Below are 922,746 nucleotides of genomic sequence, written 5' to 3' on the forward strand. Positions count from 1 at the left end.
CGTCTGCAGCTCCAAATACCATTGCCATAAAAAACATACCAATAAACACTAGAATTCCTAAGATGAGTTTGAAGGCAAATGAGGTAAAAGATTGAGTTTTTCTTATCATAAAGCTCATCATTTTCCTTTCTTAGAATGGGAAAGGGGCTGCCCTTTGGCCAACCCCTTTCAATAGACCTCTGCTTTTCTAGTCTTAGTTTCCTAGAAACGCTTTTTTAAAGAATGCTAGTTGTTTTTCAAGTGTGATTGGGTCAGTGAATGATGCGCCTTCACCTTGCATTTCAATGACATGTCCATTTTTGACAGCTGGAATGTTCTTGTATGTGTCTGTTTCTTGGAAAGATGTATTCGCATCAGAGTACTTACTTAAAATGACATAATCTCCCGCATATTTTGGAAGCACTTCAGCTGATAACGTATAATACCCTGCTTTTAATGCGTCTTTCTTTACTTTTTCAGGCATATTTAGTTTCATCGTTTGATATAAGATTTCTGTACCGCGCGCCCAGTTATTACCGTAAACATAAAGGTCTTTTCCATATGCTTCAATAACAGATACAGTTGAATCCTTGCCGATTTTTGTGCGAATATCTTCTCCGATTTCTTCTGCCCGCTGTTTAAAGTCGTCAACCCATGCTCGGGCTTCTTTTTCTTTGTTTAGTAGCTTGCCAATTTCCACGTGCTGAGTTAAATAATCTACTTTACCCCATGTATAAGTAACAGTAGGAGCGATCTCATTTAATTTGTCTAAATTTTTTACCGTTGATAACGCGATGATTAAATCTGGCTCTAATTCAATAATTTTTTCTAGGTCATCTTCTGAAACTTCTTGAACATCTTTTAACTTTTCTTTAAAGGTTGGATTGTTTTTAGACCAAGTGTCTACACCGACAACGTTGACTCCTAAATCTAACACATTTCCGGTATACCCTGAAAGCATAACAACTCTTTGCGGATCGGCTGGAACTTCGATTGGTCCTGTTTCCGCTTGGTATGTAATCGTTTTAGATTCTTTTTTTGCTGAGCCGCTATCCTTTGTTGCTGACTCTTCATTGCCGCATGCACTAATCATAAGCGTCAGCAGTAGCATAAACGGGATTAATAGTTTCTTCATGCTCATTTTCACCTCTTAATAAATTGTAAGTAACACACTTCGGTTTATTTGTTCTCGGGCCAATTTGAAAGACTTCCCGCAGTACTCGCCTCTTCACAAGCCCAGCCTTCACGACTTCGCCGTCTTTAATGCAATGATATAATCCGAAAAAAACGAGCAGCTCGATGTAAATCATGTCCGTCTCCCGTACAAGAGCCATAGCAATTCAAACACATTGGCGCTGACCTCAGGATATGGTTGTTCCTTTTTATCTGGAATCGTTACACAGAGATTTTTTACAATTAAACGTCCTCCAGAGCCAGTATTTAATTCTTCAGTAAATAGCTGTATGAACCGCAGAATGAAAATAAATAAACGATAATGATTATCAATATCAACAATAAATATATATTTCATTTTTCAATATGTCAATACAGAAATTGTGTCCTTATCATAGTACCCTCATGAAAGTGAAACCTTTTAGAAAGAAAAAATTAATTATGATGAAAACAAGTTTAATAACTTATCATTGATAATCAATTACGAATGATGTTTGGAAGTGAACGGTGATGAGTCAACAGGCCGGGGGTGCTTGTTTGCCGCGTTTATCGACTGCGATTTCGCCGATGCGGTTGCACTCGACTGATCCGTCTAACCACTCTGTGTTTGGCACGAGACCGATTTTGACGAAGACAGCTTGGAGTTCAACGTGTTGTTCTTCGCCTGTTTCACGATCCATGTAAGTGATGCCGTTTACGTTTAGGTCACCTGTAATTTCTTTCATTTGTACATGTTTCACTACAGTCGCGTTTGACAGGCTGTAGAGGCGTTTTTGCAGGACTTCCTCTGCCTTCAGCTCCGGTGCGAACTCAAGAACAGTGACATGGTTGACGATGCCTGCGAGATCAATCGCCGCTTACTTATCTATGAACGAGCAGAAAACCAGACCTTGTTAGCAATTTGCTGTACGAAGTGGAAAACCGTCAAAAAGAGCCCAGAGAATGATCCCTGAACTCCACATTTCCTCACTTCATATACCGATACTCCCGCAATCTCTCCAAAATAGCTACTTCCTTCAAGAGTTCCTCACCAACATTCGTTTCCTTTACTTTCTTCCGCTCAAGCTCTTTATCCACTAATCGCTTCACCGTTAAGACATCAGTTCCGGTGCTCAGCACTTCCGCCTTGGAATTAAAGTGTTTATGGGCGACGAGCTGCATGCCGTAGGAGTTGTATAACAGCGTGTAGCCAGCGATACCTGTTGTCGATTGGTAGGCTTTGGAGAAGCCGCCGTCGATGACGATCATTTTTCCGTTTGCTTTGATCGGATCTTCTCCTTCGATTTCTTTTACCGGTGTATGGCCGTTGATGATATGGCCATGATCCGGGTTGAGGCCGAATTCTTTCAGAATGTTTCGGCAGGTTGCCTCGTCTTCACGCAAATAGTAATACGGGTTTTTCTTCTCTTTATGTGTTTCCTTCTCTTTAATGAAATACCGTTCAAAGGTCGTCATAGCGCGTTTTCCAAAAAGGGAGGAGTGCTCGCCTGTCCATAAATACCAGACCATATCTGTCGCCAGATCATCGGTTTCTTCCGGGTGGGCAAACGCTTCCCGCAAGAATCGTTCAAATACATCAAGCAGCTCACGGCCCGCATACGGTTTATCCTCAATCATCATCGTTTCCATATTGCCGTTTTCATCAACTGGAATACAGCCGTGAATCAACAGGTTGCCGTTATATTTTAAATAAAGGCTGCCTTTTTTCATCATAAAATTCATATGGCGGCCCAACTTTTCGGAATGCTGGACAGAGAATAGCAGCTTGTCTATGACTTCTGCTTCTTCTTCTAATAGCTGATCTGGCTGCTCCGGATTCACTGTCGCAAAGCAGGTGTTTTCCAGCTGATATGTTTTTCCGTGCAGCGTGATTTCGTTTTTGTCGTAATCTATTTTCTCTAATAACAGCCGCTCTTCCATATTAAAGTTCGGCCGTCTCTTGATAATCGGGCTTTCAAGCTTGAATTGGATCATCGCAATCGCTTGATGAATTTTTGTGATTTGCTTAATCTCATCTTCCGGTCTGTTTTCGTCTGCTTTCGGACGGAAAGATGGGTTATCATCGTAATATTTTTCGGCAAGGTTCAAGAGCGGTCTCAGATTGATGCCGTACACGTCTTCAATAATATCCAAGTTGTCATAGCGGGCACAGATGCGGATAATATTTGCCAGGCATACTTTAGAGCCTGAATAAGCGCCTATCCAAAGGACATCGTGATTTCCCCACTGAATATCGACTGAATGATAGTTGATTAGTTCTTCCATAATCTGATCCGGCTGCGGTCCGCGGTCGTAAATATCGCCGACAACATGCAGATGGTCGACAACCAATCGCTGCGTGCTATATGCAAGACCGGTGATCAGCTTATCAGCTTGGCCAAGCGCAATGATCTGATCTACGATTTTGGAGTAATACTGTTCTTTGTTGGCAGCTTCTTCTGTTTTATACAGCAGCTCCTCCGTAATATAAGCAAACTGAGAGGGCAGTGCTTTGCGTAATTTGGAGCGGGTATACTTGGAAGAGCAATAAGATACGAGCTTAATCATTCGATTAATCGTTTCTTTATACCAATCGTTTAACGATGCTTTCGTATCGTAATTATGTTTTATTAACTTCAGTTTGTCTTCCGGATAATACACTAATGCTGCTAATTCATCAATTTCTCTATCATAAATGACACCGCTGAAAATATCGCGTATCTTCTCTTTTACTCTTCCTGAACCATTCCGCAGCACGTGCTGGAATGCCTGGTATTCCCCGTGCAAATCACTGACAAAATGCTCGGTGCCTTTCGGCAGGTTCAGTATCGCTTTCAAATTAATGATTTCCGTTACCACTTTTGCTTCACAATCGTATTTTTGTGCGAGTAAATCTAAATATTTGGTTTCCAAAATCGTCCATCCCCTTTTTAGAATAGGAGCTGTCCCCCTATGTACGAGCATTTGCATGATAAGGTGATTTTAAAAGTATGACATTATTTTTAAATAATTGACCTTTATATGATAGTACCGCATAACTCCTTTTTGAGACAATCAAAACGAGGGAAAGAGGCGCTGAGATGAGCGGAGAGAAAGCTTGAGAAGGCTTCTTTAACATTAATCGGACACCGCATTTCAACTTAGGAAGTAACCCGGCTTTGGCTTGGTCATTTTTCTATCGCAGGATTGTCTCGTTTTCAGAAATGAGAGGAATGAAAACTCAATACGTAGCAGGCCATGATTACTGTGGGTCGTACTTATAGCAGGGGAAGCTTCTGAAGAGACCGCGGAAGGGTTTTACAATCTTAAGCAGTATTTGTCGTGCTGATGGTTTGTCAGCGGCACAAATATGATTTGTTATTCTTATGACCACGAGATTGGAGGACATCCGGTCTCTTTGTTATGGGGCTTTTTATCATCGTCAAGAACTTGACCACCGAAGCGTTCAGCGACAATCCCTGTGCGGATGCCTTTACGGGCAGGGTGGATAGCTGCATTTGCACCAGCCTTACCATAAGTCGTCAATAAGGTTTACGCTAAAAAAATAACAGCACCTTCAAATTTGATGGAGAGGTGCTGTTTTGTCATTTGAATGCATGAATGGTTGTTATTTTTGCTTTGTGATGAATTTGCTTTTTTTCTCAACCAAGTTTTTCTTATCCGAATGAAGAAAAAGAAGGATCAAATACGAAAAATGACTGAATTCCGGCACTTACGCTTTTTACTTTAATATTCTCCTTTAATGACAAAGTAGGAGCCCCTAATGGTTCCAGCTAATTTAGACTTCTGCCTAGCGAACTTAAACTTCCCTTCTAACTCCTTTGGTACCTCCATCCCCTCAGAAAGCTTAAACCCAACGGCCCGCTTTTTAGGATCATCAATCGTATACATGACGTTGACTGCAAGACCATCCTCATAAAAAACATAGGCAATTTTGATATTTTCCACTTGAAAACGCGACGTTTCTATAGGTTTGGCCGCAAACTCAATATCACGTTCTTCTTTCAAAATTCGGTTCACATAATCAAGGGTCTCGCAGGACTCGCTGGCTGGTACAACCGTAAATTCATACTTGTATTTGTTCATAAAGTAACGGGCTTCATTAGCACGTAAACCAGCAAGTGCTTCTGCTGCAGGTGAAGACTCTAATCCAACCGTAGAGACATTTTTAAAATCAACGATATAGGACAATTCCAGCGCTCCTTTATCTTTTTATTTCTTAACAACAGGAATCCACATTTCACCGAATACTAAGCCGTTTCGCTGCCCCATCTCAACCGTTGCATTCGGCCCGCCAACATAGGCAAAATTCTTTGCTTCCGGCAAGACTTGACCGAAGGCAATGCCAGTAAGCTTATTGCTCAACTCATCAGCCGTCTTCCCTTCCCCTTTAACAACCAGGTATTCCCCCTTAGGAAATTGGATAACTCTGGTTTCTCCTGCCACCGACGCCTCTGCCTCTGTCATCACGCCAGCATAATGCATCATCTTGTTGTTTACCGCTTCGTTCACGGCAAAAATATAGTCATTTGTAGCTATGGCTTTTAAAGTGTCAAGCCTTCCATCTTGTTTGACGGCCGCCCAAAAGTCTGCCTTTTCCTTATTTATGCCAGCAGAATCTGTGTAATCGCTCTCAAGCTCCGTTCCAATACCAAAAACGGTAAAGCTGTCTTTTTCCTCCAGCGTGTAATTTTTCATATTCAAAACCTTCCTTTTTTTAAAATAATCAAATGATTTGTCTTTTCACTTGATGCGTTTATAATAACCTTAAATCATGTCAAAAAATGATACTGTTTAGGAGGCCCCGATGAAAAAAGTTGAACGGATTAATATCATCATGCGGTATATCAACAACCGCGCCCACTTTACAATTTCTGAAATCATGCAGGAATTTCACATCTCTCGTTCGACAGCTATCAGGGATATCAGGGAAATTGAAGCTATGGGGATGCCGCTTGTTGCTGAAGTTGGAAGGAGCGGGGGTTATTTTGTCATGAACCACTCTGTCCTGCCTGCTGTTCGCTTTACCGATCATGAGATTAAAGCTCTTTTTATCGCTTTTATGGCTACAAGAAATCAACAACTCCCTTATCTAAAGAGCCGTCAGTCTTTAGCTGAAAAATTACTGGGCCTTATCTCAGAAAACCAGCAAGAGGCCCTAGTTTTTTTAAATCGAATCTTGCTTTTTGAAGGGACAAACCCCAATAATCCCGACCTGCTTGAGCTTTCAGATCTCCCCCATCCCATGTTAGAAAAACTCATCCAGCTCCTTCTTTTGGATAGCTATTTATTGATTACCATCAAAGAAGAGAAGGTAATAAAGACTTATCCCATTTATCTTCTGCACCTTTATCATGAAAAAGGCCTTTGGCTGATTGAAGGCTTTGACTTAAAGGATGAAAGGAGGAGGATTTTCCCTGTGGACAATCTTACCAATGTCAAACCATACTCTGTGAAAAAAAGAATAAGTAAGAAAAAGATTTTAGAGAAACTAGGTAAGCAGGAAGAAGTAATCAACCTTGTGCTTGAACTTGGTCCACAGGCGATTGCCCAATTCAAAAAATATCATCCTTTAAAAATTTCAATTTCCTATACGAATCCTTATCAAACCGCAGCCATTCTAAAGACTTTTATCAATGTGAATCATCCCGAAGAATTGTCCGAAATAACAAATTGGCTGCTTTTCCTAGGTGAAGATATCAAGGTCAGGGAAGTACCAGAAGAAGTATTAGAAGGTTTACAAGAGAGATTATGCTTATTCTGCCCATGAGCAGTGCCAGTTAAACCCCAATTTTCGAAAGGATTCCGTAATAGAAGCTGATTTATAAACCAGGTGAAAATATTGTCGCTAGTATAGGTGAGTTTAAGAATACTAGCGTTAACTATAAATAGGACCATTGACAAATCACTCAACCTCTATTAAAATTAAAAGTTATCCGATAGTAATTATCTCTATCGAAAAACTCAATACATGCAAGCTATGATTGCTGTGGGTCGCACTACAGCAGGAGCAGCTTCTGGAGAGACCGCGGAATTCTGCGGCGCCGAAGGGTTCACAATCTCAGGCAAAAGGACAGAAGAGTACCGAATATGTATTTGTCGTGCTGATGATTGTCAGCGGCACAAATATATTTTGATATTCTTATGACCGCGAGATTGGAGGACATCCAATCTCTTTTTTTATGGGCTTTTTTACTGCTCGTCGTTCACTAGAGAGGTAAGGAGGAGTTTGATGTGGAACAGCGGGAATTAAAGAGGGACTTATCCAATCGGCACGTACAGCTTATCGCTATTGGCGGGACGATTGGCACCGGGTTGTTTTTAGGCTCCGGTAAGGCGATTCAATTGGCGGGTCCTTCTATCATCTTTGCGTATTTCATTGTAGGTATTGCGCTTTTTTTCGTGATGCGGGCATTGGGAGAATTGCTGTTATCTAAAGCGGGTTATCAATCGTTAACCGATATTGCCGAGGAGTATCTGGGGCCGCGTGCGGCGTTTGTCACCGGGTGGACCTATTGGTTTTGCTGGATTATGACGGCTATGGCGGATGTGATTGCCGTCGGTGTCTATGTGAAATATTGGTTTGATATTCCGCAGTGGGTCCCTGCACTTATCTGTTTACTCATTTTATTAGGGCTCAATCTGTTGACTGTCAAGCTTTTTGGAGAATTGGAATTTTGGTTCGCTTTAATAAAGGTGATCACGATTCTTGCGTTAATTGTCATCGGTGTTATTTTGCTGGTGATCGGGTTTAAGACGCATACAGGAACGGTTTCGGTTACCAACCTTTGGGAGCATGGCGGTTTGTTTCCAAACGGATTTTCAGGCTTTTTGCTTTCTTTCCAAATGGTGATCTTTGCATATGTCGGTGTGGAATTAGTAGGTGTATCGGCGGCGGAAACGTCGAACCCGAAAAAAAATATTCCATCGGCTATTAATAAAATTCCTTTACGGATTTTATTTTTCTACGTCGGCGCGCTTATCGTCTTATTATGTATTAACCCTTGGATGGAACTGAATGCAGCGGAAAGTCCTTTTGTGAAAACCTTCAGCTTAGTCGGCATCCCGCTTGCCGCGGGAATCATTAATTTTGTTGTATTAACGTCAGCCGCGTCTGCTTGTAACAGCGGGATGTTTTCAACAAGCCGGATTCTGTACAATTTAAGTAAAACGAAACAGGGCCCGGCCAATTTTGCGAAGCTGAATAAAAACCATGTGCCGAGTCACGCGTTATGGGTATCAACCATTGTCCTGTCAGCAGGGGCGCTATTAAGCAAACTGATACCGGAACAAGCCTTTGGGATCGTGACAACCATCAGCGCGATTTGTTTCATATGGGTGTGGGGTGTGATTCTTGTCAGCCATATTAGATACAGGAAAACCCGTCCGCACTTACACGCAGCATCAACATTCAAAGCGCCATTCGCGCCGTTTATCAATTATGTTGTCCTGGCGATGTTTGCGGTCATTCTCATGATTATGCTGTATGCGGATGCGACTCGCCCGGCCTTGCTGCTGACTCCTCTATGGTTTATTGTATTGTTTATTTTATTTTGGATGAAAAAAAACAGGACAAAAAGAACATGATGAGTCAAATTAAATCTCTTGAAAAAGACGGTGTACTGCATGCAGTATGCCGTCTTTATTTTTGATTAACCGTTTCCTTTTATAGGTTTATATTTAATGTAGACATGAGAACGAGAGGAATGGAGTCATGGAATACAATTCATACATGAATGGACAATCGCAATATCCCGCTTGGTCCTATCCGTACAATTTGATCATATGGAAAGCGTTTGTCGGCCATGATGTGAAGTCCCATTTATATGGGTTATAACATAAAAAAGCGCCATACTGCCGTTTAAGCAGCATAGCGTCTTTCGTGTTAGTTCCGGATCAAATAATCAAACGCCCCTAATGCGGCATTTGCCCCCGATCCCATTGAAATAATGATTTGGTTATATGGTCCGTCTGTGCAGTCGCCGGCAGCGAATAGGCCAGGGATGGTTGTTTCGCCGCGTTTGTCGACTGCGATTTCGCCGATGCGGTTGCGTTCGACGGTTTCAGGGAGCCATTCCGTGTTCGGCACAAGACCGATTTGGACGAAGACGCCTTGGAGCTCGACGTGTTTTTCTTCTCCTGTTTCACGGTCAACGTAAGTGATGCCGTTTACGTTTTCATCACCCGTGATTTCTTTTGTTTGGGCGTTTTTCACGACAGTCACGTTAGGGAGACTGTAGAGACGTTTTTGCAGAACTTCGTCTGCTTTCAGCTCCGGTGCGAACTCAAGAACAGTCACGTGGTTGACGATACCTGCAAGGTCAATCGCTGCTTCGATACCGGAGTTTCCGCCGCCGATGACGGCGACGTCTTTGCCTTCAAACAACGGTCCGTCACAGTGAGGGCAGTATGCGACACCTTTGTTTTTGAACTCTTGTTCGCCAGGTACGCCGATATTGCGCCAGCGTGCGCCAGTTGACAGAATGACGGTTTTGCTTTTCAGAACAGCGCCGTTTTCGAGTTCAAGATGGAAAAGATCTTTTTTCTCAAGACCTTTTGCGCGTTGCAGGTTCATGACGTCGATCTCGTAATCCTTCACGTGTTCTTCAAGGCTTGCCGCAAGCTTCGGCCCTTCGGTGCGCTTCACGCTGATGAAGTTCTCGATGCTCATCGTGTCAAGGACTTGGCCGCCGAAGCGTTCGGCAACGATTCCTGTGCGGATGCCTTTGCGCGCCGCATAGATTGCTGCGCTTGCACCGGCAGGTCCGCCTCCGACAACGAGTACATCGAACGGATCTTTATCAGAAAGCTCAGATGCATCTGTGCCGCTGCCCATTTTCGCAAGAATTTCTTCAAGCGTCATTCGGCCGCTTCCAAAGGATTCGCCGTTCAAGTATACGGTCGGCACAGCCATAATGTTTTTGCTTTCGACTTCTGACTTGTATGCCGCACCATCGATCATCGTGTGCGTGATGTTCGGGTTGAGCACGCTCATCATGTTCAATGCCTGCACAACGTCCGGGCAGTTGTGGCATGTGAGGCTGATATAAGATTCGAAGCGGTATTCGCCGCTGATGTTCTTGATTTGATCGATGATTTTTTGATCGACTTTCGGCGGTCGGCCGCTTACTTGCAAGAGTGCCAGCACCAAAGATGTGAATTCGTGACCGAGCGGAACTCCGGCGAATGTGACGCCTGTTTCTTCTCCGGCACGATTGACGCTGAAGCTTGGCGTTCTGTCGAGCTGCGCCTTTTCAACAGTGATTTTTGATGACATGGAAGCCAGCTCTTCTACAAGAGCCAGCATATCCTTAGAGACACTGTCATCGCCTGTACTGACTTTAAGGACGATGTCATTTTCAATCATCTGCATGTATTGGTTTAATTGTGCTTTGATATTTGCTTCAAGTACCAATTGAATGCACTCCTTAGATTTTGCCTACTAGGTCAAGGCTTGGTGTCAGTGTTTCAGAACCTTCTTCCCATTTAGCCGGGCAAACTTCGCCTGGGTTTTGGCGGACGTATTGAGCCGCTTTTACTTTGTTGATCAGGGTGCTTGCATCACGGCCGATACCGCCTGCGTTGATTTCAACAGCTTGGATCACACCGTCCGGATCGATGATGAATGTTCCGCGGTCAGCAAGACCTTCTTCTTCGTTCAGCACTTCAAAGTTGCGGGAGATCGTTTGAGACGGGTCGCCGATCATCGCGTAAGTGATTTTGCCGATTTTCTCAGAGCTATCATGCCATCCTTTATGTACGAAGTGAGTGTCTGTAGAAACAGAGTATACTTCGACACCAAGTTCTTTTAGGGCAGCATATTCGTTTTGAAGGTCTTCAAGCTCAGTCGGGCAAACAAATGAGAAATCTGCTGGATAGAAGCAGAAAATGCTCCATTGGCCTTTTAGATCTTCGTGTGTAACATCGATAAACTCACCGTTTTTGTAAGCTTTCGCTGCGAATGGTTGTACTTCTTTTCCGATTAGAGACATAATATCGTCCTCCTGAATGTAGTTTAAGAGAAATAAAAATTGTAAACTTTATTTCTCTGTAATTATTATAATTATATACAAATTATCAAGTAATAAATATTTTTTGTCAAGGGGAAAGCCCGTTAATTTTTTGTTAAGTATTTCAGCTAAAGAAAAGAGTTGGAGTTTCGTAACTTTCATATAGTATGATTGGCACAAATGGTAGAGTAGTGAGAATGAAGAGTCCTAATTGAAAACGAAAAGCCGTCGGAATGACGGCTTCTTTGGCTAAACTCCTTTATATGCGGAACGGTAAATCTCAGCAAGCTCCGAAACGAGCGGCAGCTTCGGATTGGCTGTCGTACACTGATCTTCAAAGGCGCGTTCGGCCATGAGATCCACTTTGCTTTCGAATACGGCAGCATCCACGCCGTTTTGTTTAATGCTCATCGGAATTTTAAGCTCTTTGGCGAGCGAGATAATCTCCTGGATCAGGCTTTCAACGCCTTCTGCAGTTGTTTTTGCAGGCAGGCCGAGCGTTCTGGCAATCTCCGCGTAGCGCTGATCGGCTATGAAGTGGCTGTATTTAGGAAATGCCGTGAACTTTTTCGGCTTTTCTGCATTATAGCGGATCACGTGCGGCAGAAGGATGGCGTTTGCCCGTCCATGAGCGATGTGAAACTCCGCGCCAAGCTTATGGGCTAAGCTGTGGTTGATGCCAAGGAAGGCATTGGAAAACGCCATTCCGGCAATCGTTGATGCATTATGCACTTTTTCGCGGGCCAGCTCGTCGCTGCCGTTTTTGTATGCTCTAGGCAGGTATTCGAAGATCAGCTGGATGGCCTTCATGGCCAAGCCGTCTGTATAGTCGTTAGCCATGCACGATACGTATGATTCAATTGCGTGTGTTAATACGTCCATTCCTGTGTCAGCCGTAATATGTTTCGGCACTGTCATGACAAATTGCGGGTCAATGATCGCGACGTCCGGCGTTAATTCATAATCGGCTAGCGGATACTTCGTATTCGTTTCTTTGTCTGTAATGACAGAGAATGAAGTGACTTCAGAGCCTGTGCCTGATGTCGTCGGGATCGCGACGAATTTTGCTTTTTCGCCTAGTTTCGGGTATTTGACAATGCGCTTGCGGATGTCCAGGAATTTTTGCTTTAATCCAAAGAATTCAGCATCTGGGTGCTCATAGAACAACCACATTCCTTTTGCGGCATCCATTGCAGAACCTCCGCCGAGGGCGATGATGACATCCGGCTGGAATTTGGCCATCATGTCGACGCCGTTCATCACCGTTTCGATTGAAGGATCAGGCTCGACATCAGAAAAAATTTCACAATGAACGTAATCCGGGCGCCTTCTTAAGTAGTGTAGGACGCGGTCTACATATCCGAGTTTCACCATCCCCGGATCAGTCACAATCAACGCTTTTGAGATGTCAGGCATTTTCGCTAAATATTGGGTTGCGTGTTTTTCAAAATAGATTTTTGGAGGAACTTTAAACCACTGCATATTGACATTCCTTTTCGCCACTTTTTTCGTGTTGATTAAATGAACAGCTCCAACGTTTGACGAGACGGAGTTTCCGCCATATGTGCCGCATCCGAGTGTTAAAGAAGGCATATAGGCGTTGTAAATGTCGCCGATCGCCCCTTGTGACGACGGTGCATTGACGATGATCCGCCCGGCTTTCATCCGTAATCCGAATTCTTTAACGGCTTCTTGATCGTTCGTATGAATTACCGCCGAGTGGCCGGTTCCACCGAACGCGAGCATGTCTTCGGCGCGTTTTAATCCCTCTTGAATTCCGCTGACTTTGTAGCACGCTAAAACAGGGCTCAGTTTTTCCCTGGACAGCGGGTAATCCGGACCTACGCCTTCTAATTCGGCGATGAGGATTTTTGTATCTTGAGGCACTTTGACACCGGCCATTTCAGCGATTTTGAATGCCGGCATGCCGACGATATCAGCGTTTACCGCGCAAGTATTTTCATTGATGACCAATTTCTCGACCTTTGATTTTTCGGTTTCATTTAAGAAATAGCAGTTGTTTCTTGTCATTTCGACTTTGACGTCTGAGTAGATGTCTTTGTCTATGATGACGGCCTGCTCTGATGCGCAAATCATGCCGTTGTCAAATGTTTTGGATAAGATCAGATCATTGACGGCTTGCTTCAGGTTGGCAGACTTCTCGATGTAGCACGGAACGTTTCCAGGTCCGACGCCAAGGGCCGGTTTTCCGGAGCTGTACGCTGATTTCACCATGCCGGCGCCCCCTGTTGCGAGAATCAGGGAAACGTTCGGATGGGTCATTAAGGCTTGAGTGGCATTCAGCGAAGGCGTTTCAATCCATTGGATACAGTTGTCGGGTGCTCCTGCTTTGACGGCTGCGTCCCGAAGGATTCTCGCCGCTTCGCGGCTGCATTTTTGGGCCGATGGATGGAAAGCAAACACGATAGGGTTTCTTGTTTTGATCGCTATCAGGGACTTGAACATTGTAGTGGAAGTAGGGTTGGTCACCGGCGTCACCCCGGCGATGACACCGACAGGCTCCGCGATTTCAATGACTCCGTCGTGTTCGTTTTCATTGATGATGCCCACTGTTTTATCGTATTTGATATGATGGTAGACATACTCTGTGGCAAACATGTTTTTAATGATTTTATCTTCATAAACGCCGCGCTTCGTTTCTTCGACGGCAAGTTTGGCGAGAGGCATGTGCTGATCAAGGCCGGCAAGCGCCATCTGTTTGACGATCTCATCAATCTGCTCCTGATCAAAGCTGCGGAATTCTTCCAATGCCTTTAGGCCTTTTTCGACTAGCTGATCAACCATGGTTGAGGCATTTTGCTTTTGTTTCATTTCCTTTTCTTCGATTGCCATTGTAAACCCTCCAGTGAATGAATAGGAATTTGATTACAACAGGATGTTCAGGGATGAATGATGCGGACATTATTTGTGAAACATTTCACAAGTGGAGTTAAAAAATTTTATCCCTGAAGCGGATATCTGGTTTATTTTGGTATCAGTCCTCCTTTTCTGTGGCTGAATTTATCATATCACGAATTTGAAGTATGAGTTTGTGAAATGTTGAACAAAGTATGAAATTCATTCTTGAGTAAAATAAGAATGCACCCCGAGGTCCGGGGTGCAGCTTTTAATACCAGTCCGTATGAAACACGCCTTCCATATCCGTCCGCTCATACGTGTGAGCGCCGAAATAATCGCGCTGCGCCTGCAGCAGGTTTGCGTTTGAGCGGCCCGTCCGGTAGCCGTCGTAATAGGAGAGGGCGGTGCTCAGGCACGGGAATGAGATGCCTGAGCTGATGCCTTCGCAGACGACCTTTCGCAAGCCGGACTGGTATTCTTTTAGTTTTTCAGCGAAGTCAGGTGCGACCAGCAGGTTGGACAGGTCCGGCTGTTTGTCGAAAGCTTCGCTGATGAGATTTAAAAATTGTGCGCGGATGATGCAGCCGCCGCGGAAGATGAGGGCGATGTCCTTTAACGGCAGGTGCCATCCGTTCAGATCAGACGTCATTTTATATTGAGCGAAGCCTTGGGCATAGGCGCAGACTTTCCCCATGTATAACGCCTGTCTGACGCGGTCGATCCACACGTTCTGATCCAGGGACCGTTCTTCTGTTTCTGGCCCGGCCAATACGTTTTCGGCAGCTGTCCTTTCGTCTTTTAATGATGACAGGTAACGGGCAAACAGGGATTCCGTGATAATTGATGATGGAATGCCGTTGTCGATGGCCTGCAGGCTCGTCCATTTGCCCGTGCCTTTTTGGCCGGTTTTGTCGAGGATGACGTCGATGAGCGGAGCGCCCGTTCGATCATCCTTTTTCCTCAGGATCTCTGCCGTGATTTCGATTAAATAGCTTTTCAGCTCTCCTTGATTCCACGTGTCGAAAATGTCAGCGATTTCATCTATCGGCAAAAGAAGCTTTTCTCTTAAAAATGTATACGCTTCAGCGATAAGCTGCATGTCTGCGTATTCGATGCCGTTGTGCACCATTTTGACAAAATGCCCCGCGCCTTTTGGACCGATGTAGACACAGCATGGATCTCCTTCTACTTGGGCGGCGATTTTTGTGAGAATCGGAGCTGCTTTTTCGTAGACGTCCCGATCTCCGCCGGGCATAATGGATGGGCCTTTTAAAGCGCCGACTTCGCCGCCGGAAATGCCGATTCCCAAGTAGCCGATACCTTTCGCTTTCAAACTGTCATATCTTCGTTCCGTATCTTCGTAGTGGGAGTTGCCGCCGTCCATGATGACATCCCCTTCTTCAAGCAGAGGAACGAGCGAGTCGATAACAGAATCAACCGGTTTGCCTGCTGTGACCATAAGAAAGATTTTTCTCGGTTTTTCTAAAGACTGTACGAAATCTTCAAGTTCATAGTACGGCTTGACTGTTTGGCCTCCCGTTTTTTGGACGAGTTGATCGGTTAAATCCCTTGTGTAGTTATAGACGGCGACTTGTTCGCCTTTGCTTGCCATGTTCAGGGCGATATTGCTCCCCATGACTCCCAAACCTATGACACCGATTGTATTGCGCATGTAATACCTGCTCCTTCATTTAAGACTTTTTTATACAAATAGGCTTAACAATAAAGTAAATCCTAATCCGGCCACCGCGATAATGGTTTCAAGCAGTGTCCAGGTGGCAAATGTCTCTTTCATGCTTAGTCCGAAATACTCTTTGAACATCCAGAAGCCTGCGTCATTGACATGGGAAGCGATTACACTTCCGGCCCCTGTTGCAAGCACAACCAGCGCAAGATTGACATCGCTTTGTCCGAGCATCGGAAGAACGAGTCCGGTTGTGCTTAATGCAGCAACTGTCGCGGATCCTAAGGAGATGCGCAGAATTGCGGCGATGACCCAGGCGAGCAAGATCGGCGACATGGCTGTTCCTTTGAATAACTCAGCTACATAGTCGCCTACTCCGCCATTGATCAAGACTTGTTTGAAGGCGCCGCCGCCCCCGATGATCAAGAGCATCATTCCGATTTGTGTAATGGCGGTTGAACAGGAATCCATCACTTGTTTGATCGGGATCTTTCTGGCGATCCCCATCGTATAGATCGCGACCAACAGGGAGATGACCATCGAAGTCGAGGCATTCCCGATTAAGCGAACAGCTGCCAGCAGGCTGTTGTCTGCAAGACCCATCGTTTCTTGAATAAGCGTAATAACAGTCGAAATAGACATGATAATGACCGGAAGCATAGCTGTGAAGACGCTGATGCCGAAGCCGGGCGTCTCTTCAAGCTTGAACGTTTTCTGCTCACCGAGTGAAGCGATGCTGCCCATTTTCTCAAATGATTGCGGGACGATTTTTTTCGCCAGTTTCGTAAATAAAGGTCCGGCCAAAAGAACGGTTGGAATTGCAACAATGATACCGTAGAGCAGCACTTCCCCGATATTGGCGCCGAGCTCTCCCGCGATAGCCGTCGGTCCCGGATGCGGGGGCAGGAAGCCGTGTGTGACGGATAAGGCCGCCGTCATTGGAATTCCAAGGTATAAAATAGATATCTTCAATTCTCTTGAAATGGCGAATACAATTGGAATCAATAATACCAATCCGACTTCGAAGAATAATGCAACCCCGATGATAAAGGAGGCGATGACGACCGCCCATTGGATGTTTTTCTCTCCGAATTTGTTGACGAGGGTCATCGCAATGCGCTGAGCGCCCCCTGAATCCGCGATCAGCCTGCCCAGCATGGCGCCGAGCCCGAAGATCAATGCGATATGGCCGAGCGTTCCGCCAAGGCCTTCTTCAATCGTTTTGACGATGTCGTCAAGCGGCATTCCAAGCGCCAATGCAACCCCGAACGATACGATAATCAAGGAAACAAACGTATTCAGTTTTAACCCCATAATCAAAAGCAATAATGCGACAATCCCGATTGCTACGATCAGTAATGGCATGATAACGCCTCCAATTCTCCCCTATTTTTTGCTGGATAAGCTTCTTTGATAATTTGCAATTTGTGTATATTCGTTTTCAAGTGCTCGAGATAAGTTGATAAAAAGCGGCATTAATTTTCTGTATTCTTTGGCCGATTCTTCTTTCGGCGCGTGTCTGTGCGTGCTTCCGATCATGTCGGAGACGACATCGAATGAATCGATTTTTCCCGTCGCGTACAGCCCCAAAATGCAGGCGCCGAGACAAGAGCTTTCATAGCTTTCCGGCACGACGACTTCCGATTCGAAAATATCGGCCATCATTTGCCTCCATACGTCAGACCTTGCGAAACCTCCGGTCGCCTGAATTCGGGCAACTGGACCGTCCATGCATTCTGTCAACGCCAGGAAGACGGTGTACAGATTGTAAATAACCCCTTCCAATGCCGCGCGAATCATGTGTTCTTTTTTATGCGACATGGTGAGGCCGAAGAATGAACCGCGCACATCCGGATTCCAGAGCGGCGCCCGTTCGCCTGCGAGGTATGGATGGAACAGCAGTCCGTCGGCACCCGGCCTGACGCGTTCGGCAATTTTGGTCAAGACATCGTACGGATCAATGCCGAGACGTTTTGCCGTTTCGATTTCTGATGATGCAAATTCATCTCTGATCCAGCGAAGGACGATCCCGCCGTTGTTGACTGGCCCGCCGATGACCCAATGATTCTCAGTTAAGGCATAGCAAAAGATTCTGCCTTTTTCATCGGTTTGCGGTTTATCGATAATCGTGCGAATCGCACCGCTTGTCCCAATAGTGACGGCGATTTCGCCTTTTTTAATCGCGTTGACGCCGAGGTTGGAAAGCACGCCGTCGCTGGCACCGATGACAAATGGCGTTTGCGGATCAATTCCCATCATCGCCGCCAGTTCCGGATTGCAGTGATGGAAAATGGCTGTTGTCGGAACGAGCTTTGATAGGTGGTCAGGTGTGATGCCTGCAATGGCAAGTGCTTCTTCATCCCAGGCCAATGTTTTGAGATTCATCATTCCCATCGCCGAAGCTAAGGAGTAATCGACGACATATTGATCAAATAACTTTTTAAAAATATATTCCTTGATTCCGATATATTTTTTTGCTTTGGCAGCGATTTCAGGATGCTCGTTTACAATCCATGTGATTTTGCTTAGCGGCGCCATCGGATGAATCGGCGTTCCCGTCCGTTTATAGACATTGTGCCCGTTCATTTCTTCTTTGATTTTATGAGCCCAGCCTTCGCTTCTGTTGTCTGCCCAAGTGATGCAGGAGGTGAGCGGCTTGTCGTTTTCGTCCATCGCAATCACGCTGTGCATCGCGCTGCTGAATGAAATGAATGACGGCTGTTTGTCAGGATGCTGCTGCATGATTTTCGCCGTTGACTGGATGACGGCCTGAAAAATCTCATCCGGGTTTTGCTCAGCGGTCGAGATGTCCGGTGTGTAAAGCGCGTAGCCGATGCTTTCCTTTTGGATCACGTCCCCTTTTTCACTGAATAAAACCGCTTTCGTGCTTGTCGTACCGATATCTATGCCTAACATATAACTAGTCATTTTCTTGTTCGGCCCCTTTCGCCAGCATTTGTTGCGACAGCCACAGATCTTCAACTTTACCTTGCACGTCATCGAAATTTTGATGTAGGGATTTAAGCATCAGATCCCTGTCTTTCGTTTTGATCGCTTTGATATAAAGTTCATGGTTATCGAGAATTCGTTCAAAGTCTTCGTATTTTTCTTTTAAGCGGGCCCGCATGGATAAAAGAATAAAGCTTTCCATCACAGGTTTGAGATTGTTCCATATCATCAAAATGTAAGAATGATTGATGGAGCGGACAATCGTTTCGTGAAATAAGACGTCTTGAAATGAGAACTCGTCGGCATCTTTGTATTTGATGGAGACTTTCATCATCTCCAATATTTTGCTGAGGTCTGTTACCAGTTCGTCGACATTTGCCCGTCCAAGCCGTTCAAATACGAATGTTTCCATCACCAGACGCACATCATAAATTTCTCCAATTTCTTTTTCGGTTAAACCGATGACAACGGCGCCCATCCGTTCCAAACGGATGATTTTTTCCGATGCCAGTATTTTTAAAGCCTCGCGGATGGGAGACCGGCTCACCGAGAATTCCGCAGCCAATTTATTTTCAGATAAAATGGTACCGCTTTCAATCAAGCCGGAAATAATGCGCATTCTCAGCTCGCATGCGACGCGAACACCTGTTGAAGCTCTTGAAAGCCACTTCTCCGGATATAAAAGATTTTTAGATTGGCTCATACACTCACCTTCCTAGTTATACGAGTATACTTGTATACAAGTATGATAACGCGATTATTTTGATTATGCAAACACTTTCATTTCAAATTTTCCGAAAAATTTTTTCCATTTATAAAACGATTGTTTTGCCAATGCGCTCGAAATACTCCACTAAAGCAAAAAAATATAAAGGGAGCAGCTGCCCTTTATATTTTGACCATTTGTTTAACGATGAGTTTGAAGTCATGTTCGCTAATTTCTATGTGCCCAAATCGAAAGGAATAACCCCAGTGCCGTTTGTTTTTGATGAAAGAGAGGTTGGGAATGAATGGGTGGATCGGCGTTTCCCGGCATTTTAAAAAGTTGATCTTCCTTCTGTAAGGTGAGAATCCTTCTCCCGCATGAACCTTGTAAACTCTGTTATCACTCACTTCCCCTACAGCTGTAAACTTTTGATAGGGCGCATCATCTTTGAGATTTTGTTTTGGCGAGTAATAAATGATCCAATCATCGGGATTCATTCTTTTTAAAGGCGCCTCTTTTCCGTGGCAAAGTTGAGCAAAGCCTCCGGATACACCCTTCAAGACGTGATCGCGCGAAGCTACGCCGATCCAATACCTTCTTTTCATTCCATTCAGCATCCGCAAGCATCCTTGTCAGTATCCCCTTCGGTGCATGCTGACACAGGAAAATTCATTTCTCTCCATGCCGCGATCCCTCCGGTCAGCTCTTTCACTTGATAGCCTTTTTCTAATAAAAATTTAGCTGCTTTAGCTGCCGTATTGCACCAGACATCCCAGCAGTACACAATGATTTCTTTATCTTTTGGAATATCCTCTAATCGATGAGGGAGATCGTGTTCAGGTATCGCTTGAGCACCTTTTATCGTCAAACTCCTGACTTCGCTTGGCCCGTTTCTTACATCTATTAAAAAATATTTTTCAGGGTGATTCTTTGAAGATTTAAAATAATCCATTGGGCTAATGGTGGCTTCTAAACGTGCATTAAAAAAATCGAGTGAATTCATAGGGTATGCCTCCTAGTTTTTATACTTTTTCCATACTTTTAAAAGCAAATCTTTAAATAATTTTTTTTCATTGTCAGTCAGAGGGGATAAAACCTCATATTCTGTCTGTACTAAAACCTGTTTGCATGATGACAGTACATCGCTGCCTTTTTCAGTAAGGATTAGGCTGTATGCCCTGCGATCACTTGCGTTTTTTGTCCTTTCCACAAAGCCTGAAGCTTCTAAATGGTCAACATGGCTCACCATTGTCGTACGGTCGATCTGCAGTTGTTCAGAAATCAGTTTTTGAGAAGAAAAAGGGTTTTCTTCAATAAATACAAGTACTCCGAATTGCCTGGCATTCAAGCTATACGGAGCGAGAACATCAGCAAATTGATCCTCCATTTGCTGAAGAACCTTTCCTAGCAAAAATCCGTAAAATTGACTTAACTGTTTCAAAAATCATCACCACCTAAAATAATCACCAAACAATATAGTCAGTATAACTGATTATATTTTCGAACGCAAGCCTTCTTGTTTTCGTTTGTTAATTTAATTAATTAACCGTGGTACAATAAAACCTACGATATGGTGTAAATGGAGGATTTCACATGCAGCGTGGTACATTTCAATTAATGAAATCGGTGAACAAATCGATCATTCTTAATAAAATCAGAACTTCAGAGCCGATTTCGAGAGCCGAGATCGCCAAGGAAACAAAGATTACCCCTCCCACGGTCTCAAGCATTGTCAAAGAGCTGATCGAACAAGGGCTCGTGAAAGAAAGCACGCTCGGCCATTCGAGCGGCGGAAGGAAGCCGACAATGCTGCACATCAACACAGGTGCCTATTATGTCATTGGCATTGATGCCGGGCCTGAGACGGTGGAGTGCATCTTAACCGATTTAGCCGGAGGGATACTGCAGCGGACATCCAGCCTGCTGAAAAAACCGCTGACAAACGAGACGTTCATTGATGTTTTAAAAGAAAATGTTTATGCGATTTTGGGACGGGCCGATGTCAATCAGGAAAAGATCATCGGGATCGGCATCGCAATGCACGGGGTCGTCGATGCTGAAACGGGAATGTCACGCATCGCCCCGATTTTAAACCTAACCAATATTCCCATTAAAGATGTGCTGGAACAAGAATTCAACTTAACGGTCAGAGTTGAAAACGATGCCAGGGCGATGGCGCTTGGCGAATCGTGGTTCGGCGGCCGCGATGATGCAGGCAGTATGGCGGCCGTAAACGTCGGCCACGGTGTCGGTGCGGGGATTGTCATCAACGGAAAACTGTACCATGGAGCGGAAGGAATCGCAGGGGAACTGGGCCATATGATCATTGATATTAATGGAGAAAAGTGCGAGTGCGGCAACCGGGGCTGCCTGCAGACGATTGTGAGCGGCAAAGCGATTGCCGAGCGGGGAAACAAACGGTTAAAAGAAAGTCCGGACAGCCTGACAGCCAAAGATTTGTTTGAAATGGCCGAGAACGGCTGCCAAACGTGTATCGAACTCTTTCGGGAAACCGGTGTGATGATCGGAATCGGGCTGACCAACTTCATTCATCTTGTCAATCCGGGCAAAATCGTGCTGGGCGGCGGAGTGATGAAAGGCGGGAGGTTCATATTGCCGGCGATACGAGAAACGATACAGCAGAAAGCCTTAACAGCCGAAGCGAGGCAGACAGAGGTGACGATAACGAAGCTCGGCGATGAAGCGACGCTTTACGGAGCCGTTTCATTGCTGTTGGCGGAGCTGTTTGATCCGGTGTTAAAATAAGCCTTTTTTTCGCCTGTTTTAACACCGGTGAAGCCTTACCCCTGACGATTGACCGTGTGGATGAAGCGCATGAAAGCTTCGCGGTTTTTGAATACCCCGGCATCCTCAAGGGCTTTAACAAATTTCCGGCCAAGTTCTTTTCGTACAATTGATTCAGCATGCTTCGGCCCGGACAGCTCTCCGTATTCGGTTTTGAGCTGTTCGGCCCATTCCCGGTGATGCGCTTCAACGGCATCTGACTGACCGAGCAGGAATTCTTGGACACCTGCCAGTTCGGTCTTTAAGCGGGGAGGAAGAACGGCCAGGCCCATCACTTCGATTAAGCCGATATTTTCTTTCTTAATATGGTGAACGTCAGCATGCGGGTGGAATATGCCGTATGGATGCTCGGCAGATGTCCGGTTGTTTCTGAGCACAAGGTCGATTTCAAAAACACCGCTCATGTTTCTTGCAATAGGCGTAATCGTGTTATGAGGCGTTTCATCAGTAAAAGCCGTAATATCCGCTTGTTGATCCGAGTAGTTTTTCCAAGTCTGAAAAATATGATCCGCCGCATCGACAAGGCTGTTGATCGCCGTTCCTTTCAAGCGGATGACAGACATCGGCCATTTTAAAACAGAGGCTTCGATGTCCGGATGCTGTTTGATTTGAAAGGAGAACGCGTCTTCTGCGCGCGTCATCGCAAACTCATATCGTCCGGCTTGATAATGGTCATGGCTTAAAATAGACCCGCCGACGATCGGCAAATCGGCATTCGATCCGATAAAATAATGCGGAAACAGCTCTGTAAAAACAAGCAGCCTGTGAAAGGCAAGCTTATCAATTTTCATCGGCCGATGCTGCTCAGAAAATAAAATGCTGTGCTCGTTATAGTAAGCATATGGAGAATATTGAAAATACCAGTTTTCTCCGGCGAGCGGGACTTTAATAATCCTGTGGTTCGCCCGGGCGGGATACCCGATTCGTCCTGCATACCCTTCGTTTTCTTTGCACAGCAGGCACGTCGGATAGCTGCGTGCTCGTTTTGCAGCGGCGCGCTCCCGTTTGATTTGCTCAGGGTCTTTTTCCGGCTTTGACAAATTGATCGTAATATCCATTGTGCCGTAAGGTGTATCCGCCTGATACGAAATATTTCTTTCAATTCGTTTTGTCTGGATATAGTTGCTGTTTTTGCTGAGCTGATAAAAATAGGCGGTCGCCTCCAGCGGCGATTGCTCGTATTTTTGCTGAAACACGGCATTGATGACAGAAGGTCTTGCAACAAAGCAATTCATCACATTTGCCGCCAGCATGTCTTTCGCGTCTGCGTCGTCGGTTATGACGCCGTGTTCAATTGCATAAGCGGCGAGTCTTTCCAAAAGGTCGGGGATGGAGTCGCCGGAAGCCGCAGGGGCTTCTTCGGGAAACGAGTCCAGACCCAGCAGGTTCATCACTTGGTTGCGTGCGTAGTTCACGTCATCCGGTTCGATTAACCCTGTTTCAAGCGCTTTTTGAATGAGTCCGGCTATGTCTTGTTCAATCATGTTGACACTTCCTTCCTGTACCCGTTTGGATGTGATGAATGCCACTTCCAGGCGTCTTCAATGATCTTTGCTACAGAAGTGCGCGAAGGCCTCCAGCCTAGGACCTGCTTTGCTTTGTCAGAGCCGGCAATCAGGATGCTCGGGTCACCGGCTCTGCGCTTGCCGATCTCGGCGGGAATGTCTTTGCCGGTGACCTTTCTCGCCGCATCAATCATTTCTTTCACCGAAAATCCTTCGCTGCTGCCGAGGTTGAATATATCGCTTTTGCCGCCTTCTCTTAAATAGTCCAAAGCCGACAGATGAGCGTCAATCAGGTCTTCGACATGAACATAGTCGCGGATGCACGTGCCGTCGGGCGTATCATAGTCATCCCCAAAAATCGTAATATGCGGTCTTTGTCCGAGAGCGGTTTGCAGGATGATGGGGACCAGGTGTGTTTCCGGATGATGGTCTTCTCCGATCTCTCCCGTTTCCCTTGCTCCTGCGACATTAAAGTACCTGAGAGACACAAAGCTGACTCCATGGGCTTCTTCAGTCCGCTTCATGAGCTTCTCCATGATCAGTTTCGTTTCCCCGTAGGTGCTTGTCGGCCGCGTCGGCATGACTTCTGTGATCGGCACCGATTCAGGCTCTCCGTAGACAGCCGCCGTCGAGGAGAATACGATTTTTTTCACATCGTGCTCAAGCATCGTCTGAAGCAAAACCTGTGTCCCGGATACATTGTTGTCGTAGTATTTAAGCGGATCTTTCATTGATTCGCCGACAAGTGAACTGGCGGCGAAGTGGATCACTTCTTCAATACGTTCCTTTTCGAAAACAGTGCGGAGGAAGTCGCGATCGCGCACATCCCCTTCATAAAAGACTGCCTCAGGATGTACGGCCTGTCTTTGGCCGGTCTCAAGGTTGTCAACGACAACGACGGTTTCGCCCCTGTCCAATAATTGATACACGGCGTGTGAACCGATATAGCCGGCACCGCCCAAAACCAACACACTCATATCCAATTCCCCTTTCTATATTTCTTTGGCGCCGTCGCCTATCGCCGCAGTATAAAATGCGGCATCATAGCCAACCGTTTCGCGGTAGACGGCATTCACGCGTTCTTTAAAGCTGTCTGTCCGGTCTTTTTCTACAATCGCAATCGCACAGCCGCCGAACCCGGCGCCTGTCATGCGTGCACCCAGGACGCCGTCTTGTTCCCAAGCCGTCTGGACAATGGTATCAAGCTCCAGCCCTGTCACTTCATAATCATCCCTTAAAGACATATGAGATTCATTCATCAGCTTGCCGAACCCGGCGAGGTCGTCCCCGCGAAGTTTTTTCAGCGCTTTCAGCGTCCGGGCATTTTCGTACACCGCATGTCTGGCACGTTTTCGATTAATTTCATCTCGGATGAGGTGCTGATGAGCTTCAAATGCTTCCGCCGTCATTTCGCCCAGGCTTGCAATCGGTAACTCCTGCTGCAGATCGCGGAGCGCCTCTTCGCATTGGGCACGCCTTTCATTATATTTAGATCCGGCCAGCGTCCGCTGTTTGTTTGTATTGATGATGATCACATCGTGTTCCTTCAATACGAAGGGAGCGTATGTGTAATGAAGTGTTTGGCAGTCTAACAAAATCGCGTGATCCTTTTTCCCCATGCCGATCGCAAATTGGTCCATAATGCCGCTGCCTACGCCGATGTATTCGTTTTCGACTTTTTGTCCGAGCTTAACCATGGAGATCGTGTCTGTCTGCAAACCATAAAGCCCTTTTAAAAGAACGCCTGTCGCAAGTTCAATCGATGCGGAAGAAGAGAGGCCCGCCCCGTGCGGAATATTTCCGTAATACAAAATATCGGCGCCGTGAACGATTTGATGGCCTGCCGCTTTCATCAAAAGGAACATTCCTTTCGGATAGTTGGCCCAGCCGTCAGACCGGTCAAATGCTAAATCGCTCAAGCTGCATTCAATTATGCCTTTGTCATGGAAGTTCTTTGAATAGAAACGGATCATTTGATCATCTCGTTTCACGCCAAGGGCATAGGTGCCAAATGAAATCGAAGCGGGGAAAACATGCCCTCCATTATAATCCGTGTGTTCGCCGATTAAGTTGATTCTTCCCGGAGCAAAAAAGGTTCGCGGTGTCTGTTCTGTCTTAAAAATAGAGCGAAAGTCGTTTGATAAAGCGGCTGCAGTATTCATATATCCTCCCATTCATTTGACGTGCAGACTTAATAAATTAATTTAATTAAGTTTAACCCCAGTTTACTACGGGTTTTCAATTGGTGCAATAAAAAGTGTTTTTTCAAATGAAACGTTTTCATGTAAAATCCTTATTGACAGGGATAGGGCAATCAGCACTTGACTTTTACAAAAATCAACGTTAAATTAGTAAAATATTTTACTAAAAAATATGAAAGATGTTCATGGAGGTTTTGCAATCGTGGCGACGATAAAAGATGTTGCAGAAAAGGCGGGGTATTCCATCTCGACGGTTTCCCGCGTATTAAATAACGACGAAAGCCTATCCGTACCCGATGAGACGCGGGAGAAAATATTTGAAGTGGCGGAAAGCCTGAACTACCGCAAAAAAACGATCAGAACACTGGTAAAAAACATCGCGTTTCTGTACTGGCTGACGGATAAAGAGGAACTCGAAGACGTGTATTTTAAAACGATGAGGCTGGAAATCGAGAAGCTCGCAAAGCAATTCAACGTTGAACTGACGACGTATAAAATTTCGGGGGGTATTGACGCCATCCCCGAAAACATTGAAGGATTCATTGCGGTCGGATCATTTTCAGATGATGAATTAACCCGGTTAAGGCAGATGACGCCTCACGGAGTATTTATCGATTCGACGCCGGATCCGAATCATTTTGATTCAGTCAGGCCGGACTTAAAGCAGATGACGAGGAAAACGGTGGACTTTCTTATTGAAAAAGGGCATGAAAAGATCGGCTTTATCGGAGGCACGTACCACAATCCCAATACCGATGAAGACGAAATGGACGTAAGGGAACGAACGTTTCGCGATTATATGAGGGAAAAAGGGCTCTTGGAGGAAGGCTTTATTTTTTGCCGCAGGGGATTTTCTGTGGAAAACGGCTACCATCTGATGGATAAAGCGGTTGAAACATTGGGCGAAAAGCTGCCGACGGCCTTCTTTACAGCGGCGGATCCGATCGCCGTAGGCTGCCTTCAGGCTTTAAATGAAAAAGGGGTCGCCATCCCGGGCAGGGTGAGCGTCATCAGCATCAACAACATCAGTGTGGCGAAATACGTATCTCCGCCGCTGACGACATTCCATATCGATATTAAAGAACTTTGCAAAAACGCCATTGAATTGCTTCTTGAACAAATACTTGAAAAGAGAAAAGCTGTAAAAACGCTATATATCGGTGCAGAACTGGTGGTCAGGAAAAGCACCAATTAAAAAAAGGCGCGGGCTGTTCATAAGCCGCGCCTTTTTCGTAAAACATTTTACTATAGTCGGTAAAATAATTGTTTACACTTTTTCTTAGACATGCTATATTGTTTTTGTGAAACGCTTTCAATCCAATAAAAGGAATGATACAAATGATGAATATGAAAAAATATGTTGGAATCAGCAGTGTGATTGCTCTCAGTTTGTCTTTAACTGCCTGCGGACCTAAAGAGAGCAGCAATGAAGCATCAGGCTCGAAGCAAAAGGAACTCGTGGTCTGGGAAGATAAAGAAAAAAGCGAAGGCATTAAAGATGCCGTTGCCCAGTTTGAAAAAGAGCACGGCGTATCTGTCAAAGTCGTGGAAAAGCCTTACGCAAAGCAGATCGAAGATTTGCGGATGGATGGACCGGCAGGAACGGGGCCTGATGTGTTAACGATGCCTGGAGATCAAATCGGAACAGCGGTAACGGAAGGTTTGATCAAGGAATTAAAGGTGGACAAAGAGATCCAATCGATCTATACGGAACCAGCAATGAGATCCCAGGTGACAAACGGTAAGGTCTACGGCCTGCCGAAAGCGGTCGAAACGACGATGCTCTACTATAATAAAGATTTGATTTCTGAAAAAGAACTGCCGAAAACGCTGGATGAATGGTATGAGTATTCGAAAAAAACGGCTGACGGCAAAAAATTCGGCTTCCTGGCGCTGTTTGACCAGATTTATTATGCACAGAGCGTCATGGGAGGATACGGCGGCTACATTTTTAAGAGCCATGCAGACGGCACTTATGATCCGGCTGATCTCGGCTTGAATAACAAAGGTGCAGTTGAAGGAGCCGAGTACATTCAGAAGTTTTATCAAGAAGGGCTGTTCCCTGCCGGAATTATTGGGGAGCAAGGCATCAATGTGCTGGAATCGCTGTTTACGGAAGGAAAAGCAGCAGCGATTATTTCTGGTCCGTGGAATCTGGAACCGTTCAAAAAAGCGGGCATCGACTACGGGGTTGCCAAGCTGCCTAAGCTGTCCAACGGCAAACATATGAGTTCTTTTGTCGGCGTGAAGAGCTACAATGTAAGCGCTTATTCGAAGAATGCCGATCTAGCGGAAGAATTAGCCGTCTTTCTCGCCAATAAAGAAAACTCAAAGAAGAGATATGAGATCACAAAAGAAGTTCCCGCTGTCAAAGAACTGGCGGATGATCCTGCCGTCACAAAAAGCGAAGCGGCTCAAGCTGTTGCCGAGCAATCTCAGTACTCAGAGTTGACGCCGAATATTCCTGAGATGAATGAAGTATGGACGCCGGCGGATGCGGCTCTGCAAACGATCGCAACCGGAAAAGCGGAACCGAAAAAAGCGCTTGATCAAGCCGCGGAAACGATACAAGGACAGATCAAAGCGAAGCACAGCGGCAGCAAATAAGCCGCAGCATTGGTGTCAAACTTGTCTTAAGTTTGGCGCCATTTATGATCAGGACGTCCATATAAAGAGGTGAAAGAGAAGGTGCAGCATCGCAAAAAAGCTTTACTATTATCAATCATTCCCGGTTTGGGCCAATTCTACAATAAACAATGGATAAAGGGTCTGTTATTCCTTCTTTTAGGCGTCTCGTTCTTTGCGGTTTTTGGCGATTTGCTGAATATGGGGCTGTGGGGCCTGTTTACGCTTGGAACCGAAGTGCCGCGCGATAACTCGATTTTTCTATTGGCAGAAGGCATCATCGCCGTGATTGTCACCGGTTTTGGGCTGGCTGTCTATTACGCCAATTTGCGGGATGCCTACCAAAACGGAAAGCGGCGCGATGAACAAAAGGAGCTCAGTTCACTCAAGGAACAATATCATAATTTAATGGCTCAGGGATATCCGTATCTCATCAGCGGACCATCACTGTTCATTTTGATTTTCGCCGTTGTTTTTCCGATTTTGTTCAGCTTTGCATTAGCTTTTACAAATTATAACCTCTACCATTCTCCGCCTGCCCACCTTGTCGATTGGGTAGGGCTTAAAACGTTTTCCGAAATTTTCACCGTTGATATTTGGCGGTCGACCTTTTTGGATGTTTTAGCTTGGACCATTGTCTGGACGCTTGTCGCTTCCACGCTCCAAGTCGGGTTGGGAATTTTGTTGGCGGTTGTCGTCAATCAGAAGGAAGTCCGCTTCAAGAGATTTTTCCGGACGATTCTGGTTTTGCCTTGGGCCGTGCCCGGCTTTGTTACCATTCTTGTGTTTGCCGGCCTCTTTAATGACAGCTTCGGTGCATTCAATCATCAAATCCTCGCCGCATTCGGCATCGATCCGATTCCTTGGATGACGAATGCCAATTGGACGAAGCTGGCGCTTATCCTCATGCAGGGGTGGCTCGGTTTTCCTTATGTGTTTATTGTGACGACCGGTGTTCTGCAGTCGATTCCGGACGACCTGTATGAAGCGGCGACAATTGACGGCGCGTCCGCGTTTTCGAAATTCAGGCATATCACAATGCCGCTGATTTTAATCGCAATGGCGCCGATTATCATCACGCAATTCACTTTTAACTTTAATAACTTCAACATTATCTATCTATTCAATGGAGGCGGTCCGGCTGTTCCCGGGTCAACAGCGGGAGGAACCGACATTCTGGTGTCCTGGATTTACAAATTGACGATGCAGTCGAGCCAGTACTCTTTAGCCGCCGCATTGACGATCCTGCTGTCGGTCTTTGTCATCTCGATCGCGCTGTGGCAGTTCAGACGGACAAATTCTTTCAAAGAGGGGGCTTAACATATGAAGAAAAGAAGATTCTTTCGGCTCCTTCTGACCTATTCTCTGTTGGTTTTTATGACAGCCGTTATCATATATCCTCTGCTTTGGACGGTGGGAGCCAGCTTTAATCCCGGCAACAGTTTGGTCAGTACTTCTATCATTCCGGCAAATCCGACATTGGATCACTATAGAGAATTATTTGCAGGAAAAGAGAGCCTTCAATACGGGCAATGGTATATAAACTCGCTTAAAATCAGCATCTTTACGATGATCGGATCAATCATCAGTGTTTCTTTTACAGCTTATGCTTTTTCACGGTTTCGTTTTAAAGGTAGAAAAAACGCTTTAGTTTTATTCATGCTGCTGCAAATGATTCCTCAATTTTCGGCTTTGGTTGCGCTCTTCGTTTTAGCGCAGATGCTCGGAATGATGAACAGCCATTGGCTGCTGATTTTGCTGTACATCGGCGGGCTTATACCGATGAACACGTATTTGATGAAGGGGTATATGGATTCCATTCCCATCGATTTGGATGAGAGCGCTAAGATTGACGGCGCTAGCAATACAAGGATTTTTCTGCAGATTATTATGCCGCTATCCAAACCGATGATCGCGGTCGTCGCCATGAACGGATTCACCGGACCGCTCGGGGATTTCGTTTTGTCTTCGACCATATTGCGGACGCCAGAGTCGTATACATTGCCGATCGGTTTATACAATTTAGTCAATGAAGTCATGGGAGCCAGCTATACGACGTTTGCCGCCGGCGCCATTTTGATCAGCATTCCGGTAGCCGTCATCTTTATCATGCTGCAAAAGAACTTTGTATCAGGGTTGACCGCAGGCGGAACGAAAGGATAGTCGGAGAAGAATATGGTCTAAAAAAGGAGAGTATTATGCCAAAAATTTATACGACACAAGCAAAATACATGCTTCACGGGGGAGACTACAATCCGGATCAATGGCTTGACCGTCCGGATATTCTTGCAGATGATATCAAGCTGATGAAGCTTGCCCATACGAATACATTTTCAGTGGGGATTTTTTCATGGAGCGCTCTTGAGCCGGAGGAAGGCGTCTATACGTTTGAATGGCTGGATGATATGTTTGAGAACATTCACCGGAACGGCGGACGGATTATAATGGCGACACCGAGCGGCGCCCGTCCTGCTTGGCTGTCGCAAAAATATCCGGAAGTGCTGCGCGTCAATGCGGAACGTGTCAAACAGCTGCATGGCGGAAGGCACAATCATTGCTTCACTTCATACGTATACCGTGAAAAAACGAGAAAGATCAACCGCTTGCTGGCTGAAAGGTACGGCAGCCATCCTGCCCTTTTGATGTGGCATGTCTCCAACGAATACGGAGGAGAATGCCATTGTCATCAATGCCAGCACGCTTTTAGAGACTGGCTGAAAAAGAAGTACAACAATGATCTTAAATCTTTGAATGATGCATGGTGGACGCCTTTTTGGAGCCATACCTTCAACGATTGGTCACAGATTGAATCGCCGTCTCCGATCGGTGAAAATGCGGTGCACGGCTTGAGTTTGGACTGGCGCCGCTTCGTCACTGATCAGACGATCTCTTTCTTTCAAAATGAAATCGTTCCGTTGAAGGAAATCACGCCGAATATTCCGATTACGACCAACTTTATGGCTGACACGCATGATCTCATTCCATTTCAAGGGCTGGACTACAGCAAGTTTGCCAAGCATCTGGACGTGATCAGCTGGGACGCGTATCCCGCCTGGCACAATGATTGGGAAAGCACAGCTGATTTGGCCATGAAAGTCGGCTTTATCAATGATTTGTACCGCAGCCTGAAACAGCAGCCGTTTCTTTTAATGGAATCGACGCCAAGCGCTGTCAATTGGCACAATTTTAATAAAGCGAAACGGCCGGGGATGCATCTCTTGTCTTCTATGCAGATGATCGCCCACGGATCTGACAGCATTCTCTATTTTCAATGGCGGAAATCCCGCGGCTCATCGGAAAAATTTCACGGTGCGGTTGTCGGCCATGACAATTGTTCCGAGAACCGCGTATTTAAAGAAGTGGCAAAAGTGGGGCAAACCCTTGATGAACTGTCTGAAGTCGTCGGAACGACCCGGCCCGCGAATGTCGCGATCCTCTATGATTGGGAAACCCATTGGGCGCTCGAAGATGCACAAGGATTCGGGATGAAAACCAAGCGGTATCCCCAAACCTTGCACGAGCACTACCGCGCGTTTTGGGAGCGTGATATTCCAGTCGACGTGATTACGAAGGAACAGGATTTTTCGCCGTACCGGCTGCTGATCGTTCCGATGCTTTACTTAGCAAGTGAAGAAACAATCGCGCGTTTAAAAGCCTTTGCTGCAAACGGGGGCACATTGGTGATGACGTATATTAGCGGAATCGTCAACGAATCTGACCTGACCTATTTAGGCGGATGGCCGCAAGATCTGCAAGAGATGTTTGGCATGGAACCTGTTGAAACCGATACGCTCTATCCGGGCGACAAAAATAGGGTCCGTTATCAAAACCGGTCCTATGAGCTGAAAGATTATGCGACCGTGCTGAAGCTGGATACGGCAGATCCCGTGGGATTCTATGAGGACGATTTTTATGTGGACACGCCGGCTGTTACATGCCATTCATACAAACAGGGGAAGACGTACTATATCGGTGCGCGCTTAAGCAGTCAATTTCATCGGGATTTTTATGAAACATTGATCAAAGAGCTATCGATTCAACCGGCTTTTGATGTGAAACATCAGCCTGGCGTCTCCGTTCAAGTCAGACAGGATGAAGAAAATGATTATATTTTCATCATGAATTTCACAGAAAAACGCCAGCCCGTCGTGTTGGAGTCGGCCGTTAAAGATATGCTGACCGGAGAAACGCTGACCGGCGAAATCACATTGGAAAAATATGAAGCCAGAATAGCGGTAAAAACAAAAAAATAAGCCCGGGGGACATCCGCTTTAATGTGGGTGTTTCTCTTAAAAAAATGAAAGCGTTTTCGTTTTGGCGTGTGTCAATCATGAAAGGGGAGAAGCGAGATTCATGAAAAACGTGGTGGCTGTTTTTGTGGTGCTGATTGTTGTTTTGGGCGCACTTGGAACCGGCGGTCCGGCGGAAGCCGCCAGAGGTTCCAAGGCGGCAGAAAGCGGCCTTTTTGTCGAAAAGGTTTCAGGGCTTCACAAGGATTTTATAAAAGGGGTTGATGTTTCGAGTATCATCGCTTTGGAAGAGAGCGGCGTCGCCTTTTACAATGAATCCGGAAAGAAACAGGATATATTCAAAACGCTGAAAGAAGCAGGCGTCAATTATGTCCGGGTGCGCATCTGGAATGATCCCTATGATGCCAACGGCAATGGCTATGGAGGGGGCAATAATGATCTGAAAAAAGCGATTCAGATCGGAAAACGGGCCACTGCCAACGGAATGAAGCTGCTGGCGGATTTCCACTATTCCGATTTCTGGGCGGACCCGGCGAAACAGAAAGCGCCAAAAGCATGGGCAAACCTAAACTTTGAAGATAAAAAAACGGCGCTTTACCAATATACAAAACAAAGCCTTGAAGCGATGAAAGCAGCGGGCATCAACGTCGGCATGGTGCAGGTCGGAAACGAAACAAACGGGGGTCTTGCCGGTGAAACGGACTGGGCGAAGATGAGCCAATTATTCAATGCGGGGAGCCAAGCGGTCCGGGAGACGGATTCGAATATTTTAGTCGCCTTGCATTTTACCAATCCGGAGACGTCCGGCAGGTACGCTTGGATTGCCGAGACGCTTCACCGGCACCATGTCGACTATGATGTATTTGCAAGCTCGTATTATCCATTTTGGCATGGCACACTGAAGAATCTAACATCCGTCCTGACATCCGTCGCGGATACGTACGGCAAAAAGGTCATGGTAGCCGAGACATCTTATACGTATACGGCTGAAGACGGAGACGGACACGAAAATACAGCCCCTAAAAACGGTCAAACGCTCAATTACCCGGTCACCGTTCAAGGACAGGCGAACGCGGTCCGTGATGTGATTCAAGCGGTCAGCGATGTAGGAGAAGCCGGAATCGGCGTTTTCTATTGGGAACCGGCATGGATTCCAGTAGGACCGGCACGCCAGCTTGAGAAAAATAAAGCGCTTTGGGAGACATACGGATCAGGCTGGGCCACAAGCTATGCCGCTGAATACGACCCGGAAGACGCAGGAAAGTGGTTTGGCGGCAGCGCCGTAGACAATCAGGCATTGTTTGATTTTAAAGGACGTCCATTGCCGTCTCTGAATGTATTTAAGTATGTTGATACGGGAACACCATTCAAAAATTGACTTGCAGCCGATTTCTCGGATGAAGGCGAACGCCGTTTGCCGGAAAGCGGTTTAAAGCAGAATGAAAAAAGGCCGGATGATATCCGGCTTTTTTTCGTGAAAGGACAGTCAGAAAGCGTAATTAAAATGTTTTCATTCAATTGACAGAAAGATAGGGTCCGCTTAACCAGCGGTTACCGTTTGAAATGCATCTTCTACAGATACGTATTCATATCCAAGGTCGCGCGCGACGGCCTTGTAGGTAATGCTTCCGTTTGCAACGTTGACGCCGAGAGCGAGCGCCTGATTTTCGGCGACTGCTTGTTCAACGCCTTTATTTGCGATTTGCAAAGCGTAAGGCATAGTGACGTTTGTTAAGCCGATCGTTGAAGTACGGGGAACGGCTCCCGGCATATTGGCGACTGCATAATGGACAACGCCGTGCTTCGTATAAGTCGGATCGTCATGCGTAGTGATCTTATCAACCGTTTCAATAATGCCGCCCTGGTCAATCGCCACGTCTACAACAACTGAGCCTGGGGACATCGACTGAATCATCTCTTCTGTGACAAGTTTCGGCGCTTTTGCACCAGGGATTAAGACGGCGCCGATGACAAGGTCAGAGTCTTTTACGGCTTCCGCAATGTTGAGCGGGTTGGACATAAGCGTTTGAATGTCTTTGCCGAACTGGTCATCGAGCTGGCGGAGGCGCTCAGCGCTCAAATCGATCAAAGTGACGTCAGCGCCAAGTCCGACTGCGATTTTGGCAGCGTTCGTACCGACTACTCCGCCGCCGATGATCGTAACCTTGCCGCGTTTTACGCCGGGTACGCCTGATAACAGGATGCCTTTGCCGCCTTTTGATTTCTCAAGAAATTGCGCGCCGATCTGTGAAGCCATGCGTCCGGCGACTTCACTCATTGGAGTCAGGAGCGGAAGCGTCCGGTTCACTTCGACCGTTTCGTAGGCGATGGCTGTGACGCCGCTGTCCACAAGCGCTTTCGCAAGCTCAGGCTCAGCTGCTAAGTGCAGATACGTAAATAAAACAAGTCCTTTTCGGAAATAGCCGTATTCAGAGCTGATCGGCTCTTTCACCTTCATGACCATATCCGCTTTTGCCCATACATCCTTCGCTTCAACCAAAATGTCTGCCCCGGCTGCTTTGTAGTCAGCATCCTCAAAGCCGCTTCCAAGTCCGGCTCCCTGTTCGATTAAAACTTGATGACCGCTTTTTTTAAGCGCGACTACTCCGGCCGGCGTAATGGCTACACGGTTCTCATTGTTTTTAATTTCTTTCGGAATTCCAATGATCATGATGTCGTCCCCCTCAAATGAAATATGATTCTACCGCTAGTATAAATCTCTGAACCGGCAAGAGCATCGTGTGTAAAATTAAAAATGTAAGCGCTTTTTTGTGAAATTTAACAAATTGGTGAACGTTGAATGAAGTGAAAGGATTGATATGAGGAGTTATCTATTAAAATTTTTTTCTTTAAAAAATAGTTTTGTTAAAAAAACAAATGTAAGCGATTACATTTTGTGTCGTTTCACAAACATAACCATATTTCGTTGTGATAGAATATCTCTTGCAGCTATGAAAGCGTTATCTTTGTTGGGAGTGAGTCATATGGATATCTTAGAAATACTAGGCAAGATTAATAAGGTATTATGGGGGCCGCCCAGTTTAATTTTATTATTTGGGACAGGCTTATTTTTAACGTTTGTTTTAAAAGGACTGCAATTTCGCCGCCTGATCTATGCGTTTAAGATCGGATTTGGCAAGGAAGACAGCAAAGACGCAGCTGCCGAAGGGGATGTGAGCCATTTTAAAGCTTTAATGACAGCGCTTGCCGCCACGATCGGAAACGGAAATATCGCAGGTGTCGCGACGGCATTGACACTCGGCGGACCGGGTTCGATCTTCTGGATGTGGGTTGTCGGGCTGTTGGGCATGGCAACGAAATACGCGGAAGCCTTGCTTGCTGTTAAATTCCGCGTAAAAAATGAAAAAGGGGAATATTCAAGCGGGCCGATGTATTATATCGAACGCGGACTCGGACGCAGATTTAAAGGACTCGCCATCGCTTTTGCGCTGTTTGGAGCTTTTGCCGCTTTGGGGATAGGCAACAGCGTCCAATCCAATACGATTGCCGATATTACAAAGAACAGCTTCGGTATCGAAAACTGGGTGACAGGGCTGATTCTCGTCATTCTTGTCAGCATCATCATCTTCGGCGGCATCCAGCGGATCAGCACGGTTGCCAGCTTCTTTGTGCCGATCATGGCTTTTCTTTATATGGGCGGGGCGATCTTGATTCTGATTTTGAATTATGACAAGATTATTCCGGCTTTTGAGCTGATTTTCTATTATGCTTTCCACCCTGTGGCAGCAGCCGGCGGTTTCCTTGGAATTGCCGTATCTGAAGCCGTTCGGAACGGGGTGTCCCGCGGCATTTTTTCAAACGAAGCAGGCCTTGGGACGGCTGCGCTAATCGCCGGAAATGCGCGTGCAGATCATCCGGTAAAACAGGCGCTCGTCGCAATGACCGGGACATTTATCGTTACGATCGTGGTGTGTACGATGACCGGTTTAACCCTTATTATTACCGGTTTCTGGGATCCGTCTGGCGGCTTGATATCCGGCGTGGCCCATAATGCCAGCCTTGAAGGCGGGGCATTGACGAGCGCGGCATTTGCCTCAGTACTCGGCGCGGCTGGCGAATATATTGTGTCGCTGTCGGTGATTTTCTTTGGGTTCTCTACAATTGTCGGCTGGTATGTTTACGGAGAAAAATGCTTCGAGTATTTGGCCGGTTCCAAAGGAATTGCGGGCTACAGGCTGGTCTACATCCTCGCCTGCGGCATCGGGACGGTCGCCAACCTCGTCACCGTCTGGGCATTTGCCGATATGGCGAATGCACTGATGATGATTCCAAACCTGATCGCCATCCTGCTGCTTTGGAAAGTTATCAAAGCAGAGACAAATGATTATTTTCATCACTTCTATGAACATACCAAATCGGCGGGTCCGCCAAGTAAACCAATTCATTAATCAATTAAAAGCTCTGCCTTCCAGGCAGAGCTTTTTCTTTGTTTACAATCATACAAGATCTCAAATTTTGACGAAAAATGTCGATACTATGAAATGAAGAAGATCTTTAATTTGAAAATTGCATTTTATCATTGATGACATAAAGGAGAAAGGATCACCATCATGAAAGTAAAAACAAAACTGCTGGGAATTATATCAATTTTAGTCGTTTCCATTATTGGAATCGGAGGTTCCTCTGTTTTTATGATTTCTTCTACGGTGAAAAAGAATGAAGAACTTAAGGACAAGATGGAATTTCAAAAAGAGATTAAGCATATTCAATATCGTCTGACCGGTTTGTCGAATGACGAAAGAGGCCTTATTATGACCGGAGATAATGAATACAGTGAAGGAATGAAGGACAAGGCCGACGATGTTTTAAAGAGTCTTGACCGCGCAGGAAAACTGATCCGGGAAGACACATACAAAGCGAACGTCGAAGAAATTAAAGAAAATTTTAAGGCTTATTGGGGTTTAAATCAACAAGTTATACAGTCTTACGCTTCAAGCTCTAAAAAAGCTGAATCGATTCATTTCGGAGAGGAAAGAACATTAAGAAAAGAAGTCCTCGATCCGTCTGTCAACCAGCTGGTCGAAAGCCTGGAACAAGAGGTGGAAGATCTGAAAGCAGAGATCAGCGCCAACGGGACGATGAGCGAATGGGTCATCATCACTGTCACAGCAGTATCAGCCATAGTTGGAATTGTCTTGAGTCTGCTGCTCTTGAAGTCTATTCTGGTACCGTTGAGAAGCCTGAATCAGCAGCTTGGGGACATCGCTCACGGTGAGGCGGACTTAACCAAGAAAGTGATCGTCAAAAATAAAGACGAGTTCGGCCAGCTTGCAAATTCTTTCAATGCTTTTGTTCAGTCGCTGACGCAAATTGTGAAGCAGATCAGCAGTTCGTCTGAGCAAGTCGCCGCATCCTCTGAACAGTTGTCGGCAAGCGCGGAGGAATCGAAATCGACCTCCGAACTGATTTCGGAAGAGATGCAGGCGATTGCTGACAGCAATATGACGCAAAGCGAAATGACAGAACAGAGCTCGGAATCGATTCATGAATTGCTGGACCGTTTATCATCCGTTGCCTCCAATACAGGCAGCATAGCGGATCTGTCGTCTTCGATGAGAGACAAAGCCGAAATCGGCTCCGAATCCGTTCATAAAATGCTCGAGCAAATGAACTTCATTGATAAATCCGTCGACTCAGCCGGCAGCGGCCTCGAGGCGCTCGTGTCCAGCACGGCGGAAATCAGCAACATTTCTTCGCTTATCACCGATATTTCGGAGCAGACGAATTTGCTGGCGCTAAACGCGGCAATTGAAGCAGCAAGAGCGGGAGAACAAGGAAAAGGGTTTGCCGTCGTGGCGGAAGAGGTCCGGAAATTGGCGGACGAAACGAATAAATCGGCGAACCATATTCAATCGTTAGTCACAACGATCCAAAATGAATCGGTAGAAACGGTGAATAATATTAAAGTCGTTCAAGAAAATGTCAGCTCCGGAATCGCTCTGTCCCAGGAGACAACCGGCAATTTCAACGAAATTTTGAACTTGGTGGAACAGGTTGCTTCTCAAATCCAAGAAGTCGCAGCTTCTACTCAGCAGCTGACATCAGGTGTCGAAATGGTTCAAAACACCATTCAAACATTAGCTTCCGGATCACAGGAAACGTCGGCTGGCACAAAAGCGGTTGCTTCCTCAACTCAGGAGCAGCTGGCTTCGATGGAAGAAATCTCTTATGCAGCAGAATCGCTGTCTCAATTGGCTGAAGAACTTCAAACCGTCATCAATCGATTTAAATATTAAGCAGAAAACCCCATCAGGCGATGGGGTTTTAATTGGTTTTCATGGCGGCTATAGCGCCCTCGGGGATTTCCTCTTCGTGTACTTCAGTCAAGCTTCCGGCTTTCGTTCCGTACGCCCATACTTTGATGAAAGCGCCGGGACGCAGTTTTTCGTCCGCCTCTGCTTCAATCTGCTGTTTGTGTCCGCTCGCGTCATATCCGGTTAATGTGTAGTTGTACTTTCCGTTATTCAGCTTTTCTGCATGATCTTCGGCTTTGAGATAATAAGCCTCAGGCTTTCCCTGGCCTTGTATGAAATGATCGGCCAGCGGCACAAGGCCCCCTGTCGCTTTCTGCAGGATAAAAACACCGGCAATAAAAACGCCGGCAACGGCGATCAGAACCGCGGCAATCAGGCCGCCTGCCCGTGTCTTCATATACCTTCTCCTCTTTCATTCAGTTTGTGAATGGTATTATTTTATAAAAAAGGCGCAAGGAGAAGAAATTGATTCATATTACAGTACAATTACATGATTGTAAGGTAGGACGAATCGCGGCGGCTTTTGTTTATCAGACAGCTTCGTGTCATAATATATCCAAACAAAAGGAGAGACCGAGATGCAAAAAGTGATGATTGTAGAAGACGACCCGAAGATTGCCGATCTGTTAAAATCGCATATTGTCAAATATGGATACAACGTTCATGTCGTGAAAGACTTTGACCGTGTCATCGATGAGTTCAGAAGCACGGCGCCTGATCTTGTTCTGCTTGATATTAATTTGCCGAGCTTTGACGGCTATTACTGGTGCCGGCAAATCCGCCAGGAATCGATTTGCCCTGTCTTGTTTATTTCGGCGCGGACGGGCGAAATGGATCAGGTCATGGCATTGGAAAACGGCGGGGATGACTTTATCACCAAGCCGTTTCACGCCGAAATCGTGATGGCAAAAATACGCAGCCAGCTTCGCAGAGCTTACGGGGAGTATGCAGCAAAAGCGGAGGAACGGCTTCTCGAAAAAGAAGGACTGCGGCTGTATCCGGAAAGACTTGAACTGACATTCGGCGGTCAAACGGCTGCTTTGACGAAAAAAGAAGCCGATATTATCGAAAGCTTAATGGAACGCCACCCGAGGATTTCCGGCCGGGAAGATTTGCTGGCCAAACTGTGGGATGATCAGGCCTATGTGGATGAAAACACGCTTAATGTCAACATTACACGCGTCAGAAAAAAGTTTCAGGAGCTCGGAATTGAAGATGCGGTGGAAACAGTGCGGGGCGCAGGCTACCGCTTGAATATATCCTGGGTGAAGGCGGGAGAGGAATGAAGCTTTTTTTCAAAGAACACTATTTGTTGATTGCCGTGCAAGTGCTGCAGTTTATCACGATGCTGTCGGTGTACTGGCTTGATGGGTATCAGCACATCAGGCCGGCTTTTTATGCCGTTTTTCTCGGCTTTTTCTTTCTTGTCTGCTATCTTTTCTACCATTACTATACGCGCCGGAAGTTCTACAAACGGATGACGAGCGGGCTGGAATCATTGGATGACACCTTCAGGCAATCGAATCAGCCCCAATCCCCTCTTTCAGAAGCGCTTGAACAGCTGCTGAAAAGCCAGTACAGGCAATACCGTCAAGAATTAAAGAAGCTGGAGCTTGGACAAAAAGAGCATTTGACCTTCATGGATCAATGGGTGCACCAAATGAAGACGCCGCTGTCGGTCATCGAACTGACGGCTCAAAATTTGGATGAACCGGAATCATCAAGCATCCGCGAGGAGACCGAACGGATGAAAACGGGCCTCAATACGATTCTCTATATGGCCAGATTGCGGACGATCGAGCAGGATTTCCGGATAAAACCGGTCGCATTGGCGGATATCGTTCACGAGGTCAATCGTGAAAACAAGCGCTTCTATATTCGCAGTCAAGTTTATCCTAAGTTCAAGGAAGTCAAAAAAGGCATCACAGTCGAAACAGATGAAAAGTGGCTGTTTTTCATCATTTCCCAATTTGTCAACAATGCGGTCAAATACTCAGCGGGAAAAAGCAATACGGTTATTATTTCTATTGGTGAAAACGATTCGGAGGCGGTATTGGAAGTGACAGATTTCGGCGCCGGCATCCCGGATACAGATCAAAAGCGGGTATTCGACCCGTTTTTCACAGGAGAAAACGGACGCCGTTTCAGAGAATCAACCGGAATGGGTCTCTATTTGGCAAAAGCGGCGGCTGACCAGCTTGGACACCGAATCGAACTTGACTCACAAGAAGGGCAAGGCACGACAATCCGGCTGATTTTCACGGCTACACAAAACCTTACATCGATGTAATGAAAGTGAAAGAAGAATCGATAGTTCATCAACAAGAAATTTAGGTAAACTGATCACAGATCAAAAGTTAAAGGTGAAAGGGGATCTTGTGATGCTTCAGGTCAAACAAGCCAGTAAGATTTACGAAGGAAAAATTGCGTATCGCGCGTTAACGGATATTAACCTAACGATTGATAAAGGTGAATTCGTCGGCATCATGGGGCCGTCCGGAAGCGGAAAAACGACCCTATTAAATATGATTGCAACGATCGATGAACCGACGACGGGCGAAATATTGATCAGCGGCCAAAACCCGCATGTTCTCAAAAAAGAAAAATTGGCTAAATTTCGCCGCAGAGAGCTGGGATTTGTGTTTCAGGACTTTAATCTTCTGCCGACATTAACCGTTGAAGAAAATATCGTACTTCCTTTGACGCTTGACGGTGAAAAGGTCAGGGAAATGAAGCGGAGGGCAAACGATTTAGCTGAAAAGCTTGGAATTACCCACATTATGAAAAAGCGCACATATGAGATTTCGGGCGGTCAGGCCCAGCGCGCTGCTGTAGCGAGAGCGATGATTCATTCGCCGAAGCTTCTGCTTGCCGATGAGCCGACAGGCAACCTTGATTCAAAGTCATCCAAAGATGTGATGGAAATGCTTGAATCGATCAACCGCAACGAAAAAGCGACCATGATGCTTGTCACGCATGACCCTCAGGCGGCAAGCTATTGCAACCGGGTCGTCTTTATTAAGGATGGAAAGCTGTATTCGGAGATCAACCGCGGCGATAACCGCCAAGCGTTTTTCCAAAAGATTCTCGATACACTGTCCTTGTTGGGAGGGGATGCAAATGACCTTTCGTCAGTTCGCGTTTAACAACGTCATTCGCAACAAAAGGCTGTATGCCGCTTATTTTCTCAGCAGCATGTTTACAGTGATGGTTTTTTTCGCATTCGCGATCTTTGCTTTCCACCCGGTGATGACAAGTGATTCTTTGACCTCCGGCATCGGGCAGCATGTTTCCATTGGCCTGTTAGTCTCCAGCGGCATTATCTTTGTCTTTTCTTTCTTCTTTGTGCTGTACTCAATGAGTTCGTTTCTTCAATCGAGAAAAAAGGAATTCGGCGTTTTAATGATCCAAGGGATGTCTATGCGCCAAATTCGCATGATGGTATTTCTTGAAAATATGCTGATTGGGCTTTTTGCGACAATCGGCGGGATTGTGCTCGGACTTGTCTTCGCCAAATTGATACTGCTCACAGCGGAAAATGTGCTGATTATTGATAACAAGCTCGATTTTTATTTTCCGTTGATGGCGATCATTGTGACGTTTATTTCTTTTAACGGCCTGTTCTTATTTATTTCTTTTCTTGTGTCATTTGTGCTCAGGAGCGAGAAGCTGATTGTTCTGCTAAAAGGAAACAAAATCTCCAAAGGGGAGCCGAAAGCATCTGCCTTGCTTACAGTGGTTGCAGCTGTTCTGCTTACCGGAGGCTATTACACCGCTTTGATTGTCAAGAAAATAGGCGTTCTTGTGGCGATGGTTCCGGTGACGATTGTTGTCATTATCGGCACATATCTGCTGTTTACGCAGCTGAGTGTTTATGTGATCCGCAGGCTCAAAAAACGGGAAAGCCTGTTTTGGCGGAAAACGAATATGATTTTGTTTTCTGATCTGTCTTACCGGATGAAAGACAATGCGCGGACGTTTTTTATGGTGGCCATTATCTCTACTGTCGCGTTCAGTGCGATTGGGACGCTGTATGGTTTCCAAACTCTGCTGACAAACGGAATTAAAGATATGAACCCGCATACGTTCTCGTATAAACCGCCGAAAACAAACAAAGACACCGAACAAGACGTGGCTTTCATCAACGACACGCTAAAAGAACGAAATATCAAAACTGACAAAGCATCAGCTGTCCTTCAATATTTCGATGTCGATGGCCATGACATGCTGATTGTGAAAGAATCTGACTATAACAAGTTTGCCGATCTGGTCGGGGCCGACCACGTCAAGCTTGAAGAAGGGAAAGCCGCAGCTGCCGAGTATGATGTCAAGGTTGGCCTAGAGGGAGAAGACGACCAGCCGCTCCCTTCATCAATCCCTCTTGCAACCGGACAAAAGCTGCAGGCTGACAAAACGGTCCGTTCAAAAGCGTTATCTGAAAACAGTTATTATATTGTGACAGACAAAGATTTCGCACAGTTGAAAAAACCGAAAAGCGAAAACCGGTTCTATGCCTGGCAGGCAAAAGAATCTGACGGCATGGCTTTAGTGAAAGCCGGGGAGGTTCTGCAAAAGAAACTGGATCGGATTTATTTCGCGGCTGTAGATTATGAGGTATATGATATAAGCAAAGGGTATGGCCCGGTATTATTTGTTGGACTGTTTATCGGAATCGTCTTCTTCGTTTCAGCAGGAAGTTTTCTCTACTTCCGATTGTACACTGATTTGGACGATGATAAGCAGAAATTCAAATCGATTGCCAAAATGGGCTTAACAGACCGGGAACTGCATAAAGTGCTGAACAGGCAGATCGGCATTCTGTTCTTCGCGCCTATCGCTGTTGCCCTTGTCCATGGAGCTGTGGCGCTGACCGCTTTATCGCATGCCTTTCAGTACAACCTCTTCAAGGAATCTGCAATGGTGCTCGGCGTGTTCTTCGCCATCCAGGTTATATATTACTTCATTGTCCGCTTCTACTATACAAAACAGATAAAAGCGGCGATTTAAAAAAGATTAGACTGCGTCTAACCGAAGCTTGTAGAGAAACCTGTGTTTTTCTACAAGCTTTTTTTATACTTGCAGCCGGAAAATTTGGGACCTATGTATTTTGCCTCTTTCTTCATTTGGATGATTATGTTAATTTGATATTATTTCAAATTTGAAAGAGGAGTGATCGATTTGCAGGTAAAAGAAATATTTGTTATTCGCTTTATTTCCTGCTTAAGCGTTGTTTTGCTTCATGCGATATCGATGGTGCTCATGGTGCGGGCGGACATGCTTGGAGATACGGTTTTCCGGGTTGTTGAATCTTTCAGGACGCTTCTGATGTTCAGTACGCCTGCGTTTATTTTTATTTCCGAATTTTTGCTCGCGCATGCTTACCCTGGCGGCGTTCCGGAAGGGTTTTTAAAAAAGCGGTTTAAAACGATTTTCATCCCTTTTCTATTTATCGCTGTTTTGGATGCTTTTATGACCGCTGGTCTGATGATGCAGCAATTTCATGCATCGGTCATTTTAAAAAAACTGTTGGCGAATATTTTCCTGGGGAATTTCATCGGATATTTCATCCTCGTCATTTTTCAATTTTACTTGTTGCACATGTGCTTCCATTCATTTTTGCAAAAGGCGTCGCCTAAATGGGTGCTTTCGATTTCTTTTGCGGTCACAGCGGCTTATTTGAGCTATTTCACGTTCATTCAACCTCCGGTTGTACAGGAAGAGGCGCCGTTTCCTTTTTCATGGGTGCCGTTTCCCGGCTGGCTCTTTTATTTTTGTTTGGCCTATTATTGCGGCAAAAATTACGAGCGCTTTTTGGCATTGCTGGAACGATACAGGCATGCGGTATATGCAGCGGCTGCTGTGACCGGATGTTTCATTGTAGCGGTTTCCTACTTCGGACAAGACATCGCAGTGACGTCAAAGCGTCCGGATATCCTGCTTTATTCAACAAGCATCATTTTCTTATGCTTTCACCTGTTTTCAAAACTGAAGTCGGTGCCGAAGCTGATCATGATGATCAGCAACTATTCTTTTTCTATTTATTTATTGCACGCTTTTATCCTGATTTTCGGGTTGGTCATTTTAACGAGCTTTGAAAGCATCGGTACGGTTTCGGCTGTTTTGCTCTTGTTTTCGATCTCTACAGGCGTTGCGGTTTTCATATCTTGGGCTGTAAATAAATTGAAGTACGGCTATATGTTTGTCGGAAAAATTTACGTGCCGAAAAAGAGGAGAATCGAGCAAAAAGTGAGCCATCATGCCGGTTAACGACTTAGATTGATAGAGCGAAAAGCCAGAACGGCAGGTTGCACCGCCGGAGCTTTTCGCTTTTTTATATTCTCGCAAAAATGTTCCGGTTTTGACACATCTTCTTTTAAATGGAAGGTGGCTTATTGCCTATAATCATATTATGATAACGATTATCATTTTCATAAGGTGGAGGCCTCAACAATGGTTTTAGCTGAATTAAAACAAAAAGAGAGAGCAAGAATCATAGATTTTTCAGAAGTGAATGAACTTGTTCAGCGCAGGCTCATACAGCTCGGGATGAAAGAAGAAGCTGAAATTTGCGTGCAGCGGAAATTGCCGTTTGGCGGACCGTTCATGTTTGAGTCAGGCGGACAGTGCCTCGGCATACGGCTTGAAGAAGCAAAAAAGATCAGGATTGAAAAACTATGAACAGCCGGCAGATTGCCCTTTTCGGAAATCCGAATACGGGGAAGACGTCATTGTTTAATGCGCTGACAGGCTCCTATGAGTATGTCGGAAATTGGAGCGGGGTGACCGTTGAGAAAAAGGTGGGACTGCTTCGCCATAAACAAGGAATGATGGTCGATCTCCCCGGCGTTTATACATTGAGCCCGCTGTCCCGCGATGAAGGGGTCGTCACTGACTTCCTGCTCAACGAATCATTTTCAGACATATTGAATATTGTCGATGCATCCCAATTAAAGCGGAATTTGCACTTAACTGTGCAACTCCTCGAATTTGGTCATCCGCTCACAATCGGTTTAAATATGATCGATGTCGCAGGACAGCGAGGCGTCTTCATTGATCATCAAAAGTTGTCTGCAGCGCTAGATGTTCCGGTGATTCCTGTGATTGCCCGCAGCGGCAAAGGGTGTGATGAACTGAGCCGGCATTTGCTTCTTGAAAAAGAAAAGAGAACAAAGCCGCTCGTCATCAATTACGGAAGCACAGTAGAAGAAGCGATTGGCAGGATCGAGTCGATCATACCGGAACGTCCCGGCGTTTTAAAACGGTGGATGGCTCTTCAATATTTGGAAGGCAACTCGAAAATGAAAGAGCAGCTGGAAGACGCGGCCGACAGCGAACGGTTAAAGGAAATTTACGAGGAGACAGAAAAACGCCTTCTTCAGGAACAATCCGCAAAATCGCTGCATCAGCATATTTACAATGAGAGAGAACGATGGATTGACCGCATCATGTCATCCTCTGTTGAATATCAGTCAGATCGAAAACAGACGCTGACTGAACGCGTGGATCAGATCGTTACGCATCCGGTGCTTGGCATTCCGATTTTTTTGTTGTTCATGTATCTCATGTTCATGCTGACGTTTGACTGGCTTGGTGTTCCATTGTCTGATACACTGGACGGTTTCATCGGCGGACCGCTGACGGAATGGACGGCTTCGGCACTGTCGGCAATGGGAGCCAGCCCGTTTATCGAGGCGCTCATTCTCGATGGGATCATTGCCGGTGTCGGCGGTGTCCTCGTTTTCGTCCCGCAGATTTTTATTCTGTTTTTCTTCATTTCGGTGCTCGAAGATTCCGGGTACATGGCGCGTGTGGCCATGGTGATGGACCGTCTGATGGAGGCGATCGGTTTAAACGGTAAAGCCTTTATACCGCTGATCATCGGCTTCGGCTGCAATGTTCCGGGCGTCATGGCTGCACGAACTGTAGAGCAGCCTAAGGAAAGACTTTTGACGATTATGCTGACGCCATTTATGTCCTGTTCGGCAAGACTTCCGGTTTATGCTTTGTTTGCAGGGGCTTTTTTTGCGGCTCATCAGGCTTTCGTCGTCCTGACCTTGTATGTGCTGGGCATTGCTGCGGCGCTGGTGCTGGCGAAGTTTTTATCCTCATCCAAGCTCAAAGAAGAAAAGTCGTTTTTCGTGATTGAACTGCCGCCTTATCGTTTGCCTCAAGCGCGTACATTGTGGCGGGCAACATGGGAAAAGGGCAAAGGTTTCGTCCGCAAAGCCGGGACTTACATTTTTGGCGGTTCTGTCCTCATTTGGCTTTTATCGTATACAGGGCCCGGTGGAACGGGCGTTGAGATGGATGACAGCTTTTTAGCAATGATCGGCGGAGTGCTCGCACCGTTGTTGATGCCGCTGGGGTTCGGCACATGGCAGGCAGCGGCATCACTATTAACCGGTTTTCTGGCGAAGGAAGTTGTCGTTGCTTCGATGAGCATCATCTATTTCGTACCTGAAGCCCAGCTGCAAGGCATGATGGCTGAGCAATTTACACCGCTGGCCGCTTACGGATTTATGGCTTTCGTTCTTTTATACGTACCATGCCTCGCGACAGTCGCGGTGATTAAAAAAGAAACAAACTCGAAAAAGTGGATGTTCCTGTCCATTGTTTACGGACTGGCCATTGCGTATGCGATCGCGTTCTTGATTTATCAGGGCGGAAGATTGCTTGGGTTATCATAGGAAGGATGTGAGGGCATGTTGTTTAATATCACGATCGGAGCGCTCATCTTCGGTTATGCGGCATGGACGCTTATTAAATTTGTCAGACGAAGCCGGAAAGGAAAATGCGCCGCCTGTGAATTAAATCGTACGTGTCAATCGGCTTGTGATGATGTGAAAAACAGCTGAGGTGCTCAGCTGTTTTTTAGACTTGCATTTCACTCATCAAAGCGAGGGTATTTCCTTCGGTATCTTTAAAGAAGGCCATCCAGGTTTCCGTTTGCTCGATTTTCGCCGCCACATGCGGCTCTATTGGAAAAGAAACGCCTTTTGTAGCGATTTCATTATATACTGCCGGCAAATCTTCAACTTGAAAATAGATGACGGAGCTTGCATGAGCAAATTCATCTTTTTCCGGGAGACTGAGAAGAAGCCGCAGCCCGCCGCGGTCTTGAACCGGTACCCCAATTTGTCCAACCTTTTTGATTCCCATCATGATCCCTCCCTTTTTTGTCATTATTTTCATTTTACGCAATTGATTCCAAAATATCTATTTTTCGCTGTGTTTTTTGTTTCACGTGAAACAGCGGGGGGCATGCGTGTTAAATCATTGTTTTCATGGATGTTTATTGTTAACATGGTTTCTGTTGGTTTAAATGGAAATAGTAGAGAGGAGGCGAACGTAATGAGTGAAAATCAAAAGGCTGACCAGGAAAGAAAAGTTGGATATGAAGGGTTTGTGCTTCTTCTTTCACTCATCTTTATTTCCATCTTTATCACGACCTCATACGAGATACCGAGCAATCTGTTACTGATCATTCTTTTTTTCATTGGCAGCGGCTATTATTCTATTAGGCTTGTGAGCAAAGGTCTGTTGAGAAAAAAGAGGGGACTTGGCTTTAAAGCCGGGTTGTTTGCCTTTGTCGTTTGGATGGCATTATCTTTTCTGTTTCATGACATTTCTTATCCATTTACTTTGGAAGGGTTATCATTTCAAATATTGATGTTTTTTCTTTTCTACATTCCTTTCTTTTTTATCTTTCAATTTGCTTTTAAGATTTCAAACATTCAAGAAAGAAAACAATAAAAAAAGCTGGAAATTCCAGCTTTTTTACTTATTCTCTTTCTCACGCTTCACCAGCATTTCCGTAATCAAATCAACCTGTTTGCTGACAGAGATCGGATCGTACGGGTAGAACGTGTCAAAGTCGTTGATAAAGACACGATTGTTTTTGACGGCGTCAAGGTTTTTCCAAATGGAAGACTGCTTGAGTTTGTCCAGCGTCTTGCTGTCGCCGTTCGGGTTATAGTCTGTTACAAACATGTAGTCGGCAGCATATTCAGGTACGACTTCCAAGGATAGTTCTTTGATGTCGCCTTTTTTGAAGATGTCCTTTTGAATCTTTTCAGGCGCTTTTAAGCCGAGCGCGTTGTACACGGCTTGGCCTCCGCGGCCGCCGTTGTCATTGAACACCCAGAATTGTCCTTTTTCTGTGTTTTCATAAATACCGAAAGTAGCCTTTTTATCGACGACTTGAGCGATTTTTTTCCTTGCTGATTTCGATTTCTGTTCGAAATCGGCAAGGAATTGTTCAGCTTCTTCTTTAGCTCCTGCAATGTCGCCAAACATCTTAACGGTTTCCTGAACATTTTTCGCCGTATTATAAGGAATCACAACGGTCGGTGCGATTTTGGACAGTTTGTCGTAATTTTCATCGTTCATGACAACAATTAAATCAGGCTTCAGTTTCATGACTTTTTCCACATTAATTGGGTCGCCTAAATCTGTCACATCTTTCATACGGTCCTTTAAAAACGGATTGGAGAAAGACCACGAGCCGGAGCCGACGACATTGGCGCCGACCGTGAACAGTTCACCGGCATAAAAGTCTGTCACGATGCGCTTTGGATGTGTTGGAATGTCTACTTTTCCACGCGTTGATTGATATGTTCTTGTCGTTTCTTCAGACGCTTTTTCTTTGTTGCTGTTTGACGAATTGCCGCCTCCACAGGCGCTGATCACGATACACAACAGCATAACTAAACCGATTATCAATAAGTTCTTTTTCACTTGACCCTCCTGTTGATATAAAGCATATGAAATTATCTAAGTGATAATGATTCGCATTATCAATGTAAATATAGCAAATGAATCCCTCTTTCGTCTATCACTTTTTTTGCTAAGTATGATTAGTGCTGTTTTGGTTAATTTGTTACTATAAACAGAAAAAGGATTGATGAAGTATGGCAGAAACGAACCCGGTGATCAAAAAACTGCAGTTCAAGGATAATGGACAGCCTGTACTGATCGTGAATCCGCCAGAGGCATACAGCGGCATCATGGCTGAATTTCAAGGCCATGTCGATCATCAGGCCGAAGCTGACCGGTACGATTTTGTTCAGGTATTCGCAGCGACCAACGCAAAGTTGCAGGCTTTAGCTAAAGAGGCTGAGCGTCATCTGGCTGAAGACGGACTGTTTTGGCTTTGCTACCCGAAAAAATCTTCGAAAGTCTACAAAGGATCGGACTGCAGCCGCGACACAGTAGCCGGACTGCTTGCGGACCAAGGCTATGAACCGGTTCGGCAAATTGCAATAGATGAAGATTGGTCTGCGCTCAGGTTTCGCAAGACGGAAAACATTAAAACGATGAAGCGCAAATTTGCCGTGACGGAAAAAGGTAAACAGCGTACAGATCAAGAATGATCATATATGTCTCTTTTCAGAGAGGCAGATGATTCAGCTTGTGAACGAAAGTACACAAAAAAGAAATAATATTATGTTCAATGTTTCACAAACTTTTTGTATAATGAATCTAATCTTTTAAAATACCATAGAAAAGAGGTATGCAGTATGAAGAAATGGGCATTTGTATCAGACTTTGATGGGACGATTTCCAAACAGGATTTTTACTGGATGGTCATTGATAAATATTTTCCGGAAGGCCGTGAATTGTTCAAGAAGTGGAAGGCCGGAGAATTAAAAGATATCGAGTTTTTGGGAACTGTTTTTGCTTCAATTCATCAAAGCGAGCAAAAAATCATTGATGACATTCATTCCATACCAATTGATGAATATGTGCCAGACTTCATTCAGCATGTCCAGAAAAACGGCGGCGATTTCTACATTTTAAGCGCCGGCACGAATTATTACATTCATTATATTTTAAAGAAATACGGGATTACAGACGTTGAGGTCTTTTCAAATAAAGGCTTTTTTAAAGAAGACAATGTTCATTTGGACATTGATGAGAATCATTGGCATTACTCTGAGCGCTATGGGATTGATAAATCAAAGGTCATTCAGAAGCTGAAAGAAGAGTACGAGACGATTTATTTTGCAGGTGACAGTGAACCGGATTCCCACCCGGCTAAATTTGCGGATGTAACATTTGCAAAGGATGCGCTCCAGGATTTGCTTCGTCAGCAGGGGGTGCCATTTGTAGCCGTTGAAACATTTGAAGACATTGAACAGTATCTTAAAGAAAAAGGGCGGATCGTCTAATGCCGCGCCAGGTTACCAGCATAGCCATTCCCGCGGTTTTGGACATTAGTGAAGGCGTGCTTGGCCGGTTGGATGAGATATTGAGAAAGCATCAGTTTGACAAGGCGATCATGTTTTTTGACGATTTTTCCTATCAGCAGTATGAGCACTCATTAAAAGCCGCCTTTCAACATGTCAAAGTAGAAGCTGTTTTGCTGCCGTCCAACCTGGACATACAGGAGCTTTTGAAGCAGGCATTTTCAATCGGGAATTACGATGTCATCATTGCCATGGGCGGCGGGTATGTTGTCGATTGCGGAAAATACATCGCTTTTTCCAAGCGGACCCCGTTCATCAGCATTCCGACGTCGGCATCCAATGACGGGTTTGCGAGCAGCAATTGCTCGCTTCAAGTCGAAGGAAAAAAAACAACCGTGCCGGCAAGGGTTCCGTATGGAATCATAGCTGATTTGAGTATCATTCAAAAAGCGCCGGAGCACTTTATTTTGGCGGGGATCGGCGATTTGATGTCCAATATTACGGCACTTTATGATTGGGAGTTTGAAGAGCGGCACGGGGTCAGCGATGTAAATGCGTTTGCGTCGATGCTCAGCAAGAAAGCGGTCAACAGCTTTGTCCGTACACCGATGCAGGATATTAAACAGCCGATCTTTTTAAAAGAGCTTGTCAGCTCTTTGACAATGGGAGGCATCGCCACGGAAATCAGCGGAAACAGCGCGCCGATCAGCGGTTCTGAGCACCTGATTTCCCATGCGTTGGACAAAATTGCGGAAAAACCGCAGATGCACGGCATTCAAGTCGGGGTAGCCACCTACATCATGGCTCATGTACAGGATCACCGGGCTGAGCGGATTGAAAAGGTGTTTACGAGAACAGGCTTTTTTCAATATGTGAAAACACTGAATCTGAACAAAGATGAGTTTCGCGAAGCGATCAATTTGTCGCACACTGTCAAGCCGAACCGCTATACGTACTTGCATGAAGCCGGCTATCGCGAAAAAGCGCTTCGCATCCTTGATGAAGATCCGATTCTGCAGGAAATATTTTAAGCAGGCCAAGCGGCTCGAAAAACGCCTTATTTGCTGTAAGGCGTTTTTTCCGTGGGCATCAGACGAAAATGACGGGGAAAAGCTGTGATACAATAAAGAAGGTATGGGTCATAAGTACGACGTTAGGGCTCGATTCTGATCAGGGAGAGTGTAAAATGTACAAACTAATCGCGATAGATATGGATGGAACATTGTTGAATGATCTTCATGAAGTAACAGAGGAAGTTCGGAATGCCCTGCATGCTGCAAAAAAGCAAGGCGTCAAAATCGTTCTCTGCACGGGCCGTCCTCTCGGCGGTGTAAGCCGCTATCTGGAAGAACTGAATCTAAATGAAGACGGCGATTATGTCATCGCCTATAACGGAGCGCTCGTTCAAAATACGCACACTCAAGAAGTCGTGTCAGAGCTGACACTGGGCTATGATGATGTGAAATCGTTATATGAGCTTAGCCAAAAGCTTGATACGCCGATGCATTTTTTTGATTCTGCTTATTTATATACGCCAAACCGGGAAATCAGCCCGTATACTGTTCACGAATCATACGTCACCAAAGTGCCGCTCCGGTTCCGGACGATCGAAGAAATCCCGAAAGACCTTCTCGCGCCAAAGGCGATGTACATTGATGAACCGGAAAAGCTGGATCGGACGATCGCAGCAATACCGGAAGACGTCAAGGAACGTTATATAATGGTGAAAAGCTCGCCGTTCTTTTATGAAATTCTTCACCCTGCGGCAAGTAAAGGAAATGCCGTTCAGCAGCTTGCAGACATATTAGGCATCGCGCAAGAAGAAGTGATCTGTATTGGAGACAACGGAAACGACATGTCGATGATCGAATGGGCTGGATGCGGAGTCGCCATGGGGAATGCGATCCCTGAGGTAAAAGCTTCGGCCGATTATGAAACGCGTACGAATAACGAAAACGGCGTTGCTCACGCCATTCATGAGCTTGTATTGTCCAAATGAAAAAGCCGGCCCTTCGAAAGGCCGGCTTTTACCTATTTGCGGCGCCATGCTTCAATCCGCCAAATATGAGTCACCCAGTCTTCATAAAAAGACGGTTCATGGGAAACGAGCAAAATCGTTCCCTTGTAGTCGCAGAGCGCTTGCTTTAACGCACGCTTTGCTGATGTGTCAAGATGGTTTGTCGGTTCATCAAGAACAAGCAGATTGCTGTTTGAAAGCATCAGTTCCGCCAGCCGGACCTTTGCCTGTTCACCGCCGCTTAGCGTAGCAAGGGGCTGGCTGATATGCTTTGGCGTCAAACCGGATATCGCGAGCGTCTGCCTGATGTCTTTTTCCGATAGATCAGGAAAGAACGCCCGCAATTTTTCAAGCGGTGTATGATGAGAAGCCGGACTTTCCTGTCTGAAATAGGCCGCCTGTAAATGCTGTCCTGCTGTGACGGTGCCGCTAAGAGGCTTGAGATCACCGAGCAGCGTTTTAATGAGCGTCGATTTTCCGGCGCCGTTTTCTCCGGTAATGGCGATTTTATCGCCCCGTTTTACGGTCAGAGAAAGAGGCTTAAATAATGGAACGGTGTAGCCCGCCTCAAGATTTTCCGTTTTGAGTACGGTCATCGCCGGATTTCGCCCCGTTTTAAATGAAAAGCTGGGGACATAAGAATCTGTCGGTTTTTCGATTCGCTTGATTTTGCTTAATGCTTTCTCCCTGCTTTTGGCCTGCTTCGCCTTTCGGACCCTGTTCCGGTCGATAAACCCCTCTAGCTTTTTAATTTCCCTGTGTTGTTTGGCGTATGCGGCTTCAGCCTGTGCCCTGCTTTGCACATATTCCTTCAGAAAATATTGATAGCTGCCGGAGTACCGTTTGATCGTTTGATGCTCCAGATGGAATGTCACCGTCGTGATCTCATTTAAGAAGTGTTCGTCATGTGAGATCACGAGAAAGGCGTGCTTATAGTTTTTCAAATACCCCGTCAGCCACTCAATATGGGCCGCATCCAAATAGTTGGTCGGCTCATCCAACAGGAGCACATCAGGTTCTTCAAGCAGCAGTTTGGCCAACAGGAGCTTCGTACGCTGCCCGCCGCTTAAAGCCGCGACATCCTGATCAAGCCCGATTTCCGTAAAGCCGAGGCCTTGAGCGGCATCCTCAATTTTCGTTCCGATTTGGTAAAATCCTGAACTCTCCAGTTCGGATTGGAGCTCTCCGTATCTTTTCAAAATGGCCTCCAGATTGTCTTCGGCGTCGGCCATTTTTTCGGCAAGCCGATTCAGTTGCTTTTCGATTTCAAACAGCCGGTCGTACGCTTGCTCCATGTACTGAAGGATGGTTGTGCCTTTCGTCAGCTTGGCATGCTGTTCAAGAAAGCCGGCCCGAATGTTTGGCTGCCATTCAATGTTTCCGTGATCGGGCAGAAGGCTGCCTGTCAAAATCCGCAGCAATGTCGATTTTCCGGCTCCGTTTGCACCGACAAGGCCGGCGTGTTCGCCTTTCAGCAGGCGGAACCCGGCGTCTTGAAAGATAATACGGTCTCCATATATATGGGTCAGATTCGTGACATGAACAATACTCATGGTGATTCTCTCCTTCAGGCTTATTTTTTTTGAAAAAACAAGCCATCAAAAGAGAACAGCGTGAAGCCTCGCTATCCTGTCCGGCAAAAAAAACGGGTAAGGCAAACTACACCTTACCCGCTACATATTTAAAATACAGCAAGAAAGGATGTCAAATCATATCAAACTGTTCCCGAGATGGCTTGTCTAAAAAAGGGCAGACTTCTCCCGTCTTTAAGCCAATTCTCTTTTAAGAACAGTTGATAAGATTTTCATTCCTTTCCACCTCGTTTTGGTCAAATTTACCTTCACAACACATTATATGAAGCGGAGTGCCGGTTGTCAAACCGCTGCCATATGAATTGACATCGTGCAGGCAGTGTGTTATTTAATTTGTGAACAGAATCGAACGATATATGTATATCATATGAGCAAAAGAGGAGAGAGACAGATGGCTAAAAAAGAATTTAAAGCAGAATCCAAGAGATTGCTGGACATCATGATCAACTCGATTTATTCCCAAAAGGAAGTCTTTTTAAGGGAGCTGATATCCAATGCGAGCGATGCCATCGATAAAATCTACTACAAAGCGCTGACAGACGATTCACTGACGTTTAACAAAGATGATTACTACATAAAAATCTCCGCAGACAAAGAAAACAGAACGCTGACGATTGCGGACACCGGGATCGGCATGACGAAAGAAGAGCTTGAAGAACATCTTGGAACCATTGCCAAGAGCGGCTCGCTTGCGTTTAAACAAGAAAACGAATTAAAAGACGGGCACGATATTATCGGCCAGTTCGGCGTCGGTTTCTACGCCGCTTTTATGGTTGCGGACACCGTCACCGTCATGACAAAAGCCCATGGCAGCGATGAAGCGTATCAATGGGAATCAGCGGGGGCCGACGGCTATACGATCGAACCGGCTGCGAAAGAATCAGCAGGAACCGATGTCATTTTGAAGCTGAAAGAAAATACAGACGACGAAAACTATGATGAATACTTGGATGTTCATCGCTTAAAAGCGATCATCAAAACATATTCTGATTTCATCCGCTATCCGATCAAGATGGATGTCACCGTTAACAAGCCGAAAGAAGACGCTGAAAATGAATTTGAAGAAGTTCAGGAAGAACAGACAGTCAACAGCATGGTGCCGATTTGGCGAAAAAACAAAAGCGAACTGAAAGATGAAGATTACGAGGCGTTTTATACGGAAAAGCGTTACGGTTTTGACAAGCCGCTCGCTCACGTCCATACAAGCGTGGACGGCGCAGTGAGATATCATGCGATTTTATTCATCCCTGAAAATATTCCGTTCAACTACTACACGAAGGAATTTGAGAAGGGTCTTGAACTGTATTCGAACGGTGTGCTGATCATGGAAAAGTGTCCGGACCTGCTGCCTGACCACTTCAGCTTTGTCAAAGGAATGGTCGATTCAGAAGACTTATCGCTCAACATTTCGAGGGAGATGCTCCAGCATGACAGGCAGCTGAAGCTGATTGCCAAAAACATCAGCAAAAAAATCAAGAATGAGCTGAAAAGCTTGCTGAAAAATGACAGAGAAAAATACGAGTCTTTTTATCAATCGTTTGGCAGACAGCTTAAATTTGGGGTATACAATGATTTTGGAGCTCATAAAGATATGCTGAAAGACCTGCTGCTTTTCTATTCATCAAAAGAGAAAAAGCTGGTCACCCTTGATGAATATGTATCCAGAATGCCTGAAGATCAAAAATACATTTACTATGCGTCAGGCGACTCGTATGACCGAATTGAAAAGCTTCCTCAAACCGAGCTGGTTTCGGAAAAAGGGTATGAAATCCTTTATTTCACCGAGGACATCGATGAGTTCGCCATCAAAATGCTGGCGAATTATCAAGAAAAAGAATTCAAGTCGGTATCCAGCGGCGACCTCGGAATCGAAAACGATGATGAGCAAAATCAATCAGACGGGGACGACAGCCAATACAAAGACCTTTTTGAAGAGATGAAAAAGACCCTGGATGGAAAAGTGAAAAGCGTAAGGGCGTCAAAACGGCTGAAGACACACTCTGTATGCCTTGCCGCTGACGGAGAAGTCACCATCGAGATGGAAAAAATCTTAAACGCAATGCCTGACAACCAGCACGTAAAGGCTGATAAAGCATTGGAAATCAATACAAATCACGAAGTCTTCAAAACACTGCAGGATGCTTTTGAAAACGACAAAGATAAATTCAAGCTGTACACCGGCATCCTGTACAACCAGGCGCTGCTGATAGAAGGCTTGCCAATCGAAGACCCCGTTGAATTTACGAATGATATATGCAAAGTGATGGCATAAAAATAAAAAAGATACATCTCAGCTTTAGGCGAGATGTATCTTTTTTTGATGTTAATGTTTCACAACTTCCTGTCCCCGCACATTCCATGTCATCGCAAAGATGAGTGCTGCGATTGCACATGAAGCGGTTAAGAGCGTAAAGCCCGCATTCCAGCCGGATGCATCGACGATAACACCCATCAGCGCATTTGCCGTCAAGGTTCCGCCCAGGTATCCGAACAGACCCGTCAATCCTGCAGCCGTACCTGCCGCTTTTTTCGGAACAAAGTCAAGTGCCTGAAGACCAATCAGCATAACTGGACCGTAAATGAGGAATCCGATCGCGATCAATGATGCCATGTCGATCATCGGATTGCCGGCTGGATTGAACCAGTATACAAGCACCGCGATCAAAACACCTACCATAAAGACAAAGCCTGCCGGTCCGCGGCGCCCTTTAAACCATTTGTCAGAGATCCAGCCGCAAAGCAATGTCCCCGGAATCCCCGCCCATTCATACAGAAAATAAGCGACACTTGATTTGCTCATATCAAAGCCTTTTTCTTCGCTTAAATAGGTTGGCGCCCAATCCAGAACGCCGTAGCGGACGAAGTACACGAAAATGTTGGCAAGTGCGATCGCCCACACCCATTTATTATTTAATACATATTTAAAGAGGATTTCTTTCGTTGATAATTCCGTTTCAAATGTTTTCTTCGACTTGCTTGAATAATCGTTGCGGTATTCCTCGATTGGAGGCAGTCCGACAGACTGCGGCGTATCCCGGATCAGCCAGTAAGAAATGACGGCAACGGCGATGGCGACCAAGGCGGGCAAAATAAATACGCCTTCATAGCCTGTAGCAGATCCCGTAATGCCTGAGAAGATGGCGACGCCGGCAACGGCTATAGGCGCCATCAGTCCCCCGCCGACATTGTGGGCGACATTCCATATGGCTGTTTTATTTCCCCTTTCGCTGACGCTGAACCAGTGGACAAGGACGCGTCCTGACGGCGGCCACCCCATGCCTTGGAACCAGCCGTTTAAGAACAGCATGATAAACATAATGGCGATCGATGAGGTGAAGAAAGGAACAAACCCCATCAACAAGCTGATGACAGCGGAAAGGATCAAACCGGCGGGCAGGAACATCCGCGGATTGCTCCGGTCTGATATCGTGGCCATCACGAACTTGCTCAGCCCGTAAGAGATGGATAGAGCGGATAAGGCAAAGCCGAGCGCCGACTTTGAAAATCCCTCTTCGATTAAATAAGGCATGGCAAGCGAGAAATTTTTGCGAATTAAATAGTATGCCGCATAACCGATGAAGATGCCGAGAAAAACTTGCAGTCTGAATTTCTTATATTCCGAATCAATTTGATCGTCCGGCATCCGCTCAATCGGCGGTGCTGGTTTAAACAGTTTTAACATGGTATACCCCTTCTTTATTCATTTACTTCTTTTCACGCAAAACATCGCGCAGCCGGTCCGGAAAGTTGGTGAACATTCCGGTCGCTCCCCAATCGAGCAGCCGCTTCATATCTTCTTTTTCATTCACGGTATAAGGATGGACCAGCATGCCGGTGCTTCGAATTTTTTGCACGTATGCCCGGTCAATGCGGTCAAAGTTCATGCCGAGTCCGACGCTGTAAGATTGATATTGTTTTAATTCGGCGTCAGTAATGGCAGCCGGTTTGTCGTACCATAATAATTGCACAAGCGGAATGTTTGGATTAGCGTTATGAATGATTTGTAAGCTTTCAGGACTAAAAGATTGAATGATGACTTTGCTTGAATGAATGTTTGCCCCGGTCAGTTTGTATTGCTTCAGAATGTCCAGGAGCTTTTCTTCCATATGATCATAGTCTTCCGGTGATTTTGTTTCGATATAGTAGCGCGCGCTTCTCCCGAATGTTTGGATGATTTCTTCCAGGGTAGGCACTTTCAGCCCAACGTACTCCGTTTTTGCCCGCTCAGGATATGCTTCGTTAAACCAGGAGCCTGCATCAAGCTGTTTGATTTCTTTCAGCGTATAGTCTTTGACAAAACCCGTACCATTGGTCGTGCGATCCAATGTCTCATCGTGCATGGCGACCAAATGTCCGTCTTTTGTCATTTGAAGATCGATTTCTATGTAATCGCCTTTCATTTTTTGCCCAAGCTTATAAGAAAAGCGTATGTTCGGGAGCATGACCCGATGCGCCGCGGTGTGCGACATTTAATAGCTGACTCGGATTGAGCTGCGGCTGGGAATGGCTTGCGGCCTCCGCATGCCCGCTGAGTCCAAAACCGGCGGCAACGATTGCAGCTGTTATAAGGAAGATGCTGCGGACAAGTTTTTTCATCAAATGATTTCCCCTTTCAAGTCGGTATGCAGAATGTTGGTTTCCGGTTTTTTTTCGCCTCCTTATGTGACGAATAAAAAGAGAGATCCACAAAAAAACCCCTGGCACAAGAGGGTCTTATTGTGAATCTCCCATTCTCCGTCACTTGTATTAACTTCTTTCCTATCATACCAAAAATGGAAGCGCTGTCAATATGATTTTAAAAATAAAGAAACCTATCTTTTAAGATAGGTTTCCTGATTATTTAGCGGGCGAACAGCCGGTCGATGAAATCAATGTCCTCTTGAGACAGATTGACTTCTGCCGTTTTGAGGTTGTCGATCAGCTGATCTGCGCGTTTGGCGCCCGGGATCAACACATCGATTTCAGGTCTTGCCAAGTACCAGGCCAACACGATATGTGCGATGTCAACATTGTGTTTTTCCGCGATCGGCGCAAGCTGGTTCACTTTTCTAATGTTTTCTTTGAAGCGTTCGCCTTGGAAGTTTTCCATTTCTCTTCTCAGGTCGCCTTCCGGGAACGTTGTATCTTCGCTGTATTTTCCGGCGAGCAATCCGGAGACAAGCGGGAAGTAAGGAACAAATGAGATGTTATGCTCCTGTGTATACGGGAAGAATGTCGCCTCAGCTTCCCTGTTCAGCAAGTTGTATTCGCCTTGGAGCACATCCACCAATCCGTCTTTGTTCGCTTCTTTCAGCTGCTCAAGCGAAAAGTTGGATACCCCGATCGCTCTGATTTTGCCTTCCTGCTTCAGTTCATGGAGCGCTTGAACCGCTTCGTCTTTCGGCGTGTTCTCATCAGGGAAATGGATATAGAAAAGGTCGATGTAGTCAGTTTGCAGACGCTCCAGACTTTCTTCAACGGATTTTTTCAAAAATGCAGGGGAGTTGTCAAAGACAAAATCGTCGCCTTCTTTCTTATGGGCGGCTTTTGTCGCAATCACGACATCCTCGCGGTTGAATTCTTTGAGGACTTCGCCGATTAATTCTTCGGAACGGCCGATGCCGTATATGTAGGCGGTATCTAAAAATGTGACGCCGTTTCTGATCGCTTCCCGCACCAATTCTTTTCCCGTTTCTTCATTGAGATTCGGATAAAGGTTATGTCCTCCGACGGCATTGGTTCCCAAACCAATCGGGAATACGTGCAAATCTGATTTGCCAACTTTAACTTTTTTCATTGGATTCCCCTCCTGAAATGATATGTTGATCAATAAACTTGGCCGGCCGCTTGGATACAGCCGGTCAAGGATGTCCAATTCAACTATACATGTTTTGCCAAATGGATTTCAATGTTGCGCTCTTTACAGTACTCGTGATATTCCTCATCCAGCGCCTGAGATGTGACGATCGCGTGCAATCTGTGAAACGGCGCGTACGTCAGCAAGGTCGACTTCCCGAATTTGGAATGATCGGCCAGCAAGTATACTTGTTTTGCTTTTTCGGATATTTTCTTTTTAATTTCATATTCAAGCAGATCGGAGTTTGTCAGTCCATGGGTAAGTGTTGCTCCTGTTGCCGACATGAAAGCTTTATTAATATTATATTTATCCAATGTTCCCGGATCATCCATGCCGACGAAGGACTGCGTTTTCCGTTTGTAGTTGCTGCCGATGATGATCAAGTTTATATTTTGCATCGCGGCAGCAGCGTTGATAATGTCGAGGCTGTTCGTTAAAACGGTTACATTTTTATTTGGATCAAGAGTTTCCAATATGGATTGGGTCGTTGTGCCGGAATCGATAAAGATCAGGTCATGGTCTTCAATAAAGCGTGAAGCGTAGTGCGCGATTTTCATCTTGGCATCCTTGTTTTGAATGGTTCTGTTTTCAAATGGGATTAAGGCCGTTTTTTCGATCGCCGTTACGCCGCCGTAGACTTTTTTTATGACTCCTTTCTCGGTCAGCTTGTTAATGTCGCGTCTGACCGTGTTTTTGGAAACATTAAAGACCTGGCAAAGCTCATCAAGCGAAACGGTGCCATTGGTCAAAATATATTCTTCCATTTCTTTAATCCGCATTAACTTCATACCAAGTATCTCCTTCTAGTATATTTGGCTAAATATATATAATAAACCCAAAAGTTAACCAATAATTGTTTAAAAAATGATAACATTGGTGATTATTTTTTGCAAGATTTGTCCTGTTCCTTTTTATTATACAATGTTTTTCTAAATCATTTTAAGGTTTTCTATAAATCTTACAAAAGAAAAATTTAATGATTTTGATTGACTTATGGGTAAGAGCGGATTAGAATATAACCAAGAAGTGACCAAAACGTGATAAAGTTGAGAAATTTCTGAGTGTAAACGTTTTATTGCGTTGCGGTTCTTTTGATAAAATCATCGTTCTATTCATTAATTTCTTTTGTAAGCGTTTAATTCCTGTTTTTTGCGAAAATCCGTTATGCAATGAAGAGCCGTTCGGCATTCATACATAATGGTTGGAACCTGCCCCATCTGTACCAGGAGATGTTTAATATTCAAGGAGGTTATAAGAATGGCAGAAATCAGAAAGTTAAGAAACTATATTAATGGAGAATGGGTTGAAAGCAAAACCGACAAATACGAAGATGTAGTCAATCCTGCGACGAAAGAAGTGCTTTGCCAGGTGCCGATTTCGACGCGCGAGGATATCGAATACGCAGCGCAAACAGCGGCTGAAGCGTTTAAGACATGGTCAAAAGTGGCCGTTCCGCGCCGGGCAAGAATTCTATTTAACTTTCAGCAGCTTTTGACTCAGCATAAAGAGGAGCTCGCCCACCTCATCACGATTGAAAACGGAAAAAACACGAAAGAAGCGTTGGGCGAAGTTGGACGCGGCATCGAGAATGTCGAGTTTGCAGCTGGAGCGCCATCCCTGATGATGGGAGATTCACTTGCTTCAATTGCAACCGATGTTGAAGCGGCGAACTACCGTTACCCGATCGGAGTCGTCGGCGGAATTGCCCCATTTAACTTCCCGATGATGGTACCGTGCTGGATGTTCCCGATGGCCATTGCGTTAGGAAACACATTTATTCTGAAACCTTCCGAGCGGACGCCGCTCCTGACGGAAAAGCTTGTTGAACTGTTTGAAAAAGCCGGACTTCCTAAAGGGGTCTTCAATGTCGTATACGGTGCTCATGATGTAGTAAACGGCATTCTCGAACACCCGGAAATTAAAGCGATTTCATTCGTCGGTTCAAAACCGGTCGGAGAATATGTCTATAAAAAAGGAAGCGAAAACCTGAAACGCGTTCAATCGCTGACAGGCGCTAAAAACCACACCATCGTTCTGAACGATGCCAATCTTGAAGACACGGTAACAAATATTATCGGCGCTGCTTTCGGATCTGCCGGCGAACGCTGTATGGCATGTGCAGTAGTGACGGTTGAAGAAGGGATCGCAGATGAATTCATGGAGAAATTGGTTCAGAAAGCATCTGAAGTCAAAATCGGAAACGGACTAGACGACGGTGTATTCCTCGGACCTGTCATTCGCGAAGACAACAAGAAACGCACACTCGGCTATATACAAAAAGGAGTTGAAGAGGGTGCGAGACTTGTCTGCGACGGACGTGAAAATGTGACAGATGAAGGCTATTTCGTCGGCCCGACAATCTTTGACAATGTCACAACTGATATGACGATCTGGAAAGACGAGATTTTTGCTCCCGTATTGTCAGTCATCCGTGTGAAGAACTTGAAAGAAGCGGTTGACATCGCCAACCAATCCGAATTTGCAAACGGCGCATGTTTGTTCACATCGAATTCGAATGCGATCCGCTATTTCCGTGAAAACATTGATGCGGGAATGCTCGGCATCAACTTGGGCGTACCGGCTCCGATGGCATTCTTCCCGTTCTCAGGATGGAAGTCTTCGTTCTTTGGCACATTGCATGCGAACGGAAAAGACAGCGTCGATTTCTATACGCGCAAAAAGGTCGTCACTGCAAGATATCCGGCGCCTGACTTCAATTAATTGTGAAAAAACCGAGCGGCGCGGTTCCCGCGCTGTTCGGATCATGTTTCAAGTTTGAAAAGGAGGCTTTATCCATGAGTCATTTGTTGCGCAAGCCGCAGGCGAATGAGCTGTCACAAGGCGTGAAGCTTGTACACGAAGTGAAAAAATCGAATTCGGATCTCAGTTATGTCGAGTTTAAAGTCCTTGATCTCGCACCGGGATCCAGCTATGAAGAATCGCTGAGCAAACAAGAATGCTGCATCGTCGCGCTTACCGGAAAGATTACCGTAACCGATCATGAACAGACATTTGAAAATATCGGCACGAGAGAAAGCGTTTTCGAAAGAAAGCCGACCGACAGCGTGTATGTGTCAAATGACCGCAAGTTCGGCATTACCGCGGTTACAGAGGCAAGAGTTGCCCTGTGCTATTCCCCTTCTGAAAATCAGCTGCCGACGAAACTGATCAAAGCTGAAGACAACGGTATTGAAAACCGCGGGAAATTCAGCAATAAACGAACCGTTCATAACATACTTCCGGATTCAGATCCTTCAGCGAACAGCCTTTTAGTCGTCGAAGTCTACACTGAAAGCGGAAACTGGTCCAGCTATCCGCCGCACAAGCATGATCAAGACAACCTGCCTGAAGAGTCCTTTTTAGAAGAAACATACTACCATGAACTTGACCCACAGCAAGGCTTTGTATTTCAGCGCGTCTACACAGATGACCGTTCTATCGACGAGACGATGACTGTTGAAAATGGAAACGTTGTCATCGTGCCGGCCGGATACCATCCTGTCGGGGTGCCTGACGGATACACATCCTATTATTTAAACGTGATGGCAGGGCCGACGCGGAAATGGAAGTTTCATAACGACCCTGACCATGAATGGATTTTGGAACGCTAACAATAAGGCAAGGAGAGGCTGTTGAAGATGAGGTATACGTTTAATGAAGAGAAAGAATTTGACATTGTAGCGATCGGCCGCGCATGTATCGATTTAAACGCAGTCGAATACAACAGGCCGATGGAGCAGACGATGACATTTTCAAAATATGTCGGCGGCTCCCCGGCTAATATTGCAATCGGCAGTTCCAAATTAGGATTGAAGACCGGCTTTATCGGGAAGATTCCGGATGACCAGCACGGCAGATTCATCGAAACCTATATGAGAAATACGGGTGTCGATACGTCACAAATGGCGGTTGATAAAGACGGACATAAAGCGGGGCTTGCTTTCACAGAAATTTTAAGCCCTGAAGAATGCAGCATTTTAATGTACAGGGATGATGTTGCAGATCTTTACCTTGCCCCTTCTGAAGTGAACGAAGACTATATTGCAAAATCGAAGATGCTTCTTGTGTCAGGTACGGCGCTGGCTAAAAGCCCTTCCCGCGAAGCGGTGCTGAAAGCCGTGCAGCTGGCGAAAAAGCATCAAGTGAAAGTGGTCTTTGAGCTTGACTATCGTCCATATACGTGGACATCTGCGGAGGAAACGTCCGTTTACTATACGCTTGTTGCCGAACAATCAGACATTGTCATCGGAACGCGTGATGAGTTTGATGTAATGGAAAATAAGAGCGGCGGCAGCAATGAAGAATCTGTTCAGCATTTGTTTGCACATTCCGCAGATCTTGTCGTTATCAAGCACGGTGTCGAAGGTTCATATGCATACAGCAAATCCGGAGGCATCTTCCGGGCGAAAGCATACAAAACGAAGGTCTTAAAAACGTTTGGAGCGGGGGATTCATACGCTTCCGCTTTCCTCTACGGACTCGTTTCAGGCAAAGATATTGAAACTGCGCTGAAATACGGAAGCGCTTCCGCATCCATTGTTGTTTCCAAGCACAGCTCATCTGAAGCGATGCCGACAGTCGCCGAGATTGAAGAGCTTATCGCGGCTCAGTCTTAAATGAAGAATATGAATAAAGGTGGGATCGTTTGTGGGCAAGAAAATACGTTTAACCACAGCACAAGCGTTAATTAAATTCTTAAATCAGCAGTACATCCATGTAGATGGTGAAGAAACACCGTTTGTCGAGGGGATCTTTACGATTTTCGGCCATGGGAACGTCGTTGGCATCGGCCAGGCGCTTGAACAGGATGCGGGTCATTTAAAGGTGTTTCAAGGCAAGAATGAGCAGGGAATGGCACATGCGGCAATGGCTTACAGCAAGCAGATGCTGAGGAGGAAGATCTATGCTGTATCAACATCAGTCGGACCGGGAGCAGCTAACCTTGTGGCAGCTGCAGGTACGGCGCTTGCGAACAATATTCCGGTCCTCTTGATTCCGGCCGATACATTTGCAACAAGACAGCCTGATCCTGTTCTTCAGCAAGTAGAACAGGAATACAGTGCGGCGATTACGACGAACGATGCTTTGAAGCCTGTTTCGAGATATTGGGACCGGATTACGCGCCCTGAACAGTTGATGAGCAGTCTGATTCGCGCTTTTGAAGTGATGACAGATCCTGCAAAGGCGGGTCCTGCAACGATTTGCATTTCTCAAGATGTTGAAGGGGAAGCCTATGATTTCGATGAAAGCTTTTTTGAGAAACGCGTTCACTATATTGATCGCAAAGAGCCGAGCGAGCGTGAACTGAAGGGAGCGGCGGAGCTGATCAAGTCGAGCAAAAAACCGCTCATCTTGGTCGGCGGCGGAGCGAAATATTCCGGAGCGCGCGACGAATTGATCGCCATGTCTGAAGCGTACAATATTCCGCTGGTGGAAACCCAGGCCGGAAAATCTACAGTGGAAGCTGATTTTGCCAACAACTTGGGCGGAATGGGCATCACAGGTACGCTGGCGGCAAACAAAGCGGCTCGCGAGGCTGACTTGATCATTGGAATCGGCACGCGCTATACCGATTTCGCGACATCATCAAAAACCGCTTTTGACTTTGACAACTCAAAGTTTTTAAACATCAATGTCAACAGAATGCAGGCATATAAACTGGATGCTTTCCAAGTCGTTGCCGATGCAAAAGTAACGCTCGGCAAGCTGCACGGTTTATTGGAAGGCTATAAGAGCGAATTCGGTTCGATCATCAAGGAGCTGAAAGACGAGTGGCTTGCTGAGCGTGAGCGTTTGAGCAAGGTAACATTTAAGCGTGAAAACTTCACACCTGAAATTAAAGATCATTTTTCTCAAGAAATACTCAACGAATACGCGGATGTGCTGCAAACCGAACTGCCGCAAACAACGGCATTGCTCGCCATCAATGAAACAGTTGATCCGGACAGCGTCGTCATTTGTTCAGCAGGCTCTTTGCCGGGGGATCTGCAGCGGCTGTGGCATTCAAACGAACCGAATACGTACCACTTGGAATACGGCTATTCCTGCATGGGATATGAAGTATCGGGAACACTCGGCTTGAAATTGGCTCATCCTGATAGAGAGGTTTATTCACTGGTCGGAGACGGAAGCTTCCTGATGCTCCACTCAGAGCTCATTACAGCAATTCAATATAATAAAAAAATCAACGTGCTGCTCTTTGACAACTCAGGATTCGGCTGTATCAACAACCTGCAAATGGACCATGGAAGCGGCAGCTACTTCTGCGAATTCAGAACAGCAGACAATCAGATTCTCAATGTCGACTACGCGAAAGTGGCCGAAGGGTATGGAGCAAAAACCTACAAAGCGAACACGATTGAAGAATTAAAAGCGGCGCTTGAAGATGCCAAAAAACAAGATGTCTCAACATTGATCGAAATGAAGGTGTTGCCGAAGACGATGACGGACGGCTATGACAGCTGGTGGCACGTAGGTGTTGCAGAGGTTTCCGAACAGGAAAGCGTGCAAAAGGCGTATGAAGCAAAAGAAAAAATGCTGAAATCTGCAAAGCAGTATTAAAGGAGGCACCAGGATGGGCAAGACACAAATTCTATGGGGCATCGCCCCCATAGGGTGGCGGAACGATGATATTCCGGAAATCGGCGCGGGAAACACACTTCAGCATTTGTTGAGCGACATTGTTGTTGCAGGCTTTCAAGGCACAGAAGTGGGCGGCTTTTTTCCGGAACCGGCCATTCTCAATAAAGAGCTCGAGCTGCGAAATCTAAGGATTGCCGGCAAGTGGTTCAGCAGCTATATCATTCGGGACGGCATTGAAGAAGCAGCCAAGGAATTTGCGGCTCACTGCCAGTACTTGAAAGACGTCCATGCCGATGTTGCGGTCGTATCAGAACAGACGTACAGCGTGCAGGGCTTGGATAAAAACGTGTTTAAAGAAAAGCCTTATTTCACCGATGAAGAATGGCAGCGGCTATTTGAAGGGTTAAATCACCTCGGGGAAATCGCCGGCCGGTACGGCCTGAAGCTTGTCTATCATCATCACCTCGGCACAGGCGTGCAGACAGAGGAAGAGGTTGACCGGCTCATGGCGGGAACTGACCCGGCCCTCGTGCACCTTCTGTATGATACTGGGCATGCCTACATTTCAGATGGAAATTATATGAACATACTAGAGAAGCATATGGACCGTATTGGCCACGTTCATTTTAAAGACGCGCGCCTCAAGATCATAGAGAAATGCAAGCGGGAAGGAAAATCGTTCCAACAGGCGTTTTTGCAAGGGATGTTCACTGTTCCAGGCGATGGGTGCATCGATTTTAGAGAAGTCTATCAAACGCTATTAAAGCACGGCTATTCCGGCTGGATCGTTGTGGAAGCCGAGCAGGATCCCGATGTTGCCAACCCGCTTGAATACGCATTGATCGCCAGAAAGTACATCGATCGTCACTTGTTGAATGTCCCAGCAACCAATTAGGGGGGCTCTAAATTGAGCAATGGAAGTGCAGCAGTCTCACCATTCAATAAACGAACCGTCGCAGCAGCTTTGGCAAATTACATTGATGCAGGCTCCATTGTCGCAGGATCGGCAGGATTATCTTTATGGGTCAGTTACCTAAAGCTTTCTGATACACAGATCGGACTGCTCGGCGCGTTTAGCGCCAACGCCATCTCAGCGGCAATCGGAGCGCTGCTCGGAGGCTTTTTGGCCGACAAGATTGGCCGAAAGGCTGTCTATACGAACAGTATGCTGGTTTATGCACTGGGGATTTGTTTAGTATTGTTCGGCACCAGCTTTCCCTTTTTGTTAAGCGGTTACATTATTATCGGTTTATCGGTAGGAGCTGATATTACGGCTTCCTGGACGATCATCGCGGAGAACGCACCTAAGAAAAACAGGGCGCGTCATTGCGGGGTTGCACAGGTCGCATGGGCGGCGGGAGCGGTTGTGGTCCTGCTGCTGTCGGTCCTGCTCGGTGATATAGGCTTATTGGGCAATAAAATCGTGTTTGGGCATTTGCTCGTTATCGCACTGATCACATATGTTCTGCGGAAAAGGCTGCCGGAATCCGATGCCTGGCAGGGTCAATCCGAATCGGCTCAAGCCGTCAGGAAGCCGAAGGCGTCTTATCTCGATTTGCTTCAGCCTAAGTATTTGAAAAGCATTTTATTTTTAATGGGCGTGTACTTGGTTTGGAATCTGGCTGCAGGTGTCATGGGGTTTTTTATGCCTTACATTTATCAGCAGGTCGGCGATGTGTCAGCGACCATGGCAAACATTTTGCAGATGGGGCTGTTTATTTTCACCGGGCTTGGCGTCGCTTTTATCTTCATGCCGTTTGCAGACAAATACAGGAAGACAGTGTTTGGGATCTCCGCATTTGCAGCGGTGATCGGCTGGTCATTGTTTCTGCTTCCGGCAGAGGGCATGCCGATCCTCATCCTCTTTATCGTGATGATCGGCCTAAACAATGGGGCCGGGCAACAGGCCAATTATCAATTATGGGCGAGTGAAATTTTCCCGACGGAATATCGCGCATCTGCACAAGGATTGATGTTCTTCCTCGTTCGTATTTCAATCGGGGCTTGGAGCCTTTTCGTTCCAATGATCATCTCGAATTTTGGAATTGCATTTATGGCGGCCATTCTCCTTGGATGTGTAACGGCCAGCATGCTCATCGGGCTCTTTTTTGCACCGAATACATCCGGTAAGTCGCTTGAACAAATTCAGGAAGAGCTGTATGGGACTCCTCCGGCTCAAGCTGGGCAAGTGCAAACAAGAAAAATTATGTAATTATTTTGAAGGAGTGGCTATCAATGAAATTACGCATTGGTGTTATTGGTACAGGAGCAATCGGAAAAGAACACATCAACCGCATCACGAATAAATTAGCCGGCGGCGAAATTGTCGCGGTCACCGATGTAAACCAGGAGGCAGCTCAGCAAGTTGTAACAGACTACAGCCTGAATGCAAAGGTCTATCCGGATGACGACAGTCTCATCGCAGCCGAAAATGTAGACGCAGTCTTAGTCACAAGCTGGGGACCGGCACATGAATCAAGCGTTTTGAAAGCGATTAAAGCGAACAAATTCGTATTTTGCGAAAAGCCTCTGGCGACGACTGCGGAAGGATGCATGCGGATCGTCAATGAAGAAATCAAAGCGGGCAAACGTCTCGTTCAAGTCGGCTTTATGCGCCGTTATGACAGCGGTTACGTACAGCTGAAAGAAGCGATCGACAACCGGGTCATCGGCGAGCCTCTCATGATCCACTGTGCGCACCGCAACCCGGTTGTAGGCGACAACTATACGACAGATATGGCTGTTGTCGATACGCTTGTCCATGAAATAGACGCCCTGCACTGGCTGATCAATGACGATTACGAATCCGTTCAGGTCATTTATCCGAAAAAATCGAAAAACGCGCTCCCTCATTTGCGTGATCCGCAAATCGTCATCATCGAAACGAAAGGCGGAGTCGTGATCAATGCGGAAATCTATGTCAACTGCAAATACGGCTACGATATCCAGTGTGAAATCGTCGGAGAAGACGGAATCGTGAAGCTTCCTGAACCATCAAGCATCTCTCTCAGAAAAGACGGCAAATTCTCGACGGATATTCTCATGGATTGGCAGCGCCGCTTTGTAGACGCTTATGATGTAGAAATCCAAGATTTCATTGACTCGATCCAACAGAAAGGCGAGGTCAGCGGGCCGACTGCATGGGACGGCTATATCGCCGCCGTGACGACGGATGCCTGCGTAAAAGCTCAGGAATCCGGACAGAAAGAACCTGTGGCGCTTCAAGAGAAACCGAAATTCTATCAAACGTTTACAACTGTTCAAAAATAAAAACTTTCCGAGGAGTGAAAAGTATGAAATTAGCATTGGATCCATCGATGTATCGCGATGATTTAACTTTGGAGGAAACGGTCTATAAAACGGCGGAGCTTGGCTACGAATATATCGAACTATCGCCGCGCGAAGATTTTTGTCCATTCTATAAATATCCGAAAGTCGATTCAGCTAAAATCAAACAATTAAAGCGGCTTTTAAAAGATACCGGTGTTAAGCTTTCATCGCTCCTTCCGCTTTACCACTGGGCCGGTCCTGATGAAGATCGCCGTCAGGCAGCGGTGCGCAATTGGAAAAGGGCGATCGAAATTGCGGTTGAGCTTGAAGTCGATTTGATGAACAGCGAATTCAGCGGTTCAAAATACGATCCTTTAACAAGTGAAGAAAAATTTATCAAATCCATGGATGAGCTTCTGCCAGTCTTTGAAAAAGAAGGCATTAAACTCAATCTTCAAGCCCATCCATACGATTTTATCGAAACACACAAAGGTGCGATGGATATGATCCGAGCGCTTGACAAGGACTGGATCAATCTTGTCTACTCGACTGCGCACACATTCTTCTATGACGACGGAAAAGGCGACATCGAGACAATGTTTGACGAAGCCGGCGACCGCCTCACGCATGTTTTATTTGCAGATACTTATAATCATAAAGCGGCTCATGGCCTTCGCTACATCGTCAATCCGCCTGACGCGAAAGTAACGGTTCACCAGCATTTGGACATTGGCCAAGGCGAGGTTGATTTTGATACGATTTTCAGAAAGCTGAGAGAGATGAAGTTCGACGGAATAGCGACGAATGCCGTGTTTGCCTGGGTTGACGAAAGAGCGGATGAATCAAGCAGATTCATGCTTGAAAAGCTGAAACAGGAATTACTAGGATAAGCCCCTGAGTTCGGCGCCCCGCCGAACTCTCTCTTCACAAGGATATTTAGATAAGGAGAATCTAATATGAAGCTATGCTTTAATGAAGCAACGACATTAGAAAATTCAAACCTAGCAAAAGACCTCGAATACTGTGAGAAGCACGGATACGATTATATCGAAATCCGGACGATGGATAAGCTGCCCGAATATTTAAAAGACCATTCTCTCTCAGAGTTAGCCGAGTATTTTCAAACGCATCATATTAAGCCGCTGGCCTTGAATGCCCTTGTCTTTTTCAACAACCGCGATGAAAAAGGGTACCGTGAAATCATCGAAGAATTTAAAGGCATGATGGAAACATGCAAAACGCTTGGTGTGAAATATGTGGTCGCGGTACCACTTGTCACCGAACAAAAAATCTTAAAAGAAGATATTAAAGCGAGCTCCGTCGAAGTGCTGACAGAGCTGTCAGACATCGCGGAGCCGTACGGTGTAAAGATCGCTGTCGAGTTTGTCGGTCATCCGGAGTGTACAGTCAATACGTTCAGCCAGGCCTATGACATCGTCATGACCGTGAACCGCGATAATGTCGGCCTTGTTCTTGACAGCTTCCACTTCCATGCAATGGGTTCGGACATTGAGGATTTGAAAAAGGCGGACGGCAAGAAGATTTTCATTTATCATATCGATGATACGGAAGACTTCCCAATCGGCTTTTTAAGAGATGAAGACCGCGTTTGGCCGGGACAGGGGGCCATCGACTTGGATGCCCACTTATCAACTTTGAAAGACATCGGTTTTTCGGATGTCGTGTCAGTTGAATTGTTCAGACCTGAATACTATAAGCTGAGCGCGGAAGAAACGATTCGAACGGCCAAAGAAACAACAGTTGAAGTTGTTTCAAAATACTTCAAGATTTAATACGGGATAGGAGGGGTGAACGTGGCTTTCGTTTCCATGAAAGAACTTCTTCAAGAAGCAAAGGAACATCATTATGCAATCGGTCAATTTAATATTAACGGCCTTCAATGGACAAAAGCGATTCTACAGGCGGCGGAAGAAGAACGGTCACCTGTCATCGCGGCCGCCTCAGACCGGCTCATCGATTATTTAGGCGGATTTAAGACGGTTTCCGCAATGGTTGCGGCTTTGATTGAGGAAATGTCGATCTCCGTTCCCGTCGTCCTTCACCTTGACCATGGCAAAAATCCGGAGCGCTGCAAGCAAGCGATTGACGCCGGTTTTAGCTCAGTCATGATCGACGGCTCGCATTCACCAATCGATGAAAACATCGCCATGACAAAAGAGGTCGTGTCATACGCCGGAATTCGCAATGTTTCGGTTGAAGCAGAGGTTGGCACCGTAGGGGGCATGGAAGACGGGCTCATCGGCGGGGTGCAGTATGCCGACATCGGTGAATGCGAACGCATTGTCAAAGAAACCGGTATCGATGCTTTAGCAGCCGCGCTCGGCTCTGTTCATGGAAAATATCAAGGCGAGCCTAATTTAGGATTTAAGGAAATGGAAGAAATCTCACGGGTGACGGACATTCCGCTTGTTCTTCATGGAGCTTCGGGCATCCCGGCTGATCAAATCGCTAAAACGATCCGTCTGGGCCATGCGAAAATCAACATTAATACCGAATGCATGGTGGCCTGGACCGAGAAAACGCGCAGCATGTTTAAAGACAATCCCGATTTATATGAACCCCGCGCCTATATGACGCCAGGGATCAGCGCAGTCAAAGAAACGGTCAAACATAAAATGAGAGAATTCGGGTCATCCGGAAAAGCGGTATGCACCCAAAAGATAGAAATATAATCTAGACCCGTATCGCCTCACTCACTTATCGAAGTGAGTGTTTTTTTGTGCGCAGTATTTGTAAAGATATTCTAAAGGTTCAAAAGAATGATTGACTGTAATTGATATAATAGTTATAATTTCCCTCATAATCCATTTTGATCAGAAAAGATTTTATTTTCTGAAAATAAATGACAGCAAGACAATAACAAAATCAGGTGAATGCTATGCGGACAAACGTTTTAAAGTATCGGGTTCATATTTTATTTATCGTATTATGTTTGATCGGCGGGACGACATGGGCTTTTCAAAAAGCCGGGTTGAGTGACAGCCTTCCATTTTGGTCCGCGGGCATGCGGTTTATGATCGCAAGCATTTTGATCGCGGCGTTTCTTTTGATACGAAGGCAGTTTGTGCTGTCAAAGGAACTGCTGGTGCTGTCGTTTTTGAACGGCATCATGTATTTTTCCGTTCCATTTGGATCTGTTTATTGGGCCTCTCTTTATTTGCCGAGCGGGTTGGTGTCTATATTAGCGGCTAGCATTTCAGTCTTTGCCCTGATGATCAACCGCCTTGTCAAAGGGACACCGGCGACGAAATTGCAGAAATGGGGCATTTGCCTTGCGTTGCTCGGCATTACAATCGTGTTTGGCAATCAGCTGTTGATCAAAGTCGATGTTATTGAAATCGTCGCCATGATTGTGATTTTGTGTGCGATGTTTGGCTCGGCTTTTATTCAAATCAAAGTACAGCAGAGAATTCGTTCGCTTCCGATCTTGAGCTTTAACTCCCTTTCGATGCTGAGCGGCGGAGCGGTATTGCTCATCAGCAGCCTCATCTTTGAAAGCGGGACAAGAACGTTTTCCGGCGTGAGCCTTTATGCGCTGCTTTATTTAGCGGTTGTCGGCTCGATATTGGGTTTTTGGATCAACATTTATCTGCTTAAAAAATGGCACATCTCAAAAGCGACTTCCCACTTGTTTATCTCCCCCGTCATTGCGCTTTATATCGGATTTCTGTTTCTGGATGAAAAACTGAATGCGAATATTTATTTAGGAACGCTGTTTGTCATATTCGGTGTGATGTTCATCAACTTAAAAAAAGAAGAGAGGATCGCGAAAATTGACGATACGAAACAAAAACTTGGCCATCATTTGTCAAAATAAGCACTTGCCGTTTATTTTTGAAGAAGCTGAGCATTTAGGATTGAAGGTCACGTTCTTTTACAATTCAGCCGAAGATTTCCCGGGCAATCTTCCGGCTGTGGAACGCTGTGTGCCGCTGCCGTTATTTGAAGATGAAGAAGCGGCGCTGGAAATCGTCAAACAGACATTTGTCGAATTTCCGTTTGACGGCGTTGTGACACTGTTTGAGCCGGCATTGCCTTTCACGGCAAAAGCCGCTGAAGCTTTGAATCTGCCGGGGCTTTCTTTCACAACAATGGAAAACTGCCGCAATAAAAATAATACCCGCAGCATCCTTCAGCAAAACGGCCTGAATACGCCGGTTTTCCACGAGTTCCATACGCTCGCTGATCTCGAAGACAGGAAACTGACTTATCCATTAGTTGTTAAGCCGGTCAACGGCTTTTCAAGCCAGGGCGTCGTCCGTGTTGATGATAGGAAGGAGCTTGAGGAGGCCGTCAGGAAAGTCGAGGCTGTTAACGAGACGGACCTTAATCGATTCGTACACGGCAAAACGGGCATCATAGCCGAGCAATTTATCGATGGGCCGGAATTTGTGATTGAAACGCTGTCGATTCAAGGAAACGTACATGTTCTTTCGATTGGATACAAAGGGAACAGCAAAGGTCCGTTTTTTGAAGAAGGCGTCTATATTGCTCCGGCTCAATTGAAAGAAGAGACGCGCCTTGCGATTGTTAAGGAAGTGACAGGAGCCGTTTCAGCGCTGGGCATTCATCAGGGGCCGGCTCATACGGAGCTGAGGCTGGACAAGGTCGGAACACCTTATGTTATCGAGGTGGGCGCCAGAATCGGCGGTTCAGGGGTTTCGCATTACATCGTCAAAGAGAGCACGGGCATCAATTTTATGCAGCTTGTCTTGCAAAACGCAATAAAGCCGCTGGAGAGCAGCGAGTTTAAAGAAGAGATCCGGCCTGTAAGGACAGCCGGCAATTATATCATTCCTGTACAGGGCTCCGGCACTTTTGAAAAAATCGACGGACTGGAAGAAGTCAAACAGAGGCCGGAGGTAAAGCGGGTGTTTCAATTTATTAGAAAAGGCGCGAAAATTCTGCCGTACCCGCATTTTTCCGGTTATCCCGGATTTATATTCACAAGCCATCATTCATATGAAGAATGCGCAGCTTTCTACCGGGAACTGGATGATGAGCTTCATATCATATATCAAAATAATTTGACGGGTACAATAGGAGGTTAAGATGATCTCGACTAAAGTGCAGGAAGAACAAGCCGTGATGATTGTCCATACGCTCGGTCCCAAAGGCACGAACTGCGAAAAAGCCGGCCTGCTTTGGCTCAAAAACAAAGGGGTCCGCGGGGAAGTCAGGCTTTATGAAACGTTGGAAGAAGCGCTCCCTCATGTTAAATCGACAGAAAATTCAGTTCTTTTAGGCTGTGCCGTTTACCCGTTTTTGCATCAAATTGTATTCGAGAATCTCGCTGACTTAAAGATCATAGACAGTTTTGTGATGCCGACATACAACATGGTTTTTGCCGCAAAACAGCACACGATGGCATCTGACATTCAAACCGTCGCTTCACACCCTGCTCCCGCCCATCTGGCGAAGCTGTTCAGCAGTCAAGTCCAATTTGTCACCAGCAATGCACAAGCGGCCCTGGCCTGCGCTTCAAACGCGGCTGACGGCTGTATCACGACGATTAAAGCAGCTGATGAACACCGTTTGAAAGTCATTCAAGATTTTGGAGAAGTGCCGATGTGTTTTACGATCCACGGGCTTAAATCAATCGAAGGAGGAAGCCGATGACGACATTGACAGGGGACATTGTAAACTTGGTCAACGAGCAGATTGTACCGAACATTCATGAATTACAGACGTACCAAAATGATAAAGGACAGATTACAGAGCGTCACGAAAGGGCGGAACAGCTTCTGCTGCAATTGATAGAAGACGCTGGAACCATTTATGAAGCGGTTCACCTAACGGCTGCAAAAGAGGCGTTTAAACAGGACGTCTTGGATTGGATCGGACGCGGATTGGGGGAGACGCCGTATTTTGACCGGTTATTGACGGCTTACCGGGCTCCGAATGATCAGGAGACGACCTTTTTTGCGGCGCCGATCGTGACGCCGAATGGGCCACATGCGAAAGGCTGTTATTTTGAAGCCTTTTTGGCCGTTCGTGAAGAACCTGCCATGATGAGGCCGATAGAAGAAGAGCTGCCCCATCCTGAAAACGGCTGCCAATCCCTCAAGCTTCTCGCCGGAACAAAGGGGTTCACGGAAGAAAAATGTATCGTATTCTTTCCGGAAAATGTGAAAACAAAAGAGAACATTACATCACAGACATTCGCGATTTTCTATTTTAATAAGTTTTATCACATTTACCATGAGGATACGCTGAAAAGAGCGAGGGCCATTTTTGAACATGCGCCTTTCAAGTCGGCTCAGCTTTCCCCCGACCGCACATATGAAGCAAGGGTGCTATGGGGCTACCTTCATGACTATTTTCATCATTGCGGAAAAAAACCTTTTCACCTGCATATTCAGGCGAAAATGAATTTTTTCGCAGGCATTTTAGAAGAAGTCAAGGTCGATTGCCAAGCGATCCTCACTTTGTGGGAGCGGCAATATGACGGCTGGGAGGAAATAATCGAATTTGTTTTGTATGAACGGCTGCTGCGCTATCCAAGCCAGCATAATGCAACGCGGAATTTTGATTCCGGGACAGGCTATTTTCTGTTCAGCTGGATCATTGAAAACGGCCATTCCATTCAAAGAGGAGAAGAGAAACCCGTGTCGCTTGATCTTTCCCGATGCATGGACGATTTAAAAAAGCTTGTGGCTGAAATCGAACAGCTGGAAGAGATCGAGGATGACTCGGCATACAAAGAGGCGGCGGAACGCTATGTCAGACAATACCTGCCTCCCGGGCGTGAAGGCGAGCGGTTCAGCGTTCCGGAACAATATTTCATTGACGAGATCAATAAGAAAATCGAAACCGCCCGTCTTCGGTTTGAGCGGGAGAGACTGGAAGCGTGAAGCCGGCATTAAGCAAAATCGGAGAGAAAATGAATGAGAAGACAGGGGTCAGGGCTGTGATGAACGATATTCAGGAAGTCCTGGCCGGCGGAGATCGGTCATACATTAATTTAAGTGCGGGCAATCCAATGATATTGCCCGGCGTGTCAGCCATGTGGAAGTCGGCTCTTGCCAATCTGCTCGAAGATGACAGGTTTTCTTCGGTAATCGGCCAATACGGATCGAGCTATGGAACCGATGAACTGATTGAAAGTGTTGTCCGCTTCTTTTCAGAGCGGTATCGCGCCGACATTCGAAAAGAGAATGTGCTGATTACAGCCGGAAGCCAGCAGCTGTTTTTTCTGGCGATTAATTCGTTTTGCGGAATGGGAAGCGGGTCTGTGATGAAAAAAGCCTTGATTCCGATGCTTCCCGACTATTCAGGATACAGCGGAGCGGCGTTGGAGCGGGAGATGATTGAGGGGATACCTCCTCTCATTTCGGTATTGGATGATCATACGTTTCGATATGAGCTCGACCGTGAGGCGTTTTTAGAGAGGATGAGGACCGATCCGTGCATTGGCGCTGTCTTGCTTTCACGGCCGAACAATCCTTGCGGAAACATCCTGCCTGGCGAACATGTAGCATTCATTTCTGACGCCTGCCGAGAAGCGAATGTTCCGCTGTTCATTGATTCCGCATATGCTCCGCCTTTTCCGGCGATTCATTTTATCGACATGGAACCGATTTTCAACGATCAGATTATCCACTGTATGAGCCTTTCAAAAGCAGGCCTGCCTGGCGAAAGGATCGGAATCGCCATCGGGCCGTCCCGGTACATTCAGGCAATGGAAGCATTCCAGTCTAATGCGGCGATCCATTCTTCGAGGCTGGGGCAGTATATGGCGGCATCTGTTTTGAATGACGGGCGCCTCGCCGACATTTCGCTAAATGAAGTCAGGCCGTATTACCGCAATAAATTCAAGCTGCTTAAGGATACGCTTTTAGGCAAGATGCCTGAAGACATCAAATGGTATTTGCATCAAGGGGAAGGGGCGCTTTTCGGATGGCTGTGGTTTGAAGACCTGCCGGTGACTGATGCCGCGCTGTATGAGTACATGAAAGCCGACGGAGTCATCATCGTTCCCGGCTCATCTTTCTTTCACCATCAATCCCGGTACATGGCGCATTCGCACCAGTGTATACGAATCAGCCTAACCGCGGCGGATGAAGATATCATAAAGGGAATCGATGTTTTAGCTAAAATTGTGAAGGAAGTATATGAGAAGCAGGTAGAATACTTATAAAAAAACAGGGGCTAGAAGCAAGCCCCTGTTTTATTCGTCAATCTTTCCGCCGCCATTGGCCTTTCTTTTTCTCCGCCTGGCGGTTGTCAAAATCAGAATAACCGCTGCCGCTATGATCACGATCAGGATGGCAATGTACATCACATGTTGCTGATTGCTTTCTTGTTTATCATCCGTCTTGGTTTCAGCTGATTTTGCTGTCAGCTGCTGATGGTTTGTAAACAGCTGATGGCTGTCCGTTTCATTAACGACGGTTGCTGCGAAGTCATTGCTGTTTAAAAAGTTGATCATTTCTTTTGTGACAGCTGTGCCTTGCCCTTTAAACGGCGCGAAAACAGCCATCGAGTAATTTGAATCCCAAAGCGATGTTTGAGTAAACGCGATTTGTTTCGTCGTTTCATTCAGCATTTGAAAAGATGACACATCAAATGTCCCGTTTTTCGCCGTCGGAACAGCCAATTCGGAGGTTTTTTCCTTCAGCAGAGAGAATTGATCGACACTTCCGATGAAGATGATGTTTCTTCCTTTCATGTCATCCGGTTTGACTTCAGCGGATGTTTTCACTGTGAATGCCTGCCTGGCTTCGCTGCCGAAGGAGCCGACCACAAGTGAAAGTTCATGAAGCTTAGACTGATCCGCCTTGTCGGGCAGGATCATCAGCGTTTTGTTATCCTGATCTCCCGCGTAGGGAAGCGGCCACTCTTGAAAATCGGCTGAAGCTGACGTGTCGCTGACATGGTAAGACAATGCACTCTGTTTATCGATGAAAATCCACTTGTCACCGTTCCCCGCATAGCAGGGGTTGTTCTCTTTCAACCCTGAAGTGGCAAATTGAATATCGATGTAACGGTTTTTTTGCAAAAGTTTCGGATCGACTTTTAAAGAAACATGGTAAAAGCCGTTTTTGTCTTCTTTTCCTAAATCGTCAAGTCCGACGGAATGAGGCTGACCATTGATCATGACCTTCAGCTCCGCCTGTTCCGCAGCTAAGTCGCTTTGACGGGCCTGCTTTTGAATCGTCTCCGATTTTTTCATCGTAAGCGAAAGCTTTGCAGGTTGATTCTTGTCTAATAGCGCCGGTGCGGGGTAATAAAAATGCTCGGAAGATGTCTGTCCGGACCCGATTGTCAAATCCCCCGTCCCGAAATCCTCGAGTGTCAGCTTGCCGCCTTCCCGTTTATTATGCTGCTGAAGTTTGCCGATTGCCAGCGTGTCGCCGCTGAGCTGGGCGGCATACGTTTTGTCGGTAATGACGCTGATCTTTTCAGAAAGAACATCATCAGATGATGCAGCTGCAAACAATACAGGCTGTTGCTTATCCTTTGCTTTGAGCATCCGTTCCGCAAGCAAAAGCTTGTCTTCTTTTGCTTCGAGCTTTGCTTGTTTTAACAGCTTTTTCACTTTGCCGCTCCAGTGATGCTGGACGCCGATCACAATCGTCGGCCTGTCGATTTTCGCCAGGTCAGATTCACCAAAGATCTTCGTGCTGATGCTATTGTCAACCGTTTTAAGGTAGGCTTCTGTTTTAACTGCAGCTTCGATTTCAGCCGAACTTGGATGGTCCGGAATGACGATTGCCGTTTTTTCCACGGAGCTGCCGGACTGGGCGAACGGATAAGGATAATGTTCGAGCGCCATTCCTTTAGATTCGTTCTTTTCTCCGATATTCAGACGGCTGTCCGGGTAAATTTTGATCCAGTTCCCGGAAGAGTCCTGTCTGACGCAGACGCCTTCATGAACCACACCGTAGAACTTCAGTGATAGGCTGTGAAACCCTGGAGACGACTGGCTTTTGTTTAGTGCGAGTTTCAGCGTTTTCTTCCCGGCATTCCCTGCAAGCTTAACCGTTTTGACCGGTTCGCCATCAATCTCGGCTGTTAAAGAAGACGGTGAAATTAAAAGGTCTGAGGCCTCGTATTCAAGTGTGAGCTGCTGATGGGCAGAGGAGGCGCCCGCTGGAATTTGATACGTCAGCTCGGCGTTGTCTTTTGCCCCGTACAAGGTTAAGAGATCGTTTGTAAGAACTTGCTGTTCGGCTTGTTCCCGGCTGTTTTTCCCGAGGATCGAGCCGTCTACTGTAACGTCTTTGGCAGCTGCAGCTTGTCCCGTCGCCGTGATCAGCATAAGGCTTGCCAGACATATGATGATATATTTCAAAAAAGTCACCCGCTTTTCTTTTGATTGTATCGTTCTGTTTTGTACCATTTAACCTCTTGCTTGAACAGGCGGTGCTTGATTTCGACGAATAAAGAATAAATCACGAGCGCAATCCAAGCCTGCGAGTATGTAAAGTACATCAGAAAAACGATGAAAAAGTTCTGCCTGTTCATTTCTGTTTTTTCGATGCTCAGTGTAATCATGACCTCCGTCATAAATAGAAAGAAAGCCAAAACCCATAAGATGATAGACAAAAAACCGAATGAAAGATGCAGATTATAAAATAAATTGATCACAAAAAGCGCATTTGACATGATGACACCAAAGAAAAACAAAAAATAGGTAAAAAAGAAATAAAACAAATCAAAAATAATCCGTTTCCTCTTCAGCTTGAAAAATTGAGCCAAAAATTTCAGGACGACATACTGGTTGCCGCGCGCCCATCTTGTCCGTTGACGCCACCAGACTTTCCACGTTTCCGGCTCCTGCTCCCAAGTGACGGCCGCCGGGAAGAAGCGGATGTGGTAGCCGAGGTTGTAGACCCGGATCGTAAGCTCGGTATCCTCCGCGAGCGCCTGATCGTCCCAGCCGCCCAGCTGTTCGATAATGCTTCTCCTGATGGCGAAATTGGTGCCGGGGATCGTGGCGATTTTGAACCATTTCCATCTCCCGCCCTGTGCCATCCATTGGAAACAAATCGTTTCGATGTTGATAAATTTTGTGAGCAATGTTTTCGCCGCATTGATGACGCGGAATTTTCCCACCACTGCTCCGGCTTTCTGATCATTCATGAGCCCGAGGACAAGGTAATAAACAGCCATTTTTTCGGGCGTGTTGTCGGCGTCATACACACAAATGACATCTCCGCTTGATTCGGCAAAACCGCAATTGAGCGCCGTCGATTTTCCCTTTCCGGCATGCGGAGGTTTGGTCACGACCATTTTAATAAAGTCGTATTGTCTGGAAAACTCACCTACAATGTCGCCCGTCCGGTCAGATGAATTGTCGTTGATGACGATAATCTCCAGCCGGTCCTTCGGATAATAGAGATTCACCATCGCCTTCAGCGTCTGCCGAATCACGACCTCTTCGTTATGCGCAGGAATCAGAACGCTGACCTTCGGAAGATCCTTCACGTTCTCTTTCCACTTCGGCATGTTCCGTTCGAAGGTCATATAGTGGCGGAATCCGCCCTGCATCAGAAACATGTGATACAGAAGCATGACCCATATTAAGCTTAAAGAGACTAGGAACAGAACATTACCCACGGTTTTTTCTCTCCTTAAAGATTCGTTTTTTTAATGTGGCTCTCAAGTAAAGGGTATAGCTCACAAACATGACAACAAACAAGAGCACAATAAGAGAGAGAATCCAAAGCGCCTTTTCCAGCGGGCTTTGCTGGTGATGATCGAAAAACGTCTCAATGGCGCTGACTTTGCTTTTAACTTGAATCGTTCCATCTCCGCTTGTGTGAATTTCCACTTTATCTGTTTTAACGGTTTGCTTTGTCTTTTTAATATCGAGCCATTCGCTGTTCGGAATGCGTTCCATTTGATCAACCAGCTCAGGGAGATATTTCATTCCAAGATAAGGATGATAAAATGCGCCGGCTACTCCGCCTTCAAAATCGATCATTTGAGAGATGCGTTCCTCGACTTTGCCGAGCGGATTTTGATCCGATTGATCAACATAGCCGATGGTCTCAGGATAGAGCGTCATCCCATGGAGTATTGCCGGTTTGGTAACAAAAGGCCCGGCGCCTGACGTTTTCCATGTTGTATCGCTAAGCTGAACCTGGCCGAACAAGCTTGTGAAATACTGTGAGGCGATCTGATAGCCGTGCTCTGACATCGTATAGTGCGGCGCTTCAAACGCGAGCGGATACAGCCCTTCTGCGGTGAGATCTTCAATAGCGTTCGTCAGCTTCTGCCGCGTGTACGTTTCCTCATTTTTTCTGAACGGCTTCAAATAGTTTTGATATGCTTCTTCATTCGGAAAGTTCTGTTCCTTTTGCAAAAGGGTCGCGGGCTCTTTCGCATTTTGCGATGTGATCGGCTGATCGGCTTTAGCATCCCAAAACTCGAATCCTTCACCGGTTTCGCTGTAGCGGTATGTATGGGTATACCCGTGAACAATTACACTGCCGCCCATATCCTGCAGCTTCCTCAGCACGTTGACAAGCTTCGGCTTTTCAGACATATAGACTTTGTCGCCCGTTTCAGGATTGACATATACCGGAATCACAGAAAGGATAAAAGGAATATTTCGTTTATGCAGATAAGCCCCGGCTTGGAGCAGCAGTTTTTCATCCGACATTGGGCTGATATCCTCAAGCCGCAAATATAACAGCGTGCTGTCCGGGGTTTCACCAAATGCCTGTCTGAGCTGCTTAGCGGCGAGGAGGTTGTTGTTGAGCAAATCGGTTAAACCGATGTACACGTTACTTTTGCCGGTTTTCCATGCGAATGGGTGAGCTTTTCCGTCGTCAGCTTTGTATGTGTACAACGCTTTTCCCTTCAAGCCTGATACCTCAAGGACACGAATTCCGCTTTCTAAAGAGGTATCGTGTTCCTCATTTGTGCTGCGAATCTGATACACATTGTCTTCGCTTTTCAGCGAAAGATCTGCAAATTGGCTGAACTGCCCGGCGTTAAAGCCGATCGCTGTCACAGGTTTTTGGAAGGAGCTGATCAGCTGCGCGAGCTTTTTGTTCAGCTTTCTTTTCGTTTGTCCGTAATAGATGACGCGGTCTTTTCCTGCCAGATCCGCAGCTTTGACATCCGCATCATTTACAACGGTCACATGGGATGTAAAATGGCCGGCGATAAGGTCGAGCATTTTCACATCGGCTGATTTTTTGCCGTCCAATGTTGAATAGATGATGAGAATGCCGCGCTCCTGCTGCTTTGCCCCGGCGGTGTCCGGAACATGAAAAACCGCAGCCAGGATAAGGACAGCCGCGCATAGAAGTAATATCCGCTTACAGTTCATTCATCATCATCTCGTTTTCTAGTTCTTCTAAAAATTGCTCAGCAGTCTTTAAATCGTTTTGATATGATAAGTGGCACACGTGGAAGGTCAAGGTGACATACTTGCCGTTTTTCAGCTGGTATGTGTTCAGCTGTTTCTTCAGTTTTTCAAGGACGGCAGGCATATGCTCAGCAGGCGTGTGTGTCAGCAGGATGCCAAACCGCTCTTCGGCAGGCCGGAATTTTTTATCCGTTTCCCGGACACATGATCTGATTTGACTGCTGACAAATTGAAAGAGACGGTCGGTTTCTTTTTCTCCGTACAGGGATTTGAACTCTTTGAAATAATGCATTTGCAGCAGTAAAAAAACAAATGAGTTGCCATACCGCTCTGCCCGCTTGATTTCTTCCGAGAGCTCCAGCTTCATCCTCTGTTTATTATCAAAGCCTGTCACCCTGTCAATTGCAACGAAGCTATTGATCTCGTCTTGAAGGTGTTTGACAGAGCGGTGAAGTCCGATCGCGATGTCATGGATTCTCCCTGACATGAAGGAGAACAGCAAAAGCGCTATTCCCCAGATGACGAGGGTTTGCAATTCCGTTTCAGACGAAGCGTCTGTGTGAAGAAACATCATCAAAGTTCCGAGAACAAACAGGACGATGATCGTCCCAGCCAGTGCGTAAATCGATCCGAGCCATATTCCCGCTGCGATGATGGCAAGTGTGATGCAAATGATGAGAATGGATTCGGACTGCGGGGCTGAGACATAATGGATGAACAACGCAAGAGCTGCTGCTATTCCCGTCATATAAGCGAACATTTTTTGCGAATCATTGAATGATATTTTCATTTAAAAGCTTCCTTTCGGCTAATAGGGGCAGCAGGTTATCAAAAGAATGCGTATCATTTCCGCTCATATATCCCCCATAATACGTCTCAGACGAATCAAGAATTTCAAAATCATTCATTCGATCATACAGCGCTTTGATGACGTCTTGATCTTCGTTTTGGTTGATGAAAAATAATATCGCCAAAGCGTAGACGGATGGAGATTCGTATTGAACCGCCGGCTTTTTTGTATCGATCGAGTACCGGCCATACAGTTTGCCGCCGGTTTGAAACGTCTGTTTGAGCCAATCCGCTAATACAGCGGCTTTTTGATCCTTCGGCGGTAAATGCCAAGCTGTGTAAAGCTGATCAATGAGATTGACTTCATGGTCATAGGTGTATGCTTTCGTTTCTGTACTGTACACTTTCGGGAGAAAACCGTTTTTCAAAGGGGCGCGGTAAAGAATGTTGGCGTTCCGCCTTTCGGTATCCTTATCTATCACTCCGTTTTTTTTCAAGACGGATAGCGCATCTGGCATGATATAGGAAAGCGTGATATCCTTTGATGCGGATTGAGAGGCGGAGTCGTAAAAGTCCGTCAATATCCCGTTGTTCATGTTGTGCGTTTTTAATGCGGAACCGATGTTCAGAGCGGTTTGTTTATACTCGCTGTTTCCCCATAGAGCTGCCGCTTGATCGAGGCTCACCATGATTCTGAGATCATCGATCAAGGCGTTTACCCCGCTTGCCTGGCCGTTTTGGATTTGCCATGAGACCAGGTTGTTTTTCATCAGAAAGGATTCGGTCAGGTGCTGATATTGCTCATGAAAATGCTCGCCGTCTTTTTTACTGATCAAAAATTCCATCCACAAGCCAAGCGATTCCGACAAGTAAACAGGCTGGTCAGAAAAGCTGGTTTTAATCAGCCCCTGATCGCTCATTAAATGATGGTAAACGAAGTGTTCGGCAGGCTGCAGCGCTTCATCATTTTTGTCATCATCTGACTGATCTTCAGCTTTGATACAACCGACGGCCAGACTGGCCGATAAAAAGCACAGGATCATACCAATCCATATATACCTCACGGGTGCTTTCACGATAGATCACCCCGAATGTTTTTTTTGAGAATAATTTTGACTTACTTATTATAAATGAAAAATGGAGATTACTAGATTTTTTTGATCTTTTTGGACTATCCAAAAATAGGACGTAAGTCCAATAATAAAATGTTTTTCCATCAATAGAAGGATTTTCGTATTGATTTTCATAAAAAAATACCAAAAGAAATAAACGGAGGACGTGAATGGATAGCCTGTGTGAGACCAGAGCAACCAGAAAAAATCTTGGTGAGGTATTGATTCAGCTATGAGATGAAACCGTGTTTTACCGGCGGACAAGCGCAGCTGAAGAACTGACAGCAGAAAAAGATGTATATATAAAGGATAAAGATATGATATGAACACATGTAGTGGCGCATGGGCCGGCATACTGGCCGTCTTTTTGCAATTCAGCTGGATGAGAAGGAGCATGAACCTATATAATATGGGTTAAAGCGTTACTAAAGGGGAGGAACGTGATGGACAAGGAAAAACAGCAATTGAGCATTGAAGCTGCGAGGCTCTATTATCAGTCTGACTACAGCCAGCAGCAAATCGCCGAACAGCTGCAGATTTCAAGACCGACGGTATCAAGGCTGCTGCAGTTCGCCAAGGAAAAGGGGTATGTCCAAATCCGCGTCATGGATCCGTTTGAAGATATGGATGCGCTCGGTGCGATGCTTGAGGAAAAATACGGGCTCATGGAAGCACATGTTGTTTTTTCGCCGACCGCGGATTATACGACCATCACGCATTATCTCAGCCGCTTCGGAGCCGAATACATGCACGGCGCAGTCAAGGACGGCGACATTGTCGGCGTCAGCTGGGGAACGACAATGTACCAAATCGCCCAAAATATGCAGCCCAAACAGGTGAAGGGCGCAGAGGTCGTACAACTGAAAGGCGGAATCAGCCACTCAAGTGTCAACACCTATTCGTCTGAAACGATTCAGCTGTTTGCCGAAGCCTTTCAAACGATGCCGAGGTATTTGCCGCTTCCGGTCGTGTTTGACAATCCGGAAGTCAAACAGATGGTAGAGCGGGACAGGCACATTAAGCGGATCATAGAAATGGGCAAACAGGCGAACATTGCGTTATTTACAGTCGGCACAGTCCGTGATGAAGCCCTGCTGTTCAGGCTGGGTTATTTTCATGAAGAGGAAAAAGCCCTTTTGAAAGAACGTGGAGTCGGCGATATTTGTTCGCGCTTTTTTGATGCGGAGGGAAACATTTGCAGCCATGCTATCGACTCGCGGACGATCGGCATTGAATTGGCTGACTTGAGGGAAAAAGAACGGTCGATTCTCGTAGCGGGCGGCAGCCGGAAAAAAGCCGCTATTCATGGTGCACTAAAAGGCAAATATGCCAATGTGCTGATTATTGATCAGCATACGGCGAAAGAACTGCTAGATGATTAAAGTGTCCAGGAAGAACAGCCTGGATTTTACTTTATTTTCTATTGAACAAAATTTCATATGGTAATTTACATTTGTTCAAAAATCGGTTATGCTGAAACTATCTTATACAAAGGAAGTGCTAGTATATGACGATTGCAAATCTCATTGATCATACAGCATTGAAACCGCATACACAAAAATCCGAGATTGAAAAATTAATAGAAGAAGCGAAAACACACCAATTCGCTTCAGTTTGCGTCAACCCGACATGGGTTGAATTTGCCGCCAAAGAGCTGAAAGGAACGGAAATCGATGTTTGCACAGTCATCGGTTTTCCGCTGGGCGCCAACACGACAGAAACAAAAGCGTTTGAAACGAAAGACGCGATCGCAAAAGGCGCGACAGAGGTGGACATGGTCATCAACATCGCCGCTTTAAAAGACGGAGACGATGACTTTGTCGAGGCGGACATCCGCGGAGTCGTTGAAGCCGCAAAAGGTAAAGCGCTTGTTAAAGTCATCATTGAAACGTGTCTGTTGACAGACGAGGAAAAAGAGCGGGCTTGCCGCTTGGCTGTTGCTGCCGGTGCCGACTTTGTCAAAACTTCAACCGGGTTCTCAACCGGCGGAGCGACAGCGGAAGATATCGCCCTCATGCGGAAAACAGTCGGACCCGACATCGGTGTCAAAGCATCCGGAGGCATTCGAACAAAAGAGGACGTTGAAAGCATGATCTCAGCCGGAGCGACCCGGATCGGTGCAAGCGCAGGCGTTTCCATCGTCAGCGGAGCAGAAGGAAAAAATGAAGATAACTACTAAGATCCAGTGCGGCGGGAAGCGAAAGCTTCCTGCGCACAGATACAAAAATGTAAGCGAATACATCCCCAGGAGGATCAAAACATGAAATATCTTATCGGGCTCATCGGTTTATTTGTCGTCTTAGGGCTTGCATGGCTGGTCAGCAGCGGAAAAAAAAGAGTGAAGTACCGTCCGGTTATCGTCATGATCGTGCTGCAATTTGCATTGGGATATGTTTTGCTGAACACGGGCGTCGGAAACTATCTCGTCGGCGGGTTTGCCAAAGGCTTCGGGTATTTGCTTGAATATGCCGCAGAAGGTGTAAATTTTGTCTTTGGCGGGCTGGTGAATGTGAATGAATCCACATTCTTCATCAGCGTGCTGCTCCCGATTGTTTTTATCTCTGCTTTAATCGGTATTTTGCAATATTGGAGAATCCTTCCGTTTATTATAAAATATATTGGTCTTGCGCTTAGCAAAATCAACGGGATGGGCAAACTTGAGTCATACAATGCCGTGGCCTCGGCGATACTGGGGCAATCTGAAGTATTCATTTCGTTAAAAAAGCAGCTGGGGCTGCTGCCTAAGCACAGACTTTACACGCTGTGCGCTTCAGCGATGTCAACCGTCTCGATGTCTATCGTCGGCGCCTATATGACGATGCTGAAGCCAGAATACGTTGTCACCGCGCTCGTATTGAACTTATTCGGCGGATTTATTATTGCTTCGATTATCAATCCTTATGAAGTCGATCGAGAACATGATATGGTAGAGGTACAGGAAGAGGAAAAACAATCCTTCTTTGAAATGCTGGGCGAATATATTATGGACGGCTTTAAAGTCGCCGTCGTCGTGGCCGCTATGCTGATCGGATTTGTCGCGATCATCGCAATGATTAACGGCATTTTCAGCGCCGCACTAGGCATATCATTCCAGGAACTGCTCGGATTTATTTTTGCGCCGTTTGCCTTCCTGATGGGTATTCCATGGCATGAAGCGGTGAATGCTGGAAGTATCATGGCAACCAAGATGGTCTCAAATGAATTTGTCGCGATGCAGTCTCTCGCACAAGGCAGCTTCCATTTCAGCGGCCGCACCGAAGCGATTGTTTCTGTCTTCCTCGTCTCATTTGCCAATTTCTCATCGATCGGAATTATCGCCGGCGCTGTTAAAGGACTGAATGAGAAACAAGGAAACGTCGTCGCACGCTTTGGCTTGAAATTGCTGTATGGCGCAACGCTCGTCAGTTTCTTGACAGCGACCGTTGTAGGATTGATCTATTGATAAACATTGAAAAAAGGACTGGTGATCACAATGAGAATGGTTGATATCATCACTAAAAAACAAAATGGAGAAGAATTGACAACAGAAGAAATTCAATTTTTCATTAAAGGCTACACAGACGGCAGCATTCCTGACTATCAGGCGAGCGCTCTGGCGATGGCCATCTATTTTCAGGACATGACGGACAGAGAACGGGCCGATCTCACGATGGCGATGGTCAACTCAGGCGAAACGATCGATCTTTCCGCGATTGAAGGCATCAAAGTCGACAAACACTCAACAGGAGGCGTCGGCGACACGACGACGCTCGTACTTGCACCGCTTGTTGCGGCTCTCGACGTCCCGGTCGCCAAAATGTCGGGCCGCGGCCTTGGACACACAGGGGGAACAATTGACAAGCTCGAAGCGATCAAAGGGTTTCACGTGGAACTTTCTAAAGACGAATTCATCGAACTTGTCAACCGCGACAAGGTTGCCGTCATCGGCCAAAGCGGAAACTTGACGCCAGCTGACAAAAAACTGTACGCCCTTCGCGATGTGACAGGCACGGTCAATTCGATCCCGCTGATTGCCAGCTCGATTATGAGCAAGAAAATCGCCGCGGGGGCGGACGCGATTGTCCTTGACGTCAAAACAGGCGCCGGCGCCTTTATGAAAACGGATGAAGACGCCGTCAACCTTGCAAAAGCGATGGTCCGCATCGGAAACAATGTCGGCCGCCAAACGATGGCTGTCATCTCTGACATGTCCCAGCCGCTGGGGTTTGCCATCGGAAATGCCCTTGAGGTGAAAGAGGCGATCGATACATTAAAAGGGGAAGGTCCGGAAGACTTGACTGAGCTTGTCTTAACATTGGGCAGCCAAATGGTCGTTCTTGCCAAAAAGGCAGAGACCCTTGACGAAGCAAGAGAGAAACTGATCGATGTAATGAAAAACGGAAAAGCGCTGCAAAAATTCAAGGATTTCCTTCAGAACCAAGGCGGCGACAGTTCTGTCGCGGATAACCCTGAAAAGCTGCCTCAGGCTGCCTACAAAATCGACATTCCTGCCAAAGAAGCGGGCGTCGTGTCTGAAATCGTCGCCGATCAAATCGGCGTCGCGGCCATGCTGCTGGGCGCCGGCCGCGCAACAAAAGAAGACAAAATCGACCTCGCCGTCGGTATCATGCTTCGCAAAAAAGTCGGCGACGCAGTCGAAAAAGGCGAACCATTGGTTACCCTATACGCAAACCGCGAAAATGTCGATGACGTCATCGCGAAAGTCTACGACAACATTCAAATCGCTGAAAAAGCCGAAGCGCCGAAGCTCGTGCATACGGTGATTACGGAATAGAAGAGCATGCAGAAACAGCACATACCCTTGGGTGTGTGCTGTTTTTATGGGCCTTTTTTCTCATTTACCTATTTTAATCTTTCTTGTAGCATGAATACGTCTTAGGTGTCATCTTTTTACATGGACGGAAAGGTATAGATAAATAGGAGGTTTTTTTAAACGTGGCCAAACGTATTCTGGTATCTTCTGGTATTAGTGTTTTAATCTTTATCCTTATAGGTATATGCTCATTTATCCTATATGCCATACTGTCGCATTTTTACATGCAATCTTTTGTGACGGGCGAACCTTCCCAGGATGAAGCGCTGGGATGGGGGTATTTGGGTTTGTTGTTTATTTCATTCATATTGGCAATTTTGACAGGCATAATTGGCGGAATCATTTCCTTTTGTATATATTTCAAAAAATTCAAGAAATGGAGCAGTTAAAAGAGAACCGCCGGAAAATCCGGCGGTTTTTAAAAACGGATATTTTGAGAAAACCTTGGGTGTGTGCTGTTTGTTTAATGGCAAGATTTGAAGAAGGTCATTTGAACTAAGCACCTGATGCTATTTCAAAGAACATTGTGAGAAGCTTGAATGGATCAATTCAAGAAAATCCAAAAAAACCAAGTCCATTATCCTATTTACCTATTTTGGATGATATTGTAATATGAAAAAGGTCTGATTTATAAGAACGTTGGATTCAATCGGAGAGCAACAATATACCTAACCGAAATACTGTGGAATAAGCGAATAGTAACGTGCAGACGTTTATTTTCTGAAAAACGAGGTGAACCCGATCCAAAAGGGAGATCAATGTTAGATTCTAAAATTACTTTAACAACACAAGAACTCGTTGCTGCATTGCTATTATGCAGATATGAAAAAGCTGCTGAGGACATTATTCATGAACAGCAGCTGATTCGAGATGAAAAAGACATTGAACCATTCTCTATTCACGCCGAAAACCTTTTAAAGCAAAAAGGACATTGGGATGATGATACAGAATCCAACTTGAAAGAAGGATTAGAAAGCATAATTCATCTCCTTGTACAATCAAAACGAAAAGTTCGTTGTACTCATCGAAAAAAGGAGATGATCATTCATCATGTCCAAAAAGATGAAATGGTTGTAGAAGAAATCGAGAAACAAAATCATAGCATCTCAATTTTAAAAAGCAGAGAGCCGTTTTTAGAAATGTTGAAAACATTTTATCATTCATATAGTAATAAAAAACCAGAGTGTGACATATTTCAAATGGATGAAGATTCGTTTGATGAGTTTCATAAGATGGAAGCTGAAGTCATCAAGAGAATGGCGGAAGATCCGAAAACACATCCGACTAGTAGCCAATTTTCTTTTGACTTTTTGGCAAATGATCAAGAGCTGGATAATATTTCGTTTTTTGAAAGTGACTCGATTACAAGACAGTCGAGATTAGATCAAGTTGTGTTTTTATTAAGAAACGATAATTTCATTTGGCATTTAGGTTATGAAAATATTAAAAAAAACGGTTCACTTTATCTTCAGCCTGTTGCTGTAAATGAATATTTTGAGAAAATAGTGGATACAATGAATGAATTTTTTGATTTAGAGGACAAGGGATTTCTGTTTAAATTCTCTTTTGAAAAAAGCCGATTCCTTTGGCTGAGAAGCAATTTTATTCTTTTGTTGTTAACTGCTTTATTGTTGTTGAATAAACCTTATTGGGAAAAAGACGCCAATGTTATGTTCTTTATGTTTGTTTTCACTGCCGAGCTGTTTATCATTTTACTTTCGTTGGTATATGGTTTTCAAACAAAAAAGACAGTTACGCGCCCTCCTTCAAGGGCTATAAGAAAGACCAATATCCCAATAGGTATATTTGTTTTTTCTATTTTTAGTTTATTTTTTGGATTTGCGATGTCAGGGGATATACCGTATCCGAATTCTGCGCTTATCATATATTTAACAATCAACATGGTGTTTGCATTTGTTTCTTTGTTTGTACCAACATTAATCATTAAGCTATATGAAACCAATGTATATGATGAATCAAATGGGCTAGTCACCGACTTTTTTCGATATGTAGCCATTCTGGTTTCCTCTTTAAATTATGAAGTCCAAATCGTTTTAGCCCGCCTCCCTTTTGTATTACAGCGTCTAATGGGCGTCATTTTCATCGCTGCTTTGCTGTGGGAGCTTACTATGATCGGATTAATTTTTGAAAACAATTGATATTGTAGGTGTTTCTTGCGGCTGTGTCTATTACAGCCTCTTTTTCATGTCTTTTTGAAATCAGTCATGATTCGCGTATAATCACATTCATAACACCATCATTCACTGGAAATCATATGACCAAAAGGAGTTCATACATGAGCAAAGCCAGTTTTACAGACTATGCATTAAGCGGCGATATTACGAAAGCGCTCGATCATTTAGGGTATAAGCAGCCGACTGCGGTGCAAAGCGAAGTGATTCCCGCGGCGCTTAAAAAGCGGGATGTTGTGGTGAAATCGCGGACGGGGAGCGGGAAGACGGCCGCGTTCGGAATTCCGCTTTGCGAGCTAACCGAATGGGAAGAAAACAAACCACAAGCTTTGGTTTTGACACCGACGCGCGAGCTTGCCGCTCAGGTTAAGGAGGATTTGACGAACATCGGCCGCTATAAAAGAATAAAAGCAGCGGCTGTTTACGGGAAATCGTCCTTTGAACGGCAAAAAACAGAGCTCAAGCAAAAATGCCATATCGTTGTCGGGACACCTGGACGCGTATTGGATCACATTGAAAAAGGGACCTTTCCATTAGAAAAACTGAAATACCTTGTCATCGATGAGGCCGATGAAATGCTGAATATGGGATTTATCGATCAAGTAGGAGCGATCATCCGCCATTTGCCTGAAGAACGGCTGACGATGCTGTTTTCAGCAACTTTTCCGGAGGATGTAGAGCATCTATCCCTTCAATATATGAAAGACCCTTTGAAAATCGAGATTCAAGCAGGCGGTACGACAACTGCAGATATCGAGCATCAACTGATCATTGTAAATGAAAATGATCCATTTTCGCTTTTAGTGGATCTGTTCATTGTTGAGAATCCGGACAGCTGCATCGTCTTTTGCCGCACACAGGAGCAAGTGAATGAGTTGCAGCGGAGCTTAGCCGGTTTGGGTTATCCGTGCGCGAAAATTCACGGCGGCATGCCTCAGGAGGAACGTTTTGCCGTGATGAACCGCTTTAGACGGGGAGCGTTTCGCTATTTAATCGCGACAGATGTAGCGGCAAGGGGCATCGATATTGAGAACATCACACATGTCATCAACTATGAGCTGCCATTAGATCAAGAAAGCTATGTGCATCGTACCGGAAGAACAGGCCGAGCCGGCAGCCGGGGAAAAGCGATTACGCTTGCCAGTCCGCGTGAAAAAAGGATGATCGCTGACATTGAAGACTATATCGGTTTTTCCATTCCTATTATTGAGGCGCCGTCAAAAGAAGAAATTGCACGGGCAAAAGCGGCATTTCAAAAGAAAATCAATAGGAAGCCTGAGCTTAAACAGGACAAGAGCGAATCGTTAAATAAAGAAATTATGAGACTCTACTTTAACGGGGGAAAAAAGAAGAAGCTGAGAGCTGTTGATTTCGTTGGGACGATTGCTAAAATTGACGGCGTCTCCGCTGAGGATATTGGGATTATCACGATACAAGAGCAAGGTTCATTCGTTGAAATTTTAAACGGCAAAGGACCGCTCGTCTTAGAAGCGATGAAAAACACAACCGTGAAAGGGAAATTGCTGAAAGTGCATAAAGCGAGGAAATAAACTTAGGCTGCCGACTTTGTCGGGAGCTTTTTTGTTCGTAATAAACCTTGGATAAGCAGCATATGATGAATTGTCAAAAAATGAAAGCGCTTCAAAAGAAAGGAGAACAAATGAATATGAGAAAGTGTTTCATCCAAGTCCTTGCATTGCTTTTCATCATGGCTGCATGTTTCGCGCCAAACCAAGCTTCTGCACAAACTCAAAAACCTGTATTTTCAGAAGTGGCGGTTCACGATCCATCCATTATTAAAGCGAATGGCACGTACTATGTCTTCGGCTCCCATTTAGCTTCGGCCAAATCGACGGACCTCATGAAATGGACGCAAATTTCCTCGAGTGTCCACGATGGCAATCCTCTGATTCCGAACGTATATGAAGAATTAAAAGAGGCCTTTGAATGGGCTGAAACTGATACGTTGTGGGCGCCTGATGTCACCCAGCTTGAGGACGGCAAGTTTTATATGTATTACAACGCCTGCCGCGGGGATTCTCCGAGATCTGCGCTCGGACTTGCTGTCGCGGACGACATTGAAGGCCCATACAAAAATAAAGGCATTTTCCTGAAGTCGGGAATGGACGGGATCAGCAATGACGGCACGCCTTATGACGCGACAAAGCACCCAAATGTCGTCGATCCGCATACATTCTTTGATCAAAAAGGAAAGCTGTGGATGGTGTACGGCTCCTATTCCGGGGGAATTTTTATTTTAGAAATGGATAAGAAAACCGGACTTCCGCTTCCGGGACAGGGGTACGGCAAAAAGCTGATCGGCGGCAATCACAGCCGGATTGAAGGCGCATACATTCTCTACAATCCTGAAACACAGTATTACTACCTGTACATGTCCTTCGGAGGGCTTGCCGCTGACGGCGGGTACAACATTCGCGTCGCCCGCTCAAAAAACCCTGACGGCCCTTATTATGACGCAGAAGGCCATGCGATGATTGACGTCCGCGGCAAAGAAGGAACGTTTTTTGACGATCGCTCAATCGAACCGTACGGTGTCAAACTGATGGGGAATTTCTCATTTAGCAATCAAAACGGCTATGTATCGCCGGGCCATAACTCTGCCTTTTACGATGAAAAAAGCGGCAAATCGTATTTAATCTTCCACACCCGCTTCCCGGGACGGGGCGAGGAGCACGAAGTCCGCGTCCACCAACTGTTGATGAACAAACAAGGCTGGCCGGTTGCCGCCCCTCACCGCTATGCCGGAGAGAAGCTCGACAAGGTGAAAAAGTCAGATGTGATTGGCGCCTACGAATTGGTGCGTCATGGAAAAGACATATCTGCAGATATTAAAGAATCGAAAGAAATCCACTTAAATCAAAACGGCAAAATAACCGGCGCAGCGGCCGGGACGTGGAAGAACACGGGAGACAACAAAATCGAACTCAAGCTCGACGGAAAAACATATGATGGCGTATTTTTGCGCCAGTGGGATGCAGCTTCTGAGCGGAAGGTGATGACGTTTAGTGCGTTGTCTCGTGAGGGAGATGCGGTTTGGGGGAGTAAATGATGTGATTAAAAATGACCTCTGTTCTGGAGGTCATTTTTATCTTAATCCCTTTCATTTTGACGAATCATTTCCAATTCGATAACATGGAAATAAATTGTTCACGAAGTGTAATATCAAACGAAAAGGATGAGACGCAATGTGTACAAGTATCACGTTGACGACTGCGGGTCGGGAGCATTTATTGGCGAGGACGATGGATTTTGATTTTGAGCTTAACGGGGAAGTGCTGTTGCATCCGCGTCGCTACAAATGGAAAAGTGAAGCAGACGGCAGCGAGCATGCCGGCCGGTATGCGTTTATCGGGATGGGCAGAAGGCTCAATAATGCGCTGTTTGCCGATGGTGTGAATGAAAAAGGATTGTCTTGCGCGGCGCTTTATTTCCCGGATTATGCTGTGTATGAAAGCGAGACGAAAGAGCAATGCCGCAATCTTGCGCCGCACGAATTTGTGACATGGGTGCTGTCGGAATGCGGCGATTTGGAGGAAGTGAAAAAAGCGGCTGTTTCCGTAAACATTGTTGAGAGAGAGGTCAGCTTGCTCAGTACGGTGACGCCGCTTCATTGGCTATTAACGGACCGCTCCGGTGCGAGCATCGTTGTTGAACCGGCATCCGGAGGCATTCAAATTCATGATAATCCGGTCGGCGTGCTGACGAACAGTCCGGATTTTCCTTGGCATTTGACCAATTTGCGCAATTATATCGGTCTTCAGCCGGGACAGTTTGCCGCGAAAAAGATGGGAGACCTGACGCTGTCGGCTTTTGGCCAAGGTTCCGGGCTGTCCGGATTGCCGGGAGACTTTACACCGCCATCCCGTTTTGTCAGGGCGGCAGTTTTGAAAGAGCACATGAAGCCCGTGTCCAACGAAACAGAAGGCGTTTCTGCCGCGTTTCATATTCTCTCCCATATGAATATTCCCAAAGGGATTGTCATAACTGACAATGGCGAAGACGATTACACCCAATATACGGCGGTGATGTGCAGCGAGACGTGCAGCTACTATTTTCACCATTATCAAAACAGGCAGATTCAAAAGGTTTGCATATTACAGGAAGACCTGGACAGCAACGAAATAAAGGCGTTTCCGCCAAAGCAGGAAGAGACGTTTCATTCTCTTCAATCATAAACGAAAGAAGGAACAATATTGCAAAACAAAACAGCAAACAGACTCATTTTATTAGGCATTAGTTTACATAGCATATATTGGTTGTTTATATTATTTTTGTTTTTTCATTTCAAACATCAATTTGACGTTTATGCCGTTTGGAATCCGAATGTCACGGACGGATATATGGAGGCTGGGACTTTCGTGGCCGCGCTGAAGTTGATGATCTACTCAGGCACGTTGTTTAATTTGGCTCTCTTGTTCATTTTGAGCTTGTTGATTGTAATTTTAGTACAGTCGGTCATTTTTATTGCCTTGGAAATCACCGCTTACGTGAAAATCAAAAAAGATCCGTTTTCTCCATGGGGCTCTTTTATTTTAGCGATGGGCATTAAAAACATTTTCACAAACTTATCAGGGATTCCGTTCATGGCCGCCGGATTCATTCTTCATAAGCAGCAGGAACCGAAAGACGCAGTTGCACAGCCGGCAGCGCGAAGGAAAGCAAGGCGAAGCCCCGCATTGCTTATGAAAAAGGCGGCGAAAGCTAGAAAACATAGAAATAAAGGTATAAAGTCTTAGTTTCTAGTTTGCGTGTATTCTATTTTTTATGAGACAATTGTAATGAAAGCGTTGACATGAACAAAAACAGGTGCTACAGTATAGTTACAAACTAATATCAGCAAGTTTCTTAAGGATTGTTACTGCTTTTGCAGGCAAAACCTAAGTTGCGTACAGCTTTCTGGGACATCGTCCCATTCAAGCCGGCGTAATTTAGGTTTTTTTTATACCCAAAATGAGGAGGTGATGTGAGATTCCGAGGATTCATTGCGGTTCCAAGCCAATAAAAAAGCCGGGTGAAGGCGGCCACCTTCAGTCCGGCAGATTCCCCCAAAAGAGGAGGTACTCATATGGATTATAATAAAGTATCGAAGGACATTTTACAACTCGTGGGCGGTGAAGAGAACGTACAGAGCGTGATTCACTGCATGACAAGACTGCGTTTCAACCTTTATGACAATGCGAAGGCAGACCGCGCGAAACTGGAAAGTCTTCCGGCTGTAATGGGCACCAACATCAGCGGCCAGCAGTTTCAAATCATCATTGGAAATGATGTCCCTAAGGTGTACAAAGCGATCATTGCCAACAGCGGGCTCAGCGATGAAAAAGCGGGCGAGCAGCAAGCCGGCAAAAAGAAAAACGTGCTGTCCGCCATTTTTGATGTGATATCAGGCGTATTTACGCCGATTCTCCCGGCGATTGCCGGAGCGGGTATGATCAAGGGGATCATTGCTATCGCCGTCACGTTCGGCTGGATGAGTGAAAATAGCCAGGTCCATACCATTTTATCGGCTATCGGCGACGGAGCATTTTACTTCCTGCCGATTTTGCTGGCGGTCAGCGCCGCGAGAAAATTCGGCAGCAATCCTTATGTTGCGGCGGCGATCGGAGCGGCGATTCTGCATCCCGATCTGACAGCGCTCCTCGGTTCAGGGAAAAGCATTTCTTTTGTCGGATTGCCTGTAACCGCTGCCACTTATTCGTCCACAGTCATTCCGATCCTGCTCGCGATTTGGATTGCATCTTACGTTGAGAAATGGATTGACAGAGTCACCCCGACTTCGTTGAAGATGATTTTTGTACCGACACTGACGCTGCTGATTGTGGTGCCTGTCACATTAATTACAGTCGGTCCGCTCGGTGCGATTGCAGGGAACTATCTGTCAATCGGTGTGAACGGTTTATTTGAAAACGCCGGTTTAATCACGATGATCCTTTTAGCCGGAACGTTTTCTTTGATCGTCATGACAGGAATGCACTATGCTTTCATTCCGGTTATGTTCAACAACATTACGCAAAACGGCTACGATTATTTGATACCTGCGATGTTCTTGGCGAATATGGGGCAGGCTGGCGCGTCATTTGCCGTCTTCCTGCGATCCAGAAATAAGAAATTCAAATCATTGTCGCTGACGACAAGCATCACGGCTTTGATGGGGATTACAGAGCCGGCGATGTACGGTGTCAACATGAGGCTGAAAAAGCCGTTTGTTTCTGCGCTTCTCGGCGCCGCTGTCGGAGGTGCATTTTACGGCATCACCGGCGTAGCAGCATATATTATTGGCGGAAACGTCGGTTTGCCGGGAATTACAACGTTTATCGGTCCGACTTTTATACAGGCCATGATCGGGATCGTCATCGCGTTCTTTGCCGCTACAGCGTTTGCTTTTGTATTGGGATTTGAAGACATTCCGTCAGATGAAGCCGATGAACCGGCGGCTGCTTCTTCTACGACTGGCGGTAGTGAAATTATTCAAAGCCCGCTGAAAGGCGAAGTCAAAGCATTGAGTGAAGTGGATGATGCGACATTTTCAGGAGAAGTCATGGGAAAAGGTGTTGCCATTGAGCCAGAAGAAGGCAAAGTGGTGTCGCCTGTATCAGGCACGATCACGACCGTTTTTCAAACGAAGCACGCCCTCGGCATCACTAGCGACAATGGGGCAGAAATTATTATCCATATCGGAATCGATACGGTGAAATTGAACGGTGAGCACTTTACCGTGCATGTCAATAAAGGAGACGCTGTAAAGCCGGGAGACCAGCTTGTCTCATTTGATATGGATGCGATTAAGGATGCAGGCTATCAGTTAATCACGCCGGTTATCATCACAAATACGGACCGGTACCAGTCGATCAAGTCTTTGAAAACAGATGAAAGCGTTGACATTGAGGAAGCGCTGATCGCGCTGGCGTAGAGAGAGGAAAGCTCGACAAATTTGGATGAGGTGAAAGGATATGACTGAACAAACGAAAAAATTCCCTGATGGTTTTTTATGGGGCGGAGCGGTTGCCGCAAACCAAGTAGAAGGCGCCTATAATGTCGGCGGAAAGGGGCTCTCGACAGCTGATGTGTCGCCGAACGGGGTTATGTATCCATTCGATGAGTCGATGGAGTCATTGAACCTGTATCACGAAGGCATCGATTTTTACCACCGCTACAAAGAAGATATCGCTCTTTTCGCCGAAATGGGATTTAAAGCGTTTCGGACATCGATTGCCTGGACGCGGATTTTTCCTAACGGTGATGAAAGTGAACCGAATGAAGAGGGACTCGAATTTTACGATCGCCTCTTTGATGAGCTATTAAAATACAATATTGAGCCAGTCGTGACGATATCCCACTATGAAATGCCGCTCGGTTTAATTAAAAAATACGGAGGCTGGAAAAACCGGAAAGTGATCGAGTGCTATGAACATTATGCGAAAACGGTTTTCACCCGCTATAAAGACAAAGTGAAATATTGGATGACGTTCAACGAAATCAACATGGTCCTGCATGCGCCGTTTACAGGCGGTGGCCTTGTATTTGAAGAAGGCGAAAACCAGTTAAATGCGATGTACCAAGCGGCGCATCATCTATTTGTTGCAAGCGCCCTTGCGGTAAAAGCAGGCAAGGATATTATTCCGGACGCTAAAATCGGCTGTATGATTGCCGCAACGACGACATACCCAATGACGCCAAAACCGGAAGACGTGCTCGCCGCGATGGAAAATGAGAGAAGAACGCTGTTTTTCTCGGACGTACAGGCACGCGGAGCTTATCCGGGCTATATGAAGCGCTTCTTTAAGGAAAATGGAATTGCGATTGAGATGGCTGAAGGTGATGAAGACATTCTGAAGGAAAACACAGTCGACTATATCGGTTTCAGCTACTACATGTCAATGGTTGCGAGCACGAATCCGGAAGATTTGGCAAAAACGGGAGGCAACTTGCTCGGAGGGGTTAAAAACCCGTACCTTGAATCGTCCGAATGGGGCTGGCAGATCGACCCTAAAGGAATCCGCATTACGCTGAATGCATTGTATGACCGCTATCAAAAGCCGCTTTTCATTGTTGAAAATGGGCTCGGCGCCGTCGATGTCGTCGAAGAAGACGGTTCGATACAAGATGACTACAGAATCAACTATTTGCGCGATCACTTAAAAGAAGTAAGAGAAGCGATCGCAGACGGCGTCGACTTAATCGGCTACACATCATGGGGCCCGATCGACTTGGTCAGCGCATCCACCGCCGAAATGAAAAAACGCTACGGCTATATTTATGTCGACCGTGACAATGAAGGAAACGGCACGTTTGCAAGAACGAGAAAGAAAAGCTTTTACTGGTATAAAAAAGTGATCGAAACGAATGGCGAGAGTTTGTGATATTTAAAATGGCTGTCCTTTACAGGACAGCTTTTTTCTCTGTAGCGCATGAAAACGATTTGCTATACACTTGACTTAGAAAAAAGACAAAAAGTGCGGTGAGGCAAATGTTTAAACTGCTGTTGATCGAAGACGATGAATCGCTGTTTCAGGAAATAAAAGAACGGTTAACCGGGTGGTCATACGAGGTGTACGGCATCGACGATTTCAGCGAAGTGATGCAGGAGTTTGCGGCGATTAAGCCCGATTGCGTCATTATCGATATTCAGCTGCCGAAATATGACGGGTTTCATTGGTGCCGGCAGATCCGTTCCCGTTCCAACGTTCCGATTCTCTTTTTATCTTCGCGCGACCATCCGGCTGATATGGTCATGTCCATGCAGTTTGGAGCAGATGATTATATTCAGAAACCGTTTCATTTTGACGTGCTGATTGCCAAAATCCAGGCGATTTTCCGCCGTGTTTACGACTATAATACGGAGCCTGAGATTCTGAAGAAAGCGTGGTGCGGTGCAACCGTTGATCCCGAGCAAAACCGCGTCAGCAATAAGGCGGGGTCGATCGAGTTGACGAGGAATGAAATGTTCATTTTAAAACAATTGATCGACCAAAAAAACAAAATTGTCAGCAGGGAAGAATTGATGAGAAGCTTATGGAACGATGAGCGTTTTGTCAGCGATAACACGCTGACGGTCAACGTAAACCGTTTGAGAAAAAAACTGGATACCTTGAACTTGGGGCAATATATTGAGACAAAGGTCGGCCAGGGCTATATGGCGAAAGAAGAAGGATGATGAGAATGCTGAAAGCGTTTTTGACCGAGAGGCGAAGCTGGATCGCCATATTTGTCTTGCAGCAGATCGTCTTTCTGTTTATCGCTTATGTCGATTCATCCATTCCTTTTGCATCGATTTTATATATGACCTATTTGTCTTCATTTATTTTTATCGTTTTTGTACTTGTCCGCTTTCGGAGGGAAACGAAGTTTTATAAAAGCCTGGAAGAATGGGATCACAATCTCGATGTGACAAACATTCGAGAGGCGGAAACGCCTTTCGAAACGATGATTGAAAAAAGCATAGCCGAACAAACGAAACAGTTAAAGCAAGAGGCGGCGCAGCATCGCCTGGCATTGGAGAATGAAAAAGATGAGCTCATGGCCTGGATACACGAAGTCAAAACGCCGCTTACCGCCATGCATTTGATCATGGAGACGATTGACGATCAATCATTAAAATCGAGACTCGACTATGAATGGCTGCGCGTTCACCTGCTGCTCGATCGCCAGCTTCATCAAAAGCGGATGTCGTTTATCGAAAATGACTTGTCTCTTGAAGCTCTAGAGCTCAAACCTTTAATCTTTAAAGAACTAAAAGATTTGCAATCATGGTGCATTCCAAAAGGGATCGGGTTTGATATACAGCTTGAGGCCGGGGAAGTGCTCAGCGATGCGAAATGGCTGTCTTTTATCATGAGGCAGCTGCTGACAAACGCAGTGAAATACAGCGAAGCATCCGATATTTTGATTAAAAGCTATGAACAAGATGGCCAGGTGCATCTCGCAGTTCAAGATTTTGGACGGGGCATCGATCCAAAAGATATACCGCGTGTGTTTGACAAAGGTTTCACATCAACAACGGAGCATCATGATCAGGCCGCCACGGGAATGGGGCTGTATTTGGCGAAAAAAGCGGCAAAGCCGCTCCTGATTCATATCGAGGTTGATTCTAAACCAGGAACGGGGACAACCTTTACGCTGATTTTTCCGAAGCGGAACGAATTTTCCCGTGTGCTTGGCGTGTGACAAAAGTGTCACACGCTTTTCTTTTTTGTTCGCTGAATCGAAGGAAAACGGCTGTCCTCCTTTCTATAATAAAAATATCCAGTCAAAAGGAGATTTTAAAAATGATGATTTTAGAAGCGAAAAAAATACGAAAAAGCTATGGAAATAAGCACAATAAACACGAAGTGTTAAAGGGAATTGACATTCAGATCCAAAAGGGTGAATTTGTCAGTATTATGGGCCCGTCAGGTTCAGGCAAAACAACATTGCTCAATGTTCTGTCCTCTATTGACCAGGTGAGCGGCGGAACGATTAACATCAACCAAGCTGAGATGACGAATCTGAAGGAAAAACAGCTTGCTGAATTCAGGAAGCAGCATTTAGGATTTATCTTTCAAGAATACAATTTGCTCGATACGCTGACAGTGAAAGAAAATATCCTTCTGCCGCTGTCGATTACGAAAATATCAAAAAAAGAAGCCGGTCAAAAATTTGAGGAAGTCGCGAAAGAATTAGGCATCTTTGAGCTGAAGAATAAATATCCGAATGAAATTTCCGGCGGGCAAAAACAGCGCACATCAGCAGCCAGGGCGTTTATTCATGAACCGAGCATTATTTTCGCTGACGAACCGACCGGTGCGCTTGATTCGAAATCCGCATCAGACTTGTTAAACAAGCTGAGCCAGTTAAATCAAAAGCGCCGGGCCACAATCATTATGGTCACCCATGATCCCGTCGCCGCGAGCTTCTGCAGCAGAGTGGTTTTCATTAAAGACGGACAAATTTATACGCAGCTGAATAAAGGCGGACAAGACAGGCAGATGTTCTTTCAGGACATCATGAAAACGCAAGGCGTGTTAGGCGGGGTTCAGCATGAGTATTAATCAGCTGATCTTCCGCAACCTGAAAAAGAATATACGGAACTATTACCTTTATGTGTTTGCGTTAATCTTCAGCGTGGCGCTTTATTTTGCGTTTGTTACGCTGCAATATGATCCGGCGATCGATGAAGTGAAGGCATCGATAAAAGGCGCAGCGGCTTTGAAAGCAGCTTCCATTCTTCTAGTGGCAGTAGTAGCAGTTTTTATTTTGTATGCCAATACGATTTTTATTAAGCGGCGCAGCAAAGAAATCGGTTTATTCCAGCTAATCGGCATGAGGAAGCAAAAAATCTTCCGCATTTTAAGTTTGGAAAATGTCATGCTGTATTTCGGCTCTTTGGTCATTGGGGTGTTTGCCGGGTTTTCGATCTCAAAGCTCGTGCTTATGACTTTATTTAAAATAGTAGATGTTCAAGCTGAAACCGAATTGAATTTTTCCGGAGAAGCGCTTGTGCAAACTGTCATTGTATTCTGCGGAATCTACCTGCTGGTGATGGTGATGAATTATACGTTTATCAAAAAGCAAAGCATTTTATCATTATTTAAAGCGACATCAGCTACGGAAGATAAGGTAAAGAGAATATCCGTTTTTCAAATGATCATTGGTTTATTGGGCATCTTGTTTATTTTGTCGGGATATTACATTTCTACTGAGTTGTTCAGCGGAAAATTCAAGACCATAGATGAGCTGTTTTATGCGATGAGCTTTATTCTCGGTACCGTTATCATCGGAACGTACTTCTTTTATAAAGGATCGGTCAGCTTTGTCTCCAACATCATCCGCAAAAGCAAAGGAGGCTACTTAAATATTTATGAAGTGCTGTCCCTTTCATCGATCATGTTCCGGCTGAAATCAAACGCTCTATTATTAACGATCATCACCACTGTTACGGCACTGGCGATCGGTTTGTTATCCTTGTGCTATATTTCGTACTACTCTGCAGAGAAAGCCGCCGAACAAAATGTGGCGGCTGATTTCGCTATGACAAATCAAAAGGATGCAAAACGGTTCGAACAACTATTGGATGAAAACAACATTCCATACAGCAAAAAAGAAATTCATGTCATTCAGGCGACTTTCAATCTGGAACAAGTTGTCGAAGGGGATCCTGAAAATATGGCTGGCGACCCGGGGAAATTACCTCTTGCTGTGGTCAGCGATGCACAAATTGACGGGATTGACGTGCATAAAGGAGACGTCATTTTCTCAGGGTATACCGACCTTCTCCAGAAATTTATGGCTTTAAAAGAGACCGGTGCCGTAAAGGTAAAGAGCAGGCATGAGACAATCCCATTAAACTATATAGGCTTGAGAAAAGAGTCGCTCTTATCCTTCAACTTTACCAGCGGCGGATTGCCTGTAGCCGTTGTGGATGATGCGCTGTTTAAACGTCTGAGCCAAGACAAAGATCCAAAATTACAGCAGAAGTCGAGTCTTTTTTACGGGATCAATTTAAAAGATGAAGATCAGATTCAGCAGGCAAATGAATTGTTTGCAACAGTGAATCAAAACGATCAGCATTTATCGCTCCTCGATGCAAGCACAGCTCAAAAATCGCTTTTCGGACTTGCCATGTTTATCGTAGGATTTCTAGGACTTACGTTTCTGATCACATCAGGATGCATCCTTTACTTTAAACAAATGGACGAAAGCGAAGATGAGAAACCGAATTACACGATCTTGAGAAAACTTGGTTTCACGCGCGGGGATCTTCTGAAGGGGATACGAATCAAGCAAATGTATAATTTCGGAATTCCATTGGTTATCGGCCTGTCTCACAGTTACTTTGCTGTCCAATCCGGCTGGTTCTTATTCGGAGCAGAGGTGCGGACGCCGATGATCATCGTGATGGTGCTGTACACCGTTCTGTATTCTATTTTCGGTTTGCTGTCCGTTCTTTACGGTAAGAAAGTGATCAAGTCGGCGCTGTAGCTGAGCCGTGTGGAATCTCGTGCAGGTCGGCGGCAAACGATGACCCTATATGGAGAAAAACTTCTTTACCATATTGAACATCATCCGCCGGTTATTTTTAGAAAAGCATAATCAAAAGCCCATCGGATGAGTCCGATGGGCTTCCTCATATTTCCTACAGCTCAACCTTGTAGAGTGTTTGCTGCTGTCCGCCGCCCAGGCCGCCCCTTGCGCCCTGTTGTGCGGAGCTGTCTGTATTGTTCGTGGTACTGTTGTATTCATCAGACGAAATTTCGGTTCCGTTTTCTTTAATCCAGGAGACGAGCTCACTGTTGCCTGAGTTGTCACTGATCAGAAAGTATTTTATTTTTCCTTCTTTGACGAGGTTTTTCAGCTCACTGACCGACAAGATCGGATCTGTGCCGTTGAAGCCTCCGAGCGCCATGACATTTTCGTCGGCATTGATGATATACGGGGCTGCGGTTACCGTTGTCAATGTCGCGAACAGGTACTCTTCGTCGGTATTATTTTTCCGGAGGTATGTGAGCAATCCTGTGTCCACATCCGAGCTGAACATTCCGCCTCCGTTGGAGCTTTGCAGCTGAGGCCCCGATTCAGGAAGAACGCTGTTTCCTCCGTAAAGGATCGGTGTTGCTGACCAATAGACCGGTGTCAAAAGAAGCACGCACAAGCTGATGATGGTGAGCTGCTTTCCGAATGGATGACTTCGCTTCAGCATCAGTAAGGCGATGCTGACACCCAGCCCCAAGAGGCCCATGACATACATCCAGGCGTTGCCGATTTGGCTTGTATATGCGCTTAAAATATACACTTGGAATGCTGCCGTTGTCAGAACGGCCGCCGGCAGCAGATAGCTTGCCCAGTCTTTGTGATTTTTGTAAAGGCCGTACATCGCGTACCATCCAATTCCTGACAGTGCGGCGATCGGCGGCGCCAGCATAATCAAGTAGTAGTGGTGAAAGAATCCGGCGATGCTAAAGAACCCGGCAACAGGAACGAGCCAAGCAGCCCAAAAGATTGTTTCTTTCATTTCGCCTGCATTTTCACGGCGGCTGCGGAGCCAGCTGATGATCATGCCGAGCAGTCCGAATAATGCGAATGGAAGCATCCAGCTAATTTGGCCCGATAAAGCAGATTGGAAGAGCCGCAGGGGTCCTGCGTCACCGGTGCCGAACATGTTCATGCTTTGTCCGCTGCCTTGACCTGCACCCGGTCCGCCATTGCCACCGGGCCCGCCGTTGCCTCCACCCGGTCCGCCTCCGGTTGGCGGCTGACTGCCGCCGTTTGCTCCTTGAGAACCGTCATCGGTCGCGTTGCCCGCAGCCGGCGGCTGCATTGCACCGTTTTGTCCATCGGAGCCGTCGGATGAACGGCTTCCGTCTTGAGTTTGCGCATTGCCGTTGGTCGCGCTGCTTGCACCCGGCGGCTGCATCGCGCCATTTTGTCCATTGGAGCTGTCGACTGCATTGTTCCCGTTCTGAGTGTGTGCATTGCCGTTCGGCTGCTGCATGTCTCCTCTAAAACCGTTCATATCGCCGCGGACGTTGCCCGTCGTCTGGCCGAGCAGCCGCTCTGTGCCGTTGTAGCCGAAAGCCAGTTCAAGCACGGAGTTGGTTTGACTGCTTCCGACATACGGGCGGCTGTCGGCCGATGTATAGTCGACAGCAAGCGCCCAAGAAAGCGAAACGCCGGTGAGAACAATAAGCGATAAAACAGCGGACACAATTTTTTTCTTCCAATTCGCATGGGCCGCGATGAGATAAAACAGCAAGAACGCGGGAAGCACCATGAATGCCTGAAGCATCTTCATATTGAACCCGAGGCCGATGAGGCCAAATGCAGCGAGCAGCCAGAGCAGCCTGCCTTGTTTGACCGCCTTCATCAGGCACCATGTACCAAGAAGGAGCGTGAAGACGAGCATGCTGTCGATATTATTCGTCCGGCTTACGGCAACCGCGATCGGCGTCAGCGCCATCACCAGCGCTGAAATGCGGGCGGCTCCTTTTCCGAATTTCGGTTTAATCAGTGCGTATAGCAGATAGACGGAACCCGCACCTGCAAGCGCCTGCGGCAAAATCACACTCCACGTATGCACGCCGAAAATTTTCGCAAATATGGTCTGAATCCATAAAACGAGGGGCGGCTTATCTACTGATACGAATCCGGAAGAGTCGAATGACGCAAAGAAGAAATTGTGGAAGCTTTGCGTCATGCTTTTGACCGCCGCCAAGTAATACTGGTTGGCGGCATTGTCCTGCCAAATGTTATATGTATTCAGAATAAGAGCTGCCAACAAAATCAGAATCAGAGTGACATCAAGTTGTTTGTTTTTTATTTTCATCATCACTTTCACCTCTTTATGTTCCCTATTCTAGAAGAAAAATATGAACAAGTTATGAATAAAAAGAGAACAATCTATTTTTGTTTGAATGGAAAAAAATAAATATTTTTTGGAAAAAGGTGTGTACTTTTTTCTTTTTGCGCTGTATACTGTACTACAACAGAAATTAAAAACATAAAACTGTTCTATAAAAAGGAGAGTGACACAAATGAGCTTGAAAAGTCCGATGGAATTTTTCAGAACGCTTCCAAAAAAAACTTGCCCTGAATGCGGTGAAAAGATGGAGGAGCAGGCTGAATCTTACTTTATGGAATGTGAGCGCTGTCTTTCCAAAAAAGGCGAGTAAGCAAACTGTTTTATAACAATGCATGTAAAGGGGTAGGGAGACATGAAAACAGAGGAGAAGAGAACTCAGATAACCGGATCGATGAATCCGCAGTATGAAGAGATTTTGACAAAAGAAGCGCTGGAGTTTATCGGACGTCTTGAACGACATTTCGGGGGAAGAAGACGGGAATTGCTGCATTTGCGAACGATCAGGCAGGCTGAAATTGATCAAGGGAAGAATCCCGGTTTTTTGGCGGAAACGAAGCACATCCGCGAGGCGGACTGGACGGTCGCGCCGCTCCCCCGGGATTTGGAGGACCGCAGGGTTGAAATCACTGGCCCGGTCGACAGAAAAATGGTCATCAATGCTTTAAATTCAGGAGCCAAAGTCTTTATGGCCGACTTTGAAGATGCGAACTCGCCGACTTGGAAAAACTGCATTGAAGGCCAGGTTAATTTGCGGGACGCGGTTCGCGGGACGATTTCTTTTACGAATGAACAGGGCAAACGCTATGAGCTGAAAGAAAATCCCGCCGTCATCATTGTAAGACCGAGGGGATGGCACTTGGAAGAGAAGCATGTGCTGATCGGCGGCAAGCCCGTGTCAGCAAGCCTGTTCGATTTTGGCCTTTATTTTTTCCATAACGCAAAAGAGCTGATCAAAAAAGGAAGCGGCCCTTATTTCTACCTTCCAAAAATCGAAAACCATCTGGAAGCAAGGCTGTGGAACGACGTATTTGTTTATGCGCAAAACGATTTGCGCATTCCGCAGGGCACGATTAAAGCGACGGTTCTCATTGAAACGATCCTGGCGGCTTTTGAAATGGATGAAATCCTCTATGAATTGAAGGAGCATTCAGCCGGACTTAACTGCGGCAGGTGGGATTATATTTTCAGCTTTATTAAGAAATTCAGGAACAGGGAAGAAGTCATTCTTCCAGACCGCTCAGCCGTGACGATGACGGTTCCAAACATGAGAGCGTACTCCCTCTTGGCGATTCAAACGTGTCATAAACGCAATGTCCATGCGATCGGGGGAATGGCGGCGCAAATTCCCGCTAAAGACAAACCTGAGATCAATGAAGCCGCATTTGCCAAAATCCGCGAAGATAAGGAACGTGAAGTAAAAGACGGACATGACGGAACATGGATCGCGCATCCCGGCATGATTCAAACGGCGCTCGATGTATTCAATCAGCATATGCCGTCGGCGAACCAGATTCATAGAAAGCGGGAAGACGTAAAGGTCGAGGAAAAAGACTTGCTGGAAGTACCGCAAGGCCGGATTACAGAAGCAGGCGTCCGTACCAATATCAGCGCCGGCATCCGCTATTTAGCTTCATGGCTGTCGGGCAGAGGCGCCGCTCCGATCGACCACTTAATGGAGGACGCAGCAACGGCGGAGATTTCCAGAGCCCAGCTTTGGCAATGGATTCGCCATCCGAAAGGGGTTCTTGACGATGGCCGGAAAGTCAACGCCGAAATGGTCAAGATGATGAAAGAGGAAGAAATGCAGAAAATCTTCGAAGAAGCCGGCATAGAACATTTTCGGAGCGGCCGGTTCGAAGAGGCCGGACAGTTATTTGAACAGCTGATTTTGGATGATGAATTCGCGGAATTTCTAACGATACCCGCTTATGAAAAAATATGATGGGGGAATGTGCGATGCTGAAAGAAAAACAACTCGCAGAAAGCTGGGAGCATGAAGAACGCTGGAAAGGGATCACAAGGCCGTATCAGGCGGCTGACGTTATTCGGCTGAGAGGCACGCTTGAGATTGAATACACGATTGCAAGGCGCGGCGCCGAAAAGCTGTGGAAGCTTCTCCACACAGAGGACTTCGTGCCGGCGCTGGGCGCTTTGACCGGAAATCAAGCCATGCAGCAAGTAAAAGCCGGATTGAAAGCGATTTATTTAAGCGGTTGGCAGGTGGCGGCCGATGCCAATTTGTCAGGGAGCATGTATCCTGACCAAAGCCTTTATCCGGCAAACAGCGTGCCGGAAGTCGTCAAAAAAATCAACCGTACGCTGCAGCGCGCCGATCAAATTCACCATATGGAAGGAAAAGAAGACATCGATTGGTTTGCTCCGATTGTGGCCGACGCTGAAGCGGGCTTCGGCGGACAGCTGAATGTGTTCGAGCTGATGAAAGGTATGATTGAAGCCGGCGCCGCGGGAGTTCACTTTGAAGACCAGTTGTCGTCTGAGAAAAAGTGCGGGCATTTGGGCGGGAAAGTGCTGCTTCCGACGCAAACGGCGGTGCGTAATTTGATTGCCGCGCGCCTCGCCGCAGACGTGATGGGAGTCCCGACCATTCTTATTGCCCGTACGGACGCGAATGCGGCCGACCTGATCACAAGCGACGTCGATTCATATGATGCGCCGTTTTTGACGGGAGAGCGAACAGCGGAAGGGTTCTTCAAAACAAAGCCGGGTCTTGATCAGGCGATTGCGAGAGGTTTGGCGTATGCGCCGTATGCCGATTTGATCTGGTGTGAAACGTCTGAGCCGAATATTGAAGAAGCCCACCGGTTTGCACAGGCGATCCATGAAAAATTCCCGGGCAAACTGCTCGCCTACAACTGCTCCCCTTCGTTCAACTGGAAGGCCAAACTGGATGACAACACCATCTTGAACTTCCAGAAACAGCTCAGTGAAATGGGCTATAAATTTCAATTTGTCACACTGGCAGGCTTCCACGCCTTAAACCACGGCATGTTTGAATTGGCCCGTCAATATAAGCACCGCGGAATGGCGGCGTATTCTGATCTGCAGCAGGCCGAGTTTGCCAGCGAAGTCCACGGCTATACGGCGACAAGGCATCAGCGCGAAGTCGGAACGAGCTACTTTGATGAAGTCGCCCAGGTTGTGACAGGCGGGACTTCATCAACCACTGCACTGAAGGGATCGACTGAAGCGGAACAATTTCAATCCTAAAAACGTAAAAAGCCGCCCGTCATTGGGCGGCTTGCTTGTTGTCTATCAAGTTAGCAATTGACATCATTGGAAGGGGCGGTAAAAGGGTTTTCCCTAATAACAGTCAGTGTCTGATGATTCTTGTTGTTTCTTTTGGCCGGCCGGTTGTCTTTGCTGAAAGAATAGAACAAATACACAGCCATTGTCAAAATCAAGATAAACATCATCATAAATATCCCCTCCAAATTTTTTTGTCTTCACTATATTAGACGAACAAGCCCGCAAAAGGTTTCAGAAAATTAACATTTTTCCATAAATATTTTTACCCGCTGCATCTTCTGTATGAAACCCGGCGGTTTTATACAAGAATAAAACTGAAAAACTCAGGTTGACATCATAATCATTGATGTGTAGAGTAAAAGTTAATGTAATAGGAAGTCCACTAGGGGAGCCGTAAGCCGGCTGAGACAAGTAGCGATCTTGGACCCTTTGAACCTGATCTAGTTCATACTAGCGTAGGGAAGTGGAGCCGGTGTCTTTATGATTTCATCATACAAAGGCCGCTCCATTTTGGGGCGGCTTTTTTGCGTATAAAGCGGCTCGCTCCCCCCTGTGCCTTCCTTATAAAACCGATTGCTGAGGAGGCTATCTACATGAGTTTTTCTGCAGAACTTCGCCGCGAGGCAGACCCTATTTTTGAAGCCATTTTTGAGCATCCGTTTGTATTGGGACTGGCGTCCGGCAAGCTGAAAAAGGAGCAGCTTATTCATTATGTGAAGCAAGATTACGAGTATTTGAACGCTTTTATTCAAATCTACGGAATTGCAATTTCCAAGTGTCAAAACCGGAAAGACATGGAGATGTTTCATGAGCAGATTTCATTTGTATTAAACAGCGAAGTGCACCCGCACAACAACCTGTGCCGGGCCGCGGGGGTGGAGTATGAATCTCTGCAGGGCTATCCGCTTGCGCCTTCTGCCCATCATTATATCCGCCATATGCTGACGGCGGCGCACGAAGGCACGCTGGGAGAGATATTAGCCGTCTTGCTGCCTTGTCCGTGGACATATTGGGAGATCGGAAAAAAACTGATGATGGACGTTCAGCCTGACCCGTCGCATCCATTTTATGACTGGATCTGTTTTTACGGAGACCGAACCGATTCAATCACGACGAAGTTTTGCGCCCGCCTGGATGAATGGGCCGAAACAGCGGGCAAGGCTGAAAAAGAAAAAATGAAGGAGCTTTTTTTGCAAAGTTGTCAGCTTGAATACGGCTTTTGGGAGATGGCTTATACAGTTGAAGATTGGCCTGTGGAAATGGAGGCGGTGAGACGATGAATTGGAACATGAAAGAAGTCGTGATGGCAGTGATCTTGTCCGTTGCATGCGGCGTCATTTACTTAGGATGGTCCACCTTGTGGATCCCTGTTTCAGCTATTGTCGGGCCTGTCGGAGCGAACTTTATGTTCGGCATTTGGGTGATCGCCAGCCCGATTGTCGCTTATATCATCCGTAAACCGGGTGCGGCGCTGATTGCCGAGACGGCAGCTGCGGCGGTCGAACTGCTGACCGGAAGCCACTTTGGACTGTCAGCATTATTAATCGGTGTGTTCCAGGGAGCCGGTGCGGAAATCGCTTTTGCGATCTTTCGCTATAAGCGTTACAACTTGTTTACCCTTATGCTTTCCGGTGCGCTTGCCGCGGTCGGAAGCATGACATACAGCCTGATGGCGAACGGTTTTGCCTACTATACGACGCAAACGCTGATCATGACGCTTATCATCCAAATCATCAGCGGCATTGTACTCGGCGGCTGGCTGGCAAAAGCCGTTGTCGAAGCGCTTGCGAAAACGGGCGTCCTGAATCAGTATGAGATCATGAAGGAACAGCGGAAGAAGGATGATGCCGATGCGTTCATTTCTCGGATGCAGTAACCTTTCCGTCCTGTCGATTGGGCAGGGAGAGAAAGTGCTGATACTCGGTCCGAGCGGAAGCGGCAAATCGACACTGTTGTCCGTGCTTTCCGGCATCATTCCTGAACATGTCGAAGCTGAGGTCAGCGGAGAGGTCAATCGCAGAAAGAGCGCCGGCGTTATGTTTCAGGATCCGGATTCGCAGTTCTGCATGCTTCATGTTGATGAGGAAATCGCTTTTAGCCTAGAAAACCGGTCTGTCTCCCCAAAAGATATGGACGGCATCATCTCGGAGCTGATGGAGCAAGTCGGATTAAAGATAGATAAGAAAACGCCGATCGAAACCTTGTCAGGCGGTATGAAGCAGAGACTGGCATTAGCGTGCCTGCTCGCTCTGGAGCCTGAAGTGCTGTTTTTTGACGAGCCGACGGCGCAGCTGGACCCGGCCAGCCGGAAAGACATCTTTGCCTTGCTTCGTAACGTTTCACGAAAAAGCGGACAGACGATGGTGTTCGTCGAACACGTGCTGGACGGCTGTATCGAGTGGATGGACCGCGTCATTCTTTTCAATGGAAAGGGACAGATCATCGCTGACGGAAAGCCGGAAGAAATCGTGAAACATTTTCAGCCGGAGATGAAAGCGGCGGGCATCTGGCAGCCGAAACTGTACCCTGCGGTATGGGAAGATGTCATCACACAAGATGATCATCCGCTCGCCGTCAAGCTCTCTTCTACATTGAAAATGAAAGAGGAGGAGGCGAAAAACAGGCCTACAGCTGACAGAGACATATTGATCCGCGCAGACGACGCGGCGATCGGCTATCGGAAAAAGATCGTTGCCGACGGCATCACCCTTGAGATTCCAAGGGGAGAATGGATTTCGGTCATCGGCGAGAACGGGAGCGGAAAGAGTACGTTTTTAAAAAGTCTGATCAGGCTTGAAGCCGTCAAAAAAGGGCGCCTTTATCTTGAGGATCGGGAGCTGAAGAAATGGTCCGACCGTACGCTCTATGAGAAGGCCGGCTTTGTTTTTCAAAATCCCGAGCTTCAATTTATTCGGGACACGGTGTTTGACGAGATCGCGTTCGGGGCGAGGCAGCGGGGATGGCCGGAGGACCGGGTCGAAAAGAAAACGGCTGAATTGCTGCGGGAATTCGGACTTGACGCTCATCAAAAAGCGCACCCCTTTACATTAAGCCTCGGGCAGAAACGGCGTTTAAGCGTTGCGACAATGCTTTTGTTTGACCAGGATCTGCTGCTGCTTGACGAGCCGACATTCGGTCAGGACGAAAGGACGGCGCAAGAATTAATCAAGCGGTTAAAGGAACGGCAGGAACGGGGAACGACGATTGTGATGGTGACGCACGACATGGACATCGTAGATGAGCATTCCGGCCGTGTCATCGTGTTTCATCAAGGGAAAGCGGCATTTCAAGGAACGCCGTATCGATTATTTTCTGATCAAGGCCTCGTCCGCCGCTTTTCATTGATACCGCCGCTTCATTACCGGTTCATGCATGAAAGAAAGGAGAGGGTTCCCGTATGAAAAGCAATGGTTCACTTCTTTCGGCATTGAACCCGAGCGCCAAGCTCTTTTCCCACCTCCTGGTCATGTGCTTGCTCATGTTTGTTTCAAATCCGAAACCGACTCTATTCATTTGGCTGTTTGCGGTTGCCATCGGAATTTTTTTCGGGGGATGGACTTTGTCTTATTTAAGTAAGCGGCTGTTGCCTTATCTCGTCTTTTTTATTCTCGTCTTTTGGATGATGGCCGCTTTTGGAAAAGGCGAGGAAACGATTTGGGAATGGGCCTGGTTCCGCGTCACCGAGGAAAGCGTCGGCAATGGGCTGACAATCGCGCTCCGGATGCTCGGGTTTGTCACATACGGTCTTTTGTTTACATCAACAACCGATTTGACGCAGTTTATTATGAGCCTGGTTCATCAATGCAGGCTGTCGCCTAAATGGGCTTATGGCTTGCTGGCCGGCTTCCGTTTTGTCCCGCTTTTTCAGTCTGAGCTTTCGCAAATGAAGGCGGCGCACAAAATCAGGGGCTATAAGCAAAAAACAGCTGGAAGGCGTTTATTCGCTATGCGCTGCCTTTGTTTTCGCAAGGCATCCGCAAGTCGGAAAGAATCGCCGTTGCCATGGAAGCGAGAGGGTTTACCGGTGCAAAAGACCGCACCTACTATCAAACAGCGCGGCTTTCCGGAAAAGACTTCGTTTATTTTGCGGGTCTGGCGTCAGTCACAGCGGGAATTTTGCTCATTTTTTAAGAGGGTTTTTTACAGGGCCGCACTGCGGCTCTTTTTTTATAAATCGGGCATTCTGTAAAATGTAAATATTTCGGACGTTGACTGAAACATATTGACCTAGGCCAAAAAGATTGTACAATCAATGTGTACCATATGAAAAAAGAAATATAAAAAATCCCCTTACAAGATGGGAGTGGCGCGATGTGAAAATTGCCAAAGTGATCAACAACAATGTGATCAGTGTTTTAAATGAACAGGGTCAGGAATTAGTGGTCATGGGCAGGGGAATCGCTTTTCAAAAAAAGCCTGGGGAAGCGGTGGATGAATCGAGAATCGAGAAGATTTTCAGGCTTGATAATAAAGATGTATCAGAAAGATTTAAGACGCTGTTGGACGAAATTCCGATCGAATTTATGGAAATGTCTGAAGAAATTATCTCCTATGCGAAATTAAAGCTCGGCAAGAAGCTGAATGACAGCATTTATGTCTCGCTGACCGACCATATTCATTTCGCCGTCGAACGGCATAAAAAGGGTCTGGATATTAAAAACGCCCTGCTTTGGGAGACAAAACGGCTGTATAAAGATGAGTTCGCCATCGGCAAAGAGGCGCTGGCCATCATTGAAAAGAAGACGGGGACAGCTCTTCCGGAGGATGAAGCCGCTTTTATCGCACTCCATATCGTAAACGCCGAGCTGAATGAAGAAATGCCGAACATCGTCAATATTACGAAAGTCATGCAGGAGATTTTAAGCATCGTCAAATATCACTTTCATATCGATTTTGATGAAGAATCGCTTCACTATTACCGCTTCATTACCCATTTGAAATTTTTCGCGCAGCGGCTGTTCAGCGGAGCCTATATGGAAAGCCGGGACGACTTTTTATTTGAAACCGTCAAAAATAAGTACCGCGACGCTTATGTGTGTACAAATAAAATCAGGCAGTACATCGAAAAAGAATACGGTCATCAGCTCACAAACGAAGAGCTTCTGTATTTGACGATTCATATCGAGCGGGTCGTTCATCAAAAATAGAGGATGATGCTAAAATGAAAGCGTTGACAATTGGATAAATGTATGCTACTTTTTACTTACATCAACTTATACAGGTTGTTAGGATTGTTACTGATCATGCAGGCAAAACCTAAATGACTGTGAGCGGGATTCTTATGCCCTTGTTTTTCACAGTGATTTAGGTTTTTTTATTTTCATCATGTCTTAAAACGGGATTGTTACTGTTCGGCAGGCAAAACCTAAACTAAGCCTTCTTTGTACTGGCTTTAGTTTAGGTTTTTTATTTTTTAACAGCTTAATAGGGCTTTAGGAGAGACAGGAGATGATCAACGATGGATGTTCAATCAATGGCAAAAGAAATTCTGGAGCGCGTCGGCGGGGAGAAGAACGTTGTATCGCTAGTCCATTGCGCGACAAGGCTTCGCTTCAAACTGAAAGACCGTTCCAAAGCAGACAGGGAAGCGCTTGAAAATACGGATGGCGTGGTAACCGTAGTGGAGAGCGGCGGACAATTTCAAGTCGTTATCGGCAATAACGTTCCTGAAGTCTATAAAGAAATCGGCCGGATCTCTCAACTGTTGGAAGGTTCTGCGGCCGATCACAGCCAAAAAGAGAAAGGAAGCCTCGCCGGTAGATTAGTAGATATCGTATCTAGCATTTTCACTCCGCTGCTCGGCGTCATGGCAGGAGCGGGGATTTTAAAAGGCATGCTTTTGATTTGCACAAACGCCGGCTGGCTCTCGCCGGAAGAGACGACATATACGATTCTATACGCGGCAGCCGACAGCCTGTTTTATTTCCTGCCTTTGCTGCTCGCCGTTACGGCCGCCAAAAAATTTGGAGCGAACCCGTTCATAGCGCTGACGATTGCCGGGGCGCTGATCTATCCAACGATACTCGAACTGAAAAACAGCGGCGCCCAGACGGAGTTTTTCGGCATTCCGGTCGTCTTGATGAATTATACGTCGACCGTTATCCCGATTATCCTTGCCGTATTTGTAATGAGCTATCTTGAAAGATTATGTATGCGCTTTATTCATGAAAGCGTGAAGAACTTTATCACCCCTTTATTATGCCTGACGGTGATGGTGCCGTTAACTTTGATCGTATTCGGACCGCTCGGTGTTTACACAGGAAACGGGATTGCGGCGGCGATTCTGTCCGTTTTTGATGTCAGCCCGATTCTGGCAGGAGCGATTATCGCGGCCTTATGGCAAATCCTTGTCATCTTCGGCATTCACTGGGGGATCGTCCCTGTCATTTTGAACAACATTGCCGTCCACGGCAAGGACTACATCAAACCGGCGACGGCAGCCGCCGTCTTTGCCCAAACAGGAGCTGCGTTTGGTGTCATGCTGAAGACGAAAAACAAGAAGTTGAAAGCATTGGCAGGATCTGCTGCCGTTACCGGGATATTCGGGATTACAGAGCCGGCCGTCTACGGGGTGACACTCAGGCTGAAAAAGCCGTTTGTATGCGGTGTCATCAGTGCAGCGGCAGGCGGAGCCATTATCGGATACTCCGGCAGTGTCGCCCTCGCTTCCGGCGCTCCGGGCTTGTTGACGATTCCGATTTTTTACGGACCGGGCTTTCTCGGCTTTATCATCGGAATTACAGTTTCGTTTGTTTTATCAATTTTGCTCACTTACATTGTCGGCTTTGACGACCCTGTGGAGGAGACGAAAGAGCAGCCCGTTGAAAAAAGCGCCGGTGAACCAATTTACAGCCCTTTGCAAGGAGAAGTCCTGCCGTTAACAGAAGTATCAGATAAAGTGTTCGCATCGGGGGCGCTTGGAAAAGGAATCGCGGTGCTTCCGTCAAAAGGCGTTGTCACCGCCCCTGCGGACGGCATCGTGACAACGGCATTTCCGACGGGTCACGCATACGGCATAACGTCAGAAAGCGGAGCCGAGATTTTGATTCATATCGGGATGGACACGGTCAGACTCGATGGAAGGCACTTCAATTCCAAGGTCGAGCAGGGGCAAAAAGTGAAACGGGGTGATATACTCGCAGAATTCAATCTGGACGCTTTGAAAGAAGAAGGGTTTGACGTGAAAACACCAATCATCGTTACAAATTCCGGTCAATACACGGATATCATTCCAACGGATCAAAAACAGGTGAAAACTGAAGAACCGATCATCACTTTAATTTCATCACCATGGGAGGAAAATAATCATGAAATATAAAACATTAGCTCAATTTCCGGAAGAATTTTTGTGGGGTGCGTCTACTTCCGCTTATCAAGTGGAGGGCGCTTGGGATGAAGATGGAAAAGGGCCTTCTGTCATCGATGCGCGCGAAAGCTACCCGGAAGGGACAACCGATTTTAAAGTCGCAAGCGACCATTACCACCGCTATAAAGAAGATATCGCCTTGTTTGCGGAAATGGGCTTCAAAGCGTACCGTTTTTCGATTGCCTGGACGCGCATCATTCCGGACGGGGACGGCGATATTAATCCGAAGGGCATCGAATTTTACAGCCGTTTGATCGATGAACTCCTGAAATATGGAATCGAACCGATTGTTACGATGTACCACTTTGATCTGCCGAATGCTTTGCAGAAAAAAGGCGGCTGGTCGGACAGGGCCACGATTGACGCCTTTGAAAAGTATGCGAGAATCCTTTTTGAAAGCTACGGAGACCGCGTCAAATACTGGCTGACCATCAACGAGCAAAATATGATGATTCTCCACGGATCTGCACTCGGCACACTTGATCCAAACTTGGAAAACCCGAAAAAAGAGCTATATCAGCAAAACCATCACATGCTTGTCGCACAGGCAAAAGCGATCAAGCTTTGCCATGAGATGCTGCCGGAAGCGAAAATCGGCCCTGCGCCGAATATCGCGCTCATCTATCCTGCTTCTTCGAAACCGGAGGACGTGCTGGCGGCTTTTAACTATAATGCGATCCGCAACTGGCTTTACTTGGATATGGCCGTATTCGGACGGTACAATACAACGGCATGGGCATATATGAAAGAAAAAGACTGCACACCGGTCATCGCCGAAGGAGATATGGATATTCTGCGGTCAGCCAAGCCGGACTTTATCGCGTTTAACTACTATACGTCGCAAACGGCTGAAGCGAGCAGGGATGACGGCAGCGACACGGCTGCCCGAGGCGGCGACCAGCATTTGCAGACGGGAGAAGAAGGCGTATACAGGGGAAGCAGCAATCCGCACTTAAAGAAAAACGCATTTGGCTGGGAGATCGACCCTGTCGGTTTCCGTTCGACGCTGCGCGAGATCTATGACCGCTATCAGCTGCCGCTGATCATCACTGAGAACGGCCTCGGCGCGTTTGATCAGCTTGAAGACGGAGATGTCGTAAATGACGACTACCGCATCGATTATTTAAAGGAACATATCAAGCAAATTCAGCTGGCGATCACGGATGGAGTCGATGTTTTCGGCTACTCCCCATGGTCTGCCATCGACTTGATTTCAACCCATCAAGGCTGTTCAAAACGCTACGGATTTATTTATGTGAACCGCGACGAATTTGATTTGAAAGACTTGCGCCGCATTCGCAAAAAAAGCTTTTACTGGTATAAAGACTTGATTGCTTCAAACGGCGAAACACTAGATTAAACAAAGAAAGAGGATGTTCAGATGATCTCTGAATATCCTCTTTTTTGTTGTGGAAATGATCATTTTAAAATTTACAGAAAATTTTAAAAATGTAAATGTAATTAGTTTTAAAGCATGTTACATTCGAAACGTAACGAACAACAATCAGGAAAGGAAGAAAAAATCTATGACATTCAAAGTTGAAACACTTCCAAACTATCGTATTGCTTATATGCGACGAGTTGGTCCGTACGGTCCTGCCAATATTGAGGTAATGGAGGCATTAAAAAAATGGGCTAAGGAAAAAGGTCTTCTTGAGTCTGCCATTCTGTTTGCGATTCCACAGGATAACCCGGAAACAACATCTCCTGATCAGTGTAGATTTGATGCTTGTATTGTGATACCACATGATTATCAAGTCGATGATTCAGTTTTTGAAGGGGAAATTTCCGGCGGAAAATACCTGATTTACGATGTTAAACATACAGCAGAAGATATTCAAAAAGCATATTCTGATATTTTTTCATCTCTGCAAAACAATGAATTTCAACTGGACAATAGACCAATAATGGAAAAATACACGGGGGATATGTTGAGCAACCCGTATTGTGAAATATGTGTACCTTTAAAATCGGTTTAATTCATTTTCTTGTGCAAACTTTGAATTTATTAAAATTACATTTCCCTTTAACGAGCGCTGCGTTTAACTCGCTGATAGACAGGGTAAATCATAAAATAGCAATCCAGATCAACTACATAGGGAATAAGAATGGGGAGGGATGACAAGTGAATAACAATGATGGCCGCCGCAACGTCAATGAGCACAGCAAGGATCAACAACTTGAACAGTACCGGTCTGACAACCGGGGCAAAAAAATGACGACGAACCAAGGTTTACGCGTATCTGAAGACGAGCACTCTTTAAAAGCAGGCGTGCGCGGTCCGACGCTGATGGAGGACTTTCATTTCCGTGAAAAAATGACCCATTTTGACCATGAACGGATTCCGGAGCGGGTCGTCCATGCGAGGGGTTTTGGCGCGCATGGCTATTTCCAGGTTTACGAGCCGATGACGAAATATACGAAAGCAAAGTTTCTTCAAGATCCGTCAGTGAAAACACCGGTGTTTGTCAGGTTCTCGACTGTAGCCGGTTCCAGGGGCTCGGGTGATACCGTCCGTGATGTCAGAGGATTCGCGACAAAGTTTTATACAGAAGAAGGGAACTATGATCTCGTCGGCAATAACATCCCCGTTTTCTTCATTCAGGATGCCATCAAGTTCCCTGACCTGGTGCATTCCTTTAAGCCGGAACCGAATAACGAAATGCCGCAGGCTTCTACAGCGCACGATACGTTTTGGGACTTTGTCGCCAACAATGAAGAAACGGCTCACATGATCATGTGGGCGATGTCTGACAGGGCGATTCCGCGAAGCTACAGGATGATGGAAGGCTTCGGCGTTCATACGTTCAGGTTTGTAAATGAAGAAGGCAAGGCGCGCTTTGTTAAATTTCACTGGAAGCCCGTCCTTGGCGTCCATTCGCTCGTCTGGGACGAAGCGCAGACAATCGCCGGGAAAGATCCCGACTATCACCGCCGCGATCTTTGGGAAGCGATCGAAAGAGGCGATGAAGTGGAGTATGAGCTCGGCGTGCAAATGATTGACGAAGAAGACGAGTTCAAGTTTGACTTTGATATCCTTGATCCGACAAAGCTTTGGCCGGAAGAAATGGTTCCTGTTAAGATCATCGGTAAAATGACGCTGAATCGAAACCAGGATAACGTTTTTGCCGAAACGGAACAGGCCGCTTTCCATCCGGGCCACGTTGTTCCGGGAATCGATTTTACAAACGATCCGCTTTTGCAGGGCCGGCTCTTTTCCTATACGGACACACAGCTGATCCGATTGGGAGGTCCGAACTTTCATGAAATTCCGATCAACCGGCCGGTCTGTCCGTTCCATAACAACCAGTATGACGGCTATCACAGAATGACGATTAACAAAGGGCCTGTCGCTTATCATAAAAATTCGCTGCAAAACAACGATCCGGCGCCTGCTTCAGAAGAAGAAGGCGGATATGTGCATTACGAGGAAAAAGTCGAGGGCAAAAAAATCCGCCGGCGCAGCGAAAGCTTTAACGATCACTATTCGCAAGCGAAGCTGTTTTGGAACAGCATGTCTCCCGTTGAAAAAGAACATATCATTTCGGCGTTCCGCTTTGAAGTCGGAAAGGTCAAAAGCAAGGACGTCCGCCGCCAAGTCGTTCATATGTTTAACAGGGTTGACAGGGAGCTTGCCAAGCAAATCGCTGCGGGTGTAGGTGTAGAGCCCCCTGAAAAAGACGAAGGCTCCAATGTGACGTTCAAATCCCCTGCGCTCAGCCAGGAAAACACGGTCAAACTGCCGCAGACGAGGACCGTCGCCATTTTAGCAGAGCAAGGTTTTGATGATGAGGACCTCAGCCGGGTGTTGAAAGAGTTCAAAAAAGCCGACATCATTCCGGACATTGTCAGCTCGGCACTCGGCGTGATCAAAGGGACCGGCGGTACAGAAATAGAAGTCGGTAACACTTTGCAGACGGTCGATTCCGTGCTGTACGATGCCGTTTATATTCCGGGCGGCCAAGAAAGCATTGAACGCCTGCAATTGCATAAAGCCGCATCGGATTTTATCAATGAAGCATTCGGACATTATAAAGCGATCGGAGCCGCAGGCAAAGGGATCGATCTCCTGCTGTCCGCCGCCGGGTCCCACGCGGCAGCACAGCCGGGCATTATCACCTCTCGCGATGATAAGAGCAAAGACGACTTCGGCAAAAAGCTGGTCGAAGCGATCGGCGGGCACCGCCATTGGGATAGACAAGTTTCATAGTGAAGAGATTTCTAAGCACCCTGTTTCAAGGGTGCTTTTTCAAATAATGAATAAAAACAGTTTAAAACTTCCTGGATAAAATAATCCATGATGAAAATACCGTGATAATCTGTAATGAAACCAGTATCCGAATCACATCAATTCCCGCTAATGTGATAAAGCCCATTTGCATTCCGATGATGAGCACCAAAAGGTACACAGATAAAGCGATCATGGAAAACTGCATTCCTTTTTGTCTGATGTGTTGAGATCTTTCATCCTTTTGTTTGAATTGCGGATAAAGGTATCCTCCGGCAAAACTTAAAAAAGCTAATGTGCCAAACATTAAAAGTTCGATTAAAGATATTGAACCAGCAGCTATACCGAAGGCCAGTTTTGCAAGAAATATAAAGACAAACAATCCTCCAATGATGTAATAGGTTTTTCGCAAAGCCATGATATCTCCTCCTTACTAAAGTATTAGAAACTTTCTTTTTAAATGACCAGTGTGTGATTTTACCATTTACCTAATTATATAGTAAAGTGAGCTTTACGTAAAGTCAGCTTTACAAAAAGAACAAAAAAACTTGCCACGTGAATGGCAAGCTAATACATGATGGATTAATAATCAGGTTACCAAACAAACAGCCCGACAATCCCCGCGCTCAACAGCGACACCGCTATTCCACTGACAAGGAGCTTCCACACATTTCTTCCGATAATCGCTGATTTTTCTCCGTTAAATAAGGAATTGTATGTTCCATAGATCATTCCGATCGTACTGAAGTTGGCAAACGACGTCAAAAATGTTGTGGCCACGGCGGCTGTATGGGGCGAAATCGTATCTAGCTGCGTTTTTAAATCCATCATCGCGACGAATTCGTTTGTTGCGAGTTTCATCCCCATCAGCTGTGCGACATACATCGCGTCACCCGGCGCCAGTCCAAGCAGGAATGCGAACGGACTGAAGATGTAAGAAAAGATTTTTTGAATCGTCAAACCGTCCATGATCAACCCCAACATTCCGTTCAAACATGAGGTTAAAGCGACATATCCGATGACCATGGCGAGAATGACGATGACCATGTTCATTCCGACCATCATGCTGTTTGAAATCGTTGAGAAAAAGTCCTTTTTCTCTTCTTTTGGCGGTACGTAAATGATGTCTTCATCCTTAGTGACTTCTACCGGGTTTAAAATGCTGGCCAAGATCAACGCATTTAAGCAATTCAATGGAATCGCTGTAAATACGTATGTTGCAGGAACCATCGTTAAATAAGAACCGAGAATCGATCCGCTGATACTGCTCATGCTCATAATGCCGAACGTCAGCAGGCGGTTGTCCTTTAATACGGCCAATTGCCCGCGAATCACGGCGAGCGCTTCAGTATTCCCCAGAAACATCATTTGAATCGAAAAGAAACTTTCTAATTTAGGAAGGCGCGAGACTTTCGAAATCACCCAGCCGATCTTATCAATCATCCATGTTAAAATTCCGAAATAAGCCAGTATATCAAAAAATGTCACCACAAAGATAATCGGCAGCAAGGCGCTGAAGAAAAAGTCAACGGTTTCATTGCCCATCACTGACGGAAAGGCAAACGCAATACCGTCGCTTGCACAAGCGATCAGCCACGAAAAGAAAGAGGCGATCAGGTTGATGGCCCATCCGCCGATTTTTGTCCCAAGCATAAACCAAGTCACCAAAAGCTCAACGATGAAAAGGGAGAGAATCGGCCTCCATTTTACGCTTTTCTTTCGCGGGGAACAAAAATAAATCACGGACATGACAATGAAAATGCCTAAAATGTTAATGAGAAAATACATGATGCCAACTCCCGAATGTTTTTTGAAAATAAAAAAGCTCTTACTTTTCATGGGTTCCGATAAAGAAAGCATGAAAAATAAGAGCAAATAAAAAATAGATATATTGTTTGCGCAATACACTTTTTACATGATCAAATCTATTCAAACTTCCTTGTAGTCTGGCGATTTACGGTTGCCAGGTAGAAACAATCAGACCCTATTACTGATTATATACAAGAAGTGAGCTTCTATTATTTTGACTGTATTTTATCTCGAGATTGTGTAAAATTCAAGCTAAAAAATATATTTTCACAATAATTTTTTAAATAAAGTCACGTCTAAAGAAGGTTGCATATTGAGAGATGCACAGCAAATCATCTGAGAGAAAGCCGGCTTTTCAAGCGGGAAGTCACCATGCACAGAACAACAGACGAAAAATGGAAGGTGATAAGATTCTTTTTATTAGAGGAGAAGCGTAAGCGATTGCGCTTTATATTTCATGATGCCGCCGCCTACTATGGCGGTTTTTTTGTGAAACTTTATCTGAAAGGTTCCGTAAGTATGATGAATCGTTTCAGTGCTAAGTGCTCACTGTAACATACTAATGACACCGACAAACCTTACATAAAGAGCGAACCTTAAATCAAAAGTCTTTGATTTGAATAGGTAAAATTTCACGGTACTTTAGTTCGTTGAATGAAATGATACCTTTTTGCTATGATTTTCCTATGTTTTTACAACTTGTATATATGTCCAATTTCAGAGAAAAAGAGGGATAATCAATTATGCTATTAAAAAAGAACTATCTTCCTGTCGGCAGTGTTGTCGGCTTACATAATGATTCAAGACGTCTGCTTATCATCGGGCGGCAAATGTTTTCTGAGACAAACCATGTCATCAGAGATTATGCAGCTGTCGACTATCCAAACGGTTTTACCGATCCGAAAGAGCAGCTAGTTTTATTTAATAAACAAGATATAGAAGTTGTGTACCATTACGGATATGTAGATCAAAAAGAATTGCAGCTTGATGAGTTGCTAACAGAAGCTGAAGCAGGAAAAAACGAAAATAAGGAGCAATGACGATGGGACATTTTCGCTTCAACAAAGAACTTTCACATAAGGCAGCGGGGACCATTAGTCAGCTGGAAAACGCCTTTAGCCATGTATTTGAGAACATGGTGTTTTTTCGTGAAGAATTAGACCGGCACAGCGGAAAAGCCGCCGCAGCGCTGCAGAAAAAAATGAGTGACAACATCAACTTTTTCAGTAAAGCGAGCAGCTGTTTATTATATTTTGCAGACAGTGTGCGGTGTTTTGCAAAAGCGGTCGAACTAACGGACGAATCCGACAAACCGGCCAATGTTCAGCCGCAGTCAAGATCGGAAAGAAACCATACATTTTCGGCTGAAAGAGTCCAAAGTGAAATAAAAGTAAACGGCGAATCGTTACACCAGGCAACCGGAAAGTTTGAATCAAATCTATCTACATTAGACGAAGTTTTGCACCATTTTGACACAATGCTCAGAGAAATGATGTATGAAACAGAGTTTCCGTGGGAAAAATTCGATGACGTCTGGTCTGATGCAAAGTCGCACATCAAATCGATCATGACGGAGCTTAAAAAAAGAGTCAAAGAACTTTCAGCAAATGCCAAAAACATCATTAAGGAATTAAAGCGCGTCGATAACGTAATCTCACAACAACTGCAAAGAGTGAAATGATGGAAGGGAACTAGAGTTATGGCATATTATAATAGAGAGCCAGAAATCACAAACATGATCAAAAGCCATGAAAGAAGAGCAAATCGAATGCTGCAGCATGCTCAATCCAGCCGTTTGCTTGAAGCTTTTAATAAAATATGGGTTTCGATAGAAAATAAAGAACTTCCGAACTTTGTATCAAAAAACGTCATGAATTTTAATGTGGCGGATATCAAATCGGAAATCAACGATTGGATAAAGGATTTAAAAGATTGTCAGGAGAATGCCAGACGCAAGTTTGAGTCTATGGAAGACCCCTCACCGGAAGACATACAGAAACGCAACAATATTACGAGTGACGTCGTTCTTTTAATTAGCCAATACGAGAATCTAAAAAATGGCCTTGATCAGGTGGAACAAGATTTCAGCAATGTCGCCCGCACCCACCGCGCCCCAATGCGCGAAGCTTTGACAGATATCTCAATCTTGTATAATTCAGTTAACCATGTGAAAGGCGATTTTTCGGATTATAAGAATGTTTCGGTTTATGTGCATGGGATTGAGGATAGTGGGAATGGATTTAACAATAGTGTAGAAAAAGGAGCGCAGAAAGGTGATGTGATCGTTCGTATCAAAAAAAAGGGTGATAAATATGATTATGAATATACTTATATTGACAAGCGTGGTAATAGAAAAACAGTAGATGAATATAAAAAGTTGTTTAGGATTGATGGATTCAACACAGACGGTCGTCTCCATATTGTTTATGACACAAATGAACCAAATGAGCATCGGCAAGCAACAAGTGACGATTTAGCAGAAAAGTTAAATGAGATGGGGTTGATGAATGAGGAGATAAAGATCGATATGTTCGGCCACAGCTATGGTGGAAGAAGATCACTGCAATTTGCGATGGATTACCCTGACCATGTGCGAAGCATCACAACAATCGGAACGCCATATGATAAAAATCTCTTAGCTACCGGGGCTAATAGAGCACGCTGGCTCGCAGACAATGCTGCTGGAAGAGATACTATGAATACGAGTGATTATTTAGATTTTAATAAAGAAAACAAAAACAATGATAATGGAAAAGACTACAGTAATGCCTATACTGATATGGACAGTGAAGCTATGACTGAAGACATTAATCATTTGAAATCTGCCAATCCTGAGGTGTATCAAAAGCTTCAAAAAATGGACATTACCGCTGCGGCGGGATACAGAACAGAGGATACTGTGAGTTTTTCCCCTTACTATACTGCAAGTGGAAAACATAAAATAAACAGTGATGATATCGTTTCAGTTGAAAGTCAACATGGGGACATATTAGGCGATCTCATTGATGAAAAACCAGAAATTGAAGTAAAAGGTTCCGGTGTCACCAAACCTGGACATATTTATGAAGTTGAAGACTCTGAATTTGTTGACTTGATTCGAGAAGTTAACAAAAAAGAAGCAGAATAGGAGCAGTTCAATGACAAAAAAAAGGTTTATAAGCTTTAGCGTAATAATACTCTTGCTGATGATCACCGGCTGCGGCAAAGATGATATTCAGGCAGTCAACTATGAAAAAGGCTTGCCGAAAGAAGACAGCCCGGCATTTAAAGAATTTATGAGAAATGAATTTGGATTTCCTGATGATATTACTTTGAGAGTTCAAGATTCAATTTATACTATGATGAGTAGTCAAAAAAATGGAATTCGTTATTATACATATACGGATAAACAGCTTAAGAATAGTTATAAACCTATTTTTTCTACCAAAGAAAATGTCTCAGCCAAGTTGTCTGACTTAAAGCAGAAAGATTCATTAATAGATGAGGGAGAAACAGTCCATGATAAAATAGGGCAAGGTCTTCCTGAGATGAAGATAGTCAATAAAAATGTTATAAAAGTAAAAACAACATTTGGTGAGAAGAAAATAAAATTACCGATACCATCAAGTGCTAAAGAAGTTTATCTCAGCCTTTACGCGGTTGATAAAGAAAATATGCTTATAGGAGTATCCGATCATACAGGTGAAGAGACTCCAAGAACATATTACTTATTTTTAAAACAAGATCTTTCGCAACATCTGATTGTGAAAGAAGATAAATTACATGCAACACTTGAGTCTGGAAAGTTAAATAATTATCTATCAGTATTTCCAAAAGTTACAGAAGATGGATCATATCTTAAGTTATTCGACAAATATATATTCGAAAAAAAGACGAACAAAGTTAGGAAAATCAAAGACACTGATATTCTAAGCAAAGACGGTAAATATGTTTATATTAACGGAGCAAAAGAAAAAGAAACAAATGTAATGGCTGATGGTATTCAACAGATACAAACAGTGGATAATTATCTAAAAGGAAATGAAAAATATGAAGCTCAGTTTAAGATTGACTTCAAACAAATTGCGAAAGAGATGGATTTTAACGCGGGCGATGCAAGGATAGCTAATATTCATTATTTTAATAAAGATTATGTAGTTTTGTATATTTCCTATCATGGGAAGCCAATTGGGACAGCAGGTTCTGTTAATGTACTAATTGATTTACAAAAAAACAAACAACAGCCAACGGCTTATTTAGTTGATTTAGGAATCGAATCATAGAGGGACTGAAGAGTTTTTATTCAGTCCTTTTCTTATTTGACAAAGGTAGGCCACAAAAGTGGGATAAGCCTTCTGTCTTTTTTGGAACTCAAATAAAAAGGAACATAAACGATAGAAACACTCAATGAAAAAAAGATGGTTTATATACTTAGGCATTTTCATAATATGCTTGCTGGTGATCACCCACTGCGAAAAAGACGATGACGCATTCACAATTTTTTAATAAAAATTATGTGGCCATCCAATTTTCATATGATTTCATCTGGTATGGCTCGGGATATATTGATATGCTGATTGATCTGCAGGACAAAAAACACCCGACTGCTTACTTGATAGATTATTAGGATGATTGGGTAGTCGATTAGATTTACAGTATCCATTTATCATTAGAAAAAACCGCACCTCCATAGTTAGACACTATCTAACGATAGGAGGTGCAGTTCATTTTTCACCCTTGCTTCACCTTCTCCGCCGCATATCCATTCGGATTCGCAGAGTGCCAGTTCCAGGCGTCGCGGATGATTGCGATCAGGCTGTTGTGCTTTGGAGTCCAGCCTAATTCTTTTTTGGCTCTGGAGGAAGAAGCGGCAAATGTTGCTTGTGAGTCGATGTCCGTTTCTGTCAGCTTTGCGGCGATAAGAGGAATGCCTGTGACATATTGGGCGGCAAGAATGATTTGTTCAGCGGAGTAGCTTTCGCCATAGCTGAGATTGTAGATTCGGCTATCCCTGCCTTTCCGCAAATGGCTGATGGCGAGCACGTGTGCTTCTGCCAAATCCTGCACGTGAACATAATCGCGGAAGCCAGTTGCTTCTTCAGGTTGATCTATGTGAACAAAAGGAAGGTGTCCGAGAGCGGTTCGCAGAACATTGGAAATGAGATGTGTTTCACTTCCCCGGTCTTCGCCGATGATGACAGATGGGTGGGCGCCGCACGCATTGAAGGAGCGGAGGATCACATATTTCAGACCGTACGCTTTTTCCGCTTCCATCAGCATTTTCTCCATCATCCATTTGACCTTCCCGTGCGGGTGAACGGGTTCTGGTTCGGTTTCTTCTGTGACAGGGAGGTTCTGCGGACAGCCGTAGACCGCAACGCTTGATGCAAAAACGATCCGGCCGACATCGTATTCTTTCATCACGTCAAGCAGTGTTTCCATGCCTGTCATGTTTTCGTTGAAAGAAGAAAAAACGCGATTCGACTGTAATGGAATAGGTGATGCTGCGAAATGCATGACGGCTTCAATGTCCTCATTTTCAAATACTTGCTTGAGAAAATGCCGGTCGCGAATATTCCCTTCATAAAACGCAGCTTCGGGGTGAACGGCTTCTGCGTGTCCCGTTGCCAGGGAATCCACAACGACGACTTTTTCTTTTTTCTCAATTAACGTGTAAACGGCGTGGGAACCGATATAACCGGCTCCCCCGACAACAAGTATGCTCATCGGAATCCCTCCTTTTGGATCTCTTATCTTCTACATGATATGGCGCTGCGGAGCTGCCGCCCGCCGCTGTTCTTCAAATCCGTATTTGCCGTCAATGATATATAGCGGCCTGTCTTTCACTTCGTCATAAATGCGGCCGATGTATTCGCCGATCGCTCCGAGGATGATCAGGATAAAGCCGCTGAACAAGCATTGCAGAATGATCATCGAAGACCACCCGGTAATGGTGCTTGTCGTAAACAGCTTCATGCAGACGACGATGAAGGCATATATAAAACCGACCGCTGACAGCGCGATTCCTGAGTAGCTTGCCAGTTTCAGCGGCTGAAAGGAAAATGAAGTGATGCCGTCGAGCGAGAGCTTCAGCATTTTTTTGAGCGGGTACTTCGTTTCCCCTGCAAGCCGTTCGTGGCGCTCGTAATAGACGGCGGTCTGCTTGAACCCGAGCCAGCTGACAAGGCCGCGGACGAACGGATTTTTTTCTTTCAGCTTGTTCATTTCATTGACCACCTTCCGGTCCATGAGCCGGAAGTCTCCCGTATCCACCGGGATATCAACGTCTGTGAGTTTTCTTAAAATACGGTAGAACATGGCGGCCGTTTGCTTTTTGAAAAATGTTTCTCCTTCCCGCTTTGTGCGGACGGCGTATACAACGTCAAAGCCTTGGCGCCACTTTTCCGCCATTTCCAAAATCAATTCGGGAGGATCCTGCAAATCGGCATCGATCACCACGATCGCTTCGCCGGCAGCATAGTCGGTACCGGCCGTAATGGCGATCTGATGACCGAAATTTCTTGAGAAATTGATGCATTTTACTGCCGGGTCTGACTGAGCAAGCGACTTCAGCATGTGAATGCTGTCATCGCTTGAACCGTCGTTTACAAAAATCAGTTCATAAGGGTCGCCTGTCGAGTCCATGACGGTTTTTAATCGGTCATAGGTGCTTTGAAGCACTTCCGCTTCGTTGTAGACAGGGACTACGATTGAAAATGTGACTTGTCTCTGCATATTCATCACCTTTCCTTTCATCAATCAAGCTCCACTTTATAAAGCGTCTGATTTCCGCCAGGTCCGCCTGACTGGGAATCGTTATCTGAAGAAGAGCTGCTGTATTCGTTTTTTGAAATTTCTTTTCCGTTTTCTTTAATCCAGTTAGTGAATTCTGAGTTGTCTTGGCCTCGACCGTCGCTGATCATGAAGTACTTGACTTCGCCGTTTTTGACGAGCTTCTCAAGTTTTTCAACCGTCAAAATCGGGTCGCTTCCAGAGAATCCGCCCATCGCCATGACAGCTTTACCTGTTTTGATGATGTAAGATTGAGCAGACGTTGCGCTGGAGACCGCAAATAAATATTTTTCACCCGTGTTGTTCTTTTCAAGGTAGCTCAACAGTTCTTCATCGACTGATTCGCCGCTTCCAGGGCTGCCGCCGCTTGGTCCGCCTTGTTGACGGCCGCTTGCGCCTTCGCCGTTCTGATTTTGGCTGTTTTGGCCGGAACCGGTATCAGTTGAAGAATCATTGCTGTTTGAACCAGGACCGAAGCCAGGTCCGTTATTGTTGTTTTGATCACTGTCTGTTTGACCGTCTTGGCTGCCGAATCCGGGAGGTCCGCTGCCGTTGTTATTCTGCATCTTCCCTCCGCCACCGCCGCCAAATGATTGTGCGGATTTAGGTCCGGCCTGCGGAATCATGCCGTTTACACCGTCAGCGAGCGTTGCTGTTGTCCAATAGAAAGGTCCGATCAGCATGCCGAGCAGCGCTGCAAGTGATACATAGTAGCTGAATGACTTTCCTTTTTTGAAAAAGATGAGAAGGCAGCTTGTGACAATGCCAAAAGCGCCGATCAATATGCTCCAGACGATGCCGATTTCGCTGAGATAAGGACTCAAAATATACAATTCAAATGCGGTTGTCAGCAAAATTCCGATCGGCAGAAGCTGTTTTTTCCAGCCGCTTTCCTCCTGATAGAGGCGAACGAGCGCTGTCCAGCCTGCACCTGATAAAGCGGCAATCGGTGCTGCCAGCATGATCAGATAGTAATGGTGGAAGAATCCTGCGACGCTGAAGAATGCAGCGACTGGCAGAAGCCACATCATCCAGAAAATCGTTTCAGTCGTTATTTCATTGAATTTGCGTTGACCGCGAAGGCCCGTGATCAGCAAACCGATGATGCCGAAGAGTACAAACGGGATGAGCCAGCTTGCCTGTCCGGAAAGCTCGGATTGGAATAGTCTGAGAGGGCCAGGGTTTCCTGTGCCAAACATGCCGCTCGTGCCGCCGCCGGGACCTCCGCCGCCGCTTTGAACATCACCCTGCTGGCCGTCCGGTCCGCCTGAAGGCATCTCGCCCCCGCTCGGCGGAGCCATTTGTCCATTTGTCGAGTCTGAGTTGTTTTCGGTATCGCCGCTTTGCTGCTGCGGCATTTCCTGCTGCTGGTTCTTTTGATTTTGATCAGATGAGGGGGTTCCGCCCCCGCCAGCACCGTTTTGGCCTGTGAGACGCTGGATGCCGTTGTAGCCAAACGCCAGCTCAAGGACAGAGTTGGTCTGGCTGCTTCCAATATAAGGGCGCGAACTCTCCGGCTGACTATCGACGACTACCGCCCAGGAAACGGAAACGCCTGCCAGAACGATCAAGGCTGTGATAAGAGACACAATTTTTTTGCGAATCGTCGTTTTTGCTGCAATCATGTAAAACAGCAGGAATGCCGGTAATACCATGTATGCTTGCAGCATTTTGACGTTAAAGCCGACGCCGACCATACAGAATGCGCCGAGCAGCCAGCCGATTTTTCCTTTCCGGACTGCTTTAAACAACATCCAGGTTGCAATCATCAAACAAAGGGTGAGAATGCTGTCGACGTTGTTTGTATGGCTGACCGCAACGGCAATCGGCGTACACGCCATAATAAGAGCTGAAATTCTGGCCGCCGTTTTGCCAAAAGTAGGTTTTACAATAAAGTACAACAGTGCTACGGAAATCACTTCGGCAATCGCTTCAGGAAGAACGACGCTCCAGCCGTGCACGCCGAACACAAGTGCAAAAAGTGTCTGAATCCAGAGTGCAACCGGCGGTTTATCAACTGTTACAAAGCCTGCTGGATCAAATGATGCGTAAAAAAAGTTATGAAAACTTTGGGTCATACTTTCAACGGCCGCCGTATAGTAGGCGTTGTCTGTGTCACTATTCCAGATGCCGTACAAGTTTAAAGCTGCAGATAATACAAGAATGAAGACCAGGAATATATCGATTTTCCTTTTCTTAATCATTGTTCGATCACCTCACTAAAGAGCATTATAGAAGCCAAATATGATCAAACTATGAACAAATCAAGAAGGAATTTTAAATTGTATAGAGGGGCAAAAAAAAGAGACATGCCGTCAGGAGGCATGTCTCAAATATGAGGTGTTATTTCCATACGTCTTCTGCGATCTCGACGACATGGCGCAGTTTTTCCCATTGCTGCTCTTCCGTCAGGAGGTTGCCTTCTTCTGTGGAGGCAAAGCCGCACTGCGGGCTTAGGCACAATTGGTTCAGGTCGACGAAGCGAGCTGCTTCGTCGATGCGCCGCTTAATATCATCCGGGTTTTCAAGCTCTCCGAATTTGGACGTGATCAGACCGAGGACGATCTGCAAGTCTTTCCGTTTGACATAGCGAAGCGGTTCGAAGCCGCCGGAGCGCTCGTCATCAAATTCAAGGAAAAGTCCGTCTAAATTGAGTCCGTCGAAAATCGTTTCTGCAGCCGCATCGTAGCCGCCTTCCGCCACCCATGTTGACTGGAAGTTGCCGCGGCAGATGTGCATGGTGACCGTCAAATCGTCCGGGCGTCCTTCAACTGCTTCATTAATCGTGTTGGCGAAGGACTGGCGCAGTTCATCAGGCTGGCGGCCGAAGGCTTTGATCTGCTCATGTCCTTTGTCTGAGAAAAATACCGACCAGGCCGTGTCATCCAGTTGCAAATAGCGGCAGCCGGCATCGTAAAATGCGCGGATCGCTTTTTTGTAAGCCTGCGCGACATCGTGATGGAACTCATCCAGATCCTCGTACGGGCTTTCTCCAAGTTTTCCTCTGAAAAACAGCATATTCGGGCTCGGAATCGTCATTTTCGGCGTATGTGTGCCCGCAATATCATGAAGAAATTTATAATCTTCCAGCATCGGATGGTTTGTAAAATCGACTTTGCTTGTTACTTTGATTCCGCGCGGCTTCGTTTCAACATTATGAAATTGAATGCCCTTATCCGCTGTATATCCTTCTACGCCGTCAAGCCCTTCAAGAAAATCGAAATGCCACCATGACCTGCGGAATTCCCCGTCAGTAACGGCTTTAAGGCCAATTTCTTTTTGCTTTTCGACAATGCGCTTGATCTCTTCGTTTTCGACTTCGCGCAGTTGTTCAGCGCTAATTTCACCGTTCGCTTTTTGAATACGCGCTTTTTTTACGGGCGCAGACCTTAAAAGACTCCCCACCTGATCAGCTCTGTACGGTCCGATTTTTTTCCCAGGCGTTTGCTTCAGTACATCGGTTGATTGTGTCATGCTTCATCCCTCTTTCTTTATAGACATAAAAAAGCTCTTCCCGATAAGGAAGAGCTTGATATATTCAATCTCCTCCTTATCTTCAAGAGCACGTACATGCTCTTAAGGATTTAGCACCATTCTGTCATAGACAGCGGTTGCCGGGTTTCACAGGGCCAGTCCCTCCACCACTCTTGATAAGGAAAACCTTTTTATGCAATTTTTTAATAGTTTTAATATTAATACTTTTTATAAAAATGTCAATGGGTTTAAAAAAACTATTTGGTTTTTCATTTTCTTCTTCTGCGGTTAAACCGGAGGGCGTATCGAATCAGCGTGTGAATTTTTTGTCAAGACAGTCGTTCAAATGGTCAACAAGGTGCTGAACGAACAGGGTGAATTAGAATATTTTTCAATTTTTATCTCCGAAAATAGAAACTTTCTCGCGAGTTCACCGGTCTATCATGTGTACCCGATTTCAAAATGGGTATGATAAACAATGACAGATTAAGGAGGGTTCTTATGAACAAAAAAACAGTGTTTAAAGCGTTAGGTATGCTGATGACAGGGGTATTGTTTTTTGCGCTGTACGGTGCGGCCGCACTTCCTTCTGCACACGCGGCAAATGAAAAAAAGCCGACGGTCACGAGCCATACTTACAAAAACATTAAGGCTTTGAAATACCCGCAGGTTGCAAATGTAAGCAGCAAATCTCTCCAAAATAGGATCAACAAAGATTTTAAACGTTATATTGAGCAGTCCTACAAAGATTATGTAAAAAACAAGAAAGACGGCCAACAGCACGGATACCAAACAGATTATCAAACGTCCTTTGAAGTGAAATACCGGACCGGCCAAAAGCTAAGCATTCTGACAAGTAATTACGTCTACTCCGGCGGAGCGCACGGAAATACGGCAGTCCGCTCTTTCAACTATGACCTTGCCTCTAAAAAGCGGGTGTATTTATCAGATATCTTAAATACAAAATCGAAAATGGATAAGACAAAAACATACATTTACGACTATATTCAAAAACACAGCGACATTTTCTTCCCGGATGTGAAGAAGAAAGACATCGTCCTTGGTAAAAACACGGCTTTTTATTACACAAAAGACGGCATTGCGATCGTCTTCCAGCAATACGATGTCGCTCCTTATGCTGCCGGAAATCCGGTCGTTGCCGTGCCGAAAACGGTGTATCAATAAATAACAGCCCCTGTTTCGCAGGGGTTTTTGTTTTGAGGGAAGAAGGAATGGGGAGGTTATGGAAGCCTTTTCATGAAGTGGCAGCTGACGGGCATGATTCAGCCCGCAGTCCGTTCGCAGATTTTTTCTAAATCGAATAGCTCGCAGACATAGAACATGCACTGCCGGCCGCTGATAATCTGATATTTTTTAAAAGCATATGTCCGGTCTGCTGAAACAGGTACAAGTTGTGTGAAATGTTTTCCCAGGCAGTCGCCCGTACTGAAAATTTCACGCCTTGACTCCAGTTCTGCAATGATTTTCCCGATGGGAAGCCTTTCTGCCTGCAAATCTTGTTTGATGGCGGGCGGCAGTAAGTTTGTTTTAACATAGACATAATTATAAGATAAATAATCATCGCCTGTTTTCAAAGAGGAAGTTCTAAACAAGATGTCATCATCGCGTTGAAACAGCCTCGCTTCTTCAGGTGACAGCTTGTCATAATCAATATTATTTTGCTGAAAAACTTCGATTTCGGCTTTGCCGCCGATCAGCGTTTCAATCGCTTTGGTTGTTGAACCATCGGTTTTGGTTAACATGTCTTTTACAAGAGCAACTAGAGTTTCAGGAAAAAAGTGGCTTACGCTCAATGAAAGGCACCCCCGTACCAAAATTAGAATTTTTTGAAAACTTGTCTTTAAATTTATCATGTGGAGATGCGTTTGTCTAGAAAAATAAGTTAAATTTTAGGTTAGTAATGTAAATTTTATATTTTTAACAATTGGATAGATCAGGATATGTATGGAAAAAGGAGACGTCAATGTCTCCTTTTTTTGTGCGATTCATTTAAGTCGTCTCTCCTTCTAAAAGCTGTACGGGCAAATAGGTTTCCAGCGGTAAATCATCGAATTCGCCTTCAATGGCTTTGGACAAAATCTCGATGGCCGTCTTGGAAATGAGTTCAATCGGCTGCTGGATGGTTGTCAATTCCGGGAGGATGGACTGAACGGCTTCCGTTCCGTCGTAGCCGATCACCTTTAATTGCCCGGGAATGTCTTTTCCGCGTTTTTTTGCTTCGGTGATGACTGTAGCGGCCATGAGGTCATCGCTGGCAAAAATGCCGTCAGCCGCAGGCTGTTCATCAAACAGTTTTGAGATGATTTCCCGGTAATTTTGATGAAAGGGAACCTCATATGTAATCGGCTGCCTTCCGTGTTGTCGCATCACATCTTCATATGCTTTTCGTCTAAGATTTGCCGGTGTTTTCAGCTCAATTGGTCCGTTGAGATGGATGATGTGCCGGCAGCCTTTTGCAATTAACAGTTCTGTCGCTTTTCTTCCTCCGTCATAGTTATTGGAGCCGATGACGGGAATCGTTTCCGATAAGTAATGATCGATGGCGACAATCGGCAGGTTTTGCCGATGATAGTTTAAGATTCCCCTGTTGTAGGTCACGGCGATGACGCCGTCCACTTGATTTCGCATCAGCATTTCCAAGTATTTTTCTTCTTTGTCTTTGCGGTTCAAGCTGTTGCAAAGCAGCAGTTTGTAGCCCATGGCAGCGCAGATGCTCTCAATATGAAAGGCCAGTTCGCCGAAAAACGGGTTGCTGGAGTTAGGGATGATGAGCCCTATTAAATGAGTTCGTTTACGAAATAAAGAGCGGGCCAAATCGTTTGGAAAGTAATTGATTTCTTCCATCGCTTTATAGACTTTTTCTTTTGTTTTTTCACTAATATAGCCGCGGTTATTTAATACCCGCGATACGGTTGTTGGTGAAACTCCCGCTTTTTTTGCAACGTCGTGAATGCTAGGCTTCATTCCCTTTTCCCCCTGCTAGTTTACTGAAATGGCTTACAATTCTCGTCACGCACTTATTTTAGAGAATCGGACTGATATGTGCAAGAAAATGCCATGATTCTGAGAAATGTACCGGGATGAATAATTGGGGAAAAAATATGTCAACCGGTTGACATGTGAAACCGGTTGACATACAATTCACTTGAAAGCGCTTTTATCTGTTGATTTATGAAAAATGGGGGGAAGTGACAAAGATGAAAAGGTGGCTCTTCGGAATTTTTTCGTTGTTACTGATGTTTGCGATGTGGGGCTGCAGCAATAGCAAAAGTGCAAATAGCCAAGATGGGAAAACGCTTACGATGTGGGTGCACGTATCTGATGATAGTGAAGAAGGAAAGGTCTATCAAAAGCGGGTGGACGCTTTTAATAAAAAGTATGCCTCCGAAAACGTCAAGGCAAAAATTGATTTCATCCCCAGAAGCGGAAACGGCGGCGGATATGAAGACAAAGTGAACGCGGCGCTGACAACGAACACCTTGCCGGATGTGATCACTTTGGACGGACCGAATACGGCGGCTTATGCGAAATCTGGTGTAATTGCGCCATTGGATGAGTATATCAAAGACCAGGATGATTTATTGCCGAGCATTAAGCAACAGGGAACCTACCAAGGGAAACTGTATGCGATCGGCGTCAGCGAATCGTCGGTCGGTATTTACTATAACAAAAAAATGCTGAAGGACGCCGGCGTTGACTTGAAAACGCTGCCAACGGTTGAGAATCCATGGACGTGGGACGAATTTCTTGAGCTTTGCAAAAAGCTGAAAAATAAATATGACAAACCGGCCATCGATATGCAGTTGCAGTCAAAAGACGAAATGCTGACTTATGCGCTTTTGCCATTTGTTTGGTCGGCTGGCGGTGATGTCCTTTCAAAAGACGGCAAGAAGTCGGAGGGTGTTTTTAACGACAAACCGACCGCTGCAGCGATGACATTTATTCAAACAATGCTGAAGGAGGGTTACACGACCCGGACTCCGGTTAAGCAGGCGTTTGAAACGGAAAAATATCCGATGAAAATGAGCGGTGTCTGGACGGTAACCGACATGGAAACAAATTTCCCTAATGTCGATTATGGTGTGATGCCGTATCCTGTTTCGCCAAAAACAAAAAAGCTTGTGTCCCCTTCAGGAAGCTGGCAGTTTGCCATGACACAGACGTCTGAAAACAAGGAATGGTCGGCAAAATTGGTCGATTGGATGACAAACAAGGAATCCAACCTGGAATTGAGCCGTTCGATCGCCGCGCTGCCTGTGCGCTATTCATCAGAGAAAGTGATGGCAAAGGAATTCTCAGATGAAATGAATGTCTTCTTGCAGCAGCTGAAAGAAACGGGGCATGCACGACCGGTGACACCGGCATATCCACAGGTGACACGCGCATTTCAGCAAGCGATCGATGACATCAGCTTCTTTGATCAGCATCAGGATATTCAATCGGTGCTGGATACGCGTGCAAAAGAAATGCAATCAGCCATTGATAAGGCAAACTAGAAGGTGGAGCCATGAATAAAATTCCGTTGAAAGAAGCAAGGACGGCCTTTCTGCTGAAAAAAACCCCTGCCAATAAAATAGGGTGGCGGGACAATGTGCTGGCCTATACATTTTTAGGTCCGTCCTTGCTGATTTTGTCAGTGTTTCTCGTGATTCCTTCGATTATGGCGGTTTACTACGCATTTACAGATTATTATTTGTTAACACCTGACCTGCGCAAGTTTGTCGGTTTTGACAACTTTATCAAATTGTTCAAAGACCCTATTTTCTTGAAAAGTTTGAGCAACACATTGAAATTTGTTGTCCTTGTGATTCCGTTGCAGATCGGGGCCGCTCTCGGGCTGGCCCTTCTGTTGAATAAAAAGCGCAAGGCCAATACGTTTTTCAAAGTCGCATACTTTAGCCCCGTCGTCATGTCGCTTGTTGTCATCTCCGTTTTGTGGCTGTACTTGCTGAATCCGAATGAAGGAATGATCAATAACGTACTGACGCATGTCGGTTTACCGCCACAGCCGTTTTTGACAAGTCCTGATCAGGCGATCTTTACAATTGTTTTCGTTTCAGTCTGGCAGGGAGCGGGATTTCAGATGCTGATTTTTTTAGCGGGCCTGCAAAACATTCCCGGAGATGTCTACGAGGCGGCGCAATTGGATGGTATGAATAAATGGCAGCGGTTTATTTATATTACATTGCCTTTGTTGAAACCGACGTCGATTTTTATCTTTATTACAACGCTGATCAGTGCGTTTAAGCTCCTCGTGCAGCCAATGGTCATGACCCAGGGGGGACCGGTCAATTCAACGATGACAGTTGTCTATTATATTTATCAAACGGGATTTACCGATCGGATGGTCGGCTATGCAAGTTCAATTGCGCTCTTGTTTGGCACGATAATTGGATTGGTGACGCTTGCGCAGCGCAAGCTGGTGAAGGAGGATGAAGGCGGATGAGAAGGAAATTCGGGCCTTTAACGATACTGGAATATATATGCCTTGTTTTGCTGGCGGTTCTGTTTATATTTCCGCTGATTTGGATGGTCGCTTCATCGATGAAACCGGAAGCCGATATTTACAACAATATCAGCAGCATTCAAGCGTTTCTCCCGTCTTTTCATCCGTCGGAATGGTTTCAATCCTACAGGGAAGTGCTGTCACGGTTTGATTTACTAATGTATATCGGTAACAGTCTGTTTTACGGTTTGTGTGTGGCAGCGGGAGCTGTCATTATCAACGGAATGGCGGGCTTCGCATTCGCCAAGCTGCAATTCACAGGTAAAAAAGTGCTGTTTACCATATTGCTGGCGCTTTTAATCGTGCCGATGGAAACGATTTTAATCTCGCAGTTTACAATTGTTCATAAGCTCGGACTTGTTGATACGCGCCTTGCCGTGATTTTGCCGGCGCTTGCCGGGGCTTTCAATATTTATTTGTTCCGAAACTTTTTCATGGCGATCCCGGGGGAGATGATTGAGTCGGCCAAGCTTGACGGAGCCAACACATGGCAGATTTTCTGGCGGGTGATGCTGCCGATGTCGAAACCGGCTGTTGCTACTGTGGGGACATTGGCTTTTATCGGCAGCTGGAATGACTATATTTGGCCGCTGATGGTTTTGACGGATAAGTCGAAATTTCCGATCCAGGTGGCGATTACAGCCATCAACAGCACCGAGCCGGTTTATACGAACCAGGTAATGGCTGTCTTGACGATTTCCACGATTCCGCTGATTCTCATCTACATTGTAGCCCAACGCTACATTTTAGATGGCCTCGGCGGTTCAGGGACAGGCATCAAATAGATACATCCAAATCGGGTTAAAGGAGCAAATGAAAATGAAAAGCTCAAACAGTCTGTATTGGAAACTAAGCGCTTATTTTTTCTTTTTCTTTTTTACTTGGTCTTCCAGCTATTCTTTATTTGCGATTTGGTTAGGGCAAGAAATCAATTTGAACGGGTCCGCGACAGGCATTATCTTTTCTGTAAACGCTATCTTTACTTTGTGCATGCAGCCTTTGTACGGTTTTATCTCTGATAAGCTCGGTCTGAAGAAAAACATATTATTTATGATCAGTTTGCTTCTCGTATTTACGGGTCCCTTTTATATTTTCGTCTACGGACCGCTTTTGCAATACAATGTCTTTCTCGGGGCTATCGTCGGCGGAATTTATTTGGGAACTGCTTTTCTCGCCGGAATCGGCGCGATTGAAACCTTTATTGAAAAGGTCAGCCGCAAATATCACTTTGAATATGGAAGAACAAGGATGTGGGGATCCCTCGGCTGGGCTGCGGCGACATTTTTTGCAGGTCAGCTGTTCAATATCGACCCGAATATCAACTTCTGGGTTGCTTCCGTTTCAGCAGTCATATTGGTAGCCATTATTGTTTCCGTAAAAATTGAGATGACAGATTATGAAAAGGAAAGGGCAGACTCGGTCGGATTAAAAGACGTGGGAGGGCTTTTTCTCTTAAAAGATTTCTGGTTTTTGATGTTGTACGTGATCGGCGTAACTTGCGTATACGGCGTCTATGACCAGCAGTTCCCGCTTTACTACGCTTCCTTATTTCCGACTCCGGCTCTGGGGAACCAAATATTTGGATACCTTAACTCATTCCAAGTATTCATTGAAGCGGGCATGATGTTTCTTGCGCCTTTCATCGTCAATAAGCTTGGTCCTAAAAAAAGTTTGATTTTAGCGGGGCTGTTAATGGCTTTCCGCATTATCGGCTCCGGACTTGTCAGCGGACCGGTCGGAATTTCATCAATGAAACTCATTCATGCTTTAGAATTGCCGATTATGCTGATTGCGGTGTTTAAATATTTGGCGACTAATTTTGATAATCGTCTTTCATCCGTACTTTATCTTGTCGGCTTTCAATTCGCATCCCAGGTAGGCACGTCGATTTTTTCGCCGCTTGCGGGAGGCTTATACGACAGCATCGGATTTCGCCACACTTATCTTATCATGGGAGCAATGGTCCTTTGTTTCACCATTATTTCGATTTTTACCTTGCTAGACTCAAAGAAAGACGTTGAATTTGCTCAAAGTCTACAAAGAAAGCATATATAGAAAGGGTGTCACAGATGAATAGAATTCACCAGGCAGAAGAAGCATTGAAGAAAGCCGGAAAAAAAGTGAATCACCGATACCGAATGGGCTATCACATGATGCCCCGGGCAAACTGGATAAATGATCCAAACGGACTGATTCAATATAAAGGGGAGTATCATGTCTTTTATCAACATCATCCGTATGATGAGAATTGGGGGCCGATGCATTGGGGCCATTTGAAGAGCAGGGATCTTATTCACTGGGAACACTTGCCGATCGCTTTAGCCCCTGGCGATGCATTTGATGAGAGCGGCTGCTTCTCAGGAAGCGCAGTCGAATATAACGGCGACCTTGCTTTAATCTATACAGGGCATAATATGATAGATGAAGAGAAAGACGATTTCTATCAAAATCAGAATATAGCAGTTAGCAAAGATGGTATCACCTTTGAAAAACTGAAAGAAAACCCTGTCATCGCAGAGCCGCCGGAAGACAGCTCCCGCCACTTTCGCGATCCGAAAGTATGGAGGCATGGTGAGACCTGGTATATGGTGATCGGAAACGCCTCAAAAGAAAATGTCGGTCGGGTCATTTTATATCGCTCGCCTAACTTTGTAGATTGGGAATATGCAGGCGTCCTCGCCCAAAGCGACGGGAATCTCGGCTTTATGTGGGAATGTCCGGATTTCTTTGAATTAGACGGCAAACACATTTTGCTGATTTCTCCTCAGGGTATAGAGGCGGATGGTGATTCATATCAGAATCTGTATCAAACAGGCTATTTGATTGGAGATTATGATGAAGGCACGAATGAGTTTGTACATGGCTCCTTTAAGGAATTGGACCATGGCCATGACTTTTATGCCGTGCAAACTTTGTTGGATGACAAAGGGCGCAGAATTGCGATTGGCTGGATGGATATGTGGGAGTCAGAGATGCCGACGAAAGCGGACGGATGGTGCGGGGCTTTAACTTTGCCGCGTGAATTGACGTTGAAGAATGATCACAAAATTTTAATGAATCCGGTTGAGGAGACTCAATTACTTCGTGAATCGGAACATCATGAATGTGCCAATCAATCGATTTCCGGCAGCTATTTGATAAAGACAGCCGAAAAGCTTCTTGAAGTGGTGGCCGTTTTTGATTTGACAATTTGCAGTGCCGAAACGGTTGGCTTAAAGATTCGGGGGATTGGTCAGGAAGAGACAATCATCCAGTACAGCTTGGCTGATCAAAAGCTGACGCTCGACTGTTCAAAGTCCGGCAAAGCGCGGGACGGTGTGAGAAACGTACGGCTTGAAGCGGAGGAGAAGCTCACCTTGCATCTGTTTCTTGACAGATCGTCTATTGAAGTATTTGCAAACCATGGTGAAGCGACAATGACCAGCCGCATATATCCCAAAGAAGGAAGAGCCGGGATTGAGCTGTTTTCTGAGAAAGGCAATGTACGGGTCGAAGAGTTCACTTACTGGACGCTGAAAGATATTTGGAAAGGCGATGAAGCTAAATGAGCAGAATATTTTGCATCGGTGAGACGTTAATCGGCTTTATGCCGAAACATGTTCTGATTTCGGCAAAGCGCAGATAAAGATTGATCTGACAAAAAAGCGGCTGTCGTGTCTTGCAGCCGCTTTTCGCTTTTTTCGTATTACGCTCTTTCTTCAAACAGCTTCACAATTTCCACGATGACATTGGCGGCTTTTACCATATTGTCGGCGGAAATATACTCGTATTTTCCGTGAAAGTTTTCCCCGCCTGTAAAAATGTTCGGACAAGGAAGCCCCATGTATGAGAGCTGGGAGCCGTCTGTACCGCCGCGGATCGGTTTCACAACCGGCTCGATGTCCAGATTTTTCATTGCTTCATAGGCAATGTCGACAATCTCTTTGACCGGTTCGATTTTTTCCCTCATGTTGTAATATTGATCATTCATGTCTACTGTGATGCTGTTTTCGCCGTATTTGGCTTTAAGGTCGTTTGCGATTTGTTGGACGTTGGCTTTTCTCTCGTTAAATCGGTCTCTGTCAAAATCCCTGATGATATAGGAGAGAGTGGTTTCAGAGACATCGCCCTTGATCGAAAGCAGATGGTAGAAGCCTTCATAACCTTCAGTAAATTCAGGGGCTTCGTTTGCCGGAAGTCCGGCGTGAAACTGCATCGCGATTTTGGCGGCATTGACCATTTTTCCTTTTGCTGTGCCGGGGTGGACGTTCGTTCCTTTACAAGTGATTTTCGCGGCTGCAGCATTGAAGCTTTCGTACTGCAGTTCGCCGAGCGGTCCGCCGTCAACCGTATACGCGAATGTGGCGTTGAACGCCTCTACGTCAAACTTGTGGGGCCCTCTGCCGATCTCTTCATCAGGCGTAAAAGCGACTCTGATCTTCCCGTGTTTGATTTCGGGGTGCGCAATTAAATATTCGATTGCCGTCATGATTTCAGAGATTCCCGCTTTATTATCGGCGCCGAGCAAAGTCGTTCCGTCGGTAGTGATCAATGTATGTCCCGCATAATCTGCAAGCTCGGGAAATTCCTTGGGCGATAAGACGACATTGAGAGATTCATTCAGCACAATGTCCTTTCCGTCGTATTGTTCGATAACCTGCGGATTGACGTTCTTTCCGGTAAAATCTGTTGCTGTATCCACATGAGCCAGGAAGCCGATCGTCGGCACCTCTTTTTCCGTATTCGAAGGAAGCGTCGCCATCACATAGCCGTTTTCATCGATTGTGACGTCCTTCATGCCGATCTCTTTCAGCTCTTCAACAAGCATATTGGCAAGCGTCAGCTGCCCGGGAGTGGAAGGCGTCGTCTGACTGTTTTCATTTGACTGCGTATCCACTTTCGCATAAGAAATGAGACGTTCAATCAGTTTGTTCTTCATGTTTCCTTCATCTCCAATTGTTGGTTTTATGTTTATCTTATCATTCATGGCGGGCGGATCGAAAACTTTTATTCCTGTATAGGAAAATTTAGTATAATATAGTTCTAAAGGATCATCACAATTGTAAGGGAGTATCACAATGGCTAAAGGTTATACAAATGAAGGAACAAAATGGGAGTTTGCACATTCTTTCTGGCTTGTGTTCACATGGGTTCCTTTTGGATTTTTAAGCTGGTTTGCATTTATTTATATCGCAGCGCGAACGAAACAAAGAAAATGGTTATTTGCCGGGATCGGATATGCAGCGGCTGTTTTATTCGCTGCTTTTACAGCCAGAACGTTCCTTTTCGATTTGGCTATGAAAGCCTTGCTTATCGTTTGGATCATCTCAATCATTCATGCTTTCAAAACAAGGGCCGAATATTTGGTTCGGCTTGAAGCCGTCTATCGAATCAAACGATCAAGTATGAATGAACTGAGGGAAGAGCTTAAATATGAACAGGAACCGCACGGCCAAACCGGAACTTCTAAAGTGACGCTGACAAAGAAATAAATAGAATCCGCTATTTTTGATGAAATAGCGGATTTTTTTAATGCAGAGAAAAAATTCCGTCCTTTTGAAACTTTTCTCATCCATTCTCTTCTCTAATGTTTGAAGGAGGCGCAGCAGTGAAGCAAATCAGATTAGTTAAGAAAGCTGTCGCAGGCAATGCCAAAGCTTTTGAAATGCTGTTTCAAAAGCACAGCGATCAGCTTTACAGAACAGCTTACATATATGTGCGAAATAAGGAGGACGCGTTAGATATCGTACAGGAGACGGCGTACAAGGCATTTTTATCGATTGCCCAGCTGAGGAATCCCGAATACTTTTTGACATGGCTGACGAAAATCCTCATTCATCATGCATATGCCTTATTAGACAAGAAAAAGAAAGTGGTTTTAATGGACAGGCCGCTGCAGGATGAAGGCCAGGAGCAGGAGATGGATGCGGACGACAGAATGGGGATGCTTGAAGCCGTTCAGCGGTTGCGAAAAGAATATCAAACCGCCATCATTCTATTTTATTATCACGACCTGCCGATACATGATATCGCCGAGGTGATGAATGCTCCTGAAGGAACCGTTAAGACCTATTTGAAAAGAGCGAAGTTTGAATTAAAACAACTACTGACTGGGGGAGAAGACGCATGGACAAACAATGGTTCAAAAACGAAGTAAACAAGATCAATGTTCCTACAAAAGAAATCCGCGAATCAATCGATAAAGGCATCAATCGGGCCAAGCGGGAAAAAAGGTTTCGGCCGAAGCACGCCGTGAAACGAACCATTTTTGTTTCAGGCGCGGCCGCTGTGCTCCTTCTCGGCAGCGGCTTCGTTTCCCCAGCGATGCAAAGCGTGTTGGCTGACGTCCCGCTGTTTGGGAAAGCGTATCAACAATTCCATGACTATGTCGGTCAAAACTTGGTGGCGGGCCAGCTTGTCACTGAACTGAACGAGAAAGCGTCCAGCAACAACATAGACGTGACGGCGACAAGCGTTTATTTTGACGGCGGAATCATCGGTATGACGTTTAAGGTGAAAAGTGATACAAGAAAAGATTTGGATGATGGAGCGAGAATGATTCATTTCACATTATTTAATGGCGAGCGCAAATGGGCGATCGCTTCTCAAGGAGACATAAAGAAAACAGAGGATGGCTATACCGGCTACATTCAAATGGGCTATCCAGATAAACATATTCCCGATAAACTGACACTCCCGGTTACGATCACAGATATTAACGGAATCAGAGGGAAATGGAAGTTCGACATTCCGGTTGATAAACTGCCGTATAAAACGCTCCACGTAACCAAAAACAATACACAATCGGCTGATGGCCATAAGCTCGCCGTAAAAACGGTAATTCTCGGAAAAGAATCGACTGTCATCGACTATGAAGTATCCAATTCAGAGGAACATCCAAACGATCGTACATCAATTATAAAAGTGACCGATGATAAAGGAAACGAAATCCCTTATTTGAGTGGCGGGCAGAGGACGACAGACAGTACAAAGAAAGGAAACAAGGTTCGTCACGAAGAAAGGCTGATCCTTGAAAAAGTGAATAAAGGAACAAAATACCTCAAGATTGAGGCGAGCAGCAGTATGGGCGATTCCGAAAAAACGCTGCCACTCACAAAAACGCCCGCCGTGCTGAGCGCTGACCGTCATGATTTCCAAATTGCCGTTGATCAGGTGAAACAAAACGGCAGCAAACTGTCTGTCGACTATCATTTGAAACATGTCGATCAATCTAAGATCGATATGGACAGCATGCAAAATTTTTTAGAAACGATGTCGCTGGTTGATTCGGCTTATAAAGGCTTTGACGAGGCGCCGGAGGGACACAGCGTAAAAGGTAATTTTACAAAAGTGCTAGATCCTGAAAAACTTCGATTCCGTTCAGACTTTACGTTAGATGGTGAATTTGGAGCGAAAAACTTCAGTCTTGGCCAATATTCGCTTGATGTCGAGTTTGGTTATTTAAGTGCATTTTATTCCACGCCGTTCAAGCCGATCAAAGTGCAATTGCCACAGTAAAATATAAGACCCGCTGTTTCAGTGAAACGGCGGGTTGTCTGCTTTGATGGCCTCCCAACCTGAAAAATTTCCTCTCCCAAAGGAAAAAATATGCACCGAAAAGAAAGCGTTTTCATTGTAAAGTAAAAGCAAACCACCAAAAAAAGGGGGAGAGTAAATGAGCAGGATGGCGAAGGTGACCGAGATGTTTGAGCGGGTCGCTTTTAAAATTACAAGCTTCAAATATATCATGGTCATTAAGTCGGCGTTTGTTACACTGATGCCGGTCATCATTGCCGGGGCGTTTGCGGTTCTGATGCAGAATATGGTGATGAGCCCCGAGACGGGACTTGCGGTTTTCGAGCCTTTTCGGTTCTTGTCTGCGCTTGAGCCGATTATGGCCTCGATCAATTATGCGACGCTGAACTTTATTACGATCGGCGCGGTGTTTTTGATCGGGATTGAGCTCGGGAAGCTGAATGGGCATGAATCATTTTTTCCCGGCTTGATGGCGCTGATGTCCTATATCTCTGTCATTCCATCGACGGTGCTGTTGGAAGTGAACGGTTCGATGCAGGAAGTGGTTAATGTGCTGGCCAAGGAATTTACGGATCCGAAGTCACTGTTTTTGGGGATGTTTATTTCGATTGTGTCTGTTGAAATCTTCAGCAAGCTTTCGAGCATGGACCGGCTCAAAATTAAAATGCCGGACAGCGTGCCGGCCAATGTCTCTGTCTCGTTCGGCACTTTATTTCCTTCGATTATTACGGTCACGATCATCGCCAGCTTCGGATTTGCTTTTCATCGGCTGACGGGCGTATACCTTCATGAAGCTGTGTACAATGTCGTGCAAAAACCGCTTGAGGGTGCGATTCAAGGCCTTCCCGGCATTTTGCTGCTAGTGTTTGTCGCACAGTTTTTCTGGGTCATCGGCATACACGGAAACCAGATGGTGAAGCCGATCAGAGAGCCTTTGCTGCTCGCTTCGATTACCGTCAATATGAATGCATACGCTGCCGGCGAATCGATTCCGAATATCATTACGATGCCGTTTTGGGATGTGTACATGAGCATCGGCGGATCCGGCGTCACGATCGGCCTGTTGATCGCGATTTTTATCGCGGGGAAACGGGAGGATTTGCGCAGCATTACAAAAATTTCGTTTGGTCCCGGCATCTTCAATATCAATGAACCGGTGATCTTCGGGGTTCCCGTCATGCTGAATCCGTTAATGGCGATTCCTTTTATTGTGACGCCGCTTGTGACGGGGGCGATCGGTTACATCGCGACAGCGGCGGGCTTTGCCGGAAAAGCCGTTGTCATGGTGCCGTGGACGACACCGCCGATTATCAACGCCTGGCTGTCGACAGGAGGAAGCCTCGGCGCCGTCGTCACACAAATCGTATGCATCATCGTCTCTGCCCTTATTTATCTTCCGTTTGTGATGTTGATGAATCGAAGCCTTACGGTCAATTCTGAAAAAAATGTTTCCATGTAAAGGCGTTGAAAGGAGCGAACGAAATGGCGAGACAAACGTGGAAGATTCCCGCCGATTTTATTCTCGGCGCAGCAGCGTCGGCGTGGCAGACAGAGGGGTGGCCCGGGAAGCGGCCGACACAGGATTCTTATTTGGATATGTGGTACAAGAATGACCCGCATGTATGGCATAACGGATACGGGCCGGCTGTGGCAACCGATTTTTATAACCGCTATAAAGAGGATATTCATCATATGAAAGAGATCGGCTTGACACATTACCGGACATCGATTAACTGGTCCCGCTTTCTGATTGATTATGAAACAACAGAAGTTGATGAAGTGTACGCAGGCTATATCGACGATGTCATCAATGAGCTGATTGCATCAGGTGTGGAACCGATGATTTGCCTTGAGCATTATGAGATTCCCGCAGTTTTAATGGAGAAATACGGAGGGTGGGGGTCTAAACATGTCATAGATTTATTTGCGGCATATGCGAAAAAAGTATTTGAACGATATGGAGACAGGGTGAAATATTGGTTTACTTTTAATGAACCGATTGTCCCGCAAACCCGGATTTTCCTTGATGCAATTCGATATCCATATGAGCAGAACACGAAAAAATGGATGCAATGGAATTTTAATAAGGCATTGGCGACGGCGAAATGTGTCAGGCTTTTTCACGCCCGCAAGTCCGATTGCCTGGAAGGCGCCAAAATCGGCGTTATTTTGAATCCGGAGGTTACTTATGCGAGATCAAGCGCGCCTCATGACCAAAAAGCGGCCCGCATCTATGATTTGTTTTTTAACAGGGTTTTTTTGGATCCGAGCATCAAAGGCGCCTATCCCGATGAATTGATAGAGCTCTTGGTTAAACACGATATTCTGTTTGACCATGATGAGGCGGAGCTTGACATCATCAAACAGCATACAGTAGATTTTGCCGGCATTAACCTTTATTACCCCCGCCGTGTAAAAGCTCCGTCAAGACAGTGGAATGACTCAACGCCATTTCATCCCGCTTATTACTATGAATACTTTGAGCTGCCCGGCAGAAAAATGAACCCATTCAGAGGATGGGAGATCTATCCCCAAATTGTCTATGATATGGCGATGAGACTCAAACATGAGTACGGAAATATCGAATGGCTGATTGCGGAAAACGGGATGGGCGTCGAACATGAGGAGCGTTTTAAAAATGAAGAAGGTGTCATTCAGGATGACTACAGAATCGATTTTATTTCGGCCCATTTGCGAGAGGCAATGAAAGGGATCGCAGACGGCGCAAACTGCAAAGGCTATATGCTTTGGGCGTTCACGGACAACGTCTCTCCGATGAACGCCTTTAAAAACCGCTACGGCCTTGTTGAGATCCGATTGGAGGACAACCGCAGCAGGGCGCTGAAAAAATCGGCTTGCTTTTATCGGGATATCATCAAAAACAGACAGTTTGAAACAGAGGAATTCCGGTATAAATAAAGGCGGCGGGGGGAATCATCCCGCTTGTCGTCGGGATGATTTCTCATATATGATCTACATAAAATACTCCGGCCGGTTGATCATAATCTGCTTGTTCATTTGACTGATCACGCCTTCGCAGCGGAGCTTTTTCAGGACGGCGCTGACGGTTTCGCGGGATGTCCCTGAGATTTTGGCAATTTCAGCAGCGGTGATCGGACAGTTGATGACGGTTGAATTGCTTTCTTTTTGACCGAGGCTTTCGGTTAAATAGTAAATGGCTTGTGTGACCCTGTCGTGTGCATGGGAGAGTGTAATGCGCTTCAGCCTTTCCTCGTGGAGGGCAAGAATGTCTGATAAATGATTGAGAATATCGTAAAGCAGGTTTTTGTTGTCCCGGACGAGATCTTCGAAGATGTTCATGGGTATATAGTAGAGTTCAATATCTGTTAAGGCTTCGGCGGCATAGTGATAATGCTCATCCCGAAACAAGCCTCCAAATGGAAAGAGGGTATGAGGACGTACATAGTCGGTATAAAACATGGATCCAGCTTCGTTTGATTTTTCGAGTTTGATAAAGCCGTCGAGAAGAAGGTACATTCGTTCCCGGGGGTCGTCTTCCATAAATAATATCTGGCCTTTATGGTAAGTGCGCCAATAGATAAACTGTTTCATATCTTCCAGATCTCTTTTATTCAGGGAAGCGAGAAGAGGAAACTTTTTCAGTTGATGTACGATGTCTTTGTTCTTCATATGGACCACCCTTATCGATTTTCTTATGTTGCGGCTATATAGTTTAAATTTTACTTGTTTTTGACGATTGGCAAAAGGAAGAACCCTCCCCGAGCCCTTCCTTTTGCTTTTAGGCTTGTTCGACAATCGTGCCGGCATTTCCTTGGAGAGCGTCTTTGGCTAATTTCAGGGATGTGATGACCGTTTTATTGCCTTTTTTGGCTTCGGCAAATTGGATGGCTGCTTTGACTTTTGGCAGCATGCTTCCTTCTGCAAATTGCTTTTCTTTTATATAACCTTTCAGTTCTTCGGTGGTGACGCGTTTCAGCGCGCGTTCTGTCGGCTTTAAATAATCGACGGCAACATAGTCGACACCTGTTAGAATGACCAGTTCGTCAGCCTGCACAAGTTCCGCCAGTTTGCAGGCGGCAAAGTCTTTGTCGATGACGGCGTCAATACCGGAGACGGCATCGCCGTTTTCAATGACGGGAACGCCTCCGCCGCCGGCCGCAATGACGATATGTCCGTGTTCGACAAGATCATTGATAACATCGTGTTCAAGGATCGATACCGGAGCCGGAGACGGTACGACCCGGCGCCAGCCTCTTCCGGCGTCTTCTTTAAAAACGAGGCCGCCGTTGCGGCTGTTCATCAGTTCTTTCGCTTCTACTTCGCTGTAAAACGGACCGATCGGTTTTGTCGGGTTGCGGAATGCTTCATCATCGCCTCGGACGGCGACGCGGGTGATGACGGTTGCCGCATGTCCGCCTTTCCCTTTCGCATGCAGCGCCCGGTCAAGAGCATTTTGCAGCCAATAGCCGATCATTCCCTGGGTCATGGAAACACAAGTTTCAAGCGGCATGGCCGGTGTTTTCGGGGAATCCGCCTCTTTTTGCTGAATCATCAGGTTTCCGACCTGCGGGCCGTTTCCGTGCGTGACGATTAATTCGGCGCCGCTGTCGATCATATCCGCCAAATACATGGCGGTTTCTTCAAGCGCGCGCTTTTGCGCTTCTGCACTGGCATCTCCGGTTTGGATGGCATTACCGCCAAGTGCGACGACAATTTTTCTTTTTTTCATTTGATCATCACCTCTGTTTTGTTAAATTGAAATGCTTCCCGCAGCCAGCCTGATCACGGCGATGACAGCCAATACAAGAATCGCGGCGGCAATCAAAAGCTCGGCCTTATTGAAGACGGGGCCTTCTTTTCCTTTGCGGACAGCCCGGAATACGAGAATGCCGGGAGCGTATAAAATCATGGTCAAAAGCAGGTAATCAAGTCCTGCGGCATATACGAGCCAGACGCCGTAAATGCTTGCGATGATCCCGATGATGAGGTTCTTTCCCCGGTTAGGTTCTTTGTGCAGCCAGCTGTATTTAAGCTGATAAAGCCCGGAAAACAGATACGGGATCAAGATGGCCGAGGAAGCCAAGGAGAATGCAAACTGATAGGCCGCATCCGAAATGAGAAACGTCAGCAAAAACAGCTGGATAATGGCGTTTGTCAAAGTCAGCGCATTTGTCGGCGCGCCGTTTTTATTTTCTTTGCCGAACCATTTCGGGAAGACCCCTTCGCGCGCCGCGATCAGCGGGAGTTCGCCCGCGAATAATGTCCAGGCCAGCCAGGCGCCCAATACGGAAATGATTAATCCCAAGTTGATGAGCACAGCTCCCCATTTGCCGACGATATGCTCCATGATCGCGGCCATTGAAGGATTCGGAAGCCCGGCCAAGTTTTGCTGATTCATGACGCCGAGCGACAGCATCGTAATCATGACGTAAATCACAAGTACACTGATCAAGCCGATGACAGTCGCTTTGCCGACATCGCTTGATTTTTTGGCACGGCTTGAGAATAAGACGGCCCCTTCAATTCCGGTAAACACCCAGACGGTCACCAGCATCGTGCTCTTGACCTGTGTCCCGATGGAACCGAGCGACAGCCCTTTTCCCCAGAAATCGTTCGTAAATAAATCAAGATGAAACACAAAGATAATGGCGATAATGAAAGCAAAAATCGGTACCAGTTTTGAAATGGTCGTAATTAAGTTGATCATGGCAGCGGACTGTACCCCGCGCAGGATCAAAAAGTGCACGCACCAGAGGATTACGCTTGCACCGATAATCGATGCGACGTTTTGTCCGTCTCCAAACGCAGGGATGAAATATCCGACTGCGCTGAACAGCAGCGTTCCGTATGCGACATTGCCGAGAAGGGCTGCGAACCAGTACCCCCAGCCGCTGTTAAACCCCATAAAATGGCCGAATCCTTCCCGCGCATAAGTGAAAATACCGCCGTCTAAATCAGGCCTTTTCGTGGTCAAGTTTTGGAAAGAGAAGGCCAGGGCAATCATGCCGACTCCGGTGATGATCCAGCCGATTAAAATGGCTCCCGCCCCCGCTCCTGAAGCCATGTCGCTTGCAAGGTTGAAGGCGCCCCCGCCGATCATCGATCCGATGACAAGCGCGATAAGTGCAAACAGCCCAAGTTTCTTTTCTTCCGCCATTTTTGTCACCTCATTCGGTTTAGAATGGAAAAGGGAATGAGCCCCTTTTCCTGTCAGTCAAGATCGCCGAGTGTCGCTGCCATGACAGCTTTAATTGTGTGCATGCGGTTTTCAGCTTCATCGAACACTTTAGAGTGTTTGCTGCGGAACACTTCGTCCGTCACTTCCATTTCTTTAAGGCCGTGCTGATCGTAAACGTTTTGTCCGTAAGTTGTATGAAGGTCGTGGAAGGCAGGCAGACAGTGCAGGAAGATGACGTTATCGTTTCCTGTTTTCTTGACGAGATCCATATTCACTTGATAAGGCTTGAGCAGTTTGATCCTTTCAGCGAACTTGTCTTCTTCTCCCATGGATACCCAGACGTCCGTATACAGAACGTCGGCTCCGGACACGGCTTCATCTGTATCGCTTGTGACGGTGATTTTTCCGCCGGATTCTTCGGCGAACGCTTCCGCCATTTTAACGATGTCTTGATCAGGGAACAGCTCTTGAGGCGAGCAGATTCTCACGTCCATGCCGACTTTGGCGCCGCCGATGAGCAGGCTGTTTGCGACGTTGTTACGGCCGTCGCCGATATAGGTGAGTTTGATCCCTTTTACGCGTCCCGTATGTTCTTTCACTGTCATAAAGTCCGCAAGCATCTGCGTCGGATGCCATAAATCGGTCAGCCCGTTCCATACCGGCACACCGGAATGCTCTGCCAGGGAAATCACTTTTTCATGTTCAAATCCGCGGAATTCAATTCCGTCGAACATGCGGCCGAGAACTTTGGCTGTGTCTTCGATCGATTCTTTTTTGCCGAGCTGAATGTCGTCTTTTCCCAAATATTCGGGATGCGCACCGAGGTCGATACAGGCTGTCGTGAAAGCGCAGCGCGTTCTTGTAGAAGGCTTTTCAAACAGCAAAGCGATGTTTTTACCTTCCAAATAGCGATGCTTGATGCCTTGCGCTTTTTTTTCTTTTAATTTTTGGGCGAGATCGAGCAAATAGAGGATTTCTTCTTCGGAAAAATCTTTTTCAGCTAAGTAGCTTCTGCCTTTTAAATCAATCGTTTGGTTCATGGATCTCTCTCCTTTTTCTTTAGGTTTGGCTATTTCACATCTTCGCGATAGAGCGGCATGCTCATGCAGCGCGGGCCGCCGCGTCCTCTTGAAAGCTCCCCGCTCGGGATTTCGATAACTTTAATGCCCTGTTCTCTCAAACATTCGTTAGAAATGTAATTCCGGTCATAGGTGACGACGACACCAGGAGCGATCGCGAGTGTATTGGAACCGTCATTCCACTGCTCCCTGGCTGAAGCGATTTCGTCTCCGCCGCCGCAGAAGATCAAGTTGACATCTGAAAGGCCGAGCGTTCTTTTTAGCACTTCCGGCAGATTGTGTTCTTCAGTCGTACGAATGTCGTCTGCCGTTTCCCCTCTCTCAAGAACGAAGATCCGCATGTCTCCTTCAGGCCCCTGGATGGCGGGATGGATCGTGAATTGATCTCGGTCAACCATCGTGAAGACGGTATCTAAATGCATAAAGGCTCTGCTCTTCGGTATTTCGACGGCCAGTACGCGGCGAATCCGGCTCTGCCGCTGAAATAAGTTCCGGACAAGACGCTCGATCGCCTGAGCCGTTGTCCGTTCTGATACCCCGATCGCTACGGTATCTTCATTTAAGACAAGCTCATCTCCGCCTTCGATATTGAATTTGAAATCACGGTCAAGCCAAACCGGAATCTCATGTCCTTTAAAACGCGGGTGGTGATTGATAATGTAGCGCATAAACAGCGACTCTCTCCTGCGAGCAGGCTCTTTCATTTTGTTGATGGTCAGTCCGCTTCCGATGGCGGCCGCCGGATCTCTTGTGAAGTAAAGGTTTGGCATCGGATCGAGATAAAATGGATAATGGTCTTCCATCAGCTCATGAAGATGCGATTTCTTTTCGCGTTCCAGCTCATTTTTTCGAATGCCGCTCATCACATGTTCGACCATCGAATCGGCGTCAAAGGTGAGCAAGAACTCTTTCAGTCTGTCGTAAGCGCCGTTGATATCTGCTTTGCTTTCCGTTAACAGCTCATCGATAAACCGCTCGCGGATGAAAGCGTCATCCAGGGCTTCAGCCGTCAGCTTTTCTAAATAAAGAACTTCAACTCCCTGTTTCTTTAACGTTTCTGCAAATTGGTCATGCTCTTTTTGCACCGCTGGCAAAAAGGGAATATCGTCAAAGAGAAGCCTTTCCAGATATTCGGGTGTGAGGTTTTCCAGTTCCCGACCGGGCCGCTTCAGCATGACGGTTTTCAAAGGGCCGATTTCAGAGTAAACGTGTATCGGTGTTGTCATGATCATCCCGCCTCCTAAGCTCTTTTTGTTACATGTACAGCTTAAAACAGGAAGGAAAAGCGCGATGTGAAAGCGATAACAACGAAAACGTGATATATTTCACATGTTTTTTGATGAAGCAAAAACAAAAATGAATAATTATGATAAATCGAAAATGAGTCCTTGCAGGAGCAGAGAATAGAACGTATAAAACGTGTATATTTTTAAAGGGGATTTTTTGAAAAAATTTTTTTTGAGGGAAAAAAGCTGATCCGGATGGCCGGATCAGCATAAGTGATCACAAAATGATTGGGCTGCCTCAGGCGATTGGGAAATCACAAGGCATGTATCGTTCCCGCATATACAGCCCAGCATTTCCGGGCTTCCCAGCTTATCAAGAAGGACGCCGATGGCATGGGCGTTGCCGGGCATTGTTTTAATAATGATCAAGTTGTCCGTCCGATGCACATGCAGGACAACGTCGGAGATTTTATCTTTTAATATTTTGGAAGGGTTGATGGATAAGGAAGCATTTGTCGTGTAGACAAGCTTTCCGTTTTCACCGGGCTGTTTCACAAGATACATTTCTTTAATATCGCGGGAAATGGTAGACTGCGAAACGGCGATGCCCCGTTTTTCCAGCAGGGATGCCAGCTGTTCCTGATTTTCTACCGGATGTTCGAGAATGGTTTGCTTGATGAGCCATTGCCGTTTTTGTTTGTTCATAAGAGCGCCTCCCAGGCAAAACACGTATATCTATTATTATAGGACGGTTTTATCGTCGGCAGATGGAAGCTATTTTACAAAAAAACAAATCTTTCAGGCTGTTAAAGGGGTTGATAGACCCCAAAATTTCACTTATAATGCTTGAAGATGACAAATTGATAACAGAGAAAAGGTGGTTTTCTAGGGTTCCGCAGTGGGTTCCGCGCTGGTCTGGTCCGAGAGAAAACACATAGCGAAGATATCGTTATGACACGGTGGGATAAAAGCCCAGGAGTTTTTGCTCTTAATCAAAGAGCTTCTCTCCGGGGCTTTTTTACTTTTTACAGGAAATCGACTACGAATAAGGAAGGGGATGCAGTTATGAAAAAGAAAGCAATGGATATGATCCTGATTGTTATAGGCGCATTTTTCTTTGCGTTAGCCGTGAATCTGTTCGCCATCCCGAATGACTTGGGAGAAGGCGGCGTCACGGGGATCACGCTGATTTTATACTACGTTTTTGAATGGTCTCCGGGCATCACAAACTTTGTGCTGAACGGCATTCTTCTGATTATCGGCTATCGCTTTTTGGATAAAAAAACGACGATTTATACCATCATTGCGGTGGCGGCCAATTCATTTTTTCTGCATGTTACTGAAGATTGGACGGTGCCGGCTGATGAAGTGATCATCAGCACGATCTTTGCCGGGGTATTTGCCGGCGTCGGCATCGGCATGATCATCCGTGTCGGCGGAACCACTGCCGGGTCTGCGATTCTCGCGAGAATCGCCAATAAATATTTCGACTGGAACATCAGCTATGCCTTGCTGATGATCGATTTAGTTGTCGTGTTCAGTTCCTACTTTATCATTGGTGCTGAAAAGCTGATGTTTACGATTGTCATGCTGTACATCGCCACAAAGGTCATGGATTTCATTATCGAAGGGCTCAACACGAAAAAAGCGATCACGATCATTTCTGAGCATAAAAACGAGATCGCCGCGCAGGTCAATACCTTGATGGACCGCGGCGTCACGATATTAACGGGACGCGGACACTATACGGGCGATTCCAAAGAAATTCTATACATTGTCATTAATAAACAAGAGCTGTCCATGCTCAAGAAAATTATAAGAAGCACAGATAAAAAAGCATTTGTCATCATCCACGATGTCAGGGATGTATTCGGCGAAGGATTTGTTGATATTTCAAAATAGGGGAAGGCTGCCGGCAGATGGCCGGGAGTCTTTTTGTATTCATCGGGTCGTGATTAGGGACAGATCGTCTGCTGATTGGACGAATACGTGATCATTCACACTGCAAGTTTTATGCAGAAACCGGTTTCTGTGGTAAGGTAGATTGTGGCATGAATATCATTAATATAGAAATCCGCTTGCTGAAGTAAAGGAGGTCTATTATTTTTGGAACAGGAAGAAAAAAAACCAATTGATGTGAAAAGCCGAATGTTCTTTAGAGTATGGGCTTTTGCGGGGACGGCAGGTTTCGGATTGGTCGGATTGTGGCTCTTTTATGAAGCAATAAAACTCGAATCGAAATATTCATTGCTTTACCTGGGAGTCGGACTTTTCGGGATCATCTATGGTTTGATTACTTTTCTAATGATATTTCCGGCATTCACGAAAAAAGGAAACATCATCTTCAGCATGATCGAGGGAGAAGGCGGGCGGCTGTTCTCAGGGAAGAAATCTGTATTGTTCAAGGACATTAAAAGCCTTAAAATGGCGCAGCACCGCTTCAGCCCGAAAGGCATTTTCTTTATGGATATACTGATAGAGACGCGCGGGAACGGCATGGTGCGGATTCCGACGTACAACATTCTTCCTGAACCGGCATTTTATAAAGCGGTCGAGCTATACATTCTGCCCTATATGACGGAGGAAGCGCGTGCGGACTGGATCGGCCGGTTCACAGAAGCTCAAAGAAAAGCTTATTTAAATGAATTTCATAAAGATATTTAATCGTCCGGGAAAGAGCAATTTTCGAGATGAATGAAAATAACTGAAACCTTTGGGGAAATTCATTCGTCTTAATTAGAGGCCGTAGTCTTAAATGCGGAATTTTTTTACGCAGACGTGGACTGTTTGAGTGAGGGAAGCTGGGGGATTTTCATCGTGGACGTGCTTGAATAACCGCCGAGACTTTTAGTAGAATGATATATTATCGTTTCCTCACGCTTCATTGACTGAAACAGAAAGCGGTCTGAAAAAAGTTTAAAAAGGTAGAGGTTATCATGAAAAAAATATTCTCTCATAAGCTAAGCTTTTTTGTGTTAGCTGTTGTTTTTGTATGGGCTAAAACCTATGCTTCCTACTTTTTAGAGTTTAATTTGGGTGTGAAAGGGTCTACGCAGCACATGCTGCTGTTTATCAACCCATTCAGCTTCACGATTGCTGCACTCGGTTTGGCTTTGTTTGCTAAAGGCCGTCGGTCGGCGATATGGATCATCATCATTGATGCTGTGATGACGTTTGCTTTATATGCAAATATCCTGTTTTACCGTTTCTTTGATGACTTTTTGACGTTTGCAAACTTAAAACAAGCCGGAAACCTCGGCAACATGTCGGATGGCGTTTTTGACATCATGGCATTTCATGACGTTATCTATTTCGTCGATTTGATCATTCTGATTGCATTATGTGTGAAGCTGCCTGAACTGAAGGCGGCACAACTGAAAAAAAGATGGGCTGCAACTGTCGTTATCGGCGGAGTGGCGCTGTTTTTCATCAACCTTGCAGTTGCTGAGACAGACCGTCCGGAGCTTTTGACAAGAACATTTGACCGAAATTATATCGTCAAGTATTTGGGGCCTTACAATTACATGATCTATGATGGTGTTCAGGCTGCCCAAAACGCGAGCCAAAAGGCATATGCGAGCAGCGACGACCTGACGAGCGTCATTAACTATACAAATTCGCATTATGCAAAACCGAATGACGAGTATTTCGGCGCAGCAAAAGGTAAGAACATCATCAAGATTCATTTGGAAAGCTTCCAGACGTTTTTGATCGATTATAAGCTGAACGGAAAAGAAGTCACGCCGTTCTTGAACAAGCTGGCGCACGGCCAGAATGACATGATGTATTTCGATAACTTTTTCCATCAGACCGGTCAAGGTAAAACCGCGGATGCCGAATTGATGATGGACAACAGCCTTTACGGACTGCCTGAAGGCAGCGCGTTTGTAACAAAAGGGCAAAATACGTACCAGTCCCTGCCGGCGATTCTGAACCAAAAAGAAGGCTACACAAGCGCCGTGCTCCACGGGGATTACAAGTCATTCTGGAACCGCGACCAGGTGTATAAACAAATTGGCTATGACAAATTCTTCGATGCCAGCACATATGACATGTCAGAGGAGAATCTCGTCAACCTTGGCTTGAAAGACAAGCCGTTCTTTGAAGAATCAATTCCGAAGCTGAAATCGCTGAAACAGCCGTTCTATGCGCATTTAATCTCGCTGACAAACCACTATCCGTTCATTTTGGATGAAAAGGATGCCACCCTTGAAAAGGGAACGACGGGAGACAAAACGGTAGACGGGTATTTCCAGACGGCGCGTTATCTTGACGAAGCGCTTGAAGATTTCTTTAAAGAGCTGAAAAAATCGGGATTATATGATGATTCCGTCATCGTCATCTATGGCGACCACAACGGAATCTCAGAGAACCACAACCGTGCGATGAAAGAAGTATTAGGAAAAGAGATTACACCGTATCAAAACGCGATGAATCAGCGCGTACCGCTTATGATCCGCGTTCCGGGCAAAAAAGGCGGAGTCAATCATACGTATGGCGGCGAAATGGATGTCATGCCGACACTTCTTCACCTGCAAGGTATTGACAGCAAAAAATACATCAACTTTGGTACAGACCTCTTTTCTAAAGACCACGACGAAACCGTGGCTTTCAGAAATGGAAACTATGTAACGCCGAAGTACACGATGATTGATACGACCGTATACGATACAAAGACAGGAAAAGAGATCAAAGGCAACCAGGAAACGGAAAACCTCAAATCACAGGTGTCCGAACAGCTGGATCTGTCCGACCAAGTACTCTATAAAGATCTGTTAAGGTTCCACGAAATTTCAGACTTCAAACCTGTTGATCCATCAACGTATCATTACGGAAAAGAAAAAACCGGCGAGTAAAAACGAAAAGCCGCCTGACTGCTTTATGAAGCGTCGGGCGTTTTTTTTGTGAGGCTGGTCCGCCGTTGTTCTAAGAAGCCGGCCCGGCACATAGATTGATAGGAAAGAGGACAGAACAAGGATAGAGGATGTGAGAACGTTGACCAAATCTCAGTATTTTTTTAAATTGCATCCTTTAATGGTGCCGGCCGGCTGGACAGTGAAAGAAAATCATTTGTATCAAAAGCCGATTCGCGATCCCCGCCGTACGCTCTTCACCTTGGAGAATGAAACCTCCGGTAAAATGGTACAAGTTGAATATGCTGGAGAACTGAAGTACGTTATCAGGATGCTAAATGCTGATCAAACGCTGGTCAGTGAAGATTCAGATACGCCGTATGAACAGCTGGTCGAACGGTTGGAAGATAGGATTCGCGCCTCTGGCGGCGCCCGCAATTTGCTGAGGCTTAGAATCCCGGCCGGCTGGACGGTTGTGCATCACTCATTAACCGATACAAACCCCGATGAATTGGCGCCTGACAGCAAGGCCTGGCGGTCAGATTTCAAACGGGATCTTTTGAAGCTGCGGCATGAGGAAGAATGCCTCCTCCTCGATATAGAGTGGTATCCCGAGTGCAGTCCGGCCGGCCATTATGCGCTGAAATTGATTAAGAACGGGAACTGGAACAGTCCTTTGGAAGACATGCTGTGCATCCATCCGAAGGAATTGGCCTATGAGATTCACGCTGTTTTGAAAAAGACTTGTGAACATCAATATGTTGATGAAGCCGGCGCATAACGCGGCCGGTTTTTTGTGTGGAAAGTCCTTTGTTCAATACATACTTTTTATTCAATAAAATGTCATATTTTTCTTGAGTGAATAAGAAAAATATTTTATCATGGTAAAAGATACATAAGAATTAGACGAAAGGGGTCAAACGGGATGAAAAAAATAGCAGCGGGTCTTTTGTCTGCCGGTCTTATCATCGGTTTTTCCTGGGGTGCCGGCGATGTGGCAGAAGCAAAAACGAAGGTAAAAACGTACAAAAACTGCAAAGCTTTAAATAAAGACTATAAAGGCGGCGTCGCACGTTCGAAGTCGGTCAAAAACAAAGGCGGAAAAACGAAGTACAAGCCGTATGTTTCAAAAGCGCTTTATGACGCCAATAAAAAGCTGGACCGCGATAAAGACAAAATTGCCTGTGAGCGCTGATATATCCAAAAAAAGATCTCTTGCTGAGGGGGTCTTTTTTTGTTTATCAGGAAATTTATGAAAATTAAAGACTGCTGAAACATAATCTTAACAGTGCGAACCTATACTTTGGCAAGAGAAGAGCAAAAGGGGAGTGGATGATGTGTCAGCTTTATTAAAGAAATTGATGTTATCTTCATTGATCGGGGTTTCTATCGGGTCAGCACTGTTTGCACCGGACGCGGGAGCGCAAGAGCCGGCGGCGAAGCCTAAAAAAGTGGCTGTCATTGCGCACAGAGGTGCTTCGGGATACGCGCCGGAAAACACGATGGCTGCCTTTGAAAAGGCGCATCAGATGAAAGCGGATTATATCGAGCTGGATGTTCAAATGTCCAAGGACGGGGAGCTTGTCGTCATTCATGATACAACTGTAAACCGTACGACAGACATCGGCTCAGTGCTGCCGGTCGCCGTAAAGGACTTGACGCTTGCCGAGCTGCGCAAGCTTGATGCTGGCAGCTACTTCGGGCCGCAGTTCGCCGGGGAACGCATTCCGACATTTGAAGAAGTGCTTGACCGGTATAAAGGAAAGATCGGAATGCTGATCGAATTGAAAGAACCTGCACGCTATCCGGGAATCGAAGAAAAAGTATCAGCGGCATTGAAAGAGCGGAGAATGGATAAGCCTAAAAACGGAAAAATCATTGTACAATCGTTTGATTTCAACTCTGTATACAAAATTCATCAGCTGCTCCCATCAATGCCGACAGGTGTCTTAACGTCAAAAACAGCGGACTTAACAGATGCAAAGCTCAAGGCATTTTCCGGCTATGCCAAATATGTGAACGCCAACTTAAAAAATGTGGCCGCTGATCCTACACTTGTGCCGAGAATCCATGCGTTCGGCATGAAAATTACGCCATGGACCGTCCGCTCCCGCGATGAAGTGCCTCCGCTTTTAAAGGCTGGCGTGGACGGGATTGTGACAGACTTTCCCGACTATGTTCCGAAAAAAGTACGCTAGATACTAAACAGAAGGCCTGCAGTTTGCTCTGCAGGCTTTTTCATTCATCAATAAAACTGGGCTAACAGCAGCAATGTCAGTGTAACGGTTATCGCTCCGCCGATTCTTGTGGATACCTGAGCAAACGGCATGAGCTCGAGGCGCTCGGCGGCGCTGAGAATGGCGATGTCCCCCGTTCCGCCCTGACCTGAATGGCAGGCATTGATAATCGCGGTTTCGATCGGGTACATGTTCAGCCACTTTCCTGTAAAAAAGCCGACGGCTATCATCGTGATCACGACAGATACGATCGTAATAATATTGGCAATATTAAAAGCAGCGATCAGCTTGTCCCACGGTGTCATGGAGACGCCAATGGCAAAAAGCAGCGGATATGTCACAGCAGTTGAAAAGAAGCGTGACACGCCGTAGGCGCCGTTTTCCAAATTCGCCGGAGCCAAACGAAACAGTTTCACGGCAACAGCCAAGAGAAGCATCATGACGGGTGCTGGAAATCCGAACAAGTCATGTGAAAGCATACCGACCAAATATAATGAGACGGCAAGAATGCCTCCCGATGCAAAGTGGGAAAGGTTAAAAACGCTTTCTTTGTCTTTGTCGCGGCTTTCAAGCGGCAGTGCGTCCCCACTTTCGAAACGGTCGACTTTTCCGTTGCCTGTCCATTCAGGCTTTTTCTTCCCCATTACATTTAAAACCCCAGACAAAATGACAGCGCTTAAGCTTCCGAACATAATGGAAGGAATGACAAGTGCAAAAGCTTCCCCTTGTGACATGTGCATGATTTCCGAATAGCCGATGGACAGCGGAATGGCTCCCTCGCCAACCCCTCCGGCCATGATCGGAATCACAATGTACAGCAGCGTATGCTGAAATCCGAGGCCGAGCATTGTACCAACTGTCAGACCGACTGCCGCTGCGGCAATTGTCCCTGCGATCAGCGGAATGAAAATTTTAATGAACGCCCTGACCAGCGTTTCTCTTTTCATCCCTAAAATGCTTCCCACTACAATGGCTGAGATAAACAAATAAAGAAAGTTTGAGTTTTCTGTAAATTCAGTTGTTGATTTGATAATGTCATCGGGAATGAGATGGTAATAGACGATAGCTGAAGGAATAAATGTCGCAAGTATAGCGGCACCGCCGACAGAACGAAGAAGCGGCAGCGACTTTCCGATTTGGGCGAAGGTGAATCCGAAAAAGCCCGTAACCGCAATAGCAGTTAAAATGTCGCTTTTCAGATCGTGCATATAGACAAACGTCACAATCAAAGCGAAGAGCAGCAAGTATACGGGCAGCGGAATGATGCCGATTTTAACATTCATTGCTCTTGCAAAAAAATTTTCATCCGATTCTTTCGTTGTTTGAATCGGTATATGTTGTACCTTTGGTTTTGCTTCCATTTTCTTTCCCCCATCCTTTTTGTTATCCCTTTGCTCTGAGTTATTTAACTAAATTAAGTATACTAAAAAAATCAAAATTCAGACAACCGTGCAGGAAGACCTAGCTGTTTTCACATGATGATCTAGAGCGGGTCCATTTGGTTAAAGACGTGTCTGGACACTGTTTAATGGCCTTGTGCAGGCTTTTTTTGATGCGGTAATTCCCGAATCTCCTTTTACTGGAATTAAAATCGACACAAAAAAGCTGTCAATCCGTCAAAAATAAATCAAACATTTAGGAACAGAGACCTTTTTTCCTGTGTGAACCGTTGATACATTCAGCTCCCGTCTCCGAAGAGACAGAGGACGTCTGCGACAAAAGATTCAATCTTGAGGTGGCATATATGTGAAGGGTTATCAACGTGAGCCTTATGAATTTTTCGGAATAGAGTCTATAGTCTTATATTTTTCGCGTTTAAAAGACAATTAGATATGTTTTTTTATTATTTTTAAGGAAATTTAGGTCTAAAGGTGGTAATATATTCGAGTGCAAAAGAATGAAATGGAGGGAAATTTTAGAGAAACCCTTCCCGAAGGGTTTTTTATCAGCACATAAGGAGAAGAAAATGGAATTTATCTTACACTGCTATCCCGTCGCAATGATTGCCCTTATTCTCATCGGTTTTTTGGGATCTTGGATGAATCCGCGTTTCAAGAAATTTTTAATCATATTGTGTCTTATGACGAACGGCGTGTATATTGTTTGGCGGTTCGGCTATACACTGCCTGTCTCTCGCCCCGCCGACATCGTGATGGGCGTGATCCTGATTGCAACTGAATGTATCGGCTTTTTACAGCTCTTGGTCTTTTATACGCTAGTATGGAAGGAAAGGAAGCGGGAGCCGGAAACGCTGGGCGATCAAGACCATTGGCCGAGCGTTGATATTCTCATTGCAACTTATAACGAGGAGCGCCATGTGCTGAAAAAGTCAGTGGCAGGCTGTCTGAGCCTCGACTATCCAAAAGAGCTTGTCAATATTTATTTGTGTGATGACGGAAGGCGGACGGATATTCAAAAACTGGCTGAGGAACTTGGCGTTCATTACGTTACAAGGCCAAACAATGAGCATGCAAAAGCGGGGAATTTAAACCATGCGATGAGCTGCTCGAACGGGGAACTGATTGTGACGATGGATGCCGATATGGTTCCGCTCCCTTCATTTTTGCAGAAAACTGTCGGCTATTTTAAGAAGGAAAAAGTGGCTTTTGTTCAAACGCCGCAGGCCTTCTATAATGAAGATCCTTATCAGTACAACTTATTTTCCGGTGCGAACATTCCGAATGAGCAGGACTTTTTTATGCGCAGGCTCCAGGCCGGGAAAGACCGTTTTAATGCCGTCATGTACGTCGGCAGCAATACGGTTTTCAGAAGAACCGCTTTGGATGAAATCGGCGGTTTTGCGACAGGCGTGATTACGGAGGATATGGCAACCGGAATGCTTTTGCAAACGAAATTTAAATCTGTTTTCGTCAAGGAAGTGCTTGCCGTCGGTCTCTCGCCGGAAACGTGGACGGATCTTTTGAAACAGCGCGACCGCTGGTGCAGGGGAAACATTCAGTGCGGAAAGAAGTGGAATCCGCTTTTCTTAAAAGGTCTTACACCAATGCAGCGCATTCTTTATTTTGACGGTATTCTCTTTTGGTTTTTCGGCGTTTTTAAGATGGTTTACATCCTGGCGCCGCTCTTGTTTTTGCTGTTTGGCATACATAGCTTAAAGACCGATTTGTGGTCGATCACCTCGTTTTGGCTGCCTGCGTTTTTAGGTTCTTACCTTTCATTTAAAGCCGTTTCGGACCGGCAGCGCAGCATGAGCTGGAGTCATATTTACGATACATCGATGGCGCCGCACATGGCGATATCGGCTTTGTCGGAATTCATTTTTAAAAAGCGGTTTGATTTTAAAGTCACACCGAAGGGCGTCAACACAGATCGGCGAAAATTCAAATATACGACGGCGCTGCCGTGTGCGATTCTGCTTGCAATGACGCTGTTTGCTCTCGGGAAAATTCTTTATGAACTTTGGTTTCTGCATACTTTTGATATGAACGTCACATCGTATCATTTATTTTGGGTTCTCTATAATATGACGGGACTCATACTTGCGCTGCTCGTTGCCTTTGACAGGCCGAGATTTCGAAGCTCTGAACGGTTCACAGTCAACAAGCCGGCGGCTTTTTCCACCGTTTCTGGCGATGAGCACGAATGCGAACTGATCGATGTGAGCGACACGGGCGCGCGTATCAGGTTGCCTTATCAGGCTGATTTGCACATGTACTATCATGTGGACGGTCTGATCATAGATGCGGTCGGAAAAGTGCCGGCTCGGGTGATGTGGACGACAAAAGACGAGGCAGACATTGAAATCGGGCTGCACTTCAAAGAGATGGACAAGGAACTATATGTGAAACTGATCGGTTTTATGTTTGATGAAGAAAATGCAAAAAAGGCCGACCGGGAAAAGCGGGCTGATACGCTGTCAACAGTGCTGCGCTTTTTCATGAAAACAGAAAAAAGCCCGGATGCATACAAGAGAAAACACGTCCGCGAGGCCTTTCAAGGTCTGGGAACACTGCTGTTTCCCGATGATGCAGAGAAAGGCGCCCACGAGATCATGATTAAGGACATCAGCTTGTCAGGCTGTCAGATTGAATCCGGCGTCCCGCTTGAGATGAATGAACATGTGTTGGTTTCTATCAATGAGAAGGATCCGGATCAGCGGTTGGCGCTCGTCTGCTGGATAAAGAAGCGGAAAAAGCGGTACACAGCGGGATTGAAATTTATAGATGGAAATGCGGCACAATCCATAGGAGACCCGGTAGCATAAGCTGCGGGTCTTTTTTTATCAACGGTCTTCCTGTACGGTCCGCCCGTTTTCGAATTTCATACTTTGATTCAGCATGTTTTCTTTAGCTGTTATCTTTATGGGATGAATTTTAAGGACAACGGTTTTGCTGCCTAAACTCGATCTGTACTTTTCAACATGTGTTTTGTGAAGCGGAGTACTGTAGTATCCTGGTACGTATTTGTCGAGAAGAGCCTGCATCGCGGATGTTGCTTCATCTAAGTCTGTGATGATTGACGCTGTGCCGAAAAGAATGACACTCATATAAGCGGTATCGGTTTTAGCGGGAATGGGATGAACCATTGTTCCATATTGTTCGCTGACTGTGAAACATACGTTAGGATTTTCTTGCAGCATGTCCATTTTCCGTCCCTCTGATGCACCGTGAAAGTAAATGTAACCGTTTTTCCAGACGAAATTCAAAGGGATGACATATGGATATTCATCTGTGGACATGCCGAGATAACCGGTTTGCGCTTCTGTTAAAAATTGATCAATCTTTTTTTCATCTGTGCAGACAAGCTGTTTTTGCCGAATGGAATGAGCCATCACATTCACGCTCCTTTTTATTATTAAACTGATTTTAAGTTGTTATTGTCCCTTTAAAAAGAGACAATAATAGAAAACTTGATGAGGTCAGATGATGATAGAGTTAACGCCTTTACTCAATAAACAGCTTAAAACACCTCTGTATATACAGCTTTACGAATATATCAAAAAAGAAATAGAGGCCGGCGGCATCCCAGCGGGAGCTCTTTTGCCGCCGATCCGCTATTTATGCGAACATTTGCATCTAAGCAAAAATACAGTTGAAAGCGCCTATCAGCAGCTCACTGCAGAAGGCTATACAGAAAGCAGGCCAAGGATCGGCATCAAAGTGCTTCCCTTGGAGAAAACACTGATGCCGCCTAGTCAATTGAAGATTCATACCAATCGGGAACAAAAAGACACAGGACAAGCTTCAGCGGCAACATATGATTTTAAATATGGTGATATCGATTTAAGCCATTTTCCATTCAAAACATGGAGACGTTGTCTGCAGAATGCAATGGACAGTGGAGATCATGACTTATTTTTGTATGGCGATCATAAAGGCGATTTCGGCCTTCGCACGGAATTGGCGAAGTATTTATTTCAGGCAAGGGGTGTGCGCTGTGTACCGGAGCAAATTGTGATCTGTTCCGGTACGCAGTATGCAGTCGGACTTCTTTGCCAGCTGCTCTCAATGCACGGCCGATTGGTTGCGGCGGAAAATCCGGGATATGATGGTGTGCGTTCCGTTTTCCTCAACCATGGATGTGAACTTCAGCCGATTGGTCTCGAGACAGACGGGATCAATTTGTCTCAGCTTGCTGCAAGCCGAGCCAAACTCGTTTATATTACGCCATCTCATCAGTTTCCGTATGGAATGGTCCTGCCGGTACAGAAGAGGCTGAAATTGCTTGAATGGGCAAGCCGTGAGAATGCCTACATTATCGAAGACGACTATGACAGTGAATTCCGCTATCAGGGCAGGCCTATTCCATCTTTAAAAGCGCTTGATAAAAAAGAAAAAGTCATTTATTTAGGGACTTTTTCAAAGTCATTTCTTCCGGCAGCGAGATTGAGTTATATTGTTCTCCCTTCAAAGCTGGCAGATGAATTTAAAGAAACGCTTGGCCGCTACAGCCAGTCCGCTTCACCCATCATTCAAAAAGCGATGTTTTTATTTATGAAAGAAGGTTTTTTCGAAAGACACATCCGTAAAATGAAAAAAGTATATCAAGAAAAGCACAAAACATTAATATCGGCCATTAAAACGCATTTCGGAAATGACATGGAAATCATCGGCGAAAAAGCGGGGCTCCATATTTTGATGAAGACAGACCGACATGCACAAGACCTCATACATAAAGCGGAAAAACTCGGTGTGAAAGTTTATCCGGTATCAGATTTCTGGTTTGAGCCACATAAAAGCAGCTCTTCCATCGTCATGGCGGGATTTGGGGGGCTTTCTGAAGCGGAAATTGAAGAAGGGATCAGCATACTGCGTAAAGCTTGGCTTTCATCATCAAAGCAGGAACGGTGAAAAATGCTCGTTCCGAAACCGATATTAAAAAGGATTCAATAGATAGAAAGCGGGAATACTTGTGAAAAAAACGAAACTGCTCATTTTGCTGCTTATGTTGATGGGAATGCTGTACGGGTGTTCCAGTCATGAAGCAAAAGGAGAGGAAAAAACAGAACCAAATACGGCTCAAAAAGCGGCAAAACAATCAAAACAGCAGGCGGAGCATGATCCATCCTCCAAGTGGATCAAAGTGAAGGGCCCCGCCCGCATTCCGATTCTCATGTATCACAGCATTTCCACAGGAAACAGCCTGCGCGTACCGGAGGCGGAGTTCCGCGGACATATGAAATGGCTGAAGGATAACGGCTATTACACACTGACACCTGAAGAAGCCTATATTGTCTTAACACAAGACAAAATGCCGAGTGAAAAATGCGTGCTGATTACGTTTGATGATGGTTATACAGATAACTTTGAAAAAGCGTACCCGATTTTGAAAGATTATGAGATGAAGGCGACAATTTTCATGATCGGTAAATCGGTCGGCAGAAAAAATCATTTAACCGAAAGCCAAATGAAAGAAATGGCCGAACACGGTATTGCTATCGAAAGCCATACGATCAATCATGTCGAATTGAACGGACTTGCTCCAGAGCAGCAGCTGAGTGAAATGACTCGTTCCAAAACATTGTTTGACGGCATGCTTCAGCAGAACACAACCATGCTGAGTTATCCAGTTGGACGCTATAATGCCGAAACGCTCAAACAGGCTGAGAAGGCGGGGTATCAAATGGCGGTGACGACAGAGCCGGGGGCGGCTGCTAGGGATCAGGGGATGTATGCGCTGCACAGGGTCCGCATCTCGCCGGGAATGTCGCCGGACGCCTTTGGAAGAATGGTGGAACACAGCATACAATAGGAAAGACGGCATTTATCATGATGCCGCTTTCTTTATTTTTTTTCATTTTGGTCCGTCGGGCTCATGACAAGCCGCAGATTTGGACGCATACCTTCAGAGGTTCGGCGGTTTACCGGCTGCCCGGGTGCGGTTTCGATGACCCTCAAAAATCCGGTCGGCGCAGCTGCCTGGCGGATCAATATTCTGCTTTTCGGTGCCGCTTTTGTATAAGATCTTTTGTTGCTCTTGTCAAAAAAGAATGAATACAAAATAAACAGAGCCAATAAAACCAGTAAAAAAATCATCTGGAAAAAACCCTCCTTATTGTGAATGTCTTCTTTTAATATCGAACAAGTAGGTGCAAAGTTTTATATATTTTGTAACAGAATCGATTAATTGTGACTTTTAAATCGTTTGAAGAGCGGGAATCTGCTGTCTTTACATCATTCCCAATCGGAAGTCTGGTTAAACAACTGGATTGATGATGGCGTATTTGGAGTTAGATGGTGAATGAATGATGAAGTGAGATGGCTGGAACATACCCGGCTGACTGCAGCAAGAACTGCATACAGCCTAAGGGTCCGAGCAGAAGATAGGGAAAGGCAGCCCGCGGGTCTTAACAGCCGCCGCCATCACCGCCGCCGCCACAATCTCCGCCGCCACCGAAATCACTTCCGCTGTCGCCGGATGAATCAGGACCCCCGACAAAGAAAGTTGAAGAGCTGCTGCCGCTGTTGTTTCCGTCGGACGGCGCCATGGCGGCGTAGAGGAAGAATCCCACCAGGATAAAACCGATCATTCCAACAATCATATGAAAACCTCCTAACCAATATGACTTCTGTTTTACTACGAACAACGGGCCAAAAAGTTTCGGAAATCTGTAAAATTATAGTAACACAAAAAACGGCTAGACGCCGTTTTTTTACTGCCTGATCAATTTGGTCCGAACTGCACTCGGCATATCGCCGGGCTGTACTTCTTCCCATGTTTCAACGTATTTTCCCTTCGCGTGTACCTTTAGGTAGGCGTTTTTTCGAAGGGAGGCGCTGGAGGAGAATGTAATTTCTTTTTCCTTCCCAGTGTCATTATATCCTTCCAGCGTGTACTCATAGCGGCCCGGACTCAAGTGCTTTCCGTCTTTGTTGATTTGGACATACACGCTTTCTTTCTTCACAAGTGGATTGAACCTGTCTGTCACCTCATGATGAATTAATAGAAATGCACCAATGCATACAACAGCCAAACCGGCTGTAATCAGAGAAATTGTTTTTTTCATGTTTTATCACCTTAAAAATCCTTTTAATTTTTTCAAATAGCTTTTTCGAATGATCATAAAGAATAATAGTTGGAAGGTCAGAAATCCGCCTATCGTCATCAACACCGGAGCTGCAAAATGACCAAGACTCTGCGCCTCGAGCGTCTTCATCGCAAAATACGTATGAACTGCTGCAAGAGCGAACGGAAAGAAGAACAGGATGGCCAATTGAATCGTCACACTCTGCGACATTTCCTTTTCGCTCAGGCCGATTTTTGCAAGCGACCGATAGCGCTGCTGATCTTCTTCAAGATCGGTAAACAGGCGGAAGTAGAGAAAACTTCCGGATGCCGTAAAAAAGAGAACCGCAATAAAAAGGCCGATAAACAGACTCAGGCTTGGAAGCTGAACAGTTTCAAAATAAGTACTGGCCTTTGCGTCAAATTGAAATCGGATATTGGGAGCTTTTTCTCTAAGATCTTTTTCCAGTGATTGGATCATATCAAGGCTCTCTTTCCAGCGGTTGTAGTTATAGCCATACAATGTGACGAATTCGCCTTGTTTTTTCAGCTTTTCGAAGGTTTTGCCGTTTACGACAACGACGCTGTTTAACAAAATGAGCGGTTTTTTAATACCTTTCACTTTTAGGCGTTCATTTGCCGGCTTCGAATCTTTGTTTAACATGTTCAAGGTCTTGGGAATTTCCGGCTTTTCTTTCGCCTCGATGGCGTTCGGATAATACATCGCCTCGCCGTCTTTCAGTTCGCCGGAATCTGACTTAAAGTGCTTTTGGAATTCGCCTTCAGAGGTCAGGAGCACCCAGGGTCCCTGGCTATAGCTCATATAAATTCCTTTTGTCACTTCCTTTTCATATGAAAAATGTCCGTCCTTCAACTTTTGTTCCATCAGCTTAACGTGTGTCTGTTCCTTTTGGTTCCCGCTGTATAATAAGTACTCTATCTCATATTGAGAATCCAATTTTCCGATGGAAGTCTTGGAAATCACCAATGTGCCAGTGGCGGTAAAGGCGACGGCTGAAATGATGCAAACGAGAAAGAACAGACGGGCATTATCGTTCAGCCGATAGACAAGATCGGATACCCAAAGCACGTTTTTTCCGCGCAAATAAAATGACTTCCGTTTTTTTAAGAGCCGCAGCAGCCAAATGCTGCTTTGGCGAAAGAAGAAATAAGTCCCGATGATCGTCAGAATTAAGATCGTGACGGCTTGGGGAAAATGGATGTCGGCGAACAATACGAGCCAGTAGCCTGAGCCGAGGCAGCCGATGCCGATGACCGAAAAGATAACAGACGGTTTTGGCTCAGGTTTTATTTTCCCTGTGCCTTTGATCAGCTTGGTAACGGTTTTTGATTTAATAAACAAAACCGTAAATTGCGACAGCAAAATAAACAGCATGAGAAAGCAGGCGGCTGTGAGAGCCAGCGCTTTCCAAGGCAGATACAATGGCAAAGCGTCCATTTCCAAAATATAAGCGCCGATCGTAAAAAATGTTTTTGCAAAAACCAGACCGCCGATGATCCCTGTAACGATCGAGAGCACGCCGATGATGATGTTTTCTGCGGTAATCAGCTTCCTCAATTGACCCGGAGCGATTCCCTGGATGGTGAGGATCCCGAATTCCCTGCTTCTCGACTTGAGAAAGGCGTTGACGGAATAAAGCACAAACAGAATGGAAAAGGCGAAAATCATCCATTCAGCCACCGATAATCCCCGCTTTGCAATGGTGTTTAAGTAGCCTTTCTCTAAAGCGGGGTGGAACAAAAGCATCGCAAATGTGAAAAAAACCATCACTGAAAACGCGCTGCTTAAAAAGAAGGCAAGGTAGGCTCTTTTATTCCGGACGACGTTTTTATAAGCGAACTGAAGAAAGGTCATTGGCGTTTCCTCCCAGCATGGACAGCACATTCAGTATCTCTTCATAAAATATTTGGCGGTTGGCGCCGCGGTGGATTTCGTTGAATAATGTTCCGTCTTTAATAAAAATGACGCGCCGGCAATAACTTGCGGCAACAGGGTCATGCGTGACCATCAATATCGTGGCATTGTCGTTTTCATTAAGATGCTGCATCGTTTCCATTACGTCTTTTGACGCCTTCGAATCGAGGTTTCCTGTCGGTTCGTCGGCGAGGATGAGAGCGGGCTGATGAATGACGGCTCTTGCGATGGCCGCCCGCTGCTTTTGTCCGCCGGATACTTCAAACGTCCGTTTATTCAGAAGTTGTTCGATGCCGAGTTTTTCAGCAATCGCCTGAAGTTTATCTTCCATGACGGAAAGCGGTTTATTTTCAAGCGTTAAGGGCAGCATGATATTTTCACCGATCGTCAGCGTATCCAGCAAATTAAAATCCTGGAATACGAATCCGAGCTGTCTGCGGCGAAAGTGGGCAAGCTTGGCCCTCTTCAGATGATGCGGATTTTCTCCGCGAATCAAAATGTCGCCGGAATCGGGGCGGTCAATCGTCGAAATGATATTGAGAAGCGTCGTTTTTCCGGAGCCGGACGGCCCCATGATCGCCGTGAACTCACTGCCCTCGACATTGAATGAAATATCTTTTAAAGCCTGATGAGAGACTTGTCCTTTATATGTTTTATTGATGTTTTTAACGATCAGCATGTCTGTCATGATATCCTCCTTTTGCGGTGCTTTTTAGGGGTGCCCGCTTCCAATATGTTGCGATTCTTCACATCCACTCCAGTGCCCATTCGGAATGCTGAATGGCCGGTGTGCAGAAGCAAAGTATGGCGGGCCTCGTTTTTTGTTCAGCGCGTCGATAATGACGAACAAAAAGGAAAAGATCATGTAGAAGCGCTGAACAAGTGACGTTTATTTGGGCGATCAGATGGCTGAGGGTCCGCCTGCCCTGAAGTCGATCATAAAAATGATTCCGCATAAAGCGTATCATCGATTGTGTCGATTCTTTTCATAAACTTGGATTGCAAATAAAAAATCCTCCTTGCCACGTTTGTTTGTGTAAACAAATCATATCAAGGAGGATATGGATGAGCTATGCGGTTTTATTAAAGAAGACTTACATTTTTGTAAGGAACGAAAATTGCACAGTCGTTCCTTTCCCTTCTTCTGAAGCGATGCTCACATCATGATTGAGCTTTTCCGCAATCTCTTTTACAAGGTAGAGGCCGATGCCCGTTGATTCCTGAAAGCGTCGTCCGTTTTCCCCGGTGTAATAAGGCTCAAATACCCTTTTCAAATCTTGTGAAGGAATTCCGACTCCGTAATCTTTGATTTCCAGGATGATGCGTTCGCCATTACGGAATAGCGTCATATCGATGCGTTCGCTTTTTCCTGACGAATACTTCACAGCGTTGGTGATAACCTGGCCAACGGCAAACTTGAGCCATTTGCGATCGGAGTAAATAACGGCGTCTTCAGCGGGAACCTGTTTATTTGGATAGACCCGATGCTGTATAAAATAGCGTTTATAGCGCTGAATCTGAGAATGAAGCAGCTCGCCAAGTGACACGGCTTCAATTTTAAAATCCTTTTCAAACAGGTCAAGCCTTGATGAATAGAGGAGTGTTTCCAGTCCGTATTCAATCTGCTGGACTTCTTTTTTGATTTGTTTAAAAACGGGTTCGTCCTCTTCCTGGATGATCAGATTGATGACGGAAAGCGGTGTTTTCACCTGATGCACCCATTGATTCATGTAGGTTACCCTGTCTTCCAGCTTGGACTCCATCTCATGTATTTTGCGGTGGTGGAGCCGGCTCAGCTCCATATGTTTTTCATAGAGCTCTGAGCAAAATTCAGCCGTCCCCAAAAAAGGAATTTCTGTATCTTTTTGTTCTGAGCCGAGCCACTGGTAGACTCTGTGTTCTTCATACCATTTGTACGAAAGATAAAGCGCCAGCGCCAGAAGCTGAACGCCGAGAATGTAAAAAAGGTGGGTGAAAGTCTGCATGCCGGCAAACCAATAGTAAAAAAACACGAATCCGCCCTGAAAAAGAAACAGAAGAATGAGAACGGCATGGTTTTTTAGGAACAGCTTCATGATTTCGCCCTCAGCTGATACCCTTCGCCCCGCACTGATTCAACTGAGAAGGGCACGTCCATGCTTCGCAATTTTTTGCGAATCCTTGTAATATAGACATTTAACGTGTTTTCATCTATAAATGTATCGGTTTCCCATGTCTTCTCCATCAACCGGTCTCTGCTTGTCACTTTTTCTCCTCTTTCAAGCAGCACTTCCAAGAGTTTGCTTTCCTTTTTTGAAAGCTCGAGCTTCTCATCCCGGCAGCGCAGCTCAAATCGTTCGACAAACAGCTGAACGCCTTCAAATTCAATCACTTTTTCTCCTTGCTTAACGGCGTATTCTCCAAATGCCCTGCGAATTTGGCCTTTAATTTTAGCGAGCACCACTTCATAGGAAAAAGGCTTTTCTATATAATCATCGCCGCCGTTTTCAATCGCCATGACCTGATCCATTTCTCCGCTTCTCGCTGAAATGAAAATGATCGGACAAGTCGAATGCTGGCGGATTTGCCGGCACCAGTAGTACCCGTCGTATGCCGGCAGATTGATGTCAAGCAATATCAGATCGGGCTTCTCTTGGAGAAACATTTCAAGGATAGAGGTGAAATCAGTAGCTGCAACAGTTTCGTATCCGTATTTTTCTAAATGATCGCATAAAAGCTTCCGAATGTCTTCGCTGTCCTCGACAATCATGATTTTCGTCATTTTGAACACTCCTATGAACAAGTCTCCGCTGCCGAAAATGAGCGATTCCATTATAAAAGCGGCAGTGAAGGTCTCTTAAGTTAAGAATATCATAAAAAATTTTTTTTCATGTGAGCGCTTAAGGTTTTTGCATACCAGATCATGATAATTCAGTTTCTGTGAGTTAAAATAGGAATGGACGACTGTCAAAAAAGGAGAGGATCAAATGGCAAAATACAGAGGCTATATCGGAACATATACAAAAGCAGACAGCGAAGGGATTTATACATTTGAGCTTGATACGGAAAAAAAGGCGTTAAGCACGCCAAAGCCGGCAGCAAAGCTGGGCAGTCCGACATATTTGAATATCGCCAAAGACAATGAAATGCTCTATGCAGTGGTCAAAGACGGCGATAATGGCGGGGTTGCCGCATACCGTGTTGACGGCTCCACAGGAGAGCTGACTTTCGTCAACCAGCAGGCCGGGGAAGGACCATCGCCTTGCCACGTCAGCGTCGATCAGAATAACCGCTATGTTCTGTCCGCCAATTACCACAACGGGACGATCATGGCATACCCTTTAAATGAAAGCCGCGGCTTGCTTGAGCCTTCAGCAAAAGTGCAGCATGAGGGAACAGGACCGCATGAGAGGCAGGAAAAAGCGCATACTCATTATTCCGGATTCACACCTGATGAGAAGTATGCAGTAGCCGTCGATCTCGGTACGGATCATATCATTACGTATCAATTGAAAGAGGACCGGCTTGAAGCGGTGAAAAAACACGCAACTGCACCGGGGTCAGGGCCGAGGCATATTGAGTTCCATCCGCAGGAAAAGTATGCGTATGTATTAACGGAGCTGAGCAATGAAGTCATCGTGTTGGAATACAATCCTGATTTGGGTGAATTCAGGGAGATTCAAGTCATTTCGGCATTGCCGGAAGGGTTTGACGGTGCAAGCCAGGGCGGCGCCATCCATGTCACTAAAGACGGCAAATTTGTATACGCTTCAAACCGCGGACACGACAGCATCGCCGTCTTCAGCATCAACGAGTATTCGGGCGAACTTTCCCTGGTTGAACACGTATCAACTGAAGGGGAATGGCCGCGCGACTTTGAGATTGATCCTTCAGAACAATTTTTAATCGCTTCCAACCAGGAAACAGGGACATTGACATTGTTTGAAAGAGACCGGACAACGGGCCGGCTGACGCATTTGCAGTCCGGAGTTCCTGCTCCTGAAGCGGTTTGTGTGAAATTTTTACATCAATAAAAGCAAAAAAACTTGACTGGCTAAAAAGGCCAGTCAAGTTTTTTTCTTTTTATAACACTTGCAGCATGCGGTTAACCGCTGTCATTTTACCCCGCATCCAGCTCTTTTTTGACCTTGATAAACGCAACCATCTGCTTGATTTCTTCTTCGGAAAGAAGCGTCCCGTCGACTGCCAGCTTGAGCTTATCCCATTCCGTCAGTTCAATGGCTTCGTTTTTAGCCTTTTCATCCCGGGGATCGTCAACTCTGCCAAGCAAAAAATCAGTGGAAGTATTGAATAAATCAGCGATTTCGATAAGCGCCTCTAAAGAAGGGCGGCGGTAGCCCGATTCATAGCCCGCGTAAGTGCTTTTCGCAATACCGAGGCGGTCGGCAGTATATTGCAATGACCATTTTTTATTTTTTCTCAGTGTTGTTAATCGATCTAAATTCATATCTTACGCTCCTTTTAATACACAGTGATTATAGCACATTATCAGCAAAAGTGTACGCGAAATGAATAAAGTTTCTTGATTATTTCACATTTGAGGACTATAATTGCATTGAAGGTACGCATAAAGCGTATACATTCCTGATGTATCAAGCCTTCTTCGTAAAAACAAAACATGCTTTATACTGTATAAAACAACTACTTCTTAAAGAGGTGTAGCACATGAAAAAGTTACTGCTGTTGACCACCGGCGGGACCATCGCTTCAGTAGAAGGCGAAAACGGACTGGCTCCGGGGGTTAAAGCGGAAGAGCTTCTCAACTATTTATCTGATGACCATTCTAATTATACGATAGATTGCCAATCTTTAATGGATATAGACAGCACCAACATGCAGCCTGAACATTGGGTGATGATGGCTGAGGCTGTATATGAGAATTACAGCAGCTACGACGGATTTGTGATCACGCACGGAACCGATACGATGGCCTACACCTCGGCGGCGCTTTCATACATGCTGCAGAATATTGATAAGCCTGTTGCGATTACAGGTTCCCAAGTTCCGATTACATTTAAGAAAACGGATGCGAAAAAAAATATTAAAGATGCGGTCCGCTTCGCGTGCGACGGTATCGGCGGAGTTTACGTCGTCTTTGACGGCCGCGTCATTTTAGGCACGAGAGCGATCAAATTAAGAACAAAAAGCTACGATGCATTTGAAAGCATCAATTATCCTTACGTTGCTTTCATTCATGACAAGGAGATCGAGTATAACAAACGGGTTCCCGAAGTGAAGCCAGGCGCTTTGAAACTCGATACCTCCTTAAATACCGATGTTTGTCTGGTGAAGCTTCATCCCGGATTAAAGCCTGAGTTTTTTGATTGTCTGAAAGGTTCATATAAAGGTATTGTGATTGAGAGCTACGGAAGCGGCGGCATTCCTTTTGAGAAAAGAAACATTTTAGAAAAAGTGAACGAGCTGATCGATTCCGGAGTAGTCGTAGCTATTACGACACAATGCCTTGAAGAAGGAGAGGATATGAGCATTTACGAGGTCGGCCGCAAGGTAAACCAAGATGCCATCATCCGCTCGAGGAATATGAACACCGAAGCGATCGTTCCGAAGCTGATGTGGGCACTAGGAAAAACCGGACAACAAGCTGAAGTCAAAAAGATTATGGAAACGCCAATTGCAGACGATATCATCATCTAAAAAAAGAAAGCAGGGTTAAAAAATGAAAACTGAAATGACATACCGGACGGAAAAGGATTTTCTCGGAGAAAAAAAGATTCCGGCCGATGTCTACTACGGTATTCAGACATTGCGGGCAGCGGAGAACTTTCCAATTACAGGATATAAAATCCACGAAGAAATGATCAAAGCGCTGGCAGTGGTGAAAAAAGCGGCCGCGCTTGCCAACATGGAGACAAAACGTCTTTATAAAGGCCTTGGAGATGCCATTGTCCAAGCCGCTGATGAGATCCTTGAAGGAAAGCTGCACGATCAATTCATCGTTGATCCGATTCAAGGCGGCGCAGGAACTTCAATGAATATGAACGCGAACGAAGTCATCGGAAACCGTGCACTTGAACTGCTCGGCCACAACAAAGGCGAGTATATTCACCTGAGTCCGAATACGCACGTCAACATGTCTCAATCGACAAACGACGTATTCCCGACGGCGATTCACATTTCAACGCTCAAGCAGCTGGAAAAGCTGCTGGACACAATGGAATACATGCTTGACGCGTTTAAGAAAAAAGCGCGCGACTTTGACCACGTCATTAAAATGGGCCGCACACATCTTCAAGACGCAGTGCCGATCCGCCTTGGGCAGGAATTTGAAGCTTACAGCCGCGTGATTGAACGCGACATCAAACGGATTAAACAATCGCGTCAGCATCTGTATGAAGTCAATATGGGCGCTACCGCGGTTGGAACGGGATTGAACGCGGATCCGCGCTATATTGAAAATGTTGTCAAGCACTTGGCTGAGATCAGCGGTCTTCCGCTAGTCGGCGCTGACCATCTGGTGGATGCGACGCAAAATACGGACGCGTACACTGAAGTTTCGGCTGCATTAAAAGTATGCATGATGAACATGTCGAAAATCGCCAACGACCTTCGGTTGATGGCATCAGGTCCGCGTGCAGGACTTGCTGAGATTTCTCTTCCGGCAAGACAGCCGGGTTCATCCATCATGCCGGGGAAAGTCAATCCGGTTATGGCCGAGCTGATCAACCAAATCGCATTCCAAGTCATCGGAAACGACAATACGATTTGTCTCGCTTCTGAAGCCGGACAGCTCGAACTGAATGTGATGGAGCCAGTGCTCGTCTTTAATCTCCTGCAGTCCATCAGCATCATGAACAACGGATTCCGTTCGTTTACCGATCACTGTGTAGCAGGAATCGAAGCGAATGAAAAACGCTTAAAGGCATATGTAGAAAAAAGCGCAGGCGTCATTACTGCGGTCAACCCGCATCTTGGCTACGAAGCAGCTGCAAGAATTGCAAGAGAAGCGATTTTAACAGGGCAATCCGTCCGCGATCTCTGTCTTCAAAACGATGTGTTGACAGAAGAAGAGCTTGATCTGATTTTGAATCCTTATGAAATGACAAAACCGGGGATTGCCGGGGCTGAACTTTTAAATCGGGATTAAGCTGAAAAAACAGTACGCGAAAACACTCTGAAGCATTTTACCGGGATAGAAACACAGAGTGTTTTCGCTTTCCTTCAATAACTTTATGAAGAGAAAGGACAACAGCGGTGAAGTGGTACCGCGTCAGCCTTTTTCGTGGTATACTGTTCGTTGTTAGTTAAATTTTTAAGAAAAAATTGAAGCAGATTGCTATTTTTATGTAGCTTATTTTGAAAGCGTTTCAATAATAAGGGGGATTTAGGTTGAAAACAGCACGGTTGCCATCAATGTTGGAAATCATTTGTGTATTAGGTGCATTTTTAGCGATAGTTTGTTCATTTACAGTCAAATTTGATCTGCCGATTCAGCTGGCATTGTTTATTTCATGGTTTTTAGTGATTTTGCTCGGTCTGCGCCTGGGGCACCGGTATGAAGATTTGCAAAAATCGATTACAAACGGAATTTCAAACGGACTCGAAGCGATATTGATCCTGATTGCCGTCGGCGCTCTGATCGGTACATGGATAGCCGGCGGTGTTGTGCCGACTTTGATTTATTACGGGCTTGAGTTTATCCATCCGAGCATATTCCTGCTTGCCACGCTCATTATTTGTTCGATCACCTCTGTGGCCACAGGTACGTCTTGGGGTACTGTAGGAACGGCCGGGATCGCCATGATGGCAATCGGTGAAGGGCTGGGGCTACCGCTTCCGCTTGTAGCCGGAGCCGTGCTGTCCGGCGCCTATTTCGGAGATAAATTATCACCGCTTTCCGATAGTACAGTGCTTGCGTCATCCCTTTCAAAGGTCGAAGTGATTACCCATGTCAGAGCGATGTTGTATTTGTCGGTTCCCGCCTATTTGATCACGGCGGTGTTGTTCACCATTACCGGATTTATTTACGGTAGTAAAAATGTCGATTTGCAGAAAGTCGAATTTTTGAAAACTTCTTTGCAAAACACGTTTGATATTCATATTTGGATGCTTGTTCCGGCTGTTATCGTTATCGTTCTTTTGGCCATGAGAAAGCCGTCTGTGCCGACGATCGCGATCGGCGCACTTTTGGGGGCGATCTGGGCTGCGGTCTTCCAAGGCATGAATTTTGCGGATGCACTTGGCACGGCATACAACGGCTTTTCCATCGACACCGGGATCAAATTTATGGACGAGCTCTTAAACCGCGGAGGAATTCAAGGCATGCTCGGTTCGGTCGTCGTTATCATTCTCGGTCTGGGCTTTGGCGGCCTTTTGGAGCACTTAGGCGTTCTAAAAGTGATCGTGTCCAAATTCCAGCAAAAGCTGACTTCTGCCGGCAACGTCACATTCTCGACGATTATCGTCGCTTTCCTGGCGAATGTGTTCGGCTGCGCGATGTACGTCTCGCTCATTTTAACACCGAAAATTATGGAGAAAAGCTATGACAAGCTCGGAATTGACCGGAGGGTGCTCTCCAGAAACGCGGAAGTCGGCGGTACGATGACGTCAGGCATGGTGCCGTGGTCAGACAACGGTATATATATGGCGGGGATTCTCGGCGTGTCAACCTTCTCTTATCTGCCGTTCATGTGGCTGAGCTTTGTTTCAATCGGCCTTGCGATTTTGTACGGATACACAGGTAAATTTATTTGGTACACCGATAAAAAAGACTCGCCGGTTCAGTAGCCGATTTTAAAACAATTGATGGAGGTATTCTGTTATGAATGGCAACAATATTATTCGGAATTTGATGCTGGAAATCCCTTCAGCACCAGGAAACCTTGGAAAGGTGACAACGGCGATCGGCCTTGCCGGCGGTGATATCGGAGAGGTTGAAACGATCAAGGTGGGGCCGAATTATACGATGCGGAACATTACGGTTCAAGTTGAGCATGAAGAACAGCTTACCGAGATCCTTGAAGTGATCCGCAACTTAAAAGAAGGCATCCATCTTCATACCGTTTCAGACGACGTACTGGCTGCCCATGAAGGCGGCAAGATCCGCGTGAAAAGCAAGATGCCGATCCGCTCGCTCGCTGATCTGCGGCGGGTGTATACGCCGGGTGTCGCGAATGTGTGCGAGCTTATTAAAGAAGAGCCGCAAAAAGCGAATATCTATACAGGCATCGGCAATTCGGTTGCAATTGTAACGGACGGTACGGCCATCCTAGGCTTGGGAGACATTGGGCCTGTGGCGGGAATGCCTGTTATGGAAGGGAAGGCCGCGCTTTTCGACCAGCTTGCAGACATCAGCGGAGTTCCGATTCTGCTTGATACGAATGATCCTGACGAAATCGTGCGGACGGTTAAAAACATTGCGCCCGGATTTAGCGGTATTTTGCTTGAAGACATCGGTTCACCGCATTGTTTTGAAATCGAAGAGCGCCTGAAAAACGACCTGAATATTCCGGTCATGCATGACGACCAGCACGGTACTGCGGTGGTGACACTGGCGGCCGCCATTTCAGCCGCCAAGAGTGCAGGGGTCGATCTGAAGCAGGCCCATGTCGGCCAAATCGGCCTGGGTGCGGCAGGGGTCGCGATCTGCAGAATGTTTATGGCATATGGGGTAAAACGTGTCATCGGAACGGATAAATCGCTTGAGGCGATGGCGCGTTTAGAGAACTATGGCGGCCATGCGGCTGAAAGCATCGAAGAATTGATGGAAAGCTGCGATATCATCGTCGCGACAACCGGCGTTCCGGGATTGATCAATAAGAAATGGGTTCGGGAAGGCCAGGTGATTTTGGCTCTGTCCAATCCGAAGCCGGAGATTGAGCCTGAGGATGCGCTCGAGGCCGGGGCAGCCTACGCTGCGGATGGACGGTCTGTCAACAATGTGCTGGGGTTCCCCGGTATTTTCAGGGGCGTGTTAAATGCCGGAGCGGAATCGATCAGCCACCCGATGCTGGTCGCGGCCGCCGAAGCGATCGCATCCTGCACAAAACAAGGCGATCTTGTGCCTGATCCGCTGAATCCTGATGTTCACGAGATTGTGGCCAAAGCAGTCGAAAGGGTCGCACTTTCAGAAATGGGAAAAATGAACGGATAAAGAAAACAGCTGCTGCTTTATCGCAATACGGATAAAGCGGCAGCTGTTTTTCTTGCGAATGTTAACGGCGGTTCTACAGATTGAAAATGAATATATAAAATATTCGGTTTTGTAAAAATCCAATGATTGTGGAGAGCGCTGATGATGATGCCTTGATCGACAAGCTTTTTTGTAAACAACGGAATTTCTTCAGGCAAAATGGCAACTTCGGCCATATTCAAGGCGATTCCGTTTTGATCGAGCGACTCGAACATGACTTCTTCCATGCCGACTCCCCGGCTTGGCCTTCCTTGAATCGTGACGCGCAAATTCCGTTTGATGCTGACAGAACAGACACCGTGTTCAATGTGCGGCTCCCCATTTAAAATATGTCCAAACTGCTGGCAAAGCGAATGAAAACTTTGCATCTGCTGAACCTCCATTTTTAAAGTTACCACGATTTTATGAAGGGAACCCGCATATTTAGAATCCTTTAAAAATGGACAATCTTTTTATTTGATGATTTCTTCACCGCCCGGCTTGTTTGCATAGTGGTACATGAAGCCCATCATAAACGCGCCTCCGATCAGGTTCCCGAGGGTTACCGGAATCAAGTTATGGATTGCGCCTGCAATCGAAATCGTATCCGGATGCTCGGTGACCAGAGAGACGGCAAAAGTGGCCATGTTCGCGATGCTGTGTTCATAACCGGAAATAAAGAAAGTAAAAACAAACAGCATCATAGAGAACATTTTCGCTCCGTCTCCTTTTTGCGCCATCGGAACAAAGAACGCAAGGCAGACTAGCCAGTTACACAAAATCGCTTTGAAAAACAATTCGGTCACCGGTGTATTCATTTTATGCTCCGCCACGCTAAGTATAAAGCCGGTGGAAGAAGGATCCTTAAATAAACCGGTCGCAAAGATGAGGCCTGCGAAAAACACGGCGCCCATTAAATTTCCTGCATAGCTGAACATCCACAGCTTGATAACAGCGGGCCAACGCATTTTTTTACGAAGCGCAGCCAATGTATAATAAAATGTATTTCCCGTAAATAAATCTCCTCCGCCATAGACGATCAGAATGATGGCGCCCCCGAATGTGATTGCTGCAATTGGATATGTGAACGGAGAATGTTCAACATAAAATAGATTCCCCGTTTTAAACGCTACAATGACTCCGAACCCGATAAACATACTGGCCAGCATAGCTCGTAAAAGATAACGAAGCGGGCTTTGCATAAAGATGCTTTGCTTTTTTAAGGCAAGCTCTTCGACTAGAACAAGTGATTTTGATTCCATGTTTTCCACCACCATCAAGTGTTTACTTAAGAAGTATCTATCATAAATACAAACTAAGTATAGCAGGATATTGTGAAACATTTCACAAATTTTGTGTACTTTGTTTGAACAAATGTATGGTTCGATTTTCATAGAATAAACAAGGTATCGTTATTGTTTATTTTTAAGTAATAAATATTCCATCCATTCGTAAAAGCCTGAGGGAGCGATGTTTCAAAGATAGCTCGACAGGGAGGGATACGGCAGCAAGCAGGTTAAATGCGCAGTGCAATCAGCTGGTGCTGTATGAAAGCATAGATGAAGGACGTGCGCAAAAGGCTGAGGGAAGATTTCACAGATTGGACAAAATAGCAGGACTTTCCGTCAGGCGTTTTCAAACTGAAGGAAAGCGCCGAATTTGTTTAATTGCATATAACGGTATTCTTTTGATCCGCAAGGCTTTGCGCAGAGAATCGCAATCGTTGAATGACGAAATGCTCCGCGGGAATGAGGGGCATTTTTCTCATGCTGATTTAGTTCTTGTTAACCACCGCGTCACAAAATATCTATAATTTCTTCGGATAATTGTCACAATGACATCCATAAATTAGGGAATATGTACTTTATTTAAGAAGGGATTCGCGGTAAAGTACAGGTATAAATAACCATCCGGATAATAACGGAACATCAATGTGGGCCAAGGTCACCCTTTTGTCTGTGATCATATTCATAAGATTCATGTGAAACTTTGAGCAAGGGTGATGCCATTCGGCAACGGTCCGGCTAGAACAAAGAGGAGGAGACTGGAACAGTGGACGAACTCATTTTGGCAAGATTTCAATTTGCTTCAACAACGATCTTTCACTTTATTTTTGTACCGATGTCAATCGGGCTTGTCTTTATGGTTGCTTTAATGGAAACTCTATACGTCGTAAAGAAAAAAGACATTTACAGAACGATGGCTAAATTTTGGGGGCACTTATTTTTAATTAATTTTGCAGTCGGTGTGGTCACCGGGATTCTACAGGAATTTCAGTTCGGAATGAACTGGTCGGAGTACTCCCGCTTTGTCGGTGATGTATTCGGCGCTCCGCTCGCGGTGGAGGCGCTGCTTGCTTTCTTTATGGAATCGACGTTTATCGGTTTGTGGATATTTGGCTGGGATCGGCTTCCGAAGAAGATCCATTTGCTGTCCATCTGGCTTGTTTCGCTTGGAACGATCATGTCGGCGTTTTGGATTTTAGCGGCCAACTCGTTTATGCAGGAGCCTGTCGGATTCGCGATCAAAAACGGCCGCGCGGAAATGACCGATTTCTTTGCGATTATTAAAAATCCGCAGCTATGGGTTGAATTTCCGCACGTCATTTTCGGTGCGCTTGCCACCGGAGCGTTTTTCATTGCCGGTGTCAGCGCGTATAAAATGCTGAAAAAACAGGAATTGCTCTTTTTTAAAAAATCCTTTCAAATCGCGATGATTGTGGCGCTTGTTTCCGGCATCGGCGTAGCGTTCAGCGGACATGAGCAGGCCCAGCATCTGATGAAGAGCCAGCCGATGAAAATGGCTGCCAGCGAAGCGCTTTGGGATGACAGCGGCGATCCTGCAGCTTGGACGGTGCTTGCGAACATTGACGCGGACAAGCAGGAAAACAAATCAGAGCTCAGCATCCCGTATGCGCTTAGCTATTTGGCTTATAAACAATTCAGCGGCGATGTGCCCGGAATGAAGACGCTGCAAAAGCAATATGAAGAAAAATACGGAGAAGGAAATTATATTCCGCCGGTGAAAACGACGTTCTGGAGCTTCAGAATCATGGCCGGCTCAGGACTTTTAATGATCGTTGCCGCTTTGACTGGCCTCTATCTCAGCTTCCGTAAAAGACTTGAAACAAGCAAATGGTTTTTGCGGACGATGGTGGCTTTAATCGCCTTTCCATTCATTGCAAATACGGCGGGGTGGATCATGACTGAAATCGGACGCCAGCCGTGGACGGTGTTCGGTATTTTGACAACGGCGCAGTCCGTGTCGCCGAACGTATCAGCGGGAATGCTGCTGTTTTCCGTCATCGCGTTTACAGCGATTTATCTTGTACTGGCGCTCGTTCTTGTCTACTTGTTTGTGCGGGAGATTAAAAAAGGGGCTGCACACCATGACCACCATCATGACGATTCCGTATCGACAGACCCGTTTGATCAGGAGGTTTACCATGGTATCTCTTAATGAACTTTGGTTTATATTAGTCGCTGTGCTGTTCATCGGTTTTTTCTTTCTTGAAGGTTTTGATTTCGGCGTCGGAATGGCGACCCGGTTTCTCGGGCGCAACGAGCTTGAACGGAGGGTGATGATCAATACGATCGGCCCTTTCTGGGATGCCAATGAAGTCTGGCTGCTGACTGGGGGAGGCGCGATTTTCGCGGCTTTTCCAAACTGGTATGCCACGATGTTCAGCGGATATTACATTCCGTTTGTCTTTGTTCTTCTTGCATTGATCGGACGCGGAGTCGCGTTTGAATTTAGAGGGAAAGTCGAAACCGCAAAATGGAAGAAAACATGGGATTGGGTCGTATTCTTCGGCAGCATTCTGCCCCCGTTTTTGTTCGGTGTTTTATTTACCAGTATTTTGCGCGGTATGCCGATTGATGCCGATATGAATCTGCACGCCGGTTTTACTGACTATGTGAACGTCTATTCCGTAACAGGGGGAGTCACCGTTACACTTCTCTGCCTGCTGCACGGCCTGATCTTTATTACGTTGAGAACGGAAGCCGATTTGCGCGACCGGGCAAGACAGCTGGCTAAAAAAGTCGTATTCGCCGTTTTGGCGGCGCTTGTTGCCTTTGTTGCTTTATCCATTTTTGAAACGGACTTGTTCACGGGCAGGGGACATGTGACGATACCTCTTGCGGCTCTGATTGTCGTTTGTTATGTGCTGTCGATCGTATTTATGAAACAAAAACGCGACGGCTGGACATTTGCTATGACAGGGGCTGGGATCGCCCTCACAGTGGCGACGATTTTCACTGCGCTGTTCCCGCGCGTCATGATCAGCTCGGTCAAAAGCGCATATGATTTAACGGTTTATAATGCTTCATCAGGAGACTATTCTTTAAAAGTGATGACGATCGTCGCGCTGTCACTGCTTCCGTTCGTGCTGGGCTATCAGATCTGGAGCTACTATGTTTTTCGAAAACGGGTCAGCAGTAAGGAGCCAATGATTTATTAATGGGAAAAGATCTTTTGCAATATAAAGGAATGAAGCGAATTCTTGCAGCACTCACCGTACTGACATGCATGCAGGGCGCAGCTATTATCATGCAGGCCGAATGGCTTGCTGAAGCGGTGACCCGCCTTTTTAACGGCGAGCGGGTCGGTTCGCTTGTTCCGCTGATCATCTTATTTACCGCCGCTTTTTTATTCCGCCATGCCGTGACCCTTGTCAGGCAAAGGCTGATTTTTGATTATGCCGCCAAGACGGGGGCCGACCTGCGGAAAAAGTTTTTGGAGAAGCTTTTCCAATCCGGCCCCGGACTGGCGAGAAAAGAAGGAACAGGTCACGTCGTCACACTCGCGATGGAAGGAATTGCGCAGTTTCGCCGCTATTTGGAGCTGTTTTTGCCAAAAATGATCAGCATGGCTGTTATACCGCCGGCGGTTGTCTGTTATGTCTTTTTTAAAGACACATCCTCCGCTGCAGTCTTAATGATTACGCTGCCGATTTTAATCGCATTTATGATCCTTCTCGGCTATGCGGCAAAGAGAAAAGCGGACAGCCAGTGGAAGACGTATGAGATGCTTTCAAATCATTTTACTGATTCCTTGCGCGGCCTGGAAACATTGAAAGTGCTGGGCATGAGCCGTTCACATACGAAGAATATTTTTCATGTGAGCGAACGGTACAGGAAAGCGACGATGGGCACGCTTAAAATTGCCTTTCTGTCTTCGTTTGCACTGGATTTTTTCACCATGCTGTCCGTGGCAACCGTAGCCGTTTTTCTCGGTCTCGGTCTTGTTGACGGCACTATCATACTGGAGCCGGCGCTAGCCATTCTGATTCTTGCGCCTGAGTTTTTTCTCCCTGTCCGGGAAGTCGGCAATGACTATCATGCTACGTTGAACGGACGGGAAGCCGGTAAAGCGATCAAGGCGATATTGGAGTCGCCCGGTTTCAAGGATGAGGCGCCTTTGGATCTTGAGCGATGGTCAGACAACGATCAAATCGAGTTCAAGGATGTAGAGGTGCGGCATGATGAGGAGGAAAACTCCTCATTATCCGGCATTTCTCTATCGTTTAAAGGAAAGAAAAAAATCGGAATCATCGGAGAAAGCGGTGCCGGAAAATCTACGCTTATCGATGTGCTCGGCGGTTTCTTGGAAACGAAAAGCGGCGTGATCAAAGTCGGGGGAAAAGAGAGGACGCATTTGCAGACAGACAGCTGGCAAAATCAGCTCCTGTATATTCCGCAGCATCCCTATATCTTTCCGGATACGCTCGGAGCCAATATCCGTTTTTATCATCCCGGCGCTTCTGACGAAGAAGTTGAACAGGCAGCAAGAGCCGCCGGGCTGACGGAGCTGATTGATCAGCTTCCGTCCGGCTTAGAGGAGCGGATCGGTGAAGGCGGGAGGGCATTAAGCGGCGGACAGGCGCAGCGCACAGCCGTTGCCCGGGCTTTCCTAGGCAACCGTCCGATTCTCCTTTTAGATGAGCCGACCGCTCACTTGGATATCGAAACAGAATACGAATTGAAAAAAACGATGCTGAAATTGTTTGAAGACAAGCTGGTTTTTATGGCAACTCATCGTCTTCACTGGATGCTTGATATGGATGAAATTATCGTGCTGAAGAATGGACAGGTGGCTGAAACCGGTACACATCAAGAATTGATTGAAAAGCGGGGCGTTTATTACGAGCTTGTGCAGGCGCAGTCGTTTGGAGGTGCATCATGAACAATGAAGACGGGTGGATTCTGCCCTATATCAAGAAAAATATAAGGCTTTTGATCATTGTCGTGTTGCTTGGCGGATTGACGGCATGCTCGGCTGCAGCTCTCATGTTTACCTCCGGTTATTTAATATCCAAAGCGGCTACGCGTCCGGAAAATGTTTTGATGATTTATGTCCCGATCGTAGCGGTCCGCACCTTCGGGATTCTGCGCTCGGTGTCGCGCTATGTTGAGCGATTGACCGGACACCATATCATCTTGAAAATTTTATCCGATATGCGCGTCAGGCTTTACAGGATGCTGGAACCTCAAGCTTTAAAATGGCGTGAACGCTTTCGGACGGGGGATATGCTCGGCATTTTGGCCGACGATGTTGAGCATTTGCAGGACATGTATTTGAGAACGGTATTTCCCGGGCTGTCGGCGCTTCTTTTATATGGCGTATTCATCACTGCTATTGGCTTTTTTTCATGGCCTTTTGCAGGGCTGATCGCGATCTATGCAGCGGTTTTCGTGTTTCTTGTTCCGCTTGTTTCCCTGCTTGTGACAAGGGCGAAAAATGTTGCGCTGAAAAGAGGACGAAGCCTCTTGTACCGTCAGCTGACAGACGCGGTCATGGGCGTGAGCGACTGGGTGTTCAGCGGCCGGCAAAACGACTTCGTCCATGCGTATGAAGCGGCAGAGCAGGAATGGCTGGCGATCGAAAAGAAACGGATGCGCTTCAGTCGTTGGAGGGACTTTGCCATGCAATGCCTGGCGGCAGGACTTGTTCTTCTGATGTTAATATGGGCGGGCGGACAAAGCGCGGAAGGCGCCCTGGCTCCTGTGTTTATTGCAGCGTTTGTCCTTGTTGTGTTTCCTTTGACAGAAGCTTTCTTTCCGCTTTCAGACGCAGCGGCGTCAATCCCTGAGTATCAGGATTCTTTAGAAAGAATGGACGGGCTTGAGCCGCCGAAAAGGGAAGAAATTGGAGGCGCTGTTCAGCAGGAACGGGCGGAGGCTGTAGGTTTGGACGATGTCACGCTTCGCTTTGAAGATGTTTGTTTTTCTTATGAAGAAGGCCATCCGGTGTTGGACGGTGTTTCATTTATATTAAAGCAGGGGGAAAAGACCGCTTTGCTCGGGCCGAGCGGCGCTGGTAAATCGACGATCTTGTCGTTAATACAAGGGGCGCTCGCTCCTTCTAAAGGAAACATTACATTGAACGGCATTTCTGTGCAGTCTCTTCAGGGAGAAATCTCACGCGCAGTCTCCGTTTTTAATCAGCAGCCGCATCTGTTTGATACGACGGTTTTGAATAATATCAGGCTCGGAAACCCTGACGCGAGCGATGAGGACGTGTATTGGGCGGCGCGCCAGGTGAAGCTTCACGATTATATTCAGTCTCTACCCGAAGGATATCATACATCTGTTCAGGAAACGGGCATTCGTTTTTCAGGCGGAGAACGTCAGCGGATTGCATTGGCGCGGATTCTGCTGCAGAATGCGCCAATCGTTGTATTGGATGAACCGACTATAGGTCTTGATCCTAAAACAGAGAAAGAGCTTCTATCAACGATGTTTCAAGTGCTTGATGGAAAGACGGTTCTATGGATTACACACCATTTGGCAGGAGCCGAAGCGGCCGACCGGATTCTGTTTTTAGACAAAGGGAAGCTTGCAATGGCAGGGAGCCATCAGCAGCTTTTGGAAAACAATCCGCGCTATTCAAGACTTTATCGTCTGGATGCGCCTGTCGGCCGGCTTTCTTAGTAGAAAACCGCAAAAGACAGCTTCAAGTCGAGAAGCTGTCTTTTTTTATATGGCCCGCTCATCAACTGCTTTTATTTTGCATGTTAAAGAGCGGTGAAGGGTATGATTCAGTTAGTATTTAATTAAACGTTTGTTTAAACTTTGTATTGAAAGGTGTGATCCGGGATGTCTGCAGAACAATTGCCGATATGGACGAAAGACTGTGTGAAGGGCTCATTGCCGAAAAGGGGGAATGGAAGTCATAAAGGAACTTATGGAACCGGCCTTTTGCTCGCGGGAAGCGATGATATGCCGGGAGCGGCTCTCCTTGCAGGAATTGGGGCGATGCGGAGCGGTCTTGGAAAGCTTGTCATCGGAACGTGCGGAAGTGCCATTCCGTTGATCGTCCCCGTTCTCCCTGAAGCGACGTATTGGCGGGACGGCTTAGAAAAGGCGGCGTCCGGCGAGATTGCCGAACCTTACCGGGCGATTGCGATCGGGCCGGGGCTGCCGCCTTCGCAAATGACTGAGCAAGCGGTCCGGAATGTATTGACGAAAGACTGCCCGGTTGTCCTTGATGCGGGTGCTCTTTCAAAACGAACGTATCAAGAAAGGGAAGCACCGGTGATATTAACGCCGCATCCGGGGGAATTTTCGAAAATGACAGGCTTGTCCATTCAAGAAATTGAGACGAACCGGGCCGGTTATGCTCGAGATTATGCAGAGGAACACGGTGTTACTCTTGTATTGAAAGGCAATGAAACGATCATTGCTTTCCCGGATGGCAAGTGCTGGAGGAATGTAACGGGAAACGGGGCGCTGGCAAAGGGAGGAACCGGAGATACGTTAACCGGGATGCTTCTCGGAATGCTGTGCTGTCATGAGAATCCGAGAGAAGCGGTGTTGAATGCTGTCCACCTGCATGGCGCATGTGCTGATGCATGGACAAAGACCAGATCGGCCCATACGCTTCTCGCACATGAACTTTCCGATCTGCTGCCTACGGTTTGGAAAGCGTATGAGGATGGAAATGAGTGAAACGCTCGGAATGCCTCCGAACGTTTCACCTCAAAGTTTATGGATTGACTTTGCCGACTCCGGCATTTTGTTTGATGATTGATTTTACATTGTCGACATTGTCGAGTGAGTAGCTGTATGGCGGATTATAGGTTGTAGTAGAGGTAGTCGGCATGCTGCCCCTGGAGTTTATAAATTTGTTGTTGGATACATGCCAATAGCCTGGTGAACTGCTGTACCAAGAGACAATTGGATCTTTGGCGTTTTCAAAAAGGTTGTTCTCAATTTTGATACGTGCGCCCATTCTCGAATTAATTCCGCTGTCGATGATCTTATTGAAATAGTTGTTGTAAATGTGGCCCTCTCCGAAACGGAATGACGGCACCCGCGAATTCAGATTTTCGAACCAGTTATGGTGGAATGTAATCGTCCGGTTGTAATTGTCGCTGTCCGATGAGCCCATCAGCATGGATTTCCAGCCATCGTGCACATAGTTCCAAGAGAATGTAATATATTCGGCGTCTCTTTTGACGTCAAATAATCCGTCATAGTAATCTTTGTCAACGTTCAGGCTGTGGTAAAGCTCGTTATGATCAACCCAAATGTTTTTAGAAGGGCCTTCAATGCCGATCGCGTCTTTATCGCCGGAAGCTACTTCGTGAATTTTTAAGTTGCGGATGATGATGTTGTTGGCGCGCCATACTTTAATGCCGATGCCTTTGAGTTCGCCTTTGGTCCCTGACCCGACAATCGATACGTTTGACACGTCTTTGACGTCAATCTTTGATGCGGATGTATTTGAGGTTGTAATAGTGCCGTTGACATAAATTTTTAATGGCGTATTTGCATTCTTATTTTTTAATGCCGCAATGAGCTGATCTCCCGTTGTTACGGTTACCGTCTGACCGCCTTCTCCGCCTGTTGTTCCGCCGTTTAGTGTCGCGAAGCCTTTTAAGCTGAAATCGGCAAGCGGATTTACTTTGCCCGAGCTTAACGAAGAAGCTGCTTCTGCCGAAACCGCCGCTGTCAAAGACCCGATAACCCCTAATACAAAGATAAAGATGATGCTGATTAATTTCTTCACATTCATTCCTCCTATTCTTTTTTCATGCCGCCGCTATATAGGAAGCGCTTACAATTACGGCGGATGCCAAGTGATGGACACTGATGATCCCTCCCTTTTATTGGAATCAGAGAGAGCATAGCATACGTTTCTGAATAATCTGAATAATCATGATGTGAGTTGGATTTGCGCATAAGCTGGTGATTATGCCAAATGACACGAATCTGAGAATAAGCGCATTTAGTTGAAGGTCTTTCATCATAATGGTGCAAAAAAAAGAATCTATGGAAATGAATAGCCATAGATTCTGCTTCTAAATCATGTTTTCTTCAGTTTTTCATTTTTCGGAGCGATTTACAGTCCCGCTTTCTCCTGTTCTGTGCTGTTGTATGTTCGCTCAACGACTGCGGCAAGCGTATCAATGAAGCGCGGATCGGTGTTCGGCATAGGCGGACGGTGATAGCTTGCGCCAAGCTCGTCCGTAACCGCTTTACACTCATAGTCGTTGTCATACAGCACTTCCAAGTGGTCAGAGACAAATCCGACCGGTGCGTAAATAAATGACCGGAAGCCTTCCTGATACAGTTCTTTTGTTAAGTCTTGGACATCCGGACCAAGCCACGGATCGGGTGTGTTGCCCTCACTTTGCCAGCCTACGGCGATCTGGTCAAACGACAGTTGTTCTCCGATTAGTTGGGCCGTTTTCTCGAGTTGATCCGGGTATGGATCTCCATGCTCCTTGATTTTTTCCGGCAGGCTGTGTGCTGAGCATACAAGAACCGCTTTTTTTCGTTCTTTTTCAGACATGCCGTTTAAAATGCTGCCGATTTCTTCAGACCAATAGCGAATAAAGCCTTCTTCCTGATACCATTCGTCAATCGATGCGATCCGGGGGCCGCCGATTGCTGCTGCGGCCTGTTTGGCGCGCCGATTGTATACTTCGGTACTGAAGGTGGAATAGTGGGGAGCTAAGACGACGGAAACGGCCGCTTCAATTTGGTCTTTTTTCATTTGTTCAACCGCATCCTCGATAAACGGAGAGATGTGTTTTAAGCCGGGATACATCACGTATTCGACCTCATCTTGGCGCTCGTTCAACGCTTTTTCCAGCTCTTTTGCCTGAGCGAGCGTAATTTCCGCGAGCGGAGAGATTCCGCCGATATGCTTGTAGCGTTTTTTCAAGTCTTCAATCATATCATCGGACGGCCGTTTTCCATGACGGATATGCGTGTAATACGGAATGATATCTTCTTCCTGATAAGGGGTTCCGTATGCCATGACTAACAGGCCGACTTTTTTTCGGTTCATATGTCTTCACCTCTGCTGCTGTTCTTGGCATGTTGTACAGATTCCGTAAATCCCTAAATAATGCGAGTTCACTTTAAAGTTCGTCAATTGTGCTGCTGCATGCTCAACCTCTTTGAGGTGAGGATAGTCCAGATCAGCGATTTTTCCGCATGATTTACAGACAACATGATAGTGCTCTGATGTAAATAATTCATATTTGCTTTTTGCGTCTCCATGGGACAGCTCTTTTAAAATGCCGAGCTTCACAAATAATTTCAAGTTGCTGTAGATTGTCGGGAGACTCATGTACGGCAATTCCCGGTGAATGTCTTCCGCCGATGGGTGGCCGCCCAGAGAAGCGATCGTTTTTAAAATCAGGACGCGCTGAGCCGTTATTCGTAAACCCCGCTTCTTTAAGAAAGGGACGAGCTGTTCGTCTTCCACACGTAACATCCCCTGTCGTTCTTTGATTAAGGTCAGGCACCCGCATGCTTAAGAAGACGGGTGCCTGTACCTGAGAAAATGAGAATATTCATTGAGAATGATTGAAATGATTTAGCCTTAAACTTCCTGCGGAACGGACAAGCCCAATCCTTCGGCAACTCGTGTGCCGTACTCCGGATCTGCTTTATAGAAATGCTGAATTTGCCGAAGCTTGATTTCGTCTTTTGTCACCTGCTTCATCGAACCTACGATATTGCTGACAAGACGAGTCCGCTCTTCTTCGCTCAAGAGGCGGTAAAGATCGCCAGCCTGTGTGTAGTGGTCGTTATGGTCGTAAGAAGTGCTGTCCGCCGAACCTGACACCGGATAAGCCGTTGTTTTGTTTTCAGGAGATTCCTGAGGGCCTCCGAAGCTGTTCGGTTCATAGTAGACAGAGCCCCCGCCGTTTGAATCAAAGCGCATTTGTCCGTCTCTTTGATAATTATGGACGTCCGCTTTCGGACGGTTGATCGGCAGGCTGTTATGGTTTGCGCCGACGCGGTAGCGGTGCGCATCCGCATATGCGAACAGGCGTCCCTGGAGCATTTTGTCGGGAGACGGTTCAATGCCGGGCACCAATGTTCCAGGGGAGAATGTAGCTTGTTCAACCTCTGCGAAATAGTTTTCCGGATTGCGGTTTAGAACCATGCGGCCGACTTCAATCAGCGGATAATCTTTTTGCGACCATACTTTTGTAACATCGAACGGATCAAAACGGTACGTATCCGCATCCTCCAGCGGCATGATTTGAACGTACAGCTTCCATGCCGGGAAGTCTCCTTTTTCAATCGCCTCATACAAGTCCTGTGTATGATAATCGGGGTTTTCACCTGCAATCTTTGTCCCCACTTCTTCGGTCAGGTTTTTAATGCCTTGTTCTGTTTTGAAGTGGTATTTGATCCAGACGCCTTCTCCTTCGGCATTCACCCATTTGAATGTGTGGGAACCGAAACCGTGCATGTGCCGGTAAGTGGCGGGGATGCCTCTGTCAGACATCAGGATGGTCACCTGGTGAAGGGACTCTGGAGACAATGACCAAAAATCCCATACGGCATCCGGGTTTTTCAAATGTGTGACCGGATGGCGCTTTTGTGTATGAATGAAATCAGGGAATTTAATCGCATCGCGAATAAAGAAAACAGGTGTGTTGTTTCCGACGAGATCATAGTTCCCTTCCTCTGTATAAAATTTAACAGCAAATCCGCGCGGGTCGCGGACGGAATCGGCTGAACCGTTTTCGCCTGCAACAGTGGAAAAACGGACGAATAATGGTGTGCGTTTTCCGACTTCTGATAAAAATTTGGCTTTTGTATATTTGGAAACGTCATTTGTGACTTCAAAGTAACCGTGCGCACCGGCGCCTTTTGCATGCACAACTCGTTCAGGCACACGCTCTCTGTTGAAGTGGGCGAGCTTTTCGAGCAAGTGGACGTCCTGAATCAGCGTCGGTCCGCGTGAACCAGCTGTCATTGAGTTTTGGTTGTCTCCAACGGGAGCGCCCCAGCTGGTTGTTAGGTTGTTTTTATTTGTCGTCATCAAAGGATCACCTCGCGTAAATTTTAATTACAAAACAATGATAACATTTCTCAAGAAAAAAACAATATTTATTTATAATAATTATAAAGAAAAATTCATTATCGTTGATTAAATATATTAAAACTGAATAACTCCCTTCATTTGGGATAAGTTATTATTAATTCCAAATAAAGGAGGTACGGAGATGGATCAGCATTCAAACGAGCAGAAATCTGACATGGAGACGGATGAGACGTTAACGAACCGGCAGGGCCACCCGATCACAAACAATCAGCATATCAGGACCGTGGGCAACCGGGGGCCTTCCACATTGGAGAACTATGATTTCTTGGAGAAGATCAGCCACTTTGACAGGGAGAGGGTTCCCGAACGGGTCGTCCATGCCAGGGGAGCCGGAGCGCACGGCTATTTTGAAGCTTATGGAACAGCAGGCGATGAGCCGGTCTCAAAATATACGAGAGCAAAACTGTTTCAGGAAAAAGGGAAGAGGACCCCGGTGTTTGTCCGTTTTTCGACGGTGACCCACGGGATATCTTCACCGGAAACGCTTCGCGATCCCCGCGGATTTGCCGTTAAGTTTTACACGGAGGACGGGAACTGGGATCTAGTCGGAAACAACTTGAAGATCTTCTTTATCCGCGATGCGGTGAAGTTTCCTGATTTAATCCATGCATTTAAGCCGGACCCGGTTACGAATTTGCAGGATGGCGAAAGAATCTTTGACTTCATTTCCAACACGCCTGAAGCCATGCACATGATCACATTTTTGTTTTCTCCTTGGGGCATTCCGGCAAACTACCGGCAGATGCAGGGGTCCGGTGTCAACACGTACAAATGGGTAAACCAAGAAGGAGAAGCCGTCCTTGTGAAGTATCACTGGGAACCGAAGCAGGGCATAAAAAACTTGACGCAAAAAGAGGCGGAAGAAATTCAGGCGAAGAACTTCAATCACGCTACACAGGATTTATACGAAGCGATTGAGCGGGGAGACTATCCCGAGTGGGAGTTGTTCGTTCAAATCATGAGCGATGATGAGCATCCTGAACTCGATTTTGATCCGCTTGACGATACGAAGCTATGGCCTGAGGAGCAATTTCCTTGGCTTCCTGTCGGCAAAATGGTATTAAACAAAAATCCCGAAGACTACTTTACAGAAGTCGAGCAAGCGGCATTTGGAACAGGGGTTCTTGTCGACGGACTTGATTTTTCCGATGACAAAATGCTTCAGGGACGTACGTTTTCCTACTCTGATACACAGCGATACAGGGTAGGGGCCAACTATCTGCAGCTGCCGATCAATGCGCCGAAAAAAAGGGTGGCAACCAATCAGCGGGGCGGCCAGATGCAGTACAAGGTCGACTTAGGCAAAAATCAAAGCCCGCACATCAACTATGAACCTTCAACTATCAACGGGCTGAAAGAAGCGAAGCAGGACGGCAAAGAATATACACCGCATGTCGAAGGAAATCTGGTGCGCGAAAGTATCGAAAGGCAGAATAATTTCAAGCAGGCCGGGGACACGTACAGGCATTTCGAAGACTGGGAAAAGGACGAGCTGATTACGAATCTGGTCAATACACTTGCCCCCTGCGATCAAAGAATTCAAACGAAAATGATCGAGATGCTCAAGCAATGCGACAAGGAATATGGCAGCAGGGTCGAAGAAGGATTAAAAAACGCTTCCAGCCAAAATACATCCAGCCGGGAGCCGATCGGGGCAGAAGGCGCCGAAGATGCGCCGAGACAGGCGGAAGAAAAAGGCCATAGTGAAGATCCTTATTAAAGGATCTTCATTATCTATTCAAACTGATATTAAGATATGGATGCGCTTCAGCGTATCCTTTTTATTTTGGAATAATGGAGACAATCGGTTCAGCAGTGGAGGAAAAAGAAGAATACAGTTTAGGGTGTTCGCTCCAATTTGTCGAGAAAATAACGAGCAAAAGAAGCTTATCCCCGCTTACTCCCTTTAACCAATATTTCCCTATATTCAACAAATGTACAAATCCACAACAAAGAAGCAAACGGAAAATATGGTAAAATTAAACATGTATAAAGAGTTGAAAAAAAGGAGGAGTTTTCATGTTGAAAAAGTTGGCAGCGGTCGTTTTCATGTTGGGAATCATGCTTTGCGGTGCTGGCGGAACGTCTATTTTGGCATACGGAAAGTCAATTTCTCAGGAATCGATTCATCCCTACAGCACGGCCTATACAGATGTCAAGGTGGTTGGCAAAACAGTCCGCTTTTATATTAAAGGATTGGAGAGTCCGTTTAATCAGACTTATTATGAAAGAGTCGCATGGACAAGCACTGATGAGGAGCCTGATACATTAAAGGACAACATTTTATCTGTGAAAATACCGGCAAAAACGGGAAGCAGGTATGAGGCAAACTCAAGCGAAAGGCTTGAGCTGATCAGAGAAAAGGTCAATTCAGGTGATATGGTTTACGGATGGGCAAAAGCGCAGAATGGCAATTGGTATCCTGCCGGCTCTGCTAAAATATCTTATTGAGCAAGGCAAAAAGCAGGCATCATCCCCGCCTGCTTTTTGTACGTATCGAAAACTGCTTTGAAACGAGCATCACTCCTGCCCCTGCTAATGACAAAGCCCCGGCAAACCAAAAAACCTCCCGCAGCCCGAACAGTTCAGCCGTTTTTCCCGCCACAACCGGTCCGAGAAAAAAACCGAGCGCATAAAAAGATTGATAGAAACCCATCACAGACATTTTGAGCTGAGGCGTACCAAGCTGGACGACTTTGCTGACCAAAAGCGGAAAAATAAACCCCAATGTCAGTCCTGTCACGGCGTGGATCACACACACTGCGAAAAGGTTCTCGGCAAACGGCAGCAAGGAAAAGAAAACAGCCGTTATCACATAAGATATCCATATCAGTGCATCGGCGGCCTTTACTTTGTAAAAGATACACCACACGGAAGCCAGCGTTTGCGGAACAAAAAAAGCGCACATAATCCAAATCAGCTGCTTCTCATCAATGCCGACCGATTCCGCGTAAATCGGCGTGAACCCGAACACGGTCATAAATAGCACGGCATGGGCTAAAAACGATAATGTTGTAATCGCTTTTAAATTAGGAAGACGCAACGTCTGTTTAACATAGTCTGACAAAGCCATCCCTTTGGCCGTATGGCGGGGGCAGTTATCTTTAATGTAAAATGACAGAATCAGCCCGATGCACGAAACGGCAACACCGATCCAAAACGGAAACATCCAGCCGAACAAATGGACGAGGTATCCGCTGACAGCCATGCTGACAAATTGGGGGAGAACCGTTAAAAACTGCAGGATGCCCATCGCTTTTGACGATTGATCTTTTGTGAAATACTGCGAGTATAAAACGGTTGCCATCACCCACATCGCCGCAGTCATACCGGCGAGCAGCCTGGCCGTGATCACCATGATGAACGAATCGGACAACAGAAATATGCAGCAGCTCAACAGAGACATTGCAAAGCCGCTGATCAACAGCTGTTTTCTAAGCGGCGAAAGAACATCTGACAGGATGCCGAACGGAAACCGCAGTAATATCTGGGTGACGCCGTAGCTTCCGAGTATTATTCCTATCGCTGAATATGAAAATCCGATGTTGTCTAAATATAATCCGAAAACAGGGACATAGATGTATGTAGCAAACCAGAAACAAAAGACGGCACCCCAAAAGATGATATGATCTTTCCTTAAAATTTGTTTTTCTTCATAGACGATTTGTTTTTGCAGTTCCATCCCTTTTTACTCACACCCCTTTAAATTCCAGTACATCATAAACCCCGCTCGGAAAACAAGATGATTTTTTATCTTATTGAAATACAATTGAACGGTTTGCTTGCAGCCGTCGTCCTAGATACAGAGACAAAAAGAAAGGGGGTAGGCGTTTTAGTGGATCAAGCAGATGAAAAAGAACTGATCATACGGGCAAAAGACGGGGAAGATGAGGCTTTTACGATACTGTTTCAGCTTCACTATCCTTTTGTATATCAATATGTTCTGAAATTAACGCTGAACCCAGATCTCACAGAGGACTTGGTCCAGGAAACGATGCTGAAAGCGTATGTCAGCCTTCATCAGTTTCAAGGCAACGCGAAATTTTCAACATGGCTGATTTCAATTGCTTCCCGGCTGTTTATCGACCATCAGCGCCGGAAAAAACGCGAAAACCGCAAAACGCAAGCAGCAGGAGAGGAAGCCTTGCGAAAAATGAAATGGAAGTCTGCCCTTCACGGCCACGAATGGAGCGAATACTTGGAGCTTTTTGCTGCTCTTGAGCCAGAGTTCAGAATGCCAATCTTGTTAAGGCACTATTACGGGTTTACTTATCCTGAAGTGGCAAACATGCTGAAAATAAAAGAAGGTACCGTCAAATCGCGCGTGCATCATGGATTAAAGAAGATTCGAAAGGAGTGGGGACAGTGAACGACCGAGACGAAAAAGAAACGATTACACAGTTGAAACGCGAACTCGAAAGAATGGATGATACTTTTGTGCCGCCGGTTCCTCAAGTATTTGAACTGAATCAGCGTTTAGCGCGGTTTAAGCAAGAACGCAAGCGGGCGCTCAAAAAGGAATTGCTTTGTTTTATCGTCATGGCGCTGGTGATTTTATCGGCTTACTTGACGATTTCCGTTCAAGTGCCGGCTGTTTTTATCATGGTGCAGGGTGCGGCGCTTATATTTCTGCCGGCGCTCGCCTTATTAGAAAAAAGGCGGCGTGCGGCTGACGGGGAGGCTGATTAAATGAATCTTGATATGACTCAGGAAAAATTGATGCTGCTGCTTTACATTTCACCGCTTTTATTTGCGCAGAGTATCTTTCTATTTCTTAATGCGAAGAAAAAAGGAGCCAATGCGTGGTTTTGGGGCATATGGGGCTTGATCCAAACACCGATGCCTTTATTATTCTATTATTTATTTGTTGTAAGGCCGTTTCATAAGAAAAGGAGGCCGTCATCATGACTGAAACAGATATACCTTGGGCGCTGCTCGCTCCTTTCATTGTTCTGTATTTCATTTTAGCAGTGTCCGCATTGGTCAATTGCATCAAACAGGAGAAAACGAATGGCCCAAAGTGGATGTGGATTTTGATCATTTTCGGGATCAGTTTTGTCGGTCCCGTCTCTTACTTTATCATCGGTAAAAAAACATATGAGAGGAGGCGGGTGTGATGCTGTCCGTCAATGGTTTAACAAAAATGTATCAGCAGCACCAAGCTGTCCGAAATGTCAGCTTCGACCTTGAATATCAGCAATGCGTTGCCCTTCTCGGGCCGAACGGAGCGGGAAAAACGACGACATTGCAAATGCTTTCCGGTTTATTGGCGCCTACATCAGGAGGCATCCGCTTTTTGGGGAGGGAATCGATAAACAGGCTGGAAATCGGATATTTGCCTCAGCATCCTGCGTTTTTTTCATGGATGACAGCTTTGGAATATATGGTGTTTGCTGCAAGACTTTCTAAAATGAAACGTCGTGAAGCCCTGGAAAAGAGTCGAACCGCTTTGCGCTATGTCGGTCTGGAAAAGGAAGAAGACCGGAAAATCAGCGGTTTTTCAGGAGGAATGAAGCAAAGGCTCGGGCTTGCGCAGGCTTTGGTTCATGAGCCGAGCCTGTTGATTTTGGATGAACCTGTTTCTGCGCTCGATCCGGCGGGGCGGCGCGAAGTCCTTGATATGATGAAAGAATTAAAAAAGAAGATGACAATTCTATTTTCGACTCATGTGCTGCATGATGCCGAAGAGGTGTGCGATCAAGTGATCATGCTGAAAGAAGGGGCTGTCAAATGGTCAGGTCCGCTTCACAGATTGAAGAATCGGCATTTAAAGCCATCTTATATCCTGACAGCTGAAGAGAGCCTTGAAGGATGGCTGGAACACCTGCCTTATGTCAGCAAAGTCGTGTATCATAAGCCTTCACAAGCTGAATTTTATTTAACAGATCGGTCTGACAGCCGCCGGCTGTTAGCTGAATGCTTGAGCAGGCAAGTATCGATTGTTCGTTTTGAACAAAAAACGATGTCCTTGGAAGATATGTATTTGAAGGTGATGGGGCTATGAATTCATTTTTTATGTTATTTCAAAAAGAATGGACGGAAAGCTGGAGGGACGGAAAGCTGCTTTGGCTGCCAGTCATTTTGATCCTTCTGGGCTTGATTCAGCCGCTCACCCTGTATTATATGCCTCAGATTATCGATATGGCCGGGAATTTGCCTGAGGGAGCTGTGATCGACATACCAAAGCCGGGAAGTGAAGAGGTGATGGCGAGCACCTTGTCCCAGTTCGGCACGATTGGTACTGCAATTTTCGTTTTCAGTGTGATGGGCAGCATTGTCCACGAACGAAACCAAGGATCCCTTTCATTGGTGATGGCGAGACCTGTCAGCCCGCTGCAGTATATCGGCAGCAAGTGGCTTCAGCAGGTGCTGCTCGTATTGGTTTCGTTTGCTGTGAGCTACGGGTTAGCTTTTTATTATACAAACCTTCTATTCGGAAAGGTTGAATTTGACCGGTTCTTATTTAGCTTATTCGTGTACAGTATATGGATTGTATTTGTCATGTCGGTCACGATGTTTTTCGGTGCCCTGTTTCGTCATATCGGGGGGATTGCCGGCATGAGCATCAGTTCCATCGCCTTCGTTTCACTGGCGGGTTCCTTATTTCCCCGTTTTACCGAATGGATGCCTGATAAGGCGAAAAGCCAGGCTGACTATTTTATCATGCATGGTTCATGGGATAATGCTTTCGGCTGGATGGTGTTTTCGTCTTTGGGAATTGTGCTTCTTTTGTTCATGTGCACCGTTTTTGTTTTTAAAAGATATGAATCTTACTAATCAGCCGGGCTTGCCCGGTTTTTCTAATTGTTATCTTCATAGCTTAAGGTGTACAATACATTGAAAGGTTTCGAGGGCGTATTTCAAAATATAAAAAAGGAGTGATCCAATGGGTACGCTTAACAGCCAGGCAGATCTTGCGGCTCAGTCAAAAGCTAAGCCGAACAGGGTATGGATCGCTGTCATATTGGGTATTTTATCGGGAATCGGTCCGGTTGTGATCGATTTATATTTGCCCGGCCTTCCACAGATGGCATCTGATTTACATACGAATGCTTCCGTCGTTCAGCTCAGTTTAACATCGTGTTTACTGGGGCTGGCAATCGGCCAAATTGTCATCGGTCCTTTCAGCGATGTCCTTGGAAGAAGGCTCCCGCTGATCGTTTCGCTGTCCGTTTTTGCCGCGGCCTCATTTTTATGTGCTATGACATCCTCTGTATGGGTCTTGATTGCGATGCGCTTTATTCAAGGTGCAGCGGGTGCAGGCGGCATTGTCATATCACGCGCGATTGCCCGTGATCTATATTCTGGTACAGAATTGACAAAGTTCTTTTCGCTCTTGATGCTGGTTAACGGGATTGCGCCTATCATATCCCCGGTAGCGGGCGGCCAGCTGATGAAATGGACGACTTGGAACGGCGTATTTTTCATTATCGGCCTTTTTGGCTTGCTGATGATTTTGTCCGTGATATTCGGGGTGAAAGAGTCGCTGTCTCCGGAAAACCGCACGGCAGGCGGGTTCAAAGAGACGTTTGTATCATTTGGAAGGCTCTTCGGCCAGCGCACATTTATGGGATACGCTTTGGCGCAAGGGCTGATCGTAGCGGGGATGTTCGGCTATATATCTGCCTCTCCGTTTGTTTTGCAGGACATTTACAAATTGTCGGCGCAAGCCTTTAGTTTTTGTTTCGCATTAAACGGCTTGGGCATCATTATCGCAGCCCAGATTACGGGCAGGCTTGCCGGCCGGTTCGGCGAAGCTTCCCTTTTGCGGAGCGGTTTGCTGCTGTCTTTTACCGCAAGCGTTGTTTTATTTGTTTCTGTCTTTTTCAAAGCACCGCTGATTCTGATTTTAATTCCGCTGTTTGTCGTGGTTTCCTGCATCGGAATCGTGACGACGACCAGCGGATCCTTAGCGATGCAGAGCCAGGGAAAATCGGCCGGAAGCGCATCTGCGCTTTTAGGACTGCTTCCGTTTATTTTAGGAGCTGCCGCGGCGCCGCTCGTCGGTATTGGCGGAAGCCATACAGCTTTACCGATGGCAGTCGTCATTCTGTTTTGCAATATAAGCGCGCTCGCTTGTTTTAACATGCTGGTTCGGCGGGCAGCGCTTAAATGAAAAAAGCCTGCCGGTTCTTTTGCCGGCAGGCTGAAATGTTTTAGCGTGGCAGGATATCAACTGTAGCTTCAGCGTGGTTGTAGTTTCGTCCGAACTTTTGCAGCTCCGCAGTGACTCTGTGGGTTCCTGCGTTTGGCAGCGTTTTCCGAACCATGACCAGTTTGAACGCAGAAGAGCTGAAAGCATAAACCGGCACTCTGACGGTTTGCCCGTCATTTAAAATTTGTGTATAGTTCAGTGTTCTGCCGTTCAGCGAATCTCTTGTGTTCGCATGGAAGCGGTATGGAAAGTTAAATTCAACATAGCTTGCACCGACAAAAGAGTTCGGTTTGTAAGTGACTTCAATGTCTGAGGTTGTCCACTCTTTGTTGCTGTCAACCGTTTCGACATGAAGCGTCGGAGCGTTTCTGAAAAAAGTGGCGCTCGCTTCCTCCGTCGGAAGAATGAAAGAAAACAATGCTGCTGAAGTTAATAGCCCGACTCCCATTTTACCGATAAATTTACGTTTTAACATGTACTTCCCCCTCCTAATGAATGTTGTTAAAAAAGATGAAAAAGGAAAAAATAAGTTCATCATCTACTATATTCCTTTTCCTGCTCCATCAATCTATCACCGTTTACCATTCAAGTAAATATTTTTTGAGAAAAATTCTAAAAACTTTTAAAAAATGCATGATATGTAAAGGGAAATACAGCAGAACGGCTGCCGGCAAATTGATGCCGGCAGGCCGAACATTGATTTAACGAGGAACAATCTCCAAAGTTGTTTCAGCATGGTTGATGTTTTTTCCATTTTGTTGCAGTTCAGCAGTAATTCTGTGAGTCCCTGCATTTGGGAGCGTTTTCCGAACCATCACTAATTTGAACTCAGAAGAGCTTAAAGCATAGACGGGAACTCGGACCGTTTGTCCATCATTTAAAATTTGTGTATAGTCAAGTGTTTTTCCATTTAGTGTATCTCTTGTGCTTGCATGAAAACGGTATGGAAAATGAAATTCAACATAGCTTGAACCGACAAAAGTGTTTGGTTTATAAGTAATTTCGATGTCAGAAGTTGACCACTCTTTATTGCTGTTAATGGTTTTTGCCTCAAGCACAGGCTTCTGAGTCGGGTTATCCGGTTGCGGATAATCCGGCTGCGGTTTTTGAGGCGGCTGCGGCTTAGGCCACGGCTTGAATGGCGGCGGACAAAAGATCGGTCCTCTAAAATGATTTGTTTTCACCTCTTGGGCATTTGCCCCTTGGGTAGGAATGATAAATGAAAACAATGCTGCAGAAGCTAATAGACCAACACTGATTTTGCGAATGAATTTTCGTTTAAGCATCGATAAGTTCCTCCTAAATGCAATGTTAAAGTTAAAAAGTAGAGGACGTCCTATTATTTTCAAGAAAAGGTAGAAACGAGATCGCGATCAACTATATTCCTTTTCTTGTTTACTTAATCTATCACCATTTACCATCCAAGTAAATATTTTTAGATAAATTTCTAAAAAAAATTAGTATAAATTGATAGTTTTCTATCAATTTATAGCCTTTTTTATAAAAAGGAGTCGTATAAAGAACAAAATGGGCAAATATGTATGTTGGGTTGCGGTTCTTTGAGGGGCCTTTTAATATAAAACAAAAAGGAATGAGGGGGATGGATAATGAGAGACGTTCAGTGGTTTTTGGCCGGGGATTCAACGGTTTGCGATTATGATAGCGACAGGGCGCCGCGTGCAGGCTGGGGACAGAAAATTGGCGCGTTTTTAAGCGACGGTGTTTTGATCCGCAATGAAGCGGCATCAGGGAGAAGTTCAAAAAGCTTTATTGAAGAAGGCAGGCTGGAGCGAATCATGACACAGATCCGAAGCGGCGATTATTTGTTTGTCCAGTTTGGTCATAACGACCAAAAGCCGGATGATCGCTATACAGAGCCATTTACAACTTACAAGCAGCATTTGCGCCGGTATATAGATGACGCCCGGTTAAAAAAAGCCAATCCGGTCCTCATTACACCGGTCCAGAGAAGATCATTTGAAAGCGACGGCCGGTTCAAAAATACCCACGGCGACTATCCTGATGCGATGATACAGCTTGCTGAAGAGCTTCGGGTGCCGCTCATCGATCTCGCCTCCAAAAGCCGTCAATTGCTTGAATCGCTGGGCCCGGAAGCTTCCAAAAAGCTGTTTTTATGGCTTGAACCGGGGGAACACCCCAACTATCCGGACGGAGCCAGGGACGACACCCATTTTTGCGATTTCGGTGCAAATGAAATGGCTAAGCTTGTTGCACAGGGAGCAAAAAGAAACGGGAATTCCTTTATAAAACAGTCTACTTGAGAATAATTTTCAATTATTTTTCAAAATTTTTGCACTTCCGATGCCAAACTGTGATACGATCAATCTCGTAAAGATTCTCAAAAGGAGTGCACATCATCTTATGATACGCCGCTTTTTTTCATACTATAAACCTCATAAACGTCTGTTCTTCATCGATTTCAGCAGTGCGATCATCGTCGCAGTGCTTGAGCTGGCTTTTCCCCTAGTCGTTCAGTGGTTCATCGATACGCTGATTCCCGGGGGAGACTGGCTTGAAATTGTCTGGGTAAGCATCGGCCTCTTACTGATTTATTTGCTCAGCACGGGCCTGCAATACATTGTCAATTATCTCGGGCATAAGCTCGGCATCAATATTGAAACGGATATGCGCCAGGAGCTTTTCCAACATGTACAGCGCCAATCTTTCCGATACTTTGACAATACAAAAACTGGACATATCATCAGCCGCATCACAAATGATCTGTTTGATATCGGAGAGCTGGCCCATCACGGACCGGAGGATTTGTTCATCGCCGTGATGACCTTTTTCGGTGCATTTTGGATCATGCTGACGATTAATGTGAAGCTTGCCTTGGTTGCTGTTCTGTTTGTGCCGTTATTGATTATTTTAATCACTTATTCAAATATCAGGATGAACCGCGCTTGGCGCCAGATGTACAGCGAAATCGCCGATGTTAACGCCAGGGTTGAGGACAGCGTCTCAGGCGTTCGCGTCGTTCAATCTTTTACGAATGAACGCTTTGAGATTTCCCGGTTTTTAAAGAACAATCAAAAGTTCCGCAAGGCGAAGCTGAAAGGCTACAAAACGATGGCTCTCACGACTGCGGGGACCTTTTTGATGACGCGGCTGATGATTCTGGCAGTGCTTGTGTACGGAGCTTGGCTCAGTTTTTCCGGGAATATGTCCTACGGGGAATTCGTCGGGTTTGTTCTTTATGTCAACGTGTTGTTTAAGCCGATTGATAAAATCAGCGCCATTTTGGAGCTTTATCCGAAAGGAATGGCAGGATTTAAGCGGTTTACGGAGTTGATCGGTACAAAGCCGCAGATTGTCGACCGCAAAGATGCGATTGATGTTCAGCTGTTGGAAGGAAACATCGTCTTCAAGAATGTGACGTTCGGCTATGAAAAACATAAACCTGTCCTGCAAGGCGTCGATCTGTCAATTACAGCCGGAGAAACGGTCGCTTTTGTCGGTCCTTCGGGAGCGGGCAAAACGACGATCAGCTCGCTGATTCCGCGTTTTTACGATATAGACGGCGGAGCCATCACAATTGACGGCATCGATATTCGCGACATGACAAAACGTTCTCTCCGTTCGCAAATCGGCATCGTCCAGCAGGATGTGTTTCTTTTTACGGGGACGCTCCGCGAAAACATCGCCTACGGAAAACTGGATGCGACAGATGAAGAGATTCAGCGGGCCGCCAAAATGGCGCATTTAGAACAGCTGATCGAGTCGCTCCCGGACGGTTATGAGACCCAAGTCGGCGAAAGAGGGCTGAAGCTGTCAGGGGGCCAAAAGCAAAGGATCGCAATCGCCAGGATGTTTCTTAAAAATCCGCCGATTCTCATATTGGACGAAGCCACATCAGCACTTGACACAGAGACGGAGCAGGTGATTCAAAACGCTTTGACAGAGCTCGCAAAAGACAGGACGACGCTTGTCATTGCTCACAGACTTGCTACGATCCGCAATGCCGACCGGATTGTGGTCGTGACAGAAAACGGAATCGCAGAAGAAGGAACACATGATGAACTGGTTGAGCGCGGCGGTATTTTTGCGAATCTTCATCGTGTACAGTATCAGTCGTAAATGTTTGAAACAGGCAAGCCCATGTTTGGGCTTGTTTTTTTAAGGGCAAAAGACCTTGAAAAGAGAGAGAACCGATGCTACACTTTCGTTATAAACTGTCGATATCGGATTTCGATATTGAGTTTCGTTAAAGGGGGTGCGGTATTGGAAGATAAAGTATTGCGAAAGCTATTTCTGGGATTTATTCAAATTCATATTTTGCACCACGCCAGCGAACATCCGATTTTCGGCTTGTGGATGCTTGAGGAATTGAAAGAGCACGGATATAACATCAGTGCGGGAACGCTGTATCCGATCCTTCATTCAATGGAATCTGACGGACTTCTTCGAAAAGAAGAACAGAATGTGGACGGGAAAATCAGAAAATACTACTCAACTACGGAAAAAGGAGCAAGCGTACTGAAGGAAGCAAGGTTGAAAGCATATGAACTGTTTAAAGAAATTAAAGAATAGAGGAGTGAAATCATGACAAAGCATAAAGCGGACCGAAGCTTGAGGTCGCTGCTTGAAATTCTATTCGTTTCAACCAGGCTTGGATTGACATCGTTCGGAGGGCCGATCGCCCATTTGGGATATTTTCATGCTGAATATGTCCGCAAAAGAAAATGGATGGACGAAAAAAACTATGCCGATCTGGTCGCTTTATGCCAGTTCCTGCCCGGCCCTGCCAGCAGCCAGGTGGGGATCGGAATCGGCGTCATGCGAGCCGGCATCATTGGAGGCATCTTAGCGTTCATCGGGTTTACTCTCCCATCTGTCATAGCACTCGTATTATTTGCTATGATTCTGCAAGGCTTCGATATCGGGACAGCCGGCTGGATTCATGGGTTGAAAATCGTAGCCGTAGCCGTAGTCGCCCATGCTGTTTTGGGGATGGCGCAAAAGCTGACACCTGATAAAAGGCGCAAGGCGATCGCGCTGTTTGCTCTAGTCGCCACCCTTCTCTGGCAGACGGCTTTTACACAGGTCGGAGTCATCCTGCTCGCCGCTTTCGCCGGTTATCTCATCTATAAAGAGCAAGTTGAGACAGATGATTCTGTCATGCGATTTCCAGTGTCGCGCCGTTTTGCGGCGGTTTGTCTCAGCTTGTTTTTCGGGCTTCTCATACTGCTGCCGATGCTCAGAGAACTGACATCTTCCAGCTGGATTGCCATGTTTGACAGTTTTTACAGGTCGGGTTCTTTAGTCTTCGGCGGAGGGCATGTGGTCCTGCCGTTATTAGAACGGGAATTTGTACCGACGGGCTGGTTAAGCGAAGAGGCTTTTCTAGCCGGGTATGGAGCCGCTCAAGCTGTCCCGGGGCCTTTGTTCACATTCGCTGCATATCTTGGTGCGGTGATCAGCGGCTGGCAAGGCGGAATGCTCGCCACAGCGGCGATTTTTCTGCCGGCGTTCCTGCTGATTTTGGGGACGCTGCCCTTCTGGGATACGCTGCGCCGCAATCCTAAAGTGAAAGGCGCTTTAATGGGAGTGAATGCAGCCGTTGTGGGAATATTGATTTCCGCATTTTATCATCCGATCTGGACCAGCTCGATATTGGCGCCGGTTGATTTTGCATTCGCCGCGGTTTTATTCAGCCTGCTTGTCTACTGGAAGCTTCCGCCATGGATCATCGTTGCAGCCGGTGCTGCCGGCGGTGCATTGATGCAACTGCTGTAAATGGAGAAGGCTGCCGACAATTCGGCAGCCTTTTTTCTCGTATTAACGATGTTCTTTTCCGATTTCGGGAAGCACCGTTTTGGCGATATTTTCGTCCAATTTTTCATAGTCGTAGTATTGAATCGCATCATATAATTCTTCGCGCGTCTGCATGTCATCGAGCACACCCTTTTGCGTGCCTTTTTCGAAAATTTCTGCGAAGACCCGTTCATAAGCTTTTGCGGCAGCGCGCAGGGAGGTTACCGGGTAAATAACCATGCTGCAGCCGAGCATTTGGAATTCGTCAGCCGTGTAATAAGGCGTTTTTCCGAATTCGGTCATATTGGCGAGGAGCGGCACTTTAATGGATGAGGCCATTTCCTTGAACTCAGCTGCGTTCGTTAATGCTTCCGGAAAGATGGCATCGGCTCCCGCGTCGGCATATAAATTGGCGCGTCTGACGGCGGCCTCCATTCCTTCCGCTGCTTTTGCATCCGTGCGTGCCACAATGACGAGTGAAGGGGCGGTTTCTTTTATCGCTCTAATTTTTGCGATCATGTCTTCTGCCGGGACAAGCGTCTTTCCATTTAAATGTCCGCATTTTTTAGGCAGCTGCTGATCTTCGATTTGAACGGCTGCGACCCGGCTTTCAGCCATTTCGGCCGCCGTGCGCGCCGCATTTAGGACACCGCCGTAGCCGGTGTCGATATCGACCAAAAGCGGAAGATTTGCGGCTCTCACAAGTTCGCTGGCTTTTTCAGCGATTTCCTGGGAATGAATCATTCCGAGGTCAGGGAGTCCGCGGCTTGCCGTGTAGGCTGCCCCGGAGAGGTAGAGCGCTTTGAAGCCGATGTTTTTTGCGGTAATGGCTGCCATCCCGTCATGAACGCCTGGTATTTTCAAAATATCAGGCGCTTTCATCAGCTTTCTGAATGTATTGGCCAGTTCTTCCTGAGTTGATTGTTTCGAGACAATCCACATATTCAAAACCTCCTAAATCACAAACAATTCCATAAAGTCCGGCACAGGTGTACCGCTTAATTGGCGAGGGTCATTCAGCAGGGCGTTGATTCGCTCCGCTTGCCCCGCCGGAAAGCGCGTTTTTAAGTTATTGGTGAACTTTTCTTTTAACAGCGGGATGCCTTCGTTGCGGCGGCGCCGATGACCAATCGGGTATTCGATCGCGATTTTTTGCGATTGTGTGCCGTCTTTGTAAAACACTTGAACAGCGTTGGCGATCGAGCGTTTTTCCGGGTCGAGATAATCGGTAGAATACTGTTTGTTTTCGACTGTGGTCATTTTTTCGCGCAGTCTGTCGATTTCCGGATTTTGCGCGGTTTCGTCTTCGTAATGGTCAGCGGTAATATCGCCGTAGATCAGCCCGATCGCTGTTATATACTGAAGGCAGTGATCACGGTCAGCCGGATTGTGTAATTCTCCCGTTTTGTCGATAATCCGGATGGCCGATTCGTGCGTCGTGATCACGATTTGATCAATGTTATCAAGTCTGTTCTTCACTTCAGGGTGAAGCTTGATCGCGGCTTCAGCAGCCGTTTGTGCGTGGAATTCCGCCGGATACGAAATTTTAAAAAGGACATTTTCGATGACATAAGAGTCGAGCGGTCTGGCGAGCGTCAATTCTTTTCCGCCGAATAAGACATCCTGAAAACCCCACATTGGAGCGGACAAAGCGGTTTTATATCCCATTTCGCCCTTCAAGGTCATCATTGCGAGCCTCACGCCGCGGCTTGTCGCATCACCGGCAGCCCAGGACTTTCGCGAACCGGTATTCGGAGCGTGACGGTACGTCCGCAGGCTTGAATTATCGACCCAGGCTTGGGAGACGGCATTGACAACATCCTGTTTTGTCCCCCCCAATAGTGAGCATGCCACAGCAGTGGAGGCGACTTTTACAAACAGCACATGGTCAAGCCCGTTTCTGTTTAAGCTGTTCTCGAGAGCAAGGACGCCTTGGATTTCATGAGCCTTCACAATTGCCGTTAATACATCGTGAATGGTGAGCGGTTCCTTGCCCGCCGCGAGCCGCTGCCTGCTGACATAGTCAGCGCAGGCTAAAATCGCTCCAAGGTTATCTGACGGGTGGCCCCATTCGGCTGCCAGCCATGTGTCATTATAATCGAGCCAGCGAATCATGCAGCCGATATTGAAGGCTCCGTGAACAGGATCGAGCTCAAATTGCGTTCCCGGGACGCGGGTGCCGTTCGGGACGACGGTACCCGGGGCAATCGGGCCGAGATGTTTGGCGCATTCCGGGTATTTGAGCGCCAAAATGCCGCAGCCCAGTGTATCCATTAAGACGTAGCGGGCGGTTTCAATCGCTTCTTCGCTTGAAATCTTGGCATTTACCGTATAGTCTGCGATCTCTTCCAGCAATTGATCGCAATTTTGGAGCGTTTGACTTTCTGTTTTCATAACATTTATCTCCCTTCTTTCTGAATCAAAGGCGAACTATGGATGAAGATGACGCGGTCCGGTATAGTGAACTCTCGGGCGGAATAGCCTGTTGTCTTCGTGCTGTTCAATGACATGCGCGCTTAGACCGACCGAACGTGCCGCGAAAAATATCGGAGTATAGAGATCGATCGGTATGCCGAGCAGGTAATAGACCGGAGCCGCATAGTAGTCGAGGTTCGGATACAGGCCTTTTTCTTCGCGCATCAGCTTTTCACCGGCATCACACATCTCATATAAATCCTGTCGGCCGGTTTTATGAGATAGCGAATAGAGCGCCTTTTTCAGCAGGGCTGCGCGCGGGTCCATTTTTTTCATATAGACGCGGTGGCCGAAGCCCATGATTTTTTCTTTTCTGCTTAACTTATGCTCAATCAGCTTGCAGAAGCCCGATTTTGTTTCTCCTTCGAGCAGCATGTACATCACTGCTTCATTCGCGCCGCCGTGCAAATGTCCTTTAAGCGATGCAGCGGCGCCTGTGAAAGCACCGTATATGTCTGTGTTTGTCGATGCGATGACTCTTGCGGCAAATGTGGAGTTCGGCATTTCGTGCTCGCTGTACAGCATTAATGTCTGATCAAAGACGGCTGTTTCTTCCGGAGTCGGTTCTTTTTCCGTCAGCATGTATAAAAAGTTCTGGCTGAATGAAAGCTGTTTATCAGGCGTGATGACATTTTTCTGGTGAAGGATGCGGTAGCTGTTGGCGGTAATATTCGGAACCTGTGCGATCAAGCGCAGCGCTTTGCTTCTGTTTGCTGATGGAGACCTGTCATTCAATTCAGGATCATATCCAGCTAAAGCGGAAATCCCGGTTCGGAGCGCATCCATCGGATGGGTGTTATTCGGAAGCGCCTTCAGAATGGTATAGATTCCGCCGGGCAGTTCATACGAATTTTTTATAGCGCTTTCAATTCCTTGCAATTCCATTGGATCAGGCAGTTTATTTTGAAGGAGGAGATAGACGAGGTCAAGATATGTTTTTTGTTCTGCAAGTTCGATTAAATCATAGCCTTTAATGACGATTTGTTCCGCTTCCGTATCTAAGAAGGAAATGTTCGTTTCCCCAGCAATAACGCCTTCTAATCCCGGTTTAAATACACCTTGTTTGCCCATTTTTCCACCTCTTATTCGTTTTTTAACTTTTGTGTCAAAAACGTGCTGTGAGAATGGCATTGGCTGTTCGGCGGATTAGTATGAACGTTCCAGCGTTTCTTCAATGGAACGCAAGCTTCGTTTAATGTGGGAACGCATGGCGGCTTCTGCCAAAACGCTGTTTTTTTCTTTGACGGCATTAAAAATGTCCAAGTGTTCATTGAAAGATACAGACGGTTTGTAGTCAGGATTTTTGTATCCGCTGATTCTGCGATACCGTTCGATCCTGCTTTCAAGCTGATCCAGAAAACGTTTTGCGGTTGCGTTTGTGCTGATGGCGTGCAAGATGGAATGAAATTCTGATCCGTATTTGACCGTATCTGTTTTGCGGCCCTTTACGGCAGCCAGTTTCATCAGTTCGATGCGGTCTTCAAGCTGATGAAGGCTCTCCGGTGTCACCAGCTGTGCGGCTTCGGCAGTGAGCAGTCCTTCAAGCGCTTCCCGAACTTTAAAAACCTCTTTCGCTTCAGCAAGCGAAATCGGGCATACGCGAAGCCGGCCGTTCGGCTGTTTACTGACCAATCCTTCAAGCTCCAGCCGGTAAAGAGCCTGGCGAAGAGGAGTTCTGCTGATGTTTAAACCCTTTGCAAGACTGTCTTCAGCAAGCTGTTCAGAGGGAGGGTATTCAAGTTCGATGATCTTCGTTCTTAATTCATTGTAAGCGTAATCACTTGCAGACTGTCTTTTGACTGGATTTGAAGAGTGCATGAAAAAAGCTTTCGCCTCCTTTTTTCAGAATATAATTATTATTGTATACAATAATACAGATATGTCAATGTCATCCATGAAAGACTGAAAAATAAAATCAATGGGAGATCCTCATCTTAATCAAGGCACCTTCATTTTCTGGCATCCCGTCTGTCGAAAATGGTAAAATATATCACAATCGACAAAGAGGCATTTCGCCTTTGAGCAAAAAGGAGGCCATCCAAAAATGAATCCAGCTCACGAACCTCTCCCGCTCGAATTTTATAGCAAACCAACAATTGAACTCGCTCAATCCCTGTTAGGCTGTCTTCTTGTCAAGGAAACAGAAGAAGGGACTGCTTCAGGATATATTGTGGAGACAGAGGCTTATAGAGGGCCCGGGGACAGAGCGGCGCACAGCTACGGCAACCGCCGGACGAAACGTACTGAAATCATGTTTCATGAAGCCGGCTTGGTCTATACGTACACCATGCACACCCACACACTCATCAATGTTGTAAGCGGAGGAGCCGATGAACCTGAGGCCGTGCTGATCAGAGCGCTTGAACCCCATGAAGGCCTCGCGCTGATGGAGAAGCGAAGGAGCGGAAAGAAACCGCGCGATTGGACGAACGGACCGGGAAAGCTGACAAAAGCGCTTTCCATCACGATGAACGATTACGGCAGACCGCTGACATCGCCGCCGCTTTATATCGCAAAAGGATATGAACCTCAGAACATTTTGTGCGGCCCGCGAATTGGAATTGACAACTCTGGAGAAGCGAGGGAATACCCTTGGCGTTTCTGGATAAAAGAAAACCGCTATGTCTCAAGATAGTTAAAAGGTTTGGCTCCCGTTCAACAGGGAAAACAATAAAAAAACAGGAGGGAGTCAAGCTATGAAAAAAGTGTTTAAAAGCGCCGTCAAATGGGCGCCTGTCATCTATCCGATCGCATGGAAAATCATCAAAAGCCGAAGAGAGAAAAAGAATCTGAAAGCCGGGTAAACCGGCTTTTTTTCTTGGAGAAAGGCCAAATTGACTTGAAAGCGCAGCCATAATAGAATTTACTTAACTATGAGACAAATTTCACAAAAAGAATGAATATACCTGAGTGTATGGGTTTGGTCTCGGTTCAAGTATCTTAGTGGGAGGGTCTTTTTCTATGCTCAATGCTCGGCTTAAGCTTATCCTCGGCGAATTGATAGGAGCAGAATCACCGTTAACCAGCACATATTTGGCCAATGAGCTAAATGTGACCTCTCGGACGATCAGGTCAGATGTGAAAGAATTAGACCGGCTTCTCTCCAAAAACGGCGCTGCCGTTCAATCGATCAGAGGTGCAGGCTATCGGCTCTCCATCAAGAATGACCGCCTCTTTCGCCAGCTTCTGCAGCACACATTTCATGAAGAGCTTTCTACTCCCGTTTTTCCGAATGAGCGTATTCTCTATTTATTAAAAAGGCTTCTCTTAACTGAGGAGTATGTCAAACTTGAAGATTTAGCCGGTGAGATGTTTATCAGCAAATCGACGGTCCAAAACGATATGAGAGATGTGAAGAAAAGGCTTAAACCTTACGACATCGAACTGGAGATCAAACCGAATTACGGCTTTAAGCTGAAGGGAGATGAGATGAAGCTGCGATCCTGCATCGCAGAGCACCTTTTTCCAAAGCGGGAAACGGATATTGATATTATGAACACCCGGATATCCATCCTCCCAAAAGAAGAGCTGGCTATGATCCGTCAGACGATTTTAGAAAAAATAAGCGAAGATCACATTTCTCTTTCAGATATCGGACTAAACAACCTTCTCATTCACGTCGCCATTGCATGCAAACGTATTCGAAGCGGCAAACATGTTTCTCTTTATTCCAAAGATGTAAAGGAGATTATGAATCATAAAGAATATGAAGTGGCGAAGGAGATTGTCCGCACTCTTGAACAAAAGCTGCAAGTGGCATTTCCGGATAAAGAAACGGCCTACATCGCCATCCATCTGCTTGGCGCGAAAAGGACGGTTATGGCCTCCATTCGCAGCGATGCAATCGAAAATATGATGGATGAAGAGACAGACCGGCTGACGAAATTGATCATGAAAGCCATCGATCAAAAATTTACCCTTGGCATTGGGAATGACAAAGAATTAAAAATCGGTCTCGGTCTTCACCTGAAACCGGCTCTGAATCGCTGCAGATACGGCATGAATATCAGAAATCCGATGCTGGACGCAATTAAAGCCAATTATCCCCTCGCATTTGAAGCCGGGATTCAAGCTGGTGAAGTCATCAAAAAAGAGACGGGATTTGACATTCAGGAAAGCGAGGTCGGCTATCTCGCTCTGCATATCGGCGCAGCCATGGAAAGACGAAACATGAACAGGCCCTCAAAACGCTGCATGATTGTCTGCGCGTCAGGAGCCGGAAGCGCCATGCTGCTTCAAGACAGACTGCGGGCTACATTCGGTTCAAAGCTTGAAATCCTTGGAACAGTTGATTACTACAAGCTGAATCAAATGTCTCTCCATGCACTCGATTTTGTCATCAGCACCATACCGCTGTCCGCTGATCTTCCTATTCCGGTGATTCAAGTTAACGCCATATTGGGAGGGGGAGATTTAACGAAAATAGAACAGGTACTTGCTGAAGATGACGGAATCGCTTCGACCTATACGAAAAAACAGCTCGTCTTTTTGCAGGAAAGTCTGTCTTCCCGAGAGGAGGTCCTCCGCTTTCTGTGCGGAAAAGTGATGCAATCAGGGCTTGCAGACGCTGGGCTTGAAGCCTCCGTCTTTGAACGGGAGGCCGTTGCGCCCACTTGCTTCGGTAATCTGGTTGCAATTCCGCATCCGATGGCACCAAAAACCGATTCGACTTTTTGGGCGGTTTGTACGCTGCAAAAACCGATAGTCTGGGAGAATAAGAGGGTTCAATTCGTTTGCCTTCTTTGCGTGGAAAAGGACAATACAGCAAATTTGCAAGAGATGTACAAATTTTTGGGCCGTGTTTTAGATGACAGGGTCATTGTCCGGGAGCTTCTGAAATGCAAAACGTACGGGGAGTTTATGTCCGTCTTCAAAAAAAGCAGGCCGGCTCATCGATATGCAAAATGAAGATGTCCCCTTGTCTTTTTTCCTCTTCACTGAGGAAAATCATTAAGTGTATATGAAAACGGTTTCATTGTATGATGGAACTGTAAAAGAGATCATACACGATACGTAAAAGGGGGACATATGAACATGAATATCTTACTAGCTTGCGCTGCAGGAATGTCAACGAGTCTGCTTGTAACGAAAATGGAAAAAAGTGCAGAGGAACAAGGCAAAGACTATAAAATCTGGGCCGTTTCCGGAGGAGAGGTTCAGAATCATATCGATAAAGCCGACGTATTGCTTCTTGGCCCGCAAGTCCGTTACATGCTCCCGCAATTAAAAAAATTAGGAGTATCGAAAGGTGTACCCGTCGATGTCATCAATACGGTCCATTACGGAACTTGTAATGGGGCAGAAGTGTTAAAATCCGCCGAACAGCTTGCCGGCTCTTAAAGGAGGCGGCACAAGTGAATAAGTTTAATGCGTTTTTAGAGGAGAAGGTCATGCCGGTTGCCGGCAGAATTGCCGCCCAGCGCCATTTGCAGGCACTCAGAGACGGTATTATTCTGACCATGCCATTAATCATTATCGGATCGCTGTTTCTCATCTTAGCCAATTTGCCGATTCCGGGATATCCGGAATTCATGGCGGGGATTTTCGGCGAGCAATGGGCTGATAAATTAAGCTACCCGGTTAATGTCAGCTTTGACATTATGGCGTTGATTGCAACGTTCGGCATCGCCTACCGGCTGGCCGAAAAATACGACATTGATGCTCTGTCATCAGGTGCCATTGCCGTAGCAGCTTTTCTGCTTGCGACCCCCTACCAGATTCCGTTCACACCGGAAGGCGCAACAGAGGAAATTTTAGTGTCGGGCGGCATCCCGATTTCATTAATGGGAAGCAAAGGTCTGTTTGTCGGCATGCTGATCGCGATGTTCTCGACTGAGGTTTACCGCTGGGTCGTTCAAAAGGATATTGTCGTCAAAATGCCGGACGGCGTACCGCCGGCTGTCAGCAAATCATTTATCGCTCTGATTCCGGGATTCGCCGTTATCGGCTCGATTTGGGGGGCGCGCCTTTTAATTGAGATGACGCCGTTTGGAAGCCTCCATAATGTCGTCAACGTACTTTTAGGCACACCTCTATCCATCCTTGGAGGCAGTCTCGGCGGAAGCCTTATAGCCGAAACTGTGAAAATGCTGCTGTGGTCCTGCGGCCTTCACGGAGCAAACATTGTCGGCGGAGTGATGTCGCCGATCTGGTACGGTGCGATGGACGAAAACCGTCTCGCTTTCCAAGCCGGTGAAGCGCTCCCAAACATATTTACGACACAGTTTTTTGAGATTTGGGTTAACATCGGCGGAAGCGGCGCCACTTTGGCTTTGGTCATTACGATGTTTGTTAGAGCGCGAAGCAAACAGATGAAACAGCTCGGCAGATTAGCCATCGGTCCCGCTATTTTTAACATCAACGAACCGATTATTTTCGGCATGCCGATCGTCATGAATCCGATGCTGCTGATTCCGTTCATCGTGTCGCCGCTGTTAATGTTAACGGCAACCTATATTGGAATGAGTACAGGTCTTGTCGCAAAGCCGGCTGGGATTGCGGTGCCGTGGACAATGCCGCCCGGCTTTTCCGGATATTTAGCAACAGGAGGGAAAATTTCCGGAGCGGTCATGCAGTTGATTAATTTGTTGATCTCGTTTGTCGTATACTATCCGTTCTTTAGAATGTGGGATCTACAAAAGCTGAGAGAAGAGAGCGAACTGGAGGCCGGAACGGCCGTAAGCGATGGTCAACAGGCCAGTGTATAGAAAAGGGGTGCCAAGATGTCCGAGGAATTGGAACGAACGATATTTCAAATTATCCTTCACGGAGGAAACGGCAGGAGCTTTTGCATGGAAGCGATAGCCGAAGCCAAAAAGGGAGATTTCGCCGCTGCAAAAGAAAAGATCCGGGCGGCTGACGAAGAACTGATCAAGGCGCATCATTTTCAGACAGCTTTGATTCAAAATGAAGCGAAGGGGGCGAAAACCGAACCCTCACTTCTCATGATTCATGCCCAAGATCATTTAATGAATGCGATGACCATGAAAGATTTGGCCGCGGAGATTGTCGAGCTGTATGAAAAAATGAATGTCCACGGAGGTGTCAATTGATGAAAAAAGGATTGAAAATCGTAACAATTGGCGGAGGTTCTAGTTATACGCCCGAGCTTGTCGAGGGATTAATCAAACGGCATGACCAACTTCCGGTCAGCGAGCTCTGGCTCGTCGATATACCGGAAGGGGAAGAAAAACTCAATATCGTCGGCACGTTGGCGAAGCGAATGGTCGAAAAAGCGGGCGTCCCGATCGAAGTCCATCTGACGCTCGACCGCAGGGAGGCTTTAAAAGACGCTGATTTTGTCACGACGCAATTCCGCGTCGGTTTGCTCGAAGCGAGGGCAAAAGATGAACGAATTCCATTAAAATACGGGGTGATCGGACAGGAAACAAATGGACCGGGCGGTCTTTTCAAGGGGCTCCGCACCATTCCGGTCATCCTTGAGATTGCAAAAGACATCGAAGAACTGTGCCCTGACGCGTGGCTTGTCAACTTTACCAACCCGGCAGGCATGGTGACTGAAGCACTGCTCCGCTACTCTAATTTGAAAAAAGTCGTCGGGCTCTGCAATGTGCCGATCGGCATGAAGATGGGGGTTGCAAAAGCGCTTGATGTTGATGAAAGCCGCATAAACATTCAATTTGCCGGATTAAATCATATGGTGTTCGGACTCGACGTTTTCCTGGACGGCGTCAGCGTCAAAGACAAAGTGATCGAAGCGATGGCAGATCCCGAAAATGCGATGACGATGAAAAACATTTCCGGAGAATCGTGGGAACCTGACTTTATCCGGGGGCTCGGCCTGATTCCGTGCGGCTACCACCGCTACTACTACAAAACGCAGGAGATGCTTGAACATGAACTGGAGGCTTCAAAAACGGAAGGGACGCGTGCAGAGGTCGTTCAGCAAGTTGAAAAGGAATTGTTTGAGCTGTATAAAGATCCGGAGCTGGCGATCAAACCGCCCCAGCTTGAAAAGCGCGGCGGCGCATATTACAGTGATGCCGCCTGCAATTTGATCAGCTCGATTTATAATGACAAGCACGATATTCAGCCTGTCAACACGATGAATAACGGAGCGATCGCAAGCATTCCGGATGACTCCGCAGTGGAAGTCAACTGTGTCATGACGAAAAACGGGCCGAAACCGATCGCGGTCGGAGATTTGCCTGTCACCGTGAGGGGCCTTGTCCAGCAAATCAAATCATTCGAACGCGTTGCGGCTGAAGCGGCTGTTACAGGTGATTACAACACCGCGCTTGTCGCCATGACAATCAACCCGCTCGTTCCGTCCGACAAGATTGCGAAACAAATACTGGACGAAATGCTTGAAGCGCATAAAGAGCATCTTCCGCAGTTTTTTAGATCTGTAGAAGCATAGGAATAAAATTGAGGTTCCGGTGTGTCAGCCGGAACCTTTTAATAGATATAGGCGCCGCCGTGTCCGAATGGCCCGGCGAAACAGCGGCCGTCCCATTCATGCCTACATATTTGCGCTTGCTTCTTTTTCTTTGACCAGATCTGACTGCCGGGCTTTGGCAAGCTGAGTGAATATGAGGATGCCGATGCCCGCAATGATTTCGATGAAGCCGCCGATTGCGATCACGCTTCCCGCGCCAAGCGTTTTTGCGGCATACCCGCAGGCAATTGCTCCTAAAGGAAGCGATAGATTTGTGATCATATGGATGACTGCGAACACTTGAGGCTGGTCATCCCCTTCGACAGATGTCTGGATAATCGTGAATTCGGGGACATTGATCGAACTGATGGCTGCTCCGAATGCAAAGGCTGCGAGAAATACGAGCGGCAGGAAAGTATTCAGTCCAGCGATAAAATAAGCCGCACCTTCAAGAATGCCTGCCGTGATGAAAAGGAGTCCGTACCTGTTGATTTTTACTTTTGCAAGGATAAAACCAAGTAAAAATGCTCCTCCTGCCGTCGTAGCCTTCAGCAGCGAGTGGATGAACGGCGTTCCGTTTAAATCCTCTGCAACATATACCGCAGAAAGGGCTTCCCAGGGTGAAGCCGCCAGGTTCATGAAGATGCAGTAAATCGCCAACGGATATAATATTTTGTGGTTTTTCACCAATGTAAATCCTCTTTTTAATCTCGCAAAATATGTACCTCTTTGAGCAAGAGACTTAGATTGTGATTGATTCCGGATGATGGTGTATTTGATGCAAAGCACGAATAGGCCCGATATGATATAAAAGATAAATGAAAAGACCAAAGTCGTTGCAGGACCGATAAAAGTCAGCAGCACACCGCACAATGTAACGGCTCCCAGCCTGATGATTTCTGAAGAAGACTGGAGAATCGCGTTGGCTTTTTGGATGAGATTTTCGTTCACGATCTGCGGAATCAGCGTAATCGACGCCGGGTTATAAGTCGCACCAGTTGCCGAATGGATGATCATGAGCCCTAAAACAAACCACATCGGTGAAAAGCCGTTTAAGTAGCAAATCGGTATTGTAATGACGACGGCTGCTCTTGTTAAATCCGAAAAATACATCCAGAATTTCAGGGCGCTTCTTTTGACTAAAGGCCCTGTAACCGGCGCCAAAAAGGCTTCGGGGAGGAAAGTGACGGCAAGAAGCAGGGAGGTGCCGATTGCACCTTTTCCGTCAAAAATTAAGAACCATAAAATAGAGTTGAAGGCAAAACAGTCAGCCGAGATTTTGATTAGCCTGGAGATGAAAAGGAACGTGTAATTCTTTTCCCAGACGCTCAATTTTGTTTGATCCATTGTTCAGCGTCCTTTCTTGATTTGCATGTTACATGAGAACGGATAATCTCTCCTTTCCGGTGTGGTTATTGATAATTTTAACATAAAATATATAAAATGGAATCGTTTTGTGCGGGGGATTGACTAGGCGGAATGAAAAAGAGGGGCGAGCGGTGTGGAAACAGAGCCTGCCGCCGGTACATTTCGCGATAAGGGTGCAAGCCCTCTTTTTTGCAAAAGAGAGCTTAAACCGCTTAGCAGGATTGGCTGACTTTATCAACTTCAACTGTCCAGCCGAATGTGTCAGGCAAAGCGCCTTTTTGAATACCGGTGATCGTTTGGTAGAGCCTTTTGGCGATTTCGCCTGTTTGTCCGCTGTTGATCACAAGGCTTTCGTTTTTCCAGATCAGCTCGCCGACCGGGGAAATGACAGCGGCGGTTCCGGTGCCGAACGCTTCTTCAAGCAGACCATCTTTGTGAGCCTGAACCAGTTCATCAACTGAAATTTTCCTTTCGGTTACGGAAAGTCCCCATTGTTTTAATAGATGAATGACGGAATTTCTCGTAATGCCTTCCAAAATACTTCCGTTTAGAGCCGGAGTGACAATTTCACCGCTGATTTTGAAGAAGATGTTCATGCTGCCTACTTCTTCAATGTATTTCTTTTCTACTCCGTCAAGCCAAAGTACTTGCGAGAAGCCTTTGCTTTCCGCCACTTCCTGAGCCTTCAGGCTCGCCGCGTAGTTGCCGGCCGTTTTCGCATTGCCTGTACCGCCTGCCACAGCACGGACAAATTCGCTTTCAACGGCAATTTTCACAGGGTGGATGCCTTCTTTGTAATAAGATCCAACCGGCGATAAAATGATCAGCATTTTATACATATTGGACGGAGCGACGCCGAGGTACGGTTCCGTTGAAATAATGAACGGACGGATATAAAGGGATGTCCCCTCAGCTTGAGGAATCCACTCTTTGTCGATCTGAACCAGCTGCTTCAGCCCTTCCAGAACGGTGTCAGGATCAACCCGCGGAATGCAGAGGCGGTCGTTGGATTTATTGAGCCTCTCGACGTTTTTTTCAGGTCTGAACAGAAGAACACTGCCTTCGCTTGATAAGTAAGCTTTTAACCCTTCAAAAACGGACTGCCCGTAGTGGTAAACCATTGCAGCCGGGTCCATTTCAATCGGCTGATAAGGAACGATTCTCGGATCGTGCCAGCCGTTTTCAGCCGTATAGTCCATGATAAACATGTGGTCGGTAAAGGTCCGGCCGAATTCGAGCCGGTCAGCCTCTGGCTTTTGCTTTTTTGCTGTACTGAGCTGTACGCTGATCGTTTGTTTTGTCATATTCATTCTCCCTGCCGTTTCTAGTCTTTTTCCAAAAAATATTTATCTTCTATTTTAAACCTTCTCTTGATAATCGCAATAGATTTCAGAGAAATTTGTAAAATAGAATTTTTGGAAACTTTAAAAATTTAAATCGGACAAAAAAAGGACTCCCCATGGGGGAATCCTTTTTTATGATGACTTTTTATAAAAGGATTCGATCTCCTGATCGACGTAAACCCAGCCTTTCCAGCCAAGGTGGAGCGTATCTTTCAAGAAGTATGGATCATATTCATGATTCGTTAAATCAGCAACTTGAAAGCCTTCTTGTTCGATTTCTTTTTTAATCTTTTTATAGAAATCTGTCCGGCCTTTTTTAGGGAAGCCGGTATAGTCGTAAAACTTGCCGTGGACCGGAACCGAGATGAACAGCGGTTCTGCGCCGGATTCTTTCAGAACATCCATCATGAGATGGAAATCGTGGAACTCGACTGACTCGGCATAGTTCATCTTTTTATTGTGGCCTTTAAGCTTTTTCAGCTTCGGCTTCAATTTCTTATAAACGCCGTTTGAAATTTTAAACTCATTGTTGCGGGATTCTTTGGCGCCGACCTTTTCGGCCATCTGCTTTAATTCATCCCACGATTTGTTTTTTACATCCTGGGAAATGGTCCGCTTCGGTCCGTTTCCTTCAACCATGGAATAGTAGATGTCCTTTTTCTCCAGAATGCTCCGGTAAGCTTTTGCCGGCGGCGTCAGAAGGGACAGCGCCACTTTGTCCTGATCGAGCTCGGCTTTAAAAAGGGCTGAAAGCAGAGCGTCGTTTGTAACTGCATGAAATTTAAGCATGCGTTTGATGATTTTTTTCTTCAGCTCGGGATCGACATTTTGATTGAACACAAGATCGTATGCCTGCAAAGCCGAGAAGTTCGGCGCAAAGTGGGATTCGTCCGAGCCGTCTTTTTGAAACCACTGCGGAGAAATAATGAAAACGATTTTCTTGCCCTTTAATTGACCAGACTGCGCCGCAAAGTTGATTGCATGAATCAAGGACTGTGAACCGCCTTTCCCGACCAGGTAAGGCGTGAACCCTTGGTTGTTTACTTTAAAATAGTTAGACGGATGAAAGGCATCTAACCGGGACAATTCCGATGATCCGTAAATCGGCAGATATTTCGGATCTTCAAGCGCTTTGCCTTGAAGATACATACCCTGGAACATCATCGGGTTTATTTCTGTAGCTGAAGTTTCGACACGATCTTTAGGAACCAGTTTTGCCAGCCATGCATTTGGAATCAAGATCGCGGTGAAAAAAAGTAAAAATGCCAAGATGATTGGCCCGAATAAAAAACGCTTTTTCATTATCTCAACTCATTCAGCTGCTTTATGATTTGATTTGGCGTGTTCCATGCATCCCGGTCAAACTCTGTAATCGGCACTGTGATGTTAAAGTGGCTTTCGAATGCAAGCAGCAATTCCACCGTGCCGAAGGAATCGAGGATTCCCTCTTCAAAAATATCAATATCCGGATTTTCCTTTACGATATCGTCCTGACATACCTCTGCTAAAACTGAAAGTACTTCTTGATTAAAATCCATTATGAAAATCTCCTTTTAGTGTATTAGTTTCCCTGAGAAAATTAAAAATCCAAAACATACGAAGTGGAAGGTCACCACGACTGAGACGGCTGTCGTCCACTTATTGTTCGGCCACCACTTGTATTTCTTATTCCATTTTTCAAAGAAGTTAAAGCCGACCATGAGCAGCGCGTGATACAGCCCGTAGACGATGTACTGAGGGGCAAGGCCGTGCCAGACACCCATCAGAAGGAACAGCAGCACATATCCGATATTGGAAACAGCCATCCGGTTTGTGATCCATTTTTTCTTCGTCATCCAAAGGACAAAGCGCATGAACACGTAGTCTCTGAACCAGAATGAAAGCGACATATGCCAGCGGTTCCAGAAATCTTTAATATTGCGGCTGATGAACGGCTTATTAAAGTTTTCAGGGGATTTGATTCCCATGATATAGCTGACGCCGACCGCAAAAGCAGTGTAGCCGGCAAAATCAAAAAACAGATAAAGGCTGTACGCATACATGTATGCCAAGCCATGCGAGATGCTGCCGGAAGTCAAAAACGGCAGTTTCATAATGACATACGTATTAATACAATAGCCGATAATGAATTTATATAAAAAGCCGAGAAAGATTTTATTGATTCCTTTGTAAAGCAGTTCTTCGTATTGCTCCTTCGTCCATACCGTCTGATCGTCTTTTTCAAAACGGCGGTACCTGTCGATCGGACCTGACGAGATGGTCGGGAAAAAGAGAATAAAGTAAAGCAGTCTGCTGATTGGGAGCTGCTTTTTAATGAGACCGTCGCGGGTTTCAATGATGAGCTGAACCCCTTTAAAAGTTAAATACGAGATACCGAGAAATGTTGCCCAGTTGTCAACGGCGAAAAACGGCAGCAGCTTTGACAGTGCCAGAGGCAGGATAGAAGCTGCTGCAGCGAGACAAAATACGATGCCGCTGTTCGCTTTGAGACGGTAAGCGATATAGCCTTTGATCAGAACCATCTGCCAAAGCGTAAACAGGCACAGCATGATCAGCCCGTGCAGGCTGTTTGAAAAAATAAGCGCCAGAATCAGAACGGAAACAGCCATGTTATATAAGCGGAAGCTTTTTCCGTTCAGTCCGAGAATGATGGTCGGCGCCAGTAAAATTCCTAATATGATGAAGAAAAGAAATGAACCATAGGGTGTCATACGGTTACCTCTTCTTTTAATCTCTTGCGGTCAATTTTACCGTTTGCTGTCATCGGAATCTCTTTTTGATACATGAATTTTCTCGGAATCATATATGCAGGCAGCTTGCTGCCCAAATCTTTCTTAATCGCGCTGGTTAACTGGTATTCCTTTTCGAAATCGTGTTCGGCAGGCACGATCATGGCGATCAGATACTCGATTTTCTCCTCGCGGTAGTATGGAATAACGACCGCCGACTGCACGTATCGGGACTGATTGATTTGGTATTCGATCTCTTCAAGCTCAATCCGGTAGCCATGCAGTTTGATTTGGAAATCGAGTCTTCCGAGGAAGAACAGCTGGCCGTTTTCTTTGTACCCTGCGTCACCGGTGCGATAAGCAGGGGCGCCGTTGTAAGAGAAAAACGCTTTTTCCGTCAGCGCTTTTTCGCCTAAATAGCCTTTGCTGACGCTGGCTCCGGTAATAATGATCTCGCCTTTTTCCCCTTCTTGGACGGCTTTTCCGTCTTCATCGATGATCACGATCTCGGTTTCCGGCTTTTCAGAACCGACGGGAAGAGAAGAATACTTGTTTAATACGTCGTCTGTTACTTCGATGGAAGTGACGGCAACAGTCGCTTCGGTCGGGCCGTATGTGTTAAAAACACGAGCCTTCGGAAATCTCTCTTTAAGTTGTCTGGCGACTGACGCGGGAAGCGTTTCTCCGCAGAACATAAACAAGCTCAGTTCAGGAAGCAGCTCTTCAGAATAAGACGGATCCATCAAGCACATTTGTGCGAATGAAGGCGTTGATGTCCAGACGTTGACGTTGGATTGTTTCAGCGCTTCAAACAACAGTTTCGGCCGGTTAATCATATCTTTCGTAACCGTCCATAATGTGCCTCCGGACTGCAGGCACGGATAAAGGTCCATCACCGATAAATCAAAGGAAAACGGGGCTTGATTTAAGAACACTTGGCCGCTTTCCACCGGAAAGTCATTCGTGATCCAATCTGTGAAGCTCTGAAGATTAGCGGCTGAGATTTGCACGCCTTTTGGATTTCCCGTGCTTCCGGATGTGTAGATAATGTAAAAGGTATCTTCACCGTGAACCCAGCGTCCGGGATCTGTCTCCGGCACCCCGTCTCCTTCAAGAACGCCCGGTTCCACAACGGAAATGAGGGCATCTCCCGTGTCAACCGAAGTGCCTGAGTTATTGAGTATAAGCTCGGCTTTTGAGCTGTTGATGATTTTCAGAATCCGGTCTGCCGGAATCGATACGTCAACTGGAATGTACGGATGGCCGGCTTTCACGCAAGCCAGGAAAGAAACCGCCATGACCGGTTTCATATGTCCGTAGACAATGATCGGAGAAGCCTCTGTTAATGCTTCGCTTTGAATCCGCGCGGCAAGGCGCTCAGATTGTGACCAAAGCTCTCCGTATGTCAGCTTTTCTTCTTCATTCACAAAAGCAAGGGTATCGGGTTGTGTTTGCGCGTATTTTTTAATAGTTTCTATCAGTTTCATTGTTTTTTTCTCCATTAAAAGTCATTATAAATATATGAACCTGTATTTGCTGTGTGGAATCCGTAAATTAAAAACAGCAGTACGAGAATAAGAAAGTAATAGGAAGTGTTGAGCAGCCACTTCATTGTTGTTTTTTCATACAACATTTTTAGCTTATTTAACATTGATCTTTTCCTTTCCGTTATTGAATTGCCTTAACAACAGTATAAGACGAAAATGTTGTATAAAAGTTTCATTTGTGGGAGAGTTTTATTTCTGAGCGTTGTCAGCTCAGAGCCTATCCTATTATAAACATTTTTTGTTATTGTGGAAATAACTTCTTTTTAAATCACAAAAAAAACAGGCTCATATGAAAAGCGGAGCGCTTTTCGATATGAACCTGCAGTTTGTCGGAAGTGCGTGAAGGAATTAATACTTTACAAAAGCGGAACCCACAATGATCAGCAAAATAAATAATACAACGATCAAAGCGAAGCTATTAGAGTATGACATATTCTCACCTCCGAAAAGTGGTAATACAGAATATGAATGTTTTATGACTTTTGAAAGGGAAATAAATTTATAAAAGTGGAAAATGATCAACCAGACCACTTTTTGATCTTGCGATTTAAGTCGAAACTTTACCGTGGATGTGCCCGTCTACTAACTGAAAAAACGATATGATGTCATAAGGAGAAAAATATAATGGATATGGCGATAGATAAGATGATAGGACTGCCTGAAGCCCAGATAGAAGATTTAAGAAACCTGATGGAGGACTGGAAGAACGAACTCCTTGTCTATAAATTTGCCTTGGATCAAATGGATACGAAATTTTCGATTATCAGCCAGGAATATAATTTAATCCATGGCCATAACCCGATTGAGCATACGAAATCAAGGGTAAAAAGCTTTGAAAGCCTGATCAACAAGCTTGTGCGGAAGGGCTGCGATATTACCACAAAGGCCGCTAAGGAGCACATCAATGATATCGCAGGTCTCAGAATCGTCTGCTCGTTTTTATCCGATATTTACAATATGGTTGAAGTGCTGAAGGAACACGAAGACATCAAGATTTTAAACATGAAAGACTACATTAAAAATCCGAAGCCGAACGGATACAGGAGCCTCCATCTGATTGTAGAAGTGCCTGTTTACTTGACCAACCGCGTCGAGCACGCCAAGGTGGAGATTCAAATCAGGACGATCGCGATGGATTTCTGGGCGAGCCTCGAACATAAAATCTACTACAAATTGAACAATGAAGTGCCGAACCAGCTCACGGATGAGCTGAAAGAAGCGGCTGACATCGCGAACTATCTGGATGAAAAGATGCTTCATATTCGAACAAAAGCGGATCAATAAAAAGCAGCCGGGCATTTTTTAGCCCGGCTGCTATTTTTTTTTGCCGCTTGACCCGAAGTTGTCAATCCTTGAATATCAACCTCATATGTAATATCGGATTCGGTGAAAATCTCATCCCATTTCCCTTCCGCTTTTTCGATTCCAGAATTTCAAGACGTCCGTCCGGTATTCGCCCTGCAGTTTGCCGAGCGCGCTCTTCATCCACACTTTCACCTGATCTCCGGCAAGACGCTCGACTTCTTTCCGCTTTTTGTTTTGGAAATCATGGCCCGGCGATGCCTTCGCGCTCTTCTTTTGTGAACTTTTCACTATGCCAGCTTCGTCAAATATGTTTTTCAACTAAAAGAAAAGAGGAAGAACGCTCCTTTGTATCAAAGGTTATGACTGTCATGAATCGAAAAAAGAAAACAAGAAAATGATAAGAGCACGAGGAGGTCTAAAAATGAAATCGGATATTGAAAAACTTGCGGAATGCGGTTTGCAAAACGGAGCGGCAGCGATGATGAACCGGGAGTCGCAACGGCTTGATGCTGCTTTATACGGGACCGTCGGCAATGCTTTCGACCGTGATGCGGGTGCGGAAGGTAAAGCGGACGGAGCTGGCGAAAGGCTGCTTTACCCTAAGTAAATGGCCGGATTGAAAAAGAACCGCGCCCTGTTTTTAACAGCCGTTGCATCAGGGACGATGCTGAATCCGCTCAATTCTTCAATGATTTCTTTGGCGCTGCACAGCATCCAGCATGAGTTTCATCTTTCATTTGCAACCGTATCGTGGCTGATTTCATCTTTTTATTTAGCCAGTGCGGTCGCGCAGCCTGTCACGGGAAAAATCGGCGATTTAATCGGTCGGAAAAAGATGTTTTTGTCAGGGCTTGTTCTCGTTGCCGTATCGGCAATCGGCGCTCCTCTCGCACCGGCTTTTTCCGTCTTGCTGATCATGCGTTTGTTTCAATCGATTGGGAGCGGCGCCATTTATCCTTCGGGAGTGGGCCTGATCAGAAGCCACATTCATGAAAAGCGGGCGTCAGCACTAAGTGTGCTGTCCATTTTTTCTTCGGCTATGACCGCTTTTGGACCGACTGTGGGGGGATTTTTAATCGTTCTCGGGGGATGGCCCGCCATTTTCCTTGTGAACTTTCCATTTATTTTGTTCAGCTTTTTGCTGGGGATGTACATGTTTCCGAAAGATGAGAAAAAAGCCGGCTTAAATGTCCGCGCCGTCATCAAGCGGCTTGATCTGACCGGGATTCTTCTGTTTGCGGGCGGAATCGTTCTCCTGCTGGCATTCCTGCTCTCATTGAGCACGGGCGAGCCCCGTTTTGCCGAGGGGATGTTCGGGCTTGTCTTGCTTTTGATGTTTGTTTGGTGGGAGCTGAGAGTGAGCAGCCCGTTTATTGATATCAGACTGTTGATCGCGCGCAGGACGCTAACTTCGGTCTATGCTCAATTTATTATGCTGAACATCTTTAACTACTGTTTGTTTTTTGGACTTCCGAGTTATTTTCAGGATGAAATGCACCTTTCCGTTCAAGCGAGCGGTCTTTTGATGCTGTTCATGTCCGGGACGAGCGTATTGATTTCACCTTTCGTCGGGAGATGGATTGACCGTTCAGGTGAAACGCAGCCTGTTTTCATTGGTTCTTGCATAATGGCGGCCGGCGCCATCCTGCTTACATTGTTTTTTGTCGATGCACCGATGTTGTGGAAAGGCATTATCCTCTCTTTGCTGGGGGTCAGCTACGGACTCGGCAATGTCGCCCTGCAGGCTGCCATGTTTACGGCAAGTCCGCCGGACATCGTCGGGACCACTTCGGGGCTCTTCCAAACATGCCGCTATCTTGGCTCGATCTTTTCGTCCGTCATTCTGGGTCTGTTGTTTGGAGAAGAAATAACCGCGGGTCATTTTCAGGATCTGGGGGTGGTCATGATTGTGGTTGCCATCGGCAGCGTTTTGATGAGCTTCCGGTTTATTAAGCTGATGAAGGATTGAAAAGAAGCGGTATAAAAAAAAGAGCAGATCAATTCGATCTGCTCCTTTTTAATATTATTGGGCGACTGAGCTGTAAGACGGTTTTCTGTTTTCTTTTTTGCTCAGGTTATACACGGCTGTTCCCGAGATTTGACCGGCTGTTTTCAGCCTGTCTTTGCTGATGTGTTCAATCGTGTCGTAAGGAGTGTGGTACCAAGGCTCCAATGCACCTGTTCCCGGCTCTCTCCAAATGAAGTTGGCCGAGTCGATGCCGGCTTCATGGAATGGGACATGGTCGGATGAACCGCCTTGATGTAAAAATAATACGTCTTTCCCAAGGCTTAAAGAAGCGGCTTTACTTAGCTCCCAGACGAGGTTTGCCGAACCGTCGGGTGTATTGATGTACAGCTGTGAAGCATTTTCCCAGCTTGTCGCCACCATATCTAAGTTAAAGTTGGCAACGCTCTGTTTGACTTCCCGCTCTGACAAGGTGCTGACATAATGGCGCGATCCGAGGAGACCGATTTCTTCGGCACCGAATGTAATAAAGCGAATTTCTTTGTCGGCTGGAACCGTCTTCATGATCCGGGCCAGTTCAAGGACGACTGAAGTGCCGGAGGCATTGTCATTGGCTCCGGGAGCATAAGGGACGCTGTCATAATGCGAAGTCACATACACGATGTCCGGATTTTTGACACCTTTTGCTTTGCGGACGCCGATCACGTTTTGCGATGTTTGATTTTTATGAGCCTTCAGCTTCAAGATCGCTTCTTGTTCAGAAAGCAGCTTTTCTCCGTCTTCCTTTTTGACGCCGACTACCGGAACATCGACTTTATTACCGCTGAGATTCGGAGTCAGAGGGACGAGACCGTCGACGTTATTATAAATGATCACTCCGCTTGCGCCTGCGTCAGCAGCGTTTTTTGCTTTTTCATAGAATGTCAGCTCGCCTCTTAAAATGACGGCGATTTTGCCTCTCGCTTCCTCGGTGAAGTCGCCGGGCAGGCCGAGGCCGGCATCATAGAGAGGAGCTGCCAGGCCTTCTGCTGCTGTCGGGGCGGAACCGGCGGCAGGCCGCGAAGGCACGTTATTTCCCTGAACGGTAAGCGTTCCTTCCAGCCGATCAGGTATGCTGAAGGTTTGTGTGGTCACTTTCAGATTTGATTTTTTCATCTGTGAGGCGATGAAAGCGGCGCTCTTTTTTTCTTCCGCCGTGCCTGTCACACGCGGTCCGATTGTTTCGCTTAAATGGTAAATCGTTTGATAGGCGCGATTTTCGTTGAATTTTTTGCTGAATTTTTCGACATCTTTTGCGATGGCTGTTTCCTGAGGCGCCGCTTGAACAGCATTTCCCGTTCCATCGGCGAACACGCCGCCTGCTATTACGGATAGCGCCAATCCGATCATCATCATTTTTCTCTTCATACATAAACCTCCTTGATGGTCTTGTTTTCCTGAGAAGAGATATTCGCAGCTGAGCGGGTGAATCCTGCATGCATCTGATAAATGATTCGATAGACCAGTAATTTGAAGTTTGATAAAAAAGTTTTTTTGTTTAATAGGATGGTTGACGTGAGCATTCTTTCTGTTTAGAATACGTCCGAATTATCAGGATCCTGATTTTGAATCACATATGTGAATGTTGGAGGGTGTCATGTCAGTAAAATCCGCGGTACGTGTTGTACGTATATTTGAATTGCTGTCAAATCATCCGGATGGATTAACCGTAAAGGAGATCAGCAAAGAATTGTCGCTGCCGCAGAGCAGTACATTCAATTTGGCCGCTACACTTTTGGATGAAGGATACCTTCAGCAGGATGCTATCAAGCGTTACAGGCTGGGGGCAAAACTGATCCAAGTTGGAACCGCTGCCATGGAGTCGATCGACATTTCGTCGCAAGGTGTTCCGTTTTTAAAACAGCTGATGGACGGCGTTCAGGAGACGGTGTTTATGGCCGTTCTATCCGATGATCAGCTCGTCTACATCGCAAAAATCGATAACAACAGGTCAATCAGAACAACCGCACAGCCCGGTTCGCGCAAGCCGCTATATTGCACCGGGCTTGGCAAGGTATTTTTGGCATTCATGCCGGAGGACAAAAGGGAAGGGCTGCTCGACCGCATGGAATTTATCCGGTTTACCGGGCATACCATCACCGCCAGAGATGAGCTGGAAAAGCAGCTGCAGACATTTTTGGAACAGGGATATGCCGTTGACAATGAAGAAAATGAAGAAGGTTTGTTTTGTCTGGCGGCTCCTGTCTATGGTCCGGATGGCGTAATGAATGCGGCGATCAGCACCGCCGGGCCAAAGGAGCGCATGCTCGCAAGAAAGGCGCTTATCGTTGAGCAGCTGCTTCACACAGCCGGAAAAATTACAGAAAGCATTGGCGGATTTAAAAAGCCGCTTTAGCAAAGGGGGAAAGTTCTGATGGATGTTATTAGCATAGGAGAGACAATGGCGCTGTTCACTCCGAATGAAGACGGCCCTCTCAGATACGCAAGAAACTATCAGGTGAGAATAGCGGGCGCAGAAACCAACACGCTGATCGGACTTTCGAAGCTCGGGAAAAAAGCCGGCTGGATTACCCGGCTTGGAAAAGACGAGTTCGGGGCGATGATTCTTTCTGCTGTCAGAGGAGAAGGAGTCGATGTCAGCCAAGTGAAGCTCGATGACACGGCGCCGACCGGTTTGTTTTTTAAAGAAAGGAAAAGCGCGGCCAAAGTCAATGTCTTCTATTACAGGACGCTTTCAGCGGCGAGTTTTTTGAAAAAAAGCGATATTGATGAGCCATACATTGAGAAAGCGGGGTTTTTATACATTACGGGAATTACCCCGGCTTTAAGTGAAAGCGCTTCAGATGCAGTGTTTTATGCAGTGGAGCTCGCCAAAAAGCACAATAAATGCGTTGTATTTGATCCGAATTTTCGAAAAAAGCTCTGGGACGGAGAGCGGGCGCGGCAGACGATGTTTGATTTGATCAAACAGTCTGATATCGTGCTTCCCGGCTTGAGCGAAGGGCGTTTTTTGTTCGGCACCGCTGATGAGAAAAAAATAGCGGAAGCCATCCGCGGGCACGGGGCTGAAACCGCCATCGTCAAGCTTGGTGCAAAAGGCGCCTATTATTCCAGCGGGAATGAAAACGGCTATGCGGAAGGCTATCAGATTCAGACTGCAGCGGACCCCGTGGGTGCCGGAGACGGCTTTGCAGCCGGTGTATTATCGGGTTTGATTGATCATATTCCGCTTTCTGAAGCTGTCAAACGCGGCTGTGCCGTCGGCGCCATGGTAGCTGCGGTAAACGGTGATATTGAAGGGCTGCCTGACAGCGATTCACTGTTTGCGTTTATGGAACAATCTGATGAAGAAGATGTCAGCCGATAAAAAACCGTAAAGAAAGGGTGGCAGAAATGCATGTATTGTCACAAATCAAAGAACAAAAAGTGATTGCGATCATCCGCGGATACAATCCGGAGGAGGCAGTGAGCATTGCCGGCGCCTTAAAAGCGGGCGGCATCAGGCTTGTGGAAATTACGCTTAATTCCCCTCAAGCGATCAAAGCGATTGAAGCGGTTTCAGAAGATGTTGGAGACGAAATGCTTATCGGAGCGGGAACCGTTCTTGATCCCGAATCTGCGAGAGCGGCGCTTTTAGCCGGCGCGCGGTTTATCCTGTCGCCAACTGTTCATGAAGAGACGATCAAGCTGACAAAGCGATATGGAGCGATCAGCATTCCGGGCGCCTTTACCCCGACGGAAATATTGACGGCGTATGAAAGCGGTGGAGACATCATCAAAGTATTTCCCGGAACGATGGGGCCTGGCTATATCAAAGATATCCACGGACCGCTTCCGCATATTCCGCTGCTTCCGACGGGAGGGGTCGGGTTGGAAAACCTTCACGAGTTTTTACAGGCCGGTGCGGTCGGTGCTGGAATCGGCGGTTCACTTGTGAGGGCTCATCAAGATGTGAATGACGCGTTTTTAGAAGAGCTGTCCAAAAAAGCAAAGCAATTTGTTGAAGCAGCAAAACAGTAAAAGGGGAGATCAGAGATGAAAATAACGGGATTCGAGTGTTTCCAAATTCCACCGCGCTGGCTTTTCTTAAAAATCGAAACGGATGAAGGCATTACAGGGTGGGGAGAGCCGGTAATCGAGGGAAAGGCGGCGACAGTTAAGGCGGCTGTCGGCGAGTTAATGGAATATTTAATCGGCAAAGACCCGATGAACATTGAAGACCACTGGAATGTCATGTACAGAGGCGGATTTTATCGGGGCGGACCCATTCTGATGAGCGCGATTGCAGGAATCGATCAAGCGCTTTGGGACATTAAGGGCAAGTTTTACAATGCGCCCGTGCATCAGCTGCTCGGAGGGAAGAGCAGGGAATCGATCAAGGTCTATTCCTGGATTGGCGGAGACAGGCCTCAAGACGTCGGCCTCGCTGCCAAGGAGGTGGTTGACCAAGGCTTTACAGCCGTCAAAATGAACGGCACGGAAGAGCTGCAATACATTGATTCACATGAAAAAATCGATCAGGTGATTGAAAGAATATCAGCCGTCAGAGAAGCTGTCGGCCCGTACATTGGAATCGGCATCGACTTTCACGGCAGGGTGCACAAGCCGATGGCGAAGATTTTGGCAAAAGAGCTTGAACCGTTTCGCCCGATGTTTATAGAAGAGCCTGTTCTGCCGGAAAACAACGAGGCGCTACGCGATATCGCCAGCCTCGTCTCAATTCCGATTGCGACCGGAGAACGAATGTTTTCAAAGTGGCAGTTTAAAGATCTGCTGACTGACGGCTATGTCGATATTATTCAGCCTGACTTGTCACACGCCGGCGGAATTACCGAATGCAAAAAGATCCTGTCGATGGCGGAAGCATTTGATGTCGCCGCCGCTCCTCACTGTCCGCTGGGCCCGATCGCTCTGGCGGCCTGCCTTCAGGTTGATGCAACGTGCCACAATGCATTTATACAGGAACAAAGCTTAGGAATCCATTACAACAAAGGCACGGATTTGCTTGATTATATAGTGGATCAAAAGGTGTTTTTCTATGAAGACGGCTATGTCCGGATTCCGGATGGCCCGGGCCTTGGGGTGGACATCAATGAAGATCATGTCCGGAAAATGGCTGATATCGGGCATAACTGGCGCAATCCGGTATGGCGGCACAAGGACGGAAGCATAGCTGAATGGTAAAAATGATACCGTTTTCAAAAGATGTCCGTCATTACAAACAAATAAAAGGAGAGGGCCTGTCATGAAACAAGCTGCTGTAAAAGAGAAGCCGACAAAGGTTAGAGTGCGGGTACTGCTGTTTATTTTTGTATGTGTCGTGATCAATTATATGGATCGAAGCAATATCTCAGTCGCAGCTTCTGCAATTGGAGACGATTTAAACTTGTCTGCCGTTCAACTAGGTTTGATTTTTTCCGCTTTCGGCTGGGCATACTGCGCCCTGCAAATACCGGGAGGCGGGCTTGTCGACCGGTTTGGCCCGAGGCTTGTCTACGGTTTTACCTTGGTTACTTGGTCGCTCGCAACATTGCTTCAGGGGTTTGTCCGCGGCTTCGGTTCTCTATTCGGGTTGCGTCTTGCGACGGGGGCGTTTGAAGCGCCGGCTTTTCCGACCAATAACCGGGTGGTGACTTCATGGTTCCCTGAACAGGAAAGGGCTTCAGCCATTGCATTTTATACGTCGGGGCAATTTGCCGGCCTTGCGTTTTTGACGCCGGCGCTCAGCGCCATCCAGCATGTCGTCGGCTGGCGCGGCCTGTTCATCGTAACTGGGGTGATCGGCATCATCTGGGGCCTTATCTGGTATACTTTTTACCGAGATCCCGACCGTCATCCAAAGGTAAACAAGGCTGAACTTGATCATATAGAAAAAGGCGGGGGGATCGTCCGCCGCGGCCGGACTTCCGAAAAGGAAAAATCGGCATTTAATTGGAAGCATTTTAAACAAGTGACCGCTCATCGCAAGCTGTGGGGTATATATATTGGACAGTTCGCCGTTAATTCGACTTTATGGTTTTTTCTGACATGGTTTCCGACATACCTTGTAAAATATAGAGGCCTTGATTTTCTCCAATCCGGTTTTCTCGCCTCGCTTCCGTTTCTTGCGGCGTTCATCGGTGTTCTGTTGTCCGGCTTCCTGTCCGACTTTCTGATCAAAAGGGGCGTATCGGCCGGGGTTGCCCGCAAAACACCGATTATTACCGGATTGATCCTGTCTATTTCCATTATCGGTGCCAATTATGTCGATCAGACATCACTGATCATTTTATTTATGACGCTTGCCTTTTTTGGAAACGGTCTGGCCTCCATTACATGGGTGCTTGTATCGTCTTTAGCGCCTAAGCATTTGATCGGACTGACCGGCGGAGTATTTAATTTTGTCGGCAGCCTCGCCTCCGTTATCGTTCCGATTGTCATCGGCTTTCTCGCAAACGGGGGAAGCTTTGCGCCCGCCCTCGTCTTTATCGGCACCCTTGCCCTTCTGGGAGCCCTTTCCTACATCTTTCTTGTCGGAAAGGTTGAACGGATTCAGGTCAATGATAATGTAAAAGAAAACGATTCTATTTCTATGTGACACCCGGCTGCCGGACATTCGGCGGCCTTTTTGAATAATAGATCATGGTTTGTCACAAAATAACGCTAAAATATTTTTGACGACAGGGTGTTCAGGATGAAGACATATTTTCAAAAAGATTATCAACTCGGCTCGTTTCAATTTTTTTCAACATCTCATATACTGACTTTGCTGGTGCTTGCAGCGCTCGGTGTTTGTTTGTTCGTCTTTCGCAAGACGCTGCAAAAACCGCGGTGGAACCGGATGCTTCGCTATGCGTTTGTGGCGGTTTTATTGATTTCTGAAATCAGCTACCACTCCTGGTTTATCTATGTAAATTCCTGGACGCCGCGTTATTGTTTGCCGCTTCACCTCAGCGACCTTTCGGTTTATCTTGTCATCATTCTGTTATTGACGAAAAATCTCACCTTGTTTAAATTTCTTTATTTTGCCGGTTTGGGGAGCGCTTTGCAAGCGATTCTGACGCCTGACTTGGGAAGGTACGGCTTTCCTCATTTCCGCTTTTTTGAATTTTTCATTTCCCACGGAATCGTCGTACTGGCCTGCCTTCTGATGATTGCAGCCGAGAAGTATAAGCCGACCGTGCGCTCTCTCTGGGTCACGTTTCTTCTCGTCAATATTTATGGGGCATTCATCTTTTTAATCAACCGTTTGCTGAAGTCGAACTATATGTACATGATGAAAAAGCCGGGCGGCGGAGCTTCGCTGTTAGACGTGCTCGGGCCGTGGCCATGGTATCTTTTATCAGCGGAAGCGGTCACGATCGTCTTCTTCTATCTTCTCTATCTGCCGTTTTGGATCGCCAGGAAGGTGAAAGAAAAAAAGGATCTTGCATGATTCCTGTATTTCTGAATAGGTTCGGCCGTATTCCATTGGCCAAGAGACTTTAAAAAATCAAAATGAGTGATTACGCCATGAGTGTCTCCTTTTTAACTAATCATTCACACCGTGATCAGGAATATGAAGAAAAAAGCAGATCTCGTAAAAGATCTGCTTTCTATTACATACTGATTTGTTTCTTTTGTTCATAATCTATTTCTGGCTGTATTTCCTTCGTGAGTTGATGCCCTTCTATGTCCACATTCGGAATAATCTTGTCCAGCCATTTTGGCAAGTACCAGGCTGCATTCCCCATCAGTTTCATGACACTTGGAATCAGTGTCATTCGTACAATAAAGGCATCAAAGAGCACACCAAAGGAAAGAGCCAACCCGTTGGCTTTAATAGAAGCTTCTCCAGCAAAGATAAATCCTGCAAAAACGAAGATCATGATCAGGCCGGCTGCGGTGACAACAGGACCGCTGTGTTTTAATCCGGCTTGAATCGCTTGTACTGGATTCTTTGTTTTCACATATTCTTCACGCATTCTGCTGACAAGGAATACTTGATAATCCATGGCTAATCCAAACAGAATTCCAATAGATAAAATCGGCAAGAACGCGAGTATCGGCCCTTTTTCTGGTATTTTGAAAAAGTCGACGAGATTCCCGTCTTGTAAAACAAATACACAGATCCCAAGAGTGGCAGTCATTGTCAATACGAAACCAGCAACAGCAACAAGAGGCACAAGCAGCGAACGGAATACGATTGTCAGCAATACAAACGCAAAACCTACAATGAGCACAGCAAACACCGGTATCGCATCATTCAGGCGATCTGAAATGTCAATATTCACGGCAGTCGATCCAGTAACGAGCAAATCTACCCCGTTTTTATCTGATAAGCTGCGTACTTCCTTTACCAAATCCTTCGTTGCCACATCATTTGGACCTGTTTCAGGAACGACCGTAATGATAGCAAAGTTCCCTTCTTTATTAGGCATTGCAGGAGTGACACTCGCTACATGGTCTAGTTCCTTTATTTCTTTCACTGCATCTGTGAAGGCTTCCGCCTTATTTTCTGTCACACTTGTAGCATCCGCTACGATTGTTAATTGACCATTAAATCCTTCTCCAAAACCGTCGGCAAGCAAGTCATATGCCCGGCGTTCCGGATTATCCTTCGCTTTCATCCCTGCATCAGGCAAGCCCAGTTCCAAATGCATAGATGGAATACTAATGACGAGCAAAATGAGAATGCTGCATACACTTAGCATGATAGGGTTTTTTGTGACAAAGCGTCCCCAGACATTTGTTTCAGCGCTTTGTTTATCTTTTTTCTTGTTTGATTTCGGAACCATCCGTTTCCCCGCTATCGATAAGACGGCAGGAACAAGCGTGATTGAGGCGAGAACAGCTAACAATACACTAAGCCCTGCTGTCAGCCCCATTGCAGACATAAAAGGAATGTTAACAACCGTCAATCCGCAAAGTGCGACAATAACAGTAAGTCCGGCAAAAACGACTGCACTCCCAGCTGTTCCGGTAGCTCTGGCAATTGATTCATTCTTTTGTATGCCTTCGCCTAGAAACTGGCGGTGCTTCGTAAAAATAAATAAAGCATAATCAATCCCAACAGCAAGGCCAATCATTCCGGCTAATGAAAGACTGACGGAAGCAATATCGAAAACTTGTGTTCCAATCAAAACAAGTCCAATACTAACACCTAATCCAATCAGTGCAGTTAAAATCGGTAAGCCTGCTATTAATAAAGAGCCGAATGTAATGGCCAAAACGACAAAGGCCAAGACAATGCCGACAATTTCAGAGATACCGCCTATCTCCATCTCGGCTCCCGGTACATCACCGCTCAGCTCAGCTTGCAGTCCCTCATAATCAGCCATTTTCAAACTGTCTTTTAAGTGTTTGATAGAGTAATCCTTTATATCATCTGCTGATGATTTATACTTGATATCAGCATAGGCAACTGTGCCGTCTTTCGCGATTGTTCCTGTCACAAAAGGACTTGCAATCGAGTCAACAGAACCATCTTTATCGATTTCCTTTAACGTATTTTCTATTGCTTTTTTGGCTGACTCTGCAGTAAGTTTCTCTCCATCTTCAGCACCGAAAATCACCCGTATGCTCCCTTTATCAGGGCCGTGAGGAAATTCTTTTTGAATGACATCCATCGCTTTTTCCGAAGGTGTGTCAGGTATGGACATATCCTCAGAAAAACTTGGTTTTAACGTAATGGCAAGCCCTATCGAAGCAACTAACACAACGATCCACGCGCATATAACTTTTATGCGATGGCGAGCAACCCATCCTCCTAATTTATATAACATTTTTGACATGATAATCTCCTTTCAACACATTGCTTGATCATATTCCTCCTCATTGTAGTGGACAATGAAATAAAAAAAACGTACATTCGGGTATGTACGTTTGGGCAAATTTCAAATTTGATGTTATTTGTCTAATGTCAGAATGCCTCTTTGCATGGCAATCGTTACGGCTTCAGTTCTTGAATTCGCGCCTAATTTATTGTAAATGGACGTTAACCTGGACTTTACTGTTCTCTCAGAGACGCCCAAATCAAAGGCGATCGCTTTGCTTTTAAGACCTTTAGCAATTGCTTTTAGAACAATGACTTCCTTTTCTGTCAGCTGCGTATCACTGCTCTGTTTTTTCATCCGCTCCAATTGGATTTCTTGCAGACGTTTTAAGATTTCAGGCTGCAACAGCACGTTTCCTCTTATTGCTGCATCCATTGTATGAAAAAGGGTTTCTGAACTCGTATCCTTCAATAGATATCCTTTCGCCCCTAATTCAATTCCTTCGATCATTAAGTGATCTTCATTATAAGTAGTCAAAATAATGATAGGGATGTCATGTTTTTCTTTTATTTGTTTAATGGCTTCTAACCCGCTCATCTCCGGCATATACAAATCCATGAGAATGATATCCGGTTTTAATTCATCTGCAAGACGGACTGCCGCTTTGCCATTTTCGGCCTCTCCTATGATGGTGTAATGATCATTCGTTTCAATTAAAAGCTTCAGACCTTCCCTCACGACAAGATGGTCATCAACGATTAAAACCTTATTCATCTTGCATCTCTCCCTGAATTGGTACTGTGATCTCAATTTGTGTTCCTTTTGATTTTGTACTCTTTATATTAAATTGGCCTTTCATGGCTCTGACGCGTTCTTCTATGCCGAGAAGCCCGTAATGTCCTCTCTTTTTCTTGCTCTTTTCAACATCAAATCCTTTGCCATTGTCCTTGACAGTTAAATGGAGCCTCCCCTTATCATCATCCCAAATGGATACCGATATCGTTTCTGCTTCAGCGTGCTTTGCTGCATTCGTTATGCATTCTCCAATGATGTAATAACAGTTTTCAGCTGTACGAACGTCTAATATCTGATGTAATCGGTAGTCTAAAAAACCACCCATGCCTGTCGACTCTTGAAAATGATCCATTAGTGAGGTAATTCTTTCTTTTAGAAAACCGATTTCCTCTGATTTGCTGCGCAGATCGTCAATCGCTGAACGCGCGTCGGCCAATGTACCTCTCACTCTTTTCATTGATTGTTGAATGATTTCTATTGCTCTCTCTGTGTTGCCTTTGGCGAGATGAACATGAATAGCATCGAGCTGCATATTTAAACTGACCAGCCCTTGAGCAAGCGTATCGTGTAAGTCCCGGGCCATACGCTGCCTTTCGTTTTGCAGCGTCAGCTGTTCGACCTGCTGATGAGCCAGCTCCAGCCGTTCAAGAGTCAGCTGAGCTTTTATCTTTTCATCGACTTGGGCAAATAATGTAGCGGCATAAGTAATAATCACGATCATAATAGGTACGGCAATGACAAGAAAATGCAAATAATCACCTTTGTGAATCTGATGTGTTGCATTGATTGACAGCAGAAGCAGTAAATACAGTATGAGGAAAGTCCTTCTTCTGTCTGCTATTCCTGCAATCTGTCCAATCAAAAATGCATAAAGGCCGATGATGACCAGCACTAAGAAGCCAGTCATGATATTAGCCAGTGTAAAAGTGATCAAACCTTGCAGCACAAAATATAGAATGACCCTTTTCTTAACCCAGCGATATGAATGCCAATGCAGCAAAGCAAAAATGGCGGTCAATACTGTAAACACGTTAAGCAATAAAATGGACCAGCTCCCAATAATAAATTGCAGCACGACAGAGGCTACATAGATCATGAGAATAAAAGCCAGGCCCGGCACTCTGAGCGCAAGCATATTTAATGCCCGTCTATCATGTGAGTAATGCTTTTCTTTAAAAGGATTCAAACCTCATCCACTTCCTTTAACAGTTTAACCGAACAGAGATTCATGAAATTTATTGAAAGTGAACATACATTTATCCAATCATTTTATAGGAAGAGAAAGAACACAACAATACCGAGGTGCAGTGAACCATTAGATGTTCCCAAACATATGATCATTGCCCAAACGTACATAAGCGTTCTGCCTTTATGTACGTTTTATCTTTTCAAATTTACATTTAAAATCATGAGGAACTCACTATTTATTAAAGGAATGATCAACATTGAAATCGATTGATCTCACAATTTTATCATTAAAAAGAAAAGGAATCAGAACTGAGAAAGTGTCAAAAAATCAGTGCCCTGATCGATTAAGCAATACGAACGAAAAAACAGACAAACATAGAAACAAAAATAGTCAATCCAAGAACATGTGTAAAGAAAAAGGGGAATGAATATGTATTGGTTTTTAGGTGCTTTATTATATTTTCTCATCGGTACTTGTATATTTATTGGAGTCATTAGAGACATTCACTCAGGCTCATGGATGCTCCTTACATTAGCAGCTCCAATCATCATTATTGGCTACCCTTACTTTTATTCAAAGAAGCTTTTTGCCAAAAGATAGTGAAATAGACGCCATACAATCAGAGGATCTTGCATGATCCTTTTTTTTCAGCCTATCGACGGTGTTTATTTTTTAAAAAAAGGGAATAGAACAAAAAAAGAAAAGGAGATGGAAGACATATGAAAAGCGACCGAACCATGCATATTATTTCATGTACAGACAATAACTACGCACAGCATTTAAGCGTGATGTTCGCATCATTGCTGACGAATATGGATCAGACGCGCGATGTGAAACTGTATGTCATCGACGGAGGGATTGAACCGGAAAATAAAAAGCGTCTGGAAGAGACGACCCTTCAATTCGGAGCCCCCATTACATTTCTGAATGTAGAAAAAAGCCAGTATGACCGTGCGGTCGAAAGCAGCCATATTACAAAAGCGGCATACTATCGGATTTCCATCCCCGATCTGATTGATGACGATTCCGTCAAACGAATGATCTATGTCGATTGCGACGCCTTAGTGTTAGAGGATATATCGAAGTTGTGGGACAAGGACATTTCACCTTATTTCGCAGCGGCAGTAGAAGATGCAGGCCAGCATGAACGGCTGAAAAAGATGAACATCAGCGACGAAGCAAAATATTTTAACTCAGGTATCATGATCATCGATATGGAAGCCTGGAGAAAAAACAACATTTCGAAAAAAGTCATCGACTTCATCAATAACAACGATGAAGACATGTTTGTGTTTCATGACCAAGACGCGCTGAATGCGATTCTTTATGATCAGTGGCTCGAACTTCATCCGAGATGGAACGCCCAAACACACATTATTTTAAAAGAAAAAACACCGGCTTCCCTCATCGATCAAAAGCGCTATATGGAAACAAGGGCAAACCCGGCAATCGTTCATTTCTGCGGCGGAAACAAGCCTTGGAATTCAAACACCTCACACCCGTACGCCCGTCAATATTTTAAGTATTTGCAGTCCACAGCCTTTAACCAGCCGGCCAAATTGTCTAAAAACCATGTCAGCTAACATGCCAATCTCATTTTAAATCGCAGGATGAATCGATATAATGACAACAAACCCTGACGTATCCCCATATTCGCTTGTTTCCTTTCGGAAACAAGCATTTTTCTTGGCTGCAAAAATTTTTTACGAATGGAGGAGCGCTTTTGGTTAAAGTGCTGTTGACACTTAACGGACTGTTTTACCGCGCAGCGCCGCTGTTGAAGGAAAGGGTCGAACGGCTCGGCGCCGAATTTGCATTTTTGGATTCAAATCGGTTGACGAGACAGGATTTACTGACTCATATCAAGGATGTTCATATTTATATCGCCGGCGTTGAAAAAGTGGACCGGGAGCTGATCGACGCTGCCCCGGAACTAAGATATATCATGAAATTCGGTGCGGGAATCGACAATATTGATGTAGAATATGCAAGCGAAAAAGGAATCCTCGTCACGAATGCACCCGGCCAAAACGCCTCGGCAGTCGCCGATTTGGCATTCGGCCTTCTGCTGTCTGGCGCCCGTTCGATCCCGCAGTCAAACGCCGCAGTCAAAGCCGGTTTGTGGCAATCCGAGATGGGCTATGAGCTCGATGGAAAAACGCTGGGGCTTATCGGTTTTGGGGAAATTGGCAAAAAGGTTGCAAGACGGGCTTCCGGGTTTCATATGAACGTTTTGGCGTACGGCACATACAAAGACTACAATGCAGCCAAACGGCTGAATGTACGGTTTGCAGAGCTTGACGATCTCCTGGCAAAATCTGACTTTATGTGTATCAGCACGTCATTAAGACCTGCCACCTATCATTTGATCAATCAAGAAAAGCTGGCAAAAATGAAGAAAACCGCGTACCTGGTCAACATTGCCCGCGGAGAAGTGGTAGACGAAAGCGCGCTCATTCAAGCGCTTGAACAAAAACAGATCAGAGGTGCAGCATTGGACGTCTTTGAAACCGAACCGCCGGCCGCCCGGATCACTAGTCTCGGCAATGTCATATGCACGGCGCATATTGGTGGCGCTACGTATGAGAGCATCAGGCGCATCGAAGAGGTGACATATCAAAACATCAAAAGGTTTATCGAAAACCAGCCGCCGGCTTTCCGCGTTTCTTAAAGACTGGAAACGGCGAAAAGCCGCATCCGGTTATGTTCTTTGAAAAAACTCAATTATTTCTCCTTCGGGCCCAAAAAGAAAAAAATAGCGGAAGCCGTTTGGCAATACGGTGATCTCGTCTTCCATCAGCTTGATGCCGGCGCTTTTTACGCGGGCGAATTCAGCCTCGATATCATCGGTTGAGACGGCAAAATGATGTACTTTTCCTTCCTGAGGAAGACTGTCGTTATATCCCTCGATCAATTCAAGCTCTGTCTCGTCTCTGTTCTCAAAGCCTAAAAAAGCCAGCTTCATGATGCCGTTTGTATGGGTCATTCTGCCTTTAAGCGTCATTCCGATCACATTCTGGTAGAATGTGATCGAAGCATCAATGTCTTTCACCATCAGTCCTACGTGGTCAATTCGCGCCATTACGCCATTCCTCCTTTTGTTTCTCCATCATTTTAGAAAGGTCGGAATCATCTGTCAATTATCTCGATTACATGATGAATAAGAATATTGATCAGGCGTTATGGTAGGATAGAGAAGACTTTAAAATAAGGACTGAAATCAAATGCATACATTAAAAATAAAACATCCATTCGCTGCAAAAATGAAAAAGGGCTATCCCTTAATTGAAAAAGAAGCTGTTTCTTCGCAAGAAAACGGCATAAAAGAAGGTTCGCTGATCAGGGTTGCCGATGAAAACGGCACGTTTTTGGGAAAGGGCTACTATGGCGAGCAAAACAAAGGGATCGGCTGGATTCTGACCCGAAACGAAGAGGAATCAATTGATCAATCATTCTTTTTAAGCAGGCTGGCGAACGCCTTTCAGGCCAGAAAATCGCTTTTTCAAGACCCGGATACGACCGCTTTTCGTTTGTTTAACGGGGAAGGCGACGGAATCGGCGGCTTTACGATTGATTATTATGACGGCTACTATTTGTTCCAATGGTACAGCAAAGGGATTTATACGTTTAAGGAAGCGATTATGGAAGCCCTCGATGAATTGACAGACTATAAAGCCGTATATGAGAAAAAACGGTTTAATACGGCCGGGCAGTATGTAGAAGATGACGACTTTGTCAGAGGAGAGAGAGGGGAATTTCCGATCATTGTGAAAGAGAACGGCATACATTTTGCCGTTTACCTCAATGACGGTGCGATGACAGGCGTTTTTCTCGATCAGCGCCATGTCCGCAAGGCGGTTAGGGACCGGTATGCGGAAGGAAAAACCGTGCTCAACACCTTCTCATATACAGGTGCATTTTCTGTGGCGGCGGCGCTTGGAGGCGCTGAAAAAACGACGAGCGTTGATGTTGCAAACCGCAGTTTAAGCAGGACGATCGAACAATTCAGCGTGAACGGGCTGGATTATGAAGCTCATGATATTAAAGTCATGGACGTTTTTAAATATTTTCAATACGCGGTCAAAAAAGAACTCGCCTTTGACCTCGTCATCCTTGATCCACCTTCATTTGCGAGAACAAAAAAGCATACATTCAGCGCGGCAAAGGATTATAAAAATCTGTTGAAAGACGCGATTCGGATCACTAAAGATCAAGGTGTAATCGTCGCTTCGACGAACAGCAGCGCTTTTGGGATGAAAAAATTCAAAGGTTTTATCGAAGCGGCATGCAAAGAAACAGGGACGCGCTTTACAGTGCTTGAGGAGCATTCGCTTCCTGAAGATTTTAATACGGTGAAAAGCTATCCTGAAGGCGATTATTTAAAAGTTGTCTTTTTGCGGATCCGCCGCCGTTAATGTAGGACGGGGAAAAATTTTGCGATAAAAACAATACCTGTCGATCAATTATTCATGTATATTGATATTACGCGAAAAACTCAGGCAGGGGGAAGTTATGGATTACGGAATTTTAATATCGATAGGTATTTATATGGCAGGAATGCTTTTTATCGGATATTTTGCATATCGAAGAACTTCAAATTTGACCGACTACATGCTTGGCGGAAGGAATCTGGGCCCCGCTGTCACCGCGTTAAGCGCAGGTGCTTCCGATATGAGCGGCTGGCTATTAATGGGGCTGCCCGGTGCGATGTTTCTGAACGGATTGAGCAGCGGCTGGATCGTTGTCGGTCTGACAATCGGCGCTTATTTGAACTGGGTGTATGTTGCGCCGAGGCTGAGAACGTATACGGAAACGGCCGGCAACAGCATTACCATACCGGATTATTTCGAAAACCGTTTTAAAGACGGTTCAAGGCTGTTACGGGTGACGTCGGCTTTTGTTATTTTAGTATTTTTCACTTTTTATACATCATCCGGAATGGTGGCGGGCGGAGAGCTGTTCAGAACCGCATTCCACCTTGATTATCGGATCGGCATCTGGCTGACGGCCGGGGTTGTCATTCTTTATACGCTCTTCGGGGGCTTTCTGGCTGTCAGCTGGACCGATTTTGTTCAAGGGACGCTCATGTTTATCGCGCTCATCTTAATGCCGATCGTTGTTTTTGTCCAATTGGGGGGAATTGCGCCGGCGTTTTCGGAAGTGAGCGCGGTCAACCCGGACCTCCTCCGCCCGTTTCAAGGAACAACCGCAATCGGGATTATTTCTTTACTGGCATGGGGGCTCGGCTATTTTGGACAGCCTCATATTATTGTCAGGTTTATGGCGATTTCCAGCGTGAAAGAGTTGAAGAGTGCCAGAAGAATCGGCATGGGCTGGATGATCTTTTCGATTTGCGGAGCGATGCTGACAGGGCTCGTCGGCATCGCCTATTTCAGCGCGAATCATCTTTCGTTAAAGAATGCCGAGACGATATTCATTAAGCTGGCCGACCTTTTGTTCCCTTCGATGATTACGGGGTTTTTGCTGGCCGCCATTTTAGCAGCTGTCATGAGCACGATTTCTTCGCAGCTTCTTGTAACCTCAAGCGCGCTGACAGAGGATTTTTATAAAGCGTTTGTCCGGAAAGGGGCTTCTGACAAAGAACTTGTTCTTGTCGGAAGGCTGTCTGTCCTCGCCATTTCACTGATCGCACTAATGATGGCGCTTCATCCGAATGAAACGATACTGAATCTTGTCGGCTATGCATGGGCAGGCTTCGGGGCGGCATTTGGCCCTGTCGTTCTGCTGAGCCTGTATTGGAAACGAATGACGAAGTGGGGCGCCCTTTCAGGGATGCTGTCCGGTGCGCTGACCGTTATTGTGTGGGAGCAAGTGAAAGCTTTTGACCCGGTTTATGAAATCATTCCCGGATTTATTGTTTGTACAGTCGTGATCATCGCCGTCAGCCTGATGACAAAGAAGCCGCCGGCAGAGATTGAAAAGGAATTTGAGACAGCGGTTGAACAGCTGAAAGGGTGAGACTATATTGATGGTCTTTGTCAACGTATTGTTGACGGCCGCTTTTCTCACAGGGGCTTTCACGGGATTTCTGCGGATATTTTCCAAAAAAAGGAGATGGATTTTTCTCGGGAATGGCGGCGGATGGATCGGGGAAATTTCACACTTTTCGGTTTGAATTTTCCCCAAACTGCCGCATGACAAGGCTATCAGGTGTATTTCTTTTATATTATTGCTGATGTGCTGCTCGATGTCTAAATGAAAAAAACCAAATTGGCGGAAAAAACTTCCCCAATTTGGTTTTTTTATTTTTCGGCTATGACACTGCAATAAGGGAAATGAGAAACGGCGCTGCGCAAAGCGTGATAATCGCAGCCAGGATCATCGATACGCTTGAAATCGTTCCGGACACGGAGCTGAGCTCAAATGCTTTTGACGTACCTGCGCCGTGGGCGCTTGTGCCAAGCAGCACGCCTCTTGCGATTTCATTATCAATCCGGAAGTAGCGAATGACCATCGGTCCGATCACTGATCCGGACAGGGCGGTTAATATAACAAAAACAGCGGTCACCGCGGGCATTCCGCCGATCATTTCAGAAACGCTCATTGCAATTGGCGTTGTGACCGATCTGGGAACGAGGCTCTCAATCAGATCTTCATTCAGCTTGAAAAGTTTTGCGATAAACGCTGTTGACAGGATCGCGATACAGCAGCCTGCAGTCACGTTGATAATGATCTCAACCGCGTATTTTTTCAAGACGGGAAAGTATTTGTACAGCGGAATCGCAAAAGCCACGGTTGCCGGCTGGAGCATGTCCGTCAACAAGCGACCGCCCGCATTGTATGCTTCAAAGGGCACGTTGATGAAAAGCAGCAGGCCGACAAGTATCACCGGCGTGACCAATAAAGGTGACGCATACACCTTTGGATGGCGTGAATACACCGCTTTTGCGCCCAAATAAATTAACACTGTTGCGATCAGGCTTAAGCATCCGATGAGCATGTTTTTTTCCTTTCCTTTCTTTTGGCAATCAATTGAGTCAGCATTCCGGTCGACACCATGACGACGAATGTACTGATGAGGACAACGAGTATAATGCTTGTGCCGAATTCAGCCAGAATATCTCCGTAGTTCATAATCCCGACGGCTGAAGGGACAAAGAACAAAAGCAGCTCCGCGAGAAGCCACAAGGCGCCGATTTCAATCCATTCCAGCTTAATGATTTTGAAATGAAGAAGCGCAAAAATGACGATAATCCCGAGAATGCTGCCGGGAATGTTTATATGAAGAACCTCGGCAATCAGATTCATGAAACGCGCGAATAAAAACAAAAGAGCGACCTGACCTAATCCTTTAATGAATGTTTTCATGTCATTATCCCCCTTTCTAAACAAGAGTGTACATGAGTTTTAAGTATAGGTAAAATACATATACAGAATAGATAATATTCATTTTGTCTATAGTTAAAAGCGCAAATCAGGTCAAAAGAAACAGTTTCCTGACTAAAATTAGAAATTGTCGTCCGGAATCATTTGGCGATTTTTTGTGACCATTAAACTGCCGTATTCCCGTGCCTTTAGACTTGCCCGCGATGAAAGCGGTGTACAGATGATTCAAAAAGACAGGTTATATGTCCTTGAAATGCGGTGTGAGGAAGACGGCGGCCTGTGTATATATCCCTAAAAACAGTATTTACAGCCTATTCAACATCCGTGATTTTCGACTTAAACTATAAATATTGGAAATGAGAGCAAGTCTAGTCAAAGATGTGAATCTATGAGAAACCACAATCAATGCGAATCATACTGCAATTTCAGAGGTGACAATAATGGACTACTCAGACACGCTGCAAAAAATACACGGTGTCCTCTCCCATAAGGCGGCAGAGCTGGAAGAACAAATTGCAAGGCTGGAGCGGGCAAAGCGCGATGTAGAGCGGGAACAAAACCTCGGAATCGAAGAAATCAGGCAGATTTTGCGGCCGAACCTTGATGAGTCGTGGACCGGAAGCAGGGCAGCCGATTTTGACGAAGCACGTGATGAAGCGCACACGGCAATGTACAGAATTTTCACCGATGAGTATGATCGGTATATTCATAAAATTGATTTAAAGATATTTGCTTTAGATTCTGAAAAAGGGGCTGTTCAAGCTGCAAGCTGGTCAGCCGACCGGGCGGACTTTCTGATGGAAAAAGGAGAGGAGGCCGTCGACGCTCTGCACAGCACAATCAACGGTTTAAAAGGATGGTTGAAATGAGCAAAACGATTAAACTTAACCATGCAGCGGTTATGAAGCAGCTGGAACAAGTAAGCAGCACGCTTCAAGCCGTGTCTTTAAAAAGCCCGTCAGCCGGAGCGCTCGGGCGGAACAACCTTGATTTTACGAAAAAGTGGCTTGAACGCGAAGCCGAAATTTGCAATATGGTCGAACAGTATAAAGAGGCTGTTCGTAAAAACATTGAGGACACCCGCTCCAATGTGGACACGCTAAAGGAACAGGATGAGGCGATTGCCCGAAGATAGGCGCTGCCGGCTGTATGCCGGCGGCGTTTTTTTATGTTGATATAGAAGGATGCTCCGCGGGGGTGCAGAAAACAATGAAATTGGTTTAGAATATGAATACAAGCAGGAACTCTGAAAGGGTGTCAAACAAATGGACATACGCCACTTAACCTATTTCTTGGAGGTAGCCCGTCTGAAAAGCTTCACAAAAGCCGCTCAGTCATTATACATATCCCAGCCGACAATTTCCAAAATGATTAAAAATCTTGAAGAAGAGCTCGGGATCGAGCTGTTTTACCGGCGGGGGCGTCAGATCGAGCTGACTGATGCGGGGCAAAGCATGTATGTGCAGGCCCAGGAAATCACCAAGTCGTTTCAAAATTTAACTTCAGAGCTGAATGACTTGATGGACGTCAAAAAAGGGCACGTGCGGATCGGTTTGCCGCCGATGATCGGCTCCGGCTTTTTTCCGAAAGTGATAGGGGATTTCAGAGACAAATATCCGAACGTCACCTTTCAGCTTGTTGAGCACGGCTCTGTGAAAGTGCAGGAAGGAGTAGAAGACGGATCGCTTGATATCGGCGTTGTCGTCCTGCCTGCAAAAGAGGAGATTTTTCACTCCTTTACAATCGTAAAAGAAGACTTGATGCTGATCGTCCACCCGTCTCATCGTTTTGCCGATGCGGATGAGATCGAGCTTCGGCAGTTAAGCGAAGAACCGTTTATCTTTTTCCGGGAAGACTTTGTTCTTCACGAACGGATCATTACGGCTTGCTTGAAGGCGGGATTTCAGCCGAATGTCATTTATGAAACCTCGCAATGGGATTTTATCAGCGAAATGGTTTCCGCTAACCTTGGAATCGGGCTTTTGCCCGAAAGAATCTGCCGGGATCTTGACCCGGAAAGAGTGAGAATCATTCCGCTGGTGAGGCCGGCCATTCCTTGGCATGTCGCCGTCATATGGAGAAAAGACCGCTACCTGTCGTTTGCGGCGAGGGCGTGGATTGATCATACAAAATCGTATATATGGAGCGATAATTCAAAAACAGAAAGGAATGCAGCCGAATGAACCTGGAAGATGCCGCAAGAGGAATTGAGAAAGTCAGAAAGCAAAAACCGCTTGTACACAATATGACAAACAATGTCGTCACCAACTTTACGGCGAACGGTTTACTGGCTCTCGGCGCATCGCCGGTGATGGCGTATGCGAGGGAAGAAGCCGCCGACATGGCAAAGATCGCCGGAGCCCTTGTGCTGAACATCGGCACGCTCAGCCGGGAATCTGTTGAATCGATGATTATTGCAGGAAAGTCCGCCAATGAACACGGTGTGCCGGTTATTTTTGACCCAGTCGGTGCTGGGGCGACGCCGTTTCGAACAGAATCGGCTCAAGCAATTATGCGCGAAGTGAAGGTTTCCGCCGTCAGAGGCAATGCCGCGGAAATTGCCAACACGCTTGGAGAGGACTGGCTGATCAAAGGCGTGGATGCAGGTGAAGGGAGCGGCGACAGAACAGAGCTCGCCAAAAAAGCCGCGAAATTATGGGATACAGCCGTCATCATAACCGGAGCTGAAGATGTCATAACTGATGGAACAAAAACGTATACCGTGGGCAACGGACATCAACTGTTAACGAAAGTGACGGGGACAGGCTGTCTGTTTACCTCTGTCATCGGTGCGTTTTGCGCCGTTGAAAAAGACGTTTGCCATGCCGCTGTATCTGCAGCCGCTTTTTATGGAACGGCGGCCGAGTTGGCCGCGGAGAAAACGGAAAGCCGGGGGCCCGGAAGCTTTCAAATCGAGTTTTTGAATCAGCTTGCCGCTGTTGAATTGATGGATATAAAAGAACGCGGCAGGATCAGAGAGGTGGAATAAGATGACGCGAGTCTCAAAAGAAATGATGAAAGATCTGTTGTCAGTCTATTTTATTATGGGTTCAAACAATACTGCAGGCGATCCTTTAACTGTCATTGAACAAGCCTTTAAAGGCGGTGCGACACTTTTTCAATTCCGCGAAAAAGGCGAGGGCGCGTTAAAAGCAGGAGATCAAAAGGCGTTTGCTCGACAGGTGCAGGCTCTTTGCAAACAGTTCAATGTTCCGTTTATCATCAACGATGATGTAGAACTCGCGCTTGCGCTTGACGCCGATGGTGTGCATATCGGACAGGATGATGATAAGGCCGCCGACGTCAGAGCGAGAATCGGGGACAAAATCCTCGGCGTCTCCGCGCATAACCTTGAAGAAGTCGTAAAGGCGGAAAAGGATGGAGCGGATTATATCGGTGCAGGACCCGTTTACCCGACTGAAACAAAGCGGGATACAAAAGCCGTGCAGGGCGTCTCGCTCATTCAAGAGCTCCGCAGGCAGGGGATTGGCATACCTGTGGTCGGAATCGGCGGGATCACGGCCGAAAACTGCGTCCCCGTCATCGAGGCCGGCGCTGACGGCATCAGTGTCATCAGCGCCATCAGCAAGGCTGCCGATCCAAAGGCGGCCGCCGAGGCGTTCAGCAAGAAAGTGCAAGCTGCTAAACAAAGCGCGCATTCCTAAATGGAATATGCGCTTTTTTTTGATATAAAAATTAAAATCTCTCATTCATAAACCGTTCCAGAAAATGCCCGATCACAAGGGAGGACATGCCAAGCGATGAGGCAGTGCGGCCAAGCGAGGAGATTTTCAAATGATAATTAGACAAGGCTTCTGCTGCACTTCTTGAGGCAATCGTTTTTTTAATCGCATCGACGATGATCGGATAGGATTCCACAATGGTATTCCGCAAAATAATCGTATCAGGATTCAACGTCTTCAAGATGTTGAGTAGTCCGATGCCGAGATGAAAACCGAATCTTTCAAACGTCTCCATCATACCCGGATCACTGCGGTCTGCAAGTTCTTTAACGGTTTCGTAAAGCGGGACTTCGGAATTCGCTCCATAGTGAGAGAAGACGGCTTTTTCCGAAGCGTAAAGCTCCCAGCAGCCTCTATTCCCGCACCGGCATAATGGGCCGTCAAAGTGAATGGACATGTGCCCGGCTTCTCCGGAAAAACCTTGCACACCTCTAAACAGTTTTCCATTCATTAAAATCCCTAAACCAATCCCGGTATTAATGCTGACAAACACGGCATGCTCCAGCTGTCCGGCTTCTCCGTATTTCTTCTCGCCAACGGCACCGGCATTTGCTTCGTTTTCAATTAAAATGGGAACGCCGAACCTTTCTTCCAGTTTTTCTTTTAACGGAATCAAATGGATTGGCTTATTTGGCGTAAACACCACCTGCCGTTCGTTGTCCACCAAGCCGGGTACGCACACCCCGATTCCGGTCAATCCGTATGGGGAAGGCGGTATTTTGTCAACGGCTAGCCCTGTCAATTCGATTAATGCCTCTTCTGTCGCCTGAATGTCTTCTTCATCCAGCGTCCGTTCGAATTGTTCAATCAAATGCCCTTCAAGATCGGTTAACACAACAATCAGATAATTGGTTCCGATATCTACACCGACCGCATAGCCGGCTTTTCGATTGAATTTCAGCATAACGGGCCTCCTGCCGCCGCTTGACTCGCCGGGGCCGGTTTCATAAATGATGTCCTTTTGAAGCAGGGAAGATACTTGGGAGGAAACGGTCGCTTTATTTAATCCCGTTATTTCCGAAAGTTTTGCTCTTGAAATGGGTGCGTTCTCAATAATCTGCTCAAGAATCAGAGCTTTGTTCATTTTTTTTACAAGGGCTTGATCCGCTGTATTCAATGTCAATCACTCCATTGTTTTGAAGCTGTGAATTTATTATAGTATAACAAATTTAGAAAACTCAATTTTTTCCTTCATTTCCATTGAAAGCGATTGATTCATCTTGTAAAATAAATACAAGGAAGTTAGTTTAATGGTTAAACAAACTTGTTATTTAACGTTTGCTTTGCAAGGAAAAGTGAAGGGGGAGATCGGAATGTTTTTTAAAAATGTTGGAATGATTGAGTATGAAGGAGCCGATTCGGAAAATCCTTACGCATTTAAATATTACAACCCTGATGAATACGTCGGCGGCAAAACGATGAAGGAACATCTTCGCTTCGCTGTTGCGTATTGGCATACCTTTGATGCGGACGGGAAAGACCCTTTCGGCGACGGGACGATGTTCCGGGCGTGGAACCGGATGACACATCCTTTGGATAAAGCAAAAGCCCGGGCGGAAGCGGCTTTTGAATTTTTTGAAAAGCTCGGCGTGCCCTATTTCTGCTTTCATGACGTTGATATCGTTGATGAAGGAGCAACGTTGCGTGAGACCTTTGCGTATTTGGATCAAATGTCGTCTTTTCTTAAAGAAATGATGGAGACTAGCCGTGTTCAGCTGCTTTGGAATACAGCCAATATGTTTACCCATCCGAGGTATGTCCACGGAGCCGCAACTTCCTGCAATGCAGATGTCTATGCCTATGCGGCCGCAAAAGTGAAAAAAGGGCTGGACATCGCCAAGGAGCTTGGAGCGGAAAATTATGTGTTCTGGGGCGGAAGAGAAGGTTATGAAACATTGCTGAATACAGATATGAAGCTTGAACTCGAAAACTTGGCTTCATTTTACAGAATGGCGGTTGAGTATGCGCGCGAAATCGGTTTTGACGGCCAATTTTTGATCGAGCCGAAGCCGAAAGAGCCGACGAAGCACCAATACGATTTTGATGCGGCCACAACGATCGCCTTTTTAGAAACTTACGGTTTAAAAGACCATTTTAAACTCAATCTTGAGGCGAACCATGCGACCTTGGCCGGGCATACATTTGAGCATGAACTAAGGGTGGCTGCCTTGCACGATGTGCTGGGTTCCATTGACGCCAATCAGGGCGATTTGCTCCTGGGCTGGGATACCGATGAGTTCCCGACCGATCTGTATTCTGCGGTACTGGCGATGTATGAAATTTTGAAAGCAGGCGGGTTTAAAACCGGCGGCATTAACTTCGATGCTAAAGTAAGGCGTCCGTCTTTTGCGGATGAAGACTTATTTCACGCTCATATCGCAGGAATGGATACGTATGCAGTCGGCTTGAAAGTCGCCTCCCGTCTGCTTGAAGACAAAGCGCTCGACCAGGTCATTGAAGAACGTTATGAAAGCTATACGAAAGGCATCGGGCTTGAGATCAAAGAAGGCCGCACCGATCTGAAAAAGCTCGCCGCATACGCTCTTGAACACGACCAAATTGAAAATCAGTCAGGCCGCCAGGAACGACTGAAAGCGACCGTTAACCGTTACTTATTGAACGCTTTGCGCGAAGCGCCGGCAGAAAAGGAGACACGCTAGTGGAATACGTGATCGGGGTCGACCTCGGCACCAGCGCGGTTAAAATCATCCTTGTCAATCAGCGGGGAGAGCTGTGCGGCGAGGTCTCCAAACCATTTTCCATCATTCAGCCCCATTCCGGTTATTCTGAACAGGATCCCGCAGAATGGGCGGTGAAAACGAAGGAAGCCATTAAGGAATTAGTTATGCATTTCCCGGGAAAAGCATCTCAGATTAAAGGGATCAGCTTTTCCGGACAGATGCATGGATTGGTACTTTTAAACGGCAAAGGAGAGGTTTTGCGAAACGCGATCCTGTGGAACGATACACGGACAACCGAACAATGCCGTCTGATTAACGACAAAATCGGAAAGGAGCGCCTGCTCGAGATCGCGAAAAACCCGGCGCTCGAAGGCTTTACCCTTCCGAAGCTTTTATGGGTGAAAGAACATGAAAAAAAGCTGTTTGAAAAGGCGGCCGTTTTTTTGCTGCCGAAAGACTACGTCAGGTACACGATGACGGGGCGTCTTCACAGCGAATATTCAGATGCGGCCGGAACGCTTCTGCTCGATGTGAAACATCAGACATGGAGCGTGGAAATCTGCAGCAAGCTCGGTATCCCGGAGTCCTTATGTCCGGATCTGATTGAGCCGGGCGCCTGTGTCGGCGGCGTCAGTCCGGAATTCGCGGCCGAAACCGGTCTGGCTCCTGAAGTCAAGGTGTTTGCCGGCGGCGCTGATAATGCATGCGGGGCGGTCGGCGCCGGTATTTTAAGAGAAGGAACCGCCCTTTGCAGCATAGGCACCTCAGGGGTTGTTCTCACATATGAATCAAACCGAGATCAAGAGTTTGATGGCAATATTCATTTTCTGAACCACGCCGCCCCCAATGCGTTTTATTCAATGGGAGTGACGCTTTCTGCGGGACGCAGCTTCAGCTGGTTTAAAGATGTATTTGCCGGCCAATCGTCATTTGACGAATTAATCAGCGATATTGACCATTCCTGTCCCGGTGCCCGGGGGCTGCTGTTTACCCCTTACTTGTCAGGGGAGAGAACCCCTCATGCCGACGCAGATATTCGCGCCAGCTTCATCGGTATGGACAGCGCACATACACGGGCGGACTTCGTCAGAGCCGTCATTGAAGGCATCACATTCTCCCTTCACGAGAGCATTGAACAATTCCGTGCCGCGGGAAAGGACATCAGCCGCGTGATTTCAATCGGCGGAGGCGCCAAAAGCGATCAATGGCTGCAAATCCAGGCGGATATCTTCAACGCCGACATCATTAGACTGACAAGCGAACAGGGGCCGGCATACGGAGCAGCCATGATCGCGGCCGTCGGGAGCGGCTGGTTTCCGTCGCTTGAAGCTTGTGCAGACCGATTCGTTCTCATCAAAGAAACCTTTTCGCCCCGCCGTGAATACAGCGGACAATACAAAGCTCTGTTTCAAATTTACAGAGATGTCTACCGGCACACGAAAGCGCTGAATGAGCGGCTGGCGAGCTTTCGGGAATAAATAAAAACTTATGGGCCGGCCGGCTCATAAGTTTTTTTCGGCTGCACACGGTTTAAGATTGATCCATGTGAATGCCTGTATGCGCTTTGACCTGAATTTCTGCAAATGCTTCTTGATCAGGGGTTTTTGAAGACAGAATCGTCCCGAGATAAGCGCCTAAAAAGCCGAGCGGAATGGAGATGATTCCCGGGTTGGAAAGCGGGATCAGCGGTTCTCCGACAAAGATGGCGTTTCCGGCCGGGTCCCAGACGCTCGGGCTGATGGAGACGAGAATCAGCGCGCTTAAAAGACCGGTCAGACTGCCGGCCAAAGCGCCGGCCGCATTGAATCTCTTCCAGAAGACGGTGAAGATAATGAGCGGCAAATTAGCGCTTGCCGCCACGGCAAATGCAAGCGAGACAAGAAACGCGACATTCAGGGATTGGGCGAAGACAGCAAGCAGAATCGAAAGGACGGATACGCCGATGGAAGCCCACCTTGCAGCTATCATTTGCTCTTTTTCTGTAGCCGCGCCTTTCCTGATAATCTGGCTGTATATATCATGTGCAAAGGCGGATGCCGCCGACAGAACAAGTCCTGTGACCACCGCCAAAATCGTTGCGAACGCGATGGCTGAGACGAAGGCGAACAGAAAATCTCCGCCGAGCGCCTGAGCAAGCAGCGGTGCAGCCATGTTCCCCGCTTTATCGGCAGCTAAAATGTTTTCAAAACCGACAAACGCGGCAGCACCAAAACCGAGAAAGACCGTCATAATATAAAATATACCGATAATCCATGTAGCCGAGATTACCGATTTCCTTGCCGTTTTGGCATCTTTTACTGTATAAAACCGGATGAGAATGTGAGGCAGGCCGGCTGTTCCGAGGACGAGTGCCAAATTGAGTGAAAGTGTTTCAAGAGGAATTTTATACTTATTGCCGGGGTTCAAAAAATCCGCTCCAAGCGGAGTAGCTGTTTTCATTTGTTCAAACATGTTCGTCAGGCTGAAGCCGAATTTTGAAAAAACGATGATTGAAATAATGAGCGTCCCCGCCATCAAGAGAACGGCCTTGATGATCTGGACCCAGCTGGTTGCGATCATTCCACCGAATACGACGTAGATGGTCATCAAAACCCCGACAATGCACACTGCCAGCGTATAATCGATGCCGAGCAGAAGCTTGATCAGCGCACCGGCGCCGACTAACTGTGCAATCATATAAAAGGTGGAGATCGTGATCGTGTTTAATGCGGCGACACCGCGAATTTTCTTTTGTTTAAAACGGGAGGCAATCATGTCCGCCATTGTAAATTTGCCGAGGTTTCGGAGCGGCTCTGCCACAATGTAAAGCACGACTAAATAAGCGACGAGGAAGCCGATGCTGTAGAAAAAGCCGTCAAACCCGTTCAAAGCGATCATCCCGGCAATGCCGAGGAAAGAAGCCGCTGACATGTAATCTCCCGCGATAGCCAGTCCGTTTTGAATGCCGGTAAGCCCTCCTCCCGCCGTGTAAAACTCATTGGCCGTTTTTGTCTGTTTGGCCGCGAAATACGTAATGACAAGCGTGAGAGCAACAATGGCAAGAAACAGAATAAAGGCTGTGGCACTCATGAATCAACGCCTCCAATCTTCTTTTTGAAATCGTTTGCAATTTGATCGAATTGACCGGCTTTTTTTGTATACACAATGCACAGCGTCCATGTCATAACAAACTGAGCTATGGCAAAAACCCATGCCCATGTGATGGCTCCGACTGCCGGCTGATTCAAAAATGTGAAGTATGATGTCATAACCGGCAGCAGGAAATAAAAGAGCAGAAAGAAAATCGTCATCGGTACAATAAAAGCCCGTTTCCGTGATAACAACCGCTGGAACTCCGGAGATGCCGCAGCTTTGCTGTAATCTATTTTGCCTTCTCTCATTTGTTCTTTGCCCCTCCCTGTGTTTGTCTGAAAAGATACAACAAAGGTATGTAACAAGCTCCGGATTTATTCTTCAATTTTCACACAGCGTTTTATTTATATAAGATGAAAGACCTGATCATCTCAAATAAATGTTTTTTCCATAAAAGAAACCTTTTGTTCACCTTCTCATTTGTCATGCCTTCCGCCCCGTTTCTGCCTCTGTCAGCTTCCTTCTCAGTTCATTTACAGACGCAATCGCTTCCCGGTCTGTCATCACGCCGCCGGGCTTGTTCCCTTTGCCGAGCAAATAGCCGTCGAATGTCATGTTCATAAAATCAAATATGTAGTGAAACTGTTGGATGAGCGGCAGCCCTTTCAAGCGGGGATCGTCGTCTCCGACAGCTGCGACGTAGACCGTTTTTTTCGCCATTTGCTGTTTAAATGCAGATCTTCCGTGCTCTATCAATGTCTGTGACCAGCGGTCAATAAAATTTTTCATCAGACCCGACATGCCGTACCAGTAGATCGGAGTGGCAAAAACCAGGATATCCTTCTCCAGCACCCGGCTGATCAGGTCTCTGTAGTCATCATCAGGGTAAAAAGGGGCTGTATTGCTGTGCCTGTAGTCCGATACGGGCTGAATGTGATAGTTTCGCAGAAATATCTTATCGGCATCAAGTCCGTCTACTAATCGATTCATCAGTTCTTCCGTATTTCCATTTTCGCGGGAGCTTCCGCAGATTGCTGCTATCCCCATATTCTTCATCCTCCTTTGGAATCGGTCATGAATTCAGTTTAAGATAACAACAATCATCAGTAAAATTGATATTTTAGATATTTATCATCGGAAAAATCGATTATATAGGCGAACTTAACAGAAAAGAGAGGATGGAAAGGAAGCCTGAGGATATTATCAGAAGGATCAAGACGAAAAGCTCCGCCCCCCTTTGGGAGAAAGGCAATCGAAACCGATGCAGAAGAAAGTGTATGGGACTGCTGGCGTCAGCGTTGGTCAGCATGCCTCTAAAACGCCTTATTCAATCCGGTCTGGTACCCCTTAAGAGAGTGAAGCTGGAAAAATGAAACGACCTATGTACAGGGCAAAGGTAAGGCTGCTCCTTAAAACGCGCGTTTCTATGGAGCAGACAGAATCTATACACAGGCAGCAGGCCTGCTGCTCAAATACGTCATTATCAATTAAAACACTCGTTAAAACAGCCGGTTGGATCATCTTGATAGATCAAGATTCAACAGAACCGCCTGTTTTTTTGGATAACTGATGCTTCTAAACGCTTATTGCTTTATCGGTTTTTCAGCATCGCTTTGGATTGGCTGACTGTGAAGAAATTCTTTCACATCTTCAATTTGCAGCCCAAGTTTTTTCGCCTCCTTCATCAAAATCACCCAATCTTTGTCCAACTTGTGTTTCGTTTGAGTATTCATAGCTTCCTCCAATATGATAAGACGTTGTTCACCTCAAGAAAAAAACGGTTTTTCCTTGAGATGCAATAAAAGTTATAAAACAACAGCCATGTGAAAACAATGACAAATTTCATAAAAAATTCACAAAGTCATCTTTGATAAACCTACCTATTCCCTAAATAACTGACTAAAAAAACCAAAAAATCTTAGATTCTTACTTATAATAATAAACAATCAATTACTGACTGGATAGTATTCAAATAAAAATGATCATTTTTCCCTATTAAAAATTTCTCAATTGCAGCCGAATATCCTTTGAATATTCTAAAAATAAGAAAGAGATTTTTGGCAGATTATTACGCAAAAGTATTGGAAAAACAATGGTTTCAAGGAATGATTTAGAATAAAGACATGGTGGGTAGGGAGGGTCCTTTCGGCTTAGTTGCTGTATGGGTTAAAGAAGGGTAATACGAAAATACTATTATCGACCAGTATTAAGTGGGAAAAATGAACATTGGTTTCAAATGCAGTGAAAAAAGTATAGTTTTTGCTTTAAAATCACTTTAATTCACCAGGATAATACCATTGATATGGATAAAAACCCGAACTATTCCTTGTAAGGCATTTAATGGAACAGAAACCTTTCCATTTGTTTTACCCCTAGTTTTTATTTGAAGAAATGATGAAAATACGAGCCGGAAAATGCTGAAGGTGGTAAAATGAAAAAGCGAATATATCATCTTAGGATTGAAAAAGAGATTCACAGGCGTTTTATAGATTTAAAATAGAAGAATAACGCCGCTGAAAGGAGAGAAATGAATTGGCAATATTAGTATGCGGAGGGGCGGGCTATATTGGAAGCCATGCTGTAGCGGAACTGTTAAGCCGCAATGAAGAAGTCGTGATTATTGATAACCTGCAAACTGGACATGAAGAGGCGGCTTTAAAGGGAGCTTCTTTCTATAATGGAGATCTGCGCGATGAAGCATTCCTGAGAAAAGTGTTTCAGGAAAACGAGATTGAGGCTGTCATGCATTTCGCGGCCGATTCTTTAGTTGGAGAAAGCGTAACAGATCCTCTCAAATATTATGACAACAATGTATACGGAGCCGTTTGCCTGTTAAAGGTCATGAAAGAGTTCGATGTAAAGCAAATTGTCTTCTCATCAACGGCTGCAACATACGGAGAACCGGATCGTGTGCCGATTATGGAAACAGATCCGACGGATCCGACAAACCCTTACGGGGAAACGAAGCTTGCCATTGAAAAAATGCTGAAGTGGTCTGAAAAAGCATACGGAATCCGTCATGTCGTCCTTCGCTACTTTAATGTTGCCGGGGCGCATGTAGACGGATTGGTCGGCGAGGATCACCAGCCTGAAACGCACCTGATCCCGATCATTCTTCAAGTCGCGCTTGGCAAACGCGACAAGATTATGATTTTCGGCGACGACTATCCGACTGCAGATGGTACGTGCATCAGAGACTACATTCATGTAATGGATCTGGTCGACGCGCATATCCTCGCTGTCGAAAGGCTTCGAAAGGGCGGAGAAAGCACCGTATACAATCTCGGAAACGGCACGGGCTTCTCGGTCAAAGAAGTCGTTGAAACAGCCCGGAAAGTGACAGGCTGCCCGATACCGGCGGAGGTTGCAGAGCGGCGTGCAGGAGACCCGGCACAGCTGATCGCCTCTTCGGAAAAAGCAGTGAAAGAACTGGGATGGCAGCCGAAATACGCCGAGCTGGAAACGATCATTGACAGCGCGTGGAAGTGGTTTAAAGCACATCCGAACGGCTATCAAAGCTAGAATGCGATGACGCTTATTAAATAGGATGAAAAAGAGCTTTCAGTTACAGAAGGAAGCTCTTTTTTGATGTTTTGAAGTTTAAAGCTGGTTGTCAACAGGGAAAAGGAATGGGGGAAGATAATGATTCACTATGAAAAAATTTAACAATGTTAAATTAATGATTGACCAAAGTTTTTTATTGTGGTAAACCTAAATTTGACAGATTTTTTGTTCCGGAGGGATTTGTCAGCTCTTGCTATGTGTGTAAAAAGAACTAAAAAATTACCAGTCTATTTCCTTCGTTATTCATAATATCATGAACAAATTTTGACGATTTTGTGACATTCGGGTGAAAAAAAGGTGAACAATCGAAAAAAATAAGGCTAATTGGTGAAGATTTTGATAGCATAGCAAGGTAGAAGAAAAAAGTTTTTCAGAATCCTTTTATCTTAGATATTCTGACCAAATTTTAGACATCATTTAAGGAAGGATGGTGATCCTCTTGTTCAGAGCATTTAAACCACTGATTATGCTGACTCTGCTTTCCTCCGTTTTTTTATTGGGCGGCTGCAGTCAAATCGCGGTATTGGATCCTAAAGGACCGGTTGCTTCGCAGCAAAGAGATCTTATTCTATTATCGATTGGATTTATGCTGTTTATCGTAGCGGTCGTATTTGTCCTTTTTACTGTGATGATTGTGAAATACCGTGAGCGTAAAGACAGAAAGTCTCCTTACAGCCCGGAAGTAGAAGGCAATACATTTTTAGAAATCGTCTGGACAGTGGTACCGATTTTAATTGTTATTGCGCTGTCAGTGCCGACAGTTCAAACAATTTATTCTCTAGAAGAGGCTCCAAAAGCATCAAAGGACAAGGAACCTTTGGTCGTATATGCGACATCTGTCGATTGGAAATGGGTATTCAGCTACCCGGAACAGGATATCGAAACGGTCAACTATTTGAATATCCCGACAGACAGACCGATATTGTTTAAAATCTCATCTGCCGATTCTATGGCATCACTGTGGATTCCGCAGCTTGGCGGGCAAAAATATGCCATGTCCGGAATGGAAATGGAGCAATATTTGCAGGCAGACCATGAGGGTACTTATAAAGGCCGAAATGCAAACTTCACAGGTGAAGGTTTTGCAGAACAACAGTTTGATGTCAAAGCGGTATCTGAAAGCAAGTTTAACGACTGGGTGAAGAAAACGCAGAAAGAAGCTCCTAAGCTGACGAAAAGCCAGTACGATGAACTGATGCTTCCTCAGCATGCGGACGAAATGACGTTCTCATCGACACACCTGAAGTACGTTAACCACGGAAATGATGCGGAATACGCCATTAAAGCGCGCGAAAGATTGGGCTATAAACCATTGTCTCCGCACTCAAAATCAGATCCGTTTGAAAACGTGAAGACAAACAAAGATCAAAAACAATCTGAAGACCAAGATTCTCACTAGGAAAGGAGGAAGCTTGCATGAATTTGAAATGGGACGAATTCATAATTACAGGTGACCCATTAATTCTTGGAGCACAGATTTCCATTTTGCTTACATCCATTGCAATCGTATTTGTGCTGACATACTTCAAAAAATGGAAATGGCTTTGGAGAGAATGGATTACCACCGTCGATCATAAACGTTTAGGAATCATGTACCTCATTGCCGCAGTCATTATGTTTTTCCGCGGCGGTGTCGACGGGTTAATGATGCGTGCCCAGCTCACGCTTCCTAATAACAGCTTTTTAGATTCCAACCACTATAATGAAGTGTTTACGACACACGGTACGATCATGATCATTTTCATGGCGATGCCGTTTCTTATTGGATTAATGAACGTCGTCGTACCGCTCCAAATCGGTGCGCGCGATGTCGCATTCCCGTATTTGAACAACTTGAGCTTCTGGACCTTCATGGTCGGAGCGATGCTGTTTAATATTTCATTCGTCATCGGCGGATCGCCGAGTGCAGGATGGACGGCTTACATGCCGCTTGCAGGCAATGAGCTGAGTCCTGGGCCTGGGCAGAACTATTACTTGCTCGGACTTCAGATCGCGGGTATCGGTACGCTTCTTACCGGGATTAACTTTATGGTTACCATCCTGAAAATGCGTACAAAAGGCATGACCCTATGGCGGATGCCGATGTTCACTTGGACAACGCTGATCACTTGTGTGATTATCATTTTCGCCTTCCCTGTCTTGACAGTGGCTTTGGCGCTGATGACATTTGACCGCTTGTTCGGAACAGCCTTTTTCACCTTGGCGAACGGCGGTATGCCGATGCTGTGGGCGAACCTGTTCTGGATTTGGGGACATCCTGAGGTTTACATCGTTATTTTGCCTGCTTTCGGTATTTTTTCAGAAATCATTGCGACATTCGCAAGAAAGCAGCTGTTCGGCTACAAAGCAATGGTTTATTCAATTGTTGCCATTTCGGTTCTCAGCTTCGTCGTTTGGCTGCACCACTTTTTCACAATGGGCAACAGCGCGGCGGTCAACTCGTTCTTCTCGATTACGACGATGGCGATATCGGTGCCGACCGGGGTTAAAATCTTTAACTGGCTGTTGACGCTGCATCGAGGCAGAATCAAAATCACAACGCCGATGCTGTGGTCGCTTGCATTTATTCCGAACTTCGTCATCGGCGGTGTTACGGGCGTTATGCTTGCGATGGCAGCTGCGGATTATCAATATCACAACACATACTTCCTCGTATCGCACTTCCACTATGTGCTGATCGCGGGTACTGTGTTTGCATGTTTCGCCGGATTGATCTTCTGGTATCCGAAAATGTTCGGTCACAAACTGAACGAACGCATCGGAAAATGGTTCTTCTGGCTGTTCATGACGGGCTTTAACATCTGTTTCTTCCCGATGTATTTCCTTGGATTGCAAGGAATGCCTCGCCGTATTTACACATACGGAGCAGAAGACGGCTGGACTGCATTGAACATGATTGCGACATTCGGCGCATTGCTGATGGCCGCGGGATTCATCGTTCTCTGCTACAACATTTTCTACAGCTTCCGTCATTCAAAACGCGAAGAATCAGGAGATGCTTGGGGAATGGGTCGTACGCTTGAATGGGCTACATCTTCTGCGATCCCGCCGCACTATAACTTTGCGGTTCTGCCTGAGGTCACATCACCTGACGCATTTGCGCAAATGAAGGAAGACAATGTCGAGATTCATCCTGAAAGCAAGTTTAAAAAGATTCATATGCCGAGCAATTCAGGCCGTCCGTTTCTCATGTCATTATGCTTCGGATTTGCTGGATTCGGGCTTGTCTTTGAATGGTTCTGGATGGGAATCGTCGGTCTGATCGGTGTATTCCTCTGTATGATTCTTCGTTCATTTGAATATGACGACGGCTACTATGTAAGTGTTGAGGAAATAAAAGAGACTGAACGAAAGAATGCCAAGTAAAGGAGGCGGGATTGATGGAACATGCAGAACACAGCAATTCTAACGCTCCTATGGAATACCGTTCTGAAATCGGAAGGTTGAATATCCTTGGCTTTTGGATTTTTCTTGGAGCGGAGATTGCTTTATTCTCTACGTTATTTGCGACCTATGCTGTTCTTCATAACAGAACAGCGGGGGGCGTACTGCCGGCAGAACTGTTCGACGCAAAGCTCGTTTTAATCATGACGTTCCTGCTGTTAACGAGCAGTTTCACATGCGGCATCGCAGTGCATGAGATGCGCCGCGGCAGTTTGAAAGGCGTGATGATCTGGATGATCATTACCCTGTTGCTCGGTGCTGGGTTTGTCGGCTATGAGCTTTATGAGTTCAATCATTATGTACATGAAGGTGCCACTTTATCGACAAGTGCTTACTGGTCATCTTTCTTTGTTCTATTGGGAACGCACGGACTGCACGTATCGATCGGTATCTTCTGGATTATCGGCATTTTGCTTCAGACGAAAAAGCGCGGCCTAACCCCGCAAACGTCTGCTAAGCTGTTTATCTCAAGTTTGTATTGGCACTTCTTAGACGTGGTATGGATTTTCATCTTTACCGGCGTCTATTTGATAGGGTTGGTGAATGTATAATGGCAGCAAAACAATCGGCTGAACACAGCCACTTTCCTTGGAAGCATATTGTCGGGTTCGTGTTGTCCATTGTGCTGACCTTATTGGCCTTGTGGGTGATTTATACGGATTTAAGCATGGCTGCAAAGCTGTGGATTATTTTCGGTTTTGCGATCATCCAAGCTGGACTTCAGCTCTTAATGTTTATGCATATGACTGAAAGTGACAGCGGCAAAATCCAAGTCGGGAATACGTTGTTTGCCGCATTTATTGCGGTTGCGATTATTGCCGGTTCCGTCTGGATCTTCGCTGCTCACAACTATCACGGAGACAACCCTGAGGGCGGTTCTCCAGGTGCAAAACATTCTGAGCACAGCGGACATTAATTGATTGGCAAAAGGGTGCGGATTTCAACGATCCGCACTCTTTTTTGATTGCTGAACGGAAAAAGAGAGAGCCCGAGGCTCTCTCTTTCTCATACACTCTTAACCGCGTTTTACGCCGCGGCCGAATTTGCCGTCGCCCGGCTTGCTCTTTTTAGAAAGAGTAACAGTCAGGAATGTACCATAGTTTTTAACTTGGGCAGTTTCCAATTTGCGCATCTGTGTCACCTCCTTATTACTTCCAGTTGATTACATATTCATGCTATCATAGAATAAAGTGGTAAAAACCACAAAAAGGCACGAAAACCCGACATCATCCTTCAATTCTATTCATGAGGTTTTTATTGCGGTATTTGTTCGGAGGAAACTGACTTAAGGAGAGTGTTACTGATGATTCGCGTGTTGTTAGTAGACGACTACAGAGTTTTGACATCCGGAATGAAGGAAATATTAAAAAAATATAATATGGATGTCATCGTTTGCCACGAAGGAAATGAAGCTCTCGACCTCTTAAAAAATCAAGAGGTACATATAGACGTTTTTCTTTATGATTTAAAAATGCCGGGGATGAACGGGTTGGAATTGTCTCTTAAAACGCTTGAAATCGCACCTCAATCCAAAATTATCATTATGTTTTCGGGAGATGAAATCCACTCATATTTTAATAAGCTGATCGAAGCCGGCGTCAAAGGGTTTATCGATAAATCGTATACAGACAGTATGATTGCTTCGAGTATTTTATTGTGTTTAAAAGGGGCTGTGTTATTTCCCGACGGCTTGCTGCAAAAACTGAGGCTCGACTCCGATCTTGCGGTGGACGAGCATTTAACAGACACAGAACTGGATATTTTGCAGAAGGTGGCCAGCGGTAAAACAAATAAAGAGATCGCCGCGGACTTACAAATGTCGACGCGCAACGTAGAGTATCACTTAAGCAAAATCTATAAAAAGCTAAAAGTAACGTCGCGGTACTGTGCAGTAAAAAAAGGAACGATGCTTAATTTGATCAAGCAGAAAGCTTAAACAAGGTATATATTCGTTTTTCCCTGCAAAAGAGAGTCGATAGGCTCTCTTTTTCTTTTTTCCTCCGAATAAATCCCGTAATAATGGCCCATTGATACAGTTGCCTAATCATGTCGGTTTTCGGTAGTTTTTTGCGGTTTTTTTGATATTGTCCTGTGATAATCTGATTCATGTGATCAGTTGGTAAATTCAGGGGTATCATCGCGTTGCAGGCTCTTTATAAAACGCTCCAGCGCCGAGAAATAACGGCATTTACCTGGGAGTGAAAAGAACATCATGCATAAAGTGCTAAAAGAGAGCTTACCGGCTCTCTTCTCCTTTATTTTTCTGAAATCATGCATACCGGGGAGGTCTAACCTTTGAAAATTATTCGAAATCAAGAGACGGCGACAACCGTATTGGAGAATGAATGCATCGTCCTAAACCTGGACAACGGACAGTATTTCGGATTGGAAGGGGCTTTAAAAGAGCTGTGGATCGAAATTGAAAATGAACGAAAGGATAAAAAGGATATTCTGATCAAGTGGCAATCGGCGTTCGATCAGACGGAGGAAGAATTGTCAGCGATTTTAAATGAGGCGATACAGGAACTGACACATCATAAGCTGATTAAAATAGAGGATAAAAGCTGATGAAAAAGAGAGCGCCTGTCAAAAATCATGAGTATTTTACAACCGTTCATGCTTTTGTACGTATGATGCTGTTAAATCATGACTTTGAAGAAGCCTATGAAAAAATTGCGATCCATCTGTTTCCGCTGTATGCGAGCGCGCAGCAAAGAGGTGCAGGGCTGCTTGATACAGACGAACTGCACCGCCACGGCGAATATTTGTATTCGCTTGATGAAGACGACCATTTAGTTACTTCATGCGTTTCTATCGCATTGACAATTCAATCTATTTTATTCAGCAATGGGTCTGATGCCGATCTCGTGATCGGTGTCAAGAAAATCGATGACAAGCTGTTTTCTCATGCTTGGGTTCAAATGGAAAACGGCAATTCAATTGACCCGAATCATAAAAATAAGAATTTAAAAGTTTTACAGACGTATAAGATGAGCGCTTATGCTGAAAGGTGGGTGTTATCTCTAGTATGAAAATATGGTTTGGAATGCAGGGAGACAACACCGCTTTATGGCAAGAGTGGGTTTCCGCCGTCAAGAAATGGGGATGGGCGGAACGGATTCACAGCTACAGCTGCGGGATCGCAAACATGGCTGAAGCGCATATCCGATACGATGAAGCTTTTAGACCTTCTACTCAAATAAATCTTTTGCACCCCGTGATCTTAGACGGCTGGATCAGCGGCGGTCTTAACGCAAAATCGGATGGCACCCGAAAGATTGAGCAATATGACAAGCTGTACGCATCATTGAAGCAGGACAAAGCAGCCATGCTGTCTCACTCGCATGGCGAGTTTACAATGATGTGGTGGGATGACAGTCTGCATAGCCTTGTTTTAGCGACAGATACATACGCAACCCGTCCAGTTTACTACTGGGTCAGTCCGAAAGGAGAATGGTTTGCAGCGAATGACATGCGCATCCTTTTGCTTGTTCATGATATTCCTTTTATCATCGATCAAGATGTGTGCAGAATGTTTCCCACTTCAGGCTTCGCTGTGGGAGAAAACGGCTTTGAAGATCGGACGTTTTTCAAAGGAATACGCAAAGTGCCTGCGGCCTCCTACGCTTTTCTCGGCAGGGATCATGCGGTTCACGTGCATAGCTATTGGGGACTTCCGCAGCTGTTAAACGAAAAAGATCTTGCAGGAGATGCTGTTCCGCGGTTCCGGGAGCTTCTTCAGGAAGTGACAGCAGATCGTTTAAAAGATCAAAAGCATATTGTCGAATTAAGCGGCGGACTGGATTCAGCTGCCGTAACCGCCGCCGCAATCGCAGGCGGATGCAAGGAACAGCTGCTGGCCGTCAACATATCATTCGCCGATCCCGACATGATTTTAAGCCATGACAGGGACCTTGTGAAAAATATGATGCGAGATATGGACATCCCCGGCCTGATCATTCTTGGAGACGCTACAGCCAAAATTCCTAACGCGGAAATCGGGCGTGATCCGCTTTGGTTTGTAGACGGTCCTGATCCGAGAGCCAATTCACTGGTTAATGAGACTTTTACAGTGATCGCTGAGGAGTATGGTGCTTCGTCTGTTCTTACAGGTGAGGGCGGGGATTTCATTTTTAGCGGAGAAGTGTCAGTGATCGATTCCTTGCTTCGGCAGAGACGGTTTTCTGAAATCTACAAATTGCTTCGCGAATGGTCAGGCGGCAGCGTGAAAGAGATGCTGAAACTCGGATTTCAATACGGAACCGCCCCTTTCATGCCTTATATTGGCGAAAAGCTCTATTACGACCTCCTATGGTCAGATACGGAATATGAGCTGCCTGAATATTTTACTGAAGAACACCGAAAGAGAGAACGGGAGATCAATAAGGAAGATCATCTTCGCTATCGAAAAAGCCGGGAGCTCTCAGTGTGGGGCAAGAGGTTTCATTATGACTTTTTGTGGCCGAGAGCGAGGTACATGGATGCTGTGGGTGTGACATTGCCTACGTACCATCCGTTTTTGGATCGGCGGCTGATCGAATTTTCATTTTCCGTACCGCCTGAACAGCATTTTGATGTTTTAAAAGGGCTTGAAGAACATTATGCTGGCTCTAAAATGCTTCTTCGCAAATCTTTCACCGATATCCTGCCGTCCTATGTATATAACAGATCAACGAAAACAACATATGCCCATATGGCAAGGAAAAGCTTTATGAATGACCGCAGACACGTCCTTCAGCTTTTTGAACCGGGGGAGCGCGTCTTCGTTGAAGAACTCGGTATCATTAAGCGCGATATATGGTGGAAACACTTGCTGGCTATGGCTATCCGCTCTGAAGATCCAAATAATGATCTGGGCATGGGCTATCAGTACATGAGATCTGTCATTGACTTGGAAATATGGCTCAGGGAAGCATCCAAGGGAAAGGAGCACCTTCTCGATCGGAGCCGTCCGGGAAAACCAAGGGTCATGGCTGATATCGAAACCGTCAATACGCCGGAGAAAGCCAAAATATACTCGTATCAATGACCACAATAGGTAAAGAAAATGAAGGTGAAGCATGTGTGGAAGATGAAGCATATCCAAGAGCCGCTGGAAACGGCGGGCCTGCTTGGAAAAATGGTCTGGAAATCCGGCCCGTGGCTGATGATTTGCATGGTTTCCTTCATGCTGATCGAAGCCGGAGCCCCTTTAATCCAATTGTACGCTTCAAAGCAAATGATCGACGGCATTGTCGAGCAGGAAGCCGTCATCCATGCTGAAATATGGGCTGTCATTTATGCGGGAAGCTTAGTCATGATCAGTGTCGTTAAATCATTGGAAAAATGGGTAAAGGCCATGCTTTCTGAGAAATCGATGATCACAGTCAACAGTTTGTTAATCGACGCTTTTGACCGCATTCCGGGGATGCGTTTTTTTGAGGATCCAAAGTACAGGGACCGGCTGGAAACGCTGCGGGATCGTTCGACATGGCTTCCTTCCCAATTCATTAATATCAGTTCCAACTTGGTGACTGCCATTATGTCTTTGGCGGGCGTCGTTTTGATCATCGCCTATCTGTCGCCCGTCCTTGCTCTCATCCTTATTTTGTCTACCGCTCCATTCGCTTTTGTCCATAATCATTATAATGAATTGGAGTGGGAATATCACAAGGATTACGCCCCTGTCAGAAGGAGAGCCGCATATGCGCGCCACATTCTGCTCGGAAGACGATCCGCTAAAGAAGTACGCCTGTTTGGCCTGGGGTCTTTCTTTCTTAATTTATATCAATCTGCTTTTAAAGGCTTATATTCTGTGCTGCGGAATATTCAAGTCAGAAGCTCGCGCTGGTCGGTTTTAACGGGTTTCTTATCTGGGGCGGGAACGGGTTTGGGGTACTTTTGGATTCTGTCCCAATCCCATTCAAGCAGTTTTTCTGTGGGGGATATATCGCTGTACTTGGGAGCTGTGTTTCAATTATCAACGGCTCTCCGGGATATCGCCAAGGAAGGTGCAGACACGTTGGATATATGGAGAATGGGAAGAGACTTTTTTCTTTTTATGAACGCTGAAAAGGATATCAGGCTTCCTTCCAATGGCGAATCTCTCGAAGAAGAAGGACCGCTGGCAGTCGAATTCAAAAATGTAACCTTCCGCTATCCTTTCAGAGAAGCGGCTGCGTGCACCCAGGTAAATGAAGCTGATGCGGATGCAGATGAGGAAGATTTGGATATGTTCGATGAGCTTGGGGATGAAGAGCTGGGGGAACACGACGAGCAGCCTGAATCAGATGACATGCGTACAGGCGATGTTCTGAATCGAATCAGCTTTTCAGTATCACCGGGCGAAAGAATTGCCATTGTAGGGGCGAATGGATCGGGGAAAACAACGCTCATCAAACTGCTCTGCCGTTTTTATGAATATGATGAGGGTGAGATTAAAGTGAACGGCAAAGACATCCGCCAGGTCGATCTTCAAGAGCTGAGAAACAGGATGGCGGTCGTGTTTCAGGAGTTTGGCAAGTACGAATTGTCATTCCGGCACAATATCGCGATAGGCCGCACGGAAGCTTTAGGTGATGAGGAAAAAATTCGCGCCTCAGCCCGGGCTGCCAAGCTGGAACCGATGATCGAGGATTTGCCTGAAGGGCTGGAAACGATGATCGGCCCTGAATGGGGCGGTACCGATTTTTCTGGAGGCCAATGGCAGCGGATTGCTTTAGCCAGATCGTTTATGAAAGATGCCGGACTTGTCATATTGGACGAGCCTGCCGCAGCCTTGGATATTCGGGCTGAGTATGATATTTTCCGGCAGTTTCACAGCTTCACAGAGGGGAAAACGGTGATCATGATTTCCCACCGGTTCAGTACGGTAAAAATGGCTGACCGCATACTGGTTTTGAAAAACGGAAGAATCGCGGAAGAGGGAAGCCATCAGGAACTTATGGACAAGAACGGGGAATACAGCAGAATGTTCCGCATGCAGGCCAAATCGTTTCAAGGGAGGGACGAGGTATATTGCTGAAGTTTTATTCTTTTTTCAAAAAGCTGCCTCAAACCGCTTCCATCATATTTTACGGATTAATGTTGTTTTGGCGCTGCGACCCTTTTAAGTCGGCGGTTCTGTTTATGATCACTTTGCTGGGTGCTATGCTCGGGCCGCTCCTCGTCTGGCTGAGCGCAGAGGTGATCGATGAGATTGCACGGGCGCCGTTTGAGCTGTCTTCTTGGAATACACTGGTCTGGGCGGCCTTTGCATACATTGCTTTTACACTGATCGTAGATGCCCTTCAGCCTGTGGCCGAAATGCAGAAAAGGCTCCTTACCGCCAAGCTCGAAGCTTATCTTGATGAAATGCTCATGAAAAAGGCAATTTCCATTCCTGATATCGCGGCTTTTGAAGACGCATCTTTTCATACCAATACACAAATCATCCGCTATAATGAATATTTTGTCACGATGTGGGTATCCATCGTGTCTCAAACCTTTGGCGGAATGGTGATGATTGCAGCCAGCAGTTTGTTGATTGGCATGTCTGCACCTTGGGTGCCGCTGCTGTTTCTCATATTGGCCGTTCCAAAGCTGTACTGGGAGGCGAAATTAAACAACGCGACCTTTGAAGGACGAAAAGAGGTTCAGGAGCTGAGGCGGCGCGCGGAATATTATGCAGGTGTCCCTCTCATGTCTGAAACAGCCGGAGAGGTTAAGATATACAATCTTGTTCCTTTTTTTAAATCTTTTTATAAAAACACCTCGATGGAGCTCCTCCATACGCTGTCCAACGATCAAAAAAAACTGGCGCTGTATCAGCTGTTCTGGTCGGTATTACAATCTTTGGCCGCAGGTGCCGTCCTGATTTACATCGTGCACCAGGCTTTTTATGGTCGGTTGTCCATCGGGGATGTGATGCTGTTTATCGGAGCCGCGGTTCAGTTCAACGAAGGAATCAATGAAATGTTCGCTGCGTTTGCGATCGGTGCAAGAGAAACGAGGCACCTCGGAAATGTTCATTCTTTTTTAAACAGCAAAAATGCCATGGAAAATGGAGATACCGCTCCAGCTGCTCAAAAGGAAAAAGGATTTACATGTGATCGAGTGGAATTTTCTTATGATGGAACCAAAACGGTTCTTGATATTCATAAGCTCGATATTCCATTGAATAAGACGACCGTTCTCGTAGGAGAAAACGGATCAGGCAAAAGCACACTCGTTAAATTGCTCCTGCGTTATTTTGATCCCAATCAAGGCGCGATCTCGTATAATGGTTTACCGCTTCATAAGTATGATATTGAACATTACCGGTTAAATGCCGCGGCTGTGTTTCAAGATTTTTTGCGGTACGAAATGACATTGAAATACAATATCGGTCTCGGCGACATTTCTTCATGCACCGACTTGGCCAAAATAAAAAGCGCTTCGGCCTTCGGCGGAGTGGATCAGTTTTTGCATAAGCTTGAAGACGGTTATGAAACAGAGCTTGGCAGATTGTTCGGCGGCAGGAATTTGTCGGGGGGAGAATGGCAGCGAGTCGCCATATCCCGCGCGTTTATGCGTGATGAGTCTGCCGACATTTTGATATTTGATGAACCTTCTTCTGCGCTGGATGTATTTATTGAGGAAGAGATATTTGATAAGCTGCAAAAGCTGACGCAAGGCAAAACAGTCATTATCGTCTCCCACCGGTTAAGCACGGCCCGTTTTGCCGATCACATCGTATTTTTAGAAAAAGGAAGGGTAGCGGAGGCCGGCACCCATCAAGAATTGATGAAAAATCAGGCCCAGTATGCAGAGCTGTATCGCCTGCAGGCTGAAAAATACGCGCAGTAAAGGAGAAAACAATGAGCAATATAGAAGAACTTCGTCTGTTTCGAAAAGAAGATATTGAATGGCTGCAGACCTGGTTTGAGGATGCAGAGGTGAAAAGGCGGCTGGAAGGGATGATGCCACTTGACGAGTGGTTCAATTTTACAGACGGGAATGAAAACTACCAGGTATGGGCGGCTTTAAAGGAAGGCAAGCCCGTCGGTGCTGTCATGGTTGAGGTTGAGGAAGATTCGACCGGGAACATTGCCCTTTTAGTCGATCCGTTGTTGCGCGGAGGGGGACACGGAAAAGCGCTCATCAAAAGGACGATGGCATTGCCGGAAATGAGCCGGATCAACAAATGGTTTGCCGGAATTGAAGAGGATAACAAGAGTTGCTTAGCGTGCTTCCGATCCGTCGGATATTCATTGGAACACGATCAGCCGGATGAGGACGGCTACTACTCTCTTATTTATTTCCCGGAATCTTAAATAAGGAGCATAAGAAGATGAACTTGATCAAATGGATTGTTTTTTCCGTTGTTTCAGTCGCCTTTTTTCAGCCGGCATCAGCTGCTCTATTAAAAGAAAAGGATGACTATACCATTCTTGTATATATGATTGGATCTGACATGGAAAGCGATTTTCATATGGCAAGCGATGATATTCAGGAAATGATGGATGCCGGTTCATCTTCAAACGTCAATGTCGTTCTTCAGACAGGGGGAGCTAAGAAATGGGCGAACCCGTCAATCAGTCACAAGGTGAATCAGAGGTGGAAAGTCGAACATCAGAAGCTGGCGCCCCTCGAAAATATCGGGAAGACAAATATGGACAGTCCCGGCTCCCTCACAGATTTTATCACATGGGGAGTCAAAACATACCCGGCTAAAAAATATGTATTGATCTTCTGGGGGCATGGGCTTGGTTCGGTTGACGGCTACGGGGGAGACGAAAACTTCGGCAATAAAAAAATGAAAATAAGCGAGCTCCAGTCGGGAATCAAAAAGGCCTATGAACACACGAAGCAAAAGTTTGATTTAATAGGTTTTGACAACTGCAAAATGGCCGGAATTGAAACGGCATATGCCTTGAGGGGTTATGGAAAGTACATGCTGGCTTCAGTCGACTATACGAATCAAAACGGCTGGGATTACAAAAGGGCGCTGCAGTCTGTACAAGACGACCCTTCAATCGATCCGAAAGAGCTTGGCAGGGAAATCGCTGCAGGCTACATACAGCAGTCAAAAGAAAACGGTGAAACAGAAGACCTGCAGCAGTCTTTCATTCAATTGAACCGTGTCAAAGACGCTGTCGATGCCCTCGACAGATTGAGCTTAAGCATGAACCGGGCATTGAAAGAGCCGGATGGAAAGCGCCTGCTCCACTACGCACGTCTCGCTGCCGAAGATTATGCAGATGAATCGGATATGGTTGATTTGGCGGATCTGTCAAGCTTGATCGGTCAGCAGATCGGAGCCGAAAAAGAAGCAAAAGAGGTCGTAAAATCTGTCAAGAAGGCTGTCATCATGAACATCAAGTCTCCGGAGCACCCGAGAGGAAGCGGCATGTCCGTTTATTATCCGGCCAAAGACAACCAGAAGCGGTTTGCGGAAAAATCAAACATATACAACCTGCTTGATTTCAGCGGCCGGTATCAAACATTCATCAAAGATTACTCCCATTCAGCATTTAACTTTGATCTATAATGGTGTCTCTTACAGCAAAAAAAGCGCCGGCGAAAATACCGGCACTTTTTTTATCGGCTCATGTGCTTTCGAATCAATGGGAGTCCGTAAATGATGAAAGCGGCGACATGGGCGATGACAACGTTGAGAATAAAGAGTACGATCATGAGAGAGTGTCCTGTAGGAGAGAGGCTGCTGGTCATATAGAAAAAGAAAAATACCCACATTAAAATGATTGGCGGAATAGAAGAAATTGCTACCTTTTTGTTGTCCAGCCATAAAAATAAAGGAGTGGCGCTTGCAATCAGCAAGTAAGCGAAAAACATATCCATGCATTTTCAGCCCCTTTCAATAATGATAGCGCTGCCAAAAAAGCGGAATAAAACGACAATTGTGTCTAATTGGAGAATATTTTGTGAACATTCTGTTACATTTATTATACCACGTTCTTCGAAAAATGATACATACTGGAAAGCATTTTCCGCTCCAACTATCGGCTCAATTTTCGCGGTGATTCAGTAGGACATAAAGGGTGAAGGGGAGAAGAAGTAGACAGGCTGGACCGCACGATAAGGCCGCAGACCCCTTGGATCAACGACTTTTTCTAAACAAAAAAGGCCCTCGGCATGGCGCCGGGAGCCTCTTATTTGTCTAAAAAATAAAGTGGGCGCACAGTACGATGACAGGCAGCGTAATCAGCGTCCGAACGAGAAAAATCAAGACGAGGTCAAGGAATGTCACCGGAATTTTGGAACCGAGCAAAAGACCGCCGACTTCCGACATGTAGATTAATTGTGTAACCGATAAACAGGCGATGATGAACCTGGTCATTTCACTTTCAATCCCGCTTCCGAGCACAGACGGAAGGAACATGTCGGCGAACCCGACGACAAGCGTTTGTGAGGCCTCGGCGGCTTCAGGAACCTGGAGCAGTTCGAGCAGGGGAATGAACGGCAGCCCGAGCCATTTGAAAACAGGTGTATATTCAGCGACAATCAGTGCGGCTGTGCCGAGCGCCATGACGACGGGAGCGACGCCCATCCACATATCGAGCACGTTTTTGGCTCCGTCCTGCAAGAAATCTTTGACGCTTGTATTTTGTTTTGCTTTTGCGACAGCCCGGCTGAGTCCCCATTGGAATGGAGTGTATCCTTCGGGAATCTCCTCTTGATCCTGATCCGCTTGGTCTGTAATATAAGTATCAGCCTTTCTTGATAAAGGCGGAATCCGCGGGCTGATCACCGCGGCTGCGGCACCCGCCAGCAATATCGTCAAATAAAACGGAACGAACATATGGGCAAGGTCAACCTGTGAAATAATCACGAGGCAAAACGTGATGGAGACGACTGAGAAAGTCGTGCCGATGACGGCGGCCTCACGCTTCGTGTAGAACCCTTCTTCATACTGTTTGCTTGTCAGGAGCACGCCGATCGTGCCGTCGCCGAGCCATGAGGCCATACAATCGATCGATGACCGTCCCGGCAGCTTAAAGACAGGTCTCATCAGCTTTTTCATCAAAGCGCCGCACAGCTCAAGCAAGCCGAAGTTCAACAGAAACGGCAGAAACAGGCCTGCAAATAAAAAGACGGAGAAGAGAACGGGCAGCAAGCTGAATAATAATGTTCCGCCTGTACTCTTGGCATATACCGCTTCAGGGCCGATCTTAAAGTATGCCATCACTGCGAAAATCATGCCGAACAGGCGGACGATATACCAAAATAAAGATACATTCAGCAAGTTATAGAAAAACTCGCTTTTTTTAATGAAAGCCGGATGAAAGGTTTTGGTGATAAAGGTTAAGATAAATGTTGCGGTTACGATGACCGTCATGATTAACGGCAATTGCTGCTGAAGCAGCTTCTGCAATGCATTTGAAAAGACAGCAATTGGAATCGTTAAATTTCCTTCGATTTTAACGGGAATCATAAACAGAATAATTCCGATAAGCGAAGGGACCAAAAATTTTATGAGATCAAGCCGTTTACGCTTTTGAAGTGCTTTATCCAAATGAAAAACTCCTTATGAATTGGTGATTCTGTATCGCTTCTGCCGGAGGCAAAAGTTTAATTTTATGCAACATTACTCATTTTAATACAAATCAATCAAAAATCAATGAATTTATCACATTCGACAATAGTTGGAAAAATCCTTTAAAATAGAATAGGAATTTGTTCGCAATAAAATCGAAACATTTTATTCTTTTGTACGTCATATCATTTGTGAGGAAGCGGATGCCGTCTTCCTGGATTATTTCATCGTGTCATATTATAAGGGCGGGATTTCGAATGAGTCAGAAAAAGAATATTACAAATCCCTTTTATCAGGGGGATTTGATTTTTGTCTATATTGTCTTTTTTATCATAAGCGTTGTGGCTGTGTACGCCGCTCAGCAGTTTAATCAATATAATGAACCCTTTGCGATGAAACAGTCCCTTTACTATTTGCTGGGGGCCTTTATCATCATCGTGTTTCTTTATTTTGATTTGGAGCAGCTTGAAAAGCTCAGCTTTTATTTTTATCTGCTCGGGATTTTGATGCTGATCGTGTTAAAGTTCAGTCCGGCATATATCGGATCATACAGGTTTGCGCCGGTTATCAACGGTGCCAAAAGCTGGTTTATGCTTCCCGGGTTTACGCTGCAGCCGTCGGAATTCATGAAAATCGGGCTGATCATGTATTTGGCTTCCTTCATGTCGAAAAACGGGCCTGTCGGCAAGCGTACGTTGAAAGAAGACTGCATCTTTCTGCTGAAAATCGCCGGTATTATCATTGTTCCGTTCGGCTTGATTTTAGAACAGGATACGGGTACAGCCGGAATCGTCGCGTTTGTCATTCTTGTGATGGTATTCCTGTCGGGCGTGAACTGGAAATTGATTTCTCTCATCTTCGGAACGGGTCTTACAGTCATTGTTTTGATTTTGTTTGTCATTATCAAATTTCCCGATGTCGCGGGAGCACTCGGGGTTGAACAATACCAAATCAACCGCGTCATGACCTGGGTCAATCCGAGCGAACAGAATGCCGACGATAAAATGCAGGTCGAAAGGGCGCAGCTGGCGATCGGTTCGGGGAAAGTATTTGGAAATGGTGTAAGCGATCTTCAAGTCTATGTACCTGAGGCGCAAACAGACTTTATTTTTGCCGTCATCGGCGAGAGCTTCGGGTTTGTCGGATGCACTTTTGTTGTCATTATGTTTTTCTTCCTAATTTACCGGCTTGTCGTGCTCATCGACCGAATACATCCGTTCAGCAGGTTTGCCTCATTTTTCTGTGCGGGCTTTACCGCTTTAATTGTCATTCATACCTTTCAAAATATCGGAATGAATATCGGCATTATGCCCGTGACCGGCGTCCCGCTGCTTTTGGTCAGCTATGGAGGAAGCTCAGTCGTAGCAACCTTGATCGGCTTCGCGGTTGTCTACAATTCAAGCTGCCAGTTAACAAAGTATCAAAGCTATATGTTCAAATAACAGCCTGATGCATGCAGGCTGTTATTTTATTCACCCTTTTTCGCAATGTGAACGGTTGTTCATGTTATAATGAAAGTTAGTGCTTTTGATGAAGAAATAAGGCGGGGTACAATGGGTCAGAAGAAAAATACGACAAGTCCCTATTATCAGGGAGATTTGATTTTTATATTAGCTATGTTCTTTTTAATCAGTGTGATCGCTGTTTACGCTGCAGAGCCGTCTTTTTCACTGAAGGGCTATCCGGCAAAGCAATTGTTCTTTTATCTGCTCGGCATTTCGGTGATCGTCGGCTTTCTCTATTTTGATCTGGAGCAGCTTGAAAAATTCAGCATATACATATATCTATTCGGCATCTTGTCATTGATCGTGTTAAAGTTCAGTCCAACGTCGATCGCACCGATTATCAAAGGAGCGAAAAGCTGGTTTCAATTTGGTTCGGTCACGCTGCAGCCGTCGGAATTTATGAAAATCGGCCTGATTATGATGCTGGCTTCGGTGATTTCCAAAGCAAGTCCGAAAGGCTCGCGCTCGATGCAGGAGGATGTTCACCTTTTGCTGAAAATCGCAGGGGTATCTGCGGTTCCGGTCGGTTTGATTTTAATGCAGGACGCCGGTACGGCCGGTATCTGCATGTTCTTTGTCGCCGTTATGGTGTTTTTATCAGGTGTGAACTGGAAGCTGATTTCGATTGTGGCGGGGTCAGGAATCACCCTCGTACTGCTCGTTCTGTTTTTGGTGATCAATTTTCCGGAGTTTTCGAAGGATACGCTGCACATCCAGCAATATCAGATCAACCGGGTGATGACATGGGTCGATTCGAGCCAGCAGGACGCGAACGATACGTATCAGACCGAAAAGGCCGTTACGGCGATCGGCTCTGGAGAAATCTTCGGAACGGGTATGAACAATTTGAAAGTCTACGTTCCTGAAGGCCAAACCGATTTCATCTTTGCCGTCATCGGGGAAAGTTTCGGTTTTATTGGCTGTACTTTTGTCGTCATCCTGTTTTTCCTTTTCATTTACCGGCTTGTCGTGCTGATCGATAAGATACATCCTTATAATAAGTTTGCGTCATTTTTCTGTGTTGGGTATACGGCGCTGATCGTCATCCATACATTCCAAAATATCGGAATGAACGTCGGACTGATGCCGGTTACGGGCGTTCCCCTTCTGTTCATCAGCTACGGAGGGAGCTCTGTGTTGTCTGCTTTGATCGGCTATGCGATCGTTTATAACGCCAGCTGCCAGCTGACAAAATATAAAGGGTATATGTTTAAGTAAAAAAGACAGCCGAATCAGGCTGTCTTTAATCTTGGTTTAAAAATGCGAGAGCTGCCGACACAAGAATTTTCGCCGCGTTCAGCATGCCTTTTTCATCGATATCAAACAGCGGGTGATGGTGCGGGTAAACGGCTCCAGTCTGCGGATTGCCCGCGCCGGTAAAAAAGAATGATCCAGGGACATGTTCTAGATAATAAGAGAAATCTTCGCCGATCATATTCGGTTCGAGTTCGATGACGGCTTCAGGGCCGACGATTCGTTTGGCACATTGGCGGACGATGTCCGTTTCTTTTTCATGGTTGACGACAGGCGGGTAGCCTTTTTCATAATCGAGTGAAAATGAAGCGCCGTTGCTGTCGCAGACGCCCTTGATGACGCGTTCCATCTCGGCGATGATCGTCTCTTGGACATGCTTTGAAAAGGTGCGGACTGTTCCTTCAATGACCGCTTCTTCGGCGATGACGTTAAACGCCTGGCCTGAATGAAACGTTCCGATCGACAAGACGGCTGCTTCCGTCGGATCGATTCTGCGGCTGACGATTTGCTGGAGATGGTTGACGACTGAGGCTCCTGTTATTAAAGCATCTGTCGTTAAGTGAGGCGCGCCTCCGTGTCCGCCCCGCCCGGATATCGTGACTTTAAATTTATCAGCGGCTGCCATCATCGGGCCTGATGTAACACCGACTTGACCGACGGGCATCGGAGCCCAGATGTGGGTGCCGAAAATGGCATCCACGCCTTCGAGACAGCCGGCTTCAATCATCGGTTTGGCGCCGCCTGGTGTGACCTCTTCACCGAATTGATGGATCAGCACGACATTTCCTTTCAAGTCTTTTTGATGCTTTGCCAGGGCTTTTGCGGCTGTGAGGAGAGCCGACGTGTGAGCATCGTGTCCGCAAGCGTGCATGACGCCGGGGACAGTTGACCGGTACGGAACATTTTTTTGATCCTGTAATGGCAGAGCGTCGAAATCGGCTCTCAAGGCGACCGTCTTGCCGGGGCGGCCGCCTTTAATATGACCGATGACCCCTTGGCCGCCGACATTTGTTCTCACGTCAATCCCGAGGTTTTCCAAGTAATTTGCAATGGTGCGCGGTGTATTGACCTCGCGGTGGGAAAGCTCCGGATATTGGTGAAAATGTCTCCTGAGTTCGATCATTTCCGGATATAATGCATCTAATTCTTCAATTACGGACTTCACCGTCATCTCCCTTTCCGCTTCAAAAATTGTAAGACGATTCTATCATTTTACCATATGAAATTGAATCCATCTGCAGTCCGCCAAACCGTTTTGCTTTAGGGAAAAGCAGATATTGGATATGATAAAGGTTGAGGAGGTAAAAGGATGAATAAAACGATTGAAACTATTTTAAATCACCGTTCGATCAGGTCTTTTACAGATCAGCTCCTGACCGAAGAAGAGGTTCGCCTGCTTGTGGAGAGCGCTCAAAGCGCATCGACGTCCAGCTATATTCAAGCTTATTCAATCATCGGTGTCACCGACCCGGACAAGAAGCGCAAGCTTGCGGAATTGGCCGGAAATCAGCCATATGTTGAAAAAAACGGCCATCTGTTTGTATTTTGCGCAGACCTTTACCGGCATGACAAAATGGCCCGGGAAAAGGGTGTAGATATCACAGCTTCTCTTGAAGGGACGGAGACCTTTATGGTCAGCGTCATCGATGCAGCTCTTGCCGCTCAAAATATGTCAATAGCGGCCGAATCAATGGGCCTCGGCATCTGCTATATCGGCGGGATTCGCAATAACTTGAACGAAGTCTCCGGGCTTCTGGAAACACCTGAATACGTTCTGCCGCTGTTCGGGCTTGTCGTCGGCCATCCGGCCAACCTGTCGGATAAAAAGCCGCGTCTGCCGTTTGATCACATTTATCATGAAAATGCCTATCAAGCGGACGATGCCGAGTTTAAAAAACATATGTCCGCATATGACGAAACGATTTCAAACTATTATCAAAAGCGGACAGACGGCAAACGGTCTGACAAATGGACAGACCAGATCACCGGCAGCCTCAAAAAGCCGCCGCGTGCGTATATGAATGAATTCGTTAAAGGAAAAGGTTTGAACAAAAGGTAAGGAACGTCCCCTCCGACTCGGAGGGGACTTATCTTGTCAGCATGTATTGAAGAAAAAGATAAAACATCAGCCAAAAGGGAAGACTGAAAAGGATTCCGAATAAACAGCCTTTTGCAAAGCGTTCTTCTACGACTGGCGGGTGCGTTTTTTGCTTCGTCTCATTCATCAGTATTAGGAGCTCCTTTAGGTTTATCCATGATACTATTATTTCTTTTTGCGCAGGAAAAGTAAACGAAGACTTGGGGTGAAAAAGATGTTGTCATTAAGCATACTTGATCAGACTCCCGTTTCTGAAGGAAGCACACCTGAACAGGCTTTACAGCATACGGTGGAGCTCGCGCAAGCGGCGGAGCGCCTCGGATACAAGAGATTTTGGGTTTCCGAGCACCATTTTTCAAGAAACTTGGCAGGATCAAGTCCGGAGGTTCTGATCGGTTATCTTGCGGCTAAAACAGAGAAGATCCGTATAGGATCCGGCGGCGTCATGCTTCCCCATTACAGCGCCTACAAGGTGGCAGAAAACTTCCGCGTCTTGGAAGGACTTGCGCCCGGAAGGATTGATCTCGGTGTCGGACGTGCTCCGGGAGGGATGCCGATCGCTTCCATGGCTCTTCAAAATGGAGGAAGACGGATGACTGACCAATATCCCGAACAAATTCAGGATCTCGTCACATATTTACACGATCAAGCCGATGAACACCACCGCTTTCCCAACTTGATCGCATCGCCGAACGTGGCCGCAGCGCCCGCTGTCTGGCTGCTCGGCTCCTCAGGGGAAAGCGCGAGGCTTGCCGCCCAAACAGGGGCATCGTATACATTTGCCCAATTTATTAACGGCGAAGGCGGAGAAGAGGCGGCCAGACTTTACAAAGAGAGGTTCGAACCTTCTGTATTGGGTGAACAGCCAAACGTGATCATTGCTGTATTTGTGATTTGCGCTGAGACAGAAGAGAAAGCGGAGAACCTTGCAAAAAGCTTGGATTTCTCTTTATTAGCCAATGAACAGGGGATAGTGACCGAAGGCTTTCCATCATTGGAAACGGCGCTGTCATATCAATATTCTCCTTATGAAAGAAAGAGAGTGGAAGACAATCGAAAACGGATGGTCATCGGGACGCCGCGGCAGGTGAAGGAACAGCTGCTTGAACTGGCCGGCGCTTACGGAACGGATGAAATCATGGCGGTGACGATCACCCACGATTTTCAAGACAGGCTGGAATCTTACCGGCTGCTGGCCGAAGCGTTTCATCAGTCAATTTAACGTTTTTGCTGAAAAAAATCGAGAAAATGGCGGATCGGGAAAAGAATAAACAGAATGCATATGTATAAAGCGGTAAACAGCCAGCTGAGCGGAACGAGGATGACGGTATCGACGGTTTGCTCCGTTGCTTTTTGAAAAGGCTTGGGCTCGCGCTTCTGCAGGTTGACGGCGAAGTACAAAATCGTGAAAAATATAAAGCAGACAATAAGGAAGGATAAGCCGAATAATACGATAAAAGAAAGCATATATACGATGTCCTCCGATTGCTTTTTTCACGTTTTGAAGAGAAGGGAGAGCTTCTCCTGAACGCATTATCCGTATTTTAACATATAAAAGCCTTGTTGAGTGGTTCTCAACAAGGCTTGTCATTATTCGACGATAAAAGGGTCTTCCGTCAGAATGTAGCTTGATTTTCCTTTGGCGGACGCATAGGCTAGCATATAGTATTTTCCGGACTTAAGGGTTGCGGCGTCATTGATTTTGCCGTTCCATTGATAAGATTGATAGCCTTTGCCTTGGTTTTTATAAACGCCGGCCTGCCCGAGAAGGTTCAGATTTTCATCATAGACGAGAAATGCGAGCTCTTCAGCCCCGCCCGGCAGGTAGGCTTCGATCGTGTAAGCACCCTGCTTTGCCCCCGGTTCAACCGTTACGGATGTGACGCGCGGGTAGTCAGGCTCTTTGACGATCAACAGGAGCGGAATTTCGGCGACTTTTCTGCCTCCTTCACGGACGTAAACCGTGCCTTCATATGTGCCTGCTTTCGTTTTGGCGGAATTGACGGTTACTTTTGCCGTTGCTTTACCTGTTTGATGGGCCGGTACCACGACTCGTTCCGTTCCTGATACCGTGATGCCCGCTCCTTTAAAGGAGTATTCGAGCTGATAGGCTTTTCTGAATGAAGAAAGGTTTTCAATTGTGAACGCTTGTTTTTTCGTTTGTTTTCCTTTGTCTTTCAGGAACGTTCCGTATGAGTGGCTGCCCGGCGTTACAATTGATGAAGCATGAAGGGCCTCGATGATGCGGATGCTGCCCCCTCCTTGCGTATTGTGAGGGAGAGGCTTTCCGTTTTCATCCGTCAATTTTTCCGCCGTATTCATCAGCACGCCTTTGATTTGCTCTGGCGTCCAATCCGGTTTGGCCTGCTTTAATAGGGCTGCCGTTCCCGCGACATGCGGGGAAGCCATGCTTGTACCCTGCTTTGAGCCGTAACCGTGAGGGTTTTTCGGATCGTGGGTCGGAATGGTGCTGACGATATTGACGCCTGGCGCTGAAACGTCAGGTTTAATCATCCATGTATCCATGACAGGTCCGCGTGACGAGAAGGAGGCAATCGTTTCCCCGAGCTTTTTGTCCAATTTGAAAGAAAAGACAGCAGAGCGTTTCCCTTCTTTGATCTGCTGAACAAGCTTTTCACCCTCTTCTTTCGACAATTTGACAGTCGGTACGGCCATCCCCATAACGTTGGCCTCGATTTCCCCTGTTACATTATTGTAAATCACGGCTCCGACAGCGCCGGCGTTTTTGGCGTTTTCGGCCTTATCCACAAATGGAATGACGCCTCTCTGGATAACCGCTACTTTTCCTTTCACATCTTTGCCTGTAAAATCGTCAGCTTGTCCGATCCCAGCTTCAACAAGTTCCACGTCTTGACCGTTCAAAGCTTCAAGATCTTTTTCCTCCTGGTATCCCATCACTTTTGCTGACGAATACGAAGGAAGCCTCACAGAATATTCATTATATGGAAGCTGCGAGGCGCCGACGGAAATCGCATCCCTTGAAGTTCCCGGCGAGCCGACCGTCCAGTTTTCCGGTCCGCTGTTTCCGTTTGACGTAACGGCGACAACTCCTTCGGCCATCGCCCAGTCCAGTGCGATGCTTGTTGCATAATCAGGGCTGTTCAGTGAATTGCCCAATGAGAGGTTCATCACTTTTGCTCCGTCCGCGACGGCTTTTTCAATGCCTGCAATCACGTTCTCGGTTGTTCCTGAGCCGCCGGGGCCGAGCACACGGTAAGCAAGAAGCGTTGCTTCAGGCGCCACCCCTTTAATCTGACCGTTCGCGGCGATGGTCCCCGCAACATGGGTGCCGTGATCAGTCGCTTCTCCGCGCGGGTCGCCTGCCGGTGTTTCTTGTGGATCATAGTCATTATCCACAAAGTCATACCCCTTATATGGGCCGAAATTTTTCTTTAAGTCAGGATGTGTGTAATCCACACCCGTGTCAATGACAGCTACCTTAATGCCTTTACCGGTATAGCCTGATTTCCATGCCTGATCTGCTCCGATGTACGGTGCACTTTTATCCATCTGTGGATAAATGGCATCCGCTGCAAGTGTCACGTCTTTTCCTTTTATGCTGTCAGGTTTGTAAGCTGCGTTCGGATAAACCGCTTTTACTTCCTTGACGGCGAGCAGCTTCGGAATTTCACTGGCCGGCAGTTTCATTGAAAAACCCGAAAATACACGGTCGTATTCGCGGTTTATTTTCGCTTTTTTGAGTGTTTTCAGCGCACTGTTTTTCGCTTTGCTGCGAGCGGTTTTTAAAGAAGCTTTCGTTTGCTTTTCCCCATCCGCTTTTGCTTCGGCAAGCGACTTTTCTTTCAGCTCCACAATAACTGTTGTCTGTTTATCAGACGTCACATCAATATCACCGTAGATTTCAGCTTTCTCAAGTTCAGGCGACTTTTGATCGGGAACGGATGTTGCCTGCACTCCGGTGAGGAATGTGGATAACGAAAATAATAGAATAAAAGCCATAACGAAATAGCGCATGATACTTTTTCTCAATCTGTTTTCCCCCTTACGGATAAATGGTTTCTTTGTAATCCTTAGAGTTTCGAACTTTTAAAATATTCTCTCAGTTTCAAAAAAATCCTTCTATATATAGAAATAATTTTCAAAGATTCAATGTATTGGAGTGGATGTCTTTAGATTTATGCACAATTTACTGTGTATAAGTGAATAAACTTGTGTATAGATATTGTAGGGAATATACGTTCTTATACTAAATGTTGAATAAATATGTGGATATGTGGATATACCCTGTGGGTAATATGTGTTTATCCTTAGGATAAACTGTGAGTAAGTTACATTCATGGTTTATTTCCGTTGAATCATGCGTTTCCATCAGTTTTCAACAAAACTTCTAAAAACTAGAATCATTTTGCACACACATTGTGACAAACATTTTCATTTTGCTGGGATAAGATAGAGCAAGAAAGTTTAATAGAGTTGCTAGTTTTATCACAACGAAACTGGAGGGGATCGGTATGAAAGGTTTGATATCATTTTTAAAATTATGGACGGCCGTGCTGCTGAATGCGGTGGTGCCTGTCAGAGAGACTCAGATGAAGGTGATGGCGTTCGCCGGCGGTACATATCAGGCTGCCGATGCTTATCAGGCAGGCGGCTTTTCGGAAAAAAGAGAAGAATCAACAGAGCGGATGTCGGGCTGTAAGAGAGCGATGCCAGGCAGTTTTACGACAGAACCCAACCGGGCTGTTTGCCAAAAAGCGGTGAAGAGGGTAAGAGCCGGACCAACTCTTTACACGGGAACTTAAACAAGGTAAAATCCCACTCATAACGGGAAGTGGGTGACGGCTTTGAAAATCTATAAAGTATTGAACAACAATGCAGCAATCATAAAGGAGGATGGTCAAGAAAAAATTGTCATGGGGCCTGGTATCGCTTTTCAAAAAGGCAAAAACGATACCATTCCAAGAAACAAGGTAGAAAAAATTTTTACCATTCATGAAGAAAATGAAAAGTTTAAACAAATCCTCGAAACACTTCCGGAAGAACATATTGAAGCTGCCGAAGAGATCATCAGCTATGCGGAAGGGCGGCTGTCCGCACCGTTGAGTGATCATATCCACATCGCCCTTGTGGATCATTTGTCATTTGCGATCGAGCGAGTCCGCAAAGGATTCGTCATTCAAAATAAATTATTAAATGAAATCAAAGCGCTTTATAAAAAAGAATATGAGATCGGACTCTGGGCAATCGATTTGGTCAAAGAAAAATTGAAAGTCGAATTGCCTGATGATGAAGCGGGTTATATTGCGCTGCATATTCATACCGCAAAAATGGATGCGGAAAACATGCAGAAGACGCTTAAATACACGAACATCATCAAAGAATTGATAGAAAAAATCGAATGCTGTTTCAATCAGAAGATTGACGAAAACAGCATCTCATATCAGCGTCTTGTCACGCATCTCAGGTATGCCATCAACAGGCTGGAATCAAATGAAGCGTTTCATGTCATGGACGATGACATGCTTTATTTCATCCGGAAAAAGTATCCTGAAAGCTACCAGTGTGCGGCAGGGCTGGCGGATTACGTGAAAACTGAATATGATCTTCATCTTCCGGAATCGGAAGTCGGATATATTACGCTGCATGTCCAGCGTTTAAATGATTCCTATAGGTAATACCGCCTGATAACGTGCGATCAGGCTTTTTTTAGGTCGATTTTCACAGAAAATAAAAAAGTAGTTGACGAAAGCGTTATCACATAATAAAATGAAAGCGTATTAAAAAATAAATACCGGGGATTGTGACTGGTAAAGCAGGCAAGACCTAAAATTTGCTAGATGAATGGGGAGAATCTATCCGTCATTCGTTGGTGAATTTTAGGTCTTTTCTGCTTTTTTTAAAAAAAGGAGGAGTCATCATGAATCACAAAGAAATCGCCGTACGTCTTATACAGCTTCTTGGCGGAGAAGATAATGTCATCAGTGCAGCTCATTGTGCGACAAGGCTTCGTTTGGTGATCAAGGACGAAGCGAAAATCGACCAGGAAAAGGTCGAAGAGTTGGAAGGTGTAAAAGGAGCCTTTTCGAGCTCTGGCCAATACCAGATTATTTTCGGAACAGGACTTGTTAATAAAGTGTATGAACAGTTTGCCAAAGAGCTGAATCTTGACCAAAAGGAAACGGTTCAGCACAGCGATGCCGCAAAGGGAAAAATGAATCCTTTAGCGCGATTCGCGAAAACGCTGTCAAATATTTTCGTGCCCATCATCCCGGCCATTGTTGCAAGCGGTTTATTAATGGGGCTGTTGGGGATGATGAAGGCATTTCAGTGGGTCGATCCTGATGCAGCGCTGTATAAAATGCTTGATATGTTCTCAAGCGCGGCATTTATTATCCTTCCGATCTTGATCGGTGTCAGTGCTGCGAAAGAATTTGGCAGCAATCCTTACCTGGGGGCTGTACTTGGAGGTATTTTAATTCACCCGAGCTTGTTCAATCCTTGGGGACTGGCAACTGCATCTCCGGATGTGATGAACTTTTACGGGCTCAAAATTGAGATGCTGGGCTATCAAGGAACCGTTGTTCCAATTTTGCTTGCCGTGTATGTGATGAGTAAAATCGAAAAAGGCGTAAGAAAAATTGTTCCAAACGCGATCGATCTTTTAGTGACACCGTTTGTCACGATTATTTCAACGGGATTTATTGCCTTTATCGCAATCGGTCCTTTAGGAAGAATGCTTGGTACAGGGATCACGAACGTTTTAACTTATGTGTATGATCTTGCCGGACCTGTTGCCGGACTGATTTTCGGAGGAACATACTCGCTGATCGTTTTAACTGGTGTTCACCACAGTTTCCACGCGATTGAGGCCGGCCTTATCGCTGATATCGGCAGGAACTACCTGCTTCCGATCTGGTCTATGTCCAATGTCGCCCAAGGCGGGGCCGGACTTGCCGTATTCTTTTTGGCAAAGCGCGCAAAAACAAAAGAAATCGCTTTACCTGCTGCTTTCTCTTCTTTTCTCGGCATTACCGAACCTGTTATTTTCGGTGTTAACCTCCGTTACCGCAAGCCGTTTATCGCGGCAATGGCCGGTGGAGCGCTCGGTGCTGCATACGTTGTCTTTATGAATGTTGCGGCAAACGCCTACGGTTTGACGGGAATACCGATGATTGCGATTGTTGCCCCGCTTGGAATGGGCAACCTGATCCATTATTTAATCGGAATGGCGATCTCTGTGTCTGTCGCGTTTATCACAGCCTTTATCTTAGGAATTAATGAAGACGAGAAAAAGTGACGGAAGGAGGGGAAAACGATGAATCAAGATCAGGAGCTTCGTCAAAAGGCAATAAACCGGGTTGAAGAATACCGGGATATTGTAAACCTTGATCCCTATCGGCTGCATTATCACATCTTGCCTCCTGTCGGACTGCTGAATGATCCGAACGGGTTCATTCAGTGGAAGGGAGTTTACCATCTTTTTTATCAGTGGATGCCTTTTAAAACGGGGCACGGTGCAAAGCTGTGGGGGCACTACTCTTCAACAGATCTCGTGAACTGGCGGCATGAAGAGATCGCCCTCACGCCGAGCGACTGGTTTGATAAAAACGGCTGTTATTCAGGAAGCGCGATCGCTGAAAATAATGTGCTCCACCTGTTTTATACGGGGAATGTCAGAGACGACGAGGGAAATAGGGAGACCTATCAATGTCTCGCCGTCTCGAAAGACGGCATCTCGTTTGAAAAACAGGGGGTTGTTGCAAGGCTTCCGAAAGGATACACGGCTCATTTCCGCGATCCGAAAGTATGGAAAAAGAGTGGCAGCTGGTACATGGTGCTCGGCGCCCAGACTGAAAAACTTGAGGGCAGAGCCGTTCTGTTTCAATCGGATAATTTGAAAGACTGGCAGTTCCTTGGCGACATCACAGGTTCAAATACAGATCAGCTCGGGGAATTCGGCTATATGTGGGAATGCCCTGACATGTTCGAACTAAACGGCAAAGACGTCTTAATTGTCTGTCCGCAAGGCCTTGAAGCAAAAGAGATGCGCTACCAAAACGTCTATCAGTCAGGTTATTTTGTCGGTGAATTGAACGAGCAGAAACCGGGTTTTACACACGGAGACTTTGAAGAGCTTGACCGCGGCTTTGATTTTTATGCGCCGCAGACGACAAAAGACGAATCAGGCCGGAGGATACTGGTTGCCTGGATGGGTGTTCCAGACCAGGATGAACAGAGCCAGCCGACGATTCAGCATCAATGGGTGCACTGTATGACATTGCCGAGGGAACTGCATTTGCAAAACGATAAAATCGTTCAAAAACCGGTCGCGGAGCTTAGAACGCTCCGCCAAAACGAAAAACGCGCAGCAATATCACTTAATCAAGGCACCGAAAAACTGGACATTGTTCAACCGGACAAAACCGAGCTTTTCATCAGCCCGCAACTTATTGAAGACAGCTTTGAGATTTCCTTCAGGGGTGCCGCGCGACTCATTTACAATAAAGCTGACGGCATCATAACTTTGGAAAGAAACAGCTATGTTGATGAAAGAACGGAAGCCAGACATTGTCGTTTGCATGAGCTCCGCGATTTAAACATCTTTTTAGACGCGTCTGCGATTGAAATCTTCGTCAATGGGGGAGAGGAAGTCTTTACGGCAAGATATTTTCCTTACCCGGGAAATAATGATGTTTGGATCGGTGCCAGAAAAGAAATCATAGTGAATGTAACATCCTGGACGGTCGCATAAAGGGAGCGGGTGCGGTTTGCTATTTTCTGTACAATCCCTTTATGATATGCTTTTTTTAGAGAGAGTGCAGTGAAAAAGGGGTTGTTTTTTTGGATCAAAACCAGCAGAAGTTGACAGCTGTGCGTTTGAAAAAAATAGCGGATCATATTGAGGATACGAGAGAGGAATACAATGGTTTGCTCCTTCAGATGAAGAAGCTGATCGGCGGTATTGAAGATAAAACAATTCCGGATGATGAAGAAATACAAAAGAAACTTCAAGACACTTATGAACAAATGAAAGAATATGCTCTTTTTGTGGAATCGATCGAGACTTTCTTAAGATCATCTGCAAGAACGATCAAACGCGAAAGCTAAATAAAAGCCAGCCCCTTTTAATGGGGCTGGCTTTTATTTGCCGCTGAGCCGTAAAGCGGAGTGCTTCGTCGGCCCGACGTATTGATTCAAACGGAATGATTCGCGGATGGCTTCCGTAATAAATGTTTTTGCAGAATAAATGGCTTCTTTTACATTTGAACCTTTGGCGAGTTCAGCCGTAATCGCTGCGGAATAGGTGCAGCCCGCCCCATGCGTGTATGGAGTTTCAATTCTTTCTCCTTCGATGACTTCTGCATCCCGGCCGTCAAATAATACATCTACCGCTTTTTCGTGATTCAGTTTGCCTCCTCCTGTAATGAGGACGTGTTCAGCGCCGAGGCCGTGAATGACTTTTGCCGCTTCCTTCATTTGCTCAACCGTTTTAATTTCTCCAAGTCCGCTGAGCTGGCCGGCTTCAAAAAGGTTTGGCGTAATGACCGTGGCAAGCGGAGCCAAAAGCTCTCTTAAAGCCTTTGCGTGTTCGGGATACAGCACTTCATTTGCTCCTTTACATACCATAACGGGATCAATGACGACATTTTTCATGCTGTGCTTCTTGATTGTGTCTGCCGCCAATTCAATGATATCAACGGTCGGAAGCATGCCCGTTTTCATCGCATCTACCCCGATGCCGTCCACAATCGTCGACAGCTGGGCGCGGATGACTTCTGTATCAACTGGGAATACCTGGTGATTCCAGTTGTTCTCAGGATCCATGGCGACAACAACCGTAAGGGCCGTCATTCCATAGACGTTCTTTTCTTGGAACGTTTTTAAGTCCGCCTGAATGCCGGCGCCTCCGCTTGAGTCAGAGCCGGCGATTGTCAGTGCTTTGTGCATTGTCATGTTCAGTCAATCCTCCACGATAAGAGATTCCATCCAAAGTTGGTTTATTACTTATTATAGACAGCTTTTCGCAAGATCACAATGAAATGGCTGCCGCTTTATAGTGCAGCGGTCCTCTGCCAAATTTCGTGAATGGATTGGCATAAAAAACCAAACCATCTTTTGATCCATGTGAAATTATTCGCATTATGATTTAATATGTTTAGAATGAAATAAGAAGGAGCGTATATCACAAATATGAACATATCTATCGTAGTTGTCACGCACAACCGGGTCACCGCTTTGTGCGAATTGCTTGAATCCATTACAAAACAGTCTGTTGCACCGTTTGAAGTCATTATTGTTAATGATGCCGGGGAGAGCGTCGACTTTGTTGAGCGCCTTTATTCAGACCTTCCGATCAGAGTTATCCATCTGAAAGAAAACGTGAAGCATGTAAAAGCGAGAAATATAGGGGTGAAAGAAGCTTCCGGAGATGTTATTATGCTGTGTGATGATGATGATTTTTTCACTCCGTGCCATATGGAAAGAATGTTGAATGCGCTGGAGACCGCCGATTTTGTTTATTCGGATGCTGAGATTGTGTCTTTCGAAGAAAAAGAGGATAAAAGAATTCCGACAAGCCGTTATCTTTTTGCGTATTCCTTTAACTTGGATGAAATGAGGAAGTTTTCTACATATGTTCCTTCAGGGAGTATGTACAAACGGTCTCTTCATGACGAGATCGGCTATTTTGATCCTGCTGTCCACAATTATTGGGATTGGGACTTTTTCCTGAGAGCAGCTGAGCGCTTTCGCGTGAAAAGGGTTCCTTTTGCAAGCGTCATCTATGCGTTTTCAGATCAGGGTGACAACCAATCCGGAGATCTTGGCGGAATGAGACAGTATTATTTGGATGTCTTGAGTGAAAAGCATCAGCTTGGCAAGCTGCCGACAAAGAACTTTTTCGTACTTCTCGAAGAACCTGCTATGAAAAAAAGGGAAGCGGAAAGCGAAATCGTCTGGGACGGAAAACCGGTCGCATCCAGGCTTTCCGCTGCAAGACAATTGAGTTAAGGAGGCCTGAACATTGAAACAGATTTTGAATGACAGCTGGTGGCAGCAGCTGAAGGACGAGTTTAATAAGCCTTACTATCAAGAACTGAGGGAAATGCTGAAAAGGGAGTATGCAGAGCACACCGTATATCCTGAACCGAACGATATATACAATGCTTTGCATTATACTTCCTATGAAAATGTTAAAGTCGTGATTCTCGGCCAGGATCCGTATCATGGCCCGGGGCAGGCCCATGGCTTAAGCTTTTCCGTACAACCCGGTGTCAATCCGCCGCCTTCTTTGAAAAATATCTTTATAGAATTGCAGAATGACATTGGCGCCGACATCCCTAATCACGGTTCTCTCGTCAGTTGGGCCAAGCAAGGCGTTCTGCTGCTGAACACCGTTTTGACTGTGAGACGGGGCCAGGCAAATTCGCATAAAGGAAAAGGGTGGGAACAGCTGACAGACAGTATCATAGATGTTTTAAACAAAAGAGATAAGCCGGTCGTTTTTATTCTCTGGGGCCGGCATGCCCAAATGAAAAAAGAGCGAATCGATACATCCAAGCATTTCATTATCCAGTCGCCGCATCCGAGCCCATTCTCGGCTAGAAACGGGTTTTTCGGGAGCAGACCGTTTTCAAGAGCCAATCAGTATTTGGAACAAATCGGTGATGAGCCGATTGATTGGTCCCTTCCGAATCTTTAAAATCGCGAGAACCGCTAAAATAAGCGGTTCTTCGTTTGTCTGGCTCCTATCTACCTGAGAAGTTTTTTGATGATTCGCAGCCCGTTTTTTGATGAAGGGTAACGGAATGAAATGTCAAACAGGTTTGTCTGTTTTAAAACGCTTTTCTCGTGGGAAAACGTCTTAAAGCTGTGATACCCATGGTAACTTCCGATTCCGCTTTCGCCTACGCCGCCGAAGGGGAGGTAAGGTGTGGCTGTGTGCATCAGCGTGTCATTGATGCATCCCCCGCCAAATGAAATCCGGCTGAGGATGTGCTTCTGTACCGGTTTTTCATTCGTAAACAAATAGAGCGCGAGCGGTTTAGGGCGGCTTTGAACCATTTGGATAACGTCTTCGATTGTTTCATAGCCGATGACAGGAAGGAGCGGCCCGAAAATCTCTTCCTGCATGATCGGCGATTCCCAGTCGGGTTCATCGATAATGGCCGGAGCAATTTTAAGTGCGTCTTTTTGATACGTTCCGCCTGTTACGATATTCTCGTTGTGTAAAAAGCGGAGTAACCGTTCGAAATGACGTTCGCTTATGATTTTTCCGTACGCCGGATGGCTTTCCGGCGCTTTTCCGTAAAATGTTTGGATCGATTGCTTCAGAGCGTGCAACAGCCCGCTTTTCACATCTTTGTGTACGAGCAGATAATCAGGCGCAATGCACGTCTGTCCTGCGTTTGTCAGCTTTCCGAAAACAATCCTTTGAGCTGCAAGCTTAAGATCAGCATCCTTGTGCACGATGCAGGGGCTTTTTCCGCCAAGCTCAAGTGTGACTGGAATGAGCTGTTTTGCTGCGGCTTCCATGACGACTTTGCCCACGGGAACACTGCCTGTAAAAAAGATATAGTCAAATTTTTGCCGCAAAAGCTCTTGATTCGTCTCCACCCCGCCCTCAATAACGGACACATATTCGGGCGGAAAGATTTCCTTAATCATCTTGGATATGACGCTGGATACGGCGGGAGCAAGCTCTGACGGTTTGATGACGCCCGTATTCCCCGCAGCAAGTGCGCCGATCAGAGGCGAAACGGCAAGCTGAAACGGATAGTTCCATGGCGCGATGATCAGGACCGTGCCATAAGGCTCCGCAATGACGATGCTTTTTGAACCGATGTGCGAGACGGCCGTTTTGGCCTTTTTCGGCTTGGCCCATTTTTTTAATCGTCTGCTGATGAAGCGGATTTCTTCCAGTACAATGCCGATTTCCGTCATATAGGCTTCGTGCTCTGATTTATTAAGGTCTTTCTGAAGGGCTTCAAGTATGTCCCGTTCATATTTTTTTACAGCATTCTTAAGAATGTTGAGCTGTTCCAGACGATTTTCAACAGCGAGTGTTGCCCCGCTTAAAAAATATCGCTTTTGCTCGGTAACGGTCGTTTCGATGGAGGGTGTACGTTCTGCCATTCCCTGATTCCTTTCGCTTTTAGAAATTCGAGTGAAGTTTTTTTTCATTATGTGTGACAGCCTTTTCAGCTGTCAACTTTTAGCCGTAATAAAATCGGCGTTTTCCACCTGCGTTTGCCTGCAGATATCTTTTTTAAAAGTGCAAAAGGTGATATTTCACAGCAGGAGAGGTAATTTTTCGCAATGGATATTTGCAAAGTGCATTCGGCACGGGAGAAGTTAATTTGGTAAAATGAAATGGAAACTGAAAACGGTTTGGAGGATCGATTTGATGAACATACATATATCAAGTTTGCTGCAGAAGATGGAGGACGAATTGAAAAAAGCAAAGGAATGCAGCCAGGAAAATGAATTGAAAATGCACATCGCGGTTATCCGCTCCCTTTGCGACGTCATTGTTGAACCGCAGCAGCGGCCGTCCGTCCAGTCTTCACCCTATGTTCAAACGGCCAATAAACCATCGAGCGACCAGCTGATGCTAGAAAAAATGATGGGGAGCGCCGGTGCTGAACAGTACAAAAAACAAGAGAAACAAAAGCACGAAGATGACGGCAACGGAGATTCTATTTTTGATTTCTAGGCGCCGTCGGCTGTTTTAAAAAAGAGAGGTTGATCAACTTGAAACTGCTTTTTGGGGCTTTACAATGGACGGCATTTATTATTGCGGCCGCAATCGTGGTGCCCATTGCAATCGGGCAGTCATTCGGGCTGAACCAGGCAGAGACCGCTGGGCTGGTTCAAAGCACTTTTTTCGTGCTCGGCACAACGGCTTTTATCCAATGTTTATTGGGACACCGCCTGCCGATTAATGAGAGTCCGGCCGGCCTCTGGTGGGGCGTGTACACGATTTATTCCGGTCTTACAGGGACCGTATTTGCGACTCATATTGAAACGCTTCAGGGGCTGCAGGGAGCGATGCTGCTAAGCGCGGTTTTCTTCTTTATTTTTAGTTTATTTAAAGTTATTGATAAGCTGGCTGTGATGTTTACTCCTGTTGTGACGGGCATTTATTTACTGCTGCTGGTCATCCAGCTTAGCGATCCGATCGTTAAAGGTGTCATGGGGATCGGCTACCGGAAAAACGAGGTCGATATACCCGTGTTTTTGCTGGCGGTTGTGGTCATGCTGGCTACGTTTCTGATGAGCCGGTCAAACATTCCGGTTCTCAAGCAATATTCAATTTTAATTGCGCTTTTCGGCGGCTGGGTCTTATTTGCCGTATTCGGCGTGGCGAAGGCGCCTGAGCATGCGAACCAGCTGTTCCGCCTTCCGGATATTTTTCCGTTCGGAATGCCGCTGTTTGACAGCGGATTAGTCGTTACTTCGCTATTTATTACAGTATTGTTAATCGTCAATATGCTCGCCAGCATACGGGTGGTTGAAGGAGCGGTCAGACAGTTTGAGAAGCTGGAGGAGAGGAGGCGGGCACGTCCTGCCGGATTTATCGCCTCCGTCAGCCATTTGCTGAGCGGATTGCTCGGAGCTGTAGGCACGGTGCCGATATCCGGGGCGGCCGGGTTTATTCAAACGACGAGAATGTCTTCGAAAAAACCGTTTTTGCTCGGGAGTTTGATCGTGATCGTCATCAGCTTTTTCCCGCTGGTCATGAATACTTTTGCCAGCCTGCCGTCTCCGGTCGGCTTTGCGGTGAACTTCGTCGTGTTTTCAACGATGGTCGGCCTGGCATTTGCCGAATTCGATTCTTATGAAAAGGACGAGGCAGGCCGCATCCGTTTTGTTACCGGGATTGCGCTCCTTGCCGGCGTGGGGGTCATGTTTGTACCTGAAAGTGCTTTGGAAGGAATGCATCCTGTTTTTGTTTCCATTTTAAGCAATGGGCTTGTCCTTGGAACAATTGTAGCGATTGCTGCGGAACAGATGCAGCTACGGAAAAAGAAATTTGACAATATCGTGTCATGAGATGTGTAAACGTTGAAATTAAAGGCGTGTGCGCTATGATGATAAAAGAAAGGCGGGCGATTTGATCGTGAAATTATTTTTAATTTTAGGTGCTGTCAATGCGATGCTTGCGGTTGCTTTAGGGGCGTTCGGAGCTCATGGTCTTGAGGGGAAAATTCCCGAGAAATATTTGCAAATCTGGCAGACCGGCGTCCAGTATCATATGTATCATGCGCTCGGTTTAATTGCCGTCGCGCTCATCGCGTCAAAGCTTACAGATGCGGGAAGCGTAACTGCGGCAGGTTGGCTGATGTTTGCCGGAATCGTTTTATTTTCAGGAAGTTTATATGTCCTCAGCCTTACGCAAATCAGCGTCCTCGGTGCGATTACTCCGCTGGGCGGCGTGGCGTTTATTGCCGCATGGATCATGGTTGTTGTATCAGCTGTTAAATACTTGTAGCTTACTAAAAAGCCAATCTCCTGAAAGGATTGGCTTTTTTTTATTTTAACAGGGGCTGATTCATGGTAATTTAATGTTATGAACAGGGCGAAAGACCCGGCTTTTGCATTTTGACAGAAGGGATGTGCATGGCGGAGGACCGGTCTCCGTTCAAAGATGAAAATTAAAGTGATCATTGCGGATGACAATTCATTCATAAGAGAGGGTATGAAAATCATACTGAGCACTTATGATGAATTTGAAGTGCTGGCGACGGTGGAGGATGGCTTGCAAGCGGTCGAATTTTGCCGCGGCCAAGCTGTGGATATTGCACTGCTTGATGTCCGCATGCCCAACATGGATGGAGTGGAAGCTGCGCGGCTCATTTCAGAAACGGGCGCCAAGCCTTTTATTTTAACAACGTTTGATGATGACGAATACATCGTCGCTGCCATACGGAACGGAGCAAAAGGATATTTGCTGAAAAATGCCGATCCTGAGCGAATTAGAGACGCAATTAAAAGCGTGTACAACGGCCATACTGTCATGCAGGATATCATCCTCGACAAGATTAAATCCAATTTGGCGGAGCATAAAGAAGCGGAATCCAAAATAGACGAAAGCCTGTTTACCGAACGCGAGCTCGGAATTATGGCCCTGATTGCCAGAGGGCTGTCCAATAAAGAAATATCGAAAGAACTGTTTATTTCTGAAGGTACGATTGCCAATTATATTTCCTCGATTTTGGGGAAAACAGGGCTTGAACACCGGACGCAAATCGCAATTTATTATTTAACTGGAAAAGTTAACTTTTAATCTGGGGGATCACCATGGAATTGCGGATTATGACCGGCAAACTGATTTTGCTGGGATTTATCATCTATCAATGCGTTTCTTCGGAAATTGACAATCTGCCGTGGCTTGTGTTCAGCATTCTTGTTTACGCCTGTATCAACCTCGGGATTGCAATTTTACCTGAAGGAAAAATAAAAAAGCTTTTTATTGTTATGTCTGTCATCATTTCAATTTTTTCTTATGCAGAGGTGCACCCCCTATTTATTTTATTTCTTCCTTTTAGCCTGTATGAAGGAGCAGCTGATTTCGGGCTGCCGAAGTGGATGGTACTTGCCGCTTCAATCGTTCCGGTTTTGTTTATCAATGAAAGCATCTCAGCGGTCTACGCGTTGACAGCCGCTTTTCAATTTTTGCTGTACTGGGCGGCAAGCCAAGATGCAGCGCGGATTGAAAAGCTTGAACATCATATCGATCAAACGAGAAGAGACCTGGAGAAGGTAACAAACATGCTGCGGGAAAACAAAGAGTTCATCAGACAATCCGAATATACGTATAAGCTTGAGGAGCGGAACCGGCTTTCCCAGGAAATACACGATAAAATCGGCCATTCCATGACAGGAGCGCTGATTCAGCTCGAAGCGGCGAAGCGCGTCCTTGACATAGACAAGGAAAAAGCTTCCGAGCTCCTGCAAAACGCGATTAACATCTCCAAGGACGGGATCGAAAATATCAGATTGACGTTAAAAAGCGTCAAGCCGCCCTCAGAACAGATGGGTATCCATAGATTGAAGCTGTTTATCGATGAATGTTCGGCGCGGTATCATATGAATATTTCATTTTTGCATAAAGGCGATTTGGATGTTATTTCTCAAATTCAGTGGAAGATTATGTTTGAAAATATCACCGAAGCACTGACAAACTCGGTGAAATATGCAGAAGCGACACATGTATCCATCTATATTCATGTGCTGAATACACTCATTAAAGCCGAAGTGAAAGACAATGGAAAAGGGCGGCAGAAAATCAAGAAAGGGATGGGGATCATCGGGATGGAGGAACGGGCCGCTTCTGTTAACGGAAAGGTGATTGTTGACGGTTCGAACGGCTTCTCTGTCACCACCTTGCTGCCCAAGCATGAATGATTTCATGAATTGAATATGAATTTTCTCATGTGAAAAAGATGAAATGCTGCACTGCCGCACCATTCATCTTTTTTTTATAATGAAATCAAAATGAGGTGAGAACATGAATGTATTGGAAATCCATCATCTAACAAAAAAATTTGGCGACTTCGTTGCCGTCGACAATATATCACTCTCGATCGAAGAGGGCGAAATATTTGGATTGCTCGGCGCAAACGGGGCCGGAAAGAGCACGACCATTCACATGATATCGAGTTTGCTGAGATGCAATGAAGGCGAGATTTTGATTCTCGGAAAAAACATTGCGAAACACCGCAAATTCGCCAAGATGAATATCGGCATTGTCCCGCAGGATCTGGCCATTTACGAGGATTTAACAGCATATGAAAATGTGAAGTTTTTCGCCGGACTCTATGGTCTCCGCGGGGCCCAATTGCGCAATCGGGTGGAAGAAGCATTGCAGTTCGTCGGTTTAAGCGATAAGCATAAAAGCTTCCCGAAAAATTTTTCAGGCGGAATGAAAAGAAGGCTCAATATCGCCTGCGCGATCGCCCACAGGCCAAAGTTGATCATCATGGATGAACCAACGGTGGGGATTGATCCGCATTCGAGAAATTATATTTTGGAATCCGTCAAAAAGTTAAATGCGATGGGCTGCACGATTATTTACACCAGCCATTATATGGAAGAAGTTGAAGAGATCTGTACGCGGATCGCCATCGTGGATCATGGAAAAATTATCGCCGAAGGAACGAAGGAGCAGCTGAAATCGATCATTACCAACACGAAAGATATTCAGGTCGTTCTTAAATCGGCGGAAAATGTCGATATCGGCGAACTGAAAACGATCAGCGGCGTGGAGGCGGCTGCTCTTGAAGACAATACGATCAAAATCAACTCGGATGCAGGTGTCAATAATTTAAACCAGATTATTGAGAAGCTGATGAAAAACGGGGCCGAGATTCGTTCATTGGAAGAAAAAGCGCCTAATTTGGAAACCGTGTTCCTGACCTTGACCGGAAGACAGTTGCGCGATTAGAAAGGGGGCCATGGTTTGAATACACTCATCATTGCGAAAAAAGAAATTGTATCGGCTTTTCGGGACAAGCGGACATTCCTTTTTATGCTGGCATTTCCGATTGTACTGATTATGATTTTAGGCACCGCGCTGACGAACGCTTTCGATCAGCAAACAGCAGCGGTCGGCGAGGTTCATGTTCTGTATAAAGACAAGGCTGACGGAGCGTTTTCGGAAGGTTTTAAAACATTCGCAAAAGAAGCGAAAACATCCGGCGTTCATTTTAAAAAAATATTGTCTGATACGGATGGAAAACAAGAAATCAAACAAGGGAACTACGATGCTTACCTTGAGATCGAAAACAGCGGCATCAAGCTTTACCAAATGGATAAAAACAGTATGAAAAACAGCATTATTCAAGGAATGCTGACCGCGTTTGCAAACCGGTACAATGCCGCACAAGAGATCATCAAAGCCGCTCCTGAGCAAGCGGGTGCCGTGCTCGGGGACATACCTGGCGACCATTATATCAAGGAGACGTCTCTCAGCTCAGACAGAAAGCCCAACTCCATGGATTATTACGCGGTTACCATGACCACTCTGATCGCGCTTTACAGTGCACTAAGCGCCAGTTATTTAATAAGGGGAGAGCGGCTTGGAAAAACAGCCGACCGGCTGATCGCGGCGCCGGTTCATAAAGGCGAGATTTTTGCCGGCAAGCTGATTGGCAATCTTGTGACAAACGGATTATGTATTTTTGCCGTCGTCATATTCAGCAAATACGTATTTAAAGCGTACTGGGGAGATCATCTCGCCCTTGTGGCGGCCGTGCTGTTCAGCATCGTATTGTTTGCCGTATGCCTCGGCCTTGGCGTCAGTTATTTGACGAGAACGGGGGAAGCGGCAGTGGCGATCATTAACGTGTTGATTCCGCTGGTTGCATTTTTCGGAGGCGCTTATTTTCCTGTCGAGGGTGCGGAAGGTGTTTTAGCTTTGATCAAAGACCTGTCTCCGCTCACATGGACGAACGAAGCTATTATGAACATTATATTTGCGGACGATCTAGCGGCGGGGCTGCCCGTAATCTTGCTGAACATCGGTTTATCCCTGTTATTTCTGCTGATTGCCGTTGTCTCATTGCAGAGAAGGGAGGGGCTGTAAGATGAAAGAAATGCTATGGCTTGTCAAAAACACACTGAATGTCACCTTCAAAAAGAAAATCAATATCTTTCTGTTCGTATGTCTGCCCTTGCTAGGCATATTCGTATCGCTTTTAACAGAGGGAAGCATGGACAAGACAGATTTGCGCGTCGGAATTATCAATCATGACGGCGGACGAATCGCCGAAGATACTAAGGATTTTTTGAAGGGGATCGAGAATGTCAACATCAGCGCGGTCAGTGAAGCAGAAGGGAAAAGTCAAATTGCGTCAGGGGAGCTTGATTGCGTCATTACGTTTGAACAAGGCTTTTCTCAAAGCGTGCAGAGCGGAGAACCGGCTCATATCGCCATTGCATCTGTCAAAGGCGCTGAAATCACCGGGTTTGTGAAATCGTATGTTTATCATTACATTGATAATATCGCCGCAATCGGCAAATCGGCGCAGGGGAATGAAAAGCGTTTTGAGGAAATGTATAAAAATTACCGGAGTTCTGAAACGGGTGTCAAAACATATACGGTTGAAGACACGGCGAAAAATAGAAACATGACGGAGCGGACGGTCGGTTTTCTTCTGATGGCGATGCTTTTTTCAGCGGGAAGCTTGACCGAACTGTTAGTGAAGGAAAAAGAGAACAGAACGTATTTCAGGCTTTTGACCACACCGATAACGGCAAGACAGTACGTTATGTCCAATGTGGCCGTCAGTATGTCTGTCATCGCATGCCAAATCTTTTTAACATTGATAATGGTGAAATATGTGTTCCGGATGGAGACTGGCATCTCATTTTGGGAGATGGCAGCGGTGCTGTTGATTTTTGCGCTAAGCGCGGTCGGCCTGGCGCTGATCACCGTCGTCTTTGCAAATAGCTCTAAGTCATCCGGGGTATTGCGAAATTTAATATTTATGCCGACGATCATGCTGTCCGGATGTTTTTGGCCGATTGAAATCATGCCGTCTTTCGCACAGCGTATCGCGGACTTTCTTCCGCAGCGGTGGGTGCTGGATACGCTGGCAAAATTGCAGGAGGGACAGCAGCTTCAAGGTCTGTATTTGAATATCATGATCCTGTTTGCTTTCGCTGCTGTCTTTTTCCTCATCGTTATTTACAAATTCAAACGTAATAATGATGTGAGAAACTTTGCTTAATATCTATAAAAAAAGGGTTCGGTTTTAATGAAACCGAACCTTTATCTTGGGGTATATGAGGCCATTGAATACGGATAATCATAAGTGATCGGCTCATCAAACGTAATATAGTCAAGATACACCATCAGCAGCAAATAGCGTGTGCCTGTTTTTCTGTCGCTTAAAATAATGTGGTCGCGGCCGGCTGCTTCAATTTCTCCCCGAAAGACTTTCGCATTCCATTCCGGATTGTTTTCAAATGTCATATATACGGTTGCCACTTTTCCGCGATTGAGCCGCAAAATATTTTCAATGTAGGATTGCTCAAGCGGCAGCATGCCGGGGATACTCGGTGAAGTCTGCTGTGCTGAAGGCATCGGAGGGACCTGGACTCCTGCCGGCTGCGGCTGGAACAGCTGTGGGCCGGGCTGCTGATACGATTGCTGCCCCCCCGTTTGGGTGAAAGGCTGCTGTCCATGCTGCTGGTACATTTGCCCCATCTGCCCCATCTGCGGATAAGGGTTGGGCCCCATTTGCTGCCGGAAATCCGGCATTTCAAGCTCCTGAAGCGGCTGAATCTGATTTTTTTTAAATTTCATCTCGTTCCTCCTCATTTCATTGTGTCAAAGTCATGCCTACCGTCCATACATGAGGAATGATAAAGTGCTGCTATGAAGACGATCCGGCTGTAAAAGACTCAAGATGATAGATCAATATTTCCCATCCCTTTTACAGTATGAACGGGCGGGATGGAATATGACGACACATCATGTTGGAAAGAGAAAAACAAAAAGACCGCTCGTGAAAAGAGCGGTCTTTCTGCATATTAACCTGTGATCACTTCATCTTCAGGATGGCGGATCGGCGCCTTCTTCGGCTTGGCCAGCGTAAACGCCATAGTGAGAGGCCCGACGCGGCCGATAAACATCATCATCATGATAACCGCTTTGCCTGCGGTCGTTAAATCAGGTGTCAGTCCCATCGACAGGCCGACCGTTCCAAAAGCGGAAAATACTTCAAAGACGATTTCCAAAAATGGAGCATTCTCTGTGATCGTCAATATAAATAATGCGAAAAGCACGAATAAAAAACTGATCACAATGATGGCCAAAGCTCTTAAAATGGTTTTCATTTTAATCGCCCTTTTGAACACAACCGTCTCGCTTTTTCCCCTTAAAAAGGTGATCGTCGCCAAGATCATCACGATAAACGTTGTCAGTTTAATTCCGCTTCCTGTTGACGCGCTTCCGGCTCCGATAAACATCAAAACGATGGTTAACAGGAGGGACGGCGTTGTCATCTGGGCGATATCAAGCGTATTGAATCCGGCAGTTCTCGGTGTCACACCCTGGAAGTAAGCGCCCCACATTTTGTCGGCTAAAGGCAGTCCGCCGAGCGTACCTGGATTCGAGTATTCCAAAATAAAAATCAGCAAGGCGGCTGTCGTATTGATGATCAATGTTCCAACGATCATGAGCTTGGAATGCAGCGATAATGTCCGGAAGTTTCGCTTTGTCCATAAATCCAGCAGAACGGTAAAGCCGATACCCCCTGTAATGAAAAGGCCTGTGATGACAATGTTGACAATCGGGTCGCCCACATATTGAGACAAGTTGTCCGGCCACAGGGAGAACCCCGCATTGTTAAAGGCTGAAATCGTGTTAAACAAACTATGAAACAAGCCTTTTTGCAAACCGTATTCAGGAACCCATCTGATCGAAAGGATCAAAAATGCCACAAATTCTATGACAATGGTGAAAATAAACAAATGCTTGACCAGGCGGACAAGTCCGCCTAAAGAAGTCTGGTTAAATGCTTCTTGAACGAGAATCCGCTGCTGCAGGCCGATTTTTTTGCCGATCATCATGATGACGAGAACGGCAAACGTCATTAAGCCGAGTCCGCCGATTTGAATCAGGCACATAATAACTGTTTGTCCGAAAACCGTAAAATCTGCCCCTGTATCGACAACAACAAGCCCAGTTACCGTAGTTGCAGAGGTGGCCGTGAATAAAGCATCCACCCATGAGATGTAAGTAGTGGATGCGCCGGGCAGCTTCAATAAACAGGCGCCGATGGCAATGATAATCAAGAAACTGAGCGCCAGCGTCTGCGGCGGACTAATATTGATGATCTTACCTTTTACAAGATTTGAAGAAACCAATTTAGGCATTTTTTCGTTCCTTTCTTCATCCATTCAGTCAAAACATGAATGGAGAAAAAGCAAGGTGATTTCAAATTTAAACGCAGATGGTCATGTTTCAATAATGTCAATAATGTACAGCCAGATACACCGTTTGTCAACAAAAATCAGGAGAATGAAGAGAAGGAATGCGGACGGGTCTTTTGTCCTTTACTAAAGAACAGCGAAGAAAATCAAGAGGAGCAACGCCTGGTTAAATTCTATTATTTTGCATTTCTTTTAAAAATATGACATGGAAAACATTTACTACCTGTTGAAAAAATGGTAGTTTTTAATAGAAATCACCAAAGTGCCGGCGCTTTGGGAAGAAGGCGTTGCTTGATGTTGCCTTTCTTGTACGCTTTCGTCATGACGAATGATGAAAAAAATGATGACTAGGGGGAATTGCTGTGTTGAAAAGAATGTATCGTTCTAAATTGTCAATCTTGGCGGTTAGTCTCGTGATGATGGTTTCGATTTTTCTGCCTTCGTTCCAGGCTAGCGCTCAGACAACCAAAACTGAATCTGTCTACCGCCCGGCTGCGAACGCTTCCTTGTATGCGACTATAACAGGTGCCAGCAAACAGGAGTGGTCGTTCTCGGATATTGAGCTGACGTATCGTCCGAATTCAATCCTGGCGCTGGGAACGGTTGAATTTACATTGCCGTCGGGATTTTCCGCAACAACGAAAGATACCGTGAACGGAAGAGCGTTGACTACAGGGCAAATTTTGAATAACGGAAAAACGGTAAGGCTGCCGCTTACAATTGATCTGTTGGGTATTGCGGAGTTTAAGCTTGTGCTGGCAAACAAAACGCTGCCTGCCGCAGGAAAGTATACATTCCGGGCGGAGAACAGAGTGCTGGGGCTCGGATCGACTTTCTATGCCGAATCTTCAATCGAGGTGCAAAAAAGGGCGACTCCGCCTACACAGCCGTGTAACTGCAAGTAATAGGAAAAAAAGCTCCAAAGACCGAGGTCTTTGGAGCTTTTTATCATTACACATGCAAAAATGCAGGCAGCTGTTCATTTGCGAGGCGGTTGCCGACAAAGAATGAACCGAATTCACCGTACCGGGCGCTTACTTCATCGAAGCGCATTTCATAGACGAGCTTTTTGAACTGGAGCACATCATCTGAAAAGAGCGTGACACCCCACTCATAATCGTCAAATCCGATTGAGCCGGTAATAATCTGTTTCACTTTGCCCGCATAGCCGCGGCCGATCATCCCGTGGCTGCGCATCAAGCTTCTTCTCTCTTCCATAGACAGCATGTACCAGTTGTCATCGCCCGATCTTCTTTTATCCATCGGATAGAAGCAGACATATTTGGCGTTCGGGAGCTCAGGGTACAGGCGCGCACGCACTTGCGGATTTTCGTAAGGGTCTCCCTCGCCGCTTCCCATATAGTTGCTCAGCTCGACAACGGATACGTATGAATAAGCAGGTATCGTGTATTCAGCGAGTTTGGATTTATTGAACTCAAGTTCAATTTGATTTAATTCCTCCATCGTAGGACGCAAAATCATCAGCATGAAGTCCGCTTTTTGGCCGACGATGCTGTATAGCGTGTGGCTGCCGTTTCCTTCTTTTTGAGCAGCTCCCCATTTTTCGAGAAGACCTGTAAATTCGCTGATAATGATCTGGCGCTCATCGCTTGAAAGCATTTTCCATGCGGACCAGTCCATTGTCCGGAAATCGTGAAGGGCATACCAGCCGTCAAGCGTTTGGGCGGCTTCGTTCGTTTTTTGCTGTTCGCTCATTTTGAAATCACTCCCAATTTGTATGTACTTGCCTTCATCATATCATAGTTTGCCGCGTTTTATCCGTTTAGAAGATTTGAACAAAAGGTGACGATCTGTCGTATAACTGGGAAAGGCTGTTATATACTAATAGAAGTGTTTAAACCCTGCCGCACTTAAATTAATTTAAAAAAAGCGTTTAAAAAGTGAAAGCATTATAATAAAATACAGAAGGATTGAATTTATATCACAAAAGAGTATGCTTAATAGAGAAATGAAGTATTTGTGACACTTTCAAGGAGGGTATATAGTGGCAGATCTATTTACAACAGTGCAGGAAAAAGTAGCAGGAAAAGGAGTTAAAATCGTATTTCCGGAAGGTATGGACGAGCGCATTCTCAAAGCTGTCAACGATTTGGCCGGAAACAACGTATTAAAGCCGATCCTTGTGGGAAACGAGCAGGAAATCAAAGATAAAGCGAACGGGTTGAATTTGACGCTGGATGGCGTTGACATATACGATCCTCATACATACGAAGGAATGGAAGACCTTGTTCAGGCTTTCGTTGAACGCCGCAAAGGAAAAGCGACGGAAGAACAGGCCCGCCAAATCCTTTTAGATGAGAACTATTTTGGAACGATGCTTGTTTATAAAGGGCTTGCCGACGGTCTTGTCAGCGGTGCGGCTCATTCAACAGCGGATACGGTTCGCCCTGCGCTGCAAATTATTAAAACAAAAGAAGGCGTGAAGAAAACTTCCGGCGTGTTTATCATGGCGCGCGGCGATGAGCAGTATGTATTCGCAGACTGTGCGATCAATATTGCGCCTGACAGTCAGGACCTTGCGGAAATTGCAATCGAAAGTGCGAACACAGCGAAAATGTTCAACATTGACCCTCGTGTCGCCATGCTCAGCTTTTCAACAAAAGGCTCTGCAAAATCAGACGAAACTGAAAAGGTAGCCAATGCGGTTGCGATCGCCAAAGAAAAAGCGCCTGAGCTTACACTGGACGGCGAATTCCAATTTGATGCGGCATTCGTTCCATCTGTCGCCGAGAAAAAAGCGCCGGACTCCGTCATTAAAGGTGATGCAAACGTATTTGTTTTCCCAAGCCTTGAAGCGGGGAACATCGGCTATAAAATCGCTCAGCGCCTCGGCAACTTCGAAGCGGTCGGTCCGATTCTGCAAGGGCTGAACATGCCTGTAAACGACCTCTCCAGAGGATGCAACGCTGAAGACGTTTATAATCTTGCGCTGATTACGGCAGTTCAAGCGCTGTAATTTGTTTTTGAAAAAGGTGAACCTGAAGAGGTTCGCCTTTTTTTATGCTTCAATCGCTACATTCAGCAGAGATTCCGCCCCTTTCCGACCGGGATCGAGAGGCGGCCACTGACAAAGGTCAAAAGGAAAATCGGAACCCGGAACAAGGCGGTCTTCTCCGATGAGCTTCTTTAAATATGCCGCGCTTTCTTTCTCCCACAGCACGCTGTCAAACCAAAACTTCCGCAAATATTCGCGCGGCGGCGCCGAAAGCGATGAAGAAACGCCGGCCCATTTGTCATATCCTTTGTCCAGTCTTCCGATCTGATAGGGCAAAAAGCCGCCGCCGTGCGCCAGCAGAATTTTCACATTGCGAAAACGGTCTGTAAACCCGCTTAACAAAAGATCAGCGGCGCAAATTGTCGTTTCCCACGGAACGCCGATCAAATTTGGCAGCATCCTGCGGCGAAGCCGCGGATCTTCAGAAAGGAGCGGATGGATAAAGATAATCGCTTTTCTTCTGTCAGCCGTTTCCCAAAACGGTGTAAATGCTTCGTCTGAGAGAAGCATTTGCGAAGCGCCGGGGCCGATAATTGCTCCTTTAAGGCCGTTGTTCATCGCTTCATTCAGGCGCTCGCTCGCCTTTAAAGGGCTGTTCAGCGGGACGGTGCCGAGGCCTGAAAGGCGGCCGTCGTGTTTTTTAACCCATCCGGCAAGCGCTTTGTTGTATACAAAGGACAATTCGTCTGTGATTTCTTCGGCGAGATCGTAAAGGAAAAGCTGGGGAACCGGCGATACCAATGAGTGTGAGACGCCGGCTTCCTGCTGGGCTTCCAAATATAAAGCTTCCTGGTAGAACAGCTCTTTTAATTCAAAGCCCCATTTGTGATTGACCGTCAAAAACTCCGCTTGGCGGCCATCCTTTTTTTTGCGGACGGCGTGGACCTTCTTTTCATTGTCGTCCAGCCAAAGCAGCACATCGTGCGGTATAAAGTGCGTGTGAAGATCATACAAAGCCGATTCCCCCAATTTTTATATTCGTTTCCAGTACCCGATTCTTTCGGAAATATCCCGGGCCGCTTTTTTCACTTGGTATGCGATTTTCGCCTGCCGGGCCTTTATGCGTTCTGCCGGACCTACGACACTGACGGCGTACAACACTCGGCCCGCGTGGTTTCTGATGGGAGCTGAGATGGATGTGACACCATCAATGAATTCCCCGCAACTGACGTCAAACCCGTTTTCTTTAACGGTTTTCAACGCCTCCCTCAATTTGTCCTCGTCTGTAATCGTTTGTTTTGTACAGCTTTTCAAGCCTTCCTTCACATACTCATCCAATATGCCGTCTTCGTCAAAGGCGAGAAGCACCTTGCCCGAGCTTGTGCAATGCATCGGGTTTTGCCGCCCGATATATGAGAGAAGTTCGACAGGGCGGGGGCATTCCGTCCGATTGAGATAAACGACGCTTAGATCGCGTCGCATCGCAATATGCGACGTTTCGCCGGTCTCTTCTGTCAGCCGTTTGAGGACCGGCTGGGATTCGCGGTTGATTTCAAGAGTGGAGTTGACAATGGTGTTTAACTTCAGAACCGATAAGCCGAGCTTGTATCTTCTGGATTCCGGGTCCTTCATGACAAACCCTTCGCTTTCCAATGTAGTCAAAAGGCGCGATACTGTGCTTTTTCCGAGGCCGAGCGATGAGGCGAGTTCGGTTAGTTTCTTTTCCGGTGTCTCTAATGTAAACGATTGAAGCAGACGAAGTGCATTTTTTACTGAACCGAGCAGCTGGTGGTCCTTTGTCTCAACAGTCATAGGTTCCTCAACTCTCTCCCTTGTTTTCGTTGCCTTTTATTCCATAATATAACATGATTTTAAAAATAAAAAAGCGGAAAATATCAAATTTTCGGAAAAAATGTCTGAGTTGTTCCGCATAGAGGAACATTGCTGTTTTCTTGTCGTTTAAAATCATTTAACTTAATGGAAAGGATTTGAAAAGGAGGATGTTTGTAGAATATGAATGTTCAGACCCCATCGGCAAAACTCGTAAAACCTTTTGACTGTCAGCACTACATAAACGGCAGGTACTTTCCTTCAGAGAACGGCAGTACGTTTGACAATATCAATCCGGCTACACAGGAAATCATCGGGAGCGTTGCGGAAGGAGGCAAAAAAGAGGTCGATCTTGCAGTCGCGGCCGCAAGGCGTGCTTTAAACGGACGCTGGAAAAACATGACCGCTGACGAAAGGATTCGGATCATCAGAAAGGTCGGCGACATCATACTTGAGCGTAAAGACGAACTGGCAAGGCTCGAGACATTGGATACGGGGAAGCCGCTTTCGCTCTCAAGTAATTTAGATATTCCGCGGGCTGCTTTCAACTTTCATTTTTTTGCGGATTTTATGAGAGGAGCCGGAACAGAAGCTTATCAAACTGACGATCTTGCAATCAATTATGCGATCCGCCGTCCGGTCGGCGTCGTCGGGCTGATCAATCCGTGGAACTTGCCGCTGCTTTTGCTGACGTGGAAATTGGCGCCTTGTCTGGCGGCGGGAAATACAGCCGTCATCAAACCGGCTGAACTGACGCCGCTGACAGCCACGCTCCTCGGGGAAATCTGCCATGATGCAGGAATGCCTGACGGAGTCGTCAACATCGTCCACGGGTTTGGGCCTGATTCCGCCGGCGCTGCGCTTTCTGAGCATCTCGATGTTGATGCGATATCTTTCACGGGAGAAACGACAACCGGCAAAATCATTATGGAAGCTGCTTCGAAAACATTAAAGAAACTTTCCTTTGAATTGGGAGGAAAGAACCCGAATATTATTTTTGCCGATGCCGACATGGAGGAAGCCGTCAGCATCTCATTGAAATCGAGTTTCGTCAACCAGGGCGAAGTATGTATGAGCGGCTCCCGCATCTATGTCGAGCGGGAAGCGTATGACGAATTTCTGAACAAGTTCGTTGAGAAAACGAAAGAGCTCAAAGTCGGCGATCCTTTTGATCCGGATACGAATATCGGCGCCTTAATTTCTTCTGAACACACCGAGCGTGTGATGAACTACATCGAATTGGCCAAACGGGAAGGCGGCGTTATTTTAACCGGAGGAAAACGCCCTGAAGGACAGGAATCCGGCTGCTTTCTTGAACCGACGATTATCACCGGACTTTCCCGCAATTCCAGGCTCATCAAAGAAGAAATCTTCGGGCCGGTCGTGACGGTGATTCCGTTCGACGAAGAGGAGGAAGTTATTGCACAGGCTAATGATACACATTACGGATTAAGCGCGACCGTATGGACGAACGACCTCCGCCGGGCGCACCGCGTAGCCGGGCAAATCGAATCGGGCATGGTATGGGTCAACAGCTGGTTTCTCCGCGATCTTCGGACACCGTTTGGCGGCATGAAACAGAGCGGGCTCGGACGAGAAGGAGGCATTCACAGCCTCGAATTCTTCAGCGAATTAACCAATATTTGCATCAAGCTGTAAAAGGAGGAAAACGGATGAATGCCACAGCATTGAAGGATACGGCGCGCCTCTTGTATCTTGCTGAAACAGAGAAGCGCGAGGTTGAAAGAATCACAAAGGACTACCCGGAGCTGACCGTCGAAGAGGCGTATGCGATTCAAGAAGAACTGATTCAACTGAAATTATGGGATGGCAACGGCATTATCGGTCCGAAAATGGGCCTGACAAGCCGGGCGAAAATGGAGCAGATGAACGTCGAGGAGCCGATCTACGGTTATATTTTTGAAGATATGATCGTACCAAACGGCGGAAGCATCCGGATGAACGAGCTGATTCACCCGAAGGTTGAAGCCGAGATTGCTTTTGTGCTTGGAAAGGATATTGAAGGGCCGGGTGTTACAAAGGAGAAGGTCCTTGAAGCCGTTGCTGAATTGATTCCCGTTCTTGAAGTGATTGACAGCCGTTATGAAAACTTCTCATTTACCCTGCCTGATGTCATTGCGGACAATGCGTCATCTTCAAGGGTGGTGTTAGGTGAAAAAGTGAAGATGCCGGACCATTTCAAGCTTGATGAAGCAAAAGTCTCTTTAGTGATAAACGGCGAGGTCAAAGAGCAGGGCACTGGTGCAGCAGTTGTCGGACATCCCGCAAATTCGGCGGCCATGCTCGCCAATATGCTCTCCAGGAAGAAACAAAAGCTTGCGGCCGGAAGCATCATTTTAACGGGCGGTGTAACGGGAGCTGTCATGCTGCAGCCGGGCGACCGCGTTTCAGCACAAGTAGAAGGACTAGGAGATGTATCATTTTCAGTCCAATCATAACCTGAGGTGATCATATGCCGATCGTTCATATTCAATTATTAGAAGGCCGGCCGCCTGAAAAGGTCGAGGAAGTCATTCAAAAAGTGACGGAAACGTTGAGCGCCACCCTTGATGCTCCGAGGGAAAACGTCCGTGTTCTTGTCACCGAAATTCCTAAAAGCCACTGGGGCATAGGCGGAACACCGGTTTCAAAATTAAGACCTTAAAGAAGGCGACGGGAGGAATCTACATGTCAATCGAATTGGCGGCGCTTGTTCCGCATACACCGAGGATGTGCTTTGAAGATAAAACCCCTGACTTTCAAAAAGAGCTGGTCAAAGGGATGAAGCGGCTCTCCGGGATCATCGAAAGAATTCAGCCTGATGCCGTTGTCTTGATTTCCTGTCACTGGACGTCAAGCTTCGATCATCTGATCGATGCGGCTCCCGATCATCAAGGCGTTTTAACAGCTTTGGAGTGCCCGAATTTAATTTCCGATGTTCCGTATTCTTACCCCGGGGACACGGAATTGGCGCTGCAGTTGGCCGAAGCCGGCGCAAAAGAGGGGCTTTCCGTCATTCCTATCAACGATCCCGCCTACTGCTGGGACTACGGGACAGTTGTTCCGCTGCGCTATCTCGTTCCAAAAGGGGATATTCCGGTCATCGATTTATCGGTTACATTGGCGGCGAACCTGGAAGAAACGTATTTGTGGGGCCGGATTGCCGGAAGAGTACTGAAGGAAAGCAGAAAGAAAATCGTGTTCATCAGCAGCGGGGCACTCAGCCACCATTTGGTGAGAGGGCCCGAATGCATGCCGACTTTGGCCGAACAGGCCCTCGATGCTCAATTTTTAACCTATTTAACAGACAACGATCTTATATCTGCTCAGCAGATGCTGCCTCAATATGCTAAAAATGCCGGACTTGAAGCTGGCGGCCGTCACATTGCAATGCTTTTGGGCGTGCTTGAAGACGGATGTAAAAGCACGTTTTACGGATACGGCCAGTCTTCCGGGAGCTCCAATGTCGTCATGGCATTCGAACCTGCGGGGCAAAAAGCTCGCACGCACGCTTTCAATGAAAAAGACACCGTACGTTAAGCTGTTTTCATAATACGATTAGAATCGTGGAGGGAAACATGAAAAATCGTTCAGTTCATCCAGCAGAAATCATGGCGGCCAGCAAATTCAACAAAGTGCATCTGACTGTTTTCCTATGGTGTTTTTTCGCCATCGCCTTTGACGGTTATGATATTGCGATGTACGGCGTCAGCTTGCCGTGGCTGATGGAGGAATGGAGCCTGACCGCCATTCAAGCCGGAGCGATCGGCAGCTATACATTGATCGGTATGATGCTCGGCGCACTTATTTTTTCACCGCTCGCAGATCAATACGGCCGCAAAAAGGTGTTAGGCTTCTGTATTTTTCTGTTCAGCCTGTTTACGGCATTGGCCGGGCTGATCGATTCTCCGCTTTTGTTTACGATCATGCGGTTTCTTGCTGCTCTTGGAATGGGCGGGTTGATGCCAAATGCGATTTCGCTGATGACCGAATATTCGCCGAAAAAAAACAGAGCGGTGATCGTAGCCGCCATGTATTGCGGCTATTCCGCAGGCGGTGTGCTGGCGTCTCTCGTCGGCATGTTCGCCGTGCCCGGGACAAGCTGGAGAGTGCTGTATCTGATCGGAGCCGTGCCGCTCTTTGTGCTCCCGTTTTTTTTCAGCCGGTTCCCCGAATCTCTGTCATTTTACGTTTTGAAGAAGAAGACGAAAGCGTTGGCTGAGATTCTCAATCAGGTGCATCCGGCGGGACGGTACAGGGAAGACGACAATTATCAAATTTCGGTGATTGCGAAAGAAAAGAAGGGCTTTCCAGTTAAAAAACTGTTCGAACAAAAACGTGCAGCGAGCACATTCGCATTCTGGCTTTCCGTTTTCAGCTGCCTTCTCATGGTCTACGGCTTAAATACATGGCTTCCGAAAATGATGCAGGAGTCAGGTTACGGGCTGTCGTCAAGCTTGTCATTTAATCTGGCGCTGTGCAGCGGACAAGCCGCAGGAGCGGTACTCGGCGGATATTTGGCAGATAAGGCCGGCCATAAAAAAGTGCTTGCGGCGATGTATGTCATCGGGGCCTTTTGTTTTGCAGCGTTTGGAATGACGATGAACGCCGTTCTTCTGTACTTGCTGATTGCTTTAGGCGGAGCATGCACTGTCGGAGCGCAAAATATCGCCAATCCTTATATTTCAGAATATTATCCGAAAGAAATCAGAGCGACCGGAATCGGCTGGGCGCTCGGGGTCGGCAGACTCGGAGCGATCATTGCCCCTTCGCTGTTTGCATTGATTCTTGCTGCCGGGATGGAGCCGAAGCAGGCTTTCATGGTGTTCGCGATCCCGAGTGTTTTTGCTGCGCTTGGCATCATGCTCGTCCAAGAGAAGCATGCTTCATTTGATTTTGTCTCTAAATCGGAAAGCGCCGAGTTTACGTTAGAAGCCACATCAAAACATGGATAAAGGGAGGAAACCATTTTGCGGACACAAGTGGGAATTATCGGAGCGGGGCCTGCCGGGCTTATGCTCGCAAACCTGCTCCAACGCCGGGGAATCGAAGCGGTCGTGATCGAATCCCGCTCGCGAAAGGAGATTGAAGAAACCATCCGTGCAGGCGTTCTTGAACAGATGACGGTAGATTTGCTAAATGAAACAGGCGCCGGTGAACGGATGATGAAAACAGCCATGTTTCATCAAGGGATTGAGATCCGCTTTGGCGGCAAGCGGCACAGAATTGATATGCACAAGCTGACGGGAGGAAAGTACATTGCCATCTATCCCCAGCATGAAGTGATCAAAGATTTAATCGACGTCCGTCTGCAATCGGGAGGGCGCATCATTTTCAATGTGTCTGGCGTCCGCCTGTCAAATATTGATACAGAAGCGCCCGTCATCACTTATCAGACTGAAAACGGCGATACAGAAGAACTGACCTGCGATTTCATTGCGGGGTGCGACGGATTTCATGGGCCGAGCAGACAAAGCATTCCGAGGGAGATCCGCAAAGAGTACGAAAAGGTATACCCATACGGATGGCTCGGCATATTGGCTGAAGCCCCTCCGTCCTCGTCTGAACTTGTGTATGCCCATCATGAGGACGGGTTTGCCCTCGTCAGCACGAGGACTCCGGAAATCCAGCGGCTTTACCTGCAAGTCAGCCCTTCAGATTCAATCGGGAACTGGCCGGACGAAAGGATATGGGAGAAGCTTCATTTAAGGCTGTCGGCCGATGACGGATGGAAGCTGACTGAAGGCCCTGTGATTCAAAAGAACATTGTCTCGATGAGAAGCTTTATATGCGATCCGATGCAATACGGCAGACTGTATTTAGCGGGGGATGCCGCGCATATTGTACCGCCGACCGGTGCGAAAGGCCTGAATCTTGCGATGGCGGATGTCCAACGGCTTGCGTGGGCGCTCGAAGACTATTACGAAGCTGGCAAAACCGAACGGCTGGACCGCTATTCTGAGGCTTGCCTCCGCCGCGTCTGGAAAGCGGAGCGCTTTTCCTGGTATATGACATCCCTGCTGCACCGTCATCACGGCTACACGCCATTTGACTACCAAATTCAATTGGCTGAGCTTGACCATGTCACAACCTCAACAGCGGCCGCTCAAAGTCTTGCCGAAAATTACGTCGGGCTGCCGCTCGAATTCGGAGAACCGTCTTTAAGCGTCACATGAATGAAGGAGATGCGCCGGAGATAAGAAAAAATCCCACATCATGTTTTCGTAAATGGTATAATGGATGTTGGCTGAAATGCATAACGAAAGGGTTTACAATATATATGGCAAAGCAACCGATTGATCTACTCATCCAGCCGAAATGGAGAATTATTGACCAATCCAGCCTCGGCCCATATTTTGATGCAAAACAATCATTTGCGATAGATGATACGCTGTGCGCTTCTGTCGGAAAGGGGTTGTCTCCGGCGACGGCGCGTTCCTGGGTGCACCATGACACGATCGTGCTCGGAATTCAGGATACAAGGCTTCCTTATTTACAAGACGGGATTTCATTGCTTGAAGAAGCGGGCTATCAAGTCATCGTTCGCAATTCCGGCGGACTGGCCGTCGTTTTGGACAGCGGGGTTTTAAACGTTTCGCTGATTTTTCAGGATAAGAAAAACGGAATTGATATCGACCGGGGCTATGAAGCGATGTTTGAGCTCGTTAAGCGAATGCTGTCATCCTATGACGCAGCAATCGAAGCCTATGAAATCAAAGGCTCTTACTGTCCGGGGAGCTTTGATTTGAGCATCGGGGGAAGGAAGTTTGCGGGAATTTCCCAGAGGCGGCTGAGAGGCGGAGTGGCTGTTCAAATTTATTTATGCGCTGATCAAAGCGGAAGCGGTCGCGCTGAGCTGATCAAACGTTTCTACGACACCGCATTGAAAGACATGCGCGGGAAAACAAAAGCCATTTATCCCGATATTCGCCCGGAAACGATGGCTTCGCTCTCTGAGCTTCTCAATGAAGACATCTCGGTGCAGGACTTGATGCTCTTGCTTCTGACACAGCTGAAAGAGCTGGGCGGGGAGATTTATCAAGGCCCCCTCACGCCCGCAGAAGAAGAAGCCTATGAAAAAAACCTCGTCCGTATGATTGAGCGGAATGAAAAAGTTTTTGGATAGAAGAAGAGCCTCTGCGCTCCCGTTATATTCGTTGCCAGGCATGCTTAAAGCGGCGAAAAACCGCGGCTGCCTCTAGCGGATTGAGAAAATGCTTCATAGACGGCAAAATCCTAAAACGGTTGAACGTTTCAGGATTTTGTCACACTTCACCGCTTCCGAAGCGGTTTTTTTATGCTGCGCTCAAAGCGCTTTTTCGTTTTACATATGTTTTGATGAGAAGATAAGCCGCCAAAGCGATGATATACGCCAAACTGACAGCCATTAAAATTACGGTTGCCGGCGTATGCTTGGCCGCGTAGACGAAAAAATCAAGCTGGGAAATATCGTGTGCGTATTTTATGGAGTCCTCTCCATAGAGCAGTTTTGTAAACTTGGCTGTATATTTCCACTCCCACGGCACCTTTAAAAGCTCGCTGCCTTGATACCAGCTTGCCAATGCAGAAAACAAAAACAAAAGGGCTGCCGTGCCTAACTGAACCGCATATAAAACAAACTTCATCGAATACCCCGCCTTATAAATTGCTATCCCTATTATGAAATTTTTGTCATATGAAAGCAAGCCGCAGAGGTAAAAAATACCCCCTTTTTTCAAGAAAGGGGTATCAGCGTATCGGCATTTTTTATGCGTTTTCAGTTCTGTCTCTTTGCCGCACCCTCTGAAAGCGCTATTCAGCCATTTTTTCTAAATTGCCGTTCCGGTCCATTTTGAAGGCGGGCGCAGCGTGTTCGTCTTCTTCGAATAAAACTAGTTTTCTTGCACGGTTCATAATTTTTACGAGCGTTTCGTAGTCTTCCTGGATGGTCGACTGGTCTTTTTCCAGCTTTTTGACTTCAGCTTCAAGCTTTTCAACTTTTTTCGTCAGCTCTTCATTTTCCTGTTTTAAGCGGTCATTTTCCATTTTTAAAGCGGCAGTCTGTGCTTCGTTTCCTGTGTAGTTTTGCAGGAAGCGGATCACATCATCGATCGTCATGTCTTTCGATGAATCGGCTGAATGGCCTGCCTGCGGCTGGTTTGGCGATAGAAGGTGCGATAAACTAGCTAACTCTTCTTTAAAGCTCTCATCAACATAAGGCAGATGCTCGCTGGCGATCGGCTGCTGTTCGCTCGAATCGGCGGTTGCTTTCTGCTGCTCAATGACGCTTTCTGCAGGCGGTTCAGCCTCTGTTTCGACAGGCGGCTTGTATAATAAGCGTTTTTTCGCCGGCTGGCCGTTTCCAAGGGCGCGCATTCTTTGCTTCCTTTGTTTTTTAGCCAGTTGCAATGCTTTTTCGTATTGGTGGCGGACAACCGCGTTCCATCTAAAACCGCAGGCGGCTGATGTCCTGTTCAGTCTGTCTCCGACTTCCTCGAAGGCGTTCAGCTGTGTGCTGCCTTCTCTGACATGCCGCAATACCGTTTCAGCAAGCAGTAAATCATTCTCTTCAGACCAAGCGTCTTGTCTTTGTTTCATCACTTCTCAACTCCCATTGTCAGTATTGGTATTAGATTGTCCATTTTGGAAAATATTTATACAAGTTTGCTAAAAGAATAGGAACTGATTTTTTTAGCGCGATCCTTGCAGGAATGAAAGAATCCTTGTAAAATGAAGGATGGTGTCATTTTTTATCAAAGTTCGGCACGGTTGAATGCCTTTCATAAAGACAGATGAACAAAACGAAAGGAAGCGTATGAAATGGCTAATGAATTTCGAGTATGCGACGATTGTCAGGCCACTAATTTAAAGACGCTTTTGCCCCGTCTGAAAGAAATCGATCCGGATGCAAAAGTGGAAATCGGCTGCCAGTCTTACTGCGGGCCGGGACGAAAAAAATCGTTCGCGTTTGTCAATAATCGTCCGCTGTCAGCTCCTGATGAAGACGAGCTGATCGAAAAAGTGAAAAAGAAACTCAAAAAATAACCGCCTCCCTAACGGGTCAGGCGTTTTTGCTTGTTTGCCGGCTTTTTTGCAGTCTGGAACAAATAGCCGGGTAAATTCAAGGATGTTTTCAAAAAAGCAGACTCGATATAATAGAAACAGACCTAAAAGAAAACAAGCAGATCGGGCAATACTTACAATATACATTTAGTTCTCCGAAGAAAAAGAGACGGATGGGCAGCGATCAGTTTGCCTCACGTTTGAAAAAAAGAGGGACAAAAATGGCGTATCCAAACGGAAAATTATCAGAAGAAAAAGTGTTTAAAGACCCTGTTCACCGCTATGTCCATGTACGGGACAAGCTGATATGGGACTTGATCGGAACCCGTGAATTTCAGAGACTGCGCAGAATCAAACAGCTTGGAACGACCTATTTGACGTTTCACGGAGCCGAACACAGCCGTTTCAACCATTCTCTCGGCGTCTATGAAATTGTCAGAAGAATGGTTGATGACGTTTTTAAAGGCAGGGAGGAATGGGATGACAGCGAGCGTGATCTGTGCCTTTGCGCCGCATTGCTGCACGATTTGGGGCACGGCCCGTTTTCCCATTCGTTTGAAAAGGTCTTCCGGCTTGATCATGAAGATTTTACGAGAGCGATCATTTTAGGCGATACAGAAGTTAACCAGGTGTTAAACAAGGTGAGCCCGACGTTTGCAAAGGATGTCGCTGAGGTCATCGCGAAAACCTATCAAAACAAGCAGGTCGTCAGCCTGATCTCAAGCCAGATTGACGCTGACCGCATGGACTATCTTCAGAGAGACGCCTATTATACCGGCGTCAGCTACGGCCATTTCGATATGGAGCGGATCCTCCGCGTGATGCGGCCGCGCGAAGACCAAATCGTGATTAAGCAAAGCGGAATGCATGCCGTTGAGGATTATATTATGAGCCGGTACCAGATGTACTGGCAGGTCTATTTCCATCCTGTGACAAGAAGCGCGGAAGTGATTTTGACGAAGATTCTTCACCGTGCAAAGCAGCTTCATGAGGAAGGCTATGTTTTCACGTATGCGCCCGTGCATTTTTATTCTATTTTTGAAGGCAATGTCACATTGGAAGATTATTTGAGTCTTGATGAAGCAATCATTCTTTATTATTTTCAGGCCTGGGAAAAAGAAGAGGATGAGGTTTTGTCTGATTTATGCCGCCGGTTTATCAACCGCAGGCTGTTCCAGTATGCGGAATTCAATCCGAATGAGGAAATGGCGACTTACTTTGAACTGACCGCCTTGTTTAAAGAATCAGGGATTGATCCCGATTATTACCTTGTGGTGGATTCGTCCTCAGACCTTCCTTATGATTTCTACAGACCGGGGGAAGAAGAGGAGCGCCTCCCGATTCAATTGCTGACGCACAACGGCCAGATTAAGGAGCTGTCGCGGCAATCCGATATTGTCGATGCGATATCAGGCAAGCGGAGAACGGACCATAAGCTGTATTTCCCGCTCGATTTAATCGAAGGATTGCCTGACGGCCGTCATGCGAAAAGAATGAAAGAATTGCTCGGACTGATATAGAAAGAAAAGGATGAAGGAGATGGCGGAGATTTGTTAAAAGAACATGCAAAGCTGATGAAGGTCTTCTCGGATTCGGGGGAGATTGTCGGGCGGAAAAAGCTGCAGAAAATCATTTATATCGCAAAGAAATTGGAGCTTCCCTTTTATGAAAAGTATGATTTTCATTTTTACGGGCCCTATTCAGAGGAGCTGACGCTTCAAGTCGAAGAACTTTGCAATCTCGGATTTCTTCATGAAGTCAAAGAAAAAAAAGGCGGCTATTATCAATACCGCTATTCGCCCACTGAAGCGGGAACGCAGTTTTTGAGCCAGTGTGAGCTGGATATGCGGGATATTAAAGCCTATATAGACGACGTGAACGGCCAGTCATCGCGCTTTTTGGAACTGGTGTCGACGATTCTGTATTTTGAAGGACTGGAGCAGGAAGAGATCAGAGAAAAAGTGTTTACCGTAAAAAGCAAGCAGCGGTATACGGACGAAGAATTCGATGAAGCCGTCGCTTACATAAAAAAACTCAGAGACCTTTGTTCATAAGCCTGCCGGAAAACGGTAGGTTTTTTGTTTTGTTTTATTGTAAACATTTTGGAATTTTTGTGGGGAAATAGAAAGGAGCAGTAAACAGAACGCGTGTAATATTTCCTCTTTTTGGATGAATTGAAGGAATTTTTAGATAACTAGCAGAATCTTTCTTTCGTTCAAAAAAAGGAGGGAATTAGCAGTGAAAAAGCGTTCTATATTCTTATCTCTATTACTTTCCGTCAGTCTCATCCCCGGTTTGACGGCAGGCGCCGCCAAGGTTGACGGGCACGATCATGAACACGGCCATGAAGTAAAAGGAACTCATATCGATTCTTTGCCTAAGGCGAAAGACTTTAAAGACTTGAAAGGAAAAGTTCAAATAGAAAGAACGGTCAATACGAAAATATTGGATGAGAAAGGAAATGTGACGGGAACAAAAACGTTTAAAAAGAATACGAGCAAAGGGACATTTTCAACCCAGGCAGGCACGGGCAGTCAGAAAGTGAGCGTCCTGGCCGTGGCTGACGCTCAGTATCGCGCGAAATACAGCGATTGGCAGACGAGAATCGTCCAAATTATTGAGCAGGCGGATGTCATGTTCAACAGGGACCACGATATTGATTTTGTTGTCGAAGCCGTGGCGCCTTGGACTTCTTCAGGCAGCAACAGCTCTCAAATTCTATCAAACCTTCAGAGCAATTTCAGCGGGCGCAGCTATAAATTTGTCGTCGGATTTACGGCGAACAGCAATTTTGACGCCGGCGGCATCGCATACGTATACAACAGCAAGCCGAACGGCAGCGCCTTCAGCGTAAACCTCGACCAGGGAACGGCCAACACGGCAAAAGCGGCGACCCACGAATTTTCCCATAACTTCGGCTTGAACCACGATGCGCAAGGAAGCGGAATCCGCTGCATTATGAACTACGACTACGCCTACACGGTCGATGTCTGGGATTCGGCTCACAATAGCCAGATCACAAGAAATAAAGCTTGGTATAAATAATAAAAACGGCGTCCCGCATGTAAGCGGCAGACGCCGTTTTTATTACATATCGCTCATTCGTTTGCCGGCGACACCGTAGTTTTCCTTTTTCATTTCCTCAATGATGACCGCGATTTTTTCTGCAGGTGCGCCTGTTGTTTCGGAGACGGCTTCGGTCACTTTTTTCACCAGATTTCTTTTTTGATCATCTGTGCGGCCTTCCAGCATTTGAACCGTTACGTACGGCATATGTTCTCCTCCTCCTTTTAAAAAATGGCTGCTTACTTTAGCATCAGCTGCTCTTATAGTATACTGGAGATAGTAAATCTTTGTATATGAGAAAGAGGGAAAGCCACATTTTAGACCGTTTTCTTATTTATCCGCTGGAAATGATTCCGTATGTTGTTTTGACACTTGCTGCCGCATTCACTGTGCATGAGGTCGCCCATGCATATGTGGCATACAAATTCGGTGATGAGACGGCCAAACGGCAGGGCAGGCTGACGCTCAACCCGCTCAAGCATCTTGATCCGTTTGGAACGATTTTGATCTTTATTTTGGGATTCGGATGGGCAAAGCCGGTGCCCGTTAACCGCTTTTATTTTAAAAATCCGAGGCTGGCCGGATTTCTCGTGTCAATCGCAGGACCGATCAGCAACCTGATCCTTGCTTTCATCGGTTTTATATTGCTGCTTTTGTCCGTGAAGCTGTCCGGGACGCTGCCTTCCAGTTTTTACAGCGGCTTGCTTCAATTTTTTACGATTTGGGTGAATCTCAATCTGCTTTTATTTCTGTTTAATTTAATGCCGTTCCCGCCCCTTGACGGTTTTCGGGTTATACAGGATGTGGTCGCCCCCGATGTGCGGGCGAAGCTGTCGAAATATGAAGCGTACGGCTCGATCGTGTTTCTGATCATCGTCATTACGCCGCTTGGCCAATATGTATTCTGGCCGTTTTTGAATGAAGGGCGGGAATATATCATCTCGATATTTAACAGCGTTTTCCGGCCGCTGATGTAGGAGGTATTTTTGATGGAACAAGGAAAAAAGAAAAAAACAATCGGATTCAATATTATTAAAAGCGATCCGACGGACGGACACGGGGGATTTGGTGCAGGGGCTTTAAGCCTTGACAACATCTCGCCTGTCTTTGTCGATGTCGAAGAGAAAGAAGCGTTTGTTGATATCGGCGCCATGCACGCCCGCAGCACGGTTGAAAAAGGAATCAAATTTTTGCCGAACAAGGAAGAGGTGCCGAACGGAAAACCTTACTGGCTGGTGTGGGTTACGATCGACCGCAGGGAAGAAGGCCCTTATTATGCGGGGGTGACGGCTTGCGAAATGACGGTGGACAGAAGCATCCGCCGCGGCTACAAATCGCTTCCGGAGCACGTGAATTTAATGGATAAGTCGATGAAGCGGAAGATTATCGTCGAGCACATGGATGAAAGTTCCAAGCGCGTTCTGGCCAATTTTCTGAAAAATCATGATCAAGGGCTTTGGGACCGTTCATCAGACGAGCTGAAAAAGGGATTGCTTCAGCAATAGGAAAAAAACCCCCCGGACCGCCGTGAAGTCCGGGGGGTTCGTCTATCCCGCCCAAAAAAGTTTATTCTTCTTTTTTAAACCATTTTTCCCACCACTTTTTCCGCTTGTGGGGAGCGGCGGGTTTTTCGCGCCCGGCTTTTTGATCCTTATAGATTTCTTTTCCGTAGCAAACCTGCTCGGGTTCAGTACCTTCGATAAAATAAGCGAAATATTTGGACGGACAGCTGGGCGCCGCCGCATAGCCTGTAGCAGGGTCAATATACATCCCTTTCACGCCTTCCGGCGGCTTTAAAGTTGCGGCGGGCGCGTTTTCAAGCGCTTTTTCCATAAATTTGGCCCAAATTTGTTTGGCATAGTTTTTCTCTGCGACGGCATCGATTGTCCGCTCTTTGTCATATCCCGTCCACACGCCTGAAGCAAGGCCGGGATAAAAGCCGATCATCCAGCTGTCGGTGCTGGTCGTTCCCGATTTTCCGGCGTATGGGCGCGTCAGCTGATCTGCGATCGTCCGCCCGGTAACAGATGTATAGCCGTTGAGTGATTTGTCGAACATTCCGCTCATCATGTTGGCCGTGATAAAAGCCGCTCTTGGGTCAAGGATTTGTTTGCTTCGCTTCGGCTTTTCGTAAAGAATCTCCCCGTTCGAATCGGTAATTTTCGTAATAAAGGAAGGTTCGATTTTTTTTCCGCCATTGGCAAACATGGCGTATCCATTCACCATTTCAAGCGGCTTCACGGGGGATGTTCCGAGCGCAAGCGACGGCACTTTTTGCAGCGGGCTCGTGATGCCGAATTGTTTTGCAGCATCAATCAGTTTGTCCATGCCGAGGAAAAGGTGCGTTTTCACGGCGTAAATGTTATCGGACAAAGCCAGGGCCTGAAGAAGAGTGATCGGGCCGTCTGCGTAATAGCCGTGATAGTTGCTCGGCGAATAAGCGCTGCCTTGCCCGAGCTCAAATGTCGTTTCCGCGCTCCTCATCCGGGTGGCCGGCGTAAAACCGTTTTGAACAGCCGAATAATAAAGGAAAGGCTTCATGGTGGAGCCGGGCTGCCGCATAGCCTGGGTTACGCGGTTAAACGGGCTTTTTTCGTAGTCGCGTCCTCCGACAAGCGCAAGAACGCTGCCGTCGGACGGATTGATCGCTGTAAACCCTGCCTGAATGTCAGATGACGAATCAATCGTGCGTTCGATCGTGTCCTCGGCAATTTTTTGGAGACGCGGGTTGAGCGTGGTGAATACGTTGTAGCCGCCGGTTTCTGCTTGCTCCGGTGTCAAATGCAGCAAGCGCGCGATTTCTTTAACCGCTTCGTCATAAAAGTACGGAGCGGTTTTAGCGGTTGTTTGCTTATCCTGTTTTTCAAAGCGGAGCGGCAGTTTTTTCAGTTCTGCCGCCTGCTTTTTCGTCAGCTTGTTTTCTTTCTCCATCATTGTCAGGATCATTTCCTGGCGTTCTTTCGCCTTTTTTTCATTAACAAAAGGCGAATAAACGGAAGGACCCTTTGGAATGCCGGCAAGCATCGCAGCTTCCGCCGCATTGATATCCTTGGCCCGTTTGCCAAAATACATCCGGGAAGCAGCTTCGATTCCGTAGGCTCCATGCCCGTAATAAATCGTATTTAAATAGCCTTCCAAAATATCTTTCTTTGTGTAGTTTTGTTCGAGCCGTATCGTATAAAAAGCTTCATTCCACTTTCTTTTCCATGTTTTATCGTGGCCGAGGTAGAGGTTTCTCGCATATTGCTGTGTAATGGTGCTGGCTCCCTGAACTTTGGACATCGCCTTTAGATCGGCGATGAGGGCGCCGCCCATCCTCATATAGTCGAAGCCGTGGTGCCGGAAGAAGTTCCGGTCTTCAACGGCAAGTGTGGCATCGATGACGGCGGGATTGATGCTTTTCAGCGAAACCCAGTACCGCTTTTGCCCGTAATGCGTCTCTCCCATCTGCTTTCCGCTTCCGTCATACAGCACGGTAGACCTCGGCACCTGAATCGAAGGAGCGCCTTGCCATTTGGCTGCCAGGACCACCGTCATGACAACGATTGAAAGGAAGATCAGCATCAATGCTCCCATGAACAAAAATGCGCGTATCGTCTTGATAGTTAAACGGACCCGCTTGTCCGTCATCATGTCCATGTTCAAATCTCCTCCCGGATAAATAAATGTTCTTATCATTATGAGGAAAAAGAGGAGGGTTTAAACAAGCGGGAAGGAAAAAACCGCAGACCCTCTAGGAGGCGATTAACAGAGCAACCGGAGGAATCCTCAGTTTTGGCAGTCGCCGCTGCAGAATAAGCTTATGTACATCTGTGGCAAGCTCAGCCCAAAACGGCCGTCGGGAATGGAATGACTCCTGAAAATGAATCGATCCGTCTTTACAATCACCTGCAATTCCTCTATACTTTTTCCTTAGGCAAAAGCCGATGCTTCAGTGCAGAATAATCGTCGCCGCAGGCGAGAAAAATAGATGGAAATACAGCTTATCACGAAAGGAAGATGACGCTTTGAGCGGACTTTGGTACACAGAGAAGCAAACGAAAAACTTCGGCATTACGATGAAAATCAACAAGACTTTACATACAGAGCAGACGGACTTTCAAAAGCTCGAAATGGCCGAGACGGAAGAATTCGGCAACATGCTGTTTCTTGACGGCATGGTCATGACATCTGAAAAAGATGAATTTGTCTACCACGAAATGGTGGCGCATGTGCCCCTGTTTACGCATCCGAACCCTGAGCATGTACTTGTGGTTGGCGGCGGAGACGGCGGCGTCATCCGTGAAATTTTGAAGCATCCGAGCGTCAAAAAAGCGACGCTTGTCGATATCGACGGCAAGGTGATCGAATACTCTAAGAAATTTTTGCCTTCCATTGCAGGCAAACTTGACGATCCGCGCGTCGAAGTAAAGGTCGATGACGGCTTTATGCACATTGCAGAATCTGAAAATGAGTACGATGTCATCATGGTCGATTCAACCGAGCCTGTAGGGCCGGCTGTCAACTTGTTTACAAAAGGCTTTTACGCCGGCATAGCAAATGCGCTAAAGGAAGACGGCATTTTTGTTGCTCAGACGGACAACCCTTGGTTTACACCTGAACTGATCACTAACGTTCAGCGCGATGTAAAAGAGATCTTTCCGATTACAAAGCTGTATTTGGCCAACATTCCGACATATCCAAGCGGATTGTGGACGTTTACGATCGGTTCGAAAAAATACGATCCTCTTGAAGTGGAGGACAGTCGCTTCTTCGATATTGAGACGAAATACTATACAAAAGAAATTCATAAAGCGGCATTCGTCCTTCCGAAATTCGTCAGCGATTTAATCAAATAAAACAGTTTGGCGCAGGATGGTATTCTGCGCTTTTTTTCAGGGAGGTTTTTGAAGATGAGATTTGATGAAGCATATTCCGGCAAGGTGTTTATCGCAAGCCGCCCCGATTGGGAAGAGGCGGACGCCATCCTTTACGGCATGCCGATGGATTGGACGGTCAGCTACCGTCCCGGATCGCGCTTCGGTCCGGCGAGAATCCGCGAGGTGTCCATCGGGCTTGAAGAATACAGCCCTTATTTGGACAGGGAGCTTGACGAGGTTCATTTCTTTGATGCCGGCGACATCCCGCTGCCTTTCGGGAACCCGCAGAAGAGCCTCGACATGATTGAAGAATATGTTGACAGCATTTTAGAAAAAGGAAAATTCCCGCTCGGAATGGGAGGAGAGCACCTCGTTTCATGGCCGGTCATTAAAGCGATGTATAAAAAATATCCCGATCTTGCCATCATCCATATGGATGCGCACACAGATCTCCGCGTCGACTATGAAGGAGAGCCACTCTCGCATTCGACGCCGATCCGCAAAGCAGCGGAACTGATCGGTCCCGGCAATGTCTATTCATTCGGCATCCGCTCCGGTATGAAAGAGGAGTTTGAATGGGCAAACGAAAACGGTATGCACATTTCCAAATTTGAAGTGCTTGAGCCGCTTAAATCCGTCCTGCCGAAACTCGCAGGGCGTCCGGTTTATGTAACGATTGACATCGATGTCTTAGATCCCGCTCATGCGCCGGGAACCGGTACGGTTGACGCCGGAGGCATCACATCAAAAGAGCTGCTCGCTTCGATTCACGAAATCGCCCGCTCAGACGTCAACGTCGTTGGAGGAGACCTGGTTGAGGTCGCTCCGGTCTACGACCATTCGGAACAAACCGCAAATACGGCAAGCAAGCTGATTCGCGAAATGCTGCTCGGCTGGGTGAAATAAACAGGCTGTCCTTTTTCGGGACGGCTTTTTTCTTAGAAAATGGTTTATCTTCCCGTCCGTTCTGTTAAGATGGTATAAAGGAGCAGCGGTTGAACTTTTTTTCCCGAATGATTATACTAATCAAGTCAAATCGGATCAAAAAAGGAAGTGTCGGAATGAACCAGGAGACACCCGTTAATATCCATGTGAAATCTGTTATCCGGGAAGGATCGGACACGGAAACGATCGAGTTCCGGACAACTGGGTTTTATTATATGAAAAAAGATAAAATATATCTTTCTTATCATGAAGAGCATGATGCGGGAAAGGTGAAGACGATCGTAAAAGCAAGCGAAAACGAAGTTCTGGTGATGCGTTCCGGCGCCATTGAAATGAAACAGCGTTTCAGGCCGGGCAGCCGCACCGTCACTCATTATAAAATGCCTTTCGGCAGGCTCGAGCTTGGCGTGGATACAAAATCCGTATCAGTCACCCGGCAGCCGCCAGACGGAAAGATCAGCGTTGAGTACGATATGATTGTAAGCGATGAACAAAAGCATTTACATATGATGTCGATTTCGTATAGAGGAGGACACGAGTCATGAACATAGTCGAACAAATGAAAGATGTGCTGAAGCAGGAAATTAAAGAAGCTGTCATGAAAGCCGGCCTCGCCGCAGAAAGCGAGATTCCCGAAGTCGTATTGGAAGTCCCGAAAGACAAGTCGCATGGAGACTATTCCACTAACATGGCGATGCAGCTGGCGAGAATCGCCAAAAAAGCGCCGCGGAATATTGCCGAGGAAATCGTCGCATCCTTTGATAAAGGAAAAGCGTCGATCGACAAACTTGATATCGCAGGACCGGGTTTTATCAATTTCTACATGAACAATCAATATTTAACGAAGCTCATTCCGGCTGTGCTTGAAGCAGGAGAGGCCTACGGTGAAACAAATATCGGAGGCGGAGAACGCGTTCAGGTGGAATTCGTCTCAGCAAACCCGACGGGCAACCTGCATCTTGGACATGCCCGCGGAGCCGCTGTCGGAGATTCTCTCTGCAATGTACTTGAAAAAGCGGGGTATGAAGTGAGCCGCGAATATTACATCAACGATGCCGGCAATCAAATCAACAACCTCGCATTATCCGTCGAGGCCCGTTACTTTCAGGCGCTTGGAAAAGACAAGCCGATGCCTGAAGACGGATATCACGGCGAAGACATTAAGGAAATCGGCCGAAAGCTCGCCGATGAATTCGGCGACCGTTTTGTTCATGAAGAAGAGAGCGAACGCCTCGCGTTTTTCCGTGAATACGGCTTAAAGTACGAATTAGGCAAACTTCGTGAAGACCTCGAGAATTTCCGTGTCCCATTTGATGTCTGGTACTCAGAGACATCGCTTTACCAAAACGGAAAGATCGATCAGGCGCTCGAAGCCCTTCGCGAAAAAGGGCACATCTATGAAGAAGACGGGGCGACATGGTTCCGCTCGACGGCGTTCGGCGATGACAAAGACCGCGTCCTGATCAAAAAAGACGGGTCCTACACGTATCTTCTGCCTGACATCGCTTATCACAAAGACAAGCTTGACCGCGGCTTCCAAAAGCTGATCAACGTATGGGGAGCGGACCATCACGGCTATATCCCGCGCATGAAAGCGGCCATTGAAGCGCTCGGTTATGACAAAGAAACGCTTGAGGTCGAGATCATCCAGCTCGTCCATCTCTACAAGAACGGCGAAAAAATGAAGATGAGCAAAAGAACCGGAAAAGCTGTGACAATGCGCGATCTCATTGATGAGGTCGGCCTTGACGCGGTGCGTTACTTCTTTGCGATGCGCAGCGCCGATACGCACATGGACTTTGATCTTGACCTGGCTGTCTCCACATCGAATGAAAACCCGGTTTACTACGCGCAGTACGCTCATGCGAGAATTTGCAGCATGCTGCGACAAGGCGAAGAAAAAGGTATTTCATTTGAAGGGAACCTTGACCTGACGAAAATCGCTTCTGAAAAAGAGTATGATCTGCTTAAAGTGATCGGCTCGTTCCCTGAGGCTGTCGCCGATGCCGCAGAGAAGCGGATTCCGCACCGCATTACAAACTATATTTTTGAATTGGCATCTGTGCTCCACAGTTTTTACAATGCTGAGAAAGTTCTCGATCCGGCAGATGAAGAAAAAAGCCGAGCGCGTTTATCATTGATGAAGGCAACACAAATCACATTAAATAATGCACTCAAGCTGATCGGCGTATCAGCTCCTGAAAAAATGTAAAACGAATCCCCCGTCCTTTGAACGGGGGATTTTTTCTTGATTTGGTGAGGAGGCGTCTCACACAAGGAAGGTCCGTCGCCTTCCCTTATTGAACTTGAGCGTCAGAAAGAATCGATTGTGCTTTTCTTACTAACTCCTGCGCCATCTTCCCTTCGATGACAATCAGGCACTCATTTTCGCGATTGGCCATTCTGAACATTTCCAGTTCAATTAAATCTTTAATTTTGCACATTGTTTTTCTTGAGCATATATATAGCTGATGTCTGGCTGAGCGGCAAAGTCTGTACAGCTCAATCAAGTTTTTTAATGTCATCGATTGTGCGCGGAGCTTAATCGACTCTGCTTGGTTCATCATATATCCCTCCGTATGTAATCATCACTTTGGTGAAATGTTACCCGCATGTTATGCAGGATAAACGTACGATTCATAAAAAATATGAAATCGATTTCGCCAGCCATTCGATGGGCCGCTGCATCACCGGCCGCTTCGCATACCGCTCCTTTGTCAGAAGCTCGGCGTGTTCAATACTTTCCTTGACGACGTCAAAGAATTGTTTTGTCCAGTCTTTATCATGGATGACGACATTCACTTCATCATTGAGAAACAGGCTTCGATTGTCAAAATTTGATGTTCCGATCATCACATGCCGGTCGTCGACGATCAATGCTTTTGCATGATAAAAGCCTCTGTAGTACCGGTAAATATAGCAACCCGCCTCCAAAAGTGCGGGAAAGTTCGTGTAGGCGGCCTCTTTGACAAGCGGATGGTCGGCTTTCATCGGCACGAGAACCGAGACGATCACGCCTCTTTCCCTGGCTGAAAGAACTGCTTGCTGCAAAGCCGGACTCGGAATATAGTACGGCGTGCAAATCATGATTCTTTCTTTTGCCTGATCAATAAATGAAATGTATTTTCCTTCCAGAGAAAACCCTTTTGTCGCATGTATCGAATGGGTGACAGCTCCTTGATGGAGCGGCGGGAACATACCGCTGTCCGGCTGTGATAGCGGCGCTTCTCTATTGAAGTCTGATAAAAAAATGTGCTGCAAGTCGGCAACACCTTCCCCCGTCATTCGCAAATGGTAATCCTTCCACGGGCCGAATTCCGCTTTTTTACCAAGGTATTCTTTCGCAATGTTAAATCCGCCCACATAGCCGATCTTTCCGTCTATGACGGCGATTTTCCGGTGATTTCTTGCATTCAGTCGATAAAAGAAATAAGGGAAGCCCGGATTGTTGACAAAAAAAACGTGCGCTCCGCTTTGTTTCAAGTCTGACAGCGTTTTTTTCTTTACCTTCATCGCGCCGATCCGGTCAATCAGCAAGCGTACGCATACGCCGGCTTTCGCTTTATCCTTCAGCATTTTTAAAAATTCAAGGCTGATATCATCGTTCTTCACAATATAAAACATGACATGCACCGACGATTCGGCCTGGCGGATGTCATCCAGCAGCCGCTCACACAAGTCTTCTCCGTTATGAATCAGTTCAATATCGCTTTTCTTCTCTGAAAAAACGGGTTCGTAGGCTTTCCTTTCAAAGGCTTTGCGGCCGAAACGGAAATCGAGCGCAAGAAGCAGGATGAGAAAACATACCATAATCATAAGCGGCACCAATGAAGACACTCCCTTTTTTCGTGTAAAGAATAGTGTCCCCCTAATTTCCTGCATTTATGAAAACATATTGACTGAACACTCATTCATTATTTAAGATAAAGGTAGTTCAAGGGGATTTAAGGTTGGGGAAATGAAAGGGGGAGCAGCTGATGAATGTCTTATTGTGGTTGAATTTCATTGCGTTTTTAGGTGTAACCGCTTACGCCGTTTATCTGTTTGTCTACTTGATCCGAACGAGAATCAGTTACATCAGGCTCGGACAAAAAGAGGATTTTGATAAGCGGACGAAGGAGCGCCTTCAAAAGATATGGGAGAACGTGTTCGGCCAAAAGAAACTGCTTAAAGATAAAAAAAGCGGCATTATCCACGTCATGTTTTTTTACGGCTTTATTCTCGTTCAGTTCGGAGCGATCGATTTTATTTTGAAAGGGCTCGTTCCCGATCAAGGACTTCCGCTTGGCAGCGTCTACCCGGCGTTTACGTTTTTTCAGGAAATCGTCACGTTGATGATTTTAATTGCGGTGGTCTGGGCCTTTCACAGGCGCTATATTGAAAAACTCGTCAGACTGAAGCGCAATTTGAAGTCGGGGATCGTGCTCATGCTGATCGGCGGCTTGATGTTTACCGTTTTACTCGGAAACGGTATGAACATGATCTGGCATGAACATTCATTATCATGGCACGAACCGATGGCATCAGGCATCGCTTTTGCCCTCGGCTTCATGGGAGAAACCGCCTCAGCGGCAGTGTTCTATGCGGCATGGTGGGCGCATCTTCTTATCTTACTGACATTTTTAGTCTATGTGCCGCAGTCAAAGCACGCCCACTTAATTGCCGGACCGGCAAACGTATTTTTCAGCCGGCTGACAAACCCGGGAAAGCTTCAAAAAATCGATTTTGAAGATGAAACAAAAGAAACGTTCGGCGTCGGACGGATCGAGGAATTCAGGCAATCCCAGCTGATCGATCTTTACGCGTGCGTTGAATGCGGGCGCTGTACCAATATGTGCCCGGCTACCGGAACAGGCAAGATGCTTTCGCCGATGGATCTGATTTTGCGGCTCAGAGACCATTTGACAGAAAAGGGAGCAGCAGTAACATCGAAAACGCCTTGGGTTCCCGCGCCTCTCTTTCAGCATACGAAAGGCAACCAGCTGGCCATGGCGGCGGGAGGAGAAGGATCAAGAGAAGCGGCTGCTTCAGAGCTATACAATCCGAGCTTAATCGGCGACATCATCACCGAAGAGGAAATTTGGGCATGCACAACGTGCCGGAATTGTGAAGATCAGTGCCCGGTCATGAATGAGCACGTCGACAAGGTCATCGATCTCCGCCGCTATCTCGTGCTCACAGAAGGAAAAATGGATGCAGATGCCCAGCGCGCCATGACGAGCATTGAAAGACAGGGTAACCCTTGGGGATTAAACAGAAAAGAACGCGAAAACTGGCGTGACATGAGAGACGACGTTAAGGTGCCGACAGTGAAAGAAATGAAGAAAAAAGGCGAGGCCTTTGAATACCTGTTCTGGGTCGGGTCGATGGGATCGTATGACCGGAGAAGCCAGAAGATCGCCATGGCTTTCGCGCGCCTTCTCAATCAAGCCGGGGTCACGTTCGCGATTTTAGGCAATAAAGAAAAAAATTCAGGCGATACGCCGAGGCGGCTTGGCAACGAGTTTTTATTCCAGGAGCTTGCCGCAAAAAATATTGAAGAATTTGAAAAAAATGATGTTCGAAAAATTGTAACCATCGATCCGCATGCATACAATATTTTTAAAAATGAATATCCTGATTTTGGTCTGAAAGCGGAGGTGTATCATCATACAGAAATTCTCGCTGCCCTTATTGAAGAAGGAAGGCTGAAACCTGAGTTTCCGGTTCGCGAAACCGTCACCTTTCATGATTCATGCTATTTGGGCCGCTACAATGAGGTTTACGAACCGCCGCGCGATATTCTGCGCTCCATTCCGGGCATCCATTTAGTGGAAATGGAACGCAGCCGTGAAAACGGAATGTGCTGCGGAGCGGGGGGCGGTCTCATGTGGATGGAGGAAGAGACGGGCACAAGGATCAACGTTGCCAGAACGGAGCAGGCGCTCAGCGCTTCACCTTCTGTCATCAGTTCGGGCTGTCCGTATTGTTTGACGATGCTAGGCGACGGAACAAAAGCCAAGGAAATGGAGGATCAGGTCGGCACCTACGATGTGGCGGAGCTGCTTGAACGCGCCGTATTCGGCTCAGAACAAAAAGAACATGCTTCATAGACGGATTTCAGGTTTTGAATAAAGAAGGTGTGAGCCGGATCTCCGCCTTCTTTTATCTTCGGTATGCACAAATCATGATAAGGGGAGAGGATGTCAGGTGGCGAGATCGGTTATTGCAGGCGGCGCGCGCACGCCTTTTGGAAAACTCGGGGGCGCGCTTCAGTCAAAGACGGCAGCGGAGCTCGGCGGAATCGCCGTAAAAGAAGCATTAAAACGTTCCGGTGTACATCCTGAGGATGTCGATGAAGTCATTATGGGTTCCGTTCTTCAAGGCGGACAGGGGCAGCTGCCGTCGAGACAGGCTGCGCGTTTTGCGGGACTGCCGTGGGATGTCAAAACGGAAACGATTAATAAAGTGTGCGCTTCAGGTTTAAGAAGCGTCACAATGGCGGATCAGATCATCCGGGCCGGTGATGCGGAGGTCATTGCAGCAGGAGGTATGGAATCGATGTCAAATGCCCCTTATTTGCTTCAAAAAGCGAGATGGGGGCTGAGAATGGGAGACGGAGCGGTTAAAGATTTGATGATCACAGACGGGCTGACATGCTCATTTACGGGTGTTCATATGGGCTCCTACGGAAATGCCGCTGCGAAAGAGTTGGAGATTGCAAGAGAAGAACAGGATCGATGGGCGCTCAGGAGCCACATGCGGGCCGTACAGGCTGCAGCTTCAGGTGCGCTCGGAGAAGAGATCGTCCCTGTTTGTATACCGCAGAAGCGGGGCGGCGAATTAACGGTTGATCAAGATGAAGCTCCGCGGCGCGATACGTCATTGGAAAGGCTGTCACAGCTTGCTCCGGTTTTTGACCACGACGGGACAATTACTGCGGGAAACGCGCCGGGGGTAAATGACGGAGCATGCTCGCTTATCGTGATGAATGAAGACAGGGCAAAGGAACTCAATGTGAATGTGTCCGCCGTCATTAAAGCGCACACATCCATTGCAGTCGAAGCCAAAGACTTCCCGAAAACCCCAGGGCTTGTCATCAGAGAACTGCTTAACAAAACCGGAGCTGAGCTTTCTGATATCAAACTGTTTGAAATCAATGAAGCGTTCGCCGCGGTAGCTTTGGCAAGCGGAAAGATCGTGGGCCTTGACATGGAGAAGGTCAATGTCAACGGCGGCGCCATCGCGCTAGGTCATCCGATCGGCGCGAGCGGGGCAAGAATCATTTTGACGCTTATGTACGAATTAAAACGGCGCGGCGGCGGTACAGGTATTGCTGCCATTTGCAGCGGCGGCGGTCAGGGAGACGCCGTGATGATCGAGGTATAAAAAAGGGGGAGTTTAAATGAAAAAAGACACGATCATGGTCATCGGAGCCGGCCAGATGGGGGCCGGGATCGCCCAGGTCTCTGCCCAGGCCGGATACAATGTTTACATGTACGACGTATCACCTGACCAAATTGAAAAGGGAATGAAGCGCATTTCCGGCCAGCTAGTCAGACAGGCGGAAAAAGGCAAGCTTCCGCATGGAGACGTACAGCAAATCTACCAGCGTCTTTCTCCTTCGGCTTCGCTCGACGATGCGCGGGAAGCTTTTCTCATCATTGAAGCGGCTGTTGAGCAAATGGATGTAAAAAAAGAGATTTTCAAACGGCTTGATGAAGTGACCGAAGACTCAGCCCTATTGGCATCAAATACATCGTCATTGTCGATTACGGAACTCGCTTCCGTCACGAAAAAACCTCAAAATGTCATCGGCATGCATTTTATGAACCCGGTTCCGGTCATGCAGCTTGTCGAGGTCATCAGGGGGCTTGAGACGAGCGGCGAAACATATGAAACCGTCGTGGCTGCGGCGGAGCGGATGAACAAGGTTCCGATCGAGGTGCGGGATTTTCCGGGATTTATCTCCAACCGCATTTTAATGCCGATGATTAACGAGGCGGTTTTTGCGCTTTATGAAGGCGTCGCCGAGAAAGAAAGCATAGACGGAATCATGAAGCTTGGCATGAACCATCCGATGGGCCCGCTGGCTCTCGCTGACCTGATTGGTCTGGATACGTGTCTGTATATTATGGAGACGTTGCATGAAGGTTTTGGCGATGATAAATACCGGCCTTGTCCGCTCCTTAAACAATATGTCAGCGCAGGACGTCTCGGAAAGAAAACGGGCAGAGGGTTTTATACGTACGAAAAGCAGCCGACATAAGGAGGGGTGACCTTGAATTTTCAGTTTACAGAAGAGCAGACCCGCATGCAGAAGATTGTCAGGCAATTTGTTAAACAGGAGGTCGCTCCTTTTGTACCTGAAATGGAGAAAGGGCGTTTTCCAACCTCTCTTTTGAAGAAAATGGCGGAGCGCGGCTGGATGGGGCTTCCGATTCCGGCTAAGTACAGCGGGGCCGGTCATGACTTTATCACCTATATAATGATCATCCATGAGCTGTCAAAGAAAAGCGCCGTTCTTGGCGCGGTTCTATCTGTACACACGTCAATTGTCACCATTCCCATTCTTTTATACGGAAATGAGCGGCAAAAAGAACATTATGTTAAAAAGCTGGCAGCAGGGCAGTACTTGGGAGCCTTTTGTTTAACCGAACCGAGTGCCGGTTCCGATGCGGGCAGTCTAAAAACCAGGGCCGAAAAGCGCGGCGATACCTATGTGCTCAACGGTACGAAAGTTTTTATCACAAACGGCGGAGCCGCCGACATTTATCTTGTTTTTGCTTCAACCGATCCGAAAGCGGGAACGGAGGGCATTTCGGCTTTTATCGTGGAGAAGGGCACGCCGGGCTTTTTTATTGGGAAAAATGAAGAGAAAATGGGGCTTCACGGTTCGCTGACGGTCACTTTAAATTTTGATAACGCTGTCATTCCCGCCCGGCAGCTGCTGGGGAAGGAAGGTAAAGGATTCAAAATGGCCCTTTCCAATCTGGATACCGGGCGGATCGGAATTGCGGCGCAGGCTCTGGGCATCGCCGAAGGAGCGCTTTCTGAAGCCATCGAATTTCTAAAAATACGGTATCCGGACGGAGAGCTGTATAAGAACGGACAAGGGCTTGCTTTTATGCTGGCCGACATGGCGGCGAGGACAGAGGCTGCCAGGCTTCTCGTTTATCAGGCCGCTTCGCTGAAACAACAAGGCGTCCAGACGGGAAAGGCTGCTTCAATGGCCAAACTGTTCGCTTCGGAAACGGCAATGTATGTCGCCGGAGAGGCCGTGCAGCTGCTCGGAGATTTTGGATATACAAAGGATTTCAGCGCTGAACGATATTTCAGGGATGCGAAAGTGTGTGAAATTTATGAGGGCACAAGCGAGATCCAGCGGATCGTCATCGGTAAGCATTTATAAGGGGGGAAAAGAATGATCTTTAAGCTGAGTGAAGAGCACCAAATGATACAAAAGATGGTGCGCGACTTTGCCCGTCAAGAGGTGGAGCCGACTGCAAAGGAGCGGGATGAGGAAGAGCTGTTTGACATGGAACTGTTTTCCAAAATGGCGGAATTGGGGTTGACGGGAATACCGTGGCCTGAGGAATACGGGGGGATCGGCAGTGACTACCTCGCCTATGTCATCGCAGTAGAAGAGCTTTCGAAAGTCTGCGCCTCAACGGGCGTCACCTTGTCAGCCCATACTTCGCTTGCAGGCTGGCCGATTTATGCATTTGGAACGGAAGAACAGAAGCAGGAATACTTAAAGCCGATGGCCCGCGGTGAAAAGATAGGCGCCTACGGATTGACGGAGCCCGGTTCAGGCTCTGATGCCGGCGGCATGAAAACGACCGCGGTCAGAAATGGTGATGATTATATTTTAAATGGAACGAAGATCTTTATCACAAACGGCGGAATTGCAGACATCTACATCGTGTTTGCCAACCTTGCGCCGGAACAGAAGCACAAAGGCACAACCGCTTTTATCGTTGAAAAGGATTTTCCCGGTTTTTCTGTCGGAAAAAAAGAAAGGAAGCTGGGCATCCGTTCATCGCCGACAACCGAAATTATCTTTCAGGACTGCCGCGTGCCTTTAAAAAACCGCCTTGGCGGGGAAGGTGAAGGCTTTAAAATCGCAATGCAGACGCTTGATGGAGGAAGAAACGGAATTGCCGCTCAAGCCGTCGGGATTGCCCAGGGTGCATTTGAGGCGGCGAAGGCGTATGCGAAAGAGCGGAAGCAATTCGGCAGGCCGATCGCCGAGCAGCAGGGCATCGCTTTTAAACTGGCTGATATGGCGACGGAGATTGAAGCTTCAAGGCTTTTAACCTACCAGGCGGCATGGCTGGAATCAGAGGGGCTGCCTTATGGAAAAGCTTCCGCGATGTCGAAGCTATATGCAGGGGATACGGCTATGAAAGTGACGACGGAGGCCGTGCAAATATTCGGCGGATACGGCTATACAAAGGATTATCCGGTCGAGCGCTTTATGCGCGATGCAAAAATCACTCAAATCTATGAAGGAACGCAGGAAATACAGAAGCTCGTCATTTCGAGAATGCTGATGAAATAATGGCGGAAAACAGCCGTCTGGCACGGTTTGGACTGCTGCCGGCGGACAGGCCGCCGACGCAGTTTTTTCGTTTTCAAGGGGCCGGACGCTCCCGGCTGTTCTATGTTTCAATCCCGCTTGCCGCCGATTTCCAATGCAACAGGTAAAAATTATTGAATTAACGGGAATAAAGGTGGCATAAAGTGATTTCTTTTGTTTATAATGAGAGGTATGGTTTGTCGTAAAGACAGGGATTACATGCTTATTTTCTATGACAGAGATAGTAGATACATACATGAAGATAGAAAGGGAGTGTCTGGCGATGAGTTTGAAACAATACTCAGAGGAACAGCTAAAGGAAATGGCTTTAGTTGAAATCGCATACGAAATTTTTTCGGAACACAAAAAACCGATTACATTCCAGGAGCTAACAGATCAAGTGGCTTCCTTGCTTGGAATGGGGAAAGAAGAGCTGGAAGACCGCATCGCCCAGTTCTACACAGATTTAAATATCGACGGACGCTTTTTGGCGCTGTCAGACCAAACGTGGGGCCTGCGCAGCTGGTATCCGTATGATCAGCTTGATGAAGAAACACAACCGACTGTAAAAGCGAAAAAGAAAAAAGCGAAAAAAGTGGTTGAAGAAGATCTTGATCTTGACGAATTCGAAGAAATCGACGAGGATGATATTCTTCTTGACGATGTCGAAGACGACTTGGACATTGCCGCCGATGAATTCGAAGAAATCGATGAAGCCGACGATGATGAACTGGATGATCTTGAAGACGAGATCCTGGACGATGATGATGAAGATTTTGAAGAAGAGGAAGACGAGGAGTAATTTTGCCGCCTGAACGGAATTCATGTTTAAATCGATCTTGACTTTCACAGGCGAACTATGTAGTATGTATTTTGGGCTCTTCAAAACGAAGAGATTCGAGTGATACGGACTATCAGCTCCCTTTCAAGAAATTGAAAGGGAGCTTTCTTGTTTTTCCGCCTCCTTATCATTTAAATCATTTAGAAAAGATCTAAATGATTTTTCATAAAAAGAGCATTTTAAGGAATAAGCGTTAATCGAAGAGAGGGGTACAGAAATGACAAAATATATCTTTGTAACCGGAGGAGTTGTATCCTCGCTTGGAAAAGGAATTACGGCGTCTTCGCTCGGCCGCCTGCTGAAGAACAGAGGTTTGAATGTCACCATTCAAAAATTTGACCCGTATATCAACGTAGACCCGGGGACAATGAGCCCGTATCAGCACGGTGAAGTGTTCGTAACCGACGACGGTGCGGAAACGGATCTTGACCTCGGCCACTATGAGCGCTTCATCGACATCAATTTAAATAAATACAGCAACGTGACAACAGGAAAAATCTATTCCACGGTGCTGAAAAAAGAGCGCAGAGGCGATTATTTAGGCGGTACCGTACAGGTTATACCTCATATCACAAATGAAATTAAAGACCGCGTATTCCGCGCCGGAAAAGAAACGGGCGCTGATGTCGTGATCACCGAAATCGGCGGAACCGTCGGTGATATCGAATCGCTGCCGTTTCTTGAAGCGATCCGCCAGATCAAGAGCGATGTCGGCCGCGACAATGTGATGTACATTCACTGTACGCTAGTTCCATATCTTAAAGCGGCGGGAGAAATGAAAACAAAGCCGACTCAGCACAGCGTAAAAGAACTGCGCAGCCTCGGCATTCAGCCAAATGTCATCGTCGTGAGAACAGAAATGCCGATTTCTCAGGACATGAAAGATAAAATCGCGCTGTTCTGCGACATCGATCCTAAAGCCGTCATCGAGGCCGGCGATGCGGATACGCTCTACTCCATTCCTCTCGACCTGCAAAAACAAGGGCTGGACAGCTTAGTCTGCAGCCACTTGAAGCTGGATTGCAGAGAAGCCGATATGGAAGAATGGAAAGAACTTGTCAAAAAGGTAAAAAGTCTGTCCAAAACGGTGACAATCGCTTTGGTTGGTAAATACGTCGAGCTCCCGGATGCCTACATTTCAGTTGTGGAATCGCTTCGCCATGCGGGTTATGCGTTTGACGCAGACATTCAGGTTAAATGGATCAATGCGGAAGAAGTGACGGAAGACAACGTTGCCGATCTTGTTCAGAATGCGGATGGTATTCTTGTGCCGGGCGGATTTGGAGACCGCGGTGTTGAAGGGAAAATCACGACAGTCAAATATGCCCGCGAACAAAAGATTCCGTTCTTCGGCATTTGCCTCGGAATGCAGGTGGCATCGATTGAATACGCAAGAAATGTGCTCGGTCTTGAAGGAGCGCACTCAGCCGAAATCGATCCTTCCACACCGTATCCGATTATCGACCTTCTCCCTGAACAAAAGGACATTGAAGACCTCGGCGGAACACTGCGTCTCGGACTTTATCCGTGCAAGCTTCAAGAAGGGTCGAAAGCGTATCAGGCATATGAAAATGAAGTGGTCTATGAACGCCACCGCCACCGCTATGAATTCAACAACGAATTCAGACAGCAGATGGAAGAAGCCGGATTTGTATTTTCCGGGACAAGCCCTGACGGCCGTCTCGTGGAGATTATCGAGCTTAAAGATCATCCATGGTTTGTCGCGTCTCAGTTCCACCCTGAATTCACGTCAAGACCGACAAGACCTCAGGCTCTGTTCAGAGACTTCGTACATGCTTCGCTGAAGACTTCGGAAAAGCTGTAAAAAAGAAAAAGGCCTGCCGGCACATCACGCCGGCAGGCCTTTTTTGGATTTTTCTGGTGATAATGGCGGCCCGAACTGGTACTATATTCATTAAGGCCGGCCCCACCGTCATTAATTTCCTTTAGGCAACCCTGTTTTATTGGTATTCCTGAAGAATTTCCTTTAATGTAAAGGATAGGGCATGATAAATGTAGAGGCTGACCATCAGGGACGGAAATCCGAACCTTGTTCCGTCTTCATCGGGAAGAAGCGGCATTCTCAGCTTTGAATCGATATGGACATCGGCGAATGATGCGATCGGGGCGCCGTCTTTTCCCGAAGGGGAGACGACAACAAGTCCGATTCCTCTTTCATACAGTTTTTCCGCCATTTTCAGCTCTTCGTCATCCGCTGAACCGGCGCAGAACATCAGCACTTTGTCCGTCATTTCAAAATCGGGCCAGTTTTCTTCGTTCTTCGGCAGCACTTTGACTGAGGGGAACGGTTCAGAACTGTACATCGCTTCTTTCAAAATGCCTTCCAATTCATTTTTTCCGTATACATAAACCGAATGATCACTGATGACCGCCTGAGCCAACAAGCGGGCGCCGTCCTCTATCGATTGGGCCTCGCCCTCTTGAATCCGGTTGAAGATTCCCGTCAATTGAGTGGTGAAAATTTTAAGCAAGCTGACTCCTCCTTTTTTACTGACTATCATTATATAACAAAAGAGAATAATGGGAAAAATCCTCTAAATATGTCGCAAACTTAAATATTTTAATTAAAGGAAAAGAGAAAAACAAAACAGAATAGATAAACTACTGCTTAATTTTGGCGAAAATTATAAATATAGAGGTGTAAATCATGAATGAGAAGATTTTAATCGTAGACGACCAGTACGGGATTCGGGTTCTGCTGAATGAAGTTTTCAATAAAGAAGGATACAAAACCTTCCAGGCTGCGAACGGGATTCAAGCGCTTGACATTGTGAAAAACCAGCGCCCCGACCTCGTTTTGCTCGATATGAAAATCCCCGGCATGGACGGAATTGAAATTTTGAAAAGGATGAAGGTCATTGACGAGGGGATCCGGGTCATCATTATGACGGCCTACGGAGAGCTCGACATGATCCAGGAATCGAAGGAGCTCGGAGCCCTGACGCACTTTGCGAAGCCTTTTGACATCGACGAAATTCGCGATGCCGTTAAAACCTATCTGCCTATAAAGTCCAACGGATAGCTGAAAAGTTTTTGATGTTGTCACAGTCACAATGTTGCCGATTTGTTGATTAATTGTTATTCTATATAAGTAGAGAAAAGCTATCTAACGTTTTTAAAAAACCAAAACATTTTACATATGGCGGATTTTTCTGGTCATGCTAGGTAGGTGTGGAGGCTTTTTTCGCAAAAGCAAATCAGGCTACATAAGGAGGACTTTCGACATGCCTTTAGTATCAATGACGGAAATGTTGAATAAAGCAAAAGAAAACGGATATGCTGTCGGACAATTTAACTTAAATAACCTTGAGTTCACTCAAGCGATTTTACAAGCCGCTGAAGAAGAGAAATCTCCTGTTATCCTCGGTGTATCAGAAGGTGCAGGACGCTATATGGGCGGATTTAAAACCGTTGTGGCAATGGTTAAAGCGCTGATGGAAGAATACAACGTAACAGTACCTGTTGCGATTCATTTAGACCACGGCTCAAGCTTTGAATCTTGTGCAAAAGCGATTCATGCGGGATTCACTTCCGTTATGATCGACGCTTCCCACCATCCTTTCGAGGAGAACGTTGCGACGACTTCAAAAGTTGTTGAGCTTGCTCATTTCCACGGTGTATCAGTTGAAGCTGAGCTTGGAACTGTAGGCGGACAGGAAGACGACGTAATTGCTGAAGGCGTCATCTACGCGGACCCTAAAGAGTGTCAAGAACTTGTTGAGCGCACAGGAATCGACTGCCTTGCACCTGCATTAGGTTCTGTTCACGGCCCTTACAAAGGCGAACCAAACCTTGGATTCAAAGAAATGGAACAAATCGGAAACACAACTGGTCTTCCGCTCGTACTTCACGGCGGTACAGGCATTCCGACTGCCGACATCAAGAAAGCTATTTCTTTAGGTACGGCAAAAATCAACGTCAACACTGAAAACCAAATCGCTTCTGCGAAAGCTGTTCGCGAAACGCTTGCTGCGAAGCCTGAAGAGTATGATCCGCGCAAATACCTCGGACCTGCACGCGAAGCTATCAAAGAAACAGTGATCGGCAAAATGCGTGAATTTGGTTCTTCAAACAAAGCATAATGACGATTGGAAAAGCATCTGTTTTCCCGCAAAGCCGGGGGAACAGGATGTTTTTCTGATGTTTTAGGGAAGTGCTGTTAACACATGCCTTTGACGGCATGAGGCTCTTTTGCTTCCCGTTCAGTCAAAAAAGCCGCCTGATAGCGACAGGCGGTTTTATCCATATCATCCGGAAAGCGCAAACATGTTCCACAGTTCAGACATTTTCATGACAGGAGGTTTTATCAATATGCTGTTTTTTATTGATACTGCAAATTTAGACGAAATCAAAGAGGCACACGCTCTCGGCGTGCTTGCAGGAGTTACGACAAATCCTAGTTTAGTAGCAAAAGAAAACATTTCGTTTCATGACCGTCTGCGTGAAATTACCGAAGTGGTTTCTGGGTCAGTCAGCGCCGAGGTTATTTCTCTGAAGGCTGAAGAGATGATTGAAGAAGGAAAAGAGCTTGCGAAAATCGCGCCGAATATTACGGTGAAAATTCCGATGACGTCTGACGGCCTGAAAGCTGTTAAAGCATTAACCGATCTCGGGATTAAAACGAACGTCACGCTGATCTTCAGCGCAAACCAGGCGCTTCTTGCCGCAAGAGCAGGAGCTACGTATGTTTCCCCGTTCCTGGGACGCCTTGACGATATCGGCCACAACGGCCTCGATTTGATCAGTGAAATTAAACAAATTTTCGATGTGCACGGTTTGGACACGCAAATCATCGCCGCGTCCATCCGCCATGCGCAGCATGTGACTGAAGCCGCGCTAAGGGGAGCGCATATCGGTACGATGCCTCTCAAAGTCATTCATCAGCTTACAAAGCACCCGCTGACTGATAAAGGGATTGAACAGTTTTTAGCTGACTGGAATAAATAATTGCTTCATGTGGGTGGCAAGTGGAGGGGCTCCCTCCGTTTGTCACCATTTTGTCTTACAAAGAGAAATGAATGTTTTGCAGAAGAGAACCTTGCCGCAGTCTGCTTCGCTACTTTTCTTCCCGATAAATTTAAAATGTGTTGTATTCTTTCTCTTTTAATTGGATAGATTTTGAAATGAACCATTTATTTTGAGTCTGAAGGAAATCTCATTATGAAGCGCTCCATTAGCTATCTTCTTTAAGGAAGGAGACGATCATGGAAAAGTTAAATATAGCCGGCGGCGATCCTCTCAATGGCACAGTACATATAAGCGGAGCGAAAAACAGCGCTGTCGCTCTCATACCCGCGACGATTTTGGCTGATTCGACGGTTACGCTTGAAGGCCTTCCCCATATTTCAGACATTTTGACGCTGCGCGATCTGCTGAGAGAGATCGGCGGAAACGTTCACTTTGAAAAGGGAGAAATGGTCGTTGATCCTGCGCCGATGATCAGCATGCCTTTGCCGAATGGAAAAGTGAAACAGCTTCGGGCTTCTTATTACTTAATGGGCGCGATGCTCGGACGCTTTAAGAAAGCGGTCATCGGCCTTCCAGGCGGCTGCCACCTCGGTCCGAGACCGATTGATCAGCATATCAAAGGTTTCGAGGCGCTCGGAGCCGAAGTGACGAACGAACAGGGTGCGATCTATCTGCGTGCGGAGGAATTAAAAGGCGCGCGCATTTATCTTGATGTCGTCAGTGTTGGAGCAACGATCAACATCATGCTTGCCGCCGTGCTTGCCAAAGGCAGAACCGTAATTGAAAATGCTGCGAAAGAACCTGAGATTATCGATGTTGCGACCCTTTTAACGAGCATGGGAGCAAAAATAAAAGGTGCCGGTACGGATGTCATTCGCATCGAAGGCGTTGAGTCGCTTCACGGGTGCAGACACTCGATTATTCCGGACCGGATCGAAGCCGGCACTTTCATGATCGCAGCTGCTTCCATGGGACAAGAAGTGCTGATTGATAATGTGATTCCGACGCATTTGGAATCGTTAATCGCCAAGCTCCGCGAAATGGGAGTTCGAATCGAAGAAAGCAGCGAGCAGATTTTAATGGTCGGCGGACAGAAAGAGCTGAAACCCGTCGATTTAAAAACGCTCGTATACCCCGGTTTTCCGACAGATCTGCAGCAGCCGATGACATCGCTCTTAACGAAGGCAAACGGGACGAGCGTCGTCACTGACACCATTTATTCCGCCCGCTTCAAACATATTGACGAGCTGAGGCGCATGGGCGCGTCGATGAAGGTCGAAGGCAGATCGGCGATTATTACCGGTCCCGTTCCTCTGCAGGGCGCCAAGGTGAAAGCGAGCGATCTGCGGGCGGGAGCGTGTCTCGTTGTTGCGGGTCTAATGGCGGAAGGAGTCACGGAAATCACCGGTTTGGAGCACCTTGACAGAGGCTACAGCCAGCTTGAAGAAAAGCTGGCAAAGCTTGGGGCCACTGTCTGGCGCGAAAAATTGACAGACCAGGAAATTGAACAGCTGCAAAATTCCTGATGGACAAATGCTGTGATAGATCAAACATAAAACGATTTCATACGGGTGAGGGGAGATTAGATAGGAATGGAAAGAAGCTTATCGATGGAACTGGTGCGTGTGACAGAAGCGGCTGCGCTTAAGTCAGCGCGCTGGATGGGTAGAGGTAAAAAGGACGAGGCCGACGACGCTGCGACAAGCGCCATGAGGGATGTATTTGACACCATTCCTATGAAGGGAACGGTCGTAATCGGAGAAGGGGAAATGGACGAAGCGCCGATGCTTTATATTGGAGAAAAGCTCGGCAACGGCTACGGCCCTCGCGTAGACGTAGCAGTAGATCCTCTCGAAGGGACGAACATCGTCGCAAGCGGCGGATGGAACGCACTCGCAGTCATTGCTGTGGCTGATCACGGAAACTTGCTGAATGCGCCTGACATGTATATGGATAAAATCGCTGTAGGTCCTGAAGCTGTCGGCTGCATCGATATTGAAGCGCCTGTGATTGATAACTTAAAAGCTGTGGCAAAAGCAAAAAATAAAGATGTAGAAGATGTCGTAGCCACGATTTTGAACCGTTCGCGGCACGAGGAAATCATCCATGAGCTTCGCGAAGCAGGCGCCCGAATCAAGCTGATCAACGACGGGGACGTGGCCGGTGCCATTAACACCGCTTTTGATCATACAGGCGTCGATATTTTATTCGGCTCAGGAGGAGCTCCGGAAGGCGTCTTGTCTGCTGTCGCACTCAAAGCTCTCGGAGGAGAAATTCACGGAAAGCTTCTTCCTCAAAACGAAGAAGAACTGAGACGCTGTGAAAAGATGGGGCTTGATACGGGCAAAGTGCTCCGCATGGAAGACCTCGTCAAAGGAGACGACGCGATTTTTGCTGCAACCGGTGTCACAGACGGAGAGCTCTTGAAAGGCGTGCAATTCAAAGGATCTGTTGGAACGACCCACAGTATAGTCATGAGAGCGAAATCCGGTACGGTGCGGTTTGTGGACGGAAGACACAGTCTCAAGAAAAAACCTAACCTGGTCATCCGGCCATAAGAAAAAGCGGGGATATAGATGACCCGCTTTTCCCTTGTATTTCACTTCACGAATTGAATCAAGGTTCATACTCTGATACAATAGCTAACGGCTTTTCTTCTTTATGTCAAGGCATTTTCAAAACAGGGTCATCTCTATCAATTTCATGTCAAATCGTAAATGAAGTTGAATATGTACGACAAATGGGGTAAAACTAAAGAGTGCTGCGAAATTTTCTGCACATGTTGGTTCTTAGAGAGCCAAAATCCTGCCGCATCTATCAGATATGCGATTATCTTCTCTTGTTAAGTCCTCGCTTCTTTCTCGACTCATACTTATAATCCTTTTCAATACGTCGATATATATGGGTAGAAGCGTTGCCGGTAAACGAATCGGCAGTATAATCAAGCGTCTTTCATGAATTTGATGAGACAAAGTAAATTATTCGATTAGAAAAGAGTGGTGTTCTTAGTGAAAGATGTATCCATTTCATCTTTGGAAAATATGAAATTAAAAGAGCTGTATGAGCTTGCAAGGCATTATAAAGTCTCTTATTACAGCAAACTGACAAAAAAGGAACTGATTTTTGCCATTCTGAAAGCGAACGCCGAACAGGAAGATCTGCTGTTCATGGAAGGCGTATTGGAAATCATCCAGTCTGAAGGGTTCGGCTTTCTCAGACCGATCAATTACTCCCCTAGTTCAGAGGATATCTATATTTCCGCTTCGCAAATCCGCCGTTTTGATTTGAGAAACGGTGACAAAGTGTCCGGAAAGGTCCGTCCTCCAAAAGAAAACGAACGGTATTACGGCCTTCTGCATGTTGAAGCGGTTAACGGCGACGATCCTGAATCGGCAAAAGAGCGCGTGCACTTTCCAGCGTTAACGCCTCTTTATCCAGACCGCCAGATGGTGCTTGAAACGAAACCGAATCACCTGTCAACACGGATCATGGACATGATGGCGCCGGTCGGATTTGGACAGCGCGGTCTGATCGTCGCTCCGCCTAAAGCAGGTAAAACCATGCTTTTGAAAGAGATCGCGAACAGCATCACAACCAACCATCCGGAGGCGGAGCTGATCGTGCTTCTTATCGATGAAAGGCCTGAGGAAGTGACCGATATCGAACGTTCGGTTGCAGGAGACGTCGTCAGCTCCACGTTTGACGAAGTGCCTGAAAACCACATCAAGGTGGCCGAGCTTGTTTTGGAACGTGCGATGAGGCTTGTCGAACATAAAAAGGACGTCATCATTTTAATGGACAGCATTACAAGGCTTGCCCGCGCTTATAACCTAGTCATTCCACCGAGCGGCCGAACGTTGTCAGGGGGAATCGATCCCGGCGCTTTCCACCGTCCAAAGCGTTTCTTTGGAGCAGCCCGCAACATCGAAGAGGGCGGCAGCTTAACGATCTTGGCGACCGCGCTTGTCGACACGGGCTCGCGGATGGATGACGTCATTTATGAAGAATTTAAAGGGACAGGGAACATGGAGCTTCATCTTGACCGTTCTCTTGCGGAAAGAAGAATCTTTCCTGCCATTGATATTCGCCGTTCGGGTACGCGTAAAGAAGAACTTCTCGTTCCGAAAGAGCACCTTGACCGTCTGTGGTCCATCCGGAAAACGATGTCTGACACGCCTGATTTCGTCGAAAAGTTCATGAGAAAAATGAAAAAGACGAAAACGAATCAGGAGTTTTTCGATATTCTGATCCAGGAATGGAAGCAAGCGAATATGTCGGCTGCAAGGCGCTGATTTAAAACTTTAGTTTGCAAAACGTCCGAATCGCTGTTATAATTCTATCATGTGCGTTCCGGAGGTTTTGTCCCGGAATAATAACTCTGTTTCCGAATTGGATTCAGGGCGGAAGGAGATGACAGATATGAAAGCAGGAATTCATCCTGAGTTCAAAAAAGCAACAGTCAAATGCGCTTGTGGAAACGAATTTGAAACAGGTTCAGTAAAAGAAGAGGTACGCGTTGAGATTTGTTCTGAATGCCATCCGTTCTACACTGGCCGCCAAAAATTCGCTTCTGCTGATGGTCGTGTTGATCGCTTTAACAAAAAATACGGTCTTAAGTAATAATAGATATGATAAACAGGCAGGATTTTTCTTGCCTGTTTTTTTACTTGCAATAATCGCTGGAGAGGAGTTAGTCGGATGTACATCATGAAGCAAAGCGGATGGCTTGAGCTCATATGCGGAAGCATGTTTTCGGGCAAGTCAGAGGAGCTTATCCGCCGGATCAAAAGGGCAACGTTTGCGAGACAGGAAGTCAAAGTGTTTAAACCAGCCATTGATAATCGCTACAGCAGTGAATCGGTTGTTTCGCATAATGGGACATCCATTGTTTGCCATGCCATCGCATCTCCGGAAGAAATTTTTCAATACATAAGCAAAGAAACGGATGTCATCGGCGTCGATGAAGTCCAGTTTTTTGACGAATCGATTGTCGGCACGTTAACTTCTCTGGCTGATCAGGGCTACCGTGTGATTGCAGCAGGTCTTGATTTGGACTTCCGGGGCGAGCCTTTCGGTGTCGTGCCAGATCTTATGGCTTTAGCGGAAACGGTGACGAAGCTGCAAGCGGTGTGCTCTGTCTGCGGATCTCCGGCCAGCCGTACGCAGAGGCTGATCAATGGAAAACCTGCTTCTTATGACGATCCGGTCATTTTGGTGGGGGCTTCCGAAGCATATGAAGCACGCTGCCGCCACCATCATGAAGTGCCTGGAAAGCCAAAATGAAATCGGACAAACACATAAGATTTTCACGCAAAAAACACTTGGTAAAAACAAGTGTTTTTTTTATTGAATCCTTTTTATAGGAATTAATGTAATTAAAAAACTTAATTAAGAATACGAAAAAATTAACTAATTTTCATCGCTTGAATTTTGACAAAGTCAGGCATAAAATGACTTACTGTAGTCAGTAAAAAGTAAATAGGTTTTAAGAAATGTTCAGTTTTTTGTCAAAAACGCGCGTTACATATTTGACAATCTACATGTGTAAAAAAGGCAAATGTTCTATATTGTTTACCGTATTTATTTCACTTCATTAATATTTTAAGAAAGAAGGTAATTAGTGTGAACAACATGAGAAGAACGAAGGAAGGATATTTGGAGACTTCTTTGCGGGGAAAAGACGTTCTTTCCATTCCGACGCTTAATAAAGGTGTTGCATTTTCGCTTGAAGAAAGAAAGCACCTTGGTCTTGAAGGGCTTCTGCCGCCGACTGTTCTCAGCCTTGATCAGCAGGCGGAACGGGCTTATGAACAATTTTCCCGTCAACCTGACAGACTTCGTCAAAATGTATATTTGAACGATCTGCAAAACAGAAACGAAGTGCTTTTCTATAAATTATTGCAAAACCATCTGCGTGAAATGCTTCCAGTTGTCTATACGCCAACTGTCGGTGAAGCGATTCAGGAATACAGCCACGAATACCGCAGACCGCACGGTGTTTACTTGTCAATCGATGATATAGACGGAATCGAAACGGCGTTTAAAAACCTGCAGGCGTCTGCTGATGACATCGATTTGATCGTTGCGACCGATTCCGAAAGCATCTTGGGCATCGGCGACTGGGGCGTCGGAGGCATCAACATTGCAATTGGTAAGCTTGCAGTATATACGGCGGCAGCAGGAATCGATCCGAGCCGCGTCATCCCAGTCGTACTGGATGTCGGAACGAATAATGAAAAACTGCTAAACGATCCGCTTTATATCGGAAACCGTCATCCGCGTGTAGAAGGTGAGCGTTACGAACAATTTATCGACGCTTATGTCGAAACAGCATTGAAGTTTTTCCCTAATGCGCTTCTTCACTGGGAAGATTTCGGAAATAAAAACGCTCGCAATATTATGAGTAAATATAACCATAAAATTTCAACATTTAACGATGATATCCAAGGAACAGGGGCTATCACGCTGGCAGCGATTTTAGCAGCTGTTAAAAAGACCGGCACGTCTTTGAAAGACCACCGCGTCGTCATCTTCGGACCTGGTTCTGCGGGTATCGGAATTGCTGACCAAATCCGTGACACCATGGTGCTTGAAGGGCTTTCAGAAGAAGAAGCCAGCCGCGCATTCTGGACAGTCGACTACAGAGGATTATTAACGACAGGCATGGATCAAATTTTGGATTTCCAAGAACCGTATTTGCGCGATACCGAAGAAGTGAAAGAATGGAAACGCAATGAAAAGGGAGAGATTTCCTTTGAGGAAGTCATCCGTCAAGTGAAGCCTACCATTCTGATTGGTACATCAGGTGTTGCCGGCGCCTTCACTGAAGAAATTATCAAAGAGATGGCGGCTCATACTGAACGTCCGGTGATTCTGCCGATGTCCAATCCGACACATCTGGCTGAAGCTGTTCCTGAAGACTTGTTCAAATGGACGGACGGAAAAGCGCTTGTGGCGACGGGAAGCCCGTTTGAAGCTGTTGAGTACAATGGCGTGAAACACGAAATCGGACAATCCAATAATGCTTTCGTATTCCCTGGATTAGGCCTGGGAACAATCGTTTCGAAGGCGAAAGTCATCACAAACGGCATGTTTGCAGCATCTGCAAACGCGGTCGCGAACATGGTTGACCATGAAAAACCGGGTGCAGGCCTGCTGCCGAAAATTGACGACCTGCAAGACGTATCCGTTCAAGTGGCAATTGATGTTGTGAAAGCTGCCATTAAAGACGGCGTGGCTCAAGTTCAGCCTGAAGATGTCGAAAAGGCGGTTCGCGAAGCCATGTGGCGTCCGGAATATCAAACAATTGTTGCAAAACGCGACTAATATTCAATACTGAGGAAACGATAAAAAGAAACAGCAGCCCGGGTCCGGATATTTTGTCACCGGGCTGCACCAATCAAAGATGAAAAATGGGATCGACGGCTGTGTAACAGGGCGACTGCGTTTATCAGCCGCCGTTAATTCGTCCCTGAAAGGGACAACATAGAGGAGGAAACAGTCTTGGACTTTTTAAATATTTTAATCCTCCTTGCGCCAATATTTTTTGTTATTGCGCTGGGATGGTTCGCGGGTCACTTTGGAAGCTATGATGCTAAATCTGCAAAAGGGGTAAGTACGCTCGTTACGAAATACGCGCTTCCGGCCCACTTTGTTTCAAGCATTTTGTCAACGCCAAAAGATAAGTTTTACAGCCAGATTCCGCTGATGATTTCACTGGTCATCGGTATCGTTGGATTTTACGTAATTATTTTGCTTCTTTTACGATTTTTATTTAAGTACGATTTAACAGATGCTTCAATGTTCTCATTAAACTCAGCTCAGCCGACATTCGCCTTTATGGGAATTCCGGTATTGGGCAGCCTGTTCGGCATGCAGGAAGTTGCGATTCCGATCGCGATTACGGGAATTGTCGTGAATGCGATGCTTGATCCTCTTGCGATCATCGTCGGAACTGTCGGCCGTTCTTCTAAAAAACAAGCGGAAACGACAGACAGCATTTGGAAGGTAACAGGAAAATCAATTTTACACGGTTTGTCTGAACCGCTCGCTTTTGCACCGCTTGCAAGTATCATTCTTGTATTATTCGGTCTGCAAATTCCTGAATTGCCGCAGAAAATGCTTGATATGCTCGGAAATACGACTTCAGGTATCGCTCTTTTCGCAGTCGGGGTGACTGTCGGAATCCGTAAAATCAAATTCAGCATGCCTGCTTTGAGCATCGCTTTATTAAAAGTCGCTGCTCAGCCTGCTTTAATGTTTGTGATCGCGATGGTCGTGGGCCTTTCTTCCGCCGACATGACAAAAGCGGTTCTGCTTGTGGCATTCCCTGGATCTGCCGTGGCGGCTATGATTGCTACAAACTTTGAAAGCCAGGAAGCAGAAACGGCATCCGCGTTTGTGATCAGTGCGGTGCTGTCAATTATTTCACTGCCGATATTGATTGCCATTACAGCATAATGAAAAAGCTTGCAAGAAGCCGTTTTATGGCCTTGCAAGCTTTTTTGCGCTTTAAAAAGAGAAGATCGATTTCAATTTGCTTTTCGGTTTTTTTTCTTCTCTTCTGCCGGCTGTATCTTTTTCGTGGCGGTTCATGCTTTCCAATTCACTGATTTTCTGTTCGAGATGTTTGATCTGCTGCCGTTCTTCTTCCAGTTCGCGCCTTTGCTGCAGAAGCTGATAGGAGACGACATCGTCCGCTTTTTGTTCAAGCTTTCTTTCCAGCTCGGCGATTTTCTTTTGGAGCAGCTCGCGTTCAAGCTGTTCGTGCTCTAAAAAACGCTGCAGCCTTTCTTCGAGCCGCTCATTCAACTGGGGTGCCGGCTCTTCCGTTTGAACCATTTCGTTTTTTTTGATGAGGAAGGTTTTTTTCGGGCGTTTGACTGTGACATCCTGCATAGGCGTACCGTTTTTTAACTGCTCTTTTACTTCTTTTAAAATGGCGATATCGTCTTTCGTGAAAAAGTAGTGGCCAAGCTCATTTCGGGAAGCGGGCAGTTGCAGCTGCTTGACCCAGCGCTGCACCGTTTTGGTTGATACCCCGAGTTCATTTGCCGCATCAGCAGTATTCATATGATACCTCCTTTTAACCTGTAACTGTTCATTAAAAAGGGTATTCGACCTGAATGAAAAGCTTCCTTCCTGTTAGACAAAAGAAGAAGGAATTCGGCAAAGAAAGCGGTTTTTCCACAGATGGCGAAGGCGTTGCTATGCCTCGTAAAGCTCTAAAGGCAGGCCGTCCGGATCGGAGAAGAACGTATAGCGCTTGCCTGTTCCGGGATCGGTGCGAACCGGTTCGGCAATGATGCCTTTTTGCTTGAGCTCCTTGACGGTCTGATCAAGATCGGCCACTGTGAAAGCCAAATGGCGGAGCCCGGCAGCTTCTGGTCTGGTAAGGCGCTCGGGCGGATCTGGAAAAGAAAACAGCTCGATGACATAGCGGCCGTTTAATGAGAGATCCAGTTTATATGAATCCCGGTCCTTTCTGTACGTTTCGCTCAGAATCTCAAGTCCGAGCTTGTCGACATAGAATGTTTTGGATGCTTCATAATCCGAGCATATGATGGCGATGTGATGAATCGATTCCAGCATTGAGTTAAGCTCCTTTTTTCTTAAAAGTATAGCAAAAAGACGCGGCAGCTGCCGATAACGGCGAAGTTGTTTTGACGGGGAGGAGTCCCTGTACTATAATTAGAATGTTACGCACAGCAAACAGAGGTGAATAGCGTGTTAGACCGTTTAAAATCGATAGAGGACCGGTACGAAAAATTAAATGAACTATTAAGCGATCCGGAAGTTGTCAACGATCCGAAGAAGCTTAGAGAATATTCGAAAGAACAATCTGATTTACAGGAAACAGTTGAAGTATACAGACGTTATCGGAGCGCGTCGGAACAGCTGAGCGATGCCAAAGCGATGCTTGAAGAAAAGCTGGACTCCGATATGCGCGAGATGGTTAAAGAGGAAATTTCCGAACTGCAGGAAGAAATCGAGTCGCTCACAGACCAGCTGAAGGTATTGCTGATCCCGAAAGATCCGAACGATGACAAAAACGTTATCATGGAAATCCGCGGCGCAGCGGGCGGAGAAGAGGCTGCTTTGTTTGCCGGCAACCTGTACCGCATGTACAGCCGCTACGCAGAGCTCCAAGGCTGGAAAACAGAAGTGATGGAAGCGAATATGACAGGCACAGGCGGATATAAAGAGATCATTTTTATGATCAATGGGAACGGCGCATACTCAAGGCTGAAGTATGAGAACGGCGCACACCGCGTACAGCGCGTTCCAGAGACCGAATCCGGCGGGCGTATCCATACATCCACGGCAACGGTAGCCTGTCTTCCTGAGGCTGAAGAGGTAGAAGTGGATATTCATGAAAAAGACATCCGTGTCGACACCTTCGCGTCGAGCGGTCCGGGAGGGCAAAGCGTCAATACGACGATGTCAGCCGTCCGTCTGACCCACCTTCCGACAGGTGTTGTCGTGTCTTGCCAAGATGAGAAATCTCAGATCAAAAACAAAGAAAAAGCGATGAAAGTTCTGCGCGCGCGAATTTACGATAAATTTCAGCAGGAAGCTCAGGCTGAATATGATCAAAACCGAAAATCCGCAGTCGGAACAGGGGACCGTTCAGAGCGCATCCGCACGTATAACTTTCCGCAAAACCGCGTCACTGATCACCGGATCGGCTTGACGATCCAAAAGCTCGACCAGATCCTTGAAGGCAAGCTTGACGAAGTCATCGACGCGCTGATCGTAGAAGACCAGGCAAGCAAGCTGCAAGAGGCGGAAAGCTGAGATGAAGACGGTATTTGAAGCCCTTAAATGGGCTTCTTCTTATTTGGCCGAAGCGGGAAGAGACCGGAATGCCGCGGAAATTTTGCTGACAGATCAGCTGAACATCGACCGCAGCAAACTGTTGGCAAGCTTCCATGATGTCATATCAGAGTCTGATTTTTCGCGGTTTAAAAAATCTGTCGAGCTTCATCATCAAGGAGTGCCTGTTCAATATATCACCGGAAATGAATCCTTTTACGGACGGGAATTTTCCGTAAATGAACACGTTTTGATTCCGCGTCCTGAAACAGAGGAAGTCGTTGAAGCTGTTCTTTCTGAAGCGGAAAGAGTTTTTCACGGAACAGATCGCCTTAAAGCCGTCGATATCGGTACAGGAAGCGGGGCGATTGCGGTGACTCTTGCGCTTGAGAGCCCGCGTTTTTCCGTCACGGCGACGGATATTTCGGAACAAGCTTTAAGCACGGCAAGACACAACGCTGACCGGCTTGGGGCGAAAGTGGATTTCATCGGCGGCGATTTGCTTGAGCCGCTTATCAAGCGACAGAAGAAAGCTGATGTCATCGTTTCAAATCCACCTTATATATCTGAGGAAGACATGAAGACGCTGTCAGATGTCGTACGTCTTCATGAACCCGCCGGGGCTTTGACGGACGGTGCTGACGGATTGCAGTTTTATAAGCGTTTCATGAAAGAAATTCCATTTGTCATCGCAGATCAGGCACTGGTGGTGTTTGAAATCGGCTGGACTCAGGGGAATGCCGTCAAAGACATGTTTCACCGGTTCTTTCCTGATGCTGACGTACGGGTGAAAAAGGATCTTAATGGAAAAGACCGTATCGTCTGCGCGGTAATTGAGCAACATCGTTAAGGAAACCGCCGGAAATGAAGCGACCCTAAAAAGTTAAAATCTCATGAAGCAGTTTGACTGGCATGATTCCGGTATAGTACCAGGTTTCATGCCTTTTAATTTGATCTTGATCCGTTTGTGATTGTAGAGAATCAATATACTATGCGGGTCCTTTTTTGAAATGTTCGACGCTCCAAATTCTTTAAAATAAATGAATTCTGATTTTAAAATGCTAAAAGAAGCTTTCCGCCACCGCATTGTCGTGACAGTTGCCTTTACGGGACATGCTTTGTGTGATGTTTCGTTGTTTTGAACTAAGGCTTTCAACTTTTTTAAGCAGGCATTCTCCATCCGCAGGCGTTCAATTTCCGCTTGGGTCCCTTCGTCTGATCCTTCTTCATAGGTAAACGCCGCTTTTTAGGGTACCTATTCCTCCGGTTTCAAGCTGTTTCACGGATAGATGTCCCATTTTCGAGTGAAGTACCTTTTGGTTTATCTTCGGCAGAATAGCTTGTATAGGCTTTTTAGACGCGTCTTCTCCATGATATCGGTATTGCGAATCCACCCATGAAAGACACTGTGCGAATTTCCTCAACTGTAAATTTTAAAAACTGCACCTCCAATTGTGAAGTGTGTCTAACAAAAGAGGGGCAGTTCAAATTCCCGGCGGTCTTTTTTGTTAAAAAACAGCAACCGCAGCCATGACCGTTCAGAAGGTCTTCTTCACCATTTTTTAACAAAAATTTTATCTGAATAAAATAAAAAATAGTTCAAGATTAATATATACCCTAAACAGATTGTCTGATTTTTAATGTAGGAGACAGAGTCACGACATCCCTCTGTAATCCGCTTTCCCCATTTAGGTGGTTTACCATTGCACATACGGCTTTTTGAGCCAGCTCTTCAACAGGTATATCGATTGTCGTGATTTCCGGATCGGTCACCTCACAGATCGATTGATTATCATATCCAAGCACTGCAAGCTGCTTTGGCACTTCATATTGATAATAGCGGGCCCTTTTAATAATTCCTGCGGCCACTTGGTCGTTTCCCGTAAAAATGGCGGTCGGCTTTTCAGACATGTTGTGGATCTGGTCCATAATACGGAAGCCGTCATGAATGGTAAATGCGTGGCTGAACATCCACTTCTCCTGGAAATGTAAACCCGCATCAGACAATGCTTTCATAAACCCTTCTTTTCTCATAATCTGGGCCTTGCTGTGTATCGTGTCACAGCAAAAGGCCATTAAATGATGCCCTTTTTGAATAAAAAGCTCCGTTCCTTTATATCCGGCTTCGAATTCGTCATAGCAGATCACCGGCACGTCCGCTTCGGCGTGGAATTCATTTGCCAAGACCACAGGACCGTATTTGACGTATTTTTTGATGTCTTCCCACTCATTTTCAAGGCTGCATAACATAAGCCCGTCGACTTCTTTCCTCTTGAGCAGCTCCAGTACTTTCAGTTCATTCTGCTTTTGATAAAACGTCTGAAACACAATGACTTTGTATTGGTGTTTCAGCGCTTCAGCGGACACATGCTTCATGAGCTGCGCGAAGAATGGATGGTCCGCGTGAGGGACAGACACTGCGAGAAACATCGTTTTGTTGGATCTGAGCTTTCGTGCAGAGGTGTTCGGAATGTAGTCCAATTTTTCGATGACTTCCAAAACACGCTTCCTTTTTTCTTCAGATACATAAGGATGGTCGTTCAGTACTCTTGAAACAGTTGTTTTTGACACATTACTTAATTTTGCAATTTCGTCAATCGTAGGCATAAAGTCACTTCCTGAAAAAAAGAGTTGTTATGGTATCGATTCCATCATTTAAGATATGTCATGAAATATGACAATTTCCCAAAATAATAAAAATGGGGTGAAATTGATGAAAACCGCAAGCGAAAACATGACTTGCACAAGCAAACAGCTATTTGTCCTTCTGAATGATTTGAAGGAAGGGAAGCACGCTGGTGAATGCCGTATAGACGACACACTGGCTAATCAAAAATTAAAAGAGACATTGCAGCAGGATCAATTCGACTTGACCGCCAATTTGCTAAACAGAATGGATTCTCCGCCCTCCAGAGTTGATTTTATGCCGCTTCATCGACTGATCACAGAAGAAGAAGTAGATGACGTGATTCATGCGGTGAAAGGCGTGCTGCCGACCGGGCAATTTACAAGCGGTTCTTATGTCGGTGTATTTGAAGCTGAAATAGCCGCTCTTTTGAGAAAAAAGCATGTCATGGCTTCCTCCAGCGGAACCGATGCCATGATTGTCGCACTGAAAGCTGCGGGTATTGGACAAGGTGATGAAGTCATTATGCCTGCAAACAGCTTTGCTGCAACGGAAAACGCCGTGCTTGCAGCTGGAGGCACTCCGGTTTTCTGCGATATTGACCCTGTTACATTTTGCATGGATCCTTCTGAACTTGAAGCATGCATCACTTTGAAAACGAAATGCATTTTGCCTGTACACCTTTATGGAAAGCTGCCAGACATGGAAGGCATTGCAAAAATCGCTGATAAATACGGCATCCCGATTATTGAAGACGCCTGCCAGTCGATCGGCGTTTCCGATCTGGGAAAAAACAGCCTTTGCTCCATATTAAGCTTTAATCCGTATAAAAATCTCGGCACTTGCGGAAAAGCAGGCGCAATTGTGACGGATGATCCATCATTTGCATCCGCATGCATGGAATATATGTACCACGGCTTTGAACTGAATCAAAAAAATAAAAAGGCTGCTGATTACGGCTTTAACGCTAAGATTGATAATCTGCAAGCCGCTATTGGACTGGCAAGGATGAAACATCTTTCATTAAATAATCTGAAGCGCTTATATTTAGCAGATCGTTATATTACGCATTTGCAGCAGTATGAAGACAGAGGTCTGATCCAATTGCCTCAAATGACCGATGATCATGTATGGCATTTGTTTACAATTAAAATGATAAGCGGAAATCGAGACCAAGTCAAAGATATGATGCTTAAATTTCATAATGTCCAAACAGATATATACTACCCGATTTTATCCCATCATCAAAACACACCACTTGTAAAAGCCGATTATCAGCATATATCGCTGCCGGTCACTGAATCAGTGCATAAACAAATGCTTCAGCTTCCTCTCTATCCGGGACTCACCGTAGAAGAACAAGACAAAGTAATGGAGGCCTTAATTGATGTCGTATCATGAAACACTTTCTTTTCACACTTTGCAGCAAGTAAACAAGCCGAAGTACGCCGTATTTTGCGATTTTGATGAGACATATTTCGCCCACAGCATCACCGATGAATCGAGGAAAGCGCTCATGGACCTTGAAACATTTATTCATTCGAACCATCTCGATCACAAGATTTTGCTCGGCTGGGTGACCGGGAGCAGCCTGTCATCTGTTCTTGCAAAAATGAAGCGGGGAGGCTTTCGATATCTTCCGCATTTTGTCGCCAGTGACCTTGGCACTGAGATCACGTATTTCTCTGAAGAAGGCCAAGTCTCTGATAAAGATTGGGAAGCCCGATTGCAAGAATCGAATTTCTCCCATGATCTGGTCGAAGAAATCAAGCAGACTCTCTCTAAAAAATATGAGATTGAGCTTGTGCCTCAGACTCAGCATGGTTTTTCCCGCTATAAAATCAACTATTACTATAGATCGTCGGATGAGAACACAGATAAGAGGGCGCTTGAAGCCATCAGACGGCTTGCAAGAGAGCATGAAATAGGAGTAAATATCAATCGCTGCAACCCTTTGGCAGGCGATCCGGAAAACAGCTATGATGTGGACTTTATCCCTTTGCGGACAGGCAAACCGTACATTGTGGATTTTATATTGAATAAATTCGCGATAGAGAGGGAGAATTCATTTGCTTTCGGCGACAGCGGAAACGATGTGGATATGCTTAAAAAAACCGGACATGGTTATCTGGTGGGGAATGCGACAGCAGAAGCAAAGTCGCTCCATTCCCGTATGACAGAAGGCAGCTATACGGCTGGAATTTTAGAAGTGCTAAAAGCCCATATCAAAAGATAAGGAGTGTCCTTAGATGAAAATCGGAATTATTGGAGCCGGAGGAATTGCAAAAGCTCATGCGAAAGCTCTTTCAACAGTCAAAGGTGCCGAGCTTTCCGGGTTTTTTGATATCAACTCGCTTGCCTCGCGCAAATGTGCGTTTGAATATGGAGGAACCGCATTTAACAGTATGCAGGAGCTGTTGAATCAGTCGACGGCAGTCATCGTTTCATCGCCGAACTTTTGCCATAAAGAACATGTGCTTGAAGCGATGGCCGCAGGTAAGTATGTATTGTGTGAAAAACCGATGGCTGTCTCAATGGAGGAAGCGGAGGAGATGAAAAACAGGGCTTCTCAATCTGCTTATATTCCGATCATGGGCTTCAATTACCGCCATCTCACATTTGTTCAGCGCCTAAAAGATATGCTATCCGGCAATGAACTTGGAGATATCTTGTCCATCAATGTCCATTTTAAGAAAAACAGCGCCTTGAGAAGAAAAAAATATACTTGGCGCGATCATTCGAAAAGCAATAAAACGAGCGGGGCATTAGGAGATTTGGGTGTGCATTTAATCGATCTCATTCTTTATTTGTTCGACAGCCCGTTTAAACTGGACAGTTTAAAAGTCAAAATGATGACGGTCGTCAAAGAAAAAGAACAAAAACAGGTATATGTTGATGATCATTCTGAAGTATACGGCCAGCTTGAAAATCATGTGTTTGTCAATATGATTACGTCAAAATGCACAAAAGCGGATGAATGCGGCTTTAGCATCGAGGTCAATGGCCAAAACGGCGTATTCTACTATCATTCACGGCAGAAAAATCAGTTTTTGCTGAGGACCGGATTGACGGAGCGGATGATAACAATGCCGGACACGTGGCTGACAGACCCTGAAAATGAATTTTACGGATGGGCCGATTCCTTCAGAGTTCAGCTGATTCAATGGATGAACGGAGTTCGGGATCGCAATTTCGCACCTCTTGCCACTTTTGATGATGGATACAAGACGCAGTTCTACTTAAATGAATTTTTCAATAAAGGTCAGCAGCTGTCCCTTTCAAAACAAGCAAACTAGCATTGCGAAAAACCCTTGCCGGCCGTGCCAATAGCCGCAAGGGTTTTATGGTCTGCAACGAAGGAGTGAGTCTAATGAAAAAAATATTTCTATTCGGCTGTTCGTTTTATTTTCTCGTAGGGGTTATCCATATCCTGCTGGGGAGCCTGTCACCTTATATCATTCAAGAATATCACCGGGATGTTCATGATCTATCCTTCCTGATCTTTTTCCAATTCACCGGTTTTCTAATCGGTGTCCTGCTTGCGCCGATATTTGTCAGGCGCACCTCTCATGCGGCTGTATTGACGTTTGGCCTTCTTCTTATTCTCGTAACGCTTTTAGGCGTGTTCCTTTTTGATATGTTCATCTTTTTTGTCATCATGGGGTTTTTGCTCGGCTTTGGCGCCGGTACTTTAGAAACGACGATGGGAGCGTATGTGATTGCCCAAGATAAAAATGCGAAGGGGATGAATATTTTAGAGGTTTTTTTCGGATTGGGCGCTTTGCTGTTTCCTTTTCTTATTTATATCCTTACGGAACGATATGCCTGGCATTTCCCCTTGTATGCTTTATTTATCTTCGTTTTTGTGCTTGCGTGTATGTGGGTGGTTTATTTGTGCAGAAAAACCCCTGACACTGCTTCCGGTCAAATGACTTATCAGGAAAAACCGACTGTGTCAGCCATATTTGAAACCGGAAGGAAAGAAAAAAGCATTTTCCTCTTTCTCATATTCGCTTTTGTATATGCGGGTATCGAGACCAATTTCGCAAACTTTTTGCCGGCGCTGATGCTGGAAAAAGGAGCAGAAGAAATCAGCGTGATCAGCGTTTCGTTTTTTTGGACGGGAATGGTGTGCGGGCGTTTGTTGACAAGTATTTTTGGCGGACGCTTGACTTCCGTTGCCTTTCTGATCTTCAGTGCCGGAGCCTTGACTGTTTTGCTTTTGATTCTGGTATGGTTTCCGCTTCATCAAACACAGCTGCTCCTCGTATTTTTCATCGGGCTCTCGGCAGCCGGTATTTTTCCGTGCGCCGTCACTCTGGCCTCGTTGGCTGGAAAGCCTTTTACAGAGGAAATCACCAGTCTCTTCATTTCATCCGCAAGTCTGGGAGGAGCGCTTCTTTCATTTTTGATCGGCTGGGCGATTGATGCAAGCGCAGCGGCTGTCTTCCCGTTTCTGCTGTTCGGCGGATTGGGGGGCTTGCTGCTCGTGATCAGCGCGGTGATTTTTTTATCCGGCCTGCAAAAAAACAAGCAGAGCCATTTGGATATGTAGACCTTTTAGGAAGAGATTACAAGCTTAGTAGAATTTTTTTCAGCATCCGTTTAAACCGTTCCATCTTTGACCATAATATTGCTAGAAAAGGTTGAAGAACGGAGAGGAACGGTGGGGAAAATGAAGAAATCAAACATTGCCTGTATGTATATTTTTCTTTTATTAATAGGAGCGCTTGCAAATCTCACGACGGAAGAGACGGCCCAATCATCAGACGGGAAGCCTGCCGTGATTCCAGATGAAGCGATTCGGCTGCGGATTTTGGCAAACAGCGACAGCGGGAGCGACCAAAGCGTCAAACGTAAAATCAGGGATGAGGTCAATAAACAAATTACGAAATGGGTGGAAAACCTGACCTCGGTTGAGGAAGCGAGACAAGTCATCAGGTCGAAGCTGCCCGAAATCAAAGAGGTTGCCAAGGATGTTATGAAGCGCGAAAATGTCCGGCAATCCGTGTCTGTCCGTTTTGATCGAGTTTCATTTCCGACAAAGCTATACGGCAATATGGTGTATCCAGCCGGAGAATATGAGGCTGTTTTAATTACATTAGGCAAGGGAGAGGGAGCCAACTGGTGGTGTGTCCTGTTTCCGCCGCTTTGCTTTCTTGATTTTTCCAATGGGGAAGCCGTAAAGTCGCCTGAAGACGAACAAACCGATGCCGGGGAAAACGCCCGGGAAGAAAAAACAGTCGCTGCAGATGAAGCGGTATCTGGCAAAGATAAAGAAGACAAAGAAGTGAAATTTTTTCTTGTCGAATGGATTACCGGGCTTTTTTCTTAAAGGAACCGCCGTGCTTTCGTGCAGGGCGGTTTTTTACTGTTTGTTTTTTCATGATGGTTATTCACGCTTTTGAATATGATATAATTTTCCAAAACGGTTCAGGGAAAATACTGCTTTTCGAATATACACCTTCTGCCCCTTTCTGATGTGTCAATTACATTGCCCGGTAGAAAGAGAAACTGTCTTATCACCAGTACAGAGTTCATTTGCATACTCATTCAAAGCATTAGTTCCTGCTAATCAAAATTGAAAAATGAATTGCCGGCTTTCTTCCAAATCAAAAGGTATATTTTACTGTCGCCCTCATAGATTGGATAGAGAAGTTAAAAAACGGGGTGAAAAGATGTTCTACCAATTGAGGTTAGCGGAAATGAAAGACATGAATGCGATCGAAGCGTTTTTAAAAAAGGCGGGGACAAGCCATAAAGGCATTGAGGAAGCGAAGAGCCAGTTTATCATGATGGAAGACCCTCCCGATGAAATCGTCGCCTGCCTCGGAATGGAGGAATTTGAAAACAAAAAAGGGCTGCTGCGCTCGCTTGTCGTGTCTGACAAGCTCAGCCAGGGCCACATCGTTTCCCTGTTTCAAAGCATGCAGGTATTGTGTGAAAAGCGGGGAATCCAAACCCTGTATTTAGTTGCCAATAAACGAACATCGATGGATTTCCTTGAAGTGCTCGGTTTTAAACAAGCTGCGGCAATTCCGGAAGAGCTTGATGGATCAGAGCATGTTTCAGACTCGTTGAGCGTAAACGGAGCCGTTTTGATGGAGAAAACGTCTAATTAGCCGTTAACTTATACACAGAGATATCCACGGATTCAAAAGCGTTATCCACAAAATGTGGACAACGCTTGTTTTCTTTTTCTTCATCTTTTATACTTTCAACAGGATTTACATGAATGATTAACGTTTTTAGTGTTTTGTTAAGGGAGTTTTGATGTTAATGAAAACAAAAGTATGGACTGTGGATGTAAAACGTGATTTGTCCACAAACTGTCCACAAATTGCACAAGCGGCAAGACTGCTCAAGCAAAATGAAACGGTTGCTTTTCCGACAGAGACTGTTTACGGTCTTGGTGCAAACGCCAAACACAGCGAAGCAGTAGCTAAAATATACGAAGCGAAAGGGCGTCCGAGCGACAATCCGCTCATTGTCCACATCGCTGAAATTGAACAGCTCGGAGAATTTGCAGAGGTTGATTCGCCTCAGGCCGAAATGCTGATGAAGCGTTTTTGGCCCGGACCGCTGACCCTTGTGCTGCCTTGCAGACCCGGGGTGTTATCCACAAAGGTGACGGCGGGGCTCGATACGGTCGCGGTCAGAATGCCTGATCATCCTGTTGCCCTTGAGCTGATTAGACAGGCCGGCGTTCCGGTGGCCGCCCCGAGCGCCAATCTGTCCGGGAAACCGAGTCCGACGAAAGCCGAGCATGTCGTTCACGATTTAAATGGAAGGATTGCAGGTATCGTTGACGGCGGTCCTACAGGAGTAGGGGTTGAATCAACAGTTGTTTCATGCACCGGGGAAATTCCGGTCATTTTGAGGCCGGGCGGCGTCACAAAAGAGCAGCTCGAAGAAGCGGCCGGCTCTGTCTTGATTGACCAGGGCCTCACCGACGAAAAAAAGGCGCCGATGTCTCCCGGGATGAAATATGCGCATTATGCACCGGAAGCCCCGCTTGCCATTGTGAACGGAAGCGTTGAAGATATTCAACGGCTGATCGGCCAATATCAGAAAGACGGCATGAAAGTCGGCGTCCTTACGACAGAGGAACGGGCCGGTGCCTATCAGGCGGATGCCGTCCGCATCTGCGGCAGAAGAGACCGTCTTGAAACGGTTGCCGCCGGTTTGTATGACATTCTCCGCAGCTTTGACGAAGAACAGCTCGATTTTATTTTTGCTGAGTCTTTCCCTGAGGAAGGGGTGGGCCGGGCGATTATGAACCGGCTCTTGAAAGCTGCAGGCCATCGCGTAATCGAAGCGTAGCCTAAGCAGGGTTGTTCTATCCGCCTTTGGACGTGCATAAGCTAGAAAAGCTGGCGTGTCCAAGGGGGAATTGCATGAATGTTGATGTGTTAATAGGCGAAATCCTGACGCTCTCGATCATGGCTTTTGCACTCGGCATGGATGCCTTTTCAGTCGGTCTTGGAATGGGAATGGCCAAGCTGAAAAGGAACCAAATCTTTCAAATCGGCGTCATTATTGGATTGTTCCATGTCATCATGCCGCTTGGCGGTATGATTGCGGGACAGTTTCTTTCGGGCGCGCTTGGTGCGCTTGCGGGGTATCTTGGAGGAGCGCTTTTATTGGTGCTGGGCATTCAGATGATTGCCGCATCTTTTAATAAAAGCGGGGAGCAGATCATCTCTCCGCACGGCTTCGGCTTATTCATTTTTGCCGTCGGCGTCAGCCTCGACAGCTTTTCAGTCGGTCTCAGCCTCGGCCTCTACGGGACGAAACCGCTATTAACGATCTTTTTGTTCGGTTTGTTCAGCATGGTGTTAACTTGGGCGGGTCTGCTGCTTGGAAAAAAGGTTCAAACGTGGCTTGGAGCTTACAGCGAAGCGCTCGGAGGAGCCATCCTACTGAGCTTCGGCCTGAAGCTTTTGCTGCCAATTTAATTGAAAGAGGAGAAAATCTTTTTCCCACTTTGCATAACATAATGAAACTTAGAAAAAGAGGGGAGAGATCCTCTCTTTTTTGATTTCTGGAGCGGATTTTATTATTTTCCGGCTGAATCCTTTATAATATGAACAAAGGAGTGAACAGGATTGAACATACTATTTGTCTGTACTGGAAATACGTGCCGCAGCCCGATGGCGGAAGCGCTTTTTAAATCTGCGGCTGCCGAAAAAAAACTGGATGTCTCCGTCAAATCTGCCGGGTTGTTTGCTCCTGAAAACGGAAAAGCTTCTTTATATGCAGTCGAAGCGCTTTTTGAAAAAAACATCGCTCTGAATCATACATCTTCACAGCTTTCCGAGGAGAAGGTTGAATGGGCGGATCTCGTGTTGACGATGACGGAGCAGCACAAACAGGTGGCAGTACATGAATTTTCAAAGAGCCGAGATAAAATCTATACGCTGAAAGAGTATGTCAAAGGAGAAAGCGGGGACATCATTGACCCGTTCGGCGGATCTCTCAGCGACTATCAAAAAACGAGAGATGAGCTGGAGCAGCTGCTGAAAAAATTGGCAGAAATGCTGGCGGGAAAATCTCGGGAATAGAAGCTAAGGAGCGTTTGCAAATCGAGCGGCAGCGGGTACAATAGACATGATCAATCAGAAATATATAGCGGCTGTATACTGCTTAACGGTCTGCACGAGACTTTTGGCGGCACATCAAACGAGGAGGAGTCATTCCAATGAAAGTAATCATTGCTTCAGATCACGGCGGAATCAATATCAGAAAAGAAATTATGGCATTGATGGATGAATTGAACATCGAATACGAAGATTACGGCTGCGAATGCGGTTCAGGATCTGTGGACTACCCGGATTATGCGTTTCCGGTCGCGCAAAAAGTGGCGGACGGGGAAGCTGACAGAGGCATTTTAATATGCGGAACAGGAATCGGCATGAGCATTTCCGCCAATAAAGTAAAAGGCATCCGCTGCGCCCTTGTCCACGACGTTTTCAGCGCGAAAATGACAAGAGAGCACAATGACACGAATGTTCTTGCGATGGGTGAACGGGTGATCGGCCCTGGTTTAGCGAGAGAGATTGCAAAGGTTTGGCTTACGACTGAGTTTTCAGCCGGGCGGCACGCTGTCCGCATCGGAAAAATCGCCGATTATGAAGACAAGCATGAATAAAGGGTGTCGTCAATCATGAAGAATCTCGAACAAACATGGCGTTCTATATTAGATGAATTTCATCAGCAGGCAAATTTACGCGACGGCCACATCGTCGTCATCGGATGCAGCACAAGCGAGGTGGCCGGAAGGCGAATCGGCACTTCGGGAAGCGGACAAATCGCTGAAGCGGTCTACAAAGGCTTAGAAGAGCTCAGGGATCAAACAGGAGTCGCCCTTGCTTTTCAATGCTGCGAGCATTTAAACAGGGCGTTGGTTGTCGAGGAAGAAACGGCGAAAGCATACCGTCTTCCCGTTGTTTTTGCTGTTCCTGTTCCGAAAGCGGGGGGTTCCATGGCTTCATATGCCTATCAACATATGAAGGCTCCTGTCCTTGTTGAACAAATAGAGGCCGATGCGGGGATCGACATCGGCGACACGTTTATAGGGATGCATTTAAAGCCTGTGGCCGTTCCTGTCCGCGTCTCTCAAAAACAGCTGGGTGAAGCGCATGTGACGCTTGCGCGGACAAGGCCGAAGCTGATTGGAGGCGTTCGCGCCGTCTATGAAGCGGAGTAGCGGAAGAAGCGGGGGGGAAGAGCCGGACAGGCTTTTTTTCTTTATTAAAATAATTTTTTGAACAAATGATATGTCGAACTATATGATTTGTCTATTCGTTTAATATTCGGTTTTTCCAATAATAAAAAACGATTTTTAAAAATAATCTCTTACATTTGCATGAAAAACCGTGTACAATGAGATGGTATAATTAACGAAATGGAAACAGATAGGAGAGGATCTCGCTGATGAAACATTTACCTGCGCAAGATGAACAAGTTTTTAGCGCCATTCAAGATGAGCGGAAACGTCAACAGTCGAAGATTGAGCTGATCGCTTCTGAAAACTTTGTAAGCGAAGCGGTTATGGAAGCTCAAGGCTCGGTTTTAACAAATAAATATGCGGAAGGATATCCTGGTAAACGCTACTACGGCGGATGTGAGCATGTAGATGTCGCAGAGGATATCGCGCGCGACCGCGCCAAGCAGATTTTCGGCGCCGAGCACGTCAACGTTCAGCCGCATTCCGGCGCACAAGCGAACATGGCGGTATACTTCACGATTTTAGAGCACGGTGACACCGTATTGGGAATGAACCTTGCTCACGGCGGACATTTAACGCACGGCAGCCCTGTCAACTTCAGCGGTGTTCAGTACAATTTCGTTGAATACGGTGTTGATAAAGAGACGCAGTATATTGACTACGAAGATGTACGTGAAAAAGCGCTTAAACATAAGCCTAAGCTGATCGTGGCCGGGGCAAGCGCGTATCCGCGCACCATCGATTTTAAAAAGTTCCGCGAAATCGCTGATGAAGTCGGAGCCTATGTGATGGTAGACATGGCGCATATCGCCGGACTTGTAGCAGCAGGTCTTCACCCGAATCCTGTTCCTTACTCTGACTTTGTGACGACGACAACTCATAAAACGCTTCGCGGACCGCGCGGCGGCATGATTCTTTGCCGTGAAGAGTTTGCAAAGCAAATCGACAAGTCGATCTTCCCTGGAATTCAAGGCGGACCGTTAATGCACGTGATCGCTGCAAAGGCTGTTTCCTTTGGCGAAGCTTTAAAAGACGAATTCAAAACATACGCCCAAAATGTCATCAATAATGCGAAGCACTTGGCTGAAACATTGAAAAAAGAGGGCATCGAGCTCGTATCAGGCGGAACGGATAACCATCTTGTGCTGGTCGACCTGCGCTCTCTCGGCATGACCGGAAAAGTGGCTGAAAATGTTCTTGATGAAGTCGGCATCACCGTCAACAAAAACGCGATTCCTTATGATCCTGAAAAACCTTTCGTAACGAGCGGAATCCGCGTAGGTACAGCAGCCGTGACAAGCCGCGGCTTTGATCTGGAAGCGATCGAAGAAGTGGGAGCGATCATCGCGCTTGCCCTTAAAAACCATGAAGACGAAGCGAAGCTGGAAGAAGCAAAACAGCGCGTAGAAGCGCTGACAAGCAAATACCCGTTATATACCGGGCTTGATTACTAAGATATTTGTGCCGCTCCCAAAAGGGGCGGCTTTTTTCATAAAATTGTCTCCTGATTTTTGTTGAAACAAGCTGTTTTTTTATGTAGAATCAATAGAAGTGTGTGAAAAAAAGGAGCTGAAAACGGATATGGGAAAGGTATATGTGTTTGACCACCCTCTTATACAGCATAAGCTTACATACATCCGGGATGTAGAGACCGGAACAAAAGAATTCAGAGAGCTTGTTGATGAGGTTGCAACGCTGATGGCATTTGAGATTACGCGGGACCTGCCGCTGGAGGAAGTGAATGTAGAAACTCCTGTGCAAATGGCAAAGTCAAACGTCATCGCCGGAAAAAAACTCGGGGTTGTTCCGATTCTAAGAGCGGGACTGGGAATGGTAGACGGAATTTTGAAGCTGATTCCCGCTGCAAAAGTCGGACATGTCGGGCTTTACCGTGATCCTGAAACATTGAAGCCTGTTGAATATTATGTCAAGCTTCCATCCGATGTTGAAGAACGCGAATTCATCGTCGTCGATCCGATGCTGGCTACCGGAGGTTCGGCGGTAGAGGCACTGAACAGCTTGAAGAAACGCGGCGCAAAAAATATCCGTTTTATGTGTCTGATCGCTGCTCCGGAAGGTGTAGACGAAGTTCAGAAGCATCATCCTGATGTTGACATTTACATTGCCGCTTTGGATGAGAAACTAAATGAAAAAGGATATATCGTTCCCGGATTGGGCGACGCCGGAGACCGCATGTTCGGAACGAAATAATGTAAGAAAATCCTGAAAAAGGGTTTTCTTTTTTTGTGTTTTATACCATAATTAAACATGTGTGCGTCTTAAATGGGGCGAATTTGTGAACATTTTGTGAGAGACGCTGTGATTATGAATAGTTTTTTAACTTTAAACAGATTGACACCTCAGGGGGGCTATTGTATGCTAAAATAGGCTATTATGATAAGGTTTTCATAGCGGTTATCATAATGACCAGTCCTCTGTTAAAATCCTTTGAAAACCCCATATTTGCAGGCGACAGACAGATCACCGGCCCGAGAATTTTCGGAGTGTGTGAAGTCTTGAACAGAACACTACGTTCTGTAAAATGGTCAGACCGCCTAGTTTACCGTAATCGTAAGATAGATTTAAAATTTTCACATCAGGAGCGTATTTGATGACCGATGCGAGTCTTTCATTCCGTAGGCAACAAAAATATGTCCTATATATTTTAGCAGTCTGCGTGTTAGGCTATGGATTTCTGCCATTTCAGGCGATTTTTTTAGGCCTGATTACCGGCACTGTTTTCAGCTATTTCAATCTCTGGCTGCTGACCAAAAGGATGCAGGCCTTCGATAAAGCAGTGGCAAAAGGCAAAATGATCCGTTCTCTCGGGACTGCTTCCAGATTGTGCAACGCCATTATCGCGGCGGCCATTGCTTATAAATACCCTGAATATATTCATTTGGCAGGCGTCATTGTGGGGTTGATGACAATTTATCCTGTCATTATGATAGATTCCTTTATCCAGCTAAAACGTTCATCAATGGAAGAGAGGTGAAGACCCTTTGCACGAATCAAGAGTTGTTAACTTTTTAGGCCTTAACTTTGATGTATCAAGTATCTTAATGATTACTGTGACAAGCATCATCGTCTTTCTGATAGCGGTGCTGACCACAAGAACACTTGCGATCCGGCCGACGAAAGCCCAGAACTTTATGGAGTGGATTGTCGACTTTGTTCGCAATATTATCGGCAGCACAATGGATCTTAAAGTCGGCAGAGACTTTCTCGCCCTTGGCATAACCCTGCTGATGTACATATTTGTTGCCAACATGCTCGGCCTTCCGTTTTCCATTACAGTAGGCCATGAATTATGGTGGAAATCCCCGACAGCCGATCCGGCGGTTACTTTAACCCTCGCCGTCATGGTAGTAGGCCTCACTCATTACTACGGAGTGAAAAGAAAAGGGTTGGGGGAGTATACCAAAGATTTCTTCAGACCAATTCCGTATTTAGTGCCGCTCAAAATTATTGAAGAATTTGCGAATACATTAACATTGGGATTGCGTCTTTACGGTAATATTTTCGCCGGCGAAATTCTGCTCGGCCTTCTTGCCGGAATGGCAACCAACTTCTATTCTCAAAGCATTTTCATGGGGCTGGTTGGAACCATTGGAGCGGTTGTGCCGATGATCTTATGGCAGGCGTTCAGCTTGTTCGTAGGTACAATCCAGGCATTCATCTTCACGATGTTAACAATGGTTTACATGTCTCACAAAGTAAGTCATGAACACTAAAAACAAGACATATCCGAAAAGGATAACAATTTAAAGGAGGAACTTTTTCATGAATTTAATAGCAGCTGCAATCGCAATTGGATTAGGTGCACTTGGTGCAGGTATTGGTAACGGACTTATCGTATCACGTACAGTAGAAGGAATCGCACGTCAGCCTGAGGCTGGTAAAGAATTAAGAACGCTTATGTTCATCGGGGTAGCATTGGTTGAGGCCCTTCCGATTATCGCTGTTGTTATCGCGTTCTTAGCATTCTTCGGCTAAAAACTTATATAACTAGTAAAATGGCGAAGATCACTGCAAGAGGCCTTCGCCATTGCTTTATGGTTGCTTGAACTGTCATAACGGCCGGAAGAAACAACCTCTTGAAAAAAGAGGGAGAACATTTTTTCGATGGCCTCGGAGAGATAATCTGCAAGAAGGGAGTTGCCGTATTCGATGTCTTTTTTACCACAGGTTATGGGTGCAGGAGTAGGGTTTAATGCCGGAACTATGCTGTTCCAGCTTGTTGCCATGCTGATTTTGTTAGCGCTCTTGAAGAAATACGCTTTAGGGCCGCTATTAAATATAATGAAAGAGCGTGAAGACTACATTACCGGAGAGATTTCCTCTGCCGAGAAAAAGAATGAAGAAGCGAAGAAGCTCATTGAAGAGCAGCAGGCGCTTTTGAAAGAAGCGCGTGAAGAATCCCATTCTCTGATTGAAAACGCGAAAAAACTGGGAGAACAGCAAAAGGATGAAATCATCAAGGCTGCGCGCCAGGAAGCAGAACGCATGAAAGAATCAGCCAGAAGCGAGATCGTCAAAGAAAGAGACCAGGCTGTCAGCGCGCTGCGTGAGCAGGTTGCATCACTGTCTGTGATGATCGCTTCGAAAGTGATCGAAAAAGAGCTTGACGAACAAGCCCAGGAAAAATTGATCCAAGACTATCTTAAAGAAGTGGGAGAAAGCCGATGAGCCAATCAGCTGTCTCCAAACGCTACGCAGCCGCTTTGTTTGACATTGCCCTTGAATCCAAGAAGGTCAATGAAATAGAAGAAGAGCTGACCGTCGTTAAGAAGATATTTATTGATCATAAAGACCTCAATGCCGTTCTGAGTCATCCTAAAGTGCCCGCTGAAAAGAAAAAGCAGATTTTAAAAGACTCGTTCGGATCTGTTTCGACTGCAGTCTTACATACGCTTTATCTTCTCGTTGACCGCAGCCGCACGTCAATCGTCCCGGATCTCGCGGACGATTATGTTAAAATGGCGAACCGGTTCCGCGGGACGGAAGACGCGATCGTATACTCTGTAAAACCGCTCAGTGAAGAGGAAATTTCCTCTTTTTCTCAAGTGTTTGCAAAAGAAGCAGGCGCCGCTTCACTGCGCGTCAGAAACGAAGTGAATCCGGATCTGATCGGCGGAGTAAAAATCCGCATCGGGAACCGTATTTATGACGGCAGTGTAAGAGGAAAGCTTGACCGGATAGAACGTCAATTAGCAGGCGAAAATCGAAAGAAGGGGTGAAACCTAAGTGAGCATCAAAGCTGAAGAAATTAGCACTCTTATTAAACAGCAAATTGAAAATTATCAGTCTGAAATAGAAGTTCACGACGTAGGTACGGTAATTCAGGTCGGTGACGGTATCGCACGCGTGCACGGCCTTGATAACTGTATGGCAGGTGAGCTTGTCGAATTTTCAAACGGTGTGCTGGGCTTAGCTCAGAACCTTGAAGAATCAAACGTAGGTATCGTTATTTTGGGACCTTACAAAGACATCCGTGAAGGTGACGAAGTCAAAAGAACCGGACGGATCATGGAAGTTCCCGTCGGTGAAGAGCTGCTCGGCCGCGTTGTCAATCCGCTCGGTCAGCCTGTAGACGGAATGGGCCCGGTTCTCACAAGCAAAACCCGTCCGATCGAAAGCCCGGCACCTGGTGTTATGGATCGTAAATCCGTTCATGAACCGCTTCAAACGGGAATTAAACCGATCGATGCGCTGATTCCTATCGGCCGCGGTCAGCGTGAGCTGATCATCGGTGACCGTCAGACGGGTAAAACATCGATTGCGATTGACACGATCTTGAACCAAAGAGATCAGGACATGATTTGTATCTATGTTGCGATCGGTCAGAAAGAATCGACTGTTCGCGGTGTCGTTGAAACGCTGCGCAAAAAAGGCGCTCTTGACTATACCATCGTTGTCACAGCTTCCGCTTCACAGCCTGCACCGCTATTGTATCTAGCGCCGTATGCGGGTGTTACGATGGGTGAAGAATTCATGTACAACGGAAAACACGTGCTGGTTGTGTATGACGACCTTTCAAAACAAGCGACGGCTTATCGTGAACTTTCCTTGCTTCTGCGTCGTCCTCCAGGCCGTGAAGCATTCCCTGGAGATGTATTCTACCTGCACTCCCGCTTGCTTGAGCGCGCTGCGAAACTGAGCGACGCTAAAGGCGGAGGATCTTTAACAGCATTGCCGTTTGTTGAAACGCAGGCTGGCGACATTTCAGCCTATATTCCGACAAACGTCATCTCAATCACAGACGGACAGATCTTCCTGCAGTCTGATTTGTTCTTCTCAGGCGTGCGCCCTGCCGTCAACCCTGGATTATCGGTATCCCGTGTCGGCGGATCTGCGCAAATCAAAGCGATGAAGAAAGTAGCCGGTACGCTTCGTCTTGACTTGGCATCTTATCGCGAGCTTGAGTCATTTGCACAGTTCGGATCTGACCTTGATAAAGCGACGCAGGCCAAGCTGAACCGTGGAGCCCGTACAGTGGAAGTTCTGAAACAGGATCTGAACCAGCCGCTCCGCGTCGAAAAGCAGGTTGCCATTCTTTATGCCCTGACCCGCGGATTCCTTGATGATGTGCCTGTAGAGGACATCAGACGCTTTGAAGAAGAGTTCTTTATGTACCTTGATCAAAACCATAAAGATCTCCTTGATTCAATTGCTCAGACAGGAAACCTTCCGGCCGACGAGGACATGAAGGCTGCGATCGAAGGCTTTAAACGTACGTTTGCACCTAGCAACTAAACATTTGAAGTGAGAAAAAGATCTTCTTTTTCTCTCTTTTTCACGTAAATTCGGAGTGAATTTGAAAACAAAAAGGTGGTGAAACCTTTTGGCCTCATTACGGGATATTAAATCCAGAATTACTTCAAATAAAAAAACGAGTCAAATCACCAAAGCTCAGCAAATGGTTTCTGCCTCAAAGCTGAACCGCGCTGAGAGTAAAGCGAAATCGTTCGTTCCATACATGGAGAAAATGCAGGAAGTCGTTGCTGATATTGCGCTTGGATACACCGGAACGCATCCGATGATGTCGAGCCGTCCCGTGAAGCGGACCGGCTATCTGGTCATCACATCTGACCGCGGACTTGCCGGTGCTTTTAACGCTAACGTTCTCCGCAAAGCGTACCAGAAAATCCAGGAGCGCCATCAGTCAAAAGACGAATATGCGGTCATCGCGATCGGAAAAATGGGACGCGAGTTCTTCAAAAAACGCGGCATCCCGGTTATTTCCGAAATGACCGGCATCAGGGACGAAGTTTCCTTTCCAGAAATTAAGGATTTGGCGAACAGTACGATACAAATGTTTATCGATGAGACATTTGATGAACTTTACTTGTTCTACAACCACTTTGTCAGCGCGATTTCTCAAGAGGTGACGGAGAAAAAGCTGCTGCCATTATCAGATATCGCGCCAAACAAAAAAAGAACTTCCTATGAATTTGAACCGGACGAAGAAGAAATTTTGGAAGTGCTTCTGCCTCAGTACGCTGAGAGCTTGATTTTCGGCGCGATTCTGGACAGTAAAGCGAGTGAACATGCTGCGCGGATGACAGCGATGAAAAACGCAACGGACAATGCGAAAGAGCTTATCGCTGACCTCGAACTGTCTTACAACCGTGCTCGTCAGGCGGCGATTACGCAGGAGATTACGGAAATTGTCGGCGGTGCAGCTGCCTTAGAATAGAAAAAGCTTGTCAGGAGGGATAGAGATGAAAAAAGGACGCGTTAGCCAGGTATTGGGACCGGTCGTAGACGTTCGTTTTGAAGACGGTCACTTGCCTGAAATATATAATGCGATTAAAGTTACACATAAAGCGCAGAACGAGAATGAAGTAGATATCGAACTTACCCTTGAAGTAGCGCTTCACTTGGGTGATGATTCAGTTCGGACGATTGCAATGGCTTCAACTGACGGTGTTACACGCGGAATGGAAGCCATCGACCTGGGAGAGCCGATCTCCGTTCCGGTCGGAAACGTGACACTCGGCCGCGTATTTAATGTACTCGGGGAAAACATCGATTTGGATGAGCCGCTTCCGGCTGATGCTGCCAAAGATCCGATTCACAGAGAAGCTCCAACATTTGATCAGCTATCAACCGAGGTTGAAATCCTAGAGACGGGTATTAAAGTCGTCGACTTGCTCGCTCCATATATTAAAGGCGGAAAAATCGGTCTTTTCGGAGGAGCGGGAGTTGGAAAAACCGTCTTGATTCAGGAGCTAATCAACAACATCGCTCAAGAGCACGGCGGTATCTCTGTATTCGCGGGTGTCGGCGAGCGTACGCGTGAAGGAAACGACCTTTACTATGAAATGAAAGATTCCGGCGTTATCGGCAAAACGGCAATGGTCTTCGGTCAGATGAACGAGCCGCCTGGTGCGCGGATGCGCGTTGCCTTGACAGGACTTACAATGGCAGAGCATTTCCGTGATAAAGAAGGCCAGGACGTATTGTTCTTTATCGATAACATCTTCCGATTCACTCAAGCCGGATCTGAAGTATCTGCACTTCTTGGACGCATGCCGTCTGCGGTTGGTTATCAGCCGACGCTTGCAACTGAAATGGGTCAGCTTCAGGAACGGATCACTTCTACAAATGTCGGTTCCGTTACATCGATTCAGGCGATCTACGTTCCTGCCGATGACTATACTGACCCGGCACCGGCAACAACGTTCGCTCACTTGGATGCGACAACAAACCTTGAGCGTAAGCTGTCTGAAATGGGTATTTACCCTGCGGTTGACCCTCTGGCTTCAACTTCTCGTGCACTTGCGCCAGAAATCGTCGGAGAAGAGCACTATCAAGTGGCCCGCCAAGTACAGCAAATCCTGCAGCGCTATAAAGAGCTTCAGGATATCATTGCGATTCTCGGTATGGATGAGCTTTCTGACGATGATAAGCTTGTCGTCAGCCGTGCGCGCCGCGTACAGTTCTTCCTATCGCAAAACTTCCACGTAGCTGAACAGTTTACAGGACAAAAAGGTTCTTACGTTCCTGTCAAAGAAACGGTAAAAGGCTTTAAAGAAATCCTTGAAGGTAAGTATGATCACCTTCCAGAGGACGCTTTCCGTCTTGTCGGCCGAATCGAAGAAGTTGTCGAAAAAGCGAAAGAAATGGGTGTAGAAGTATAATCTGGTCCTAGGAGGGTAAAAGCATGAAGACCTTAAAAGTCAATATCGTTACTCCCGACGGCCCAGTATACGATGCGGATATAGAAATGGTAAGCGTTCGAGCAGAGAGCGGTGAGCTTGGTATTTTACCCGGCCATATTCCGACGGTTGCTCCGCTAAAAATTGCTGCAGTCCGTCTGAAAAAAGACGGTCAAACTGAGCTGGTTGCCGTCAGCGGGGGCATAGTTGAAGTCCGCCCTGACCATGTCACCATTCTGGCCCAGACGGCGGAAACATCTGAACAAATTGACAAAGAACGCGCCTTGGCCGCAAAACGGCGTGCCGAGGAACGTTTGCAAAAGCATACGCCAGATGTTGACATTATTCGGGCAGAGCTTGCTTTAAAACGCGCGATTAACCGGTTGGATGTTGCGAGATAAAGATGAGGATCCTTCCCATATTAAGGATGGGAAGGGTTCTTTTATATTCATGATTAAACAGAATTGAAAATGTTGAAAAAAGTTCACAAATTGTTCGCCTTTTTAGTTTGAATCTATCTATAATACAAAATAGTAAGCTATGTTCTCTTCCGCCAGAAAGAGGATGTAAGACATTCAAGCAAACTCCTCAACATTGGCCTCAGGCAACAGAGGATCACTCCATCTATGGGAAAAAGTTCTATCCATGAACGTCTTAACATGAAACATCAAAACTGTTAAAATGACTTGAAATGACCGGCATTATTCCTTTATCCCACAGCAGAAGAGACTAGGCAGGCCGGAGCCACCAAACCGGCTGGAACGTAAGGAGGCGTCATCAATAATGGAAGAGATCGGACAACAGGCTGCTGTCAGTATCATCGTTCATCTTTTTTTTATTGCATTGACTTGGTGGGCTCTTCTGGCGGTCAATATTGATCCGCTTATCAGGAAAGGAAAAGTCATTCAGGCGAGGGTGTTAATGATCATCATTACAATCGCCGTCGGCTCCACCGTCAGCAATTTTTTCCTGGACTATCTTTATTATTCCAGACAGCTTCAAAATTTATTTTCATGATTGAGTAAAAGAATTTTTGGGAATGGACAAATGTGGGTAACGCCGCATTCCGCAAAATCACCGGGGGACCTTGTTTTTCCACGTATGCTTTTCCTACGATCCGTCAACAATGGAGAGTAGGAGAGGATGATGCGGAATGAAGACAAAACAAACGGTTAATGCCCTCATTTTTATTGTGGTTTTATTTTTAATTGTTCATGTCTTTCAATCGCTTGAAGCAGCGGGCAATACGCCGCTGGAACAGCTGGCGGAAGGTTTGAGCCGCCATGATGTCGAGCTTGAAGAATGGACCCTGCACACAAAAAAGCAGCTTACCCTAAGTGAAAAAGATTTTTTTGCAAAACTGAAACATTTCAAGAAACAGCATCGACAATATCAATGGACTATAACGCGGGAAGACGATGATACAGTTAAAGCAACAGGTGTTTTTCAGGACAAAAAAAATCACATCAATTCCAAAATACATTTGGTATCCACCCACAAAAACCAGAGACTTGTTTCGTATTTATTGTATGAGCAAAAAGGCGCGGGACCACGGGAAAACTGGAATACTACATATAAGCAGTTTGAACGGGATGCATTCGACATAATGCGAGAAAAGACCGCAATTTTTACTTGTCTAAAGGGCCATTTAAATGGTATGATGAATGTTGTTTTGCAAAAAAAAGCAAATGAACTAGTACATGAATTTGATGCAAAGTCAGTTGAAGATTTAATCGAACCAAATTTCGTTTCTATTTCTGCTTACACTAACGAGTGGAAAGAATCCATCAAGACAGAAAAACACCGTATGAATCTGCAAGTCTCGCTTAGAAATGCGGGAATGGGCGAAAAACTTACCGTCACGGTTGGCACACCAATCGTTACGACTGAATATTAATATAGAGAAATTGGGACGCGGAGGGGAATACCTTGGAAAAAATCATCGTCCGCGGCGGTCGAAAGTTAAACGGCACAGTCAAAGTTGAAGGAGCAAAAAATGCCGTTTTACCAGTTATCGCTGCATCTTTATTAGCCAGTGAAGAAAAAAGCGTAATATGTGATGTGCCTACGCTCTCCGATGTATATACGATTAACGAAGTGTTACGTCATTTAGGCGCAAGTGTACATTTTGAAAATAATACAGTAACGGTTGATGCATCTCGCACTTTGTCTACGGAAGCTCCGTTTGAATATGTTCGTAAAATGCGCGCATCTGTATTGGTGATGGGTCCGCTTCTTGCTCGCACAGGTCACTCGAGAGTGGCTTTGCCTGGAGGATGTGCAATCGGTTCAAGACCGATCGATCAGCATCTGAAAGGCTTTGAAGCAATGGGCGCAAAAATTAAAGTCGGAAACGGCTTTATTGAAGCGACTGTAGAAGGCCGCCTTCAAGGCGCAAAAATTTATCTTGATTTTCCTAGTGTCGGAGCAACTGAAAACCTGATTATGGCTGCAGCTTTGGCTGAGGGCACGACAACGCTCGAAAATGCTGCTAAAGAGCCTGAAATCGTTGATCTGGCTAACTATATCAATGCAATGGGCGGTAAAATTCGGGGTGCCGGTACAGGCACCATTAAAATTGAAGGCGTTAAGGCGCTTCATGGTACAAAACATACCATTATTCCTGACCGGATCGAGGCGGGTACGTTCATGGTTGCCGCTGCGATTACCGAAGGGAACGTACTGGTAAAGGGAGCGGTTCCTGAGCACTTAACATCTTTAATTGCGAAAATGGAAGAAATGGGCGTTCAAATCATGGAAGAAGGAGACGGTCTTCGGATCATCGGTCCTTCTGAATTGAAGCCTATTGATTTAAAAACAATGCCACATCCAGGTTTCCCGACTGATATGCAGTCTCAGATGATGGCTCTTTTGATGCGCGCAAATGGAACCAGCATGATCACAGAAACCGTCTTTGAGAACCGCTTCATGCATGCGGAAGAATTCCGCCGTATGAACGGAGATATTAAAATCGAAGGCCGTTCTGTCATTATTAATGGTCCTGTGCAGCTACAAGGTGCTGAGGTGGCCGCAACGGATCTTCGCGCCGGCGCAGCTCTTATCCTTGCTGGCCTTGTCGCTGACGGTCATACGCGCGTAACCGAATTAAAACATTTAGACCGGGGATATGTCAACTTCCACCAAAAACTTGCCGGTATCGGTGCTGATATTGAGCGCGTTAACGATGAAGAAGCGGTTCATATTGAAAATAAAGAAGTTGTATCCGATTTAAACGCATAAATCAACGTGAAATCAGTATGTCATCCGGCATACTGATTTTTATGTTTCAAGTATTCTATATCAGTATGCCTCCCATATCTATCATTATGCACAAGAATGGCTTTTAAAATACGCAGCCGCAGTTGAAAAGTACAGTCATATTAGCTTGTCCCCGCCCATAAAATGAAAGAGACAAAACAGAAATGGGGGCACTGATTTGAAACAGCTATTTATTGTACTAGCAGGAATCTGCATGCTGATTTTACTCATACCAACACTGCTTGTCCTCCCTTTTCACGGGGGACCGGGGGCAATCAAAACAGAAAAGCACGCTCAGCAACACGAGGAAAAAAAGAAAGTCACCTTAAAAGAGTCTCCCGTTTCAATTCCGGTCTACAGAACGGCTGACCGGAAAGTTGAAGACATTCCGCTTGAAGAGTATGTCATTGGTGTCGTTGCTTCGGAAATGCCGGCTGATTTCGATATCGAAGCTTTGAAAGCACAAGCGCTCGCGGCCCGCACATATATTGTGAGGCAAATGGTATCAGAGCAGGCTGTCCGATCGCCGAAGGGCTCGCTCGTCGATGATACGCAGATGTTCCAGGTGTATAAAAACAAAGAAGAGCTCCGCAGGCTGTGGAAGAAAGATTACGATTGGAAAATCAAAAAAGTGACCGAAGCTGTCGCCAGTACGCAAGGCAAAATTTTAACCTATGATCATAAGCCAATTGACGCTTCGTTTTTCTCGACGAGCAACGGGTACACCGAGAATGCGGGGGCTTATTGGACAAGTGATATTCCGTACCTGCAAAGCGTGAAAAGCTCCTGGGATACAAAGTCGCCGAAATTCCTGAACCACAAAACGTTTACTGTCACTGAATTTGAACAAAAGCTCGGCGTGAAGCTGCCCAGCTCAAACAGCATTGGGAAGATCACTGAAAGAACGCCGGGAAAACGCGTAGCGACTGCTGTCATTAATGGAAAGAAGCTTGAGGGAAGAGATATTCGTGAAAAGCTCGGCCTCAAATCGGCAGACTTTGATTGGAAACGCGACGGGAATCAGATTACCGTCACGACGAGGGGTTTTGGACATGGAGTAGGAATGAGCCAATACGGCGCACATTATATGGCGAAAGACGGCAAGAAAGCGGAAGCCATCGTCAAGTATTATTACAAAGGAACAGCCGTATCCAATGCTGATGAATTTTTAAATAAATACATGGCGAAAAAATAATAAAGAGACGTCTGCCTCATTGGCGGCGTCTTTTTGAATGTCATCAAATTTGGCATTCTCATGAAGTTGATGTGCGCCAAAATATTATACAAATATTTCAAGAATCATGTGCCGGAGGGCTTGCTGAACAGCGTCAAAAGGCCGTGAATCTCTTGTCAATATAAGGGTTCACAGGCTATAAAGTCTATTTTATCTGCTTGTTGTATGCTGAAATGAATAACGAGGAAAAGGAGACATGCCCTATTTATTTCTCCCTGGTGTTCTTCTACGATATTAATGTGTTAACGACTTTATTTAAGAAAGGGGAAAGGGAGAAATGAAGAAGAAGCTGACATTAGGGATTTTGACCGCTATGGTTCTTAGCCTTGGTTCACCTGCTTTCGCAGCTGAGAAAAAACAGGAGGTAACAGTTGCTGAAGATTCGCCTAACATCGCGATTATGCTTGATGCAAGCGGCAGTATGGCTAAAAAGATCGGCGGAGTCTCAAAATACGAGCTTGCCAAAAATGAGGCGTTCAGCTTTGGTTCAAAGCTTGAAAATGCAAACGTGCTCATGAGGGTTTTCGGTTCAGAGGGAAACAATAAAAACTCCGGAAAAGTACAATCCTGCAATGCAATCAGAGGAGTGTACGGATTCCAAACGTATGACGAGCAAAGCTTCCGCAATTCATTAAACGGCATCGGACCGACTGGATGGACACCGATCGCAAACGCGCTGCAAGATGCCAAAAACGCGCTTGACCAGCAGAACAACAACGGGAAAAACGTCGTCTATCTGCTGACAGACGGTGAGGAAACATGTGGAGGCAACCCGGTAAAAGTCGCAACAGAACTGCGCAAATCTAATGCGGTTGTCAACGTAATCGGCTTTGATTATGAAGGAGATTTTCACGGACAATTGACAAGCATCGCAGCAGCTGGCGGCGGTGAATATTTCCAAGCAAAAACCAAAAATGACATCAAAAGAATTTTCACTCAGGAAGCAATCGAGCTTTCTAAATAAACTGGAAAAAAGCTGTGGACATGTTTCCGCAGCTTTCCTTTTTTGATGAAAAGAATGTCAAAAGTCAAGTAAAACACTTTACAAATATTAAGTTATTGTTTCAGAACGTTGAACCCCGCTGAATCCTTTGGAGGGGTAATTTGTCGTAACTGTTGTTTTATTGGGACGAAAACGGTCTTTTAGCGGACTTTTTTGGTAGGACTTAAGTGGAAGTGTCGGTCGATTATCGTAAGGATTATGAAGAATTTGTGAATTTGAAAAGGAGATCCGGCCTATTTATTTCTATCAAGCCTTCTTTTACGATGTTGGTGGACTAGATCTCATGCGGAAGTTCGGTCCGAAAAAAAGTGCGGAAAGGAAAGTGAGAAAGGTGAAAAAAAGGTTTACTCTGTTAACAACGTTCACCATGCTTTTGTCATTGGCTCCGGCTGCTGCTTTCGCGGCTGAAGACGGAAATGCGGACAACAGCAAAAAAGATGTCAATGTTGCAGTTGTGCTTGATGCAAGCGGCAGCATGGCACAAAAGGTTGAAGGAGAAAGAAAATTTGATATTGCCAAAGAATCCGTAACCGACTTTGCTGACCTGCTTTCAAGCGATGCGAATGTTATGCTGAATGTGTTCGGACATAAAGGCAACAATAAAAACTCCGGAAAAGAACTATCTTGCGGTACGACGGAAACCGTCTATGATCTGCAGCCGTTTTCTTCCAACTCGTTCGAAAACGCTTTAAGCGGAATTAAGCCTACAGGCTGGTCTCCGATTGCAAAATCTCTTTATGATGTAAAAGAAGATCTTGCCGATAAAGATGGTAAGAATTATGTTTACATCGTGACAGACGGTGAAGAAACATGCGGAGGAGACCCTGTTCAGGCAGCGAAAGATCTGCGCAAATCCAACATTAAAACAATCGTCAACATTGTTGGACTTGATGTGAAAACCGTGAAAGAAAAAGCTAAGCTTAAAAAAGTAGCTGCTGCTGGCGGCGGAAAATTGATTGAAGCCGACTCAGCTTCTGATTTTAAAAAGGTATGGAAAGAAGAAGGCGTAAAACTGTCTCAGTAACTCCGTACGAGAGCGGGACGGCCGCAGTGCCGTCCCGACCTTCTGTTAAGCTAATCTGTCGACATTTCGAGTTCTTCGATTCGTTTTTCTGCATAGCGCGGATCTTTTCTTGAATGGAAAATCTCCGCCTTTTCAATCATGACCGCCGTGTTGTATTCCGGAATACGGGCATGGTTTTCGTATACGCCTTTAGGGATCAGGACATTTCCTTCCGGCCAGTAGACCGCCGTGTTTCCGCGTTGTACGGTGGCATATTTTGCCCGGCCTTGGAAAGTTCCGTAGCGGTTGAATAGAACGATCGCTTCTCCATCTTGAATATAAAGCTCCTCGGCATCTTTTGGATTGATCATGACATCCCGGCGATCTGCCGCGTTGAAAGGATCTTTTTCACTATAAATCATCGAGTTGAACTGTTTTCCCCTCCTTGTCGTCACGAGGAAGCGTCCTTCAGTTTGTCTGTTTTCAGGAAGATCGACGGGGATCAGGTTACCCTTACCGTCTGCCGTCGGACACATCCCGCCTTCACAAAGCCAGGCGCCGCCCCATTGAAAGACATCTCCGCGTTTTTTTAAATGCTGAATCCCGTCATAATTCCTGTTGGCAGCAGCGATTTCTTCACGGATTTCTGCAGCGTCGTCAAAATGGATCAGTTCTTTGTCTGCGGGCCGAACCCGTTTGGCAAGATCCATATAAATTTCCCATTCAGAACGGGCTTCTCCGATGCGCGGTCCTTTAATTTCAGGGCTGAAATAGACCATCCGTTCCGTACTGGTCGAGGTTCCTCCGCCAGGCTGTTCATATCTTGTCATTGCGGGGAGAATGATAACTTCTTCTTTGGCATCGACAAGGGTGGAAGTATTGAAGATGATGTCCTGATGGACTCTCATCTCAACTTCCTGTAATGCTTTTTTGATAAAATCGGGGTTCGGCATCGTTTCCAAAAAGTTGCCTCCGCTCGTATAAAACACTTTTACTTTTCTTTCGCTTTCGTTCGGCAGCAGCATGTTTTCGATTGTCTGGCCGATCGTATCGCCTTGCCAAGTCGGTATACGGAAGCCCCAAATCTTCTCGATCCGTGCGGTAGTTTCTTCGTCAAAATCACCGCCTGGCAGGACGAAAGGATCGGCACCCATTTCTCCAGAACCCTGCACACCGCTGTGCCCTCTGATCGGCATAAGGCCGCAATGCTTTCTGCCGATGAATCCTTGTAAAAGGGCGAGATTTGCCACCTGTGAAATGTTGTCGGTCGCAAAACGGTGCTGTGTGAGTCCCATGCTCCAAATGAAAACGCCGGTTTTCGCCCGGGCCAGCAAGATGGCGAATTCTTTCATTCTATCTTTCGATATGCCGGATGACTCTTCAAGCGTCTTCCAATTTTGTTTTTCGATATGCTGTTTAAGCTCATTGAATCCGTTTGTGTGTGCTTCGATAAAAGCGCGGTCAATGCTTGAACCGGGGGCCTCCCGTTCCATTTCAAACCAGTGCTTCATTACCCCGTTCATAAAGGCAATGTCGCCGCCGATATTGACTTGGTATACGTCATCAGTGATTTTGGTGCCGAAAAGGGCGCTCTCAGCTATCGATGGAATCCAGTATTTCTCCATCGAAGGTTCCAGGTACGGGTTGATCATAATGATTTTTGTTCCCGCTTTTTTGGCGGCATACATGTATTTTGTTGACACCGGCTGGTTATTGGCGGCGACAGATCCCCAGAAGACGAGGACATCCGTCCCGATCCAGTCTCGGTAGCTGCAGCTTGAGGCGCCGATGCCAAGGGACCTTTTTAAAGCCGTTTTGCTTGGCGAGTGGCAGATCCGCGAGGCGTTGTCAATGTTGTTTGTGCCGATAAACCGAGCCGCTTTTGCGGCTGTATAGTATACCTCATTCGTAATACCCCTGGCCGTTAAATAAAAGGCGAGCTGTCGTTTATCAATCGATTTGATTTTGTCCGCGATTCGGCTGAGTGCTTCGTCCCATGAAATTCTCGAAAACGACCGTTCTCCTTTTTTTCTCGACAGCGGATAAGGGATACGTCCGAGCTTTCTCAGCTCGGTGCTATCCAGCTTTCTCAGCTGTTCAATGTCGGCGGACAGCCATTTGTCCTCGATCGCAGGCATCGTATTTAAGCGGAGGACGTTCAGCCGCGTCGTGCATAGATGAGGCCCTGCGAGCGTCTGATCACGGAGCCCGGATACACCGAGCGCACAGCCGTCGCACACGCCTTGCGTCAAAATTCTGTAGGCGTACGAAAGGTTGTCTTTATTGTCCCACGCCGTTTTCATCGTATCTCTGATATGCTTTGGCTTTACCTTTCCGAGTCCCAGCGGCGCCCAAGACGCCCACAGTTTTGGCGCGGGTTTTTTATTCAGCTTCATCGGACCTTCATGCTTTGTTTTTCCCATTCCATTCTCTCCTTTCCAGCGGATACTGCCAGATCATCCTTTTATCGAGTTTGAGACATGAACCGCCGCTTTTTTTCGCAACTGTTTAATGTCGGTTCTAATGAAGATCGAAATGAACAGGCCGATGGCGAACAGTGCTGCGAAAACCGTCAGGCTCTGGCTGTAGCTTCCTGTTGCATCACGCACCCAAGAAGAGAACATCGGGCCCGCAAGTCCTGCCGCCGCCCATGCCGTTAAAATGTATCCGTGAATTGCACCGAGCTGCTTTGTTCCGAACAAATCCCCGATATAAGCCGGAATTGCGGCAAACCCGCCTCCATAGCACGTATAGATCAATGCCATCAAAACAGAGAATACGGCCTTGTCAGAAATAAACGGCAAAAGCGGAAAGGCGATCAGCTGTACAGCGAAAAAGACGGTATACGTATTCGGCCGGCCGATGTAATCAGATGCTGAGGCCCAGCCGATCCGCCCTAAGCCGTTAAATGCGCCCAAAACGCCGACGAGAGCGGCAGCAGCGGCGGCGGACATGCCCGCACTTTCCTGCGCCAGCGGCGAAGCGATGGATATGATGGCGATTCCGCACGTAACATTAATAAAAAGCATCAGCCATAAATAATAAAAGCGTTTCGTTTTAATGGCTTCATTTGCCGTCAGCTGGGAAATATCGGCGCTTTGCGCCTTTCCGTTTTTTTCGGTTGAAAATCCTTCAGGCTTCCAGCCGTCTTCCGGCGGAGCGAGGTAAAGCGAAGACAGCATCATCACAAGAAAGTAGCAAATGCCGAGAATAAAAAAGGTATTGGCTATACCGACCGCTGAGATCAGCATCTGTATGATCGGGCTGCTGATCAAGGCCGCAAATCCGAATCCCATAATGGCTAGCCCCGTAGCCAAGCCGCGGCGGTCAGGAAACCATTTAACAAGCGAAGATACGGGCGTAATATAGCCGACGCCGAGTCCGATTCCTCCGAAGACGCCGTAAAACAAATAAAGCAGGGGAAGGGAGCCGATCTGAACGGCGAAGCCTGAAAACGTCACGCCAGCTCCGAAGAAAAGAGCGGCAAGCATGCCTGCTTTTTTAGGGCCGTGCTTTTCGACGAAGTGCCCCAAAAATGCGGCTGAAAGACCGAGAAATAAAATAGCGATGCTGAACGTCAGGCTGATCTGGCTGAGGCTCCAGCCGAAGGTTTCAGCGAGCGGGTTTGTAAAGACGCTCCATGCGTATACAGACCCGATAGACAAATGAATACCTACAGCACATAAAGCAATGAGCCACCTGTTTTTCACTTTTTTCATGCGAGAACCTCCTGTGGAAAAGAAAGGCTTGTCATAAAGACAGAAGGCTGCCGGGGAGCGATTGTTTGAAAGCGGTTTCCGGGGTTGCTGCGAAGAAAGGCAGTCTGTTTGAAAAGTGTATATTTTTTGAACTTTTAAAAAATAATATCATGTTTTCAAGCTATCAACAAGATGAAGCTTCCAAATTTGACCTGACGGTTGTGAAACGGCATGATAGACGAGTATAGTAATAGATATGATAAGAAACAAAGGGGCGGGGTTTATTCATGGGGAAAAACATCACAACAAGCCGAAAAATTTTCCGTTATGATAATGGAGAGATGACACAGCAAGAAGATCAGATGGCAACGGAATTCCCCCTGACTGTCATGGTGAACGGTGAGGAATTTGTCACGCTTGTTTGTTCGCCGGACAGCCTGGAAGAACTGGTGATCGGATTTCTCGCGTCTGAAGGTGTGATCCGATTTAAAAATGAGATTAAAAGGTTTACAATAGATGAAAGTCTCGGATTCGCATATGTCGACCTTGTCAGCTCAAAAAAGCTGGTACTGAAGGATTACACGAAGCGGGTGATCGGCTCCTGCTGCGGAAAAGGGCGGCATTTTTATTTCCAGCAGGACGTCAAAACCGCAAAAACGGCGATTGACGGCGTGACCATTACGCCTGAGAACTGTTTGGCGCTGATGCGCGACATGCAGAAAAACAGCAAGCTTTTTCGCCATACGGGGGGCGTTCATAATGCCGCTTTGTGCAGCACTGACAAGCTGATTGCAGTCAGATCTGATATCGGAAGACATAATGCGCTTGATAAATTGTACGGATATTGTCTGCTTCACCAGGTCCCTGTGCGCGACAAGCTGATCGTGTTCAGCGGCAGAATTTCTTCGGAAGTGCTGCTTAAAGCCGCAAAAATCGGGGTTTCCGCGGTCATTTCCAAGTCGGCGCCGACCGAGCTGGCCATTCAAATGGCAGAGGAGCTGAATATCATGACGATTGGTTTTGCCAGGAACCGGTCATTTAATGTATATACGCATCACGAGCGAATTCAGTTAACATAAAGGAGGCAACAGGCGTGAACAACAACAGTGAACAAGTTTTGGATCAGAAAAGCCGGCCGCTTCGGGATTTAAGAATTTCTGTCACCGACCGCTGCAACTTAAGATGTACGTATTGCATGCCTGCCGAAATCTTTGGACAGGATTATCCGTTTTTGCCAAAAGGCGAACTGTTGTCCTTTGAAGAGCTTGAACGATTGGCCAAGCTGTTTGTTCATCAGTTCGGGGTGGAAAAAATCCGCCTCACCGGCGGCGAGCCGTTGATGAGAAAAGATATGCCGGAATTGGTCGGGAAGCTTGCGGAGATCAAAGGGATTCGCGATATTGCGATGACGACGAACGGCGTTCTGCTGCCGGTTTACGCTGACAAGCTGAAAAAAGCGGGGCTGAAACGGGTTACGGTCAGCCTGGATTCCCTGGATGACGAGCGTTTCAAAGCGATCAACGGCAGAGGCGTCTCCGTCAGCAAGGTGCTGGCCGGAATTGAAGCGGCGAAAGAGGCCGGACTCGGCGTCAAGATCAACATGGTCGTCCAAAAAGGGGTCAATGAAAAGGATATTTTGCCGATGGCCCGCTATTTTAAAGAAAAAGGCCATATTTTGCGGTTTATTGAGTTTATGGATGTCGGGAACACAAATGAATGGAACCGTCAGTCAGTGGTGACAAAAGCGGATATCATCCGGATCATCAATGAAGACATGCCGGTTGAACCGATCGACCCGAACTACAAAGGAGAAGTCGCCAAACGGTACGGATATCTGGACGGTTCAGGAGAAATCGGTTTTATCTCTTCTGTATCCGATGCTTTTTGCAGCACGTGCAACAGAGCAAGACTATCAGCGAAAGGCGAGCTTTTCACATGTCTTTTCGCATCGAGCGGGTTTGATTTAAGAACTCTGATCAGAAGCGGGCAGACCGATCAGGAGCTGGCTAAGGCGATCGGCACCGTCTGGCGGAATCGCGATGACCAGTATTCGCTCGACCGCGCTCTTTCAAAAGCGGCTCCGCGGAAAAAGGTTGAAATGTCCTATATAGGAGGATAATTGACCGCCTTGGAGAGAGCCGTCCATTGAAAAGATGGGCGGTTTTTTTCATGCTTCAGAGGCCGGCTTGACTTGCATATTGACAGGTTTGATACGGGGGGAAAAGCGGAAATTCTTTAAAAAACATGGGCTGAAACAGAAAGGATGATTGAATGTTCGGACTGCAGGATATTGTCAAATTCTTCTGGTCGTTCTTGATCGTTTTTCCCGCCGTGTCGGTGCTTCATGTCTTGGGCCACAGCGTCATGGCGGTGTTGTTCGGCGGGAAATCTTCGCTTGAAATCGGGATGGGCAAAAAATTGCTGAAAATCGGCCCTGTGCAAATCAGAAGTGTTTACTTCATGGATTCCTTCTGCAAATACGGAGATCTGAAATACGATAACCGTTTTACGAATGCGATGATTTATGCCGGCGGATCGCTGTTTAATTTAGCGTCTATTTTTATTGTCAATCTGCTGATTATCAAAGACATCATACCCGAAAATATTTTTTTCTACCAGTTTGTTTATTTTTCAACCTATTATGTATTTTTTGCTCTGATTCCCGTGAGATATTCCGAAAATCATCTATCTGATGGAATGGCAATTTATAAAGTGCTGAGATATGGGGAGAAGTACGAGATTAATAATTGAGTATGCCGGCTGCGGGCACAACCCGAAGCCGGCGTTTTTCAGACATGCATGATGTCTTCAGGCAGTTTCCTTAGCTTTCGAACGGATTCGATGAATGTTTCCAAAGGATCACAGCCGCTAAAATATTGAAATGCTTCCCGATCCCCGTCGTTCATCACGACGAGGTGATCGCCTCCTGTTATCAGCCCTTTTTCTCGGCGGAACGAGGAGATGGTATCATAGCGGATGTCAAGGTGAAAAGGGGCGCCAAACAGAGAAGAATAAAACATGAGCCGCCTGTCAGTGGCCGCAAGCACGCCTCTGTAAGGAGTGTAACGTGCAGACAGTCTCGCGTTATAAGCGCAAAGAATAATAGATCTGATCTCTTCATTCGGCTCAAGCCGGACATCCAAAGCTGCTTTTCCTTCTGCTATCTCTTTCATTGAAAACACTCCTTTCATCAATCAATACGAAAGATCCTATGAAAAAGTTCCAAAGTGAGACATGAAGGTGGTTTGAAAAAAATTTTATTTATTCTTACGATTATTAAGGATATGATAATAGTTGACAAAAAACTTATCCTGTAACTATAATAATTACATCGGTGGTGAAAACTTATGGTGAACACCCGTCTTTCAGTGGCCATTCATATTTTGTCTTTAATCGCTGCAAACCCGCGGGAATCTTCGGAAATGATCGCCGGGAGCGTCAATACGAACCCGGTTGTGATCAGACGCATGATCAGCCAGCTCAAAAAAGGCGGTATTCTGACGTCGCGGCCGGGAGTGGCCGGGGCAACCCTGAAAAGAGATCCTGAAGATATATCTCTGCTGGATATTTACCGCGCGGTTCAGCCGCAAGAGGAATTGTTTGCGATTCATGACAAGCCGAATCCAAACTGTCCGGTTGGAAGACAAATTCAAACAACGCTTGACCAAACGTTTCACAGCGTTCAGCAGGCGATGGAGAACGAATTGGCCAGCAAGTCTCTTAAAGACGTCTTAACTCATCTCTTTTAAATAAGAGATGATGTTTCATCATCAACATGTAACTTATTTTGTTACAAATACTTAAATTATTGGAGGAAGCGATTATGAAAATTGGTATTATCGGTGCAAGCGGTCAAGCGGGCAGCATGATTTTAAAAGAAGCATCAGAAAGAGGACACGAAGTGACGGCAATTGTCAGAAGTGCGTCAAAAATGGCGAACAGCGGTGCAACTGTCGTTGAAAAAGACATTTTCAACCTAACAGCGGCAGACATCAAAGGATTGGATGTTGTCGTCAATGCATTCGGCGCGGCTCCAGGGCAGGAGCATCTCCATGTTGAAGCTGGAAGAAAGCTGATTGAACTGTTTAAGCAGGCTCCTGAAACAAGATTAATCGTCGTAGGCGGTGCAGGAAGCCTTTATGTCGATAAGGAAAAAACAACCCAGCTGTACGATACGCCTGAGTTTCCTAAAGAATACTTGCCGACGGCTAAAAATCAGGGGCAGAACCTTCAGGATTTGAAAGAAGCGGAGGGACTGAAATGGACGTTCATCAGCCCGGCGGCATTTTTCAATCCGGAAGGAAAGCGAACAGGTTCATATCAAAAAGGTCAGGAAAACTTAATCGTAAACGCCGCCGGAGAAAGCTACATCAGCTATGCAGACTATGCCATTGCAGTGGTGGACGAGGCTGAAAAAGGCGAGCATATCAATGAGCGTTTCACTGTTGTCGGTGAAGCCGAATAATAAAAGCCTGTCTTGGGATCAATTCCCGAGACAGGCTTTTGATTTTCATTCATAATAATAAGGATCATATCCGCTGTGTAAATCAGTAAGAATACCTAAAAAGATGAGGAAGAAAAAGGCGACTATGCATAAAATAAAGATCACAATAATGGATAGTAAGAAGAAAAATTGCCATTTCATAAACTTCACATAGTTGTCAAGCAAGGCTTCATGCGGTTCTTGCGGCATGTCATCACTCATTTTCTGAGCGGCGTTTGCCGATTTTATAAGGTAGATCCCCGAAAAAATCATCAGCACACCTGGAGCGGCTCCGATGATAAGCAAAGAAATTCCGAAGAAGGCATAGATGCCTCCGCCGATAATCATAAAAACGCCGGTTATTTTCCCCCATTTTGCAATCGCATCAAGCGATTTTTTCATGCTGGATGTCATTTCCAAAATAAGAAGTCACGCCTTCCCTTTAAATATAGTCATTTCTCTATAGTTATACACCAGGCAAAAAGATATTGAAATGATAAGTATTGATTTTTTATTATATTTTAAAGTGCACATTGGGCAAATGACCGCACTGACAACATTATTCCCCAATAAAAGCGACTGTGTTATAGTAAATCGTAAGAAGCATATTGCTATAAGTGATGTGAAATGCACCTTGCAAACTGGTATTTTGTGCCGGACCAGAACCCCGCAACCAATTTACCATATTGTTTTAGGGGCATTTTTATTTTTGTGATATTACTGGTGTTAAGAAAGGCGGTTTTTCTATGAAATCTTCTTATTTCTATCGTCTCTTGCAAGTCGATCATATAAGAAAGCCCGGCGATCTTCCGGATGAACAGCAGCTGGCAGACTCTTTTGTTTTGATCTTTCACTTGAAGGGTGAAGGGAGAATTGATATACAGGCATCAGGCAGTCCGCTCCAAAAAGAAACGCTGTATATTGTTCCGCCTTATGAAACATTCGGAATCACAGCTTCGTCAGCTGAAATCAGCGGGTATCTCATCAGGCTGCAGCCCTACAGCTATGACGACCGCCGCCTGACACTTGAAGCAGACACCGATCCTGACGTTTTTTCCGACCTTCAGATGATGAATGTCCATTCTGTCGGAAATCTGGCCTCCCGCCTTCAGGAACTTTCCGCCTTATGGCCGGCATCTTCAGCACTCCAGGAGCTGAAATGCCAAGCAGACCTGCAGCAGCTTTTGTACGATATCTATTCGGCTAAACTGACCCATCCCGAAAACACCGCATCAGCCATAGGAAAAACAAAGGAGTATATTGAAGAGCATTCAGATGCACACCTGACGCTTGATCAACTCGCGCAAATGGCCGGAATCAGCGCGAAGCACTACAGCGAAACGTTCAAAAAGCTGTACGGTCGAAGCGTGACAGAGTTTATCACTGAGACGCGGATGACGAAAGCAAAGCAGCTGATGGCAAAAGCAAGCTACAAGCTGAGGGAAATCTCAAGCCAAATCGGGTATCAGGATGAATTTTATTTCAGCAGGACATTTAAGAAGCATACGGGCTTATCCCCGACCGTTTATATGAAAAAAAGGCGCAGGAAACTGGCGGCCTACGGCCAGAATACGATCGGTCAGCTGATACCGCTGCACCTCATTCCTTACGCAGCTTCTCTGCATCCGAAGTGGACATCGTATTACTATAAACATTACGCGGCAGATATTCCGGTTCATCTGAGCGCTTACCGCTTTCACGAGCCGTGGGAAGAAAACCTGCGGACATTGTCATCGGCTGCCCCTGAGCTCATTATCAGCATGGACAGCGTGTCTCACGAGGAACGGAAACAACTCCAGTCGATCGCCGATGTCTTCTTTTTGCCTTCACAGGAACAATGGAGGAGGCATTTTATGCTGACCGCATCCCATTTGGATGAAGAAGCGGAGGCTCAGAAATGGCTGCTGTCTTACCAGCGTCTCACCGAAACCGCAAAAGAAACGCTTTATCCAATCTGCGGACGCCGAAGTTTTTTGTTTTTGCGCCTGCATAAACACGAGATTTATCTGGCGCATAACCGCTCTGTTCAAGATGTATTTTTCGGCGACCTTGGCTTTGAACCTGCTGTATCGCTGGAAGAACCGATTGACCGGTCCGTCTCCATCGAAACGATTGCGGCATATCAGCCGGATATCATCATGATTTTCATTTTTAAAGAGCCCGAGACGCTGGCATTCTACCGGGAGCTGCAGCAGTCGGCTGCATGGCAGGATTTGAAAGCGGTGCGGCATCACCGGGTGTATCAGGTGAATTCAGATCCTTGGCGGGAATATTCCGCATGCAGCCATGAACGAATCATTCGCCAGGCGGTTCGGCTGCTGTCCGGAAAAAATCCATTTTAATTGCCGGATATAATCCATGGTGTTATCGAAGAGGCAACCCTATAATTTTAATTGATAATAGTTATCAATTAAATCAGGGGGTCTCAGTCAGATGAGAAAACTATCAATCTTATTATTTATTCTCCTTCTCGCGTTTGGCGCAGCGGGATGCGGGAACAGCAAAGAAAAGGCGGGCGGCGATGGCAAGAGCTCAGCATCAGCTGAGAAAAGCATCGAGTACCTCGATCATACATACAAGGTGAAGACCCCGGCCGAACAAATCGTCATTACGGGAAGCGTGGAATCGATGGAAGATGCCAAGCTTCTGGATGTTCACCCGGCCGGTGCCATTTCCTTCTCCGGAAAGTTCCCGGACCTGTTCAAGAGCATTACTGACAAAGCAGCTGCCGTCGGTGAAAAAACAGAACCGAATCTGGAGAAAATTCTTGAGCTTAAACCGGATGTCATCCTGGCTTCAACGAAATTTCCGGAAAAAGTGGTGAAAAAACTGGATAACATCGCGACGACGATTCCTGTTTCCCACGTTTCTTCAAACTGGAAAGACAATTTAAATCTGCTGGCTGAACTGACAGGCAAAGAAGATAAAGCGAAGCAGATTATTTCGGATTATGAAGCAGACCTTAAGGAAGCAAAAACAAAGCTTGAGAAAACGGCCAAAGATACAAAAGCGCTCGTTGTCAGAATTAGACAAGGCAATGTCTTTATCTATCCGGAAGACGTATTCTTTAATTCCACATTATACGGCGAGCTCGGCTTCACAGCTCCAAAAGAAGTCAAGGCGGCAAAAGCCCAGGAGTTGGTTTCTTTAGAAAAACTGAGCGAAATGAATCCGGACTATATGTTTGTTCAATTCTCTGACGATGAGAATGCAGACAAGCCGAATGCGCTGAAAGATCTAGAGAATAATCCAATTTGGAAAAGCATTTCTGCAGTGAAAAATGACCATGTATTTGTCAATGCTGTAGATCCGCTTGCGCAGGGCGGCACGGCATGGAGCAAGGTTGAATTTTTAAAGGCTGCAGCTGAGAAATTGGCGCAGAACAAATAGAAAAGGTTTCTTGAACGATGCATTCAAAGCAAATGACCCGCATCATTATGATTTCTGCTCCGTTTGCCATACTGCTGTCCGTTTTTCTGTCGGTATGTTACGGTGCAAAACAGCTTGAGCCCGAAGTGATTTTTTCAGCGCTGCTGCATTTTGATCCGGGCAACACAGATCATCAAATCATTTGGCATTCCCGCCTTCCGCGCGCTGCCGGCGCTCTTTTAATCGGAGCGGCGCTGGCGGTGTCCGGTGCGCTTATGCAGGGTATCACCCGAAATTATTTAGCTTCTCCGTCGATTATGGGCGTTTCCGACGGATCAGCATTTGTGATCACGCTGCTGATGGTGGTGATTCCGGGTTCGACCTCCCTGGAGATGATGGGCTATTCGTTTATCGGATCAGCCGTTGGCGCCGGCCTCGTCTTCGGCCTCGCCTCGGTGATTCCAAACGGTTTTATGCCGGTTCAGCTTGCCATCATCGGAACGGTCACAAGCATGCTGCTCAGCAGTCTGTCAGCGGCGATGTCGATTTACTTTCAAATTTCCCAGGACGTCAGCTTCTGGTACAGCGCCAGGCTGCATCAATTGAATCCCGAGCTGCTGAAGTATGCTGTGCCGTTTTTTGTGATCGGCATCATTCTGGCGCTCTCTCTCAGCAAAAAAGTGACAGCTTTATCATTGGGAGATGACATTTCCGAAAGCCTCGGCCAGAAAAAGCAGGCCGTCAAATGGACAGCGATGGCAGCGGTTGTCATTCTGACAGGCTGCTCCGTCGCCATGGCGGGAAAAATTGCTTTTGTCGGACTGATTGTACCGCATATTACGCGTTTTCTCGTCGGGGCGGATTACAGCCGGATGATTCCATGCTCCTGCGTTCTCGGCGGCATTTTTTTGACGCTGGCCGATCTTCTCAGCCGGCTGCTCAACTATCCGTTTGAGACACCGATTGAAGTCGTCACTTCGGTGATCGGCGTTCCTTTCTTCCTTTATTTGATCAAAAGAAAAGGAGGGGAGCAGCGTGCCTAAAAAGGTTGCAGTCATCTATGCTGTTTTTATTGTGCTGATTCTCACAATCTGTTATCTCAGCATAACAATAGGATCGTTTGCCGCACATCCGGCTGAGCTGTTATCAACATTGCTTCACATCAATCCGAATGAGCAATACGCCATTCTTCTTTTTGAGCTGCGTCTTCCAAGGATTGTGACGGCAGCACTCGTGGGTCTTGGGCTCGGCATTGCCGGTTCCGTTATCCAGGCGATGACAAGGAACGGACTGGCTGACCCGGGAATCCTGGGGATTAATGCCGGTGCGGGTGCAGCAATCGTCGGCTACATGCTGATCTTTCAAGGCCAGACTGAAACGACAAGCCTGCTCGCTGCAATGGGGATGCCATTCTTCGGCTTGATCGGGGGCATTTTGGCGGCGATATTCATTTTTATGTTTGCCTGGCATGGCGGCAACTTGGATTCGGGCAGAATTATTCTCGTTGGGATCGCGATCAATTCGGGTTTCAGCGCTATTTCGCTGTACCTGTCATTGAAGATGAATCCGAATGACCACGAAATGGCCATGGTTTGGAAAAACGGAAGCATCTGGTCGGCGAATTGGACGTATATTCAAGCGGCACTGCCGTGGCTGCTGCTTCTCATCCCATTCCTGCTGACAAAATCCGGCCTGCTCGATACCATTCGCTTTCATGAAGATACGGTGAAGAGTCTCGGCGTATCCGCCAATGTTGAAAAAGTGGTGCTGCTGACGGCTTGTGTCGGCATCATCAGCGCCTGTGTGGCTATCTCTGGAAGCATGGCATTTGTCGGCCTGATTGCTCCGCACATCTCGCGGAGGCTCGTCGGCGTTCTGCACCGCCACTCATTGCTGTTAAGCGGATTGATCGGGATGTTTCTCGTATTATGCGCTGATTTTGCCGGAAAGCTGCTGTTCCAGCCGTCCGAAGTGCCGGCGGGTATCATCCTCGCCATTTTCGGTGTGCCTTACTTCTTATTTTTACTGTTTAAACAAAAAAAGACGGTTCATTAGACTGTTTTTAGCTCAATCAAAGAGGGGAAGGGAGAATCACATGGCTCAAGAAAAACTTCAGCAGTCTGTCAATGCTGCTGAATGTATTCCGGTGGCGATACCGGGGACAGAACAGCGGTGCATGCGTTCAACGGATGGGAGCCGCACATACCGGATTTTTATTGCGAAACCATTTGGGGAACCGCCGCCCGCAGGATATCCCGTAATTTATCTGCTTGACGCCAATTCCGTGTTTGGAACAATGGTGGAGGCATTGCGGATGCAGTCGCGTCGTCCCGATAAAACCGGCGTCGTGCCGGCCGTTATCGTCGGCATCGGCTATGAAACCGACGCTCCCTTTGACCGGGGGCGATATTACGATTTTACTCTGCCGGATTCGGGCGCCGAGCTGCCCAGGAGACCTGATGGAGCAGACTGGCCGGAGCCGGGCGGGGCGAAAGCTTTTCTGTCCTTCATCGAACAGCAGTTAAAGCCGGAGATCGAACAGGAATTCACGATTGATGTGAAAAGGCAGGCGATTTTCGGTCATTCCCTTGGCGGACTTTTTGTTCTGCAGACCCTGTTTACAAAACCGGCCCTGTTTCAGACATATATCGCCGGAAGTCCGTCCATCCATTGGCACCCGTCCTTTTTTGATGAAGAGCATGACTTTATTTCGAAGCTGCAGGAAGCGGATTGCGATGTAAAGGTATTGCTCGGGGCGGGAGAGCTTGAAAAGACGCATAAAAGCGGGATGAACGACAATGCAAAAAGGCTGGCCGCCCGCTTGGCCGCCTTGGAAAAGCAGGGGATTCGTGCGGAGTACCATGAATTTAAAGGGGAAGGTCATATATCGGTTCTGCCTGTGTTAATCAGCAGAGCGCTCCAGTTTGCCTTCAAGCCTGTTTGACAGCGGGGCGCTTCCGGCGCCCCGAGCTTTAAGAAAAGATAAGAATGGATAACAGATAATATACCATGAGCATTGATACGGATAAACAATCGAAAACGATTTGACCGTTTGCATTTATTGGTATATTATATTTTTAAACGATAATGATTATCATTATCAATTAAGGATTTAGCTGGCAGTGACTCTTTGAGACTTGGGAGCTGCCGTTTTTAAGAAAGGAAATGATAAGAGTGAAAGGCAAGGTTGCTTTGGTGACTGGGGCTTCGCAAGGAATCGGCAAAGAAGTGGCTCTGTCGCTTGCTGAACGTGGGGTGTTTGTTGCCGCAGCTGATCGAAATCGAAAAGGGCTGCTTGAACTTGAAGCCGAACTTGAACGAAAAGATCTGCAGGGTTCCGGTTTTGCCGCGGATGTGGGAGACAGTGCCGCCGTCGATCAGCTTGTGGCCCATGTTGAACGCGAGATCGGTCCGATAGACATGCTTGTCAATGTAGCCGGCGTGCTCAGAACGGGTCTGATCCATTCATTGAGTGATGAAGATTGGGAGAAGACGTTCAGCGCCAACTCTACCGGGGTTTTTAACGTATCGCGTGCCGTCGCCCGCCGGATGATTTCGCGCAGAACTGGAGCGATCGTGACTGTCGGATCAAATGCGGCGGCAGTGCCGCGGATGCATATGGCCGCCTATGCGGCCTCTAAGGCGGCCGCTTTAATGTTTACGAAATGTCTCGGCCTTGAACTTGCCGAGTACAATATCCGCTGCAATATCGTATCGCCCGGATCAACCGATACGCCGATGCAGCGGTCGCTATGGCAAGGTGAGGAAGCTGCGCAAGGCGTAATTGAAGGATCACTTGAAACATTCAAAACGGGAATTCCGCTCGGAAAATTGGCTTCGCCGGCTGATATTGCAGATGCTGTAGTATTTTTGCTGTCTGACGGGGCTCGTCATATTACGATGCACGATTTGCGCGTCGATGGCGGAGCAACGCTTGGAGCCTGATTCAATCTAAAGGAGGTTTTAATGATGATAGAACGTCATGTCGTGTCAGAAGCGCTTGCCGATCAGCTGTTGAAGGAATATCAGGCCGGAGCTTCATTCTTTTTCTCTTCCCCTGAGCGGACCATTCTGGCGGAAGGTGTTTTGGCTTCTGTTTCTCAAACGGAAGAGCAAAGCCTTGCTCAGCGGGCTGCGGAAGTTCTGAAAAAAGCGAGGGAGAACGGGCAGAAAAATCCGATGGTGGTCGGAGCCGTACCGTTTGACGATACAAAGCCGGCGCAGTTAACCGTGCCGGTCGAAGCGTGGCAGGCGGGGCCGCTGACATGTGAAGAAGACGGTAAAGAGGAGCCTGAACCTGCCCTGTACCCCTATGATATCGAGCAGATTCCAAGCCCGGAAGCGTATATGACCGGGGTCAGACGAGGGTTGGCAGGTATAGCAGCAGGAGAATACAGTAAGATCGTCCTTTCCCGGTCTTTGCAGCTGACCTCGCCGATCAAAGTCGATATCGGTCAATTGCTGCGAAATCTTGCCCGCCGCAATACAAGCGGGTACAACTTTGCCGTTGACTTAACCGGGCAATCGCCGGAAGCGCCTCGTACCACTTTGATAGGCGCAAGTCCTGAGCTGCTTGTATCACGGTCCGGGTTCCGCGTTACGGCAAATCCTTTAGCAGGTTCAAGACCTCGAAGCGATGATCCTGAAGAAGATCGAAGAAGGGCGGCTGAACTGCTTGCTTCTCCTAAAGACCGTCACGAACATGCGGTCGTAGTCGAAGCGGTTGCTTCCGCGCTCAAGCCGTTTTGCCGAAAGCTGGAGGTGCCGGAACCATCGCTGATCAGCACGCCGACGATGTGGCATCTTTCAACTGAATTGAAGGGAGAGCTTACAGATCTTTCTGTATCTTCATTAGAGCTCGCCGCCGCTCTTCATCCGACGCCCGCTGTTTGCGGCACGCCGACGAATGCGGCGAAAGAAGCGATTAAACAGATTGAGCCGTTTGACCGCGGATTTTTCACAGGTATGGTCGGCTGGTGTGACGCGGACGGTGACGGTGAATGGGTCGTAACGATTCGCTGTGCTGAGGCGGAGGAACACGCGCTGCGGCTGTACGCAGGCGCCGGAATTGTCGCCGGATCGAAGCCTGAAGAAGAACTTGCAGAAACGTCTGCAAAGTTTCGGACGATGCTTCTTGCGATGGGAATGAACAGTGAATAACGGAGGGATAAAGGATGTTGAAAGGGTGCCCAACATGGCCGAAGGAGTTTGCGGATAAATATCGGAAGGAGGGATGCTGGCGAGGCGAAACATTTGGGGGAATGCTGAGGGAACGGGCCGAAAAACATGGCAGCCGCATTGCCCTTACATACGGAGATACCCATTTAAGCTATCAAGAGTTAGACAAGAGAGCCGACTCTTTGGCCGGCGGTCTTTTAAAGCTTGGGATCAAAAAAAATGACCGCGTCGTTGTCCAGCTGCCGAATGTCATCGAGTTTTTTGAAGTTTGCTTTGCACTCTTCCGAATCGGAGCTCTGCCTGTCTTTGCGCTTCCATCGCACAGACATAGCGAGATCACGTATTTTTGCGAGTTTTCTGAAGCTGCTGCTTATGTGATTCCCGATCATCACGCAAGGTTTGACTACCGCAAGCTGGCGAGACAGGTAAAGGGAAAGCTGCGGGGGCTTCGTCATGTCATTGTCGCCGGAGAATCGGAGGAGTTTGAAGCGCTGTCGGGCCTTTATGATCAGCCTGCACCTCCGCAGAACGTCCATTCAGAAGATGTCGCTTTTCTTCAGTTGTCAGGGGGAAGCACAGGTCTTTCTAAGCTGATCCCGAGGACGCATGATGATTATATATACAGCTTGAGGGTCAGCGCAGAGATTTGCAGGCTTGATCACAACAGCGTGTATCTTGCCGCTCTTCCAATTGCTCACAATTATCCGCTTAGTTCGCCGGGAGTGCTCGGTACACTCTATGCGGGAGGCCGAGTCGTTCTTGCGTCAGGAGGCAGCCCGGATGAAACCTTTCCTCTGATCGAAAAGGAGAGGGTTACGATCACAGGTCTCGTACCGCCGCTTGCGCTAATCTGGCTTGACGCTGCTCCGGCGCGCCGGGACGACTTGTCAAGTCTCCAGGTCCTTCAAGTCGGCGGAGCGAAATTCAGTGCCGAAGCCGCCAGACGCGTCACATCGGTGTTTGGCTGCAAACTGCAGCAGGTTTATGGCATGGCAGAAGGTCTGGTCAACTATACCAGACTTGATGATCCTGAAGACACGATCGTTCACACACAAGGCAGACCGATGTCTCCGTTTGACGAAATTAAAATTGTGGATAAAGAAGGACGCGAACTTGGACCCGGACAGACCGGGGAGCTTCTGACAAGAGGTCCTTATACGATCCGCGGCTATTACAAAGCTGAGGAACATAATGCCAAAGCGTTCACAGAAGACGGGTTTTACCGTACGGGCGACTTGGTCAAAGTCAATTCATCAGGCTATTTGATTGTTGAAGGACGAGCCAAAGACCAGATCAACAGAGGCGGGGAGAAGGTTGCCGCGGAAGAAGTGGAAAACCACCTGCTCGCACATCCCGCCGTACTCGATGCGGCGGTTGTCTCGATGCCGGATCAATTTCTCGGCGAAAGAACGTGTGCGTATGTTATTCCACGCGGCGCTGCACCTGCTCAGGCTGAATTGCAATCGTTTTTGAGAGAAAGGGGCCTTGCAGCCTACAAAATACCCGACCGGGTGGAAATGGTTGAAGCATTCCCGCAGACAGGCGTAGGAAAAGTCAGCAAAAAAGAACTGCGTACAGCGATTGCTGAAAAAATGTCTGCAGCTAAGAATATCACGTGATAAAAAAATGAGAGGATGTGATTTGATGGCCATTCCTGCCATCTTACCGTACCAAATGCCAGAAGCATCAAATATGCCGAAAAACAAGGTGTCATGGACTCCTCATCCGAAGCGTGCTGCACTTCTCATCCATGATATGCAGCAATATTTTCTCAACGCTTACCGTTGCGGCGAGTCTCCGGTAACAGATCTGCTGGCTAATATTAAGAAGCTTCGGAAGCGATGTGCCGAGCTTGGCATTCCGGTTATTTTCACGGCTCAGCCAGGCGCTCAGACACCGGAAGAACGGGGGCTTCTCCAAGATTTTTGGGGACCCGGAATCGGTCCTGATCCCGATGAGCAGAAGATCGTAGATGAGCTGAAACCGAATGAAGGCGACATCGTTCTGACCAAGTGGAGGTACAATGCGTTCAGAAAAACCAACCTTTTAGGTGTGCTGGAGGAGCAAGGTCGGGATCAGCTCATCATCACCGGCATCTATGCTCATATCGGCTGCCTGATGACGGCATGTGATGCGTTTATGCAAGATATTGAAACGTTTTTTGTCGCCGATGCGGTGGCGGATTTCTCATTAAAGCATCATGAAATGGCCATCACATACGCAGCTGACCGCTGCAGCGTCACAACCACTGCAGAACAGCTTTTGAGCCAGCTGAAAGATGATGCAAGCCATGAACACGCAAAAGAAAGCTCTCATGCACTGACAAAACAGATCATTCGCGAACAGGTCGCATCGCTTCTTCTTGAATCACCTGAAATGATAAGCGACAGCGAAAATTTGATTTACAAGGGACTTGATTCCGTAAGAATCATGAGTCTCGCGGAGCGCTGGCGCCGAGCGGGGCGGGAGGTGTCATTTGTGGAGCTTGCGGAGGACCCTTCGATTGATAACTGGTGGAGACTGTTGTCCTCCTCTAAAGAAGCACCCTTGCCAAATGCAGACTATCAATGAAGGAGGTCGCCTTAATGCCTGAATGTCAACATAACCGAAAGCCATTATCAGGAGCGCAAGCCGGCATTTGGTTTGCTCAGCAGCTTGATCCGGAAAATCCGATCTACAATACAGCTGAATACGTTGAAATTAAAGGCCCGCTTGATCAAGAGCTTTTCGAGAAAGCGCTGCGCCATGTTATGAAAGAAGCTGAATCATTCCATGCCAGATTTGGAGAAGATCAAGACGGACCGTGGCAAGAGATCGTTCCGTCGGCAGATTTTCCGATTCATTACATTGATGTCAGCTCAGAAACCGATCCGGAACAGGCGGCTAAAAGCTGGATGAAGGATGATCTTGCCCGTCCGGTTGATCTGACCCGCGGTCCGCTTTTTACAGAAGCGCTTTTCAAAACGGCGCCGGATCATTACTTCTGGTATCAGCGAACTCACCATATCGCAACGGACGGGTTTAGCTTTACACTGATCGCCGAGCGGCTGTCAAAAATATATAACGCATTGATGCAGAACAAATCGATCGACCAGAGCGGAGCCTTTGGCTCCCTCGATTTGATTCTCGCGGAGGAAACGGCTTACCGTGCATCAGAACAGTATCAGGAAGATCGGCGATTTTGGCTTGAGCGATTCAGCGATGAACCGGAGGTAGTCAGTCTTGCCGAAAGGGCGCCGCGTACCTCTTCAAGCTTTCTTCGCAGGTCTGACTATCTGCCGAGTGAGCATGCTGATCATCTTCTGTCTGCAGCAAGCAGAATGGGGGCAACTTGGCACGAAACCGTGATGGCAGCAGCTGCAATATATGTTCATCGGCTGACGGGGGCAAATGACGTCGTTCTCGGGATGCCGATGATGTGCCGCCTCGGATCGGCCGCTCTCCATATTCCGGGTATGGTCATGAATCTCCTTCCGCTTCGGATTGGCATGCAGCCGGAAATGAGCGTAGGAGAGCTGGTCAAGCAAATCTCAGCGGAGATGGTGAAGCTGAGGCGTCATCAGCATTACCGCCACGAAGAACTGCGCCGGGATCTCAAGCTGCTTGGCGAAAATCAGCGGCTGTTCGGTCCGCAGCTTAATTTGATGCCTTTTGAGCAACGCTTGAATTTTGCCGGCTGTCAAGGCATCGTGCATAATCTTGCCACGGGACCTGTGGACGATCTGTCAATCAACATTTACGGCCGCCCGGACGGAGGCGGGTTGAAAGTAAACATGGATGCAAACCCCGCTGTTTATCATGCGGATGAACTTGAACATCATATTCATCGTTTTCTTACTCTTCTGAAAACGGTTGCCGATTGCGAGCAAACTCAGCCGGTGGGGACATTGGATATTCTTCTCCCGGAAGAACGCGCTCAAATTTTGATCGAATGGAATCAAACAGACCGCGGTCTTCCCAATGAGAGTCTTCCGCAACGATTTGAAAGGATGGCGAAGGAGTGCCCTGAATCTCCGGCAGTCGTTTCCAGTGATGAGGTTCTCACCTATTCCGAATTAAATAAAAGGGCAAATCAACTGGCTCATCTGCTGATCAATAAGGGGGCGAAACCCGAGACATTCGTTGCTTTGGCCCTGCCGCGATCAGCGGAAATGATTGTCAGCATGCTCGCCGTTCTCAAGGCTGGAGCGGCTTATTTACCTATAGATCCCGATTATCCGGCTGACAGGATCGAGTATATGCTCAATGATGCACAGCCGCTGTTTGTCATCACCAGCAAAAAAGCACAAGATGTGATCAGTTCGCAAACGCCGAAGTTAATCCTTGATGAACGAACTGTTGTGGAAAAAATCTCCGGCTGTTCTGAAGAAAATCCCGGCGGACAGCATTCCGGCGCTCAGCCGGCATATATGATTTATACGTCCGGATCAACCGGCAGACCTAAAGGCGTGGTTGTACAAGCTGAAAGCCTATTCAATTTTTTGCTTTCAATGCAGGATATGTTCCCGCTTAATCAAGACGACCGGCTGCTGGCCGTCACAACGATTGCATTCGACATCTCAGCACTCGAAATTTATTTGCCGCTGATCAGCGGGGCGGCAGTCGTTCTTGCCGAGAAGGAGACGGTACAAGATCCGTCCGCACTAGCCAAAATGATTGAAACATACGGAATCACCATGATGCAGGCTACACCGACCCTCTGGCACGCATTGGCCTCAAGCGCTCCGGACAAGCTTAAAGGTCTTCGTGCGCTTGTCGGAGGTGAAGCTCTGCAAGCCAGCTTGGCCCGGCAATTGCAGCAGCTCGGATGCACATTAACGAACCTTTATGGACCGACGGAAACAACGATTTGGTCTACAGCCGCCGCGCTGGAAGCAGGCTGCACGGAACCTCCGGGAATCGGCCGTGCGATTTGGAATACGCAGCTGTATGTTCTAGACGCCGGATTGCAGCCCGTGCCTCCGGGAGCGGCTGGAGAACTTTATGTGGCAGGAACCGGAGTGGCGCGCGGCTACTTGAACCGTCATGCTCTCACGGCTGAACGCTTTATTGCGAATCCGTACGGGCCGCCTGGATCGCGGATGTACCGTACGGGCGACCTTGTGCGCTGGCGCGAAGACGGGTCGCTTGATTATATCGGCCGTGCGGACCACCAAGTCAAAATTCGCGGATTCCGCATTGAAATGGGAGAAATAGAAGCGGTGCTTGCAAATCATCCGGTTGTTAAACAAGCTGCTGCTATTGTTCGTGAAAACCAGCCCGGTGATCCGCGTATATTTGCGTATATCGTTCCCGCTTCGGGAGAAAGCCTTCATCCTGCCGAGCTTCACGGCTACGTTGGTGAAACACTGCCCGACTATATGATTCCGTCTGCATTTGTCATCCTTGATGAACTGCCGCTTACGCCGAACGGAAAGCTTGACCGCAAATCCCTGCCGGCTCCGGCGTTGAGTATTTATACAGGCGGACGTGAGCCAAGGACTCCGCAAGAGGAAATATTGTGTGATTTATTCGCTGAAGTGCTGGGGGTGCCGCGAGTCAGTATTGATGACAGCTTTTTTGATCTTGGCGGACATTCGCTTCTGGCGGGCAGGCTCGTCGGCCGGATTCGGGAAACGCTCGGCGTCGAACTCGGAATCGGCCGTTTATTCGATGAGCCCACAGCCGCCGGGCTTGCCAAACAGCTTGATCAGGCGCAGAGCGCCCGTCCGGCATTGCGTAAAAGAGAGCGCCGCCAGGAGATTCCGCTGTCCTTCGCGCAGCGGCGCCTATGGTTTTTGCACTGTTTGGAAGGACCGAGCCCGACCTATAATATTCCGGTTGTCGTTCATTTAACCGGAAGTTTGGACCAAGAGGCGCTGACAGCCGCTCTGGGCGATGTGGCAGCAAGACATGAGCCGCTTCGAACAATTTTCCCGGATCAGCAGGGGACAACACACCAGCTGATATTGGAAGCGGATCAAGCGCGTCCCGAACTCGCTGTATCCCATGTCAGCGAACATGATTTAGAAAAAGTCCTGGCGGAGGCTGTTCGGCACCGTTTTCATTTAGAAAAGGAACCTCCGTTTCGCGCCGAGTTGTTCGTACTTGGACCGGACAAATTTGTTCTTCTTCTGCTTTTGCACCATATGATTGGCGACGGCTGGTCTTTAACGCCGCTGACCCGCGATTTGGAAACTGCCTACAATGCGCGTCTGAATGGTGAGGCACCTGCTTGGGAGCCGCTTTCTATACAATATGCCGACTATGCCGTATGGCAGGAACATCTGCTTGGGCGTGAGAGCAATCCGGACAGTCTGATTGCCAAGCAGCTCGGGTATTGGTCAAAGGCATTGGAACATCTGCCTGATCAGCTGGAGCTTCCGACTGATCACCCGCGTCCGTCGGAATCAAGCTACAGAGGCGGTACGATTGATCTCAGCATTGACGAACAGCTGCACGGCCGTTTGCTCGCTTTGTCCCGCAGCACCGGAGTCAGCATGTTCATGATTTTGCAGTCGGCCCTTGCCTCACTGCTGACACGCATCGGAGCAGGCCACGACATTCCGCTCGGCAGTCCGATAGCGGGAAGAAACGATGATGCTCTAGGCGGAATTGTCGGATTGTTCGTTAATACGCTTGTGCTTCGAACGGATACATCGGGTAATCCAAGTTTTCGGGAGCTTCTGAACAGAGTTAGAAAAGTAAATCTTGCTGCATATGAGCATCAGGATCTTCCGTTCGAGCGCCTTGTTGAAGTGCTCAATCCTGCCAGATCAAGAGCGAGACATCCGCTGTTCCAAATCATGCTCGCCTTTCAAAATACGCCTGAACCTGAGCTTGAACTTTCCGGCCTTAAATCAGACATTGAAATTCGCAGTGTCGGCGCAGCCAAGTTTGATTTGACGATTGAGCTTCGCGAACATCGAAAAGCGGACGGAACACCCGCAGGTATCGGCGGATTTGTGGAATACAGCACAGATTTATTTGAGCGAAATACGGTTCAAACATTGGCCGAACGGCTTGTCAGACTGCTGTATTCAGCAGTATCCGACCCTGATCAGCCGCTCGGAAGACTTGATATTCTCCTTCCGGCCGAACGTGAAAACATGCTGGCTGACTGGAGCAAATCGTCCAACAACATACCTTGTTCATCTTTGCCTGTTTTATTTGAAAAGCAGGCCGCGAAGGACCCGGAAGCCGTTGCGGTTATATATGAAAATGACTCGCTCACATACAGCGAGCTCAATAGACGCGCTAACCGGCTTGCCCATCTCCTGATCGCCAAAGGGGTCGGTCCCGAACAATTTGCTGCCCTGGCGCTGCCAAGATCTTTGGATATGATTGTCGGACTGCTTGCAGTGCTGAAAGCTGGCGCGGCATATGTGCCTCTGGATCCGGACTACCCGGCAGAAAGGATAGCGTTTATGTTGAATGATGCACATCCTGCCTGCGTCGTAACGAGTTCAGAGGTCGAATCAAGCCTTTCTGTTCCCGCATCTGTTGAACGGATTGTACTTGATGACCCTTGCATACAAGAGGAACTGAACGGATGCGCTTCTGCGAATCCGGTTGATGCCGAACGTACGACGCCTTTGCTGCCTCTTCACCCGGCGTATGTCATTTACACATCCGGTTCGACCGGCAAGCCGAAAGGGGTGGTCGTTCCGCATCAAAATGTCGTGCGGCTGTTCGGAGCGACTGACCAATGGTTCCATTTTGGCTCTGATGACGTTTGGACGATGTTTCATTCTTACGCATTTGACTTTTCGGTATGGGAAATTTGGGGAGCGCTGCTCAATGGGGGGCGGCTTGTCGTGGTACCTCATACAATCAGCCGCTCGCCGGCCGACTTTCTCAATCTTCTCGTACGCGAGGGAGTGACTGTGCTCAATCAGACACCTTCCGCATTTTATCAATTGATGCAGGCTGACCGGGACAATGCTGAGACAGGAAAGCGCCTTTCCTTGCGCTTTATCATTTTTGGAGGGGAAGCGCTCGAGCTGAAGAGGCTTGAAGATTGGTATGAACGCCATCCGGAGCATTTCCCGCGGCTGATTAATATGTACGGAATTACAGAAACGACGGTACATGTCAGCTATATTTCCCTCGATCAGCAGACTGCAGCACTTCAAGCGAACAGCCTGATCGGTCAAGGGATTCCCGATTTAGGTGTATATGTGCTTGATGAATACCTTGAACCGGTACCCGCGGGCGTCACCGGAGAGATGTATGTGTCGGGGGGCGGCCTCGCACGGGGTTACTTGGGCAGACCCGATTTGACGGCAGACCGCTTTGTCGCTGATCCATTTGGACCGCCGGGAACCCGGATGTACCGAACCGGTGATCTTGCCCGCAGGCGTCAAGACGGCTCTCTTGATTATATGGGCCGGGCCGATCAGCAGATCAAGATCCGCGGCTTTAGAATCGAACTTGGCGAGATAGAAGCGGTGCTTGTCCGCCATCACAGGGTGAATCAAGCCGCTGTAGTTGTAAGGGAAGACCAGCCCGGGGACAAGCGCCTGATCGCCTATGTTGTCCCGGCGTCTGGAGAAGAAACCGATCCGGCTGAACTGCGCCGGTTTGCCGCAGGCACTCTGCCGGAGTACATGGTGCCTTCTGCATTTGTAAAAATTGCAGACTTGCCATTGACTCCAAATGGCAAACTTGATCGAAAAGCGCTGCCTGAGCCTGATTTTGCCGCGGCTGTTAAAGGGCGGGGGCCAAGAACACCGCAGGAAGAAATCTTGTGCGATCTTTTTTCAGAAATCCTCAATGTGCCGCGGATTGGTATTGATGACGGATTCTTCGAACTCGGCGGTCATTCTCTGCTCGCCGTACAGCTGATGAGCCGCATTCGTGAAGCGCTCGGCGTCGAGCTCGGCATCGGCGACCTGCTTGAAGCGCCTACTGTCAGCGGACTCGCTGAACGGCTTGAATCCGGCGGCGGGCAAAGTGCACTGGATGTACTGCTTCCGCTGAGAACCGGAGGCAGTCAGGATCCCCTGTTTTGTGTGCACCCGGCCGGGGGCCTCAGCTGGTGTTATGCCGGTTTAATGACGGCACTCGGGAAGGAATATCCGATATACGGCCTTCAAGCTCGCGGGATCGCAAGGCAGGAAGAGCTTCCTGATACGCTCGACGACATGGCCACGGATTATATCAGGCACATTCGTACGATTCAGCCAACAGGGCCTTATCGTCTTCTCGGCTGGTCTCTCGGAGGCAATGTTGTACATGCGATCGCAACTCAGCTGCAGGAACAAGGGGAAGACATTTCGCTTCTTGTCATGCTTGATGCATACCCGAATCACTTCCTTCCAATTAAAGATGCACCTGATGAGCAGGAAGCATTGATTGCACTCTTAGCATTGGGAGGATACGATCCGGACAGCCTTAACGGGGAACCGCTGAAACTTTCCAGTGCGATCGATATACTGCGCCGAGACGGCAGTGCGCTTGCCAGCCTGGATGAGGCTGCGATCTTGAATTTAAAGGAGACTTATGTGAATTCCGTCCGGATTTTAAGCGAATATAAGCCCCGCGTCTTTCATGGTGATATCCTGTTCTTCAAATCTACCGTGATACCGGAATGGTTTGATCCGATCGATCCGGAGTCATGGCTTCCTTATCTGAACGGAAACATTGATATTCATGATATGGATTGCCGGCATAAAGATTTGTGCCAGCCGGAGCCGCTGGCCGAAATCGGACGTCATGTTGCGGAAAAACTGGACGGTTTGAAAAAGATACGGACAAGTAGGGAGAGATAACGATGACAAATCCTTTTGAAAATGAACAGGGCACATATGTTGTTTTAATGAATGAGGAAGGCCAGTATTCACTCTGGCCCGCCTTTGTTCATATTCCGGCAGGGTGGGAGATTGTCTGCGGGGAAACGAGCCGCAGCGCCTGCATCGACTATATCAGCTCGAATTGGACCGATCTCTCGCCGAACAGCTTGAAGCCGGCTGCAGAAGTTCACGGCGGTCAGCAATGAAGAGAAGGCCGTTCAATCAAAGGACGGTTGTCAGCATTGTATATGTAACGGCCATGTTTATGGCTGCAATGGATGCGAGTGTCATTAACATGGCATTGCCCGCCATCATGAACGAATTTCAAACTTTGCCGTCTGCTGCAGGCACAATTAACATCGGATACTTAGTCAGCTTGGCGGTCTTTCTTCCCGCAGCCGGCTGGTTTGGAGACCGCTTTGGGACAAAGCGTGTTTTCCTTGCCGCGCTTTCCATATTTACGGCTGCATCCGCATTATGCGGAATCGCTGACAATCTGGCGGCATTAAACGTATTTCGCGTGATCCAGGGAGCCGGCGGCGGATTGATCACACCAGTGGGAATGGCAATCTTGTTCAGGACGTTTCCTCCGCAGGAACGGGCTAAAATTTCGAGAGTTCTCGTCCTTCCGATTGCGGTCGCGCCTGCGGTTGGGCCGATCATCAGCGGGTTTCTGACGGATCAGCTGTCATGGCGCTGGATTTTTTACATTAATATTCCGATCGGTATGATCATTCTGCTGTTTGGCCTGTTATATCTTCATGAACATATGGAGCCGAAAGCGGGGAGATTTGATTGGCTAGGATTTCTTTTGGCTGGGCCGGGAATGGCGTTGTCAGTTTTTGCACTCAGCCAGGGGCCTGTGCAGGGCTTCGGCTCTCCGAATGTGCTTGTTTCAGGAACCGGGGGAGTGATTCTCCTCGCCATTCTCGTTTTTGTCGAGCTGAAGGCTGAGCATCCGCTGATTGAACTGCGCTTATTGAAGGACCGGGTTTTTGGAATGATGAGCGTCATTTCGCTTTTGACAGCAGGCGGACTCCTTGGCATGCTCTATATATTTCCGCTGTTGTGCCAGGAAGCACTCGGCTATTCTGCGACCGATACCGCTTTGATCACGTTTCCCGAAGCATTAGGCTTGATGCTGGCCTCCCAGCTGATGCCGAGGTCGTTAGATAAGCTCGGGCCGAGGCGGATAATTTCCGTTGCGCTTTTAGGCGCCGCTGTATTGTTTGGGCTGCTGAGCCTGACCGGATACGGGTCAAATCTGTGGCTTCTCAGGCTGCTGCTGTTTTCGGCGGGCTTTTTTCTGGGGCATGCGGTTGGCGCTGCGCAGGTTGTTTGTTTTGCCAACATTTCATCCTCATCAATGGGTCGGGCAACGACGCTGTTTAATGTGCAAAACCGGCTCGGATCTGCTTTTGGAGTTGCCGTCATGTCGTGCGTCCTTGCTGTGCTCAGTCAGCCTGGCGCAGGGATAGAGCCCGATTTATCAGCTTACCGGACCGCTTTGCTCGGTGCAGCCGGCTTCCTCATGGCAGCATTTTTCATCGCACTCAAGCTCAAGGACGCTGACACTGAACGTCAAATGGACAAGTATGCTTCAGTTTCCAAGGGTGCGGCGGCTTCCGGTAAGTAAAACAAAAATCCTCCCGTTTCCGGGAGGATTTTTTTACCGCATGAATGACGCGCTATAAAATCGGCGACAGCAGGATCGAAATGGCTTCTTTGAAGCGGATCGATTTGCTTCTGTTTAAATATTCCTCATAGGTCAGCTCCCTTGAGACTTGCAGATCTTTTTCAAATGATAGGACAAGGCTTCTCGAAATTTCCTCATCGTATAAAAAAGCATTCACTTCAAAATTGAGCTTGAAGCTGCGCATATCAATATTTGCCGTGCCGACTGATGAAATTTCTTCATCTACAACGATTGTTTTCGCATGGATAAATCCGTTGTCGTAAATAAATACGGAAGCGCCGGCTTTTAAAAGTTCGCCGATGTAAGAATAGGTAGCCCAGTACACAAAAGGATGGTCGGGTTTGTTAGGAATCATGATTCTCACGTCAACGCCGGACAGACAAGCAATTCTGAGGGCATCGAGCAGGCTTGCGTCCGGAATAAAATAAGGCGTCTGTATAAGAATCGACCGCTTTGCCGTTGATATCATTTTAATATAGCCGTTTTTAATCTGCTCCCATTCTGAATCGGGGCCGCTGGTGACGATTTGCATGCCGATGTTTCCGTTGGAATCGATGTCAGGAAAGTGGTTTGGCATATATGTAATATCGTGATGGTGCGAGGCCTGATTCCAATCCAGGATAAAACGCGTTTGAATCGAATGGACTGCCGTTCCTTTGATTCTGAGATGCGTGTCCCGCCAATAGCCAAAAGCCGGATTTAGACCGAGGTATTCGTCCCCGACATTAAATCCTCCGACATAGCCGATGACGCCGTCGATGATGACGAGCTTGCGGTGGTTGCGGTAATTCATGCGCAAATTGATAAATTTAAAACGCGACGGGAAAAAAACTTCGACAAATCCTCCCGCCTTTTTCAGCTCTTTGAAAAAGCTTTTCCTGAGGCTTCTTGATCCCAATTCATCATACAAAACGCGGACTTCAACGCCTTCTTTTGCTTTTTTGATCAGCGCGTCCCGCAGCTTTTTTCCGATCTCATCACCTTTATAAATATAATATTGAAGATGTATATGGTCTTTGGCGTTTTCAATGTCGCGAAGCAGTCTGTCGAATTTCTGGCGTCCGTCCGTTAACAGCTCGACCGCATTGTCTTCCGTGAAAACGGCGTGGTTATTCAGAATGTGCATATAAATCAAGTCTTTGCTGTCCGCCGTCGCTTTATTGCGAAATTCAAACTCGCGGTTTTTCAGCTTGGTCAGCTGCTTTTCCAATATTTTTTCCATCCCGATCCTCTTTCGGTCTTCCCATTGAAAAAGGTGATTCCTGCTCAAATTGTGGCCGAAGAGCAAATAGAGGATAAAGCCAAGAACGGGAATAAAGAAGAGTACCAAGAGCCAGGCCCAGGAGGAGCTTGCATCCCGGCGTTCCCTAAAGATCACAACGATTGCCAATAGCGTGTTTAAAACTAATATAAAGCCGAGAAATATCGATGTGATGCTGATATTTTTAATAATATCCATATTGAACCTCACAAGACGGATTTGTTTTTATACATTCCATTTATAACAGTTACTCCCCTTTCAAGCAACTATCTCATGTTATACGGGGCGGGAGACGGAAAGTTCCTAATAAAAAGGGGAAAGGCAAAAAACTGTAAAACATGTTGGATCTAAGTTACGATATACATATAAAAAGCGTGATTTAATCAGCGAAACAACGCCTCTTTAACCAAATCGGGAGGGATTGATTATGGATATGGAACGTTTCCATCAAATGCCGGCTTTTATGAAAGAAGAAATGGATAACCTCAAGCATGTGGCGGCGCCGTTCTTAAAGAAAAGGCTGATATTTCTTTTTATCGCGATTCCGCTGCTTGTTGCTTCATTGGTTTATCTTTCTTCTTTTTGGGGGCAGGCATCCTATGGAACCGATTCAATGATAAAAATCGGCTGCGCTGCCGCAGCAGCAGCTTTCGGCATGGCGCTGTTCAGAGAGTCGTCTTACCAAAAAAGAAATGTTCAGCAATCGGTGATGAAATATATATTGGAACGGATGCAAACAAGCGAAGTGCTTTCCGATGAACGGAAAAGACGGTACGTTCAGGCGGTCAAAGAAGAGCCGTTTACTGTGATGAGAAGCTTTTTGGAATTTTTAAATGAAGAAGAGATCAGAAGGCGCAGGCTGGCTGAATGATGAAAGAAAAAAAGAGCTGCATGACAGCTCTTTTTTTCGTGCCATGATGATCAGGCTTCATTCAATTCTTTTCCTAATATTTTTAAATCGTACCGTATTCGATCCATCTCGGCGATTCCGGGAAAGTGTCCCCACTCGGTAAAGCCGTATTTTTTGAAAAGCTTGATGCTCGGTTCGTTGTGGGCGAAAATAAACGCCATTAAAGAACGGATTCCAAGCTTTGGCGCGGCTTCAAGCGCTTTTTCAAGCACCGCTGAACCCGCCCCTTTGCCGCGGTGGTCTTCATGAAGGTAAATGCTGACTTCGGCGGTTTTGTTATAGGCGGGCCTACCGTAAAATGATTCGAAGCTGATCCAGCCGGCGATATCCCCTTGTTCATTTTCCACAATATAAAGAGGCCTTGCCTCGGTATGGTTCAAAAACCAGTTCAGCCTTTCTTCAGGTGTGACGGGTTCTGTATCTGCCGTAACCATTCGCGACGCAATGGTGGAGTTGTAAATATCGACTACTGCGGGAAGGTCTTCCCGATTGGCGATCCGTAGTTTCATTCTCTCTGTCCTTTCTTCATATGTTATATCTTCGGCGTTTTTCCCGTTATCATGCACATTGGTGAAATTTCAGGTTTTAGGGCGGTTTTTACATAAAAACGAAGCAGCCGGTGCAGACTAACTTGAAAAAAAGTTTTTTGTAAATGTATATATTTTCTGAAAAGTGTTCAGAATGTTGCTGAGGTGATGAGTAATGAAAGAGGAAGAAAAGAATCGTACTTCCAAAATCACAAAGCTGCAACAGTTTTTTCGCAAACGCTGGGTATTTCCGGCCATCTATTTGACAAGTGCCGTCGTTGTATTAACCGCCGTTCTTTGGTATCAATCGGCTTCTAACAACGATGTAAAAGATCAGCTTGCTGACGATGGTAAGAAATCAGCCTATGATAACCGGGATGACGCGGTAGAAGTAGGCAAACCAGTCGAAAATGTCGCAATGCCGGTTGCTGATTCTGAAAATGTTTCTGTCGTTAAAAAGTTCTTTGAAACTGACGCAACTAAAGAAGAGAAAGAAGCAGCACTTGTAAACTATAATAACACGTACAGCATGAGCAAAGGTATCGACTTGGCTGAGAAAGACGGAAAAACATTCGATGTTTCCGCATCTCTCAGCGGTACGGTCATCAAAGCTGCAAAAGACCCTGTACTGGGCTACGTTGTTGAAGTTGAACATGAAAATGGTTTATCAACTGTGTATCAGTCTCTTTCTGAAGTAAGCGTCAAACAAGGTGACAAGATTGAACAAAATCAAGTCATCGGAAAAGCAGGCAAAAACCTTTACAATGAAGAAGGCGGAAACCATGTGCATTTTGAAATCCGCAAAGACGGTGTTGCGCTAAACCCGTTGAACTTCATGGACAAGCCGGTCTCCAGCATCGAAAAAGCGGTGGAGGAACAAGCGGCTGAAATGAAGGAACCTGCTCAGCCTTCTGTTGAAGAAAAGTCAAAAACAGAAGACAAAGCGAAAGATCAAACAGGTGGAAAAGACGACAAAACCAAACGGGAAGATTCGTCTGAAGGGTCAGAAAATCAAGACGGAACCCAGTCTGACGATTCAAGCCAGTCATAAGGCACGCTTCCCTCAGAGCGCCTATCAAATACGATAGGCGCCTTTTTTGTTACAATCATAAAAAACCCGTATCAAATTTGCAGAGCCAGCCGTTTATTAAGTAAGAGGCCTCTTTTAAGGAGTGTGAATGCATTCATGAATGAGCTAGAACAGCAAGCGCTGATGAAGTATTGCATGAGAATGACAGGTGATAAATGGGATGCCGAGGATTTAGTCCAGGATACCATCCTGAAGTTAATCGAAATCAATCGAACAGACGCCTCACATGCTTATCAAAAGACGGTGGCAAAGCATAAATGGATTGACCTGCTCAGAAAAAGGAAACGCGAAATCTTTCTGTCTGAAGACAATCTGGAAGACGGGAGGGCAGAGCGCATGAAGGCGGCCGATGACTTCGAGCACCTGCTGAAACAGCTTTCCGGTATTTTAACGCCGAAGCAATTAACGATTTTTCTGCTCAAAGATGTGTTTTCCTTTCAGCTGCACGAAATCGCCGAGTCGCTCGGTAAGCCCGAATCATCCGTCAAATCGCTTTTATTCAGATCGCGTCAGCGATTAAAAAGGCTTTCTCCGGATGTTCTGCAAAGGGAAGCGGCGGACCGGGATGACGAACACATTGACCTGCTTGTTCGGGCGATATTGTATCACAACCCCGATGCTCTGCTCGAATTTGCCAAACAGACATGGCTTTTCGGCGCTTCACAGCCGTCCTGCATCAGCATGATGAGGTGTGCTGCCTAGGAGGAAAAAGGCTATGAACACCATACCTTACGTCATTGAGAAAACGGCTGCCGGTGAAAGATCGTACGATATTTTTTCCAGACTTTTAAAAGACCGGATCATTATGATCGGCTCTGAATTCAACGATGACCTCGCCAATCGGGTCACCGCCCAGTTGCTGTTTTTGTCAGCCGAAGACAATGAAAAAGACATTTCGATCTATATCAACAGCCCGGGCGGATCAACTTCCGCGGGATATGCGATTTTGGATACGATGGACTATGTGAAGCCGGATGTCCGCACGATCTGCGTCGGAATGGCAGCTTCCATGGGAGCGATTCTTCTCGCCGGCGGAACAAAAGGCAAACGGTATGCGCTCAAAAACAGCGAAATCATGATCCATCAGCCGCTCGGCGGCGTCAAAGGACAGGCGACAGACATGGAGATTTCAGCGAAGCGGATCATCAAACTGAGGGAAAAAATCGAGCACTTTTTTCACGAACGAACGGGCCAGCCCATTGAAAAACTAAAAGCCGACATGGAACGTGATTATTTTATGGATGCGGACGAAGCGAAGGCATACGGTGTGATTGACGCCGTTTTATAACATCAGAAAAGCTCCCGGCTTAACTTCAGCCGGGAGCTTCGATCTTTTTATAAAGCGTCAGGACCTTCCTCGCCTGTGCGGATGTTGATGGTGTTTTTAATTTCGTATATGAAGATCTTGCCGTCACCGGGTTCCCCGGTTTTCAGGACGTTTTGCGCCGTCTCGGCCACCTTTTCGACAGGCACTTTGCTGACGACGATTTCGACTTTTAACCTTTCATATACATTGCTTTCGCGTTTGACCCCGCGGTAAAGCTCTGTATGCCCTTTTTGCAGGCCGCATCCGTGTACATTGTAAAACGTAATGGACGTTACCCCGATTTTGGCCAGCTCCGTTTTCAGCTTTTCAAAGTTTGTAGGACGAGTTACAATTTCCACCTTATACATTTGACCGCTCATACCATCACTCCTCCACAAATTAATCTTGATACGCTTTTTCGCCGTGCAGCGTCAGATCGAGGCCCAATGATTCTTCATCCTCTGAGGCACGGAGTTTAAAGAAGATACTGACTACCTTAATAATAGCGTATGTGACGATTGCGACAAACAAATATGTTGCGGCAATCGCAATCAGCTGTTTCCAAAGGAGACTGATGTCTCCGTAAAAAAGCCCGTTTGCTCCGTCTGCGTTGACTGATGTCGTCGCGAACAAGCCCGTCGCAATTCCGCCCCATGTTCCGCCGAGCCCGTGAAGTCCGAAGGCATCGAGCGCATCATCGTAGCCGAATTTTTTCTTCAGCGAAAACACACCCCAGAAACAGACGATTCCACCGATGAGCCCGATCCATACGGATGAGAAAGGCGTAACAAAGCCTGCGCCCGGTGTAATCGCGACAAGTCCCGCGATTGCTCCCGAGACGGCGCCGAGCATCGTTGGCTTTTTATTGATCAGCCATTCTGCCAAAATCCAGCCGATCAGCCCCGCAGCCGCAGCCGTATTCGTGTTGATAAAAGCGGTCATGGCGACTTCATCGATCGTCAGGGCGCTTCCGACGTTGAACCCGAACCATCCGAACCAGATCAAAGTCGCCCCGAGCAAAGTCAGAAGGAGGTTGTGAGGGGCGGTATCGCTGATATTTTTCCGCTTGCCGAGAACAATCGCAACAACCAGGCCGGCTACACCGGAAGAGATGTGAACGACGTTGCCGCCGGCAAAATCAATCGCTCCCAGCTCGTCAAGCCAGCCTCCGCCCCATACCCAGTGGGCGACTGGCGAGTAAACAAAAACCGCCCAGAGCACCGAAAAAAGAATAAAGGCAGGAAAGCGCATGCGCTCCGCAAAGCTTCCGGAAATAATCGCAGTCGTCAGAACGGCAAATGTCAATTGGAACATCATATAAAGCGTATGCGGGATCGTCTCCGAATAATCGGCATTGGGTTCAAAGCCGACACCTTGCAGTCCGATCCAATCCAAACCCCCGATCAATGGGTTTCCGGGAGCGAAAGCGAGCGAATAGCCGAACAAAATCCATATGATAGAAACGATGGCAATTGAAGATAAGCTGTGCATAACGGTGCTGAGCACATTTTTGCTCCTGACAAGTCCTCCGTAAAATAAAGCGATGCCCGGCGTCATCAGCCATACGAGCAAAGCGCAAAAGAACATAAATACTGTATCCCCCATCTGCATGTTTCATTCCTCCGTAGTCATTTAGATTGAGAGCAGATCTCTTTTTCTTTCATTATAGTGACAAAAGGGAGATATCATGATGAATATGTCAGATTTCCTCACATGGTTTTTAGGGAGAAAAGCGGACAGGGAGAGGCTGAAAGGGGGATTAAGCGGTTTTTTCAACCTCAACTGCAACGATTCGATGTCCGTCCATATCTTTTACTTTGAAACGGTACCCTTCACTTTCGATCGCCGTTCCGGGCTTGCTCTCAATATTCTGCGTCAGCATCCAGCCGCCGATTGTATCAATCTCCTCATCTGATAAATGAATTCCGAGCAGGTCGTTTACATCGCTGACCAGTACTTTACCGCTGAGGATGTAATGGTCATCTTCCAGTTTCTGAACAGCAGATACTTCTTCAGTATCGAATTCATCGCGAATATCGCCGACGATTTCCTCGACGATATCCTCAACCGTCACAAGGCCGGATGTTCCGCCATACTCATCTACGAGAATCGCCATATGTGTATGCTCTTTTTGCATTTTGACGAACAGCTGGTAGACGGGAATCGTTTCAATCACATGGATAACCGGATGGATATATGGCTTTAGCGATTTTGTTTCTAAAGAAAATTCCCCTGCAAGCTCCGCCAGCAGCAGTTCTTTTATATTGATCATTCCGGTGATGTGATCTTTGTCTTCCTCCATGACGGGGAAGCGGGTGTGCTTCGTTTCTTTGATGAGCTGCTTCGCTTTTTTTAAACTGTCGTCAAGAGACAGGACGGTCATTTCATTGCGGGGCACCATAATTTCTTTTGCCGTACGTTCGTCGAATTTAAAAATATTGTTTACATATTTCAATTCATTCTGGTTAATCTCCCCGCTTTGATAGCTTTCAGATAAAAGCGTTCGCAGCTCTTCCTCCGAATAGGCCAATTCGTGTTCACCAGTCGGCTTCAGGCCGAACAGACTTGTGATCATGCGGGCTGAATGATTGAGCAGCCATATAAAAGGAAACATGATTCTATAAAACCAGATCATCGGCTGTGCAAAAAGCAGCGTAACGGTTTCCGCTTTTTGAATGGCGATCGTTTTTGGCGCCAGCTCTCCGATCACAACATTGAGATAAGTGACCGATAAAAAAGCGGCCAAAAATGAAAGAATATGTGTCACCGACTCGTTCAAGCCGATTTTTGAGAAAAGGGGATGCAGCAAGGTCTGCATCGTCGGTTCACCAAGCCAGCCGAGGCCCAATGCCGTTACGGTGATTCCAAGCTGGCAGGCTGACAAGTATTCGTCAAGGTGTGAGGTCACTTCTTTTGCGGCAAGCGCGCCCTTTTTTTTCTGAATGATCAATTGGTCGATCTTTGTCCGCCTTACTTTGACGATGGCGAATTCGACCGCGACGAAAAAGCCCGTTAATGCGATTAATCCTGCCACTGCAATCAGCTTCAATAATTCCAATGCCCCGCCTTCTCAAAAAGAAGGCGCCACCTCCTTTTCTATAAAAAACTCATACTGGCTTCATACCACGTGCCGCAGCGCGGCAAACATGATGTTTATTTATGCCGAGGGCGGGCAAAGAAATATAAAACGAATGGGCCGGAAGAGGAGGAGACGAAATATGAGAGTTTTTCAGGGAGAGGGTTGGACATGGTATCAGCTCGGCCCTCACGAAAAAGCGACAGCACAAGGGCTGATCCAGCCCGATCATTGGCCGGAATGCCGAAACTGGTTTCAAGGCGTTCCTTCGGCCAATATCAATTGCATTGATATCAATGCTGCCGTTCAAGGCAAGGAAGCGATCTACGGTTCATATATTTACGACCAGGAAGCGGAAGTTCAACAAAACCGGACAGCATTTCATTTTTACTTAACGAAAAACTATTTTTTCACAATGAATTTAGATATCTCGCAATTTGAAGAGGCAAACAGGAGGCCGATCGATCAACATTTGAAGCGATGCAAAGATGCCCCAGAAGTGTTTCTGATTCTGCTGGGCGAACTGATGAGAATGTATTTAAAGGAACTTGAGCACTTTGAAGTTCACCTTGGAAAAGTAAGATGGGGATTTCACCATGACAACAATAAAAGCATCATTGAACTGATTCATAAACGGCGTCACGAACTGCTCGTCATAAGAAGTTTAATTTTATCGATGAAAAAGGTAGCAATGGGTCTTAAAGAAACTTTTTTAAGCAAATCGTTTGATGAAATCGAACAGCGCAGGACGTTTTACGAAATCGACAGAGGCATGTCATTGATCAAAGAGTACGCGAATGAAATCAATTATTTGCTCCATTCCGAGGAAGTGGTGACATCCCACAGAGGCAATGAAATCTTTAAAGCGCTGACGATTTTCACGACGATCTTTACACCGATGACGGCTTTCGGCGCCCTGTGGGGAATGAACTTCGAAGTCATGCCTGAACTCTCATTAAAGTACGGCTATTTATTTTCGCTAATTTTAATTGCCGTTTCTACCGTCCTTGTGTACTGGTATTTGAGAAAGAAAGGGTGGACCGGCGATTTATTGAAGGATAAAAAACGATATATGAAAAGGAAAGGCTCTTTTAAATAGGTTTAAGCCCGGGGGATATCGGAAAAGCACATAATAACCCCAGTAAAGGAGGAATTCCGAATGAAACTAAAGGACATCATGACAACCAATGCCGAATGCTGTGAACCTTCTGCTCCGATTGCGGAAATTGCCGGAAAGATGCGTGATTACAATGTGGGTTCAATTCCAGTCTGCGAGAACGGAAATTTGACGGGGATCGTTTCGGACCGGGATATCGTCATCAGATGTGTAGCCGAAAATGAAACAGACGCAGCTGCTCGGGATATCATGAGCACACAGATGGTGACCGGGCGCCCGGATATGTCGGCTGAAGAGGCAGGAGATCTGATGGCGGAACACCAAATTCGCAGGCTGCCGATTGTTGAAGATGGACGTCTCGTTGGAATCGTTGCTTTGGGGGATCTCTCCGTCTCAAATGCGGATGAGAAAGCGGGAGAAGCATTAAGCGAAATTTCAAAACCGGCTTAAACAGGTTGAAGGAAGAGCGTTTTCAGCTCTTCCTTTTTTATAGTGCAATTTTTTAGTGATTGATCAATAACTCAACTTCAGATTAAGTTTTCATTAAGCATTTCAATGTTTCTTTCAGCCCTTCTTGATAAGGTGTCGCGGGAATTTTTCCTATTCTCTTTTCATATTTTTCCCCGTTTAGAATGAATGTTTCTTCAGTTAAGTACATGATTTCTACTACTTCTTTCATTACTGGATCAAATAATCCGCTTACACGAATGGCAAGCTTATTTAATGGTATGACTAATTTATTATTGCCGGTAATTTGACGTGCGATTTTTATAATTTCTTTACCTGAAATCAGTCCGGTGCCGGGAATGTTCCAGTTTTCACCGTAAGAATCGTCTTTACTTGCGATTTCCACAATCATTTTTGCGGCATCAGGCAAATATACGTACTCCCGGGGGGTTTTTAGATTGCCGATAAAAACAGCTGGTTTATTTGCTGCCATTCCGGTTAATGTAGGCTGTAAATAAGAATTTTGCGAAGTTTTTCCATAATAGTCCGGCAGTCTGACGATTAATGGTTTGGCATTTTTCCATTTCTTATCGAATATTAAGTTTTCAAAATCCACTCTAATCCTTCCTTTTTTTGTATGGGGCTGTTTCGGATGATTTTCATCTCCTTTGGCAATTTGTCGGCCGAAAACATATATTCCATCCACAATCGCGATTTTCTTGCCTAAAATATTTGCAGCCTTCATTACACTTTCACCGAGAAGCAGGAGTTTATCCGCCATTTCATGATATTGAACATTGGCGCATTGAAATATCACATCTGCGTCCTTTGCTGCTTCACTGATGGTCTGTGCATCAAAGACATCGCCAAGCTGATATGTTAATAGCGGTGTTGAATGATGTTCTTTTATGAGATTCTTTAGTTTATTTTCAGAACGGCCGAAAGCGATAACCGGAATATTTCTTGACAGCAATTCTGAAACTATGGCTTGACCTGTTCCACCTGTTGCGCCTAAAACAATTGCTTTTTCCATTGAAAATTCCCCCTCGGGTTAGTTATTAATCAATCAATAACCAATACTTAAATAAAAAAACCGAAACAAATCGGTTATTTTATTCTGTTTGGCCGTGCATGATCTCCGGAAAATCCAAGAAATAGGAAATGTTGCAAAGTATCCCTCTTGCCAGGAAAGTCGTAACTTCCCTCTCTGCATTCGGAACATTCGCTTCCCGGAACCTTTCCAGCGTATAGTTTCTAATACGTGATAAGCCTGTTTTTGAACAATTCCTGATCGATTCCTCCGTAACGGAGAGTCCGATGACCTGCAAGGCGATTTCATTAGGGTGTGATACAGACAACTCTTCATATGCTTTGACCATGTTTGCTACGATCTGTTCGGAGCTGGATTCAACATTTTGAAACGTTTGGAGGATTCTTTCAAAGGCCCGATCGAGCACGGCAACAAACAACTCTTCCTTCGTCTTATAAAACCTAAATATATAGGGCTGAGAAATACCGGCTTTTTCAGCAATGAGTGCTGTCGTGGTATTATAATATCCCTTTTCTGCAAACACCTCTAATCCAGCTTCAAGTATTTGCTCCTTTCGGTTTTCCTTACTCTGTCTTATGATATGCCGCCTCCCTTCATTTTGTTATTGATTGATTACTTACTGAGATCGTAACAGATTTCTTTTCAAGATTCAAGCCCGTAATTTTTAAAAAATGCATCTATTGGTGCAACTGTTTTCCAATCAATCAGAATAGATACGCGGATTTCATCACCGGTCCCGCTGCAGAGGCCAAAATAAGACGTGCTGCCGTTTGGCGTAATGGAGAAGCGGAGCGGTATCAGGCAATATGAGACCGCTTGCTCCGGGCACCGCGTTTTGTCGGATTTCGGCTTCGGCCCGCTGCAGCGCCCATGGAGAATGATGAATGTCTTCATAGTAGACCCGGTTGTTGTACGTGGTGTACAGGCGGTATCTTTCAGTCAGCCAGTATTCGATGGACCCTTTTTGGGTGGTGAAGGAATCTGACAGCGGGCGGTAGCTGACGCGGAAGGCCGCTTTTGAATCATGCCTTCTGCTGGAAAATTCAATATGGTTTTCTTCTTTTACAAAGTTTATCCCGGCGTGAAAATAAGGCAAGTGGAACATTGTGCGCGCGCCGGCGACGGCTAAGCGCGAAGCGGCGTCAAGACTGAAAAAATAAATGCCCGGTACGCCTTTATATGATACATATGTCCGGACGTTCAGCTCGGGAAAGCTGCTGACGAAAGGAAAAGGGGGCAAAAAACGGAGGCGCATATTTGTCAGCAGAAAAGGCAAAATGCCGATCCACGCTTTTCCGTTGAATGTCTCCAGTTCCAAGGCCGCCGGTATTCGTCCGCGAATGGCTTCAGAATCAACAGCCCAATGGGCAAATAATACATGATTCCATGTTTGCGTCATGATCCACGGTCCTTTAGGCGGCGGAAAAGGGCGGTGTGAAGTATTTTTTATCATAAAACAGCACTCCTTTGATTCGAATGTTGACCCGTTTGCAACACATCCCGAGCCTGTTGTACGGTTTTATCATTTCCCTTTTCGGTTAATTCAAAAACGAGGATACAAAAAACGGAGGAGTGATGTGATTTGTTCAAGCATACGAAAGTGCTGCAATACCCTGCGAAACCTGAAAGACCCGACCCTGTCTTCGCAAAGAAAATGCAGGAAATACTCGGCGGTCAGTACGGAGAAATATCTGTGGCCATGCAATACCTTTTTCAAGGGTGGAATACAAGGGGTAATGAAAAGTATAAAGATTTGCTCATGGATACGGCGGCAGAAGAAATCGGACACGTCGAAATGATTGCGACGATGATCGCGCGCCTGCTTGAAGATGCTCCGGTTTACGAGCAGGAAAAAGCCGCAGACGATCCTGTCATCGGCGCCATTATGGGTGGAATGAACCCTCACCATGCGATCGTTTCGGGACTGGGAGCCATGCCTGAAAACAGCACCGGCGTTCCGTGGAATGCAGGCTATATCGTAGCGAGCGGCAACCTTCTGGCCGATCTGCGCGCAAATGTCAACGCTGAATCGCAAGGCAGACTGCAAGTCGCGCGGCTGCGCGAAATGACGGATGACAAAGGTGTACAGGATATGCTCGGCTTTCTTTTGGCAAGAGATACGATGCACCAAAACCAGTGGATCGCCGCGATCAAAGAGTTGGAAGAAAAAGAAGGCGTCATCGTGCCCGGCACGGTTCCGGATGAAAATGAAAAAGAAGACATTGCGCATACTTTATACAATTTCTCGGATGGAGAAGAAAGCGCGCAGTTTGATTGGCTGAAAGGGAAGGCGCCGGACGGAGCGGAATTCCATTACGAGGGCGGCCCTGTCGCATATGGAGAAAAACCGGTCTTGAAGCCCGCTCCAAAACGAAGCCACAATACACCTGATTATGGAGAATAAAAAGAGCCGAAACGGCTCTTTTTTTATTTTTTAAAATGACAAAACACTCCGTAAATATTAAAATAAGTGACAGATTTGCAGATTTTTTTATTGTCAGGTAAGCTTACTATAAAAACAACAGTAAGGAGTTATATCATGAGTAAAGTACTTATTTTTGGCCACAAAAATCCGGATACGGATACGATTTGTTCAGCGATTGCATATGCCGAATTAAAAAAGGAGCTCGGCATGGACGCAGAACCCGTCCGCCTCGGCGAAATCAACGGCGAAACCGAATTCGCGCTTGAGAAATTTAATGCAGAAGTACCCCGCCTTGTGAACACTGTTGCGAATGAAACTGACAGCGTGATTCTGGTTGACCATAATGAGCGCCAGCAGAGCGTCGATGACCTGGATCAAGTTCGCGTGCTTGAAGTCATCGATCACCACCGGATCGCCAATTTTGAAACGAGCGACCCTCTGTATTATCGCGCAGAGCCTGTAGGCTGCACAGCAACGATCTTAAACAAGCTCTATAAAGAAAACGGCGTCGAAATTAAAAAAGATATCGCAGGATTGATGCTGTCGGCGATCATCTCAGATTCCCTCTTATTCAAATCTCCGACTTGCACGGACGAAGATGTCAAAGCTGCAAAAGAATTGGCTGCGATTGCCGGCGTTGATACCGACAGCTATGGACTCGATATGCTGAAGGCCGGAGCTGATTTGAGCGCAAAAACGATTCCTCAGCTTCTCTCTCTTGACGCAAAAGAGTTTACGATGGGAAGCCATAAAGTGGAGATCGCGCAAGTTAACACTGTTGATACAAACGACGTTCTCTCCCGCAAAGAGGAAGTTGACGCAGAACTTGCAAAAGTGGTGTCTGAAAAAGGATTGGATTTATTTGTGTTTGTCGTAACCGACATTTTAACAAACGACTCGGTTGTCGTCGCTTCAGGACAATCTGCACAAGCAGTGGAAAAAGCGTTCAATGTCACATTGTCAGACAACACAGCGACACTGAAAGGCGTTGTATCCCGCAAAAAACAAATTGTTCCGCCGTTAACCGAAGCCTTAAAAGGTTAAGGAAAGGAAATGAAAAACACCCGAATCATGAGATTCGGGTGTTTTCTTATGCCGTTCTGGATACGGCTTTCCGCAATTTCCGCAAGATCGATTCGTAGAGTGAGATGATCCGTTCAAAAAGCGGCTGCACATACGCTGAGAATCTAAACATAACGAGTGATACAAATAAAGCGACCAAAATGCTGCCTAAAACGTCAACAGGGTAGTGGTGTCCGACCCAAATACGGGAAAAGCCCGTCAATAACCCGAAAGCAATCAGGCAGCTTCCAATTTTCCGATGATAAAGCCAAAAAGCGATCGAAATGGCTAACGCCCCGGTTGTATGATCGCTGGGAAATGAGGCGTCGGCAGCATGATGAATCAATACGTCCACATGGTGAGCGACAAACGGCCGCGGCTCATAGTAAACCAATGACAGCAAATAATTTGCCGCCAATCCGAGAATACCCGTCACACCTGCCTGAAGAACGCTTATTTTATAAGAACGGTTTCCGAAGATCCAGATCAAAAGCAAAATGAGCGCATACATGTAAATTGCTTTTTCTGTAATCAAAATCATAGCGCTGTCCAGGATGTGGTTGTGGTTTGATAATTGATGAATGCGTGTAAAAAGCCAATAGTTCAAAAAATCACCTTTTTAATAGAGTAGTAGTTTTTGGTCAGACAGTTAGGAGACGTATTTGATTTTGCAAAAGTTTCATTAAATGACAGATCGGACTGTATCAGCCTGCATGAAAAAAGCCGGGCAATCCCGGCCCGGCGAGGTTGAACGGCTTATTCAGCCATTGATATATCCCGCTTCCCCTTTGCGAGTGCGGGTTTTTGGCTCCATGTATACAGAAACAGATTGATGAGCACAAAAACGCCTGAGAATAAATAGATGTTTGAAAAACCGGCTTGTGCCACAACCAACCCGAAAACATAGGATCCGACTGCGATCCCGGTATCAAACAGCGTAAAATAAGTCGCCGTTGCATAGCCGCTCCGGTGAGGCGGCGAAGCCTGAATCGCCAAGGTCTGAAGGCACGGCGTGATAGATCCGTAGCCGATGCCGATGACAGCTCCGGATAGCAAAAGCATCCCGCTGCTGTTTGTAAAAGCAAGCAGGAAAAGCCCGGCGCAAAAAATGATAATGGACGGATAAATGACGACTCCGGGGCCGACTTTATCATACAGTTTTCCCGTAAACGGCCGCGTGATCATCATTGTCACCGCGAACACCATAAAGAAATAGCTGCTTGCTTCAATAAGGCCGAGAGATTTGGCATAAACAGAGATGAAGGAAATGACGCTTGAATAACAAAACGACACGAACAATCCGACCGTGGCAATCCGAATCGCGCCCTTTTCAAACATGTTGGAAAAAGACAACCTGAACACAGCCGAACGGATGTCGTTTCCTTTAGGAATCCGGACCAGTGCCGTGCAGAGGATGGCCACAGTGACGATTCCTGAAAATAAAATAAACAGATCGGAAAAACTCATTTTATCCAGCAGGTTCAACGCGATAAACGGACCGATGACAACCGCCAAATTCATCGACATGGCAAAGTAGCCCAAACCTTCCCCGCGGCGGGCCGGCGGAATTAAATCGGCTGCAATTGCACTCGTCACCGTCGTGATGATGCTGAACCAAATGCCTTGGAAAAAGCGAATGCCAAGCAGCAGGTAGATATCATGAATGAAGATATAAAGAAATGATGCCAAAGTAAACAGCACGACGCTGATGAGCGCCATTCTTTTTTTGCCAAAACGTTCAATAACGGCTCCCGAAAACGGCCTCGCAAAAATCGCGGACAGCATGAAGCCGCTGATCAAAAGGCCGCCCTCTGACTCGGAGCCGCCGAGCTCCTGCATCGCATAGACCGGAAGCACGGTCAACAGTGCGTAAAAATAGACGAATATAAATAAATTAATCAAAACGACCATGATAAAATCCCTGGTCCAAATGGGTTCAGCTTGCTTCATAGGCTACAACTCCTCCTGATGTCCTTCTAATAATTGATTTAACAGCCTTTGAAATGTTTTTTTATCCCGTTCTTCAAATACGGAAAGGATTTCCTCTTCAAATTCTTGCATTTTTAATTGAATGTCATCATATTTAATTTTGGCTTCTTCTGTCATTTTGACGACTTTTTCCCGTTTGTCATCGCCCTGTATCCGTTCTACCCAGCCGTTTTTTTCGAGGCGGCTGACGGTTCTCGTCACAGTCGGCGCCTCGACGTGCAAGTAAGTCCAAATGTCTTTTTGCGTCATCGGTCCGCAGGTGTGAAGACAGTATAGGATCGACCACTGTGAACCGTAAAGGCCGTATGCTTCGAGCTGTTCATTCGTTTTTTTAGCAACCATCCGCGTGCTTTGATTGAGCTGGTGAATAATCTTTCGATTGATATGTTCCATTCCCGGACTCCTTCAAAATAGTTACCTAGGTAAATAATAAACTTTATTCATTTTACCGGAAGCCAAGATTAGTGTAAAGTTAAAATTTTTGAAGCCCGAAATAAAATTATCAGAGAAACCCCTTGTCCTCCTTGAGTTTTTAGCATAATCCCATTTGAATGCTAATACACTGATACAAACCTAACAAAGAGAGTGTTTGAGGTGAGGGATCGTGGGAGTATTTCAAAATTCTACTTGGAAAAGCATAAAACGAAGAAGCTGCGCAAATAGCGAATTTTTTCACAAGACGGATCTCATTTCACACTTCTCACATCCATTTTAGGGAGGTCGAGTGGTGTGCACGATTACATCAAAGAGCGAACAATCAAGATAGGGAAGTACATCGTGGAGACGAAAAAAACGGTTCGTGTGATAGCGAAGGAGTTTGGTGTTTCCAAAAGTACCGTTCACAAGGATTTGACAGAAAGGCTGCCTGAAATTAATCCTGACCTGGCCAATGAAGTAAAAGAAATTCTTGATTATCATAAATCAATCAGACATTTGCGGGGCGGAGAAGCGACAAAACTAAAATACAAGAAAGAGGAAATCTTTGAAAGAGAACCCGTGCAATAAGGAATAATGGCTCAGAAACGAGCAGCGTTTATCAGAAATTCCCGGTATCCTCCGTAAAAAGCCACAAAAATTTTATGAAGAACTTTAATAAGCTCTCTTTTTTTTCTAATATTTATGATAAAATATATAATTAGGGCAGAATGTGGACATTGCTGTGAAACAGATTTCGAGGAGGATATAGATAGATGTTTGCAAGGGATATTGGTATTGACCTTGGTACAGCGAATGTGCTGATCCATGTCAAAGGAAAAGGTATTGTCTTAAATGAACCATCAGTCGTTGCTCTTGACAAAAACAATGGGAAAGTGCTCGCTGTCGGTGAAGAAGCAAGGAGAATGGTAGGACGTACACCTGGGAATATTGTTGCGATACGTCCATTAAAAGACGGCGTCATTGCCGATTTTGAAGTAACGGAAGCCATGCTGAAGCATTTCATTAACAAGCTGAATGTAAAAGGTCTTTTCTCAAAGCCACGCATGCTGATTTGCTGCCCTACAAATATTACTTCTGTGGAGCAGAAGGCTATCAGAGAAGCCGCCGAAAAAAGCGGCGGAAAGCATGTCTATTTGGAGGAAGAACCTAAGGTGGCCGCAATTGGAGCGGGAATGGATATTTTCCAGCCAAGCGGAAACATGGTAGTTGATATCGGCGGTGGAACGACAGATATCGCAGTCATCTCAATGGGCGATATTGTCACCGCCTCTTCTATTAAAATGGCTGGGGACAAGTTTGATCTTGAAATCTTGAATTACATCAAACGCGAGTACAAGCTGCTCATAGGCGAACGGACAGCCGAAGACATTAAGATTAAAGTCGCAACTGTTTTCCCAGACGCACGTCACGAGGAAATTTCCATCCGCGGCCGCGACATGGTCACAGGATTGCCGAGAACCATTACGGTAACGAGCAAAGAGGTGGAAGAAGCGCTGCGCGAATCTGTATCTGTCATTGTACAGGCTGCCAAGCAGGTGCTCGAAAGAACGCCGCCTGAGCTGTCGGCCGACATTATCGACAGAGGCGTTATCATTACAGGAGGCGGCGCATTGTTAAACGGTCTTGACCAGCTTCTTGCCGAAGAACTGAAAGTGCCGGTTCTCGTTGCCGAAAATCCGATGGATTGTGTGGCAGTCGGTACGGGTGTCATGCTTGATAACATGGACAAGCTTCCTAAGCGCAAACTGAGCTGATCAGAAGCCTCATTCTTTTTTAGAATGAGGTTTTTTATGTGAAATGCTTTAAAGGAACCGAATGGCTGCCGATAAAAAGAGTAGTATGTTTGAATACCATTATAGAACAAATGTTCTGTATTAGCAAATATAAATTGCAAGCCTTTCGCAAAAGAGGTTTTTTTCGATAGGAAACTCTGGAGCATGACACTTATTTGAGGTGAAATGATGTTAAAAGGACTTTATACAGCAACTTCAGCAATGATCACCCAGCAGCGCCGCACAGAGATGCTGACGAATAATATCTCGAACGCAAATACGCCGGGATATAAAGAAGACCAAGGGTCAATCCGTTCTTTCCCGGAAATGCTTTTGAGCCGGATTGAATCCGATTCTGTCAAGGCCGGCAGCGCTTCGCGTTCGTTTTCAACACAGACGCCGATCGGTTCTATCAATACAGGAGTTTACATGCAGGAACTGAAGCCTCAATTTTCTCAAGGCGATCTGCAAAGCACGAATGAGCCGACAGATATTGCAATCAGCGAAGCCGAAGTTCCGGTCAACGGGGAAACAAACGATAAAGCAGCACTTTTCTACGCGGTTCGGCTTGAAAATGGGGATGTACGCTATTCAAGAAGCAGCCGTTTTTCTTTAAATGAAAATAATCAATTGACAATAAACGGCCGACTCGTCCTTTCAACGGAAAACCGGCCGATTACGGTGGGAAGCGAGAATTTTCAAGTCGCTGAGGACGGAACGGTGACTGAAAACGGCCAAAACCTTGGAAGGATCGATGTCAGAATCGCGCTCGATACGAGAAATTTAGCAAGAGAAGGCGATGATCTGTATCGTACTGAAAACGGTGAGGCGCTGCCAAGCGCAGTCGGCAACCCCGAAGTCACTTATTCTGTCAAGCAGGGGATGACGGAACGGTCGAATGTCGACGTGACGAGAGCCTATACGGAAATGACAGCTGCCTACCGCTCGTTTGAAGCCAACCAAAAAGTTCTTCAAGCTTATGATAAAAGCATGGAAAAGGCGGCCAATGAGATTGGAAGGATCGGATAAATGACCGATCGCGATCAGCGTAAATGGAGGATGTGGAAAAACGATGCTAAGATCCATGATCACGGCTTCAAACACAATGTTTGAACTGCAAAAACAAATTGATAATATCAGCCATAATCTTGCAAATACCGATACAACGGGATATAAGGCGAAAAACACGAGCTTTTCGGAGCTGATCAGGCAGCAGATTGAACAGGTAAACGAGAAAAATAATGAAGTAGCGGCAAGCAGAAAGACGCCGCCCGGACTTCGGCTCGGCGTCGGAGCCGTCATGACCGACCGGCTGACACATAAACAGGGAAGCCTTAAGGAGACGGGCCGCGATCTTGATATCGCACTGACTTCTCCTTATCAGTACTTCCAGGTCAATGTCGACGGGGAAGTGCAATATACAAGAGACGGAGCATTTTACCTGACGCCTGCGGCTGGTAACGCCAACCAGATGCAGCTGGTGACGAAAGAAGGGCATGCCGTTCTTGACGAAAACGGAAATCCCATCAGCTTCAACCAGCGCTATAAACACATCAAAGTCGACGGTTCGGGAAGTGTCACCGTTTCGTCAGACAATCAGGGTGAAGCGCCATTGCGTTTTAACCTGGGAATCGTCCGGGCTGTCAAACCTCAGGCTCTTACGGAAGAAGGAAGCAATCTTTTTTCTGTCAGCGATGAATTGAGAGCAACGGCTCTAATCAATCTGAATGGAGCGGGGAGGCAGGACATTTCTCTAAAACAGGGATTCCTCGAATCATCAAATGTCGATGTATCGAAGGAAATGACCGATCTGATCTCTTCGCAGCGGTCTTATCAAATGAATTCCCGCGCCATCACGATGGGCGATCAAATGATGGGGCTGATCAATTCAGTACGTTAACACAGCAAAACAGGAGCCGGCCAAACGACGTTTGGTTCAGGCTCTTTTTATTTTCATTTTCAGCGTTGTCTCTCATCTTTTGTTGAAAAAGATTCCGTTTCATAATATACTTCCAGATGTACAGAATAAGGCACTGACATATCATTCTATACATATTTTTCGAAAAAGGAGATGTCAAGGCGATGCTTGATGCTCAGCAAATTAAAGAAATCATTCCCCACCGCTATCCCTTTCTGCTGGTAGACCGTGTGACAGAAGTAGAGGAAGGAAAACGGGCAGCGGGTTATAAAAATGTGACAGTAAATGAAGAATTCTTTAACGGACACTTTCCGGATTATCCGGTGATGCCTGGCGTTTTAATTGTTGAAGCGCTTGCGCAAGTGGGTGCCGTGGCGCTTTTGATGAAGGAAGAAAACCGCGGAAGGCTCGCGTTTTTTGCGGGAATTGACAGCTGCCGCTTCAAAAAGCAGGTCAAACCGGGCGATCAGCTCCATCTTGAGCTTGAAGTGCTTCGTTTCCGCGGTTCCATCGGCAAAGGAAAAGGAGTCGCGAAAGTGGACGGAGAAGTGGTGTGTGAAGCCGAATTGATGTTTTCTCTTGGCGAAAAACAGGAATAATGTAGCAAAATGGGTTTTCGTAAAAGCCCATTTTGTTTTTTTATCATAAAAGCGAAAAGGTGATCATTCATGTGGAAAGAATTTAAAAGCTTTGCGATTCGGGGAAATGTAATCGATCTTGCAATCGGGGTCATCATAGGAGGCGCCTTTGGAAAAATCGTGACTTCGCTTGTCAATGATTTAATGATGCCGCTCCTCGGTCTTCTGCTAGGAGGCCTGGATTTTTCAGCGCTCTCGTTCACATTTGTTGATGCCGAAATTAAATACGGGCTATTCATTCAGTCGATCGTCAATTTCTTTATTATTTCGTTTTCCATTTTTCTATTTATCCGTTATATCTCTAAGCTGAAGAAGAAGGATGCCGAAGAAGAAAAAGCTGCTCCTGATCCCCAGGAAGAATTGCTTAAGGAAATACGGGATTTGTTAAAAGAGCAGACGAAACGCTCTTAGAGCTATAGCGAAAAGGCTGTCCGGCGAAGACAGCCTTTTCTATATATTTTGTTTAAATGCTTCAAGAAGCCGGTCTCCAGAATATCCTTCTTTCATTAAATCTTCCAAAATCTTGTCGGAGCCTTTCCTCAGCTTTGAGCTGACCATTTTGCCGTCCAATAAGACGGAAACATGCTCGCCTAGTACCGTGATCTTTTTGACCTTCGCTAACAGCTGTGCGGGGCGGTTGCTTTTTTTCGTGATCGTTACATATGTTTTCACTTCTTTGCCTTCCTGAAGGAGGTATTCGAAAAAATACCGGTATTCTTTCGAAACCAGCCCCTCAACCATCCAGTGGTTTTCTCCGTCTTCTTTATTAATGATAAGGCCGTCGATCAGCGGGAACTCCTCGAGCCGCTTTGAAGTTTCATCCTGGCGGACAATTTTTAAATCAATAAGCCTAAAGGTTTTCACTAGTATCACCTCACAAGCTTCCATAGTTGTATAACCATTATAGCACATTCGCTTGGAAGAACTCTTGACCCTGGTTTGTTTATGCAATAGGAGCATATTCGTATTTTAAATTTTGCAAAAAGTATTTTATAATGCTTTATTTTTATTTATACTTTAGGTGATATTGAGCAGGAGGTGACTTATGAACCATTTTTACTTAAAAGAAGTATTTGTGATCGCAAGCAATCCAGCTGCTGACTGCCGTCAATATATGCCTATGATTTGCTTTTCAGCCGGGAACAAAAAGCACGAGATCAGCACGTATGCCAATGAAGGCATCGTGTTTCGCTATGAAACAAAAGACAGAATGGAAATATACGAATTTCAAGTAACGATTAAACAGAAAGAGTTGTCATTCCGTTTGTATGCTTGGGACGGGGGCTCATATGTCCGCGTATACTCAGAGCGGTGGCTGGCATCTCCTGTTTTTTTTCAGTTTCTGAAAAATACTTATTTCTCAAATAATAATGAGATGATTTTTTTAATTAATGGCAGAAAGAAACAAAAATTATGACGCGAACCCGGGTTTTTTCCGGGTTATTTTTCTTTTATGAGGATTTTGCTTAAATACCGATCTCTTATAAACTGGGGATACCCGAACAGGAAGGGAGGGACGAAATGTTTAATGAGATCATGCTGGTCGGGCGTTTGACAAAAGATCCCGAACTTCGGTACACATCTGACGGTGTCCCTGTTGCAAATGTGACGCTGGCTGTCAGCAGGCCTTTCAAAAATGCAGCAGGCGAAATTGAAGCGGACTTTGTCAATTGCACCCTGTGGCGCAAAACTGCCGTGAACACAGCCGAATATTGCGAAAAAGGCTCCATCATCGGGCTGAGCGGAAGAATCCAGACTCGCCAATACGTCAATTCAGAAGGCGAGCGCGTTTTTATTACAGAAGTTGTCGCCCGATCAGTCAGATTTTTGGGAGAAAGCCGAAAAGCCCATGAGCCGGCGGAAGCTTAAACCGTAAGATTCCTTCTATAAACGCCTTTCTTAAAAAAAATCAATCAATATCCCCTTTTTTATCCCCCTGTATGGCCGGTTTTAAATGACCGGTTTTTTTATTTTAGACAAAAAATAGACAAATTTAAATTGACGCCCAAAAATTCCGTATGTATAATGTAAGCGAATACAACAACAAATGATCAATGTTTGCACATATGTGCAAAAGTAAAGGGTGATCTTATGGAAATGAAGGATGATAAACGCCTTCTGATCAAAGTCTGCAAAATGTACTACGAAGAGGATATGACACAGAGCCAGATTGCAAACGCAACAGGGATATACAGAACAACCGTCGGACGCATGCTGAAAAAAGCGCGCGAGGAAGGAATCGTTAAAATCACGATCGATGATCATATCGGGACACACTATGATTTGGAACGGGAGCTCGAACAGCTGCTCGGGCTTAAAGAAGTTTACATATGCGACGCAAAACCGGAACAAACAGCTGAAGACAAGAAGAAACTCGTCGGCAAAGCCGGTGCCGAAATCTTAAAACGCGTCGTGAAAGACGGAGATACGGTAGGCTTCGCATGGGGGACGACGATGGCGGGAATGATCGGGGAGTTTCACGGCGTCAAAAAACGGAGCGCTTCATTTGTGCCGCTTGTCGGCGGTCCGGGCGCCATGGATACGAAATATCACGTGAACAGCATCGTGTACAGCATTGCGGGTGACTTTGGAGGCACGCCCTACTTTATAGACGCGGCAGCCGTTGTCGAAAAAAAAGAAACGAAAGAGGAAATCGTCAAGTCCCACTATTTCAAAAAAATAGAAAGTCTGTGGAACGGCCTTACCGTGGCAGCCGTCGGGATCGGAGCGCCGCTTAGTTCTTCAAATATGATCTGGACTGGATTTTACGGCGATCAGGATATCGAGCGCCTTGAAGAAAAACAGGCGGTCGGAGATATATGCTCGCGTTTCTTTGATCGGTCGGGAGCATTGGTAGAAACAGAGATTCATGACAGAACCATCGCGATAGACATCAACCGGTTAAGGAATTTGGAGTATTCCATCGGTCTTGCCGAATCCCATGAAAAAGTCCCTTCTATTATCGGGGCTGCAAAAGGCCGTTATATTAATATTTTGGTGACAACTGCCGAAACAGCCAGAGAAATTGCCGAGGAGGTAAGAAACCAATTATGATCATTTACTTTATCATCGCCCTTGGAGCTGCATGGCTTCTCCAAAGTATTTTTGGTTTTTTGCAAATCAGGCATTTCAATCGAACATTCGCCGCATACAGACGTATGGGAAGAGTCGCGGTCGGAAGGAAGACCGGATTATTCAGAGCCGGAACGGTCGTCCTGTTTGTCATTGACAAGCGCAATAAAATTTTGAAGGCGTCAAAAATGCAAGGTGTCACCGTCTTTTCAAGAATCAGGCCTTTAAAAGGGTTTGAAGGAAAGTATTTGCTGAAGATCGGACAAGCGGAGCTTGTCCGGCACGACCGCCTCACACGGCTCGCAATTGAAGATGCCTTGAAGACATTCGACATCATCACGAAAGGGGGTGATTTCCCGCAGAAGAAAACACGGCTTCAAAAACTGATGAGCTTTCAAATCAAAAAAAGAGGTGAATTATGAAAAACGTAACATGGCTTGCGGAAAAGTTTATGGACTTATTCAGACATGGCGGAGAAGTGTTTGTCAGTATGCTTACAGACATCGTTCCTTTATTGATTATGCTGCTTGTTGCCATGAATGCCCTGATACGCCTGATAGGAGAAAAGCGCGTCGAAGCGCTCGCGAGGAAGTCGGGAAAAAATCCATTAACGAGATACATGGTTTTGCCTGTCATTGGTACGTTCATGCTTGCAAATCCAATGACGCTGTCGCTTGGCAGGTTCTTGCCTGAAAAATACAAACCGAGCTATTATGCGGCTGCATCCTATTCCTGTCATACGCATAACGGACTTTTCCCGCACGTGAATCCGGGCGAGCTGTTTGTTTTCCTCGGGATTGCCGCAGGAATTACGACGCTGGGGCATGAAACGACAGAGCTCGCTCTCCGCTATCTTCTGGTCGGGATTGTGACAAACTTTCTCAGGGGCTGGGTAACGGATATGACAACGGCTTATGTCGCGAAACAGCAGGGCATTGCCTTAAAAGATTCGATTGATCTTAAATAAGAAAGGCGGTTTACAGATGAGTTCCTATCGTTCGGTTGAAGTTTTAAAAGGGCCGGGAGGGTTTGGCGGGCCTCTGGTGATCACGCCTGATGAAGAGAGAAATAAAATCGTGTACGTCACCGGCGGAAACAAACCCGATTTTGCGGATCATTTAGCTGAGCTGACGGGGTGCACACTGGTCGACGGCTTTAAAACGACAGTACCCGAAAGCGAAATGGCCGCTGTGATCATCGACTGCGGAGGGACGCTGCGCTGCGGACTTTATCCGCAAAAGCGAATTCCGACGATCAATGTGATGACGACCGGAAAAAGCGGGCCGCTTGCCGCCCATATTACAGAAGATATATATGTTTCCGGAGTAAAAAAAGAGAATATTAAACTGCTGGGAGCTGTGGAGGAGCCTGAACAGTCTAATATTCCAGAAGAAAAACAAATGCAAAATAAACAAAACCATTATAGCACAGAGAAAAAAATTAGTGAACAGCAGTCGCCGAAAGGGATGATGGCGACAATCGGGATGGCCATGGGATCGGTCGTCAGCACGTTTTATCAAGCGGGACGGGAAGCAATTGAAACCGTTATCAAAACAATTCTTCCGTTCATGGCTTTTGTGGCTCTGTTGATCGGCATCATTAAAGAGTCAGGCATCGGAGACATTTTTGCCAAATATTTATCACCATTTGCAGGGTCACTGCCCGGATTGCTATTAATCTCGCTTGTTTGTTCATTTCCGCTGCTTTCCCCGTTTCTTGGACCTGGGGCGGTGATTGCACAAGTTGTCGGTTCGCTGATCGGCGTCGAGATCGGCAAAGGAAACATTCCGCCGAATTTGGCGCTGCCGGCGTTATTTGCGATCAATTCGCAAGCAGCTGCCGACTTTGTTCCGGTCGGCCTGGGTCTTGCGGAAGCGGAAGTCGAAACGGTTGAAGTCGGGGTGCCGTCGGTACTGTATTCGCGTTTTTTGACGGGGGCGCCAACCGTTTTCATTGCTTGGCTGGCCAGCTTTGGCATGTATGACAGCTGAGGTTTTCTTAAGGAGGGAGAATTATGGTCATGCTGTATGAAACAAAAATAAACAGAATCGGAGCTCAAGCAACAGCATTTTCAGATGAAAAGATGCTTATATTATTCGGCGAAGGTGCTCCGGATGAATTGAAAGATTATTGTTTATCAATTGATATAAAGCCTGTAGAAGGCGACTTTAATGAAGGCGATGAGCTCATACTGGGCGGCGAGTCATACAAAATCACAGCCGTTGGCGGCGCCGTTCGGCAGAACCTGGCGAATCTCGGGCATATTACGCTGAAATTTGACGGATCAGCTTCGGCCGAGCTGCCGGGAACGCTGTACCTTGAACGAAAAGAACAACTGCCGGAGGTTTCAGCAGGAGACTGTATTCAAGTTAAAAGATTCTCATAAGGAGCGGGTGCAATATGGAGATAAATAAAGGAAAAGTGGCATTGATATGCGGCGGCGGCCAAAGTCTCGGAGAAGCGCTGTCCTACCGCATGGCAGAGGCGGGATATGACATCGCGGTCGCAGACATCAACGGCGAGAACGCCGAAAGGACGGCTGAACATGCAGCCGGTCAATACGGGGTCAAATCGCTGTGGATTCAAGCGGATTTTACAAAGGAAGCCGATGTGGAAAAAATGATCGGCAGGGTCACGGAGAAATTCAATAAAATCGATGTGATGGTGTACAGTGCGGGAATCGCCAAAAGCAATAAGATCACAGATTTTGAGCTTGAAGACTGGGAACGGACCATCGAAGTCAATTTGACCGGGTATTTTCTTTGCGCGAGGGAAACGTCAAAGGTCATGATTGAGCAGGGAAGCGGGTCAATCATTCAAATCAACTCCAAATCGGGAAAAGTCGGCAGCAAACATAATACAGCTTATTCAGCTTCCAAATTTGGAGGCGTCGGTCTCACTCAAAGCCTTGCGCTTGATCTTGCCGAACACAACATTCGCGTGAACAGCATTATGCCGGGGAATTTGTTAAAATCGACGATGTTCCAAAGCTTGATCCCGCAATACGCGAAAAAGCTCGGCATTCCAGAGAGCGAAGTAGAGCGCGTGTACACCGAAAAAGTGCCGCTCGGACGGGGCTGTACGTATGATGACATCGCCAATGCCATCCTATTTTACGCTTCTGACCAGGCATCCTATATGACGGGTCAATCGATCAATGTAACCGGAGGGCAGGTCATGCATTAAAATACGAGGGGGAAGCGATGATGAACATGCTGATTGATTCAGCGCATATACCGGAGATTGAAAGATTGCTGGATTTATTTCCCGCTGGCGGCGTCACGACAAACCCGGCGCTGATTGCAAGGGAAAAGCAGCCCTTTAAACAGCAGATTCAAGATATTCGGCGGCTCCTTCCCGAGCATCTGCCTCTCCATGCCCAAGTGATCGCCGACCATTGGCGGGATATGGCCGATCAGGCGAAGGCGCTCTATAACTGGCTTGATGGAAACGTGTCGGTGAAAATTCCGGTGACGGCTCAAGGACTTTACGCGATCAGAGAGCTCGCGGCTGAAAATATCCAGACCACAGGGACAACGGTTTATACCGCTGCACAGGCTGTTTTGGCCGCAAAAGCCGGCGCCTCCTATGTCGCGCCGTATGTCAATCGTATTGATCAAGAGTATGGTAATGGGGCGGGCGTTGTCAAAACGATTGTCGGCTTATTTAACACATACCGTTTAAATTGCAAAGTGCTTGCGGCAAGCTTTAAACATAACCGTCAAATTCTTGCCGTCATGGAAGCGGGGAGCCATGAGGCGACAATCAGCCCTGAGCTTTTAAGCCATTTGGCTGATCATCCGGCTGCAGACCGTGATATCCATGCGTTTCGTGAAATTTGGCACTCTCAATATGGAACATTTTCATTTTAGCATGCGAGCCTGAGGACCGGGAAACCGGCCTCAGGCTTTATTTTTGCTTATCATTACTTATGTGTTCTTGATTTGTTCTGTGTAATCGCTTATCATTACTTATGTGTTCTTGATTTGTTCTGTGTAATCGCTTATCATTACTTATGTGTTCTTGATTTCTTCTGCGCAATCGCTTATAATCACTTATAAATAATGAATTTTACTTGTGTAAAGAAGGAATGATCGAGTGTATCAAGAGGAAAGGTTAATTTCCATCATTGACTATTTAAAAGAGCATAAACGGATTTCCGTTGAACAAATATGTTCTTTATTCGGAGTTTCAAGAGATACGGCAAGGCGGGATCTGGTCAAATTGCAGGAGCAAGGCGCTATTATCAGAACAAGGGGAGGGGCGATTCTGCCTACCGTTCATGATGAGGTCAAAGACTATTCTGGCAGGCTGGGCATGGTTTCCGAAGAGAAAAGCATGATCGGAAAAGCAGCCGCTTCTTTAATCAGAGAAGGCGACCGTATGATTTTGGACGCTTCCACGACAGTCCAATCATGCGCCGAGCATTTGCCGGATGTCAATTGCACGATCATCACCAATTCGATTAACCTTGCGGAGGTTCTTTCCTCAAGAAAAGGTGCTGATATCCACCTGCTTGGAGGTAAGCTTCAAAAAGAGCATCGCTTTTTGTACGGCGCCTCCGTCATTGAAAAGCTGTCATGCTATCATGTTGATAAAGCGCTGATCGGCGTGGTGGGGATTTCCGAACACGGGCTTACAATCGCCCATGAGGAGGATGGAATGGTGAAACGGAAAATTATTTCTCAAGCGAAACAAGTCATAGCGCTTGCCGACCATTCGAAAATCGGGAGAACGGATTTTTACCGGTATGCTGAACTCAGTGACATCGACCTTCTCATTACAGACCGGCTGCCGCCGAAACCGTTTCAGAAACTGCTTGATGAACATGATGTCGAGCTGCTCGTGGCTGAACATCACGATACTTAAGGGGGAAAACAGCAGATGAAAATGATTGCGGTCGATTTAGACGGGACGTTGTTAAACAGTGAAAGCAAGATTTCAAAAGAAAACATCGATGCGATTAAAAAAGCGCGGGAACACGGGATTGAAGTAGTAGTTGCCACGGGGAGAGCATCCTTCGATGTTCAAACGATTTTTGAGCCGACAGGTATTAAAACATGGATTATCAGTGCCAACGGAGCGGTGATTCATGATCCTGAAGGGCGCCTTTACCACTCGGTGCCGCTTGACCGGAAACGGGCGGAAGGAATTCTTCAATGGCTTGAAGAAAAGAATTACTATTATGAGGTATTCAGCGATGAAGCGATCTTCACGCCGCAAAACGGCCGCGAGCTGCTTGACATTGAGCTGGACCGCTTGAAAAGCGCAAATCCCGGGGCCGATCTTTCAAGGCTGGAACTCGCGGCTGAACAGCAGCTCAGCCAAAACGGATATGCGTACATCAGCTCCTATACCGACCTGTTTTTAGCGGGAAAAGATGTCAATGTATATAACATATTAGCTTTTTCTTTTCATAAAGAAAAACTGGAAACAGGCTGGCAGCGATTTAAAGATGCGCAAGATATTACGCTTGTCACTTCAGCCGAGCATAACTTTGAAATTGAGCATCTTCAGGCGTCAAAAGGGCTGGCGTTGGAAAAGCTTTCACGCAAGCTCGGCATTACCCTTCAGGAAACAGCTGCCGTCGGAGACAGCCTCAATGATTTTTCGATGCTGAAGATCGCGGGGAAAAGCTTTGCCATGGGCAATGCGCGCGGAGACATTAAAGAGATGGCTGATGAGGTGACGCTCACTAATGATGAAAATGGCGTTGCTCACATCCTGCATCAGCTGATTGAACAGCAAGTCAAACCGGTTTAATTCGTACATCCTTTCAAATCGGCGTGATGCCGGTACACGGCAGCGTAACGATTGAAGGAGTGCGGTTAAGCAGCGGATGTTATTGGTCCGCGGGCCGCCGACATTGTCGGCGGCCTTTATTTATTTTAACGCTGACTCGTGAACTATGAGGTATATTTTCGTTACTTTTTATTCATTGTTTGATATGGTGATGTTTGTTACTATTTAACTATTATTTCAAATTCCAAGAATGGAAGGTGACTTTATCATTAGTTTAAATCCTCGAATTTAGAAAAAGATACTAGAACTCATTGAAAAAGAGTAAATAACAGGTGATCGATTTGGATAATCAAATGAGCATAATGTATGAGAAAGCAGAGCAGCTTTCAAAGTGGGGGAAAACAAAGGAAGCCTTGAAGGAAGCAGAGCAGTTTTTATCCAATTACCCCGACTCACACGAAGGCTATCAATTGCTTTCAAATATATATTTTAATGCGAAAGAATATGAAAAAGCGGTACAGTTTGCAAAAGAGGCTTTAAATTTAGATCCGATGAACTTTGAAGTTTTGGCTGTCTTGACTCTTGCATACTATGAATTGGGAATGTACGAAGAGCATGAGGAAATAAATGAATTAATGATTTCTGAGTACCCTGATTATCACTACACTTATGCAATGCACGCTCAATTTCTTTTCCATGATAAAAATGAGTATGAAAAATCGCGTTTTTATATAGAAAAGGCAGTGGAATTAGAACCTGACGATCCATTTTCTCTTGTCGTATACAGTGAAATTTTGGCGGTATTTTTTGAGGATGGATTATCAAGGGCGTGTTCAGACAGAGCGCTTGCCCAAAATGCCGATGATGCCATGATCACGGGAATGGCCGCTTCTGCGGCGCATAGAAGAGGAGATTATGCACAAGCCTTGACTTTAAACAAAACAGCTCTACAAATCAATCCGAACAATCCAGGGATTGTACCCAATTTAGCGTTATACAACATGTGTAATTTTTGGTTTATGAAATACCCGTTGAAAGTCAGGCGCTTCCATGAGAAGCTGCGTGTTAAAAAACCGGTGTTGTTTTGGCCGCTTCTAGTCATTGTGACATTGGTCTTCAAGTGGCTGATGATTCCATACCTGTTTCTCGTCTACAGTACACCTTATATGATGAACGGGCTGGCGGGAGCCCTCATGCAGCGAAAATTGCCCGAACAGATGCGAGGTAGTTCGGTCCTCACATTTTTGGGGTACACACCGATTTGGATCCTTTTTGTATTGCTGATCATTGTGATAGGGATCATATCATTCTTATACAGATTGATATTTTAAATGAATGAAAGAGTGGAAATAATGGAAATACATAAAGATAAACCGGGAACTCTATTTTTTGTTTTTTTCGGACTGCTCAGTTTTGTCGGCACGATGTCTTTGTATGACCGATTTGGGAATCTTCAAATGAAAATGCTGGCGGCTTCCGACAACTTGCTTTTTTGCTCTGATGTAAGCATATTTTACAGCCTGCTGCTGACCTTGATTTGTATACCTTACACCGTTAGAAAAGTGATAACTTCCAAAGGCTATCAGGGGCGCTTGCAGCTTCCTTTATCCTTGATTCTTCTAGTGGTAGGGCTGACGCTGCTATGCAATGCTTTTTTTCAATATCAAAATATCGGGAAAAACAGCATTGTCATGAGAGAAGGGCTAATTTCCAGCACCAAACATTACGATATGGAAGATGTCACTTCTGTCCATGCCTATTATCAAAAAGGGTTAAAAGGCGCACTTTACCTGAAGTATGATCTGACGTTAAATGACGGAAAAAAAATCGATGCCGCCTTGTCCGACGAGTTTTACAATAAAGCTGACGAACTTGATCAGCTCCTGCAGCGGAAAGGAATACATATTGAAAGAAGCGGAATCAAAAAGAAAGATCAGGCCCAGCTGGAAAAACATGCGGGTTCCAAGGCGAACTATAAAGTGATGAAAAGGATCTTAACCGGTACAAATCATAGATAGGAAGGATAAATATGAAGAGGGATGACACGGAAAAACGCGCAAAGGTGAAAGTCATTCAGTTTGATCAACATCAACATGCTTTAACCGAATTAGAACAACACTGTGAAACTTTTGCTGATGTCGGCGGATTAGAAGACATTAAAAAGAAAATCAACATGGACTTTATTTTGCCTTTGCAAAATCCTGAGTATTTTAAAGCGTTTGGAAAAGCGACGGGGGGAAGTCTTCTTCTGTTTGGCCCGCCGGGATGCGGAAAAACATTTATCGCGAAAGCGATTGCCGGCGAGATCAAAGCAAACTTTATACACTTGGAGCTTCAAGCGATATTGTCCATGTATGTTGGGCAGAGTGAACATAATCTGCATGATATTTTTGAAAAAGCGCGTGATAACAGTCCTTGCGTTCTTTTTATTGATGAGCTTGATTCGATCGGGGGGAATCGGCAGGGAATGAGCCAGCATCATGACAGGGTGCTGGTCAATCAGTTGCTGATAGAATTAGATGGTTTAGGGTCGTTTAATGACGGTGTGTATGTGATCGGTGCAACGAATACACCGTGGTATTTAGATTCTGCCTTACGCCGTCCCGGCAGATTGAATAAGATGGTATTTATGCCGCCTCCATCTGAAGAAGAACGTGTCGACATTTTAAATTTAAAGCTGTCCGGCAAGCCGAATGATCAGATTGATGTACTGAAAATTGCCAAAAAGACTTGCCATTTTTCGGGGGCTGATTTAGAACAATTGGTCAGCGATGCTTTAGATCAGGCGATCGAACGGTCGCTTCAGCAAGGAAAGCTGTCGCCTGTCCAACAGACAGATCTTGAAAGCAGCCTTCAAGGGAGAGTGCCTTCAACGCTTGAATGGTTTTCAACAGCGAAAAACTATGCCATGTTTAGTGATGCGAATAAAGAATATCAATCCGTTCTTGATTATATGAAGAGAAATAAGCTCAAATAGGTAACCTCCGCATTTTAAAGAGTCACCCGGTCAAAAGGAGAATGATAAGTATGAAAAAGCCGTTTCAATTACCCGAAAAAATGGCCCGATACCGCGGGCAATTTGAACAATCAGTGCGGGATTTTTTGAAGCTGGACGCGAGAAAAGGAAAAACAGGCCGGTATGAAAGCAAACTGGCCGGCGATCCTTATTTTCCAAAGTCTGAAAAGTATCCTGTCGATTCACAGGGAAAGCCGATGAAACTGCTTGCGCAAATTAATTTTTCAGACATGCCCCGTCTTGAGAATTTCCCGGAATCCGGTATTCTGCTTTTTTTTATCTCTGTCAGTGATGATGTTTACGGATTGAATTTTGATGATCCATGTGAACAGTCGAGTTTTTGCATCAAGTATTTTGAGAATGTCATCGAAAATGAAGACGAGCTTGTCGACGATTTTTCGTTTGTAAAGCTTGAGGATGAGCTGGCCTTTCCGATTGGATGCGAAGCCTCACTCACACCTGACATAGGGTCTGAACTTGTCTCTGTGTCCGACTTTCAATTTGAGCGATACGCGGGAACGGATGCTTGGACATTCTTTGAGCAATTCGGCGATCAAGAGGAAACGGTGTTCGAAGAATACCATGAAATGTACGGCGGCTTCTCCCATAAAATCGGGGGCTACGCAGCCTTCACGCAATATGATCCGCGGGAAGGCGATTATCCGGATCATACCGTTCTGCTATTGCAAATTGATTCTGATGAGAACATTGACGCGATGTGGGGAGATGTCGGGATTGCCAATTTTTTTATAAGGCCTGATGATTTAAAGAATAAGGACTTTTCAAACGTATTGTATAATTGGGACTGTCATTAACACAAAAAACAGCTGTCTATTTCAGACAGCTGTTCAGCGTGTCGACAAACCCTCGCATTCGTTGTCGGGCCTGCGCGTCGGTGCTCACGAATTCCAACATTCGCTCCGCTCCGATGCTCGGCCTTCCTAGACTGCAAGGGTTTTCAATCACGCTGAAGGGATGACAAAATCCCAAAACAAAAAGTCGTTTTGGGATTTTGTCAATAATCTAAACAGCTGTCTATTTCAGACAGCTGTTTTATTTAACCCGTAATAGCCGAAGCGTTCAGGGTAAATAGCTCCTCGAGTTCATGCTCGGAAAGTTCGGTGATCCAATTTTCGCTTTGGATGATTTGATCGTTCAGCGATTGCTTCGATTCGAGCATGTGGTCGATTTTTTCTTCAATTGTACCGGTGGTGATCAGTTTATGAACGTGGACGAACCGTTTCTGTCCGATTCTGTAGGCGCGGTCTGTCGCCTGATTTTCAACCGCGGGATTCCACCATCTGTCATAATGGATGACGTGATTGGCGGCCGTCAAATTGAGGCCTGTGCCCCCGGCTTTTAATGATAAGATCAGAATCGGAAATTCCTTGTTCTGAAACTGCTCCACCATTTTGTCCCGTTCAAGCTTGGATAAACTGCCGTTCAGAAACTTGACCGGTTCGCCGAATGATTTCTCGAGCAGGCGTTTCATCATATCTCCCATCCCGAGATATTGGGTGAAAATCAGGCAGCTTTCATCGCTTTCGCGAATTGTCTTCGTCAGCTCCAGCAGTTTTTCGAGCTTGACTGACCTTCCGTTCAGGAGCTCGCTCCCGGTCTCTTTTAAGTAAAGGGCAGGGTGGCCGCAGATTTGTTTGAGCTTGCCGAGCATGCTTAAGATGAGAGCTTTACGCTGCATTCCGGCGAGGCTTGACATATGTTCAAACGTATCTTTGACAAGCTGTTCATATAGTGAGGCCTGTTCTGCGGAGAGCGGGATGAACTCTTTTTCTTCCTGTTTTTCAGGCAGGTTGAGCGCGACTTCCTTGTCCTGCTTTGTCCGTCTTAATAAAAACGGTTTGATCAGCTGCTGGAGCTGTTCGATCCTTTTTTCGTCGCGGTCTTTTTCAATCGGCAGGACAAAACGCTTATGGAAGCTGCCAAGGCTTCCGAGATAGCCTTTGTTCATGAAATCGTAGATCGACCACAGCTCCGTCAGGCGATTTTCCATCGGAGTCCCGCTGAGCGCGATATGATGCATGCCTTTCAGCTTTCTGATTGAACGGGATTGTTTCGTGTGCGCATTTTTAATATTCTGGGCTTCGTCAAGGCAGATGCAGTTCCAGGCGACGCTGCTGAGATCGTCAAAGTCGGATTGGGCGAGGCCGTATGATGTCAAGACGATATCTGCATCTTTGTAACATTCCTGAAATGCTTCACCTTTAGGGCGTTTTGGCCCGTAATGGAGCGCCGCCGTCAGGCCGGGCGCGAAGGTCTCGAGTTCGCGCTGCCAGTTCCCGAGGACGGAAGTCGGCGCAATGATGAGAGACGGCATTTGTTGTCCCTGTTCTTTTAAATAGGCGAAATAGGCGATCATCTGGATGGTCTTTCCAAGACCCATATCGTCTGCCAGGCAGGCGCCGAAGCCGCAGTTTCTGAGAAAGATCAGCCAGTTCAAACCGTCTTCCTGATAAGCCCTGAGCGTTCCGTCAAAAAATTTGCTGACCGGGTATGACGGGAGATCATCGCGATGGCTCAGCTTTCTGATCATGTTTTTCAGCTGATAAGACAGTTCAAACCGCACCTCGCTGAATGCGGAAGCATCGAACAGATCATCATCCTCGCGGGTTTCGCTCCGCTCCGTCAGCTCGCGCGCCAGGATGTCAGACATATGAAGCCCCTCTATTTCTGCTCGCTCCATCAGTTTTTTCATTTGTTTGATAAAATTCGGATCGATTTTAATCCACTGCCCGCGTATGTTGACAAGCCGTCTTTTATTGGCGACAAGCTGCTCAAATTCTTCCTCGGTGAGTTCGATTCCGTTCGTAGCAAAACGCCAGTTGAAGTCCATCAATGCATTCATTCCGACAAAAGACTCGCCGCGGGGAGCCGATGACACTTTCGCTTTCAGCAGCATATTGCTGTCTCTGACGATTTGCCACCATGACGGCAGCAAAATTTCAATCCCCATGCTGACAAGAGTTTCGCTTGCTTCGGATAGGAAGATCCATGCTTCCTCTTCCGTTAAAAGCGTCGTTCCCGAGTCGATCGTCAGCCACGGCACGATTTGGCGAAATCTGTCTTGTTCGCGGGCGATTTTATCAGCGTATGTCTGCCACGATTTTTTCAGCCTGTTCAAGCCTTCAAAGAACTGAATGGCTCCGCTTTTTTTGTCGCGCAAAAACAGTTCGATTTTCCAATCGTCTCCGTCAAAATCAGGTTCATTTAAACGGAGTCCGACGGTAAACGGCACAGGGTTTTCATGCCAACCGATCGTTTCAAGAAAATCGTCTTCATCGAGAAAGTGTCCCTGAAATGTGGTGACAGCGGGAGAATGTGCGACAATCGATTCCCATTTTGCTTTTAACTCGTCATTGTAGTTGATGTAGTCTTCGACAGCGTGTGAAAACCATTCAGCTGTATAGCCTTCCAAAATCCCTTCTTTATCTTTCCAGCGCAGCACCTCTTGCTTCCATGCTTCATAGTCGGGAAGAAAATCTTCATCTGCGATAAACTCATAAATGGTGGAAGCCGTTTTCATCAAAGGTTCGGTTTCCTCGGTGAGATTGATGTCGCTGTAAGAATTAAATGAGTTTTTACCGAGAAATTCGACCGCCATCCACGGAGACAGCAGAACCGCCGGAGTCTCTAAACCGGCATCTTCGAGAAACGTTCCGTAAAAAGACGATTCGTGCCACTGAAACAAATACCTTTCCATTTCATTCCGCGTAAGAAACTGATGATCCCCGTCATGACAAGATAAAATGAATGTATAGTCTTCTGATTGTTCGACATGTATCACGATTTCCTTAAGACTCGCCATCGATCAACTTTCCTTTCTTAAGTTCCTCCTGGAAGGCTCTCAGCCGTTTATAGCGGGCTGAAAACTGCTCCATAAACCGGTTCCAGACATCCTGTTTTTTCGATTTTTTATAAAGGGTGCGCAGCTTTTTTAATTGTTTGACGGCTTCTTTGTAGCTTGAGCGGTTTTTTTGTTCAACCAGCCCGGAAATTTCTCTGTGATAGGAAGGAATCAATGCTTCAGGAGCCGCTGCTGCGATATCTTTCAAGGCGTTCTGCCCGATCTCAGAGATTGAAAAACCGACAAGGCTGTGGATCTCCATCCACTCCGTAAAGCGGTTTTTGTTATATAAAAAATGGCTGTATTCAGTAAACGTATAAGGAAGGCACTTTTTGCAATACCGTTCATATACATGCTCTTCTTTTGCGTTTTTGCTGTAATCGCTCAGAAACAGGAAGAATTCGCTTAAAACATCGCGTATTTCCCGGTACGGCTTATCCAGTCTGCAGAAGCCGGCTGCAAGCTGCTCAAGGTGTTCATACCATTTTTTAAGACGCTTCCAGTCTTTTTTGGCGGTCATGACGCTGAGCCATTGAAATGTATAAGGAAGAATCTCAGGTGAAAACGATCTGGCTTGATCAAGAATCACATTGTCGTTTTTCAGCAGAAATTCAAGATGCAGCCTGCCGAATTGTATTTCAGGCGACGGCTCCAGGTCGTTGAGCACATCGAGCTCCCGCTTCAGCCAGGTTGGCCGGGATAGAAGGGCACTCCAGATTTCCCCGAAAATCCGCAGCCTTTCATACTGGAAAATGTCTTTCTTGAGCAGCAGTTCCCGAATCACGTCGGGGGTTTTTTCTAAAAACGGGTCAAGGGAGAACGATAGCGCATATGTTTTCAGTTCATCGATCGAGCTGTAGATCGTATCCATCAGCTGTTCGATATAAGGATTCAGCGAGTAAAAATCTTTTTCAGGATCGATGCGCCCTTTCTCGACGAGCAAATGCATGGCAAGCCATGTCGCAAGAGCCGCGTGGATTTGGTACATTTTTTTCAGCTCCGGCTCCGCAGGCGTCCGCTTTTTTAAAGCTGAAAAATACCCGTAGTAAAGGTATTGCATCGTTTGCTGGTTTTTAGGCGTATGCTCTTCCCATCGTCTGAACTCCGTTTTGAAAAACGATGTCCATTGATCGAGCGTGTGGCTGCGGGGTTTCATTCCACGCTGAAGCTGTCCGAGAATATCCCTGTTTTCGCGGCGTTTTTGCGCTTCTTTCCAAAACTCCGTAAACGTTCCCAATCGATCATATTGTGCATACAGATATAAATAAACGGCAAGCACATGCCGGCAGATGTTTTGAGCAGGGCAGGAACAGCTGCTTTTTTTAACGTCGGCGAGGTCGATGAAGACCTTCACCGGGACCACATCCTGAACGTAAGCACTGACCGTATGCCCGCTCATCGGCTTGACCCGATAGACGGAATCCTGTCTGTATAAAATAAGGGCTTTTTTCATGAGCTGAATGTTAGCTTCTGTGCACGGCAGTACATGCTTAAACTGTTCAGCTGCATCCATCACAACCGTTTTTGAAATCATGTCTTGAAGCATGTCTATCGCTCCTAACCGAATGGCTTTTAAAAAGTTTCCAATCTCTCTATTATAGCTTAATCAATCCGTCCAAAAAAGATTTTCTCAGGAAAAGGACATAAAAACGGATGGCTGTCGAATAATGTAATAGACTATGGCAAATTGATTCTTTACATCATATAATTTGAAATATAATCAGAAATGTTTTAATTTATGGAATCTGAAAGGAAAAGGATATGGATGACAAGGAATTGAATCAGGAAGAATTTTTGAGAATTCTTATGCATGCGTATGACATTGGTGAAAAATCAAAAGACATAACGACGAAAGAACTTCTTGAAGATCTCATTCTTCATATCAAAAATGGATATACGACGTAAAAGGTGTGCAAACTTCGGTTTGCACACTTTTTCGTTCAGCAAAAAGCGCGCAGGTCCTGCAAAAGTCGATATTTAATACCATATAAAGACGCGATTTCCCCGGTATCTCCCGTTATTTGTCAGGATTCATTTCTTTCGGAAACGAAAGAACCATGTATAATCAAAGGGAGGTGTTTAATTTGCTGAAAATTTAAATAAATACGCGAATCCTAGAGGGAGGCTTTTATGAGAGATCATATCGGCTTTAAAGATGTGTTCATCATTTTGAAAAAAAGATTCGTTCTGATCGCACTGATCACCATTGCGGCCGCTCTGTCCAGCGCTGCCGTCAACTTTTATTGGCTCACACCCGTCTACCAGGCATCCGCCCAAATCCTCATCAACGGCCGTCAAACGTCGAACTTCACCGATATTCAGACCAACCTTGAGCTAATCAACACTTATAACGTGATTATGAAAAGCCCGCTCATCTTAAATAAGGTTAAAGACGAACTAAACCTTCCGGAAACGGCTGAAGACTTGAAGCAAAAAATCACAGTTATCAGCGAAAATGAATCACAGATTGTCAGTATCTCCGCGACTGACAAGGATTATTCCAAGGCGGCGGACATCGCGAACACGGTCGTCGCCGTATTCCAAAGGGACATTGACGGCATTATGGGTGAAAATACCGAAGTCAGCCTTGTTGCGAAAGCAAACCCCGAACATTCGCCTGCTCCCGTCAGCCCGAACAAGAAGTTCAACATCGCTGTTTCTACGGGATTCGGCCTGCTGTTTGGCGCAGGGCTTGCATTTTTACTCGAGCTTTTGAAAAATACCGTTCGAAATGAAGAAGACATCGAAAAAGAGCTGAACGTTCATGTGTTGGGAAATATTCTGTATGTAAAACCGAAAAAAGGACAAGCCCGGAAGCTGGAAAGCTTTATCGGTAAAGACCATACGATCTAAAACGGGAAAACACGGGGAGGCCGCCTATGATCGATATTCATTGCCATATTCTAGCGGACATTGATGATGGGGCAGCATGTATGTATGACAGTATAGAAATGGCTAAACAAGCCGCCCGTCAAGGGATTCATACGATTATCGCCACACCTCACCACCGAAACGGTGTATACGAACACCAAAAAGAGGCCATTCTGGCAGCTGTTTCGAGTTTAAAGACGCGGGTGCAAAAGGAAAACATCCCGGTGCTTATTGCTCCCGGACAGGAAATCCGCCTGTACGGCGAATTGAAGCGTGATCTTGAGCGCGGCAGACTGCTCAGCCTCGCCGGCACAAAGTATTTGCTGATTGAACTTCCTTACCACCATGTTCCGCGATATGCCGAAAAGCTGTTGTTCGATCTACAGTTAAATGGTTACATTCCGATTATCGCACACCCCGAGCGGAACCTTGAATTGATGGAGAATCCTGATCTGCTGTACCGCCTCGTCAAAAACGGCGCGTGCGCCCAGCTGACATGTTCAAGTCTTACAGGCCGCTTTGGCAGAAGCGTGAAACGGCTTGCCCGCCGCTTTCTTGAAGCGAACCTCGTCCACTTTATCGCATCAGACGCCCACAACCTCACGAGCCGATCTTTCTTTTTTGATGCAGTGGAAAGCGATTACGGCCGCGATTTCTTATACGTGTTTACAAAAAACGCGGGCCTTCTCCTGGAAAACCGGGAGATTCATAAAGAAACACCCCGTCCCGTCAAAAAGAAAAAGCTGATGGGCCTGCTGTGAAAGGTTGTTCACAAAAGCCCGTCAGCCAGAATATCAGCGTCGGTTATGCGGCGCTGATTTTTTATATCATCTGTTAGAAAGCGACCGGATATCCCTCTCTACAACAGCGGAATGACAAGCCCGCCGTAAGCGAAGGCGGCCACGATCAGGAAAGCCGGATGGACGCGGAACTTCGTCAAGGCCGCCAAAGAGATCAGCGCGATGACAAGTGATTGAACCATGCCGATCGACCGGATCGCGTCACCGCCGATTTCCCATGTCAAAATAAGCATCATCACGGCGATAACCGGCTGAACCGCCAAAGTCATTCCTTTGACGACCGGCGACTGGCGGTAGCGGCCGATCAGCTTGAGCAGCAAAACGAGCGCGATGGCCGAAGGCAGCACAGTTGCGATAAGAGCAATGAAGACACCGGGCCATCCGAGCACGCTGTAGCCGACATAAGCGGCGATTTTTGTCGCGATTGGACCCGGCAGTGCGTTTGCGAGCGCAAGCATGTTTGAAAATTCTTCTTTTGACAGCCAGTGAAAATGCTGAACAACTTCTTCAAAATTAAGCGGAATTGAAGCCGGACCGCCCCCGTAGCCCAATAAATTTGCAATAAAGAAAGCCCAAAATAAATAAAAGATGATCATGAAGCGGACACTCCCTTATCTTTTTCCCGGGCCGCTTTTCTTTTTAATTTAAAGTGGAACGCGCCATACGTTAAAAACAGGATGACAATGATGCCGGGATGGATGGAAAACACCTGAAGACCCAAAAATGCAAGAATAAAGAAAAGCACGCCGGCAAGCAACCCGAAGCCTTTCAATGCTTTTTGCCCAAATTCGTAAGCCATGATGCCGAGCATGACGGCGATGACAGGGGTAACAGCGCCGATCATGCCGCTTACGATTTTGGAGTGGCTGAGCACATTAACGGCTGCGAACAAGGCGGCCATCGCAACGCACGTCGGCAAGATATGGGCCGCTGTAGCCACGACAGCGCCCGGAACGCCTTTGACTTTATGACCTAAATATGCCGACATTTTTGTAGCGATCGGTCCGGGCAGCGCATTGGCAATCGCCAAAATTTCCCCGAATTCATCATCATCGATCCAATTGAACTTTGAAACGGCTTCATGACGGATCAGCGGGATAACGGACGGTCCGCCGCCAAATCCCAATATCCCCGTTCTTGTCATTGCGATGATCAGTTCCCGGTAAGGGTGCTTCATTTCGCGTTTCCTCCTATTCAGTTAAAGCTTCATTCCCATTCGGCTCTTATATCGTTTAATCAGCATCTGGCAGTCGACACTCACGACGCCTTTCAGAGGGTACAGGCGCTTCGTCAAAAATTCCTCCATCTCCTGATCATTTGCGAAAATGCCGTGCATATGCAGTTTGCTCGGCCCTGTCATATGATAGAGGCTTGTCACGGCGGGCTCTCTTTCTAAAGCAACGGCAACAGCCTCTAAATATTGGGGTTCGACTTCAACATTGAAAAACACCGATACATGAATTCCAACTTTGACTGGATTGATGACGGCTGTGAATTTTTCAATGATGCCTTCTTCAATCAAGTTGTTGATCCGCGTTTGTACGGCAACTCTTGAAAGTCCCACGCGCTTTCCTAAATCCGTATAAGAGATTCTTCCTTCCTCATGCAAGATCGAAAGGATTTTTTTATCCGTTTCATCAAGAATTAAATTTGGCATATGGTAGTCGAGGCTCACAAATGTCCCTTCCTTTCTGTTTGGTCATTGATCATACGAAATTGCTTGTCAATCACGTTATAAATGAACATTTTGTAAATTGTATCATAATACGGATTTCGATATGAATCATTTTAACGTTTTTTTAATACTTATTGAAAAAGGGTTGTTAGTTTTTCTTCCCTGAAAGTAGCGCCTCCTTAAACGGGCCACTATACTTCAAACACAAATGGATGCTTGAAAGAAAGGAAGGGAGCTATGGAGAAGCTGAAGATCGGTTCGAAACAAATGGTTGTCAGTCCTCATTATCTCGCTTCGCTTGCAGGGCACAGCATCATGGAGAAGGGAGGAAACGCGTTTGACGCGGCTGTGGCAGTAAGCGCGTGCCTTGCTGTTGTCTATCCGCATATGACAGGACTCGGAGGGGATGCTTTTTGGCTGATGTATCACAATGGAAGCGGCGAGATCAAAGGATACAATGGCAGCGGGCGGTCGGGGCGGAAAGCGGACCGGAATCAGTATAAAGGAGAGCGCGCCATTCCGGTCAGGGGCATGAGCAGTGCGATTACCGTGCCGGGGATGGCGGACAGCTGGGCCGAAATACTGGCGGCATACGGCCGTTTATCACTTCGGGAGGTGCTGAAGCCGGCGATCATGTATGCAGAAAAGGGTTTCCCGGTCTCGCCGGATCAATGTCAAAACACGGTGAAAAACGCCGAGTGGCTTTCCGGTATGCCGATCACTGCAGATATTTATCTTCCGGGAGGAAACCCGCCCTCTCCAGGTGAGCGCTTTGTGCAAAAAGAGCTCGCGCGCACTTTGGCGATGATCGCTGAGAAAGGAAGAGACGCCTTTTATAAAGGGGAAATTGCCCAAGCTTCAGCAGCCTATCTGCAAAACAACGGAGGCATCTTGACCCTGGAAGATTTCGAGCGGCATCAAGGGGAATGGGTGTCTCCGCTTTCCTCTACATACAGAGGATATGCGATCTATCAAATGCCTCCGAATTCACAAGGATTTACCGGTCTTATGGCATTGAATATTTTGGAAAACTACGACTTTGGCATGATCGAGCACGGTTCTTTCGAGTATTATCATCTGCTCATCGAAGCATTGAAATTAAGTATTTCCGACAGCAATAAAGTATTGACTGACCCGGCATTTTCCCAAATTCCGCTGGGGCGCCTGCTTGACAAAGGGTATGCGCGGGAGCTGGCCGCAAAAATCGGACTGCCGGCTCTTCAGGCGGAGAGCCAGCCGCTCGGCAGTGATACGGCTTATGCTGCAGCAGTAGATGAAGACGGGAATGCTGTTTCGTTTATTCAAAGTTTGTATTTCGAATTCGGCTCAGGTGTGACAGCTGGAGATACCGGTGTCATTTTGCAGAACAGAGGGTCGTTTTTCTCGCTTGATCCCGGCCATGTCAATTCACTGGAGCCGGGAAAAAGAACTTTTCATACGCTGATGCCCGCCATGGCGTTCAAAGGCGGCAAGCCGAAATTTCTTTACGGAACGCAGGGGGGAGAAGGACAGCCGCAGACGCAGACGGCTCTTATCACGAGAATGATAGATTACGGGATGGATCCGCAAACCGCCGTTCATGAACCGAGATGGGTGTGGGGCAGAACATGGGGAGAACGGGTGGAAGGTGTAAGAATGGAAAGCAGAGTGGCGCCCGAAGTGATTGAAAAACTGCGAAAGCATGGGCATCATATAACCATTGTCGGCGACTTTGACGGTGTGATGGGTCATGCCGGCATCATCGAGATTGATGATCGAGGTTTCCTGAGAGGGGGAAGCGATCCGAGAAGCGATGGGGCGGCAATCGGCAGTTAACTCCGTTTTCAAAACGCGCAAACGTCAATATGAGAAAAAAACCCCGTGAACAAGGAGGAATTGTCCACGGGTTTTTTTCTATCCGGCTATGAGTATTGATCCGAGATTTCGATGAAATGCTTAAGCGCCGGATTGCGGTTGTCTTTTCGATGTGCGGTAATCCATTCTGCGCGAAGGGGAAAGTCTTCGATTTCTTTGTATACAACATCGAGGTTAAATAATCGTTTAGCCGCTGTAGGCACAACGGCGATTCCCATTCCGGCTGTCACGAGGCCGATCACCATTTGGTATTCTGTAGCTTCCTGGGCGATGTTGGGGATAAACCCGGCTTTTTCACACAAGAAATTAAATTCCGTGTATAAAGAGGGCCACGCTTCTTTGGCAATGACGATCAGCGATTCGTCTTCAAGATCTTTCAAATGTACCCGGGGTTTTTCTGTCAGCGGGTGGTGTTTCGGAAGTGCAAGGACACAGTGGCTTTTCTTCACTGTGTATGACTTTAGCTCGTCGTTTCCCAACGGGGGATGCAGCACGCCGATGTCAATGTGTCCGTTTAGCAGTGCTTCGACCTGATTGGGGGTTGAAAGCTCCCGAAGATCAATCTGGACGGACGGGTACCGGTTTCGGTATTCCCTGATGATGGGAGGCATGATCTCGTATGTTGCGGAGCCGACAAAGCCGATCACGAGTCTACCCAGCTCCCCGCGGGCCGTCCGCTGAGCCATGTCGACGGCTTGATCAATCTGGGAAAGTCCTTCCTTGATTTGTTTTAAAAAGACCCCGCCTGCCGCCGTCAGCCTGACGGCTCTTTTTGACCTCTTCAGCAAGGTGACGCCTATTTCACTTTCTAGCTGTTTAATCTGCTGGCTGAGCGGAGGCTGAGTCATGTTCAGCCGAAGAGCTGCTTTTCCGAAATGCAGTTCTTCGGCAACAACCATAAAATAACGAAGATGGCGCAGCTCCATTATTCACTCATTCCTTTCTGAATGCGATTTCAGTCGTTTTACATATTAATTGTAAGACAAAGAAGTATTGGAAAACAATTTCCACAAGATGTATATTTAATAATACAATAATTTTATTAAAAATTCATTGTAAACGAATGAAAATGGAGGAGTGAGGGCTTTGAAAAATGTAGCCGCTAAAAATGAAACTCTTACTGTAAGAGGAGCAGAGCTTGTGGTGGATAGTCTCATTCAGCAAGGTGTCACTCATGTTTTCGGTATTCCGGGAGCGAAAATCGATGCGGTATATGACGTATTGAAAGACAAGGGGCCTGAACTGATTGTTTGTCGTCACGAGCAGAATGCAGCATTTATGGCGGCGGCAGTCGGACGATTGACTGGAAAGCCCGGTGTTTGCCTGGTGACTTCGGGTCCGGGAGCGTCTAATTTAGCGACCGGTCTTGTAACAGCCAATACAGAAGGAGATCCGGTTGTTGCCCTGGCGGGTGCTGTAAAAAGAGCGGATCGTCTCAAAAGAACTCATCAATCGATGGATAATGCGGCGTTGTTTCAGCCGATTACAAAATATAGCGCAGAAGTGGAAGATGCGAACAACATCCCTGAGGCGGTAACCAATGCATTCAGAGCGGCAGCTTCCGGACAGGCCGGGGCAGCGTTTCTCAGCTTTCCGCAGGACGTTACGGCCGGTCCGGCAACTGCCAAGCCGGTGAAAACCATGCCGGCGCCGAAGCTGGGCGCGGCTCCGGATGAACTGATCAGCGCGGCTATCGCCAAAATTCACAATGCGAACCTTCCCGTCGTGCTTGTAGGGATGAAAGGCGGAAGACCTGAAGCGATTGAAGCGGTCCGCCGTCTGCTGAGAAAAGTGAAACTGCCGTTTGTTGAAACATACCAAGCAGCGGGTACGCTGTCTCACGATTTAGAAGACCAGTACTTCGGCCGGATCGGATTATTCCGCAATCAGCCCGGAGATATTTTGTTGGAAAAAGCGGATCTCGTTTTGACGGTCGGCTATGATCCGATTGAATACGACCCCGTCTTTTGGAACGGAAAAGGCGAGCGCAGCGTGATTCATCTTGATGAAATACAAGCCGATATCGATCATGACTATCAGCCTGAAATTGAGCTGATCGGCGATATCGCAGAGACATTAAACCATATTGAACATGATTCTTTGCCGGTTTCCATCGATGAATCATTTGCACCTGTACTTGATTATTTGAAGAAAGCGCTGGAGGAGCAAAGCGAGCCGCCTAAAGAAACAAAAACGGATCTTGTTCATCCGCTGCAAATCGTTCGCGATTTGCGTGATTTGCTGAGCGATGATATAACAGTGACTTGCGACATCGGCTCCCATGCGATTTGGATGTCGAGATATTTCCGCACATACCGTCCGTATGGACTGCTGACTTCAAATGGCATGCAGACGCTGGGCGTTGCTTTGCCGTGGGCGATCGCAGCAACACTGGTCAATCCGGGACAGAAAGTCGTGTCTGTTTCCGGGGACGGAGGCTTCCTGTTCTCCGCGATGGAGCTTGAGACAGCGGTCAGATTGAAAGCGCCGATCGTTCACATTGTCTGGAATGACAGCACATACGATATGGTTGCGTTTCAGCAGGAGATGAAATACAAGCGGACGTCCGGAGTCGACTTCGGCGGAATCGATATTGTAAAATATGCTGAAAGCTTTGGAGCAAAAGGTTTAAGGGTCAATTCGCCAGACGAATTGGCAGAGGTGCTTAAAGCTGGTCTTGATGCAGAGGGTCCGGTTGTCATTGATATTCCGGTTGATTACAGCGACAACGTTCATTTGGCTGATCAGCGTTTTCCAAAAAACTTTGAGGAACATTTTAGTAAACAAGCCTCTAAGCAATCTTGATCACAGCAAGTCCAGTCATAACAAACAAAATCAAGGGAGTGAAAAGAGGAAAATGAAAAGTGCAAGCAAACAAAAAGTGGTTCAGCCCGTTGACAAGAACCTCGACCAGGTCTTTCAGGTCTCAACGATGATATCGTTATTGGACGGGATTTATGACGGGGATTTTTACATGTCTGAAGCAAAGGATTACGGAGACTTCGGAATCGGAACATTCAACCGGCTCGACGGTGAGCTGATCGGTTTCGACGGTGAGTTTTACCGTCTTCGTTCCGATGGCAAAGCCTATCCTGTTCAAGGAAGCGATTGTTCTCCGTTTTGCTCGCTCGCTTTCTTCCGGCCGGATATTTATCACGAAATCAAGCAGCGGATGCCGCTTAAGGCGTTCGAGGAAGAAATGAAACGGATCATGCCGAGTGAAAACCTGTTTTACGCGATCCGCATGGACGGAATCTTTAAGAAAGTCAAAACGAGAACGGTTGAACTGCAGGAAAAACCGTACGTGCCGATGGTCGATGCGGTAAAATCGCAGCCGATCTTTGATTTTAATGATATTAAAGGGACGATCGTCGGCTTTTGGACGCCGCAATATGCCAACGGAATCGCAGTTTCCGGCTTCCATCTTCACTTTATTGATGAAGACCGCAATGTCGGCGGACACGTTTTCGATTATGAAATCGAAGAATGCACGGTGCAAATTTCTCAAAAACTCAATATGAATCTCAGATTGCCGAATACGCAAGATTTCTTTAAAGCGGATCTCAATAAACATGATCTTGCAGCCGGAATCGAAGCGGCCGAAGGCAATCCCGAGTAAATGAAAAAGCCCCCTCTTTGAAAAGGGGGCTTTTTTGCGTTCGCTTGCTTCCTTAAAAATACTGTTGCGTATGCTGAGAGGTGACGGTGAAAAAGTCCGGAATCCAGCGGGCCGTTTTGCTTATGCTTTCATTCCGGCAATCAATACCGCTTTCAGACAAAAAGACACCGGATGCCCGTTTTCATCGTGGACGATGTTAAACATGTCACGGCACGACTGGGACGGTTCTGACAAATGGGCATGGATGGCTGCCTTTCTTTGTTCAGGTACGGCGCCTCTTCGAAGCCAGCTCTCGTAATCGATCGGAAGATTCCATCTCTCCCGGACGGCAAAATCAAGTCCGTTCTCTTTAAACAGCTTCTGCCATTCGCTCTCTGAATATTCCCTTACGTGTGACGGGTCTCTCAATTGATTGAGCCGATTTATAAATCGGTCTAAAGCTTCGTCCTCCGGAGCACAATGATCGATGAGGAGAAAGGAGCCGCCTTTTTTCAAGACGCACGCTATTTCCTGCATGGCCCGGCTGATCTCCGGGAAATGGTGGGCTGCATACCGGCATGTGACAATATTAAAGGACTCGTCTGCAAAATCCAATTGTGCTGCATCGCCTTGAAGAAAAACCACATTTTCAGCATTTTTCTGTTTGGCAAATTGAGCCGCGGTTTGAACCATTTTTTCTGTAATATCGATTCCTGTGCAATGTTTGACAAAAGTCGAAAAGGCAATGGCCGTATGTCCCGCTCCGGTTCCGATATCAAGCAGGGTTTCACCGCCGTTCAGATTCCGGCAGCTGACCATGGCATCAAGATCTTTTCCCGATGAGAACAGCGGCTCATCTCGATATTGCTCCGGATTTTTTGAAAATTGCCGTTGCGCGCTAGTTTTCATTTGTATCATCCTCCTATCGGCTATGTATTTATATTAGGGGAGTCGACAGCCATCAGTCTAAGATATAAAATGTTTGAAAATGATAGGCGGAAACTATGGGGGTGCGGGAATTGGATATGAGACTTTTTGAATACGCGGCAGAGATTTTCAAAAAAGGCAGTTTTACAAAGGCGGCTGCCAGCCTGCATATCGCTCAGCCTTCACTGAGCCAGCAAATAAAAAAGCTGGAAAGCGAGCTCGGCTTTCCGCTGTTTTACAGAAACAGAGAGGGGGTCTCGCCGACTCCTCAAGGGATGCGCTTCATCCGAAAAGCGCAGGATATTTTGCGGTCAAGAGATGAACTGCTGTGTGAAATGCGCGATCAGCTCGAGGAAATGGGGACGGAATTATCGATCGGCGTTCCCGCTGTCACGGGAGGGTATCTTCTTCCGCCGCTCCTGAAAGCCTTTCTGAAAAAGCATCCGAACGTACAGGTTCAGCTGATAGAAGACTCGCCGGCGGCATTGGAAAAAATGACGGAAAACGGATCGGTGGACCTGTCGATTCTCCCTTTGCCGATTGAAAATGACAGGCTCGCGATCCGGCCGATACTGACCGAGCCGCTTTTTTTGGCGATTCCAAATGAAAGGGAGAGCTGGATGACCGGCCAATTGCGGAAGCTCATCATTTCGGTCCGGTCGAATGCCGAAAAAAACCCCCTTGCTTTGAAAACGGCCGAGGATGTGCCGTTTATTTTATTAAAAGAAGGCTACGGCTTCCGTAGAATGGTACTTGATTTATGTGCGGAGGAAGGGTTTCAACCGAAAGTGACCTTCAAAACAAGCAGCATTGAAACCGCCCAATCTCTCGTTGAACACGGAATGGGGGTCACGGTCGTGCCCCGGATGGTCATGCGGAAAGAGTCTGACAGAATCGTCTATGTTCCTTTGCAATCCGATCCGTCCCGGACGCTTGAGTTTGCTTATCCGGAAACATGCTATTTGTGCCGGGCGGCAAAAGCTTTTATGGAGATGGCCAAAAAAAATCAGACCTCCATGTATGAAGAGGTCTGATTTTGTAGTTACTTTTTCGTTTCCAGTTTGAGCGGTGCGGGTATCGTTTTTTCAACTTTTTTGCCGTTCAAAATATCGCGGGCCGCTTGTACGGCGAGCTTGCCGATCAATTCAGGCTGCTGGGCGATCGTGGCCGACATATCTCCGGCCTGAACCGCTTTAACCGCATCTTCATTGCCGTCGAAGCCAACGACAAGTATCTCTTTCCCTGAGCTTCTGATCGCTTCAATCGCGCCGAGCGCCATTTCGTCATTATGGGCGAAAACCGCTTGAATATCAGGATTTCCTTGAAGAAGGTTCTCCATAACGTTCAACCCTTTTGTCCGGTCAAAGTCGGCTGTTTGCTTGGCGATCACATTCAGCTTGTCATCAGCGGTCTTATGAAACCCTGAGCCCCGTTCCCTTGTTGCCGATGCACCGGGGACGCCTTCAAGTTCAGCCACTTTTGCGCCTTTGCCGAGCTGCTGTACGATAAAGTCCGCTGCCATTTGCCCGCCTTTTACGTTATCTGAAGCGACGAGCGTTTCTACTTTTCCGTTTTCGGCGGAGCGGTCAAGGGTGACGACCGGAATGCCAAGCGAATTGGCCGATTGGACTGCCGTTGAGATGGCGGAGGAGTCGGCCGGATTGATCAATAAAGCGTCAACGCCTTGCTGCAGAAGATCTTCGACATCATTCGTCTGCTTTGCTGAATCATCCTGTGCATCGACGACAATCACTTCAATCCCTTGTTTTTTTGCTTCTTTGACAACTCCGTTCTTTAATGAAACGAAAAACGGGTTTTTCAAAGTCGAGACAGATAAACCGATTTTGATATCGGTTCCTTTTTCTTTATTTGGCTTTGCCCATTCCGGCGGCTCCAGCGAGCAGGCGGACAGAAACAGAAGCGCCAATGCGGTGAAAACCGTTAATGTTTTTTTCATCAGTATAGCCCTCCTTAAGCGGATTTCTTGCGGTCCAGCAGGACTGCGATCAAAATGACGACACCTTTGACGACCATTTGGAAAAAGGAAGAGACGCCAAGCAGGTTCAAGCCGTTATTCAACGTTCCGATGATGAGGACGCCGATGAGTGTGCCGGCAATTCGTCCTCTTCCTCCGGCAAGGCTTGTACCGCCTAATACGACCGCGGCAATGGCGTCGAGTTCGTAGGAAGTGCCTGCCGTCGGCTGGGCTGAGTTTAGCCGTGACGTCAAGATGGCTCCAGCCAACGCGGATAATAGGCCGGCAAGAGAATAAATCATCATTTTGACGCGCGGAACTTTAATGCCCGAGATCAGGGCCGCTTTTTCATTTCCGCCGATTGCATACGTGCGGCGGCCGAAAGGCGTTTTGTGAAGGATCACCCAGAGGATGATAAAGGCGGCCGCCATAGTTATGGCAGGGACGGGGATGCCTAAAAAGTAGCCGCGTCCGAAAAGCTGGAAGCCGTAGTGATTGCCGAGCCCTGTAATCGGATTGCCGTCTGTGTAAACCATCGTCAATCCGCGGAAAATCGTCATTGTCGCAAGTGTTGCGATGAACGGGGCCATTTTGCCCTTCGTGATTAACAGCCCGTTGACCAAGCCGAGCAGGGCTCCAATCAGGCAGCCGATGATGACGGCAAAAACAGGATCGATGCCGCCGGCGATCATGCCGGCGATCAATGCGCTCGACAGCGCCAAAATCGCTCCGACGGAAAGGTCGATGCCGCCGGTCAAAATGACAAAGGTCATGCCGAACGCGATCAGCGCATTAATGGCGACTTGTCTTAACAAGTTTAAAATATTTAACGGTTCTAAAAAGCTCGGGTTTAATACTGATACGATGACGACGAGAATAATCAGGCCGAGAAACGGACCGAGCTTTTGCATTACAGAATCGACATTAAGGCTTTTTTTCACAGCCGGTTGAGTTTTCATGTTACCGCCCTCCTGTAGCGAGTGTCATAATTCGTTCTTGCGTGGCATCATTTCTTGATAGCTCACCGCTTAGCGTTCCTTCATGGATCACAAGCACGCGGTCGCTCATCCCGAGAATCTCGGGGAGCTCTGAAGAGACCATGACGATCGCGACGCCGCGGTCTGTCAGCTCGTTCATCAGCTGATAAATCTCCCTTTTCGCGCCGACATCGACGCCTCGCGTCGGCTCATCCAAAATCAGCACTTTAGGACCGATTCCGATCCATTTGGCGATGACCACTTTTTGCTGGTTCCCTCCTGAAAGGTTTAGCGCGTGGGTTTCCGGCGATTCCGTTTTGATCGTCAGCCGCTTGATCAGAAGGTCGACAAATTCCTGCTCGCTTTTTTTGTCAATCCATCCTTTCGGTGAAAAGCTGGCGAGATTCGGAAGGGCGATATTTTCCCTGATGGACGTGTCGAGCACAAGTCCTTCATCCTTGCGGTTCTCAGTAATAAAACCGATTCCTTTTTGAACGGCATCGCTCGGTTTTTTGAGCGTCGCTTTTTTGCCTTCGATGAAAATGTCTCCCGAATCAAGCGGATCGAGCCCGAAAATCGCCCTCATCAGCTCGGTGCGCCCGGCACCCATCAGTCCTGAAATCCCGACGATTTCGCCGGAGCGGACGGTAAAGCTGATATTTTGGAAGACGCCTTTTTTGGATGCCTGCTTGACTTCGAGAACGACGCGTCCCGGATTTGGCTGTCTTTCAGGATAGCGTTCGGTCAGCTCCCGTCCGACCATCTTTTTCACCACTTCATGAAAGTTGGTGTCGGGAATCCGTTTCGTGTCGACCGTTTTTCCGTCGCGCATCACCGTGATCCGGTCGCAAATCGTGAAGATTTCTTCCATGCGGTGGGATATATAGACGATGGAGACGCCGTTTTTCTTTAATGCTCTAATGACGCCGAACAGTTTTTCAATTTCTCTTTCTGTCAACGCTGCCGTCGGTTCATCCATGATGATCACTTTCGCGTCTGTCATAAGGGCTTTTGCGATTTCGATCATTTGCTGCTGGCCGACGGAACAGTCTCCGGCTTCTTTTTCAAGAGAAATCGAGACTCCGAGTCTTTCAAGCTGCTCTTTTGCTAGCGCTTTCATTTTCTTGTTATTTAAAAATCCAAGTTTGGAAGAAAGCTCTCTGCCGATAAACAGATTTTCCAATACGGTCATTTCAGGCCAAATGTTCAGCTCCTGATGGATAAAGGCAATGCCGTTCTGTTCGGCTTTCTTTGGATCTGAAAAATACGTTTCTTTTCCGTCGATTTCGATCGTTCCGCTGTCCAGCTTGTGAAGTCCAGTCAACAGATTCATGAGTGTCGACTTTCCGGCGCCGTTTTCTCCCATTAAAGCGTGGACTTCACCTTCCTGAAGTTCGAAAGAAACGCCGGACAGCACCTGGTTTTGGCCAAAAGCTTTATAAATGTCCTTCATTTTAATATGCATGGGCTATCCCTTCTTTCCAGATGTAGAATGTAAACATCTAAAAGATCACTCCCGCGTGCAAGATGCAATTTGCATAAGGTGTTGCTTCCCCTGTGCGAATGACCGCTTTTGCGTGGCTCGTCGCTTTTTTGAATGCTTCGTGCGGGATATAGTCAATTTTTTGGTTTGAAAATTCAGCTTTTAAAAATGCGGCTTGACCGGGATTGACGCTTTCTATTTCTTCGGCTGCCGACACTTTTTCGACGGCCATTTCATCGGCGATGAGCTTTGTGACCTCTTGAAATCCAGGCGTACCCAATGTCAGCGCAAGATCGATTTTGGGGACGCCGGGAGGAACGGGCAGGCCGGCGTCCGCGATGACGACGGTGTCGGTATGCCCGAGATCGGCCAGTAATTTTGCGATATGGCTGTTTAAAATCCCGTGTTTTTTCATGACAATTCACGCTCCACTTCATCCCGTTTCGGCATGCCGCCTTGCGCGCCGAATTTCAAAACCGAGAGGGAAGCCGCCCGGTTCGCAAAGCGCAAGGCAGATTCGATGCTTTGTCCTTCGGAAAGCGCAACGGCCAATCCCGCATTGAAGGTGTCTCCGGCTCCCGTCGTATCAATTGCATTGACAGGGAATGAAGGGACGATCCTTTCTTCCAGACCATTGTGATAGCGGACCCCGTTTTTTCCTTCTGTGATGAACAGCTTCTCCGGATAGCGCTTTAACGCTTCCTCCCGGGACATGCCCTGAAACAGTACCGAAGCTTCATGCTCGTTTGGCGTAATGTAGGCCGCAAGATCGACCGTTTCCGGGCGAAGCGGACGAGCTGGTGCCGGATTCAGCAGGAGAGGAATGCCGAGAGAGCTGCACAGTCCGCTGACATAATCGACGGTTTCTTCCGGAATCTCCTGCTGAATCAGAACGATGTCTGCCTGTTTAATCGCAGGCAGCGCTTTTTGAACGTATTCAGGTGTGACATGGTCATTTGCCCCTTTGACGACGATAATACTGTTGTCGCCGTCTGCGAGAACGATATGTGCGGTGCCGCTTTCCTGACCTGTAACCGGTTCCACATAGTCTGTCAAAACACCATTCGCTTGAAAATTGTCGAGGATGGCTTTTCCGTAATGATCATCGCCGACGCAGCCGATCATATGGACCTCTGCACCAAGCCGGGCCGCAGCCACTGCCTGGTTGGCGCCTTTTCCGCCCGGAACCGTTTTAAAAGATTCGCCAAGCACCGTTTCTCCGGCAGCCGGCCGCTTAGGCGATGTCACAACTAAATCCATCGAAGAGCTGCCAATCACGCATATTTTACTCATTGTCATTCCGCCTTTCTTGTCGTTTGTCTTTCAATAAAGGCAACCGGCATCTGCACTGCCGATTGTTCAATATATTCATTTTTCATTAATCTCAGCAGCAGTTTTGCCGCTTCTTTTCCCATTTCATAGGCGGGCTGCCTGATCGTTGATAAAGAGGGGAAAAGCAATTCGCTTTGCGGAATGTCATCAAAGCCGATAATCTGCAGTTCGTCGGGAACTTTGATCTTCCGTTTTAAGGCTTCATGCAAAACGGCTGTCGCCACAATGTCATTGCTTGCGATTACGCCGTCTGTTTCCGGATAGGAGGCAAACAGCTCCGCTGCCCGTTTTTGGGCTTCCGGAAATGAAAATGTCTCGGTTTTCATAACATGAAAATCGATATCGGCACCGCTTAGCATCTCCAGCGCTCCGTTGAAACGGTCTCTTGCAGTCTGAAGGTGGGCCGGTCCTTTAATCAGCGTAATTCGTTTCGCGTTTCTCCTGACCATTTCAGCCGCAGCGATTCTGCCGCCTTCGCGGCTGTCCGCGAATACAGCCGGCGCATTCTCGCCCGTCCGGTCAAGGAAGACAATCGGCATGGACAAGTCTTGATAATTTGGCGCATCCGGATAATTGGTCGCTGAAATGACTCCGACCACATGATTTTGTTTAAACGTCTGCAAATAATCAAGCTCTTTTTCCAAATTTTCATCGCTGTTTCCGAAGATGAGCCGAAAGCCGAGGCGGTGGATCTCATCTTCAACGCCGCGCGCAAGCTGAGGAAAGAACGGGTTTGTGATATCCGGCAGCAGCAGTCCGATCAGTCTGGACTCCCTTTTATAGAGAGACCTGGCCACTTCATTCGGGTGGTAATTCAGTTCTTCCATCGCTTTTAACACGCGTGTCCTCGTGTCTTCATGGACGTATCCCGTCTCATTTAATACCCGGGAAACCGTAGCGACAGATACTTTTGCAGCAAGTGCGACGTCTTTAATCGTAGCCAAAAAAGACTTCTCCTCTCCATTTGTGTAACCGTTTACATAAAGATTATCATGATCCTTTTAAAATCTCAATAAAAAAGTCCGGGCGCTAAAATTTTTAGCCGGGTTGGGATATAGAGACATATACAAGTATGTTGAATAGAAAATAACCTTCATTCGGCATAAATTGGCGACTACAGTAACAATGAGAATAATAAGAAAAATTAAAAATGTTAAAGTTTGATGAATTATCGTTGAAAAAAATTAATGGCTTTTTAAATCTTAGGATTTTAACCTAAAATCTAAAGAAATAAGGTGAATCGAACGGCTCACAAAAAAATTGGATTTGTTAATGAATCCCGCTTTATGCTAAAAGAGATTTTCATTTTTTAATAGGTGATCTGATTGTCATAGGACGCATTTGTTTTGAAGAGGGAACATTGGTGACTTTTTAACCTGTTGGAAAAGAGCGAAAATACAAAAAGAAAGGGGATATCCCGGTTGACAGCCCATTTCTAGGGGATTTCAGCCGGGGGAAAAAGAGACCCTGAATCCATCCTTCAATCTTTCATCAGAAATAGGGAGAAAAGTACAAAAATCATAATGTCGAATTTTGAAAGCGCATACTTAAAACGCTGACAAAAAACTGATAGGAATTAAGAACTTTCGATTACCAAAAATATCAATAAAAAGATAGGCATTATTGACTCGGACTAGGTGATCTTTGTCACGGAAAATTTCGTCGTCTTCTGTTACATAATGCCGATTGTGATTTCATAGTGAACCTATATACTGATGAATGAATTTACATATCAGATTCCAAGAAGGAGATGTAGACAAACAATGTGGGTAATGCTATTAGCCTGTGTGATCGTTGTTGGGATCGGCATTTATGAAAAAAGGCGCCACCAGCAAAACATCGATGCGCTGCCTGTCCGAGTGAACATCAACGGGATACGCGGAAAGTCCACGGTGACAAGATTAACAACAGGGATATTAATCGAGGCAGGCTACAAAACAGTAGGAAAAACAACCGGGACAGACGCAAGGATGATTTATTGGGACACACCGGAAGAGAAACCGATCAAAAGAAAACCTCAAGGCCCGAATATCGGAGAACAGAAAGAGGTTATGAAAGAAACGGTGGAAAGAGGGGCCAATGCGATTGTCAGTGAGTGCATGGCCGTTAACCCTGATTACCAAATCATCTTTCAGGAAGAATTGCTTCAGGCTAATATCGGCGTGATCGTGAACGTGCTGGAGGATCACATGGATGTGATGGGACCGACTTTGGATGAAATTGCAGAAGCTTTCACAGCAACCATTCCTTATAATGGACATTTAGTTATCACTGATAGTGAGTATACCGATTTCTTTAAGCAGATTGCAAAAGAAAGGAACACAAAAGTCATCGTCGCAGACAATTCTAAAATAACAGATGAATACCTCAGACAGTTTGAGTACATGGTATTCCCTGATAATGCGTCTCTTGCGCTCGGTGTGGCTCAAGCGTTGGGTATTGACGAAGAAACCGCTTTTAAAGGCATGCTGAATGCGCCGCCTGATCCGGGAGCCATGAGAATTCTGCCGCTGATGAACGCCAAAAACCCCGGACATTTCGTCAACGGTTTTGCGGCCAATGACGCAGCTTCGACTTTAAACATATGGAAGCGTGTAAAAGAAATAGGCTATCCTACGGATCAGCCGATCGTCATTATGAACTGCCGCGCCGACAGGGTAGACAGAACACAGCAGTTTGCGGAAGATGTCCTTCCTTATATTGAAGCAAGTGAACTTGTGCTGATTGGAGAAACAACAGAGCCGATCGTCAAAGCATATGAAGCAGGCAAAATTCCTGCGGACAAGCTGTTTGATTTTGAGCACAAATCAACGGAAGAAATCATGTTTATGCTGAAAAACAAGCTTGAGGGCCGCGTCATTTACGGAGTCGGAAATATCCACGGAGCAGCGGAGCCTCTCATTGAAAAAATACAAGATTACAAGATTAAGCAGCTCGTTAGCTAGGAGGAAGAAAACACAATGTTTGGATCAGATTTATATATCGCCCTCATTTTAGGAGTCTTACTCAGTTTGATTTTTGCAGAGAAAACGGGAATTGTACCAGCCGGCCTCGTCGTACCGGGTTATTTGGGACTTGTGTTCAATCAGCCGATTTTCATGTTGCTCGTTCTTTTTGTCAGTTTGCTGACGTATGTCATCGTGAAATTCGGACTTTCCAAAATTATGATTCTATATGGACGCAGAAAATTCGCAGCGATGCTGATTACGGGAATTCTTTTGAAAATCGGTTTTGATTTTATATATCCGGTGATGCCGTTTGAGATTGCCGAATTCAGGGGAATCGGAATTATCGTGCCGGGGCTGATCGCGAATACCATTCAAAGACAGGGATTAACGATTACGCTTGGAAGTACGCTTTTATTGAGCGGAGCAACATTCGTCATTATGTATGCTTACTATCTAATCTAAAGTTAGGTGTGTCAAATCGATGAAAAAACAACTGAACTTTCAGGAAAAACTGCTGAAGCTGACGAAGCAGGAGAAAAAGAAAACAAACAAGCACGTCTTTATCGTATTGCCCGTTATTTTCTGTTTAATGTTTGTCTTTACTTGGGTCGGAAGCGCCAAAACTCCTTCGCAAATGGACAAAAAAGAAGATGCCAAGCTTACAGCTACTTTTGTGGGCGATATGATGATGGGAAGAAACGTAGAAAAAGTGACAAACTTGCACGGTTCGGAAAGTGTCTTCAAAAATGTGAAGCCGTACTTTAATGTGTCAGATTTTATCACAGGAAACTTTGAAAACCCTGTAACCAATGCAAAGGACTATCAAGAGGCAGAAAAGAACATCCATCTGCAAACGAATCAAGAATCAGTCGAAACATTGAAAAAGCTGAACTTCAGCGTACTGAACTTTGCCAACAACCATGCGATGGACTACGGGGAAGACGGTTTGAAGGATACGCTGAATAAATTCTCAAATGAGGATTTGGAGCTTGTCGGAGCAGGGAATAATCTCGAAGACGCGAAACAGCACGTATCCTATCAGGATGTGAACGGTGTTAAAATCGCAACGCTCGGTTTTACAGACGTCTACACGAAGAACTTTACAGCCAAAAAGAACAGAGGCGGAGTGCTGCCGCTCAGCCCGAAAATCTTTATTCCAATGATCGCGGAAGCATCCAAAAAAGCGGATATCGTCCTTGTCCACGTGCACTGGGGACAAGAATATGACAATGAACCGAACGCCAGACAGAAGGATCTGGCTAAAGCGATTGCGGATGCCGGAGCAGATGTCATCATCGGCGCTCACCCCCATGTTCTCGAACCGATCGAAGTGTATAACGGCACTGTGATCTTCTACAGCCTCGGAAACTTTGTGTTTGATCAGGGCTGGTCAAGAACACGGGACAGCGCGCTTGTACAATACCATTTAATGAATGACGGCAAAGGGCGCTTTGAGATAACGCCTCTCAACATTCGCGAAGCAACACCGACGCCTTTAGGCAAGAGCGATTTCTTGAAACGAAAAGCGATCTTCCGTCAATTGACAAAAGGAACAAACCTCGACTGGAAAGAAGAGAACGGAAAATTGACGTTTGAAGTCGATCATGCGGACAAACTGAAAAATAACAAAAACGGAGTGGTGAACAAATGAAATTTGTCAGAGCCATTTGGCCGTTCGTAGGTTTAGTGTTGATCATTGCATTCATGTCTGCTTTCAAGTATTCTGATGAATTGTCAAACGATGAAAAAGCTAAAATCTCAACGGAAATCCAAAAAGTGAATCAGCAGGATCACACAACGGAAAACCAACAATAACAGTGCAGAAAAGAGAGTGCCGCCGGCACTCTCTTTTTGCGTGTGCTGATTCCGGTTATAAAAGACCTGTGAAAAGCGGCTGATTTGAAAAGGAAACACGACAATTTTCTTAACCGGTCAGTGTATAAAGTTTTATAGAAAATCAGGAGAATATATACATGGTTTTGGGGTTCGTGTTTATTGTATTCTTTTGAAGGGAATAAAAACTGACAAATTTCGACTAAGCTTCAAAAATGCATCACCTTACCAATTCGGGATGGGAACTGCACCTCATGTTCATGACCTCTTTAGAATATTTCCCTTCATCCATTTAATCCGCGCTTAGGTGAAAAAGCTGATCATGCTGTGCTGCGCGTTTCTTCTCGCTATGACGCTGCTGTACACGCAAAAAAAGTCCTTTAAATATCCCAATTGAATGACGATGAAAGAGGAAAGAAGAGGAGGAACAGAACAATTGATAAAAAAAGCGGCAAACAAAAAATTGGTTTTGTTTTGTGGAATTGCGGTGTTTTGGATGTTTTTATTTTTAACGAATCACAATGACGTACACGCCGATACGATCGGCGAGAAAATAGCAGAAACCGCCAGACAGCTTGAGGGTGCGAAATACAGTTACGGCGGAGAGAAGCCGAAAACGGGGTTTGACTCGTCCGGCTTTGTACAATATGTGTTTCAATCGCTCGATATAACGCTTCCAAGAACGGTAAAAGAGCAATCGACCCTTGGAAGCAGCGTCGGCCGTCAGCAGCTCGAAAAGGGGGATCTTGTCTTTTTCAAAAATGCCGAACTGGAAACGGACGGGCCGACTCATGTCGCCATCTACATGGGAAATGATCAAATTATCCACAGCACAAAATCAAACGGAGTTGTCGTGACAAAGCTTGAAGGCAGCTCTTACTGGAGCTCGGGGTATCTTAAAGCGAAAAGGATCACAAAAGAACCTGAGATTTCTATGGACCCTGTCGTTCAAAAAGCGAAGAGCTATGTCGGTGTTCCATATGTATTTGGAGGCAACTCTCCGGATCTCGGGTTTGACTGTTCAGGACTGACCCAATACGTTTTCAGAGAGGTGCTCGGTGTTTATTTGCCAAGATCGGCGGAACAGCAATGGGCGGTCGGTCAAAAGGTGAAGCTTGAAGATATCCGGCCGGGTGATGTTTTGTTTTTCAGCAATACGTACAAACCGGGAATATCCCATAACGCCATCTATGCCGGGGGCGGCCGGTTTATCCATGCGAGCCGTTCAAATAAAGTGACGATCTCTTACTTGTCGGCTTCCTACTGGCAGAAGAAGTTCACAGGAGTCAGACGTTTTGACAACATGTCCCTCCCGAAAAATCCGATTGTATCTGAAGCGATCAGGCATATCGGCGAAGTCGGTTATCAAAAAGGCGGTACATCGCCTAAAGAAGGCTTTGATACGGCGGGTTTTATCCAATATGTCTATAAAACGGCGGCAGGAGTGGAACTTCCGCGGTACGCTGATAAACAATACAGTACAGGTAAGAAAATCACAAAAAAGGAGCTGGAGCCTGGAGACATCGTGTTCTTTAAAGGAACCACTGTTCTGAATCCCGCCATCTATATCGGAAATGGCCAGGTCGTTCTTGTCACCTTGTCTGCCGGTGTGACGACAGCAGATATGGAGACGAGCGCCTATTGGAAAGAGAAATACGCCGGAAGCGTCAGAATTAAGTAGCAGAAAACCGCTCGAGTCATCTTCGAGCGGTTTTCTAATTATTGATATTCATTTTCCAGCAGTTTATTAATGAAATAAGCGACGCCGTTTTCGTCATTGCTTTTCGTGATAAACGTGCTGATATGCTTCAGCTCATCGATTGCATTGCCCATCGCGATCCGATGGCCGGCTTCCTCAAACATTGACAGGTCGTTCGGGCTGTCGCCGATCGCGTAGATGTCTTTTTTCTCGATTCCATAGTGGCGGGCCAGTTCTTTTAAAGCGCGGCCTTTGCCGGATTCATCAGGCAGAATTTCGATGATATGTCTTCCGGAAGATGTGAGTCCCAATTTTGGAAAGGCTGCAAGGTCTTCTTTTGCTTTTTTCAGTTTTTCCATATCAAATGAGAAGCACAACAGCTTATAAATATGTTCGTCTCCGTTAAAAACCTCGCGAATGTCGGGGACCGGTTTGATGCCGAATTGTTTAAACTGAGTCAGTGCGCCCTGCCAAAGCGTATCCCTGTCTTCATCAGGGTTGGCGCTTGTGACGATATCGAGCTCTGCTTCAAGCTTCTGCTCTCCGTCATAAGGAGAAAGCAGCGCATCGTCCGTATAAACCTCAAAATAGATTTGATGATCTGTTAAGTATTGGGCGGCCTTTTTTCCGGCGTCCTTGTCCATTAACGTTCTGCTTAGGAGTTTATAGTTGAAATCGTGAACCGTTCCCCCGTTTGCGGCGATAATCGGAATATCCAAATCGTTCAGAAGCGCTTTGACGTCAAATGTGGCCCGTCCCGTGCAAATGGTTACGATGCAGTCTGAGATGAGCGCCTTTTTGATAGCGGCCCGGTTTTCTGCGGATATTTGGCTTTCTGTATTTAAAAGAGTCCCGTCTAAATCGATCGCAATTAACCTCATTATGTAAAGATAACCTCCTGTAAGAGCAGTTTGCCGTTTTTCGGGAGGCGAAAAACAGCTCTCTTCGGCAGTATTCCCTAAAAGGACATGTTATGTAAAAGGCTAAACCTAAATTTAGATTTTTTCAATAGTAAATCTTGAGTTTCATTAAAGAGAAAAAGGATGAATCATCTTCATCCTTTTTCTAATTATACATCCAGCTGCTGTTTTAATTCCTGCTTGATTTCGTTGAGATTTTCCTGGTCAAGCTGGAAATAGTAGACTTTGCCCGGTTGATAATCGCTCCCTTTCAATTGAAGGGTATCGATCGTTTGAATGGACGTCATAAACGGGATCAGCCCGATTGCATCATTCAGCGACAAGTTCATTGATACGTTCTTTCCGACTGTATCAAGGATATCGTCGTAAGCCGGAATGGCAGTAAGCGATTTGGATTTGTTGATAATCGATTTGATGACTTCCATCTGGCGATCGCCGCGCTTCAAATCCGTATCGGCTTTTCTCGTTCTTACATAAGCAAGGGCCTCTTCTCCGTTTAGCGTTTGCTCACCTGTTTGGAGATTGACTTTGCCTTTCGTATCCTTTTTAATCTGCCGGACAATATAGTCTTCTTTGATTGTGATCGGTACACCGCCGAGCTCGTCAACTACTTCTTTGAAAGCTGAAAAATTGGCTTCCATGACGTAATCAACCGGAATGTCGAGCAGGTTTTCGACGGTTTCTGTACTGAGGTCGCGTCCGCCTAATGAGTGGGCATGCGTGATTTTATCAAAGCCGCGTCCAGGGATGTTAACATAGGAATCCCGCGGGATGCTTAATAGTTTCACTGATTTGTTTTTTCTGTTGAACGTGGCGAGAACCATCGCATCGCTTCGTTCTTTGTCCATGCTTTGTCCGGGACGGGCGTCAATCCCCATCAACAGGATGGAGAAGTTATCTTTTTTAGGATTGAACTCTTTAATCCGCTTGACGGACTGTTCTCCTCTGGAAAGGGTGACTTGCGCATCTTTGGAGGCGTTCGCCACTTTGTAGTACGCATAGCCGCCTGCGGCTGCAGTCGCCGTCAGGATTAAAGCAATGAAAAACAATGAGTATTTCACCCATTTTCTTAGTCTCTTTTTCTTCGTTCGTTGCGATCGTAGCATGTATAAGCTCCTCTTTTATTTATATTAAAACGTACAATTGTTGAATAAGTCTAAATTTTGATAAAAAAATGATTTCCCAATCTTGGATTTTACAAGATATTTGCTGTTTTGCATATGGGGATTCTCTGGAAATTCCGCGGGATCTAATCATTTTGCCGCCTTAAATAAGACGATGAAACAGATAAAATGTTTCATATTTTTAAATTCTTTTAATGGTACTCCGAGTTTCTTAGGTTTGAAGAAAGCGAGACAAGGTTAAAGATTATAAAAGACAAGCCTTGTTAGGAGGATATACTGATGAAGGGAAAAAGATCGAATGCCTGGCTTTATTTTTTTGGAGCCTTGGGCGGTGTGCTCTACGGTTATGATACGGGCGTCATTTCCGGGGCGATTTTATTTATGAAAGATGAGCTTGGGCTCAATGCCTTTACAGAAGGACTGGTTGTCAGCGCAATTTTAATTGGGGCGATTTTCGGATCGGGTTTGTCCGGCAGGCTGACAGACCGCTTCGGGAGAAGAAGGGCGATTATGTCAGCGGCAGTGCTGTATTGCATTGGGGGGCTCGGAACGGCCCTGGCGCCAAGCACGGAATATATGGTGGTTTTCAGGATCGTGCTCGGCCTTGCGGTTGGCTGTTCAACGACCATTGTTCCTTTGTACCTTTCAGAGCTTGCGCCGAAGGAATCTAGGGGCGCGCTTTCTTCATTAAATCAGCTGATGATTACGATCGGGATTCTGGTCTCTTATTTGATCAATTATGCATTTAGTGATGCAGGTGCATGGCGCTGGATGCTGGGCTTGGCTCTTATTCCGTCAATCGGCCTTTTAATCGGTATCTTTTTCATGCCGGAAAGCCCACGCTGGCTCTTAACAAAAGGAAAAGAAGAGAAAGCGCGACGGGTTTTGTCCAAGATGAGGGGAGGAAAGCAGGTCGATCAGGAAATCAAAGAAATTAAGGAAGCGGAAAAGCAGGAGCAGGGGGGCTTGAAAGAGCTGCTGGAACCGTGGGTGCGCCCGGCGTTAATCGCAGGGGTCGGACTGGCGTTTCTCCAGCAATTTATCGGAACCAACACGATTATTTACTATGCCCCAAAAACGTTTACGAATGTCGGATTTGAAGATTCGGCGGCCATTTTGGGGACAGTCGGCATCGGTATGATCAATGTTCTGATGACGCTTGTGGCGATCCGCTTTATTGACAGGATTGGCCGGAAGCCGCTTTTATTATTTGGAAATGCCGGCATGGTCATCAGTTTAATCGTGCTTTCTTTCACCAATATCTTTTTTGGCAATACGACTGGTGCGGCATGGACGACTGTCATCTGTTTAGGTGTATTCATTGTCGTATTTGCCGTCAGCTGGGGACCGATCGTCTGGGTGGTGCTGCCTGAGCTGTTCCCCCTTCATGTCAGAGGGGTGGGAACCGGAGTATCGACTTTAATGCTTCATGCAGGGAACTTAATTGTGACATTAAGTTTTCCGGTCCTCATGGAAGCGATGGGCATCAGTTACCTGTTCCTGTGCTATGCGGCCATCGGAATCGCGGCCTTCCTGTTCGTTTTCTTTAAAGTAACAGAAACAAAAGGCAAAAGCCTTGAAGAAATCGAGCAGGATTTACGGGACAGGCACGGCGGAATCACGGGAACTGACACGCAGCCGGTTGAACGATAGGCAAAAGGATGGGCATGGCCCCATCCTTTTTTGTGTGAGGAGGCCAGCCAAGCCAATCATGGCTGATCTCTGTTTTCTCCGTCTTCTGGCTGCGAATCGTCATGGCGCGGCAGATTACCCGTTCTGATCGCCCGAAACACGAGAAAGAAAATAACGAAAACAACCAGCCCTCCGACTAGTATTTGCAGCAGCATCCCAACACCTCCGTTTTCTTCTATGTATGAATCATGACCGCTCTGCATGACGGTTAATGAAACGTTTGTTTAAAAAACTGAATAAGAACCCGGGTTTATCTCACACTAAAGTCAACTGAACGATAATGGGAGTGTGACGATTTGAAAGCTGTAACGTTTCAAGGGCCTCAGCATGTTAAAGTCAGCCAGGTGGAGGACGCCAAAATAGAAAGAAGCGATGATATCGTTGTCAGAATTACTTCTACGGCGATTTGCGGATCAGACCTCCATCTTTATCAAGGGAATTTTCCTCTTCCGAAAGGCTTCCAGCTCGGCCATGAACCGATGGGAATTGTAGAAGAAGCAGGACCTGATGTAACAAAAGTGAAAAAAGGGGACCGGGTCGTCATCCCGTTTACCGTTGCATGCGGACATTGCTTTTATTGCGAAAACAAGCTGGAAAGCCAGTGTGATAATGCCAATCCCCATTATGATTCAGGCGGATATTTCGGCTACTCGGAAAAGTTCGGAAACCACCCTGGCGGACAGGCCGAATATTTAAAAGTGCCGTTTGGCAACTTCACGCCGTTTGTCATCCCTGAATCATGCGAGATGGAGGACGAGTCGCTCCTGTTTTTATCAGATGTCCTGCCAACCGCGTATTGGAGCGTGCTTCACGCTGGCGTTAAAAAGGGAGACACCGTCATTGTTCTCGGCTGCGGACCGGTCGGATTAATGGCGCAGAAGTTTGCCTGGATGGAAGGGGCGAAGCGGGTTATTGCAGTAGACTACTTGGACTACCGTCTAAGGCAGGCTGAAGCGTTAAACCGCGTCGAAGTATTTGACTTTACAAAATATCCTGACATGGGCGAGCATTTAAAGGAGATTACAAAAGGCGGGGCGGATGTCGTGATCGACTGCGTGGGGATGGACGGCAAAAAATCTCCGCTTGAGTATCTGGAGCAAAAACTGAAGCTTCAGGGCGGCACGCTCGGACCGATTCAAATTTCTACAAAGGCAGTCAGAAAGTGCGGGACCGTACAGATTACGGGGGTATATGGAAGCAATTATAATATGTTTCCGCTCGGCGCGTTCTTTTCCAGAAATGTTACGCTGAAAATGGGGCAGGCCCCGGTCATCCATTTGATGCCTAAGATTTACAAGAAGATCGAAGAGAATCAATTTGATCCGAAGGAAATCATTACGCATCAGCTTCCGCTTGAAGAAGCCGGCCACGCTTACCAATTGTTCAACGGCCATGAAGATGATTGCATTAAAGTGATTTTGAAGCCATAGCGATGATAAAGGCTGCCGAGCTACCGGCAGCCTTTTCGGCGCATTATCTTGCCAGCCATCCGCCATCGACCGCCAGCACATGTCCATTCACATAATCGGACGCCGGCGCCGAAAGGAATACGGCGGCGCCGGCAATGTCATCCGGCTGACCCCAGCGCTCGGCCGGAATCCGTTTTAAGATTTCGGCATTGCGGTTTTGGTCCTCGCGGATCTGCTTTGTATTGTTCGTTGCGATATAGCCCGGCGCAATTGCATTGACCTGGACATTGTGCGCCGCCCATTCATTGGCAAAAGACTTCGTCAATCCGGCTACTGCATGCTTGCTTGCCGTATATGCAGGGACGAGAATGCCTCCTTGAAATGAAAGAAGCGAGGCAATATTGATGATTTTCCCCTGCTTTCGCTCAATCATCTGCCGGCCGACAGCCTGCGTCAGCAAAAATAAGCTGTTTAAATTGACATTGATCACCGCTTCCCAGTTCTCCCGGGAAAAATCAGCCGCTTTTTCTCTGCGGATCGTCCCGGCATTATTGACGAGAATATCAATCTGATGGCGGTCAAGCACCTCTTTTGCAAAAGCCTCCACCTCGTCAAGGCTGCCCATATCAAGCTGATAAGATGTAAACACTCTGCCGGCTTCTTCGATCAGCCGCTTTGTTTCATCAAGTCCGCTCGTATGTGAAGTGCCGATGATATCCGCTCCCGCATTTGCCAGCGCTTCGGCAATTCCTTTGCCGATTCCCGTTCCCGGGCCTGTGACAAGCGCCGTTTTGCCTTCAAGTGAAAAATACGATTCAAGATATCCCATCTCACGTTCACGCCCTTACCGTATGACATTCATCGGGACAGCATCCATGTCCTTAAATGTGTAGTTTTCTCCGGCCATCGCCCATATAAAGCAGTAGTTGGATGTGCCTGAGCCCGAGTGGACAGACCACGCGGGTGAAATGACTGCCTGTTCGTTGCCGACGACAAGATGCCTTGTCTCCGTCGGTTCGCCCATGAAATGAAACACCTTTGCATCTTCAGCAAGGTCAAGATACAGATAAGCCTCCATCCGCCGGTCATGAACATGCGCCGGCATCGTGTTCCATGTGTTATTGGGTTCAAGAAACGTAATGCCCATCATCAGCTGGCAGCTTTGGATGCCGTCTGCGTGAATCACTTTGTATAGATTGCGGACATTTGAAGAGGCTTCTTCTCCTAAATGATCGTATGGAAGCTCTGAAAGCGAGGCTTTTTGCACCGGATACTTTTGATGTGCCGTCGCCGAGATGAAATAAAATTTGGCTCCGCCTTCATTCAAGCTTGAGAAAGAAACGTCTTTATTTCCCAGGCCGATATACAGAAAATCTTTGTGCTCCAGTACGTATTCTTCATCACCGACTTTGACCGCACCGGGTTTCCCGACATTCACAATTCCGATTTCGCGCCGTTCCAGGAAATAGTCCGTTTTTAAAAAATCGCCGGCATCGAGCGCGATGGACTCCTTCACTGGAACAGCCCCGCCGATCACGACTCTGTCTTCATGCGAATACACCATGTTCAGTTTGTTTTCAACAAACAATGACTCTATTAAAAAATGCTCGCGAAGCTCTGCGGTTGTGAAGCGTTTCGCTTGTTCTGGATGAACAGAATAACGATTTTCCATACCTTCTCCTCCTTGAATTGGACGTTTTTAGACTGACTTGAATGAAAGGGCCAAAGTTTTTGGTAACGGTTTCAAACATGAATTTTAAAGTAAATAATGGAAAGCGTCAACAGTCTTTTCTTTTTTTTCTGAATATTGTCAAGGTCAATCTTGAAATATTTAAAAATACTCTTCCAAATTTTAAATGATGTGATATGCTGATGGTATAAAGTTTTTGAAATCGGTTTCAAATCATAAGGTCATAGGAGTACTTGAATGAGGGATAAGCAAACAGCGAAAGTAACCATCAACGAAGTAGCCGCATATGCAGGTGTATCAAAATCAACGGTTTCCCGTTATATCAACGGGAAGATTGATGCCATCTCACCGAAAAAGGTGAAAAGCATCAAAAAAGCGATCGAGGAGCTTAATTACCGCCCCAGTCAGATGGCACAGGGGCTGAAGGTGAAAAAAAGCAAGGTTATCGGATTTTTGGTCGCCGATATTACAAACCCGTTTTCAGTTGCCACCTTGAGAGGGGTGGAAGAGGTTTGCGATCAGTACGGGTACAGCATCATGGTCTGCAACACGGACAACAGTCCTGAAAAGGAACGGGAGATGCTGCACAAGCTGAACGCGCATTACATTGAAGGGCTGATTATTAATACGACGGGAAGAAACAACGATGTGCTCATGGATTTAATCAGCCAGGATGTGTCGATTGTGCTCGTTGACCGGAAAGTGCCCGGGCTCAAGATCGATGCAGTTACAACGAACAACCGCGAAGTGACAAGTCAAATCGTCAATCTCATGTATGACAAAGGCTATGCCCAGGTCGGTCTGTTTACCGAGCCGATTAAAGGGATCAGTCCAAGGGAGGAAAGGGTTTCCGCCTATACAGAAATCGCGCTTAAACGCAATGCCGGCGGCAATCCCCTTGTATATGAGGCAGATGTCAAAGACAAAGAATCTCTGTTACAGTCCGTCAAAAGCTTTTTGGAAATGAAAGAAGGGAAAAAAGCCATTCTTGGAAACAACGGGCTTCTGATGCTGAAAATCATCAGCTGCCTTTATGAGCTTGGCATTTCGATTCCGGAAGACGTCGGAATTGCCGGATTTGATGATACGGAATGGTATAAATTGATCGGTCCGGGCATTACCACCATCGCCCAGCCGTCGCATGAAATGGGCAGGGCCGCCATGGAGCGGATCATCAAACGGATTGAAGGAGATGAAAGTGCACCGCAGACGATTCAGCTTGAGGCGGAGCTTGTTCTCAGACAGTCGCTGTAGAACTCGTCAAATGGAGACACTCATATACCCGATAGCTTAGGGGAGAGTGTTTTTCCGCAACTATTTTTGAAACCGGTACCATTTCGAAAGGAGAGTGAAATCATGTCGCTTGATGTGATGACCTTCGGAGAATCGATGGCTATGTTTTACGCAAATGAAACAGGCGGATTGCATGAGGCTGCTTCGTTTTCCAAGGCTCTTGCCGGAGCGGAAACAAACGTTGCCGTCGGACTGTCGCGCCTGGGCTTTCGGGTCGGCTGGATGAGCAAAGTTGGTGCCGATTCGCTCGGAACCTTTATTTTAAATGAATTGAAAAAAGAAGGCGTCGACATCTCTGAAGTCAAACGCAGTGCAGACCGGCAGACAGGCATCCTGCTCAAGTCAAAGGTTGAAAGCGGAGACCCTGATGTCACGTATTACCGCAGCGGATCAGCCGCAAGCACGATGAGCATTGATGACTACCCGGCAGAGTATTTCAAGCAAGCCAAACATATGCATGTAACAGGCATACCTCCTGCCCTTTCAAGAGAAATGCGGGGCTTCGCCCGCCACGCCGTTCACCAGATGAAAAAAGACGGGAAGACGATTTCGTTTGACCCGAATCTCCGCTTCCAGCTTTGGCCGGACCAGCAGACAATGGTTCACACGATTAATGAGATCGCCGCGCAGGCAGACTGGTTTCTGCCTGGGATCAATGAAGGAAAACTCCTGACAGGCAGCAATTCTCCCGAGGATATCGCTAAATATTATGTGATGCAGGGGGTCAAGGTAATTGTCATCAAGCTTGGAAAAGAGGGGGCTTATTACCGGACACATGACAAAGAGGGTTATGTACCGGGTTATCAGGTGGAGAAGGTTGTTGATACCGTTGGCGCTGGTGACGGTTTTGCCGTCGGCATGATCAGCGGTCTATTAGACGGATTGCCGCTGGAAGAAGCAGTTCAGAGGGCAAATGCGATCGGAGCGCTGGCCGTCATGGCTCCGGGTGATATGGACGGTCTGCCGTCAAGGGATCAATTGAAAGCTTTTATGGCTATAGAGGCAAACAACCAAAAAACAGGAGGTTGACCGTAATGGAAATGTCTATGATCGGAAAAGTGCAAGAACAGCTGGCCGAGGCCGGGCTGATCGCGGTCGTCCGCGCAGGCGATAAGGAAGCTGCTGAGGAAAGCATTCACAGATTGATCGACAAAGGAATTACTGCGATTGAAATCACATATACGACGCCGGGAGCGTCTGAGCTGATTGAAAAATTTGCAGGAAAAGACGGCCTTCTTGTCGGAGCCGGAACGGTGGTTGAGAGCGAACAGGCGAGGGAAGCCGCGGCAGCGGGGGCAAAATTCATCGTCAGTCCGGGTTTTTCGGAAAAATTGGCTGAGGAAGCCGCCTCATTGCATACATTTTTTATTCCCGGCGTATTAACACCGAGCGAAATTATGGAAGCGGTCTCAAAGGGTTTTCGGGTTCTTAAGCTGTTTCCAGGGGGGACTTCCGGGATTCCTTACATGAAAAACCTCGCCGGCCCCTTTCCGAAGGTTCGATTCATACCAACAGGCGGGATCCATCCGGGCGATGTGGAGAAATGGCTCGATGCCGGAGCATTGGCAGTTGGAGTGGGAAGCCAGCTGAACAAAGTGTCAGAAGCGGATATCCAGCGTATCTTTCAGCGTCGGATTCGGCAGAATTAAAGCGTGCGCAGCGTGAAAAGACTTCAGGTTTTGCAAGATCGACAGCTTTGCTTTTTCATTAATTTCTAGAATGGGAGAAAAAATGATGAAAATTAAAGCAACGATTGAACGTGTGCCGGGCGGCATGATGATCATTCCGCTCTTTCTGGGCGCAACGCTGAATACGTTTGCTCCGGGAACCGCGGAGTTTTTCGGCGGATTTACAGGCGCCCTGATTACTGGAACGCTGCCGATTTTAGGAGTATTTATCTTTTGCGTTGGTGCAACAATAGATTTTCGTTCTTCAGGATATATTGCGAGGAAGGGACTGACACTTCTGATCGGCAAAGTCGGCATTGCCGCATTATTGGGTTTGATCGCAGCGCAGTTCATTCCAGACGAAGGCATTCAAAGCGGTTTTTTTGCCGGGCTGTCAGTGCTTGCTATTGTAGCCGTTATGAATGAAACGAACGGCGGTCTGTATTTGGCGTTAATGAACCATATGGGAAGAAAGGAAGACGCCGGTGCTTTCGCCTTTATCAGCACGGAATCGGGCCCGTTTATGACGATGGTCACTTTCGGTGTGACAGGGCTCGCGGCATTTCCCTGGGAGACGCTGGCTGCAACCGTCATCCCGTTTTTACTCGGCTGCATTCTCGGAAACCTTGACCCTGAATTGCGCGATTTGTTCGGAAAAGTCGTACCGGCGATCATTCCGTTCTTCGCATTTTCACTAGGAAACACGCTCGATTTTAAAATGTTGATCCAATCCGGCCTTTTAGGCATTGTTGTCGGCGTATCAGTCGTCGTTCTCTCGGGTGCTTCTCTTTACCTGCTGGACCGCTTTGTCGCAAGAGGAGACGGCGTCGCGGGCGTCGCAGCATCGTCAACGGCCGGGGCTGCGGTAGCCGTGCCGTATGCGCTTGCCGATGCAAACCCCGTGTTTGCGCCGGTGGCTGATTCAGCGACCGCGATCATCGCGACAAGCGTCATTGTCACCTCGCTTCTGACGCCGCTTGCAACCGTCTGGATCGAAAAACGGACAAGACAAAGAAAACCTCCGAAACAAATGACGATCGATTACAAGTAATTTCGTTGCTGACGCACCGGGACATGTTGTCCGGGGCGTTTTTTTTTTGACCGTTTTTAAATAACGTCACCAAATTGCTAAATTTAACGGGTATCATTTGTGCTAATATCAATATATAGTGTCTCATGAAAAGATGGACACTATATATGCTACTTTTTAGGAGAGATTAGGATGACAACAGGCTTTAAAGAACAGGGATTATTACAATTGACAGAAACATTTCATGATATCGTCGGGTATGGAGATCACGATATTATGCAGGAAAATGCCAACGTAGACGGCCGCTCTCCGATGGGGCAAATGAGCCGGTTTGCATCCGAGAGTTCCAGACATTATGCGCTCCAGTACTTAATGTCGCCAGAAATCAAGAAAGCAGTCGATGACAACTTGATATATCCGCACGATTTAGACTATATGCCGAGCGGGACAACGACTTGCTGCCAGATACCTTTGGGCCGGCTGTTAAAAGACGGATTCCATACAGGCCACGGCTCCCTCAGGGAACCGAAGGACATTATGAGCGCATTGTCACTCGCATCCATCATTTTTCAATCGAATCAAAATATGCAGCACGGCGGCCAGTCATTTCCGATGTTCGATTACGACCTGGCGCCTTACGTCCGAAAAACGTACGAAAAGCATCTCGCGAAAATCAAACAATACCCGACAACTTTGACAGAAGAAGAGATAAGGGAAAGAGCGTGGGAAGAAACGGACAACACAACTTACCAAGCGTGCGAAGCCTTTATACATAATGCCAACAGCATGCATTCGCGGGGCGGCGGACAGGTTCCGTTTGTTTCAATTAATTACGGCACGGATACGTCAAGGGAAGGCCGCCTTTTGATCAAAAATATTCTGAAGGCGACAAAAGCAGGTCTCGGCAAGGGTGAGACGCCGATTTTTCCGATTCAGATCTTCAAAATGAAAGAAGGCGTCAACGTCGATCAAACAGACCCTAACTATGACTTGTACCGGCTTGCATTGGAAACAAGCGCTGAAAGGCTGTTTCCGAACTTCAGCTTTATCGATTCGCCCGTGAATAAACCTTTTTATGACGGAACACCGGAAAGCGAAATCGCTTATATGGGATGCAGAACGCGCGTCATGTCCAATATTCATGGGAAAGAAAACAGCATCGGCAGAGGGAATTTGTCATTCACCTCGATCAACATTGTCAAAATAGCGCTGCTCAGCGAAAACGTTGAACAGTTTTTTGCTTTGTTAAACCGCTACATGGAATTAACGATTCAACAGCTGCTTGAACGGTACGCCTTTCAATGCAAAAAAAGAGCAAAAGACTTTAAGTTCCTGTATTCGCAAGGCATCTGGCATGAAAGCGAGAAGCTTGATCCTGAGGACACGCTCGAGGATGTGCTAAAGCACGGAACATTGAGCATCGGATTTATCGGACTGGCTGAAGCTTTGACTGCATTGACCGGAAAACATCACGGAGAAAGCGAGGAGTCGTTTGAACTCGGCAAAAAAATCGTCCAGTCGATGAGAGATAAGGCCGATGCAGCCACAGAAAAACACAAGCTGAACTTTTCCTTGATCGCCACACCGGCAGAAGGACTTTCAGGGAAATTTGTCAAAAAAGATAAATTGGAGTTCGGTTCGATCCACAATGTCACAGACCGGATCTACTATACGAACTCGTTTCACATCCCTGTTCACTATAAGCTGACTGCGGTTGAAAAGATCAGAAAAGAAGCGCCGTTCCATTTGATGTGCAATGGCGGGCATATCAGCTATATCGAGCTGGACGGAGACCCGAAAAAAAACATTAAAGCGATGGACATGATTGTGACCGCCATGCGCCGGTCAGGCATGGGCTACGCCTCGATCAACCATCCTGTCGACCACTGCAAGGCGTGCGGATTTACCGGAATCATCGATAACGAGTGCCCGCAGTGCAAAAATCGCGATGAGGCTTTGATTGAACGGATCAGACGGATTACGGGATATTTAGTCGGAGATATGTCAAAGTGGAATTCGGCGAAAAGACAAGAAGAAAAGGACAGAGTGAAGCACCTATGAAAGTGATGAATATTATCCATGACAGCATCGTAGACGGAGAAGGACTGAGAACAGTCGTGTTTTTAGCGGGCTGCCCGCATATGTGTGAAGGCTGCCATAATAAACAAAGCTGGAATATCAATAACGGATTTGATATGAGTGTAGACGAAGTATTTGAGGAAATTATGAAAAATCCGCTTACAAACGTCACCTATTCAGGAGGAGAGCCGCTTTTGCATGCGGGCGAACTGATCGAACTGTCTGAGAGAATTAAGCAGCAATCCGAAAAAGACATCTGGCTTTACAGCGGCTATACGTACGAACAAATCTTGAAAAATGAAAAGCACAGCGCCTTGCTGGCCTATTGCGATGTCCTGGTAGACGGCCCGTTCGAAATCAAAAAAAGGGACTTGACGCTCCTTTACAGAGGAAGCTCAAACCAGCGCATTATCGAGCTGGCATAATCTGAAACAGAAGCCTCCGGGGCTTCTGTTTCAGCGTGTCGACAAACCCTCGCATTCGTTGTCAGGCCTGCGCGTCGGTGCTCACGAATTCCAACATTCGCTCCGCTCCGATGCTCGGCCTTCCTAGACTGCAAGGGTTTTCAATCACGCTGAAAGGATGACAAAATCCCAAAACAAAAAGCCGTTTTGGGATTTTGTCAACAATCTAAAACAGAAGCCTCTGGGGCTTCTGTTTTTCCTTTCCGGCATTGACTTCTATCGAGATAACGTCATAATAAATATGAAAAGGTTTATATTTTATCATACATGTCTATCAATAAAAGAAAGCGTTTTATTTACATAAGAAAATCGTGAATTAAGGGAGGAGATGGCAACATGACTCAATCACCGATATTTCTGCAGCCTGAGTTTAAAGAGAGGATCTGGGGGGGAACGGCTTTGCGCGAGACATTCGGCTATGACATTCCCTCTGATTTGACAGGTGAATGCTGGGCCATTTCCGCCCATCCAAACGGGCCGAACCTCGTTGCTTCGGGTCCTTACAAAGGAAAAACGCTTGCCGAGCTTTGGGACGAGCACCGCGAATTGTTCGGCGGTGCAGAGGGAGACCGTTTCCCGCTGTTAACGAAAATACTTGATGCCAATCAAGATCTTTCCGTTCAAGTCCACCCCGATGACTATTATGCGGGCGAACACGAAAACGGGGAACTCGGTAAGACGGAATGCTGGTATATCATCGATTGCAAAGAAGGTGCCGAGATCGTTTACGGCCATACGGCGAGAACGCGGACAGAGCTGGTCACCATGATCAACAGCGGTGATTGGGACAACCTGTTAAGGCGGATCAAAATCAAGCCGGGCGATTTTTATTATGTGCCAAGCGGCACGATTCACGCTCTTTGCGAAGGGACGGTCGTTTTGGAGACACAGCAGAGCTCTGATACGACGTACAGGGTATACGATTATGACCGGACCGATCAAAATGGAGAAAAGCGCGAGCTTCACCTGACACAGGCGATCAATGTCACAACAGTACCGCACGTTGACAGCTATGTTGACGAATCGACAGAAACTCAAAAAGGTATTACCATTAAGACATTTGTTGAAGCCGAATACTTCTCCGTATACAAATGGGAGATCAACGGTGCCACTGAGCTGACCCAGGATGCCCCTTTCCTGCTATGCAGCGTGATTGAAGGAGAAGGAAAGCTCACTCAGGGCGGCGAATTATTTCCGATCAGCAAAGGAACAAATTTTATCCTTCCGGCCGAAACCAATGATTTTACAATAGAAGGAACATGCGAACTTATCGTGTCACACATATAAAAAGCTTGACGGTCTGCAAAAGAAGGCCGTTAAGCTTTTTTATTGTATGAAAAAATATTCCGGCTCGCCGATAAAAAGAGAAAGCAAGTTTTTGAAATTGAGAGGCTTATAGGCGAGGGGAGTAGAGAATGTGAAAAACATTAGAAAAACCGTTATTTTTGCTGCAATCATTTTGCTCATACATACGGCAGTCCCGGCAATCCCTGCTTTAGCAGCGTATACCGATACTTCCGTCTACAAAATTGAAACAACAAAAGAGTTTAATAGCGAAAGCGCAGCGCTCAAAGCGGCAGAACAACTGAAAAAGGACACGGGATGGAAAGCCGAGGTCAAACCTTCAGGAAAAAACGGCACAACATACGTTTTGACATCAGAAGGTGTCGAAGGGGAGAGCAGAGCAAAAAATCTGCTTTTGCAGTTTGAAAAAGAAACCGGCTTGAAGGCGTCCTATGGTCCGGTTGGACAGAAAGAACCGTTTTCCAAAGCGGTATCAAAGGAATTTGCCGGTGAAGCAAAAGCCAAAGAATGGGCGCTCCAATTTGAAAAAGAAACCGGTCTGAAAGCGACCTATACAATTGCAGGAAACAGGGAAGCTTACGTGAAGGTCGTCACGGGAGGAATCGAAGGCGAAGACAATACGAAAGCCATCCTCGACCGTTTTCAAAAAGAGACAGGCCTCAAAGCGTCGTACGCACCATACGGAGCGGGGCAAGCGCTCGTCAAGCTTTATTCAGGAGAAATCGCAGATGAGAGCAAAGCGAAAAGCCTGCTTGTCCGATTTGAAAAAGAAACTGCCCTTAAAGGAACGATAGAAACAGTAAAGAAACAACAGCCCAGATATAAAATTGCGACAGGTTCGATACAAGGCGAAACAAACGCAAAAAATCTGCTGAAGCAGTTTGAAAAAGAACTCAAGGTCAAAGGGGCATATGAAGCTGCCGGTCAGCCGGCACAGCTTTACAATGTGAAATCGGGATATTTTAATGACGAAAAGAGCGCGAAAAATGCCGCCGGACAAATTAAAAAGAATACCGGTCTCACCTCAAGCACGGAAAAAGTAAAAGGTGCGCGCTTCTGGATCGTAAGCATGAAAAGCGTAGACAGTCAAAACCTCAAAAAAATCGACGCCTTTTTCAAAAAGAAAACGTGGCGTTATACTGCTGCAAAGACGGGAAAAAAGCAGACATCCTTCAGAATCGTTTCCGTCCCGCTTTCAGATCAAAAGAAAGCAAACGACGGCATCCGGTTTTTCAAAAACAAAAACATTCAGGCTTCTGCTCAAAGCGCCGGCAGCACGACCGTCAGCCGCTTCCGGCTCGCGTCCGGCGAAACAGCCGTCCAAGCGCGAATCAATAAAGGACTGGAATTCTTTAAGAAAAACGGTGCGGCGGGAACGGCCGGACCAACAGGAAAAAAAGTGTACAGCCATTATCAGCTGACGACGGAATCCGTATACGAACAGGACAAAGTGACGAAGGCGCTCAATTTCTTTAAAGAAGCAGGCATTCACGCAGAGGCCGTGAAGACCGGCCAATATTACAGCCGGTACAAATTGAGTTCGGAAGCTCTGATCGGAACGGAGAAATTACAGCAAGCGCTCGGATTTTTCAGCAAGCAGAATATACCGGGCAAGATTGAACAAACGGGTGAGTACGGCTATAGGCAGTACCGGGTGACGACAGGTCAGATCACAAGTAAAGCAGATCTCGACAAGGGATTGAATGTCTTTAAGAAGAACAATGTCAGCGCAACTTACCAAACAAAGTCGGTCAGCCTGTTTCACATCTCAATCAATGAACTATTTACAGGGAAAGACCGTGCGGATGCTGCCGCCAATCGGATCAAAACGAATTACGGCTGGCCGGTGAATGTCATCAAAGTGAAAAACGGCCCGCAAATCACAACGACTGACTACGGAATCACGCTCAGTCAGATGGTCGACAAACAGATGAAAGTCAGCCCGCAAACGGATGCGTCGGCATATGTTTCATTGAGCTACATCAATACGGCGAATCAAACCGTCACGGCTGATCTGCTGAATATCAGGTCAACCCCCCTTGTGACAAGCGGCAACATCATCGGACAGCTGCAAAAAGGGGATAAAGTCAACATCATCTCCCAGGAAAACGGCTGGGCAAAAATCAGAATGAATTGGCGAAATGCCAGCAGGGATGAAGTCGAGAAATATGTCAATCCGAAAAATTTCACACAAGACAGCTCGGCATACTTCCAATTTTTAAAACTGTCGCAAACGGCCGGATTGAATGCCGCCGAAGTCAATGCAAAAATCCTTTATAATAAAGGGATTTTGACAGGCAAAGGCCAAGCGTTCATTGATGCGGCGAGAGCATACAGCATCAATGAACTGTACCTCATTTCGCACTCGCTCCTTGAGACGGGCAACGGAACTTCCGAGTTAGCCAAAGGAACGATGTTCAACGGCAAAAAGGTTTACAATATGTACGGCGTCGGGGCTTACGACAGCAACCCGCTTTACTACGGTGCAAAATACGCCTATGAACAAGGGTGGTTCACACCTGAAGCCGCCATTATGGGCGGAGCCAAATTCATCGGTGAAAAATACATTCACCACCCGACTTACAAACAGGACACGCTCTATAAAATGAGGTGGTCTCCGAATGCCCTTCACCAATATGCGACAGATGTCGGCTGGGCTTATAAGCAGGTGGGGAGAATGTACAGTCTTTATACATTGCTTGATCAATATACGTTGTACTATGATGTGCCGGTTTATCGGTAATCATCATAAAAAGACCGGCTATGTTCCATTAGGAACCGGCCGGTCTTTTTTTATTTGCCGTCATATGCTCGCTCATAAAGTTCAACAGGCGCACGCTCGCATCGCCTGTTGAATATTGATGCCATTCTTGTGCAAACCTCTTGATCTCTTCCTTTGTGCCGGACATTTCTTTGATTTCTTTCAGCAGCATTTCGCTGTCCATGCAGGCTTTGCCGGGAATGACCGCTTCAAAATCATCGATCAGTCCGCGTTTTTCATTATACTCTGCCATATCATACGTGAAAAACAGAATCGGTTTATTTAAAAAAGCGTACTCAAAGGCGACCGACGAGTAGTCAGAAATCAGGATGTCGCTTTCCATAAGCAAATCCTTTAACGGAACGTCTGATACGTCTTTAATCAGCCCTTCGTGCTCTTCAAAAGTAATCTGTTCCCGCACGGACGGATGCAGTTTGACCAACAGTAAAAATTCTCCCTTCAGTTCCCCGGAGAGCTGCTCCTTAGAGAATGGGAGACGGACGGAGGTTAAACAATAGTCCCTGTATGTCGGCGCATACAGAATAACCTTTTGGTCTGGACGATCCGCTGTTTGTTTTCCGGCATGAAAATATTCATCAGTTAACGGAACGCCCGTCCGCAAAAAACGGTCATCTTCCACGCCGAATGACCGCTTGAAAATGTCCGCCATTTTCTCCGAACCGACGGTGATTAAATCAAATGAACGATACACCTTTTTAAACCGCTTGATATCGCCGGTAGATCGATATCGGTTTCCGATATCTTCGAGTCCGAACTTTTTCAAAGCGCCGGATGCATGCCAAATTTGAATGCATGTCGTCTGAGGGCGTTTATTCAAAACACTTGTCAGGAGAAAATAATTATCCGTTAAAACGAATTTACACTTAAACATCCGATATACGGCTTTTATGAGATCAATCGGATGTTTCTCGTTGATCACTTGCGAGCGAACGGAAGGATATTCATCTGCAAGGGAAACGGCGTGCCTTGTAAAAAGGACTTCCAATTCAAACGGCCGGCTGCTGTTGACATACTCCTCCAGCAGCGCGCGCGCATTATCCGGAAATGAAACAAGCAATACAACTCTGTCGCGCGCTTTTACCCTTTTGAAAATAAAACCGGTCAAAGCGAGACCGGCCGAGTAAATCATAACCAATAAAGAACGTATATTCATTCGTTATCCAAACTCTTTTCTACAAATCGATTTTAGATTGCTCTTTGATCTGCTCCGGATAGTAGTGCCGCTGTTTTTGAACTCTTTCCTCTTTCAGAACGGAAAAGACATATTTCGGGATGTTCAGCATCCGCTTCCACCTCGTCGGATTGGTCAGCAGGCGGTACATCCATTCAAGATTCAGCTTAATGAACATTTTCGGTGCTCTTTTCACTTTTCCGCTGAACACATCGAAGCTCCCCCCGATGCCGATCGCAATCGCCTGAGGAAATAGATGCTTATGTTCATAAATAAACTTTTCCTGATGCGGATATCCGAGAGCTACAAAAACCATGTCGGGCTTGGCAGCCGCGATTTGCTTCGCAACATCGCCTTTGTCTTTGACATAGCCGTGTGAGTATCCGGCCAGCTCAATTCCGGGATATTCGGTTGACAGCCGATCAGCAACAGCTTGAATAACCTCTTGTTTGGCCCCGTATAAAAAGATCCTTTTCTTTTTGCGGTCAGCCAGGCTCAGGAGGTTGATAAATACATCGTACCCCGCGATCCTCGATTTTAATCTGCTGTTGATCAGCCTTGAAGTCAGGACGATGCCGATTCCGTCCGGCAGGATAAAGTCAGCAGATGAAACTGTATTAAAATAATCTTTGTCTTTTGCAGCCGCATACCCGATCTCAGGGTTTACCGTCGCGATAAACGCCCCCTCATTGCGGTCGATAAAGGATTCTTCAAGATGATTCAAAAATCCGGGCAAATCCCCGTTAACATATGCAAGATGATGAACCGTTTCCGTTTGCAGCATAGTTTTTTTCCTCCTTCCGATTTAAGAAGTGTAAGTATATACGAATGTATAAAAGTCGAAGATTAAGAGACCGACCCAAAAATTCAGGAGGTCTAACGTATATTTTAGCATAGATCATTCATAAAAGATTAACAATATCTTTACATTAGATTAAGATTTTTTACGTCTTATTCAGAAAACGCTCGATTTTTTTAGATAAAATTTGGAATTGCATTAAAATTAAAGAATACTTAACGTTTGATAGGCGATGTGCTATAATGAATGATCAGTAAAGACCTGTGAAATAAATGTAACTTATCGAGTGTTTTTGATATATCAATATAGATTTTCGCCTTAAGATTAGAAAGGAGAGCATGACAATGAAGAAAGTCATCACATATGGAACGTTTGATTTATTACATTGGGGACATATCAAGTTATTGGAACGGGCAAAACAATTGGGGGATTATCTCGTCGTAGCGATTTCGACTGACGAATTCAATCTTCAAAAGCAGAAAAAAGCTTATCACAGCTATGAGCACCGCAAGCTCATTCTAGAAACGATCCGCTATGTAGACGAAGTCATCCCGGAAAAAAACTGGGATCAAAAGGTACAAGATGTGATCGACCATGACATCGATGTATTTGTCATGGGGGATGACTGGGAAGGAAAATTCGACTTCCTGAAGGATCATTGCGAGGTTGTTTACCTTCCGAGAACCGAAGGGATTTCCACGACGAAGATCAAAGAGGAAATCGCGAACCTTTAATGTCGGCTCAGTTAAATAAAATTCAAAAAGTACTTCTTAAAAAAAGGTAAGAAGTGCTTTTTGTTTCGTATACGAATCATTTTAATATAATAAGTATGAACGGCTTTGCTTTTGAATAAAAAAAGAGGAGTAGACTGATTTTATGGATAGTGCAATTCCGTTAAAATTTCAGCTGCGGGAAATAAAAGTTAACGATACTCGCCTCTATTTTGTGTTCGAAAGTTCTGTCTCTCTTAATCATGTCGGTATTTTGGCAGTGAACCGCAATTCGAAAAAAGAGATGCGTGTAACGTGTAACCAAATAAGCGATTCAGAGCAGTTAAAAGCAGCGGAGATATCTTTAGATAACCTATCTAACCTGATGATGGACGAAACGGTCATCGATTTTTATGTGCTATATGAAAATAATGAAAAAAATCAATGTAAAAAGAGGATTTACACAGCCTCAAAACCGATTGAGCTGTATTGGCACCAGGATCGAGCCAAACAGTTTATTTATTTGCCGTATAAGACCCGAAAAGGCCACTTCGCTCTTGATGTTTCACGGAGAAAAGCAGTGGCGGAACCGGACAGCATTAAGTTAAGCTCCGAAGGAAAACTAATGATCAGAGGCTATACTTTTCTGCTCGATGCGGAAGAACGTTCGATAATAAAAAGCAAAAAGCTGGTTTTAAAAGAAATTAGTCAAAAAGATAAGGAAAGGGTTTTCAATTTTCCTTTAAAAGCCGTTCAGCGCGGCGATTTGTCAGCTCATTCTTCAGATCAGGCCGTTGGATTTGAGGCTGAAATCGATCTGAAAAAGCTGTATGAAGAGAACAGGATGCCTGCTTTCTTTCAGTTTTATATAGAATACGTAGGTGAAGATGCTGTAACAGGGGAGGAAACCGTTATAAAAAGCAGGGCATTCAGGCTTATAGATGATATAGACCGTTTTTCAATTGTTGACACAAAAAAAGGACCGGCTCGCTTTCACATCTATCGGCAGAAACGAAAACGGGGTATGCGTCTAAGAATGAACGACTATACGATCAAAACCCGTGCGGTTTATTTTGCCAAAGGAAAGAGCAAAAGGCTGATGTCAGTCATTCGCAAAGGCAAGAATAAAGTAAAGAAAAAGATTTCGGGCATGATAAAGAGAGCATACTATTTTACTTTTGGACTGGCCGGCAAACTGCCTGTTAAAAAGAAAACCGTCATTTTTGAAAGCTTTGCCGGTAAGCAGTACAGCTGCAATCCGAGAGCAATTTACGAATATATGAAGGAACATCATCCGGAATACAACTTAATATGGAGTGTAAACCCGAGTTATACAGAAATTTTCGAAGAAAAAAATGTCCCTTATATTAACCGATTCACGCTGAAGTGGCTGTTTGCCATGGCAAGGGCGGAATATTGGGTTGTAAACAGCCGGCTTCCTTTATGGATACCGAAACCAAAGCACACGACATATGTGCAGACATGGCACGGGACTCCGCTGAAAAGGCTTGCCGTCGATATGGAAGAAGTGCACATGCCGGGCACCAACACTGAGAAGTACAAGCAAAATTTCACTAAAGAAGCATCGAAGTGGGACTATTTAATATCCCCGAATCGTTATTCAACCGAAATCTTTGCCCGCGCTTTTCAATTTAACAAAATAATGATTGAGTCCGGCTACCCGAGGAATGACTTTCTGTACACAGACAACCGCCCGGAAACGATGAAGGCCATAAAGAGAAAAATGAATATCCCCCAAGATAAAAAGGTCATCTTATATGCACCGACATGGCGGGATAATGAATTTTATGCTAAGGGAAAATACAAGTTCCAGCTTCAAATGGATCTAGACAAGATGCAAAAAAAGTTTGGAAAAGATTCTGTTATTCTGTTGAGAATGCACTATCTAGTAGCTGAAAGCTTTGATTTTGAACAGTATGCAGGTTTTATATACGATGCCTCACTGTATCCCGACATTAGAGAGCTGTATCTCATCAGTGATATTTTAATTACAGATTATTCGTCTGTATTTTTTGACTATGCAAATTTAAGAAGACCTATCATTTTCTACACTTATGATATCGAAAATTATAGGGATACTTTAAGAGGATTTTATTTTGATCTTGAAAGAGAAGCACCTGGAACATTGATCTACAATGAATCCGAGCTTATGGAAGAGATAGAAAGGGTGCTGAGGGACCCTCAATTACACAAGAATTATGAGTCGTTTTATGAAAAATTTTGTTCGTTTGAAGATGGCAAAGCTTCTGAGCGGGTCGTTAAAACTATATTTTAATCCCATGAAAAAACAGCTTGAGTTTATACTCAAGCTGTTTTTTGTTTCGAACTAGGACTGACACACATTTTTATAAAAGAGCTGCAGTGCATGATTGTTATATGATTCATAATCAAAGGTCTGATATTCAATACCTTCTGTGATATATTTCTTCATAGCTTCTGTAAGTGCTTCTTCGGTATTTTCAACAAGCAATCCGAGGCCCCCCTCAAGAACTGAACGTACACCGGTAACATCAGTAGCAATAATAGGTTTGCCGACTATCATGGCTTCCATTAGGACGAGACCCTGCCCCTCATAATCGGAAGATAGGACAAAACAGTCACATTCATCTAATAAAACAAAAGGATTCTCGAGTTGACCTGCAAAAATAATATCGTTTTTCAGGCCTAACATTTCAGCTTGCAATGCCAGCTGTTTTCTCAGAGGTCCATCTCCTACAATATACAATTTAGCATTTGGAAATTCCTTATGCAGCTTAGCAAAAGAATTGATTAATTTTTCTTGCCCTTTTTCGGGTGATAGACGGCCGATGTTGATAAAATTATAATCTTCTTTTTTCGGAATCGTCAGGCCAAAAATATTGAGTATATTAGGGTTTTCTTCGTCATGCTCACGAAGGATTAAATATTCCCTACCGTTTGTCTGGACTGTGCTCTTTACATCTTTATTTTTCAAGATTTGTTTGGAACCAATAACATTGTCGACATATACCATTTTTCCATCAGCATCAGGAATGAATTGGCGAAGATTCTTGTAATTTTCTTCATTAGCTGATTTAGCTACAGACACCACTTTATCGTAGTATTTGTATAAAGAGAATATAACTTTTAAGTTCTTTCTGTGTTTATATTTCCCATTAATTTTTTTGTTGTACTCTTCCATCATATCATTGTGGAGGTAAATACTTCTTGTCTTGAAGTGTCCAAATGCAAATAACATTGACCAAAATTTATTATAGCCCCCAAAATCAATCCCTATATCAAATTTTGCATTTCCGATAATTCGTTTTAATTCCCTTTGGTAAGCTTTTACCGGAGCTGTTTTAGACATAGAGTCAGTATAAATGCCTCTCCGTAAAACCAATTGGTGCTCATAAGTCTCCTTAAGCGTCTTGTTAAAAACACCAGGACGATATAGTACATGAACTTTCGGATTCAGTTTTCGGATGTTTTTCCATTTGTCTTTATGTTCATTGGCATTATCAATAACAGTGACTTCATATTTTGAATAATCAATATGATCAAAGAGGTTGATTGCCGACATCGTAATTCCGTTGTTATAAAAACCTCCGCAATAGAAGAGGAGTTTTTGTTTATCTGTTTCTGTGCTTATGAGCTGTTCTTGATTTTGCTTTTTGAAAATCATATCGACGAGCCGTTTTGATGCTTGACCGTCATCATTGTAGCAGAATTCTTTGAGATACTTGTCGTATTGTTCACTAAATTCTTTTTTAAGTATGTCAACATTTTGCAGTTTATCAATTAATTCGTTTAGGTTTTCACATACCGGTCCCGGCAGATTATCAATATCTAAGTAGAAGCCTCTTTCAGCTTCATATTCTTTATGATCAATCATATAAAAGAGGACCGGTTTTTTTAATGGTAAGAAGTCAAAGAAAATACTTGAATAGTCTGTTATAAGAATATCGACAGCCGCAAGCAACTTATTGGTGTCATACCAATTTGGTACACATAAATGATCCAATTTATTTATTTTGAAATATTCAAATGTGAAGTAATGAGATTTTAATAAGACGATATAATCATCGCCCATAGATTTTTGTATAGCCATTACTTCATCAAGAAGCACTTGGCTGGTGTCGTTTTCTTTTCCAACTGTCCCTCTCCAAGTAGGAGCATACAGAATGACTTTCTTATCTAAAGGAATATTAAGCGTTTTTCTTACTTCTTCACCGTTTGTTTTCAATGTAAGATCTGTTCGCGGATATCCGATATCTGCGACTTTTCCGGCATAAATTTCAAAGATGTCATGCGATTTAAGCAATTTCTCGTAAGTGAATTGGTTAGGACTAATAAGATAATCACTGTGGAGCAGGTTTCTCTGAATGTTCTTGTGAGTTGACATTCCGCGATTTTTAATGTCCAAGCCAAGCGTTTTTAAAGGTGTTCCATGCCAGGTATTAATGTATATTTGCTCATCCCGTTTAACGAAGTAAAATGGAAAGGAAGTATCATTAATTAAATATTTAGACGTAGCAAGGTATTTTAAATAATGATTGCTGTCAACAGATGTAAATGAAACATTTTGATAATTCCTTTTAAGTTCTTCAACCATTGGGTCGCTGATATCATTAATAACCCAAACATGATGATAATCTTTAAAGTCTTTATCTTGAACTAATTTTAAAAAGATTGCATAACAGTTTCCGCTTATGCTGCGTCCATGGTAAGCTTCGTAAAGAACTGTTTTTTCCTTTATCGGAAGAGAGACATATTGACTATATTTCGCTCGAATACGTACTCTTTTGTTGCTAAGGTATTCCTTTAAAGGATCTATTATGAAGCGAATTTTTCTCTTCGCTATCTTTTTGATTCTTTTAAAATTCATAAAAATGCTGTTCCTCCCCTAATCCTATCCAAGAAATTAATGTTCACTATTACTTGATTCCCAATTATTTGGATCATCTTAATAAATGAAGACTTAAGTAAGGTTTGACACGCTAATAAGTATATGCTAACAAAACACATAAAGCAATATAGCCTTAAGAATGATAATATTGGAGTGATATTCTCGCATTGCTTATTGAGGGAGTAAATATTTGTGTTGTTTTTTTCCTATTATAACATGCATGCGTTCTGTTAGATATTTGTTTGTAATAGCAATAACGAATAAAATTTGTTACAATTATTCGGTGCACGATGTAACGGCTATTATATTATGCTAAGGAAGATAAATCATGAAAGCATTAATAAGAGTGTTAAAAGAACAGTTTTTATCGCTGCCTTTAATCATCAGGTTGGCGGCTTACGAAACAAAATCAAAATATCAAATGAATTATTTGGGCGTGTTATGGCAGTTTTTGAATCCGCTCATTCAGATGCTGGCTTATTGGTTTGTATTTGGGATCGGAATCAGAAAGAGCAGTGAGATGGTTACGGGTGTCGGTGAAGTGCCTTTCATCATCTGGATGCTTGCCGGTTTAATTCCTTGGTTTTTTATCAGTCCGACGATTCTTGACGGTTCAAACAGTGTTTATAAGCGAATCAACATGGTGGCCAAAATGAATTTTCCAATCAGCTCTCTTCCGTCAGTGGCGATCGCGGCTAACTTGTTTAGCTACTTTGTGATGATGGCGATTTATGTAATGGTGCTCCTTGGGTTTGGCATTTACCCAAATCTTCAATGGCTTGAATATATTTACTATTTGTTTTGCATGATTGTTTTTATGTTCGCATTCAGTTTGTTTAATTCAACGATCAGTGTACTGGTCAGGGACTATCAGTTCCTGCTGCAATCTGTGACAAGGCTGTTGTTTTTTTTGCTGCCGATTTTTTGGGATATTTCCACGCAGCTAGGGGATAAGCACCCGGCATTGTTGAATGTGATTAAGCTGAATCCGCTTTTTTATATTATCGACGGATTCAGAAACAGTTTTCTCGGCGGAAGCTGGTTTTTCGAAGATGCAACTTACATGCTGTATTTCTGGCTCTTCACATTCCTTTTATTGTTAGTAGGTTCTATCCTGCATATGAAATTTAGAGACAAGTTTGTTGACTTTCTTTAATTACGTAAGGAGATTTTACGATGAAACTAAAAGTTTCGTTTCGAAATGTTTCAAAACAGTATCATTTGTATAAAAAACAATCGGACAAGATTAAAGGATTGTTTTTTCCGGCCAAAGATAATGGTTTTTTTGCTGTGCGGAATGTCTCCTTTGACGTGTATGAGGGAGAGACAATCGGCTTTGTAGGGATAAACGGGTCAGGGAAATCGACCATGTCTAACCTGCTGGCTAAAATTATTCCGCCGACCAGTGGTGAAATTGAAATGAACGGCCAGCCGTCGCTGATTGCGATTGCGGCCGGTTTAAATAACCAATTGACGGGCCGGGACAATGTCCGGCTCAAGTGTTTAATGATGGGATTAACCAATAAAGAAATTGATGATATGTATGACAGCATCGTAGAATTTGCTGAGATTGGTGATTTTATCGATCAGCCGGTTAAAAACTATTCCAGCGGGATGAAGTCTCGTCTCGGTTTCGCGATTTCTGTGCATATTGACCCTGACATTTTAATTATTGACGAAGCGCTCTCCGTAGGGGACCAAACGTTTTATCAGAAGTGTGTAGACAGAATTAATGAGTTTAAAAAGCAAGGAAAAACCATTTTCTTTGTTAGCCACTCCATCGGCCAGATTGAAAAGATGTGTGATCGCGTCGCTTGGATGCACTACGGCGAGCTTCGTATGTTTGATGATACAAAAACGGTTGTTAAAGAGTATAAAGCGTTTATTGACTGGTTTAATAAACTGTCGAAAAAAGAAAAAGAAACATATAAAAAGGAACAAACGGAAAAGCGGAAGAAAGAAGATCCTAAAGCGTTTGCTCGTTTCCGTCAAAAGAAGAAAAAGCCGAAATCACTGGCTAATGCTGTTCAAATTGCTATTTTGTCTATCCTGACAATCTTTACCGCAGGAACAATGTTCTTTAACACACCGCTTCGTACCATTGTTTCGTTTGGCGCTATTCCGCAAAACGAAGTGAAGAACCATGATGGCGATGCAAAGGGCAAGACAGAGGAACGCTTAACCGCAGTCAATAAGCAAGGGTTTATCGCAGATGAAAAAGCGTCTGTTTATAAGGATCAAGCTTTGAAACAGAAGGCTGATATTGCACTGCCATTCGGTACCGAGGTGAAGGTAGTTGCAAAAGGAAAACAAGCAGCAAAAATAAAGTTTAACGGGCATCCTTATTTTGTAAAGCAGGGCGCTGTTGCAACAAACGTGAAACATGCTGAGGTGCAGGCAGCGGCCTTTACGCCTTATATTCCGGAAAATGCGGCTTCTTCCTATGAATACTTCCTGAAATTCCTGGGAGACAGCAGTACCAACATCCAATCGAAACTGAATGGATATACTGTAGGAGATACCGCTGACGGCCGAAAGACGCTGGATTTTGATTATGAAAAAATCAGCTATGTGCTGGAGAATGATAAAGCATCTGAGCTTATCTTTTATAACATTTCCCCCGTTATTCCTGCGTCATTATCACTAAGTGACAGCGATGTGTTATATGATGACAAGAAGGATCGTTTCCTTGTCAATACAGATGATGAGGTTTTTGTAGTTGATAATGAAGAACGTACGCTGACCTTGATATCGAAATAAGAAAAGGCTATTGGACATTCGGGACTGACCCCCGTTTTTGAGACAGGGATCAAAACACCTTTATACAGCCAATTGCCATTAGTTTACCGGTGATTGGTTGTTTAGTTTCGTTTGAATACGAATATTGTTATAATAAAGAATATATTCTTTGACAGTGCGTTCTACGATGGTGGTCGTAGTTCGATCAATGCTGTTAAGATAGAACGTTTCAGACTTTAGTGAGGAATGAAACGATTCGATGGAGGCATTATCAGCGGGCGTCCCTTTGGGGAACATGCTCGTGGTAATGCCCTTTATATTAACAGCTTTCTGATACTCATAAGATGTATACACAGAACCTTGGTCACTATGTAACACGCAGTTCTCAGGCAGTGTTGGCAGCTGATCAAGTGTGTCTAAGACAAAGTCTGTGTCCTGCTTATCCCCAATCGTAAAAGCAATTACTTCTCCATTGTATAAATCTAATATACTGGAAAGAGGTACAATTGTTTCTGTCCATAAGGCAAATATGTGATGTCCGTCACTAGTTTTTCAAGAGGGCGATCAGACTGAAAGTTCCGATCCAATATATTATCGACCACGGCATATGGCTGCCCATTCTTCTTGCGCTTTTTCACCTTAACCTGGCACTGCCATTGATTTTTCTGCATAATACGTTGAACCGTTTTATGATTAATACGCATTCTCTTTTTTAGTATGGCTGTGATTTTTCGATATCCATATCGATACTTGTGCTCTCGGCACAACGTGCCGATTTGTTTTTCCAAATGGCGCTTGGGATGATCTTTCGTCAGATTCTTCTTCCAACGATAATAAGATGCTCGAGAGATACCTAAATGAATACAGATATCCTGCACGGTCATTGTGCGGTGCAATCCTTCTACAAGTTCGACTGACGTTTCGCTATCAACTTCCTTTCCAATTCGTTGTACTTTTTTAACACTTCATTCTGTTGTCTTAGATAACGATTCTCTGCCTGTAGTTTCTCTAATTCGGAAGAATACTCCGGACCTTTTCCGTAAGTGTATTGCTTTCCAACAGGCTGTTCGAATCGATGTGTATCCCCAGCCTTATACCATCTAACCCATGTCTGAACCTGTGTCTTATTCTTAATATTCAATTTCTGCATGATCTCTTTCATCGGCACTCCTGCCAATCTCATTTCTACAGCCTTCCGTTTGACTTCAACCGGATAACTCATTCTTGTCCCCATAGAAAAAACACCTCCACGTCTTATTTCGGATAACAACTATCCGTTTTCAAACTTGAAAGTGTTTTTTATTTGTCTCATCTTATAGGGTCAGTCCCATTCATCCAATAGCCTTTTTGTTTAGATTTCTTTTTTGTTAAGTAAACCTTCCATAAATTGTACGAGTTGCTCGCGAAGCTCTTGATCCTGCATCGCAAACTCAAGAGTTGTTGTGATAAAGCCAAGCTTTTCACCAACATCATAGCGCTTGTGTTCAAAGTCTTACGCAAACACTCTTTGAATTTCATTCAGCTTTTGAATGGCGTCTGTCAGAAGGATTTCTCCGCCGGCTCCAACCCGCTGATCCTCTAAGTAAAGATCTTAGGTGTGAATACGTAACGGTCTAAGATGGAAAGGTTAGAAGGAGCTGTGTCTTTAGGCGGCTTCTCAACGAAGCTTTTCACCTGATAACGGTGTTTCTTCTTCTGGCACTTGCTGAACACCAATAATAGAGGAAAGCGTTCTTTCATATTCATCCATTAACTGGCGCAATCCAGGCTTTTCAGCTTGAACAATATCGTCTCCAAACAGAACTGCAAACGGCTCATCACCGATAAAGTTGCGCGTGCACCAGACAGCATGCCCGAGTCCCTTAGGCTCTTTTTAACGGATATAGTGAATATCAGCCAGGTTAGTAGCTTTTTTCACTTTTTCAAGGAGTTCGGTTTTTCTTTTTTCTAATTGATTAATGGGTTTCGTTTGTTTCCTATCAACTTTCCTTTTCATCTATATAGAAAATCGTTTCGCGGACTGTGAAAAATGAATCAACAATTTTGGTGTTTAGTTACGATCCGAATAATAAAATTGAACTATTGATAAGGAGTCTTGGAGACTATTTTTGTTTTTCCAGTTTTTAAACACTCTTAACTTTTATAGGCGATTATGCTATTATAGTTAAATATTATGGATATGTAGTTGGAATGATTAAGACATTGTTAAAAATCTGGTCTTTTCTCTCAACCATGAAAAAAAGGTTATTACTTATGATGCGTTTGGCTTGCTTCATTGGAATCACATTAAATTGCTTGAACGTGCTAAAGAACTTGCTGACTATTTAATGGTTGCGATTAGTACTGATGAATTTAATTCGCAAAAATAAAAAAGCCTATCATAGTTATAAACATAGGAAGGCTAAACAATACGCTGTGAATGGCTAGTTTATCTGCCAAGAACTGAAGGGATTTCTAATATATATTTTTTTATAGAGGTAATTAAATGTTGCCTTTTTTCTTGTGTGTACACTATTTGTGTAATAGAGACTAGCATGTAGTTCGTATGCTAGGAACTACTACAGAAAAGCACAAAAATTTTCTCTAAAGAATCAAGTAAATGGGATGTTGTAATATTTCCTAATAAATATTCAACAAGAAATATTTAAAAGAGCATTTCATTTCAATAATACAGTTATTAAAAATAGCTTATTATTTTACTTAGAATGCATCCTGGTTATTCAAGACTTCGGTCTCAATGATCATAAGGAATTTATCATCGGTGTTTCTGATTATCCAGATCTAAGATATTTATATATTATTCTGATATTTTGGTTACGGAGTATTCATTTTTTCGATTTTGCTAATTTAAAAACAATAGTGTTCTATACATACGATTTGAAGTATGATAAAGATAATCTTAGAGAGTTTTATTTATGAAACAAATGTACCAGGTAAGATCGTAGACCATTCAGATGGTCTAATTGAAGAATAAAAAATACAACTGAAAATTCTAGGTTACATGCTCGTTTTTATAATGATTTTTGTTAATATGAAGATGGTAATTCCACAAAAAGTTTTTTTGAAAAGATATTTGGTAAAGAAATAGGGAGAGAGAGTTAGTGACAAAAAGAAAACCTAAGATTAGCGTAATTGTTCCAGTTTACAATGTTGAAAAATATTTAAGAGAATGTTTAGATTCTTTAGCTAATCAAACATTAAAATCAATTGAAGTAATAATGGTAAATGACGGTTCAGAAGACAATAGCGGATTAATAATGGATGAGTATTCTTCTAAGTACGATAACTTTTATTCTTATCATAAAGAAAATGGCGGTCTGGGGCATGCCAGAAATTATGGCGTCCAATATGCAAGAGGTGAATTTATAGCCTTTGTTGATTCAGACGATTACTTAAGTTTAGATGCATATAAAAAAATGTATCAATTAGCTAGTGAAAATCAAACAGACATTGTTGTAGGGAATGTAAAAAGGTTCAACTCGACTAAGGTTTATGGTTCTGGACTTCATAAAAAAGTGTTTAGTGATACAATTCCTAAAACTCATATAACCAAAAATAACGAATTAATTTATGATACAACTGCATGGAATAAGATATTTAGAAGAGAATTTTGGATGAAGAATGATTTTAAATTTCCTGAAGGCATGCTATATGAAGATTTACCTGTAACAATACCTGCACATTATAAAGCTGAGTCAGTTAGTGTTCTTGGAGATTTTATTTATTTTTGGAGAGCCCGGGAAGCAGGGGATAAATCAATAACACAACAAAGAAATGATCTGGTTAATCTTACAGATAGATTAAAAGCATTAGATTTAGTTGATTCATTTTTTAATAATGCAAAAATAAAAGGTGAATTAAAGGATTTAAAAGATTATAAAGCTTTGAGTCTTGATATCCCACTTTATTTGAATATATTAGATACTGCAGATTCTGAATATATTCAAATTTTCATGACTAAAGTGTCTTCATACTTAAAAACTATATCAGATGAAACGTTTAGAAAGTTAAATGCAATAGATAGAGCTAAGTATTATTTTATTTCTAAAAATGATATTGAAGGAGTATTCGATGTTTTAAAATTCCAAAAAAACGAATTGAAATATAGTAAGCCCAAAAAAGTAAAAGGTCAATTCTTTTGGGAATATCCATTCAGGAAGAAACTGCCGGAAGAAATTTGTAAAGCCGACAGTGAGTTTACTATAAAAAGAAAAATAGAAAGAGTAAAATGGGATGGTTCCGTAATCCGTATTGAAGGTTATCATTTTATTAGATATCTTGACATAAAAAGAAAAAAAGATGTTAATTTAAAGGCTTATATTTTTGATCCAAATTCGGGAGAGAAAAAACTAGTAAATTGTTATTCAGTAAAAAGACCAGATATAACATTAAAATTTGGCAGGAAAAAAAATAATAATATGCCTCTTTCAAGGGTTAATAACTATGATTGGTCAGGATATACTATTGAAGTAGATACAAATGATTTATTTGACAAACTTTCCGGCAAACTAGAAATATGGATAGAAATAAATTGTTTTGGCAAAACGAGAAGCTATAGAGTTGGTGAGCCTATTAGTGGTAAAAAACCTAGACCAAAGCACAGAGTATACTTTTCCAAAAGGATTTTTATCAAATATAATAGTGCATGGGACTTGTATTTGGACCTGAGACCTGTTACTACTCAGGTTAATAGTTTAATTCATGAAGATGGAAATTTAATCATTCAAGGTGAGACATCTTTACCTTTAAACGAATGCAAACTCTTATTTAGAGATTATAATAAAAATGAACAATATAGATATGACATGGAGTTTAATGGGAGTTCAAATGGTTTTAAATCAATAATTCCTAAGTCAACTATTAATAGATTAAAACATAATACTGAGTTAATAGGCTATGTAAGATATGATAATGATAATGAACCTTTAACTTATTTAGATAGTATAAAAGTAAAAAATATTGCTCTTGATACTAAAGAGATTACAATAGATGCAAGCCCAGCAGGGAACCTTAGAATTTTAAAAGGAAATCACAATTCATATCTTAAAAATCTTGCTTTTACAAATGAAAATTTATTAATAGAAGCATCAATTACGGATAAGTATATTAAAACTTTAAAAAATATAACCGGTATCAATATAGTCCTTAAAAATATAGAGACAGGACATACGGTTTCTGGAAGTATACTTGAAGAATACAAGGAGAAGGGTGAGTTTTTTCTTAAAACAAGTTTCAGCCTTTCGAATGATAAAGTCAGGACTCCATTCAATGAGGAATACGGAGTATGGAGAGCTTACTTGGAATTTACAGTAAAGGGAAATAATAGTTTTAAAAAATTAAAACGTATAAAAGTAAGAGATAAAGAAATAAATTTCCCTAAAAAAACTGTCGGTAATATAAAATATTTTCCTTACGTTACAAAAGAGAACAATATAAGTATTAATAATATCTATGAATGGAATTGGATTGAGAGGGGTCCTCGTAGACAAGAGGTGATAGAAAAAATTCTTTACCCGCTTTTTAGACTTTTGCCAATGAAAAAGAAGACAATTGTTTTTGAAAGTTACTGGGGTAAACAAATTAGTTGTAACCCTAAAGCTATATATGATTATATAAATGAACATTATCCAGAATATGAATGTGTTTGGATGGTGAATAATGATTATGCAAAAGTAGATGGAGAAGCAACTAAAGTTAAAATAAAGTCTTTGAAATACTTTCAGTATATGGCTCGTGCTAAATACTTTGTGAATAATGTCAACTTCCCGGATTTTTATGAAAAAAGAAAAAATGCAGTTGAATTACAAACTATGCATGGCACCCCGCTAAAAACTTTAGGATTAGATGTCCCTGGAGAAGTGGATACTGAAGATAAGAGAAATAGGTTCTTAAGACGTTGCAGAAGATGGGATTATTTAACTGTACCAAGCAAATATGTTAGTGATCTAGCACGAAGAATTTATGACTATAAAAATGAAATACTTGAAACTGGTTATCCAAGAAATGATAAATTATTCAAAGACAATAATGAAGTTTTTAGACAACAATTGAAACAGAAGTTGAGTTTACCAACTAATAAAAAGGTTATATTATATGCCCCAACTTTTAGAGTCAAAAATGGATTTGAGTTGAAACTAGATTTAGAGAAGCTCAGAAAAAAACTTAAAGATGATTATGTTATATTGTTAAGATTGCATTATTTTATATCTGATGATCTTGATATTAGTAATTTCAAGGGGTTTGCTTATAATGTTTCGAATTACGATGACATTCAAGACTTATATTTACTTTCAGATGTATTAATCACTGATTATTCATCTGTAATGTTTGATTATGGTATTTTAAAAAAACCAATGATTTTTTTCACGTATGATTTAGAGGAATATCGGGATAATCTTCGAGGAATGTATTTGAATATTGAGGAGGAAGCTCCGGGACCATTGGTAAGAGATAATATGTCGTTGATTGATTCTATCGAAAAGTTAGATAGTTATTTTGCTCAATATGGTGAAAAATATAAAAGGTTTAGAGCGAAATATTGTGAGTTTGACGATGGAAATGCTTCTGAAAAAGTTGTAAAAAGATTCTTGAACGTTGATTAATATTTTCGAAAACCCATAGCATTATTCAATGTTATGGGTTTTTAAAAGGGTGGGAAATAAATTATGTTAAAGGTAGCTATTATAGGTAGTTGTGTTTCAAGAGATAATTTTAATAGTTGTTTTATAGAAGACTATAAACGATATTATAGTTGTGTTGTGCATCAAAATCAAATGTCTATCATATCATTAACGGCTGATTCAATTGCATTTGATTATGAAAAAATAGATAATTTAAAACCTTTTGATAAGAGACAATTTGAAACAGAGTTAGATAAAAGCATATTAAATACTTTGATTATTAATGAGCCAAATTATCTTATTTTAGATTTTTATGCTGATGTATTTTATGGTATTAGAGAGTTAGAAGGTAGTACTATTACTAATAAGCGGTGGCTCTTTAGTAAGACAACTTTGTATAAGACTCTTAAAGAAGGAGAATCGTTGAGCTTATTAGACGACTTTACTGACTATTTCGAGCGATGGAAAGAATCAATAAAAATTCTTTTTGATTTTTTAAATCGAAAATTACCTAACTGTAAAGTAGTTGTCAATAAAGCAAGATTTTCGGATATTTATTATGATGAAATTTCCGATTCTTACAAATATCTTAGCAAGAGTACAAAAGTAAAACAGATTAATACTTCTCTTTATAATGAAATTTGGGATAGACTAGATAATTATGTCATCAAAAATCATGACGTACAATTCATCGATTACGGCGATAAATATTATTTATTAGACAGTAAGCACAAATGGGGATTATTTTATTTACATTATGTTAAAGATTTCTATTTAGACTTTACTAAAAAATTCCTTTCAATAATAACTAGCGATTTTAAAAATATACTCGATGTTCCAAGGATAAAAATTAAAGAAAATAAAGAATATAATTTAATCAAGAATCCAACTTTTACTTTAGGGAAAAGCAACTGGTCCTTTTGGCAGAATGAATTTGAAATAAAAGACCCTGATTCTGACAAACAAGAATGCAATGTTTTAAGTATTTCGAAAAGAGGGTTAGAAAAAGACGCGAATAGCCAATTATGGTCGAATGCAATTGAAATTAATGCGGATGGTTATAAAGAATTTGAGTTATCTTTTGATATTAGGATTTCTGAAATTAATTTAATTGATAGTTATAAGTGTATCTTTTCTATAAGAATGTTTGACTCTTCGGAAAAATATTTGCAAAAAGATGCAGTTTGGTTTAGAAATGTTAAGACAACTGAAATAAAAGACCTGTCTAATAATAGATGGCTCAGGTATACGCTTAAATTCAAGCCCGAAAAAGGTAAATATATCAAAGTTGGTCCTTATTTACCCAGAAATGGACATGTTTCTTGGAGGGATATTAAACTTTTAAGGAATTTTTAGATCTAATAGACTTTCTTATCTTTTTGAAAACAGTTCTTCTTCTTTTAACTTTACTTAAAATTTACCTTGCAGGTAGTTTTTTGACTAACTAATTTAATGATGATTCTGATGCTGTAAACGAAAAAACTCAACATCTGTAACAATATTCATTGGTGCTTTTAAATTTCTTTAGCCGAAAGATCCAAAAAGTCATTTAAGTCTAAGGAAGATAAAATAATGAATGCATTAGTAAGAGTCGTAAAAGAGCAAGTGACCTCGTTTCCATTAATTTTGCGCTTGGCTTCGCATGAGACAAAGTCTCAGTATCAGATGAATTATTTTGGTGTATTATAGCAGTTTTTAAACCCTCTCATTCACATGCTGGCATACTGGTTTGTATTTTATTGGTATTGTAATTCGCAACAATAAGCCAATTTTAACGGGTGTCAGAGAAGTCCCTTTTATTGTTTGGATGCTGGCCGGTTTGATTCCATGTTTTTTTATTAGCTGATGGATCAAACAGTGTGTTTAAACGGATTAATATGGTCCCGAAGATGAATTTTCCGATTAGTTCACTGCCTTCTGTTGTGATTGCTTCAAACTTATTTAGTTATTTCATGATGATGGGCAGCTTTTTGATCGTACTTTTGACTAACGGAATTTATCCAAGCTTAAATTGGATACAATATATTTACTACTTAGCCTGTATGAACATTTTTATGTTTTCATTCGGTTTGTTTAACTCGACGATAAGCGTCTGGTACGCGACTACCAATTTTTGCTGCAATCTGTAACAAGATTATTGTTGTTTGAACTTCCGGTTTTTTGGAATATTTCAGAACAGCTTGGAAAAAATCATCCGAACCTTCTGACAGTGCTTAAGATGAACCCTATTTATTACCTGATAAAATGGGTTCCGGAATACCTTTTTAGACGGGCGATGGTTTTTCCAAGCCCAGAAATACACGCTGTATTTCTGGGCTTTCACATTATTGCTCTTGACTATAGGAACTGTCTTGCATATGAAATTCAGGGACAGGTTTGTTGACTTTCTTTAATACGTAAGAGATTTTAATGATGAAACTAAAAGTTTCGTTTCGAAATGTTTCAAAACAGTATCAGCTTTATGAAAAACAATTAGATAAAATTAAAGGCTGTTTTTTCCGATTAAGGATAATGTTTTTTTTTTTGCTGTGCGGAATGTCTCCTGTGACGTGTATGAAGGGGAGACGATCGGATTTGTAGGGATTAACGGATCGGGAAAATCGACGATGTCCCAACCTGCTGGAAAAAATCATTCCGCTGACCAGCGATGAAATCGAAATGAACAGACAGCTGTCCTTGATTGCGATTTCCTGGATGAAATTCCTGCTCGGCTTTGCGATCTCAGTGCATATCGATCCTGATATTTAAATTATTGACGAAGCATTGTCAGTAGGGGACCAAACTTTCTATGATAAATGTGTCGACAGAATTATCGAGTTTAAAAATCAAGGGAAAACCATTTTCTTCGTCAGCCATTCAATCGGTCAAATTGAGAAAATTTGCGATCGGGTCGCCTGGATCGATAATGGCGAGCTTCGCATGTTTGATGACACAAAGACGGTCGTAAAGGAATATAAAGAATTTATAAGCTGGTTTAAAAAACTTTCCAAAGAAGGGAAAGACAAATATAAAAAAGAACAATTAGCCAGCTGCAAACAGGTCTTGTCTGAAGAAGATCTTGCTCATCGTGAAAAAGAAAAGAAAAAACAAAAATCTTTGGCAAATATCATTCGGATTGCGGGTTTGTCCATCCTGGCCGTATTGGCCGCCGGAGCGATGTTTGTTTAAAAGAAAAGGCGTGTCATTTTGCAGATGATATTATAAAAAGCTATTGGATATCCATCCAATAGCTTTTTTATTAAACTTCTTCTTTTGCCAGAAGGTCCTGCATAAATGGAATCAGTGAATCTTTCAGATCGCTGTCCTGCATGGCAAATTCGAGAGTTGTCTGGATAAAACCAAGTTTTTCTCCGACGTCATAGCGTTTGCCTTCAAAGTCATAAGCGAATACGCGCTGGATTTCGTTTAACTTCTGAATCGCATCTGTCAGCTGGATCTCTCCGCCCGCACCGATTTGCTGTTTATCTAAGTACATGAAAATTTCAGGAGTAAAGACATACCGTCCTAAAATCGCAAGATTAGACGGTGCCGTGCCCGGTTTTGGTTTTTCAACAAAGTTTTTGACCTGGTATAGACGTCCTTCGTTTGTCAGAGGATCAATGATACCATAGCGGTGTGTTTGATCTTCAGGGACTTGCTGAACACCGATAACGGATGAGAGAGTTTTTTCGTACTCGTCCATCAGCTGGCGAAGACCAGGTTTTTCTGCTTGAACAATATCGTCTCCAAGGAGCACTGCGAACGGCTCGTCCCCGATAAAGTTTCGGGCGCACCAAACGGCATGCCCGAGTCCTTTTGGTTCCTTTTGGCGAATATAGTGGATATCAGCGAGATTTGACGCTTTTTTTACTTTTTCAAGCAGTTCGGTTTTACCCTTCTCTTCAAGGTTTCGTTCGAGTTCCGGCGAGAAATCGAAATGATCTTCAATCGCTCGTTTGCTTTTACCTGTTACGATGATAATATCTTCAATGCCGGCTTCGACAGCTTCTTCAATAATATATTGTATGGTTGGCTTATCAACGATTGGAAGCATTTCTTTAGGCATCGCTTTCGTTGCAGGGAGGAAACGTGTTCCAAGGCCTGCTGCGGGAATTATGGCTTTACGAACTTTCTTCAACTCAATACACCTTCCTTAAACTATGTTTTCTACTCAGCCAGAAAAAATACGCTTAGCAAGCGGAGAGTATGCTGAATATATGTATGATATACCCCGGAAAATTACAATTACAAACTCATCATATAAGAAAAACAATTCTTAAACAAGTGTAAACAGGTATAAAGCGTAAAGATGTTATATAATGAAGAGAAACTCATTCTTCAACAGGATGTTTGCGGTTTGATCAATGGATGTTTTATGATGAGAATATCGTCCGTAAGCAATCGTTGGGGCGATTTATTCCAACGAGAAACATGGACAAAATTATAATAATAGACGATTCTAAAAAAAGCTGTTCATACAGAAAACAGGTGATAGAAAAATGAAGAAACTAAAAGTCATGACAGTATTCGGCACGCGCCCTGAAGCCATTAAGATGGCGCCGCTCGTCCTTGAATTAAGGAAATATCCCGACATTGAGTCTTATGTGACGGTTACAGCCCAGCACAGGCAAATGCTTGACCAGGTGCTTGAAGCTTTTAACATAAAGCCTGATTTTGATTTGAATATCATGAAAGAAAGGCAAACGCTGGCTGAAATTACGTCTAATGCGCTTGTGAAGCTGGACGAGCTGTTTCAGTCCATCAAACCGGACATTGTGCTTGTTCACGGTGATACGACAACGACATTCGCGGGAGGTCTTGCCGCTTATTATCACCAAATTTCCGTCGGCCATGTAGAGGCGGGGCTCAGAACCGGAAACAAATACTCGCCGTTTCCCGAAGAGCTGAACAGGCAGCTGACGGGATCGATTGCCGATCTTCATTTTGCGCCGACAGAGCAGGCCGAACAGAATCTGCTCCGCGAAAATAAAGACCCGGAGACGATTTTCGTCACGGGAAATACCGCAATTGATGCACTTCGCACAACAGTGAGGGACGGCTATTCACATCCCGTTCTTGAAAAAATCGGGAATGACAAGATGATTTTGCTTACCGCCCACCGCCGTGAAAATTTAGGGGAGCCGATGGAAAACATGTTTAAAGCGATCAGGCGGATCATCGAAGAATTTGACGGCGTACAGGTTGTTTATCCCGTTCATCTCAATCCCGCTGTTCGCGAAGCGGCTGCAAAGCATTTCGGCGATTTGGATAAAGTCCATCTGATAGAGCCGCTCGAAGTCATCGATTTTCACAACTTTGCGGCTGAAGCTCACTTCATCCTCACCGACTCGGGAGGGGTGCAGGAAGAAGCGCCGTCGCTCGGAAAGCCGGTCCTCGTGCTTCGCGATACGACGGAACGCCCTGAAGGCGTTCAGGCCGGGACGCTTAAACTGGCAGGCACGGAAGAAGATAAGATCTATCAGCTGACTAAACAGCTGTTGACCGATCAAGATGAATATCGCAAAATGTCCCGGGCTTCAAACCCGTACGGGGACGGACAGGCTTCGCGGCGAATTGCGGAGGCGCTTCTTTACCGGTACGGATACCGAAGCGCGAGGCCTGACATGTTTAAAGATTAATAAAAAAAGCTTCCTTTTGGGACTGACCCCCGTTTTTGAGACAGGGATCAAAACACCTTTATACAGCCAATTGCCGATAGTTTACTGGTGATTGGTTGTTTAGTTTCGTTTGAATACGAATATTGTTATAATAAAGAATGTATTCTTTGACAGTGCGTTCTACGATGGTGGTCGTAGTTCGATCAATGCTGTTAAGGTAGAACGTTTCAGACTTTAGTGAGGAATGAAACGATTCGATGGAGGCATTATCAGCGGGCGTCCCTTTGCGGGACATGCTCATGGTAATGCCTTTTATATTAACTGCTTTCTGATACTCATAAGATGTATACACAGAACCTTGGTCACTATGTAACACGCAGTTCTCAGGCAGTGTTGGCAGCTGATCAAGTGTGTCTAAGACAAAGTCTGTGTCCTGCTTATCCCCAATCGTAAAAGCAATTACTTCTCCATTGTATAAATCTAATATACTGGAAAGAGGTACAATTGTTTCTGTCCATAAGGCAAATATGTGATGTCCGTCACTAGTTTTTCAAGAGGGCGATCAGACTGAAAGTTCCGATCCAATATATTATCGACCACGGCATATGGCTGCCCATTCTTCTTGCGCTTTTTCACCTTAACCTGGCACTGCCATTGATTTTTCTGCATAATACGTTGAACCGTTTTATGATTAATACGCATTCTCTTTTTTAGTATGGCTGTGATTTTTCGATATCCATATCGATACTTGTGCTCTCGGCACAACGTGCCGATTTGTTTTTCCAAATGGCGCTTGGGATGATCTTTCGTCAGATTCTTCTTCCAACGATAATAAGATGCTCGAGAGATACCTAAATGAATACAGATATCCTGCACGGTCATTGTGCGGTGCAATCCTTCTACAAGTTCGACTGACGTTTCGCTATCAACTTCCTTTCCAATTCGTTGTACTTTTTTAACACTTCATTCTGTTGTCTTAGATAACGATTCTCTGCCTGTAGTTTCTCTAATTCGGAAGAATACTCCGGACCTTTTCCGTAAGTGTATTGCTTTCCAACAGGCTGTTCGAATCGATGCGTATCCCCAGCCTTATACCATCTAACCCATGTCTGAACCTGTGTCTTATTCTTAATATTCAATTTCTGCATGATCTCTTTCATCGGCACTCCTGCCAATCTCATTTCTACAGCCTTCCGTTTGACTTCAACCGGATAACTCATTCTTGTCCCCATAGAAAAAACACCTCCACGTCTTATTTCGGATAACAACTATCCGTTTTCAAACTTGAAGGTGTTTTTTATTTGTCTCGTCTTATGGGGTCAGTCCCTTTCAGGAAGCTTTTTTATTTATTAAGGCTTTCTTTCAATTCGGCGGTAATGTCGGACAGGGAACTTTCATCGGCTTTGTAATAATAGATTCCGTTGATTTTTGTGCCGTCGCCTTTCAGCTCATGCTGAATGACTTTTGAGCGGGCTTCCTTATAGCCGGATTGAATATCCCACATATCGTCAAACGTGAGATTCGTTTTAACGTTGTTTTCGATTACTTTGAACATATCTCCGAATTTCGTAATGGATGATATATTGGCGCCTTTATTAATGATTCCTTCGATAACCTGACGCTGTCTGTTCTGGCGCCCGAAATCGCCGTTCGGGTCCTCTTTCCTCATTCTCGTATAAGCGAGCGCTTCTTTTCCATTCAGCGTAATCTCGCCTTTGCCGAATGAATAGCCGTCATATTTGAAAGCGAACGTACTGTTCACGGTAATGCCGCCAAGCGTATCTACGACATCCCTGAAACTTTCCATGTTCACTTTAACAAAATAATCGACTGGAACGTCGAGAAAGTTCTCAACCGTGTCAACCGTCATTTGAACACCGCCGAATGCGTATGAATGGTTGATTTTATCCAATTTGCCTTTACCGATAATTTCAGTATACGTATCCCGCGGGATGCTGACCATTTCAGTCGTTTTCGTTTTCGGATTCACCGTCATATAAATGAGGGAGTCTGCGCGCCCCTTATCACCGTCCCGTTCATCGACACCCATGAGAAGCACGGAAAACGGGTCATGGTTATCAATATCAACTTCTGAATCGCGTTTTTTTGACTTGTTAATATTTTCATGAATACTCGCCACAGTAGATGCCGCTTTATGCCATAAATAATAGGCATAACTGCCTGTGCAGAGGACAAAAATTCCAAGCAAAGCGATAATGGTATATAGAATTTTTTTCTTTTTCTTTCTCTTTTCAGCTCTCATATAGCCCTCACCTTTTATATAGTCTACTTTGATTATAAGTTTCTCACAATTCGAAAACAACAAAAACTTATATGTGTCCTTTTGGATAGACGAAATCATTAGAAAAATGTTTCAAAAAAACCAATCAATCTGCAAAATTTTTCGCTATAATTAAAGAATCTGTTGGAATTTGTCGATAAAAAGGGAGAGGTGAAGAAGATGAAAAAACTCATAGTTCTAACATTATCAATGCTGCTTTTGTTGTCAGCCTGCGGCACTTCGGGCCAATCGGAGGACAAGTCAAGCTCAGACAATAAAAATGCGGCATCTGAAGAAACCATAACTAAAGAAGGTTCATTTGCAGGGTTGGCTGACAGCCACACAATAGCGGTGAACATCGATGGCAAAGAAACAACGCTTCAAGTCGGTGAAGATCTTCAAGACAAAGTCAATTCCATTGAAGAAGGCAAAAAAGTCGAAGTCCAATATACAAAAGGCGAAAATGGCGTTTTGGAGCTGAAAAGCATCGAAACAAAATAAATAGCTGAATCAAGGGGGTTCATAACGTTTTGAAAAAGATGAAGCTTCTGCTTCTGTCGTCAGTAACTGCTGCAGCTCTGATGTTTACGCAATCTGCCCAGGCTGCCGACAAAACCATTTCGGTAAAGTTAAGCAATTATTTAGGCAATAAATCAAGCGTTGATGTCAGCATTACCGGCGCATACGAAATTCCGGGCTCGGGAATCGCCGCGACAGAGCGGTACGGCGGGGCGACCCGCTTCGATGTGGCAAACAATGTCGCATCTGTCGGATGGACGAACCCGAGCACTGTCGTGATTGTCAACCGGGACGCTTTTGCGGACGCACTTTCAGCAACTCCGCTTGCAAAGAAGTACGATGCGCCGATTCTATTAACGGATGCGGGTACGCTCACGGCGAAAACCGAAACTCAAATTGCCAAGATGAAGCCTGATAATATCTTAATTATCGGGGGAACAACGAGCGTTTCCAAAAATGTTGAAAACACGCTGAAAAAGTATGGGGCAATTAACCGCATCGGCGGCGCCAACCGCTATGATGTCTCCAAAAACATCGCGAGCCGGATGGGGTCTTACAACCAGGCGATTGTTGCCACCGGTCAAGTCTTCTCCGACGCGCTGTCGATCGCGCCTTATGCGGCAATGAACGGTTATCCGATACTGCTCTCAGGGAATAATACGATCCGAAGCGATTACAATATTCCGAGCAAGGTTACGATCGTCGGCGGTCCGGTGAGTGTCAGCACAGGTGTTGAAAACACATTAAAGAAAAAAGCGGCTGTTACCCGCATCGGCGGAGCGAACAGATACGAAGTGTCGGCGAATATTGTCAACACGCTTAACATGAACGCATCAAAGGTTTTCATGTCTAACGGAACAACTTTTGCGGATGCGCTGGCCGGTTCCGTCCTTGCAGCCAAACAAAAGCATCCTTTGCTGCTTGTCCAAGCGGGCAGCCTGCCGACTCCTGTTGCAGATGTAGTCGCGAAAAAAGGAACACAATCTTTTGCTTTGCTTGGAGGGACCACCTCGATCACGGATTCATTGAAAAATAGTCTGGCAGATATGCTTACCGGAGACGGATATTCTGTTAAACTATCGAGCGGAAAGCTTGTGCTCTATAAAAATAATAAAGCTGTCAAAACGCTTGGGACGTCGTTTACGGCATCACCTAAAAAATATTCGACGTCAAATTCCATCAGTATCAACGGAAGGCCTTATCTGGGCAAAATGAAGTTTACGATTGAATCAAACAAATATGTTCGTCCGATAAACGAAAACATTCCGTTCGAAGATTATTTAAAAGGTGTTGTGCCGCACGAAATGCCGGCAAGCTGGCAGACGGAAGCGTTAAAAGCCCAAGCGGTGGCGGCGAGAACATATTCGGTCGGTTCCGCAGGAAAAGTAGTGGCCGACACACAAGCGTTTCAGGTTTACGGCGGATACGACTGGAATTCGAAGACATCCAGCGTTGTAAATGCCACAAAAGGACAAGTTTTAAAACATAACGGCAATTTAATTTCGGCCGTTTACTCATCAAGCAACGGGGGATATACGGAAGCAAGCGCAGAGGTATGGGGCGGCAATGTTCCATATTTAATCGCCAAAGCGGATACATATGACCCGAAAAACAGCTGGTCGATGTCTTTGAATAAAACGCAGATCAATACCAGCGGCTTAAACCTAAAGAGCCCTGGCACATGGTGGAATACGACTAACGAAACGAATTCCGCCTATTTATCGGGACTGAAAAGCTGGTTTATTACCAATAAATATCCTAGTGCAGAATCCATTAAGATCACGAAAATCTCAAGCCTGACCCTGAGCAGCGCGAAAACTGCCGGTCAGCGGCCGAAAACAGCAGAGGTGAAGTTTTCTTACTTTGTCAAAGAAAAACCAAACGGCTATGTTCTGTCAAACGGAAGTCTCTCGGAAAAAACAGCGACGATTTCCGTGACGACGACTCAATTAAGATCGATGCTGGGCGGCATGAATATGAAGAGCACGTATGCTTCTGTATCCAACCATACGAACGCTTTTAGTCTCAGCGGTAAAGGATTCGGCCACGGCATCGGCATGAGTCAGTACGGAGCAAATGCCAGAGCTGCTGCCGGGCACGATTACAAGAAAATCTTAAGTTTCTATTATCCAAATACGACTCTATCAAGCTATTAATAGAGTTAGAACAGGAGGCAGCAGTGCCTCCTCTGTTCATGTTCAGAGGAAAACATAACATTTACATTTTTGGAGGTTATTTTTTTGAGGGTTTTTCTTAAAGCTGTACCTATGTTGTTGTTAGGGTTCTTTTTGTTTATACCTAATGTATTTGCAGCCAACTCTGTCACAAGATTAGACGGTGCAAACCGCTATGATGTCGCGGTGAATGTTTCCAAACAGGGATGGACTAGTGCAAGCACTGTCATTGTTGCAAATGGAAAGGCATATGCGGACGTCCTTTCAGCGACTCCATTTGCTTATCGAAACAACGCGCCTGTCCTATTAACAGAAGCGTCCAAATTGCCAACAGCCACTAAAAATCGAATCAGTCAGTTAAAACCTAGCAAAGTGATCGTAATCGGCGGAACCGTCAGCATTCAAAACGGCGTCGTAAGCGAGATTAAAAAACTTGGTGTGTCATCTGTCGAACGCATCGGCGGTGCAAATCGCTACGAGGTAGCGGCAAATATTGCGAATAAGCTGCCGAAAAATTCAAAAGCTGTCATCGCAAACGGAACGGCGTATGCCGACAGCCTTGCGATCGGCGCATATGCCGCGAGAAACGGCATCCCGATCCTCTTAACATCTTCCAATTCGATACCGACAGCGACAAAAAATGCGATGAAGAGCAAAGGAACAACATCAACCATTGTCGTAGGTGGTGAGGTCAGCATCTCCAGCAGCGTATACAAACAGCTTGCTTCTCCGACGCGGATCGGCGGTAGCAACCGCTATGAAGTCGCGGCTAATGTCGTCAAGAAATACTATTCTTCTGCCAAGAGTGCAATTATAAGCAACGGCTATGCGTATGCCGACGGATTAACAGGATCTGTTCTGGCGGCTAAACAAAACCGTCCGATGATGTTCACGAATGCATCATCTTTGCCGACACCGACAAGAGAAGTAATCGGGTCTAAAAACATGACGACGTTTACCGTGCTCGGCGGAACGGTGTCTCTTCAATCCAATGTCGTGTCACAGCTGAAGAATCCGATCGTCGGCAAAAAAATCTTCATTGATGCAGGGCACGGAGGTACAGACAGCGGTGCTGTCGGCAACGGTTTATATGAGAAAAAAGTGAACCTTGATGTCGCAAAATTAATTAATACGAAACTATCAAACGGCGGTGCTCTGCCAATTATGGCGAGAACGAACGACACTTATCTGACGCTCGCACAGCGCGTGTCAAAAGCGCAGTCAAATCATGCGGATTTGTTTGTCAGCATTCATGCAAACTCGGCAACGCCTGCTGCTTCCGGAACAGAAACCTACTATTATACAACATATGAATCTGCCAACAGCAAAAGGCTGGCAACCGAGATTCAAAACCGTCTCTATGTTGCATTGAATACGAAAAACCGCGGTGTAAAAATCGGCAACTTCCATGTCATCAGGGAATCAAAAATGCCAAGCAGCCTTGTTGAACTTGCGTTTATCAGCAATGTAAGCGATGCGACAAAATTGAAAAGCTCGACTTACAAAGAAAAAGGCGCTAAAGCGATTTATGACGGAATTGTTGCTTACTATTAAAATATAAAGAAATTCGTTTTTCGGAAAAATTGCCTATGCTGCCTTTGTTTTGTCTTTATAATATAGTATGATATTTTTGTTGAATTAAAGACAAAACGGAGGCGGTGCATTTTTAACATAAAATCAATGAATTTACTAATTTTAATAACTCCTTTACATTGTGTTTACGTTCGTATGCTACACTGACGAATAGATCAAACAGTAACATACTAATCGAGGTGTATGCTAGTGAGTATCGACAAAAGTTTAAGAATGTACAATGAATATTCAAGCCAGCAAACTTATTCCTGTGCTCTATCAAAAAAAGCAGTACGTTATTTATATATGAAGCGGATAATGGATATCGTCCTTTCCTTGATTGGGCTCGCTCTTACACTGCCGTTTATCCTGCTGTTTTGTATATTAATCTGTATCGAAACACCGGGTTCTCCGTTATACCGGCAGGAACGCGTCGGAAAAGACGGAAAGCATTTTAAGGTGATCAAGCTGCGTTCTATGAGAATTGACGCAGAAAAATCCGGTGCGAAATGGGCGCAGAAGGATGATCCGCGCATCACTGCAGTCGGGTCTTTTATAAGAAGAACAAGAATCGATGAACTTCCGCAGCTGATCAATGTTCTGGCCGGAGATATGAGCCTTGTGGGACCAAGGCCTGAAAGACCGATGTTTACCGCTCAGTTTCACCATGAAATTCCGGGATTTAAAAACCGCTTAATTGTTAAGCCTGGGTTAACGGGACTTGCACAGGTAAACGGAGGCTATGATATCGGTCCGAGAGAAAAATTGGTGCACGATCTGTATTACATTCGGAATTTAACGTTTCTTCTCGATTTGAAGGTTATGCTGAAAACGATTAAAGTAGTATTAACCGGCGAAGGAGCCAGATAATACGAGGAAGTTAGGAATATGCTATGTCTACCATTACGAAACAAATATTAAGCGGTGCAAAATGGACAAGTGTTTCAACTTTGATCGTCACGGTCATTCAAATTATACAGTTTGCACTGCTCGGCAATATCATGACAATTGCCGAATTCGGTTTGGTCGGAATGCTGACCACCGTAACGATTTTTACACAAATTGTACTCGATATGGGATTCGGGGCCGCTTTAATTCAAAAGGAGAACATCAGTGAACGCCAATTATCGACCTTATATTGGCTGAATATCCTAACGGGCATCCTTTTGTTTATCGGCCTCTTTTTCCTGAGTCCGTTCATCGCAGACTTTTATCAGCGGGACGAACTGGTTTTTCTTGTGCGGATTTTGGCCGTCATGTTTTTGATCGCCCCGGTCGGCCAGCAGTATCAATATATGCTGCAAAAAGATCTGAAGTTTAATGTGCTGAGCAAAATAGAAGCGGGTGTCACCGTTTTATCATTTGTGCTCCTGCTCGTTTTGGTTTTTCTGATGGATCCGATTGTGGCCTATGCATTGTCACAAGTTTTTCTTAATTCGGTTAAAGGCATCATGTTTTTTGCTGTATATTTAAAAAAATGGCGTCCTTCTCTCGTCTTTGCGTTGGGGGAAGTGAAAGAATTTTTCTCGTTCGGCGCGTTTCAGCTCGCTTCAAGGCTTGTAAACAGGCTTGGCGCCAATATTGACATGATTTTGATCGGACGGTTTCTCGGTGCGGAAGCATTGGGAATCTATAACCTGGCGTATCAAATTATTACGATTCCCGTATTAAAAATCAATCCGATCGTGACACGGGTAGCGTTTCCCGTCTTCTCAAAGAATCAAGGGAACAATCAAACGCTGCGCGAAGGCTTTTTAAATATGACAAAGCTTCTCTCGCTGATTTCATTCCCGCTTCTGATCGGACTGATGACTGTTTCAGATTTATTTATTGAAGTCGTCTTCGGAGAAAAATGGCTGCAGGCCGTACCGGTTCTGAATATCCTCGCGATTGTCGGGCTGCTCAGGGTTTTGATGAATCCGAACGGATCGGTTTTGCTGGCGAAGGGGAGAGCAGACCTGGCATTTTATTGGGACAGCGGGATCATGCTCCTTTACGGGCTGTCTCTTTATGCGGCGGTATTAACGAAGGATTTGACGATCACCGCCTGGACCTATGCAGCGATCAGCCTGATCAATTTCTTTATCGGCAGATGGCTGCTCAAATATGTCATCCAGCTGAAGATGGGCGAATATTTCAGAACCGTTGGAAAACCGCTGGCCTTGACGCTGCTCATGGCATTGCTGGCTCTTGTCTTGAGCGTCGGCAGCAGACATCTGCTTCACGGCGCCATGCTTCAGCTGGCAGTTTCCGTCGGAATCAGCGGAATTTTTTACGGTTTTCTGGTCAGTAAATTTTATCGGCGGGCTATGAAGATCCAATTAGGAAGATGACAGCAGAAAGGGCGTTTCATCATTGAAGGTTCTTTGGATTACCAGTGTTTATCCAAGCAATCAAAAACCGGGAGAAGGCGTTTTTCATGAAACACAGGTTCAGGCGCTGCAGATGCAGGGCGTTGATGTGGCGGTCATATGTCCATCACCTGTGAACCCTGCTCCCCTCAGGCTGCTGAAAAAAAAATACCGTCAAGCACGAACAATCCCGGAATATGAAGAAAGAAAAGGCATCCCGGTCTACAGACCGCCGTATACGGCTCTGCCTGGACAGCTAAAATGGGCTCAGCCGCATCGCCGGATTGCAAAGTCTGTATTGAGGACGATCGAGAAGCACGGGCTTGCGCCGGATCTTATCCATGCCCATTTCGCGATGCCATCCGGGGGTGCCGCTGCCGTTGTTTCACAGAGGCTGAAAGTTCCTTATGTTCTGACTTTGCACGGAAGCGATGTCAATATTTATCCCCAATACAGCAAAGGCGCATTTCGAGCATTTGAAACAGCTGTGCATTCCGCGGCAAAAGTTCTGGCTGTCAGCGATGAGCTGAAAGCCAAAACAAAAGAAATGACCGGTGCTGAATGCTCGGTTCTTCCTATCGGCGTCAACCTGGACCGGTTTCAAAAACCCTCCGCTTCAACATTTGAATTGAGGGAGAAATTCGGCCTGCCGAAAGACAAAAAATTGCTGACGTTCGTCGGCCGCTTGGTGAAAGGAAAAGGAGTAGCCGAGCTGGCGGAAGCGGTCAAGCAGCTTGATGACAGCTACAGAGCTGTGTTCATCGGCGATGGACCGGAGAAGCAGCACATTCGTCAAACGGCCGGTGAAAAAGCGATATTGACGGGGCAGGTCGCAAACCATGAGATATCAGAATATCTGGCTGCATCAGATCTGTTTGTGCTCCCTTCGTATTCTGAGGGGATGCCGACTGTCGTCATTGAAGCGCTCGCCCTCAAGGTTCCGGTGCTTTGTACGGCTGTCGGAGGTGTTCCGTCTTTATTCGGGAAACACGAACATCTGCTGATTAAGCCGCGCTCGGCTTCCAGCATAACAGAAGCTGTCAAAGGTTATTTGGAAGGCGCAGATTGGCAAGAAGACATCGCTGAAGAGCTGTATCAAACGGTACACGATGATTATGACGCCTTTGAAAATGCCGGCAAGTTGCTGGATGTGTATGGAGATGTTGCCGAGAACAAAAATTAAGTTGGGATCTGTCGGTTAATATGCGTATGAGTGTTGAATATAATACTGTTTAAACCCATTTATTTGCGTCTAAGCTAATAAAAATAAGAATTGGGAAAACGGAAAACCCAGATTTTTTCAATAGAGAAGAGATAAAGATCATTACCTAAATCATGCTATTGGATTTGAAGGGTCAGCTGAAAGAAGGGAATGATAATGTTGAAAAGAATCGCTGTCATTGGAACGGGATATGTCGGGCTGGTGTCTGGAACTTGTTTTGCCGAAGTGGGAAACTCGGTTGTCTGCTGCGATATTGATGCAGAAAAAATAAGAGGACTCTCAGCAGGAGTGATGCCGATTTATGAAAACGGCCTAAAAGAACTTGTGGATAAAAACGTAAACGAAAATCGCTTATTTTTCTCTACTGATATTCCCAAGGCGATTGAAGAAGCAGAGATTATTTATATTGCAGTCGGAACGCCGATGTCGGAAACAGGGGAAGCAGACCTGACATTTGTCAAATCTGTTGCCGAAATGATCGGGAAGCATCTGAACGGCTATAAAGTCGTCGTCAACAAAAGCACTGTCCCTGTTGGAACAGGAAAGCTCGTACAAGCCATTATAGAACGCAATTCAAAAGGGGAATTCCCTTTCGACGTCGTTTCGAATCCGGAGTTCCTTCGTGAAGGAACAGCTATTTACGATACAATGAATATGGAAAGAGCCGTCATCGGTGCGACAAGCGAAAAGGCTGCTGCGATTATTGAAGAGCTCCATAAGCCTTTTCAAACGAAAATCGTCAAGTCTAACCTTGAAAGTGCAGAAATGATTAAATACGCTGCAAATGCATTTTTGGCTACAAAGATCTCGTTCATTAATGATATCGCGAATATTTGTGAAAGGGTCGGAGCTGATGTATCAAAGGTGTCTGAAGGTGTCGGACTGGACAGCAGAATCGGCAATAAATTTTTGAATGCCGGAATCGGCTTTGGCGGCTCTTGCTTCCCTAAAGATACAATGGCTTTATTGCACATCGCGAAGTCAGTCGGCTATCCTTTTAAAATGATTGAAGCCGTTATTGAGACGAATCAAAAGCAGCGCGCCCACATTGTGCAAAAGCTCCTTGACGTGTTTGGCGATTTAAACGGCATGACCATTTCGGTTCTTGGGCTGGCATTCAAGCCGAATACAAACGATATGCGCTCGGCGCCGTCTCTGGATGTCATTCCAATGCTGAGAAGTCTTGGTGCTAAAGTCAAAGCGTTTGATCCGATAGCTATACCCGAAGCGGAAAAGCTTCTCGGGGATCAAGCCGTTTACAGCGAAGATCTGTACGAGACGATTCAAGATACGGACGCTTGCGTCATATTGACAGAGTGGCCGGAAGTACAGAACATGGATATTGCCAAACTTAAGTCAACCTTGAAAAACCCCGTCTTGATCGATGGACGTAATATATTTGAAATTGAACAAATGAGAAACGAAGGTATGATCTATCATTCAATCGGCCGGCCGGAAGTACAGGGAGAAGGAATCCTGACCAACGTATAAGCAACGGGGGGATAACAATGGAAAAAGTACTAGTGACAGGCGGATGCGGATTTATCGGCTCGCATATCGCTGAACAGCTTCTGAAAGAAAATTACCGGGTTTCAATTCTTGACAATTTAACTACGGGACACCGCTCCAACATTGAAGGTCTCGCGGTTGACTTTTATGAGCAGGATATAACAAAGCCGGAAGTCATCGACGTCATCAAAAGCATTGATCCCGATTATATTATTCATTTAGCTGCACAAGTAAGCGTGGCGGAGTCTGTCAGCGATTTTTTAAATGATGAAAACATCAATATCAGGGGATCGCTCCATATCATTAAGGCAGCGGGTGAATGCAGCGTGAAAAAGATCGTCTTTGCATCATCAGCAGCTGTTTATGGAGATCCTGAATATCTGCCTGTCGACACCCGTCATAAAACAAATCCAGGCTCACCCTACGGGCTGACGAAGCTTACGGTAGAGAACTATTTAAAGCTGGCCTATGATTTGTATGGAACCGAGTATTGCATTTTGCGGTACAGCAATGTATACGGGCCGCGCCAGGACGCAAAAGGAGAGGGCGGCGTCGTATCGATTTTCTCCGATTTGCTGACAAGCGGCAAGGCTCCGGTGATTTTTGGAGACGGAGAACAATCGCGCGATTTTATTTATGTCGGTGATGTGGCTTCCGCCAATATCAAGGCGCTCAAAGCTCAATCAAACGTTTGTTTAAACATTTCGAACGGCTTTTCGATCACAGTCAATGAGCTGTTTGCAGAGATGAAAAAAGCGACGAACTCGGCGCTGTCTCCGATTTATCAAGATGAAAGACCGGGGGATATCCGCCACAGCACACTGTGTAATGAAGAAACAAAGAAAATTTTAAACTGGGAACCAAAAATGCCGCTCGCTGAAGGAATGGAAAAGACCATTTCATATTATAAAAAAGAAATGAATATGTAAATCACTGGCTGCTGGCTGATGTCGGCAGCCCTTTTCCAGAAAGAAGCGGAAGGAGGGGGAAAAATGAGTCTCAAACGTTCCGCGGTCAATGTTTTGGTTTGGCTCGCCGCATTGACCGCAGGGTTAGCATTCGTTGTATTGGCCCAGTCCAATGCAAAAAAAGTCTTGTTAGCATGTCTGATTTTGATTGCGCTGACTTTGATCATTGTGCTCCGGAAGTATTTGTCGTCCGAGCAATTGCTGATGCCCGTATTATATCTGCTCATCGCTGCAACATTTGCCAACAATGCTTTTTTTACGATTAAATTGGGCTTTTTCAGCCTGTTTCCATATCGAATTCTTCTGATTCTGGCAGGGTTCTTATTCATAGCGGAAATGTTGAAAGGCAGCCAGCACCTTGAAAAGTGGAAGCAGGTGCATGTTAAAGGCATTCTGATGTTTTTCACGTTTTGGTTCTGCTATGGAATGATTTCGCTGCTTTGGGTCAAGTCTGCTACTGAGGGCGTAAAATATCTGTTCCTATTGGCAATGGGAATGTTTTTTGTTTTTCTGATTGTTATGTTTTTTCAAAAAATGGATCGAATTCTCGCGTTTTATTACATATGGTTGGTCATGACCGTATTTTTAATGGTCATCGGGTTTTACAACCACTTTACATTAAACCACCTGCCGAGCTCGACCCTTTATAACGGGCCGCACTATAAACAGCACTATCCGACATCCGTCTTTTTCAATCAGAATGACTTTGCGACATTTCTATCCATCAGCTTTTTCTTTTATTTATCTTTTTTCAAAAACATTAAAAACAGCTATTTAAAAATAGCGGGGCTGCTCCTTGCGTTCTGTTCGGCCTACTTGATTTTCCTGACAGGATCAAGAGCCAGCATCCTGGGAATTATAGCCGGACTTGCCGTTTATGCGTTTATTTTGCTGCCGAAGGTGCTTAAAAAATGGGCGCTCATCGCCGCAGCTGCAGGATGTATCGCTTTTGTCACACTGTTTGCAGGAAAGATCACCGGAGCTTTTTATACATACTTTTTGGCTCCGCAAACTACACACGATTTCAGCGAGCCGCTGCCATCCAATGTCGCCAGGGCAAACTTGTTGAAAAACGCTGGGCATTATGTGCTGGATACTTACGGATTTGGCGTTGGCGCCGGCAATGTACCTTATTATTTGGAACATCACGCATTGTTCGATACAGACCGGGTCGTGGAGGTTCATAACTGGCTCGTAGAGATCATGACGAATTTTGGAGTTGTGATGATGCTTGGTTATTTAACGATGTACATTTATTTAATAACCGTGCTTTACCGATATTATAAAAGATCGCTTGGAAAGCGGTACAAGCTTCTCATTGAAGGTTTGACAGCCGCGCTCGTCGCCTTCCTTGTATCAAGCATCAGTCCGAGTTCCGTCTCGAATCTATATTTCCATTGGGTGTTTCTCGCCCTTGTGATTGCGACGGTTAATACCTTTAGAGTCAGCGGAACGGATGAAACCGAACAGTATAGGTGATTTTTGAAAATCGAATTTAAAAACAGGGAGAAATTCATGTGATGAATTTAATCAAACGTATTGCTGGTAGAGTGAAAAAGTTTATTGTGGCGATTATTGCGCTTCCTCTTATTCTTGGTCTTGTCGGCTATTTTATGCCGAAGGGGAGCGTTGCTCCGTCCGATTACACGGCTACTGTAACGATATCAACCGGGAACTATGGAGAAGCGAAGTACAACAATGCAAAGCAGGTGCCGCTGCTGTTGAAAAACGAAGCTTTTTTAAAGGACATTTTCCCGGATATGCCTGAAGAGGATCTGGCGCAGTTGAAAGACGATCTGGCGATTGAAATCAGAACGGATTCACTTTTTAACTTAAGTTATACAGGACCTGACAAACAGAAAACATTGGATACTTTAGGAAAAGTTAAAGATGCCTATATGAAAGGCGATAAGGCGCTGTTTTCAAAAAGGGAAGAAGTCCTCGAAAAGAATATAAAGGCGCTTGAAGGCGAAACAGTCAGCGCTGATTCCAAAGTTGATAAACAGCGGTTTTTGTATGAACTTGAAACAAGCAAGCTTGATATGAAGGCTGCTGAAGAAATTGAGCCCTTGATCGTGCTGGATAACCAGGCTGCCGGCATGTCGCCTAAAAAAAGAGCGGTATTAGGCGTACTGATCGGTTTAGCGCTGTCGTTTTTTATCATTGTCGTTCCGGAAGTATTCAGAGAACGTTAAATTTTTAATTGGGGATGTGGATCAGGACCATGACGAGGCAAAAACCTTTAATCTCTGTCATTACGCCTTCCTATAACGCGGAGGAATTTATCGAAAAAACCATTCAGTCCGTCTTAAATCAGACGTTTTCCGACTGGGAAATGATCATTGCCGATGATTGCTCAACAGATGGGACAAGAGACATTTTGAAGCGCTATGAAGAAGATGATGAACGGATCCATGCCATTTTTCTGAAAGAAAATCAAGGCGCTGCAGCAGCTCGAAATGCAGCGCTCAGCAAAGCCGAAGGGCGCTATGTCGCCTTTTTGGACAGCGATGATGTGTGGAAAGCAGAAAAGCTGGATAAGCAGCTTGCCTTTATGAGGAAGCATCAGCACGCTTTCACATTTACGGCATACGAGCTGATCAGCCAAGACGGCGAACCGCTTCATAAAACCATTCATGCACCCGTCAGCCTTACATATGATGATGTATTAAAAAATACGATTATCGGCTGTTTGACGGTAATGATTGACAGAGAGCAAACGGGTGATATCCGGATGCCGAATATCAGAACCCGTCAGGATTTGGCGACATGGCTGTCCGTATTAAAGCGAGGATTCAAGGCATTCGGTTTGAACGAACCCCTCGCCGAATACCGCATCGTTGAAACATCGATCTCCAGAAACAAGTGGAAGGCGGCGCGAAAAACCTGGTATGTGTACAGGGAAATCGAACGCCTTCACTTGATGAAAGCGACATGGTGCTTTTTCCATTACGCTAAGAACGCAGTCATGAAAAGATTATAACGGCATTGACAGAAAAGGTGATTGAAAGTGAAAGCAGATCAAGTCATACACGTCATAGTAGCGACAGGTGAATGGGGACAGGATCAGCTAAGGTACAGAAGGCACCGCCTTGCTGAGTTTTTGGCTGGCCGCAAGGAGACGAAGGAAGTCATTTGGGTCTGTCCGTCTGAAAATCCTTCCCGAGAGACATTTACATTGCTTGACAACGGAATCAAGCAATTTGCAGTCAAAGATTTTTTGAAAAAGAAAATATTCAGGTTTGCCCGCTACAAGGATGTTTTTTATAAAAGCAAGCTGAAGCCGCTGCTTGACCGGCTGAAAGAAGACGTTCAGGGGGAAAAGGTGTGCTTATGGTACACATTCCCCGGTTTTCCGCTGCTGTCATCACTTTATCAGTGGGATCAGGTCATCTATGACTGCAGTGACCTGTGGGCGGCGCCGATCAGCGGAAGCCAAAGCCTTGTCTCAGGATTCAGGCAAAAGGTTATTTTTGAAGCTGAAGGCAGAATCATTAAAGCTGCTGATACGATTTTTTGCACTTCTGAATATTTGCACCAAAACGTAGCAGACCGGCTTCAAGGAGAGACAAAGCCGGTTTTTACAATCGAAAATGGTGTGGAATACAGCTTGTTTGCGAAAAATAAGCAAAAAGCCGATGTATTGAACGGAAGGGAAGGCACCGTCCTCGGCTTTATCGGCGGAATTAAGCCGAAGCTCGATTTTAAGCTCATCAAAGAAGCTGCCAAAACCAAAAAAGAGTGGACGTTTTTATTTGTCGGTCCTGACGGGACAAACGGAGATGAAGATTTTAAAGCGCTTCTTGAAGAAGAAAATGTCATTTGGACGGGGCCCGCTGCGCCGTCGGAAGTACCGGCTTATATGAATGTAGTGGATATCGGGATCATGCCGTATAAACCGTCGCCATATAATAATGCGGTATTCCCTTTAAAGCTGTTTGAATTTTTGGCTGCCGGAAAGCCTGTCGCCGGTATGAACCTTCCTTCAACAAAAAAGGTTGAACAGGAACACGTTTACCGTCATCTAACAGGAAACGACCCCGTTGAATTTACAGCGCTGTGTGAAGAGCTGGAGCTTGCGCATGATGATGTCTCCCATGTGGAACTGCGCAGAAAGATCGCACATGAAAGAGACTGGCATCATTTATTTTTATCGATGCTTGATAAATTGAACTTGAATAAAGATGCATAATTTGCGGCGGGGGATATTAATTCATGATGTTTCTTTTGGCTGGAGCTTGTTATAATAAATAATGAAATTGTATAATGAAAAGGTATGATCTTTAATACGACCAGACTTCATTTAAAAAGGAGACTTCCTTATGTCTTATGAACGCACTGTACTTGCGTTTTTTGTCTCTCTCATTACTGTTTTAATTATTACTCCGCTTGTCAAACGTCTAGCAATCAAATCCGGGGTCGTGGATCAGCCGGATAAACGAAAGATACATGATAAAGTAATGCCGAGAATGGGCGGTTTAGCCATTTTTATAGGAGTATTGACCGGTTCGCTTGCCGGAGGCCTTTATGAAAACAGAATAACAGCAATTACACTCGGTGCTTTTATGATTGTCATTTTGGGCATTGTAGATGACAAACACAATTTAAGCGCGAGAATTAAATTTATCGTTCAAATATTAGTAGCCTGCATCATCGTCAGTACAGGCTTGAAAATGGAATTTTTATCGATTCCATTTTGGGATCTTCGCTTTGATTTGGGGTGGCTCGCATACCCTCTGACGATTTTATGGATCGTCGGGATCACCAATGCCATCAACTTAATCGACGGATTGGACGGACTGGCTGCGGGTATATCCGTCATCGGCCTTTCGACGATTGCCGTCATGGCTTTTTCTGCCGATAAAATCTTGATCTTCTCTCTGTCGCTGGTTGTCATCGGAAGCACGATCGGCTTTCTGTTCTATAACTTCCACCCGGCGAAAATTTTTATGGGAGACACGGGCTCGCTCTTCTTGGGCTATGTGATCTCGGTTCTGTCGCTTCTCGGACTGTATAAAAGCGTGACCCTGTTCAGCGTCGTCATTCCAATCATTATATTAGGAGTGCCGATATTTGACACGACATTCGCGATCATCAGGCGGATTTTAAACAAACAGCCGATTTCGGCGCCCGACAAATCGCATATTCACCACAGGCTGATGGCCTTTGGCCTGTCCCATCGGAAAGCCGTCATCGTTATTTATTTAATTGGCATCGTCTTCAGCCTGAGCGCCATTCTTTTAAAAACCGCGACGCTCTGGGTGTCCATCTTCATCATCTTCGGCTTAATCCTGTTCATGCAGATCATCGCAGAAGTGACAGGCCTTGTAAATGAGCAGTACAAGCCCTTTACGAAGTTTTACAGGCGGATGGTGAAGAGGAATTAATGCGCACAAAAACCCCTGGATTCCAGGGGTTTTATTATTGCTGCAACTCAGGAAGCCTCACAAGCGGTTGGTTGATTAACTAAAACTCTATGAGAAGGAGGATTTTTTATGGATGATCATCACCTTGGACAGATCGAACAAATTATGAAAGCACTCTATAAATCCTGGTCTTCAGATTCAAGTTCAAAATGGAGTCAGGATAACCCTGCGAAGGGACAATGCGGCGTAACCGCCTTAATCGTAAATGATCTATTAGGTGGAGAAATAAGAAAAACAAAGCTGCCTGAAGGGTGGCATTTTTATAATGTTATCAATGGTAAAAGATATGATTTAACAATTTCCCAATTCAAAGAAGACATCCTGTATATGGATGTTCCCTCAAATAGAAACGAGGCATTCTCAGATACCAACGAAAAACAGTATAACTATTTAAAACAAAGTGTTATCAATCAATTGTCTTTTTCAAAAGAAAGGGGAACCCTTAATATATAAAGAGTTCCCCTTCATTTTATTCGATTATGAATTTCACATTCAACAGAGCCAATCAATAAGAAGAAGCAGCAGACGATTCAGCTGAGCTGTCTGTCCCGTCAGCGGTTGCGGAAGATTCAGACGATGTTCCGCTTGAATCAGCGGTTGAGTCCGGGTACAAGTGATGGGTCAATTCATTTTGCACGTTTGCAAGGTTTTGCTGGTCAGGCTCAAAGTAGTAAACATCAGCGATCGTAAGATCTTTTCCTGTGATGTTTAATGTTTTTATATCATCACCAGCAAAGCCGCTGTAGATTTGCTGAAGCGCCAGAGCCTGTGTAATTTTGAAGTTTGTCTGAATGTTTTTGCTTGCTTTTTGGGCTATTTTATCAATTTTAGCGAGGTTTTGCGGTTTTGAGATTTGATCAAGAACGGCTTTTAAGATTTGCTTTTGTCTGTCGTTTCTCCCGAAATCTCCCCGCTTATCCTGTTTTCTCATCCTTGCGTAGGCAAGAGCTTCCTCTCCATTTAGATGCATGTTCCCTTTTTTAAAATAGATTCTCTTGGATTTGGAGACATCGCTTTTTTCGCTGAAATCAAACGGGACGTCAATATCGATTCCGCCGATTTCATCGATGACATCTTTGAACCCGTCAAAATCGACTGTGGCATAGTAATCGATCGGGATTCCGAGGAAGTCCTCTACCGTCTCGATTGTTTCATCCTTGCCGCCTTTTGCATAGGCCGCATTTATTTTTGTTTTTGTGCCGGCTGTGTCACTGGCCAAATGCACCCTTGTGTCCCTCGGAATGCTCAGCATTTTCATCGACTTCTTTTTAGGATCGAGCGTCACGACAATCAGGGAATCCGTCCGTCCGTGCTCGCCGTTTGTCGAATAATCTTCAACTCCCATAAAAAGAATCGAAAACGGCTTTTTTTGAATATTAACGACATCGTCCCTGAGCTTTGACTTCTCTCCGCGTTCAAGCTCATCATAAGTGCCGTCAGCAGCGGAAATCGTGTTAATAATTTTATATATGCCCACTCCGCCGACTACGAGAAGTGCGAGCAGCATAAGGACTATAAACCGTTTAATCAGCTTTCTCTTTTTATTCTTTTTTTTTCGCACTTTCACTTTAATACGCTCAGCCATATAATAATTCTCCTTTAATTGTTAAAAGCTTCTTCCAAATAAACTTGAATGCCTTCTCTATTCTCACTCTTGCCATTTGTTAATTCGGTTATCCATTCCGTAAATGCCTGCTTTTCACTTTCCTTCACATACGTTTCAAATTCGACATCGTCGGCATAATGAATGTCTTTTATTTGATAAGGGGACTCGCGAAGCTCGTTTTCAAGCTTGCCGAGCCATGTATAGTTCACTGTCGTGTGCATCACCCGCATCAGCTTTCGTTCGACAACGCCGACATGGTTCAGCCCCTCTGACACGGATTTTCCATAAGCCCGTATCAGCCCTCCAGCGCCGAGTTTAATACCGCCGAAATACCTCGTCACAACGGCGCACGTATCTTTAAGGTTGCGTTTCTTCAAAACTTCAAGCATCGGAACTCCAGCTGTCCCGCTCGGTTCTCCGTCATCATTCGCTTTTTGAATTTGATCATTTTCTCCTATGACGTAAGCCGAGCAATTATGCGTCGCATTCCAATGCTGCTTTTTTATGTGATTGATAAAGTTCTGTGCTTCTTCTTCAGTACTGACGCGGCTCAAGTGACATATAAACCGGGATTTTTCAATCACGATTTCATGGGTCCCTTCACCTGCAACAGTGAGATAACTTTGCAGCATGCCTGCTTACCTCCTGACAAGCCATGCGGCTGTTCTCCTAAAAATCGAACAGACTTAGAATTTTGGCGCGTATTTTGTTATGATTAAATAGAAATGGATCGGTAACCATAAAAAGACCAAAAAACCAGAATACGCATTCTTTCATTATAATTCGACACGAATTTCAGTTCAATGAAATTTATGATAAAAGTAAATGACAATGCTGTTACGGAGGGAAAATGGGTGAGTGTTTCCAAAATGGACTCCAAAGTTTTAGATTCAATCATTATGAAGATGTTAAAAACGGTTGATGGGAGCAAGGATGAGGTCTTTCAAATCGGAGAGCAGTCCCGTCAGCAATATGAAGGCTTGGTAGAAGAGCTGAAGCAGATTAAACAGCAGGTCAACGAAGTCATCGATCTTGGAGACAGGCTGGAAGTGCATGCCCGCCATGCGCGAAACCGCTTGTCTGAGGTCAGCAGAAACTTTCATAAATTCAGTGAAGAAGAGATTCGCGAAGCTTATGAAAAAGCCCACAAACTGCAGGTTGAACTGACGATGATCCAGCAGCGTGAAAAGCAGCTGAGAGAGAAGCGTGATGATCTGGAACGGCGCCTTTTGGGGCTTCAGGAAATCATCGAGCGTTCAGAAGGGCTTGTCAGCCAGATTACCGTCGTCTTAAACTATTTAAATCAGGATCTGCGCCAGGTTGGCGTTCTCCTAGAAGATGCGCAGGCCAAACAGGATTTCGGACTGCGGATCATCGAAGCCCAAGAGGAAGAAAGAAAAAGGGTCTCAAGGGAAATCCACGACGGCCCTGCGCAAATGCTGGCCAACGTCATGATGAGATCTGAGCTGATCGAACGCATCTTCAGAGACAAAGGAACAGAAGAAGGCTTTCAGGAAATTAGAAACCTCCGGCAAAACGTCAGAAATGCTCTTTATGAAGTCAGAAGAATCATTTATGATTTAAGACCGATGGCTTTAGATGATTTGGGATTGATACCGACGCTCAGAAAATACTTGAACACGATCGAAGATTATCATGGAAAAGCAAAGATCCATTTCCAATGCATCGGAGAATCCGAAGATAGAAGAATAGCACCGCGGTTTGAGGTTGCACTTTTCCGGCTTGCACAGGAAGCAGTGACAAACGCCTTAAAACACTCCGAATCAACTGAGATTCATGTTAAAGTAGAAGTGACAAAAGATTTTGTGACGTTGATTATCAAAGACAATGGAAACGGCTTTGACTTAAAAGAAGTTAAAGGCAAGAAGAACAAATCTTTCGGTCTGCTAGGTATGAAAGAAAGAGTCGATTTGCTCGAAGGTTCAATGACAATCGATTCGAAAATAGGTCTTGGGACATTTATTTTGATTAAAGTTCCGCTGTCTTTGTAAAGATAATTGTAAAATAGAGACAAAAGACATATTGACCATAAAAGCGGTGTGTTTAACAATGAGAATGGGGAGGCGTAGCTTGTGACTAAAGTAAATATTGTAATTATTGACGATCATCAGTTATTCCGTGAAGGTGTCAAACGGATTTTGGATTTCGAACCTACCTTTGAGGTAGTGGCCGAAGGAGACGACGGAGATGAAGCGGCTCGCATTGTCGAGCACTACCATCCTGATGTGGTAATCATGGATATTAATATGCCGAATGTAAACGGCGTAGAAGCGACAAAACAACTGGTCGACTTGTATCCGGAATCAAAGGTTATTATTTTATCTATCCATGACGATGAAAACTATGTTACACATGCATTAAAAACAGGAGCCCGCGGCTATCTGCTGAAAGAAATGGATGCCGACACGCTGATCGAAGCCGTGAAAGTTGTGGCTGAAGGCGGATCTTATCTGCATCCTAAGGTTACTCATAATCTTGTGAATGAATTCCGCCGTCTTGCAACAAGCGGTGTATCATCTCACGCTCAACATGAAGTGTATCCGGAAATCCGGAGACCTCTTCACATTCTTACCAGAAGGGAATGCGAGGTTCTGCAGATGCTGGCGGACGGAAAAAGCAACCGCGGAATCGGCGAATCATTATTTATCAGTGAAAAAACGGTTAAAAACCATGTCAGCAACATCCTTCAAAAAATGAATGTAAACGACAGAACGCAGGCTGTCGTTGTAGCCATTAAAAATGGCTGGGTAGAAATGAGATAAAGGTGGACTTGCCATAAGGCAGGTCTTTTCTTTTAGCAGAAAATCAAACTTTATAATGAAAAAAGCTGCTTTTTCTTTTAGAATAGAAAAGAGTATCTTTCATAAGGAAGGTTTATTTCATGAAAACAGCAGTAGTAACAGACAGTACGGCATATATACCTAAAGACCTGCGTGAGCGCTACAATATTTATATGATACCTCTCAATGTGATCTTTGGAGAGACTTCATACAGGGAAGAAATCGATATGAGCTGGAAGGACTATTACAAAGAAGTAAAAGCTCACGAAAATCTCCCGACGACTTCCCAGCCCGCATACGGCGAGCTGATTTCTCTCTATGAAAAACTCGGGGAAACATATGATGCGGTCATCAGCATCCACCTTTCCAGCGGCATCAGCGGAACATTCAACAGCGCTGTATCAGCACGCGGTATGCTTGAAGGAATTAAAGTGTATCCGTTTGATTCAGAAATCAGCTGCATGGCTCAAGGTTTTTATGCGATCGAAGCGGCTGAGATGGCGGAAAAAGGAGCGGCTCCGGAAGAAATCATTCGCCACTTGGATCATATGAAAACCTCAATGAGGGCTTATTTTATGGTTGACGACCTTTCGCATTTGCAAAGGGGAGGACGCCTGAGCGGCGCCCAGGCTTTTGTCGGAAGCCTTTTAAAAGTAAAGCCGATTTTGCATTTTGAGAACAAGCTGATCGTTCCCTTCGAAAAAATCCGGACGAGAAAAAAAGCGATGAACCGTTTATTTGAGCTTTTTGGCGAAGATGCCGAAAAAGGAAAGCCGTTGAGAGCGGTTGTGATTCATGCCAACCGTGAAGAAGAAGCCGATCAAATAATCGAAGAATTGTCGCAGCAATACGCACATGTCGAATTTTATAAAAGCTATTTCGGGCCTGTGATCGGCACCCACCTTGGTGAAGGAGCAATGGGTATCGCCTGGTATACAGTATAAAAGCCAATCTCCGTTTTGCAAAACGGAGATTTTTTCTTTTTCTACGGTTTTTGAGGGAGATTTTAAGATTTTGACTGTTTTACAAGAAAACATGGATGATAGATACTGAATGGCAGATTGGAGGTGATTCACATCGAACATCCGGCATCCTATTCCTGTGAATTGCGGTCATGTTTGGAGCAGCGCCACCTTCTGAAAAGCGAACTTTCTTTTCCGGAACCTGTCATTGATTGGCATATCCAAGAAGGCCTGATAAAAACGGAGGAAGGCATTAAAAAAACGAAGAGAGGCTTTGTTTGCTTGAGGTGCGGCCAGCACGAGCGCTTCTGTTTCGCTCGATATCCTTGCTATAGGTGCAATAAATGCTGCGTGTACTGCCGAGCCTGTGTCATGATGGGCAGGGTGAGCGAGTGTACGTCTCTGTTGACTTGGCGTGGACATGGCAGACATGAATGGGCGCCTGTTTACACGGAGTGGAAAGGCGTACTTTCAGCCGGTCAGGAAAAAGCGGCAAAATCTATTATCGATGCTATACGCAGGAAAGAAGAGCTGTTGATCTGGGCGGTTTGCGGATCGGGAAAAACGGAACTTCTTTTTCAAGGGATCGAATTCGCGCTGAACAACGGTTTGAGAGTATGTATCGCCACTCCGAGAACAGACGTTGTGCTTGAGCTTGAACCGCGGTTTCGCCACGCCTTTCCCGGGATGGAAATCGCCGCTTTATACGGAGGAAGCCCAGACGTTGGAACTCTCTCGCCGCTTGTCATTTCAACTACCCACCAGCTGCTCCGCTATAAAGAAGCATTTGACGTGATCATCATAGATGAAGTGGATGCTTTTCCGTATTCTATTGATAATACGCTGCAATACGCTGTTAAAAAATCGGCAAAACGGCAAAGCGCACATATCTATTTAACCGCCACGCCTTCTAGAGATATGAAGAAAAGGGCTGAGAGCGGAAAGCTGCACACCGTCCGTATTCCCGCAAGATTCCACCGCAGCCCGCTGCCTGAACCTACATTGATTTGGTGCGGAAATTGGGAAAGGGGTTTGAAACGAAGAAAAGTTCCTTTACGCCTCAAAAAATGGCTTTTTAAGCACCAGGAACTGCAGCATCCGGTTTTTCTGTTTGTTCCCTCTATCCCTGTTCTTAAAACCGTGGTCAGTCTGCTGAAAAAGGAAACATTTCGCGCAGAAGGAGTCTATGCCGAAGACCCTGAGAGAAATGAAAAAGTGAACCGGTTTAGGAAAAGTAAGCTTGAGGTGCTCGTGACGACAACGATTTTGGAAAGAGGTGTAACCGTCAAAAAAGCACAGGTTGGAGTATTGGGGGCAGAGTCGGCTGTTTTTTCGGAAAGCGCTCTTGTCCAAATGGCCGGCAGAGCCGGCAGGCATCCTGAGCACACAGATGGAGACGTCTGTTTCTTTCATCACGGTAGGACAAAGTCGATGAATGCGGCACGACGTCATATTCAATATATGAATAAACTGTCTAAAAAGGAAATGTTGATTGACTAGTCTGATATTCATGGTAAAGTATACCTATGAATATAAAATGAGGAGCGGTGCCGGATGCTAGTCAATGCTAAAGAGGCTGTTTTGGAAGAGTTGTTTGATCAGTATATCGAACAGCTGCACATGAGCTGTAAGTGCAGCAGGTGCAGAGAGGATGTGCTCGCCTTGGCTTTAAATGCAGTAAAACCGCAATATGTAACAGATGAGTCGAAGCTGACTTACATAAAAGCAGAGCTCGTTGACAAACAAAAAAATACATCAATGCTCGTCACCTTGGCTGAAGCTGCCAGAAAGGTGAATGACAACCCGCTTTGCGAAAGCAATCGAAAAGGGAGGAAATGAACTGCATTGTTTAATTTGTGAAGCGCCTCTTTTACATTCTCTTTCATGGCGCGCTTTATTCTTTTTACGATCAGAAGAGAAAATATGCAGGGCATGTAAAGACAATTTTATCAGGATCGAAGGAAGAACGGTGTGCCCTAAGTGCGGGCGCCCCCAAGAGAGCGAAGAACTTTGCGGTGACTGCCTAAAATGGGAAGCTGATCCGTTAACCCGCTCTCTTTTGAGGCAAAACCGCTCTGTCTATATCTACAATACCTTCATGAAAGAAGTCCTTGCCCGTTTTAAGTTCAGAGGTGATGCTGAACTGGTCTTCGCTTTTGCTCCTTTATTTATCAATGCTTTCCACCAATATTACCGCCGCACTCCAGCTGTTTTAGTTCCGATACCACTCAGTGAAGAACGTAAAGCGGAGCGGGGATTCAATCAGGCGGAGAGGCTTGCTTCCTTATTAAAAAAACCCGTTATGCATCCTTTGATCAGAATCGAAAATGAAAAACAATCCAAAAAAAGCAGAAAAGAACGGATCAAGCCCAAAACGGTTTTTAGAACCGAAAAGGGATCGGTAAAGAATCTGGATATCATATTGATCGACGACTTGTATACGACAGGGGCGACCCTTCATCATGCCGCTGCTTGTCTGATGACATCCGGTGAGGCAAAATCTGTATCATCATTTACATTAATTCGAAGCTAAATCATTTTTTTTCCCTGCCGATATAAAAGATAGAATTTAAGGATAGGGGTCAAAATTTATGAGTCAATTGGCGAATTGTCCAAGATGTAATGCATTGTTTATGAAAAGCAGTTTTCAAACCGTTTGCGTTTCATGCTTGAAAGAAGAAGAACGTGCGTTTGAAACCGTTTATAAATTTCTGAAAAAACAGGAAAACCGACAGTCTACAATGTTTCAGATCGTAGAAAAAACAGGTGTCGAAGAAGAGTTAATATTGAAGTTCATCAGACAGAAACGCATTCAAATCTCCAATTTTCCGAATCTCGGCTATCCGTGCGAAAGGTGCGGCACACTTATTCGGGAGGGGCGTTATTGCCTGTCATGCGATCAAGATTTAGCATCGCAAATGAGTCAATTGGACCAGCTGGAGCAGCTTGAAAAAGAGAAGAGAAATAGTTCTAAAGGCACGTACTATACCTTTAATCCTAAAAATGACTGATTCCCTAAACTAACTTGAAGCTCAGACGATAAAATGAGTATGATCATAGATAACTATGGCGGAAAGTGAGAGGAATCCCATGAAGATCAACCAATATGGAACACAACCTGTTAATCCTTATCATAAATCATTTGAAAAACAAACAGCTTCTTCCCAGGCTGCAGCACAGCCGGAAGATAAAGTTGAGATTTCTGCGAAAGCAAAGGAGCTGCAAAAAGGCCCTGATTTAATGAAGGAGCGTCAGGAGAAAATTGCCCAGCTGAAAGCAGCCGTGGAGAATGGAACATACAAAGTGGACGGCAAAGGCATAGCTGAAAAAATGGTTAATTTTTATAAACAGCAATAAAAGGAGGAAGTCAGTTCAGTGAAACGGGTGATTGAAGAGCTGGAGCGCTTATGCGTGCTGCATGAACATCTGCTGTCTCTGTCGGAACAAAAAACGGAGGCGCTGAAGACGAACGAAATAAAGGCACTTTCAGAAATCGTGACGAAAGAACAAAAGTATGTGCAAGCCATTGAACAAACGGAGCAGTCCCGCATTGAAGCAACTAAAAGCTGTATCGGCAGCTCGGACGCGACCATCAGCGCATGTATCAGCAGAGCTGCGGGCGGCGAGAAAAAGGTGCTGGAACAGCTGTATGCCAAGCTCTCACAGCTCGTCATCCGTTTAAAGGATGTGAACGATTTGAATAAGCAGCTGACTTTTCAGTCGCTTCAATTTATCTCGCTTACATTTGATATGCTCCTTCCGAAAGAAAGCGGTTCGAATTATGGAAAAGAGCAGCAGTCAAATCAGACAGGCGGGACAAAACGGCTTTCTTTATTCGACTCAAAAGCTTAGAACGGAGTGAAAAAGATGACAAACCCAACTTTTTTAGGGCTGGAAATCGCCAAAAGAGGCTTGTCCGCGCAGCAATCAGCTCTGAGCGTGACAGCGAACAATATATCCAATGCCAATACCGAAGGGTATTCAAGACAGCGTGTCACATTTAAAGCGTCAACCCCTTATCCGTCCGTATCAAGAAACTCTGTCGGGCTTGCCGGCCAGATGGGTACAGGCGTTGAGGTCGGTTCGGTTGAACGGGTAAGAGACAGCTTTCTGGATTATCAATACCGGACGCAGAATACAAAGGCAGGCTATTACAATGCAAAAGTGGACGCTTTTAACCAAATGGAAGGGATTATGAATGAACTGAATGACACCGGGTTAAACAAGGTTCTGAATTCATTCTGGAATTCCATTCAGGAATTGACGAACAACGCTCACGAGCCGAGCGCTGCTTCTGTCGTCGGACAAAAAGGGCAGGCGGTCGCCGAGACATTTAACACTCTGTATAAATCGCTGACAACCGTTCAATCAAATTTAGGCGACCAGATTGATCAAAATGTGATGACGATCAACTCGCTTTTGTCACAGCTGAACAGCTTAAACGAGCAAATTGCCAAAGTCGAGCCGAACGGCTATCTCCCGAATGATTTGTACGATAAACGTGATCAGCTCCTTGATGAACTGTCTTCAATGGTTAATATCAAAGTCAGCTATACGAAAACTGGCGGCAACCCACTTGCAACCGCTGAAGGCATTGCATCAATCGAAATCCTGGACGAAAACGGCCAGTCTCTGGGCAAGGTTCTTGACGGACCAAACTTCACGACTGAAACTGTCAAAGTAAATTACGACAACGATACAGGCCTTGTGACAGGTGTTTCCCTCGGCGGGACGGACATCGGCATCGATTCGTTTACTAGCAAAGGATCGCTGCGCGGTTTAATTGAGTCTTACGGATATATGTCAAACGGTAAAGAAAAAGGTTTGTATCCTGAAATGCTCGCAGATCTGGATACGCTGGCGCTTGCTTTTGCGAAAGAGTTTAATGCAGTCCATCAAAGCGGGTTTACTTCATCGGGAGAACCGGGAGGCATTTTCTTTGAATTCACCGGGGGAGAGGCTGAGCCTGCAAAGGGAGCTGCCGGCAAAATCAAAGTAACCGATGAGATCATGAATTCAAAAGGCGATAAAATCGCTGCATCGCTGAATGGTGAAGCGAGCGACAACTCCAACGCGACAAATCTCGCTAATGTCTTCACCAAGAAAATTCAAATTGGCGACAAAACGACGACCGTTTTAGACTATTATGCAGGTATTATCGGTGAAATGGGTGTAAAAGCTCAGGAAACAAACAGACTGGCTAAAAATACAGAAACGCTTGTAAACACTGCTGAGTTGAACAGGCAGTCTGTAAGCGCCGTATCATTAGACGAAGAAATGTCGAACATGATCCAATTCCAGCATGCTTATAACGCAGCTGCGAGAATGATAACGCTGCAGGACGAAGTCCTCGATAAAATTATTAACGGCATGGGTGTCGTGGGAAGGTAGGTAAAGATTCATGCGGGTAACCCAAGGGATGATCGCAAAAAACTCTTTGCGCTACATCAATTCAAGCTATGGAAAGCTGGATAAGCTTCAATCCCAGATTTCGTCAGGAAAAAAGATTTCAAAGGCGTCCGATGATCCCGTCGTCGCAATGAAAAGCCTGAAGTACAATACGCAATTGTCCCAGGTTAAACAATATCAAAGCAATGCCTCCCAAGCTTTTACATGGCTTGAAAACACGGAAACGAACATTACAGAAGGCATTGATATCATGGGGAAAATCAGGGAGCTGACTGTTAAGGCTCAAAACAGTACAAACGGCGAAGAAGAACTAAATGCGATCGGAGTCGAAATCGGCCAGCTGAAAGACCAGCTGATTCAGATCGCCAATACGCAGGTCAACGGCCGCTACCTCTTTAACGGTACGAACTCTGACGTCGCTCCAATCACAAAAAACGCCGACGGTACGTACACATACAATTTTGAAAACTATACAAGCAGCTCTGACGTCAACATCAATGTTTCGCCAAACGCAACCTTAAATGTAAACTCAAATCCGATTTCGGCTTTCGGCGGGCAGTCAGGCAGCGGACAAAATGTGTTTGAAATGATTGAGTCTCTCGAGAACGCCTTAAAAGCGGGAACAATGGAAGGGATGGAAAACGCCCTCTCAGACATTGACCAGTTTTCCAATCAGATGAGCAATGAGCGGTCTGATATTGGAGCGCGCTACAATCGGCTCGAATTGATCAATTCACGGCTGAGCGAACAGGAAGAGACGGCGACAAAAGTTTTGTCAGACAACGAAGATGTTGAGCTTGAAGAAATCATTACTGAATTTATTACACAGCAATCGGTTCACAGAGCTGCACTTGCCGTAAACGCGAAAATTGTTCAGCCGACACTGGTTGACTTTTTAAGATAAAAGCGACTCTATCCGAGTTGCTTTTTTTCAGCAAAAGGAGGATATCATAATGGAGATGCCGAGGCTGATCATGCAAAATATCCCGGGCCGCATCGGTTTAACAACAACGCCGCCGGATTTGAAAATGGAACAGCCGCGCGCCGACTTGAAAATCGAGCAGCCGCCGGCTGAACTGGAGATGACAACTACCCCTTCGAAGCTCACGATTGACCAGACTAAAGCATGGGAAGACTTAGAAAGAAAGCATATCTTTAAAAGGATTGAAGAAGGGGCGCAGCAAGGCTATCAGGATTGGCTTGCCGGAATGGCTCGGACCGCTGAAGAAGGGGACGAGATGATGCGGATTGAAATCGAAGGCAATCCGCTTGCAGACCAGGCGAGACGAATCAGCGAGCCTGAACCGATTCAAATCGGCGTTCATTTTACGCCGTCATTTGACAGGGTGAAGATCGCATATGAACCGGCTAAAGTGAACATTGAAGCAACACCGCGTAAGCCTGTTATCGAAGCAACGCCGAATAAACCGGTTGTTAACTATACGCCAGGCAGTGTGAAGGTTGACATGCTCCAATATCCGGAGGTAAAAATAGATGTGGAATACCCAAAACAAAAGTAATTTAGCAAAGGATCGTGAATGATGATCATTAAAACGAAGTATCACGGAGAAACACAAATTCAAGAAGATCAGACGATCATGTTTAAAAACGGCCTACCCGGATTTACAGGGGAGAAGAAGTTCGTCATCCTGCCGCTTTCCGAGGATTCGCCGTTTGTCGTCCTTCAGTCGGTGCAGTCGGAAGAGCTTGCATTCATTGTCGCCAGTCCGTTCGTCTTTTTCAAAGATTATGGCTTTGATCTTGATGAAACGACGGTTGAACTTCTTGAAATCGAATCTGCCGAAGACGTTGAAGTGATGGCGATTTTAACGATCGAAGAGCCATTCGAGAAATCAACGGCCAATTTGATGGCGCCGATTGTCGTGAACCGCAGAAAAATGCTTGCCAAACAAGTGATTTTGCATGACTCCTCTTATCTGACAAAGCAGCCGATAGGAGGGGAAGCATGTTAGTCTTATCCCGTAAGCTCAATGAAGCGATTCAAATCGGAGACGATATCGAAGTGAAAATCATATCCGTTGACGGCGACCAGGTGAAAATCGGCATTGACGCGCCGAAGCATATCGAAATTCACCGCAAGGAAATCTATTTGGCAATCCAGGAAGAAAACAACCGGGCCGCTTCCATCTCAAACGATTTGCTTGCGAAATTGTCCTCACAAAAAAAGTGAGGATTTTTTTATTTTTGCTATAAACAATTTTAAGGCATCTCCGATATAAAGTATGTAGCAGGAAGGACAGCCTGAATGCTCCAAAATATGCACATGGACGTGCAATCAAACACATTTCAAGGAGGAAATATACAATGAGAATCAACCACAACATTGCAGCGCTTAACACGCTGAACCGTCTGTCTTCAAACAACGGCGCAAGCCAAAAGAACATGGAGAAACTTTCTTCTGGTCTTCGTATTAACCGTGCAGGAGATGATGCTGCAGGTCTTGCAATCTCTGAAAAAATGAGAGGACAAATTCGCGGTCTTGAAATGGCTCAGAAAAACGCTCAAGACGGCATCTCTCTTATCCAAACAGCTGAGGGTGCGTTGACTGAAACTCACTCCATCCTTCAACGTGTTCGTGAGCTTACTGTTCAAGCAAACAACTTAGGAACTCAAGATAATACTGATCTTGCAGCAATCCAAGATGAGATTAAAGCACTTAAAGAAGAAATCGGCGGTTCTACTGAAGCCGGTGCAAGTAAAGGTATCTCTGACCGCACTGAGTTCAACGGTAAAAAACTGTTGAACGGAGACTTTGCAACTGAGCAGCTTACATTCCAGATTGGTGCTAACAGCGAGCAAACATTGTCTGTAAATATCTCAAGCATGTCAATCCAAGATATAGGAACAATCGATGAAGCTGACCCTACAAATTCTTTTAAAATTGCTGATATCGATGTTACTAAATTGACTGGTAAAGCCGCAGATGGAACAGACCTTTCTGATGAAGATAAAGCTAAATTCAGTTTCAAAAATCAACTAGGCGCAATTGATAATGCTATCAAACAAGTATCTACTCAACGTTCTAAACTTGGTGCGGTTCAAAACCGTCTAGAACACACAATCAACAACTTGAGTGCTTCTGGTGAGAACCTAACTGCTGCTGAGTCTCGTATTCGTGACGTTGACATGGCTAAAGAAATGAGCGAGTTCACTAAGAACAACATTCTTTCTCAAGCTTCTCAAGCTATGCTTGCTCAAGCTAACCAACAGCCACAAAACGTACTTCAGTTGCTTCGTTAATTACTTAAAAAGACCTTGGCTTTTGCCGAGGTCTTTTTTATTGGAATATCAATCCCAGTAAAGATTGCTAAGATCTTTTTTAAAAGGTTAGATAAGAGATATTCAATTATTGATCTTAGAGTGTCTCAATATAGAATGTCTATTAATTAGAGAATTCGCTAATAATAAGTGTTCTTGTACCACTTAGTGCAGAATTCTTCCCTTTTATATAGTAGAGGAGATCTGGATCTGTATAAACTGTCTGAATTTCTTGTTGTAGCGAGTAATCTACACTGGAAGAGGCAACTAATTTATTTCTTCCATCTGGAGTAATTTCATAAAGTGAACATGTACCACCGCCTAAACGTGTTGCATTATAAAATCTGCACCGGAAATCCCCCTCCCCAACGCCATGAAAAATATCAGCGCTTTGGCGAATTTCACCAGGGTATACAGCTACTCGAGCTAATACTGCTGCCTTCGAAGATGAGTAAAAACCAAATGACAATACAAAGGCTATTGCCAGCGACACAAATATTTTTTTCATGAACAAATCCCCTTTCTTGTAGATATTTTCAATTTAATTATAACATTGAAACAAATAACAAATTTGAAAATTTATTGAAAAATATTTCATGTGTTATAAAAAGGAGATTCTAACATGGTCTTTACTCTTAAAATATTTAAATATACTTTAAGTGGCTAGTTCCTACTGCCTTTCATTAATTTTTTCCATGAATATATTGAATCTCTCTCTCTTACTGCCGATATAAGTTTTAGATCATAGCATAGGGGATGGTGAAAATTGTCGATCAATAGATTGTCATCTTTAGAACCCATTATTAATGCTTACAAAACACAGATGTTGAATAAACAGTACGAAGCTGTGGAACGTCCGCAGCAGACGGACGCTGCAGAATTTACATTTGCTCAGCTTGAAAAAACGGTACAAGGCGCAAACAATCTTTTGGAGCCGTCTCAAGTCCACCTTCAGTTTGTGCTTCACGAAAAATTGGGAGAGTATTATGTGAAGGTCGTGGACAATCGGACGGAGGAAGTCGTACGCGAGATCCCGCCAAAGGAGTGGCTCGATTTTTATGCGGCGATGGCGGAGTTTATGGGATTAATTGTCGATCAAACTACATAGAACAGGAGTGTACAAGGTATGGTAATGAGGATATCTGGTTTAGCTTCAGGAATGGATATTGATGAGATTATCAGTAAATTAATGAAGACGGAGAGAGTTCCGCTTGATAAGCTCACGCAAAAGAAACAGACTTTGGAATGGCAGCGCGACAGCTATCGTGAAATCAATACAAAAATTAAAGATTTGCAGGAATCAATCAACCTTATGCTCCGTCCCAGCACGTACGGCGCGAAAAAGGTGACAAGCTCTAACGAGTCGGCTGTTACGGCAACAGGCACCACGAATGCGGCATCAGGCACGATTCAAATCAACAAGCTGGCAACTGCGGCCACCTATAAATCTTCCAGCCTTTCAGGGTATACAGGGAGCGATCAAACGCTAACTTTCCAAGTGACAGCTCCTGGAGAAACGACTGCAAAAAAAGTTGAAATCAGTGTCAGCAGCACGGATACGCTGGATGACATCGTTTCCAAAATCAACAAATCAAACTTGGGCGTAACCGCTATGAAAGAAAAGATTTATAACGGTTCTGAATATGTGGAAACGATCGCTTTCACATCAAAAGCAACCGGCGCAGGGGGCAGCATACAGGCAGCTGATGATGCGACGGCGAACTTTATGTCTAATCAACTCGGTTTTGCGCTTGACGCAGACAACAAGCTGACAGCCAGTCTAGCCGGTCAAAATGCCGAAGTTATCATCAACGGGTTGCAGATTGAGAAGACAACGAACAACTTTACCGTTAATAATGTGACATATCAGCTGAAGAATACGACAAACAGCCCCGTTTCGATAGATGTATCTACTGATGTGGACGGTATATACGAAAAGATTAAAGATTTTGTTACACAGTACAATGAATTGATCGATATGGTCAACGGAAAGCTCACGGAAAAGAAATACCGCGACTATACGCCGCTGACAGAAGAACAGAAAAAAGATATGACGGAAAAGCAAATTGAGCTATGGGAAGAAAAAGCGAAAAGCGGATTGTTAAGGGGCGACACGATTTTAAGCGGCGCCACCAACCAAATGCGGACTGATTTTTACGCTAATGTATCTGCTAATGGAGAATCGCTGCAACTTACCCAGTTTGGAATTTCTACTTCAAGCGTTTACAGTCAGCGCGGTCATTTAGAGATAAACGAAAAAAAACTGAGAGAAAAGATCGCAGAGGACCCCGACAGTGTGGCTAACCTTTTTATGGCGGGAACTAGCAGTACTGAAAACTATAATGAAAAAGGGATATTGAGGCGGATTCAGTCTGTTTTAACTGATACGAAGAAACAGATTGAAGATAAAGCGGGAAATTCATCAATGGCAAACAATCAATTCTTGATTGGGAAAAACTTAAATACAGTTGAAACCGATATTTCGTCCATGAATAACCGCCTGAAACAAATCGAAAATCGCTATTACACAAAATTCACGGCGATGGAAAAAGCAATTCAAAAAATGAATGAACAATCAACATATTTGGCGCAATTGCTTGGACAATAATCGTAGTTTGGAGGATCAAGAATGGCTTTAAACAACCCGTATGCAGCTTATCAGCAAAATTCAATCAACACGGCGACCCCTGGAGAATTGACGCTTATGCTATTTGATGGCTGCCTTAAATTTATGAAGCTGGCGAAACAGGCGATTGAACAAGAGGATATGGAAACGAAAAATACGAACCTTGTTAAAGCTCAAAAGATTATTCAGGAGCTCAATATCACTCTTGACCGGAAAGTCGAATTGGCCGCATCAATGGGGGCAATGTACGAGTATATCCACCGCCGCCTGGTTGAAGCCAACATTCGCAATGACAAAGATATCGTGACGGAAGTCGAAGGGTATGTTAAAGATTTACGCGATGCCTGGAAGCAAGCGCTTCAAATCGAACGGCAGGGCCGGTTCGGATCGGGCGGGCTGGCATAATGGAAAAGATTGAGCTGCTGTACAGCGAAACAAAACATATGCTCGCTCAAATAAAAGACGCCCCGGAAAGTGATGAGCTGGTTCAGGCAATCGAAGCTTTTCTTGAAAAACGCGATGGCTTGATCAAGGAGATCAAGCCGCCTCTTTCTGAGACAGAAAAGCAGCAGCTGCGGCAAGTGACGGATATGGAGCCATTGCTCATGGCCGAACTGAAAAGGCTGCAGCAGGCTGTCAAACATGAGCTGCTTCAGGCGAAGCAGAAGCGAGCCATGCATCATTCCTATATCAATCCGTACGCCAACATGACGATTGACGGCACATATTATGACAAGCGCAAATAGGTGATCGCTTTGACAAGCACCGACGATTACATGCTCTTAACGACTTATTATCAGCTTTTGTTTACGATTGAAGAGGGGTTTTGCTATTTAATAGAAGCGAATCAAGATTTGGCGAAGACAGAAGGAGAGCGGATTTTTAACGATTTAATCTATGCTTTTTTTCAGTTGGATTCGTCGCACGCTGTATTGCTGTCGATTTTGGAGACAAGCTGTGCCAAATCTTCGATTCGTTTTTTTGACAGAGTCTTCCGTGAGTTTGACAGTCTGATTTATTACAATTATCCGTCTGCTGAATTTCAGCATGACTTAACCCATCATTTTTTACCGCTTTATCGGGAATGGATGAAAACGATCCACCAATGCATGAGACCTTACGTTATCCATTGACGGCATACACCTGACAGGTGTATGCCATATTTTTTAAAAAGCAAAAATGGCGTTCTGATTTTATTCGCATGTGAATATATTTAAGATTTAATAAAGGGGTTCAAATGACAGGAGACAATCTTCGTCAAAATTCACGGATTTTTCACATAATTTTTACGTTTATGCAGGAATTCAGCAGGGAAAAGACGAAATGTATTTACATATCCTTAATATAAAGGAGGCGTTCTTTTGATGGAGTACAACGTCAGAGGAGAAAACATTGAGGTAACACCAGCGTTAAGAGAACACGTCGTGAAGAAAATTGGAAAGCTTGAGCGTTATTTTGAAAATAACGTTGATGCGATTGTTCACGTCAACTTGAAATTCTACAACGATCAGGAATCTAAGGTGGAAGTGACAATTCCAATGACAGACCTCTCTCTCCGTGCGGAAGTTCACCACGAAGATATGTACAATGCAATCGATCTCGCAACGAACAAACTGGAACGTCAAATTCGCAAGCACAAAACAAAAGTGAACCGGAAATTCCGCGAAAAAGGTTCTCCGAAGTATGTTTTTGCCGAAGAAAACGGCATCGGAACGGCCGTGCAGGATGACGCTGAGGATGAACAGCCGCAGGTTGTCCGTCAAAAACGCTTTAATTTAAAACCGATGGATAATGAAGAAGCGATTTTACAAATGAATATGCTTGGACACAGCTTCTTTGTATTCACGAACGCCGAAACCAATCTGACCAATGTGGTCTACCGAAGAAACGACGGAAAATACGGTTTGATCGAACCGAACGAATAAATATATCAAGTCCCCTCCCGGATCTTCCGCAGAGGGGATTTTTTCCGTTTCCCCGCGGTAAATTGTTTGGAAATGACAAAAGGTATGATATGATATTGCATATATAAAAATTACTGTTTACTCATACTTAAACAAGGAAAATAAAGAGGAGCGTTATTCTATGCTTGGAATTTTAAATAAAGTGTTTGATCCGACAAAACGCACGCTCAGCCGTTATGAAAAGAAAGCGAACGAGATTGATGCGCTCAAGGCAGATATAGAGAGGCTTTCAGACGAAGCTTTGAAACAAAAGACAATCGAGTTCAAAGAGCGCCTTGAAAAAGGCGAAACAGTTGACGACCTTTTGACTGAAGCGTTTGCCGTTGTCAGGGAAGCTTCCCGGCGCGTGACAGGCATGTTCCCGTTTAAGGTTCAGCTGATGGGAGGCGTTGCCCTTCATGAAGGGAATATCGCCGAAATGAAAACGGGGGAAGGTAAAACGCTGACGTCCACAATGCCCGTTTATTTGAACGCTTTGTCAGGGAAAGGCGTTCACATCGTGACGGTCAACGAATACCTGGCGAGCCGCGATGCTGAAGAGATGGGAAAAATCTATGAATTTCTCGGGCTGACAGTCGGCTTAAACCTGAACAGCCTTTCAAAAGACGAGAAGCGTGAAGCCTATGCAGCCGATATTACGTACTCTACGAATAATGAGCTTGGCTTTGACTACTTGCGCGACAACATGGTGCTTTATAAAGAGCAGATGGTTCAGCGTCCGCTTCATTTTGCAGTCATCGATGAAGTCGACTCGATTTTGATCGATGAAGCAAGAACGCCGCTCATCATTTCTGGACAAGCGGCCAAATCCACAAAGTTGTACGTTCAGGCCAATGCGTTTGTCCGCACGTTAAAAGTGGATCAGGACTACACATACGATGTGAAAACAAAAGGCGTTCAGCTGACTGAAGAAGGGATGACAAAAGCCGAAAAGGCATTTGGCATCGAAAACTTGTTTGATGTCCGCCATGTTGCCTTAAACCATCATATTGCCCAGGCGCTTAAAGCCCATGCGGCGATGCATAAAGACGTCGATTACGTCGTCGAAGACGGCCAGGTCGTTATCGTCGACTCTTTCACAGGCCGTCTGATGAAAGGCCGCCGCTACAGCGACGGGCTCCACCAGGCCATTGAAGCGAAGGAAGGGCTTGAGATCCAAAATGAGAGCATGACGCTCGCGACGATCACCTTCCAGAACTATTTCCGCATGTATGAAAAATTGGCAGGGATGACGGGTACGGCAAAAACGGAAGAAGAAGAATTCCGCAACATCTACAACATGCAGGTTGTAACGATTCCGACCAACAAGCCGATTGCCCGTGATGACCGCCCGGATTTAATTTACCGGACCATGGAAGGAAAATTTAAAGCTGTTGCAGAGGATGTCGCCCAGCGCTATATGGTCGGTCAGCCGGTTCTTGTCGGTACGGTTGCGGTTGAAACATCTGAATTGATTTCAAAGCTGCTTAAAAATAAAGGCATTCCGCATCAGGTGTTAAACGCGAAAAACCACGAGCGGGAAGCCCAGATTATCGAAGATGCCGGGCAAAAAGGCGCGGTCACCATCGCGACCAACATGGCGGGACGTGGTACGGACATCAAGCTTGGCGAAGGTGTAAAAGAGCTTGGCGGACTGGCCGTTATCGGTACAGAGCGCCATGAATCACGGCGGATTGACAACCAGCTGCGCGGACGTTCAGGCCGTCAGGGGGACCCTGGTATCACCCAATTTTATCTTTCCATGGAAGATGAATTAATGAAACGCTTCGGTGCAGAACGGACGATGGCGATGCTTGACCGCTTCGGAATGGACGATTCGACGCCGATTCAGAGCAAGATGGTTTCAAGAGCGGTCGAATCTTCACAGAAGCGTGTGGAAGGCAACAACTTTGATGCCCGTAAGCAGCTTCTGCAATACGATGACGTGCTCCGCCAGCAGCGTGAGGTCATCTATAAACAGCGCTTTGAGGTCATCGATTCCGACAACCTCCGCTCCATCGTCGAAAATATGATTAAAGCTTCACTTGAGAGGGCTGTTGCTTCATACACGCCAAAGGAAGATCTGCCTGAAGAGTGGAATCTTGAAGGCCTTGTCGAGCTTGTAAATGCGAATTTCCTTGATGAGGGCGGAGTGGAGAAAAGCGACATTTTCGGAAAAGAGCCTGAGGAGATCACAGAGCTCATTTATGACCGGATCAAGACGAAATACGATGAAAAAGAAGAGCGGTACGGCTCTGAACAAATGCGCGAATTTGAGAAAGTCATCGTTCTCCGCGAAGTGGATACGAAATGGATGGATCACATCGATGCGATGGATCAGCTGCGTCAAGGAATTCATCTGCGCGCTTACGCTCAGACAAACCCGCTTCGCGAGTATCAAATGGAAGGCTTTGCAATGTTTGAAAACATGATCGCGGCCATCGAAGATGATGTAGCCAAATTCGTCATGAAGGCTGAAATTGAAAACAACCTTGAGCGCGAAGAGGTCATTCAAGGACAGACGACAGCCCATCAGCCGAAAGAAGGCGATGAGGAAAAACAAGCGAAGAAAAAACCGGTCCGCAAAGCGGTGGATATCGGACGCAATGATCCTTGCTACTGCGGGAGCGGAAAAAAATATAAAAACTGCTGCGGAAGAACAGAATAAAAAGAGGTGCACGCCTCTTTTTATTTTGAACAGGCTGAAATCTATGATGAGGTGAAAGAATAATGGAATTGGCAGAAATCAGACAGGAACTTGAAAATATGGCTACTCGATTAGCGGACTTCAGGGGGTCTCTTTGACCTCGAAACAAAGGAAGCAAGAATCAGCGAATTAGACGAGCAGATGGCTGACCCTGACTTTTGGGGAGATCAGCAGAAAGCGCAGACGATCATTAATGAAGCGAATGCGTTAAAAGATTATGTCAACACGTATAACAAGTTGAGCGAATCTCATGAAGAACTGCAAATGACACACGATCTTTTAAAAGAAGATCCTGACCAAGACTTGCAAAATGAACTGGTCAGCGAGCTGAAAAGCTTAACAAAGCAATTTAACGAATTTGAGCTGCAGCTATTGTTAAGCGAGCCGTATGATAAAAACAATGCGATCCTTGAGCTTCACCCGGGAGCCGGCGGCACCGAATCACAGGATTGGGGTTCAATGCTTCTCAGAATGTACACCAGGTGGGCAGAACGCCGCGGATTTAAGGTGGAAACCCTTGATTACCTCCCAGGGGATGAAGCAGGAATCAAGTCTGTCACTCTCCTGATCAAAGGACACAATGCCTACGGCTATTTAAAAGCCGAGAAAGGCGTACACAGGCTCGTCAGAATTTCTCCGTTCGACTCATCAGGGCGCAGGCACACGTCGTTTGTGTCTTGTGATGTCATGCCTGAATTCAACGAAGAAATCGACATTGAGATCCGTACGGAAGATATTAAAGTCGATACGTACAGGGCAAGCGGCGCCGGCGGGCAGCACGTCAATACGACAGACTCCGCCGTCAGGATCACCCACTTGCCGACAGGCGTCATCGTCACTTGCCAAACGGAGCGCTCACAAATTAAAAACCGCGAACGTGCCATGAAAATGCTGAAGTCGAAGCTGTATCAGCGCAGAATCGAAGAGCAGCAGGCACAGCTTGACGAAATTCGCGGCGAACAAAAAGAAATCGGCTGGGGAAGCCAGATCCGCTCATACGTTTTCCATCCGTATTCCCTAGTGAAGGATCATAGAACGAACACGGAAATGGGGAACGTGCAGGCGGTTATGGACGGAGACATTGACTCTTTCATCGACGCATATTTGCGTTCAAAGCTTTCCTAAATTGGAGAAAGACACATCCATATTGTGAGATGTGTCTTTTTTTTGCGGGTAAATCCGCCTGGATATGTTCAGCCTAAGCCGTAAGAAGCTTTGTCCCTCTGCCGCTTTATCCGATTAATACGTTATTTGGCTGTTATTTACTTACAATAAGCTAAATGCTATACTCTCGATTGGTAACGAATCGTGCGGAGGATGACAGATATGAATATGGATAAAACGAGACATCAATTGTTTGCGGTGTTGCGTGACTACGGCTATATCCTGTTTGGATCAGCTGTCGTCGCTATGACATTTAATATGTTTCTGCTTCCCAACCGGATTGCAGCCGGCGGAGTCAGCGGCATCAGCACCATTTTGCAATCATTCGGCTTTGAAGCTGCCTATGTGCAATGGGCATTTAATATTCCTTTATTTATTGCCGGGATTCTCATACTCGGAGGAAAATTCGGCATTAAAACGCTTGTCGGGTCTGTTTTTCTCCCCTTTATCGTATATATGACACGGGACATTGCTCCGGCGACAGAGAATCCGCTCTTAGCCGCCATTTTCGGCGGTGTCGGCATCGGAGTTGGTATCGGGATGGTCTTTCTCGGAAGGGGTTCTACAGGCGGGACTGCGCTGGCTGCGCAAATCATTCATAAGTACACCGGGCTTTCGCAAGGCAAATGTTTGGCGCTGATCGACGGAACGATCGTCCTGTCGGCGATGTTTGTTTTTAACATCGAACAGGGACTGTATGCTATGCTTGGCGTTTATATATCAAGCAAAACCATCGATGTTATCCAGGTCGGGCTGAACCGTTCCAAAATGGCGATGATCATTACCAACCGGGAAGAGGAAGTTCGACATGCGGTACTGAATAAAATTGACAGAGGGATTACGAAAATATCAGCGGTCGGAGGCTATACAGATGATGAGCGGCCCATTTTGATGTGCGTGGTCGGCCAGACCGAGTTCACAAAGCTGAAACAACTCGTGAAACACATTGATGAGTCTGCATTTGTCATTGCGATGGATGCTTCAGAGGTGCTTGGCGAGGGTTTTAAACGCGCGTAATCGAGGTTATAATAAAGGTTGACTTGTTAAAGGAGCTGACTTAAAAAAATGAAAATGAAGCTGTTTACTCTGTTTATGGCTGTTTCTTTTGTGCTGGCTGCCTGCGGGGGCAATAACAATGAAAGCAAAGAGAAAAACACAGGCGGGCAAGCAACTGCAACGGACGGGGAAGAGATTTACCAGCAAAACTGCACAGGCTGCCATGGTAAGGATTTGTCCGGCGGTTCCGCCCCGAGCTTGAAAGAAGTTGGCGGCAAGTATAAGGAAAGCGAAATTAAAGACATTGTAGTCAACGGCCGCGGCGGAATGCCTGGCAATCTTGTAGACGAAAAAGAAGCTGAAGCGGTCGCGAAGTGGCTTTCAGAGAAAAAATAAGAATGCCTTGCCGGTCAGGAGGCGAAGAGAACCTTCTTCACATTCGGGTGAAAAAGGTTCTTTTTTTGTTGAAAAGGCCTTTATACCTATTAAAGAACGAAAAAAACAAGTTCTTTTATCTCAGAAAAGGCCCAAAGTACAAATTTTTTGTCTGATTTTGCGTTTTTCCTATAACTTATGTCGGCATTGAAACAAAACTGTAATATCATTTTGTCTAATCTTGACGTATAATGGGTGTTGTTGAAAAAGGGCTTGGATCAATACCGTTTACCGTGAATTTAGCAGGACACAAAACGACATGTCCTTTCGAAGAGTATGACCGTATAAACATAGAAGATTAGGTGATTACATGATCGAAATAAAAGATGTATATAAGACTTATTCCAACGGGGTCTCGGCGCTGAACGGAATAAGCATCTCTATATATCCCGGGGAATTTGTTTATGTTGTAGGACCGAGCGGAGCAGGAAAATCAACCTTCATTAAAATGATTTACCGCGAAGAAAAGCCTTCCAAAGGGAAGATTGTCATAAACAATAAAAATTTGGCGCAGCTCAAAGAAAAAGAGATTCCTTTTATCAGAAGGAAAATCGGCGTTGTATTCCAGGACTTTAAACTGCTGCCAAAGCTGACGGTGTTTGAAAATGTTGCATTTGCTTTAGAGGTCATCGGGGAGCGTCCAGAGGTGATCAGAAAAAAAGTGCTTGAAGTGCTTGATCTTGTCCAGCTGAAGCACAAAGCAAGGCAATTCCCTGATCAGCTGTCCGGGGGAGAACAGCAACGGGTTTCAATTGCACGGTCAATCGTCAACGACCCTGATGTCGTGATCGCTGACGAGCCGACGGGAAACCTTGACCCTGAGACGTCTTGGGAAATCATGAAGACGCTCGAGGAGATCAACAACCGCGGAACAACAGTCGTTATGGCGACTCATAACAAAGAAATCGTAAACACCATGAAGAAACGGGTCATCGCAATCGAAGACGGGGTCATTGTGCGTGATGAAGCTAGAGGGGAGTATGGTTCTTATGATTAGAACTCTCGGACGGCATTTGCGCGAGAGCTTAAAATCTCTCGGGAGAAACGCGTGGATGACTTTCGCATCCATCAGTGCTGTAACAGTTACACTTATCTTGGTCGGCGTGTTCATGGTCATCATGCTGAACGTATACAATATGACATTAAAAGCCGAACAGGAAGTCGAAGTCAAAGTGCTTGTTGACTTGACGGCCAACCAGGACCAAAAAAATACATTGGAAAAAGAAATTAAACAAATACCGGAAATCAGCAGTGTCAAATATTCATCTAAAGATGAAGAGCTGAAAAACCTGAAAGACAGCTTTGGCGAAGACGGGAAATTCTTTGCAATGTTCGAGCAGGAAAACCCGCTGAACGATGCATTTGTCGTAAAAACAAAAGACCCTCAAGACACACCGAAAGCTGCCAAGAAGCTTGAGAAGCTGACCAACGTCTATAAGGTGACATACGGGCAGGAGCAGGTAGACCGCCTGTTTAAAATCAGCGGTGTCACCAAAGTAATCGGGATTGCATTGGTTGTCGGCCTGCTGTTTACGGCGATGTTTTTAATCTCTAATACGATCAAAATCACGATTTTTGCAAGACGCAAAGAAATCGAGATTATGAAACTTGTAGGCGCGACAAACTGGTTCATTCGCTGGCCGTTCTTCATTGAAGGTCTGCTCTTAGGCGTATGCGGTTCTATCATTCCGATCGCTATTTTGCTCGGAACGTATCATCATGCCGTTAAGTGGATCGCTCCGAAAGTTCAGGGCACATTCATACAGCTCTTGCCGTACAATCCGTTCGTCTTCCAAATTTCAGCGATCCTTGTGCTGATCGGAGCCGTTATCGGTGTATGGGGAAGCTTGATGTCGATTCGCAAATTCTTAAAAGTTTAAACCGGCGCTCTCGCCGGTTGTATCATGTTTAAAGCTGGGATGCCTGCAAAGCGCCGGGCTCCCTTGATTCTGAAGGCAAGGAGGAACCAAGGTTGAAAAGAAAGCTTATGACGCTGGGGCTGACCGCTGTGCTCGGATCGTCGGCAGTGCTGATCCCCCTAAAAAGCAACCATGCTTTAGCTTATGAAGACTTGGAGAAAGAAAAGAGCGACGTTCAAAGCAAGAAATCTGAAAACGAGTCAAAACTCGAGAAAAAGAAACAGGAGCTTTCAAAGCTTGAATCAAAAGAAGCAGGCCTGAAAAGCGAGATCGAGAAAATCGACCGTCAGATGACGAACACGAATGAAAAGCTGGAAAAGAAAAACGAAGAAATCGACCAAACAAAGAAAAGCATTGAAGAGCTGAAAAAGCAAATCAAAAAGCTTAAAGAAAAGATTGAAAAACGCAATAAAATATTGAAAGACCGGGTTCGCTCCATGCAGGAAAACGGCGGTTCCGTTCAATACATAGATGTGCTTCTCGGCTCGAAAAGCTTTGGGGATTTCATCAGCCGTGCGGGTGCGGTTTCGACAATTGTCGAAGCTGATAAAGACCTGATGGAAGAGCAAAAGCGCGATCTTCAGCTTGTTGAGGAAAAGGAGACAAAGCTGAGCAAGGATCTTGAAAGCCTTGAAAAAGCGCTCAAAGACCTGGAAGATTTAAAAAAGACGCTCGACAAGCAGCAAAAAGAGAAAGCAAACGTCATGAAAAAAGTGAAGCAAGATAAAGATCATGCGCATGAAGAACTTGGTTCACTCGAAAATGAAGCAGAAATTTTAAAGCGTCAGGATGAAGCGATCAAAGCTGAAGAGGCGCATCGGAAAAAGCAGGAAGCTGAAGCGAGCCGCCGGGCTTCAAGCGGCCAATCGGAAGCCTCTTCTTCTAAACCGTCGGCACCAAGCAGCTCAGGCTTTATCCGTCCTGCTTCCGGCACATTTACTTCCGGGTTCGGAAATCGTTCGCTCGGGAATCACTTCGGCGTAGATATCGCCAAGCGCGGTTCAGGTGTTCCGATTCATGCGGCAGCCGCCGGAACGGTCTATAACGCCCATTACTCGTCCAGCTACGGCAATGTTGTGTTTATTACCCATAATATCAACGGGCAAACATATCAGACGGTCTACGCTCACATGTCTTCGATTAAAGTGCAGACAGGCCAGCGTGTTGAACAGGGACAAGTGATCGGAACGATGGGAAATACAGGCCAATCCTACGGGCAGCATCTTCACTTTGAAATTCATAAAGGCCTTTGGAACAACGCGAAATCCAATGCTGTTGACCCGGCCAATTATATACCGCTTTAAAAATGAAAGCCGATTCGTCCGGAAATGGACCGAATCGGCTTTTTGTTATTCAAATCGAGATGCTTCAAAATTTGTTCTTGTCAGAAAATAACACAAGGTATAGAATGAAAGTGACACCTGTCGACAGTCGACTATTTGAATAGGGGATGATCTAATGAAAGTATTCAACATTGCCAGCATACCCGGTGACGGAGTAGGAAAAGAAGTCGTACCTGCTGCACAGCGAGTTTTGAAAGCGGTTTCTGATGTTCACGGAGGACTCTCATTTCGGTTTACGGAGTTTCCATACAGCTGCGAGTATTATTTGGAACACGGGGAAATGATGCCCGATGACGGTATGGAGCAGCTGAAAGAGTTCGACAGCATCTTCCTTGGAGCGGTAGGAAACAGCAAGCTTGTCCCCGACCATATTTCCCTATGGGGGCTGCTCATTAAAATCCGCCGCGAATTTGAACAGGTCATCAATGTTAGACCTGCGAAATATTTGCAAGGAATCAAGTCTCCGCTGGCCAATCCAAAAGATTTCGATCTTCTTGTCGTCAGGGAAAACAGTGAAGGGGAATACAGCTCGATCGGAGGCAGAATCTTCAGAGATGAAGATGAAATCGCCATCCAAAATGCCGTTTTTTCAAGAAAAGGGGCGGAGAGGGCGATGCGCTTTGCATTTGAGTTGGCGGCTAAACGGAAAAAGCATGTCACAAGCGCAACAAAATCGAACGGAATCGTATATTCAATGCCTTTTTGGGATGAAGTCTTTGCGAACACGGCAAAAGACTACCCTGGCATTACCGCTGATTCGCAGCACATTGACGCGCTGTCGGCCTTTTTTGTAACGAAGCCGGAGAAGCTTGACGTCATTGTTGCCAGCAACTTATTCGGTGATATTTTGACCGATATCGGGGCGGCGATTATGGGGAGTATAGGCGTGGCGCCGGCCGCCAATATCAATGTAAACGGCAAATATCCGTCCATGTTTGAGCCTGTGCACGGCTCTGCCCCGGATATTATCGGCAAAGGAATTGCAAACCCGATCGGCCAAATTTGGACAGCTAAAATGATGCTTGATCATTTTGGAGAAGAAGAACTCGGTGCCAGATTGCTTGACGTGATCGAAGACGTTCTAAAAAGCGGTTACTTGACGCCTGATATCGGTGGTTCAAGTACGACGGATGAAGTGACAGAAGAAATCATCAAGCGTGTGAAGACTATATAAGCAAAAGCTGCCGGCAATCCGGCAGTTTTTTTGCTGTGAATGGAAAATCGATTACATGATACGGGCGGTTTTTGCGCATAATACTTCAAGCAACAAAACATAGTGCAGGCAGAAGAGGAGGTATAGGATGAATCAGAAGATTGCACGGCTCATCATTGCGCTCAGCCTGTTATGCGGCTTGGTAACAGGCGCCGGTCCGATTCCGTTTCATGATGCCGTTCCAAAAGCATCAGCGGCTGCCGCCAGAAACGAATTGGAGAAAATTGAGAAAGCATATGACCTGATTTCAAATGAATATGTAGAGCAGGTCGACAGGGAAAAGCTGTTGGAAGGAGCCATACAGGGCATGCTTTCAACATTGAATGACCCATACTCGGTTTATATGGATAAACAGACGGCAAAGCGGTTTTCAGATTCCCTTGATTCCTCTTTTGAAGGAATCGGCGCAGAAATCGGAATGGAAGACAGGAAAATCATTATCGTTTCTCCTTTTAAACAGTCTCCGGCAGAGAAAGCCGGATTAAAGCCGAACGATGAAATCATCAGTATCGACGGCGAGTCCATGGCCGGAATGGATTTGAATGACGCCGTATTAAAGATCAGGGGCAAAAAGGGATCGACGGTTACGCTGAAAGTTCATCGGCCCGGCATGAAAGATCAGCTGACATTTACAATTAAGCGCGATGAAATTCCGCTGGAAACGGTATTTGCTTCCATTAAAAAAATACAGGAAAAACCTGTCGGCTATATCGCAATATCTTCCTTTTCCGAACATACGGCAAAAGATTTTACTGCTGAACTGAAAAAGCTTGAGAAAAAGGGAATAAAAGGGCTCGTTTTGGATGTAAGAGGCAATCCGGGCGGATACTTGCAAAGCGTTGAAGACATTTTAAAACATTTTGTGACAAAAGATCATCCATATATACAAATCGCCGAAAGAAACGGAAATAAAAAACAATACTTTTCAAAATTAAAAGAGAAAAAACCATATCCTGTGAGCGTGATTACGGACAAGGGCAGCGCTTCAGCGTCGGAAATTCTTGCAGGTGCATTAAAAGAAGCCGAGGGTTACGACGTGGTGGGCGATCCTTCCTTTGGAAAGGGAACCGTCCAGCAAGCGGTTCCGATGGGAGACGGAAGCAATATTAAGCTGACGCTGTATAAATGGCTGACGCCTAAAGGGAATTGGATCCATAAGCAGGGAATTCAGCCGACCGTTCCAGTCGCCCAGCCTGCATATTTCTCGGTGGGGCCTGTACAGCTGAAGGAGCCTCTCAAGCCGGATATGAACAACAATGAAATTAAGCGGGCACAGCACCTGCTGAAAGGACTCGGGTTTGTCCCCGGCCGGGAAGACGGCTATTACAGTAAAGGCACAAAAAAAGCCGTCATGGCGTTTCAGGCTGAAAACAAGCTGAAACAAACGGGCATCATTGACCAAAAAACGGCAAATACAATGAACCTGCGGATTGAAGAGAAAAAGATGAAAGAAAAGAACGATCTTCAGCTGCAAACCGCATTAAAAGTGCTGTTTAACAAAAAGTGAGGACACAGGATGTCCTCACTTTTTTTATTCTCAGAAAATAAATTCTCAATCTTTTTACCTAAAATTTTTGTTTTTTCATAAAAAAAACATTCATAATGAATAGAATTGACCCGATAACATAAGTGTATGGGAGACTTTATAAGGATGTAAAGATGCAGTAAAAATGTAACTTTTGCAAGTTGTATAACTAAGGAAAACTTTTTAAAATAGAACCAAAGCTTTTTCAAGAATTATAATGTGTGCATTTTTTTTGCGGAGAATGTTAGCGCGGTTTGCGTTCTTCGTCTCTGTTGGTGGAGTCGTCTGACGCTTGCGCTTTTCTTATATATAAATAATAAATGGGGGTACACGATTGAAAAGGGCAAGTATTGTGAGAGAGAAAAAATACTATGAATTAGTGGAGCAGTTAAAAGTTCGATCACAAGACGTTACGTTTTCCGCTACAAAGGCAGTAGGGTTGCTTATGCTGTTCAGCAGATACCTCGTAAACTACACTTCGGTCGAAAGTGTGGAGGATATCAATGAGGATTGCGCGGAACTTTATTTCAACTACTTGATGGACAACCACAAGCGGCTCGGCATCAATCTGACCGATATCAAGCGGTCAATGCAGCTGATAGGAGATATTCTAGATGTCGAAGTCAATCATTACCTGAAAGACTTTTCTTTGTCGAATGTGACGCTTTGGATGAGCCAGGAGAAATAAACCTCACGTTTACCATACCCAAGCATTTTATTATTTGTTAGAATAATAATAAAATGCACCAGCTTGCCTAAAGGTGCCAGCATTTGTCGTCACGAATGCGCTTAAAAAGCACCGGCGTTAAAGCATCATGACGAAAGTTTCTGCGGCTGACGGCTCAGGCATCCCGCCTGAACGGCCGCACGTCATTTCCTCGTGCCGACGCTTTAGACAAGCTGGGTTTCCCTAAAATATCCAACGTTAAAAAGCTGCCGTATTTAAGGCGGCCTGAAATGCTTGGCTGAGGCGGTGAACGTTCCCTTGTCAGTTGAAGAAAGCTTAATTGAACTTTTAAAAGGAGCAGGATTGTTTTTTCTGCACCCGCTCTTCTATTTTATGATGATCATGAGTCTTGCTTACGGCTATGCCCGGATCAAACGTGAAAGAAAGACGTTTCATACGCGTATTGAAGATATTTATGACGAGTTTAAGTTTACATATTCTAAAGGACTCTTGGCGGGACTCGTGCTGTCCATTGTTTCGTTCGGCTTAGGGCTGTATCTGCCGATGGGTATGCTGGTTTTAATAGCGGCGGTCAGCGTTGCCGCAGCTTTAACTTTCAGACAGAGTCTGCTGTCAGCGGCATATACGCTTGGCGTGAGCATCGTCGCCGGTTTATGTATCGAATACACCGGTTTCGGAGCGCTTGACGCATTACTTCCGCAGCTGTCCCTCGCGAATTGGCCGGCTGCTGCCGTCTTGCTCGGACTTCTGTTGGTAGCGGAAGGAGTGCTCGTCTACAAAACGGCACATATCAAAACTTCCCCTGCGATCGTTATGAGCAAAAGAGGGCTCCCGATCGGCCAGCAGATTGCGGGCAGAACCTGGCTTTTGCCGTTGTTCATTCTCATTCCGGGACATGCGATCGAATCATCGGTTCCGTGGTGGCCCGTTCTGTCATTTAACGGAGGCTTTGAGCTCCTCTGGATTCCTTATTTCATCGGCTTCGGCCAAAGAGTTCAAGGATCGCTTCCGATTGAAAGCATTAAAATTACAGCGAAGCGCATCAGCGTGCTTGGTATTATCATTCTGCTGCTCGCGGCCGGAAGCGTATGGTGGACGCCGCTTGCCGCTCTTGCCGCCGGAGCGGCGATCGCAGGAAGGGCCTTTTTATCATGGAAACAGCGGATGAACGATAATTCCGCCCCTTTCCATTTTTCAAAGAGAGACCAGGGGCTCGTGGTGCTCGGCATTATTCCGAACACGCCGGCAGCCGATCTCGGTCTCAAGATCGGCGAAATCATCACGAAGGTTAACGGGATTTCAGTGAAAAATGCGGCGGACTTCTACGAAGCGCTTCAAAAGAACCGTGCTTTCTTCAAACTTGAAGTCGTCGGTTTAAACAATGAAATTCGTTTTGAACAAAGAGCTTCATATGAAGGAGAGCATCATGAGCTTGGCATCATCTTTGTAAAAGAAGAGGATGCGGCGATGAAGCACGCTGAGGCAGCCGCCTCACAAGAAACAGAATAATTGATGTTAATAAAGCGCCGCTTTTTCGGGCGCTTTTGCTTTTCCTTTTGGGGAATCTTTTTGGTTGTCTTTTACAAAACGTTCCGCTAGGATGATGGATAGAACCGATTGAAGGAGAATGATTGATGAAAAAGGCTTTTCTCGCCGGTGTTTTTGTTTGTTTGATAGCTGTATTGATTTCGGCTGCGGCCGGGGATTGGACGTTGATTTTCAAAGTTTCGGGATCCGCCGGACTAGGCGCAATTCTGCTGTCTGCTTTATGTTCCGGCGTATTTGTCAGCGGTGACCGGTTCAAGGGAAATCACGATTCGGAAACGAAGGAGCACAGGGAGTGGAACGGCAAACTGGCAAACGCACTCGCCGTTTTCGCCATGCCGAACCTCCTGGCAGCCGGAATCTCGTTCTTTTTCGCCTTTTAACGTCTGATTCCGAATAACGCGGCATGATAATGGACAAAATGAATGAGTGTCCATGTTTGTCCGTTTCTTTGTTCTTTAATATAATCGAATAAGATCAAGAAACGTGAGGAGGGTTTTTGTGTTTACAAAAGCCGTTTTTGCACTGATATTTCCTTTCTTGCTTGTCTTGTTTTTTACAAGGGTGACCTATAACCATTACGTCGGGATTGCGCTGACCGCAGCGCTGTTGTTCGCTTCATATTTAAAAGGTTATACGGAAACCTTTTTTATTGTAGGACTTGATATCGTCTCGCTCGTGGCCGGTTCACTCTATGCGGCGAAAAAGGCGGGCGAAAAGAAGGAAGACTCATAGAAATCGTAAGAATGATTGCCGTAAAGCCCTGCTTTTGATGACAAAAAGGAGGGGTTTTTTGATAGATCAGGAAGGGCCGGCTTTTGTGGGAAAACACAGAAACCGAACTTTAGTTCGTATTTTTACTTCGGGTGTGTTAAAATAATAAGCAGGAAGATTTCGTAAAGAAACGGAGGCTTTTTTGTGAAAGACCGCTTTGAATTAGTCTCGAATTATCAGCCCCAGGGGGATCAGCCGAAAGCGATTGATCAGCTTGTCAAAGGAATCAATGAAGGCAGAAAGCATCAGACGCTTTTGGGGGCGACCGGTACAGGAAAGACGTTTACGATGTCAAACGTGATTAAAGAAGTCAACAAACCGACTCTCGTCATCGCCCACAACAAAACGCTCGCCGGACAGCTGTACAGCGAGTTTAAGGAATTTTTCCCAAACAACGCAGTCGAATATTTTGTCAGCTATTATGACTATTACCAGCCTGAAGCTTACGTGCCTCAGACTGATACATTTATCGAAAAAGATGCCAGCATTAACGATGAGATTGATAAATTAAGGCACTCTGCCACGTCTGCTCTTTTTGAACGCAAAGATGTCATCATTGTGGCGAGTGTTTCTTGTATTTACGGCTTGGGTTCCCCAGAGGAATACAGGGAACTGGTGCTCTCGCTCAGAGCGGAAATGGAAATCGAGCGAAATGAGCTGCTCAGAAAGCTCGTTGACATCCAATATGCGCGGAATGATATCGACTTTCAGCGCGGAACATTCAGGGTGCGCGGCGATGTCGTCGAGATTTTCCCGGCTTCAAGGGATGAGCACTGCATCCGGGTTGAATTTTTCGGGGACGAAATCGAACGAATCAGGGAAGTGGATGCCCTGACAGGCGAAATTTTAGGGGAGAGGGAACACGTCGCGATCTTCCCGGCTTCCCACTTCGTCACGCGGGAAGAAAAGATGAAGAAAGCGATCATAAACATTGAAGAGGAGCTGGAAGAGCGCCTTAAAGCGCTTCGTGAAGAAGGCAAGCTCCTTGAAGCCCAGCGTCTGGAACAGCGGACGAGATACGATTTGGAAATGATGCGCGAAATGGGCTTTTGCTCGGGCATCGAAAACTATTCAAGGCATTTGACGCTTCGTCCGGCAGGTTCGACTCCATATACGCTGCTCGATTACTTTCCGGACGATTTCCTGATGGTCATAGACGAGTCGCATGTCACCATGCCGCAGATCAGAGGAATGTACAACGGAGACCAGGCGAGGAAACAGGTTCTCGTCGATCACGGATTCAGGCTCCCTTCCGCTTTGGATAACCGTCCGCTCAGGTTTGAAGAGTTTGAAAAGCACATTCACAACATCGTGTATGTGTCGGCTACGCCGGGCCCTTATGAACTTGAGCATACGCCTGAAATGGTAGAGCAGATCATCCGGCCGACGGGGCTGCTTGATCCGATCATTGAGGTAAGGCCGATTGAAGGGCAGATCGATGATCTGATCGGCGAAATCCAGCAGAGAATCGAGCGGAATGAACGCGTCCTCGTCACTACGCTGACGAAAAAAATGTCCGAGGATTTGACGGATTATCTGAAAGAAATCGGAATCAAGGTCACGTACCTGCATTCCGAGATTAAAACGCTGGAGCGGATCGAGATCATCCGCGACCTTCGCCTCGGCAAGCATGACGTTCTCATTGGCATCAACCTGCTGAGGGAAGGACTCGATATTCCGGAGGTTTCACTTGTCGCCATCCTTGATGCAGACAAAGAAGGCTTTTTGCGGTCTGAGCGTTCGCTCATCCAAACAATCGGCCGCGCCGCCAGAAATGCCGAAGGCCGCGTGATCATGTATGCCGACAAAATCACCAACTCAATGGAAATCGCAATCAATGAAACGAAGCGCCGCCGCGAACAGCAGGAGGCCTATAATGATAAACACGGCATTACGCCGAAAACGATCAACAAAAAGATCAGGGACGTCATCCGGGCAACTCATGCTGCTGAAGAGCAGGAAGAATATCAAGCAAAAGAGGAGCCGAAGCTTTCGAAGATGACGAAGAAAGAGCGGGAAAAAGTGATCGCTCAAATGGAAAACGACATGAAGGAAGCCGCAAAAGCGCTTGACTTTGAACGTGCCGCTGAGCTTCGCGACTTGCTCCTAGAGTTAAAATCGGAAGGATGAATGGAGAATGGCAACGAAACGAATTGAGGTGAAAGGTGCAAGGGCCCACAACCTGAAAAATATCGATGTCTCTATTCCGAGGGACCAGCTTGTCGTGCTGACAGGTCTTTCGGGATCAGGGAAATCATCCCTTGCGTTCGATACGATATATGCAGAGGGGCAACGGCGCTATGTCGAGTCTCTCTCCGCGTATGCCCGCCAGTTTTTAGGACAGATGGACAAACCCGACGTCGATGCGATCGAAGGCCTGTCGCCGGCGATCAGCATCGATCAGAAAACGACGAGCCGGAACCCCCGGTCGACAGTCGGAACGGTGACGGAAATCTATGATTATCTCCGGCTGCTGTTTGCCAGAATCGGAAAGCCGGTCTGCCCGGTTCACGGCATTGAAATTACCTCGCAAACGATCGAACAGATGACGGACAGAATTTTGGAATATCCCGAGCGCACGAAGATCCAGGTGCTCGCGCCGATCGTCTCGGGAAGAAAAGGTTCGCACGTGAAGGTGCTCGACCAAATCAGAAAACAAGGCTATGTGAGAGTCCGGATCGACGGCGAAATGAACGACCTCTCAGAAGACATCGAGCTCGAAAAGAATAAAAAGCATTCGATTGAAGTCGTCGTCGACCGTATCGTTATAAAAGAAGGGGTAGCAGCCCGTCTCACAGACTCGCTCGAAACGGCGCTCCGCCTCGGTGAAGGCCGCGTGATCATCGATGTGATCGGACAGGAAGAGCTGCTTTTCAGCGAACATCATGCCTGCCCGCACTGCGGTTTTTCAATCGGTGAACTGGAGCCGAGAATGTTCTCTTTCAACAGCCCGTTCGGCGCGTGTCCGAGCTGCGACGGCCTCGGGTCCAAGCTGGAAGTCGATGTAGAGCTCGTCATTCCAAACGATGAGCTGTCGCTAAAGGAGAATGCGATTGCACCTTGGGAACCGCAAAGCTCCCAGTATTATCCGAAGCTGCTTGAAGCGGTATGCAGCCATTATGGAATCGATATGGATGTTCCGGTCAGGGAGCTGCCGAAGCACCAGCTTGAAAAAATCCTTTACGGCAGCGGAGACGAGCAGATTTATTTCAGATATGAAAACGACTTCGGACAGGTCCGGGAAAACTACATTGAGTTCGAAGGCGTCATCCGCAATATCGAAAGGCGCTATAAAGAAACGAGCTCTGATTACGTTCGGGAACTGATGGAAAAATACATGGCCAATCAGCCGTGCCCTTCATGCAAAGGCTACCGTCTGAAAAAGGAATCCCTCGCCGTACTGGTAAACGGCCTTCATATCGGCAAAATAACCGAAATGTCGGTTTCTAACGCCCTTCAATTTTTCCGTGAACTTGAACTTTCGGAAAAAGACATGAAGATCGCCAACCTCATTTTGCGGGAGATTAAAGAGCGCCTTGGATTTTTGAACAATGTCGGGCTTGACTATTTGACGCTCAGCCGCGCCGCCGGCACTCTGTCGGGAGGAGAAGCGCAGCGGATCAGGCTTGCAACGCAAATCGGCTCAAGGCTGACCGGTGTCCTCTACATTCTTGATGAGCCGTCAATCGGTCTTCATCAGCGCGATAATGACCGCCTGATTGATACGCTCAAAAACATGAGGGATATCGGAAACACCTTGATCGTCGTCGAGCATGACGAGGACACGATGCTTGCCGCCGACTATTTAATTGATATCGGACCCGGCGCGGGCGTACACGGGGGAGAAGTGATCTCTGCCGGAACACCGGAAGAAGTGATGAACGATGATCAATCGCTGACAGGGCAGTACCTCTCAGGGAAAAAATTCATTCCTCTTCCTGCCGAGAGAAGGAAGCCTGACAACCGTTTTATCGAGGTAAAAGGCGCAAAGGAAAACAACTTGAAAAATGTTTCCGTGAAGTTTCCGCTCGGCGTGTTCACAGCTGTCACCGGGGTATCGGGATCAGGGAAAAGCACGCTCGTCAATGAAATTCTCCACAAAACGCTGGCTCAGAAGCTGCATCGGGCGAAGGCAAAACCGGGAGAATACAAAGAAATAAAAGGAATCGAGCACCTCGATAAAGTGATCGACATCGACCAGTCTCCGATCGGCCGGACGCCGAGGTCAAACCCGGCCACATATACCGGCGTGTTCGATGACATCCGTGACGTGTTTGCCCAGACGAATGAAGCGAAAGTCAGAGGATACAAAAAAGGGCGCTTCAGCTTTAACGTCAAAGGCGGGCGCTGTGAAGCCTGCAAAGGCGACGGAATTATCAAAATCGAAATGCACTTCCTGCCCGATGTATACGTTCCTTGTGAGGTTTGCCACGGAAAGAGATACAACCGTGAAACGCTTCAGGTCACATACAAAGGTAAAAACATTTCTGACGTGCTTGAGATGACGGTCGAAAATGCCGTTCAATTTTTTGAGAACATCCCGAAAATCAAGCGCAAGCTGCAGACCCTCTATGATGTCGGGCTTGGCTATATTACGCTCGGACAGCCGGCTACAACGCTTTCCGGGGGAGAAGCGCAGCGGGTCAAATTGGCATCTGAACTTCATCGCCGTTCAACGGGAAGATCACTCTATATCTTGGACGAGCCGACGACAGGACTGCATGTCGATGATATCGCAAGGCTTTTGGCCGTTCTGCAGCGCCTGGTCGATAATGGAGATACCGTGCTTGTAATCGAACACAATCTCGATATTATAAAAGCAGCTGATTATTTGATCGATTTGGGCCCTGAAGGAGGAGACGGCGGGGGGACGATCGTGGCCTCCGGACCGCCCGAAGAAGTCATGAAAGTTGAAGGGTCATATACCGGCCATTATTTAAAACCGATCATTGAACGCGACAAAAACAGAATGAAAAAGCGGCTTCAGGAAAAAGAAGCTGTCAGACCGTAAATAACATGCTGCCGATCTCACGTCGGCGGCTTTTTCAATGGCCGAATGATCAGCGGCAAGCTTTGTTCAAAAGATTTTCATTGCTCTTTTATTCAATAGCTGTTATAACGTAAAAAACAAACCATAAAGGGGGATGGGGTGATGAAGATCGATCGGATTGATCATCTGGTCCTGACGGTCAAAGACCTTGAAGCGACATGCGAATTTTACAGCCGTGTGTTGGGGATGGATGCGGTCACTTTTAGAGAAGGAAGAAAAGCGCTGACATTCGGCAGGCAAAAAATAAACCTCCACGAGGCTGGAAAAGAATATGAGCCGAAGGCACAGCACCCGGTGCCCGGCTCCCTGGACCTGTGTTTCATCACAAATACAGGCATTGATGATGTGATCCGTCATCTGGAAGGGCTGTCCATTCAGATTGAAGAAGGCCCCGCAGAGCGGACGGGCGCTGAAGGACCGATCGTTTCGGTGTATATCAGAGATCCCGACGGAAATCTGGTTGAAATATCAAACGAACTTCGTGAGAACGTTTAACGCTCAGTCCGGCTGATGTGTTTGGCCGCTTCAATCATACTGTTTAAAATGTGGGTGCTGCTGCTGTTGAGCAGAACCTTTAAATAGCGGATTTCGCTGGAAAGCGGAGGAGCGGAGTTGATCGCTTCCAATCGGTTCACGATCTCCTGATTCATCCTTTTTTGTTCCTGAATCAGACTAAGAAGCTGGGAGGCGGATGAGGTGGGTACTTCCGATTTCTGTTTCATAACGCTCGCTCCTTTTCTTTGGCTTTGCCACATATTTTAAAGGGTTATAAAAAAAGAATCTATTCATAAAATCTAAAAAAATCAATTCGCGAAGTTTGACGCACGCCGATCGAATGAAAATGAAACCTAAAGGCCAAGATACACGTAAACTGAGTATAAGGTCACTGTACATTAGACTCACAAGAACGCTTTACATCGATAAGGAGTGTTTTGCATGACGAGAAACAACGCACTGATTTCTGCAATTTGTTATTTTAGCGTTTTTTTTTGCCCCGCTTATTTTGCCAATCGCTGCGTATTTTATAACAGATGATCAAGAAACGAAAAAGCATGCGATGCGTTCGCTTATTTCGCATATTATTCCGTTTATAAGCGTAGTCATATTGGCAGCAGGCGCGATCAGCGGTTCGCTTATCTTTAATGACGGCGGTTATTTGGCGGTCATTTTCATGGTCGGAGGTTTTGTTTTTTTCGGGATCATCAGCTTGATTATTGTGGTCTGGAACGTTGTTCAAGGGATTAAAATGCTGACTCAGGCCTAAAAGAAGGAGAACGGGGGAGCTTTTCATGAAGCATGAGAAAGAGCGAATTTTAAAATTGGTCGAGGAAGGAAAACTGTCTGCGAAAGAGGCGCTGATCCTGATCGAAAAACTTGAAGAAGACTATAGGGAAACGGAGAGCAAGGTGACAGCTCTGTCTGAAAATGTCATTGATGCGGAAGACTTCTACAGCGAAAAGAAAAAAGAACCGAAGCCTTCAATCGGTTCCAAACTGTTCGAATGGATTGATACCGCTGTAAAAAAAGTGAAAGAAGCAGACCTGGATTTGAATTTCGGGCACTCGTTCGAGGTTCAGCATATATTCCAGTTCAAAGACTCCGATTTTTCGACTCTGGATATTCAGCTTGCCAACGGCAGCGTCAACCTTGTACCATGGAACGATTCCGACATCAGAGTCGAATGCCAGGCAAAAGTGTACCGCGCCGAAAATCAGGATGAAGCAAGGCAGGCTTTTCTCCAGCATATCGACTGCGGTGTGGAAGGCGATAAGTTCACGATCCGCACGGAGAAAAAAACAATGAAGACCAACCTTACCGTCTATATACCGGACAAAGAGTACGGCAAAATCCGCTTTAAGCTGTTTAACGGCCCGGTCAGAGGGGAACATTTAAACGTAAAAGAGCTGTCCGCCAAAACGACGAACGGCGTGCTGTCGTTCTCTGCTCTCACGGCAGGAAAAGCTTCATTGGAAACTGCAAATGGGCAAATCAAACTCGCCGACCATACTTGCGGAGAGATTGAAGCGGAAACCATCAATGGATTGATCGATCTTAAAGGTTCATGCGATGCACTTGACCTGCAGAGCTTTAACGGTAATATTGCTGCAACAGTCAAAAATCCGCACTGCCGGACGGCATACGTGAAAACAACGACTGGAAGCGTAGAGCTGAATGTTCCCCGGGACTGCGCTGTGACAGCGGAGCTGAAAAGCAATCTCGGTTCTCTGTCTCATGATCTGTCAGATGCGGAAATTTTAAAAGAAAAAAACGAGACAATCCAGAAAGAAATGTATCTAAAAGCAAATCAAAATCATGATCATAGCATGACTGTTTTTTTGGAATCGAAGACAGGATCGATCCATTTAAACCATACACAGGAGTGATACAATGAAAAGGCTATTTCGATCCGAAACAGACAGAAAGATTGCCGGGGTCGTCGGGGGTCTTGCTGAGTATTTAAATATGGATGCGTCATTGCTGAGAATCATTACGGTTCTATTATTTATATTTTCGACCGGAGTTCCCGTTCTGCTGATTTATATTGTCTGGGTATTCCTAGTGCCGAATGAAGGGGACGTCGACAGATGATGAAATGGATCATAAACGTTCTTGTCAATGCCTTATTATTAATCGTTATTGCTGGTTACTTTGATTCGGTTCACGTCAGAAGCATCGGGGCAGCCATCACGGCAAGTTTGATTTTATCGATCTTAAATATGTTTGTGAAGCCGGTGCTGGTGATTTTGACGCTGCCTGTCACGGTGATTACGTTAGGTTTATTTTTGTTTATCATCAATGCGATTACTCTTTATATGACCGCATCCATTATGGGGGACAGTTTTGACCTGGACGGCTTTGGGACAGCCATTTTTGCGTCGATCGTCCTGTCGGTTTTCCACTTGCTCATTCAAAAAGCAATTATCGAACCGATGTCCAAAAAATAAGTTGAAGTCTGATGATTCATCAGGCTTCTTTTTTTTGCACGGATGTCTCTTTCATAAAAATGATCTGTAAAGGCAAAATACGAAAGGGAGGTAGACGATGAAAAAGTACAGAAATCGCCAAACCCTTTTGTTTCTGGCCGCAGTTTTACTTTTTGCCTTACAGATGCCGATATCGTCCGCGGCGGAAAAAGAGCACATTCAGCTTAGTTCACCGGCCATCAGGCATACTTCTGTTGAACAAGTAAAAAAAGGAGACGACTTGTATTTTTCCGCGGAGGCGGCCGCTGACACGGTCATTCTGTATTACAAGCAGCATGCCGAATTGCCGTATCGGGGGATTCCGATGGAAGTAGAGCCGGGCAAACAGAACGGCTATATTGCCAAGTTGGAAAGCGAATCCATAGCATCCGACAAAGTCCAGTATTACATTGAGGCTCAGGCCGGTCGTTCCTCTGTGAAGACGGATGTGTATACTGTCGCCCTGAAAGGCGTACGTACGGATACACAAAAGCTTCCGGAGCTGTTGATCACGGAAATGGCTGTCGACACGTCAAACACCGGTGCAAAGGACGGCTATGAATTTATTGAAGTTTATAACAATACCAATAAAGCTGTTCATCTGAACAATTACAAAATGAAATACAGGCATCCTGAAAAGGGCAAGGAATCAGACACCGTCTGGCCTTTTGAACGCGATGATGTGACGATTCCTTCCGGTCAAACACACGTGTTTTGGGTGAAAAACCGCTCAAACGGACATTTGACGGAAGATGACTTCAATCAGCATTACGGTGTTCACCTTCGTAAAGGCAAAACGCTTTCTGTTCTCAAAGGGAGCGGCCTGGCGAATACGGCGCCGAGAGAGGTGATTATCTGCACAAACAGCGGGGAAGAGGTCGCATCCGCCCGTTATCAAAGCAAGCCGGATAAAACTGATGTCACTAAAAATAAAGCGCTTCTTTATCGATATCCGCTGGATGGAACGAAGCATATGAAAATGATATCGGCCGGGGAAGAAACACCGTCTCCTGGTTCGCTTCTGAAGGCGCAGGTTCCTTCACAGACGGTGACGGTCATGCCTGACAGAGAAAAGCCGGCGATCCATGATATGACGGATCATCAAGCGGTCAAACCGGGTGAAACGATTCAGCTCTTAGCTGACATGAAAGACAATCGGCAAGTGAAACAGGCGCAGTTTTTCTACCGTATGAATGATGATGAGCCGTTTACTGAAGTCCGTGTTGAAAAAAGCCGCAATGACGGTTTGTACCGCCACAATATCTATTTTGCCGAGCTCATTGGCAAAGAAAAAGTGGAATACTATATGCGGGCCGGCGATGGATCAAATGTTACGGCGACTGAAAAGAAAACGATACCGCTTGAACAGCGGATTTTAAAGGGGCTCAGGCTGAATGTAAGCGAAGGCGGAACCGTTTCCGGAAAAATGCTGTTGAAAGCCACAGCAGAAAAGCCGCCTTTTGAAACGACAATTCGGATTGACGGAATTGAACAAAAAAAAGGTGAATCAGCGCTTGAAAAAAAAGCCTACTTTGCATTCGATGTCAATCAAACAAATCTGTATTTTAAAAATGCTATAACGATCGGCAGAAGGGTTCAAAAAGTTTTTGACGATTCGCGCCGCCGGTATACGACCATTACGGTTCCGGTTTCTCCGGAGGAATTAAAAAAAGGAAAGCCGTTTGCGATTAAAGTTCGTTCAGGCACGAAGTCAACCCCATTTGAACAATCTGCAGAAGAAAACAGGGATGATTTTGTCCTCAAGAATCCCCGTCTTATCTTAGCGGATGGGACCATCATTCGCGATGAGCAGTACGACGATCCGAAAGCTGAGCTTCCGGCCGGCGACGGTCCAGGGGCGCGCGAATGGTATGAATTCCGTTTTTCGATTCCGGAAGCCAAGTTTACATCGCTTGCCAGTCAATGGCATACACAGGCCTGGGATGAAGGGCCGCACATCGTTGAAGCGGAGAATGGCGAAGAAAGGCTCATCCGCAGGGTGACGGTTGATAATACAGGCCCTGAGATCAAAACGTCACTAAAAGACGGCAGGACGTATAAAGGATCGTTTGAGATCAATGCGGTCGCACACGATAAATGGAGCGGTGTGAAAAGCATAAAAGCCGTTCTTGACGGCAAAAAAATAGCGCTTCCCTATTTTATATCTTCTGCCGGCCTGGATGCGGGAAAGCACGAACTGAAAATAAAAGCGGAGGACAGCGCCGGCAACCTGTCAATCGTGAAAAAGGCATTTTATATTAAAGAGGAAAAGCCGGACAAGCCAGCCCAGGTCAAAAATGCCCCCGGCAGCACACAAGCTAAGCTGGCCGTTCGCGTCAAGGACCCGACCAAAGATAAGATGAAAGTGTCATTCCATCAAGGGTTTCAGTACACTGTAAAAGACGAAGAGCACGTTGACGTGTCAGCGAACGAAAGCGGGACGGAACCTCCGCAAAGCTTTGCGGTCAGAGGGGAAAAGGCGCTGACAAAAGAAGAGCGCAGCGGCATGTCCGCACCTGACGGAAAAGGTTTTGAAACGTCATCAACAACAAAGTTTCCGTACCATCGCTTTGATGTCAAAGTGGATGAAAATACGGGGCCGAACGACAAGGTGGAAGTGCGGTGGCGAGGCAGTTCGCTTCCCGGCAGAAAAGTCTCCATGTTCGCTTGGAATTGGACGAGCAAGAGGTGGGAGACGCTGACATTCCATGTTGCAAAGGATGAAAAACCTTTCACCCTCAAAGGAAGCATAAAAGCTGCCGATTATATCCGTCAATCCAAGGCGAGCATCATCATTCAGGATCAAATTCAGCTTTCGCAAAATGACTATACATTTGTGTGGATGTCTGATACGCAATATTATTCGGAAAGCTATCCGCACATTTTTGAACGTCAGGTCAAGTGGATCGCCGAACAAAAGGATAAGCTGAACATTCAGTACGTCTTTCATACGGGGGATCTTGTGGATGAAGCGGATCAGCCGCTGCAATGGAAGCGCGCCGACCAGTTCATGAAAGTTCTCGACGACCATCAAGTTCCATACGGCGTGCTGGCGGGCAATCACGATGTCAGCCATAAAGACCGGTCTTATTTGAAATTCGGCAGGTATTTCGGGGAAAGACGTTTTAAACAAAAACCGCATTACGGCGGGTCTTATCAGAATAACAAAGGGCATTACGATCTCATCTCCAGCGGGGGAAACGACTATATCATGGTATCGATGGGGTGGGGAATCGGAAAAAAAGAACTGCAGTGGATAGATGATGTTCTGAAACGCCATCCCGATCGAAAAGCGATTTTGTCATTTCACGAGTTTTTGCTTGTCAGCGGAAGCAGAAGTCCAATCGGGGAGAAAATATTTGAACAGATCATCAAGCGGAATCCGAATGTGATCGCCGTGTTGAGCGGCCACTATCACAGCTCCAACTTAAAAGTCGACAGGCTTGATGATAACGGGGACGGCAAGACGGATCGCAAGGTGTATCAAATGCTTGCCGACTATCAGGGCGGTCCTGAAGGAGGCCAAGGTTATTTAAGAATTCTTCATGTAGATCCGAAGCATGACACGATCCATGTCAAAACGTATTCGCCATATCTTGACGACTATAATTTTTATGATCCGCACCAATTCGGCCCGAAAGACGAGTTCAACATCAAAACGGATCTGAAACCACGGAAGAAAAAGGTTAAAACCGATTATTTTGAGCTGAATGTCTTTTCGAACAAGGAAATTGGGAAAGCAAAAACGGTGAAAAGCGGAAAGACGGCTTCAGTGACATGGAAGGATTTACAGCCGAACACAACCTATTTCTGGTACGCCGCAGCTTCTGACCATTACGGCGGCAAAAGCAGATCTCAGATGTGGAAATTGACGACAAAAGATGACGGCATGAGATCCTTTTTGATAGATCAAACCGCCGGGGTGGGCTCAGCTCTGTGGCAATTGTCGGGGAGCCCCCCGCCGGCCGGCATGAAGTTAAAGCAAGCGAAACTTGAGCCGTCAGGTATGAAAAATCCCCCAATTGCTGTAATCGGCTTTTGGCTGGCTGCGGTATTCATTTGTGAACGTAAAAAGCATTTGTTTTCCTAAGGGGAGCAAATGCTTTTTAGTTTGTCACATCTTTTTTCAGACGGGTTGCCGTGTCGGCTTGTTTTTTTCTGTAAAGCGATAAAATGCTGACAGAAGCGATGACGGCAAGGGAGAGGACGGCGGCTGTGAAGTAGAGGTTAAAAAACCCCGTTCCTACACTTTCATGGATCGCTTCGCTTATAATGTCCTTTACTTTTGGGTCGGGAATCTGGCTGAGTGATTCGTTCAGACGCGCTACGTCCGACTCACCGCCTGTAAATTCTTTTATCGGCATCCCTGCATCATTCAGTTTTTGTTTGATATGTGTGCCGATATTTTCGTAGCCGGCCGTTATATATCCTGCATACAAAGCGGGCGCCAAGGTCATTCCCATCTGCCTGACGAGTGATAATGTGCCGAGCGCTGTCCCGTAATCCTGTTTTGCTGCCTCTGATACAAGCATATTTAACGGCGCGCCTAACAGAAAACCAAAGCCGACCCCTGCGATAATGCTTGCCAAAACAAATTCCCACTTCTCTGTCACCCAGACGGATAAGAGTAAAAACCCGGCGAACGAAATGATTCCCGAGAGCCATGCCGCTTTTACCGGTCCTTTCCGATCAGCGAGCATTCCGCCGAGCCCTGCTCCTATTCCCGAAGCCAGCGCCAGAGGCGTCATCCAATACCCCGCTTTTTCAGGAGCGACATGCAAATATTGTTCCGCATATGCAGGAATGAAAATAACGGCTGCCAAGAGTCCGCCGGATAAAAATCCGATAAAAAGCGTCCATTGAAACACCTTGTTTTTTAATAAGCTGTAGGCAAGTATCGGGTCGCCGCCTTTCAGTTCTATGCGTTTTTCATAAAAGATGAGTCCTGCAAACAGCGCGCAGCCGATCAGAAGAAAACAGTAAACCTTTGGATCGGACAGGACGGCAGACATGTGCTGTCCGTTTATATTCGTTATTCCGTACATCACAGCTAAAATCCCAAGAGACAACAGCACAGTTCCGGCCAGATCGAGCGGCTTCTGTGTTCCGCCTTTTGTTTCTTTCATCAATGGAACGCTGAGAATGATCAGCACTGCGGCAATCGGAAGGTTGATCAAAAACAGCCAGTGCCAGCTTCCGGTCATATCCAAAATAAAGCTGCCGATATTCGGACCGAGCACTGCCGCGATGCCGTTCATCGCACCTAAAAGCCCCAGTGCGGTTCCCTGTTTTTCTTTAGGCAGCGCAGTGAGAATATGCGAGCTTCCGATAATAAAGATTCCGCCGCCGCCAAGCGACTGAATCAGCCTTGCCAATAAAAACATCGGGAAGTTTTGGCTCAATGCAACCAGCAGCGAACCGGCGCCAAACAGCAAGACTTCGATGATAAACAGCTTTTTGCGTCCATACCGGTCAGACAGCTTTCCGACGATCGGGACGCTGACTGCCAAACCGAGCGTATAAAGTGTGATGCCCCAAGCTCCCCATGAGGGGGATACTTGAAAAGAATCGTTGATTGTCGTCAGTGCGGCTGAAATGATGCCATTGTCTAAAGCAGCCATAAACACGCCGATCGTAAATAATAATACGGCCCACTTTTGGTTCACACCATATATCCTCCTTTTTTATTAATTTAAAATGAATAATTCACTTTGAGTGAACTATTTTAATCATCCTTAAAAAAACACGTTTTGTCAAAAGAAATTTTTCAACAAAAAAAGCTGCGCCGTTTTCCGGGCAGCTTGTCTATTCATCGTCAGCTTTTAACGCTTTTTCAAGAATGGTAAGGCCTTCATTCACTTTGGTTTTTTCCTGTTCGTTCAGTTTCTGGAGCGCCTTTTTGAGCTTTTCGTGGCCCTTTTTGTAAAGGCTTCGAAAAATCCCCTTTGCATCTTCGGTTAGTTCAACAACAATCGTTCTCCGGTCTTGCTCGGAATGTGTTCTTTTGATGAAGTTCGCTTGTTCAAGGCGGCTGAGCAGTCCGGTCATATTTGAAAGGGAAGCGCCCATTTTTTCAGCGATTTCAGAGACTTTCAGTGTGCCGTGGTTGTTCAGAAGCATTAAAACTTTCATTTGCGGCATGCTGAGATCGAGCTTCATCCATTCGGAGACATCCCCCAGGCCGGCAGCGGTCAGTACTTTCATATAAAGAACCCATGTCTCTTTTTCTTCCGGGGTCAAAATGTCTTCGTTCAGCACGGTGGTATCATGGATATTGTATTTCAACGGTTCTTCACTTCCTTTTCGCGTTCCTCTTTACATACTACTGATTTTTCGCTTTGAAAGAAAGCCCAGGAAAAGAAGACTTCACCGAAGTGTCAAGGGGGGCCATTTTCAAAAAATGTTTTAGGTTCATTTTGAAAGTGATAGAATAAAGCTGAATGTCTAGTTCTTCATCTGAGAAGAGGAGGGTGCATCAATCGTGCCGAAAGTTCGAACAAAAGATGTGATGGATAAATTTAAGCTTGAGCTCATCAGCGGAGAAGAAGGGATCAACCGTCCGATTACGATGAGCGATTTATCAAGACCGGGCCTTGAAATGGCTGGTTATTTTACATACTATCCAAAAGAGAGGGTTCAGCTGCTTGGGAAGACCGAGATTACCTTTTTTGAAAAGCTTCCAGAGGAAGAAAAAAAGCAGCGGATGCTGTCGTTATGCACGGAAATTACACCGGCGATTATCCTTTCCCGTGATTTGCCGATTCCGCCTGAACTCATCGAGGCTTCCGAAGAAAACGGCGTGCCTGTGCTTCGATCCCCGTTAAAGACGACGCGCCTGACAAGCCGTCTGACGAATTTTCTTGAAAGCCAGCTGGCTCCGACAACTGCGATTCACGGCGTCCTCGTCGATGTTTACGGCGTCGGGGTGCTCATTATCGGAAAGAGCGGCGTTGGAAAAAGCGAAACGGCTTTGGAGCTTGTCAAAAGAGGCCATCGCCTTGTGGCGGATGACTGCGTTGAGATCAGACAGGAAGACCAGGATACATTGATCGGAAGCGCGCCTGAATTAATTGAGCATCTCCTGGAAATCAGAGGCCTTGGCATTATCAATGTCATGACGTTATTTGGCGCGGGGGCGGTCAGAAGCTTTAAGCGGATTACTCTTGTCATGAGTCTGGAGCTTTGGGAGCAAGGAAAGCAGTATGACCGCTTAGGGCTTGAAGAAGATACAATGAAAATTATTGATACAGACGTTCCGAAGCTGACAATTCCGGTTCGTCCGGGAAGAAATCTTGCCGTCATCATCGAAGTGGCCGCAATGAACTTCAGACTAAAGAGAATGGGTCTGAATGCCGCTGAGCAATTTACCCATAAGCTTGCGGATGTGATTGAAGATGGTGAGCTTGAAGAATAGGAGCTGACAATATGAATGAAACGATTGAACCTTTAAATCCGATTGCTTTTCACCTGGGGCCGATTGCTGTCCATTGGTACGGCATTATCATCGGCCTTGGCGCTTTGCTGGGCTTGTGGCTGGCGGTCAGGGAAGGCGAACGGAGGGGGCTGCATAAGGACACCTTTGTCGATTTGGTGCTTTTTGCGATCCCGATTGCGATTTTATGTGCAAGGGCATACTATGTCATTTTTCAATGGGGCTATTACAGTGAACACCCGGACCAGATTATTCAAATATGGAACGGCGGCCTTGCGATCCACGGCGGACTGATCGGCGCCGTACTGACGGGAATCATTTATGCGAAGGTCAAAGGGCTTTCGTTTTGGAAGCTGGCTGATATTGCTGCTCCAAGCATCCTGCTCGGTCAGGCGATCGGCCGCTGGGGAAACTTTATGAACCAGGAAGCGCACGGTGAGGCGGTGTCAAGAGCGTTTTTAGAAAACCTCCACCTGCCTGATTTTATCATCAATCAAATGTACATCGACGGGCAGTACTACCAGCCTACCTTTTTGTATGAATCGCTGTGGAGCTTCACGGGAGTAGTCGTTCTGCTTCTTTTAAGAAAAGCGAATTTAAAGCGAGGCGAGCTGTTCTTAATCTATGTCATTTGGTATTCGATGGGACGCTACTATATCGAAGGCCTGAGAACGGACAGTCTGATGCTGACGGCGAACCTTCGCATCGCCCAGGTGATTTCAATCGTCCTGATCCTCAGTGCGGCTGCGCTGATAGCCTACAGACGTTTCAAAGGGCGAGAGATTAAACGGTATCAGGAGATGTAGCGATTTTACAAAGGGGAGACAGCAATGAAGGGAACTTTAAAAGCCGGAGCTGTGGCGGGGCTGAAAACGACGTGGACACTCGGAAAAGTGATTTTTCCTGTCACGCTGATTGTCAGCCTGCTTCAGCATACACCGGTGATGGACTGGTTGATCAAGCTGATCACGCCGGCGATGGGAATTTTCGGGTTGTCAGGGGAAGCGGCGATACCGCTTGTGCTCGGCAACATGCTGAACTTGTATGCCGGAATTGCGGGGATTTTAACGCTTGATTTGACAGTTAAAGAAGTGTTTATTTTAGCGGTGATGCTGTCGTTTTGCCACAATTTGATTATCGAATCGACCGTTGCATCAAGGGTCGGAATTAAAATATGGCTTATTTTGCTTGTGCGCATCGGCCTCGCCGTTTTTTCGGCCTTTATCATTAACCTTGTCTGGCACGGCGGTCAGGATGCGGCCCAATACGGCTTGATCTCTGCGAAAAGCGCCGCTCCTTCCGGCTGGCTTGAAATTGCGCTTGAAGCCGTCACCAAGGCGGGTCTTGGCGTCCTTCAGCTTGCAGCCATCGTGATACCGCTGATGATCATCATTCAATATATGAGAGACCTTGGCTGGCTGCATACTTTTTCAAAGTGGTTTGCACCGCTGACGAGAATGCTCGGCATGAAAGAGAACACCTCAATGACGATGGTTGCCGGGCTGACGATCGGCCTTGCATATGGGGCCGGCGTTATGATCAAAGCGGTCGAAGAAGACGGCGTCAGCAAAAGAGATGTAACGCTCGCGTTTATTTTTCTCGTTGCCTGTCACGCGGTTGTGGAAGACACATTGGTATTTATCCCGCTCGGCATTCCGGTCTGGCCTCTTTTGTTGATCAGGCTTGTAACCGCGATTCTGCTGACGATCGCGATTTCGCGCATCTGGAGAAAGCCGGGTTATTCCGTTCGCAGAAAGGAAGCTTTGTATGAAAGTTAATACGGTTTTATTTGATTTGGATGGAACGCTAATCAATACAAATGAGCTGATCATCGCCTCATTTTTGCACACGCTCGACCATTATGCACCGGGACGCTATAAACGGGAGGATGTCCTTGCTTTCATCGGACCTTCCCTTTATGAAACGTTCTCAAGCATTCAAAAGGATAAGGCTGAAGAAATGATCACCATGTACCGGACATTTAATCATCAGATGCATGATGAACTGGTAACCGAGTATGAGACGGTTTACGAGACGCTGGAACGCCTCGCGGAAGAAGGGTATAAGCTCGGGATTGTCACGACAAAGCTGCGGGACACCGTTATCATGGGGCTTAAACTGACGGGGCTTGATGCCTTTTTCGAGACGGTTGTGACGCTGGATGACGTCAAGCGGCCGAAGCCAGATCCCGAGCCTGTTTTGCTTGCCCTTTCCAAGCTTGGCAGCCGTCCGGAAGAAGCCATCATGATCGGTGATAATTACCACGATATATTAGCAGGGAAGAACGCCGGAACGAAAACAGCAGGCGTTGCGTGGACGATTAAAGGAGAAGAAAGCCTGGCTAAACACGAGCCTGATTTTATGCTCCGGCAAATGAGCGATCTCCTTCGCATTCTTGAGGTGGAGGAAGCTTGAGAAAAACGAAGCGCTATCCGGTGTCCGGCGCCAATTCCTTATGGCACATCTATCAGACGGTTCCATTTTTTAAAGTGGTCAAAAACTTTATCGTCATTCAGGCAGCGCGCTATACGCCGTTTCTTGGGATGAAAAATTGGATGTACCGGACGTTTTTGCGGATGAAAATCGGAGAGAAATGCTCATTTGCTTTAATGGTCATGCCGGATATCATGTTTCCTGAAAAGATCTCCGTCGGGCGTAACACCGTGATCGGCTACAATACGACCATTTTGGCGCACGAGTATTTAATAAAAGAATATCGGCTCGGCGAGGTTGTCATCGGCGATGAAGTCATGATCGGAGCCAATACGACGATCCTTCCAGGCGTCGAAATCGGAGACGGCGCCGTCATTTCCGCCGGTACGCTCGTTCATAAAGATGTGCCTCCGGGCGCTTTTGTCGGCGGCAATCCGATGCGGCTGATCTATACAAAAGAAGAAATGGAAAAAAGGTTGGAGACCCCCGCTGAATAAAGAACGGGGGCCTTTATTTGCAATCAAAGTTAAAATTCATGATTGTTCCTTTCCGTAATATGCTTCACACCGATCCACTTCTTTCCGACTTTTGAGTACCTTGTATTTGTCATCGTAACGGAACTTGTACTGCTGTCGGTTCTGAAGATGGCCTCTTTCATATTTGTAATCGTGCAGTTATCAATATTGACCACTGCCTTAAATGTCGAGCCTCCGAGCTGGCGAATGAATTTGCCTCCTTGATCCGCAGTGAAATTTTTCACGGTAAATGTACTCGCTTTATTAATCTGAAAGATTTTGTCCGCGGCAAGCCGGGCTGATCCTCCGTTAATCGTGACATTTCCTTCGCTTTTGACAGTCAGGGCATCTTCGCCGACATCTTCCCAAACAACATTGCTTATAGAAGCGTTACCATAAGTGTGAACACCGTCAGCAGCAGGAGCGCCAAGCACGACATTTTTGAGCGTTGCGCCATTCTCCACTTTGAAAATCGGTTTTTGATCTTCGCGCTGGCTTCCGTCCCCCAGCTCCGGACCTGCAATCAGCCGCTTGCCTTTCCCGTCATACGTTTGTCCTTTTTCGACTACGATCGTTTTGTGAACGACCTCGGCGGCCGAGGCTTTTTCGGGCAGAGCCTGTCCAAACCCGCAGACGAGCAAACCTGACAAAATAACCGTACCTGCTAATCTCTTCATCATTTTCATCCTCCTCATGAAATATTGTTCAAAACAGATTTGTCTCCCGTAGGTGAAAGCAGTTTCTGGTCCATTTGCAATAAGATGAGACACCTATTTCGGTACTATCATATATGCGAGTTTGCTGACGTGTAAACAAATAATTTGAATATTGTGAAAAAACAGTAAATAAAACACGTGAAATGGGGTTGTTTTCTGTATTTTGGATGTGACGAAAGGGTAAAGGGGCTTATTTTAATAGGGGTTGAAAGAACTAAAAAAAGGCAGGGGGTTAACTGCCTTTTTAGGCGGCGATCACGATCGCCTGACTGCCCATTTGTTTCCATGATTTTTCAAAATGTTCTCTATCTGTTTTTCTGTTTTTATATCCGTACGGATCATTCACATAAACGTAATCTTCATCATAGCCTGTCACGGCAACACTGTGAACGCTGTACGTCACATCGACTTTGCCTGACGGTGTATTCCATGTTTCCATATCGTTGACTGGGGTGAAATGTACAGTGGTGATCACCCAAACCGGTCTTCCCTGATTCAGCTGTTCATATATTTTCTCCGGCTCACTTCCCGTCAAATCGACAGCTTTAGTACCTGCGTATGAATAGGCCAAATCGTAAATCGGGCCATGGTAGACACTCAGTCCGGGTCCGTTTTCCATATCTCCGACAAAGCCGTCGTTAGGATTTCCCTTTAAGCCGTTTTCATAGTGCAGAGGCACTTTTTTCACCTCATTGGCAAGCTCATTTTTTGTGACATGATATCCGCTGTAGTTTAAGATCATCGCCAGGCTGGCGACTTCACAGCCGTTATAAAGCTTCGGCGAGTCCATTTGGTTGATCAGCGGGACGTCAAGCGGCTGACGTACTTCTTTATTGTCAGCAGCATTCTTATGGCTGCTGTGCAGCATTTCGGCTAACGGGCTTAACGCATCTTTAGAAAACAGTATAAGAACGGCGGTCATAAGAGCTGCTACGAAAAAAATAAAAAAAAGAGTTTTGAAAAATTTCATTCTAAGTCTCCTGTCTTCCCTTTGCTGGTTTGGTTAAGGCAAAGATTTGCGATCGTATACATTATAACATCAAGATGTTCATGACATAAAAGTTATCATTTCCCATACGGTCCGGAGTCTATTTTAAGAGCGGCTGTTGATTTTGATTCTTTTATCTGTTAGCATATTATCATATTAGCGAACTAAAGGATTCGGAATTTTCCTTCAAACGGTTATGGGGGTGCAAGTGTAGATGTTTATGTTTGAAAAACCGCATGGCATGCGGGATACGCTGCCTGTGCTTTACGAAACGAAGAAAAAGGTGCGCTCTTCATTAACAGAGGTGATGGCTTTGTGGGGGTATCAGTTCATGGAGACACCGGCCCTTGAATTTTATGATACGGTCGGTGTGCAGTCGGCCATATTGGATCAGCAGTTGTTTAAACTCCTTGATCAGGAGGGACAGACGCTCGTGTTAAGACCTGATATGACGGCTCCGATCGCAAGGGTGGCGGCCTCAAAGCTTCATAAAGATGATCACCCGCTTAGAGTGGGCTATGCTGCAAATGTGTTCAGGGCACAGGAGCGTGAAGGCGGGCGTGCCGCCGAATTTGAGCAAGTCGGCGTCGAACTGATCGGCGATGGATCTACAAGCGCTGACGCAGAAGTGATTGCGCTCGTCATTTTTTCGCTTAAAAAAGCCGGCCTGACTTCATTTAAAATCTCGATCGGCCATGTCGGAATTTCAGACGCTCTGTTTGTGGAGGTTTTAGGAAACGAAGAAAGGGCTCATGTCCTGCGGCGCTATTTATACGAAAAGAACTATGTCGGCTACCGGGAGCATGTAAAATCCCTCAATTTATCCTCAATTGATAAAAGCAGGCTGCTCGAGCTTTTGGAGTTGAGAGGCGGTATTGAAACGTGCAGCAAGGCGGCATCGATCATCGATTCTGAAAAAGGAAAACGCGCGGTTTCAGAACTGAAGACGCTTTGGGAGACGCTCGGCGACTATAGTTGCACGGACGACATTAAGCTCGATTTAGGCATGGTCAGCCATATGAGCTACTATACCGGCGTTTTGTTTGAAATCTATGCTGAAAACGTCGGCTTTCCGATCGGAAACGGCGGCAGATATGACCAGCTTCTCGGCCGCTTCGACTCACCCGCTCCGGCAACCGGTTTCGGCATCAGGACTGACAGGCTGCTGGAAGCATTGAAGCCGGCGGAAGAGCAAGAAAAAATCGATGTCGTCATCTTCAGCACGGAACAGAGAAAAGAGGCGATCAGATTTGCCGAAGAAGAGCGAAGAAAAGGCAAAAAAGTCGTCATACAGGACTTAGCGGGAATCGGAGATATTGACCAAATGACAAAGTCTTTTCAAAACGTGACCTATTTTATCGGGGCCAGAAAGGAAGAGAAGCATGGGTAAGGAATTGACGATTGCGATGCCGAAAGGGCGGATATTTGAGGAAGCTGCCGATATGCTTCGAAAAGCAGGCTATCAGCTCCCTGAAGAATTCGACGATTCGAGAAAGCTGATCATTCAAGTGCCTGAAGAGAACCTTCGCTTTATCCTCGCCAAGCCGATGGATGTCACAACATATGTCGAGCACGGGGTGGCCGATGTCGGAATCGCCGGCAAAGATGTCCTGCTGGAAGAAGAACGCGATGTCTACGAGGTGCTTGATTTAAACATCAGCAAATGCCGTCTTGCCGTAGCCGGCCTGGCAGAGACGGCGGCCGACAGCGTTGCACCCCGGGTTGCGACCAAGTATCCAAATGTCGCGTCAAGCTACTTCAGGGAGCAGGGAGAACAAGTGGAAATCATCAAGCTCAACGGTTCGATTGAACTCGCTCCCTTGATCGGGCTTGCCGGCCGAATCGTTGATATCGTATCAACAGGACAGACTTTAAGGGAAAACGGGCTGGTTGAAACCGAAAAAATTTGCGACATCACGTCGCGTTTCATCGTAAATCCTGTCAGCTACCGAATGAAAGACGCAGTCATCGATGAAATGGCTTCAAAACTTTCTCTTATTGTGGAAGGGGAAAAAGCAAAATGAAGATCAAATCCATCAGCGGAAATACGTCGGTTTTACTAAAGCGCACCATTGACGCCGGAACGGAAGAACAAAGAAAAGCAGTCCGCGGCATTATCGAAGAAGTGAAAAAGAACGGGAATTCAGCTGTTTCCGCATTCACAAGGCAATTTGACGGAGCGGATGTGGCCGACTTTCGCGTTTCTGAAAAGGAAATCAAGGAAGCATACACCACGCTCAAAAAGCGGGATCTCGAGATTATTCGGGCGGCGATTTTAAACATTAAAGAATATCATGAGCGGCAGCTCACATCATCATGGTTTTACCACCGCAAGGACGGAACGATGCTCGGCCAAAAAATTACGCCGCTTGATTCAGCCGGAGTGTACGTGCCCGGCGGAACGGCTGCTTACCCATCATCGGTCCTGATGAATGTCATTCCGGCGCTTGTTGCCGGCGTCGATCGCATTGTCCTTGCCTCACCTCCGGGAAAAGACGGCAAATTGTCGGCGGGAGTGCTGGCGGCTGCCGCCGAGCTTGGCGTCACAGAGATTTACAAAATGGGCGGCGCTCAGGCGATTGCCGCATTGGCTTACGGAACGGAATCCATTTCCCCCGTCGATAAAATCACGGGACCTGGCAATATTTACGTCGCCTTTGCTAAACGGGAAGTATTCGGCCAGGTTGATATCGATATGATCGCGGGCCCAAGTGAAATCGCCATCCTCGCTGACAGTACGGCAAACCACCGGGAAATCGCCGCTGATCTACTTTCACAGGCTGAGCACGATGCGATGGCATCGAGCATTCTTGTCACCGACTCAAAGCCGCTTGCCGAATCTGTTTTAAAAGAGGTTTACGAACAGCTCGAACATCTTCCGAGAAAAGAGATTGCACGGCAGTCGATTGACAACCACGGTTTGATCTATGTTACAAAGACGATGCATGAAGCCGTTTCCGTCATCAATGAGCTCGCTCCTGAACATTTGGAAATTTTAACAGCTCAGCCTGATGCCCTGCTCGGACAGATCAAACACGCGGGCGCCATTTTCCTGGGCCGCTACAGTTCAGAGCCGGTGGGCGATTATTTTGCAGGCCCTAATCATGTTCTGCCGACTAACGGCACAGCCAGATTTTCAAGCCCGCTAAATGTGACTGACTTCCAAAAGCGCTCCAGCATCATTTCCTACAGCAGGGATGCATTCCGCGAGAATGCCGAGAACATCGCGGCCTTTGCAAGATTAGAAGGACTTGAAGCCCATGCAAGAGCAATTGAATCCAGAGACCGGGAGGAAAACTGATGAGAAAAGCCGAACGGGCAAGAAAAACCAATGAAACTGATATTAAATTATCCTTTCATATTGATGGAGAAGGGAAAGCGGATATTCAAACGGATGTCCCGTTTATGACACATATGCTCGATTTATTTACAAAACACGGGCAGTTTGACCTTTCAGTTGAAGCGAAAGGCGATGTTGAAATCGACGACCACCATACGACTGAAGATATCGGTATTTGTCTCGGACAGGCGCTTTTGGAAGCGCTCGGAGATAAACAAGGAATCAAACGCTACGGTTCGAGCATGGTACCGATGGATGAAGCGCTCGCCCAGGTTGCGATTGATCTGAGCAACAGGCCGCACCTCGAGTTCAGAGCCGAATTCCCGAGCCGGAAAGTCGGAACATTTGATACAGAGCTTGTCCATGAATTTTTGTGGAAGTTTGCGCTGGAAGCGCGAATGAATCTTCACGTCATCGTTCATTACGGTACGAATACCCACCACATGATCGAGGCGATTTTTAAAGCGCTGGGACGTGCGCTTGATGAAGCGACATTGATCGATCCGCGGGTCAAAGGAATTCCGTCAACGAAAGGAATGCTGTAAATGATCGGTGTCATAGATTACGGAATGGGAAACCTGTACAGCGTCTCTAAAGCGCTTGAACGGATCGATGCTCCTTATTTCGTGTCCGAGCAACCGGATGAACTTAAGAAAGCGGACAGCTATATCCTTCCGGGAGTCGGCGCTTTTCGGGATGCGATGGAGACTTTAAGCCAGACCGGCCTGAAAACATTTATTCAAGATGCCGTAAGCGAAGGAAAACCTTTTCTCGGCATATGCCTCGGCATGCAGCTTTTGTTTGAAGAAAGCGAAGAACGCGGGGCGTCAGAAGGACTCGGCCTTTTGAAAGGAAAAATCGTTAAACTGAAAGACCGTGATCAAGCGGGAGATCGCTTAAAAGTGCCTCACATGGGCTGGAATCTGCTCACGGTCCACCGCGACTCTCCGCTTTTACCAAAGACGAAAGAAGGATATGCGTATTTCGTTCATTCGTATTATGTCAGCGGAATCGAAGAGGAGGCTTTGCTTGCCAGCGCCGAATACGGTGTGCGTGTGCCCGCTGTCGTCGGTCTTGGCAATGTATACGGCGCCCAGTTCCATCCGGAAAAAAGCAGTGCGGTCGGCATGTCGATCTTAAAGCGTTTCAAGCAGCTTACACAAGAACAGAAGGTGAAAAAATGAGCGAGTTTACTGTATACCCTGCCATTGACATGAGAAACGGCAAATGCGTCAGGCTCATCCAGGGAGATTACGAAAAAGAAACGATTTACGGTCATTCCCCTCTGGATATGGCCTCCCGGTTTGCTGAAGCGGGGGCAGACTGGATTCATCTTGTCGATTTGGACGGGGCAAGAGAAGGCAAAAAAGTGAACGACAGCCACGTCATAAGCATTGCTGATGAGCTCAACGTTAAAGTGCAGGTCGGCGGCGGCATCAGGACCGAAAAAGACGTGTATGACTACTTGTCGCAAGGTGTTGAAAGGGTGATCTTAGGCAGCTCGGCCGTATCAAATCCCGAGTTTGTCAAAAACATGCTGAAAGCTTACGGCCGGCATATCGCAATCGGTCTTGACGCAAGAGACGGATTTGTTTCGACTGAAGGATGGCTTGAGACCTCCTCCGTTAGAGCGGAAGAGCTTGGCCGCGAGCTTGCGAATGAAGGTGCGGAAGTGTTTATCTTTACCGACATTGCGACTGACGGAATGCTGTCAGGACCGAATATCAGCAGTACAGTGGAGCTTGCCAGGGCAACCGGTAAACAAGTCATTGCCTCCGGCGGTGTCAGCTCTCTCGCCGATCTTGAGGCACTCGCTTCCCGGGCTGCGGAAGGCGTCTCTGGCGCCATTGTCGGAAAAGCGCTGTATACCAATCAATTTACCGTGGCTGAAGCGCTTGAAAGGGTGGCGGAAAAGTGATCACAAAACGAATTATCCCGTGTTTAGACGTAAAAGACGGCCGCGTTGTCAAAGGTGTACAGTTTGTTGAATTGAAAGATGCCGGCGACCCCGTTGAGCTGGCTGAAGTATATGATCGTGAAGGCGCTGATGAGCTTGTTTTTCTCGATATCTCGGCATCCCACGAGGGGAGAAAAACGATGGTTGACGTCGTTGAAAGAGTGGCGGCCAAGCTGGCGATCCCGTTTACCGTCGGCGGCGGCATTAATCGTTTGGATGATATGAAAACGATCCTGCGGGCCGGAGCCGACAAAGTTTCCGTTAATACGGCTGCCGTTCTCCGTCCGGAACTGATAACGGAAGGCGCTGACTTTTTCGGCTCTCAATGCATTGTCGTCGCGATTGATGCAAAATTCGATCCGGAAGCTGATCAGTATTATGTTTATACACACGGCGGACGTAAAAAGACGGACCTTGAGGCCGTTTCATGGGCAAAGGAAGCCGTTCAGCGGGGAGCCGGTGAAATCCTGCTGACAAGCATGGATGCAGACGGAGAAAAGAACGGATTTGACTGCAGGCTCACAAAGTGTGTATCAGAAGCCGTTTCAGTCCCGGTCATTGCATCCGGAGGCGCAGGTCATGCGGACCACATGTATGATGCATTTGCAGAAGGGCAGGCGGACGCGGCTCTTGCCGCATCTATCTTTCATTACAAAGAAACATCTGTAAAAGAAGTAAAAGCTTATTTAAAAGAGCGCGGGGTGAATGTAAGATGATCAAGGCAGACGAGTTGACATTTAATGAAGCCGGCTTGATTCCGGCGATTGTCCAGGATGCAGTGAGCAAGGAAGTGCTGACACTTGCTTATATGAACAAAGAATCGTTTGAAAAAACGCTGGAAACGAAGGAGACATGGTTTTTCAGCAGGTCGCGAGGAGAGCTCTGGCATAAGGGAGCGACGTCAGGAAACATTCAGCGTGTGATAGACATCAGGCTTGACTGTGATCAGGATGCGCTCATCGTGCTGGTCGAACCGGCGGGACCGGCCTGTCATACAGGAAGCTACAGCTGTTTCTCGCCCGGCGAACATATCAGACAGACTGGCGGCGGCCGCTTTGACATCATCAATGAACTTGAAACGGTGATTGCCAAACGGCAGGCGGAAATGCCTGAAGGCGCATATACGACATATTTGTTCAGTGAAGGCGTTGACAAGATTTTGAAGAAGGTTGGCGAAGAAGCGGCGGAAGTCATTATCGCTGCAAAAAACCGGGATTCTGAAGAGCTGAAATGGGAAGCGGCTGACCTTCTTTACCATCTGCTCGTTTTGCTGAGGGAGCAGTCCCTTCCGCTTGATGATGTGCTTGGCGTCCTGAAAGAGCGCCATGAAGGCGCTGAATCATAAGCGTATTGCTTACACCTAAAAAGCAAACTGCCTTTTGGGTGTTTTCCCGATAGGGGAGCTATTTGATGTTTAATTTCATCACGATTTGCTCTCCGATCGGCCCCGTTTTTCTTTCCCCTGTGTCTGCAAATCCGGCTTTCACATACAGGTGCTGGGCCGCGGTGTTTTTCACGTTCACAACCAGCACGATTTCATGACAATGGGTGAACGCCTTGGCGACAAACTCAGGAAGCTTGAGCATTCCTTCTTTTGCAAAACCTTTTCCCTGGTGCTTTCTGTCGACGGATAGTGCCGTTAACAGCATGGCTTCCGGGTTGTACGAGTAGTCTTTTACCCTCTCGGTCGCATGCAGGATAAAAAATCCGACGGGCTTGCCTTCGCTTAACATTACGATTGGAAACTGACCGTCCGTCCGTTTTAAAACCTCTTTCGGCAGCGCGGTAAATCGATGCTGTTCTTCAGGAAGCTCGAATTCGAGAAGCGCAGCTGAATGTTCTTCCGAGAAATGCTTCAATTGTATTGATCCGCTTTTTTTCACATGATGAACCCCCTTTCTATGATCATACAATGGGAACGTATATTCGTCACTATCTAGTGCTAAAAAAAGATTTTGCCCTGGTTAAAATAAAAAGCGTACTTCCGATATAAAACCTACCTTGAACCTTCTGAAGGCCCTATGCGCTCCGATGCTCCAAACGTCCGGAATAAAATGGTGAAAAAACCATATGTGGAAAATGAAGAGAATTTTCTCGAAACTTGTTTTTGACCTGTTAAGCCGGCGGGGAACTATGTTATACTACTCACGGTATATAGTTTGAAATGGAGGGTATCTGTGGGAAAGTACACTTCTGAACACCATAAAGATTCGAGAATTGTCCAACTGTTCCAAGATGGGCAATATTTTTATCATAAAGGGCTCAAAGCATATAGAGAACGCAATTTATCCCGCGCGAGCAAGCTCATTCAGAGAGCGATTTTTCTTGAACCGGAAAACACGGGAATGCTGTCCCAACTTGCGGTTATTTACACGGAAATGGGATTTTATCAGCAATCAAATGAACTTTTGGACTTTATCCTGAAGAACATCAACGAAAAAATGACTGAATGCTACTATTTTAAAGCAAACAACTATGCGCACCTCGGTCTTTTTCACGAAGCCTACAAAGCAGCGGAGACTTATTTAAAAGAAGACCCGGACGGCGAGTTCAGCGAGGAAAATGCGGAGCTCCTTGATTTATTGGATATGGGAGAGGAAGATGAGGGCTATTCGCAGTTCGATCAGGACGACTTGATTCTGAAACAGGATCGGGCGAAATCACTGCTGGAAAATGGACAGCTTCAAGAATCGATCGTGATGCTTGAAGAAATCACTTCCGATTACCCAGAGTTTTGGTCAGCTTACAACAACCTTGCACTGGCATATTTTTATGCCGGAGACATTCAGAAAGCCAAAACGACGATTTTTTCGGTCTTGGAAAAAAGCCATGGAAACCTGCATGCGCTTTGCAATCTTCTCATTTTTTATCACTATGAACGACGGGACGATAAGGTCGAGGCGCTTTCCGAACAGCTTTCCAATGTTTATCCGATGCTGTTTGAGCAAAGGTATAAGCTCGGCGCCACGCTATCCCTCGTCGGCAGATACGATCTCGGCTATAAATGGCTGAAATCACTCTACCGCATGGGATTTGAAGGGGATGAGACCTTTTATTACTGGCTCGCCTGCTCAGCTTACTACACCGGCCGCACTCAATTTGCCCGGTCTGTATGGAAAAAGATGCAGGAAGAGTATCCGGATGACGCCCGCATGGAGCCGTGGAAAGAACGGAAGGAAAAGAAACCTGTCCAGCGGCCGCTTGAGGAGCGCCTTGCCGCGTACTATATCAGCGGAAGAAAAGGGGAAAAAGCCCAGCTGAAAGCGGTGCTTGATTCACAGATGGCAAAAACGCCGTTTGAAGATCAGTTTGTCAGGCTTGTGCTTTACGGGGAAAGCAGTGCAGCCGTTGATTCAAAAGACGCGCTTCTTGCTTACAGAACTGCGAAAGCGATTGAACAAGCGGATCAGTCAGCGATGGAACAGGAGGCCATGTGCTTTTGGATTTTTCATGTTATTCAGCAGATCAGGGCTTACGGCCTTCAGCTGAAAAATGCCGGCGGGCTTGCCGCGGCGATCTATTACATTTGGAAGACCGAGCATCAGGAGCGGCTGACAAAAGCTGAAACCGCAAAAATCTTCCATATCTCGCCCGGAACGCTTTCAAAGTATGAACGTACATTAAAAGAACATCTTTAGAAACAGGTGTGAACTTCACTGTTCAGCCTGTTTTATTATGTGAGCAAAAAAATAGCGATTATTCATGATATTTTATAGGATATGGGTAAGGAAGATATAAGAAGGGAATCTTATTTAACAGAAATGGACTGCTTGACAGCATAAGATTCATGAAGGAGTGAACATTGTGTCAGAAGAAAAAATGTATGACGTCATTATTATCGGAGCAGGTCCTGCGGGAATGACGGCAGCCGTTTATACGTCAAGGGCGAACCTGTCGACTTTGATGGTTGAAAGAGGCGTTCCGGGCGGACAGATGGCCAATACGGAGGATGTCGAAAACTATCCGGGATTTGAAAGCATTCTGGGACCAGAGCTTTCAAATAAAATGTTTGAACATGCGAAAAAGTTCGGCGCTGAGTATGCGTATGGCGATATTAAAGAAGTCGTCGATGAAGGAGACTACAAGATCGTCAAAGCGGGATCAAAAGAATTTAAAGCGCGTGCGGTCATCATCACAGCAGGCGCCGAATATAAGAAGCTCGGCGTACCTGGCGAAAAAGAGCTTGGCGGCCGCGGTGTATCTTATTGTGCGGTTTGTGACGGCGCATTCTTTAAAAACAAAGAGCTCGTCGTTGTCGGAGGAGGGGACTCCGCTGTTGAAGAAGGCGTGTACTTAACCCGTTTCGCTTCGAAAGTCACGATCGTCCACCGCCGCGATAAGCTGAGAGCGCAAAGCATCCTTCAGGCGCGCGCGTTTGACAACGAAAAAGTCGACTTTCTCTGGAACAAGACGGTCAAGGAAATTCATGAAAAAGACGGAAAGGTCGGTAAAGTAACGCTGGTCGATACGGTCACGGGCGAAGAAGAAGAGTTCCGGACTGACGGCGTCTTTATCTACATCGGCATGCTGCCGCTTTCAGAGCCGTTCAAAAACCTCGGCATTACAAATGAAGAGGGCTACATCGTGACAAATGAACAGATGGAAACAAAAGTTGAAGGTATTTTTGCAGCGGGCGATATCCGTGAGAAAACCCTTCGCCAAATCGTAACGGCAACAGGCGACGGAAGCATTGCCGCACAGAGCGTTCAGCACTATATCGAAGAGCTGAAAGAGAAAGAAAAGGCTGTAAAATAACGTATTTTTATCGTCATCATGATTTAACCGCCCTGTAACACCAGTGAAACAATTATTCGTTATGATGGGTATAGTAATTGACCCCCTTTTATAATGAATTTTATTGGCACGGATGATCTTATCCGTGTCCTTTTTTTGTTTTATTTTCCCACAAAGAGAATTTTTTACAAATTTCACAAGTTGTTCAAATTTCAATATTGAAACGTCCGTTTTTGCTGTAAAATAGAATAAAAGAACGGTTTTCGCAAGCGCTTCCATTCGCTGAAAAAGCTGTTTCTTTAAGCTTTACCCGGGAAAAGCCTTAAAGCAGTCCGGAAAAAAGCGATTTTCACGGCGGAACTGCATGTTCATTGTGAGCGGGGACAGGAAGCGGTATAATAGAAAAAAGAATTGAAGGAATAAAAGGATGGGTGACAGACTTTGCAAAGAGTGACGAATTGTGTGCTGACTTCAGGTGATAAAGTCCTGTTGCTGCAAAAGCCCAGACGAGGCTGGTGGGTAGCCCCCGGCGGTAAAATGGAAAGCGGGGAAACCGTCAGGGACGCCGTCATCAGGGAATACCGCGAAGAGACGGGTCTGTATGTGCTGAACCCGCAGCTGAAAGGGATATTCACCTTTATCATAAAAGAAAATGATCAGGTCGTATCTGAATGGATGATGTTCACATTCGTCGCCGATCATTATACAGGTAAACATGTAGAAGAATCGGAAGAAGGCATCATCAGGTGGCATCAGGCGGGAGACGTCGGGAGCCTGCCGATGGCGCCGGGAGACGTCCATATTCTGGATTTTATGCTGAAAGGCAAAGGACTGCTTCACGGCACCTTTACGTATACGCCTGACTTTGAATTGCTGTCCTATCGCCTCGACCCGCAAGGCGAATAAACATAAGAGGGGGAGAGAAGCATGAATGCGAATGGAGGCCATGATATACAGCTTGTGATCATAACCGGAATGTCAGGGGCAGGAAAAACAGTGGCGATTCAAAGCTTTGAGGATCTCGGTTTTTTCTGTGTCGATAATCTGCCACCATCTTTGCTGCCGAAATTTTTGGAGCTGATGAAGGAATCAAGTTCAAAAATGAGCAAAGTTGCCCTTGTTATGGATTTGCGCGGCCGCGAGTTTTTTGACAGCCTGATTGAAGCGCTTGACGAGATTGGGGAAACATCCTGGATTACCCCGCGAATTTTATTTTTAGATGCCAAGGATTTGGTTCTCGTTTCAAGATATAAAGAGACAAGAAGGTCCCACCCCCTTGCGACAACTGGCCTGCCGCTTGAGGGCATCCGGACGGAACGGGAGCTTCTCGAAGAGCTGAAAGGCCGCTCTCAAATCATTTATGATACATCCGATATGAAACCGAGGGACCTGCGCGAAAAAATCGTCCAGCATTTTGCGGCAGATCACGGACATACCTTTACGGTGAATGTGATGTCATTCGGGTTTAAATACGGATTACCGATCGATGCGGATTTAGTATTCGACGTAAGGTTTCTTCCGAATCCGTACTATATCGACAGCATGAGGCCGCTGACGGGAAAAGATCAGGAAGTATCTTCGTATGTGATGAAATGGAACGAAACGCAAAAGTTTCTCGAAAAACTGACCGAACTGCTGAGCTTTATGCTTCCGTCATATAAGCGCGAAGGAAAAAGCCAGCTGGTCATCGCGATTGGTTGCACAGGCGGACAGCATCGCTCTGTGACGCTTGCTGAATACCTTGCCGATTACTATAAAAAGGACTACTATACTCATGTTACTCACCGGGACATCGAGAAGAAAAGCAGAAAATAGCATGGCAGATCAGAAAAAAATCGCAATCTTTGGCGGAGGAACTGGCCTTTCGGTATTGCTCAGAGGATTGAAGCAACAGCCCGTTGACATTACGGCGATTGTGACGGTCGCAGATGACGGCGGAAGCTCGGGGAGGCTGCGCGATGAGCTTAAAATTCCCCCCCCGGGGGATATCAGAAATGTGCTCGCTGCACTGTCTGATGTTGAACCGCTTGTTGAAGACCTGTTCCAGCACCGCTTCTCTAAAGGCGGCGATTTAATCGGCCATTCATTGGGAAATTTGATTTTGGCGGCGATGACGAATATAACCGGTGATTTCTTTCACGCCGTCACTGAAATGAGCAAAGTTTTAAATGTGAGGGGAAGGGTTCTGCCCGCGGCCAATACCAGCGTTGTCCTTCATGCAGAAATGGATGACGGACAGGTCATATCCGGGGAATCGACGATTCCGTCTTACGGGAAGCAGATTAAACGGGTGTTTTTAACCCCTGAAAAAATTGAACCCGTCCCGGAAACGATTGATGTAATCCGCGGCGCCGACCTGATTATTCTCGGCCCCGGAAGCCTGTATACGAGCATCTTGCCGAACCTTCTCGTTCCGAAGATAGGGGAAGAAATATTAAACGCCCCGGCAAAAAAAGTTTATATTTGCAATGTGATGACCCAGCCGGGAGAAACGCTGTACTACAGCGCAGCCGATCATGTAAAAGCGCTTAATGAGCATATGGGCGGTCCGTTTATTGATACGATCCTCGTCAACAATGAGGAAATCCCGGACGACATCCGGGAACGCTATGCGAAGGAGCAGGCACAGCCCGTCCAGTTTAACATTGAAGATCTGTCTGCGATGGGGCTTGAGGTCATCAAAGATCAGATTGTGACATACGAGAATGGCGTGATCCGTCATGATACACATAAAGTCGCTTCGCTACTTGTTGATTTGTTAAAAGAATAGCAGGCCTTGGAATGGGGGTGTCTATAATATGTCATTTGCATCGGAAACGAAAAAAGAACTTACAAACCTTGAAGTAAAGGATTGCTGCGCGAAAGCAGAGCTCTCTGCCCTCATTCGGATGAACGGTTCATTGTCTTTCTCAAACCGAAAAGTGGTTCTCGACGTCCAGACCGAGAACGCGGCCATCGCCAGAAGAATTTACACATTGCTGAAGAAACAATACGATGTTTCCGTTGAACTGCTCGTTCGAAAGAAAATGAGACTGAAAAAAAACAATGTCTACATCGTACGCCTGATCGAAAATGCCAAGCTGATTCTTGAGGACCTGAAAATACTCGGAGACAACTTTGTCATTGCCAGAAACATCTCGGAAGACTTAGTCAAAAAACGTTGCTGCAAACGTTCTTATATGAGAGGGGCTTTTTTAGCCGGGGGTTCTGTCAATAATCCCGAGACATCTTCTTACCACCTCGAAATTTTTTCGCTGTATAAAGAGCATAATGATTCATTGTGCAGGCTCATGAATCAGTTTCATTTAAACAGCAAAACGCTTGAGCGGAAAAAAGGATACATCACGTATCTGAAGGAAGCTGAAAAAATTACCGAGTTTTTGAATGTGATCGGCGCGCATAATTCGCTGCTCCGCTTTGAAGACGTCCGGATCGTGCGAGATATGAGAAACTCGGTCAACCGGCTCGTCAATTGCGAGACAGCCAATCTAAACAAAACGATCGGCGCTTCTCTGCGGCAGGTGGAAAACATTAAGCTGATCGACGAAAGAATCGGGCTTGATGCGCTACCGGAAAAGCTGAGGGAAATTGCCCAGCTCCGCATTGATTATCAGGAAGTAACCTTAAAGGAACTCGGGGAAATGGTGTCGAGCGGAAAAATCAGCAAATCGGGCATCAATCACCGGCTTAGGAAACTGGATGAAATAGCTGAGCAGCTGCGTTCAGGACAATCTGTCTCTTTAAAATAGGGAATGGGGGAGATCGTATGGTTCAACAAAAAGTGGAAATTCTTTTGAAAACGGGGCTTCAAGCGCGCCCGGCGGCATTGTTTGTTCAAGAAGCCAACCGTTTTCAATCAGATATTTTTCTGGAAAAGGGAGATAAAAAAGTGAATGCCAAAAGCATCATGGGGCTGATGAGCCTAGCTGTCAGCTCCGGATCGGAAGTCACGCTGATCGCCGACGGTTCCGATGAACAAGATGCTCTTGCTGCATTGACTGCATATGTTCAAGAGAAAAAAGCTAAACCTTTATGAGGTTTGGCTTTTTCTCATCGATTCAAAGCGGAAGGAGAATAACCGATGACGACGATGCTTGATTCACTGTTTAAAAGGATTGGATATAAGCCCGGTCAGCAGGTGACATTTGCTGACTTGCCCGAATTTTTATCGCTGCTGGCTTTACAGTTTCCTTTTGAAAATGGCGCGGTTTTAAGAAACGAACGGATTTCGATGACGAAAACAGGGCTGACGGAAGCCTTGCTGAACAATAAAAGGGGCGGTTTATGCTATGATTTGAACGCCTTTCTTTACCATGTGCTGACTGAGCTCGGCTTTTCCGTACACATGGTTCGCGGGACGGTTTTTAATCCAAAAGAACAGGCGTGGGCGCTGACGGGAACGCATGTCGCCGTTATTCTGCGGGAAAGCGATGAAACCTATTTGCTTGATACTGGATTCGGCATCAACCTGCCGCTTGCCCCCGTTCCGTTCTCAGGTGAACCCATCACCTCAAAAACAGGAGCTTACCGTATCAGGAAAACAAAGACAGATAAAGGAGATTACCTTCTTGAAATGGATAAGGGAGAGGGGTGGCAGACCGGCTACGCATTTTCGCTGACGCCAATCGATGAAGCGGCGCTTGCGTGCGTGCGGGATGCGATTTTCGATGAGGAAGCGTCTCCCTTTAATAAAAACCCGCTCGCTTCCAAGCTGACAATGGACGGAAAGTTAATTTTGTCGAAGGATCACTTCACAAAGCAAACCGGAAGCGGTTTGACGAAAGAAGATGTGAACGCCGGAGATTTCCAGACCATTTTCGTTCAAGCCTTTTTTGACTGAAGCACCGCTGCGCGCATCAATTAAATAAGCGGACGCCTGTCTGCAGCGCCCGCTCGTTTTCTGTTTTATCCTTCTGTTTTCAGCTGAAAGCCGTCCAGAGTTTCTTCGGCTTCGCGAAAAAGCTGCAAATATGCTTCGGCTTGATCGCCCAAGTAAATCCGGCTTTTTTCGATATTCTTCCACTCGATCAGCAAAGGCATGCCGACCCAGCCGGTCAGACAATCCCACAGCGCGTCAAGGTTCTCGCCATAGTAGTCCGGAAGCTCCAGCTGTTCTTTTAATGTTTGGTGAAGGTCTGATACACTCGTGATCTTGTCTCCGTTTAAAGTGACTTGTTTCATATGATCATCTCATTCTCGTAAACGTTTTATAGTGGTCAGTTGTTTTATAAACCAGTCTGTCGTTGGAATAGACGATCCGGTCTGACCCCCGGAATCCCGATGTATAGTTGATGTCGGCTTCTCTCCATACGCGTCCGGCCGCATCTGGAAGCAGCTTTTCTCTGTTTTGAAAGATATCGCCGCCGATGCTTTTTCCAGGCGCTACTTCTGCGAGATTGCCTTTTTGCGGGTCCCACCCTAATTTTGCCGCTTCGGCTTTTGTGATGAAGTTGTCAGGCAGCCTGCCGTATTTCACGATATAGTCGGCAACACCTTCAAACGTATTAATGACCTCATTTGACTGAACGGTGCTGGCTTTTTCTGCATGCGGCCCTTCAGCTGAGCTTGTAAAAAGGTTCCCCGCCAGAAAGCCGAGCGCGAGAACAATCCCAAGCGCAAGTGTGGATAATATTTTTTTCACGGATAAAGTCCTCCCCATCTTTAGACTTTATAGCATAAACATGAAGAATGTGCCTTCATGGGATTGAACAGCCGCATTTCCTCATTTCCATTCCGTCTGTAATCATATTGAATTGTACCTCAAAACATGCTCAGAAATCATTATAGTATTGTAAATTTTCCATGAAACCCGAGGACGGGAACGGATCGCCGCGGTTTCCTATTTGACTCCCGGAATGTTAGTCAAGATTTGAAGAAAAAACCAACTGCTTTTCATCAGTTCTTTTCAATGGAAATATGAAATAGGCGGTAAAGTTCCTTTGCGCCCGCGGGCGTGACTGCAACGGCCCGTGTGCGCGGGGGCCGCTCGATCCAGCCCATGCGGATAAAAGCGTCGAGCAGTGCGGAGCCCAGGGCACCGGCAATGTGATGCCGCCTTTCACTCCAATCCAGGCATTTATGGCAAAAAGAGCGCCGTTTCTTTTTGACTTCCCCAACATCGATGCCAAGTTCCTTCAAAAATAATTCTCCTGCTTCAGTCACGGTAAAAGCCGTCTCTTCATCTTTCAACACGCCCATCTCCACGAGCCGCTCCGCAAGTGTGACGCCGAGCGATCCAGCCAAGTGATCATAGCATGTCCGCGCTTTTCTGACCGCCCGATCTTCGGCTGACTGCCGGAAAGAGCGAATTTCAGCAGGGGGGGCTATGTTGAGCAGAGTTTCCAGTGATTGTGCAACCTTGCCATCTTTGAGCCGGTAATAGCGGTGCCGTCCTTGCTTCCGGCATGTCAGCATTTCGGCGTCAAGCAGTTTGGAAAGGTGAAAGCTTGCTGTCTGCTGTTTGATTCCCGCATACCCGGCCAGCTCGGTAGCTGTATAAAACCGGTCATCAAGCAATGCGGTTAAAATCGCGGCCCGCGACGGATCGGTGACAAGCTTGGCGACCTCGGCGATATTCGGATTCACGGTCATGACACTTCCTCCTAAAATGTAATCGATACTTCGATGTTAATTGAAATATTGGAGAATTACAATAAAAGCATAAAAGGAGGAGACCGATATGCATCAAAACAGCAAAATTATTCAGCCAAGCATTTTATACTACGGAACACCCGTCATTTTGCTCAGCACGCTGAACGAAGACGGTTCCACGAATCTCAGCCCGCTTTCCTCTTCTTGGGCGCTTGGGGATTCGATCGTACTCGGCGTCGGCACCGGCGGCAAAGCATTGGAGAATTTAGAGAGACAAGCCGGATGTGTCATCAATGTGCCGGATTCATCTTTATGGAGCAATGTAGAACGGCTCGCTTCCTATACCGGCAAACGATGCGTTCCAGAAGAAAAAAAGCGGCTCGGCTTTACATACCTTAAAGAAAAGTTTGCAGCCGGCGGATTTACGGCAGCAGATTCCCTGGCGGTGAAACCTGACAGAGTCGCCGATTGTCCGCTTCAAATTGAAGCGGAAGCCGTCAATATCCGCATTCCGGAACATTCACCGTATTTTGCCGTCATTGAAACAAAAGTGCTTCATGTGCACGCACATGAAGCGATTATAAAAGGGGAACACCACATCGATCCTCAAAAATGGGGGCCTTTAATTTATCTTTTTAGACACTATTTTGGTTTAGGACGCGAGCTCGGCAAAACATTCCGGGCCTGAATGTAAGAATGTGCGTCATCTCAGTTCTTTGACTATATCTTTTGGCTGTCTGCCCTGAAGACCGTCAATCAGGTTTTGGACGGCGCTTTTCAGCATGTTGACGTGTGTGACAAGAGTGGATGATCCAATGTGGGGAACGAGGGTCACATTGGAAAGGCTTAGGAGCGGATTGTCTTTTTCAATCGGCTCCTTTTCAAATACATCAAGTCCGGCTCCTTTAATCCATCCTTCTTTCAGCGCTTGAATCAACGCTTGTTCGTCAACGGTTTTGCCGCGGGAGATGTTGATGAAAATGGATGACGGTTTCATTTTTTTGAATTCAGCTTCGCCGATAAGGCGGTATGTCTCATCTGTGAGCGGTGTGATCAGAACAATGAAATCCGAGCGTTCCAACAATTCATGAAAGCCCGTATAAACCGCGCCGGTTTTTTTCTCTGTGTCGGGTTTGCGGCTGCGGCTGTAATAGAGCACTTCCATATCAAAACCCAAGGCCGCCCGTTTGGCGACTTGTTCTCCGATTCGTCCCATTCCGATGATGCCGAGCGTCCGGTGATGGACATCGCATCCGAACAAGCTTTCATCATCCTCTGATTTGGTCCATTTTCCATCGCGGATGTAGCGGTCGAGCTCGGCGATTCGCCGCGCTGAGGAAAGGATCAGACCGAAAGCGAGGTCTGCGACTGTGCCGTCAAGAATGTATGGTGTGTGAGTGCCGATAACCGATTTTTCTTTCATTGCTTCAATGTCAAAGTTGTCATAGCCGACGGAGTTGTTGCTGACGATTTTTAACTTCGGCGCATTGCATAATAATTCACGGTTGATTTTTGTCCCCGAGGTCAAAAGACCGTCTGCTTCCTTGATTTTTTCGAGCAGGGTTGATCTGGGAATGCGCTCGCGCGAAGTCCAAATTTCATATGTGCAGTGTTCGGCGAGCATCTCTTCGATTTCTTTTGGGACCGGTTTTGTGACATATACAAACGGTTTCATCTGCATTCTCCTTCCGCGTATCATCTGCTTCTATTATAGAGGAAAAACGGCTTCTATAAAAATCAAAGTCTGTTCCGAATAAACGCAGGACTATCAGCTCAATTATTGTTGTTTAGAAAATCATAGATACTTATTTCAGTTTTTTAATTTATTTTAATGCATTTTTATAACTATAAATCCAAATATTAGATGTTCTATTTTGCTTCCAGTTCTATTTTTATAGGTGAAGAACAGTGTAAATTTTATTATTTTAGAAAGATATAAAATTAGACTTTTTAAAATATTCAGTACATTTATAGTGAATTTTTTGATTCGAATCCAAATCGAAAAACCATGTGCTATAATTCGGCTGTAACAATATCAAGGTCATATGACTATGAAAAGGAGTGAGAGAGAAATGGCGATTTTAACTTCCATTTTGAAGCGAAATCAGTCTTTTGTAGAGGAAAAGGGGTACGAGTTTTATGAAACGACAAAATTTCCGGAGAAGAAACTTGTGATTTTGACATGTATGGACACGCGTTTATTAGAACTGCTCCATCATGCAATGGGGTTAAGAAATGGAGACGCAAAAATCATTAAGAATGCGGGGGCCGTTGTTTCTCACCCTTTTGGAAGCGTCATGCGCAGCATTCTTGTGGCTGTCTATGAGCTGCAGGCTGAAGAAGTCTGCGTGATCGGCCACCATGAGTGCGGTATGGCAAGCCTGAACGCTTCATCTATCCTTCAAAAGGCCAAACAGCGGGGGATTGATGATGGCTGTCTCGAACTCCTGCAGCATTCAGGCATCGACTTGGACACATGGATGACGGGCTTTGACAGCGTTGAAGACAGCGTCAGCCACAGCGTGAACATGGTTCGGAATCATCCGCTGATGCCTTCAGACGTTCCGGTGCACGGATTGGTGATTGATCCAAAGACCGGCCGTTTGGATGTTGTGGAAGATGGTTATTCACGTGAAGACGTTTTGCTTTCGGAAATGGGGAGGATAGATTGAATGTTACGTTTTTCAGGCAGATTTGAAGGATACAGCCTTAAACGGTTTCAAAAAGATATTGTAGCAGGAATGGTCGTTGGAGTCGTCGCAATTCCGCTTGGCATGGCTTTTGCCATAGCCTCGGGGGTGAAACCGGAACACGGTCTTTACACAGTGATTGTCGCCGGTATTTTGATTTCGCTTCTCGGCGGGTCGAAATACCAGATTGGCGGACCGACAGGCGCCTTTGTTCCGATCCTGTTCGCTATTGTGCTCCAATACGGATTTGAGAATCTGCTGATTGCCGGTTTTATGGCCGGAGTGATTCTCGTCATTTTAGGGCTGCTAAAACTCGGCAAGATTATCAAGTTTATTCCGCGGCCGGTGATCATCGGATTTACGGCCGGCATCGCAGTGATTATTTTCACCGGAGAAATCGCCAAGTTTTTAGGTTTGAGGAATGTTGAGAAGCATGAGAGTTTTTATATGAATATGCGAGAGGTTGTCATCAACCTGAACACGCTCAGCTTCTACAGCATTTTGACGGCTGTCGTATCGCTCTTCTTTGTGCTGTTTACGCCAAAGATTCTGCCGAAAGTGCCGGGAGCGCTTGCAGGCTTGCTTGTATCGACGGTCATGGCCACGATGCTGTTTCCTGAACAGGTGGTAACGATCGGCTCAGCTTACGGCGAAATTCCGCGCAGCTTGCCGAGCTTTCAATTTCCTGAATTGTCATTGGAAAAAATCATTTACCTGCTGCCTCCCGCTCTTGCGATTGCGATGCTCGGCGGAATCGAATCGCTGCTTTCCGCGATGGTGGCAGACAATATGAAGGGAACAAGGCATGACAGCAATAAAGAGCTTGTCGGCCAGGGGATTGCGAACATTGCCGCACCGCTGTTCGGCGGAATTCCGGCGACAGGCGCGATTGCCCGTACGGCAACCAATATTAAAACGGGTGCTGCTTCTCCGATTTCAGGGATCGTGCACGGCGTGTTTGTTTTATTGGTCCTGCTTTTGTTTGCGCCATACGCTTCCCTTATCCCGCTTGCAAGCATGTCGCCGATTTTAATGGTGGTCGCTTGGAATATGAGTGAGCGGAAAGAGTTTGTAAACATTTTGAAAATTAAGAATTCCGACTCTGCCGTGCTTGTCGTCACATTTCTTTTAACGGTTTGGCAGGACCTTGTATTTGGGGTGGCGGCCGGGATCCTGCTGGCGATCATCACCTTTATCGTCAGAATGAGCAAATCGTTCCGCATTAAAAAGGATGTGTCTGAATCGATCGTCCAGTCGGCTGCTGCAGCGGAAGAAAAGAAATTCCACCGCTCTGTCAGCATCTATTCTGTTGAAGGCCCGCTGTTTTTCGGCTCATCGAATTCATTGGAGGATTCAATTTTGGACAAAGGCCACCCGCCAAAACTCCTCATCCTGCTTATGAACAAAGTAGACTATATGGATTCTTCCGCAGAAGGCAGCTTGATGACGATCGTCAACCGTGTCCACCAGCAAAACGGCAAAGTGATGATTGTCGGGCTGCAGCAGCAGCCGCGTGAGCTTCTTCATAAAACAGGGCTGTTTCATAAAATCGGCAAAAAGCATTTTGTCGACAGGCCTGAACAAATATTTGACGTGACATAACTGAAGAAAACCGCCTGTTCCGGGCTGACCGAAGCAGGCGGTTGCTTTTATTCGGCGGCTTTTACATATGTGCCTTTTTTCATTGCGGCTATTGCCGTTTCTTTCATCAAAAGGACGTCTTTTGAAAGTGTGGAGGCGGGGACTTTTCTTCCGTTAACGGCGACTTTTGGATCGATCCATCTTACCTTTAAAGTTTGATGAAAAGTAAAATCGTCTTCGTCTCCTTGCTTAACGCTCTGGCTCGCTGTACTGAGCCTTTCAAGCGTTTCCCGGAAGCACGCTTTTTGCTTTAGCATCGCAAGCAGTTCCGTGTCGGTTTTGAAAAAATCGCGTCCCGTGATGATACGCATGTCAAGCGCCTTTTTCAGCATTTGGCTGAGTGTACAGAGCGCATATACATTGAGGGGATTCATAAAGAAGTCAATTACCTCTTGATAGTAAAGGCGGGTGAACCATTCGGCGTGCTCTGTCGAAGTGCAGCAGATTTCGCCTTCGACAACGGTCAGTCCGGTTTCTAAAAATCGTCGAATCTCTTCTTGGTCGCCAAACCCGTAGGCTAAAGAGTCGCGAAGCGTGTAATCGATGCGATCCGCACATAATGAAGGAGCCGGCTGCTCCAGCAGCGTCCATTTTTTTTCATCGTATAAGATATCTTCATCTTTGAATCCGTATGTATCCAGAATCCAGGGGATATCAGATTGCTTGACCCATTGCCGAAACATCTGTTCATGGTAATCTTCGTTTTCCATGTTAAATACATCATCAGCCACATGGGAAAATGCCGTATGGGAAACATCGTGAAGCAAACCTGCAATTTGTTCTTCAAGGCTTCCGCCAAGCCTGCGGATCAAAAGCATAACCCCGATGCTGTGTTCGCAGCGGCTGATGTTCCATGCGGGATTGACGAGAAAGCATGCTCCGCCTTGGTGAATCCCATTTAGACGCTGAACGGCTTTTGAATGAATGAGGTCTGTCAGCACAGGCTCCAAATCTGCCTCGCCGTAAAGGCGGTCATTGATCTTCATGATGCTCTCCTGCAAATCTTTTCGTCAGTTTGCGGCGGTGGGCATCCATCATGTCTTCCAATGAAACATCGTATATGCCGGCAAGCATAATCAAATTCCCCATCACATCGCCCATTTCTTCGATCAGTTCCTTTTTCAGTTCAGCAGCCGGCCGTTTTGCTTCATCAGGACGGTCTCTTCCGATTTCGTATGCCCTGACCGCTCTCGCCAGTTCACCGGCCTCTTCCATTAAAAATCCCATCCGGATGAAAGGTCCGTATTCGCTCCATCCCCTTTTCCGATAAAATGTCTTTGTCCATTGCTCCGCGTCTGTGATTGTCATAAGTCTACACTCCCATTTAGAAATTCAATTATATTATCGCACACGGAACAAACAATATATAGTACAATGTTAATTGCTTTTATCAATATATGGAGTTGGAGTGAGCGAAAGTGAAAACGGTATGCGTATATTCAGGATCAAATATGGGGACGGACCCGGCGTACAAGAAGAAAGCTGCAGAGCTTGGTGTTTATATTGCCGAGAAGGGGCTTCGCCTTGTTTATGGAGGATCGAGAATGGGATTGATGGGCGTGATTGCGGATACCGTATTGAAAAACGGCGGGGAAGTTGTCGGCGTTATGCCGAAAGGACTTTTTACAGGGGAAATCGTTCATCAGCAGCTGACAGAGCTGATCGAAGTGAGCGGCATGCATGAGCGCAAAGCGAAAATGAGTGAATTAGCTGACGGCTTTATCGCGATGCCCGGAGGCTTCGGTACGTTTGAAGAGCTGTTTGAAGTGCTTTGCTGGGCCCAGATCGGCATTCATCAAAAGCCGATCGGACTTTACAATGTGAACGGCTATTTTGACCCACTTCTTAAAATGCTCGAATACAGCGTTCAAGAGGGCTTTTCGAATGAATCGCACCTTCAGCTGATTCATGCTTCGGCGAGCCCCGCGGAATTGATCGGGAACATGAATGATTATCGCTACCCTGTCCTCGAGAAAAAGTGGAAGGATTTATAGAAACTCTTACATAATGAGCGGAGGTACGGTAACATAAAAAAGCTGCCGATGACTTCGGCAGCTTTTTTTGCTGTTTACTTCTGTGCGTCGATATTGCGTGTGAGCACTTTATCAATCAGGCCGTATTCTTTTGCTTCTTCAGCCGTTTTGAAGTTGTCACGGTCTGTATCGCGCTCGATCACTTCAAGCGGTTGTCCAGTGCGCTCTGCAAGAATTTTGTTCAGTTTGTCACGCAATGAAAGAATGCGCTTCGCGGCAATTTCGATTTCTGTTGCCTGACCTTGCGCTCCGCCAAGCGGCTGGTGGATCATGACTTCACTGTTTGGAAGAGCGTAGCGCTTCCCTTTCTCGCCGGCTGCGAGAAGGAACGCACCCATAGATGCCGCCATTCCCGTACAAATCGTAGAGACTTGAGGTTTAATGAACTGCATGGTGTCATAAATCGCCATGCCGGCTGTGATAGAGCCGCCAGGGCTGTTAATATAGATGCTGATATCTTTTTCTGGATCTTCGGCTTCAAGGAATAGAAGCTGAGATACGATGGAGTTCGCAACATTGTCATCGATTGCTGATCCCAGCATAATGATACGGTCTTTCAACAAGCGTGAGTAAATGTCATACGCTCTTTCCCCGCGGTTCGTCTGTTCAATGACTGTAGGTATTAAATTCATAATGCTCCTCCTTCACCTTAAAAGGTAAGTATGTAGTTTAATCATACATTTTTGGTCAATAAAGGTCAAACAAAAAGCCGCCTTCATTAAAAAGACATACTGGGGTTTATTTTTCCCATTTTAAAGGACATTCAAACAAAAGATCAACTTTACAGAGGAAAGTATAGAAAAATGGGGTCTAAGTCCATTGATCTTCAATTTAATTTATAGGAAAAAAGGAAGCCGGTTATATATGTGAACGCAGACAAGAGCGCTCAGAGCTTCAAATAAGAAGAAACCAAAGCTGATCGGGTTTCTCGGCGTTGTTGCCGCTCATAGATTTTATCTCGACGAGAGAACAGGCTACGCTGTAGCCATGCTGCTTCTCAACTGGATTAGATTTGGTCTTTTATTGACGGTATGATCTGCCTTGTGAAAACAACGGACGAATTAAATAAAGAAATCGAGTATAATCTAAACCTGCATTGTTTCGAGCAAGAGATTGTGATTGACTTTTTAAAGGACAGACCTTATAATATAAATTGCTGACGTTAAAAAATTATATTGTGCGCTCGTAGCTCAGCTGGATAGAGCGGTGGTTTCCGGTACCACGTCTGCCGGGGGTTCGAATCCCTCCGAGCGCGTTTTCAAGACAAGGGTTTGGCATTAGCCGCCCTTGTTTTTTTTGTGCACTTTTAGTCGTATTTGACTCCCCGGAAGCATATATCAATTGGGGTTACTCGTGATGACTAGACGAAGGGGCGGGGTTAAATGGACAAAAAACACAATTATTTTATACCGTCAGGACTGTTGATTGGATTAGGCATCGGGATAGTATTCGACCATCCGGCACCGGGGCTTTTGATCGGCCTCGGGGCGGGGATTTTGTTGTCTGCTGTTGTGCCGAAACGAAACGGAAAGTGAGCTGGAAGGCTCGCTTTTTTGCGCTTTTACAACAACGGGCGGCCGCTTGGCCGCCCGTTGTTGTTTAATCGTGGATTGAACGCATATGTTTGATCTTTAGATTTTCAAAGACGGCCGTTCCATTTTCGGTAAAGAGCGTGATACCCGTATCATTCAGGTCTGGAAATGCAAGGTTTGAGTGCGTCGTTTCGCCGTCATCAATAAACGCTTCGACAGTGTTTTGATCTACGATGATTGTGAAATGCACCCGCTTTTTTTCCGGATCAAACGGTGCTTTGCTTTCCAAATAGGTGCGGGTGCTGTCAGGCTGTCCTGTAAATCCTCTGTTCACAAAAGAATAACCGCCTTCAGCCGAAATTCCTACATCGATATGGCGTTTTCGATCCGCGGATTCTCTTAGCCTGAATCCCGCGTTTTTAAGATCAGCCCACGAGATATCCGCCTCAAGCTGATAGGTATTTGCCTTAATCTGAAGCGTTTTTGATCCGTTTACTTCAATGCGCTCAAACTCATCTGTCGATTCGGTTAATTCATCCAATTGATCGATTGGATGAGAGGCAAGGCTGTATTGATTTCCGACTTTATGTTTAAGCTGAATTTGCCGGACGATCGAATCGGTTCCGTTAAAGCCGTCTTTCCATGTCGGCGTCCGGTTTGCATAATCCCAGTTATTCATCCACGCCAAAGCATAGCGTTTCTCGTACGGATCGTCTGTTTCGCCGTCCTCAAATGTCACGCCCGCATACCAGTCAAAGCCGTAATCAAGCCACTGAGGTTCCGCTTCGTCCGCGGTAAATTCGTTGCCGTTGAAGCTGCCTGTCCAGTATGCATAAGTATTCGGCTTGCCGGCACCTTTTCCATTTGCGCTTGCTCCGAGAACCCATTTATATGTTCCGTCATCCGCCCGCATTTTGAATAGATCCGGACATTCGATGATGCCGATATTTTCTGTTTGAAAACTACTTGTATAACGCCATTCCTTCAGATTTTGTGATTCGTAAAAGCCGATTTTCGTTCCTTCAGCCAGCGCCATCACCCATTTATCATCCTCTTCATCCCAGATCACTTTCGGATCTCTGAAATCGACGGTGTCCGGATTAGGCAATACCGGCTCTTCACCGTAAGGTTTAAATGTTTTTCCACCATTTTGGCTGTACCATAAAAATTGTTCTTCCTTCCCGTCATTGGCCGAGGGCTGCGTCATTATCGCCACGATCGCCCCTTTGCCGAAGCCGGCTGTGTTTTGTGAGTCGACAACGACAGAACCGGACCAAGGATCGCCGTTTTTATTCGTATATTTCGGAATGGCAACCCCTTGATCCTGCCAGTGGACGAGATCATCTGACACCGCGTGGCGCCACTCTGTCCCATTGCCGTCCGGATAGTCCCGGTTATAGAGATAGTAGTAATGATATTTTCCATTGAAATAGACGGGCTTTTGAGGGTCGTTTTTCCACTTGTCAGGGGTTGTCAAATGGAAAGCCGCGCGATATTCCGGTGTTTCCGGGGATTCTCCCTTTTTTTCTGTTTCCCGGTCTGAAACCAATATCATGATGAAGATTCCAAGACAAACAGTTAAAATGCTAATCCGCTTATATACTGTCTTCTTCAAGAAAATTCCCCGCTTTATTCTAAGATGACACACGAAAGAAAATGCCGATGTTCACCGGCATTTTCTTTCGTTCGTTTTATTAGTTTACCGTTAATTGTCCCTGTTCAAGAATGCTGTTTTTGACAACGGATGTTTTTGATCCTTTGACTTTCAGCAAAAAGCTTGGTGCAAATGTGGCGTGATGCTCGTTTGAAATTCCTCTGTTTGTGATGTAGCTCGTGATGACGACTTTGTCGCCTTTTTTCTGCGGTACGGCAAAGTGTGAATAAGTAAATGTGATGTCATTGTAATCAAGGTCCATGTGCAAAACAAGTCCGGATTTGTTTAAAGGCTTGAATGGCCCGGTTAGTGAATCTGATACATAGCCGAGCATATAAATGTCTTTTGCACCAATGCCGTCAATTGTCATTTTTGATCCTCTTGAATCTGTGAACAGATACCATTTTCCGTTCATTTTGAAGAGGTTGGCCCGTTCGATTTCATCAGTCACCGTATTGGAGGCGATCAAAGGCTTCATGACTTTTTTCAGCGTATAATCTTTATTTAATTCGATGATTCCGAGTGCGCCGTTAGCCAATGAAGCGTTCTTTTTGTTCGCTCCTTGAAGCAGCTTGCTGCTTTCTCCTCTAAAGAACTGCTTGCTGCCTCCGTAGTAAGCTCTGTTGAATAGAGAGTCTTCTCCCTGATAGCCGGTTTTTGTTCCCGTATTGGCTTCAAATACGAGATATTTGCGGCCGTGATCTTCCACATAATGCGGGTCTCTCAGCGTATGGTTGTCGCCGGAGCTGTAGTTTCCTTCGTCAATGAATTGCTGAACGTTTTGGTACACTGAACCGTCGGCGCCGTCAAAGACCGATTTATGATCTTCTACACCATCAATTTTCAGTGTGTCCGAATCCGGCTGAGTGAAGTTGACCTGAGCCGTTGTCAGCGTCTGTTTGCCGTATTGCGTGCCGGAGAAAGCTGTGTAAAACAGTCGGACTTTTCCGTCTTTTGTCAGCGTGGCGGAACCTGACCACTCTTGTGTTTGATACTTAAGGTACGGATCGTCAGGAGTGAATTTGTCGCTGTCTTTAAACACTCTGCCGGCGTTTTTCCAGCTGTCGATGGAAGTTTCGCCTTTCTTTTGATAGAACAAGTAGATGGATGTGTCATCGACGTCTTTCGGGTCGCCCGCCAACGCGAAAACAAGATTGTAGCCGTGGTATGTAGCGACTGTTCCGTCGGCATTTTGCAGCGGCCAGCTGTCCCATACGTCTAAATCGATCAGTTCTCCATTTTTGTTATAACCTTTTGCTGAAGGGATGTTTTTGATGGTTTTCGGATCGAATTGAGGAACTTTAAATTGTTCGCTCTTTTGCTGTTCGGGAATTTTCAGCATGTCATGTCTTGTGATATGAGAAAATCCGTAACTCTTCTTGTAATCTTGCGTTTCTTTTGCAAAGGTTTGCGGCGCGCCTCCCGCAAGCAGAGCTGCTGCGACGGTTAAGGCTGACGCTTTTCTAGCGATGTTTTTGATGTTCATCAATATTTCCTCCCTTTTTCAATATGTAACAGATTGCTCCTGACAACATGAACGTTTCCAATCATCCCCCCTAACTGCGGCATTGTCCTGAAGAACAGAAAAAAGACCTAAAATGTGCAAGGTCATATAGGCAAAAGATAGACTTCGCCCTTCACACATTTTAGGTCTTGCCTGCTTAGACAGTAACAATCCCGACAATATTGAATTACCATCATTCTAATATACTCATCTCCGGGACTCAACTGGTCTAAGTTCCTCTTTTCTCATACATTTTTTTGCAAATGACATCAATTTTAAGCTAAAAGGCACCTTTTTTAATGAATCTATAGTCCGTATAAGGAGGAATCGTCAATCGTTGAAATCAATATACATCGGTATACTTTCCCAAAAGGCATCTGGAATTGCGAGCTTTCGTTGATCATGTCTTGACAGGGTTGTTTGAATATCGTCCTCTTTTCCGGCTTGAACTTTTTGAAGCCATTCCGGATCCATCAGAAGACCCCGACCGATTCCGACGAGATCGGCACCTGTTTTCAGCGCTTGAACGGCATCTTCCGGTGTGTGTACTTTCCCGGCTCCGATCAGAGGAAGACGGTCTCCGACCGCTTCTTTGATCAGTTCCATCCGCGTGCGGGATTTGTCTGCACCACGGCGCGGCAAGGACCGGAAATCAATGAGAGAAACGTGCAGGTAATCCAATGCTTGTTCCCGCAGTACATTAACGAAAGGCAACGTTTCAGCCATTGTGATTCCGGGCGTTTCCGGCTCTTCGGGCGAAAATTTGTAGCCGATGATAAAAGATGGTTTATGGCGGCTATCCGCTACGCGTCTGATTTCTTCTATAATCTGAAGCGGAAATCTCATCCGTTTCTCTAAAGTGCCGCCCCAGCTGTCATTGCGCCGGTTGTAATAAGGAGAGAAGAACTGATGGATGAGAAACCCGTTTGCGCCGTGAATTTCGACTCCGTCAAACCCGGCCTCTATCGCTCTTCGAGCCGCCTGGCCGAAAGAATGGATAAGGTCTTGAATGTCTTGCTCAGACAGTGCCCTTGGCACCGGTGCATTCGGTTGATTCGGAGCGACGGCGCTGGCACTGACCGTCTGCTCTATACCTTTGGCTCCAGGATGGAAGAGCTGCAGGATTGCTTTTGCTCCATGTTTCTTTAAAGTGGCTGCAAGCCGGGTTAGTCCCGGGATTTGATCATCGTTCTCAGCTCCGGGAATGCCGGGAAATCCGGTTCCGGGCTGTACGGTTGTCGCAGATGTGATGACCATCCCGACATCTGTCGCCCGCGCGGCATAATAGACGAGTTCGTCGTCAGAAATGAATCCTCCCGGCATAGAGGATGAATGCCCCATTGGCGGCATGATGATTCTATTTTTCAATTGGATGCCGTTTTTAAAAGTAAAGGGTGTGAATAAAGAATCGTATTGTTTTTTCATGTTTTTCCTCCTTTTGATATAACCATAGCAACCACCGTGAGGCTCCACAAGAACGCAATTTTTTTATATATGCTTTATAAAAATAAACCGTAAGATCGTTCTCTTGAATGCTCTGGTGTCCATATGGTAGGATCAAGTCAAAATTGGCGAATGAGGCAATGGAGGAATTGCTATGAATTCAGCTGTCGATCATAAAGAATGCTCTTCTTTAATACAGGGTGTATTGAAAATTTTCTCCGGTAAATGGTCATTTTTGGTTCTCGCCGAGCTCATTCAGGGCAAGCGGCGATTCAACGAGCTCAGAAGGAACTTGGGAAACGTCAACACTAAAGGATTAACTGACACATTAAGACATCTTGAAGAAAGCGGTATGATTTCCCGGAAGGTGTTCCCGACGGTTCCTGTTACTGTAGAATATGAATTAACAGAAAAAGGTAAAGAGTTCCACGGCATTTTTAAAGAGATGGCCGCGTGGGGGGAAAAATGGCTTCCGTAATGGAGCCTTTTTATTTTGCCTTCGTTTTGCGGTTCCAAATATTTCTGCCTTTTGGTATAGTGATAATGTGTTTAAATTTGCAACAAAAGGTGATCGAATATGAAAGTGATGGCAATTGCTCCATATGAAGGATTAAAAGAGCTGATGATTCAAGTGGCAGGCGGCGAGGATTTTGAATTCGAGGCGGCTTCCGGAGATTTAGAGAAGGGTGTGGAGCTGGCGAAGCAAGCGGAAGCAAACGGGACTGATTTGATTATCAGCAGAGGTGGAACCGCTGAGCTGATCCAGCAAGAAGTTTCCATTCCGGTTGTGGATATCGAAGTGTCGGGATACGATATGCTGCGTGTGCTTACGCTTGCCAAGGGCTATCCCGGCAAAGCGGCAATTGTCGGATTTCCGATGATTGCCGACGGCGCGTCAGCAGTGTGCGAAATTTTGGATATCCGGATCGACGCCTGCACCGTATCAGACGAACGCGATGTTGAACCGGTGCTTCTTCAGCTCAAAGAACAGGGCTATCAGATCATTATCGGCGATGTGATCACAATTGAGAAAGCAGAGCAGCTCGGTTTAAACGGACTGCTTTTGACATCCGGAAAAGAAAGCATTGCCAAAGCTTTTGCAAACGCTAAAAAACTGTATTCCTTTTTAGAGAGCATCAAGCAGAAGTACGCTGTGCCGTATCACATTTTACAAAAGGCCGAGACCGGTTATGCAGTATACAACAAGACATTGCGGCCGGTTTTTCAAAACGGCGTATTTGCCGAACAAATCGGCTTGCTGGATCATCTGGAAGAGCTGATCGGGGAAGCGGAAAAGAAGGGAGTCATCCATTTTAGATTCCGAAAGCATGGGCGGACATGGAATATCACGGGACGCAGGTTTTTCGCATCAGACGAGGCATTGACCGTATTTACCGCGGAAAATGCAAAAGATGTTCACGTTTCTTCTTTGCCTGGAGCAGCGACTCTTTCTCCTTTACGGATGAGTTATATGGAAACATCGAGGAACGAAACGATGCAGCAGGTGCTGAAAAAAGCGGAGTTGTTCGCGGCAAGGCGGGAACCCATATGGATCAACGGAGCGCCCGGCTCAGGGAAAGAGAGCTTGGCCGGGCTGATCCATATGAAGGGGGAGGACAAGCATGAGCCGTTTCGAAAAATCGATGCCGGTTTGCTGTCTGAAGCAGAATGGGAACAGGCGTGTGAAAGCGAAGAATTCTTTTCAGGGAGAGGAACGCTATACATCAAACAAGTCGATCGCATGCCGCCGTCCTCGCAACGGCTTTTACTCAGGCGGATCAGCGAACCGTATGACGGGCCGAGGCTGATCGTTTCTTCTTCCCGCAGGCGCGCCGGGGAATTTTTAAGCGATTTATATGATGCGCTTTGTCATTTGGAGCTGGACGTTCCCCCTCTTTCCGAAAGAAAAGAGGATATTTTGCATCTGGCTTATCTGTTTATTGCGGAAAGCAATGAGGCATTCGGCAAACAAATCGTCGGCTTTCGAAGCGAAGCTGGTGTTCTGCTTGAAGAAGCGAAATGGCCGGGCAACCTCAGCCAATTGAGAAAAACAGTCCAAAACTGTGTCCTTGAAGCGCAGGGCGTTTATATCGAGAAGGCTGACGCCGAACGGGTCCTGAGCCGCTTGAACGAGGAAGAAAGAGAAGACATCGATTTATCCGGAACGCTCGAAGAGATCGAAAAAAGGATCATTCAAAAAATCTATGCCGAAGAAGGGAACAATCAAACAAGAACAGCGGAAAGGCTCGGCATCAACAGAACGACGCTTTGGAGAAAATTGAAATCGTCACATTGATAAGACACCGGCTAAACCGGTGTTTTATTTTTTGTTTTAATATGCAACAGTAAATAAAAATAATTTAGATAAATACCGTTGATTATTGAAACATTTATGTATATAATCATTTTTGAAAACGCTTTACAGGAAGGGGAGGCAATCATGGGATTCGTACCAAAGGGGATTTATCCTGCTATGCTGACACCGCTCACAGAAGATCAAAGCATTGATGAATCGGCGTTGAAACAGCTGACAAACCATTTGATCGATGCTCATGTACACGGGCTTTTTGCGTTGGGTACCAACGGGGAATTTCATATGTTCAACACCGGAGACAAGCTGAAAGTTGCAGAAATCATCATTCAAGAGACGGCAGGACGCGTTCCCGTCATGGTAGGGAGCGGAGGAAACAGCACAGAAGAAGCGATCTGGCTTTCTAAGAAAATGGAGAGGCTTGGCGCAGATGCGCTGTCGGTCATCACGCCATTCTTTATTCCACCGACACAGGAAGAAGCGGCGGTGCATTATAAAACAATTGCGGCATCCGTTTCACTTCCGATCCTTTTGTACAATATCCCTTCAAAAACAGGTTTCCATTTAGAACCAGAAACAGTGGCAGAGCTTGCGAAAGTGGATAATATCGTTGGAATTAAGGACAGCAGCGGAAACTTTGAAAACATACAGCAGTATATCGAGCTGACGAAAAATGAGGACTTTTCCGTTTTTGCAGGCACCGATTCGCTCATATTGAAAACGCTTCAAGCGGGAGGAGCGGGAGCAGTCGCAGCAACAGCAAATATGCTCCCTGATATCGTAACGTCGATTTACCACCATTGGTCAGAGGGTGAGACTGAAAAGGCGGAGGCTGCCCAGATGGAGCTTCAGCCGCTTCGCGATACATTTCGTTTAGGTACGATCCCGGCGGCACTGAAAAAAGCGGTTGGGCTTTATTCAATCCCTGTAGGCCCGCCGAAAGCGCCCATCCAAGAGCTGGCCGGTTCGGCGCTCTTGGAGGTCGAAAAAATGGTCGCTTACTATCAATCAAAATAGGGAGGTTTCAAGAATGCCAGCGAATTATCAATTTCGGACAGCCGATCATATCGTTGCGGGCGAACATTCCATCCGCAGGCTCAAAGATCATGTACGAACGATTGTACCGAAGGCGGACAGGGCGCTGATTATTACCCAGCCGTCGATTGTCAAACTTGGCGCGATCGGAGAAGTACAGGCTCAGCTTACAGAGATTGGCATTCAGTCAGATGTTTGCACAGCCATATTGTCGGAACCGACCGCACAAAATATTGAAGACGTATTTAGAGGAATCCGTGATAAACGATACGACATTCTCATCGGAATCGGCGGAGGCAGCGTGCTGGACGGAACGAAAATATTGTCCGTGCTGCAAACGAATTCAAAAAAGGTCGAGGAGCTGCTCGGGACAGATTTGGTCGAAAAGCCGGGAATCCCGACCGTGCTGATTCCGAGTACCTCGGGGACAGGCGCAGAGGTGACGCCGAACGCGATCGTTACGCTTCCCGAAGAGGAATTGAAAGTCGGCATCGTCAGTCCGCTTCTTTTGCCGAAACTTGTCATTCTTGACCCGATCATCACCCTTGGATTGCCAAAATCAATTACGGCGGCTACCGGAATGGATGCATTCACCCATTCGCTTGAATCGTTCATTTCGACGAAAGCAAACCCGATCAGCGATATGTTCGCTTTAGAATCCATCAGATTGATTTCGGCAAGTATTGTGGAAGCGTATGAAAACGGTTCATCGATACAAGCGAGAGAAAACATGCTGCTCGGTTCGACGTATGGCGGAATGGCGCTGACGGCTGCCGGTACTGCTGCCGTTCATGCCCTCGCCTATCCGCTTGGGGGGAAATACCGAATTCCCCACGGTGTCGCCAATTCGATGCTCCTTCCGCATGTGATGGAGTTTAATATGGATGCCATTACAAAACGGCTGTCTCTTGCGGCAGAATCGATGGGAATCGCTGCATCTGATTTGACCGCCGAACAAGCGGCTGAGGCCGTTGTGCAGAAAATAAGAGAGTGGACGAAGCGGCTGAATATTCCTCAGGATTTAAAAGCGTTCGGCGTAACCGCAAGCGACGTGGACGATTTAGCCGACTCAGCTTCAAAAGTGACGCGCCTGCTTCATAACAATCCGAAACCGCTCAGTCTGGAAAATATAAAAGACATCTATCGAAAACTAATCAACTAAAGGATGAAGACATTTGAAAATTGCAATCATCGCGGATGATTTGACGGGAGCGAACGACTGCGGCGGTCAGCTTGTTCATTACGGGATGGATGTTTCCGTCAAACTCGACGCCGAATTCACCAGACGGGAAACGGAAGGCGTCGTTATTTTCAATACGGACAGCAGATCGCTGTCAGCCGCAGAGGCGAAGGCGATTGTGAAAAACATCAGTGAACACATCTCCCGGCAATCGTTTGATATCGTCTACAAAAAAATCGACAGCACGATGAGGGGAAATATCGGAGCCGAGCTTCAAGCGATGCACGAAGTGTTTCAGCCGGATTTTGTGCTGATCGCTCCCGGCTACCCTCAAAACGGACGTCAGGTTATCGGCGGCGTCCATTATGTGAACGGCGTAAAGCTTGAAGAAACCGAAGCGGCAAACGATCCGAAAACGCCTGTAGCCGAGTCGAATATTCAAAGATTAATAGAAAAGCAGACTCGAAATAAGAGCGGGCATTTATCATATGAAGACATCCGCTGCGGACACGGGCATGTTCGCAACAAGCTGGAACGCTTTCGGGCGGAAGGGATTTCATATGTGACGGCCGATTCGGTTCACGAATCCGATCTGCAGGATCTGGCGCTTATTTTGGAGAGTTTGCCGTATTCTATCATTTTAGCCGGTTCGGCAGGCTTGATGAGCTGCCTGCCCAAAGCGTTCAATCTGAAAGAAAGGGAGCTCGGTCAAACCGTTCCGTTTTCCGACCAGCCGATCATGTTTGTCGTCGGAAGCATGAGTCGGAAGGGGAGGGAACAGCTTCACGAACTATTCGCCGGACGTGCGGCTGAAAAAATTGAAATGAGATCAGAGCGCGTGCTGTGCGGCGGAGCTGAGAAAAGAAACGAGTTCGAACGGCTGAAGGAGAGGGCGGCGGACGTCCGCCGCCGTTCGAAACACATCGTCCTCTGCACCTCGGACAATGCGGCAGAGACACAGAAGATTGGTGAAAGCCGCGGACTCACCCCGGTTCAAACGAGCAATGCGGTGTCCGGTGCACTAGGCGAATTGGCGGGCGAGCTGATTCAAGCCTTTCATGTGAGACGTCTGTTTTTAACCGGAGGTGACACGGCATACCAAGTGCTGCATCAGCTTCGGATTCATGAGATACGATTGCTGGACGAAGTAGAGCCCGGCATTCCGCTGGGAGCAGCCGGTGAAGAATTGTACATTGTGACAAAGGCCGGAAATTTTGGCTCGCGTTCGGTGATGGCAAGTGCGGCAATCAAGCTACAAGGAGGATAAACAATGAAGAAACCGGTTATCGGCATTACAATGGGCGACGCGGCAGGCGTCGGTCCGGAAATTATCGTAAAAGCCCTCAAGTCCCGCGAAGTGTATGACATGTGCAGGCCGCTCGTCATCGGCGATATGAAAATGCTGAAAAAAGCCGCCTTCCAAATCGGATCAGAGGTTGTCATTAACAAGGTCGGGCATCCGGACGAGGGCGGTTTTGTACATGGAAAGATCGATTGCCTCGATATCGATCTGCTGCCTGAAAACCTGCCTGTCGGAAAGGTATCGGCTGAAGCTGGAAACGCCGCTTTCCATTTCGTGAAAAAAGCGGTTGAGCTCGCTAAAAAAGGCTGTATTCAAGCGATTTGCACAGCGCCTTTAAATAAGGAGGCGCTGCATAAAGGCGGACACCGATACCCGGGGCATACGGAAATTCTCGCTCATTTAACGAATACGACAGACTACAGCATGATGCTGGCTTCGCCAAAGCTGAAGGTGATTCACCTGACAACGCATCAAGGGCTGATCGAGGCGATTCAGTCGATTACGCCGGAGCGGACCTATAAAGTCATCCGTCTCGCACATGATACATTGACAAGAGCCGGATTCGAACAGCCGAAAATTGCTGTTTGCGGAATCAACCCCCATGCAGGGGAAAACGGCCTGTTTGGAAGCGGCGAGGAAGAACGGCAATTGCTTCCGGGGATTGAGCAGGCGGCAGCTGAGGGAATTGATGCCGGCGGCCCATACCCCGCAGACACGCTGTTTTACAAAGCTGTCAGAGGAGATGTTGACCTGGTCGTAGCCTGCTACCACGACCAGGGGCATATACCGGTCAAAGTCCTCGGGTTGGAAGAGGGCGTCAACATTACGGTCGGATTAAACGGCGGGATCATACGCACCTCTGTCGACCACGGAACCGCATTTGACATTGCGGGGCAGAACAAAGCCGATGAAAGAAGCATGCTCGCTGCTTTGCGGTCAGCCGCTGAGCTGGCGCCCAAATCGTAGAAAAATGAAAGAAGGTTGGTGCATCTTATGAAAGTCGTATGTACATCACCGTCATTTGCGAAATACTCAGACAATCCCGTCTTGTTTTTGAAGAAAAAAGGCATATCGCTGGAACGCCTTCCTGCAGATATAACCGAGGAGCAGTTCATAGAAGCAGCAGGCGGAGCGGATGCCGCGATCGTGGCGTTTAACCAGATTACGCCGTATGTCCTGGATCGTCTCCCTTCTTTAAAAATTGTCTGCAAACATGGCGTCGGTGTCGACAATATTGATCTGCACGCTGCGAAAGAGCGCAATGTCTGGGTGACGAATGCTCCCAACGCCAACAAGCATGCAGTCGCCGATTTTGTATTCGGCCTCATGCTATCGGCTGCAAGACAGATTCCTGCAGCCGACAGGGAGACAAAGCTGGGAAAATGGCCGAGGATTTTTGGATCTGACGTTTACGGCAAAACACTCGGCATCGTCGGACTTGGCATGATCGGAAAAGAAGTCGCCAAACGGGCGCAAGGCTTCAATATGACTGTTTTAGCCTATGATGTGTTTCCCGATCGTGCATTCGCAGCCGATCATCACATCCAATTTACGGAGCTTGATCACCTCTTGAAAGAAAGCGACTTTATCACCCTTCATATGCCGCTCACAGCCGAAACGGAAAACATGATCGGTGAAAAAGAATTAGCCGCTATGAAAGAAACGGCTTATCTGATCAATGCTTCAAGGGGAGGCATCGTGTCTGAGTGTGCGTTATATGATGCCTTGGCGAACGGGAGCATCGCAGGGGCTGCGCTTGACGTGTATCAAACCGAACCGCTGAAGCAGCACCCTCTCTTTGAGCTGGACCGTTTTATCGCCATGCCGCATATCGCGGGGTACACCCGAGATGCCGTACAGAACCTTGGGATGATATGCGTCAAAAACATCGCTAGTGTACTGATCGACAAACAAAAACCGGAGTTTGTCGTCAACGGGTTGTGAATGTGTTTTCATTCATGCCCTGCATCATGATTTGAAAGCGTTTTCTACAAATGGGATGAGGTGGATAACATGTTGAATCACCCGATTCAAAAAAAGTCAAATGTACGCTGGGTTGTCGCGTTTATGATGTGGGCTGCGATTGCCATCAATTATATTGACCGGACAGTGCTCTCGGCTGCCGCTCCTTATATTACCGAGGAATTCAACTTGACAGCCGGCCAAATGGGAATCATCATGTCCGGTTTCTTCTGGTCGTACGCTTTGCTGCAGCTGCCTTCAGGCTGGGCGGCCGACAAGTATGGCCAGAAAAAAACGCTCGGTTTTGCGGTCGTCTGGTGGTCTGTTGCTACGGCGCTGACGGGTCTTGCGACAGGCTTCAAATCCCTGCTCGGGCTGCGGGTCGCACTGGGAGTCGGAGAGGCTGCTGCATATCCGAGCAATGCGGGGATCGCCGCCAAATGGTTTCCGAAAAAAGAAAGGGCGACAGTAGCCGGAATTTTTGACAGCGGGTCAAAGTTTGGCGGAGCTGTTGCCATGCCTTTGATTGCCTGGATGATAGCGGTCTTTGACTGGAAACTGACGTTTCTTTTGATCGGACTTGTCGGTGTCGTGTGGGGAATTGTCTGGATGATTTTCTTTAAGGAGAATCCCGCAGATCATAAGCGCGTCAATGAGGCGGAACTGGCTCATATTCGGGAAGGGCAGGCTCACATGGAAGAAACGGGCGGCGGCCAGCCGCTGAAGTGGTATCAGCTATTCAAATATCGAAACATATGGGCGATGTGCATCGGATTTTTCATGATCAATTATAATTCTTACTTCTTTATCACATGGCTGCCGACATACCTTGTCAAAGAAAGGGGCATGGATTTAATCGAGATGGGGATTATGGCGTCTCTGCCGCTTTTGACTGCAATGGTCGTTGAAGTCGGAGCCGGGTGGATGTCCGACCGGATATATGCAAAGGGAAAACTGTCGCTGACAGCCGTCCGGAAACTGTTTTTAATTATCGGGCTTGCCATGGCTTCGTGCATCGGTTTTGCCGCTTTTGCAGATTCTGCTATCCTGGCTGTCATCCTTCTTTGTGTAGCGAAATCGGGAACGACTGTCGCCGCGTCCCAAGTCTGGGCGCTTCCGGGGGATGTGGCTCCGAAAAATATGACGTCGATGGTTGCCGGTATTCAAAATACAGTCTCTAATATGGGCGGAGTGGTCGGGCCCATCATTACCGGCTTCATCGTTGGCGCAACGGGTTCTTTCGTGCCGGCGCTCCTTTTTTCAGCTGCCTTGATCGTCATTGCCATTTTAAATTATTTATTTCTATTGGGAAAAGTGAAACAGATTCAAGTATAAGGAACAAGCCCGGCTCATAAGCCGGGCTTTCAGCGTGTCGACAAACCCTCGCATTCGTTGTCAGGCCTGCGCGTCGGTGCTCACGAATTCCAACATTCGCTCCGCTCCGATGCTCGGTCTTCCTAGACTGCAAGGGTTTTCAATCACGCTGAAAGGATGACAAAATCCCAAAACAAAAAGTCGTTTTGGGATTTTGTCAACAATCTGCAAGCCCGGCTCATAAGCCGGGCTTTTCTCATTTAAAATGACTTCAGCACATGCTCCCTGTATTGTGTCGCACCTTCAGCAAGCTCGCTTTTTCCGGCCGTGCCCGCTTGATAGAAGACGTACGGCGGAAGGTATGTAGTACCGATGAAGTTGCTTGTCGCCTGAAAAGGGCGTAACAGTTCGCTGATCGTATAGTGATTTGACCCGCCGGCCTGATAGGCTTCTTCGGGAGCGCCCGCCGATACAGCGACCATGAATTCTTTGCCGTGAAGCGCTGTGCCGTTTGTTCCGTATGCCCAGCCGTAGAGAAAAACGTGGTCCAGCCATTTTTTTAAAAGTGGCGGCGAGCTGTACCAATAAAGCGGAAACTGGAAGACGATCCGATCGTGTTCTTCACAAAGTTTTTGTTCTTTTTCCACATCAATGGCCTCGTCAGGATATTCCTGATAAAGGTCGCGGAATGTAATGCCGGGTGCATCTTTCAATGTGTCTGCAAATGCTCTGTTCACAACTGACTGCTCCATATTCGGATGAAATGCGAGTACCAATACTTTCATGATTCCATCTCCTTCTTCCATTTTATTCATCTTAACGAACAGCCAGCTTGGATTCAACAAAAACGCTTCATCCCTATTCAAGGAATCGGGCCGTGACAAAGGTCTTGATATAAGCCGCAAGACACAGAATTTGCATGCCTTGGAGGAAGATGCGAAAGGTCAAAATCCGAGTTTCTTCATTTATATATAAACATAAGTAAAAAGTCTCTTAAAGACTGCCATGAAAAAATAAGGCAAACAGGTGAAAACGGAGCTATAGACATGGATCTTCATGATCGGGCGATATCTATTAATGCGATTATTCCGAATTTTAGGCAAGTTGAAATGGAAATGTGGATTTATATCCGGATGAATGGTTCAAGTCAAAAGCTCCCGTTATCTTCTAAAAATTAAATATGAATGCAGGATGAATTAATGGTTTTTTGTTCTCATCAAAAACGCTTCTACTTCTTTGACGGTTAATCCCATTTCTTTGGCCTCCAACATAAGGGCTCTCCATTCGTCGATATTGGCTTGGGTCAGCTCCCTGTTTCGATAAAGCGTCCGTTCTTTCTTTTTTTGTTTGAGACGGTGTGTGAATTGAAACAGTTCTTCCTGGTTCATCCCCGCCTGCACGGCCTGTACAAGGTGGGTTCTCCACTCGTCTTCATGCTCGGTCCGGCGATAAAGGATCACTTCGGTATCAAACAATTCCTTTAATTCCACTTTCAGCGCACGGGAGATTTTTTTTAGGAATTCGACTGACGGATTTCTGTGAACGCCGCGTTCGATTTTGCTTAAATATGATTTTGATACGCCTGCTATATCAGCAAGCTGGTTAATGGAGTAGCCTTTTCTTTTTCTGTACATTCGGATGACTCTTCCGATCATACTGATTCCTCCTCTTCCCCTTGCCATTCATATAAAAACGCTTTCCTGTTCATTATAAGAAATAATTTGTTCTTTATAAAATTCAAAAATTTAAGATATCGACAGAAAACAAAAGAAAACGAACGGATTTGTTCTCTAAAAAGAACTATATAGCTAAATTCAGCATTTTTCAATTCAAATTTTTTCTTTTATAATCCAATCATTAACAAACGGCATTCCTGAGGAGGCAGTCAAGCATGAAAGAAAATATTGATTTTAGAGAACTGATTGCAATCTTGCGAAAAAGAACGGTTCTTATTCTCGTTTTGACAATAGGTGTAACATTGACGACCGGAATCATTCAGTTCTATGTGCTGACACCTGTCTATCAGGCATCGACGCAGATTTTGGTGCATCAAGTAGGAGAGAAAAAAGGGAGCGCCACGTACAGCGATATTCAAATCAACCTGCAATACACGCGGACATTCCAAGCGCTTCTGAAGAACCCGGTGATTTTGGAGCAAGTCAAGAGAGAGCTTGATTTACCTTACTCTGCCGGCCGGTTGGGTGAAAAAATCGCAACGAGCAGTGAAAGCGAATCAGAGATTATTAACATTACAGTTCAAGACGAAAATCAGAAACGGGCAGCCGATATAGCGAACACGCTAACAGCGGTGCTCAAAAAAGAGATTAAGCAAATCATGAACACCGATCGGATAACCGTCCTTTCAAAAGCCGACATCGTCGATTCGCCGACTCCTGTCAGACCGAATTACAAAATGAATATTTTGCTGGCATTCGGCGCCGCAATAATGACCGGAATCGCTTTGGCGTTCTTTTTGGATTTTATCGATGATACGGTTGCAAGGCCGTCTCAAGTCGAAAAGGAAGCGGGATTTATTTATTTGGGAAGTATTGAGCAAATGAAGCATACAAAAAGTCTGTTTCGCGGAGACCCCGATATGAATATCCGTGTGAAAGCAGGAAGGAGTGAGCCGCTTGGCTATTAGAAAAAAACGCTCTCGCAAATATCAATCGGCGCTTGTCGCATTGCATCAGCCGAATGCGCCGATCGTCGAACAATACCGGACGATCAGGACCAACATTGAGTTCTCATCCTTTGAGAAGCCGTTTAAATCATTGCTCATCACATCGGGCCTCCCGGGAGAGGGCAAATCATTCTCGTCTTCAAACTTGGCGGTCGTATTTTCGCAACAGGAAAAAAAGGTCCTTCTGATCGACGCGGATTTAAGAAAGCCGACGATTCACAAAATTTTTGAGCTCGATAATCATTCTGGCGTCACAAATGTATTGATGAAAAAAACGACGCTGGAAAATGTCGTGCAGCAAAGCCCGGCGGAAAATCTCCATGTGCTGACAAGCGGTCCGATTCCTCCGAATCCGTCCGAGTTGTTGTCGTCGCAGGCGATGGAGGATCTGCTTGCTGAAGCGTACAACCAGTACGATTTAGTCATCCTTGATTCACCGCCGCTATTGCCGGTCGCAGACGCGCAAATATTGGCGAACCAGGTGGATGGAAGCATCCTTGTCATCCTCAGCGGAAAAACAAAACTTGATAACGCGATCAAGTCGCGGGACGCGCTGAATTCTTCAAAAAGCGAACTGCTCGGCGCCGTGTTGAACGGGCGGAAAGTGAAGAAGGCGCGTCAGTATAATTACGCAACCATGTAATCTTTTGAAGCGGCTGCGCCGCTTTAGGTGATGTCTCCTTGCCTTTACCGATGGAGGCACTCGGCTCTACCGTGGGCAGACTACCCGTCTGCCTTAGACGCAAGTCGTCGATGGCGGAGCGTGAGGACGGGTTAAATGCCCATTTTTATTTAATTGACGTGCTCGGTTTAAATTTGAAAATCGCCCGTATCTTTTTAGCTCATGGGATTTTGCCCTAAAAGATCCTATCAGCTAGAAAGATACATTAGGAGGTAGGAAATTGACATATCGGAGAAGGCTTTCCATTATTACCGCACTCGATTCGTACTTGGTTTTGCTGTCCATCTTTATCGGATATCAGCTGATTTCGCCATCATATGATTTATACCCTTCGGAAATGCTGCTGATGACTTCACTGATACTGCTTGGGGCTCAGCATTTATTCGCCCATTGCTTCCACCTTTACAAAAAAGTGTGGGAGTACGCAAGCATCGGTGAATTATATGTGCTGCTTAAATCGATTACCTTGTCCCATCTTGTGACGGCGGTCCTCGAACTGTTTTTCTTTCAAAACGTTCCGGTTCGCCTTTTATGTTTAAGCTGGCTGTTCCAGCTGATCTTGATCGGCGGGTCGCGGATGATGTGGCGCATCATCAGGGAACAGGTGAACAAAGAAAGCAAAGGATCCTTAAAAGCGCTGATTATCGGAGCCGGCTCTGCCGGCAGTTTGATCGCAAAACAGCTTGTGCAAAAGCCGGAATTGAACATTAAGCCTGTCGCATTTATCGATGATGACAAAACGAAATACCGGCTTGAAATCATGGGTTTGCCCGTTTTAGGCGGAAAAGAGCAGATCATGCAGGCGGTCCGGCAGTGGAATATTGACCGGATCATCATCGCCATTCCATCTTTAAGCGTCACTCAGATGCAGGACATGTACAAGGCGTGTGCGCAAACGGGGATCAAAACGCAAATCATGCCGAAAATAGACGAAATTTTGCTCGGCAGACATCCTGTCGGCCAGCTTCGCGATGTCAAAGCGGAAGATTTGCTCGGAAGGGAGCCTGTCCAGCTTGATACAAGCGAAATCTCCAATACGGTCAAGGACCGCGTCGTTCTTGTGACGGGAGCCGGAGGTTCAATCGGCTCGGAAATCTGCCGTCAAATCAGCAAATTTAAACCGAAATCGATTGTTTTAGTCGGGCACGGAGAAAACAGCATTCATTCGATTCTGCTGGAACTGCAGGAGAAGTTCGGAAAGCATGTCGCCTATTATCCGGAAATCGCCGACATACAGGACAGAGAGAAAATGTTTTTGCTGATGGAACGCTACAAACCGAATGTCATTTATCATGCAGCTGCACACAAGCATGTGCCGCTGATGGAAAAATGCCCGAAAGAAGCTGTCAAAAACAATATTCTCGGTACGAAAAACGTCGCTGAAGCCGCCGACGAAACCGGAGTGGAAACTTTTGTCCTGATCTCGTCAGACAAAGCGGTCAACCCTGCCAATATCATGGGGGCGACGAAGCGGTTCGCAGAAATGCTGATCATGAATCTCGGCAAAACGAGCAAAACCAAATTTGTCGCCGTCCGCTTCGGAAATGTTCTCGGCAGCAGGGGAAGCGTCATTCCGATTTTCAAAAAACAAATCGCTAGAGGCGGTCCGGTCACTGTCACACACCAGGACATGACGAGGTACTTTATGACGATTCCGGAAGCTTCAAGGCTGGTTATTCAGGCGGGGGCGCTTGCCAAAGGAAGACAGATTTTCGTGCTCGATATGGGCGAACCGGTCAAAATCGTCGATCTCGCTAAAAATCTCATCCAGCTCTCCGGCTATACGACAGACCAGATCAAAATTGAATTTACAGGCATCCGCCCGGGAGAAAAAATGTACGAAGAGCTGCTGAATCAAAATGAAGTGCTGGCAGAGCAGGTTTTTCCGAAGATTCATATCGGCAAGGCGGTCGACGTCGAGCTAACGGTGCTGAAGACATTCATGGAGGAATTTATGTATTTGTCAGACCGCGAGCTGAGAGAACGCTTGTTCCAAGCGATCGGCCAGCATGAGAAAAAGCTGGTGACAGCGCACTAGGGGGAAGAACATGACAAGAACGGTTTTGTTTTGCGCTACTGTGGATTACCATTTCAAGGCCTTCCACCTCCCATATTTAAAATGGTTTAAAGAGCAGGGGTGGAACGTTCATATCGCCGCAAAAGGAGATATGGCACTGCCTTATACAGACAAAAAATTTGATATCGACATCAGGCGTTCTCCTCTGAATGCAAGCAATATCGCAGCCTATCGGGAGCTGGCGCGCATCATTGACGAAAACCGGTACAGCATCATTCATTGCCATACGCCGATGGGAGGCGTGCTGGCAAGGCTTGCGGCCCGGAAACAGAGAAAAGAGGGAACGAAAGTGATCTATACCGCTCACGGTTTTCACTTTTGCCAAGGTGCACCTTTAAAGAATTGGCTGCTATACTATCCGATTGAAAAAGGGCTGTCCGCTTTGACCGATTGCCTAATCACGATCAATGAAGAAGATTTCGTCCTTGCAAAAGGCTTGCGCAAGGCGCTGCGAACAGAAAAAATTCATGGCATCGGCGTCGATACCGAGCGCTTTCATCCTGTCAGCGAAACAGAGAAAATGCTGCTCAGGAAAACATACGGTTTCAAAGAAGACGACTTTATTCTCATATATCCCGCGGAACTGAACGCGAATAAAAACCAGGCGCTGCTCATCGAAACGGCGGCTGCTTTAAAAGATAGAGCCCCAAACTTAAAGCTCGTGTTTGCAGGAAAAGGGCAGATGGAAGAAAAATACCGAAGTCTCGCTGAACAAAAAGGCGTTTCTTCGACCGTCACGTTTGCAGGTTTTCAAAAAAACATCCACGAATGGATTCAGCTTGCCGATGTGTCTGTCGCTTCAAGCATCAGGGAAGGGCTCGGCATGAACCTCCTGGAAGGAATGGCGGCAGGAAAGCCCGCCGTTGCAGCGGACAACCGCGGACACCGGGAAGTTATTCAAGAGGGCGTGAACGGATTTTTGATTCCGCAGGGAGACGCCGGAACGTTCAGCGACCGAATTTTGCAGCTGTACCGTCTGCCTTCTTTGCGAAAAAAGATGGGGGACGCGGGGAGACGAACGGCCGCCGCTTTTTCCCAGCAGCGCACCGTCAAAGAAATGGCGGGCATTTACTCTTCCTTTATGGATCATGAAACAGTTGAAAGGAGGCTGAAAGGATGACAGGGGGTCAAAAGCCGAAAGTTTCTGTCATTATGGGAGTCTACAATTGTGAGGACACGATCGCAGAGAGCATCGAGTCGATTTTAAATCAAACCTATAAAAATTGGGAACTGATTATATGCGACGATGCATCAACAGATGGGACATATGCTGTTGCCAGGCGGTATGCCGATCATTACGCAGATAAGATCAAGCTGATTAAAAACGAGAAGAATCAGCGGCTGGCTGCTTCGCTAAACCACTGTCTCCGGTACGCCGGCGGGAAATATATCGCGCGCCAGGACGGAGATGACATCTCTTTGCCAAGGCGTTTTGAAAAACAGGTCGCATTTCTTGAATCACAATCTCATTATCATGTCGTCGGCAGCGGAATGATGGCCTTCGACGAAAACGGGATCAGAGGCGTCAGAATGCTTCCTCCCTCTCCCGGGCCGAGAATCATGGCGAAAGGAACGCCGTTTTGCCATGCGACGATCATGATGAGAGCGGAAGTGTACGAGGCGCTGGACGGCTATCGGGTCGGCCGGAGAACAAGAAGGATGGAAGATATCGATTTGTGGCTCCGTTTTTTTGAAGCGGGCTACACGGGCTATAACCTTCAGGAAGCTTTATACAAAGTAAGGGAAGACGAATCGGCGTTTAAAAGGAGAAAGTTCAGCTACTCGATTGACAATGCGTTTATCGTCTTTGCCGCCTGCAGACGGCTGAAGCTGCCGCTCTCAGACTACATTTATATGATGAAACCCATCATCAGGGGGCTCATGCCTCCTTTTATCATGAACAAATACCATAAAAGAAGATTGATGAATGAAGGCGGAGGGGTCGTAAAACATGAATGACGGAAGCGTGAGACCAGAACGGGTGCTTCACATCGTAAGCGGAATGAACCGCGGCGGAGCGGAGACGATGATTATGAATATATACCGCCATACAGACAGGCGGCATATTCAATTTGATTTTATTTCCCACCGGGAAGAAACGTGCGATTATGATCCGGAGATCATCACGCGCGGCGGCCGGGTGTTTTATGTACCAAGCATCGGGCGGTCGGGGCCTCTCGCCTACATCAAAAACATCAGAAGGATTTTGGTTGAGAAAGGGCCATATGCCGCCGTGCACGCCCATACGGATTTTCAGACGGGGTTTGCCGCATTGGCGGCCAAGCTCGCCGGCGTTCCGGTGAGGGTCTGTCATTCCCACAACACGGCCTGGAAGCCTAACCCCCGGTTTTGGGATACATGGCAGCTCCTCGCATTCCGCCGTTTGATTTTCTCCAGTGCTACGGCTCTGTGCGCTTGCGGCAAAGATGCCGGGCGTTTTTTATTCGGCGGAAAAAAGATGGGCGAAAACGCGGTCCATCTTTTGCAAAACGGGATTGAACTTGACCGCTTCAAAGAAGCGAATGGCGTTTCAAAGACGGATGCAAAAAAGAGCTTCGGCATCAAGGAAGACGCATTGGTTATCGGACATGTCGGCCGTTTTTTTGAACAGAAAAACCACGCGTTTCTGCTCGGGCTTGCCGCTCATTTCAAGAAATCGGGCACGCCTTTTCAAGCGGTGTTCGCAGGTGATGGTCCGCTGCGCAGACAGATGGAAGAAAAAGCCGCCGCTCTCGGTGTAAAAGACGACATTCTGTTTCTCGGCGTCGTCGAAGATATCCCGGCTCTCATGCAGACGTTTGATGTATTTGCCATGCCGTCTTTGTTTGAAGGGCTCCCTCTCGTACTCGTCGAAGCGCAGGCGTCAGGGCTTCCTTGTATTGTATCAGACCATATTACAGAGGAAACCGATTTGGGACTCGGCCTGCTGACCCGTCTCAGCTTAAATGCCGGCTTTGAACGGTGGGCTGAGGATATCAGCCGTGCCGCTCAGGCGAAAAAGCCTGCATGGCCGGAGATTGAGAGAAGCCTGGCAGAGAGAGGCTATAATGCAAAAGCAAATTTGGCGAGACTGATGGACATCTATTCAATCTCCGCGGCAGAAGGACAGTGAGTGTATGTCTGTTTACATGTTGAATATGGGGATTGTTTTCATCTGGTCATGGTTTGCGAAAATGTACGGCAGGGAAGATCACAGGCTGCCGACGGGCTACCGTCCGAATGCGATCCTCACCGTCGTTCCGCTCGCGTCTTTGATTATCGTTGCCGGCTTAAGATACAAGGTCGGAACGGATTACCACACCTATATGCTGCTTTACGAATTAGCCGGAAAATACAACAACATTTGGGAGATCTTCGGTTTCGGAACAGATAAGTCGTCGACAGATCCCGGATTTACCGCACTCTTATGGATATTAAACCAGATTTCAGCCGATCCGGCGCTCATGTTTGCCGTCGTTGCCGCGATTACCTATATCTATATCGTCAAGACGCTATATGTGTATGGAAGGCCGTTTGAGTTGAGCATGTTTCTCTTTATCGGCATGTTTCACTATTACGCTTCGTTTAACGGTATTCGCCAATACATGGCGGCGGCCATTCTGTTTTGGGCGGTCCGGTATCTGATCGATGGGAAGCTGGTGCGCTATATGATCGTCGTGCTGATCTGTTCGCTTTTTCATTCTTCGGCTTTGATCATGATTCCTGTCTATTTCATCGTCAGAAGAAAAGCGTGGTCGCCTGTCCTCTGGTGCCTCATGCTCTTATTTTTGGCGGGAACTTTTCTGTATCAAAAATTTTTGTCCGTATTCCTTGTCGTGCTTGAAAACAGTCAATACGGACATTACGAAGAATGGCTGATGAAAAATACGAACGGCATGAACGCCATTAAAATCATCGTTCTTCTTCTCCCGCTCGTACTTGCATTCTGCTTCAGGGAGCAGCTCAGAAAACGCTGGCCCGAAGTCGATTATATCGTCAACCTTTGTCTGATCGGTTTCCTGTTCGGAATTTTGGCGACAAAGGATGTCATTTTTGCGAGGTTCAACATTTATTTCGGGCTCTATCAGCTGATTCTCGTTCCTTATTTTGTACGTATTTTCGAACCGAAATCGAACGCGCTTCTGTATGTTTTGATTTTGATCTGTTACTTCTTATACAGCTTTATGCTCATGCCGTTCGACTCGTCGGTATTGCCTTACAGAACGATTTTTGAACGTTGAATAGCGGAATAGGCCGTTTAGGTCTTGTGAAAATTTCGACAAAGGAGTCATCACATTGGAAAATCCAGCAGTTAGTCTACTGGTCGCTGTTTATAATACAGAAGCTTTTTTGCCGAATTGTTTGCAATCGCTGATCAGCCAGACCTTAAAAAATATCGAAATCATTATCGTTAATGACGGTTCAACAGACGGAAGCCAGAAGATCATTGATCATTACGCCCGAAAGGACGGACGCATCAAAACGATTCGGCAGGAGAATCAGGGCCTCGGCGCTGTCCGCAATAAAGGGATCGAAGCGGCGTCAGGCGAGTTCTTGGCATTCATCGACTCCGACGACTGGATTGAGCCGGACTATTGCCAATCTATGTATGAAAAAGCAAAGGATGAGGATGCCGACCTTGTCATCTGTGATTATGCCGTCGAAATTCAGGATACCGGAAAAACGGTCTGCCCGGACATCGGGAAAAACTATGAAGGAAAGCCGAAAGAGGCATTCATAAAAGCTTTATTAAAGGGTCAAGTAAGCGGCTTTTCCTGGAACAAGCTCTACAGGCGGAGCCTGATTGAGCAGCATAAGCTCGTTTTCCCGCTGCGCGACGAGCTGGAAAACATCGAAGATCAATACTTCAGCTTCAGATGCCTTCTATATGCGAATACGGCGGCGTTCGTGACTAAGCCGCTTTATCATTACAGGGTCCACCTGTCGTCCATCGTCCAAAAGTATCAGGCGGGGCTGTTTGAAGACGGGCTCGCTCTTTATGAAGCGAACCTTGACTGCCTGACAAAGCACGGAGAGCTTCCGGCTTTAAAGGAGGCGCTGCACGTCTTTATCGTCAACCACGGCTGCATCAGTATTTTAAATGAATGCAAGAGCCGAAACCAAAATCCTTCAATAGAAAAATATAAAAATATCCGCAGCATATGCGCCTGTCCGGAATTCAGGGGGAAAATTCCCGCGGTGGACATGTCGGCATTCGATTCGAAGAAGAAGCTTCTCCTTATGCTGATTCGCTTGCGGTTTATGCCGGCAGTGTATGGATTTGCGGCCATTTACCAGAAAATGATCGAGCACAGAATGAAGAAATAGGCGGTGAGGAAATGACCTTTCAGGAACTGAAGATCAATCTTGCAGAATGGCTTTTGCTCAAGGTGAAATATCCTTCTGAATATGTGATGGGAACGCCGGGTTTGAAGCGTTTTGATCAATACAAAGGCAAGAAAAAAATCATTCTGACTTTAATTCCGTCCCATGATAATTTGGGAGATCACGCGATTGCCTTGGCAAGCCGGACATTCATAGAAAACGAGTTTCCCGATTTTGAATTAATTGAAATCGGCATCAACGATATTTACAAACATGCAAAAGCCCTCATGCGCATCCGCCACCCCGAGGATATGGTGTTCATCATCGGCGGAGGAAATATGGGGGATTTGTACCGCAATGAGGAATGGACGAGGCGCTTTATTATCAAAACATTCAAGCATTATAAAATTGTCCAGCTCCCAGCCACCGCGCACTTTTCCGAGACGCCCCGCGGCAAAAAGGAGCTGAAAAGAGCGAAAAAAGTCTACAACTCCCATCGCCGGCTGTTTATGATGGCGCGCGATGATACAACCTATCAATTTATGAAACAGCATTTTTCAAAGCAAACGATTGTGAAGCAGCCTGATATGGTGCTTTATTTAAAGAAAGAACAGCAGTCTGAAAGAGACGGTGTGCTGGTTTGTTTAAGAGAGGATAAAGAAAGCTTTCTCAGACCGGAAGAGCGTGAAAAGCTGATGAAGGCTGTCGGCGACGAATACGGCGGCGTGCAAACTTTTACAACGACGATCGGCAGGAGGGTCAGCCGCATGTCCCGCGAGAAGGAGCTGAATCGGCTTTGGGATCAGCTGAGAGGTGCGGAGGTCGTTGTGACAGACAGGCTGCACGGCATGATTTTTTGTGCGATTACAGGGACGCCGTGCGTTGTGATCCGCTCTTTTGATCATAAGGTGCTTGAAGGCTTTCGCTGGCTGAAAAGCGTTCCTTCGATGAAGCTTGTGGAAAATCCCGATGCGGCAGAGGTTCTCGGCGCAATTGAAGAGCTGATTAAGACCGGTGATTCGTATCGTGAGACTCCGTCAAGGGAGCATTATTTCACAGATTTAAGACAGAAAATTATGGGTGATGTCCAATGAAGCCATTCGTCAGTATCATTGTTCCGATGTACAATGTCGAAGATTATATAGAAGAATGCGTCGATTCGCTGCGCAGGCAGACGCTGAAAAATATTGAAATCATCCTTGTCGATGACGGCTCTCCCGACAGATCCGGGGAGATAGCGAGAAAGTACTGCAGCCTGGATGCCAGAGTGAAAGTGATTCATAAAAAAAACGGCGGGCTGAGCTCGGCGAGAAATGCCGGTCTTCAAGCCGCGACAGGAGATTATGTGGGATTTGTCGACGGTGATGATTTTGTATTGTCTGCCATGTTTGAAAACATGTACGCCGCTGCCAAAAAAGACGACCTTGATATCGTCATGTGCGGGTATCATAAACATTCCGATGCGGAAGACACCTATTTCCCGCCGCCGCTGCCGACCGATCGTCTCTTGTTGAGCTGGGATATTAAACGCGAGCTCAAAAAGGCGCACGAAACCCGCTTCATCTGGTATGTGTGGCGGAATTTGTACAGGCGCGACCTGCTGAAGAAAAACCAGTTGTACTTTTTTGAGGACATTCGTTTTGCAGAGGATTCGCCGTTCAATTTGTACGCCTTTTATGCAGCGAAACGGGTGAGAGCGATCGATGACGGCTACTACATGTACAGGTGCAATCCGGATAGCCTGACGGAGGTGCCGTTTAAACCGTACATGGACGAAAGCCTGAAAAGGCAGTACCGGGCGAAAAGGAGATTCTATGAGACGTTTCAGCTTTTGGATGAATGTGCGGACGATCTGGAAACGTACACATGCAAACATCAAATTCCGATGCTTTTAGCCAATGCCTGTGCGGAACCGAAGCCTTCAAAGCAGGTGAGGCGGCACATTAAAGACATTTTGTCTTACCGGATGGTGCAGTCGTGCGTCAAATCAACGTCTCTCCGCAACCGCAATCTTTTAATCGGCCAACGGCTCGTTTTACTGCTATGCAAGCTGAATATTCCGATCCTGCTCGAATTGTTTTTTAAACGAAATCTGCCCAGTAAGGGATGAGCCTTTTGAATAAGACATTTATTTTGAATCTCGGCGCCAATGTGGCGTCTTTTTTATTATCGGTGCTGTTTTCGATGTGGCTGACGCCTTATGTCATCAAGAACCTCGGTGTTGAGGCGTTTGGGTTTGTCCATCTCACGCAGAATATGATCAATTACTTTTCGATTATTACGGTTGCCTTGAGCGCGGTCGTTGTCCGGTTTTTTTCTGTTTCCGCCCACAGGGGGGCGCTTGATGAAGCGAGGGGCTATATGAATACCTACATCGTTTCATCACTGGTGCTTTCGGTCATCTTGTTTTTTCCGCTTGGCGGCACGGTGTTTTTTATCGATCAGATCATTCGCGTTCCCGCCGGTCTTTTGGGGGATGTGCAGATCGCGCTTTTGATCGGGAGCCTGCTGTTTTTATTGACCTTTGTGATGTCGGGATTTGCCGCCGGTCCGTTTTTTGCCAATAAAATCTATATTACAAGCACGATCCAGGCCGTCCAAATGCTGATTCGCGTCTTGAGCGTATTGTTGATTTTCGCGTGGTTTGCACCGAAGATCTGGCACATTCAGCTCGCCGCTCTTATCGCAACCGCTTCGGCGTGCATCCTGTCGATCTTTTTCTTTAAGAAATTGATCCCATGGTTTACGTTTCGTGTGAGGGATATGTCGTTTGCAAAGTGCAAAAAACTGCTTCAAGCGGGAGGATGGAGCTCCGTCAGCCAAGTCGGCGTCCTGCTGTTTCTGCAAATCGATTTAATGGTGGCGAATGTGATGCTGGGGGTTTCCGAATCCGGCATGTACGCCGCGATCATTCAGTTTCCGCTGTTATTGCGGACGCTTTCGGGAACGCTTGCGGCCGTATTTTCACCTACGATTACACTCTATTATTCAAAAGGCGACAAAGAAGGGCTCGTCCGCTATGCCAACCAGGCCGTCAGAATTAACGGCATTCTGCTCGCTTTGCCGGCTGCGCTTCTGGGCGGGCTTGCCGGCCCGTTTCTGTCGCTGTGGCTTGGCCCTTCATTCGAACATTTGAAATGGCTTTTACTGATACATGCGGGTTATTTGGTTGTTTCATTAAGCCCGGCGCCGCTTTTTTATATTTTTACCGCCTATAACAAGCTGAGAACACCGGCGCTGACCACGGTTGCCTTCGGCGTTGTCAATTTGCTGCTTGCCATCGTGCTGAGCGGACCGGCGGGACTCGGCCTTTACGGAATTGCGCTGGCCGGTGCGGCAGCTTTAATGCTGAAAAATGTCGTCTTCACTCCGATTTATGCGTCAAAGATTACGGGTGAAAGAAAAAGGGTTTTTTATAAAGGTATATACAGGCCGGTTGCCGGTGCTTCATTTACCTTGGCTGTCTGTTACGCTCTTCAATACTTATTTGCAATCGACAGCCTGCTGTCCCTGTTTGTCACGGCGCTTGCTGCGACGGGGACATACGGCCTGTTTGCCTATTTCGTCATGTTGACGAAAGCGGAACGGCATATTGTCACAACAAGGCTCCAAGCATTTCGATGCTCTTTATCCTTCCCGTTTCAAAAGGGATTTTTTAAATAAAAGAAAGGGGTGCGTTTTTCGTGCTAGCGAAACGGTTTTTCGATCTTTCATTGTCGGTTATTTTGCTGATCGCGCTCAGTCCGGCCATGATCCTGACAGCTTGCCTTATCAGATGGAAAATCGGCTCGCCTGTTTTATTTCGCCAAACCCGTCCGGGGCTGAATGGCGAGCCTTTTACATTATATAAATTCAGAACAATGACTGATGAAAGAGATGAAGCAGGCAATCTGCTAAGCGATGAAAAACGGCTGACAAAGACGGGGCGGCTGATCAGAAAAACGAGCCTCGACGAATTGCCGCAGCTGATCAACGTCATCAAAGGAGATCTCAGCCTCGTCGGGCCGCGGCCGCTTTTGATGGAGTATATTCCCCTCTATACGAAGCGGCAATGGAGACGGCATGAAGTCAAGCCGGGCATCACGGGCTGGGCGCAGATCAACGGGAGAAATAAAGTGACATGGGAGGAAAAGTTTGAACTTGATGTCTGGTATGTGGATCATCGTTCTTTTTTGCTTGATCTCAAAATCCTTTTGTTGACTATCGTAAAAGTCTTGAAGTCGGAAGGCGTCAGCCAGGACCGCCATGTGACAGCAGAAAAATTTACGGGGAGAAGGAATGCCTGATGCAAAATGTGGTGATCATCGGAGCCGGCGGCCATGGGAAAGTCGTTCTGGATCTTGTAAAAGCACGGCCTGATACTGCGCTTGCCGGTATTCTCGATGACCGGTATGCGGAGCTTCATGTCGAGAACGGTCTGTATCGCGGGCCTTCAAGCGCAGCAGAAGAACTTGCGCGATTGCATCCGGACGTGAAGTTCGTCTTAGCTGTCGGTCAAAACGGCATCAGAAAGAAGCTGTATGAACGTCTCGGCCTTCCACTTGACCGGTATGCGGTTTTGATTCATCCGTCCGCCGTGATCAGCGGTTCGGCCCGGATTCAAAACGGCGCCGTTGTCATGGCGTCGAGCGTTATTCAAGCGGATGCCCACATCGGCATCCACACGATTGTCAACACAGGTGTGATCGTCGAACATGACAACCGGATCGGCGATTACGTTCATCTTTCGCCGGGAACGGTGTTAACCGGCGGTGTGACAGTTATGGAAGGCGCTCATCTCGGAGCGGGAACGGCGGTCATTCCCGGAAAGACAATCGGCCGCTGGAGCGTAACGGGAGCGGGATCATCCGTCATTCACGACATTCCTGATGATTGTACCGCTGTCGGAGTCCCTGCAAGAAAAATTAAATATCACAGCAGTAAAAAGGGTGAAAAACATGAGTCAGAATAAGCGAATTTATTTATCCCCGCCGCACATGAGCGGAGACGAAGAGCGCTATGTAGCTGAAGCGTTTCGGACAAACTGGATCGCGCCGCTCGGTCCCCTTGTCGATACATTCGAAGAAAAGCTTGCCGCCTATGCGGGGACGTCCGGTGCCGCGGCAGTCAGCTCAGGAACAGCCGCAATCCACCTGGCGTTGAAATTGCTCGGCGTCGGCAAAGGCGATACGGTCTTCTGTTCTTCCTTTACGTTTGTAGCGAGCGCCAATCCGATTATATATGAGCAGGCTGAGCCGGTTTTCATCGATTCTGAACGGGATACATGGAACATGTCGCCCGAGGCGCTTGAACGGGCGCTCGACGAAGCGGAGCGGGCCAGAAATCTTCCGAAAGCCGTCATCGTCGTCAACTTGTACGGCCAAAGCGCGAAAATAGACGAGATTATCGCGCTTTGCGATCGATTTGCCGTCCCTGTTATTGAAGATGCGGCCGAATCGCTCGGTTCTGTTTATAAGGGCAGAAAAAGCGGAACCTTCGGACGCTTCGGCATTTATTCGTTCAACGGCAACAAAATCATCACCACATCAGGCGGAGGAATGCTTGTCAGCGATGATGAAGACGCTTTGAAGAAGGCGCGCTTTTTAGCCACTCAGGCGCGCGAGCCCGCCATTCATTATCAGCACGAAAAAGCGGGCTACAATTACCGGATGAGCAATGTCCTGGCCGGAATCGGTATCGCTCAGCTCGCCGTCCTGGATGACAGGGTACACGCCAGACGGGCGATCTTCGAGCGCTATCAGGAGGCGCTCGCCGGTATCGAAGGTATAGAATTCATGCCTGAAGCCGGCATGTCAAACCGCTGGCTCACGACATTAACGTTTGATACAGCAAAGATTCAAACAACACCGGCGGACATCATTGAACAGCTCGCAAATGAAAACATTGAAGCCCGGCCGTTATGGAAGCCGTTGCACAGACAGCCCCTTTTTAAAGGAGCGGCCTTTTATCCGCACGATGACCAAGGCTCTGTCTGCTGCGACTTATTTCAGCGCGGGCTCTGCCTGCCGTCAGGATCAAGTATGACGCGAAAAGAGCAGGACCGGGTGATTCAAATCGTGGCCGACCGGATTAAATATAAATGAGGTGCTAAACATGGCGATTACATATTCCATGGACAGCTTAAAGCATAAGCTGGCAGAAATTTTGGATGTCATCCCAAGACATTCATCAGTCGTTTACTTGGACTACCCGCTCTATGGAAACGTCGGAGACTTATTGATCATGAAAGGAACGGAAGCTTTTTTTGAAGCATACGGCATCAAGGTGCGCGAAAGATGGAATGCAGAGAATTTTATTCCGGGCCGCCGCATTCCAAAGGACGCCATCATCGTTTGTCAGGGGGGCGGCAATTTCGGCGATTTGTACCCTCACTTTCAGCAGTTCAGGGAACGGGTTGTCGAACATTACCCCGACCACCGGATCGTCATTCTGCCGCAGTCGATTTATTATGAACATGAAGAAAATGCAAAAAAAACGCGCGGCATTTTGGCGGCTCACCCGGATCTGCACTTATTCACGCGGGAAAAGGCATCCTTCGAATTTGCTCTCAAGCATTTCGAAGGGGTGAAAAACATCAGAATGATGCCCGATATGGCTCACCAGCTCTGGCCGATCGCGGCACCTGCCGAAAAGCCTTCTGAGTCCGTTCTGCGGTTGATCAGAACCGACAAAGAAGCAAACAGCAGCCTGCAAAAAGCAGAGGAGCCGGATACGTACGATTGGAACGTTATCTTGTCAGAAGGCGACAAACGCGGAATCAAACGCTTGCAGACGATCAATGTCCTCAACAAAAAAGCCGGCAATCCGCTGCCGATCGCTTCTTATTGGAAACGCTATTCGGACAGCCTCGTCGACAAATCAATCCGTTTTTTCAACCGCTATGAATCCGTCGTTACTTCAAGGCTGCACGGCCACATCTTATCGTGTCTGCTCGGAAAAGAAAATGTCGTGATTGACAACTCCTACGGAAAAAACGCAAATTACTACAACACATGGATGAAGGATATCCCGAGTACAAAACTGATTCAAAACAATCCGGAAGAAGCAGAAAAACCGCCTGTTCACGTATGACAGGCGGTTTTTTTGCTATGCTTCTTCGCGCTTTACTTTGTTGTAGGCTTCATCCAAATGCTGAATCCGTTTTAAGACGACCGCGTTTTTTGTCAGCTGGTCTTGGACAAGCGTTGACACGACTGAACGGTAGTAGCTGTTCATTGCGTGAATTTTATCCTCATTTGGATGCATTTCAATATGGGTTTTAAAATTTTCTATGAAATAGGGTACAGAGAAAAGTTCTGTCAATGGTAACACTCCTTTTTTAAGTCTATACGGTACGGAACCGATCGTGTAAACTAATAGTGGGAGGGGAGATATGATGAACTTGCATGTACAGCAGCAGCAAACGGCAAAACTTCACTTGACGCAAGGGCTTGCCCAAGCCATTCATATGCTTCAGTATTCGTCGGCCGAGCTGAACAGCCGGATTGACGAACTCTCATTGGAAAACCCCCTGATCGAACGAAAAGACCCCGATATTCCCCGATCATTTTACCATAAAACGAATCGTCATTTGCAAAATGAAGGAATGAGCCGCTCTGAGACGGCGCATTCCCGTGAAGATATCAAAAGCGTCTTGAAACAGCAGGCGCTCGATCTCCGGCTGTCAAACCGGGAAAAGCGGATTTTCAGCTACCTGGTCGAATCCCTTGATCGAAACGGATATGTGACAGAAGACATCGCCTTTATCGCTTCCGAGCTGGCTGTCACCAGAGAAGAAGTGGAAGAAGTCTTGGGCAAGCTGCAGACTCTTGATCCGGCAGGCATCGGAGCGCGGTCGCTTCAGGAATGCATCCTGATCCAATTAAAGCGTCTGCCAAAGGAGACGGCAAAAGCGGAAAAAGTTATTTCCCTATACTTTGACCTGTTTGCCAAAAAAGGATGGAAAGAGCTGTCTGAGAGAGCGGGCCTTTCGCTCTCAGAGCTTCAGGACATACAAGATCTTGTTGCAGAGCTGTCGCCGCGTCCCGGATTGATGTATGGCACGGATGAAGGCGGAGTCTATATCGAGCCTGATGTCATCATTTCAGCCGAGGATGGAAAATTGGTGCTTGAGCTCAGCAGCCGTTCTTTTCCCGATATCCAGCTTAACGCGTTTTACGAGCCGTTTTTGCAGCGCCAGTCAAAAGACGAGGCGACCGTTTATATCTCTGATAAGTTCAAGCAGTGGAAATGGCTCGACAATGCCCTCAGGCAAAGACGGGAAACGATGCGGAGGGTGATGGCGGAAATTATGGTGCGTCAAAAAGATTATTTTTTAAAAGGGAAAGACGAACTGAAGCCGCTCACATTAAAAGAAGTCGCCGATGCCCTCGGGGTTCACGAATCAACAGTAAGCCGTGCAGTCAAAGGGAAAATCGTGCAGACGCCTTTTGAGCTGTGCGAGCTTAAACGGTTTTTTTCGGCGAAGGTAAAGGATGCCGCTGACGGACATACATCAAGTCACACAGTCAAAGCGCATCTTCGTCGGCTGATCGATGAAGAAAATAAAATGAAACCGCTTTCAGACCAGAAGCTGGCCGACCTTTTAAACGAAAAGCACGGCATCGTCATATCGAGGCGGACCGTCGCCAAATACCGCGATCAGCTTAATATACTGCCTTCGTCTGTCAGAAAGAGATATCAATAAAGAAGCCGTCCGGCACGAACGCCGGCGGCTTTTTTACGGGATCATCCACGCAAACAGGTGATGCTGCAGGAACGTGATCATGCAAACCAGGAACAGAAGAAACAGGCTGTGTTTCAGTGTAAAGCGCAGCAAATCGGATTCCTTTCCTGCCAGTCCGACGGCTGCGCAGGCGACAGCAATCGACTGCGGAGAGATCATCTTTCCGGTGACGCCGCCCGAAGAGTTGGCCGCCACAGACAGCACCGGCTCCATTCCGACCGACTGTGCCGTCACTTTTTGCAGACTGCCGAAAAGCAAATTGGCCGACGTATCTGAACCGGTTATAAAGACGCCGAGCCAGCCAAGAACGGGAGAAAAGAATGCGAACATTGAACCCGTCATCGCAAGGGACATGCCAAGTGTTGTGCTCATGCCCGAAGAGTTGGTGACATAGGCAAAACCGACAACGGAAGCGATCGTTAATATCGGCTTGCCGAGTTCTTTCAGCGATTCTGTAAACACGGCGCCCCATTCTTTCCAAGGCATGCCTGTGACAAACTTTGTCAGTACGGCGGCAATCAGGATCGCCGTTCCCGCAGATCCGGCGAGATCAAGTTTATAAAGAGCTTCAAGCGGTTTTCCGGAGCCATCGAGAATTTGATTGTGCAAAAAAGGCACACCGGGCGCGAACGTCAGCCTGCCGCCGATATCACTAATGAACAGCAGCAATGGATTTGACCCTTCGTAATGGCCTGTCAGCGCCTGTTTGACAGCTGGAATTCCCCAGATGGAGACCATTGCCGTGAGCAGCAAAAACGGTGTCCACGCCTTGAAAATCTGCCCAGCCGAGTATGAGGCCTTTTGATGTTCAAGCTGCTGCGCCTCCGCGGCAGCGGCCATTTCCTTTTCATGTGAAAATCTGAATATCGTTTTCGGTTTCCAAAATTTTAAGAATACAGCGAGCGCGATAAGCGATACGATGGCTGACAAAATATCCGGGAGCTCAGGCCCCAGAAAGTTTGAGCTTACATACTGTGTAACGGCAAAAGAGACACCCGACACGAGAATCGCCGGCAGCACTTCCCAAGCCCTTTTCAAGCCGCTCATGATGATAATCAAATAAAACGGAATAAATACAGATAAAAATGGGAGCTGGCGTCCGACCATTTTTGAAATGTCCATCGCAGGAATCCCCGTCGGCCCTTCAACCGCGATAATCGGAATGCCGATCGCTCCGAAAGCGACAGGCGCCGTGTTGGCGATCAGGCATATGCCCGCCGCGTACAACGGATTGAAGCCGAGGCCGACAAGCAATGCGGCCGAGATCGCGACAGGGGCGCCGAAGCCTGCCGCTCCTTCTAAAAACGCCCCGAATGAAAACGCTATCAAAAGTGCTTGCAAACGGCGGTCATCTGTGATCGATAATACCGAGCTCCTGATGATTTCAAATTGGCCGGTTTTGACTGTAAGCTTGTACAAAAAAACGGAAGTCACAATGATCCAGCCGATCGGAAGCAGCCCGTAAACCGCCCCTTGTGAAGCCGACATCACAGCCTGATGAGCGGGCATGCCGTATACGAAAACGGCCAGCGCGAGCGCAATCAGCAAAGTCGACACACCCGCTGTATGCCCTTTCATTCTTTTGATTGCCAGAGCCCAGAAAAAATACAAAATCGGTATAAGCGCTGCAAGCGAAGAGAGCAGCAAACTGTTCCCCAGCGGAGTATAATCTTGCGTCCATCCCATCTCCAATTCCCCCTTTGTTCAAAGTCTCACTCAGTCATCTGATGACATGATGATAAGACTGATCATTTAGCATTATATTTCTCAATGTCATAAATTACAATCTTTTTTTGCATGGAGCCGAAGTCTATATGTTCCGGACGGAAAGAACGGTATAATAAAAAATAGCGCATCATGCCCAGTCTGGTTACGAGGTGAAAAAAGTTGAAATACAAACAAATCAAGACGAAAAAAATATACGAAGAAGTCGCAGAAGCGCTTCTTGAATCGATTAAAAGCGGAGAGCTTGAGCCAGGTGATAAGCTTGACTCCGTTCAGGCGCTCGCCGAAAGCTTTCAGGTCAGCCGTTCGGCCGTCAGGGAAGCGCTGTCTGCGTTAAAAGCGATGGGGATGGTCGAAATGAAGCAGGGGGAAGGAACGTATGTGAAAAGGTTTGAGCCTGAGCAAATTTCCATCCCCCTTTCGGCTGCGCTTTTGATGAAAAAGAAAGACGTCGCTGAACTGCTCGAAGTCCGTAAGATTCTTGAAATCGGAGCTGTTTCAAGTGCGGCTCAAAAACGCACAGAAGAAGATCTCGGGCGCATGCAGGCCGCACTTGAGGATATGAAGCAGGCGGATGGGAACGGCGAACTTGGCGAAAAAGCCGACCTCGCGTTTCATCTTGCGCTTGCCGGCGCCTCGCAAAACGATCTGCTGAAAGGCTTGATGAATCATGTGTCATCACTCTTAATTGAGACGATGAGGGAGACGCGCAAAATTTGGCTGTTCTCGAAGAACACAACCGTTAAGCGCCTTTATGAGGAACACGATGCCATCTATCAGGCTGTGATGGAAAAAGACGGCCAAAAAGCAGAACAGGCGATGCACAATCATCTGACGAATGTGGAAAATGTGCTGGCCTCATATTTTGAAGAAACGAAACAGGCCGACGAGCCGGCCATATAAGCAGCGGCCCGAGTGAAAACGAAAAAGAAACCCCTTTAAAAAAATTTTACCAAGGTGTAAGATGGAGAAAGAGGGTTTTCTAACCAAGTCATCAGATGACCTGATTTATCGGGTTGGAGAGGGGATCAAGATGAAAGTATCACTGTTTATCACGTGTTTGGTTGACATGTTTCAGTCAAATGTCGGAAAAGCGACGGTTGAACTGCTTGAGCGGCTCGGATGTGAAGTGGATTTTCCCGAAGGGCAGATCTGCTGCGGCCAGCCTGCGTACAACAGCGGCTATGTCAAAGATTCCAAAAAAGCGATGAGACGGATGATTGAGACATTTGAATCAGCCGAATACGTCGTCAGCCCTTCAGGATCGTGCGCTTTTATGTTCAAGGAGTATCCGCACCTTTTCCGGGATGAGCCGGCCTGGGCGGAAAAAGCGCAGCGGCTGGCTGACAAAACGTATGAGCTGACCGATTTTATCGTCAACGTTTTGAAGGTTGAAGACGTTGGGGCGACACTTGAGAAAAAGGCGACTTATCATACGTCATGCCATATGACAAGGCTTTTGGGCGTCACAGACGCGCCGATGAAGCTGCTTCGGCATGTGAAGGGACTGGAGTTCACGCCGCTGCCGCGCAAACACGACTGCTGCGGATTCGGGGGGACTTTTTCGGTGAAGATGTCGCAAATATCCGAACAGATGGTCGATGAGAAAGTGGCGTGTGTCGAAGAAACCGCCGCAGATGTGTTAATCGGGGCGGACTGCGGCTGCTTGATGAATATCGGCGGACGGATCGGGAGAAAGAACAAGCCGATTGAAGTCATGCACATCGCAGAAGTGCTGAACAGCAGATAAACAGACATCCGGTCATTTCACAGATAGAGGGGGACATTCGTTATGGCAATGAAGATCGGAACGCAGAAATTTAAAGAGCGCGTATCAGACGGGCTCGAAAACGAGTTTATGAGGGGGGCTGTTTCAAGTGCGCAGGAGCGCTTGAGAGCGCGCCGTCTTGAGGCGGCGGAAGAGCTCGGGAACTGGGAAGAATGGCGGTCTCAGGCCGAGGAAATCAGGCAGCACGTGCTCGAAAACCTGGACTACTACCTAGAACAGCTCGCCGAAAATGTCGCCAAAAAAGGCGGGTACGTATTCTTTGCACAGACGGCCGAAGAAGCGACAGGCTATATTCGCGATGTCGTGAAAAAGAAAAACGGCAAAAAAATCGTGAAATCAAAATCAATGGTGACCGAAGAAATCAACATGAACGAGGCGCTTGAACGCGACGGCTGCGAAGTGGTCGAAACCGATTTGGGCGAATACATCCTCCAAATCGATGATCATGATCCGCCGTCACATATCGTCGCACCTGCTTTGCATAAAAACAAAGAGCAAATCCGCGACGTCTTCAAAGAGCGGATCGGCTACCGCAACACCGAAAAGCCGGAAGAGCTTGTCATGCACGCGCGCGCCGTGCTCAGAAAGAAATTTCTCGAGGCTGACATCGGCATTACGGGCTGCAATTTTGCGATTGCCGATACGGGGTCTGTCAGCCTTGTCACAAACGAGGGAAACGGACGTCTCGTCACGACCGTTCCGAAGACGCAGATTACCGTGATGGGGATGGAGCGGATCGTCCCTTCATTCGACGAGTTTGAGGTTCTCGTCGGCATGCTCACAAGAAGCGCTGTCGGACAGCGGCTGACAAGCTATATCACGGCGCTGACAGGGCCGCGGCTGCCCGGTGAAGCGGACGGACCCGAAGAGTTTCACCTCGTCATCATTGACAACGGGCGTTCGAACATTCTCGGAACGGAGTTTCAATCCGTCCTCCAATGCATCCGCTGTGCGGCCTGCATCAATGTTTGTCCCGTATACCGCCATGTCGGCGGGCATTCTTACGGTTCGATCTATTCAGGCCCGATCGGAGCCGTATTGTCGCCGCTGCTCGGCGGATATGACGATTATAAAGAACTGCCGTACGCCTCTTCGTTATGTGCGGCATGCTCTGAAGCATGTCCGGTAAAAATCCCGCTTCACGAACTGCTTCTGAAGCACCGGCAGCGCATCGTTGAAAAAGAAGGGCGCGCACCGATATCCGAGAAGCTCGCGATGAAAGCGTTCGGCTTGGGAACTTCTGCGCCATCTCTATATAAAATGGGCTCCAAATGGGCGCCGGCAGCCATGAAGCCGTTTAACGAAGACGGCAAAATAACGAAGGGACCGGGTCCGTTAAAACAGTGGACCCAGATTCGCGACTTCCCCGCGCCGAACAAGTCAAGGTTCCGCGACTGGTTTGAGGACAGACGGAAAGAGAAAGGGGAAGACAGATGACAAACGGAACAATCCAAAATAAAGACGGCTTTTTAAACCGGATTGCGGAAAGGCTCGGCCGCAACAGGCGTTCGGCAGGTGTCACCGTTCCCGATTATACGTATCAGCCGCAGCACCGGGTATATCAAGGCTATACACAGGATGAGCTTGTCGGCGTCTTAAAGGACCACTGCCGAAAGATTCATACGGAGCTGATTGAAACGGATGTCATCGGCTTGCATGATGCCTTGTATGAACAAGCATCACGATTTGGAGGCGGGCCTGTCATCATTCCGAAAGATGACCGTTTTAAAGAGTACGGACTGTCAGGCCTGTTAACAGACAAGTGGCCGAATGAGGGGACAAAAGTGTGGGAATGGAATGCAGCGGCCGGAGATGAAAATATCCAGCGGGCCGAACAGGCTAACATCGGCGTGACATTCAGCGAGATCACGCTTGCTGAATCCGGAACGGTCGTCCTCTTCAGTTCAAAAGACAAAGGACGATCTGTCAGCTTGCTGCCGACGACATATATTGCGATCGTCCCGAAAAGCACCATCGTCCCGCGGATGACACAGGCAAGCGCAATGATCAAACAAAAGGTTGCAGACGGCGACGTCATCCCGTCCTGCATCAACTATGTCACTGGACCGAGCAATTCAGCCGACATCGAAATGGACCTTGTAGTCGGTGTCCACGGCCCGGTAAAAGCGGCATATATTGTCGTGACTGACCGGTAATTAGACGATAACAAAAAGATTAGCCTCATGCAGAGCTAATCTTTTTTTATTTAGCGATATGACAATTCCGGCATTTCCCGATTTTCCGCATCATTCCACTTTTTTTGCCAGTTATAAAATAGCGGAACTTGTTATATTAAAATGGTGTTTTTATCAGTTTTCCGGCTCTGTATCCCCATTTCTGCCGCTGGTTCAAGCCACTTGCATCTCATTTATGATTCTCGGAAACACCCCTGTAAGAAATAGCCTATTAAAATTTAAGGTAATGTTAAGGATAAGATTATTTCCCGATAATGTTCACTCACTATAATGGAGAATAGTGAAGGAGTGACTCGTATGCGGGCGGTATGTCTGAATGAATTTATCAGTCTTTTTAAAAGCATCAAGTCGATTATTGTCATTATTATTATGTTTTGGGTGAGCTATAAGACTGCAGGATTGATCGAACAGGCGCCTGCGGACTTTGTGCGCGAATTGGATTTAGGAAGCGATGCAAACGCAATCGGAACGGCGGTTATTGTTTTTGCTCTCGGTTTCCTGTTTATCGCTGGACTTTCCCATGACATGATCAACCGCGAAGTCCATGCCCGGACGGTCAGATTTCTTGTGACGAAAACGTCGCGGATCAAGATCATTCTGGGAAAGTTTTTTGGCGTCTGGCTGTTTTGGTTTTTCTGCATGCTCGTTTCGTACACCTTGGTGATGATCGCCTCAAAAGAGTTTTTATGGATGAGTTATGCAGACAGCATGGCGTTTCTTACAGCTGCAATCTCTTTGAACCTTTTATTTTCCATCGTGATTTCAAGGCCCGCCATGTCCATGTTTTTCGGAATCGTGTTTGCGCTCGTCTTTCCCGCGGTCAGCTTATGGACTGTTTATTCAGAGAACGGCATGATCACCTGGTTTAAATATTTAACACCGTACTATTACTCCGTGCTGGGCGGTTCTTTTGTTTTCATCAACTTTGTCTACGCGGCCATCGTTCTTTGCGGTGCGATCGTTTTGTTTAAAAGGAGAGATTTATAATGGATGTGGTGATCGAGGCAAAAGGGCTGATGAAAAGCTACGGGGCTAAAACCGTCGTCAATCATGTCGACCTCCAAGTCGAAAAAGGAGAGATTTACGGTTTCCTCGGCCGTAACGGTGCGGGGAAATCTACGTTCATGAATATGATCACAGGCATTATCGAGCCGACAGCCGGCAGTTTTCTGCTGTTAAATGATGCTTCGATTGAAAACGTCAAGCATCGCATCGGCGTTTTACCTGATTATTTGACCCTCTATGATTCAATGACAGCAGTCGGGCATTTGAAGTATTTTGCAAAGCTGAACGGACAAGCCGTATCGACTGAGCGGTGCGAAGAAGTCTTAGAGAGAGTTGGGTTCACTGAGCATGCTGAAAAAAAATCGGGCGCCTATTCATTCGGTATGAAAAAAAAGCTCGGCATCGCCCAGGCGATCATCCACGACCCCGAGCTCATCTTTTTGGATGAACCGACATCAGGTGTCGATGCCGAATCGGCCCTGCACATTCAAAAGCTGATTATGGATTTGCAAAAAGAAGGTAAGACGGTATTTATGACATCACACAACCTGCATGAGATAGAGAAAATCTGTACGCGAATCGCCATCATGAAAAACGGCCGCATTTTAATAGAAGGCACGCTCGATGAATTAAGGAGGCATTTCATGTCGAACATAAGCGTTCACATTCGCCATTCGACTATTCCCGATCAGCATTTCGGCCTGATCGACCGTTTTCTTGAGTCAGCTGGTGAAAACGTTCAATTCAATCACCATGAGATTTCGATCACCGTCAATTCAGAAGAAAAAATTCCCGCCATTGTCAGAGTATTAACGAACTGCAAAGTGGGAATCTACAGAATTCACGTCGATGAACCGTCGCTTGAAGACATCTTTATGGACAGCTCTGAGGAACGCGTTGTTTCTTGACAGAAAGAATTTGATAGGAATGAACCCGGATCTGTTCGGGCATCATGCCTTTAGTCTTGCAGATGCGAATGACGTCAATGGATAGATCTATTAAATGCCCGAACAAAAAAACGCCTTTGAATAAAGGCGTTTTCCATAAGGGGCGCTCGGTTTCTAGTATTTCCCCAAAATCGACATGTCGCCGGTCGTTTCTTCATCAATGACATTTCCGTCTTGGTCCATCTTGACGAAATACCTGCCTCCGTTTGTTACGTTTTTGTACTCGGTTTCCGAAGTGCCGTCACCGTTTTGTGTGAATTCAAATTGAACATCAGCGATAAGAGTGTTGCTGTTGAGGTCGACATAGTAGGAATGGAAGCTGACATGGCTCCAGTCGTCTTTTTCGGCGGGGATGTCTGATATGACGCCGACTTTTTCAGCGGGATCATTGACAATCACGCCGTAATCCTTCTGCAAATTGCCGGTTTCAATATCAGCGTCGTTTAAAATCTCTTTCATCTGGCTAAATTCAGCATCTGTAGGTGTTGTATATCTGTCTTCAGGAATGTTTTTCGCAAAGCTTACGGACGATGAACCAAAGACGAGCGTCAATACGGACAAGATCACCATAAACGAAAGTTTTTTCACGTTCTCTTCCTCCTTTAGCTGATGTGATGATTCGGTTCACACTCTATCATTGTTAAAATATTTTGTAAAGTTTGAATAATATTTCAATTTAACTATTTTTTTCGGGGGATATCCGCCGATTTTTATATTTCCCTCTTCTGGGGAATGCTCCATCATCATGAAAGTTGTGCATATCTTCCCTTGTATTTTCCAATGGGAAAGGCAATTATCCTTGAAAAAAGAGAAAAATTTTAATTTTTATTTTTTGGCAGTGGATTTGATGTTGACAAAGTCAAGATCGGCACGTATATTATATGAATATATTTCAGGCAGAAGAAAACACAATGAACGGGAGCAGTAAAAGATCGGCATTGGCAAAGAGAGCTGCGGGTAGGTGCGACGCAGACCAATGAACCTTTGAACTCGCCCGGGAGTGGACTGGCTAAAGGACGGACATCAATTCCTGAGGACATTACGATTAACCTTCGTTAACAGGTTTGCACAGCATGGCTGTGCATCGCAAAGCTGGATTCTTGGCATAGAATCAAAAAGAGTGGTACCGCGGTAAGCTTCAAAGCTCATCGTCTCTTTATCTTCAAATCGAAGAGGGAGACGGTGAGCTTTTTTCATTTTACTAGAGGAAGTGAACATAGATGGAGAAAGACATGCAGAAGCTCGAGCGCACAATGACATCGCGGCATATTATGATGATGGCATTGGGCGGAGCCATTGGAGCAGGATTATTTAAAGGAAGCAGCAAAGCGATCGATTTGGCGGGGCCTTCGGTCATGATCGCCTACTTGATCGGCGGCGTGATTTTGCTGTTTATCATGCAGGGGCTTGCCGAGATGGCTGTCCGAAACAGTGAAGCCAGAACATTCAGGGATCTTGTTCAATCAATATTAGGGCCGTATGCCGCTTATTTTTTAGACTGGATATACTGGAAAATGTGGGTTCTCAATATTGCGGCAGAGGCTGTTGTCGCCGCGATATTTTTGCAGTACTGGCTGCCGGGGCTGCCGATCTGGGTGCTGGCGCTGTTCGTTTCACTCGTCATTACGAGCGTGAATTTGCTTTCTGTCAAAAGCTTTGCCGAGACGGAATACTGGCTTGCCCTTATTAAAATCACAGTGATTGTCGTCTTTATTATATCCGGATTTATCTTGTTATTTTTCTCTTTTGGACAACACTCAGCTGTTGGTTTTACTCATTTGACAGACCATGGCGGCTTCTTCCCGAATGGCGCCGGAGGGCTGATTACAGCCATGCTAGTTGTGATCTATTCCTATGGCGGAACCGAAATTATCGGGGTGACACTGGCGGAAACCAAAAACCCTGAGAAGGTCGTGCCTAAAGCCGTGCGTGGAACGTTGACGCGCATTATTGCTTTTTATCTTCTGCCGTTTTTCGTGATCGTCAGCTTGATTCCATGGAATCAAGTCAACGGTGTGTCGGAGAGTCCTTTTGTTATGGTCTTTAAGATGATCGGCATTCCCGGAGCGGATCATTTGATGAATGCGGTCATTTTACTGGCGGTCATTTCTTCGATGAACTCAGGGCTTTACGGCGCCTCCCGAATAATGTATACACAGGCATCAGACGGAAGAATGCCGAAAATCTTTTCGAGACTTTCCGTGAGAAAAGTGCCGGTTTATTCGATTCTATTATGTACTTCTTTCTTATACTTGGGCGTATTGTTTTCACTGTTTGCCGGCAGCCAAACGTTTGAATATTTGATGGGGTCTCTCGGCTATACCGTCCTTGTGATCTGGATGCTGATTGCCGCTGCCCATTTAAAATCGAGGAAACGGAATCAAACAGCGGGGAACGGCTACTATGTCAAATGGTTCCCTTATACGACTTGGCTGGCAATCATTTCACTGACAGCGATACTGATCGGTGTCATCCTGACCACATCGATTGTCATTACATTGGTGACGGCGGGAATCTATCTGCTCATTAGCGCTGCTTATTTCTTTAAAGGAAGGAACCAGACAGCCGGCCAAACGTCCGCTTCTTAAAAAAAGGCTTGCCTCCGCAGGGAGGCAAGCTTTTAACACATTAGTTCGATTTTTTTCGAACTAATTTCTTTTATTCACCTGAACGATTATGTTATCGTCTAATTACATGACCACTACACTTCAGGAAGAAGGAAAGACAATGTCAAAACAGCATTTCAAAAATACGAAGTATTCCGTATTAAATCTGTCTCCTATCGTACAAGGCGGAGATGCGGGACAATCTTTTAAACAATCTATGGATTTGGCGCAGCATGCCGAAAGATGGGGATACCACAGGTTCTGGCTGGCTGAACACCATAATATCGAAGGCGTTGCGAGCTCGGCTACCTCTGTTTTGATCGGTTATATCGCCGGGGGCACCAAGAAGATGCGCATCGGTTCGGGAGGGATTATGCTGCCGAACCATTCCCCGCTCGTTATCGCCGAACAGTTCGGAACGCTTGAATCCCTTTATCCAGGCAGAATCGATTTAGGACTGGGGCGCGCTCCGGGTACGGATCAATTAACCGCCCGCGCATTAAGAAGAAATATAAGCAGCGGGGAGGATTTTCCCGAGCAGCTTGAAGAACTCCGCCAGTATTTTAAGCCGTCCGGCAATGTAAGAAATCACGTGCGCGCCATACCGGGCGAAGGGCTTGATGTGCCGATTTGGCTTCTCGGTTCAAGCGGATTCAGCGCCCGGCTTGCCGGGGAACTCGGTTTGCCGTTTGCATTTGCGGCTCATTTTTCGCCGGCCAATACGCTGCCTGCTTTGGAACTGTACCGCAGTTCGTTTAAGCCGGGCGTCTTGGAGGAGCCTTATGCGATGGTCGGGGTGACCGTGATCGCAGCCGATACAGACGCGCAAGCGCAGCGCCTTGCAACATCGCACTATCAGAAGTTTTTGGATCTTGTCCGCGGCGCCCCGACTCAGCTTAAGCCGCCTGTAGATGATATGGATCAGATTTGGACGCCGCGTGAAAAAGCGATGGTGAATGAGCAGCTCAGCTCAACGATCATCGGCGGGCCGGACAGTGTGAAAGAAAAGCTTGAAGAATTCATCCGTACGACTCAGGCGGACGAGATCATGATCAATTCAGAAACGTTTGACCATGCTGATAGACTCCGCTCGTTTGAAATCATTGCTGATGTCTGGAAAAATGGATAAACGGCAACAAAGCAACGGAACGGAAAAACCGCCCGTTGCTTTTTTTTTGAGTACGTACTTTAGCAATATATTTATTTTTGAAAATAGACGAAGATGAGGGACGGTACCATACCGTACGCGAGCATCGACCACCATCCGGTATTACACCCCATTCAAACGTCCCAGAACGTTGGACAGCCAGATTCATTTTGAATATTTCCGGTCCGTAATACGCAATGGCATTCATAGGTTTTTTTCATTGAGGCACGTTTTCATGAAATATGTATAGTATAGAAATCAACAGGGACAATAATTAATACAGATGTGTGAACATTCGCGCGAATGTTGTCGATGAATTGATTCTTAACAGTTGAATAAACATTTTAACCCTGTTACAATAAGGAATGTAAGCAGGAGCAATTTTTTTTGGCTGAGGTGGGACGTTTTCAGTCACTACGGGACATTATTTGTCCAGGACGAGATGAAAGGAACGTTTTGGCATGAATCAACTAATACAGGCTCAAAAAAAATTATTGCCGGATCTTCTCGATGTCATGCAGAAAAGGTACAAAATTTTGCAGTACATAAGGCTGACTGAACCGATCGGCAGAAGAAGCCTTGCCGCCAGTCTCGGCATCAGCGAGCGGATTTTAAGGGCGGAGGTTCAGTTTTTAAAAGAACAAAATCTACTAGAGATTAAAACAACCGGCATGATATTGACACTTGAAGGATCCAACCTGCTGAAAGTTCTCGAAGATACGATGAAGGACGTTTTAGGTTTAACCCATTTGGAAAATACATTAAAAGAGAGGTTGAACCTCGACGAAGTCATCATTGTATCGGGAGACAGCGACCAGTCCCCATGGGTCAAAAAAGAGATGGGGAGAGCGGCCGTCGCATGCATGAAAAACAGGTTTACGGGGGAAAATATCGTCGCCGTAACCGGAGGTACGACGCTTGAGGCCGTGGCAGAAATGATGACGCCTGACTCGAAAAACCGCAAGCTGCTTTTTGTTCCGGCAAGAGGCGGGCTCGGCGAAAACGTCAGGAATCAGGCCAATACGATTTGCGCCCATATGGCTGAAAAAGCTTCCGGTACATACAGACTGTTATTTGTGCCGGGTGAGCTGAGCAAAGAAGCATATTCTTCTATCATTGAAGAGCCTTCTATTAAAGAAGTGCTTCAGACAATTCAATCGTCCAGTATGGTGATCCATGGAATCGGGGATGCTAAAACAATGGCAGAACGAAGAAATACACCGAAGGAAGATTTGAAGAAAATAGAAGAAAATGAGGCAGTTGCAGAAGCGTTCGGCTACTATTTCGACCGCCACGGAGAAGTCATTCACAAAGTGCACAGCGTTGGAATCCAGCTCGAAGATCTTGATTCAATCCCGAACATCATTGCGGTGGCGGGAGGCTCGTCAAAAGCGGACGCGATAGAGGCGTACTTCAAAAAGCCGCGCAACACGGTTTTGATCACTGATGAAGGAGCCGCGAAACAGTTATTAAGGGAAGCTTCTTCCCTCAATATAAATTAAATATCTCTTATTTACTTAAAGGAGGAAATCATCATGGCAGTAAAAGTCGGTATTAATGGTTTTGGTCGTATTGGACGCAATGTATTCCGCGCAGCATTAAATAATCCTGAAGTTGAGGTTGTAGCAGTTAACGATTTGACAGACGCTAACATGCTTGCTCACCTATTACAATATGATTCAGTACACGGAAAATTGGACGCAGAGGTTTCTGTTGACGGAAACAACCTAGTTGTTAACGGTCAAACAATCCAAGTTACAGCAGAGCGCGATCCTTCTAAACTTAGCTGGGGCAAACAAGGCGTTGAAATCGTAGTTGAATCTACTGGTTTCTTCACAAAACGCGCAGACGCGGCGAAACATTTGGAAGCCGGCGCGAAAAAAGTTATCATCTCAGCTCCTGCGAGTGAAGAAGATATTACAATCGTTATGGGTGTTAACGAAGATAAATACGATGCGGCTAACCACGATGTAATCTCTAACGCATCTTGCACAACAAACTGCCTTGCGCCGTTTGCAAAAGTTCTGAACGACAAATTCGGCATCAAACGCGGTATGATGACAACTGTTCACTCTTACACAAACGATCAGCAAATCCTGGATCTTCCGCACAAAGACTACCGTCGTGCGCGTGCGGCAGCTGAAAGCATCATTCCTACAACAACTGGTGCAGCGAAAGCCGTTTCTCTTGTACTTCCTGAATTGAAAGGAAAACTGAACGGCGGAGCAATGCGTGTTCCAACACCAAACGTATCACTTGTTGACCTGGTTGCTGAACTTGACAAAGAAGTAACAGCAGAAGAAGTAAACGCAGCGTTTAAAGAAGCAGCAGAAGGCGAACTTCAAGGCGTTCTTGGCTACAGCGAAGAGCCGCTTGTTTCTAAAGACTACAACGGCAATGCAAACTCTTCTACAATCGATGCTCTTTCTACAATGGTTATGGAAGGCAGCATGGTTAAAGTTATTTCTTGGTATGACAACGAAAGCGGATATTCTCACCGTGTAGTTGACCTTGCCGCTTACATCGCAAAACAAGGTCTTTAATCCGGAAACCAGAATCAGACTTGGTTCTTGATGAGAGAAGCGCTATAATGAAAGCGGACAAGGGAAGGGGACACACACTCCCTTTCCCTTTTTCCATATCGGCGCCAATTAAGCCGCCCGGGGATTTCCGTTTTCAGGCTTGTAAAACATTAAAAGGAGGATCTCCTAAAAGCCATGAACAAAAAATCAGTAAAAGACATTGATGTAAAAGGCCGTGTTGTTTTCTGCCGTGTTGACTTTAACGTTCCGATGAAGGACGGAAAAGTGACGGATGATACGAGAATCCGCGCCGCACTTCCGACGATTCAATACTTAACAGAGCAGGGAGCGAAAGTTCTTCTTGCAAGCCACTTGGGCCGTCCGAAAGGCCAGGTTTCAGAAGAGCTTCGCTTAACGCCGGTAGCCGCACGCCTCGGCGAACTGATCGGCAAAGAAGTGAAAAAAGCGGATGAAGCTTACGGCGACGCCGTAAAAGCGCAAATTTCCGAAATGAAAGACGGAGATATTCTCGTATTGGAAAATGTCCGCTTCTATCCGGGAGAGGAAAAGAATGATCCTGAGCTGTCTAAAGCGTTTGCCGACCTGGCTGACGTTTATGTCAATGACGCATTCGGAGCGGCTCACCGTGCCCATGCTTCAACAGCAGGTATCGCTGAACACCTTCCTGCTGTTGCAGGCTTCCTCATGGAAAAAGAGCTTGAAGTGCTGGGCAAAGCACTGTCTAACCCTGAACGTCCGTTTACAGCGATCATCGGCGGCGCAAAAGTAAAAGACAAAATCGGCGTGATCGAAAGTCTTCTTGAGAAAGTAGACAACCTGATCATCGGCGGCGGTCTTGCTTACACGTTCGTTAAAGCGCTGGGCCATGAAGTAGGAAAATCCCTGCTTGAAGAAGATAAAATTGAATTGGCTAAATCTTTCATGGACCGCGCCAAAGAAAAAGGCGTGAACTTCTACATGCCTACAGACGTGCTTGTTGCTGACGATTTCTCAAACGACGCCAACACGAAAGTCGTGCCGGTCAGCGAAATCCCTAGCGACTGGGAAGCCCTTGACATCGGGGAGGAAACAAGAAAAACATATGCTGACGTCATTAAAAACAGCAAGCTTGTTGTTTGGAACGGACCGATGGGTGTATTCGAACTCGATGCGTTCGCTAAAGGAACAAAAGCTGTCGCTGAAGCTTTAGCAGAGGCAAAAGATACATACTCTGTCATCGGCGGCGGAGACTCTGCAGCTGCTGTAGAAAAGTTCGGCCTTGCTGACAAAATGAGCCACATTTCAACAGGCGGCGGAGCTTCCCTTGAGTTTATGGAAGGAAAAGAACTTCCTGGCGTCAAAGCATTGAACGACAAGTAAGCAAAATATACAGCATAAGGAGTGGAGCACATGAGAAAACCAATAATAGCCGGTAACTGGAAGATGAATAAAGTGCTTTCAGAAGCTGTCAGCTTCGTTGAAGAAGTGAAATCTTCCATTCCCGCAGCAGATAAAGCAGAAGCTGTTGTCTGTGCGCCTGCACTGTTCCTTGAAAAGCTTGCATCAGCTGTTAAAGGTACAGATCTGAAAGTCGGCGCGCAAAACATGCACTTTGAAGAAAGCGGTGCTTTCACGGGTGAAATCAGCCCTGCGGCTTTGAAAGACCTCGGAGTTGAATACTGCGTCATCGGCCACTCCGAGCGCCGCGAAATGTTTGCTGAAACGGATGAAACGGTCAACAAAAAAGCGCATGCTGCATTCAAATATGGCATCGTGCCGATCATCTGCGTAGGTGAAACGCTTGAAGAGCGCGAAGCAAACAAAACAAACGAGCTTGTTGCAGACCAAGTGAAAAAAGCACTTGCAGGTTTAACAACTGAACAGGTAGCTGCTTCCGTGATCGCTTATGAGCCGATCTGGGCGATTGGAACCGGCAAATCTTCAACTGCACAAGATGCAAACGAAGTATGCGCGCACATCCGCAAAACCGTTGCATCAGAATTCGGACAAGCTGCAGCAGACAGCGTCCGCATTCAGTACGGTGGAAGCGTAAAACCTGCGAACATTAAAGAATATATGGCCGAATCCGATATCGACGGCGCTCTTGTCGGCGGAGCAAGCCTTGAGCCGCAGTCTTTCGTGCAATTACTGGAGGCAGGTCAATATGAGTAATAAATTGGCCGCACTCATCATTTTGGATGGGTTTGGACTAAGGGACGAAACAGTCGGAAACGCCGTAGCCCAAGCGAAGAAACCGAACTTTGACCGCTATTGGAACAAGTATCCGCATCAGACGCTGACAGCTTCAGGCGAAGCGGTCGGACTTCCCGAAGGACAAATGGGAAACTCTGAAGTCGGCCACTTGAACATTGGCGCCGGACGGATCGTCTATCAAAGCCTGACGCGCGTCAACGTCGCAATCCGTGAAGGCGAATTTGAGCGGAACGAAACGTTTTTAGACGCGATGAAACACGTCAAAGAAAAAGGCACAAACCTCCACTTGTTCGGACTGCTGTCTGACGGCGGAGTACACAGCCACATTCAACATTTGTACGCACTCTTGAAGCTTGCGAAAAAAGAAGGCGTTGAAAACGTCTATATTCACGGCTTCCTTGACGGCCGCGATGTAGGCCCGCAAACAGCTGAGAAGTACATCAAAGAGCTTCAGGAGCAAATCGAAGAAATCGGCGTCGGCGAGATCGCAACATTGTCAGGCCGCTATTATTCAATGGACCGAGACAAGCGCTGGGACCGCGTCGAAAAAGCGTACCGCGCCATGGCATACGGAGAAGGACCGAAATATGAAAATCCGCTCGATGTCGTGAAAGATTCTTATGAAAACGGAATTTACGATGAATTCGTCATTCCTTCCGTCATCACGAAAGAAAACGGCGAGCCTGTTGCGACAATCAAGGACAACGATGCGGTCATTTTCTACAACTTCAGACCTGACCGGGCGATCCAGATTTCCAACACGTTCACCAATGATGACTTCCGCGATTTCGACCGCGGAGACAAGCATCCGAAAAACCTTCATTTCGTCTGCTTGACACATTTCAGTGAAACGGTTGACGGATACGTGGCATTCAAACCGGTCAATCTCGACAACACAGTCGGCGAAGTTTTATCCCAAAACGGGTTGAAGCAGCTTCGCATCGCTGAAACTGAAAAATATCCGCACGTTACGTTCTTTATGAGCGGCGGACGCGAAGAGAAATTCCCTGGCGAAGAGCGAATCTTAATCGACTCGCCTAAAGTTGCAACATACGACTTGAAACCTGAAATGAGCGCATATGAAGTAAAAGATGCGCTTGTCAAAGAAATTGAGGCTGAAAACCATAACGCGATCATCCTCAACTTTGCCAACCCTGACATGGTCGGACATTCAGGAAAAGTCGAGCCGACGGTCAAAGCAATCGAAGCGGTTGACGAGTGCCTCGGCGAAGTCGTTGATGCGATTCTTGCAAAAGGCGGCCACGCGATTATTACGGCCGACCACGGTAACGCAGACGTGCTGATTACTGAAGAAGGCAAGCCGCACACCGCACATACGACAAATCCGGTTCCTGTCATCGTCACAAAAGAAGGCGTGACATTAAGAGAAGGCGGAATCCTCGGGGATCTGGCGCCAACTCTTTTAGACTTGCTGGGTGTTGAAAAACCGAAAGAAATGACAGGATCGTCATTAATTCAAAAATAAGCTTTAAAGGAGAGAAACAAACATGCCATACATTGTTGATGTTTATGCACGTGAAGTATTAGACTCCCGCGGTAACCCGACGGTTGAAGTTGAAGTATACACTGAATCAGGAGCTTTTGGACGCGCGCTTGTTCCAAGCGGAGCTTCCACTGGTGAATACGAAGCTGTTGAGCTTCGCGACGGCGACAAAGACCGCTACCTTGGAAAAGGCGTTTTAACAGCCGTTAACAACGTAAACGAAATCATCGCACCTGAGCTTATCGGCTTTGATGTGACAGAGCAAGTATCAATCGACAAATTGCTGATCGAACTTGACGGAACTGAAAATAAAGGCAAGCTCGGCGCCAACGCCATCCTTGGCGTATCAATGGCCGTTGCCCGCGCAGCTGCGGATTTCTTACAGATTCCTCTATACCAATACCTTGGAGGATTCAACTCTAAAACGCTCCCAGTACCGATGATGAACATCGTAAACGGCGGAGAGCATGCGGACAACAACGTTGACATTCAAGAATTCATGATCATGCCTGTCGGTGCGGAAAACTTCCGCGAAGCACTTCGCATGGGAGCACAAATTTTCCACAGCTTGAAATCAGTTCTTTCTGCTAAAGGAATGAACACTGCTGTAGGTGATGAAGGCGGATTCGCTCCAAACCTTGGTTCTAACGAAGAAGCGCTTCAAACAATCGTTGAAGCGATTGAAAAAGCCGGCTTCAAACCTGGCGAAGAAGTGAAATTGGCTATGGATGCTGCATCTTCTGAGTTCTACAACAAAGAAGACGGCAAATACCATCTGTCCGGCGAAGGCGTTGTGAAAACATCTGCTGAAATGGTTGACTGGTACGAAGAAATGGTTTCTAAATACCCAATCATCTCTATCGAAGACGGACTTGACGAAAACGACTGGGAAGGCCACAAACTTCTGACTGAGCGTCTTGGCTCAAAAGTTCAGCTTGTCGGTGATGACCTTTTCGTTACAAACACGAAAAAACTTGCTGAAGGCATCAAAAACGGCGTCGGCAACTCTATCCTGATCAAAGTAAACCAAATCGGTACATTGACTGAAACATTCGATGCGATCGAAATGGCGAAACGCGCAGGCTACACTGCTGTTATCTCTCACCGTTCTGGTGAAACTGAAGACAGCACAATCGCTGACATCGCTGTGGCAACAAACGCAGGACAAATCAAAACAGGTGCTCCGTCCCGTACGGACCGTGTTGCGAAATACAACCAGCTTCTTCGCATCGAAGATCAGTTGGCTGAAACTGCTCAATACCACGGTATTCAATCTTTCTACAACTTGAATAAGTAAGCATAAAAAAAAGCTTGGCTGCTGATGCGGCCAAGCTCTTTTTTGTGTGAAAGCTAAATTTTTTCTTTACCCTGACAAGAGCTGTCAGGGTTTTTGACTATAATAGGCTGTATCAATTGAGATTGGAGTGTTATGGATGCAGTCGAAAACAGTTTATCTTTATGCATTTCCTACAATGTCGGATTGGGAATATGGATATTTAATGGCCGAACTGAACTCGGGAAGATATTTCAAAAAAGATGCAGCACCTTTAAAAGTCATGACAATAGGAGTGACTAAAGAAATGGTGACGACGATGGGAGGGCTGCGCATCAAACCGGATATCTCACTTGATGAGTGGACGCTTGAGAGTACGGATCTTTTAATTTTACCCGGAGGGAATACTTGGGGAGAAGAGATTCATCAGCCGATCTTAAAAAAGGCCGGCGAAGCTTTAGAGCTTGGCGCGATGGTTGCCGCAATTTGCGGCGCAACTGCGGGACTGGCGAATAACGGATACTTGAATTCAAGAAAAGCATACAAGCAATGACCTGGCATATATGAAAATGGTCTGTCCCCATTATAAAGGAGAACCATTTTATGAGATGGACCCAGCGGTATCTGATGAGAATCTGGTTACTGCATCAGGAACGGCTCCTCTTGAATTCGCGAGGGAAGTGCTGAAAAAATTAGACGTGTTTGCACCGGATACATTGGATTCATGGTATCAGCTCAATAAGACCGGCCAACCTGAATATTTCTTCACGTTAATGAACTCGATCAATAAGTAGCTCAAAGACCATGAGGAGAACGATGCTTTAGACGCTGGAGGAGCATTTTTTTCGGTAGATAAGCAAATTTCATGAGGGAAAAGGGTTTTTTATTTTATTTAACACTCTGCTTGGTATGGTATAATCTACCTCGTATAAAAAGCTTTGCTCACTCAAGGGAAGTCTTGCTCATCCCCTTCTGAAAGGGGGTGATAAAAGTGACAGCATATGAAACAATCTCTTTAATGATTGCTTTTGGCATGCTGATTGCCATGTTGTCAAAGAACAAAGAAAAATAGACCGCCCCTTGAGCCTGGAAAGTGATAGGGAGTGGTCTATTTTAGATCAATCTGAGCAAGCCCCTTCGAAGGGCCGGCTTTTTGTACAAGCCGAAGTGTTGGAGCACTTCGGTCTTCTTAATATATACAACATGCTTTCTGAGATTACATCTATATCATAAGGAATTTTCATTAATTTGTAAATGGTGATAGCAAATTGTTGTTTTTATGAATCGGAAAGGTATTTTCTGCCCCATTTTGTCTAGCACTGTTTATAACCTTGGGCTCCAACAACCCTTCAGCCTAAGAAAAAGCCCACCCGTTATCACAGACTTTTCACAGGTTTCAGAAGCCAGGCGGGAAGAAAACCGCTAATGCCAATGATCAAAAAACCAATGATCGACAGCAGTGCAATCGCAATGGAAGAGAGCGTTTGCTGAAGGCTGTAAGCCGCGCAGGAAAGCAGCACACCCAATCCTAAGGTGATGAGGAAGACCTTTTGATTCGTGAAAAACAACGTTTCAGATCTTTTGAATTTGATATAAATTAAAGGAAGACCCGTATAGCCTCCTATGATAAGTGTGAACAGCATCGCTAAAATAAACTGAGGTATAGCTGAAACATTGACTCCGAACATTTCTCCAAATGAAGCCGACCAGCTGCTTAACATCACAAATCCTAAAAGATAGAGAATGGATAAAGCCAAATTTTTCATTTAAATCCCTCCACTTGAAAATATACACTATAAGTATTCAGAAGTAAAAGCGGAATAATTATCTTAGTGTTTGAACTAAAAAACTATTGTTTTATTAAGAAAAAATAGTTGAATGGAGTTTCATGGTATTAAAAGAATTTTTGGGAGAATATGCTATAATTAACTTATACATTTAAGGAGCTGTTTAATTTGAAACATTATAAAGGGGATGGCGCGGTATTTCTTGTAATCGGTTTTTGTTTAGGGCTTTTCCTTGGAGTCGTTTTTAATATTTTATCGTATGGTCTTTCTATAGGAATAATGCTTGGATCGTTAATAGATCTTTCTTTTTATATTCGATACAAAAAGATAAACAATAAATAGAGTGATCTTTTAATTAAACATCTATGCCACGTACAGGATTCTAACTATTTGGCTGTCAAGATGAGAGTACTGTTAAATGTTCTATTTGGTTATTTTTTTGACAAAGCATAAAAAATAAATCATACATACTACATTCAATGGACTTAAATGTGTTGGACATTATGTATCACTTTATGATTTTTTTACTTATCTTCAAAATAAAAATAACACCCTTGCGTCTTTTAAGCGAGGGTGTTATTTAATTGCTCTACATTTTAAACTGAGAAATCTTTTCTTGAAGGTCCTACGCTATAACCGCCAGGTCTTCTGATGCTTTGGCGATTTCTGCCGTAATCGATGACTGCTCCTCTGTTAAAGCGGATGAATTGTTTAGGTTTTCGTTTGTGTTCACTGAATAATCGTGCACTTGTTTGACGATATCGCGCATTTGTTTTGTATGTTCTTCAACAGCTTGGATATCATCTTTGATAAGCTGAATATTTGCTGTCACATCATGGATAGATTGATGGATGCTTGTAAAGGACTGCCCCGTTTGTTTGACTTTTTCGATGCCTGTATGTGCAGCTTGCTGGCTGTCTTTCATCGATTCGACTGAATGGGTTATCCCGTCTTGTATTGAGTGGATGGTAGCTGAAATATCAGTCGAAGCATTTTTTGTTTCCTCGGCAAGCTTGCGGACTTCCTCAGCCACGACGGCGAACCCTTTTCCTGATTCACCAGCTCTCGCCGCTTCAATAGCAGCGTTTAATGTTCTCTCTCAGAACGGCTGCAAGCAGCGGGATCAAGATCATGATTTTCAAAAGAGTTGGCAAGTTTTCAAAAGCGAATGCTTTCAAAATAGAACCTCCTTAAACCTCTGATTAAGCTTTATCGGCTTTTCGCCGATTCCACTGGATAATCCCACCTGTACAACAGCTTAAAAACGGTCTTCAGCATCATCCAAAGCAGATTTATAGGAATTTCATATTGACTTTGGGTTGTTTCATTATATAATCTAATTGATAATGAAAATCATTTGAGAAAAGGGGATACAGCATATCATGAAACGTTTTAAATGGTTTGCGCTGTTCGCTGCGCTTTTCCTTATATTAGCCGCCTGTGGAAATCAAGAGAAAGAACAAGCTGCGGAGAAGAACGACAGCAAAGATTCCTATACTGTAAAGCACGCAATGGGAACAGCGACAATTGACGGCACTCCGAAAAAAGTCGTTGTGCTGACGAATGAAGCGACAGAAGCAGTGCTCGCCCTGGGTGTTAAACCTATCGGCGCCGTTCAATCCTGGCTGGGAGATCCATGGTATGATCATATTAAAGATAAAATGAAAGGCGTAGAGAACGTCGGAACGGAAGCTGCGCCGAATATTGAAAAAATCGCGAGCCTGAAGCCTGACCTAATCATCGGCAATAAAGTTCGCCAAGAAGAAGTATACGACAAGCTGAAAGCAATCGCGCCGACCGTATTTGCCGAGACATTGTCAGGGGAATGGAAAGACAACTTTAAGCTGACAGCCGAGGCGCTCAATAAAAAAGCAGAAGGCGAAAAAGTCATCGCTGACTTTGACAAGCGTGTTGAAGACATTCATGAAAAGCTCGGCGATAAAGTGAAGCAAAAAGTCTCTCTCGTCCGCTTTACAGATGCCGATACCCGCATCTATCACAAGGGATCGTTTGCCGGAACGGTTTTGGATCAGCTCGGTTTTGCAAGGCCTAAAGGCCAGGAAGCCAACGATCTCGGACAAATGGAAGTGACAAAGGAGCAAATTCCTGATATGGATGGAGACGTGCTTTTTTATTACACGTATGAGACAGGCGATGACAAAGCAAGCGCCATTGAGAAAGACTATATCAACGATCCGCTCTTTAAAAATTTAAGCGTCTCCAAAAAAGGAAACGTCCATAAAGTGAGCGATGCCGTCTGGAATACAGCCGGGGGCGTCCTTGCAGCGAATCTGATGCTTGATGATATCGAAAAATACTTTTTAAAATAATGAAAAAAAAGTCAAACGGATCAGCGCATTCGTTTGGCTTTTTTTGATGCTGCCTTAAGATTAACTCCCTTCTTACGATAAATATAGTATAAAATGACTAACGAGGTTTAAGTTTGATAGGAGGAAAGTCATGAATTTTTGCAAGGAATGTGGAAGGGAACGAACAAAAAATGCGCTGTATTGCAAGCATTGCGGCGCGCGGGCGGACGAGGAACGAGCTTCCGATCAGGCGGCGGGGTATCAGCGTGCGATGACACGAAAAAGAATCATCATCATGGCAGCAATCGCGGCCTGCTTGATTTTATTGTTTGCCGGCTATAAAACCGGTGAAGCACTCACTTCAAAGGAAAAACTGATTTCCGATTTTGAAGCTGCCCTCGATCAGAAAGATGCCAAGAAAGCAGCAAAACTGCTTCAATCATCAGACGTGGATCTGGCTGTCACGGAGAAAAACGTCAAGCCGCTCCTCGATTATTTGAAAGAACATCCGGATGAAGAAAAAGAGCTGATCTCATCCTTAAAGAGCGGTGCCGGCCATCCATTGATGACGATCGAAAAAAAGGGCAGACGTTTTTGGATCTATGACAACTATGTCTTGAACACGGCGCCTGTCTATTTAACGGTTAAGACAAACTATAAAGATACCGGCCTGTTTGTTAACGGTGAGAAGGTCATCACAACAGAAAAAGAAAACTTCGAGAAAAAAATCGGCCCGTTTGTTCCCGGTATTTACGAGGTGAAGGCAAAGCTGAAAAGCGGAATCGCCGACCTTGAAAAAGCGGAAAAGGTCACTGCCCTCCAAGGTGATGTGAAGGTTAATGCGGATCTTGACGGGCACATGGCAAAGCTCGTCTTTGGAGAAGGCTATGAAAACTTGAAAGGAACGCTCTGGATCAATGATCAGGAGATGAAGATCAACCCGTTCAAAGGAACTGAATTCGGACCCGTGCTGGCTGACGGTTCAATGACTGCTGCGGTTGAGGCGCAATTTCCGTGGGGGAAGCTGAAAAGCGAAAAAACGCCGATTGAAAGCGGGGAAATCGAAGTCAATCTTGCTTCAGACAAGGAATTTATGGATGAGATGATGACCACGGTCGTCAGTCATACAAAAGAAGCAGCAAAGGCCTTTGCAAGCGGCGATGTCAGCGGCATGACACTGGCCGCGACGTCTTATCAAACTAGCCTGAAAGAGGTCACGGACGGGCTGAAAAGCAGCAGCACCTACTATAAAGGCACCTACTTATCTACCGTATTTGATCTTGATTCGTTTCGGCTGTACAAAGAAGACGGGCAATGGAAAACAGAGGTCAAGGTGATTGAAAAGCATAAATCGGCTTATTATGACGACTACAGTGCCCCTGAACTGGAAGAAAACGATAACGGCTATACGTACACACTGGTCTATTCAGAAAGCAAGAAAAAGTGGTTCGTCGAAAAAAGCGATCCTGAAGCCGTTATCAATATCGAACATCAAAAAGAAATCAAAAATGACAATCCGAAGGAATACACATCGGCATGGGCTTCGGCAAAAGGAGCTGTGAACAATGCATCAGCAGATGAAGAGCTCACTGATCAAAAGGTTGCTTCCGCCATTGAAACGTATTTATACGGTCTTCAAGGCGCCATCAACACAAACAATTTCGGCCTTGTCCGCGATAGCTTGAAAGAAGGAAGTCCGCTGTACAACGATCAAAAGAAACTTGTCACTAAACTGCACAGCAGCGGGACGCAGGAAGAAGTTGCAGATTTCAGCGTAAACAGCTGGAAGCAAAACGGGCGGGAGGCAACGATTAAGACAACGGAGAAAATCAATATCATTAAAGGCGGAAAAGAACAGTTAAAAACGTACCATTGGACATATCATGCCTCCATCGAGAACGGACAATTGCTCTTGACGTCAATAGAATAAAAAAAAGCCTTTTTCCTTTGAGGAAAAAGGCTTTTTACTTCACTAAAACAGCCGCCCTAATATAGAGCCTCCGATCCTTCCGAAATATTCAAGAAACAAATCTCCCATGATCCGCACAGACATAAATGTCAGCAAATAGACGATCAGCGTCGCGTAAATCGTATCAACAGCGCCTGCCGCTTTTTCGTGGTAGCTCAAGATGACAGCCGGCGGAATTAAAAAGGCGATACCGCAAAGGGCAAAGAAAAGAATGTATACAAACAAACCCGTTTGCATGAATGATAAGAGCAATGCGGCGAGCAGAAGTGCGACGAAAGGAACAAGCACCGTTCCAAACCGTCCGAGCACTTCCTTAAATGTCGCTTGCACACCTCGAATGCGCACACCTGCGTATGTAAAAACAAATAATAAGAAAATATAAATAGCAAAGGTAAAAGCGGGCTTGACGACGATATCAAAAAATGTCGGCATTGCGTAGGATCGGCCGAATAATCCGGAATAGTCCCCCAGAGAGTCAAAAAAGCCTTTGAGGCCGAAGTAAAACATCAGCGGCACTGTAAGCGCAAAGATCACCATTGTGATGATGCTGTTGAGGATGTGCTGTTCCCCCGCGTTTTTCATTTCGGTATACGGTCGTTTCAATACCTTTAAACAAAAGGAAAAATACATGGAAGACGCTTGTTTCGCCGCCTCCGTGTACCTCGCTGCCTGCGGCGTTTCAGCGGGAGCCTTGCTGTCAGCACTGCCGCCTGCCAAGCTTGCCCCGCACTGCTCACAAAATTTTCCGCCATCTGTTTGATGGCCGCACTTTGAACATGTCATAAAAATAAAATCTCCTTTGAAATAGTTATTTTATCCTATAAAAAATTATTATAAAGGAAAGTGCCGCAAGATGACATTGTTTTTTGAAAGTTTAAGCGGCCAACGTCGGAGGTAAAAATCGATTACCCATATTTTTTTACGAAGAAAGGAGTGGTAAACCGTGTTTGCTTTTATCATCCATGTTTTTGTATCATTGTTCGCCGTCACAAATCCGATAGGCAATGTGCCGATCTTTTTGGCGCTCACAGAAGGCTATGAAGCAAAAGAACGCACCGCATTGGCGAGAAAGGCAGCAATTTTATCGTTTCTGATTCTGATCGCGTTTCTCATATTCGGAGAGTTCATCTTCAGGCTTTTTGACATCAACATCCATGCGTTGCGAGTTGCCGGCGGTATTTTTATTTTCGGAATTGCCTACAATCTGCTGAATGCGAAGCAGTCTCATGTTCAGTCGCTCCATCATGATGAGCACCGCGAGAGCAAGGAAAAAGAGGATATCTCGGTGACGCCGCTCAGCATTCCGATCATTTCGGGGCCCGGAACGATTGCAACGGTGATGAGCCTTTCGGCCGGCAGCCGCAGCCTGGTTCATTTTGGCGGTATGATCATCGGCATCGCCGCCGTCCTCCTGCTGACGTTTGCGGCTTTTCATTATTCGACGCTGATCAGCAACAAATTGGGGCAGACGGAAATGAATGTGATCACCCGGCTGATGGGCTTGATTTTGGCGGTCGTGGCGGTCGGCATGATCGGCACGGGCTTAAAAGGGATGTTTCCGGTTTTGTCGGGATGATTGGAGAAAAAGCAAAAAAAGCTGCTTTATTCTTTGCAGCTTTTTTTCAATTTATGAAGGTTTCGGCACATGCTTGAAGATTTCTTCGCTTTCTAAAAACGCGATCAGATTGTCAAGCCACTCGCAGTAATCGATCCATTGTTTTGTTTCTGCCAGCAGCTCATTGATTTTAGCTTCGGTTTCGGGTGAAAGGCCTTCTTCCTCAAGGGCTTCCAACAGCTCTTTTCTGATTTTCTTCCCGATCATCCTGTTCTTTTTGACGACTTTGCTCCAGTTGGCCGTAAACAATGAAATAAACGTTTGGTAATAATCTTGTTCGACATCGTACAAATCTTTGCGGACGCCTTTTTCAAAAACTTTTTCGGCTATATTTAAATCGAGCATTTCGCGGACGACCTGGCTCATTCTCGTTTTGCTCATGCCCGTTTCTTCTGACAGTTCATTTAAAGTCATCGGCTTTCTGTTCATATAGATAATCCCGAGCACGCGGCCGACAGTTGATGATATACCGTACGTATTCATGTTTTCCGCGATTTTTTCTATGAAATGTTCTTCCGCTTGTTTAATCGCCTTTAAAGCGTTTTCCTCCAAAGCACATCATCCCTTCGGGCAGCCAATTTTATTGTCAATATATCATAATTTTGCTAGCGGTTGAAAACACTAAAACGGCAGGAAAATAAAGAAATCGGCCGTAATTTTAAGAATAACCAGCAGATTGATGCCGTTAACATATATTTTTATGTCTTATGTATATAATTTAAACACTTTGTAAACTTTTTATTTCACAAAGTGTATTTTATAATAAATGAGATGTTGAAATTTTTAAAAAACAGATGGAGGTGTGCGTTTTGCTGAAGCTAGAAAATGTATCGAAGGTTTATAAAGGCGGAAAAAAAGCGGTCAAGAACATTGATCTTGATATAGCAAAAGGTGAATTTATCGTCTTTATCGGACCGAGCGGCTGCGGGAAGACAACGACGATGAAAATGATCAACCGTTTAATTGAACCGACTTCAGGAAGCATTTACATCGACGGAGAAAACATAATGGATCAGGACCCGGTGGAGCTGCGCCGGAAAATCGGCTATGTCATTCAGCAAATCGGACTCTTTCCCCATATGACGATTCAGCAGAATATCACGCTTGTTCCAAGGCTTTTGAAATGGCCGGAAGAAAAGCGGAAGAAGCGGGCGGAGGAACTGCTTCAGCTCGTTGATATGGGGCCGGAATATTTGAACCGCTATCCTCATGAACTAAGCGGCGGACAGCAGCAGAGAATCGGCGTGCTGCGGGCGCTTGCGGCAGAGCCGCCCCTCATTTTAATGGATGAACCGTTCGGAGCGCTGGACCCGATCACCCGTGATTCGCTTCAGGAAGAGTTCAAAAAGCTGCAGAAATCGCTGGACAAAACGATTGTCTTTGTGACCCACGATATGGATGAAGCGATCAAGCTTGCCGACAGAATTGTGATTCTTCGTGCCGGCGAGATTGTTCAAGTCGGAACGCCTGACGACATTTTGCGGAATCCGGCTGATGAATTCGTTGAGGAGTTCATCGGAAAAGAACGGCTTCTTCAGTCCCGTCCTGACATCGAGCATGTCGAACAAGTGATGAATCCGAATCCGGTCACGATTACGAGTGAAAAAAACCTGACTGAAGCGATTCAAGTGATGAGGGAGCGCCGCGTCGATTCACTGCTTGTTGTGGACGAACGCAATGTCTTAAAAGGATATATCGATGTTGAAATCATCGATCAATACCGGAAAAAAGCCGTCACGGTCGGAGAGGTTGTCAATGAGAATGTCTACTCCGTTCAAAAAGGCACGCTCATCAGAGATACCGTCCGAAAAATTTTGAAAAGAGGATTCAAATATGTTCCCGTTCTTGATGAAGAAGGGCGCCTTGTCGGAATTGTCACAAGGGCAAACCTTGTCGACATCGTGTACGACTCGATTTGGGGAGATGAAGAAACCCTTGTCCAACGTTAAATGTAGGGAGGTGCATCAATCATGAATCAGATCGTCCAATTTCTCCAGAACAACGGCGGGGAAATGCTTTATAAAACATGGGAGCACTTATATATATCCATTTTTGCGGTGCTGCTCGGCATCATTATCGCGGTTCCGCTCGGTGTCGTTTTAACGAGAATGAAAAAAGGGGCCGGCGTCGTGATTGGAATTGTTAATATCATTCAAACGCTGCCGAGTTTGGCGATTCTGGCGTTTTTTATTCCGCTCCTCGGAGTGGGAAAGATTCCGGCGATTGTCGCGCTGTTTTTCTATTCAGTCCTACCGATTCTGAGAAACACTTACACGGGCGTAAAAGGCGTCAATCGAAATTTGCTTGAATCAGGAAAGGGAATCGGTATGACTGCATGGGAACAAATCCGCCTGATCGAACTGCCGCTGTCGGTGCCGGTGATCATGGCAGGCATCCGGACTTCCACCGTTTACTTAATCGGCTGGGCGACGCTCGCGGCTTTTATCGGCGGCGGTGGACTCGGCGACTATATTTTTATCGGGCTCAACCTGTACCAGCCTGAGTACATTATCGCCGGAGCGGTGCCGGTTACGATACTGGCCATTGTGATCGACTATATGCTGTCGAAAACCGAAGACAAAGTCACGCCCCAAGGATTAAAAGGGATGAAGGAAGTATCATAAGGAGTTGGCTCTTATGCAAACAAAAAAATTGAGACGGCTCGGCGCCGTCATGCTGGTCTTCTCGCTTTTGATCAGCGGCTGTGCGCTGCCGGGTCTTGGCGGGGCTTCCGATAAAACGATCAAAATCGGGGCGCAAAACCTGACCGAATCCGAAATTCTTGCCAATATGATCTCGCTTTTGATCGAGCATGATACAGATCTCAATACGGTGCTTGTCAAAAACCTCGGCTCAAACTATGTGCAGCACCAGGCCATGCTCGGCGGAGACATCGACATTTCAGCGACGCGCTATTCGGGAACCGATCTGACAAGTACGCTAGGAAGGGAAGCGGAGAAAGACCCGGAAAAAGCGCTTCACATCGTACAGCAGGACTTTAAAAAGAAATTCAACTACAAATGGTTTGATTCTTACGGATTTGACAATACGTACGCTTTTACAGTCACGAAAGAACTCGCTGAAAAAGGGAACTATGAAACCATATCCGATCTGAAAAAAGACGCGGATAAACTGAAGCTTGGCGTTGACAATGCCTGGCTGAAACGAAAAGGCGACGGATATCCGGGATTTAAACAGGAATACGGATTTTCATTCGGCTCGACCTTTCCAATGCAGATCGGACTCGTTTATGACGCCGTCAAAAACGGCAAAATGGATATCGTTCTTGCCTATTCAACGGACGGCAGGATCAAAGCCTATGATTTAAAGCTGTTAAAAGACGATAAACGCTTTTTCCCGCCGTATGACTGTTCGCCGGTCGTGCCGGAAAAAGTGCTGAAGGAACATCCAGAGCTTAAAGAGACCATCAATAAACTGATCGGAAAAATCGATACCGAAACGATGCAGGAGCTCAATTACGAAGTTGATGGAAAACTGAAAGAGCCTTCTGTCGTCGCGGCCGAATTTTTAAAGAAGCACAATTATTTTGAGTAAAAGGAGGGGCTGACAAATGGAAGTGCTGCAGCAGCTTTGGACGTATTATGCGCAAAACGGGAGCTATGTGCTGGGGGAATTTTACCGACACTTTTTAATGTCGGCATACGGCGTATTATTCGCCGCCGTCGTCGGCATCCCTGTTGGTATTTTCATCGCCAGATACCGGAAGATCAGCAAATGGGTCTTTTCCATCACCAATGTCATTCAAACGATTCCGGCGCTTGCGATGCTCGCCGTCTTGATGCTAGTCATGGGACTCGGCGCCAACACGGTGATTCTATCATTGTTTTTGTATTCGCTTTTGCCGATTATTCGAAACACATATACGGGAATCGTCAGCATTGAGCACGCCTACCTTGAATCAGGGAAGGCGATGGGCATGACGAAATTTCAAGTGCTCCGGATGGTGGAGCTTCCGCTCGCTTTGTCGGTCATTATGGCAGGGCTCAGAACCGCGCTCGTCATCGCGATCGGCATCACGGCCATCGGCACGTTTGTCGGCGCTGGCGGCCTCGGGGACATCATTGTCAGGGGGTCAAACGCGACCAACGGAACAGCGATCATTCTGGCAGGCGCGATCCCGACGGCACTGATGGCGATCATCGCCGATCTGTTCATGGGATGGCTTGAACGTGCGCTGAGCCCCGTTAAGCATCATAAAGGCAAGACGCCGAATCCGGATGCCGCTTAAATGGCAGCCGAAAAAAGCCGAATTTCTGCTAAAGAGAAATTCGGCTTTTTATGATTGGCGTTTTTTCGCTTCATTGACCAAAAAATGAAAGTACTGTTCGAGGTTGAGCAGGTCTTCGCGGGACAAGCAGTCCCATTTTCCGGGCTCAAACAGCCACAGATCTTCGACGCCATGCTTGGCCGCGATGTCCTGCATCGTGACATAGCCGCGCGGTTGTTCGCGAATCTCGTCAGCCCTCATATAACCGGCAATATCCATGAGCTGCTCGTACGGCATTTTCAGAGCATCGGCCAATTTTCTGATCGTCGCGGGCTTTGGAACGCCGCGGTGGCCGTTTTCGATTCTGGAAATGGCAGCGGCGCTCACACCGGCATACATAGCAAGCTGATTAACAGACAGGCTTCTTTGTTCCCTCAGCTCTTTGAGTCGTTCGCCGAACATTGTCATCGCCATCTCCCCCGCAAATTCATGATATAAACAGTTTAATACAAATGTTGACTAAAGGAAATACTTAGACAGGAAAAATATTGACAAAAGTTAACATAAGGGATAAAATAACAGCAGGGTCGAAAACAGACGAAAATGATAAAAAGGGGGGCGTGCGCTGCGGAGAAGGTATTCAGTTTTTGTTTCGGCTGCTTGCTTCCTGCACGAGAAAGTCGAAATATTTGTCCAGGTTTTCGATGTCTTTCTTTGAGAGCACCTTCCACTTTTCGCTGTCAAACAGAGAAAGATCCTCTAAATCGTACTGTGAAACGATGTCGTAAATGGAATCGTAGCTGCTTCTTGCTTCCTGGACTGTAGATGCGCTGATATAGCCTGCGGATGCCATCAGTTCCTCATACGGGACTTTCAAAGCGTCCGCCAGTTTTCTGATCGTCGCCGGCTTCGGCACGCCGCGCTTTCCGTTTTCAATTCGCGAAATGCCGGCCGAACTGACGCCGGAATACATCGCCAGCTGATTGACGGTCAGTTTTTTCCGTTCCCTTAATTGTCGTAAATGGTATCCAAAGTTCGTCATGGCCAAAACCTCGCAATCTCTTATTATAAAATATTTTAGTACGAATATTGCCTATAGGAAACATATGGATGATAAAAGTATTGACAAAAGTTAACAAATCGTTTATGTTCAATATAGACAAAAAGAAACATAAGAGGTTAGAAAGGGGAGTAATCATGGTAAAAAAGATTCATATCAAAAGAGATTTTGTTCTCCAGTATATGATTGAACACAATCTCTCCTTAAATCAGCTTGCCATTGAAATCGGCGTATCCCCGGCGACTCTGAGCAGAGTTTTAAATGGCGAAAGGAGGCCCGGACAGCTTGTGATCGGAAAGATGATTCAGTATTTCAACAAAAAATTTGAAGATCTCTTTTATTATAAAGATGTTGACAAATGTCAATAAACAAAGGAAAAAAGGAGGCTTTTCAAACGTGAAAAATACGGGAATTGTCCGGAGAATCGATGAGCTCGGCAGAGTCGTTCTCCCGGTCGAAATGCGCAGGGTGCTGAATATCAATGAAAAGGACCCGCTCGAAATATACACCGACGGAGAAAACATCATTTTGACAAAATACGCCGCCAACATGGCATGCTTGATGACCGGCGACATCACCACCAAAAATAAAACGTATGCGGGCGGCAAAATCGTACTCAGCCCAAGGGGAGCAGAAATGCTGCTGGAAGATATGATGGCGGCCTTGTCAGAAAAATGATTACATATTCCGCCTGATAGGGAGCATAGCCGCTCCTTTTTTTTGTATACCTTATTCAGGCGCTGGGAAAAAATAAAAAAAGCTGTTCGAAACGCTCGTGACATGCGCTTGCTTTTCATGTAAAATAAAACTATTGTCAGCCAGTTTGTCTGGAGGTGTAGGTTATGGCCGCATTTTTAACGGTCTTATTAGTGATTGTAAGTATCGTACTGATCGTTGTCGTTTTACTGCAATCCGGCAAAAGCGCCGGATTATCAGGCGCAATTTCCGGCGGAGCCGAGCAGCTTTTCGGAAAGCAGAAAGCAAGAGGACTTGATTTGATTCTCCACCGGATGACGGTCGTTTTAACCGTGCTTTTCTTTTTCTTAACGATTGCGCTTGCTTACTTTGTATAAGACAATGAAGCATGAGGTCTGATGTTCAAGTCAGGCCTTTTTCCTATTTGCAGGTCTTTGTATGAAGAGACCGGCCGATTGATAAAGTTTGTTTCAAGACTAAACGTGGAAGAATACATATGAAAAGGAGACAGTGAATCATGAAAATCGTCAAACCACAACCTTTCACATTTAAAGGCGGAAAAAAAGCAGTCCTGCTGCTGCACGGATTTACCGGCAACACGGCGGACGTGAGAATGCTCGGAAGATATTTGAATGAAAAAGGCTACACATGCCATGCGCCCCAATATAAAGGCCACGGCGTGCCTCCGGAAGAACTTCTTTCTACAGGGCCGGAAGACTGGTGGAAAGACGTCATGAACGGGTATGAATATTTGAAATCGGAAGGGTATGAACAAATCGCCGCTTGCGGTCTGTCTCTCGGAGGGGTTTTTTCATTGAAATTGGGTTACACTGTACCCATAAAGGGAATTGTTCCAATGTGCGCGCCGATGTATATCAAAAGCGAAGAGACGATGTACGAGGGTGTGCTTGAGTATGCCCGCAATTATAAGAAATTTGAAGGCAAGACAGCGGAACAGATTGACGCTGAGATGGAAGAATTCAAAAAAACGCCGATGAACACGTTGAAAGCACTGCAGGATTTGATTGCCGATGTCAGAGAGCATGTGGACATGATCTATTCGCCTACATTTGTCGTGCAGGCGCGCCACGATCATATGATTAATACGGACAGCGCGAACATCATCTACAATGAAGTTGAAACGGATGATAAGCAGCTGAAATGGTATGAAGAATCCGGTCATGCCATCACATTGGATAAAGAACGCGAAGCACTGCACAAGGATGTGTATCAATTTTTAGAAACGCTGGATTGGCAGACATAAGGAGGTCTGGTTAGTGGAAAAAGAAGAATTTATGGATAAGCTTCTCTCCTTTATGAAAGAAGAAGCGTATAAACCTCTTACAGTTCAGGAACTGGAAGAGATGCTGGAAATCACCGATTCGGACGAATACAAAGAGCTTGTCAAAGCTCTTGTAACCCTTGAAGAAAAAGGGCTGGTCGTCAGAACGAGAAGCAACCGCTACGGTTTGCCCGAAAAAATGAATTTGATCAAAGGGAAGGTGTCGGCGCACGCGAAAGGCTTCGCGTTTGTTCTCCCCGAAGATTCCTCGCTTGACGATGTCTTCATTCCGCCGTCTGAGTTGAATACGGCAATGAACGGAGATACCGTGCTTGTCCGCCTGAGTACGGAGTCCGGAGGTACAAAAAAAGAAGGGGCCATCATCCGCATCATTGAGCGCAGCATTCAGAAGATTGTCGGCACGTATACAGAGACGAAAAACTTCGGCTTCGTCATTCCCGACGATAAAAAAATCACGAATGACATCTTTATTCCGAAGCACGCCAAAAACGGCGCCGTCGAGGGGCACAAAGTCGTCGTCCGCCTGACAAGCTATCCTGAAGGCCGGATGAGTGCGGAAGGGGAAGTTATCGAGATTCTCGGCCACAAAAACGACCCCGGCATCGATATCCTTTCCATCATTCATAAGCATGGCCTCCCGGGAGACTTTCCGGCTGAGGCGATGGAACAAGCCGGCAATACGCCTGATACAATCGATGAAAAAGATCTTGAAGGCAGACGGGATCTGCGCGATCAAACGATCGTCACGATCGACGGCGCAGATGCCAAAGACTTGGATGATGCCGTTACCGTCACAAAACTCAAAAACGGCCATTATAAACTCGGCGTCCACATTGCCGATGTCAGCCATTATGTCACAGAAGGGTCTCCGATTGACCAGGAAGCATATGAACGCGGCACGAGCGTCTATCTTGTCGACCGGGTGATTCCGATGATCCCGCACAGGCTGTCGAATGGAATCTGCTCCTTAAATCCGAAGGTTGACCGGCTGACTTTGTCGTGCGAAATGCTCATTAATCCTCAAGGGCAAGTCGTCGAACACGAAATTTTTCAAAGTGTCATTAAAACGACCGAGCGGATGACTTATTCTGACGTGAACAAGATTTTAGTCGATGACGATGAAGAGCTGAAGCAGAAATATGAGGCGCTTGTCCCGATGTTCAAAGACATGGAAGACTTGGCTGCGATTCTGCGCGGCAAGCGGATGGAACGCGGTGCCGTCGACTTTGACTTTAAGGAAGCGAAGGTACTCGTCGACGAAGAAGGAAAAGCGAAGGACGTCGTCTTGAGAGAACGGTCGACAGCAGAAAAGCTGATCGAAGAATTTATGCTTGTCGCCAATGAAACGGTCGCCGAGCACTTTCATTGGATGAATGTTCCGTTTATTTACCGGATTCACGAAGATCCGGATCAAGAAAAGCTCCAGAGATTTCTTGAGTTCGTTACGACATTCGGCTATGTCGTCAAAGGGACGGCCGGAAGCATCCATCCGAAAGCGCTGCAAAGCGTGCTTGAAGAAGTCAGGGATCGTCCTGAAGAAGCCGTAATTTCAACGGTTATGCTCAGATCGATGAAGCAGGCGAAATACGATCCGCAAAGCCTCGGACACTTCGGCTTGTCGACTGAATTCTACACCCATTTCACGTCACCGATTCGCCGCTACCCTGACTTGATCGTCCACAGGCTGATCAGGACGTATTTGATTCAGGGCAAGACAGACGAAGCGACAAGGGAGAAATGGGCCGAAAAACTGCCTGAGATCGCCGAGCATACGTCAAATATGGAACGCAATGCCGTAGATGCCGAGCGGGAAACGGATGATTTGAAAAAAACCGAATTTATGCTGGATAAGATCGGTGAAGAATTTGACGGTGTGATCAGTTCCGTTACGAACTTCGGCATGTTTGTCGAGCTGCCGAACACGATCGAAGGGCTTGTCCACGTCAGCTTTATGACAGACGATTTTTACCGTTATGATGAACAGCACTATGCCATGATCGGCGAGCGTACGGGCAACGTCTACCGGATCGGCGATGAGATTACGGTCCGCGTCGTTGACGTCAATAAAGACGAGCGGAACATCGATTTTGAAATCGTCGGCATGAAAGGCTCCCGCCGCCGGCAGAAACCGGAGCCAAAACAGAAAAAGGGTCCTAAAAAGGATGCTCCATCGGCTGACAAAGGGGAATGGTTCACCAAGCCGAAAAAGAAAAAAGTAAAGAAAAAACGCGGTTTTCAAAACGCGCCGAAACAAAAACGCAAGAAAAAGAAAAAATAGACGGCACACGTCAAAAAAAGGGCGGCGAAATTGTAAGGCGAACGTTCATTTGATAGAATAATACGTATTCGCCGCCCTTTTGAATGTGAGATTGAAGGCGGGAGGAGGTTGCCGTATGCCAAAGGGAGAAGGGAAGGTTGTTTCCCAAAATAAAAAAGCAAATCATGATTATTTTATAGAAGAAACATACGAAACAGGCATCGTGCTTCAAGGTACGGAAATCAAGTCCATTCGCGCCGGACGGGTGAATTTAAAGGACGCGTTCGCCAAAATTGAGCGCGGGGAAGTGTTCCTTCACAATATGCACATCAGCCCGTATGAGCAGGGGAACCGCTACAACCATGATCCGTTGCGGACGAGAAAGCTTTTGATGCACCGCAAGCAGATCAACAAATTGATCGGTTTGACGAAAGAGCAGGGATACTCGCTCGTACCGCTCAAGATTTATTTGAAGAACGGTTTTGCGAAAGTGCTGCTCGGACTCGGAAAAGGGAAGAAGAAATTCGACAAACGCGAAGACTTAAAGCGAAAAGACGCCAAACGTGAAATCGAAAGAGCTTTCCGCGACAGGCAAAAAGGCTTGATCTAAAGCCGGAACCCATGTTATCCTATATGAACGTGATCACAGACATTACCATTTGGAATTGACGCGTGATCTTGTTATAATAGTGATGCAGCCAGTTATCCGACTTCCTTTTCATCCAAGGGGACGTTACGGATTCGACAGGGACGGATCGAGCTTGAGTTGCGAGCCGAGAGGCGATCTCGTAAAAACGCACCTAAATATAACTGGCAAATCTAACCAGAACTTAGCACTAGCTGCCTAATTAGCGCAGCGAGCTCTTGCCCGCATCGCCTATGTGCCGGTTAAGAGCCCATAACGAAGTAGGCTACGCTTGCGCTCCCGTCTGAGAGCGCAGGAAGAGACTTATCAGACTAGCTCTCCGAGGGCCTGCCCGCAGGCACGAAGATGAGCGAAACTAAATATGCAGGGCTACGCTCGTAGACGCTGAAGCAATCGACGTTTCTGGACGTGGGTTCGACTCCCACCGTCTCCACCATACATATGATGGTGGTTTTTTTGTTTTTTGGGGAGTTTTGATGTTTGTGCAAGAGCCTTTGAAAGGCTTAATGAACATGTATGGCGGGTCATCGGTCCTCATATTGCAGCGGAAAAAAAAAGCTTTCCTCGAGCGACAAAAAATCATCCTACACGCTGCCTGCGGGCATCTTTAAGATAAAAAGCCCACTCATGAAAGGAACGGCCGTTCGGCGGATTCAAGAGGCTTTAGCTGCCCTCTATTTCTATCCATACAAAGAGGCAAAGAATAACGACATAGAAATGGCTGCTGCGGGCCGAAAACGGCGAACGCGGTCAAACGGTTCCAGCTGATGTACGAGTTGTCTGCGGATGGTATTTACGGACCGAAAACGAAAGCAAAACTTGAATCACTACTGAAGTAATACAAAAAGGCCTCTAATAAGGGCCTTCTTATCTCCATCTCCAATTTATTTCATTATCATTTTCGTAAATCCCTGGAAGGGATATACCAACCTTTTTTTGCTTTTCATCAATAATAAACCAATTTTCATCATCTAACCATTCTTCACTATACTGTTCAATGGCAAAAGGGTCATCCTCGTTTACTACAGCCTTAAAGAAATCTTTGAACTTTTCCATGTTTTCATTAGGAATGATTGTTCCATACATCCAGACACCTTCAACAGTAGCGCCTTTTATTTCACCCAAGCATTCATTTTTATAATATAGAAGCATATTTATCACTCCTTCGGATGTACTTTGATAAATTGTTTTGGAACTTCACCTTTTACAAAGTATTCAGTGTCTCTTTGAGTCCATTTTAAAGCTTTGTTTTTCCAGTATTCAGACTGTCGAGTATCATTTTTGATTAACCTTTCGATTTGTTTAGGAGATAAAATTACAATATCCTTCACTTCACCAGACCTGATGGCTTTACGGAGAGCAGATATGTCGAGTTCTATTGTATTTTCACCGTATCCCTTTGCAACTTTTTGATTTATTGTAAAACTTGTATATGGGCTGTTGGATTTCCCGCCTTTTCTATATCCTCCAAGGACGTGCTCTGTTACAGTAACCTGACGACCTTGGTACATACCAGTTTTGTTGGCAGGTACAAGATTACCGGTTTCAGGGGAAATATGAGACTTGCCTATGCCGTTTGGTCTTTTAGGCTCATAAGGAAAGTCTTCACCTCTGTAAAGATTAGTGGCCCTACCGTTATGTGAGTTTACACTCAGCACTTTTCCGGCTTTCTGCATACCGAAAGGTGCTATCATTGCGATTGCACGATTTAGGCTATCCTGTCGCTGTTCATCCGAAATCTTATTTCCGAGCATATCCCGTCCGGTGATGGTTTCGCTGAAGCCATTAGCCGCGGCCAGTCCATATAGGCCTTTTTCAGAGTTTTTCAGAGCGTGGAAGGTTTTCGGGGTTTTGTAAGCAGCCAGAGCTTTGTCTACAGTTGTGACTGCTTTTTCGGCCTTGTACATGCTGTATACACCTTTGATCCCTTTTGCACCTTTGCCTAACCAGCCGACAACCGGGATATAGCCGGCCGCACCCATCGCTCCGGCGGCGACTCGCTGGCCATCCGTTAATTTCTCGCCTGTGATCGGGTCAATCCCTTCAGCAGCTCTTTTATAATCATAGTACCCGCTGATTTCTCCTAAAAATGTTCCACCAGCATCAAGCGTTTTTAAATACCAAGGCTTGTTTGCTTCTTCTTCTTGTTTTTCCTGCAGTTGCCGGGCTTCGGCTTGTTCGCTTTTGGAGTCGATGTAATTAGTGGCCTGTTTTTCAACTTCCATCGTATTCTTGTAGATTTCACTGGAATGAAAAGACTTCAAACTAAAATGCATCGGAGCCGCACTTTTTCCATGGCTTGTTGCTTCCATTAGACCGGAATACTTAGCGAGCACTGTATTGTCAAGAGCTTCTAAATTTGAGTATTCGGTTTTTAACGATTCGTCAAGCTTGTTGACAGCATCGATCGTGTTCTGGCGAGTTTCTTGTGCCTTGCCCATTTTATCAATATAGTCATCTAGCGTCCAATTATCCAAGTCAACAATATCGCTTACGCTGGCGATGATCTTATCCATTTCCAGCTTGAGCCCTGAGACGATTTCCGTTGCTTTCAAATCCGCATTTTTCAGCTCATGATCCAGAAAGGAGACTTCCACATATGAATTGGACAGCTTTTGATCTTTAATATCGCCGGAAACCCCTTTAAAAAAAGCGATCTGTGCATCGACAAGCTTGAGCCAACTATCAACGATCTCGGCCTGTCCTCTAAAGAAGTCTTTGATGTTGTCCGCGCCTTTTCCCTCAAAGTCATCACCTAAATCAGCAACGCCCAGAAACGCTTTTTTCAGTGTTTGCAGTTGTTCTTCAAAGGCTTCATATTCTTTCTTACGTTTGTTCGCTGCTTCAATTAAAGAACTCGCTTCAAAGACTTTCATACGTCAAACCCTTTCAAAAGACTTATTCAGAAAAAAGTTTACCACTTTATAGAAAAGAATGGACAATAAATCCTGTGGTTCACTGAAAATGAATCATAATGAAGAGGAAGGAAGAAGGGTGGAGAAAATTAGGCTAAATCGTTCCAATGGTGCGTCAAATACTTGCAACCACTCAGGATCATAATTTTCAAATTCTATAAACTCGAGATTAAAGAACTGTTTTAAAACTTTTTTGACTTTCATCAATCTATTTTATTTTGAATGGTTTCTTGCCGATTGGTCATTAGTTATTATCAAGAAAATCAACTGCTATTCTGTCAACTAATAACTCTACGGGTTTACCTGCCAGATATTTATAATCATTAAAATATCCATTGTCATCATAAATTTTTATTCCTGCATCAATATAATCTTCATGTAGTATTCCGCGTATATAATATCTATAACTATCATCAATTCGTGCTAATTCTTTGATTTCCTTATCTAACTCAAGAAGGTCTGACTGATCTAAAATTGTGAAGCTAATAAAAACAGGATACTCTCTCCCTTCTTCAATGACATAGGGGCAAATAGTTGAAAATCCAGTGAATTCAAATCCGTTTATTTCAAGTGTAACCTCTTCCTCTATATGTGGGTGTAATTTTTTTAGTATTGCATTATTCATTACTATCAACCGCCTTTTATTTATCGACTGGATTCATTATAGGGACATTCTTATTATTAATGGTTTTCTAAAAATAGCATTCTCCTCTGATACATTTGGTTACAATCACTAAAGAATAAAGCTTCCTTTTACGAAATGAAAATGGATATACAAAAAAGAGAAATCCATCTTCTTAAGATTGCAATTTCAATTTTTTGGCCTGCCCATATGTAGTCACAAGCTCTCTGAAAGAATGAAGTTCATTTTCAAATGTGAAAAAGCGTTTCGGTATCAAAATCATCTGGCTGCTTGACGTTTTCATGAGGATGAGGCGTTTATATTCTGTTACTGCTGTCACTTCATACCATTGAAACAACGTATCGAAATTCTTAAATTGAATCTGAATTCCTTGTGGATTGATAGTGTAAGTTCTTTTACGTTTTAGCCGTTCATTTTTCCGATAGACAATTTGCATCCGGATATAAAAAAAACCAATTAAAAGTGAGGTTAATATTATTGAAAGTACAATCATGAGAAGTCCATTCAACAACAATTCGAGTGTTTCACTATGATAAACGGTAATCGGCATCTTCCCATCGACGGAAAACACCCAGACCAACAATAGAAAAATAAGAATAAAATAAAGGAATGCGTATTTTTTAAGCCAATAAAAAAAGAAGTATCTCATATCCTGTAATGTATATTCTCCCTCAAGAAAGACACTGTGTTGGATCATAAGTTTACTGCACCTCAAACCTGTTTTCCTTTAATTTTAGCATAAAGTTTCATTTATTTTCAGAAATTGGCTTTTCTTTGGAATCGGTATAGCAGAGGCACCGTGTAATCGACTTAGGGATCGCTAAAAAAGGATCAGAGGGTATTATGTCGAACTTTGATTGTATATACATTCGAAGGAGCTGACCAAAAGGAGGTCTACCATGCTCATCATTGAATCGCTAATAGGATACGTTTGTTTCTTTACTGTTAATGCCATTTATGATACATACATCAAAAAAGCCAAGACTCCGTTAGGACACTTGGCTTTGATTTCGCTTGTTCAGACTGCGATTGCTTTAAGTCTTTTCTTTATTTTCTCCTGATTATAAGAGGTTGCCGCTTTCCTCAGCGGCACTCAGCTTTTCGATCATTCCTCCGGATTCAGCTCGCTTGTCAAGTCGCCGCCCGTTCCTTAAAAAATCCAAAACATGATGATTTATAATATCTCCGCTTTTCCGTCTTCGGGGAAGCTGTAATGCTCCGCTGATTCAACTTAAACTCTTTTTCTTTCCGCGATTAAGAATCACCTCTAGGCAACGTACGGATGTCTATAAAACAACCCTATTTTCTTTTAGAAAAATGAAATTAGTTCATAAGAATCAATTTTAGATTATGAAAAAGAAATGATAAAAGACACTTAATATGCTTAAAAAATTATGGTAAGTTTTTGAAGGCGCTAAATGTAAAAGTTTGTATGATCAACGCTTATGCAAAACGGTTATTAAATATGAACTACAGGAGGGGATGCGGAGAAAGAAGAGCAAAGCGCCGGCAGATAAATCACCGGTCAGGTTATTGCGGTTGGCCAAGATTCTGAACGCGTTCTTCCGGAAGAGGGCTAGGCCCGGCTTCGCGAAGGAATAGAGCTATGAAAGAAGCTGCTTCAAGATTAGAAATCGCCCCAAAGCCGGATCGCACTTTTCAAAGACAGGGGCTTCTGCCGGAAAAATCGGCAACTCGCCTGATTTTATAGATAAAAGGAGGATGTTGGTTATGAAAATGAAGTGCGGTGCATGTTTATTGGTTCTTGTGCTATTCATGAGCTGTATACCTGGGAAATCTGTACTTGCTGCCAGCACAACCATTGCAAAACATGTAGGGAATTCTAACCCGCTTATAGACCATCATTTAGGAGCGGATCCCTTTGCGCTGACCTATAACGGAAGAGTCTACATCTATATGTCCAGTGACGATTATGAATATAACAGCAACGGAACGATTAAGGATAATTCATTTGCCAATTTGAACAAAGTGTTCGTCATCTCTTCAGCGGATATGGTGAACTGGACAGATCACGGAGCCATTCCGGTGGCAGGTGCCAACGGGGCTAATGGCGGCCGGGGGATTGCGAAATGGGCAGGCGCGTCCTGGGCCCCGTCAGTCGCAGTTAAAAAGATAAATGGTAAGGATAAATTCTTCCTTTACTTTGCAAACGGCGGCGGAGGTATCGGGGTCCTCACCGCAGACAGCCCGACCGGGCCGTGGACAGATCCGATTGGAAAAGCGTTGGTTACAATAAGTACACCGGGAATGTCCGGCGTTGTTTGGCTATTTGATCCGGCAGTGTTCGTAGATGACGATGGCACCGGTTATCTGTATGCCGGTGGAGGCATCCCCGGCGGTTCAAATCCAACGCAGGAGCAATGGGCAAATCCTAAAACAGCACGAGTCATAAAATTGGGGAACGATATGACCAGCGTTGTTGGAAGCGCGTCTGTGATTGATGCGCCTTTCATGTTTGAAGACTCGGGAATTCATAAACATAACGGAAAATATTACTATTCCTATTGCATCAATTTCAGCGGTGTGCACCCGGCCAATATACCACCGGGTGAAATCGGCTACATGACCAGCTCAAGTCCCATGGGGCCCTTTACGTATAGAGGGCATTTCCTGAAAAATCCGGGTGCATTCTTCGGGGCTGGCGGAAACAACCATCATGCTGTTTTCAATTTTAAAAACGAGTGGTATGTGGTGTACCATGCTCAAACTGTCAGTTTCGCTTTGTTCGGAGCCGGCAAAGGATACCGTTCTCCCCATATCAATAAGCTGGTCCATCTTGCAAACGGGTCCATTCAAGAGGTGGCGGCAAATTACAGGGGAGTGTCTCAGCTTGCCAATTTGAATCCGTATAACCGGGTAGAAGCTGAAACGTTTGCCTGGAATGGACGCATTTTGACGGAGAAATCCTCAGCACCCGGCGGACCGGAAAATAATCAAAACGTAACAAGCATTCATAACGGAGACTGGATTGCTGTAGGAAATGCTGACTTCGGCACGCGCGGAGCGAGGACATTTAAAGCCAATGTCGCTTCCACTGCAGGCGGTAAAATTGAAGTCCGTCTCGACAGTGTAACAGGTAAGCTTGTGGGAACTCTGAATGTACCTTCCACAGGCGGAGCGCAGACTTGGAGAGAAATAGAAACCACTGTGAGCGGCGCAACCGGTGTTCACAACGTCTATTTTGTATTTACCGGAAACAGTTCAGGCAACTTGTTTAATTTTGATTACTGGCAGTTTACACAAAATGAGCACCGGTAACAGCAAAAAGGTGGTCTCAGAAGGGTTTTCATATACCACAACAATGAGAGGATGAAAGCATATGAAAAAATTAATTTGTGTATTGTTGGCATATGTAACGATGCTGTCGCTCATGTTAACCGGGCCTGCCGCTTCTGAAGTTTCAGCAGCCAGTGACGCAACAGTTCGTCTATCTGCAGAAAAACAAGTGATTCGCGGTTTTGGAGGGATGAATCACCCGGCTTGGATCGGGGATCTTACAGCAGCTCAAAGAGAAACCGCCTTTGGCAATGGACAGAATCAGTTAGGCTTTTCAATTTTAAGAATTCATGTTGATGAAAATAGAAACAATTGGTACAGAGAAGTGGAGACGGCAAAGAGTGCGATCAAACACGGAGCAATCGTTTTTGCTTCTCCCTGGAATCCGCCAAGCGATATGGTTGAGACTTTCAATCGGAATGGAGACACATCAGCTAAACGGCTGAGATACGATAAGTACGCCGCATACGCGAAGCATCTTAACGACTTTGTTACCTTCATGAAAAATAATGGCGTGAATCTGTATGCGATTTCCGTCCAAAACGAGCCTGATTACGCACACGACTGGACGTGGTGGACACCGCAAGAAATACTTCGCTTTATGAAAGAGAACGCCGGCTCGATTAATGCCCGTGTCATCGCGCCTGAGTCGTTTCAATACTTAAAAAATATATCGGATCCGATTTTGAATGATCCGAAGGCGCTTGCCAATATGGATATTCTTGGCGCTCATCTTTATGGTACACAGCTTAACAATTTCGCTTATCCACTGTTCAAACAAAAAGGAGCAGGAAAAGATCTTTGGATGACGGAAGTATATTATCCGAACAGTGACAATAATTCTGCGGACCGCTGGCCTGAGGCATTGGATGTTTCGCACCATATTCACAATTCGATGGTAGAGGGAGATTTTCAGGCTTATGTATGGTGGTACATCCGCAGATCATACGGTCCTATGAAAGAAGACGGTACGATCAGCAAGCGCGGTTACAATATGGCTCATTTCTCGAAGTTTGTCCGTCCCGGTTATGTCAGGGTTGATGCGACAAAGAGCCCCGCTTCAAACGTTTACGTATCTGCCTATAAAGGTGACAACAAAGTCGTTATAGTTGCCATTAATAAAAACAACTCAGGGGTTAACCAAAACTTCGTTCTGCAGAATGGATCTGTTTCTCAAGTATCCAGATGGATCACGAGCAGCAGCAGCAACCTTCAACCTGGAACGAATCTCAATGTAACAGACAATCATTTTTGGGCGCATCTTCCGGCTCAGAGTGTGACAACATTTGTCGCTAACCTCCGCTAATATTAACGACGCCGCGCATGAAGCGGAGTTACAAGCCGCACACTTCCGATATGCCGGGCTTAGCGGCCATTTAGTGAAAAGGCATACGAAAAATATTTAGTTCTCGCAATCCAGGGTGTATCTGTTAATGAGACAAAGAGGGTGCCGCCGCCGGCACCCTTTCTGTCGTTTTCGGTTTATTCCTTCGGAAACTTCACCTCCGGATATGACGGATTCGGCTTGCTGATCAAGCCGCCGCCGGTTTCTTTTAAATGCTTGTTGAAAAAATCCAAAACGTACCGGTTCACGATATCCGCGCTTCGTTCGCCGTCGATGTCGCCCGTCATGCCGAGCTGCTTCAAAAGTTTTGAATAAAGCTGCAAGTCGGTGAAGTTGTAATGCTCCGTTCCTTCAATATACACCATTGACGCTTGATCAATGATTTTGTATTCCTTTTTTCGTTCCTCAATCATCTTGTTGAATTCTTCTTTCGTTAAACCCGAATTTTTGATTTCTTCATCAGAAATTTTTCCGCTGAGCGCCTTGTCTTTAATGTTCATAAAGCTGCTCGATTCCATGAATAGAAACGGCTTTGAAATCGCCTGCTTGCCGTTGACATTGTACAGTGAACCGTCCATGTTGATTCCAGCTTTAATTTTGGGATTTGAATATGCGGCGTTAAACGCCGTGGCGCCGCCGAATGAGTGACCCATCATCCCGATGTTGTCCATATCGAGTTTTCCCTTAAAGGCATCGCGATTCAGCTGATCCAACTGATTGATGACAAAGTCGGCGTCCTGCGTCCAAATGTTCCCGAGCTTGCTGCTGTTTTCGGAAACTCCATTCATATATCGCTCGGTTGTTAAGCCTGTCATCCGTCCGTCTGGAAAAGCCGTTGCCATCGTACTGTACGTATGATCGATCGCCACTGCGACAAACCCATGGCTTGCCAGATGTTCGGCTTGGGAAGTGTGCAGCAGCCGGCTTGTTCCGAAGCCGTGGCTGATTACGACGACTGGATATCGGGCTTCAGCTGATGAGATCGCAACGTTTTCGTATGAGTTTGTTTTGATGTAGCGCCAATAGTCCAAAGCAAACGGGGGAAGACCGAATCCATCTGCGAACTTCTCGATATATTCGTGAAATGTGCTTGCGTCTTCGGGAAAGAGAGGTGCCCGTTTCTGTCCATGCAAACCTTGGGCGGGGTACCATACTTGGATCATCAGTTCTCTTTTATCGTGCGGATTTTTTGTCAGCGTTTCTTCTCTGTCGCGGTCGGTCAAATGAAACGTCTTCGTCCCGACAGAATAAGCGCCGTCAGGCTTAGGCAAATCGAAGACGGGCAGGTATACAGACAGGAAGACGGAGATTGCCAGCATGGCGAATGTTAGAACATACAAGCCATATTTCAGCGGCTTCCACATCTTGATTTGAAGCCTTTTACCGAAGATCGCGATAAAGGCGAGGGCGGCGGAGATCAGATAGATCAAAACCATTTGCCATCTGTATCCCTCAAAAAAAAGCTGTCCCGCCAACACGCCAATACTCGCAAATCCGGCTGCCGCCGCAAGCTTTCTCGGCATTTTTTGCTGAAACAGCATGACAAAAGACAGGAGTGTTAATAATATTTCGAAAGTTCTCATGATTTTCTCCCTTATGTAAGATGTTGGTGGTCTTATACATAACGAATGTGTGGTTTGATTGGTTGCAAAAATATTCCTTGTTCTGCATTAAAAAAACCGCCGGGTTACCCAGCGGTTGCAGCTTATGATGTTGTGGGGTCGCTATCAGCTAGTTTTCCTTTATCTGTTTCACGTGAGCGACAATTCTGTCTCTCTCTGTTTCCTCCAATGTGTAAATCTTCGGAGAAAGAGGCACGTCAAACCCGGCGTGAGAGTGAAAAAAGTCAAAGAGCAGCGTCCCGGCAGGCTTTTCTTGCTGATCGGAGATGACAGCCCAAAACACCCGTGAGCGGCAGTCGTCAGCTCCCCATTTTTCCATGGACTGTCTAAAGTTTAAGCCTTTTCCGATGAAAAAATCACCTTTTCCCGCATCTTGAATCGTTGTAAAGCCGGACTGTTCGAGACTTTCAAATACAGGAGGCAGCAGGTGGTCCAAGTAGACGCCGTAAGTCGCGTCTTCCAATTCGGGAAACACCTTTAAAAGCGCTTCGCGATGATCGTCAAGCGTTTGTTTCCAATTGGCGGCGACATAGCTTTGCACCTGTTCGCCGATTTCTTTGATCGACATGTCGGGTCTAAAACGTACCTTATACAAGAACGAAAACCTCCTTTTGATTACTTGAAATCCATTATATAACATTCTCCTGCACAGTGGATTCTCAATATAAGAGCGAACCGGACCTCTGCCGTGGATAAAGGATTTTATCAATGGTAAAAAACGAAACGGCAATCATGATTTCCGCCGAAGAGGTCAGCAGAACGTCGTCCAGCAATTCGTCCGCTGTAAAAATCGCGGCCCATAAACATCCGATCGTGAGCATTTCGGCTGCAAAAAACGTGATCCGCCGATTGATGCCCAGCAGCTTCATACTGTGGATGAGCAGCTTTTCAGCCGGTTCCAGGACAAAGGTCAGTGCGGTATAACAAAGCGTAAACAAAAGCAGGGACCCGACAGTTTGGTAAAATGCGCCCGGCAGATGAAACAGGATCGAAATGCCGAGAAAGTGGGCGAAAAAAACGAACATTACCGATAAGCAGCAAATAACGAAATGTTTCATGATACAACTCCTTTTAAATATGTACACAGCAGCCGAAGGCCTGCAGGATATGTCTCCTGCAAGCCTGGCTGGTTATTTCTTATCAAATTTCACGACCGGATGCTTTTCTTTAGAGAGCATGTTTGTAAACTCGCTGCCGACGTCGAGGTGCTGGCGGACAAGCTCTTCCGGAACGAGCGCGAGCCATTGGTTTAACGAAACGTCAGCATAGTGGTCGTCTTTGAAGATTTCGAGGAAGCGAAGCGGTTCGTCTCCTGTATTTTGGACGTAGTGTCCCATTGCAAACGGCACATAGCCGACATCTCCGGCCTGGTAGTTAAATGTTCTGGCATGCCCGTCGGACGCGAAAACGGTCATTTTCGCTTGTCCGGAAATATAATACTGCCATTCGTCTGTATTCGGATGCCAGTGCAGCTCCCGGATGCCTCCAGGTTCGACTTCCACCAGCGCAGAAGCGATTGTTTTCGACGCTTTGAAATTCGTGGAATCGGCAATCCATACTTTACCGCCGCTAGATACGATCGGTTCCTGTTCAAGCAAATTGTAGCTGAAAGATTGAGGCACCGTTCCGTTCGGGCTTTCGACTTTGTCTTTCTCAAGACATCCAGGGATCACTTCTTGGAAAATATACTTTTCTTTATCTGGAAGAGATGCTACGACGTCTTTTGAAATGCCGAAGTTTGCGGCAATTACCTCATCAGGCGTATGGGCCAGCCAATCTGTCACCTGGAAGGTGCTGTTTTCAGAGAAAGAACCGTCATCGAAGACGAGCAGGAATTCGCAGCCGTCTTCAAGCGCTTGGATTGAATGCGGCAGACCTGACGGGAAGTACCAGAGATCTCCTTCTTTCACATCTTCAATAAAATTTCTGCCGTCTTGGTCAACAGACGTAATCCGTGCTTTTCCGTACAGCATATATGCCCATTCGGCTTCCTTATGCCAGTGAAGTTCCCTGATGGCTCCAGGTTTCAGCCTCATGTTGACAGAGGCAAGCTTGTCTGAAATCGGCAGCTCGCGAACGGTGACTTCCCGTGCATATCCGCCTTTTTCGAGTCGGTTATGGACATCGGAAAATGAAAATTTCATGTTTGACACCGTTCCGTGGTCGGTTTCCGGCGGCGCAAGCATGTCCGGATTTTGGCGATCGCGCTCAACGTTATGCGGAATTTTCGTTTCCGCTCCTTTTTCTCCTCTGATCGGCTGTGGAATTGATTTGTTTTTTTCCATGTGATATCCCCTCTTTCTCAAAATGTAAAGGAGAGCTGAAAGGCCTTTCGTTTTCCCCTTCTGTCATGTTAAGTGAAAAAAGTGAGGCCGATGTCAATCATCGGTGTCACTTTTTTCTTTGATCAATTCGATCAGTTCATCGATTTTCTTTTCAAAACGCGTCAGCAGGTAAATTGCCAATACAGCCGGAAAGCCGACATTGCCGATTTGTTTCGCTGCTTCCTCAATGAATGCACTGTCCATTCTTACCACCTCCTATGTTAAGAAGTGAAGAAAGTCTGAAAAATGTAAGCAAAGAACTATTTTCTCTGAATGGGAACTTATGTTTGCATGTAATAAGAAGAGATGAGTTTACTTTTTTTACATTTCTTTCATCTAAATAAATAGGAGGCGGTTTTTATGATTGATCAAACGTTACTGCGTGCGAAAATCAAGGAAATCACAGGGCATCCGCTTGTGAAGCATTTTTTGAGCAACCCCCGGTATGAGCGGCTTTTCAACCACGTTTTGGAACATCCGGATTCTGAAGAGGCAGAGTGTCTCGATCGCGAATTTAAGCGGTTTTACAAAAACATCCGCATGATCAAATACATCAACTCGATGATCCGGATTTTCTCCGTCGACTTTGATAAAAGAGTCCGGAAAAATCGAGAGCGTTTTCCATTGATGATCGACGACAGTCCGACTTTGCCCGAGCCGCCCCGAGGGGACCTGTTAGACGATGTCTTGGAACAGGAAGAGGATTTTAGTGAACATCTGCAAGACCCGATGCTTTATGAAGCGTTTTTGCAATTGACGGACAAGCAGAAAAAAGTGCTTGCGCAAATTTACATTCACGGGGTATCCATGCAGGAAATGGCTGACTCTTTGGGAGAATCAAGGCAAAATATTTCAAGAATTCATAAAAGGGCACTCGAAAAGATAAGAGAGCTGCTGAATTCTAAAGCAGAGGGGAATGATAACAGTGAGTCTGCACGACGAAAAAGAGATTGAGAAATTGCTGGAAAATTTCACGCCGATGATCAAAAGCAAATTAAACAACACATCCTATCAAGAGAGGGAGGATCTTGAACAGGAGCTGAAGATGAAAATTTGCGAAAAAGCGGAGATGCTTTTATGTCAAGAAGTTCCTGGGTTTTGGGAGTTTATAACAGAATTGCTGAAAGTCCTTTAACCTGAGTTGTTTTGCTTGCGTAAAACGGCCGGAAGTGTTAAAATTTCTAGCATTTGATTAAGGGAATGTTCAAGCAGCTTCATTGAAATCATGGTGATGATTTGTTTTAATATGAACAAAGGTTTGATAAAATAAATGGATGGATATTCCATTTTTCTCCTATAAAAACATGCATCAGATAGGTGGTAAGATATCATGAAAAATCAATACCGAGTATTGTTGTATTATAAATATGTTCTTATCGACAACCCCGAGCAATTTGCCGAAGATCACCTCAAGTTCTGCAAAGATTTGGGCCTGAAAGGGCGCATCCTTGTGGCGGGTGAAGGAATAAACGGAACCGTGTCAGGAACCGTAGAGCAGACAGACCGCTATATGAGTGAAATGAAAAACGATCCCCGCTTTGAAGATATGGTGTTTAAAATCGATGAATCAGAAGGGCACGCTTTCAAAAAAATGCATGTCCGCCATCGCGATGAGCTTGTGACGCTCCGTCTGGAAGATGATATCGATCCGAATGAATTAACGGGAAAATACCTTGAGCCAAAAGAATTTTATGAGGCGATGCAGCGGGAAGATACGATTGTCGTCGACGCACGGAACGACTATGAGTACGATTTGGGACATTTCCGCGGCGCGGTCAGACCGGACATTAAAGCGTTCCGCGAATTGCCTGAATGGATCCGTGATAACAAAGAAAAGCTCGAAGGCAAGAAAATATTGACTTACTGCACGGGCGGTATCCGCTGCGAAAAATTTTCGGGATGGCTGAAAAAAGAAGGATTTGAAGACGTGTCCCAGCTTCACGGCGGGATTGTGACGTATGGAAAAGACCCTGAAGTTCAAGGTGAACTGTGGGACGGGCAGTGCTATGTTTTCGATGAAAGAATCAGCGTTCCGGTCAACCAGAAAGAGCATGTCATCGTCGGCAAGGATTATTTCACCGGCGAGCCTTGCGAGCGCTATGTCAACTGCGCCAACCCTGAATGCAACAAGCAGATCATCTGCTCTGAAGAAAATGAACACCGCTATTTGCGGGGCTGCACGCACGAGTGCCGGGTTCATTCGCGCAACCTGTATGTCAAAGAGCACGGCCTTTCAGAAGAAGAGGTGCAAGAGAGACTCGAAAAGCTGGAAGAAGAGGGGCATACAACGCAGTCATAAAAGCTGTATATAAAAGTATCATCTAAAAAACGAAGATGCCGCAAGCATCTAAGAAATGGCATTGCTCCTGCAAGGGAGTCTGCTTTCGTTTTGAATGGAGGAACGCCTTGACCTGAAAAATCGAGGCGTTCCTTTTTTTATTCGTAAATTGCAAGCAGAATGAAAGTATTTGCAGGCGATCAGACTGCTAAACGAAAGTATCAATTAAAGCTTTTGATCCAGCAGCTAGTGCAAAAATGCGAAACAGGCGATCAGCAATATGTGCAAACTGCGTCGTAAAACTTCCGTATGGGAAGTTTGCATCCTGTCTGCGAGCTATTCCCGGCTATACGTTTTTGGACCGGCGGATGATTCCAGCATAAGCCGAGTTTTTCTGAATATTTGCCTGAAAACGTCCCATACTATCCAATAACAATACAAAAAGGCAGGTAGCAAAAGAGATGACAAAAACCCTTTACATTACCGCTCACCCGCATGACGAAAGGGCATCATACAGCATGGCGGCGGGAAAAGCTTTTATCGAATCTTACAAAGAAGCTCATCCGGATGATGAAGTCATACATCTTGATCTTTACAAGGAGAACATTCCGCAGATTGATGCGGATGTTTTCAGCGGCTGGGGAAAATTGCAGTCGGGATCGGGATTTGAACAGCTTTCTGAACACGAAAAGGCAAAAGTCGGCCGTTTGAATGAGCTAAGCGAGCAATTTATCGCGGGAGACAAATACGTGTTTGTCACGCCGCTTTGGAATTTCTCTTTTCCGCCGGTGATGAAAGCGTACTTTGATGCGGTCGCTGTAGCGGGAAAGACGTTTAAATATACCGAACAGGGACCGATCGGGCTGTTAACCGATAAAAAAGCCCTGCACATCCAGGCGAGAGGCGGCTACTATTCAGAAGGGCCGGCTGCGGAACTTGAGATGGGGCACCGCTATATCAGCATCATGATGCAGTTTTTCGGAGTGCCGGAATTTGAAGGTTTATTTATAGAAGGGCATAATGCAGAGCCGGATAAAGCCGAAGAAATTAAACGAAATGCAATTGCCCGCGCCAAAGAATTGGGCCGGACCTTTTGAAAAAACCGCGGACGTGATCCGCGGTTTTATTTTATTTGTGTAAGAACACCGTTTGATTCGTTTCGCTGCTTTTTTGCGCGGCTTCGATGATGCGGATGACGTCGCGTCCTTCTTCAGCCGTGACAGGCAGGCTGCCGCCTTCAAGAATACTTGAAGCAAGCTGCTTGTAATAGGTTAAGTATGAACCCGGGATGCTTTCCACTGTTTCCTTAATGACCTCGTCACCTTCGACTGTGGCCAGTTCCCCGTAATATTTGGGTTGATCGGCTCCCCACTCATCGCCTGCAGGTTTTTGACCCGCTCTGAGTGCATCCTCCTGGCCGTCGATACCATACTTAATAAAGCTTCCTTTTGAACCGTGGATTTGGTAGCGGGGACCGTTGGCCGGAACAATCGAACCCGAGTGGAGAATCACTTGGCGCTGATCATAGTGAAGGACGACATGGAAGTAATCGTCTGTTTCCGCATTGGCTCTTTGAGCGGTCACTTGAGCGGTGACACTGTTTGGCATGCCGAATAAATGAAGAGCCTGATCGATCAGGTGTGAACCCAAATCGTACAGTGCGCCTGAGCCCGGTCCTTTCTGCTCTCTCCAGCGCTGTCTGACATTCGGCCGGAACCGGTCGTAGGAGGCGTGGAATGTGTTAACCTCTCCGAGGCGCCCTTCTTTGATGAGCTGTTTGATCGTCAAAAAGTCGTTATCCCATCTTCGGTTGTGGTAGACGCTGAGAAGCACCCCTTTTTCTTTCGCGGCATTGATGAGCTTTTCAGCTTCTTCCGCTGTTGCCGTCATCGGTTTTTCCAGGACGACATGCTTTCCGGCGCGGATGCACTCTTTCGCCATTTCGTAATGAAGGCCGCTCGGCGTGGTCACGATGACGAGATCAATGTCAGGGTCATTTGTGATGTCTTCGATCGAGCTGACGGCTTCTGTTTCGGGGAGGTCTTGTTTGACTTGTTCTTTTCTTGAAGTCATCACCTTTCGAATCTCAAAATCTTCTAACACAGATAATAAAGGCGCATGAAACACCGAACCTGACAAACCGTATCCTAATATTCCTGTGCGAACCTTGTTCACCATTCATTCTCCTCTCCCATGTTCGTTTTTAATATGTAATTAACACACCTTTATTTTACCCTGTTTGCCTATAGGAACAAACCTAAAGACCTTTTTCAACCGGAGAATGGAAGATTTTGTCACAATTTTGTTCAATTTGAAGAGGTGTCCGGTTATCGTTAAAAACAAAAAGAGGGGATTTTGAAAATGGAGTATGATTGGGGCGCTTTTATGAACAAGGATTTGGCTGTCGAGCCGGCATCAGCTGAAGGAAGCTTGAAAAACCTTTCGTTTGCGGTAAAGGATGTGTTTGCGGTAGAAGGCCATACAAATGCGGCGGGAAATCCTGATTGGCTGAGGACGCACGAACCTGCCGAAAAAAACGCGGAAGCCGTTGACTTGCTGCTGCGTGAAGGGGCAAGGCTTAAAGGTGCTGCTCACACGGATGAGCTGATGTACAGCCTTGACGGAGAAAATGTCCATTATGGTACGCCAGTCAATCCTTGTGCCAAGGACAACATTCCTGGAGGATCTTCAAGCGGTTCGGCCGTGGCGGCAGCTTCCGGCATGGCCGATTTTGCCCTTGGAACAGACACCGGAGGGTCTGTCAGAATCCCTTCTTCCTACTGCGGAATTTTCGGATTTCGGCCGACGCACGGCGAGGTGCCGGTTAATGGAGTCATACCGCTGGCGAAAAGCTTTGACACTGTCGGATGGATGTCAAAAGATATCGGAATTCTTCATGCGGCAGGCCGCGTCCTGCTTAGCGGACAGGAGGAGGCAGGGGCCTGTTTCAAGCGGATTTATTTTGAAAAAGAGGCGTGGAGCCTGCTTGAAGAAAGCGACCGGACACAAGTATACGCTCATGCATTAGGCCTGATAGACGGCGAATTCGACTGGTGCATTGCCGCTGACGGAGGCCTCGCGGAATGGGCGGAGATGTTCAAGTTGCTGCAGGGTCTGGATATTTGGGAGGAGCATGGAGCTTGGATCGAGCGCACAAATCCAGTGTTCGGCTCTGGAATCGCAGAAAGATTTGAATGGACGTCAAGTCTTAGGAAAAGCGATCATGAGCATGTGTTTATGAAAAGAGAAGCGGTGAAAAGGAGACTGTCGGAATGGCTCGCGGAAGACGGCTTACTCGTCATTCCAACTGCTCCCGGCACGCCGCCGCTCCGCGGGCTGCCGGAAAACGAATTACATGAGAGAAGGGCGCGCACGATGAAACTGACGTGTATTGCCGGGCTTGGCGGGCTTCCGCAGATCACCGTTCCGTTACCGGCAAAAAACGGCGAGCCTTTGGGGCTTTCATTCATCGCCGGCCGCAAACAGGACCTGAAGCTTCTGGCTTGGACTGAAAAGCACGTGTTATCTCTTCAAGTATGAGGGAAGCATATGCTGCGGATCTTTTCTGCATCATATGCTTTTTGCTTGCTTTAATTATTGTTAACTGGTAAACTATTAAATGGTTAACCGGTTAACGATGATGGAAAGGATATGATGATCGTGGAAAACAAGACGTATGAGCAAGCATTTCAAGCCGTTCAGGATTTTATTCTCAAAAGAGAAAAGCGGGCTCAGCATGAACAGCAGGCGCTCGCAAAGGAAGCTTTTCAAGAAGACGACAGCATCCGGAAGCATTGGACACTGACCCAGCTTCACATTATCTCGCTTATCAGCGAAAACGAGGCAGACGTCAACAACGCTTTCCTAGCAGCAAAACTTCAAATATCAAAAGCGGCAGTGACAAAAGCGGTCAATGTGCTTACAAAGCACGGGATGATCGAATCGCACAAAAAACCGAACAACAACAAAGAATTGTATTACAGATTAACAGACGAGGGGAAGAAACTGGCCGACATTCATGACAGGATGCACGAAATTGCAAAGCAGCGCTATATCGAGCTGTTTGAGCGGTTTTCCGAATCCGAGCTGGAAACCGTCATCCGCTTTTTAAACGAATGGTCAAAACACATTTAATCAAGAGGAGCAGCGAATGAATAAAAGTGAAGCCCAACAGTTTTTAAGCAGCATGTATCAGGACATCTTGAGTGAAATGAATACTGAAAAAATTCCCGATTATTTCAGCGAGAATTATGTTCAAGTAACCGACGGCAGTCAAATTGACCTTGTGCAGTTTAAAGATCACATGAGGACGCTGAAAAAGGTTGCCCGCACCATAACGGTGTCGCCCTTTCATGAGTTTTTGTTTGACGAGCGACTGCAAAGCGCAGCGGTCAGGTATACGGTCAATGTTGTCAAAACAAACGGAGACCGGGGGAGAATTGATGTCATCGCGATGTTTAAAATGAATGGTTTTAAAATCGTTCAATGCCACGAACTTTCACATGCGATCGAAGGGAAGGAGGATTTTGAAGAGCTGGCGAAGATCAGTGAGGCGGCAATTGAAAAAGCCTCCTCTCGGGAGGAGAAGGCTTTTTCACAAGATTAATGTTTCGTATCAAATCTGATGTTGAGCGAGACGGGGCCGCGTGTGTAAAGGCCTGTCTCACGGTAAACGAAGTCTTCCTCCAGCTGGATATTCTTCAGCTGATCCAGGACGATATTTGCGACAAGCTCGATTTCCGTCTTCGCAAACCCCGCTCCTACACAGTTGTGGACGCCTGAACCGAATGCGAGATGCCTGGCTGCGCCGCTGAATGCGCTTTTGACTTCCAGGTCGGTGCGATGGATGTTGAACTCGTCGGGATTCTCAAACGCTTCAGGATCGCGATTTGCCGCGCCTATCATGCAAAATACAGTCGTCCCTTCTTTGAGCTCGACTCCGGCGATCACCGCGTCCTGTGAAAGCTGGCGCGGGATGAGCTGCACCGGCGGCTTGTAGCGCAACGTCTCTGCGATGGCCTGAGGCAGGAGCGTACGGTCTTCCAGCACGTCATTCATTTGATCGGGATGATGAAGCAAATGATAAATCATTAATGCGAGCGTCTTGTCCGCCGGTTCCGTGGCGGCAAGCAATATATTGAGAATCAGCGCGCGGATGTCGCGGTCAGACATCGCTACTCCCTCGTATTCGGAAGTGCAAAGGATGGATATTAAATCATGGCCGGGGTTTTTGCGCCTTTCCTCGATAATCGGATTCAAATATTCAGCGAGCTGTTCACTGCATTTGAGGGAATGTTCCCGGTCTTCAGGTGCCTGATTCAAACTGGTAATGAAATCGGCGACGCCGCTGTGCCAGTTTCTCACTGTTTGGTGGTCGTTCTTGTCCAAACCTAAAATGTCCATCGTCACACAAACGGCGAACGTTTTGCCGAAATCATTGACAAGGTCGATCCGCCCTTTCTCAAGATGAGGGGCCAAAAGCCTTTGTGCATTTTCTTTGATGAGCGGTGTGAGGTGATCAAGGGATTCCCCGATAAAACGGCGCAGAACGATTCTCCTTTTCGCCGTGTGCTCTTTGCCTTTCATTTGGGCGAGCACAGGTCCGCGCATGACGGGCTCGGCTCGTTTGGCAAGCGATTTCGTTGTAAAGACATCCTGATTCTGGAGCACGCGGCGCACATCCTGGTAGCGGCTGATAAAATAGCTGTCCAGCGATTCTTCATAATGGACGGGATCAGATTCCCGAAGGTATGAGAAATATTGATAAGGATTCTCGTGATATTGTTCTGACAACACGCTGAATGTTTTTAGCGATTGATTCATACTCGTTCCTCCTGCAGGCTTTTAGATTCCACACTTTCGTCCGATTCGGAAACCATAAGATATCCTTGATTTGGGCGCATTTTGACGGCAAATTCATGACGGGAGATCTGTTCGCCGAGCTTCCATGGACGGTGATAAGCAAGAAGCGTCTCTTCGACGCCTAAAATATCAGGGGCGGCGATGAAAAACGGAAGTTCAGCGATGACGTATTCAACAGCCAGCTCCAGCATGGCGGCGCTGACCTCCTGGACATCCATCCGAATGCCCCGGGCCCGTCCGAGGATCGCCGCATGCGACATCTCCAGGCAGGCTTTGCGGAAATGCGGCTGGTCAAAAAAGGCGTCTTCGACTTCCATCCGCAAACGCTGGTATGCGGTCTGGTTCGCGAAATCGGAAAATGTATGAATGGCCTCGGGGTTGCCGCCATGCGCTTCCAACGCCTTTTCAGCGAATCTCCGGTTCCGTGAGACTTCTTTCCTGACTTTCCGTTCGGCCTTCCCATTCGGGGTGCCGAGCGCTTCGAGAAGGTTGGCTGCTTCCTTTCCGGCTAAAAGCACGGATACATGTTGAAATTCACGGACGGCCCAGCCGATAAGCCGATGAATGTAATCTTCGGAAAATCGGCTGTTAAACGGGCTGATGCCAATGAGAACATGGCGTCTGCGTTTTAGTATTTCATTGCAGTTTCGGGTAAGAGTTTCAGTTTTGAATGGCCGGTGTTTGCTCTCCATTGTAAGCTCTGTCATTGATTTCCTCCTTAACGGACATAGAATGACTTCTTTTGCAATCAATGATGGGATACGTGCGGTTTATCGAGCTGGGAATAGGCTGGTCTCAACTTCACGATGAATCGAGAAGAATACAGCGATGGTGCGGGTCATGATGAAGGGGTATCACATTTGTTCAATAGTTAAAGCAGAGCAAGAGTTTGAGCTCAAAATCAGACAAGATACAGCATGAAAGTTTACTAGTAAACAATAGTCATTTTATCCCTAACTTTTCCAGTTGTCAACACAAATCAAATTCAAAATATGAAAATATTCGTAACGTTTTTTGTGAATCTGAGGAATTTTGATCAGAAGGAACCTTTTTTTAAGGCGTTTTTCGAGTGAAGAAACCCGATAAGTAAAAAGTTTGTAAAAACTTTAAGGTTGCAGTAAGAAATGTTCGTTGACATTGATAAAGGAGTCATCTACAATTAATATTGTTAACCGGTGAACGATATTAAAGGAATTGTTAACGAATAAACAAAAACAAGGCAGGCGGTTTGACATGAGACCAATGAAATTAAATGCTTCTTTCATTATGTATTTTGTGTGTATCAGCGCCTTTTTCGCATCGTTGAATCAAAATATCTATTCACCCATCATTCCGTTAATCAGAGATTCGTTTCACGTTTCCGTATCGATGGTCAACCTGTCCGTCTCGCTGTTCATCTTCATTACAGCTGTGATGCAGATCATTGTCGGCTCAATTGTCGACTTTAAAGGATCGAGGTTTGTGATGATGGCGAGCATGATCGTAACGGTCATTGCTACAATCGGCTGCGCCGTCGCAAGGGATTTTGGACTGTTTCTTTTTTTTAGGGTGCTGCAGGCTTTAGGGACGGCAGCGCTTCCATTAATTGCGGCAACCACAATCGGATCTCTGTTCCAGGGAACGAAGCGGGGCAGTGCGATGGGGACTTATCAAATGCTGCTTTCCCTTGCACCGGCAGCGGCGCCTATTCTCGGCGGTTTTATCGGGGAGCGCTATAATTATCCAGGAATTTTTTGGTTTTTGGCAGTCTTGTCTGTTCTTTTGCTTTTCGGAAATGCGTTTTGCTTTCCGCAGAGCCATGCGGAGAAAAAGACCAATCTCAGCGCGGGCAGCCTGTTGTCGCATTATAAGGATATTTTCAAAAACAGGACGGGAAATGCCGTTTTGATATTAAGCTATCTTCTTTTCTTTATTTATTTTTCAGTGATCGTATATTTGCCGATTTTGCTGACTGATCATTATCACCTTGATCTGCAGATCGTCGGCTTGCTGTATTTGCCGATAGCGGTCAGTACGGTTGCCGGCAGCGTGCTGTTTAAGTGGATACAAAAGAGATTGTCGCTCGGACGCCTGTTTCTGATCGGCAATCTGACCGCCGCGGCCAGCGTCGTCTGTTTTGGCTTTACCCACTCGTTTTCACTTTTCGCGTTGTCGGCGGCCCTCGTTCTTTTCGGCGTCACGATGGGGCTGATCCCGCCGCTGTTCTCTACGATGATGGCAAATGAATTTGATGAGAACCGCGGCAGTGCGATGGGCATGTTTAATTTTATCAGGTATACGGGAATGGCCTGCGGTCCTGTTCTATCAGGCGTGTTATTAGGAATGTCATCTTCTGTTTTCGTTTTCGGCTGTTTCGGCATCGTCTATGCCGCGGCCGCCCTTTTGATGATCGCGATCATGCGGAAAGCAGCTCAGACAAAGACGCTGCAAGAACCAAACAAAAAAGCTGCCAGGTCTTAAAACCGGGCAGCTTTTTTAATTACAGATCCGTTCTCCACATTTCTTCTTTCACTTGTCTTTTCTCAGACACAAAGGCGAACATCGTCAGCGTCAGTCCGCACATGGTCATAAGCGCACCGCCTGTGGCAAGGTATGTGTAGGACTCTGATGCATGAAGAATGAGTCCGCCGATCCATGCGCCGAGCGCGTTGGCCAAGTTAAATGCAGCGATGCTGACAGAGGTGGCGATCGTTGTTCCGTGTTCAGACGCAGCCACGACCTTTGTTTGCAAAAGGGGCACCGTTCCGAAAGCGCCGGCTCCGAATAAAAACGTCACGATGATGGCGCCGGCAGGGTGTCCGCTGACAAAAGGGAAGGCCGCAAGGATCGCCATGAGCGCGATCATCACGCCGATCATGGAGCGGGTTAACAGGTGAAACGGCACCTTTCCGGCGTAGAAATTGCCGACGACTCCGCCAAATCCGTAGGCGAAAAGGGCGGCTGTAATGCCGAGGCTGCCAAAACCGGCAGAATGCCGCAGCATCGGTTCAATAAACGTGTAGGCGATGAATACACCTGAATAGCCGAAAATTGTGATAGCAAAAGAGAAAAGAACTTGTTTATTTTTAAACACATCCCATTCATGGATCAATTTAGGGACGACTTTCGGTTTTCTGTGCGGCACCGTCAGCCAAATGCCGGCGAGGCCGATCAATCCGAGGAATGCGATCATCAGAAAAACGATCCGCCAGTTGAAAAGGTCGCCTAAATAAGAACCGAACGGAACGCCGAGCATCAGGGCGATGGTCAAGCCGCCGTTCATTGAAGCGGCAGCGGCGGCCCGCTTTTCGGGCGGTACCATTTCGCTGACGAACACCATCGTCGTTGCAAAAAATGCGCCATGAATGGAAGCGGATAGGATTCTTGAGATCAACAAAACGGTGAAGTTCGGCGCCAGGAAACTGAGCGCATTCGACAGTACAAACACACTCATCAAGCCGATCAATACCGGTTTTCGCGGCATTTTGACCGACAATATGGTGACGATCGGCCCCGTCAGACAAACGCTTCCCGCATATGCCGTTACCAATAAGCCAGTAGATGAAATCGGAACAGAGAGATCCTTTGAAATGGAAGTCAATATACCCATAACGACATACTCTGTAAAGCCGATAGAAAATGTGCAAATCATAAAAATTGCGATGATCAGTTTGACTGGTGCGTGCAGTGTTTTATTCATCCTGACCCCTCCTTTTAAAAAACATGAGTTTATATATTAAAAGATTAAAAGCCGATTTTCAACCGTTTGTTGTGGATCAATATGTTCCCAAAACGGTTAGCCGTCGGGACAAAAAGCGTCATCATCATGATGCCAGCGCTTTCTTAAAATCTGACATTTTATTTTCAAAGGTTAAAACATTCCACATTCCTGCCCCCCCTACGGCTGCCTGCTGTTGGGGGTTTTTTATTTATAGACCGATTGAAACAGCTCTATCATAAAATGGCTTCTGAAAAAAGCGCTTACAAAACAAAACAAAATATGTTACTCTTTAAACAAACATATTCAAAAATAAACAAACAAAAACGGAGTGATACGTATGGTGGAATATTTATGGTCAGAAACTGAGGCTGCATCGCTGCGTCCGGGTCTTGACGAACTCGTCTACCGTTCCAACCTGATCGGCTCTGACCGATCGGTCTGCAACTGGGGCGGGGGAAACACATCGATGAAAACGACGGAAAAGGATTTCAGGGGCAGGGACATCGAGGTGATGTGGGTGAAAGGCAGCGGCTCGGACTTGGCGACGATGTCAGCGGGCCAATTTACCGGGCTGAGGCTCGATGATATTCGTCCGCTGATGGAACGGAGCAGCATGACCGATGAAGAAATGACGGCATATTTGTCCCATTGCATGATGGACGGAAAGCACCCGCGGCCGTCGATCGAAACGCTTCTTCATGCTTTTTTGCCGTTTCCGCATGTCGATCACACCCACCCCGATGCGATCATCAGCATCTGCTGCGCTGATAATGGAAAAGAGATCGCAGAGGAGATATTCGGCAGCCGCTTTGTATGGGTGCCTTATGTCAGACCGGGCTTCGCTTTATCGAAGCTGATAGCAGAAGGTGTGAAAAACAACCCGAATGCAGAGCTTGTTTTAATGGAGAAGCATGGGCTCGTCACCTGGGGGGAAACGGCGAAAGAAAGCTATGATCAGACGATTGCTGTGATTCGCGAAGCGGAAGCATACATTAAAAGCCGTTCAGAAGATCATCAGCCGTTTGGCGGACAGATGGTCGAGCCGCTTGCACCGGAGGACCGGAAACGGATTTTAGCCGATATCTTGCCAATTATCCGCGGCGCTGTCAGCGGAGAGAAACGCATGCTGCTCACATGGTGCGATGCTGATGATGTACTCGAATTCACGAACAGCAGGCGCGCTCCATCGCTTTCACAGGTCGGCGCCGCATGTCCGGATCACCTTGTGCATACAAAGCGGACGCCTGCCTATATTCCGTGGAATCCCGCTGAACAGGACACAGAGAAGCTGGTCGAACGGATCAAAACCGAGATTGCTAGGTTTAAAGAATCGTATGCCGCCTATTTTCAAAGAAACCGGCATGAAGGAGACGAGATGTTTGAACCGGCGCCGCGCGTGATGCTAATCCCGGGAATCGGCATGGTGGCAGCAGGTAAGAGCCTGGCGATGGCAAAGGTCAGCCGAGATTTATATCGGCGGGCGATTGCTGTCATGAAGGGAACAGAAGTCCTTGGAAACTTTGTATCTCTAAATGAGGAAGAATCCTACAATGTCGAATATTGGCCGCTTGAGCTTTATAAATTAACGCTTGCTCCGCCGGAAGCCGAATTTTCCCGCAAGATCGCATTTGTGACGGGAGGAGCGGGCGGAATCGGCAGCGAGACCTGCCGCCGCCTTGCTTCAGAAGGTGCGCATGTTGCTGTTGCTGACATTAATATAGAAGGCGCAGAAAAAACAGCCGCAGAGATTAATGAACAATACGGTGCGGAACGAGCATCCGCCGTCCGCATGGATGTGACGAAAGAAGAGGACGTTCAGGCGGCATTCGAGGAAATCGTCCTTAATTACGGCGGGATCGACATTCTCGTCAACAACGCGGGGCTTGCGACATCCAGCCCGCTTGATGAAACGACTCTCGAAGAATGGAATTTGAATATGAATGTACTTGGAACAGGATATTTTCTCGTCGCCAGAGAAGCTTTTAAGCAAATGAAAAGACAGGGTTCAGGCGGCAGCATGGTGTTTATCGGCTCGAAAAATTCCGTTTATGCAGGCAAAAACGCTTCGGCATACAGCTCAGCAAAAGCGCTTGAGGTTCATTTGGCGAGATGCATCGCCGCTGAAGGCGGACCGTATGGAATCCGCGTGAATTCAGTGCTTCCGGATGCGGTGCTTCAAGGGTCGGCCATCTGGGACTCCAAGTGGCGCGAAGAAAGAGCCGCCGCCTACGGGATTGAACCCGATCGGCTTGAAGAGCATTACCGCAAACGTACGACTCTTTCCGTCAACATTTATCCCGCCGACATCGCCGAAGCGATCGCTTATTTCGCTTCAGAAAAAACGGCAAAAACGACGGGATGCATGCTGACGGTTGACGGGGGAGTGCCGGCCGCATTTTCAAGGTAATTGGAAAGGAACGGCTTCGGCCGTCCTTTCAGAAAACAAAGGGGGAAAAGGGAGATGAAGGGCGAGACCCACTGGATCATACCGGACGGTTTTATTCCTCCGGAAAGTTCCGGAAGCTTGACGAGCCATGAAGCCATCTGTGTTTTAAATTGCCATGAAGAAGACGCAAACCTTGCGATCACAGTATACTTTGAAGACCGTCCGCCGCTCGAAGGCATTCCCGAGACGGTTCAGGGCAAGAGAACGAAGCATATTCGCACAAGTTCTTTGCACCGAGCAGGAGAACGCATTCCTGAAAATGTTCCTTATGCGATCGAGATCGCAAGCGATGTACCTGTGATCGTCCAGTACAGCCGGCTGGACACAACCCAGCCGGAACTTGCGTTAATGTCAACCATGGCATATCCGTTAAAAACAAGGGGGAAGGGTGTACATGATGAATGACCGGGCTTACGCTTTATTTGAAGAACAGCAGAAAGACAGAGGCATCAGCCTTTCTGAAGTAAAGGAAAAATTGAAAGCGCTTAAAATCGAGACGCCTTCATGGGGATACGGGGACTCGGGCACGCGCTTCAAAGTGTTTCAGCAAGAGGGCGTACCGAGGGATCCATTTGAAAAAATGGAAGATGCATCAGTCGTTCACAAATTAACCGGAACTTGTCCTTCCGTCGCCATCCATATTCCGTGGGATCAAGTTGATGATTACGGAAAGCTGAAAGCGCACGCCGAGCAGCTTGGCCTTGCCGTCGGCGCCGTGAATCCGAACTTGTTCCAGGACGATGACTACAAATTCGGAAGCGTCACAAACGTTAAAGCGGACATTCGCCAAAAAGCGACTGAGCAATTGCTCGAATGCGTCGATATTGCAAAACAAACAGGATCCAAGGAAATCAGCCTCTGGCTTGCCGACGGAACCAACTATCCCGGTCAGGGCGACATCAGAAAACGGAAAAATTGGATGTATGAGTGTCTGGCTGAAGTATACGAAGCGCTTGAAGATGATATGCGGCTCTTGATTGAATACAAGTTTTTTGAGCCGGCATTTTATCATACAGACCTGGCGGATTGGGGGATGGCTTACAATTTGGCGCAAAAGCTCGGGCCGAAGGCTGAGGTGCTCGTCGACACCGGCCACCATCCCCAAGGGACGAACATCGAGCACATTGTCGCTTATTTGCTTGACGAAAAACGTCTCGGAGGCTTTCATTTCAACAGCCGCAAATACGCTGATGACGATTTGATCGCAGGCGCGCACAACCCGTACGAACTGTTTCTCATTTTTTATCAAATTTTGGACGCCTGCCGTGATTCCGACCCGAATGTCCGGAAGACGGCCGAACATATTTCGTATATGCTTGATCAATGCCATAATCTCGAACCTAAAATCCCGGCTGTACTGCGCTCGGTCATGAATGTGCAGACTCAATTTGCAAAAGCGCTTTTGATCAACTTCGATGAAGTGAAGAAAGCGCAGGAAAATCATGACGTTCTTGCCGCAGAGGCTGCGATCCGCGAAGCATTTGAAATTGACGTCAAACCGCTCCTTTACGCCGTGCGGGAGGAAATGAACGTCCCGCCTGATCCGCTCAAAGCTTATGCGGAAAGCGGGTATGCGGAGAAAATACTGGCACGCGGCAAAGGCGGTGCAAGCTGGTGACGATTCTCGCTTTTGATCTTGGTGCGTCGAGCGGCAGAGCTTATGCAGGTCATGTGGACGGCGGTCTGATCAAAGCGGAGGAAATTCACCGTTTTCCAAATCAGCCCGTTCAGGCGGGAAAACACCTTTATTGGGACATTCTCAGGCTTTATCATGAAATCAAAAAAGGCATTTTAAAGGCGAAAAACGGCTGCGGACGAATCAGCTGTATCGGAATCGATTCATGGGCAGTTGATGTCGGCTTTCTCGATCGTAACGGAGAGCTGTTGGGGAACCCTTATCATTACCGAGACCCTTACACGGACGGAATGATGATGGAGGTGCTGAATGAAATTGGAAAAGAAGAGCTGTTTTCAAGAACCGGTATTCAACTTTTGCCGTTCAACACCATCTTTCAGCTCCGGGCGCTGAAAAAAGCGAATTCTCCGCTGTTGGAACACGCGGAAACGCTTTTAATGATTCCTGATTTGCTGCGCTATTTTTTAACGGGCGAGAAAAAAAGCGAGTTTACAAATGCGACGACAACTCAGCTGTTCAACCCGAAAACGTTAGATTGGGATTGGGAGCTCATCAGCCTTATGGGACTCCCGGCCAATATTTTTCCGAAGGATATAGCAAAACCAGGAAGCGAAGCGGGGAGGCTGTCACAATCAGTGTGCAGCGAATTGTCGGTGCCTGCCGTACCGGTCATTGCCGTCGGCGAACATGACACGGCTTCTGCAGTTGTCGGCGTTCCCGCTGAAACGGAAGACTTTGCATATTTGATTTGCGGCACCTGGTCGCTGATTGGAACTGAACTTGACACTCCGCTGATGTCAAAACAGGCGCTCGATTGGAATTTTACAAATGAGGGCGGTGCAGGCGGTACATTCCGCTTTTTAAAAAACATTATGGGATTGTGGCTGTTCCAGCGCTGTCAGGCGGATTGGGAAAAAGACGGGATCAGCTATTCGAGCGTCGAGCTTGTCAAACTTGCCGGACAGTCGGAAGCATTCAGGTCGGCGGTTGACCCGGATGACCCGATGTTTCTTAATCCCGTGCATATGCCTGAGGCGATCAGGGAGTATTGCCGTGCAACTGGGCAGCACGTGCCGGAAACGCCCGGACAGATGATCCGCTGCGTGCTGGAAAGCCTTGCGTTTAAATACCGGTTTACGCTTGAACGGATTGAAACATTGACAGGAAAAGAATATGACGGACTTCACATGGCGGGCGGAGGGATTCGAAATGAACTGCTGTGCCAATACACGGCGAATGTACTGGCCAGAAATGTATGGGCCGGACCGTCAGAGGCGAGCGCCATCGGCAACATTGCCGTACAGGCCATCGCACTCGACATGTTTTGGGATATTCAAAGCGCCCGAAAAGCGATCAGGACTTCCTTCCCTCAAAAAACGTATGTACCGGAAGATACAGAAGCGTGGGAGGCGGCATACCGCCGCTATACAAGTCAGATTCTCGGCGCCGCTTCCCGCTGAAAACATTTCCTGTATCGGCGCTGATGCGCTATCATGAAAGTAACAGTGACTTTTACCAAAAAAGGAAGGAAGTAAACGGATGCTTGTAGCTGAAAGACACCAAAAAATCGTCGAGCTTGTCAATCTGCGCTCGAGCGTACGCGTCACAGAACTGAGCGAGCTTTTTTCCGTCACGGAAGAAACGATCAGGCGCGATCTGGAAAAGCTTGAGAAGGAAAATAAGCTGAAAAGAAGTCATGGCGGCGCTGTCAGCGTACAGACCGAAGAAGCGGAGGTGCATTTTCGCGAGCGCGAAATTACAAACGTAAACGAAAAAAAGATGATTGCATTTGAAGCCGTTAAGCACGTGAAAAGCGGGGAACGAATAATTCTTGATGCCAGCACGACGGCATGGTACATGGCAAAAGCGCTTGAAAACATCCCGCTGACCGTCATCACCAATTCAGTCAGAGTCGCGATTGAACTCAGCAAAAAAGAAAAGGTGACGGTCATTTCAACCGGCGGGATGCTGCTGCCGCAATCGATGTCATATGTCGGTCCTTTGGCTGAGCGCTCCCTTGATATGTATCACGTCAACAAAACATTTCTGTCTTGCAAAGGCGTCGACCCTGCGAGCGGTTTGAGCGATTCAAACGAAATGCAGGCGCTGTTGAAAAAACGGATGATCGAGATTGCGGACGAAACGATCTTGATGGCGGACAGCAGCAAATTCGGGACCCGTGCTTTCTCGCAAATCGACCGCCTTCATAACGGATACAGGATCATCACAGATTCAGGAATTGACAAAGCAAACCTTGCCCTCTTGAAAGACATTACAGAGACCATCACGATCGTCGGCTGAAATCAAGCTCCTCAAGCACTTGATTTTAAAATCAGGCGCAAATGGGATAAAATAGAAGAGTGAAAAAGGAAAGGAGATGTTTTTGATGGCGAAAAAGATTTTGATCGTAACGGGCGACGCAGTTGAAGCGCTGGAAGTGTATTATCCTTATTACCGCTGTCTTGAAGAGGGCTATGAAACGACGATCGCCGCACCGAAAAAGAAAAAGATTCATACGGTTGTTCATGACTTTCTGGATTGGGATACATACACCGAAAAGCCGGGCTATTTAATTGACGCGCATGCTTCATTTGATGAGATTGATCCGTCCGAATACGACGGTATCATCATTCCGGGCGGACGCGCGCCGGAATTTATCCGGATGTACGATTCCCTGCTGAAAATTGTTGCTCATTTCTTTGAGGAAAATAAACCGGTCGGCGCGATTTGTCACGCGAGCCTGATTTTCACAAGCCTGAGAGAACATCTGAAAGGTCGGGAGCTGACGGCTTACATCGCCTGCAAACCGGAAGTCGAAGCCGCGGGCGCGACTTATGTAGAGGAGAAGCTTCATGTCGACGCCAATCTGGTCTCAGGCCATGACTGGTCCAATCTGCCGGAGTTTATGAGAGAATTTTTTAAAGCGTTAAACAAATAATATGCAGGGACGACCCCGCAGAAAATTGGGGTTGTCTCTTTTTTTTAGACATGTTTCGCTTCGCATTTTATAATGGTACAAACGGGTAACTTGGACAAAATACAATGGAAAGAGAGGTGCTCCGATGTCAGCAGATCATCATGAACACACATTAAATCCCAAAAGTTCTAAAGGAAAAGAACAAATCACAAACCGCTTAAAGCGGATTGAAGGGCAGGTCAGAGGCATTCAAAACATGATCGAAAATGACCGCTACTGCGTCGATATTCTCGTTCAAATCTCAGCTGTGCAAGCCGCGATGCAAAAGGTGGCTTTCAGCCTGCTTGAAGATCATACCCACCATTGTGTCGCAAACGCGATTAAAAGCGGTGAAGGCGAAGAGGCCATCGAGGAGCTGCTTGATGTGTTTAAGCGTTTTTCAAAGTCGTAAACGAAAAAAGGGAAAATCGTTTTCTTGAAATACCCTACAGGGGTATGGTAATATAAAACCGATCAATATCATCAAACCATAGGAGGTTTTCAATATGGAACAAAAAACACTGAAAGTCGAAGGCATGTCTTGCAACCACTGTGTTCAGGCAGTAGAAGGAAACGTCGGAAAGCTTGGCGGAGTAGAGTCCGTTAAAGTGAATTTAAGCGAGGGCAAGGTCCAAGTTTCGTTTGATTCAGGCAAAGTATCGCTGAAAGAAATCATCGATACGATCGAAGATCAGGGGTATGATGTCGCAGGCTAATGTATACCTATAAGGGGTATATAAGGAGTGAAGGATATGGACGGACAAAAAGAAGCCACCCTCCAAATCTCTGGCATGACCTGCGCCGCCTGTGCGGCGCGGATCGAGAAAGGGTTGAAAAGGCTTGACGGCGTTCAGGACGCAAATGTGAACTTGGCGCTGGAAAAATCAAAAATCGTTTATGATCCGGGGCAAATCGAAGTCGGACAGCTGGCTGAAAAAGTCGAATCGCTCGGCTATCAAGTTCCAGCGGAAAAAGCCGAATTCGCAATTTCCGGCATGACGTGTGCGGCTTGCGCCAACCGGGTTGAAAAGCGCCTCAACAAGCTGCCGGGCGTCAAAAACGCCGCCGTCAACTTTGCCATAGAGACTGCGGCAGTCGACTATCATACCGGTGCGGTTTCGCCGGAGGAAATGATTGAAGCCGTTGAAAAGCTCGGCTACAAACTCGAGCTGAAAAAAGACCAAACTGCGGATGGAGCGGCGGAACAAAGAAAAAAAGGCATTCAGCGTCAAACCGGCAAGTTTATTTTTTCGGCCATTTTATCTTTTCCGCTGCTCTGGGCAATGGTCAGCCATTTCAAATTCACGTCATTTATATGGCTGCCGGGGATGTTCATGGATCCCTGGGTTCAGTTCGCGTTGGCGACACCGGTTCAGTTTATCGTCGGGAAACAGTTTTACACAGGGGCTTATAAAGCGCTTCGGAACAGAAGTGCGAACATGGATGTGCTGGTCGCTCTCGGCACGTCTGCCGCGTATTTCTACAGCTTGTATTTAAGCATTGAAAGCCTCGGCACGAACCGGCATCCGGACGGACTTTATTATGAAACAAGCGCCATCCTCTTAACCTTGATCATTTTAGGAAAGCTGTTTGAAGCGAAAGCGAAAGGGCGCTCATCCGAAGCGATCAAAAAGCTGATGGGGCTGCAGGCAAAGACGGCGACCGTCGTCAGAAACGGCGAAGAGATGACCGTGCCGATTGAAAACGTATTGGCAGGCGACATCATGTACGTGAAGCCCGGTGAAAAAGTACCGGCAGACGGAGAGATTGTCGAAGGACGTTCTGCGCTGGATGAATCAATGATCACCGGTGAAAGCATCCCTGTTGACAAGACGGTTGGAGATCCGGTTATCGGTGCTACAATCAATAAAAATGGATTTTTAAAAGTAAGAGCAGAAAAAGTAGGCAAAGATACTGCGCTGGCGCAGATTATAAAAGTCGTGGAAGAGGCGCAAGGTTCAAAAGCTCCGATTCAACGGCTCGCAGACCGGATTTCCGGGGTTTTTGTGCCGATTGTCGTGGCGATCGCAGTCATCACATTTCTCGTCTGGTATTTGGCGGTTAGCCCCGGTGAATTCGGCACGGCGCTGGAAAAGCTGATTGCGGTGCTTGTGATCGCATGTCCGTGTGCGCTCGGTTTGGCAACACCGACTTCGATCATGGCCGGATCGGGCCGTGCGGCTGAATTCGGAATTTTATTCAAAGGCGGCGAACATTTGGAGACGGCTCACCGCTTGGAGATGATCGTGCTTGACAAGACGGGGACGGTCACAAATGGAAAGCCTCAGCTCACAGATGTGCGCACTGAACCATGGATCGATGAAACATCGTTTCTCAAGCTTATCGGTGCTGCGGAAAAAAACTCTGAACATCCGCTTGCTGAAGCCATTGTCGAAGGCGTTAAAAAGAGAGAGATAGAACCGGCCTCCGCAGACAGCTTTGAAGCGATACCCGGTTATGGTATCGAAGCCGCAGTCAATGAAAAACGGATTTTGATCGGCACAAGACGGCTGATGGAAAGCCGTGATATTGACATTCAAGAGGCGCACAGCGAAATGGAGAAGTTTGAAACACAAGGAAAGACGGCGATGCTTGCCGCCATCGACGGTCGGTTTGCCGGGCTGATCGCCGTCGCCGATACGATAAAAGACACGTCGAAGAGAGCGGTGAAAAGGCTGCATGATATGGGGCTTGAAGTCGTCATGATCACCGGAGACAACCGGCGGACGGCAGAAGCGATTGCTGCTGAAGCCGGCATTCAGCATGTCATTGCAGAAGTCCTGCCTGAAGGAAAAGCAGATGAAGTGAAGAAAATCCAGGCAAAAGGCAAAAAAGTCGCGATGGTCGGCGACGGCATCAATGATGCGCCGGCACTGGCGGCAGCCGATACCGGAATGGCGATCGGAACGGGGACTGACGTCGCCATGGAAGCCGCCGATATCACCTTGATCCGCGGCGATTTAAACAGCATCGCCGATGCGATCCTCATGAGCAGGCTGACGATCAAAAACATTAAACAAAACCTTTTCTGGGCGTTTGCCTACAACAGCATCGGCATTCCGTTCGCGGCCGTCGGGCTTTTGGCCCCGTGGATCGCAGGTGCCGCGATGGCGTTCAGTTCGGTCTCGGTCGTTCTGAATGCACTCAGGCTGCAAAAGGTGAAGCTTGATTGGAGGAATCCGTCTTGAAGGATAAAACAGTGCTCGTTTGGACGGTTTCGGCGGTTGTTTATGTAGGAATTGTCATGCTCGTATACAGCATATTGGCCGCTCAGGAACCGATACCCGATGAAAAGCCTCATGACGGTCATGCTTTAGAAGAGCATGCCAAATGATTTGAAAAAGCCGGATGTTAAAGAACATCCGGCTTTTTGCATTAGTATCTGTTATTGCTCATACACATCAAAATCTTTTCCTGAACGATTTCTTTCATGGCTTCTTTGGCGGGGGTCATATATTTTCTTGGATCGCTTGCATCAGTGTGTTCATGCAGATAACGGCGCAGTTTATCTGAAAAAGGAATTTTTAATTCAGTCGCGATATTTACTTTTGCACAGCCGAGCTTGATGCACTTTCTTACATCTTCTTGCGGAATTCCTGAGGCGCCGTGCAGGACAAGCGGAACTGAAACCCGTTTTTGAACCGCGGCCAGCCGGTCAAAATCGATATTGGGTTCTTTTGAGTAAAGCCCGTGGGCTGTACCGATTGCCACCGCAAGCGAATCGATTCCGGTTTTCTCGACGAACTCTTTTGCTGCATCCGGATCGGTGTAATAAGCGTCGGCTTCATCCACGATTAAATCATCTTCCTGTCCGCCGAGCCTTCCGAGCTCGGCTTCTACAGTGGCATCTTTTTGCCGGGCATATTGTACGATGCTCGCTACAATTGCGGTATTTTCGGCAAATGGATGGTGCGAAGCATCAATCATCACCGATTTTGTCCCTAATGATAAAGACTCGCGAATATCATCAATCTCTTCATGATGATCGAGATGGAGGGCGACCGGGATTGAACAGCGCGCTGCGGCCGTTTCTGCAATCGCTTGAATATAGTCGCGGCCTGCATAGCTGAAGGTTCCGGGAGTAGCCGCAAGAATCACGGGGGACCTTAGGGCTTCAGCCGCTTCTGTCACGGCTTGCACGGTTTCCAGGTTGTGAATGTTAAAGGCCGGTACCGCATAGCCGTTTGTCTGTGCGTCCAACAGCATTTTCTTCGTATTTGTCAGCATATCGATTCCTTCTTTCTGATCAAAATTAGGATATATAGCTCGAAAAGGTGTTCAGAATGTCGTCAGGACTCGAGGCTTTAAGCAGCTGCTGCCTCGCATCTTCGTGAACAAGCATGCGAGACACCGATGATAATAGATTGAGATGTGTGCTGCCTGCCTCGGCATCTGGTATCAATAAAGCAATGATAAATGTGACAGGGTTTTGATCAAGCGCGTTCCATTCGATGCCCATCTGGTTTTGAATGATGATGACAGATGCTTCTGTGATGTCCTTCAGTTTTGCATGGGGAATGGCAAAGCCTTCAATGAAGCCGGTCGTACTTTCAGCCTCTCTTTGTGCCAATCCGTGTATGACCGCTTGTTTTGTTTGGGCGGCTCCCGATTCATATGCGACCTGAGCCACCCGGTCAAATGCTTCCGCTTGGGAAGATAACGTTTCTTGAAGATAGATGTGCTCTTTTTTGATTAAAGCTGTTGTGCCCATGTTTGATCAGCCTTTCTGTTTTTCATATGTCCGTTTTTGATAAAAACCGTATAAGAAGGCGCCGATAAGCGATCCGATGATAATCGACAACACCCATTGAAAGGCTCCTGTGACAACGGGAAGTACAAGGAATCCGCCGTGCGGGGCAGGTACTTGAACTGCGAATGAGTATGTTAATATCGCCGATATCGAAGAGCCGATCATCAAAATCGGAATGACAGGGATCGGTTTTTTTGCGGCGAACGGGATAGCACCTTCGGTAATATGAGTGGCGCCGAGAATAAAATTGACAAGCCCTGCATTTCGGTCCTGCTGGCTGAAATATTTGCGGAAAAGCAAAGTGGCAAACGCAATGACGAGCGGCGGTGTGATGCACGCGGCGGAAACGCCTGCCATGAAATATTGGTTCCCTTCAGCGAGAAGAGCAGTGCCGGTGACATAAGCGGCTTTATTGACCGGACCGCCCATGTCAAATGCGCTCATACAGCCGATAATCAAGCCGAGAATGACGGGATTCGCTCCTTGAAAATCGGCTAAAAAGTCCTTCATCCCTTCATTGATGGCCGTCATCGGCTCCACGAGGAAAAACATGACCGCACCGATCAGAAAAATGCCGATAACCGGATAAAGAAAAATTGCTTTTAGCCCTTCAAGGGATTGAGGCATTTTTTTAAGTGCATACGAGAGACCGTAAATGATCAGTCCCGCCAAAAAACCGGATACGATGCCGCCCAGAAAACCCGCTCCCCCCGTGCTGGCGATCATGCCGCCGATAAACCCGACAATCAGGCCGGGACGTTTGGCCATTGAAGCGGCGATATAAGCGGATAAAATCGGAACCATCAGCTGGAAGCCGAATGCGCCCGTTTTATTCAGCAATTCGGCAAAAGCGTTGTAGCTAGGATGTTCAGGATCTGCTGAATGGATGCCGAATAAAAAGGAAAGTGCAATTAAAACCCCTCCGCCGACGACAAATGGGAGCATGTGGGAAACCCCGTTCATCAAATGTTTATATATTTTACGGCCGATGGAAGCGGCTTCGCCTGTTTGGAGTTCATCCTCTGTTTTTGCCGCTGTTTGTTCGCGGTAAATCGGCGCTTCGCCGTTCAGCAGCGCCCGAATTAAAGATTCCGCATCTCGGATGCCCCGCGCAACCGGGACGTCAAGGACGCGTTTGCCTGCAAAACGCTCGGCGCCTACATCTTTGTCAGCCGCGACAATGACTCCGTCGGCTTGTTTAATGTCCTCTGGCGATAGTTCGTTTTGAACTCCGATTTGTCCGTGTGTTTCGACTTTGATTTCTACACCCAGTTTGGCGGCGGCCTGTTTTAAGGCCTCTTCAGCCATAAATGTATGGGCAATGCCTGTTGGACAGCCGGTTGCCGCGATGATTTTGAACTTTTTCATAAGAAAACCCCCTTTATAAATGAGTGATTTGAATTTGTGAAGCTGTTTGATCGAGTTTGGACACATCTCCGAGGCCTTTCGAGAAAGCCGTCAAGGATCCGGCGGCAGAGGCGTGTCTGAGTGCTTCAGGAACAGAACAGCCCAGCTCCTGTTTTCCGACGAACACGGCAAGCATGGCATCGCCGGCACACGCGGTATTGACAACTTTGCCTTTGGCGGCTGTCGCTTTTAAGGTTCTTTGGCGGTCCAAATAAAGGGCGCCGTCTTTGCCGCGTGAGATGAGAACCCTTTGAGCGCCGCGATTGAGGAGCTCCTTTCCGTAGTGGATGATTTCTTCTTCAGACAGCGCTTTCTTCCGGCTGAAAAAAGCGGCAAGCTCCTGTTCATTCGGTTTAATCAGGTAAGGATGGTATGAAAGACAATCTAATAGGACGGGAGAGCTGATATCCAAGATCAACTTCAGTTTGTTTTCGGCGGCAATCTCGGAAAGCGAAAGGTACATGTCATCTGGGACTCCTCTCGGAAGACTGCCTGAAACAAATAAAAAGCGGCCGGACGGAATTTGACGGATTTTGTTGATCAGCTCCTGTTTTCGGCCTTCAGATATGAGCGGACCTTTGTTTACGATTTTGAATTCCCGGGTGGCATTAATAAAAATATTAATCCGTGAGATGCCTTCGACTTCGACAAAGTCTGTGACGATTTTTTCATTCAGCAGTTCATTTTCAATAAAACGCCCGGTAAATCCGCCTGTAAATCCAAGCGCGGTATTGTTAAGGCCGAGGCGCTTGAGCATAAAAGAAATATTGACACCTTTTCCGTTTGGCTGATAATCTTCATCTTTAGTGCGGTTGACGACATCGGGAAGCAGCTCGTCGGTTTCAACGAATAAGTCGACCGCGGTATTCATCGTGCATGTATAGATCATGCTGTATCCCCCCTTTATCTGTGGCTTCACAGACATTATGTCACAGATAAAAGGGGGGATGTTTACAGGTTGTGTAAAGGTTTTCAGCTATGAGCAGTGCGGATGACGTATGAGTCCAGCATGATGCGGGAGAGGACTTGCAGAGGGAGGCGCGAGCGGACTTCATAATCGGGAAAAAATGATTGTTCACCTTTAAACCCGACTAGTACGATCTCTGATAATTTCGCAAGACGCGAATCGATCCTTGTTGTTAATGTAATGGTGGAAATGGCTTGCAATTTGAAATTTTGCGCGGCTTCAACAAGCTCCTCTGTCTCGCCGTTCAGGGAAACAAAAAGGCCGAGGTCTTTTTTTGCCAGTGTTTTTGACTTGCCTCTGATAATATTCGGGTCGCTGTGCATCTCGCAGTTTTTGCCGAGTAGCTGAAGCTTGATCGTCATCTCAGTCCCAATCATTTCAGACAATCCCCTTGCGAAAATGTAAACTTTTTCGGCATTGCTGATTTTTTGAATGGCATCTTCGATCAACCCGATATCAAGCATTTTAATCGTATCCAGAACTTCTCTTTCATTCTTGAGCACGGCCTGTTTAATTTGGCTGTCGATATCATCCATCAGCGGAGCGTGGCCGAGGTGGTGTTTTTCTTTTAATGCGTACTTAAAAGAAGTGTACCCGTCATAACCGAGCTTTTTCATTAACCTGACAATCGTGGCTGTTGAAACATTTGCATCCTCGCTTAATTTTACAATCGATAAAGTGGCGATGACATCTAAGTGCTGATAAATGTACTCGAGCAAATGCCGTTCTGAATCGCTGAGCGACTGATATGTGTCAGAAGTCATTTGAAACACGCTGTCTTTCATATTAAAACCCCCTTTTATAGTCATATTGTATCAGTTTAGCAAGGGGGGAGGAGAAAAAATAAACGTTTCCGACATAAAAATATCCGGCCCGAGAGCCGGATATTTCAAGTTAAGAAGCGATTTTTTTGCATGCTTCCGCACATGCAAAGCAGCTTTCAGCGCAAAGCTGGCAGTGGTCATGCTTGTGCAGGCTGCATTCATTGCCGCAAGCTTCGCAAACCTTTGCGCAAAGCTGGCAAATGTCTTCGGCATACGGGCTGTTGCGCGTCATGGCTTGAAGTGCGAATCCGCACATCTCCGCGCATTCCCGGTCAAGTCGGATGCATTCGGCCATCATCCCCGCGTCTTCTTCCATCAGACATTTGTCAAAGCAGTGATTGCATGCTTCAAGGCATTCCCGGCAGGCTTTGATGCATTCCTCGTATACAGATTTCACGAAATACACTCCTTTTTTCTGCGTTTTCCCTTCGTTGTACCCTGCTTTAAAATCGGGAAAACATGCGAAAAAAACTGCTGTACAGGATGTACAGCAGTTTTTGGTTATTCGGCGAGACCTTGATGGATCCGGTCAAGGTTTTCTTTCATCATCTTATAATAGGAATCTCCCGCTTCACCGGGCTTTCCGATCGAATCGGTGAAGACTTTTGCTTTAATCGGCACGCCCGTTTCCGCTGACAGGCTTTCCATGCTCCGCGGGTCAACGCTTGTCTCCACGAATAAGGCCGGAACTTCCTTTTTCTTCACCGTGTCGACGATTTTTTTCATCTGACCGGGAGTTCCTTCATTTTCGGTATTGATTTCCCAAATATACTGCGCGTCGACGCCGTAGGCCGAAGCGAAATATTTAAAAGCTCCTTCGCTCGTTACAAGGACGCGGCGCTCTTTCGGTATATCTTTAAAGCGGTTCACCGCTTCATTATGAAGCTTTTGCAGCTTGCCGATATAGGCTTCAGCGTTTTTCTCGTAATCTTCTTTATGGTCGGGATCGTTTTTGATCAGCGCATCTCTCGCGTTTTTGGCATATTGAATCCCGTTTTCTATATCGAGCCATGCATGGGGATCTTCTTCCGTTTCTTTACCTTTGGCAGTGAGATGCTTTGGCTTGACCCCTTTGCTCAGCTTGTAGACAGGGGCGTCATCGCCGTCTTTTTCAGCTGTTTCCAGCAGCTTGTTAAACCAGCCGTTTCCTGTCTCCAAATTCAGGCCGTTGTAAAAGATGACATCGGCGTCCGTCGTTTTTTGCACGTCTTTTGGCAGCGGGTCGTATTCGTGCGGGTCTGTTCCAACAGGTACAATGCTGTATAAATCGATGTGATCTCTTCCGACTTGTTTGACGATGTCATAGAGAATGGAGTAGGTGGTGACGACCTTCAGCTTTCCGTTTTCTTCATTGCTGCTTTTCGATGAGCAGCCAGCGGCGAGAACAAGAATTAATGCCGCCGCAATGGCTAATGTTTGCTTCCATTTCATGTTTTGTGTTCCCCCTTTATATTGTGGATTATTGAAGTGCTGCCCGCTTTCTTCTTGATTTCAAAGCTCTCCAAAGCACGCCTTGTTTCGGTGAAAATGTAAAGGAAAGTCCGAACAAAATCGTAGCCACGAGCACGATCGCCGCTCCTGAGGAGAGGTTGTACGTATAGCTTAATCCAAGACCGACGACCGCTGACAAAGCGCCGAGGAAAGCGGACAAATAGATCATCACCCACAGCCGGTCCGTTAATAAATAAGCGGTTGCGGCAGGCGTGATCAGCATCGCGACGACGAGGATAATGCCGACGGTCTGAAGCGATGCGACCGTGACCATCGTTAAAAGCGTCATTAAAAAGTAGTGAATCAGCCGGTTCGGCAAGCCGTAGACGGCCGCCATCGTCGGGTCGAAAGAGGTGATGAGCAGCTCTTTGTAAAACAAAAAGACGGCGGTAAGAATCATGACTCCGATGACGAGCGTGATCCACATGTCGGATGAACGAACGGCCAGCACATTTCCGAATAAGATGTGGTACAGATCGCTTGAGCTTTTGACAAGCGTGATCAAAATGATCCCGACGGCGAAAAAGGCTGTGAAGACGATACCGATGGCCGAATCGTTTTTAATCCGGCTGTTTTGGCTGACATAGCCGATTCCGAGAGCCGTCAGGATGCCCGTAAAGACGGCGCCGAAGAAAAAATTGACGCCGAGCATATAAGAGATGGCGACGCCGGGAAGGACCGCGTGTGAAATCGCATCTCCCATCAGCGCCATTCCCCTGAGAATGATAAAGCAGCCGATGACGCCGCAAATGATGCCCACCATAATCGATGTGAACAGCGATTTTTGCAGAAACGAATATTCCATCAAACCATGGATAAATTCCATCACATCGCACCCCTTTTCGATTGCAGGAACGGAAGCTGAGATTCGTAGGCTTTCATCATCACGTCGGGATTGAGGATGTCGGAGACCGGGCCTTTTTGAATCAGCTCTTTGTTCAGCAAAATTAATTCATTGAAATAGCTGTCCGCTTTGCTCAAATCGTGATGGACGACAAGAACGGTTTTTCCTTCATCACGAAGTTCCTTTAAGATGCTGACGATCATTTCTTCACTCGTCACATCAATTCCGACGAACGGTTCGTCAAGACAGAACAGCTCTGCTTTTTGGGCGAGCGCCCGGGCGAGAAAAACGCGCTGCTGCTGCCCGCCTGACAGTTCACCGATCTGGCGCTTGGGGTATGCTTCCATCCCGACTTTTTCAAGACAGTGATATGCCCATTCTTTATCGCGTTTTTTCGGACGTCTGAAAAGGCCAAGTTCAGGATACGTGCCGAGGATGACGGTGTCGAGCACATTGATCGGGAACGTCCAATCCATATCATTCCGCTGCGGAACATAGGCGATTTGCTTGCGTACATGTTTGAGCGGTTTTCCGAGCAGACGGACGTCGCCTTTATCTTTTGGAATCAATTGGAGCATGGCTTTTAACAGTGTTGATTTTCCTGCGCCGTTCGGTCCGATAACGCCCGCCATCATTCCTTGATCAAGCGAGAAATTGATATTGCGAAGCGCTTCTGCGCCGTGATAAGAAACATATAAATCTTTTACAGTAATCGCGGGTTTCATAGGTTCATTAACCCCTTTCTATGTCTATATGAAAGTTAACCTGAATACAATATTTTTGTTTCGGTAATATTTTATTGCCTTATGACATTTTTTTTACCTAATGCAACTTTTGATTGAATTCTAATATATCATTCCTAAGTTGTAAAGCACTAAAATTGCTGAAAAACGGTAAAAGCCATGCAGATCAAGCTGCATGGCTTTAAAAAAATTTCTTCTGTGCCGGTTTATCGTTCAAATTGAAACGTATCGATTGCGACTTTCCCTTTGAAGACAAAGTAGATGCGATGGGTGCCTGCCGATTTTCGGACGGAAGCTTTTATCGTTTTCCAGTTATGCAATCCGGATGTGTCAGGCACTTTTAACGAGCCGATTTGCTTTCCTTTTTGAGGATGATCGAGGAAGATGCCGATTTCGCCGCCGCCTCTGCTTGCAACCTTTGCTTTTATCCTTTTTTCGCCTTTGAAGCAGACATCATGGAAGGCGATCCACGCGTTTGCTGTACTGCTTTTTACCGCATCGCCGCCGTATTTGGATTCTTCGGTGATGAGCACGCCTTTGTAGTCGTCGTAGTTTTCAGCGTTTGTCTGCCGCCGCAAGTTCCGTTCTCGAATCGTTTCACCTTGGACGAAAATCCGCTTTGTCTTGCGGATGTCCGCCGCCGAGCTCCCGACCGATATTTTGTATGCGCCTCTTTCAACGGCAAACGTTTCGCTCGTTACATCCCAGAAGGCAAGGTCTGCCTGTTTCAGCTTGAATGTCACGGTTTTCGTTTCTTTCGGTGCCAGCTCAACGCGCTGAAAGTTTTTCAAGTCCAGATTGGGCTGTTTAACCCGCGTGTTAAACAGGGGAGAAGTATAGAGCTGAACGACCTCATCTCCTTTTCTTCCGCCTGTGTTGGTGACGTTGACGCGGATCGTGACGGAGCCGTCTTTTTTGATGCTGTCAGAGGAAACGCTTAAACCGCTGTAGTGGAACGCTGTATAGGATAACCCGTGGCCGAACGGATACAGCGGCTTGCCTTCGAAATATTTATAGGTTCTTTTTCCTTTGATGATATCGTAATTCATCATATCCGGCAGTTCTTTGACTGACGTGTGCCAAGTTTGCGTCAGCCGTCCGCCCGGATTTTCATCTCCAAAGAGAATGTCCGCCAATGCGCTTCCCGCCTCCTGGCCTCCGTGTGCGGAGTATATGATCGCAGGAATGTGCACTTTAGCCCAGTTGAGAGCGAACGGATAGCTGCTCGTTACGACAAGCACCGTATTGGGATTGGCTTTAGAAACAGCTTTCAGCAGATTTTCCTGGACCGGAGGTAGTGTAATGTCTTTCCGGTCTTCGGTTTCCCGGCCGTTGATGTAAGGATTGTTGCCGACAAACACGACGGCTTTGTCCGCGGTTTTTACCAGTCGAACCGCTTCCTCCGTACTGCTCTTGATGATCGCCTTTGAAAACTTTTCCGCTGCTGTCGCCGGCTTTTCGGCAGCGGCTGTTAATGTCCCGTCTTTTCCGGCGGTGAGATATTTGCCGTTTGCCGTATTTTTGATGGCGAATGTCCCGTCAGGCTGCTGTTCAAACTGGAAAGTTTCTTTGACGGTCCAGCCGTTCGGCTGTTTCTGATCAGCGATCAGTTTGCCGTCATCCTGAAGCGAGACATAGAGACCGTTCGCTTGGGCGCGGAGGGTGAAAATGCTTTCTCCCCAATCCGCCGCATCGAATGCCGCGCTTTTCTCAAGCTTGTCAGCCGATGCTGTGAGCGGTTGTTTGCCGTCCCGGCCTGCGGTTACAAACTTTCCTGTCAGGGCGGATTTGAACCCGCTTTGTTCCAGCCCTTCGGCAAAGGAGACGCGGTCTTTGCCGATTTTGTCCGCGATTCCGTCAAGCGGGGTTTTCCGATACGGCATCGTTCCGCTGTACCAATCTTCGTAAAGCGCATTTCCGAACGGTCCGATAACTGCGATGTTTTCATTTTTCCGGGTATTGAAGGGCAGCAGATTCCGGTCGTTTTTCAGTAAAACAATGGCTTTTTCAGCCGCTTTTTTCGCAAGCTGCCGGTGCTTTGGACTGTTGATGACGCCATCTGTCAGGCGGCTGTACGGATTGAGTTCGTCCGGATCGAATTCGCCTGTTCGAAAACGGATGCTGAATGTGTTGGCCAAGGCTTGATCGAGGTCTTTCTCAGACATAAGGCCATTCTTTAAGGCGCCGGTTAAGGCGGTTTTCGTCAGCCCGGGATTTTCTCCCTGATCTGTAAAGTTGTCAATGCCGGCTTTTACGGCGTGGGCATGCGCTTTTTCGTGGCTGTCATAATACTTGTGGTCAGTGACGATTCCTGAAGGATCAAAGGCGTCGCTGACGATGAAGAAATCGTCTCCGGCCCATTTTCCTTTGACTGTGCTGTTGAGCAGCGGGCTCAAAATGGCCGGTTTATCGTTGACAGAATTGTAGGCTGGCATCAGGCCGTATGCGGCTTTTGCGGAAATTGCCGTTTTGAAGGGCTTCAAATAATACTCGTTCATGTTCCTGGGATCAATGCTTGAGGAGCTGAATCCCCGGTCTGTTTCGTTGTTATAGGCAAGAAAATGTTTTAAGGTAGGAACTGTTTTCAAATAGAAGGGATGCTCGCCCCTTAAACCGGAGGCATAGGCGGTTGCTATTTCCCCTGTTAAAAAAGGGTCTTCGGAATAGCCTTCTTCATTTCTACCCCACCTTGGATCCCGCAGCAGATCAACGACCGGCGCCCAGACATTGACTCCGTTTGCCGCGGGATCAAGGTGATGGAAGCCGCGGACTTCATCACCGACCGCTGAGCCGATTTGTTTGATTAAAGAGCGGTCCCATGTGTGTGCGAGCCCGACAGCCTGCGGGAAAACGGTCGCTTCCCCGAGCCAGGCAACGCCGTGAAGCGCTTCTGTGCCTGTTTTAAAAGCGGGAATGCCCAGCCGGGGAATGGCAGGCTGATATTGATGCATCAGCGACACTTTTTCCTCAAGGGTCAGTCGAGAAAGCAAGTCGCTGACCCTTTTTTGAACAGGGAGACTTGGATCTTGAAAGGGATATTCATATTCATCAGCCTGGGTTTTAGCGGCCGCGGGCGGCGGATTGACAGCGGCGGCGGAAAGGATCGTGCACATTGCCGCCAACATGATGGTGCGGACCGTTTTCAGCATCCTGATCACTCCTTTTAGAAAAAAATGAAGACATCCCGGTCCTTTTCTTTTGGCTGAATTGCTGTTCCCTCCTGAAGCGCTTCCGCTGCGCCGTTTATGACAGAAGTGACAGACAGATCGCGGATGAGCAGCTTCCATTTCTTTTGGACGCCTGTTGTTTTCACGGTAATCGTATTTTCATGCCGTGAAGCTCTGACTGTCATTGCTTCGCACTTTTCATTGTAAATCGTCTGTTCGGCTGTGCAGCCGTCTTTTAATTGGTAAAGGCAGAACGTCACACCGTCGAGATAATCATAATCAGGTCGCCCGGATTCCTGCCCGAGCGGCAGCAGCGTATTTTCCCTGACGAACAGGGGAAGCCCCATATACCCGTACTGTTCTTCTTTCCATTCTCCGCCTTCCGTCTCTTTTCCCGTCAAAAGGTGTGTCCAGGTGCCTTTTGGCAAATAATAACGGACAACGCCGTCTTCCTGAAAAACGGGAGCGACGAGGAGTCTTCCGCCGAGCATGTACTGTCTGTCAAGCCAGTGGCAAGTGTTGTCCCCGGGAAATTCGAGGAGCATCGCCCGCATCATCGGAATGCCTTCAGCGTGCGCTTCATGCGCGGCGGCGTACAAATAAGGCATCAGCCTGTGCTTCAGTTTGACAAAATACCGCATCACATCGGCCGCTTCTTCGTCAAACAGCCACGGAACGCGATATGATTCGCTCCCGTGCAGGCGGCTGTGCGTCGACAAGAGGCCGAATGCGGTCCAGCGCTTATACAAATCGGCTGTTGCCGTGCTTTCAAATCCGCCGATATCGTGGCTCCAGAAGCCGAAGCCTGAAAGGGAAAGCGACAGGCCGCCGCGAAGGCTTTCAGCCATTGAATCATAGCTGGCAAAACAATCCCCGCCCCAGTGTACGGGAAATTGCTGGCCTCCGGCCGTCGCCGACCTTGCAAACACGACCGCTTCCCGTTCGCCGCGCTTTTGCTTCAACAGGTCAAATACGGTTTTGTTGTATAAAAAAGAATAATAATTGTGCATTCTGTCGGGGTCTGATCCGTCAAAGTAAACCGCGTCTCTCGGAATCCGTTCTCCGAAATCGGTCTTGAAACAGTCGACGCCCATGTCGAGCAGGCTTTCAAGTTTTGAACAATACCAGTCACGCGCTTTTCGATTGGTGAAGTCGACGATTGCCATGCCGGCCTGCCACCGGTCCCACTGCCACACATCCCCCCGGCTGTTTTTTAAAAAGTAGCCGTGTTCTTTTCCTTCCTGAAAAAGCTTCGATTTTTGGGCGATGTAAGGGTTGATCCAGACGCATATTTTCAACCCCTTATCTTTCAGGCGGCTGAGCATAGCTTCAGGCTGCTTAAAATATCGTTCATCCCATTCGAAATTGCACCATTCAAATTCTTTCATCCAGAAGCAGTCAAAATGAAACACGCTGAGCGGGATGCCGCGTTCGGTCATCCCGTCGATGAAACGTGTCACGGTTTCCTCAGAATAGTCGGTTGTAAACGATGTGGACAGCCAGAGGCCGAAAGACCAGGCCGGGGGAAGCGCCGGTTTTCCCGTTAACGACGCATAGCGTTTCAAAACATCCTTCGGTTCAGCACCGCTGATGATAAAATAGTCAAGCGTTTCCCCTTCGACCGAAAACTGCGCTTTGGATACGACTTCAGAACCGATTTCATACGAAACGAGCTCGGGATGATTGACAAAAACACCGTACCCTTTGTTTGACAAATAGAACGGCACATTTTTATACGCCTGCTCCGTGCTTGTGCCGCCGTCCTGATTCCAGATGTCTACGGTTTGGCCGTTTTTCACGAATGCCGTAAAACGCTCGCCGAGACCGTAGATCAATTCGCCGACGCCGATGTTGAGCTGTTCCCTCATAAAGGTGCGCCCGTCATTGCTCGTGATATAGGCGAGGCTATTCGATTCGCTTGCGGTCAGGCTCTGTCCATCACGTGAAAATTGGTAGCGCCAACCGCTTTTGCTCACCTCAACGCACAGGCTGCCGCTTTGGAAGGTCAGCGCATCATCTTGTTCGGAGATAACCGGCTCAACGTCTGTCATATCCAGCTGAAACTCGGGCTTGCGAGGCGTTTCCCCTTGAAAATGGGACACTTGCACACGGATCACGTCTTCAAGAGGACTCGAAAATCTGACGGTGAGCATGCGGGTGTCCAGCGTGTCCCCGCGCTTTTGAACCGCTTTGACAGGCCCGTATACAGTCAATGATTGCTGATCAATCATTCGGGCGTAGGCTTCTTTTGGCGTGTTGATGTGATATCCTTCGCGCGTCAGCCAGTAGCCGTCTGAAAATTTCATGATCGAAAACACCCTTTCTATTTTTACTTGATGGATCCGCTGATCAGACCTTTAACAAGCTGCTTTTGAAGCAGTATAAAAATGATGATGACAGGCAAAACCGATAAAACGGCAAATGCCATCAGATCATTCCACTGGATTCCGTATTGGCTGATCACATTGTAAATGCCGGCCGTCAGCGGCCACAGCTCCTGATTTCGGTTGAATGTCATGCTGTAAATCAAATCTCCCCATGTGAAAAAGAAGGAAACCGCTCCGCTGACGGCAATCCCGGGTACGCTGATAGGCAAAATAATGCGGATGAATGCGGTAAAACGGCTGCAGCCGTCGATTTTGGCCGCATCCTCAAGGTCCTTGGGAATCCCGAGAAAAAAAGTTCTGAGCATTAATACCGAAAAAGGAACGCCGAGCGTTGCTCCCGTCAAAATCGGTCCGATATACGTGTTTAATATGTTCAGCTGATTAAAGGCGATAAACAGCGGAGTCAAAACAACGGTGGCAGGCAGCATTTGCGTGATGAGAAACAGTAAAATGAACATTTTTTTGCCCTTGATCCGAAAGCGCGCCAAGCCGTAGGCGGAAGGAACGGCCAATATGAGAACGATGGCGGCAGCCGCCCCGGAAATCAGCAGGCTGTTCAAAAAGTATCCGGCGATGCCTGAAGTGAACACAGCTTCGAAGCCGGCCGTCCGGAATGTCTCGGGCCACAATAAAGGCGGTGTTTTAAACAATTCTGCCTCGCTTTTGAAAGCTGTGGCGATCATCCAGTAAACGGGGAATAAAAAGCCGGCCGTAACGAGGACGCCAATAATGTTAAAGAGCCATTCCTTTTGCTTCGTTTTCATGACATCACCTCATCTTTTTTGATCAGCCGCAAATAGACAAGACTGACCAAAAGAAGAATGAAAAACAGGACATTGGCGCTTGCTGCGCCCATGCTGAATTGAAATTCGTCAAAGGAGTAGCGGTAGCTGACGGTTGACAGGACTTCAGTGGCGTGCACGGGGCCGCCTCCAGTCATCACAAACACAAGGTCGAACACTTTGAACGTATAAATGAAGCCGAGCATCATGACGACGGTGATCACCGGCCGCAATAAGGGTAGGGTCAGATGAATGAATTTCTGAAAAGCATTGGCGCCGTCAAGGCTTGCGCTTTCATAGACGTCTTCCGGAAGGGAGCTGAGACCGGCGGATATGAGCAGCATATTAAAGGGAATGCCGACCCAGATGTTGGCGATAATAACGGACCAGATGGCAATCTTCGGATCTGACAGCCAGGGGATTGGATTGTCGATCATTCCCCATGATAGGAGCAGCTGATTGAACACGCCTTCATTTGAAGCCATCATAAACTTGAATAAAAGCGCCGTAACCGTCAGCGGAATGAGCCAGCTCACCATCATCAATCCCCTGAGAAACGGGGCAAGCCGAAATTTCATGCTGAAAAACAAAGCGAGCAAAAAGCCGATTGCAAACTGAAAAACGACGCTTCCAGCCGTGTAGAGCAGCGTGTTTTTTAAAGATGCCCAAAATACTTTATCCTGCGCAAGCCGCTGATAATTGTCGATTCCTATAAAGCTGATATCCTTTGATGCTATATTTGCAAGCGACACGTTTTGAAAGCTGAGAATTATGTTGTAGATGAGAGGATAACCGATAAGGGTAAGCATAAAAAGAACGGCCGGGAACAAATAGAAGCATCCTTCCCATTTACGAATGATGGCTTTGATCATGTCAAAACTCCTTCGTGCGCTTAAAGCTAGTTTAAGGCGTTGATTTTTTGTGCGGCCTCATCCAGCGCTTCTTTCGGCGTTTTGCTTTCGCTCAATGCTTCCTGCAGGGCCGTCTGTAAAGCTTCCGAAATTTTCGGCCAGTTTTTCGAAGGGCCGCGGGCTGATGCAATCTCCATGATTGGAATGAAGGCTTTTAAATTGTCATCTGTTTTCCAATGACTTGATGATTCGAGCAAATCCTTACGCGGCGGGAATACACCTGTTTCCGCTGTCAGCGTTTCGAGCCGCTCCGGATCGATCAGCCAAGTGATGAAATCCCAGGCGCCGTCGGTGTTTTTTCCTTTAACGACTGCCATATTTTCCCCGCCAAGGGCGGAAGCGAATGTTTGATCCTTCGGGATGAAGGTAATCCCGTAATGTAAGTGACCGGCTTCTCTCAGCCGTTCAATATTCCAGGAGCCGTTGATCATCATAGCGAGCTGACCTGCTGCAAACTGTCTGGCCAGATCATCCTGGGTGGCGTTTAACACTTCCTTGCTCATTGCGCCTTCTTTGACCAGATCCGTTAAAAACTGCAGGGAAGAGGCTGCTTCTTTTGAATGCAGCTGTTTTAAATCTGCTCCGGAAGACAAAAGGAACGGATAAAATTGAAAAGCGCTTTCCTCTGATTTGACGGCTGACAGGGCAAATCCTTTCGTTTGGCCTTTGCTCGTTTTTTTCGCTGCTTTTTTCAGCTCGCTCCACGTTTCAGGCGGCTTGGAAATCCCTGCATCCTTCAAGAGGTCTTTGTTGTAAAACAAAGCAAGCGCATTGCTTGCGAAAGGGATGCCGTAGTACTTCTCTTCATATACGGCTGATGAGAGCGGCCCCTCATAATACCGGTCAGCCTGCCCCCATTGCTCGACTTTCTCTGTTAAATCTTCGAGCACGCCCATGGCGGCGAATGAGGCATTGTCGACATTGTCAAGGAAAACGGCGTCAGGCATGGCATTGCCGGCTGCTCCGACAGACAGCTGCTTTTTCACTTCATTAAAAGGAATGTACTCTGTTACGACTTTGTACCGATCCTGAGACCGATTGTACTGGTCGACAAGTTCATGATAAAGTTCCTGCTGTCTGCCGGTGAAATAATCCCAGACTTTGATTTCTTCCGCATGCTTTGCGCCGGCGTTGGTGCCACTTTTGCAGCCTGCGGAAAAAACGAGAAGAAGGGCGAGGCAGATGATCATCAGACACGATTTTTTCAAAAACGCTCACTCCTTATGAAAAAAAGCTTGTTAGTTTAATAGCTAAACTAAGTATATTTGGGCATCGCTTCTAATATGCCAGCAGAGTTTCGCAGGCGCGAAAGCAGGGTAAAACGCGGAAACAGTCCGGTGCGTATGATAACAAAGATCGATTGACACATTTTTCGAATGAAGCATATAATAAGGATAAATAATATATGCGTATATGCTCATATATAAAATAAAGCCCGGCGCTGAAAAAGAAAGGTGAGAGAGATGGAAAAGGTGAAGCAGGAATACATGTTAAACGGTCTCGACTGCGGCAATTGCGCACAAAAAATTGAGCATGAGATAGCCGGTATGAAAGGGATTGAAGCGTGTTCAGTCAATTTTGCAACAAGCACGCTGACTGTCAAAGTCGACCAAAACAGCGGCGAAGACATTTCTTCAAAAATAAAGAAAAAAGTAACCGAGATCGAACCGCACGTCAACGTGAAGTTGAAGGAAGGGACAAAACAGGCTCCATCCGAAGGTGATGGCCGGTTTAAAAAAACGATCGCAAGACTGGCTGCAGGCACCGTTCTCGGCGCAGCAGGCTTTCTGCTTCCCGGCGGTACCGCAGCTGAGTGGATTCTCTTTTTCCTTGCTTACCTCATCATCGGCGGTGATGTCGTATTAAGAGCCGTCAAAAACATCTTTCGCGGCCGGGTTTTTGATGAGCACTTTTTAATGACGATCGCCACTCTGGGTGCATTTATCATTCAGCAGTATCCCGAGGGCGTGGCGGTTATGCTGTTCTATCAAGTAGGCGAGCTGTTCCAGGGAGCCGCGGTCAGCCGCTCCAGGAAATCGATCAGCGATTTGATGGACATCCGTCCCGATTATGCCAATCTTCAAACGGAAGGCGGTACGGTCAAAGTATCTCCCGATGAGGTTAAAGCGGGCGATATCATCATCGTCAAGCCAGGAGAGAAAGTCCCGCTTGACGGCAAAGTGCGAGCGGGCAAATCGCTTGTCGATACGTCCGCATTAACCGGGGAATCCGTTCCACGAGAAGCCGCACCCGGCGAAGAGGTGCTGAGCGGATTTGTCAACAAAAACGGCGTGCTTGAAGTGAAAGTGGACAAAGAATACAGTGAATCAACCGTTTCAAAGATTCTTGACCTCGTCCAGAATGCCAGCAGCAGAAAAGCGAAAACAGAAAACTTTATCACCAAATTCGCCAAGTACTACACGCCTTTTGTTGTCATAGTCGCGCTTCTTCTCGCTTTTGTCCCGCCGCTGATCATTTCCGGAGCCGCGCTGTCGGATTGGGTGTACCGGGCCCTCGTCTTTTTAGTCATTTCTTGTCCGTGCGCTCTTGTCGTTTCCATTCCGCTCGGCTTTTTCGGCGGTATTGGAGCGGCGTCAAAAGCAGGTATACTCGTAAAAGGCGGCAATTATTTAGAAGCGCTCAATGATGTCAAATACGCCGTTTTTGACAAAACAGGCACTTTAACAAAAGGCGAATTTGCCGTTGTTAAGCTGTCGCCGGCAGGCCGTGTCAAAGAAGAGGAACTGCTTGAATATGCGGCGCTTGCCGAACATTTCTCAGGCCACCCGATCGCCGAGTCGATCCGTGAAGCATACGGGAAGGAAGGCCAAGCGGATCGCATCAAAGATTACAGCGAGACGGCCGGCTTCGGCGTCAGAGCGGTTGTAGACGGAGCCGTCATTTTGGCCGGCAATGCCAAGCTCATGAAGAAATTCGGCATACAGTATCAAGAGGAAAGCGAAATCGGTACCGTTGTTTATGTAGCCGCCGGCGATATGTTTATCGGCTCGATTGTTATCGCAGACGAAATCAAAGAGGATGCCAAGCGTGCGATCTCTGCTTTGAAAAAAGCGGGGATTAAAAAAACGGTGATGCTGACGGGTGACGCGAAAGAAACCGGCGAGGCGGTCGGCGCGGAACTGTCCATTGATGAAGTGCATGCGGAGCTTCTTCCACAGCACAAGGTGGACCGCATTGAAGCATTTGACAAGCAAAAGCTTCCAAAAGAAAAGCTGCTTTTCGCAGGAGACGGCATCAACGATACGCCGGTCTTGGCGAGAGCGGATATCGGGGTTGCCATGGGAGGCCTTGGCTCTGATGCGGCAGTCGAAGCGGCTGATATTGTGATCATGACGGACCAGCCTTCAAAAATTGCGGAAGCCATCAGCATTGCCAAGCGGACGAGGGCGATTGTCTGGCAGAATATTATCTTTGCGCTCGGCGTTAAAAGTGTTTTTCTCATCTTGGGTGCTTTCGGCATCGCAACGATGTGGGAAGCCGTCTTTTCAGACGTCGGTGTTACCCTTTTAGCCGTTTTAAATGCGATGAGGGTTTTAAAAGTGAAAGAAATGTAACTTTTTTACCACCTAATGAACTGGAAATTCCTTTTTTAGCATCTTCACGAATGCGGCTTGTCTTGTTAAAATGAAAGAGGTTATCAAACTGGCATACTAAAAAATAAGAATAATGAGGTGTCTAAGTGAAGAAGAAACAGCAGTCACCGATGAAATTTGCAGTGATTATGACAGTCGTGGTCGTTTTTCTGATCGGCGCACTTGTCGTACTCAACAATCAAACCCAAAATGCTTCGCAAACCTTTGATGACAAGCCTTCAACTGAAGGGCAGCCGCTTCTTGGCAACAAAGATGCGACTGTAACGATCACAGAATTCGGAGATTACAAATGTCCAAGCTGCAAACAGTGGACTGAGACCGTCTTTCCGGATTTGAAAAAGGATTACATCGATAAAGATCAAGTTAATTTTTCATATATTAACTTCGTCAATGAACAGCACGGCAGAGGCTCTGAATTGAGCGCCCTCGCTTCCGAGCAAGTATGGAAGGAAGATCCGGCTTCATTCTGGAAATTCCATGAAGCACTGTACAAAGCGCAGCCTGACAATGACACGATGGAAAACGAGTGGGCGACGCCGGCAAAATTGGCAGACATCACGGAAGCGAATACGAAAATCAAACGCGATAAGCTCATCAGCAGCTTAAATGACAAAACGTTCTCTGAGCAATTAAAAACGGACAATTCGCTCATCAGCAAATACAGTGTAGACTCGACGCCGACGATCTTTGTCAACGACGTAAAAATCGACAAACCGTTTGATTATGACAAAATCAAAGAAACGATCGCCAAAGAGCTGAAAGGCCAGTCTGATGAAAAATAAACTGCTTTTTCTGTACGGCGCCTGGATCGTCTCATTAACGGCGACACTAGGCAGCCTGTACTTCAGCGAAATCCGTAAATTCATTCCTTGCGAACTGTGCTGGTATCAGCGGATTATGATGTATCCGCTCGTGCTGATCCTTGGAATTGCGACATTTCAGGGCGATGCCCGCGTGAAAAAATACGTGCTGCCGATGGCGGTGATCGGCGCAGGCATTTCCCTGATGCATTACATGGAACAAAAAATTCCCGGATTCAACGGTATTAAACCGTGTGTCACAGGAGTGCCTTGCTCAGGGCAGTATATCAATTGGTTCGGTTTCATCACGATTCCGTTTCTCGCCCTTATCGCATTTATTTTGATTATCATTTTTATGTGCTTTCTCAAGGGGAAAGACGAGTAAAAAGAGCATTGTCTGACAATGCTCTTTTTTTTTTACATGTTCAACAAAATGAATGCTATAATATTTGGAAATTATTAAATGGATAAGGATGATGAGGATGGAATTTAAGATTCGTAAAATGAAAAAGAAAGACATCCGACAAGTGCAGCAGATTGCCAAAACAAGCTGGAATCACACTTATGAAGGGATAATCCCTTTCGATATTCAAGAGAAATTCTTAGAGAAAGCGTACAATGATGAGATAATGCAGCAGCGTTTGGAACACTCGTTAATGCTCGTTTCAGAAGCGGACGGAAAAATCGTCGGCTTTGTTAACTACTCATTTGTAAGAGAAGGAGGGGAGGCCTATCTCGCTGCCATTTATTTAGCCCCGGAATACCAAGGAAAAGGCATCGGAACCGCATTATTGGAAGAGGGGCTAAAACATTTGGAGGGAGTAAAAAAGATCTTTGTAGAGGTTGAAACAGAAAACCGTACCGGAAAAAACTTTTACAAGGCGAAGGGTTTTGAGGATGTCTCCGAATATGATGAAGAATTTGAAGGGCATATCCTCAAAACGGTCCGAATGGCCTTGCGCGTATAATGCCCGCTTTCACTTCGTGACTTGGACATAGTAGTATAACAAGACCGCCATAATGAAGGCGATGGCTATTGTAAGCAATTTATGTTTTGTCTTTTTCAGCATACCGGGCCACTCCTTTCCAAATGTTTTGCTTTCTCAATCACGTCTTTAATGAATGATTCTTTTCCTTCTGTGTACGAGGTGCGGTCATATGGAAAGCGCCGCGCCAAGGTTTTTTTCAATGTTTCATATTCTTGCCGCTCGGCGGAGTGCTTTCTTAAATAATTTCGGAATCTCAGCTGGTTTTTCCATTCTTCGCTTTGAAAAACATATACGTGCAGATGGTGTGTGCCCGCCCTCCACATTCCCTTTCGAAAAAAGCGCCTGGCAGGGAAGGCTTCGTGAAATACGTGCTCATAACCGAGCTGCTCAAGCGGTTCGATCCAGGCTGAAGCTTCGCTGAGACTGTTGACGCCGGCCATCAGATCGAGCACCGGTTTTGCCGCAAGACCGGGAACAGAGGTGCTGCCGATATGTTCGATAGCGAGAACTTTTTTTCCGAGGACATCCGTGAGCCGCTGTTTTTCAGCTGCAAATTCCTGAGCCCACCCGGCTTTCGCTTTTTCGATGATGATCTCCTGTTCCATGTTTCCACCCCTTTAAAAACGTCTTTTTATATTATAAGATATTTTGATTCAGAGAGGGTTGATTTAAAGGTTGGAGAAGTTATAAAATCAAAAAGATTGAAGTTTAGTATGGAGGACACCTTAGATGGCTTGGGAAGTGTTGAGCATCATCGGCACCGTCGCTTTTGCGATCAGCGGAGCGATCGTTGCAATGGAAGAAGAGTATGATATTTTAGGAGTTTATATATTGGGGATTGTGACGGCGTTCGGCGGAGGGGCGATCAGAAACCTGCTCATCGGAGTTCCGGTGTCCGCCTTGTGGGAGCAGGGGAGCCTGTTTCTAATCGCTCTTGTTTCGATCACGATCGTTTTTTTGTTTCCGAAGCTCCTGTTAAAGCACTGGAGCATCTGGGGGAGCTTTTCAGACGCGATCGGTCTTGCCGCATTTGCGATACAAGGAGCGCTTTATGCCGTTCACATGAACCATCCGGTCAGCGCGGTGATCGTTGCGGCGGTCTTAACAGGAAGCGGCGGCGGAATGATCCGGGACCTTTTGGCCGGAAGAAAGCCGCTCGTGCTGAAAACCGAGATCTACGCCGTTTGGGCCGCTTTGGGCGGATTCATTATCGGCATGGGCTGGGCGGAGAAGCCGCTCACGCTGTATATCCTGTTTGCTTTGCTGGTCGCATGCCGCGTATGTTCGTACATGTTTAACTGGAAGCTGCCGAATCGTTCGCTGCGGTCCCACAGCTGAATAGAAAAAAGCCGATTTTTCGTTGATTGAAAAATCGGCTTTTTATATTGATTTGACCAAAGGTTATATGATAAGATGAAATGTATTTTAATATAAAATTTCAAATATTATAGTATTATCCATTTTTATTTTATCATGAATCTTTTTTGATGTCAAATCTTTTAGGGAGTGGTCAGCGTGCAGGAAAACGGTCAGGAATGGCTGGAAGAGGAAAACCGAATCCGGCTTGTTTTAAAGGAATTGGATCAGAAGCTTCATTCTCTAAAGGGAAAGACCGGTGGATTGAAGGAGGATATCATCGATTTACGGAAACATTTCTGGAGCGATGTCACCGTAAACTTGGCCGATGAAAACGAAGCGGTTGAAACATTTTTTAGCATTAAACAGCAGGCTGAGTTTTTGGCTGAAAGGGAAAGAAGTCATAAGCAGTTTTACAACGAGTTGAAAAACTTGTTAAAAGTGAAAGACTCGCCTTATTTCGGCCGTGTAGATTTTTTGGAGGACGGCGAAGAAAACGCTGAATCCGTCTACATCGGACTCGCCTCTTTAATGGACGAAAAAGAAGAGCGGTTTTTGATTTATGATTGGAGAGCGCCGATTTCCAGTCTGTTTTACAACTATGGTCCCGGTGCGGCTCAATACGAAGTTCCGGACGAGACGGTCAGGGGAACGATTGAGCTGAAAAGGCAATTTCTCTTCAAAAACGGCCGGCTGAAAGCGATGTTTAATACGGATATGGCGATTGGAGATGAAGTTCTTCAGGAAGTCCTGGGGCAGCAGGCAGATATTCAGATGAAAAGCATCGTCGCCACAATTCAAAAAGAGCAGAATCAGATTATTCGGAACGAAAGAAGCCGCTTTTTAATTGTTCGGGGAGCGGCTGGCAGCGGAAAAACGTCGGCGGCATTGCAGCGGGCTGCGTATTTGCTGTACCGCGGTCGCGGGCAGATCGAGTCGAGCCAGATGCTGCTATTCTCTCCAAACCTGCTTTTTAACAGCTATGTCGCCAATGTTCTGCCTGAGCTCGGAGAGGAAAACATCCAGCAGAAGACATTCCAGGAATTTGTGGCGCGCCGCCTTGGAAAGCAGGTTTCGTGCGAGACTCCGTTCGATCAGCTCGAATATTGTTTAACGGCTTCAGACGATGAGGAGCAGCGCATCCGGATGAAATCAATCGAATTGAAATCAGGTCTGGCCTTCAAAGGCATTATCGATGATTATGTCAAATGTTTGGCAAAAGGGCGTCTGGATCTGGTGTTTAAACATATCGCCTTTCGCGGAAAAAGGATCATTACAAGCGATCAGGTGCGGGAATTTTTCGCGGCCCTTGATCATGCAGATACGCTGTCCAACCGGATTGAAAAAACGGGGAAATGGCTGTTACAGCTGCTGAACAAATACGAACGCCAAGAAAGAAAAAAAGACTGGGTCATCGAGGAAAGCGAGCTGCTGGATAAAGAGGAATATTTAAAGGCCTATAAACGTCTTCAGGAAGAACAGCGATTTACGGAGAATACGTTTGACGATTATGAAAGGGAACAAAACCTCCTTGCCGCTATCATTGCCGAAAGGGAGTTCAAACCGCTCAAGCAAGCGGTAAAAGCGTTCGGCTTTATTGATTTTAAAGGAACGTACCTTCAGCTTTTTTCCGGGCGCTATACCCCGCAAACCCGTCCTGATGACTGGCAAAGCACTTGCACATTCACCCGGAAAAGCTTTCGTTTTGAGAAGCTGCCTTATGAAGATGCCGTCCCTTTTTTATATATGAAAAACCAGCTGACAGGCGGGAGAAAAAACAGGGCAATCCGCCATTTATTCATTGATGAAGCCCAGGATTACACGCCTTTTCAGCTTGCTTTTTTGAAGAGCCTGTTTCCCGCGTGCAGCATCACAATGCTGGGAGACTTAAACCAGGCGATTCTTGCCCATGCGTATCACGATAAGACGCTCCTGTCGGGAGGCGTGTTTGAAGGCGAAAAAACGGAGATCATCACCTTGAAGCGCAGCTACAGGTCGACGAAAGAAATTGTTGAATTGACAAAGCGCATCATCGAGGGAGGCGAAGAGATCGAAGCCTTTAACAGGAACGGCAAAAAACCGACTTTGACAATATTGGCCGACCTTCATGCACACCATAAACAGATGGCTTCCCTTATAACCGCCCTTCAAAAAGAAGGACTTGAGACGATTGCAGTCATCTGTAAAACAGTCCGGGAATGCAGGGATGCGTTCCGGCATCTTCAGCAGCATACAGAGCTTAAACTGATCGATAAAGAAACGAGAACGTTTCAAAAAGGCGTGATCGTCATTCCCGTCTATTTGGCGAAAGGGATCGAATTTGATGCCGTCGTCATTTATGACGCTTCTGAAAAACAATACAAAAAAGAGAGAGAGCGGACTCTGTTTTATACGGCGTGCACGAGGGCGATGCATGAGCTCCATCTCTTTTCCCTTGGAAAGGAAACGCATTTTTTAAACGGTGTTTCAAATGATATGTATACGAAAAGAGAGTGACGGTGTCACTCTCTTTTTTGGAGAAACCATTGTTTCCATAAGTTTTTTTATTTACAAACTTTTCTACACTAGGCTGAGTCTGTGGCAATCTTCTTCATATTCTGGCAGGTTAAAGAGTTTGTCATCTTAAACAAAAATGAAATGATTTCCAGCGTATATAGAGGAAAGTGGTCTGGCTAAATAATATAAAAGCTTTTATTCATCAAATCGCTTCTCTTTTTCTTGAGGATATATAACATATTTTCTATTTTCATTTTACATGCAGGAGATTACGAAATCGAAATCGTTAATTAAAATCTGTTATATTAAATTTTATAGTTCTGTATCATAATATAAAGCTTTTTAAAATTGGAATTTGATGATTAATTTATTCTGTAATATATTATATATAGAGTCTGTTATATATAATGACAAACTCCCCTGCACGAAACGGCATATTCATTTGAAGAGGATTTATTGGGAGGGAAATATTTCATGTCAAACCATTCACCGATTACCCCTGATTTAAGTGACAGCGGCATTCGCTATTTTCGGGCTTATAAGGAAAGCCTTGGTCTTTGGCCAGTTCATTACAAAACTTTCTACGTATCTACCCGTTTCGGCCAAACGCATATTATTGCAAGCGGACCTGAAGATGCCCCGCCGCTTGTATTGCTTCACGGCGCATTATTCAGTTCCACTATGTGGTACCCCAATATCGAGGATTGGAGCAGCAAATACCGAACATACGCAATTGATATCATAGGTGATAAGAACAAAAGCATCCCTGCAGATTTATGCGGTACGAGGGCGGGTTACGCTGATTGGCTTCTCGAAGTGTTCGACGCTTTGGGGATAGAGAAGTCGCACATGGTTGGTCTTTCGCTTGGCGGGCTTCATACGATGAATTTCGCTTTACGTGCGCCAGAGAGAGTAGAGAGCGCAGCGATCCTTAGTCCCGCGGAAACATTTTTGCCGTTTCATCACGATTTTTATCAATACGCTCTTAGCCTCACAGAGCCTGATGGAGTAGAGAATTTCTTAAATTGGATGATGACAGATCGTAATGTGTTACACCCGGTTTTTGCAGAGCAGTTTCATGCAGGCGTAATGTGGCAGGATGGATTAAGACAGCCAAGGCCTAACGCTGACGGATTTCCGTATGTTTTCACTGACGACGAATTAAAATCAGTAAAAGTCCCTATTCTATTATTGCTGGGTGAACATGAAGTCATCTATGACCCGCAATCAGCCTTACATCGCGCCTCAACATTAGTTCCAGGTATTAAAGCGGAAATCATAAAACAGGCAGGTCACGTTTTATCAATGGAAAAGCCTCAATACGTAAATGAACGTATATTACGTTTTTTCAGTAAATAAACCACAGTTTTGTTGTCCATTTCATGGAGATGCAGCGGCTTATACGAGCGGTCATACAAACTTTTTTCAAAGGCTGAGAGTGACGCTGTCACTCTCTTCTTCCATCATATATATCAGTTCTGACATCCAGCACGTTGTTGTTGATGGACACATGGTATTTGTCCTGCCATTCGATTTTGACATGTTCTTCTTCGTATCCCCAATAGATGTTTTTTCGTTCACCGGTGGCAACCGTTGTCAATTCCCCTCTGACGGAAGGGGAGTTCGTTCCCCCGCCTTTATTCACGCTATACAAATTCAGGTTGTATGCTTGATTCGGCGAAGCGGAAGACTGAATCCAATTTCCTTTCGGCAGATGATTCATCGAGTAAAAATGCGTATACACGATATATCCGATGGGAATGCCTGACGCAAGCAAAACAGCCAAAATAGCAAACAAGACGCTTCGGCACGGTGGCTTCCTCTGCTCTTCTATTTCTCCGTCAATATAAAGCTCCAATTTGTCTCATTCCTTGGTGAAAATTGTTTTTTATAGTTTAAGGAAAAAATCGTATTCTGTCTATTTTGAAGCAGGGTTAACCAAAGAGCGCCGCCATCTCATCCATCACAAACCCGATTTCCTCCTTTGTATTGTAAAAATGCGGGGCTATTCTGATGACGTTGTTTCGCGCTGAGACGATGATATGCTTTTCACGCAAGAGAGCTTCCATACGGCCAGCCTCTTCGGCATACACCGAGATCAGGCTTGTTCTGTTATGTACGGTCTCGGGGCCTATGATCTTCAGGCCTTTTTCCGCCCCGTATTGCAAAGAGAATGCCGCGAGCTCCCGCAGGTAGGGCTCGATCCTGTCGGGCTCTGCTTCAAGCAGCAGCCTCAGTGCCGCGTCTGCCGCGTAAATGCTGATAAATGACGGTGTCCCCGACTCGAAGCGTTTCGCACCTTCCGCAAAGCATGAATCTAAGGCAAATGGTTTGTTCCTGCCGAACCAGCCGGCCGTCTTCGGCTCAAATTGTCCGCAAAGTTCGCGTTTCATATACAAAAAAGCCGTTCCGGGAATGCCGAGCATGTACTTGCGCGTCCCCGCCGCAAGGATGTCGATATCCATGTCTTTGACATGAATCGGAATGTGTCCGGCGGTTTGATAGGCGTCGACAAATAAAAGCGATCCTTTTTGATGAACAATCTCGGCAATCTGTTTTACATCTTGTTTAAACCCGTTCCGATAGCCGGCATGGGGTACACAAGTCAAGAGCGTCTGATCGGTAACGTCTTTTTCGTATTGTTCCAAGTCAATCATCCCGTCTTCGCTCTGAATGATGATGAGGTGATCTTTGAAGCGGTCTTGCGCAAGCCAAATTTGGCCGACGGCAGGAAAATCGATATCCGTGAAGGCGATCTGCCTTCGGTGTGGTGGCTGCGGCAATGAAGCAGCGACAGCCGCCACTGCGTCAGATACTGACGGCAAAACGGCTATCTCTTCTTTTTCGGCACCGATCAGCCGGGCGAATTTTTCCTTGGCTTCATCCATCTTGTCGAGATGCGCTTTCCAGTCTGCGCCGGCTGTTAAAAGGCCGTTCTGATACTCATCAACCGCTTTGGCAACAGGCAGAGCCAACGCGCTTCCGGAGCATGCGGCAAGGTGAACATGACCAGACAATATCGGAAATAAAGAACGGTAAGTGTGGAATGGATGCTTCATGATATCCCTCCTCATTAAAGCTTCGAGCGGGCCTGAAAAAATCCTCTTTTTCACAGTTGAAATTAAGCGGGCAGAAGCCTCTTTAAGCGAAAGAACAACTGCTGCAGCTGTTTGAAAACTGTCACATTTTCGGGAAGCTTTCTTCCGTCAGCATCAAAAGCTCCCATGCTCTGGTGAATCATTGTTCAGTGCGATTGCTTTCTTTCATCGTCTGATTTATGATTCAATTAAAGCAATTCAAACAGATGAAAAGGAGCCGAGAGGATGAAACATTACGGTGCAATAGAAGCAGGAGGCACAAAGTTTGTTTGTGCAGTTGGAACAGAAAAAGGAGAAATCATTGACAGGCTGACGATCCCGACGGAGACTCCTGAAGAGACTATTGGAAAACTGACTGATTTCTTCAGCAAGTATCAGCTCACATCAATGGGAGTGGGCTCTTTTGGACCTATATCCGTTGCAAAAGATAAAGAGGATTACGGATACATAACCAATACGCCGAAATTAGCCTGGAAGGGGTACCCGTTTATTCCCGAGTTGAAAAAAAGGCTCGGCATACCGGTTTCGTTTACGACTGATGTAAACGCTGCCGCGCTTGGCGAACTGACAAAAGGAGCGGCGCAAGGATTGGAAAGCTGCTTGTATATTACAGTCGGTACAGGAATCGGAGCAGGAGCGATTGTCGGCGGCCGGCTTGTGCAGAGCACGCTCCATCCTGAAATGGGTCACCTTCTCATTAGACGGCATCCGCACGATACGTTTGAAGGAATCTGTCCGTATCACAAGGACTGCCTTGAAGGAATGGCATCGGGTCCGGCGCTTGAAAAGCGCTGGGGGAAAAAGGGCAATGATTTGGCTGAAAACGAGGAAGTTTGGGAGATTGAAGCCGACTACTTAGCGCAGGCTCTCATGCAATATATCTTGATCCTGTGCCCTGAAAAAATCATCATGGGCGGCGGTGTCATGAAGCAGCAGCAGCTGTTCCCGCTGATTCGCAAAAAGCTTGCCGAATATATGAACGGATATGTTGACCTGCCTGATCTTGAAGGATACATCGTACCGCCGGGTCTCGGCGACGATCAGGGAATCACCGGTGCGCTCGCTTTGGCTTATGAAGCCGGTTGAGCAAGTTGTTTTGTAAAATCCACCCAGTGTGAGATAATAACAGCGGTGCGTTTAAAAGCATGAAAAAAAGAAAGGTGGTCGTTCAAAATGGTAAGCAGTTTAAAGGATACTGTGACATTACATAACGGTGTGAAAATGCCATGGTTCGGACTTGGAGTTTTCAAAGTGGAAGAAGGCAGCCAAGTTGTAGAATCTGTGAAAGCAGCCATTAAAAACGGATACCGGAGCATTGACACAGCCGCTATCTATCAAAACGAAGAAGGCGTCGGCAAAGGGATTAAAGAAGCAGGCGTTCCCCGCGAAGAGCTTTTCATCACGTCAAAGGTTTGGAACAGCGATCAGGGATATGAAAAAACATTGGCGGCTTTTGATGAAACCCTTCGAAAACTCGGCCTTGACTACCTTGATTTATATTTGATTCATTGGCCTGGAAAAGACAAATATAAAGATACGTGGCGCGCGCTTGAAAAGCTGTACAAAGACGGCAGAGTAAAAGCGATCGGCGTCAGCAACTTCAATGTGCACCATTTGGAAAGCTTATTGGAAGATGCGGAAATTAAACCGATGGTCAATCAGGTTGAGTTCCATCCGCGGCTGACTCAGGCTGAGCTCAGGGACTACTGCAAAAAGCAGGGCATTCAGGTGGAAGCATGGTCTCCGCTCATGCAGGGAAAACTCCTCGATGATCAAGTGCTGACTGACATCGCTAAAAAATACAACAAATCCGTCGCTCAAGTCATCCTGCGCTGGGATTTGCAAAATGAAGTCATTACCATTCCGAAGTCAATCAAAGAACACCGCATTATTGAAAATGCCGACATATTTGACTTTGAATTAACAGCGGAAGATATCGAAAAAATCAACGCTCTTAACAAAGATGAGCGCGTCGGTCCCGATCCTGACACAATGGTTCACGGATTCGAATAAGCATAAGAAAATCCCGGGTTCATAAAAACCCGGGATTTATTATTTTTCATGAATGGCCAAGCGGCCTTTCGCTTGTTTCCTTCTGCTGCCGTCGAGCCGTCCGCGGCGGTGCTGCTTAATAAAGAATGAGAGAACCAATCCGATTCCCGACAATGCGGCCGCGGTCATAAACGCCAGATTGACGCCGTGAATCATCGCCGTATCCGAAGACGGACCGGCAGGATCGGCCAGCGCACGCTGTGTCATGATGGTGATGAGAACAGCCGTCCCGATCGATCCGGACATCTGTCTCATCGTATTGTTCATGGCCGTTCCGTGAGGAATCAAATGGCGCGGGAGCTGGTTCAAGCCGGCTGTTGTAACAGGCATGAGCACCATCCCCATGCCGACCATCCGAATCGCATAGACGACAGACAAATACGCAAAAGGCGTCGTCTTTGTCAGATGGGTCAAGAGCAATGTGGTCACGAAGATCGCCGTCAAACCGGTGATGCTCAAGATCCGCGCACCGATTTTGTCAAAAATTCTTCCGGTAATCGGAGACATCAGCCCCATCACGACAGCTCCCGGAAACAGCATCATTCCCGATTCCATCGCCGTGAAATGGCGCATATCCTGCATATACATCGGCACGATCGTCGCCGCTCCGATCATCGACATAAAGACGACCATCCCGATAATCGTCGCAAGTGTAAACATCGGATATTTAAATACCCTGAATTCCAAAATCGGTTCTTCCAAATGGAGCTGCCTCCAAATGAACCAAAACAGCGTAACGCTGCCGACCGCGAAGCCAGCCAGCACGTCCGCACCCGTCCAGCCCGCAACACCGGCGCTGCTGAAGGCGTACAAAATGCCGCCGAAGCCAAGTGAAGACAAGATGATGGAAGTAACATCCATCTTAGGTGACGTCTGTTCGGTGACATTTTTTAAAATAAAGTGTGCGGCAATCATGTCGATAACGGCAAACGGAAGCAACAGATAAAACAATACTTCCCAAGGGTAGCGGTCGACGATCCAGCCTGACAGGGTCGGTCCGACAGCGGGAGCGAAGGCAATCACAAGCCCGACCATTCCCATCGCTGATCCACGCTTTTCTTTTGGGAAAATCAATAAAAGCACCGTCTGCATCAATGGCATCATAATGCCCGCGCCGGCCGCCTGGACGACGCGTCCTGCAATCAGCGCCGGAAAGCTGAATGACAAGGCGCAGATCAGAGTCCCAGCCGTAAATAAAGACATTGCCGCCATGAACAGCTTTCTCGTCGTGAATTTTTCAATTAAAAAAGCCGTAACTGGAATCATGATCCCATTCACGAGCATAAAAACGGTCGTCAGCCATTGGGCAAGCCCCGGCGTAATGTTTAAGTCCCTCATGATCGGAGGCAAAGCCGTCGTCAATAGCGTCTGATTCAAAATGGCGATAAAAGTCCCCATAATCAAGACGGCAACAATCGGCAATTGATTTGTCTTATGCTGTGTTTCACTCATATTAAAACCTTCTTATTTATCATTTTTTATAACACTTTATGAAATAATCGGTACTCGAAATAACTTCTCTTTTTATTTAGGGTAACGAAGGAACTGCAAAACCGCAAGTTCATTTTTAACATTCGGTATATAATACCCAGCTGTCCCTCAATTTAAACAGCCCCTTTAAGCCGGGGGAATCCGGCTTAAAGGGGACGGATTATTTTTTATAAAATCTCAGCAAATCACCGTTAATAATCTTATCGGAAAGGGAAAGCTCTTGATTCGCCTTCTCTATGAGCGGACCGTATTTGTCCTCACTGTCGTTGATCATGTCCCCGGTTTTTTTGCTGTAGCACGTATTTTTCGTGTAGATATAATCATCTGTTATAAAGCTGCCGTTTCTTAACACAGCGAAAGGCATTCTTTCGTTCGAAAACAGGTCATTACCGAATTGAATCATGCCTTTTGTATCAATTCCGAGCAAATGGAGCAATGTCGGTTTGACATCAATTTGGCCGCCTGTTTCAGATATCGTTTTCGGGTCTTGATCCGTTACCCCCGGAATGTGGATAATCAGCGGCACACGCTGCAGCTGAACGGTATCGTAAGGGGTGATTTCGTCTTTGCCCAAAAATTGAGCCAGCGCATCGTTGTGCGCTTCTGATATGCCGTAGTGATCTCCCATGAAGACGATCACGGAATTGTCGTAAAGGCCGTTTTTCTTCAGTTTTGCAATGAAATGCTTCAATGATTCGTCTTCATAGCGTACCGTCGTGACATACCGGTTTAAAATCTCACTGTCCGAGTCGTATTCATCGATCAGCTTATCCTTATCATCAATTTGGAACGGAAAGTGGTTCGTCAATGTGATCAGGTTGCTGTAAAAGGGCTGCGGCAAGTCTTTCATCAAGTCGGCCGATTGCGTTAAAAACTCCTTATCCTTCAGCCCCCAGCCCGTTGAATTTTCAGGTGTCACATGAAAATGGGAGACGTCATAAAAGCTGTCGATGCCAAGGGCTTTGTACATGACGTCCCTGTTCCAGAATTTTTTATGGTTGGCGTGGAAAACCGATGTTCTGTAATCGTGGTTCGCCAGTGTTTTATACATCGAATTGTACGCATTTTCGCTCTTCGTAAAAAACACCGAACCGCTCAGAGACGGATAGAGCGAATTGGCGACAATGAATTCCGAATCGGACGTTTTTCCCTGTTCGGTCTGCTGATAAAAATGGTCGAAATAATAGCTTTTTTGAATGAATTTGTTTAAGAACGGCGTGATTTCCTGCCCGTTCACCTTTTCATTAATGACAAATGTCTGAGTGGATTCAAGCGTTACAAAGATGACGTTTCGTCCTTCGGCAATCCCGAACATATCTTGGTTCGGTTTGCTGTAGTCAGCGTTTGTGTAGTTCTCGATCGTTGCCAGGCTGTTTTCATCAGCGACAGCTTTTTGTGTCAAATTAAAGGTCTGTGAAATGCCGTCCAACAGATGAAACTGATATAAGCCGATGTTTTTTACAAGCACTTCCCTGTCGTAGGAGTAGCTTAAAAACTTCGGCTGATCCAGCTCCGACAGGGCGAGATTAAACAGTACTGTGCCGGCGGCTGCCGCGTAGTAGATCTTAACGGCTTTAGCGGAAAGCTTTTTGCCGGTTCTAGTGCGCGTTTTTGCCAGCCAGACCAAAAGAACCAAATCCAGAAAAAGCGCGATGAAAACCGGATTGAACAGCTCCTGAAAACTGCTCCCAAGCCCCCCGAGGTTTTTTGCCTGGAACAGGACGGGAACAGTGATGAAATCGATGTAGAAACCATAGAAAATACTGTTTGCAATCAAGATGCCCGTCAGGACGACATTAGCCCCGATTAAATAGAGGCGCTGCGTTTTTTCGCGAAAAAAGAGGCTGATGCCGAGTACAGGGATGAGAAAGCTAAGCGGGTTGATAAACAGGATCAATTCCTGAAGTGCGTTGTCGATTTGTAAATTAAAGCCCAGCTTGTAGATGAAGTACGTTTTCATCCACATAAAAAATATGGATAGGCATAAAAACCACTGCTTTTTAAAAAATTGTTCTTTCATATAAATAGCTCCTCACATATAATCCCCGCAGGTAAACAACACCAAGATAAAACGACTGAACAAAGCATAATACAGCAATCGGTCAAACCGTCCCTTTCGTCAGGCGATCAAGTTCGCAATAAAATAGCACGAAACAACGGTGAGCACAGTCAGAACGCCTTGTTCCGCCTTCCCGCCGGTTTTAATATAAAGGGGCAGCCGAACCTTAATGGCGGACGGAAAGAAAAGTTTGATGCCGTTTACAGTCCCGGCATCAAGGAGCAGATGGCTCGCCATTCCGGCCATCAATCCGACAAAAATGCTCTGATCTGTAAAATATAAATGTGCCGCAAATGCCGTGATGAGCAAAAAGAGCAGGCTGTGTGTAAACGTCCTGTGCCCGAAGACAGAACTGACCACTGCTGATAAAATCGGTAGCCTTCTGCCGATCTTGCTCTTTGTATGGCAAATATCCGGAATCAATGCTCCGATAACGCCCGAAGCTGTCATGAACACTGGATCATATCCGTAAAAATAAGCAGCAGCCGTGCAAGAAGCGACCCCTCCCATGATGTGTGTTTTTCCTGTCATATCGCTTCTCCTTTAAGACCTATAACAATTTCCTAATGAAAACTATATCAAGAGTTCTGGCGGCCTTCAAGACAGATGGTGGCAACTTGTCAGGCAAAAAACGCATTTTCCTGAGGCAATCAGCATGTTTACATCTAGAATATGGTGTTTTCAGTTAAAAAACACATTCAAGGTTCTGCATAATTTTAAAGTGATAAGCCAAATTAAAATTGTACCACATTTTTAAAGAGGTGATTCATTTGGGTATTTTCTTCAATAAAGATAGAGGAAATAAGGAAAAGGACCAAAACGCCGTTCGGGGGGCGCTTGAAGATGCAGGACAAGCGCTGAAAGGAGACCCTTTGCAAGAGGCGGTCAACAAAAAGAAAAACAACCGATAAATGACAGATGGAAGCGCCGTCTTCCATTCTGCAGAAGGCTGCCGAAACAGGCGGCCTTTTGGCGCGGCTGTCCGTTTTTCCATCACTTCCCTTTGACAGATTAAAATTTCTCTGGTAACCTCTTTTCAGAATATGTGATAAATCCTCACTCTTAACTCTTAGTGAGGTAGAGGTTGCGCGGATGATGAGTCGCATGTGTGAGGCTGATGGGGCCGATGATCATATGCAAAAGGCATCAGCGCCGAAGCATAAGGAAGCCATTCATTCTTTATGCTGGGTCTGCATTGAATAAGTGCAGGACTGCCGCGGGTTTTCCCGCGGAGGGCTATCCGGAGATCAAGAGTGTATGTTTAACCAAAGCATGGACTTTTGTTCATGCTTTTTTTATTTTGAATGATCTCACGGTCTGGTCCGGCATATTTTTTATAAAATGCTCGGAGGTTATATCTTATGGAACAGACAAAAAAATGGGGCTTCTGGCTTCTTACCGCTTTTGTTGTCGGCAATATGGTCGGCTCAGGGATTTTTATGCTCCCCAGCACACTCGCCCAGACGGCAAGCCCGTTCGGCGTAACGGCGGCATGGCTGGTGACGGGTGCGGGGGTGCTGATGATCGCCCTTGTATTCGGTCATTTATCCATTCGCCGCCCGGATCTTAAAGCAGGTCCGCAAAGCTATGCAAGAGCTTTATTCTCAGACCCTAAAAAAGGGAATGCGGCAGGTTTTACAATGGTATGGGGGTATTGGGTGGCAAGCTGGATCAGCAACGTGGCCATCATTACAAGCCTTGCAGGCTATTTGACGACTTTCCTGCCGATCTTAACTGACGGACGCGAGCTGATTGAACTCGGCGGCCACCCCGTTACACTCGGCCAGCTCTTGACATTTATCGTATGTACAATCTTGTTATGGGGGACGCATTTCATCTTAGTCTCCAGCATAAATGGAGCGGGCAAACTGAACTTTTTAGCAACTTTTTCAAAAGTGCTTGGGTTTGTCCTATTTATTGTTGCAGGTTTGTTCGTTTTTCAGACGGCTTTATTCGAATCATTTTATTTTCCAATCGAATCAGAAGGCAAAAGTATTGGGCTGGGCGGACAGGTTCACAATGCGGCGATTTCAACGCTGTGGGCGTTTGTCGGCATCGAGTCTGCGGTAATCTTATCAGGGCGCGCATCATCCCAGCGCGATGTCAAACGCGCGACGATTACCGGATTGTTAATTGCGCTCGGCATTTATATGGTCATCACTTTAATAACGATGGGCGTCATCCCGCACGATCAGCTCCAGGCCTCGGATAAACCGTTCGTTGATGTGCTGCACGTGATCATCGGCAGCTTTGGCAGCGTAATTATGGCGGTCTTGGCAATCGTTTCTTTGTTTGGATCGATGCTCGGCTGGATTTTAATCGGCGCAGAGGTTCCGTATCAGGCGGCAAAGGCCGGTGATTTTCCTGCTTTCTTTGCGAAAACGAACAAAAAGGGAAGCCCGGTTAATTCATTGATCGTCACAAACGTGATGTCGCAGATCTTTATTTTCTCAACGGTTTCGGGAACGATCAGCGAGGCCTTTACGTTTTTAACAACGTCGGCGACGCTCGCTTACCTTGTGCCTTATCTTGTAGCGGCTGTTTTCAGCTTGAAGCTCATCCTCAAAGGGGAGACATACGGTGAACTGAAAGGTTCAAGAACAGGGGACGGCATCATCGCTTTGGCTGCTCTGGTGTATTCTTTATGGGTCATCGTTTCAGGTACGTCTGACTTAACCACCTTTATCTTGGGAATCGGGCTGTTTTTCGTCGGTCTTGCGATCTACCCGTTCGTCTACAAAAAGTTCAAAAATAATCAAGTGTGATAAAGTTCTTTGCCAGCCGGGTCTTTTAGCAGAAGATCGGCTGGCTTTTTGATTCCCGCCGAAATTTTTGATTAAAATTTCCGCTTAGGCCTGTTATACTATAAAATGAAAATGATAATCGTTATCGGTTAAAAAGATCGAAAGGAATGGCATCGAGTGAGCTCTTGCAAAAACATACATCGTATCAACAGCGCGGATGGCCCTGATGAAGAACAGAAACCGATCAGCCGTCCGCTTGGAGCTGTTTTTGTCCTGGCCGGCGGAATCATGCTACTGCTGTTTGGCGCCGCATTATCGATTGCGCTCGGTGCGGCTGATATAAAGCTTGGAACGGTTTGGGACGCCATTTTTCATTTTGATGCGAAAAATACGGCCCATCAAATTATTCAGGAACTCAGACTGCCAAGGACGGTAAGTGCGGCTCTTGTGGGCGCCTGCTTGGCGGTTTCCGGAGCCGTGATGCAGGGGATGACGAGAAACCCTCTCGCATCGCCGGAAATTATGAGCGTCACGCACGGGTCAGCTTTCGCAATTGCTGTCGCGTTTGCTTTTTTTCCGGGAACCTCATCGGTCGGGCTGATGATCTGGTCGTTTGCCGGCGCGGGTCTTGGAGCGGGACTCGTTTTTGCGATCGGAATGTTTTCAAAAGGCGGTCTTACGCCTGTAAAGCTGGCTTTGGCCGGTACGGCTGTCGGCACATTTCTGAGCGCTCTTTCTACGAGCATTGCGATCCATTTTGATGTGGCGCGCGACGTCAGTTTTTGGTATGCCGGAGGTGTCGCTGGCACGAAATGGCTCAGCATTCAGTTGTTGGTTCCGGCGGCAGCTCTCGGTTTGGCCGTCGTTTTTGTCATCGCCCGTTCCATTACGGTTCTAAGCTTGGGAGAGGAGCTGGCGAAAGGGCTCGGGCAATATACGAAGACGGTGAAAGCGATCGGAATCGTGTCGGTTGTTCTGCTGACGGGTGCCGCTGTGTCCGTTGCCGGGGCAATCGGTTTTATCGGATTGATCATTCCGCATATTACCCGCTTTCTGGTCGGGGTTGATTACCGCTGGATCATTCCATGCTCAGCGGTGCTTGGCGCCGTCCTGCTGATCTATGCGGATATTGCGGCAAGGCTGGTCAATCCGCCGTTCGAAACACCTGTCGGAGCAGTCACGGCGCTTGTCGGCGTACCATTCTTTCTCTATCTGGCCCGCAGGGAAAGGAGTGGACTGTAATGCTCAAGAAAAACAGCAGACGGGCGGCTGCGGTGATGCTCGTCATGGCCGTGCTGATGGTCGCCGTGTTTTTACTAAGCATGAACATGGGAGAAATCCGCATCGCCCCGCTTGATACATTGAAAACACTGTTCGGTTTCGGAACGCCGCAGGATGAACTTGTATTATTTGAATTCCGTTTGCCGCGCATGGTCCTCGCCATGCTGATCGGTGCGGGAGTTGCTGTCTCCGGAGCCGTCTGGCAGGGGATATCGCGGAATGACCTGGCCGATCCGGGGATATTGGGCATCAATACGGGAGCAGGTTTTGCCGTTGTGCTGTTCATCTTTTATTTTCAGGGGAATGTTGGAAATCTGCAAAAAGGATTCGTTTTTTCCCTGCCGATTTTTGCATTTTTGGGAGCCTGCTTTGCAGTCGTTTCCATCTATTTGCTGGCGTGGAAAAAAGGCTTGAATCCCATTCGCCTCGTTCTGGTCGGCATCGGAGTGAATGCGGCGTTTTCGGCGGCCATCTTAATGCTGCAGCTGAAAATGGACCCGAATGACTTTATGCAGGCGGCTGTTTGGCTGTCAGGAAATATATGGAGTTCAAACTGGAGCTTTGTCTCGGCCGTGCTGCCCTGGATTGTCGTGCTGCTTCCTTTTATTCTCTACAAAGCGCGCTATTTAAACGTGCTGAATCTCGGTGATCAGCTCGCAACAGGGCTTGGAACGGCAGTTGAAAAGGAGCGGCGCATACTGCTTCTGTCGGCAGCCGCGCTGAGCGGCGCGTGTGTAGCGGCTGGAGGGAATATTACGTTTCTCGGTCTTGTGGCTCCGCATATTGCCAGAAGGCTTGTCGGGCCGAAGCATCAGCTTTTAATCCCGGCTTCCGCGTTGACCGGAGCATTGCTCTTTTTGCTGGCGGATTTAATCGGAAGGATGATACTGGCGCCTTCGGAAATTCCCGTAGGGTTAGTCATTGCCGCTTTAGGCGCGCCGTACTTTATCTATTTGCTCATGAAAACAAATTAAAGAAGGGAAGGGTGCAAGGTGTCTCTTTCAACAAACAACCTGGGGATCGGCTACGGAGAACAGATGATAGTCGAAAGCTTAAACCTCCACATACCAAAAGGAAAAGTAACGACCATGATCGGTCCGAACGGGTGCGGCAAGTCAACCATATTAAAAACGATGGCACGCATACAGCGTTCTAGAACGGGCGCCGTTTATTTAAACGGCAAAGCGATCCACCAAATGTCGACGAAAGATATAGCCAAACAGATGGCGATTCTTCCGCAGACCCCTGAGGCGCCAGGCGGTCTGACCGTATATGAGCTCGTTTCTTACGGCCGTTTTCCTCATCAAAAGGGAATGGGCAGGCTCTCGGCCGATGACCGCCGCATGGTTGAATGGTCTCTCGAAGTGACAGGAATGCTGCCTTTTTATGACCGGCCGATCGAAGCCCTTTCCGGGGGACAGCGCCAGCGCGTCTGGATTGCGATGGCTCTTGCCCAGGAAACGGAGCTCTTGCTGCTCGACGAACCGACAACCTATTTGGACTTGGCGCACCAGCTTGAAATTCTGCAACTGCTGGAAAAGCTCAACAAAGAAGAAGGCCGAACGATTTTGATGGTCATTCACGACCTCAACCATGCCGCCCGCTTTGCCCATCACATGGTGGCGCTGAACTCCGGTGCAATTGTCAAAGAGGGCGCTCCACATGAAGTCATGACATCAGAGGTATTGAAAAAAGTGTTTCAGATTGATGCGGAAATTATTTTAGACCCGCGCACAGGAAAACCGGTGTGCCTGACTTATGATCTATTGAAAAAAGAAGAGGATCAGAGGCTGGCAACCGGCTGACAGACATCAGACGATGTCTGTTTTTTTATTCCATGATTTCGTAAAGTAAAAAATCATTTCTAAAAAAGTTTATTTTTACTTTAAAATCAGAAAACGGGTGCCGATAAAGATATAATAGATGGTAAGATGAGGATATCAAAACATGATATAGACAGAAAGGAAAGAAGGATTTTGGAAAATGCGACAATTTTGATTGTGGATGACGAAGACGCCATTGTTCAAATGGTCAAGCGCGTCCTCACGAAGGAAGGATTTTCAGAAGTGCTGACCGCGAGCAGCGCAGAAGAAGCGCTCGACATCGTGAAAAAGGATACCGTGCACTTAATACTTCTCGATGTCATGATGCCGGGACAGACAGGATTTGATGTATCCCCTGAAATCAGACGGCACACCAACGCCCCGATCTTCTTTTTAACGGCGAAGACATCGGACCTCGATAAACTGTCAGGTTTTGCCTACGGAGCCGATGATTATATTACAAAACCTTTTAATCCTCTGGAGTTAATTGCCAGGATTAAAGCGCATTTAAAAAGAACGTATATACATAAAGAAGTCGCAGCTGCTTCGGTATCTTCAGCCTACGAATATGAACGGTTTACATTTCATCCCGATTTTGCGGAGCTGATCGTGGACGGAGAAACGGTCAGCTGCTCCGCACAGCTTCTCCAGCTTCTGCAATATTTTTGCGATCATCCGAACAGAGTGCTTTCCAAGGACCAAATTTATGAAAAAGTGTGGGGCGTTCCATCTTACGGAGACAGCAACACCGTTATGGTACATATCAGAAAACTGAGGGAGAAAATCGAAAAAGACCCGAGCAGCCCCGAATATATCGTCACGATTCGCGGTCTTGGCTATAAGTTCGTTCCCAATCCTGCAAGAAAAGAGAGCGAAGGATGAAGCTGAGAGGAAAGCTCGTTCTCCATTTTGTCAGCCAGATTTTCCTGATTCTCGGTCTTGTCCTCGCCACTCTGCTGTTATCCTTCATCTTTTTCGCTCTCCGGTTAAGCGAGAGCGAAGCGGATACAGGCTTGGCAAAAGCCACATCAGACACTTTTGAAAGCTGGGTCAGTGTGGATGACAATAATAATTGGCAGATTGAAGATATCTTGAAATCGGCTATCGACAAACAGGGAGGCTGGCTTCAAATATTAGACGGTAAGGAGAAAACCGTTTATTCCTACCGCCTTCCTTCGGAAATTCAGAGGGAGTACCACAGGGAAGACCTCGTATCAGTCTTTGACAAAAAAAGAATCAAAAAATATCAAGTCAACTTCTGGTCTGCCAATTTCAATGGTGAAGACTACGTGATTCTATTCGGATGGGAGTCGAAAAGCGATACGATCCTGTCCTATTTGGAAAAGGAAGAGAAGGATATGGCGGACCTTTCTTCCTATAAAAAAAGCACGCTTGATTTCATTAAGAAAAACAAAGGATCGGTTTATCTGTTCAGCGAAAAAGGGAAAATGTTGAACTCGCTCTATCAGGACATAGATTACAGCCAGGGCATCACTGAGCTGGAACTTTTAAAATACGGATCGAAGCCATGGAACTACGAGCACGAGTTTTCATACAGGCGTTTAAGCGCGACAGAATGGCTGATTGCCGCTACCCCGAACCCGATTTATAATCCGGATCATGAGTTCAACAGGACGATGATCGGGCTCGCTTTAAAAATCGTTCTGCTCGTGATCGGCGTTCTGATCGTATTGATGTCTTCCATGACGATTTGGTATTCTTTCAGATTCGGCATGCCGATCATCCATACGATTAAATGGATCGTCAACCTTTCAAAAGGGCGATTTGAAGAGCCGAGAAATCGGAAAGGCCGCCCGCAAAGCCGGAACAAAAAAGGGAAGCGAAAACAGCCGTACCGGTTGTTCACAGAAGTGTTTGAATCGATGGAGCAGCTGACGGAAACGCTGAAAAAAGACGAACAAAGCCGCAAGAAAATCCAAACGACTCGGGAGGAATGGATCGCGGGGCTCTCCCATGATTTAAAAACGCCGCTCAGCACGATTTACGGCTACAGCATGATGCTGGAGTCTCCAAACTATGAGTGGTCAAAAGAAGAAATCCGTGAAATCGGCCAGGCAATGAAAGAAAAATCGGACTACATGTCACAGCTCATCGAAGACCTGAACTTGACGTACAGGCTGAAAAACGACGCCTTGCCGATTAAACGCCAGACAGTGAGGCTTGTGCCGTTTTTAAAAAGCTTCGTTGAAGAGTTTAAGCGCCATTCGTTTTCGGAAGGGTACAACGTTTCTTTTGAATATACGCAAGAAGATACCGAGTTTGCGATAGACAGAGGCTGGTTCAGAAGAGTCCTGGAAAACCTCCTTGCCAACGCCGTCAAGCATAACAAAAAAGGCACTGACATCAAGGTGATCCTTGAAGAAACCAAGCAATATATTATTCTTAAAATTCAAGACAACGGAAGAGGCATGGACTCGGAAACCGTCTCAAATTTATTTAACCGCTACTACAGAGGAACGCATACAAAAGATGCGACAGAAGGAAGCGGTCTCGGCCTTGCGATTTCTTTGGAACTTGTCCACCTTCACGACGGCTGCATCGCCGTTGACAGCCGGACAGGCCGCGGGACGGAAATTACGATGGAATTTAAGAAAAACCCTAAAACCGCCAAATAAGCGGTATGAAAAAGAAGAAGCCAAAGGTTATTGCCTTTAGGCTTCTTTTATGTTGAGAAAATAATGGAAAAGAAGGCGAGGTTCGTATAAAATAAGATTAAATGTTAACGTTCACATTGTATTGCAAAAAGAAATGTTCACGTTAACATTAAATAAGGAAAGGTGGGGATTTTATGAAGCCGTTTTTGAATGACGATTTTCTTTTAACGAATGAAACGTCGAAAGTGTTGTACCACCAGTATGCTAAAGGGATGCCGATCATCGACTACCACTGCCACTTGAACCCAAAGGAAATTTACGAAAACAAAACGTTTAAAAACCTGACCGAAGTATGGCTGTACGGGGATCATTACAAGTGGAGAGCAATGCGGGCCAATGGAATATCCGAAGAGTTTATTACAGGAGATGCGTCAGACGAAGAGAAATTCAGCGCCTGGGCAAGAACGGTTCCGATGACGATCGGAAACCCGCTTTATCATTGGACCCATTTGGAACTGAGAAGGTTTTTCGGCATCGATGAACGGCTTGATGAAAAGAGCGCGCCGCATATTTGGGAGCGGGTGAACAAACAGCTGACCGGAGAAGGGTTCGGCGCCAGAGACTTGATTGAAAAATCAAACGTTGAAACGGTTGTCACGACGGATGATCCGGCAGACAGTCTTGAATATCATATGAAGCTGAAAGATGAAGACTTTAATGTAAGCGTTTTACCCGGATTTAGGCCAGACAAGGCGCTGGAAATCAATCAAGAAGGCTTTGCCGCCTGGGTGAGCAAGCTTGAAGCAGCAAGCGCTATGAAGATAGGAAATTATGACGATTTTTTGAAAGCGCTTAAAAACAGAATTGACTTTTTCCATGAACTAGGCGGACGGATATCGGATCATGCCATCAATCAAATGATGTACACGGAAACAGATGAAAGCGAAGTGCGTCCGATTTTTGCAAAGGTGATGAACGGAGAAGCCGCCTCGCCTGAGGAAGAGTGCAAATTTAAATCCTTTACCCTGCACTATTTGGGAACATGCTATGCGGAGAAGGGCTGGGCGATGCAGCTTCATATTAACGCCCTCCGAAACAACAGCAGCAAAATGTACCGGAAGCTCGGGCCTGATACGGGATATGATGCGATTAATGATCAGGACATCGCAAAGCCTTTGTGCAGCTTTCTCGATTCTCTTGACCGAAAAGACGCGCTGCCAAAAACGATCTTGTATTCTTTAAATCCGCGAGACAACGTCGTGATTTCAAGCCTTTGCGGAAGCTTCCAGGACGGCCGGATACCGGGGAAAATCCAGCATGGCACCGCCTGGTGGTTCAACGATACGAAAGACGGCATGCTCGAACAAATGAAATCGCTCGCCAACATCGGACTATTGAGCCGTTTTATCGGTATGCTGACTGATTCGCGCAGCTTTCTTTCCTACACAAGACATGAATATTTCAGGCGCCTGCTCTGCGATGTCATCGGCACATGGGTTGAAAAAGGAGAAGCGCCGGATGATATCGAGCTTCTGGGACGGATCGTCAAAGGGATCTGCTACGAAAATGCAAAACACTATTTCCAGTTTGAAGTGAAAGATCGTTTGAAAGCATAGAGTCACAAAATGGCTAGCAGAGGAGCTGCTTTTTCATGGAAATATCGACGAACAAACAAACCGAAACAGTCACCGTCACTCAAGAGAAATTAAGTTTAAAAGAAAAGGTTTCTTACGGTTTTGGAGATTTTGGGAACGGATTTATGTTTGACCTTGGACAGCTCTATCTTTTGAAGTTTTTTACGGATGTTGCCGGTATTCCGGCGGCAGCGGCCGGCGGCATTTTTCTTGTGAGCAAACTTTTTGCCGCTTTTGTCGATCCGATTGTGGGAACATCGATCGACTACAGGAAGAATATCGGGCCGAAAGGCAAATTCAGGCCGTATTTGCTATACGGAAGCTTTGTGCTCGCGATTTTGACGATATTGACCTTCATCTCGCCGAATCTGTCACCGACGGGCAAACTCATATACGCTTATGCGTCATACATGCTTTGGGGCCTCGGCTATTCCTTTGTCAACATCCCTTACGGCTCGCTCGGGGCGGCCATGACGCAAAATTCGGTGGAGCGGACTTCGCTTGCTTCCTTTCGACAGGCCGGCTCGCTGGGCGCCCTGTTTGTGACGAGCATTGTTGTCATTCCGATGATCGTCAGGTTTGACAACCCTGCGGTTGCCTATCCGGTCGTCATGGGGCTGATGTCTTTTCTCGGTGTGTTGTTTTTCTACATTTGCTATAGAAACTGCCAGGAACGGATTGTCGTAAAAGATGAGAAGTACAAACAGGAAAAAGTGACATTCAAAGCAATATCAAAGACGTTTTTTACGAATAAACCGCTCCTTACGCTTATATTCATGACCATTTTTACGATTTCAGCCTATAACCTTAAATCTGCGATGCTGATTTATTTCGCACAGTATAACCTCGGCAACGCCGAACTGATGGCCTACATGAACTTTATCATCATCGGCTCATCCTTTATCGGCGTCATCATGCTGCCGAAGCTCGTGAAGCTGTTCGGGAAAAAGCATACCGCTATTTTGGGGCTCGCGGTTTCCGTCTGTGCGGATCTGATCAATTTTTTCGTACCGGGCAATGTCTTTGTTTTTACGATTCTCGCCAGCATCGCCTTTATCGGCATCAGCATTCCGAACGGTATCACCTGGGCATTTGTATCAGACGCAATCGATTATGGCGAGTGGAGAACAGGGGAACGGAAAGAAGGAACGGTATACTCGCTGTTTAACTTTTCGAGAAAGCTGGCTCAGTCGCTCTCCGGCTTCCTGTCGGGGATCGGTCTCAGCATTATCGGCTATGTGCCGAATGCGACCCAAAAAGCGGGGACGCTGCTCGGCATTAAAGCGATACTCCTTTTGTATCCTGCAGCGGCGCTGACGGCGGCCATTCTCGTTCTCGGCTACCTGTACCGTCTGACAGATCAGAAGCATGCCGAAATGATCGCGGAAATCGAAGCGAGACCATAGCGGAATTTCATTTTCTAAAAAGCGCTTTTGATATGGTAAACTGATGGTAACAACAGCAAGAAAAGGCGGGTAAAAAAACAATGTCAGTAACGATTAAAGATATCGCCAGGCTGGCGAATGTATCGCACACCACAGTATCCAGAGCGCTGAACAATAGTCCGCTGATAAAAGAGAACACGAAAAAGAAAATACTCGACATCGCAGCCGAAATGAATTATAAACCGAATTTTAATGCGAAAAGCCTTGTTACGCAAAAGTCTTTTACGATCGGTCTGTTTTTAACAAGCCTGACAGACGGGACGTCTTCAAGTTTCTTTGCAGACATCCTGCGCGGCGTCAACAAGGTGATCGATGAAAACTATAATATGGTTGTCAGGGGGATTGACGATTATCATGATTTGTCATCCATTCACCGCAACCGCTATGACGGCATGATTTTAATCAGCCAAAGCGAACAGGATCAGGCTTTTATTGAGCACGTCCTCAAACAGAATATTCCGGTCGTCGTGCTGAACAGAAAAATCGAAGGGCACTCCGTCGTCAATATTTTGGCGAATGAACACGAGGGCGCTTTCCTCGCTGCTTCATACTTGATCAAAAACGGCCACAGACGGATCGCCATGGTGCAGGGGAAAGAAAGTTTTAAATCGTCTCAAGAAAGAAAAGGAGGCTTTCTTCGAGCGCTTCGCGACTCAAATCTTGACATGCCCGGCGAATACCTCGTTCAAGGTGATTATACGATGCAAAGCGGCTTTCGTGCGGCTGAAACGCTGCTGAAGCTGAAGAACCCTCCGACTGCCCTGTTTTGCGCCAATGATGATATGGCGATCGGCGCGATGAACGCCCTTTATGCAAACGGGAAACGCTGTCCTGACGATATGTCGATCATCGGCTTTGACGATAGCGGATTTTCGGCGTATACGACACCGTCATTGACGACGGTAAAAAAACCGACGGAAAAAATCAGCATGCTTGGTGCGGAAAGCCTGTTGTCACTGATCGAAAATCCGCAGGCAGAAGGCAGGCAGACGCTCATCGGCACGGAGCTGATCATTCGCAATTCAGTTAAGCATCTATAGCATCATTTTTGATGCGCTGTAAAATGTGAACGTGTGCAAAAATGAGGAGGGAATTGAAATGGAGAGGCTGTCCAAACGGATAAGGTCTAAGCCGAGCCGTCCCGAACGGATTTTGCAAATCGGGGAAGGTAACTTTATGAGGGGGTTTATTGACTGGCAGATTCATAGATTGAATGAAGAAACCGATTTTAACGGCAGCGCCGTCGTTGTGCCTCCGCGCCGCGGCTCAGTAACGGCCTTTCAAGAACAGGATGGGCTTTACACGCTTTATCTTGAAGGCTTCAGGGAAGGACGGGAGGTTCGCGATTCTGCTGTCATTACAACAATCAGCAGAGTCGTCAGCAGCTATGAACACTATGATGAATTTATGAAGCTGGCCGATCTGCCGGATTTGCGCTTTGTCTTTTCAAATACGACAGAGGCCGGCATCATATATATCGAGGAAGACCGGCTGTCCGACCGTCCGCAGAAGAGCTATCCGGGGAAGCTGACTGCGCTGTTATACAGACGCTACCTGACTTTTCAGGGAAGCAGGGAAAAAGGCCTGGTGATCCTCCCGTGTGAGCTGCTTGAAGATAACGGGAAAAAACTGAAAGAGATTGTGCTGCGCTATACGAACGAATGGGCGCTTGAACAGGGGTTCATCGATTGGCTTGAGGAGTCAAATGTGTTTTGCAATACGCTTGTAGACAGGATCGTACCGGGATTCCCGCAAGAAAATGCACACGGGCTTGAAGACGCGGCCGGCTATCGCGATTCTCTGATGGTGACGGCGGAGCCGTATCATTTGTTCGTGATTGAAGGGCCGAAATGGCTTCCAGACGAGCTTCCGCTTCATGAGGCCGGTCTGAATGTCGAGTTTGTCAAAGATGTGACGCCGTACCGGCTGAGAAAAGTGAGAATCTTAAACGGCGCCCATACCGCGATGACGCCGATCGCTTATTTGGCAGGCCTTGAGACGGTTCGTGAAGCGGCTGAAGACGAACTTATCGGATCATTTGTGAAAGAGCTGATTCAGCGTGAAGTGCTCGAGACGATCGATATGCCCGGCAGTGAGCTTGACGCCTATGTGGAAGAGATTCTCGACCGCTTTAAAAACCCGTTTATCCGTCACAAGCTGATCGATATTTCCTTAAATTCCTTTGCAAAATTCAAAGTCAGAAATTTGCCCGTCTTAATGGAATATGCGGAACGAACTGGCAAACTTCCGGCTCGAACCGTATTTGCTTTAAGCGCTTTAATTTATTTTTACCAAGGAAAACGGGAAGATGAGGCCATTCCGCTGTCTGACGACGATGAGGTGCTGGCTTTTCTCAAACGGCTCTGGACAGAAGAGACAGACGTTTCAAACATCGCGTTCCATGTTCTCGGGTTTGAAAAAGTATGGGGGCAAAACCTGAACGACGTTTCCGGGTTGACGGACAAGACGGCTGAATATTTAAGGGACATGAAACAAACGGGAATGAGGAAGGCGCTGAAAAAAATGATGAACAGCCAAATGGCTGAGCTGGGGGACATGTGATGAAAGACTGCTTGATGATCAATTCTCAAGATAATGTCGGCATTGCGTTAAGAGAATTGCAAACCGGTGAAACGGTCACTGCAGGAGAACGGACCATCGTGATCAAGGAAACGATTTTGAAAGGCCATAAGTTTGCTTTAAAAGACATCGCTGAAAATGAAGACGTCATCAAATACGGCTTTCCGATCGGGCACGCCACTGACATGATTCAGACGGGGGAGTGGGTGCATACAAAAAATGTGAAAACGAATTTGGGCGGTGTCGAAGAATACAGCTACAAGCCGAAATTTACGGAAAACCGCTATCAAAAAGAACCGCTCACATTTAAAGGCTTTAAACGAAAAGACGGAAAAACGGGAATCAGAAACGAGCTATGGATCGTACCGACTGTCGGCTGTGTAAATGGCATTGCAGAGCTGATCATCAAAGAATTTAAAGCTGAGATCGGCTCTATCGTCCCTTTTGAAAGCGTTCACGTATTAAAGCATCAGTACGGCTGTTCACAGCTTGGCGATGATCATATCAACACGAGAACGATGTTGGCGAATGCCGTCAAACACCCGAATGCAGGCGGTGTCCTTGTACTGGGACTTGGCTGTGAAAACAACAGCATCCATGAATTCCGCGAAGCGCTCGGCGATTATGATCACAGCCGGGTCAAGTTCCTGCTTTCTCAAGAAGTATCAGACGAAGTCACGGAAGGCGTCAAACTGTTAAAAGAAATTTATGAGCATGCAAAAGGTGACCGGCGTGAAGATGTTCCGCTTTCTGAACTGAAGATCGGTTTGAAGTGCGGCGGATCTGATGGATTTTCCGGCATTACCGCAAATCCGCTGCTCGGCCGGCTCTCCGATTTTCTGATCGCCCAAGGGGGAACGGCGGTTTTGACAGAAGTGCCTGAAATGTTTGGAGCGGAAACGCTTTTGATGGAGCGGGCTGAAAATGAGGAAGTGTTTCATAAAATCGTCCGCTTAATCAACGATTTTAAACAGTACTTTATCGATCACAGGCAGCCCGTCTATGAAAACCCGTCTCCGGGCAACAAAGCAGGCGGCATTACGACATTGGAGGATAAGTCGCTCGGCTGTACGCAAAAAGCCGGCACTTCAAAGGTGACGGATGTTCTGGAATACGGGGACGTTTTGAAAAAGAACGGGTTGAACCTGCTGAGCGCTCCGGGAAATGACCTTGTTGCTTCATCCGCACTGGCCGCTGCAGGGTGTCAAATCGTTTTATTTACGACAGGGCGGGGCACGCCTTTTGGCACCTTTGTGCCGACGATGAAAATTTCGACAAATACAGCGATTTATGAGGCGAAGCGCCACTGGATCGATTTTAATGCGGGAAGGGTGCTCGAAAACCGGTCAGAAGATGACGTTTTGAAAGAGTTGACAGCATATTTGATCGAAGTCGCGGGCGGCAGGCAGCTGAACAATGAGATAAACGATTTCAGGGAGCTTGCGATATTTAAAACAGGCGTTACATTGTAAAGGGGGCGGTAACGTGAGTATGCAGAAAATAAAAGACGAGATTCTAAAGACGCTGAAGGTTCCGGTATTTCCTGATCGATCATTTGATGTTACAGCGTTTGGGGCTGACGGAAGCGGAAAAAAGGATGCGACGGGAGCGATACAAAAGGCGATTGATCAAGCCCACAAAGCAGGCGGTGGAAGAGTAGCAGTTCCTGAAGGCGTGTTTCTTTCCGGTGCACTCAGACTGAAAAGCAATGTGGAGCTTCATCTTGCACAAGGAGCGGTGATCAAATTCAGTCAGAACCCGGAAGATTATCTCCCCGTTGTGCTGACGAGGTTCGAAGGCGTCGAGCTTTATAATTATTCACCGCTCATCTATGCTTACGAAGCCGAAAATATTGCAATAACCGGAAAGGGCACGCTTGACGGCCAAGGTGATGACGAACATTGGTGGCCGTGGAAAAGGGGAACGAACGGCCAGTCTTCACAGGAAAAAGACCGAAATGCTTTGTTTGAAATGGCTGAGCGCGGTGTCCCGGTCACTGAGCGGCAGTTTGGAAAAGGGCATTATTTGCGGCCGAACTTCATTCAGCCGTATCGCTGCAAAGATATTTTGATTCAAGGTGTCACCGTTTTGAATTCGCCGATGTGGCAAGTTCATCCCGTGCTTTGCGAGAATGTGACAGTGGACGGAATCAAGGTCATCGGACACGGTCCGAATACCGACGGAGTCAACCCGGAATCGTGCAAAAACGTGGTGATCAAGGGCTGCCATTTTGATAATGGAGATGACTGCATCGCCGTCAAATCGGGAAGGAACGCCGACGGCCGAAGGATCAACATGCCATCGGAGAACATTGTCATTGAACATAACGAAATGAAAGACGGGCATGGAGGGGTCACGATCGGAAGCGAAATTTCCGGCGGCGTGAAGAATGTCATCGCCGAGGGAAACCTCATGGACAGCCCGAACTTGGACAGAGCCCTCCGCATTAAAACGAATTCGGTGCGCGGCGGTGTTCTTGAAAACATCTACTTTCACAAAAATACGGTCAAAAGCTTGAAGCGCGAAGTGATCGCCATCGATATGGAATATGAAGAAGGGGACGCCGGAGATTTCAAGCCCGTCGTCCGCAACATTGATGTTGAGCAGCTGAAAAGCATGGGCGGACAATACGGGATCAGGGTGCTGGCGTACGATCATTCTCCAGTCACCGGTCTGAAAGTGACTGATTCCGAGATCGACGGCGTCGATATTCCGATGGAACTGAAACATGTGAAAGACCCTGTTTTTTCGAATCTGTATATTAACGGAAAACGCTATGATTCACACGAAGTCTAAACAGAGATCCTCTGCAGACATGCAGAGGATCTTTCTTTTAACGCAGCGGCGCATCAGCGGTTTCGTTTTTGACCGAGGAAATCAGCAGTTCCATAAACACCCGGCTTGCAGCGCACATATGCTTGTTTTTACGGTAAACGATGCTGATTTCCGTCGTCAAATCCGGCATTTGAATCGGAATCGTCTGAATGGATTTATTTCCAATATCATCGAGATAGCCTTTCGGCAAAATGGTGGCGCCAATGCCTTTACCAACCATGTTCATGATCGATTCCATCGTTGTCATTTCCATGACCGGCCGAGGTTCGAATCCAAACGTGCGGCACTTTTCGTTGATCAGCTGCCGCAAAAAATACGTCTCAGGCAGCAAGATAGATGGAATCTCCCTTAACACGTCAAGTGTGACAAACTGCCGTTTTGCAACCGGATTGTCAATAGGCACTGCGAGGGCGAGCTGCTGGGTAAGGAATGGAACGGTTTCCAGATCACTGTGTTCCACCCGCTGGGCTACAATGCCCAAGTCGAGCTCATTTTGCAGCAGCCGGTCGTAAATATCTCCGGTTCTCAGCCCTAAAACAGACAATTCAATATTGGGGTAGCTGCGGTGAAAGTCGATCACGGTCCGGGGAAGCAAATAATTAACCACGGTCAACAGCGCCCCGATTTTTAGCGTTCCCCTCTTTAAACCTTGGAGCTCGCTGATTGCGTCTTGCGCCTGTGACAGTTCATGAAAGATATTGTAACAGTGCTGAAGCAGAATCTTTCCCGCTTCCGTCATTACGGTGCGTTTGCCTGAACGATTAAACAAAGGCGTTCCGATTTCATGTTCAAGCAAACGGATTTGCTGGCTCAGCGAGGGCTGAGCGATATTCAGTTTTTCGGCAGCACGGGTAAAATGAAGCTCCCGGCACAATGCCATGAAATATTCCAATTGCTTTAGCTCCAATGCTTTTTCCCTCTCTCCATTATAAAAAACAGACGAAACTCAACGATAGGTTTAACCTATTGTTTTTATAATAACGATTGAATGGTTTTATGATAAGAGGTCGATTATACTTAAATCTCAAAAGAGATGTGCAGCGTTGCTGTTCGGCCGCTGCCGTCTGCAGGACATTTGAATGTAAGAGGTGATATGAATGGAATATGCCGATATCCTTTCGATCAATGTAGGGAAGCCAGAGGCAATTCAGTTTCAAAATAAAGCTGTGTCTACCGGAATATACAAGAAGCCGGCAAGCGGCCCTATCTTCCTGTCATCTACTAATTTTGCGGGGGACGGGCAGGGGGATCTCGTTCATCATGGTGGCGCGGAAAAAGCAGTGTGTGTCTATCCGTATGAACATTATCTCTTTTGGGAAAAGGAACTGCAAAGAAAGCTGGAATACGGAGCATTTGGCGAAAATTTAACGATCAAGGGTCTGCTGGAGGATGACGTTCATATCGGCGATATCTTTCAGCTGGGTGAAGCTGTTGTACAGGTGAGCCAGCCAAGGCAGCCTTGCTATAAACTAACCGTAAGGTACGGTATGCCCGATATGATACTGAAGGTACAGAACACCGGATTTACGGGTTTTTACTTTCGCGTGCTGAAAGAAGGGTTCGTCTGTAAGGATCGTGGTCTGAAACGAATCTCACGCCACCCTAAAGGCATCACGATTTCTTACGCAAATCGCATCAAGCATCATGAAAAGAACAATATTGAGGGCATCAAAAAACTTCTCGAGGTGGAGGAACTGTCGGCAAATTGGCGGGCATCATGTTTAAAGCGGCTTAACGGTTTTGAGCCGGATGACCGCGAAAGGCTGACGGGAGGTCTGGAGAAGAGATCTTAACCCAAAAGGAAAAAATCCTCTGCCGATCGGCAGAGGATTTCTGTTAAATGGAGCGGATAATTCCGCCTTCCACTCTTTGAGCGGAACCGTTGATGGCCGCAGCTTTTTCGGAAGCGAGATAGACGATCGTACTCGCCACTTCTTCCGGTTTTGCATAGCGCTGAATCAAAGAAGTCGGCTCATTCACTTTGAAATAGTCTTTGACAAAAGTGTCTAAATCGGTTTTCTCCTGAGCTGCGGCACCCTCCATATAATTGGCGACGCCTTCCGTCCAGGTAGGTCCCGGAAGGACGGAGTTGACCGTCACATTTGTCCCTTTCGTCATTTCGGCCAAACCTCTTGATAAACTGATCAGAGCGGTTTTCGTCATTGAATAAGGGATCATCTGCGGAAGCGGTTTGATGCCGGCTTCGCTTGCCAAATTGAGAATCCTTCCCTTATTACGCTTCAGCATGGCCGGCAGAAACGCGCGGCAAAGCCTGACTGCACTTAAAACGTTTACTTCAAAATATTTGAGCCACTCTTCGTCTGTCACCTCTGTGAAATCCTTCACTTCAAAGAAGCCCATATTATTGACGAGGACATCAAGCTCCCCGATTTTAGCGGTTTTTTCGACCAATGCCATGCTTTCTTCAGGAGCGGATAAATCAGCGGCAATGCCGTGAACGTTTCCGTGCCGGGAAAGTTCCTCAACGACTGACTGGACTTTTTCTTCTGTCCGTCCGTTCACGATGACTTCGGCCCCTTCCGCCAAGAAGGCTTCCGCCGTTGCTTTTCCAATACCTGCAGTAGAACCTGTCACGAGTACGAGTTTGTCTTTCAGCTGTAAATCCATATGCCATCAATCCTTGTTTTAAGAGTTAAGATGAAAAAACATCTAATGAACAGTATATCGCAGCTGGATACCTCGGTCGAAAATCGTGCTTGTCGTTTTATTGTTCCTTGTCTTTTAAAATCTTATGAATATCTTCCATCGGACGGAGCCAATTCTTTTTCATCACTTCAGCCGCCAATTTCGGATCGTTTTTTTCAAAAGCGGCGATGATTTCCCAATGCTCGGCGGCGGACTGCAGTTTCGGAGCAGACGGCCGATTGAAAAACACATACTTCATCCGTCTGACATGAAGCTGCAGAACGGCGGAAAACTGAAGAACATACGGGTTTTTAGCCGCTTCTATAATCAAATGGTGGAACTGTTCGTCCAGTTCAGCTGCATCGTGGTTCCGCTCCTCTTTAAAAGCGGCTTCGTATTGAGCCGCGAGTTTTTTGAGCTCGGCGATCTCTTCTTCAGTCAAAAGCGGCGTTGCCAGTTCTGCCGCCAGAGCCTGAAGATGTGCGAGCGGGGGATAGACGGCCAGCGCATCATCGGGATGAATAAGCGTGATCTTTGTTTCTTTTCCCGGCTTCATTTCCACAAAACCTTGAGATTCGAGGAGCTGAAGCGCTTCTCTGACCGGTGTGCGGCTGACGCCGAGCGCTTCGGCCAGATCGACGTCCGTGACTTTTTCGCCGGGTTCAAGGGTTCCGTCGACAATCCAGCGCTGCAATTGATGAAACGCTTTTTCCTTTGCTGAAAGTCTGACCTGCGGCGTATAGTTTTTCGGTATCGGCATAAAACCACCCTTTCTCTATATGCAATATATCGTAAATACTTTAGCAAAAACAACGTTTTTCAGTTGAAAATCTCCTTTTCAGAATCTCATATACAGACCTGTGTCGATTATAGTATAATAATTCCGAAATTAGGACACGAATGAGTCAGAAAGGCGCTGCCCAGAAGCGGCTAATAGGGGAGCCGGCGAGAGAGCCCCCCGCGAGCAGTTCGGCGGGCCGGGAGCGATCAACCGCAAGCCGGAATAACCGCCTGGATGATGACCGCGTTATCTGCGAAGACAGATGCGGTATAAGCGATGTGCTCTTTTTTTGTACGTTCCTGGTTTACTGCATCTTTACTGAGTAGAGATGTTTTTATTTTATCCCGAGGAGGAAGCAGAATGAAGAAGTTAGGGCTTTTATTGCTGTCACTGCTGTTGGCCGCCGGGGTTCTTAGCGGCTGCGGTCAAGCGCAAAAGCCGGTAGAACAGCAAAAACAGGAGAAGGCGGCTGAAGCGTTTCCGGTCACCATAAAAGATGCTTCAGGACAAGAGGTCAAAATTGAAAAAGAACCGAAGAAAATCGTCTCTCTGATGCCGAGCAATACCGAAATTACATACGCCCTTGGCCTGGGGAAGAAAGTCGTCGGCGTGACGGATTTTGATACATATCCAAAAGAAGTGAAAAACGTTGAAAAAATCGGGGGCATGGAATTCAACACAGAAAAAATCATTTCGTTAAATCCCGACTTGGTCTTGGCCCACGCATCGAGCATGCAGAGTGCCAAAGAAGGGCTAAAGCAGCTGGAGGATGCAGGAATTACGGTGGTGACCGTGAATGATGCGGCCTCTTTTAAAGAGGCGTACCAGTCCATCGAAATGATCGGAAAAGCTGCCGGTGCAGAGGATCAAGCGGCAAGCCTGATCAAGGGCATGAAATCTGACCTGGCTGACATAAAAGAAAAAGCTGCCAGCATATCTAAAGACGATCAAAAGAAAGTATTTGTCGAAGTGTCTCCGGCTCCGGACATTTATACGACCGGAAAAGGCACCTTTATGGATGAAATGCTTGAAGCGATCCATGCGGAAAATGCCGCTTCCGCGCAGAAAGGCTGGACCAAAATAACGGAAGAAGCGATCGTCAAGCTGAATCCCGATGCGATCGTGACGACAAACGGTAAATCCGCAGTCAGCGAAATTAAAAAACGAAGCGGCTGGAACGGTGTAAAAGCGGTCAAAAATAACGAAGTATACGACGTGGACCCTGACCTCGTGACCCGTCCGGGGCCGCGATTGATCAAAGGGGTCGAAGAGCTTGCTGAACATATTTACCCTGACGTTTTTAAAAAATAACCGCTTCGCGGCATATGCCTTCAGCCTGATGTTTCTGTCGGCATCTGTTCTTATGGGAATCTCTATCGGATCTTTGGAGATTCCCATTCCTTCTATTATCAAGGTTTTTTTGAACGAATGGTTTGGTATTCAAGGGTTAAATCCCGATCCGACAGAGGCGAACATCATCATGAAAATCAGACTGCCGAGGGTGGTGCTGGCCGCTCTTGTCGGCGCGGGGCTTGCTGCTGCGGGAGCCGGGTTTCAGGGGCTCTTGAAAAACCCGCTCGCAGATCCGTATACGCTCGGCATTTCGTCAGGCGCGGCCGTCGGTGCAGTGGTCACGCTGTTTTTTGGGATTCAGCTGCCGGTGATCGGAAGTTTTACACTGCCGTTTTTAAGCGTTGCCGCGGCCGTTGTCGTGATTTTTTTGGTTTTGTTCTTTGCGCGGCTCGTACACCCTTCATTGACCCTGTCTGCTTTGATTTTGACAGGAATCATCTTCAGTTCTTTTTTGGGTGCGCTTATTTCTCTCATGATCGCATTGACCGGCGATGATTTAAAACCGATCGTCCACTGGCTGCTCGGCAGTGTATCGATGAGAGGCTGGGGTTATATCGCGCTGTTTCTGCCCTTTTTTGCGGTTGGTGCTGCCGCGCTTTTGATCAGCGGGAGAGAACTGAATGTGATGACTTATGGCGAGGAAAAAGCGAGGCTCCTCGGTGTGAATGTGAAGCGAAGTAAGTATGTCGTTCTGTTGGCGGGAGCTATTTTAACTGGCAGTGCGGTTGCTGTGTCTGGAACCATTGGCTTTGTCGGTCTCGTCATTCCGCATTTTATCCGGCTTTTCTCTATTACGGATCACCGTCATCTTCTGCCGCTCTCGATGCTGAACGGTGCTTCGTTCCTTGTGCTGTCAGATCTTTTGTCGAGAACCATCATTGAGCCGTCCGAGCTGCCGATCGGTATTATTACCGCACTGATAGGAGCGCCTGTTTTCGGGTTTATTTTGATTCGGCGCTACCGGGGAGGGCGAATTCATGATTGATGTCATCCGTGTGTCCGGCGGCTACGGAAAAACGGATGTCTTACAGGACATCAGCTTTGCTGTAAAGCCGGGTGAATTTTTAGGAATTCTTGGTCCGAACGGCAGCGGAAAAACTACTTTGCTGAAAATGTTGTCGGGAACAATCGCGCCTCGAAGCGGCGAGGTGCTGCTTGAATGCCGTTCAGTCGGGGCGTACCAAACGAAAGAGCTCGCTCGCAAAATGGCGGTCCTTCCTCAAAAAACGGAGCAGGCCTTTTCCTTTACGGTGGAGGAAACGGTACAGTTTGGCCGCTACGCGTATCAATCAGGCCTTTTTCGGCAGCTGACAGCGGAAGACCATGATATCGTGAAGAGGGTGATGAAGCAGACAGACACGCTTCGTTTCGCTCAAAAATCCATTCATGAGCTGAGCGGCGGAGAGCAGCAGCGGGTGTATTTAGCACAGGCACTTGCCCAGGAACCCGAATATTTGCTGCTTGATGAACCGACGAGTTTTCTCGATTTGTCATTTCAAAAGAGTCTGCTTGATTTAATGAAACAAGAAACGGCTGCATCCAAACTCGCAGTGGTCGGGGTGTTTCATGATGTGAATATTGCGAGTTTATACTGTGACCGCCTGCTGTTGTTGAAAGATGGAAAGGCGGAAGTTCTTGACCGCCCGGAAGCCGCCCTTTCTGCCGAGGGTATCGGAAGAGTGTATGATACGGGCATCACAGCGCTGGACCATCCTCAGCGTGCAAATCCGCAGTTTACGATCAAGGCGAAAACCATCCCGGAGAAAACCGAGCCCCTCTTTTTAAAAGAGCGGATTGAACAATATTTGCCGCATGGCATCGCATTTTCGGCAGACCGCCCGCTGCGTCTTCTGTCCTCTGAAACAGGCTTTGCATGGAGACGAAAGCTTGTCTTCGCAAGCGGAAACAACTCTGGATTGCCGCATGACCTGTCAGCCTATGAACAGGAAACGCTGTTTATCCAACATGATGCTGAATTGGCTGACTGTCATATTGTGTCGGAAAAGGGTGATCTTTGCATCGTCGGTATGAAAGATACGGCGGGGCGTTTGATCATATGGGTGTTAGTTGACGGCTGTTTGCAAGATGGTCAATTTGTAACGGCGATAAGTGCTGCAGCAAATGCCGCAGCCGAGCACCATATTCCGTGCAGCGATGTGCTTGTAGCTGCCACTCAATCCGGCCGGTCAGCGTATCAAACTGCCTTTTTTACAGAAATTCAAAATAAAACAGCGGCTTGTGTGAAAGTTTTAAAAGGTTAAATTTGGGCCTGTCTTTGGACAGGTTTTTTTATTGTTTTAAAACGCATCAGCTGAAGGTGAGGTTTCATTCTTTTGTCCCGAATTCGAAAAAATGTGTTGTTAAATGAATCATAACACCTTTATAATAAAATTTGTGAAAGCGTTTTACTATTTAAATGTTTAAAAATGCAACAGAGGAGGCGAGATCACTTGAAAGTAGAGGGGATTATCCCTGCCATACTGACACCGCTTACAAAAGAACAGGCTTTTCATGCGGGCGCAGCCGAAAAGCTGGTGAATGATCTTATTGATTCAGGCGTCCATGGCATTTTTGCTTTAGGGACAAATGGCGAATTTCATTTATTCTCGCAAGAGGAAAAGCTTCAAATTGCTGAAACAGTTGTAAAAGCGGTTAATAAACGAGTGCCTGTTTTCATCGGGGCAGGAGAAAACAGTACTGAGGCGACCATTTCCTTATCCAATCAAATGGCGGATATCGGAGCGGATGTTCTTTCGATTATTACGCCATACTTTGTCGCACCTTCGCAGGAGGAATTGTATCAGCACTTCCGCACGGTCTCTGAAAATGTCACGCTTCCTGTCCTGCTCTACAACATTCCGTCGAGAACAGGCGTATCATTGGAGCCCGAAACGGTTGAAAGGCTTGCGGCATTGCCGAACATTATCGGCATTAAGGACAGCAGCGGCAGCTTCGCCAATATTAAGGCGTATCTTGAGCGTACAAAAGAACAGTCCTTTTCCGTCCTGGCAGGAACTGATTCATTGATTTTAGACACATTGAAGGCGGGTGGAACAGGTGCTGTAGCTGCCACAGCCAATGTGCTTCCGCAAACCGTTGTTTCAATCTATGAATCTTTTAAACAAGGAAACATTGAAGAGAGCGAGCGCTATCAACAGCAGCTGCAACCGCTTCGTGATACGTTTTCACTCGGTTCACTGCCGGCACCGCTAAAAAAAGCAGCAGAGCTTGCCGGCATTGCCGTCGGGCCGCCTAAAAGTCCGATTGCAGAGCTGTCGGGAGAGCCGCTGCTAAAAGTAAAAAAGATGCTCGAAGGCTACGGAATTGAAGTAAAAATGGCAAAGGAGCAGTGAGGTTATGAAGACGCTTTATCATTTTCAAACGGCAGCCCGAATTGAGGCTGGTGCACATTCACTCAATTTGCTTGGCGATCACTTAGATCAGACCGGCTTGAATCAGATTCGTTCGGTGTTTATTTTAACTCAGCCGTCGATCGTTTCTCTCGGCTATGCAGACCAAATGAAAGAGGTGCTGGCCGAAAAAGGCATCTCAAGTGAAATTAACACCGATATACAGCCGGAGCCGACGGAACAAAATATCGAAGAGGTTTTTCAGCTTTTTTCTGAAGGAGGCCATGACGCGATTCTAGGAATTGGCGGAGGCAGTGTGCTAGATGCGGCTAAAATCCTCTCTGTTCTGAAAACAAATGAAAAACCGATTTCTGCTTTGATTGGGACGAATCTTGTTGAAAAGCCCGGCGTTCCGCTTGTGCTGATTCCGACAACATCCGGAACAGGGTCAGAGGTGACGCCGAATGCGATTGTGACGTTCCCGGAGAAAGAATTAAAGATTGGTATGGTCAGTCCCTATCTGCTGCCGTCGGTTGTGATTTTAGATCCGGTTTTGACGACCGGTCTTCCAAAAGCGATCACAGCTGCAACCGGAATGGATGCATTTACACACGCACTCGAATCCTATATTTCCAACAAAGCAAACCCATTCAGCGACATGTTTGCGCTTGAATCTATGAGACTGATTTCCTCCAGTATTCAGGAGGCCTACCATCATGGAGATAATCTGGAAGCGAGAGAAAAAATGCTCATTGGCGCCATGTATGGCGGAATGGCCTTGACAAGCGCAGGAACAGCGGCGGTTCATGCGATGGCTTACCCGCTCGGGGGAAAATACAAAATTTCGCACGGGGTGGCCAATTCAATGCTGCTTCCGCATGTAACGGCCTTCAATGCGGATCATGTGATTGACCGTCTTTCGGATGTGGCTGGCGTGATTGGAATTGAACCAAAGGGTTCGAAGGCAAGTCAAGCAGAGCGGGTCATACGGAAAATTGAAGAGTGGACCGCTGATTTGAACATTCCGCAAAATTTAAAGACATTCGGGGTATCAAAAGAGGATGTTCCATCGCTTGCAGAGGCGGCAGCCGACGTCAAACGGCTCATGGATAACAATCCAAAGCCGATGTCCATTGCGGAGATTGAAGCCGTCTATTTGAAATTGCTGGATATGTAGGTTGGGATCTGTACATGGTTTTCACCATGAGCCTGTAAATGGCTCACAAACAAAGGGGGAGTTTGGGTGGATGTCTTAAGCGGTTCGATCATAACGTTTATTTTGGTAGTGATTGTGGTTTACATTCTTTTTACGACGTGGCTGACGATGCGGTTTCGCAGTAAATCAAGTTCGGAATTCAACAATGCTGCCAAAACGCTGCCGGCGATTGTTGTCGGCATTCTGCTGATGAGTGAATTCATCGGCACCAAATCGACAATTGGGACCGCTGAATCAGCTTATACACATGGTTTAGCGGCTTCATGGTCGATTGTAACGGTCTCGATTGCATTTTTTATTTTTTCCTACTTCTTAGCCGGGAAATTTTATAAAACAGGCCAATATACGATCTCCGGCATTATTAGTGAAAAGTTTGGCCGTTCGACCAAGCTAGTCGTTTCTATCATTATGATTGTAGCCCTTTTACTTGTGAATCTTGGAAACTATTTAAGCGGATCGGCGGCAATTTCGTCTATTTTAGGTTTGCCGCTGATGACGTGTGCGATCATTACAGCGATTGTCAGCACCTTTTATTTTACGTTTGGCGGAATGAAGGGCGTTGCCTGGGTGACGATTTTGCATTCTCTTGTTAAATATGCTGGGGTTCTGATCACTTTAGGGGTTGCCCTCTATTTGACAAAAGGCTGGGAGCCGATGACGCAGCAGTTGCCGGAGCATTTCTTCACTTGGGACGGCAGCATCGGATGGGGGACAATCGGCGCCTGGTTTATCGGCAACATGGGGGCGATTTTCGCGACTCAGTTTATTATACAGGCTATTACATCATCGAAAAGTGAGAAAGATGCAAAGAAGTCGACGCTGTATGCAGCGCTGCTTTGTCTGCCGCTTGCGATTGCCATTGGAGTCATCGGCGTTGCTGCACGGTATTTGTACCCGGATATTGATCCAATTTACGCATTCCCGGTGTTTATGCAGCACATGAATCCTGTGCTGAGCGCGGTTGTGGCGACATCCCTTGTGGCGTCTATTTTCGTCGGCGTTTCGACGGTTGCGCTGGCGACAACGACGCTGATCATTGATGATTTTTATGTGCCGAAAGCAAACCCGACACCGGAACAGCGCATGAAAATCACGAGATATGTTTCGATTATCATCGGTTTTATTCCGCTGCTCGGCGTTGCGCTGGCGCCTGAATTGTTAACGCTTTCTTTCTTTACGAGGGCGCTTCGGACATCAATTGCCGTTGTGGCGGCGATGGGCTTTTATTTGCCATATTTCAATTCAAACCGCGGAGCAACAATTGGTCTGACGCTTTCAGGTATTACGACGACGGTATGGTATTTACTGGACAATCCGTTTGGCATCGATAACATGTACATCGCCATCATTGTCCCGTTTATTGTGCTCGTATTAGACCGTCTGATCAGCTCGCCTGCGAAAAAAGAGTCAAATGTGGAGGAGGAATTGTGATGAAACAAAGTGAAACTTCCCTGCCGATAGATGGGCACATCAAAGAAAATAAAACTGACCCGGCCAGAAAGGATGCGTTTTTGCCGACAGACTGCCCGCAAAACCATGCAGCCAACCTGCTGGAGCTGGATAATGGTGATCTGTTGTGCGTCTGGTTTGGGGGAACGCAGGAAGGCATCCCTGATATATCGATTTACATGTCAAGGCTTGAAAGAGGAAGCGATGAGTGGACACAGGCAGAAAAGCTGTCAGATGATCCTTCCCGCTCCGAACAAAATCCTGTGCTTTTTCAAGAGCCTGACGGCCGGCTTTGGCTTATGTATACGGCACAGCTTTCCGGCAATCAGGATACAGCGATTGTCAGATACCGGACTTCAGACGATAGAGGCCGGACATGGAGTAAGATTGACACGTTGTTTACCGAAGCCGGGACTTTTATCCGCCAGCCGCTCATTGTTCTGGATAACGGCGATTGGCTGCTGCCTGTCTTTTACTGCATCACCTTGCCGGGCGTGAAATGGACTGGAAACCGTGACATCAGCGCGGTGAAAATTTCGTCTGATAAAGGCAAGACGTGGGAGGAAGTGAAGGTGCCGGGCAGTACCGGCTGTGTTCATATGAATATTGAAAAACTGCGCGACGGCACATTGCTTGCGCTGTTTAGAAGCCGTTTTGCAGACTCGATTTATTCGAGCCGCTCTATTGATAACGGCCGCACCTGGTCAGAGCCTGAGCCGACGGAGCTGCCGAACAACAACTCCTCCATTCAATTTACAGCGCTTCAAGATGGGACGCTTGCTCTCGTATACAATCATATGAATGCGAATGAAACGACCGAAAGAAGAGCATCTTTATACGATGAAATTGAGGAGGATGATGATACAAAAACAGGTGTTGACACAGAAGCGCGGCCTGCCTTTTGGGGAGCTCCGAGGGCGCCGATGACATTGGCCCTTTCACAGGACGGCGGCATCACATGGCCTGTCAAAAGAAACATCGAAGTCGGCGATGGTTATGCGATGACGAACAACTCAAAAGACAAGCTCAACCGCGAATTTTCCTATCCGTCGATCAAGCAGGGGAAAGACGGTGATCTGCATATTGCCTTTACGTACTACCGTCAGGCGATTAAATATGTACGTGTTCCGCAAACATGGGCCTTTGCCGGCCAAGAATAAAGCCGTTTGAACGCGCGGCACTTGATGGAATGAAGGGTATATCATTTATGATTTAAGTTCGAGAGGCTGTCCCAATCGTTTGAAGGGACTCCCTCGTGATGTGAAACGGGTGTACACGACAATTCAATTGGCGTATGAAACGCTCATTCGCGCAGGCATTCCGCAGCCGAAAATCGCCGTATGCGGCATGACCCCCCATGGCAGTGAGAATGGTTTGTTTGGACATGGAGAAGGAGAAGAGAAAATTGTTCCTGGCGTTGACCGCAGGCATTCGGTCCGCTGCCCGCTGGCACGCTTTTCTTCAGAGTAGTGAGAGGCGACTTTGATATAGTGGTGGCGATGTATGACGATCCAGGACACGGTCCGCTTGGCCTTAAGGCCGGTGTGAGCATTACAGTCGGCCTGCCGATGATCCGTACGAGTGTTGACCATGGAACAGCCTTTGGATAATGAGGGAACCGGCAAAGCTGATCCTGCGAGTTTAGAAGAAGCAGTGAGACAGGCGATCGTGCTGTCCGTCCGGTCCGCTTGAGCGGCATATATATAAAAGAAGAGCCTTCCAGTTAAGGAGGCTCTTCTTTTTAGTTCATGTAGGTGCCGCCGTTAATATTAATGGTTTCGCCCGTTATAAAATCAGATTGATCAGAGGCTAGGAAGGCGACAACATTTGCGACATGCTCGGGTGAGCCGATCATTTTCAGCGGAATCCGCTCAATGACAGCTGTGCGATACTCCTCGCTCCACTGCTTGCTCATATCCGTTTCAATCGGTCCCGGGCAGACGGCGTTGACATAAATGCGGTGTGCAGCGAGCTCCTTTGCCAAATGCATCGTTAAATAGTTGATGCCTGCTTTCGATGCACCGTAAGCAGGAGAGGCATTGTGATGCGGTGTTTTGCTCGTCGTTGAGCTCATGTTTACAATTTTTCCGCCGCCCTGCGTGATCATCTCCGGGATGACAGCCTGACACATGAGAAAGGTGCCGGTTAAATTTAAATCTATCACTCTTTTCCACTCTTCAAGCGATGTATCAATGGTTGTTTTCCGCAAATTAATGCCCGCATTGTTGACCAAAATATCGATCCGCCCAAACTGCTGTTTTGCTTCAGCTATGAGAAGCGAGGCTGTTTCTGGCAAACTGGCATCACCTGCAACATAAGAAGCGCGCTTTCTCTCAGTATTCAATTGTGTGCACAGGGACTTGAGCAATTCTTCGTTTGTCCCGTTGATGACGACATTTGCCCCTTTATCCGCAAGCGTCTCTGCAACAGCTTTGCCGATGCCGCGGCTTGCACCGGTAATAATCGCCGTTTGCTGATTCAATTCCATCCTCATCCCACCTGTCTTTGAATAAAACCGTTTTCATGTCTATTATAAAATTGAGTGTTTCTTTATTCAACAAAACTTTATTTCGATAATTGCTATTCGTTTTTTTTTGTTTCATAATGGAACAATTCCTGCAGTCGTTAGAAACAGGGTATACTATAGAAACAAGTAATAAAGAAGGGAGAATGAAATGAAACTATACACAAAAACAGGCGATCAGGGAAAAACGAGTTTAATTGGCGGAAAGGCGGATAAAGATCATCTTAGAGTGGAAGCGTACGGCACATTGGATGAAGCAAACAGTTTCATCGGGCTGGCTCAGTCTTATTTAAAAGCAGAAGAAGCGTTGTTTCAAGATGTTCTGTCAGAGTTGACCGCCATCCAGCATGAGCTGTTCGACTGCGGCGCTGATTTGGCGTATGTCAATGTTCAGGAAGAAGGCAAGCTCAAGACTGAATCAATCACCATGCTTGAAGAACGAATTGATGCCTATGTCGAGGAAGCGCCGCGGCTGACCAAGTTTATTCTTCCGGGCGGAACAGAAGCGGCATCATTTTTGCATGCGGCGAGAACGGTCATCAGAAGAGCTGAACGAAAGATTGTCGCTTTGGCCAAAGAAGAAGACATTCCGCCGCTTGCGCTGCCATACGTCAACCGGCTGTCCGATTATTTATTTGCGGCGGCGCGCATTGTCAATCACCGGCTCGGGGAAGTGGATGTCGAATATGAACGAAGCGCTGATGTATTCCGGACAAAGAAAAACTCATGAATGAGAAATCCGCCAATCGTTATCGAACAGAAATGGGCCGATTGATCAAATCAAGCCGTTTTCCGGCAGGGGAAAACGGCTTTTTGTCGTAAATCTTTAAGTAAGCGTTTTCAAAGAGAGGGAGTGTTCAAGTGGTTAATCGGGAGGCAGCTGCTATACGGCTGACGGTTTCGAAGGATAGAGACGGCGAATTTCAAACCGTTCAAGAGGCGATCGATGCTTTGCCTGAGTACAGTCGGGAACAGAAACTGATATTCATTAAAAAAGGAGTTTACAAAGAAGCCGTTCATATTCCGGCTACAAAGCCGTTTGTGAAGCTGATCGGCGAAGATCGTTACGAGACTGTGATTACGTATGACAACTATGCCGGAAAAGAAAAGGAAGGAGGAGGGAAATACGGCACGACCGGAAGTTCAAGCGTGTTTATTTATGCGGATCATGTTGAAGCTGAAAATCTGACGTTTGAAAACTCGTTCGACCGCACGAAAGTTGATACGACCGATACACAAGCGGTGGCGGTTTATGCGAAAGGAAACAGGATGACGTTCAAACATGTCAGGTTTATAGGCAGACAAGATACACTGTTTGTCAATGACGGTACACAATATTTTTATCAATGCTATATAGAAGGCGATGTCGATTTCATTTTCGGAGGAGCAAGAGCCGTGTTTGAAGAGTGCCAGATCCATAGCGCTGACCGCGGGTCCGCTACCAATAACGGTTATGTAACAGCTGCGAGCACGCATATCGCAAAGCCGTTCGGTTTATTGATGACAAACTGCAGACTGACAAGCGATGCCGCAGATGGAACGGTATACCTCGGGCGCCCTTGGCATCCGGGAGGAGACCCCGACGCCATCGCCAGTGTACTATATCACCGCTGCGATTTAGGCGCACACATCAAGCCTGAAGGATGGACGGATATGTCGGGCTTTTCGGCAGCCGATGCCAGATTGTATGAATACGAGAATACGGGTCCTGGTGCAATATCACATGAGGATCGAAGGCAGCTTGCCGATCATGAGGCTGAGAAATGGACAATTGAAAACGTATTGGACGGCTGGAATCCTAAAGTTGAATCATAGCAAGGCAACGTGCAGAAAGACCGCTCTCTGGCTGAGATGAGCGGTCTTTTTATGCGAGCGGGTCCGATGTGCCGTACGACTAGGGTCGTACGGCAAAATCAATCTGTGACTCGTTTTGTCGAAGCCTGAAATTGACTATAGTAAAGACATGAACGAGAAAGGAGGAGCAAATATGAATATAAATGGAAAGTCCATCATCGGCTTTTTTCTAATCCTTTTTGGCGTCTCCCTGTTTTTCGGCGGAGGCCATTTCGGCGGATTGGTTACAGGTGCTATTGGAGCATTGCTTCTATTCTATTCCGTGAAAAAATGGAAGGAAGGGCGCCAGTTTGCCGCGGTACTGGCCGCGATCTTCGGCATCATGTTTTTGGGAGGGTCATTGCCGTTTCTGATCGGCATCGCGGTTGCTGCAGCGATGGTTTATTTCGGATGGAAAATGATGAAGCAGGATGACAAACAGAATGACATCCTTTATTCAGAGAAAACGGAGCCTTCTGCAGCTTCATATGACACAGGCTTTGATGCAGAGTGGGAAGACTTTTTGAAAAAGAATAAATAATATTTTAGGAGGACGAGATCATGGCTTTAAAAAGAATCAGAGACATGTTTGTCGCATCAGTAAATGAAGGATTGGATAAACTTGAGAACCCCCGGGTGATGCTGAATCAATACGTACGCGACATGGAAAGTGATATCGCTAAGGCGAAGCATACCATTGTCAAGCAGCAGACAATTGAACATAGTTTTAAAGGAAAAGTGGAAGAAGCCGAAAAGCTTGCTGTCAAGCGAAGAAACCAGGCTCAGCTCGCTTTTGATGCGGGTGAAGAAGAACTTGCTAAAAAGGCGCTCTCAGAAATGAAGTATTTTGAAGAAAAAGCTGCCGAATATAAGGACGCTCACCAGCACGCGAAAAAGCAGCTTGCCGAATTAAAGGAACAGCTTGAGACACTCGAAATTAAACTGCGCGATGTCAAAGACCGCAAGCATGCGCTGATCGCCAGGGCAAACGCGGTAAAAGCGAAAGAACATATGAATGCATCATTTAATAAAATCGACAGCGAAAGCGCCTACCGGGAATTTATGAGAATGGAAAACCGCATTGAAGAGATGGAAACAAAGGCGAACAGTTATGCTGAATTATCCGCTTCATCAAGCAGCCCATTCGGCCGCCTTGAATATGCAAAAGAGGTAGAAGAAGAGCTGGAAAAAATGAGGGCTAAAAAGACAGGCTTGGAAAAGCAGACGCCTGCGGGAAATGCGTAAACGAATAGGGGCTCTCATAGGCCCCTTATGCAATTTTTGATTTCTTTCATAGATCATTTTCCTTATAATAAGGAGCATACACTTACTAGCCGAAAGGGTAATCCAAATGAAAAAAACGGTTGGAAAACTGCTGATTATCGCCGGCATTCTTATCCTTGTCGGGATGATGTTGAATGGGCGCGAAGGCTTTTCATTCTTCGGCTTCGATGACGAGTCAGCCCGCACATATCATGCACAGGGAAAAGACATCGATAAAATTGACATTGATGCAAAGAGCATAACAGTCAACATTCAAGCTGAAAACCGCGATGATATAAAAGCTGAGATTTCGGGAAAAAACGTCCGGCTTGATTCGTCTGAACAGGGGCGTACACTCCGGCTTTCCGCTGATTCGAAGGGCTTTTGGCCGTTTTTCTGGAGTAAAAAAGAGCTGATTGTCAAGATTCCTTCTGAATATAAAGAAGATCTGGCGATTTCTTCGGGAAGCGGAAATGTCAAACTGTCCGGCGGCGGTCTGCATTTGCGAAATGTAGCCTTGAAGTCGGGAAGCGGCAGCCTCAAGGCCGATGACCTTCAGGCGGAAGACCTTTCTGTAAAAGGGACGTCAGGATCGGTCAGGCTGGAAAACGTTCAAACGGCAGCTGCTGATATCCGCTCCACATCCGGTAATACAAAACTTGAAAATGTCACCGGCAAACTCAGCATCAAACAGACTTCGGGCAATTTGCGCGCTTCCTTTACAGAGATCAACGATTCTCTGAGCATCAAACAGACATCCGGAAACACCAAGCTCAGCCTGCCCGATGATGCCGACATCAGTCTTGAAGCCGAGTCGACAAGCGGAAACATCAGTCATTCCTATTCATTTGACCAAGTCGCCAATGAGAAGCGGACGCTGACTGGAAAAAAAGGAAATGGAAAAAATAAAATCGACATCTCAATTACGAGCGGGAATGTCTCAATTGAGTAATCGACAAGAAGAAAGGGGGCTCGAGTCAGCATGCGTCTTACAAAAAACCAGCTGATCGGACTGATCATCGTACTCTTCGGAATCAGCATATTTTTGCAAAACAGCGGGCTTGGAGACGCGTTATTCTGGCCGCTCGCTTTTCTTTTTGCCGGGTATTTTCTCCACAAATATTCCCGCCGCTGGCTCGGGTCTGTCATGTATATTTTTGCAGGCTTTCTGCTGCTGAAAGACATCTTCAGCATTACATTCAGCCTGTTCGGCTTTTTCTTTGCCGCTTTCTTAATTTATGCGGGGTACCGGCTGGTGACAAATCAGCCGGTATTTGACCGCCATAAGCCGAAAGACAGGGGAAAGGAAAAGGCGGATTTCAAGCCGCTTCAGGAGAAGAACAGCCCTGGCCAGCGCAGCTTCTTTTTCGGTGATGTAAAATTGATGAAAACACCTTTTGACTTAAATGACTTGAATATCTCCGGGTTTATCGGTGACGTGAAAATCGATTTGTCAAAGGCGATTATTTCAGAGGGCGAAAACACCATCGTCATTACGGGGTTGATCGGAGATGTCGATATTTACATTCCGTCCGATCTTGAGGTGTCCATCAGCTCTTCTGCATTCGTTGGAGACATTGACGTCATCGGCGGCCGAAAAAGCGGCATCGGCAATCAAATCTATTCCGAGACAGAGAATTACGAGCAGTCGGCACGACGGGTCAAAATTTCGATTTCGCTGTTTATCGGCGATGTGGATGTGCGGTTCATATGAGAACGAACAGACTTGCAAACATTCAATGGCGCGCCGTCCGCTTATCCCTTGGTGTCAGCTTTACGATTTTTCTTGCTGTATTGGGCTTTATGCTGTTTTATTACCAGCTGGATCCGAGGGTGCTCATCGTTTCCAGGTGGTTCGGGATTCCGTTTATCGCGCTTCTCGCATTGATCAGCGCAGCTGTCGGGTTCGGCTCAGGCTATATGTTCGGCAATCAGCTGAAAAAACGGCTTGAAAAGCTGATCGAGTCTATTCTAAAGTACGAAAACGGCAACTTTGCCTACCGGATTCCATCGCTTGGAGACGATGAGATCGGGCTGGCCGCCGACCAGCTCAATGAGATGGCCGAACGGATCGAAAGACAGGTTGCCTCTTTGCAAAAGCTGTCCAATGAGAGAGCGGAATGGCAGGATCAAATGAAAAAATCGGTGATCTCCGAAGAGCGGCAGCGTCTCGCGCGCGAATTGCATGATGCGGTGAGCCAGCAGCTGTTTGCGATTTCCATGATGACTTCAGCTGTTTTGGAGGGAATCGATGCTGCGGCTGATGAAAAGCTCGCTCAAAGGCTGAAAATGGTCGAAAAAATGGCGGCCGATGCCCAGAATGAAATGAGGGCGCTCCTTTTGCATTTGCGACCTGTTACGCTTGAAGGGAAAGGTCTACAAGAAGGGCTTGCAGACCTTTTGAAAGAATTTAAAGCGAAACAGTCGATCGACATCGATTGGGAGATTGAGGATGCGGGCAAACTTCCGAAAGGTGTGGAAGACCACCTGTTCAGGATCGTTCAAGAAGCGCTCTCAAACGTGTTCCGGCATTCAAAAGCGACAAAAGTCACCGTCAGACTGCTGCTCAGGAACAAACAGCTCCAGTTGAAAGTCATTGACAATGGCGAAGGATTTAAGATGGATGCCGTCAAAACATCTTCGTACGGGCTGAACTCGATCAAGGAAAGAGCCAGCGAAGTCGGCGGAGTGGCAGAAATCATTTCATTTACGGGAAAAGGAACACAGGTTGATGTAAAGGTTCCGATTTTTGAACAACAAAAAGGAGAGGCTTAAAAGGTGATTCGAGTATTGTTAATTGATGATCATGAAATGGTGAGAATGGGGCTGGCCGCTTTCCTGGAATCCCAGCCTGATATTGAAGTGATTGGGGAGGCATCAGACGGAAAGCGCGGCGTTGAATTGGCGCTTGAAACCAAACCCGACGTGATTTTGATGGATCTTGTGATGGAAGGGATGGACGGAATTGAGGCCACGAAACAAATATGCCGGCAGCTTGCCGATCCGAAAATCATCGTTCTGACGAGCTTCGTTGATGATGACAAGGTCTATCCGGTCATCGAAGCCGGAGCGCTCAGCTATTTGCTGAAAACGTCGAAAGCGAGTGAAATCGCCGATGCGATCAGGGCTGCGAGCGTCGGAGAACCAAAGCTTGAAGCCAAAGTCGCAGGAAAAGTGTTGTCCAAGCTGAGACATTCAGCCGGCGAACAGCCCCTTCATCAATCGCTGACGGCAAGAGAATTGGAAATCCTCAAACTTGTAGCAGAGGGCAAGACAAACAAAGGTATTGCCGAAGAATTATATATCACCATTAAAACAGTTAAAACGCATGTGACGAACATCCTTTCCAAGCTTGAAGTCGACGACCGGACACAAGCCGCAATCTACGCCCACCGAAACAAACTTGTCGACTGATCAAACAAAAAACAGCTTTCTCAAGAAAGCCGTTTTTCAGCCGTTCCAATATTTTCGATCCTCGGCTGCAGGAAGAGTGAATGAATCTGTTTCAACCGTGCGGGCGGTAAGTTGGGCGGCCTCGTTTTCTTCGCGTGCATGTTCGCCCGCTGTACCGTTTTGGCAAATGATGTCGAGCCGCTCGGCCACTATGGCATTGTGTTTCTCCTGCAAGTCGATCAACTTGCCGATGCCTAGCAAAATGAATCCGCCGATGAAGCAAAAAAACGGAGTGGTGAGGTATGTGCCGATCGTGAAGAAAAGCATCGACTGCGAATCCTCCATAAACGGATCATAGGCGACATCACTGATAATGAATCCGGACAGAATGACTGCCGCTGCAATCAAAAAAATGCCTGTCATGTGCAATATCCGCTTCAAGCTCATCACCCTTTCAAACACATTCTATCAGAAAAACGGGGCGCTATCTGCTTTTTGTCGCACCTTTTGTTCCAAAGTCCTGAATCGTCGCTTTAATATGATAGTCGATATAGGCTTCGCTGAAGTGTTTGTCCCAATTGAATCTGTCTTTTTCCCACTCCTTCGGAAAATTGATCCGCGCATTGTCGGAAAAATCGGTGACGTCCGTTTTGATATCGTGCTGCAGGACATGGATCAGCTGCTCAACCCGCTTTTTGATGTCTTTTTGAACCGATTTCTCTATGTTTTTTATATATTGGTCATTAAAAGAATCCTCTCCAAGATACCAGTCCTCTGACAGCCTTCCTTTAATATTGGCATTTACGACGAATTTGTACTTTCCGTTCTGCCTCATCGCCCGCACGCGGTGGGTCATCGAAAACACTTCATACGAGAACAAATGTCCATCATGCCTTGAGTCGATCACTCCGCCGATGACATTGCCAGTTAATAAATTCAGCGCTTCGATCTGAGACGGCGAAAGGTTTGCATGGTATTTGTTGTTTTTGATCACGGCGCCGCCTTCAAGCTGAAGCTGTCCTTTTTCGATCGCAACCTTCGGCATGATATAAGATAAATCAGACTGCATTTTAATCGAAATATCGTTCAATGTGACGGGCTTGAGCAGCTTGATCGTCGAAGCTCTGTTTTCAGAGATGCTGTGGATCACGTCGGACGCAGGGTCACTTGCACCATCAACCTTCAGTATGCTGTCGGCAGCTCCGGGCGTCATATAGACCTCGCTGCTCCTTCTGATGCTGTTGTCCCTAATAAATTGATTGATCAATGCTTCCAGAGAAATATCGGATACAAGCTCCTCTGAGAAAATCAGGACTTGCAGATGCTGCGAGAATACCGGGAAATTTTTCAAAGCGGTGGAACGGATGGTTTGATGGACCGTGTTTCCGGAGGTGGACACCACTTTAGACGGATCCTGAGCGCTGCCGTCTTGTCCGATCTTTTTAGGAACGAGAAACTGATACGTCAATTTCACCTTTTTATCATCTTCACCTTTATCGAGGGCAAGGCCGATGGCGATGCTAAGCTTTTCGATCTGCCTGCTGTCCCAGCAGCCTGTTAAAAGGAGAAGCAGAGAAAGGGCTGCTAACATTCCCTTTTTTTTCATGAAGAAGTAAACCTCCTTTTGATGGACACGAGCAAAAAGATCATAAGCGGAAGTGCACAGAAGACAACGATAAAGATATATCCAAGGTAGTCGCTGAAGGCGCTGACCTGGTTGGCGTCCCGCGGGACAAGGGATGCTAGATAGATGACAACGCCGATGAAGAGGACGTTTTTTTTCACAGGCCATCCGAATACGTTTTCAAGTCCTGAAGCGGCAAAGTACGTATAGACGACAAACGTTGTGAAAAACTGGATCGTCCAAATGACGAGCAAAAACGATTCGAACCTTTCGATGAAAATCCCTCTTATCTCAAAAGACTGAAACAACGAGATCGTCGGCCATGTCAACGTCATGACCTCAGTCGCGGTCAGCGCCCCGACAACGACCGCAAAGGTGAGGATATATAAGAAGAGCGGTATCCCAAATCCAATCGCCGATGCCTTAAAAAGCTTTTCTTTGTTTTTGACGTATTTCGGCAGAAACATCATCAGCTCCACCCCTAAAAATGAAATGGAAACGACCGTCAAAGCTCTGCTGACCGGCTCCAAACCAAGGCCGAGAACCGGCCGCAAATGGTTCAGCTGAAACATATTCAGGCTCAGTCCGCAGACGATCAGAAGAATGACAATGGTAACGGACAGGAAGAACGGGAATATCTTTGACATATCGCTGATACCCCCGACAACCAAATAAATTGCACAGACGATAAAAGCGAAAATCGTCACGCTCATCGGCGTGAACTGAAGAAGGAAAAACTTTGCCATTTCAGCCATCGCCCTGGCTTCAAAGCTGGCCACGCCCATGAAGTATAAAACGATTAACAGGTTGAGAATATTCCCGATTATAAAGCCGCAGCCTTCTCTTGTGTAATCAAAAAAAGACAGGACGTTGTGTTTTTTAACGATTTTTGCATTGATGTAGATAATGAGAAAAAAGACAAGCCCCTCAAAGATTAATACGATCCATCCGTCCGGCGACAGCGTTTTTTGCGTCAGCGCCCTGGGCAGCGTCAGCAGGCCTGCGCCGAGCATTGTGCTGGTTATGATCGAAGCGGCTTCATACGTGCTAATCCGATCGTGCTGATTTTTTGGATCCATTTTTACGGTTCACCTCCCGAGCTTTTGTTGGCAGACGAATAATGGCTTCATCCGTATGTTTTAAGCTGAAAAAATGGTTCGGGTTAAAATACGGGATGCCGAAGCTTCTTTGCCTGACCAAATGGGTGAAGATGGCGAGCATGCACAATATGATCCCGTAAAGCCCGAACACGGCTGCAGCCACCATGGAAATAAAACGAAGCACGCGAAACGACAGGCCCATGCCGTACTGCGGCACAGTAAATGAAGCAAGGGCGATAATGCTGACGATGATCACCATCACAGAGCTGACGATATTTGCTTCGACCGCCGCCTGGCCGATGACGACGCCTCCCACGAGGCCGATCGTCTGGCCTAGCGGATTGGGAAGCCGCAGTCCCGCTTCCCGTAAGAGCTCGATCGTCACTTCCATAATCAGCGCTTCAAGGAGCGGCGGAAACGGCACATTTTCGCGCGTGCTCGCAATCGTAACAGCGAGAGCCGTCGGCAGCATGCCTTGATGAAAAGATACAAGCGAAATATAAAACGCCGATAGGAACAGGGTGATGAAAATCGAACTGAACCGAAGAAATCTGATCAAGGTCGTGGCGATCCATCTTTCGTAAAAATCGTCCGGGGACTGCATCACCATTCCGAAAGAAGCCGGCACGATCAGGGCAAATGGCGAGTAATCAACAAAAATTGCGATCCGTCCATTAAACAGCGCTGAAGAAACCTTGTCAGGTCTTTCGGTATTCTGGATCTGCGGAAACGGCGAGTACTTATTATCTTCGATTAATTCTTCAAGAACGCCGGTATCTTGAATATCATCCAGCTGAACTTTTTTCAGGCGCTTTTTAAGATCTTTGATGATCGAATCGTCCGCTTTGCCCTGGATATAGAGAATGGTCGCGTCTTTAAACTTGCTCTTGCCGAGCGGGATTTTTTCCACGGTCAGTTCTTGATCTGGGACACGCTGCCTGACCAGGGCCACATTTGTATCGACATCCTCGATAAAGCCGATTTTCGGGCCTCTGACGACGTTTTCCGTATCTACGACTCCAAGACTTCTTTTCTTTTTCTCAGATGTTGGCAGCGCAAAAATAACATTCATGCCATTGATCAAGAGCAGGCACTTTCCTTTGAATATCGCGTTGATGGCGTCTTTTTCTTTTGTAACGGGTTCCGCATTCAGCTTATTTAAACGGAGACGGACATCCTCCAGTGAATAAGAGCTGTCATCCGAGACCAGCAATTTCGCCGCTTTTTGGATTTTCTTATCATCATTCAAATCTTTAAAGTACAAAAAGTAAAAAATGATTCCGTTTTTCAGCATTTTTTTATTTTGAATCAGATCATCGTTATGCTCGAGATGGGGAAGGAGCATTGCGAGATTTTCATGGATGTGTTCCTTGAATTCCGATTGAGTCATGATCGTCACCTGCCCTGGTGTTTCTGGAGTTGTATAGGTTATCTTTTCCTGTTAAAAAAACAATATACTGTGTTACAGTAGTGTTTGGCGAAATTTTCATTGAACAGAGACGGAGTGAGAAAGTTGGCGCAAATCAGGCTTACGGGGAAACCGGAGGAGATTGAACGCATTATTCAATCTTTTTCTAAGCATTATGAGGTTTCATATGTATCGAAAGAATACGGTAAAACAAATCCGAAATATAAATATGCAAAAGATACCCGGGTTTATATTGAGCTAAAATTAAAATAAAGATAAAATTTAAATGGAAGGGTTTTATCGATTTTTATCGAAATATAGAATATTGCAGAATTAGAGAAGGAAGGGATAAGAAAGTGGACTACAGAATTGAAAAAGATACGATGGGTGAAGTCAAGGTTCCCGCGGATAAGTTTTGGGGAGCCCAAACCCAAAGAAGCAAGGAGAACTTTAAAATCGGTTCCGAGAAAATGCCGCAGGAAATTGTGTATGCGTTTGCAATCTTGAAAAGAAGCGCTGCGATTGCCAATGAAAAGCTTGGAAATCTTGAGGCGGAAAAAAAGGAAGCGATTGTTTCCGTATGCGATGATATTTTAGAAGGAAAGTATGACAGCCATTTTCCGCTGGTCGTCTGGCAGACCGGCAGCGGAACACAGAGCAACATGAATATGAATGAAGTTGTGGCAAACAGGGGAACGGCTTATTTGCAGGAAAAAGGATCAAGCCTGAAAATCCACCCGAATGATGATGTCAACCGCAGCCAAAGCTCTAACGACACATTCCCGACAGCTATGCACGTGGCAGCTGTCCTCGCGATTCACGATAAACTGATTCCGGCGATTGACCGGTTGAGAAGCACGCTGCATGAAAAAGCTGAAGCTTTCAAAGACATTGTCAAAATCGGCCGCACTCATTTGCAGGATGCGACACCGCTGACATTGGGACAGGAAATCAGCGGCTGGGTATACATGCTGGACCGCTCTAAAGAGATGATTCTTGAAGCTGCTGAAAAAATCCGCGATCTTGCCATCGGCGGAACTGCCGTCGGAACAGGCATTAATGCCCACCCTGAATTCGGCAGCACCGTTGCCGAAGAGATCAGCGCTCTGACCGGGCAGACATTCAAAAGCTCGCCTAATAAGTTTCATGCGCTGACAAGCCATGATGAACTGACACACGTGCATGGGGCGCTTAAAGCGCTTGCGGCAGATCTCATGAAAATCGCCAATGATGTCAGATGGCTTGCGAGCGGACCTCGCTGCGGAATCGGCGAGCTGCTTATCCCGGAAAATGAGCCGGGAAGCTCGATCATGCCTGGAAAAGTAAACCCTACGCAAAGCGAAGCGCTGACAATGGTCGCATCCCAGATCATGGGGAATGACGCAACGATCGGCTTTGCCGCGAGCCAGGGGAACTTTGAACTGAACGTCTTTAAACCTGTGATTATTTACAACTTCCTCCAATCCGTTCAGCTTCTTGCCGACGGCATGAATTCATTCCATGACAAGTGTGCTGTAGGAATCGAACCTAATCGGGAAACAATTGAGAAGAACCTGACCAACTCTCTCATGCTGGTTACGGCTCTAAACCCGCATATCGGATACGAAAATGCTGCGAAAATCGCGAAGCTGGCTCATAAAGAGGGGCTGACGCTGAAAGAAGCGGCTCTCAAGCTGAACCTTTTGACAGAGGAGCAGTTCGACGAAGTTGTTAAACCTGAAGAAATGGTGAAACCGAAAGCATAATCAACAAACCGGCTGCATGCATTGCAGCCGGTTTTGTTTTGCGGATCATCCGTGCGGATGGTGCATGTCTTTTTTGAGCAATTCGGCGAGTTTGTCCGTTTCTTTTCGAATCGCGGGATATTCCTTCAAGTTGGCTATCATGCCTTTGATAATGGCGTTTTTGCGTTTTTCTTTTCTCAGCTCTTTCTCCAGAATATCCAGGCTTTCGGCAAGGTCTGCAGGAGGAGCGCCGTTGTACTGCTTGTTCGCTTTGACGCGCATTTCATTGAGCAGGGCGTCCTTCAGCGGATCAAATGTGTAAAATGGGCCGAACCACTCGTCTGCTTTTTCGAATGGGATCAGCGGCTGGTCATTGCGCTTGATCATCCCCTTCGCCAAATCGTCGAGGCGGTTCAGCATGTGGTCGGCGAGAGACTGCAGGTCGAACGAATGGTGCAGCAAAATCATCAGCTCAAGGTAGACATCGCTCATTCCGTTGATCATAAAGCACAGTTCGGCGCTGTACGGTTCAATGTCTTTGCCGTAAATGTTCTGGATGTTTTCGATGTGCAGCCTGAGCGTGGTTCTCCGCATTTTTTTCGCAAACGCCTCAATTTCTTCATTGATCGGCATCGACCGCTCATTAAACTGCATCGTGATAAACTCTTTATGCTCCAAAATGTTTTCGAAAAAAACGACGAGCTGCATCCGGTACACATCGCGCGGATGGTCATGCTCCGTTTTGATTTTCTGGATTCGGGTAAAGATTCTTTCATAGTAGTAGTGAAGGACTGAAAGGAGGAGCGCTTCTTTTGATTTAAAATAAATGTAGAAAGCGCCTTTTGACATTTGGCACTCTTTTGCAATCTCTTGAACTGAAGTAGAACTGTATCCTTTTTTAGCGAAAAGTTTGATGGCTGTTTCAATAATGACTTTCTCTTTTTGTTTCATAGCTTTCACCTTCCTGAAAGATCGAACCCAAAAGCGGCTTTCGGCGGACCGGGGTGACTGGCGGGTCACTTTTTTTGCTCCGTTATATTTTTAACTAGATTGTAACTTGTTTTTTTGTTTGATATTATTTATATTATAAAGTAAGGTGACCGAGTGGTCAAAATTTGTGGAGAAAGGGTGAAGGTTGATGAAAGAAATCGATGATATGATCAGGCGTCTGCGCAGCAGGGGAATTAAGGTGGACAAAGTCAAATATCCAAAGCATGTCCTGTGCGAAAAGAAATGGATGAAAAAGCCGAAAAGCACGATGAAGCCCAGCTATCGGGATTTCAACGGCTATTCGTTTATATGAAAAAAGACTGCAGCGTCTACAGTCTAATTTCGCGGAACGGATATTGAGTAGCACACACCGGTTTGATCATTCCGAATGGTCATGTCAGCATGGTGGAGCGTCAAGATTCGTTTAACGATGCTGAGTCCAATGCCGAATTCGCCTTTCTTCCCTTTATTAAAAGGCTCATACAGGCTGGAAAGCATCTCTTCTTCAATGTGTGGTCCGTCATTTTTAATGGTGATCAACGTATGTTTTTTCGTCGACCTGACGCTGATTTCAATGCATGTCTCCGCATAGCGGATCTGGTTTTCAAGAACGTTTTCCAACAGCTTGCTCCATTGTTCTTGATCGCCCGTCAACATTGTTTCCTCTTCAAGATCAATCTTCCAGTTCAATTCTTTTTTGGACCATTTCAAGCGTTCAACAACTTCTTTAATGACCTCTTGTATATCAAAAGTTCCGTACTGTCTTTCTTGTCTCAGCAAATAATCAAGCTTTGTCAGATAAAGAAGATCCTTGATTTTCTTTTCAAGTTTTTCAGCTTCGCCTTCAATGACTTCAATCGTGTTTTCCAAATCTCCTTTAGGGTAGATGCCGTCTTTGATCGACTGGGTATACCCGCGGATGACCATGACCGGCGTTTTCAGATCGTGGGAGATGTTTTGCAGGAGCGTGCGTTCTGTCTCATCTTTCTGGATGAGCTTTTGCCGCATGTCCTCAATGGTGTGCCCGAGCTTGCCGATTTCGTCTTCCCTGTCGACAATCACGGGATCATCCCAGTCCTGTTTAGAGATTTGTTTGACGTGTTTTTCAAGCGTGACGAGCGGTCTTGATAAATATTTCGCCAGCCAGATGGAAGGAATCCAGCTCAGCAAAATGACGACAATCAAAATAAACAGCAGCTGCTTAAACAGCGTATGGGACAAATCGTCCCTGTATGAATCAAGCGCATAGGACAATAGCAGAAACGTCTGGTCCTGGGTCTGGATTTTTTTGAGCACAAAGAAAATGTGCTCTCCGTTGACATTCTCCGAATACCTTTTTGAGGACTCGTCCTGTCTTTTGCCGAGCTTCTGAACCTTCTCGATAAATGAATCAGGGAGAATCTGCGGGCTTTGGTAGACGGTTCCTCTCTCAGGCAGCAGGACGTGCTGAACGTGGCGGTTTGTGCTTCGTGAGCCGCTGCTTCCGCCGAAGCCTCTTTCCGGTGAATCGGAAAATCCGTATTCTGTCAGAACATGCTGCTCATTTTCAATGTTCGTATAAATTTCGTCAGTAAAAAAGTTCTGCAGTGTTGTCGAGAATAAAAACGTCAGCAAAATCGAGACCGTTAACAGGATGCCGCAAATGACACTCCAAATTTGAAAGGCGAGCGACCTGTTCTTCATGATTTCAACATCCTGTAGCCGAACCCGTAGATGGTTTCCACTTTCAGTTCGGGCATTTTCTTGCGCAGCCTTCTGACAAGATCGTCAACGACGCGGTCGGTTCCGAAGTAATCGTCTCCCCAGACGCTGGTGAGGATATCCTCCCTTGAAAAGGCGCGGCCTTTGTTGTTTATAAATAGAAGCAGAAGATCAAATTCCTTTGACGTCAAATTGATCATGCTGCCATTTTCATAGACTTCTCTCAAGTCTTCATAGACTTCATAGCAGGAAACCGGCGTTCCTTTTTTCATTTCTCCCGGTTCTTCTTTATATATCAGCTTGAGCAGCTTTTGTACGCGGATGATCAGTTCCCTGGGGAGAAACGGCTTAGATATATAGTCACTGCTGCCCAGCTCAAGCCCCAGCACTCTGTCAATATCGGCATCGCGTGCAGAAATAAAAATGACGGGGACTTCCGGATCATGATTTTTTATTTCTTTTATTAGCGTATACCCGTCGATATCTGGTAACATGATATCGAGAATCCATAAATGAGGTGACTGGCCTATTTTTTGCCTGGCACTTTCACCGTTTAGAAAAGAAGTGACGTGCCAGCCTTCACTCTCTAAGTATTTTGTCAGCAATTCATTTAAATTCTCTTCATCTTCAACTAGATAAATGGAGTATGACAAGGGCGGTTCACATCCTTTCTACGTCATTATACTAGTTTTAACATAAGTCTGGTCAATTTTCATAATTTCACATATTCTTTTCATTTTTATCCCACAATGTTTTCGTAACATACTCATCAGGGAAGAAAGGGAATGAAAACAGAGTGAACGACGGCCGGGTCTCTTTTTTTGTGTATGTTAAAGCTTTTATGCCATTTGCGATAGTTGAAGACAAGAAAAATAAAGGAAGTGTACGCTTATGGATTTTAGACGCGATGACGAACAAAAACATGCAAATGAAGAGCAGCTTCGCGAAGAAGCGCAGACGCCGCAAACGGCAGGTTCTGAGGAGCAGCAGTCAGAACAGCCGGCAAGGGAGCCCGAGCTGATTTTAAAGAAAGATACAGACGATCAGTCAGATCTTACGAATAAAGAAACCGCTGCAGCCCTGGAAGATGCCAAGGAAACGAGAGCAGCAAAAGAAAAGCGGCGTAAGGCTTCGTGGCTGAGCCCGATTTTGGGCGGCATCATCGGGGGCGGTTTAGTGCTTGGAATCTCTCCGTATCTTCCGGGCGATCATCCGAGCGAAACCGCCGGAACCGAACAGACAGAGCCAAAGCAGTCGCAGAATTTCAACACAAAACCTGTCACAAACGCAGATAACGTGCCTGATATGGTGGAAGATTTGGAGCCTGCAATCGTCGGCGTTTCAAATATTCAAACGAGCTTCGGCTTCTCTGAGGACGACGTGGAGGAAAGCGGCACGGGATCAGGCGTCGTCTTTAAGAAAGACGGCGGCAAGGCCTACATTATTACAAACAACCATGTCGTTGAAGGCGCTTCGAAGGTAACCATCTCCTTATACAACGGTAAGACAGCGGATGCCAAGATTATCGGCAGTGACGCTTTGACTGATCTGGCTGTTTTAGAGATCAGCAGCAAAGGCGTTGATAAGGTTGCAAGTTTCGGAGATTCCGCAAAACTTCGCGCCGGTGAAAAAGTAATCGCGATCGGGAACCCTCTTGGCCTTCAATTTTCAAGAACGGTTACAGAAGGTATCATCAGCGGTGTCAACCGGACAATTGAAGTCTCCACATCTGAAGGGAATTGGGATATGAACGTCCTTCAGACAGATGCGGCGATCAACCCTGGAAACAGCGGCGGCCCTCTGATTAACAGCAGCGGGCAGGTCATCGGCATCAACAGCCTGAAGATCAGCCAAAGCGGTGTTGAATCACTTGGTTTCGCGATTCCGAGCAATGATGTTCAGCCGATCGTTGACGAGCTTTTGCAAAAAGGAAAAGTGGAGCGGCCTTTCCTGGGTGTGCAAATGATCGATATGCAGCAGGTGCCGGAACAGTATCAGCAAAATACGCTTGGCCTTTTCGGAGACCAGCTCAATAAAGGCGTGTACGTCGATAAAGTATCGCCGAAATCGCCTGCGGCTGATGCGGGCATGAAAGCCGGCGACGTCATTACCAAAATGAACGGCAAAAACGTCGAAACCACTTCAGATCTCAGAAAAATTCTTTATACTGAAGCAAAAGCAGGAGATACCGTCACATTTGAGGTGCTGAGAAACGGAAAGCAAACAACAATGAAAGCAAAGCTTGCGAAAAGCAAATCATAAATAAAAGCCATGGCGTCTGCCATGGCTTTCAGCGTGTCGCCAAACCCTCGCATTCGTTGTCAAGCCTGCGCGTCGGTGCTCACGAATAGAGGAAGGATCGGCGGCTAACCGCCCAGGCGTCCTGCCTAAACGCCGCCGTCATCACATCCTGTGAAAGTCAGCTTCCGATGCTCGGCTTTTCTAGACTGCAAGGGTTGAGGGTCACGCTGAAAGGATGACAAAGCCACAAAAAGTGGCTTGATCGACAAGCTTTTTTTGTTAAAATGTGAGTGAAATCTAGTTTTTGGAGGTTTTGCCATGTTGTCTAAGCACTCTAAAGATCAGCGCGAACAGCTTGAAGTCTTTGCCTTAAGTGAACTTGTCCCGGAAGACCATCTGGTCAGGAAAATAGAAGAAGCCATGGACTTTTCTTTTATTTATGAAAAAGTTGCTCCCCTTTATTCTTCAAAAGGGCGCCCAAGCATTGATCCCGTTGTATTGATCAAAATGGTTCTGATTCAGTACGTGTTTGGCCACCGCTCGATGCGCGAAACCATTAAACGGATCGAAACCGATGTCGCTTATCGCTGGTTTATTGGATATGGATTTTCTGAAAAAATCCCTCATTTTTCAACCTTCAGTAAAAACTATGAGCGCCGTTTTCATGATACGGACCTATTTGAAACAATCTTCTATAAAATCTTGCGTCAGGCCATGGATCTCGGTCTTGTCGACCCGTCGGTCGCCTTTATCGATGGAACCCATGTCAAAGCCAATGCGAATAAGAAAAAGTTTGTGAAGAAGATTGTGAGAAAAGAAACAAGAGCTTATCAGGAACAATTAGATCGAGAAATTAATGCCGATCGCGAAGCCAACGGCAAAAAGCCCTTAAAGCCCAGGCAATGCTCAGAAGAACGGGAAATAAAAGAAAGTACGACAGATCCTGAGAGCGGTTATTTTGTAAAAGGTGAACGGGAACGTCTTTTTGCTTATGGTTTTCATACAGCTTGTGACCGGAATGGATTTGTGCTGGGGGCGGTTGTTGAGCCTGCCAATATTCATGACAGCCAAGTGTTCACGACCCTGTTTCAACAGGTGAAAGAGCACGTCGCTAAGCCTCATACAGTCGCAGTTGATGCCGGATATAAAACGCCGTTTATCGCAAAGTTTCTAAGTGATCAAAATGTCCGTCCCGTCATGCCTTACACTCGACCACAAACTAAAAAAGGGTTCATGAGAAAACATGAATATGTATACGATGAATATTACGATGCTTATATTTGCCCTGACGATCACGTTCTGACATATCGCACAACCAACCGTGAAGGCTATCGGATTTATGCATCAGATCCAAACCGATGTGAACACTGTTCTTTTCTGAAGCAATGTACGGAAAGTCGAAATCATCGAAAGATGATTCACAGGCATCTCTGGCAGGATCATTTGGATGAAGCCGACCATCTTCGCCACACGGATGAGAATAGGCGAATCTACGCCAAACGCAAAGAAACGATCGAACGAGTTTTTGCGGATTTAAAACACAAGCATGGCCTGCGCTGGACAACCCTGCGGGGAAAGAAAAAATTGTCCATGCAGGCGATGCTTGTTTTCGCTGCCATGAATCTCAAAAAGCTGGCGAATTGGACTTGGAAAAGTCCAATTCGCCAGCATTCTCATCGAAAAAACAGAATAAATTGGACAAAAATAGGTCGGATTATAAAAATCCGACCTATTTTGTCAACAGTCTGAAGCCATGGCGTCTGCCATGGCTTTTTTTTATATTACTTGTCCAAAAATGAACTAAGCATCCAAATTTGCTTATCAATTTCCTCTGTCAGGGCGATATAAAGGTCAGCGGTAGAATGGTCTGATTTTTCTTCCGCCAGTTCTATGGTATGCTGAATTTCATCGCGGATTTGACGGTAATCGCTGACAAGTGCGGAAACCATTTCTTCGGCCGTTTTTTCGGATCCGTTTTCCTCGATTGTGCCGTGGTCAAGGTATTCTTTCATTGTGGCAAGCGGCTGTCCGCCGATGGCCAGCAAGCGTTCCGCGACCACATCTGCTGTTTCTGCGGCATGGTTGTAAAGCTCTTCGAATTTTTCATGAAGGGTAAAGAACTGCGGCCCTTTTACATACCAGTGAAAACGGTGAAGCTTCGTGTAGAGAATGAACCAGTTGGACAAATTCGTATTCATTGAGTTTTCAAGTACAGGATTTTGCTGTTTTAATTGTTGAGAGATCATGTGATATTTCCTCCTCGTGTTTTCATTTGTTAATTATATTATAACAAATATAAGATTAAAATCAATACTAAATTATAATTATTTTAAATAACCTTATTTAAACAAATTTTTAATGACCGCGCGTTCCCAAATCCTCCATGGCAGGGCGCTGTGGAGGAGGATCATGAGGCGGACGCCCCTGCCGATCGGATAGCGCAGCCTGTTCAGCCGCTTTTTTACAGCGAGGCGGCAAATCAGTTCAGCCACATCATCAGGGTTTCCGTAATGTTGGCGGTTCGCCGCAATGTAGGCGGAGATTCGCTCAAAATATGTACTGTACCGTGATTTGGCTTCAGGTGCAGTGACCTGGGCGGCAAATGATGTCTCCCAAATCGCCGTCTGATACGATCCCGGCTGGACGACGGCCACATCGATTCCGAATGGGCGGAGTTCGAGGCGGAGGCTTTCTGAAAAGCCTTCAACCGCATGCTTTGATGAAGCATATGCCGAGAAAGCGGGGAAAGCGATCTGTCCGCTGATACTGCTCAGATTAATGATTTTGGCGCCGCTGTGTTTCTTCATATAAGGAAGGACCGCTTTCGTTACCGCCATCAGGCCGAAAACATTTGTCTCATACTGTTTTCTGTAGTCGTCAAGAGAAAGCTCTTCAGCAAATCCGCCGTATGCCGTTCCTGCATTATTGACGAGAACGTCTATCTGTCCGTACGGTTTCAGCTCTTCGGTAAATGTTGAAATCGATTGTTCGTTTGTGACATCTAGTTCAGTGACGGCAATCGATGAATCGATCGAAAGCTCCGCTATGCGGTTCCGTAAAGCTTCCGCTTTTTCGGGATGGCGCGCCGTTGCGATGACGAAATGAGTGCCGGCGAGTTTTAAAGCGGTCAATAAACCAAATCCGCTCGTCGCGCCTGTTACGATGGCGATTTTATTATTCAATGAGTTTCCTCCATTCAAAATTTTGGCTTGTTGACAAAAAAAGGCTTGTCAGCGGCAGTTTATCATTGATAAAATTTAAAAAGTGCTAAAAGACCTATTTTTTATAAAAAAACGCAAGATAGAAAGAAGGCAGGGTGACACGATGAATGTTAAACGATCCCTCCTGTTCATTATTGTACTATGTCTGACGCTGTTTTTTCATAGCTCGGCTCAAGCAGGAGAAAAAAACAAACCGGAAATTAAAAGTGTTTCCGCCATATTGATCGATGGGAAATCGGGGCAGGTTCTCTATGAAAAAAACAGCCGCAAAAAAATGTACCCGGCCAGCATTACAAAAATTGCCACGGCGATTTATGCAATAGAAAACGGAGATCTAGAAGATCGTGTGAAAGTCAGCAAAAATGCTGCTCAAACGGAAGGATCAAGCGTATATCTGGAAGCGGGGGAGTCGGTTCCATTAAAACGGCTGCTCCAAGGGCTGCTGATGAATTCGGGAAATGACGCCGGAACGGCGATCGCCGAACATGTCAGCGGAAGCGTGAAACAGTTTGCGGATGATTTGAACGCGTTTATTGCTGAGCATGTCGGAGTGCATGACACTCATTTTGTGAATCCTCACGGACTGTTTGACAAAAATCATTATACGACGTCCGCCGACATGGCGAGAATTACCGAGTACGCAATGAAAAACAAAACGTTTCGAGCGCTTTTTTCGGAAAAGCAAACGTCATGGCACGGACAGACGTGGGACACGACGCTGAAAAACCATCACCGAATGCTGACAGGTGAGATTCCTTACAAAGGAATAACCGGCGGCAAAACAGGATTTGTGGATGAATCAAAGCATACCCTTGTCACAACGGCAACACGGGGCAGCCTTAATTTAATCGCCGTCATCATGAAGGCCGATAGCAAGAAAATGATGTACAGCGATACAAAAACGCTTCTGGATGAAGGATTTCACAATTACGAGACACAAGAACTCAAAAAGGGAGAGGCGTTTACCGACCAGAACGGGACAAGCCATGAACTGAAAAACCCTTTATACGTGACGAAAAAGAAAGGCGAAGCCCTGAGTGAAAATGTAGACAGCGACGGAATTCTGAACATTAAAGGAGAGGACGGCAGGCTGCTTCAGACCCTGCAAATCGCAGAACCATTCAGCGCGGAAATATCAAGCGGCACAGATGCTGTTCAAGGCCCGCCGCAAAGTAAAGGCGGATTGTATTTATTTGTGTTCGGCCTAATCGGTTTATTGACGGCCAGCTATGCGGTCAAACGGATGAGGCAGCTGTAATATGATCAGGGAAGAGGCGTGCCGGCTCACAAGCCGGCCGTTTTTTATTTGCCCTGAAAAGCCAAATTTATCTTATAATGGAAACAAGCCAATGAAAGGGGACGGGAACAATGACATTTCATCAACTTAAAGATACGTGGGATCTCGAGGTTTTCTTTAAAGGCGGGAGCGGCTCCGTCGAGTTCCGTCAATATTTAAATGAAATTAAAGCGCTGCTTTCAACTTTTAAACGCTCTGCCGAGGCTCTTACCGTCTCAAAAAGCGGTCTTGATGAATTGAAGGAAACACTGGCGCTTTTTGAAACAATTGATGTTAAAATTCGCGAAGCAGACGCTTTTGTCGGATGTCTCCAAGCGCAGGACACCGCGGATTTAAAGGCGAATGCCCTTAATTTTGAGGTCACCCAGCTCGCTGCCGATGCTCAGAAGGCGCTGGTCGTGCTTGACAGCAAATTTGCCGTTGTCTCAAATGAAGAATGGGAAGCGATCCTTCAAGAAGAAGGCATTTCCAATATCTCTTATATTTTGAATGAGAGAAGGGAGCGGGTAACGGAAAAGCTTGGTTCCGAACAGGAAACATTGATTCAAGGTTTGTCTGTTGACGGATATCATGCTTGGGGTGATATGTACGACAGCATCGTCGACCAAATTCAAATCCCGTATGAAGAAGATGGCGAGACGAAAATTCTGTCTGTCGGACAGGCGCAGAACCTGACATCTAAACCTGACAGAAAGATCCGCCGCTCCGTATCGGAAAATTTGGACCACGGCTGGGAACAGCACGCTGATTTGCTCAGCAGCACGCTGAATCACCTCGCCGGTTTCAGACTGAACGTCTATGAGGCGAGAGGCTGGGACAATGTATTAAAAGAACCCCTGGACATCAATCGCATGAAGCAGGAAACCCTTGATGTCATGTGGCAGGTCATTATTGATCATAAAAAGCCGTTTGCAGACTATCTTTCCCGGAAGGCGTCTATCTTTGAGCTGGATAAACTGAGCTGGTATGACGTCGAAGCGCCGATCGGTTCAGCGGCAAAGGAATATTCGTATCAAGAGGCAGCCGCTTTTATTACCGGGCAGTTTAAAACGTTTGGAGAAAAGCTCTCCTCCTTTGCTGAAAAAGCGCTCAGAGACAGATGGGTTGAAGCTGAGGACAGGGGAGGCAAACGCCCGGGCGGCTTTTGCGCCAATTTTCCTGACAGCGGGGAATCGAGAATATTTATGACATTTGCAGGAAGCCAGTCAAACGTTTCCACGCTGGCGCATGAGCTTGGCCATGCCTTTCATCAGGAATCCATGCTGGACGTCAGACCGCTAAACAGGGCGTACGCGATGAACGTGGCGGAAACCGCGTCTACTTTTGCAGAAATGATCGTGGCTGATGCGGCATTAAAACAAGCCGGTTCAGACGAAGAAAAACTCGTCCTTCTGGAAGATAAAGTCCAGCGAAGCGTCGCCTTTTTTATGAACATTCACGCGAGGTTTCTATTTGAAACCCGCTTTTACGATGAACGAAAAAACGGCGTCGTATCCGCCGGAAGACTGAACGAGCTGATGGAAGAAGCTCAGAAAGAAGCGTTTTGCGGCGCGCTTGGCGAGTATCATCCGTATTTTTGGGCATCAAAGCTTCATTTTTATATTACGTCTGTCCCGTTCTACAATTTTCCTTATACGTTCGGCTACTTGTTTTCGCTTGGCATTTACGCGCAAGCGCTGAAAGAGGGGGCGGCGTTTGAAGAAAAATATATCGCGCTCTTAAAAGATACAGCCTCCATGTCTGTTGAGGAACTGGCGATGAAGCATCTCGGCGCCGATCTGACGAAGCGGGATTTCTGGGAAGCGGCCATTCAGCCGGCTGTCCGTGATGCAGAAGCATTGTTAGAGATGATATAAAGGCTTCCGCTGAGAGATTGAATGAGTTTCCGCAAAGTGGACATAGCTAAGGATAATGTGCATAGAGGAGATGAACGGTATGAACCTATTTCGGATGGCCGTTATCGCTCTCGTCATGATCCTGATGACCGGCTGCCGTTCAATAGCGGAAGAACATGCCGAAGGCAAGGAGGCCGTTCCCGATAACGCTCCTGTTTCAGATGTGGAAAGCGTGCCTTACGCTGCATTTGCATTGGAAGTGAACTATGGCCGTGGAAAGCACAATTCGTTTACAGCCGTATACGACAAACAGGAGCGGGAAGAAGCATCGATTAAAGACCACCTGAACGGAGCGGACCGCGAAGGGGAAGAAGCTTTAAACGAAATGAAAATGGTTTTAAGCGAGCTTTCGATCGCCAAATCCGATTCAAAGCAGGACGTGATCAGCAATGTGCTCGAGGCTTTCAATCTTGATGAGCGATATGACCTGTTTCATCTGCGGGTGAAATGGCCGGATGGTACGTCAAGAATCTATCACGGAAAATAAACAAAAGAGCATTTCCAACGGCGGAAATGCTCTTTTTTGCTTACGATTTTAAAAAGTATTTTTCGATGTCATCAAGGAACAGATACGCTGCTTTGACACCGCCGGCCGTCGTCCAGATCGCATCGTCGACTTCGTGGGCGTTTCCGGTTTTGACAGCGTTCAATTTTTTCCAAAGCGGATCGCTTGTCCAATCGTTTTGCCATGTTTCGGCCTCTGTTTTGCTTTCGGCAGGTTTATATGTGAAATAGAACAGGACATCCCCATCCATTTCAGGGATCGATTCTTTATTTTCCGTCATAAAAACAAATTTGTCGTCTTGTTTTTCAAACAGTTTTTCCTGTTTTTCCGGATACTTAAAACCGAGCTGATCCAAGATGATTCCCGGGAAAGAATCTTTATAGTAAATCCTTGATTGGCCGGCCATAAATCTGACAACCGACACCCGTTTCTTTTTCTGGTCGCCGAGCTTGTCGCTTAATTCGCTGACTTTTTTATCGAAATCTTCTAAAACTTCTTTGCCCTTTTCCTCTTTGTTTACCGCTTTCGCGTAGAGGGAGAAGTTGTCTTTCCATTCGCCGCGCAGCGTTTCAGAGAAGACAGTCGGAGCAATTTTTTCAAGCTTGTCGTAGATTTTTTCATGTCTCATTTTATTCCCGATGATTAAATCAGGCTTTAGCTCGGCTATCGCTTCGATATTCGGTTCGCCTTCGAGCCCGACTTGCTTAACGCCTTTCATATCGGCTTGAATATGCTTATACCAAGGATCGCCTGTCCAGGATTTGACTGCACCCACAGGTTTGATTCCGAGTTCCAAAAGCGCTTCGGTTCCTTCATTTGTCAGGACGACGACTCTTTTTGGGTCTGCAGGCACTCGTTCTTCCGTACCCATTGCGTGTTTAACGGTGATCGTATCTTTATTCTCTCCGCCCTTTGCAGAGTCATCCTTGCCTCCGCCGCAGGCTGCAAGAATTGAAATCGCTAACAAAGCGATAAATCCAACAATTGACCATCTCTTCATGTGTGTCCTCCTTAGGTATGTAAGTCATTCATCCTGATCATAATTTTTGATCAGAATTTTGTCAATTGTTAATTGAAAATGATTTTCAAGATCAATGTTATCTGATACAATAACCAGTAGATGTTTCAGTCAAACTAGGAGAATTTTAATTTATGCTCTTAAGAACGAATAAATATAGAACAATCGCACTACTGTCTTTTATTTTGGTGCTGGTTGCCGCCGTTTGCGCTAGTATCGTATACGGTTATACGAATACGTCATGGTCGATGGCCTACAAGGCTTTTACCGGCTTCAGCGGCTCTAATGAACATCTTGTCATCAAAAACGTGCGTTTGCCGCGCGCGCTGATTGCTGCAACTGTCGGCGCTTCCCTCGGAGTTGCCGGCGCTTTAATGCAGGCGATGACCAAAAACCCGCTTGCTTCCCCGGGAATTTTCGGCGTGAACGCGGGTGCCGGTTTCTTTGTTGTTGGAGCGCTGTTTTTCTATCACGTCAGTTCGCTTCAGACGATTGCATGGATCTCGTTTTTTGGTGCAGCGTTTGCCGCGCTTGTCGTCTATTTTGTCGGCTCCCTCGGAAGGGAAGGGCTGACGCCGGTCAAGCTGACGCTTGCAGGGGCGGCGATGTCAGCGCTGTTCTCATCATTAACGCAAGGCATGCTTTCCGTTAATGAAGCAGCTCTTGAGCAGGCGCTGTTTTGGCTTGCGGGCTCTGTCCAGGGGCGCGACCTCAGCCTCTTGGTCTCCGTCCTTCCATATATCGTGCCGGCATTCATCATCAGCTTTTTACTCGGGTCGAAAATCAATGTCTTAACGATGGGGGAGGAAGTGGCAAAAAGCCTCGGCCAGAAAACGTGGCTGATCAAAGCGTTGATGGCGGTTTCGATTATCCTGCTTGCCGGGGGATCTGTCGCCGTCGCCGGGCCGATCGGTTTTATCGGTATTGTTATCCCGCATTTTGCAAAATTTATCGTCGGCCACGACCATCGCTGGGTTCTTCCGTACTGTGCCGTGCTGGGAGCCATCCTGCTTGTAACCGCAGACATTGGCGCAAGGTACCTGATTATGCCTGAAGAAGTGCCTGTCGGCGTCATGACAGCCATCATTGGGACACCCATTTTTGTCTATATCGCGAGAAGGGGGTTCCAAAAATGAAAAATTACCGCACGCTGAGAATCGGAAAAGGCGGCATTTCATTGTTGATCGGCAGAAAAGCACTGTTTTCGTTCGTGATCCTATTGGTGTTGACGGCTTGTGCAGTCATCCTCAGCGCCGGCATCGGTGAACGTTTTATTTCTCCGGGCGCCGTCGCGAAAACGTTTTTGGGCATGGGGGATCCGGGCGATGACCTGATCATTATGTCCTTCAGGATGCCGCGGATTTTGGTCGCTCTGTTTGCCGGAATCTGTCTGGCGGCAGCCGGATCGATCCTTCAGGGTCTGATCCGCAATCCGCTCGCTTCGCCGGATATTATCGGTGTGACCGGCGGGGCTTCAGTCGCCGTTGTCTTGTTTTTAATGCTGTTTTCCAATAAAAACAATGCGCTTACGGTCAGCATCAGCTGGCTCCCGGTTGCCGCATTTATCGGCGCGGCTCTCGCCGGAATGCTCGTTTATTTTCTTTCATATAAAAACGGCTCTTCGACTTTCAGGCTCGTTTTGATCGGAATCGGATTTTCGATGCTTGCCCAGTCGCTGACGACATTGTTTATGATAAAAGGACCGATATACAGAATGTCTCAGGCGAACGTCTGGATTACCGGATCAGTATATGGATCGAACTGGCAGGATGTGAATATTTTAATGCCGGCTGCGCTTGTCCTTTTGCTGATATCCGCAGCCGCCGCCAGAAACGTCAACATTCAGACGCTTGGTGAAGAACTGGCGACAGGAGCGGGCAGCTCGGTTCAGCGGAACCGCTTTTTGCTCCTTCTGCTGAGCACGGCTTTTGCCGGAATTGCCGTTGCCTTTGCCGGAACCGTCGGATTTGTCGGTTTGATGGCCCCGCATATCGCAAGAAGGCTTGTCGGTTCATCATTCGGCGCCCTCTTGCCGGTTGCAGCGCTGATCGGAGGATTGCTTGTGCTGATTGCCGACATCATCGGACGCACGCTTTTTTCTCCCGTTGAAGTGCCTGCCGGTGTGTTTACTGCAGCGATCGGCGCCCCTTACTTTATCTACTTGCTGTATAAAAGCAGAAACCAATAAAAGGAGAGATTTCATTTATGAGTGCCATTTCAACAGAAACGTTAAGCTTAGGTTATGGAGAAACAATCATTATTGATGAGTTAAACTTAACGATCCCAAAAGGTGAAATCACCGTATTTATCGGCAGCAACGGCTGCGGTAAGTCGACTCTCCTTCGGTCTCTCGCACGTTTGATGAAGCCAAAGGGCGGTTCAGTGCTTCTCGAAGGCAGCTCCATCGCCAAACTTCCCACGAAAGAAGTGGCAAAGGAGCTGGCCATTCTGCCTCAAGGCCCTTCGGCTCCGGAAGGCCTGACCGTTCTCCAGCTCGTTAAGCAGGGGCGGTACCCTTACCAAAACTGGCTGAAGCAATGGTCGGCGGAAGATGAAGAGGCTGTGCAAAAGGCTTTGAAAGCGACAAGAATGGAAGAACTGGCCGAGCGCACAGTCGATTCCTTGTCAGGAGGCCAGCGGCAGCGCGCCTGGATCGCGATGACGCTCGCCCAGGAAACGGATATCATATTACTGGATGAACCGACGACATACTTGGATATGACGCATCAAATTGAAATTCTGGACCTTTTGTTTGAATTAAATGAACACGAAAAGCGCACGATCGTGATGGTGCTGCACGATTTGAACCTTGCCTGCCGCTACGCTCACCACCTCGTCGCGATTAAAGATAAAAAGATATATGCCGAAGGCCGGCCTGAATCCATTATCAACTGCAAGCTTGTGCAGGACGTTTTTGAAATGGACTGCGAAGTGACGAAAGATCCGCTTTTCGGCACGCCGCATTGCATTCCGTACGGAAGAGGAAGATGCATCGTCCAGCAGGTGGTTCAGTCCCATGCTTAATTTAACAAAAGAGGAGCTTGAGTCATTGCTTCGTTTTCGCCTTGGAACGAAGCAGACCGGCTCCTTATTCTCTGTTAAAGGAAACAAGCTCCTTGATGAGGATTTTTTAGAACGTTATGTAGAAGATATTAAAGACAGGCTGAACGCTCCGAATCAAAAAGTTGCGGCTTCAATGCTCGTCAAGCGCAGCGGGATGCTGGCTGCGCTGCATTTCTATCTGTTTACGGTTTGGGGAAAGCGCTTGCCAACCGCTCCTGCTTCCGTGTCATGGGAGATAGAAGCCGATGATCGAGGGTGGACGCCGTCGTTTTATTTTCACAAAGGTGCTGAGCTTATCGAAGCGGATCGCACCGAAGAACTGAAAAGATTGACTGAGGATATCTTCAGGTGCCACCTTGGCGGCCTGATCGCGGCCTGTCGGCGGGTATTTTCGATTTCAAAGCATATTCTTTGGGAAAATATTGCCGTTTATCTGTATTGGATGTATGACACGCTTCTGGAAGATCCGAAACTCAAGGCGCGGGCGGCGCAAGATTTTCATTTTCTTCTTTATGAAGCTGAGCCCGGTCTTTTTGAAGAAGGGGCGGACGAAAACCCTCTCAAAAGGTTTTATCCCGGACAGCATGCGGAGGACCGGACACGCACGACTTGCTGTCTGTATTATGCAACAGACAAAAACGGTGTCAAATGCAGGACATGCCCGAGAAATAAACGTAAAGAAAGGGTGTCGTGAGTGGAAAAACTAAAGGAGCAGCTGGATGGACTTGTTGAGAAATATACGGAGCTGCTTTTAGGCGAAACGGACGAAGAACTGAAAGAACAGGTGAAGATGTGGATCATCTACAGCCATATCGCCAAAAGCATGCCGCCCCTCGCCAAGCATTGGAACGGAGCTTATCCGGATGCGAAGCAGGAGATAAAAGAAGTAATCCGCCAAATTAAAGAACGAAATGAAGCGCACCGAGCGGCTAATCAAAAAAAATAAGCAGGGAGACTCCTCTGCTTATTTTTTGCTTATTTTTTGTTTATTGGTTTTGCTGATATGGCGACTGGTCTTGCAATGTAGAATGGAACTGCTGATAAGACTGCTGGATTTTCTGGGCATCTTCTGCCTCCACCTTGTACCATCCGTTTTGAAACATCACCTGGTACAATCTGCGCTGTACGTTTTGCGCCTCGTTAAACAGCGGCTGAACGGCTTGGTAAAGCGACTCATGGCTTAATTCATTAAGCGCTGTCGAGTATGCTGCCGTCATGTATTTTTCGGTTGTCAGCAGTTCGTTGACAAAATCCCTGTCATTCATCGCGCTCGTTTTCGGGACAGGAGTTTCCTGATTGCCGATTTTCTGTTGGTTTTGCTGATTCATCATTAACCTCCTATTGCATGTATGCTGACGGGTTTTGCGTTTGATTTTGTCGAAGCTGCTCCAATATCACATTGTAATGGTGATGGTGCATTTGTCCGACCCTGTCGAGTTCTGTTTTAAGAGACTGATCCTGGCACTGGTCCGCCATAAAATGCGCTTTTTTCATTGCGAGCAAGTTCCAGTTCAGCATATCCTGCAAATACAGATGATCCTTTGTTGAAATGACCGGCGGCGGTGTTGTCATTCCTTGCTGTTGCTGCATGAGTCTGCCTCCTTTTAGCGTTTATTTTTAGATTTCCTAACAAAGCGGAAATTTATACCGGATGCTTAAAGGGGGCTTAGTGATCTTCAGGAACATCCATATTATGCTTTTTATATTGCTGGTTTTGGCTTGTCCGTTTTCCGCCCGCATCCGCCTTTTTATAATCCGGACCTGCATTGCCTTTTATGCTTGCGGCGCTGACTGCGGCTGAAGATGGATTTTTTCTTTCACGTACCAAGGCCTTCACCTCCCTCTCTATTGGTTTGTCCCAAAAGCGGGGAAACATGTAACCGCGGCAAAATAATACCCGCTGAAAAAATTTCAGAAATTTTGCACCAAGTTATTGAACTCGCTTCCAAAATCTTTTAAGATGAAAGAAGACAGGAGAGTTTATTTTTTTGGAGCAAAAATGAATGAGTATTCATTCAAAGTAGGGGAGGATCTTTCATGGTCAAGCATATTCGTAAAGCCGCCGTTATCGGTTCCGGTGTAATGGGTTCCGGAATCGCGGCTCACTTAGCCAATATCGGGATTCCTGTGTTACTGCTCGATATGGTGCCGCGTGAATTAACAGATGAGGAAAGAAAAAAAGGCCGCACCCTTGAAGACCCGGATGTGCGCAACCGGCTGGCACAGTCAGCCGTACAAAAGCTGCTAAAGCAAAAACCGGCTCCGCTGACATCGAAGAAGAATATCAGCCGTATCAGCACAGGGAACATGGAAGACGATTTTGAAAAAATCAAAGATGCCGACTGGATTATTGAAGTGGTTGTCGAAAACCTGGAGATCAAGAAGCAAGTGTTTTCAAAGGTCGATCAATACAGAAAACACGGAAGCATCGTCAGCAGCAATACATCAGGCATCTCCGTCAGGCAGATGGCGGAGGGAAGGTCCGCTGATTTTAAAAAGCACTTTTTAGGAACGCACTTTTTTAACCCGGCCCGCTATTTAAAGCTGCTTGAGGTGATTCCGATTGATGAAACGGATCCCGGGGTGCTGGACTTTATGAAGAAATTCGGCGAAGACGTCCTTGGCAAAGGGGTTGTTGAAGCGAAAGACACGCCAAACTTTATCGCCAACCGCATCGGAACCTACGGCTTGCTTGTCGCGGTTCAGGAAATGCTGAAAGGCGGCTACACGATAGGCGAAGTCGATTCGATTACAGGTCCGCTGATCGGGCGCCCGAAAAGCGCAACTTTCAGAACGCTCGATGTCGTCGGGCTTGATACATTTTCGCACGTTGCCAAAAATGTCTATAACCAAGTCACTGGTGAAGAAAAAAACGTTTTCCGGCTGCCTGAATTTATTGAACAAATGCTCGAAAGAGGCTGGATCGGAAGCAAAGCGAAACAAGGTTTTTACAAAAAAGAAGGAAAAGACATCCTTGAGCTTGATCCGATGACGATGACCTACAGCAAACGCCAAACATTAAAAACATCGGGACTTGAAGCGGCCAAGCAAATGAAAGGCGCAGGAGCGAGATTGAAAGCGCTTATTTATTCAGATGACAGAGCGGGAAGCCTTCTTTGGAACATGACAGCTCCGACGCTTGTCTATTCGGCTGAGCTGACAGGGGAAATCGCTGACAGCATATCGGCGATTGATCAGGCGATGAAATGGGGGTTCGGCTGGTCGGAAGGGCCGTTTGAAATGTGGGACAGCATCGGTGTGAAAAACGCGGTGCAAAAGCTTGAAGCAGAGGGCTGGAAAGTCGCGGACTGGGTGAAGGAAATGCTCGCAAAAGGACATGAGACCTTCTACCTTAAGGAAAACGGAAAGACGTTCTGCTACTGTTTTGAAAGCGGCGAATACAGGGCGCTTCAAGAAAACAAAAAAACGATCCATTTGTCGTCACTCAAAGAAACAAAAGGCGTTATCAAGAAAAACAGCGGGGCAAGTTTGATCGATTTAGGCGACGATGTCGCCCTGCTCGAATTTCATTCGAAAAGCAATGCAATCGGACTCGACATCATCCAAATGCTGAAATTCGCTCTAGAGGAAGTAGACGCCAATTATAAAGGACTTGTGATCGGCAACCAGGGCAAAAATTTCTGCGTCGGAGCCAATCTTGCGATGATGCTGATGGAAGCCCAAGACGACAACTATATGGAAATTGACATGATCATCCGTCAGTTCCAGGAGACGATGATGAAAGTGAAATACAGTACCAAGCCGGTCGTCGCCGCTCCGTTCGGGATGACGCTTGGCGGGGGGACTGAGCTTTGCCTGCCTGCAGCCCGTGTTCAAGCTTCAAGTGAATCATACATGGGCCTTGTTGAAACAGGCGTCGGTCTGATTCCGGGCGGCGGAGGCAATAAAGAGCTTTATTTAAACTACTTGAAGGGGCTGCCTGAAGGCGTTAAACCGGATATCCAGGAGGCCGCCATCAAGACGTTTGAGACAATTGCCCTTGCAAAAACGTCGACTTCGGCTCAAGAAGCGAAAGAGCTGAACATCTTAACCGCAGAGGATCAAATCAGCATCAACCAGGATCACTTGTTATACGATGCTAAAAAACTCGTCCTGACGCTTTCCGAAAGCGGCTACCGTCCGCCGGTTAAAAAGAAAGTTCCAGTGACGGGCGAAACCGGCTATGCGGCGCTCCTGCTCGGTGCGGAATCGTTAAAGCTGTCCGGCGCCATCTCTGAACACGACATGAAGATAGCGAAAAAGCTGGCGTTTGTCATCGCGGGCGGGAGGGTTCCATTCGGCGCTGAAGTAACGGAAGAATACTTGCTCAATTTGGAAAGAGAAGCTTTCCTGAGCCTTGTGAGCGAACCGAAAACGCAGGCGAGAATGCAGCATATGCTTGTAAAAGGCAAACCTTTGCGTAATTAAGGAGGGAAAATAATGAAAGAGGCAGTTATTGTATCGGGGGCGAGAACCCCGATCGGAAAAGCAAAAAAAGGCTCATTGAGGACTGTCCGTCCCGATGATTTAGGCGCATATGCCGTGAGAGAGACGCTGAAAAGAGCTGGCGGTTATGAAGGGAATATCGATGATTTAATCATCGGCTGCGCTACGCCGGAAGCCGAACAAGGGTTGAATATGGCGCGCAATATCGGCGCGCTTGCCGGGCTGCCGCACACAGTTCCGGCCGTTACGATCAACAGATATTGTTCTTCAGGACTTCAATCGATCGCTTACGGGGCCGAAAAAATCATGCTTGGAGCTGCCGACACGGTCATTGCCGGCGGCGCTGAATCGATGAGCATCGTGCCGATGATGGGGCATATCGTCAGACCGAACGCGGCCCTCGCGGAAACAGCTCCTGAATATTATATGGGGATGGGCCATACGGCTGAACAGGTTGCCGTTAAATACGGCGTTTCCAGGGAGGATCAGGATGCATTTGCCGTCAGCAGCCATCAAAAAGCCGCCAAAGCGGTCGCGGAAGGAAAGTTCGAAGATGAAATCGTCCCGGTGGACGTCACCGTCAGAGAAGTGGATGAACATCACAAGCTGAAGGAGCGGACGTTTACTTTCTCCGCCGATGAAGGTGTGCGCCCGGGGACAACTAAAGACGTTCTGTCAACGTTAAAACCGGCGTTTTCGGCGGACGGTTCTGTTACGGCAGGGAATTCCTCGCAGACGAGCGACGGGGCGGCTGCAGTGATGATCATGGACAGAGAAAAAGCGGATGCGCTCGGGTTAAAGCCTCTGGCAAGGTTCCGTTCGTTCGCAGTCGGCGGCGTTCCGCCGGAGGTGATGGGCATCGGTCCTGTTGAAGCTGTCCCAAGGGCGCTGAAGATGGCGGGACTTGAGCTCTCGGATATCGGTTTATTCGAATTAAATGAGGCGTTTGCATCGCAAGCGATCCAGGTTATCAGGTCGCTTGGAATCGATGAAGAGAAAGTCAATGTCAACGGCGGAGCGATTGCGCTCGGACATCCGCTCGGCTGCACGGGAACAAAGCTGACGCTGACATTGATCCACGAAATGCGGCGGAGAAGCGAGCAATTCGGCGTTGTGACGATGTGCATCGGCGGAGGCATGGGAGCAGCAGGGGTATTCGAATTAGTTTAATCACAAGGGGGATGGAACAATGGAACAAACAAAAGATCATATGAAAAAAGGCGGAGCCTTTCTGATCGAAGAGGTGACGGCTGATCAGTTGTTTACACCGGAAGATTTCACAGATGAACATAAAATGATCGCCAAAACGACTGAAGATTATATTCTCGGAGATGTTTCGCCATACATCGACGAAATTGAAGAGCACAATTTCGATCACTCTGTCAGGCTCCTGAAAAAAGCTGGAGAACTCGGGCTTCTCGGTGCTGACGTTCCTGAAGAGTATGGCGGACTCGGGCTCGATAAAATCAGCTCGGCGCTGATTACCGAAAAATTCTCAAGAGCGGGAAGCTTTTCGTTATCGTACGGGGCGCACGTCGGGATCGGCACGCTTCCGATCGTATTTTTCGGAACCGAGGAGCAAAAGAAAAAGTATCTGCCGTCCCTTGCAACAGGGGAAAAATTTGCAGCCTATGCCTTAACAGAGCCTGGCTCCGGATCTGATGCATTAGGGGCAAAAACAACGGCCGTTTTGAATGAGGCGGGAACCCACTATATATTAAACGGTGAAAAGCAATGGATTACAAACTCAGCTTTTGCCGATGTTTTCATCGTCTACGCGAAAATAGACGGCGAACATTTTTCGGCCTTCATTGTGGAAAAAGATTACGAAGGTGTTTCCACAGGGCCTGAAGAGAAAAAAATGGGCATCAAAGGCTCTTCGACCCGTACGCTCATCTTAGACCAGGTTCAAGTTCCGAAAGAAAACCTTTTAGGCGAACCGGGAAAAGGGCATGTCATCGCCTTCAATATTTTAAATATCGGCCGCTATAAGCTCGCTGTCGGGACAATCGGCGCTTCCAAACGGGTCATCGAGCTGTCCGCTTCATACGCCAATCAGCGCCAGCAATTTAAGACGCCGATTTCAAAGTTCAGCTTAATCGGGGAAAAAATCGCCACTATGTCAGCCAGACTTTATGCGATGGAAAGCTCTGTTTATCGTACGGTCGGGCTGTTTGAAGACAAAATGGGCACCTTGAGCGAAGAAGAGCAAAAAGACGGGCGCCAGGTCGCGAAATCGATCGCTGAATATGCAATCGAATGCTCCCTTAACAAAGTATTTGGATCTGAAACGCTTGATTATATCGTTGATGAAGGCGTCCAAATCCACGGCGGCTACGGATTCATGCAGGAATACGAAGTGGAGCGGGCTTACCGCGATTCACGGATCAACCGGATTTTTGAAGGCACAAATGAAATCAACCGTCTCATCGTCCCGGGCACATACTTGAAAAAAGCGATGAAAGGCGAGCTTCCTCTGTTTGAGAAAGCGAAGGCGCTTCAGGAAGAACTGATGATGCTCATGCCTGAAGAACCAGGTGACGGCGTTTTGGAACAGGAAAAGTATCTGCTGAGAAACGCCAAAAAAATCGCGCTCATGATCGCGGGACTCGCCGCGCAAAAATATGGAAAAGCGCTCGACCAGGAGCAGGAAATCCTCGTGAATATCGCCGACATTGTCAGCCAGGTCTACGCCATGGAAGCAGCTATTTTGCGTACAGAAAAAGCCATCAAGGCAACCGGGGAAGACAAAAACGCCCAGAAAATTCTTTATACGCAGATTTTTGCACAAGTTGCCTTTCAGGAAATTGAAAGCCATGCCAAGGAATCGCTCATTGCGATGGAATCAGGTGATTCGCTGCGGATGATGCTGTCTGCGCTCCGCAAATTGACGCGCTTTATGCCTGTCAATGTCATTGAGAAAAAGCGCCAGGCAGCCAAGGGAGTCTTTGAAGCTGAGAAATATATCGTTTAAACGAAAAGCCCTGCTTAGGCAGGGTTTTTAGCTGTTATAGAATGGAGCACGGTTTTAGGTTTTTCATTCGATCTGTGTTAAAATTACCTCGATTAAATGAGAGGGGTGTGTATGTATGGCTTTGGATTTTTACTGGTATCCGAAATGCGGGACATGCCGCAAAGCGAAAAAATGGCTTGAAGACCATGGCAAAGAAATCAATGGGATACATATCGCAGAAGAGCCGCCAAGCAAGGAAAAACTGAAAGAGCTCTACGAGAAAAGCGGGCTTGAATTGAAGAAGTTTTTCAACACGAGCGGACAAAAATACCGTGAACTCGGCTTAAAAGACAAGCTGCAAAACATGTCTGAAGATGAGCAGCTGGAACTGCTGGCTTCGGACGGTATGCTGATCAAACGTCCGATTGCGACAGACGGCAGTAAAGTAACGGTCGGTTTTAAAGAAGATCAGTTTAAGACATACTGGTTATAACCCATCAAAATATGATATCTTCAATGTAGGATCGATTAAAACACTTTATGGAGGGGTTAGCATGAGCACACCGAAAGAGTTGCGTTATTCAGAAGAACACGAATGGGTGAAAACAGAAGGAGATAAAGTCAGAATCGGCATTACAGACTTCGCCCAATCCGAACTTGGAGACATCGTATTTGTCGAGCTTCCTGAAGTGGGAGACGAAATCAAAGCGGACGAGCCTTTTGGCAGCGTTGAATCCGTAAAGACCGTTTCTGAGCTGTATGCCCCGATCAACGGAAAAGTGGTCGAAGTGAACGAAGATCTGGAAGACAGCCCTGAATTCGTCAACGAGTCTCCGTATGAAAAGGCTTGGATGATTATCGTCGAGCCGTCCGATGCTTCTGAAATCGAAAATCTGATGACAGCCGAGCAATATGAGGACATGATAAAAGAAGACTAAGGATTATTCAGGATAGCCATGTGTCGTTTGGATACTCTATATCAAGAGGGGGTGTCCAAATTGACGCTGAAAAAAGAACGTATTGATATTACAGAACATGTGGAAAGCCGATTAAAAAACGGCGGAATGCAGCTGTACCATGAGAATGAGCTGATCGGCCGAATGACCGGAAAGGATCAATACGAGTTGAAATCTGGATATTCATTCCAAGATGAGAGATTTTACAAAACGGCGGATACCGTAAGCGGTCCGGATGCTAAATATGTAGACTGTGATGACCACCAAGGCTGGTGTTAATCAAGTCAGGCGGTGAATATTCACTGCCTTTTTTTACAAGTAAATCTTTAAAGGTGATCCATATGCCGGAAAATGAAAAAGTCATGATCGTCGAAGGGAAATCAGATAAGCAAAAAGTGAAGCATGTCATCGAAGAGCCCGTGGATATCATTTGCACAAACGGAACGATCAGCCAGGCAAAACTCGATGAATTCGCCGAAACGCTGTTTGATAAAGACGTTTATATCCTGGTGGATTCCGATGAATCAGGGGAAAAGCTCCGCCGGCAGCTGACGAGGGAGCTCCCCCAAGCTTCGCATCTATACATCGATAGGGTATACAAAGAAGTCGCTTCCGCCCCGAGTCAGCATGTTGCAGAAGTATTAATTCGTTCAAACATCCGGGTACATACAAAATATTTATTATAAAATGTATTGAGGTGCGGTTCAACAGATGCAAGAACTCCAAGAAAAAGAGCTAAAACGGCTTGAACATGAGACCTGTCTTCTATATGTATACACGCCGTTCTGCGGAACGTGTCAGCTGGCCGGAAGAATGCTGGAAGTCGTTGATGAAATGATAAAGGACATTCCTTTTTATAAAAACAATCTCAATTATTCCCCGGCATTTGCCAAGCAGCAGGAAATAGAAAGCGTTCCATGCTTTATCCTTTACAAAAACGGGGAAGTCGTCAAAAAAGAATACGCTTTTCACTCCGTTTCCTACTTATACGATACGATTAAACAAAATGTTGTGGATTAAGGGCGGTTTTGACATATTTCTCGGGAAATAACCAGCAAAAACTTGTCGAGCAATTCCTAAAGGAACTCCTGCGGCAGACAGAGAATCTGTAAGTATGACCAATTTACAGGAGGTTATACAGTTGGAGAAAATGGGATTGATAGAAAGAGAGGACAAGGCTCTTTTTTTAAAACCTCTATTATCGACAACGGCTTTGCTGATTACGTTTCAAGGCGAGAAAGAAGCTTTTACGTTAGCGATCAACGAAAAAGGAGAAATGGAAAAATCTTCTCTTGCAGAGAAAGCTCATTTGACCTTTTTTGGAGAGCAAAGCGAGATTATTGACCTTCTTCACGGCGATATTTCATTGCAGCATCTCGTACAGCGCGGCACTGTTCAAGTAAAAGGCTCATTCAGAGCTTTATTGAAGCTTGAAGCGATTTTATGGCTGACGGACGGCTTTTTTAAAAACAGCGATCTTTATTCAGAGACATTTTAAAAATTTGAAAAATCGGCACATTCCGTGTATAAGTCGGACAGAGACGAGCGTTTACGTTCGTCTCTTTTCGCCGTAGGCCGATTGTCTTACGAAAAATAGTTGACAACTATTTTTTCGCATGATATCCTACTTTAAGAATTCCGATCATAATAATCAAAAAATAAATATATGATTCTCTTATCCAGAGAGGTGGAGGGAAGTGCCCTATGAAACCCGGCAACCATCAACACGTGTTGAAATGGTGCCAATTCACACGAAGCGTTATGCTTTGAAAGATGAGAGAAAGGCCCAGACTATTCAAAAGCCTTTCTGCTCATGTGTGCAGAAAGGCTTTTTTCATTGTTTGATCAGGGATTTAGACAACTATGAGAATTGAGCAAGAAAGCAGGTGATGGCTTTTGATAAATCTTCAAAATGTTTCAAAGATTTATCGGTCAAAGCATGGAGATGTCAATGCTGTCCAGGATGTCACCCTTACGATTAAAAAAGGTGAAATCTTCGGAATTATTGGATATAGCGGAGCTGGAAAAAGCTCCTTGATCCGTCTTTTGAACGGACTTGAACAGCCGACTTCAGGCACGGTTGAAGTAGCCGGCAGAACAATCAGTGAGATCAAAGGGAAGAAGCTGAGGAATGCAAGGCAGGAAATCAGCATGATTTTCCAGCACTTCAACCTATTGTGGTCAAGAACGGTCCGCGACAATATTGCGTTTCCGCTGGAGATCGCCGGTGTCAGCAAAGCAAAACGTCTGAAAAGAGTCGCTGAACTGATAAAGCTTGTCGGACTTGAAGGCAAGGAAAATGCCTACCCTTCACAGCTTAGCGGAGGCCAAAAGCAGCGCGTCGGCATCGCTCGGGCGCTCGCAAACAATCCGAAAGTTCTCTTATGCGATGAAGCGACATCAGCGCTTGATCCGCAGACGACTGACTCGATCCTGGGTCTTCTGTCCGATATCAATGAAAGGCTCGGACTGACCATTGTCCTGATTACTCATGAAATGCATGTTATCAGGAAAATCTGCCACAGAGTGGCCGTCATGGAAAACGGAAAGGTCGTGGAAGAAGGCGATGTGCTGAACGTATTCCTCAAGCCGCAGGAAGAAATGACAAAGCGCTTTGTTCAGCAGGTAACAGAACCGGTGGAAACACAGGAAACGCTGAAGCATTTCCTCGAAGAAACGACATCCGGGCGGACGATCAAGCTCACCTTCGTCGGTGAAGCGGCCGAATCGCCGCTGATCACACAGATCATTCGGAAGTTCGATGTTGAAGTCAACATCCTTCAAGGCAAAATCTCGCAAACTCAGGACGGCGCATACGGTTCATTGTTCATTCATGTCGACGGATATGAAAACGAGGTCAATGATGTGGTCGATTTCATCAAGAGCCGTCAAGTAGAAGCAGAGGTGATCACGAATGTTTGAAAAACTGTTTCCAAACGTAGATATGGAGCAGCTGTGGGAAGCTACGTATGAAACGATATATATGACAGGAATTTCCCTATTGTTTGCTTTTATCATCGGAGTGATTCTCGGTATGCTGCTGTATCTGACTTCAAAAGGAAACATTTGGCAGAATCGGGTCGTGAACGGTGTAATCTCGGCAATCGTCAATGTGTTCAGGTCTATTCCTTTTATTATATTGATTATTTTGCTGCTTGGTTTCACAAAGTTTTTAATGAACACGATCTTGGGGCCGAACGCCGCACTTCCGGCTTTGATTATCGCATCCGCTCCGTTCTATGCCCGCCTGGTTGAAATCGCTTTGCGCGAAGTTGATAAGGGCGTGATTGAAGCGGCAAAATCGATGGGAGCCAAAACATCGACGATCATATTTAAAGTGCTCCTGCCCGAATCGATGCCGGCCTTGATCTCTGGCATTACGGTTACGGCGATTGCACTGATCGGTTCGACGGCGATGGCCGGAGCAATCGGTTCAGGCGGACTCGGGAACCTTGCCTATGTAAACGGTTTTCAGATGAACAATCCCGATATTATACTCATCGCCACTATTTTCATCTTAGCTATTGTGTTTATCATCCAGTTTATCGGGGATTTTATAACAAATAAATTAGACAAACGTTAGGGAGGACATCAACATGAAAAAAGGTTTATTAACAGCTTTATTCATCATTTTTGCAGGCGTTTTAGCCGCTTGCGGATCTTCCAGCAGCGAAGGGGATAAAGACAGCAAAGTCATCACAGTCGGAGCGACGCCGACGCCTCACGCTGAAATCCTTGAAGAAGCAAAGCCGCTTTTGAAAGAAAAAGGCTATGAGCTTAAAATCAAAAATTTCACGGACTACAAACTGATCAACAAAGCGCTTGCAACGAAAGATCTCGATGCGAACTATTTCCAGCACGTCCCGTATCTTGAACAGGAAATGAAAGAAAATAAAGATTATGATCTTGTTAACGTCGGCGCGGTACACCTTGAGCCATTCGGCATTTACTCTAAAAAGTATAAATCTTTAAAAGACCTTCCTGACGGTGCAAAAATTATTATGAGCAACAACGCGGCTGAACAGGGCCGCATGCTTGCAATGCTTGAAAATGCCGGACTGATCAAGCTGAAATCAGGCATTGAAAAAGTGGATGCGACAGTAAAAGACATTGCAGAAAATAAGAAAAACCTCAAAATCAAAAATGATGTGGCGCCTGAAATGACAGCAAAAGCATACGAAGCCAATGAAGCTGACGCAGTGTTCATCAATGTGAACTACGCGATCCAAAACAAGCTGAATCCGAAAACTGATTCAATCGAACTTGAGTCTCCAAAAGACAATCCTTACGCTAACATCATCGCCGTCCGAAAAGGCGACGAAGATTCTGACAAAGTGAAAGCTCTGATGGACGTATTGCGCTCTGATGACATCAAAAAGTTCATCGACAAAAAATATGAAGGCTCTGTCATTTCTGTTTCTGAGTAAATGAAAGAACACCCCGGTTTCGAAGAAAACCGGGGTTTTTTCGCGTATTTTTTGAAAAGAGGCTCATAATAAAAAAAGACTACCAACTGAAAATGGAGGAACAAAACGTGAATCAGCATGAATCAGAAAGCATTATCGAATCTGCACTGCATGAATATAAAGCAGGGATCGGCATCTTTTCCGAAAAAATGCCCGGAATTGCCGCCAAATACAACGAATTTACCGAGGAATGCTTTAAAAAAGGCGCGCTCAGCGAAAAGGATAAGCAGCTGATCGCACTGGGCATCAGTGTGAATACTCAGGATGAATATTGCATTATTTATCATATCAAGGGCTGCCTGGATTGCGGAGCGTCGGAGGAAGAAATTCTTGAAGCAGTCGGCGTAACTGCGGCATTTGGCGGAGGCGCGGCCATGAGCCAAGCTGTCACACTCGTTCTGCAGGCGATGGAAGAATTCCAGCAAATGAAGCATTGATTTTTCGTCCGTGAAAGCATATTGAAAGCACACACATTTTTGCAGAGTTTGTATATAACTGGTACTATGTAAGAAAATCTCTGAAAGGATGATTCATTATTTGTTCAAGCCAAGATCAGCTTGACCTTGAATTCACGGCCGAAATGGAAAAAGCGATGCACAAGTCGCATGGAATGGGGTACGAAGAGTACAGCAGAAGCCATGTGAACCGGCTTGAAGTTGAGAAAAGACGTGAAAAGCAGTATCAAAAAAGCAAGCAGATCGTATCAGACTTACCCATGATCGGATAAAACGCGAGGGGGGCGGATGTGTCGATCCGTCCTTCTCCATGTTCTTAAAAGCCGCTTGACCATAATTAAAGGAAAAGGTAAAATTTAAATATGAATACATGATCATATATTGATTTAAGAGGGGGATTTAAAATGGCTCATTCTCACGGACATACAGGTCACAGCCACCATGGCAGCCGATCAGCAAATCAAAAAGCGCTGTTCATCAGCTTCGGTTTGATTTTTACTTTTATGATAATTGAAGTGATAGGCGGGATATTGACGAACAGCCTCGCTTTGCTGTCAGATGCGGGACATATGCTCAGCGATGCTGCAGCGCTTGGATTCAGCCTCTTGGCGTTTAAAATTGGGGAAAAGGCTGCAACTGCGAGCAAAACATTCGGCTACAGGCGCTTTGAAATTTTGGCTGCGTTTATCAATGGGATCACCTTGCTTTTGATTTCACTTTATATTTTTTGGGAAGCGTACAACCGCTTTTTCAGCCCGCCGGAAGTCGCCGGCAGTGGCATGCTCGCAATTGCAACGGTTGGTCTGTTCATCAACATTGCTGCAGCCTGGATATTAATGAAAGGCGACACAAGCGGGAATTTAAACATGCGGAGCGCTTTATTGCACGTCATCGGCGATATGCTGGGATCTTTCGGCGCGATTATCGCAGGCCTCCTCATGCTATTCTTCAATTGGAATATCGCCGATCCAATCGCAAGCGCAGCCGTCGCGGCTTTGGTACTTGTCAGCGGGTGGCGGGTGACGAAAGACTCGGTGCATATATTAATGGAAGGAAAACCGAAAGACATTGATGCGGAAGCGCTTAAAAACGGCTTGCTTTCCATTCCGTCAGTAAAGGAGGTTCACGATCTCCACATTTGGTCGATCTCATCTGATATGCCGTCATTAAGCTGCCATATCGTGGCAGACGAAAACAGTGACAGGGATAGAATCTTAAAACAAGTATCAAAATATCTAAGGAAAGAATGCAACGTGGAGCATGTGACGGTCCAAATAGAAGGGGAGCGCTGTTCCCGTCATGAATCGTGCAGCCTGGGATCAAATCGTTCCCGCTCGTAATTCGCGCTGTTTGTCGATAGCTTGTTGATTGCAAGGTGCGCATCTCTCGTCCGGGAAGTTTTCTTACCCCAATCTCTTTAAGAACAAAACGTTTTTTGTTAAACTTGAGAACATGTACACGAAAAGATAGGAAGACTATTGTTGTATTCACTTTTCATTTGTTATAAAATTAGAATGAGAATAAATTGAGAATGATGATTATATATATTGGAGGTATATTTCATGGCTGCTTCGACATTAACAATCAAAGATCTTCACGTTGAGATTGAAGGAAAAGAGATTTTAAAAGGTGTAAACCTTGAAATAAAAGGCGGGGAATTCCACGCTGTAATGGGACCGAACGGAACGGGTAAATCAACTTTATCCGCGGCGATTATGGGTCATCCTAAATACGAAGTAACAAAAGGAAGCATCACGCTTGACGGCAAGGACGTTCTGGAAATGGAAGTGGACGAGCGCGCTCAGGCCGGCCTGTTTTTGGCTATGCAGTATCCGAGTGAAATCAGCGGTGTTACAAACGCCGATTTTCTCCGTTCAGCGATCAACGCGCGCAGAGAAGAAGGCGACGAGATTTCTTTAATGAAATTCATCCGCAAAATGGACGAAAACATGGAATTTCTTGAAATGGACCCTGATATGGCGCAGCGCTACCTGAACGAAGGTTTCTCAGGCGGTGAGAAAAAACGCAACGAAATTCTTCAGCTGATGATGATCGAACCGAAAATCGCGATTCTTGACGAAATCGATTCAGGTTTGGATATCGACGCCCTTAAAGTCGTTTCAAAAGGAATCAACAAAATGCGCGGCGAGGACTTCGGCTGCCTGATCATCACGCACTATCAGCGCCTCTTGAACTACATTACGCCTGACCACGTGCACGTCATGATGCAGGGCCGCGTTGTGAAATCCGGCGGACCTGAGCTGGCGCAGCGCCTTGAGGCTGAAGGATATGACTGGATTAAGCATGAGCTTGGAATCGAAGACGAAACTGTCGGTCAAGAAGCGTAAGCGTTAGGGGGATAAACATGACATTGGAAACAAAACTATCTGTAGATCGGGAATATGTCAAAAGCTTCTCTGAGAAGCACCAGGAACCGGCATGGCTGCAAGATCTACGCTTAGAAGCGCTTGAAAAAGCCAAAGATCTGCCGCTGCCGAAACCTGATAAAACGAAAATTACAAATTGGAATTTTACACGGTTTGATAAGCATACTGTAGAAAATAAACCGCTTGATTCTTTGGATGATCTTTCAGATGAGGTCAAATCGCTGATCGATCTTGGAAATGAAGACAAAACGCTTTATGTCCAAAGAGACCAGACGCCGGCTTACCTTTCTCTTTCAAAGGAGCTGCAGGATAAAGGCGTCATCTTTACAGATATTCATACTGCGTTCCGCGAACACGGCGAGCTAGTCAAAAAATACTTTATGAAAGACGGCGTTAAAGTCGATGAGCATAAATTAACGGCATTGCATGCAGCCCTCCTGAACGGCGGAGTCTTCCTTTATGTTCCGAAAAACGTCGAACTGGAAGCGCCTGTGCAAGCTGTTTATGTCCATGAAAGCAATGATACAACGCTTTTCAACCATGTACTTGTTGTTGCTGATGACAACAGTGCAGTCACATATGTAGAAAACTACATCAGCACTGTGAACCCTAAGGAAGCGGTCTTTAACATCGTGTCAGAAGTGATCACAGGCGCGAATGCCCGCGTGCAATACGGTGCGGTCGACAACCTTTCCGCAGGGGTGACGGCTTATGTCAGCCGCCGCGGAACTGCACTCGGACGCGACAGCAAAATTGAATGGGCGCTCGGTTTGATGAATGACGGAGACACCGTTTCTGAAAACACGACAAATCTGCATGGAGACGGCACATTCGGCGATACGAAAACGGTTGTCGTCGGCAGAGGAGAACAGACTCAAAACTTTACAACGCAAATCATTCATCACGGAAAGCATTCAGAAGGCTATATTTTAAAACACGGCGTTATGAAAGATTCCGCATCTTCGATCTTCAACGGTATCGGAAAAATCGAGCACGGCGCGTCAAAATCAAATGCAGAGCAGGAATCACGCGTTCTTATGCTGAGTGAAAAAGCGCGCGGCGACGCCAACCCGATCCTGTTAATCGATGAAGACGATGTAACGGCAGGGCACGCTGCATCCGTCGGCCGCGTCGATCCGGTTCAGCTTTACTATTTGATGAGCCGCGGAATTCCAAAAGAAGAAGCAGAGCGCCTCGTCATTTACGGCTTCCTCGCACCGGTTGTCAATGAACTTCCGATCGAAGGCGTGAAGAAGCAGCTGGTCTCTGTGATTGAAAGGAAAGTAAAATAATGAATGCCAAAGATATTCGCGAACAGTTTCCGATTCTCAGCCAACAGGTCAACGGACACGATCTCGTTTATTTGGACAGCGCGGCAACCTCGCAGAAGCCGCGCGTTGTCATCGAGACGCTTGATGAGTATTACAACTCTTACAATTCCAATGTCCATCGCGGCGTTCATACATTAGGAACGAAAGCAACGGATGGATATGAAGGAGCTCGTGAGAAGGTCAGGAAGTTTATAAACGCGAAGTCTATGCAGGAAATTATTTTTACAAGGGGTACGACAACGGCCCTGAATATGGTTGCGCTCAGCTATGCCCGCGCAAACCTCAAGCCTGGTGATGAAATCGTCATTACACCGATGGAGCACCATGCGAATATTATTCCGTGGCAGCAGGCTGTCAAAGCAACCGGCGCCACGCTGAAGTACATTCCGCTTCAGGAAGACGGAACCATTTCCTTGGACGATGTCAGGGAAACGGTGACGGAAAATACAAAAATCGTCTCGGCTGCGCATGTTTCAAACGTTCTCGGTACGATCAACCCGATTAAGGAAATAGCCAAAATCGCGCATGACAACGGCGCGGTCATGGTCGTAGACGGTGCGCAAAGCACGCCTCACATGAAAATTGACGTCCAGGATTTGGACTGCGATTTCTACACGTTTTCAGCCCACAAAATGTGTGGTCCGACCGGGGTCGGGGTATTGTATGGAAAAAGAGCATTGCTTGAAAACATGGAACCCGCAGAATTCGGCGGAGAAATGATCGATTTTGTCGGTCTTTACGAATCGACTTGGAAGGAGCTGCCTTGGAAATTCGAAGCCGGCACACCGATCATTGCCGGTGCGATCGGATTGGGAGCGGCGATTGACTTCCTTGAAGACATCGGACTTGACGAAATATTGGCGCATGAACACCGTTTGGCGGCCTACGCCCTGGAGCGCTTTAAAGAGCTTGAAGGCGCGACTGTCTATGGTCCGGCCGAACGTGCAGGACTCGTGACATTCAACCTTGAAGACGTTCATCCGCACGATGTGGCAACCGTGCTTGATGCAGAAGGGGTCGCCGTCAGAGCCGGTCATCACTGCGCACAGCCTTTGATGAAATGGCTGAACGTTTCCGCCACTGCAAGAGCAAGCTTTTATCTGTATAATACGGAAGAAGACATCGACAAACTGATTGAAGCTCTTCAGAAGACAAAGGAGTATTTCACAAATGTCTTTTAATGTGAACTTGGATACACTGTATCGCCAGGTGATAATGGATCACTACAAAAACCCGAGAAACAAAGGGGTTTTAAATGACAGCATCGTTGTTGATATGAACAACCCGACATGCGGTGACCGAATCAGACTGACGATGAAGATAACAGACGGTAAAGTAGAAGATGCAAAATTTGAAGGCGAAGGATGCTCAATCTCAATGGCCTCTGCGTCCATGATGACACAGGCGATCAAAGGGAAAGACGTGGAGACCGCCCTTCAGATGTCACAGATCTTTTCAGATATGATGCAGGGCAAAGACTACGACGATTCGATCGATTTAGGCGATATTGAAGCACTGCAAGGCGTTTCAAAATTTCCGGCCCGGATTAAATGTGCAACATTGTCATGGAAAGCCCTTGAAAAAGGCGTTTCCAAAGAAAACAGCGATAACGAATAAAGATTGGAGTGAAAATGGATGGCTAAGAAAATGCCGGATATCGGCGAATATAAATACGGTTTTGCCGACAAAGACGTTTCCATTTTCCGTTCAGAGCGGGGATTGACAAAAGAAATCGTTGAAGAAATTTCACGCATGAAAGAAGAGCCGGAGTGGATGCTCGACTTTCGCCTGAAATCTCTTGAACACTTCTACAATATGCCAATGCCGCAATGGGGCGGAGATTTAAACTCATTGAACTTTGATGAAATCACGTACTATGTAAAGCCTTCTGAGCGTTCAGAAAGATCATGGGACGAAGTTCCTGAGGAAATCAAACAAACATTTGACAAGCTCGGAATCCCTGAAGCTGAGCAAAAATATTTGGCCGGTGTATCTGCGCAGTATGAGTCAGAAGTCGTTTACCATAACATGAAAGAAGATCTTGAGTCTCAAGGGATCGTCTTTAAAGACACAGACAGCGCCCTCAAAGAAAATGAAGACATTTTCCGCAAGCATTGGGCAAAAGTCATTCCGCCGACTGACAACAAGTTTGCGGCCTTGAACTCTGCGGTATGGTCCGGCGGATCATTCATCTACGTGCCAAAAGGCGTAAAAGTTGATACTCCGCTGCAAGCATACTTCCGCATCAACTCAGAAAATATGGGACAGTTCGAACGGACGCTGATCATCGTCGACGAAGGCGCTCACGTTCACTATGTAGAGGGATGTACAGCACCTGTTTATACAACAAACTCCCTTCACAGCGCGGTTGTTGAGATCATCGTTAAAAAAGGCGGCTACTGCCGTTATACAACGATTCAAAACTGGGCGAACAACGTCTTCAACCTTGTGACAAAGCGTGCGGTCTGTGAAGAAAACGCGACAATGGAATGGATCGACGGAAACATCGGCTCCAAGCTGACAATGAAATATCCTGCCGTTATCCTGAAAGGCGAAGGCGCGCGCGGCATGACGCTTTCTATCGCTCTCGCAGGAAAAGGACAGCATCAGGATGCCGGTGCGAAAATGATTCACCTTGCACCAAATACGTCATCCACAATCGTTTCAAAATCGATCTCAAAACAAGGCGGAAAAGTCACATACCGCGGAATCGTCCACTTCGGACGCAAAGCCGAAGGCGCCCGCTCAAACATCGAATGCGACACGCTGATCATGGACAACAAATCAACTTCTGATACAATCCCATACAATGAAATTTTGAACGACAACATTTCATTGGAGCACGAAGCGAAAGTATCAAAAGTATCTGAAGAGCAGCTCTTCTACTTGATGAGCCGCGGCATTTCTGAAGAAGAAGCAACAGAAATGATCGTCATGGGCTTCATCGAGCCGTTCACGAAAGAACTGCCGATGGAATACGCGGTTGAGATGAACCGTTTGATCAAGTTCGAAATGGAAGGGTCTATTGGTTAATATATAAAAAATGTTGAGGCGAACTTTTGAAGTTCGTCTTCTTCTTTTTTTCTAAGTATTTGTTTGATCTCTCTACAGCAGTGGGGATTGGCAGGGGAAACCCTGCTTTTTTTATTCAACAACAGGGAGAATAACTTATTTCTTAGAAGTAACAATTAACTTGCAGTAGGCATATAATTGATGACTGGAAAATAATAACTTTCGGAAATTTTCTGAGGGGGAAAATTAAATGGCTTATCCATCGGTCAATTATTCAGCCAACATCAACAGTTATTCAGACATTGCACGACACAAGGAATGCATAGCAAATGAGTTAAGGTATTACTACTCAAATGTAGTGAATCATGCCCGTGCAGTTACCTGCTTAACCGATGATCACACAGTTGTGATTATGCATTTAAGAATTGATCAATATCGATTTTAGGAAATTGTGGTTGTCGCAGGTCCGGATTATAATAAGATAAACCAAATTATTCCGCGGATTTGGAGCTTAATTAGCAGAGCGACTAATATTTGTGGTTAAGACTATTTTAAGCAACTTTAAACAAGGTGGTAGGGTCGTCCATCGGTTATAGCAGATTTCGATTTGTTTACCCGTCATCATTTTATGTGTTTGTGCACCGTAGATATAAACTATTGCCTGTCTTCAATTTTTATTGACAAGATGGGGGTATATCTACGGTTTTTTTTTTCGGCTTGCCGGTTTCAATTTTGAGTTATAATATCATACGGTTCGGAGGAACACTGGTTTGATAAGTGCGGTCAGAACTCTGACTCAATTTTATATTCTCTTAACGATTCTGTGACGATACGTTTCAACAAAAGAAACCGCATTTTATACTACCTTTTATCATACCAACAGATATATATAATCCTACAACTTTTCTGATCCCAATTTTATAATCCTAAAATTCAACAGTAAAAATGAATCAAATTGATCAGGTCAAAGAACCTCTAACTTTTAAAGATTTCTTAGAATGTTGTTGTGAAAAATTATTCTTTTATGTAAAATGATGACTATGAAGAAAAAGGAAAAACCTGCTGATATTTCTGAAAAATTATAATCTTACGAGAAAGGAAGAGGATAAGTGAGCGTAATACCATATGATTTGGTTGCGACGAAAATGAATTTTTGGTACACCGCCCTAAAAAACAATTGGCCTGGCAAGGCAGAAGATACTAGGAAAGAAGTTGAAAGAGAATTAGAACAAATGGAGCAAAATCAAGATGTGATTGTCTATTATAACTTATTGTTGTTTCGGCACAACCTTCAATTTGATTATATGTATTCTGATGCTGGAGGTAATTTAGCGAGTCGATTTGATGAGTTCAAAAAAATTCGAGATCAGAACAGCCTTGAAGGAATGTTGGAATATTACTATCAATTCTTCGCAGGTATGTATCATTTCAGACAAAAAGAATTGATACTTGCGTTGAATTTTTACAGGAATGCCGAGAAACAGCTTGATTCTTTTGATTGTGATGAGTTGGAAAAAGCAGAATTTTATTTCAAGGCATCAGAAGTTTACTATCATATGAAACAAACATTCTTTTCGATGAATTACGCGAACCGTGCATATAACATATATAAAAAATATGACACTTATGGGGAGAGAAGAGTTCAATGTCAGTTTATTCTTACAGGGAATTTAATTGACAAAATGTATCCAGAAAAAGCCTTAGTCAATTTACATAAAGCGCTTGAGGAATCCAATAATCTCGGTGCTGATCATTTAATTGGCTCATCGCATTTGAATCTCGGAATATGTTATAATCAGCTTGAAGAACTTGAAAAGTCATCCAATCATTTGAAGGAAGCCCTGAATCTATATAGGGATGGATATCTGAGTTTCTTGCCTAAAACACTGTTTAATTTGTCCTATGTTATGGCAAAACTTCGTAAATTGGGTAACGCAGAAGACGCATACCTTGAAGGGAAGGAAGTAGCTGAGAATAATAGGAATTTTGATATCCTTGCAAAGCTGGAAATGATTAAAGGGTTATACCTATCGTTCGATTTAGATTTAATCAGAGATTCATTCAAGTTTTTCAGGGAAAATGGCATGTATGCAGATATGGAAGATTACGGGGTTATAGTGGCTGAAGCTTTAACGAAAAGAGAAAAGATTTACGACGCTCTTGAGTTCTACCGTATTGCATATGATGCGAGACGACAAATTCAAAGGAGTGGGATAGCAAATGAAGGCTAAAATATTGCTTTGTGTTGTTTTGTTTATAGGGACTATAGGTATAGTAGGTGTTTCTGTTGCACAATCAGATAACGCTACATTTAAAGTCGCTGATAGACTACAATCCTAAGCACTCTCTGATTATTGATGTAATAATTTTGATATAAATTCAGTGCGCATTCCAGCAAATTAGCATGTCAAAACAGCCCTTCTCATTTTGCTAGAAGGGCTTTATTTTATTGGAATTCACGACTTGAACTAGCAATACATTATTAAATTACTTTTTTCTTTAATATATTGTCATTTAATGGGTATAAAATGAAGCGCGCCTTGTGTTCCAGGCAAAAGCAAATTTGTTAAAAAAATCGGGCTGCTATTCGATCGACGAGTATTTCCACAAGGCTGCCTGCAAGAAAAAGATCATCATGAAAATACCCATCTTCATCAACAATTTGTATACCTGTCTTAATCTTTTCACCTTAGCTTCATACATTTAAATCACCTCCTTTCACCCACTTATACAGTATTTATCCATTAAAAGAAGAACAGGATCTTCTTGTAAAATATCTTTATTAGATCATATTGTCATGTATAATGAAGGGTATAGCATGTGACATTCATACTGTATAAGAAAGGATATGACCAGTGAAAATGTTGAAAAAGGCTGTGTTGACAGCCGCTGTTTTCTTGCTGGCCGCATTTGCCGGGAGTACAGAAGCCTTTGCTATGCCTTCCAAAGGCGCGGTGAAATTCAGGACGGATGCCAATACATATACGAAATCAGCCACTTCGATCGTTGTCACTGGAAAAAGTCCTGTTACGGGAACGATGATCGCTGTCCGGCTGATCAATAAAAAAGGAACTGTCCTGATCTATCGAGATGTTCATTTAACACGCGGAAAATCTCATTTTCGGGTGAGCTTCCCGACGAAAAAGCTGAAACCGGGCAAGTATGACGTCTGGGTGGATGCTGTTAAAGGAAAGAAATGGCATGGGGAATTGAAGCGCTACATTGTCATCAAACATTGAGCTCCATTATGATGAACGGAGGGCTGTGTAATGACTGCCGTGGGTTTTTGTGTATTATTATGTTCTGCATTTATCCATGCATCATGGAACTACCTTTCAAAAAAAGCCGATGGAGGCGTTCCATTTATCTGGCTGTTCACAGCGATTGCAGCCGTTGTCTACACGCCGTTGGCCATAGGTGTTGTCATATATGAAAAGCCTGAGATCGGCATCTGGCAGCTTGCCATTATCATGGCGAGCATCCTTGCACACTTGGGCTTTTTTCTTGTTCTTCAAAAAGGGTACAAAAAGGGCGACCTTTCCCTCGTCTACCCTATTGCGAGAGGAACTGGCCCGCTGCTCACCTGCGTGCTGGCGGTCGCCTTTTTTGGCGAGTCATTGACGCTGCCCGCAATAACAGGGATTCTTTTGATTGTGATCAGCATTCTTTTTTTCACAGGGGGAGTCAAGCGGTTAAAAGAATCAGGCTCGCTCACACCGGTTCTTTACGGGCTGGCGGTCGGCGGTATTATTGCCGCATATACCCTCCTTGATAAAGCAGCGGTCAGCCGGTTTCTCATTCCGCCGTTGCTGCTTGATTATTGCAATACGCTCGGCCGTCTGATCATATTGACTCCTTTTGCCGCGAAAAGCTGGAGCGAAGTCCGCTTTGAGTGGAAGCATCACCGGATGGAAGCTGTCGGGGTGGGGGTTTTTAACTCTTTGGCTTATATTTTGGCGCTGAGTGTCATGGTATTTGCTCCGGTCAGCTATGTGGCACCGGTTCGGGAAATCAGCATTTTAATCGGAACGGTGATGGGGGCGGTTCTTTTGTCTGAAGGTTTCGGACGGCTTAGAATTGTCGCGGCTGTCTTTATGGTGCTTGGCGTGATATCGGTAGCCGTTGGTTAGGTTGTGTTCCATCGATGTGATCCGTTATATTTGTAAATAAACAGAAATGAAAAAGGTGTTAATCATGAAATCTTTTATTGTAGTCGGAGCGGGCGTCCTCGGCGCTTCTGCCGCTTATCATCTTGCAAAAAAGGGCGCGGAAGTGACCTTGATTGACCGCGGAGAGCGGGGAAGGGCTACAGATGCCGCGGCGGGAATCGTCTGCCCCTGGCTTTCGCAGCGCAGAAACCAGGCATGGTACAAGCTTGCAAAAGGCGGAGCGGCGTACTACGCCGATTTAATCAAGCAGCTTGAAGCTGACGGAGAATCGGATACGGGGTATAAACGGACAGGCGCTATCAGCTTGCATACAGACGAGCGAAAGCTGGAGAAAATGGAAGAACGGGCGCATCTCAGGCGCAAGGATGCCCCTGAAATCGGCGAGATCACCCGTTTATCCCATGAGGAAACGAAGCGTTTATTTCCGCCTTTGGCAGAGGGGTACGGCTCGGTTCATATCAGCGGCGCCGCGCGCGTAAACGGAAAATTGCTCCGCCGCTCACTTGTGAATGCCGCACAGAAATACGGAGCTTCAGTTGTTGCCGGAAACGCTTCATTGCTCTATGAAGGAAACCGGGTAACAGGGATCTCCACAGCGGACAAAAAAATATACGCTGATCAGGTGCTGGTCACAGCGGGCGCTTGGGCGGACGAGCTTTTGAAGCCGCTCGGCGTGCGTTTTTCAGTCAGCCACCAAAAAGCGCAGATTGTTCATCTTCGTCTTCCGGAGGCGGATACCGGCAGCTGGCCTGTTGTGATGCCTCCGAATGACCAATACATATTGGCATTTGAAGACGGCCGGATCGTTGCCGGCGCTACTCACGAAAATGAAGCGGAGCTTGATGATCTTCGGGTAACGGCTGGCGGCCTTCACGAAATTTTCTCAAAGGCGCTTGCTGTTGCGCCGGGTTTGGAATTGAGTGAGCTGCTTGAGACGCGTGTAGGATTCAGGCCGTTTACACCAGGTTTTCTCCCCGTGATCGGCTCATTGCCGAACATTTGCGGGCTGCTTGTTGCCAACGGCCTTGGCGCTTCAGGGCTCACGTCAGGTCCTTACCTTGGGGCGGAATTGGCAAGGCTCGCCTTGGGAGAGGAGCCTGAGCTTGATATCGCTTTATATGATCCGGCCGGCGCGCTTGAAAGTTGAATCATGTTGCAAAAAAAGTTCACTCGAAGCTAGAGTGAACTTTTTTCTTGTTTACAGTTTTAAAATAGAAAATTTTTCAATATAAATCCATGGAGGAAAATTTTGAGAAAACCATCTGACTTTCTTCGTAGTGCATGCCGGTTTTTTTGAACGGCAGGTGTTCGGTTCAATCGGCCGCCTCTGATTCCCGAACAAATTTGGAAAGTAAAAGGAGGGTCGCCATGATCCAGTTTGACTTTGAGTATTACAGGCCCCAATCTGCGCAGGAAGCGGTAAAGCTCTTTCAAAGCTTGGAGCGCAAGGGCAAAAAGCCGGCTTATTTTTCCGGCGGAACAGAACATTTGATACCAGGACGGCTGAGTGTGATTCATCCAAATGCCGTTATCGATATTAAAGACATACCTGAGTGCAGAACTCTGCAATTTGAACGGCGCCACCTCGCTTTAGGCTCAGCATTAACATTGACAGAGATCACGGAAAACGGCGGCTTTCCATTGTTGAGCAAAGCGGTAAGGGAAGTGGCCGACCATACGGCGCGCAATAAGATTACGCTTGGCGGTAATATTTGCGGGCAGATCTTTTACCGCGAAGCAGTGCTGCCTTTTTTATTAACCGACAGCAAAGTGGTGACGATCGGAGACAAGGGGGAAAAGCGCTATTTGATTCACGACGTATTCGATCAGCAGCTGAAGCTGAACAAGGGAGAAATCCTTATTTTCCTTTTGATTGAAGAACGCTATCTTCATCAGCCTTTTGCAAGCATAAAAGTGAGGCAGCAATGGGATACGGGATATCCTTTGGCGACGATTTCAGCTCTTGAAATAGACGGACGCGTCCGCTGTGCATTTAGCGGTGTCTGCCCTTTTCCGTTTCGTTCATCAGAAGTGGAATCTGCGTTGAATGACGAATCGCTCCCTGTAGATCAAAGGGTGGAAAAGGCGATCAGCCGCTTTCCCGGCCCTGTTTTGGACGATGCGCAGGGTTCCGCTGAGTATCGCAAATTTGTCATCAAACATACGCTGTTTGACATTCTCGACATGCTGAAAAAGGAGACGTTTTGACAAGCGCTTGAATCCAATATTTGCAGGCGCGCGGGATACCATGAATTTGAACTGGCCCTAAAATCGGTGTGCTGAACAAAAAAAGAGAGGTTTAAAAAAAGAGCGCCGGGCAGGCGCTTTTTTTGTTCAATTCAGAACCCCTGAGCCCCAAATATCCTCCGCCCATTCAGGGTGATCAATGAATGGATTGCGGTTATGCTGGTATTGCTGATAGATGATGTCGTTCCGCTTTCTTTCAAGGGCATCGACAGGATCTTCATGGTGCCATTTCAATAAAACCGACATTTTTCCATGGTACGGTTTAGATCCGTTGTTCGTTGTGTCGTTCATTTCAAGATCCGGCTGGCCGTCGTCCCCTTCATAGCGGACCGCCATATAGAAAATCATTCTGGCGACATCGCCTTTAATGCTTTTGTCAGGTTCCCAGGAATCGCCGTCATAGCGGTTTCCGGGAGAACCGGGATAGGGGCTGCCGCCTTCGTCGAAATCAAGGTTTCCGCGGGCGGCGTTTACTTGCACATCGCTGGGCCTGAGATGATGCAAATCTGTTCCGGGTCCTTTGCTTGTTCCGAAATCACCGTGCGATTTTGCCCATACGTGCTCGCGGTTCCAATCGCCAGTTTGCCCCCCGTTCGCCTGTTTAGAGCGCGACTCTCTGGAATATAAGAGAATCACGTTATTTCGATTGGCCGGATCTTCGTCCGTTGCTTTCAGCGCTTCCCATACCTCGCTGTAAGAAAGCTCTCTATGATCGTCGATTGTGTCGTGAAGCGCTTGTTTTAAAGCTTCGCCTGTTTTGCCTTGCGCCTGTTCATAGTAATCCGCCGGAGCCGAGGACTGATGGGGCTGGACGTGTAAGGAAAACAACTGGAAGGCTTCTGCGTTTTGAGTGGGCGCGCACATCGCTGACAGCATCAAAATAAACGGTATGAGACACTTTCGGTTCATCTTTCGATTCCCTCCTTTTCATTTCTTCCATTATCCAATCTTTTCATGAAAAGGAAATATCATTTTGGTTACGGTTTTCTTACGGTCTTGTAAATGAAGCTTTCCACCTCTCGAGGGCTTCCAGGCCGGCTTTTTCTTTCAGCTGTTTTTCCGCCGTTCGGACGCCTTCTTCAATGGCCGCGCAGTGTCCGAACAAATAATAGCGCAATGCGGTATTCATGATGACTTGTTTTCTTTCGTATTCGGTATCGGCCGATTCATCTCCGGCGAGAACGGCCGTTATTTTTTCCGCCTGTTCCTCAGCAGACAGCGGTTTGTTGAGCTTTGCTTCATCTGCGTAAAGCCCGAATTTTTCCGGCTTTAATATAAAGGAATCGATCACGCCGTTTTTTATCGTAAACACAAAGCTGCCTCTGTGGACCGGTACGTCTTCCGAGCCTTCCACCCCCTGGACAATGAACACTTCTTTGTACGTCAAGTGCTGAAAAACGGGATGCATTTTCTGAATGGCCGTCCGGTGAAACGCGCCCATCATGAGCTTGTCGGCATCAGAGAAGTTGACCAGTTTTTCAGCTGTATTCAGCACGGTGCGGACGCCGATCTCTTCGCGAATTTTCCTCATCCGAACAAACGGTTTGCAAAATGTTTCGGCGGATGCGAATCCGATTGAGGCCTCTTCCAGTGAGTGTGCCGTTTGCGCAGGATCAGTCTCAGAGGGGATTCCGAGTTTGTCCAGGACATTTTTTACACTCGTTCCATATTTGGGCGGCAATGCATCACTGCCGTGGAGAAACACGGGGACTCCGTTTCCTGCGAGAAGGAGCGAGACGGGAATGGTTGCTAAAAAAGAATGTCTTCCTGTGTAAGGTCCCGCAAAATCGATGACCGCATCTTTTACAGCTTTGGAAAGGTTCAATGTTTTCGAGCTGTTCCGCAATGCTTCGGTAAACGCGAGCAATTCCTCAGGGGACTCTGTTTTCATCCGCTCCGCTATTAAGAATGCGGCGGTCTGGACGGGGCTGGCATTTCCCGTAACGATCGCTTCTGCAGCCTGCTTGGCCTCTTCGTAAGTTAAATCGCGGGCGCCCCTTTTTCCTCTTGCGACTTCTTTAATCCACTGTTGCAATGTGAACTCTCTCCTTTACATGCTGATCTTTCTTATGACTTTACATGAAAATGCAGAAAAGGAACAGTCGAGATTGTCGGCTTAATACTTGATAGAAAATATGACGATTTTCTGGATTGGCCGTGTAGATTTAGGTATTTTAACTGAAAACATGCTGAAATTTAGAGGGTTTTTCAATGCGATTAATGCTGTAATCATTTAATATGTTAAAAAAGTTAACATGGAAAAGGGGATGATCAAAAATGGGAATGCCGGCTTACAAAACAGAAGACGTGAACAAGAATGAAAAACGCAAAAAGGAATTTCCGCATATTTATGTCATTCTGGCTGTCATGATTGGTCTAATGGCGCTTATGACATATGTGATTCCGGCAGGCGAATATGAACGGGTGGAGAGTCCGGACGGCAGGGAAATGATTGATCCGGCGTCCTACAAACGGATCGAACAGACGCCGGTTGATATCTTGGGATTGCTTACGGCTGTTCCGAAAGGGATGACAGAAGCGGCTCCGATTATCGTGTTTACATTTGTGATTGGCGGCGCTTTTGCCGTTCTGCGGAAAGCGTCTGTCATTGAGCTCGGTGTCCGTCTGCTGGCGGATCAGTTCAGGAACAAACCGGTTTTCGTTACACCTGTTTTAATATTCGTTTTTTCCGGCATTTCCTGTTTTATCGGGACGCCTGAGCTTTCCATCGTTTACGTCCCTGTCATTCTTCCTCTGCTGCTGTCTTTCGGATATGACCGGATGACAGCAGCAGCAATTGCGTTGTGCGGGACGATCGCCGGCTTTACGAGCGCTTTGACAAACCCTTTTACCGTAGGAACCTCACAAATGATTTCCGGTCTCCCGCTTTATTCAGGGATGGGGTACAGGGCGGTCATCTTTGTTGTCATTACGGCGATTGCCGCTGTATATGTGCTCAAATATGCGGAAAAGGTCAGGGCGCATCCTGAAAAAAGCCTGACGGGGAAAGAAGCAGTAGAAGCGGTGCCTGCTTTTAAAGCAGGCAGACGGGTGAAATGGGCCGGTATCGCGGCGCTTGGGTTGTTTGCCGGCTTGATTGGCTGTGTCATTTATTTCAGGTGGGATATGCTGACAATGGCGGGCTATTTCCTCGCGCTCGGCATCATTCCTGCTTACATTGCCGGCATGAGCTCGAGAGACATTGCCGAGTCCTTTAATGAGGGCTTTAAAGAAGTGCTCGTCGGGGCGATGATTTGCGGCATTGCAAGAGCTGCTGCGGTCGTTATGGCCGACGGACAGATCATGGATACGATTGTTTACGGCTTGTCTCATGCGGTCTCACAGCTTCCTTCTTATTTAACGGTTACGGCGATGCTTTTCACACAGATGCTGTTTAACTTTTTTGTTCCAAGCGGAAGCGGACAGGCTTTAATAATGATGCCGATTATGGCGCCTTTGGCTGATATTGTCGGAATTACGCGGCAGACGGCGATTCTGGCTTTCCAATTCGGCGACGGTTTTTCAAACATCGTCTTTCCGACATCGGGTTACTTTATGGCGACGCTTGCGATCAGCCGGATTGCCTGGAACAAGTGGCTGCGATTCATCCTTCCGCTGTTTTGCCTCTGGATGGGAGCGGCCGTGCTTTTCCTGATGTTTGCTAACGCTGTCGGCTGGTCGTAAATGGATAAAAAGGCGGGGGAATCCTCCGCTTTTTTAATTTCCCATCATTCCTTCAGAAGAAAAAATATGCATAAATATGAAAAAACTAGACTTTGAACCTATCTGTGGATATACTAATTTAGTAATTGATCGAATTTAAGATTGTCCGGTATTATCGGGCTTTAAGGAAGGTATCCGCGGATGAAAAAAATGGCCAGATTGTATATTCTCATGCTGAACGTGTTCATCGTTATGCTTGGTATAGGCTTGATTATTCCACTCATGCCTACGTTTATAGAAGAATTCGGCGCGTCAGGCAGCACGCTCGGGTTGCTGATTGCGGCTTCGGGTATTACCCAGCTGCTGTTTTCGCCCGTTGCCGGGGAAATGACCGATAAATACGGAAGACGGAAAATGATCATTTTAGGCATCGGTGCGTTTGCGGTTTCCCAGTTGCTTTTCGCCTTGGCGAGCCAGATGTGGCTGCTGTTTGTTTCCCGCCTTCTCGGCGGAGCGGGAGCGGCGTTTTTGGTGCCGGCCATGTTTGCCTACATCGCCGACATCACATCGGAAAAGGATCGAAGCAAAGGGATGGGGCTGATCAGCGCCGCGATGTCTCTCGGCTTTGTCATCGGTCCGGGAGCCGGCGGATATTTGGCTGCGTACGGGCTCACTTTTCCGTTTTACGTGTCAGCCGGATTAGCCGGCTTGGCGACGGTTTTATCGCTTTTTGTCCTCCCGGAAACGCTCAGTCAAGAAAAGATGCTTGAAAAGCGCCGCTCCGCTCAAAAGCGCGAACCGCTTCCTAAGCAAATGGCGCGCGCGCTGCGATCGCCGTATGCTTTTCTGTTTGTCCTCGTGTTCATCCTGAACTTCGGGATCATGAATTTTGAGGCGGTATTCAGCCTTTATGTCGATCATAAGCACGGCTTTACACCGGGAGACATTGCCTTTGTCATTACAGCGGCAAGCTTGATCGGCGTGTTCGTCCAGGCGGTGGCCCTCGGGATGCTGACGAACCGCTTCGGCGAAAAAAAGCTGATGAACATGACGCTGATCGGTTCAGCCGCAGCGCTTGCCGTCTGCTCGATTGCCGGTTCGTACTGGCTCGTTTTCGGTGCAACAATTGTTTTCTTCATGCTGACGTCCATCCTCCGTCCGGCGATTAATACGCTGATTTCAAAAATGGCCGGTGATGAACAGGGCTTTGCCGCAGGCATGAACAATGCGTTTATGAGCCTTGCCAACATTGTCGGACCGACGGTGGCCGGTCTGTTATTCGATGTGAACGTGGAAATTCCATATATTTTTGGTGCGGTCGTTCTCGTGCTCAGCTTTTTGGCGGCAGTCAGCTGGGGGCGGAAGCAGCAGACGCGCGCAATTCCCGAAAAAGTATAAGGGAGCCGGCACATATGCCGGCTTTTTTCTATGGTGAATTTCAAATCATCAGCAATGCCGGTATGGCTTAACTTTCTCCGGTTGCTGCTGTTGGAGTTTCTCACAATCCAAGCAGCATTTGAATTCTGAGCGCCAGTCTCAAGCGCAGGGTTGTGTCCGCATCTTTCAGGCTTTTCCCGAGCAATTCTTCGCATTTTTCAAGCCTGTAGATGACTGTGTTTCTGTGGACATACAGGCGCTTGGCCGTTTCAGAAATCTGACAGTGCGTTTCCAGATAGACGGACAATGTTTGCAGGAGCCCCTGGTCATCCTTCGGCAGGCTGGCAAGCTGATGCAGTGCATGCGTGTAAAATGTCTTCAAATCATCAGCCGGAATCATGCGTAAAAGCTCAGAGACGTCTTTCATATGGTACGTCTGGATGAACTCGGTGCTGCCGGACAAATGGCCGGAGTGGAGCGCGTCGACGGCTTCTTTGCAAATGTGCGGAACGTCGCTTAGCTGATGGCTGAGGTTGCTGATTCCGAAAGAGATTGTCCGCTGAAAGTGCTCCGCTGTATGACGCTGAAACGTCTTTAAAAATCCGCCGACGTCTGCATTCAGTTCAGCCCAGCTGTCCGTCGCTTCGGCCAGCAGGAAGCAGACGTTTCCCTTTGTGAAAAGGTGCGGAGGGAACGGAAAGTCAACCAGCTCTTCTTCCAGGCGTTCGAACACGGAATCTGATTCAAGCTGATTTTCCGTGAAGCTGAGCGATTTTTCGCGCCGGTCCAATTTGCCCGCAATGCACACATATTTTTGATCCCACTTGAGCTGAAATTCTTTGGCCCGGTTTTTAATTTCTTCAGCAGAGGAAAAGGCGCCGTCCAAAAAATTGCTGAAAAACTCGTTCCGCGCTCTTCGCAAATATTGTTTGAGCGCATTTTCCTTCAGCAGCTCAAAGGCGATGACATTGGCGGCTTGTTCGAGGGTTAACAGCAAGCCTTTGTCTGAAGGGGAAATCAACCCGCAGACAACGAGGAAGCCGCATTTTTTTTCATGAGTATAGATCGGAAATACCGAATAGGTTTGTTGGTCGGGAAGCGTTGAAAAACAGGTGAGCCCTGTCCTGTTTCCTTTTTGAAATATTCCTTCATAATGCGACAGCGTCCCGGCGGCATCCGCTTTTGAGGAGGCGATCGGCTTGAGATGCTGATTGAAAAGAAGAACGGGAAGCTTCAAAACAGCAGAGACGTTATGCAAGAGCGATTGAATGCTTTTTCCGCTCATAATATGGGTTGTGAACTTTTTTTGGGCGGTAATGGCCTGTTCGAGTTCTGCCGTCCGTTTGTCCAAAATATGGCTCAGTGTATGATTGACAATATCACCGAGGCGGACATCTTTATTTAGCTCGATGATCGGAAATGACCGCTCGTCGGCAAGCTTGATCACCTCGTCGGGTATTTTCTGCAAAAAGCGCGTTTTGATGCCGAGTCCGGCGCAGCCCCGCCTGATCATCCTTTCAATCAATTCCTTCAATAAAAAAGGCCGGTCCTTTAAATGGTATGCGGTCGTGACGAGGAGCTCGCCGTGATGCAGATAATCGGCAATATCTGGCGCATCCATCATATTGATGTGTTCGATGTTCCGGGTCCCTCCCGTTTTTCCGGCGGCAAGCGTTGCGCCTTTAAACACGGGGAGTTTCATCATGTCATAGATATTCATTGATCTGTACAGACCTCCTTTGTCATTTTAGTCATTATCAACAAAAAATGAGCGGATTTGTGACATTTATGCCGATGTTTATTTTTCATGTTACCAGTAAACTTGTATTTATATAGAGAGTTGTAAAGAAATATAACAAGAAAAAAGAAAGGAAGTTTCTTCACATGACAATTGGCGAAATGAATATTCCGAAACGGACAATTATGACTCCCGGTCCTGTCGAGGTTCATCCGAGAGTGCTGAGGGCGCTTTCCTCACCTGTACTGGGACAATTCGATCCTGCATTTACAGACATGATGAACGACGTCATGGCGCTGCTCAGGCAAATTTTTAAGACGACAAATAAATGGGCATTTCCGATAGACGGGACATCGCGGGCCGGGCTTGAAGCCGTCCTTGCCAGTCTCATCAAACCGGGGGACCGGGTGCTCATTCCCATTTTCGGACGGTTCGGCTATCTGCTTGCCGAGATTTGTGAACGGTACCGGGCTGATGTTTATACAATGGAATGCCCATGGGGAGACGTTTTTGAACCAAAAGAGATCATCTCCGAAATCAAACGGACGAAACCGGAGATTGTTGCGGTTGTGCACGGTGAGACATCGACGGGATGCATTCAACCGCTCGAAGAAATCGGCCGGGCCTGCCGGGAGCTTGATGTGCTTTGTGTAGTCGATGCGGTGGCTACAATCGGCGGCACGGATGTCAATACGGATGAATGGTGCCTTGACGCGGTCGTCGGAGGTACGCAAAAGTGTTTATCCGTTCCTTCCGGTATGGCGCCGATCACATTTAACAGCCGGGTAGAAAAGCGCATCAATGAAAGGAAAAAGGTGGAACGGGGCATCGCCACAAGAGAAGATATTGAGCTTGAATCGGGACGCTTGCCGATTTCCAGCAATTATTTTGACCTCGGCATGCTGATGGATTATTGGAGCCCGAGGCGCCTCAATCATCATACAGAAGCGACTTCGATGCTGTACGGTTTGCGTGAAGGAGCGCGGGTCGTTCTTGAGGAGGGGCTCCGCGAGCGGTTCTCAAGACACCGGCTGCATGAAGCAGCGCTAATCAAGGGCATCAAAGCGATGGGTCTCGAATTGTTTACGGAAGGCCGGAAAAAGCTGCCGACCGTCACTTGTGTGAAAGTGCCTGATCGGGTTGACGCGGACCTTGTCAGGAAGATGATGCTTGACGACTTCTGCGTCGAAATCGCCAGCTCTTTCGGACCGCTGGCCGGAAAGATATGGAGAATCGGGACAATGGGGTACAGCTGCCGAAAAGAAAATGTTCTTTTTACATTGGCTGCTCTCGAAGCGGTTCTCATTCGCACAGGTGCTTCAGTATCGCCGGGAAATGCGCTTCAGACGGCTCTGGATTTCTATCATGAGTAGGCTAATCTCATGAAAACGTTTGACTTGCTTTTGAAAGGCGCTTCCGTCGTGTGCCTGGAAGGCGTAAGGAAAACTGATATCGGCGTCGGCGGGCTGATTGCTGTGCTGGGCGTGCTTGACGGCAGTGCGTCAATACATTTTTAAGGCAGACGAAAGAGAAGCAAAAGCGGTTCACTGAAGCGCAAAAAGCAGCCTGTGATCAGGCTGTTTTTTGTGGGATGACCAGAAAAAAACAATTTTGCGACATCCGTGAGAATCTAAAACAAGAGAATTAATCAAAAAAAGCAGGCTGAGAGGCCTGCTTTTCCGTGGTTTTGTGTAAGTCTCTTTTGGTGCAATCCGATCGATCTGTGTCTATTCCAACGATCTTAAATAACCGGCCAATACAGAATCGATCATTTCAGCCGTCAGCCTTTCAGGGGCCATGATCAAATGAAGCGCCAGCCCGTCGACAAGGGCGTACAGGTGCTCGGTTTCCTTTAGAACATCGATCCCCGGTTTGGCACCGGTATTCACCAGCATTTCAACAGCCGATTTACAGGCTGAATAAATGCCTTCATTCATCTCCTTTCTTAACGGTTTGAGCTCCGGATCGCTGAGCGATTTGGCCGTAAATGCATACCATGCCTCCATTTCCAGTTTTCGCTCCTCATCAAGAGGCATAAGCTGAAAAAGAAGCTGTTTGACGTTCTCAGCCGGTGTACCGTTAAATGTCATGCTCTCAATCCGCGTTTTGACCCGGTTTGCCACAAGCCTCATTGAATAAATGAAAAGCTCAGACTGTTGGGGAAAATAATGGCGCATCGATCCGGCCGAAAGTCCGGCTTCTTTAGCGACATTTCTGACGGTGCAATGTTCAAGTCCATCTCTGTGAATCACATTCCACACCGCTTCGGCAATTTTTTCTTTTTGTTTTTCGTGATCAACTATTTTTGGCATACACACATTATAACACGGGTGTATTATTTAATACATATGTGTTATAATTTTTTAGTACAAATGTGTTAAAAAGAGAGGCGGATAAAAGGTGATTGGTTTATTGATTATAGCTTGTGAGATCGGTTTTTGGATTTTTATTCTGCTTGGCCTTATTTTTCGCTATATGGCAGGCTGGAAAAAGGCTGGTTTGATCATGTTTGCATGCACACCGGTTTTGGATTTGCTGCTTTTGGCTGCAACGGCGCTTGATCTGTACAATGGGGCGCAAGCGGATGTTTTGCACGGCCTCGCCGCCGTTTATATCGGCGTCAGCATTGCGTTCGGAAGCCGCATGATCAAATGGGCGGATGAAAGGTTCGCCTATCGCTTTGCCGGCGGTCCGAAGCCTGACAAAGGCCCGCAGTACGGCAAGGAACACGCCAAAAAAGAGCGCAAAGGCTGGTTGCGGCATTTTATCGCATGGCTGATCGGGGCGGCGCTGCTGGCCGGGATGCATCTGTTCATCGGCGACCCGGAAAGAACGGAACCGTTAATCCACATCGCTTCTTTATGGTCGATCATCCTTGCCATCGATTTTCTGTACAGTTTCAGCTTTACCCTTTTTCCGAAGAAAGCCCGTTAAAAGAAGCCGGACATCCGGCTTCTTTTTCATGTTCAAGTATTCCGCCGCTGAAAAAGGAAATGCTACAAGCAGACCTGGATCAAGTTTTCGAAAAAAACCTGTGATAAACTAAAGGAAGAGGTGAACTGCATTGATTTATATTGGATTAACAGGATGGGGGGATCATGACAGCCTGTATCCGCCCAAAACAAGCAGTCAAAACAAGCTGATCCACTATTCGGCGCATTTTCCGATCGTCGAGCTTGATGCGAGCTTTTACGCGATTCAGCCCGAGCGGAACAATGAAAAATGGGTGAAGGAGACGCCGGAAACCTTTCAGTTTATCATTAAGGCATATCAGGGAATGACGGGGCATCAGCGCGGGGAAATCCCCTTTGAAACGAAAGACGACATGTTTGCTGCTTTTAAGCTTTCGTTAACGCCATACATAAAAGCGGGCAAGCTGGCGATGGTCCTCTTTCAGTTTCCGCCATGGTTTGATTGCAAAAAAGAAAACGTCAATTATTTAAGATGGGTAAAAGAGAAAATGGGAGATATACCGTGTGCGCTTGAATTCAGGCATCGGTCATGGTTTATGCCCCAGTTTTACGACAAAACGCTCGCTTTTATGGAGGAACAGCAATGGATTCACAGCATTTGCGATGAACCCCAGGCGGGCGAAGGCAGCATACCGACGGTTCTTCATGCGACTGACAGCAGGAAAACGCTCGTCCGTTTTCACGGCCGCAACAAGGAAGGCTGGTTAAGGCCGTCCTCCGGGCAAAATTGGCGTGAGGTCAGATATTTATATTTATATAATGAACAAGAATTAAAAGACTGGAAGAAAAACCTTGAGCTGCTTGAACAGCAGTCGAAAAACGTTTACGTGCTGTTTAATAACAATTCAGGCGGTGATGCGGCTCAAAACGGAAAGCAAATGAAGGAGCTGCTTGATATTGAATACAAAGGGCTTACGCCAAGGCAGCTCGATTTATTCAGCTAGAAAAGAGGACTTATTTTATGGAATATCTTATTTTGATCATACTCGGATTTATCGCGGGAACCATCGGCAGTCTTGTCGGGCTCGGCGGAGGGATCGTCATCGTTCCCTCGCTCCTTTTTCTGGCGGGGCTGCCGACGCTCTTTGACCATGTGACACCGCAAATGGCGGTCGGCACGTCGCTGGTTGTCATCATATTCACAGGGCTTTCTTCAACGATTGCGTATATGAAGTATAAAACCGTAGATTATAAAAGCGGTCTTATTTTTTTCATCGGCTCGGGGCCGGGCAGCATCGCAGGTGCCCATATATCGACATATTTCAGCTCAGACTCGTTTTCTCTATGGTTCGGGATTTTTATGATTCTCATTTCCCTTTCCTTAATGATAAAGAAAAGGGTGAAACCTGCCGAGAAAAAGCATACGGGCGTTATCAGAACGTTCACAGGGGATGAAGGACAGGAATATACGTATTCATATCATCCTTTAGCCGGAATCGCGATCGCCTTTGTCGTCGGCTTCCTCGGCGGGCTTTTCGGCATCGGGGGCGGCTCGCTGATGGTGCCGGCGATGATTCTTCTGTTTTTATTTCCGACAAGGGTCGCCGTTGCGACATCGATGTTTATTATTTTCCTTTCATCTGTCGCGGGCTCTGCCGGCCATGTCATCGCGGGCCATGTCAACTGGCTTTATGCGCTCGCATTGATCCCGGGCGCCTGGTTTGGCGGACAGCTCGGCGCCTACATTAATAAAAAGATGCAAACAAAGACGATCGTATTGATCATGAGGTTCGTATTGATCATCATCGGAATCAGATTAATCTATCAAGGCGTGTTTAGTTAAACGTTAGGGAGAGATTTGCATGACGGAAAAGCTCCATATTTACCATACGAACGATTTGCACAGCCATTTTGAAAACTGGCCGAAAATCGTCGATTATATTCAGACACAAAGACAAAAACATGAAGAGCAGGGGGAGGAAGTGCTTTTGTTCGACCTCGGCGATCATGTCGACAGATTCCATCCGATATCTGAGGCCACCTTCGGAAAAGCGAATGTGGAGCTGTTGAACCGTCTGCAGTATGATGCTGCAACGATCGGAAATAATGAAGGAATTACACTGCCGCATCAGGAGCTGGATACACTTTATGACAACGCTCAGTTTCCTGTCGTTGTTTCCAATTTATTTGACGAAAAAGGGAAGAGGCCCGGCTGGGCAGCGCCGTATGTGCTCAAAAAGGTGAAGAACGGCGCGACTCTTGCCATTCTCGGTGTGACAGTCCCGTATTATCCGATCTATCGACAGCTTGGCTGGACGGTTGCAGACGCATTTGAAAGCATCGGCGAGATGCTCAGTGAAATCAAAGGAAAAGCCGATACTGTCATCCTTCTTTCACACCTCGGCATTTTGGATGATCAGCGCGTCGCGGAGGCTTTTCCCGAAATCGACCTGATCCTCGGCTCGCATACCCATCACCTGCTTGAAGAAGGGATGATGATAGACGGTGTTATGCTGGCCTGCGCCGAAAAATATGGGAACTATGTCGGTCATGTTGAACTGACGTATAACGGAACGCTTGAGAACATCACAGCAACCGTTATGAAGACGGCAGAGTGGAACGAAGAATCAGAGGAGACGATTCGTTTTCTGAAGGAAAAAGAGAAAGAAGCCGGACATCTCCTTGAAGAAGAAATTGCGACATTGGACAACACCCTTGAAACCGCCTGGTTCCGCAGAAGCGCCCTTCCGCAAATGCTGGCAGACGCCTTAAAGGAATGGTGTGAGGCGGAAATCGGAATGGTCAACTCAGGCATTGTACTGGAATCTCTTTCACAAGGCGCGGTGACGAAAGCGGATGTTCACCGCATCTGTCCGCATCCGATTAATCCGGTCAAACTGAAGCTGACGGGACGTGAGCTGAAAGAGGTCATCTTCCATGCATCATCGGAAGAAACCGAGAAACTGCGCATTAAAGGGCTCGGTTTTCGCGGCGAAGTGATGGGAAAAATGCTGTATGCCGGCCTTGACCCGGAAAAGCTCTCTGTCAACGGAGCGGACATTGAAGATGATGTGTTCTACACGATCGCCACGATTGATATGTTTACACTCGGAACGCTGTTTCCGGCGATCCGCGATGCGGAAGATATCGAGTACTTTATGCCTGAATTCCTGCGCGATCTGCTCGCCTGGAAGCTTAAAAAAGCAAACCGGTTCTAATACAGATGGTTTAAGATTCGGGGCAAACCGGAACATGTCTCCCGCTTTATCATACATTAATGGTAAAGGAGGGATCGCGATGGTAAATTTAACTCCGATTATGATAGAAGATCAGCCGTTTACGGCTGTAACGGTCAAACTGCCGAAAACGAACTTTATGGCGGTAACCAATGACCATGGATATATTATGTGCGGAGCGCTTGACGTCGCCCTGCTGAACGATAAATTAAAAGAACGGAAGATCGTCGCCGCCAGAGCCGTCGGCGTGCGGACGATCGATCAGCTTCTCGAAGCCCCGCTCGAATCTGTAACCGATGCGGCCGGAGAGCTCGGCATCCATCCCGGAATGAGCGGAAAAGAAGCCCTTTTAAAAATGGTGAAATAAAGTTGTCTGATTGAATCGTAGATCCCCTCTTACAAGCATACACTTGTGATGTAAGGGGGGATTTTGCTTGCGAAGATTTCGCGGCCCTCTGTCAAAAAGAGGACCTTTGCCTTTTCGATATGTCATGCTGCTTTCGTTTGTATTTTTTATTTTTTCAACGGCCGTCAGTCTGTTGATCATCAACTCATCCATCAAACCGACGCTTCTGAACATTGCTGAAATGGAAACGAACCGGATTGCGACGCACGTCATCCAGGAAGCCGTCGAGGATTATATGAGCCAAGATGAAAATGTGCAAAATCTAGTAGAAATGAAGACGAATGAAAATGGAAAAGTAACAACAATTGATTTCAACTCTCATGGTCTTCGTGGTATGCATTCGAAAATTACGAAACAACTTCACGAAAAGCTGAAGGAAACAGAAACCGAAGAATTTAATTCTTCTGCGAAAACTCCCGAAGGTAAGAATGATGGTGTAATCTATAATATTCCACTAGGTCAGGCAACTGGAAACACGCTTCTTGGAAACCTAGGGCCGAAAATACCTGTACGGCTTAATGTTGTGGGGGATGTCTTTACAGATTTTAAGCATAGTGTCGAACCATATGGAATTAATAATGCTTTAATTAATGTCGGTGTGCTTGTCGAAGTCAAGGTCCGTGTCGTCATACCGTTTGCGACAAAAACGGCGGTTGTCAAAAATACGATTCCGGCAACGATTCAAGCCGTGCACGGCGAAGTACCCGACTTCTACAGCGGCAGCGGCAGCCAGACGGCGCCATCGATTCAAATTCCTTCAAAGGATGAAAAAACAGAGCAAAAAAAGGAACAAAATAAGCAATGATTTCCAGGCGTTCTGCAAACATCAGGCAGAATGCTTTTTTTCATGGCTTAGAAACGGCATGCGTCTATTTTCTTAAAAAAATACTTTGACTTAGGCAAAAAGACTGTATATACTATTCAATAATAATAATTATTAGAAAATTCACTGTTTTCAGATGTTTCGAAAAGATAAAGGAGGAAGCTTATGGATAATCGTCCGCAATGGGGAACAAGAGCGGGTTTTATTTTAGCAGCTGTCGGTTCTGCGATCGGTTTGGGGAATATTTGGAGGTTCCCGGCTGTAGCTTATGAAAACGGAGGAGGCGCGTTTTTTCTGCCATATTTGTTCGCGCTCTTGACAGCAGGAATCCCTCTTCTCATCATGGAATTTACAATCGGTCATAAATACAGAGGCTCAGCCCCGCTGTCCTATGCCCGGATGGGGAAAGGGAAGGAATGGATCGGCTGGTGGCAGGTCGCCATCTCATTTGTCATCTCGACGTATTATGCCGTTATCGTGGCATGGGCCATTTCTTACACTGTCTTTTCTTTCAATTTAGGCTGGGGGAAAAATACAGAAAATTTCCTAATGAATGAATATTTAAACAGAATTGATATCGGGGGAGGAGCCATCGGCCAATTCGGCGGCTTCGTGCCGGGCGTCCTGATTCCGCTCGCAATTGTCTGGATTGTTTCATTGGGGATTTTATTTGCCGGAGTCAAAAAAGGAATCGAAATCGCGAACCGCATTTTCATTCCGCTGCTTGTGGTCTTATTCTTAATCATTGTCATTTATTCGATAACACTTGACGGGGCTGCACAAGGACTGAATGCCTTTTTCACGCCTGATTGGAGCCAGATTACAAACGGAAAAGTGTGGGTGGCGGCCTACGGCCAAATTTTCTTCAGTCTGTCGATTGCGTTTGCCATCATGATTACGTATTCCAGCTATTTGCCGAAGAAATCGGATATTACAAACAATGCGTTTATCACCGGCTTTGGGAACTCGTCATTTGAACTGCTGGCCGGAATCGGGGTATTCAGTGCGCTGGGCTTTATGGCGGCGCAGCAAGGCGTTCCAGTCAAAGAAGTCGTCTCTTCGGGAATCGGTTTGGCGTTCGTCGTCTTCCCGCAAATCATCAATGAGTTTCCGGCGTTTAATGCGTTTTTCGGATTTTTATTCTTTGGCTCGCTCGTTTTGGCAGGTCTGACATCTCTCATTTCTATCTCTGAAACATATGTTGCCGCGATTCAGGATAAATTCAACGTTCCGCGGCGGAAAGCCGTTCTGTTCGGCGGAGGGGCTGCTGCATTGTGTTCGCTCGTATTTGCGACGAAAGGCGGGCTGTTCTTTCTCGATGCGGCAGATTACTTTATCAACAATTTCGGAGTGGCGCTTGCCGGATTGATCGAAGTCGTTGCGATTGCATGGTTTGCGAAAGAACTGAAAGCTCTGCAGGCTCACGCCAATTCGGTTTCCGACATTCAGCTCGGCGCCTGGTGGAGAATCTGCCTGAGCGTCGTCACCCCGATTGTTCTGGGGTATATGATGTTTGATAATATCAAGACGAATATCACAACAGCCTACGGTGATCTGCCGGTAGAGTTTCTCCTGAAATGGGGATGGTGCGTCGCTTTTGGAGCGATCGCAGCCGGATTTATCCTTTCGCTTTCAAAATGGAAGAACGAACTGAATTATACGCCATTTCAACATGACAAGGAGGTTTCCTCATGAACGGCGCATCTATAGCAATGATGGTGATCGGCATCGTCATTATTTGGGGAGGATTGGCCGCAAGCATTATCAATGCGGTTGTGAAAAGCAAGAAAAGCCAGGCCGGCTAACCTCTTAAAGCAAGACATCCCTATTCTTTTGAAATAGGGATGTCTTTTATTTTTTCTTTCGAAGCTCCTTCCGTTCCCATGCCCTTAAATGAGGATAAGGGTCAAAAGACCATTCGGTTCTTCCATTGTCTTTATACATGCCGTAGTGAAGATGGGGCGGGAATTTTCCCGATGTTCCCGGCGGCCCGTATCCCGTTGCTCCGACCGAGCCGATCACTTGGCCGGGCTCGACGATTTCTCCCACTTTCAAGCCTTTTGTGAATCCGTTTAAATGGGCGAAATAATGGTACGTATTGTTGATGTCTCTGATTCCGATCCGCCATCCGCCGAAACGATTCCAGCCTTTCATTTCAACAATACCGTAGCATGTCGACCGGACGGGGAGGCCATAATGGGCGAACAAATCCGTCCCTTCGTGAATCCGCCTGCCCCCGAATCCGCGGGCATCTCCCCATGTGCTTCTATAGCTGTAATCTGATCTTACGGGAAGAGGAAAGGCGTGCTTGCCCAAATCAATGTGGCCGTATTTTTGAAAAAGCCTGATAAAGCCTGATATGATGCCGACCGTCTGATCCCTTTCGTAAAACTCCCACAGGCCGATGCGGATATTTTCTATGTCTCTTCCGTATGTCAACAAGTATTGTCCAAACGTATAAAGGACGTCTTCATCCTGATCCGGTTCCGCCAGTCCGTCTCCGTTTCCGTCCATTCCAATTCCGTCAAAAACCTTGATGCTGAGCGGTGATGTATCTTTCGGGTTGGGGTTTTCAGGTCCGCTCCACACGCTTTGCGGAATATAAATCCCGGTGTGCCCTTTTTGCTTCGGCAAGTCCTTACGGTTTTTGCGGATATTGATTTCGTATTGGTCGACAGCCGCGAAAACATACCAAGGAATATGGGTTGCAGCTTCTGTTTTATGATAAAGGGCCATTCTCTTTTGCAGATCGGGCTCTTTTTTCTCCTTTGCAAGAGCGCACGGCTGCGATATGAGCAAAAGGAGGATGAGAACGGATAATACAGCTTTCACAGTGTCCTTAGCTCCTTTCAGTTTGAATACGGTTAGTTTGTGACATCTGCAGAAATCGATAATAAGAAAATGTTAGAAATTCCATCTTGACTAATCAAGCTCTTGTTCACAAATCTGTACTATGTTAAAGTGACTAAAGATGAAGATTTAGCATTTTTAATTTAAGCGGTTCCAAAGCAGGGGGACACATCCGGCGCTATGTTTTCGTATTGAACTTGACTACAATCCACAATGGAGATGATGGAATTGGCAAAGAAAGACGAGCACCTAAGAAAGCCCGAATGGCTTAAGATCAAGCTGAACACAAATGAAAACTATACGGGCTTAAAAAAATTAATGCGGGAAAACAACCTCCATACGGTCTGCGAAGAGGCGAAATGCCCGAACATCCACGAATGCTGGGCCGTCAGACGTACCGCGACCTTTATGATTCTCGGATCTGTCTGTACGAGAGCCTGCCGCTTCTGTGCGGTGAAGACGGGGCTGCCGACAGAGCTTGACTTGAATGAGCCGGAAAGAGTCGCAGATTCTGTGAGCATCATGAACCTGAAACACGCGGTCATTACAGCCGTTGCCCGCGACGATTTAAAAGACGGAGGAGCGGGGGTATTCGCTGAAACCGTACGCGCCGTCCGGAGAAAAAGCCCGTTTACAACAATTGAAGTTCTGCCGTCTGATATGGGCGGAGACTATAATAATTTGAAAACGCTGATGGATACGCGTCCGGACATTTTAAACCATAATATTGAAACGGTCCGCCGCCTGACGCCGAGAGTCCGTGCGAGAGCTACATATGAAAGATCATTGGAATTTTTGCGCCGCGCCAAAGAGATGCAGCCGGACATCCCGACGAAATCCAGCATTATGATCGGTCTTGGCGAAACAAAAGAAGAAATCATCGAAACAATGGACGACCTTCTTGCGAACAACGTCGACATCATGGCAATCGGCCAGTATCTGCAGCCGTCCAAAAAACACATTAAAGTACAGAAATATTACCATCCTGACGAGTTTGCCGAACTGAAAGAAATCGCCATGGAAAAAGGCTTCAGCCACTGTGAAGCAGGACCGCTCGTCCGTTCTTCATACCATGCCGATGAACAGGTGAATGAAGCGTCTAAAAAACGCCAGGCGCAGGCATAACATTGGATGAAAAAACGCCAGCCATATGCGCTGGCGTTTTTCTTATTTTCAGGTCAGGATTCGGTCGCTTTTCCTTTTCCGTCAAGGCCGTTTTCATCTGTACCTGTCGTTGTTTTGCCTTGCGGTGATTTTTGCATTTCCTTAATCGTATCGGCCATCAGCTGATCAACGTTTCTTGAATTGGCTCCAAGCCGGCTGAAGTTGGCGACGGATTGCATCATATCCGGATCATCGGAAATATAGATGTGGTAATACCTCGGAATGACGGATGCCGCCGTCTTTTTAACTTGGTCAGCCGTCTGTTCGCGCTGCCCAGAGTCCGTTTTGTACACGACAAGCGCTTCTTCGTCTGTCACAAGTGCTGAGGCATCTTGAATATTGGGAAGCTGAACCGTTAAACTAGATATAATATGCGCCATTTCTTCCCGATCAATTTGAGGCGCCTGCATTTCTTCCTTGTTTGCGACTGGAGTTGCCTGATGGCGCGCATATCCGAATCTGCCTTTCCGGTTGTCATTTCTGAACTTTTCATGATATTGAGGGTTCTTGTCTGCAACGTGAACGGTATTTCCGTCTTCGTCATATATATTGTGTTCGGTATCATTTAAGGCTGTCTGGCATCCTGCTAAAGGCACCGCCAGCAGCCCTGCTAAAAGAATTTTTTTATTCATTCTGCTTTTCCTCCTCTTTTATAGCTTTTCCAACGGGGAGGATTTATTCTTAGCAATTGATGGCGGCACGGGTTTGAATTATCATATAAAAGAGGTGAAAAGAATGATTGTCGTTCAGAACGCTGCATTTGAAGTCGTCAAAGATGTGAAAAACGGTTTTAACGAAGAAGCGTTTAAAGCCAGATACTCCGACATTTTAAATAAATATGACTACATCGTCGGGGATTGGGGATACAGCCAGCTGAGGCTGAAAGGCTTTTTTGACGATCAAAATCAAAAGGCCACATTTGATACGAAGATCAGCACGCTTGATGAATATATTTACGAGTACTGTAATTTCGGATGTGCCTACTTTGTTTTAAAACGTCTGCGAAAATAAGCGATCATAAAAGGGGATGCTCTGATGATGTATTTTGTCGATCGACACAAAATCGAAAACACGCTGAACTTCCTGGAAGAGGAGCTGCGGCTTTATCAAACACAGGAGGAATGGACTTCCGACGTCGAAAAAAAAGCGCTCGAACGAATCGGCCACACGCTGATCGAATGTATATTGGATATAGGGAACGATATGATTGACGGCTTTATTATGAGAGATCCTGGAAGCTATGACGACATTATGGATATACTGACCGATGAAAAGGTTGTCAGCCAAGCGGAAGGCGACAGTCTGAAACATTTGATCGCCTATCGGAAGACATTGGTTCAAGACTACTTGAATGTCAACCATGAAGAATTGGACATGCTGCTCAGCAGGCATGCGGAAACGCTTGAGAAATTTCCGGCGCGGATCCGCGATTATTTAAACCATGAGCTCGGTCCGGTATCCGCATTCAAACCGCACTAAACAAAACTGGAGTGTACAACATGAAAACATACAAAGGATACTTAATTGATCTGGATGGAACAATGTACAAAGGGACGGAAAAAATCGAAGAAGCATGCGAATTCGTAAGGAAGCTGAAAGAACGGAGCATCCCGTATCTGTTCGTCACAAACAATTCGTCGCGCACGCCGAAGCAAGTGGCGGACAAGCTTGTTTCATTTGATATTCCGGCCGAAGAGAGCCAGGTATTCACAACCAGCATGGCGACCGCCAATTTTATCGCCGAACAAAAACCGGATGCTTCCGTATATGTGATCGGTGAGGAAGGCATCCGCCAGGCCATTGAGGAAAAAGGACTGGCATTCGGCGAAGAAGACGCCGACTTCGTCGTCGTCGGTATCGACCGCGGCATTACATACGAAAAGCTAGCCGTCGGTTGCCTTGCCATCCGCAACGGCGCTACATTCATCTCGACTAACGGCGATATCGCTATTCCTACAGAAAGAGGACTATTGCCGGGCAATGGTTCTCTCACATCAGTATTAACCGTTTCTACGCAGACAGAGCCTATTTTTATCGGCAAGCCGGAGCCGATCATCATGGAGCAGGCGATGAAGGTGCTCGGCACAAATATCAGTGAAACGCTGATGGTCGGTGACAATTATGATACGGATATTATGGCGGGAATGAATTCCGGGATGGACACGCTTCTCGTTCATACGGGCGTGACCAAAAAAGAACACCTTGAAGCCTACCAGGAAAAGCCGACATATGTCATTGATTCTTTAACAGACTGGATGGATCGCATCTAAACTGCAAAAAAACACTTGTCTTTTAAGGACAAGTGTTTTTTAATGGCTTATTCCGCATCTTTTGCTCGATGCGCCAGTCTGCTGGATGCGGCTGCCGCAATCGCTCCGACGATATCATCCAAAAACGTGTGGCATTCGCCTGTTGATTTATCGTTTAAACGTGCGAGCACTCCCGGTTTGATTTTATCGATATATCCATAGTTTGTATAACCGATTGATCCATACAAATTCACAATGGAGAAGGATAAGATTTCATCGACGCCGTACAGGCTTTCATCTGTCTCGATTAAGGTTTGGAGCGGTTCCATGAGCTTTCTTTGCTCACCCAGCATATCCAATTGAATCCCTGTGATCACGGCGTTTTGAACTTCGCGTTTTTTCATGACCCGGTTGACATTCTCTTCACATTCTTCTTTTGTCAAGTTTGGATGATATTTCTTTTGTAGTACGTAGACAAGATCAGCAATATCCGAAATCTTGACGCCCCGTTTCTCAAGCCATTCTTTTGCTGCTGTTTCGATTTGATGCATGCTGTTGTTTTCCGGCATCATTTTCACCCAATCTTTTTTTACTTAGTGTATACAAACAACCTTAAAAATGTAACGATTTTAGAACTCTTTTTCCGAATCGATTCATAATCGAATCCCTTCATGATTACGATGTGTAGAAGGAGAAAAATTTATCAGGAAGTGATGTCCGTGAAGGAGCTGATCAAAGAAAAATTCGGAATCCATATTCGCGATCTTACTTCATACTTGTCTTATCAGGCTTTTCATACCCCGAATTCGATGTTTTTGATCGTCCCGGTATCCCACTTGAGTCAGGATGAGCTGGCGGAATTGTTTAGTATGAGTCAGTATTTGCAAGAACAGCGCGACCCATACGTTTCATCTTTTATATTGACAAAGGACGGGGAGATGACATTTGAGGACAATGGCGTCTCATATGTGCTGCTTCAAGCTGCTCCCCGCATGACAAACAGGTCCGTTTCATTTGGGGCGGAGCTGGCTGAATTTCATCAGAAGGGAAGAGGATACCCTTATGAGGTAAAAGAAACCTCGCGGATCGGGCAGTGGAAAGACCTTTGGGGGAAACGGCTCGACCAGCTGGAACAATTCTGGATCCAAAAAACGCAGGCAAGACAGTTGCAGCCTTTTGAAAAACATTTTATCGAATCGTTTCCTTATTATCTCGGTTTAACCGAAAATGCGATTCAATATTTGGCCGATACCGAATTGGATGATCAGCCGCAGGCCGCCGACTCCGGGACGATTTGCCAGCAGCGGCTCACCTGCGAGGCTTTAAGGCGCGAGCCGCTTATTAAAATCCCGATGGAATGGGTGTTTGATCATGCGGCCAGGGATCTTGCGGAATATGCCAGAAGCTTGTTTCACGAAAGGAAAAACTTCAATGACATCGCATTGTTTTTTCAGCAATACGAACAAGCCGCGCCGCTTTCCTCATTTTCTAAACGGCTGGTGTACAGCAGGCTTCTGTTTCCGCTCCACTATTTTGAGACGGTTGAAGGGTATTATATTTCTCCTGAATCAGAGCACCATTATTTTGAAAGCAGACTCGACCATTTATTGTCTCAAGCGCCGGCTTATGAGCAATTTCTAAATGGCTTTCAAGAAATGGCAGGCATGAGAGCCGCAGGATTTATGAGCATGCCGCCTATCAATTGGCTGAAAAGGACACCATAGACGCCGCGGTGTTCTTTTCTTCATGTTAACATTTCCGGATTTTTTCGATATGCTTAGATTGGGAGCTACTCTTAGAAAGGAACGAGGCAGCATGGACAAACCGTTTGTATATGTAACGAGAAAATTACCGGAAGAACAGCTTTCTGCGTTAAAAGAAGAAGCCCGTATTGAGATGTGGGAAAAGGAAGAAGAACCGTGCCCGCGCGCCGTTCTGGCGGAAAAAGCAAAAAAGGCGCACGGACTGTTGACGATGCTTTCCGACACAGTTGATGAGGAGCTTTTAAAAGGTGCGCCGCATTTAAAAGTGGTGGCCAATTTGGCGGTGGGCTATGACAACCTCGATGTGGAGGCTGCGAAAAAGCATGGCGTCATCTGCTGCAACACGCCCGGCGTGCTGACAGAGTCAACGGCAGATTTGACGTTTGCTCTGCTGATGGCATCCGCGCGCAGAATCGTCGAGGCAAGCGACTGGATTAGACAAGGTAACTGGACGGGCTGGGGGCCGCTGCTTTTGGCCGGAGCGGATATCCATCATAAAACGATTGGCATCGTCGGGATGGGGAGCATTGGACAAGCCGTCGCCCGGCGGGCGAAAGGCTTTGGCATGGAGATTTTATATCATAACCGTACCCGCAATCCCGAGGCGGAAGCCGAACTGGGGGCAACTTATCTATCCTTTGGCGAACTGCTCGAACAGGCGGATTTTGTGGTATGCCTGACGCCTCTGACTGAGGAAACGAAGCATCTGTTTAACCGCAGCGCATTCAAAAGGATGAAGCGCTCCGCTATTTTTATCAACGTCTCAAGAGGACAGGTTGTGAATGAAGACGATTTATATGAAGCCCTGATCGAAAAAGATATTGCCGGCGCAGGACTCGACGTCTTTGCGGAAGAACCCGTGCAGCAGGATCACCCGCTCGCCAATCTGCCGCAAGTGACCGCGCTGCCACACATCGGCAGCGCCACTGTCGAAACGAGAGAAGCCATGATGAGGCTTTGTGCGGAAAATATTGCGCTTGTCCTGGGAGGGAAGCCGGCAAAGACCGAGATTTGATGTTTCTTCCGGCCGGCCTGACGGGTCGGAAGATTTTCTCACAAAAATATTTCTGAATATATAGAATCTTATTATATCAATGTATAAAGCGTTTTCATGATTTGTTTTTCAGCAAATGTCATCTTGTCAAAAAAAGAATCCCCCATTATAATGTTTGTAACTTAAATGTCTGCGTTGTGTTTACAAATGTCCTTAGAGAGAGGACGATAAGAGAGAGAAAGGTGGAATTTCATTGAAGGCGATACGAGTGGGGCTGCTAGGATTAGGAACAGTCGGGAGCGGTGTGGTGAAGATTATTCAGGATCACCAGGATAAGCTGACACACCAAGTCGGATGCCCTGTTACGATTCAAAAAGTTCTTGTAAAAGATAAAGATAAGAAGAGGGATGTCGACCTTTCCAAAGATGTTCTGACGACGGAAGCTTATGATGTCATTCAAGATCCGGAAGTGGATGTCATCATTGAGGTCATCGGGGGAATCGAGGAGACAAGACGCTATTTGCTTGACGCGCTTCAGGCGAAAAAACATGTCGTGACAGCGAATAAAGATTTGATCGCCCTCTATGGATCGGAACTGACGGCTGCCGCGAAAGAAAACGGCTGCGACCTTTATTTTGAAGCGAGCGTCGCCGGCGGAATTCCGATTTTGCGAAGCCTGGAAGACGGGCTGGCTTCAGACCGGATTACGAAAATGATGGGAATCGTCAATGGAACGACCAACTTCATTTTAACGAAGATGAATAAAGAAAACGCGCCTTATGCTGATGTGCTGAAAGAAGCGCAGGAGCTCGGCTTCGCCGAAGCGGACCCGACAGCTGATGTTGAAGGTCTTGATGCGGCGAGAAAGATGGCGATTTTGGCCAGGCTCGGTTTCTCAATGAATGTCGATCTTGACGATGTCAAAGTGAAGGGCATTTCCCAAGTGTCTGATGAAGACATCAATTTCAGCAAACGGCTCGGCTATACGATGAAGCTGATCGGCATCGCCCAGCGCGACGGACAAAAAGTCGAAGTGAGCGTCCAGCCGACATTGTTGCCGGAGCATCATCCGCTGTCTTCCGTCCATAATGAATTCAATGCGGTTTACGTGTATGGCGAGGCCGTCGGGGAAACGATGTTTTACGGGCCTGGCGCAGGAAGCATGCCGACTGCGACCGCCGTCGTATCAGATTTGGTTTCCGTCATGAAAAACATGCGTCTCGGCGTGAACGGCAGCAGCTTTGTCGATCCGCAATTTGAAAAGAAGATCAAGGCACCTTCTGAAATCTTCGCCCAGCAGTTTTTAAGAATTCATGTTAAAGATCAGGTCGGTTCGTTTTCAAAAATCACATCGATTTTTTCGGAAAGAGGCGTCAGTTTTGAAAAAATTCTGCAGCTTCCGATTAAAGGCCATGATGACCTGGCTGAGATTGTCATTGTGACACATCATACGTCAGAAGAGGATTTTACGGATATCTTGCAAAAGCTGAATGATCTTGAGGTTGTTGATCAGGTGAAAAGCACTTATCGAGTAGAAGGGAACGGTTGGAGCTAATGTGGAAAGGACTCATCCATCAATATAAAGAATATTTGCCAGTAACGGACAAAACACCGGAATTGACGCTGAACGAAGGAAATACCCCACTCATTTATCTGCAAAATCTTTCGAAAAAGCTCGGAATCGAGCTTTATGTCAAAACAGAGGGTGTCAATCCTACAGGCTCCTTTAAAGACCGCGGGATGGTCATGGCGGTCGCCAAGGCGAAAGAAGAAGGCAATGACACGATCATGTGCGCTTCGACCGGCAATACGTCAGCTGCTGCTGCGGCTTATGCGGCTCGCGCCAACATGAAGTGCATCGTCATTATTCCAGACGGCAAAATCGCCTTCGGAAAGTTGGCCCAAGCCGTCATGTACGGCGCTAAAATCATTGCGATCGACGGAAACTTCGACGATGCCCTGAAAATGGTGCGCAGCATTTGCGAGAAAGAGCCGATTGCACTCGTCAACTCTGTGAATCCTTACCGGATTGAAGGACAGAAAACCGCTTCCTTTGAAATCTGTGAACAGCTGGGCGAAGCGCCTGACATCCTTGCAATTCCTGTCGGGAATGCCGGAAATATTACGGCTTACTGGAAAGGCTTTAAAGAATATCATGAGAAAAACGGCACAGGCCTGCCGGTCATGAGGGGTTTTCAGGCGGAAGGCGCGGCCCCGATTGTCAAAAACAAAGTAATTGAAAAGCCGGAAACCATTGCGACAGCGATCAGAATCGGAAATCCGGCAAGCTGGGACAAAGCGGTCAATGCTGCAAAAGAATCGAACGGAAAAATCGATGAAGTGTCAGACGAAGAGATCCTGCACGCTTATCAGCTCCTGGCAAGAGAAGAAGGCGTATTTGCAGAACCGGGATCGTGCGCATCTATTGCCGGCGTACTGAAACAGCTGGAAACGAAAGAGATTCAGCCGGGGGCGAAAGTTGTCGCTGTCTTAACCGGAAACGGCTTGAAAGATCCGAACACAGCCGTTGATGTGTCGCAGATCAAACCTGTCACACTGCCGACAGATGAAGAAGCCATTCTCGAACACTTAAAAGGAGCCGCTCGTGTATGACTGAGGCTGACATGCTGTTTTCCGTTACGGTTCCCGGAAGCACGGCCAATCTGGGCCCGGGCTTTGATTCAGTCGGCATGGCGCTGTCCCGTTATTTGAGACTGTCTGTTTTTCCTCATGATGAGTGGCGTTTTGAGGCTGAAACAGAAGTCGTAGCGGGAATTCCTGAAGGGACGGATAATTTAATTTACCAGGTGGCCAAACGGACCGCCGCTCACTTCGGAAAAGACCTTCCGCCAAGCCTCGTCAAAGTGTGGAGCGATATTCCGCTGGCGCGCGGTCTCGGCAGCAGCGCAGCCGCAATTGCCGCTGCGATTGAGCTGGCGAACGAACTTGCCGATTTAAAGCTCTCTGACCGCGAGAAACTCCATTTTGCAAGCCTTGAAGAAGGCCATCCTGACAATGCCGGAGCATCGCTTTTCGGCGGGCTTGTCATCGGACTTCATGAAGAAGATGAAACAGAGATGGTTTCGATGAAAGACATCGATTTGGATGTCGTTGTCGTCATTCCTTTTTATGAAGTGCTGACAAAAGATGCGCGGGATGTTCTTCCCGAAAGCCTCTCTTATCCGAAAGCGGTGGAAGCAAGCGCGGTCAGCAATATGCTCGTCGCCGGACTGATGGCGAAAGATTGGAAGCTTGTCGGCCGCATGATGCAAAAAGACCTCTTTCATCAGCCTTACCGAAGGGCGCTCGTCCCTGAGCTTTCTAAAGTGGAGCATGAAGCAGGCAAAAACGGCGCGTTTGGGACCGCTTTAAGCGGAGCAGGACCGACGATCCTTTCCTTTATTGAAAAAGGAAAGGGAGACGCGCTGAGAGATCAGCTTGCTTCTAAGTTTCCGCATTGTGAAGTGGACTGCCTTCATGTCCCGGATACAGGCATTATCGTTGAAAGAAAATCAGTAAACAGTGTTTAACGAAAAAAGAGCTTTTTCGGCTCTTTTTTTGTTTGCCTTCAAAACAAGGATTTTTATTTAGAAAGTCGAAATAGTATGACAAACATATAGAGGAGGAGAAACGAACATGAAGCAGCTGATAACCGAAAAAGACCTCATCAAGCTTGTATCCATTACCGACCCGCAGTACTCGCCTGACGGTGCAAAAATCGCCTACGTACAAACAAAAGTAAACGAAAAACAGGACTCTTATGATTCGCATATCATGGTCTACGACCGCAAACAACAAGCGTCAGTACAATGGACGTTTGGAAAAGGAAGAAACCAGCATCCGCGCTGGTCGCCCGACGGCAAATCCCTTGCATTTACGTCTAATCGCGAGGAAACCACACAACTTTACGTGATAAGCGCCGCCGGAGGAGAAGCGAGAAAAGTGACCGATATTCCTTATGATGTATCACAGCCTGAATGGTCGCCTGACGGCAAGTCATTGCTTTGTTCAGTGAGGCTGACGAAAGAGGAAAGCGTCGACGATGAGAAAAAAACGGAGATTGAAGATCACGAACCGCTGGAAGTCGATTCTTTGTCTTATAAATTAGACGGCCAAGGGTTTAAAAGGGGAAAGTATACGCAGCTTGTCCTCGTTCAAGTGGAAACCGGGGAGATAAAACAGCTGACCGATCTAGAACGCGACCATTTCAGCTACGCATTTTCACCGTGCGGAGGCAGGATTGCATTTTGTGCCAATCAGACGGATATGCGTGTGAACGATGTCTATTTGATGAACCTTTCGACAGGTGATTTGAAGCGCCTGACAGGTCAAAACGGCGTTTTTTCTTCACTATCGTTTTCTCCTGACGGCAAACACCTTGCATTCATCGGAAACGAAAAGGAATTTCAAAACGCCACGCTTGATAAAGCATGGCTGTATAATATCGAAACAGGAAAACTAACGTGTCTGACGGAAATGCTTGATGTCCATCTCAGCGATGCAGTAGCAGGGGACAGCCTTGTCGGAGGCGTTCTTCCGAAACCGGTCTGGACCAAAGACGGAAACGGCTTTTATGTCATTGGATCTGACCAAGGTTCGACAGGCATTTACTACATATCAATCGAAGGTCTTGCTTATCCGGTCCGGTTGGAAAAAGAGCATCTGAACGGATTCAGCCTGCATCCGGATGAAAAAAGTTTTGCGGCATCGATAGCCCTGCCTGTCCGGCCGAGCGAACTTTACCATCTCCCATTGGGTGAAGAAACAGCGGAGCGATTAACAGATGCCAACCAAGCGTTTACGGAAGAGCATATCATATCGGAACCGGAGGAGCTTCAATTTCAGACAGCGGACGGTTTGACAATTCACGGTTGGCTGATAAAGCCTGCTCAATATGAAAAAGGAAACACGTATCCGCTCATTCTGGAAGTGCACGGCGGTCCTCACGCCATGTATGCGAATGCTTATTTTCACGAATTTCAAGTGCTGGCCGCAAAGGGAAGCGCCGTTGTATATGTCAATCCGCGGGGAAGCCACGGCTACGGACAGGATTTTGTCAACCGGGTGAGAGGCGACTACGGCGGGGGAGATTTTAAAGATGTAATGGCAGCTGTTGACCACGCGCTGGGACAATATGATTTCATCGATCAAGAAAGGCTCGGAATCACAGGAGGAAGCTACGGCGGCTTTATGACAAACTGGGCTGTCGGCCACACGAATCGCTTTAAGGCCGCGGTGACGCAGAGGTCCATTTCCAATTGGATCAGTTTTTACGGGGTAAGCGACATCGGCTATTTTTTCACAGACTGGCAGATCGGAGCGGACCTTTTTGAAAATCCCGGCAAACTGTGGGAGCATTCGCCGCTCAAATATGCGGACAAGGTGGAGACTCCTCTTCTCATCCTCCATGGCGAACGGGACGACAGGTGCCCGATTGAACAGGCGGAGCAGCTGTTTACGGCATTGAAAAAAATGGGGAAAGAAGTGAAATTCGTCAGATTCCCGAATGCGTCGCACGATTTATCAAGAAGCGGGCATCCGAAGCAGCGGATCAGACGGCTTGAGTATATTGCCGGCTGGTTTGAAGATTATCTATAAAAAAAGAAAAGGCTGCCGTAATGAACGGCAGCCTCAGCGTGTCGACAAACCCTCGCATTCGTTGTCAGGCCTGCGCGTCGGTGCTCACGAATAGAGGAAGGATCGGCGGCTAACCGCCCAGGCGTCCTGCCTGAACGCCGCCGTCATCACCTCCTGTGAAAGTCTGCTCCGATGCTCGGCCTTCCTAGACTGCAAGGGTTTTCAATCACGCTGAAAGGATGACAAAATCCCAAAACTAAAAGTCGTTTTGGGATTTTGTCAACAATCGGCGGCTGACCGTAATGAACGGCAGCCGCCTCAAATTAAAATACTTGTTCAACTTCAATGACGCCCGGAACTTCTTCTAAAAGGGCGCGCTCAATTCCAGCTTTAAGGGTGATCGTAGAACTTGGGCAGCTTCCGCATGCGCCGAGCAGGCGAAGCTTGACGATGCCGTCTTCAACATCGACGAGTTCACAGTCACCGCCGTCGCGGAGTAGAAATGGACGAAGTTTGTCCAGCACTTCCTGTACTTGTTCTTTCATTTCGACCTCTGTCGTCATTCGTATCGCTCCTTTCAAATCATACAACCATTATATTCAGTCGAACAATAAAAAGCTATTGTTTGGTTTCAATCGTTTTCCCACATATTATATCATATTTGCCGGCAAAGACAAAAAGCGATTTTCATTTCAATATGGAGCGAAAGGACAAAATAGAATAAAATAAAAGACAAAGAGAAAGGAGCTGCCGCTGATGAAAAAACAAGCCGAGCTTTTTGTTTACGGTGCCGACGTTCTTTGTCCAAGCTGTGTCAACCTTCCGTCATCAAAAGAAACGTATGAGTGGCTCGAAGCCGCCCTGAAAAGAAAATATCCCGATCAGCCTTTCTCGATCACGTACATTGATATCCATCAGCCGCCGGAAAACGATCCTGAAAAACAGGAAATCTCCGAAAAAATCCTGAACGACGAATATTTTTATCCGCTCGTCATGGTCGGTGATCAAGTGGTCGGCGAAGGAAATCCGAAGCTGAAAGACGTGTATAAAGAAATGGAAAAGCAAGGTTATAAGCCTGCATGATAAACAGCAAGGGACAGATATGTCCCTTGCTGTTTTATTTTTTATGATTGTACTTTTCTTAAAGCGGACAGACTAACTACCAGCCGAATCGTCAATAAGGAGGGATAGCCAGCATGTCCAGCATTGAAGGTCAAATCATGTCAGGCGATTTTGATGACGAAATGAATGTTTTTTCGTTAAAGAAAATCAAGCAGTTTCAAACGCAGACCAGCTTGAAAGAAAACCAGCTCAGGGCTTTGCAGCAGTATTTAAGGCAGCATGAGCATGACGAGGGAGGACAGATCATCACCCTCTACGATCAAATGCTTGTCCCTTTATCGCAAGATGATATTAAAGCCTTGCTGCATGACTTAACAAAAGTCCAGTCATTATATCATTAATGAAAAGCCCTTTTCCCATTTATACTCGTTTTCCGGCTCTGATGTCATCCGTCATTCCGGGATAAGGGGCTTTTGAAATCAGATCTTCATTATCGATTCCGGCATTTTCAATGAATGTGATATCGGCGAATTCCGGTACGACATATTTTGGATACGTCTCATATTTTTCGCGCGATTCTTCCATTAAGTCGATGTGGTCATTTTGATAGCAGACTGTGATATCAGGGCGTTCATGAACCCATTTAGGGAAGAAGATGATGCCGTGCATCCGCTTTTCATTGGGCATGAAATTCAAGGAAACGTCAGTCCCTGTCGGTTCTGTCCATGATACTTTATAGACGCCTTCAGTCAGCTTGACGATATCGGCTTTTTGATCGCGAACCCAGCGTCCCCCGACCATTCCGCTGTGAATGCGGTAATCAATGGTATGGTCATTTTTAATGTAGATTTCATATTCCCATCCGTTTTCATACGTATAGATCATATGGCTTCCGACAAACTCTTTGACATCTTGATTCATATGAACCGCTCCTTATTTGTTTATTGTAAAATCGAACATGTTGATATTTACATATATAATTATAAAATGTCATCAAAAACAATGTCAAACGAAAATACTTTCTGAGAGATTTGCAACAATACAGAAAATGGTTACGATTGATGTCAGAATTTTGAGTTATTTTAGGAAATTAAGCCAATATTTAGAAAAGTGATTGTCAAAAAATAAGCGATTCTGTAAAATGAAAAACAACCCATAAAAAGGAAGAGACATGGGAGGAAAGGAAGGATAAACGATTGAAGACAAAAATTGCTTATGAGGAAGTCGCGGGAATGCTTAATCAATGGTATGTCATGATCAAGCGCCATGAAGTGGCACAAGCGGTCTCGATTAAATACGACATTGAGCACCGGCTGCCGAATATGGAAGAAAATCAAGATCTGCTTCTTTATTTTAATCTTTTAGACTATCGGCACAAACTGCTGACAGAAGAGTTTGCTGCTTCCACCAAATTGTTCGAAGATATTCAGGAGCAAAAAGCAGATATGCAAAGCACAGATGACATGATCGAATATTATTATTTCTTTTTCGCAGGCATGTACGAATTTCATAAAAAGGATTATACAAATGCCATCAATTATTATAAACTAGCCGAAGAAAAGCTCAGAACAATCCCCGATCAAATCGAAATCGCCGAATTCCATTACAAACTGGCTATCGCCTACTATCAAATCAAACAGAATTTCCTCTCCTTAAACCATGCAAAAACAGCTCTAAAAACCTTCAAAACACATGATGACTATATTCAAAAAGCGATCAGCAACGATATGCTGATCGGAGCAAATAAACTCGATTTATTTCGTTTTGATGAAGCCGAACAGCATTACAAGCAAGCCCTAAAAGACGCGGCACTGATCAAGCACCACGTTCTCCTCGGCATGGCTCACCACAACTTAGGATTGAGCTATGTCAATCGCAATCTCCTCACCTTGGCCGAACATCATTTCAAAGAAGCGCTGCTTATCAAAGAGCATGAAGAATCGGTTTACGGCATCCACTCCATGTTTGAACTGACACATGTGCTATACAAATCAAATGTTGTCAAAGAAGCCCGCAAATTGTATGAAAAAGGATTTTTCCGAGCGGAAAAAGCAGGAGAAAGGGAATATTTGTCGAAATTTAAACTTATTCATGCTCTGTATGATGAACAGGATCCACTTACGGTTGAACATGCTTTAGAATATCTTAAAACGATCAATCTCTGGACGGATGTAGCGGAATTAACATTTGATATCGCACTTTACTATAAAGAAAACGGAGATGCAGACAAAGCTGCCGAATATTTTGAAGAATCTCATCATGCAAGAGACCAAATTCTTAAAAGAACGGAGGAGCTAAAGTGAAAAAGATGATTGCCGTTGCGTTGACTGCCGTCTTTGCCAGCCTTGTCGTTTTAAGTTTTTCGTCTCAGCCGAAGGGAAATGCCGAGTTTGCCGGTCGCGCCATTTTTCTTGACGATAAGCCGGCCCAGCTGATGGCGGGCAGAGCGATTTTTCTCGACAGCTTTGATGGTAAAGCGCCTGCAGCTTTGCAAAAGACTGCATAACCTGATTTGTTGCCGTACAAGCTGTTAAACTGGCGCCGAAGGCGGCGCCCTTTTTTTATGCAGCAATGAGAGACAAGGAGTCAGAACATGATACATATTCAAAATAAATCCGATACAGCGGTTATCGTGCTGCACGAAATATACGGGATTAACCGGCACATGCACGATGTTTGCCAATTGATAGCTGAGCAGGGCTTTGATGTTATTTGCCCCAATTTGTTAAATCGGGATCAACCGTTTGAATACGCTGAAGAAAAAGCGGCTTATCTTTTTTTTATGGAAAACGTCGGTTTCCCCGGTGTTTTGCGCAAAATAAATACAATCATATCCAAGCTGGATCGTCAATATCGCAAGATCATCTTACTCGGGTTCAGCGTCGGAGCAACCGCTGCCTGGCTTTGCAGCGAAGATGAGCGTGTCAATGGGATCGCCGGATACTACGGCTCCCGGATAAGAGACTATCTGAACATATCGCCTTCATGTCCGGCACTGCTTTTTTTCCCGGAAAAAGAGCAGTCCTTTGACGTTGCCGCGTGTATATCCCAATTGGAATCAAAGAATGTCAAAACGGTGAAGCTGAAGGGTGAGCATGGATTTAGCGACCCGTATTCCGTAAAATACAACCGGCAGTCCTCGCAAATTGCTTATGAAACGATGATGGAGTTTTTAATAGCTTTATAAAAAGCGGACAGGCATGGAAACGCTATAATAGGTATGACGCTCAATTCAAGAAAGCTCGCCGATGACAAGGGGGCTTTTTTGAGTAGAATCTTATCTGGGGGAATTCGAATGAAGCTGTTCCAAGGATAGACTTATTACAAAGGGTTCATTTGCGAAACAAAGTTCTAGCATCATTTTAATTTTAGAAGGGAGCAACATGGAAGCTTTTGCAGAATATTTAGAAGGAATTGATCACCCGGAACATCGAGCCCGGATGGAGGAAGTGTTGAATTGGACAGCGGAGACATTTCCAAATTTAACGCCGAAAATCGCCTGGAATCAGCCTATGTTTACCGATCACGGCACTTTTATTATCGGTTTCAGCACAGCGAAACATCACCTGGCTGTTGCCCCTGAAAGCGCGGGAATTGATCGTTTTTCTGAAGAAATCGTGCAGGCCGGCTATGATCATACGAAGCAGCTTGTCCGTTTCCCGTGGGATCGTCCGCTTGATTTCTCATTACTTAAAAAAATGATCGAATTTAATATTGTGGATAAGGCGGACTGTTCAACTTTTTGGCGGAAATAAAAAAACGCAAAAATAAGGGCGTTCACTCATAAGAGGGGAGAGCGCCCTTATTTCGCCTGTTTAAGGTAACGGGGGTTAATTAAAAACGCTGTTTTTGTGAAGCATTGGCGCGCAGCGAGATTCTTTTTGCCACTTGATAAAAAGGTCCGTCTCGCATACCCGCTTGTGCTTGATCTTGAAGTCAATCAGCGAAATGTCAGTTAATCGGTTTTGAGAGGTGGAGCAGTGTCCTTTTTACGTAAAGTTGAAAAAGCCAACACACTGACTTTTTAATAGGATAAGGAAAAGATATTGATATGGATGCATCTGAGTAAAAAAAGTAGTTTTTCTCCTTACCTGTAAAAATTCAATTGACAAAGTTTAAGCTTCATTTCTTTCAAGACCTCTTCGAAAAGCTTCTAAATGATTTTCTGATGCGTTGCGTAATTGCGTAAAAACAGTTCTCACATCTGCTGGAACATCAAAAGTTAGAAATTTGTTATACATAGCGATATTATCAATTTCTCCTTGTACCCCGGCAGCAAATGCAGCCTTAAGGGATAATGGCGCAGTGACATATAAGTTAGAGATGTCTTCAGGTATCTGTACCTGGTATCGTTCAAAAAGAGAAAGTAGTGCATTGATATGGCGTAATTCTGCTTCTTTGATTTGTATGAACGTTCGAATGTTTCCGAAGTTGCTAATGATTTCATTGTATCTCGCTTGAGCTAAGTACTCATCCTGAATGGCGTAGGTGAGCATTTGCGGTAAAGTGAGTGAACCTGCATTTAAAGCACCTGCTGCCCCATAATTCGCTTGCCGGGTTTGTTGTGTAGATGAATGGATTAATAAATATAAAAACCATACTGCATGATTTTGCTCGTCAGCTGCAGCACGCTGAAACACTTTTTTAATTGACTGATCTTGTGTTTGGTCTGCTAAATCTAAATAAAAATCAACTGTCTCCTGCTCATCTTTAAAAGCAGACTTTAGACTAGTGCTATACTGTTTAGGGCATTCTTCTGTGATTTTTGGGGTTGGCTTTTGACCTGTCAAGTTAGTATAAATTCTCCTAAACTCTTCAAAATGTCTCTGTTCATCTTGTCTAATTTCACGAATTTGCTTTCTTATGCCTTCTGTGGGAGCATTTTCTGCTATTTGCTTATAGCAGAAAATGGCGCTGTACTCCCCGTTAATTGCCTTGAGGATGTCATTAATTAGTTTTCTGTCAGGAGGGGTACGATAAGCATAATAATAAGGATACACAAGTTTCACCGTCCCTGAAGTATTTATCAGCTTAGTATATGCCTAATACAATAATGAGTGCGCCATCACAGTATATATAAGACCATTTTTGTCTAGGATGTACATAGACAATACAATGAGTTGGTGAAAACAATGAGTGAACATGTTGAAGTAATTCTTCGATCGATTCTCGCTTTTGGCATTTTACTGATCGGATCAAGGTTGTTGGGAAAACAAACAATTTCACAAATGAATATCTTTGATTTCATTGCGTCAATTACACTAGGAGCAATTACTGCAAATCTGGCTTTTAATACTTCACTTAAAATTCACCACATGGTACTCGCTTTCTCTATATTTGTATTTGTAATATTGGCAACTGCCTATCTATCCCTTTGGAATCAGAAGGCGCGGAAATTCTTTGCTGGAGATCCAACCGTTGTAATTCAAAATGGGAAAATTCTTGAACACAACATGCGCAAAATGCGATATACAATTGATTATTTAAATCAGCAACTAAGGGAAAAAGATGTATTCAAAATTGAAGAAGTGCTTTATGCGATTATTGAAACAAACGGGACATTAACAGTATTAAAAAAACCCCAATTTCGAAATGTGACTAAAAAGGATTTATGGATTGCCACTGCATCAGAAGGAAAACTCCCGATCGAATTAATCATGGATGGAAAAATGAAAGAGGATAATTTGAAAGATAATCAATTAACTCATGAATGGTTACAGTCCGAATTGCAAAAGCGAAATCTGTCTGCTGAAGAAGTTTTCTATGCAGTTTTATCACCTGATAGAAATATCTATTTAGATACGTATAAAGATCATATAAATTCTTCACTTGATAAAGAATAAACTTGAATCAGAACGAGCCTTTGCTGTAGAAGTGAGCGCTTGAGAGCCGACTAGGAGGCTTATTAAATACGCTGGTTTACCCGAAATTTTACTGGTTAAACTGAAACAAGCTCATCATGGATAAATGAGCTTGTTTCAGTTTTTCATATCTGTCCGATTGTGTGAATACAAAAGAAAAAACTAACATTTGCCTAACGAATACGTCGGTTTTTAATATGATACAGTTTTTTTAAAACTAGAAAAACTTTCCCGAACATCCGCGAAACTCTACCCGTTATGATGCTTATACATCCAAAGCAAGCCGGATTTCAGCAGGCGAGGCACTCTGCCGATCAACGGCCGTTCGGCAACTAAACCGAAGCCGGCTTTTTTGCCGAGTGAACCGAGCACGCCTTTCAGCTTGAATTTCGGCATCGTTTCAGGAAGAGGTTCGTCTTTCCAGCGCAGTTCAAGCACTTGGACGATTTGTTCCGCCTGGGCTTCGGCCAGCTGTGCGCTCGGCGCGTGAGGCAGGCTTGCGCAGTCGCCGACAACATAAACGTGTTCGTCTCCCGGCAGGTTATGGTGCGGTGTCAGGACGACACGCCCTTGCGGATCTTTTTCCACATCGAGATCCCGAACGACTTGATTCGGCTGTATCCCCGCTGTCCAGACGATGGCATCGGCGTGAATCGGGTCGTCATGATTGTAGACGATGCCTTCTTCCACCTTTGTGATGTTGGCGCAGTTGATAATCTTGACGCCGTGCTCTTCAAACCAGCTTTGAACATATTTGCTCAAACGCTTCGGGAAGCTCGATAAAATTAATTCTCCCCGGTCAAAAAGGATGATGTTCAAATCCTTTCGGCTTTCCCTCAGCTCGCTCGCAAGCTCAACGCCGCTCAGTCCTGCCCCGACGATCGCAACGGTGGCTTCTGCATTTAAGTTGTTGAGCGCCTGGTACGTGCTGCGTGATTGATCAATTGTCTGAATGCTGTAGGTATGTTCAGGCGCCCCGGGAACATTGTGATATTTATCTTCACAGCCGAGTCCGATGACGGTGTCATCATAAGATATCGGCTCTCTGTCATGAAACAAAACTTTTTTTCCTTCCAAATCAACAGACGAAATCGTCCCGTATTCAATCTTTAACTTCGGGTGATCCGGGAAGGACACTCTGATATGATGATCGGAAATCGTCCCCGCAGCCAGTGCGTAGTACTCCGTTTTCAAACAATGGTAAGGGTTTTTGTCGATTAAAGTGATCATCACATCATCTGGCAGCTGGTTAGGCAGTAAACGATGAATGATCCGCATATTTCCGTACCCGCCGCCGAGCAAGACTAAATTTCTCATTGGTAATTCCCCTTTTCCCCTCAGATTAAGAAACTAACCTTTTTCATTGCAAAATTAAAAAACTATGTAAATACCCTCTAGAATTATATCTAATTTGATGTAAAATCACAATATTTCTCGGGAAAATAACCTACATATCCGCCTTGAATCGATAATTAGTAAAACCCTTTAAGGTATTAATATGTTACAAAAGCTTTATTCCTCAGCCTAAAACTTTGACTATTGAAACGTAAATAGGGTACGATAAAAAAGCGATGTGAGGTGAAATAAAGTGTTTCCAATCGTTGAGTTTTGCGTCAGCAATCTTGCCCAAGGTTCTCAGGAAGCAAAAGAAATATTGGAGAAAGATCCGAATCTGGACGTCGTCGAATACGGCTGCCTGAGTTACTGCGGACAATGCATGCAGACCATGTATGCTCTTGTAAACGGAGAAATGGTGACAGCGAATAATCCGGCTGAATTGGTCGAAAATATATACAAGTTCATTGATGAAAATGAACTTATTTAAAAACGGGGTCATCTTGGTGATCTCGTTTTTTCATGCAAAGCCTTTGTTTGAAAGGGTTTACATAAAAAGAGAAAAAATTCTTAAAAATTTTTGTGGACAGGCCAATCATTAATTGTTATCTTAATAAAAGTTTAAAAAATAATAAGAGGTGTGGTCATGAACATTTTATGGGGACTTCTTGGTATTCTGGCGATTTTCGCGATTGCTTTTCTGCTTTCTGAGCACAAGAGTAAAATTAACATAAGAACGATTTTAATCGGTTTGGCGATGCAGCTCCTGTTCGGATTCATCGTTCTCAAATGGGAAATGGGGCGGGAAGTGTTTCTTTCGTTTACGAAAGCCGTTCAGCATCTCGTCAATTATGCGAATGAAGGAATCAGCTTTCTCTTCGGGCCTCTCTTGCAAGTAGGCGACAGCGCTGCCTTCGCTTTAAGCGTTCTTCCTGTTATCATCTTCTTTTCATCGCTGATTGCGGTTCTTTACCACTTACGGATCATGCAAGTCATCATCCGCTTTATCGGCGGCGGATTGGCAAAACTGCTCGGAACAAGCAAAACGGAATCTCTTTCTGCAGCTGCCAATATCTTTGTCGGACAAACTGAGGCGCCGCTTGTGATTAAGCCGTTTATTGCAAACTTAACAAAGTCGGAGCTGTTTGCCGTTATGACAGGCGGACTCGCATCAGTGGCCGGTTCTGTTTTGTTCGGTTACGCCCTTCTTGGGGTTCCTCTCGAATATTTGCTTGCAGCGAGCTTTATGGCTGCACCTGCGGGCTTGATTATGGCAAAAATGCTTATTCCCGAAACTGAAAAATCGAAAATTGAAGAAAAAGATATTCAAATGGCTGAAGACGAAGACGCAGCAAATGTCATCGATGCCGCTGCAAAAGGGGCATCAACAGGTCTTTCTCTTGCTTTGAATGTCGGTGCGATGCTGCTTGCATTTGTTGCTTTGATTGCCGTTTTAAACGGAATTCTTGGAGGAATCGGTGGATGGTTCGGTTTTAAAGACCTTTCGCTTGAATTCATTCTCGGCTATGTATTTGCACCTCTCGCCTTTGTCATCGGCGTCCCTTGGGATGAAGCAGTTCAGGCCGGAAGCTTTATCGGTCAAAAGCTCGTGCTGAATGAATTTGTCGCTTATTCCAATTTTGCTCCGATGTTTGATCAGCTTTCCGTCAAAACCGCTTCGATTATCAGCTTTGCGCTGTGCGGTTTCGCAAACCTGTCTTCTGTGGCGATTTTGCTCGGAGGATTGGGAGGAATGGCGCCGAACCGCCGTTCCGATATCGCCCGTCTCGGCTTGAAAGCCGTTGCTGCCGGAACATTGGCCAACCTTACAAGCGCGGCGATCGCCGGTATGTTTATCGGATAACATGATAAAAGCTCCCTGCAAATGAACGCAGGGAGCTTTTATGTATGAAAAACGGGGGATAGCCATATTGTATCCATCCCTTTCAGCTTTTATACTAGAAGAAAGTAAAAAAATGTGGAGGCGGCTATGAATTCTTTTCGTTTTACTAAAATGCACGGCTTAGGAAACAGCTATATATACGTCAATCAGTTTGAAGAACATCTCCCTGAGGAGCTGTTGCCAGATTTGGCCGTCAAAGTGTCTTCCGTTTACACCGGAATCGGTTCAGACGGAATGATACTCATCTGTCCTTCAGATCAAGCGCCGGTTAAAATGAGGATTTTCAACAGCGACGGATCTGAAGGCAAAAACTGCGGAAACGGTTTGCGCTGCGTTGCAAAATACGCGTATGAACATAAACTGGTGAAGGAAACATCCTTTTTAATTGAAACTCTTTCAGGCTTGGTAAAGGCTGAGATTGAAGTGAAGGAAGGAAAAGTTGTATCGGCTACAGTCGATATGGGTGAACCGCGTCTTCTCAAATCAGATATGCCAATGCGCGGTGAACAGGGGTCGGAGACGATCAATGAAAAGATGATATTCGGCGGCCGGGAAATGAAAGGTACCGCTGTATCCATGGGCAATCCCCACATCGTCTTTTATTTAGACGATATTGAAAAAGCGCCGCTTACGTCGATGGGACCGCTCATTGAAAAAGATGAAAGGTTTCCGGAAGGGGTTAACGTAGAATTTGTTGAAGTCGAAAACGACAAAGAACTCCATTTCCGTGTATGGGAAAGGGGTTCAGGAATTACCCAGGCATGCGGAACGGGCGCCTGCGCAGCCGCAGTGAGTTCGATACTCAACGGCTATTCCAAACGAGACACGGACATTATCGTCCATCTCGCCGGCGGCGATCTGATCATTAATTGGAAAAATGACGGTCGTGTCATGATGACAGGACCCGCTGAAACGGTATGTGAAGGCGAGTTTTTTATATCATGAGTCGGTCCGTTTGAGAAATCGGACGTGCGACTTTATAATAAAGTACACATGAGCTTTTAGGAGGTGTGATGTTATGAGCGAAAAAACAGTTACGGTCACGGAAGCGGCTGCTCTTCATATCAAGGATATGATGAAAGAGCATGAAGAGGAGAACGCATTCTTGAGAATCGGAGTAAAAGGCGGCGGATGCAGCGGTCTGTCATACGGCATGGGTTTTGAACACGAAAAAAACGAAGACGACAATGAATTCGTCCAGCATGGAATCACAGTGCTTGTAGATCAAGAAAGCCTGGATATTATGAACGGTACGGTCATTGATTTTAAACAATCGATGATGGGCGGAGGCTTCACCATCGATAATCCAAATGCCATCGCTTCATGCGGCTGCGGATCATCATTCAGAACCGCAGTGAATGCAGGGAAGCCTGAAGAGTGCTGACATATTGGCATCAGGTCAACGATATGGAATGAGAAAAACGCCTTTCATTGCGATGCATCATCGTGACGAAAAGGCGTTTTATTATGATCTGGGGGGAAAGAAATGAAACTCGTATCAACGCTCGGCTTGTCAAAAGCGGACGTTACCGCGTTTTTTCATAAGCATTGGGGAAGTCCGGACATGGTCAATTCACACGGAACATTCCGCTGCGATGAATTGGAAGGATTCGCTGTGACAGATGAAAAAGGCGATATAAAAGGCCTGATTACGTACTTCATCGCCGGAAACGAATGTGAAGTCGTCTCCTTGGACAGTATTGCCGAAAACAAAGGGATCGGCTCACTCCTTTTAAACGAAGTGGAACGTGCTGCAAAGCGAAAACAGTGTCAATCGATTAAACTGATCACGACGAACGATAATATGCGGGCGTTTATGTTTTATCAAAAGAGAGGCTATACAATGGCCGAGCTGTATGTAAACGCAGTTGAAGAAGCAAGAAAAGTAAAGCCTGAAATTCCCTTTGCCGCTGATAACGGCATTCCGATTCGGGATGAGATTCTTTTGGTAAAAGATTTAACATAATCTGTTTTCCGCTTCGCTCGGGAAATGCCGGAAGGAAGCAATGCAGCCACCCCGCTCAAGTGCTGAGCAAGGTTTTTGCAACGGGGCTTCCGGAACAATCGTGTTTATTTCTGGTTAAAGATTCGGTTGAGATTGCTCGTGTTGTTGGTGATTGAGGTGATATAGCGGCTTCCGCTTACCATTTCCTTGTTGCACAGAGGGCATAGAGGGCGATCGCTGCTCGTGAAATTTTTTCTCATCCATCCGTTGCAGTCCTCAGCCGTACATTCCCACGTACTGATATCTTCCTTTGGCAAAGGCTCTTGATTGCGATTGTTGTAGTAAGACATATCGTCACTTCCTAACAAGGGTTTTTTGGAGTTCATTTAAGAATATTTTGTGAATCTTAAGACATTCTATTCGTCAATTTGTTATTCTATACTGGACAGGTTTATTTAAAGTCCAAGCCCAGTAAAGAAAAGGGGTTCAACCATGGAAAAAATCAACTGCAGAAACTGCGGCGGGCTTACGCCTTACGATTCAAAAGTCTGTGAGGCATGCGGCTGCGAAAAACCGCTTCCAAAAGCACAGAAAATTACGGACCGGATTGTCTTGACTGCGGCGGGAGCGGTCGGCATCTTAACGATTGTGCTGATTTTGGGAACGATCTTCTCATATTTGAATATCATATAATGAAAAGGAGCCGGTGTCAGGCTCCTTTTCATTTTTATTTGTTTTCAAACATGCTTGTAGAGTGCAGCGGCTGCACGCGCGCTTTAGGATCCATGTAAGCTTTCGCATTGTTGACAGCGGTCGGCGCTTCTCCAAATCCGCTGGCAATCAGCTTGACTTTTCCTTCGTATGTGCAGATGTCGCCGGCTGCATAGAATCCCTCGATGTTCGTTTCCATTGTGGACTTGACGACGATCGAATTTTTCTCGATTTCAAGCCCCCAGTTTTTGATTGGTCCGAGAGATGAAACAAATCCGAAGTTGACGATCACATCGTCGACATCGATGATTTCTTTTCTCTCGCCTTTCACTTCCTCGATGACGATCTGTTCAATCCGCTCGGCGCCGATCAGTTCGGTCGGAACAAACGGTGTCAACACATTGACTTTTGAATTGTGCAGGTTTTCGACGCTGTGTTCATGTGCGCGGAATTTATCGCGGCGATGAATAATTGACACCTCTTTTGCGATCGGTTCCAGCATGAGCGCCCAGTCGACGGCGGAGTCGCCGCCGCCCAACACCGCAACGCGTTTGCCCGCAAATTGATTCAGATCATCTATAAAGTAATGAAGGTTTGCATTCTCGTATTGAGCCGCAGATTCAAGCTCGAGCTTTCTCGGCTGGAATGCTCCGTTTCCGGCAGTAATAATCACCGTTTTAGAATAGTGGATTTCTTTGTTGGTGACGAGCTTGAAAATGCCGTCTGCTTGTTTTTCAACGCTTTCGACAGCTTGTTCCAGACAAACGGTCTGATCAAATTTCGCCATTTGCTCTTTCAAATTGTCGACCAGCTCCTGAGCGCGGATTTTAGGGAACCCGGCTACATCGTATATGTATTTTTCGGGATACAAAGCGGACAGCTGACCGCCTAGCTGCGGCAGGCTTTCGATAATTTTGACGCTCGCTTGCCGCATTCCGCCGTAAAATGCGGTAAACAAGCCGACAGGGCCGCCCCCGATAATTGTAATGTCATATACTTTTGAGTCTTCACGCATGAAAATAATGCCCCCTAAATGAAAATTGTTCTTAATTATATCATATCACATAAAATAAATACGAGCGCGTCTGTTTTTTTAAGATCGGAAAATATTACCGTCTGATCTAAAGTCTGCCGCCCGAGCATATTTAACCTTGAAAAAGCAAAAGCGAGCGGCTATGATGTAGTTGTGAACATTTTGTTAAAGATTCGTGAATATTTTTCGACGCACAGCCGAAAAACATTCCGTTGTTCGGCAAATTAAAGTGAAGGGTTTCACAAACTTTTTTTCATAAAAAGCCTGAAGCCGGCAGAAGATAACCCAAAGGCTATTTTTAATCCGGCTTAGCAGTAAAATACAGAAAAGGTGGATGTGATTCCGTTGAATAAGCCAAAAGTAGTAGTATTAGGTGCAGGTTATGGTGGATTAATGACCGTTACGAGACTTGTTAAAAAAATCGGCGTCAATGAAGCGGATGTTACGCTTGTCAACAAGCACAATTATCATTATGAGACAACCTGGATGCACGAAGCGAGCGCAGGTACGCTTCATCATGACAGATGCCGCTACCAAATTAAAGATGTCATCAATACATCCCGTGTCAATTTCGTTCAGGATACGGTAAAGAAAATCGATAAAGAAGGAAAGAAAGTCGTCCTTGAAACCGGCGAGCTTAGTTACGACTATCTTGTCGTGGCGCTGGGGGCCGTCCCTGAAACTTTCGGAATTTCTGGATTGAAAGAGTATGCTTTCTCCATTTCAAACATCAATTCGTCCCGGCAGCTTCGCGAGCACATTGAATATCAGTTTGCAACGTATAATACAGAAGCCGAGAAGCGCCCGGAACGCCTGACGATCGTTGTCGGAGGAGCGGGTTTTACCGGCATTGAATTTTTGGGCGAATTGGGCAACCGCATTCCTGAGCTGTGCCGCGAATACGATATCGACCGCCAGCAGGTTCGTTTAATATGCGTGGAAGCCGCGCCGTCCGTTCTCCCGGGCTTTGATCCGGAGCTTGTCGATTATGCGGTCAACTACCTTGAAGGAAAGGGCGTTGAATTCAAAATCGGCACGGCTGTGAAAGAATGCACGCCTGACGGAATCATTTGCGGAAAAGACGATCAGACCGAAGAAATCAAAGCAGGCACTGTCGTATGGGCCGCAGGTGTCCGCGGCAACCCGATCATAGAAGAATCAGGCTTTGAAAACATGCGCGGCCGTGTGAAGGTAAAACCTGATCTGCGTGTTGAAGGCCATGATGATATATTTGTTATCGGAGACTGCTCGCTGATCATAAATGAAGAAACCGAAAGGCCTTATCCGCCGACTGCGCAGATTTCCATGCAGCAGGGCGAAACGTGCGCAAACAATCTGGCCGCACTGATTCACGGCAAAGAAACGGAAACGTTCTCATTCGATAATAAAGGCTCTGTCGCTTCTCTCGGCGAACATGATGCAATCGGCGTCGCATTCGGGAGAAAGATGACGGGAACGACGGCGTCCATGATGAAAAAAATCATCGACAACCGCTCGCTGTTCCTGATCGGCGGGCCGGGGCTTGTTCTGAAAAAAGGAAAGTTTAAATTTTTCTAATCAGAATCAAAGCCTGCAGCGGAAGCTGCGGGCTTTTTATTCGGGGTTAAAAACTTCAAAAACGAAAGAAAAAGGAAGAAAGCTTAGTTTTTAAGCGCTTACATCAAATGATCTGTTATATTTTCTGACTTTATTATTGACAATGTTCATGATATATTATCAGAAAATTAAGAAAAAAGGTGTGTATCTAATGAAGACGACGTCAACCCATCGCCTTGAATCAACCTGTACTTTCTGTTCGGGAAAAGGCTATTTTCAGCTTCTGCTTGGCGGTTCGGAAACGTGCAGCAACTGCAAGGGAACGGGAAAAGACCGCTGATCGCCGCTTTCCAATGATTGACTCAAGTTCCTTCCCCAATGTACACTAAAAGAGGTGAATTGGGGGTGGAGGCTTTGATTAGTTTACCAGTTGTCATCATTTCAGTTGTCTTATTTTTCGTCCTGTTTTTCGGTATCGGTTTTCTGCTGAATATGCTGCTCAGGATGTCATGGATCATGGCTGTCATTTATCCAATTGTATGCCTTTTCATTGTGAATAAAGAAAAGCTTATTCGCTATGTAGAGGCGCCGGGAGAGGCATTTTCCGGCCTTTTTGACAGAGTGGCTTCATTGGCTGCTGCCGATATCATCATTTTAGCCAGCGGAATGGCCGGGGCCCTGTTGTCGGGCGTTACGATTAAAGCGCTGCGAAAAAGGGGATATCAAATGTTTTAAGCCTTCTTCTTCAAGGGAGAGGGTTTTTTGGATTTAATTTTTTCACTTTTCTCAAAACTTTTCCGCCATCTGAATATTTCTGTTTCCGCTTGGAAACAACTAGATGGTGAGAGGAGTGGAAGATTTGAGAAAAGTGATGACAATGTTCCGGCGTTTCTTGATGACAGTTTTGTTTGTCCTTGCTTTTATGACGACCTTCTTTGCCGTTTCAGGCGTGGAAGCACAGGACATATCCAGCTGGGCGAAAGAACGCGATCTGTCCTTGAAACAGCTGATGCTCACCTTTAAATCACTTCCGAAAGAAAAAGCGGAAAAAACGTCTCTGTCTGCCGCAGAACAAATTAAAAACAAACCGAAATCGCTTGAAGATGCCTTTGACTGGACCAAGTATCCGAAGCAAAAAGTCACCGCGACCGGATATACAGCAGGGGCGGAATCGACGGGAAAACAGCCTCATCATCCAGATTACGGGATTACATATTCGGGAGTCAAAGTCAAAAGAGATTTATATTCAACCGTTGCTGCCGACCCGTCGGTCTTTCCGATCGGCACGATATTGTTCATACCGGACTACGGCTATGGCGTTGTTGCGGATACCGGATCAGCCATTAAAGGGAACCGGCTCGATTTGTACTATGAGACGGTTGAGGACGTTTATAAAGAGTGGGGCAAAAAAACACTTGATGTTTATGTCATTAAGAAAGGAAACGGCACCATTACCGAAGAGGATCTCTTGAAGCTGAATGAAAATAAATCGATGCAAGTATTCAGACAAAAATATAAAATGGCGAAAGAATAAGAAAAAACGTTTAAGACCTGTGCGTCTTAAACGTTTTTTTGCTCTACATCAATAAATAATCGAGAAGCAGCGTCAGGGCAATGCCGGTCAAACCGCCGAAAAACACTTCAATCGGCTGATGGCCGAGCAGTTCCTTCAGCTTCTTCTGTTTTTCTTCCTGATGACTTTTAGGGAAATCTTTCGCTTCGTTGACAAAGCGGTTGAAATCGCGGACAAGCCGGTTGATCACTGTTGCTTGTTCTCCGGCATGTCTTCTCACTCCGGTTGCATCAAACATCGTAATAACGGCGAATATTGCGGAAACGGCGAACAAAGAAGAATTCATCCCGTGATCAAGAGCCACGCCGGTTGAAAGCGCCGTAACGGCTGCTGAGTGTGAGCTCGGCATTCCGCCAGTGCTTGTGACGAGCCGCCAATCCCATTTTTTCGAGACGACAAAGTAAATGGGAACCTTGATAAACTGAGCGAAAAAGATCGCGGCAAAGCTCGCCAGTAAAGGAAAGTTTGTGAGGATTTCCATTTTGCAGAACATCCTTTCTATAAAGAAAATAGAGATGAATTCAAAAAAGCACGCAGTTATTTGCTAAAATATATAATATGAAACCCCAACGGGGAAAAATGTTTTTCCTATTATAACATTGTTGTTTCAATTTTACTCACTTTGCTGATAAGGAGCTGTGAACGCATGTTTTATGCCTTTAAAGACTTCGAAAAAAAAGAAACACTTTTAATCGGACTGTTTAAAAAAAGCCGGCTGTACGGGAAGGCGGAAGAAATCGACCGCCTTTTGGACGGCCAGCTTTCTCAGCTGCTGAAAGACGGGGATGTATCTTCCAAAAAAACGAAAGTGTCTAAAATATTTACCCCTTCCCTTCAGGGAGTCAAACGCATCTATATCGTCGGATTGGGCCGTGAAGCGGAATTTACCTTCGAGGATGCGAAGCAGTGCTTTGCCGAAGCTGTTCAGCAGATTCACAAAGATCGAAAGCAGGAGTTAACCGTCATGCTCGACAGCTTCGTATCTGAAGAGGTCCCAGCCGCTGACGCCGCGCATGCATTGGCTGAATCGTGCATGCTGTCATGCTATGAAGTGCAGGATTACAAGCACAGAGCAAATGTGCCTGATCAATGCCTGCAAAGCGTCTATGTTTTGACAGACCATGACCTGAAAGAAATTCAGGCGAGTTTGCACGTCGGGCAGGTGTACGGAAATGCGACGAATTCGGCGAGAACCCTCGTGAACATGCCGGGGAACATGCTGACAGCGGCGGATCTCGCGTCATACGCCGCTGAATTGGCAGCAAAATACGAATTTGAATGTGAAATTCTCGAAAAGGCTGAAATGGAAGAGCTCGGGATGGGCGGTCTCCTCGCGGTCAACCAAGGATCAGAAGAGCCGCCGAAAATGATCGTCTTAAAATATCAGGGAAAAGAAACATGGGATGATGTCATCGGGTTAGTCGGCAAAGGGATCACGTTTGATACCGGCGGCTATTCGATTAAGACGAAGAGCGGCATTGTCGGCATGAAGTCAGATATGGGCGGAGCCGCCAGCGTTTTGGGAGCGATGGAAGCCATCGGAGAATTAAGGCCGGAACAAAACGTGCTTGCCGTGATCCCGTCGACTGATAACATGATTTCGGGAAGCGCAATGAAGCCGGACGATGTCATCGTTTCCTTGAGCGGCAAGACGATTGAGATCTTGAATACGGACGCCGAAGGAAGGCTGGCGCTCGCTGACGGACTGACATATGCGAAGCACCACGGAGCTTCCGTGTTGATCGATGTCGCGACACTGACCGGAGGTGTCGTCGTAGCTCTGGGAACGGAAACGACGGGCGCGATGACAAATCATGATCCGCTTTATCAGCAGGTGAGACAGGCGGCTGAAGAAGCGGGAGAAGCGATTTGGCAGCTTCCGATTACAGAAAAAGACAAAAAAAGAGTGAAAAACAGCCAAATGGCCGATCTTAACAATTCACCGGGCAGGGAAGGCCATGCGATTATGGCCGGAACGTTCCTCGGCGAATTCGCCGAGCGGACGCCATGGGTTCACCTTGACATCGCCGGAACGGCAACGACAGCTCAAAGCTCATGCTTTGGACCGAAAGGCGGAACAGGCGTGATGGTAAGGACGCTTGTCACGTTTGTCGAGCGGTTTTCAGATCAATTGTAGGCTTTTATCCCCTTTGACAGAAGGGGATTTTTTTTATGGAAAATACAGAGGAGCCTCATTGACGCATTCATAAAATATGTGGTACTATACGTTCATTACTTTAATTATCTACTACATTAGCAAACTAAAGCGTTTGTTCGGAGGTTTCAAATATGAATGCAGTTGTGATTGCTGTTATTGTCATGCTTATATTAAGCCTGCTGCGGGTCAATGTTGTTCTTGCCTTGATTGTGGGCGCACTTGCCGGAGGTCTGACGGGCGGTCTCGGCCTCGGCCAGACGGTCAGCGTATTCACGGAAGGACTCGGAGGGAACGCAACCGTCGCTGTCAGTTACGCGCTTCTCGGCGCATTTGCGGTCGCTTTGACGAAAACGGGTCTTCCTGATGCCATGGTTGAAGCTGCTGTCAAGCTGATCGGCAAAGAAGGCGATGCAAGGCGCAAAACCCTTTCAAAAGCGCTGATCGTCTTCGTGATTTTAATCATTTCTTGTATGTCTCAAAATATCGTTCCAGTTCATATCGCATTTATCCCTGTTTTAATTCCGCCGTTATTGAAAATTTTGAATGAGCTGCAAGTGGACCGCCGCCTGATTGCATGTGCGATGACATTCGGACTGACAGCTCCGTATATTTTGCTTCCCGTCGGCTTCGGCCAGATTTTCCAGGGGATTTTGAAAGACAATATGAAAGACGCCGGTCTTTCGGTCACATTGGCTGATATTCCGATCGCCATGATCATCCCGATCGCCGGGATGATTGCCGGTTTGGCTGCCGCTGTTTTTGTGTACCGCAAACCGCGCACATACGAAATGAAGGAAATCGCCGGTCAAAAATCGGCGGTCTATACGAAAAAAAGCCTTTCGATTGCCGGTTTGGCCATCGCTGTATCACTAAGCGTACAGCTTTATTTGTCTCAGAGTTTAGACGTCGACGGAATGATCTTCGGCGCGCTCAGCGGTTTGACAGTCTTGTTTTTAAGCGGAGCGATGAAGCGCGGCGAAGCGGACGAATTGATCACAAACGGCATGAACATGATGGCGTTTATTGGATTTGTGATGCTGGCTGCAGCCGGTTTTGCCAATGTGCTTGAGAAAACGGGCGATGTCAAAGCTCTTGTTGAAGCGTCAACCGGTTTCATCAGCAATAATCAATTGATCGGCGCATTGCTGATGCTGATTGTCGGTTTATTGATTACAATGGGGATCGGTTCATCATTTGCGACGATTCCGATTATCGCAACGATATTTGTGCCGCTTTGCATGCAGCTTGGCTTCAGTCCGATGGCGACCATCGCCATTATCGGAACGGCGGCGGCTCTCGGAGACGCCGGTTCACCTGCGAGCGACAGCACGCTTGGCCCGACATCAGGCTTAAATGCAGACGGACAGCACCACCACATTTGGGACACTTGTGTTCCGACATTCATCTTTTATAATATTCCGCTGATTTTGTTTGGCTGGATCGCGGCGATTGTTCTTTAAAAAAATTCCCCTCGCTTTGAGGGGAATTTTTTTCTATGTTTGTTAAAATAAAAAGAGAACCGCACCGCCGGCTCTTTATTAATAAGTCGGGTTTCTTCTGAAGCCTGCGCCTTTTTGAACGGCCCGGAAAACCTTTGAGGCGAGCGCGGCGAGCAGAACGGAGAATGCCAAGTCTTTCACGAAGAACCAGGCCATCATCTTCCAAACGGCTGAATAAGACAACGGTGTATTGAGCCAAGTTGAAAACGCGAGATACGTATAATTGACACCAATCAGATAAATGATCAGTGTACCGATCAATGAAGCTGTGAAAAAATGGCCTGTTTTCGGTTGTGATACTTTGTCCGTGATCCAGCCCGCGGCATATGCGGCAGGAATGTAGGATAGAATAAATCCGGCGCTTCCTTTGAAAAGAACGGAAATACCGCCTGAAAAAGAAGCGAATACAGGAGCGCCTGCAAAGCCGACTAACGCATAGACGATCATGGACAGCGCACCTAATTTGCGGCCGAGCAGAAGCCCGGCAAGCAGACAAAAGAAAGGCTGCATCGTAAGCGGAATACCGCCGATTTGCAGAAACGGGGCAAACGAAGTGATATTAGCGCCGATCCCCATCAGGGCGGCAAACATTCCGACAAGCGCCATATCAGCGGCGCGAAGTTTCTTTTTATTCATGAGATTTGTTCCTCCTCAGTGATTCACCACAACCTTATCGTAAGAGATCGTAAAATAGTTTGTCAACCACTTTTTAACCAAAGTTAACAAAGGAGGTTCTTTCGTGTTTTTTGGAAAAACAAAAGCGCACAAGTCCGACAGGGTGCCTCCAAACCAAAATGTCACGACATCTTTTCCTGTTCTTCATGCAGGCGATGTTCCGGAATACGAAGACCTGTCAAAATGGAATTTGCAAGTTTACGGACTTGTCGAACAGCCGCTCCTGCTGACTTTGAATGATCTGCATGACATGCCGCAAAGCGAAGTGTCCAATGACATTCATTGTGTAACAGGCTGGTCCAGGCTCGATAATGTCTGGGAAGGGATCAAAACAAGGGAGATCGCTGAAAGAGTAAAGCCGCTTCCGGAAGCCAAATTTGTCATCTTGCATGCAGAGGAAGGCTGGACGACGAATGTTCCGCTCGAAGACTTCTTAAAGGACTCGTCTCTTTTGGCCCATTCCCACAACGGCGCCCCGCTCACGCCGGAGCACGGTTTTCCGCTCAGAGCGGTCATGCCGCATCTGTATTTTTGGAAAAGCGCCAAATGGCTGAGGGGCATTCAGTTTACAAAGGAAAACCATCCGGGCTTTTGGGAGAAAAACGGCTACCATATGAGGGGAAATCCTTGGAAAGAAGAAAGGTACAGCTTTGATTAGCGGGGGAGAATGAAATGTTTTTCGTACAGCTGCTCATATTTTTCATGCTGACCGTCTGTTTTTGGCTTTTTATCGCATCATTCAAGAAAAAGGCTTTTGCTGTTTTATTAGCGCTGACAGCTGCGGCGGTTTTGCCGCTGTTTGCCGCAGCCGGCGATGCCTCAGACAGGACGCTGTGGGGAATCGTTCTGTTTGCGGCGATCCCTGTTTCTGCAATCGCGGCAAAGTTGTTTCAGGATCGGCGGAAAACGGAATAATAGGAAAAGACAGAGTCTCGGAGATATTTCCTGAGGCTCTGTCTTTTTGATGCTAGGCGCCGGCAGCTGACGACGAATTTTCGATCGCAAGCTCTGCCGGAACGTAATCATAGTTTAAGTCCCTGGCTACGGCTTCATAAGTGATATGGCCGTTTGCTGTGTTTACGCCGGCTTTTAGCGCTCGGTTTTCAAGTATCGCTTTTTCCGCGCCCTTATTTGCGATTTCAAGCGCGTACGGAACCGTTACATTCGTCAGTGCGACTGTGGATGTCCGCGGAACGGCGCCCGGCATGTTGGCAACGGCGTAATGGACGATTCCGTGTTTGACATAGGTCGGATTGTCGTGGGTTGTGATGTGATCCACCGTCTCGACGATGCCGCCTTGATCGATTGCGACGTCAACGATCACAGAGCCCGGTTTCATCTGTTTGACCATCTCTTCCGTCACTAAAGTCGGCGCTTTGGCACCCGGGATCAGAACCGCGCAGATGAGGAGGTCGGCTTCCGCTACGGCATCGGCGATGTTGACCGGATTGGACATCAATGTTTTGATTTGGTTGCCGAATTGATCATCAAGCTGGCGCAGACGTTCCGCGCTTAAATCGATCATCGTCACGTCGGCTCCGAGGCCCGCCGCGATTTTTGCCGCATTTGTGCCGACAACGCCTCCGCCGATGATCGTCACTTTCCCGCGCGCGACTCCGGGTACACCGGCCAGTAGTATGCCTTTTCCGCCTTTCGGCTTTTCGAGGAACTGCGCGCCGATTTGGGCGGCCATCCGCCCGGCTACCTCTGACATCGGCGTCAGCAAAGGAAGGGAGCGGCCGTCGCTGACCGTTTCATAGGCAATGGCTGTCACGCCTTTTTGCTTTAATGCTTCAGCCAGGGAAGGCTCTGCGGCCAGATGCAGATAGGTGAACAAGATGAGACCTTCTCTAAAATACGGGTATTCTTCAGGGAGCGGCTCTTTGACTTTCATCACCATATCAGCCGCTTCCCAGACGGCTTTCGCCTGTTCGGAGATCTCCGCTCCGACTGAGACGTAATCCTCATTTTCAAACCCGCTTCCAGTCCCCGCGTCTTTTTCCATGATGACGCGGTGTCCGGCCGCGATCAGTTGAGAAGCAGCACCGGGAGTCAAGGCAACACGGTTTTCATTATTTTTGATTTCTTTCGGTACGCCGATAATCATTCCATCATTCCTCCTTTTTCTGTAAAAATGCTGTTGCTTTAGTTTATACTGACTTTTTGGAATTTTCTTTGTTTGAATCGAAAAATAAAAAAACATGCATTTGTGGAATTTCACAAATGCATGTTGCGAAGCTTGATTTCAAGATAAATCGTAAATTTTTCATTGATATTCTTTAAATCGATTTCGGCGATTTTGCTGATGCGTTTCAGCCTGTAATTCAGCGTGTTGACGTGAATGTTCAGCTTTTTTGCGGCGGTGTTGACGTTGCTGTCGCATTCGATGAACTGTTCAAGCGTCTCGACAAGATTGGAGTGGTGCTCTTTATCATATGCTTCAAGCTGCATTAAAGAATAGTTTGGATAGCTTGCATGTTTCCGTTTTTCGCTGAGCACGTCGAGATACTGATAGATGCCGAGCTCTGAAAAGCTGACGAGCTGCCTTGTCTCATCGGGAAAACGCTCCTTGACCTTCAGCGCCGAGAGCGCTTCCTGATAAGACTGGTGCACAAGGGTGATCAAGCTGTACATTCCGCCGATCGCGATCGTGCAGTTATTCAGTTTATAGCGCTCTTCAAGCTGCTTTTGTATATTTGCGGCAAATTGCTTTAAATCATTGAACGGCTGCCCTTTTTGCCCCGTTTTTGGCGAAGCGAGGACAATCAGCTCATTATAGTCGATAGTAGCCAGAAGGATTTGCACCTGCTGCGTCGTTTCCAGCAAGTAATGGAGCTGCTTTTCGGTTTTTTCTTCGATTTCGTCTTTCAGCCGGATGATGATGACCGAATAAGTTGAAGGAACTCCGATACCAAGCTGGTGAAAGCCGTCGGAGATCTCCTGATCTTCCGAAATGTGCCCGGTCAAAAGCTTCCAGAAAAATTCCTGGCTGCGCTGTTCATTTTTTCTTTTTCGGACTTGATAAGGCAGCAGCTTGTTCTTTACGGAATCCGCGGCCAGCTTCAAAAGGTGAAGCTCGTCTTCCGACAGCGTTTTTTGGCTTTCCAGCGCCCAGATAAAACCGATAACCTCGCTGTTTTTCCAGATTGAAATCGCCACGCGGCTCGACAGGCCGACTTCATCGATTTGTTCGACCCTGATCGGTTCGTCGGTTTTCATCAAGGCGGGAATCGTTCCATCCTTCCAAAGCTTGTTGATGACTTTTTCCGGCACGCGCCTTCCGATGATTGTTGACGTTCTCGCCGGGTCCGTATAGTCGCTGTGGGTGCTGTAAGCAAGGAGGCGGTGGTTGATGTCTTCTATCGTAATCGGACAGTCCAGCACCTCGCTGATATGATCTGCCACATCTTCTAAACGGTCATATTGATATTTAAAAGGATTGTTTCGATTGTTCATAAAAAACCCCTACTTTTTATGTTTGCATGAAAAAATTTTGACATATACCCATCTTACTTTTATTATGAATATAGTTGTTTGTTAAAATCAACAAAAAAGTCGCTGATGATTTATTATTTTTCATAAACACGGCGATGTATTAAACCAAATTTAATTATTCTGAAATAAGAGGAGTAGGAACATTGGCGATTCTAGAGAAAATCAACGGCTTTTTATGGGGAGTCCCGGGCATCATACTGCTTGTGGGAACCGGTTTATTTCTGACGTTCATCCTGCGGGGGCTTCAATTTAAAAGATTGATATATGCATTCAAGCTTGCATTCGGGAAAGAGAAAGAATCAGCCGGAGCAGACGGTGATGTCAGCAATTTCAAGGCGCTGATGACGACGCTTGCCGGAACGATCGGAAACGGGAATATTGCCGGTGTAGCCACGGCGATTACGGTTGGAGGTCCGGGGGCTTTGTTTTGGATGTGGCTCGTCGGTCTTTTAGGGATGGCTACGAAATACAGCGAAGCATTGCTCGCCACGAAATACCGCGTCAAAAATGAGCGGGGCGAATATTCGGGCGGGCCGATGTACTATGTCGAAAAAGGGCTCGGGAAGAAGTGGAAGCCGCTTGCCGTTTTATTTGCCTTGTCAGGTGTGCTTGCCTCTTTTGGAATCGGGGATTCCGTCCAGTCCAACACGATTTCGGAAGTCGTTACACACAGCTTCGGGATTCCCGGCTGGATCATCGGCCTTGTGCTCGCAGTATTGACGGCTGCGATCATCTTCGGCGGTTTTCAGCGTGTCAGCACGGTTGCGAGCATTTTTGTGCCGGTCATGGCGATACTTTATATCGGCGGCTCACTGATCATTATTTTCCTTCATTATGATCAAATCATTCCGGCGTTCCAGCTGATTTTTTATCACGCCTTCAATCCGGTGTCAGCCGCTGGGGGCTTTACAGGTGTAGTCGTGTCTGAGGCGATCAGAAACGGCATGTCGAAAGGAATCTTTTCAAATGAAGCGGGTCTTGGTACCGCTGCTTTGATCGCAGGAAACGCGAAATCCGATCACCCCGTCAAGGCTGCTTTGGTTGCGATGACGGGAACATTCATCGTCACATTGATCGTATGTACAATGACCGGGCTCGTCCTCATTATTACGGGATTTTGGGATCCTTCAGGCGGTCTGCTTTCTGGTGTTGCCCACGATACATCGCTTGACGCCGGTGCGCTGACAAACGCCGCGTTTGCTTCTTCGCTCGGAGCCGCGGGTAAATACATTGTGACGTTTTCAGTTATTTTCTTCGGCTATTCAACCATTGTCGGTTGGTATGTATATGGAGAAAAATGTCTGGAATATTTAGTTGGTTTAAAATGGGTGCCGGTTTACCGTGTCGTTTATGTCATCGCTGCATATTACGGTGCAGTCGCAAGCCTCAATACTGTATGGGCTTTTGCCGACATGGCGAACGCATTAATGATGATCCCGAACTTAATCGCCCTTGTGCTCTTATGGAAAGTCATTCGGGCGGAAACTGACGATTTCTTTTTGCACCATTATAATAAGGAAAAACAAAAATCAGCCGGCTTGAAAGCGGGCTGATCGAGACAAGCCTGCCTCTCTTAGAGGCGGGCTTTTTTTGCGCTTATGCAATCCTTCCTTTATCCTATGGAAACGGTTCAGACTCATGTGGGTACACAGAACCATGCCATTTGATTCAAATGTTACGAGAGAAGAAAATTGAGATAATTTTACTAGATTTCTATAATTTTTGCTGGGTGGAAATAGAGGAATGATAAACCTTTAGACTCATTTTGTAAAATAACAACAGATTTGTTTGACTGTGCCTCAATCTTGTTTTTATAATAAAAGCGTTCAAAAAAATAAGTTATTTAGCCCATATCTAGGGCGAATAGCGCAGGAGGTATAAGGAATATGTCAGGAATCATTCGTGTTACGCCGGCTGAATTGCGGCAAATGGCTGACAGATATCAAAAAGAAAGCGGAGATGTGACTGAACAGGTCAATCAGCGCCTTGATCAAATGATCAACCAGCTTCAAGATATGTGGGAAGGTGAATCAAGCCGTGCGTTCTCAGAGCAATATCAAGAGCTAAGACCTTCTTTTATTAAAATGGCTGAACTTCTAAGCGACGTTTCTAAACAACTTCATCAGACTGCTAACACTCTTGAAAGCACTGACCAAGACATCGCTAGCCAAATCCGCGGCTAATTTACAGATTAGAAGAATGAGAGAAGCGCCTAATTCAAAAGAAGATGACGGCGCTTTTTCTATTGAGAGGTGATGAACTGGTGTATGTTGACATTACCATCGATTTAAAACATTACGACGGCAGCGCCTTTGACCTCAGACTGTCAGATTACCATTCTGTTAAAAAGGTAATCGACATCGCGTGGCAAGCCAAAAGCATACCGGTACCTCCCCGGGAAGGCTACTGGGTAAGGGTGACAAATAAAGATGCCGTTTTTTCAGGCGAATATACATTATCGCAATGCGGAATTACGACAGGTGACCGCCTGGAAATTTTATGAAAGGATCTGGGTGAATGGCAGAGAAAAAGAAAACGTATCTCGAAGACCAATTAGAGGCCGTCATGACGAAAGAAGACGGTTCATATATCTTTCGTTTTCAAAGAGAAAAGATCAATCTTGTGAACGGCTTGGAAGCAAACGTCATCAAAGAAGTCGATCCTTCCTTTAATAAAGAAACCGTCATGACCGATGATGAAGTCCAAATTTTGATTCAGCCTCCTTCCGAATATAAAGAATTTCGTTATATAAAAGGAAAAAATAAAAAAAGCAAATGGCTTTTTGCGTACCAGCTCGTGAAAGCCGTCGAAGAACATTCAATTAAAAGGCTGCACCTGATCGCTGCGCCTGAAAACATTGTTTTTGACAAAGGATTAACACCTAAATTTTTACATTATGGAGTGAAAGAAAGCATTCCGCCATATGAACACGACGAAGAAAGACTTTTCAATGAAGTGAAAGCCGCCGCTGCGCTTGCTGTCGACGGGCAGTTTACCTTTGAAGAGTATTTAAAATACAGCGAAACCATCAAGTTTTCAGACCAGGTAAAAGACATCATCACAAGCGGGACGTACGGCGATTTGAAAGCCGTCATTCAAAAGAGGATCGATGAACTGGATGCCGAAGAAAAAACGCTTGTCCATCTTCCGAAGAAGAAATGGAAGATTCAAAGGTACATAGGGTTAGGACTTATTTTATGCTTAATACCGGCTGTTTTATTTTCCTTCTACTCATTATTCTTTGCACAACCGAAACAGCAGGCGTTTATCGAAAGCAACCGCTACTTCTTAAATAAACAGTACAGCAAAGTCATCAGTACGCTTGATAAATATGATGCCGGCGAGATGCCTGATTCTGTTCAATATCAGCTGGCTTATTCGTATGTGCTTGTTGAGAGCGCATTGAAGGAATTGGACTGGCAGGAAGATGCTTTAAAAAGCCTGACGCTCCAAGTCGATCCGAATAATTTCCTTTACTGGATTCAGATCGGACGGGGGGATAATAAGGGGGCTCTTGAGACAGGCCGGAAACTGGAAAACGACCTTCAAATTATCTACGCAATTACAAAATATATGAGTGAAATAAAAGCGGATGACCAAATGTCGAGCGATGAGAGAGAAAAGCTCCTGGAGCCGCTGCAAAAGGAATTTGACGAATTATATAAGACATTGGAACAAAATAAAAAAGAGCAGAAGAATACTGATGAAAACCAGCAGGCAAACACCGAGCAAAGCCAGGCGGACGTAGAAGCCGCAAAGGCTGAAAAGGAGAAAGCCGAGCAAGAGCAGGCGAAAAAAGAAAATAAAGAAAAGGAAGACAAAAAGAAAAAAGATGATAAATAAAAGCGAAAACACCTGTTGTTGGCAGGAGGCGGGGAAATGAGTCTGTTATGGATTTTTTATCATAAAAACTATCAAAAAATAAAACTGGATGATCAGAACAGCCGTACGCTCACCATCGGGCCGGATTTGAAACATTCTGTCACGATCAAGCATTTTTCGTTTGAAAAAGGCCCGGTGGTACTGGAAAAGCAGAAGGACTCAGACGCTTTCAACGTGCAGCTGGGAGGGGAGACTGTTTCTTCTTTAAAGCTTGGCGGAAAGGCGTCCGTCCAAAGCGGCGCTGAACAGCTGACACTTTTTTTAGCCGAAGAATCCGACAGCGTTCCCGCCTACTATTTAGGAGGGAGACAGGAAGTCGTCATTTCTTCCCTCGATCAAGAAGCGGATGTTTATTTCAATGAAACGGATTCATTCTTTGGAGAAAAAGGTACATTCTCCTTCATCCGCCTCGACGGGCGATGGAATGTCCTGCCGAATGGCGCCAAAATTTATTTGAACGGAGAAGAAGTGTCCGCTTCGGTCTCCGTGCAAAATGGAGACGAAATCGCATTTGGACTGAATATTCTTCGCATCATTGAAGATGACCTCTTGGAAATCGAGGGGTTCGGGCAATATGATACGTCTTTGGAGAACATTCTCAAGCCGAGCTCCGAGACAAAAAATAAATATCCGCAATACCGCAGGCCGCCGAGAATGATTTACGATCTGCCGGATGAAAAGATATCCTTCAGCTTCCCGGCACAGGAAAGCGACGGAGACAACAGAGGCTTATGGCTGATGATTTTGCCTCCGATCGTCATGTTGCTCGTCATGGGGATCGTGGCGCTCATTCAGCCGCGGGGAATTTTTATCATCGTCTCCCTTGCGATGTTTATGATGACGCTGATTACGTCAACCGTGCAGTACTTCCGCGACAAAAATCAGCGTAAAAAAAGAGAAGAAAAAAGAGAGCGGGTCTACACCCTTTACCTTGAAAACAAAAAGAAAGAGCTGCACGAACTTGCAGAAAGGCAAAAGTTCGTCCTTGATTTCCATTTTCCTACATTTGAGAGAATGAAATATTTAACAAAGGAGATCAGCGGACGGATTTGGGAAAAATCGATTGAAAGCGCCGATTTTCTGCAAATCCGCCTTGGAACGGGAAATGTTGCATCTTCATACCAAATCAATTTGAACGGCGGAGATTTGGCCAATCGCGATACAGACCATCTCCTTGAACAATCGCAAAAAATGGAAGAGGTCTACAGAGAACTGAAAAATGCACCGATCACCGTGAATCTTGCTGAAGGCCCGATGGGCGTCGTCGGAAAATTGTCTGTCGTCAAAAATGAAATTCATCAGCTTGTCGGCCAGCTCGCATTTTTCCACAGCTATCATGATTTGCGCTTTGTCTTTATTTTTGACGAAGCCGAGTATCAAGAATGGGAATGGATGAAGTGGCTTCCGCATTTTCAGATGCCTCATATTTATGCGAAAGGGTTTATTTACAACGAACAGACAAGAGATCAGCTCCTTTCAAGCATATATGAAATTTTGAGAGAACGGGATTTAGATGAAAACAAAAAGAATACTTTGTATAAGCCGCACTTTGTGTTTATCATCACAAATCAGCAGCTCATCGCGGAACACGTCATTTTAGAATATTTGGAAGGCAAGCAGAAAAACCTCGGAGTGTCGACAATCGTGGCGGCAGAGACGAAAGAAAGCCTGTCCGAAAACATTCATACCCTTGTTCGTTATATTACTGAACAGGAAGGCGACATTTTGATCAAGCAAAAGAAAGCCGTCCAGATCCCGTTTCAGCTGGATCACCACAACAGGGAAGACAACGAACTGTTTTCCCGGACGCTGAGAACGCTTGACCACCAGACGGGCATGACGAATTCGATTCCTGATACCGTATCGTTTCTCGAACTGTTCCAAGTGAAGGAAGTCGATGACATCGGTATTGGCCAAAAATGGTTGACAAGCGAATCGGCCAAATCTTTGGCCGTGCCGATCGGCTATAAAGGAAAAGACGACATTGTTCATTTAAATCTTCACGAAAAAGCCCACGGCCCCCACGGGCTGCTTGCCGGAACGACCGGTTCGGGTAAAAGTGAATTTTTGCAGACTTATATTTTGTCTTTGGCCGTTCACTTCCACCCGCATGAAGTCGCATTTTTGTTAATCGACTACAAAGGGGGCGGAATGGCGCAGCCGTTCCGGAACATCCCGCATTTGCTCGGAACGATTACTAACATTGAAGGCAGCAAGAACTTCAGCAACCGGGCGCTGGCGTCCATTAAGAGTGAGCTGAAGAAAAGGCAGCGGCTCTTTGATCAGTATAAAGTCAACCATATCAATGACTATACAAAGCTTTACAAACAGAAAAAAGCGAAAACGGCGATGCCGCACCTTTTCTTAATTTCAGACGAATTTGCCGAGCTGAAAAGCGAAGAACCGGAATTTATCCGCGAGCTTGTCAGCGCGGCAAGGATCGGCCGAAGTCTCGGGGTGCACTTAATCTTGGCGACGCAAAAACCGGGCGGCATCATCGACGACCAGATTTGGAGCAACTCCAGATTCAAGGTCGCCTTGAAGGTTCAGGATGCGAATGATAGTAAAGAAATCCTTAAAAACGGAGATGCGGCTACCATCACGGTAACGGGCCGCGGTTATTTGCAAGTCGGCAACAATGAGGTGTATGAACTGTTCCAGTCTGCATGGAGCGGCGCCCCTTACATGGAGGACGGCTACGGTACAGAGGATGAAGTGGCGATCGTCACAGACACCGGTTTAATTCCTTTGTCAGACGTTGACGCCGATCATACTGCGAAAAAAGAGGCCGTAACGGAAATTTCCGCAGTCGTCGAACAAATTGAACGGATTCAAGAGGAAATGGGAATCGAGAAGCTTCCGAGCCCTTGGTTGCCGCCTCTTGAAGAGCGCATACCTAAAACACGCTACCCGTCTGAGGAAGCGGATGCCTTTAACTTTGCTTATATCGATGAACCTGAAAAGCAAAGCCAGGAGCCGATCAGCTATCGCATGATGGATGACGGCAATATCGGCATCGTCGGATCGTCAGGCTACGGAAAATCCCTGACCGCTACGACGTTCATGATGAGCTTTGCCGAACAATATACACCGGAAGAATTGCATTACTACATTTTCGACTTTGGCAACGGAACGCTGCTTCCGCTTGCAAGGCTTCCGCATACCGCGGATTATTTCTTGATGGACCAAACGAGAAAAATCGAGAAATTCATGATCCGGATCAAGGCGGAAATCGAGCACCGGAAAAATCTTTTCCGCGCAAAAGAAATCAGCCATATCAAGATGTACAATGCGCTGAATGAGGAAAAGCTGCCGTTTATTTTCATAACGGTCGACAACTTTGACATCATTAAAGACGAAATGCATGAACTTGAAAGCGAATTTATCCAGTTTTCACGCGACGGCCAGTCGCTTGGAATTTATTTAATCCTGACCGCGACAAGGGTCAATGCGATCAGACAGTCGCTCTTGAACAACCTGAAAACGAGGGTTGTCCACTACCTGATGGATCAGACTGAAGCATATTCGATCATCGGAAGGCCGGAATTCAGCCTTGAACCGATCCCTGGACGCGTCATTATCAATAAAGAAAACCAATACTTCGCACAAATGTTTATGCCTGTGGAAGCGGACAATGATATCGAGCTGTTTGAACGGATCAAATCCGACATTCAGGCGATCGCAGAACGGTCGGAAGGCATGAGAAAGCCGGCGCCTGTGCCGATGCTGCCGCTGGAGCTTTCCGTTACGCAGTTTGTGAGAGATTATCCGCTTCAGCCTGAAAGAGGCCTTATTCCAATGGGACTCGATGAAGAATCTGTCGAACCGGTATACTTTAACCTTGAGAAAAATAAGCACTGCCTCATCATGGGTCAGACGCAGCGCGGAAAAACAAACGTCATCAAGATCATGCTCGAGCACCTGCTTGACCATGACACGAAAAAAATTGCCGTGTTTGATTCGATAGACAGAGGGCTTTCTCAATATGCGACAGAGGATCAAATCAGCTATCTTGAAACAAAAGACGACATTATGCTCTGGCTGGCTGAGACGGAAGAAATTTGCCGGACAAGAGAAGCGATGTATTTGGAAGCCGTTAAACAAGGCGAAATCGCCAACCTTGATTTTTCACCGATGGTCTTTATCGTCGACGGACTTTCACGGTTCCAGCAGACGATCGACGCATCTATTCAGGATAAAATGGCGATGTTTATGAAGTCATACGCCCATTTAGGCTTCCACTTTATACCTGCCGGAAATCACAGCGAGTTCACAAAAGGCTATGATTCGCTGACAAGCGAAGTCAAGCAGGTCAGACACGCCATGCTATTGATGAAAAAATCCGAGCAGAATTTGATTCAGCTCCCATATGAACGCCAGGAGCCGGAAATTCTCCCGGGCTTTGGCTATATCGTTGAAAACGGCAAAGAGAGGAAAATTCAAATTCCTTTATGTGCCGTAGAAAGGAAGAAAACGAAATGACGGAACAACAAAAAAGCACGCTGAAAATTATCAGCGCCTTCGTCACGATCATCTTGCTGCCCGTCTTGTTCTTTCATTTCATCGGTGAGAACCCGACGAAAAAGGTATCGAACGCGACAAGGGAAATCGCTGTCGTCAATGAAGATACCGGCATTTTGAAAGATGACGGAACCGTTGATGAAGATGCGCTGCTGGGGAACGAAATCTCGGCTTCCCTGGTTGACCGTCCGGACTATAAATGGACGGTCGTCAACCGGAGCGCAGCAGAAAGCGGACTTTCGGAGAAGCAATACGATGCGATTGTCTACATTCCGTCGGACTTTTCGCAAAACATTTTAAGCTACAACCATGAGCGTCCACAAAAAGCGGAGCTGGAATTTAAAATTCAGGACCAGCTTGACGCCGTCAACAAGGAAAAAGTCCAGCGCGAACTTCAAGACGCGCAAAAAACGGTGAGCAAAAAAATGTCTTCCCTGTATTGGCGCTTTGTCAAACAGGGAGTCAAAAAGGTCAGAAAAGAGTTTGACAGCATCGTAAACAAAGAATCAGAGTTCCAAAACGCGATGTACAATTTTTACAAGCCGAGCTCCAACAATTTAGCGGGCGAAGTAGAAAGACAAAAAGAGATGATCGACAGGCTAAAAGAATCGATCAATGAAACAGAAGGCACATCAAAAGAGCGCAACGCAGGCGTAGAAGAATCCAAAAAACAATTGGACAGCTTCGTCGACAACGTCAATCAGTACAAACAATATCAAGAAAAGCAGTCGGAACTGCTTCAAGCTGCACAAGCGGACAGTGAAAAGCAAATTCAAGACGGCCTAACATCTATCAAAGAAAAGCAAGCCAGCGCCCAAAGCCGCTTCAGCGAACAAATGAACGGCATGGCAACGTCGTTTGGAAATTTACAAAATCAATTTAGTAGGGCCGTAACTTCAAATAAGGATTTGCAAGATTATAGGTATACACAGGTACCCAAGAAGCAGTTTGATGGAATCAGCACGTTAGAAAATGAGCTAATTAAGGTCTATCATGAGCAAAAGAGAGAATTTGATTTGGATGAGGCTCAACGTAATTTGATTGCTGCTCGGTCGGCCTTGACTGTAGAAGATTCTCCGGGCAACGATCCAAGTGAAGACAATAGCGATGATAATAAGAATAACGATGATGATAAGAATAACGATGATGAAGAACAGCCGAAGGATTTAAAGATTGACCTTCAAGAACAACAAGACGAATTAAAAAGCGTCGCGGCTGACCTGAAAGAAATATCAGAAGGTCTTAAAGAATCTCCGGATAGCGGAAGTGAAAATCCAGGGGATGATAATTCTTCGAACGAACCTGATCCAACCCAGAATCAGGGCGCCGATCCAGATAACGGTCAAACTGAGGATCAAGATGCTAATCAAACAACGGATGAAAATCAGACACCTTCGGAACCATCCGAAAATGGACAATCCGAGCAACCTGGAGGCGAAACTCCTGCAGATCAGCAAGATGATGAAATTACTAAATTAAAAGAACAGTTAAACAATGCTGCCGCTCGTATTGAGAAGGTGGAAGAAGATCTTCGTGCAAAACAGGAAACTCACAACGATGAGGTTCAAAAACAGCTTGATAAGTTTGGAGAAAAAATTAACGATTTAAATGAAACAATTGACGGATTAAAAGGTGACATAGAAACGTTAAACAATAGAATCACAGAGTTTGAAAGTAAATTTGATACGATTTATGAACGGATAGATAATGAAGAAAATAAAATATTGAAGTTTTTGGATGGGGATCCGAGACAAGATAAATTAAAAGAGGCCTTTGATTCTAAAATAAATACGACAAATGTCAGGGAGCTTTTAACATATTATGGTTCTCTCTCTGTTTATGAACATACGCTTTTGGGTTCAAAATATCCAGTGGATTCAGTAAAACAAAGCGCAATTTCTACCCAAAAAGACAATGTCGACACAGTAATCAGAGTCGGTATAAACGAAACCACAAAATGGGAAAACCTCAAGAACAACATGCTGGCGACAAACGAAGATATAGAATCATATACCACTGGCATGACTGATTTTGTTGACAGCTACGGCGCATTCATTGATGAAAAGCAAACAGAAACGCTGAATGAACTCAGCACGATTTCAGAACGAGCAAATGCCGTATCTGAACAGCTGCGCAATCCGGAAGGCGCCGGAACGGCGGTCATGCAGGGAGACGCGACAGATGGAACGATGGTCATCAGCATGCAGGATACGCTCGGAAATGACATTTTGCAGCTGTCTAACATGCTCGGTTCCTTGTCGGAAACGCAATCAGGCGTCATCGAGTACACGGGCAATATTCAGGAAAGTGTGAACGATGTTCAGAAAAAAGCGGATACCCTGAATTCAAACTGGGGCCAAAATGTCGCGACGACAAAGCTGATCCGCGGAGACGTGTACGGCATTCTCGGCAATGCGTTCGGAGGAAACGACGGATATGTATACGATCATCTGGCAAGTCCGGTGAAAATCAGCGGGGATGTTCCAGAGTCGAAAGCGCAAAACGTACCGCCGGTCGTCATTCTCGTGATTGTGATGCTTTCCAGCTTGCTGATCGGATATTTCAGCCACCATTATCAAAATGCTCCGCTCTTAGTCAGAGGCGCGCTGTTTGGCATTTTGAATATTATTGTCGGACTGATGATCAGTCTGTTCGGTTTGAACATTTACTCACTCGCAGACGATCAGGCCGTCATGTGGTCGGTCTTTACGATCTTGCTGCTGGTCGCAAGTTCAGCCATCATCCGGACGGCGTTTATGCTGGGATCGATCGCAGGCGGAATCGCAACAGCCGCTATGGTGCTGTTCTATGTAGCGCCGCTGCTTGACTTGGCGATGCCGAACTTCAGCTTTAACAATCCGGTATCAACCGTATATATGTCGATTCAGTACGGAACTGGAAGCCAGTTTGCACTCGGAATCGGTGCATTAATTTTAATCACGATCATCGCGATTGCTGTTCCTTTTATTATCGATTTTGCAAAATCAAGAACAGAAGAAAGCGAGACTGACCATGATGCTTAATGCGAAATGGGGAAAGAAGGGGATCATGGCAGTCATGCTCTCCTTCTTTCTTTTCACTCCGTTCGTGAAGGCGGAGGAAACCGATAAAGTCGATGTAAAGCCAAACGAGTATGAAAAGCAGGATATTAAAATCGAGACGGACTATCTTCAGGAAGAAGAGACGGAATACAAGGAAGAAATATCAATTCCAGAAGAACTGAAGGAATTCTCATTTACAGATTCGAAAAAAGAAGATGCCATCGAAAAGCTGAAAAGCCTGTCCGGAAGCTTCACGAATGAAAGCAATTCCGTGGCGTCAAAGCTGAAGCAGCTTGACCTGTCATTCTCGGCAAATCCGTCCTTATCGGGACGGGAAGATGACGCTGCGGAAAGCCGGCAATCCATCTTCCTGCCCATCTTATACGGTCTGCTGATCCTCTTATGCATCGCAGGTCTGTTCTTTTTGATTCCGAAAGTCAGCGGGCAGCAGAAAAAATAGGAGCGCTCAACAATGAAAAATCCGAGGTTCTATAAGGTGCTATCTGCATGGTTAGCTTTTGCATTGGCGTCGATTTGGTTATTAATGCTTGTGGCAGTACACGGGCTGCTCATGTTAGAATCCATTTTCTATTACATTGTGGTCATCTGCACATTAGGCATCATTTTACTGATATACCCATCGATGAGGGAGGGACACGATCAGGCAATGGCGGACTTTGTCCACTACGGTTATGGCTTGCTAGGCTCGGGTGTGGCACTCGCCATCATGATCTTTGCTTTGATTCGCATTTTAAAAGGGAAATGCGGTTCATGGACGCAAGGTCTGCTTGTTTTTGGAGCAGCTCTCCAGCTGATTGTGTTCGAATGGTTCAGTTTACTGACGGCGGTTTTTTACGTGCTCGCCGCGTTTCTTCCGGAACAGAAAACCGCTGCACTTGAGAAGCAGGCTGATGAATCAGTACAATAATGGATAAGGAGGGACGCCGTATGCATTTATCCATTGTTACCGGAGCGTCAAAAGGGCTTGGCGCCGCGATTGCCGAAGGGCTTTTGCAAAAAGGCCATATTGTTCACGCTGTCTCAAGGACCAAGTCTGAAGTCAGTCATGAGAGGCTGATCCGGCATGAGGCTGATCTGACACAGCTCGTCGAAACAGAAAAGTGGTTTCGGCAATTGACAGAATCTGTCCAAGCCCGCGATTTTACTTCGATCACCTTGATCAACAATGCGGGTATGGTGACGCCGATCAAGCGCGCCGGTGAAGCTGAACTGGAAGAGCTGAGGCTGCATTATGACTTGAATTTGTTAGCTCCGGTGATTCTCAGCCAGCTGTTTACCAAATGGCTCAAGCCATACAAAGGTAAAAAATCGATTGTCAATATATCATCAGGTGCGGCCAAAAACCCTTATAAAGGATGGAGCGCCTACTGCAGTTCAAAAGCGGGGCTCGATATGTTCACGAAAACATTCGGCTTTGAACAGGAAGATCAATCTGATCCGGTGAAAATGATTTCTTTCTCACCGGGGATCATGGATACCGGCATGCAAGAGGTAATACGTTCATCATCGAAAAAAGACTTTCATGAAATTGAACGATTCAAAACCTATCAAACAGAAGGAAAGCTGAGAAGCACGCCTTACGTCGCCGGCGTTCTGCTCGATCTGCTTGAGACCGACTTTGAAAACGGCAGAGTGTATGACATTAAAGAGTTTTTGTGAAAAATAAAAAAACAAGCACATCAAATCGATTGTGCTTGTTTTTATTTTATTATGGCGCAGGCTCATATAGCGGAATTTTAAATATGATGTGTCAGATCAATTGAGATTTACATGAAAATATGTTAGGATTCTAAAAATATATAAAGGAGGGGTTTACATGAGAAACGTAACATTAGTGGATGTATTCACCCATCCAATCGCACAAAAATATTTAACACGCTCCGGTGTAGCTCATGCCGTAGCCTGCGCTTACCACGCATACCGCCTGGCGGTGCGAGCGGGAGTAGACCCTGATATCGCGACAAAAGCGGCTTTGCTGCACGATATCGGTCATTATGAATGGTATACCGACGGGGAATGGGATTATGAAAAATACAAGCAAAACGACATTCACGCGATAAAGGGTGCCGAGCGCGCTCACAAGCTTCTGATCCGCCTCGGCGAAGATCGGAAAGCGGCAAAAGAGATTGCTTTGGCGATTTTGCTTCATACGGATTCCTATTTGCCAGAAGGGGACCTCGATAAAAACAAGCTGCAGGAAATCGTCAAAAAAGCGGATGAGCTGGATGAAGAGCCGGGCGGAAACCACCATTACCGCAAAATCGATCATAAGCTGGCGCTTGAAAAGATCAGAAAACTTGACCGCATGGTCGATGAATCTTTATCTCCCATGAAAAGAACGGTTTAATCGGACAAAGGGCTGTTTTCAAACTTCTCCCCTTTGTCATTTACATAAATAGAGCGGATGATCGTCCTGTTAAACGGCGAGTTGTCTGCCGTTTTTCCTGAAAGGTCGATCGTCACCGAATACAAGCCCGCTTTTTTGAATGACAGGCTGTTTTGCAGCGCATTGATGGAAGCTGGTTTCAGCGACTTTTTCTCGGCCTGTTTTCCGTTTTCATAGCGGATAGAACGAACGGACGCCTTAACATTCGCAAGATTTGCCGATTCTCTGGTGACTGCGTTTTTAATTTGCTGGTTCAGAGGAGAATCGAACGTCACAATGAACAAAAACGCCTCTTTTTGTTTGACAGATGATGCGATCTTCCATGTACCTGCTGCCGGATTTTTAATGGCAGCGGAATGGACGAATCCCCCTTCAAAAACATCCGCCGTCTTTGCTTTTGAAAAATCTTTGAGCGGCTTGCCGTGCGGATCTGTCAATTTGATATTTCCCGAGGAATGATTGCTCAGCCAGTGAACGGTTATTTCCTTGACGCCTTTTTCAACGGCGAATTCCTCTTCTCTCAATCCATGATTTTCCCCTCCTCTGATGAAAGGGTACGATAGGTTTTCCTTGATGGCCGCTGTTTCATTTGCATATGCCTGAACCGTCAATAAAGGCAAAAATACAGGAAATGTGAGGTTTCCTTTAATAATCGAGAAGTGATCCCACTTCCCTGTATTCAGGTTTGTGGCGTAAGGGAGTCTCGCATTTTTTTCGGTGACGGCTCCGTCATTTTCGCCAAACATGTTTAAATAGACGCCTCCAAAAAATAAAACGCTGCCGAACCCGCCGATTTTATTGCCTGCCAAGGTGAAATATTTGGTTTTCGATCGATTGGGATGATTGTCGGTCTGATCGCGGAACGATTTCATAAACCCTGTTTGGAGAGAGTAAACGGCGTCATTTTTCTGGCCTAAAATATCGGCGAGCCATCCTGCCCAGCTGCTGTAGGCAAGGTCTGCCAGCTGCGAACCGTGATGGGGGGTTCCGAGCGTAATCAAGCGCTCGACATAATGGTATGCGTTGTGATGAATCAGCGCCGACTGACTGTCAATTCCGCCTTTGCTGTAGGAAACGAGAATGACCTTGCGGCCGAAATGCTGGTAGATTTCGCGCAGTTTCGCGGCCAGCATCGCTCCGTTATCCTGCATGTCTTTATCGGGGTGGAGATCGATAAAAGCCGCATCATATCCGTTTTTCCACGCCTGCTCCGCCATGTCATTTTCGTCAAACCAAGCGTTTGAAGAGCCGTTTAATCCATGGACAAATACAATCGGCGGTTTTGCGGGATCAGGATGTTCAACAGGGTCTCCCGCGAACCAGTGGCCCGGATCGCCTCCTCCTCCTTTAAATCCTCCCGCTTTCGATACATGCGGATACACGACCAGCAAAACAAGCATGAGCAGTACCAGTTTTTTCATCGTTGTTCACCTCATGGTTTTGTTGTAAGCGTTTTCATCTTATTTTCTGAAGGTGAACTTTATACCGATATACTGAAAAAAATTTAGAAAATATTCATAAACGGGAGGAATATTTACAATGAAGACTGAAACGGTATTCAATATGAGGATATATTCCAACCTTCGACATAACCGCCGCGTTTTTTCATCTTTTTTGAAGGAAATGAAACTCTTTTCCCCGCCGTCCGTATTGATGATGTAAAAACAGTTGACAGACGATGGTGTCAATAGTAGTTTTTAGAGTAATGAAAACAACCGGGAGGAAACAAAGCTTGTTTAAATCAAAAACCCATTTTTGGACGCTGCAAATTTTATTGGTTCTTCTTATTATTTATGTGTCGACAAAAGTGTCTTTTCTTTTCGAACCGATCATTGTATTTGCATCGACTTTATTTACACCGATTTTAATCGCGGGAATCTTGTATTTTATATTCAATCCGATCGTGCGGTTTCTTGAAAAAAAGCTGCCGAGAACGCTGTCCATTCTGCTGATCTATTTGGCGTTTGTGGCATTGATCGTGTTTGTGTTGTCATCTGTCGGTCCTGTGTTTACAAAGCAGGTGACCGATTTGTTTAACAGCATTCCGTCCTATGTGAAACAGATCCAGATTTTCATTAAGCAAATGTCGAATTCGCAGTGGTTCACTTGGATAATGAATCAGGATTTCGTGTCGGTTGCCAAAATCGAAAGCTCAATCGGCGAATATCTGACGAGCCTGCCTGAGAATATTACAGGGAGCCTGTCTTCTGTATTCGGTGTTGTGACCAACATTGCGCTCACGGCTGTTACCGTGCCGTTCATCCTGTTTTATATGCTGAAGGACGGCCACCGTTTCCCGAATTTGGCTGTTAAGATTCTGCCTGACAAGTACAAAAATGAAGGACTGAAAATTTTTAAGGATTTGTATGAGACGCTGGCGGCTTACATTCAAGGACAGTTGATCGTTTGTATGTTTGTCGGAACGGCGTGCTTCATCGGTTTTTGGATCGCCGGTGTGAAATACGCGCTGATTCTCGGCATGATTATTGCCGTGACGAATATTATTCCATATGTCGGACCGTTTCTTGGAGCGACACCGGCTGTCATTATCGCTTTTCTCGACTCGCCGACGAAAGCATTCATCGCGCTGATCATCGTCGTTGCCGTTCAGCAGACAGACGGAAATCTGCTGTCGCCGCTGATTATCGGCCGCCGTCTGAATACGCATCCGCTGACGATCATCCTTTTATTAATCGGCGCCGGAAGCTTCGGAGGTATTCTCGGCATGATCCTGGCCGTTCCGGCTTATGCCCTGCTCAAGGCTTTTACATTGAATATCGTCCGCCTTGTCCGTTTAAGGCAGAGGTATAAAAAAGAAACGGCGGAAAATGCTGAAGTCTGAACGTTTTGCCCATTTTCACATATGATGCTAATAAATTGAATGGCGGAGGTGTGAAGATGCCGGCGATCGTCGGACCGATTTTTATCAGGCAAGTCGTTGATGACAGCGCAGCCTTCTTTGGAGATGTGTTTGCCATTTCCCCGAAGTGCACGGATGTTTCCGGAGGAGGAGCGGGTACATTTTTAACAGGGGACTACGGTTTGATTCAAAACAATAGCAATAAAACATCCTTCACAGATGCGGATGTGATCGACGGTTTCAAGTCATTGAACCTGTGACAGCCTCTTTTAAAGAGGCTGTTTCTTTTTTATAGTATAATGGGAAAAAAGATAGATAAGGCAGGTGACAAAGATGAAAATCAGGAAGGCAAACATCTTGAACAAAGATCAGATGATCACAGACGTTTACCTCCATGAAAATAAAAAGGAATTTCATACGCTTGTGGCTGTGCCGCAACTGGAGTGGAGTAAGCTGATTTCTTATGAGGAAGAAAAAGCAGAGCTCGCCGAAAAGCTTGACCGGTCATTGTCGAAAGTGGCTGAAGCGGATGCGGCCGAGGAGCTGTCCAAAAAGATTGTACAATGGGTGACCGAAATGTAGCCCGGGCTCATGCCCGCTGTTTTCATGGGCATACTGATAAAAAAACGCAGCTTAAAACAAGCTGCCAGCAAGATAAACTGGAGGGTCTAAGACGTGAGCGACCAATCAATGGATCAATATTTACAGCAGGGAATGTATGGACCACGCGAAACGAAGCCGGATGAACGCAGACTGTTTTTAGGCTCGCTGAGGGAACGGGTTATCATCGCATTGACGAAAGGACAAGTGCTGCGTCCGCAGGCATACCGCGAAGTCATCGATGCGCTTGGCTCAAAAGCGGATGCGACATTATTGCTGAACGGTGAAATCGACTACTCTCATTTATCTCCTTACATCAAGGAGTCCAATAAACAAGGTGTTTCTTTTTCCATCGTGTCCGACCAGCAATCGGATACTCCCCTTGGACTTGTCCTCGCAGCGCGCGAGGCTGTAGAGAAAGAATCGATTTATGTTCAGGACGACATCTTTGAGCAGTCGGTTTTAAACAAGAGATGAGGCACGGGTTTTCGCACGCGTCTTCCACAGGGCGTGCGAAAACCCGCGGTTTTTGTTTTTTTCTGAAAAAGAAAAAACCCGCTGCTGGCGCGGCTTTGCAGCCATATCCGCTTGATTCGCCATTCACTTGTCCGTTTAGATAAGTTATAATGTTACCTATCATACAAAAGGCGGGGAGGGCGGCAATGAAAAAAGCTCTTATATGTATAGATTATACAAATGACTTTGTCGCAGCTGACGGAAAGCTGACGTGCGGAGAACCAGGCCGGGAAATCGAAGACGCCGTGACGCGTCTCGCGGAAACGTTTATTCAAAACGGCGATTACGTCGTATTTGCAGTCGATTCACACGAGGCCGGCGATTCGCATCATCCGGAAACCCGTTTGTTTCCTCCACATAATATAAAAGGTACATCAGGACAGGATTTATACGGAAAGCTTGAAGCGCTTTATCGAAAACACGAACATGACCAGAATGTCTATTACATGGAAAAAACAAGGTACTCTGCTTTTGCCGGGACAAACCTCGAGCTGAAGCTTCGTGAAAGGGATATTAAAGAACTGCACCTCGTTGGCGTATGCACAGATATATGCGTGCTCCATACCGCAGTAGACGCTTATAATAAAGGGTTTAATCTTGTCATTCATCAAAACGCAGTGGCTAGCTTTAACCCGGACGGGCACGACTGGGCTCTTTCTCATTTTGCAAACACCCTGGGAGCCTCAGTGTCAGATTGAGGAAGGAGAAATGAAGGTTGGAACACCGTTTTACAGACGACAGTCTAGCACTACACACAGACCTATATCAAATTAATATGGCGGAAACGTATTGGCGCGACGGCATTGATCAAAAGAAAGCCGTTTTTGAACTGTTTTTCAGAAAGCTCCCTTTTGACAGCGGTTTTGCCGTTTTTGCCGGTCTTGAAAAAGCGATTGAGTTTTTGCGGGATTTCAGATTTACTGAAAGCGATTTAGTTTATTTAAAAGAAGAGCTGGGCTTCAAAGATGACTTTCTCAGCTTTTTAAAAGATATGAGATTCACCGGTTCGCTTTATTCCATGCAGGAAGGCGAAATCGTGTTTGGAAACGAACCGATCATGAGAATCGAAGCGCCTTTGGCCGAAGCGCAGCTGATTGAAACGGCTCTGCTCAACATTGTGAATTACCAAACATTGATCGCGACAAAAGCCGCGAGAATCAAAAGTGTGATCGGAGATGAGACGGCGCTCGAATTTGGAACAAGGCGCGCGCATGAAATGGACGCGGCGATGTGGGGAGCAAGGGCCGCGATTATCGGCGGGTTCGATGCGACAAGCAATGTCCGCGCCGGCAAGCGTTTTGACATTCCGGTATCGGGCACGCACGCCCATGCGCTTGTTCAAGCCTACCGCGACGAATACACGGCATTTAAAAAATATGCGGAAACCCATAAAAAATGTGTCTTTTTGGTCGATACATATGATACGGTGCGTTCCGGCATTCCAAATGCAATCAAAGTGGCGAAGGAATTCGGTGATCAAATTGAATTTTCAGGAATCCGCCTGGACAGCGGAGACCTCGCCTATTTGTCCAAGAAAGCGAGAGCCATGCTGGATGAAGCCGGATTTACAGATACAAAAGTCGTCGCCTCAAGCGATCTTGATGAGTATACGATTATGAACCTGAAAGCCCAGGGCGCAAAAATCGACGTCTGGGGCGTCGGCACAAAGCTGATTACCGCTTATGATCAGCCGGCTCTCGGCGCGGTTTACAAACTCGTTTCCATCGAAGAAGACGGAAAGATGGCAGACACGATTAAAATTTCTTCGAATCCGGAAAAAGTGACGACTCCAGGCTTGAAAAAGGTGTACAGAATCATCAATCAGCTGAACCATCATTCAGAAGGCGATTATATCGCTTTGGACTATGAAAAGGTCAATGAACAGGAGCGGCTGAAGATGTTTCACCCCGTTCATACGTTTATCAGCAAGTTTGTGACGAATTTTGATGCGAAAGACCTTCACCAGCCGATCTTTGAAAAAGGCGAGCTTGTTTATGAGAATCCGAGCATTCAGGATATTAAGCGGTATGTTCAAGAAAATCTCAGTTTGCTTTGGGAAGAGTATAAGCGGATCAGCAAGCCCGAAGAATATCCTGTCGATTTAAGCGAAGCTTGCTGGAACAACAAGATGCAGCAAATTCACGAAGCAAAAATCAAGGCGAAAAAAGGTCTGGATCAAGGTTGACTCTGTAAACGATAGTTTTTAATATAACTGGGGATTGAAACAGATAATTTCTTCGGGGATTATCTGTTTTTCAATATTAAGTTCAATATTTGGGCGGATTTTTTAAGCGGACGGGATTTGCTCATTTAATTGATATACTTAAAAGCGAAGGCACCTCAGTCGCTAGGGGGAAAAAGAATGAGGGTATTCGTTGCCAGACAGCCAATATTCAACAGAAAAGAACAAGTTGTCGCATACGAGCTTTTATACAGAGAAAGCGAGAAAAACTTTTTTTCCGGTATTGACGGTGATCAAGCGACAACAGAATTGATGATTAACAGCTTTTTAAACATTGGAATCGATAAATTGACAGAAGGCAAAAGGTATTACGTGAATTTTACCGAAGGTCTTTTGGCATCAGGGCTGCCGACTTATTTTGATCCGGACCAGCTCGTTGTAGAAATCCTTGAAGATGTGCCGATCACCCCTGAGCTTATCGAAAGGTGCAGGCATTTGAAAAGCCTCGGCTACACGATTGCCCTTGATGATTTTTGTTTAAAACATCGCGTGGAGAGGGACTTGCTCCATCAGCTTTTGGCATCCATTGATATTTTGAAGATCGATTTTTTCAAAACGACGCGGCAGGAAAGACAGAGCATCCTTCGATCATGCCGGAACCACCGTCTGACGTTTCTCGCTGAAAAAGTGGAGACGCGAAAGGATTATGAGCAGGCGGCAAAAGACGGATTTCAACTGTTTCAAGGCTATTTCTTCAGCGAGCCCGCTGTGATTGACGGTCAGGACATTACATATCATTTCCATGCTTACTATGAGCTGCTGCATGAATTAAGCGAAGATCAGCCTGATATTGAAAACGTCACAAATATTATAGAACGCGATTTGTCGCTTTCCTACCAGCTGCTGAAGCTGTTGAACTCTCCGGCCAACCGGCCGATTCAAAAGATTAAAAGCATCCGCCAGGCTATCGTGCTTCTCGGATTTAAAGAAATCAAAAGGTGGATCTTCATCCTCTCATTTAAGGATTTAACGAAAAAACAAAACTCCAGCAAGAACGAAGTCGTCAAGATTTCGCTGATCCGCGCGAAGCTTTGCGAATTGCTGGCGAAAAAAACGAATCGCCCTCAGCCGGCTTCTTATATGCTGACAGGCATGTTTTCATTTATCGATACACTGCTTCACAAAGAACTGGCGGAAGTCATCAGCGAACTGCCGCTGACGGACGAAGTAGGACAAGCACTGCTCGGCAAAGAAAACGATTATCGAAAAATCTTACGGCTTGCAAAATCGATCGAGCGAAACGAATGGGAAGACAGCACGCCAGAAACAGAAGGCTTAACAAAAGATGAAGCGTATCAATGCTATCTTGAAGCCGTTGATTGGTGTCAAAAACTTTTATAAAAAAATTCCGGCTCCTTTTTAGGGACCGGAATTTTTTTTGCGCTAAGACCAACGCAGGAGGAGGAATATTCTGCTGCGGGGGCTGATAAGCATGATGCGGATGCCGTCGGGATCGAAAGAGGCATCAAGCTGGCTGCGGACGCCAGTTTGTCTGAGCAGGGCAAGGACGGTATTTTTTTGGTTGCTTTGGGCAGCCGTCATGATTTGGTGAGCCAAAGCACGCGATGCTGAAAGCCTGCTTAAAATTCTTTGTCCGTCAGCCATCAAGCCCTCCGCTTCTTTTGCCGAACGCGAAAAGGCGCTGGCTTCAACTTCCGGATAGACCTGCCGGCAGCGGATATGTTGGTATGGATGCATCCAAAAGCAATGAGAAGGAAGCAATATGAACACCTCGTTTCAATTTTTACGGGTCAAATTGCGGTTTTTGCGGTGTAAGGCGAAGGGTCGGTTTTTTTTAAGGGCCGAAATGCGTGTCGGTCTATTGCGTGTTTTTCGGTGGTGCATACCCGATCTGCGTTCCTTGAACAATCAAGTTTTTCTATTCCCCGCTAGTTATTACTTTAGACTCAATGTCGCAAAACGAACAAAAAATAACTGAACTTGCGGTGCTAAAGGGGTTTATTAGTGATCTTTATTTGATCCCTTTAAAAACAAACTAAAATTTTATGTTTCATTAGGAATTGAGAACTAATCGCAAGTCGTGTAGAATGGGTGTTATGGTCTATTTAAAGTTTGCGGTGTAACGCATGAATTTATATGCAACTTTTCGGTGAAAAAGAGACCAATTCCCTTTAAACTTGTATTAACAGATCAAATACCTATGACTCGTTCACTATACACAAATTGATTGATCTTCCAAAAGGAGTGTGGAATCGGTGGAAAAGCAACAAATTGAAGAATTAAAACAACTGCTTTGGCGGCTAGAGAATGAAATCAGAGAAACAAAGGACTCCTTGCGCAAGATTAACAAAAGCATTGATCAATACGATAAGTACACATATCTAAAAACCTCGTAAAAAGACTTGTTTCAGACAAGTCTTTTTTTTTTGCGAACAAATCCAAAAAAAGGATATATTATTATATAATTGTTAAATAAAAAAATTGCTCTGTCAATCGGGAATTTGATTTAGTAAAATATTAAGAAAGGAGGGAGCACCATCTCTAAGCTTTTTTGTCTAGATCACAGTAAAATCAAGCAAAGAATGAATCATTTTATAGACGTTGAGATTCCCAACGCGGACTTAAATCGGACGCTGCACGCTTTTCTAGATGCAAAGGACCAGTTGCATTTCAGCGAGCTTGCTTTTTATCATTACCAAAGTTTCGGCGGCACGGACGCTGATGCGGCGGAAACGCTTGGAGCGGGCATAGAACTTTTGATTCTTGCGTTTGATATATTCGATGATTTAGAGGATGAAGACAGCCCCGATGAACCTTGGATGAAAATAAACCGTTCAGTCGCAATGAATGCGGCGACTGCGCTTTATACAATAAGCATTAAAGTGATCAGTTCGGTGTCGAAAGAACCGGTGTTTTTTGAAAAACTGATGGAATATATACTTCAATCGATGCAGGGACAGCATGACGATCTCAGCAACCGGCCTGCCACTGAAGATGAATGCCTTGACATGATCAAGCGTAAGTCCGGGGCGCTGACGGCTCTGCCATGCGTGCTTGGGGCGATGCTTGCCACGGGCAAATTTGACCCGGCGGTGGAGAAGTACGCATATCAGCTGGGCATTGCTTCACAAATCGAAAATGATTATAAAGCACTTTTTTATGATTCAAAAAGCGATATCGCCAAGAAAAAGCGGACGCTTGCGTACTTATATTTGTCAAGAAAATTTAACCAGCCATCGATTGATTTGTTAAAAACATTTGAAACTGAGGATAAAATTGCCGATAAAGAAATAAAATGCTATAAAGAGAAATTGAAAGCAGCAGGCGTCACTCAGTATATGTATGTTATGAATCAGCTCGCTATTCAGAAATTTAAAAAGGGAATTGGGGAGCTGCAGTTGGGGGATATGGAGAAAGAACGTTTGATGTCTGCGCTTTTAAACGAGTCTTTACGAGGAGAGTATTATGCAGGAGATCGTGAGTTTTTTGGTTGAACACCCGGAAGTGTTGGAACAGGTTATTGCTGGCAAAGCCAGTCTTATAGGTGTTGATAAAGACCAAGTTTTCAGTTTAATTGAAGGTTTTAAAAGAATTGAAGCAGGTTGGGGTCCTTACCCTAATTTATGGTTCAAATAATGAATAGTAGGGATTTCTAAATGAAGTCATATTATAACAAGGTTTCACTAGTTCTCATATTGTTAAGTTTTATTTATGTTCTCTATGTTTGCTATCTTAGTTTTAATAATAATCTAGTTGGGTTAAAGGTGAAAAATCTTGATGAATACAGTCTTGAAGTTGTGGAAGTGAAAAAACACACTTTAGCCGCTGATTATGCAGAATTAAAAGAAGGAGATATCATTCATAGAATAAATGGGCAGCAGGTTCCATTTAAAAAAGATAAGGAATATACATTGTCAAACGTTTTAACGTTAACAATTGAAAGAAATGGGAAAGTATTTGAGAATGATTCTCTGATATATTTGGATTTAGTCAGTTATGACAGTTTTTTTATATTTATCATTCCGTTGATCTTTTACTTTTTATGTTTAATTTGTGTGTATTTTATTTTTAAAGTAAACAAATCTAAAAATCTTTTCTCAGCATTTTTATTAGTCCTATTTCTGCTTATTACTTCTATAGCTTATGTTAGTGCAGGCGCAGTTGCAAGAGGTGACACTTTCAGTAGATTTGTAAATATACTTACTTTTTTAGCTGTTCCAACTAGCTACTTACATTTTATTTATCGATACTTTAAAGAGATAGGGAAAACATTTTTCAGTAATAAAGTTTTTTTACTTTATTTAATACCATTTATAAACCTCATACTTGAAGCTGGTTTATACTTATTTGAATTTGAGGGAAGTATTCTAAAAAGCATTAACTTATTGTCGTTCTTTATTTCGACGGTCATTGTTTTTATTCTGATTACATATGCCTTAATTAAATTCAAGTATTCTCAACAGTCCTACTTATTGAAAATATTAATGTTGATGAACTTCATTGCATTGGTACCTTTTTTGTTTTTCTATGTACTTCCTATGCTGGTCTTTGGCGATTATATTTTCTCGGCCATTGTTGTGTCCCCGTTTCTGTTGCTGATTCCTTTATCTTTGGTATATCAATTTATGTCTAATAAAATATATGATATTGAATTTTTAATTGGTCGATTGAAATATTATAGTTTTTTAGCGATAATTCCAACTTCTTTAATTATTACTATTTTAGCCATTGTTAAGCATCAAGAAGGAGAATTTTTCACAGTACAGGTTACAATCTTTACATATCTTATCATGGTAGGCGTTTTCTATTTAAAAGAAATTATTGATTTCCGCTTTCGGCTAAAGCGCTTTTCAGAAAAATTTAACTACCAGGATAGTATTTTTAAATTTACTCAAACCATTCGAACATTTACGTCTTTAAATCAAGTTTTAATGGAGTTAAAACAAATCGTTTTGGACGTGCTTCTTGTTAATAATATTTATATGCTCAAAGTAAAAAACGATGGATCGGTATCGATGCTAGAGAATGATGCAGAAGAAAAACCGTGGATCCCGTACGAACAAGAAGTAACCAAGGTCATCACCGACATCGGCAAAATCGTCGAAGTCGACCGCGGATTTTTGATTAAGATCGGTGAACGGGGCGGGACTTCTTATGTCATGCTGTGTTTGTCGGTTTTAAATACGCCTAGGCTGACGCGCGATGAGATTTCGTGGCTTGAGACGCTGGCGTTTTATACGAGTGTTTCCCTGGAAAACGTCTTGAAAATCGGCGAGCTGATGGAGCATCTGGAACATGTGAAAAAAGAAGGGCCGAATCCGGCGTGGCTGAATAAATTGATGTTTGCGATTGAAGAGAAGCAGAGATCTGATTTGGCCCGTGATCTTCATGATTCTGTGCTGCAGGACATGATTTCCTTGAAGCATCAAAGCGAGATGTTTCTGGCTGATTTTGAAAAAGATAAAGTCTGTACGAATCAAATCAGGCAAAGGCTCATCAATATGAATGAGCAAATGTCCACCGTCATCCAGACGACAAGGGAAACGTGTCAGGAGCTGAGGCCGCAGCTGTTGTACGATCTCGGACTGGTCAAAGCCCTTTCGAAACTGGCGGCACAGCATCAGGAGTCCTCATCGATCGATAAGATCCGCCTCAATACGGAAAGGTTCTCAAAGGTGCTCGACCTGGACACGCAGCTGAATTTGTACAGAATTGTGCAGGAGCTTTTAAGCAATGCGGTTAAACACTCGAAAGCTAATGAGGTTTTGATTATGCTTGTCTGCATAAAAGAAAAAGTTGTTCTTCATTATGAAGATGACGGCATCGGTTTTGATCCGGACAAGCTTTATCAAAACAGCGCAAGCATGGGGCTGTCGGGCATTCGCGAGCGAGTCCGCGCGCTGAACGGCAGTCTGGATATACAGACAGCAGAAGGGAAAGGCTTCAGGGTCGCCATTGAAATGGAATTGTAATGTTTAGTTAACATTTTTGCTTGGCATCCGCCAAGTTTTTTCTATAAAATGGTGATAGGGCAAGGTTACGCAAAAGGGAGGAAATTATGAGAAGATTACTTGTGATCGATGATCATCCGGCTGTCATGGAGGGGACGAAGGCAATTCTTGAAACGAACCAGGACTTTGTTGTCGATTGCCTCAGCCCTGAAGCCAGCGAACAATTTCTCAAGAAGCATGATTTTTCTGCGTATGACCTGATCTTAATGGATTTAAATTTGGGTGAAATCAACGGCATGGACCTATCTAAGAAAATCCTTGAGACGTGTTCATCATGCAAAATTATCGTTTACACAGGCTATGAAGTCGAAGATTATTTTGAAGAGGCGATTCGTTCCGGCATGCACGGCGCCATCAGCAAAACGGAATCGAAGGAAAAGATTATAGAGTACATATATCAGGTACTGGATAATAAAATTGTCGTCGATTATGATTATTTCAAGCAGCTGATAACACAGCAAAAATCGAAGTCAAACAGCCAGCAGACCCAGCACGATCTTTTGACTGAAAGGGAATGCCTGATCTTAAAAGAAGTCGAAAAAGGCTATACAAATCAGGAAATCGCTGATGCGCTTCATTTAAGCAAGCGGTCGATCGAATACAGTCTGACTTCCGTATTCAGCAAACTGAATGTAGGATCACGGACAGAGGCTGTTTTAATCGCGAAATCTGAAGGCGTACTTTGATGAAGGGACGATTGTGATGGAAACGAAACATACACTTCTTGAAGCGTTGGGAATCGAGTTGAAGGAATGCAGCAAAGAGCGGTGTGTTGCGGTCATGCCTGTCGACGAAAGAACGCGTCAGCCATTCGGTTATCTGCATGGAGGTGCGTCCGTTGCGCTTGCTGAAACGGTGGCAAGCATCGGGGCATATCAGCATATCGATCCAAAAGAGCAGGCATGCTTCGGGCTTGAGATCAACGCCAACCATATTAAATCGGTGAAAGACGGAACGGTTAAAGCGGTCGCAACGCCTCTGCATGTAGGCAAATCAACAATGGTGTTTCAAATTGAAATACGCGATGAGCAAGACAGCCTGATTTGCACGTCCAGGTGCACGATGGCGGTCATCAGCCGCCCTTCATCGTAAACCAAAAAAACTCGCCTTTTAGGGCGAGTTTTCTTTTTATAAATAGGAATCTTCCTTCTTTTTAATCAGAAAATTTCTGTTGCCTTCATAATCGTCCTGTACGCTTTTCTTTTCCATTTTTACGCCGGTGTTATAGGCGGCCCTTGCGATCAGGTGGGCGCCTACAGGAGACGTCAGAAATACAAAGACGATACCGAGCAGCACTTTGGCCGTAATGAAGCCGTGCAGAAACCAGAAGTAAAAGAATACGCCGAGCAGCACGCTGATGATCCCCAATGTCGCTCCTTTAGAAGCGGCGTGGATTCTTGAGTATACGTCAGGCAGCCGCAGCGTTCCAAAGGAAGCGGCTAACGATATCAGTGCGCCAAGAAGGACCAAGACGGCGATAAGCAATTTAGCGGCTTCGATCATTTTCGATAATCTCTCCTTTCTCAAGGAATTTAGAAAATGCGACGGTGCCGATAAAGGCCAGAATACCGATCAAGAGGATGACCTCCAAATATGCTGTCGTATTTAACAAGATGGACACGAGAGCCGTAATTCCGATCAGGTTGATGCCGATCGCATCAAGCGCCACCACTCTGTCCGGGATGCTCGGCCCTTTAATGACCCTCAGGACATACAGAAAAGTGGAGACCGCCAAAATGCCGAGTGACAATTGCAAAATAAATTCAAACATCAGCGGCTTACCTCCTTAATGGCCTCTTCAAACGAAATGCGGATATCACTGATGGCTTTCTCAGCATCATCGATATCGACCGCATGAATATAAAGAATCGAACGGTCATCAGAGATATCAACAACCAATGTGCCCGGTGTCAGCGTAATCAGGTTCGCCAATGTCGTGATTTCCCAGTCCGCTTTAAGGTCTGTCTTGAAGGCGAAGATGCCGGGCTTATTTTTTAACCTTGGGGATAAGATCGTCTTTAATACGCTGACGTTTGCGAGAACGAGCTCTTTAATAAAAATAAACAGCAGTTTAATGATCGCCCAAATGTTAATTAAGTAAAAGCGGCGGCGGAAAAAACGCCTCATCAGAAAGAGCGAGAATAATCCGATCACATAACCGACGACAAGCCCGGCAGCAGTGTAGTCATTGTTCAGAAACATCCAGCACAACGCAAGAATAAAGTTCAACAATATTTGTAATGCCATGCGATCTACTCCTTCAAAACGGCTTCAATATATTTTTCGGGGTTGACGAGCGTATCAGCCGCCTGATGGAAATACGGCGCGATAAGCTCGGTTCCGAGTCCGATGGCAAGCGACAGAAAGAGCAGTACCGCTGCCGGATACATGTAGCCTTTTAGCGGTCTTTTGGCCGGAGCATCTTCCTGTTCATCCCCCCAGAAGCCGTTGATAAATATTTTCATGACGGAATACAAGACGAGCAGACTGGATAAAAGCATCAGCAGCGTAATCACGAATTCACCGCTTAGAAAGCCGCCCTCTGCAATTTTCAGCTTGCCGATGAATCCGCTGAAAGGAGGGACCCCTGCCAATGAAACAGCTGAAATCATAAACATCCAGCCGAGCACCGGATGGTTTTTGATCAGGCCGCTCATTTTTTTCAGGTTGTTTGTCCCTGTCAGAGTAAACAGCGCTCCGCCAAGCATAAACAGCGCTCCTTTAATGATCATGTCATGAATCAGATAGTAGACAGATCCTTCGATCGAAGCCGGCGTATTGGCGGCGATACCGAATAAGATCACACCGACCGCAGTCACAATATTGTAGATAATGATTTTTTGAACATCCCAGTAGGCGATCGAGCCGATGACACCGAAGATGATCGTAAGGGCCGCAAGCCAGACCATTAATTGATGAGTAAAAGCCGCGTCTTGGGTGAAAATTAATGTAAACACCCTTGTGATCGCGTATAGGCCGACTTTGGTCAGAAGTGCGCCAAACAGTGCGGACACAGCGGCAGGCGGCGCATAATAAGAACCAGGCATCCAGAAATACAGCGGGAAAATGCCGCCTTTTAAACCGAAGACGATCAAAAATAAAACAGCGATGACCGTGATCAGCCCGGTTTGGCCCGATTCACTGATCCGAACGCTCAAATCCGCCATGTTTAATGTGCCCGTCACCGCATATAAATAAGCGACTCCGATGACAAAGAGGGCGGAAGAGATAATGTTAAAGACGATGTACTTCAGAGATTCCCGCAGCTGGATCTTCGTGCCGCCAATGACGATCAGCACATACGAAGCCATCAGGAGAACCTCAAAAAATACGAACAGGTTAAACAAATCCCCGGTTAAGAAAGCGCCGCTAACTCCGGCAAGCAGGAACTGGACCGCGGGATAATAAAAGAAACGCTCGCGTTTTTCGCCGATGGAGCGAAACGAATAAAGAACCGTCAGAAATCCGATAATGGCTGTCGTTAACGCCAGAAGGCTGGCGAATTGATCAGCGACAAGGCTGATCCCGAACGGCGGCTTCCACCCGCCGAGATATAAGGTCTGGATTCCGTCCGTATAGACGGTCTGCACAAGAACAGCGGCCGCCGCGATCGCCGCAATGGAAGATATGGCGCTGAATGCACGCATCAGCACGATCGACTTGTTCATAAAGATGAGTAGAACTGCGGCCATTAAAGGAATCAGTATTGGCAGAATTACAAGATTATTCATGTTGATCATTTCCCCTCATTTGATCCATATCATCCATTTTCAGCTCTTGGTAGGCGCGGAAAGCCATGACCAGGAGAAACGAGGTGACCCCGAAAGCAATGACGATCGCCGTTAAAATCAACGCCTGAGGGAGAGGGTCGACATAGGTTGACGACTCTTCATTTAAAATGGGAGGCGCACCTTTTTTTAACCCTCCCATTGTCAGCAGAAGCAGGTGGACGCCATGGCTGAGAACGGCAGTTCCGATAATCACCCTCAGAAGGCTTTTTGAAAGCAAGAGATATGTCGCCGCCATAAACAAAATTCCTACAATAAAAGACATTAAAATCTCCATTATTCTCTCTCCCCAATCGTCTGAATAATGGTCATGGTCACGCCGACCACTACGAGATAAACCCCGATATCAAACAATACCGCGGTGGCAAGCTCCGTTTTCCCCAAGAGCGGAAGGTTAAAGTAATCAAACGCGTGGGAAAGAAACTGAGCGCCGAATAAAAATGAGCCGATTCCGGTGGAAACGGAAATGAATAAGCCGACGGCCGCCACATAGATAAAGTTGACGGGCAAAATGTTCTGCACCGTTTTTAAATCATAGGCAAGCAGCAGAAGGACGAGCGAAGACGCCGTCATCAATCCGCCGATAAAACCGCCGCCCGGGTTATTATGGCCGGCAAAAAACAGATGGAAAGAAAAGAGCAGAATGATAAAGGATGCAATCTTTGTAACGGTTTGCAGGATCACATCATTCGTCTGAACCTTTTTCAATGCTCTTCCCCTCCTTTCCCCATTCTGAGCCTGATCATGCCGTATATTCCTAAAGCGGCTATGACAAGTACAGTAATTTCAAACAATGTATCAAATCCCCTGAAGTCGACCAATATCACGTTGACGATATTGTGGCCGCCCGCGAGTTTATAGCTGTTTTCAATAAAATACGATGCGATGCTTTCAAGGGAGCGCTGGCTGTTTGCAGAAAGTGCGAGCAGCGTCACAACAGTTCCGACTCCGACCGAGACAAGCGCATTTGTGACCCTGAACTTAGCCGACTTCGGCTTGAATCTGAGCTTCGGCAAATGATAGAAGCAAAGCAGGAACAATGCGACTGAAATCGTTTCGATAATCAGCTGCGTCAGCGCGAGATCCGGCGCTCTGAAAATGACGAAGAACAGCGCAAGCGTGTAGCCGATGACGCCGAGCCCGATAATCGCCGTCAGTCTTGATCTTGCGAAAACGGTGGTAAATGTTGCGGCAATCATGACGGCTGACAAAACAAGCTCATAGATGCCGATTGAAGCATTGCCTTTCACATCGTATGAAAAGCCTCCGGTAACAACGAGCGATCCGCCGATGATCACGATAAAGAAGACAAAAACATAGACGAGATAATCGCGAAGAAACCCGGTCATATACGTTCTTGTAATCTTGTTGGAGCCTTTTTCAAGCCCAGACAACGAGCTGTCGTACAGTTTGTTGAGCGTCAGTTTTTCCGGGAAGAGGCCGTAGACCTTCCGCCATTTTGACAAGGTCAAATAGGCGAGAACGCCGAGAGCAACGACGCCGATTGTCATGTAGAGTTCAGATGAAAAGCCGTGCCACATGTAAATATGAACCTTGAATTTTTCGTCTCCGTCCAAAAGGGTCGGCATAATCGACGATGCAGCCGGTTCAATGATGCTGTATGACAGAATGTTCGGGAAAAAGAAAAAAATCACCACGAGAGAGACGAGGACAATCGGCGAAATCAGCATGCCGAGTGGAGCCTCATGCGCTTGTTTTTCAAGTTTTTCAGGCTGATATTTCCCCCCGAACGTTTTAAACAGCAGAACCATGCAGTAAATGAACGTAAACACGCTTCCGATCCAAGCCAGAACAGGAAGCACAAAACTCCATGTGTCGGCGTTATACAAATTAAAATCCGTAATCCTGAGCATGCTGGTGAAAAACATTTCCTTGCTCAAAAAGCCGTTGAACGGCGGCAGACCAGCCATTGAAAACGCGCCGATCAGCGTAATCGTAAACGTAATCGGCATGATCGTCATCAGACCGCCGAGCTTGCGGATATCCCTCGTTCCCGTTTCATGATCGATGATTCCGACCGCCATGAACAGGCTGCCTTTAAATGTCGCGTGGTTGATCAAGTGAAAAACGGCAGCGATCACTGCAACCATATAGTATTCAAAATTTTGATAGTGCAAAGCTGCGGCACCGACGCCGAGCATCGACATGATCATTCCGAGCTGGCTGACCGTAGAAAAGGCAAGTATCGCTTTTAGATCAGTCTGCTTGACGGCGTTGAACGAACCCCAGAAAAGCGTGACAATCCCCGTGAGGGACACGATCCAAAACCATTCCCCGGAAAAAGCGAACACAGGGGTGAATCTTGCAACGATATAAATTCCCGCTTTTACCATCGTGGCGGAGTGCAGGTAAGCACTTACAGGCGTTGGTGCTTCCATCGCGTCTGGAAGCCAGATGTAAAAAGGGAACTGCGCAGATTTAGTGAAGGCTCCGATTAACACCAGCACGAGAGCCGGAATGAAAAAGCCGTGGCCCGAAATTAAATCAACTTGGTTGATCATTTCTCTGATCGAGAATGAACCCGTAATCGTGTAAAGAAGAATGAAGCCTCCAAGCATGGAAAGACCGCCGAAAATGGTGATAAGCATCGATTTTGTCGCGCCGTATCTTGATTTTTCCCGCTTGTACCAATAGCCGATGAGCAAAAAAGACGATATGCTGGTCAATTCCCAAAATAAATAAAGTACAATGACGTTATCAACGAGAACAACGCCGAGCATTGCCCCCATGAACATGAGCAGATAAACGTAAAACGGTCCGAGCTGCTCTCTTTCTTTAGATAGATAATAGATGCTGTAAAGGACAACCAAAGACCCTATCCCTGTAATCAGAAGGGCGAATAGCAATCCGAGTCCGTCAACGTATGCGGTAAAGTTAATGCCAAAGGACGGAATCCATTCCAGTACAGCCTTTAATGTTCCGCCATCCGCCGTCATTTTGATCATGCGGAAAAAATAAATAAATAATAGAACAGGAAGAACCAGGACAAACCAGCCTGTATGAATCTTTCTGACGTTTTTCGCCAATAGCGGAATCAAAAAGGCGAGTGCAAAAGGCGATAAAATTGCAATATGTAAAGCCGTCATATTAACCTCCCTTTAAGGTAGCATGTATAAATACATTCTGTTCCATACTAAAATTTTCAAACGTTATGTACTTTTTTAGAACTGGTGACCTAGACAAATTATAACTCAAATTTTAATCGGCTGCATGATCTCATGATAACCGCGGTTTATGCGGTCTTATGAACCTGAAAACAATTTTAACAAAAAATGCGGCATTTGTATAATGGAAAGTTTTTTTGAACAAGATGAATTTGAGGTGATGAAAGATGAGAAGGAAAGCTTTTATCAGCTTAAGTTTATTTTGTTCGCTTTTTGCGGGAGCGTTTATGATCAACAGGGAAATGACGCGTGAACAGAATCCGGGGATAGGAACGGACGAAGGCCCTCAATATCGCGGGGATTACACGCCGCTTCAGACGGGAGCGGAAGATCAGTCCTTAACGGGAAAAGAAAGAGCTCCCTTTAAACCGAGAGAATATATCAGAGTTGAGAAACGCTGAAAACAAAAAAGGAATCCGATCGTATAGATCAGACTCCTTTTTGTTTTTTTATGCGGCCCTTACGAGGTGAAGAACCTTAGTAAAACGGTCGCCATAATGACGGTTGCTGCCCCGCCGAGACGCGTTGAGATTTGCGCAAACGGCATCAGCCCCATCCGGCCTGAAGCCGAAAGAATAGCCACGTCCCCCGTACCGCCGAGACCGCTGTGACAGCCGGTGACAATCGCTGATTCAACAGGGTACATGTTCATTAATTTGCCGACAAAGTAGCCTGATGTCACCATGGCAATGACGACTGAAGCGCAGACGGCGATGAAGCGCAGGGAAATAACGGACGCCACATCATCAAGCGGGATGTAAAGAATGCCGAGCCCGACCATCAGCGGCCAAGTGAAGCTTGATGACATGAATTTGTAAAGCTGGTGTGCGCCTTTTTCCATGCTTGCAGGCAGAAGCTTTGCATATTTTACGGCAGCCGCCGCGATGATCATCAGGATCGCTCCCGGAATTGCGATGAACTTGGAGACCAAACCGCCGAAAATGAAGAAGGAACATGCGATTAAAACGCCGGCACCCATTAATTTCAAATCGATTTTCGGCTCCTCTTCTTTTTGGTTGAAAATTTCATCGTCTTTTTTCGATTTGACGAGCCTGCCGTTACCATTCAGCTCAGGCCGCTTTTCGCCAAGCTTTTTCATCAGTCCGGCTGAGATGATGGCAACGACGTTTCCGATAATAGCGGCCGGAATGAGCTGTGAAACAAATACATCTGTGGATTGTCCCAAAATTTGCGAGTAAGCGAGTGACAGCGGCAGGATTCCTTCGCCGATGCCTCCGGCAATAATCGGTACAATAATAAAGAAGAAAGCTTCATAAGGGCTGTAGCCAAACAACAGACCGACGAGAATACCGGCGGCAACCGCTGCGACCGTCCCGGCCAACAACGGAACGAACATTCTCATAAAACCTTGAATCAGAACCGTGCGATGCATTCCTAAAATACTTCCCGCGACTAAACATGCGATGTAAAAATACAGAAAATTCGACGTTTTCATCAAAGTCGTAACCGCTTCCATAGATGCGGGGTTAAGCACTTTGAAAAAGACTAAAAACGAAGGAACAAACAGCGAGAGAATGGCAGGTCCGCCGATATCTTTTAAAATCGGAATGCGCTGTCCAACATCCCCGAGAATAATACCGAGAATCATAATGATCGCGAAACCGCCAAGCATGTCATTCGGCAATTCGTTATAGTAAGCTGCCAGAAAAATAATCAGCGCAAGCGCAATGTATAGCGGAAACGGAATCACGCCGATTTTCCAATTGATCAACTTCTGGAAAAAATTTTTATTTTCTTTATGACCGTGATTTGTAATCGGTTTCAAATCTTTTGCTGCTTCCATCAAAAACACCCCCATGTTTGTATGTGTTCAATTGTAGAAGAAAAGTGTCAATTCTGTGCGTTTTTTAAATTAAAATAATCGATTGATAATTAAATTAAAGCGAAAAAGAGCGGGAAAAGAGGAGGAATCTGCTTGATTTTGATCAATTTATAGGTCTTTTGATTTATTGGGGGGTCGTATCCAGGTAAAAAAGGGAATTCCCTGTCCGGGGAGAAAGCTTTTTTAAAGCAGCAATTTAAAAAACCCCCGAAACTGTTTTCGGGGGTTTTGCATTATGATTTTCTTTTGACAAGAGATCCTAACGCCTCTCCCATTTTCACTTGAAGAGAGGGGTGAAGGCGCTCATCAGGAATAAAGGTATCCTTTTCAAACAGCAGGATAACGGTCGAGCCGAAAGAGAAATATGCGATTTCGTCGCCTTGACGCCATTCTTTTGACTCCTCGAGCATCACGATCGAGTTAATATACATCGCCCCGACCTTCACAAGCAGGGCGGACCCATATTGATGCTTAAATTCGGAAATCATCCGGTAGTTTTTTGTCAGCGGCGATTTTCCGTAGGTCAAACCGATTTGATTCACGGGGTAAGACGTGCTTCCCAGCGAATATTGCGTTTCAAGTGTACCGTCAGCCGGGCTGTGAATTCTGTGGTAGTCCCTCGGGCTTAAATAGATGATGATATAGGTTCCACCGATATAGCGGTTCACGATCTCGGATCGCCCGATCATTTCTTCTACGGAATAGAGCTTTTGTTTGACGGTAAATTGCTTGTCGCGCGTGATGGCGCCCATTTCTTCGATGACTCCGTCCACAGGGCTGACCAGGCTGTTTGGTTCAGCGGGAAGGGGGCGTGCACCGCTCTTTAATTTTCTGATGAACAGCTCGTGCAGGCTGTTAAAAGAGCGGACATCTTCCTGCATCTCTTCTGTATTGATATGAAAGGTTTTGATATAGGAGGGGATGAGAGGTTTGCTGAGCTTTGACTGAGCAAACTTTTTCAGCATCCGGGACACGCCCTTTTTATTCGTCAACTCGATCAAAAACCGGTAAAGCCGCTTTTTCAAGCTGTTCACTCCTTTACTGATCACACGGGATGCAAGCGGTATTTAAATCACGCCGATTGTGTATCCGATCGTAATAAAAACGAGACACCAAATAAAAGCCCCTGATCCGGCATAAATCAGGAACCTTTTCATGTCCATCTCGTTCATGCCGGACAGATAGCATGTCACATGGCGGATTCCGGGAACAAAGTAGCCGAAAAGAATCGTCCACGGGCCGTATTTTTCAAACCAGCGGTGCACGGTGTCCAGTCTTTTCGGCGTCAGACCGATCCATTTCCCGAACTTATCGAGCAGCGGTTTACCGATTTTCTTCCCTAGAAAGTAACTGATGAGCATCCCTGATACCGCACCTGAAAA

Annotated in this window: 878 protein-coding genes, 1 tRNA gene, 1 other RNA gene, 18 pseudogenes, 7 riboswitches and 1 other annotated feature (2 of these 906 running past the window's edge); of the genes and pseudogenes, 625 read left to right on the forward strand and 273 right to left on the reverse strand. The window is 46.2% G+C overall.

Annotated features, from left to right (window positions below; genetic code table 11):
- The 8 genes and pseudogenes from M1E06_RS00330 to M1E06_RS00365 form a co-directional block, all read right to left on the reverse strand.
- Positions 1-109, reverse strand: partial view of a FecCD family ABC transporter permease gene (locus M1E06_RS00330; protein ID WP_035339312.1) — the start only. Its footprint begins 902 nt before the window's first position; 109 of the gene's 1,011 nt are visible here — the first part of the coding sequence; it begins with the start codon at positions 107-109; its stop codon lies off the left edge, out of view.
- A gap of 84 nt (positions 110-193) precedes the next feature.
- Entirely contained in the window at positions 194-1,114 is a 921-nt protein-coding gene (locus tag M1E06_RS00335; RefSeq protein ID WP_041817479.1) for an iron-hydroxamate ABC transporter substrate-binding protein, read from the reverse strand.
- Positions 1,065-1,290 (reverse strand): annotated as a pseudogene (locus M1E06_RS00340) (iron-enterobactin transporter ATP-binding protein); the annotation flags it as partial. The gene M1E06_RS00335 and the pseudogene M1E06_RS00340, both read right to left, overlap by 50 nt.
- Before the next feature lie 386 nt (positions 1,291-1,676).
- A pseudogene (locus M1E06_RS00345) lies at positions 1,677-2,009 on the reverse strand (FAD-dependent oxidoreductase); the annotation flags it as partial.
- A 109-nt stretch (positions 2,010-2,118) separates the two neighbouring features.
- The gene (fbp, locus tag M1E06_RS00350; protein ID WP_023856838.1) at positions 2,119-4,044 is read right to left on the reverse strand and encodes a fructose-1,6-bisphosphatase; all 1,926 of its coding nucleotides are present in this window, start codon (positions 4,042-4,044) and stop codon (positions 2,119-2,121) included.
- 507 nt (positions 4,045-4,551) lie between these two features.
- Positions 4,552-4,644 (reverse strand): annotated as a pseudogene (locus M1E06_RS00355) (hypothetical protein); the annotation flags it as partial.
- Between the two features lie 213 nt (positions 4,645-4,857).
- On the reverse strand, positions 4,858-5,322 hold the full coding sequence (locus M1E06_RS00360; RefSeq protein ID WP_095291214.1) for a phage tail protein: 465 nt from the start codon (positions 5,320-5,322) through the stop codon (positions 4,858-4,860).
- Positions 5,323-5,343: 21 nt separating this feature from the next.
- A complete protein-coding gene (locus M1E06_RS00365) occupies positions 5,344-5,829 on the reverse strand; it encodes a GyrI-like domain-containing protein (RefSeq protein WP_020453595.1) in 486 nt (161 codons plus the stop codon).
- Between the two features lie 109 nt (positions 5,830-5,938).
- Between M1E06_RS00365 and M1E06_RS00370 the strand changes: the two genes are divergently transcribed.
- From M1E06_RS00370 to M1E06_RS00380, 3 genes are all read left to right on the forward strand, one after another.
- Positions 5,939-6,901, forward strand: a complete 963-nt coding sequence (locus M1E06_RS00370; protein ID WP_095291217.1) for a helix-turn-helix transcriptional regulator — start codon at positions 5,939-5,941, stop codon at positions 6,899-6,901.
- A 237-nt stretch (positions 6,902-7,138) separates the two neighbouring features.
- Positions 7,139-7,218: riboswitch (glycine riboswitch) on the forward strand.
- Positions 7,219-7,365: 147 nt separating this feature from the next.
- Positions 7,366-8,718, forward strand: coding sequence for an amino acid permease (locus M1E06_RS00375; protein ID WP_043054522.1), 1,353 nt, complete (start codon positions 7,366-7,368; stop codon positions 8,716-8,718).
- Positions 8,719-8,845: 127 nt separating this feature from the next.
- Positions 8,846-8,968, forward strand: a complete 123-nt coding sequence (locus M1E06_RS00380) for a hypothetical protein (RefSeq protein WP_256163442.1) — start codon at positions 8,846-8,848, stop codon at positions 8,966-8,968.
- A gap of 48 nt (positions 8,969-9,016) precedes the next feature.
- On the opposite strand, the gene ahpF is transcribed toward M1E06_RS00380, so the two are convergent.
- From ahpF to M1E06_RS00430, 10 genes are all read right to left on the reverse strand, one after another.
- The gene (gene ahpF / locus M1E06_RS00385) at positions 9,017-10,546 is read right to left on the reverse strand and encodes an alkyl hydroperoxide reductase subunit F (RefSeq protein ID WP_020453591.1); all 1,530 of its coding nucleotides are present in this window, start codon (positions 10,544-10,546) and stop codon (positions 9,017-9,019) included.
- A gap of 13 nt (positions 10,547-10,559) precedes the next feature.
- Positions 10,560-11,123, reverse strand: coding sequence for an alkyl hydroperoxide reductase subunit C (ahpC, locus tag M1E06_RS00390; RefSeq protein WP_020453590.1), 564 nt, complete (start codon positions 11,121-11,123; stop codon positions 10,560-10,562).
- A 267-nt stretch (positions 11,124-11,390) separates the two neighbouring features.
- Positions 11,391-13,994 (reverse strand): bifunctional acetaldehyde-CoA/alcohol dehydrogenase, encoded by a 2,604-nt coding sequence (adhE, locus tag M1E06_RS00395; protein ID WP_025810518.1) that lies wholly within the window; start codon positions 13,992-13,994, stop codon positions 11,391-11,393.
- Positions 13,995-14,268: 274 nt separating this feature from the next.
- Positions 14,269-15,672, reverse strand: a complete 1,404-nt coding sequence (gene gnd, locus M1E06_RS00400) for a decarboxylating NADP(+)-dependent phosphogluconate dehydrogenase (RefSeq protein ID WP_023856843.1) — start codon at positions 15,670-15,672, stop codon at positions 14,269-14,271.
- A gap of 30 nt (positions 15,673-15,702) precedes the next feature.
- Complete coding sequence (locus M1E06_RS00405) at positions 15,703-17,049, reverse strand: GntP family permease (RefSeq protein ID WP_023856844.1); 1,347 nt, start codon at positions 17,047-17,049, stop codon at positions 15,703-15,705.
- 21 nt (positions 17,050-17,070) lie between these two features.
- The gene (gene gntK, locus M1E06_RS00410) at positions 17,071-18,612 is read right to left on the reverse strand and encodes a gluconokinase (protein WP_023856845.1); all 1,542 of its coding nucleotides are present in this window, start codon (positions 18,610-18,612) and stop codon (positions 17,071-17,073) included.
- Entirely contained in the window at positions 18,605-19,336 is a 732-nt protein-coding gene (locus tag M1E06_RS00415) for a GntR family transcriptional regulator (protein ID WP_020453585.1), read from the reverse strand. The genes gntK and M1E06_RS00415 overlap by 8 nt, the downstream gene beginning before the upstream one ends.
- 185 nt (positions 19,337-19,521) lie before the next feature.
- Entirely contained in the window at positions 19,522-19,956 is a 435-nt protein-coding gene (locus tag M1E06_RS00420; RefSeq protein ID WP_020453584.1) for an EVE domain-containing protein, read from the reverse strand.
- Complete coding sequence (locus tag M1E06_RS00425; RefSeq protein WP_020453583.1) at positions 19,950-20,342, reverse strand: rhodanese-like domain-containing protein; 393 nt, start codon at positions 20,340-20,342, stop codon at positions 19,950-19,952. Before M1E06_RS00425 ends, M1E06_RS00420 begins: the two co-directional genes overlap by 7 nt.
- A 12-nt stretch (positions 20,343-20,354) precedes the next feature.
- Positions 20,355-20,726 carry a MarR family winged helix-turn-helix transcriptional regulator gene (locus M1E06_RS00430; protein ID WP_228119609.1) on the reverse strand — a complete coding sequence of 124 codons (372 nt, stop codon included), beginning with the start codon at positions 20,724-20,726 and terminating at the stop codon, positions 20,355-20,357.
- Positions 20,727-20,932: 206 nt separating this feature from the next.
- On the opposite strand from M1E06_RS00430, the gene M1E06_RS00435 reads away from it, so the two are divergent.
- Positions 20,933-22,105 (forward strand): ROK family transcriptional regulator, encoded by a 1,173-nt coding sequence (locus tag M1E06_RS00435; RefSeq protein WP_023856846.1) that lies wholly within the window; start codon positions 20,933-20,935, stop codon positions 22,103-22,105.
- 35 nt (positions 22,106-22,140) lie between these two features.
- Here the strand turns inward: M1E06_RS00435 and galT are convergent, their stop codons facing one another.
- The 3 genes from galT to M1E06_RS00450 are packed head-to-tail and all read right to left on the reverse strand — an operon-like array spanning position 22,141 to position 25,811.
- Positions 22,141-23,628, reverse strand: a complete 1,488-nt coding sequence (gene galT / locus M1E06_RS00440; RefSeq protein ID WP_065643477.1) for a UDP-glucose--hexose-1-phosphate uridylyltransferase — start codon at positions 23,626-23,628, stop codon at positions 22,141-22,143.
- The gene (gene galE, locus M1E06_RS00445; protein WP_123032416.1) at positions 23,625-24,626 is read right to left on the reverse strand and encodes a UDP-glucose 4-epimerase GalE; all 1,002 of its coding nucleotides are present in this window, start codon (positions 24,624-24,626) and stop codon (positions 23,625-23,627) included. Before galE (M1E06_RS00445) ends, galT begins: the two co-directional genes overlap by 4 nt.
- A gap of 15 nt (positions 24,627-24,641) precedes the next feature.
- Positions 24,642-25,811, reverse strand: coding sequence for a galactokinase (locus M1E06_RS00450; protein WP_123032417.1), 1,170 nt, complete (start codon positions 25,809-25,811; stop codon positions 24,642-24,644).
- A gap of 241 nt (positions 25,812-26,052) precedes the next feature.
- On the opposite strand from M1E06_RS00450, the gene M1E06_RS00455 reads away from it, so the two are divergent.
- The 6 genes from M1E06_RS00455 (at position 26,053) to M1E06_RS00480 (ending at position 34,103) form a co-directional block, all read left to right on the forward strand.
- A complete protein-coding gene (locus M1E06_RS00455; protein WP_020453577.1) occupies positions 26,053-27,045 on the forward strand; it encodes a LacI family DNA-binding transcriptional regulator in 993 nt (330 codons plus the stop codon).
- Between the two features lie 143 nt (positions 27,046-27,188).
- Positions 27,189-28,457 (forward strand): sugar ABC transporter substrate-binding protein, encoded by a 1,269-nt coding sequence (locus tag M1E06_RS00460; protein WP_035400404.1) that lies wholly within the window; start codon positions 27,189-27,191, stop codon positions 28,455-28,457.
- An 81-nt stretch (positions 28,458-28,538) separates the two neighbouring features.
- Positions 28,539-29,795 (forward strand): carbohydrate ABC transporter permease, encoded by a 1,257-nt coding sequence (locus M1E06_RS00465; protein WP_020453575.1) that lies wholly within the window; start codon positions 28,539-28,541, stop codon positions 29,793-29,795.
- A gap of 3 nt (positions 29,796-29,798) precedes the next feature.
- Positions 29,799-30,638: a sugar ABC transporter permease gene (locus M1E06_RS00470; RefSeq protein WP_020453574.1), complete on the forward strand. Its 840-nt coding sequence runs from the start codon at positions 29,799-29,801 to the stop codon at positions 30,636-30,638.
- Positions 30,639-30,673: 35 nt separating this feature from the next.
- Positions 30,674-32,728, forward strand: coding sequence for a beta-galactosidase (locus M1E06_RS00475; RefSeq protein ID WP_025810525.1), 2,055 nt, complete (start codon positions 30,674-30,676; stop codon positions 32,726-32,728).
- Positions 32,729-32,828: 100 nt separating this feature from the next.
- Positions 32,829-34,103 (forward strand): arabinogalactan endo-1,4-beta-galactosidase, encoded by a 1,275-nt coding sequence (locus M1E06_RS00480; protein WP_025810526.1) that lies wholly within the window; start codon positions 32,829-32,831, stop codon positions 34,101-34,103.
- A gap of 162 nt (positions 34,104-34,265) precedes the next feature.
- On the opposite strand, the gene ald (M1E06_RS00485) is transcribed toward M1E06_RS00480, so the two are convergent.
- Complete coding sequence (gene ald, locus M1E06_RS00485) at positions 34,266-35,396, reverse strand: alanine dehydrogenase (RefSeq protein ID WP_020453571.1); 1,131 nt, start codon at positions 35,394-35,396, stop codon at positions 34,266-34,268.
- Between the two features lie 313 nt (positions 35,397-35,709).
- Here ald (M1E06_RS00485) and M1E06_RS00490 point away from each other — a divergent pair, with 313 nt between their 5' ends.
- Entirely contained in the window at positions 35,710-37,134 is a 1,425-nt protein-coding gene (locus M1E06_RS00490; protein ID WP_020453570.1) for an alanine/glycine:cation symporter family protein, read from the forward strand.
- A 162-nt stretch (positions 37,135-37,296) separates the two neighbouring features.
- Positions 37,297-38,982, forward strand: a complete 1,686-nt coding sequence (locus M1E06_RS00495; RefSeq protein ID WP_020453569.1) for a methyl-accepting chemotaxis protein — start codon at positions 37,297-37,299, stop codon at positions 38,980-38,982.
- 28 nt (positions 38,983-39,010) lie between these two features.
- Here M1E06_RS00495 and M1E06_RS00500 read toward each other — a convergent pair whose 3' ends face one another.
- Positions 39,011-39,397 (reverse strand): YxeA family protein, encoded by a 387-nt coding sequence (locus tag M1E06_RS00500; RefSeq protein ID WP_020453568.1) that lies wholly within the window; start codon positions 39,395-39,397, stop codon positions 39,011-39,013.
- A 181-nt stretch (positions 39,398-39,578) separates the two neighbouring features.
- Here M1E06_RS00500 and M1E06_RS00505 point away from each other — a divergent pair, with 181 nt between their 5' ends.
- The 8 genes from M1E06_RS00505 to M1E06_RS00540 all read left to right on the forward strand — a co-directional run bounded on the left by M1E06_RS00505 (position 39,579) and on the right by M1E06_RS00540 (position 47,855).
- A complete protein-coding gene (locus M1E06_RS00505; RefSeq protein ID WP_020453567.1) occupies positions 39,579-40,286 on the forward strand; it encodes a response regulator transcription factor in 708 nt (235 codons plus the stop codon).
- Positions 40,283-41,290, forward strand: a complete 1,008-nt coding sequence (locus tag M1E06_RS00510; RefSeq protein ID WP_020453566.1) for a sensor histidine kinase — start codon at positions 40,283-40,285, stop codon at positions 41,288-41,290. The genes M1E06_RS00505 and M1E06_RS00510 overlap by 4 nt, the downstream gene beginning before the upstream one ends.
- A 91-nt stretch (positions 41,291-41,381) precedes the next feature.
- Positions 41,382-42,146 carry an ABC transporter ATP-binding protein gene (locus tag M1E06_RS00515; RefSeq protein WP_020453565.1) on the forward strand — a complete coding sequence of 255 codons (765 nt, stop codon included), beginning with the start codon at positions 41,382-41,384 and terminating at the stop codon, positions 42,144-42,146.
- Complete coding sequence (locus M1E06_RS00520) at positions 42,121-44,007, forward strand: FtsX-like permease family protein (RefSeq protein WP_020453564.1); 1,887 nt, start codon at positions 42,121-42,123, stop codon at positions 44,005-44,007. Before M1E06_RS00515 ends, M1E06_RS00520 begins: the two co-directional genes overlap by 26 nt.
- A gap of 171 nt (positions 44,008-44,178) precedes the next feature.
- Complete coding sequence (locus M1E06_RS00525) at positions 44,179-45,267, forward strand: acyltransferase family protein (protein ID WP_020453563.1); 1,089 nt, start codon at positions 44,179-44,181, stop codon at positions 45,265-45,267.
- Positions 45,268-45,450: 183 nt separating this feature from the next.
- Complete coding sequence (locus M1E06_RS00530; RefSeq protein ID WP_020453562.1) at positions 45,451-45,678, forward strand: FeoA family protein; 228 nt, start codon at positions 45,451-45,453, stop codon at positions 45,676-45,678.
- Entirely contained in the window at positions 45,675-47,687 is a 2,013-nt protein-coding gene (gene feoB, locus M1E06_RS00535; protein WP_020453561.1) for a ferrous iron transport protein B, read from the forward strand. Before M1E06_RS00530 ends, feoB begins: the two co-directional genes overlap by 4 nt.
- Before the next feature lie 15 nt (positions 47,688-47,702).
- On the forward strand, positions 47,703-47,855 hold the full coding sequence (locus M1E06_RS00540; RefSeq protein ID WP_026580385.1) for a FeoB-associated Cys-rich membrane protein: 153 nt from the start codon (positions 47,703-47,705) through the stop codon (positions 47,853-47,855).
- Between the two features lie 16 nt (positions 47,856-47,871).
- Here the strand turns inward: M1E06_RS00540 and M1E06_RS00545 are convergent, their stop codons facing one another.
- The gene (locus tag M1E06_RS00545) at positions 47,872-48,159 is read right to left on the reverse strand and encodes a VOC family protein (protein WP_043054518.1); all 288 of its coding nucleotides are present in this window, start codon (positions 48,157-48,159) and stop codon (positions 47,872-47,874) included.
- 192 nt (positions 48,160-48,351) lie between these two features.
- Between M1E06_RS00545 and M1E06_RS00550 the strand changes: the two genes are divergently transcribed.
- Positions 48,352-48,753 carry a hypothetical protein gene (locus M1E06_RS00550; protein ID WP_020453559.1) on the forward strand — a complete coding sequence of 134 codons (402 nt, stop codon included), beginning with the start codon at positions 48,352-48,354 and terminating at the stop codon, positions 48,751-48,753.
- A 24-nt stretch (positions 48,754-48,777) separates the two neighbouring features.
- On the opposite strand, the gene M1E06_RS00555 is transcribed toward M1E06_RS00550, so the two are convergent.
- On the reverse strand, positions 48,778-49,737 hold the full coding sequence (locus M1E06_RS00555) for an iron-hydroxamate ABC transporter substrate-binding protein (protein WP_043054517.1): 960 nt from the start codon (positions 49,735-49,737) through the stop codon (positions 48,778-48,780).
- A 173-nt stretch (positions 49,738-49,910) separates the two neighbouring features.
- Between M1E06_RS00555 and M1E06_RS00560 the strand changes: the two genes are divergently transcribed.
- The 4 genes from M1E06_RS00560 (at position 49,911) to yidA (ending at position 53,187) form a co-directional block, all read left to right on the forward strand.
- A complete protein-coding gene (locus tag M1E06_RS00560) occupies positions 49,911-50,372 on the forward strand; it encodes a hypothetical protein (RefSeq protein ID WP_026580382.1) in 462 nt (153 codons plus the stop codon).
- A 147-nt stretch (positions 50,373-50,519) separates the two neighbouring features.
- Positions 50,520-51,170, forward strand: a complete 651-nt coding sequence (locus tag M1E06_RS00565; RefSeq protein WP_020453556.1) for an MtnX-like HAD-IB family phosphatase — start codon at positions 50,520-50,522, stop codon at positions 51,168-51,170.
- The gene (locus tag M1E06_RS00570; protein WP_020453555.1) at positions 51,170-52,219 is read left to right on the forward strand and encodes an iron-containing alcohol dehydrogenase family protein; all 1,050 of its coding nucleotides are present in this window, start codon (positions 51,170-51,172) and stop codon (positions 52,217-52,219) included. Before M1E06_RS00565 ends, M1E06_RS00570 begins: the two co-directional genes overlap by 1 nt.
- A gap of 155 nt (positions 52,220-52,374) precedes the next feature.
- Positions 52,375-53,187: a sugar-phosphatase gene (gene yidA / locus M1E06_RS00575; RefSeq protein WP_216904204.1), complete on the forward strand. Its 813-nt coding sequence runs from the start codon at positions 52,375-52,377 to the stop codon at positions 53,185-53,187.
- A gap of 32 nt (positions 53,188-53,219) precedes the next feature.
- Here yidA and M1E06_RS00580 read toward each other — a convergent pair whose 3' ends face one another.
- The gene (locus M1E06_RS00580; RefSeq protein ID WP_020453553.1) at positions 53,220-54,758 is read right to left on the reverse strand and encodes an ABC-F family ATP-binding cassette domain-containing protein; all 1,539 of its coding nucleotides are present in this window, start codon (positions 54,756-54,758) and stop codon (positions 53,220-53,222) included.
- A 430-nt stretch (positions 54,759-55,188) separates the two neighbouring features.
- Here M1E06_RS00580 and htpG point away from each other — a divergent pair, with 430 nt between their 5' ends.
- Positions 55,189-57,069, forward strand: coding sequence for a molecular chaperone HtpG (htpG, locus tag M1E06_RS00585; RefSeq protein WP_023856871.1), 1,881 nt, complete (start codon positions 55,189-55,191; stop codon positions 57,067-57,069).
- A 51-nt stretch (positions 57,070-57,120) separates the two neighbouring features.
- Here htpG and glpT read toward each other — a convergent pair whose 3' ends face one another.
- From glpT to M1E06_RS00605, 4 genes and pseudogenes are all read right to left on the reverse strand, one after another.
- A complete protein-coding gene (gene glpT, locus M1E06_RS00590; RefSeq protein WP_020453551.1) occupies positions 57,121-58,479 on the reverse strand; it encodes a glycerol-3-phosphate transporter in 1,359 nt (452 codons plus the stop codon).
- Positions 58,480-58,501: 22 nt separating this feature from the next.
- Positions 58,502-59,393, reverse strand: a pseudogene (locus M1E06_RS00595) (glycerophosphodiester phosphodiesterase).
- Between the two features lie 244 nt (positions 59,394-59,637).
- On the reverse strand, positions 59,638-60,573 hold the full coding sequence (locus M1E06_RS00600) for an aldo/keto reductase (RefSeq protein ID WP_020453549.1): 936 nt from the start codon (positions 60,571-60,573) through the stop codon (positions 59,638-59,640).
- 83 nt (positions 60,574-60,656) lie between these two features.
- Positions 60,657-61,421: a DeoR/GlpR family DNA-binding transcription regulator gene (locus M1E06_RS00605; RefSeq protein WP_020453548.1), complete on the reverse strand. Its 765-nt coding sequence runs from the start codon at positions 61,419-61,421 to the stop codon at positions 60,657-60,659.
- 469 nt (positions 61,422-61,890) lie between these two features.
- Here M1E06_RS00605 and iolA point away from each other — a divergent pair, with 469 nt between their 5' ends.
- The 15 genes from iolA to M1E06_RS00680 all read left to right on the forward strand — a co-directional run bounded on the left by iolA (position 61,891) and on the right by M1E06_RS00680 (position 78,646).
- Complete coding sequence (iolA, locus tag M1E06_RS00610) at positions 61,891-63,354, forward strand: methylmalonate-semialdehyde dehydrogenase (RefSeq protein WP_020453547.1); 1,464 nt, start codon at positions 61,891-61,893, stop codon at positions 63,352-63,354.
- Positions 63,355-63,428: 74 nt separating this feature from the next.
- Positions 63,429-64,244, forward strand: a complete 816-nt coding sequence (iolB, locus tag M1E06_RS00615) for a 5-deoxy-glucuronate isomerase (protein WP_020453546.1) — start codon at positions 63,429-63,431, stop codon at positions 64,242-64,244.
- Between the two features lie 27 nt (positions 64,245-64,271).
- On the forward strand, positions 64,272-65,249 hold the full coding sequence (gene iolC, locus M1E06_RS00620; protein ID WP_020453545.1) for a 5-dehydro-2-deoxygluconokinase: 978 nt from the start codon (positions 64,272-64,274) through the stop codon (positions 65,247-65,249).
- Between the two features lie 31 nt (positions 65,250-65,280).
- Positions 65,281-67,194, forward strand: coding sequence for a 3D-(3,5/4)-trihydroxycyclohexane-1,2-dione acylhydrolase (decyclizing) (gene iolD / locus M1E06_RS00625; protein ID WP_216904202.1), 1,914 nt, complete (start codon positions 65,281-65,283; stop codon positions 67,192-67,194).
- A 13-nt stretch (positions 67,195-67,207) separates the two neighbouring features.
- Positions 67,208-68,110, forward strand: a complete 903-nt coding sequence (gene iolE / locus M1E06_RS00630) for a myo-inosose-2 dehydratase (RefSeq protein WP_149169700.1) — start codon at positions 67,208-67,210, stop codon at positions 68,108-68,110.
- 12 nt (positions 68,111-68,122) lie between these two features.
- Positions 68,123-69,427 (forward strand): MFS transporter, encoded by a 1,305-nt coding sequence (locus tag M1E06_RS00635; RefSeq protein ID WP_020453542.1) that lies wholly within the window; start codon positions 68,123-68,125, stop codon positions 69,425-69,427.
- Positions 69,428-69,450: 23 nt separating this feature from the next.
- The gene (locus tag M1E06_RS00640; protein ID WP_020453541.1) at positions 69,451-70,485 is read left to right on the forward strand and encodes a Gfo/Idh/MocA family protein; all 1,035 of its coding nucleotides are present in this window, start codon (positions 69,451-69,453) and stop codon (positions 70,483-70,485) included.
- A gap of 23 nt (positions 70,486-70,508) precedes the next feature.
- Entirely contained in the window at positions 70,509-71,375 is an 867-nt protein-coding gene (locus M1E06_RS00645) for a sugar phosphate isomerase/epimerase family protein (RefSeq protein ID WP_023856874.1), read from the forward strand.
- A 66-nt stretch (positions 71,376-71,441) separates the two neighbouring features.
- On the forward strand, positions 71,442-72,278 hold the full coding sequence (gene iolI / locus M1E06_RS00650; protein ID WP_025810538.1) for a 2-keto-myo-inositol isomerase: 837 nt from the start codon (positions 71,442-71,444) through the stop codon (positions 72,276-72,278).
- Positions 72,279-72,299: 21 nt separating this feature from the next.
- Positions 72,300-73,178 (forward strand): class II fructose-1,6-bisphosphate aldolase, encoded by an 879-nt coding sequence (fba, locus tag M1E06_RS00655; RefSeq protein WP_023856876.1) that lies wholly within the window; start codon positions 72,300-72,302, stop codon positions 73,176-73,178.
- A 206-nt stretch (positions 73,179-73,384) separates the two neighbouring features.
- Positions 73,385-74,323 (forward strand): DMT family transporter, encoded by a 939-nt coding sequence (locus M1E06_RS00660; RefSeq protein ID WP_020453537.1) that lies wholly within the window; start codon positions 73,385-73,387, stop codon positions 74,321-74,323.
- Positions 74,280-75,557, forward strand: coding sequence for an ATP-grasp domain-containing protein (locus tag M1E06_RS00665; protein WP_020453536.1), 1,278 nt, complete (start codon positions 74,280-74,282; stop codon positions 75,555-75,557). The genes M1E06_RS00660 and M1E06_RS00665 overlap by 44 nt, the downstream gene beginning before the upstream one ends.
- Before the next feature lies 1 nt (position 75,558).
- The gene (locus tag M1E06_RS00670) at positions 75,559-76,125 is read left to right on the forward strand and encodes a prephenate dehydratase domain-containing protein (RefSeq protein WP_020453535.1); all 567 of its coding nucleotides are present in this window, start codon (positions 75,559-75,561) and stop codon (positions 76,123-76,125) included.
- Positions 76,122-77,360, forward strand: coding sequence for a DUF6421 family protein (locus tag M1E06_RS00675; protein ID WP_020453534.1), 1,239 nt, complete (start codon positions 76,122-76,124; stop codon positions 77,358-77,360). Before M1E06_RS00670 ends, M1E06_RS00675 begins: the two co-directional genes overlap by 4 nt.
- Entirely contained in the window at positions 77,357-78,646 is a 1,290-nt protein-coding gene (locus tag M1E06_RS00680; protein WP_020453533.1) for a valine--pyruvate transaminase, read from the forward strand. Before M1E06_RS00675 ends, M1E06_RS00680 begins: the two co-directional genes overlap by 4 nt.
- Before the next feature lie 30 nt (positions 78,647-78,676).
- On the opposite strand, the gene M1E06_RS00685 is transcribed toward M1E06_RS00680, so the two are convergent.
- The 5 genes from M1E06_RS00685 to M1E06_RS00705 are packed head-to-tail and all read right to left on the reverse strand — an operon-like array spanning position 78,677 to position 85,665.
- Positions 78,677-80,803 (reverse strand): cellulose biosynthesis cyclic di-GMP-binding regulatory protein BcsB, encoded by a 2,127-nt coding sequence (locus tag M1E06_RS00685; protein ID WP_020453532.1) that lies wholly within the window; start codon positions 80,801-80,803, stop codon positions 78,677-78,679.
- A gap of 5 nt (positions 80,804-80,808) precedes the next feature.
- Positions 80,809-82,071, reverse strand: a complete 1,263-nt coding sequence (locus tag M1E06_RS00690; protein ID WP_020453531.1) for a glycosyltransferase family 2 protein — start codon at positions 82,069-82,071, stop codon at positions 80,809-80,811.
- The gene (locus tag M1E06_RS00695; protein ID WP_216904200.1) at positions 82,064-83,794 is read right to left on the reverse strand and encodes a DUF2334 domain-containing protein; all 1,731 of its coding nucleotides are present in this window, start codon (positions 83,792-83,794) and stop codon (positions 82,064-82,066) included. Before M1E06_RS00695 ends, M1E06_RS00690 begins: the two co-directional genes overlap by 8 nt.
- The gene (locus M1E06_RS00700; protein ID WP_025810544.1) at positions 83,784-84,623 is read right to left on the reverse strand and encodes a diguanylate cyclase domain-containing protein; all 840 of its coding nucleotides are present in this window, start codon (positions 84,621-84,623) and stop codon (positions 83,784-83,786) included. The genes M1E06_RS00695 and M1E06_RS00700 overlap by 11 nt, the downstream gene beginning before the upstream one ends.
- Positions 84,604-85,665, reverse strand: coding sequence for a lipoprotein YdaJ (locus M1E06_RS00705; protein WP_206761232.1), 1,062 nt, complete (start codon positions 85,663-85,665; stop codon positions 84,604-84,606). Before M1E06_RS00705 ends, M1E06_RS00700 begins: the two co-directional genes overlap by 20 nt.
- 512 nt (positions 85,666-86,177) lie before the next feature.
- On the opposite strand from M1E06_RS00705, the gene M1E06_RS00710 reads away from it, so the two are divergent.
- From M1E06_RS00710 to M1E06_RS00785, 16 genes are all read left to right on the forward strand, one after another.
- Positions 86,178-87,116: a sugar-binding transcriptional regulator gene (locus tag M1E06_RS00710; RefSeq protein WP_020453527.1), complete on the forward strand. Its 939-nt coding sequence runs from the start codon at positions 86,178-86,180 to the stop codon at positions 87,114-87,116.
- 125 nt (positions 87,117-87,241) lie between these two features.
- Complete coding sequence (gene deoC / locus M1E06_RS00715) at positions 87,242-87,913, forward strand: deoxyribose-phosphate aldolase (RefSeq protein ID WP_020453526.1); 672 nt, start codon at positions 87,242-87,244, stop codon at positions 87,911-87,913.
- A gap of 81 nt (positions 87,914-87,994) precedes the next feature.
- On the forward strand, positions 87,995-89,176 hold the full coding sequence (locus M1E06_RS00720) for a NupC/NupG family nucleoside CNT transporter (RefSeq protein WP_020453525.1): 1,182 nt from the start codon (positions 87,995-87,997) through the stop codon (positions 89,174-89,176).
- A 30-nt stretch (positions 89,177-89,206) separates the two neighbouring features.
- The gene (locus M1E06_RS00725) at positions 89,207-90,508 is read left to right on the forward strand and encodes a pyrimidine-nucleoside phosphorylase (RefSeq protein WP_020453524.1); all 1,302 of its coding nucleotides are present in this window, start codon (positions 89,207-89,209) and stop codon (positions 90,506-90,508) included.
- A gap of 161 nt (positions 90,509-90,669) precedes the next feature.
- Positions 90,670-90,936, forward strand: coding sequence for a hypothetical protein (locus M1E06_RS00730; RefSeq protein ID WP_026580364.1), 267 nt, complete (start codon positions 90,670-90,672; stop codon positions 90,934-90,936).
- A gap of 369 nt (positions 90,937-91,305) precedes the next feature.
- Positions 91,306-92,706 (forward strand): hypothetical protein, encoded by a 1,401-nt coding sequence (locus tag M1E06_RS00735; RefSeq protein ID WP_223254881.1) that lies wholly within the window; start codon positions 91,306-91,308, stop codon positions 92,704-92,706.
- Between the two features lie 137 nt (positions 92,707-92,843).
- The gene (locus M1E06_RS00740; protein ID WP_096748411.1) at positions 92,844-94,289 is read left to right on the forward strand and encodes a DEAD/DEAH box helicase; all 1,446 of its coding nucleotides are present in this window, start codon (positions 92,844-92,846) and stop codon (positions 94,287-94,289) included.
- A 110-nt stretch (positions 94,290-94,399) separates the two neighbouring features.
- Positions 94,400-95,809 carry a glycoside hydrolase family 43 protein gene (locus M1E06_RS00745; protein WP_043054613.1) on the forward strand — a complete coding sequence of 470 codons (1,410 nt, stop codon included), beginning with the start codon at positions 94,400-94,402 and terminating at the stop codon, positions 95,807-95,809.
- Between the two features lie 136 nt (positions 95,810-95,945).
- Positions 95,946-96,935: a choloylglycine hydrolase family protein gene (locus M1E06_RS00750; RefSeq protein ID WP_123032421.1), complete on the forward strand. Its 990-nt coding sequence runs from the start codon at positions 95,946-95,948 to the stop codon at positions 96,933-96,935.
- Between the two features lie 18 nt (positions 96,936-96,953).
- On the forward strand, positions 96,954-97,496 hold the full coding sequence (locus M1E06_RS00755; protein ID WP_025810552.1) for a hypothetical protein: 543 nt from the start codon (positions 96,954-96,956) through the stop codon (positions 97,494-97,496).
- 329 nt (positions 97,497-97,825) lie between these two features.
- Positions 97,826-99,670, forward strand: coding sequence for a beta-glucoside-specific PTS transporter subunit IIABC (locus M1E06_RS00760; RefSeq protein WP_020453512.1), 1,845 nt, complete (start codon positions 97,826-97,828; stop codon positions 99,668-99,670).
- Between the two features lie 40 nt (positions 99,671-99,710).
- The gene (locus M1E06_RS00765) at positions 99,711-101,120 is read left to right on the forward strand and encodes a glycoside hydrolase family 1 protein (RefSeq protein WP_020453511.1); all 1,410 of its coding nucleotides are present in this window, start codon (positions 99,711-99,713) and stop codon (positions 101,118-101,120) included.
- A gap of 107 nt (positions 101,121-101,227) precedes the next feature.
- The gene (locus M1E06_RS00770) at positions 101,228-101,914 is read left to right on the forward strand and encodes a response regulator transcription factor (RefSeq protein WP_020453510.1); all 687 of its coding nucleotides are present in this window, start codon (positions 101,228-101,230) and stop codon (positions 101,912-101,914) included.
- Between the two features lie 5 nt (positions 101,915-101,919).
- The gene (locus tag M1E06_RS00775; RefSeq protein ID WP_020453509.1) at positions 101,920-102,924 is read left to right on the forward strand and encodes a sensor histidine kinase; all 1,005 of its coding nucleotides are present in this window, start codon (positions 101,920-101,922) and stop codon (positions 102,922-102,924) included.
- Positions 102,925-103,025: 101 nt separating this feature from the next.
- Positions 103,026-103,787, forward strand: a complete 762-nt coding sequence (locus M1E06_RS00780; RefSeq protein WP_020453508.1) for an ABC transporter ATP-binding protein — start codon at positions 103,026-103,028, stop codon at positions 103,785-103,787.
- On the forward strand, positions 103,777-105,717 hold the full coding sequence (locus M1E06_RS00785) for an ABC transporter permease (protein WP_020453507.1): 1,941 nt from the start codon (positions 103,777-103,779) through the stop codon (positions 105,715-105,717). The genes M1E06_RS00780 and M1E06_RS00785 overlap by 11 nt, the downstream gene beginning before the upstream one ends.
- Before the next feature lie 154 nt (positions 105,718-105,871).
- Here the strand turns inward: M1E06_RS00785 and M1E06_RS00790 are convergent, their stop codons facing one another.
- On the reverse strand, positions 105,872-108,052 hold the full coding sequence (locus M1E06_RS00790; RefSeq protein WP_165389261.1) for an ArnT family glycosyltransferase: 2,181 nt from the start codon (positions 108,050-108,052) through the stop codon (positions 105,872-105,874).
- A gap of 214 nt (positions 108,053-108,266) precedes the next feature.
- Between M1E06_RS00790 and yhfH the strand changes: the two genes are divergently transcribed.
- From yhfH to aceA, 3 genes are read left to right on the forward strand one after another with little or no spacing between them, the layout of a single operon-like run.
- Positions 108,267-108,404, forward strand: a complete 138-nt coding sequence (yhfH, locus tag M1E06_RS00795; RefSeq protein ID WP_023856901.1) for a protein YhfH — start codon at positions 108,267-108,269, stop codon at positions 108,402-108,404.
- 42 nt (positions 108,405-108,446) lie between these two features.
- A complete protein-coding gene (gene aceB, locus M1E06_RS00800; protein ID WP_048350093.1) occupies positions 108,447-110,036 on the forward strand; it encodes a malate synthase A in 1,590 nt (529 codons plus the stop codon).
- A gap of 14 nt (positions 110,037-110,050) precedes the next feature.
- Complete coding sequence (gene aceA, locus M1E06_RS00805) at positions 110,051-111,322, forward strand: isocitrate lyase (RefSeq protein ID WP_020453504.1); 1,272 nt, start codon at positions 110,051-110,053, stop codon at positions 111,320-111,322.
- Between the two features lie 50 nt (positions 111,323-111,372).
- Here the strand turns inward: aceA and M1E06_RS00810 are convergent, their stop codons facing one another.
- Complete coding sequence (locus M1E06_RS00810; RefSeq protein WP_020453503.1) at positions 111,373-111,531, reverse strand: hypothetical protein; 159 nt, start codon at positions 111,529-111,531, stop codon at positions 111,373-111,375.
- A gap of 204 nt (positions 111,532-111,735) precedes the next feature.
- Positions 111,736-111,840: riboswitch (TPP riboswitch) on the forward strand.
- A 114-nt stretch (positions 111,841-111,954) separates the two neighbouring features.
- Here M1E06_RS00810 and tenA point away from each other — a divergent pair.
- From tenA to M1E06_RS00855, 9 genes and pseudogenes are all read left to right on the forward strand, one after another.
- Entirely contained in the window at positions 111,955-112,641 is a 687-nt protein-coding gene (gene tenA, locus M1E06_RS00815) for a thiaminase II (protein WP_020453502.1), read from the forward strand.
- A complete protein-coding gene (locus M1E06_RS00820; RefSeq protein WP_020453501.1) occupies positions 112,638-113,237 on the forward strand; it encodes an ECF transporter S component in 600 nt (199 codons plus the stop codon). Before tenA ends, M1E06_RS00820 begins: the two co-directional genes overlap by 4 nt.
- Positions 113,212-114,762, forward strand: coding sequence for an ABC transporter ATP-binding protein (locus M1E06_RS00825; protein ID WP_456270908.1), 1,551 nt, complete (start codon positions 113,212-113,214; stop codon positions 114,760-114,762). The genes M1E06_RS00820 and M1E06_RS00825 overlap by 26 nt, the downstream gene beginning before the upstream one ends.
- Positions 114,759-115,492 (forward strand): annotated as a pseudogene (locus M1E06_RS00830) (energy-coupling factor transporter transmembrane component T family protein). Before M1E06_RS00825 ends, M1E06_RS00830 begins: the two are co-directional and overlap by 4 nt.
- A 182-nt stretch (positions 115,493-115,674) precedes the next feature.
- Positions 115,675-116,508, forward strand: a complete 834-nt coding sequence (gene licT, locus M1E06_RS00835; RefSeq protein ID WP_020453498.1) for a BglG family transcription antiterminator LicT — start codon at positions 115,675-115,677, stop codon at positions 116,506-116,508.
- A 311-nt stretch (positions 116,509-116,819) separates the two neighbouring features.
- Positions 116,820-118,679, forward strand: coding sequence for a PTS beta-glucoside transporter subunit IIBCA (locus M1E06_RS00840; protein ID WP_020453497.1), 1,860 nt, complete (start codon positions 116,820-116,822; stop codon positions 118,677-118,679).
- On the forward strand, positions 118,669-120,087 hold the full coding sequence (locus M1E06_RS00845; RefSeq protein WP_020453496.1) for a glycoside hydrolase family 1 protein: 1,419 nt from the start codon (positions 118,669-118,671) through the stop codon (positions 120,085-120,087). The genes M1E06_RS00840 and M1E06_RS00845 overlap by 11 nt, the downstream gene beginning before the upstream one ends.
- Positions 120,088-120,253: 166 nt before the next feature.
- Entirely contained in the window at positions 120,254-120,706 is a 453-nt protein-coding gene (locus M1E06_RS00850; protein WP_020453495.1) for an AraC family transcriptional regulator, read from the forward strand.
- A gap of 146 nt (positions 120,707-120,852) precedes the next feature.
- Positions 120,853-122,937, forward strand: a complete 2,085-nt coding sequence (locus M1E06_RS00855) for a catalase (RefSeq protein ID WP_020453494.1) — start codon at positions 120,853-120,855, stop codon at positions 122,935-122,937.
- A 61-nt stretch (positions 122,938-122,998) separates the two neighbouring features.
- On the opposite strand, the gene M1E06_RS00860 is transcribed toward M1E06_RS00855, so the two are convergent.
- A complete protein-coding gene (locus tag M1E06_RS00860; protein WP_020453493.1) occupies positions 122,999-123,373 on the reverse strand; it encodes a hypothetical protein in 375 nt (124 codons plus the stop codon).
- A gap of 176 nt (positions 123,374-123,549) precedes the next feature.
- Positions 123,550-124,743 carry a nucleoside transporter C-terminal domain-containing protein gene (locus M1E06_RS00865; protein WP_020453492.1) on the reverse strand — a complete coding sequence of 398 codons (1,194 nt, stop codon included), beginning with the start codon at positions 124,741-124,743 and terminating at the stop codon, positions 123,550-123,552.
- Positions 124,744-124,877: 134 nt separating this feature from the next.
- Positions 124,878-124,979, reverse strand: a riboswitch (purine riboswitch).
- Between the two features lie 528 nt (positions 124,980-125,507).
- Between M1E06_RS00865 and M1E06_RS00870 the strand changes: the two genes are divergently transcribed.
- From M1E06_RS00870 to M1E06_RS00885, 4 genes are read left to right on the forward strand one after another with little or no spacing between them, the layout of a single operon-like run.
- Complete coding sequence (locus M1E06_RS00870) at positions 125,508-125,804, forward strand: DUF4176 domain-containing protein (protein ID WP_020453491.1); 297 nt, start codon at positions 125,508-125,510, stop codon at positions 125,802-125,804.
- Between the two features lie 2 nt (positions 125,805-125,806).
- A complete protein-coding gene (locus tag M1E06_RS00875; protein WP_020453490.1) occupies positions 125,807-126,445 on the forward strand; it encodes a hypothetical protein in 639 nt (212 codons plus the stop codon).
- Between the two features lie 18 nt (positions 126,446-126,463).
- Positions 126,464-127,891, forward strand: a complete 1,428-nt coding sequence (locus tag M1E06_RS00880; RefSeq protein WP_020453489.1) for an alpha/beta fold hydrolase — start codon at positions 126,464-126,466, stop codon at positions 127,889-127,891.
- A 10-nt stretch (positions 127,892-127,901) separates the two neighbouring features.
- Complete coding sequence (locus M1E06_RS00885; RefSeq protein ID WP_020453488.1) at positions 127,902-129,026, forward strand: hypothetical protein; 1,125 nt, start codon at positions 127,902-127,904, stop codon at positions 129,024-129,026.
- Positions 129,027-129,474: 448 nt separating this feature from the next.
- Here M1E06_RS00885 and galE (M1E06_RS00890) read toward each other — a convergent pair whose 3' ends face one another.
- The 4 genes from galE (M1E06_RS00890) to M1E06_RS00905 form a co-directional block, all read right to left on the reverse strand.
- Complete coding sequence (gene galE / locus M1E06_RS00890) at positions 129,475-130,470, reverse strand: UDP-glucose 4-epimerase GalE (protein ID WP_020453487.1); 996 nt, start codon at positions 130,468-130,470, stop codon at positions 129,475-129,477.
- A gap of 30 nt (positions 130,471-130,500) precedes the next feature.
- Positions 130,501-131,499 carry a glycosyltransferase family 2 protein gene (locus M1E06_RS00895; RefSeq protein ID WP_020453486.1) on the reverse strand — a complete coding sequence of 333 codons (999 nt, stop codon included), beginning with the start codon at positions 131,497-131,499 and terminating at the stop codon, positions 130,501-130,503.
- Positions 131,499-133,739 (reverse strand): glycosyltransferase family 39 protein, encoded by a 2,241-nt coding sequence (locus M1E06_RS00900; protein WP_020453485.1) that lies wholly within the window; start codon positions 133,737-133,739, stop codon positions 131,499-131,501. Before M1E06_RS00900 ends, M1E06_RS00895 begins: the two co-directional genes overlap by 1 nt.
- A 139-nt stretch (positions 133,740-133,878) precedes the next feature.
- Entirely contained in the window at positions 133,879-135,009 is a 1,131-nt protein-coding gene (locus tag M1E06_RS00905) for a 5-methyltetrahydropteroyltriglutamate--homocysteine S-methyltransferase (protein WP_023856917.1), read from the reverse strand.
- 73 nt (positions 135,010-135,082) lie between these two features.
- Positions 135,083-135,192, reverse strand: a riboswitch (SAM riboswitch).
- Positions 135,193-135,510: 318 nt separating this feature from the next.
- Between M1E06_RS00905 and M1E06_RS00910 the strand changes: the two genes are divergently transcribed.
- Positions 135,511-136,194 carry a DUF3298 and DUF4163 domain-containing protein gene (locus M1E06_RS00910; RefSeq protein WP_023856918.1) on the forward strand — a complete coding sequence of 228 codons (684 nt, stop codon included), beginning with the start codon at positions 135,511-135,513 and terminating at the stop codon, positions 136,192-136,194.
- 98 nt (positions 136,195-136,292) lie between these two features.
- On the opposite strand, the gene M1E06_RS00915 is transcribed toward M1E06_RS00910, so the two are convergent.
- Both M1E06_RS00915 and M1E06_RS00920 read right to left on the reverse strand, forming a co-directional pair.
- Positions 136,293-136,823 carry a chorismate--pyruvate lyase family protein gene (locus tag M1E06_RS00915; protein WP_020453481.1) on the reverse strand — a complete coding sequence of 177 codons (531 nt, stop codon included), beginning with the start codon at positions 136,821-136,823 and terminating at the stop codon, positions 136,293-136,295.
- A 196-nt stretch (positions 136,824-137,019) separates the two neighbouring features.
- The gene (locus M1E06_RS00920; protein WP_020453480.1) at positions 137,020-137,994 is read right to left on the reverse strand and encodes a LacI family DNA-binding transcriptional regulator; all 975 of its coding nucleotides are present in this window, start codon (positions 137,992-137,994) and stop codon (positions 137,020-137,022) included.
- A gap of 233 nt (positions 137,995-138,227) precedes the next feature.
- On the opposite strand from M1E06_RS00920, the gene M1E06_RS00925 reads away from it, so the two are divergent.
- The 5 genes from M1E06_RS00925 to M1E06_RS00945 are packed head-to-tail and all read left to right on the forward strand — an operon-like array spanning position 138,228 to position 144,084.
- Positions 138,228-139,526, forward strand: a complete 1,299-nt coding sequence (locus M1E06_RS00925) for an ABC transporter substrate-binding protein (RefSeq protein ID WP_035338027.1) — start codon at positions 138,228-138,230, stop codon at positions 139,524-139,526.
- Between the two features lie 11 nt (positions 139,527-139,537).
- Entirely contained in the window at positions 139,538-140,476 is a 939-nt protein-coding gene (locus M1E06_RS00930) for a carbohydrate ABC transporter permease (protein ID WP_035338025.1), read from the forward strand.
- Positions 140,473-141,321 (forward strand): carbohydrate ABC transporter permease, encoded by an 849-nt coding sequence (locus M1E06_RS00935; RefSeq protein ID WP_035338023.1) that lies wholly within the window; start codon positions 140,473-140,475, stop codon positions 141,319-141,321. The genes M1E06_RS00930 and M1E06_RS00935 overlap by 4 nt, the downstream gene beginning before the upstream one ends.
- 34 nt (positions 141,322-141,355) lie before the next feature.
- Positions 141,356-142,591, forward strand: a complete 1,236-nt coding sequence (locus M1E06_RS00940; RefSeq protein WP_035338021.1) for an MFS transporter — start codon at positions 141,356-141,358, stop codon at positions 142,589-142,591.
- 14 nt (positions 142,592-142,605) lie between these two features.
- Entirely contained in the window at positions 142,606-144,084 is a 1,479-nt protein-coding gene (locus M1E06_RS00945; protein ID WP_216904198.1) for a glycoside hydrolase family 32 protein, read from the forward strand.
- A gap of 137 nt (positions 144,085-144,221) precedes the next feature.
- Here M1E06_RS00945 and pepT read toward each other — a convergent pair whose 3' ends face one another.
- Complete coding sequence (gene pepT / locus M1E06_RS00950; RefSeq protein WP_020453474.1) at positions 144,222-145,454, reverse strand: peptidase T; 1,233 nt, start codon at positions 145,452-145,454, stop codon at positions 144,222-144,224.
- Between the two features lie 139 nt (positions 145,455-145,593).
- On the opposite strand from pepT, the gene M1E06_RS00955 reads away from it, so the two are divergent.
- The 5 genes from M1E06_RS00955 (at position 145,594) to M1E06_RS00975 (ending at position 150,970) form a co-directional block, all read left to right on the forward strand.
- The gene (locus tag M1E06_RS00955) at positions 145,594-146,007 is read left to right on the forward strand and encodes a hypothetical protein (RefSeq protein WP_020453473.1); all 414 of its coding nucleotides are present in this window, start codon (positions 145,594-145,596) and stop codon (positions 146,005-146,007) included.
- Positions 146,008-146,102: 95 nt separating this feature from the next.
- Positions 146,103-146,672: a sigma-70 family RNA polymerase sigma factor gene (locus tag M1E06_RS00960; protein WP_041817382.1), complete on the forward strand. Its 570-nt coding sequence runs from the start codon at positions 146,103-146,105 to the stop codon at positions 146,670-146,672.
- Entirely contained in the window at positions 146,642-148,033 is a 1,392-nt protein-coding gene (locus M1E06_RS00965) for a DUF4179 domain-containing protein (protein WP_020453471.1), read from the forward strand. Before M1E06_RS00960 ends, M1E06_RS00965 begins: the two co-directional genes overlap by 31 nt.
- Positions 148,034-148,190: 157 nt before the next feature.
- Complete coding sequence (locus M1E06_RS00970; protein WP_020453470.1) at positions 148,191-149,510, forward strand: PTS sugar transporter subunit IIC; 1,320 nt, start codon at positions 148,191-148,193, stop codon at positions 149,508-149,510.
- A 23-nt stretch (positions 149,511-149,533) separates the two neighbouring features.
- Positions 149,534-150,970: a glycoside hydrolase family 1 protein gene (locus tag M1E06_RS00975; protein ID WP_020453469.1), complete on the forward strand. Its 1,437-nt coding sequence runs from the start codon at positions 149,534-149,536 to the stop codon at positions 150,968-150,970.
- Between the two features lie 54 nt (positions 150,971-151,024).
- On the opposite strand, the gene M1E06_RS00980 is transcribed toward M1E06_RS00975, so the two are convergent.
- From M1E06_RS00980 to argR, 6 genes are all read right to left on the reverse strand, one after another.
- Positions 151,025-151,702, reverse strand: a complete 678-nt coding sequence (locus M1E06_RS00980) for a Crp/Fnr family transcriptional regulator (protein WP_020453468.1) — start codon at positions 151,700-151,702, stop codon at positions 151,025-151,027.
- Positions 151,703-151,811: 109 nt separating this feature from the next.
- Complete coding sequence (gene arcC / locus M1E06_RS00985) at positions 151,812-152,762, reverse strand: carbamate kinase (protein ID WP_216904196.1); 951 nt, start codon at positions 152,760-152,762, stop codon at positions 151,812-151,814.
- Positions 152,763-152,783: 21 nt separating this feature from the next.
- Positions 152,784-154,190, reverse strand: coding sequence for an arginine-ornithine antiporter (gene arcD, locus M1E06_RS00990; protein WP_020453466.1), 1,407 nt, complete (start codon positions 154,188-154,190; stop codon positions 152,784-152,786).
- A 53-nt stretch (positions 154,191-154,243) separates the two neighbouring features.
- A complete protein-coding gene (gene argF / locus M1E06_RS00995) occupies positions 154,244-155,251 on the reverse strand; it encodes an ornithine carbamoyltransferase (protein ID WP_020453465.1) in 1,008 nt (335 codons plus the stop codon).
- A 29-nt stretch (positions 155,252-155,280) separates the two neighbouring features.
- Positions 155,281-156,516: an arginine deiminase gene (gene arcA / locus M1E06_RS01000; protein WP_023856930.1), complete on the reverse strand. Its 1,236-nt coding sequence runs from the start codon at positions 156,514-156,516 to the stop codon at positions 155,281-155,283.
- A gap of 264 nt (positions 156,517-156,780) precedes the next feature.
- Positions 156,781-157,221, reverse strand: coding sequence for an arginine repressor (gene argR / locus M1E06_RS01005; RefSeq protein WP_020453463.1), 441 nt, complete (start codon positions 157,219-157,221; stop codon positions 156,781-156,783).
- A 169-nt stretch (positions 157,222-157,390) separates the two neighbouring features.
- Positions 157,391-157,497: riboswitch (guanidine-I (ykkC/yxkD leader) on the forward strand.
- 84 nt (positions 157,498-157,581) lie between these two features.
- Here argR and M1E06_RS01010 point away from each other — a divergent pair.
- The 6 genes from M1E06_RS01010 (at position 157,582) to M1E06_RS01035 (ending at position 163,567) form a co-directional block, all read left to right on the forward strand.
- Positions 157,582-158,418: a YitT family protein gene (locus M1E06_RS01010; protein ID WP_020453462.1), complete on the forward strand. Its 837-nt coding sequence runs from the start codon at positions 157,582-157,584 to the stop codon at positions 158,416-158,418.
- A gap of 204 nt (positions 158,419-158,622) precedes the next feature.
- The gene (locus M1E06_RS01015; RefSeq protein ID WP_025810573.1) at positions 158,623-159,180 is read left to right on the forward strand and encodes a YfjD family protein; all 558 of its coding nucleotides are present in this window, start codon (positions 158,623-158,625) and stop codon (positions 159,178-159,180) included.
- 272 nt (positions 159,181-159,452) lie between these two features.
- On the forward strand, positions 159,453-161,372 hold the full coding sequence (locus M1E06_RS01020; RefSeq protein ID WP_023856932.1) for an LTA synthase family protein: 1,920 nt from the start codon (positions 159,453-159,455) through the stop codon (positions 161,370-161,372).
- Positions 161,373-161,502: 130 nt separating this feature from the next.
- On the forward strand, positions 161,503-162,150 hold the full coding sequence (locus M1E06_RS01025) for a hypothetical protein (RefSeq protein ID WP_020453459.1): 648 nt from the start codon (positions 161,503-161,505) through the stop codon (positions 162,148-162,150).
- 144 nt (positions 162,151-162,294) lie between these two features.
- Positions 162,295-162,564, forward strand: coding sequence for an excalibur calcium-binding domain-containing protein (locus tag M1E06_RS01030; protein WP_020453458.1), 270 nt, complete (start codon positions 162,295-162,297; stop codon positions 162,562-162,564).
- Between the two features lie 142 nt (positions 162,565-162,706).
- Positions 162,707-163,567 carry a glycerophosphodiester phosphodiesterase gene (locus M1E06_RS01035; protein WP_023856934.1) on the forward strand — a complete coding sequence of 287 codons (861 nt, stop codon included), beginning with the start codon at positions 162,707-162,709 and terminating at the stop codon, positions 163,565-163,567.
- A gap of 47 nt (positions 163,568-163,614) precedes the next feature.
- On the opposite strand, the gene M1E06_RS01040 is transcribed toward M1E06_RS01035, so the two are convergent.
- Positions 163,615-164,967 (reverse strand): 2-hydroxycarboxylate transporter family protein, encoded by a 1,353-nt coding sequence (locus M1E06_RS01040; protein ID WP_025810575.1) that lies wholly within the window; start codon positions 164,965-164,967, stop codon positions 163,615-163,617.
- Positions 164,968-165,572: 605 nt separating this feature from the next.
- Between M1E06_RS01040 and M1E06_RS01045 the strand changes: the two genes are divergently transcribed.
- The gene (locus M1E06_RS01045; RefSeq protein ID WP_043054507.1) at positions 165,573-167,831 is read left to right on the forward strand and encodes a glycosyltransferase; all 2,259 of its coding nucleotides are present in this window, start codon (positions 165,573-165,575) and stop codon (positions 167,829-167,831) included.
- An 18-nt stretch (positions 167,832-167,849) separates the two neighbouring features.
- Here the strand turns inward: M1E06_RS01045 and M1E06_RS01050 are convergent, their stop codons facing one another.
- Positions 167,850-168,398 (reverse strand): pyridoxamine 5'-phosphate oxidase family protein, encoded by a 549-nt coding sequence (locus tag M1E06_RS01050; protein WP_025810577.1) that lies wholly within the window; start codon positions 168,396-168,398, stop codon positions 167,850-167,852.
- Positions 168,399-168,489: 91 nt separating this feature from the next.
- On the opposite strand from M1E06_RS01050, the gene pdxR reads away from it, so the two are divergent.
- Entirely contained in the window at positions 168,490-169,917 is a 1,428-nt protein-coding gene (gene pdxR, locus M1E06_RS01055; protein ID WP_306419669.1) for a MocR-like pyridoxine biosynthesis transcription factor PdxR, read from the forward strand.
- Positions 169,918-170,011: 94 nt separating this feature from the next.
- Positions 170,012-170,818, forward strand: a complete 807-nt coding sequence (locus M1E06_RS01060) for a polysaccharide deacetylase family protein (RefSeq protein WP_173636669.1) — start codon at positions 170,012-170,014, stop codon at positions 170,816-170,818.
- Positions 170,819-170,850: 32 nt separating this feature from the next.
- Here the strand turns inward: M1E06_RS01060 and M1E06_RS01065 are convergent, their stop codons facing one another.
- From M1E06_RS01065 to M1E06_RS01095, 7 genes are all read right to left on the reverse strand, one after another.
- The gene (locus M1E06_RS01065; protein WP_020453451.1) at positions 170,851-171,102 is read right to left on the reverse strand and encodes a hypothetical protein; all 252 of its coding nucleotides are present in this window, start codon (positions 171,100-171,102) and stop codon (positions 170,851-170,853) included.
- Positions 171,103-171,413: 311 nt separating this feature from the next.
- On the reverse strand, positions 171,414-171,608 hold the full coding sequence (locus tag M1E06_RS01070) for a hypothetical protein (RefSeq protein ID WP_020453450.1): 195 nt from the start codon (positions 171,606-171,608) through the stop codon (positions 171,414-171,416).
- Between the two features lie 111 nt (positions 171,609-171,719).
- Positions 171,720-172,073, reverse strand: coding sequence for a YxeA family protein (locus M1E06_RS01075; RefSeq protein ID WP_023856937.1), 354 nt, complete (start codon positions 172,071-172,073; stop codon positions 171,720-171,722).
- A gap of 6 nt (positions 172,074-172,079) precedes the next feature.
- Complete coding sequence (locus M1E06_RS01080) at positions 172,080-173,948, reverse strand: FtsX-like permease family protein (RefSeq protein ID WP_020453448.1); 1,869 nt, start codon at positions 173,946-173,948, stop codon at positions 172,080-172,082.
- Positions 173,923-174,696 carry an ABC transporter ATP-binding protein gene (locus M1E06_RS01085; RefSeq protein ID WP_020453447.1) on the reverse strand — a complete coding sequence of 258 codons (774 nt, stop codon included), beginning with the start codon at positions 174,694-174,696 and terminating at the stop codon, positions 173,923-173,925. Before M1E06_RS01085 ends, M1E06_RS01080 begins: the two co-directional genes overlap by 26 nt.
- A gap of 406 nt (positions 174,697-175,102) precedes the next feature.
- On the reverse strand, positions 175,103-176,083 hold the full coding sequence (locus tag M1E06_RS01090) for a sensor histidine kinase (RefSeq protein WP_023856939.1): 981 nt from the start codon (positions 176,081-176,083) through the stop codon (positions 175,103-175,105).
- Positions 176,080-176,769: a response regulator transcription factor gene (locus tag M1E06_RS01095; RefSeq protein ID WP_020453445.1), complete on the reverse strand. Its 690-nt coding sequence runs from the start codon at positions 176,767-176,769 to the stop codon at positions 176,080-176,082. The genes M1E06_RS01090 and M1E06_RS01095 overlap by 4 nt, the downstream gene beginning before the upstream one ends.
- Before the next feature lie 205 nt (positions 176,770-176,974).
- On the opposite strand from M1E06_RS01095, the gene M1E06_RS01100 reads away from it, so the two are divergent.
- Entirely contained in the window at positions 176,975-178,021 is a 1,047-nt protein-coding gene (locus tag M1E06_RS01100; RefSeq protein ID WP_020453444.1) for a lactonase family protein, read from the forward strand.
- Between the two features lie 86 nt (positions 178,022-178,107).
- Here M1E06_RS01100 and M1E06_RS01105 read toward each other — a convergent pair whose 3' ends face one another.
- Complete coding sequence (locus tag M1E06_RS01105; protein WP_020453443.1) at positions 178,108-178,455, reverse strand: helix-turn-helix domain-containing protein; 348 nt, start codon at positions 178,453-178,455, stop codon at positions 178,108-178,110.
- 218 nt (positions 178,456-178,673) lie between these two features.
- On the opposite strand from M1E06_RS01105, the gene M1E06_RS01110 reads away from it, so the two are divergent.
- The 4 genes from M1E06_RS01110 (at position 178,674) to M1E06_RS01125 (ending at position 184,119) form a co-directional block, all read left to right on the forward strand.
- The gene (locus tag M1E06_RS01110; RefSeq protein ID WP_020453442.1) at positions 178,674-179,663 is read left to right on the forward strand and encodes an asparaginase; all 990 of its coding nucleotides are present in this window, start codon (positions 178,674-178,676) and stop codon (positions 179,661-179,663) included.
- A gap of 22 nt (positions 179,664-179,685) precedes the next feature.
- On the forward strand, positions 179,686-181,113 hold the full coding sequence (gene aspA, locus M1E06_RS01115; RefSeq protein ID WP_020453441.1) for an aspartate ammonia-lyase: 1,428 nt from the start codon (positions 179,686-179,688) through the stop codon (positions 181,111-181,113).
- A 242-nt stretch (positions 181,114-181,355) separates the two neighbouring features.
- A complete protein-coding gene (nhaC, locus tag M1E06_RS01120; protein ID WP_020453440.1) occupies positions 181,356-182,753 on the forward strand; it encodes a Na+/H+ antiporter NhaC in 1,398 nt (465 codons plus the stop codon).
- Between the two features lie 34 nt (positions 182,754-182,787).
- Entirely contained in the window at positions 182,788-184,119 is a 1,332-nt protein-coding gene (locus M1E06_RS01125; RefSeq protein ID WP_020453439.1) for an NAD-dependent malic enzyme, read from the forward strand.
- Positions 184,120-184,136: 17 nt separating this feature from the next.
- Here the strand turns inward: M1E06_RS01125 and M1E06_RS01130 are convergent, their stop codons facing one another.
- Positions 184,137-184,526: a DUF1259 domain-containing protein gene (locus tag M1E06_RS01130; protein WP_020453438.1), complete on the reverse strand. Its 390-nt coding sequence runs from the start codon at positions 184,524-184,526 to the stop codon at positions 184,137-184,139.
- An 84-nt stretch (positions 184,527-184,610) separates the two neighbouring features.
- Positions 184,611-185,399: a formate/nitrite transporter family protein gene (locus tag M1E06_RS01135; RefSeq protein WP_020453437.1), complete on the reverse strand. Its 789-nt coding sequence runs from the start codon at positions 185,397-185,399 to the stop codon at positions 184,611-184,613.
- Positions 185,400-186,189: 790 nt separating this feature from the next.
- On the opposite strand from M1E06_RS01135, the gene M1E06_RS01140 reads away from it, so the two are divergent.
- From M1E06_RS01140 to M1E06_RS01160, 5 genes are all read left to right on the forward strand, one after another.
- Positions 186,190-187,596, forward strand: coding sequence for a cytochrome ubiquinol oxidase subunit I (locus tag M1E06_RS01140; protein WP_020453436.1), 1,407 nt, complete (start codon positions 186,190-186,192; stop codon positions 187,594-187,596).
- Positions 187,583-188,599, forward strand: a complete 1,017-nt coding sequence (gene cydB, locus M1E06_RS01145; protein WP_020453435.1) for a cytochrome d ubiquinol oxidase subunit II — start codon at positions 187,583-187,585, stop codon at positions 188,597-188,599. The genes M1E06_RS01140 and cydB overlap by 14 nt, the downstream gene beginning before the upstream one ends.
- Positions 188,599-190,323, forward strand: coding sequence for a thiol reductant ABC exporter subunit CydD (gene cydD, locus M1E06_RS01150; RefSeq protein WP_023856942.1), 1,725 nt, complete (start codon positions 188,599-188,601; stop codon positions 190,321-190,323). Before cydB ends, cydD begins: the two co-directional genes overlap by 1 nt.
- Positions 190,320-192,071 (forward strand): thiol reductant ABC exporter subunit CydC, encoded by a 1,752-nt coding sequence (gene cydC, locus M1E06_RS01155; protein ID WP_023856943.1) that lies wholly within the window; start codon positions 190,320-190,322, stop codon positions 192,069-192,071. The genes cydD and cydC overlap by 4 nt, the downstream gene beginning before the upstream one ends.
- Positions 192,072-192,236: 165 nt before the next feature.
- Positions 192,237-193,088 (forward strand): NAD(P)H-hydrate dehydratase, encoded by an 852-nt coding sequence (locus tag M1E06_RS01160; protein WP_020453432.1) that lies wholly within the window; start codon positions 192,237-192,239, stop codon positions 193,086-193,088.
- A gap of 37 nt (positions 193,089-193,125) precedes the next feature.
- On the opposite strand, the gene M1E06_RS01165 is transcribed toward M1E06_RS01160, so the two are convergent.
- The 4 genes from M1E06_RS01165 to katA form a co-directional block, all read right to left on the reverse strand.
- The gene (locus tag M1E06_RS01165; protein ID WP_023856944.1) at positions 193,126-194,151 is read right to left on the reverse strand and encodes a pectate lyase family protein; all 1,026 of its coding nucleotides are present in this window, start codon (positions 194,149-194,151) and stop codon (positions 193,126-193,128) included.
- A gap of 333 nt (positions 194,152-194,484) precedes the next feature.
- Positions 194,485-195,438: a ferrochelatase gene (gene hemH, locus M1E06_RS01170; protein WP_023856945.1), complete on the reverse strand. Its 954-nt coding sequence runs from the start codon at positions 195,436-195,438 to the stop codon at positions 194,485-194,487.
- Between the two features lie 6 nt (positions 195,439-195,444).
- Positions 195,445-195,861 (reverse strand): Fur family transcriptional regulator, encoded by a 417-nt coding sequence (locus M1E06_RS01175; RefSeq protein WP_020453429.1) that lies wholly within the window; start codon positions 195,859-195,861, stop codon positions 195,445-195,447.
- Between the two features lie 117 nt (positions 195,862-195,978).
- Positions 195,979-197,436: a catalase KatA gene (katA, locus tag M1E06_RS01180; protein WP_023856947.1), complete on the reverse strand. Its 1,458-nt coding sequence runs from the start codon at positions 197,434-197,436 to the stop codon at positions 195,979-195,981.
- 184 nt (positions 197,437-197,620) lie between these two features.
- Here katA and M1E06_RS01185 point away from each other — a divergent pair, with 184 nt between their 5' ends.
- Positions 197,621-199,219 (forward strand): catalase, encoded by a 1,599-nt coding sequence (locus M1E06_RS01185; protein WP_020453426.1) that lies wholly within the window; start codon positions 197,621-197,623, stop codon positions 199,217-199,219.
- A 299-nt stretch (positions 199,220-199,518) separates the two neighbouring features.
- The gene (locus tag M1E06_RS01190) at positions 199,519-199,950 is read left to right on the forward strand and encodes a hypothetical protein (RefSeq protein ID WP_020453425.1); all 432 of its coding nucleotides are present in this window, start codon (positions 199,519-199,521) and stop codon (positions 199,948-199,950) included.
- A 19-nt stretch (positions 199,951-199,969) separates the two neighbouring features.
- Here M1E06_RS01190 and M1E06_RS01195 read toward each other — a convergent pair whose 3' ends face one another.
- Positions 199,970-201,181 carry an MFS transporter gene (locus M1E06_RS01195; RefSeq protein WP_020453424.1) on the reverse strand — a complete coding sequence of 404 codons (1,212 nt, stop codon included), beginning with the start codon at positions 201,179-201,181 and terminating at the stop codon, positions 199,970-199,972.
- Between the two features lie 153 nt (positions 201,182-201,334).
- Between M1E06_RS01195 and sigY the strand changes: the two genes are divergently transcribed.
- The 7 genes from sigY to M1E06_RS01230 all read left to right on the forward strand — a co-directional run bounded on the left by sigY (position 201,335) and on the right by M1E06_RS01230 (position 205,615).
- Complete coding sequence (sigY, locus tag M1E06_RS01200) at positions 201,335-201,868, forward strand: RNA polymerase sigma factor SigY (protein ID WP_023856948.1); 534 nt, start codon at positions 201,335-201,337, stop codon at positions 201,866-201,868.
- Positions 201,865-202,188, forward strand: coding sequence for a YxlC family protein (locus tag M1E06_RS01205; RefSeq protein ID WP_020453422.1), 324 nt, complete (start codon positions 201,865-201,867; stop codon positions 202,186-202,188). The genes sigY and M1E06_RS01205 overlap by 4 nt, the downstream gene beginning before the upstream one ends.
- On the forward strand, positions 202,189-202,407 hold the full coding sequence (locus tag M1E06_RS01210; RefSeq protein WP_020453421.1) for a hypothetical protein: 219 nt from the start codon (positions 202,189-202,191) through the stop codon (positions 202,405-202,407).
- Entirely contained in the window at positions 202,404-202,616 is a 213-nt protein-coding gene (locus M1E06_RS01215) for a PLD nuclease N-terminal domain-containing protein (protein WP_020453420.1), read from the forward strand. Before M1E06_RS01210 ends, M1E06_RS01215 begins: the two co-directional genes overlap by 4 nt.
- Positions 202,616-203,503: an ABC transporter ATP-binding protein gene (locus M1E06_RS01220; RefSeq protein WP_020453419.1), complete on the forward strand. Its 888-nt coding sequence runs from the start codon at positions 202,616-202,618 to the stop codon at positions 203,501-203,503. The genes M1E06_RS01215 and M1E06_RS01220 overlap by 1 nt, the downstream gene beginning before the upstream one ends.
- Complete coding sequence (locus tag M1E06_RS01225) at positions 203,500-204,276, forward strand: ABC transporter permease (protein WP_020453418.1); 777 nt, start codon at positions 203,500-203,502, stop codon at positions 204,274-204,276. Before M1E06_RS01220 ends, M1E06_RS01225 begins: the two co-directional genes overlap by 4 nt.
- A gap of 109 nt (positions 204,277-204,385) precedes the next feature.
- Complete coding sequence (locus tag M1E06_RS01230) at positions 204,386-205,615, forward strand: multidrug effflux MFS transporter (RefSeq protein WP_020453417.1); 1,230 nt, start codon at positions 204,386-204,388, stop codon at positions 205,613-205,615.
- Between the two features lie 40 nt (positions 205,616-205,655).
- On the opposite strand, the gene bslB (M1E06_RS01235) is transcribed toward M1E06_RS01230, so the two are convergent.
- On the reverse strand, positions 205,656-206,129 hold the full coding sequence (gene bslB / locus M1E06_RS01235; RefSeq protein ID WP_023856950.1) for a biofilm surface layer hydrophobin BslB: 474 nt from the start codon (positions 206,127-206,129) through the stop codon (positions 205,656-205,658).
- A 226-nt stretch (positions 206,130-206,355) separates the two neighbouring features.
- On the reverse strand, positions 206,356-206,940 hold the full coding sequence (gene bslB / locus M1E06_RS01240) for a biofilm surface layer hydrophobin BslB (RefSeq protein WP_023856952.1): 585 nt from the start codon (positions 206,938-206,940) through the stop codon (positions 206,356-206,358).
- A gap of 321 nt (positions 206,941-207,261) precedes the next feature.
- Here bslB (M1E06_RS01240) and M1E06_RS01245 point away from each other — a divergent pair, with 321 nt between their 5' ends.
- From M1E06_RS01245 to M1E06_RS01260, 4 genes are all read left to right on the forward strand, one after another.
- Positions 207,262-207,936, forward strand: coding sequence for a rhamnogalacturonan acetylesterase (locus M1E06_RS01245; protein WP_023856953.1), 675 nt, complete (start codon positions 207,262-207,264; stop codon positions 207,934-207,936).
- A 100-nt stretch (positions 207,937-208,036) separates the two neighbouring features.
- Positions 208,037-209,752, forward strand: coding sequence for an ABC transporter ATP-binding protein (locus M1E06_RS01250; RefSeq protein WP_020453413.1), 1,716 nt, complete (start codon positions 208,037-208,039; stop codon positions 209,750-209,752).
- Positions 209,753-209,896: 144 nt separating this feature from the next.
- Positions 209,897-210,205, forward strand: a complete 309-nt coding sequence (locus M1E06_RS01255) for a PadR family transcriptional regulator (protein ID WP_020453412.1) — start codon at positions 209,897-209,899, stop codon at positions 210,203-210,205.
- Between the two features lie 12 nt (positions 210,206-210,217).
- Entirely contained in the window at positions 210,218-211,411 is a 1,194-nt protein-coding gene (locus M1E06_RS01260; protein ID WP_020453411.1) for a chromate transporter, read from the forward strand.
- Positions 211,412-211,453: 42 nt separating this feature from the next.
- Here M1E06_RS01260 and prpB read toward each other — a convergent pair whose 3' ends face one another.
- From prpB to M1E06_RS01280, 4 genes are all read right to left on the reverse strand, one after another.
- On the reverse strand, positions 211,454-212,371 hold the full coding sequence (gene prpB / locus M1E06_RS01265; protein WP_020453410.1) for a methylisocitrate lyase: 918 nt from the start codon (positions 212,369-212,371) through the stop codon (positions 211,454-211,456).
- Between the two features lie 12 nt (positions 212,372-212,383).
- Positions 212,384-213,823 carry a bifunctional 2-methylcitrate dehydratase/aconitate hydratase gene (locus M1E06_RS01270; protein WP_020453409.1) on the reverse strand — a complete coding sequence of 480 codons (1,440 nt, stop codon included), beginning with the start codon at positions 213,821-213,823 and terminating at the stop codon, positions 212,384-212,386.
- A 36-nt stretch (positions 213,824-213,859) separates the two neighbouring features.
- Positions 213,860-214,975 carry a citrate synthase gene (gene mmgD / locus M1E06_RS01275; protein ID WP_020453408.1) on the reverse strand — a complete coding sequence of 372 codons (1,116 nt, stop codon included), beginning with the start codon at positions 214,973-214,975 and terminating at the stop codon, positions 213,860-213,862.
- 75 nt (positions 214,976-215,050) lie between these two features.
- A complete protein-coding gene (locus M1E06_RS01280; RefSeq protein ID WP_003186304.1) occupies positions 215,051-215,722 on the reverse strand; it encodes a GntR family transcriptional regulator in 672 nt (223 codons plus the stop codon).
- A 226-nt stretch (positions 215,723-215,948) separates the two neighbouring features.
- On the opposite strand from M1E06_RS01280, the gene M1E06_RS01285 reads away from it, so the two are divergent.
- From M1E06_RS01285 to licH, 6 genes are all read left to right on the forward strand, one after another.
- Positions 215,949-216,539, forward strand: coding sequence for a DNA-3-methyladenine glycosylase (locus M1E06_RS01285; RefSeq protein WP_020453407.1), 591 nt, complete (start codon positions 215,949-215,951; stop codon positions 216,537-216,539).
- A 326-nt stretch (positions 216,540-216,865) separates the two neighbouring features.
- Positions 216,866-218,812 (forward strand): BglG family transcription antiterminator, encoded by a 1,947-nt coding sequence (locus M1E06_RS01290; protein WP_020453405.1) that lies wholly within the window; start codon positions 216,866-216,868, stop codon positions 218,810-218,812.
- Positions 218,813-218,938: 126 nt separating this feature from the next.
- Entirely contained in the window at positions 218,939-219,244 is a 306-nt protein-coding gene (licB, locus tag M1E06_RS01295; protein ID WP_023856955.1) for a PTS lichenan transporter subunit IIB, read from the forward strand.
- A 14-nt stretch (positions 219,245-219,258) separates the two neighbouring features.
- Positions 219,259-220,611, forward strand: a complete 1,353-nt coding sequence (gene celB / locus M1E06_RS01300; RefSeq protein ID WP_020453403.1) for a PTS cellobiose transporter subunit IIC — start codon at positions 219,259-219,261, stop codon at positions 220,609-220,611.
- A 15-nt stretch (positions 220,612-220,626) separates the two neighbouring features.
- Entirely contained in the window at positions 220,627-220,956 is a 330-nt protein-coding gene (locus M1E06_RS01305) for a PTS lactose/cellobiose transporter subunit IIA (protein ID WP_020453402.1), read from the forward strand.
- Positions 220,956-222,284 carry a 6-phospho-beta-glucosidase LicH gene (licH, locus tag M1E06_RS01310; RefSeq protein ID WP_020453401.1) on the forward strand — a complete coding sequence of 443 codons (1,329 nt, stop codon included), beginning with the start codon at positions 220,956-220,958 and terminating at the stop codon, positions 222,282-222,284. Before M1E06_RS01305 ends, licH begins: the two co-directional genes overlap by 1 nt.
- A gap of 102 nt (positions 222,285-222,386) precedes the next feature.
- Here the strand turns inward: licH and M1E06_RS01315 are convergent, their stop codons facing one another.
- The 8 genes from M1E06_RS01315 to M1E06_RS01350 all read right to left on the reverse strand — a co-directional run bounded on the left by M1E06_RS01315 (position 222,387) and on the right by M1E06_RS01350 (position 229,721).
- The gene (locus M1E06_RS01315; RefSeq protein WP_020453400.1) at positions 222,387-223,649 is read right to left on the reverse strand and encodes an MFS transporter; all 1,263 of its coding nucleotides are present in this window, start codon (positions 223,647-223,649) and stop codon (positions 222,387-222,389) included.
- 233 nt (positions 223,650-223,882) lie between these two features.
- Positions 223,883-224,974 (reverse strand): branched-chain amino acid aminotransferase, encoded by a 1,092-nt coding sequence (locus tag M1E06_RS01320; protein ID WP_020453399.1) that lies wholly within the window; start codon positions 224,972-224,974, stop codon positions 223,883-223,885.
- A 171-nt stretch (positions 224,975-225,145) separates the two neighbouring features.
- On the reverse strand, positions 225,146-226,315 hold the full coding sequence (dltD, locus tag M1E06_RS01325; protein WP_025810589.1) for a D-alanyl-lipoteichoic acid biosynthesis protein DltD: 1,170 nt from the start codon (positions 226,313-226,315) through the stop codon (positions 225,146-225,148).
- Positions 226,315-226,551 carry a D-alanine--poly(phosphoribitol) ligase subunit 2 gene (dltC, locus tag M1E06_RS01330; RefSeq protein WP_003186284.1) on the reverse strand — a complete coding sequence of 79 codons (237 nt, stop codon included), beginning with the start codon at positions 226,549-226,551 and terminating at the stop codon, positions 226,315-226,317. The genes dltD and dltC overlap by 1 nt, the downstream gene beginning before the upstream one ends.
- A 15-nt stretch (positions 226,552-226,566) precedes the next feature.
- Positions 226,567-227,724: a D-alanyl-lipoteichoic acid biosynthesis protein DltB gene (gene dltB, locus M1E06_RS01335; protein ID WP_026580295.1), complete on the reverse strand. Its 1,158-nt coding sequence runs from the start codon at positions 227,722-227,724 to the stop codon at positions 226,567-226,569.
- A complete protein-coding gene (gene dltA / locus M1E06_RS01340) occupies positions 227,721-229,229 on the reverse strand; it encodes a D-alanine--poly(phosphoribitol) ligase subunit DltA (RefSeq protein WP_023856958.1) in 1,509 nt (502 codons plus the stop codon). Before dltA ends, dltB begins: the two co-directional genes overlap by 4 nt.
- A 14-nt stretch (positions 229,230-229,243) precedes the next feature.
- A complete protein-coding gene (locus tag M1E06_RS01345; protein WP_023856959.1) occupies positions 229,244-229,393 on the reverse strand; it encodes a teichoic acid D-Ala incorporation-associated protein DltX in 150 nt (49 codons plus the stop codon).
- A 244-nt stretch (positions 229,394-229,637) separates the two neighbouring features.
- A complete protein-coding gene (locus M1E06_RS01350) occupies positions 229,638-229,721 on the reverse strand; it encodes a YjcZ family sporulation protein (protein ID WP_016885663.1) in 84 nt (27 codons plus the stop codon).
- 213 nt (positions 229,722-229,934) lie between these two features.
- Between M1E06_RS01350 and M1E06_RS01355 the strand changes: the two genes are divergently transcribed.
- The gene (locus M1E06_RS01355) at positions 229,935-230,573 is read left to right on the forward strand and encodes a GTP pyrophosphokinase (protein ID WP_031305127.1); all 639 of its coding nucleotides are present in this window, start codon (positions 229,935-229,937) and stop codon (positions 230,571-230,573) included.
- Between the two features lie 111 nt (positions 230,574-230,684).
- Here the strand turns inward: M1E06_RS01355 and M1E06_RS01360 are convergent, their stop codons facing one another.
- Entirely contained in the window at positions 230,685-230,882 is a 198-nt protein-coding gene (locus M1E06_RS01360) for a hypothetical protein (protein WP_165973178.1), read from the reverse strand.
- A 133-nt stretch (positions 230,883-231,015) separates the two neighbouring features.
- Between M1E06_RS01360 and M1E06_RS01365 the strand changes: the two genes are divergently transcribed.
- Together M1E06_RS01365 and M1E06_RS01370 are read left to right on the forward strand one after the other, a co-directional pair.
- The gene (locus M1E06_RS01365; RefSeq protein WP_023856963.1) at positions 231,016-231,201 is read left to right on the forward strand and encodes a hypothetical protein; all 186 of its coding nucleotides are present in this window, start codon (positions 231,016-231,018) and stop codon (positions 231,199-231,201) included.
- Positions 231,202-232,563: an MFS transporter gene (locus M1E06_RS01370; protein WP_023856964.1), complete on the forward strand. Its 1,362-nt coding sequence runs from the start codon at positions 231,202-231,204 to the stop codon at positions 232,561-232,563. It begins immediately after the preceding gene.
- A 54-nt stretch (positions 232,564-232,617) separates the two neighbouring features.
- On the opposite strand, the gene M1E06_RS01375 is transcribed toward M1E06_RS01370, so the two are convergent.
- Complete coding sequence (locus M1E06_RS01375) at positions 232,618-233,967, reverse strand: M28 family peptidase (RefSeq protein ID WP_026580293.1); 1,350 nt, start codon at positions 233,965-233,967, stop codon at positions 232,618-232,620.
- 229 nt (positions 233,968-234,196) lie between these two features.
- Here M1E06_RS01375 and M1E06_RS01380 point away from each other — a divergent pair, with 229 nt between their 5' ends.
- The 6 genes from M1E06_RS01380 (at position 234,197) to M1E06_RS01405 (ending at position 239,974) form a co-directional block, all read left to right on the forward strand.
- Entirely contained in the window at positions 234,197-234,955 is a 759-nt protein-coding gene (locus M1E06_RS01380) for an IclR family transcriptional regulator (RefSeq protein WP_035337962.1), read from the forward strand.
- 18 nt (positions 234,956-234,973) lie between these two features.
- On the forward strand, positions 234,974-235,927 hold the full coding sequence (locus tag M1E06_RS01385) for a sugar kinase (RefSeq protein WP_026580292.1): 954 nt from the start codon (positions 234,974-234,976) through the stop codon (positions 235,925-235,927).
- Between the two features lie 26 nt (positions 235,928-235,953).
- Positions 235,954-236,580: a bifunctional 4-hydroxy-2-oxoglutarate aldolase/2-dehydro-3-deoxy-phosphogluconate aldolase gene (locus M1E06_RS01390; protein ID WP_023856968.1), complete on the forward strand. Its 627-nt coding sequence runs from the start codon at positions 235,954-235,956 to the stop codon at positions 236,578-236,580.
- A 15-nt stretch (positions 236,581-236,595) separates the two neighbouring features.
- On the forward strand, positions 236,596-237,744 hold the full coding sequence (dgoD, locus tag M1E06_RS01395) for a galactonate dehydratase (protein ID WP_023856969.1): 1,149 nt from the start codon (positions 236,596-236,598) through the stop codon (positions 237,742-237,744).
- Between the two features lie 61 nt (positions 237,745-237,805).
- Positions 237,806-239,137 carry an MFS transporter gene (locus M1E06_RS01400; protein ID WP_023856970.1) on the forward strand — a complete coding sequence of 444 codons (1,332 nt, stop codon included), beginning with the start codon at positions 237,806-237,808 and terminating at the stop codon, positions 239,135-239,137.
- 96 nt (positions 239,138-239,233) lie between these two features.
- Entirely contained in the window at positions 239,234-239,974 is a 741-nt protein-coding gene (locus M1E06_RS01405) for a YwaF family protein (protein WP_023856971.1), read from the forward strand.
- 163 nt (positions 239,975-240,137) lie between these two features.
- On the opposite strand, the gene M1E06_RS01410 is transcribed toward M1E06_RS01405, so the two are convergent.
- From M1E06_RS01410 to M1E06_RS01420, 3 genes are all read right to left on the reverse strand, one after another.
- The gene (locus tag M1E06_RS01410) at positions 240,138-242,312 is read right to left on the reverse strand and encodes an MMPL family transporter (protein WP_103749431.1); all 2,175 of its coding nucleotides are present in this window, start codon (positions 242,310-242,312) and stop codon (positions 240,138-240,140) included.
- Positions 242,313-242,426: 114 nt separating this feature from the next.
- The gene (gene ydfI / locus M1E06_RS01415) at positions 242,427-243,068 is read right to left on the reverse strand and encodes a two-component system response regulator YdfI (protein WP_035337953.1); all 642 of its coding nucleotides are present in this window, start codon (positions 243,066-243,068) and stop codon (positions 242,427-242,429) included.
- A complete protein-coding gene (locus M1E06_RS01420; RefSeq protein ID WP_101561546.1) occupies positions 243,061-244,224 on the reverse strand; it encodes a sensor histidine kinase in 1,164 nt (387 codons plus the stop codon). Before M1E06_RS01420 ends, ydfI begins: the two co-directional genes overlap by 8 nt.
- 310 nt (positions 244,225-244,534) lie before the next feature.
- Between M1E06_RS01420 and M1E06_RS01425 the strand changes: the two genes are divergently transcribed.
- The 4 genes from M1E06_RS01425 (at position 244,535) to M1E06_RS01440 (ending at position 246,949) form a co-directional block, all read left to right on the forward strand.
- Complete coding sequence (locus M1E06_RS01425; RefSeq protein WP_023856975.1) at positions 244,535-244,705, forward strand: hypothetical protein; 171 nt, start codon at positions 244,535-244,537, stop codon at positions 244,703-244,705.
- Positions 244,702-244,878, forward strand: coding sequence for a hypothetical protein (locus M1E06_RS01430; RefSeq protein WP_095291354.1), 177 nt, complete (start codon positions 244,702-244,704; stop codon positions 244,876-244,878). The genes M1E06_RS01425 and M1E06_RS01430 overlap by 4 nt, the downstream gene beginning before the upstream one ends.
- A gap of 119 nt (positions 244,879-244,997) precedes the next feature.
- Positions 244,998-245,861 carry a glycosyltransferase family 8 protein gene (locus M1E06_RS01435; protein ID WP_026580289.1) on the forward strand — a complete coding sequence of 288 codons (864 nt, stop codon included), beginning with the start codon at positions 244,998-245,000 and terminating at the stop codon, positions 245,859-245,861.
- A gap of 149 nt (positions 245,862-246,010) precedes the next feature.
- A complete protein-coding gene (locus tag M1E06_RS01440; protein WP_229129363.1) occupies positions 246,011-246,949 on the forward strand; it encodes a phosphoglycerate dehydrogenase in 939 nt (312 codons plus the stop codon).
- Between the two features lie 30 nt (positions 246,950-246,979).
- On the opposite strand, the gene M1E06_RS01445 is transcribed toward M1E06_RS01440, so the two are convergent.
- Positions 246,980-247,360 carry a VOC family protein gene (locus M1E06_RS01445; protein WP_035337948.1) on the reverse strand — a complete coding sequence of 127 codons (381 nt, stop codon included), beginning with the start codon at positions 247,358-247,360 and terminating at the stop codon, positions 246,980-246,982.
- Between the two features lie 142 nt (positions 247,361-247,502).
- Here M1E06_RS01445 and M1E06_RS01450 point away from each other — a divergent pair, with 142 nt between their 5' ends.
- The gene (locus M1E06_RS01450) at positions 247,503-248,693 is read left to right on the forward strand and encodes a class I SAM-dependent rRNA methyltransferase (protein WP_216904194.1); all 1,191 of its coding nucleotides are present in this window, start codon (positions 247,503-247,505) and stop codon (positions 248,691-248,693) included.
- 97 nt (positions 248,694-248,790) lie between these two features.
- Complete coding sequence (putP, locus tag M1E06_RS01455) at positions 248,791-250,257, forward strand: sodium/proline symporter PutP (RefSeq protein ID WP_020453378.1); 1,467 nt, start codon at positions 248,791-248,793, stop codon at positions 250,255-250,257.
- Positions 250,258-250,552: 295 nt separating this feature from the next.
- Here the strand turns inward: putP and M1E06_RS01460 are convergent, their stop codons facing one another.
- Both M1E06_RS01460 and M1E06_RS01465 read right to left on the reverse strand, forming a co-directional pair.
- Complete coding sequence (locus M1E06_RS01460; RefSeq protein ID WP_020453377.1) at positions 250,553-251,239, reverse strand: CidB/LrgB family autolysis modulator; 687 nt, start codon at positions 251,237-251,239, stop codon at positions 250,553-250,555.
- Positions 251,221-251,607, reverse strand: a complete 387-nt coding sequence (locus tag M1E06_RS01465; RefSeq protein ID WP_020453376.1) for a CidA/LrgA family holin-like protein — start codon at positions 251,605-251,607, stop codon at positions 251,221-251,223. The genes M1E06_RS01460 and M1E06_RS01465 overlap by 19 nt, the downstream gene beginning before the upstream one ends.
- A 458-nt stretch (positions 251,608-252,065) precedes the next feature.
- On the opposite strand from M1E06_RS01465, the gene M1E06_RS01470 reads away from it, so the two are divergent.
- The 5 genes from M1E06_RS01470 (at position 252,066) to thiE (ending at position 255,290) form a co-directional block, all read left to right on the forward strand.
- The gene (locus M1E06_RS01470) at positions 252,066-252,494 is read left to right on the forward strand and encodes a YwqH-like family protein (protein ID WP_020453375.1); all 429 of its coding nucleotides are present in this window, start codon (positions 252,066-252,068) and stop codon (positions 252,492-252,494) included.
- Positions 252,491-252,760 (forward strand): YwqI/YxiC family protein, encoded by a 270-nt coding sequence (locus tag M1E06_RS01475; protein WP_020453374.1) that lies wholly within the window; start codon positions 252,491-252,493, stop codon positions 252,758-252,760. The genes M1E06_RS01470 and M1E06_RS01475 overlap by 4 nt, the downstream gene beginning before the upstream one ends.
- Positions 252,761-252,890: 130 nt before the next feature.
- Positions 252,891-253,808: a cidABC operon transcriptional activator CidR gene (gene cidR, locus M1E06_RS01480; RefSeq protein WP_020453373.1), complete on the forward strand. Its 918-nt coding sequence runs from the start codon at positions 252,891-252,893 to the stop codon at positions 253,806-253,808.
- Complete coding sequence (gene thiM, locus M1E06_RS01485; protein ID WP_020453372.1) at positions 253,805-254,614, forward strand: hydroxyethylthiazole kinase; 810 nt, start codon at positions 253,805-253,807, stop codon at positions 254,612-254,614. The genes cidR and thiM overlap by 4 nt, the downstream gene beginning before the upstream one ends.
- Position 254,615: 1 nt before the next feature.
- Positions 254,616-255,290, forward strand: a complete 675-nt coding sequence (gene thiE, locus M1E06_RS01490) for a thiamine phosphate synthase (protein WP_020453371.1) — start codon at positions 254,616-254,618, stop codon at positions 255,288-255,290.
- A 31-nt stretch (positions 255,291-255,321) separates the two neighbouring features.
- On the opposite strand, the gene M1E06_RS01495 is transcribed toward thiE, so the two are convergent.
- Complete coding sequence (locus tag M1E06_RS01495; RefSeq protein WP_020453370.1) at positions 255,322-256,485, reverse strand: ROK family transcriptional regulator; 1,164 nt, start codon at positions 256,483-256,485, stop codon at positions 255,322-255,324.
- A 196-nt stretch (positions 256,486-256,681) separates the two neighbouring features.
- Between M1E06_RS01495 and xylA the strand changes: the two genes are divergently transcribed.
- Both xylA and xylB read left to right on the forward strand, forming a co-directional pair.
- Entirely contained in the window at positions 256,682-258,028 is a 1,347-nt protein-coding gene (xylA, locus tag M1E06_RS01500) for a xylose isomerase (RefSeq protein ID WP_041817477.1), read from the forward strand.
- A complete protein-coding gene (gene xylB / locus M1E06_RS01505; RefSeq protein ID WP_020453368.1) occupies positions 258,028-259,527 on the forward strand; it encodes a xylulokinase in 1,500 nt (499 codons plus the stop codon). The genes xylA and xylB overlap by 1 nt, the downstream gene beginning before the upstream one ends.
- Before the next feature lie 52 nt (positions 259,528-259,579).
- Here the strand turns inward: xylB and M1E06_RS01510 are convergent, their stop codons facing one another.
- The 4 genes from M1E06_RS01510 to M1E06_RS01525 form a co-directional block, all read right to left on the reverse strand.
- On the reverse strand, positions 259,580-261,118 hold the full coding sequence (locus M1E06_RS01510; RefSeq protein WP_020453367.1) for a solute symporter family protein: 1,539 nt from the start codon (positions 261,116-261,118) through the stop codon (positions 259,580-259,582).
- The gene (locus M1E06_RS01515; RefSeq protein ID WP_020453366.1) at positions 261,115-261,429 is read right to left on the reverse strand and encodes a DUF485 domain-containing protein; all 315 of its coding nucleotides are present in this window, start codon (positions 261,427-261,429) and stop codon (positions 261,115-261,117) included. Before M1E06_RS01515 ends, M1E06_RS01510 begins: the two co-directional genes overlap by 4 nt.
- Positions 261,430-261,604: 175 nt before the next feature.
- Entirely contained in the window at positions 261,605-262,168 is a 564-nt protein-coding gene (locus tag M1E06_RS01520; protein ID WP_020453365.1) for a flavodoxin family protein, read from the reverse strand.
- Between the two features lie 536 nt (positions 262,169-262,704).
- Positions 262,705-262,854 carry an anti-repressor SinI family protein gene (locus M1E06_RS01525; RefSeq protein ID WP_041817368.1) on the reverse strand — a complete coding sequence of 50 codons (150 nt, stop codon included), beginning with the start codon at positions 262,852-262,854 and terminating at the stop codon, positions 262,705-262,707.
- Between the two features lie 799 nt (positions 262,855-263,653).
- On the opposite strand from M1E06_RS01525, the gene galE (M1E06_RS01530) reads away from it, so the two are divergent.
- From galE (M1E06_RS01530) to qoxD, 5 genes are all read left to right on the forward strand, one after another.
- Complete coding sequence (galE, locus tag M1E06_RS01530; protein ID WP_020453364.1) at positions 263,654-264,643, forward strand: UDP-glucose 4-epimerase GalE; 990 nt, start codon at positions 263,654-263,656, stop codon at positions 264,641-264,643.
- Between the two features lie 472 nt (positions 264,644-265,115).
- Complete coding sequence (gene qoxA / locus M1E06_RS01535; protein WP_020453363.1) at positions 265,116-266,084, forward strand: cytochrome aa3 quinol oxidase subunit II; 969 nt, start codon at positions 265,116-265,118, stop codon at positions 266,082-266,084.
- 17 nt (positions 266,085-266,101) lie between these two features.
- The gene (qoxB, locus tag M1E06_RS01540) at positions 266,102-268,051 is read left to right on the forward strand and encodes a cytochrome aa3 quinol oxidase subunit I (protein WP_020453362.1); all 1,950 of its coding nucleotides are present in this window, start codon (positions 266,102-266,104) and stop codon (positions 268,049-268,051) included.
- Between the two features lie 14 nt (positions 268,052-268,065).
- Positions 268,066-268,680: a cytochrome aa3 quinol oxidase subunit III gene (qoxC, locus tag M1E06_RS01545; protein ID WP_020453361.1), complete on the forward strand. Its 615-nt coding sequence runs from the start codon at positions 268,066-268,068 to the stop codon at positions 268,678-268,680.
- Entirely contained in the window at positions 268,680-269,045 is a 366-nt protein-coding gene (gene qoxD / locus M1E06_RS01550; RefSeq protein ID WP_003186195.1) for a cytochrome aa3 quinol oxidase subunit IV, read from the forward strand. Before qoxC ends, qoxD begins: the two co-directional genes overlap by 1 nt.
- A 99-nt stretch (positions 269,046-269,144) precedes the next feature.
- On the opposite strand, the gene M1E06_RS01555 is transcribed toward qoxD, so the two are convergent.
- Complete coding sequence (locus M1E06_RS01555; RefSeq protein WP_423734433.1) at positions 269,145-269,261, reverse strand: lariocidin family lasso peptide; 117 nt, start codon at positions 269,259-269,261, stop codon at positions 269,145-269,147.
- A gap of 171 nt (positions 269,262-269,432) precedes the next feature.
- On the opposite strand from M1E06_RS01555, the gene M1E06_RS01560 reads away from it, so the two are divergent.
- From M1E06_RS01560 to M1E06_RS01595, 8 genes are all read left to right on the forward strand, one after another.
- Complete coding sequence (locus tag M1E06_RS01560; protein WP_020453360.1) at positions 269,433-270,065, forward strand: response regulator transcription factor; 633 nt, start codon at positions 269,433-269,435, stop codon at positions 270,063-270,065.
- A gap of 359 nt (positions 270,066-270,424) precedes the next feature.
- Entirely contained in the window at positions 270,425-270,697 is a 273-nt protein-coding gene (locus M1E06_RS01565) for a hypothetical protein (RefSeq protein WP_003186189.1), read from the forward strand.
- A complete protein-coding gene (locus tag M1E06_RS01570; RefSeq protein ID WP_020453359.1) occupies positions 270,697-271,161 on the forward strand; it encodes a lasso peptide biosynthesis B2 protein in 465 nt (154 codons plus the stop codon). The genes M1E06_RS01565 and M1E06_RS01570 overlap by 1 nt, the downstream gene beginning before the upstream one ends.
- On the forward strand, positions 271,158-273,158 hold the full coding sequence (locus tag M1E06_RS01575; RefSeq protein WP_020453358.1) for an asparagine synthase-related protein: 2,001 nt from the start codon (positions 271,158-271,160) through the stop codon (positions 273,156-273,158). Before M1E06_RS01570 ends, M1E06_RS01575 begins: the two co-directional genes overlap by 4 nt.
- 42 nt (positions 273,159-273,200) lie before the next feature.
- On the forward strand, positions 273,201-275,132 hold the full coding sequence (locus tag M1E06_RS01580) for an ABC transporter ATP-binding protein (protein WP_020453357.1): 1,932 nt from the start codon (positions 273,201-273,203) through the stop codon (positions 275,130-275,132).
- Entirely contained in the window at positions 275,126-276,934 is a 1,809-nt protein-coding gene (locus tag M1E06_RS01585) for an ABC transporter ATP-binding protein (RefSeq protein WP_020453356.1), read from the forward strand. Before M1E06_RS01580 ends, M1E06_RS01585 begins: the two co-directional genes overlap by 7 nt.
- An 11-nt stretch (positions 276,935-276,945) precedes the next feature.
- A complete protein-coding gene (locus M1E06_RS01590) occupies positions 276,946-277,401 on the forward strand; it encodes a GNAT family N-acetyltransferase (RefSeq protein WP_020453355.1) in 456 nt (151 codons plus the stop codon).
- A gap of 17 nt (positions 277,402-277,418) precedes the next feature.
- The gene (locus tag M1E06_RS01595; RefSeq protein WP_020453354.1) at positions 277,419-278,618 is read left to right on the forward strand and encodes a clostripain-related cysteine peptidase; all 1,200 of its coding nucleotides are present in this window, start codon (positions 277,419-277,421) and stop codon (positions 278,616-278,618) included.
- Positions 278,619-278,668: 50 nt separating this feature from the next.
- Here M1E06_RS01595 and ywcE read toward each other — a convergent pair whose 3' ends face one another.
- Together ywcE and M1E06_RS01605 are read right to left on the reverse strand one after the other, a co-directional pair.
- Complete coding sequence (gene ywcE, locus M1E06_RS01600) at positions 278,669-278,929, reverse strand: spore morphogenesis/germination protein YwcE (RefSeq protein WP_020453353.1); 261 nt, start codon at positions 278,927-278,929, stop codon at positions 278,669-278,671.
- A 319-nt stretch (positions 278,930-279,248) separates the two neighbouring features.
- Positions 279,249-280,604 (reverse strand): YjiH family protein, encoded by a 1,356-nt coding sequence (locus M1E06_RS01605; protein ID WP_023857010.1) that lies wholly within the window; start codon positions 280,602-280,604, stop codon positions 279,249-279,251.
- 278 nt (positions 280,605-280,882) lie between these two features.
- Between M1E06_RS01605 and M1E06_RS01610 the strand changes: the two genes are divergently transcribed.
- Both M1E06_RS01610 and M1E06_RS01615 read left to right on the forward strand, forming a co-directional pair.
- Entirely contained in the window at positions 280,883-282,067 is a 1,185-nt protein-coding gene (locus tag M1E06_RS01610; RefSeq protein ID WP_023857011.1) for an FtsW/RodA/SpoVE family cell cycle protein, read from the forward strand.
- Positions 282,068-282,178: 111 nt separating this feature from the next.
- A complete protein-coding gene (locus M1E06_RS01615) occupies positions 282,179-283,348 on the forward strand; it encodes an FtsW/RodA/SpoVE family cell cycle protein (protein WP_023857012.1) in 1,170 nt (389 codons plus the stop codon).
- A 25-nt stretch (positions 283,349-283,373) separates the two neighbouring features.
- Here the strand turns inward: M1E06_RS01615 and M1E06_RS01620 are convergent, their stop codons facing one another.
- Positions 283,374-284,549: a M20 metallopeptidase family protein gene (locus M1E06_RS01620; protein ID WP_096748477.1), complete on the reverse strand. Its 1,176-nt coding sequence runs from the start codon at positions 284,547-284,549 to the stop codon at positions 283,374-283,376.
- Between the two features lie 144 nt (positions 284,550-284,693).
- Here M1E06_RS01620 and nfsA point away from each other — a divergent pair, with 144 nt between their 5' ends.
- Entirely contained in the window at positions 284,694-285,443 is a 750-nt protein-coding gene (gene nfsA / locus M1E06_RS01625) for an oxygen-insensitive NADPH nitroreductase (protein ID WP_035337928.1), read from the forward strand.
- Between the two features lie 28 nt (positions 285,444-285,471).
- Here nfsA and M1E06_RS01630 read toward each other — a convergent pair whose 3' ends face one another.
- Entirely contained in the window at positions 285,472-285,609 is a 138-nt protein-coding gene (locus tag M1E06_RS01630; RefSeq protein WP_023857015.1) for a hypothetical protein, read from the reverse strand.
- Positions 285,610-285,696: 87 nt separating this feature from the next.
- Here M1E06_RS01630 and M1E06_RS01635 point away from each other — a divergent pair, with 87 nt between their 5' ends.
- Positions 285,697-286,704 carry an LLM class flavin-dependent oxidoreductase gene (locus M1E06_RS01635; protein WP_025810610.1) on the forward strand — a complete coding sequence of 336 codons (1,008 nt, stop codon included), beginning with the start codon at positions 285,697-285,699 and terminating at the stop codon, positions 286,702-286,704.
- Here M1E06_RS01635 and M1E06_RS01640 read toward each other — a convergent pair.
- A complete protein-coding gene (locus tag M1E06_RS01640; protein WP_023857017.1) occupies positions 286,701-286,949 on the reverse strand; it encodes a hypothetical protein in 249 nt (82 codons plus the stop codon). The two genes, M1E06_RS01635 and M1E06_RS01640, sit on opposite strands and share 4 nt — an antisense overlap.
- Positions 286,950-287,072: 123 nt before the next feature.
- Complete coding sequence (locus M1E06_RS01645) at positions 287,073-289,493, reverse strand: S8 family peptidase (RefSeq protein ID WP_035337924.1); 2,421 nt, start codon at positions 289,491-289,493, stop codon at positions 287,073-287,075.
- Between the two features lie 482 nt (positions 289,494-289,975).
- On the opposite strand from M1E06_RS01645, the gene M1E06_RS01650 reads away from it, so the two are divergent.
- The 5 genes from M1E06_RS01650 (at position 289,976) to M1E06_RS01670 (ending at position 294,572) form a co-directional block, all read left to right on the forward strand.
- Positions 289,976-290,266 carry a hypothetical protein gene (locus M1E06_RS01650; protein ID WP_023857019.1) on the forward strand — a complete coding sequence of 97 codons (291 nt, stop codon included), beginning with the start codon at positions 289,976-289,978 and terminating at the stop codon, positions 290,264-290,266.
- Positions 290,267-290,308: 42 nt separating this feature from the next.
- A complete protein-coding gene (locus tag M1E06_RS01655; RefSeq protein ID WP_023857020.1) occupies positions 290,309-291,139 on the forward strand; it encodes a PRD domain-containing protein in 831 nt (276 codons plus the stop codon).
- A 242-nt stretch (positions 291,140-291,381) separates the two neighbouring features.
- On the forward strand, positions 291,382-292,761 hold the full coding sequence (locus M1E06_RS01660; RefSeq protein ID WP_023857021.1) for a sucrose-specific PTS transporter subunit IIBC: 1,380 nt from the start codon (positions 291,382-291,384) through the stop codon (positions 292,759-292,761).
- An 18-nt stretch (positions 292,762-292,779) separates the two neighbouring features.
- A complete protein-coding gene (locus tag M1E06_RS01665; protein WP_039073063.1) occupies positions 292,780-294,216 on the forward strand; it encodes a sucrose-6-phosphate hydrolase in 1,437 nt (478 codons plus the stop codon).
- An 89-nt stretch (positions 294,217-294,305) separates the two neighbouring features.
- The gene (locus M1E06_RS01670) at positions 294,306-294,572 is read left to right on the forward strand and encodes a hypothetical protein (RefSeq protein ID WP_023857023.1); all 267 of its coding nucleotides are present in this window, start codon (positions 294,306-294,308) and stop codon (positions 294,570-294,572) included.
- Positions 294,573-294,605: 33 nt separating this feature from the next.
- Here M1E06_RS01670 and M1E06_RS01675 read toward each other — a convergent pair whose 3' ends face one another.
- Entirely contained in the window at positions 294,606-295,418 is an 813-nt protein-coding gene (locus M1E06_RS01675; protein WP_020453339.1) for a bifunctional hydroxymethylpyrimidine kinase/phosphomethylpyrimidine kinase, read from the reverse strand.
- Positions 295,419-295,655: 237 nt separating this feature from the next.
- Here M1E06_RS01675 and M1E06_RS01680 point away from each other — a divergent pair, with 237 nt between their 5' ends.
- The gene (locus M1E06_RS01680) at positions 295,656-296,474 is read left to right on the forward strand and encodes a glycosyltransferase family 2 protein (protein ID WP_020453338.1); all 819 of its coding nucleotides are present in this window, start codon (positions 295,656-295,658) and stop codon (positions 296,472-296,474) included.
- Between the two features lie 13 nt (positions 296,475-296,487).
- The gene (locus M1E06_RS01685) at positions 296,488-297,165 is read left to right on the forward strand and encodes a uracil-DNA glycosylase (protein WP_020453337.1); all 678 of its coding nucleotides are present in this window, start codon (positions 296,488-296,490) and stop codon (positions 297,163-297,165) included.
- Between the two features lie 50 nt (positions 297,166-297,215).
- Here M1E06_RS01685 and M1E06_RS01690 read toward each other — a convergent pair whose 3' ends face one another.
- Positions 297,216-298,598, reverse strand: coding sequence for an aldehyde dehydrogenase (locus M1E06_RS01690; protein ID WP_039073062.1), 1,383 nt, complete (start codon positions 298,596-298,598; stop codon positions 297,216-297,218).
- Positions 298,599-298,869: 271 nt separating this feature from the next.
- Here M1E06_RS01690 and M1E06_RS01695 point away from each other — a divergent pair, with 271 nt between their 5' ends.
- The 8 genes from M1E06_RS01695 to M1E06_RS01730 all read left to right on the forward strand — a co-directional run bounded on the left by M1E06_RS01695 (position 298,870) and on the right by M1E06_RS01730 (position 306,199).
- Positions 298,870-299,178: a YwdI family protein gene (locus tag M1E06_RS01695; RefSeq protein ID WP_023857026.1), complete on the forward strand. Its 309-nt coding sequence runs from the start codon at positions 298,870-298,872 to the stop codon at positions 299,176-299,178.
- Positions 299,179-299,216: 38 nt separating this feature from the next.
- Complete coding sequence (locus M1E06_RS01700; RefSeq protein WP_023857027.1) at positions 299,217-300,518, forward strand: purine/pyrimidine permease; 1,302 nt, start codon at positions 299,217-299,219, stop codon at positions 300,516-300,518.
- Between the two features lie 67 nt (positions 300,519-300,585).
- Complete coding sequence (locus tag M1E06_RS01705) at positions 300,586-300,957, forward strand: DUF423 domain-containing protein (RefSeq protein ID WP_025810614.1); 372 nt, start codon at positions 300,586-300,588, stop codon at positions 300,955-300,957.
- 156 nt (positions 300,958-301,113) lie between these two features.
- Positions 301,114-301,752, forward strand: coding sequence for a response regulator (locus tag M1E06_RS01710; RefSeq protein ID WP_023857029.1), 639 nt, complete (start codon positions 301,114-301,116; stop codon positions 301,750-301,752).
- Positions 301,753-301,766: 14 nt separating this feature from the next.
- Complete coding sequence (locus tag M1E06_RS01715) at positions 301,767-302,873, forward strand: sensor histidine kinase (RefSeq protein WP_035337917.1); 1,107 nt, start codon at positions 301,767-301,769, stop codon at positions 302,871-302,873.
- 103 nt (positions 302,874-302,976) lie between these two features.
- Entirely contained in the window at positions 302,977-303,912 is a 936-nt protein-coding gene (locus M1E06_RS01720; protein ID WP_023857031.1) for an ABC transporter ATP-binding protein, read from the forward strand.
- Positions 303,913-303,927: 15 nt separating this feature from the next.
- The gene (locus M1E06_RS01725) at positions 303,928-305,052 is read left to right on the forward strand and encodes an ABC transporter permease (protein WP_020453329.1); all 1,125 of its coding nucleotides are present in this window, start codon (positions 303,928-303,930) and stop codon (positions 305,050-305,052) included.
- A 1-nt stretch (position 305,053) separates the two neighbouring features.
- Positions 305,054-306,199 (forward strand): ABC transporter permease, encoded by a 1,146-nt coding sequence (locus M1E06_RS01730; RefSeq protein WP_020453328.1) that lies wholly within the window; start codon positions 305,054-305,056, stop codon positions 306,197-306,199.
- A 41-nt stretch (positions 306,200-306,240) separates the two neighbouring features.
- Here the strand turns inward: M1E06_RS01730 and gerQ are convergent, their stop codons facing one another.
- Complete coding sequence (gene gerQ / locus M1E06_RS01735) at positions 306,241-306,777, reverse strand: spore coat protein GerQ (RefSeq protein ID WP_020453327.1); 537 nt, start codon at positions 306,775-306,777, stop codon at positions 306,241-306,243.
- 227 nt (positions 306,778-307,004) lie between these two features.
- Positions 307,005-308,351 (reverse strand): TrkH family potassium uptake protein, encoded by a 1,347-nt coding sequence (locus tag M1E06_RS01740; RefSeq protein ID WP_020453326.1) that lies wholly within the window; start codon positions 308,349-308,351, stop codon positions 307,005-307,007.
- Positions 308,352-308,773: 422 nt separating this feature from the next.
- On the opposite strand from M1E06_RS01740, the gene bslA reads away from it, so the two are divergent.
- Complete coding sequence (gene bslA, locus M1E06_RS01745) at positions 308,774-309,313, forward strand: biofilm surface layer hydrophobin BslA (RefSeq protein WP_023857033.1); 540 nt, start codon at positions 308,774-308,776, stop codon at positions 309,311-309,313.
- Between the two features lie 46 nt (positions 309,314-309,359).
- Here bslA and hemQ read toward each other — a convergent pair whose 3' ends face one another.
- On the reverse strand, positions 309,360-310,124 hold the full coding sequence (gene hemQ, locus M1E06_RS01750; RefSeq protein WP_020453323.1) for a hydrogen peroxide-dependent heme synthase: 765 nt from the start codon (positions 310,122-310,124) through the stop codon (positions 309,360-309,362).
- A 289-nt stretch (positions 310,125-310,413) separates the two neighbouring features.
- Between hemQ and pta the strand changes: the two genes are divergently transcribed.
- The gene (pta, locus tag M1E06_RS01755) at positions 310,414-311,385 is read left to right on the forward strand and encodes a phosphate acetyltransferase (protein ID WP_020453322.1); all 972 of its coding nucleotides are present in this window, start codon (positions 310,414-310,416) and stop codon (positions 311,383-311,385) included.
- A 42-nt stretch (positions 311,386-311,427) separates the two neighbouring features.
- On the opposite strand, the gene M1E06_RS01760 is transcribed toward pta, so the two are convergent.
- Both M1E06_RS01760 and M1E06_RS01765 read right to left on the reverse strand, forming a co-directional pair.
- Positions 311,428-312,378: an amidohydrolase family protein gene (locus M1E06_RS01760; RefSeq protein WP_020453321.1), complete on the reverse strand. Its 951-nt coding sequence runs from the start codon at positions 312,376-312,378 to the stop codon at positions 311,428-311,430.
- 18 nt (positions 312,379-312,396) lie between these two features.
- Positions 312,397-313,176: an IclR family transcriptional regulator gene (locus M1E06_RS01765; RefSeq protein ID WP_020453320.1), complete on the reverse strand. Its 780-nt coding sequence runs from the start codon at positions 313,174-313,176 to the stop codon at positions 312,397-312,399.
- 201 nt (positions 313,177-313,377) lie between these two features.
- Between M1E06_RS01765 and M1E06_RS01770 the strand changes: the two genes are divergently transcribed.
- The 7 genes from M1E06_RS01770 (at position 313,378) to M1E06_RS01800 (ending at position 320,320) form a co-directional block, all read left to right on the forward strand.
- Complete coding sequence (locus M1E06_RS01770; RefSeq protein ID WP_023857036.1) at positions 313,378-314,853, forward strand: aldehyde dehydrogenase; 1,476 nt, start codon at positions 313,378-313,380, stop codon at positions 314,851-314,853.
- 14 nt (positions 314,854-314,867) lie between these two features.
- Complete coding sequence (locus M1E06_RS01775; RefSeq protein WP_023857037.1) at positions 314,868-315,653, forward strand: 2-keto-4-pentenoate hydratase; 786 nt, start codon at positions 314,868-314,870, stop codon at positions 315,651-315,653.
- Positions 315,654-315,667: 14 nt separating this feature from the next.
- The gene (locus M1E06_RS01780) at positions 315,668-315,859 is read left to right on the forward strand and encodes a 4-oxalocrotonate tautomerase (protein WP_020453317.1); all 192 of its coding nucleotides are present in this window, start codon (positions 315,668-315,670) and stop codon (positions 315,857-315,859) included.
- 23 nt (positions 315,860-315,882) lie between these two features.
- On the forward strand, positions 315,883-316,734 hold the full coding sequence (locus tag M1E06_RS01785; protein WP_023857038.1) for a DODA-type extradiol aromatic ring-opening family dioxygenase: 852 nt from the start codon (positions 315,883-315,885) through the stop codon (positions 316,732-316,734).
- Between the two features lie 38 nt (positions 316,735-316,772).
- Positions 316,773-318,149, forward strand: coding sequence for an MFS transporter (locus tag M1E06_RS01790; RefSeq protein ID WP_023857039.1), 1,377 nt, complete (start codon positions 316,773-316,775; stop codon positions 318,147-318,149).
- A 15-nt stretch (positions 318,150-318,164) separates the two neighbouring features.
- Positions 318,165-319,370 (forward strand): 4-hydroxybenzoate 3-monooxygenase, encoded by a 1,206-nt coding sequence (pobA, locus tag M1E06_RS01795; RefSeq protein WP_023857040.1) that lies wholly within the window; start codon positions 318,165-318,167, stop codon positions 319,368-319,370.
- Between the two features lie 104 nt (positions 319,371-319,474).
- Complete coding sequence (locus tag M1E06_RS01800; RefSeq protein WP_023857041.1) at positions 319,475-320,320, forward strand: lipoate--protein ligase family protein; 846 nt, start codon at positions 319,475-319,477, stop codon at positions 320,318-320,320.
- A gap of 169 nt (positions 320,321-320,489) precedes the next feature.
- Here the strand turns inward: M1E06_RS01800 and M1E06_RS01805 are convergent, their stop codons facing one another.
- Together M1E06_RS01805 and M1E06_RS01810 are read right to left on the reverse strand one after the other, a co-directional pair.
- A complete protein-coding gene (locus tag M1E06_RS01805) occupies positions 320,490-320,819 on the reverse strand; it encodes a YjdJ family protein (RefSeq protein ID WP_023857042.1) in 330 nt (109 codons plus the stop codon).
- A 166-nt stretch (positions 320,820-320,985) separates the two neighbouring features.
- Complete coding sequence (locus M1E06_RS01810) at positions 320,986-321,774, reverse strand: RsfA family transcriptional regulator (protein ID WP_023857043.1); 789 nt, start codon at positions 321,772-321,774, stop codon at positions 320,986-320,988.
- 219 nt (positions 321,775-321,993) lie between these two features.
- Between M1E06_RS01810 and M1E06_RS01815 the strand changes: the two genes are divergently transcribed.
- From M1E06_RS01815 to M1E06_RS01830, 4 genes are all read left to right on the forward strand, one after another.
- A complete protein-coding gene (locus tag M1E06_RS01815; RefSeq protein WP_003186096.1) occupies positions 321,994-322,218 on the forward strand; it encodes a DUF1450 domain-containing protein in 225 nt (74 codons plus the stop codon).
- Positions 322,219-322,457: 239 nt separating this feature from the next.
- Complete coding sequence (locus M1E06_RS01820; protein WP_023857044.1) at positions 322,458-323,756, forward strand: HD domain-containing protein; 1,299 nt, start codon at positions 322,458-322,460, stop codon at positions 323,754-323,756.
- 30 nt (positions 323,757-323,786) lie between these two features.
- Positions 323,787-324,290 (forward strand): YwgA family protein, encoded by a 504-nt coding sequence (locus tag M1E06_RS01825; RefSeq protein WP_023857045.1) that lies wholly within the window; start codon positions 323,787-323,789, stop codon positions 324,288-324,290.
- A 184-nt stretch (positions 324,291-324,474) separates the two neighbouring features.
- Positions 324,475-325,281 (forward strand): zinc-dependent metalloprotease, encoded by an 807-nt coding sequence (locus M1E06_RS01830; RefSeq protein ID WP_025810626.1) that lies wholly within the window; start codon positions 324,475-324,477, stop codon positions 325,279-325,281.
- 42 nt (positions 325,282-325,323) lie between these two features.
- Here the strand turns inward: M1E06_RS01830 and M1E06_RS01835 are convergent, their stop codons facing one another.
- Entirely contained in the window at positions 325,324-325,509 is a 186-nt protein-coding gene (locus M1E06_RS01835; protein ID WP_020453307.1) for a 2-hydroxymuconate tautomerase, read from the reverse strand.
- A gap of 86 nt (positions 325,510-325,595) precedes the next feature.
- Here M1E06_RS01835 and M1E06_RS01840 point away from each other — a divergent pair, with 86 nt between their 5' ends.
- The gene (locus M1E06_RS01840; protein WP_031305130.1) at positions 325,596-326,279 is read left to right on the forward strand and encodes a site-2 protease family protein; all 684 of its coding nucleotides are present in this window, start codon (positions 325,596-325,598) and stop codon (positions 326,277-326,279) included.
- Between the two features lie 12 nt (positions 326,280-326,291).
- Positions 326,292-326,807, forward strand: a complete 516-nt coding sequence (locus M1E06_RS01845; RefSeq protein ID WP_023857048.1) for a YwhD family protein — start codon at positions 326,292-326,294, stop codon at positions 326,805-326,807.
- Positions 326,808-326,868: 61 nt separating this feature from the next.
- On the opposite strand, the gene M1E06_RS01850 is transcribed toward M1E06_RS01845, so the two are convergent.
- A complete protein-coding gene (locus tag M1E06_RS01850; protein WP_023857049.1) occupies positions 326,869-328,941 on the reverse strand; it encodes a transglycosylase domain-containing protein in 2,073 nt (690 codons plus the stop codon).
- Positions 328,942-329,309: 368 nt separating this feature from the next.
- Between M1E06_RS01850 and speE the strand changes: the two genes are divergently transcribed.
- The 4 genes from speE to argS all read left to right on the forward strand — a co-directional run bounded on the left by speE (position 329,310) and on the right by argS (position 333,318).
- Positions 329,310-330,140: a spermidine synthase gene (speE, locus tag M1E06_RS01855; RefSeq protein ID WP_023857050.1), complete on the forward strand. Its 831-nt coding sequence runs from the start codon at positions 329,310-329,312 to the stop codon at positions 330,138-330,140.
- A 54-nt stretch (positions 330,141-330,194) separates the two neighbouring features.
- Entirely contained in the window at positions 330,195-331,067 is an 873-nt protein-coding gene (gene speB, locus M1E06_RS01860) for an agmatinase (protein ID WP_023857051.1), read from the forward strand.
- Between the two features lie 155 nt (positions 331,068-331,222).
- A complete protein-coding gene (locus M1E06_RS01865) occupies positions 331,223-331,651 on the forward strand; it encodes a DUF1934 domain-containing protein (protein ID WP_023857052.1) in 429 nt (142 codons plus the stop codon).
- The gene (argS, locus tag M1E06_RS01870; RefSeq protein WP_023857053.1) at positions 331,648-333,318 is read left to right on the forward strand and encodes an arginine--tRNA ligase; all 1,671 of its coding nucleotides are present in this window, start codon (positions 331,648-331,650) and stop codon (positions 333,316-333,318) included. Before M1E06_RS01865 ends, argS begins: the two co-directional genes overlap by 4 nt.
- A gap of 85 nt (positions 333,319-333,403) precedes the next feature.
- Here argS and M1E06_RS01875 read toward each other — a convergent pair whose 3' ends face one another.
- Entirely contained in the window at positions 333,404-333,670 is a 267-nt protein-coding gene (locus M1E06_RS01875; RefSeq protein WP_023857054.1) for a hypothetical protein, read from the reverse strand.
- A gap of 73 nt (positions 333,671-333,743) precedes the next feature.
- Entirely contained in the window at positions 333,744-334,934 is a 1,191-nt protein-coding gene (gene cls / locus M1E06_RS01880; protein ID WP_026580253.1) for a cardiolipin synthase, read from the reverse strand.
- A 149-nt stretch (positions 334,935-335,083) separates the two neighbouring features.
- On the opposite strand from cls (M1E06_RS01880), the gene M1E06_RS01885 reads away from it, so the two are divergent.
- From M1E06_RS01885 to M1E06_RS01920, 8 genes are all read left to right on the forward strand, one after another.
- Positions 335,084-337,198 carry a (Fe-S)-binding protein gene (locus tag M1E06_RS01885; protein ID WP_023857056.1) on the forward strand — a complete coding sequence of 705 codons (2,115 nt, stop codon included), beginning with the start codon at positions 335,084-335,086 and terminating at the stop codon, positions 337,196-337,198.
- Positions 337,199-337,295: 97 nt separating this feature from the next.
- Entirely contained in the window at positions 337,296-338,474 is a 1,179-nt protein-coding gene (locus M1E06_RS01890; RefSeq protein WP_023857057.1) for an acetyl-CoA C-acetyltransferase, read from the forward strand.
- Between the two features lie 16 nt (positions 338,475-338,490).
- Positions 338,491-339,354, forward strand: a complete 864-nt coding sequence (locus tag M1E06_RS01895; protein ID WP_023857058.1) for a 3-hydroxybutyryl-CoA dehydrogenase — start codon at positions 338,491-338,493, stop codon at positions 339,352-339,354.
- A 12-nt stretch (positions 339,355-339,366) separates the two neighbouring features.
- Positions 339,367-340,497 (forward strand): acyl-CoA dehydrogenase family protein, encoded by a 1,131-nt coding sequence (locus M1E06_RS01900; RefSeq protein WP_023857059.1) that lies wholly within the window; start codon positions 339,367-339,369, stop codon positions 340,495-340,497.
- A 12-nt stretch (positions 340,498-340,509) separates the two neighbouring features.
- Positions 340,510-341,649, forward strand: a complete 1,140-nt coding sequence (locus tag M1E06_RS01905) for an acyl-CoA dehydrogenase (RefSeq protein WP_023857060.1) — start codon at positions 340,510-340,512, stop codon at positions 341,647-341,649.
- A complete protein-coding gene (locus M1E06_RS01910; protein WP_164468295.1) occupies positions 341,649-341,795 on the forward strand; it encodes a hypothetical protein in 147 nt (48 codons plus the stop codon). The genes M1E06_RS01905 and M1E06_RS01910 overlap by 1 nt, the downstream gene beginning before the upstream one ends.
- 155 nt (positions 341,796-341,950) lie before the next feature.
- Positions 341,951-342,469, forward strand: a complete 519-nt coding sequence (rpoE, locus tag M1E06_RS01915; RefSeq protein WP_023857062.1) for a DNA-directed RNA polymerase subunit delta — start codon at positions 341,951-341,953, stop codon at positions 342,467-342,469.
- 256 nt (positions 342,470-342,725) lie between these two features.
- Entirely contained in the window at positions 342,726-344,333 is a 1,608-nt protein-coding gene (locus M1E06_RS01920; protein ID WP_020453291.1) for a CTP synthase, read from the forward strand.
- Positions 344,334-344,469: 136 nt separating this feature from the next.
- On the opposite strand, the gene M1E06_RS01925 is transcribed toward M1E06_RS01920, so the two are convergent.
- Complete coding sequence (locus M1E06_RS01925; protein WP_023857063.1) at positions 344,470-345,000, reverse strand: DUF2529 domain-containing protein; 531 nt, start codon at positions 344,998-345,000, stop codon at positions 344,470-344,472.
- Positions 345,001-345,173: 173 nt separating this feature from the next.
- Here M1E06_RS01925 and M1E06_RS01930 point away from each other — a divergent pair, with 173 nt between their 5' ends.
- The 10 genes from M1E06_RS01930 to M1E06_RS01975 all read left to right on the forward strand — a co-directional run bounded on the left by M1E06_RS01930 (position 345,174) and on the right by M1E06_RS01975 (position 355,957).
- Positions 345,174-345,551, forward strand: coding sequence for a response regulator (locus M1E06_RS01930; protein WP_094777382.1), 378 nt, complete (start codon positions 345,174-345,176; stop codon positions 345,549-345,551).
- A 202-nt stretch (positions 345,552-345,753) separates the two neighbouring features.
- The gene (locus M1E06_RS01935; RefSeq protein WP_216904191.1) at positions 345,754-346,611 is read left to right on the forward strand and encodes a class II fructose-bisphosphate aldolase; all 858 of its coding nucleotides are present in this window, start codon (positions 345,754-345,756) and stop codon (positions 346,609-346,611) included.
- 229 nt (positions 346,612-346,840) lie between these two features.
- Complete coding sequence (fsa, locus tag M1E06_RS01940) at positions 346,841-347,476, forward strand: fructose-6-phosphate aldolase (RefSeq protein WP_020453287.1); 636 nt, start codon at positions 346,841-346,843, stop codon at positions 347,474-347,476.
- 257 nt (positions 347,477-347,733) lie between these two features.
- Positions 347,734-349,023 carry a UDP-N-acetylglucosamine 1-carboxyvinyltransferase gene (locus M1E06_RS01945; protein WP_023857064.1) on the forward strand — a complete coding sequence of 430 codons (1,290 nt, stop codon included), beginning with the start codon at positions 347,734-347,736 and terminating at the stop codon, positions 349,021-349,023.
- A 66-nt stretch (positions 349,024-349,089) separates the two neighbouring features.
- On the forward strand, positions 349,090-350,055 hold the full coding sequence (glpX, locus tag M1E06_RS01950) for a class II fructose-bisphosphatase (RefSeq protein ID WP_023857065.1): 966 nt from the start codon (positions 349,090-349,092) through the stop codon (positions 350,053-350,055).
- 450 nt (positions 350,056-350,505) lie between these two features.
- Positions 350,506-351,789, forward strand: coding sequence for a transcription termination factor Rho (rho, locus tag M1E06_RS01955; RefSeq protein WP_003186053.1), 1,284 nt, complete (start codon positions 350,506-350,508; stop codon positions 351,787-351,789).
- Positions 351,790-351,916: 127 nt separating this feature from the next.
- Entirely contained in the window at positions 351,917-352,117 is a 201-nt protein-coding gene (gene rpmE / locus M1E06_RS01960) for a 50S ribosomal protein L31 (protein WP_003186051.1), read from the forward strand.
- Between the two features lie 78 nt (positions 352,118-352,195).
- Positions 352,196-352,780 carry a thymidine kinase gene (locus M1E06_RS01965; RefSeq protein ID WP_020453284.1) on the forward strand — a complete coding sequence of 195 codons (585 nt, stop codon included), beginning with the start codon at positions 352,196-352,198 and terminating at the stop codon, positions 352,778-352,780.
- A 339-nt stretch (positions 352,781-353,119) separates the two neighbouring features.
- Positions 353,120-354,823 (forward strand): oxaloacetate-decarboxylating malate dehydrogenase, encoded by a 1,704-nt coding sequence (malS, locus tag M1E06_RS01970; protein ID WP_025810638.1) that lies wholly within the window; start codon positions 353,120-353,122, stop codon positions 354,821-354,823.
- Between the two features lie 177 nt (positions 354,824-355,000).
- Positions 355,001-355,957, forward strand: a complete 957-nt coding sequence (locus M1E06_RS01975; RefSeq protein WP_020453282.1) for an AEC family transporter — start codon at positions 355,001-355,003, stop codon at positions 355,955-355,957.
- 51 nt (positions 355,958-356,008) lie between these two features.
- Here M1E06_RS01975 and racA read toward each other — a convergent pair whose 3' ends face one another.
- A complete protein-coding gene (racA, locus tag M1E06_RS01980; RefSeq protein WP_020453281.1) occupies positions 356,009-356,569 on the reverse strand; it encodes a chromosome-anchoring protein RacA in 561 nt (186 codons plus the stop codon).
- Between the two features lie 135 nt (positions 356,570-356,704).
- Positions 356,705-357,088 (reverse strand): SMU1112c/YaeR family gloxylase I-like metalloprotein, encoded by a 384-nt coding sequence (gloA2, locus tag M1E06_RS01985; RefSeq protein WP_020453280.1) that lies wholly within the window; start codon positions 357,086-357,088, stop codon positions 356,705-356,707.
- Positions 357,089-357,223: 135 nt separating this feature from the next.
- Here gloA2 and prfA point away from each other — a divergent pair, with 135 nt between their 5' ends.
- Together prfA and prmC are read left to right on the forward strand one after the other, a co-directional pair.
- On the forward strand, positions 357,224-358,294 hold the full coding sequence (gene prfA, locus M1E06_RS01990; protein ID WP_020453279.1) for a peptide chain release factor 1: 1,071 nt from the start codon (positions 357,224-357,226) through the stop codon (positions 358,292-358,294).
- Between the two features lies 1 nt (position 358,295).
- On the forward strand, positions 358,296-359,162 hold the full coding sequence (gene prmC, locus M1E06_RS01995; RefSeq protein ID WP_025810639.1) for a peptide chain release factor N(5)-glutamine methyltransferase: 867 nt from the start codon (positions 358,296-358,298) through the stop codon (positions 359,160-359,162).
- Between the two features lie 33 nt (positions 359,163-359,195).
- Here the strand turns inward: prmC and M1E06_RS02000 are convergent, their stop codons facing one another.
- Together M1E06_RS02000 and M1E06_RS02005 are read right to left on the reverse strand one after the other, a co-directional pair.
- Positions 359,196-359,372 (reverse strand): IS3 family transposase, encoded by a 177-nt coding sequence (locus M1E06_RS02000; RefSeq protein ID WP_354265252.1) that lies wholly within the window; start codon positions 359,370-359,372, stop codon positions 359,196-359,198.
- 557 nt (positions 359,373-359,929) lie between these two features.
- On the reverse strand, positions 359,930-360,919 hold the full coding sequence (locus tag M1E06_RS02005; protein WP_020453276.1) for a LacI family DNA-binding transcriptional regulator: 990 nt from the start codon (positions 360,917-360,919) through the stop codon (positions 359,930-359,932).
- A gap of 106 nt (positions 360,920-361,025) precedes the next feature.
- Here M1E06_RS02005 and M1E06_RS02010 point away from each other — a divergent pair, with 106 nt between their 5' ends.
- The 28 genes from M1E06_RS02010 to M1E06_RS02145 all read left to right on the forward strand — a co-directional run bounded on the left by M1E06_RS02010 (position 361,026) and on the right by M1E06_RS02145 (position 386,351).
- A complete protein-coding gene (locus M1E06_RS02010; protein ID WP_043054496.1) occupies positions 361,026-362,339 on the forward strand; it encodes a DegT/DnrJ/EryC1/StrS family aminotransferase in 1,314 nt (437 codons plus the stop codon).
- A complete protein-coding gene (locus M1E06_RS02015) occupies positions 362,326-363,174 on the forward strand; it encodes an HAD-IIB family hydrolase (protein WP_025810643.1) in 849 nt (282 codons plus the stop codon). Before M1E06_RS02010 ends, M1E06_RS02015 begins: the two co-directional genes overlap by 14 nt.
- Before the next feature lie 13 nt (positions 363,175-363,187).
- Entirely contained in the window at positions 363,188-364,234 is a 1,047-nt protein-coding gene (locus M1E06_RS02020; protein WP_025810644.1) for a Gfo/Idh/MocA family protein, read from the forward strand.
- Positions 364,235-364,308: 74 nt separating this feature from the next.
- The gene (locus M1E06_RS02025) at positions 364,309-365,493 is read left to right on the forward strand and encodes an MFS transporter (RefSeq protein WP_025810645.1); all 1,185 of its coding nucleotides are present in this window, start codon (positions 364,309-364,311) and stop codon (positions 365,491-365,493) included.
- A 120-nt stretch (positions 365,494-365,613) separates the two neighbouring features.
- Complete coding sequence (spoIIR, locus tag M1E06_RS02030) at positions 365,614-366,273, forward strand: stage II sporulation protein R (protein WP_020453271.1); 660 nt, start codon at positions 365,614-365,616, stop codon at positions 366,271-366,273.
- 343 nt (positions 366,274-366,616) lie between these two features.
- Positions 366,617-367,060: a GNAT family N-acetyltransferase gene (locus M1E06_RS02035; RefSeq protein WP_023857076.1), complete on the forward strand. Its 444-nt coding sequence runs from the start codon at positions 366,617-366,619 to the stop codon at positions 367,058-367,060.
- A gap of 157 nt (positions 367,061-367,217) precedes the next feature.
- Positions 367,218-368,261, forward strand: coding sequence for an L-threonylcarbamoyladenylate synthase (locus M1E06_RS02040; protein WP_025810646.1), 1,044 nt, complete (start codon positions 367,218-367,220; stop codon positions 368,259-368,261).
- Between the two features lie 74 nt (positions 368,262-368,335).
- Positions 368,336-368,896, forward strand: a complete 561-nt coding sequence (locus M1E06_RS02045; RefSeq protein ID WP_023857078.1) for a manganese efflux pump MntP — start codon at positions 368,336-368,338, stop codon at positions 368,894-368,896.
- Positions 368,897-369,046: 150 nt separating this feature from the next.
- A complete protein-coding gene (locus M1E06_RS02050; RefSeq protein ID WP_023857079.1) occupies positions 369,047-369,502 on the forward strand; it encodes a low molecular weight protein arginine phosphatase in 456 nt (151 codons plus the stop codon).
- 137 nt (positions 369,503-369,639) lie between these two features.
- Positions 369,640-370,089: a ribose 5-phosphate isomerase B gene (gene rpiB, locus M1E06_RS02055; protein ID WP_020453266.1), complete on the forward strand. Its 450-nt coding sequence runs from the start codon at positions 369,640-369,642 to the stop codon at positions 370,087-370,089.
- Positions 370,090-370,104: 15 nt separating this feature from the next.
- Positions 370,105-370,647, forward strand: coding sequence for a TIGR01440 family protein (locus M1E06_RS02060; RefSeq protein ID WP_020453265.1), 543 nt, complete (start codon positions 370,105-370,107; stop codon positions 370,645-370,647).
- Between the two features lie 227 nt (positions 370,648-370,874).
- Positions 370,875-372,122: a serine hydroxymethyltransferase gene (gene glyA / locus M1E06_RS02065; protein ID WP_025810647.1), complete on the forward strand. Its 1,248-nt coding sequence runs from the start codon at positions 370,875-370,877 to the stop codon at positions 372,120-372,122.
- Between the two features lie 127 nt (positions 372,123-372,249).
- Positions 372,250-372,879: a uracil phosphoribosyltransferase gene (gene upp, locus M1E06_RS02070; RefSeq protein ID WP_020453263.1), complete on the forward strand. Its 630-nt coding sequence runs from the start codon at positions 372,250-372,252 to the stop codon at positions 372,877-372,879.
- 400 nt (positions 372,880-373,279) lie between these two features.
- Positions 373,280-373,663, forward strand: coding sequence for an ATP synthase subunit I (locus tag M1E06_RS02075; protein WP_020453262.1), 384 nt, complete (start codon positions 373,280-373,282; stop codon positions 373,661-373,663).
- Positions 373,664-373,730: 67 nt separating this feature from the next.
- Positions 373,731-374,402 (forward strand): F0F1 ATP synthase subunit A, encoded by a 672-nt coding sequence (gene atpB, locus M1E06_RS02080; RefSeq protein WP_025810648.1) that lies wholly within the window; start codon positions 373,731-373,733, stop codon positions 374,400-374,402.
- 49 nt (positions 374,403-374,451) lie between these two features.
- Entirely contained in the window at positions 374,452-374,664 is a 213-nt protein-coding gene (gene atpE, locus M1E06_RS02085; protein WP_020453260.1) for a F0F1 ATP synthase subunit C, read from the forward strand.
- Positions 374,665-374,838: 174 nt separating this feature from the next.
- Positions 374,839-375,357, forward strand: coding sequence for a F0F1 ATP synthase subunit B (gene atpF / locus M1E06_RS02090; RefSeq protein ID WP_020453259.1), 519 nt, complete (start codon positions 374,839-374,841; stop codon positions 375,355-375,357).
- Entirely contained in the window at positions 375,354-375,908 is a 555-nt protein-coding gene (locus tag M1E06_RS02095; RefSeq protein ID WP_020453258.1) for a F0F1 ATP synthase subunit delta, read from the forward strand. The genes atpF and M1E06_RS02095 overlap by 4 nt, the downstream gene beginning before the upstream one ends.
- 7 nt (positions 375,909-375,915) lie before the next feature.
- On the forward strand, positions 375,916-377,424 hold the full coding sequence (gene atpA, locus M1E06_RS02100) for a F0F1 ATP synthase subunit alpha (protein WP_020453257.1): 1,509 nt from the start codon (positions 375,916-375,918) through the stop codon (positions 377,422-377,424).
- Positions 377,425-377,512: 88 nt separating this feature from the next.
- Positions 377,513-378,367 (forward strand): ATP synthase F1 subunit gamma, encoded by an 855-nt coding sequence (atpG, locus tag M1E06_RS02105; protein ID WP_020453256.1) that lies wholly within the window; start codon positions 377,513-377,515, stop codon positions 378,365-378,367.
- A gap of 25 nt (positions 378,368-378,392) precedes the next feature.
- Entirely contained in the window at positions 378,393-379,814 is a 1,422-nt protein-coding gene (gene atpD, locus M1E06_RS02110; protein ID WP_020453255.1) for a F0F1 ATP synthase subunit beta, read from the forward strand.
- Between the two features lie 23 nt (positions 379,815-379,837).
- Complete coding sequence (locus M1E06_RS02115) at positions 379,838-380,233, forward strand: F0F1 ATP synthase subunit epsilon (protein ID WP_020453254.1); 396 nt, start codon at positions 379,838-379,840, stop codon at positions 380,231-380,233.
- A 382-nt stretch (positions 380,234-380,615) separates the two neighbouring features.
- Positions 380,616-380,849 carry a DUF1146 family protein gene (locus M1E06_RS02120; RefSeq protein ID WP_003186001.1) on the forward strand — a complete coding sequence of 78 codons (234 nt, stop codon included), beginning with the start codon at positions 380,616-380,618 and terminating at the stop codon, positions 380,847-380,849.
- A gap of 136 nt (positions 380,850-380,985) precedes the next feature.
- Positions 380,986-381,729 (forward strand): YwmB family TATA-box binding protein, encoded by a 744-nt coding sequence (locus M1E06_RS02125; RefSeq protein ID WP_020453253.1) that lies wholly within the window; start codon positions 380,986-380,988, stop codon positions 381,727-381,729.
- A 32-nt stretch (positions 381,730-381,761) separates the two neighbouring features.
- Positions 381,762-383,072 carry a UDP-N-acetylglucosamine 1-carboxyvinyltransferase gene (murA, locus tag M1E06_RS02130; RefSeq protein ID WP_023857084.1) on the forward strand — a complete coding sequence of 437 codons (1,311 nt, stop codon included), beginning with the start codon at positions 381,762-381,764 and terminating at the stop codon, positions 383,070-383,072.
- Positions 383,073-383,268: 196 nt separating this feature from the next.
- On the forward strand, positions 383,269-384,285 hold the full coding sequence (gene spoIID / locus M1E06_RS02135) for a stage II sporulation protein D (protein WP_023857085.1): 1,017 nt from the start codon (positions 383,269-383,271) through the stop codon (positions 384,283-384,285).
- Positions 384,286-384,601: 316 nt separating this feature from the next.
- On the forward strand, positions 384,602-385,288 hold the full coding sequence (locus M1E06_RS02140) for a VWA domain-containing protein (protein ID WP_023857087.1): 687 nt from the start codon (positions 384,602-384,604) through the stop codon (positions 385,286-385,288).
- 370 nt (positions 385,289-385,658) lie between these two features.
- A complete protein-coding gene (locus M1E06_RS02145; protein WP_023857089.1) occupies positions 385,659-386,351 on the forward strand; it encodes a VWA domain-containing protein in 693 nt (230 codons plus the stop codon).
- Between the two features lie 50 nt (positions 386,352-386,401).
- On the opposite strand, the gene M1E06_RS02150 is transcribed toward M1E06_RS02145, so the two are convergent.
- A complete protein-coding gene (locus tag M1E06_RS02150) occupies positions 386,402-388,753 on the reverse strand; it encodes an FdhF/YdeP family oxidoreductase (RefSeq protein WP_023857090.1) in 2,352 nt (783 codons plus the stop codon).
- A gap of 33 nt (positions 388,754-388,786) precedes the next feature.
- Positions 388,787-390,049 (reverse strand): L-lactate MFS transporter, encoded by a 1,263-nt coding sequence (locus tag M1E06_RS02155; protein WP_023857091.1) that lies wholly within the window; start codon positions 390,047-390,049, stop codon positions 388,787-388,789.
- Positions 390,050-390,315: 266 nt separating this feature from the next.
- On the opposite strand from M1E06_RS02155, the gene fdhD reads away from it, so the two are divergent.
- The 3 genes from fdhD (at position 390,316) to M1E06_RS02170 (ending at position 392,779) form a co-directional block, all read left to right on the forward strand.
- Complete coding sequence (gene fdhD / locus M1E06_RS02160; RefSeq protein WP_023857093.1) at positions 390,316-391,107, forward strand: formate dehydrogenase accessory sulfurtransferase FdhD; 792 nt, start codon at positions 390,316-390,318, stop codon at positions 391,105-391,107.
- A 14-nt stretch (positions 391,108-391,121) separates the two neighbouring features.
- The gene (moaA, locus tag M1E06_RS02165) at positions 391,122-392,147 is read left to right on the forward strand and encodes a GTP 3',8-cyclase MoaA (protein WP_023857094.1); all 1,026 of its coding nucleotides are present in this window, start codon (positions 391,122-391,124) and stop codon (positions 392,145-392,147) included.
- 152 nt (positions 392,148-392,299) lie between these two features.
- Positions 392,300-392,779, forward strand: coding sequence for a hypothetical protein (locus M1E06_RS02170; RefSeq protein ID WP_023857096.1), 480 nt, complete (start codon positions 392,300-392,302; stop codon positions 392,777-392,779).
- A gap of 38 nt (positions 392,780-392,817) precedes the next feature.
- Here the strand turns inward: M1E06_RS02170 and M1E06_RS02175 are convergent, their stop codons facing one another.
- Positions 392,818-393,201 (reverse strand): GRAM domain-containing protein, encoded by a 384-nt coding sequence (locus M1E06_RS02175; RefSeq protein WP_023857097.1) that lies wholly within the window; start codon positions 393,199-393,201, stop codon positions 392,818-392,820.
- A gap of 174 nt (positions 393,202-393,375) precedes the next feature.
- Here M1E06_RS02175 and M1E06_RS02180 point away from each other — a divergent pair, with 174 nt between their 5' ends.
- Entirely contained in the window at positions 393,376-393,777 is a 402-nt protein-coding gene (locus tag M1E06_RS02180) for an Rrf2 family transcriptional regulator (protein ID WP_020453242.1), read from the forward strand.
- A gap of 74 nt (positions 393,778-393,851) precedes the next feature.
- A complete protein-coding gene (locus M1E06_RS02185) occupies positions 393,852-394,493 on the forward strand; it encodes an NAD(P)-dependent oxidoreductase (RefSeq protein ID WP_023857098.1) in 642 nt (213 codons plus the stop codon).
- Between the two features lie 45 nt (positions 394,494-394,538).
- Here the strand turns inward: M1E06_RS02185 and M1E06_RS02190 are convergent, their stop codons facing one another.
- Positions 394,539-394,925, reverse strand: coding sequence for a DUF5362 family protein (locus M1E06_RS02190; RefSeq protein ID WP_031305133.1), 387 nt, complete (start codon positions 394,923-394,925; stop codon positions 394,539-394,541).
- Positions 394,926-395,257: 332 nt separating this feature from the next.
- Here M1E06_RS02190 and btr point away from each other — a divergent pair, with 332 nt between their 5' ends.
- The 12 genes from btr to M1E06_RS02250 all read left to right on the forward strand — a co-directional run bounded on the left by btr (position 395,258) and on the right by M1E06_RS02250 (position 414,467).
- Entirely contained in the window at positions 395,258-396,853 is a 1,596-nt protein-coding gene (gene btr / locus M1E06_RS02195) for a bacillibactin transport transcriptional regulator Btr (RefSeq protein WP_023857100.1), read from the forward strand.
- Between the two features lie 91 nt (positions 396,854-396,944).
- The gene (locus M1E06_RS02200) at positions 396,945-397,901 is read left to right on the forward strand and encodes an iron-hydroxamate ABC transporter substrate-binding protein (protein ID WP_023857101.1); all 957 of its coding nucleotides are present in this window, start codon (positions 396,945-396,947) and stop codon (positions 397,899-397,901) included.
- A 17-nt stretch (positions 397,902-397,918) separates the two neighbouring features.
- A complete protein-coding gene (locus M1E06_RS02205) occupies positions 397,919-398,923 on the forward strand; it encodes a FecCD family ABC transporter permease (protein WP_020453237.1) in 1,005 nt (334 codons plus the stop codon).
- Positions 398,916-399,935, forward strand: a complete 1,020-nt coding sequence (locus M1E06_RS02210) for a FecCD family ABC transporter permease (protein ID WP_023857102.1) — start codon at positions 398,916-398,918, stop codon at positions 399,933-399,935. The genes M1E06_RS02205 and M1E06_RS02210 overlap by 8 nt, the downstream gene beginning before the upstream one ends.
- Before the next feature lie 40 nt (positions 399,936-399,975).
- Complete coding sequence (locus M1E06_RS02215; protein WP_020453235.1) at positions 399,976-400,824, forward strand: alpha/beta hydrolase; 849 nt, start codon at positions 399,976-399,978, stop codon at positions 400,822-400,824.
- 221 nt (positions 400,825-401,045) lie between these two features.
- Positions 401,046-401,825 carry a 2,3-dihydro-2,3-dihydroxybenzoate dehydrogenase gene (locus M1E06_RS02220; RefSeq protein WP_033155065.1) on the forward strand — a complete coding sequence of 260 codons (780 nt, stop codon included), beginning with the start codon at positions 401,046-401,048 and terminating at the stop codon, positions 401,823-401,825.
- A 24-nt stretch (positions 401,826-401,849) separates the two neighbouring features.
- Entirely contained in the window at positions 401,850-403,040 is a 1,191-nt protein-coding gene (gene dhbC, locus M1E06_RS02225; RefSeq protein WP_025810653.1) for an isochorismate synthase DhbC, read from the forward strand.
- Between the two features lie 14 nt (positions 403,041-403,054).
- Positions 403,055-404,677 carry a (2,3-dihydroxybenzoyl)adenylate synthase gene (locus tag M1E06_RS02230; RefSeq protein ID WP_020453232.1) on the forward strand — a complete coding sequence of 541 codons (1,623 nt, stop codon included), beginning with the start codon at positions 403,055-403,057 and terminating at the stop codon, positions 404,675-404,677.
- Between the two features lie 25 nt (positions 404,678-404,702).
- Positions 404,703-405,629: an isochorismatase family protein gene (locus M1E06_RS02235; protein ID WP_216904190.1), complete on the forward strand. Its 927-nt coding sequence runs from the start codon at positions 404,703-404,705 to the stop codon at positions 405,627-405,629.
- 14 nt (positions 405,630-405,643) lie between these two features.
- On the forward strand, positions 405,644-412,810 hold the full coding sequence (locus M1E06_RS02240; RefSeq protein WP_020453230.1) for an amino acid adenylation domain-containing protein: 7,167 nt from the start codon (positions 405,644-405,646) through the stop codon (positions 412,808-412,810).
- A 2-nt stretch (positions 412,811-412,812) separates the two neighbouring features.
- Positions 412,813-413,037, forward strand: coding sequence for an MbtH family protein (locus tag M1E06_RS02245; protein WP_023857108.1), 225 nt, complete (start codon positions 412,813-412,815; stop codon positions 413,035-413,037).
- Positions 413,034-414,467, forward strand: a complete 1,434-nt coding sequence (locus M1E06_RS02250; RefSeq protein ID WP_020453229.1) for an MDR family MFS transporter — start codon at positions 413,034-413,036, stop codon at positions 414,465-414,467. The genes M1E06_RS02245 and M1E06_RS02250 overlap by 4 nt, the downstream gene beginning before the upstream one ends.
- Before the next feature lie 52 nt (positions 414,468-414,519).
- On the opposite strand, the gene cls (M1E06_RS02255) is transcribed toward M1E06_RS02250, so the two are convergent.
- The gene (cls, locus tag M1E06_RS02255; RefSeq protein ID WP_041817474.1) at positions 414,520-415,968 is read right to left on the reverse strand and encodes a cardiolipin synthase; all 1,449 of its coding nucleotides are present in this window, start codon (positions 415,966-415,968) and stop codon (positions 414,520-414,522) included.
- Between the two features lie 247 nt (positions 415,969-416,215).
- Between cls (M1E06_RS02255) and M1E06_RS02260 the strand changes: the two genes are divergently transcribed.
- On the forward strand, positions 416,216-416,659 hold the full coding sequence (locus tag M1E06_RS02260; RefSeq protein WP_020453227.1) for a YwnF family protein: 444 nt from the start codon (positions 416,216-416,218) through the stop codon (positions 416,657-416,659).
- Positions 416,660-416,709: 50 nt separating this feature from the next.
- Here M1E06_RS02260 and M1E06_RS02265 read toward each other — a convergent pair whose 3' ends face one another.
- Positions 416,710-417,207, reverse strand: coding sequence for a GNAT family N-acetyltransferase (locus M1E06_RS02265; RefSeq protein ID WP_020453226.1), 498 nt, complete (start codon positions 417,205-417,207; stop codon positions 416,710-416,712).
- Positions 417,208-417,400: 193 nt separating this feature from the next.
- On the opposite strand from M1E06_RS02265, the gene M1E06_RS02270 reads away from it, so the two are divergent.
- The 3 genes from M1E06_RS02270 to M1E06_RS02280 all read left to right on the forward strand — a co-directional run bounded on the left by M1E06_RS02270 (position 417,401) and on the right by M1E06_RS02280 (position 419,603).
- Positions 417,401-418,276: a M23 family metallopeptidase gene (locus M1E06_RS02270; protein WP_023857113.1), complete on the forward strand. Its 876-nt coding sequence runs from the start codon at positions 417,401-417,403 to the stop codon at positions 418,274-418,276.
- Positions 418,277-418,411: 135 nt separating this feature from the next.
- Complete coding sequence (locus M1E06_RS02275; protein ID WP_020453224.1) at positions 418,412-419,017, forward strand: RNA polymerase sigma factor; 606 nt, start codon at positions 418,412-418,414, stop codon at positions 419,015-419,017.
- A 13-nt stretch (positions 419,018-419,030) separates the two neighbouring features.
- On the forward strand, positions 419,031-419,603 hold the full coding sequence (locus tag M1E06_RS02280; RefSeq protein WP_026580222.1) for an ATP-dependent Clp protease proteolytic subunit: 573 nt from the start codon (positions 419,031-419,033) through the stop codon (positions 419,601-419,603).
- Positions 419,604-419,650: 47 nt separating this feature from the next.
- Here the strand turns inward: M1E06_RS02280 and M1E06_RS02285 are convergent, their stop codons facing one another.
- The 3 genes from M1E06_RS02285 to M1E06_RS02295 all read right to left on the reverse strand — a co-directional run bounded on the left by M1E06_RS02285 (position 419,651) and on the right by M1E06_RS02295 (position 422,679).
- Entirely contained in the window at positions 419,651-420,001 is a 351-nt protein-coding gene (locus M1E06_RS02285) for a P-II family nitrogen regulator (RefSeq protein WP_003185936.1), read from the reverse strand.
- A 19-nt stretch (positions 420,002-420,020) separates the two neighbouring features.
- Positions 420,021-421,232: an ammonium transporter gene (locus M1E06_RS02290; protein ID WP_216904188.1), complete on the reverse strand. Its 1,212-nt coding sequence runs from the start codon at positions 421,230-421,232 to the stop codon at positions 420,021-420,023.
- A gap of 148 nt (positions 421,233-421,380) precedes the next feature.
- Positions 421,381-422,679, reverse strand: a complete 1,299-nt coding sequence (locus M1E06_RS02295) for a hemolysin family protein (protein ID WP_041817345.1) — start codon at positions 422,677-422,679, stop codon at positions 421,381-421,383.
- A 160-nt stretch (positions 422,680-422,839) separates the two neighbouring features.
- Here M1E06_RS02295 and M1E06_RS02300 point away from each other — a divergent pair, with 160 nt between their 5' ends.
- Together M1E06_RS02300 and M1E06_RS02305 are read left to right on the forward strand one after the other, a co-directional pair.
- Positions 422,840-423,796, forward strand: a complete 957-nt coding sequence (locus M1E06_RS02300) for a magnesium transporter CorA family protein (RefSeq protein ID WP_020453219.1) — start codon at positions 422,840-422,842, stop codon at positions 423,794-423,796.
- Between the two features lie 60 nt (positions 423,797-423,856).
- The gene (locus tag M1E06_RS02305; RefSeq protein ID WP_020453218.1) at positions 423,857-424,264 is read left to right on the forward strand and encodes a CBS domain-containing protein; all 408 of its coding nucleotides are present in this window, start codon (positions 423,857-423,859) and stop codon (positions 424,262-424,264) included.
- 82 nt (positions 424,265-424,346) lie between these two features.
- On the opposite strand, the gene M1E06_RS02310 is transcribed toward M1E06_RS02305, so the two are convergent.
- The 3 genes from M1E06_RS02310 to M1E06_RS02320 all read right to left on the reverse strand — a co-directional run bounded on the left by M1E06_RS02310 (position 424,347) and on the right by M1E06_RS02320 (position 426,765).
- A complete protein-coding gene (locus M1E06_RS02310; protein WP_020453217.1) occupies positions 424,347-425,294 on the reverse strand; it encodes an SDR family NAD(P)-dependent oxidoreductase in 948 nt (315 codons plus the stop codon).
- A gap of 79 nt (positions 425,295-425,373) precedes the next feature.
- Positions 425,374-425,889, reverse strand: coding sequence for a TetR/AcrR family transcriptional regulator (locus M1E06_RS02315; RefSeq protein WP_041817344.1), 516 nt, complete (start codon positions 425,887-425,889; stop codon positions 425,374-425,376).
- Between the two features lie 150 nt (positions 425,890-426,039).
- Positions 426,040-426,765 (reverse strand): YqjF family protein, encoded by a 726-nt coding sequence (locus M1E06_RS02320; protein WP_020453215.1) that lies wholly within the window; start codon positions 426,763-426,765, stop codon positions 426,040-426,042.
- 129 nt (positions 426,766-426,894) lie between these two features.
- Between M1E06_RS02320 and M1E06_RS02325 the strand changes: the two genes are divergently transcribed.
- Positions 426,895-427,716 carry a manganese catalase family protein gene (locus M1E06_RS02325; protein ID WP_020453214.1) on the forward strand — a complete coding sequence of 274 codons (822 nt, stop codon included), beginning with the start codon at positions 426,895-426,897 and terminating at the stop codon, positions 427,714-427,716.
- A 135-nt stretch (positions 427,717-427,851) separates the two neighbouring features.
- A complete protein-coding gene (locus M1E06_RS02330) occupies positions 427,852-428,781 on the forward strand; it encodes a manganese-dependent inorganic pyrophosphatase (protein ID WP_020453213.1) in 930 nt (309 codons plus the stop codon).
- A gap of 46 nt (positions 428,782-428,827) precedes the next feature.
- Here M1E06_RS02330 and M1E06_RS02335 read toward each other — a convergent pair whose 3' ends face one another.
- The 3 genes from M1E06_RS02335 to M1E06_RS02345 all read right to left on the reverse strand — a co-directional run bounded on the left by M1E06_RS02335 (position 428,828) and on the right by M1E06_RS02345 (position 431,181).
- On the reverse strand, positions 428,828-429,406 hold the full coding sequence (locus M1E06_RS02335; RefSeq protein WP_020453212.1) for an undecaprenyl-diphosphatase: 579 nt from the start codon (positions 429,404-429,406) through the stop codon (positions 428,828-428,830).
- A gap of 149 nt (positions 429,407-429,555) precedes the next feature.
- The gene (locus M1E06_RS02340) at positions 429,556-430,749 is read right to left on the reverse strand and encodes an MFS transporter (RefSeq protein WP_020453211.1); all 1,194 of its coding nucleotides are present in this window, start codon (positions 430,747-430,749) and stop codon (positions 429,556-429,558) included.
- Between the two features lie 3 nt (positions 430,750-430,752).
- On the reverse strand, positions 430,753-431,181 hold the full coding sequence (locus M1E06_RS02345; protein ID WP_020453210.1) for a MarR family winged helix-turn-helix transcriptional regulator: 429 nt from the start codon (positions 431,179-431,181) through the stop codon (positions 430,753-430,755).
- 336 nt (positions 431,182-431,517) lie between these two features.
- On the opposite strand from M1E06_RS02345, the gene spoIIID reads away from it, so the two are divergent.
- From spoIIID to mscL, 6 genes are all read left to right on the forward strand, one after another.
- A complete protein-coding gene (spoIIID, locus tag M1E06_RS02350) occupies positions 431,518-431,793 on the forward strand; it encodes a sporulation transcriptional regulator SpoIIID (protein ID WP_003185911.1) in 276 nt (91 codons plus the stop codon).
- Between the two features lie 185 nt (positions 431,794-431,978).
- Positions 431,979-432,980, forward strand: a complete 1,002-nt coding sequence (gene mbl, locus M1E06_RS02355; protein ID WP_003185909.1) for a cell shape-determining protein Mbl — start codon at positions 431,979-431,981, stop codon at positions 432,978-432,980.
- A gap of 207 nt (positions 432,981-433,187) precedes the next feature.
- Positions 433,188-434,027: a flagellar hook-basal body protein gene (locus M1E06_RS02360; protein WP_216904187.1), complete on the forward strand. Its 840-nt coding sequence runs from the start codon at positions 433,188-433,190 to the stop codon at positions 434,025-434,027.
- 43 nt (positions 434,028-434,070) lie between these two features.
- Positions 434,071-434,898 (forward strand): flagellar hook-basal body protein, encoded by an 828-nt coding sequence (locus M1E06_RS02365; protein WP_020453208.1) that lies wholly within the window; start codon positions 434,071-434,073, stop codon positions 434,896-434,898.
- A 182-nt stretch (positions 434,899-435,080) separates the two neighbouring features.
- Complete coding sequence (fabZ, locus tag M1E06_RS02370; protein ID WP_003185902.1) at positions 435,081-435,515, forward strand: 3-hydroxyacyl-ACP dehydratase FabZ; 435 nt, start codon at positions 435,081-435,083, stop codon at positions 435,513-435,515.
- Between the two features lie 69 nt (positions 435,516-435,584).
- Positions 435,585-435,965, forward strand: a complete 381-nt coding sequence (gene mscL / locus M1E06_RS02375; RefSeq protein ID WP_020453207.1) for a large conductance mechanosensitive channel protein MscL — start codon at positions 435,585-435,587, stop codon at positions 435,963-435,965.
- Between the two features lie 39 nt (positions 435,966-436,004).
- On the opposite strand, the gene M1E06_RS02380 is transcribed toward mscL, so the two are convergent.
- Entirely contained in the window at positions 436,005-436,418 is a 414-nt protein-coding gene (locus M1E06_RS02380) for a YwpF-like family protein (protein ID WP_020453206.1), read from the reverse strand.
- A gap of 181 nt (positions 436,419-436,599) precedes the next feature.
- Between M1E06_RS02380 and M1E06_RS02385 the strand changes: the two genes are divergently transcribed.
- The 15 genes from M1E06_RS02385 to M1E06_RS02455 all read left to right on the forward strand — a co-directional run bounded on the left by M1E06_RS02385 (position 436,600) and on the right by M1E06_RS02455 (position 448,199).
- Positions 436,600-436,971, forward strand: coding sequence for a hypothetical protein (locus M1E06_RS02385; protein WP_020453205.1), 372 nt, complete (start codon positions 436,600-436,602; stop codon positions 436,969-436,971).
- Between the two features lie 104 nt (positions 436,972-437,075).
- A complete protein-coding gene (gene ssb, locus M1E06_RS02390) occupies positions 437,076-437,423 on the forward strand; it encodes a single-stranded DNA-binding protein (RefSeq protein ID WP_048350529.1) in 348 nt (115 codons plus the stop codon).
- 222 nt (positions 437,424-437,645) lie between these two features.
- Positions 437,646-438,608, forward strand: coding sequence for a sugar-binding transcriptional regulator (locus M1E06_RS02395; protein WP_048350528.1), 963 nt, complete (start codon positions 437,646-437,648; stop codon positions 438,606-438,608).
- The gene (locus tag M1E06_RS02400; RefSeq protein ID WP_456270539.1) at positions 438,605-439,048 is read left to right on the forward strand and encodes a transcriptional regulator GutM; all 444 of its coding nucleotides are present in this window, start codon (positions 438,605-438,607) and stop codon (positions 439,046-439,048) included. Before M1E06_RS02395 ends, M1E06_RS02400 begins: the two co-directional genes overlap by 4 nt.
- Positions 439,045-439,593 carry a PTS glucitol/sorbitol transporter subunit IIC gene (srlA, locus tag M1E06_RS02405; RefSeq protein WP_043925087.1) on the forward strand — a complete coding sequence of 183 codons (549 nt, stop codon included), beginning with the start codon at positions 439,045-439,047 and terminating at the stop codon, positions 439,591-439,593. The genes M1E06_RS02400 and srlA overlap by 4 nt, the downstream gene beginning before the upstream one ends.
- Before the next feature lie 16 nt (positions 439,594-439,609).
- Positions 439,610-440,617, forward strand: coding sequence for a PTS glucitol/sorbitol transporter subunit IIB (gene srlE / locus M1E06_RS02410; protein ID WP_048350526.1), 1,008 nt, complete (start codon positions 439,610-439,612; stop codon positions 440,615-440,617).
- 23 nt (positions 440,618-440,640) lie between these two features.
- A complete protein-coding gene (locus tag M1E06_RS02415) occupies positions 440,641-441,012 on the forward strand; it encodes a PTS glucitol/sorbitol transporter subunit IIA (protein ID WP_048350525.1) in 372 nt (123 codons plus the stop codon).
- 14 nt (positions 441,013-441,026) lie between these two features.
- A complete protein-coding gene (gene srlD / locus M1E06_RS02420) occupies positions 441,027-441,812 on the forward strand; it encodes a sorbitol-6-phosphate dehydrogenase (RefSeq protein ID WP_048350524.1) in 786 nt (261 codons plus the stop codon).
- 17 nt (positions 441,813-441,829) lie between these two features.
- Positions 441,830-442,498, forward strand: a complete 669-nt coding sequence (locus tag M1E06_RS02425; RefSeq protein ID WP_230459153.1) for a transaldolase family protein — start codon at positions 441,830-441,832, stop codon at positions 442,496-442,498.
- Positions 442,499-442,724: 226 nt separating this feature from the next.
- Positions 442,725-443,495: a DeoR/GlpR family DNA-binding transcription regulator gene (locus M1E06_RS02430; protein ID WP_020453196.1), complete on the forward strand. Its 771-nt coding sequence runs from the start codon at positions 442,725-442,727 to the stop codon at positions 443,493-443,495.
- 15 nt (positions 443,496-443,510) lie between these two features.
- Positions 443,511-444,389, forward strand: coding sequence for a Cof-type HAD-IIB family hydrolase (locus M1E06_RS02435; RefSeq protein WP_020453195.1), 879 nt, complete (start codon positions 443,511-443,513; stop codon positions 444,387-444,389).
- A 320-nt stretch (positions 444,390-444,709) separates the two neighbouring features.
- Positions 444,710-445,699 (forward strand): tetratricopeptide repeat protein, encoded by a 990-nt coding sequence (locus M1E06_RS02440; protein WP_020453194.1) that lies wholly within the window; start codon positions 444,710-444,712, stop codon positions 445,697-445,699.
- A gap of 21 nt (positions 445,700-445,720) precedes the next feature.
- Positions 445,721-446,386: a hypothetical protein gene (locus tag M1E06_RS02445; RefSeq protein ID WP_020453193.1), complete on the forward strand. Its 666-nt coding sequence runs from the start codon at positions 445,721-445,723 to the stop codon at positions 446,384-446,386.
- A gap of 11 nt (positions 446,387-446,397) precedes the next feature.
- Entirely contained in the window at positions 446,398-447,345 is a 948-nt protein-coding gene (locus M1E06_RS02450; protein WP_020453192.1) for an ATP-binding protein, read from the forward strand.
- A gap of 50 nt (positions 447,346-447,395) precedes the next feature.
- Complete coding sequence (locus M1E06_RS02455) at positions 447,396-448,199, forward strand: YwqG family protein (protein WP_020453191.1); 804 nt, start codon at positions 447,396-447,398, stop codon at positions 448,197-448,199.
- Positions 448,200-448,441: 242 nt separating this feature from the next.
- Here the strand turns inward: M1E06_RS02455 and M1E06_RS02460 are convergent, their stop codons facing one another.
- Together M1E06_RS02460 and M1E06_RS02465 are read right to left on the reverse strand one after the other, a co-directional pair.
- Positions 448,442-451,207 (reverse strand): DEAD/DEAH box helicase, encoded by a 2,766-nt coding sequence (locus M1E06_RS02460; RefSeq protein WP_020453190.1) that lies wholly within the window; start codon positions 451,205-451,207, stop codon positions 448,442-448,444.
- On the reverse strand, positions 451,194-452,792 hold the full coding sequence (locus tag M1E06_RS02465) for an SWIM zinc finger family protein (protein WP_020453189.1): 1,599 nt from the start codon (positions 452,790-452,792) through the stop codon (positions 451,194-451,196). The genes M1E06_RS02460 and M1E06_RS02465 overlap by 14 nt, the downstream gene beginning before the upstream one ends.
- A gap of 215 nt (positions 452,793-453,007) precedes the next feature.
- Here M1E06_RS02465 and M1E06_RS02470 point away from each other — a divergent pair, with 215 nt between their 5' ends.
- From M1E06_RS02470 to M1E06_RS02480, 3 genes are all read left to right on the forward strand, one after another.
- Positions 453,008-453,151 carry a hypothetical protein gene (locus M1E06_RS02470; RefSeq protein ID WP_020453188.1) on the forward strand — a complete coding sequence of 48 codons (144 nt, stop codon included), beginning with the start codon at positions 453,008-453,010 and terminating at the stop codon, positions 453,149-453,151.
- Positions 453,152-453,376: 225 nt separating this feature from the next.
- Complete coding sequence (locus M1E06_RS02475; protein ID WP_020453187.1) at positions 453,377-454,099, forward strand: YveK family protein; 723 nt, start codon at positions 453,377-453,379, stop codon at positions 454,097-454,099.
- A gap of 26 nt (positions 454,100-454,125) precedes the next feature.
- Positions 454,126-454,878, forward strand: coding sequence for a tyrosine-protein phosphatase (locus tag M1E06_RS02480; protein WP_020453186.1), 753 nt, complete (start codon positions 454,126-454,128; stop codon positions 454,876-454,878).
- 98 nt (positions 454,879-454,976) lie between these two features.
- On the opposite strand, the gene M1E06_RS02485 is transcribed toward M1E06_RS02480, so the two are convergent.
- From M1E06_RS02485 to M1E06_RS02495, 3 genes are read right to left on the reverse strand one after another with little or no spacing between them, the layout of a single operon-like run.
- Complete coding sequence (locus tag M1E06_RS02485; RefSeq protein WP_020453185.1) at positions 454,977-455,513, reverse strand: chromate transporter; 537 nt, start codon at positions 455,511-455,513, stop codon at positions 454,977-454,979.
- On the reverse strand, positions 455,510-456,094 hold the full coding sequence (locus M1E06_RS02490) for a chromate transporter (RefSeq protein ID WP_020453184.1): 585 nt from the start codon (positions 456,092-456,094) through the stop codon (positions 455,510-455,512). The genes M1E06_RS02485 and M1E06_RS02490 overlap by 4 nt, the downstream gene beginning before the upstream one ends.
- A gap of 21 nt (positions 456,095-456,115) precedes the next feature.
- Positions 456,116-456,574, reverse strand: a complete 459-nt coding sequence (locus tag M1E06_RS02495) for an Lrp/AsnC family transcriptional regulator (protein ID WP_206761243.1) — start codon at positions 456,572-456,574, stop codon at positions 456,116-456,118.
- Between the two features lie 255 nt (positions 456,575-456,829).
- Between M1E06_RS02495 and ggt the strand changes: the two genes are divergently transcribed.
- On the forward strand, positions 456,830-458,407 hold the full coding sequence (ggt, locus tag M1E06_RS02500; protein ID WP_020453182.1) for a gamma-glutamyltransferase: 1,578 nt from the start codon (positions 456,830-456,832) through the stop codon (positions 458,405-458,407).
- Between the two features lie 86 nt (positions 458,408-458,493).
- Here ggt and alsR read toward each other — a convergent pair whose 3' ends face one another.
- Entirely contained in the window at positions 458,494-459,372 is an 879-nt protein-coding gene (gene alsR, locus M1E06_RS02505) for an acetoin biosynthesis transcriptional regulator AlsR (RefSeq protein WP_020453181.1), read from the reverse strand.
- A 160-nt stretch (positions 459,373-459,532) separates the two neighbouring features.
- On the opposite strand from alsR, the gene alsS reads away from it, so the two are divergent.
- Positions 459,533-461,251, forward strand: coding sequence for an acetolactate synthase AlsS (gene alsS, locus M1E06_RS02510; RefSeq protein ID WP_020453180.1), 1,719 nt, complete (start codon positions 459,533-459,535; stop codon positions 461,249-461,251).
- 52 nt (positions 461,252-461,303) lie between these two features.
- Entirely contained in the window at positions 461,304-462,065 is a 762-nt protein-coding gene (gene budA, locus M1E06_RS02515; RefSeq protein WP_020453179.1) for an acetolactate decarboxylase, read from the forward strand.
- A gap of 120 nt (positions 462,066-462,185) precedes the next feature.
- Here the strand turns inward: budA and M1E06_RS02520 are convergent, their stop codons facing one another.
- On the reverse strand, positions 462,186-462,953 hold the full coding sequence (locus M1E06_RS02520) for a class I SAM-dependent methyltransferase (protein ID WP_020453178.1): 768 nt from the start codon (positions 462,951-462,953) through the stop codon (positions 462,186-462,188).
- Between the two features lie 110 nt (positions 462,954-463,063).
- On the opposite strand from M1E06_RS02520, the gene M1E06_RS02525 reads away from it, so the two are divergent.
- Positions 463,064-464,005: a LysR family transcriptional regulator gene (locus M1E06_RS02525; RefSeq protein WP_041817472.1), complete on the forward strand. Its 942-nt coding sequence runs from the start codon at positions 463,064-463,066 to the stop codon at positions 464,003-464,005.
- A gap of 8 nt (positions 464,006-464,013) precedes the next feature.
- Here M1E06_RS02525 and rbsB read toward each other — a convergent pair whose 3' ends face one another.
- Genes rbsB through M1E06_RS02555 form a run of 6 tightly spaced genes read right to left on the reverse strand, consistent with a single transcriptional unit; the run spans position 464,014 to position 469,682 of the window.
- On the reverse strand, positions 464,014-464,928 hold the full coding sequence (gene rbsB, locus M1E06_RS02530) for a ribose ABC transporter substrate-binding protein RbsB (protein ID WP_020453176.1): 915 nt from the start codon (positions 464,926-464,928) through the stop codon (positions 464,014-464,016).
- Positions 464,929-464,942: 14 nt separating this feature from the next.
- On the reverse strand, positions 464,943-465,905 hold the full coding sequence (rbsC, locus tag M1E06_RS02535) for a ribose ABC transporter permease RbsC (RefSeq protein WP_020453175.1): 963 nt from the start codon (positions 465,903-465,905) through the stop codon (positions 464,943-464,945).
- 1 nt (position 465,906) lies between these two features.
- Positions 465,907-467,388 (reverse strand): sugar ABC transporter ATP-binding protein, encoded by a 1,482-nt coding sequence (locus M1E06_RS02540; RefSeq protein WP_020453174.1) that lies wholly within the window; start codon positions 467,386-467,388, stop codon positions 465,907-465,909.
- A gap of 37 nt (positions 467,389-467,425) precedes the next feature.
- Positions 467,426-467,821 (reverse strand): D-ribose pyranase, encoded by a 396-nt coding sequence (gene rbsD / locus M1E06_RS02545; protein WP_020453173.1) that lies wholly within the window; start codon positions 467,819-467,821, stop codon positions 467,426-467,428.
- Positions 467,818-468,699: a ribokinase gene (gene rbsK, locus M1E06_RS02550; RefSeq protein ID WP_026080750.1), complete on the reverse strand. Its 882-nt coding sequence runs from the start codon at positions 468,697-468,699 to the stop codon at positions 467,818-467,820. The genes rbsD and rbsK overlap by 4 nt, the downstream gene beginning before the upstream one ends.
- 2 nt (positions 468,700-468,701) lie before the next feature.
- Positions 468,702-469,682 carry a LacI family DNA-binding transcriptional regulator gene (locus M1E06_RS02555; protein ID WP_020453172.1) on the reverse strand — a complete coding sequence of 327 codons (981 nt, stop codon included), beginning with the start codon at positions 469,680-469,682 and terminating at the stop codon, positions 468,702-468,704.
- Positions 469,683-470,501: 819 nt separating this feature from the next.
- Between M1E06_RS02555 and pgsB the strand changes: the two genes are divergently transcribed.
- The 5 genes from pgsB (at position 470,502) to M1E06_RS02580 (ending at position 475,200) form a co-directional block, all read left to right on the forward strand.
- Positions 470,502-471,683 (forward strand): poly-gamma-glutamate synthase PgsB, encoded by a 1,182-nt coding sequence (gene pgsB, locus M1E06_RS02560; RefSeq protein WP_003185833.1) that lies wholly within the window; start codon positions 470,502-470,504, stop codon positions 471,681-471,683.
- A gap of 15 nt (positions 471,684-471,698) precedes the next feature.
- Positions 471,699-472,148, forward strand: a complete 450-nt coding sequence (gene pgsC / locus M1E06_RS02565; RefSeq protein WP_003185831.1) for a poly-gamma-glutamate biosynthesis protein PgsC — start codon at positions 471,699-471,701, stop codon at positions 472,146-472,148.
- A 19-nt stretch (positions 472,149-472,167) separates the two neighbouring features.
- On the forward strand, positions 472,168-473,337 hold the full coding sequence (locus tag M1E06_RS02570) for a CapA family protein (protein WP_020453171.1): 1,170 nt from the start codon (positions 472,168-472,170) through the stop codon (positions 473,335-473,337).
- Positions 473,334-473,501, forward strand: coding sequence for a hypothetical protein (locus M1E06_RS02575; protein ID WP_020453170.1), 168 nt, complete (start codon positions 473,334-473,336; stop codon positions 473,499-473,501). The genes M1E06_RS02570 and M1E06_RS02575 overlap by 4 nt, the downstream gene beginning before the upstream one ends.
- 454 nt (positions 473,502-473,955) lie before the next feature.
- A complete protein-coding gene (locus M1E06_RS02580; protein WP_020453169.1) occupies positions 473,956-475,200 on the forward strand; it encodes a C40 family peptidase in 1,245 nt (414 codons plus the stop codon).
- Positions 475,201-475,238: 38 nt separating this feature from the next.
- On the opposite strand, the gene M1E06_RS02585 is transcribed toward M1E06_RS02580, so the two are convergent.
- Together M1E06_RS02585 and M1E06_RS02590 are read right to left on the reverse strand one after the other, a co-directional pair.
- Complete coding sequence (locus M1E06_RS02585) at positions 475,239-476,099, reverse strand: Cof-type HAD-IIB family hydrolase (RefSeq protein ID WP_020453168.1); 861 nt, start codon at positions 476,097-476,099, stop codon at positions 475,239-475,241.
- Positions 476,100-476,287: 188 nt separating this feature from the next.
- Positions 476,288-477,244, reverse strand: a complete 957-nt coding sequence (locus M1E06_RS02590) for an LCP family protein (protein WP_020453167.1) — start codon at positions 477,242-477,244, stop codon at positions 476,288-476,290.
- Positions 477,245-477,541: 297 nt separating this feature from the next.
- Between M1E06_RS02590 and M1E06_RS02595 the strand changes: the two genes are divergently transcribed.
- Entirely contained in the window at positions 477,542-478,915 is a 1,374-nt protein-coding gene (locus M1E06_RS02595; RefSeq protein ID WP_020453166.1) for a sugar porter family MFS transporter, read from the forward strand.
- A gap of 56 nt (positions 478,916-478,971) precedes the next feature.
- Here M1E06_RS02595 and M1E06_RS02600 read toward each other — a convergent pair whose 3' ends face one another.
- Positions 478,972-479,109 carry a hypothetical protein gene (locus tag M1E06_RS02600; protein ID WP_023857161.1) on the reverse strand — a complete coding sequence of 46 codons (138 nt, stop codon included), beginning with the start codon at positions 479,107-479,109 and terminating at the stop codon, positions 478,972-478,974.
- A gap of 141 nt (positions 479,110-479,250) precedes the next feature.
- Between M1E06_RS02600 and M1E06_RS02605 the strand changes: the two genes are divergently transcribed.
- A complete protein-coding gene (locus tag M1E06_RS02605; RefSeq protein ID WP_020453165.1) occupies positions 479,251-480,384 on the forward strand; it encodes a zinc-dependent alcohol dehydrogenase in 1,134 nt (377 codons plus the stop codon).
- A gap of 43 nt (positions 480,385-480,427) precedes the next feature.
- Here the strand turns inward: M1E06_RS02605 and kduD are convergent, their stop codons facing one another.
- Together kduD and kduI are read right to left on the reverse strand one after the other, a co-directional pair.
- Entirely contained in the window at positions 480,428-481,192 is a 765-nt protein-coding gene (gene kduD / locus M1E06_RS02610; RefSeq protein ID WP_456270538.1) for a 2-dehydro-3-deoxy-D-gluconate 5-dehydrogenase KduD, read from the reverse strand.
- 15 nt (positions 481,193-481,207) lie between these two features.
- Positions 481,208-482,035, reverse strand: coding sequence for a 5-dehydro-4-deoxy-D-glucuronate isomerase (gene kduI, locus M1E06_RS02615; protein WP_020453163.1), 828 nt, complete (start codon positions 482,033-482,035; stop codon positions 481,208-481,210).
- Positions 482,036-482,290: 255 nt separating this feature from the next.
- Here kduI and M1E06_RS02620 point away from each other — a divergent pair, with 255 nt between their 5' ends.
- The 8 genes from M1E06_RS02620 (at position 482,291) to M1E06_RS02655 (ending at position 492,634) form a co-directional block, all read left to right on the forward strand.
- Entirely contained in the window at positions 482,291-483,307 is a 1,017-nt protein-coding gene (locus M1E06_RS02620; protein ID WP_020453162.1) for a LacI family DNA-binding transcriptional regulator, read from the forward strand.
- Between the two features lie 102 nt (positions 483,308-483,409).
- On the forward strand, positions 483,410-484,375 hold the full coding sequence (locus M1E06_RS02625; protein ID WP_020453161.1) for a sugar kinase: 966 nt from the start codon (positions 483,410-483,412) through the stop codon (positions 484,373-484,375).
- A gap of 5 nt (positions 484,376-484,380) precedes the next feature.
- On the forward strand, positions 484,381-484,995 hold the full coding sequence (locus tag M1E06_RS02630) for a bifunctional 4-hydroxy-2-oxoglutarate aldolase/2-dehydro-3-deoxy-phosphogluconate aldolase (protein ID WP_020453160.1): 615 nt from the start codon (positions 484,381-484,383) through the stop codon (positions 484,993-484,995).
- An 85-nt stretch (positions 484,996-485,080) separates the two neighbouring features.
- On the forward strand, positions 485,081-486,064 hold the full coding sequence (kdgT, locus tag M1E06_RS02635) for a 2-keto-3-deoxygluconate transporter (protein WP_041817338.1): 984 nt from the start codon (positions 485,081-485,083) through the stop codon (positions 486,062-486,064).
- A 171-nt stretch (positions 486,065-486,235) separates the two neighbouring features.
- Positions 486,236-488,104: an anaerobic ribonucleoside triphosphate reductase gene (locus tag M1E06_RS02640; protein ID WP_216904183.1), complete on the forward strand. Its 1,869-nt coding sequence runs from the start codon at positions 486,236-486,238 to the stop codon at positions 488,102-488,104.
- Positions 488,101-488,547, forward strand: coding sequence for an anaerobic ribonucleoside-triphosphate reductase activating protein (gene nrdG / locus M1E06_RS02645; protein WP_020453157.1), 447 nt, complete (start codon positions 488,101-488,103; stop codon positions 488,545-488,547). Before M1E06_RS02640 ends, nrdG begins: the two co-directional genes overlap by 4 nt.
- 375 nt (positions 488,548-488,922) lie before the next feature.
- Positions 488,923-489,873, forward strand: a complete 951-nt coding sequence (manA, locus tag M1E06_RS02650) for a mannose-6-phosphate isomerase, class I (RefSeq protein ID WP_043054494.1) — start codon at positions 488,923-488,925, stop codon at positions 489,871-489,873.
- Positions 489,874-490,003: 130 nt separating this feature from the next.
- On the forward strand, positions 490,004-492,634 hold the full coding sequence (locus tag M1E06_RS02655; RefSeq protein WP_020453155.1) for an N-acetylglucosaminidase: 2,631 nt from the start codon (positions 490,004-490,006) through the stop codon (positions 492,632-492,634).
- Between the two features lie 28 nt (positions 492,635-492,662).
- On the opposite strand, the gene M1E06_RS02660 is transcribed toward M1E06_RS02655, so the two are convergent.
- Together M1E06_RS02660 and M1E06_RS02665 are read right to left on the reverse strand one after the other, a co-directional pair.
- The gene (locus M1E06_RS02660; RefSeq protein ID WP_048350729.1) at positions 492,663-493,826 is read right to left on the reverse strand and encodes a CDP-glycerol--glycerophosphate glycerophosphotransferase; all 1,164 of its coding nucleotides are present in this window, start codon (positions 493,824-493,826) and stop codon (positions 492,663-492,665) included.
- 19 nt (positions 493,827-493,845) lie between these two features.
- A complete protein-coding gene (locus M1E06_RS02665) occupies positions 493,846-494,625 on the reverse strand; it encodes a WecB/TagA/CpsF family glycosyltransferase (RefSeq protein ID WP_041817470.1) in 780 nt (259 codons plus the stop codon).
- A 362-nt stretch (positions 494,626-494,987) separates the two neighbouring features.
- On the opposite strand from M1E06_RS02665, the gene tagD reads away from it, so the two are divergent.
- Both tagD and M1E06_RS02675 read left to right on the forward strand, forming a co-directional pair.
- Positions 494,988-495,377, forward strand: a complete 390-nt coding sequence (gene tagD / locus M1E06_RS02670) for a glycerol-3-phosphate cytidylyltransferase (RefSeq protein ID WP_020453152.1) — start codon at positions 494,988-494,990, stop codon at positions 495,375-495,377.
- A 142-nt stretch (positions 495,378-495,519) separates the two neighbouring features.
- Positions 495,520-497,649, forward strand: a complete 2,130-nt coding sequence (locus M1E06_RS02675; RefSeq protein WP_020453151.1) for a CDP-glycerol glycerophosphotransferase family protein — start codon at positions 495,520-495,522, stop codon at positions 497,647-497,649.
- 51 nt (positions 497,650-497,700) lie between these two features.
- Here M1E06_RS02675 and M1E06_RS02680 read toward each other — a convergent pair whose 3' ends face one another.
- Complete coding sequence (locus M1E06_RS02680; RefSeq protein WP_020453150.1) at positions 497,701-500,220, reverse strand: glycosyltransferase; 2,520 nt, start codon at positions 500,218-500,220, stop codon at positions 497,701-497,703.
- Positions 500,221-500,569: 349 nt separating this feature from the next.
- Between M1E06_RS02680 and tagG the strand changes: the two genes are divergently transcribed.
- A complete protein-coding gene (gene tagG / locus M1E06_RS02685; protein WP_020453149.1) occupies positions 500,570-501,397 on the forward strand; it encodes a teichoic acids export ABC transporter permease subunit TagG in 828 nt (275 codons plus the stop codon).
- 20 nt (positions 501,398-501,417) lie between these two features.
- Positions 501,418-503,001 (forward strand): teichoic acids export ABC transporter ATP-binding subunit TagH, encoded by a 1,584-nt coding sequence (tagH, locus tag M1E06_RS02690; RefSeq protein ID WP_020453148.1) that lies wholly within the window; start codon positions 501,418-501,420, stop codon positions 502,999-503,001.
- Between the two features lie 78 nt (positions 503,002-503,079).
- On the opposite strand, the pseudogene M1E06_RS02695 reads toward tagH, so the two are convergent.
- Positions 503,080-504,214, reverse strand: a pseudogene (locus tag M1E06_RS02695) (IS3 family transposase).
- A gap of 117 nt (positions 504,215-504,331) precedes the next feature.
- Positions 504,332-504,937: pseudogene (locus tag M1E06_RS02700) on the reverse strand (UTP--glucose-1-phosphate uridylyltransferase); the annotation flags it as partial.
- Positions 504,938-505,193: 256 nt separating this feature from the next.
- Between M1E06_RS02700 and M1E06_RS02705 the strand changes: the two are divergent.
- The 5 genes and pseudogenes from M1E06_RS02705 to M1E06_RS02725 form a co-directional block, all read left to right on the forward strand.
- Positions 505,194-505,380 (forward strand): annotated as a pseudogene (locus tag M1E06_RS02705) (adenylyltransferase/cytidyltransferase family protein); the annotation flags it as partial.
- Between the two features lie 701 nt (positions 505,381-506,081).
- On the forward strand, positions 506,082-509,582 hold the full coding sequence (locus tag M1E06_RS02710; RefSeq protein WP_080131514.1) for a bifunctional glycosyltransferase/CDP-glycerol:glycerophosphate glycerophosphotransferase: 3,501 nt from the start codon (positions 506,082-506,084) through the stop codon (positions 509,580-509,582).
- A 63-nt stretch (positions 509,583-509,645) separates the two neighbouring features.
- Positions 509,646-510,956: a DUF6270 domain-containing protein gene (locus M1E06_RS02715; RefSeq protein ID WP_020453145.1), complete on the forward strand. Its 1,311-nt coding sequence runs from the start codon at positions 509,646-509,648 to the stop codon at positions 510,954-510,956.
- Between the two features lie 216 nt (positions 510,957-511,172).
- Positions 511,173-511,993, forward strand: a pseudogene (locus tag M1E06_RS02720) (ABC transporter permease).
- Positions 511,994-512,012: 19 nt separating this feature from the next.
- Positions 512,013-512,762 (forward strand): annotated as a pseudogene (locus M1E06_RS02725) (ATP-binding cassette domain-containing protein); the annotation flags it as partial.
- A 76-nt stretch (positions 512,763-512,838) separates the two neighbouring features.
- On the opposite strand, the gene galU reads toward M1E06_RS02725, so the two are convergent.
- Positions 512,839-513,717 carry a UTP--glucose-1-phosphate uridylyltransferase GalU gene (gene galU / locus M1E06_RS02730; protein WP_020453140.1) on the reverse strand — a complete coding sequence of 293 codons (879 nt, stop codon included), beginning with the start codon at positions 513,715-513,717 and terminating at the stop codon, positions 512,839-512,841.
- 361 nt (positions 513,718-514,078) lie between these two features.
- Between galU and wecB the strand changes: the two genes are divergently transcribed.
- Positions 514,079-515,218 carry a non-hydrolyzing UDP-N-acetylglucosamine 2-epimerase gene (gene wecB / locus M1E06_RS02735; protein WP_009329683.1) on the forward strand — a complete coding sequence of 380 codons (1,140 nt, stop codon included), beginning with the start codon at positions 514,079-514,081 and terminating at the stop codon, positions 515,216-515,218.
- 58 nt (positions 515,219-515,276) lie between these two features.
- Here the strand turns inward: wecB and M1E06_RS02740 are convergent.
- Positions 515,277-516,429: pseudogene (locus M1E06_RS02740) on the reverse strand (IS3 family transposase).
- A gap of 110 nt (positions 516,430-516,539) precedes the next feature.
- A complete protein-coding gene (gene tagU / locus M1E06_RS02745; RefSeq protein ID WP_020453136.1) occupies positions 516,540-517,460 on the reverse strand; it encodes a polyisoprenyl-teichoic acid--peptidoglycan teichoic acid transferase TagU in 921 nt (306 codons plus the stop codon).
- Between the two features lie 198 nt (positions 517,461-517,658).
- Here tagU and M1E06_RS02750 point away from each other — a divergent pair, with 198 nt between their 5' ends.
- The 14 genes from M1E06_RS02750 to M1E06_RS02815 all read left to right on the forward strand — a co-directional run bounded on the left by M1E06_RS02750 (position 517,659) and on the right by M1E06_RS02815 (position 533,672).
- The gene (locus tag M1E06_RS02750; protein ID WP_020453135.1) at positions 517,659-517,979 is read left to right on the forward strand and encodes a hypothetical protein; all 321 of its coding nucleotides are present in this window, start codon (positions 517,659-517,661) and stop codon (positions 517,977-517,979) included.
- A 29-nt stretch (positions 517,980-518,008) separates the two neighbouring features.
- Positions 518,009-520,153 carry a SpoIID/LytB domain-containing protein gene (locus M1E06_RS02755; protein WP_041817336.1) on the forward strand — a complete coding sequence of 715 codons (2,145 nt, stop codon included), beginning with the start codon at positions 518,009-518,011 and terminating at the stop codon, positions 520,151-520,153.
- A gap of 84 nt (positions 520,154-520,237) precedes the next feature.
- Positions 520,238-521,725: an N-acetylmuramoyl-L-alanine amidase gene (locus M1E06_RS02760; RefSeq protein WP_041817334.1), complete on the forward strand. Its 1,488-nt coding sequence runs from the start codon at positions 520,238-520,240 to the stop codon at positions 521,723-521,725.
- 228 nt (positions 521,726-521,953) lie between these two features.
- The gene (locus M1E06_RS02765) at positions 521,954-522,613 is read left to right on the forward strand and encodes a sugar transferase (protein ID WP_020453132.1); all 660 of its coding nucleotides are present in this window, start codon (positions 521,954-521,956) and stop codon (positions 522,611-522,613) included.
- Between the two features lie 23 nt (positions 522,614-522,636).
- On the forward strand, positions 522,637-524,076 hold the full coding sequence (gene tuaB / locus M1E06_RS02770) for a teichuronic acid biosynthesis protein TuaB (RefSeq protein ID WP_095323731.1): 1,440 nt from the start codon (positions 522,637-522,639) through the stop codon (positions 524,074-524,076).
- Positions 524,077-524,098: 22 nt separating this feature from the next.
- Positions 524,099-525,277: a teichuronic acid biosynthesis protein TuaC gene (gene tuaC, locus M1E06_RS02775; protein ID WP_095323730.1), complete on the forward strand. Its 1,179-nt coding sequence runs from the start codon at positions 524,099-524,101 to the stop codon at positions 525,275-525,277.
- Positions 525,278-525,466: 189 nt separating this feature from the next.
- The gene (gene tuaD / locus M1E06_RS02780) at positions 525,467-526,807 is read left to right on the forward strand and encodes a UDP-glucose 6-dehydrogenase TuaD (protein ID WP_279325185.1); all 1,341 of its coding nucleotides are present in this window, start codon (positions 525,467-525,469) and stop codon (positions 526,805-526,807) included.
- A 17-nt stretch (positions 526,808-526,824) separates the two neighbouring features.
- Entirely contained in the window at positions 526,825-527,754 is a 930-nt protein-coding gene (locus tag M1E06_RS02785; protein WP_095323728.1) for an NAD-dependent epimerase/dehydratase family protein, read from the forward strand.
- A 63-nt stretch (positions 527,755-527,817) separates the two neighbouring features.
- Entirely contained in the window at positions 527,818-529,272 is a 1,455-nt protein-coding gene (tuaE, locus tag M1E06_RS02790; protein WP_020453127.1) for a teichuronic acid biosynthesis protein TuaE, read from the forward strand.
- Between the two features lie 41 nt (positions 529,273-529,313).
- Positions 529,314-529,988, forward strand: a complete 675-nt coding sequence (gene tuaF / locus M1E06_RS02795; protein ID WP_095323727.1) for a teichuronic acid biosynthesis protein TuaF — start codon at positions 529,314-529,316, stop codon at positions 529,986-529,988.
- Positions 529,989-530,017: 29 nt separating this feature from the next.
- Positions 530,018-530,776 carry a teichuronic acid biosynthesis protein TuaG gene (tuaG, locus tag M1E06_RS02800; protein WP_026580179.1) on the forward strand — a complete coding sequence of 253 codons (759 nt, stop codon included), beginning with the start codon at positions 530,018-530,020 and terminating at the stop codon, positions 530,774-530,776.
- A gap of 21 nt (positions 530,777-530,797) precedes the next feature.
- On the forward strand, positions 530,798-531,985 hold the full coding sequence (gene tuaH / locus M1E06_RS02805; RefSeq protein WP_229029879.1) for a teichuronic acid biosynthesis protein TuaH: 1,188 nt from the start codon (positions 530,798-530,800) through the stop codon (positions 531,983-531,985).
- Between the two features lie 130 nt (positions 531,986-532,115).
- Positions 532,116-533,180 (forward strand): glycosyltransferase family 4 protein, encoded by a 1,065-nt coding sequence (locus tag M1E06_RS02810; RefSeq protein WP_020453123.1) that lies wholly within the window; start codon positions 532,116-532,118, stop codon positions 533,178-533,180.
- Between the two features lie 108 nt (positions 533,181-533,288).
- Entirely contained in the window at positions 533,289-533,672 is a 384-nt protein-coding gene (locus tag M1E06_RS02815) for a YunG family protein (protein ID WP_020453122.1), read from the forward strand.
- Between the two features lie 52 nt (positions 533,673-533,724).
- On the opposite strand, the gene M1E06_RS02820 is transcribed toward M1E06_RS02815, so the two are convergent.
- Complete coding sequence (locus tag M1E06_RS02820) at positions 533,725-534,804, reverse strand: LCP family protein (protein ID WP_020453121.1); 1,080 nt, start codon at positions 534,802-534,804, stop codon at positions 533,725-533,727.
- Positions 534,805-534,818: 14 nt separating this feature from the next.
- Positions 534,819-535,457 carry a YigZ family protein gene (locus M1E06_RS02825; protein WP_023856394.1) on the reverse strand — a complete coding sequence of 213 codons (639 nt, stop codon included), beginning with the start codon at positions 535,455-535,457 and terminating at the stop codon, positions 534,819-534,821.
- Between the two features lie 222 nt (positions 535,458-535,679).
- Between M1E06_RS02825 and M1E06_RS02830 the strand changes: the two genes are divergently transcribed.
- From M1E06_RS02830 to hag, 15 genes are all read left to right on the forward strand, one after another.
- The gene (locus M1E06_RS02830; protein ID WP_020453119.1) at positions 535,680-536,837 is read left to right on the forward strand and encodes a sensor histidine kinase; all 1,158 of its coding nucleotides are present in this window, start codon (positions 535,680-535,682) and stop codon (positions 536,835-536,837) included.
- Positions 536,838-536,918: 81 nt separating this feature from the next.
- The gene (degU, locus tag M1E06_RS02835) at positions 536,919-537,608 is read left to right on the forward strand and encodes a two-component system response regulator DegU (protein WP_003185730.1); all 690 of its coding nucleotides are present in this window, start codon (positions 536,919-536,921) and stop codon (positions 537,606-537,608) included.
- A 119-nt stretch (positions 537,609-537,727) separates the two neighbouring features.
- Positions 537,728-538,570, forward strand: a complete 843-nt coding sequence (locus tag M1E06_RS02840) for a DegV family protein (RefSeq protein ID WP_020453118.1) — start codon at positions 537,728-537,730, stop codon at positions 538,568-538,570.
- A 123-nt stretch (positions 538,571-538,693) separates the two neighbouring features.
- Positions 538,694-540,088 carry a DEAD/DEAH box helicase gene (locus M1E06_RS02845; protein ID WP_020453117.1) on the forward strand — a complete coding sequence of 465 codons (1,395 nt, stop codon included), beginning with the start codon at positions 538,694-538,696 and terminating at the stop codon, positions 540,086-540,088.
- A gap of 54 nt (positions 540,089-540,142) precedes the next feature.
- On the forward strand, positions 540,143-540,427 hold the full coding sequence (locus M1E06_RS02850; RefSeq protein ID WP_020453116.1) for a late competence development ComFB family protein: 285 nt from the start codon (positions 540,143-540,145) through the stop codon (positions 540,425-540,427).
- Positions 540,384-541,121 carry a ComF family protein gene (locus M1E06_RS02855; protein WP_026580174.1) on the forward strand — a complete coding sequence of 246 codons (738 nt, stop codon included), beginning with the start codon at positions 540,384-540,386 and terminating at the stop codon, positions 541,119-541,121. The genes M1E06_RS02850 and M1E06_RS02855 overlap by 44 nt, the downstream gene beginning before the upstream one ends.
- A 58-nt stretch (positions 541,122-541,179) precedes the next feature.
- A complete protein-coding gene (locus M1E06_RS02860) occupies positions 541,180-541,599 on the forward strand; it encodes a TIGR03826 family flagellar region protein (protein WP_020453114.1) in 420 nt (139 codons plus the stop codon).
- A 79-nt stretch (positions 541,600-541,678) separates the two neighbouring features.
- On the forward strand, positions 541,679-541,945 hold the full coding sequence (gene flgM / locus M1E06_RS02865; RefSeq protein ID WP_020453113.1) for a flagellar biosynthesis anti-sigma factor FlgM: 267 nt from the start codon (positions 541,679-541,681) through the stop codon (positions 541,943-541,945).
- A gap of 18 nt (positions 541,946-541,963) precedes the next feature.
- On the forward strand, positions 541,964-542,440 hold the full coding sequence (locus tag M1E06_RS02870) for a flagellar protein FlgN (RefSeq protein ID WP_023856391.1): 477 nt from the start codon (positions 541,964-541,966) through the stop codon (positions 542,438-542,440).
- Positions 542,441-542,455: 15 nt separating this feature from the next.
- Positions 542,456-543,979, forward strand: coding sequence for a flagellar hook-associated protein FlgK (gene flgK, locus M1E06_RS02875; RefSeq protein ID WP_020453111.1), 1,524 nt, complete (start codon positions 542,456-542,458; stop codon positions 543,977-543,979).
- Between the two features lie 10 nt (positions 543,980-543,989).
- Positions 543,990-544,901 carry a flagellar hook-associated protein FlgL gene (gene flgL / locus M1E06_RS02880; protein ID WP_020453110.1) on the forward strand — a complete coding sequence of 304 codons (912 nt, stop codon included), beginning with the start codon at positions 543,990-543,992 and terminating at the stop codon, positions 544,899-544,901.
- A gap of 49 nt (positions 544,902-544,950) precedes the next feature.
- Entirely contained in the window at positions 544,951-545,517 is a 567-nt protein-coding gene (locus tag M1E06_RS02885) for a DUF6470 family protein (RefSeq protein WP_020453109.1), read from the forward strand.
- 21 nt (positions 545,518-545,538) lie between these two features.
- Entirely contained in the window at positions 545,539-545,970 is a 432-nt protein-coding gene (gene fliW, locus M1E06_RS02890) for a flagellar assembly protein FliW (protein WP_035337783.1), read from the forward strand.
- Complete coding sequence (gene csrA, locus M1E06_RS02895) at positions 545,964-546,188, forward strand: carbon storage regulator CsrA (RefSeq protein ID WP_020453107.1); 225 nt, start codon at positions 545,964-545,966, stop codon at positions 546,186-546,188. Before fliW ends, csrA begins: the two co-directional genes overlap by 7 nt.
- 134 nt (positions 546,189-546,322) lie before the next feature.
- The gene (gene hag, locus M1E06_RS02900) at positions 546,323-547,258 is read left to right on the forward strand and encodes a flagellin Hag (RefSeq protein ID WP_020453106.1); all 936 of its coding nucleotides are present in this window, start codon (positions 546,323-546,325) and stop codon (positions 547,256-547,258) included.
- A gap of 142 nt (positions 547,259-547,400) precedes the next feature.
- Here the strand turns inward: hag and M1E06_RS02905 are convergent, their stop codons facing one another.
- Positions 547,401-547,784 (reverse strand): hypothetical protein, encoded by a 384-nt coding sequence (locus M1E06_RS02905; RefSeq protein WP_035337781.1) that lies wholly within the window; start codon positions 547,782-547,784, stop codon positions 547,401-547,403.
- A 258-nt stretch (positions 547,785-548,042) separates the two neighbouring features.
- Between M1E06_RS02905 and flaG the strand changes: the two genes are divergently transcribed.
- The 22 genes from flaG to M1E06_RS03015 all read left to right on the forward strand — a co-directional run bounded on the left by flaG (position 548,043) and on the right by M1E06_RS03015 (position 571,699).
- Positions 548,043-548,384 (forward strand): flagellar protein FlaG, encoded by a 342-nt coding sequence (gene flaG / locus M1E06_RS02910; RefSeq protein ID WP_020453105.1) that lies wholly within the window; start codon positions 548,043-548,045, stop codon positions 548,382-548,384.
- A gap of 18 nt (positions 548,385-548,402) precedes the next feature.
- Positions 548,403-549,884 carry a flagellar hook-associated protein 2 gene (locus M1E06_RS02915; protein ID WP_020453104.1) on the forward strand — a complete coding sequence of 494 codons (1,482 nt, stop codon included), beginning with the start codon at positions 548,403-548,405 and terminating at the stop codon, positions 549,882-549,884.
- A gap of 21 nt (positions 549,885-549,905) precedes the next feature.
- Positions 549,906-550,307 carry a flagellar export chaperone FliS gene (fliS, locus tag M1E06_RS02920; protein ID WP_020453103.1) on the forward strand — a complete coding sequence of 134 codons (402 nt, stop codon included), beginning with the start codon at positions 549,906-549,908 and terminating at the stop codon, positions 550,305-550,307.
- A complete protein-coding gene (locus M1E06_RS02925) occupies positions 550,307-550,648 on the forward strand; it encodes a flagellar protein FliT (RefSeq protein ID WP_020453102.1) in 342 nt (113 codons plus the stop codon). Before fliS ends, M1E06_RS02925 begins: the two co-directional genes overlap by 1 nt.
- A 9-nt stretch (positions 550,649-550,657) precedes the next feature.
- Positions 550,658-551,035 (forward strand): hypothetical protein, encoded by a 378-nt coding sequence (locus tag M1E06_RS02930; protein WP_020453101.1) that lies wholly within the window; start codon positions 550,658-550,660, stop codon positions 551,033-551,035.
- 231 nt (positions 551,036-551,266) lie between these two features.
- Positions 551,267-551,827, forward strand: a complete 561-nt coding sequence (hpf, locus tag M1E06_RS02935; RefSeq protein ID WP_020453100.1) for a ribosome hibernation-promoting factor, HPF/YfiA family — start codon at positions 551,267-551,269, stop codon at positions 551,825-551,827.
- Positions 551,828-551,987: 160 nt separating this feature from the next.
- Positions 551,988-554,513 (forward strand): preprotein translocase subunit SecA, encoded by a 2,526-nt coding sequence (secA, locus tag M1E06_RS02940; protein WP_020453099.1) that lies wholly within the window; start codon positions 551,988-551,990, stop codon positions 554,511-554,513.
- Between the two features lie 62 nt (positions 554,514-554,575).
- A protein-coding gene (gene prfB / locus M1E06_RS02945; RefSeq protein ID WP_096748347.1) for a peptide chain release factor 2 occupies positions 554,576-555,677 on the forward strand; the annotation gives its coding sequence in 2 pieces (ribosomal slippage) (positions 554,576-554,647 and positions 554,649-555,677; 1,101 coding nt in all).
- Between the two features lie 201 nt (positions 555,678-555,878).
- The gene (locus M1E06_RS02950; protein ID WP_020453097.1) at positions 555,879-556,733 is read left to right on the forward strand and encodes a YitT family protein; all 855 of its coding nucleotides are present in this window, start codon (positions 555,879-555,881) and stop codon (positions 556,731-556,733) included.
- Between the two features lie 48 nt (positions 556,734-556,781).
- Positions 556,782-557,108: a cytochrome c551 gene (gene cccB, locus M1E06_RS02955; protein ID WP_020453096.1), complete on the forward strand. Its 327-nt coding sequence runs from the start codon at positions 556,782-556,784 to the stop codon at positions 557,106-557,108.
- Between the two features lie 349 nt (positions 557,109-557,457).
- Positions 557,458-558,144 (forward strand): cell division ATP-binding protein FtsE, encoded by a 687-nt coding sequence (gene ftsE / locus M1E06_RS02960; protein ID WP_003185670.1) that lies wholly within the window; start codon positions 557,458-557,460, stop codon positions 558,142-558,144.
- Complete coding sequence (ftsX, locus tag M1E06_RS02965) at positions 558,137-559,027, forward strand: permease-like cell division protein FtsX (protein WP_020453095.1); 891 nt, start codon at positions 558,137-558,139, stop codon at positions 559,025-559,027. Before ftsE ends, ftsX begins: the two co-directional genes overlap by 8 nt.
- A 92-nt stretch (positions 559,028-559,119) precedes the next feature.
- Positions 559,120-560,370, forward strand: a complete 1,251-nt coding sequence (locus M1E06_RS02970) for a murein hydrolase activator EnvC family protein (RefSeq protein ID WP_020453094.1) — start codon at positions 559,120-559,122, stop codon at positions 560,368-560,370.
- A 154-nt stretch (positions 560,371-560,524) separates the two neighbouring features.
- Entirely contained in the window at positions 560,525-561,583 is a 1,059-nt protein-coding gene (locus M1E06_RS02975; RefSeq protein ID WP_020453093.1) for a tartrate dehydrogenase, read from the forward strand.
- A gap of 127 nt (positions 561,584-561,710) precedes the next feature.
- The gene (gene ctpB / locus M1E06_RS02980) at positions 561,711-563,129 is read left to right on the forward strand and encodes a carboxy-terminal processing protease CtpB (RefSeq protein ID WP_216904452.1); all 1,419 of its coding nucleotides are present in this window, start codon (positions 561,711-561,713) and stop codon (positions 563,127-563,129) included.
- A 352-nt stretch (positions 563,130-563,481) separates the two neighbouring features.
- Positions 563,482-563,835, forward strand: coding sequence for a swarming motility protein SwrAA (swrA, locus tag M1E06_RS02985; RefSeq protein ID WP_003185659.1), 354 nt, complete (start codon positions 563,482-563,484; stop codon positions 563,833-563,835).
- Positions 563,836-564,108: 273 nt separating this feature from the next.
- Positions 564,109-565,344 carry a PDZ domain-containing protein gene (locus tag M1E06_RS02990; protein ID WP_080131513.1) on the forward strand — a complete coding sequence of 412 codons (1,236 nt, stop codon included), beginning with the start codon at positions 564,109-564,111 and terminating at the stop codon, positions 565,342-565,344.
- 125 nt (positions 565,345-565,469) lie between these two features.
- The gene (locus tag M1E06_RS02995) at positions 565,470-565,763 is read left to right on the forward strand and encodes a DUF5316 domain-containing protein (RefSeq protein WP_020453090.1); all 294 of its coding nucleotides are present in this window, start codon (positions 565,470-565,472) and stop codon (positions 565,761-565,763) included.
- A 118-nt stretch (positions 565,764-565,881) separates the two neighbouring features.
- Complete coding sequence (locus tag M1E06_RS03000) at positions 565,882-566,115, forward strand: CsbA family protein (RefSeq protein ID WP_020453089.1); 234 nt, start codon at positions 565,882-565,884, stop codon at positions 566,113-566,115.
- Between the two features lie 183 nt (positions 566,116-566,298).
- On the forward strand, positions 566,299-568,284 hold the full coding sequence (gene uvrB / locus M1E06_RS03005; RefSeq protein ID WP_020453088.1) for an excinuclease ABC subunit UvrB: 1,986 nt from the start codon (positions 566,299-566,301) through the stop codon (positions 568,282-568,284).
- A gap of 7 nt (positions 568,285-568,291) precedes the next feature.
- Positions 568,292-571,165, forward strand: a complete 2,874-nt coding sequence (uvrA, locus tag M1E06_RS03010) for an excinuclease ABC subunit UvrA (RefSeq protein ID WP_020453087.1) — start codon at positions 568,292-568,294, stop codon at positions 571,163-571,165.
- 141 nt (positions 571,166-571,306) lie between these two features.
- Positions 571,307-571,699, forward strand: coding sequence for a VOC family protein (locus tag M1E06_RS03015; RefSeq protein WP_031305052.1), 393 nt, complete (start codon positions 571,307-571,309; stop codon positions 571,697-571,699).
- Here M1E06_RS03015 and M1E06_RS03020 read toward each other — a convergent pair.
- On the reverse strand, positions 571,696-571,926 hold the full coding sequence (locus M1E06_RS03020; RefSeq protein ID WP_043054487.1) for a hypothetical protein: 231 nt from the start codon (positions 571,924-571,926) through the stop codon (positions 571,696-571,698). The two genes, M1E06_RS03015 and M1E06_RS03020, sit on opposite strands and share 4 nt — an antisense overlap.
- Positions 571,927-572,140: 214 nt before the next feature.
- Here M1E06_RS03020 and M1E06_RS03025 point away from each other — a divergent pair.
- From M1E06_RS03025 to M1E06_RS03045, 5 genes and pseudogenes are all read left to right on the forward strand, one after another.
- Positions 572,141-572,468, forward strand: a pseudogene (locus tag M1E06_RS03025) (DUF4870 domain-containing protein).
- 25 nt (positions 572,469-572,493) lie between these two features.
- The gene (locus M1E06_RS03030) at positions 572,494-573,588 is read left to right on the forward strand and encodes a DUF4097 family beta strand repeat-containing protein (protein WP_020453084.1); all 1,095 of its coding nucleotides are present in this window, start codon (positions 572,494-572,496) and stop codon (positions 573,586-573,588) included.
- A 4-nt stretch (positions 573,589-573,592) separates the two neighbouring features.
- Complete coding sequence (locus M1E06_RS03035) at positions 573,593-573,793, forward strand: PspC domain-containing protein (protein ID WP_020453083.1); 201 nt, start codon at positions 573,593-573,595, stop codon at positions 573,791-573,793.
- The gene (locus tag M1E06_RS03040; RefSeq protein ID WP_023856370.1) at positions 573,790-574,149 is read left to right on the forward strand and encodes a phage holin family protein; all 360 of its coding nucleotides are present in this window, start codon (positions 573,790-573,792) and stop codon (positions 574,147-574,149) included. The genes M1E06_RS03035 and M1E06_RS03040 overlap by 4 nt, the downstream gene beginning before the upstream one ends.
- 97 nt (positions 574,150-574,246) lie before the next feature.
- A complete protein-coding gene (locus tag M1E06_RS03045; protein WP_020453081.1) occupies positions 574,247-578,257 on the forward strand; it encodes a metallophosphoesterase in 4,011 nt (1,336 codons plus the stop codon).
- 16 nt (positions 578,258-578,273) lie between these two features.
- Here M1E06_RS03045 and M1E06_RS03050 read toward each other — a convergent pair whose 3' ends face one another.
- Entirely contained in the window at positions 578,274-579,788 is a 1,515-nt protein-coding gene (locus M1E06_RS03050; protein WP_217626239.1) for an MFS transporter, read from the reverse strand.
- A gap of 184 nt (positions 579,789-579,972) precedes the next feature.
- Positions 579,973-580,452 (reverse strand): MarR family transcriptional regulator, encoded by a 480-nt coding sequence (locus M1E06_RS03055; protein ID WP_020453079.1) that lies wholly within the window; start codon positions 580,450-580,452, stop codon positions 579,973-579,975.
- A gap of 196 nt (positions 580,453-580,648) precedes the next feature.
- Here M1E06_RS03055 and hprK point away from each other — a divergent pair, with 196 nt between their 5' ends.
- From hprK to M1E06_RS03080, 5 genes are read left to right on the forward strand one after another with little or no spacing between them, the layout of a single operon-like run.
- The gene (gene hprK / locus M1E06_RS03060) at positions 580,649-581,581 is read left to right on the forward strand and encodes an HPr(Ser) kinase/phosphatase (protein WP_020453078.1); all 933 of its coding nucleotides are present in this window, start codon (positions 580,649-580,651) and stop codon (positions 581,579-581,581) included.
- Between the two features lie 11 nt (positions 581,582-581,592).
- On the forward strand, positions 581,593-582,405 hold the full coding sequence (gene lgt, locus M1E06_RS03065) for a prolipoprotein diacylglyceryl transferase (RefSeq protein ID WP_020453077.1): 813 nt from the start codon (positions 581,593-581,595) through the stop codon (positions 582,403-582,405).
- A 24-nt stretch (positions 582,406-582,429) separates the two neighbouring features.
- Entirely contained in the window at positions 582,430-583,377 is a 948-nt protein-coding gene (locus tag M1E06_RS03070) for a nucleoside recognition domain-containing protein (RefSeq protein WP_020453076.1), read from the forward strand.
- Positions 583,367-584,014, forward strand: a complete 648-nt coding sequence (gene ppaX / locus M1E06_RS03075) for a pyrophosphatase PpaX (RefSeq protein ID WP_020453075.1) — start codon at positions 583,367-583,369, stop codon at positions 584,012-584,014. The genes M1E06_RS03070 and ppaX overlap by 11 nt, the downstream gene beginning before the upstream one ends.
- Positions 584,011-584,529, forward strand: a complete 519-nt coding sequence (locus M1E06_RS03080) for an acyltransferase (protein ID WP_020453074.1) — start codon at positions 584,011-584,013, stop codon at positions 584,527-584,529. The genes ppaX and M1E06_RS03080 overlap by 4 nt, the downstream gene beginning before the upstream one ends.
- Before the next feature lie 29 nt (positions 584,530-584,558).
- Here the strand turns inward: M1E06_RS03080 and M1E06_RS03085 are convergent, their stop codons facing one another.
- On the reverse strand, positions 584,559-585,227 hold the full coding sequence (locus M1E06_RS03085; RefSeq protein WP_020453073.1) for a pectate lyase: 669 nt from the start codon (positions 585,225-585,227) through the stop codon (positions 584,559-584,561).
- 280 nt (positions 585,228-585,507) lie between these two features.
- Positions 585,508-586,233: a C39 family peptidase gene (locus tag M1E06_RS03090; RefSeq protein ID WP_020453072.1), complete on the reverse strand. Its 726-nt coding sequence runs from the start codon at positions 586,231-586,233 to the stop codon at positions 585,508-585,510.
- A gap of 232 nt (positions 586,234-586,465) precedes the next feature.
- On the opposite strand from M1E06_RS03090, the gene M1E06_RS03095 reads away from it, so the two are divergent.
- The 8 genes from M1E06_RS03095 to hisIE are packed head-to-tail and all read left to right on the forward strand — an operon-like array spanning position 586,466 to position 592,893.
- Positions 586,466-587,641: an ATP phosphoribosyltransferase regulatory subunit gene (locus M1E06_RS03095; RefSeq protein WP_020453071.1), complete on the forward strand. Its 1,176-nt coding sequence runs from the start codon at positions 586,466-586,468 to the stop codon at positions 587,639-587,641.
- Positions 587,634-588,275, forward strand: a complete 642-nt coding sequence (gene hisG, locus M1E06_RS03100; RefSeq protein WP_020453070.1) for an ATP phosphoribosyltransferase — start codon at positions 587,634-587,636, stop codon at positions 588,273-588,275. The genes M1E06_RS03095 and hisG overlap by 8 nt, the downstream gene beginning before the upstream one ends.
- Entirely contained in the window at positions 588,272-589,552 is a 1,281-nt protein-coding gene (gene hisD, locus M1E06_RS03105) for a histidinol dehydrogenase (protein ID WP_020453069.1), read from the forward strand. The genes hisG and hisD overlap by 4 nt, the downstream gene beginning before the upstream one ends.
- Entirely contained in the window at positions 589,552-590,136 is a 585-nt protein-coding gene (hisB, locus tag M1E06_RS03110; protein ID WP_020453068.1) for an imidazoleglycerol-phosphate dehydratase HisB, read from the forward strand. Before hisD ends, hisB begins: the two co-directional genes overlap by 1 nt.
- On the forward strand, positions 590,137-590,775 hold the full coding sequence (gene hisH, locus M1E06_RS03115) for an imidazole glycerol phosphate synthase subunit HisH (protein ID WP_216904450.1): 639 nt from the start codon (positions 590,137-590,139) through the stop codon (positions 590,773-590,775).
- Positions 590,772-591,509, forward strand: a complete 738-nt coding sequence (hisA, locus tag M1E06_RS03120; RefSeq protein WP_020453066.1) for a 1-(5-phosphoribosyl)-5-[(5-phosphoribosylamino)methylideneamino]imidazole-4-carboxamide isomerase — start codon at positions 590,772-590,774, stop codon at positions 591,507-591,509. The genes hisH and hisA overlap by 4 nt, the downstream gene beginning before the upstream one ends.
- Positions 591,506-592,264, forward strand: a complete 759-nt coding sequence (gene hisF, locus M1E06_RS03125; protein WP_020453065.1) for an imidazole glycerol phosphate synthase subunit HisF — start codon at positions 591,506-591,508, stop codon at positions 592,262-592,264. Before hisA ends, hisF begins: the two co-directional genes overlap by 4 nt.
- On the forward strand, positions 592,261-592,893 hold the full coding sequence (hisIE, locus tag M1E06_RS03130; RefSeq protein WP_020453064.1) for a bifunctional phosphoribosyl-AMP cyclohydrolase/phosphoribosyl-ATP diphosphatase HisIE: 633 nt from the start codon (positions 592,261-592,263) through the stop codon (positions 592,891-592,893). The genes hisF and hisIE overlap by 4 nt, the downstream gene beginning before the upstream one ends.
- Before the next feature lie 58 nt (positions 592,894-592,951).
- Here hisIE and M1E06_RS03135 read toward each other — a convergent pair whose 3' ends face one another.
- Complete coding sequence (locus tag M1E06_RS03135) at positions 592,952-593,431, reverse strand: GNAT family N-acetyltransferase (protein WP_020453063.1); 480 nt, start codon at positions 593,429-593,431, stop codon at positions 592,952-592,954.
- Positions 593,432-593,725: 294 nt separating this feature from the next.
- Here M1E06_RS03135 and M1E06_RS03140 point away from each other — a divergent pair, with 294 nt between their 5' ends.
- The 8 genes from M1E06_RS03140 to M1E06_RS03175 all read left to right on the forward strand — a co-directional run bounded on the left by M1E06_RS03140 (position 593,726) and on the right by M1E06_RS03175 (position 601,122).
- A complete protein-coding gene (locus M1E06_RS03140; RefSeq protein WP_020453062.1) occupies positions 593,726-595,186 on the forward strand; it encodes a tetratricopeptide repeat protein in 1,461 nt (486 codons plus the stop codon).
- Positions 595,187-595,352: 166 nt separating this feature from the next.
- Positions 595,353-596,303 (forward strand): thioredoxin-disulfide reductase, encoded by a 951-nt coding sequence (gene trxB / locus M1E06_RS03145; protein ID WP_020453061.1) that lies wholly within the window; start codon positions 595,353-595,355, stop codon positions 596,301-596,303.
- A 420-nt stretch (positions 596,304-596,723) separates the two neighbouring features.
- Positions 596,724-597,188, forward strand: a complete 465-nt coding sequence (locus tag M1E06_RS03150; RefSeq protein ID WP_003185583.1) for an 8-oxo-dGTP diphosphatase — start codon at positions 596,724-596,726, stop codon at positions 597,186-597,188.
- Between the two features lie 21 nt (positions 597,189-597,209).
- Positions 597,210-598,097 (forward strand): RNase adapter RapZ, encoded by an 888-nt coding sequence (gene rapZ / locus M1E06_RS03155; protein ID WP_020453060.1) that lies wholly within the window; start codon positions 597,210-597,212, stop codon positions 598,095-598,097.
- A 1-nt stretch (position 598,098) separates the two neighbouring features.
- Positions 598,099-599,052 (forward strand): gluconeogenesis factor YvcK family protein, encoded by a 954-nt coding sequence (locus M1E06_RS03160; protein WP_041817328.1) that lies wholly within the window; start codon positions 598,099-598,101, stop codon positions 599,050-599,052.
- A gap of 28 nt (positions 599,053-599,080) precedes the next feature.
- A complete protein-coding gene (gene whiA, locus M1E06_RS03165) occupies positions 599,081-600,031 on the forward strand; it encodes a DNA-binding protein WhiA (RefSeq protein ID WP_020453058.1) in 951 nt (316 codons plus the stop codon).
- 17 nt (positions 600,032-600,048) lie between these two features.
- A complete protein-coding gene (locus tag M1E06_RS03170; RefSeq protein ID WP_020453057.1) occupies positions 600,049-600,318 on the forward strand; it encodes an HPr family phosphocarrier protein in 270 nt (89 codons plus the stop codon).
- Between the two features lie 45 nt (positions 600,319-600,363).
- On the forward strand, positions 600,364-601,122 hold the full coding sequence (locus M1E06_RS03175) for an arylamine N-acetyltransferase (protein WP_020453056.1): 759 nt from the start codon (positions 600,364-600,366) through the stop codon (positions 601,120-601,122).
- Positions 601,123-601,187: 65 nt separating this feature from the next.
- On the opposite strand, the gene M1E06_RS03180 is transcribed toward M1E06_RS03175, so the two are convergent.
- The 3 genes from M1E06_RS03180 to M1E06_RS03190 form a co-directional block, all read right to left on the reverse strand.
- On the reverse strand, positions 601,188-601,463 hold the full coding sequence (locus M1E06_RS03180; RefSeq protein ID WP_020453055.1) for a barstar family protein: 276 nt from the start codon (positions 601,461-601,463) through the stop codon (positions 601,188-601,190).
- Between the two features lie 4 nt (positions 601,464-601,467).
- Positions 601,468-601,923 carry a ribonuclease gene (locus M1E06_RS03185; RefSeq protein ID WP_020453054.1) on the reverse strand — a complete coding sequence of 152 codons (456 nt, stop codon included), beginning with the start codon at positions 601,921-601,923 and terminating at the stop codon, positions 601,468-601,470.
- 254 nt (positions 601,924-602,177) lie between these two features.
- Positions 602,178-602,873 carry an ArsR/SmtB family transcription factor gene (locus M1E06_RS03190; RefSeq protein ID WP_020453053.1) on the reverse strand — a complete coding sequence of 232 codons (696 nt, stop codon included), beginning with the start codon at positions 602,871-602,873 and terminating at the stop codon, positions 602,178-602,180.
- Positions 602,874-602,961: 88 nt separating this feature from the next.
- Between M1E06_RS03190 and M1E06_RS03195 the strand changes: the two genes are divergently transcribed.
- Positions 602,962-603,561, forward strand: a complete 600-nt coding sequence (locus M1E06_RS03195) for a flavin reductase family protein (RefSeq protein ID WP_020453052.1) — start codon at positions 602,962-602,964, stop codon at positions 603,559-603,561.
- Between the two features lie 15 nt (positions 603,562-603,576).
- Here M1E06_RS03195 and M1E06_RS03200 read toward each other — a convergent pair whose 3' ends face one another.
- Positions 603,577-604,548 (reverse strand): 2-hydroxyacid dehydrogenase, encoded by a 972-nt coding sequence (locus tag M1E06_RS03200; RefSeq protein WP_020453051.1) that lies wholly within the window; start codon positions 604,546-604,548, stop codon positions 603,577-603,579.
- Positions 604,549-604,945: 397 nt separating this feature from the next.
- On the opposite strand from M1E06_RS03200, the gene M1E06_RS03205 reads away from it, so the two are divergent.
- Together M1E06_RS03205 and M1E06_RS03210 are read left to right on the forward strand one after the other, a co-directional pair.
- Entirely contained in the window at positions 604,946-605,545 is a 600-nt protein-coding gene (locus tag M1E06_RS03205; protein WP_020453050.1) for a beta-class carbonic anhydrase, read from the forward strand.
- On the forward strand, positions 605,546-607,165 hold the full coding sequence (locus M1E06_RS03210; protein WP_020453049.1) for a SulP family inorganic anion transporter: 1,620 nt from the start codon (positions 605,546-605,548) through the stop codon (positions 607,163-607,165). It begins immediately after the preceding gene.
- A 47-nt stretch (positions 607,166-607,212) separates the two neighbouring features.
- Here the strand turns inward: M1E06_RS03210 and M1E06_RS03215 are convergent, their stop codons facing one another.
- Both M1E06_RS03215 and M1E06_RS03220 read right to left on the reverse strand, forming a co-directional pair.
- The gene (locus M1E06_RS03215) at positions 607,213-608,190 is read right to left on the reverse strand and encodes an HD domain-containing protein (protein ID WP_020453048.1); all 978 of its coding nucleotides are present in this window, start codon (positions 608,188-608,190) and stop codon (positions 607,213-607,215) included.
- Entirely contained in the window at positions 608,177-608,512 is a 336-nt protein-coding gene (locus M1E06_RS03220) for a MazG nucleotide pyrophosphohydrolase domain-containing protein (protein ID WP_020453047.1), read from the reverse strand. The genes M1E06_RS03215 and M1E06_RS03220 overlap by 14 nt, the downstream gene beginning before the upstream one ends.
- Before the next feature lie 110 nt (positions 608,513-608,622).
- Here M1E06_RS03220 and M1E06_RS03225 point away from each other — a divergent pair, with 110 nt between their 5' ends.
- Entirely contained in the window at positions 608,623-609,198 is a 576-nt protein-coding gene (locus M1E06_RS03225; RefSeq protein ID WP_023856348.1) for an LOG family protein, read from the forward strand.
- Between the two features lie 74 nt (positions 609,199-609,272).
- On the opposite strand, the gene clpP is transcribed toward M1E06_RS03225, so the two are convergent.
- Complete coding sequence (gene clpP / locus M1E06_RS03230) at positions 609,273-609,869, reverse strand: ATP-dependent Clp endopeptidase proteolytic subunit ClpP (protein ID WP_003185550.1); 597 nt, start codon at positions 609,867-609,869, stop codon at positions 609,273-609,275.
- 286 nt (positions 609,870-610,155) lie between these two features.
- On the opposite strand from clpP, the gene M1E06_RS03235 reads away from it, so the two are divergent.
- From M1E06_RS03235 to M1E06_RS03245, 3 genes are all read left to right on the forward strand, one after another.
- The gene (locus tag M1E06_RS03235; RefSeq protein ID WP_224067385.1) at positions 610,156-610,272 is read left to right on the forward strand and encodes an NINE protein; all 117 of its coding nucleotides are present in this window, start codon (positions 610,156-610,158) and stop codon (positions 610,270-610,272) included.
- 144 nt (positions 610,273-610,416) lie between these two features.
- A tRNA-Arg gene (locus M1E06_RS03240) sits at positions 610,417-610,492 on the forward strand.
- 127 nt (positions 610,493-610,619) lie between these two features.
- Complete coding sequence (locus M1E06_RS03245) at positions 610,620-610,772, forward strand: hypothetical protein (RefSeq protein WP_164468296.1); 153 nt, start codon at positions 610,620-610,622, stop codon at positions 610,770-610,772.
- A 64-nt stretch (positions 610,773-610,836) separates the two neighbouring features.
- Here the strand turns inward: M1E06_RS03245 and M1E06_RS03250 are convergent, their stop codons facing one another.
- From M1E06_RS03250 to M1E06_RS03260, 3 genes are all read right to left on the reverse strand, one after another.
- Positions 610,837-612,384 (reverse strand): glycoside hydrolase family 32 protein, encoded by a 1,548-nt coding sequence (locus tag M1E06_RS03250; RefSeq protein ID WP_216904448.1) that lies wholly within the window; start codon positions 612,382-612,384, stop codon positions 610,837-610,839.
- A 79-nt stretch (positions 612,385-612,463) separates the two neighbouring features.
- Positions 612,464-613,909, reverse strand: a complete 1,446-nt coding sequence (locus M1E06_RS03255) for a glycoside hydrolase family 68 protein (protein ID WP_216904446.1) — start codon at positions 613,907-613,909, stop codon at positions 612,464-612,466.
- 348 nt (positions 613,910-614,257) lie between these two features.
- Positions 614,258-615,352, reverse strand: a complete 1,095-nt coding sequence (locus M1E06_RS03260; RefSeq protein WP_025810725.1) for an NADH-dependent flavin oxidoreductase — start codon at positions 615,350-615,352, stop codon at positions 614,258-614,260.
- A 172-nt stretch (positions 615,353-615,524) separates the two neighbouring features.
- Between M1E06_RS03260 and M1E06_RS03265 the strand changes: the two genes are divergently transcribed.
- The 8 genes from M1E06_RS03265 to M1E06_RS03300 all read left to right on the forward strand — a co-directional run bounded on the left by M1E06_RS03265 (position 615,525) and on the right by M1E06_RS03300 (position 624,496).
- On the forward strand, positions 615,525-615,848 hold the full coding sequence (locus M1E06_RS03265; RefSeq protein ID WP_020453042.1) for a winged helix-turn-helix transcriptional regulator: 324 nt from the start codon (positions 615,525-615,527) through the stop codon (positions 615,846-615,848).
- 99 nt (positions 615,849-615,947) lie between these two features.
- Positions 615,948-617,666 (forward strand): PrpR N-terminal domain-containing protein, encoded by a 1,719-nt coding sequence (locus M1E06_RS03270; RefSeq protein ID WP_023856343.1) that lies wholly within the window; start codon positions 615,948-615,950, stop codon positions 617,664-617,666.
- Between the two features lie 144 nt (positions 617,667-617,810).
- Positions 617,811-618,698, forward strand: a complete 888-nt coding sequence (dapA, locus tag M1E06_RS03275) for a 4-hydroxy-tetrahydrodipicolinate synthase (protein WP_020453040.1) — start codon at positions 617,811-617,813, stop codon at positions 618,696-618,698.
- Positions 618,699-618,711: 13 nt separating this feature from the next.
- A complete protein-coding gene (locus tag M1E06_RS03280) occupies positions 618,712-619,878 on the forward strand; it encodes an iron-containing alcohol dehydrogenase (RefSeq protein WP_216904444.1) in 1,167 nt (388 codons plus the stop codon).
- A 13-nt stretch (positions 619,879-619,891) separates the two neighbouring features.
- Complete coding sequence (locus tag M1E06_RS03285) at positions 619,892-621,163, forward strand: four-carbon acid sugar kinase family protein (protein WP_216904442.1); 1,272 nt, start codon at positions 619,892-619,894, stop codon at positions 621,161-621,163.
- 3 nt (positions 621,164-621,166) lie between these two features.
- On the forward strand, positions 621,167-622,165 hold the full coding sequence (pdxA, locus tag M1E06_RS03290; protein ID WP_144497814.1) for a 4-hydroxythreonine-4-phosphate dehydrogenase PdxA: 999 nt from the start codon (positions 621,167-621,169) through the stop codon (positions 622,163-622,165).
- A 27-nt stretch (positions 622,166-622,192) separates the two neighbouring features.
- The gene (locus tag M1E06_RS03295; RefSeq protein ID WP_050820772.1) at positions 622,193-623,143 is read left to right on the forward strand and encodes a phosphoglycerate dehydrogenase; all 951 of its coding nucleotides are present in this window, start codon (positions 622,193-622,195) and stop codon (positions 623,141-623,143) included.
- A gap of 69 nt (positions 623,144-623,212) precedes the next feature.
- Positions 623,213-624,496, forward strand: a complete 1,284-nt coding sequence (locus M1E06_RS03300) for an MFS transporter (RefSeq protein WP_023856339.1) — start codon at positions 623,213-623,215, stop codon at positions 624,494-624,496.
- A 239-nt stretch (positions 624,497-624,735) separates the two neighbouring features.
- On the opposite strand, the gene M1E06_RS03305 is transcribed toward M1E06_RS03300, so the two are convergent.
- Positions 624,736-625,260 (reverse strand): NAD(P)H-dependent oxidoreductase, encoded by a 525-nt coding sequence (locus M1E06_RS03305; RefSeq protein WP_023856337.1) that lies wholly within the window; start codon positions 625,258-625,260, stop codon positions 624,736-624,738.
- 411 nt (positions 625,261-625,671) lie between these two features.
- Complete coding sequence (slrR, locus tag M1E06_RS03310) at positions 625,672-626,130, reverse strand: HTH-type transcriptional regulator SlrR (RefSeq protein WP_023856335.1); 459 nt, start codon at positions 626,128-626,130, stop codon at positions 625,672-625,674.
- 236 nt (positions 626,131-626,366) lie between these two features.
- Here slrR and M1E06_RS03315 point away from each other — a divergent pair, with 236 nt between their 5' ends.
- From M1E06_RS03315 to M1E06_RS03385, 15 genes are all read left to right on the forward strand, one after another.
- Positions 626,367-627,119, forward strand: coding sequence for a YveK family protein (locus M1E06_RS03315; RefSeq protein ID WP_025810730.1), 753 nt, complete (start codon positions 626,367-626,369; stop codon positions 627,117-627,119).
- On the forward strand, positions 627,109-627,801 hold the full coding sequence (locus tag M1E06_RS03320) for a CpsD/CapB family tyrosine-protein kinase (protein ID WP_196220016.1): 693 nt from the start codon (positions 627,109-627,111) through the stop codon (positions 627,799-627,801). Before M1E06_RS03315 ends, M1E06_RS03320 begins: the two co-directional genes overlap by 11 nt.
- A gap of 259 nt (positions 627,802-628,060) precedes the next feature.
- Positions 628,061-629,878: a polysaccharide biosynthesis protein gene (locus tag M1E06_RS03325; RefSeq protein ID WP_025810731.1), complete on the forward strand. Its 1,818-nt coding sequence runs from the start codon at positions 628,061-628,063 to the stop codon at positions 629,876-629,878.
- Between the two features lie 10 nt (positions 629,879-629,888).
- Positions 629,889-631,037 (forward strand): glycosyltransferase family 4 protein, encoded by a 1,149-nt coding sequence (locus M1E06_RS03330; RefSeq protein WP_025810732.1) that lies wholly within the window; start codon positions 629,889-629,891, stop codon positions 631,035-631,037.
- Positions 631,034-631,876: a glycosyltransferase family 2 protein gene (locus M1E06_RS03335; RefSeq protein ID WP_020453028.1), complete on the forward strand. Its 843-nt coding sequence runs from the start codon at positions 631,034-631,036 to the stop codon at positions 631,874-631,876. Before M1E06_RS03330 ends, M1E06_RS03335 begins: the two co-directional genes overlap by 4 nt.
- On the forward strand, positions 631,869-633,029 hold the full coding sequence (locus tag M1E06_RS03340) for a glycosyltransferase family 1 protein (RefSeq protein WP_039073033.1): 1,161 nt from the start codon (positions 631,869-631,871) through the stop codon (positions 633,027-633,029). The genes M1E06_RS03335 and M1E06_RS03340 overlap by 8 nt, the downstream gene beginning before the upstream one ends.
- A 4-nt stretch (positions 633,030-633,033) precedes the next feature.
- Positions 633,034-634,137 (forward strand): EpsG family protein, encoded by a 1,104-nt coding sequence (locus tag M1E06_RS03345; protein ID WP_020453026.1) that lies wholly within the window; start codon positions 633,034-633,036, stop codon positions 634,135-634,137.
- Between the two features lie 55 nt (positions 634,138-634,192).
- Positions 634,193-635,224 (forward strand): glycosyltransferase family 2 protein, encoded by a 1,032-nt coding sequence (locus M1E06_RS03350; RefSeq protein ID WP_020453025.1) that lies wholly within the window; start codon positions 634,193-634,195, stop codon positions 635,222-635,224.
- An 11-nt stretch (positions 635,225-635,235) separates the two neighbouring features.
- A complete protein-coding gene (locus M1E06_RS03355; protein WP_020453024.1) occupies positions 635,236-636,315 on the forward strand; it encodes a polysaccharide pyruvyl transferase family protein in 1,080 nt (359 codons plus the stop codon).
- Positions 636,312-637,331 carry a glycosyltransferase gene (locus tag M1E06_RS03360; RefSeq protein WP_020453023.1) on the forward strand — a complete coding sequence of 340 codons (1,020 nt, stop codon included), beginning with the start codon at positions 636,312-636,314 and terminating at the stop codon, positions 637,329-637,331. Before M1E06_RS03355 ends, M1E06_RS03360 begins: the two co-directional genes overlap by 4 nt.
- Positions 637,328-638,884, forward strand: coding sequence for an MATE family efflux transporter (locus tag M1E06_RS03365; protein ID WP_031305047.1), 1,557 nt, complete (start codon positions 637,328-637,330; stop codon positions 638,882-638,884). The genes M1E06_RS03360 and M1E06_RS03365 overlap by 4 nt, the downstream gene beginning before the upstream one ends.
- Before the next feature lie 20 nt (positions 638,885-638,904).
- On the forward strand, positions 638,905-639,507 hold the full coding sequence (locus M1E06_RS03370; protein WP_020453021.1) for a sugar transferase: 603 nt from the start codon (positions 638,905-638,907) through the stop codon (positions 639,505-639,507).
- Entirely contained in the window at positions 639,507-640,172 is a 666-nt protein-coding gene (locus M1E06_RS03375) for an acetyltransferase (protein ID WP_020453020.1), read from the forward strand. The genes M1E06_RS03370 and M1E06_RS03375 overlap by 1 nt, the downstream gene beginning before the upstream one ends.
- Complete coding sequence (locus M1E06_RS03380) at positions 640,159-641,304, forward strand: DegT/DnrJ/EryC1/StrS family aminotransferase (protein WP_020453019.1); 1,146 nt, start codon at positions 640,159-640,161, stop codon at positions 641,302-641,304. Before M1E06_RS03375 ends, M1E06_RS03380 begins: the two co-directional genes overlap by 14 nt.
- 10 nt (positions 641,305-641,314) lie before the next feature.
- Positions 641,315-642,292, forward strand: coding sequence for a polysaccharide pyruvyl transferase family protein (locus M1E06_RS03385; protein WP_020453018.1), 978 nt, complete (start codon positions 641,315-641,317; stop codon positions 642,290-642,292).
- A 15-nt stretch (positions 642,293-642,307) separates the two neighbouring features.
- Here M1E06_RS03385 and yvfG read toward each other — a convergent pair whose 3' ends face one another.
- A complete protein-coding gene (gene yvfG / locus M1E06_RS03390; RefSeq protein WP_003185491.1) occupies positions 642,308-642,523 on the reverse strand; it encodes a protein YvfG in 216 nt (71 codons plus the stop codon).
- Between the two features lie 73 nt (positions 642,524-642,596).
- On the opposite strand from yvfG, the gene rpoN reads away from it, so the two are divergent.
- Positions 642,597-643,907 carry an RNA polymerase factor sigma-54 gene (gene rpoN, locus M1E06_RS03395; protein WP_026580131.1) on the forward strand — a complete coding sequence of 437 codons (1,311 nt, stop codon included), beginning with the start codon at positions 642,597-642,599 and terminating at the stop codon, positions 643,905-643,907.
- A 33-nt stretch (positions 643,908-643,940) separates the two neighbouring features.
- Here the strand turns inward: rpoN and lutP are convergent, their stop codons facing one another.
- Entirely contained in the window at positions 643,941-645,632 is a 1,692-nt protein-coding gene (gene lutP / locus M1E06_RS03400; protein WP_020453016.1) for an L-lactate permease LutP, read from the reverse strand.
- Positions 645,633-645,833: 201 nt separating this feature from the next.
- On the opposite strand from lutP, the gene M1E06_RS03405 reads away from it, so the two are divergent.
- From M1E06_RS03405 to M1E06_RS03430, 6 genes are all read left to right on the forward strand, one after another.
- On the forward strand, positions 645,834-646,574 hold the full coding sequence (locus tag M1E06_RS03405; RefSeq protein WP_020453015.1) for a FadR/GntR family transcriptional regulator: 741 nt from the start codon (positions 645,834-645,836) through the stop codon (positions 646,572-646,574).
- A 130-nt stretch (positions 646,575-646,704) separates the two neighbouring features.
- Positions 646,705-647,421, forward strand: a complete 717-nt coding sequence (locus M1E06_RS03410; RefSeq protein WP_020453014.1) for a (Fe-S)-binding protein — start codon at positions 646,705-646,707, stop codon at positions 647,419-647,421.
- A gap of 42 nt (positions 647,422-647,463) precedes the next feature.
- Complete coding sequence (locus M1E06_RS03415) at positions 647,464-648,897, forward strand: LutB/LldF family L-lactate oxidation iron-sulfur protein (RefSeq protein WP_020453013.1); 1,434 nt, start codon at positions 647,464-647,466, stop codon at positions 648,895-648,897.
- Positions 648,894-649,616, forward strand: a complete 723-nt coding sequence (locus M1E06_RS03420; RefSeq protein WP_020453012.1) for a LutC/YkgG family protein — start codon at positions 648,894-648,896, stop codon at positions 649,614-649,616. Before M1E06_RS03415 ends, M1E06_RS03420 begins: the two co-directional genes overlap by 4 nt.
- Positions 649,617-649,952: 336 nt before the next feature.
- On the forward strand, positions 649,953-650,642 hold the full coding sequence (locus M1E06_RS03425) for an ABC transporter permease subunit (protein WP_020453011.1): 690 nt from the start codon (positions 649,953-649,955) through the stop codon (positions 650,640-650,642).
- Entirely contained in the window at positions 650,642-651,568 is a 927-nt protein-coding gene (locus tag M1E06_RS03430; protein WP_020453010.1) for an ABC transporter ATP-binding protein, read from the forward strand. Before M1E06_RS03425 ends, M1E06_RS03430 begins: the two co-directional genes overlap by 1 nt.
- Positions 651,569-651,721: 153 nt before the next feature.
- Here M1E06_RS03430 and M1E06_RS03435 read toward each other — a convergent pair whose 3' ends face one another.
- On the reverse strand, positions 651,722-652,195 hold the full coding sequence (locus tag M1E06_RS03435; RefSeq protein ID WP_020453009.1) for a hypothetical protein: 474 nt from the start codon (positions 652,193-652,195) through the stop codon (positions 651,722-651,724).
- A gap of 314 nt (positions 652,196-652,509) precedes the next feature.
- Positions 652,510-652,766 (forward strand) — a binding site (T-box leader).
- A gap of 61 nt (positions 652,767-652,827) precedes the next feature.
- Here M1E06_RS03435 and M1E06_RS03440 point away from each other — a divergent pair.
- Entirely contained in the window at positions 652,828-654,195 is a 1,368-nt protein-coding gene (locus M1E06_RS03440; protein WP_020453008.1) for an amino acid permease, read from the forward strand.
- Positions 654,196-654,334: 139 nt separating this feature from the next.
- Positions 654,335-655,342 carry an LLM class flavin-dependent oxidoreductase gene (locus M1E06_RS03445; RefSeq protein ID WP_020453007.1) on the forward strand — a complete coding sequence of 336 codons (1,008 nt, stop codon included), beginning with the start codon at positions 654,335-654,337 and terminating at the stop codon, positions 655,340-655,342.
- An 89-nt stretch (positions 655,343-655,431) separates the two neighbouring features.
- On the opposite strand, the pseudogene M1E06_RS03450 reads toward M1E06_RS03445, so the two are convergent.
- Positions 655,432-655,529 (reverse strand): annotated as a pseudogene (locus M1E06_RS03450) (hypothetical protein); the annotation flags it as partial.
- Between the two features lie 292 nt (positions 655,530-655,821).
- Between M1E06_RS03450 and M1E06_RS03455 the strand changes: the two are divergent.
- The 8 genes and pseudogenes from M1E06_RS03455 to M1E06_RS03490 all read left to right on the forward strand — a co-directional run bounded on the left by M1E06_RS03455 (position 655,822) and on the right by M1E06_RS03490 (position 663,945).
- Positions 655,822-656,862 (forward strand): sugar-binding transcriptional regulator, encoded by a 1,041-nt coding sequence (locus M1E06_RS03455; RefSeq protein WP_020453006.1) that lies wholly within the window; start codon positions 655,822-655,824, stop codon positions 656,860-656,862.
- A 33-nt stretch (positions 656,863-656,895) separates the two neighbouring features.
- Positions 656,896-657,903: a type I glyceraldehyde-3-phosphate dehydrogenase gene (gap, locus tag M1E06_RS03460; protein WP_020453005.1), complete on the forward strand. Its 1,008-nt coding sequence runs from the start codon at positions 656,896-656,898 to the stop codon at positions 657,901-657,903.
- Positions 657,904-658,077: 174 nt separating this feature from the next.
- The gene (locus M1E06_RS03465) at positions 658,078-659,262 is read left to right on the forward strand and encodes a phosphoglycerate kinase (RefSeq protein WP_020453004.1); all 1,185 of its coding nucleotides are present in this window, start codon (positions 658,078-658,080) and stop codon (positions 659,260-659,262) included.
- A gap of 30 nt (positions 659,263-659,292) precedes the next feature.
- Complete coding sequence (gene tpiA, locus M1E06_RS03470) at positions 659,293-660,054, forward strand: triose-phosphate isomerase (protein WP_020453003.1); 762 nt, start codon at positions 659,293-659,295, stop codon at positions 660,052-660,054.
- Positions 660,047-661,582, forward strand: a complete 1,536-nt coding sequence (gene gpmI / locus M1E06_RS03475) for a 2,3-bisphosphoglycerate-independent phosphoglycerate mutase (RefSeq protein ID WP_020453002.1) — start codon at positions 660,047-660,049, stop codon at positions 661,580-661,582. Before tpiA ends, gpmI begins: the two co-directional genes overlap by 8 nt.
- 22 nt (positions 661,583-661,604) lie before the next feature.
- On the forward strand, positions 661,605-662,897 hold the full coding sequence (gene eno, locus M1E06_RS03480) for a phosphopyruvate hydratase (RefSeq protein WP_020453001.1): 1,293 nt from the start codon (positions 661,605-661,607) through the stop codon (positions 662,895-662,897).
- A 136-nt stretch (positions 662,898-663,033) separates the two neighbouring features.
- A pseudogene (locus tag M1E06_RS03485) lies at positions 663,034-663,667 on the forward strand (type 1 glutamine amidotransferase family protein).
- A gap of 197 nt (positions 663,668-663,864) precedes the next feature.
- On the forward strand, positions 663,865-663,945 hold the full coding sequence (locus tag M1E06_RS03490; protein ID WP_095292191.1) for a putative holin-like toxin: 81 nt from the start codon (positions 663,865-663,867) through the stop codon (positions 663,943-663,945).
- Between the two features lie 304 nt (positions 663,946-664,249).
- On the opposite strand, the gene M1E06_RS03495 is transcribed toward M1E06_RS03490, so the two are convergent.
- Together M1E06_RS03495 and M1E06_RS03500 are read right to left on the reverse strand one after the other, a co-directional pair.
- Positions 664,250-664,639: a hypothetical protein gene (locus tag M1E06_RS03495; protein WP_020452999.1), complete on the reverse strand. Its 390-nt coding sequence runs from the start codon at positions 664,637-664,639 to the stop codon at positions 664,250-664,252.
- 646 nt (positions 664,640-665,285) lie between these two features.
- Positions 665,286-665,750, reverse strand: a pseudogene (locus M1E06_RS03500) (methyl-accepting chemotaxis protein); the annotation flags it as partial.
- Between the two features lie 292 nt (positions 665,751-666,042).
- On the opposite strand from M1E06_RS03500, the gene M1E06_RS03505 reads away from it, so the two are divergent.
- Both M1E06_RS03505 and M1E06_RS03510 read left to right on the forward strand, forming a co-directional pair.
- On the forward strand, positions 666,043-666,990 hold the full coding sequence (locus M1E06_RS03505) for an ABC transporter substrate-binding protein (protein ID WP_020452997.1): 948 nt from the start codon (positions 666,043-666,045) through the stop codon (positions 666,988-666,990).
- Between the two features lie 130 nt (positions 666,991-667,120).
- Positions 667,121-668,899: a zinc ribbon domain-containing protein gene (locus tag M1E06_RS03510; protein WP_020452996.1), complete on the forward strand. Its 1,779-nt coding sequence runs from the start codon at positions 667,121-667,123 to the stop codon at positions 668,897-668,899.
- 42 nt (positions 668,900-668,941) lie between these two features.
- Here the strand turns inward: M1E06_RS03510 and M1E06_RS03515 are convergent, their stop codons facing one another.
- Positions 668,942-669,721, reverse strand: a complete 780-nt coding sequence (locus M1E06_RS03515) for a zinc ribbon domain-containing protein (protein ID WP_020452995.1) — start codon at positions 669,719-669,721, stop codon at positions 668,942-668,944.
- A 160-nt stretch (positions 669,722-669,881) separates the two neighbouring features.
- Between M1E06_RS03515 and M1E06_RS03520 the strand changes: the two genes are divergently transcribed.
- A complete protein-coding gene (locus M1E06_RS03520) occupies positions 669,882-670,514 on the forward strand; it encodes an NAAT family transporter (RefSeq protein WP_020452994.1) in 633 nt (210 codons plus the stop codon).
- Positions 670,515-670,565: 51 nt separating this feature from the next.
- Here the strand turns inward: M1E06_RS03520 and M1E06_RS03525 are convergent, their stop codons facing one another.
- On the reverse strand, positions 670,566-671,105 hold the full coding sequence (locus M1E06_RS03525; RefSeq protein WP_020452993.1) for a GbsR/MarR family transcriptional regulator: 540 nt from the start codon (positions 671,103-671,105) through the stop codon (positions 670,566-670,568).
- A gap of 257 nt (positions 671,106-671,362) precedes the next feature.
- On the opposite strand from M1E06_RS03525, the gene M1E06_RS03530 reads away from it, so the two are divergent.
- Genes M1E06_RS03530 through M1E06_RS03545 form a run of 4 tightly spaced genes read left to right on the forward strand, consistent with a single transcriptional unit; the run spans position 671,363 to position 674,802 of the window.
- Entirely contained in the window at positions 671,363-672,502 is a 1,140-nt protein-coding gene (locus M1E06_RS03530) for a betaine/proline/choline family ABC transporter ATP-binding protein (protein WP_020452992.1), read from the forward strand.
- A gap of 21 nt (positions 672,503-672,523) precedes the next feature.
- On the forward strand, positions 672,524-673,177 hold the full coding sequence (locus M1E06_RS03535; RefSeq protein ID WP_035337716.1) for an ABC transporter permease: 654 nt from the start codon (positions 672,524-672,526) through the stop codon (positions 673,175-673,177).
- 13 nt (positions 673,178-673,190) lie between these two features.
- Positions 673,191-674,108: an osmoprotectant ABC transporter substrate-binding lipoprotein OpuCC gene (opuCC, locus tag M1E06_RS03540; RefSeq protein WP_020452990.1), complete on the forward strand. Its 918-nt coding sequence runs from the start codon at positions 673,191-673,193 to the stop codon at positions 674,106-674,108.
- A 16-nt stretch (positions 674,109-674,124) separates the two neighbouring features.
- Positions 674,125-674,802: an ABC transporter permease gene (locus M1E06_RS03545; RefSeq protein WP_020452989.1), complete on the forward strand. Its 678-nt coding sequence runs from the start codon at positions 674,125-674,127 to the stop codon at positions 674,800-674,802.
- Positions 674,803-674,850: 48 nt separating this feature from the next.
- On the opposite strand, the gene M1E06_RS03550 is transcribed toward M1E06_RS03545, so the two are convergent.
- Together M1E06_RS03550 and M1E06_RS03555 are read right to left on the reverse strand one after the other, a co-directional pair.
- On the reverse strand, positions 674,851-675,249 hold the full coding sequence (locus M1E06_RS03550; RefSeq protein ID WP_023856314.1) for a helix-turn-helix domain-containing protein: 399 nt from the start codon (positions 675,247-675,249) through the stop codon (positions 674,851-674,853).
- Positions 675,250-675,421: 172 nt separating this feature from the next.
- Positions 675,422-675,823, reverse strand: a complete 402-nt coding sequence (locus tag M1E06_RS03555; protein ID WP_020452987.1) for a transcriptional regulator — start codon at positions 675,821-675,823, stop codon at positions 675,422-675,424.
- Between the two features lie 152 nt (positions 675,824-675,975).
- Here M1E06_RS03555 and M1E06_RS03560 point away from each other — a divergent pair, with 152 nt between their 5' ends.
- The 8 genes and pseudogenes from M1E06_RS03560 to M1E06_RS03595 form a co-directional block, all read left to right on the forward strand.
- Positions 675,976-676,209, forward strand: a complete 234-nt coding sequence (locus M1E06_RS03560; RefSeq protein WP_164470226.1) for a helix-turn-helix domain-containing protein — start codon at positions 675,976-675,978, stop codon at positions 676,207-676,209.
- A gap of 28 nt (positions 676,210-676,237) precedes the next feature.
- Positions 676,238-676,519, forward strand: coding sequence for an AbrB/MazE/SpoVT family DNA-binding domain-containing protein (locus M1E06_RS03565; protein ID WP_020452985.1), 282 nt, complete (start codon positions 676,238-676,240; stop codon positions 676,517-676,519).
- A gap of 164 nt (positions 676,520-676,683) precedes the next feature.
- The gene (secG, locus tag M1E06_RS03570; RefSeq protein ID WP_003185418.1) at positions 676,684-676,914 is read left to right on the forward strand and encodes a preprotein translocase subunit SecG; all 231 of its coding nucleotides are present in this window, start codon (positions 676,684-676,686) and stop codon (positions 676,912-676,914) included.
- Between the two features lie 140 nt (positions 676,915-677,054).
- Positions 677,055-677,801, forward strand: a complete 747-nt coding sequence (locus tag M1E06_RS03575; RefSeq protein WP_035337713.1) for an alpha/beta hydrolase — start codon at positions 677,055-677,057, stop codon at positions 677,799-677,801.
- A gap of 13 nt (positions 677,802-677,814) precedes the next feature.
- On the forward strand, positions 677,815-680,118 hold the full coding sequence (gene rnr / locus M1E06_RS03580; protein WP_059230941.1) for a ribonuclease R: 2,304 nt from the start codon (positions 677,815-677,817) through the stop codon (positions 680,116-680,118).
- A 115-nt stretch (positions 680,119-680,233) separates the two neighbouring features.
- Complete coding sequence (smpB, locus tag M1E06_RS03585) at positions 680,234-680,707, forward strand: SsrA-binding protein SmpB (protein WP_009329604.1); 474 nt, start codon at positions 680,234-680,236, stop codon at positions 680,705-680,707.
- A 116-nt stretch (positions 680,708-680,823) separates the two neighbouring features.
- Positions 680,824-681,179: a transfer-messenger RNA gene (gene ssrA / locus M1E06_RS03590) on the forward strand.
- Positions 681,180-681,292: 113 nt separating this feature from the next.
- Positions 681,293-681,582, forward strand: a pseudogene (locus M1E06_RS03595) (peptidoglycan-binding domain-containing protein); the annotation flags it as partial.
- A gap of 28 nt (positions 681,583-681,610) precedes the next feature.
- Here M1E06_RS03595 and M1E06_RS03600 read toward each other — a convergent pair.
- The 4 genes from M1E06_RS03600 to M1E06_RS03615 form a co-directional block, all read right to left on the reverse strand.
- Positions 681,611-681,895, reverse strand: a complete 285-nt coding sequence (locus M1E06_RS03600) for a hypothetical protein (RefSeq protein ID WP_003185302.1) — start codon at positions 681,893-681,895, stop codon at positions 681,611-681,613.
- 5 nt (positions 681,896-681,900) lie between these two features.
- Positions 681,901-683,619 carry a ribonuclease YeeF family protein gene (locus tag M1E06_RS03605; protein WP_020452982.1) on the reverse strand — a complete coding sequence of 573 codons (1,719 nt, stop codon included), beginning with the start codon at positions 683,617-683,619 and terminating at the stop codon, positions 681,901-681,903.
- Positions 683,620-683,902: 283 nt separating this feature from the next.
- Positions 683,903-684,283 carry a hypothetical protein gene (locus M1E06_RS03610; protein WP_023856311.1) on the reverse strand — a complete coding sequence of 127 codons (381 nt, stop codon included), beginning with the start codon at positions 684,281-684,283 and terminating at the stop codon, positions 683,903-683,905.
- Between the two features lie 172 nt (positions 684,284-684,455).
- Positions 684,456-684,998 carry a YcxB family protein gene (locus M1E06_RS03615; RefSeq protein ID WP_020452980.1) on the reverse strand — a complete coding sequence of 181 codons (543 nt, stop codon included), beginning with the start codon at positions 684,996-684,998 and terminating at the stop codon, positions 684,456-684,458.
- A 202-nt stretch (positions 684,999-685,200) separates the two neighbouring features.
- Between M1E06_RS03615 and M1E06_RS03620 the strand changes: the two genes are divergently transcribed.
- The 3 genes from M1E06_RS03620 to M1E06_RS03630 all read left to right on the forward strand — a co-directional run bounded on the left by M1E06_RS03620 (position 685,201) and on the right by M1E06_RS03630 (position 688,904).
- Positions 685,201-685,362: a hypothetical protein gene (locus tag M1E06_RS03620; protein ID WP_023856310.1), complete on the forward strand. Its 162-nt coding sequence runs from the start codon at positions 685,201-685,203 to the stop codon at positions 685,360-685,362.
- Positions 685,363-686,032: 670 nt separating this feature from the next.
- The gene (locus tag M1E06_RS03625) at positions 686,033-687,580 is read left to right on the forward strand and encodes a glycoside hydrolase family 43 protein (protein ID WP_020452979.1); all 1,548 of its coding nucleotides are present in this window, start codon (positions 686,033-686,035) and stop codon (positions 687,578-687,580) included.
- Between the two features lie 61 nt (positions 687,581-687,641).
- Positions 687,642-688,904: a glycoside hydrolase gene (locus M1E06_RS03630; protein WP_035400315.1), complete on the forward strand. Its 1,263-nt coding sequence runs from the start codon at positions 687,642-687,644 to the stop codon at positions 688,902-688,904.
- Between the two features lie 176 nt (positions 688,905-689,080).
- Here the strand turns inward: M1E06_RS03630 and M1E06_RS03635 are convergent, their stop codons facing one another.
- The 5 genes from M1E06_RS03635 to M1E06_RS03655 all read right to left on the reverse strand — a co-directional run bounded on the left by M1E06_RS03635 (position 689,081) and on the right by M1E06_RS03655 (position 693,093).
- A complete protein-coding gene (locus M1E06_RS03635; RefSeq protein ID WP_216904439.1) occupies positions 689,081-690,526 on the reverse strand; it encodes an alpha/beta fold hydrolase in 1,446 nt (481 codons plus the stop codon).
- Positions 690,527-690,674: 148 nt separating this feature from the next.
- Positions 690,675-691,160: a DUF6022 family protein gene (locus tag M1E06_RS03640; RefSeq protein WP_023856306.1), complete on the reverse strand. Its 486-nt coding sequence runs from the start codon at positions 691,158-691,160 to the stop codon at positions 690,675-690,677.
- Positions 691,161-691,224: 64 nt separating this feature from the next.
- A complete protein-coding gene (locus tag M1E06_RS03645) occupies positions 691,225-691,623 on the reverse strand; it encodes a YrvL family regulatory protein (protein ID WP_025810753.1) in 399 nt (132 codons plus the stop codon).
- A 72-nt stretch (positions 691,624-691,695) separates the two neighbouring features.
- Entirely contained in the window at positions 691,696-692,850 is a 1,155-nt protein-coding gene (locus tag M1E06_RS03650) for an oxalate decarboxylase family bicupin (RefSeq protein WP_020452974.1), read from the reverse strand.
- 93 nt (positions 692,851-692,943) lie between these two features.
- Complete coding sequence (locus M1E06_RS03655; RefSeq protein WP_020452973.1) at positions 692,944-693,093, reverse strand: YvrJ family protein; 150 nt, start codon at positions 693,091-693,093, stop codon at positions 692,944-692,946.
- A 156-nt stretch (positions 693,094-693,249) separates the two neighbouring features.
- Between M1E06_RS03655 and M1E06_RS03660 the strand changes: the two genes are divergently transcribed.
- The 4 genes from M1E06_RS03660 (at position 693,250) to M1E06_RS03675 (ending at position 696,264) form a co-directional block, all read left to right on the forward strand.
- Positions 693,250-693,843, forward strand: a complete 594-nt coding sequence (locus tag M1E06_RS03660; protein WP_023856303.1) for a sigma-70 family RNA polymerase sigma factor — start codon at positions 693,250-693,252, stop codon at positions 693,841-693,843.
- A complete protein-coding gene (rsoA, locus tag M1E06_RS03665; RefSeq protein WP_031305046.1) occupies positions 693,806-694,024 on the forward strand; it encodes a sigma-O factor regulator RsoA in 219 nt (72 codons plus the stop codon). The genes M1E06_RS03660 and rsoA overlap by 38 nt, the downstream gene beginning before the upstream one ends.
- A gap of 195 nt (positions 694,025-694,219) precedes the next feature.
- Positions 694,220-695,188 carry an oxygen-dependent tRNA uridine(34) hydroxylase TrhO gene (gene trhO / locus M1E06_RS03670; protein WP_023856301.1) on the forward strand — a complete coding sequence of 323 codons (969 nt, stop codon included), beginning with the start codon at positions 694,220-694,222 and terminating at the stop codon, positions 695,186-695,188.
- Positions 695,189-695,628: 440 nt separating this feature from the next.
- The gene (locus M1E06_RS03675; RefSeq protein ID WP_020452970.1) at positions 695,629-696,264 is read left to right on the forward strand and encodes an FMN-dependent NADH-azoreductase; all 636 of its coding nucleotides are present in this window, start codon (positions 695,629-695,631) and stop codon (positions 696,262-696,264) included.
- Between the two features lie 31 nt (positions 696,265-696,295).
- On the opposite strand, the gene M1E06_RS03680 is transcribed toward M1E06_RS03675, so the two are convergent.
- The gene (locus M1E06_RS03680; protein WP_020452969.1) at positions 696,296-697,345 is read right to left on the reverse strand and encodes an oxidoreductase; all 1,050 of its coding nucleotides are present in this window, start codon (positions 697,343-697,345) and stop codon (positions 696,296-696,298) included.
- Positions 697,346-697,528: 183 nt separating this feature from the next.
- Between M1E06_RS03680 and M1E06_RS03685 the strand changes: the two genes are divergently transcribed.
- The 3 genes from M1E06_RS03685 (at position 697,529) to M1E06_RS03695 (ending at position 699,773) form a co-directional block, all read left to right on the forward strand.
- Positions 697,529-698,707, forward strand: a complete 1,179-nt coding sequence (locus M1E06_RS03685; RefSeq protein WP_025810754.1) for an amidase — start codon at positions 697,529-697,531, stop codon at positions 698,705-698,707.
- A 111-nt stretch (positions 698,708-698,818) separates the two neighbouring features.
- Positions 698,819-699,301: a MarR family transcriptional regulator gene (locus M1E06_RS03690; protein ID WP_237612058.1), complete on the forward strand. Its 483-nt coding sequence runs from the start codon at positions 698,819-698,821 to the stop codon at positions 699,299-699,301.
- Between the two features lie 16 nt (positions 699,302-699,317).
- On the forward strand, positions 699,318-699,773 hold the full coding sequence (locus tag M1E06_RS03695; protein ID WP_023856297.1) for a nuclear transport factor 2 family protein: 456 nt from the start codon (positions 699,318-699,320) through the stop codon (positions 699,771-699,773).
- Here M1E06_RS03695 and M1E06_RS03700 read toward each other — a convergent pair.
- Both M1E06_RS03700 and M1E06_RS03705 read right to left on the reverse strand, forming a co-directional pair.
- Positions 699,770-700,990, reverse strand: coding sequence for a cytochrome P450, cyclodipeptide synthase-associated (locus M1E06_RS03700; RefSeq protein WP_035337710.1), 1,221 nt, complete (start codon positions 700,988-700,990; stop codon positions 699,770-699,772). The two genes, M1E06_RS03695 and M1E06_RS03700, sit on opposite strands and share 4 nt — an antisense overlap.
- The gene (locus M1E06_RS03705) at positions 700,987-701,736 is read right to left on the reverse strand and encodes a tRNA-dependent cyclodipeptide synthase (RefSeq protein ID WP_035337708.1); all 750 of its coding nucleotides are present in this window, start codon (positions 701,734-701,736) and stop codon (positions 700,987-700,989) included. The genes M1E06_RS03700 and M1E06_RS03705 overlap by 4 nt, the downstream gene beginning before the upstream one ends.
- Positions 701,737-702,262: 526 nt before the next feature.
- Here M1E06_RS03705 and M1E06_RS03710 point away from each other — a divergent pair.
- Complete coding sequence (locus M1E06_RS03710; protein WP_035337705.1) at positions 702,263-703,489, forward strand: MFS transporter; 1,227 nt, start codon at positions 702,263-702,265, stop codon at positions 703,487-703,489.
- Between the two features lie 19 nt (positions 703,490-703,508).
- Here M1E06_RS03710 and M1E06_RS03715 read toward each other — a convergent pair whose 3' ends face one another.
- Entirely contained in the window at positions 703,509-704,708 is a 1,200-nt protein-coding gene (locus tag M1E06_RS03715; RefSeq protein WP_023856293.1) for an MFS transporter, read from the reverse strand.
- A 358-nt stretch (positions 704,709-705,066) separates the two neighbouring features.
- Here M1E06_RS03715 and M1E06_RS03720 point away from each other — a divergent pair, with 358 nt between their 5' ends.
- From M1E06_RS03720 to M1E06_RS03765, 10 genes are all read left to right on the forward strand, one after another.
- Positions 705,067-707,136 (forward strand): bifunctional rhamnulose-1-phosphate aldolase/short-chain dehydrogenase, encoded by a 2,070-nt coding sequence (locus tag M1E06_RS03720; RefSeq protein WP_020452961.1) that lies wholly within the window; start codon positions 705,067-705,069, stop codon positions 707,134-707,136.
- A gap of 54 nt (positions 707,137-707,190) precedes the next feature.
- Positions 707,191-707,580, forward strand: a complete 390-nt coding sequence (locus M1E06_RS03725; protein WP_023856290.1) for a sensory rhodopsin transducer — start codon at positions 707,191-707,193, stop codon at positions 707,578-707,580.
- Positions 707,573-708,793, forward strand: a complete 1,221-nt coding sequence (rhaI, locus tag M1E06_RS03730) for an L-rhamnose isomerase (protein ID WP_186440185.1) — start codon at positions 707,573-707,575, stop codon at positions 708,791-708,793. Before M1E06_RS03725 ends, rhaI begins: the two co-directional genes overlap by 8 nt.
- A complete protein-coding gene (locus tag M1E06_RS03735; RefSeq protein WP_216904437.1) occupies positions 708,790-710,271 on the forward strand; it encodes a rhamnulokinase in 1,482 nt (493 codons plus the stop codon). The genes rhaI and M1E06_RS03735 overlap by 4 nt, the downstream gene beginning before the upstream one ends.
- 79 nt (positions 710,272-710,350) lie before the next feature.
- Positions 710,351-711,112, forward strand: a complete 762-nt coding sequence (locus M1E06_RS03740) for a DeoR/GlpR family DNA-binding transcription regulator (protein WP_020452957.1) — start codon at positions 710,351-710,353, stop codon at positions 711,110-711,112.
- A gap of 85 nt (positions 711,113-711,197) precedes the next feature.
- Positions 711,198-711,749: a DJ-1/PfpI family protein gene (locus tag M1E06_RS03745; RefSeq protein ID WP_003185255.1), complete on the forward strand. Its 552-nt coding sequence runs from the start codon at positions 711,198-711,200 to the stop codon at positions 711,747-711,749.
- A gap of 124 nt (positions 711,750-711,873) precedes the next feature.
- Positions 711,874-712,179, forward strand: a complete 306-nt coding sequence (gene csoR / locus M1E06_RS03750; protein WP_020452956.1) for a copper-sensing transcriptional repressor CsoR — start codon at positions 711,874-711,876, stop codon at positions 712,177-712,179.
- A 94-nt stretch (positions 712,180-712,273) separates the two neighbouring features.
- Positions 712,274-712,483 carry a copper chaperone CopZ gene (gene copZ / locus M1E06_RS03755; RefSeq protein ID WP_095323712.1) on the forward strand — a complete coding sequence of 70 codons (210 nt, stop codon included), beginning with the start codon at positions 712,274-712,276 and terminating at the stop codon, positions 712,481-712,483.
- A gap of 36 nt (positions 712,484-712,519) precedes the next feature.
- On the forward strand, positions 712,520-714,955 hold the full coding sequence (locus M1E06_RS03760; protein ID WP_095323711.1) for a heavy metal translocating P-type ATPase: 2,436 nt from the start codon (positions 712,520-712,522) through the stop codon (positions 714,953-714,955).
- On the forward strand, positions 714,952-715,101 hold the full coding sequence (locus M1E06_RS03765; RefSeq protein WP_023856286.1) for a hypothetical protein: 150 nt from the start codon (positions 714,952-714,954) through the stop codon (positions 715,099-715,101). The genes M1E06_RS03760 and M1E06_RS03765 overlap by 4 nt, the downstream gene beginning before the upstream one ends.
- A gap of 41 nt (positions 715,102-715,142) precedes the next feature.
- Here M1E06_RS03765 and M1E06_RS03770 read toward each other — a convergent pair whose 3' ends face one another.
- From M1E06_RS03770 to M1E06_RS03835, 14 genes are all read right to left on the reverse strand, one after another.
- A complete protein-coding gene (locus M1E06_RS03770; RefSeq protein ID WP_095323710.1) occupies positions 715,143-715,994 on the reverse strand; it encodes a tagatose bisphosphate family class II aldolase in 852 nt (283 codons plus the stop codon).
- 25 nt (positions 715,995-716,019) lie between these two features.
- Positions 716,020-716,478, reverse strand: coding sequence for a PTS sugar transporter subunit IIA (locus tag M1E06_RS03775; protein ID WP_026580110.1), 459 nt, complete (start codon positions 716,476-716,478; stop codon positions 716,020-716,022).
- A 6-nt stretch (positions 716,479-716,484) separates the two neighbouring features.
- Positions 716,485-717,885, reverse strand: coding sequence for a PTS fructose transporter subunit IIC (locus M1E06_RS03780; protein ID WP_026580109.1), 1,401 nt, complete (start codon positions 717,883-717,885; stop codon positions 716,485-716,487).
- A gap of 13 nt (positions 717,886-717,898) precedes the next feature.
- Positions 717,899-718,813 carry a 1-phosphofructokinase gene (pfkB, locus tag M1E06_RS03785; protein WP_023856281.1) on the reverse strand — a complete coding sequence of 305 codons (915 nt, stop codon included), beginning with the start codon at positions 718,811-718,813 and terminating at the stop codon, positions 717,899-717,901.
- 83 nt (positions 718,814-718,896) lie between these two features.
- Positions 718,897-719,676: a MurR/RpiR family transcriptional regulator gene (locus tag M1E06_RS03790; RefSeq protein WP_003185233.1), complete on the reverse strand. Its 780-nt coding sequence runs from the start codon at positions 719,674-719,676 to the stop codon at positions 718,897-718,899.
- A gap of 109 nt (positions 719,677-719,785) precedes the next feature.
- Positions 719,786-720,112 (reverse strand): four-helix bundle copper-binding protein, encoded by a 327-nt coding sequence (locus tag M1E06_RS03795; protein WP_224146394.1) that lies wholly within the window; start codon positions 720,110-720,112, stop codon positions 719,786-719,788.
- Positions 720,113-720,216: 104 nt separating this feature from the next.
- Entirely contained in the window at positions 720,217-721,146 is a 930-nt protein-coding gene (locus tag M1E06_RS03800; protein ID WP_035337699.1) for a metal ABC transporter substrate-binding protein, read from the reverse strand.
- Between the two features lie 28 nt (positions 721,147-721,174).
- On the reverse strand, positions 721,175-722,032 hold the full coding sequence (locus M1E06_RS03805) for a metal ABC transporter permease (RefSeq protein WP_020452947.1): 858 nt from the start codon (positions 722,030-722,032) through the stop codon (positions 721,175-721,177).
- Positions 722,032-722,775, reverse strand: a complete 744-nt coding sequence (locus M1E06_RS03810) for a metal ABC transporter ATP-binding protein (RefSeq protein ID WP_026580107.1) — start codon at positions 722,773-722,775, stop codon at positions 722,032-722,034. Before M1E06_RS03810 ends, M1E06_RS03805 begins: the two co-directional genes overlap by 1 nt.
- A 224-nt stretch (positions 722,776-722,999) precedes the next feature.
- Positions 723,000-725,942, reverse strand: coding sequence for a glycoside hydrolase family 3 C-terminal domain-containing protein (locus M1E06_RS03815; protein ID WP_020452945.1), 2,943 nt, complete (start codon positions 725,940-725,942; stop codon positions 723,000-723,002).
- A gap of 14 nt (positions 725,943-725,956) precedes the next feature.
- Complete coding sequence (gene yicI / locus M1E06_RS03820; RefSeq protein WP_020452944.1) at positions 725,957-728,266, reverse strand: alpha-xylosidase; 2,310 nt, start codon at positions 728,264-728,266, stop codon at positions 725,957-725,959.
- A 23-nt stretch (positions 728,267-728,289) separates the two neighbouring features.
- On the reverse strand, positions 728,290-729,111 hold the full coding sequence (locus M1E06_RS03825) for a carbohydrate ABC transporter permease (RefSeq protein ID WP_020452943.1): 822 nt from the start codon (positions 729,109-729,111) through the stop codon (positions 728,290-728,292).
- Entirely contained in the window at positions 729,108-730,001 is an 894-nt protein-coding gene (locus M1E06_RS03830) for a carbohydrate ABC transporter permease (RefSeq protein WP_020452942.1), read from the reverse strand. Before M1E06_RS03830 ends, M1E06_RS03825 begins: the two co-directional genes overlap by 4 nt.
- A 26-nt stretch (positions 730,002-730,027) precedes the next feature.
- Positions 730,028-731,248: an ABC transporter substrate-binding protein gene (locus tag M1E06_RS03835; RefSeq protein ID WP_020452941.1), complete on the reverse strand. Its 1,221-nt coding sequence runs from the start codon at positions 731,246-731,248 to the stop codon at positions 730,028-730,030.
- A gap of 255 nt (positions 731,249-731,503) precedes the next feature.
- Between M1E06_RS03835 and M1E06_RS03840 the strand changes: the two genes are divergently transcribed.
- The 4 genes from M1E06_RS03840 (at position 731,504) to M1E06_RS03855 (ending at position 735,422) form a co-directional block, all read left to right on the forward strand.
- A complete protein-coding gene (locus tag M1E06_RS03840; RefSeq protein ID WP_020452940.1) occupies positions 731,504-733,615 on the forward strand; it encodes a heavy metal translocating P-type ATPase in 2,112 nt (703 codons plus the stop codon).
- Positions 733,616-733,740: 125 nt separating this feature from the next.
- A complete protein-coding gene (locus M1E06_RS03845) occupies positions 733,741-734,436 on the forward strand; it encodes a thioredoxin domain-containing protein (protein WP_020452939.1) in 696 nt (231 codons plus the stop codon).
- Positions 734,426-734,839 (forward strand): disulfide oxidoreductase, encoded by a 414-nt coding sequence (locus tag M1E06_RS03850; RefSeq protein WP_003185211.1) that lies wholly within the window; start codon positions 734,426-734,428, stop codon positions 734,837-734,839. Before M1E06_RS03845 ends, M1E06_RS03850 begins: the two co-directional genes overlap by 11 nt.
- A gap of 97 nt (positions 734,840-734,936) precedes the next feature.
- Positions 734,937-735,422, forward strand: coding sequence for a GNAT family N-acetyltransferase (locus tag M1E06_RS03855; protein ID WP_020452938.1), 486 nt, complete (start codon positions 734,937-734,939; stop codon positions 735,420-735,422).
- A gap of 95 nt (positions 735,423-735,517) precedes the next feature.
- Here M1E06_RS03855 and M1E06_RS03860 read toward each other — a convergent pair whose 3' ends face one another.
- The gene (locus M1E06_RS03860) at positions 735,518-736,048 is read right to left on the reverse strand and encodes a GrpB family protein (protein WP_020452937.1); all 531 of its coding nucleotides are present in this window, start codon (positions 736,046-736,048) and stop codon (positions 735,518-735,520) included.
- 124 nt (positions 736,049-736,172) lie between these two features.
- Here M1E06_RS03860 and M1E06_RS03865 point away from each other — a divergent pair, with 124 nt between their 5' ends.
- The 3 genes from M1E06_RS03865 (at position 736,173) to M1E06_RS03875 (ending at position 740,654) form a co-directional block, all read left to right on the forward strand.
- A complete protein-coding gene (locus M1E06_RS03865) occupies positions 736,173-736,781 on the forward strand; it encodes a trimeric intracellular cation channel family protein (RefSeq protein ID WP_003185205.1) in 609 nt (202 codons plus the stop codon).
- A gap of 177 nt (positions 736,782-736,958) precedes the next feature.
- Entirely contained in the window at positions 736,959-739,295 is a 2,337-nt protein-coding gene (helD, locus tag M1E06_RS03870; protein WP_216904434.1) for an RNA polymerase recycling motor HelD, read from the forward strand.
- A gap of 474 nt (positions 739,296-739,769) precedes the next feature.
- Positions 739,770-740,654 carry an alpha/beta fold hydrolase gene (locus tag M1E06_RS03875; protein WP_020452935.1) on the forward strand — a complete coding sequence of 295 codons (885 nt, stop codon included), beginning with the start codon at positions 739,770-739,772 and terminating at the stop codon, positions 740,652-740,654.
- An 88-nt stretch (positions 740,655-740,742) separates the two neighbouring features.
- Here M1E06_RS03875 and M1E06_RS03880 read toward each other — a convergent pair whose 3' ends face one another.
- Both M1E06_RS03880 and M1E06_RS03885 read right to left on the reverse strand, forming a co-directional pair.
- Positions 740,743-741,153 carry a DUF5412 domain-containing protein gene (locus M1E06_RS03880; RefSeq protein ID WP_020452934.1) on the reverse strand — a complete coding sequence of 137 codons (411 nt, stop codon included), beginning with the start codon at positions 741,151-741,153 and terminating at the stop codon, positions 740,743-740,745.
- A 76-nt stretch (positions 741,154-741,229) separates the two neighbouring features.
- Positions 741,230-742,354 (reverse strand): aminotransferase class V-fold PLP-dependent enzyme, encoded by a 1,125-nt coding sequence (locus M1E06_RS03885; protein ID WP_020452933.1) that lies wholly within the window; start codon positions 742,352-742,354, stop codon positions 741,230-741,232.
- 264 nt (positions 742,355-742,618) lie between these two features.
- Here M1E06_RS03885 and M1E06_RS03890 point away from each other — a divergent pair, with 264 nt between their 5' ends.
- Both M1E06_RS03890 and M1E06_RS03895 read left to right on the forward strand, forming a co-directional pair.
- Entirely contained in the window at positions 742,619-743,479 is an 861-nt protein-coding gene (locus M1E06_RS03890) for an ROK family protein (protein WP_020452932.1), read from the forward strand.
- 87 nt (positions 743,480-743,566) lie between these two features.
- Positions 743,567-744,406 carry an aldo/keto reductase gene (locus tag M1E06_RS03895; RefSeq protein ID WP_020452931.1) on the forward strand — a complete coding sequence of 280 codons (840 nt, stop codon included), beginning with the start codon at positions 743,567-743,569 and terminating at the stop codon, positions 744,404-744,406.
- A 39-nt stretch (positions 744,407-744,445) separates the two neighbouring features.
- Here the strand turns inward: M1E06_RS03895 and M1E06_RS03900 are convergent, their stop codons facing one another.
- From M1E06_RS03900 to M1E06_RS03910, 3 genes are all read right to left on the reverse strand, one after another.
- Positions 744,446-745,897 (reverse strand): MDR family MFS transporter, encoded by a 1,452-nt coding sequence (locus M1E06_RS03900; protein WP_023856264.1) that lies wholly within the window; start codon positions 745,895-745,897, stop codon positions 744,446-744,448.
- A gap of 199 nt (positions 745,898-746,096) precedes the next feature.
- Positions 746,097-747,956, reverse strand: a complete 1,860-nt coding sequence (locus M1E06_RS03905) for an LTA synthase family protein (RefSeq protein WP_095323664.1) — start codon at positions 747,954-747,956, stop codon at positions 746,097-746,099.
- Between the two features lie 99 nt (positions 747,957-748,055).
- Positions 748,056-748,526, reverse strand: coding sequence for a metal-dependent hydrolase (locus M1E06_RS03910; protein ID WP_023856262.1), 471 nt, complete (start codon positions 748,524-748,526; stop codon positions 748,056-748,058).
- A 239-nt stretch (positions 748,527-748,765) separates the two neighbouring features.
- On the opposite strand from M1E06_RS03910, the gene sspJ reads away from it, so the two are divergent.
- From sspJ to M1E06_RS03975, 13 genes are all read left to right on the forward strand, one after another.
- Positions 748,766-748,906, forward strand: coding sequence for a small acid-soluble spore protein SspJ (gene sspJ / locus M1E06_RS03915; RefSeq protein ID WP_003185183.1), 141 nt, complete (start codon positions 748,766-748,768; stop codon positions 748,904-748,906).
- A 159-nt stretch (positions 748,907-749,065) separates the two neighbouring features.
- Positions 749,066-749,242: riboswitch (Lysine riboswitch) on the forward strand.
- A 114-nt stretch (positions 749,243-749,356) separates the two neighbouring features.
- On the forward strand, positions 749,357-750,760 hold the full coding sequence (locus M1E06_RS03920; RefSeq protein WP_020452927.1) for an amino acid permease: 1,404 nt from the start codon (positions 749,357-749,359) through the stop codon (positions 750,758-750,760).
- Positions 750,761-750,916: 156 nt separating this feature from the next.
- The gene (locus M1E06_RS03925; protein ID WP_023856260.1) at positions 750,917-751,981 is read left to right on the forward strand and encodes a FecCD family ABC transporter permease; all 1,065 of its coding nucleotides are present in this window, start codon (positions 750,917-750,919) and stop codon (positions 751,979-751,981) included.
- Positions 751,981-752,994, forward strand: coding sequence for a FecCD family ABC transporter permease (locus M1E06_RS03930; protein ID WP_095323665.1), 1,014 nt, complete (start codon positions 751,981-751,983; stop codon positions 752,992-752,994). Before M1E06_RS03925 ends, M1E06_RS03930 begins: the two co-directional genes overlap by 1 nt.
- Before the next feature lie 63 nt (positions 752,995-753,057).
- Positions 753,058-753,825 carry an ABC transporter ATP-binding protein gene (locus tag M1E06_RS03935; RefSeq protein WP_043054605.1) on the forward strand — a complete coding sequence of 256 codons (768 nt, stop codon included), beginning with the start codon at positions 753,058-753,060 and terminating at the stop codon, positions 753,823-753,825.
- Positions 753,826-753,996: 171 nt separating this feature from the next.
- Entirely contained in the window at positions 753,997-754,725 is a 729-nt protein-coding gene (locus M1E06_RS03940) for a response regulator transcription factor (RefSeq protein ID WP_020452923.1), read from the forward strand.
- A complete protein-coding gene (locus M1E06_RS03945) occupies positions 754,722-756,479 on the forward strand; it encodes a sensor histidine kinase (protein WP_020452922.1) in 1,758 nt (585 codons plus the stop codon). Before M1E06_RS03940 ends, M1E06_RS03945 begins: the two co-directional genes overlap by 4 nt.
- A 173-nt stretch (positions 756,480-756,652) precedes the next feature.
- Positions 756,653-758,074 carry a glucuronate isomerase gene (gene uxaC, locus M1E06_RS03950; protein ID WP_020452921.1) on the forward strand — a complete coding sequence of 474 codons (1,422 nt, stop codon included), beginning with the start codon at positions 756,653-756,655 and terminating at the stop codon, positions 758,072-758,074.
- A 41-nt stretch (positions 758,075-758,115) separates the two neighbouring features.
- Entirely contained in the window at positions 758,116-759,498 is a 1,383-nt protein-coding gene (locus M1E06_RS03955) for a glycoside-pentoside-hexuronide (GPH):cation symporter (RefSeq protein WP_373367302.1), read from the forward strand.
- Between the two features lie 80 nt (positions 759,499-759,578).
- Entirely contained in the window at positions 759,579-760,577 is a 999-nt protein-coding gene (locus M1E06_RS03960) for a LacI family DNA-binding transcriptional regulator (RefSeq protein WP_020452919.1), read from the forward strand.
- Between the two features lie 58 nt (positions 760,578-760,635).
- Positions 760,636-762,099: a tagaturonate reductase gene (locus tag M1E06_RS03965; RefSeq protein WP_020452918.1), complete on the forward strand. Its 1,464-nt coding sequence runs from the start codon at positions 760,636-760,638 to the stop codon at positions 762,097-762,099.
- Complete coding sequence (locus M1E06_RS03970; RefSeq protein WP_020452917.1) at positions 762,099-763,589, forward strand: UxaA family hydrolase; 1,491 nt, start codon at positions 762,099-762,101, stop codon at positions 763,587-763,589. The genes M1E06_RS03965 and M1E06_RS03970 overlap by 1 nt, the downstream gene beginning before the upstream one ends.
- Positions 763,590-763,602: 13 nt before the next feature.
- Positions 763,603-764,913 (forward strand): glycoside hydrolase family 28 protein, encoded by a 1,311-nt coding sequence (locus M1E06_RS03975; protein WP_020452916.1) that lies wholly within the window; start codon positions 763,603-763,605, stop codon positions 764,911-764,913.
- Between the two features lie 37 nt (positions 764,914-764,950).
- Here the strand turns inward: M1E06_RS03975 and M1E06_RS03980 are convergent, their stop codons facing one another.
- Positions 764,951-765,859 (reverse strand): LysR family transcriptional regulator, encoded by a 909-nt coding sequence (locus M1E06_RS03980; protein WP_020452915.1) that lies wholly within the window; start codon positions 765,857-765,859, stop codon positions 764,951-764,953.
- 190 nt (positions 765,860-766,049) lie between these two features.
- Between M1E06_RS03980 and M1E06_RS03985 the strand changes: the two genes are divergently transcribed.
- Positions 766,050-766,745: an MOSC domain-containing protein gene (locus M1E06_RS03985; protein ID WP_020452914.1), complete on the forward strand. Its 696-nt coding sequence runs from the start codon at positions 766,050-766,052 to the stop codon at positions 766,743-766,745.
- A 43-nt stretch (positions 766,746-766,788) separates the two neighbouring features.
- Here the strand turns inward: M1E06_RS03985 and M1E06_RS03990 are convergent, their stop codons facing one another.
- Together M1E06_RS03990 and M1E06_RS03995 are read right to left on the reverse strand one after the other, a co-directional pair.
- A complete protein-coding gene (locus tag M1E06_RS03990; RefSeq protein ID WP_020452913.1) occupies positions 766,789-767,580 on the reverse strand; it encodes an SDR family NAD(P)-dependent oxidoreductase in 792 nt (263 codons plus the stop codon).
- Positions 767,581-767,677: 97 nt separating this feature from the next.
- A complete protein-coding gene (locus tag M1E06_RS03995) occupies positions 767,678-768,358 on the reverse strand; it encodes a GntR family transcriptional regulator (protein ID WP_020452912.1) in 681 nt (226 codons plus the stop codon).
- 381 nt (positions 768,359-768,739) lie between these two features.
- Here M1E06_RS03995 and M1E06_RS04000 point away from each other — a divergent pair, with 381 nt between their 5' ends.
- The 8 genes and pseudogenes from M1E06_RS04000 to M1E06_RS04035 all read left to right on the forward strand — a co-directional run.
- Positions 768,740-769,690 carry an ABC transporter substrate-binding protein gene (locus M1E06_RS04000; protein ID WP_035337678.1) on the forward strand — a complete coding sequence of 317 codons (951 nt, stop codon included), beginning with the start codon at positions 768,740-768,742 and terminating at the stop codon, positions 769,688-769,690.
- The gene (locus tag M1E06_RS04005) at positions 769,653-770,717 is read left to right on the forward strand and encodes a FecCD family ABC transporter permease (RefSeq protein ID WP_026580097.1); all 1,065 of its coding nucleotides are present in this window, start codon (positions 769,653-769,655) and stop codon (positions 770,715-770,717) included. The genes M1E06_RS04000 and M1E06_RS04005 overlap by 38 nt, the downstream gene beginning before the upstream one ends.
- The gene (locus M1E06_RS04010; RefSeq protein ID WP_020452909.1) at positions 770,710-771,993 is read left to right on the forward strand and encodes an ABC transporter ATP-binding protein; all 1,284 of its coding nucleotides are present in this window, start codon (positions 770,710-770,712) and stop codon (positions 771,991-771,993) included. Before M1E06_RS04005 ends, M1E06_RS04010 begins: the two co-directional genes overlap by 8 nt.
- A 189-nt stretch (positions 771,994-772,182) precedes the next feature.
- Positions 772,183-773,085: a 4-hydroxy-tetrahydrodipicolinate synthase gene (dapA, locus tag M1E06_RS04015; protein ID WP_020452908.1), complete on the forward strand. Its 903-nt coding sequence runs from the start codon at positions 772,183-772,185 to the stop codon at positions 773,083-773,085.
- 4 nt (positions 773,086-773,089) lie between these two features.
- Positions 773,090-774,259 (forward strand): iron-containing alcohol dehydrogenase, encoded by a 1,170-nt coding sequence (locus M1E06_RS04020; RefSeq protein WP_023856244.1) that lies wholly within the window; start codon positions 773,090-773,092, stop codon positions 774,257-774,259.
- Between the two features lie 66 nt (positions 774,260-774,325).
- Positions 774,326-775,729 carry a sodium:solute symporter family protein gene (locus tag M1E06_RS04025; RefSeq protein ID WP_023856243.1) on the forward strand — a complete coding sequence of 468 codons (1,404 nt, stop codon included), beginning with the start codon at positions 774,326-774,328 and terminating at the stop codon, positions 775,727-775,729.
- Positions 775,729-776,907, forward strand: coding sequence for a sialidase family protein (locus M1E06_RS04030; RefSeq protein WP_025809863.1), 1,179 nt, complete (start codon positions 775,729-775,731; stop codon positions 776,905-776,907). The genes M1E06_RS04025 and M1E06_RS04030 overlap by 1 nt, the downstream gene beginning before the upstream one ends.
- Positions 776,908-777,010: 103 nt before the next feature.
- Positions 777,011-777,439 (forward strand): annotated as a pseudogene (locus tag M1E06_RS04035) (4-hydroxythreonine-4-phosphate dehydrogenase PdxA); the annotation flags it as partial.
- Positions 777,440-777,488: 49 nt separating this feature from the next.
- Here the strand turns inward: M1E06_RS04035 and M1E06_RS04040 are convergent.
- Positions 777,489-778,235 carry an SDR family NAD(P)-dependent oxidoreductase gene (locus M1E06_RS04040; RefSeq protein WP_025809859.1) on the reverse strand — a complete coding sequence of 249 codons (747 nt, stop codon included), beginning with the start codon at positions 778,233-778,235 and terminating at the stop codon, positions 777,489-777,491.
- 187 nt (positions 778,236-778,422) lie between these two features.
- Here M1E06_RS04040 and M1E06_RS04045 point away from each other — a divergent pair, with 187 nt between their 5' ends.
- From M1E06_RS04045 to M1E06_RS04080, 8 genes are all read left to right on the forward strand, one after another.
- Positions 778,423-779,001, forward strand: a complete 579-nt coding sequence (locus tag M1E06_RS04045; protein ID WP_025809857.1) for a cob(I)yrinic acid a,c-diamide adenosyltransferase — start codon at positions 778,423-778,425, stop codon at positions 778,999-779,001.
- 131 nt (positions 779,002-779,132) lie between these two features.
- Positions 779,133-780,086 carry a pectinesterase family protein gene (locus M1E06_RS04050; RefSeq protein WP_025809855.1) on the forward strand — a complete coding sequence of 318 codons (954 nt, stop codon included), beginning with the start codon at positions 779,133-779,135 and terminating at the stop codon, positions 780,084-780,086.
- 172 nt (positions 780,087-780,258) lie between these two features.
- Positions 780,259-780,645 carry a protein liaI gene (locus tag M1E06_RS04055; protein WP_023856236.1) on the forward strand — a complete coding sequence of 129 codons (387 nt, stop codon included), beginning with the start codon at positions 780,259-780,261 and terminating at the stop codon, positions 780,643-780,645.
- Between the two features lie 20 nt (positions 780,646-780,665).
- A complete protein-coding gene (gene liaH / locus M1E06_RS04060; protein WP_023856235.1) occupies positions 780,666-781,349 on the forward strand; it encodes a stress responsive protein LiaH in 684 nt (227 codons plus the stop codon).
- 106 nt (positions 781,350-781,455) lie between these two features.
- A complete protein-coding gene (liaG, locus tag M1E06_RS04065) occupies positions 781,456-782,319 on the forward strand; it encodes a LiaG family protein (RefSeq protein WP_025809852.1) in 864 nt (287 codons plus the stop codon).
- Positions 782,320-782,349: 30 nt separating this feature from the next.
- On the forward strand, positions 782,350-783,081 hold the full coding sequence (liaF, locus tag M1E06_RS04070; protein WP_003185130.1) for a cell wall-active antibiotics response protein LiaF: 732 nt from the start codon (positions 782,350-782,352) through the stop codon (positions 783,079-783,081).
- The gene (gene liaS / locus M1E06_RS04075) at positions 783,078-784,142 is read left to right on the forward strand and encodes a two-component system sensor histidine kinase LiaS (protein WP_020452901.1); all 1,065 of its coding nucleotides are present in this window, start codon (positions 783,078-783,080) and stop codon (positions 784,140-784,142) included. The genes liaF and liaS overlap by 4 nt, the downstream gene beginning before the upstream one ends.
- Positions 784,143-784,145: 3 nt before the next feature.
- On the forward strand, positions 784,146-784,781 hold the full coding sequence (locus M1E06_RS04080; RefSeq protein ID WP_003185124.1) for a response regulator: 636 nt from the start codon (positions 784,146-784,148) through the stop codon (positions 784,779-784,781).
- Positions 784,782-784,817: 36 nt separating this feature from the next.
- Here M1E06_RS04080 and M1E06_RS04085 read toward each other — a convergent pair whose 3' ends face one another.
- The 4 genes from M1E06_RS04085 to M1E06_RS04100 are packed head-to-tail and all read right to left on the reverse strand — an operon-like array spanning position 784,818 to position 788,874.
- The gene (locus M1E06_RS04085; protein WP_003185122.1) at positions 784,818-785,201 is read right to left on the reverse strand and encodes a hypothetical protein; all 384 of its coding nucleotides are present in this window, start codon (positions 785,199-785,201) and stop codon (positions 784,818-784,820) included.
- Positions 785,202-785,244: 43 nt separating this feature from the next.
- A complete protein-coding gene (locus tag M1E06_RS04090; protein WP_020452900.1) occupies positions 785,245-786,366 on the reverse strand; it encodes a Ger(x)C family spore germination protein in 1,122 nt (373 codons plus the stop codon).
- Entirely contained in the window at positions 786,363-787,463 is a 1,101-nt protein-coding gene (locus M1E06_RS04095) for an endospore germination permease (RefSeq protein ID WP_003185118.1), read from the reverse strand. Before M1E06_RS04095 ends, M1E06_RS04090 begins: the two co-directional genes overlap by 4 nt.
- Complete coding sequence (locus M1E06_RS04100; RefSeq protein ID WP_025809849.1) at positions 787,432-788,874, reverse strand: spore germination protein; 1,443 nt, start codon at positions 788,872-788,874, stop codon at positions 787,432-787,434. Before M1E06_RS04100 ends, M1E06_RS04095 begins: the two co-directional genes overlap by 32 nt.
- Positions 788,875-788,997: 123 nt before the next feature.
- Between M1E06_RS04100 and M1E06_RS04105 the strand changes: the two genes are divergently transcribed.
- Positions 788,998-789,165, forward strand: a complete 168-nt coding sequence (locus M1E06_RS04105) for a YvzF family protein (RefSeq protein WP_003185114.1) — start codon at positions 788,998-789,000, stop codon at positions 789,163-789,165.
- 83 nt (positions 789,166-789,248) lie between these two features.
- The gene (gene fumC, locus M1E06_RS04110) at positions 789,249-790,637 is read left to right on the forward strand and encodes a class II fumarate hydratase (RefSeq protein WP_003185111.1); all 1,389 of its coding nucleotides are present in this window, start codon (positions 789,249-789,251) and stop codon (positions 790,635-790,637) included.
- 45 nt (positions 790,638-790,682) lie between these two features.
- On the opposite strand, the gene M1E06_RS04115 is transcribed toward fumC, so the two are convergent.
- Complete coding sequence (locus tag M1E06_RS04115) at positions 790,683-791,567, reverse strand: TetR/AcrR family transcriptional regulator (protein WP_020452897.1); 885 nt, start codon at positions 791,565-791,567, stop codon at positions 790,683-790,685.
- Between the two features lie 187 nt (positions 791,568-791,754).
- Between M1E06_RS04115 and spxO the strand changes: the two genes are divergently transcribed.
- Positions 791,755-791,919 (forward strand): anti-adapter protein SpxO, encoded by a 165-nt coding sequence (gene spxO, locus M1E06_RS04120; RefSeq protein WP_095323667.1) that lies wholly within the window; start codon positions 791,755-791,757, stop codon positions 791,917-791,919.
- 23 nt (positions 791,920-791,942) lie between these two features.
- On the opposite strand, the gene M1E06_RS04125 is transcribed toward spxO, so the two are convergent.
- Both M1E06_RS04125 and M1E06_RS04130 read right to left on the reverse strand, forming a co-directional pair.
- Positions 791,943-793,289 carry a sensor histidine kinase gene (locus M1E06_RS04125; protein WP_026580088.1) on the reverse strand — a complete coding sequence of 449 codons (1,347 nt, stop codon included), beginning with the start codon at positions 793,287-793,289 and terminating at the stop codon, positions 791,943-791,945.
- Entirely contained in the window at positions 793,286-793,960 is a 675-nt protein-coding gene (locus M1E06_RS04130) for a response regulator transcription factor (RefSeq protein WP_023856226.1), read from the reverse strand. The genes M1E06_RS04125 and M1E06_RS04130 overlap by 4 nt, the downstream gene beginning before the upstream one ends.
- Positions 793,961-794,198: 238 nt before the next feature.
- Between M1E06_RS04130 and M1E06_RS04135 the strand changes: the two genes are divergently transcribed.
- Positions 794,199-795,569 carry a S1C family serine protease gene (locus M1E06_RS04135; RefSeq protein WP_026580087.1) on the forward strand — a complete coding sequence of 457 codons (1,371 nt, stop codon included), beginning with the start codon at positions 794,199-794,201 and terminating at the stop codon, positions 795,567-795,569.
- A gap of 297 nt (positions 795,570-795,866) precedes the next feature.
- Positions 795,867-797,297: an IS1182 family transposase gene (locus M1E06_RS04140; RefSeq protein ID WP_035338155.1), complete on the forward strand. Its 1,431-nt coding sequence runs from the start codon at positions 795,867-795,869 to the stop codon at positions 797,295-797,297.
- A 32-nt stretch (positions 797,298-797,329) separates the two neighbouring features.
- On the opposite strand, the gene M1E06_RS04145 is transcribed toward M1E06_RS04140, so the two are convergent.
- Together M1E06_RS04145 and M1E06_RS04150 are read right to left on the reverse strand one after the other, a co-directional pair.
- Positions 797,330-797,794: a Dps family protein gene (locus M1E06_RS04145; RefSeq protein WP_020452896.1), complete on the reverse strand. Its 465-nt coding sequence runs from the start codon at positions 797,792-797,794 to the stop codon at positions 797,330-797,332.
- Positions 797,795-797,887: 93 nt separating this feature from the next.
- Complete coding sequence (locus M1E06_RS04150) at positions 797,888-798,730, reverse strand: oxidoreductase (RefSeq protein WP_023856223.1); 843 nt, start codon at positions 798,728-798,730, stop codon at positions 797,888-797,890.
- A 142-nt stretch (positions 798,731-798,872) separates the two neighbouring features.
- On the opposite strand from M1E06_RS04150, the gene M1E06_RS04155 reads away from it, so the two are divergent.
- The 3 genes from M1E06_RS04155 to M1E06_RS04165 all read left to right on the forward strand — a co-directional run bounded on the left by M1E06_RS04155 (position 798,873) and on the right by M1E06_RS04165 (position 802,448).
- Positions 798,873-800,027, forward strand: coding sequence for a D-alanyl-D-alanine carboxypeptidase family protein (locus M1E06_RS04155; RefSeq protein ID WP_456270536.1), 1,155 nt, complete (start codon positions 798,873-798,875; stop codon positions 800,025-800,027).
- Between the two features lie 110 nt (positions 800,028-800,137).
- Positions 800,138-801,922, forward strand: coding sequence for a M3 family oligoendopeptidase (locus tag M1E06_RS04160; RefSeq protein WP_025809843.1), 1,785 nt, complete (start codon positions 800,138-800,140; stop codon positions 801,920-801,922).
- Positions 801,923-802,001: 79 nt separating this feature from the next.
- Complete coding sequence (locus M1E06_RS04165; protein WP_020452892.1) at positions 802,002-802,448, forward strand: YusW family protein; 447 nt, start codon at positions 802,002-802,004, stop codon at positions 802,446-802,448.
- Between the two features lie 40 nt (positions 802,449-802,488).
- Here the strand turns inward: M1E06_RS04165 and M1E06_RS04170 are convergent, their stop codons facing one another.
- A complete protein-coding gene (locus M1E06_RS04170; protein ID WP_020452891.1) occupies positions 802,489-803,466 on the reverse strand; it encodes an ABC transporter substrate-binding protein in 978 nt (325 codons plus the stop codon).
- Positions 803,467-803,618: 152 nt separating this feature from the next.
- Here M1E06_RS04170 and M1E06_RS04175 point away from each other — a divergent pair, with 152 nt between their 5' ends.
- The 5 genes from M1E06_RS04175 to M1E06_RS04195 are packed head-to-tail and all read left to right on the forward strand — an operon-like array spanning position 803,619 to position 807,493.
- Positions 803,619-804,620 (forward strand): FecCD family ABC transporter permease, encoded by a 1,002-nt coding sequence (locus M1E06_RS04175; protein WP_020452890.1) that lies wholly within the window; start codon positions 803,619-803,621, stop codon positions 804,618-804,620.
- Complete coding sequence (locus M1E06_RS04180; RefSeq protein ID WP_020452889.1) at positions 804,617-805,672, forward strand: FecCD family ABC transporter permease; 1,056 nt, start codon at positions 804,617-804,619, stop codon at positions 805,670-805,672. Before M1E06_RS04175 ends, M1E06_RS04180 begins: the two co-directional genes overlap by 4 nt.
- 17 nt (positions 805,673-805,689) lie before the next feature.
- Complete coding sequence (locus M1E06_RS04185; protein WP_020452888.1) at positions 805,690-806,508, forward strand: ABC transporter ATP-binding protein; 819 nt, start codon at positions 805,690-805,692, stop codon at positions 806,506-806,508.
- A complete protein-coding gene (locus M1E06_RS04190) occupies positions 806,501-807,241 on the forward strand; it encodes an IucA/IucC family C-terminal-domain containing protein (protein WP_023856222.1) in 741 nt (246 codons plus the stop codon). Before M1E06_RS04185 ends, M1E06_RS04190 begins: the two co-directional genes overlap by 8 nt.
- Positions 807,242-807,493 (forward strand): YusU family protein, encoded by a 252-nt coding sequence (locus M1E06_RS04195; RefSeq protein WP_020452886.1) that lies wholly within the window; start codon positions 807,242-807,244, stop codon positions 807,491-807,493.
- Positions 807,494-807,533: 40 nt separating this feature from the next.
- On the opposite strand, the gene M1E06_RS04200 is transcribed toward M1E06_RS04195, so the two are convergent.
- From M1E06_RS04200 to M1E06_RS04210, 3 genes are all read right to left on the reverse strand, one after another.
- Positions 807,534-807,875: a spore coat protein gene (locus M1E06_RS04200; RefSeq protein WP_009329552.1), complete on the reverse strand. Its 342-nt coding sequence runs from the start codon at positions 807,873-807,875 to the stop codon at positions 807,534-807,536.
- Between the two features lie 10 nt (positions 807,876-807,885).
- Positions 807,886-808,137 carry a hypothetical protein gene (locus M1E06_RS04205; protein WP_023856221.1) on the reverse strand — a complete coding sequence of 84 codons (252 nt, stop codon included), beginning with the start codon at positions 808,135-808,137 and terminating at the stop codon, positions 807,886-807,888.
- A gap of 76 nt (positions 808,138-808,213) precedes the next feature.
- On the reverse strand, positions 808,214-808,375 hold the full coding sequence (locus tag M1E06_RS04210; protein WP_020452884.1) for a YuzL family protein: 162 nt from the start codon (positions 808,373-808,375) through the stop codon (positions 808,214-808,216).
- Between the two features lie 209 nt (positions 808,376-808,584).
- On the opposite strand from M1E06_RS04210, the gene M1E06_RS04215 reads away from it, so the two are divergent.
- From M1E06_RS04215 to M1E06_RS04335, 25 genes are all read left to right on the forward strand, one after another.
- A complete protein-coding gene (locus tag M1E06_RS04215; protein ID WP_216904458.1) occupies positions 808,585-810,975 on the forward strand; it encodes a 3-hydroxyacyl-CoA dehydrogenase/enoyl-CoA hydratase family protein in 2,391 nt (796 codons plus the stop codon).
- A gap of 12 nt (positions 810,976-810,987) precedes the next feature.
- Entirely contained in the window at positions 810,988-812,163 is a 1,176-nt protein-coding gene (locus tag M1E06_RS04220; protein ID WP_216904460.1) for an acetyl-CoA C-acetyltransferase, read from the forward strand.
- 19 nt (positions 812,164-812,182) lie between these two features.
- On the forward strand, positions 812,183-813,967 hold the full coding sequence (locus tag M1E06_RS04225; protein WP_123032448.1) for an acyl-CoA dehydrogenase family protein: 1,785 nt from the start codon (positions 812,183-812,185) through the stop codon (positions 813,965-813,967).
- A 115-nt stretch (positions 813,968-814,082) separates the two neighbouring features.
- On the forward strand, positions 814,083-814,439 hold the full coding sequence (locus M1E06_RS04230; RefSeq protein ID WP_020452880.1) for an arsenate reductase family protein: 357 nt from the start codon (positions 814,083-814,085) through the stop codon (positions 814,437-814,439).
- A 61-nt stretch (positions 814,440-814,500) separates the two neighbouring features.
- On the forward strand, positions 814,501-814,884 hold the full coding sequence (gene gcvH, locus M1E06_RS04235) for a glycine cleavage system protein GcvH (protein WP_020452879.1): 384 nt from the start codon (positions 814,501-814,503) through the stop codon (positions 814,882-814,884).
- Positions 814,885-814,944: 60 nt separating this feature from the next.
- Positions 814,945-815,181, forward strand: coding sequence for a YusG family protein (locus M1E06_RS04240; protein WP_020452878.1), 237 nt, complete (start codon positions 814,945-814,947; stop codon positions 815,179-815,181).
- A gap of 62 nt (positions 815,182-815,243) precedes the next feature.
- On the forward strand, positions 815,244-815,588 hold the full coding sequence (locus M1E06_RS04245) for a toprim domain-containing protein (RefSeq protein ID WP_123032449.1): 345 nt from the start codon (positions 815,244-815,246) through the stop codon (positions 815,586-815,588).
- Between the two features lie 25 nt (positions 815,589-815,613).
- Positions 815,614-815,922 carry a thioredoxin family protein gene (locus M1E06_RS04250; RefSeq protein ID WP_023856215.1) on the forward strand — a complete coding sequence of 103 codons (309 nt, stop codon included), beginning with the start codon at positions 815,614-815,616 and terminating at the stop codon, positions 815,920-815,922.
- Positions 815,923-816,043: 121 nt separating this feature from the next.
- The gene (locus tag M1E06_RS04255; protein WP_020452875.1) at positions 816,044-816,400 is read left to right on the forward strand and encodes an SCP2 sterol-binding domain-containing protein; all 357 of its coding nucleotides are present in this window, start codon (positions 816,044-816,046) and stop codon (positions 816,398-816,400) included.
- 174 nt (positions 816,401-816,574) lie between these two features.
- A riboswitch (SAM riboswitch) is annotated at positions 816,575-816,682 on the forward strand.
- A gap of 116 nt (positions 816,683-816,798) precedes the next feature.
- Positions 816,799-817,824, forward strand: a complete 1,026-nt coding sequence (metN, locus tag M1E06_RS04260) for a methionine ABC transporter ATP-binding protein MetN (RefSeq protein ID WP_023856214.1) — start codon at positions 816,799-816,801, stop codon at positions 817,822-817,824.
- Positions 817,817-818,485 (forward strand): methionine ABC transporter permease, encoded by a 669-nt coding sequence (locus M1E06_RS04265; protein WP_003185053.1) that lies wholly within the window; start codon positions 817,817-817,819, stop codon positions 818,483-818,485. Before metN ends, M1E06_RS04265 begins: the two co-directional genes overlap by 8 nt.
- Positions 818,486-818,498: 13 nt before the next feature.
- Positions 818,499-819,329: a methionine ABC transporter substrate-binding lipoprotein MetQ gene (gene metQ, locus M1E06_RS04270; RefSeq protein ID WP_020452873.1), complete on the forward strand. Its 831-nt coding sequence runs from the start codon at positions 818,499-818,501 to the stop codon at positions 819,327-819,329.
- Positions 819,330-819,421: 92 nt separating this feature from the next.
- Positions 819,422-819,805, forward strand: a complete 384-nt coding sequence (locus M1E06_RS04275) for a carboxymuconolactone decarboxylase family protein (RefSeq protein WP_031305044.1) — start codon at positions 819,422-819,424, stop codon at positions 819,803-819,805.
- A 143-nt stretch (positions 819,806-819,948) separates the two neighbouring features.
- Positions 819,949-820,095 (forward strand): hypothetical protein, encoded by a 147-nt coding sequence (locus M1E06_RS04280; RefSeq protein ID WP_020452871.1) that lies wholly within the window; start codon positions 819,949-819,951, stop codon positions 820,093-820,095.
- Between the two features lie 132 nt (positions 820,096-820,227).
- Positions 820,228-821,163 (forward strand): cation diffusion facilitator family transporter, encoded by a 936-nt coding sequence (locus M1E06_RS04285; protein ID WP_020452870.1) that lies wholly within the window; start codon positions 820,228-820,230, stop codon positions 821,161-821,163.
- Positions 821,164-821,385: 222 nt separating this feature from the next.
- Positions 821,386-822,171, forward strand: coding sequence for a Fe-S cluster assembly ATPase SufC (gene sufC / locus M1E06_RS04290; protein ID WP_020452869.1), 786 nt, complete (start codon positions 821,386-821,388; stop codon positions 822,169-822,171).
- Between the two features lie 17 nt (positions 822,172-822,188).
- Positions 822,189-823,502: a Fe-S cluster assembly protein SufD gene (gene sufD, locus M1E06_RS04295; RefSeq protein WP_020452868.1), complete on the forward strand. Its 1,314-nt coding sequence runs from the start codon at positions 822,189-822,191 to the stop codon at positions 823,500-823,502.
- Positions 823,502-824,722, forward strand: coding sequence for a cysteine desulfurase SufS (sufS, locus tag M1E06_RS04300; RefSeq protein ID WP_020452867.1), 1,221 nt, complete (start codon positions 823,502-823,504; stop codon positions 824,720-824,722). The genes sufD and sufS overlap by 1 nt, the downstream gene beginning before the upstream one ends.
- Positions 824,712-825,158: a Fe-S cluster assembly sulfur transfer protein SufU gene (gene sufU, locus M1E06_RS04305; protein WP_020452866.1), complete on the forward strand. Its 447-nt coding sequence runs from the start codon at positions 824,712-824,714 to the stop codon at positions 825,156-825,158. The genes sufS and sufU overlap by 11 nt, the downstream gene beginning before the upstream one ends.
- 18 nt (positions 825,159-825,176) lie before the next feature.
- The gene (gene sufB, locus M1E06_RS04310; protein ID WP_035337663.1) at positions 825,177-826,574 is read left to right on the forward strand and encodes a Fe-S cluster assembly protein SufB; all 1,398 of its coding nucleotides are present in this window, start codon (positions 825,177-825,179) and stop codon (positions 826,572-826,574) included.
- A 1,088-nt stretch (positions 826,575-827,662) separates the two neighbouring features.
- On the forward strand, positions 827,663-828,784 hold the full coding sequence (locus tag M1E06_RS04315) for a Rap family tetratricopeptide repeat protein (RefSeq protein WP_020452864.1): 1,122 nt from the start codon (positions 827,663-827,665) through the stop codon (positions 828,782-828,784).
- 624 nt (positions 828,785-829,408) lie between these two features.
- Positions 829,409-829,792, forward strand: a complete 384-nt coding sequence (locus M1E06_RS04320) for a hypothetical protein (protein ID WP_023856206.1) — start codon at positions 829,409-829,411, stop codon at positions 829,790-829,792.
- 30 nt (positions 829,793-829,822) lie between these two features.
- A complete protein-coding gene (locus M1E06_RS04325) occupies positions 829,823-830,683 on the forward strand; it encodes a DMT family transporter (RefSeq protein ID WP_020452862.1) in 861 nt (286 codons plus the stop codon).
- Positions 830,684-830,747: 64 nt separating this feature from the next.
- The gene (locus tag M1E06_RS04330; RefSeq protein ID WP_035337660.1) at positions 830,748-831,869 is read left to right on the forward strand and encodes an NAD(P)/FAD-dependent oxidoreductase; all 1,122 of its coding nucleotides are present in this window, start codon (positions 830,748-830,750) and stop codon (positions 831,867-831,869) included.
- Between the two features lie 221 nt (positions 831,870-832,090).
- Positions 832,091-832,930, forward strand: coding sequence for an FAD binding domain-containing protein (locus M1E06_RS04335; protein ID WP_023856203.1), 840 nt, complete (start codon positions 832,091-832,093; stop codon positions 832,928-832,930).
- A 126-nt stretch (positions 832,931-833,056) separates the two neighbouring features.
- Here M1E06_RS04335 and M1E06_RS04340 read toward each other — a convergent pair whose 3' ends face one another.
- Positions 833,057-833,878 carry an endonuclease I family protein gene (locus tag M1E06_RS04340; protein ID WP_020452859.1) on the reverse strand — a complete coding sequence of 274 codons (822 nt, stop codon included), beginning with the start codon at positions 833,876-833,878 and terminating at the stop codon, positions 833,057-833,059.
- Between the two features lie 79 nt (positions 833,879-833,957).
- Positions 833,958-835,004, reverse strand: a complete 1,047-nt coding sequence (locus tag M1E06_RS04345) for an anthranilate phosphoribosyltransferase (RefSeq protein WP_025809821.1) — start codon at positions 835,002-835,004, stop codon at positions 833,958-833,960.
- 242 nt (positions 835,005-835,246) lie between these two features.
- On the opposite strand from M1E06_RS04345, the gene M1E06_RS04350 reads away from it, so the two are divergent.
- Together M1E06_RS04350 and M1E06_RS04355 are read left to right on the forward strand one after the other, a co-directional pair.
- Positions 835,247-836,653, forward strand: a complete 1,407-nt coding sequence (locus M1E06_RS04350; RefSeq protein ID WP_128823028.1) for a YfcC family protein — start codon at positions 835,247-835,249, stop codon at positions 836,651-836,653.
- 180 nt (positions 836,654-836,833) lie between these two features.
- Entirely contained in the window at positions 836,834-838,030 is a 1,197-nt protein-coding gene (locus M1E06_RS04355; RefSeq protein WP_020452856.1) for an MFS transporter, read from the forward strand.
- A 100-nt stretch (positions 838,031-838,130) separates the two neighbouring features.
- Here the strand turns inward: M1E06_RS04355 and M1E06_RS04360 are convergent, their stop codons facing one another.
- Entirely contained in the window at positions 838,131-839,729 is a 1,599-nt protein-coding gene (locus M1E06_RS04360) for a PucR family transcriptional regulator (protein ID WP_020452855.1), read from the reverse strand.
- A 164-nt stretch (positions 839,730-839,893) separates the two neighbouring features.
- Here M1E06_RS04360 and M1E06_RS04365 point away from each other — a divergent pair, with 164 nt between their 5' ends.
- On the forward strand, positions 839,894-841,120 hold the full coding sequence (locus M1E06_RS04365) for a pyridoxal-phosphate-dependent aminotransferase family protein (protein WP_020452854.1): 1,227 nt from the start codon (positions 839,894-839,896) through the stop codon (positions 841,118-841,120).
- Positions 841,121-841,129: 9 nt separating this feature from the next.
- The gene (locus M1E06_RS04370) at positions 841,130-841,264 is read left to right on the forward strand and encodes a hypothetical protein (protein ID WP_256379618.1); all 135 of its coding nucleotides are present in this window, start codon (positions 841,130-841,132) and stop codon (positions 841,262-841,264) included.
- A 210-nt stretch (positions 841,265-841,474) separates the two neighbouring features.
- Here M1E06_RS04370 and M1E06_RS04375 read toward each other — a convergent pair whose 3' ends face one another.
- Positions 841,475-842,059: a TetR/AcrR family transcriptional regulator gene (locus M1E06_RS04375; RefSeq protein WP_020452853.1), complete on the reverse strand. Its 585-nt coding sequence runs from the start codon at positions 842,057-842,059 to the stop codon at positions 841,475-841,477.
- A gap of 88 nt (positions 842,060-842,147) precedes the next feature.
- Between M1E06_RS04375 and M1E06_RS04380 the strand changes: the two genes are divergently transcribed.
- From M1E06_RS04380 to M1E06_RS04415, 8 genes are all read left to right on the forward strand, one after another.
- Positions 842,148-842,681, forward strand: a complete 534-nt coding sequence (locus tag M1E06_RS04380; RefSeq protein WP_041817309.1) for a membrane protein — start codon at positions 842,148-842,150, stop codon at positions 842,679-842,681.
- Positions 842,682-842,811: 130 nt separating this feature from the next.
- Complete coding sequence (locus M1E06_RS04385; protein WP_020452851.1) at positions 842,812-843,663, forward strand: DUF72 domain-containing protein; 852 nt, start codon at positions 842,812-842,814, stop codon at positions 843,661-843,663.
- A 17-nt stretch (positions 843,664-843,680) separates the two neighbouring features.
- The gene (locus M1E06_RS04390; RefSeq protein ID WP_020452850.1) at positions 843,681-844,502 is read left to right on the forward strand and encodes a sulfite exporter TauE/SafE family protein; all 822 of its coding nucleotides are present in this window, start codon (positions 843,681-843,683) and stop codon (positions 844,500-844,502) included.
- 19 nt (positions 844,503-844,521) lie between these two features.
- Complete coding sequence (locus M1E06_RS04395; RefSeq protein WP_216904462.1) at positions 844,522-845,877, forward strand: bifunctional metallophosphatase/5'-nucleotidase; 1,356 nt, start codon at positions 844,522-844,524, stop codon at positions 845,875-845,877.
- A 79-nt stretch (positions 845,878-845,956) separates the two neighbouring features.
- Positions 845,957-846,262, forward strand: coding sequence for a YunC family protein (locus M1E06_RS04400; RefSeq protein WP_003184991.1), 306 nt, complete (start codon positions 845,957-845,959; stop codon positions 846,260-846,262).
- Between the two features lie 67 nt (positions 846,263-846,329).
- Complete coding sequence (gene yunB / locus M1E06_RS04405; RefSeq protein WP_020452848.1) at positions 846,330-847,106, forward strand: sporulation protein YunB; 777 nt, start codon at positions 846,330-846,332, stop codon at positions 847,104-847,106.
- Positions 847,107-847,289: 183 nt separating this feature from the next.
- Positions 847,290-848,819, forward strand: a complete 1,530-nt coding sequence (locus tag M1E06_RS04410; protein ID WP_020452847.1) for a sodium-dependent transporter — start codon at positions 847,290-847,292, stop codon at positions 848,817-848,819.
- On the forward strand, positions 848,816-848,929 hold the full coding sequence (locus M1E06_RS04415; RefSeq protein ID WP_003184985.1) for a methionine/alanine import family NSS transporter small subunit: 114 nt from the start codon (positions 848,816-848,818) through the stop codon (positions 848,927-848,929). Before M1E06_RS04410 ends, M1E06_RS04415 begins: the two co-directional genes overlap by 4 nt.
- A 46-nt stretch (positions 848,930-848,975) precedes the next feature.
- On the opposite strand, the gene M1E06_RS04420 is transcribed toward M1E06_RS04415, so the two are convergent.
- Positions 848,976-849,956, reverse strand: coding sequence for a M23 family metallopeptidase (locus M1E06_RS04420; protein WP_020452846.1), 981 nt, complete (start codon positions 849,954-849,956; stop codon positions 848,976-848,978).
- 246 nt (positions 849,957-850,202) lie between these two features.
- Here M1E06_RS04420 and lipA point away from each other — a divergent pair, with 246 nt between their 5' ends.
- Positions 850,203-851,099 (forward strand): lipoyl synthase, encoded by an 897-nt coding sequence (lipA, locus tag M1E06_RS04425; RefSeq protein ID WP_011198266.1) that lies wholly within the window; start codon positions 850,203-850,205, stop codon positions 851,097-851,099.
- Positions 851,100-851,152: 53 nt separating this feature from the next.
- On the opposite strand, the gene M1E06_RS04430 is transcribed toward lipA, so the two are convergent.
- Complete coding sequence (locus tag M1E06_RS04430) at positions 851,153-851,770, reverse strand: YhcN/YlaJ family sporulation lipoprotein (RefSeq protein WP_020452845.1); 618 nt, start codon at positions 851,768-851,770, stop codon at positions 851,153-851,155.
- A gap of 103 nt (positions 851,771-851,873) precedes the next feature.
- Here M1E06_RS04430 and M1E06_RS04435 point away from each other — a divergent pair, with 103 nt between their 5' ends.
- From M1E06_RS04435 to M1E06_RS04445, 3 genes are read left to right on the forward strand one after another with little or no spacing between them, the layout of a single operon-like run.
- Positions 851,874-852,149: a YutD family protein gene (locus tag M1E06_RS04435; RefSeq protein WP_003184977.1), complete on the forward strand. Its 276-nt coding sequence runs from the start codon at positions 851,874-851,876 to the stop codon at positions 852,147-852,149.
- A gap of 27 nt (positions 852,150-852,176) precedes the next feature.
- A complete protein-coding gene (locus M1E06_RS04440; RefSeq protein WP_023856189.1) occupies positions 852,177-852,617 on the forward strand; it encodes a DUF86 domain-containing protein in 441 nt (146 codons plus the stop codon).
- Positions 852,618-852,637: 20 nt separating this feature from the next.
- Positions 852,638-853,408, forward strand: a complete 771-nt coding sequence (locus M1E06_RS04445; protein WP_020452843.1) for a TIGR01457 family HAD-type hydrolase — start codon at positions 852,638-852,640, stop codon at positions 853,406-853,408.
- A gap of 47 nt (positions 853,409-853,455) precedes the next feature.
- On the opposite strand, the gene M1E06_RS04450 is transcribed toward M1E06_RS04445, so the two are convergent.
- Entirely contained in the window at positions 853,456-853,956 is a 501-nt protein-coding gene (locus M1E06_RS04450; RefSeq protein WP_020452842.1) for a phosphatidylglycerophosphatase A family protein, read from the reverse strand.
- Between the two features lie 144 nt (positions 853,957-854,100).
- Between M1E06_RS04450 and yutH the strand changes: the two genes are divergently transcribed.
- From yutH to M1E06_RS04480, 6 genes are all read left to right on the forward strand, one after another.
- Positions 854,101-855,111 (forward strand): spore coat putative kinase YutH, encoded by a 1,011-nt coding sequence (gene yutH, locus M1E06_RS04455; protein WP_020452841.1) that lies wholly within the window; start codon positions 854,101-854,103, stop codon positions 855,109-855,111.
- 91 nt (positions 855,112-855,202) lie between these two features.
- Positions 855,203-856,165, forward strand: coding sequence for a 2-hydroxyacid dehydrogenase (locus M1E06_RS04460; RefSeq protein ID WP_020452840.1), 963 nt, complete (start codon positions 855,203-855,205; stop codon positions 856,163-856,165).
- A gap of 232 nt (positions 856,166-856,397) precedes the next feature.
- Positions 856,398-857,699 carry a homoserine dehydrogenase gene (locus M1E06_RS04465; protein WP_020452839.1) on the forward strand — a complete coding sequence of 434 codons (1,302 nt, stop codon included), beginning with the start codon at positions 856,398-856,400 and terminating at the stop codon, positions 857,697-857,699.
- A complete protein-coding gene (gene thrC, locus M1E06_RS04470; protein ID WP_216904478.1) occupies positions 857,699-858,757 on the forward strand; it encodes a threonine synthase in 1,059 nt (352 codons plus the stop codon). Before M1E06_RS04465 ends, thrC begins: the two co-directional genes overlap by 1 nt.
- Positions 858,754-859,674, forward strand: a complete 921-nt coding sequence (gene thrB / locus M1E06_RS04475; protein WP_020452837.1) for a homoserine kinase — start codon at positions 858,754-858,756, stop codon at positions 859,672-859,674. Before thrC ends, thrB begins: the two co-directional genes overlap by 4 nt.
- A 106-nt stretch (positions 859,675-859,780) precedes the next feature.
- Complete coding sequence (locus M1E06_RS04480) at positions 859,781-861,742, forward strand: S9 family peptidase (RefSeq protein WP_050820793.1); 1,962 nt, start codon at positions 859,781-859,783, stop codon at positions 861,740-861,742.
- Between the two features lie 302 nt (positions 861,743-862,044).
- On the opposite strand, the pseudogene M1E06_RS04485 reads toward M1E06_RS04480, so the two are convergent.
- Positions 862,045-862,343 (reverse strand): annotated as a pseudogene (locus M1E06_RS04485) (NifU family protein).
- 134 nt (positions 862,344-862,477) lie between these two features.
- Here M1E06_RS04485 and M1E06_RS04490 point away from each other — a divergent pair.
- Positions 862,478-862,804, forward strand: coding sequence for a YuzD family protein (locus M1E06_RS04490; protein ID WP_003184955.1), 327 nt, complete (start codon positions 862,478-862,480; stop codon positions 862,802-862,804).
- 113 nt (positions 862,805-862,917) lie between these two features.
- Positions 862,918-863,184, forward strand: coding sequence for a hypothetical protein (locus M1E06_RS04495; protein ID WP_023856183.1), 267 nt, complete (start codon positions 862,918-862,920; stop codon positions 863,182-863,184).
- A 19-nt stretch (positions 863,185-863,203) separates the two neighbouring features.
- Here the strand turns inward: M1E06_RS04495 and M1E06_RS04500 are convergent, their stop codons facing one another.
- Positions 863,204-863,704: a phenolic acid decarboxylase gene (locus M1E06_RS04500; RefSeq protein WP_009329528.1), complete on the reverse strand. Its 501-nt coding sequence runs from the start codon at positions 863,702-863,704 to the stop codon at positions 863,204-863,206.
- Positions 863,705-863,979: 275 nt separating this feature from the next.
- Between M1E06_RS04500 and M1E06_RS04505 the strand changes: the two genes are divergently transcribed.
- The 4 genes from M1E06_RS04505 to M1E06_RS04520 all read left to right on the forward strand — a co-directional run bounded on the left by M1E06_RS04505 (position 863,980) and on the right by M1E06_RS04520 (position 866,538).
- Positions 863,980-865,086 (forward strand): Rap family tetratricopeptide repeat protein, encoded by a 1,107-nt coding sequence (locus M1E06_RS04505; protein ID WP_020452833.1) that lies wholly within the window; start codon positions 863,980-863,982, stop codon positions 865,084-865,086.
- A gap of 5 nt (positions 865,087-865,091) precedes the next feature.
- Positions 865,092-865,289 (forward strand): hypothetical protein, encoded by a 198-nt coding sequence (locus tag M1E06_RS04510; RefSeq protein WP_154495611.1) that lies wholly within the window; start codon positions 865,092-865,094, stop codon positions 865,287-865,289.
- Positions 865,290-865,376: 87 nt separating this feature from the next.
- Positions 865,377-865,970: a dienelactone hydrolase family protein gene (locus M1E06_RS04515; protein WP_020452832.1), complete on the forward strand. Its 594-nt coding sequence runs from the start codon at positions 865,377-865,379 to the stop codon at positions 865,968-865,970.
- Between the two features lie 196 nt (positions 865,971-866,166).
- Positions 866,167-866,538: an iron chaperone gene (locus M1E06_RS04520; RefSeq protein ID WP_216904464.1), complete on the forward strand. Its 372-nt coding sequence runs from the start codon at positions 866,167-866,169 to the stop codon at positions 866,536-866,538.
- Positions 866,539-866,898: 360 nt separating this feature from the next.
- Here the strand turns inward: M1E06_RS04520 and M1E06_RS04525 are convergent, their stop codons facing one another.
- The gene (locus M1E06_RS04525; protein ID WP_020452830.1) at positions 866,899-867,783 is read right to left on the reverse strand and encodes a ferritin family protein; all 885 of its coding nucleotides are present in this window, start codon (positions 867,781-867,783) and stop codon (positions 866,899-866,901) included.
- A 132-nt stretch (positions 867,784-867,915) separates the two neighbouring features.
- Here M1E06_RS04525 and M1E06_RS04530 point away from each other — a divergent pair, with 132 nt between their 5' ends.
- Positions 867,916-868,626, forward strand: a complete 711-nt coding sequence (locus M1E06_RS04530) for a DUF421 domain-containing protein (RefSeq protein WP_020452829.1) — start codon at positions 867,916-867,918, stop codon at positions 868,624-868,626.
- A gap of 267 nt (positions 868,627-868,893) precedes the next feature.
- On the opposite strand, the gene M1E06_RS04535 is transcribed toward M1E06_RS04530, so the two are convergent.
- A complete protein-coding gene (locus M1E06_RS04535) occupies positions 868,894-869,961 on the reverse strand; it encodes an NAD(P)/FAD-dependent oxidoreductase (RefSeq protein ID WP_059231505.1) in 1,068 nt (355 codons plus the stop codon).
- A 271-nt stretch (positions 869,962-870,232) separates the two neighbouring features.
- Here M1E06_RS04535 and M1E06_RS04540 point away from each other — a divergent pair, with 271 nt between their 5' ends.
- From M1E06_RS04540 to M1E06_RS04560, 5 genes are all read left to right on the forward strand, one after another.
- The gene (locus tag M1E06_RS04540; protein ID WP_003184941.1) at positions 870,233-870,469 is read left to right on the forward strand and encodes a YuzB family protein; all 237 of its coding nucleotides are present in this window, start codon (positions 870,233-870,235) and stop codon (positions 870,467-870,469) included.
- A 156-nt stretch (positions 870,470-870,625) separates the two neighbouring features.
- Positions 870,626-871,843, forward strand: a complete 1,218-nt coding sequence (locus M1E06_RS04545) for a NupC/NupG family nucleoside CNT transporter (protein WP_020452827.1) — start codon at positions 870,626-870,628, stop codon at positions 871,841-871,843.
- Between the two features lie 126 nt (positions 871,844-871,969).
- Positions 871,970-872,827 (forward strand): diaminopimelate epimerase, encoded by an 858-nt coding sequence (dapF, locus tag M1E06_RS04550; RefSeq protein WP_216904467.1) that lies wholly within the window; start codon positions 871,970-871,972, stop codon positions 872,825-872,827.
- 73 nt (positions 872,828-872,900) lie between these two features.
- Positions 872,901-873,266, forward strand: a complete 366-nt coding sequence (locus tag M1E06_RS04555; protein WP_020452825.1) for a HesB/IscA family protein — start codon at positions 872,901-872,903, stop codon at positions 873,264-873,266.
- A 102-nt stretch (positions 873,267-873,368) separates the two neighbouring features.
- Complete coding sequence (locus M1E06_RS04560) at positions 873,369-873,848, forward strand: GNAT family N-acetyltransferase (RefSeq protein WP_020452824.1); 480 nt, start codon at positions 873,369-873,371, stop codon at positions 873,846-873,848.
- Between the two features lie 104 nt (positions 873,849-873,952).
- On the opposite strand, the gene M1E06_RS04565 is transcribed toward M1E06_RS04560, so the two are convergent.
- Positions 873,953-874,177 carry a cold-shock protein gene (locus tag M1E06_RS04565; RefSeq protein ID WP_020452823.1) on the reverse strand — a complete coding sequence of 75 codons (225 nt, stop codon included), beginning with the start codon at positions 874,175-874,177 and terminating at the stop codon, positions 873,953-873,955.
- A gap of 142 nt (positions 874,178-874,319) precedes the next feature.
- Between M1E06_RS04565 and M1E06_RS04570 the strand changes: the two genes are divergently transcribed.
- Positions 874,320-874,520: a hypothetical protein gene (locus tag M1E06_RS04570; protein WP_048350251.1), complete on the forward strand. Its 201-nt coding sequence runs from the start codon at positions 874,320-874,322 to the stop codon at positions 874,518-874,520.
- A gap of 34 nt (positions 874,521-874,554) precedes the next feature.
- On the opposite strand, the gene yumC is transcribed toward M1E06_RS04570, so the two are convergent.
- Complete coding sequence (yumC, locus tag M1E06_RS04575; RefSeq protein ID WP_023856177.1) at positions 874,555-875,553, reverse strand: ferredoxin--NADP reductase 2; 999 nt, start codon at positions 875,551-875,553, stop codon at positions 874,555-874,557.
- Between the two features lie 357 nt (positions 875,554-875,910).
- On the opposite strand from yumC, the gene M1E06_RS04580 reads away from it, so the two are divergent.
- From M1E06_RS04580 to M1E06_RS04595, 4 genes are all read left to right on the forward strand, one after another.
- Positions 875,911-877,128: an NAD(P)/FAD-dependent oxidoreductase gene (locus M1E06_RS04580; protein ID WP_026580067.1), complete on the forward strand. Its 1,218-nt coding sequence runs from the start codon at positions 875,911-875,913 to the stop codon at positions 877,126-877,128.
- A 190-nt stretch (positions 877,129-877,318) separates the two neighbouring features.
- On the forward strand, positions 877,319-877,447 hold the full coding sequence (locus M1E06_RS04585) for a YuiA family protein (RefSeq protein WP_003184925.1): 129 nt from the start codon (positions 877,319-877,321) through the stop codon (positions 877,445-877,447).
- Positions 877,448-877,521: 74 nt separating this feature from the next.
- Positions 877,522-877,842 carry a YuiB family protein gene (locus M1E06_RS04590; RefSeq protein ID WP_011198260.1) on the forward strand — a complete coding sequence of 107 codons (321 nt, stop codon included), beginning with the start codon at positions 877,522-877,524 and terminating at the stop codon, positions 877,840-877,842.
- A 133-nt stretch (positions 877,843-877,975) separates the two neighbouring features.
- Positions 877,976-878,641: a 3D domain-containing protein gene (locus tag M1E06_RS04595; protein WP_277619867.1), complete on the forward strand. Its 666-nt coding sequence runs from the start codon at positions 877,976-877,978 to the stop codon at positions 878,639-878,641.
- 43 nt (positions 878,642-878,684) lie between these two features.
- Here the strand turns inward: M1E06_RS04595 and M1E06_RS04600 are convergent, their stop codons facing one another.
- The gene (locus M1E06_RS04600; RefSeq protein WP_048350249.1) at positions 878,685-879,161 is read right to left on the reverse strand and encodes a divergent PAP2 family protein; all 477 of its coding nucleotides are present in this window, start codon (positions 879,159-879,161) and stop codon (positions 878,685-878,687) included.
- A gap of 165 nt (positions 879,162-879,326) precedes the next feature.
- Here M1E06_RS04600 and M1E06_RS04605 point away from each other — a divergent pair, with 165 nt between their 5' ends.
- Both M1E06_RS04605 and M1E06_RS04610 read left to right on the forward strand, forming a co-directional pair.
- Positions 879,327-880,817 (forward strand): leucyl aminopeptidase, encoded by a 1,491-nt coding sequence (locus M1E06_RS04605; protein WP_075751301.1) that lies wholly within the window; start codon positions 879,327-879,329, stop codon positions 880,815-880,817.
- Between the two features lie 152 nt (positions 880,818-880,969).
- Positions 880,970-882,298, forward strand: coding sequence for a Na+/H+ antiporter family protein (locus M1E06_RS04610; protein ID WP_145651761.1), 1,329 nt, complete (start codon positions 880,970-880,972; stop codon positions 882,296-882,298).
- A 78-nt stretch (positions 882,299-882,376) separates the two neighbouring features.
- On the opposite strand, the gene M1E06_RS04615 is transcribed toward M1E06_RS04610, so the two are convergent.
- Positions 882,377-882,973: a biotin transporter BioY gene (locus M1E06_RS04615; protein WP_048350246.1), complete on the reverse strand. Its 597-nt coding sequence runs from the start codon at positions 882,971-882,973 to the stop codon at positions 882,377-882,379.
- Positions 882,974-883,076: 103 nt separating this feature from the next.
- On the opposite strand from M1E06_RS04615, the gene M1E06_RS04620 reads away from it, so the two are divergent.
- Positions 883,077-883,670 (forward strand): sulfite oxidase-like oxidoreductase, encoded by a 594-nt coding sequence (locus M1E06_RS04620; protein ID WP_048350245.1) that lies wholly within the window; start codon positions 883,077-883,079, stop codon positions 883,668-883,670.
- A 14-nt stretch (positions 883,671-883,684) separates the two neighbouring features.
- Positions 883,685-883,927 carry a hypothetical protein gene (locus M1E06_RS04625; protein WP_057957804.1) on the forward strand — a complete coding sequence of 81 codons (243 nt, stop codon included), beginning with the start codon at positions 883,685-883,687 and terminating at the stop codon, positions 883,925-883,927.
- Between the two features lie 52 nt (positions 883,928-883,979).
- Here the strand turns inward: M1E06_RS04625 and ald (M1E06_RS04630) are convergent, their stop codons facing one another.
- The gene (gene ald / locus M1E06_RS04630; protein WP_050820796.1) at positions 883,980-885,119 is read right to left on the reverse strand and encodes an alanine dehydrogenase; all 1,140 of its coding nucleotides are present in this window, start codon (positions 885,117-885,119) and stop codon (positions 883,980-883,982) included.
- A gap of 110 nt (positions 885,120-885,229) precedes the next feature.
- Complete coding sequence (locus tag M1E06_RS04635; RefSeq protein ID WP_048350244.1) at positions 885,230-886,468, reverse strand: PucR family transcriptional regulator; 1,239 nt, start codon at positions 886,466-886,468, stop codon at positions 885,230-885,232.
- Between the two features lie 182 nt (positions 886,469-886,650).
- On the opposite strand from M1E06_RS04635, the gene M1E06_RS04640 reads away from it, so the two are divergent.
- From M1E06_RS04640 to M1E06_RS04685, 10 genes are all read left to right on the forward strand, one after another.
- Complete coding sequence (locus M1E06_RS04640; RefSeq protein WP_048350243.1) at positions 886,651-888,060, forward strand: alanine/glycine:cation symporter family protein; 1,410 nt, start codon at positions 886,651-886,653, stop codon at positions 888,058-888,060.
- A gap of 333 nt (positions 888,061-888,393) precedes the next feature.
- Positions 888,394-888,690: a WXG100 family type VII secretion target gene (locus M1E06_RS04645; protein ID WP_003184900.1), complete on the forward strand. Its 297-nt coding sequence runs from the start codon at positions 888,394-888,396 to the stop codon at positions 888,688-888,690.
- A gap of 80 nt (positions 888,691-888,770) precedes the next feature.
- The gene (locus M1E06_RS04650; RefSeq protein WP_020452810.1) at positions 888,771-889,010 is read left to right on the forward strand and encodes an EsaB/YukD family protein; all 240 of its coding nucleotides are present in this window, start codon (positions 888,771-888,773) and stop codon (positions 889,008-889,010) included.
- A gap of 14 nt (positions 889,011-889,024) precedes the next feature.
- A complete protein-coding gene (essB, locus tag M1E06_RS04655; protein ID WP_048350242.1) occupies positions 889,025-890,350 on the forward strand; it encodes a type VII secretion protein EssB in 1,326 nt (441 codons plus the stop codon).
- Between the two features lie 36 nt (positions 890,351-890,386).
- Positions 890,387-894,871 carry a type VII secretion protein EssC gene (essC, locus tag M1E06_RS04660; protein ID WP_048350241.1) on the forward strand — a complete coding sequence of 1,495 codons (4,485 nt, stop codon included), beginning with the start codon at positions 890,387-890,389 and terminating at the stop codon, positions 894,869-894,871.
- The gene (gene esaA / locus M1E06_RS04665; protein WP_020452807.1) at positions 894,868-897,933 is read left to right on the forward strand and encodes a type VII secretion protein EsaA; all 3,066 of its coding nucleotides are present in this window, start codon (positions 894,868-894,870) and stop codon (positions 897,931-897,933) included. The genes essC and esaA overlap by 4 nt, the downstream gene beginning before the upstream one ends.
- Positions 897,923-898,411: a type VII secretion protein EssA gene (essA, locus tag M1E06_RS04670; RefSeq protein ID WP_025809752.1), complete on the forward strand. Its 489-nt coding sequence runs from the start codon at positions 897,923-897,925 to the stop codon at positions 898,409-898,411. Before esaA ends, essA begins: the two co-directional genes overlap by 11 nt.
- A 12-nt stretch (positions 898,412-898,423) precedes the next feature.
- Positions 898,424-898,879, forward strand: a complete 456-nt coding sequence (locus M1E06_RS04675) for a hypothetical protein (RefSeq protein ID WP_020452805.1) — start codon at positions 898,424-898,426, stop codon at positions 898,877-898,879.
- A gap of 20 nt (positions 898,880-898,899) precedes the next feature.
- Positions 898,900-899,631: a (S)-benzoin forming benzil reductase gene (locus M1E06_RS04680; protein WP_020452804.1), complete on the forward strand. Its 732-nt coding sequence runs from the start codon at positions 898,900-898,902 to the stop codon at positions 899,629-899,631.
- Positions 899,632-899,788: 157 nt separating this feature from the next.
- Positions 899,789-900,319, forward strand: a complete 531-nt coding sequence (locus tag M1E06_RS04685; protein WP_020452803.1) for an HD domain-containing protein — start codon at positions 899,789-899,791, stop codon at positions 900,317-900,319.
- Here M1E06_RS04685 and M1E06_RS04690 read toward each other — a convergent pair.
- Positions 900,316-901,779: an esterase/lipase family protein gene (locus M1E06_RS04690; RefSeq protein ID WP_025809746.1), complete on the reverse strand. Its 1,464-nt coding sequence runs from the start codon at positions 901,777-901,779 to the stop codon at positions 900,316-900,318. The genes M1E06_RS04685 and M1E06_RS04690 overlap by 4 nt on opposite strands.
- Positions 901,780-902,090: 311 nt before the next feature.
- On the opposite strand from M1E06_RS04690, the gene M1E06_RS04695 reads away from it, so the two are divergent.
- The 7 genes from M1E06_RS04695 (at position 902,091) to M1E06_RS04725 (ending at position 907,917) form a co-directional block, all read left to right on the forward strand.
- Positions 902,091-903,200 (forward strand): AI-2E family transporter, encoded by a 1,110-nt coding sequence (locus M1E06_RS04695; protein ID WP_043054454.1) that lies wholly within the window; start codon positions 902,091-902,093, stop codon positions 903,198-903,200.
- Between the two features lie 56 nt (positions 903,201-903,256).
- A complete protein-coding gene (locus M1E06_RS04700; RefSeq protein ID WP_020452798.1) occupies positions 903,257-903,478 on the forward strand; it encodes a spore germination protein in 222 nt (73 codons plus the stop codon).
- A 73-nt stretch (positions 903,479-903,551) separates the two neighbouring features.
- On the forward strand, positions 903,552-903,800 hold the full coding sequence (locus tag M1E06_RS04705) for a YueH family protein (protein WP_020452797.1): 249 nt from the start codon (positions 903,552-903,554) through the stop codon (positions 903,798-903,800).
- Between the two features lie 93 nt (positions 903,801-903,893).
- Positions 903,894-904,295 carry a YueI family protein gene (locus M1E06_RS04710; RefSeq protein ID WP_026580054.1) on the forward strand — a complete coding sequence of 134 codons (402 nt, stop codon included), beginning with the start codon at positions 903,894-903,896 and terminating at the stop codon, positions 904,293-904,295.
- Positions 904,296-904,480: 185 nt separating this feature from the next.
- Positions 904,481-905,032 (forward strand): cysteine hydrolase family protein, encoded by a 552-nt coding sequence (locus M1E06_RS04715; protein ID WP_020452795.1) that lies wholly within the window; start codon positions 904,481-904,483, stop codon positions 905,030-905,032.
- Positions 905,033-905,109: 77 nt separating this feature from the next.
- Positions 905,110-906,519 (forward strand): nicotinate phosphoribosyltransferase, encoded by a 1,410-nt coding sequence (locus M1E06_RS04720; protein WP_229029889.1) that lies wholly within the window; start codon positions 905,110-905,112, stop codon positions 906,517-906,519.
- Positions 906,520-906,696: 177 nt separating this feature from the next.
- Positions 906,697-907,917 (forward strand): EAL and HDOD domain-containing protein, encoded by a 1,221-nt coding sequence (locus M1E06_RS04725; protein ID WP_035337594.1) that lies wholly within the window; start codon positions 906,697-906,699, stop codon positions 907,915-907,917.
- Positions 907,918-907,959: 42 nt separating this feature from the next.
- Here the strand turns inward: M1E06_RS04725 and M1E06_RS04730 are convergent, their stop codons facing one another.
- A complete protein-coding gene (locus M1E06_RS04730; RefSeq protein WP_223254849.1) occupies positions 907,960-908,307 on the reverse strand; it encodes a hypothetical protein in 348 nt (115 codons plus the stop codon).
- Positions 908,308-908,792: 485 nt separating this feature from the next.
- On the opposite strand from M1E06_RS04730, the gene degQ reads away from it, so the two are divergent.
- The 6 genes from degQ to M1E06_RS04760 all read left to right on the forward strand — a co-directional run bounded on the left by degQ (position 908,793) and on the right by M1E06_RS04760 (position 913,640).
- Positions 908,793-908,933, forward strand: coding sequence for a degradation enzyme regulation protein DegQ (gene degQ / locus M1E06_RS04735; protein WP_003184860.1), 141 nt, complete (start codon positions 908,793-908,795; stop codon positions 908,931-908,933).
- A 186-nt stretch (positions 908,934-909,119) separates the two neighbouring features.
- Positions 909,120-910,031: a polyprenyl synthetase family protein gene (locus M1E06_RS04740; RefSeq protein ID WP_035337591.1), complete on the forward strand. Its 912-nt coding sequence runs from the start codon at positions 909,120-909,122 to the stop codon at positions 910,029-910,031.
- Positions 910,003-910,173, forward strand: coding sequence for a competence pheromone ComX (gene comX / locus M1E06_RS04745; RefSeq protein ID WP_020452790.1), 171 nt, complete (start codon positions 910,003-910,005; stop codon positions 910,171-910,173). The genes M1E06_RS04740 and comX overlap by 29 nt, the downstream gene beginning before the upstream one ends.
- 20 nt (positions 910,174-910,193) lie before the next feature.
- Positions 910,194-912,509 carry a sensor histidine kinase gene (locus M1E06_RS04750; protein ID WP_020452789.1) on the forward strand — a complete coding sequence of 772 codons (2,316 nt, stop codon included), beginning with the start codon at positions 910,194-910,196 and terminating at the stop codon, positions 912,507-912,509.
- Between the two features lie 86 nt (positions 912,510-912,595).
- On the forward strand, positions 912,596-913,234 hold the full coding sequence (locus tag M1E06_RS04755; RefSeq protein WP_003184849.1) for a response regulator transcription factor: 639 nt from the start codon (positions 912,596-912,598) through the stop codon (positions 913,232-913,234).
- Between the two features lie 16 nt (positions 913,235-913,250).
- Positions 913,251-913,640, forward strand: a complete 390-nt coding sequence (locus tag M1E06_RS04760; RefSeq protein ID WP_009329508.1) for a hotdog fold thioesterase — start codon at positions 913,251-913,253, stop codon at positions 913,638-913,640.
- Between the two features lie 36 nt (positions 913,641-913,676).
- On the opposite strand, the gene mnhG is transcribed toward M1E06_RS04760, so the two are convergent.
- Genes mnhG through M1E06_RS04795 form a run of 7 tightly spaced genes read right to left on the reverse strand, consistent with a single transcriptional unit; the run spans position 913,677 to position 919,443 of the window.
- Entirely contained in the window at positions 913,677-914,051 is a 375-nt protein-coding gene (gene mnhG / locus M1E06_RS04765) for a monovalent cation/H(+) antiporter subunit G (protein ID WP_023856153.1), read from the reverse strand.
- On the reverse strand, positions 914,035-914,319 hold the full coding sequence (locus tag M1E06_RS04770; protein WP_003184842.1) for a Na(+)/H(+) antiporter subunit F1: 285 nt from the start codon (positions 914,317-914,319) through the stop codon (positions 914,035-914,037). Before M1E06_RS04770 ends, mnhG begins: the two co-directional genes overlap by 17 nt.
- Complete coding sequence (locus M1E06_RS04775; RefSeq protein ID WP_020452787.1) at positions 914,319-914,795, reverse strand: Na+/H+ antiporter subunit E; 477 nt, start codon at positions 914,793-914,795, stop codon at positions 914,319-914,321. Before M1E06_RS04775 ends, M1E06_RS04770 begins: the two co-directional genes overlap by 1 nt.
- A gap of 5 nt (positions 914,796-914,800) precedes the next feature.
- Positions 914,801-916,279 (reverse strand): Na+/H+ antiporter subunit D, encoded by a 1,479-nt coding sequence (locus tag M1E06_RS04780; protein WP_025809735.1) that lies wholly within the window; start codon positions 916,277-916,279, stop codon positions 914,801-914,803.
- Positions 916,272-916,613: a Na(+)/H(+) antiporter subunit C gene (locus M1E06_RS04785; RefSeq protein WP_020452785.1), complete on the reverse strand. Its 342-nt coding sequence runs from the start codon at positions 916,611-916,613 to the stop codon at positions 916,272-916,274. The genes M1E06_RS04780 and M1E06_RS04785 overlap by 8 nt, the downstream gene beginning before the upstream one ends.
- Complete coding sequence (locus tag M1E06_RS04790; RefSeq protein WP_003184834.1) at positions 916,613-917,044, reverse strand: Na(+)/H(+) antiporter subunit B; 432 nt, start codon at positions 917,042-917,044, stop codon at positions 916,613-916,615. Before M1E06_RS04790 ends, M1E06_RS04785 begins: the two co-directional genes overlap by 1 nt.
- The gene (locus tag M1E06_RS04795; protein WP_023856151.1) at positions 917,041-919,443 is read right to left on the reverse strand and encodes a Na+/H+ antiporter subunit A; all 2,403 of its coding nucleotides are present in this window, start codon (positions 919,441-919,443) and stop codon (positions 917,041-917,043) included. Before M1E06_RS04795 ends, M1E06_RS04790 begins: the two co-directional genes overlap by 4 nt.
- Before the next feature lie 245 nt (positions 919,444-919,688).
- Here M1E06_RS04795 and M1E06_RS04800 point away from each other — a divergent pair, with 245 nt between their 5' ends.
- Positions 919,689-919,922: a hypothetical protein gene (locus M1E06_RS04800; protein WP_043054453.1), complete on the forward strand. Its 234-nt coding sequence runs from the start codon at positions 919,689-919,691 to the stop codon at positions 919,920-919,922.
- 59 nt (positions 919,923-919,981) lie between these two features.
- Here M1E06_RS04800 and M1E06_RS04805 read toward each other — a convergent pair whose 3' ends face one another.
- The 3 genes from M1E06_RS04805 to M1E06_RS04815 form a co-directional block, all read right to left on the reverse strand.
- Entirely contained in the window at positions 919,982-921,325 is a 1,344-nt protein-coding gene (locus tag M1E06_RS04805; RefSeq protein WP_023856149.1) for a 2-hydroxycarboxylate transporter family protein, read from the reverse strand.
- Between the two features lie 272 nt (positions 921,326-921,597).
- On the reverse strand, positions 921,598-922,389 hold the full coding sequence (locus M1E06_RS04810; protein ID WP_025809729.1) for a phosphatidylserine decarboxylase: 792 nt from the start codon (positions 922,387-922,389) through the stop codon (positions 921,598-921,600).
- A 42-nt stretch (positions 922,390-922,431) separates the two neighbouring features.
- On the reverse strand, positions 922,432-922,746 hold the 3' portion of the coding sequence (locus tag M1E06_RS04815; RefSeq protein WP_020452781.1) for a DedA family protein. It continues 168 nt past the right edge of the window; the window shows 315 of its 483 coding nt (coding positions 169-483); its start codon lies beyond the right edge, outside the window; its stop codon occupies positions 922,432-922,434.

It is taken from the genome of Bacillus sp. AK124, assembly GCF_053903085.1.

What these genes read in the sequence shown, in the direction of transcription:
- M1E06_RS03535 (WP_035337716.1), top strand. Translation starts at nt 672,524, where the DNA reads ATGAATCAGATCGTCCAATTTCTCCAGAACAACGGCGGGGAAATGCTT.
- gpmI (WP_020453002.1), top strand. Translation starts at nt 660,047, where the DNA reads ATGAGTAATAAATTGGCCGCACTCATCATTTTGGATGGGTTTGGACTA.
- M1E06_RS00925 (WP_035338027.1), top strand. Translation starts at nt 138,228, where the DNA reads ATGAAAAGGTGGCTCTTCGGAATTTTTTCGTTGTTACTGATGTTTGCG.
- M1E06_RS00510 (WP_020453566.1), top strand. Translation starts at nt 40,283, where the DNA reads ATGAAGCTTTTTTTCAAAGAACACTATTTGTTGATTGCCGTGCAAGTG.
- M1E06_RS04145 (WP_020452896.1), bottom strand. Translation starts at nt 797,794, where the DNA reads ATGATCTCTCAACAATTAAAACAGCAAAATCCTGTACTTGAAAACTCA.
- M1E06_RS03630 (WP_035400315.1), top strand. Translation starts at nt 687,642, where the DNA reads ATGAAAAAATTAATTTGTGTATTGTTGGCATATGTAACGATGCTGTCG.
- M1E06_RS04170 (WP_020452891.1), bottom strand. Translation starts at nt 803,466, where the DNA reads ATGAAGAGATGGTCAATTGTTGGATTTATCGCTTTGTTAGCGATTTCA.
- M1E06_RS01445 (WP_035337948.1), bottom strand. Translation starts at nt 247,360, where the DNA reads ATGGCGCGAATTGACCACGTAGGACTGATGGTGAAAGACATTGATGCT.
- M1E06_RS01375 (WP_026580293.1), bottom strand. Translation starts at nt 233,967, where the DNA reads ATGAAGAGAAAAATGATGATGATCGGATTGGCGCTATCCGTAATAGCA.
- M1E06_RS01865 (WP_023857052.1), top strand. Translation starts at nt 331,223, where the DNA reads ATGAACCAGGAGACACCCGTTAATATCCATGTGAAATCTGTTATCCGG.
- M1E06_RS01100 (WP_020453444.1), top strand. Translation starts at nt 176,975, where the DNA reads ATGGCAAAATACAGAGGCTATATCGGAACATATACAAAAGCAGACAGC.
- eno (WP_020453001.1), top strand. Translation starts at nt 661,605, where the DNA reads ATGCCATACATTGTTGATGTTTATGCACGTGAAGTATTAGACTCCCGC.
- licB (WP_023856955.1), top strand. Translation starts at nt 218,939, where the DNA reads ATGAATATCTTACTAGCTTGCGCTGCAGGAATGTCAACGAGTCTGCTT.
- dapA (WP_020453040.1), top strand. Translation starts at nt 617,811, where the DNA reads ATGGGATTCGTACCAAAGGGGATTTATCCTGCTATGCTGACACCGCTC.
- M1E06_RS01710 (WP_023857029.1), top strand. Translation starts at nt 301,114, where the DNA reads ATGAAAATTAAAGTGATCATTGCGGATGACAATTCATTCATAAGAGAG.
- M1E06_RS03685 (WP_025810754.1), top strand. Translation starts at nt 697,529, where the DNA reads ATGGAGTATGATTGGGGCGCTTTTATGAACAAGGATTTGGCTGTCGAG.
- M1E06_RS02630 (WP_020453160.1), top strand. Translation starts at nt 484,381, where the DNA reads ATGGAAATGTCTATGATCGGAAAAGTGCAAGAACAGCTGGCCGAGGCC.
- M1E06_RS04720 (WP_229029889.1), top strand. Translation starts at nt 905,110, where the DNA reads ATGGCGGAAACGTATTGGCGCGACGGCATTGATCAAAAGAAAGCCGTT.
- M1E06_RS00745 (WP_043054613.1), top strand. Translation starts at nt 94,400, where the DNA reads ATGAATATGAGAAAGTGTTTCATCCAAGTCCTTGCATTGCTTTTCATC.
- M1E06_RS04530 (WP_020452829.1), top strand. Translation starts at nt 867,916, where the DNA reads ATGAGTGAACATGTTGAAGTAATTCTTCGATCGATTCTCGCTTTTGGC.
- M1E06_RS00500 (WP_020453568.1), bottom strand. Translation starts at nt 39,397, where the DNA reads ATGAAGACACGGGCAGGCGGCCTGATTGCCGCGGTTCTGATCGCCGTT.
- iolE (WP_149169700.1), top strand. Translation starts at nt 67,208, where the DNA reads ATGGGCAAGACACAAATTCTATGGGGCATCGCCCCCATAGGGTGGCGG.
- aceB (WP_048350093.1), top strand. Translation starts at nt 108,447, where the DNA reads ATGAAAACAGAGGAGAAGAGAACTCAGATAACCGGATCGATGAATCCG.
- M1E06_RS04600 (WP_048350249.1), bottom strand. Translation starts at nt 879,161, where the DNA reads ATGGAAATCCTCACAAACTTTCCTTTACTGGCGAGCTTTGCCGCGATC.
- M1E06_RS03555 (WP_020452987.1), bottom strand. Translation starts at nt 675,823, where the DNA reads ATGACGAACTTTGGATACCATTTACGACAATTAAGGGAACGGAAAAAA.
- M1E06_RS00710 (WP_020453527.1), top strand. Translation starts at nt 86,178, where the DNA reads ATGGACAAGGAAAAACAGCAATTGAGCATTGAAGCTGCGAGGCTCTAT.
- M1E06_RS04265 (WP_003185053.1), top strand. Translation starts at nt 817,817, where the DNA reads ATGTTTGAAAAACTGTTTCCAAACGTAGATATGGAGCAGCTGTGGGAA.
- M1E06_RS03740 (WP_020452957.1), top strand. Translation starts at nt 710,351, where the DNA reads ATGCTTGTAGCTGAAAGACACCAAAAAATCGTCGAGCTTGTCAATCTG.
- dhbC (WP_025810653.1), top strand. Translation starts at nt 401,850, where the DNA reads ATGATAGAACGTCATGTCGTGTCAGAAGCGCTTGCCGATCAGCTGTTG.
- M1E06_RS03095 (WP_020453071.1), top strand. Translation starts at nt 586,466, where the DNA reads ATGTTTATGTTTGAAAAACCGCATGGCATGCGGGATACGCTGCCTGTG.
- rpmE (WP_003186051.1), top strand. Translation starts at nt 351,917, where the DNA reads ATGAAAGCAGGAATTCATCCTGAGTTCAAAAAAGCAACAGTCAAATGC.
- ssb (WP_048350529.1), top strand. Translation starts at nt 437,076, where the DNA reads ATGTTTAATGAGATCATGCTGGTCGGGCGTTTGACAAAAGATCCCGAA.
- M1E06_RS03215 (WP_020453048.1), bottom strand. Translation starts at nt 608,190, where the DNA reads ATGAAGATCAATGACCGCCTTTACGGCGAGGCAGATTTGGAGCCTGTG.
- M1E06_RS00840 (WP_020453497.1), top strand. Translation starts at nt 116,820, where the DNA reads ATGGATGTTCAATCAATGGCAAAAGAAATTCTGGAGCGCGTCGGCGGG.
- M1E06_RS02035 (WP_023857076.1), top strand. Translation starts at nt 366,617, where the DNA reads ATGTTCTACCAATTGAGGTTAGCGGAAATGAAAGACATGAATGCGATC.
- ald (WP_020453571.1), bottom strand. Translation starts at nt 35,396, where the DNA reads ATGATCATTGGAATTCCGAAAGAAATTAAAAACAATGAGAACCGTGTA.
- mbl (WP_003185909.1), top strand. Translation starts at nt 431,979, where the DNA reads ATGTTTGCAAGGGATATTGGTATTGACCTTGGTACAGCGAATGTGCTG.
- M1E06_RS01040 (WP_025810575.1), bottom strand. Translation starts at nt 164,967, where the DNA reads ATGGAAGCAAAACCAAAGGTACAACATATACCGATTCAAACAACGAAA.
- M1E06_RS01850 (WP_023857049.1), bottom strand. Translation starts at nt 328,941, where the DNA reads ATGGACATGATGACGGACAAGCGGGTCCGTTTAACTATCAAGACGATA.
- M1E06_RS03660 (WP_023856303.1), top strand. Translation starts at nt 693,250, where the DNA reads ATGATTGATCAAACGTTACTGCGTGCGAAAATCAAGGAAATCACAGGG.
- M1E06_RS01665 (WP_039073063.1), top strand. Translation starts at nt 292,780, where the DNA reads ATGAATCAAGATCAGGAGCTTCGTCAAAAGGCAATAAACCGGGTTGAA.
- M1E06_RS03380 (WP_020453019.1), top strand. Translation starts at nt 640,159, where the DNA reads ATGAGTCAGAATAAGCGAATTTATTTATCCCCGCCGCACATGAGCGGA.
- M1E06_RS03920 (WP_020452927.1), top strand. Translation starts at nt 749,357, where the DNA reads ATGGAACAGACAAAAAAATGGGGCTTCTGGCTTCTTACCGCTTTTGTT.
- comX (WP_020452790.1), top strand. Translation starts at nt 910,003, where the DNA reads ATGCAGGAGATCGTGAGTTTTTTGGTTGAACACCCGGAAGTGTTGGAA.
- yumC (WP_023856177.1), bottom strand. Translation starts at nt 875,553, where the DNA reads ATGCGTGAAGACTCAAAAGTATATGACATTACAATTATCGGGGGCGGC.
- M1E06_RS01095 (WP_020453445.1), bottom strand. Translation starts at nt 176,769, where the DNA reads ATGACGAAAATCATGATTGTCGAGGACAGCGAAGACATTCGGAAGCTT.
- M1E06_RS01640 (WP_023857017.1), bottom strand. Translation starts at nt 286,949, where the DNA reads ATGCTTTCTTTTATCGTATTATTCGGCTTATCCTTCCTTATTGTCTGC.
- M1E06_RS02435 (WP_020453195.1), top strand. Translation starts at nt 443,511, where the DNA reads ATGAAAATGATTGCGGTCGATTTAGACGGGACGTTGTTAAACAGTGAA.
- M1E06_RS04355 (WP_020452856.1), top strand. Translation starts at nt 836,834, where the DNA reads ATGAAAAAAATGGCCAGATTGTATATTCTCATGCTGAACGTGTTCATC.
- rapZ (WP_020453060.1), top strand. Translation starts at nt 597,210, where the DNA reads ATGAATGCGAATGGAGGCCATGATATACAGCTTGTGATCATAACCGGA.
- M1E06_RS01385 (WP_026580292.1), top strand. Translation starts at nt 234,974, where the DNA reads ATGGATGTTATTAGCATAGGAGAGACAATGGCGCTGTTCACTCCGAAT.
- csoR (WP_020452956.1), top strand. Translation starts at nt 711,874, where the DNA reads ATGTCAGCAGATCATCATGAACACACATTAAATCCCAAAAGTTCTAAA.
- M1E06_RS04755 (WP_003184849.1), top strand. Translation starts at nt 912,596, where the DNA reads ATGAGAAGATTACTTGTGATCGATGATCATCCGGCTGTCATGGAGGGG.
- M1E06_RS02185 (WP_023857098.1), top strand. Translation starts at nt 393,852, where the DNA reads ATGAAAATTGGTATTATCGGTGCAAGCGGTCAAGCGGGCAGCATGATT.
- M1E06_RS00550 (WP_020453559.1), top strand. Translation starts at nt 48,352, where the DNA reads ATGAGTGAAAATCAAAAGGCTGACCAGGAAAGAAAAGTTGGATATGAA.
- M1E06_RS04480 (WP_050820793.1), top strand. Translation starts at nt 859,781, where the DNA reads ATGAAGCAGCTGATAACCGAAAAAGACCTCATCAAGCTTGTATCCATT.
- M1E06_RS02245 (WP_023857108.1), top strand. Translation starts at nt 412,813, where the DNA reads ATGACAAATCCTTTTGAAAATGAACAGGGCACATATGTTGTTTTAATG.
- M1E06_RS03985 (WP_020452914.1), top strand. Translation starts at nt 766,050, where the DNA reads ATGGAATATGCCGATATCCTTTCGATCAATGTAGGGAAGCCAGAGGCA.
- M1E06_RS03280 (WP_216904444.1), top strand. Translation starts at nt 618,712, where the DNA reads ATGCCAGCGAATTATCAATTTCGGACAGCCGATCATATCGTTGCGGGC.
- ppaX (WP_020453075.1), top strand. Translation starts at nt 583,367, where the DNA reads ATGAAAGTTAATACGGTTTTATTTGATTTGGATGGAACGCTAATCAAT.
- M1E06_RS01815 (WP_003186096.1), top strand. Translation starts at nt 321,994, where the DNA reads ATGGCTAATGAATTTCGAGTATGCGACGATTGTCAGGCCACTAATTTA.
- xylA (WP_041817477.1), top strand. Translation starts at nt 256,682, where the DNA reads ATGTTTTTTAAAAATGTTGGAATGATTGAGTATGAAGGAGCCGATTCG.
- ydfI (WP_035337953.1), bottom strand. Translation starts at nt 243,068, where the DNA reads ATGAATAAGGTTTTAATCGTTGATGACCATCTTGTCGTGAGGGAAGGT.
- M1E06_RS02190 (WP_031305133.1), bottom strand. Translation starts at nt 394,925, where the DNA reads ATGACATCCAGCATGAAAAAATCGCTTGATGCGATTGCAAAATGGGGG.
- M1E06_RS03850 (WP_003185211.1), top strand. Translation starts at nt 734,426, where the DNA reads ATGAAAAATAAACTGCTTTTTCTGTACGGCGCCTGGATCGTCTCATTA.
- M1E06_RS02520 (WP_020453178.1), bottom strand. Translation starts at nt 462,953, where the DNA reads ATGAAAACTAGCGCGCAACGGCAATTTTCAAAAAATCCGGAGCAATAT.
- M1E06_RS01250 (WP_020453413.1), top strand. Translation starts at nt 208,037, where the DNA reads ATGATACGCCGCTTTTTTTCATACTATAAACCTCATAAACGTCTGTTC.
- M1E06_RS02045 (WP_023857078.1), top strand. Translation starts at nt 368,336, where the DNA reads ATGAATGTTGATGTGTTAATAGGCGAAATCCTGACGCTCTCGATCATG.
- M1E06_RS00460 (WP_035400404.1), top strand. Translation starts at nt 27,189, where the DNA reads ATGATGAATATGAAAAAATATGTTGGAATCAGCAGTGTGATTGCTCTC.
- tuaF (WP_095323727.1), top strand. Translation starts at nt 529,314, where the DNA reads ATGAATTTAATCAAACGTATTGCTGGTAGAGTGAAAAAGTTTATTGTG.
- M1E06_RS03625 (WP_020452979.1), top strand. Translation starts at nt 686,033, where the DNA reads ATGAAAATGAAGTGCGGTGCATGTTTATTGGTTCTTGTGCTATTCATG.
- M1E06_RS01045 (WP_043054507.1), top strand. Translation starts at nt 165,573, where the DNA reads ATGGAATTTATCTTACACTGCTATCCCGTCGCAATGATTGCCCTTATT.
- M1E06_RS02150 (WP_023857090.1), bottom strand. Translation starts at nt 388,753, where the DNA reads ATGGGAAAAACAAAGCATGAAGGTCCGATGAAGCTGAATAAAAAACCC.
- M1E06_RS03995 (WP_020452912.1), bottom strand. Translation starts at nt 768,358, where the DNA reads ATGCCGATACCGAAAAACTATACGCCGCAGGTCAGACTTTCAGCAAAG.
- M1E06_RS04045 (WP_025809857.1), top strand. Translation starts at nt 778,423, where the DNA reads ATGAAACTATACACAAAAACAGGCGATCAGGGAAAAACGAGTTTAATT.
- budA (WP_020453179.1), top strand. Translation starts at nt 461,304, where the DNA reads ATGAAAAGTGCAAGCAAACAAAAAGTGGTTCAGCCCGTTGACAAGAAC.
- rbsC (WP_020453175.1), bottom strand. Translation starts at nt 465,905, where the DNA reads ATGAAAACTCAACCGGCTGTGAAAAAAAGCCTTAATGTCGATTCTGTA.
- M1E06_RS03195 (WP_020453052.1), top strand. Translation starts at nt 602,962, where the DNA reads ATGCATCAAAACAGCAAAATTATTCAGCCAAGCATTTTATACTACGGA.
- srlA (WP_043925087.1), top strand. Translation starts at nt 439,045, where the DNA reads ATGAAAAACGTAACATGGCTTGCGGAAAAGTTTATGGACTTATTCAGA.
- M1E06_RS03200 (WP_020453051.1), bottom strand. Translation starts at nt 604,548, where the DNA reads ATGAAACCGTTTGTATATGTCACAAAACCGGTCCCAAAAGAAATCGAA.
- M1E06_RS03040 (WP_023856370.1), top strand. Translation starts at nt 573,790, where the DNA reads ATGATGAAATGGATCATAAACGTTCTTGTCAATGCCTTATTATTAATC.
- trhO (WP_023856301.1), top strand. Translation starts at nt 694,220, where the DNA reads ATGAAAAATCAATACCGAGTATTGTTGTATTATAAATATGTTCTTATC.
- M1E06_RS00760 (WP_020453512.1), top strand. Translation starts at nt 97,826, where the DNA reads ATGGATTATAATAAAGTATCGAAGGACATTTTACAACTCGTGGGCGGT.
- kduI (WP_020453163.1), bottom strand. Translation starts at nt 482,035, where the DNA reads ATGGAAAATCGTTATTCTGTTCATCCAGAACAAGCGAAACGCTTCACA.
- M1E06_RS01920 (WP_020453291.1), top strand. Translation starts at nt 342,726, where the DNA reads ATGACAAAATATATCTTTGTAACCGGAGGAGTTGTATCCTCGCTTGGA.
- M1E06_RS04500 (WP_009329528.1), bottom strand. Translation starts at nt 863,704, where the DNA reads ATGAATCAAGATGTCAAAGAGTTTGTCGGAAGCCATATGATCTATACG.
- M1E06_RS02025 (WP_025810645.1), top strand. Translation starts at nt 364,309, where the DNA reads ATGAAAAAAATATTTCTATTCGGCTGTTCGTTTTATTTTCTCGTAGGG.
- M1E06_RS04095 (WP_003185118.1), bottom strand. Translation starts at nt 787,463, where the DNA reads ATGGATCCAAAAAATCAGCACGATCGGATTAGCACGTATGAAGCCGCT.
- M1E06_RS03715 (WP_023856293.1), bottom strand. Translation starts at nt 704,708, where the DNA reads ATGAATAAAACACTGCACGCACCAGTCAAACTGATCATCGCAATTTTT.
- flgL (WP_020453110.1), top strand. Translation starts at nt 543,990, where the DNA reads ATGCGGGTAACCCAAGGGATGATCGCAAAAAACTCTTTGCGCTACATC.
- M1E06_RS03265 (WP_020453042.1), top strand. Translation starts at nt 615,525, where the DNA reads ATGAATTCAGCTGTCGATCATAAAGAATGCTCTTCTTTAATACAGGGT.
- dltB (WP_026580295.1), bottom strand. Translation starts at nt 227,724, where the DNA reads ATGACACCCTATGGTTCATTTCTTTTCTTCATCATATTAGGAATTTTA.
- M1E06_RS01420 (WP_101561546.1), bottom strand. Translation starts at nt 244,224, where the DNA reads ATGCTTGCGCTCAGAGTGCCGGGCCTGGCTTTTATTCTCATGATCTAT.
- M1E06_RS03210 (WP_020453049.1), top strand. Translation starts at nt 605,546, where the DNA reads ATGTTACGTTTTTCAGGCAGATTTGAAGGATACAGCCTTAAACGGTTT.
- M1E06_RS04515 (WP_020452832.1), top strand. Translation starts at nt 865,377, where the DNA reads ATGATACATATTCAAAATAAATCCGATACAGCGGTTATCGTGCTGCAC.
- M1E06_RS02095 (WP_020453258.1), top strand. Translation starts at nt 375,354, where the DNA reads ATGAGCCAATCAGCTGTCTCCAAACGCTACGCAGCCGCTTTGTTTGAC.
- M1E06_RS04615 (WP_048350246.1), bottom strand. Translation starts at nt 882,973, where the DNA reads ATGAATAAAAAGAAACTTCGCGCCGCTGATATGGCGCTTGTCGGAATG.
- M1E06_RS03990 (WP_020452913.1), bottom strand. Translation starts at nt 767,580, where the DNA reads ATGGATTTACAGCTGAAAGACAAACTCGTACTCGTGACAGGTTCTACT.
- M1E06_RS00785 (WP_020453507.1), top strand. Translation starts at nt 103,777, where the DNA reads ATGAGTATTAATCAGCTGATCTTCCGCAACCTGAAAAAGAATATACGG.
- M1E06_RS04115 (WP_020452897.1), bottom strand. Translation starts at nt 791,567, where the DNA reads ATGAAACAAAAAGAGAAAGTCATTATTGAAACAGCCATCAAACTTTTC.
- gerQ (WP_020453327.1), bottom strand. Translation starts at nt 306,777, where the DNA reads ATGAAATTTAAAAAAAATCAGATTCAGCCGCTTCAGGAGCTTGAAATG.
- M1E06_RS02915 (WP_020453104.1), top strand. Translation starts at nt 548,403, where the DNA reads ATGGTAATGAGGATATCTGGTTTAGCTTCAGGAATGGATATTGATGAG.
- rpiB (WP_020453266.1), top strand. Translation starts at nt 369,640, where the DNA reads ATGAAAGTAATCATTGCTTCAGATCACGGCGGAATCAATATCAGAAAA.
- aceA (WP_020453504.1), top strand. Translation starts at nt 110,051, where the DNA reads ATGCTGAAAGAAAAACAACTCGCAGAAAGCTGGGAGCATGAAGAACGC.
- ald (WP_050820796.1), bottom strand. Translation starts at nt 885,119, where the DNA reads ATGATTATCGGCGTACCGAAAGAAATCAAAAATAATGAAAACCGTGTT.
- M1E06_RS02125 (WP_020453253.1), top strand. Translation starts at nt 380,986, where the DNA reads ATGAAGACAAAACAAACGGTTAATGCCCTCATTTTTATTGTGGTTTTA.
- M1E06_RS01630 (WP_023857015.1), bottom strand. Translation starts at nt 285,609, where the DNA reads ATGAATGAGACGAAGCAAAAAACGCACCCGCCAGTCGTAGAAGAACGC.
- M1E06_RS02180 (WP_020453242.1), top strand. Translation starts at nt 393,376, where the DNA reads ATGGTGAACACCCGTCTTTCAGTGGCCATTCATATTTTGTCTTTAATC.
- fliW (WP_035337783.1), top strand. Translation starts at nt 545,539, where the DNA reads ATGATCATTAAAACGAAGTATCACGGAGAAACACAAATTCAAGAAGAT.
- M1E06_RS00910 (WP_023856918.1), top strand. Translation starts at nt 135,511, where the DNA reads ATGAACAAAAAAACAGTGTTTAAAGCGTTAGGTATGCTGATGACAGGG.
- M1E06_RS02360 (WP_216904187.1), top strand. Translation starts at nt 433,188, where the DNA reads ATGTTAAAAGGACTTTATACAGCAACTTCAGCAATGATCACCCAGCAG.
- M1E06_RS02820 (WP_020453121.1), bottom strand. Translation starts at nt 534,804, where the DNA reads ATGGCTGAGCGTATTAAAGTGAAAGTGCGAAAAAAAAAGAATAAAAAG.
- M1E06_RS04375 (WP_020452853.1), bottom strand. Translation starts at nt 842,059, where the DNA reads ATGCCAAAAATAGTTGATCACGAAAAACAAAAAGAAAAAATTGCCGAA.
- feoB (WP_020453561.1), top strand. Translation starts at nt 45,675, where the DNA reads ATGAACAGCCGGCAGATTGCCCTTTTCGGAAATCCGAATACGGGGAAG.
- argS (WP_023857053.1), top strand. Translation starts at nt 331,648, where the DNA reads ATGAACATAGTCGAACAAATGAAAGATGTGCTGAAGCAGGAAATTAAA.
- M1E06_RS04395 (WP_216904462.1), top strand. Translation starts at nt 844,522, where the DNA reads ATGACGGAAAAGCTCCATATTTACCATACGAACGATTTGCACAGCCAT.
- M1E06_RS01835 (WP_020453307.1), bottom strand. Translation starts at nt 325,509, where the DNA reads ATGCCGTACGTAACGGTTCAAATGCTGGAAGGCCGCACAGATGATCAA.
- M1E06_RS03430 (WP_020453010.1), top strand. Translation starts at nt 650,642, where the DNA reads ATGGATGTGGTGATCGAGGCAAAAGGGCTGATGAAAAGCTACGGGGCT.
- kduD (WP_456270538.1), bottom strand. Translation starts at nt 481,192, where the DNA reads ATGGGATATCTTGAATCGTATTTTTCACTTGAAGGCAAAACGGCGCTT.
- M1E06_RS01780 (WP_020453317.1), top strand. Translation starts at nt 315,668, where the DNA reads ATGCCGATCGTTCATATTCAATTATTAGAAGGCCGGCCGCCTGAAAAG.
- lutP (WP_020453016.1), bottom strand. Translation starts at nt 645,632, where the DNA reads ATGGGATGGACGCAAGATTATACTCCGCTGGGGAACAGTTTGCTGCTC.
- M1E06_RS03030 (WP_020453084.1), top strand. Translation starts at nt 572,494, where the DNA reads ATGAAGCATGAGAAAGAGCGAATTTTAAAATTGGTCGAGGAAGGAAAA.
- M1E06_RS03885 (WP_020452933.1), bottom strand. Translation starts at nt 742,354, where the DNA reads ATGAAGCATCCATTCCACACTTACCGTTCTTTATTTCCGATATTGTCT.
- M1E06_RS02855 (WP_026580174.1), top strand. Translation starts at nt 540,384, where the DNA reads ATGACAACCCGCTTTGCGAAAGCAATCGAAAAGGGAGGAAATGAACTG.
- M1E06_RS03045 (WP_020453081.1), top strand. Translation starts at nt 574,247, where the DNA reads ATGAAAAAGTACAGAAATCGCCAAACCCTTTTGTTTCTGGCCGCAGTT.
- M1E06_RS03245 (WP_164468296.1), top strand. Translation starts at nt 610,620, where the DNA reads ATGGACAAAAAACACAATTATTTTATACCGTCAGGACTGTTGATTGGA.
- M1E06_RS00900 (WP_020453485.1), bottom strand. Translation starts at nt 133,739, where the DNA reads ATGATTAAGAAAAGGAAAATCGATATATTCCTGGTCTTCATTCTTGTA.
- M1E06_RS01475 (WP_020453374.1), top strand. Translation starts at nt 252,491, where the DNA reads ATGAGCAAAACGATTAAACTTAACCATGCAGCGGTTATGAAGCAGCTG.
- M1E06_RS02445 (WP_020453193.1), top strand. Translation starts at nt 445,721, where the DNA reads ATGGAAATACATAAAGATAAACCGGGAACTCTATTTTTTGTTTTTTTC.
- M1E06_RS01365 (WP_023856963.1), top strand. Translation starts at nt 231,016, where the DNA reads ATGAAATCGGATATTGAAAAACTTGCGGAATGCGGTTTGCAAAACGGA.
- M1E06_RS02455 (WP_020453191.1), top strand. Translation starts at nt 447,396, where the DNA reads ATGAAAAAGCCGTTTCAATTACCCGAAAAAATGGCCCGATACCGCGGG.
- M1E06_RS01615 (WP_023857012.1), top strand. Translation starts at nt 282,179, where the DNA reads ATGGGTCAGAAGAAAAATACGACAAGTCCCTATTATCAGGGAGATTTG.
- M1E06_RS04565 (WP_020452823.1), bottom strand. Translation starts at nt 874,177, where the DNA reads ATGTCTTACTACAACAATCGCAATCAAGAGCCTTTGCCAAAGGAAGAT.
- M1E06_RS00570 (WP_020453555.1), top strand. Translation starts at nt 51,170, where the DNA reads ATGCCGCGCCAGGTTACCAGCATAGCCATTCCCGCGGTTTTGGACATT.
- M1E06_RS03860 (WP_020452937.1), bottom strand. Translation starts at nt 736,048, where the DNA reads ATGGAACAGGAGATCATCATCGAAAAAGCGAAAGCCGGGTGGGCTCAG.
- M1E06_RS00735 (WP_223254881.1), top strand. Translation starts at nt 91,306, where the DNA reads ATGTTAGATTCTAAAATTACTTTAACAACACAAGAACTCGTTGCTGCA.
- M1E06_RS01260 (WP_020453411.1), top strand. Translation starts at nt 210,218, where the DNA reads ATGACAAAGCATAAAGCGGACCGAAGCTTGAGGTCGCTGCTTGAAATT.
- M1E06_RS03645 (WP_025810753.1), bottom strand. Translation starts at nt 691,623, where the DNA reads ATGAAACATTTCGTTATTTGCTGCTTATCGGTAATGTTCGTTTTTTTC.
- M1E06_RS03760 (WP_095323711.1), top strand. Translation starts at nt 712,520, where the DNA reads ATGGACGGACAAAAAGAAGCCACCCTCCAAATCTCTGGCATGACCTGC.
- M1E06_RS04175 (WP_020452890.1), top strand. Translation starts at nt 803,619, where the DNA reads ATGCTCTTAAGAACGAATAAATATAGAACAATCGCACTACTGTCTTTT.
- M1E06_RS01315 (WP_020453400.1), bottom strand. Translation starts at nt 223,649, where the DNA reads ATGGATCAAACAAAATTGAGCGTCTGGGAAAAGAATTACACGTTCCTT.
- hag (WP_020453106.1), top strand. Translation starts at nt 546,323, where the DNA reads ATGAGAATCAACCACAACATTGCAGCGCTTAACACGCTGAACCGTCTG.
- rhaI (WP_186440185.1), top strand. Translation starts at nt 707,573, where the DNA reads ATGAATGACCGGGCTTACGCTTTATTTGAAGAACAGCAGAAAGACAGA.
- M1E06_RS03830 (WP_020452942.1), bottom strand. Translation starts at nt 730,001, where the DNA reads ATGATCAAAGCCATCATTCGTAAATGGGAAGGATGCTTCTATTTGTTC.
- M1E06_RS03175 (WP_020453056.1), top strand. Translation starts at nt 600,364, where the DNA reads ATGACGACGATGCTTGATTCACTGTTTAAAAGGATTGGATATAAGCCC.
- M1E06_RS04090 (WP_020452900.1), bottom strand. Translation starts at nt 786,366, where the DNA reads ATGAAAAAAAAGGGAATGTTAGCAGCCCTTTCTCTGCTTCTCCTTTTA.
- opuCC (WP_020452990.1), top strand. Translation starts at nt 673,191, where the DNA reads ATGCAAACAAAAAAATTGAGACGGCTCGGCGCCGTCATGCTGGTCTTC.
- M1E06_RS04340 (WP_020452859.1), bottom strand. Translation starts at nt 833,878, where the DNA reads ATGAACCGAAAGTGTCTCATACCGTTTATTTTGATGCTGTCAGCGATG.
- M1E06_RS03355 (WP_020453024.1), top strand. Translation starts at nt 635,236, where the DNA reads ATGACCTTTCAGGAACTGAAGATCAATCTTGCAGAATGGCTTTTGCTC.
- M1E06_RS03770 (WP_095323710.1), bottom strand. Translation starts at nt 715,994, where the DNA reads ATGCTGACAAATACGAAGAAAATGCTGTTGGACGCACAGACAAACGGC.
- M1E06_RS01030 (WP_020453458.1), top strand. Translation starts at nt 162,295, where the DNA reads ATGAAAAAAATAGCAGCGGGTCTTTTGTCTGCCGGTCTTATCATCGGT.
- rsoA (WP_031305046.1), top strand. Translation starts at nt 693,806, where the DNA reads ATGATAACAGTGAGTCTGCACGACGAAAAAGAGATTGAGAAATTGCTG.
- M1E06_RS03725 (WP_023856290.1), top strand. Translation starts at nt 707,191, where the DNA reads ATGAAGGGCGAGACCCACTGGATCATACCGGACGGTTTTATTCCTCCG.
- M1E06_RS00700 (WP_025810544.1), bottom strand. Translation starts at nt 84,623, where the DNA reads ATGAAAATATCATTCAATGATTCGCAAAAAATGTTCGCTTATATGACG.
- rbsD (WP_020453173.1), bottom strand. Translation starts at nt 467,821, where the DNA reads ATGAAAAAACACGGGATTTTAAACAGCCATATCGCAAAATTACTGGCC.
- M1E06_RS02250 (WP_020453229.1), top strand. Translation starts at nt 413,034, where the DNA reads ATGAAGAGAAGGCCGTTCAATCAAAGGACGGTTGTCAGCATTGTATAT.
- atpB (WP_025810648.1), top strand. Translation starts at nt 373,731, where the DNA reads ATGATTACTGTGACAAGCATCATCGTCTTTCTGATAGCGGTGCTGACC.
- M1E06_RS02850 (WP_020453116.1), top strand. Translation starts at nt 540,143, where the DNA reads ATGCTAGTCAATGCTAAAGAGGCTGTTTTGGAAGAGTTGTTTGATCAG.
- M1E06_RS03745 (WP_003185255.1), top strand. Translation starts at nt 711,198, where the DNA reads ATGGCGAAAAAGATTTTGATCGTAACGGGCGACGCAGTTGAAGCGCTG.
- uxaC (WP_020452921.1), top strand. Translation starts at nt 756,653, where the DNA reads ATGAAGCCGTTTTTGAATGACGATTTTCTTTTAACGAATGAAACGTCG.
- M1E06_RS01595 (WP_020453354.1), top strand. Translation starts at nt 277,419, where the DNA reads ATGAACTTGATCAAATGGATTGTTTTTTCCGTTGTTTCAGTCGCCTTT.
- M1E06_RS00405 (WP_023856844.1), bottom strand. Translation starts at nt 17,049, where the DNA reads ATGCCATTACTGATCGTAGCAATCGGGATTGTCGCATTATTGCTTTTG.
- M1E06_RS02280 (WP_026580222.1), top strand. Translation starts at nt 419,031, where the DNA reads ATGAACACCATACCTTACGTCATTGAGAAAACGGCTGCCGGTGAAAGA.
- M1E06_RS00415 (WP_020453585.1), bottom strand. Translation starts at nt 19,336, where the DNA reads ATGAGCCAATCTAAAAATCTTTTATATCCGGAGAAGTGGCTTTCAAGA.
- M1E06_RS04435 (WP_003184977.1), top strand. Translation starts at nt 851,874, where the DNA reads ATGATTGTCGTTCAGAACGCTGCATTTGAAGTCGTCAAAGATGTGAAA.
- M1E06_RS04450 (WP_020452842.1), bottom strand. Translation starts at nt 853,956, where the DNA reads ATGCCGGAAAACAACAGCATGCATCAAATCGAAACAGCAGCAAAAGAA.
- M1E06_RS04635 (WP_048350244.1), bottom strand. Translation starts at nt 886,468, where the DNA reads ATGAACAATCGAAACAATCCTTTTAAATATCAATATGACCGTTTAGAA.
- M1E06_RS01215 (WP_020453420.1), top strand. Translation starts at nt 202,404, where the DNA reads ATGACTGAAACAGATATACCTTGGGCGCTGCTCGCTCCTTTCATTGTT.
- M1E06_RS04445 (WP_020452843.1), top strand. Translation starts at nt 852,638, where the DNA reads ATGAAAACATACAAAGGATACTTAATTGATCTGGATGGAACAATGTAC.
- M1E06_RS03810 (WP_026580107.1), bottom strand. Translation starts at nt 722,775, where the DNA reads ATGAAACCCGCGATTACTGTAAAAGATTTATATGTTTCTTATCACGGC.
- M1E06_RS04365 (WP_020452854.1), top strand. Translation starts at nt 839,894, where the DNA reads ATGACAATTGGCGAAATGAATATTCCGAAACGGACAATTATGACTCCC.
- M1E06_RS01195 (WP_020453424.1), bottom strand. Translation starts at nt 201,181, where the DNA reads ATGGAACTGCAAAAACAAATCGTCTATGAAGAAAAACAAATTTTAAGG.
- essB (WP_048350242.1), top strand. Translation starts at nt 889,025, where the DNA reads ATGGCAGAGAAAAAGAAAACGTATCTCGAAGACCAATTAGAGGCCGTC.
- M1E06_RS02840 (WP_020453118.1), top strand. Translation starts at nt 537,728, where the DNA reads ATGAAAACAGCAGTAGTAACAGACAGTACGGCATATATACCTAAAGAC.
- M1E06_RS01885 (WP_023857056.1), top strand. Translation starts at nt 335,084, where the DNA reads ATGAATGTCTTATTGTGGTTGAATTTCATTGCGTTTTTAGGTGTAACC.
- M1E06_RS03805 (WP_020452947.1), bottom strand. Translation starts at nt 722,032, where the DNA reads ATGGAATTTATCCATGGTTTGATGGAATATTCGTTTCTGCAAAAATCG.
- M1E06_RS03700 (WP_035337710.1), bottom strand. Translation starts at nt 700,990, where the DNA reads ATGAATCAATCGCTAAAAACATTCAGCGTGTTGTCAGAACAATATCAC.
- qoxD (WP_003186195.1), top strand. Translation starts at nt 268,680, where the DNA reads ATGGCAGCAAAACAATCGGCTGAACACAGCCACTTTCCTTGGAAGCAT.
- M1E06_RS01010 (WP_020453462.1), top strand. Translation starts at nt 157,582, where the DNA reads ATGAAAAAGAAAGCAATGGATATGATCCTGATTGTTATAGGCGCATTT.
- M1E06_RS02115 (WP_020453254.1), top strand. Translation starts at nt 379,838, where the DNA reads ATGAAGACCTTAAAAGTCAATATCGTTACTCCCGACGGCCCAGTATAC.
- hemQ (WP_020453323.1), bottom strand. Translation starts at nt 310,124, where the DNA reads ATGAGCGAACAGCAAAAAACGAACGAAGCCGCCCAAACGCTTGACGGC.
- M1E06_RS03170 (WP_020453057.1), top strand. Translation starts at nt 600,049, where the DNA reads ATGGTTCAACAAAAAGTGGAAATTCTTTTGAAAACGGGGCTTCAAGCG.
- M1E06_RS03420 (WP_020453012.1), top strand. Translation starts at nt 648,894, where the DNA reads ATGACAAACGGAACAATCCAAAATAAAGACGGCTTTTTAAACCGGATT.
- M1E06_RS01935 (WP_216904191.1), top strand. Translation starts at nt 345,754, where the DNA reads ATGCCTTTAGTATCAATGACGGAAATGTTGAATAAAGCAAAAGAAAAC.
- M1E06_RS04185 (WP_020452888.1), top strand. Translation starts at nt 805,690, where the DNA reads ATGAGTGCCATTTCAACAGAAACGTTAAGCTTAGGTTATGGAGAAACA.
- fliS (WP_020453103.1), top strand. Translation starts at nt 549,906, where the DNA reads ATGGCTTTAAACAACCCGTATGCAGCTTATCAGCAAAATTCAATCAAC.
- M1E06_RS04325 (WP_020452862.1), top strand. Translation starts at nt 829,823, where the DNA reads ATGACTGCCGTGGGTTTTTGTGTATTATTATGTTCTGCATTTATCCAT.
- M1E06_RS02600 (WP_023857161.1), bottom strand. Translation starts at nt 479,109, where the DNA reads ATGCTGCTGCAAATACTAGTCGGAGGGCTGGTTGTTTTCGTTATTTTC.
- M1E06_RS01765 (WP_020453320.1), bottom strand. Translation starts at nt 313,176, where the DNA reads ATGACTGTTGAGACAAAGGACCACCAGCTGCTCGGTTCAGTAAAAAAT.
- M1E06_RS01570 (WP_020453359.1), top strand. Translation starts at nt 270,697, where the DNA reads ATGAAAAAGAGAGCGCCTGTCAAAAATCATGAGTATTTTACAACCGTT.
- M1E06_RS01460 (WP_020453377.1), bottom strand. Translation starts at nt 251,239, where the DNA reads ATGCTCATCGGATGCTTAAGCCTGATCGCAACAGTGTTAATTTATTTG.
- rpoE (WP_023857062.1), top strand. Translation starts at nt 341,951, where the DNA reads ATGAGTTTGAAACAATACTCAGAGGAACAGCTAAAGGAAATGGCTTTA.
- M1E06_RS02570 (WP_020453171.1), top strand. Translation starts at nt 472,168, where the DNA reads ATGAAAAAACAACTGAACTTTCAGGAAAAACTGCTGAAGCTGACGAAG.
- M1E06_RS01720 (WP_023857031.1), top strand. Translation starts at nt 302,977, where the DNA reads ATGAATGTATTGGAAATCCATCATCTAACAAAAAAATTTGGCGACTTC.
- M1E06_RS03455 (WP_020453006.1), top strand. Translation starts at nt 655,822, where the DNA reads ATGAATCAACTAATACAGGCTCAAAAAAAATTATTGCCGGATCTTCTC.
- M1E06_RS03620 (WP_023856310.1), top strand. Translation starts at nt 685,201, where the DNA reads ATGCTCATCATTGAATCGCTAATAGGATACGTTTGTTTCTTTACTGTT.
- M1E06_RS01805 (WP_023857042.1), bottom strand. Translation starts at nt 320,819, where the DNA reads ATGAAGTTTGTTTTATATGCGGTTCAGTTAGGCACGGCAGCCCTTTTG.
- M1E06_RS03515 (WP_020452995.1), bottom strand. Translation starts at nt 669,721, where the DNA reads ATGACATGTTCAAAGTGCGGCCATCAAACAGATGGCGGAAAATTTTGT.
- M1E06_RS00810 (WP_020453503.1), bottom strand. Translation starts at nt 111,531, where the DNA reads ATGATGATGTTTATCTTGATTTTGACAATGGCTGTGTATTTGTTCTAT.
- nrdG (WP_020453157.1), top strand. Translation starts at nt 488,101, where the DNA reads ATGAAAGTGATGAATATTATCCATGACAGCATCGTAGACGGAGAAGGA.
- M1E06_RS03720 (WP_020452961.1), top strand. Translation starts at nt 705,067, where the DNA reads ATGGTGGAATATTTATGGTCAGAAACTGAGGCTGCATCGCTGCGTCCG.
- ftsX (WP_020453095.1), top strand. Translation starts at nt 558,137, where the DNA reads ATGATTAGAACTCTCGGACGGCATTTGCGCGAGAGCTTAAAATCTCTC.
- M1E06_RS00380 (WP_256163442.1), top strand. Translation starts at nt 8,846, where the DNA reads ATGGAATACAATTCATACATGAATGGACAATCGCAATATCCCGCTTGG.
- tenA (WP_020453502.1), top strand. Translation starts at nt 111,955, where the DNA reads ATGAGTTTTTCTGCAGAACTTCGCCGCGAGGCAGACCCTATTTTTGAA.
- iolC (WP_020453545.1), top strand. Translation starts at nt 64,272, where the DNA reads ATGAGGTATACGTTTAATGAAGAGAAAGAATTTGACATTGTAGCGATC.
- M1E06_RS02925 (WP_020453102.1), top strand. Translation starts at nt 550,307, where the DNA reads ATGGAAAAGATTGAGCTGCTGTACAGCGAAACAAAACATATGCTCGCT.
- M1E06_RS01110 (WP_020453442.1), top strand. Translation starts at nt 178,674, where the DNA reads ATGAAAAAGTTACTGCTGTTGACCACCGGCGGGACCATCGCTTCAGTA.
- M1E06_RS02815 (WP_020453122.1), top strand. Translation starts at nt 533,289, where the DNA reads ATGGATGATCATCACCTTGGACAGATCGAACAAATTATGAAAGCACTC.
- M1E06_RS01910 (WP_164468295.1), top strand. Translation starts at nt 341,649, where the DNA reads ATGGCGGAAAACAGCCGTCTGGCACGGTTTGGACTGCTGCCGGCGGAC.
- M1E06_RS02640 (WP_216904183.1), top strand. Translation starts at nt 486,236, where the DNA reads ATGACAACAGGCTTTAAAGAACAGGGATTATTACAATTGACAGAAACA.
- M1E06_RS04760 (WP_009329508.1), top strand. Translation starts at nt 913,251, where the DNA reads ATGGAAACGAAACATACACTTCTTGAAGCGTTGGGAATCGAGTTGAAG.
- M1E06_RS02330 (WP_020453213.1), top strand. Translation starts at nt 427,852, where the DNA reads ATGAGTAAAGTACTTATTTTTGGCCACAAAAATCCGGATACGGATACG.
- M1E06_RS03220 (WP_020453047.1), bottom strand. Translation starts at nt 608,512, where the DNA reads ATGACAATCACAGACGCGGAGCAATGGACAAAGACATTTTATCGGAAA.
- M1E06_RS03550 (WP_023856314.1), bottom strand. Translation starts at nt 675,249, where the DNA reads ATGACAATGTTCGGCGAACGACTCAAAGAGCTGAGGGAACAAAGAAGC.
- M1E06_RS00430 (WP_228119609.1), bottom strand. Translation starts at nt 20,726, where the DNA reads ATGGAGGATCAATTTGCTGATGTTCTCGCTCCGTATAGCTTGAATGCC.
- liaS (WP_020452901.1), top strand. Translation starts at nt 783,078, where the DNA reads ATGAGAACGAACAGACTTGCAAACATTCAATGGCGCGCCGTCCGCTTA.
- M1E06_RS03360 (WP_020453023.1), top strand. Translation starts at nt 636,312, where the DNA reads ATGAAGCCATTCGTCAGTATCATTGTTCCGATGTACAATGTCGAAGAT.
- M1E06_RS01125 (WP_020453439.1), top strand. Translation starts at nt 182,788, where the DNA reads ATGAATGGCAACAATATTATTCGGAATTTGATGCTGGAAATCCCTTCA.
- M1E06_RS04230 (WP_020452880.1), top strand. Translation starts at nt 814,083, where the DNA reads ATGGCTTTGGATTTTTACTGGTATCCGAAATGCGGGACATGCCGCAAA.
- M1E06_RS04215 (WP_216904458.1), top strand. Translation starts at nt 808,585, where the DNA reads ATGGTCAAGCATATTCGTAAAGCCGCCGTTATCGGTTCCGGTGTAATG.
- M1E06_RS04200 (WP_009329552.1), bottom strand. Translation starts at nt 807,875, where the DNA reads ATGAATCAGCAAAACCAACAGAAAATCGGCAATCAGGAAACTCCTGTC.
- M1E06_RS03935 (WP_043054605.1), top strand. Translation starts at nt 753,058, where the DNA reads ATGATAGTCGAAAGCTTAAACCTCCACATACCAAAAGGAAAAGTAACG.
- M1E06_RS04205 (WP_023856221.1), bottom strand. Translation starts at nt 808,137, where the DNA reads ATGCAGCAACAGCAAGGAATGACAACACCGCCGCCGGTCATTTCAACA.
- M1E06_RS00865 (WP_020453492.1), bottom strand. Translation starts at nt 124,743, where the DNA reads ATGTATTTTCTCATTAACATTTTAGGCATTTTCATTGTCATGTCCGTG.
- srlE (WP_048350526.1), top strand. Translation starts at nt 439,610, where the DNA reads ATGAGTTCCTATCGTTCGGTTGAAGTTTTAAAAGGGCCGGGAGGGTTT.
- M1E06_RS01080 (WP_020453448.1), bottom strand. Translation starts at nt 173,948, where the DNA reads ATGACCTTTCTTCAGTTCGCTTATAAAAACGTCGTCCGGAATAAAAGA.
- M1E06_RS03050 (WP_217626239.1), bottom strand. Translation starts at nt 579,788, where the DNA reads ATGGCTGCTTTAGACAATGGCATCATTTCAGCCGCACTGACGACAATC.
- M1E06_RS01405 (WP_023856971.1), top strand. Translation starts at nt 239,234, where the DNA reads ATGAAGACATATTTTCAAAAAGATTATCAACTCGGCTCGTTTCAATTT.
- glpT (WP_020453551.1), bottom strand. Translation starts at nt 58,479, where the DNA reads ATGTTAAAACTGTTTAAACCAGCACCGCCGATTGAGCGGATGCCGGAC.
- M1E06_RS04560 (WP_020452824.1), top strand. Translation starts at nt 873,369, where the DNA reads ATGAAACTCGTATCAACGCTCGGCTTGTCAAAAGCGGACGTTACCGCG.
- M1E06_RS04555 (WP_020452825.1), top strand. Translation starts at nt 872,901, where the DNA reads ATGAGCGAAAAAACAGTTACGGTCACGGAAGCGGCTGCTCTTCATATC.
- M1E06_RS04055 (WP_023856236.1), top strand. Translation starts at nt 780,259, where the DNA reads ATGAATATAAATGGAAAGTCCATCATCGGCTTTTTTCTAATCCTTTTT.
- alsR (WP_020453181.1), bottom strand. Translation starts at nt 459,372, where the DNA reads ATGGAGCTGCGCCATCTTCGTTATTTTATGGTTGTTGCCGAAGAACTG.
- arcA (WP_023856930.1), bottom strand. Translation starts at nt 156,516, where the DNA reads ATGACAACACCGATACACGTTTACTCTGAAATCGGCCCTTTGAAAACC.
- M1E06_RS02885 (WP_020453109.1), top strand. Translation starts at nt 544,951, where the DNA reads ATGGAGATGCCGAGGCTGATCATGCAAAATATCCCGGGCCGCATCGGT.
- flgK (WP_020453111.1), top strand. Translation starts at nt 542,456, where the DNA reads ATGACAAACCCAACTTTTTTAGGGCTGGAAATCGCCAAAAGAGGCTTG.
- M1E06_RS02060 (WP_020453265.1), top strand. Translation starts at nt 370,105, where the DNA reads ATGAAGAATCTCGAACAAACATGGCGTTCTATATTAGATGAATTTCAT.
- M1E06_RS03610 (WP_023856311.1), bottom strand. Translation starts at nt 684,283, where the DNA reads ATGAATAATGCAATACTAAAAAAATTACACCCACATATAGAGGAAGAG.
- M1E06_RS00670 (WP_020453535.1), top strand. Translation starts at nt 75,559, where the DNA reads ATGATCTCGACTAAAGTGCAGGAAGAACAAGCCGTGATGATTGTCCAT.
- M1E06_RS04125 (WP_026580088.1), bottom strand. Translation starts at nt 793,289, where the DNA reads ATGAAGAACAGGTCGCTCGCCTTTCAAATTTGGAGTGTCATTTGCGGC.
- srlD (WP_048350524.1), top strand. Translation starts at nt 441,027, where the DNA reads ATGGAGATAAATAAAGGAAAAGTGGCATTGATATGCGGCGGCGGCCAA.
- M1E06_RS04705 (WP_020452797.1), top strand. Translation starts at nt 903,552, where the DNA reads ATGAAAATCAGGAAGGCAAACATCTTGAACAAAGATCAGATGATCACA.
- M1E06_RS02625 (WP_020453161.1), top strand. Translation starts at nt 483,410, where the DNA reads ATGTCGCTTGATGTGATGACCTTCGGAGAATCGATGGCTATGTTTTAC.
- M1E06_RS04100 (WP_025809849.1), bottom strand. Translation starts at nt 788,874, where the DNA reads ATGACTCAATCGGAATTCAAGGAACACATCCATGAAAATCTCGCAATG.
- M1E06_RS01775 (WP_023857037.1), top strand. Translation starts at nt 314,868, where the DNA reads ATGAATGCCACAGCATTGAAGGATACGGCGCGCCTCTTGTATCTTGCT.
- qoxB (WP_020453362.1), top strand. Translation starts at nt 266,102, where the DNA reads ATGAATTTGAAATGGGACGAATTCATAATTACAGGTGACCCATTAATT.
- M1E06_RS01230 (WP_020453417.1), top strand. Translation starts at nt 204,386, where the DNA reads ATGGGTACGCTTAACAGCCAGGCAGATCTTGCGGCTCAGTCAAAAGCT.
- M1E06_RS02715 (WP_020453145.1), top strand. Translation starts at nt 509,646, where the DNA reads ATGTTAAAGGTAGCTATTATAGGTAGTTGTGTTTCAAGAGATAATTTT.
- M1E06_RS00505 (WP_020453567.1), top strand. Translation starts at nt 39,579, where the DNA reads ATGCAAAAAGTGATGATTGTAGAAGACGACCCGAAGATTGCCGATCTG.
- M1E06_RS03085 (WP_020453073.1), bottom strand. Translation starts at nt 585,227, where the DNA reads ATGATGAAGAGATTAGCAGGTACGGTTATTTTGTCAGGTTTGCTCGTC.
- M1E06_RS03875 (WP_020452935.1), top strand. Translation starts at nt 739,770, where the DNA reads ATGTCAAACCATTCACCGATTACCCCTGATTTAAGTGACAGCGGCATT.
- M1E06_RS03895 (WP_020452931.1), top strand. Translation starts at nt 743,567, where the DNA reads ATGGTAAGCAGTTTAAAGGATACTGTGACATTACATAACGGTGTGAAA.
- yhfH (WP_023856901.1), top strand. Translation starts at nt 108,267, where the DNA reads ATGAGCTTGAAAAGTCCGATGGAATTTTTCAGAACGCTTCCAAAAAAA.
- deoC (WP_020453526.1), top strand. Translation starts at nt 87,242, where the DNA reads ATGACGATTGCAAATCTCATTGATCATACAGCATTGAAACCGCATACA.
- pgsC (WP_003185831.1), top strand. Translation starts at nt 471,699, where the DNA reads ATGTTTGGATCAGATTTATATATCGCCCTCATTTTAGGAGTCTTACTC.
- M1E06_RS04250 (WP_023856215.1), top strand. Translation starts at nt 815,614, where the DNA reads ATGCAAGAACTCCAAGAAAAAGAGCTAAAACGGCTTGAACATGAGACC.
- M1E06_RS00930 (WP_035338025.1), top strand. Translation starts at nt 139,538, where the DNA reads ATGAATAAAATTCCGTTGAAAGAAGCAAGGACGGCCTTTCTGCTGAAA.
- M1E06_RS00875 (WP_020453490.1), top strand. Translation starts at nt 125,807, where the DNA reads ATGGGACATTTTCGCTTCAACAAAGAACTTTCACATAAGGCAGCGGGG.
- clpP (WP_003185550.1), bottom strand. Translation starts at nt 609,869, where the DNA reads ATGAATTTAATACCTACAGTCATTGAACAGACGAACCGCGGGGAAAGA.
- M1E06_RS01270 (WP_020453409.1), bottom strand. Translation starts at nt 213,823, where the DNA reads ATGAAAACAGAAAGTCAAACGCTCCAAAATTGCGATCAATTGCTGGAA.
- pdxA (WP_144497814.1), top strand. Translation starts at nt 621,167, where the DNA reads ATGAAGAAACCGGTTATCGGCATTACAATGGGCGACGCGGCAGGCGTC.
- M1E06_RS01680 (WP_020453338.1), top strand. Translation starts at nt 295,656, where the DNA reads ATGAACATATCTATCGTAGTTGTCACGCACAACCGGGTCACCGCTTTG.
- M1E06_RS02595 (WP_020453166.1), top strand. Translation starts at nt 477,542, where the DNA reads ATGAAGGGAAAAAGATCGAATGCCTGGCTTTATTTTTTTGGAGCCTTG.
- cccB (WP_020453096.1), top strand. Translation starts at nt 556,782, where the DNA reads ATGAAAATGAAGCTGTTTACTCTGTTTATGGCTGTTTCTTTTGTGCTG.
- M1E06_RS00365 (WP_020453595.1), bottom strand. Translation starts at nt 5,829, where the DNA reads ATGAAAAATTACACGCTGGAGGAAAAAGACAGCTTTACCGTTTTTGGT.
- yicI (WP_020452944.1), bottom strand. Translation starts at nt 728,266, where the DNA reads ATGAAATTTTCAGACGGCTACTGGCTGACGCGCGAAGGATATCACATC.
- M1E06_RS01690 (WP_039073062.1), bottom strand. Translation starts at nt 298,598, where the DNA reads ATGGCAGAACGTACACCCTCCATCGAAACGACCGTTACCGAGCAAAAG.
- M1E06_RS02340 (WP_020453211.1), bottom strand. Translation starts at nt 430,749, where the DNA reads ATGAAGCAAGCTGAACCCATTTGGACCAGGGATTTTATCATGGTCGTT.
- M1E06_RS02540 (WP_020453174.1), bottom strand. Translation starts at nt 467,388, where the DNA reads ATGCATATTAAAATGAAGGACATTTATAAAGCTTTTGGCCAAAACCAG.
- M1E06_RS01210 (WP_020453421.1), top strand. Translation starts at nt 202,189, where the DNA reads ATGAATCTTGATATGACTCAGGAAAAATTGATGCTGCTGCTTTACATT.
- secA (WP_020453099.1), top strand. Translation starts at nt 551,988, where the DNA reads ATGCTTGGAATTTTAAATAAAGTGTTTGATCCGACAAAACGCACGCTC.
- pgsB (WP_003185833.1), top strand. Translation starts at nt 470,502, where the DNA reads ATGTGGGTAATGCTATTAGCCTGTGTGATCGTTGTTGGGATCGGCATT.
- M1E06_RS01575 (WP_020453358.1), top strand. Translation starts at nt 271,158, where the DNA reads ATGAAAATATGGTTTGGAATGCAGGGAGACAACACCGCTTTATGGCAA.
- M1E06_RS03295 (WP_050820772.1), top strand. Translation starts at nt 622,193, where the DNA reads ATGAAAGTCGTATGTACATCACCGTCATTTGCGAAATACTCAGACAAT.
- dapF (WP_216904467.1), top strand. Translation starts at nt 871,970, where the DNA reads ATGAATTCTTTTCGTTTTACTAAAATGCACGGCTTAGGAAACAGCTAT.
- M1E06_RS02485 (WP_020453185.1), bottom strand. Translation starts at nt 455,513, where the DNA reads ATGATCATCTTTTATTTATTTTGGGCTTTCTTTATTGCAAATTTATTG.
- M1E06_RS03800 (WP_035337699.1), bottom strand. Translation starts at nt 721,146, where the DNA reads ATGAAATGGAAGCAAACATTAGCCATTGCGGCGGCATTAATTCTTGTT.
- M1E06_RS01190 (WP_020453425.1), top strand. Translation starts at nt 199,519, where the DNA reads ATGTTGAAAAAGTTGGCAGCGGTCGTTTTCATGTTGGGAATCATGCTT.
- M1E06_RS03510 (WP_020452996.1), top strand. Translation starts at nt 667,121, where the DNA reads ATGAATTTTTGCAAGGAATGTGGAAGGGAACGAACAAAAAATGCGCTG.
- tuaD (WP_279325185.1), top strand. Translation starts at nt 525,467, where the DNA reads ATGATAATGTTGAAAAGAATCGCTGTCATTGGAACGGGATATGTCGGG.
- M1E06_RS04430 (WP_020452845.1), bottom strand. Translation starts at nt 851,770, where the DNA reads ATGAATAAAAAAATTCTTTTAGCAGGGCTGCTGGCGGTGCCTTTAGCA.
- M1E06_RS03315 (WP_025810730.1), top strand. Translation starts at nt 626,367, where the DNA reads ATGAAAGAAAATATTGATTTTAGAGAACTGATTGCAATCTTGCGAAAA.
- M1E06_RS00545 (WP_043054518.1), bottom strand. Translation starts at nt 48,159, where the DNA reads ATGGGAATCAAAAAGGTTGGACAAATTGGGGTACCGGTTCAAGACCGC.
- M1E06_RS01160 (WP_020453432.1), top strand. Translation starts at nt 192,237, where the DNA reads ATGTCTGCAGAACAATTGCCGATATGGACGAAAGACTGTGTGAAGGGC.
- M1E06_RS01380 (WP_035337962.1), top strand. Translation starts at nt 234,197, where the DNA reads ATGTCAGTAAAATCCGCGGTACGTGTTGTACGTATATTTGAATTGCTG.
- M1E06_RS02450 (WP_020453192.1), top strand. Translation starts at nt 446,398, where the DNA reads ATGAAGAGGGATGACACGGAAAAACGCGCAAAGGTGAAAGTCATTCAG.
- sufU (WP_020452866.1), top strand. Translation starts at nt 824,712, where the DNA reads ATGTCTTTTAATGTGAACTTGGATACACTGTATCGCCAGGTGATAATG.
- M1E06_RS04490 (WP_003184955.1), top strand. Translation starts at nt 862,478, where the DNA reads ATGAAAAAACAAGCCGAGCTTTTTGTTTACGGTGCCGACGTTCTTTGT.
- galE (WP_123032416.1), bottom strand. Translation starts at nt 24,626, where the DNA reads ATGAGTGTGTTGGTTTTGGGCGGTGCCGGCTATATCGGTTCACACGCC.
- M1E06_RS01515 (WP_020453366.1), bottom strand. Translation starts at nt 261,429, where the DNA reads ATGAGAGAAGGCAAAATAGATTACAGCAAAGCTGCGGCATCTCCGGAG.
- M1E06_RS04585 (WP_003184925.1), top strand. Translation starts at nt 877,319, where the DNA reads ATGAAGACGACGTCAACCCATCGCCTTGAATCAACCTGTACTTTCTGT.
- M1E06_RS01020 (WP_023856932.1), top strand. Translation starts at nt 159,453, where the DNA reads ATGAAAAAAATATTCTCTCATAAGCTAAGCTTTTTTGTGTTAGCTGTT.
- M1E06_RS03340 (WP_039073033.1), top strand. Translation starts at nt 631,869, where the DNA reads ATGAATGACGGAAGCGTGAGACCAGAACGGGTGCTTCACATCGTAAGC.
- M1E06_RS01895 (WP_023857058.1), top strand. Translation starts at nt 338,491, where the DNA reads ATGAAAAAAGACACGATCATGGTCATCGGAGCCGGCCAGATGGGGGCC.
- M1E06_RS02260 (WP_020453227.1), top strand. Translation starts at nt 416,216, where the DNA reads ATGGATATGGAACGTTTCCATCAAATGCCGGCTTTTATGAAAGAAGAA.
- dltD (WP_025810589.1), bottom strand. Translation starts at nt 226,315, where the DNA reads ATGAAAAAGCGTTTTTTATTCGGGCCAATCATCTTGGCATTTTTACTT.
- M1E06_RS02750 (WP_020453135.1), top strand. Translation starts at nt 517,659, where the DNA reads ATGAAAAAACTCATAGTTCTAACATTATCAATGCTGCTTTTGTTGTCA.
- M1E06_RS00860 (WP_020453493.1), bottom strand. Translation starts at nt 123,373, where the DNA reads ATGGCTTTGCGAAAAACCTATTACATCATTGGAGGATTGTTTGTCTTT.
- M1E06_RS00825 (WP_456270908.1), top strand. Translation starts at nt 113,212, where the DNA reads ATGCGTTCATTTCTCGGATGCAGTAACCTTTCCGTCCTGTCGATTGGG.
- essA (WP_025809752.1), top strand. Translation starts at nt 897,923, where the DNA reads ATGATGCTTAATGCGAAATGGGGAAAGAAGGGGATCATGGCAGTCATG.
- M1E06_RS01610 (WP_023857011.1), top strand. Translation starts at nt 280,883, where the DNA reads ATGAGTCAGAAAAAGAATATTACAAATCCCTTTTATCAGGGGGATTTG.
- M1E06_RS03410 (WP_020453014.1), top strand. Translation starts at nt 646,705, where the DNA reads ATGAAAGTATCACTGTTTATCACGTGTTTGGTTGACATGTTTCAGTCA.
- pdxR (WP_306419669.1), top strand. Translation starts at nt 168,490, where the DNA reads ATGATGATAGAGTTAACGCCTTTACTCAATAAACAGCTTAAAACACCT.
- M1E06_RS03335 (WP_020453028.1), top strand. Translation starts at nt 631,034, where the DNA reads ATGACAGGGGGTCAAAAGCCGAAAGTTTCTGTCATTATGGGAGTCTAC.
- speB (WP_023857051.1), top strand. Translation starts at nt 330,195, where the DNA reads ATGAGATTTGATGAAGCATATTCCGGCAAGGTGTTTATCGCAAGCCGC.
- racA (WP_020453281.1), bottom strand. Translation starts at nt 356,569, where the DNA reads ATGAATACTGCTGATGCGGCAAATGAACTCGGGGTATCAACCAAAACG.
- M1E06_RS04495 (WP_023856183.1), top strand. Translation starts at nt 862,918, where the DNA reads ATGTCCAGCATTGAAGGTCAAATCATGTCAGGCGATTTTGATGACGAA.
- gntK (WP_023856845.1), bottom strand. Translation starts at nt 18,612, where the DNA reads ATGACTAGTTATATGTTAGGCATAGATATCGGTACGACAAGCACGAAA.
- hisIE (WP_020453064.1), top strand. Translation starts at nt 592,261, where the DNA reads ATGATCAAGGCAGACGAGTTGACATTTAATGAAGCCGGCTTGATTCCG.
- M1E06_RS02010 (WP_043054496.1), top strand. Translation starts at nt 361,026, where the DNA reads ATGAAAACCGCAAGCGAAAACATGACTTGCACAAGCAAACAGCTATTT.
- fdhD (WP_023857093.1), top strand. Translation starts at nt 390,316, where the DNA reads ATGGGGAAAAACATCACAACAAGCCGAAAAATTTTCCGTTATGATAAT.
- M1E06_RS02200 (WP_023857101.1), top strand. Translation starts at nt 396,945, where the DNA reads ATGAGAAAACTATCAATCTTATTATTTATTCTCCTTCTCGCGTTTGGC.
- M1E06_RS01130 (WP_020453438.1), bottom strand. Translation starts at nt 184,526, where the DNA reads ATGCAAAGTTTTCATTCGCTTTGCCAGCAGTTTGGACATATTTTAAAT.
- gcvH (WP_020452879.1), top strand. Translation starts at nt 814,501, where the DNA reads ATGAGCACACCGAAAGAGTTGCGTTATTCAGAAGAACACGAATGGGTG.
- M1E06_RS03615 (WP_020452980.1), bottom strand. Translation starts at nt 684,998, where the DNA reads ATGATCCAACACAGTGTCTTTCTTGAGGGAGAATATACATTACAGGAT.
- M1E06_RS04040 (WP_025809859.1), bottom strand. Translation starts at nt 778,235, where the DNA reads ATGGAATTGAATCAGCAAACGGCGATTATTACCGGTGCAAGCCGCGGC.
- M1E06_RS03330 (WP_025810732.1), top strand. Translation starts at nt 629,889, where the DNA reads ATGACAAGAACGGTTTTGTTTTGCGCTACTGTGGATTACCATTTCAAG.
- dltC (WP_003186284.1), bottom strand. Translation starts at nt 226,551, where the DNA reads ATGGATTTTAATCAAGAAGTACTTTCAGTTTTAGCAGAGGTATGTCAG.
- M1E06_RS02395 (WP_048350528.1), top strand. Translation starts at nt 437,646, where the DNA reads ATGGAAATGAAGGATGATAAACGCCTTCTGATCAAAGTCTGCAAAATG.
- M1E06_RS04350 (WP_128823028.1), top strand. Translation starts at nt 835,247, where the DNA reads ATGGGAATGCCGGCTTACAAAACAGAAGACGTGAACAAGAATGAAAAA.
- M1E06_RS04675 (WP_020452805.1), top strand. Translation starts at nt 898,424, where the DNA reads ATGAAAAATCCGAGGTTCTATAAGGTGCTATCTGCATGGTTAGCTTTT.
- M1E06_RS03445 (WP_020453007.1), top strand. Translation starts at nt 654,335, where the DNA reads ATGTCAAAACAGCATTTCAAAAATACGAAGTATTCCGTATTAAATCTG.
- gap (WP_020453005.1), top strand. Translation starts at nt 656,896, where the DNA reads ATGGCAGTAAAAGTCGGTATTAATGGTTTTGGTCGTATTGGACGCAAT.
- M1E06_RS04715 (WP_020452795.1), top strand. Translation starts at nt 904,481, where the DNA reads ATGAAAAAAGCTCTTATATGTATAGATTATACAAATGACTTTGTCGCA.
- M1E06_RS04645 (WP_003184900.1), top strand. Translation starts at nt 888,394, where the DNA reads ATGTCAGGAATCATTCGTGTTACGCCGGCTGAATTGCGGCAAATGGCT.
- kdgT (WP_041817338.1), top strand. Translation starts at nt 485,081, where the DNA reads ATGAAAATTAAAGCAACGATTGAACGTGTGCCGGGCGGCATGATGATC.
- M1E06_RS03300 (WP_023856339.1), top strand. Translation starts at nt 623,213, where the DNA reads ATGTTGAATCACCCGATTCAAAAAAAGTCAAATGTACGCTGGGTTGTC.
- M1E06_RS02470 (WP_020453188.1), top strand. Translation starts at nt 453,008, where the DNA reads ATGGATGACAAGGAATTGAATCAGGAAGAATTTTTGAGAATTCTTATG.
- M1E06_RS02215 (WP_020453235.1), top strand. Translation starts at nt 399,976, where the DNA reads ATGGCTCAAGAAAAACTTCAGCAGTCTGTCAATGCTGCTGAATGTATT.
- M1E06_RS01370 (WP_023856964.1), top strand. Translation starts at nt 231,202, where the DNA reads ATGGCCGGATTGAAAAAGAACCGCGCCCTGTTTTTAACAGCCGTTGCA.
- iolI (WP_025810538.1), top strand. Translation starts at nt 71,442, where the DNA reads ATGAAGCTATGCTTTAATGAAGCAACGACATTAGAAAATTCAAACCTA.
- M1E06_RS04415 (WP_003184985.1), top strand. Translation starts at nt 848,816, where the DNA reads ATGAACGGCGCATCTATAGCAATGATGGTGATCGGCATCGTCATTATT.
- M1E06_RS01075 (WP_023856937.1), bottom strand. Translation starts at nt 172,073, where the DNA reads ATGAAAAAAACAATTTCTCTGATTACAGCCGGTTTGGCTGTTGTATGC.
- M1E06_RS01050 (WP_025810577.1), bottom strand. Translation starts at nt 168,398, where the DNA reads ATGGCTCATTCCATTCGGCAAAAACAGCTTGTCTGCACAGATGAAAAA.
- M1E06_RS04685 (WP_020452803.1), top strand. Translation starts at nt 899,789, where the DNA reads ATGAGAAACGTAACATTAGTGGATGTATTCACCCATCCAATCGCACAA.
- M1E06_RS04245 (WP_123032449.1), top strand. Translation starts at nt 815,244, where the DNA reads ATGCCGGAAAATGAAAAAGTCATGATCGTCGAAGGGAAATCAGATAAG.
- M1E06_RS04570 (WP_048350251.1), top strand. Translation starts at nt 874,320, where the DNA reads ATGGAAAAAATCAACTGCAGAAACTGCGGCGGGCTTACGCCTTACGAT.
- M1E06_RS00960 (WP_041817382.1), top strand. Translation starts at nt 146,103, where the DNA reads ATGTTTGAAGGAGGCGCAGCAGTGAAGCAAATCAGATTAGTTAAGAAA.
- M1E06_RS00335 (WP_041817479.1), bottom strand. Translation starts at nt 1,114, where the DNA reads ATGAAGAAACTATTAATCCCGTTTATGCTACTGCTGACGCTTATGATT.
- M1E06_RS04625 (WP_057957804.1), top strand. Translation starts at nt 883,685, where the DNA reads ATGTTTTTCGTACAGCTGCTCATATTTTTCATGCTGACCGTCTGTTTT.
- M1E06_RS02860 (WP_020453114.1), top strand. Translation starts at nt 541,180, where the DNA reads ATGAGTCAATTGGCGAATTGTCCAAGATGTAATGCATTGTTTATGAAA.
- M1E06_RS01730 (WP_020453328.1), top strand. Translation starts at nt 305,054, where the DNA reads ATGAAAGAAATGCTATGGCTTGTCAAAAACACACTGAATGTCACCTTC.
- M1E06_RS02170 (WP_023857096.1), top strand. Translation starts at nt 392,300, where the DNA reads ATGTTCGGACTGCAGGATATTGTCAAATTCTTCTGGTCGTTCTTGATC.
- M1E06_RS03840 (WP_020452940.1), top strand. Translation starts at nt 731,504, where the DNA reads ATGGAAAAGGTGAAGCAGGAATACATGTTAAACGGTCTCGACTGCGGC.
- M1E06_RS04780 (WP_025809735.1), bottom strand. Translation starts at nt 916,279, where the DNA reads ATGAATAATCTTGTAATTCTGCCAATACTGATTCCTTTAATGGCCGCA.
- M1E06_RS03345 (WP_020453026.1), top strand. Translation starts at nt 633,034, where the DNA reads ATGTCTGTTTACATGTTGAATATGGGGATTGTTTTCATCTGGTCATGG.
- tagU (WP_020453136.1), bottom strand. Translation starts at nt 517,460, where the DNA reads ATGAGAGCTGAAAAGAGAAAGAAAAAGAAAAAAATTCTATATACCATT.
- M1E06_RS04750 (WP_020452789.1), top strand. Translation starts at nt 910,194, where the DNA reads ATGAAGTCATATTATAACAAGGTTTCACTAGTTCTCATATTGTTAAGT.
- M1E06_RS04160 (WP_025809843.1), top strand. Translation starts at nt 800,138, where the DNA reads ATGACATTTCATCAACTTAAAGATACGTGGGATCTCGAGGTTTTCTTT.
- M1E06_RS00490 (WP_020453570.1), top strand. Translation starts at nt 35,710, where the DNA reads ATGGATATCTTAGAAATACTAGGCAAGATTAATAAGGTATTATGGGGG.
- tagH (WP_020453148.1), top strand. Translation starts at nt 501,418, where the DNA reads ATGAAACTAAAAGTTTCGTTTCGAAATGTTTCAAAACAGTATCATTTG.
- M1E06_RS02425 (WP_230459153.1), top strand. Translation starts at nt 441,830, where the DNA reads ATGATGAACATGCTGATTGATTCAGCGCATATACCGGAGATTGAAAGA.
- sufC (WP_020452869.1), top strand. Translation starts at nt 821,386, where the DNA reads ATGGCTGCTTCGACATTAACAATCAAAGATCTTCACGTTGAGATTGAA.
- M1E06_RS00740 (WP_096748411.1), top strand. Translation starts at nt 92,844, where the DNA reads ATGAGCAAAGCCAGTTTTACAGACTATGCATTAAGCGGCGATATTACG.
- M1E06_RS03775 (WP_026580110.1), bottom strand. Translation starts at nt 716,478, where the DNA reads ATGGGCACAACAGCTTTAATCAAAAAAGAGCACATCTATCTTCAAGAA.
- M1E06_RS02240 (WP_020453230.1), top strand. Translation starts at nt 405,644, where the DNA reads ATGCCTGAATGTCAACATAACCGAAAGCCATTATCAGGAGCGCAAGCC.
- cydC (WP_023856943.1), top strand. Translation starts at nt 190,320, where the DNA reads ATGAACAATGAAGACGGGTGGATTCTGCCCTATATCAAGAAAAATATA.
- M1E06_RS01840 (WP_031305130.1), top strand. Translation starts at nt 325,596, where the DNA reads ATGAGAAAGAGGGAAAGCCACATTTTAGACCGTTTTCTTATTTATCCG.
- M1E06_RS04725 (WP_035337594.1), top strand. Translation starts at nt 906,697, where the DNA reads ATGAGGGTATTCGTTGCCAGACAGCCAATATTCAACAGAAAAGAACAA.
- M1E06_RS03680 (WP_020452969.1), bottom strand. Translation starts at nt 697,345, where the DNA reads ATGGTGAACAAGGTTCGCACAGGAATATTAGGATACGGTTTGTCAGGT.
- M1E06_RS01715 (WP_035337917.1), top strand. Translation starts at nt 301,767, where the DNA reads ATGGAATTGCGGATTATGACCGGCAAACTGATTTTGCTGGGATTTATC.
- whiA (WP_020453058.1), top strand. Translation starts at nt 599,081, where the DNA reads ATGTCATTTGCATCGGAAACGAAAAAAGAACTTACAAACCTTGAAGTA.
- M1E06_RS00565 (WP_020453556.1), top strand. Translation starts at nt 50,520, where the DNA reads ATGAAGAAATGGGCATTTGTATCAGACTTTGATGGGACGATTTCCAAA.
- M1E06_RS02785 (WP_095323728.1), top strand. Translation starts at nt 526,825, where the DNA reads ATGGAAAAAGTACTAGTGACAGGCGGATGCGGATTTATCGGCTCGCAT.
- cidR (WP_020453373.1), top strand. Translation starts at nt 252,891, where the DNA reads ATGGACATACGCCACTTAACCTATTTCTTGGAGGTAGCCCGTCTGAAA.
- M1E06_RS03865 (WP_003185205.1), top strand. Translation starts at nt 736,173, where the DNA reads ATGGCTTGGGAAGTGTTGAGCATCATCGGCACCGTCGCTTTTGCGATC.
- M1E06_RS00945 (WP_216904198.1), top strand. Translation starts at nt 142,606, where the DNA reads ATGAATAGAATTCACCAGGCAGAAGAAGCATTGAAGAAAGCCGGAAAA.
- M1E06_RS01590 (WP_020453355.1), top strand. Translation starts at nt 276,946, where the DNA reads ATGAGCAATATAGAAGAACTTCGTCTGTTTCGAAAAGAAGATATTGAA.
- M1E06_RS00880 (WP_020453489.1), top strand. Translation starts at nt 126,464, where the DNA reads ATGGCATATTATAATAGAGAGCCAGAAATCACAAACATGATCAAAAGC.
- M1E06_RS03255 (WP_216904446.1), bottom strand. Translation starts at nt 613,909, where the DNA reads ATGAACATCAAAAACATCGCTAGAAAAGCGTCAGCCTTAACCGTCGCA.
- M1E06_RS04010 (WP_020452909.1), top strand. Translation starts at nt 770,710, where the DNA reads ATGATTGATGTCATCCGTGTGTCCGGCGGCTACGGAAAAACGGATGTC.
- M1E06_RS03650 (WP_020452974.1), bottom strand. Translation starts at nt 692,850, where the DNA reads ATGGAAAAAAACAAATCAATTCCACAGCCGATCAGAGGAGAAAAAGGA.
- spoIIR (WP_020453271.1), top strand. Translation starts at nt 365,614, where the DNA reads ATGAAGAAATCAAACATTGCCTGTATGTATATTTTTCTTTTATTAATA.
- M1E06_RS02660 (WP_048350729.1), bottom strand. Translation starts at nt 493,826, where the DNA reads ATGAATATACGTTCTTTATTGGTTATGATTTACTCGGCCGGTCTCGCT.
- M1E06_RS02285 (WP_003185936.1), bottom strand. Translation starts at nt 420,001, where the DNA reads ATGAGCGGTCAAATGTATAAGGTGGAAATTGTAACTCGTCCTACAAAC.
- M1E06_RS01430 (WP_095291354.1), top strand. Translation starts at nt 244,702, where the DNA reads ATGAATATGTATTGGTTTTTAGGTGCTTTATTATATTTTCTCATCGGT.
- M1E06_RS00895 (WP_020453486.1), bottom strand. Translation starts at nt 131,499, where the DNA reads ATGAAAGGAAAGGTGATGAATATGCAGAGACAAGTCACATTTTCAATC.
- M1E06_RS00660 (WP_020453537.1), top strand. Translation starts at nt 73,385, where the DNA reads ATGCGGACAAACGTTTTAAAGTATCGGGTTCATATTTTATTTATCGTA.
- hisG (WP_020453070.1), top strand. Translation starts at nt 587,634, where the DNA reads ATGGGTAAGGAATTGACGATTGCGATGCCGAAAGGGCGGATATTTGAG.
- M1E06_RS02905 (WP_035337781.1), bottom strand. Translation starts at nt 547,784, where the DNA reads ATGAAAAAAATATTTGTGTCGCTGGCAATAGCCTTTGTATTGTCATTT.
- M1E06_RS01740 (WP_020453326.1), bottom strand. Translation starts at nt 308,351, where the DNA reads ATGCCTAAATTGGTTTCTTCAAATCTTGTAAAAGGTAAGATCATCAAT.
- M1E06_RS00750 (WP_123032421.1), top strand. Translation starts at nt 95,946, where the DNA reads ATGTGTACAAGTATCACGTTGACGACTGCGGGTCGGGAGCATTTATTG.
- M1E06_RS04740 (WP_035337591.1), top strand. Translation starts at nt 909,120, where the DNA reads ATGAATCATTTTATAGACGTTGAGATTCCCAACGCGGACTTAAATCGG.
- M1E06_RS01470 (WP_020453375.1), top strand. Translation starts at nt 252,066, where the DNA reads ATGGACTACTCAGACACGCTGCAAAAAATACACGGTGTCCTCTCCCAT.
- M1E06_RS02155 (WP_023857091.1), bottom strand. Translation starts at nt 390,049, where the DNA reads ATGAAAAAAGTGAAAAACAGGTGGCTCATTGCTTTATGTGCTGTAGGT.
- M1E06_RS00845 (WP_020453496.1), top strand. Translation starts at nt 118,669, where the DNA reads ATGAAATATAAAACATTAGCTCAATTTCCGGAAGAATTTTTGTGGGGT.
- M1E06_RS02175 (WP_023857097.1), bottom strand. Translation starts at nt 393,201, where the DNA reads ATGAAAGAGATAGCAGAAGGAAAAGCAGCTTTGGATGTCCGGCTTGAG.
- M1E06_RS03575 (WP_035337713.1), top strand. Translation starts at nt 677,055, where the DNA reads ATGAAAATCGTCAAACCACAACCTTTCACATTTAAAGGCGGAAAAAAA.
- hisB (WP_020453068.1), top strand. Translation starts at nt 589,552, where the DNA reads ATGAGAAAAGCCGAACGGGCAAGAAAAACCAATGAAACTGATATTAAA.
- M1E06_RS01320 (WP_020453399.1), bottom strand. Translation starts at nt 224,974, where the DNA reads ATGACAAAACAAACGATCAGCGTACAGCTCAGTACAGCAAAAAAGCAA.
- M1E06_RS04795 (WP_023856151.1), bottom strand. Translation starts at nt 919,443, where the DNA reads ATGACGGCTTTACATATTGCAATTTTATCGCCTTTTGCACTCGCCTTT.
- M1E06_RS01465 (WP_020453376.1), bottom strand. Translation starts at nt 251,607, where the DNA reads ATGAAAACATTCATTAAAGGATTAGGTCAGGTCGCTCTTTTGTTTTTA.
- M1E06_RS01650 (WP_023857019.1), top strand. Translation starts at nt 289,976, where the DNA reads ATGAAAGGTTTGATATCATTTTTAAAATTATGGACGGCCGTGCTGCTG.
- M1E06_RS04410 (WP_020452847.1), top strand. Translation starts at nt 847,290, where the DNA reads ATGGATAATCGTCCGCAATGGGGAACAAGAGCGGGTTTTATTTTAGCA.
- M1E06_RS02040 (WP_025810646.1), top strand. Translation starts at nt 367,218, where the DNA reads ATGAAAACAAAAGTATGGACTGTGGATGTAAAACGTGATTTGTCCACA.
- M1E06_RS00695 (WP_216904200.1), bottom strand. Translation starts at nt 83,794, where the DNA reads ATGAACTGTAAGCGGATATTACTTCTATGCGCGGCTGTCCTTATCCTG.
- M1E06_RS01090 (WP_023856939.1), bottom strand. Translation starts at nt 176,083, where the DNA reads ATGAAGCTGTTCCTAAAAAACCATGCCGTTCTCATTCTTCTGTTTCTT.
- nfsA (WP_035337928.1), top strand. Translation starts at nt 284,694, where the DNA reads ATGAATAAAACGATTGAAACTATTTTAAATCACCGTTCGATCAGGTCT.
- tuaB (WP_095323731.1), top strand. Translation starts at nt 522,637, where the DNA reads ATGTCTACCATTACGAAACAAATATTAAGCGGTGCAAAATGGACAAGT.
- M1E06_RS00775 (WP_020453509.1), top strand. Translation starts at nt 101,920, where the DNA reads ATGCTGAAAGCGTTTTTGACCGAGAGGCGAAGCTGGATCGCCATATTT.
- M1E06_RS02290 (WP_216904188.1), bottom strand. Translation starts at nt 421,232, where the DNA reads ATGCAGATGGGGGATACAGTATTTATGTTCTTTTGCGCTTTGCTCGTA.
- M1E06_RS02220 (WP_033155065.1), top strand. Translation starts at nt 401,046, where the DNA reads ATGATAAGAGTGAAAGGCAAGGTTGCTTTGGTGACTGGGGCTTCGCAA.
- M1E06_RS01305 (WP_020453402.1), top strand. Translation starts at nt 220,627, where the DNA reads ATGTCCGAGGAATTGGAACGAACGATATTTCAAATTATCCTTCACGGA.
- M1E06_RS02270 (WP_023857113.1), top strand. Translation starts at nt 417,401, where the DNA reads ATGAAAGAGGAAGAAAAGAATCGTACTTCCAAAATCACAAAGCTGCAA.
- M1E06_RS00675 (WP_020453534.1), top strand. Translation starts at nt 76,122, where the DNA reads ATGACGACATTGACAGGGGACATTGTAAACTTGGTCAACGAGCAGATT.
- M1E06_RS02400 (WP_456270539.1), top strand. Translation starts at nt 438,605, where the DNA reads ATGATCATTTACTTTATCATCGCCCTTGGAGCTGCATGGCTTCTCCAA.
- M1E06_RS02620 (WP_020453162.1), top strand. Translation starts at nt 482,291, where the DNA reads ATGAGGGATAAGCAAACAGCGAAAGTAACCATCAACGAAGTAGCCGCA.
- M1E06_RS03690 (WP_237612058.1), top strand. Translation starts at nt 698,819, where the DNA reads ATGATGATCGTGGAAAACAAGACGTATGAGCAAGCATTTCAAGCCGTT.
- M1E06_RS00920 (WP_020453480.1), bottom strand. Translation starts at nt 137,994, where the DNA reads ATGAAGCCTAGCATTCACGACGTTGCAAAAAAAGCGGGAGTTTCACCA.
- btr (WP_023857100.1), top strand. Translation starts at nt 395,258, where the DNA reads ATGAAATCTTCTTATTTCTATCGTCTCTTGCAAGTCGATCATATAAGA.
- M1E06_RS04535 (WP_059231505.1), bottom strand. Translation starts at nt 869,961, where the DNA reads ATGAGAAATTTAGTCTTGCTCGGCGGCGGGTACGGAAATATGCGGATC.
- M1E06_RS01390 (WP_023856968.1), top strand. Translation starts at nt 235,954, where the DNA reads ATGCATGTATTGTCACAAATCAAAGAACAAAAAGTGATTGCGATCATC.
- M1E06_RS02320 (WP_020453215.1), bottom strand. Translation starts at nt 426,765, where the DNA reads ATGATAAAAAATACTTCACACCGCCCTTTTCCGCCGCCTAAAGGACCG.
- M1E06_RS01280 (WP_003186304.1), bottom strand. Translation starts at nt 215,722, where the DNA reads ATGCACTCTTCAAATCCAGTCAAAAGACAGTCTGCAAGTGATTACGCT.
- M1E06_RS01135 (WP_020453437.1), bottom strand. Translation starts at nt 185,399, where the DNA reads ATGGAATCAAAATCACTTGTTCTAGTCGAAGAGCTTGCCTTAAAAAAG.
- M1E06_RS03415 (WP_020453013.1), top strand. Translation starts at nt 647,464, where the DNA reads ATGGCAATGAAGATCGGAACGCAGAAATTTAAAGAGCGCGTATCAGAC.
- hemH (WP_023856945.1), bottom strand. Translation starts at nt 195,438, where the DNA reads ATGAACCGAAAAAAAGTCGGCCTGTTAGTCATGGCATACGGAACCCCT.
- M1E06_RS01450 (WP_216904194.1), top strand. Translation starts at nt 247,503, where the DNA reads ATGCATACATTAAAAATAAAACATCCATTCGCTGCAAAAATGAAAAAG.
- cydD (WP_023856942.1), top strand. Translation starts at nt 188,599, where the DNA reads ATGGGAAAAGATCTTTTGCAATATAAAGGAATGAAGCGAATTCTTGCA.
- htpG (WP_023856871.1), top strand. Translation starts at nt 55,189, where the DNA reads ATGGCTAAAAAAGAATTTAAAGCAGAATCCAAGAGATTGCTGGACATC.
- M1E06_RS03855 (WP_020452938.1), top strand. Translation starts at nt 734,937, where the DNA reads ATGGAATTTAAGATTCGTAAAATGAAAAAGAAAGACATCCGACAAGTG.
- M1E06_RS02300 (WP_020453219.1), top strand. Translation starts at nt 422,840, where the DNA reads ATGAGAGTTTTTCAGGGAGAGGGTTGGACATGGTATCAGCTCGGCCCT.
- arcC (WP_216904196.1), bottom strand. Translation starts at nt 152,762, where the DNA reads ATGAAAAAAAGAAAAATTGTCGTCGCACTTGGCGGTAATGCCATCCAA.
- iolB (WP_020453546.1), top strand. Translation starts at nt 63,429, where the DNA reads ATGAGTCATTTGTTGCGCAAGCCGCAGGCGAATGAGCTGTCACAAGGC.
- M1E06_RS00955 (WP_020453473.1), top strand. Translation starts at nt 145,594, where the DNA reads ATGGCTAAAGGTTATACAAATGAAGGAACAAAATGGGAGTTTGCACAT.
- M1E06_RS03385 (WP_020453018.1), top strand. Translation starts at nt 641,315, where the DNA reads ATGGCGATTACATATTCCATGGACAGCTTAAAGCATAAGCTGGCAGAA.
- M1E06_RS01510 (WP_020453367.1), bottom strand. Translation starts at nt 261,118, where the DNA reads ATGAGTGCCACAGCCTTTATTCTGTTTCTTGCCATTGTTGCTCTCACG.
- M1E06_RS00420 (WP_020453584.1), bottom strand. Translation starts at nt 19,956, where the DNA reads ATGCTGAATGGAATGAAAAGAAGGTATTGGATCGGCGTAGCTTCGCGC.
- M1E06_RS01965 (WP_020453284.1), top strand. Translation starts at nt 352,196, where the DNA reads ATGTACATCATGAAGCAAAGCGGATGGCTTGAGCTCATATGCGGAAGC.
- atpD (WP_020453255.1), top strand. Translation starts at nt 378,393, where the DNA reads ATGAAAAAAGGACGCGTTAGCCAGGTATTGGGACCGGTCGTAGACGTT.
- M1E06_RS03970 (WP_020452917.1), top strand. Translation starts at nt 762,099, where the DNA reads ATGAAAGACTGCTTGATGATCAATTCTCAAGATAATGTCGGCATTGCG.
- M1E06_RS02305 (WP_020453218.1), top strand. Translation starts at nt 423,857, where the DNA reads ATGAAACTAAAGGACATCATGACAACCAATGCCGAATGCTGTGAACCT.
- M1E06_RS03270 (WP_023856343.1), top strand. Translation starts at nt 615,948, where the DNA reads ATGAAAGTGATGGCAATTGCTCCATATGAAGGATTAAAAGAGCTGATG.
- hisD (WP_020453069.1), top strand. Translation starts at nt 588,272, where the DNA reads ATGAAGATCAAATCCATCAGCGGAAATACGTCGGTTTTACTAAAGCGC.
- hisH (WP_216904450.1), top strand. Translation starts at nt 590,137, where the DNA reads ATGATCGGTGTCATAGATTACGGAATGGGAAACCTGTACAGCGTCTCT.
- M1E06_RS01345 (WP_023856959.1), bottom strand. Translation starts at nt 229,393, where the DNA reads ATGTTAAATAAGCTAAAAATGTTGTATGAAAAAACAACAATGAAGTGG.
- M1E06_RS04680 (WP_020452804.1), top strand. Translation starts at nt 898,900, where the DNA reads ATGCATTTATCCATTGTTACCGGAGCGTCAAAAGGGCTTGGCGCCGCG.
- M1E06_RS02465 (WP_020453189.1), bottom strand. Translation starts at nt 452,792, where the DNA reads ATGCTTCAAGACATGATTTCAAAAACGGTTGTGATGGATGCAGCTGAA.
- thrB (WP_020452837.1), top strand. Translation starts at nt 858,754, where the DNA reads ATGACTGAGGCTGACATGCTGTTTTCCGTTACGGTTCCCGGAAGCACG.
- M1E06_RS04190 (WP_023856222.1), top strand. Translation starts at nt 806,501, where the DNA reads ATGCTTAATTTAACAAAAGAGGAGCTTGAGTCATTGCTTCGTTTTCGC.
- M1E06_RS00480 (WP_025810526.1), top strand. Translation starts at nt 32,829, where the DNA reads ATGAAAAACGTGGTGGCTGTTTTTGTGGTGCTGATTGTTGTTTTGGGC.
- M1E06_RS04330 (WP_035337660.1), top strand. Translation starts at nt 830,748, where the DNA reads ATGAAATCTTTTATTGTAGTCGGAGCGGGCGTCCTCGGCGCTTCTGCC.
- M1E06_RS03505 (WP_020452997.1), top strand. Translation starts at nt 666,043, where the DNA reads ATGAAACGTTTTAAATGGTTTGCGCTGTTCGCTGCGCTTTTCCTTATA.
- pfkB (WP_023856281.1), bottom strand. Translation starts at nt 718,813, where the DNA reads ATGATCTATACATGCACGATGAATACCGCGGTCGACTTATTCGTTGAA.
- bslB (WP_023856950.1), bottom strand. Translation starts at nt 206,129, where the DNA reads ATGTTAAAACGTAAATTTATCGGTAAAATGGGAGTCGGGCTATTAACT.
- M1E06_RS01355 (WP_031305127.1), top strand. Translation starts at nt 229,935, where the DNA reads ATGATAGGACTGCCTGAAGCCCAGATAGAAGATTTAAGAAACCTGATG.
- ahpC (WP_020453590.1), bottom strand. Translation starts at nt 11,123, where the DNA reads ATGTCTCTAATCGGAAAAGAAGTACAACCATTCGCAGCGAAAGCTTAC.
- M1E06_RS00580 (WP_020453553.1), bottom strand. Translation starts at nt 54,758, where the DNA reads ATGAGTATTGTTCATGTCACGAATCTGACCCATATATATGGAGACCGT.
- M1E06_RS02415 (WP_048350525.1), top strand. Translation starts at nt 440,641, where the DNA reads ATGGTCATGCTGTATGAAACAAAAATAAACAGAATCGGAGCTCAAGCA.
- galT (WP_065643477.1), bottom strand. Translation starts at nt 23,628, where the DNA reads ATGATTGAACAAGACATAGCCGGACTCATTCAAAAAGCGCTTGAAACA.
- upp (WP_020453263.1), top strand. Translation starts at nt 372,250, where the DNA reads ATGGGAAAGGTATATGTGTTTGACCACCCTCTTATACAGCATAAGCTT.
- manA (WP_043054494.1), top strand. Translation starts at nt 488,923, where the DNA reads ATGACTCAATCACCGATATTTCTGCAGCCTGAGTTTAAAGAGAGGATC.
- M1E06_RS03375 (WP_020453020.1), top strand. Translation starts at nt 639,507, where the DNA reads ATGCAAAATGTGGTGATCATCGGAGCCGGCGGCCATGGGAAAGTCGTT.
- M1E06_RS04460 (WP_020452840.1), top strand. Translation starts at nt 855,203, where the DNA reads ATGGACAAACCGTTTGTATATGTAACGAGAAAATTACCGGAAGAACAG.
- M1E06_RS04690 (WP_025809746.1), bottom strand. Translation starts at nt 901,779, where the DNA reads ATGAAAAAACTGGTACTGCTCATGCTTGTTTTGCTGGTCGTGTATCCG.
- M1E06_RS01580 (WP_020453357.1), top strand. Translation starts at nt 273,201, where the DNA reads ATGAAGCATATCCAAGAGCCGCTGGAAACGGCGGGCCTGCTTGGAAAA.
- M1E06_RS03825 (WP_020452943.1), bottom strand. Translation starts at nt 729,111, where the DNA reads ATGAAAACGAAGCAAAAGGAATGGCTCTTTAACATTATTGGCGTCCTC.
- gloA2 (WP_020453280.1), bottom strand. Translation starts at nt 357,088, where the DNA reads ATGCTGGAATCGATTCATCACATCGCCATCATATGCTCGGATTATGAA.
- dltA (WP_023856958.1), bottom strand. Translation starts at nt 229,229, where the DNA reads ATGAAACTGATAGAAACTATTAAAAAATACGCGCAAACACAACCCGAT.
- M1E06_RS00600 (WP_020453549.1), bottom strand. Translation starts at nt 60,573, where the DNA reads ATGAAAAAAGTTAAAGTTGGCAAATCAGATTTGCACGTATTCCCGATT.
- metQ (WP_020452873.1), top strand. Translation starts at nt 818,499, where the DNA reads ATGAAAAAAGGTTTATTAACAGCTTTATTCATCATTTTTGCAGGCGTT.
- M1E06_RS02265 (WP_020453226.1), bottom strand. Translation starts at nt 417,207, where the DNA reads ATGAAACTACGGATCGCCAATCGGGAAGACCTTCCCGCAGTAGTCGAT.
- M1E06_RS01400 (WP_023856970.1), top strand. Translation starts at nt 237,806, where the DNA reads ATGAAACAAGCTGCTGTAAAAGAGAAGCCGACAAAGGTTAGAGTGCGG.
- M1E06_RS04020 (WP_023856244.1), top strand. Translation starts at nt 773,090, where the DNA reads ATGAAGACGCTTTATCATTTTCAAACGGCAGCCCGAATTGAGGCTGGT.
- ggt (WP_020453182.1), top strand. Translation starts at nt 456,830, where the DNA reads ATGGAGAAGCTGAAGATCGGTTCGAAACAAATGGTTGTCAGTCCTCAT.
- M1E06_RS03600 (WP_003185302.1), bottom strand. Translation starts at nt 681,895, where the DNA reads ATGCTTCTATATTATAAAAATGAATGCTTGGGTGAAATAAAAGGCGCT.
- M1E06_RS03180 (WP_020453055.1), bottom strand. Translation starts at nt 601,463, where the DNA reads ATGAAACAAGTCACTTTAAACGGAGACAAGATCACGAGTGTATCAGAC.
- M1E06_RS00780 (WP_020453508.1), top strand. Translation starts at nt 103,026, where the DNA reads ATGATGATTTTAGAAGCGAAAAAAATACGAAAAAGCTATGGAAATAAG.
- M1E06_RS03945 (WP_020452922.1), top strand. Translation starts at nt 754,722, where the DNA reads ATGAAGCTGAGAGGAAAGCTCGTTCTCCATTTTGTCAGCCAGATTTTC.
- M1E06_RS02490 (WP_020453184.1), bottom strand. Translation starts at nt 456,094, where the DNA reads ATGAAGCACCCTTACCGGGAACTGATCATCGCAATGACAAGAACGGGG.
- M1E06_RS04225 (WP_123032448.1), top strand. Translation starts at nt 812,183, where the DNA reads ATGGAACAAACAAAAGATCATATGAAAAAAGGCGGAGCCTTTCTGATC.
- M1E06_RS00450 (WP_123032417.1), bottom strand. Translation starts at nt 25,811, where the DNA reads ATGAATACTGCAGCCGCTTTATCAAACGACTTTCGCTCTATTTTTAAG.
- argF (WP_020453465.1), bottom strand. Translation starts at nt 155,251, where the DNA reads ATGAACCAAACGATTGATTTAAAAGGCAGAAGCTACTTAGCTGAAAAA.
- M1E06_RS01875 (WP_023857054.1), bottom strand. Translation starts at nt 333,670, where the DNA reads ATGAACCAAGCAGAGTCGATTAAGCTCCGCGCACAATCGATGACATTA.
- gnd (WP_023856843.1), bottom strand. Translation starts at nt 15,672, where the DNA reads ATGCGCAATACAATCGGTGTCATAGGTTTGGGAGTCATGGGGAGCAAT.
- tagD (WP_020453152.1), top strand. Translation starts at nt 494,988, where the DNA reads ATGAAGAAAGTCATCACATATGGAACGTTTGATTTATTACATTGGGGA.
- sufS (WP_020452867.1), top strand. Translation starts at nt 823,502, where the DNA reads ATGAATGCCAAAGATATTCGCGAACAGTTTCCGATTCTCAGCCAACAG.
- M1E06_RS04610 (WP_145651761.1), top strand. Translation starts at nt 880,970, where the DNA reads ATGAATGCAGTTGTGATTGCTGTTATTGTCATGCTTATATTAAGCCTG.
- ftsE (WP_003185670.1), top strand. Translation starts at nt 557,458, where the DNA reads ATGATCGAAATAAAAGATGTATATAAGACTTATTCCAACGGGGTCTCG.
- M1E06_RS00940 (WP_035338021.1), top strand. Translation starts at nt 141,356, where the DNA reads ATGAAAAGCTCAAACAGTCTGTATTGGAAACTAAGCGCTTATTTTTTC.
- M1E06_RS03365 (WP_031305047.1), top strand. Translation starts at nt 637,328, where the DNA reads ATGAGCCTTTTGAATAAGACATTTATTTTGAATCTCGGCGCCAATGTG.
- M1E06_RS02365 (WP_020453208.1), top strand. Translation starts at nt 434,071, where the DNA reads ATGCTAAGATCCATGATCACGGCTTCAAACACAATGTTTGAACTGCAA.
- mnhG (WP_023856153.1), bottom strand. Translation starts at nt 914,051, where the DNA reads ATGATCGAAGCCGCTAAATTGCTTATCGCCGTCTTGGTCCTTCTTGGC.
- M1E06_RS03160 (WP_041817328.1), top strand. Translation starts at nt 598,099, where the DNA reads ATGGCAGATCAGAAAAAAATCGCAATCTTTGGCGGAGGAACTGGCCTT.
- M1E06_RS01225 (WP_020453418.1), top strand. Translation starts at nt 203,500, where the DNA reads ATGAATTCATTTTTTATGTTATTTCAAAAAGAATGGACGGAAAGCTGG.
- M1E06_RS00725 (WP_020453524.1), top strand. Translation starts at nt 89,207, where the DNA reads ATGAGAATGGTTGATATCATCACTAAAAAACAAAATGGAGAAGAATTG.
- fsa (WP_020453287.1), top strand. Translation starts at nt 346,841, where the DNA reads ATGCTGTTTTTTATTGATACTGCAAATTTAGACGAAATCAAAGAGGCA.
- yutH (WP_020452841.1), top strand. Translation starts at nt 854,101, where the DNA reads ATGTCCGTGAAGGAGCTGATCAAAGAAAAATTCGGAATCCATATTCGC.
- M1E06_RS03675 (WP_020452970.1), top strand. Translation starts at nt 695,629, where the DNA reads ATGACAAAAACCCTTTACATTACCGCTCACCCGCATGACGAAAGGGCA.
- M1E06_RS04135 (WP_026580087.1), top strand. Translation starts at nt 794,199, where the DNA reads ATGGATTTTAGACGCGATGACGAACAAAAACATGCAAATGAAGAGCAG.
- M1E06_RS01290 (WP_020453405.1), top strand. Translation starts at nt 216,866, where the DNA reads ATGCTCAATGCTCGGCTTAAGCTTATCCTCGGCGAATTGATAGGAGCA.
- tpiA (WP_020453003.1), top strand. Translation starts at nt 659,293, where the DNA reads ATGAGAAAACCAATAATAGCCGGTAACTGGAAGATGAATAAAGTGCTT.
- M1E06_RS02005 (WP_020453276.1), bottom strand. Translation starts at nt 360,919, where the DNA reads ATGCCTACGATTGACGAAATTGCAAAATTAAGTAATGTGTCAAAAACA.
- sufD (WP_020452868.1), top strand. Translation starts at nt 822,189, where the DNA reads ATGACATTGGAAACAAAACTATCTGTAGATCGGGAATATGTCAAAAGC.
- arcD (WP_020453466.1), bottom strand. Translation starts at nt 154,190, where the DNA reads ATGGCGGAAGAAAAGAAACTTGGGCTGTTTGCACTTATCGCGCTTGTC.
- M1E06_RS04785 (WP_020452785.1), bottom strand. Translation starts at nt 916,613, where the DNA reads ATGGAGATTTTAATGTCTTTTATTGTAGGAATTTTGTTTATGGCGGCG.
- prmC (WP_025810639.1), top strand. Translation starts at nt 358,296, where the DNA reads ATGAAGACGGTATTTGAAGCCCTTAAATGGGCTTCTTCTTATTTGGCC.
- aspA (WP_020453441.1), top strand. Translation starts at nt 179,686, where the DNA reads ATGAAAACTGAAATGACATACCGGACGGAAAAGGATTTTCTCGGAGAA.
- M1E06_RS03780 (WP_026580109.1), bottom strand. Translation starts at nt 717,885, where the DNA reads ATGAAAAAGTTCAAAATCATCGCGGCAACCGGCTGTCCAACAGGCATT.
- M1E06_RS01945 (WP_023857064.1), top strand. Translation starts at nt 347,734, where the DNA reads ATGGAAAAGTTAAATATAGCCGGCGGCGATCCTCTCAATGGCACAGTA.
- M1E06_RS01105 (WP_020453443.1), bottom strand. Translation starts at nt 178,455, where the DNA reads ATGAATTTAGATCGATTAACAACACTGAGAAAAAATAAAAAATGGTCA.
- liaH (WP_023856235.1), top strand. Translation starts at nt 780,666, where the DNA reads ATGGCTTTAAAAAGAATCAGAGACATGTTTGTCGCATCAGTAAATGAA.
- M1E06_RS04000 (WP_035337678.1), top strand. Translation starts at nt 768,740, where the DNA reads ATGAAGAAGTTAGGGCTTTTATTGCTGTCACTGCTGTTGGCCGCCGGG.
- M1E06_RS02460 (WP_020453190.1), bottom strand. Translation starts at nt 451,207, where the DNA reads ATGGCGAGTCTTAAGGAAATCGTGATACATGTCGAACAATCAGAAGAC.
- M1E06_RS00970 (WP_020453470.1), top strand. Translation starts at nt 148,191, where the DNA reads ATGAGCAGGATGGCGAAGGTGACCGAGATGTTTGAGCGGGTCGCTTTT.
- M1E06_RS04165 (WP_020452892.1), top strand. Translation starts at nt 802,002, where the DNA reads ATGAACCTATTTCGGATGGCCGTTATCGCTCTCGTCATGATCCTGATG.
- M1E06_RS02475 (WP_020453187.1), top strand. Translation starts at nt 453,377, where the DNA reads ATGAGAGATCATATCGGCTTTAAAGATGTGTTCATCATTTTGAAAAAA.
- prpB (WP_020453410.1), bottom strand. Translation starts at nt 212,371, where the DNA reads ATGTGGATTGTCTCGAAACAATCAACTCAGGAAGAACTGGCCAATACA.
- tuaE (WP_020453127.1), top strand. Translation starts at nt 527,818, where the DNA reads ATGAGTCTCAAACGTTCCGCGGTCAATGTTTTGGTTTGGCTCGCCGCA.
- M1E06_RS02950 (WP_020453097.1), top strand. Translation starts at nt 555,879, where the DNA reads ATGAATATGGATAAAACGAGACATCAATTGTTTGCGGTGTTGCGTGAC.
- M1E06_RS04390 (WP_020452850.1), top strand. Translation starts at nt 843,681, where the DNA reads ATGGAATATCTTATTTTGATCATACTCGGATTTATCGCGGGAACCATC.
- M1E06_RS00605 (WP_020453548.1), bottom strand. Translation starts at nt 61,421, where the DNA reads ATGAAGTTAATGCGGATTAAAGAAATGGAAGAATATATTTTGACCAAT.
- esaA (WP_020452807.1), top strand. Translation starts at nt 894,868, where the DNA reads ATGACGGAACAACAAAAAAGCACGCTGAAAATTATCAGCGCCTTCGTC.
- M1E06_RS04510 (WP_154495611.1), top strand. Translation starts at nt 865,092, where the DNA reads ATGATTGCCGTTGCGTTGACTGCCGTCTTTGCCAGCCTTGTCGTTTTA.
- M1E06_RS03960 (WP_020452919.1), top strand. Translation starts at nt 759,579, where the DNA reads ATGTCAGTAACGATTAAAGATATCGCCAGGCTGGCGAATGTATCGCAC.
- M1E06_RS02075 (WP_020453262.1), top strand. Translation starts at nt 373,280, where the DNA reads ATGACCGATGCGAGTCTTTCATTCCGTAGGCAACAAAAATATGTCCTA.
- pepT (WP_020453474.1), bottom strand. Translation starts at nt 145,454, where the DNA reads ATGAAGAACAAACTGATTGAACGTCTCATTTCTTATGCGAAAGTGGAT.
- M1E06_RS00980 (WP_020453468.1), bottom strand. Translation starts at nt 151,702, where the DNA reads ATGAAGAACAAAGACATCGTACATCAACTGAAAAAGTTTCCTCTTCTC.
- liaF (WP_003185130.1), top strand. Translation starts at nt 782,350, where the DNA reads ATGCGTCTTACAAAAAACCAGCTGATCGGACTGATCATCGTACTCTTC.
- M1E06_RS04220 (WP_216904460.1), top strand. Translation starts at nt 810,988, where the DNA reads ATGAAAGAGGCAGTTATTGTATCGGGGGCGAGAACCCCGATCGGAAAA.
- M1E06_RS04360 (WP_020452855.1), bottom strand. Translation starts at nt 839,729, where the DNA reads ATGAATATCTATGACATGATGAAACTCCCCGTGTTTAAAGGCGCAACG.
- M1E06_RS03305 (WP_023856337.1), bottom strand. Translation starts at nt 625,260, where the DNA reads ATGAAAGTATTGGTACTCGCATTTCATCCGAATATGGAGCAGTCAGTT.
- M1E06_RS02810 (WP_020453123.1), top strand. Translation starts at nt 532,116, where the DNA reads ATGTCTTATGAACGCACTGTACTTGCGTTTTTTGTCTCTCTCATTACT.
- M1E06_RS02275 (WP_020453224.1), top strand. Translation starts at nt 418,412, where the DNA reads ATGAATGAGCTAGAACAGCAAGCGCTGATGAAGTATTGCATGAGAATG.
- M1E06_RS03605 (WP_020452982.1), bottom strand. Translation starts at nt 683,619, where the DNA reads ATGAAAGTCTTTGAAGCGAGTTCTTTAATTGAAGCAGCGAACAAACGT.
- M1E06_RS04700 (WP_020452798.1), top strand. Translation starts at nt 903,257, where the DNA reads ATGCCGGCGATCGTCGGACCGATTTTTATCAGGCAAGTCGTTGATGAC.
- M1E06_RS02235 (WP_216904190.1), top strand. Translation starts at nt 404,703, where the DNA reads ATGGCCATTCCTGCCATCTTACCGTACCAAATGCCAGAAGCATCAAAT.
- tagG (WP_020453149.1), top strand. Translation starts at nt 500,570, where the DNA reads ATGAAAGCATTAATAAGAGTGTTAAAAGAACAGTTTTTATCGCTGCCT.
- M1E06_RS01790 (WP_023857039.1), top strand. Translation starts at nt 316,773, where the DNA reads ATGAAAAATCGTTCAGTTCATCCAGCAGAAATCATGGCGGCCAGCAAA.
- M1E06_RS01285 (WP_020453407.1), top strand. Translation starts at nt 215,949, where the DNA reads ATGAATCCAGCTCACGAACCTCTCCCGCTCGAATTTTATAGCAAACCA.
- M1E06_RS01845 (WP_023857048.1), top strand. Translation starts at nt 326,292, where the DNA reads ATGGAACAAGGAAAAAAGAAAAAAACAATCGGATTCAATATTATTAAA.
- M1E06_RS03655 (WP_020452973.1), bottom strand. Translation starts at nt 693,093, where the DNA reads ATGGACAGTGCATTCATTGAGGAAGCAGCGAAACAAATCGGCAATGTC.
- M1E06_RS02575 (WP_020453170.1), top strand. Translation starts at nt 473,334, where the DNA reads ATGAAATTTGTCAGAGCCATTTGGCCGTTCGTAGGTTTAGTGTTGATC.
- liaG (WP_025809852.1), top strand. Translation starts at nt 781,456, where the DNA reads ATGAAAAAAACGGTTGGAAAACTGCTGATTATCGCCGGCATTCTTATC.
- thiM (WP_020453372.1), top strand. Translation starts at nt 253,805, where the DNA reads ATGAACCTGGAAGATGCCGCAAGAGGAATTGAGAAAGTCAGAAAGCAA.
- M1E06_RS02230 (WP_020453232.1), top strand. Translation starts at nt 403,055, where the DNA reads ATGTTGAAAGGGTGCCCAACATGGCCGAAGGAGTTTGCGGATAAATAT.
- M1E06_RS02590 (WP_020453167.1), bottom strand. Translation starts at nt 477,244, where the DNA reads ATGCTACGATCGCAACGAACGAAGAAAAAGAGACTAAGAAAATGGGTG.
- fabZ (WP_003185902.1), top strand. Translation starts at nt 435,081, where the DNA reads ATGCTTGATGCTCAGCAAATTAAAGAAATCATTCCCCACCGCTATCCC.
- wecB (WP_009329683.1), top strand. Translation starts at nt 514,079, where the DNA reads ATGAAGAAACTAAAAGTCATGACAGTATTCGGCACGCGCCCTGAAGCC.
- M1E06_RS02205 (WP_020453237.1), top strand. Translation starts at nt 397,919, where the DNA reads ATGCATTCAAAGCAAATGACCCGCATCATTATGATTTCTGCTCCGTTT.
- M1E06_RS00870 (WP_020453491.1), top strand. Translation starts at nt 125,508, where the DNA reads ATGCTATTAAAAAAGAACTATCTTCCTGTCGGCAGTGTTGTCGGCTTA.
- smpB (WP_009329604.1), top strand. Translation starts at nt 680,234, where the DNA reads ATGCCAAAGGGAGAAGGGAAGGTTGTTTCCCAAAATAAAAAAGCAAAT.
- M1E06_RS02995 (WP_020453090.1), top strand. Translation starts at nt 565,470, where the DNA reads ATGAAAAAGGCTTTTCTCGCCGGTGTTTTTGTTTGTTTGATAGCTGTA.
- M1E06_RS00850 (WP_020453495.1), top strand. Translation starts at nt 120,254, where the DNA reads ATGACATTCAAAGTTGAAACACTTCCAAACTATCGTATTGCTTATATG.
- M1E06_RS01085 (WP_020453447.1), bottom strand. Translation starts at nt 174,696, where the DNA reads ATGACAGACATGCTGATCGTTAAAAACATCAATAAAACATATAAAGGA.
- M1E06_RS04770 (WP_003184842.1), bottom strand. Translation starts at nt 914,319, where the DNA reads ATGTTTGAATTTATTTTGCAATTGTCACTCGGCATTTTGGCGGTCTCC.
- M1E06_RS04800 (WP_043054453.1), top strand. Translation starts at nt 919,689, where the DNA reads ATGAGAAGGAAAGCTTTTATCAGCTTAAGTTTATTTTGTTCGCTTTTT.
- hisA (WP_020453066.1), top strand. Translation starts at nt 590,772, where the DNA reads ATGAGCGAGTTTACTGTATACCCTGCCATTGACATGAGAAACGGCAAA.
- M1E06_RS04520 (WP_216904464.1), top strand. Translation starts at nt 866,167, where the DNA reads ATGGAAGCTTTTGCAGAATATTTAGAAGGAATTGATCACCCGGAACAT.
- M1E06_RS03260 (WP_025810725.1), bottom strand. Translation starts at nt 615,352, where the DNA reads ATGAAAAAACAATACGATTCTTTATTCACACCCTTTACTTTTAAAAAC.
- M1E06_RS00935 (WP_035338023.1), top strand. Translation starts at nt 140,473, where the DNA reads ATGAGAAGGAAATTCGGGCCTTTAACGATACTGGAATATATATGCCTT.
- bslB (WP_023856952.1), bottom strand. Translation starts at nt 206,940, where the DNA reads ATGCTTAAACGAAAATTCATTCGCAAAATCAGTGTTGGTCTATTAGCT.
- M1E06_RS02585 (WP_020453168.1), bottom strand. Translation starts at nt 476,099, where the DNA reads ATGAGGTTAATTGCGATCGATTTAGACGGGACTCTTTTAAATACAGAA.
- M1E06_RS04605 (WP_075751301.1), top strand. Translation starts at nt 879,327, where the DNA reads ATGTTTTATGCCTTTAAAGACTTCGAAAAAAAAGAAACACTTTTAATC.
- M1E06_RS01350 (WP_016885663.1), bottom strand. Translation starts at nt 229,721, where the DNA reads ATGTCATACTCTAATAGCTTCGCTTTGATCGTTGTATTATTTATTTTG.
- M1E06_RS01410 (WP_103749431.1), bottom strand. Translation starts at nt 242,312, where the DNA reads ATGTCAAAAATGTTATATAAATTAGGAGGATGGGTTGCTCGCCATCGC.
- M1E06_RS03930 (WP_095323665.1), top strand. Translation starts at nt 751,981, where the DNA reads ATGCTCAAGAAAAACAGCAGACGGGCGGCTGCGGTGATGCTCGTCATG.
- M1E06_RS01435 (WP_026580289.1), top strand. Translation starts at nt 244,998, where the DNA reads ATGAAAAGCGACCGAACCATGCATATTATTTCATGTACAGACAATAAC.
- M1E06_RS00435 (WP_023856846.1), top strand. Translation starts at nt 20,933, where the DNA reads ATGCAGCGTGGTACATTTCAATTAATGAAATCGGTGAACAAATCGATC.
- M1E06_RS01525 (WP_041817368.1), bottom strand. Translation starts at nt 262,854, where the DNA reads ATGAATACTCAAACGAAACACAAGTTGGACAAAGATTGGGTGATTTTG.
- M1E06_RS00820 (WP_020453501.1), top strand. Translation starts at nt 112,638, where the DNA reads ATGAATTGGAACATGAAAGAAGTCGTGATGGCAGTGATCTTGTCCGTT.
- M1E06_RS04155 (WP_456270536.1), top strand. Translation starts at nt 798,873, where the DNA reads ATGAATGTTAAACGATCCCTCCTGTTCATTATTGTACTATGTCTGACG.
- M1E06_RS00965 (WP_020453471.1), top strand. Translation starts at nt 146,642, where the DNA reads ATGGACAAACAATGGTTCAAAAACGAAGTAAACAAGATCAATGTTCCT.
- M1E06_RS00770 (WP_020453510.1), top strand. Translation starts at nt 101,228, where the DNA reads ATGTTTAAACTGCTGTTGATCGAAGACGATGAATCGCTGTTTCAGGAA.
- rbsB (WP_020453176.1), bottom strand. Translation starts at nt 464,928, where the DNA reads ATGAAAAAAACATTAACGGTTTTCACCGCATTGGCGCTTCTGTTTCTG.
- M1E06_RS01220 (WP_020453419.1), top strand. Translation starts at nt 202,616, where the DNA reads ATGCTGTCCGTCAATGGTTTAACAAAAATGTATCAGCAGCACCAAGCT.
- ctpB (WP_216904452.1), top strand. Translation starts at nt 561,711, where the DNA reads ATGAATCAGAAGATTGCACGGCTCATCATTGCGCTCAGCCTGTTATGC.
- M1E06_RS01695 (WP_023857026.1), top strand. Translation starts at nt 298,870, where the DNA reads ATGAACATACATATATCAAGTTTGCTGCAGAAGATGGAGGACGAATTG.
- M1E06_RS00975 (WP_020453469.1), top strand. Translation starts at nt 149,534, where the DNA reads ATGGCGAGACAAACGTGGAAGATTCCCGCCGATTTTATTCTCGGCGCA.
- M1E06_RS02015 (WP_025810643.1), top strand. Translation starts at nt 362,326, where the DNA reads ATGTCGTATCATGAAACACTTTCTTTTCACACTTTGCAGCAAGTAAAC.
- mmgD (WP_020453408.1), bottom strand. Translation starts at nt 214,975, where the DNA reads ATGGGCAAACAAGGTGTATTTAAACCGGGATTAGAAGGCGTTATTGCT.
- M1E06_RS03070 (WP_020453076.1), top strand. Translation starts at nt 582,430, where the DNA reads ATGAAGGGAACTTTAAAAGCCGGAGCTGTGGCGGGGCTGAAAACGACG.
- M1E06_RS04805 (WP_023856149.1), bottom strand. Translation starts at nt 921,325, where the DNA reads ATGGAAGCAGCAAAAGATTTGAAACCGATTACAAATCACGGTCATAAA.
- M1E06_RS03545 (WP_020452989.1), top strand. Translation starts at nt 674,125, where the DNA reads ATGGAAGTGCTGCAGCAGCTTTGGACGTATTATGCGCAAAACGGGAGC.
- M1E06_RS00495 (WP_020453569.1), top strand. Translation starts at nt 37,297, where the DNA reads ATGAAAGTAAAAACAAAACTGCTGGGAATTATATCAATTTTAGTCGTT.
- M1E06_RS00470 (WP_020453574.1), top strand. Translation starts at nt 29,799, where the DNA reads ATGAAGAAAAGAAGATTCTTTCGGCTCCTTCTGACCTATTCTCTGTTG.
- qoxC (WP_020453361.1), top strand. Translation starts at nt 268,066, where the DNA reads ATGGAACATGCAGAACACAGCAATTCTAACGCTCCTATGGAATACCGT.
- M1E06_RS03815 (WP_020452945.1), bottom strand. Translation starts at nt 725,942, where the DNA reads ATGCTGAAAACGGTCCGCACCATCATGTTGGCGGCAATGTGCACGATC.
- atpF (WP_020453259.1), top strand. Translation starts at nt 374,839, where the DNA reads ATGTCTTTTTTACCACAGGTTATGGGTGCAGGAGTAGGGTTTAATGCC.
- M1E06_RS01185 (WP_020453426.1), top strand. Translation starts at nt 197,621, where the DNA reads ATGGATCAGCATTCAAACGAGCAGAAATCTGACATGGAGACGGATGAG.
- M1E06_RS01070 (WP_020453450.1), bottom strand. Translation starts at nt 171,608, where the DNA reads ATGATTGTTGGAATGATCGGTTTTATCCTGGTGGGATTCTTCCTCTAC.
- M1E06_RS01800 (WP_023857041.1), top strand. Translation starts at nt 319,475, where the DNA reads ATGGCAAAGCAACCGATTGATCTACTCATCCAGCCGAAATGGAGAATT.
- M1E06_RS04335 (WP_023856203.1), top strand. Translation starts at nt 832,091, where the DNA reads ATGATCCAGTTTGACTTTGAGTATTACAGGCCCCAATCTGCGCAGGAA.
- M1E06_RS04140 (WP_035338155.1), top strand. Translation starts at nt 795,867, where the DNA reads ATGTTGTCTAAGCACTCTAAAGATCAGCGCGAACAGCTTGAAGTCTTT.
- M1E06_RS01245 (WP_023856953.1), top strand. Translation starts at nt 207,262, where the DNA reads ATGAGAGACGTTCAGTGGTTTTTGGCCGGGGATTCAACGGTTTGCGAT.
- argR (WP_020453463.1), bottom strand. Translation starts at nt 157,221, where the DNA reads ATGAACAAACAAAAACGGCAATGGCTCATCAAGCAAACCATTCTCGAA.
- thrC (WP_216904478.1), top strand. Translation starts at nt 857,699, where the DNA reads ATGTGGAAAGGACTCATCCATCAATATAAAGAATATTTGCCAGTAACG.
- M1E06_RS02680 (WP_020453150.1), bottom strand. Translation starts at nt 500,220, where the DNA reads ATGAATTTTAAAAGAATCAAAAAGATAGCGAAGAGAAAAATTCGCTTC.
- M1E06_RS01905 (WP_023857060.1), top strand. Translation starts at nt 340,510, where the DNA reads ATGATCTTTAAGCTGAGTGAAGAGCACCAAATGATACAAAAGATGGTG.
- katA (WP_023856947.1), bottom strand. Translation starts at nt 197,436, where the DNA reads ATGACGACAAATAAAAACAACCTAACAACCAGCTGGGGCGCTCCCGTT.
- M1E06_RS02385 (WP_020453205.1), top strand. Translation starts at nt 436,600, where the DNA reads ATGAACCATTTTTACTTAAAAGAAGTATTTGTGATCGCAAGCAATCCA.
- essC (WP_048350241.1), top strand. Translation starts at nt 890,387, where the DNA reads ATGAGTCTGTTATGGATTTTTTATCATAAAAACTATCAAAAAATAAAA.
- rpoN (WP_026580131.1), top strand. Translation starts at nt 642,597, where the DNA reads ATGAACTTGCATGTACAGCAGCAGCAAACGGCAAAACTTCACTTGACG.
- mscL (WP_020453207.1), top strand. Translation starts at nt 435,585, where the DNA reads ATGTGGAAAGAATTTAAAAGCTTTGCGATTCGGGGAAATGTAATCGAT.
- M1E06_RS00905 (WP_023856917.1), bottom strand. Translation starts at nt 135,009, where the DNA reads ATGACACAATCAACCGATGTACTGAAGCAAACGCCTGGGAAAAAAATC.
- M1E06_RS04285 (WP_020452870.1), top strand. Translation starts at nt 820,228, where the DNA reads ATGGCTCATTCTCACGGACATACAGGTCACAGCCACCATGGCAGCCGA.
- csrA (WP_020453107.1), top strand. Translation starts at nt 545,964, where the DNA reads ATGTTAGTCTTATCCCGTAAGCTCAATGAAGCGATTCAAATCGGAGAC.
- M1E06_RS03635 (WP_216904439.1), bottom strand. Translation starts at nt 690,526, where the DNA reads ATGAGAACTTTCGAAATATTATTAACACTCCTGTCTTTTGTCATGCTG.
- M1E06_RS03425 (WP_020453011.1), top strand. Translation starts at nt 649,953, where the DNA reads ATGCGGGCGGTATGTCTGAATGAATTTATCAGTCTTTTTAAAAGCATC.
- glpX (WP_023857065.1), top strand. Translation starts at nt 349,090, where the DNA reads ATGGAAAGAAGCTTATCGATGGAACTGGTGCGTGTGACAGAAGCGGCT.
- M1E06_RS00530 (WP_020453562.1), top strand. Translation starts at nt 45,451, where the DNA reads ATGGTTTTAGCTGAATTAAAACAAAAAGAGAGAGCAAGAATCATAGAT.
- lgt (WP_020453077.1), top strand. Translation starts at nt 581,593, where the DNA reads ATGAATGAAACGATTGAACCTTTAAATCCGATTGCTTTTCACCTGGGG.
- M1E06_RS00560 (WP_026580382.1), top strand. Translation starts at nt 49,911, where the DNA reads ATGGCAGAAACGAACCCGGTGATCAAAAAACTGCAGTTCAAGGATAAT.
- cydB (WP_020453435.1), top strand. Translation starts at nt 187,583, where the DNA reads ATGGTATCTCTTAATGAACTTTGGTTTATATTAGTCGCTGTGCTGTTC.
- M1E06_RS04180 (WP_020452889.1), top strand. Translation starts at nt 804,617, where the DNA reads ATGAAAAATTACCGCACGCTGAGAATCGGAAAAGGCGGCATTTCATTG.
- M1E06_RS04370 (WP_256379618.1), top strand. Translation starts at nt 841,130, where the DNA reads ATGAAAACGTTTGACTTGCTTTTGAAAGGCGCTTCCGTCGTGTGCCTG.
- M1E06_RS02020 (WP_025810644.1), top strand. Translation starts at nt 363,188, where the DNA reads ATGAAAATCGGAATTATTGGAGCCGGAGGAATTGCAAAAGCTCATGCG.
- rbsK (WP_026080750.1), bottom strand. Translation starts at nt 468,699, where the DNA reads ATGAGTAAAATATGCGTGATTGGCAGCTCTTCGATGGATTTAGTTGTG.
- M1E06_RS02310 (WP_020453217.1), bottom strand. Translation starts at nt 425,294, where the DNA reads ATGGAAAAAGCAATTGTTTTAGGCGCAACAGGTGGAACAGGTCAAGCC.
- slrR (WP_023856335.1), bottom strand. Translation starts at nt 626,130, where the DNA reads ATGATCGGAAGAGTCATCCGAATGTACAGAAAAAGAAAAGGCTACTCC.
- M1E06_RS00720 (WP_020453525.1), top strand. Translation starts at nt 87,995, where the DNA reads ATGAAATATCTTATCGGGCTCATCGGTTTATTTGTCGTCTTAGGGCTT.
- M1E06_RS01770 (WP_023857036.1), top strand. Translation starts at nt 313,378, where the DNA reads ATGAATGTTCAGACCCCATCGGCAAAACTCGTAAAACCTTTTGACTGT.
- M1E06_RS01065 (WP_020453451.1), bottom strand. Translation starts at nt 171,102, where the DNA reads ATGATTTTTTTACTGGTTTTATTGGCTCTGTTTATTTTGTATTCATTC.
- yidA (WP_216904204.1), top strand. Translation starts at nt 52,375, where the DNA reads ATGTACAAACTAATCGCGATAGATATGGATGGAACATTGTTGAATGAT.
- M1E06_RS01635 (WP_025810610.1), top strand. Translation starts at nt 285,697, where the DNA reads ATGTTGTCATTAAGCATACTTGATCAGACTCCCGTTTCTGAAGGAAGC.
- M1E06_RS04030 (WP_025809863.1), top strand. Translation starts at nt 775,729, where the DNA reads ATGAAACAAAGTGAAACTTCCCTGCCGATAGATGGGCACATCAAAGAA.
- M1E06_RS02495 (WP_206761243.1), bottom strand. Translation starts at nt 456,574, where the DNA reads ATGCCAAATTTAATTCTTGATGAAACGGATAAAAAAATCCTTTCGATC.
- M1E06_RS03695 (WP_023856297.1), top strand. Translation starts at nt 699,318, where the DNA reads ATGAATAAAAGTGAAGCCCAACAGTTTTTAAGCAGCATGTATCAGGAC.
- M1E06_RS04280 (WP_020452871.1), top strand. Translation starts at nt 819,949, where the DNA reads ATGGAAAAAGCGATGCACAAGTCGCATGGAATGGGGTACGAAGAGTAC.
- M1E06_RS03205 (WP_020453050.1), top strand. Translation starts at nt 604,946, where the DNA reads ATGGCGATTTTAACTTCCATTTTGAAGCGAAATCAGTCTTTTGTAGAG.
- copZ (WP_095323712.1), top strand. Translation starts at nt 712,274, where the DNA reads ATGGAACAAAAAACACTGAAAGTCGAAGGCATGTCTTGCAACCACTGT.
- M1E06_RS00475 (WP_025810525.1), top strand. Translation starts at nt 30,674, where the DNA reads ATGCCAAAAATTTATACGACACAAGCAAAATACATGCTTCACGGGGGA.
- M1E06_RS00425 (WP_020453583.1), bottom strand. Translation starts at nt 20,342, where the DNA reads ATGAATTCACTCGATTTTTTTAATGCACGTTTAGAAGCCACCATTAGC.
- M1E06_RS00885 (WP_020453488.1), top strand. Translation starts at nt 127,902, where the DNA reads ATGACAAAAAAAAGGTTTATAAGCTTTAGCGTAATAATACTCTTGCTG.
- M1E06_RS03965 (WP_020452918.1), top strand. Translation starts at nt 760,636, where the DNA reads ATGGAGAGGCTGTCCAAACGGATAAGGTCTAAGCCGAGCCGTCCCGAA.
- thiE (WP_020453371.1), top strand. Translation starts at nt 254,616, where the DNA reads ATGACGCGAGTCTCAAAAGAAATGATGAAAGATCTGTTGTCAGTCTAT.
- secG (WP_003185418.1), top strand. Translation starts at nt 676,684, where the DNA reads ATGGCCGCATTTTTAACGGTCTTATTAGTGATTGTAAGTATCGTACTG.
- M1E06_RS02675 (WP_020453151.1), top strand. Translation starts at nt 495,520, where the DNA reads ATGGATAGTGCAATTCCGTTAAAATTTCAGCTGCGGGAAATAAAAGTT.
- M1E06_RS03495 (WP_020452999.1), bottom strand. Translation starts at nt 664,639, where the DNA reads ATGAAAAATTTGGCTTTATCCATTCTCTATCTTTTAGGATTTGTGATG.
- iolA (WP_020453547.1), top strand. Translation starts at nt 61,891, where the DNA reads ATGGCAGAAATCAGAAAGTTAAGAAACTATATTAATGGAGAATGGGTT.
- M1E06_RS01820 (WP_023857044.1), top strand. Translation starts at nt 322,458, where the DNA reads ATGGCGTATCCAAACGGAAAATTATCAGAAGAAAAAGTGTTTAAAGAC.
- M1E06_RS03090 (WP_020453072.1), bottom strand. Translation starts at nt 586,233, where the DNA reads ATGAAATTTTTCAAAACTCTTTTTTTTATTTTTTTCGTAGCAGCTCTT.
- M1E06_RS03020 (WP_043054487.1), bottom strand. Translation starts at nt 571,926, where the DNA reads ATGAAACAGAAATCGGAAGTACCCACCTCATCCGCCTCCCAGCTTCTT.
- M1E06_RS00520 (WP_020453564.1), top strand. Translation starts at nt 42,121, where the DNA reads ATGACCTTTCGTCAGTTCGCGTTTAACAACGTCATTCGCAACAAAAGG.
- putP (WP_020453378.1), top strand. Translation starts at nt 248,791, where the DNA reads ATGGATTACGGAATTTTAATATCGATAGGTATTTATATGGCAGGAATG.
- M1E06_RS00705 (WP_206761232.1), bottom strand. Translation starts at nt 85,665, where the DNA reads ATGATCCTGTGCTTTTTATCGGCCAGTCTGGCCGTCGGTTGTATCAAA.
- M1E06_RS04775 (WP_020452787.1), bottom strand. Translation starts at nt 914,795, where the DNA reads ATGGCATTACAAATATTGTTGAACTTTATTCTTGCGTTGTGCTGGATG.
- tuaG (WP_026580179.1), top strand. Translation starts at nt 530,018, where the DNA reads ATGACGAGGCAAAAACCTTTAATCTCTGTCATTACGCCTTCCTATAAC.
- dgoD (WP_023856969.1), top strand. Translation starts at nt 236,596, where the DNA reads ATGAAAATAACGGGATTCGAGTGTTTCCAAATTCCACCGCGCTGGCTT.
- spxO (WP_095323667.1), top strand. Translation starts at nt 791,755, where the DNA reads ATGAAAGAAATCGATGATATGATCAGGCGTCTGCGCAGCAGGGGAATT.
- M1E06_RS00645 (WP_023856874.1), top strand. Translation starts at nt 70,509, where the DNA reads ATGAAATTAGCATTGGATCCATCGATGTATCGCGATGATTTAACTTTG.
- M1E06_RS00370 (WP_095291217.1), top strand. Translation starts at nt 5,939, where the DNA reads ATGAAAAAAGTTGAACGGATTAATATCATCATGCGGTATATCAACAAC.
- M1E06_RS02140 (WP_023857087.1), top strand. Translation starts at nt 384,602, where the DNA reads ATGAAGAAGAAGCTGACATTAGGGATTTTGACCGCTATGGTTCTTAGC.
- M1E06_RS03440 (WP_020453008.1), top strand. Translation starts at nt 652,828, where the DNA reads ATGGAGAAAGACATGCAGAAGCTCGAGCGCACAATGACATCGCGGCAT.
- M1E06_RS02480 (WP_020453186.1), top strand. Translation starts at nt 454,126, where the DNA reads ATGATCGATATTCATTGCCATATTCTAGCGGACATTGATGATGGGGCA.
- flgM (WP_020453113.1), top strand. Translation starts at nt 541,679, where the DNA reads ATGAAGATCAACCAATATGGAACACAACCTGTTAATCCTTATCATAAA.
- sufB (WP_035337663.1), top strand. Translation starts at nt 825,177, where the DNA reads ATGGCTAAGAAAATGCCGGATATCGGCGAATATAAATACGGTTTTGCC.
- glyA (WP_025810647.1), top strand. Translation starts at nt 370,875, where the DNA reads ATGAAACATTTACCTGCGCAAGATGAACAAGTTTTTAGCGCCATTCAA.
- uvrA (WP_020453087.1), top strand. Translation starts at nt 568,292, where the DNA reads ATGGCAACGAAACGAATTGAGGTGAAAGGTGCAAGGGCCCACAACCTG.
- M1E06_RS04440 (WP_023856189.1), top strand. Translation starts at nt 852,177, where the DNA reads ATGTATTTTGTCGATCGACACAAAATCGAAAACACGCTGAACTTCCTG.
- M1E06_RS01675 (WP_020453339.1), bottom strand. Translation starts at nt 295,418, where the DNA reads ATGACAATGCACAAAGCACTGACAATCGCCGGCTCTGACTCAAGCGGA.
- M1E06_RS02345 (WP_020453210.1), bottom strand. Translation starts at nt 431,181, where the DNA reads ATGGAACATATCAATCGAAAGATTATTCACCAGCTCAATCAAAGCACG.
- M1E06_RS03790 (WP_003185233.1), bottom strand. Translation starts at nt 719,676, where the DNA reads ATGAAAGACAGCGTGTTTCAAATGACTTCTGACACATATCAGTCGCTC.
- M1E06_RS01060 (WP_173636669.1), top strand. Translation starts at nt 170,012, where the DNA reads ATGTTGATGGGAATGCTGTACGGGTGTTCCAGTCATGAAGCAAAAGGA.
- M1E06_RS03900 (WP_023856264.1), bottom strand. Translation starts at nt 745,897, where the DNA reads ATGAGTGAAACACAGCATAAGACAAATCAATTGCCGATTGTTGCCGTC.
- M1E06_RS02975 (WP_020453093.1), top strand. Translation starts at nt 560,525, where the DNA reads ATGAAAGTATTCAACATTGCCAGCATACCCGGTGACGGAGTAGGAAAA.
- M1E06_RS03035 (WP_020453083.1), top strand. Translation starts at nt 573,593, where the DNA reads ATGAAAAGGCTATTTCGATCCGAAACAGACAGAAAGATTGCCGGGGTC.
- galE (WP_020453487.1), bottom strand. Translation starts at nt 130,470, where the DNA reads ATGAGCATACTTGTTGTCGGGGGAGCCGGTTATATCGGTTCCCACGCC.
- atpE (WP_020453260.1), top strand. Translation starts at nt 374,452, where the DNA reads ATGAATTTAATAGCAGCTGCAATCGCAATTGGATTAGGTGCACTTGGT.
- ywcE (WP_020453353.1), bottom strand. Translation starts at nt 278,929, where the DNA reads ATGGATATGTTTTTCGCTTACTTGCTGATTGCAAGCGCCACTCCTTTA.
- adhE (WP_025810518.1), bottom strand. Translation starts at nt 13,994, where the DNA reads ATGGCAATCGAAGAAAAGGAAATGAAACAAAAGCAAAATGCCTCAACC.
- M1E06_RS00640 (WP_020453541.1), top strand. Translation starts at nt 69,451, where the DNA reads ATGAAATTACGCATTGGTGTTATTGGTACAGGAGCAATCGGAAAAGAA.
- M1E06_RS02825 (WP_023856394.1), bottom strand. Translation starts at nt 535,457, where the DNA reads ATGCTGCAAAGTTATCTCACTGTTGCAGGTGAAGGGACCCATGAAATC.
- hpf (WP_020453100.1), top strand. Translation starts at nt 551,267, where the DNA reads ATGGAGTACAACGTCAGAGGAGAAAACATTGAGGTAACACCAGCGTTA.
- M1E06_RS01555 (WP_423734433.1), bottom strand. Translation starts at nt 269,261, where the DNA reads ATGCGCAAATTGGAAACTGCCCAAGTTAAAAACTATGGTACATTCCTG.
- M1E06_RS03905 (WP_095323664.1), bottom strand. Translation starts at nt 747,956, where the DNA reads ATGAAAGAACAATTTTTTAAAAAGCAGTGGTTTTTATGCCTATCCATA.
- M1E06_RS01520 (WP_020453365.1), bottom strand. Translation starts at nt 262,168, where the DNA reads ATGGGGATAGCAGCAATCTGCGGAAGCTCCCGCGAAAATGGAAATACG.
- M1E06_RS01560 (WP_020453360.1), top strand. Translation starts at nt 269,433, where the DNA reads ATGATTCGCGTGTTGTTAGTAGACGACTACAGAGTTTTGACATCCGGA.
- M1E06_RS01785 (WP_023857038.1), top strand. Translation starts at nt 315,883, where the DNA reads ATGTCAATCGAATTGGCGGCGCTTGTTCCGCATACACCGAGGATGTGC.
- M1E06_RS00765 (WP_020453511.1), top strand. Translation starts at nt 99,711, where the DNA reads ATGACTGAACAAACGAAAAAATTCCCTGATGGTTTTTTATGGGGCGGA.
- M1E06_RS04400 (WP_003184991.1), top strand. Translation starts at nt 845,957, where the DNA reads ATGGTAAATTTAACTCCGATTATGATAGAAGATCAGCCGTTTACGGCT.
- M1E06_RS03910 (WP_023856262.1), bottom strand. Translation starts at nt 748,526, where the DNA reads ATGACAGGAAAAACACACATCATGGGAGGGGTCGCTTCTTGCACGGCT.
- M1E06_RS03890 (WP_020452932.1), top strand. Translation starts at nt 742,619, where the DNA reads ATGAAACATTACGGTGCAATAGAAGCAGGAGGCACAAAGTTTGTTTGT.
- M1E06_RS00540 (WP_026580385.1), top strand. Translation starts at nt 47,703, where the DNA reads ATGTTGTTTAATATCACGATCGGAGCGCTCATCTTCGGTTATGCGGCA.
- M1E06_RS04275 (WP_031305044.1), top strand. Translation starts at nt 819,422, where the DNA reads ATGGAGGAACAAAACGTGAATCAGCATGAATCAGAAAGCATTATCGAA.
- M1E06_RS03015 (WP_031305052.1), top strand. Translation starts at nt 571,307, where the DNA reads ATGAAGATCGATCGGATTGATCATCTGGTCCTGACGGTCAAAGACCTT.
- M1E06_RS03465 (WP_020453004.1), top strand. Translation starts at nt 658,078, where the DNA reads ATGAACAAAAAATCAGTAAAAGACATTGATGTAAAAGGCCGTGTTGTT.
- M1E06_RS01660 (WP_023857021.1), top strand. Translation starts at nt 291,382, where the DNA reads ATGAATCACAAAGAAATCGCCGTACGTCTTATACAGCTTCTTGGCGGA.
- M1E06_RS02120 (WP_003186001.1), top strand. Translation starts at nt 380,616, where the DNA reads ATGGAAGAGATCGGACAACAGGCTGCTGTCAGTATCATCGTTCATCTT.
- M1E06_RS03710 (WP_035337705.1), top strand. Translation starts at nt 702,263, where the DNA reads ATGAGACCAATGAAATTAAATGCTTCTTTCATTATGTATTTTGTGTGT.
- M1E06_RS04545 (WP_020452827.1), top strand. Translation starts at nt 870,626, where the DNA reads ATGAACATTTTATGGGGACTTCTTGGTATTCTGGCGATTTTCGCGATT.
- licH (WP_020453401.1), top strand. Translation starts at nt 220,956, where the DNA reads ATGAAAAAAGGATTGAAAATCGTAACAATTGGCGGAGGTTCTAGTTAT.
- M1E06_RS03190 (WP_020453053.1), bottom strand. Translation starts at nt 602,873, where the DNA reads ATGACCGTGAATCCGAATATCGCCGAGGTCGCCAAGCTTGTCACCGAT.
- M1E06_RS03705 (WP_035337708.1), bottom strand. Translation starts at nt 701,736, where the DNA reads ATGACAGAGCTTACAATGGAGAGCAAACACCGGCCATTCAAAACTGAA.
- M1E06_RS00515 (WP_020453565.1), top strand. Translation starts at nt 41,382, where the DNA reads ATGCTTCAGGTCAAACAAGCCAGTAAGATTTACGAAGGAAAAATTGCG.